The 828,459-nt window shown below is 31.9% G+C and carries 766 protein-coding genes, 4 tRNA genes, 3 other RNA genes, 11 pseudogenes, 8 riboswitches and 3 other annotated features (1 of these 795 running past the window's edge); of the genes and pseudogenes, 657 read left to right on the forward strand and 127 right to left on the reverse strand.

The window, feature by feature from the left end:
* From uvrA to KQI88_RS01090, 10 genes are all read left to right on the forward strand, one after another.
* Positions 1-1,536, forward strand: the 3' portion of a protein-coding gene (gene uvrA / locus KQI88_RS01050) for an excinuclease ABC subunit UvrA (protein ID WP_216414512.1). Its footprint begins 1,311 nt before the window's first position; only the last 1,536 of its 2,847 coding nucleotides appear in the window; the start codon falls outside the window, past its left edge; it ends in the stop codon at positions 1,534-1,536.
* An 85-nt stretch (positions 1,537-1,621) separates the two neighbouring features.
* Positions 1,622-2,275: a flagellar brake protein gene (locus KQI88_RS01055; RefSeq protein WP_216414513.1), complete on the forward strand. Its 654-nt coding sequence runs from the start codon at positions 1,622-1,624 to the stop codon at positions 2,273-2,275.
* A 136-nt stretch (positions 2,276-2,411) separates the two neighbouring features.
* Positions 2,412-4,277, forward strand: a complete 1,866-nt coding sequence (gene uvrC / locus KQI88_RS01060) for an excinuclease ABC subunit UvrC (RefSeq protein ID WP_216414514.1) — start codon at positions 2,412-2,414, stop codon at positions 4,275-4,277.
* A 349-nt stretch (positions 4,278-4,626) separates the two neighbouring features.
* Positions 4,627-5,100, forward strand: a complete 474-nt coding sequence (locus KQI88_RS01065) for an NADH-quinone oxidoreductase subunit NuoE family protein (RefSeq protein ID WP_216414515.1) — start codon at positions 4,627-4,629, stop codon at positions 5,098-5,100.
* A 12-nt stretch (positions 5,101-5,112) separates the two neighbouring features.
* Entirely contained in the window at positions 5,113-7,020 is a 1,908-nt protein-coding gene (nuoF, locus tag KQI88_RS01070) for an NADH-quinone oxidoreductase subunit NuoF (protein ID WP_334300591.1), read from the forward strand.
* Between the two features lie 90 nt (positions 7,021-7,110).
* Positions 7,111-8,040 carry a 2Fe-2S iron-sulfur cluster-binding protein gene (locus tag KQI88_RS01075; RefSeq protein ID WP_216414516.1) on the forward strand — a complete coding sequence of 310 codons (930 nt, stop codon included), beginning with the start codon at positions 7,111-7,113 and terminating at the stop codon, positions 8,038-8,040.
* An 80-nt stretch (positions 8,041-8,120) separates the two neighbouring features.
* Complete coding sequence (gene fdhF / locus KQI88_RS01080; protein ID WP_216414517.1) at positions 8,121-10,799, forward strand: formate dehydrogenase subunit alpha; 2,679 nt, start codon at positions 8,121-8,123, stop codon at positions 10,797-10,799.
* A gap of 170 nt (positions 10,800-10,969) precedes the next feature.
* Entirely contained in the window at positions 10,970-11,698 is a 729-nt protein-coding gene (locus KQI88_RS01085) for a LytR/AlgR family response regulator transcription factor (protein ID WP_246579073.1), read from the forward strand.
* 23 nt (positions 11,699-11,721) lie between these two features.
* Positions 11,722-11,853 carry a hypothetical protein gene (locus tag KQI88_RS18220; RefSeq protein ID WP_281417517.1) on the forward strand — a complete coding sequence of 44 codons (132 nt, stop codon included), beginning with the start codon at positions 11,722-11,724 and terminating at the stop codon, positions 11,851-11,853.
* 34 nt (positions 11,854-11,887) lie between these two features.
* Positions 11,888-12,484: a sensor histidine kinase gene (locus KQI88_RS01090; protein ID WP_216414518.1), complete on the forward strand. Its 597-nt coding sequence runs from the start codon at positions 11,888-11,890 to the stop codon at positions 12,482-12,484.
* A gap of 131 nt (positions 12,485-12,615) precedes the next feature.
* On the opposite strand, the gene KQI88_RS18530 is transcribed toward KQI88_RS01090, so the two are convergent.
* Positions 12,616-13,182, reverse strand: a complete 567-nt coding sequence (locus KQI88_RS18530; RefSeq protein WP_216414519.1) for an accessory gene regulator ArgB-like protein — start codon at positions 13,180-13,182, stop codon at positions 12,616-12,618.
* A 347-nt stretch (positions 13,183-13,529) separates the two neighbouring features.
* On the opposite strand from KQI88_RS18530, the gene KQI88_RS01100 reads away from it, so the two are divergent.
* The 18 genes from KQI88_RS01100 (at position 13,530) to KQI88_RS01185 (ending at position 35,973) form a co-directional block, all read left to right on the forward strand.
* Complete coding sequence (locus KQI88_RS01100) at positions 13,530-14,210, forward strand: hypothetical protein (protein ID WP_216414520.1); 681 nt, start codon at positions 13,530-13,532, stop codon at positions 14,208-14,210.
* Between the two features lie 1,726 nt (positions 14,211-15,936).
* Entirely contained in the window at positions 15,937-16,899 is a 963-nt protein-coding gene (gene moaA / locus KQI88_RS01105) for a GTP 3',8-cyclase MoaA (RefSeq protein ID WP_216414521.1), read from the forward strand.
* Positions 16,900-16,903: 4 nt separating this feature from the next.
* On the forward strand, positions 16,904-17,311 hold the full coding sequence (locus KQI88_RS01110) for a hypothetical protein (protein ID WP_216414522.1): 408 nt from the start codon (positions 16,904-16,906) through the stop codon (positions 17,309-17,311).
* A 98-nt stretch (positions 17,312-17,409) separates the two neighbouring features.
* A complete protein-coding gene (locus tag KQI88_RS01115; RefSeq protein ID WP_216414523.1) occupies positions 17,410-18,762 on the forward strand; it encodes an extracellular solute-binding protein in 1,353 nt (450 codons plus the stop codon).
* A gap of 89 nt (positions 18,763-18,851) precedes the next feature.
* Positions 18,852-19,766: a UDP-N-acetylmuramate dehydrogenase gene (murB, locus tag KQI88_RS01120; RefSeq protein ID WP_216414524.1), complete on the forward strand. Its 915-nt coding sequence runs from the start codon at positions 18,852-18,854 to the stop codon at positions 19,764-19,766.
* A 29-nt stretch (positions 19,767-19,795) separates the two neighbouring features.
* Positions 19,796-20,668, forward strand: a complete 873-nt coding sequence (gene rapZ / locus KQI88_RS01125; protein WP_216414525.1) for an RNase adapter RapZ — start codon at positions 19,796-19,798, stop codon at positions 20,666-20,668.
* A gap of 4 nt (positions 20,669-20,672) precedes the next feature.
* The gene (locus tag KQI88_RS01130) at positions 20,673-22,007 is read left to right on the forward strand and encodes a gluconeogenesis factor YvcK family protein (protein ID WP_216414526.1); all 1,335 of its coding nucleotides are present in this window, start codon (positions 20,673-20,675) and stop codon (positions 22,005-22,007) included.
* 165 nt (positions 22,008-22,172) lie between these two features.
* Positions 22,173-22,595, forward strand: a complete 423-nt coding sequence (locus tag KQI88_RS01135) for an NUDIX hydrolase (protein WP_216414527.1) — start codon at positions 22,173-22,175, stop codon at positions 22,593-22,595.
* 43 nt (positions 22,596-22,638) lie between these two features.
* Positions 22,639-23,595 (forward strand): DNA-binding protein WhiA, encoded by a 957-nt coding sequence (gene whiA, locus KQI88_RS01140; RefSeq protein WP_216414528.1) that lies wholly within the window; start codon positions 22,639-22,641, stop codon positions 23,593-23,595.
* Between the two features lie 201 nt (positions 23,596-23,796).
* Positions 23,797-25,827, forward strand: a complete 2,031-nt coding sequence (locus KQI88_RS01145; protein WP_216414529.1) for a urocanate hydratase — start codon at positions 23,797-23,799, stop codon at positions 25,825-25,827.
* 31 nt (positions 25,828-25,858) lie between these two features.
* Entirely contained in the window at positions 25,859-26,764 is a 906-nt protein-coding gene (gene ftcD, locus KQI88_RS01150; RefSeq protein WP_216414530.1) for a glutamate formimidoyltransferase, read from the forward strand.
* Between the two features lie 153 nt (positions 26,765-26,917).
* A complete protein-coding gene (locus KQI88_RS01155; RefSeq protein ID WP_216414531.1) occupies positions 26,918-30,415 on the forward strand; it encodes a DNA polymerase III subunit alpha in 3,498 nt (1,165 codons plus the stop codon).
* 122 nt (positions 30,416-30,537) lie between these two features.
* Positions 30,538-30,729, forward strand: coding sequence for a hypothetical protein (locus tag KQI88_RS01160; RefSeq protein ID WP_212380092.1), 192 nt, complete (start codon positions 30,538-30,540; stop codon positions 30,727-30,729).
* Between the two features lie 189 nt (positions 30,730-30,918).
* Positions 30,919-31,878, forward strand: a complete 960-nt coding sequence (gene pfkA, locus KQI88_RS01165) for a 6-phosphofructokinase (protein ID WP_216414532.1) — start codon at positions 30,919-30,921, stop codon at positions 31,876-31,878.
* 32 nt (positions 31,879-31,910) lie between these two features.
* Complete coding sequence (pyk, locus tag KQI88_RS01170) at positions 31,911-33,668, forward strand: pyruvate kinase (protein ID WP_216414533.1); 1,758 nt, start codon at positions 31,911-31,913, stop codon at positions 33,666-33,668.
* Between the two features lie 397 nt (positions 33,669-34,065).
* On the forward strand, positions 34,066-34,482 hold the full coding sequence (locus KQI88_RS01175) for an acyl-CoA thioesterase (protein WP_216414534.1): 417 nt from the start codon (positions 34,066-34,068) through the stop codon (positions 34,480-34,482).
* A gap of 63 nt (positions 34,483-34,545) precedes the next feature.
* Positions 34,546-34,941, forward strand: a complete 396-nt coding sequence (locus KQI88_RS01180; protein ID WP_216414535.1) for an FxsA family protein — start codon at positions 34,546-34,548, stop codon at positions 34,939-34,941.
* 24 nt (positions 34,942-34,965) lie between these two features.
* Entirely contained in the window at positions 34,966-35,973 is a 1,008-nt protein-coding gene (locus KQI88_RS01185) for an aldo/keto reductase (protein WP_216414536.1), read from the forward strand.
* 239 nt (positions 35,974-36,212) lie between these two features.
* Here the strand turns inward: KQI88_RS01185 and KQI88_RS01190 are convergent, their stop codons facing one another.
* Complete coding sequence (locus KQI88_RS01190) at positions 36,213-37,577, reverse strand: GerMN domain-containing protein (protein ID WP_216414537.1); 1,365 nt, start codon at positions 37,575-37,577, stop codon at positions 36,213-36,215.
* 182 nt (positions 37,578-37,759) lie between these two features.
* Here KQI88_RS01190 and rlmD (KQI88_RS01195) point away from each other — a divergent pair, with 182 nt between their 5' ends.
* The 7 genes from rlmD (KQI88_RS01195) to KQI88_RS17940 all read left to right on the forward strand — a co-directional run bounded on the left by rlmD (KQI88_RS01195) (position 37,760) and on the right by KQI88_RS17940 (position 45,554).
* On the forward strand, positions 37,760-39,112 hold the full coding sequence (gene rlmD / locus KQI88_RS01195) for a 23S rRNA (uracil(1939)-C(5))-methyltransferase RlmD (protein WP_216414538.1): 1,353 nt from the start codon (positions 37,760-37,762) through the stop codon (positions 39,110-39,112).
* Between the two features lie 175 nt (positions 39,113-39,287).
* Complete coding sequence (locus tag KQI88_RS01200) at positions 39,288-40,175, forward strand: LysR family transcriptional regulator (protein WP_216414539.1); 888 nt, start codon at positions 39,288-39,290, stop codon at positions 40,173-40,175.
* Positions 40,176-40,231: 56 nt separating this feature from the next.
* Positions 40,232-41,131: a PhzF family phenazine biosynthesis protein gene (locus tag KQI88_RS01205; RefSeq protein ID WP_216414540.1), complete on the forward strand. Its 900-nt coding sequence runs from the start codon at positions 40,232-40,234 to the stop codon at positions 41,129-41,131.
* Between the two features lie 610 nt (positions 41,132-41,741).
* Entirely contained in the window at positions 41,742-43,220 is a 1,479-nt protein-coding gene (locus tag KQI88_RS01210) for an Lsa family ABC-F type ribosomal protection protein (RefSeq protein WP_216414541.1), read from the forward strand.
* A gap of 162 nt (positions 43,221-43,382) precedes the next feature.
* Positions 43,383-44,417 (forward strand): Cfr family 23S rRNA (adenine(2503)-C(8))-methyltransferase, encoded by a 1,035-nt coding sequence (locus tag KQI88_RS01215; RefSeq protein WP_216414542.1) that lies wholly within the window; start codon positions 43,383-43,385, stop codon positions 44,415-44,417.
* A gap of 411 nt (positions 44,418-44,828) precedes the next feature.
* Entirely contained in the window at positions 44,829-45,281 is a 453-nt protein-coding gene (locus tag KQI88_RS17935; RefSeq protein ID WP_246579074.1) for a hypothetical protein, read from the forward strand.
* Between the two features lie 15 nt (positions 45,282-45,296).
* Entirely contained in the window at positions 45,297-45,554 is a 258-nt protein-coding gene (locus tag KQI88_RS17940; RefSeq protein WP_246579075.1) for a hypothetical protein, read from the forward strand.
* A gap of 317 nt (positions 45,555-45,871) precedes the next feature.
* Here KQI88_RS17940 and KQI88_RS01225 read toward each other — a convergent pair whose 3' ends face one another.
* Both KQI88_RS01225 and KQI88_RS01230 read right to left on the reverse strand, forming a co-directional pair.
* A complete protein-coding gene (locus tag KQI88_RS01225) occupies positions 45,872-47,626 on the reverse strand; it encodes an ABC transporter ATP-binding protein (RefSeq protein ID WP_216414543.1) in 1,755 nt (584 codons plus the stop codon).
* Positions 47,623-49,353 (reverse strand): ABC transporter ATP-binding protein, encoded by a 1,731-nt coding sequence (locus KQI88_RS01230; RefSeq protein ID WP_216414544.1) that lies wholly within the window; start codon positions 49,351-49,353, stop codon positions 47,623-47,625. The genes KQI88_RS01225 and KQI88_RS01230 overlap by 4 nt, the downstream gene beginning before the upstream one ends.
* 149 nt (positions 49,354-49,502) lie before the next feature.
* On the opposite strand from KQI88_RS01230, the gene KQI88_RS01235 reads away from it, so the two are divergent.
* Positions 49,503-50,327: a MerR family transcriptional regulator gene (locus KQI88_RS01235; RefSeq protein ID WP_216414545.1), complete on the forward strand. Its 825-nt coding sequence runs from the start codon at positions 49,503-49,505 to the stop codon at positions 50,325-50,327.
* Positions 50,328-50,669: 342 nt separating this feature from the next.
* Here the strand turns inward: KQI88_RS01235 and KQI88_RS01240 are convergent, their stop codons facing one another.
* Positions 50,670-52,214: a putative polysaccharide biosynthesis protein gene (locus KQI88_RS01240; protein WP_216414546.1), complete on the reverse strand. Its 1,545-nt coding sequence runs from the start codon at positions 52,212-52,214 to the stop codon at positions 50,670-50,672.
* A 428-nt stretch (positions 52,215-52,642) separates the two neighbouring features.
* Here KQI88_RS01240 and KQI88_RS01245 point away from each other — a divergent pair, with 428 nt between their 5' ends.
* The 23 genes from KQI88_RS01245 to KQI88_RS01355 all read left to right on the forward strand — a co-directional run bounded on the left by KQI88_RS01245 (position 52,643) and on the right by KQI88_RS01355 (position 75,777).
* Positions 52,643-52,987, forward strand: coding sequence for a BMC domain-containing protein (locus KQI88_RS01245; RefSeq protein ID WP_216414547.1), 345 nt, complete (start codon positions 52,643-52,645; stop codon positions 52,985-52,987).
* A 16-nt stretch (positions 52,988-53,003) separates the two neighbouring features.
* Positions 53,004-53,447 (forward strand): EutP/PduV family microcompartment system protein, encoded by a 444-nt coding sequence (locus tag KQI88_RS01250; RefSeq protein ID WP_216414548.1) that lies wholly within the window; start codon positions 53,004-53,006, stop codon positions 53,445-53,447.
* Position 53,448: 1 nt separating this feature from the next.
* Positions 53,449-54,027 (forward strand): cob(I)yrinic acid a,c-diamide adenosyltransferase, encoded by a 579-nt coding sequence (locus KQI88_RS01255; protein WP_216414549.1) that lies wholly within the window; start codon positions 53,449-53,451, stop codon positions 54,025-54,027.
* 167 nt (positions 54,028-54,194) lie between these two features.
* Positions 54,195-55,334: a 1-propanol dehydrogenase PduQ gene (locus tag KQI88_RS01260; protein ID WP_216414550.1), complete on the forward strand. Its 1,140-nt coding sequence runs from the start codon at positions 54,195-54,197 to the stop codon at positions 55,332-55,334.
* A 24-nt stretch (positions 55,335-55,358) separates the two neighbouring features.
* Entirely contained in the window at positions 55,359-55,703 is a 345-nt protein-coding gene (locus tag KQI88_RS01265) for a BMC domain-containing protein (protein ID WP_216414551.1), read from the forward strand.
* A 166-nt stretch (positions 55,704-55,869) separates the two neighbouring features.
* A complete protein-coding gene (eutA, locus tag KQI88_RS01270; RefSeq protein ID WP_216414552.1) occupies positions 55,870-57,300 on the forward strand; it encodes an ethanolamine ammonia-lyase reactivating factor EutA in 1,431 nt (476 codons plus the stop codon).
* Between the two features lie 20 nt (positions 57,301-57,320).
* Positions 57,321-58,688, forward strand: coding sequence for an ethanolamine ammonia-lyase subunit EutB (locus KQI88_RS01275; RefSeq protein WP_216414553.1), 1,368 nt, complete (start codon positions 57,321-57,323; stop codon positions 58,686-58,688).
* 24 nt (positions 58,689-58,712) lie between these two features.
* Positions 58,713-59,618: an ethanolamine ammonia-lyase subunit EutC gene (eutC, locus tag KQI88_RS01280; RefSeq protein ID WP_216414554.1), complete on the forward strand. Its 906-nt coding sequence runs from the start codon at positions 58,713-58,715 to the stop codon at positions 59,616-59,618.
* Between the two features lie 32 nt (positions 59,619-59,650).
* Positions 59,651-60,304, forward strand: coding sequence for an ethanolamine utilization microcompartment protein EutL (eutL, locus tag KQI88_RS01285; protein ID WP_216414555.1), 654 nt, complete (start codon positions 59,651-59,653; stop codon positions 60,302-60,304).
* Between the two features lie 12 nt (positions 60,305-60,316).
* The gene (locus KQI88_RS18225) at positions 60,317-60,922 is read left to right on the forward strand and encodes a BMC domain-containing protein (protein ID WP_216414556.1); all 606 of its coding nucleotides are present in this window, start codon (positions 60,317-60,319) and stop codon (positions 60,920-60,922) included.
* Positions 60,922-62,400: an acetaldehyde dehydrogenase (acetylating) gene (locus tag KQI88_RS01295; protein WP_216414557.1), complete on the forward strand. Its 1,479-nt coding sequence runs from the start codon at positions 60,922-60,924 to the stop codon at positions 62,398-62,400. The genes KQI88_RS18225 and KQI88_RS01295 overlap by 1 nt, the downstream gene beginning before the upstream one ends.
* Positions 62,401-62,465: 65 nt before the next feature.
* Positions 62,466-62,756 (forward strand): BMC domain-containing protein, encoded by a 291-nt coding sequence (locus tag KQI88_RS01300; protein ID WP_212379611.1) that lies wholly within the window; start codon positions 62,466-62,468, stop codon positions 62,754-62,756.
* Positions 62,757-62,869: 113 nt separating this feature from the next.
* Positions 62,870-63,607 carry a hypothetical protein gene (locus tag KQI88_RS01305; RefSeq protein WP_216414558.1) on the forward strand — a complete coding sequence of 246 codons (738 nt, stop codon included), beginning with the start codon at positions 62,870-62,872 and terminating at the stop codon, positions 63,605-63,607.
* A gap of 10 nt (positions 63,608-63,617) precedes the next feature.
* The gene (gene eutD / locus KQI88_RS01310) at positions 63,618-64,253 is read left to right on the forward strand and encodes an ethanolamine utilization phosphate acetyltransferase EutD (protein ID WP_216414559.1); all 636 of its coding nucleotides are present in this window, start codon (positions 63,618-63,620) and stop codon (positions 64,251-64,253) included.
* A gap of 5 nt (positions 64,254-64,258) precedes the next feature.
* Positions 64,259-64,876, forward strand: coding sequence for a hypothetical protein (locus tag KQI88_RS01315; protein WP_216414560.1), 618 nt, complete (start codon positions 64,259-64,261; stop codon positions 64,874-64,876).
* A gap of 13 nt (positions 64,877-64,889) precedes the next feature.
* Positions 64,890-65,162 carry a EutN/CcmL family microcompartment protein gene (locus KQI88_RS01320; RefSeq protein WP_212379602.1) on the forward strand — a complete coding sequence of 91 codons (273 nt, stop codon included), beginning with the start codon at positions 64,890-64,892 and terminating at the stop codon, positions 65,160-65,162.
* A gap of 38 nt (positions 65,163-65,200) precedes the next feature.
* A complete protein-coding gene (locus tag KQI88_RS01325) occupies positions 65,201-66,292 on the forward strand; it encodes an ethanolamine utilization protein EutH (RefSeq protein ID WP_216414561.1) in 1,092 nt (363 codons plus the stop codon).
* Positions 66,293-66,324: 32 nt separating this feature from the next.
* Positions 66,325-66,783 (forward strand): AraC family ligand binding domain-containing protein, encoded by a 459-nt coding sequence (locus KQI88_RS01330; RefSeq protein ID WP_216414562.1) that lies wholly within the window; start codon positions 66,325-66,327, stop codon positions 66,781-66,783.
* A gap of 881 nt (positions 66,784-67,664) precedes the next feature.
* Positions 67,665-68,234 carry a TetR/AcrR family transcriptional regulator C-terminal domain-containing protein gene (locus KQI88_RS01335; protein WP_216414563.1) on the forward strand — a complete coding sequence of 190 codons (570 nt, stop codon included), beginning with the start codon at positions 67,665-67,667 and terminating at the stop codon, positions 68,232-68,234.
* A gap of 306 nt (positions 68,235-68,540) precedes the next feature.
* A complete protein-coding gene (locus tag KQI88_RS01340) occupies positions 68,541-70,334 on the forward strand; it encodes an oleate hydratase (protein WP_216414564.1) in 1,794 nt (597 codons plus the stop codon).
* A 140-nt stretch (positions 70,335-70,474) separates the two neighbouring features.
* Positions 70,475-72,586, forward strand: coding sequence for a P-loop NTPase family protein (locus KQI88_RS01345; protein ID WP_216414565.1), 2,112 nt, complete (start codon positions 70,475-70,477; stop codon positions 72,584-72,586).
* Positions 72,583-73,818, forward strand: coding sequence for a hypothetical protein (locus KQI88_RS01350; protein WP_216414566.1), 1,236 nt, complete (start codon positions 72,583-72,585; stop codon positions 73,816-73,818). The genes KQI88_RS01345 and KQI88_RS01350 overlap by 4 nt, the downstream gene beginning before the upstream one ends.
* A 15-nt stretch (positions 73,819-73,833) precedes the next feature.
* Entirely contained in the window at positions 73,834-75,777 is a 1,944-nt protein-coding gene (locus KQI88_RS01355) for a vWA domain-containing protein (RefSeq protein WP_216414567.1), read from the forward strand.
* Between the two features lie 148 nt (positions 75,778-75,925).
* Here KQI88_RS01355 and KQI88_RS01360 read toward each other — a convergent pair whose 3' ends face one another.
* Both KQI88_RS01360 and KQI88_RS01365 read right to left on the reverse strand, forming a co-directional pair.
* Positions 75,926-79,381 (reverse strand): GLUG motif-containing protein, encoded by a 3,456-nt coding sequence (locus KQI88_RS01360; protein ID WP_216414568.1) that lies wholly within the window; start codon positions 79,379-79,381, stop codon positions 75,926-75,928.
* On the reverse strand, positions 79,362-81,839 hold the full coding sequence (locus tag KQI88_RS01365) for an efflux RND transporter permease subunit (RefSeq protein WP_216414569.1): 2,478 nt from the start codon (positions 81,837-81,839) through the stop codon (positions 79,362-79,364). The genes KQI88_RS01360 and KQI88_RS01365 overlap by 20 nt, the downstream gene beginning before the upstream one ends.
* A gap of 200 nt (positions 81,840-82,039) precedes the next feature.
* Here KQI88_RS01365 and KQI88_RS01370 point away from each other — a divergent pair, with 200 nt between their 5' ends.
* The 6 genes from KQI88_RS01370 to KQI88_RS01395 all read left to right on the forward strand — a co-directional run bounded on the left by KQI88_RS01370 (position 82,040) and on the right by KQI88_RS01395 (position 86,678).
* Positions 82,040-82,645: a TetR/AcrR family transcriptional regulator C-terminal domain-containing protein gene (locus KQI88_RS01370; protein WP_216414570.1), complete on the forward strand. Its 606-nt coding sequence runs from the start codon at positions 82,040-82,042 to the stop codon at positions 82,643-82,645.
* A gap of 640 nt (positions 82,646-83,285) precedes the next feature.
* A complete protein-coding gene (locus KQI88_RS01375) occupies positions 83,286-83,645 on the forward strand; it encodes an RNA polymerase sigma factor (protein WP_216414571.1) in 360 nt (119 codons plus the stop codon).
* A gap of 11 nt (positions 83,646-83,656) precedes the next feature.
* Positions 83,657-83,833, forward strand: coding sequence for a sigma factor-like helix-turn-helix DNA-binding protein (locus tag KQI88_RS01380; protein WP_216414572.1), 177 nt, complete (start codon positions 83,657-83,659; stop codon positions 83,831-83,833).
* Entirely contained in the window at positions 83,826-84,572 is a 747-nt protein-coding gene (locus tag KQI88_RS01385) for a hypothetical protein (RefSeq protein WP_216414573.1), read from the forward strand. The genes KQI88_RS01380 and KQI88_RS01385 overlap by 8 nt, the downstream gene beginning before the upstream one ends.
* Complete coding sequence (locus tag KQI88_RS01390; RefSeq protein WP_216414574.1) at positions 84,563-85,453, forward strand: ABC transporter ATP-binding protein; 891 nt, start codon at positions 84,563-84,565, stop codon at positions 85,451-85,453. Before KQI88_RS01385 ends, KQI88_RS01390 begins: the two co-directional genes overlap by 10 nt.
* The gene (locus KQI88_RS01395) at positions 85,431-86,678 is read left to right on the forward strand and encodes an ABC transporter permease (protein WP_216414575.1); all 1,248 of its coding nucleotides are present in this window, start codon (positions 85,431-85,433) and stop codon (positions 86,676-86,678) included. Before KQI88_RS01390 ends, KQI88_RS01395 begins: the two co-directional genes overlap by 23 nt.
* Positions 86,679-87,120: 442 nt before the next feature.
* Here KQI88_RS01395 and KQI88_RS01400 read toward each other — a convergent pair whose 3' ends face one another.
* Positions 87,121-87,624: a hypothetical protein gene (locus KQI88_RS01400; RefSeq protein WP_246579120.1), complete on the reverse strand. Its 504-nt coding sequence runs from the start codon at positions 87,622-87,624 to the stop codon at positions 87,121-87,123.
* Positions 87,625-87,878: 254 nt separating this feature from the next.
* A complete protein-coding gene (locus KQI88_RS01405) occupies positions 87,879-89,333 on the reverse strand; it encodes a PQQ-dependent sugar dehydrogenase (RefSeq protein ID WP_216414577.1) in 1,455 nt (484 codons plus the stop codon).
* A 158-nt stretch (positions 89,334-89,491) separates the two neighbouring features.
* Here KQI88_RS01405 and KQI88_RS01410 point away from each other — a divergent pair, with 158 nt between their 5' ends.
* A complete protein-coding gene (locus KQI88_RS01410) occupies positions 89,492-90,529 on the forward strand; it encodes a P1 family peptidase (protein WP_216414578.1) in 1,038 nt (345 codons plus the stop codon).
* Positions 90,530-90,699: 170 nt separating this feature from the next.
* Here the strand turns inward: KQI88_RS01410 and KQI88_RS01415 are convergent, their stop codons facing one another.
* Both KQI88_RS01415 and KQI88_RS01420 read right to left on the reverse strand, forming a co-directional pair.
* Entirely contained in the window at positions 90,700-90,996 is a 297-nt protein-coding gene (locus KQI88_RS01415) for a cupin domain-containing protein (RefSeq protein ID WP_246579076.1), read from the reverse strand.
* Positions 90,997-91,049: 53 nt separating this feature from the next.
* Positions 91,050-91,961, reverse strand: coding sequence for an AraC family transcriptional regulator (locus tag KQI88_RS01420; RefSeq protein WP_216414579.1), 912 nt, complete (start codon positions 91,959-91,961; stop codon positions 91,050-91,052).
* 117 nt (positions 91,962-92,078) lie between these two features.
* Between KQI88_RS01420 and KQI88_RS18535 the strand changes: the two are divergent.
* The 9 genes and pseudogenes from KQI88_RS18535 to KQI88_RS01465 form a co-directional block, all read left to right on the forward strand.
* Positions 92,079-92,174: pseudogene (locus KQI88_RS18535) on the forward strand (Rid family hydrolase); the annotation flags it as partial.
* A gap of 25 nt (positions 92,175-92,199) precedes the next feature.
* Positions 92,200-93,426, forward strand: a complete 1,227-nt coding sequence (gene dpaL / locus KQI88_RS01430; RefSeq protein WP_216414580.1) for a diaminopropionate ammonia-lyase — start codon at positions 92,200-92,202, stop codon at positions 93,424-93,426.
* A gap of 45 nt (positions 93,427-93,471) precedes the next feature.
* Positions 93,472-94,644, forward strand: a complete 1,173-nt coding sequence (locus tag KQI88_RS01435; protein WP_216414581.1) for a YgeY family selenium metabolism-linked hydrolase — start codon at positions 93,472-93,474, stop codon at positions 94,642-94,644.
* 367 nt (positions 94,645-95,011) lie between these two features.
* Positions 95,012-95,992, forward strand: a complete 981-nt coding sequence (locus KQI88_RS01440) for a GHMP family kinase ATP-binding protein (protein ID WP_216414582.1) — start codon at positions 95,012-95,014, stop codon at positions 95,990-95,992.
* A 28-nt stretch (positions 95,993-96,020) separates the two neighbouring features.
* Positions 96,021-96,995: a UDP-glucose 4-epimerase GalE gene (gene galE / locus KQI88_RS01445; RefSeq protein ID WP_216414583.1), complete on the forward strand. Its 975-nt coding sequence runs from the start codon at positions 96,021-96,023 to the stop codon at positions 96,993-96,995.
* A 22-nt stretch (positions 96,996-97,017) separates the two neighbouring features.
* The gene (locus tag KQI88_RS01450; protein ID WP_216414584.1) at positions 97,018-97,623 is read left to right on the forward strand and encodes an SIS domain-containing protein; all 606 of its coding nucleotides are present in this window, start codon (positions 97,018-97,020) and stop codon (positions 97,621-97,623) included.
* A complete protein-coding gene (locus KQI88_RS01455) occupies positions 97,624-98,151 on the forward strand; it encodes a D-glycero-alpha-D-manno-heptose-1,7-bisphosphate 7-phosphatase (protein WP_216414585.1) in 528 nt (175 codons plus the stop codon).
* Between the two features lie 41 nt (positions 98,152-98,192).
* Positions 98,193-99,041 carry a glycosyltransferase family 2 protein gene (locus KQI88_RS01460; RefSeq protein WP_216414586.1) on the forward strand — a complete coding sequence of 283 codons (849 nt, stop codon included), beginning with the start codon at positions 98,193-98,195 and terminating at the stop codon, positions 99,039-99,041.
* A gap of 47 nt (positions 99,042-99,088) precedes the next feature.
* Positions 99,089-100,006 (forward strand): glycosyltransferase family 2 protein, encoded by a 918-nt coding sequence (locus KQI88_RS01465; RefSeq protein ID WP_216414587.1) that lies wholly within the window; start codon positions 99,089-99,091, stop codon positions 100,004-100,006.
* A 186-nt stretch (positions 100,007-100,192) separates the two neighbouring features.
* Here the strand turns inward: KQI88_RS01465 and KQI88_RS01470 are convergent, their stop codons facing one another.
* A complete protein-coding gene (locus tag KQI88_RS01470) occupies positions 100,193-101,263 on the reverse strand; it encodes a glucose-1-phosphate thymidylyltransferase (protein ID WP_216414588.1) in 1,071 nt (356 codons plus the stop codon).
* A gap of 595 nt (positions 101,264-101,858) precedes the next feature.
* On the opposite strand from KQI88_RS01470, the gene KQI88_RS01475 reads away from it, so the two are divergent.
* Positions 101,859-102,350, forward strand: a complete 492-nt coding sequence (locus tag KQI88_RS01475) for a DUF6323 family protein (RefSeq protein WP_216414589.1) — start codon at positions 101,859-101,861, stop codon at positions 102,348-102,350.
* Positions 102,337-103,701, forward strand: coding sequence for a DUF6179 domain-containing protein (locus KQI88_RS01480; RefSeq protein ID WP_216414590.1), 1,365 nt, complete (start codon positions 102,337-102,339; stop codon positions 103,699-103,701). The genes KQI88_RS01475 and KQI88_RS01480 overlap by 14 nt, the downstream gene beginning before the upstream one ends.
* A gap of 475 nt (positions 103,702-104,176) precedes the next feature.
* Here KQI88_RS01480 and KQI88_RS01485 read toward each other — a convergent pair whose 3' ends face one another.
* Together KQI88_RS01485 and KQI88_RS01490 are read right to left on the reverse strand one after the other, a co-directional pair.
* Entirely contained in the window at positions 104,177-104,746 is a 570-nt protein-coding gene (locus KQI88_RS01485; RefSeq protein WP_216414591.1) for a TetR/AcrR family transcriptional regulator, read from the reverse strand.
* A 114-nt stretch (positions 104,747-104,860) separates the two neighbouring features.
* Positions 104,861-106,687 carry an FAD-dependent oxidoreductase gene (locus tag KQI88_RS01490; RefSeq protein WP_216414592.1) on the reverse strand — a complete coding sequence of 609 codons (1,827 nt, stop codon included), beginning with the start codon at positions 106,685-106,687 and terminating at the stop codon, positions 104,861-104,863.
* Between the two features lie 532 nt (positions 106,688-107,219).
* Here KQI88_RS01490 and KQI88_RS01495 point away from each other — a divergent pair.
* From KQI88_RS01495 to KQI88_RS01510, 4 genes are all read left to right on the forward strand, one after another.
* Complete coding sequence (locus tag KQI88_RS01495) at positions 107,220-107,708, forward strand: RNA polymerase sigma factor (RefSeq protein WP_216414593.1); 489 nt, start codon at positions 107,220-107,222, stop codon at positions 107,706-107,708.
* Positions 107,705-108,241 carry a zf-HC2 domain-containing protein gene (locus KQI88_RS01500; protein ID WP_216414594.1) on the forward strand — a complete coding sequence of 179 codons (537 nt, stop codon included), beginning with the start codon at positions 107,705-107,707 and terminating at the stop codon, positions 108,239-108,241. Before KQI88_RS01495 ends, KQI88_RS01500 begins: the two co-directional genes overlap by 4 nt.
* Positions 108,238-108,996, forward strand: coding sequence for a YfjL-like protein (locus tag KQI88_RS01505; protein ID WP_216414595.1), 759 nt, complete (start codon positions 108,238-108,240; stop codon positions 108,994-108,996). The genes KQI88_RS01500 and KQI88_RS01505 overlap by 4 nt, the downstream gene beginning before the upstream one ends.
* Positions 108,997-109,134: 138 nt before the next feature.
* The gene (locus tag KQI88_RS01510) at positions 109,135-109,602 is read left to right on the forward strand and encodes an acyl-CoA thioesterase (RefSeq protein ID WP_216414596.1); all 468 of its coding nucleotides are present in this window, start codon (positions 109,135-109,137) and stop codon (positions 109,600-109,602) included.
* Between the two features lie 105 nt (positions 109,603-109,707).
* Here KQI88_RS01510 and KQI88_RS01515 read toward each other — a convergent pair whose 3' ends face one another.
* Positions 109,708-111,306, reverse strand: a complete 1,599-nt coding sequence (locus tag KQI88_RS01515; RefSeq protein WP_216414597.1) for an amidohydrolase — start codon at positions 111,304-111,306, stop codon at positions 109,708-109,710.
* A 21-nt stretch (positions 111,307-111,327) separates the two neighbouring features.
* Positions 111,328-112,701, reverse strand: a complete 1,374-nt coding sequence (locus KQI88_RS01520; RefSeq protein ID WP_216414598.1) for an APC family permease — start codon at positions 112,699-112,701, stop codon at positions 111,328-111,330.
* 245 nt (positions 112,702-112,946) lie between these two features.
* A riboswitch (Lysine riboswitch) is annotated at positions 112,947-113,129 on the reverse strand.
* 223 nt (positions 113,130-113,352) lie between these two features.
* Between KQI88_RS01520 and KQI88_RS01525 the strand changes: the two genes are divergently transcribed.
* The 20 genes from KQI88_RS01525 to bcp all read left to right on the forward strand — a co-directional run bounded on the left by KQI88_RS01525 (position 113,353) and on the right by bcp (position 135,422).
* Positions 113,353-113,490 (forward strand): hypothetical protein, encoded by a 138-nt coding sequence (locus tag KQI88_RS01525; RefSeq protein WP_216414599.1) that lies wholly within the window; start codon positions 113,353-113,355, stop codon positions 113,488-113,490.
* A 46-nt stretch (positions 113,491-113,536) separates the two neighbouring features.
* A complete protein-coding gene (locus KQI88_RS01530; RefSeq protein ID WP_330656068.1) occupies positions 113,537-114,208 on the forward strand; it encodes a response regulator transcription factor in 672 nt (223 codons plus the stop codon).
* Positions 114,201-115,115, forward strand: coding sequence for a sensor histidine kinase (locus KQI88_RS01535; RefSeq protein WP_216414600.1), 915 nt, complete (start codon positions 114,201-114,203; stop codon positions 115,113-115,115). The genes KQI88_RS01530 and KQI88_RS01535 overlap by 8 nt, the downstream gene beginning before the upstream one ends.
* Positions 115,116-115,224: 109 nt before the next feature.
* Positions 115,225-115,902 (forward strand): ABC transporter ATP-binding protein, encoded by a 678-nt coding sequence (locus KQI88_RS01540; RefSeq protein WP_216414601.1) that lies wholly within the window; start codon positions 115,225-115,227, stop codon positions 115,900-115,902.
* Complete coding sequence (locus tag KQI88_RS01545; RefSeq protein WP_216414602.1) at positions 115,899-118,448, forward strand: ABC transporter permease; 2,550 nt, start codon at positions 115,899-115,901, stop codon at positions 118,446-118,448. The genes KQI88_RS01540 and KQI88_RS01545 overlap by 4 nt, the downstream gene beginning before the upstream one ends.
* A gap of 360 nt (positions 118,449-118,808) precedes the next feature.
* Positions 118,809-120,830 carry an ABC transporter substrate-binding protein gene (locus KQI88_RS01550; RefSeq protein ID WP_216414603.1) on the forward strand — a complete coding sequence of 674 codons (2,022 nt, stop codon included), beginning with the start codon at positions 118,809-118,811 and terminating at the stop codon, positions 120,828-120,830.
* Positions 120,808-121,590 (forward strand): Na-translocating system protein MpsC family protein, encoded by a 783-nt coding sequence (locus KQI88_RS01555; protein ID WP_216414604.1) that lies wholly within the window; start codon positions 120,808-120,810, stop codon positions 121,588-121,590. Before KQI88_RS01550 ends, KQI88_RS01555 begins: the two co-directional genes overlap by 23 nt.
* A gap of 487 nt (positions 121,591-122,077) precedes the next feature.
* Positions 122,078-123,430, forward strand: a complete 1,353-nt coding sequence (locus tag KQI88_RS01560; protein WP_216414605.1) for a uracil-xanthine permease family protein — start codon at positions 122,078-122,080, stop codon at positions 123,428-123,430.
* A 5-nt stretch (positions 123,431-123,435) separates the two neighbouring features.
* Positions 123,436-124,236: an FAD binding domain-containing protein gene (locus KQI88_RS01565; RefSeq protein WP_216414606.1), complete on the forward strand. Its 801-nt coding sequence runs from the start codon at positions 123,436-123,438 to the stop codon at positions 124,234-124,236.
* The gene (locus tag KQI88_RS01570; RefSeq protein WP_216414607.1) at positions 124,226-124,693 is read left to right on the forward strand and encodes a (2Fe-2S)-binding protein; all 468 of its coding nucleotides are present in this window, start codon (positions 124,226-124,228) and stop codon (positions 124,691-124,693) included. Before KQI88_RS01565 ends, KQI88_RS01570 begins: the two co-directional genes overlap by 11 nt.
* Complete coding sequence (locus tag KQI88_RS01575; protein ID WP_216414608.1) at positions 124,677-126,971, forward strand: xanthine dehydrogenase family protein molybdopterin-binding subunit; 2,295 nt, start codon at positions 124,677-124,679, stop codon at positions 126,969-126,971. The genes KQI88_RS01570 and KQI88_RS01575 overlap by 17 nt, the downstream gene beginning before the upstream one ends.
* Before the next feature lie 280 nt (positions 126,972-127,251).
* The gene (locus KQI88_RS01580) at positions 127,252-127,797 is read left to right on the forward strand and encodes an RNA polymerase sigma factor (protein WP_216414609.1); all 546 of its coding nucleotides are present in this window, start codon (positions 127,252-127,254) and stop codon (positions 127,795-127,797) included.
* Position 127,798: 1 nt separating this feature from the next.
* The gene (locus KQI88_RS01585; protein ID WP_216414610.1) at positions 127,799-128,545 is read left to right on the forward strand and encodes a hypothetical protein; all 747 of its coding nucleotides are present in this window, start codon (positions 127,799-127,801) and stop codon (positions 128,543-128,545) included.
* Positions 128,546-129,421 carry an ABC transporter ATP-binding protein gene (locus tag KQI88_RS01590; RefSeq protein ID WP_216414611.1) on the forward strand — a complete coding sequence of 292 codons (876 nt, stop codon included), beginning with the start codon at positions 128,546-128,548 and terminating at the stop codon, positions 129,419-129,421.
* Positions 129,422-129,426: 5 nt separating this feature from the next.
* Positions 129,427-130,686 carry an ABC transporter permease subunit gene (locus KQI88_RS01595; RefSeq protein ID WP_216414612.1) on the forward strand — a complete coding sequence of 420 codons (1,260 nt, stop codon included), beginning with the start codon at positions 129,427-129,429 and terminating at the stop codon, positions 130,684-130,686.
* 10 nt (positions 130,687-130,696) lie between these two features.
* Entirely contained in the window at positions 130,697-131,836 is a 1,140-nt protein-coding gene (locus KQI88_RS01600; RefSeq protein ID WP_216414613.1) for a hypothetical protein, read from the forward strand.
* A 283-nt stretch (positions 131,837-132,119) separates the two neighbouring features.
* Complete coding sequence (locus KQI88_RS01605) at positions 132,120-133,142, forward strand: hypothetical protein (RefSeq protein WP_216414614.1); 1,023 nt, start codon at positions 132,120-132,122, stop codon at positions 133,140-133,142.
* Positions 133,143-133,160: 18 nt separating this feature from the next.
* A complete protein-coding gene (locus tag KQI88_RS01610) occupies positions 133,161-134,048 on the forward strand; it encodes an ABC transporter ATP-binding protein (RefSeq protein WP_216414615.1) in 888 nt (295 codons plus the stop codon).
* 3 nt (positions 134,049-134,051) lie between these two features.
* Positions 134,052-134,822 carry a hypothetical protein gene (locus tag KQI88_RS01615; protein ID WP_216414616.1) on the forward strand — a complete coding sequence of 257 codons (771 nt, stop codon included), beginning with the start codon at positions 134,052-134,054 and terminating at the stop codon, positions 134,820-134,822.
* Between the two features lie 144 nt (positions 134,823-134,966).
* Positions 134,967-135,422: a thioredoxin-dependent thiol peroxidase gene (bcp, locus tag KQI88_RS01620; RefSeq protein WP_216414617.1), complete on the forward strand. Its 456-nt coding sequence runs from the start codon at positions 134,967-134,969 to the stop codon at positions 135,420-135,422.
* Positions 135,423-135,678: 256 nt separating this feature from the next.
* Here the strand turns inward: bcp and sfsA are convergent, their stop codons facing one another.
* The gene (gene sfsA, locus KQI88_RS01625; RefSeq protein ID WP_216414618.1) at positions 135,679-136,380 is read right to left on the reverse strand and encodes a DNA/RNA nuclease SfsA; all 702 of its coding nucleotides are present in this window, start codon (positions 136,378-136,380) and stop codon (positions 135,679-135,681) included.
* Positions 136,381-136,664: 284 nt separating this feature from the next.
* Here sfsA and KQI88_RS01630 point away from each other — a divergent pair, with 284 nt between their 5' ends.
* The 10 genes from KQI88_RS01630 to KQI88_RS01675 all read left to right on the forward strand — a co-directional run bounded on the left by KQI88_RS01630 (position 136,665) and on the right by KQI88_RS01675 (position 147,175).
* A complete protein-coding gene (locus tag KQI88_RS01630; protein WP_216414619.1) occupies positions 136,665-137,222 on the forward strand; it encodes an RNA polymerase sigma factor in 558 nt (185 codons plus the stop codon).
* The gene (locus tag KQI88_RS01635; protein ID WP_216414620.1) at positions 137,219-138,565 is read left to right on the forward strand and encodes a DUF4179 domain-containing protein; all 1,347 of its coding nucleotides are present in this window, start codon (positions 137,219-137,221) and stop codon (positions 138,563-138,565) included. Before KQI88_RS01630 ends, KQI88_RS01635 begins: the two co-directional genes overlap by 4 nt.
* Positions 138,566-138,750: 185 nt before the next feature.
* Complete coding sequence (thpR, locus tag KQI88_RS01640) at positions 138,751-139,299, forward strand: RNA 2',3'-cyclic phosphodiesterase (protein WP_216414621.1); 549 nt, start codon at positions 138,751-138,753, stop codon at positions 139,297-139,299.
* Between the two features lie 273 nt (positions 139,300-139,572).
* Positions 139,573-141,372: a MutS-related protein gene (locus KQI88_RS01645; RefSeq protein WP_216414622.1), complete on the forward strand. Its 1,800-nt coding sequence runs from the start codon at positions 139,573-139,575 to the stop codon at positions 141,370-141,372.
* A 206-nt stretch (positions 141,373-141,578) separates the two neighbouring features.
* Positions 141,579-141,947: a GntR family transcriptional regulator gene (locus KQI88_RS01650; RefSeq protein ID WP_216414623.1), complete on the forward strand. Its 369-nt coding sequence runs from the start codon at positions 141,579-141,581 to the stop codon at positions 141,945-141,947.
* The gene (locus tag KQI88_RS01655; protein ID WP_216414624.1) at positions 141,944-142,804 is read left to right on the forward strand and encodes an ABC transporter ATP-binding protein; all 861 of its coding nucleotides are present in this window, start codon (positions 141,944-141,946) and stop codon (positions 142,802-142,804) included. The genes KQI88_RS01650 and KQI88_RS01655 overlap by 4 nt, the downstream gene beginning before the upstream one ends.
* 15 nt (positions 142,805-142,819) lie before the next feature.
* On the forward strand, positions 142,820-143,524 hold the full coding sequence (locus KQI88_RS01660) for a hypothetical protein (RefSeq protein ID WP_216414625.1): 705 nt from the start codon (positions 142,820-142,822) through the stop codon (positions 143,522-143,524).
* Between the two features lie 257 nt (positions 143,525-143,781).
* A complete protein-coding gene (locus tag KQI88_RS01665) occupies positions 143,782-144,993 on the forward strand; it encodes a Tm-1-like ATP-binding domain-containing protein (RefSeq protein ID WP_216414626.1) in 1,212 nt (403 codons plus the stop codon).
* A 22-nt stretch (positions 144,994-145,015) separates the two neighbouring features.
* On the forward strand, positions 145,016-145,846 hold the full coding sequence (locus tag KQI88_RS01670; RefSeq protein WP_216414627.1) for a phosphoenolpyruvate hydrolase family protein: 831 nt from the start codon (positions 145,016-145,018) through the stop codon (positions 145,844-145,846).
* A 237-nt stretch (positions 145,847-146,083) separates the two neighbouring features.
* Entirely contained in the window at positions 146,084-147,175 is a 1,092-nt protein-coding gene (locus tag KQI88_RS01675; RefSeq protein ID WP_216414628.1) for an iron-containing alcohol dehydrogenase family protein, read from the forward strand.
* Positions 147,176-147,326: 151 nt separating this feature from the next.
* Here KQI88_RS01675 and KQI88_RS01680 read toward each other — a convergent pair whose 3' ends face one another.
* Positions 147,327-147,965, reverse strand: a complete 639-nt coding sequence (locus tag KQI88_RS01680) for a nitroreductase family protein (RefSeq protein WP_216414629.1) — start codon at positions 147,963-147,965, stop codon at positions 147,327-147,329.
* 233 nt (positions 147,966-148,198) lie between these two features.
* Between KQI88_RS01680 and KQI88_RS01685 the strand changes: the two genes are divergently transcribed.
* Together KQI88_RS01685 and KQI88_RS01690 are read left to right on the forward strand one after the other, a co-directional pair.
* Entirely contained in the window at positions 148,199-149,020 is an 822-nt protein-coding gene (locus tag KQI88_RS01685) for an ATP-grasp domain-containing protein (RefSeq protein WP_216414630.1), read from the forward strand.
* A 207-nt stretch (positions 149,021-149,227) separates the two neighbouring features.
* Positions 149,228-149,971 carry a SprT-like domain-containing protein gene (locus KQI88_RS01690; protein WP_216414631.1) on the forward strand — a complete coding sequence of 248 codons (744 nt, stop codon included), beginning with the start codon at positions 149,228-149,230 and terminating at the stop codon, positions 149,969-149,971.
* A 132-nt stretch (positions 149,972-150,103) separates the two neighbouring features.
* Here the strand turns inward: KQI88_RS01690 and KQI88_RS01695 are convergent, their stop codons facing one another.
* The gene (locus tag KQI88_RS01695; RefSeq protein WP_216414632.1) at positions 150,104-151,369 is read right to left on the reverse strand and encodes a uracil-xanthine permease family protein; all 1,266 of its coding nucleotides are present in this window, start codon (positions 151,367-151,369) and stop codon (positions 150,104-150,106) included.
* A gap of 1,228 nt (positions 151,370-152,597) precedes the next feature.
* On the opposite strand from KQI88_RS01695, the gene KQI88_RS01700 reads away from it, so the two are divergent.
* The 8 genes and pseudogenes from KQI88_RS01700 to KQI88_RS01735 all read left to right on the forward strand — a co-directional run.
* On the forward strand, positions 152,598-153,158 hold the full coding sequence (locus tag KQI88_RS01700; RefSeq protein WP_216414633.1) for a class I SAM-dependent methyltransferase: 561 nt from the start codon (positions 152,598-152,600) through the stop codon (positions 153,156-153,158).
* A 149-nt stretch (positions 153,159-153,307) separates the two neighbouring features.
* Positions 153,308-154,402 (forward strand): PfkB family carbohydrate kinase, encoded by a 1,095-nt coding sequence (locus KQI88_RS01705; protein ID WP_216414634.1) that lies wholly within the window; start codon positions 153,308-153,310, stop codon positions 154,400-154,402.
* A complete protein-coding gene (locus KQI88_RS01710) occupies positions 154,396-155,316 on the forward strand; it encodes a pseudouridine-5'-phosphate glycosidase (protein ID WP_216414635.1) in 921 nt (306 codons plus the stop codon). The genes KQI88_RS01705 and KQI88_RS01710 overlap by 7 nt, the downstream gene beginning before the upstream one ends.
* A gap of 27 nt (positions 155,317-155,343) precedes the next feature.
* A complete protein-coding gene (locus KQI88_RS01715; protein ID WP_216414636.1) occupies positions 155,344-155,532 on the forward strand; it encodes a helix-turn-helix domain-containing protein in 189 nt (62 codons plus the stop codon).
* A 539-nt stretch (positions 155,533-156,071) separates the two neighbouring features.
* Entirely contained in the window at positions 156,072-156,374 is a 303-nt protein-coding gene (locus KQI88_RS01720; protein ID WP_330656007.1) for a uroporphyrinogen decarboxylase family protein, read from the forward strand.
* 126 nt (positions 156,375-156,500) lie between these two features.
* Positions 156,501-157,865 (forward strand): Na+/H+ antiporter NhaC family protein, encoded by a 1,365-nt coding sequence (locus KQI88_RS01725; protein ID WP_216414637.1) that lies wholly within the window; start codon positions 156,501-156,503, stop codon positions 157,863-157,865.
* Positions 157,866-158,193: 328 nt separating this feature from the next.
* Positions 158,194-158,616: a MerR family DNA-binding transcriptional regulator gene (locus KQI88_RS01730; protein WP_216414638.1), complete on the forward strand. Its 423-nt coding sequence runs from the start codon at positions 158,194-158,196 to the stop codon at positions 158,614-158,616.
* Positions 158,603-159,134, forward strand: a pseudogene (locus KQI88_RS01735) (IS3 family transposase); the annotation flags it as partial. The gene KQI88_RS01730 and the pseudogene KQI88_RS01735, both read left to right, overlap by 14 nt.
* A gap of 105 nt (positions 159,135-159,239) precedes the next feature.
* Here KQI88_RS01735 and KQI88_RS01740 read toward each other — a convergent pair.
* From KQI88_RS01740 to KQI88_RS01760, 5 genes are read right to left on the reverse strand one after another with little or no spacing between them, the layout of a single operon-like run.
* A complete protein-coding gene (locus KQI88_RS01740; RefSeq protein WP_216414639.1) occupies positions 159,240-160,535 on the reverse strand; it encodes a sensor histidine kinase in 1,296 nt (431 codons plus the stop codon).
* The gene (locus KQI88_RS01745; protein ID WP_216414640.1) at positions 160,532-161,206 is read right to left on the reverse strand and encodes a response regulator transcription factor; all 675 of its coding nucleotides are present in this window, start codon (positions 161,204-161,206) and stop codon (positions 160,532-160,534) included. The genes KQI88_RS01740 and KQI88_RS01745 overlap by 4 nt, the downstream gene beginning before the upstream one ends.
* Positions 161,207-161,235: 29 nt before the next feature.
* Positions 161,236-162,435: an ABC transporter permease gene (locus KQI88_RS01750; protein WP_216414641.1), complete on the reverse strand. Its 1,200-nt coding sequence runs from the start codon at positions 162,433-162,435 to the stop codon at positions 161,236-161,238.
* Between the two features lies 1 nt (position 162,436).
* A complete protein-coding gene (locus KQI88_RS01755; protein ID WP_246579077.1) occupies positions 162,437-163,120 on the reverse strand; it encodes an ABC transporter ATP-binding protein in 684 nt (227 codons plus the stop codon).
* Positions 163,121-163,133: 13 nt separating this feature from the next.
* Positions 163,134-164,000, reverse strand: coding sequence for an efflux RND transporter periplasmic adaptor subunit (locus KQI88_RS01760; RefSeq protein ID WP_216414642.1), 867 nt, complete (start codon positions 163,998-164,000; stop codon positions 163,134-163,136).
* Between the two features lie 443 nt (positions 164,001-164,443).
* Between KQI88_RS01760 and zupT the strand changes: the two genes are divergently transcribed.
* The 4 genes from zupT (at position 164,444) to KQI88_RS01780 (ending at position 167,170) form a co-directional block, all read left to right on the forward strand.
* Positions 164,444-165,244: a zinc transporter ZupT gene (gene zupT, locus KQI88_RS01765; protein WP_216415223.1), complete on the forward strand. Its 801-nt coding sequence runs from the start codon at positions 164,444-164,446 to the stop codon at positions 165,242-165,244.
* Positions 165,245-165,457: 213 nt separating this feature from the next.
* Positions 165,458-165,772 (forward strand): thioredoxin, encoded by a 315-nt coding sequence (gene trxA / locus KQI88_RS01770; protein ID WP_216414643.1) that lies wholly within the window; start codon positions 165,458-165,460, stop codon positions 165,770-165,772.
* A 55-nt stretch (positions 165,773-165,827) separates the two neighbouring features.
* Positions 165,828-166,688, forward strand: a complete 861-nt coding sequence (locus tag KQI88_RS01775) for an NAD(P)/FAD-dependent oxidoreductase (protein WP_216414644.1) — start codon at positions 165,828-165,830, stop codon at positions 166,686-166,688.
* Between the two features lie 206 nt (positions 166,689-166,894).
* Positions 166,895-167,170, forward strand: coding sequence for a DUF1905 domain-containing protein (locus KQI88_RS01780; protein ID WP_216414645.1), 276 nt, complete (start codon positions 166,895-166,897; stop codon positions 167,168-167,170).
* Between the two features lie 67 nt (positions 167,171-167,237).
* Here the strand turns inward: KQI88_RS01780 and KQI88_RS01785 are convergent, their stop codons facing one another.
* From KQI88_RS01785 to KQI88_RS01810, 6 genes are all read right to left on the reverse strand, one after another.
* Positions 167,238-168,749 (reverse strand): NCS2 family permease, encoded by a 1,512-nt coding sequence (locus KQI88_RS01785; RefSeq protein ID WP_216414646.1) that lies wholly within the window; start codon positions 168,747-168,749, stop codon positions 167,238-167,240.
* Between the two features lie 94 nt (positions 168,750-168,843).
* Positions 168,844-170,148, reverse strand: a complete 1,305-nt coding sequence (locus KQI88_RS01790; RefSeq protein WP_216414647.1) for a DUF6395 domain-containing protein — start codon at positions 170,146-170,148, stop codon at positions 168,844-168,846.
* 25 nt (positions 170,149-170,173) lie between these two features.
* Positions 170,174-171,280, reverse strand: coding sequence for a glycosyltransferase (locus KQI88_RS01795; RefSeq protein WP_216414648.1), 1,107 nt, complete (start codon positions 171,278-171,280; stop codon positions 170,174-170,176).
* Positions 171,281-171,372: 92 nt separating this feature from the next.
* The gene (locus KQI88_RS01800) at positions 171,373-173,061 is read right to left on the reverse strand and encodes a Na+/H+ antiporter NhaC family protein (RefSeq protein ID WP_246579078.1); all 1,689 of its coding nucleotides are present in this window, start codon (positions 173,059-173,061) and stop codon (positions 171,373-171,375) included.
* Positions 173,062-173,196: 135 nt separating this feature from the next.
* On the reverse strand, positions 173,197-174,306 hold the full coding sequence (locus tag KQI88_RS01805) for a glycosyltransferase (RefSeq protein WP_216414649.1): 1,110 nt from the start codon (positions 174,304-174,306) through the stop codon (positions 173,197-173,199).
* A 7-nt stretch (positions 174,307-174,313) separates the two neighbouring features.
* Positions 174,314-175,660, reverse strand: coding sequence for a nucleotide sugar dehydrogenase (locus KQI88_RS01810; protein WP_216414650.1), 1,347 nt, complete (start codon positions 175,658-175,660; stop codon positions 174,314-174,316).
* Between the two features lie 220 nt (positions 175,661-175,880).
* On the opposite strand from KQI88_RS01810, the gene pepF (KQI88_RS01815) reads away from it, so the two are divergent.
* Positions 175,881-177,710 (forward strand): oligoendopeptidase F, encoded by a 1,830-nt coding sequence (gene pepF / locus KQI88_RS01815; RefSeq protein WP_216414651.1) that lies wholly within the window; start codon positions 175,881-175,883, stop codon positions 177,708-177,710.
* Positions 177,711-177,905: 195 nt separating this feature from the next.
* A complete protein-coding gene (locus KQI88_RS01820; RefSeq protein WP_216414652.1) occupies positions 177,906-178,916 on the forward strand; it encodes a polysaccharide biosynthesis protein in 1,011 nt (336 codons plus the stop codon).
* Positions 178,917-178,960: 44 nt separating this feature from the next.
* Here KQI88_RS01820 and KQI88_RS01825 read toward each other — a convergent pair whose 3' ends face one another.
* On the reverse strand, positions 178,961-179,617 hold the full coding sequence (locus KQI88_RS01825; protein WP_216414653.1) for an acetyltransferase: 657 nt from the start codon (positions 179,615-179,617) through the stop codon (positions 178,961-178,963).
* Positions 179,618-179,858: 241 nt separating this feature from the next.
* Between KQI88_RS01825 and KQI88_RS01830 the strand changes: the two genes are divergently transcribed.
* The 8 genes from KQI88_RS01830 (at position 179,859) to KQI88_RS01865 (ending at position 189,341) form a co-directional block, all read left to right on the forward strand.
* A complete protein-coding gene (locus tag KQI88_RS01830; protein WP_216414654.1) occupies positions 179,859-180,977 on the forward strand; it encodes a DegT/DnrJ/EryC1/StrS family aminotransferase in 1,119 nt (372 codons plus the stop codon).
* A 50-nt stretch (positions 180,978-181,027) separates the two neighbouring features.
* A complete protein-coding gene (locus KQI88_RS01835) occupies positions 181,028-182,389 on the forward strand; it encodes a glycosyltransferase family 2 protein (protein WP_216414655.1) in 1,362 nt (453 codons plus the stop codon).
* A gap of 76 nt (positions 182,390-182,465) precedes the next feature.
* Positions 182,466-183,182, forward strand: coding sequence for an HAD family hydrolase (locus KQI88_RS01840; RefSeq protein WP_216414656.1), 717 nt, complete (start codon positions 182,466-182,468; stop codon positions 183,180-183,182).
* A gap of 189 nt (positions 183,183-183,371) precedes the next feature.
* The gene (locus KQI88_RS01845) at positions 183,372-183,923 is read left to right on the forward strand and encodes a GNAT family N-acetyltransferase (protein WP_216414657.1); all 552 of its coding nucleotides are present in this window, start codon (positions 183,372-183,374) and stop codon (positions 183,921-183,923) included.
* Entirely contained in the window at positions 183,907-184,911 is a 1,005-nt protein-coding gene (locus KQI88_RS01850) for a 1-aminocyclopropane-1-carboxylate deaminase/D-cysteine desulfhydrase (protein WP_216414658.1), read from the forward strand. The genes KQI88_RS01845 and KQI88_RS01850 overlap by 17 nt, the downstream gene beginning before the upstream one ends.
* Positions 184,889-185,866 carry an ATP-grasp domain-containing protein gene (locus KQI88_RS01855; protein ID WP_216414659.1) on the forward strand — a complete coding sequence of 326 codons (978 nt, stop codon included), beginning with the start codon at positions 184,889-184,891 and terminating at the stop codon, positions 185,864-185,866. The genes KQI88_RS01850 and KQI88_RS01855 overlap by 23 nt, the downstream gene beginning before the upstream one ends.
* Before the next feature lie 199 nt (positions 185,867-186,065).
* Positions 186,066-187,418, forward strand: a complete 1,353-nt coding sequence (locus tag KQI88_RS01860; protein WP_216414660.1) for a glycosyltransferase family 2 protein — start codon at positions 186,066-186,068, stop codon at positions 187,416-187,418.
* 12 nt (positions 187,419-187,430) lie between these two features.
* Entirely contained in the window at positions 187,431-189,341 is a 1,911-nt protein-coding gene (locus tag KQI88_RS01865; RefSeq protein ID WP_216414661.1) for a glycosyltransferase, read from the forward strand.
* A 138-nt stretch (positions 189,342-189,479) separates the two neighbouring features.
* Here KQI88_RS01865 and KQI88_RS01870 read toward each other — a convergent pair whose 3' ends face one another.
* A complete protein-coding gene (locus KQI88_RS01870) occupies positions 189,480-190,712 on the reverse strand; it encodes an aminopeptidase (protein WP_216414662.1) in 1,233 nt (410 codons plus the stop codon).
* Positions 190,713-190,930: 218 nt separating this feature from the next.
* On the opposite strand from KQI88_RS01870, the gene KQI88_RS01875 reads away from it, so the two are divergent.
* The 5 genes from KQI88_RS01875 (at position 190,931) to KQI88_RS01895 (ending at position 194,297) form a co-directional block, all read left to right on the forward strand.
* A complete protein-coding gene (locus tag KQI88_RS01875; RefSeq protein ID WP_216414663.1) occupies positions 190,931-192,214 on the forward strand; it encodes a D-serine ammonia-lyase in 1,284 nt (427 codons plus the stop codon).
* 17 nt (positions 192,215-192,231) lie between these two features.
* A complete protein-coding gene (locus KQI88_RS17950) occupies positions 192,232-192,459 on the forward strand; it encodes a helix-turn-helix domain-containing protein (protein WP_216414664.1) in 228 nt (75 codons plus the stop codon).
* A gap of 118 nt (positions 192,460-192,577) precedes the next feature.
* Entirely contained in the window at positions 192,578-192,751 is a 174-nt protein-coding gene (locus KQI88_RS01885; RefSeq protein WP_216414665.1) for a hypothetical protein, read from the forward strand.
* Between the two features lie 98 nt (positions 192,752-192,849).
* Entirely contained in the window at positions 192,850-193,614 is a 765-nt protein-coding gene (locus KQI88_RS01890) for a MerR family transcriptional regulator (protein ID WP_216414666.1), read from the forward strand.
* 239 nt (positions 193,615-193,853) lie between these two features.
* Positions 193,854-194,297, forward strand: a complete 444-nt coding sequence (locus KQI88_RS01895; RefSeq protein ID WP_216414667.1) for a YaiI/YqxD family protein — start codon at positions 193,854-193,856, stop codon at positions 194,295-194,297.
* 406 nt (positions 194,298-194,703) lie between these two features.
* Here the strand turns inward: KQI88_RS01895 and KQI88_RS01900 are convergent, their stop codons facing one another.
* From KQI88_RS01900 to KQI88_RS01910, 3 genes are all read right to left on the reverse strand, one after another.
* Entirely contained in the window at positions 194,704-195,189 is a 486-nt protein-coding gene (locus KQI88_RS01900; RefSeq protein ID WP_216414668.1) for an NUDIX hydrolase, read from the reverse strand.
* On the reverse strand, positions 195,189-196,001 hold the full coding sequence (gene thiD / locus KQI88_RS01905) for a bifunctional hydroxymethylpyrimidine kinase/phosphomethylpyrimidine kinase (RefSeq protein WP_216414669.1): 813 nt from the start codon (positions 195,999-196,001) through the stop codon (positions 195,189-195,191). Before thiD ends, KQI88_RS01900 begins: the two co-directional genes overlap by 1 nt.
* 129 nt (positions 196,002-196,130) lie before the next feature.
* Positions 196,131-196,230, reverse strand: a riboswitch (TPP riboswitch).
* Between the two features lie 86 nt (positions 196,231-196,316).
* Positions 196,317-196,415, reverse strand: a riboswitch (TPP riboswitch).
* A gap of 329 nt (positions 196,416-196,744) precedes the next feature.
* Positions 196,745-197,989, reverse strand: coding sequence for an HlyC/CorC family transporter (locus KQI88_RS01910; RefSeq protein ID WP_216414670.1), 1,245 nt, complete (start codon positions 197,987-197,989; stop codon positions 196,745-196,747).
* Positions 197,990-198,437: 448 nt separating this feature from the next.
* On the opposite strand from KQI88_RS01910, the gene KQI88_RS01915 reads away from it, so the two are divergent.
* The 3 genes from KQI88_RS01915 (at position 198,438) to KQI88_RS01925 (ending at position 201,455) form a co-directional block, all read left to right on the forward strand.
* Complete coding sequence (locus KQI88_RS01915) at positions 198,438-199,397, forward strand: calcium/sodium antiporter (RefSeq protein WP_216414671.1); 960 nt, start codon at positions 198,438-198,440, stop codon at positions 199,395-199,397.
* A gap of 128 nt (positions 199,398-199,525) precedes the next feature.
* Complete coding sequence (locus KQI88_RS01920; RefSeq protein ID WP_216414672.1) at positions 199,526-200,191, forward strand: HD domain-containing protein; 666 nt, start codon at positions 199,526-199,528, stop codon at positions 200,189-200,191.
* 157 nt (positions 200,192-200,348) lie between these two features.
* Positions 200,349-201,455, forward strand: coding sequence for an RtcB family protein (locus tag KQI88_RS01925; RefSeq protein WP_216414673.1), 1,107 nt, complete (start codon positions 200,349-200,351; stop codon positions 201,453-201,455).
* An 83-nt stretch (positions 201,456-201,538) separates the two neighbouring features.
* Here KQI88_RS01925 and KQI88_RS01930 read toward each other — a convergent pair whose 3' ends face one another.
* A complete protein-coding gene (locus KQI88_RS01930) occupies positions 201,539-203,131 on the reverse strand; it encodes an ABC-F family ATP-binding cassette domain-containing protein (protein WP_216414674.1) in 1,593 nt (530 codons plus the stop codon).
* 236 nt (positions 203,132-203,367) lie between these two features.
* On the opposite strand from KQI88_RS01930, the gene trkA reads away from it, so the two are divergent.
* The 7 genes from trkA (at position 203,368) to KQI88_RS01965 (ending at position 210,114) form a co-directional block, all read left to right on the forward strand.
* Entirely contained in the window at positions 203,368-204,759 is a 1,392-nt protein-coding gene (gene trkA / locus KQI88_RS01935; RefSeq protein ID WP_216414675.1) for a Trk system potassium transporter TrkA, read from the forward strand.
* On the forward strand, positions 204,725-206,173 hold the full coding sequence (locus KQI88_RS01940; RefSeq protein ID WP_216414676.1) for a TrkH family potassium uptake protein: 1,449 nt from the start codon (positions 204,725-204,727) through the stop codon (positions 206,171-206,173). The genes trkA and KQI88_RS01940 overlap by 35 nt, the downstream gene beginning before the upstream one ends.
* A gap of 159 nt (positions 206,174-206,332) precedes the next feature.
* Positions 206,333-206,626 (forward strand): hypothetical protein, encoded by a 294-nt coding sequence (locus KQI88_RS01945; RefSeq protein WP_216414677.1) that lies wholly within the window; start codon positions 206,333-206,335, stop codon positions 206,624-206,626.
* A complete protein-coding gene (locus KQI88_RS01950; RefSeq protein WP_216414678.1) occupies positions 206,613-206,915 on the forward strand; it encodes an ATP-binding cassette domain-containing protein in 303 nt (100 codons plus the stop codon). Before KQI88_RS01945 ends, KQI88_RS01950 begins: the two co-directional genes overlap by 14 nt.
* 221 nt (positions 206,916-207,136) lie before the next feature.
* The gene (locus KQI88_RS01955; protein ID WP_216414679.1) at positions 207,137-208,276 is read left to right on the forward strand and encodes an acyl-CoA dehydrogenase; all 1,140 of its coding nucleotides are present in this window, start codon (positions 207,137-207,139) and stop codon (positions 208,274-208,276) included.
* Positions 208,277-208,291: 15 nt separating this feature from the next.
* Complete coding sequence (locus KQI88_RS01960; protein WP_212379808.1) at positions 208,292-209,077, forward strand: electron transfer flavoprotein subunit beta/FixA family protein; 786 nt, start codon at positions 208,292-208,294, stop codon at positions 209,075-209,077.
* A 29-nt stretch (positions 209,078-209,106) separates the two neighbouring features.
* Positions 209,107-210,114 (forward strand): electron transfer flavoprotein subunit alpha/FixB family protein, encoded by a 1,008-nt coding sequence (locus KQI88_RS01965; protein ID WP_216414680.1) that lies wholly within the window; start codon positions 209,107-209,109, stop codon positions 210,112-210,114.
* A 152-nt stretch (positions 210,115-210,266) separates the two neighbouring features.
* Here the strand turns inward: KQI88_RS01965 and KQI88_RS01970 are convergent, their stop codons facing one another.
* The 4 genes from KQI88_RS01970 to KQI88_RS01985 all read right to left on the reverse strand — a co-directional run bounded on the left by KQI88_RS01970 (position 210,267) and on the right by KQI88_RS01985 (position 215,169).
* The gene (locus KQI88_RS01970) at positions 210,267-211,364 is read right to left on the reverse strand and encodes an alpha/beta fold hydrolase (protein WP_216414681.1); all 1,098 of its coding nucleotides are present in this window, start codon (positions 211,362-211,364) and stop codon (positions 210,267-210,269) included.
* Entirely contained in the window at positions 211,364-211,954 is a 591-nt protein-coding gene (locus KQI88_RS01975; RefSeq protein WP_216414682.1) for a TetR/AcrR family transcriptional regulator, read from the reverse strand. Before KQI88_RS01975 ends, KQI88_RS01970 begins: the two co-directional genes overlap by 1 nt.
* Positions 211,955-212,309: 355 nt before the next feature.
* Positions 212,310-212,828 carry an anaerobic ribonucleoside-triphosphate reductase activating protein gene (nrdG, locus tag KQI88_RS01980; RefSeq protein WP_216414683.1) on the reverse strand — a complete coding sequence of 173 codons (519 nt, stop codon included), beginning with the start codon at positions 212,826-212,828 and terminating at the stop codon, positions 212,310-212,312.
* Positions 212,829-212,856: 28 nt separating this feature from the next.
* Entirely contained in the window at positions 212,857-215,169 is a 2,313-nt protein-coding gene (locus KQI88_RS01985) for an anaerobic ribonucleoside triphosphate reductase (protein ID WP_216414684.1), read from the reverse strand.
* A gap of 312 nt (positions 215,170-215,481) precedes the next feature.
* On the opposite strand from KQI88_RS01985, the gene KQI88_RS01990 reads away from it, so the two are divergent.
* From KQI88_RS01990 to KQI88_RS02080, 19 genes are all read left to right on the forward strand, one after another.
* Positions 215,482-216,786, forward strand: a complete 1,305-nt coding sequence (locus KQI88_RS01990) for a putative DNA modification/repair radical SAM protein (protein WP_216414685.1) — start codon at positions 215,482-215,484, stop codon at positions 216,784-216,786.
* Entirely contained in the window at positions 216,786-217,520 is a 735-nt protein-coding gene (locus KQI88_RS01995; protein WP_216414686.1) for a TIGR03915 family putative DNA repair protein, read from the forward strand. Before KQI88_RS01990 ends, KQI88_RS01995 begins: the two co-directional genes overlap by 1 nt.
* A gap of 59 nt (positions 217,521-217,579) precedes the next feature.
* A complete protein-coding gene (locus KQI88_RS02000) occupies positions 217,580-218,257 on the forward strand; it encodes a uracil-DNA glycosylase (protein WP_216414687.1) in 678 nt (225 codons plus the stop codon).
* Between the two features lie 429 nt (positions 218,258-218,686).
* Complete coding sequence (tpx, locus tag KQI88_RS02005; RefSeq protein WP_216414688.1) at positions 218,687-219,202, forward strand: thiol peroxidase; 516 nt, start codon at positions 218,687-218,689, stop codon at positions 219,200-219,202.
* Positions 219,203-219,603: 401 nt separating this feature from the next.
* Entirely contained in the window at positions 219,604-220,065 is a 462-nt protein-coding gene (locus KQI88_RS02010; RefSeq protein ID WP_330656012.1) for a MarR family transcriptional regulator, read from the forward strand.
* A 1-nt stretch (position 220,066) separates the two neighbouring features.
* Entirely contained in the window at positions 220,067-220,612 is a 546-nt protein-coding gene (locus tag KQI88_RS02015; protein ID WP_216414690.1) for a cyclase family protein, read from the forward strand.
* A gap of 320 nt (positions 220,613-220,932) precedes the next feature.
* Positions 220,933-222,375 (forward strand): potassium/proton antiporter, encoded by a 1,443-nt coding sequence (locus tag KQI88_RS02020; RefSeq protein WP_216414691.1) that lies wholly within the window; start codon positions 220,933-220,935, stop codon positions 222,373-222,375.
* A 172-nt stretch (positions 222,376-222,547) separates the two neighbouring features.
* On the forward strand, positions 222,548-222,709 hold the full coding sequence (locus tag KQI88_RS02025; protein WP_216414692.1) for a hypothetical protein: 162 nt from the start codon (positions 222,548-222,550) through the stop codon (positions 222,707-222,709).
* 315 nt (positions 222,710-223,024) lie between these two features.
* Positions 223,025-224,017, forward strand: a complete 993-nt coding sequence (locus tag KQI88_RS02030) for a TAXI family TRAP transporter solute-binding subunit (protein WP_216414693.1) — start codon at positions 223,025-223,027, stop codon at positions 224,015-224,017.
* A gap of 16 nt (positions 224,018-224,033) precedes the next feature.
* Positions 224,034-224,561 carry a DUF1850 domain-containing protein gene (locus KQI88_RS02035; RefSeq protein WP_216414694.1) on the forward strand — a complete coding sequence of 176 codons (528 nt, stop codon included), beginning with the start codon at positions 224,034-224,036 and terminating at the stop codon, positions 224,559-224,561.
* A complete protein-coding gene (locus KQI88_RS02040) occupies positions 224,558-226,564 on the forward strand; it encodes a TRAP transporter permease (RefSeq protein WP_216414695.1) in 2,007 nt (668 codons plus the stop codon). The genes KQI88_RS02035 and KQI88_RS02040 overlap by 4 nt, the downstream gene beginning before the upstream one ends.
* Before the next feature lie 311 nt (positions 226,565-226,875).
* On the forward strand, positions 226,876-227,781 hold the full coding sequence (locus tag KQI88_RS02045) for a LysR family transcriptional regulator (RefSeq protein ID WP_216414696.1): 906 nt from the start codon (positions 226,876-226,878) through the stop codon (positions 227,779-227,781).
* Positions 227,782-227,917: 136 nt separating this feature from the next.
* Positions 227,918-228,799: an NAD(P)H-dependent oxidoreductase gene (locus KQI88_RS02050; RefSeq protein ID WP_216414697.1), complete on the forward strand. Its 882-nt coding sequence runs from the start codon at positions 227,918-227,920 to the stop codon at positions 228,797-228,799.
* A 353-nt stretch (positions 228,800-229,152) separates the two neighbouring features.
* Positions 229,153-229,833 (forward strand): YczE/YyaS/YitT family protein, encoded by a 681-nt coding sequence (locus tag KQI88_RS02055; protein ID WP_216414698.1) that lies wholly within the window; start codon positions 229,153-229,155, stop codon positions 229,831-229,833.
* A gap of 268 nt (positions 229,834-230,101) precedes the next feature.
* Positions 230,102-230,263, forward strand: coding sequence for a rubredoxin (locus tag KQI88_RS02060; protein ID WP_212379767.1), 162 nt, complete (start codon positions 230,102-230,104; stop codon positions 230,261-230,263).
* Positions 230,264-230,482: 219 nt separating this feature from the next.
* Positions 230,483-231,385, forward strand: a complete 903-nt coding sequence (locus tag KQI88_RS02065; protein ID WP_216414699.1) for a M15 family metallopeptidase — start codon at positions 230,483-230,485, stop codon at positions 231,383-231,385.
* Positions 231,386-231,613: 228 nt separating this feature from the next.
* Positions 231,614-232,618 (forward strand): helix-turn-helix domain-containing protein, encoded by a 1,005-nt coding sequence (locus KQI88_RS02070; protein WP_216414700.1) that lies wholly within the window; start codon positions 231,614-231,616, stop codon positions 232,616-232,618.
* Between the two features lie 250 nt (positions 232,619-232,868).
* The gene (locus tag KQI88_RS02075; RefSeq protein ID WP_246579079.1) at positions 232,869-234,257 is read left to right on the forward strand and encodes an MATE family efflux transporter; all 1,389 of its coding nucleotides are present in this window, start codon (positions 232,869-232,871) and stop codon (positions 234,255-234,257) included.
* Between the two features lie 198 nt (positions 234,258-234,455).
* Positions 234,456-236,195, forward strand: coding sequence for an ABC transporter ATP-binding protein (locus KQI88_RS02080; protein ID WP_216414701.1), 1,740 nt, complete (start codon positions 234,456-234,458; stop codon positions 236,193-236,195).
* Between the two features lie 106 nt (positions 236,196-236,301).
* On the opposite strand, the gene KQI88_RS02085 is transcribed toward KQI88_RS02080, so the two are convergent.
* The gene (locus KQI88_RS02085; RefSeq protein ID WP_216414702.1) at positions 236,302-236,793 is read right to left on the reverse strand and encodes a ferritin-like domain-containing protein; all 492 of its coding nucleotides are present in this window, start codon (positions 236,791-236,793) and stop codon (positions 236,302-236,304) included.
* Between the two features lie 229 nt (positions 236,794-237,022).
* Between KQI88_RS02085 and KQI88_RS02090 the strand changes: the two genes are divergently transcribed.
* From KQI88_RS02090 to KQI88_RS02145, 12 genes and pseudogenes are all read left to right on the forward strand, one after another.
* Complete coding sequence (locus KQI88_RS02090; protein WP_246579080.1) at positions 237,023-238,405, forward strand: glycoside hydrolase family 10 protein; 1,383 nt, start codon at positions 237,023-237,025, stop codon at positions 238,403-238,405.
* Positions 238,406-238,549: 144 nt separating this feature from the next.
* Positions 238,550-239,038 carry a DUF4358 domain-containing protein gene (locus KQI88_RS02095; protein WP_216414703.1) on the forward strand — a complete coding sequence of 163 codons (489 nt, stop codon included), beginning with the start codon at positions 238,550-238,552 and terminating at the stop codon, positions 239,036-239,038.
* 133 nt (positions 239,039-239,171) lie between these two features.
* Positions 239,172-240,578: an MBOAT family O-acyltransferase gene (locus tag KQI88_RS02100; RefSeq protein ID WP_216414704.1), complete on the forward strand. Its 1,407-nt coding sequence runs from the start codon at positions 239,172-239,174 to the stop codon at positions 240,576-240,578.
* A gap of 25 nt (positions 240,579-240,603) precedes the next feature.
* On the forward strand, positions 240,604-241,731 hold the full coding sequence (locus KQI88_RS02105; protein ID WP_216414705.1) for a DHHW family protein: 1,128 nt from the start codon (positions 240,604-240,606) through the stop codon (positions 241,729-241,731).
* A 100-nt stretch (positions 241,732-241,831) separates the two neighbouring features.
* Positions 241,832-242,695, forward strand: a complete 864-nt coding sequence (locus KQI88_RS02110; RefSeq protein ID WP_216414706.1) for a class I SAM-dependent methyltransferase — start codon at positions 241,832-241,834, stop codon at positions 242,693-242,695.
* A 14-nt stretch (positions 242,696-242,709) separates the two neighbouring features.
* Positions 242,710-243,411 (forward strand): RluA family pseudouridine synthase, encoded by a 702-nt coding sequence (locus KQI88_RS02115; protein ID WP_216414707.1) that lies wholly within the window; start codon positions 242,710-242,712, stop codon positions 243,409-243,411.
* Positions 243,412-243,682: 271 nt separating this feature from the next.
* Positions 243,683-245,992 (forward strand): RNA polymerase recycling motor HelD, encoded by a 2,310-nt coding sequence (helD, locus tag KQI88_RS02120; protein ID WP_216414708.1) that lies wholly within the window; start codon positions 243,683-243,685, stop codon positions 245,990-245,992.
* Positions 245,993-246,084: 92 nt separating this feature from the next.
* Positions 246,085-247,251, forward strand: coding sequence for an iron-containing alcohol dehydrogenase (locus KQI88_RS02125; protein WP_216414709.1), 1,167 nt, complete (start codon positions 246,085-246,087; stop codon positions 247,249-247,251).
* Between the two features lie 75 nt (positions 247,252-247,326).
* Positions 247,327-247,506, forward strand: a complete 180-nt coding sequence (locus KQI88_RS02130; protein WP_216414710.1) for an HTH domain-containing protein — start codon at positions 247,327-247,329, stop codon at positions 247,504-247,506.
* Positions 247,507-247,616: 110 nt separating this feature from the next.
* Positions 247,617-247,868, forward strand: a pseudogene (locus KQI88_RS18540) (oleate hydratase); the annotation flags it as partial.
* Between the two features lie 145 nt (positions 247,869-248,013).
* Positions 248,014-248,583, forward strand: a complete 570-nt coding sequence (locus KQI88_RS02140; RefSeq protein ID WP_246579081.1) for an RNA polymerase sigma factor — start codon at positions 248,014-248,016, stop codon at positions 248,581-248,583.
* Position 248,584: 1 nt separating this feature from the next.
* A complete protein-coding gene (locus KQI88_RS02145) occupies positions 248,585-250,258 on the forward strand; it encodes a DUF5643 domain-containing protein (protein WP_216414711.1) in 1,674 nt (557 codons plus the stop codon).
* Positions 250,259-250,311: 53 nt separating this feature from the next.
* On the opposite strand, the gene KQI88_RS02150 is transcribed toward KQI88_RS02145, so the two are convergent.
* A complete protein-coding gene (locus KQI88_RS02150; RefSeq protein WP_216414712.1) occupies positions 250,312-250,500 on the reverse strand; it encodes a hypothetical protein in 189 nt (62 codons plus the stop codon).
* Positions 250,501-251,300: 800 nt separating this feature from the next.
* Between KQI88_RS02150 and KQI88_RS02155 the strand changes: the two genes are divergently transcribed.
* The 17 genes from KQI88_RS02155 to KQI88_RS02235 all read left to right on the forward strand — a co-directional run bounded on the left by KQI88_RS02155 (position 251,301) and on the right by KQI88_RS02235 (position 268,543).
* Positions 251,301-252,929 carry a YceG family protein gene (locus KQI88_RS02155; RefSeq protein ID WP_216414713.1) on the forward strand — a complete coding sequence of 543 codons (1,629 nt, stop codon included), beginning with the start codon at positions 251,301-251,303 and terminating at the stop codon, positions 252,927-252,929.
* Between the two features lie 36 nt (positions 252,930-252,965).
* Positions 252,966-254,045 (forward strand): toxic anion resistance protein, encoded by a 1,080-nt coding sequence (locus KQI88_RS02160; RefSeq protein ID WP_216414714.1) that lies wholly within the window; start codon positions 252,966-252,968, stop codon positions 254,043-254,045.
* Positions 254,046-254,184: 139 nt separating this feature from the next.
* Positions 254,185-254,766 carry a TerD family protein gene (locus KQI88_RS02165; protein ID WP_216414715.1) on the forward strand — a complete coding sequence of 194 codons (582 nt, stop codon included), beginning with the start codon at positions 254,185-254,187 and terminating at the stop codon, positions 254,764-254,766.
* A 30-nt stretch (positions 254,767-254,796) separates the two neighbouring features.
* Positions 254,797-255,480: a TIGR00266 family protein gene (locus KQI88_RS02170; protein WP_216414716.1), complete on the forward strand. Its 684-nt coding sequence runs from the start codon at positions 254,797-254,799 to the stop codon at positions 255,478-255,480.
* A gap of 57 nt (positions 255,481-255,537) precedes the next feature.
* A complete protein-coding gene (locus KQI88_RS02175; RefSeq protein WP_216414717.1) occupies positions 255,538-256,143 on the forward strand; it encodes a TerD family protein in 606 nt (201 codons plus the stop codon).
* A gap of 38 nt (positions 256,144-256,181) precedes the next feature.
* Positions 256,182-256,763, forward strand: a complete 582-nt coding sequence (locus KQI88_RS02180; protein ID WP_216414718.1) for a TerD family protein — start codon at positions 256,182-256,184, stop codon at positions 256,761-256,763.
* 225 nt (positions 256,764-256,988) lie between these two features.
* Entirely contained in the window at positions 256,989-258,107 is a 1,119-nt protein-coding gene (locus KQI88_RS02185; RefSeq protein ID WP_216414719.1) for an HpcH/HpaI aldolase/citrate lyase family protein, read from the forward strand.
* Positions 258,067-260,562, forward strand: a complete 2,496-nt coding sequence (locus KQI88_RS18405; protein WP_216414720.1) for a phosphoribosyltransferase — start codon at positions 258,067-258,069, stop codon at positions 260,560-260,562. The genes KQI88_RS02185 and KQI88_RS18405 overlap by 41 nt, the downstream gene beginning before the upstream one ends.
* A gap of 174 nt (positions 260,563-260,736) precedes the next feature.
* Positions 260,737-261,318 (forward strand): CD3073 family putative ECF transporter S component, encoded by a 582-nt coding sequence (locus KQI88_RS02195; RefSeq protein ID WP_216414721.1) that lies wholly within the window; start codon positions 260,737-260,739, stop codon positions 261,316-261,318.
* Positions 261,311-261,808 (forward strand): CD3072 family TudS-related putative desulfidase, encoded by a 498-nt coding sequence (locus KQI88_RS02200; RefSeq protein WP_216414722.1) that lies wholly within the window; start codon positions 261,311-261,313, stop codon positions 261,806-261,808. Before KQI88_RS02195 ends, KQI88_RS02200 begins: the two co-directional genes overlap by 8 nt.
* A 101-nt stretch (positions 261,809-261,909) precedes the next feature.
* Entirely contained in the window at positions 261,910-262,287 is a 378-nt protein-coding gene (locus KQI88_RS02205; protein ID WP_216414723.1) for a GntR family transcriptional regulator, read from the forward strand.
* A 3-nt stretch (positions 262,288-262,290) separates the two neighbouring features.
* Positions 262,291-263,154 (forward strand): ABC transporter ATP-binding protein, encoded by an 864-nt coding sequence (locus KQI88_RS02210; protein WP_216414724.1) that lies wholly within the window; start codon positions 262,291-262,293, stop codon positions 263,152-263,154.
* A complete protein-coding gene (locus tag KQI88_RS02215; RefSeq protein WP_216414725.1) occupies positions 263,151-263,822 on the forward strand; it encodes an ABC-2 transporter permease in 672 nt (223 codons plus the stop codon). Before KQI88_RS02210 ends, KQI88_RS02215 begins: the two co-directional genes overlap by 4 nt.
* Before the next feature lie 22 nt (positions 263,823-263,844).
* Entirely contained in the window at positions 263,845-264,579 is a 735-nt protein-coding gene (locus KQI88_RS18230; protein WP_216414726.1) for an ABC transporter ATP-binding protein, read from the forward strand.
* Positions 264,576-265,853 carry an ABC transporter permease gene (locus tag KQI88_RS02225; RefSeq protein ID WP_216414727.1) on the forward strand — a complete coding sequence of 426 codons (1,278 nt, stop codon included), beginning with the start codon at positions 264,576-264,578 and terminating at the stop codon, positions 265,851-265,853. Before KQI88_RS18230 ends, KQI88_RS02225 begins: the two co-directional genes overlap by 4 nt.
* Before the next feature lie 167 nt (positions 265,854-266,020).
* Positions 266,021-266,557 (forward strand): ECF transporter S component, encoded by a 537-nt coding sequence (locus KQI88_RS02230; RefSeq protein ID WP_216414728.1) that lies wholly within the window; start codon positions 266,021-266,023, stop codon positions 266,555-266,557.
* Between the two features lie 384 nt (positions 266,558-266,941).
* A complete protein-coding gene (locus KQI88_RS02235) occupies positions 266,942-268,543 on the forward strand; it encodes a peptide chain release factor 3 (protein ID WP_216414729.1) in 1,602 nt (533 codons plus the stop codon).
* A 96-nt stretch (positions 268,544-268,639) separates the two neighbouring features.
* Here KQI88_RS02235 and KQI88_RS02240 read toward each other — a convergent pair whose 3' ends face one another.
* Positions 268,640-270,010 carry a sigma-54 interaction domain-containing protein gene (locus tag KQI88_RS02240; protein ID WP_216414730.1) on the reverse strand — a complete coding sequence of 457 codons (1,371 nt, stop codon included), beginning with the start codon at positions 270,008-270,010 and terminating at the stop codon, positions 268,640-268,642.
* 224 nt (positions 270,011-270,234) lie between these two features.
* On the opposite strand from KQI88_RS02240, the gene KQI88_RS02245 reads away from it, so the two are divergent.
* The 14 genes from KQI88_RS02245 (at position 270,235) to KQI88_RS02310 (ending at position 283,290) form a co-directional block, all read left to right on the forward strand.
* Complete coding sequence (locus KQI88_RS02245; protein WP_216414731.1) at positions 270,235-271,431, forward strand: CaiB/BaiF CoA transferase family protein; 1,197 nt, start codon at positions 270,235-270,237, stop codon at positions 271,429-271,431.
* Between the two features lie 71 nt (positions 271,432-271,502).
* On the forward strand, positions 271,503-272,753 hold the full coding sequence (locus KQI88_RS02250) for an SLC13 family permease (protein WP_246579134.1): 1,251 nt from the start codon (positions 271,503-271,505) through the stop codon (positions 272,751-272,753).
* A gap of 29 nt (positions 272,754-272,782) precedes the next feature.
* Positions 272,783-273,682, forward strand: coding sequence for a hydroxymethylglutaryl-CoA lyase (locus KQI88_RS02255; protein ID WP_216414733.1), 900 nt, complete (start codon positions 272,783-272,785; stop codon positions 273,680-273,682).
* A gap of 233 nt (positions 273,683-273,915) precedes the next feature.
* Complete coding sequence (locus KQI88_RS02260) at positions 273,916-274,857, forward strand: phosphoglycerate dehydrogenase (RefSeq protein WP_216414734.1); 942 nt, start codon at positions 273,916-273,918, stop codon at positions 274,855-274,857.
* A gap of 20 nt (positions 274,858-274,877) precedes the next feature.
* Positions 274,878-275,228 (forward strand): hypothetical protein, encoded by a 351-nt coding sequence (locus KQI88_RS02265; RefSeq protein ID WP_216414735.1) that lies wholly within the window; start codon positions 274,878-274,880, stop codon positions 275,226-275,228.
* A gap of 95 nt (positions 275,229-275,323) precedes the next feature.
* The gene (locus KQI88_RS02270) at positions 275,324-275,602 is read left to right on the forward strand and encodes a LysM peptidoglycan-binding domain-containing protein (RefSeq protein WP_216414736.1); all 279 of its coding nucleotides are present in this window, start codon (positions 275,324-275,326) and stop codon (positions 275,600-275,602) included.
* Between the two features lie 136 nt (positions 275,603-275,738).
* The gene (locus KQI88_RS02275; RefSeq protein ID WP_216414737.1) at positions 275,739-277,403 is read left to right on the forward strand and encodes a glycosyl hydrolase family 18 protein; all 1,665 of its coding nucleotides are present in this window, start codon (positions 275,739-275,741) and stop codon (positions 277,401-277,403) included.
* A gap of 134 nt (positions 277,404-277,537) precedes the next feature.
* A complete protein-coding gene (locus KQI88_RS02280; RefSeq protein WP_216414738.1) occupies positions 277,538-278,197 on the forward strand; it encodes a TetR/AcrR family transcriptional regulator in 660 nt (219 codons plus the stop codon).
* 85 nt (positions 278,198-278,282) lie between these two features.
* The gene (locus KQI88_RS02285; RefSeq protein WP_216414739.1) at positions 278,283-279,008 is read left to right on the forward strand and encodes an ABC transporter ATP-binding protein; all 726 of its coding nucleotides are present in this window, start codon (positions 278,283-278,285) and stop codon (positions 279,006-279,008) included.
* Positions 279,002-279,733, forward strand: coding sequence for an ABC transporter permease (locus tag KQI88_RS02290; protein WP_216414740.1), 732 nt, complete (start codon positions 279,002-279,004; stop codon positions 279,731-279,733). The genes KQI88_RS02285 and KQI88_RS02290 overlap by 7 nt, the downstream gene beginning before the upstream one ends.
* Before the next feature lie 33 nt (positions 279,734-279,766).
* Positions 279,767-281,002: an MFS transporter gene (locus tag KQI88_RS02295; RefSeq protein WP_246579082.1), complete on the forward strand. Its 1,236-nt coding sequence runs from the start codon at positions 279,767-279,769 to the stop codon at positions 281,000-281,002.
* Positions 281,003-281,260: 258 nt separating this feature from the next.
* Entirely contained in the window at positions 281,261-281,650 is a 390-nt protein-coding gene (locus KQI88_RS02300; RefSeq protein ID WP_216414742.1) for a universal stress protein, read from the forward strand.
* Positions 281,651-281,846: 196 nt separating this feature from the next.
* Entirely contained in the window at positions 281,847-282,794 is a 948-nt protein-coding gene (locus KQI88_RS02305) for a TIGR01212 family radical SAM protein (RefSeq protein WP_216414743.1), read from the forward strand.
* Positions 282,795-282,873: 79 nt separating this feature from the next.
* A complete protein-coding gene (locus tag KQI88_RS02310; protein ID WP_216414744.1) occupies positions 282,874-283,290 on the forward strand; it encodes a hypothetical protein in 417 nt (138 codons plus the stop codon).
* A 63-nt stretch (positions 283,291-283,353) separates the two neighbouring features.
* Here KQI88_RS02310 and KQI88_RS02315 read toward each other — a convergent pair whose 3' ends face one another.
* The gene (locus tag KQI88_RS02315; RefSeq protein ID WP_216414745.1) at positions 283,354-283,584 is read right to left on the reverse strand and encodes a SelT/SelW/SelH family (seleno)protein; all 231 of its coding nucleotides are present in this window, start codon (positions 283,582-283,584) and stop codon (positions 283,354-283,356) included.
* Between the two features lie 234 nt (positions 283,585-283,818).
* Between KQI88_RS02315 and gap (KQI88_RS02320) the strand changes: the two genes are divergently transcribed.
* From gap (KQI88_RS02320) to KQI88_RS02330, 3 genes are all read left to right on the forward strand, one after another.
* A complete protein-coding gene (gene gap / locus KQI88_RS02320) occupies positions 283,819-284,832 on the forward strand; it encodes a type I glyceraldehyde-3-phosphate dehydrogenase (protein ID WP_216414746.1) in 1,014 nt (337 codons plus the stop codon).
* Positions 284,833-285,168: 336 nt separating this feature from the next.
* On the forward strand, positions 285,169-285,969 hold the full coding sequence (locus tag KQI88_RS02325) for a GTP pyrophosphokinase (protein ID WP_216414747.1): 801 nt from the start codon (positions 285,169-285,171) through the stop codon (positions 285,967-285,969).
* 35 nt (positions 285,970-286,004) lie between these two features.
* Positions 286,005-286,697: a metallophosphoesterase gene (locus tag KQI88_RS02330; RefSeq protein ID WP_216414748.1), complete on the forward strand. Its 693-nt coding sequence runs from the start codon at positions 286,005-286,007 to the stop codon at positions 286,695-286,697.
* Positions 286,698-286,723: 26 nt separating this feature from the next.
* Here the strand turns inward: KQI88_RS02330 and fba are convergent, their stop codons facing one another.
* Entirely contained in the window at positions 286,724-287,653 is a 930-nt protein-coding gene (gene fba, locus KQI88_RS02335) for a class II fructose-1,6-bisphosphate aldolase (RefSeq protein ID WP_216414749.1), read from the reverse strand.
* 401 nt (positions 287,654-288,054) lie between these two features.
* Here fba and pssA point away from each other — a divergent pair, with 401 nt between their 5' ends.
* The 3 genes from pssA (at position 288,055) to rlmD (KQI88_RS02350) (ending at position 290,893) form a co-directional block, all read left to right on the forward strand.
* Entirely contained in the window at positions 288,055-288,570 is a 516-nt protein-coding gene (pssA, locus tag KQI88_RS02340) for a CDP-diacylglycerol--serine O-phosphatidyltransferase (RefSeq protein WP_216414750.1), read from the forward strand.
* 183 nt (positions 288,571-288,753) lie between these two features.
* Positions 288,754-289,479 (forward strand): pseudouridine synthase, encoded by a 726-nt coding sequence (locus KQI88_RS02345; protein WP_216414751.1) that lies wholly within the window; start codon positions 288,754-288,756, stop codon positions 289,477-289,479.
* A 28-nt stretch (positions 289,480-289,507) separates the two neighbouring features.
* Positions 289,508-290,893 (forward strand): 23S rRNA (uracil(1939)-C(5))-methyltransferase RlmD, encoded by a 1,386-nt coding sequence (rlmD, locus tag KQI88_RS02350; protein ID WP_330656021.1) that lies wholly within the window; start codon positions 289,508-289,510, stop codon positions 290,891-290,893.
* A gap of 85 nt (positions 290,894-290,978) precedes the next feature.
* On the opposite strand, the gene KQI88_RS02355 is transcribed toward rlmD (KQI88_RS02350), so the two are convergent.
* From KQI88_RS02355 to KQI88_RS02385, 7 genes are all read right to left on the reverse strand, one after another.
* Positions 290,979-292,361, reverse strand: a complete 1,383-nt coding sequence (locus KQI88_RS02355; protein WP_330656022.1) for a recombinase family protein — start codon at positions 292,359-292,361, stop codon at positions 290,979-290,981.
* Positions 292,362-292,820: 459 nt separating this feature from the next.
* Positions 292,821-295,406, reverse strand: coding sequence for an ABC transporter permease (locus KQI88_RS02360; protein ID WP_216414752.1), 2,586 nt, complete (start codon positions 295,404-295,406; stop codon positions 292,821-292,823).
* Positions 295,403-296,086, reverse strand: a complete 684-nt coding sequence (locus tag KQI88_RS02365) for an ABC transporter ATP-binding protein (RefSeq protein ID WP_216414753.1) — start codon at positions 296,084-296,086, stop codon at positions 295,403-295,405. The genes KQI88_RS02360 and KQI88_RS02365 overlap by 4 nt, the downstream gene beginning before the upstream one ends.
* An 83-nt stretch (positions 296,087-296,169) precedes the next feature.
* Positions 296,170-297,159 (reverse strand): sensor histidine kinase, encoded by a 990-nt coding sequence (locus KQI88_RS02370; RefSeq protein WP_216414754.1) that lies wholly within the window; start codon positions 297,157-297,159, stop codon positions 296,170-296,172.
* The gene (locus KQI88_RS02375; RefSeq protein ID WP_216414755.1) at positions 297,146-297,832 is read right to left on the reverse strand and encodes a response regulator transcription factor; all 687 of its coding nucleotides are present in this window, start codon (positions 297,830-297,832) and stop codon (positions 297,146-297,148) included. The genes KQI88_RS02370 and KQI88_RS02375 overlap by 14 nt, the downstream gene beginning before the upstream one ends.
* Entirely contained in the window at positions 297,829-298,023 is a 195-nt protein-coding gene (locus KQI88_RS02380) for a helix-turn-helix domain-containing protein (protein ID WP_216414756.1), read from the reverse strand. Before KQI88_RS02380 ends, KQI88_RS02375 begins: the two co-directional genes overlap by 4 nt.
* A 629-nt stretch (positions 298,024-298,652) precedes the next feature.
* Entirely contained in the window at positions 298,653-299,075 is a 423-nt protein-coding gene (locus tag KQI88_RS02385) for a MerR family transcriptional regulator (protein WP_216414757.1), read from the reverse strand.
* Positions 299,076-299,229: 154 nt separating this feature from the next.
* Here KQI88_RS02385 and KQI88_RS02390 point away from each other — a divergent pair, with 154 nt between their 5' ends.
* The 4 genes and pseudogenes from KQI88_RS02390 (at position 299,230) to KQI88_RS02405 (ending at position 304,586) form a co-directional block, all read left to right on the forward strand.
* Positions 299,230-299,856, forward strand: coding sequence for a flavodoxin family protein (locus KQI88_RS02390; RefSeq protein ID WP_216414758.1), 627 nt, complete (start codon positions 299,230-299,232; stop codon positions 299,854-299,856).
* 22 nt (positions 299,857-299,878) lie between these two features.
* Positions 299,879-300,724, forward strand: a pseudogene (locus tag KQI88_RS02395) (aldo/keto reductase).
* A 1,429-nt stretch (positions 300,725-302,153) separates the two neighbouring features.
* Positions 302,154-302,534, forward strand: a complete 381-nt coding sequence (locus tag KQI88_RS02400) for a VanZ family protein (RefSeq protein ID WP_216414759.1) — start codon at positions 302,154-302,156, stop codon at positions 302,532-302,534.
* Between the two features lie 354 nt (positions 302,535-302,888).
* Positions 302,889-304,586: an S-layer homology domain-containing protein gene (locus tag KQI88_RS02405; RefSeq protein WP_216414760.1), complete on the forward strand. Its 1,698-nt coding sequence runs from the start codon at positions 302,889-302,891 to the stop codon at positions 304,584-304,586.
* A 253-nt stretch (positions 304,587-304,839) separates the two neighbouring features.
* Here KQI88_RS02405 and KQI88_RS02410 read toward each other — a convergent pair.
* Together KQI88_RS02410 and KQI88_RS02415 are read right to left on the reverse strand one after the other, a co-directional pair.
* Positions 304,840-305,977, reverse strand: a pseudogene (locus KQI88_RS02410) (IS3 family transposase).
* Between the two features lie 370 nt (positions 305,978-306,347).
* Complete coding sequence (locus tag KQI88_RS02415; RefSeq protein ID WP_216414761.1) at positions 306,348-306,821, reverse strand: pyridoxamine 5'-phosphate oxidase family protein; 474 nt, start codon at positions 306,819-306,821, stop codon at positions 306,348-306,350.
* Between the two features lie 163 nt (positions 306,822-306,984).
* Between KQI88_RS02415 and pdxR (KQI88_RS02420) the strand changes: the two genes are divergently transcribed.
* The 8 genes from pdxR (KQI88_RS02420) to KQI88_RS02455 all read left to right on the forward strand — a co-directional run bounded on the left by pdxR (KQI88_RS02420) (position 306,985) and on the right by KQI88_RS02455 (position 314,889).
* Positions 306,985-308,403 (forward strand): MocR-like pyridoxine biosynthesis transcription factor PdxR, encoded by a 1,419-nt coding sequence (gene pdxR, locus KQI88_RS02420; protein ID WP_216414762.1) that lies wholly within the window; start codon positions 306,985-306,987, stop codon positions 308,401-308,403.
* A 183-nt stretch (positions 308,404-308,586) separates the two neighbouring features.
* Positions 308,587-309,369 (forward strand): ABC transporter ATP-binding protein, encoded by a 783-nt coding sequence (locus KQI88_RS02425; RefSeq protein ID WP_216414763.1) that lies wholly within the window; start codon positions 308,587-308,589, stop codon positions 309,367-309,369.
* Positions 309,359-311,413 carry an FtsX-like permease family protein gene (locus tag KQI88_RS02430; protein WP_216414764.1) on the forward strand — a complete coding sequence of 685 codons (2,055 nt, stop codon included), beginning with the start codon at positions 309,359-309,361 and terminating at the stop codon, positions 311,411-311,413. Before KQI88_RS02425 ends, KQI88_RS02430 begins: the two co-directional genes overlap by 11 nt.
* 14 nt (positions 311,414-311,427) lie before the next feature.
* The gene (locus KQI88_RS02435; protein WP_216414765.1) at positions 311,428-312,105 is read left to right on the forward strand and encodes a response regulator transcription factor; all 678 of its coding nucleotides are present in this window, start codon (positions 311,428-311,430) and stop codon (positions 312,103-312,105) included.
* Positions 312,102-313,124 (forward strand): sensor histidine kinase, encoded by a 1,023-nt coding sequence (locus KQI88_RS02440; protein ID WP_216414766.1) that lies wholly within the window; start codon positions 312,102-312,104, stop codon positions 313,122-313,124. Before KQI88_RS02435 ends, KQI88_RS02440 begins: the two co-directional genes overlap by 4 nt.
* A gap of 331 nt (positions 313,125-313,455) precedes the next feature.
* Positions 313,456-314,286, forward strand: coding sequence for an isocitrate lyase/PEP mutase family protein (locus tag KQI88_RS02445; protein ID WP_216414767.1), 831 nt, complete (start codon positions 313,456-313,458; stop codon positions 314,284-314,286).
* A 224-nt stretch (positions 314,287-314,510) separates the two neighbouring features.
* Positions 314,511-314,744 (forward strand): hypothetical protein, encoded by a 234-nt coding sequence (locus KQI88_RS02450; RefSeq protein ID WP_216414768.1) that lies wholly within the window; start codon positions 314,511-314,513, stop codon positions 314,742-314,744.
* A complete protein-coding gene (locus KQI88_RS02455) occupies positions 314,737-314,889 on the forward strand; it encodes a hypothetical protein (protein WP_216414769.1) in 153 nt (50 codons plus the stop codon). Before KQI88_RS02450 ends, KQI88_RS02455 begins: the two co-directional genes overlap by 8 nt.
* A 137-nt stretch (positions 314,890-315,026) precedes the next feature.
* Here KQI88_RS02455 and KQI88_RS02460 read toward each other — a convergent pair whose 3' ends face one another.
* The 5 genes from KQI88_RS02460 to KQI88_RS17980 all read right to left on the reverse strand — a co-directional run bounded on the left by KQI88_RS02460 (position 315,027) and on the right by KQI88_RS17980 (position 317,633).
* Positions 315,027-315,572: a methyl-accepting chemotaxis protein gene (locus tag KQI88_RS02460; RefSeq protein ID WP_216414770.1), complete on the reverse strand. Its 546-nt coding sequence runs from the start codon at positions 315,570-315,572 to the stop codon at positions 315,027-315,029.
* 149 nt (positions 315,573-315,721) lie between these two features.
* On the reverse strand, positions 315,722-316,321 hold the full coding sequence (locus KQI88_RS02465) for a GNAT family N-acetyltransferase (RefSeq protein WP_216414771.1): 600 nt from the start codon (positions 316,319-316,321) through the stop codon (positions 315,722-315,724).
* 266 nt (positions 316,322-316,587) lie between these two features.
* Positions 316,588-317,160 carry a TetR/AcrR family transcriptional regulator gene (locus tag KQI88_RS18235; RefSeq protein ID WP_216414772.1) on the reverse strand — a complete coding sequence of 191 codons (573 nt, stop codon included), beginning with the start codon at positions 317,158-317,160 and terminating at the stop codon, positions 316,588-316,590.
* A 33-nt stretch (positions 317,161-317,193) separates the two neighbouring features.
* Positions 317,194-317,508: a DUF418 domain-containing protein gene (locus tag KQI88_RS18620; RefSeq protein WP_408629712.1), complete on the reverse strand. Its 315-nt coding sequence runs from the start codon at positions 317,506-317,508 to the stop codon at positions 317,194-317,196.
* A complete protein-coding gene (locus KQI88_RS17980; RefSeq protein WP_246579085.1) occupies positions 317,394-317,633 on the reverse strand; it encodes a hypothetical protein in 240 nt (79 codons plus the stop codon). Before KQI88_RS17980 ends, KQI88_RS18620 begins: the two co-directional genes overlap by 115 nt.
* 387 nt (positions 317,634-318,020) lie before the next feature.
* On the opposite strand from KQI88_RS17980, the gene KQI88_RS02480 reads away from it, so the two are divergent.
* The 23 genes and pseudogenes from KQI88_RS02480 (at position 318,021) to KQI88_RS02590 (ending at position 340,954) form a co-directional block, all read left to right on the forward strand.
* Positions 318,021-318,422, forward strand: coding sequence for an Rrf2 family transcriptional regulator (locus KQI88_RS02480; RefSeq protein ID WP_216414774.1), 402 nt, complete (start codon positions 318,021-318,023; stop codon positions 318,420-318,422).
* 272 nt (positions 318,423-318,694) lie between these two features.
* Positions 318,695-319,639: a DMT family transporter gene (locus tag KQI88_RS02485; RefSeq protein ID WP_216414775.1), complete on the forward strand. Its 945-nt coding sequence runs from the start codon at positions 318,695-318,697 to the stop codon at positions 319,637-319,639.
* A gap of 463 nt (positions 319,640-320,102) precedes the next feature.
* Entirely contained in the window at positions 320,103-320,633 is a 531-nt protein-coding gene (locus KQI88_RS02490) for a helix-turn-helix transcriptional regulator (RefSeq protein ID WP_216414776.1), read from the forward strand.
* Positions 320,634-320,860: 227 nt separating this feature from the next.
* Positions 320,861-321,253, forward strand: a complete 393-nt coding sequence (locus KQI88_RS02495) for a hypothetical protein (protein ID WP_216414777.1) — start codon at positions 320,861-320,863, stop codon at positions 321,251-321,253.
* Positions 321,254-321,303: 50 nt separating this feature from the next.
* Complete coding sequence (locus KQI88_RS02500) at positions 321,304-322,083, forward strand: DnaJ domain-containing protein (RefSeq protein WP_216414778.1); 780 nt, start codon at positions 321,304-321,306, stop codon at positions 322,081-322,083.
* A 333-nt stretch (positions 322,084-322,416) separates the two neighbouring features.
* Entirely contained in the window at positions 322,417-323,286 is an 870-nt protein-coding gene (locus KQI88_RS02505; protein ID WP_216414779.1) for a uroporphyrinogen decarboxylase family protein, read from the forward strand.
* Between the two features lie 54 nt (positions 323,287-323,340).
* Positions 323,341-323,997 carry a corrinoid protein gene (locus tag KQI88_RS02510; protein WP_216414780.1) on the forward strand — a complete coding sequence of 219 codons (657 nt, stop codon included), beginning with the start codon at positions 323,341-323,343 and terminating at the stop codon, positions 323,995-323,997.
* Between the two features lie 12 nt (positions 323,998-324,009).
* Entirely contained in the window at positions 324,010-325,041 is a 1,032-nt protein-coding gene (locus KQI88_RS02515; protein ID WP_216414781.1) for a uroporphyrinogen decarboxylase family protein, read from the forward strand.
* A complete protein-coding gene (locus KQI88_RS02520; RefSeq protein ID WP_216414782.1) occupies positions 325,034-326,833 on the forward strand; it encodes an ASKHA domain-containing protein in 1,800 nt (599 codons plus the stop codon). The genes KQI88_RS02515 and KQI88_RS02520 overlap by 8 nt, the downstream gene beginning before the upstream one ends.
* Before the next feature lie 62 nt (positions 326,834-326,895).
* Positions 326,896-327,969, forward strand: a complete 1,074-nt coding sequence (locus KQI88_RS02525; protein ID WP_216414783.1) for a uroporphyrinogen decarboxylase family protein — start codon at positions 326,896-326,898, stop codon at positions 327,967-327,969.
* Positions 327,970-328,299: 330 nt separating this feature from the next.
* Positions 328,300-329,112 (forward strand): helix-turn-helix domain-containing protein, encoded by an 813-nt coding sequence (locus KQI88_RS02530; protein ID WP_216414784.1) that lies wholly within the window; start codon positions 328,300-328,302, stop codon positions 329,110-329,112.
* Positions 329,113-329,206: 94 nt separating this feature from the next.
* Positions 329,207-330,175 (forward strand): ABC transporter substrate-binding protein, encoded by a 969-nt coding sequence (locus KQI88_RS02535; RefSeq protein ID WP_246579086.1) that lies wholly within the window; start codon positions 329,207-329,209, stop codon positions 330,173-330,175.
* 34 nt (positions 330,176-330,209) lie between these two features.
* Positions 330,210-331,232, forward strand: a complete 1,023-nt coding sequence (locus KQI88_RS02540; protein WP_216414785.1) for a FecCD family ABC transporter permease — start codon at positions 330,210-330,212, stop codon at positions 331,230-331,232.
* The gene (locus KQI88_RS02545; RefSeq protein ID WP_216414786.1) at positions 331,225-332,220 is read left to right on the forward strand and encodes a FecCD family ABC transporter permease; all 996 of its coding nucleotides are present in this window, start codon (positions 331,225-331,227) and stop codon (positions 332,218-332,220) included. Before KQI88_RS02540 ends, KQI88_RS02545 begins: the two co-directional genes overlap by 8 nt.
* A gap of 18 nt (positions 332,221-332,238) precedes the next feature.
* Positions 332,239-333,054: an ABC transporter ATP-binding protein gene (locus tag KQI88_RS02550; protein ID WP_216414787.1), complete on the forward strand. Its 816-nt coding sequence runs from the start codon at positions 332,239-332,241 to the stop codon at positions 333,052-333,054.
* Positions 333,051-333,809, forward strand: a complete 759-nt coding sequence (locus tag KQI88_RS02555; protein WP_216414788.1) for a nucleotide-binding protein — start codon at positions 333,051-333,053, stop codon at positions 333,807-333,809. The genes KQI88_RS02550 and KQI88_RS02555 overlap by 4 nt, the downstream gene beginning before the upstream one ends.
* Positions 333,802-335,100 (forward strand): nitrogenase component 1, encoded by a 1,299-nt coding sequence (locus KQI88_RS02560; protein WP_216414789.1) that lies wholly within the window; start codon positions 333,802-333,804, stop codon positions 335,098-335,100. Before KQI88_RS02555 ends, KQI88_RS02560 begins: the two co-directional genes overlap by 8 nt.
* A complete protein-coding gene (locus KQI88_RS02565) occupies positions 335,087-336,316 on the forward strand; it encodes a nitrogenase component 1 (protein ID WP_216414790.1) in 1,230 nt (409 codons plus the stop codon). The genes KQI88_RS02560 and KQI88_RS02565 overlap by 14 nt, the downstream gene beginning before the upstream one ends.
* 372 nt (positions 336,317-336,688) lie before the next feature.
* Positions 336,689-337,074, forward strand: a pseudogene (locus KQI88_RS02570) (DUF6530 family protein); the annotation flags it as partial.
* Between the two features lie 65 nt (positions 337,075-337,139).
* Positions 337,140-338,273, forward strand: a complete 1,134-nt coding sequence (locus tag KQI88_RS02575) for an AAA family ATPase (RefSeq protein WP_246579087.1) — start codon at positions 337,140-337,142, stop codon at positions 338,271-338,273.
* Between the two features lie 134 nt (positions 338,274-338,407).
* Entirely contained in the window at positions 338,408-339,376 is a 969-nt protein-coding gene (locus tag KQI88_RS02580; protein WP_216414791.1) for a vWA domain-containing protein, read from the forward strand.
* A 60-nt stretch (positions 339,377-339,436) separates the two neighbouring features.
* Positions 339,437-339,787 carry a GIY-YIG nuclease family protein gene (locus KQI88_RS02585; RefSeq protein ID WP_216414792.1) on the forward strand — a complete coding sequence of 117 codons (351 nt, stop codon included), beginning with the start codon at positions 339,437-339,439 and terminating at the stop codon, positions 339,785-339,787.
* Between the two features lie 255 nt (positions 339,788-340,042).
* Positions 340,043-340,954, forward strand: coding sequence for an alpha/beta fold hydrolase (locus KQI88_RS02590; RefSeq protein ID WP_216414793.1), 912 nt, complete (start codon positions 340,043-340,045; stop codon positions 340,952-340,954).
* Positions 340,955-341,316: 362 nt separating this feature from the next.
* On the opposite strand, the gene KQI88_RS02595 is transcribed toward KQI88_RS02590, so the two are convergent.
* Positions 341,317-342,660: an aminotransferase-like domain-containing protein gene (locus KQI88_RS02595; RefSeq protein ID WP_216414794.1), complete on the reverse strand. Its 1,344-nt coding sequence runs from the start codon at positions 342,658-342,660 to the stop codon at positions 341,317-341,319.
* Positions 342,661-342,779: 119 nt separating this feature from the next.
* Here KQI88_RS02595 and KQI88_RS02600 point away from each other — a divergent pair, with 119 nt between their 5' ends.
* Together KQI88_RS02600 and KQI88_RS02605 are read left to right on the forward strand one after the other, a co-directional pair.
* Positions 342,780-343,691, forward strand: a complete 912-nt coding sequence (locus tag KQI88_RS02600; RefSeq protein ID WP_216414795.1) for a DMT family transporter — start codon at positions 342,780-342,782, stop codon at positions 343,689-343,691.
* A 350-nt stretch (positions 343,692-344,041) separates the two neighbouring features.
* On the forward strand, positions 344,042-344,500 hold the full coding sequence (locus KQI88_RS02605) for a GNAT family N-acetyltransferase (protein ID WP_216414796.1): 459 nt from the start codon (positions 344,042-344,044) through the stop codon (positions 344,498-344,500).
* A 182-nt stretch (positions 344,501-344,682) separates the two neighbouring features.
* Here the strand turns inward: KQI88_RS02605 and KQI88_RS02610 are convergent, their stop codons facing one another.
* Together KQI88_RS02610 and KQI88_RS02615 are read right to left on the reverse strand one after the other, a co-directional pair.
* Positions 344,683-344,967 (reverse strand): putative quinol monooxygenase, encoded by a 285-nt coding sequence (locus KQI88_RS02610; protein WP_216414797.1) that lies wholly within the window; start codon positions 344,965-344,967, stop codon positions 344,683-344,685.
* 232 nt (positions 344,968-345,199) lie between these two features.
* The gene (locus KQI88_RS02615) at positions 345,200-346,150 is read right to left on the reverse strand and encodes a helix-turn-helix transcriptional regulator (protein ID WP_216414798.1); all 951 of its coding nucleotides are present in this window, start codon (positions 346,148-346,150) and stop codon (positions 345,200-345,202) included.
* A 117-nt stretch (positions 346,151-346,267) separates the two neighbouring features.
* Here KQI88_RS02615 and KQI88_RS02620 point away from each other — a divergent pair, with 117 nt between their 5' ends.
* From KQI88_RS02620 to KQI88_RS02665, 10 genes are all read left to right on the forward strand, one after another.
* A complete protein-coding gene (locus KQI88_RS02620; protein WP_216414799.1) occupies positions 346,268-346,792 on the forward strand; it encodes a dihydrofolate reductase family protein in 525 nt (174 codons plus the stop codon).
* A gap of 148 nt (positions 346,793-346,940) precedes the next feature.
* The gene (locus KQI88_RS02625; protein WP_216414800.1) at positions 346,941-347,267 is read left to right on the forward strand and encodes an ArsR/SmtB family transcription factor; all 327 of its coding nucleotides are present in this window, start codon (positions 346,941-346,943) and stop codon (positions 347,265-347,267) included.
* Positions 347,268-347,453: 186 nt separating this feature from the next.
* Positions 347,454-347,780: an NAD(P)H-dependent oxidoreductase gene (locus KQI88_RS17985; protein ID WP_246579088.1), complete on the forward strand. Its 327-nt coding sequence runs from the start codon at positions 347,454-347,456 to the stop codon at positions 347,778-347,780.
* Between the two features lie 765 nt (positions 347,781-348,545).
* Positions 348,546-349,100, forward strand: coding sequence for a GNAT family N-acetyltransferase (locus KQI88_RS02635; protein WP_216414801.1), 555 nt, complete (start codon positions 348,546-348,548; stop codon positions 349,098-349,100).
* A 141-nt stretch (positions 349,101-349,241) separates the two neighbouring features.
* Positions 349,242-349,757 (forward strand): GrpB family protein, encoded by a 516-nt coding sequence (locus KQI88_RS02640; protein ID WP_216414802.1) that lies wholly within the window; start codon positions 349,242-349,244, stop codon positions 349,755-349,757.
* Positions 349,758-349,903: 146 nt separating this feature from the next.
* Entirely contained in the window at positions 349,904-350,605 is a 702-nt protein-coding gene (locus tag KQI88_RS02645) for an MBL fold metallo-hydrolase (protein ID WP_216414803.1), read from the forward strand.
* Between the two features lie 134 nt (positions 350,606-350,739).
* Positions 350,740-351,363: a CatA-like O-acetyltransferase gene (locus KQI88_RS02650; RefSeq protein WP_216414804.1), complete on the forward strand. Its 624-nt coding sequence runs from the start codon at positions 350,740-350,742 to the stop codon at positions 351,361-351,363.
* 295 nt (positions 351,364-351,658) lie between these two features.
* Positions 351,659-352,003 carry a hypothetical protein gene (locus tag KQI88_RS02655; protein WP_216414805.1) on the forward strand — a complete coding sequence of 115 codons (345 nt, stop codon included), beginning with the start codon at positions 351,659-351,661 and terminating at the stop codon, positions 352,001-352,003.
* A gap of 538 nt (positions 352,004-352,541) precedes the next feature.
* Entirely contained in the window at positions 352,542-353,333 is a 792-nt protein-coding gene (locus tag KQI88_RS02660; protein WP_216414806.1) for a hypothetical protein, read from the forward strand.
* 578 nt (positions 353,334-353,911) lie between these two features.
* Positions 353,912-354,442, forward strand: coding sequence for a YcxB family protein (locus KQI88_RS02665; RefSeq protein WP_216414807.1), 531 nt, complete (start codon positions 353,912-353,914; stop codon positions 354,440-354,442).
* A 93-nt stretch (positions 354,443-354,535) separates the two neighbouring features.
* Here KQI88_RS02665 and KQI88_RS02670 read toward each other — a convergent pair whose 3' ends face one another.
* The gene (locus tag KQI88_RS02670; protein ID WP_330656027.1) at positions 354,536-355,123 is read right to left on the reverse strand and encodes a hypothetical protein; all 588 of its coding nucleotides are present in this window, start codon (positions 355,121-355,123) and stop codon (positions 354,536-354,538) included.
* 314 nt (positions 355,124-355,437) lie between these two features.
* Here KQI88_RS02670 and KQI88_RS02675 point away from each other — a divergent pair, with 314 nt between their 5' ends.
* The 29 genes from KQI88_RS02675 (at position 355,438) to KQI88_RS02810 (ending at position 390,911) form a co-directional block, all read left to right on the forward strand.
* Complete coding sequence (locus KQI88_RS02675; RefSeq protein ID WP_216414808.1) at positions 355,438-355,575, forward strand: hypothetical protein; 138 nt, start codon at positions 355,438-355,440, stop codon at positions 355,573-355,575.
* A 238-nt stretch (positions 355,576-355,813) separates the two neighbouring features.
* Entirely contained in the window at positions 355,814-356,437 is a 624-nt protein-coding gene (locus tag KQI88_RS02680) for a TetR family transcriptional regulator (protein ID WP_216414809.1), read from the forward strand.
* Positions 356,438-356,449: 12 nt separating this feature from the next.
* Positions 356,450-356,989, forward strand: a complete 540-nt coding sequence (locus tag KQI88_RS02685) for a GNAT family N-acetyltransferase (RefSeq protein WP_216414810.1) — start codon at positions 356,450-356,452, stop codon at positions 356,987-356,989.
* 240 nt (positions 356,990-357,229) lie between these two features.
* A complete protein-coding gene (locus tag KQI88_RS18240; RefSeq protein ID WP_281417525.1) occupies positions 357,230-357,355 on the forward strand; it encodes a hypothetical protein in 126 nt (41 codons plus the stop codon).
* Between the two features lie 224 nt (positions 357,356-357,579).
* Positions 357,580-359,496 (forward strand): ribosomal protection-like ABC-F family protein, encoded by a 1,917-nt coding sequence (gene abc-f, locus KQI88_RS02690; protein ID WP_216414811.1) that lies wholly within the window; start codon positions 357,580-357,582, stop codon positions 359,494-359,496.
* Positions 359,497-359,850: 354 nt separating this feature from the next.
* A complete protein-coding gene (locus KQI88_RS02695) occupies positions 359,851-360,564 on the forward strand; it encodes a TVP38/TMEM64 family protein (RefSeq protein WP_216414812.1) in 714 nt (237 codons plus the stop codon).
* A 307-nt stretch (positions 360,565-360,871) separates the two neighbouring features.
* Positions 360,872-362,278, forward strand: a complete 1,407-nt coding sequence (locus KQI88_RS02700) for an MATE family efflux transporter (RefSeq protein ID WP_216414813.1) — start codon at positions 360,872-360,874, stop codon at positions 362,276-362,278.
* 457 nt (positions 362,279-362,735) lie between these two features.
* Positions 362,736-363,578 (forward strand): FAD binding domain-containing protein, encoded by an 843-nt coding sequence (locus KQI88_RS02705; protein WP_216414814.1) that lies wholly within the window; start codon positions 362,736-362,738, stop codon positions 363,576-363,578.
* Between the two features lie 14 nt (positions 363,579-363,592).
* Positions 363,593-364,063, forward strand: a complete 471-nt coding sequence (locus KQI88_RS02710) for a (2Fe-2S)-binding protein (protein ID WP_246579089.1) — start codon at positions 363,593-363,595, stop codon at positions 364,061-364,063.
* Between the two features lie 22 nt (positions 364,064-364,085).
* A complete protein-coding gene (locus KQI88_RS02715) occupies positions 364,086-366,401 on the forward strand; it encodes a xanthine dehydrogenase family protein molybdopterin-binding subunit (protein ID WP_216414815.1) in 2,316 nt (771 codons plus the stop codon).
* 112 nt (positions 366,402-366,513) lie between these two features.
* The gene (locus KQI88_RS02720) at positions 366,514-367,746 is read left to right on the forward strand and encodes a uracil-xanthine permease family protein (protein WP_216414816.1); all 1,233 of its coding nucleotides are present in this window, start codon (positions 366,514-366,516) and stop codon (positions 367,744-367,746) included.
* Positions 367,747-367,965: 219 nt separating this feature from the next.
* Complete coding sequence (locus tag KQI88_RS02725; RefSeq protein ID WP_216414817.1) at positions 367,966-369,627, forward strand: PucR family transcriptional regulator; 1,662 nt, start codon at positions 367,966-367,968, stop codon at positions 369,625-369,627.
* A gap of 188 nt (positions 369,628-369,815) precedes the next feature.
* Positions 369,816-370,784, forward strand: a complete 969-nt coding sequence (locus tag KQI88_RS02730) for a DUF2877 domain-containing protein (protein WP_216414818.1) — start codon at positions 369,816-369,818, stop codon at positions 370,782-370,784.
* Positions 370,775-372,331 carry an acyl-CoA synthetase FdrA gene (gene fdrA, locus KQI88_RS02735; RefSeq protein ID WP_216414819.1) on the forward strand — a complete coding sequence of 519 codons (1,557 nt, stop codon included), beginning with the start codon at positions 370,775-370,777 and terminating at the stop codon, positions 372,329-372,331. Before KQI88_RS02730 ends, fdrA begins: the two co-directional genes overlap by 10 nt.
* Before the next feature lie 14 nt (positions 372,332-372,345).
* Positions 372,346-372,513: a fdrA domain protein gene (locus KQI88_RS02740; RefSeq protein ID WP_212379524.1), complete on the forward strand. Its 168-nt coding sequence runs from the start codon at positions 372,346-372,348 to the stop codon at positions 372,511-372,513.
* Positions 372,514-372,575: 62 nt separating this feature from the next.
* A complete protein-coding gene (locus KQI88_RS02745) occupies positions 372,576-373,838 on the forward strand; it encodes a YlbE family protein (protein WP_216414820.1) in 1,263 nt (420 codons plus the stop codon).
* 55 nt (positions 373,839-373,893) lie between these two features.
* Positions 373,894-374,688: a cyclase family protein gene (locus tag KQI88_RS02750; protein WP_212379520.1), complete on the forward strand. Its 795-nt coding sequence runs from the start codon at positions 373,894-373,896 to the stop codon at positions 374,686-374,688.
* Between the two features lie 114 nt (positions 374,689-374,802).
* Positions 374,803-375,690, forward strand: coding sequence for a carbon-nitrogen hydrolase family protein (locus KQI88_RS02755; protein ID WP_216414821.1), 888 nt, complete (start codon positions 374,803-374,805; stop codon positions 375,688-375,690).
* A 93-nt stretch (positions 375,691-375,783) separates the two neighbouring features.
* The gene (gene arcC / locus KQI88_RS02760) at positions 375,784-376,734 is read left to right on the forward strand and encodes a carbamate kinase (RefSeq protein ID WP_216414822.1); all 951 of its coding nucleotides are present in this window, start codon (positions 375,784-375,786) and stop codon (positions 376,732-376,734) included.
* A gap of 16 nt (positions 376,735-376,750) precedes the next feature.
* Entirely contained in the window at positions 376,751-377,938 is a 1,188-nt protein-coding gene (locus KQI88_RS02765; RefSeq protein WP_216414823.1) for a CaiB/BaiF CoA transferase family protein, read from the forward strand.
* A gap of 211 nt (positions 377,939-378,149) precedes the next feature.
* Entirely contained in the window at positions 378,150-379,685 is a 1,536-nt protein-coding gene (locus KQI88_RS02770) for a methyl-accepting chemotaxis protein (RefSeq protein WP_216414824.1), read from the forward strand.
* Between the two features lie 15 nt (positions 379,686-379,700).
* Positions 379,701-380,519, forward strand: coding sequence for a selenium-dependent molybdenum cofactor biosynthesis protein YqeB (yqeB, locus tag KQI88_RS02775; protein ID WP_216414825.1), 819 nt, complete (start codon positions 379,701-379,703; stop codon positions 380,517-380,519).
* A gap of 462 nt (positions 380,520-380,981) precedes the next feature.
* Positions 380,982-382,058: a ribosome small subunit-dependent GTPase A gene (rsgA, locus tag KQI88_RS02780; protein WP_216414826.1), complete on the forward strand. Its 1,077-nt coding sequence runs from the start codon at positions 380,982-380,984 to the stop codon at positions 382,056-382,058.
* Positions 382,059-382,365: 307 nt separating this feature from the next.
* Positions 382,366-383,058: a response regulator transcription factor gene (locus KQI88_RS02785; RefSeq protein WP_216414827.1), complete on the forward strand. Its 693-nt coding sequence runs from the start codon at positions 382,366-382,368 to the stop codon at positions 383,056-383,058.
* Position 383,059: 1 nt separating this feature from the next.
* Entirely contained in the window at positions 383,060-384,316 is a 1,257-nt protein-coding gene (locus KQI88_RS02790) for a HAMP domain-containing sensor histidine kinase (protein WP_216414828.1), read from the forward strand.
* 76 nt (positions 384,317-384,392) lie between these two features.
* The gene (locus tag KQI88_RS02795; RefSeq protein ID WP_216414829.1) at positions 384,393-385,079 is read left to right on the forward strand and encodes an ABC transporter ATP-binding protein; all 687 of its coding nucleotides are present in this window, start codon (positions 384,393-384,395) and stop codon (positions 385,077-385,079) included.
* A complete protein-coding gene (locus KQI88_RS18410) occupies positions 385,072-387,651 on the forward strand; it encodes an ABC transporter permease (RefSeq protein WP_216414830.1) in 2,580 nt (859 codons plus the stop codon). Before KQI88_RS02795 ends, KQI88_RS18410 begins: the two co-directional genes overlap by 8 nt.
* Positions 387,652-387,893: 242 nt before the next feature.
* Entirely contained in the window at positions 387,894-389,477 is a 1,584-nt protein-coding gene (gene pckA / locus KQI88_RS02805; RefSeq protein ID WP_216414831.1) for a phosphoenolpyruvate carboxykinase (ATP), read from the forward strand.
* 333 nt (positions 389,478-389,810) lie between these two features.
* Positions 389,811-390,911 carry a hypothetical protein gene (locus KQI88_RS02810; protein WP_216414832.1) on the forward strand — a complete coding sequence of 367 codons (1,101 nt, stop codon included), beginning with the start codon at positions 389,811-389,813 and terminating at the stop codon, positions 390,909-390,911.
* Between the two features lie 171 nt (positions 390,912-391,082).
* Here KQI88_RS02810 and KQI88_RS02815 read toward each other — a convergent pair whose 3' ends face one another.
* The 3 genes from KQI88_RS02815 to KQI88_RS02825 form a co-directional block, all read right to left on the reverse strand.
* Positions 391,083-392,708: a thiamine pyrophosphate-binding protein gene (locus KQI88_RS02815; protein WP_216414833.1), complete on the reverse strand. Its 1,626-nt coding sequence runs from the start codon at positions 392,706-392,708 to the stop codon at positions 391,083-391,085.
* A 28-nt stretch (positions 392,709-392,736) separates the two neighbouring features.
* Positions 392,737-393,174: a hypothetical protein gene (locus tag KQI88_RS02820; RefSeq protein ID WP_216414834.1), complete on the reverse strand. Its 438-nt coding sequence runs from the start codon at positions 393,172-393,174 to the stop codon at positions 392,737-392,739.
* A 107-nt stretch (positions 393,175-393,281) separates the two neighbouring features.
* Positions 393,282-393,659, reverse strand: coding sequence for a hypothetical protein (locus KQI88_RS02825; protein WP_216414835.1), 378 nt, complete (start codon positions 393,657-393,659; stop codon positions 393,282-393,284).
* Between the two features lie 310 nt (positions 393,660-393,969).
* Here KQI88_RS02825 and KQI88_RS02830 point away from each other — a divergent pair, with 310 nt between their 5' ends.
* The gene (locus KQI88_RS02830; protein WP_216414836.1) at positions 393,970-395,064 is read left to right on the forward strand and encodes an FAD:protein FMN transferase; all 1,095 of its coding nucleotides are present in this window, start codon (positions 393,970-393,972) and stop codon (positions 395,062-395,064) included.
* Between the two features lie 93 nt (positions 395,065-395,157).
* On the opposite strand, the gene KQI88_RS02835 is transcribed toward KQI88_RS02830, so the two are convergent.
* Positions 395,158-395,688: a GbsR/MarR family transcriptional regulator gene (locus KQI88_RS02835; RefSeq protein WP_216414837.1), complete on the reverse strand. Its 531-nt coding sequence runs from the start codon at positions 395,686-395,688 to the stop codon at positions 395,158-395,160.
* Positions 395,689-395,999: 311 nt separating this feature from the next.
* On the opposite strand from KQI88_RS02835, the gene KQI88_RS02840 reads away from it, so the two are divergent.
* The 3 genes from KQI88_RS02840 to KQI88_RS02850 all read left to right on the forward strand — a co-directional run bounded on the left by KQI88_RS02840 (position 396,000) and on the right by KQI88_RS02850 (position 399,021).
* Entirely contained in the window at positions 396,000-397,193 is a 1,194-nt protein-coding gene (locus KQI88_RS02840) for a quaternary amine ABC transporter ATP-binding protein (protein WP_216414838.1), read from the forward strand.
* Positions 397,183-398,028 (forward strand): ABC transporter permease, encoded by an 846-nt coding sequence (locus KQI88_RS02845; RefSeq protein ID WP_216414839.1) that lies wholly within the window; start codon positions 397,183-397,185, stop codon positions 398,026-398,028. The genes KQI88_RS02840 and KQI88_RS02845 overlap by 11 nt, the downstream gene beginning before the upstream one ends.
* 84 nt (positions 398,029-398,112) lie before the next feature.
* Positions 398,113-399,021 carry a glycine betaine ABC transporter substrate-binding protein gene (locus KQI88_RS02850; RefSeq protein ID WP_216414840.1) on the forward strand — a complete coding sequence of 303 codons (909 nt, stop codon included), beginning with the start codon at positions 398,113-398,115 and terminating at the stop codon, positions 399,019-399,021.
* Between the two features lie 50 nt (positions 399,022-399,071).
* On the opposite strand, the gene KQI88_RS02855 is transcribed toward KQI88_RS02850, so the two are convergent.
* Positions 399,072-400,316, reverse strand: coding sequence for an L-lactate MFS transporter (locus KQI88_RS02855; protein WP_216414841.1), 1,245 nt, complete (start codon positions 400,314-400,316; stop codon positions 399,072-399,074).
* A gap of 535 nt (positions 400,317-400,851) precedes the next feature.
* Between KQI88_RS02855 and KQI88_RS02860 the strand changes: the two genes are divergently transcribed.
* The 12 genes from KQI88_RS02860 to mnmA all read left to right on the forward strand — a co-directional run bounded on the left by KQI88_RS02860 (position 400,852) and on the right by mnmA (position 412,750).
* Positions 400,852-401,994 (forward strand): PQQ-binding-like beta-propeller repeat protein, encoded by a 1,143-nt coding sequence (locus KQI88_RS02860; RefSeq protein WP_216414842.1) that lies wholly within the window; start codon positions 400,852-400,854, stop codon positions 401,992-401,994.
* 400 nt (positions 401,995-402,394) lie between these two features.
* Positions 402,395-402,760, forward strand: a complete 366-nt coding sequence (locus KQI88_RS02865; RefSeq protein WP_216414843.1) for a CidA/LrgA family protein — start codon at positions 402,395-402,397, stop codon at positions 402,758-402,760.
* Positions 402,753-403,445 (forward strand): LrgB family protein, encoded by a 693-nt coding sequence (locus tag KQI88_RS02870; RefSeq protein WP_212379474.1) that lies wholly within the window; start codon positions 402,753-402,755, stop codon positions 403,443-403,445. The genes KQI88_RS02865 and KQI88_RS02870 overlap by 8 nt, the downstream gene beginning before the upstream one ends.
* Before the next feature lie 31 nt (positions 403,446-403,476).
* Entirely contained in the window at positions 403,477-403,824 is a 348-nt protein-coding gene (locus KQI88_RS02875; protein WP_212379472.1) for a cupin domain-containing protein, read from the forward strand.
* Positions 403,825-403,870: 46 nt separating this feature from the next.
* A complete protein-coding gene (locus tag KQI88_RS02880; RefSeq protein ID WP_216414844.1) occupies positions 403,871-405,031 on the forward strand; it encodes a pyridoxal-phosphate-dependent aminotransferase family protein in 1,161 nt (386 codons plus the stop codon).
* A 157-nt stretch (positions 405,032-405,188) separates the two neighbouring features.
* On the forward strand, positions 405,189-406,832 hold the full coding sequence (locus KQI88_RS02885) for a sensor histidine kinase (RefSeq protein WP_246579090.1): 1,644 nt from the start codon (positions 405,189-405,191) through the stop codon (positions 406,830-406,832).
* Positions 406,833-406,847: 15 nt separating this feature from the next.
* Entirely contained in the window at positions 406,848-407,618 is a 771-nt protein-coding gene (locus KQI88_RS02890) for a LytR/AlgR family response regulator transcription factor (RefSeq protein ID WP_216414845.1), read from the forward strand.
* Between the two features lie 385 nt (positions 407,619-408,003).
* Complete coding sequence (locus KQI88_RS02895) at positions 408,004-408,885, forward strand: YitT family protein (RefSeq protein ID WP_216414846.1); 882 nt, start codon at positions 408,004-408,006, stop codon at positions 408,883-408,885.
* 136 nt (positions 408,886-409,021) lie between these two features.
* On the forward strand, positions 409,022-409,939 hold the full coding sequence (locus KQI88_RS02900; protein ID WP_216414847.1) for a DMT family transporter: 918 nt from the start codon (positions 409,022-409,024) through the stop codon (positions 409,937-409,939).
* Positions 409,940-410,088: 149 nt separating this feature from the next.
* A complete protein-coding gene (locus KQI88_RS02905; protein WP_216414848.1) occupies positions 410,089-411,276 on the forward strand; it encodes a coenzyme F420-0:L-glutamate ligase in 1,188 nt (395 codons plus the stop codon).
* A 119-nt stretch (positions 411,277-411,395) separates the two neighbouring features.
* A complete protein-coding gene (locus KQI88_RS02910) occupies positions 411,396-411,611 on the forward strand; it encodes a hypothetical protein (RefSeq protein ID WP_216414849.1) in 216 nt (71 codons plus the stop codon).
* Between the two features lie 38 nt (positions 411,612-411,649).
* Positions 411,650-412,750 (forward strand): tRNA 2-thiouridine(34) synthase MnmA, encoded by a 1,101-nt coding sequence (gene mnmA, locus KQI88_RS02915; RefSeq protein ID WP_216414850.1) that lies wholly within the window; start codon positions 411,650-411,652, stop codon positions 412,748-412,750.
* Between the two features lie 88 nt (positions 412,751-412,838).
* On the opposite strand, the gene KQI88_RS02920 is transcribed toward mnmA, so the two are convergent.
* The 3 genes from KQI88_RS02920 to KQI88_RS17990 form a co-directional block, all read right to left on the reverse strand.
* Entirely contained in the window at positions 412,839-414,569 is a 1,731-nt protein-coding gene (locus KQI88_RS02920; protein ID WP_216414851.1) for a CoA-disulfide reductase, read from the reverse strand.
* A gap of 116 nt (positions 414,570-414,685) precedes the next feature.
* The gene (locus tag KQI88_RS02925) at positions 414,686-414,976 is read right to left on the reverse strand and encodes an ArsR/SmtB family transcription factor (RefSeq protein ID WP_216414852.1); all 291 of its coding nucleotides are present in this window, start codon (positions 414,974-414,976) and stop codon (positions 414,686-414,688) included.
* 168 nt (positions 414,977-415,144) lie between these two features.
* Positions 415,145-416,017, reverse strand: coding sequence for a methyl-accepting chemotaxis protein (locus tag KQI88_RS17990; RefSeq protein WP_281417527.1), 873 nt, complete (start codon positions 416,015-416,017; stop codon positions 415,145-415,147).
* A gap of 372 nt (positions 416,018-416,389) precedes the next feature.
* On the opposite strand from KQI88_RS17990, the gene KQI88_RS02935 reads away from it, so the two are divergent.
* The 4 genes from KQI88_RS02935 to KQI88_RS02950 all read left to right on the forward strand — a co-directional run bounded on the left by KQI88_RS02935 (position 416,390) and on the right by KQI88_RS02950 (position 418,210).
* Positions 416,390-416,908 carry a peptidylprolyl isomerase gene (locus KQI88_RS02935; RefSeq protein WP_216414854.1) on the forward strand — a complete coding sequence of 173 codons (519 nt, stop codon included), beginning with the start codon at positions 416,390-416,392 and terminating at the stop codon, positions 416,906-416,908.
* Positions 416,909-417,126: 218 nt separating this feature from the next.
* Entirely contained in the window at positions 417,127-417,360 is a 234-nt protein-coding gene (locus KQI88_RS02940) for a spore coat associated protein CotJA (RefSeq protein WP_216414855.1), read from the forward strand.
* Complete coding sequence (locus KQI88_RS02945) at positions 417,360-417,608, forward strand: spore coat protein CotJB (RefSeq protein ID WP_216414856.1); 249 nt, start codon at positions 417,360-417,362, stop codon at positions 417,606-417,608. The genes KQI88_RS02940 and KQI88_RS02945 overlap by 1 nt, the downstream gene beginning before the upstream one ends.
* 29 nt (positions 417,609-417,637) lie before the next feature.
* Positions 417,638-418,210 carry a manganese catalase family protein gene (locus KQI88_RS02950; RefSeq protein WP_216414857.1) on the forward strand — a complete coding sequence of 191 codons (573 nt, stop codon included), beginning with the start codon at positions 417,638-417,640 and terminating at the stop codon, positions 418,208-418,210.
* A 127-nt stretch (positions 418,211-418,337) separates the two neighbouring features.
* On the opposite strand, the gene KQI88_RS02955 is transcribed toward KQI88_RS02950, so the two are convergent.
* Entirely contained in the window at positions 418,338-418,745 is a 408-nt protein-coding gene (locus KQI88_RS02955; protein ID WP_216414858.1) for a RusA family crossover junction endodeoxyribonuclease, read from the reverse strand.
* Between the two features lie 116 nt (positions 418,746-418,861).
* On the opposite strand from KQI88_RS02955, the gene lepB reads away from it, so the two are divergent.
* The 17 genes from lepB (at position 418,862) to KQI88_RS03040 (ending at position 442,173) form a co-directional block, all read left to right on the forward strand.
* On the forward strand, positions 418,862-419,404 hold the full coding sequence (gene lepB / locus KQI88_RS02960; protein ID WP_216414859.1) for a signal peptidase I: 543 nt from the start codon (positions 418,862-418,864) through the stop codon (positions 419,402-419,404).
* Positions 419,405-419,417: 13 nt separating this feature from the next.
* Positions 419,418-420,542 (forward strand): tRNA epoxyqueuosine(34) reductase QueG, encoded by a 1,125-nt coding sequence (queG, locus tag KQI88_RS02965; RefSeq protein ID WP_216414860.1) that lies wholly within the window; start codon positions 419,418-419,420, stop codon positions 420,540-420,542.
* Positions 420,543-420,605: 63 nt separating this feature from the next.
* Positions 420,606-422,960, forward strand: coding sequence for a Lon protease family protein (locus KQI88_RS02970; RefSeq protein ID WP_216414861.1), 2,355 nt, complete (start codon positions 420,606-420,608; stop codon positions 422,958-422,960).
* A 357-nt stretch (positions 422,961-423,317) separates the two neighbouring features.
* On the forward strand, positions 423,318-424,505 hold the full coding sequence (locus KQI88_RS02975) for a glycine C-acetyltransferase (protein WP_216414862.1): 1,188 nt from the start codon (positions 423,318-423,320) through the stop codon (positions 424,503-424,505).
* Between the two features lie 126 nt (positions 424,506-424,631).
* Complete coding sequence (locus KQI88_RS02980) at positions 424,632-425,780, forward strand: efflux RND transporter periplasmic adaptor subunit (protein WP_216414863.1); 1,149 nt, start codon at positions 424,632-424,634, stop codon at positions 425,778-425,780.
* A complete protein-coding gene (locus KQI88_RS02985) occupies positions 425,767-428,826 on the forward strand; it encodes an efflux RND transporter permease subunit (protein WP_216414864.1) in 3,060 nt (1,019 codons plus the stop codon). Before KQI88_RS02980 ends, KQI88_RS02985 begins: the two co-directional genes overlap by 14 nt.
* Before the next feature lie 159 nt (positions 428,827-428,985).
* Positions 428,986-429,618, forward strand: coding sequence for an endonuclease III (nth, locus tag KQI88_RS02990; protein ID WP_216414865.1), 633 nt, complete (start codon positions 428,986-428,988; stop codon positions 429,616-429,618).
* 277 nt (positions 429,619-429,895) lie between these two features.
* The gene (locus KQI88_RS02995) at positions 429,896-431,278 is read left to right on the forward strand and encodes an MBOAT family O-acyltransferase (protein ID WP_216414866.1); all 1,383 of its coding nucleotides are present in this window, start codon (positions 429,896-429,898) and stop codon (positions 431,276-431,278) included.
* An 18-nt stretch (positions 431,279-431,296) separates the two neighbouring features.
* The gene (locus KQI88_RS03000; RefSeq protein ID WP_216414867.1) at positions 431,297-432,502 is read left to right on the forward strand and encodes an alginate O-acetyltransferase AlgX-related protein; all 1,206 of its coding nucleotides are present in this window, start codon (positions 431,297-431,299) and stop codon (positions 432,500-432,502) included.
* A gap of 203 nt (positions 432,503-432,705) precedes the next feature.
* A complete protein-coding gene (locus tag KQI88_RS03005; RefSeq protein WP_216414868.1) occupies positions 432,706-434,718 on the forward strand; it encodes a cell division protein FtsA in 2,013 nt (670 codons plus the stop codon).
* Between the two features lie 78 nt (positions 434,719-434,796).
* Entirely contained in the window at positions 434,797-436,158 is a 1,362-nt protein-coding gene (locus tag KQI88_RS03010) for a VanW family protein (RefSeq protein ID WP_216414869.1), read from the forward strand.
* A 96-nt stretch (positions 436,159-436,254) separates the two neighbouring features.
* Complete coding sequence (locus KQI88_RS03015) at positions 436,255-436,950, forward strand: DUF2225 domain-containing protein (protein ID WP_216414870.1); 696 nt, start codon at positions 436,255-436,257, stop codon at positions 436,948-436,950.
* Positions 436,928-437,473, forward strand: a complete 546-nt coding sequence (locus KQI88_RS03020; RefSeq protein ID WP_246579091.1) for a methylated-DNA--[protein]-cysteine S-methyltransferase — start codon at positions 436,928-436,930, stop codon at positions 437,471-437,473. Before KQI88_RS03015 ends, KQI88_RS03020 begins: the two co-directional genes overlap by 23 nt.
* A 92-nt stretch (positions 437,474-437,565) precedes the next feature.
* Positions 437,566-438,870, forward strand: a complete 1,305-nt coding sequence (locus KQI88_RS03025) for a lipase family alpha/beta hydrolase (protein ID WP_216414871.1) — start codon at positions 437,566-437,568, stop codon at positions 438,868-438,870.
* A 64-nt stretch (positions 438,871-438,934) separates the two neighbouring features.
* A riboswitch (cobalamin riboswitch) is annotated at positions 438,935-439,110 on the forward strand.
* Positions 439,111-439,307: 197 nt separating this feature from the next.
* Positions 439,308-440,282 carry an ABC transporter substrate-binding protein gene (locus tag KQI88_RS03030; protein WP_216414872.1) on the forward strand — a complete coding sequence of 325 codons (975 nt, stop codon included), beginning with the start codon at positions 439,308-439,310 and terminating at the stop codon, positions 440,280-440,282.
* Between the two features lie 50 nt (positions 440,283-440,332).
* The gene (locus tag KQI88_RS03035) at positions 440,333-441,370 is read left to right on the forward strand and encodes a FecCD family ABC transporter permease (RefSeq protein ID WP_216414873.1); all 1,038 of its coding nucleotides are present in this window, start codon (positions 440,333-440,335) and stop codon (positions 441,368-441,370) included.
* 11 nt (positions 441,371-441,381) lie between these two features.
* A complete protein-coding gene (locus KQI88_RS03040; RefSeq protein ID WP_216414874.1) occupies positions 441,382-442,173 on the forward strand; it encodes a heme ABC transporter ATP-binding protein in 792 nt (263 codons plus the stop codon).
* A 12-nt stretch (positions 442,174-442,185) separates the two neighbouring features.
* Here the strand turns inward: KQI88_RS03040 and KQI88_RS03045 are convergent, their stop codons facing one another.
* Positions 442,186-442,608: a transcriptional regulator PerR gene (locus tag KQI88_RS03045; protein WP_216414875.1), complete on the reverse strand. Its 423-nt coding sequence runs from the start codon at positions 442,606-442,608 to the stop codon at positions 442,186-442,188.
* Positions 442,609-442,750: 142 nt separating this feature from the next.
* On the opposite strand from KQI88_RS03045, the gene KQI88_RS03050 reads away from it, so the two are divergent.
* Positions 442,751-443,584 carry a Cof-type HAD-IIB family hydrolase gene (locus KQI88_RS03050; RefSeq protein ID WP_216414876.1) on the forward strand — a complete coding sequence of 278 codons (834 nt, stop codon included), beginning with the start codon at positions 442,751-442,753 and terminating at the stop codon, positions 443,582-443,584.
* Positions 443,585-443,870: 286 nt separating this feature from the next.
* The gene (locus KQI88_RS03055) at positions 443,871-445,640 is read left to right on the forward strand and encodes a 5'-nucleotidase C-terminal domain-containing protein (RefSeq protein WP_216414877.1); all 1,770 of its coding nucleotides are present in this window, start codon (positions 443,871-443,873) and stop codon (positions 445,638-445,640) included.
* Positions 445,641-445,760: 120 nt separating this feature from the next.
* On the opposite strand, the gene tyrS is transcribed toward KQI88_RS03055, so the two are convergent.
* Positions 445,761-446,990 (reverse strand): tyrosine--tRNA ligase, encoded by a 1,230-nt coding sequence (tyrS, locus tag KQI88_RS03060; RefSeq protein ID WP_216414878.1) that lies wholly within the window; start codon positions 446,988-446,990, stop codon positions 445,761-445,763.
* Positions 446,991-447,059: 69 nt separating this feature from the next.
* Positions 447,060-447,266: a binding site (T-box leader), on the reverse strand.
* 229 nt (positions 447,267-447,495) lie between these two features.
* On the opposite strand from tyrS, the gene nuoE reads away from it, so the two are divergent.
* The 7 genes from nuoE to KQI88_RS03095 all read left to right on the forward strand — a co-directional run bounded on the left by nuoE (position 447,496) and on the right by KQI88_RS03095 (position 454,534).
* Positions 447,496-447,993 (forward strand): NADH-quinone oxidoreductase subunit NuoE, encoded by a 498-nt coding sequence (nuoE, locus tag KQI88_RS03065; protein ID WP_330656032.1) that lies wholly within the window; start codon positions 447,496-447,498, stop codon positions 447,991-447,993.
* A 20-nt stretch (positions 447,994-448,013) separates the two neighbouring features.
* Positions 448,014-449,879: an NADH-quinone oxidoreductase subunit NuoF gene (gene nuoF / locus KQI88_RS03070; protein WP_216414879.1), complete on the forward strand. Its 1,866-nt coding sequence runs from the start codon at positions 448,014-448,016 to the stop codon at positions 449,877-449,879.
* 25 nt (positions 449,880-449,904) lie between these two features.
* Complete coding sequence (locus KQI88_RS03075) at positions 449,905-451,641, forward strand: NADH-dependent [FeFe] hydrogenase, group A6 (protein ID WP_216414880.1); 1,737 nt, start codon at positions 449,905-449,907, stop codon at positions 451,639-451,641.
* 174 nt (positions 451,642-451,815) lie between these two features.
* On the forward strand, positions 451,816-452,061 hold the full coding sequence (locus KQI88_RS03080; protein WP_216414881.1) for a TM1266 family iron-only hydrogenase system putative regulator: 246 nt from the start codon (positions 451,816-451,818) through the stop codon (positions 452,059-452,061).
* Between the two features lie 35 nt (positions 452,062-452,096).
* Positions 452,097-453,122: an ABC transporter substrate-binding protein gene (locus KQI88_RS03085; RefSeq protein ID WP_216414882.1), complete on the forward strand. Its 1,026-nt coding sequence runs from the start codon at positions 452,097-452,099 to the stop codon at positions 453,120-453,122.
* Positions 453,097-453,855 (forward strand): ABC transporter permease, encoded by a 759-nt coding sequence (locus tag KQI88_RS03090; RefSeq protein ID WP_216414883.1) that lies wholly within the window; start codon positions 453,097-453,099, stop codon positions 453,853-453,855. Before KQI88_RS03085 ends, KQI88_RS03090 begins: the two co-directional genes overlap by 26 nt.
* Positions 453,836-454,534, forward strand: coding sequence for an ABC transporter ATP-binding protein (locus KQI88_RS03095; protein WP_216414884.1), 699 nt, complete (start codon positions 453,836-453,838; stop codon positions 454,532-454,534). The genes KQI88_RS03090 and KQI88_RS03095 overlap by 20 nt, the downstream gene beginning before the upstream one ends.
* A gap of 6 nt (positions 454,535-454,540) precedes the next feature.
* Here the strand turns inward: KQI88_RS03095 and ytaF are convergent, their stop codons facing one another.
* Positions 454,541-455,158: a sporulation membrane protein YtaF gene (gene ytaF, locus KQI88_RS03100; protein ID WP_216414885.1), complete on the reverse strand. Its 618-nt coding sequence runs from the start codon at positions 455,156-455,158 to the stop codon at positions 454,541-454,543.
* 192 nt (positions 455,159-455,350) lie between these two features.
* Positions 455,351-456,685: an MATE family efflux transporter gene (locus KQI88_RS03105; protein ID WP_216414886.1), complete on the reverse strand. Its 1,335-nt coding sequence runs from the start codon at positions 456,683-456,685 to the stop codon at positions 455,351-455,353.
* Between the two features lie 112 nt (positions 456,686-456,797).
* Here KQI88_RS03105 and KQI88_RS03110 point away from each other — a divergent pair, with 112 nt between their 5' ends.
* The 9 genes from KQI88_RS03110 (at position 456,798) to KQI88_RS18625 (ending at position 463,454) form a co-directional block, all read left to right on the forward strand.
* Entirely contained in the window at positions 456,798-457,670 is an 873-nt protein-coding gene (locus KQI88_RS03110) for a LysR family transcriptional regulator (protein ID WP_216414887.1), read from the forward strand.
* A 106-nt stretch (positions 457,671-457,776) separates the two neighbouring features.
* Positions 457,777-458,829, forward strand: coding sequence for a copper amine oxidase N-terminal domain-containing protein (locus KQI88_RS03115; RefSeq protein WP_216414888.1), 1,053 nt, complete (start codon positions 457,777-457,779; stop codon positions 458,827-458,829).
* Between the two features lie 291 nt (positions 458,830-459,120).
* The gene (locus KQI88_RS03120; protein WP_216414889.1) at positions 459,121-459,348 is read left to right on the forward strand and encodes a 4Fe-4S binding protein; all 228 of its coding nucleotides are present in this window, start codon (positions 459,121-459,123) and stop codon (positions 459,346-459,348) included.
* A gap of 1 nt (position 459,349) precedes the next feature.
* Positions 459,350-459,943, forward strand: a complete 594-nt coding sequence (locus KQI88_RS03125) for a 4Fe-4S binding protein (protein ID WP_216414890.1) — start codon at positions 459,350-459,352, stop codon at positions 459,941-459,943.
* Positions 459,944-460,097: 154 nt separating this feature from the next.
* Positions 460,098-460,454, forward strand: a complete 357-nt coding sequence (locus KQI88_RS03130) for a DsrE family protein (RefSeq protein ID WP_216414891.1) — start codon at positions 460,098-460,100, stop codon at positions 460,452-460,454.
* A gap of 119 nt (positions 460,455-460,573) precedes the next feature.
* Positions 460,574-460,900 carry a thioredoxin family protein gene (locus tag KQI88_RS03135; protein WP_216414892.1) on the forward strand — a complete coding sequence of 109 codons (327 nt, stop codon included), beginning with the start codon at positions 460,574-460,576 and terminating at the stop codon, positions 460,898-460,900.
* Between the two features lie 110 nt (positions 460,901-461,010).
* Complete coding sequence (locus tag KQI88_RS03140; RefSeq protein ID WP_216414893.1) at positions 461,011-461,874, forward strand: homocysteine S-methyltransferase family protein; 864 nt, start codon at positions 461,011-461,013, stop codon at positions 461,872-461,874.
* Positions 461,875-462,097: 223 nt separating this feature from the next.
* The gene (locus KQI88_RS03145) at positions 462,098-462,583 is read left to right on the forward strand and encodes a methylated-DNA--[protein]-cysteine S-methyltransferase (RefSeq protein WP_216414894.1); all 486 of its coding nucleotides are present in this window, start codon (positions 462,098-462,100) and stop codon (positions 462,581-462,583) included.
* A gap of 160 nt (positions 462,584-462,743) precedes the next feature.
* Complete coding sequence (locus KQI88_RS18625; RefSeq protein ID WP_408629709.1) at positions 462,744-463,454, forward strand: lysoplasmalogenase family protein; 711 nt, start codon at positions 462,744-462,746, stop codon at positions 463,452-463,454.
* An 88-nt stretch (positions 463,455-463,542) separates the two neighbouring features.
* Here KQI88_RS18625 and KQI88_RS03150 read toward each other — a convergent pair whose 3' ends face one another.
* The 3 genes from KQI88_RS03150 to KQI88_RS03160 form a co-directional block, all read right to left on the reverse strand.
* Complete coding sequence (locus tag KQI88_RS03150) at positions 463,543-464,664, reverse strand: threonine synthase (protein ID WP_216414895.1); 1,122 nt, start codon at positions 464,662-464,664, stop codon at positions 463,543-463,545.
* 91 nt (positions 464,665-464,755) lie between these two features.
* On the reverse strand, positions 464,756-466,348 hold the full coding sequence (pruA, locus tag KQI88_RS03155; protein WP_216414896.1) for an L-glutamate gamma-semialdehyde dehydrogenase: 1,593 nt from the start codon (positions 466,346-466,348) through the stop codon (positions 464,756-464,758).
* Between the two features lie 19 nt (positions 466,349-466,367).
* A complete protein-coding gene (locus KQI88_RS03160; protein WP_216414897.1) occupies positions 466,368-466,814 on the reverse strand; it encodes an Lrp/AsnC family transcriptional regulator in 447 nt (148 codons plus the stop codon).
* Positions 466,815-467,220: 406 nt separating this feature from the next.
* Here KQI88_RS03160 and KQI88_RS03165 point away from each other — a divergent pair, with 406 nt between their 5' ends.
* Positions 467,221-467,496 (forward strand): CD3324 family protein, encoded by a 276-nt coding sequence (locus KQI88_RS03165; protein ID WP_216414898.1) that lies wholly within the window; start codon positions 467,221-467,223, stop codon positions 467,494-467,496.
* Positions 467,497-467,706: 210 nt separating this feature from the next.
* Positions 467,707-469,260 (forward strand): ABC-F family ATP-binding cassette domain-containing protein, encoded by a 1,554-nt coding sequence (locus KQI88_RS03170; protein ID WP_216414899.1) that lies wholly within the window; start codon positions 467,707-467,709, stop codon positions 469,258-469,260.
* Positions 469,261-469,356: 96 nt separating this feature from the next.
* On the opposite strand, the gene KQI88_RS03175 is transcribed toward KQI88_RS03170, so the two are convergent.
* Positions 469,357-469,506 (reverse strand): hypothetical protein, encoded by a 150-nt coding sequence (locus KQI88_RS03175; protein ID WP_216414900.1) that lies wholly within the window; start codon positions 469,504-469,506, stop codon positions 469,357-469,359.
* Positions 469,507-470,299: 793 nt separating this feature from the next.
* On the opposite strand from KQI88_RS03175, the gene KQI88_RS03180 reads away from it, so the two are divergent.
* Together KQI88_RS03180 and KQI88_RS03190 are read left to right on the forward strand one after the other, a co-directional pair.
* Positions 470,300-470,431, forward strand: coding sequence for a DUF2975 domain-containing protein (locus KQI88_RS03180; protein ID WP_216414901.1), 132 nt, complete (start codon positions 470,300-470,302; stop codon positions 470,429-470,431).
* A 93-nt stretch (positions 470,432-470,524) separates the two neighbouring features.
* Complete coding sequence (locus tag KQI88_RS03190; protein WP_216414902.1) at positions 470,525-470,740, forward strand: DUF3955 domain-containing protein; 216 nt, start codon at positions 470,525-470,527, stop codon at positions 470,738-470,740.
* A 144-nt stretch (positions 470,741-470,884) separates the two neighbouring features.
* On the opposite strand, the gene KQI88_RS03195 is transcribed toward KQI88_RS03190, so the two are convergent.
* The 3 genes from KQI88_RS03195 to KQI88_RS03205 are packed head-to-tail and all read right to left on the reverse strand — an operon-like array spanning position 470,885 to position 473,381.
* Positions 470,885-471,523 carry a GNAT family N-acetyltransferase gene (locus KQI88_RS03195; RefSeq protein ID WP_216414903.1) on the reverse strand — a complete coding sequence of 213 codons (639 nt, stop codon included), beginning with the start codon at positions 471,521-471,523 and terminating at the stop codon, positions 470,885-470,887.
* Entirely contained in the window at positions 471,516-472,754 is a 1,239-nt protein-coding gene (locus tag KQI88_RS03200) for a cation:proton antiporter (protein WP_216414904.1), read from the reverse strand. Before KQI88_RS03200 ends, KQI88_RS03195 begins: the two co-directional genes overlap by 8 nt.
* Before the next feature lie 6 nt (positions 472,755-472,760).
* A complete protein-coding gene (locus tag KQI88_RS03205; protein ID WP_216414905.1) occupies positions 472,761-473,381 on the reverse strand; it encodes a TetR/AcrR family transcriptional regulator in 621 nt (206 codons plus the stop codon).
* 362 nt (positions 473,382-473,743) lie between these two features.
* Between KQI88_RS03205 and KQI88_RS03210 the strand changes: the two genes are divergently transcribed.
* The 3 genes from KQI88_RS03210 (at position 473,744) to KQI88_RS18630 (ending at position 475,324) form a co-directional block, all read left to right on the forward strand.
* The gene (locus KQI88_RS03210) at positions 473,744-473,932 is read left to right on the forward strand and encodes a DUF255 domain-containing protein (RefSeq protein ID WP_246579092.1); all 189 of its coding nucleotides are present in this window, start codon (positions 473,744-473,746) and stop codon (positions 473,930-473,932) included.
* 613 nt (positions 473,933-474,545) lie between these two features.
* Positions 474,546-474,998: a GNAT family N-acetyltransferase gene (locus KQI88_RS03215; RefSeq protein ID WP_216414906.1), complete on the forward strand. Its 453-nt coding sequence runs from the start codon at positions 474,546-474,548 to the stop codon at positions 474,996-474,998.
* Between the two features lie 224 nt (positions 474,999-475,222).
* On the forward strand, positions 475,223-475,324 hold the full coding sequence (locus KQI88_RS18630; protein WP_408629710.1) for a DUF255 domain-containing protein: 102 nt from the start codon (positions 475,223-475,225) through the stop codon (positions 475,322-475,324).
* 143 nt (positions 475,325-475,467) lie between these two features.
* On the opposite strand, the gene KQI88_RS03225 is transcribed toward KQI88_RS18630, so the two are convergent.
* Positions 475,468-476,031 carry a chromate transporter gene (locus KQI88_RS03225; protein WP_216414907.1) on the reverse strand — a complete coding sequence of 188 codons (564 nt, stop codon included), beginning with the start codon at positions 476,029-476,031 and terminating at the stop codon, positions 475,468-475,470.
* The gene (locus KQI88_RS03230) at positions 476,024-476,602 is read right to left on the reverse strand and encodes a chromate transporter (protein ID WP_216414908.1); all 579 of its coding nucleotides are present in this window, start codon (positions 476,600-476,602) and stop codon (positions 476,024-476,026) included. Before KQI88_RS03230 ends, KQI88_RS03225 begins: the two co-directional genes overlap by 8 nt.
* A 127-nt stretch (positions 476,603-476,729) precedes the next feature.
* Here KQI88_RS03230 and KQI88_RS03235 point away from each other — a divergent pair, with 127 nt between their 5' ends.
* From KQI88_RS03235 to ssrA, 31 genes are all read left to right on the forward strand, one after another.
* On the forward strand, positions 476,730-477,614 hold the full coding sequence (locus KQI88_RS03235) for a LysR substrate-binding domain-containing protein (RefSeq protein ID WP_216414909.1): 885 nt from the start codon (positions 476,730-476,732) through the stop codon (positions 477,612-477,614).
* A gap of 119 nt (positions 477,615-477,733) precedes the next feature.
* Entirely contained in the window at positions 477,734-479,803 is a 2,070-nt protein-coding gene (locus KQI88_RS03240) for a thioredoxin domain-containing protein (RefSeq protein WP_216414910.1), read from the forward strand.
* Between the two features lie 98 nt (positions 479,804-479,901).
* Positions 479,902-480,372, forward strand: a complete 471-nt coding sequence (gene trmL / locus KQI88_RS03245) for a tRNA (uridine(34)/cytosine(34)/5-carboxymethylaminomethyluridine(34)-2'-O)-methyltransferase TrmL (RefSeq protein ID WP_216414911.1) — start codon at positions 479,902-479,904, stop codon at positions 480,370-480,372.
* A 252-nt stretch (positions 480,373-480,624) separates the two neighbouring features.
* The gene (locus KQI88_RS03250; protein WP_216414912.1) at positions 480,625-481,470 is read left to right on the forward strand and encodes a DegV family protein; all 846 of its coding nucleotides are present in this window, start codon (positions 480,625-480,627) and stop codon (positions 481,468-481,470) included.
* Positions 481,471-481,810: 340 nt separating this feature from the next.
* Positions 481,811-481,922, forward strand: a riboswitch (glycine riboswitch).
* Between the two features lies 1 nt (position 481,923).
* Positions 481,924-482,004: riboswitch (glycine riboswitch) on the forward strand.
* 99 nt (positions 482,005-482,103) lie between these two features.
* Positions 482,104-482,490 (forward strand): GrdX family protein, encoded by a 387-nt coding sequence (locus tag KQI88_RS03255; protein WP_216414913.1) that lies wholly within the window; start codon positions 482,104-482,106, stop codon positions 482,488-482,490.
* Positions 482,491-482,592: 102 nt separating this feature from the next.
* Entirely contained in the window at positions 482,593-483,537 is a 945-nt protein-coding gene (trxB, locus tag KQI88_RS03260; RefSeq protein ID WP_216414914.1) for a thioredoxin-disulfide reductase, read from the forward strand.
* A 34-nt stretch (positions 483,538-483,571) separates the two neighbouring features.
* Positions 483,572-483,889, forward strand: coding sequence for a thioredoxin TrxA (trxA, locus tag KQI88_RS03265; RefSeq protein ID WP_216414915.1), 318 nt, complete (start codon positions 483,572-483,574; stop codon positions 483,887-483,889).
* A gap of 75 nt (positions 483,890-483,964) precedes the next feature.
* A complete protein-coding gene (locus tag KQI88_RS03270; RefSeq protein WP_216414916.1) occupies positions 483,965-485,251 on the forward strand; it encodes a glycine/sarcosine/betaine reductase component B subunit in 1,287 nt (428 codons plus the stop codon).
* 88 nt (positions 485,252-485,339) lie between these two features.
* Complete coding sequence (gene grdA, locus KQI88_RS03275) at positions 485,340-485,816, forward strand: glycine/sarcosine/betaine reductase complex selenoprotein A (protein WP_212379220.1); 477 nt, start codon at positions 485,340-485,342, stop codon at positions 485,814-485,816.
* A 48-nt stretch (positions 485,817-485,864) separates the two neighbouring features.
* Entirely contained in the window at positions 485,865-487,172 is a 1,308-nt protein-coding gene (gene grdB, locus KQI88_RS03280) for a glycine reductase complex selenoprotein B (RefSeq protein ID WP_216414917.1), read from the forward strand.
* Positions 487,173-487,343: 171 nt separating this feature from the next.
* Complete coding sequence (gene grdC / locus KQI88_RS03285) at positions 487,344-488,885, forward strand: glycine/sarcosine/betaine reductase complex component C subunit beta (RefSeq protein ID WP_216414918.1); 1,542 nt, start codon at positions 487,344-487,346, stop codon at positions 488,883-488,885.
* Between the two features lie 13 nt (positions 488,886-488,898).
* A complete protein-coding gene (gene grdD, locus KQI88_RS03290; protein WP_216414919.1) occupies positions 488,899-490,089 on the forward strand; it encodes a glycine/sarcosine/betaine reductase complex component C subunit alpha in 1,191 nt (396 codons plus the stop codon).
* 257 nt (positions 490,090-490,346) lie between these two features.
* Positions 490,347-491,435: a BMP family lipoprotein gene (locus KQI88_RS03295; protein ID WP_216414920.1), complete on the forward strand. Its 1,089-nt coding sequence runs from the start codon at positions 490,347-490,349 to the stop codon at positions 491,433-491,435.
* 236 nt (positions 491,436-491,671) lie between these two features.
* Complete coding sequence (locus tag KQI88_RS03300; RefSeq protein WP_216414921.1) at positions 491,672-493,189, forward strand: YjjI family glycine radical enzyme; 1,518 nt, start codon at positions 491,672-491,674, stop codon at positions 493,187-493,189.
* Positions 493,190-493,191: 2 nt separating this feature from the next.
* A complete protein-coding gene (locus tag KQI88_RS03305; protein ID WP_216414922.1) occupies positions 493,192-493,920 on the forward strand; it encodes a radical SAM protein in 729 nt (242 codons plus the stop codon).
* Positions 493,921-493,937: 17 nt separating this feature from the next.
* Complete coding sequence (locus tag KQI88_RS03310; protein ID WP_216414923.1) at positions 493,938-495,473, forward strand: ABC transporter ATP-binding protein; 1,536 nt, start codon at positions 493,938-493,940, stop codon at positions 495,471-495,473.
* A complete protein-coding gene (locus KQI88_RS03315) occupies positions 495,466-496,575 on the forward strand; it encodes an ABC transporter permease (protein ID WP_216414924.1) in 1,110 nt (369 codons plus the stop codon). Before KQI88_RS03310 ends, KQI88_RS03315 begins: the two co-directional genes overlap by 8 nt.
* Positions 496,575-497,522, forward strand: coding sequence for an ABC transporter permease (locus KQI88_RS03320; protein ID WP_216414925.1), 948 nt, complete (start codon positions 496,575-496,577; stop codon positions 497,520-497,522). Before KQI88_RS03315 ends, KQI88_RS03320 begins: the two co-directional genes overlap by 1 nt.
* 142 nt (positions 497,523-497,664) lie before the next feature.
* Complete coding sequence (rpoN, locus tag KQI88_RS03325) at positions 497,665-499,053, forward strand: RNA polymerase factor sigma-54 (RefSeq protein ID WP_216414926.1); 1,389 nt, start codon at positions 497,665-497,667, stop codon at positions 499,051-499,053.
* Positions 499,054-499,339: 286 nt separating this feature from the next.
* On the forward strand, positions 499,340-500,362 hold the full coding sequence (locus KQI88_RS03330; protein WP_216414927.1) for a sugar-binding transcriptional regulator: 1,023 nt from the start codon (positions 499,340-499,342) through the stop codon (positions 500,360-500,362).
* Between the two features lie 22 nt (positions 500,363-500,384).
* Positions 500,385-501,395: a type I glyceraldehyde-3-phosphate dehydrogenase gene (gap, locus tag KQI88_RS03335; RefSeq protein ID WP_216414928.1), complete on the forward strand. Its 1,011-nt coding sequence runs from the start codon at positions 500,385-500,387 to the stop codon at positions 501,393-501,395.
* 228 nt (positions 501,396-501,623) lie between these two features.
* Positions 501,624-502,817 (forward strand): phosphoglycerate kinase, encoded by a 1,194-nt coding sequence (locus tag KQI88_RS03340; protein WP_216414929.1) that lies wholly within the window; start codon positions 501,624-501,626, stop codon positions 502,815-502,817.
* 15 nt (positions 502,818-502,832) lie between these two features.
* Positions 502,833-503,579, forward strand: a complete 747-nt coding sequence (tpiA, locus tag KQI88_RS03345; protein WP_216414930.1) for a triose-phosphate isomerase — start codon at positions 502,833-502,835, stop codon at positions 503,577-503,579.
* Positions 503,580-503,593: 14 nt separating this feature from the next.
* Entirely contained in the window at positions 503,594-505,129 is a 1,536-nt protein-coding gene (gene gpmI / locus KQI88_RS03350) for a 2,3-bisphosphoglycerate-independent phosphoglycerate mutase (RefSeq protein WP_216414931.1), read from the forward strand.
* Between the two features lie 15 nt (positions 505,130-505,144).
* The gene (gene eno, locus KQI88_RS03355) at positions 505,145-506,437 is read left to right on the forward strand and encodes a phosphopyruvate hydratase (RefSeq protein ID WP_216414932.1); all 1,293 of its coding nucleotides are present in this window, start codon (positions 505,145-505,147) and stop codon (positions 506,435-506,437) included.
* 223 nt (positions 506,438-506,660) lie between these two features.
* The gene (secG, locus tag KQI88_RS03360) at positions 506,661-506,885 is read left to right on the forward strand and encodes a preprotein translocase subunit SecG (RefSeq protein ID WP_246579093.1); all 225 of its coding nucleotides are present in this window, start codon (positions 506,661-506,663) and stop codon (positions 506,883-506,885) included.
* A 45-nt stretch (positions 506,886-506,930) separates the two neighbouring features.
* Positions 506,931-508,946, forward strand: coding sequence for a sodium-translocating pyrophosphatase (locus KQI88_RS03365; RefSeq protein WP_216414933.1), 2,016 nt, complete (start codon positions 506,931-506,933; stop codon positions 508,944-508,946).
* Between the two features lie 138 nt (positions 508,947-509,084).
* Complete coding sequence (locus KQI88_RS03370) at positions 509,085-509,387, forward strand: DUF1294 domain-containing protein (RefSeq protein ID WP_216414934.1); 303 nt, start codon at positions 509,085-509,087, stop codon at positions 509,385-509,387.
* 136 nt (positions 509,388-509,523) lie between these two features.
* Positions 509,524-511,641: a ribonuclease R gene (gene rnr, locus KQI88_RS03375; RefSeq protein WP_216414935.1), complete on the forward strand. Its 2,118-nt coding sequence runs from the start codon at positions 509,524-509,526 to the stop codon at positions 511,639-511,641.
* 115 nt (positions 511,642-511,756) lie between these two features.
* Entirely contained in the window at positions 511,757-512,224 is a 468-nt protein-coding gene (gene smpB / locus KQI88_RS03380; protein WP_212379182.1) for an SsrA-binding protein SmpB, read from the forward strand.
* 20 nt (positions 512,225-512,244) lie between these two features.
* Positions 512,245-512,596, forward strand: a transfer-messenger RNA (tmRNA) gene (gene ssrA, locus KQI88_RS03385).
* A gap of 87 nt (positions 512,597-512,683) precedes the next feature.
* On the opposite strand, the gene KQI88_RS03390 is transcribed toward ssrA, so the two are convergent.
* Complete coding sequence (locus KQI88_RS03390) at positions 512,684-512,932, reverse strand: hypothetical protein (RefSeq protein ID WP_216414936.1); 249 nt, start codon at positions 512,930-512,932, stop codon at positions 512,684-512,686.
* 163 nt (positions 512,933-513,095) lie between these two features.
* Between KQI88_RS03390 and KQI88_RS03395 the strand changes: the two genes are divergently transcribed.
* The 8 genes from KQI88_RS03395 to KQI88_RS03430 all read left to right on the forward strand — a co-directional run bounded on the left by KQI88_RS03395 (position 513,096) and on the right by KQI88_RS03430 (position 520,344).
* A complete protein-coding gene (locus KQI88_RS03395; RefSeq protein ID WP_216414937.1) occupies positions 513,096-514,568 on the forward strand; it encodes a protein adenylyltransferase SelO in 1,473 nt (490 codons plus the stop codon).
* Between the two features lie 225 nt (positions 514,569-514,793).
* Positions 514,794-515,513, forward strand: coding sequence for an NAD-dependent protein deacylase (locus KQI88_RS03400; RefSeq protein WP_216414938.1), 720 nt, complete (start codon positions 514,794-514,796; stop codon positions 515,511-515,513).
* A gap of 670 nt (positions 515,514-516,183) precedes the next feature.
* On the forward strand, positions 516,184-516,822 hold the full coding sequence (locus tag KQI88_RS03405) for a Vat family streptogramin A O-acetyltransferase (RefSeq protein WP_216414939.1): 639 nt from the start codon (positions 516,184-516,186) through the stop codon (positions 516,820-516,822).
* A 185-nt stretch (positions 516,823-517,007) separates the two neighbouring features.
* Entirely contained in the window at positions 517,008-517,385 is a 378-nt protein-coding gene (locus tag KQI88_RS03410) for a cytidine deaminase family protein (protein ID WP_216414940.1), read from the forward strand.
* Positions 517,386-517,554: 169 nt separating this feature from the next.
* A complete protein-coding gene (locus KQI88_RS03415; RefSeq protein ID WP_216414941.1) occupies positions 517,555-517,827 on the forward strand; it encodes a CD3324 family protein in 273 nt (90 codons plus the stop codon).
* Positions 517,828-518,131: 304 nt separating this feature from the next.
* Positions 518,132-518,401 carry a CD3324 family protein gene (locus KQI88_RS03420; RefSeq protein WP_216414942.1) on the forward strand — a complete coding sequence of 90 codons (270 nt, stop codon included), beginning with the start codon at positions 518,132-518,134 and terminating at the stop codon, positions 518,399-518,401.
* Positions 518,402-518,782: 381 nt separating this feature from the next.
* Positions 518,783-519,190 carry a RidA family protein gene (locus KQI88_RS03425; RefSeq protein ID WP_216414943.1) on the forward strand — a complete coding sequence of 136 codons (408 nt, stop codon included), beginning with the start codon at positions 518,783-518,785 and terminating at the stop codon, positions 519,188-519,190.
* Between the two features lie 251 nt (positions 519,191-519,441).
* The gene (locus KQI88_RS03430; RefSeq protein WP_216414944.1) at positions 519,442-520,344 is read left to right on the forward strand and encodes a GNAT family N-acetyltransferase; all 903 of its coding nucleotides are present in this window, start codon (positions 519,442-519,444) and stop codon (positions 520,342-520,344) included.
* Positions 520,345-520,522: 178 nt separating this feature from the next.
* On the opposite strand, the gene KQI88_RS03435 is transcribed toward KQI88_RS03430, so the two are convergent.
* A complete protein-coding gene (locus KQI88_RS03435; protein WP_216414945.1) occupies positions 520,523-521,425 on the reverse strand; it encodes a radical SAM protein in 903 nt (300 codons plus the stop codon).
* Between the two features lie 181 nt (positions 521,426-521,606).
* Between KQI88_RS03435 and KQI88_RS03440 the strand changes: the two genes are divergently transcribed.
* From KQI88_RS03440 to cobI, 52 genes are all read left to right on the forward strand, one after another.
* Complete coding sequence (locus KQI88_RS03440; protein WP_216414946.1) at positions 521,607-522,968, forward strand: dipeptidase; 1,362 nt, start codon at positions 521,607-521,609, stop codon at positions 522,966-522,968.
* 227 nt (positions 522,969-523,195) lie between these two features.
* Positions 523,196-524,110, forward strand: a complete 915-nt coding sequence (locus tag KQI88_RS03445) for a GNAT family N-acetyltransferase (RefSeq protein WP_216414947.1) — start codon at positions 523,196-523,198, stop codon at positions 524,108-524,110.
* A 39-nt stretch (positions 524,111-524,149) separates the two neighbouring features.
* Positions 524,150-524,326, forward strand: a complete 177-nt coding sequence (locus KQI88_RS03450; RefSeq protein ID WP_216414948.1) for a hypothetical protein — start codon at positions 524,150-524,152, stop codon at positions 524,324-524,326.
* A gap of 149 nt (positions 524,327-524,475) precedes the next feature.
* Positions 524,476-525,213: an aminoglycoside adenylyltransferase domain-containing protein gene (locus KQI88_RS03455; RefSeq protein ID WP_216414949.1), complete on the forward strand. Its 738-nt coding sequence runs from the start codon at positions 524,476-524,478 to the stop codon at positions 525,211-525,213.
* Positions 525,214-525,359: 146 nt separating this feature from the next.
* Entirely contained in the window at positions 525,360-525,923 is a 564-nt protein-coding gene (locus KQI88_RS03460) for a GNAT family N-acetyltransferase (RefSeq protein WP_216414950.1), read from the forward strand.
* A gap of 586 nt (positions 525,924-526,509) precedes the next feature.
* A complete protein-coding gene (locus tag KQI88_RS03465) occupies positions 526,510-526,986 on the forward strand; it encodes an NADH-quinone oxidoreductase subunit NuoE family protein (RefSeq protein ID WP_216414951.1) in 477 nt (158 codons plus the stop codon).
* Positions 526,987-528,858, forward strand: a complete 1,872-nt coding sequence (locus KQI88_RS03470) for an NADH-quinone oxidoreductase subunit NuoF (protein WP_216414952.1) — start codon at positions 526,987-526,989, stop codon at positions 528,856-528,858.
* A 3-nt stretch (positions 528,859-528,861) separates the two neighbouring features.
* Positions 528,862-530,550 (forward strand): [FeFe] hydrogenase, group A, encoded by a 1,689-nt coding sequence (locus KQI88_RS03475; protein ID WP_216414953.1) that lies wholly within the window; start codon positions 528,862-528,864, stop codon positions 530,548-530,550.
* A 74-nt stretch (positions 530,551-530,624) separates the two neighbouring features.
* Positions 530,625-531,680, forward strand: coding sequence for a [FeFe] hydrogenase H-cluster radical SAM maturase HydE (gene hydE, locus KQI88_RS03480; RefSeq protein WP_246579094.1), 1,056 nt, complete (start codon positions 530,625-530,627; stop codon positions 531,678-531,680).
* On the forward strand, positions 531,677-533,050 hold the full coding sequence (gene hydG / locus KQI88_RS03485; RefSeq protein WP_216414954.1) for a [FeFe] hydrogenase H-cluster radical SAM maturase HydG: 1,374 nt from the start codon (positions 531,677-531,679) through the stop codon (positions 533,048-533,050). The genes hydE and hydG overlap by 4 nt, the downstream gene beginning before the upstream one ends.
* Positions 533,051-533,065: 15 nt before the next feature.
* Positions 533,066-534,277 (forward strand): [FeFe] hydrogenase H-cluster maturation GTPase HydF, encoded by a 1,212-nt coding sequence (gene hydF, locus KQI88_RS03490; protein WP_216414955.1) that lies wholly within the window; start codon positions 533,066-533,068, stop codon positions 534,275-534,277.
* Positions 534,278-534,952: 675 nt separating this feature from the next.
* Positions 534,953-535,459 carry a S4 domain-containing protein gene (locus KQI88_RS03495; protein ID WP_216414956.1) on the forward strand — a complete coding sequence of 169 codons (507 nt, stop codon included), beginning with the start codon at positions 534,953-534,955 and terminating at the stop codon, positions 535,457-535,459.
* A gap of 70 nt (positions 535,460-535,529) precedes the next feature.
* The gene (locus KQI88_RS03500) at positions 535,530-536,312 is read left to right on the forward strand and encodes a carbon-nitrogen family hydrolase (RefSeq protein ID WP_216414957.1); all 783 of its coding nucleotides are present in this window, start codon (positions 535,530-535,532) and stop codon (positions 536,310-536,312) included.
* 392 nt (positions 536,313-536,704) lie between these two features.
* Positions 536,705-538,006 carry a histidine--tRNA ligase gene (locus KQI88_RS03505; protein ID WP_246579095.1) on the forward strand — a complete coding sequence of 434 codons (1,302 nt, stop codon included), beginning with the start codon at positions 536,705-536,707 and terminating at the stop codon, positions 538,004-538,006.
* 491 nt (positions 538,007-538,497) lie between these two features.
* Entirely contained in the window at positions 538,498-539,379 is an 882-nt protein-coding gene (locus KQI88_RS03510; RefSeq protein WP_216414958.1) for a putative RNA methyltransferase, read from the forward strand.
* A 208-nt stretch (positions 539,380-539,587) separates the two neighbouring features.
* Complete coding sequence (locus KQI88_RS03515; RefSeq protein WP_216414959.1) at positions 539,588-539,791, forward strand: hypothetical protein; 204 nt, start codon at positions 539,588-539,590, stop codon at positions 539,789-539,791.
* Positions 539,792-540,065: 274 nt separating this feature from the next.
* On the forward strand, positions 540,066-540,899 hold the full coding sequence (locus KQI88_RS03520; RefSeq protein ID WP_216414960.1) for a DUF2785 domain-containing protein: 834 nt from the start codon (positions 540,066-540,068) through the stop codon (positions 540,897-540,899).
* A gap of 29 nt (positions 540,900-540,928) precedes the next feature.
* Complete coding sequence (locus KQI88_RS18545) at positions 540,929-541,120, forward strand: GNAT family N-acetyltransferase (RefSeq protein WP_334300596.1); 192 nt, start codon at positions 540,929-540,931, stop codon at positions 541,118-541,120.
* 33 nt (positions 541,121-541,153) lie between these two features.
* Entirely contained in the window at positions 541,154-542,335 is a 1,182-nt protein-coding gene (locus KQI88_RS03530) for a DUF6688 domain-containing protein (RefSeq protein ID WP_246579096.1), read from the forward strand.
* An 18-nt stretch (positions 542,336-542,353) separates the two neighbouring features.
* A complete protein-coding gene (locus KQI88_RS03535; protein ID WP_216414961.1) occupies positions 542,354-542,851 on the forward strand; it encodes a GNAT family N-acetyltransferase in 498 nt (165 codons plus the stop codon).
* Between the two features lie 356 nt (positions 542,852-543,207).
* Entirely contained in the window at positions 543,208-543,801 is a 594-nt protein-coding gene (locus KQI88_RS03540) for a glycerol-3-phosphate responsive antiterminator (protein ID WP_216414962.1), read from the forward strand.
* A gap of 209 nt (positions 543,802-544,010) precedes the next feature.
* Complete coding sequence (locus KQI88_RS03545) at positions 544,011-544,850, forward strand: MIP/aquaporin family protein (protein ID WP_216414963.1); 840 nt, start codon at positions 544,011-544,013, stop codon at positions 544,848-544,850.
* 79 nt (positions 544,851-544,929) lie between these two features.
* On the forward strand, positions 544,930-546,477 hold the full coding sequence (glpK, locus tag KQI88_RS03550) for a glycerol kinase GlpK (RefSeq protein WP_216414964.1): 1,548 nt from the start codon (positions 544,930-544,932) through the stop codon (positions 546,475-546,477).
* Positions 546,478-546,845: 368 nt separating this feature from the next.
* Positions 546,846-548,360, forward strand: coding sequence for an NAD(P)/FAD-dependent oxidoreductase (locus KQI88_RS03555; protein ID WP_216414965.1), 1,515 nt, complete (start codon positions 546,846-546,848; stop codon positions 548,358-548,360).
* On the forward strand, positions 548,347-549,612 hold the full coding sequence (locus KQI88_RS03560; RefSeq protein WP_216414966.1) for an FAD-dependent oxidoreductase: 1,266 nt from the start codon (positions 548,347-548,349) through the stop codon (positions 549,610-549,612). The genes KQI88_RS03555 and KQI88_RS03560 overlap by 14 nt, the downstream gene beginning before the upstream one ends.
* 2 nt (positions 549,613-549,614) lie before the next feature.
* Positions 549,615-549,977, forward strand: a complete 363-nt coding sequence (locus KQI88_RS03565) for a DUF1667 domain-containing protein (protein ID WP_216414967.1) — start codon at positions 549,615-549,617, stop codon at positions 549,975-549,977.
* A gap of 19 nt (positions 549,978-549,996) precedes the next feature.
* Positions 549,997-551,415 (forward strand): sigma-54 interaction domain-containing protein, encoded by a 1,419-nt coding sequence (locus KQI88_RS03570; RefSeq protein WP_216414968.1) that lies wholly within the window; start codon positions 549,997-549,999, stop codon positions 551,413-551,415.
* A 126-nt stretch (positions 551,416-551,541) separates the two neighbouring features.
* The gene (locus tag KQI88_RS03575; RefSeq protein WP_216414969.1) at positions 551,542-551,694 is read left to right on the forward strand and encodes a hypothetical protein; all 153 of its coding nucleotides are present in this window, start codon (positions 551,542-551,544) and stop codon (positions 551,692-551,694) included.
* 11 nt (positions 551,695-551,705) lie between these two features.
* Entirely contained in the window at positions 551,706-552,530 is an 825-nt protein-coding gene (locus KQI88_RS03580) for a M55 family metallopeptidase (RefSeq protein ID WP_216414970.1), read from the forward strand.
* 99 nt (positions 552,531-552,629) lie between these two features.
* Positions 552,630-553,205, forward strand: coding sequence for a GNAT family N-acetyltransferase (locus tag KQI88_RS03585; protein WP_216414971.1), 576 nt, complete (start codon positions 552,630-552,632; stop codon positions 553,203-553,205).
* Positions 553,206-553,320: 115 nt separating this feature from the next.
* Positions 553,321-553,595 (forward strand) — a binding site (T-box leader).
* Positions 553,596-553,708: 113 nt separating this feature from the next.
* On the forward strand, positions 553,709-555,736 hold the full coding sequence (locus tag KQI88_RS03590) for a class I tRNA ligase family protein (protein WP_216414972.1): 2,028 nt from the start codon (positions 553,709-553,711) through the stop codon (positions 555,734-555,736).
* A 210-nt stretch (positions 555,737-555,946) separates the two neighbouring features.
* Positions 555,947-556,339, forward strand: a complete 393-nt coding sequence (locus KQI88_RS03595) for a ribosomal maturation YjgA family protein (protein ID WP_216414973.1) — start codon at positions 555,947-555,949, stop codon at positions 556,337-556,339.
* A 39-nt stretch (positions 556,340-556,378) separates the two neighbouring features.
* Entirely contained in the window at positions 556,379-557,368 is a 990-nt protein-coding gene (locus KQI88_RS03600) for a D-cysteine desulfhydrase family protein (RefSeq protein WP_216414974.1), read from the forward strand.
* Between the two features lie 33 nt (positions 557,369-557,401).
* Positions 557,402-558,514 carry a DUF3810 domain-containing protein gene (locus tag KQI88_RS03605; protein ID WP_246579097.1) on the forward strand — a complete coding sequence of 371 codons (1,113 nt, stop codon included), beginning with the start codon at positions 557,402-557,404 and terminating at the stop codon, positions 558,512-558,514.
* Positions 558,515-558,671: 157 nt separating this feature from the next.
* Positions 558,672-558,929 (forward strand): ribosomal maturation YjgA family protein, encoded by a 258-nt coding sequence (locus KQI88_RS03610; RefSeq protein WP_330656044.1) that lies wholly within the window; start codon positions 558,672-558,674, stop codon positions 558,927-558,929.
* A gap of 210 nt (positions 558,930-559,139) precedes the next feature.
* Positions 559,140-559,310, forward strand: a complete 171-nt coding sequence (locus KQI88_RS03615) for a class I tRNA ligase family protein (RefSeq protein ID WP_281417530.1) — start codon at positions 559,140-559,142, stop codon at positions 559,308-559,310.
* A gap of 249 nt (positions 559,311-559,559) precedes the next feature.
* Entirely contained in the window at positions 559,560-560,255 is a 696-nt protein-coding gene (locus KQI88_RS03620) for a response regulator transcription factor (protein ID WP_216414975.1), read from the forward strand.
* Between the two features lie 88 nt (positions 560,256-560,343).
* Entirely contained in the window at positions 560,344-561,267 is a 924-nt protein-coding gene (locus KQI88_RS03625) for an ATP-binding cassette domain-containing protein (protein WP_216414976.1), read from the forward strand.
* A complete protein-coding gene (locus KQI88_RS03630) occupies positions 561,260-562,012 on the forward strand; it encodes an ABC transporter permease subunit (protein ID WP_216414977.1) in 753 nt (250 codons plus the stop codon). The genes KQI88_RS03625 and KQI88_RS03630 overlap by 8 nt, the downstream gene beginning before the upstream one ends.
* 17 nt (positions 562,013-562,029) lie before the next feature.
* On the forward strand, positions 562,030-562,941 hold the full coding sequence (locus KQI88_RS03635) for a sensor histidine kinase (RefSeq protein WP_216414978.1): 912 nt from the start codon (positions 562,030-562,032) through the stop codon (positions 562,939-562,941).
* 105 nt (positions 562,942-563,046) lie between these two features.
* Positions 563,047-563,223, forward strand: a riboswitch (cobalamin riboswitch).
* A gap of 138 nt (positions 563,224-563,361) precedes the next feature.
* Positions 563,362-564,381 (forward strand): ABC transporter substrate-binding protein, encoded by a 1,020-nt coding sequence (locus KQI88_RS03640; RefSeq protein WP_216414979.1) that lies wholly within the window; start codon positions 563,362-563,364, stop codon positions 564,379-564,381.
* A gap of 31 nt (positions 564,382-564,412) precedes the next feature.
* A complete protein-coding gene (locus KQI88_RS03645; protein WP_246579098.1) occupies positions 564,413-565,417 on the forward strand; it encodes a FecCD family ABC transporter permease in 1,005 nt (334 codons plus the stop codon).
* Positions 565,417-566,196, forward strand: a complete 780-nt coding sequence (locus KQI88_RS03650; RefSeq protein ID WP_216414980.1) for an ABC transporter ATP-binding protein — start codon at positions 565,417-565,419, stop codon at positions 566,194-566,196. The genes KQI88_RS03645 and KQI88_RS03650 overlap by 1 nt, the downstream gene beginning before the upstream one ends.
* Before the next feature lie 59 nt (positions 566,197-566,255).
* Positions 566,256-566,876, forward strand: a complete 621-nt coding sequence (locus tag KQI88_RS03655; protein ID WP_330656047.1) for a precorrin-8X methylmutase — start codon at positions 566,256-566,258, stop codon at positions 566,874-566,876.
* Entirely contained in the window at positions 566,873-567,949 is a 1,077-nt protein-coding gene (cbiD, locus tag KQI88_RS03660) for a cobalt-precorrin-5B (C(1))-methyltransferase CbiD (protein WP_216414981.1), read from the forward strand. The genes KQI88_RS03655 and cbiD overlap by 4 nt, the downstream gene beginning before the upstream one ends.
* Before the next feature lie 2 nt (positions 567,950-567,951).
* Positions 567,952-568,539, forward strand: a complete 588-nt coding sequence (cbiE, locus tag KQI88_RS03665) for a precorrin-6y C5,15-methyltransferase (decarboxylating) subunit CbiE (protein ID WP_330656069.1) — start codon at positions 567,952-567,954, stop codon at positions 568,537-568,539.
* Positions 568,526-569,074, forward strand: a complete 549-nt coding sequence (cbiT, locus tag KQI88_RS03670) for a precorrin-6Y C5,15-methyltransferase (decarboxylating) subunit CbiT (RefSeq protein WP_216414982.1) — start codon at positions 568,526-568,528, stop codon at positions 569,072-569,074. The genes cbiE and cbiT overlap by 14 nt, the downstream gene beginning before the upstream one ends.
* Positions 569,074-569,829 carry a precorrin-4 C(11)-methyltransferase gene (cobM, locus tag KQI88_RS03675; protein WP_216415245.1) on the forward strand — a complete coding sequence of 252 codons (756 nt, stop codon included), beginning with the start codon at positions 569,074-569,076 and terminating at the stop codon, positions 569,827-569,829. The genes cbiT and cobM overlap by 1 nt, the downstream gene beginning before the upstream one ends.
* Positions 569,826-570,848: a cobalt-precorrin 5A hydrolase gene (gene cbiG, locus KQI88_RS03680; RefSeq protein WP_216414983.1), complete on the forward strand. Its 1,023-nt coding sequence runs from the start codon at positions 569,826-569,828 to the stop codon at positions 570,846-570,848. Before cobM ends, cbiG begins: the two co-directional genes overlap by 4 nt.
* Positions 570,841-571,563, forward strand: coding sequence for a precorrin-3B C(17)-methyltransferase (gene cobJ, locus KQI88_RS03685; protein ID WP_216414984.1), 723 nt, complete (start codon positions 570,841-570,843; stop codon positions 571,561-571,563). Before cbiG ends, cobJ begins: the two co-directional genes overlap by 8 nt.
* Positions 571,560-572,321 (forward strand): precorrin-6A reductase, encoded by a 762-nt coding sequence (gene cobK, locus KQI88_RS03690; RefSeq protein WP_216414985.1) that lies wholly within the window; start codon positions 571,560-571,562, stop codon positions 572,319-572,321. Before cobJ ends, cobK begins: the two co-directional genes overlap by 4 nt.
* 50 nt (positions 572,322-572,371) lie before the next feature.
* Positions 572,372-573,025, forward strand: coding sequence for a precorrin-2 C(20)-methyltransferase (gene cobI, locus KQI88_RS03695; RefSeq protein ID WP_216414986.1), 654 nt, complete (start codon positions 572,372-572,374; stop codon positions 573,023-573,025).
* Between the two features lie 84 nt (positions 573,026-573,109).
* Here the strand turns inward: cobI and KQI88_RS03700 are convergent, their stop codons facing one another.
* Positions 573,110-573,688 carry a TetR/AcrR family transcriptional regulator gene (locus KQI88_RS03700; protein ID WP_216414987.1) on the reverse strand — a complete coding sequence of 193 codons (579 nt, stop codon included), beginning with the start codon at positions 573,686-573,688 and terminating at the stop codon, positions 573,110-573,112.
* A gap of 350 nt (positions 573,689-574,038) precedes the next feature.
* Between KQI88_RS03700 and KQI88_RS03705 the strand changes: the two genes are divergently transcribed.
* The 13 genes and pseudogenes from KQI88_RS03705 (at position 574,039) to KQI88_RS03765 (ending at position 588,057) form a co-directional block, all read left to right on the forward strand.
* On the forward strand, positions 574,039-575,841 hold the full coding sequence (locus tag KQI88_RS03705; protein ID WP_216414988.1) for a flavocytochrome c: 1,803 nt from the start codon (positions 574,039-574,041) through the stop codon (positions 575,839-575,841).
* A 112-nt stretch (positions 575,842-575,953) separates the two neighbouring features.
* Positions 575,954-576,418 (forward strand): annotated as a pseudogene (locus KQI88_RS03710) (MATE family efflux transporter); the annotation flags it as partial.
* Positions 576,419-576,680: 262 nt separating this feature from the next.
* On the forward strand, positions 576,681-577,493 hold the full coding sequence (locus tag KQI88_RS03715) for a ZIP family metal transporter (RefSeq protein WP_216414989.1): 813 nt from the start codon (positions 576,681-576,683) through the stop codon (positions 577,491-577,493).
* Between the two features lie 345 nt (positions 577,494-577,838).
* Positions 577,839-579,167 (forward strand): sodium-dependent transporter, encoded by a 1,329-nt coding sequence (locus KQI88_RS03720; protein WP_246579100.1) that lies wholly within the window; start codon positions 577,839-577,841, stop codon positions 579,165-579,167.
* A gap of 161 nt (positions 579,168-579,328) precedes the next feature.
* Entirely contained in the window at positions 579,329-580,270 is a 942-nt protein-coding gene (locus tag KQI88_RS03725; protein ID WP_216414990.1) for a phosphate ABC transporter substrate-binding protein, read from the forward strand.
* Between the two features lie 43 nt (positions 580,271-580,313).
* On the forward strand, positions 580,314-581,177 hold the full coding sequence (gene pstC / locus KQI88_RS03730) for a phosphate ABC transporter permease subunit PstC (RefSeq protein ID WP_216414991.1): 864 nt from the start codon (positions 580,314-580,316) through the stop codon (positions 581,175-581,177).
* A gap of 19 nt (positions 581,178-581,196) precedes the next feature.
* The gene (locus KQI88_RS03735; protein WP_216414992.1) at positions 581,197-582,033 is read left to right on the forward strand and encodes a PstA family ABC transporter permease; all 837 of its coding nucleotides are present in this window, start codon (positions 581,197-581,199) and stop codon (positions 582,031-582,033) included.
* Entirely contained in the window at positions 582,034-582,777 is a 744-nt protein-coding gene (pstB, locus tag KQI88_RS03740) for a phosphate ABC transporter ATP-binding protein PstB (protein WP_216414993.1), read from the forward strand. It abuts the gene before it with no gap.
* A gap of 16 nt (positions 582,778-582,793) precedes the next feature.
* Positions 582,794-583,264 (forward strand): HAD family hydrolase, encoded by a 471-nt coding sequence (locus KQI88_RS03745; RefSeq protein WP_216414994.1) that lies wholly within the window; start codon positions 582,794-582,796, stop codon positions 583,262-583,264.
* A gap of 652 nt (positions 583,265-583,916) precedes the next feature.
* A complete protein-coding gene (locus KQI88_RS03750) occupies positions 583,917-584,507 on the forward strand; it encodes a chromate transporter (protein ID WP_216414995.1) in 591 nt (196 codons plus the stop codon).
* Positions 584,497-585,021, forward strand: coding sequence for a chromate transporter (locus KQI88_RS03755; protein ID WP_330656070.1), 525 nt, complete (start codon positions 584,497-584,499; stop codon positions 585,019-585,021). The genes KQI88_RS03750 and KQI88_RS03755 overlap by 11 nt, the downstream gene beginning before the upstream one ends.
* A gap of 285 nt (positions 585,022-585,306) precedes the next feature.
* The gene (recQ, locus tag KQI88_RS03760) at positions 585,307-587,151 is read left to right on the forward strand and encodes a DNA helicase RecQ (protein WP_216414997.1); all 1,845 of its coding nucleotides are present in this window, start codon (positions 585,307-585,309) and stop codon (positions 587,149-587,151) included.
* Between the two features lie 12 nt (positions 587,152-587,163).
* Positions 587,164-588,057 carry a LysR family transcriptional regulator gene (locus KQI88_RS03765; protein WP_216414998.1) on the forward strand — a complete coding sequence of 298 codons (894 nt, stop codon included), beginning with the start codon at positions 587,164-587,166 and terminating at the stop codon, positions 588,055-588,057.
* A 52-nt stretch (positions 588,058-588,109) separates the two neighbouring features.
* On the opposite strand, the gene KQI88_RS03770 is transcribed toward KQI88_RS03765, so the two are convergent.
* Positions 588,110-589,465: an MATE family efflux transporter gene (locus KQI88_RS03770; RefSeq protein WP_216414999.1), complete on the reverse strand. Its 1,356-nt coding sequence runs from the start codon at positions 589,463-589,465 to the stop codon at positions 588,110-588,112.
* A 107-nt stretch (positions 589,466-589,572) separates the two neighbouring features.
* Positions 589,573-590,403 carry a MerR family transcriptional regulator gene (locus tag KQI88_RS03775; RefSeq protein WP_216415000.1) on the reverse strand — a complete coding sequence of 277 codons (831 nt, stop codon included), beginning with the start codon at positions 590,401-590,403 and terminating at the stop codon, positions 589,573-589,575.
* A 275-nt stretch (positions 590,404-590,678) separates the two neighbouring features.
* On the opposite strand from KQI88_RS03775, the gene KQI88_RS03780 reads away from it, so the two are divergent.
* The 5 genes from KQI88_RS03780 (at position 590,679) to KQI88_RS03800 (ending at position 594,259) form a co-directional block, all read left to right on the forward strand.
* Positions 590,679-591,323: a peroxiredoxin gene (locus KQI88_RS03780; protein ID WP_216415001.1), complete on the forward strand. Its 645-nt coding sequence runs from the start codon at positions 590,679-590,681 to the stop codon at positions 591,321-591,323.
* A gap of 242 nt (positions 591,324-591,565) precedes the next feature.
* Positions 591,566-592,555, forward strand: coding sequence for an ornithine cyclodeaminase family protein (locus tag KQI88_RS03785; RefSeq protein WP_216415002.1), 990 nt, complete (start codon positions 591,566-591,568; stop codon positions 592,553-592,555).
* Between the two features lie 233 nt (positions 592,556-592,788).
* On the forward strand, positions 592,789-593,487 hold the full coding sequence (locus KQI88_RS03790; protein ID WP_216415003.1) for a YeeE/YedE thiosulfate transporter family protein: 699 nt from the start codon (positions 592,789-592,791) through the stop codon (positions 593,485-593,487).
* An 11-nt stretch (positions 593,488-593,498) separates the two neighbouring features.
* The gene (locus KQI88_RS03795) at positions 593,499-593,726 is read left to right on the forward strand and encodes a sulfurtransferase TusA family protein (RefSeq protein ID WP_216415004.1); all 228 of its coding nucleotides are present in this window, start codon (positions 593,499-593,501) and stop codon (positions 593,724-593,726) included.
* A gap of 14 nt (positions 593,727-593,740) precedes the next feature.
* Positions 593,741-594,259, forward strand: coding sequence for a YeeE/YedE thiosulfate transporter family protein (locus KQI88_RS03800; RefSeq protein WP_216415005.1), 519 nt, complete (start codon positions 593,741-593,743; stop codon positions 594,257-594,259).
* 52 nt (positions 594,260-594,311) lie between these two features.
* Here the strand turns inward: KQI88_RS03800 and KQI88_RS03805 are convergent, their stop codons facing one another.
* Positions 594,312-595,202, reverse strand: a complete 891-nt coding sequence (locus KQI88_RS03805) for a LysR family transcriptional regulator (RefSeq protein WP_216415006.1) — start codon at positions 595,200-595,202, stop codon at positions 594,312-594,314.
* Between the two features lie 347 nt (positions 595,203-595,549).
* Between KQI88_RS03805 and KQI88_RS03810 the strand changes: the two genes are divergently transcribed.
* From KQI88_RS03810 to KQI88_RS03845, 8 genes are all read left to right on the forward strand, one after another.
* Positions 595,550-596,221 (forward strand): C-GCAxxG-C-C family (seleno)protein, encoded by a 672-nt coding sequence (locus tag KQI88_RS03810; protein ID WP_216415007.1) that lies wholly within the window; start codon positions 595,550-595,552, stop codon positions 596,219-596,221.
* A gap of 224 nt (positions 596,222-596,445) precedes the next feature.
* Positions 596,446-596,691, forward strand: coding sequence for a hypothetical protein (locus KQI88_RS03815; protein ID WP_216415008.1), 246 nt, complete (start codon positions 596,446-596,448; stop codon positions 596,689-596,691).
* 368 nt (positions 596,692-597,059) lie between these two features.
* Complete coding sequence (locus tag KQI88_RS03820) at positions 597,060-597,725, forward strand: C-GCAxxG-C-C family protein (protein ID WP_216415247.1); 666 nt, start codon at positions 597,060-597,062, stop codon at positions 597,723-597,725.
* A 240-nt stretch (positions 597,726-597,965) separates the two neighbouring features.
* Positions 597,966-600,155, forward strand: coding sequence for a DNA topoisomerase III (locus KQI88_RS03825; protein ID WP_216415009.1), 2,190 nt, complete (start codon positions 597,966-597,968; stop codon positions 600,153-600,155).
* Positions 600,156-600,330: 175 nt separating this feature from the next.
* The gene (locus KQI88_RS03830) at positions 600,331-600,759 is read left to right on the forward strand and encodes a MarR family winged helix-turn-helix transcriptional regulator (protein ID WP_246579101.1); all 429 of its coding nucleotides are present in this window, start codon (positions 600,331-600,333) and stop codon (positions 600,757-600,759) included.
* 155 nt (positions 600,760-600,914) lie between these two features.
* Positions 600,915-601,268: a carboxymuconolactone decarboxylase family protein gene (locus KQI88_RS03835; RefSeq protein WP_216415010.1), complete on the forward strand. Its 354-nt coding sequence runs from the start codon at positions 600,915-600,917 to the stop codon at positions 601,266-601,268.
* Positions 601,269-601,335: 67 nt separating this feature from the next.
* Positions 601,336-603,072: a dihydrolipoyl dehydrogenase gene (gene lpdA / locus KQI88_RS03840; protein ID WP_216415011.1), complete on the forward strand. Its 1,737-nt coding sequence runs from the start codon at positions 601,336-601,338 to the stop codon at positions 603,070-603,072.
* Between the two features lie 180 nt (positions 603,073-603,252).
* Positions 603,253-604,119, forward strand: coding sequence for a tRNA 2-thiocytidine biosynthesis TtcA family protein (locus tag KQI88_RS03845; RefSeq protein WP_216415012.1), 867 nt, complete (start codon positions 603,253-603,255; stop codon positions 604,117-604,119).
* 83 nt (positions 604,120-604,202) lie between these two features.
* Here KQI88_RS03845 and KQI88_RS03850 read toward each other — a convergent pair whose 3' ends face one another.
* Positions 604,203-605,561 (reverse strand): YjiH family protein, encoded by a 1,359-nt coding sequence (locus tag KQI88_RS03850; protein ID WP_216415013.1) that lies wholly within the window; start codon positions 605,559-605,561, stop codon positions 604,203-604,205.
* Positions 605,562-605,825: 264 nt separating this feature from the next.
* Here KQI88_RS03850 and KQI88_RS03855 point away from each other — a divergent pair, with 264 nt between their 5' ends.
* From KQI88_RS03855 to KQI88_RS03905, 11 genes are all read left to right on the forward strand, one after another.
* A complete protein-coding gene (locus tag KQI88_RS03855; protein ID WP_216415014.1) occupies positions 605,826-609,083 on the forward strand; it encodes a DEAD/DEAH box helicase in 3,258 nt (1,085 codons plus the stop codon).
* A gap of 119 nt (positions 609,084-609,202) precedes the next feature.
* Positions 609,203-611,023 carry a thiamine pyrophosphate-dependent enzyme gene (locus tag KQI88_RS03860; RefSeq protein ID WP_216415015.1) on the forward strand — a complete coding sequence of 607 codons (1,821 nt, stop codon included), beginning with the start codon at positions 609,203-609,205 and terminating at the stop codon, positions 611,021-611,023.
* 4 nt (positions 611,024-611,027) lie between these two features.
* The gene (locus KQI88_RS03865) at positions 611,028-611,585 is read left to right on the forward strand and encodes an indolepyruvate oxidoreductase subunit beta (protein ID WP_246579102.1); all 558 of its coding nucleotides are present in this window, start codon (positions 611,028-611,030) and stop codon (positions 611,583-611,585) included.
* A 149-nt stretch (positions 611,586-611,734) separates the two neighbouring features.
* Positions 611,735-612,166, forward strand: coding sequence for a PspC domain-containing protein (locus KQI88_RS03870; protein WP_216415017.1), 432 nt, complete (start codon positions 611,735-611,737; stop codon positions 612,164-612,166).
* A 44-nt stretch (positions 612,167-612,210) separates the two neighbouring features.
* Positions 612,211-613,095 carry a LiaI-LiaF-like domain-containing protein gene (locus tag KQI88_RS03875; RefSeq protein WP_216415018.1) on the forward strand — a complete coding sequence of 295 codons (885 nt, stop codon included), beginning with the start codon at positions 612,211-612,213 and terminating at the stop codon, positions 613,093-613,095.
* Positions 613,096-613,260: 165 nt separating this feature from the next.
* Positions 613,261-613,791 (forward strand): YqiJ family protein, encoded by a 531-nt coding sequence (locus KQI88_RS03880; protein ID WP_216415019.1) that lies wholly within the window; start codon positions 613,261-613,263, stop codon positions 613,789-613,791.
* Positions 613,792-613,898: 107 nt separating this feature from the next.
* On the forward strand, positions 613,899-615,341 hold the full coding sequence (locus KQI88_RS03885) for a flotillin family protein (protein WP_216415020.1): 1,443 nt from the start codon (positions 613,899-613,901) through the stop codon (positions 615,339-615,341).
* A gap of 165 nt (positions 615,342-615,506) precedes the next feature.
* Positions 615,507-615,581, forward strand: a tRNA-Thr gene (locus KQI88_RS03890).
* Between the two features lie 251 nt (positions 615,582-615,832).
* Positions 615,833-616,054 (forward strand): YdbC family protein, encoded by a 222-nt coding sequence (locus KQI88_RS03895; protein WP_216415021.1) that lies wholly within the window; start codon positions 615,833-615,835, stop codon positions 616,052-616,054.
* 24 nt (positions 616,055-616,078) lie between these two features.
* Positions 616,079-616,843: an MBL fold metallo-hydrolase gene (locus tag KQI88_RS03900; protein WP_216415022.1), complete on the forward strand. Its 765-nt coding sequence runs from the start codon at positions 616,079-616,081 to the stop codon at positions 616,841-616,843.
* A 93-nt stretch (positions 616,844-616,936) separates the two neighbouring features.
* Positions 616,937-617,170: a hypothetical protein gene (locus KQI88_RS03905; protein WP_216415023.1), complete on the forward strand. Its 234-nt coding sequence runs from the start codon at positions 616,937-616,939 to the stop codon at positions 617,168-617,170.
* A 62-nt stretch (positions 617,171-617,232) separates the two neighbouring features.
* Here the strand turns inward: KQI88_RS03905 and KQI88_RS03910 are convergent, their stop codons facing one another.
* The gene (locus tag KQI88_RS03910; RefSeq protein ID WP_216415024.1) at positions 617,233-617,493 is read right to left on the reverse strand and encodes a hypothetical protein; all 261 of its coding nucleotides are present in this window, start codon (positions 617,491-617,493) and stop codon (positions 617,233-617,235) included.
* Between the two features lie 104 nt (positions 617,494-617,597).
* Between KQI88_RS03910 and KQI88_RS03915 the strand changes: the two are divergent.
* From KQI88_RS03915 to KQI88_RS03955, 9 genes and pseudogenes are all read left to right on the forward strand, one after another.
* Positions 617,598-617,954: pseudogene (locus tag KQI88_RS03915) on the forward strand (GNAT family N-acetyltransferase); the annotation flags it as partial.
* A 161-nt stretch (positions 617,955-618,115) separates the two neighbouring features.
* The gene (locus tag KQI88_RS03920; RefSeq protein WP_216415025.1) at positions 618,116-618,301 is read left to right on the forward strand and encodes a hypothetical protein; all 186 of its coding nucleotides are present in this window, start codon (positions 618,116-618,118) and stop codon (positions 618,299-618,301) included.
* Between the two features lie 50 nt (positions 618,302-618,351).
* Entirely contained in the window at positions 618,352-618,837 is a 486-nt protein-coding gene (gene ybaK, locus KQI88_RS03925) for a Cys-tRNA(Pro) deacylase (RefSeq protein ID WP_216415026.1), read from the forward strand.
* 1 nt (position 618,838) lies between these two features.
* On the forward strand, positions 618,839-619,045 hold the full coding sequence (locus KQI88_RS03930) for a hypothetical protein (RefSeq protein WP_216415027.1): 207 nt from the start codon (positions 618,839-618,841) through the stop codon (positions 619,043-619,045).
* 7 nt (positions 619,046-619,052) lie between these two features.
* Positions 619,053-619,403: a hypothetical protein gene (locus KQI88_RS03935; protein WP_246579104.1), complete on the forward strand. Its 351-nt coding sequence runs from the start codon at positions 619,053-619,055 to the stop codon at positions 619,401-619,403.
* A gap of 183 nt (positions 619,404-619,586) precedes the next feature.
* A riboswitch (cyclic di-GMP riboswitch) is annotated at positions 619,587-619,673 on the forward strand.
* A gap of 98 nt (positions 619,674-619,771) precedes the next feature.
* Positions 619,772-620,776, forward strand: a complete 1,005-nt coding sequence (locus KQI88_RS03940; RefSeq protein WP_216415029.1) for a ketoacyl-ACP synthase III — start codon at positions 619,772-619,774, stop codon at positions 620,774-620,776.
* 32 nt (positions 620,777-620,808) lie between these two features.
* Positions 620,809-622,341 (forward strand): methyl-accepting chemotaxis protein, encoded by a 1,533-nt coding sequence (locus KQI88_RS03945; protein ID WP_216415030.1) that lies wholly within the window; start codon positions 620,809-620,811, stop codon positions 622,339-622,341.
* A 145-nt stretch (positions 622,342-622,486) separates the two neighbouring features.
* Positions 622,487-623,755 carry a ComEC/Rec2 family competence protein gene (locus KQI88_RS03950; RefSeq protein ID WP_216415031.1) on the forward strand — a complete coding sequence of 423 codons (1,269 nt, stop codon included), beginning with the start codon at positions 622,487-622,489 and terminating at the stop codon, positions 623,753-623,755.
* Positions 623,756-623,775: 20 nt separating this feature from the next.
* Entirely contained in the window at positions 623,776-623,985 is a 210-nt protein-coding gene (locus KQI88_RS03955) for a DUF3006 domain-containing protein (RefSeq protein WP_216415032.1), read from the forward strand.
* Positions 623,986-624,108: 123 nt separating this feature from the next.
* On the opposite strand, the gene KQI88_RS03960 is transcribed toward KQI88_RS03955, so the two are convergent.
* Both KQI88_RS03960 and KQI88_RS03965 read right to left on the reverse strand, forming a co-directional pair.
* Entirely contained in the window at positions 624,109-625,416 is a 1,308-nt protein-coding gene (locus KQI88_RS03960) for a M56 family metallopeptidase (RefSeq protein WP_216415033.1), read from the reverse strand.
* Complete coding sequence (locus KQI88_RS03965; protein WP_216415034.1) at positions 625,409-625,801, reverse strand: BlaI/MecI/CopY family transcriptional regulator; 393 nt, start codon at positions 625,799-625,801, stop codon at positions 625,409-625,411. The genes KQI88_RS03960 and KQI88_RS03965 overlap by 8 nt, the downstream gene beginning before the upstream one ends.
* Positions 625,802-626,161: 360 nt before the next feature.
* Here KQI88_RS03965 and KQI88_RS03970 point away from each other — a divergent pair, with 360 nt between their 5' ends.
* The 4 genes from KQI88_RS03970 (at position 626,162) to KQI88_RS03985 (ending at position 630,035) form a co-directional block, all read left to right on the forward strand.
* Entirely contained in the window at positions 626,162-626,503 is a 342-nt protein-coding gene (locus KQI88_RS03970) for a zinc ribbon domain-containing protein YjdM (RefSeq protein WP_216415035.1), read from the forward strand.
* A 130-nt stretch (positions 626,504-626,633) separates the two neighbouring features.
* Positions 626,634-627,251, forward strand: a complete 618-nt coding sequence (locus KQI88_RS03975; protein WP_216415036.1) for a histidine phosphatase family protein — start codon at positions 626,634-626,636, stop codon at positions 627,249-627,251.
* A 183-nt stretch (positions 627,252-627,434) separates the two neighbouring features.
* Entirely contained in the window at positions 627,435-628,178 is a 744-nt protein-coding gene (locus KQI88_RS03980) for a SagB/ThcOx family dehydrogenase (RefSeq protein WP_216415037.1), read from the forward strand.
* A gap of 78 nt (positions 628,179-628,256) precedes the next feature.
* Positions 628,257-630,035 carry an aminopeptidase P family protein gene (locus KQI88_RS03985; RefSeq protein ID WP_216415038.1) on the forward strand — a complete coding sequence of 593 codons (1,779 nt, stop codon included), beginning with the start codon at positions 628,257-628,259 and terminating at the stop codon, positions 630,033-630,035.
* A 77-nt stretch (positions 630,036-630,112) separates the two neighbouring features.
* Here the strand turns inward: KQI88_RS03985 and KQI88_RS03990 are convergent, their stop codons facing one another.
* Positions 630,113-630,940: an MBL fold metallo-hydrolase gene (locus tag KQI88_RS03990; RefSeq protein ID WP_216415039.1), complete on the reverse strand. Its 828-nt coding sequence runs from the start codon at positions 630,938-630,940 to the stop codon at positions 630,113-630,115.
* Between the two features lie 44 nt (positions 630,941-630,984).
* Positions 630,985-631,566, reverse strand: coding sequence for a YusW family protein (locus tag KQI88_RS03995; RefSeq protein WP_216415040.1), 582 nt, complete (start codon positions 631,564-631,566; stop codon positions 630,985-630,987).
* Between the two features lie 242 nt (positions 631,567-631,808).
* On the opposite strand from KQI88_RS03995, the gene KQI88_RS04000 reads away from it, so the two are divergent.
* The 7 genes from KQI88_RS04000 to dapB all read left to right on the forward strand — a co-directional run bounded on the left by KQI88_RS04000 (position 631,809) and on the right by dapB (position 638,736).
* Positions 631,809-632,420, forward strand: a complete 612-nt coding sequence (locus KQI88_RS04000; RefSeq protein WP_216415041.1) for a DNA-3-methyladenine glycosylase — start codon at positions 631,809-631,811, stop codon at positions 632,418-632,420.
* A gap of 199 nt (positions 632,421-632,619) precedes the next feature.
* Positions 632,620-633,639 carry an alpha-hydroxy-acid oxidizing protein gene (locus KQI88_RS04005; RefSeq protein ID WP_216415042.1) on the forward strand — a complete coding sequence of 340 codons (1,020 nt, stop codon included), beginning with the start codon at positions 632,620-632,622 and terminating at the stop codon, positions 633,637-633,639.
* Positions 633,640-633,852: 213 nt separating this feature from the next.
* Positions 633,853-634,824, forward strand: coding sequence for a polysaccharide deacetylase family protein (locus tag KQI88_RS04010; protein ID WP_216415043.1), 972 nt, complete (start codon positions 633,853-633,855; stop codon positions 634,822-634,824).
* Positions 634,825-635,039: 215 nt separating this feature from the next.
* Positions 635,040-635,945 carry a cell wall hydrolase gene (locus KQI88_RS04015; RefSeq protein ID WP_216415044.1) on the forward strand — a complete coding sequence of 302 codons (906 nt, stop codon included), beginning with the start codon at positions 635,040-635,042 and terminating at the stop codon, positions 635,943-635,945.
* A gap of 173 nt (positions 635,946-636,118) precedes the next feature.
* A complete protein-coding gene (locus KQI88_RS04020) occupies positions 636,119-637,114 on the forward strand; it encodes an aspartate-semialdehyde dehydrogenase (RefSeq protein ID WP_216415045.1) in 996 nt (331 codons plus the stop codon).
* A gap of 15 nt (positions 637,115-637,129) precedes the next feature.
* Positions 637,130-638,002, forward strand: a complete 873-nt coding sequence (dapA, locus tag KQI88_RS04025; RefSeq protein WP_216415046.1) for a 4-hydroxy-tetrahydrodipicolinate synthase — start codon at positions 637,130-637,132, stop codon at positions 638,000-638,002.
* 14 nt (positions 638,003-638,016) lie between these two features.
* A complete protein-coding gene (dapB, locus tag KQI88_RS04030; protein ID WP_216415047.1) occupies positions 638,017-638,736 on the forward strand; it encodes a 4-hydroxy-tetrahydrodipicolinate reductase in 720 nt (239 codons plus the stop codon).
* A gap of 52 nt (positions 638,737-638,788) precedes the next feature.
* Here the strand turns inward: dapB and KQI88_RS04035 are convergent, their stop codons facing one another.
* From KQI88_RS04035 to KQI88_RS04055, 5 genes are read right to left on the reverse strand one after another with little or no spacing between them, the layout of a single operon-like run.
* Positions 638,789-639,889: an NADH:ubiquinone reductase (Na(+)-transporting) subunit F gene (locus KQI88_RS04035; RefSeq protein WP_216415048.1), complete on the reverse strand. Its 1,101-nt coding sequence runs from the start codon at positions 639,887-639,889 to the stop codon at positions 638,789-638,791.
* Positions 639,890-639,900: 11 nt separating this feature from the next.
* Positions 639,901-640,491 carry an NADH:ubiquinone reductase (Na(+)-transporting) subunit E gene (locus KQI88_RS04040; RefSeq protein ID WP_216415049.1) on the reverse strand — a complete coding sequence of 197 codons (591 nt, stop codon included), beginning with the start codon at positions 640,489-640,491 and terminating at the stop codon, positions 639,901-639,903.
* Positions 640,491-641,144, reverse strand: a complete 654-nt coding sequence (gene rsxE / locus KQI88_RS04045; RefSeq protein WP_216415050.1) for an electron transport complex subunit RsxE — start codon at positions 641,142-641,144, stop codon at positions 640,491-640,493. The genes KQI88_RS04040 and rsxE overlap by 1 nt, the downstream gene beginning before the upstream one ends.
* Before the next feature lies 1 nt (position 641,145).
* Positions 641,146-641,751, reverse strand: a complete 606-nt coding sequence (locus KQI88_RS04050; protein ID WP_216415051.1) for an FMN-binding protein — start codon at positions 641,749-641,751, stop codon at positions 641,146-641,148.
* On the reverse strand, positions 641,748-642,710 hold the full coding sequence (locus tag KQI88_RS04055) for an RnfABCDGE type electron transport complex subunit D (protein WP_216415052.1): 963 nt from the start codon (positions 642,708-642,710) through the stop codon (positions 641,748-641,750). Before KQI88_RS04055 ends, KQI88_RS04050 begins: the two co-directional genes overlap by 4 nt.
* Before the next feature lie 227 nt (positions 642,711-642,937).
* Between KQI88_RS04055 and KQI88_RS04060 the strand changes: the two genes are divergently transcribed.
* From KQI88_RS04060 to KQI88_RS04075, 4 genes are all read left to right on the forward strand, one after another.
* Positions 642,938-643,013 (forward strand) — tRNA-Val (locus KQI88_RS04060).
* Between the two features lie 301 nt (positions 643,014-643,314).
* Positions 643,315-644,463: a dicarboxylate/amino acid:cation symporter gene (locus KQI88_RS04065; protein WP_216415053.1), complete on the forward strand. Its 1,149-nt coding sequence runs from the start codon at positions 643,315-643,317 to the stop codon at positions 644,461-644,463.
* Positions 644,464-644,721: 258 nt separating this feature from the next.
* Entirely contained in the window at positions 644,722-646,560 is a 1,839-nt protein-coding gene (gene pepF / locus KQI88_RS04070) for an oligoendopeptidase F (protein WP_216415054.1), read from the forward strand.
* Between the two features lie 223 nt (positions 646,561-646,783).
* The gene (locus KQI88_RS04075) at positions 646,784-647,428 is read left to right on the forward strand and encodes a hypothetical protein (RefSeq protein WP_216415055.1); all 645 of its coding nucleotides are present in this window, start codon (positions 646,784-646,786) and stop codon (positions 647,426-647,428) included.
* Between the two features lie 55 nt (positions 647,429-647,483).
* On the opposite strand, the gene KQI88_RS04080 is transcribed toward KQI88_RS04075, so the two are convergent.
* Complete coding sequence (locus tag KQI88_RS04080) at positions 647,484-647,774, reverse strand: hypothetical protein (protein WP_216415056.1); 291 nt, start codon at positions 647,772-647,774, stop codon at positions 647,484-647,486.
* A gap of 121 nt (positions 647,775-647,895) precedes the next feature.
* Between KQI88_RS04080 and KQI88_RS04085 the strand changes: the two genes are divergently transcribed.
* The 4 genes from KQI88_RS04085 to KQI88_RS04100 all read left to right on the forward strand — a co-directional run bounded on the left by KQI88_RS04085 (position 647,896) and on the right by KQI88_RS04100 (position 652,602).
* Positions 647,896-648,459, forward strand: coding sequence for a hypothetical protein (locus KQI88_RS04085; RefSeq protein WP_216415057.1), 564 nt, complete (start codon positions 647,896-647,898; stop codon positions 648,457-648,459).
* 600 nt (positions 648,460-649,059) lie between these two features.
* Positions 649,060-649,599 carry a 4Fe-4S dicluster domain-containing protein gene (locus KQI88_RS04090; RefSeq protein ID WP_216415058.1) on the forward strand — a complete coding sequence of 180 codons (540 nt, stop codon included), beginning with the start codon at positions 649,060-649,062 and terminating at the stop codon, positions 649,597-649,599.
* Positions 649,600-649,614: 15 nt separating this feature from the next.
* On the forward strand, positions 649,615-651,969 hold the full coding sequence (locus KQI88_RS04095) for a molybdopterin-containing oxidoreductase family protein (protein ID WP_216415059.1): 2,355 nt from the start codon (positions 649,615-649,617) through the stop codon (positions 651,967-651,969).
* Positions 651,970-651,981: 12 nt separating this feature from the next.
* The gene (locus tag KQI88_RS04100) at positions 651,982-652,602 is read left to right on the forward strand and encodes a TorD/DmsD family molecular chaperone (protein WP_216415060.1); all 621 of its coding nucleotides are present in this window, start codon (positions 651,982-651,984) and stop codon (positions 652,600-652,602) included.
* 116 nt (positions 652,603-652,718) lie between these two features.
* Here KQI88_RS04100 and KQI88_RS04105 read toward each other — a convergent pair whose 3' ends face one another.
* Complete coding sequence (locus KQI88_RS04105; RefSeq protein WP_216415061.1) at positions 652,719-653,525, reverse strand: NAD(+)/NADH kinase; 807 nt, start codon at positions 653,523-653,525, stop codon at positions 652,719-652,721.
* 107 nt (positions 653,526-653,632) lie between these two features.
* Between KQI88_RS04105 and KQI88_RS04110 the strand changes: the two genes are divergently transcribed.
* The 9 genes from KQI88_RS04110 to KQI88_RS04150 all read left to right on the forward strand — a co-directional run bounded on the left by KQI88_RS04110 (position 653,633) and on the right by KQI88_RS04150 (position 664,115).
* Positions 653,633-654,550 carry an RluA family pseudouridine synthase gene (locus tag KQI88_RS04110; protein ID WP_216415062.1) on the forward strand — a complete coding sequence of 306 codons (918 nt, stop codon included), beginning with the start codon at positions 653,633-653,635 and terminating at the stop codon, positions 654,548-654,550.
* 398 nt (positions 654,551-654,948) lie between these two features.
* Positions 654,949-656,328: an MATE family efflux transporter gene (locus KQI88_RS04115; protein ID WP_216415063.1), complete on the forward strand. Its 1,380-nt coding sequence runs from the start codon at positions 654,949-654,951 to the stop codon at positions 656,326-656,328.
* Positions 656,329-656,572: 244 nt separating this feature from the next.
* A complete protein-coding gene (locus KQI88_RS04120) occupies positions 656,573-656,794 on the forward strand; it encodes a hypothetical protein (RefSeq protein ID WP_216415064.1) in 222 nt (73 codons plus the stop codon).
* A 225-nt stretch (positions 656,795-657,019) separates the two neighbouring features.
* Positions 657,020-658,057: a nucleoid-associated protein gene (locus KQI88_RS04125; protein ID WP_216415065.1), complete on the forward strand. Its 1,038-nt coding sequence runs from the start codon at positions 657,020-657,022 to the stop codon at positions 658,055-658,057.
* Positions 658,058-658,212: 155 nt separating this feature from the next.
* Positions 658,213-659,997: an ATP-dependent metallopeptidase FtsH/Yme1/Tma family protein gene (locus KQI88_RS04130; protein ID WP_330656056.1), complete on the forward strand. Its 1,785-nt coding sequence runs from the start codon at positions 658,213-658,215 to the stop codon at positions 659,995-659,997.
* 113 nt (positions 659,998-660,110) lie between these two features.
* A non-coding RNA gene (gene ssrS / locus KQI88_RS04135) (6S RNA) lies at positions 660,111-660,291 on the forward strand.
* A gap of 179 nt (positions 660,292-660,470) precedes the next feature.
* The gene (locus KQI88_RS04140; RefSeq protein WP_216415066.1) at positions 660,471-661,697 is read left to right on the forward strand and encodes a molybdopterin molybdotransferase MoeA; all 1,227 of its coding nucleotides are present in this window, start codon (positions 660,471-660,473) and stop codon (positions 661,695-661,697) included.
* A gap of 20 nt (positions 661,698-661,717) precedes the next feature.
* Positions 661,718-663,640 carry a molybdopterin biosynthesis protein gene (locus tag KQI88_RS04145; protein ID WP_216415067.1) on the forward strand — a complete coding sequence of 641 codons (1,923 nt, stop codon included), beginning with the start codon at positions 661,718-661,720 and terminating at the stop codon, positions 663,638-663,640.
* 40 nt (positions 663,641-663,680) lie between these two features.
* Positions 663,681-664,115, forward strand: coding sequence for an MOSC domain-containing protein (locus KQI88_RS04150; RefSeq protein WP_216415068.1), 435 nt, complete (start codon positions 663,681-663,683; stop codon positions 664,113-664,115).
* A gap of 93 nt (positions 664,116-664,208) precedes the next feature.
* Here the strand turns inward: KQI88_RS04150 and spoVB are convergent, their stop codons facing one another.
* Positions 664,209-665,753 carry a stage V sporulation protein B gene (gene spoVB / locus KQI88_RS04155; RefSeq protein ID WP_216415069.1) on the reverse strand — a complete coding sequence of 515 codons (1,545 nt, stop codon included), beginning with the start codon at positions 665,751-665,753 and terminating at the stop codon, positions 664,209-664,211.
* A 206-nt stretch (positions 665,754-665,959) separates the two neighbouring features.
* On the opposite strand from spoVB, the gene KQI88_RS04160 reads away from it, so the two are divergent.
* The 3 genes from KQI88_RS04160 to KQI88_RS04170 all read left to right on the forward strand — a co-directional run bounded on the left by KQI88_RS04160 (position 665,960) and on the right by KQI88_RS04170 (position 667,469).
* Positions 665,960-666,592, forward strand: a complete 633-nt coding sequence (locus tag KQI88_RS04160; RefSeq protein WP_216415070.1) for a GGDEF domain-containing protein — start codon at positions 665,960-665,962, stop codon at positions 666,590-666,592.
* A 170-nt stretch (positions 666,593-666,762) separates the two neighbouring features.
* Positions 666,763-667,005, forward strand: a complete 243-nt coding sequence (locus KQI88_RS04165; protein WP_216415071.1) for a hypothetical protein — start codon at positions 666,763-666,765, stop codon at positions 667,003-667,005.
* A gap of 323 nt (positions 667,006-667,328) precedes the next feature.
* Positions 667,329-667,469 (forward strand): hypothetical protein, encoded by a 141-nt coding sequence (locus tag KQI88_RS04170; RefSeq protein ID WP_212378849.1) that lies wholly within the window; start codon positions 667,329-667,331, stop codon positions 667,467-667,469.
* A 102-nt stretch (positions 667,470-667,571) separates the two neighbouring features.
* On the opposite strand, the gene KQI88_RS04175 is transcribed toward KQI88_RS04170, so the two are convergent.
* Together KQI88_RS04175 and KQI88_RS04180 are read right to left on the reverse strand one after the other, a co-directional pair.
* Positions 667,572-669,644, reverse strand: a complete 2,073-nt coding sequence (locus tag KQI88_RS04175) for an ABC transporter ATP-binding protein (RefSeq protein WP_216415072.1) — start codon at positions 669,642-669,644, stop codon at positions 667,572-667,574.
* A 19-nt stretch (positions 669,645-669,663) separates the two neighbouring features.
* Complete coding sequence (locus KQI88_RS04180; protein ID WP_216415073.1) at positions 669,664-671,412, reverse strand: ABC transporter ATP-binding protein; 1,749 nt, start codon at positions 671,410-671,412, stop codon at positions 669,664-669,666.
* A 165-nt stretch (positions 671,413-671,577) separates the two neighbouring features.
* Between KQI88_RS04180 and KQI88_RS04185 the strand changes: the two genes are divergently transcribed.
* The 9 genes from KQI88_RS04185 (at position 671,578) to hutI (ending at position 685,746) form a co-directional block, all read left to right on the forward strand.
* The gene (locus KQI88_RS04185) at positions 671,578-672,009 is read left to right on the forward strand and encodes a 4Fe-4S dicluster domain-containing protein (protein WP_216415074.1); all 432 of its coding nucleotides are present in this window, start codon (positions 671,578-671,580) and stop codon (positions 672,007-672,009) included.
* Positions 672,006-673,808, forward strand: a complete 1,803-nt coding sequence (locus KQI88_RS04190) for an aldehyde ferredoxin oxidoreductase N-terminal domain-containing protein (protein WP_216415075.1) — start codon at positions 672,006-672,008, stop codon at positions 673,806-673,808. Before KQI88_RS04185 ends, KQI88_RS04190 begins: the two co-directional genes overlap by 4 nt.
* 53 nt (positions 673,809-673,861) lie before the next feature.
* Complete coding sequence (locus tag KQI88_RS04195) at positions 673,862-674,053, forward strand: hypothetical protein (protein ID WP_216415076.1); 192 nt, start codon at positions 673,862-673,864, stop codon at positions 674,051-674,053.
* A gap of 149 nt (positions 674,054-674,202) precedes the next feature.
* The gene (gene pdxR, locus KQI88_RS04200) at positions 674,203-675,702 is read left to right on the forward strand and encodes a MocR-like pyridoxine biosynthesis transcription factor PdxR (protein WP_216415077.1); all 1,500 of its coding nucleotides are present in this window, start codon (positions 674,203-674,205) and stop codon (positions 675,700-675,702) included.
* Between the two features lie 127 nt (positions 675,703-675,829).
* A complete protein-coding gene (locus KQI88_RS04205; RefSeq protein WP_216415078.1) occupies positions 675,830-676,717 on the forward strand; it encodes a YegS/Rv2252/BmrU family lipid kinase in 888 nt (295 codons plus the stop codon).
* A gap of 91 nt (positions 676,718-676,808) precedes the next feature.
* Positions 676,809-677,264, forward strand: coding sequence for a MarR family winged helix-turn-helix transcriptional regulator (locus KQI88_RS04210; protein ID WP_216415079.1), 456 nt, complete (start codon positions 676,809-676,811; stop codon positions 677,262-677,264).
* A gap of 23 nt (positions 677,265-677,287) precedes the next feature.
* On the forward strand, positions 677,288-682,741 hold the full coding sequence (locus tag KQI88_RS04215; RefSeq protein WP_216415080.1) for a diguanylate cyclase: 5,454 nt from the start codon (positions 677,288-677,290) through the stop codon (positions 682,739-682,741).
* 194 nt (positions 682,742-682,935) lie between these two features.
* Positions 682,936-684,459 (forward strand): histidine ammonia-lyase, encoded by a 1,524-nt coding sequence (hutH, locus tag KQI88_RS04220; protein WP_216415081.1) that lies wholly within the window; start codon positions 682,936-682,938, stop codon positions 684,457-684,459.
* An 18-nt stretch (positions 684,460-684,477) separates the two neighbouring features.
* A complete protein-coding gene (hutI, locus tag KQI88_RS04225; protein WP_216415082.1) occupies positions 684,478-685,746 on the forward strand; it encodes an imidazolonepropionase in 1,269 nt (422 codons plus the stop codon).
* Positions 685,747-685,825: 79 nt separating this feature from the next.
* Here the strand turns inward: hutI and KQI88_RS04230 are convergent, their stop codons facing one another.
* Positions 685,826-686,113, reverse strand: a complete 288-nt coding sequence (locus KQI88_RS04230; protein ID WP_216415083.1) for a hypothetical protein — start codon at positions 686,111-686,113, stop codon at positions 685,826-685,828.
* Positions 686,114-686,309: 196 nt separating this feature from the next.
* On the opposite strand from KQI88_RS04230, the gene KQI88_RS04235 reads away from it, so the two are divergent.
* The 7 genes from KQI88_RS04235 (at position 686,310) to KQI88_RS04265 (ending at position 691,641) form a co-directional block, all read left to right on the forward strand.
* Positions 686,310-687,134: a hypothetical protein gene (locus KQI88_RS04235; RefSeq protein WP_216415084.1), complete on the forward strand. Its 825-nt coding sequence runs from the start codon at positions 686,310-686,312 to the stop codon at positions 687,132-687,134.
* Between the two features lie 87 nt (positions 687,135-687,221).
* The gene (locus KQI88_RS04240; protein ID WP_216415085.1) at positions 687,222-687,392 is read left to right on the forward strand and encodes a DUF896 domain-containing protein; all 171 of its coding nucleotides are present in this window, start codon (positions 687,222-687,224) and stop codon (positions 687,390-687,392) included.
* A gap of 176 nt (positions 687,393-687,568) precedes the next feature.
* Positions 687,569-688,018, forward strand: a complete 450-nt coding sequence (locus tag KQI88_RS04245) for a chemotaxis protein CheW (protein WP_216415086.1) — start codon at positions 687,569-687,571, stop codon at positions 688,016-688,018.
* A gap of 162 nt (positions 688,019-688,180) precedes the next feature.
* Positions 688,181-688,654, forward strand: coding sequence for a hypothetical protein (locus tag KQI88_RS04250; RefSeq protein WP_216415087.1), 474 nt, complete (start codon positions 688,181-688,183; stop codon positions 688,652-688,654).
* A gap of 164 nt (positions 688,655-688,818) precedes the next feature.
* Positions 688,819-689,970, forward strand: a complete 1,152-nt coding sequence (locus KQI88_RS18415) for a sensor histidine kinase (protein ID WP_330656057.1) — start codon at positions 688,819-688,821, stop codon at positions 689,968-689,970.
* Between the two features lie 11 nt (positions 689,971-689,981).
* Positions 689,982-690,635 (forward strand): response regulator, encoded by a 654-nt coding sequence (locus KQI88_RS04260; protein WP_216415088.1) that lies wholly within the window; start codon positions 689,982-689,984, stop codon positions 690,633-690,635.
* A 181-nt stretch (positions 690,636-690,816) separates the two neighbouring features.
* Positions 690,817-691,641, forward strand: a complete 825-nt coding sequence (locus KQI88_RS04265; protein WP_216415089.1) for a DegV family protein — start codon at positions 690,817-690,819, stop codon at positions 691,639-691,641.
* Between the two features lie 41 nt (positions 691,642-691,682).
* Here KQI88_RS04265 and KQI88_RS04270 read toward each other — a convergent pair whose 3' ends face one another.
* The gene (locus KQI88_RS04270; RefSeq protein WP_216415090.1) at positions 691,683-692,588 is read right to left on the reverse strand and encodes a selenium metabolism-associated LysR family transcriptional regulator; all 906 of its coding nucleotides are present in this window, start codon (positions 692,586-692,588) and stop codon (positions 691,683-691,685) included.
* A 75-nt stretch (positions 692,589-692,663) separates the two neighbouring features.
* Complete coding sequence (locus KQI88_RS04275) at positions 692,664-693,536, reverse strand: cation diffusion facilitator family transporter (protein WP_216415091.1); 873 nt, start codon at positions 693,534-693,536, stop codon at positions 692,664-692,666.
* 112 nt (positions 693,537-693,648) lie between these two features.
* On the opposite strand from KQI88_RS04275, the gene KQI88_RS04280 reads away from it, so the two are divergent.
* The 3 genes from KQI88_RS04280 to KQI88_RS04290 all read left to right on the forward strand — a co-directional run bounded on the left by KQI88_RS04280 (position 693,649) and on the right by KQI88_RS04290 (position 695,448).
* Positions 693,649-694,098 carry a hypothetical protein gene (locus KQI88_RS04280; RefSeq protein WP_216415092.1) on the forward strand — a complete coding sequence of 150 codons (450 nt, stop codon included), beginning with the start codon at positions 693,649-693,651 and terminating at the stop codon, positions 694,096-694,098.
* 250 nt (positions 694,099-694,348) lie between these two features.
* Positions 694,349-695,086 carry a GTP pyrophosphokinase gene (locus KQI88_RS04285; RefSeq protein ID WP_216415093.1) on the forward strand — a complete coding sequence of 246 codons (738 nt, stop codon included), beginning with the start codon at positions 694,349-694,351 and terminating at the stop codon, positions 695,084-695,086.
* A 44-nt stretch (positions 695,087-695,130) separates the two neighbouring features.
* Complete coding sequence (locus KQI88_RS04290; protein ID WP_216415094.1) at positions 695,131-695,448, forward strand: hypothetical protein; 318 nt, start codon at positions 695,131-695,133, stop codon at positions 695,446-695,448.
* A 96-nt stretch (positions 695,449-695,544) separates the two neighbouring features.
* Here KQI88_RS04290 and KQI88_RS04295 read toward each other — a convergent pair.
* A tRNA-Leu gene (locus KQI88_RS04295) sits at positions 695,545-695,631 on the reverse strand.
* 250 nt (positions 695,632-695,881) lie between these two features.
* Between KQI88_RS04295 and KQI88_RS04300 the strand changes: the two genes are divergently transcribed.
* The 11 genes from KQI88_RS04300 to KQI88_RS04350 all read left to right on the forward strand — a co-directional run bounded on the left by KQI88_RS04300 (position 695,882) and on the right by KQI88_RS04350 (position 708,447).
* Positions 695,882-696,466, forward strand: a complete 585-nt coding sequence (locus tag KQI88_RS04300; RefSeq protein ID WP_334300592.1) for an RNA polymerase sigma factor — start codon at positions 695,882-695,884, stop codon at positions 696,464-696,466.
* 13 nt (positions 696,467-696,479) lie between these two features.
* A complete protein-coding gene (locus KQI88_RS04305) occupies positions 696,480-697,193 on the forward strand; it encodes an anti-sigma factor family protein (protein WP_216415096.1) in 714 nt (237 codons plus the stop codon).
* A 145-nt stretch (positions 697,194-697,338) separates the two neighbouring features.
* Positions 697,339-700,035: a DNA polymerase I gene (gene polA / locus KQI88_RS04310; protein ID WP_216415097.1), complete on the forward strand. Its 2,697-nt coding sequence runs from the start codon at positions 697,339-697,341 to the stop codon at positions 700,033-700,035.
* Positions 700,036-700,047: 12 nt separating this feature from the next.
* On the forward strand, positions 700,048-700,647 hold the full coding sequence (coaE, locus tag KQI88_RS04315) for a dephospho-CoA kinase (protein ID WP_216415098.1): 600 nt from the start codon (positions 700,048-700,050) through the stop codon (positions 700,645-700,647).
* A 22-nt stretch (positions 700,648-700,669) separates the two neighbouring features.
* Positions 700,670-701,236, forward strand: coding sequence for a lytic transglycosylase domain-containing protein (locus tag KQI88_RS04320; protein ID WP_216415099.1), 567 nt, complete (start codon positions 700,670-700,672; stop codon positions 701,234-701,236).
* Positions 701,237-701,280: 44 nt separating this feature from the next.
* Positions 701,281-702,909 (forward strand): peptide ABC transporter substrate-binding protein, encoded by a 1,629-nt coding sequence (locus KQI88_RS04325; RefSeq protein ID WP_216415100.1) that lies wholly within the window; start codon positions 701,281-701,283, stop codon positions 702,907-702,909.
* A gap of 143 nt (positions 702,910-703,052) precedes the next feature.
* Positions 703,053-703,138: transfer RNA gene (locus KQI88_RS04330), tRNA-Leu, on the forward strand.
* Positions 703,139-703,443: 305 nt separating this feature from the next.
* Positions 703,444-704,088 carry a TetR/AcrR family transcriptional regulator gene (locus KQI88_RS04335; RefSeq protein ID WP_216415101.1) on the forward strand — a complete coding sequence of 215 codons (645 nt, stop codon included), beginning with the start codon at positions 703,444-703,446 and terminating at the stop codon, positions 704,086-704,088.
* The gene (locus KQI88_RS04340) at positions 704,081-705,379 is read left to right on the forward strand and encodes an MFS transporter (protein ID WP_216415102.1); all 1,299 of its coding nucleotides are present in this window, start codon (positions 704,081-704,083) and stop codon (positions 705,377-705,379) included. The genes KQI88_RS04335 and KQI88_RS04340 overlap by 8 nt, the downstream gene beginning before the upstream one ends.
* Positions 705,364-707,682, forward strand: a complete 2,319-nt coding sequence (locus KQI88_RS04345) for an ABC transporter permease (protein WP_216415103.1) — start codon at positions 705,364-705,366, stop codon at positions 707,680-707,682. The genes KQI88_RS04340 and KQI88_RS04345 overlap by 16 nt, the downstream gene beginning before the upstream one ends.
* Positions 707,683-707,685: 3 nt before the next feature.
* A complete protein-coding gene (locus KQI88_RS04350; RefSeq protein WP_216415104.1) occupies positions 707,686-708,447 on the forward strand; it encodes an ABC transporter ATP-binding protein in 762 nt (253 codons plus the stop codon).
* A 15-nt stretch (positions 708,448-708,462) separates the two neighbouring features.
* Here the strand turns inward: KQI88_RS04350 and KQI88_RS18635 are convergent.
* Positions 708,463-708,525, reverse strand: a pseudogene (locus KQI88_RS18635) (hypothetical protein); the annotation flags it as partial.
* Between the two features lie 349 nt (positions 708,526-708,874).
* On the opposite strand from KQI88_RS18635, the gene KQI88_RS04360 reads away from it, so the two are divergent.
* The 3 genes from KQI88_RS04360 to KQI88_RS04370 all read left to right on the forward strand — a co-directional run bounded on the left by KQI88_RS04360 (position 708,875) and on the right by KQI88_RS04370 (position 713,321).
* A complete protein-coding gene (locus KQI88_RS04360) occupies positions 708,875-710,245 on the forward strand; it encodes an aldehyde dehydrogenase (RefSeq protein ID WP_216415105.1) in 1,371 nt (456 codons plus the stop codon).
* Between the two features lie 97 nt (positions 710,246-710,342).
* Complete coding sequence (locus tag KQI88_RS04365) at positions 710,343-711,431, forward strand: ATPase (RefSeq protein WP_216415106.1); 1,089 nt, start codon at positions 710,343-710,345, stop codon at positions 711,429-711,431.
* 303 nt (positions 711,432-711,734) lie between these two features.
* Complete coding sequence (locus KQI88_RS04370; protein ID WP_216415107.1) at positions 711,735-713,321, forward strand: DEAD/DEAH box helicase; 1,587 nt, start codon at positions 711,735-711,737, stop codon at positions 713,319-713,321.
* Positions 713,322-713,420: 99 nt separating this feature from the next.
* On the opposite strand, the gene KQI88_RS04375 is transcribed toward KQI88_RS04370, so the two are convergent.
* The gene (locus KQI88_RS04375) at positions 713,421-714,428 is read right to left on the reverse strand and encodes a hypothetical protein (protein WP_216415108.1); all 1,008 of its coding nucleotides are present in this window, start codon (positions 714,426-714,428) and stop codon (positions 713,421-713,423) included.
* Between the two features lie 157 nt (positions 714,429-714,585).
* Between KQI88_RS04375 and KQI88_RS04380 the strand changes: the two genes are divergently transcribed.
* Complete coding sequence (locus KQI88_RS04380) at positions 714,586-715,020, forward strand: hypothetical protein (RefSeq protein WP_216415109.1); 435 nt, start codon at positions 714,586-714,588, stop codon at positions 715,018-715,020.
* 88 nt (positions 715,021-715,108) lie between these two features.
* Here KQI88_RS04380 and KQI88_RS04385 read toward each other — a convergent pair whose 3' ends face one another.
* Positions 715,109-715,576 (reverse strand): hypothetical protein, encoded by a 468-nt coding sequence (locus tag KQI88_RS04385; protein WP_216415110.1) that lies wholly within the window; start codon positions 715,574-715,576, stop codon positions 715,109-715,111.
* 196 nt (positions 715,577-715,772) lie between these two features.
* On the opposite strand from KQI88_RS04385, the gene KQI88_RS04390 reads away from it, so the two are divergent.
* Positions 715,773-716,450 carry a hypothetical protein gene (locus KQI88_RS04390; protein WP_216415111.1) on the forward strand — a complete coding sequence of 226 codons (678 nt, stop codon included), beginning with the start codon at positions 715,773-715,775 and terminating at the stop codon, positions 716,448-716,450.
* Here KQI88_RS04390 and KQI88_RS04395 read toward each other — a convergent pair.
* Positions 716,416-717,312, reverse strand: coding sequence for a ComEC/Rec2 family competence protein (locus KQI88_RS04395; protein ID WP_216415112.1), 897 nt, complete (start codon positions 717,310-717,312; stop codon positions 716,416-716,418). The two genes, KQI88_RS04390 and KQI88_RS04395, sit on opposite strands and share 35 nt — an antisense overlap.
* Before the next feature lie 178 nt (positions 717,313-717,490).
* Here KQI88_RS04395 and KQI88_RS04400 point away from each other — a divergent pair, with 178 nt between their 5' ends.
* The 5 genes from KQI88_RS04400 (at position 717,491) to holA (ending at position 722,529) form a co-directional block, all read left to right on the forward strand.
* Positions 717,491-718,120, forward strand: a complete 630-nt coding sequence (locus KQI88_RS04400) for a hypothetical protein (RefSeq protein ID WP_216415113.1) — start codon at positions 717,491-717,493, stop codon at positions 718,118-718,120.
* A 118-nt stretch (positions 718,121-718,238) separates the two neighbouring features.
* Positions 718,239-719,519 carry a tetratricopeptide repeat protein gene (locus KQI88_RS04405; protein ID WP_216415114.1) on the forward strand — a complete coding sequence of 427 codons (1,281 nt, stop codon included), beginning with the start codon at positions 718,239-718,241 and terminating at the stop codon, positions 719,517-719,519.
* Positions 719,520-719,605: 86 nt separating this feature from the next.
* On the forward strand, positions 719,606-719,890 hold the full coding sequence (locus tag KQI88_RS04410; protein ID WP_216415115.1) for a hypothetical protein: 285 nt from the start codon (positions 719,606-719,608) through the stop codon (positions 719,888-719,890).
* An 85-nt stretch (positions 719,891-719,975) separates the two neighbouring features.
* Positions 719,976-721,505, forward strand: coding sequence for a ComEC/Rec2 family competence protein (locus tag KQI88_RS04415; RefSeq protein WP_216415116.1), 1,530 nt, complete (start codon positions 719,976-719,978; stop codon positions 721,503-721,505).
* Positions 721,495-722,529 carry a DNA polymerase III subunit delta gene (holA, locus tag KQI88_RS04420; protein ID WP_216415117.1) on the forward strand — a complete coding sequence of 345 codons (1,035 nt, stop codon included), beginning with the start codon at positions 721,495-721,497 and terminating at the stop codon, positions 722,527-722,529. The genes KQI88_RS04415 and holA overlap by 11 nt, the downstream gene beginning before the upstream one ends.
* A gap of 92 nt (positions 722,530-722,621) precedes the next feature.
* Here the strand turns inward: holA and rpsT are convergent, their stop codons facing one another.
* Complete coding sequence (gene rpsT / locus KQI88_RS04425; RefSeq protein ID WP_212378761.1) at positions 722,622-722,885, reverse strand: 30S ribosomal protein S20; 264 nt, start codon at positions 722,883-722,885, stop codon at positions 722,622-722,624.
* 443 nt (positions 722,886-723,328) lie between these two features.
* On the opposite strand from rpsT, the gene gpr reads away from it, so the two are divergent.
* The 52 genes and pseudogenes from gpr to KQI88_RS04685 all read left to right on the forward strand — a co-directional run.
* A complete protein-coding gene (gene gpr / locus KQI88_RS04430) occupies positions 723,329-724,303 on the forward strand; it encodes a GPR endopeptidase (protein ID WP_216415118.1) in 975 nt (324 codons plus the stop codon).
* 79 nt (positions 724,304-724,382) lie between these two features.
* Positions 724,383-725,675, forward strand: a complete 1,293-nt coding sequence (gene spoIIP / locus KQI88_RS04435) for a stage II sporulation protein P (RefSeq protein WP_216415119.1) — start codon at positions 724,383-724,385, stop codon at positions 725,673-725,675.
* Positions 725,676-725,719: 44 nt separating this feature from the next.
* A complete protein-coding gene (locus KQI88_RS04440; RefSeq protein ID WP_216415120.1) occupies positions 725,720-726,046 on the forward strand; it encodes a hypothetical protein in 327 nt (108 codons plus the stop codon).
* A gap of 260 nt (positions 726,047-726,306) precedes the next feature.
* On the forward strand, positions 726,307-728,115 hold the full coding sequence (gene lepA, locus KQI88_RS04445; protein WP_216415121.1) for a translation elongation factor 4: 1,809 nt from the start codon (positions 726,307-726,309) through the stop codon (positions 728,113-728,115).
* 92 nt (positions 728,116-728,207) lie between these two features.
* Positions 728,208-729,347 (forward strand): radical SAM family heme chaperone HemW, encoded by a 1,140-nt coding sequence (gene hemW, locus KQI88_RS04450; RefSeq protein ID WP_216415122.1) that lies wholly within the window; start codon positions 728,208-728,210, stop codon positions 729,345-729,347.
* A 100-nt stretch (positions 729,348-729,447) separates the two neighbouring features.
* Positions 729,448-730,476 (forward strand): heat-inducible transcriptional repressor HrcA, encoded by a 1,029-nt coding sequence (gene hrcA / locus KQI88_RS04455; RefSeq protein WP_212378749.1) that lies wholly within the window; start codon positions 729,448-729,450, stop codon positions 730,474-730,476.
* A 113-nt stretch (positions 730,477-730,589) separates the two neighbouring features.
* Positions 730,590-731,156: a nucleotide exchange factor GrpE gene (gene grpE / locus KQI88_RS04460; RefSeq protein ID WP_216415123.1), complete on the forward strand. Its 567-nt coding sequence runs from the start codon at positions 730,590-730,592 to the stop codon at positions 731,154-731,156.
* Between the two features lie 48 nt (positions 731,157-731,204).
* A complete protein-coding gene (gene dnaK / locus KQI88_RS04465; protein WP_216415124.1) occupies positions 731,205-733,040 on the forward strand; it encodes a molecular chaperone DnaK in 1,836 nt (611 codons plus the stop codon).
* 78 nt (positions 733,041-733,118) lie between these two features.
* Complete coding sequence (gene dnaJ / locus KQI88_RS04470; RefSeq protein ID WP_216415251.1) at positions 733,119-734,264, forward strand: molecular chaperone DnaJ; 1,146 nt, start codon at positions 733,119-733,121, stop codon at positions 734,262-734,264.
* A 122-nt stretch (positions 734,265-734,386) separates the two neighbouring features.
* The gene (prmA, locus tag KQI88_RS04475; RefSeq protein ID WP_216415125.1) at positions 734,387-735,328 is read left to right on the forward strand and encodes a 50S ribosomal protein L11 methyltransferase; all 942 of its coding nucleotides are present in this window, start codon (positions 734,387-734,389) and stop codon (positions 735,326-735,328) included.
* 1 nt (position 735,329) lies between these two features.
* On the forward strand, positions 735,330-736,100 hold the full coding sequence (locus KQI88_RS04480) for a 16S rRNA (uracil(1498)-N(3))-methyltransferase (RefSeq protein WP_216415126.1): 771 nt from the start codon (positions 735,330-735,332) through the stop codon (positions 736,098-736,100).
* Positions 736,101-737,402 carry a tRNA (N(6)-L-threonylcarbamoyladenosine(37)-C(2))-methylthiotransferase MtaB gene (gene mtaB / locus KQI88_RS04485; RefSeq protein WP_216415127.1) on the forward strand — a complete coding sequence of 434 codons (1,302 nt, stop codon included), beginning with the start codon at positions 736,101-736,103 and terminating at the stop codon, positions 737,400-737,402.
* A gap of 73 nt (positions 737,403-737,475) precedes the next feature.
* The gene (locus KQI88_RS04490) at positions 737,476-737,823 is read left to right on the forward strand and encodes a histidine triad nucleotide-binding protein (protein WP_216415128.1); all 348 of its coding nucleotides are present in this window, start codon (positions 737,476-737,478) and stop codon (positions 737,821-737,823) included.
* A gap of 129 nt (positions 737,824-737,952) precedes the next feature.
* Complete coding sequence (gene rpsU / locus KQI88_RS04495) at positions 737,953-738,132, forward strand: 30S ribosomal protein S21 (protein WP_212378614.1); 180 nt, start codon at positions 737,953-737,955, stop codon at positions 738,130-738,132.
* Between the two features lie 40 nt (positions 738,133-738,172).
* Positions 738,173-738,616, forward strand: coding sequence for a GatB/YqeY domain-containing protein (locus KQI88_RS04500; protein ID WP_216415129.1), 444 nt, complete (start codon positions 738,173-738,175; stop codon positions 738,614-738,616).
* Between the two features lie 124 nt (positions 738,617-738,740).
* Positions 738,741-739,850 (forward strand): endonuclease/exonuclease/phosphatase family protein, encoded by a 1,110-nt coding sequence (locus KQI88_RS04505; protein ID WP_216415130.1) that lies wholly within the window; start codon positions 738,741-738,743, stop codon positions 739,848-739,850.
* Between the two features lie 118 nt (positions 739,851-739,968).
* On the forward strand, positions 739,969-741,264 hold the full coding sequence (locus KQI88_RS04510) for an NfeD family protein (protein WP_216415131.1): 1,296 nt from the start codon (positions 739,969-739,971) through the stop codon (positions 741,262-741,264).
* Between the two features lie 10 nt (positions 741,265-741,274).
* The gene (floA, locus tag KQI88_RS04515; protein ID WP_216415132.1) at positions 741,275-742,276 is read left to right on the forward strand and encodes a flotillin-like protein FloA; all 1,002 of its coding nucleotides are present in this window, start codon (positions 741,275-741,277) and stop codon (positions 742,274-742,276) included.
* A gap of 35 nt (positions 742,277-742,311) precedes the next feature.
* Positions 742,312-742,788, forward strand: coding sequence for a hypothetical protein (locus KQI88_RS04520; RefSeq protein ID WP_216415133.1), 477 nt, complete (start codon positions 742,312-742,314; stop codon positions 742,786-742,788).
* Between the two features lie 236 nt (positions 742,789-743,024).
* Entirely contained in the window at positions 743,025-743,300 is a 276-nt protein-coding gene (gene yqfC, locus KQI88_RS04525; RefSeq protein WP_212378600.1) for a sporulation protein YqfC, read from the forward strand.
* A gap of 3 nt (positions 743,301-743,303) precedes the next feature.
* A complete protein-coding gene (gene yqfD / locus KQI88_RS04530) occupies positions 743,304-744,509 on the forward strand; it encodes a sporulation protein YqfD (RefSeq protein WP_334300593.1) in 1,206 nt (401 codons plus the stop codon).
* Between the two features lie 3 nt (positions 744,510-744,512).
* Positions 744,513-745,502, forward strand: coding sequence for a PhoH family protein (locus KQI88_RS04535; protein ID WP_216415135.1), 990 nt, complete (start codon positions 744,513-744,515; stop codon positions 745,500-745,502).
* 41 nt (positions 745,503-745,543) lie between these two features.
* Complete coding sequence (locus KQI88_RS04540) at positions 745,544-747,625, forward strand: HD family phosphohydrolase (protein WP_216415136.1); 2,082 nt, start codon at positions 745,544-745,546, stop codon at positions 747,623-747,625.
* On the forward strand, positions 747,609-748,067 hold the full coding sequence (ybeY, locus tag KQI88_RS04545; RefSeq protein WP_216415137.1) for an rRNA maturation RNase YbeY: 459 nt from the start codon (positions 747,609-747,611) through the stop codon (positions 748,065-748,067). Before KQI88_RS04540 ends, ybeY begins: the two co-directional genes overlap by 17 nt.
* A 15-nt stretch (positions 748,068-748,082) precedes the next feature.
* The gene (locus KQI88_RS04550) at positions 748,083-748,781 is read left to right on the forward strand and encodes a diacylglycerol kinase (RefSeq protein ID WP_216415138.1); all 699 of its coding nucleotides are present in this window, start codon (positions 748,083-748,085) and stop codon (positions 748,779-748,781) included.
* Between the two features lie 22 nt (positions 748,782-748,803).
* A complete protein-coding gene (locus KQI88_RS04555) occupies positions 748,804-749,400 on the forward strand; it encodes a DUF502 domain-containing protein (protein ID WP_216415139.1) in 597 nt (198 codons plus the stop codon).
* A gap of 60 nt (positions 749,401-749,460) precedes the next feature.
* Positions 749,461-750,519: a DUF3048 domain-containing protein gene (locus KQI88_RS04560; RefSeq protein ID WP_216415140.1), complete on the forward strand. Its 1,059-nt coding sequence runs from the start codon at positions 749,461-749,463 to the stop codon at positions 750,517-750,519.
* A gap of 19 nt (positions 750,520-750,538) precedes the next feature.
* Complete coding sequence (locus KQI88_RS04565) at positions 750,539-750,961, forward strand: cytidine deaminase (protein ID WP_216415141.1); 423 nt, start codon at positions 750,539-750,541, stop codon at positions 750,959-750,961.
* Positions 750,951-751,838, forward strand: a complete 888-nt coding sequence (gene era / locus KQI88_RS04570; RefSeq protein WP_216415142.1) for a GTPase Era — start codon at positions 750,951-750,953, stop codon at positions 751,836-751,838. The genes KQI88_RS04565 and era overlap by 11 nt, the downstream gene beginning before the upstream one ends.
* A gap of 160 nt (positions 751,839-751,998) precedes the next feature.
* Complete coding sequence (locus KQI88_RS04575) at positions 751,999-752,148, forward strand: YqzL family protein (RefSeq protein ID WP_216415143.1); 150 nt, start codon at positions 751,999-752,001, stop codon at positions 752,146-752,148.
* An 88-nt stretch (positions 752,149-752,236) separates the two neighbouring features.
* Positions 752,237-752,980: a DNA repair protein RecO gene (gene recO, locus KQI88_RS04580; protein WP_216415144.1), complete on the forward strand. Its 744-nt coding sequence runs from the start codon at positions 752,237-752,239 to the stop codon at positions 752,978-752,980.
* A 14-nt stretch (positions 752,981-752,994) separates the two neighbouring features.
* Entirely contained in the window at positions 752,995-753,540 is a 546-nt protein-coding gene (locus KQI88_RS04585) for a DUF4342 domain-containing protein (RefSeq protein WP_216415145.1), read from the forward strand.
* 106 nt (positions 753,541-753,646) lie between these two features.
* Positions 753,647-753,816 (forward strand) — a binding site (T-box leader).
* 64 nt (positions 753,817-753,880) lie between these two features.
* Positions 753,881-755,269: a glycine--tRNA ligase gene (locus KQI88_RS04590; RefSeq protein ID WP_216415146.1), complete on the forward strand. Its 1,389-nt coding sequence runs from the start codon at positions 753,881-753,883 to the stop codon at positions 755,267-755,269.
* A gap of 285 nt (positions 755,270-755,554) precedes the next feature.
* Complete coding sequence (locus KQI88_RS04595; protein ID WP_216415147.1) at positions 755,555-756,193, forward strand: helix-turn-helix transcriptional regulator; 639 nt, start codon at positions 755,555-755,557, stop codon at positions 756,191-756,193.
* Between the two features lie 10 nt (positions 756,194-756,203).
* The gene (locus tag KQI88_RS04600; protein WP_212378570.1) at positions 756,204-757,037 is read left to right on the forward strand and encodes a pyruvate, water dikinase regulatory protein; all 834 of its coding nucleotides are present in this window, start codon (positions 756,204-756,206) and stop codon (positions 757,035-757,037) included.
* Positions 757,038-757,128: 91 nt separating this feature from the next.
* Positions 757,129-759,765 (forward strand): pyruvate, phosphate dikinase, encoded by a 2,637-nt coding sequence (gene ppdK / locus KQI88_RS04605; protein WP_216415148.1) that lies wholly within the window; start codon positions 757,129-757,131, stop codon positions 759,763-759,765.
* 949 nt (positions 759,766-760,714) lie between these two features.
* Positions 760,715-761,458 carry a Dps family protein gene (locus KQI88_RS04610; RefSeq protein WP_246579106.1) on the forward strand — a complete coding sequence of 248 codons (744 nt, stop codon included), beginning with the start codon at positions 760,715-760,717 and terminating at the stop codon, positions 761,456-761,458.
* 113 nt (positions 761,459-761,571) lie between these two features.
* A complete protein-coding gene (locus tag KQI88_RS04615) occupies positions 761,572-761,718 on the forward strand; it encodes a hypothetical protein (RefSeq protein WP_216415149.1) in 147 nt (48 codons plus the stop codon).
* Between the two features lie 686 nt (positions 761,719-762,404).
* A complete protein-coding gene (locus tag KQI88_RS04620) occupies positions 762,405-762,719 on the forward strand; it encodes a PadR family transcriptional regulator (protein ID WP_216415150.1) in 315 nt (104 codons plus the stop codon).
* Positions 762,720-762,731: 12 nt separating this feature from the next.
* The gene (locus tag KQI88_RS04625) at positions 762,732-763,367 is read left to right on the forward strand and encodes a hypothetical protein (protein WP_216415151.1); all 636 of its coding nucleotides are present in this window, start codon (positions 762,732-762,734) and stop codon (positions 763,365-763,367) included.
* 225 nt (positions 763,368-763,592) lie between these two features.
* Positions 763,593-764,219, forward strand: coding sequence for a DedA family protein (locus KQI88_RS04630; RefSeq protein WP_216415152.1), 627 nt, complete (start codon positions 763,593-763,595; stop codon positions 764,217-764,219).
* 46 nt (positions 764,220-764,265) lie between these two features.
* A complete protein-coding gene (locus KQI88_RS04635; protein ID WP_216415153.1) occupies positions 764,266-765,966 on the forward strand; it encodes a M20/M25/M40 family metallo-hydrolase in 1,701 nt (566 codons plus the stop codon).
* Positions 765,967-766,597: 631 nt separating this feature from the next.
* On the forward strand, positions 766,598-767,017 hold the full coding sequence (locus tag KQI88_RS04640; RefSeq protein WP_216415154.1) for a VOC family protein: 420 nt from the start codon (positions 766,598-766,600) through the stop codon (positions 767,015-767,017).
* A 374-nt stretch (positions 767,018-767,391) separates the two neighbouring features.
* A complete protein-coding gene (locus tag KQI88_RS04645; protein WP_216415155.1) occupies positions 767,392-768,255 on the forward strand; it encodes an AraC family transcriptional regulator in 864 nt (287 codons plus the stop codon).
* A gap of 512 nt (positions 768,256-768,767) precedes the next feature.
* On the forward strand, positions 768,768-769,808 hold the full coding sequence (locus tag KQI88_RS04650; RefSeq protein ID WP_216415156.1) for a hypothetical protein: 1,041 nt from the start codon (positions 768,768-768,770) through the stop codon (positions 769,806-769,808).
* Positions 769,809-769,821: 13 nt separating this feature from the next.
* On the forward strand, positions 769,822-770,079 hold the full coding sequence (locus KQI88_RS04655) for a CD3324 family protein (RefSeq protein WP_216415157.1): 258 nt from the start codon (positions 769,822-769,824) through the stop codon (positions 770,077-770,079).
* Between the two features lie 293 nt (positions 770,080-770,372).
* Positions 770,373-771,077, forward strand: a complete 705-nt coding sequence (locus KQI88_RS04660) for a MerR family transcriptional regulator (RefSeq protein ID WP_216415158.1) — start codon at positions 770,373-770,375, stop codon at positions 771,075-771,077.
* Positions 771,078-771,128: 51 nt separating this feature from the next.
* Positions 771,129-773,366, forward strand: a complete 2,238-nt coding sequence (locus KQI88_RS04665) for an ATP-binding cassette domain-containing protein (protein WP_216415159.1) — start codon at positions 771,129-771,131, stop codon at positions 773,364-773,366.
* Positions 773,367-773,749: 383 nt separating this feature from the next.
* Positions 773,750-774,202, forward strand: coding sequence for a DUF2975 domain-containing protein (locus KQI88_RS04670; protein ID WP_216415160.1), 453 nt, complete (start codon positions 773,750-773,752; stop codon positions 774,200-774,202).
* A gap of 8 nt (positions 774,203-774,210) precedes the next feature.
* Positions 774,211-774,420, forward strand: coding sequence for a helix-turn-helix domain-containing protein (locus tag KQI88_RS04675; protein ID WP_216415161.1), 210 nt, complete (start codon positions 774,211-774,213; stop codon positions 774,418-774,420).
* A gap of 67 nt (positions 774,421-774,487) precedes the next feature.
* Positions 774,488-775,834: a B12-binding domain-containing radical SAM protein gene (locus tag KQI88_RS04680; RefSeq protein WP_216415162.1), complete on the forward strand. Its 1,347-nt coding sequence runs from the start codon at positions 774,488-774,490 to the stop codon at positions 775,832-775,834.
* A gap of 83 nt (positions 775,835-775,917) precedes the next feature.
* Positions 775,918-776,043, forward strand: a pseudogene (locus tag KQI88_RS04685) (family 1 glycosylhydrolase); the annotation flags it as partial.
* Between the two features lie 313 nt (positions 776,044-776,356).
* Here KQI88_RS04685 and KQI88_RS04690 read toward each other — a convergent pair.
* Entirely contained in the window at positions 776,357-777,649 is a 1,293-nt protein-coding gene (locus KQI88_RS04690; protein ID WP_216415163.1) for an L-cysteine desulfidase family protein, read from the reverse strand.
* Between the two features lie 305 nt (positions 777,650-777,954).
* Between KQI88_RS04690 and KQI88_RS04695 the strand changes: the two genes are divergently transcribed.
* The 12 genes from KQI88_RS04695 (at position 777,955) to rpoD (ending at position 789,756) form a co-directional block, all read left to right on the forward strand.
* Complete coding sequence (locus KQI88_RS04695) at positions 777,955-779,124, forward strand: MalY/PatB family protein (protein WP_216415164.1); 1,170 nt, start codon at positions 777,955-777,957, stop codon at positions 779,122-779,124.
* Positions 779,125-779,175: 51 nt separating this feature from the next.
* Positions 779,176-780,417: a dicarboxylate/amino acid:cation symporter gene (locus KQI88_RS04700; protein WP_216415165.1), complete on the forward strand. Its 1,242-nt coding sequence runs from the start codon at positions 779,176-779,178 to the stop codon at positions 780,415-780,417.
* Positions 780,418-780,435: 18 nt separating this feature from the next.
* Positions 780,436-780,597: a RidA family protein gene (locus KQI88_RS04705; RefSeq protein ID WP_216415166.1), complete on the forward strand. Its 162-nt coding sequence runs from the start codon at positions 780,436-780,438 to the stop codon at positions 780,595-780,597.
* A 12-nt stretch (positions 780,598-780,609) separates the two neighbouring features.
* Positions 780,610-781,275, forward strand: coding sequence for a Rid family detoxifying hydrolase (locus KQI88_RS18740; RefSeq protein WP_330656062.1), 666 nt, complete (start codon positions 780,610-780,612; stop codon positions 781,273-781,275).
* 120 nt (positions 781,276-781,395) lie between these two features.
* Entirely contained in the window at positions 781,396-781,626 is a 231-nt protein-coding gene (locus KQI88_RS04720; RefSeq protein ID WP_216415167.1) for a hypothetical protein, read from the forward strand.
* Between the two features lie 50 nt (positions 781,627-781,676).
* Positions 781,677-783,728: a sigma 54-interacting transcriptional regulator gene (locus tag KQI88_RS04725; RefSeq protein ID WP_216415168.1), complete on the forward strand. Its 2,052-nt coding sequence runs from the start codon at positions 781,677-781,679 to the stop codon at positions 783,726-783,728.
* 365 nt (positions 783,729-784,093) lie between these two features.
* Complete coding sequence (locus tag KQI88_RS04730; RefSeq protein ID WP_216415169.1) at positions 784,094-784,411, forward strand: PadR family transcriptional regulator; 318 nt, start codon at positions 784,094-784,096, stop codon at positions 784,409-784,411.
* Positions 784,404-784,997, forward strand: coding sequence for a DUF1700 domain-containing protein (locus KQI88_RS04735; RefSeq protein WP_216415170.1), 594 nt, complete (start codon positions 784,404-784,406; stop codon positions 784,995-784,997). Before KQI88_RS04730 ends, KQI88_RS04735 begins: the two co-directional genes overlap by 8 nt.
* Positions 784,988-785,164: a hypothetical protein gene (locus KQI88_RS04740; RefSeq protein WP_216415171.1), complete on the forward strand. Its 177-nt coding sequence runs from the start codon at positions 784,988-784,990 to the stop codon at positions 785,162-785,164. Before KQI88_RS04735 ends, KQI88_RS04740 begins: the two co-directional genes overlap by 10 nt.
* 422 nt (positions 785,165-785,586) lie before the next feature.
* A complete protein-coding gene (locus tag KQI88_RS04745) occupies positions 785,587-786,600 on the forward strand; it encodes a deoxyguanosinetriphosphate triphosphohydrolase (RefSeq protein WP_216415172.1) in 1,014 nt (337 codons plus the stop codon).
* A 204-nt stretch (positions 786,601-786,804) separates the two neighbouring features.
* A complete protein-coding gene (gene dnaG / locus KQI88_RS04750) occupies positions 786,805-788,622 on the forward strand; it encodes a DNA primase (protein ID WP_216415173.1) in 1,818 nt (605 codons plus the stop codon).
* Between the two features lie 18 nt (positions 788,623-788,640).
* Positions 788,641-789,756, forward strand: coding sequence for an RNA polymerase sigma factor RpoD (gene rpoD / locus KQI88_RS04755; protein ID WP_216415174.1), 1,116 nt, complete (start codon positions 788,641-788,643; stop codon positions 789,754-789,756).
* Positions 789,757-789,993: 237 nt separating this feature from the next.
* Here the strand turns inward: rpoD and KQI88_RS04760 are convergent, their stop codons facing one another.
* Positions 789,994-790,197 (reverse strand): hypothetical protein, encoded by a 204-nt coding sequence (locus KQI88_RS04760; RefSeq protein ID WP_216415175.1) that lies wholly within the window; start codon positions 790,195-790,197, stop codon positions 789,994-789,996.
* A gap of 44 nt (positions 790,198-790,241) precedes the next feature.
* Between KQI88_RS04760 and KQI88_RS04765 the strand changes: the two genes are divergently transcribed.
* The 7 genes from KQI88_RS04765 to KQI88_RS04795 all read left to right on the forward strand — a co-directional run bounded on the left by KQI88_RS04765 (position 790,242) and on the right by KQI88_RS04795 (position 795,671).
* Positions 790,242-790,997, forward strand: a complete 756-nt coding sequence (locus tag KQI88_RS04765; protein ID WP_246579107.1) for a tRNA (adenine(22)-N(1))-methyltransferase — start codon at positions 790,242-790,244, stop codon at positions 790,995-790,997.
* Positions 790,988-791,815, forward strand: coding sequence for a Nif3-like dinuclear metal center hexameric protein (locus KQI88_RS04770; RefSeq protein WP_216415176.1), 828 nt, complete (start codon positions 790,988-790,990; stop codon positions 791,813-791,815). The genes KQI88_RS04765 and KQI88_RS04770 overlap by 10 nt, the downstream gene beginning before the upstream one ends.
* 48 nt (positions 791,816-791,863) lie before the next feature.
* Positions 791,864-792,271, forward strand: coding sequence for a ribonuclease HI family protein (locus tag KQI88_RS04775; protein ID WP_216415177.1), 408 nt, complete (start codon positions 791,864-791,866; stop codon positions 792,269-792,271).
* Between the two features lie 74 nt (positions 792,272-792,345).
* An RNA gene (gene rnpB / locus KQI88_RS04780) (RNase P RNA component class A) lies at positions 792,346-792,736 on the forward strand.
* Positions 792,737-793,058: 322 nt separating this feature from the next.
* Entirely contained in the window at positions 793,059-793,589 is a 531-nt protein-coding gene (locus tag KQI88_RS04785; protein ID WP_216415178.1) for a rhodanese-like domain-containing protein, read from the forward strand.
* A gap of 403 nt (positions 793,590-793,992) precedes the next feature.
* Positions 793,993-795,141 (forward strand): (Fe-S)-binding protein, encoded by a 1,149-nt coding sequence (locus tag KQI88_RS18425; protein ID WP_330656064.1) that lies wholly within the window; start codon positions 793,993-793,995, stop codon positions 795,139-795,141.
* A gap of 110 nt (positions 795,142-795,251) precedes the next feature.
* Positions 795,252-795,671 (forward strand): hypothetical protein, encoded by a 420-nt coding sequence (locus tag KQI88_RS04795; RefSeq protein ID WP_216415179.1) that lies wholly within the window; start codon positions 795,252-795,254, stop codon positions 795,669-795,671.
* A gap of 96 nt (positions 795,672-795,767) precedes the next feature.
* On the opposite strand, the gene KQI88_RS04800 is transcribed toward KQI88_RS04795, so the two are convergent.
* Positions 795,768-796,787 (reverse strand): sulfurtransferase, encoded by a 1,020-nt coding sequence (locus KQI88_RS04800; RefSeq protein ID WP_216415180.1) that lies wholly within the window; start codon positions 796,785-796,787, stop codon positions 795,768-795,770.
* A 348-nt stretch (positions 796,788-797,135) separates the two neighbouring features.
* On the opposite strand from KQI88_RS04800, the gene KQI88_RS04805 reads away from it, so the two are divergent.
* The 7 genes from KQI88_RS04805 (at position 797,136) to KQI88_RS04835 (ending at position 802,522) form a co-directional block, all read left to right on the forward strand.
* The gene (locus tag KQI88_RS04805; protein ID WP_216415181.1) at positions 797,136-797,837 is read left to right on the forward strand and encodes a TVP38/TMEM64 family protein; all 702 of its coding nucleotides are present in this window, start codon (positions 797,136-797,138) and stop codon (positions 797,835-797,837) included.
* A 164-nt stretch (positions 797,838-798,001) separates the two neighbouring features.
* On the forward strand, positions 798,002-798,493 hold the full coding sequence (locus KQI88_RS04810; protein ID WP_216415182.1) for a rhodanese-like domain-containing protein: 492 nt from the start codon (positions 798,002-798,004) through the stop codon (positions 798,491-798,493).
* A gap of 92 nt (positions 798,494-798,585) precedes the next feature.
* Entirely contained in the window at positions 798,586-799,308 is a 723-nt protein-coding gene (locus KQI88_RS04815; protein WP_216415183.1) for a TVP38/TMEM64 family protein, read from the forward strand.
* Positions 799,298-799,972 (forward strand): TIGR04282 family arsenosugar biosynthesis glycosyltransferase, encoded by a 675-nt coding sequence (locus KQI88_RS04820; RefSeq protein ID WP_216415184.1) that lies wholly within the window; start codon positions 799,298-799,300, stop codon positions 799,970-799,972. Before KQI88_RS04815 ends, KQI88_RS04820 begins: the two co-directional genes overlap by 11 nt.
* On the forward strand, positions 799,965-800,963 hold the full coding sequence (locus tag KQI88_RS04825) for an aminoglycoside phosphotransferase family protein (RefSeq protein ID WP_216415185.1): 999 nt from the start codon (positions 799,965-799,967) through the stop codon (positions 800,961-800,963). The genes KQI88_RS04820 and KQI88_RS04825 overlap by 8 nt, the downstream gene beginning before the upstream one ends.
* A complete protein-coding gene (locus KQI88_RS04830) occupies positions 800,953-801,642 on the forward strand; it encodes a TIGR04283 family arsenosugar biosynthesis glycosyltransferase (RefSeq protein ID WP_216415186.1) in 690 nt (229 codons plus the stop codon). The genes KQI88_RS04825 and KQI88_RS04830 overlap by 11 nt, the downstream gene beginning before the upstream one ends.
* A 16-nt stretch (positions 801,643-801,658) precedes the next feature.
* Positions 801,659-802,522, forward strand: a complete 864-nt coding sequence (locus KQI88_RS04835) for a nucleoside hydrolase (RefSeq protein ID WP_216415187.1) — start codon at positions 801,659-801,661, stop codon at positions 802,520-802,522.
* Between the two features lie 23 nt (positions 802,523-802,545).
* Here KQI88_RS04835 and KQI88_RS04840 read toward each other — a convergent pair whose 3' ends face one another.
* Genes KQI88_RS04840 through KQI88_RS04855 form a run of 4 tightly spaced genes read right to left on the reverse strand, consistent with a single transcriptional unit; the run spans position 802,546 to position 806,550 of the window.
* Positions 802,546-803,562 carry an ABC transporter ATP-binding protein gene (locus KQI88_RS04840; RefSeq protein ID WP_216415188.1) on the reverse strand — a complete coding sequence of 339 codons (1,017 nt, stop codon included), beginning with the start codon at positions 803,560-803,562 and terminating at the stop codon, positions 802,546-802,548.
* A complete protein-coding gene (locus KQI88_RS04845; RefSeq protein WP_216415189.1) occupies positions 803,563-804,375 on the reverse strand; it encodes an ABC transporter permease in 813 nt (270 codons plus the stop codon). It abuts the gene before it with no gap.
* Positions 804,362-805,234 carry an ABC transporter permease gene (locus tag KQI88_RS04850; RefSeq protein ID WP_216415190.1) on the reverse strand — a complete coding sequence of 291 codons (873 nt, stop codon included), beginning with the start codon at positions 805,232-805,234 and terminating at the stop codon, positions 804,362-804,364. Before KQI88_RS04850 ends, KQI88_RS04845 begins: the two co-directional genes overlap by 14 nt.
* Before the next feature lie 38 nt (positions 805,235-805,272).
* Positions 805,273-806,550, reverse strand: a complete 1,278-nt coding sequence (locus KQI88_RS04855) for an ABC transporter substrate-binding protein (RefSeq protein ID WP_330656066.1) — start codon at positions 806,548-806,550, stop codon at positions 805,273-805,275.
* A gap of 558 nt (positions 806,551-807,108) precedes the next feature.
* Here KQI88_RS04855 and KQI88_RS04860 point away from each other — a divergent pair.
* The 3 genes from KQI88_RS04860 to mscL all read left to right on the forward strand — a co-directional run bounded on the left by KQI88_RS04860 (position 807,109) and on the right by mscL (position 808,787).
* Positions 807,109-807,750: a lactate utilization protein gene (locus KQI88_RS04860; RefSeq protein ID WP_216415191.1), complete on the forward strand. Its 642-nt coding sequence runs from the start codon at positions 807,109-807,111 to the stop codon at positions 807,748-807,750.
* A gap of 332 nt (positions 807,751-808,082) precedes the next feature.
* Positions 808,083-808,349 carry a hypothetical protein gene (locus KQI88_RS04865; RefSeq protein ID WP_216415192.1) on the forward strand — a complete coding sequence of 89 codons (267 nt, stop codon included), beginning with the start codon at positions 808,083-808,085 and terminating at the stop codon, positions 808,347-808,349.
* Between the two features lie 33 nt (positions 808,350-808,382).
* Complete coding sequence (gene mscL / locus KQI88_RS04870; protein ID WP_216415193.1) at positions 808,383-808,787, forward strand: large-conductance mechanosensitive channel protein MscL; 405 nt, start codon at positions 808,383-808,385, stop codon at positions 808,785-808,787.
* A 146-nt stretch (positions 808,788-808,933) separates the two neighbouring features.
* On the opposite strand, the gene KQI88_RS04875 is transcribed toward mscL, so the two are convergent.
* The 3 genes from KQI88_RS04875 to KQI88_RS04885 form a co-directional block, all read right to left on the reverse strand.
* Positions 808,934-810,433, reverse strand: coding sequence for a carbon starvation CstA family protein (locus tag KQI88_RS04875; RefSeq protein WP_216415194.1), 1,500 nt, complete (start codon positions 810,431-810,433; stop codon positions 808,934-808,936).
* A gap of 131 nt (positions 810,434-810,564) precedes the next feature.
* Positions 810,565-811,305: a LytR/AlgR family response regulator transcription factor gene (locus tag KQI88_RS04880; protein ID WP_216415195.1), complete on the reverse strand. Its 741-nt coding sequence runs from the start codon at positions 811,303-811,305 to the stop codon at positions 810,565-810,567.
* Between the two features lie 2 nt (positions 811,306-811,307).
* Entirely contained in the window at positions 811,308-812,978 is a 1,671-nt protein-coding gene (locus KQI88_RS04885) for a sensor histidine kinase (protein ID WP_216415196.1), read from the reverse strand.
* Positions 812,979-813,168: 190 nt separating this feature from the next.
* Here KQI88_RS04885 and pglX point away from each other — a divergent pair, with 190 nt between their 5' ends.
* Both pglX and KQI88_RS04895 read left to right on the forward strand, forming a co-directional pair.
* Positions 813,169-816,474, forward strand: a complete 3,306-nt coding sequence (gene pglX, locus KQI88_RS04890) for a BREX-1 system adenine-specific DNA-methyltransferase PglX (protein WP_216415197.1) — start codon at positions 813,169-813,171, stop codon at positions 816,472-816,474.
* A 178-nt stretch (positions 816,475-816,652) separates the two neighbouring features.
* The gene (locus tag KQI88_RS04895; RefSeq protein ID WP_216415198.1) at positions 816,653-817,168 is read left to right on the forward strand and encodes a hypothetical protein; all 516 of its coding nucleotides are present in this window, start codon (positions 816,653-816,655) and stop codon (positions 817,166-817,168) included.
* Between the two features lie 35 nt (positions 817,169-817,203).
* On the opposite strand, the gene KQI88_RS04900 is transcribed toward KQI88_RS04895, so the two are convergent.
* Positions 817,204-817,815, reverse strand: coding sequence for an NUDIX hydrolase (locus KQI88_RS04900; protein WP_216415199.1), 612 nt, complete (start codon positions 817,813-817,815; stop codon positions 817,204-817,206).
* A gap of 308 nt (positions 817,816-818,123) precedes the next feature.
* Between KQI88_RS04900 and KQI88_RS04905 the strand changes: the two genes are divergently transcribed.
* From KQI88_RS04905 to KQI88_RS18555, 10 genes and pseudogenes are all read left to right on the forward strand, one after another.
* Positions 818,124-818,735: a hypothetical protein gene (locus KQI88_RS04905; RefSeq protein WP_216415200.1), complete on the forward strand. Its 612-nt coding sequence runs from the start codon at positions 818,124-818,126 to the stop codon at positions 818,733-818,735.
* Positions 818,736-819,709: 974 nt separating this feature from the next.
* Positions 819,710-821,419: an ABC transporter substrate-binding protein gene (locus KQI88_RS04910; protein WP_246579108.1), complete on the forward strand. Its 1,710-nt coding sequence runs from the start codon at positions 819,710-819,712 to the stop codon at positions 821,417-821,419.
* An 88-nt stretch (positions 821,420-821,507) separates the two neighbouring features.
* On the forward strand, positions 821,508-822,473 hold the full coding sequence (locus tag KQI88_RS04915) for an ABC transporter permease (protein WP_216415201.1): 966 nt from the start codon (positions 821,508-821,510) through the stop codon (positions 822,471-822,473).
* Positions 822,474-822,491: 18 nt separating this feature from the next.
* Positions 822,492-823,406, forward strand: a complete 915-nt coding sequence (gene opp4C / locus KQI88_RS04920) for an oligopeptide ABC transporter permease (protein ID WP_216415202.1) — start codon at positions 822,492-822,494, stop codon at positions 823,404-823,406.
* Between the two features lie 15 nt (positions 823,407-823,421).
* On the forward strand, positions 823,422-824,405 hold the full coding sequence (locus KQI88_RS04925; protein ID WP_216415203.1) for an ABC transporter ATP-binding protein: 984 nt from the start codon (positions 823,422-823,424) through the stop codon (positions 824,403-824,405).
* Positions 824,406-825,392, forward strand: a complete 987-nt coding sequence (locus tag KQI88_RS04930) for an ABC transporter ATP-binding protein (protein ID WP_216415204.1) — start codon at positions 824,406-824,408, stop codon at positions 825,390-825,392.
* 39 nt (positions 825,393-825,431) lie between these two features.
* Entirely contained in the window at positions 825,432-825,623 is a 192-nt protein-coding gene (locus tag KQI88_RS04935; protein ID WP_216415205.1) for a hypothetical protein, read from the forward strand.
* A 122-nt stretch (positions 825,624-825,745) separates the two neighbouring features.
* Complete coding sequence (locus tag KQI88_RS04940) at positions 825,746-826,171, forward strand: MaoC family dehydratase (RefSeq protein WP_216415206.1); 426 nt, start codon at positions 825,746-825,748, stop codon at positions 826,169-826,171.
* A 468-nt stretch (positions 826,172-826,639) separates the two neighbouring features.
* Positions 826,640-828,190: a glutathione ABC transporter substrate-binding protein gene (locus KQI88_RS04945; protein WP_216415207.1), complete on the forward strand. Its 1,551-nt coding sequence runs from the start codon at positions 826,640-826,642 to the stop codon at positions 828,188-828,190.
* A 122-nt stretch (positions 828,191-828,312) separates the two neighbouring features.
* Positions 828,313-828,459: pseudogene (locus tag KQI88_RS18555) on the forward strand (ABC transporter permease); the annotation flags it as partial.

Below are 828,459 nucleotides of genomic sequence, written 5' to 3' on the forward strand. Positions count from 1 at the left end.
CTTTCTGTAAAGGATGCAAAAATATTTTTTGATGAACTAGAATTAGATGAAAGAAAAACCTTTATTTCCAGACAAATATTAAAGGAAATTAAATCTAGATTGGACTTTTTAGTAGATGTAGGTTTAGATTATTTGACTTTATCTAGAAATGCAGGAACCTTATCAGGTGGAGAATCCCAGAGAATCCGCCTAGCTACTCAAATTGGTTCAAGTTTAGTTGGAGTATTATATATTTTAGACGAGCCAAGTATAGGACTACATCAAAGGGATAATGAAAAGTTATTAGGAGCATTAAGACATTTAACTGATGTAGGAAATACAGTAATTGTAGTAGAGCATGATGAGGATACTATGTTTATAGCAGACCATATTATTGATATCGGTCCTGGAGCAGGTATTCATGGTGGCAATGTAGTAGCAGAGGGAACTGTAGAAGAAATTATGGCATCGGAGGATTCCATTACAGGACAATATTTAAGTGGAAGAAAGGTAATACCAGTTCCTAAGGAAAGACGAAAACCTAATGGAAAATGGATAAAGATATTAGGCGCAAAGGAAAATAATTTAAAAAATCTTAATGTAGACATACCTTTAGCTGTATTCACTTGTGTTACTGGAGTCTCAGGTTCTGGTAAAAGTACTTTAATTAACGAAATACTGTATAAACGTATTGCACAGGATTTGAATCGTGCAAAATCAAAGCCAGGTGCACATAAGGATATAAAGGGAATAGAGTACATTGACAAGGTAATAGAAATAGATCAAAGTCCTATAGGAAGAACACCTCGATCTAATCCAGCTACTTACACTGGAGTCTTTGATGATATTCGTGATATATTTGCACAAACTACACAGGCAAAGATGAGAGGCTATCAAAAGGGAAGATTTAGCTTTAATGTAAAGGGTGGCAGATGTGAAGCTTGTAGTGGTGACGGTATTATAAAAATTGAGATGCACTTCCTTCCAGATGTGTATGTACCTTGTGAGGTATGTAAAGGAAAGCGATATAATAGAGAAACATTAGAAGCAAAATATAAAGGTAAAACAATTGCGGATGTTTTAGAAATGAATGTGGAAGAAGCACTTTTATTCTTTGAAAACATACCTAAGATACAAAGGAAAATGCAGACTCTATATGATGTAGGATTAGGATATATTAAATTAGGACAACCTTCTACCCAATTATCAGGTGGAGAGGCGCAGAGAATTAAATTAGCATCTGAATTAAGTAAAAGAAGTACAGGAAAAACACTGTATATTTTAGATGAACCTACTACAGGTCTTCATATTGCTGATATTGATAGATTAATAGAAGTATTGCAGAAGCTTGTAGATGGAGGAAATGCAGTTTTAGTTATAGAGCATAATTTAGATGTTATTAAGACAGCAGATTATGTCATAGATCTTGGTCCAGAAGGTGGAAGTGGTGGAGGACAAATTATTGCTAAAGGAACTCCAGAAGAGATTATAGATGTTAAATCCTCATATACAGGTAAGTTTTTAGAACCATTTCTTAGGACAAACGTAATGCGTTAGACCTATTTAGTGATTAAGGGGAGGTATTCCCATTAAAAATAACGAATATTATATTAAAATTATATTCGTTAGGAGATGAGAGGGAATGCTAGATAACTTTATACAGGTAGGTAAAACAATTAAAATGGAGATCGATTTAATTCCTGTTTTATCTTTCAAAGGGATAATCGAAAAATTAGAGAAGGACACTTTCATAGTTAAAATCCACGGACAGTATGCACAAAAGGAACCTCAAATTGTGAAATGTACTATCTCGAATAGTACTAAAACACGAGTCTGCATATTTGAAACTATAATAAGGAATGGAAATAATAATATGTTACTTTTAGATACTCCTAATAAAGAGAATATTAAAGTTACTCAAAGAAGAGAGTATATAAGAGTTCCGATAGATAAAGAGGTTAGTTGTTATTTAATAGAAATTAATGATAGAAGAATAGAAAGTGATAAGATATTTCCTGCTATAGTAAAGGATATTAGCGGTGGAGGTGTACTTTTAAATAGTACATTATCCTTTCCTATTGGCACAATATTGGTTTTTGAAATAGAATTAGATGATGTTAAATTCTTGCTAACTAGTAAGGTCTTAAGAAACCTAGAAAGTGATGAGGATGGAACTAGAAATCTAGGATGTCAATTTATTGGAATCGATAATGGATATCGCCAAAAGATTATAGCATACTGCAATAAGCAACAGCTGATTTTAAAAAGAAGAAGTGGAGTAATTGCATATACTTAAAGCCTATACCAAATGATTTGGTATAGGCTTTTTACAAGTGCTATTTATTTTAAAATGTAAACAACTATCCATAAATTATTTGGAAAGTGGTAAAATATAAGATATAGATATTGATTGCGATAACAGGAGGATTAAAATGTTTGACATAAAAGAAAAGCTTAAAACGCTACCAGATAAGCCAGGTGTATATATGATGAGGAATGAAAAACAGGAAATCATATATGTAGGAAAAGCTATATCTCTTAAAAATAGAGTAAGACAGTACTTTCAATCTTCTAAAAATCATCCTCCAAAGGTTAGGGCTATGGTATCCCATATTAATACATTTGAATATATTGTTACCGACACAGAGCTGGAAGCACTAATATTAGAGTGTAACTTGATAAAGGAAAATAGACCGAAATATAATGTCCTATTGAGAGACGATAAGACCTACCCTTATATAAAAGTAACTATAAATGAAGAATATCCTAGGGTAATTAAAACTAGAAAAGTTATTAAGGATAAAGCTAAGTACTTTGGTCCTTATACAAATATTGGAGCTTTAAACGAAACACTAGAGGTTATACATAACCTTTATCCTATTAGAACCTGTAGCAAAAATATTGAAAGAATGATTGAAAATAAAGAGAGGCCTTGTTTGAACTACCATATAAAAAAATGCATAGGGCCATGTACGGGATTGGTTAATAAGGAAGAGTACATGCATATAGTGCAAGAGATTATTATGTTTTTAGATGGTAAAGAGGATGAACTTATTCGTAAAATAGAGGAGAAAATGAAGGAAGCTGCCAGCGCAATGGACTTTGAAAAGGCGGCTAAATATAGAGATCAAGTAATAGCACTTAATAGTATTATAGAAAAACAAAAAATAGTTTCTACTAATGAACAAGATCAAGATGTTATTGCAATGGCTCAAGGAGAAAATGATAGTTGGATTCAAGTATTCTTTATACGTAAAGGTAAGCTTGTTAAAAGGGAACATTTTATATTGAAAAATACAGAGCAGGATAGCAAACAAGAAATTGTTTCCTCATTTTTAAAACAGTTTTACAGTGGAACAACATTTATACCTAAGGAAATACTAATAGAAGAGCATGTGGAAGACTTAGAAGTATTAGAGGAGTGGTTAACTAATAAAAGAGGAAATAGAGTTAATCTTAAAGTTCCGCAAAAGGGTGAAAAGAAAGAGCTCTTAGACATGGTTAAGAAAAATGCATTTATGACTATGGAACAGGCAACAACAATAAATCAGTTAGAAAAGGAGAGAACTGAAGATACATTACAGGAACTTGGAGACCTACTGTGTCTTGATGAAGCACCATATCGTATAGAATCCTATGATATTTCAAATATACAGGGTGTAGAATCTGTTGGTTCTATGGTTGTATTTGAGGGAGGAAAATCTAAAAATAGGGATTATAGGAGGTTTAAAATTAAAACAGTTAAAGGACCTAATGATTATGCTAGCTTAGAGGAAATAATTACTAGACGTTTTAAAAGAGGATTAGAGGAAACACAGGATATTATTAATCAATCTATAGAAATGACTGAAGGAAAGTTTGCCATATTTCCAGATTTAATAATGGTGGATGGTGGCTTTGGTCAAGTTACTAGTGTAAAGAAAGCTTTAGATTCTTTAAAACTGAGCATTCCTGTATGTGGTATGATAAAAGATGAAAGACATCGTACTAAGGGATTAGTTTATGAAGGCAAGGAAGTATATATTGAAAAAACTTCTAATCTTTTTAGATTAATAACTAAAATCCAAGATGAAGTTCATCGATTTGCTATTACTTATCATAGAAGTCTAAGAAAGAAAAATACGTTGAGCTCTATACTGGAAGAAATACCAGGGATAGGTGAAACTAGAAGAAAATCATTGATGGCACATTTTGAATCTATAGATAAAATAAGAAATGCAACAATTGAGGAATTGTTAGAAGTAAAGGGTATGAATAGACAAGTAGCAGAAAACATAATACAATTTTTTAAAAAATAACATAGATAATTTAATATCATTGATAAAAATATATCAATATATTTGTCGATTATTTCCATGCAATCGGTATAATAATTAATAAAAGCTGTAAAACATAATAAAGCAACAAGTCTACCCCATTGTTTAATACACTATATGACAATGGGGTATTTTAATACATACAACGCATGACAATGTTTTAACGATGCTATATAATTATGTTGTTTTATGAACTTCTTTAAGATATAATTTAAATATGTATTTTTTGAATATGCAGAAAATTCTGTAGTAGAAGAATATTGCTGATATAACATGTGATTTAATAATTAGCAAATTAAGTAGATTAATATAATATTTAAAGGAGGCCAATATGGATAAAAGTTATTTAAGTAATGAAAACTTTGCAAGGCTTGATGAGGTAATAGAAGAGCATAAAGAAAAAAGAGGTGCCCTAATGCCTGTACTTCACGAAGCTCAAAAAATATTTGGATGTTTATCTTTAGAAGTACAGAAAAAAATATCCGAGAAAATGTCTGTTCCTTTAAGCGAAATTTATGGGGTAGTTACATTTTATTCTCAATTTACTTTAGAACCAAAGGGAAAATATACTATCGGTGTATGTTTAGGAACAGCCTGTTATGTTAGGGGATCTCAAGCTATTGTAGATAAGGTAACAGAATTAACGGGGGTAGCAGTAGGTAAAACATCATCAGATGGTAAGTTTTCTTTAGAAGCTACAAGATGTATTGGAGCTTGTGGGTTAGCGCCAGTATTAACTGTAAACGAAGAAGTATATGGAAGACTGACAGTTGAAGATATACCAGGAATTTTAGCAAAGTATTAATAAGGGGGAATTATGTTGATATCTATTCAAGAATTAGAAAAGATTAGACAGGAGTATTTAACCAAAGTTAATATTCGTATGATTAAAGAAGGCAAAGGTAGTGTTGGGGAAGTAGCCCCTTTTAATACAGGAGATGGAGCAAAAAAACATGTATTAATATGTGCAGGAACAGGGTGTACATCGTCCAAGTCTCCAAAAATTTTAGAAAAATTTCAAGAAGAAATAAATAAACACAATCTTGAAGATGAAGTAAAAATAGTTAAGACAGGATGCTTTGGATTTTGTGAAGCAGGACCAATAGTAGTAGTTTATCCTGAAGGAACTTTCTATAGCCATATAAAGATAGACGAAGTAGAAAAAATTACAGAAGAACATCTTTTAAATGGAAGGATTGTCAAAGACTTATTGTTTAAAGATTCTATTAAGGAAGACGAAATTATACCTATTAGTGAAGTAGATTTTTATAAAAAGCAAAAACGTATGGCACTTAGAAATTGTGGACTAATAAATCCTGAAGACATAAATGAATATATTGCTTTTGATGGATACAGAGCTTTGGCAAACATGTTAACAAAAATGAAGCCTGAAGATGTTATTAATGAAGTTAAAGAATCTGGACTAAGAGGTAGAGGAGGAGGAGGCTTCTCTACTGGATTGAAATGGGAGTTTACTGCTAAAGCTGAAGGAAATGAAAAATATGTTGTTTGTAATGCAGATGAAGGAGATCCAGGAGCATTTATGGATCGTTCTGTATTAGAAGGAGATCCACATGCATTAATAGAGGCTATGGCAATAGCAGGTTATGCAGTAGGAGCAGAGTCAGGATATGTATATGTTCGTGCAGAATATCCTATAGCAGTTAAGAGATTAGAAATTGCAATAGAAGATGCCAAAAAACATGGATTACTAGGTGAAGATATTTTGGGAACTGGTTTTAATTTTAATATGGAAATAAGATTAGGGGCAGGAGCTTTCGTATGTGGAGAAGAAACGGCTCTATTAAATTCAATAGAAGGCAAAAGGGGAATGCCAAGACCAAGACCTCCATTTCCAGCTCAAAAAGGATTATGGGGTAAACCTACACTTATAAACAATGTAGAGACATTTGCTAATATTCCACAAATTATTTTAAAGGGTGCAGAATGGTTTAGATCTATTGGAACAGAAAAATCTAAAGGAACTAAGGTTTTTGCGTTAGGAGGTAAAATAAATAATACTGGATTATTAGAAATACCTATGGGAACTACTTTAAGAGAAATTATATATGAAGTTGGCGGGGGAATCCCAAATGGTAAAGAATTTAAAGCCGTACAAACTGGAGGGCCTTCTGGTGGATGTATTCCTGCAAAATATTTAGATACCCCTATTGACTATGATAATTTAATTGCATTAGGTTCTATGATGGGATCTGGTGGAATGATTGTTATGGATGAAGATAACTGTATGGTTGATATTGCTAGATTTTTCTTAGACTTTACTGTTGATGAGTCATGTGGAAAATGTACGCCTTGTCGTGAAGGTACAAAAAGAATGTTAGAAATTCTTGAGAAAATAACTAAAGGCAAGGGAAAAGAAGGAGATATAGAAAAACTAGAAAGTTTGGCTGAATCAATAAAAAATTCTTCTCTTTGTGGATTAGGTCAAACAGCTCCAAATCCTGTACTTTCTACATTGAAATATTTCAGAGAAGAATACGAAGCACATATTAACGAAAAAAGATGTCCAGCAGGATTATGTCAAGAATTACTAGAGTTCCGTATTACAGAAAAGTGTATTGGATGTACTAAATGTGCTAGAAATTGTCCGGTATCATGTATAAAAGGAAAAGTTAAAGAAAGACACATAATAGATACTAGAGATTGTATCAAGTGTGGTACATGTGTAGATGTATGTCCTGTAGGTGCAGTAATAAAAAGATAAAGTATATTTTATTACATGGTCTAATATAAATGACTTCAATATAACAACAATTTTATAATATGTATCTAAATTTGGATGGGGGGAGAAAAAATGAGGCATGTAACTATTACAATAGATAAACAGAGTGTAGTTGTACCTGAGAATTACACTATACTTCAAGCGGCAGAAAAGCTTGGTATACATATACCAAGACTATGTTACGATCCAAATCTAGAGATAGTAGCATCCTGTAGATTATGTTTAGTAGAAATAGAAGGAAACCCTAAATTACAAACGTCTTGTTCTATGTTAGTTTCAGATGGTATGGTAGTTTATACAGAAACTAAGAAAGTTGTTGACGCAAGAAAGGTAATATTGCAGCTACTTTTAGATAATCATCCAAATGATTGTTTGACTTGTCAAAAAGCAGGTGAATGTTTATTGCAAACCTATGCATATAGATATGATGTTAGATTTAGAGAACATGATGGTGCATATAAAGAGAAATATATAGATACTACTAGTCCATATATTTTAAAAGATGATTCTAAATGTATAGTTTGTGGTAAATGCGTTAGAACATGTGAACAAGTATCCGATAGAAAAGTGTTAACTCTTGCTAACAGAGGATTTGATACGAGAGTAGTTGCGGATGCTAACTTAACCTTAGAAGAGTCGAGTTGTGTATCTTGTAATAGATGTGTTACAGTGTGCCCTGTAGGAGCACTGTTAGATAAGAGAACCTTAGGGAAATCTAGAATTTGGGATGTTAACACTACAGAATTTAGATGTAAGGTTTGTGAATATGGATGTGATTTTGAAGTTCTATCTAGGAAAGATAAAAATATATCCGTAAGAGCAAAGGCACCTTCTAATGGAAGGCCATTATGTCTAAAAGGAAGACTAACAGCAGAGTTTTTAAATATAGATGAGCCTGAAACCCCTTATAGAAAAGAAAAAGATAAATTTGTAGAATCAAGCTGGAAAGAAGCATTAGGGCTTAGCGACATTTTGGAAAAAATGCAAAAGCTTGATAAGTAACTATATAAATTAAGATTCAGTTTAGAGGGAGATGTATTCCCTATAACACAAAGTCGTATTAATAGAGAGGAGAATTGCCGATGGTAGAAGTAATTATCAACGGCCTACGCTATGAAGTACCAGAGAATATTACGATACTTCAGGCCTGTCAAAATGTAGGTATAGATATACCTACATTATGTTATGATGACAGACTAGAGCCTCATGCAGCCTGTAGACTATGTATAGTAGAAGTTGAAGGCATGAGAAGTCTTGCCACATCATGCTCCCTAAAAGTATCCAATGGAATGGTAGTACAAACACATAGCAAAAAGGTTATAACATCTAGAAAAGAAATTTTAGATTTATTGTTCTCAAATCATCCAAATGATTGTTTAACTTGTGATAAGTCTGGAAAATGTAAACTACAAAATTATTGTTATGAGTATGGAGTTTTAGAAGGAGGATATAAAGGTGAGAGAAGATCCCTTCCTATAGATGATAGTAATCATTTTTACTCCTATGATCCTAACAAATGTATCCTTTGTGGTAAATGTGTTAGAGTATGTAATGAATTACAATGCACATATGCCATAGGTATAGATCAAAGAGGATTTAATTCATTGGTTAGCACACCTTTTAGACAAGGGTTAGAAAATTCTACATGCGTATCTTGTGGAAACTGTGTTTCCGTTTGTCCTGTTGGAGCATTATCTCCTAGAAAAAAAGAAAAATTTAGATATTGGGAAACAAAAGCAGTAAGAACTACTTGTTCATACTGTGGAGTAGGCTGTCAAATGGATCTACTTGTTAAAGATGATAAAGTTGTAGAAGTACAACCAGCTATGGGCCCTGCAAATCAGGGAATGCTATGTGTAAAAGGTAAGTTTGCATATAACTTTATAAACCATAGAGATAGACTAAAATCACCTTTATTAAAGAGAGATGGTAAGTTTGTTGAAATAACATGGGAAGAAGCTTATGAAGTTATAGCAGACAAAATAAATACAACAAAAGATAAATTTGGATCGAATTCAATTGCTGCATTATCTTCAGCAAGATGTACAAACGAAGAAAATTATTTGATGCAAAAGCTTATGAGAGCAGTTGTTGGAACGAATAACATTGACCACTGTGCACGACTCTGACATTCCTCCACAGTTGCAGGTCTTGCAACTACATTTGGAAGTGGGGCTATGACAAATAGTATAGAAGAGGTTAAAAAGGCAGATGTTATATTTGTTACAGGATCTAATACAACAGAAAACCATCCTGTTATAGGTACCAAAATTAAGCAGGCTATAAATAATGGTGCAAAGCTTATAGTAGCAGAACCAAGGGAAATAGAGCTTGCAAAATATGCCGATGTATTTTTACAAATTAAACCTGGTACCAATATAGCACTATTTAATGGAATGATGAATGTAATTATAAGTGAAAACTTAGAGGATACAGAATTCATTGCAAATAGAACAGAGAACTTTGAAGAATTAAAAAATGTAGTTATGAATTTTAGCCCAGAAAAAGCAGCAGAAATATGTGGAATCGATGTTGATGACCTAAAGAAAGCAGCTAGAATATATGCTAAAGGGGACAGAGGAACTATATTATATGCAATGGGTATTACCCAGCATAGTACAGGTACAGAAAACGTAATGTCCGTATCAAATTTAGCTATGCTTTGTGGAAACATAGGCAAAGAAGGTACAGGGGTAAATCCTCTAAGAGGCCAAAATAATGTTCAAGGTGCTTGTGATATGGGAACTTTACCAAATGTATTCCCTGGATATCAAAAAGTAGACGATCCTGCAATAATAGATAAATTTGAAAAAGCTTGGGGTGTAGAGCTTAGCAGAGCAGCAGGGCTTACAATACCTGAAATGATGAATGAAGCTCATAATGGAAATATTAAAGTTATGTATATAATGGGAGAAAACCCTATGGTATCTGACCCAGATACGGCTCATATTACAGCAGCATTAGAGCATTTAGATTTCCTAATAGTTCAAGATATTTTTCTAACAGAAACAGCTCAAATGGCAGATTTAGTATTACCAGCAGCTTCATTTGCTGAAAAAGATGGTACTTTCTCAAATACAGAAAGAAGAATACAAAGAGTAAGGTCAGCTGTTAAACCGAGAGGTAATTCTAAAGCAGACTGGTTAATCTTAATGGAAATAATGAACAAGTTAGGATATCCAAAGGTATATGAAAATGTTTCTGAAGTAATGGATGAAATTGCTACAGTAACTCCTCAATATGGTGGAATAGATTACACCAGAATAGACAAGGTTGGAATACAGTGGCCATGTCCTACAAAGGACCATCCAGGAACTAAAATATTACACACAGATAAATTCTCAAGGGGTAAGGGACTATTTAAAGGTATAGAGCATAAAGCAGCTGAAGAGCTTGCAGATGAAAGATATCCGCTAGTGCTTACAACAGGACGGATATTATATCAATACCATACAATGACAATGACAAATAAAACAGAAGGTATAAATAAAATAGCGCCAGAGAGTTACATTGAAATTAGTCCAGAATTAGCAGAAAGTCTAAAGGTAATAGATGGGGAAAAAGTAAAAGTATCTTCAAGACGTGGACAGATTTATACAAAGGCTAAGGTAACAGAAATAGTGTCCAATAACGTAGTATTTATGCCATTCCATTGGGCAGAAGGTGCAGCTAATGTACTTACCAATGGATCTGCTCTAGATAAACATTCAAAGACTCCAGAGTTAAAGGTTTGTGCAGTAAAAGTAGAAAAGATATCTTAAAATATGAATAAGGTAACAGGATATAGGAGGGTACTAAGTACCCTCCTATTAATTTTAGGTATATATTCCTAATATAATCAACTTATCTAAAAAAAGGAAAATAGCCTTCTGTATAGAATTATAGTAATATAAAATATTTATTACTTAGTAAACTAATAGGAGGCGATAAATTGAATATTTCAGTTGTGGAAGATAATAAATATGAAATGAATAATATAATAAATGTACTTAAATCCATTTCTAAAGAATTCAATATTTATCAAGCATCAACAGGAGAAGAATGTTTTAAAATATTAGAAAAAACAGATATAGATTTATTTATATTAGATATTCAGTTGCCAGATATATCAGGTCTTAAAATAGCAGAGAAAATTAGAAATATATCTAAATATGAACTTACATATATTATTTTTATTACAACACATATATATTTTCAGTTAGATGCATTTAAAAAGGTTCATTGCTATGATTTCCTTGAAAAGCCTTATAAAAAACAGGAACTGGTTGAAATAATTAAACGTTTATCAAATGGTATTTCAAAACAAAAAGAGCAGATTAAAGTAAATAGACAGCAGATATCTTTGCAAATGAAAAATTGTATTGTAAAGATTTATACTGATGAAATTTTATTTGTTGAATCAAACAAAAGGGATTGCACTGTACATACAAAGAATAAAGAATTTCTAGTAAAAAATACTACAGTAAAAAAGATGCTTGAGCTTCTGCCAATAGAATATTTTATGCAAGTCCATAGATCTTATATAATTAACCTTGAAAATATACATGAAATAGGGAAATACGGAAAAAATTCTTGGGCTATATATTTTAAAGAATATCCTTTATATGCTTATGTAAGTAATAGCTATAAAAATGAATTTTTAGATAGATTTTTAGGTTAAATTATAGGCTAGGAGGAGGTTATATGCAGTGGTATGAGATAGGCATACTTTCTATATTAGAAATATTATCAGTATTGTTGATATGGAGTAAATTAAATAAAAAAATTAATATATTTAGTAAAAAGAGTACTTTTATAACTGTTACAAATTATTGATATTCATGAAAGGTACACCCCTTTTTTAAAAAGTATGATACATGAAGTTAGACAAAAGCAACATGACTTTAAGAATCATCTAAATGTACTTTATGGTCTGGCACAAACTGAAGATGATAGACAAGCTAAGCTAGAGGCAAAACAATACATAGAGTCAATAATTGACAGAATAAAGTGTACTGATCAATTATTAAATATTAAAGACCAGGTATTAAGTGCAATTATATATAGTAAAAAGGCTTTAGCAGAAGAAAAGGAAATCTGCTTTGAAGTTGAATTCCAAGGAGAAATACCTGAGTATCCAATGGAGAAATATGAACTTGTTGAACTTCTAGGCAACTTATTAGACAATGCAATAGAGGCAACTGAAAGTAACAATAATGAAGATAATTCTAAAATTGTTTTAGCACTTGGCAAAGAGGAAGAATTTAAGTTAATAGAAGTAAGGAATAATGCTGGAACGCTTAAAGGGCGAGATATTGATAAAATTTTTGAAAGGAGTTTTTCAACGAAAAAAGGAAAGCATAGAGGCTATGGTTTATATAATGTGAAAAGAATAGTTAATTATTATAATGGAACTATAGAGCTTTCCTTTGATGATAGTTATATAGTGTTTAAGATATTATTTTAATAAGCTCTTAGGACATTTAGGCTATCCCCAAAGAAATAATGACCCTGAGCAAGCAATTACATCTGAAGCTACAACAAACATGGAAGCAATACAGAATAAAATCATTTTTGAAAAAGTCAGTTTTTTCTTCATTATCTCAGCTCCTTTCCTATTATTAACTGGAATGCTTGTAAAGAGATTGTCCATATACCACATTCAAAAAAAGCTTTATTATATAATAAAGCAAATTTAAACAAAATAAAAACACAAATTAGAGTAAAGAAAACAGATAGATAATTTAATACCCGTTTTCTTTTTTCGTTTAAAATCGGTCGAAAACTAGATGATATAGGAGAATAAATATAAACAATTATTATACTAATTAACATAAGTATTACAGCCATTTTTACAGTCATATTAAGTATACTTGGAAAAATTAAGATTGCTAAAGCAAAGCAACTTAAGCTTCCTATAAAACAAGGTATCCGTCTCTTGAAATGTACTCCTCCTGAGAAGATTCTGATAGGTAATAGCAATGTAGTGCAAAATAGAAATAAATTTAACTTATTTAATAGCCCAAATATAATCATCAGTAAAGCAAACTTAATTATTTCATTCCAGATAACATTCATGGCGTATTTCATCTTCAGAATATCACTTTTCGGCAAAATCTTTTCTTTATAAACCTTATAAGCAAAGAGATCAATAAGACTATGCATTAATATCAACTCCAAGTTACTTAAGTAAAAAGTAGTACATGTTAATTAAAGAGATAATACCATGAAAATATAAATTGATACAATGGAAGTGTAATGAAATGGGAGTGAAATGTAATAAAAAAATTTTATGCACCATTTCATTACAATTAACTACCATTTCATTACAAATTTAATAAATATGAAGAACTTTGTGGTATATTTAAGACAACTAATAAGTATAGACATATTTAAATAATTAGGAATGAAATGGGGGAATGTCTATGACTGTTCTAAAATTTTTATAAAAGAATAGAAAAAATGTTTTTTTGGATATGCTTTAAACTACTTTTAAAACGAGGAGGAATATTATGAAAAACTTAATGAAAAAATATGTTAGTATTATATTTGCAGTAGTTATGATTTGTAGTAATAGTGTTCTTGCTTTTGCTAGTAATGTAGATAATTTATATATTACGGAAAACAATCATCAATATGGTAGCCGTACACGAGAATTTCTTCTTAATATAGATGTTGATAATCTTATTATACAAGATTCCAATGGTGGACCAGTAAACACTGCCTTGTACGAAAAAATTACGGGAAAACTCTTAGAAGCAGATTATGATGTGGTTATTGACTTAGTGTTTCAGCATAATGTATCACTATTAGTTGAAGTAAAAGAAGATTCATTAATGCCTATGAGTGTAGGAAGTACTGTTAATTTTGAAAGATTAACGTCTCATTTAAAGTATTCTACCAAGGGAGACTATAGACAAGAATGGATAACAATTATGAGAGGTAAATATCAAGAAAATGACAATGGTACACTTACGGCACTAGGAAGTCCTAATTTGTCGATAGAAGCTTTTTGGGGAGCTGGTTGGGCAGTAAGTATGTCAAATGTTCAAACCGGTTACAGCTACTCAAATGGGAATAAGGCTATAAATTATTATGGAAGTTATACGCTTAATGCCACTTTATGGGATTTGGGTCTACCACTTCTACAGCGTAGTTATGGTCATATTAGTGTTACTCATACGATTGCTTAATTATGTTAATTAAGATACGACACAGCTTTAGTTATATTATTTTCTACATTGTATGCTACTTTTTTATATTATTACATAATTAAAATGATTCTCAAGGTGAAAAAGCAATGTAATATGGATTACAACCAGTCCATTCTTTGTTTTATTTGGCCTAGTAGATCTTTGGCACATATAATATCTTATAAATCAACGGAAACTTATTTTAATATATTGCGGGATGTATTCTATATAGTAGCACATATAGGATTTATATTATGATCATTAACTTAATGTAGGTATTTTATTATTACTAAAGCTAATTTTGATTATAGCAAACTTAATGGTTTTACAAAAAGATATTTTATTTATCTATAAAGAGAGCAGCCAAACTATTGTAGTTTGGCTATCTTCTCTATAGTATCAACATAGGTAACAACTTGACGGTGCAAGTACGCCGTAGGCTTGGTAGTGGGAGCCACTAGTCAAAGGTAAGGATGTCCATTGTGAGGTGGAATACGAAGGAAGCTTAAGGTAAAATATTGGTCTGAGGAATACGAGTTACATATAAGACTTACTTCGGACGAACAAGTTTGCAGTACAAAACGAAGTATAAGACTCATTGAATCTCAAAGAACAAATTTGGAATTATGTATTAGATTGTGGTATATTTATGATAACGAATAAGATTAGGCATATTTAAATAGTTAATAATGAAAAGGGGGAGATTGCTTAATTATGTTAATAAGGTATGACACAGCTTTAGTTATATTATATTCTACACTATGTGCTACTTTTCTGTATTACTACATAATTGCAATAATTTTCAAGGTGAAAAGTCGTAATGTAACATGGATTACAACCAGTATATTTTTTGTTTTATTTAGTCTAGTAGATACTTTGACACACCTAATACCTTATAAATCAACAGAAACTTATTTTAATATACTGCGAAATGTATTTTATATAGTACCACACATAGGATTTGTATTATTGATATATAAAGTTTTTCAAAAAATATATAAATTTATAACAAAGCAAAATTAAGGACTATATCAAAATTTTTAAATATAGTTGTATCATAAGAAGCTGATAATTATGAAGATAAATGAAGACAATAATAAAAAAAGAACCAATTTTAAAAGAAAATAGTATTATTTTTAAAATTATTCCATTTCATTTCAATCCTATTTCGTTACAAGTTTAATAATTCTGAAAAAATTTGTGGTATATTTAAAATATCTAATAACCAGCATTTCTTTCTTTGTGAGATATAGGAAGTTATCGTAGTAAATCTGGAAGTATTATTAAAAACTATTCTGTCGATTAGATTCTATATAATAGAACAGTAAGGGGGTAAAGATTATAATTAAAAACTCAACTTTTAGAAAAAAAGATTATATTATAAGCTTTATTATATTATCTTTATATTGCATAGTACAACTTATAAATCCAAATTTAGAATCAATTATGAAGTTATTAGTAGTAGCTTTAATTTCTTCAATAGTAGTAGGCACTATAACAAATCTTCTTATAAAAAAAGAATTGAGTAGAATGAAACCCTCTTAGCGTGCTTAAGAGGGTTTCATTTCTAACCTTATATATAAAACCAAATCCCTCTAATTTTATAGCAGGAAAAGAGTTTTTCTTTTAAAAAACTACCATTACCATAATAAAATATGATAAAATATTGAATAGTAACAAAAAACAATTGTTAATAAAGTAACGACCTAGAAAATGGGGGATATATATGAAAGATTTATTCAGTAGAAGAATAAATTATATGAGAATTTCAATAACAGATCTATGTAATTTAAGATGTCAGTATTGTATGCCCGAAGAAGGAATATGTAAAAAAGATCACGATGATATATTAAGCCTAGAGGAAATTGTGGAAATAGTAAAGGCTGGGGCTAAATTAGGTATTGATAAAGTAAGGATTACTGGAGGAGAGCCTTTGGTAAGAAATGGAATAGTAGAGTTTATACAGATGATATCAAATATAGAGGGAATTAAAGATATAGCTATAACAACTAATGGTATTTTACTACCTAAATATGGTCAAGCTCTAAAAAATGCTGGTTTAAAAAGGGTTAACATTAGTATAGACTCATTAAAACCTGGTAAATATAAAGAAATAACAAGGGGCGGAGACTTATCTAAGGTGCTAGATGGTATAAATGAGGCCATAAGGTTAGGACTAACTCCAGTTAAACTTAATGTTGTAGCTATAGGTGGATATAACGATGATGAAATAGGAGACTTTATTGAGCTTACTAAGGACAAGCCAATAGATGTACGTTTTATAGAATTAATGCCCATTGGTGAAGCTAGCGAATGGGGAAAAGATAGATTTATCTCTAACGAAGATATTAAAAATAAATTTATAGATTTGGTGCCTACTGAAACTGAGCCGTCTAGCCCTGCAAAATATTATAAGCTTCCTGGAGGTAAAGGTAGAGTAGGATTTATTAATCCTATTAGCAATCATTTTTGTGGAGATTGTAATAGATTGCGTTTGACATCAGATGGCAAATTAAAGCCCTGTCTACACAGTAATAATGAAATTGATATTTTGGAAGTTGCTAGAAAGAACCCGGAAAGAATATATGATGTTTTAAAATCAGCTATTTTAAGTAAACCAGAGAAGCATGACCTTTACTCAGAAGATCATGAAGAAAGCAATAGAAGTATGTTTCAAATTGGGGGCTAGCAAGGTGGCTATTATAGAAAAAATATTTTTTAAAGAAGATGGTATATGGAGTGAATACGCTAATCTAACTTTAATAGTTTCAAAATTTAAAGGAAGTAAAAGAGGTATTAGTTTTATATCTTTTGAGGGGTATAAAAGACTTACTGATGATGAGATTAAAGGATTTTGTCATAATAGATTTAATGCAAATTTTGTTGTTAATAACATAGATATGAAGGGTTTAGCTTTAGGTCAGCTTTTACAAATAGGAGATTCTGTTGTAAAAATTACTAAGCTAGAAAAAGATTGTCTTCCTGATTGTCCAATTATAAAAGATTCTGGCGTTTCATGTGCTGTTAATAAACAAGCCTTTTTTGCAGAAATATTAAAAAAAGGATTAGTAAATAAAAAGGATAAAATTATTTTAATGTAAGCTAGGAATATTAAATTTCCTAGCTTTCGTTTCTTCTATAATCCCATAGAATAATGGCCCTTATATTAGAATAAACTGTAATAGGAGGGATTACTATTATGAGAAACAGAGGATACAAAGTTTTTAAACTTTTTTTATGTTTACTTTTAATATTTTTTATTGTAATAGGACCATATTATTTAGTAACCTATCGTCCACACGATGTGGATTATAATAAAGAAAATGATGAGCCACAATGGACAGGAGTAATAAGTTTTTGGGATTATCCAAGATTAGATCAAAAAACTGGAACTAATTTTGGATGGATATACGAGAAAATTAGAGCCTTCGAAAGAGCTAATCCTGGAGTATATATAAATTTTAAGCCCTTAAATTGGGAAAAGGGACCTATACAAGTAGATACTGCTGTAAAAATGGGTAACCTACCTGATATAGTTCCTATTGGTAGCGACTATAGCATTATTAGCAGGGATGTATTAGAGCCACTAGATCAGTATCTAACCGTAGATGAAATTAAGGATTTTAGAGAAAATGCTCTTAAATCTGTTAAATATGATAGTAAAATATATGGTGTACCTTGGATGATGACTACTTATACAATGGTATTAAATTTAGACTTGTTTAGTGAAAGAGGAGTTATGCCTCCTGAAAATGGCGACTGGACCTATGAGGAATTTGTTGATAAAATGCAGGCACTAACCTTTGATAGCAAGGGAAATAATAAGATAGATCATTATGGATTTAATAGCTTTATTCAGCCAGGCTATTATAACGTATGGGGAATACTACTTAGTGACGGGGCAAAGGTTTTCAATCAAAAAATGCAATATAGTTTTAATGATGATAAGGCATTAAGTGGAGTCCAAAAATTAATAGACTTAAAAACACAATATTCTATTGTACATCCTGACTTTGGGGTTAATAATTCTAATAAATCATGGACTAACTTTTATAAGGATAAAAACATTGCAGCTTATCCAGTAGGTACCTGGTCTTTAAATGTACTGGATGGATTGCAAAAAGAAGGAACAGGGTTTAACTATGCTATAGCTAAATTTCCAAGTGGCAAGCTTGGGAAATCTGTTACATTGAGTAATATGATAGGGTCGTATGGTATGTCTAAACAAGAAGATAGACAAAAAGCAGAAATAATAGTAAAGTTTTTAAAGTTTTTAGTAAAGGACGAGTATCAGCAAGATCTTACTAGGTTGGGTGTATTTCCAGCTAGAAAATCTATTGGAAATATATATGCAGATGATCCTAATATGACTATGATATATGAAGATTTAGAAAATGCTAATATAATATTTGATCATCCATATTGGAAGGAAATAGATGAAATATTGCAAAGGGAGATACAACAAGGAGTAATCGGAAATAAAAGTGCAGAAGAGGTTTTGAGGGATGCAGAGGAAAAAGTTACTATATTATTGAATAGTCTTGGAAATTGACCTATAAGTGTAAAAAGTATATACTTAAAAAGAAGTATTTGGAAATAATAATAACTATAATTGATATATGAACAATAGGAGTGAACTTAATGAATAAAATAGAAATATATGAAAAGCTAAGACAATTAATTTCAAAAGAAGCAGTTTTACTTGACGAGCCTATGAACAAACATACTTCCTTTAAAATAGGAGGACCAGCAGATATTATGGTTATACCAGAGTCTGTAGAACAAGTTCAATGGGCCATTAAAGTTTGTAAGGATAATAATATACCATATTTTATTATGGGAAATGGAAGTAACCTTATTGTAAGAGATAAAGGTATGCGATGTGTAGTTATTAAAATTGCAGATAGGTTTAAAGATGTAATTATTGAAGGAACAAAAGTAGTTGCACAGGCAGGAATTTTACTGTCAACACTATCTAAAAAAATAATGGCAAAAAGTTTAAAGGGCTTTGAGTTTGCAAGCGGTATTCCAGGAACCTTAGGTGGAGCTATAACTATGAATGCTGGTGCCTATGGTGGAGAGATGAAGGATGTTATAAAGGGTGCTAAGGTATTAGACCAAAATGGTGAAATAAAATATTTTTCTTTAGAAGAATTGGAATTAGGATACCGTACCAGTGTGATTCAAACTAAAGGGTATATAGTACTAGAAGTTGAAATAGAGCTTGAAAAAGGTAACTACGAAGAAATAGTAGCAATAACAAAGGATTTAACAGAAAGAAGAACTACAAAACAGCCTCTACATTTGCCTAGTGCTGGAAGTGTTTTTAAAAGACCTACAGGATATTTTGCAGGCAAATTAATAGAAGATAGCGGACTAAAGGGAGAAAGAGTAGGGGGTGCACAAGTGTCTGAATTGCATAGTGGTTTTATTGTGAATGTTGATAATGCTACGGCAGCAGATGTACTTGGATTAATTGCTCTAGTACAGAATAAGGTAAGGGAAAACTTTGGAGTAGATTTACAAACAGAAGTTAGAATAATTGGAGAAGAGTAAAGGTTTTGCACATAAGAGGAGATGATAAAATGAGATTTGTAATAATCACAGGCTTATCTGGAGCTGGAAAAAGTCAGGCAGTTAAATATTTGGAAGACTTCGGCTTTTATTGTATAGATAATTTACCTCCTACTTTAATTCCTAAATTCGCAGAGTTATGCCATCAGTCTCAAGGTGCTCTTGATAAGGTGGCATTAGTTATAGATATTCGAGGTGGTATGTTTTTTGATGACCTTTTTACTAGTTTAGAAAGTTTGGAAGCATTAGGCTATAAATACGAGATTTTATTTTTAGATGCTAGCGATAATGCTTTAATTAAGAGGTTTAAGGAGACAAGAAGAAATCACCCCTTATCAGGAGACGGATCTATTTCGAAAGGCATTTCTCTAGAAAGAGAAAAACTTAAGGAACTTAAGGCAAGGGCAAATAATATTATAGATACTACAAATCTTAGACCAGCTCAGCTTAAAGATGAATTAACGAATATTTATGTTGAAGGCAATGAGTCGAACAATTTAATTATCTCCATTGTATCATTTGGGTTTAAACATGGGGTACCATTAGATGCAGACTTGGTTTTCGATGTTAGGTTTTTGCCAAACCCATTTTATATTGAAGAGCTTAGAAATTTTACAGGTAATGATACAAAAGTTAGAGAATATGTTATGAATTCTCCTGTTAGTGTGGAGTTTTCCAATAAATTAAATGATATGATTAGCTTTTTAATTCCACAATATATAAAAGAAGGTAAAAATCAATTAGTTATTGCTATTGGATGTACAGGAGGAATGCATAGATCAGTTACTATTGCCCATGTACTTTATAATTATCTAAAAGAAAAAGGATATAGAGTGCTTATGAATCACCGAGATTCAAGTTTATCTGTAGGAAGGAAAGGATAGAGCAATGAAACTGATTCATTGGCTAAAACCAGGCTTAAAAATTAAAAGATGGGTATTATGTGGACTGATAGGAGTATTTCTAATAGCTATATCTATATCCTATTATTTATTTGAACTTAATTTGCTATTTAATAATTGGCTTAGAATATTATTGGGTATAGTAGGACTGATTATATTGTTTTTTTCCTTAAGACAAGGAGTTATTTCAATTTTAGACCTAGTATATCATCCACCTACATTAACAGGGAAAAACGATGGTAGTAAGCTAGATAAAAAAATATATGATAAAAAGATTTTGGCTCGCGGACCTAAAATTGTTGTGATTGGTGGAGGGACAGGACTTTCAGTTTTACTTAGAGGATTGAAACTTTTTACGTCTAATATTACAGCTATTGTTACTGTTGCTGATGATGGTGGTGGTTCTGGAAAGCTAAGGGAGGATTTAGGTATGCTTCCTCCAGGTGATATTAGAAACTGTATACTGGCTTTGGCAGACATGGAACCTACTATGGAACAACTTTTGCAATATAGATTTGAAGAAGGAAATTTAAAAGGTCAAAGTTTTGGAAATCTACTCATTGCATCTATGAATGGTATAAGTGGTAATTTCGAAGAAGCTATTAAGAAAATAAGCGATGTTTTAGCAGTAACGGGGAAGGTTTTACCTGTTACCCTTAGAAATATTACATTGTATGCTAAGCTTAAAAATGGAACGGTTGTTAAGGGAGAGTCCAATATACCCGTAAAAAGTCTAGAGGAAAATAGCCCTATAGAAAAAGTTTTTATTAAACCGAAGGAAGCAGAAACTATTAAAGAAGCGATAGATGCTATTGAAGATGCTGATATAGTTCTATTGGGTCCAGGAAGTCTATATACCAGTGTTATACCTAATTTACTTGTAAAGAATATTAAAGAAAGCTTAAACAAGACTAAGGCACTTAAAGTGTATATTACTAATGTAATGACTCAGCCAGGAGAAACTACTGGCTACACCGTATATTCATATGTAAATGCATTGCTAAATCATTGGCCAGATGGCTCTATTGATTATGTAATAGCTAATACAGGTATGATTAATAACATCATTAGTCAAAAATATGAAACAGAAGGTGCAGAAGTTACTAAACTAACACAAGAAGATAGAGATAAACTAAATGATATGGGTATTAAATTAATTACAGAAGATTTAATAGACATAAAAAAGGATTATGTAAGACATGATGCAATAAAATTATCCAAGATTATTATTAATTTGGTACTACAGTGGAAAGTTGCAAATGATAGAAATCGTATAATAGATTATTTTTATATACGGGAACTTATAAAGAAAATTTACTAAACTCCTTTTATTATGAGGAGTTTTTCTGATTTTTATGAATGTATTTCGACTAAATATTGAAAACTATAAGTTAATATGGTAACTTATTAATATAATAAAAACAGAATTGAGTATAAGGTATATAATAATACAAAAGAGCAGTTTGAATATAAAGGAGTGGAGGGTGTGCGTGAGGAAATAAGTGCTGGTGGTGTTGTTGTTTTTGGGAATACCATATTACTTTTGAAGAAATATAACGGCGACTGGGTACTTCCAAAGGGCAAGGTAGAACTAGACGAAACCTTTGAACAAACTGCTACCAGGGAAGTTTATGAAGAAGCTTCTGTTAAAGTAGAAGTAATTCGATATCTTGGTAAAATACATTATACCTATAAAAATAATTGGGAAGATAATAATGTTATTAACAAAACTGTTCATTGGTTTTTAATGCAATCTAGATCTATGGATTGTATACCTTTAAGAGAAGAAGGGTTTATTGATGCAAAATTTATTCATATGAATAGATCTGTTGATTTAGCGAAATATGATGATGAAAAAGAAATTATTATAAAGGCTATAGAAGAATATAATAAGACCTCACAGAATTAGTGAGGTCTTACATTAAAATAGATTATTAAAAGGTTGTGGTGTTATGTCATTTTCAGCCAAGACTAAGGGCGAGCTTGCTAGAATTTATTCTGATGAACCTTGCTGTCAATTAGCCGAATTAGCAGCTTTAATTAGGATGTGTGGTACTCTACAGTTAGTAGGAGGAGCACAAAAATTAAATATTAAATTAACTACAGAGAATCCAGCAATTGCAAGAAAGTTATTTAAATTATTTAAAGATATATATAAAATACATATTGAAGTAATGGTAAGAAGAAATCCTAGATTAAGAAAGAACAATCATTATCTGATGGTTGTTACGCATAATATGGGTAGTAAGATGATTTTAGAAGATATTGAGATTTTAAAAAAGGATACTAGTTCCTTTGATATCTCCTATGGAGCTCCTGTTGGTTTGCTAGAAAAAAGATGCTGTAAGAGAGCATATTTACGTGGAGCATTTTTAGGTGGAGGCTCTGTTAGCGATCCAGAAAAAACCTATCATTTAGAGTTCGTAACTCATAGCTCAGATCATAGCGAGTCTTTAAAAGATCTAATAAATAGCTTTCAGTTAAATGCAAAGATAGTAGAACGTAAGGGAAATTATGTAGTTTATTTAAAAGAAGGAGATCAAGTAGTAGACCTATTGAATATTATAGAAGCCCATAGTGCCCTACTAGATTTAGAAAATGTAAGAATTTATAAACAGATGAGAAATGATGTAAATCGTATTGTTAATTGTGAGACAGCTAACTTAAGTAAAATAGTAGATGCGGCTATTAGACAAATTGAAAATATACAATACATTAAGGATACAGTAGGATTGGGATATTTACCTGTAAACTTACGAGATATTGCAGAGCTTAGGTTAGAATATCAAGAGGCTAGCTTAAAGGAATTAGGTGAGATGTTAAATCCAACTATCGGAAAATCAGGAGTAAACCATCGTCTTAGAAAAATAGATGAAATAGCCACCAAACTACAAGAAGGTAAGAAGTAAAAAAATTAAAAATATTTAACAATTGATAAAAGTTATGTATTAATTGTCCTGAAATATAGAAGAAAGCTTGTTTGTAGCTTTCTTTTTTTGTTGCAGAAGGTATAATTTCATATCTATTAGAGCAGATGAATTTTGAGAAATTTTTGACCTTACCAAGCTTAGTTGTTATAATATTCTTAATAGTATGGGAGGAGTGATTTTTTGATTAATAATATTGATATCTCAAATGCAATGACTATTAAGCTAGATAATGTACTTCCAGAAATGCCTAAATTCATTGAAGGTATTAGAAGGGCACCAGATAGGGGATTTAAATTAAGTAAAGAGCAGACAGAAACTGCCCTTAAAAATGCTCTAAGATATGTGCCAGAAGAGTTACATGAAACTTTAGCACCAGAGTTTTTAGAGGAACTTATGACAATGGGAAGAATCTATGGATATAGATTCAGACCAGAAGGACATATAAAGGGAAGACCTATACATGAATATAAGGGGAACTGTATAGAAGGTAAAGCTTTTCAAGTAATGATAGATAATAATTTAGATTTTGATGTAGCCCTTTATCCATACGAGCTAGTAACCTATGGAGAGACAGGAAGTGTATTTCAAAATTGGATGCAATATAGATTAATTAAAAAATATTTAGAGGTAATGACAGATCATCAAACCTTAGTGATTGAGTCCGGACATCCATTAGGACTATTCAGATCAAAGCCAGACAGTCCTAGAGTTATAATTACAAATGCTTTAATGATAGGAATGTTCGATAACCTGAATGATTGGGAAATAGCAGAGCAAATGGGAGTAGCTAACTATGGACAAATGACAGCTGGAGGATGGATGTACATTGGTCCTCAAGGAATTGTACATGGAACCTTTAATACATTGTTAAATGCAGGAAGATTAAAGTTTGGTATGGGACCTGATGAGGATTTAAAAGGAAAGCTTTTCATAAGCTCAGGACTTGGAGGAATGAGTGGTGCTCAACCTAAGGCCATGGAAATAGCAAACGGTGTTTCTATTATTGCTGAAGTTGATTATTCAAGAATAAGGACAAGACATGACCAAGGATGGGTAAATCGATATTCAGCAGATTTAGAAGAAATATTTAATATTGCGAAAGAATATTTAGATAAGAAGGAACCAATTTCAATCGCTTATCATGGCAATATTGTAGATTTATTAGATTATGTTGTTAAAAATAATATAAAAGTAGAGCTTCTATCAGATCAAACCTCTTGCCATGCTGTTTATGATGGCGGATATTGTCCACAAGGACTAAACTTTGATGAGAGAACAGAAATGCTTAAAAAAGATAGAGAACAATTTAAAAATCGAGTAGATGAAACCTTAAGAACCCATTTTAAACTTATTAAAACCTTAGTAGAAAGAGGAACTTATTTCTTTGACTATGGTAATTCATTTATGAAGGCTATATATGATGCAGGAGTAAAGGAAATTTCTAAAAATGGAGTAGATGAAAAAGACGGCTTTATTTTCCCATCCTATGTTGAGGATATTATGGGACCAGAGTTATTTGACTATGGATATGGGCCTTTCCGTTGGGTTTGTTTAAGTGGAAACCATGAAGACTTAATTAAGACAGATAAAGCTGCAATGGACTGTATTGATCCAAATAGAAGAGGTCAGGATAGAGATAACTATGTATGGATTAGAGATGCAGAACAAAATAAATTGGTAGTAGGAACCCAGGCAAGAATACTCTATCAAGATGCTATGGGAAGAACAAAGATAGCATTGAAGTTTAATGAGATGGTACGAAATAGAGAAGTAGGCCCTATTATGCTAGGTAGAGATCACCACGATGTTAGTGGTACAGACTCTCCATTTAGAGAGACAGCTAATATTAAAGATGGAAGCAATGTTATGGCAGATATGGCTACCCAATGCTTTGCTGGAAATGCTGCAAGGGGTATGAGCTTAATAGCACTGCATAACGGTGGTGGAGTAGGTATTGGTAAATCTATTAATGGTGGTTTTGGAATGGTACTAGATGGAAGTGAGAGGGTGGATAACATATTAAAGTCTGCCATGCCATGGGACGTAATGGGTGGAGTGGCAAGAAGAGCCTGGGCAAGAAATGAAAATTCAATTACTACCAGTATGGAGTATAATAAAAATAATGAAGGAACTGATCATATTACTATACCTTATATACCTAAGGAAGAATTGGTTAAAAATTTAGTTGAATCTGCTTTTGCAAAAAAGTAATTTAAATAATATAGCTGAAAGGGTGGACGAAATGAGCAATGTAAAAAAGATAGTTCAATGTGTACCTAATTTTAGTGAGGGAAGAGATTTAGAAAAAATAGAAAGAATAATAAATCCTTTTAGAGGTAAAGAAGGAGTTAAACTTTTAGACTATAGTAATGACTTTGACCACAATAGGGCAGTCGTTACTGTAGTAGGTGAGCCGGAAGCTGTAAAGGCAGCTGTTATTGAGGCCATGGGGATAGCAATTAAGGAGATAGATATGACAAAGCACGAAGGTCAGCACCCTAGAATGGGAGCTATAGATGTTGTGCCGTTTATTCCTATTAAAAATATGACCATGGAGGAAGCTGTTGAACTGGCAAAGGAAGTAGGCAAAGAAGCTTGGGAGAAGCACAAGCTACCAATTTTCCTTTATGAGAAGGCCGCTTCAAGCCCTGCTAGAGAAAACTTAGCTACTGTTAGAAAAGGACAGTTTGAAGGTATGGCTGAAAAGGTTAAAGATCCAGACTGGGCACCAGACTTTGGAGAAAACAATATACATCCAACCGCAGGTATAACTGCTGTGGGAGCTAGAATGCCACTAGTAGCATTTAATGTTAATATAGACACTCCAAATATAGAAATTGCGAACAAAATTGCTAAAAATGTAAGACATTTAACTGGAGGACTTAGATATTGTAAAGGTATAGGTATAGACCTAAAGGAACGTGGAATTGTTCAAGTTTCCATGAATATGACTGATTATACAAAAACTGCATTATATCGTGCATTTGAGCTTATTAAAATAGAGGCTAGACGCTATGGCGTAAATGTAGTTGGAAGTGAAATAATAGGATTGTTACCAATGGAAGCTTTGATAGACACAGCAGTTTACTATTTAGGTGTAGAAGACTTTTCAATGGATCAGGTACTTGAGTCTAGGATGATGGAATAGAGTAGTCAAGTAAGCAGGGGTTATCTTTATAGGTAACTTCTGTTTTTCTTTGTAAGTTTTTATCCAATACATTATAATAGAAGTAACATAAGATAATTAAAATATGAAAAATTATAGTTTTTTCGTTTTTAGAATAAGTGAGGTGAACTAAAAATGGACAGTAACTTTGTTCATCTACATGTCCATACAGAATATAGTCTTCTTGATGGTTTTACTGTTATAGATAAGGTGATGGATAGGGTAAAGGAATTGGGAATGAATGCTATAGCAATTACTGACCATGGTACTATGTTTGGTGTAGTGGACTTTTATAAAGCGGCAAAGAAAAAAGGAATAAAGCCTATAATAGGCTGTGAGGTATATACTGCACCTAGAAAAATGGTGGATAAGGATCCACAAAAAGATAAATACCAAGGTCATCTTGTATTACTAGCTAAAAACCAAGAGGGTTATCAAAATATAATTAAACTAGTATCTAATGGATTCTTGGAAGGATTTTATTATAAACCACGAATAGATTATGACGAACTTTCGAAGTATAGTAAAGGGATAATTGCCCTAAGTGCTTGCTTAGCAGGGGACATCCAGCAGCTTTTACTTCAAGATCAATATGAGAGTGCTAAAAGCTTGGCTCTGCGACTTAAAGATATGTTTGAAGAAGATAGCTTTTATTTAGAGCTACAGGATCATAATATGCAAGAGCAGAAACAGGTTAATTTAGGTTTAGTAAAACTTAGTAAAGAAACAGGTATTCCATTAGTGGCCACTAACGATATCCACTATATAAATAAGGAAGATGCACAGGCGCACGACATTTTACTTTGCATACAAACAGGGAAAATAATAGAAGATGAGGAACGTATGAAGTTTCCTAATGATCAATTTTACTTAAAATCTCCAGAAGAGATGAAGGAACTTTTTGCCTTTGCACCAGAGGCTATATATAATACAGTAAAAATTGCAGAGCGGTGCAATTTGGATTTTGATTTTAATACAATCCATTTACCAGAATATGAAGTACCTAATAATATCTCTAAAGCAGACTATTTGAGAACAATCTGTTTTCAAGGGCTTAAGGCTCGATATAATCCAATAACAGAGGAGTTAGAGGAGCGTTTAAATGAAGAACTTTCTATTATTGAAAAAATGGGCTATGTGGAATACTTCCTTATAGTTTGGGATTTTATTAAATATGCAAAGGATAATAAAATACCAGTAGGACCTGGTAGGGGTAGTGCAGCAGGAAGTATTGTTGCTTATACCTTAGGTATAACCGATGTTGACCCAATTAAATATAATCTTATTTTCGAACGTTTTTTAAATCCAGAAAGAATATCTATGCCAGATATAGATATAGATTTTTGTTATGAAAGACGAGAAGAAGTTATAGATTACGTAAAGCAAAAATATGGAGAAGATAAGGTGGCGCAAATAATCACATTTGGAACTATGGCGGCAAGGGCTGCCATTAGAGACGTTGGTCGTGTTATTAATATGCCATATAATGAAGTAGATAAAATAGCTAAGCAAATTCCCTTTGCTATAGGTATGACAATAGATAAAGCCCTGAATATGAATCCTGAATTAAAGAATATATATGAAGAAGATAGACAAGGGAAATATCTAATAGATATGGCTAAAAGGCTAGAGGGAATGCCAAGACATGCATCTACCCATGCTGCTGGTGTAGTAATAGCTAAAAAGCCATTAAAGGAGCATGTGCCCTTATACGTCCATGATAATAATAGTACCACCCAATTTACTATGGGAACATTGGAGGAGCTAGGACTGCTCAAGATGGATTTTCTAGGTTTAAGGACGTTAACAGTAATTAAAGACGCCCTAGAGCTTATTGAAAAGAACCATGGTGTTAAAATTGATTTTGCAAATTGTAGCTATGAGGATGAAAAGGTTTATGACTTAATTAGTAGAGGAGAAACATTAGGTCTATTTCAACTTGAAAGTGCTGGAATGATTCAATTTTTGAAGGAGCTAAAACCAAATTGCTTTGAGGATATTATTGCAGGAATTTCATTGTATCGCCCGGGCCCCATGGATTCTATACCTAAATATATAGAGAATAAAAATAAGCCTGAGGCTATTGAATACATGCATGAAAGTCTAGAACCTATATTGAATGTTACCTATGGTTGTATGGTGTACCAAGAGCAAGTTATGCAGATAGTAAGGGATTTGGCTGGATATAGCTATGGTAGATCTGACATTGTAAGAAGAGCCATGGGTAAAAAGAAAATGGATGTAATGGAAGAGGAAAGGAAAAACTTTATATATGGCATAACAAATGAAAAGGGAGAAGTGGAGGTTCCTGGGTGTATACGAAATGGTGTGCCAGAGAAAGTAGCAAACAAAATATATGATGAAATGATTGACTTTGCCAACTATGCTTTTAATAAATCCCATGCGGCTGCCTATGCAGTTTTAGCCTATCAAACTGCTTATTTAAAGTGCTACTACAAGGTAGAGTTTATGGCGGCTCTTATGACTAGCGTTATGGGTAATACATCAAAGGTAGTTCAATACATTCAAGATTGTAAAAGACAAGGGATAGAAGTATTGCCGCCTAGTATTAATAAGAGTGAAGCTAAGTTTACCGTTGAAGGAGAAGGCATAAGATTTGCCCTAGGTGCTGTTAAAAACGTAGGTATAGGTATGATAAATAGTCTGGTTAACACTAGGGAATTATCAGGAGACTTTACAAATTTTCTAGACTTTTGTCAGAGAGTAGAGTCCAAAGATATAAACAAAAGAGCTGTGGAGAGTTTAATTAAATGTGGATCATTTGATGCTATGGGAGCAAATCGTGCACAGCTACTTTCAAGTTATGAAACGATTATGGATAGCATACAACAGGAAAAACGTAGAAAAATAAATGGACAAATAGATCTTTTTCAAATAAACGAGGAGATTGATGTTTCAATAAACCAAATTAATCTTCCAAACATAAAAGAATTTAATGAAAAAATAAGGTTAAGTATGGAAAAGGAAGTAGTAGGTATATATATTAGCGGACATCCTTTATCGGAATTTGAAAAGGAACTGGAGAATATTGTTACAGTTAATAGTTACGAGCTTTCTCAAGCTATGGATAATCTAGAAGAATCTACATTAAAGGATGGACAGTCCATAGTTGTAGGAGGAATGATTACAGAAGTAAATACTAAAATAACAAGGAATAATCAACTTATGGCATTTATAGTTTTAGAGGATTTATTCGGGACTATAGAGTGTATTGTTTTTCCAAAGACTTTTAAATATTATAATAATCTTGTTCATGAGGAAAGTTTTGTATTTTTAGAGGGAACATTAAGTATTAAGGAAGAGGAACAACCAAAGATTTTAGTTAATACAATAAATCCTTTAGTAAAGGTGTCAGAAACTGATTTAAAAGATTTAGGTAAAAAAAATGGAAATAAGCTATTTATTAAAATTAGATATAAAAAGGATTGGCATCTAATCGAAGCAATAAAACCAACCCTAAGAAAATATAAGGGAGATGTACCTATAATAATTTATATTGAAGAAAGTAATGAAAGACTTCAATCTGATAGGGGATTATGGGTAGACCTAAATGAGGATATAATGAATGAGTTAGTTAGCTTTTTTGGTAAAGAAAATATAAAAGTAGTTTAATATAAAAATTGCTATTATATAACAAAATAAATTAGTATATGTTATAATATGAGGGGAATTAGGAGCAAATTAAACTATATAAATAATAAATATTATATTTAAATTATAGAGGAGGCCTAGCAATGTGGACAGTTATATATATGGCTAATACACGTGTAGATGCGGAAGAAGTAAAAAAAGTACTAGTGAAAGAGGGCTTCTTAGTTAAGATTAAACCTATTAGTAAAAATAATGTAGAAGGAACCTGTGAAGTTTTAGTACCAAGAACAGAGGCAGAAGAGGTTCATTCTATTTTAATTCAACTTGGACTTTAATTTTAGAGTTCTGCAAGTATTTGAATAGTAGCACATGATTTTAGGCTTGTAATTGTTTAACAAAGTCGATTTGGGATAATATATCTACATAGATACGACTTTGTTATTTTTCTCAACTTTAAATGCATATGTATAAAATAAACAAAGTGGGACACTAAAAGACCATGTAGGTTGAAATGGAGGATGCTTATGAAAAAAATTGCTGTGCTAACTAGTGGTGGGGATGCACCGGGAATGAATGCAGCCATACGTGCAGTTGTGAGAAGTGGTATTTATAATGATGTTAAGGTTATGGCAATAAAGCAAGGCTTTAATGGTCTAATTAATGCAAATATAGAAGAGATGAATTTATCTTCCGTAGCGGATATTATACATAGAGGTGGAACCATTTTAAGGACTGCCAGAAGTGAAGAATTTCGTACTGAAGAGGGACAAAGAAAAGCGCTCAATGTAATTAACGTATTAGGTATAGAAGGGATTATTGTAATTGGAGGGGACGGATCATTTAAAGGTGCAAAGAAGTTAAATGATCTAGGTATACCTACAATTGGTGTTCCTGGAACTATAGATAACGATTTAGGATATACAGACTATACTATTGGATTTGATACATCAATTAATACAGTAATCGATGCAATTAGCAAAATTAGAGATACTTCCACATCTCATGGTAGAGCTAATATTATAGAGGTTATGGGGCGCCATTGTGGAGATATAGCTCTAATGGCTGGACTTGCAGGAGGAGCAGAGAGTATTATTGTTCCTGAGGTAGGATTTAATGTTGATCAGGTATGTAATAAGCTACTAAAGGGAAGAAATAGAGGTAAGCTGCATAGCATCATTATATTAGCAGAAGGAGTTGGTGGTGCAGTTGAAATGAGCAAGGAAATTGAGGATAAAACTGGTATTGAAACTAGAGCCACCATATTAGGTCATATTCAAAGAGGTGGTAGTCCAACAGCTTCCGATAGAATTTTAGCTAGTAAAATGGGAGCAAAGGCAGTGGATCTGCTGCTACAAGGTGTTGGTAATAGAGTAGTAGGAGTAAATGGGAAAAAGCTTATTGATATGGACATAGATGAGGCATTAAGTATTAAAAGTAATTTTGATATGGAAACTTACGAACTAGCGAAGATATTATCAATCTAATGAATATATAGATTAATCGAGGAGGAATTCGGGTGAAAAAAACAAAGATAGTATGTACAATTGGCCCTGCAAGTGAAAACAAAGATGTATTTAAGCAGCTCGTATTAAATGGATTAAATGTTGCTAGGCTTAACTTCTCTCATGGAGACCATGAAGAACACGGCGAAAGAATAAAAATGATAAAGGAAGTAAGGGAGGAATTAAAGGAGCCTGTAGCTATTTTATTAGATACTAAGGGGCCAGAAATCAGAACCGGTAAATTTAAAGATCCTGAGGTAGAGCTTAAAGAAGGAGAAAAATTTACGATTACTACAAGAGACGTACTAGGTGACAATACTATATGTAACGTGAGCTACACCGGGCTTGCTGAAGATGTGCAACGAGGAGATATTATTTTAATAGATGATGGTCTAATTGGGCTTAAGGTTGAAAATATTGTTAATGGTACAGATATTGAGTGTGTAGTTGAGAATGCAGGCGTTATAAAAAATAACAAGGGTGTTAATGTACCTGGAGTAAAAATTAATTTACCTGCTATTACTGAAAAAGATAGGTCTGATATTAAGTTTGGTATAGAAATGGATATAGATTTTATTGCTGCATCTTTTGTTAGAAAGGCATCGGATGTTTTAGCTATAAGAAAAATTTTAGAGGAGGAAAATGCAGATCACATTCAGATTATTTCTAAAATTGAAAACCAAGAAGGAATGGATAATTTGGATGAAATTATCGAAGTTTCTGATGGTTTAATGGTTGCAAGAGGAGACCTAGGAGTTGAAATACCCACAGAAGAAATTCCTTTAGCTCAAAAAGAAATGATTAAAAAATGCAATAGGGCTGGAAAACCTGTTATTACAGCAACTCAGATGCTAGACTCTATGATAAGAAACCCTAGACCAACCCGTGCAGAAGTAACTGATGTGGCTAATGCCATCTTTGATGGCACAGATGCTATTATGTTATCTGGAGAAACTGCTGCAGGAAAATATCCAGTAGATGCGGTCAAGGTTATGGGAAGTATCGCTAGACGTGCTGAGGCAGCAATTGATTATCGTAGCTTACTAAAAACTAAAGCCATAGAAAGAGAAACATCGGTAACCGATGCTATAAGTCATGCTACTTGTACAACTGCGGCAGATTTAGATGCATCAGCTATTCTAACAGCAACATCTTCAGGATATACGACTAGGATGGTGTCAAAATTTAGACCATCAGCACCAATTATTGCGGCTACAACAAAGGAAAGTGTTAGAAGAAGACTAAGCTTGAGCTGGGGAGTTTATTCAGTATTAACAGACCAACTCAACTCTACTGATGATATAATTGACTTATCTGTACAAAAGGCCCTAGATGCTAAGCTTATTAATAATGGGGATCTTATAGTTATTACAGCTGGGGTTCCAGTAGGTGTTGCAGGTACTACAAACTTGATTAAAGTTCACATAGTAGGAGAAGTAATTTTAACAGGAACAGGAATAGGTAGAAAGTCTGCTACTGGAAAAGTTGTTGTTATAGATAGCATTAATAAAGACTATGATAAGGTCAATGATGGAGATATTTTAGTAACAAAATTTACTGATAGAGAGTTAGTTCCTATAATGGAAAAGGCGGCTGCTATAATTACTGAGGAAGCTGGATTAACTAGCCATGGTGCAATTGTTGGACTTAATCTAGGTAAGCCTACATTAGTGGGAGCCCATATGGCTACAGAAAAATTAAAACAGGGAGATATAGTTACGGTAGACACTATAAGAGGACTAGTTTATAGTGGCGAAACAAAAGTACTTTAAATGTATGTAGTATCCTCTAATAATTCTTTCGATATACATACACATTTAGCTTATCAATTTCATATAATACAAGTAAAATCAATATTCTCCCCCTTTGTAGATGTTGATGATGTCACAGGAAAAAGCCTACGATTATTAATAATTGTAGGCTTTTTTCGATTAAATTGTTTTAAGTTAAAGGAAAATTTATTGTAATAGAGAATAAATCATATAGATATACAATAAAGAAAACTTAATTCAGATAGAATTTTAATTTTATATGAATCATAGTTGCACTTATTTCGAGGATTTATTGCTATAATTCAATATTAAAAATTGGAAGTTATAGCAATAAACCGAAGATAAATGGGCATAATTATGTTATAATATCCATATGTAGAAAGGGTAGGTGAACGCTTTGAAGCTTAATGAAACTAAACTAGTTACAAGATATGAAGAAACCGACCAAATGGGTATAATATATCATTCTAATTATTTTGTTTATTTTGAAGTAGGTAGAACAGATTTTTTAAAAAACTATGGTATGAAATACAAAGACATGGAAGAAATAGGCATAATATTACCTGTAATAGAGGTAAATTGTAAATATAAGGTTTCGGCTAAATATGCGGATGAGTTAATTATAAAAACAACAATAGAAAAACTTAGTCCAACAAGAATAACATTTAACTATAAAATAGTTAGAGAAGTAGATGGAGTGTTGTTAGCTGAAGGCTTTACAGAACACGCATTTGTAAGTAAAGAAGGTGGTAGGCCTATGAACTTAAAAAAGATACATAAAGAAGTGTATTTAAAACTTGAAGGTTTAATGTAATAAAAATTTACATAATACTATATATATGATAAAGATTGAAAAATTCTATCCAGGGGTGAAAATATGCTATTTAAATTAATTCTACTATTTACTTTGTTACCTCTTTTAGACTTTGCTATATTGTTAAAGATAGGTAGTTACATAGGATTCAAGTATACCTTGGCTATAGTAATTGTAACAGGTCTTACAGGAGCATACTTTGCCAAAAGAGAGGGTAGAGATATTATTACAAAGATAAAATTTGATATAAGTCAAGGAAAAATGCCAGCAGATGAGCTTATTGGTGGATTATGTGTTATCCTAGGCGGAGCTTTTTTATTAGCTCCTGGGTTAATAACTGATGCACTTGGATTGATGTTAGTTTTACCAATCACTAGAATTCCATTTATAAATATGATAAAAAGACGGTTTAAGAGTATGCTAACTGGAGGAAATCTATGGTTTTATTTTAGAAGATAGCCAACTAATGAGGGGGAACAAAAGATGGAGGTTAGAAAGTTAGGGAAAACTGACTATAATATAGGGGTTGTAGGTTTTGGCGGAATTCCTATACAAAGATTAGATGAAGAAGAAGCTGTTAGGTTAATTGATCTTGCTAGAAAGGAAGGGATTAATTTTATCGATACAGCTAGAGGATATGAAGCAAGTGAGAGTTTAATCGGAATAGGCATTAGAGGAACGAGGGAACATTGGACTATTGCTACTAAATCCATGGCTAGAGATTATGAAAGCATGAAAAAGGATATAGAAATTAGTTTGAAGAACTTATGCTGTGAATACATAGATTTATATCAGTGTCACAATGTTAGAACTAAGGATCAGTATGATCAAATAATGAGTACTAATGGAGCATATAAAGCACTAGATGAAGCAATGAAAGAAGGAAAAATAAAGGCTATAGGCATTACAAGCCACGATATAGGTATTTTAGGGAATGCTATAGAGACGGATTATTTTTCTACAATTCAGTTTCCTTACAATGCAGTTGAAAGACAGGCGGAAGATCTATTTAAGAAAGCTAAGGAAAGAAACATTGGAGTTATTGTGATGAAACCATTAGCAGGTGGAGCAATTACAAAGGGGAATTTAGCTCTAAGATTTATTTTAGAAAATCCTAATGTTTCTGTAGTTATTCCAGGAATTGATAGGATCGAACAAGTTGCAGAAAATGCAGCAGTTGCAAAGTCTTTTATACCTTTAAATAAGGATGAAAGACAGGCACTTGAAAAACTTGCTAAAGAGTTAGGTTCTAAGTTTTGTAGGAGATGTGGATATTGTCTGCCTTGTCCTCAAGAGATTGATATTCCTACTCAGTTTTTAATGGAAGGATATTATACCAGATATGACCTAAAGGAATGGGCAGCAACAAGGTATTCCAGCTTACCCAAAAAAGCATCGGACTGTATTAAGTGCGGGAAGTGCGAAACAAGATGTCCATATGATTTGCCGATTCGAGAAATGTTGAAAAATGTAACTAAACAACTAGGTTAAATCAGGTATAAAAAGTTTGAAATTGTTAAATAATGCATAATAGGTTTTAATTATTTAGTTTTTAAGTAAGTAAAAAAGGACAACTGATTCTATTTTTGAGCACAGAATATCTGTGCTTATTTTTTTGATTAAATTTTGGGAAAGCAGAGAAAGGAAATTATTTAGAGGTATATGAAAAAACCAAGACAAGTTTTTTTATTTGTCTTGGTTTTTATTATAAAATAAATATAAATAGACTTTTAATCTTCTGGATTAATATAAACTGGTGGAGCAAAATCATAATTTATTATTCCTTGCTCATTTGTATCTTTGGAATCAACTTTTACTTTAATGTTAACAAAATCCACATCATTTAAAGACTTAAAGGTAAATATAATACCATCTACCATCATTTGACGACGGTGGTCATTATTTTCATAGACCTTTAAAAATTCTTCATTAAATGTTAAAGTAAGTACACGGTTAGCAATGTTGTAATCCAACAACTCAACATCATTAGGCACAATAGGATGTCTTTTAGAGTTGTAGATTTCAGGTATTCCTTTAAATTTCATAGTATCAAAAATAGTGTTAATATTATTATCATCATATTGATTTCCAAACATAGAGAAAGGAATTGGTGATAACAAAAATCTATTGGTGTCAGATAAATAAGCAGTGTAAATCATTGTATTATCTGGTTTGTGGTAAGGCACATCCATCGTCATACCGTGGAAAGCATCCTTTATAATCTTACCATTAAATTGAAACTGGACCTTAGATATTCCATTGATAGACGTTAAAGAATTTACTAAACTATTTACTGCATTAGTAGAGGCGCTAGAACCTTGATTAAAGCTGCCAAGATCTGCAGGTAAATTTACATAGGCAGTATCTCCAGATTTTCCAGCCTTGCCTCCTACCGGGATGGGAGTTCCTAATGGTAAACCGAGATTGCTATTAGGACCCTTTTCTAAGTTTCTAAGGGTTGTAGTCAAAGGAGAACTTGTATATGGTACAAATCTTGTAATAGGCACTAAATAATTTGCTTCGTTGTCCGGGAAATAAAGTGTTAGAGCAGTTTCTCCATGCTTAACTGATGTAATGGCGGGTAAAGCAGGAATATAGTTTCCTTCAGTATTAAAATGTATATCAAATTCAGCCTCTTCTGTAGCTACGTTTACATTATCGATATTAGGTTTAATTTTTAACTTATAAGAGCCATCAGGTAGATTTAATTTTTCTTGGTCGAAATCAAAAATGATGTAAACAGGAGTACTACTGTAAAGTTCAAGAGACTTATAATTACCAAGGGTCACAAGGTCATCTAAAGATAGATCTTGGATTGTATCACCATTAGATGTCAGTTCAACAGTAAAGGGATTATTTTCATTAAATAACAGCCCTGTATAACTCTTATCTGAATCTGCAGAAAAGCCATATTTAACTTGAACATGATTAGAGGATATTACCTTTTCCTCCGTAGTGACAATAATAGCATCATTTTTGGAAACAATAGTTGGTATAATAGAACTAAAATTAATGCTACTTGCGTAAATAGGCATACCAGATGCTGTTATGCCTATTAATAGAAGTACAAAGATATTTCGAATCGTTCGCAACATTCAATCAACTCCAATCTTAGCTTATCCTAAGTTATACTTTATATTATAAAATATTGAAATGTTTCCGTAAATAGGAATCGTACAACAAATGTTGGCAAAATAGTAGCAAAGTAGTGTAAAATGATAATTAAGTAATTTCATTCGACTACATCTGTCAAGATATATAAAGGAGAGTTATTAGCATGGTAGAAAAAGATAAAATATATGACATTAAAATAGATGGTTTAGGAAGTAGTGGAGAAGGTGTCGGCAAAATAAATGGTTTTACAATTTTTGTTTCAAGAGCTATACCAGGAGATATAGTAAAAGTAAAAATAAATATTTTAAAGAAGAACTATGGAATAGGGGAACTATTAGAAATTATAGAACCATCTGAAGATAGAATAGAGCCTAAGTGCCCAAATGTTAATATATGTGGTGGATGCCAAATTATGCATATGAGCTATGGAGCACAGCTAGAGATGAAGCGAAAAATTGTAGAAGATGCTTTAACTCGTATAGGGAAGATAGATACTACTGTTAATCCAACTTTAGGCATGGATAATCCATACGAATATCGTAATAAGGCTCAATTTCCTGTTGGTGTAATTGATGGTAAGGCAATTTTAGGCTTTTATAAAATGGGAACACATGACATTGTAGATACAGAATATTGTCATATTCAGTCTCCTATTAATGAAAAAATAGTTAAAATAGTAAAGAGATATATAGAAGATTTCAGTGTAAAGGTATATGACGAGAAAAGTAGAACAGGATTAATTAGACATATAGTTACAAAAGCTGGTTTTACTACTGGTGAGGTAATGATTGTTATAGTAACTAATGGTAGAGATTTGCCACAGAAAAATCAGCTTATTGAAATGTTTAAGGAAAATATAGAGGGATTAAAAAGTGTTGTTCAAAATATTAATACAAAGAATACAAATGTTATTTTTGGACAGGAAACCATTACTTTATACGGAGAAGATAAAATAGTTGATTATATAGGAAATCTAAAGTTTCACATTTCAGCTCAATCCTTTTTCCAAGTAAACCCGACACAAACTAAAGTTCTGTATGAAAAGGCATTGGAATATGCAGATTTATCAGGAAATGAAAGGGTATTTGATATTTACTGTGGTATTGGAACTATATCATTATTTCTAGCACAGAAAGCTAAAGAGGTACATGGTGTAGAAGTAGTAGAAGCCGCTATAAAAGATGCACGAGAAAATGCATCAATTAACAACATTAATAATGCTAACTTTTATGTGGGAAAGGCCGAAGAAGTAGTGCCAAGATTATATAAGCAAGGAATTAGAGCAGATGTTGTAGTTGTAGACCCACCTAGAAAGGGATGCGAGGAAAGTGTACTTGAAACAATAGTAAACATGGAGCCTAAAAGAATAGTTTATGTTTCTTGTAACCCAGCCACATTGGCAAGGGATTTGGCCTATTTAGATGAGCGAGGATATAATGTTGATAAAGTGCAACCAGTGGATATGTTTCCGCATACTTCTCATTGTGAAAGTATTTGCCTTTTGCATAAGAAATAAGGAAATAGAGCGGAATTTGTGTGTTAAATCAAGAAAAGAATAATGTTAAGAAGTCTAAGAATTGCTATTTTAAAAATAACGATAAAATTTCTGAAAAAAGAGTAATTAGAACTGCTTACAGTTAACAGGTTTTTGGATGAACCATTAAATAGTTTGTATTTCAGAGAGGTGTGACATGGATATAAAAGATTTAGCAATATTTAAAACAGTAGCATATTTTGGAAATATTACTAAGGCTGCAGAACACCTGAATTATGCACAATCGAACGTGACAGCTAGAATCAATCAATTGGAACATGAATTGGAAGTAGATTTATTTATCAGAAACAGTCGAGGAGTAGTACTGACTAATTCCGGAGAAATATTTTTGGATTATGCTAATAGAATGATTAGTTTACAAGATGAAGTGGTTAGTGTTCTGCATGATGGAACTCGAGGAAAATTAAAAATCGGATTAATCATAGAAGTGGCATCAGTAAGATTACCTTATATAATGCGCGATTTTAAAGAAGCGTGCCCCAATGTTGAGCTAGTAACCTATATTGAATCTACAGAGGCATTATTGGGCAAGATTTTAAACTATGAATTGGATGGTATTTTTGTAGATGGACCTATAAAAAATGATGAACTTGTTCAAGAAATTTGTATAGACGATGAACTTGTTTTAATTACAGGTCAACAATTGCCAGATTCTCGAAAGTTAGAATTGATTTGTAAAAATGATTTGATTGTAGCATCGCAAAATTGTATCTATAAAAGAAAATTTGAACAGTGGGTTCAATCCGAGGATATTCAATTACCAAGGTCAATTCAAGTTGGCACTTGGGACGGGATTTTTGCTTCTGTTGAACTGGGTTTGGGTTTTTCGATTACAATACGGTCTTTAGCGGAGAAATACAGTAAGTCTAATTCATTTTTTATTTATGACCTCCCTAAAGCGTATAATCAGAATCCGCTTGTTTTTTTAAGAAGAAAAGATAGGATAACGACGAGGGCTTTTCAAACATTCCTAGACATATCATCACAAAAAACGATTTCTAATAGCGGAAATAGTAATTTGTAATGGAAATTCTTTTGCTATACACTTACTTTATCAAGTATAAAAAAGGAGTGTTAGTTATGAAGAAAATACAAGTCTATCATGTAGATGCATTTACAGATCAAATTTTTGGTGGAAATGCCGCGGGTGTAGTTCCCGAAGCAGTGGGGTTAAATGAGCACGACATGCAGAAGATCGCAAGAGAGTTAAATCTTTCAGAGACTGCATTTTTATTTCCTTCTAATGACAAAAATTATGATTATGTGGTGCGTTATTTTACACCAAGTACAGAGGTTGATTTTTGCGGTCATGCTACGGTAGGCCTGTCATGGGTTATGGCAATGGAGTATGGCTGGATGGAAAAAGCCTCACAAATTAGATTGAAAACAAATATTGGTATTGTTCCGGTTGAATGGTCTATGCAAGAAAAAAAATTAAATAGTGTTGTGATGACTCAAGTTGCACCTAAAACAAAACAATTTGAGGTGGATAAGGAAGAAATCTGTCGTGTAGTCGGGATTAATCCAATGGACATCGATGATAAATATCCGATCAGGTTAGCATATACAGGAAATTGGCACTTATTAATTCCGGTAAAGAACAGTAAAGCAATCGACGCATCAGTACCGATATTTGAAGAATTAAAAGATTTAAATCTTAAATTTGATATTACTACTACACATTTATTTAGTTTTAACAGTTTTGATGAACGATATAAAATATATACAAGAGATTTTGCACCAGCAGTCGGAATTGCTGAGGATCCGGTTACAGGAGCAGCGAATGGTGCGTTAGCAGGATACTTAGTATTGGAAAATATTTTAGACCCAAAAACAGACCATGAATTTACAATTGCCCAAGGACATGCAGCTGGAAGACCGGGAGAACTTACAATAAAGATTATTGCAGGAAAAACTAATCCGACTATCAAAGTTGGGGGAAAAGCGACTATTTCAATTAATGGAACTATAAATCTTTAATGAAACAATTGAATGAATTTTTCATTATACCAATTATTAGAATTAATTAATTCTTTGAATTACGCCAGGGGGATACCAGCTTCAAGTGAAATCATTTTTGTCTACTCAAGGCATGTAGAGTGTGTTGTGAATATAGAGAAGAAATAGATTTTCTTTATTCACTCTTTATTGACTTTTTCAACGTATAATAGTATAATGATAAAAAATTTGAAATTTGAGGTGAAAAAATGATTAATTTTTCTTGCTAATTTTTAAAGTACATTTAATACAAAGATAAACAGGTGTGCTCTGTTTGTTTTGTTGTACTTATGCAAGAAAGTTATTCTTTTTTCTCTTAATATATACACTTGTGTTATGCTATAATGATTAGCTTAACTACGTATATCTATGAGCTGTAAGAATAATTAATTCTTGCGGCTCTTATTTTTTTATAAATAATTCGAATAAGGAGGATAAATAATATTATGATAAATAAAGACACTTTGCTAACACATGATAATCTCCATATAGAGTCGGATACTGCAGGCGACACTTATATGGAGTAATAACAAGGTCGCCTATTGTTCCGACTTTGTTATTTATACCATTAAATACAGAGGAGGACAAAAATATGTCTTTAATAAATGTTACAAACCTAACCTTTGCTTATGAAGGTAGCTATGATAATATTTTTGAAAATGTAAGTTTTCAAATTGATACCGATTGGAAATTAGGATTTACTGGAAGAAACGGAAGAGGAAAGACTACTTTTTTAAATCTTTTGCTTGGGAAATACGAATATAATGGAAACATTTCGGCTGATGTGACTTTTGAATATTTTCCTTATGAGGTGCAGGAGCAAAGCAATTTCACCATAGATGTCATAAGGGAGATTAGTCCAAATTCAATGGATTGGGAAATAGTAAAAGAATTATCTTTGTTAGATATGGACTACGATGCTTTATATAGACAGTTTTATACACTATCTAAAGGAGAGCAGACCAAAGCATTGTTGGCTGCTATGTTTTTGAAGGAGAACTCCTTCTTGCTTATTGATGAGCCTACCAATCATTTGGATGCTGAAGCTAGGCAAAAACTAAGTAATTACTTGAAAAAAAAGAAAGGATTTATTCTGATTTCACATGATAGGTCTTTTTTGGATAATTGTGTTGACCATATCTTGTCTATTAATAAAACTAATATTGAAATACAAAAAGGAAATTTCTCTTCATGGTGGAGAAACAAAGAATTACAAGATGATTTTGAGCTAGCAGAAAACGAAAAATTGAAAAAGGATATTAACAGACTTTCCAGCTCGGCAAAACGTACATCTACGTGGTCAGATAGTGTTGAAAGCAGCAAGTATGGAACTACTAATTCTGGGAGCAAATTAGATAAAGGATATGTTGGACATAAAGCTGCAAAAATGATGAAGCGTGCTAAAAATATAGAAGCTAAACAACAAAATATGATTGAGGAAAAATCAAAGCTTCTTAAAAATATTGAATCTAATGAAAGTTTAAAAATAGTACCGCTTACTTTCCATGATAAAAAGCTTGTAGAACTTACAGATGTTGCAATTGAATATGATGATAGAATTGTCTGTGAAGGAGTAAGCTTCACTATAGAGCAAGGTGAAAAAATTGCTATTCAAGGAAAGAATGGCAGCGGAAAATCAAGTATATTGAAATTAATTTATGGAGAAAACATCCCCCATAGTGGAATTGTAAGAAAGAATAATAAGTTAATCATTTCCTATGTTTCACAAGATACTTCAGATTTATATGGTAACTTATCTGAGTATGCAGATAAACACTGTATTGACGAGAGTTTATTTAAATCGATGCTTAGAAAACTTGATTTTTCAAGAGAACAGTTTGAAAAGAATATCGAAGATTTTAGTGGAGGACAGAAGAAAAAGGTATTGCTTGCTAAAAGTTTGTGTGAACGGGCACATTTGTATATTTGGGATGAGCCATTGAACTTTATTGATGTCATTTCTCGTATGCAGATTGAGAAATTGTTAATTGAACATGAACCTACAATTTTGTTTGTTGAGCATGATAGTGCATTTTGTGAAAATGTTGCAACAAAAACAATAAAATTGTAAAGGTAGAAATGGCAATTAATATGTTTAATGGGAATATAAAAGTAACACACAATAGGCTCCATGCAAAGCCAGATGTTTTGAGCGACGCTTGCATGGAGTAGTATAAGTCGCTAATTATACTGGCTTTGCTTCCTAACTATTAATAGTGAGGAGGAAGCCTACATGAAACAGACAAAAACGAAATATGGAAAAATAAAACAAATAGTATCAAATTTAAAATTACCTGATTATAGATACGAACAGCTTACAAAAGCTATTTTTCATCAAAGAATAGATAATTTTGATGATATGCATATACTACCAAAAGCGTTAAGGATAGCTTTAGTAAATGAGTTTGGAAATAATGTATCTAGTGTAATACCTGTTTTTTCACAAGATTCTAAACAAGCTCAAAAATTGTTATTCGAATTGACTGATGGAGAAAGAATAGAAGCTGTTGGACTAAAGTATAAACAGGGGTGGGAATCGTTTTGTATTTCTTCCCAATGTGGTTGTGGTTTTGGATGTCGTTTTTGTGCAACGGGAAGTGCTGGATTTAGACGCAATCTTACTGCTGATGAGATAACTGACCAATTACTTTATTTCTATTTTAATGACCATAGATTGAATAGTATTTCATTTATGGGAATGGGTGAGGCTTTTGCAAATCCGGAGTTATTTGATGCAGTAAAAATTTTAACTGATCAAAATTTATTTGGGTTGAGTCAACGAAGAATTACTATTTCAACAATTGGCATTATACCGGGAATTCAAAGATTGACCAAAGAATTTCCACAAGTGAATCTGGCTTTTTCACTTCATTCACCATTTGAAAGCCAACGAAGCGATTTAATGCCTATAAATAAAAGATTTCCATTGAATGAGGTAATGAAGACATTAGATGAACATATCATTCATACGGGACGACGAGTGTTTATTGCTTATATTATGCTTGAAGGAATTAATGATTCGAAAGAACATGCAGAGGCAGTTGTAGGTTTATTGAAAAATCGTGGTTCATGGGAGTATTTATATCACATTGATTTGATACCTTATAATTCTACGGACAAAACAACTTTTAAATTTCAATCTTCAAGTGCTATCAAGCAATTTTGCAGTACACTAAAGAAAGCTGGTATTAATGTAACTGTTAGAACACAATTTGGTTCTGAAATTAGTGCTGCTTGCGGACAGTTGTGTTATGAAAATAAATTATGATGTTAGTTCAAAAATATCCATTTGAGTAAAGAAGTAGTCTCATTTTAAAGGTCTTGAAGATTTTTAATTAAATATTGAAGAGTGTTGTATGTCCCTCAGACTTTAGATTTGAGGGACTTTTTGGTTAAGACGGGTGAACTTTTATGCAAGACTAAAGATTAATGTTTATTTTGTTTTATTAATTTTTGCAGTTATAATAAAACTAGATGTATAAATAAAAAAGATTTTACTTGTAAGGCATATTTGAAGCGCAGATTACTTATGTTGGGAGAAGATATATGGAAAATATAATAAATATACTAAAAACAGAATACGGTATAAAATGTCTGTCCGTTACCTCTCAAAAAGGTGGATGGTCGGCTTCGGCATATAAAGTGTCTGATGGTGTGAAATATTACTTTTTGAAGGCTTATGAAAAAAAACAGGGCTTCTACTCATAAGTTAACAGCCACGATTGACATATATATTCCAATTACCATTTGGTTGGGTAAAAATACAAGGATGTCCGACAGAATTCCTGTTCCTGTGGTAACAAAGGCAGGTAATTATAAATGTCAAGATAACCATGCAATTTATCTTTTGTATGAATATATTGACGGTGAAACTATTGGTGATGATGAATTGACATATGAACAAGTAGTACAACTTAGTGATATGATTTCGGAGCTTCATTCTTTCAGCAGTACGCAAATACCTTGTGATAGCTTAAAGTTAAGAGAGGATTTTTGTCTACCATTTTTACAGCTATTAAAGGAGCATATTATTCAAAACTTTGAGTATCTTGCTAGTGATCTAAAAGAATTGCTGAAAGAACGAATTGGGTCTATTGAAAAACTGATGCAACGAAAGGAAACATTGATTTAAATAGACTGGGAGGGGTTGAAAGTTGCTCCACCCGAAGCTGATCTTATGTTTTTAAAACAAAAGCCTTACTATAAGTGTTTTTTAGATATATATAAGGAAAAACATCCAGACTTTCAAGTGAACACTGATACAATGGAGTTTTATTTGGCTAGGCGTATGCTAGAGGATACTTGGGAGCTTACTGAGGAATTATTGTTTGATTGTCAAAACGAAGAAAGTCGTTCTCAAACGCTAAAATACCTAAAGGCTTTGTTAGATGATATGGAATTATAATTGAAAGCTCACAAATTCCAATTTATCTTTATAAAATATGAGAATTTTCCTTATTATCAACATAGAAAATAAAGGCACTGAGATATAAAAATCTTGGTGCTGTTATTTTATAAAAATGCAAAATTAAATATAAAAACTCAAAGAGGCGAAGTCTTCGGTCAACTTTGTAATCGATAGGCTTCGCCTCTTTTTTATACCGTGCGTCCAGCAAAACTGGACCACACTTGCTGGTGAAAGTCCAGCACGGGTAATTGCCAAGAAGGCCTGGTACTTTTTTAGCATATACAGTTCCTTTTTCAGCTAATAAGATATCTATTTTATGCTAGTTTCTGAAATTGGCTCATATACAAATTCTCATAAAAACCCTTCTTCATCATTAACTCATCATGAGTACCTTGCTCAACAATGGCTCCATTATTCATAACAAGGATTAAATCTGCATTTCTAATTGTAGAAAGGCGGTGAGCAATAACAAAGCTTGTTCTGCCTTTCATAATATTCTTCATGGCAGTTTGTAACATTGACTCAAGCCTTGTATCTACTGAACTTGTTGCCTCATCAAGAATTAAAATAGCTGGATCTGCCAAGAACGCTCTTGCTATGGTTAATAGCTGCTTCTCTCCAGCAGATATATTGGAAGACTCTTCATTGAGGACCATATCATAGCCATCTGGCTGTGTCTTAATAAAGTGATTCACATTGGCTATTTTAGCTGCATTGATAATATCTTCTCGAGTTGCAGTATCGTTGCCGTACTTGATATTATCGGCAATACTTCCGTTAAACAGCCAAGTATCCTGTAGAACCATTCCGAAGATAGAACGAAGATCGTCCCTCTTCATATCTTTGATATTTACACCATCCACCTTAATTCCACCACTATTTACATCATAGAAACGCATTAAAAGGTTGATCAGTGTTGTTTTTCCGGCCCCTGTAGGTCCTACAATAGCTACCATTTGTCCACTTTTAACATCGAGATTTAAGTCCTCAATTAATATATTATCTTTTGTATAGCCAAAGGACACATTTTCAAATGTAACATTTCCTTTTAAATCTTCAATGCTAAGAGGATTTGCTATTTCTGGTACTTCATCCTCTGCTTCAAGAAAATCAAAAACTCTTCCTGACGCTGCAATCGCAGATTGAATGGAGGATGATAATTGCGTTACTTGCTCAAGAGGCTCATTTAACTGCCACATATAACGCACAAATGCTTGAAGCTGTCCAACGGTTATGGTACCAGAAATTACGAAGGTTGTCCCTACAAAAATAACTGCTACCATTGCAATATAAGTGATAAAGGATATTAATGGTGACATAAGGCCTGATATAAACTGTGCTTTGAATCCATTCTCACAAAGATTATTATTAATCTTTTTAAATTGCTCAATGGACTCTTCTTGTTTGCCATATAATTTAATCTCTGTTAATCCTGTATATCTTTCTTGAATATAGCCATTCAAAGTTCCTAAGGCACGCTGTTGATTTCTAAACATAAGAGAAGAACGCTTCATAATAAATCTCATAATAAAAGCACTGCCTGGAAGAATTAGAACAGCCATTACAGCCATAATAGGATTGATATAGAACATTAAGATCACGGCTAAGGTGACGGATAAAATAGCACTTAATATTCTAGATAAAGATTGCTGCAAGGCATTTGATATTGTATCTATATCATTAGATATAATACTTAAGATATCCCCCACGGTACGCTTATCAAAATAACGAATTGGAAGTCTTGTGATTTTCTTTTGAACTTCATTTCTTAAATCACGCATAGAATTCTGTAGCCCAATGGTTAAAAAGTATTGGGATAGAAAATTACAAGTGATATTACCGATATAAATCACAAGCAATATTTTTAAAATCCTAAGAATATAAGAAAAGCTAATGGCTGCACCGAGAACGTTGTTGGCAATATTAGAAACATCATCTTTTAATCTCGTTGTAATTAAACCTTCTACCATTGGTGCCGCTGCTAGAAAGCCTGCATATATAATTAAAAGAAGAATTGAAGCTATAAAAAATTTCAAATAGGGCTTTATATAAGGATATAATTTTTTCATTGCTCTAATTCCTCCTTTCTTAATTGTGAATCTGCAATTTCATAGTAAACACTACATGTTTTCAATAATTCCTTGTGGGTTCCAATTCCTACGACTTCACCCTCGTTTAGAACTATTATTTTATCTGCATTCATTATGGTGCTAATTCTTTGTGCTACAATGAATACAATAGATTCTTTTGTTTCTTCTCGTAAAGCTTCTCGCAACATAGCATCTGTTTTATAATCAAGGGCTGAAAAACTATCATCAAAGATATAGATTTCTGGCTTTCGAATCAGTGCCCTTGCTATTGAAATTCTTTGCTTTTGTCCTCCAGAAAAGTTTTTGGCACCTTCGCTGATATATTCTTGCAATTTGTCTGGCTTATTTTCTATAAATTCTTTTGCCTGAGCTATTTCGATTGCATGGTTCATTTCTTCTAAGGTTGCATCTGAATTACCAAACTTCAAATTCTCTTCGATGGTTCCATGGAACAAAAATGCTTTTTGTGGAATAAACCCAATCTTTTTACGAAGTACATCCATATCATAATCTCGAATATCCACATCATTTATTTTTATAGTGCCTTTTGTAACGTCATAAAACCTTGGAATTAAATTGATTAATGTACTTTTACCACTTCCGGTACTCCCAATAAAAGCAATGGTTTCTCCTTGATTTGCTGTAAAGGATACATCCTTTATGACAGGAAGCTCACCATCAGGATACTGAAATGTAACGTGATCAAACTCTACTTTTGCTTTACCTTTTGTTTCTTTTATACCATTCTTAAGGCTTGTTATAGATGGCTCTTCACCTAATATTTCCTGGATACGATTTGCAGAAACCCTTGCTCTTGGGTACATTACAAATACCATAGAAAATAGCATAACTGAGAACAGTGCATGGAATTGATAATCTAAGAAGGCAACTAATTGACCCACCTGTAAAGTCCCTTTATCAATCATAATGGTAGAAACCCAAAACACTGCCAGCATGGACAAATGTAATAAGAAGAAAAATGCTGGTTGTGTGAAAGAAATGATCTTGAACAATTTCTTTGAATTAGAGGCATATATTTCATTGATTCCTGCAAAACGTTCTGCTTCATAGTCACTTTTTCTAAAGGCCCTAATAACTCTAATTCCCAATAAGTTCTCTCTTGAAATCCTATTTAAACGATCCAATCCTTTTTGCTGCGCATCAGAAATGGGATTGGTCACTTTAGCAACGATAATGACACCTAATATAATAAATGGAAAACTTGCTCCAATAATTAAAGATAGGCTTAAACTTGTTTTTATGGTCATAAATACACTGATAAAAACCATAATCGGTGCTAATAATGCTGTTCTGAAAAGCAAGTTTGAGAATAACATTAGCTGAAATGCATCGCTAGTTGTACGGGTAATCATGGATGATACACCAAATTTATTATATTCTGTATGGGAGAATTTCTGTGATTGTGCAAAAACATCATTTCGAATATCACGAATCATATACGTTGAAATTCTTGAAGAAGCATAAGTAATCAAAATCGTTCCTGCACCACCAATAATACTTACAAGTAGCATGATTATTCCCATTTTTTTAACATAACCGATATCACTATTACCAATACCTTTGTCAATCATTGCTGCCATGATTGTAGGTATACCTAACTGAACAGCAACAAAGCTAAATATGCCCAAGGTATTTAGTAGAATTAATTTGGGATATCTTTTAAGATATTTTAATATTAACTTCATAAATAACCTCCATTGAATAATATGACTTTAATAATATATTTCCAGATTCTTTGACTTTAAGGGACACTTGAACTATTATAAACTATAAGGTTATCTTATAGTCAAGAAAAATAATTCATAAAACACTAAGAGTTCTAGGGAGGTTAATTATGTCTAATAATAAAAACGAATATTTAACCACTGGTGAATTTGCTAAACTTTGTGGTATTCCAAAACATATTTTATTTCATTATGACCAAATAGGATTATTTCAACCTGAAATCATTAAAGAAAATGGTTATCGATATTACTCATTTCGTCAATATGATACCTTTTCTATTATTGCTGCTTTAAAAAGATTAGGTATGCCTTTGAAAGAAATTAAAGAGTTTATGGATAAGCGAAATCCAAATGCTTTAATTTCTTTACTAGATCAAAAATCAAATGAAGTTGTCAAAGAGCTTGTTAGGCTAAAGCAAATTAAACATGAAATTGATGCTTTAAAAAATTTAACGGAAGAAGCCTTAACTTTAGAATATAATAAGATTGAATTAGCTTATCATAAAGAGGTATATGCTCTACGAAGTTCATTAATTGATAGGGGTACAGATAATTCTTATCCTGATTTTATTTCTTCCCTAATTGCTTTTCGTAAAAGTAGTAATGCCAGTATGATTGATTTTTTAGGGGGAGCTCTTACTATTGATAATATTCTTAAGAAAAGATTTAATAGTTTTTCTTATTTATATACTAAAGGTGAAAATGTCCATGGCAAAGATGCCACTTTAGTACGTAGAGAAGGTTGGTATCTTCAAGTTTATTATAAAGGTAGTTATCAAAATATCAGTGAAATGTATACCAAGATTATTGAATATGTTGCAAAACATCAGATTAAGCTAGGCAAACATGCTTATGAAGAATATCTTATTTTTGAGATTGGTGCAAAGAATCGAGATGATTATGTTACTTTAATATTGGTTGAAATGTTAGAATAACTTTCCTTTACAAGTATACTGATATCTGATGTAATATAAGTAAGTTGGAGCGTGTAAGTAGAGGAGTATATATGACACCAAATACAATTGAAACATCAAGATGATATTATATATTAACGACATCATTATTGTCACAACAAGGCATGTTGAAGCCGTAACACTGCTTACAAAGTAAGCAGATGTACGTCTCATGCAACTTAGATAAAAATTAATAATATAAACAAAGTCCCCTAGACGAGTGTTTAGGGGACTTTGTTTTTACCCTTGACCTAAGGCAAATATGGTTTCAGTGATATTTGTAGCAACAGAGACAATTTTCATGGTTGCCCCATGGAGGGTAATTTATCTATCTATTCGGAATAACATATGCAATAAATTCCTTGGGATTGCCTTTGTAGTTAAGAGGACGAATATATAACCTAAGCCGCCAATGATAAGACTATAAACAAAACCGATGGAAAGGTGAAAATTTATTGAAAGAAACCGTTGCTGTGTCATAAAAATTAAGAATATCATCAAAATAGCAGCAAAAAAAGGCTTTATAAGCAAATCTACATATTTGAATTTAATTTTAGTCATTTTCCATAAAGTATAAAAATCCAATATACAAATGGATAATGTACATAGGAAAAATCCTATAAAATACCCATAAATGCCATATGTTGGATTGCCTACAAGGTAATAAATAGCAGCAAACTGAAGACTCATACTAATTATTCGATGAATAGTAGTATTTTTTTGTTTTCCTAGACCATGTAAGATCCCTGAAAAAGTATGCTGCATGGCGAGGAAAACAGTACAAAAACCCATCATATATATTGCTTCGCTGGCCTTTGGATCATTATATAGATAAACTGCCAACGGTTTTGCAAAAAAAACATATAGTGCAGTTAAAGGGATAGACACCAATAGGGTGATTTTTACAGCAAGATGGATAGTATTTCTAGCAGGCTTATAATTTTTCAGAAAAACCTGTTCAGACAAGTTGGGAATAATATTGATGACGAGGGCGGATGTAACGAAATATGGAAGATATGTTAAGGGCATAGCCATGCCCATGACTCTTCCAAAGGTTGCAATGGCTTCACTGTTTGTATATCCTGAAGCCATAAGCCTATGGGGTATTAAGATGGCATTGACAAATTGCAGAATAACATTAAAAAATCCTGATATGGTCAATGGGGCGGATATAGTTAGTATTTGCCATAATAGTTTGGTCATCTTGATTGGAGTAGGGATCACATATGGGAGTCTTTTAGTGAAGCGGGTTTGTATGAAAAGCAGCCATATCAAGTCAAAAAACTCACCTATGCTAATTCCGCAAATGGCAATGAAGGCTCCTTGAATAGGATCTAATGGGTAAATATAATACAGCAAGCCTATAACAATAATAAATCGCGTAACGTGTTCAACAATTTCAGAAATACTGGCAGTACCCATCATTTTTAACCCATAATAATAGCCTCTGATAACAGATGTCATAGAAATCAAAACCATGGCTGGAGGAAGCAAATAAATACAGCGTAAGGCATCTTGATTTCTAAATATCTTCAAAGCAATAAATCTACTAAATAAAATAAGGATCAAACTTAACCCTATGGATAGGGCTAAGGTAAATAATAGAGCCACTTTATAAGTTTTTCTAACAGCATCATAGTTATTTTTAGAATTATATTCTGCGATTAACTTGGATACAGCTGTAGGGATACCGGCAGTGGTAATAATAAGAAAAATCATAAGAACAGGCATTATCATTTGAAATAAACCAATGCCTTCAGCTCCTATAAGCTTTGATAATAATATGTCATAGCTAAATCCAATAAATCGAATAAAAAAATTAACTAATGTCAATAAAATAGATCCATAAACAAAACTATTCTTTTTCAAATCATCACCTCGCCGATATTCACACTGTATGCACAGGATACGTAACTATATATATTATTGTAGATAAGATTAAATACCCGAAATTTCATCAGAAAAATTAGAAGAAAACAATGAGGCTAAAGGGTCTCGTGTCAGGAATGTCAAAGAGCACGGGCAAAGCGAAGTAGGATTGGAAACATTCTACGACGGAAGCCGTAACACTGCTTGCAAGGAATATAGTCTATAAAAAATAAAATTTGTTCGTTCACACTCACAAACTTTATGGCGTACTCAATTTTAAGCTTCGCTTAAAATTTCAAGTACTTAAAACTAAAACAAATTCTAAGTGATTAAAATTTGTTTATAAAGGAAATACTTATACTGACATTATAAAGCAAAGAACATATAAATAATGTGTATTGTGCCTTTATTATGAAATGGGGAAATATATGGATATATTAGAAAGAAAGATATTTGAATCAGTACCAGGTAAACAAGTGACATTAGCACATATTATAGCAAATCCAGATGATCGAATTTTTGAGAAATTAGGCTTGAATGATGAAAGGTATCGTGCAATTGGTATTTTAACCATAACCCCACCAGAGGTTGCAATCATCGCTGTGGATATAGCTAAAAAGACTGCACCTATTAAAATAGGATTTGTTGATAGGTTCAGTGGGTCTGTATTTATCTTAGGGGATGTGTCAGCTGTACAATCTGCTATGGAACAGGTTGTTATTTCTTTAAGAGAACTTATGCAGTTTTCTGTCCCCAAAATAACAAGAACATAATAGGTGGGCATAGAAAATGAAAAAAATTATGTTAATTGGATCAGTTGGAAGTGGGAAAACCACCCTTTGCCAAAGGATTCAAGGAGAGAGCATTAAATATAAAAAAACACAATCAGTTGAGTTCTATCCTCAGATGATTGACACACCAGGTGAGTTTGTCTTACATAGAAGATTTTATAGCGCTTTACAAATGATGGCTGCTAGTTCAGATATTATTGGATTCGTTTGTAGCGTAACGGAATTAGGCCAAACATTTTCACCCCATTTTGCACAAAATTTTACGAAACCATGTATAGGAATTATTACAAAGATAGATTTAGCACCAAATGAAGACGCTATTATAAATGCTGAGAAGAGATTAGAATTAGCAGGTGTTGAGAAAATCTTTCGTCTCTCTGCTGTTGAAGATAAAGGAGTAGCAGAGTTGATAACCTATCTTTCTAAGGAGAAGGAGGGATAAATTGCAAATTTATACTAGAACTGGTGATAAAGGATATACTAAGATAATCGGTGGTATTCAATTAGCAAAAGATAGTCAACGTATAAAGGCATATGGAACTATTGATGAATTAAATAGTTTTGTAGGATATGCTATTACACTTATAAAGAACAATGATTCTTTGAAGAAGGAATTAATACAGATCCAACAGTATTTATTTGATTGTGGCAACGATTTAGCAACGCCAACAGGAAAAGGAACGTACCGAGTTACATCTGCTTTGACAGAATGGATTGAAAAGTGTATTGATGCTCATGCAGGTGTTCCTCAAGAAGTGGAGTCTTTTATTTTGCCAGGTGGTTCACAAGCAGCAAGTATTTTGCATATTTGTAGAACAATTGCCAGGAGAGCAGAAAGAGAGATAGTAACGTTCCAATGGACTAATGATATGAATGAAGAAGTTTTGATATTTGTTAATCGCTTATCAGATTACTTTTTTTCAATAGCACGTGTTGCAAATGCAAATGAAGGCATAGAAGATGTGCTTTATGAAAGAAGTGGAAAGGTATTCCATATGGATTTGAAAAAAGAAGATTTATAATAACTAGGAATACATTTTTTAAAAGGCGTTACAAGATTAAGACTTAATGACATTCTATCTAAAAACAGAGCATAATGGCGTGCTAATTTTTAGTGACGAAGCTATAAGAAAATAATCGGATCAATTTGTTTTTCTATGGCTTTTTTGTTAGAAAGGAGCAGTATGCTATGCAAGAAATAAGATTTGGAACAACATTATATATTGGTACAGAAAGCCTAAAAAGATTATCGGATTTCAAGAATGAAAAGATTTTCATAGTAACAGACTCTTTTATTGCTTCATCAGAGTTACTTCCACATATTAAAAGCTATATTGATAGTAGCACAGAAACAATGGTATTTTCTGGAGTTATTCCAGATCCCCCAATTGATAACATTGTTGCTGGGTTAGAATATAGCAAGGGTTTTCCAGCTACAATTTTATTAGCAATAGGTGGTGGCTCTGCCATAGATGCAGCAAAAGCTATACTTTATTTTGGTAAATTGACTGATAGATTTAGTGAGATACGATTTGTCACTATTCCTACAACAAGTGGAACGGGTTCAGAGGTTACGAATTTCTCGATTATCACCGATGATGAAAAGGAAATAAAATATCCATTGATTACGGATGAAATATTGCCAGATGAAGCTATTTTAGATTCTGGTCTTGTTGCAGGTTTACCACCTAAGCAAACTGCTGATACAGGTATTGATGTTCTTACTCATGCTATAGAAGCTTATGTTTCCACTAGTGCCAATGATATCTCTGATGCTTTAAGTGAAAAAGCTATACGCTATGTATTCACTTACTTAGATAGAGCTTATAAGGATGGAAATGATAAAGAAGCACGTGAAAAAATGCATATGGCATCAACAATGGCTGGAATGGCCTTTAACATAGCTTCACTAGGGTTAAACCATGGTATAGCACATGCAGCAGGAGCACGTTGGCATATTCCACATGGAAGGATAAATGGTATCTTATTACCAAGTATTATTCGCTATAATGCAGGGGTTACTGAAGGGAAATATACTAATAACACTACCCTTGCTGCAAATCGGTATGCAGAAATTGCTAAATTTTTAGGATTAAATGCTGGAAACCCACAAATGGGTGTACGAAGTTTAGTAAATGCAATCCTTGCACTTCAAAAGAGACTCTCCATTCCAAGGAGTCTTTCTGAGTGGGGAGTTAGTAAGGAACAATTTGAATCAGATAAAAATGCAATAGCAGAAGCTGCTCTTGCAGATCGTTGTACAGCAACAAACCCTATTGTCCCAACTAAAGAGGATGTAATTAGTATTCTAGGAAAATTATTTATATAAGTTTTGATTAAATGAGGTGATTACTTGGAGGTAAATGAGAGAATTATACAGGAATATGTTCCTGGTAAGCAAATCACCGTTGCACATGTTATTGCAAAAGCTGATTCAGAACTATATGAAAAGATGGGGATAGTAGAACCTAGAAATGAAGCAGTCGGAATTTTAACTATAACACCAAGTGAAGCATCAATTATCGCTGTTGATATAGCAACAAAAGCCGCTGAAATAGAAATTGGCTTTGTTGACAGATTTTCAGGTGCAGTGGTTATAATAGGGGACGTTTCCTCGGTTAAGATTGCTTTAGAAAACATTTTAGAAACCATGGAAAGTCTTTTAGATTTTACTGTTGTACCTTTATCTAGCACTTGAAGGAATAAAAACTATAATTACATTTAAAAATTAATATATAAACTATGACAACGAGATCATAGATAAAAGCAAAGGCGCTTAATAAGGGGACAATTATGGACCTTTTATTAAGCGTTTCTTTTTTAAAGTTTTAAAATGTACAACATATTCAAAAGGAGTAGATAAGATGTCAGAAACTTTATTAAGCGTTGGTATTGATATTGGAACATCAACAACACAATTAATTTTGTCAGAACTTTCAATTGAAAATATGGCATCAGTTTTTACAATTCCAAGGGTTTCCATTACGGATAAAAAGGTGATATTTAAGAGTGATATTATCTTTACTCCTATATTAGAAAACAATCTAATAGATTCTGATGGTATAAAGGCATTTGTAGAGCAGCAATACAAAAGAGCAGGTATTACAAAATCAGATATTCAGACTGGGGCAGTCATTATAACTGGGGAAACAGTCCGAAAGGAAAATTCCCAGACAGTCGCTAAAGCTTTAAGCGGTTTTGCTGGAGATTTTGTTGTGGCAACAGCTGGTCCCGATTTAGAGAGCATTATCGCTGGTAAAGGAGCAGGGACTTATTCCTATTCTGAAAGCCAACACACAACGGCGGTAAACCTTGATATTGGAGGCGGGACAACAAATCTAGTAGTATTTAACGATGGGGATATTGAAGATACAGCTTGCTTTGATATTGGGGGTCGCTTGATAAAGGTGGATACCAATGAAATCATTTGTTATATTTCCCCAAAAGTGAAGGAAATCATCAAAAGAGAATCTTTAGATATTCACCTAAATGAAAAGATAAATCTTAAGGAATTAGATAAACTTTTAGATATATTTGTACAGGTATTGGAAAACAGCATTGGATTAGGTAAAAAGAGTCCTTATTTTGACTTGTTGATAACCAACAAACCATTGAACACAAAGCTTCAAATTAAATTTATTTCATTTTCAGGTGGCGTAGCAGATGGCATTACAAAAGAAAGTTTACAAAATCCCTTTGCATATGGTGATATTGGACTTTTGTTAGGTAAGAAAATAAGTGGTTCACTCCTTATGACAGCCCTTAAGGTGATTCCAACTGTAGAAACTATTCGTGCAACTGTAGTAGGAGCAGGATCACACACCACTGATGTTTCTGGGAGTACAATCACCTATAAAGAAGATATACTTCCACTTAAAAATATTCCTATATTACAGTTATCCAAAGACGATGAAAGTGCGAATAATTGTGGGAATTTAGGGGATATTATTCAAGAAAAAGTAAAATGGTTTATGGTAGGTGGAGAAGTGCAAATTATTGGATTAGGTGTAGAAGGTATACATAGCCCATCCTTCCAATTTATTCAGGGTTTGGCAAAAGAAATAATAAGGGGTTTAGATATGTTGATTCGGGAGAAATTGCCACTTGTTATTATAGTGAAAGAAGATATGGCAAAGGCACTAGGTAATAGCCTTTATGCACATCTTCCTAAAGATTATCCATTTGTATGTATAGATAGTGTTCATGTACGAAATGGAGATTATATCGATATTGGAAAGCCCATTGCAGCAGGTTCTGTTTTACCAGTAGTAGTAAAGACATTAGTATTTAGTTAAAGATAAAAGGAGGATGTACAATGATTTTAAAGACAAAGCTTTTTGGCAAAACCTATCAATTTTCATCTGTAATGGAAGTTATGGGGAAAGCTAACGAAGAAAAATCAGGAGATAATTTAGCTGGAGTTGCAGCAGATAGCGCTGAAGAAAGAGTTGCAGCTAAAGTTGTTCTATCACAATTAACGCTTTCAGATTTATTTAACAACCCTGCAGTGCCATATGAAAAGGATGAGGTAACACGCATTATTATTGATAATGTTAATCTTAAAACTTATGAAAAGATTAAAAATTGGACAGTAGCTAAATTAAGAGAATGGATTTTAAATAACAATACGACAAACTATGATATTCATCGTATATCAAATGGTCTAACTGCTGAAATGGTAGCAGCAGTTGCAAAAATTATGTCCAACTTAGACTTAATAGTAGGCGCTCAAAAGATTACAATAACTAAGACTGCTAATACTACAATTGGTCTTCCAGGAACTTTTTCAACCCGTCTACAACCAAATCATCCTACTGACAATGTGGATGGTATCATGGCTTCAGTTATGGAAGGCCTATCTATGGGATCTGGAGATGCAGTAATAGGTCTAAATCCAGTAGACGATACAACAGAAAGTGTAAAGCGTATTCTTCATAAGTTTAATGATTTTATTAATGAGTGGGAAATACCAACACAACATGTTGTTTTAGCTCACGTAGCTACTCAGATGGAAGCAATGGAGCAAGGGGCTCCAACAGGATTGGTATTCCAATCTATTGCAGGATCTCAAAAAGGAAATGCAGCTTTTGGAATTTCTGCAAAGATGCTTTCAGAAGCAAAGGACATGGCTTTGAAGTTGGGTACGGCAGTAGGCCCAAATGTTATGTACTTTGAGACAGGTCAAGGTTCAGAGCTTTCTTCTGATGCCCATAATGGTGTAGATCAACTGACTATGGAAGCTAGATGTTATGGATTTGCAAAATATTTTGATCCATTCCTTGTTAATACAGTTGTTGGATTTATTGGACCAGAATATCTGTATGACTCTAAACAAGTTATTCGTGCAGGTCTAGAGGATCATTTTATGGGTAAGTTAACTGGTATTTCCATGGGTTGTGATGTTTGTTACACCAACCATATGAAGGCTGATCAAAATGATGCTGAAAACTTAACAGTTTTACTTGCAGCAGCTGGTGTAAACTTTATTATGTCTATTCCAAGTGGTGATGATGTTATGTTAAATTATCAAACCACAGGGTACCATGAGGGTGCATCAATTAGACAGTTATTAAATAAGCGAACAATAAAAGAATTTGACCAATGGTTAGAAAAAATGGGATTCAGTGAAAATGGACGTTTAACTTCTAAAGCTGGTGATGCATCTGTATTCTTGAAGCATTAAATATTTCTAAGAGGAGGATAACTAATGGATGAATTAGGCTTAAAAGAAATGATTAAATCGATTTTAAATGAAATGGTAGATGAAGTATCACCAGTTATAAATGGTTCAACCACAAAAGCAACTGTAGGCACAATGCAATCTACTAAGCCTCAGGAAGTTGAAGAGGGATTTATACCAGATATTACAGAAGTAGATATTCGGAAGCAATTTTTAGTACCAGATCCAGTAGATAAAGAAGGTTATTTAAAAATGAAATCCTATACACCAGCCCGCTTGGGATTGTGGAGAGCAGGTACAAGATATATGACGGAACCTAGTCTTCGATTTCGTGCTGACCATGCTGCTGCCCAGGATGCTGTATTCTCTTATGTTAGTGAAGATCTAGTTAAGGAGCTTAGATTTGTAGAGGTTGCTACTAAATGCAAGGATAAAGATGAATATCTTACACGTCCAGATTTAGGGCGTAGGTTTTCAAGTGAAGCAATAAATACAATAAAAGAGGCTGTGAAACCAAATCAGAAAGTACAAGTTATCGTTGGTGATGGTTTAAGTTCAGCAGCAATAGAGGCAAATATTAAAGATATTTTACCTTCTTTACGACAAGGACTTAAGATGTTTGGTCTTGACTTTGGAGAGGTTGTTTTTATAAAGCATTGTCGCGTACCAGCTATGGATCAAATTGGTGAAGCAACAGGAGCTGATGTGGTCTGTCTTTTAATTGGAGAAAGACCAGGCCTTGTTACATCAGAATCTATGAGTGCATATATAGCTTATAAACCAACCATTGGTATGCCAGAGGCTAGAAGGACAGTAGTTTCCAATATTCACAAACAAGGAACCCCAGCAGTGGAAGCAGGAGCATATATTGCTGAAATTATCAAGAGAATGTTAGATAATAAAGCGTCTGGGTTAGATTTGAAAGAGAAATAAAAAACCGCTTGATTTAAAGAGGAGGTTTCTTAATGAAGAATGAACGATTGGGTGCAAATGTTCTAAGTGTAAAAATCATTCCAAATGTTGATGATGGATTGGCAAAGGAATTAAAATTAGCACCAAACCAAAAAAGTTTAGGGATTATAACATCTGATTCTGATGATGTAACATATGTAGCATTAGATGAAGCAACGAAGGCATCAGATGTAGCAGTTGTATATGCAAGAAGTATGTATGCTGGAGCTGCTAATGCTTCTACAAAATTAGTAGGAGAAGTTATTGGAATCTTAGCAGGTCCAAGTCCAGCAGAGATACGAAGTGGTCTAGATCGTGCTATTGAGGTAATAGAAAATGAAGCTAGCTTTTATAGTGCAAATGATGATAATTCAATAGTTTATTTTGCCCATTCTGTATCTAGAACAGGTTCCTATCTTTCAAAAGGAGCGAATGTTAAAGAAGGAGAGGCCATTGCTTATTTAATAGCGCCACCACTTGAAGCAATTGTAGCTATTGATACGGCTTTGAAATCTGCTGATGTAAAAATGCGTGTATTTTATGGACCACCAACTGAAACAAACTTTGCAGGAGCATTACTAACAGGGTCACAATCTGCTTGTAGAGCAGCATGTGAAGCATTTGCTAAGGCTGTGAAAGCCGTTGCTGATAGCCCGACCAGTTATTAGGGGGTGGTTAATATGGCTAACGCATTAGGTTTAATTGAAGTACGTGGAAAGTTAGGAGCAATCCTAGCAGCAGATGCAGCTGTAAAGGCGGCAAATGTAACTCTACTTGGAGGAGAAGCAATCCGTGGAGGATTGACAACAATTCATATTATTGGAGATATTGCGGCAGTAAAAGCAGCAGTTGAGGCAGGTGAAGTTGCTGTGGTAAATAAGAATAGTCTAATTAGTAGTCATGTTATCCCACGTTTGGATGACCAAGTTGAGCAGATGTTGATGAAATCATTTGGTAAAAAGGAAGGTAATCCTCCAGACTCCAAGAAATCAAGTCAACCTATCATAGAAGAAACAGAGAAAGATGAAACAGTGGAAGAAAAAAAGGATACTTTACTCATACCTTTGAATGAATCAAAAGAAATTTTAGAGGAAAATCTGGAACATAGAGTAGATACAATTGTAGATTCATCCTTTGATAAAGGACAACTAGAAAAAATGAAAGTGGCCGATTTACGTTCACTTGCATATAAATTAAATCCTTCTACCATAAAGAAATCAGAAATTAAATCTGCTAATAAAGCAGTGCTTATTGAAGCATTGCTAGATAAAGGAGTTGAGCATTAATGGGATTGATAGATAAAGACCTTGTTTCAGTTCAAGAAACTAGGGATTTACTGAAGAAAGCACAAGAAGCGCAAAAAGAAATAGCCAAGTTATCTCAAGAACAAATCGACACCATTTGCAAGGCTATAGCAAAGGCAGCTTTTGACAATCGTGTGAAACTAGCTAAAATGGCACAAGAAGAAACAGGATTTGGAAGATGGCAAGATAAAGTTCTTAAGAATGCCTTTGCATCAAGAGATTTATTAAATGCAATTAAAGATATGAAGACAGTTGGTGTAATTAAAAATAATATAGAAGCTAAATATATGGAAGTAGCTGTTCCTGTTGGAGTGGTTGCAGGGCTTATTCCTTCAACCAATCCCACATCAACAGTTATCTACAAAGCACTAATAAGCATTAAGGCAGGAAATGCTATTGTATTTTCACCTCATCCAAGTGCATTAAATTGTATCAAGGAAACAGTTCGCATTATAAATGAAGCAGGAAAAAGCGTCGGCTTACCAGATGGTGCTATTAGTGTAATTACAACAGTTACAATACAGGCAACAAATGAATTAATGAAAAATGAAAATACAGACTTAATTCTTGCTACTGGTGGGTCTGCAATGGTTCGCGCAGCATATTCCTCTGGAAGACCGGCAATTGGAGTTGGACCGGGTAATGGACCTGCATTTATAGAACGTAGTGCAGATATCCCGAAAGCAGTTGAGCTTATTATTGAATCCAAGACATTTGATAATGGTACAGTTTGTGCATCTGAACAGTCTATTATTGTTGAAGAAATCAGCAAAGAAAAAGTGATTGCAGAATTCAAGAAACAAGGTGGTTATTTCTTATCAAAAGAAGATGCCTTAAAACTTGAAAAGTATATTCTACGACCAAACGGTACAATGAATCCTAAGATCGTTGGAAGGACTGCACAGGCTGTTGCTGAATTAGCTGGTATTTCTGTACCAGAAGATGCAAAAGTTCTTATTGCCGAAGAGACACGTGTTGGTAATCTTGCCCCTTATTCAAGGGAAAAATTATCACCAATTTTAGCTTTTTATACAGTAAATACTTGGGAAGAAGCTCGTGATTTAAGTATGAAGATTTTATACTTTGAAGGCGCAGGACACACTATGGTTATTCACACAACAAACAAAAGAATTACAGAAGAGTTTGCCTTAAAAGTACCAGTTTCACGGCTACTAATAAACTGTTCGGCTACATTAGGTGGAATAGGAGCAACTACAAACCTTATGCCTGCATTGACACTAGGTTGTGGAGCTATAGGAGGAAGTTCTACTTCTGACAATGTTGGCCCACAGAACTTATTTAATCTTCGCCGAGTTGTCTATGGCGTTAGGACATTAGATGAAATACGTGGAGAAGATATATTTGAAGAAGTTAGTGCTATAGCCGTTGAAGACTTGGGACTTAGTAAGGATCAATTGGTAGATTTACTCGTTGAACGTGTTCTACAAAAGTTAAAGTAAGCAAAGAGCAACACAATAACATTGATAACAAAATAAAAATATAAAAAATCTAGGAGGAAATTATAATGGCCAATACAAACGCATTAGGTATGATTGAAACAAAAGGATTGGTAGCAGCAATAGAGGCAGCAGATGCAATGGTTAAAGCAGCAAATGTAACATTAATTGGAAAAGAACAAGTAGGCGGCGGACTAGTAACAGTTATGGTTCGTGGAGACGTGGGAGCTGTTAAAGCTGCAACAGATGCTGGAGGAGCAGCAGCAGAAGCAGTTGGTGAATTAGTATCTGTTCATGTAATACCACGTCCACATATGGAAGTAGATGTAATCCTACCAAAATACGATACCCAATCATAATCAGGCTTCGAACACTCATAATGAACGCTTAAAGTTGGAAGATAAAAAGTGGGGCTGAGGCATAATAAAAGCTTATGCTCAGCCTTTTCTTTATCGAGGGGAAGTGAATACTAATGGCTATTTTAACGGAAAGTAAAATAAAAAAACTACTCCGTACGACGAAATTAAAAGAAACAAAATTCTTAGTTTTAGAACCTGGGACTGTAATTACACCTTCTGCAAAAGAATATTTAAAGGATATTACTATTGAATATATGGAAATACCAGAAGCATCTGAGACTAAGAATCAAGAAGCAACCTTCCCAATGACCCAGTTGAAAGTAAGCGAATCCAAGAATGTAAAGAATATCCAAGAAATTTTAATGTATAATAATGGAAAAGGACAGGAAATGTGGAAAAGTCACTTAACTTATCAATTTAAAATTAAAATTGATATTATAATAAGCCATATTCTGACTTTACAAAAGAAAAGTCACCATATAGGGAAGATGGAGTTAATAGAAGCTTTAAATACTATCTTAATTGTAGTCAAGACAATATCAATAGAGATTTTAGCTTCAGACAAGTTAGATCTGGTACAGGAAATTGAAAAGTTGTTGGAAGACAAAAAGCCATACGTTGCCAGTCTATATCCAGAAGGTTCCTTTATTCCAACCTATAAAGATGAAGAATGTGTCATAGCTTTATTTGAGTTACATGCATATTTACAAGAACTAGAACATTTTATTGCTAAAGAAATGAAAGAGATTCTGGCATTTGAGGATTATATAAATTGCATTTCAATAGCGACTATTTTAAAGGATTATTGTTGGATTTTGATGATGCAGTCAAAAGAAAATTCAGTAGAATAGGGGTGGAAATATGACTAAAAATAATATTGATACAATAGTGGATGCAGTTGTCTCTCGTATACACGAAGTAATGGATCAAACTTTTGAAATTGAAGCAAGTGGACGCCATATCCATCTAAATCGAGAGGCAATAGATTCCCTCTTTGGAGAGGGTTATCAATTACACCCATCAAAATATTTATCACAGCCAGGCGAATTTGCATCAGAAGAACGAGTGAGTATTAAAGGACCTAAGGGCACTATTCACAATGTTATAATTCTTGGGCCAGAGCGAAAAAACTGTCAAGTGGAGGTTTCATTAACAGACGCACGTTCACTAGGTGTAAATGCGCCAGTTCAATTAAGTGGAAATATTGAAAACACTCCAGGAATTATTGTGATGAATGGCTCTAAGTCTTTTGTCTTAGATAGAGGTGTCATAGTTGCAAAACGCCATATTCATGTAAAAGATATAGATGCCGAAAGGTTAGATGTCAAAGATCAAGAGAGGGTATCCGTTCAAGTGTTTAGTGAAAGACCACTCATATTTGATGATGTTATAGTGAGAGTAAGTCCCAAGTTTGAGACTTCTATGCACATTGATTACGATGAAGCAAATGCTTGTGGCCATAAGAAAGGTGTACGAGGGCGTATTGTTAAGAGGTGATATAGATGGACAATATTGAAGTATTAGTGCAAAAAATCACAGATATTATTATACAACGTTTACAGAAGGAAGAACCTAGAAAGACAGTTGCATTTTTAGGGAAAGAAAATTCAAGTATTCGGACTTACTATGAAAAAAGAGGCTATCAAATAGTGTCAGTTAAAGATAAATCAGATACAGATATAGTAATCGTTACTGAGCTGTCTATTTTAAATATGAATCGCATAGCACTAGGACTTCCTCAAACAGAAGATGAAGTAATTATTTTTCAACGTTTATTGAATAAGAAAGAAGCTATTTTTTTAGAAGAAGGAATGGAGCTTCAGGCAAGTCGGCATGTGGCTCCACGAGCATTGCTACAAGTCCTTGAGAATCATAAAAACCAATTGGTAAGGTACGGTGCTTCTATACTTCCATTAAAGAATTTTGAAAAGATAAATGAAACTATAAATAAAGAAGTAAAAGATGTAATTCATAAAAGTGATAAGAAGGAGCTTCTTACCATAGCAAAAGTGCGAAAACTGAACTTACAGGCAGGAGATATCTTTGAAGCAGATAAGAACACTATTATTACAGCATTGGCTAGAGATTATATGCGTGATTTAGGTGTTCAGATAGTATAGAAAGGAGCATACTATGTTCATTGGAAAAGTTGTTGGTAGCTTATGGGCTACTCGCAAGGATGAAAAGTTAAATGGTTTAAAGTTTCTACTCATTGAAAAACAACTAAACGAACAAGAGGCTGATCCTGCTCTAGTTGTTGCAGTTGACCATGTAGGTGCTGGCATTGGGGAATCTGTACTGATTACCACTGGTAGCTCTGGTCGTCTATCTTTTGATGGTAAAAATATTCCTGTTGATATGGTTATTGTCGGTATTATAGACACTGTGGACTATCCAAAGAAATGATAAAAGCTGCTATTTATAAATAGAATGGAGTGAAATGAATGAGTATAAATGAAATAATAATTTGGGTTATGGCAATTATAATGGTCATAGGTGCAATCGACCGTTCACTTGGTGATAAAACTGGTTTAGGTCAGCGATTTGAAGAAGGAATACTAGCAATGGGTGCTTTGGCACTTTCAATGGCTGGTATAATCGTTATAGCACCCAAGTTATCAGATTGGTTAAGTCCTATAGTGGTTCCATTATATAAATTGTTAGGAGCAGATCCAGCAATGTTTGCAGGAACTCTATTAGCAAATGATATGGGGGGGTTTTTCTTAGCACAACAAATGACTACAGACCCACTAATTATGCTTTTCTCAGGTGGTATTTTAGGAGCCATGCTGGGGGCGACAATTGTATTTACAATCCCAGTTGGATTAGGCATTATCAGCAAGGAAGATACAAAGTATTTAGCACAAGGAGTATTATGTGGGATTGTGACTATTCCAATTGGAGCATTAGTTGCAGGAATTGTGATGGGTATACCAATAGTTAAAGTCTTTATGAACTTAATACCTATAATAGCTGTAGCGATTTTAATTTCAATTGGACTATTTAAAATCCCTGAAGGAATGATTAAAGGGTTCAATATATTTGGGAAAATTATAGTGGCTGTTGCAGCCATTGGGCTGGCAATTGGTGGGTTAGACTTACTATTAGGTATTAAAATATTTGAAAATCAAGATACACTTGAAGTTGGATTTCAAACAGTTGGTGGTATTGCCATTACTTTAGCTGGTGCTTATGGACTGGTGTTCTTGATCACAAAGATATTCAATAAACCATTGATGAAACTAGGTCACTTGTTAGGAATGAATGATATTGCAGCAGCGGGTCTAATTGCATCTCTTGCCAACAACATCGCCATGTTCCAAACAGTAAAGGACATGGATAAACGTGGAAAGGTGATTAATATTGCTTTTGCAGTTTCAGCATCTTTTACATTTGGTGACCACTTAGGATTTACAGCTGGTGTTGCGCCAGAATTGATTACTCCAATGATTATTGGTAAGCTAGTCGGTGGTATTTCTGCCATTCTTGTTGCCATATTTCTATCTAAACGTGTATTTAGGATTGAACAAAGCTAATACTGTAGAATTTAAGTACGAATGGAGGTAAGATGTTGAATATAGACAGATCAGAAATTGAAAAGTTAGTTCGTAGTATTATAATGGAAGAATACAGTAATAAGTTAAATGATTCTTCAAAGAGGCATGTTGACCCTAGTGGTGTAATGTCGATTTCGTTGCCATTGTTTTCTGTAAGTGAAGAAGATCGATTGGACACAGGCAACCCTAATCATAAAGTGTATACGAAGGATTTAGTGTCACTTACCGAAAGTCCTAGACTAGGTTGTGGTCTAATGGTAATGGAAGATACTACCTTCGATTGGACTTTAGGATATGATGAAATAGATTATATTATTGAAGGAACTCTAACTATTAACATAGATGGACGTCGTATAACTGCCAATGCAGGAGAATTGATTTTAATTCCAAGTGGTTCAAGTATTCAGTTTTCAGTTGAAGGAAGGGCAAGTTTTATCTACGTGACTTATCCAGCTGATTGGCAATCATAAACTAAGACTCAGTTCAGAGGAAGTTTTAACTCCCCCTGAACGCAAAGGTCGCGACGTGCCTTTGGCACTAGTACCCTTGCGGTGTGTTATCCAGGGGCTATGCAATTCCAACACTTTCACTTTTAGAAGCGGGAGTTTTGGAATTGTAAGCCATCGGATAAATTCTAAAAAGGCAAATTAATGGATTAAATGCAATTAATTTGCCTTTTGTTATTGTGAATACAACAAGGTTCCCGGGACCCATCAACAATCTTTGATTGCGTTGATGGGTGGGGTTCTTATTACTCTCTGTTCCAATTATTATATAGCATTATTTGTTCTAATAAAGCCTTTATATTTAGATTTTCAATACTTTTTATAGCCTTATTATATAAGTCTCTACCTTCATCATTGCTTAGATTGTATGAAATTCTTTAGAGGATATAGAAATGACAAATGATTTGATAGAAGAAGACTAGATAACTAGTTCTGTCAGATATTTTGTGATTAAATAAATCTATTTTTCAGAAAAACACCCTACAACCAAGGGGGTACCATATACTTACGGCATCATTATTGTACTCTCAAGGTATGTGGAGACTGTGGTGAGGATAGAGAAGGACTAAAATAAGTAGAGCAGAAAAGCCAGTAAATAAGGACTTCTAAGCATTGTATCAATTTTACCAGATGTTAGATGGTAGATAATGTGCTTTGAAACCCCTATTTTTATGTCTGAGGAAACATACCAAGGGCTTAAGTGTGTGTTTGTGTTGATAGATTAGATAACAGCTGTTTTAAAGGAGTTGAGAAGTATAATAAATCATATGATGATAGATTATTTGCAAATAACTTACCATGTGTTATAATTTTAAATACATATAAGGGGTTAAGGAGGTGGCGACTTGGCACCGCAATATACCAGAAAAATGATTCGCGAGGCATTCATAAAGATGCTCAATGAGCGTTCACTTAATAAAATCACAGTTAAGGATATTGCTACAGCATGTGAGATAAATAGAAATACTTTTTATTACTACTACACAGATATATATGCACTTCTATCAGAAATATTCCAAACAGAACTTCAGACAGTCATTGATGAATATAATGATACACTCTCATGGGAGGAGAGCTTTATTGTGGCTGCTAAATTTGCTTTAGAAAACAGAACGGCCATTTATCATGTATATAATTCGATGCAAAGAGAAGAATTAGTGAACTATATATACAATGTATCAGGAAATGTCATGATCCGGTATGTTGAAAAAGTAAGCAATGGTATCTCAGCTTCTTCGAGAGATAAAAAACTAATTGCTTCCTTTTATCAGTGTGCCCTCACTGAAATGGTACTACGCTGGATTACTTCCGGAATGAAGGAAGACCCTGATACTATCGTTAGACGAATCGGGTATCTCTTCGATGGAAACATTGAGTTATCCCTTAAGCGAAGTGCTGATTTAAATAATGTCTGATAAGAAAGGAAATAGGAAATTCCTTTCTTATCAGACATTTTAATATTAATGCCTAAAAATTAGACAAATTAACTGCGGTGTTCGAATTTCGAACACCGCAGTTTGTTTATCTAATGAAAAGGACACAAAAAAACTATATTATAGATTTATACAAATCTTACAGATAATAAGTATTCACAAAGTTAAAGGAGGACTTATTATTTATTACACCATGTGGACAGGCTAATAGAGTGAACATAAAAAAACTCTAAATATAATAGTATTCATTAGAAGACTATTAAAAAATTAAGAAAGAGGGAGATAATAATGAAATTAAAAACACATGATGATAGACTTACCCTTACAAATGGAAGTTATCATGCTTTAGTAAATGCAAGAAAGCCTAAAGGAATTGAAGATAAAAAAGCTTATTTAATCGGTACTGGAATTGGTGCTTTAGCTGCTGGTTGTTTTTTAATTCGTGATGCTCACATGGATGGTAGCAAGATTACCTTCTTAGAACAATTAGACATTCCTGGTGGATCTTTGGATGGTGCAGTTCGTCAGAATGCGGGGTATGTGGCACGTGGCGGACGCGAAATGGGACATTATTTTGAGGTTTTATGGAACTTGTTTAGTTCATTACCATCTACAGAAGATCCTAATATGACTGTGTTAGATCATTTTTATTATACAAACTACGATGATCCAAACTTTAGCAATTGTCGTATTACTAAAAACCAAGGTGAGCGATATGACAATGGAAAATTTAATTTGGGTCAAGACTTGGCAAAAGAATTAGCTGCTTTTGTAAGTATAACAGATGAAGAACTTGAAGATAAATCTATCGAAGATATTTTTTCTGAGGAACTTTTAAATAGTGATTTTTGGACATATTGGAGAACAATGTTCGCTTTTGAAAACTGGCATAGTGCTTTAGAAATGAAATTATATATGAATCGTTTCATTCACCATGTTGGCGGCTTGCCAAATCTTTCTGCTTTACAATTTTCAAGACATGATCAATACACTTCATTTGTAAAACCTATGGTTAAATATTTAGAAGACCATGGTGCTAAATTTGAATATGGAGTTACTGTGGATAACGTTGAGTTCTCAATTTCAGATGATAAAAAGGTTGCAAAGAGAATAGTTGCAACAGATAAAACTGGAAAGGATATTTCCATTGATTTAACAGAAAACGACTTAGTGTTTATCACTAATGGTTCTATGACTGAAGGTTCAGGATATGGTGATGATAATACTCCTGCACCATTTAACAGGGAACCAGAAGGATGCTGGAAGTTATGGAGAAATATAGCGGCTCAATCAGATGAATTTGGAAGACCAGATAAATTCTGTACAGATACAGAAAAATCTAATTGGGAGTCTTGTACAGTAACTTGTCATGATGAACGTGTTCCTGAGTACATTGAAAAGATTACAAAACGTTCACCATATGGCGGACGCACTGTAACAGGCGGAATAGTTACAGCTCTTGATTCTTCATGGTTGATGAGTTGGACAATAAATCGTCAAGAACAGTATTATGGACAACCTGAAAAAGACGTTGTTGTTTGGGTATATGGTTTGTTCTCTGACGTTCCTGGAGATTATATTAAAAAACCTATGAGAGATTGTACTGGTAAGGAAATCACAAAAGAATGGTTATATCATATAGGTGTTCCTACAGATAAAATTGAAGAATTAGCAGGATCATGTAGTGCAGTTCCTGTTATGATGCCATTTATCACATCTCAATTTATGCCACGTGCAGCTGGAGATCGTCCATATGTTGTACCAAAGAATGCAGTAAACTTTGCCTTCCTTGGACAATTTGCTGAAACATTGGATGATCCAGGTCGTGATACTGTATTTACTATAGAATATTCAGGACGTACAGCTATGGAAGCAGTATATGTTTTAACTGGGGTTGAAAAAGGAGTTCCTGAGGTATATGCTTCGAGATATGATATCCGCTATTTATTAAATGCAGGTAAATGTCTATTAGATGGAGAGAAACCAGAACTTGATTTACCACCAATGACTAAACGTAAAATTTTAAAACAAGTAGCAGGAACAGACATTGAAAAGCTATTAAAAGAATATGGAATTATTTAATGACATTTACAGTTAGATAATTTGATTGAAATCCCGAATTTTAAAAAAATCGGGATTTCAATTTATATGTAGTTATTATTAATATTGCTACTTGGTATATTAATAATATAATAGAACATCATGCAAAGGAGGAAACTTCTATGAAAGAACAAATAAATCTTAAGCAAGCTTATATTCCTACTATAGAAGAAATGCAAAGTTGGTATGAAGATGATTTACGCAAGGAAGCCTTAAAATCATCAGAATATGAGAATAATAAAAAAATAGAAGAACAAGGGGCGTTTTTTAAAGCTTTTCGAAAATTTGAAGAAAGGGATTATGAAATTCCTCAAGATTCTAAAAAAAGCAATGTTTATTACGAAAAATATAAGGCTTATGTGGAAGAAGAAACAGCAAATAAGGGAAAAAAGATACAGGAAATTGAAAATTCAATTGAATATGAAAAGTTTTTTCTTCGTTGGGAAAGGAGGGTCAATAGCGAGAGTAATAATTACAGTCATTATGGGAGTAATTCAGCTACAAGATATAGAGTTGATTGCATAAAAAAATTGGGAAAAGAGTTAGAGACGATCCTAGAAGACTCTCCGGAAGCATGGGAATTTTATTATAAACGTCAATTGATAAGCGATATAGAAACCCAACATCAGCAGCGTTTGGTAACTGTACCTTATGTAGTTAAAGCAAAACAAAAAGTAATAGATTCGTTGAATTTAGGTGTTCCTGTATATATTGTAGGACATTTAGGAAGTGGAAAAACACAATTAGCAACTGAAGCGGCCTTGGATTTTACTATTCAAAATAGAATACAAAGAGAATTAGAAGATAAAATGGAAGATTGGTTTTCTGCAAATCCAAATGTGACAGAAAAAGATGCTATTCAAAAATTTGGAGAATTTAATGAAGAAAGAAAGCTTCACTATAAAAATATATTAACTAATGGAAGTAAAGAGGAAATAGAATCTTTACAGCCACTGTTTATATCTGGTTCTCATAATTTAACTTATGAAGATATGTTTGTAGAGAAAACTTTGTCTCTCAAACACAGTTTCTCCCAAGGTTCTTTTGCAGATTATCTGAATATGATTATAGAGGATTTTTATGAGTGGATGAATGAGCACAAAGCAAGACTAGAGAAGATGACTGATGAAGAGCAGTTACAGCTTAAGATTCAAATATGGAAAAGTTTTTCTGATTTATTGGTCGCAAGTAATAGTGCTTTTGGGACTGAAATCAAAAAAATAGAAAGAGAAATTTTGATTGCAGTAAAAGAAGGTCGCCCTGTAATTGTAGACGAATTAAATACAATTGCCATGCAAAACTTAATTGCTTTAAATGATATTTTACAACGTCATGCAGGAAATACAGCTTATATTACAGGAGTTGGTCCTGTTTTGATTAAGCCTGGATTTGGATTTATTGGTACAGGAAACCTGTCAAGTCAAATGGTTAATTATGAAGGAACCAATGAGTTAAATCCAGCATTTAAATCACGTTTCGTAACCATTGAGTATAATTATGTACCTCAAAAGACAATTGGTTCCTTAGAAGATCAAGAGTTCCCAGAAAAAAATGAACTTTTTAGAATAATAATAGCACGATTAGCTGATAGAAATGGAAATGTTCATATTCCTAATTCCAAAAGGACATTAGAAGAATTGTTTAGATTTTCTCAATTGTGCAGGGTTACTCAAAATGTTTTTATGGGTAAATGGAAAGATGACGAAGCCCAAAAAGATTGTGGAATGGATGAACTAGAGCTGAAGGAGTCTGTATTATCAATTCGTAATATTTTACACGTTTTAGATAATTGGAATCGAGGCGAAGAAAAAGACTTGAGCAAAGCGTTGTGGGATGGCTTTATTAGTTCAATCACTTATCCTGACGACCAAAACTATATTCTATCACAAGCAGTACGTTTCGGATTTTTCCCTATGGGAGAAGGATGGAAGGTTGATACAAAAGGCATAGGAGAAGCAACCACAACATATGATGAAATTCGAACTCGTCCATATAACTATGTCCGACCATTAACAGAAACTTTAAGTTATTTAGATGTAGTTCATTTGATATTTGGGAAAGGAACGCCGAGAAAAACTTTGCCAAAAGGGCTAAAAGAAAACTTTGAAGATAATATTAATGAATCATCGCGAATTGATGCAAAGAAATATCAAGAATTAGACCAACAATTATCTCATTTAGAGCATTCAAAAGATATCCTTGAATACTTAGAAGATAATGGAGAAGAAAAATGAAAATAAATTTGTCAGTAGACGGAAAGGATTTTAAGAGTCAAGTTAAAGAGCTAAGAGAAAAGCTGAATGAATGCCAAGCAAATGGAATTTTAGATGGTGATTTCGAAGAACAATTAGACAAACTTTCACAAATAGAAGAAGAGTTATTGACTGACTTAATTCCGTATTACCGAGTTTATGCAAATAATGTCAAAAAGACTTCAATGCAAATAAATCCGATAAAACAATTGGGAGCTTTTAGTTTTGATAGTTTTTTACAAACTACATTGAGGATTAATAAAAATCTTTTTATTACAAGTAGTATAGATAGAAAAGTTCAATTTTTTTATATAGATATTGTAGATGATTTTTCTGATCATAATCAAATTGAAGAAGAGTGGAGTCCTCCTATTAAAGAAATAAAAGAGACAATTTCGTTTATATATAAATTGAATGATAAAGAAATTTTGCTTTTGGGAGTCAGAGGGGGATGCTATCTACTTTCAAGCGATAATTTTGATCAAATACCTAATGTTAACGGACAGATTAAAGTTAAAAGGATTCAAACAGATCATGATTTTAATGGATTTGGAAGATGTTTAGCAATTAGAGATGGTTTATTTGTAGTGGAAAATGGAGATGAAAAGTTAAATTTATTTGAAATAATAAAAGAAAATGATGAATATCGTTTGGTTTTTCATAAAGATATATATTGCACTATTCCAAATTGGACTGTATTGGAAAAAATAAATGATGATTATTTTGTAGTTGGAACAAAACTGGGAAAATTATATTTTATCAAATATGAGAACAGACAATTGACTATTACAGAAAAAATTGATTTTCTAGATGATGAAATAAGGCAAATCAGATGTTTAGAAGATGAAAATGGTAAAAAGAAATCACTTATGGTGACAGGTAATAAAGGTCATCTTAAGATATTTTCTTTATATGAAGATTCAAAAGCTATAAAAATGGAATTGAATGATTTGAAAGGTAATTTGTTTGATGTTCAATCTAAAAAAGGCACAGCTATAGTTTTAAGTGAAGATGGAATTATATACTTACTTGAAGAGAATTTTGGAAATTGGTATCTAAATGAAAAGGCGACGATTAAAGATATCTTTTTTACAAATGTCTTTAAATTAGATATTTCAAAATATTTACTCATGGATATAGAAGGTAAATTAAATCTGTTAGACATTGATCGAATTGATACACCAAAAGACTTGTGGAATCTGCCACTGTATTAATAGGAGAGGATGAGTATGTTTGAATTTGATGAACAAACACTAATTGAAGAATCTAAAAAACATTGCGAAGAATTTTTGCAAAAAGAACAACGCTCATTAGCCACATTTACAGGAGATTCTAGTTTAATGTATATTCCTGATTCAAAACTACAAAGATTTCTATTAGATCCTTCCAAAGGAGTATTGTACTTGCCCTTGGAAAGTTTTTTAGATAGAAAATTAGATGAAAATCAAATCATGTGGCATATCTACTATGAGCTAGCCTTATACCCTGACTGGAAAAAACAAACTAAAAAATATATAAATAGAAAAAAAGATTGGCAGAAAGAAATTGATCATATGACAAGCTATATTTTAGCTAGGATAAAAAAAGAAGGACTGGAAAATGACCTTGCATATCAACCCAAAGTTATTTCTAATTATGTAAGAAAAGAAATTTTTGATTTGTTACATCTATTGGATAAACAGACATCATTTCTAAGAGTTTTGCAGATGTGTCCTATATATAGGGATGAAGAAAATTTTAGGAAAATTGTTTCATATATGAAACAAACAGGTAAGACCATTGAATCAATTTCTCAAATGCCTAGACACAGAGCTTTTGCAAACAGCTTTTTTATTATTGAATTATATAAAATAGAGCCTAAAATCGAAGAATGTGCTGAAAATCCTTTTGATAGAAAAATTTTCAATCAGCGTTTTTTTGATTTTATTCATTATCAATTAGTTAGACAGATAAACAACGATCAAGGAATTATAGAGAGAGATCCATTCATTAAGTCTTTCATCTTTCCAACTTTTGAGCAATTATGGAAAAAAGAAATTGATGAAATGATGTTATATAAGTCAAAAGGACAAAAAGAAGAGCAAGTCAAAGGAAGTGAAAATCCTTTTGGACAGTCAAAAGCAGATGAGATACCAGATTCACTGGAATCTACCCAGGAAGAAGTGGAAAAGATTTTAGAAGAGATGCTAGATCAACAAGACCAAATAAGTGAGAGCGTACAAAATACTATGCAAGGTAAGGTAGATTTAGAGCCTTATGGAATTAGCCAATCAGATCAACAATTGTTTCAATTTTATTCAAATAAAATGAAAGTGGAAAGAGAACAAATGCGTCAATTTTGGAAAAAGTTGATAGGAGACGCAAAAAAAGAAATAAGTGTAAAAAAAGATGACCAAGTAAAGGGAAAACTAGATATAGATAGCTTCATTAACTCTTATACGGATTTTGTAGAAGCCGAAAAAAAGGGAAATTACAAAAATCTTCCGATTTTTAATAGATACTTACTAGAGACTCAAGCAGATATATTGCCTGAAAGAATAGAGATTTCTTTTGTGATAGACAATTCAGGATCAATGAATGCGTCAAAAATTGAGGCGGCAAGAAAAGCTTTGGCAGTGACCTTGCTGTCGATAGATGATTTTAATCGATATTTGAAAAACAATGCAGAACAATTGAATCAAAAAGTAGAAGTTTTAAGTGAAACTTGGTTTTTTGGCAGTAAGTATTATAATGTTAAAGAATTTAACGATAAAAATGTGAAGGAAAAAGAAAAAAGTGATATAATTCGCTCAATCGTAAAGCTAGATGCAACAGATGGAGCAACTGACGATGCAAGTTGTCTTAGAGAAATATCCAATAGAATTACGTCCATACGGGAAAGTGAACTCAAAAAAGGAAAGCAAATAAAGATAGTCTTTGAAATTACAGACGGTGCATCAAGTTTTCCAGGATCAGCAAAAGAAGCTGTACAAGAATTATTATCTAAAAATGTTGAAGTTTATGCTTTTCAAATAGGAAAAAATAGCGAAACAAATGAAAAAATTTTTAACTTCGTATGGAATGAAGGATACAAACAACCACATGGAGTAATGATTGGTGAACAAGTAGAAAAACTACCAAAAGAATTGCTAAAAGCAGTAGGAAAAAATATGCAGTCTATTTTTAATAATTAGTTGGGTAAGCGTAAAATCCAATACGCATTTTAATCCATTAATTTCTATGAGATAATATTTCCTAAGATTGCTCTTTTGGTCCAGTCAAGGGTAAAATAAACTCGATACGCTCGCCCTTGACAGAACCAAAAGCAATCTTTCTATGTAGTTACAAATCCATAGGAATTTTTACTTTATATTCATTTATATCCTTATTAATTTTAAGATTCTTAGATTTTTTAATAAATAAAAGTATTATTAGTAGGATACAGATAATTACTATAGTACCAATCCAAGAAAAATTGTTTTCTACTATACAGAAAGTACCAGAGTTTCCATCCATAGAGAAGACGAGATAACTTCCGTTAATAGAAGAATTCACTTTTTCCCATCCATTATCTGTGGATTTCCATACCGCTACCTTTCCCTTTGTTTCAGGTAGAAGTAGTCTAAGGGTTGCATCTTTTTGTCCATCTTCTTGACCTTCCAGTTCAACTGTCCAAGCTTCTAAAATTTTGTTATGTTTCATTGTAAACTTGGCAGTATTCATATCAAAAGGAAATACTTTCAGCCCAGCATTTTTATGGAAACGACCTTCTGCCAATAGTAAAGGTAAAGTATCGTTATTTCGTACAATCTTGCTAGATAAAACAGTTACCAGTGGAGTGTATATAGCTTCAACTGTAGTATTAAAAGTCATTCGGCTAAAGTCAAAATCTTCCCAATGACTATCATAGCCATCTTTTTTAGATATAGTTGGCAATAATTCTAAATCAAAGGAATCTCCATATTGGAATGGCACTTTTTCAATGATATTGCCATCAGCTATAAAAGTTATAGAGAATTCAGAGAAAGCCTTTGGTAATGTTTCCACCTTCAATAGTTCCTTATAACTAATAGGGGAAGCTTTTTGACTATAACTGATTCCATCAATGGCAGCAAGTGTATCATGAACATAATAGTTGTTAGAAACTTTTCCTTCGGCTTCACCTGCTATAGAGCCAATCCATTCAGTTCCATTTTTCAATTGAACTAATGTATAGGAATCTAAAATATTCTTTCCATATCCAGCAATACCACCTACATAGTTTTTACCTGAAATGGAAGACAGTACAAAAGATTTACGTATTGTTGAGTAAGAAGCTCCAGCAATACCGCCTACATAATCTCCACTTTTACTTTCCACATCTCCATAGTTTTCACATCCTGTAATTGTACCTAAGTCCATACGACCTACAATACCTCCTGCATAGCTTTCTTTTACAGTTGCTTTACCATGATTTATACATTCTCTAAGAATTGCAGTAGTTTGATACTTAAAGTTAAGGGAAGGATTTCCCTTTTTAAATACATCATCTTCTGGGTCTAAATCATATTCGATGGCAATAGACCCAGCTATTCCTCCAACACTGACATCACCATTGACAGAACCATAATTTATATTTCTATAAACTGTACCTAGATTAGTATCTTCTGTATTTTCATCAGATATATCTTCTATAAAACCAGAGGAAGGCCTATCTTCTTTGGACATTATTAGAAGATCAAATATTACAAAGACTTGGTTACTAATAGTTTCAATATCAGAGACTAAAAGGTTGCTTGCATCTTTTATTTGAGTGTTCATTGTATTTATTTGCGAGGATATATGCCCTATATTATCAAATAAGTTTTCTCCAGATTGTCGATACTCGCCACTTATATTTGGAAGTTCAATATTAGGCTCAGATGTTAGAGAACGTAATAAGTCTTGGATAGAAACTACAATTGTGGTTATGGTCTCAGAAGCATCTCCAAAGCTATTAAATCCACGACTAAAATCACGAAATACACGGCCTGATTGTCTAGAAGTAGTTTCTAAATTGGAAAGAGCATCATAAATATTTCCAATAGCCAATTCAAACTTTCTAGAGGAATTCCGCATATCATTAAATATATTATTTAAATGATTTTTTACATCTGTTGTAATTTCCAATAGTGCCTTACTAAATATAGTAGAGGCTTTTTCTTTAAGTTTAGATAGAGCTGTTGACATGGATGCTAAAGCATTAGATAATTGTTCTAACTCTTGTGATAGACTATTCCAATCAGGATTATCAATATCTAAATCTTTTAATGCCTTTAAAATATCAGATATAGCCTTGCTACTATCTATGAAGGATTGGTCTAGTTCAGCTAAACCTTCCTCAAATTCTGGAAGTATCTTTTTTATATTTTCTTCATTCTCTAAAGTATTTAGTAATTTATGCAAAGCATCTTTAATTTTATGGATAGCCTGTTTTCCTAAATTTACTGATCGCCTTAAATTTTTTAGAGCTTTCTTGGCTTCATTTACTGTAGAAGCCATATCATCAGATGTGATTTCTAGATTGTCAAATCCAGATTCTATATGATTTATTGCAGTATTTAATATAATTGAAAGCTTTTCTCCATCCTCTAATATAGGTATAATTTCTTCTAGGGTATATGCAATACGACTACTGGTTATATTCACCGTATCTGTGATATTATCAATATAATCTGTAGCTCCCCTAGATAAAATCTGCATAATATCTTTAGTATCATTAACCGATTTTACTATATCAGCTAATTGAGAAGAGACAGATAGGGAAGAAGACCTAGCATCTGTAAAGGATCTACTCAAAAGATTTTGTAAAATATCTAGTTCATGGTCAAGTTTTTGTAGAGTATCCTCAGAGAAATGAAGCATTAAATATGGCTCTACCTGTCCAACGATACCTCCAACATCTTTACGACCTAGTACAGTATTGTAATTATGACAATTGCTTAAATACCCAGATTGTCGCCCTACAACACCACCAACATTGTATCCCATATGCTTATATCCCACAGTACCACGATTGATACAGTCTTGAAGAAATCCAGATGAGAAACCTACTATACCTCCCGTATCAGTATGTGCTTTAACATTTTCAGTTGAATTGAATTGTGACCAGTTTATATCATCTAGATTTAAAGTAGGTTCTATGGCGGAAGTATTGATTTCACACATATTGGTGGATTTAAGAATAGTACCTAGATTTTGGCCGACTATACCGCCAGTATAATGTTCTCCAGTTACTCTTCCTTCAGATGTACAATTGGATATTGTACCAGTTGCTTCATTTATACCAACTAATCCACCTATATTATTTTTTCCGCTAACTGTTCCGTTAAAATTACAGTTTTGAATACTACCTTTATTATTTCCAACAAGACCACCTATAATATTTTGACTTCCAGAAGGGGTTATATTACCAGAAATATTCAGGTTTTTTATAACTCCATCTTTTTGTAAATAACGAAATAATCCTTGGATAGAACCGCTTTGAGATATGGAAAGACCAGAGATAGTATGTCCTTGACCATCAAAGATGCCACCAAAAGTAGGTATTGGCGAGAACTCTATATTTGAAAGGTCAATATCTGAGCGTAATACAACAGTCTTACCTTGGAAATAGGTATCAAGAGATGCATTCTGACTAAATTCCAATAAATCCTCTGCAGAATCTATATAAACAGTATTGGATATAGCAAAAGATAGATCTAAATTAGTTACCAATAAGGCAATGCAGAGTATAATCGATAGAATACTGTTGGATAATTTATTTGATTTCTTCATCATGGCTTTCCCTCTTTTCTTGTGAACTAGATAAAGACTTAGAATCTATTTGTTTTATAGCGCCAACTTCTACTAGAACATTCACATCTCCGATAACTGTACCATGAATTTTTGCATCTATCATACCAGATACATATCCACGAACATGACCATCAACTTTAAGATGTCCTTTATGGTTTTGTGTATGTAAGAAGCCTTTGAGTTTAAATCCAGTTTTATCTATAATAGTATCACCTAATAATAAAATCTGAGGTAATACCCCCATGACTAAAATCATAGATATAATTGTTCCACGACCTAGAGAACTTCCAATAGAGGAAATAGAAGGTTCGGAGGATAGATATCCAATTAAAAGACCAGCTGAAGCCAATATACTTCCAGATGTAATCACAGTAGGAAAAGCTCGATTTAAGGCTTCTACCATAGCATCTAAAGGTGGCATAGTCTGTTTTAGTTCTTGGTAGCGACTAGTTATAACAATAGCATAGTCTATATTTGCACCCATTTGGATAGAGCTAACTATTAGATAACTCATAAAAAATATATTTACATTATTTAAAGCTGGAATAGAAAAACTAATCCAAATACTTCCTTGAATTATAAGCATTAATAATACTGGTAAACCTGCTGATTGAAATGTAAATAAGAGTACAATCATGACAAAAATAGCAGAGGTAATGCCAATAATGGTATTATCATGGTTGAAGGAACTAGATAGATCATAATTATTAGTAGATTCTCCAACTAGATAAACATCTTTTGAATAGTATTTAGATGCTATTTTATGGATTTCATCCAACCATTTAAAGGTTTCTTCTCCCTCCTCGGGTATATTAGTATTTATAAGTAATCTTGTATAGTTTTTTCCTTGTAACTGGAGTTGTGCATCTTTAAGCTGAGTATACATATTATCTAGTTCTTCTTCTAACTCCTCATCTAAAGTCACATATCCTGCAACTTTTTCCTCATGTAAGAAAAGAAACATATCTATAAGGGGTACAGCATAACTATCTAGACCATTTACTATTTTTCCATAGGATTCTTCATGTACTGCATAGGCACTATATAATAAACGTGCTACCTTAATATCTAAATCTGCCAGCTCAGCAAACTGACGAGACGTGAGAGTATCAGTTAGAACATAATCTTCCACTGCTTTTATATTTGCAAGACCTACTACAGAATCTATAATTTCCAATGATTTCAACTCTGCAATCAATTTGCCTTCTTTCTCATAATCTCCAGTAGGAACTAATAAAGCCATGAAATTATTTTTTACAAAAGTATCTTTAATCATCTTTTCTGCAATCTGTTCCTCGTTTTGTTTTCTAGTAGTTAGTGTACTATATCCATATACATAATTAGATTTATTAGAAAAATAAAATCCTAAAATCAATACTATTATGAAAATAGGAGGGATTATATACCGAGTTTTGACTACTATACGACTAAAGGATGTAATATCAGGTACAAAATTTCTATGGGCGGTTTTATCAATTCCTTTACTAAATATCATAAGTAATCCTGGCATAAGGGTAAATACCGAGAACAAACTCCATATTATTGCTTTTATTAGAACTATTCCCATATCAAATCCAATTTTAAACTGCATAAGCATCAATGCTAACAGGCCAGATATGGTGGTTAAACTACTGGCAGATATTTCAGGAATAGCTTTACTTAAAGCGGCTATGACTGCCTCTCTAGGTTCTTGAAAAGCTCGTTCCTCAGTATAGCGATGACATAGAATAATAGCATAGTCAATGGCTAGGGCAAGTTGTAGAACTACAGCAATAGAGTCACTTACAAAGGAGATCTCTCCTAAAAGGAAATTGGTTCCCATATTCAGTAAAGCAGCTGCACCAAAGGTAATCAAAAGTACAGGAATCTCCAAATAAGTTTTAGATGTAAATAATAGTACGCTGACTATAATTATTACAGCTATTATCATAACTACTCCCATCTCTTTATTAAGAATATCTGCAGAACTAGAGCCTACTTCTGTAGATACATATAAATCATATTTTGAAAGCGTATCTCTTACTTCTTCCATAGCTTTTACAGTAATTTCATCAGATACTTCTCCCGAAAATGTAATCTCAAATAAGGCAGAAGCAGAACGAAAATGCTTATCATTGTTCTCAAATAATACAGAGGAAGCACCTTCTATATTTTCCAATTGTGCAGCAATATTTTCAGCTTCTTCATATGTAATATTGCTTACCATAATTTTTGCTGTAGCATAGGTAACAAACTCATCCTCCATTAAGGTAAGTCCCTTTCGAGTTTCTGTATTTTCAGGTAAATAGTCTGTTAGATTATTATTTACAGATACCCATTGAGAAGAAAATACGCAAAAAATTATCAAACCAATAAAAAGTAAGAAAAATCCATTGCGTTTATCTACAATAAAAGTTGCCATGTTTTCCCAAAAGGTTTTTTTATTTTCTGTTGTGTCCATTTCAAATTCCTCCTCTACTAAATTTTATATATTATAAAAAGAAAGGGATTGTATAATTTAGACAGTTGTATAAAAATGTACAACTGTCTAAATATATGCTATAATCATGATACAATAAGGATAGATATATTACAAGAAACAGAGTTTGACCTATGTTTAAAATTATACAAAAAATAAAATATGTCATATTGGAGGTAAATATGAAATATGTTGATAGTACTGAAATGACAATCGCTACTAAGCGAACATTGAAAAATTTAAGAGAAGCATTAAAGGATTTATTAAAGATAAAGGCCTTTGAGAATATATCTATTCAAGAACTATGCGATAAAGCCATGATTTCTCGTGGAACTTTCTATAATTACTTTTATGATAAATATGATTTATTAAACTATGATTGGAGTCAATTACAATTAGAATTAGATCCAGAGTTTACAAATCCTGATTTAAAATCCGATGATTATGAGAAGTATATGAATTTGTTCTTAGAAAATCTAATAACCTATCTTTCAGAAGAACCAGAAATTTATAGAAAAATAAATAATACTAATGCAAATAGTATATTCTTTATAAATATGCATGAATATATTGCAGAACAGATTTTATTAAAGCTAAAGAAAGCTATAGAAGACGAAAGTAAATATAGAATTCCTATAGAACTTCTTGCTACTGTTTATGCCAATACAATAATTACTGTGGGAAGATGGTGGCTACAGCATGGAGAAATATATACAAAAGAAGAAGTTCATAGGTTTTTCAGCATCTTAATTGGCCAAGATGTAATTTTTAAAGAAAAATTGCTTTAGCGCTCACATCTCTATCTAGATCTAGAGAACTGATGAAGATGCAGGAGGATGGATTGCTGGCTATAGGATCTACAATACAGTACTGAGAGCATCTTATATTATAATGAAGTATCTTTTCTATAAAAATATTGCAGAATAATGATAGAATGTATACTTATTTTAAAATTAACATGGATACCTTCAGGAAAACAAATTGCTTAATAATGATATATTTATTTTTTTCGATTATTGCAGTTAAATGAAAATTTTAGAAGCTCTTCTATATAAAACTTTTCTATTCAAATATTTTTAGATTTAAGCTACATCATTCGTGCAGCCTTAAGGCATATGGAGAGTGTCGTGAGGATTGAGAGGGTGAAAGGTTGATAAATAGAGGGTTGTGAGAGAACAAGTGCTTACAATATATACCAAAGCGAGAGAGCGATTTCGAATTCAAATTTTCTTTAAGAAACGAAACAATTGGTCTCTTATCCGATTCACAATGGTCGAATAAATATGGAATTTCCTGAATGAGCATTATCTTAGTGTTAAAAGATAATGCTATTTTAATGAGAAAAATAAATTTCTAAATTTTAAATCCTTTTCATATCTTTTTGCGTTAATAATATATAGGAGGTTCTATTTACGAACTTCAAAGGAGGTGGCGGTTATTGAGGATATACTATTAATTTTAAAGGCTCGTAGCGGCAATAAAAATGCACTTAACACACTAATAAACAAATATTACGACAATATTTATAGCTATATCGTACGCAAAATAGGCAATGAGCAGATAGCTGCTGACCTTACACAAGATGTTTTCCTAAAGCTTGTTCGTAATATCCATCGTTATCAAGTTACAGGTAAGTTTTCAAACTTCCTTTTTACAATTGCAGTAAATACTTGTAATGACTATTTCCGTAAGAAAAAGGTTGATTATGAGGATATTGACAATTTAGAGAAAACCGATGTTAGTCATCGCCTTGATACCAAATACTCGACAATGAGAGATCAGAGATAATTAAAAAGGGATTGGAGATTTTATCCGATGATCAAAGGGAGACTGTTATTCTGAGGTTCTATCACGATATGAAAGTTAAAGATATTGCGAAGGTTACAGGTGTTTGTTTACCTACTGCAAAGTCAAGACTGAAACAAGCAATTGATAAGCTAAGATTATTTTTCGATAAGGAGGGATATTTTGAATAAGAGAGATATTTCTAAGATTAAAACTACACTCTTGAAGTATAAAGTAACATTGCCCCGTGATGAAGATAGACTAAAAACCATTGAGTTAGCACAAGCTGCTCTATATCATAGAAAAAATGTAAGAACACCGCTATCATCCTTATTTATTACTCAAGCAAAATATATTTCAAAGTTCTTATGGGTTACCCAAATATTAGCCATCATCTTAACGGTTATGACTTCAGACGGTTTCTCAACTATAAGCGAGATACAGGGTTTAATATTTACAGTGGTACCAATTTTGACATTTTATGTTGTGCCAGAAGTAATGAAAGCAAAGATATACGGGATGAGCGAGGTTGAAGTTGTTTGCAAAAATACTCTGGCCAAAATAATGATAATAAAATTAATAATCATTGGAACAGTTAATATCGGGGCTATCTTAGCAATCACTTTATTTTTAAGCAGTAGATTTGATATGCGTTTTATAGAACTTTTGATTTATGGGCTTATTCCATTTAATATCATGAATTTCATGAATCTCTTAGTGTTAGATATTTTAAAATTGAAATCACCTTTTGTTTTTCTGTCAACATCACTGGTAACTACTTTGCTTTTACAGCTAACAAAAATTTATTTTGATATAGCCCAGCAAGTGTGGAATGGTCTATTTTTTATTAGTGTTATTCTACTAGTTTTTGAATTGTATAGACTTGTAATTAATATGAGAGAAAGGCAGGAACTATTGATATGGAATTAAGGATTAACAATCTAACTCGTCAATATGGTAATAAAATTGCGGTTGATAACTTCTCTGCAACCCTAACTCCCGGTGTTTATGGGCTGCTTGGGGCAAATGGCATGGGAAAGACGACACTGATGCGGTTGGTTTGCGATATTCTAAAGCCATCAGCAGGAGAAATCACATATGATGGAGTGAATATTACAGAGCTAGGCGAAGATTATCGCGATATTCTCAGTTATCTTCCGCAGCAATTTGGATACTACCCTGATTTTAGCGCTTATGATTACATGATGTACCTTGCTTCCTTGAAAGGACTTAAACGTTTTGCTGCTCGCAAAAAGACCTTGGAGTTGTTGGAAACTGTAGGATTAATTGACGAGAAAAAGCATAAGATTAAGACTTTTTCTGGCGGTATGCGCCAACGCCTTGGCATTGCACAAGCCATGCTAAATGACCCCAAAATTCTTGTACTTGATGAGCCAACTGCGGGGCTTGACCCTAAAGAGCGGGTAAAGTTTCGTAACCTCATCAGCTCATTTTCCCGGGAAAGGATTATAATCCTTTCCACTCATATCGTGTCCGATATAGAATACATTGCTGATGAAATTTTGGTTATAAAAGGTGGGCAGCTGCTTAGTCGAGGTAATGTACACAGTATTACCGAAGCAATTGAAGGCTTTGTATGGGAGATTACTGTCAGTGCGGAAGCTGCTAAGCAGATGAATACTAAATTTATTATCAGCAACCTTAAACATCGTGATGAATATATCACGCTCCGAATCGTGGCTACGAATAAACCACATGAAGAGGCTATAAATGTATCACCAAATCTCGAAGATTTATACTTATATTACTTTCAGGAGGAAGAATCAAATGATAACATTAATCAACTATGAGTTGACCAAATTATTTTGTAGGCGTAGTACAAAAATTTTGCTAATCGCTTCATTTCTACTCTGTTTAATCTTACTTGTTGGTTCGCTTTTAACTTTTCAAATAATTGATTCTGACATGAATATACGCAAGGGTATGTCAGCAATTGAATATGACCGCACGACACAGAAACAATTTGCAGGAGAATATACAAATATGGAAGCAAAGGCACTTCTTGCAGAAATTGAGGCAGTTTGTAACAATCCCCAATATAGGCGTACGGAAAATCAGCCTGCGAACAATCCCTCACCACTAACTGACCAAGCATATTACAAATATTTGAAGAAATATGACCCTATTTGGACAATTATCAATTACCAACAGGCTTTTCCAGAGCTGATTGCTAAAGTTGAGCGAGGTGATTTATTTCAGATTTACCAACATAATGCAAAATCATTGGATGATATGAAGGACATTCCCGACCCCGATCTCAATAACCCCGTTGCACAAAAGCTCACGGTGATGTATAAAAACGTCGAAATTCCCTTTCATATCGACTATATTGAGGGATGGAACAAACTAATATATGGGTTTTCACATATTCTTGCACTACTGATAAGTGCCATAGTGATTATATGCCTGGCTCCGATTTTTTCTGATGAATACAGCACCGGAGCAGCAGCAATTTTGCTGACAACGAAACACGGCAAGAATAAGCTCATCAAGGCCAAAGTAGCTGCTGCATTTACATTCAGTACAAGTGTGTTTTTCATTTTTGCTCTTTTGTATACTGCTTTTTATGGCTTGACCTATGGCTTCTCGGGCGCTACCAGTAGTCTTCAAACCAGTGCAGATTTCATAATATCACCATATAATTTGACAATGGTTGGACTGTTTCTGCGTGTGCTTGGTATTGGTTACCTCGGTTTAATGTTTCTCACGGCTATTACGCTTTTTATTTCCTCGAAATCCAGAAATGCGTATACAGCGCTTATTCCGCTAGCGGCCATTCTGTTCTTGCCACTTATAGATTTATCAAGAATTTCTAAAGTGCTTCACAAGATTTTACTGCTATTTCCAATTCATGTCATGAGGGTCTCAGAAATATACCCAATGGCGAACTTTTATAATATTTTCGGTTTATTGGTTGACCAAGTTTTAATGGCAATTATCGTTTCAATTTTATTAATCTTTATGTTTGTACCTTTTTCTTATCGAGCTTTTAAGTCTTATCAGGTCCAAGGTTAATTAGGTTTTAAAGTTTGTGAAATTGATAAAGAATAATTTGGACTGGGAGTTTGATGGAATCTATGGAGATTGAGGTAGCAGAGATTTATGCATAGATGGTAGTAGGGCACTTTTCATGTTAGTTACATCATTCGTGTAATAACAACGCATGTGGAGTGTATAGTTCTGATGACGAATTGTGGTCATAAGGATAAATAAGACGGTTTGACCACAAAATGTTGTGGTTTTAAAGTAAAAAACGAACAAAAACCGGGCTGAAAAATGCATTTTTTTAGCCCGGTTTTTGAGGGCACTTTATAGATGACATCGGGTATTCTTGATGATGATAATCTTAAAACGCAATTCCAAATATGAAAATCTAAAGGCATTGAGATAAAAATCTAAAATCTATTATTTTCAAATTAACTTAATATACATCTATGATAAGAAATCCATATTTGAGTTAGCTAATCAATTTTATTTTTATAAGATAATTCATGAATTTTCTAAAGCAAATATTCCAGATGCTCGCGTAAACAAGTGAAAACAAGAAAAAAATTAAAAAAGTTAAAGCAATTGATAACGAACTGGTTAAATCTACAAACGCCAAAATACCTACTATATAAGTTAAAAATATCATTCCAAGAGATAGTGTTATGCTTGAAAATAATATAGAAATTATTATTCCCTTCCTATAAAGCAATGTTCCGATAACGATACCTAGTAGCCCGGTGGTAAAAAGTAGTATTATTGTCTCCTGCGCACTAACTATAGCAAGAATTAATGCGGAAGAAAAAAATACAGTAAAACCAAGAGAAATATTAGAAACAGCAGCTATCGCAATAGGTAGAGTACTTAATGGACTTAAGGCCAACCCAATCGTGGGTAAAAATATAGGTGCTGATTGAAATAGTACAGCTACTGTTGTTAATATACCTCCAATACAAATAAACCTGCTTATATTCATTTTTTTCAATTTAAATGCCTCCTATCAGGTGCTACTAGTATTTTAGAATACTGATTGATACGTGCATATTTCTGTATAAGCACTGAAGGTATATCCTCTTAATATACCTTCAGTAAAGGCTTTCATCATTTACATCAAATCAGTTTCAAAATTGACGTGGGAATATGATTGCTCTCTTGTTTGTTTTATATTTCGATTCAATAAATCCTAGAAAGGAATTTACCTGGTATTAAGTCGAATTTTATAGTTATGAATCATGGAACAATTTCAAAAACAGTACCTTGGTTAAAATCAGTCACATTCATAGAGCCATAAACCCCTAAATATAGTCTGGTTTGATCCAGATTCGTTCCCAAACTAACATAAAAAGCTGATTGTGACCCAAAATTATAATCGGTTTCAATAACACTAAAATCATTTAGTTTACAATCTGTTCTTACCCTGGTATAAGCTAAAACACCTTTAACCGGAGGTTCAGATTCTTCATTCCGGGCAAAATCGGTAAACACAACGCTTCCCGTTAAATCGGGGATTCCATTCCCCATATATGACTGGACTCCTGTAAGTGCGGTTCCTCCAAACTTATCGGGTCGGGGATCTTTATGAAAATAACTAGTTAGAGGCTGAAGACGATGCACTGAGGTTTTTACTGCTTCATTGTAATAAGCAATTACTTTCTCATCCAAAGTCGGACTTGCAGAGCAGTCCCTTATAATCGAAGTAGGAAAAGCACCTTCCCACCCTCGCCAGCCAAAGTTAATAAATCCTTCTTGGTCAGGTTCAGATTTCATTAAAGAAGCTTGAACAAGCTGAGTAACCGGTATTGGTTTATAATGAACGAATGAAAAAATCGACTCTGCCAGATCCTGTCCGACATTTCCCACATATTTGATATACTGATTATAAAATCTTTGAAATGAAATGCCAGGTATATTGCGAACCCCTTTGGCAATTACCGTAAGCGTTTCCTGAATAGGTACGGGGAGTTCATTAAAACGTGTGACTACGGGTGGATTATAGATAAATGTATTCTTAACTACATCAATTTCAATTATTTTACCGGCGATTTCCATATCATCCTGGCTTAAATTAAATGGATCATAGCCTGATCCACCATCTCCGGTTGTTAAAATAAGTTTTCCTGTTTCAGGTGAAAAGTTTAAGCTGTTGACACCATTATGATTAAAAAATGGTCTTCTTAAATTAAGTAATGTCCGCCGTTTTTGAGGTTGACCATTCGATTGTAAAATCCATTCTTCAACTGTGTCAATATGATCATATTGAATTTCTCTATTTATCCACTGTAGGTTTAAGGTTCTGGGATCACACGGATTAGGATTAAAAAATTCAGGAAGAGCACCTGGACCTTGTGCTCCAGCTACTGAATTAGGAAGAGCACCCGGACCTTGTGTTCCAGCAACTGAATAATGAAGATAAAACAGACCGTTACAATAAAATTCGGGATGAAACGCTAGTCCTATCAATCCCCGTTCATCATATCCACCACCAGAAACACCTAGTTTTATGATTCGTGGGCGAATATCTAAAAAAGTCCTTATAACTCCGTTTCCTATGTAAAAGATCTCTCCTACCTGGGTTGCAATAAATAATCTTTCGATTGAGTCACCTGGAAGTATAGCTGTTTTCAAAACAGTGGGTAAATTTATCTTACTAACAATAGGCCGTAAACTAACTTCAACTTTTATCAACTTATTTTACACTCCTTCTTATTATTTTCTTTTATAAGAATATGATTAGAACTGTTATATTAGCACCGAATTATGGTCAGGGAATCATATCTTTACTTTCAAGTTGTAATAAAACTTGCTATAGTAATATAGATAGGTATAGAAAGGGTGAGGTTTAATTGAAAAAACAAAAAAGAATTAGAGATTATGGAATAATTATAGGAGATCTACCAACTGGAAATTTGAATAAAATAACTGATGTAAAGGGTATTAAAGTAGGTCATTGTACAATAGATACAAATGAGAATAAAACTGGTATAACAGTAATTCTTCCAATGGAAGATAACATTTTTAAAAATAAACTTGTTGCAGCATCCTATGTTTTAAATGGATTTGGTAAAACAATGGGACTTGTACAAATAGAGGAATTAGGTACCTTAGAGTCTATTATTGCCCTTACAAATACTCTAAATGTTGGATTAGTACATGATGCGGTAGTAGATTACATGATAGAACAATGCAAAAATGATAATATTAAATTAGAATCTATAAATCCTATAGTATGTGAATGTAATGATAGTTACCTTAATAATATACAAATGAGGGCAGTGGGTAAAAAACATGTTTATAAAGCTATTGAGGATGCGTCTACAGATTTCCTAGAGGGGGATGTAGGGGCTGGTAAAGGTATGAGATGCCATTACCTCAAAGGGGGAATAGGATCTGCTTCACGTGTAATCACCATAGATAATCATACATATACAGTAGGAGTATTGGTTTTATCCAATCATGGACGATTGGAAGACCTTATAATTGATGGAAATAAAATAGGCAGAAAAATTTCTGAAAGGTTAAATAATGAAAGTTTAGTTGATAAGGGTTCTATTATATCAATAATAGCAACTGATTTACCGTTAAGCAGTAGACAGTTAAAAAGAGTATGTAAAAGAGCAGGAGTTGGTTTAGCAAGGCTGGGTTCTTTTATTGGACATGGAAGTGGTGAAGTTATGATTGCCTTTTCTACTAGAAATATTTTAAAGGATGATGATCCAGATATAGTTAATGTCAAAATTTTAAAAGAAGATAAGATCGATATAGTTTTTAGAGCTGTTGCCGAGTGCGAGGAAGAAGCAGTATTAAATTCTATGATTACTTGTGGCAAGGTAATAGGAAGGAATAACAATACATTAGAAATTTTAAGTAGTTATATAGAGTAAAATGTTTACCATAGATAAGAACACTAACGGGAGCGATTAAACCTTGTCTCTATGCTTTAAACTTAGCACAGATTGCATATTATTGAAATAGCCCTCTATGACATTTGATCTTATCTTAGAGGGCTGCTTTTACAGAGCCTTAGATATTCCAAAGGAAGGCTTTGTTATATTTAGTGTTCGTGGTCCCTTTCGGCATCTTCTTTAGTTTGATGAACCGTACCTCTTGGATGTACAGGTGGCGCATATATAGAGTACAATTTAAGAGGTTTATTACCTATATTGATTAGATTGTGCCATTTACCAGCAGGTATCATAATCGCAAAGTCATCACATACTTTTCTTTGAAAGTCTAACTTACATTTACTATCCCCCATTTTAATAAGTCCTTGACCTTCTTCAATACGTATGAATTGATCAACTGTGGGATGAACTTCTAAACCTATGTCATCTCCAACATTGATACTCATCAAGGTAACTTGTAAATGGTTTCCTGTCCATAAAGCAGTACGATAATTATTGTTTACTTAGAACTCTTTAATATAGAAATACCACACTCTCTATACTCTTTGGGTGTTAAATTAGTATGTTTCCTGAATTGTTCAATATAATAGCTGACACTTCCAAAACCTACTTCACTTGCAATTTCAGTAATGTTAAGATCGGTTCTTTTTAACAAATTGATACTTTGATTTAATCGATAAGTTATTAAATACTCAATAGGGCTTGTTTTAATCATTCGCTTAAAAAACCTGCAGCATTCTGATCTGCTAATATTACCTACTTTAGCTATGTCTTCAAGTACAATTTTATTCATATAGTTTTGGTGAATAAATGAAAGCATATCTTTAATCCTGTTATCTTCAACTAAAATGTTTAGATTGGTCTCGTTCATATAATCAGGAGTATTTAAAACTATAGAATGCCATATATGAAAAAGGCTAGAATAAGTCCCTAGCTCATAACCGAATGGTTGACTTGTATAAATTTCAAATAAATCATTTAAAACTTCAAGTATTTCCTTTTGCCAAGGGTTAGAAATATTAAGTTCAATAAAAGGAATAGATTTTGAGTTGATGAATGGAGCGACAAATTTTTGCTGAACAATGTTATCATCGGAAAAGAAATTTGGTGATATATCAAAACAAATATAGACGCAATCATTAGAATTATGCGAGGTAGCGGAATGCAGACAACTTGAATTGATAAATAATCCATTCTTTTCATGGATATAATGTTTTGTTTGATTAACTGTAAAACATGCAGAGCCTTCAACTACAAGAACAAATTGTATTTCATCATGCCAATGCAAAGGAACATGACCAAGAATATTTTTACTCAGTTGTGTCTTATAAATTGCGATTGGAAAATCTTTAGTACCATGTCTTGTAATCTCTTGTAGATCACTTGATATAGGAATATTAAATACTTGCACAAATTCACCTCGTTTCTAGAGCAATATAACGATATTATTTGAGCATAACCTTATAGATTTCGTTTGTGTTGATGCAATATAATAATAGCATATCAAATGGTTTTAAGCTAACTTGATTTTACTGGAAACTATCCAGCTAGATGTTGTGTGGAAGTAGCAAGGCTACCGAAAGATGTAAAAGTAGAAATTGAGGTAACTGCAATTGTGGATTAATAACATTTTTATAAGGAGGCAAAAAATGAGAAATACATTAAAAATTCAATATATAAAGAATGCGAATTTACGAAATGTAGAAGATGGAAGTGACGTCTTTAAATTCATTAATCGAGAAACTTTAAGAAGCGTAAGAGATTTTCATGACAAATTTTCAGAGTACCAAGTCACCCCATTACACAGTTTAAATGAGTTATCTAAGAGACTAGGTGTTGCTAAGATATGGGTCAAAGACGAATCTCATAGATTTGGCCTAAATGCTTTTAAGGTATTGGGTGGTGCATATGCTGTAGGAAAGTACTTGTCTGAAAAACTGGGTGTCGATATTTCTGAATTATCATTTGAAGATTTGAAATCAAAAGAGATAAAAGATAAGTTAGGGGATCTAACTTTTGTTACGGCAACAGACGGAAATCATGGTCGTGGCATTGCTTGGGCAGCAAATAAACTTGGACAAAAATCCGTTGTGTTTATGCCAAAAGGGTCATCCATATTGAGATTGGAAAATATCAAGAAAGAAGGCGCAGAGGCATCCATTACTGACTTAAATTATGACGATGCTGTTAGATTAGCTAGTCAATATGCAGAAGAAAACAATGGTGTTTTAATTCAAGATAGCGCTTGGAATGGTTATGAAAAGATCCCTAAATGGATCATGCAGGGCTACCTAACTCTAATAGATGAAGCCATGGAGCAAATAAGAAGTGAAGGATATGAAAAGCCTACTCATGTATTTCTTCAAGCAGGTGTGGGATCATTTGCTGGAAGTGTACTTGGATATTTGATTTCAGAATTTGGAAATGATCGACCGATAACCGCAATTATTGAACCTGAAGATGCAGCATGTATATTCAAATCTGTCATGGTTAGTGATGGTACACCACATGCTGTAACAGGTGATATGACAACCATTATGGCGGGATTGGCTTGTGGAAAACCAAGTATTGTTTCATGGGATATACTAAGGGATTATGCAAATATGTATATTTCTTGTGCGGATAAAATTTCAGCAAATGGTATGAGAATCCTTGGTAGTCCATTGCCGGCGGATCCACAAATCATATCAGGAGAATCTGGAGCGGTGGGAATTGGTTTAATAAGTAAGATATTAGAAGATGATTCATTCAAAGAAATTGCAGATATTTTAGAGATTAATGATGGTTCAAAGATTCTAATCATAAGTACTGAAGGTGATACCGATCCAGTAGGGTACAAAAATATTGTATGGAATGGTATGTATCCTTCAGTCTAAAATAGTTTGAGTTTAAATAGAAAGATTTATAGGAGGATTGATATTATGAAAAATCAAATTTTAAACCAAATGTCTCATAAAAAAGACGAACTTATCAAATTTACTCAAGAACTTGTAAGTATTAAAAGTTATTCAGGAAATGAAGAAAAAGTTGTAAAACATATAGCTGAAAAAATGAAAGAACTCGGCTATGATGAGGTAATTATCGATTCCATGGGAAATATTTTCGGCAAGATTGGAAATGGTAAAAAAATAATCATGTTTGATTCTCATATAGACACTGTTGAAGTAAAAGACGAATCCAAATGGGAGGTACCGCCTTTTAGTGGTGAAATAGTAGATGGGAGGCTCTATGGTAGAGGATCAGTAGATATGAAATCTGGTGCTGCGGCTTCAGTGTATGCTGGTGCGATTGCAAAGGAACTTGGACTCGCTGAAGATAAGACGATTTTAGTATCTTGTACAGTGTTTGAAGAAGATTGTGATGGTGAAAATCTTAAACACCTATTTGAGGAATATAATATAAAACCAGATTACTTCATAACTTGCGAACCTTCAAATAACAAAATCGTAACAGGCCATAAGGGTAAAGCACAGATTACAATAAAAACAAAGGGTGTCTCAGCACATGGTTCAGCACCAGAAAAAGGCAAGAATGCAATTTACGAGATGGCAGAAATAATCCAGCGTGTTGAAAAGACCAATGAAGAGCTTATGAAAATGGATGGTCCTAAAAGAACACTTGTAATGTCGAATATTTCATCGGTAAGCGTTTCTTTAAATGCTGTTCCTTCTGAATGTGAGGTCTATTTAGATCGAAGAATGGTTTTAGGAGAAACAGAAGAATCTATTAAAAAAGAAATGGGTAGAATTATTGAAGGAAAAAATGCCGTATGGGAAATCGGAACAATAAGCAGAACAAGTTGGAAAGGCATGCCAATCACCTATCAACCATTTCATTTAGCTTGGGAAATTGACCTTAATCATGAACTTTCAAAAGCTTGTATTCATTCATATCGAGAAATTCTTGGAAGTGAACCAGAGTATGATTTTTGGGATTTTAGTACGAATGCAGTAACTCCAGTTAGTATGGGTATTCCTTCAATTGGTTTTGGACCGGGTGAATATAAACTTGCTCACATGACCAATGAAAATTGTAAAGTAGATCAAATAGTTGAAGCATGTAGCTTTTATGCGAATCTAATTCATGCATTATAAAACATATTTGCTGTATTAAAACAAATCAAAACTATATAATGATTAATCATTTATAATCTCCTGAATTCTTTATGAAAACAGGAGATTTTTATATTGTTTATCTGGTTTAAAAACCACAAATATTTTTAATAGACATATTTAAATAGATTTCATTCTTCACATATCAATATGTCCTTGCATATATTGTACTGCAAGAATACATTATGTCCTTTAATACTCATAATAAGATAATTGTTAGATATGTTGATATAAATTAAGACTCAGTCCAGATGAAGTTTTATTCCCACTTAAAGAAGTGGGAGATTTGGAATTGTAAGTCATCTGATAAATGTACGCAAATAATAAATTGCTATAGGAAGTGAAAAAAATGATAATATCTAAAACACCACTTAGAATCAGTTTTGTAGGTGGAGGAACGGACTTACCTTTATTTTATAAAAAAACTAGTGGAAGAGTTCTTAGTACAACAATTAATAAATATATTTTTGTAATTATTAAAAAATCTTATGGTAATGAAGTAATACTAAACTATTCTAAAAAAGAGATAGTTAAAAATATTAGTGATATTAAAAATGAATATATCAAAGAATCTATGAAATTAACTGGCATTGATAAAGGCGTTGAGATTACTATACTTTCTGATATTCATACTAAAGGAAGTGGTTTGGGTTCTTCTAGCTCCTTAATAGTTGGTTTATTAAATGCATTATACCATTATAAAAATGATCCTAAGTCTTTAGATTTTTTAGCAAAAGAAGCATGTAGACTGGAGATTGATGTATTAGGTAAGCCCATTGGTAAACAAGATCAATATGCTGCATCTTTTGGAGGTTTTAAAATATATACATTTAACCCTGATGAAACTGTTGAAGTTACTCCTATTACTCTAGATGAAGTTAGGCTTTCAAATTTAGAATCATGTTTATATCTTGTTTATACAGGCATTACCCGAAAGTCTTCAACTATTTTACAGGAACAAAATACTAAAACTGAGGTTAACTTTGAGTATCTTAAAGAGATGTCTTTAATGCCTTTACAAGTAGCAGAAATGCTAGAGCAAAATCAATATGATGATTTTGGAAACTATTTAAATACTGCTTGGAACTATAAAAAGCAGCTTGCTAACAGCATTACTAATCCTAAAATTGATCTTCTATATAATAAAGGGTTAGAGAATGGTGCTATAGGTGGAAAGCTTTTAGGCGCTGGTGGTGGTGGGTTCATTCTCTTTTATGTACCCCCTAAAAACAGGGAAATCTTTATAAGGGAAATTAGTAAAATTTCTAAAATATTGCCATTTAAATTTGAACCTTATGGCAGTAAAATTATTTTCAATTCAGAAAGTTAGTAATTGATCTAATATAGGAGGAAGATACATGAATGTTCTAATTACTGGAGGAGCAGGTTATATAGGTAGTCATTGTAATAAGTTTCTTCATCAAAAAAATATTAATACGATTATAGTAGATAATTTAAGTTTTGGACATAGTGAAGCAGTAAAATGGGGAACGTTTATTGAAGGAGATTTTGGGGACAAATGTTTTATAAGTAGTATATTTAAGAATTATAATATTGATGCGGTTATTCATTTTGCCGCATATGCCAATGTGCCTGAATCTGTAATTCAACCAAATAAATACTACATCAATAATGTTTCTAATATGATAAATCTTCTAGATTCCATGGTCGAGAATAATGTTAAATATATTGTATTTTCTTCGTCTGCTGCAACCTTTGGTAGTCCCAAATATACACCTATTGATGAAAATCATCCTCAAAATCCAATAAACCCCTATGGTGAAACCAAATTGATTGGGGAAAAACTCCTTAGAGATTATGAAAAAGCATATGGAATTAAATATACTATTATGCGGTATTTTAATGCAGCTGGAGCAGACTTAGATTGTGAAATAGGTGAATCTCATTATCCTGAACACCATTTACTCCCTGTTATTTTCCAGGTTTGTCAAGGTGTTAAAGATAAGTTAAATATCTATGGTAATAATTATCCTACCAAGGATGGAAGTTGTATAAGGGACTTTATCCATGTAACAGATTTAGCGTGTGCGCATTATTTAGCTTTAGAATATCTTATTTCAGAAAATCAATCACAGGACTTTAATTTAGGTAGTAATATAGGATTTTCTGTAAAAGAAATAGTAAAAAAATGCGAAGAAGTTCTAGATATACAAATAAATTATCAATTAAGTAGTCCTAGGCTTGGAGATCCGGCCATATTAATAGCTTCAAATGCTAAAATTAAAAGCTTATTAAATTGGGAGCCAAAATATAGTGACTTGGAAACTATTATAAAATCAGCCTGGGCTTGGGAAAAAATTAAAGACTATTAATTTATAATAGGAGGAATATTCTATGAAAGATTTTTTTCATAAATACAAACAAGAACTAATAGAGTCAATCGACAAAATATCTCAAAAAGATATGAAACAATTTTTTCAAATTATGTTAGATTCATATAATAAAAATAAAAAAATAATTATTATTGGTAATGGAGGCAGTGCAGCAACAGCATCTCATTTCTCTTGTGATCTAGGTAAGGGAGCATCTGTTGAAGGTGTTAGAAGATTTAGAGTTATAAGCCTAACCGATAATATACCTTTGATTACAGCTATTTCAAATGATATATCCTACGATGAAGTTTTTAAGTATCAATTAGAAAACATTCTTGAAGAAGATGATTTAGTAATAGGAATTTCTGCCTCTGGCAACTCTGAGAATATAGTTAAAGCATTTGAGTATGCAAAAAGTAAATCTGCAAAAACTTTTGGCTTAGTTGGATTTAGCGGTGGAAAAGTAAAAGATTTATCTGACGGTTATATTCATGTTCAAAGTTTTAATTACGGCATTGTTGAAGATATTCACTTAATTATAGAGCATGTATTAACCCAGTATTTTAAGAAATACATGGGAGAAATGAATATTAATAAATCTAATAAAACCCTTGGGCAGGAAGATTAAATGCATAAAGCAGTTTTTTTAGATAGAGATGGAGTCATAAACCAAAAAGCCAATGAGCATGATTATATTAAAACTTGGAATGAGTTTAAATTGATTCCTGAAATTGTTGATGTGATGAAACATGTACAATCAAAAGGCTATAAAATAATAATTGTAACAAATCAAAGAGGGATAGCAAGAGGTATTATGACTATAAATGATTTAAATAAAATACATGAAAATTTGCGGCAACTTCTCCATATCCATAATATATATATAACAGGCATATTTTATTGCTCCCATGATATTCATGAGAATTGTGGTTGTAGAAAACCTAAAGTAGGTATGTTCTTAAAAGCTAAAAAACTATACAATATTAACTTTGAACAATCTTTTTTAATAGGCGATTCATTAACAGATATTATGGCTGCTAATACATTAAAAATAAAATCCATTTTATATGCTAAAAATGCTATCAATAAAAAAATTGAACCAATGCCTAGATATATTGTTACAGACCTTAACGAAATAAATAAAATTATAAATTAAAACCTTTTATTTAAAGGTTCCAATTTTAGGAGGGATTAAGAGTGAGTAAGTATGATGCGGGAATTTTAGAAAATGAATCTGCAAATAGATTTATTAAAAATATCAAAGGAGGTTATAACATAAAACTGCCAGCATATTATCAAAACAGCAAAAATAGTAAAGGTAATATAAATAATAGTGATAAGAGAAATACAGAGAATATGCCTGGGATAACTGTAATTACCAGTACTATAAGACCAGAGTTTATGGAAAAGGTATTTGAAAATTACAATAGACAAACCTATCAAAAAAAAGAGCTCATTATTGTTTTAAACAAAAATAGCATGAACATTAGGAAGTGGATGAAAAAGGCAAAACAATATAAAAATATTAGGGTATTTCAGCTTGATGAAAGAATTTCTTTTGGCCAATGTTACAATTTTTGTGTAAGTAAATCAAAGTATGATTATATTGCTCCATTTGATGATGATGACTACTATGCTCCTAATTATTTAAATGATATTGTTGAGGCATTTCAGACTTCAAAGGCAGACGTTGTTGGTAAAAAAACTCGCTATGTTTATTTTGAAAGTTCTGGAATACTAGCCATTTCAAACCCTAATAATGAGAATCGTTATGTTGATCATATTGATGGTCCTACATTATCTTTTAACAAAAAAATATTTGATAAGGTTCGATTTACCAACCAACCCGTTGGAGTAGATGGTAGATTCTGTAAAGATTGTATTGATAATGGTATAAAGCTGTACTCAACAAATAAGTTCAATCATGTGTATATTAGACATTCATCCTCCCATCAGCATACTTGGGCAATAAGCGATGATGAATTCTTAAGTTGGTGTGATGTAATAGGAAAGATAGAAAATTACCAAGAATATGTTGCTAAATAGCAAATTAAAATTAAGATACTAATCTTCAGGGATGTTAGGAGGTATTAATGTTGAGTAGGCCTAATACTAATAGTCAAAAAACTAATAGAGACAATCCAAATACTAGCTCTAAAAACTCTAGTGCACCAAGAAATAAATCTATGAATATATCAGTTGAAAAAATAAGACAGAATTATTACAAAAGATTGTCAGTATATTCTCAACATACTAAATGTAATGACCATAATATAAATAACAGTGATGATAGTAATAAGAGACATACAAAGGATATGTCTGGAATAACTGTAATTACAAGTACTATAAGACCCCAATTTATGGATAGTATATTTGAAAATTACAATAGACAAACCTACAAAAAAAAGGAGCTTATCATTATTCTAAATAAAAATAGTATGGATATAAACCTATGGAAAGAAAAAGCAAAACAATATGCAAATATTAGTGTATTTCAGATTGATGAAGAGGTTCCATTGGGAGAGTGTTATAATTTCTGTGTAGAAAAATCAACTTATGACTATATTGCTCCATTTGATGATGACGATTATTATGCTCCTAACTATCTACAGGACATTGTTGAAGCCTTTAAAATTTCAAATGCAGATGTTGTCGGTAAAAGAGCTAGATATGTTTATTTTGAAAACTCAGGAATATTAGCTATTTCAGGTAGTAGGTATGAAAATAGCTATGTTAATTATATTGATGGCCCCACATTATCTTTTAATAAAAAAATATTTGATAGAGTTCAGTTTAGTAATATTCCATGTGGAATAGATGTTCAGTTTTGTAAAGATTGTACTGCTAATGGTATAAAAATATATTCCACAAATAGATTTAACCATGTATATATTAGACATTCTTCATCTCATGATCACACATGGAAAATAAACGATAATATGCTTTTAATGTATGGTGGTTGTAGAGTAGTTAGAAAAACAAATAATTATCAGAAATATATTACTAGATAGCTCTAAAAAATAGTGACTGATTCTAATAAACTAAGACTTTGCGTTCAGAAGGAGTTTTTACTTTTTCTGAACGCAAAGTCTTGTAAGTGTCCTATGGGTATATCCAGGGATATTGAGATCCCATCTCTCGCTTAAAAAGTGGGAGTCCCTAAATTGTAAGTCATCAGATAAATATCAGTCATTATTTTATGATTTTTTTAGTTTTATCTTAGTATCTTTTCCAAGTAATAATTGATTAGTTTTTGTTTCCTCTTTTTCTCCTTCAACTATACAACATCTTTCAATAATACTCGAGTCAATTATGCCCCGTATATCAGAAATAATAGATTCATTTAGTATTATACTGTTTTGAATATGACAATTTGTAATTTCAACATTATCATAGATTGAGGTGTACGGCCCTATATAAGCATCTTTAATTATAGTGTTGTTTCCAATAGTTACTGGGCCTGTAATAATACTATTTTTAACTATAGAACTATTCCCAATAAAAACCATACCATCTATTTTCGAACCTTTGTCAATGATACCATTATTTTCAGGCTTTATATTAGACAGTAAATATTGATTTGCTATCAAAATATCCTCTGGCTTACCTAAATCCTGCCACAAGCAGTCAAACTTTTCATAAGATACTACATATCCATTATCAATTAACCATTTTATTGCATCAGATAATTCATATTCATTTCTATTTGAAGGTTTTATATTTTCACAGGCAGTAAATATATTACTATCAAAGATATATATACCTGCTATAGCTAGATTGGTAGGTGGATTATTAGGCTTTTCAATTACATCTATTACTCTGTCCTTCTCTATTTTTACTATTCCGTATCTGCTTGGATTACTAACTTTATTAATTAAAACATGGCAATTAAAATTTGAGTTAACAATATTATTAATTGCGTTTTTAATGTCAGGATGGTAAAGATTATCCCCTAAAATCATCAAAAATTTTTCATTTTTTATAAATTCTCTAGAGCTTAAAACTGCATTTGCGAGGCCAATAGGCTTCTCTTGCTTAATATAATGGAATGCTATATTTTTATTATCATATTCTTTTAAAGCTTCCTGAAAGCTAGCTTTATTTTTTCCAACCACAATCCCTATTTCATCAATGCCCATATCAACTAATATATCAATAATATAAAATAGTATCGGTTTATTAGCTAAAGGTATTAAATGCTTTGGCAGTGTATGTGTTATAGGCCACAGCCTACTTCCCACTCCTGCACATAGAATCAATCCTTTCATTACGATTGCTCCTTCCGGTTTATTGATATTAAACACTTTATTATATTATATGTTGATAAAATCAGATGTGATAGGCTAAGACTCAGTTCAGACGGAGTTTTTAATCCTACTGAACACAAAGTAGTATAAGTGCCCTAAGACAAAGAGACGTTTCGATTGTCTTAAAATAGTTACTATGTTATATATGAATAGGGTAATATCATGGCGAGACAAGCAAGGGAAAGAAGTACTACATGAATCTATCATGTAATGTTAAAGGAGATTGATAAAAGAGATATCGATGTTGGTTTTTTTTATTACATATTTGTTTGAAAATTCGTCACAGAGATTCAAAAAAACCCCTGACTCTAAGTTAGTTGCTCTTATAAGTCACAGGGAATAAAGTGATATACACTAAAGTTAAGAGAAAGTAAAAAAATGTTATTTTAATTTTTTATTGATTTTTGCACTTACAAATGTTATGATATAAAACATGGTATTATCACACGAAGACATAATTATACAAGTATATCATAACATGACTCGATTGGTATGTCAAGAGATTTTTGAAAAGTTTTTTAAAATTTGTTTGTTATTTATAAGGAGGTGACCACTATTGTCATTTGAAATTATGAGTATATCTTCATCGCTGATACAAAAACAAGCGGTGGAGGAAATTGAAAAGTGTAATGACTTTACAGTTAAATTTGGATTAACTCTATCCCACTTCGATGCCATTGAACTGGTTGAAACACGCACTCTCGCATTGAAAATCAACGGGCGAATCGAATTTGGGGGTGGTGCCATCGATAAGATAATCAAGGAATTTTGTGACTCTCCTTATATTTCGATGAACAACTATGCTGAAACACTTCACGAGCTTATTGAAATGTTTTATTTTTACAAAAATGAAACCCTTGATTTGATGAGTGATGATGATCTGATAAAGTTCATGAAGAATAGCTTTGATGGCAAATGTCAGGGGTCACTCGAATTGCTTTCGGGACGAGAGCTCGCTAATATGGCTCGTAATTTAAGATATGGATACGCTCCAGATTATTCGGAGGATACGGCGTATGACGAGGAGGATGAAGATGGCGAATATTGAAAAGCGACATATCATTGATAGTAATAATTTGAGCGGTGAATCCTATTTTACTTCAATTCTGAAGGAAGCATATGCATGTGGACTTTTATATGATTCTGATGTGGAAAATATTCAGTTGCAATGCATTAAGTTTTTAGCATATAAAAGTGAAAGATATAATGACGGTGAAAGTAGTTCGATAAGAGTGGAGACTGCCGAAAACATTATGAAATCCAACCTTTACACAATAGGACTATATTTAAAATCGTTACTTGATGTAGATTGTGCAGTCAATGAACTTAAAACCACAATGATTTCCGAAATGTATAAAAAAGGTAGAGAATTAATTAATACCAAATTTCATACCGCAAAACATATCTATAAGCTAGTTCAAAAAAATAAACTGATCACCTTGAATTACACCTATAACGCAACACTCAACGAAAAAGGTATCGGAATTTTCTTTAAATCATACGACCTAGATTATGAAGCTCATGAGTCCCCTGCATCCATAGATTATCAGCTATGTAATCCTGTTACTGATTTGGCAGGAGTCGAATTTATTCAAAAATATCTTGAGAACTTATGCCTTGAAAATGAATTTTGTAGGAATTTCGATGCAGAGGATATTCATCATCTGCTTTGCGGATATGACGAGGGGTATAAGGATTTATTGATTAATATCTTTGAGCAAGTATTGATAGCAGCGTTGGGGTGTTTGCTTGCAAATCGCAACGTTGTGAAATTGAATATTTCAGGAAAAGATATTCAACGCCTGCATAATGAATTGTCGAAATATGATGATTATACACTTGCTTTGAAGATCCGCAAGGCAACTGAAAAAATGTTTGAAGAGTTGAATATTACAGGTCTTTCACTTCGAAGATATATTGAAAAAAGTTTGCCGAAGATCACATCTACTATTGTTTATGCAGTTAAGACAAATACTCTTAGCAAAGTGTTTGTATCTCCGATTAATCCAGATTTGAAACCCAAAATCCACTTTTTATCTGGTGTGAAGATGGGTGATGAAGATTACAGAAAGTTAATTGAAGAATTGTTCATATGCCGATATTCACATGATAAGCTTGCGCTTATAAATGAAAAAGTAAAATCCTTTGATGACCTTGAAGACGTACTGCTTGATGCACAGTTGAGTGAAGCAGAAATTACTTCAATTTTTGGTACTCTCGGAGATATTGAGATTGCTGCAATGATTAGAAGACACCCGTTCAAATCGGATATTCAAGCTGTAGATTTATCAGAAACAGAACAGGCATTACGGTTATACTTAAAAAGCTATATTGATCAACTTGCAGCAGACAGGCAAGAACAGATTTTTGATATGGTAAATCATCTTATTTGCGATTGATATTTTTTGCTTATTTATATAAAGCATAAAACACATATACAAGATTTAACACAGTCTACCGTTATCGTTTATGAAGATTGCGGATAAATTTCAAATGAATACCAATCTAATGGGCAAAAAATGAGCTAAAAATCGGGCGAAAAAAATGGCTATTTTTGACCCCTTAATTTTGGTGTTTTTATAGATGACAAGGGTAAAAGAGAGTTTTATCAGAAATTTTTAGTGTAAATGAAAGCGAACTTGTAAAATACTTCTATCAATTAAGGTGTGATGTAAGGTATTAGGAGGTAAATTAGTTATAGAAGAAACTTTGTCTGAAATTGCCACCAATGCGAGAGGAGGACTTTTGGGGAAGTGTTTGTATTCGTACACAGGCAAGTAATGTTGCCGATGTGAGGGATATCATCACACCATAGCAACAAAAATTCTCCTCGATGATTGACCACACGGAGCTGCATATATTATCAATTAATATTTAGGGCAATAAGAAGGGAAGCTGCTGCTTCATGCGTTGTAAATCCTCTGTGTTTTGTTTTATCCAGCAGGAAATTAATGAACCGTGCACCAGCGTAAAAAGCGTCAGGCTATAGCCGGCTGCGTCTTCCTCACTATATCCGCAATCAATTAGCTTAAGACGGTATAGCTCCTGCCACTCCTCATAAACACGGGTTGACTCCCTTGATAATTCTTCGCTGATATAAACAGATTCTAGACCCATGAAGGTAATGACCAGCGACTCAAATATATGACGCTTGCTAAATATCATGCTCAGATGATCAAGCATATAAGAAAAAACATCGACAGCATTATCCGATACCGAAAAAATATTCGTCTTAATGCCCTCTACCATTTCCTCGTAGGCAAAGCGAAGCACCTCAACTGCCAATTGCTCTTTCCCGCCCGGAAAATAATGATAGAAAGACCCCTTGGGAATATTGCATGCGGTTAGAATTTCATTTACTCCCGTTCCAAAATAGCCCTTATGCGAAAAAATACGCGCGGAATTTTTCAGAATAAGTTCTCGCTTATCGTTGCTCTTTCCCATAATCATCACTCCTCCTATGCTTTTTACTCCTAAGTATAGAAGACAAACACGGGTTTGTCAATATAAAGTGTAAAGACTACTCTGAAATAATTCTGAGTAGTCTTTAATTAATGATTATTTATTATTAAGAGTCGTTGCAACAGATGTTCCTGCATTATAGCCGCTGGTCATTGCCCATCCGAACAGTGCGCCTGGTGCGTAAATATCACCGCACAGACCGCCGACAATTTCACCCGCAGCGTATAATCCATCAAGTGCATCGCCTGTTGTTGAAACCACCTGCATCTTATCGTTAATGCGTAAGCCGCCAAGGGATGCGTAGTAGCGTAGATTCATTTCTACAAGATAGTAGGGACCTTCTTTTGCCATAGGCGCAGAAACCTTACGACCATACTCCTCGTCAACACCCTTTTCTACAGAGTCATTATATTTCGCAACACTTGCAGCAAGTGCATCGCCTGGCATAGATACGATGCCGGCAAGCTCCTCAAGTGAATCAGCTTTTGCAAAAACAGGAGTCATTGTACCATTTGCCGCAAGCCATGTGTCAAGCTGTTCCTGTGTGTAGTTTTTAGAAGCGATACATGTCTTTGCATAGGTTTCAAATGATGCAGAATCCATTACAAGATAGGAATGCTTATTATTTTCCATAGCCGTTTTGATGGAATCGGCACTTCCTCGCTCGTTGACAAATCGCACACCTTTTTCTGATACCAAGATTGAGCCTGTGCCACCGTACATAGCAAGGCAGCCCTGGAATGTGTGCTGTCCTCGTCCATCTGGTAATACGATGCTATGTGGCTGAATGTTAATCTTGTCAAGGTTTAGGGAATCAGCTCCAACAGCTAGGGCCATTTCAAGGCCGTCGCCTGTTGCAGAAACTGCACCTGCATAGGCAAGGGAGCGAACGGAATCGTTAAGGCGTTTTTCATTTGCCCCATAGCCGCCCGAAGCAAGAATCACGGCATCAGCGGTGATTTCATAAGGTACTCCGTCAGTTGAAAGAGCTTTTACTCCTGTAACCTTGCCGTCCTTGGCAATAAGCTCCTTTGCAGGAGTATTGTACATTATCTTTACACCCAAAGATTCAGCTTTTGCGAGCAGTGAAGAAACAACGCCTGAACCTGCGCCCTCAGGAGAAAATGTACGTCCAACACGATGCTCCGCCGAAGGTGATGGGACTTGGTCTTTATAGGCGATTCCTGCACCATCTTCAGCAACAAGCCAGTCAAACGCCTTGCCTACAGTGTTGGCATATAGCCATACAGTATTAGGATCATTGCTGAAATGACCGTTGAGCATCAAATCCATAAACAGCCATTCTGGCTTGTCCTCAATGCCGACAGACTTCTGCCTCTCGGAGCCGGTTGCATTTGTGCCACCGCCTGCCATTGCTGTTGCGCCCCCTGCAAATGCCATTTTCTCGAGCACCAGCACCTCAGCACCGCCCTGTGCCGCAGAAACAGCTGCTGCAAGACCTGATCCGCCAGCTCCCACAACAACCACCTGTGTGGATAGGGAAACAGTATCCTTGGTTTCGTTTGACACTTCTACAGGTCGCATCATTGCGTCCATGTCAGCACCAGATTGGCTGAGAGCACCTTTTACTGCTTCAATAAAAGCGTTGCTTGTGACAGTACATCCGCTCACTGCATCTACCGCAAGGGACTGCTTGTCAAGAATTGCCGCAGAGAGCTGGGTGATTGCCGCACCTCCAAGTGCAGGTGTTTCCGTCTGTTCCAATACGTCGATAGCTGTGATTTTATCAGTATCAACCGTCACAGCAACCTTGAGAGTCCCGCCAAAACCGTCGGCAGTGCCTTCATAGGTTCCTGGGGTTAAGTCGACCGCAGCCTCTGTATTGCTGGGAGCCTTTGCGCTACATGCACTGAGCAGCAGTGTCAGCGCTAATAGTATGCTAATCACTTTATTTTGTTTCACTTTTTGTTCCTCCTTATGTATATTTCGATAAACTAGACGACCGGTCTACTGTTAGTATAGCATGTGTTTTTTATTTGTCAATGATATAAGTTGAAGAAAGGTTTGACTTATATAATTTTGTGTTTGTGGGGGTAGTCAAATATTTTTTTAAGTTAATTTGATCCTGGAATTGGTTGCTTAGACTAGTCTATTTCAACTGAATATGGAAAAAAGTAAAATAATATTGACATTAATATCTTAAGTAAAAAATCAAATTGTATTCTATTTTACATTAGACTAAAGAGTTTGAGAGAATATTATACTAAAATATTTGTTAATTTAAGTACAATGTTTTATTTGAAAGATGAGATTTTAAAATAAAAAAGTATTATACTAAAGATATTGAATATATAAGTATACACAAATTGAAGTTAAATAATGTAGACGACTATCTGTATATTATAGTAGATTCTATAAAAAATGTTAAATTACTTTTTAATTTATGTAACATTTTAACGAAAAATGTGACTAATTATATGAAAGGGGGATTTTAGTGAAGCAAATAGAAAACTTATATATACTTTACAAACAGGATATTTATAATTATCTGCTTTCTTTAACTCATAATCAGACCCTTTCCGAAGACTTACTGTCAGACACCTTTGTAAATGCAATTAGGTCTATCGAAAGTTTTAAAGGACAATCTTCAGTGAAAACATGGTTGTTCTCTATAGCTAGAAATTTATGGTTACAAAAAATTAGAAAAGAAAAGCATACGGTTGAATATAATGACCTTTTAGAATTGTATGTATCAGATAGTATAGCAGAAAGACTAATTACAAAAGAAACAGCAATAAGAATCAAAAATCTATTATTAGAAAAAGATGATCGTACTCAAAAAATAGTAAATATGCGGGTAGAGGGTTATAGCTTTGGTGAAATTGCACAGGAGGTAAATATATCAGAAAGCTCGGCAAGGGTTATTGATTTTCGTGTAAAAAAATGGATCAAAGCCATCTTGGAAAAGGAGGGACTAAGTTGAATATATCTTGCGATGTAATACTTGATTTAATACCGCTTGTAAAAGATGGTGTTGCAAGTGATGACAGCACTATAATAGTTAATGAACATATTAAAAGCTGTGAGAGCTGTAAAACTGAATTTGAAATTTTTGAATCTACTAATATAGAACAGCCAGTAATAAAAGATGAAAAGATAATTTCTGCTATAAAACGCAGTATTTTTATAACACAACTTACTATTCTTGCCGCAGGTGCTATTATTGGCGTTGCGCTCTCAAATTCTATGGGCATGTTTTATAACTTTATAATTATGCCTCTTATTGGAGGCATAGGTTTTACTGTACTTAAGAGAAAATGGTACTTGACTCCTCTTTCAATTTTCATACTCACCTATTTATGGCAAACTATAATGGGTATAGTGGCAGGTGGATTTAACTGGATTGCTCTATATAGCGGATTATATTATAGCATAATATATACTATGTTAGTCTGCCTAGGTGTAATTATTGCAATGCTTCTAAAATTTGCATTTAAGAAAGAAGGGTGCAAATGATAAAAAATACAAAAAAGTTAACATTAAAAGTGCTTGCAGGTGCAGTGGCAGTAGTGCTTATAGTTGGTATACTTTTTGTTACGAATGCTTTTGTTGGCAATCCAATATCAGCAATGATGGCAAATAAGGCTATAAAACAATATGTGAATCAAAACTATTCCTATTTGGACCTTAAAATAGAAAAAGTAAGCTATAACTTTAAATTTGAATCCTATATGGCAAGGGCTAAATCTAAGACAAGTATTGATACCCAATTTGCAATTTATTATCGTGATGGAAAGGTAGAGAGGGATGATTATGAAAGTTATGTTTTAGGAATGTTTAATACACTAGAAAGGCTATCAGATGAATATTCGGCTGTTGCGAAAAAGATTATAGCTGAAGAGCTAGGGTATGAAAATAATACTACAATGGTGGTTTTTAATAAGGCTGAATATGAAAAGATTAATGATATTTTAGAACTTGATATGAAATTTGATAAAACATTACCTCTTAATTCAGAGGTTATAATCCGACTTGACTTAACAGATAACTCATTAGAAGGAATCGCACAGGTTTTAACTGATGCACATAAGGCATTTGTACACAATGGTTGTAATTTTAACAAATATGACTTATACGCTGAAAATAATGATACACTTGTAATGATAAACGAAGTAACTCCTGCTGATATTGAAAGTGGTGAGCTTACAAATCTACTTGAAAAGGCTCAAAGTAATGATAACATAAACGGCATTCGGGTTTTTACTAAATGAGGATGATTTTATGAAAAAATAGCACATAAGTTAAATTTGCAATTGACTTGTTTTGCAGCTCTTGACATAATTAAAATATTACTAGTGTTTAGGAAATTATAGATAGAAACATTATACATGGAGGAATAACAATATACTATGAAAGCTAAAACTGTTGAAGAATCAAAGACAAGTATAGGTAGCTTAATGCAACCAGAACAAGCGAATCCAGTAGGGAATGTCCATGGTGGAGAAATTATGAAGTTAATGGATAATGTTGCTGGAATAGTAGCCGTTAGACACGCTCGTGCAAATGTTGTAACTGCGAGGGTAGACGAATTAGAATTTCATTATCCTATATATATTGGTAATTTAGTAACATGTAATGCAAAATTAAGTTTTGTTGGCAACAGTTCTATGGAAGTATTTGTAGAGGTTTTAGTTGAAGATATAACTAAAACAGAATCCGCTAAAGTAGCATTAACTGGTTTTTTTACTATGGTAGCAATGGACAAGAATGGGAACTCTATATCTGTACCTCCTCTAGAAATTACTAACGATGAAGAATATAAGCTATTTGAAGAAGGAAAGAAACGTTATTTAACTTATAAACAAAAACGAAGTTAATATAATAGAATGTTCAGCCTCAATTCTAATAAAAATATCCTAGTAAGTAAATTACTTACTAGGATATTTTTATTAGAATCTAACACTCTTGTTTAATTTTTAATTCTATTTTTGATATACGAATTCTCCATCTATCATTGTCTTTTCAACTTTAATATCTTTGATTTTTAATTCGTCTATAGTGAATATATCCATATCCAATACAATTAAATCGGCTACATAACCTGGTTTTAATCTTCCTTTAAAATCTTCTTTAAATTCATTAAAAGCACTACCAATTGTGTAGGCATCAATAGCGTCTTCAAGCCCCATCTTTTCATTTGGATAAAAGCCACCTACTGGCTTGCCATCTATTCCTAGTCTTGTTACTGCACAGTAAATATTCGGGAATGGATTACAGTCTTCTACTGGAGCATCTGTACCTAAGCTTATTGGGGCCCCTAGTTTATATAGGGTATTAAACGCATAAGATGTACTTGATAACTCTTTTCCAACACGCTCTTCTACAATTTTAATATCGTAGTCTAAGAAAATAGGTTGGTACATAACAGGAATATTCAATTTAGCAATTCTATTTAATTGTTCCGTACTTGTGATTTGACAATGAACAATCCCATGACGAAGAGGATTTTTTCCATTCTTCATAGTTTTTTCATAGGCATTTATTACACTTTCTATAGCACCGTCACCAATTGCGTGAGTTATTACTCTAATTCCGTTCTTTGTAGCTAAATCACATAAATCTTGTAGCTGTTCATCGCTTAATGCTGCTACACCTTTAGTGCCAGGGGCATCTTCATAATCTTTTAACATTAAAGCGGTCCTAGCCCCTAAAGAACCATCTTTAAATAACTTTAATGCACCTTTTGACAAGAATTTCTCATCATATTGTCCTGTCTTATATTCCGTTTCAAGGTAAGCTTTAAAATCATTTATATCTTGAAAATTGAATTGGTGAGAATATCTTAATTTCAATTTCTTATTGTCGCAAATATTATGAATAATATTGAACATGCTCTTAAAATCACTACTCATAATATCACATGATTGAATAGAGGTTATTCCAACACTTAAAGCATAATTTGCAGCTTTTAGAAATTCTTTCTCTATGTTATTATCACTTTTTTCTGGGATAAGTGAGTGGATTAAACTGACCGCATTTTCATTAAATATACCATTTAGTTTCCCATCGCTTCCAAGTTCTAATACTCCACCGTCTATAACAGTATTTTCATCTACACCTAGTATTTCTAAAGCCTTAGTATTTCCTACTGAAACATGTCCACATACTCTATCAAAGACAATTGGAATTTCTGTAGATATTTTATCTAAGTCAAACCGGTTTATTAGACGTTTTTCACCAGAAGTGAAATAATCTTGATTCCACCCACGACCACTTAATACAGCTAGATCCTTGTTTTTTTCAATGAATATTTTACCCAGTTGAATAACTTCATCAATTGATTTAGCTGATGTTAAATTACATGAATTCATAGCATCTCCTACCCATGAAATATGTAGGTGGCTGTCATTAAAACCTGGTAAAACAGTTTTTCCTTGAAGGTCTATAATATTATCAGCATCATTTTTTAGCATATCTTCATTTGTGCCAACCTGTCTAATAACTCCATCCTCAATTAGGATTGCTTCTTGAAAATTATTTTTTTCAACATAAATATTGCCATTTTTTAAAATCGTTTTCAAAAGATCATCTCCTTATATTTTTTATGCAGCCTTATTTTTTCTATTAAAATAAAAGTAAAATAATATACCAACAGCTGGTACAGCTAAACCAATAATCGAGGTTTGAGGATCTTCAATAAATGTATTAATCATTAATCCTACAAATATAAAAGTTGTTAATATTACTGTAATAGGATAACCAATTACTTTATAAGGTCTTTCTATAGTAGGGTATTTTCTTCTGTAAATCATAACTGCATATACACCCAAAGTGTTAAACATCATTCCTGAGAATATAACTAAAGAAGTTAGTTGATTTAAGTTTCTTAATAGCACTAACATTATAGATATTATACATTGTACAATTAATGGCGCATAAGGTACTTTATATTTAGGATGCAGTTTTTTAAAGCTTTTAAAGAAATGCCCCTCTTGACTCATTGCATAATACATTCTTGGGAAGGCTAGTATACAGCCATTTAAAGCTCCAAACATAGCTAATACCATACCTATTACAACTAAAATACTACCAGTCTTCCCCATTAGCTTTTCTGCTGCATAGGTTCCTAAATAATACTCATTATTTGCTATTAGACTTTCAATTTCAGTAAAAGGTATAACCTTATATATAGAATAATTAAATAATGTATATAGTATTGTTATTGAAACAATAGAAATAACAATAGCAAGAGGTAGATTTTTCTTAGGATTCTTTACTTCTTCAGCTACAGTATTTAAATTAGTCCATCCTTCATATGCCCATAAACTTGCAACCACTGCAAAAGCTATCATACTAATAATTGAGCCAAAACTTACATCAACTGTCTTCGGAGCTAAACTTAAATCTGGAGATACTTTTCCAAATAAAAGACCCAAAATCATTATGATTCCAATAGGGATTAGTTTTGCAATCATAGATAGATTTTGCAGTCTAGATCCAAATTTAACACCAAAATAATTGACAATAGTTAATCCTATGATTAATACTATGGCAAAGATTTTAATTGTCCATTCTCCCATTGGCATTATAACAGTTAAAGCACTTGGTAAGGCAATTGCTATGGCAGCAATAGACCCAGGACCAGCGATTAGCCAATTATTAAACCCAGCTAGAAAACCAACGATAGGTGAATAGGCATTACTTAAATATACAGTCAAACCACCAGCACGAGGATCTGAAGCACCTAGTTCTGCATAACAAATTCCGCCTAGTAAGGAAACTAAGCCACCTAAAATCCAACTCAATAAAGCTAAGCCAAGACTCATTCCAGTTCTCATTAATACATATGATCCTAGATAAAAAATTCCTGACCCTACCATGATACCCCCTAAAATGCTGACCCCACCAAATAAACTAATTTCTTTTTTAAAACCGGAATCCGTTGTTTTATTCACTTCACTCAAGTTATCAGTCATATATATCCTCCTATATAAAAAAAATTCGTCTAATGCTATCGTATCTACTCATAGTGCACTCAATTTAAAAGCTTAAGCTTTTAAATTTCAAGTGCTTAAAATATTACTAACATTCTATTTCTTCAAAAACCCTCAATAGTAAGAGTTTTTTTACTTTCTTATACAAAAAAAACACCTAACAGGCTTGTCAGGTGCTTATATGCGTATAGCAAAGCTAAAGACATTCCTCTCTCCTTTCTGGCTCAGTGTGAGATAGCACAACATCAAAGTATTGAGCAAATACAATGATGACAGTCCTGTACCTATTTGATACAGACCCAGCATCAGATTTTGAGATCTGATGCTTCGGCGATGGCTCCTTTCGCTATATGTCATAGGTTTTCGACCTCGATATAGTTACTATTAGCAACCGCGCCTCTACCTCACCCGTAAGGATGAGGATTTTTATGAAATTGTTGATTTTCATCATAATAGCATGGTATTTATACTTTGTCAACTTAACGAAAATTTCTTTTAAATAGTAGATAAGAGGAATTTTCGATTCAACAAACTGCTGCAGAGGCAGATAAAGTAGCTAAAACTATTGACAAAATAGCTGAAGGGCTATCCAATGAAAAACTTTTTATATCAAGATTTTGCGGAGATTAATTCTTGATTTATATTAGAGATGAGGATAATATTGAAGTGATAGCAGAATATGTAAGGCAGATTTCAAATATATTTAAAGATAATATTATTGCAAATGGCAATATAGCCAATATTTCTTATTGTAGATTTAAGTTAAAATAAATTTTTAGATGCTAGAGGGGGTATCAAAATCAATAAGATTTTAGTTATTGAAGATGATGTGGCCTTAAATAATGGTATTGTTTTGAGCCTAAAACAAGAAAACTATGACTTTACACAAAGCTTTACATTTAAAGAGGCAGAGAAATATTTATCAGAAACAGAATTTGATTTAATTATATTAGATGTAAATTTACCTGATGGAAATGGTTTTGATCTTTGTAAAAAAATAAGGCAATACTCTTCTACGCCAATTATTTTTCTAACTGCCAATGATATGGAAATTGATGTAGTAACTGGCTTAGAGCTTGGTGCAGATGACTATATTACTAAACCATTTAGCCTAATGATACTGCGTGCAAGAGTATCCGTATTGCTACGCCGTACTAAACGAATAAGTAGCGATGATAAAATAATAATTGGACATTTTGTTTTCGACTTTGATTCTATGAGTTTCTATAAGGGTAATGATAAAATTGAGTTAAGCAAGACAGAACAAAAATTGCTTAAAGTTCTGATAAAAAATCGAGGCACTGTCCTTACACGTTCTAGCTTAATAGATAAAATCTGGACAGATGATGCAGAATATGTTGATGAAAATGCTCTGTCAGTTACGGTAAAGCGTTTGAGAGATAAATTGGAAGATAACCCTGTAAAACCACAGTATATACAAACAGTCTATGGAATAGGATATACATGGGTGGTAGATAAGCATGGATAAAATAGATGCCATCTTTATTGCGTGCGCTATAATTTCTATTATTATTGCTATAGTTTTTGTTTTTATATATCAATATAAAATGAAAAGTACTATTAACAAGCTAAACCATATGTTAGAGGATGCAATAAATGGTAGTTTTTCTGAATCTACCTATGATGAATCGAGTCTATCCGCATTGGAAGCAAAATTAAACCGCTTTTTAAGCATCTCCCTATCCTCTGAGAATAATCTCGTAGCGGAGAAGGGGAGAATTAAAGCATTAATTTCTGATATTTCTCACCAAACGAAAACACCTATTGCTAATATCCTTCTCTATTCACAGCTATTAATAGAACAGGAAAAGATTCCAAATGAGTGTCACGATATTATAAATCAGATTACAGGACAATCAGAAAAGCTCAATTTTCTCATACAGGCTTTGGTGAAAACTTCAAGACTAGAAACAGGTATTATTTCCGTTGTACCAAAATCTGATTCTGTTTTAGATCTGCTCTCTTCTGTTTGTAATGAAGTAAAGAAAAAAGCAGAGGAAAAGAATATTACAGTTCAAATAACATGTGAGGATTCTTTTGCTGTTTTCGATAAAAAATGGACAGAGGAAGCTCTGTATAATATTTTAGATAATGCAGTAAAGTATACACCAAATGGAGGGAATATTTCTGTTGCATGCATTTCCTATGAGATGTTTTGTAGAATTGATATTGTAGACAGCGGCATTGGTATTGCGGAGCAGGATATTACTTCTATCTTTAAGCGCTTTTATCGTTCTATAGAGGTAAACCAATATGAGGGTGTAGGTATTGGTTTATTCCTTGCACGAGAAATTATTACTGCCCAAGGAGGGTACATTAAAGTATCTTCTACTATAGGAAAAGGTTCCACTTTTTCCGTATTCCTGCCAAAATAAAAGCAAATCTTTCAAAACTGTTATATTTGAGAAAGATTTGAGAAAGATGATTTTGTTATAGTCTATATCATAAGGTGATATGGACTATATTTTTTATGGAGGTTATTTTATGAGTATTTTAGAAACACATAATTTAATTAAGCATTATGGTGGGGAGCCAAATTTAGTAAAAGCTTTAGATGGTATAAACTTGACAGTAGAGCGTGGAGAGTTTGTTTCAATTGTAGGTACATCGGGTAGCGGTAAATCTACTCTATTGCACATGCTTGGGGGACTTGACCGAGCAACTGACGGAACAGTAAGGGTAGATGGCAAAGAGATTCTTTCTCTAAAAGATGATGAATTGACTATTTTTAGAAGGAGAAAGATTGGGTTTATATTTCAAAGTTATAACCTTGTACCTATATTAAATGTATATGAAAACATTACTCTACCTATTGAGTTAGATGGAAATAAGGTTGATAAGGACTATGTTGATCAAATTATCACTACTTTAGGTTTAGAGACTAAGCTTAACAATCTACCAAATAATCTTTCTGGTGGACAACAACAACGTGTTGCAATTGCAAGAGCCTTAGCTACTAAACCTGCAATTATCCTTGCAGATGAGCCTACGGGCAACTTAGATAGTAAAACAAGCCTAGATGTTTTAGGACTATTAAAAGTAACGAGCCAGCGCTTTAATCAAACTATTGTTATGATTACTCATAACGAGGAGATGGCACAAATGGCTGACCGCACCATCCGCATTGAGGACGGCAAAATAGTAGGTGGTGGTGGACAATGATTCAGGTACAGAATAAAAAGGTTATCAATCGCATTGCCTTTAAAAGTTTTAGAGCAAGTAAAACTAGAAATCTAATGGCTATTATTGCAATAGCATTGACTACAATTTTATTTACAAGCCTTTTTACTATTGGCATTGGTATGATAGAAAGCTTTCAAAATCAAGCTATGAGACAGGCTGGTGGAGACGGACATGCTGTTTTAAAATATATAACTGATGAGCAGTACAACAACATGAAAGACCATCCTTTGATTAAAGAAATTAGCTACAACAAAATAATTGCGGATAGTGTAGATAACATTGAATTTTTAAAACGCCATGTAGAAATGTATTATATGGATGAGACTGCTATGAAACTTGGATTTTGTGAACCAACTACAGGTAATGCTCCAATGAAGGAAAATGAAATTATTACGGATACCAAAACCTTGGATTTATTAGGAGTTCCCCATGAAGTTGGAGCAAAAGTACCACTGACATATACCATGAAAGGAAAGCAGATACAAAAAGATTTTGTACTATCTGGTTTTTGGGAAAGTGATCCTATTTTTAATGTGGGGTTTGCTATCATTTCTCGTGAATTTATGGACTTACATGCTAACCAGCTTGTACACACATATAGAACAGACTATAATATGACAGGAGTTATAAACTCATATATTATGTTTAAAAATAGTTCTAACTTAGAGGGAAAGCTGTTCAAGGTAATTACAGATAGTGGTTATACAGTTCCTGCAGAGGGAGAAAAAAGCGAACCACTACCTACAGATATAGACTGCAATGTAAACTGGGCCTATCTTTCTAGTAATTTTTCAAGCTCAGATCCAGTCACTGTTGTAGCGGTGTTAATGTTACTAGTACTAATTATATTTACAGGATATTTGATTATATATAATATCTTTCAAATTTCTGTTATAAAAGACATTAAGTTATATGGACTATTAAAAACCATTGGAACAACATCTAAACAAATTAAACGGATTATTTCACGTCAGGCTATTATATTATCTATTATAGGGATTCCTATTGGCCTTTGTATAGGATTTTTGATCGGAAGGGCACTACTTCCAATGATTATGGGAATTTCAAATTATAGTGGTCCACGGGCAGATGTATCCTTTAATCCTATTATCTTTATAGGTGCTTCAATATTTGCTTTAGTTACAGTATTTATTAGCACTCGTAAACCTGGCAAAATTGCTGGAAGGGTTTCTCCTGTAGAGGCAGTACGATACAGTGGAGGTAGTGAGCAGATCAGAAAAAAGATGAAGCATTCTACAGATGGTGGAAAGTTATGGAGAATGGCACTTTCTAACCTTGGTAGAAATAAAAAGCGAACTATAATTGCCATTATATCTATGACACTCAGTTTGGTACTTCTTAATTCAGTATTTACCATTTCTAGTGGTTTCGATATGGATAAATTTGTTTCAAAATTTGTAGATACTGACTTTCTTATCGGGCATGCTAATTATTTTAACATGAACCATTTTCGGTTTCCAGAGGATGAGCTTAGTGAAAGCTTTATATCTGCTGTAGAAGACCAAGAGGGTTTTGAAGTAGGAGGTAGGATTTACTATAATATTTATGTTGGTGACTGTTCGGTTTATCGAGAGAATCCCGATGAACCTAGTTATCTTGGATATCCTGTAAACAAAGCAATAAATGGGCAACCAATGTTAGATTTATATGGTATGGAAGACTTTCCTCTTTCCCGCTTAGACATTGTTGAAGGACAATTAGATATAGAAAAATTAAAAAGTGGAAAGTACATTATAGAAGGAGTACATGAAGGTGATCACGGTAATATATTATGGGATACTTCACACTATCAAATTGGGGACACTGTAGAGATAACAGTGGATGGCAAAAAACATGAATATGAAGTTATGGCAAAAACTAGAATAAAGCAATATACTATTTCTAACCGTAGCTTTGATGAATTTGCTATGTACCTCCCTACAGAGGAATATTTAAAGATAGTCACTGAACCTGTTGTTATGACATATGCATTTAATGTGTCGGATGATAAGGAAGCTAATATGGAGTCTTTTATCAAAGGATATACGGAACAAGTAGAGCCACTTATGGATTATGAATCTAAGCAAGTTTATGTAAATAACTTTAATGATTTTCAGAATATGTTAATAACAGTAGGCGGTATACTCAGTTTCATAATTGGTTTAATTGGTATTCTAAACTTTATAAACTCTATGTTTACTAGTATTTTGGCAAGGCGTCAGGAGTTTGCTATGCTACAAAGTATAGGTATGACTGGAAAGCAACTAAACCGTATGCTATGCTTTGAAGGTTTATATTATGCAGCTTACACCATTATATTTTCATTTACTCTAGGAACTGTATTCTCAGTTGGTATCATTGAAGGAATTGTTGGGCAATTGTGGTTTTTTAGCTATCAGTTTGTTATTATGCCATTATTAATTACCTACCCAATATTGATTACACTATCCTTGATAGTACCTTATGTAGCATATCATGGTATTAGTAAGCAAAGTATTGTAGAAAGATTAAGAGAAATAGAATAATTGTTTCAAAAACTACTATTATAGTAATTTCACTAAGAATCCAATTATAAGCTAATAGACTAAGACTTAGTTAAGATGAAGTTTTTACTTTCGGTGAGCTAAGTCTTAGTTTAATTATAAGAGGTTAAATATTGCCAATTTAATGGTAAATATAACCTTAATATAGTAAAATATAATTAACTAATTTTTTATAACACATACAAAATTATGTATTTTAATAATTTTTAAAAAGATTTTATTCTTATCTAATTCAAATTAATTTATTTTCTAGGGGCTAGGGATAACAGGTATGTAAGGGTTAAATGAAATATAATATATATTTATTGTACTGTATTTAACCAAACTAAGGGGATGGGGAATATGACTAAACTAAGACTTAGTTCAGAGGAAGTTTTTACTCACACTGAACGCAAAGTCGTGTTATCCAGATACTATGCAATTCCTAATTCTCACTTAAAGAAGTGGCAGACTTGGAATTGTAAGCGATGGCATAAAAAATATAGGAGTATTATTTTTATTCTGATTTTAATTCTTGTATTTAACGCAACTTTATATAAAGCTGAAGCCATGGATAAAGTAATATTACAACTTAGATGGGACCATCAATTTCAGTTTGCAGGATACTATGCAGCTTTATGGCAGGGATATTATGATGATGAAGATCTTAAAGTAGAAATTCGATCAGCCTTTACAGAGGATGGACAAATATTACAGGCAACAGATGAAGTTGCAGAAGGAAGGGCTGATTTTGGTGTAGGAGCAGTAGATATTTTAATTAAGAATGATGAAGAGTTTAATTTAGCTATTATAGCATCAATATTTCAAAGGAGTGCTGTAGAATTTTTTATGAAGGAAGAAACTCATTTTAATTCTATAGTGGATTTAGTTAATTTAAAAACTGCAAGAAGAGAAAATGACTTATTGGATATTGAACTACAGGCAATGCTTATTGCTGAAGGATTAAATCCAAATCAATTAGAATTATACAAACATAATGGAAATTTTACAATAGATGACTTAATAACTAAACGATTTGATGTAGTACCAGTATATCTTAGTAGTATCTTATATTATTCGCAAAGAGAAGATATTGAATTAAAATCTATAAAGCCTATAGATTATGGAATAGATTTTTATGGAGATAGTCTTTTTACAACAGTAGCACTTGCGAGGGAGAATCCAGAACTAGTCGAACGTTTTAAAAGAGCTACTTTAAGAGGATGGGAATACGCTTTAGAAAATACTGAAGAAATGGCAGAAAAGATAGCTACATCATTTATATCAACAGAGGAAAATGTAGAAGAAATTATTGATAGAAATAGATTCCAGGCAGAAAAGATTTTAGATCTTACATTTTATCCAGTGATACAAATAGGAAATATAAATCCTCATAGATGGAAAACAACTCATGAATATTTACATAAGTTAGGTATTGTATCTGGTGATATTATTTTGGATCAACTTATTTTTGATTATGAGGCAATACTTATGCAAGAAACAAAACGTCAAGAAAAGATTATGAGGACATTATCTTTTTCTAGCTTGATGGTATTAGTAGCAATATTATTAATACATCTAACAGCAAAAAATACAATGAACCAGCTTGAAAATTTGTTTCAAAATGAAATGGAAGAAAATAAGAAAAAAGAAGGTATTATAATATATCAAGCTAGGATGGCAGCTATGGGAGAAATGATTGCAAATATAGCTCATCAATGGAGACAGCCACTTAATAATTTAGGCTTGATTCTTACAAATATTGAAGATGAATTTATGTATGAAGAATTAAGCAAGGAGTCTTTAAAAGATGCTATAGAAAGATCAAGAAGACTTATTAATAAGATGTCAGAAACTATCGATGACTTTAGATACCTTTCAAATCCTAAGGAAAGCAAAGCGGAATTCTGTATTTATGACAGTATAGTTTCTGTAATAGAATTATTGGAAGAAAAGCTAAGACTTAGTAATATAAAGGTTTTCTTTGGATATATTACTATGGATAAAGGCTACGGGTATAATAATCAATATTCTCAAGCAATATTTAATATTATAGTTAACTCTATAGATGCATTATTAAATACAGATGTAGAGAATAGACAAATCTTAATTAATATATATAAAAAGGAAGATATGATTATAACTGAAATACAAGATAGCGGAGGAGGAATTAGTGAGGATATAAAAGATAAAATCTTTGATGTTTATTTTACCACAAAGGATAAGTCTCAAGGAACAGGCCTAGGTCTTTATATGACTAAAATTATTATTAAAAATAATTTAAATGGAAACATAAGTTGGGAAAACACAGATAAAGGAGTCAAAATGATAGTAGCAGTTCCGTGTAAAGGGGTAGATAAAAATGATGAAGGTAGAACCGAGTAGTGTTCTATGTAATCTAAAAGTGCTATATGTAGAGGATGAAGATTTCACTAAAAATGAGATGGTTAAGTATTTAAAGCGTCGTGTAGGCAAGTTATATACTGCAGAAAATGGTGTTAATGGTATTGAAACATTTAGACAAAACAAACCTCATATTATTATAACAGACTTAAAAATGCCAGTTATGGATGGATTACAAATGATAAAAGAAATTAGAAATATGGGGTATAATTCATCAATTATTATTACTTCAGCTATATCAGATACTGATACTATATTAGAAGCTGTGGATGTAGGTATTATAAAGTATGTACTTAAACCTATTAATCCAAAGGAACTTATACATAGTATGGAAAAAATAGGTAAAGAAATTTTTAAGAACCAATTGAAGGATACAATCTTAAACAATAATATTATACTAGATAAGGATAAAAAAAATAATTTAGAAAAGAAAATAAAGAGTGAAGTAGCTCATTTTATTAAGCTACATAGTGGAAAAGGACCTAGGGATCTTCACGTTTTTATAGAGGCAAATTTAATAGAAATTAAGGCATTTGATATCCTTACAAATTTTGAATTATATCTAATCTCCAACAATAAAAATCACAGTCTGGTTGAATATAATAGAAGACTTTTTTATATAGAGGGCAGCGAAGAATTAGAAAAAAAAATAGAAGGTATACTAGATAATTCAGTGAAATTCTGTGATATAGTCTGTGACTGTAGAAAGAATATAGATAGAATAATATTTTCAATATTATAAACATTATAAAAATTGTGGTTGAAATCTCAATTGCAATATGTTAGAATATTAACAAACAACTCAAAATATACAAAATAATGCTAAGAGAGAAATTAAGTTTTGGCTCTTTTAGTTTGAATATTTAAGCTATACAACTGAATATCTAGTTGACAATTCTTAGAGATAACAATAATTGTTAAGCTTTAAAAGGTCAGCACTTAAGAAGTAATTCTTCTTTTGTGCTGACTTTTTTTGTAAAGTAAATAATCCAACAAATAAGTTGGATAAAGGAAAGGGGTGACAAGTTAATATCCAGTTTAGAGGAAGCTTTGCTTACACTGAACTGAGAATCATGTAAGTGCTCTATGGGTATATCCATGGACTATGCAATTCCTATGTGCTACTTAAAGAAGCGGAGCTTTGAAATTGTAAGTAAACGGATAAATAGGATTTTAGATAGTAAAGTAGTTTGCATTGGGAATACAAAATTAAATCGGGGGGGACTGAAATGATAGAAAAGAGTAAGTCAAATATGTCTGTTTTTGATTTGAATGGAGTTCCACCATTGGGAAAAGCAATACCATTGGGATTGCAACATGTTTTAGCAATGATTGTTGGGAATGTTACACCAGCTATTATTATTGCTGGTGTAGTAGGACTTAATACAAATGACAGAACATTGCTCGTACAATGTGGCATGTTTATAGCTGGAATTGCAACTCTATTGCAACTTTATCCAATAGGGAAAATAGGTTCAGGTCTTCCTATTATAATGGGGGTTAGCTTTGCTTATGTTCCTTCGCTTATTGCCATTGGATCGCAATATGGAATTTCAGGCATCTTTGGAGCTCAACTTATAGGGGGGATTGCTGCAATTATTGTTGGTATATTTATTAAGCCAATAAGAAAATACTTTCCGCCACTTGTAGCTGGAACAGTTGTATTTACTATTGGATTATCTCTTTATCCTATAGCTATAAATTATATTGCTGGTGGTATGGGTGCACCAAATTATGGAGCCTTCATAAATTGGGGCATTGCTATGATTACTCTTGCAGTAGTTTTATTCTGTAATCAATTTTCTAAAGGATATATTAAACTAGCTTCAATTTTGGTAGGAATCATAGTAGGCTATATTATCTCCATAATCTTTAGAATAGTTGACTTTACACCAGTAAAAGAGGCTGCATGGTTTGCTATTCCTAAACCATTATATTTTGGAATTGAATTTTATCCATCTGCAATTATCACAATGGTAATAATGTATATAGTTAACTCTGTTCAGGCTGTAGGTGATTTATCTGCAACAACAGTTGGTGGTATGGGTAGAGAAGTAACTGATAAAGAACTTTCTGGAGGAATTATTGGAAATGGATTTTGTAGTTTAATTGCTTCTTTATTAGGAGGACTTCCTACGGCTACCTATAGCCAAAACGTAGGTATAGTAGCTATGACTAAGGTTATTAGTAAGTTTATTTTAGCTTTGGCAGCTGGCTTTTTACTTGTAGGTGCTTTTATTCCGAAATTTGGAGCTATAATGACTACAATTCCTCAATGTGTACTAGGTGGGGCTACAATCACAGTATTTGGAATGATAACTATGACAGGTATTCAACTTATTATACAAGATGAATTGTCTGGTAGAAACATAACTATTGTAGGTTTGGCAGTAGCATTGGGAATAGGGGTTACTCAAGTTCCTCAATCATTAGCTCTTTTCCCAAATTGGGTAATGATGGTATTTGGTAGTTCAGCAGTTATAATTTCTACAGTTGTTGTATTTGTATTAAATTTAATTCTTCCTAAAAAAACACTAGCAGATGAACAAAATGAGAGGGAAGAAATGGAATTAAAGGAGTGAATAATTTGATAACAATAAGAAATTATGCTGTTCCAAAAACAGTTGAAGAAGCATATGGTTATTTAACATCAAGCAAATCTGCAACCTTATTTGGTGGAGGAGCATTTATACGTATGGGTAAAAAAAATATATCTACTGCAATTGATTTATCAAAATGCAATTTAAATTATATTACAGAATTAGATGATTATATAGAGATAGGAGCTATGTCTACATTTGGAGATATTGAGCATTCTTCAATATTAAAGAAATATTTTAATGATATACTTAGTATTTCTTTGAAAGAGATTGTGGGAGTTCAGTTAAGAAATATAGTAACAGTAGGCGGAACAGTTTACTCTAAATATGGATTCTCAGATTTTATTACCGCTTTAATGGTTCTTGATACAAGCGTAAAGCTTTATAAACGTGGGATTATTCCTTTGGAAGTATTTTTAGCTGAGGATTATAAAGATAAGGATATTTTACAAAGCATAATTATTAAGAAAGATAGTAAAATTGCAAGCTTTAAGTCCATGAGAAATTCTAGGGCAGACTACGCTATATTAAACATAGCTGTATCAAAAGAAGACTACTATAAAATAGCTGTGGGAGCAAGGCCGGGCAGAGCAGTTTTAGCTTATAAAACTATGGAATATATCAACAAAAACAAATTGACCCAACAAAATATTCCGATTGCCTTAGATATATTAAGTGAAGAAGTTATATTTGGTACAAATAGCAGAGGAAGTAGTGATTATAGAAAAAGAATATGCGCAGTACTAGGGAAAAGGGCTTTGATGGAGGTGACTTGTCTTGAAGCTTAATGTAAAGATAAATGGAGTTAAAAAATCATTTGACATCAGTCCAGATGAATTTCTTGTTGATACATTAAGAAATAATGGCTACATTGGAGTAAAGCAAGGTTGTGATACTGGTACCTGTGGGGTATGTACTATTCATTTGAATGATAAAGCTGTTTTATCTTGTGTATTATTATCTGCTAGAGTAGAGGGACAAGAAATAACTACCATAGAAGGAGTTCAAAATGAGGCAAAAGAAATCGGCAAATATTTGGTGGATGAAGGTGTAGATCAATGTGGATATTGTAGTAGTGGAACAATAATGAGTATTATATATTTAGAAAAATGTGTTCAAAATCCAACAGATGAGGAAATACTTTATTTTTTAAACGGTAACTTGTGCAGATGTACAGGGTACATAGGACAGTTGAGAGCTATAAAAAAGTATTTGGAGGGAAAGTATAATGAAAACCGTAAATAGTAGCATATCTAAACTAGATGGTATGAGTCTGGTGATGGGTAAAGCTGCATATACTGATGACTTTGCTCCTAAAGATGCTCTTATTGTAAAGGTATTAAGGAGTCCACATGCCTTTGCAAAAATAAAAAATATAGATACAAGCATTGCAGAAAAGATACCTGGAGTGGAGTGCATATTTACTTATAAAAACGTCATAAGAAAACCTTATACACGAGCTGGGCAGTGTTATCCAGAGCTATCTCCCTATGATAAATTTTTATTAGATGACTATGTTAGACATGTAGGGGATGATGTAGCTATTATAGCAGCTATAGATGAAAAAACAGCTACAAAAGCTATGAAGTTAGTAAAGGTTGAATACGAGGTATTAGACCCAGTGCTAGACCTTAAAGAAGCAGAGAATAGCATTTTAGTACATCCAGAAGAAGATATTTTTACTAAAGTGGAAGTAGGATTTAATAGAGAGAAGAACATAGTAGCTAAAATAGATTTTGGTCTAGGAGATATAGAAAAGGCTTTAGAGGAAAGTGAGATTATTATTAAGAGGAGTTATAACACTCAAGCTCAAGCTCAAGCAATGATGGAGACTCAGAGAAGTTATACATACTTAGATAACTATGGTAGGCTGGTAGTTGTAACATCAACACAAATACCATTTCACGTAAGAAGGATATTGGCAAATGCTTTAGATATTCCTATGAGCAAGATAAGAATTATAAAGCCTCGTGTAGGTGGGGGATTTGGATCGAAGCAAACAGTTCATTCTGAATTTTACCCAGCTTTAGTAACACTAAAAACTGGAAAAGCCTCAAAGATTATATATAGTCGGAGAGAGGTATTTAGAGGCACTACTTCAAGACATGCAATGACTTTTGATATAACAATTGGGTCGGATAGAGATGGAAAAATAAAAGCCATAGATATGAAAGGGTTATGGGATACGGGAGCCTATGGTGAGCACGCCCACACAACTTTAGGATCAGCAGGCAAAAAAGTATTAACCTTATATAATAAAGTGGAAGCCTGTAGATTTGAAGGAAAGGCCCTTTATACTAATCATGTTCCTGGAGGAGCATTAAGAGGATTTGGAGTTACTCAAGGAACCTTTGCATTAGAATCTGCAATTAATGAATTAGCTAAAGAACTTAATATAGATCCCATAAAACTGAGAGAGAAAAATATGATAAAGCAAGGAGAAACCACACCTTTATATAATATGGTAACAAAAGGTGCAGGAAATGATCCTATGTACATGGATAGTTGTCTTTTGGAGTATTGTGTAAATAGAGGTAAAGAATTAATCTCATGGGATGAAAAATATCCTATGAAAAAGATAAGCTCTACAAGGGTAAGAGGTGTAGGAATGGCAATATCTCAACAGGGTTCCGGTATTCCTAATATTGATATGGCATCTGCTACATTAAAGCTTAATGATGATGGGTTTTTTACACTATTGCTTGGTGCTACTGATATTGGAACAGGCAGTGATACAATATTAAGTCAGATTGCAGCTGAAGCTCTAGATGTTGATATTAATAAAATTATTGTTTATACTGCAGATACGGATATAACTCCTTTTGATAGTGGAGCTTATGCATCTAGCACTACTTATACAACTGGTAATGCAATAATAGATGCTGCAGAAAAAATGAAAAAACTTATAGTTATGTATGGGGCAAAATATTTTAATACTGTAGATAACAATATAATTTTTAGTGGTAGTAAGATTATTAGAAAAGATAGTAAGGAAAATATAAGTTTGGAAGATTTCTCGAAAAAAATTACATATAATATGCTTTTTACGCAGTTAACTACAACTGGATCTTTTGTTCCGAAAAAGGCGGCGCCACCGTATATGGCAGGGTTTGCAGAAGTAGATGTAGATATTGAAACAGGAAAGGTAGAAATAATTAATTTTATTGGTGTAGTAGATTGCGGGACTCCAATTAATCCAAAGCTTGCTAAAGTACAGGTAGAGGGTGGAATAGTTCAAGGAATAGGATTTGCCCTTTATGAAGAAGTAAAATACACCAAACAAGGTAGACTAATTAACGATACCTTTATGGAGTACAAAATACCAACTAGAAAAGATATAGGTAATATATATGTTGAATTAGCAGATGGATATGATGAAACAGGACCATATGGCGCCAAATCCATAGGAGAAGTAGTTATCAATACTGTGGCACCTGCTATTACTGATGCAATATATAATGCCTGTGGAGTTAGAATTAGAGACCTACCAGCTACTCCAGAAAAAATACTACTTAAATTATAGTTAAGCAGTAGCTTAAGTTATAAAAATAATTAACCAGTACAAAATAGTATTTAAGTATAATCAAAGGCGCCACTAGAGTATATTCAAGAGATGTTACGAAATATGGGTTAATAAAAAAGCTGATAGGATTGATATAATCCTATCAGCTTTTTATTAAAATAAAATTAAAACTAAAACTAAAACTAAAACTAAAACTATTTATAAATTTATTACGAATATAATAATAGAATAAAAAAATACATCTATAATTTTTCTAAAACATATGGATAAGTGGTGAATTATGGACAGAGATAAGAGACTAATAAAAAAAATAAAAAAGAAATCAAGTAAAGCTGCAGCTAATGAGCTTGTTTCTATATATTACGAAGAAATATATTCATATGTATACAAACAGACAGTTGATAAAGAGTTATCTATGGATTTGACTCAGGAAATTTTTATAAGCATGCTAAAGTCAATATATAGTTATGATGAAAAAAAAGCTTCTTTTCGAACTTGGCTATATAGAATAGCAACTTATCGTATAGTAGATTATTATCGTTCCAAATATTACAAATATACTAGTATAGCAGTTTCTATTGATGATTTTAACATATACGATGAGGAAAATATAGAAGTTATAGTAGAAAATAAAGAAGAGGTTAAAAAGATAATTGACATAGTAAATAGATTTGATGCTGCAAACCAACAAATATTTCGCTTAAAGCTTTTTGCAGATTATACTTTTTTAGAAATATCAAATACATTGCAAATATCTGAGTCCACAGTCAAAACAAAGTATTACTCAATGCTTAGAAAAATTAGAAAGGATCTTGAGGTGGTATAGCATGAGAATAGATATGCCTGATGAAAAAACAATAAAGACCGAAATAGATACTATTGTAGCAAAAGGTTTATATCAAAAAGAATCTTTCTATTCTTATTTAAAAAATATGTACAAACATATAGGAATTAGATATTTATTTCGTGACGGCCTAGAAATTATGTTTACTATTTTATTAGTATCTTCTATTTTGTTTTTTACAATTACTAATAGCAATATATATAATATTGCTAAAACTGGAGGTATATATGCCTATTTGTTTACAGTTTCACCTATATTGTATTTAGTGATGTCAATTTCATCCTTTATTAGTGCAAAGCAGAATGGAACTTATGAAATAGAAATGACATGTAAGTATAATATGTATCAAATATCCGCTTTTAGAATGCTTGTATTCAGTACTATATGCATTTTAGTTAACTTTTTATTTGTATATACAATTATATCTATATATACAAATCTAAGCTTTTTAAGAGCTTTTGCAATTTCAATATCATCACTATTTTTATTCTCTACAGTTTTTCTATTTACAATTACAAAACTTCAATCAAAATTTACAAAATATTTTATTGTATTAGGTTGGATAGTTGTCAATTTAGCCCTATGTATATTTGATATTAATTTGTATGCTCAACTATTAAGCAATATTTCTATATATACATGGTTAGCTGTAACTGTTGTTTCTCTATTTATTTATATAAAAAATATTAAAGCACTTATTAGTTTTAGAAATATAGAAGAGGTGATTTAAATGTTAATGGTAAATAACGTAAGTAAAAGCTATGGAAAATTTTCAGTTCTTAAAAATATAAATCTTGAATTTACAAATGGTGTTTATGGATTATTAGCACCAAATGGAGCGGGTAAGACTACTTTAATTAAAATGTTGACTACCTTACTTTTTCCAAATGAAGGAGAAATACTTTATAATGGTACAGATATTTTTAAAATGGGTGACAATTATAGAGATATATTAGGTTACTTGCCTCAAGACTTTGGTTATTATAAAAGCTATAGCCCTAGAAAATTTCTTCACTATTTATCTGCATTGAAAGGGATGGATAGAAAAAATTCTGATGAAAAGATAAATGAACTTTTAAAATTAGTTGGACTTGAAAATGTAGCAGATAAAAAAATGAAAAAATTTTCAGGTGGAATGATTCAAAGAGTTGGTATAGCTCAAGCTATGCTCAACGATCCTAAGATTCTTATATTAGACGAGCCTACTGCTGGATTAGATCCAAAGGAAAGAGTACGATTTAGAAATTTATTAACGGACTTATCTAGAGAACGAATAGTTATTCTTTCAACCCATATTGTTTCTGATATAGAGTCAATAGCCAATGAAATAATTATGATAAAAGATAGGGCAGTTCTCTATAAAGATAATTTAAAAAATATATGCAAAATTCTTGATGGAATGGTCTATGAAACAGAAATTGAATTTGATCAAGTTTTAAACTTTAGACAACAGTATTTTTCATTATCTGAGAAGCAGGAAGATGGCAAAATGAAAATCAGATTTATATCTGAAAACAAATTAGAAGATGGTTGGATACATGTAAATCCAAGTATAGAAGATGTATTTCTTTATGTTTATAAAGATGAAGTTTTAGTAAAGGAGTAAGGGCTATGGGTATAAGAAAAAATGAATTTAAAAAGGCCATAACTTCTCCAGTTATAATAGGACTTTTACTTATATTTATTATATTTAATTCTGTAATTATATTTCAAAACTCATATTTTAAAGAAGATTTACAGGTATTAAATGAGATTGTAAGTAAGTTTGGTTATAAAATAGATGATGAAATGGTAGATAATTTCAAAGAGTATTATGATGGTGAACTAAAAAAACTAAATGAAATAACATATGAAAGGACATCAAAAAACTATAGTAGCGTGGCAGAGATTTTTGTGGAAAACCTCTATATTGAAGATGTTTACAATAAAGAAGAAGTAGAGTTTATAAAAGAGTTAGGAATAGTAGAAGCATATTATTATACAATTGGAGAAATTGACGAAGTTTATTCAAATATTGATCCTATGAAAATAGCTGAAGGTCAAATAGAAAAATATGGACTTAGTGGAAATGCTGCAGATACTGTAAGAAATCAATATAAGGATTTTAGTAAAAGATTTGAAGAATTAGTTGAAAATAAAGAGCATAAAAACCTATTTTTCATGGGGAAAGCTTATAAAATGCACTCTTTATTGTTTAGAACCTTATTTAAGACTTTTATTTTCGAAATGCTTATATTAGTGGTGCTTATTACAGCTTATTTGGTAAATTATGAATTTGATAATAATACAGAAGCTCTAGCCTATACAACTAAAAGAGGGAGAAATTTAATTATAGATAAGCTTTTCATATCTATGGCTACAAATATTTTAGTAGCTACAATTATTTTAGTTACTGGTTTAGGTTTGTATTTTATAACTTTTAACTATTCAGGACTTTGGAATGTTCCTATAAGTAGTTATTTTAATATGGAGAAAAATTTGCCCTATATGTCTTGGTGGAATATGTCCTTTATTCAATATTTATTTTCTGGTATAGGGCTTATCTATGCGTGCATACTGCTTTTTACTGGAATTACATTCATAATAACAAGAGCTATAAAAAATAGTTACATAGTATTTTTTATATTTGCAATAGTATTTGGTTTAGCTATACTTATTCCAGGTATGGTTCCCACTAATAGTAATGCTATTTTTATAGGTGGATTTACTCCTTTTTATTTAATTATAAATCCTTTTATTTGGTTTATGGAAAGTGGAGCATTTTTTACTTTTAAATACTATGAATTACTTACAGTAGGTATATGGTCAGTATTTTTATTAGTTATTAGTCTTTTATCAATTAAGATATTTAAAAAACAAGATATATATTGAGGTGAATTAGATGACTATTATTTTAAATGAAGTAAAAAAAATATTTAATATAAAATCTGTACTTTTACTTATGGTTATAACTGGAGTAATGTATTTTCTTTTTATTGAGTTTTATATAACCTCTTTTCCAAATGGTAGGCCAGCTTTAGATATCTATAATATGTTTGTAGAAATGCAAGATAAATATGGCGAATTTATGGATGAAGAAGAGTTTGAAGATTTTAAGGTTAGGTATAGTGAAGCTAAAGAAGAAGCAGATAAATATATTCAATCTAGAGAAGATTTTAAAAAAGCAGGGATAACAAATTATGATGAGTTTGTTAATATGGATATAAGTAATAAGGAGCTTGATAAATTACAAGACGATGTAATATTTAGAAAAAAGATAGATGTGTTTTGGGAATTGCCTTGGAGGGAAGAGTATATAAGAGTTTATGAAAACAGAGACGAGATTGTTATGAGTAGTGCATCCAATGAAAAGCAAGAAGTAAGAGTTAAGGAAATATTGGAAAAGGATATTGAGACTTCTGTTTTTAATGATGTAGTTTTTTTCAACTACAATATTTTAATAAAATATGTATCTATTACTATACTAATAGGTATAATGTTTATGATAACTCCAATATATTTAAGGGATAATAAGAATAAAACAAATTATCTTCAGTACACTTCTAAAATAGGAAGAAATATATTTAAAAAGAAGATAGCTGCAGGGATTTTATCAGCTTTTATAATAATAAGTTTACAGTTTATAGGCTTCTTTGTATTATATTCATCAAATAATATATCCATGTTTTTTAATTCTAATATAAGTTCAGTATTTAACAGCATTATTTCTTGGTATGACTTTACATTTATTCAGTATATTATTCTTACAGTAGTTGCAATATATGTGCTGGGTTTTGTTGTTACTTTAATGTCTATGCTGGTTTCCAGCATAGGACAAAACTATATAACTGTAATAGGCATTCAATTGCCAATAGCACTATTTACTTTTAAGGTATTGTTAAAATATCTTATAAATTATATGACAAGTATTTCATATTCAAAGTATTTTTTACCTGTGTCTTATTTAGTTTTAATTTTTATTGCGATAGTGTCAATGACAATAAGATGGAAAAGGGAAAGATTGTTGGATATTGTTGATTAAAATAAACATAAAATAATTTTTAAGAAGCCATTTTGCTATCTTTTAAGCAAAATGGCTTCTTAATCTTTTTATAATAGAAATTTTAAAAATAAAGTTAAAGTGAAATTAGGGCACTATAATAAATAACAGACACTTTATAAATAATATAGTAAACAATTGAAAAGCTGTATAGTGGAATTTTTATGAAATAAAGTTTTTTAAGGTTTAGTTAAGGTTTAGTTTATTATGGAGTAAGTTTGGAGCTATATAATAAATTTGTAGCAAAAGATAAGGAGGTATAATATTGATGATTTCTTGGGAGCTAAAAAAGATATTTAATGCTAAGACAGTATCTATAGTATTAGCATTATTAATTTTTCTTTTGGGTATTACAATTTTTTTAAAGCCTACATTAGAAACAGAAAATATATACAGGAATGATAGGTATGAATTAATAGAGGACACTAGATCTAAAGAAGAAATTGCAGGGGGGAAATTTAATGAAAAAATTCATCAGTTAGAGGAAGTTGTAAATATTTCGGAGGATAACCCCTTTACCAATAAACTTAAAAATACTGCCGAAGAGTATTTAAGTTCTATGAAATATAGGGAATATAAGGATGTTGATTTTTATAAGGTTTTTAATTATAGAGTAGACCATCCTTTTATGTCAATCATTATAGTAATTATTTTAGTTTTGATCTTTTCAAATATATATACAGATGAGATTATTTCAGGGGTAGATAATATTATTCTTTCATCTAAAAATAAGTTTAAGACTTTATATTCAAAGTTAGCATTAGCAATAATTATACCTATTGTTATTTATGGATTATATTTAGGGGTAGTATTTCTAATAACTTTAGTTCAGTATGGAATGCCGGTAAATGGAGAACTCGAAGCCTTTAGAATCGTTGATATTGGTGCTTTTTTTTATAAGGCTTATACTATCATTCAATATTTAACACTTAAGGTTGCAACCATTACAGTAATACTTATTAGTATAGCAGTGTTCGCAAGTTTTTTCTCATTTATTTCAACAAATTCTTTAACATCTATAAGTGCTACTTTAATTTTTATAGGAATTGGTAAAGTTTTGACAGTTATTAAGTTTTTACCTAGCTCATTATTAATAATATTAAGCAAAGTAAATTATATAAATTTAATATTTTATCCGGATGGGTTTATAGGAATATATGCTGGACAAGTTGATATTTTTGGAAAAAACTTAGATATTTTAAGCTTGTCCAATGGAATCTTGATATCCATGATATTTTTAGGAGTAGCACTCTGTGTTTTTGCATTTAAAAAGTTATTAACTAGATAAATTGAGGAGGTATATTTTATGAATAAACTTGAAATAAAAAATTTAACCAAAACTTATGGTAGAAAAAAAGCAAATGATAATATAACAATTACTCTTGAAAATGGCGTATATGGGCTTTTAGGACCTAATGGTGCAGGAAAAACCACCATAATGAAGCAGATAACAACTTTAACAGAGCCATCTGAAGGAGAAATTATTTATAATGGAGAGAATATAAAAAAATTAGATGATAAGTATAGAGATTTAATAGGATATCTTCCACAAGAGTTTGGAGTGTATAAAAACTTTTCAGCAAAACAATTTCTACAGTATGTAGGAGCTTTAAAAGGATTAACTGGTAAAAATGCTACAAAAAAAATAGAAGAGCTTTTAAAACTTGTAGGACTATATGAAGTTAGAAATAAAGCAGTAGGTAAGTTTTCTGGAGGAATGAAAAGAAGAGTTGGAATAGCACAAGCTTTATTAAATGATCCTAAAATTTTAGTGTTAGATGAGCCTACAGCAGGACTTGATCCTCAAGAAAGAGCAAGATTTAGAAATCTTATTTCACAAATTTCTAAAGATAAAATTATTATACTTTCTACACATATTATTTCAGATATAGAGTCTATAGCGAAGGAAACTATTATGATAAAAGATGGAGCCATTCTTATGAAGGGAAATCATAGGGATATCCTTTCTGCTATGGAAGGTAAGGTTTATAGTATAAAATCTACTAGTGAGAATGAAGTTAATGAGATACAAAATAATTATAAAGTAGTAAATATTCAACGTGGAATTGATGAGGTAGAACTTAGAATTATTAGTGATAAGATACCTCCATACAAAGAAATAGAAGCTGTTGAGCCAAAGTTTGAGGATGTTTATATGTTCTATTTTGACTTAGAAAATACTAGGGAGGTGTAATGGATGGGTACACTTATAATTTTAGAACTTAAAAAAATGTTTTTTAAAAAAAGAATATTAATTGTGTGGGTTGGTTCATTGCTTTTAAGCTTTGTTTCAATAAGAGCTTTTTCAATAGAGGAGACTTATGCAGATATATTTAGTAAAGGATATGGACTAGTTCCTTTAATGGGAATTATAATGTTTATGATATTTTCAGCAGCTTATACATTAGAATATAGCTCGAATATGGCGGGATTAATCAAAACAACGAAAAATGGTAAAAGAGAAATCATTTTAGCAAAATCAATAGCTGCTGGAATTTCAGCTTCTATAATAAATATTTCAATTTTTTTAATTGTAGTTTTATCAGCTTTAACCAAATTTAAATTTGATGGACTAAATATTCCATTAAAGAGTTTGTGGTACTTTGGAAATAGTGGTTCGGATATTACTGTTATTCAAATGATTTTAATAACTCTATTGACTATTATACTTGGATCTTTTTTCTTTGCACAGATAGGATTGTTTTTATCATCAATCAGTAAGTCAGCAGCAGTTCCTTTTGTATTTGGCGGGCTTATTATGGGGCTACCATATATATTAGAAGGATTTTTAAGTGGCATTGGATTATCAAAATATTTAGCTTTTACACCACTTTGGGGAATGATGAGCTTTCAGCTGATAAGATACAAATCTCCAACTATAACACCAATTATTCTTATAATAATATTTATAGTAGGACTAATATTATTGCATAAATTTACTTTAAAAGCTTTTACAAAAGAAAGATAAAAATCATTGTTCGGAAGTTGTAATGATGCAAATGAAATTTGGGTTTTTATTAAAGTGGAAGATAAATAATTTTTCGCAATAGATTGTTTAAAAAAGGAGTAGTTTTGATCTAAAAGGGGTATTAAGAATTACAGGAGGTGCAGTATGCAAAAATATAATTTTACTTTACAAGAAACTGATGGAATGAATGTTTCATTAGATGATTTTAAGGGACAAAGCGTGGTAATTTACTTCTATCCTAAGGATAATACATCAGGTTGTACTACAGAAGCAACAGAATTCAGGGATTTATATGATGAATTTAAGAAATTAAATGCGATTATACTTGCAATTAGTAGAGATAGTTTAAAGTCCCATGCGAAATTTAGAGAAAAGCAGAATCTTCCTTTTTTACTCCTTAGTGATAAAGATGAAGAAGTTCACAAACTATTTGATGTGATGAAACTAAAAAAAATGTATGGCAAAGAATATATGGGAGTAGAAAGATCAACTTTTATAATTAACAAAGATGGAGAATTGATAAAAGAATTTAGAAATGTAAAAGCTAAAGGACATGCAGAAGAAGTATTAAAATTTATAAAACAAGAGATGTGTAAATAATAGTTGGTAACATATTAGCTTCCTTTAAAAGTATAAAAGATATTAATAAATTATGCTAATTTAAATATTCCTAGGGTCTCAAAGATATATATATATTAGCTATGCTTGAATGTTATAAAATAAAACCTATGTGCAGCCATAGGTTTTATTTTATAGAATTTATAATCTATCTATTGATTTTCTAGTATGAATTGTAATTTAAAATTCATATTGAAACAATGACAAAGAAGTAAAATCAGTATTATTACAAGCAAAATTAGGATTTTGAAACAAGATCTATTTTAATTGGGTTACCGATATAGATACTGCTACTTTTTACGATAGAATCATAGGCTAATATCTCTACTCCATTTTCACTGGCAAGTTTAGTAGTCACTGAAAATTTACTATCCATCTGCCAATGTAATCTAAATATTTTTGGCCCTTTCATCTGAATTAGAAAGAGTATGATGCCTCTATAGCCCTGTTTTACTGCTTCTATCATTTCTAGTACATGTTTAGCACCTCTTTCAGTAGGTGCTCCAGGAAACATGGAAATTCCGTCATTCTCTAGGGTTACCCCCTTTACCTCAATAAATCCTTTTTGATTTTGAGATTCAAAGTATATATCATATCTAGAATTTCTAAAGGTAACCTCTCTTTTTAAATGTATTAAGTTATCAAGACCTTGAATTTTATTTTCTAGAAGAGCTTGGGACACTATTTCATTAGGTACTTGAGAATCTATATTTACTAGCATGTCATTCTTCCAAACAGCTATAAGCGAATACTTTGTCTTTCTATTTATGTTATGGGTACAGTCTTCTAAAATAACCTTAACCCCTGGCAGTAATAGTTCCTCCAGTCTTCCAGTACTTTTTACATGTACTATTTCCTCTTTGTCATTTATTAGCACATGTGCAATAAATCTGTTAGGTCTTTTTAAAAATATTCCTTCTATTATATTTTTATATTCCACATATATTCTCCTTCTTAGTATTAATCAACATATTATACCTAGACTATTGTTTGCCTTATTGTACCATTATCCCAAATATACATCAATATATGATAATAACTCTAATTGTAATTATAAAGAAACAATCCATATGTTAATATTAATTGAATAAAGAAAGTATAGTAGTAACTTTGCTAAGAATAAAGAGTTTTATACTAAAAATTTTAATATTATGTCACAAAATTATGTTTGTTTACGTTATAGAAGTGAAAACCGGTTTTTAGTTTAATGAAGGGAGATGTGAGATGCAAGCAAGTAATCTTGATTATACTTTTGCTACAGGTGGAGAGTATGAACTACGATGTGCTATAGATTTATATGGACAATCTCTTTTAAGATATTGTCACAATATACTTTGTGACTACTTTGAGGCTCAAGATGTTGTGCAAATAACATTTATTAAAGCCTATAATAAAAGAAAAAGCTTTAAAAGTGGAACGTCCCTATCTGCATGGCTATATCGTATTGCATATACTACTTGTATTGATTCACTGAGAAAGAAAAAACTACTGTTTTTTATGTCACAAACCAATACGGAGTCAATGCATTTTATGCATCAAACAAATGTGGACTCAAAATTTATAAGTGATGATTTAAAAGTAGCTCTTTTGGCTCTATCTCCAGCAGAGCGTGCCTTGGTGTTTAGCCGAGTTATTGATGAAAAGAGCTATGCAGATTTAGAAACTATCTATCATGTTTCAGCTACTACATTACGCAAACGTTATGAACGGGCAAAAACAAAGTTGTCTAAGGCATTAAAAGAAGTTGATTCTTATTATAAAGGATTGGAGGAAACTAAATGAATAATGACTATGATGAATTAATTATAAAAAAGGCACTAAACACTATAAATACACCTGAATATGACATTGGTTTGGAAGTAGAAAAGAAAATTAAAAGTCATAAGTACCCTATGAGTTTAAAAAAATCCATATCTGTTGCATTGGCAGTTTGTCTCTGTCTTATGCTTTCTGTCGGTGTAATGGCGGCAACTATTCCAGGTTTTAGGAATCTTTTATCTATCGTTACCCCGGATATAGCATTAATGCTTCAACCTGTGGAAATTAGTAGTGAAGACGATGGAATTAAAATGGAAGTAGTAGCAGCTATGAATGATGATGAAATGGCAGTTATTTATGTGACAATGCAGGACTTACTAGGTAATAGAATTGATGAAACACTTGATATTTATCATTACTCATTAACTGGAGCTCGGACGTTTAATTGTCAAATTGTCAACTACGACGAAAAAACGAAAACCGCAACCTTACGTATGGAAGCTAACGGAGGAGAAAAACTAAACGGGAAAAAAGTAAGCTTTCGCATTACCTCCTTTCTTAGTGATAAGCTAATATTTGATGGAGTTGAAACAGGAGTTAACCTTTCAAAGATAGCAATAATCAATGATTCACAAACAATCCCTCTTGATATGAACAATATTTCAGGTGGAGGCGGTGATTTATACAAAGAGTTTAAGTCCCAGGGAACAATAAAAGTTTTAAAGATGGATCAAATGAAACTTACTCTGCCTAAAGTAGATTTTGTACATATTTCTAATATCGGTTATATTGATGATCGCCTTCATATCCAAACTAAATGGGTGGGAGATGGTATTGATGACCATGGTTTTTTATATTTTACTGATACTTTAGGAAATAAGATTGATATTAACGCATCTAACATTTACTTTGGAGTCGATGAATCAGGTGATACCAAATATGGACATGATTATGTGGAATACATTTTTGATCTAGACAATATAAATCTTAATGAATTAAAGCTTATGGGTCATTTTGTATCTAATGGTAATTATACAAAAGGAGACTGGAAAACTATATTTAAAATTCAGTCTGTTGGCGAAGAAAAGAAAACAGACTGCAATATCAAATTTGACACATGGGTTACAAATAGTATATCAGTGTCACCAATGGGAATAACTTTGGCGGGTAGTGGTGAAAATAAAAATTCAGAAGAAATAAGTATTAGTGTTAATATGACCGATGGCAGTGTTCAAACATTTGACTCAGTTAGAAGCTACAGTGAAAATGGGAAAGTTAAACTTAAATATGTATCTCCATTACCATTGGACGTTTCCAATGTCAAATCAGTTAATGTTAATGGAATCATTATTAATAAATTCAAGTAAAAGTGAAATCATTATTTTCGATGAGATGCTCACTTGAATGGGAATGATAAACGAGTATTACTTGAAGAGAGCATTGTAAAACAGGGACAAGAGATTTGTCCCTGTTCCTACTATAAAAATAATATAATAAACTGTAAGGAAATAGGTACTTCAATTTACGTAAATCTTGAAGGGATGGGTTTATAATGCGTGTTTTTCTAGCTATAGAATTTCCAGATGATATAAAAGAATACTTGGATCAAGTTCAACAGGTAGTTAAGAAAAAAAGTGTAAAGGGTAATTTTACTAATAAGAAAAACTTTCATTTAACCCTTAGATTCATTGGGGAAACCAGAATTGATGAATTAGATAAATTGAAGGAAGCTATTAATAAAATATCATTGCACCAGAGTTATTTTCAGTTAAGTTTTAGCAAACTAGGTCAGTTTACTAAAGGTAATAAGCGGATAATTTGGGTTGGGATCAAACATAACGAAATCTTGAATCAACTATATATTCTTTTAGAAAGAGCCCTTGATGAGCAAGGATATCCCAGAGAAGAGAATAGCTTTGTTCCTCATATAACTTTAGGCAGACAAGTAGTGCTTGCTGAGAAATTAGACAAAATTAATGAAAAAATTCATATTGATAAGATGGTAATACCAGTAAGAAAGATTTCTATAATGGAAAGTACCAGATTAAATGGTGAATTAACATATATTCCGCTTTATTCAAAAAGCTTAATTTTTCAATGAATAGTTAATTAGGTTAATACATATAAATGCTCTATACTTATACAATAGTATCTAATGATATAAAAAACAATGTTAATACCAGATGTACCTTATTAGTAAGCAGTATTATGTTCGAATAAGAAGTTAGCTTTATTTATATTAAAATATTTTTATAATAAATTAATCCTTTTGTGCTGTAATAACGTTATATTTAATATAGAATATTTTATAATATCAAGTTGAAAGAATATGCTATTAGTGAACTCTTATTATGAGATTGGATGGTGATTTGATATGATTAAGGATAAATTTATTATGAGAATACAAAACCACAATGAAAATATAAAAAAATATGATAGTATATTTAATTTAATTAGTACAGCTAGGATTATAACTTTTCTAGTAATTATGTATGTTACATATTTTATTGTGAGAATAAATTATAAAAGAACTTATTTAGTTGTAGACCTTATTCTATGTATATTATTTATTTCTTTAGTAATATATCATAATATAGTTAGAGAGAAACTAAACTTTTCAAAAGAAATTATAAATATAAATAACAATTATTTAGCTAGAATTGACGGAAATTGGGTCAACTTTAATGATATCGGAGAGGAATTTAAAAATGAAAGGCACAGATATTCCCTAGATTTAGATATAGTAGGGAAAGAATCTTTGTTTCAACTTATTAATGTAACAAACACGTGGAATGGAAGGACAAGACTAGCTAATACTTTATTGCAATCACAATATAATAAAGATGAAATAGTTTTACGACAACAAGCTATAAAAGAATTGAGCGAAAAGCTAGATTTTTGTCAAAACCTACAATATATATCAAATAAACATAAAAAAGAATTACAAAATCCAGAAAAATTAGTTAAATATGCTGAAAGTGAAGAGACTTTAATAAGATCGGAAAAAGTAAAACAATTAATATATACTATTCCAATAATTATTACACCGTTGTCTTTTGCCATTATGATATTTAAAGTTGAAAGGATGTATGCATTAGTTGTAGCATTAATCTTGCTCCAATGTATAATATGGATAGTAGGCGTCTTAAAGATTAATAAGATTTTAGGACAAGTTAGCTGTTTCAAATATAACTTAGAAACCTATGTTAATATACTAAAGCTATTAGAAAAAGAGAATTTTGAATCTAAAAAATTGAATGATATAAAAGAGATATTATTTAATAAAAGATATTCATCTATATTAGCAATAAAGGAATTAGATAAAATTTCAGAAAAAATCAACTTAAGACATAATGCTTTGTTATATGTGATATTGAATGGATTATTATTATGGGATTATGAATGTGTTTTTTTATTAGAAGATTGGAAGAGTAAATATGGATCAGAAGTTAAAACATGGATTGATGCTATAGGTGAAATTGAGTGTTTAATGAGTTTAAGTGTTTTACTACAAATAAATGAAAATGCTTCATTCCCCATTATTGATAATTCAAATTTGATAGTAAGAGCAGAATCTTTAGGACATCCCCTTATAAATAATGATGAAAGGGTACTTAATGATATAGATCTGGATGACAATATTTTTATTATCACCGGGTCAAATATGTCAGGTAAAACAACCTTTTTAAGAACATTAGGCATTAATCTAGTTTTGGCATATAGTGGTGGACCTGTGTATGCATCTAAAATGTCATGTGCAATACTAGATGTATTTACATCTATGAGAATAACAGACGATTTAAAAAATGGAATATCAACTTTCTATGCAGAACTTCTTAGAATTAGAGAAATAATTAATTATGCAGAAAAAAATAGGAATATGATTTTTCTTATTGATGAAATTTTTAGAGGAACCAATTCTGTAGATAGAATATTAGGTGCTAAGAATGTTATAGCAAATCTTAATCAGTTAGGGGTAATTGGAGCAATAACAACCCATGATTTAGAACTATGTGAATTAGATGAATATAATCGAATAAAGAATTATAATTTTTCCGAACAGTACAGGGATAATAAAATACATTTTGATTATAAAATTAGAGAAGGTAAGTCTACATCAACAAATGCAAAATACTTAATGGATTTAGTAGGTATTAAAATATTGAGGGACTAGGAAAGTCATAATGAGATTATTAAAGGTTAAACTAAAACACTAATTAAGGTAAGTGCAGTAAATAAAAGACGTCTATCTATATAAAGGATAGATGTCTTTTGTTTTTTAAGAAAGTATAAAAATTCACATAAATATATTGACAAAATATACTATTGGTTATATAGTTAATTACACAAGTAATTAACCAATGAAGGAGGTTGAAATTCTTGCTTCTTAACTTTAATAGCGAAAAACCAATTTATCTTCAATTAGCTGAAGCTATCGAGGACAATATTTTAAAGGGAATATTTGAAGAAGACACTCAGATAATTTCTACTACAGAAATATCAGTTAAATATAAAATTAATCCAGCAACAGCAGGAAAGGGTGTAAATATACTTGTAGATGATGGTATCATCTATAAAAAGAGGGGCGTAGGTATGTTTGTTTCACCGGGAGCAAAGAAAAAAATTCTAGAAAAGCGCAGGAAAAGCTTTTATGAAGGATTTATATTAACCCTCCTTGAAGAAGCTTCAAAGCTAAATATATCAAAGGAAGAAATTATTGAGATGATAGAAGGGGGTAACAAGAAATGAAGACAATTGATATAAAAGGAATAAGTAAGGAGTATGCAAATACAAAAGCACTTGATAATGTCACCATTATACTTGAGCCAAATAAGATTTATGGGCTTTTAGGAAGAAATGGAGCAGGTAAAACTACTCTTTTAAATCTTTTAACAAATAGAATATTTCCAACAGAGGGCGAGATTACAATAGATGGAGACACTGTATTTGAAAATGATAAAGCACTTAAAGATATATTCTATATGACTGAAAAAAACCTATATCCTGAAGGTGAAAAGATTAAAAATATATTTAAGTGGACGCGAGAGCTTTATCCTTTATTTGATATAGAGTATGCTAAGGGTTTATCAGAAAAGTTCGAACTAAATATAAATAAAAAAGTCAAAGACTTATCTACAGGTTATAGTTCCATATTTAAAGCTATTATAGCTTTATCATCTAATGCAAATATCATGATATTTGACGAGCCTGTTTTAGGCTTAGATGCAAACCATAGAGATATGTTTTATAAAGAGTTGATAGCAAATTATAATAAAACTCCTAAGACTATGATCATATCTACACATATTATTGAAGAAGTAGCTCAAGTACTAGAGGAAGTTATAATAATTAAAAAAGGAAAACTGATTGCAAAGCAGTCAGTTGAAGATCTTTTGTCCTGTGCTTATACTGTTTCAGGAGAGTCTTCAAATGTTGATAAATATATAGAAGGTAAAAAATATATAGGGCAAGAAACAATAGGCAACTTCAAATCCGTTATAGTATTAGAAGATATACAAAATAAAAATCAAGTCTTGGCAAATGAACTGAAAGTAGAATTTAGTAAAGCAGAATTGCAAAAATTGTTTATCAGTTTAACTAATTGATGGAGGGAGAAAACAATGAATAGTATATTAAAGGTAACAAAGTATCAACTTCATGATTTTAAAAAATCTGTAGCCATATTCTATACTGTTATTTTTTTGTTGTCATCAGTAATTGGAATTTCAATTGATAAAATAACAGGAACCTTTGGGGGCTTTGGGCTGACAACGGCAATATTTATTTTTATAGCAGGGTTAAACTGCTTTAAATCAAACTTCAAATTTATGATGGCTAATAATGTATCAAGAAAAAGATTTTATTATGGGAATATAATCGCTTTAGTCATAATAGCTGCATTTATGGCACTAGTGGACTCAATATTAAGCTATGTTCTTAATTTAATAATCCCCTATGAAAGTGTCATTGTACAGCTTTATAATAAAAAAAATTTTATTTTCTTCGATGAATTTTTATGGTCATTTGGATTATATACATTATTTGTATGCTTAGGCTGGCTTATTACAATGTTATATTACAGATGTAATAAGATTATGAAAACTATTATTTCTATTATACCTATACCTATAATAATATTACTTCAATATGTTGAGCAAGAATCAGGCGGAGCTGTGGGTAGAACCATTATGGGTTTCCTAGATAAAGCACTAGGTTTTGCCTACAATAATAATACCTATATTGGAACATTAAGCTTTCTTGCAGGAACCGCGGCACTTTTACCAATATGTTTTTTACTTATTCGTAAGGCCCCGATAAAGGACTAAACAATAGATACTAGTATGCTTACTAAAAACACTGCCCATACAATTACTGGAAGAGTTTATGCACATAAAAAATTAAAGAAGGAAAAGGATTTTAAATATTGAATTTAGTAAATAATAGCAAAGAGTATATGAATATTATGATTATAGTTTTCGAAGTAATATAAAAATATAGATTACTTTTGTGTTAAAAGATATTCTTTTATTAAGTATTAAGGACATAATAGTTCTATACTATTTATTTAATAAGGAGTGATAAAATGAAGACTATTGCAATAGCAGGCACATTTGACTCTAAAGGTAAAGAGTTTCAGTATATTAAGGATATAATTGAAGCTCTTGGACTAAATACATTTACAATCCATACTGGAGTTTTCGAGCCTATATTTAAACCAGATGTTTCTAATTACGAAATCGCTGAAGCAGTAGGAATGGATATGGGTGAAATATCGGCAAAAAAAGATAGAGCATTGGCCACAGAAGTACTTGCAAAAGGGATGGAAAAGCTAGTGCCTCAGTTATATGAGCAAGGAAAATTTGATGGAATTATTTCTTTAGGAGGGAGCGGCGGCACTTCAATAGTTACTCCTGGCATGAGAGCATTGCCAATAGGAGTTCCTAAGGTTATGGTATCTACAGTGGCTGCTGGCGATGTATCAGTTTATGTAGGATCAAGTGATATTTTCATGTATCCTTCTATAGTTGATGTTGCCGGATTAAACTCTATATCCACTAAAATTTTTACAAATGCTGCTCTTGCTATAGCAGGGATGGTAAAATTCGAAAATACTCAAAGAGTGGAAAGTAAACCTTTAATAGCTGCAAGTATGTTTGGAGTAACAACACCATGTGTAAACGAGGCTAGAGCATATTTAGAAGATCAAGGATATGAAGTACTTATATTTCATGCAACAGGCACTGGTGGAAAAGCAATGGAAAGCTTAATAAGCAGTGGTCATATTGAAGGAGTTCTAGATATTACAACTACAGAATGGTGCGATGAATTAGTTGGTGGGAATATGGCGGCAGGGGACAAAAGGTTAGAAGCTGCAGGGCAAAACAATGTTCCACAAGTTGTTTCTACAGGAGCCTTAGATATGGTCAACTTTGGTGCAATAGATACTGTTCCTAGTAAATTTAATGGACGTAATTTCTATAAACATAATCCTACGGTTACTCTAATGAGAACAACGGCAGAGGAGAATAAACAACTAGGCATGATTATAGCTGAGAAACTTAATAAAGCTAAATCTCCTACAGCTTTAATGCTTCCATTAAAAGGAGTATCTTTACTAGATGTAGAAGGTCAGGTTTTCTATGGTCCTGAAGAAGATAAGATACTATTTGATACATTAAGAGAAAATGTTGATAAGAATATCGTAGAACTTATTGAACTTGATTATGATATTAATGATAAAAATTTTGCTATTGCAGCAGCTAAAAAATTATTAGAGTTAATAAAAAATAATTAGTAAAAATATAGGAGTGAATAAATTGAAACTAAGTCGTGAAGAAATTCTAAAAAGATTGAAAAAGCAGGTTTCTAATGGAAAGATTATATTAGGAGCAGGTGCAGGGGCAGGTATTTCAGCAAAAAGTGGTGAAGCTGGTGGTGTTGATTTAATTATAATATATAATTCAGGAAGATACAGAATGGCTGGACGTGGATCGCTGGCTGGCCTTCTTTCCTATGGTGATGCTAACCAAATTGTAGTCGATATGGGATCAGAAATATTGCCAGTTGTAAAAGACACACCTGTTCTTGCTGGAGTTTGTGGTACAGATCCATTTAGAATAATGGAAGTTTTTCTAAAACAGTTAAAAGAACAAGGTTTTGCAGGAGTTCAGAACTTCCCAACGGTAGGATTAATTGACGGTGTTTTTAGAGCAAATCTAGAAGAAACAGGTATGGGATATGATCTAGAAGTTGATATGATACGCAAAGCACATGAAATAGACTTGCTAACTAGCCCTTATGTGTTTGATGAAGAACAGGCTGAGGCAATGGCAAAGGCTGGTGCAGATATTTTGGTTGCCCATATGGGGCTTACTACCAAAGGAACTATAGGAGCTAAAACTGCATTAACACTTGATGATTGCGTAAAAAAAGTTCAAGCTATATGCGATGCAGGAAAGCGTATAAATCCAGATATAATAGTACTTTGTCATGGGGGACCTATTGCAGAGCCAGATGATGCCCAATATATTATCTCGAATACAACAGGTGTTGATGGATTTTTTGGTGCTTCTAGTATCGAAAGATTTGCAACTGAAGTTGGAATTAAGAAACAAGCTGAGGCTTTTAAAAATATATCTATTAAGTAGTATATTTGATGAATTAGAAAAATAAAATATAAAGTCATATATACAGTTCTCTCAGACTGATGTTTTGAGGGAACTTTTTATATAATGAATAAAATTATATTAAAAGAAGAAATAACTAAAAAATTGGAGAGAGGGTAGTAAATTGCTATATTATAAAGGCTGATTTTTTTGCAAAAATGCAATAGTGGAGTATAATAAAATTAAACCCATATTAATAATAAGAGGCGGTGTTTATCTATGAAGTTCAATTATTTTATGCCAACAGAAATTTATTTTGGAAGGGGAGCCATTGAAAATAATAAAGATGCCATGATAAAGCTCGGTAGTAAAGCATTGATTGTTACTGGGAAAAGTTCATCTAAACAAAATGGTTCCTTAAAGCAGGTAATTAGTGCTTTAGAAACCTTAAATATTGAATATGCTATCTTTGATGATGTAGAAGAAAATCCTTCTCTTGAAACTATAGAAATAGCTGCTTCCCTTGGAAAGAAATTAGAAGTTGATTTTATAATAGGCATTGGAGGCGGATCTCCACTAGATGCATCTAAAGCAGTGGCATTATTTATTAAAAATCCACAGATAAATAAAAATAATGTATTTACAAGTGAAAAACTCCAAAGTATTCCTGTGGTAGCAGTGCCTACAACTTCTGGAACTGGCTCTGAAGTTACACCATACAGTATAGTTACAGTCCACAATGAGAAAACTAAGAAGAATTTAGGACAGAGTATTTTCCCAGCTATTGCTTACGTGGACAGCAGTTATACTGATAACGCGCCTTACGCTATTACTGTTAACACTTCAGTAGATGCATTTACTCATCTTGTTGAAAGTTATTTAAATAGGAATGCTACTATCCTATCTGACACATATGCTGAAAAAGGATTTGAGATATTTAAATTCTGTTTTGAAAGCTTGATAAAAAAAGAACTTACTGAAGAGTTTAGAGAAAAAGTAATGTTTGCTTCCTTACTTGGAGGAATAGCTATAGCCCAAAGTGGAACATCACTACCTCATGGTATGGGGTATGCCCTTACTTATTATAAGAACCTTCCTCACGGTTTAGCTAATGGAGTTCTTACTGTAGAATACTTAAAGAGCTTTAAAAATAAGGATAAAATAATAAAAATGCTGAATATATTAGGGATAGGGGACTTAGAAGATTTGAAAGGTATATTCAATAGTTTATTTCAGGTTGATATAAAACTTTCTCCTCAGGATGTAACTGAATATGCTTCTAATTTTGCACAAAACAAAAGTAAGCTAAAAAATCATCCAGAAGAAGTAAGTATTAAAGTCATAGAAGATATATATAGAAATAGCTTATAAGTAAGGATTAACCCTTAAAATAGGAACACTTATACATTTTTATCCTTTAAGTGAAGATATTATCTTATTTGAAATTTAGGATACTGATAATTATTGTGTTTAAGAAAATATATGACTATTATAGAATAAAACCTATGGGCAGCCATAGGTTTTATTCTATAATAGTCATAATCTCATCTATTGGTTTTCTAGCAGGACTTGTAAGCTCAGATTCTTCGGGAACCCCTAAGGGAGTAATAGCAGCAAGATAATAGCCTTCTTTTTCAAATCCTATAAATTTGCTCAATTCTTTACTTGCAAAATTTGCGCTTGTCATCCAGCAGGTTCCATAGCCCATATTGGCAGCAGCAAGCATAAGGTTTTGAGTTGCGGCTCCAATATTTTGTATTCCTGGAGATGGTCTAAGTAGCTGATGGATCTCCTCATTAGATGCTCCTTTAGCTTTGAGAATTTCAAGTCCTGTGGCAGGGTATGGCCCTGCGAATATTAATATAGCTACGGGTGCATTTTTAAATACGGTTGTATATTTTAAATATTTAAGGAATTCTTTTTTTAACTCCTCATCATTTATGGAGTCTACCATTTCATATGCCTTATTTTCAATAGTCAAAGCCATGCCATCAATTTTTTCTTTGTTTTTAACTATAATAAAGTGCCAATTTTGTAGATTTTTACCCGATGGAGCATATGTAGCCGCCTTAATTATATCTCTTATATGATCTAAGGGGACATCTTCATTTTTAAATTTTCTAACACTATGTCTTTTATAGATAAAATCGAGATTATTCATTTTGTACCTCCTTAAATTATTTTTTTCCTATTATTACTAGTATATCATAAATACATTTGTACAAACATTTTAAAGCAAGAAAAAATTTTTACATATATAATTTACTATTGTAAACATAAAAGGTGTATAAGAAAAAAATTCCATAAATTTTATATTTTTTCCATAAAAATATTGAAAAGCAATTTTTTTGGTAGTAAAATAATTATATCTTAATTTAGAAAGTGGTGTTGGCAATGAAACTAGTCACCTTTGATCCTTTTAAAACCATAGGAATGCCAAATATAACTTATATTAAACCAGAATATATTTTTAAAGAAATAGAGAAAGTAAAAGAAGCAGATTGCATATTGTTTCCAGAATATTGGCAGATAAATTCTTTAGTCTATGGACTTAAAAAGAAGATATTTCCTAATATCAACACTTACCAATTAGGACATAATAAAGTTGAAACTACTAGGGTATTATTGGCCACATTTCCACAAAATGTACCTTATACTAAAATATTGAGTAAATATGATGTAAATATTGAAACAATTGAAGAAGAGTTCGGATATCCCTTAGTAGCTAAGGAAATAAAAAGCTCTATGGGGATGGGAGTTTTTCTTATAGAAAACAGGCAGGAACTAAAAAGTTATGTAGAGAATAATGAGGTTTTATATATTCAAGAAAAACTTCCTATATATAAGGATTTAAGAATAGTATATGTAGGCAATAAGGTAATAGGATCCTATTGGAGAATAGCTGGTGAAGGTCAGTTCCACAACAATATTGCAAAAGGAGCCAATTATGATTACAATAATATTCCTTTAGAAGCCATTGAGTTAGTCGAAAAGGTTGCTGCTACATTAGGTATAAATCATGCAGGATTTGATATAGCTGTAGTTGATAATAATTATTATATACTAGAATATAATGTAATGTTTGGAAATGAAGGACTAAGAAATATGGGAATTGAAGTAGAAAAATATATTTACGAGTATATTTTGTCAAGTCCTGATTTTAATCCAAACAATCCTAATAACCCTAATAGTCCTATATATCCTAAAGCTTCATAAAAAATATTTAACAAAATGTCAGTGTTATTATTCTACAAAGGACTTAATGTTAAGGCTAATAAGATTTTCAAAATCTTATTAGTTTTTTTATTTGTGGGGTTCAAATTGACAAAGAAAATAAATAGCATTATATTTAATACAAGCAAATATTTACAATATATACAGTCCATAAGAGATTGATATTACAAGCAGAAAACAATAAACGAGGTGAAAATTATTATAGGATATAAATATGATAAAGAAACAATAGAAAAGAAACGTGCTTATATTTTTAATGAATTAATTAAAGCATCAGTAAATATAAAAACTGGGATCATTAAAGATATATCAATTTCTGATTTAAAGATACTATTTGAACTTTATGACAGCATATTTTTAAGCAATTGGTTTAAAGATACATTTAAAGGTTCTTTTAAATTTTCACTTTCTAAGCGCATGACTAAAAGTGCAGGACTTACTCTTTGTCCTAAAAATATAAATGTATTAAATCCAGAAAATATTGTTATAGAATTCCGTATTGGAGTGAATTTCTTTTTTCAATATGATCTTATAGATAGAACTAAGATAGTATGCGGTATAGAAACTAACAACGGTCTTGAAGCACTACAATTAGTTTTAGAACATGAAATTTGTCACGCTATAGAATATTTATATTTTTATAAATCTAGTTGTAGAGGGGATAGGTTTAAGACAATTGCAAACAATCTCTTTGGACACACTAATAGTTATCACCAACTTCCAACGAATAAGGAATTAGCTATGAAAAAATTTGACCTAAGCATTGGCGATAAAATATCGTTTATTTTTAAAGGTAAGAAATTAAAAGGTATTATTTATAGAATAAATAAACGGGCAACGATCATGGTACAAGATAAAAATGGACAATATGTTGATAAACAAGGGGATAGATATGTAAAGTATTATGTAGATTTAAATAGAATAGTAAAGTAGGTAAGCTTCTAAATATCAAGAGATCAATTTATTGAAAGAAATATTAGAACTATTTTTACTGTTTCTTTATATTAATATAAAAACCAGAAAGGAGTAGAGATAATATCCTTCTGGCTTAGAGTTAATAAAGTGTTAAGCTATAATTTCTTCATCCTCATACTCATCATCCGTATCTGTAGGTAGTATTATATTTAGTATAATTCCAACAATAGCAGCAAGAGCCATTCCTACAAGTTTAATTTCAGTATATCCAATTTTTATTGGGATTACAGCTCCTCCTAAACCGAAAACTAGGATAACTGCAATGATAATCATATTTCTAGATTTTGAAAAGTCTACTTTATTATCTACAAGTGTTCTAGCTCCTATAGAAGCTATCATTCCAAATAAAATGATTACTGCTCCACCAATTACCGGCCTAGGTATAGTGCTTGTAAAAGCATTTAATTTAGGAATTAAACCTATTAATATTGTCATAACCGCAGCTACTCTCATAACCTTTGGGTCCCATACTTTTGTAAGTGCTAAAACTCCTGTATTTTGAGAGTAAGTTGTGTTAGCAGGTCCTCCAAAACATGCTGATACTGATGTAGCTAAACCATCTCCAATAAGAGTTCTTGTTAGCCCAGGGTTTCTGGCAAAATCTTTTTTTACTACTCCACTCATTGCCAATACATCGCCTATATGTTCTACAACTGTAGTAAGAGCTATTGGGGCCACAATCATGGTTGAGGCAAAGCTAAACTTAGGTAATGCAAAGTTTGGAACTCCAATCCAAGCAGCTTGTGTTATAGGAGAAAAATCTATCCTTCTTAAAATAACTGCCAATAAATAGCCTGCTGTAAGTCCAATAATAACGGGTACAATTTTTAGAAATCCCTTGCTAAACATTGCTATTCCAATAATAACAGCTAATGTTACCATTGATAATAGCCAATCTTGAGATGCCATTGCGATAGCATTAGGTGCGAGAGTCATACTAATTACAATTATAATAGGGCCGTTAACGATTGGTGGAAAATATCTCAATATTTTTTCAGATCCATAAATAGATATAAGCCATGCGAAAATCATATAAATAATTCCAGCTACAACAATTCCGCCACGGGCATAATCAAGACCATACAGGTCTCCAGCTAAGATAATTGGGGCAATGAATGAAAAGGACGAACCTAAATATGCAGGTACCTTACCTTGGGTAATAAAATGAAAGATTAATGTTCCTATACCTGACATAACAAGTGCGACACCTATGTCAAGACCAGTTAATATTGGAACCAATACAGTTGAAGCGAATAGTGTGAATACATGTTGGATACCAAGAGTGATGCCCTTGAGTGGTCCAAGAGTACTTATGTCTTCTATTGGAGCATCGCTTAGTTTTCTTACTTTACTCATTGCTTTTCCCCCTTTTTTTATTTAATTCTCCTTCAGTAGTATAACCCACAGTTGTTAAAAAAGCTTTTAACCCAATACGTCTTGAAAATAATTAAACAAAGAATTTAAGGAGCCTAGTTTAGCTATCGATTTTTCTACAATATCACCTCCAACTTGTGAAAAAACCTCACTTAAGATTTGCTTTAGCAGTAAAATTAAGTGAGGTTTTTATAGTATGAATTTATAATCAGTAAATATGTAAGATTATGAATACTTATAAATAGTTTTATATATAATAATTTTTACATAAATGCTTTTAATATATGACATTGCATGGAAAAACTGGACTATTAACTCAATAATACATAATTTTATTGTTTGTTTCATCGGTATAATGTAACAAAATTATTATTTTTTTTTGCATAAAGTTTGGCTATAATTTATAAACATATTGGTTATCTATATATTAGAATAGTTGTCCTATAGAATAAAAAACCTATAGTAGAATTAGGACAAGAAAAAAGCAAAAAAGCCAAGGGAGAGGTTAATAGTTTTGAGGAGATAGTATCTAATGCCTATTGCTTTATGACCAACTGCATACATATATCAAAGATGTACTGATAATAATGGAATGTTTCTGATTCTTATAAAAATAATCTTAATATAGTTGGATAATATATTATAATTATTGAAGCTATAGCTGAAATCCAAAATATTTTTTGAGTTCTTCTATTGGAATTTTTCTTTTCTATTATTGTATAAGACGCATACAACATTATCGCCGTAAGTATAACAAATATAGGCTTATATTTTGTTAAGTTTGAAAAATAAGCTATACCAAATGTCCCTAAACCTAGGGATGCTAATATTAAGCCTCCACCTCAGCAAAATGCGGCAAATATAGCTGGTATAATCGAGAATATACTAAGTAGTTTTTCTTTCATAAATTAAACCTCCTAATCTCACAAAATTAACTCCCAAAATCTATATATATCGTAATATTAATATATAAAGATATAATACCATTATTTCAAATAAAATGAAAGGCTATATAATACTTGGTAACAATATAAAACAAAAAACTTATTAATGTGAATTTTCTTATATATTATAAAAACTTAAAGAAGATTTAAGGTTTTTACGGGTATAATCTTAATGTTTAACATTTATACTAATCTTTAATCTAATTTTAAATAACTGAGCAGCAATAATTGATTAGTATTTTAATGCAATATATGGAGGGGTTAGTGTGAATAGGATTAATTTTTTGATAGAATATTTTAAATCACCAAGAACTATAGGGGCTGTAGCACCTAGCTCTAAAAAACTTGCTGAAAAAATGGTCGGTTCTATAAATTTTAAAAGTGCACAATGTATTATAGAATATGGGCCTGGGACTGGGGTATTTACAGATAAACTTATTAAGGCCAAGAAAAGAGACACAATATTAATATTAGCGGAATATAATAAAGAGTTTTGCAAACAGTTGGGAGAAAAATATGGTGATTATGATAATGTTGTAATAGTAAATGATTCTGCTGAAAATATATATAAGTACTTAGGAGAATATAAGATTGAAAAGGTAGACTATATAGTTTCAGGGTTACCATTTACAAGTCTACCCAAAAATGTTTCTAATAAAATATTAGATAATACCCGAAATATATTAAAGGAAGATGGCATATTTATAACATTTCAATATACTTTACTTAAAAAGGGATATATATCAAGTTATTTTAAAGACATAAGCTATGAGAGGGTCATTTTAAATGTACCACCAGCTTATGTTTTAAAGTGTCAAAATATGTGATGGATGAAGTAGATTAAAAAGGAAGTAATATACTAAATATAAACAAAGATCCAACTACATAAAATATTTTTATTGACAATAAAAATAAATAGCGATATATTTATTATAAGCAAATGCTTATAATATAAACAAACATTAAGGAGATTAATATGACAAATAGAGAGCAGGAAATATTAGAGTTAATTAAGAATAACCCTATGATCTCTCAAAATGATCTTGCAAATATACTTGCAATAACAAGGTCTTCAGTTGCTGTTCATATTACAAATCTAATTAAAAAGGGATATATTCTTGGAAAGGGTTATATTGTTCATAAAGACTCATATGTTTCTATAGTTGGAGGAGCTAACATGGATATACATGGTTTTCCTGCTGGAAACTTAATCCTTAAAGATTCCAACATAGGAAATGTTAAAATATCTCTTGGGGGTGTCGGAAGGAATATTGGTGAAAACCTTGTTAAGCTTGGAATAGACACAAGACTTATAAGTGTTATTGGAGATGATATTTATGGCTCTAAAATACTTGAAGAAGCCAGACTAATAGGGCTTAACATGCAGGATTCTCTTATACTAAAGGGAGAGCCAACTTCGACATATTTATCAATTTTAGATGAATCTGGAGATATGGCTGTTGCAATATCCCAAATGGATGTATATGACAGAATGACAGTTGAGTTTATAAAAGATAAAAGGCATGTTATTGAAAACTCAAGACTTTGCATAATAGATACAAATATACCTAGCGAAGTTATAGAGTATATCTTAACCACTTATAAGGACATAGACTTTTTTCTCGATACTGTATCTACTACAAAGGCGAGGAAAGTTAAAAACTTAATTGGTTATTTCCATACGATAAAGCCTAATAAAATTGAAGCGGAAATGCTTACTGGAATAGAGATAATTAATGAAGATGATTTGAAGAGAGCCGCGGAACATTTAATTAAAAAAGGAGTTAAGAGAGTATTTATTAGCCTTGGGGATAAAGGAATATTTTACAGCGATGGCAACCACATGAAACATATCGAAGTTCCTAGAGTAAAGATTGTTAATGCGACCGGAGCAGGGGATGCTTTTGTTGCTGGACTTGCATATGGATATTTAAATGATATGGATATTGATGAAAGTGCTAGAATAGCTATTACTGCATCAACAATAGCTATTTCTCATGAAAATACGATAAACCCTAATATGTCTATTCAAAATATAAATTTAAAAATGAAGGAGATAGGATTATGCTAGATAAATATTTGGATATTAAACCGGAGGTTTTAGAAGCAATTAAGGAGGGAAGAGCAGTTGTTGCTCTTGAGTCAACAATTATATGTCATGGTATGCCATATCCAAGAAATGTTGAAACTGCTCTTAATGTTGAAAAAATAATTAGAGAGAATGGAGCTATTCCTGCTACTGTAGCAATACTTAATGGAAAGATTAAGGTTGGTTTAACAGAAGATGAAATCGAATATCTTGGAAAAACTAAAAATGTAGTTAAGACATCAAGAAGAGATATTCCATTCGTAGTTTCTAAAAAACTTGATGGTGCTACTACAGTCGCATCAACTATGATTATTGCTGAGCTTGCTGGAATTAAGGTTTTTGCTACAGGAGGAATTGGTGGAGTTCATAGAGGTGCACAAGAAACCTTTGATATATCAGCAGACTTACAGGAATTTGCACATACCAATGTTGCCGTTGTTTGTGCAGGCGCGAAATCAATACTTGATATAGGATTAACTGTTGAATATTTAGAGACCCAGGGTGTTCCAGTTGTTGGATTTAAAACAGAAGAGCTTCCGGCATTTTATACAAGAAGAAGTGGATATAAAGTTGACTATAGAGTCGATTCGGCAGAAGAGCTTGCGGCTGCGCTTAAGGCAAAATGGGATTTAGGCCTTAATGGCGGAATGGTTGTAGCAAATCCAATTTTAGAGCAATATGAAATGGATTATGATATTATTACAAATGCTATAAATGATGCTGTTAAAGAAGCAGAAGCAAAAGGCATAAAGGGAAAGGAATCAACACCATTTCTTCTTGCAAAAGTCAAAGAAATTACAGGTGGAGATAGCTTAGAATCGAATATCCAGCTTGTGTATAATAATGCTATGCTTGGAGCCCAGCTTGCTGTGGAATTTTCAAAGCTTAATAAATAATATAAAAATAAAGTCAGGCATATTTTTATGGGACAAAAACCAAAAGTTTCTGCAGAAAGAAAAATCAAAGTAGTTGAGGATTATCTTAGTGGAATAAAAGGTCTCTCACAGATTCTTCTTGAATTGCAGGTCAATGAACATTCTTTTCGTGAATGGGTACGTAAATACAATCTTTCAGGAAGAGAAGGCTTGATAACCAGCAGTAACAATAAGTAGTACTCAGAATCGTTTAAATTCCTCTATATATTTTTTACCTTTACCTCTCAATTTAGACAACCTCCTATTAATTTTTATTTTACTAAATTAGTGTACAATTGTCCAAATAGGTTAGGGGGCTTAATGGGTAACCTTACAATGCATAGACATGTCATGATTAGATGAAAGTGAATAAATATAACTTTAAATTTAAGGATTTACTTTATTAAGAGTAAGTCCTTTTTGGTTTATAGATTTATGGAAAGGATGAAATACAAGTGCTACCTATGAATTTTGACTATCGTTATGGTAATCAGGCAGAACAATTTAGTTTTTATACAATTTCTAAAATATTATTTACCAGCATTAGATTTAAATAGTTATAGGGAATGAAATCTCTCATTCCCTATAACTATGTACAGTATTCAAAATATCAATAAAGATAGATTTATTATAAAATAGTTTAATTGTAATAATATTATAATACATTATATAATGATTTTAGGTTAGATTTGTAAATTAATTACCAATGATTATTTTATATTAGAAAGGAGATTTAAGTGAGAAAAGAAGAAATGACTCCAAGAGAAAGAATGAATGCCTTTACCAAGGGTCAGGAAATTAACCATGTAATCTGTGTTCCAGATATGGGAGCTACTATGGCACCTTTTATTGGTGTAAAAGTAAGTGATTACTATCATTCAGCAGAGATTATGGCAGAACTGGAAATAGCTTTGTTTAAAAGACTTCGTCATGATAGTGTAGGGATATCTACAAGCCTTACAGGTGTTGCTGAGGCTATGGGTGCTAAGGTAGCTTATCCTGATTACAATAAAAGGATATATTTTAAGTACAGGCTGTAAAATTCCAATGTATACGCTGATGGAAAATATTGAAATGTTTATGGAAGCAGGTAACACCTATGGAAAATATCCAATAGATTTAGAGTTACTAGCGAAAGATTAATTTAAATTAAGGAGGCCATTAAAATGGAAAAGTTAAATGAAAAAAGAGGTAATGGGGTAGCTTTGTTGCCTTTTCTTATCTTTGTATTAGTATATTTGATTTCAGGTATTATATTACAAACTAAAGGAATTGAAATGGCATTTTATCAATTTCCAGCTCCGGTTGCGGCTAGTATAGGAATAGTATTTGCTTTTATTTTAACAAAAGGTTCATTAGATGAAAAGTTTAATGTATTTATCAAAGGTTGTGGTGATGATAATATAATAATCATGTGTATTATATATTTATTGGCAGGGGCTTTTTCTGCAGTTTCTAGTGCTATGGGTGGTGTTGAATCTACAGTAAATTTAGGACTCGCTTTAATACCAGCTAAATTTATTACAGTAGGAATATTTATAATAGCTGCATTTATTTCTATTTCAACAGGAACATCAGTAGGTACTATTGTGGCCATAGGTCCTATAGCTGTTCAATTAGTAGAAAAAGCAGGCTTAAATTTACCTTTAGTATTAGGTGCATTGGTTGGCGGAGCTATGTTTGGAGATAATTTATCTATTATATCTGATACAACTATAGCAGCTACAAGGACTCAGGGAGTATCTATGAAAGACAAGTTTAGAGCTAATATTGGTTTTACATTGCCAGCGGCTTTGGTTACAATCGTTCTTTTATTAATATTTGGAAAACCAGTAGCTATTCCTGAAAGCCAAGAATATGCTTTTAATATAATTAAAGTAATTCCATATATATTCGTGTTGATAGCTGCCATAGCAGGAATGAATGTATTTGGGGTTTTGACTGGCGGAATTATTATATCAGGAGCTATAGGACTTGGTTATGGAAGCTTTAAAGGATTAGAATTTGTTCAGCATATATATTCAGGATTTACAGGAATGTTTGATATATTTTTATTATCTTTATTAACTGGCGGCTTAGCTAATATGGTATCAAATGGTGGAGGACTTGATTGGCTATTATATAGAATAAATAAAACAGTAAAAGGCAAAAAATCTGCTGAATTAGGTATAAGTGCATTGGTATCTCTTACAGATGCAGCTACTGCTAACAATACAGTTTCTATAATTGTAAGTGGTCAATTAGCAAAGGAAATATCCAAAGAACATAATATAGATCCAAGAAAAACTGCTTCACTTTTAGATGCTTTTTCATGTGTAATGCAAGGTCTAATACCTTATGGTGCTCAATTATTGATAGCAGGAAGCTTTACTGATGGATTGGTAAGCCCAGTTCAAATAGTACCATATGTATGGTATTGTTATATATTAGTTATATTTGCTATACTATCCATAGTAACTCCTTTTGGAAATGGATATTTAGCAAAGAATCCTTGGAATTTTGTCAATAATAAACCTGTAAAGGAAGTATAAAGCAAATAAGAACTATAGAGAACGGAAATTGTATTTTAAAAAGCTGCGATTTTAGATATGCTGTAGCTTTTTTTGTGTCTGTAGATTTATGGAAAGGATTAAATATAAGTGTTACCTATGAATTCTGACTATTATTATGGTAAGCAAGCAACATTATTTACTGATTCGACGGATATTTAGCAGTCCGTGGATAAATGTCATTAAAATCATAGTTCCTCGAAGGAGCCTACTTATTAGCAGTACTGAGAGGGTTGTATAATAAATTCTCCACTATAACACCATACTTTAAATATATGTTACGATAGAAGTCGACGGAGGTGAAAATATAATGGGAAATAAGTATAGGACATCGGAAGTAGCAAAAATCATTGGTGTCCATCCCAATACAGTGCGACTCTATGAAAAGTACCAGCTAATACCAAAAGCGGAAAGGCAGGATAATGGCTATCGTATTTTTACCGATTTACATGTTGAGCAATTTAAATTAGCAAGAACTGCATTAAAGGTTGAAGTATTACAAAATGGATTGCGAAAAAAAGCTGTTGATATTATTAAGGCTTCTGCTACAAAAAATTTTGATGCTGCAATTTGTCTCACGGAAAGTTATCTGTCACAGATTAGAACGGAGCAGCAGAATGCGGAAGAAACGATTGAAATTGTAAAACAGATGTTATCCGATTCTCATCATAGAGCAGAATTGGAGCTTCTAAAAAAGTTCCGGGCCTTCTTGAAGAAAAATAGAAAGACCTAATTTACTTAATCAAATATTTCAGACTGATGGCAAGAACAAAATTTGGGTTGGTGACATCACATATGTACCGACTAAGAAAGGTGTACTGTATCTAGTTGTATTTCTAGATATTTATTCACGCAAAGTATGCGGATGGTCTATGGACAGGAAGATGAAGGACAGCCTTGTAATGAATGCATTCATGCAGGCTTATGGGAGAGAACATCCCGATAAAGGACTTATCGTTCATACGGATCAAGGCTCTCAGTTTACCAGCGGTAACTTTCAGACGCTACTACGCACACACGGAGCCATATCAAGTGTCATTAGAAAAGGTAATCCATATGATAACGCACTAATGGAATCATTTTATAGGACAATAAAGAGAGAGCTTATTCAGGATGCCAACTTTGAAACACCTGAACAAGCTCAGCAAGAAATATTTAAATATATTGAATTAATTATACTATAACACTAAGAGAATGCATTCCTCTCTTGGGTATCTTTCCCATACCCAATTTGAGGAGATGAATTCATAAAATTTACTTAACTTTTTGTCTAGTTTTTGTTGACAGTTCCATAATTTTTATTTTTTAAACTGTCTACTTGACAGCGTGCAGTTCATTTTTTCTAGTCTTTAGTGTTTATATAATGGGCAATTCAACAGTAAAAGTTGAACCCTCGTGCAACTTGCTTTTTACACAAATACTACCACCACATAAATCCAAAATCCGTTTTACAAGAGATAGTCCTAACCCATTGCCATCGTAAGAATGAGCTTTATCGCCTTGATAAAACTTTTCAAAAATTCGCATCAGGGTTTTCTCATCCATACCTATACCAGTATCACTGATTTTTATTTCTACAGCAGAGTTTATTTGATAAAGTCTTATGCTAATAGTACTATTTGAATTTGAAAACTTAATGGCGTTACTTAAAAGATTAATCCAAACCTGGTGGAGCAATTCTTCATCTCCTTGATACTTAACTTCATCAAGTTCGATATCAAAGTCAATATTTTTTTTGCTCCACTCATGCTCAAGTAGTAAAATACTTTTTCTTATTTGCTCATCCAATGAGAATACAGCCTTTCTATCTATCACTTCTTGATTTTCAAGTTTTGATAGTTTTAAAATATTAGAAGAAAGTTTAGATAGTCTTGCTGTTTCTTCAACAATTATGTTTGTGTATTCCTGTTTTTCATCATCTGACAGATTACCGTTTTGCAAAAGTTTTGCAAAACCTTGAATAGAGGCAATCGGTGTTTTAAATTCATGGGATACACTATTGATGAAATCTTTACGAAGGTATTCTATACTTTTCAGCTCTCTTGTCATTTTATTAAAGTTTTTTGTAAGTTGTCCAATTTCGTCATCACTTGTATTTTCAAGTTGTATGTCAAAATTACCTTTTGCAACTTCTTTGGTAGCCGATGTTAGTTTTAATATTGGTTTAACAGCTCTTTGTCCTAATAGAGCAATTAGAAAGGCTCCAATAATTACATAGGAAAATAGAGTAATACTTACACGGGAAGAAACCATTTTAAAAATATTATTATTTGAATGAAGACTAATTTTAATATAAGAATCATCTAACATTAGCATTGTAGTAGCTACAGGAAATGCTTTACGGGATAAAAAAACGATTTCATGGTCTTGAATTTTCTTAAGTTCTTCCTTTGTTATACTCAATGAATTAATATCTTCAACTATTTTAACATCGTACATAAAATTAGAAGTAATATTAACTATATCGTCTATGCTTAAATCAGTTTTATGCTCTAATTCTAATATAGAAATTGCAATTGCTTCCTCGTCTAGTTTTAATTCATTTCTAATACTGCTATTATTAAAAAAAATAGATACAAAGAATGAAAAAACAGAAGAAATAAACATGAGAGAAACGAAAAATATGGCGAGCTTTACTCTAATCTTTTTCATATGAGTTTTTCCGCCTTATATCCAAGTCCACGAACAGTAACAATATCAAATTCTGGAAAGTCGGCAAGTTTTTCTCTTAAGCGCTTGATATGAACATCTACTGTACGTTCGTCAGCTTCTGTATCCATGCCCCATATCTCATCCATTAGCTGTTGTCTTGTAAATATTTTTTTTGGATAACTGAGTAGTTTAAACAAGAGATAAAACTCTTTTTTCGGCAGTTGTATATAATCTGTACCTCTGTTTACAGTTAAGGCATCATAATCAAGAACAACCTCTCCAATTGTTAGACGATTTTCATTGATGATACGAGAACGCCTAAGTAGTGCTGCTACTCGTAAAATCATTTCATCAATATCAATAGGTTTTACCATATAATCATCTGTTCCTAAAATAAATCCTTTCTTTTTATCTTCAAAACTTTCCTTTGCAGTTACCATCAAAATTGGTAAGTTATAGTTTGATTGTCTTAGTTGATCGGTTAACTCATATCCGTCCATATTTGGCATCATAATATCACTTATAATTAAGTCTACATGAGATGTATCAAGTATATCTAAAGCTTGCACACCGTCTGTAGCATTCAAAACATTATAGCCATTTTGCTTTAATACGGCGGTCATCAACTTGCTAAGGTTTTTATCATCTTCAACTACTAGAATATTAACCATATAGCTCACCTCTACCCAATATTATACTACTACACACTTCTCAATGCATCTATTGGATTTAATTCACTAGCCTTTTTGGCAGGTGCCCATCCAAAGATAATTCCAACTGCGGCAGAAAAACCAACACCAAGTGTTATAGCACCACTAGATGGAATGAAGGTAAATCCTATTGCAATAGATACTATCCATGAAATACCTATACCTAATAAAAGTCCGATAAACCCACCAAGAAGTGATAGAAAAATGGATTCGATTAAAAACTGTAGCTGAATACGTTTTGGTTCTGCGCCAAGGGCTTTACGTAGTCCAATTTCAGTTGTACGCTCTGTTACTGATACTAACATCATATTCATAATACCAATGCCACCGACCAACAGAGCAATGGACGCAATACCTGCCATCATGGCAGTCATCATGCCAGTCATGGTGTTCATTGTGTCGAGTAAGTTTTCCATATTAATAATGTTGTAGCTGTTTTCTTTGTAATTAAAAGCTTGGTTCAATATTAATTCTGCAGATTCCATTACTGTATCTGTTCTATCAGAATCGGAAATAAGTAGCTCTAGGGAGGAAATATTACTAATACCGGCCATCCCCATTGCTGTTTTATAAGGGATAATAGCTTTACCTTCAGAGCTTTTGCCTATTCTGTTGGCTGCCATAGAATTTATATCTGTAGCAACATTGCTATCAAATACACCTACTACAGTGTAAGTAATCCCGTTTATTTGCATAGTTTGTCCTATAGAATTTTCTCCAAAAAACAGAATTTCTTCGAGAGACTGATTGATTATGGCCACCTTGTTTTTACTTTTCATATCTAAAATATTGAGTGCTCTCCCACGTAGAATTAAATCAGGATTATGCTGAAAATAGACTTCATTTTTTCCTTCAATTGTCACATTTTCTTCTACAGAAGAATTTCTAATTATATAGCCTTGCATAGAAAGTGTAGGAGATACACCTGAAACATTTTCGATTTCTGAGAGTTTCTTCATATCATTATCACTTAGACCTTGCTTTAAGGGAGTACCGAATGCCTGTACAGTAATTTTTCCAGCACCTAAACTGGAAAACTGACTAGTCACCTCACCTGTAACACCTTGTACAATACTAATTAAAGCTATAATAGATGTTACACCGATGACAATACCGAGGGTTGTTAGAAATGAACGCATTTTATTATGGGTAATATTTTGCCATGACATTTGTATACTTTCTCTAATCATTTTATCCCATCTCCTCGTATAAGTTTCCGTCAAGAATATTTACAATTCTGCTTGCGTGTTTTGCAATATTAATATCATGAGTAATCATAATAATAGTTCGCCCTTCTTCATGTAATTCACGAAATAGTTCCATTACCTGATGTCCTGTTTTTTGGTCGAGTGCGCCTGTTGGTTCGTCTGCAAGAAGAATGGTTGGGTCAGTAGACAACGCTCTTGCAATAGCGACACGCTGCTGTTGTCCACCGGATAATTGGTTTGGATAATGGTACATTTTTTCTTCAAGCCCAACACGCTCAAGCATTTTTTGGGCTTTTTTTCTGCGCTCTAATGGTTTGACTCCTGCATATATTAAAGAAAGTTCTACATTTTGAATTGCCGTAAGTCTTGGTAGTAGTTGAAAAGACTGAAATATAAATCCAATCTCTTTACTACGAATATGGGCAAGTTCAGCTTCATCAAGTTCTGCAATTTTACGATTAGAAAGAATGTATTCTCCACTTGTAGGAGTATCTAAACAACCGATTATATTCATCATAGTGGATTTACCTGAACCAGATGGGCCTAAAATAGAAATAAATTGACCTTTATCAACCTTCAGATTAATACCCTTTAGAATAATCTGCTCTTCATCACCCATTTGGTAGGTTTTCACAATGTTATTCATAGAAAGAATTTCTTTGTTCATAATTTAATACCTCCTACTGCTCTCTCATAACATCTAAGGGAGTTACTATTGTATTAGTCTTTTCTTTTGGCAGAAGCACAACTTCACCTGATTTTACTCCATCTTCTATTTGAACTATATTGCCATCATTTATTCCTACTGTAACTGGTTTAGTAGCCACTTTGCCGTTATTGTCCCTATAATATACAAAAGGCTGATTTTCATTATTAAATTGCAGTGCTTTCATAGATATAGTAGTGGCATTCGAAGCATTTTGACTGATCATTGTTACTTCAGTAGACATACCAACTAATAAATCAGGGTCCTTCTCTAAGTCTATAGAAGCTGTAAAGAATGATACACCGTTTACTGTCATTGCTTCCTTAGATACCTTAGCAATCTTACCCGTAATTTTTTTATTAAGAGCATTTACCAGCACGGTTACTTCTTTGTCCGGTGACATAGAAGCAATGTCGTACTCATCAACCTTTACCGTAACTTGTAAATTGGAATAATCTGTAAGAGTAGTCATCTTTGTTCCTGTCATTAGGGTAGCACCTTCTTCAATTAAAATTTCGCCAACTTCTCCATCTATCTTAGCTTTGATTTTTTGACCTTGGGTGGTTTCAAACAATATATCATCTTTTTTTACAGTATCGCCTTCTTCAACATAAATTGTTTTTATCTGCATCATAGTATCTGCTATAACAATTTGATTATCCTTTGCTTCAATATTACCATTAAAATTATAGTATGTTGTGACGTCTTGGCTTTTTGCAGTTTCTTCCTCATAGCTTTCTGCTCTTGGGCTTAGTGCAAATGTTGTAATTAAAGCTATTATAAGCATACAAACTACACTAATAATAATAGTTTTCTTTTTACTTGATTTTTTTGCTTTCATTTTGTATCCCTCCAATATTTGATGTATTCGATAGCTAACAATTCTAAGACTCTATCTTCGGTAAGATAGAGTCTTAGAATTGTATAGTTCATGGAACCACACGACTTGATGTTCAAATAAAATTAAAACTCCATATAAACTTGAGTATTTGGTTATCTTTATAGTAATGTGCTAATATGAATTCAATATGAATTTTTCTTATAGTATACTTTTTTATGCCATAATAAAATATGGGTATTGAGGAAAAAAATTCAATTTGGTAGCTAGGAGGATGCTCAGCCAACTGTGCTACTTTTTTAGGATAAATGAAAGAGTAAATTTTGATTTATTTCTAATATTTAGATATAAGAACAATATATAAATAAAATATAAGTTTAGTAACTCAGATTAGTGAGAATATATGATATATAGGAACATAAGGAGGAATGATTATGGATATAACTATGAATAACGTATTATTTGCTTTTGGGCTAACACTATTTGCAGGGTTATCTACAGGTATTGGTAGTGCATTGGCATTTTATACAAAACAAACAAATAAAAAGTTTTTATCTGCAGCCTTGGGTTTCTCTGCAGGTGTAATGATTTATGTTTCAATGATTGAAATATTTGTAAAGGCAAGAGACTCTTTAGAAGCTGTTTATGGATCGACAAAAGGATATTGGTTTACAACAATTGCTTTTTTTGCGGGTATAGCACTAATTGCAATAATTGATAACTTTGTACCAAGTGCTGAAAATCCACACGAAGCACGGGATGTAAAGGATATGAAATTAGAAAATACAAATGATCCTGAATTACTGAGAATGGGATTGTTTTCTGCTTTAGCCATAGCGATTCATAATTTCCCTGAAGGATTAGCAACATTTACTGGAGCAATGCAAGATCCAACACTAGGAATTAGTATAGCAGTTGCTATTGCAATCCACAATATTCCAGAAGGTATTGCAGTTTCTGTACCAATTTATTTTGCTACTGGAAATCGTAAAAAAGCATTTTTGTATTCTTTTCTTTCAGGTCTATCTGAACCTGTAGGTGCAATATTAGGATATTTTCTTTTAATGAGATTTTTTAATGATGCAATGTTTGGAGTAATATTTGCTGCTGTTGCAGGAATCATGGTTTATATTTCTTTAGATGAGTTACTTCCAACAGCTGAGAAATACGGAGAACATCATATTGCTATTTATGGGCTTATCTCTGGAATGATTGTTATGGCTCTAAGCTTGTTAATGTTTGCATAAGGAATTTAATATTAAAACTGAGAATATAAACTTCAAAAAAGTTTTAAATCGAGAAATCTACTTGACAAATTATATAAATCTGTATATTATGTTATTACGATATATAAATATAATTTCGTTATCCTAGAAAAGATAATTTAGTGTTGACGAAGGAAAAACTTAGTAGTATCATATATAATGATACCCTATAGGGGTATAAAAGGAGGAAGAATTATGGTAATGAATATAAACGAGACAAATTTTAATGAAGTAATAAACAGCGATATACCTGTAGTAGTAGACTTTTGGGCACCATGGTGTGGACCTTGTAAAATGCTTGGCCCAGTTATAGAAGAGGTAGCAAACGAGTTAGAAGGAAAAATTAAAGTTACTAAGCTAAATGTTGATGAAAATCAATCAATAGCAATAGAATATAATGTTGCTAGTATACCAACAGTTTTAGTATTTAAAAATGGTAAAATTATAGATAAATTTATCGGTTTTATGCCTAAAAATGCTATTATAGCACAGTTAGAAAAACATGTGTAAATAGTACAGAAATATTTAATCTAATTAAGTGTTACTCCTAAGAGGTGAAGATTGAATGAGTGAAAGATATGATATAGCTATCGTCGGAAGTGGACCAGCAGGAATTACAGCGGCAATCAATGCAAGAATTAGAAACAAAAAGATAATAGTTTTTGGGTATGAGAATTTAAGCAATAAACTATATCTAGCACCGAAGATAGATAATTATGTAGGATTTTATGGAATTAGCGGCAAGGAGTTGACTAAGAAATTTAAAGAGCACTTAGATGAAATGAATATAGATATTACCTATGAAAGAGTAGATAATATCTATGCCATGGGAGACTATTATGCTCTAATGATTAGTGATAAAACCTATGAAGCTACATCTTTAATTTTAGCCACAGGGGTTCAGTTTGGAAAGCCTTTTAAAGGAGAAAGTGAATTCCTAGGGCGAGGAGTAGGCTATTGTGCTACCTGTGATGCACCTTTATATAAAAATAAAGTAGTTACTATTATAGGATATAATAATGAATCTATAGAAGAAGCAAACTATGTTAGTGAGCTGGCTTCAAAAGTTTATTTTATACCTATGTTTAAAGGTGAATATGATTTAAATAGTAATATAGAAATAATTAATGATAAACCTGTTGAAATAATAGGTGATAGTATGGTTAAAAAGATAATTCTTAGAAATTCAGAGTTAGAAAGCGATGGAGTGTTTATTTTAAGAGATAGTATATCACCTGATCAACTAGTACCTGGACTTCTTGTAGAGGATGGACATATTAAAGTAAATAGGGATATGGAAACTAATCTTAAGGGGTGCTATGCGGCAGGTGACTCTACTGGCAAACCTTATCAGTATTTGAAAGCAATGGGTGAAGGTCAGGTGGCAGCTTTAAACGCTGTTTCTTATATAGATAAAAAGTGCTAACAATTTAATTGTTAGCATTTTTTATTTATATTTAAAAAATTATTTAACCAATTAAAATTATTTATATAATAGTAGATGGTTTTGAAATTAATTTATTGCTAAAGATAATTATAGATATAAACTTATGTGATACAATTAAATTAGCTACTTAAGAACCTATTTAAATAAGGATATTGAGGGAATGTATTTGCAAAGGACGTGACAACATGAGTAAAATATATGAATTTGAAGCTGAGATTAAAAAGGTACCGGACATTGATGGTGCATATATTGAGATACCATTTGATGTAAAAGCTGAGTTTGGAAAAGGGCGTGTTCCTGTTACTGCCACTTTTGATGGTGAACCATATGATGGTAGCTTGGTTAGAATGAAAACACCTTGTCATATCATCGGCATTAGAAAAGATATCCGTGGGAAAATTGGCAAGCAAGCAGGAGATATTATTAAGGTTACTATTGTAGAAAGAGTAGTAAAAAAATAAATATAATAAAGCTATGCCACCGCTTATTTTAAGTCGGTGGCATAGCTATTTTATTATGAAATATATATTAGTCTACCATCAAATTCTTTTGTAGCTGAGATTCATCTTCAGAGTCTTTTAGAGTAATATTTAGTACTATAAAAGCAATACCTATTATTAAATAGGCTAAGGCATACTTATAGTCAAAAAATAGACTTAGTTTAGGTGCATGAATTAGCCCTACAGCTGAAAGTATAGCTCCTATAAAAGAAACAACAGAAGCCTTTTTAAATTCATTATCTAATATAAATACTAAAATTGCTCCCCATATTAAGGCGGTAAACATAGCGCCTTGACCTAGAGGTATTATTGCTGAGGATACCTTTTCTAAGGCTTCGGGAGCTGAAGAAGCAAATTTACTTTGAAGATAATTAGCTAAATATGGGAGCATTGCTAATACAACCGCTGGGTAATGCTTTTCTTCAACGGATGAGAAAGCTTGAGATACCATAGATATTCCTACGAATACTAAGATGGGGGCTACGACTGGTAAAGGTATAATCTTTGACATAGCAGCTATAATTCCAAAGGTTGATGCTAGTAAAAATACAAGGCCGTTAATAATTGAATACCCTCTTCCTGCATTTGTCCATTTGGCACTAACGGATGCAATATAAACAGTAGTTGGGAATACGCCACCGAATAATGCCCCGATCATAGTTCCAACTCCATCAAATAGCTGAGCTTCAGCTACATTATAACTATCTCCTGCAGCTGACATAGCTTCTACGTTATTCATTGTTTCTATAAAGTTGTAAATAGATATAGGCAATAAGACTGCTAGTAGGCCTATCATAGGGCCGAATAAATATTGTAGTCCTTCAATAAAAGTAAGGGAAGGTAAAGGCGGGTAGAATCCTACATTTGCAAGTCCTTCAGTGACCTGACCAATATTAGCCTCTCTAAAAGCGTAAGCTAAAACTGTACCAATTATTATTGCAAATAGTGAGGCTGGAATTTTAAAAGGCATCTGCTTTTTAGCTACAAGTCCTACTAATATTATAGCGAGTACGAATATTCCTATTATAGGAGCTTCATAAGTGTGAAAAAACATTTGTCCACCGATTACTGAAAATGCCACACCTGCTAAGGCACCTAACATAGAAGCTCGTGGAAGATTATTTTTAATCCAAGTTCCAACAAGACTACCTAAAGATTCTACTACACCACCTAGGAAACAGGCAGCTACTCCAATTTTCCAAGCAATTTGTGGATCACCTGTAAAGTCAAGAGCAGGTTTCATAACTCCAAAGAGATAAATAAACATAACAGGGGTACTTATACCATATGATAAGGCGGTTACATCTAGACGATTTTCTTTTACGGATAATTTCGATGCCATGTGGGCATAATAAAAGTTTCCAAACAATACACCTATAGCTGCACCAGGAATAACTTTGCTATATACGATATCAGCAGGATAGCCAATGCTGATCATTGTAATAGCTATTACTACAAAGTTTGCCAAGTTATTTTGAAACAAAGCAAAAAATGCGTCTATATCCTCCTTAATAAACCAAGGATATTTTTTTATCTCCATAAGAATCCCTCCTTTTACTTTAATATATTTGAGGCTTATAGCAATAATTCATCATTTATTTGTTTTATTTTGTATAGTTATGAAAAGCTATCTGTTAAACCATATTAAATACTCTAATAGCCTTGGCAAATTCATCGGAATATTCCTTTAATTCTTTAGAATTTATTACATCATATGCGCTCAAACTCTTCATGTTATTTTCATCAAATGCAGTCATAGTCTCAAGATACTTAGATATTTGGTTTTTAACAAAGCTTTGATATTTCGGTGGGACCAATTCTATAGAAGGACTATACCATTTTTCAAACCAGGATAAATCAAGGATATCACCTCTAGTTTTCTTCTTTAATAGATTCATTAGTTGATGATTACCCTTATACTTTGAAGCAATATAGGCAAATAAACATTCAAAGTAAGCTGGAAATTGAGATAGATAAAGTTCAGCTGATGGAATTTTAAATAATTTGGATAGAAAATCATCATCTATGTCTTTATTTTTAATCGTTAGCTCTATTAGCTTTTTTCTAAAGCACTTAAAACAATTCATACAAGGTTTTCCAACTTCACCCCGGACGCAGGACTCTGCTATATCGTAATAAGGAGAGTCCATCACAATTTTCAAAGTAGCAATCTCTGATATTCCTGCAACTACTTGATTAAAAGGAACTCCTACAATTTCAAACAATTTACCCCATCTAAGAAAATGGAGTCTTTGGGCATAATCTTCAAACACTGGATTAGATATTTTATAGGCTGTTTCAATAGGTGTACCAAAAGCTACACTATCTAAACCAATATAATCGGATAATAAAAGGACAGGTATTGCAGCTGCGACATCTACTGGAAATCCAACTCGTGTCCTTATATATTCTAAATCGGTCTCGATCTGATAAACGGATCGCCCACTTTCTCTTAATATCTTACATGCAAAGTGGGCTGCTTCTTTTTTATATAGTGTTTTAGTACTAACTCCATCTGGTATGATTCTGTCTAAATAAAAGAGTTTAGTTTCTGATGGAAGTAGTACCAGTGCGGCTGTAGAGTCTACGCCGCCACTATAGGATAGAGCAGGGAACCCATTTTGAGGTATGCTTCTTGCCTGTAAACTATGATTTACAGGCAAAATTTTTTTATTGGTACATTCCTTAAATTTATCATGGAAGGTTTTACTTACTCCTATAGGTAATATTATTTTAGAACCTGTAAACGGATAAATTATGAGTATAGTTACCAGTGCTAATACATCTGGATGAATAGAATCAATATTCCAATCAATCGGTAGTCTTACTGTACAGGTTTGCCTTGTCATTGTGGCATTTTGATAAGTAATTCTATCATCTTCGTGAAGTCTAAAATAAAATTTGAGTATTCCTTTTTTACACTTATATTCAACCTTCATATTTACACCTCCAATACAATATTGATTAAAGCTTTAAAATTAGTTTTGCAATATCCTCAGCCCCATTTTGAATATTTAATTTTTGTGTATTATTACGTATTATCATATTATTAGATAGATTAAGGACATTATCTATTGCATTTTCAAGTTCTTGATAATTAGGGTTTCTAAGTACTATAGCAGCCTTTGCTTTTTCTGCAACCATAGATCTAGCTACTTGATCGTCGGATTTAGTTTTCTCATTTGGAATGAAAATTGATGGCACTCCAAAGTGCATTAACTCAAAAAATGTATTGTAGCCTGCTGCTGAAATTGTGAGATCAAAAGCATTATAATATCTCGAATTAGGATAATCTTTTAAAGTTAATAATCTTTCTATTGATATTTCAATTCTATTACTAGTAATAATAGATTCTCCAAGAACAAAATATAGATCTTTTCTATTTTCTAGGATAGAGAGCAAAATTGACAAAGTGGATTCTATATCGTTTATATTACCTGCTCCCAATTGAATATAAACTAATTTATATTCATTGGGTATTTTTAATATTTCTTTCACTTCGTCCTTTGATAGCAATTCTGATTTATCTAGGTATATAACAGGATTACAATAGTGATATTTTATTTCAGCTTGAGAATCTAAATTGATTTGATATTCCCCAGGTATAATTATATGGTGAAAAAAGTTTTCTTTACTTTTAGTTTCAACATCCTTCTCTGGTTTATTTTGCTTTCTTTTTACCCATACTCGTTTTAAGGATGTAATTCCTTCGGTTGCAGCCATTACGCCATAATATACGAATGCACCATCGTATACAAATGTTTTAGGTTGGTGTAGTTGTAAAATTAATTTAAGTTGCTTCTCTAATAATTCATTCCACTGGTTACTCCAAATATAATCTGGAAAGAACATTTTTGAAGGAATATAATATGCTAAGAAACCTTCCTGTAAGATTAGATTAATTGCTGGACTAGTTGTAAAAAAAATAATCTCTCTATTTGGATCTATTTTTCGTATTCTTCTAGCAATAGCTAAGGTTCTAGTAAGGTGCCCTAGTCCAGCTCCATTTGTAGGCATGAAAAGTATACTATTTTTCATGGATTCTCTAGAGGCTCCAGACTCAATGTACATTTTAATTTCACCCCACTTTGTAATTTTTTAATACATAATAATTATAGTAATTGATGGGAATTATTTATTTAAGAATGAACCTCAGGGTTATCCTAAGGTTCATTCTTAAATAACACATCCTTTTCTGGATTCTTACCGAGTATTTGCACTATACAAATGAGCAGACAAATTCCAACAACTATTGTAAAGATTGGATTTAATCTTAATATTCCTACTAAAACATAGCTTATTAAGGTCACAAATGCTACTGTTAATGCATATGGCATCTGAGTTTTCACATGTTCAATATGATCAGATCCTGAAGACAATGAGGACATAATTGTGGTATCTGAAATTGGAGAGCAATGATCGCCGAAGATTGAACCTGTTAACACTGATCCTAGAGTTACTAATATCAAGGAAGGATCAGCTGTTCCATTTAATACAAAGCTGTTAGCTATAGGAAGTGCCATTGGTATAAGGATTGCCATAGTTCCCCAAGATGTACCTGTAGCAAATGATACTATACAGGAAATAGTAAATATAATAACTGGAATTAGTCCAGTCGGAAATTTATCGGATACGATTCCAACCAGAAAATCAGCAGTTCCTATAGATGATGTAATACTGCCTAAGGACCAGGCTAAAACTAGCACCATACAGGAGGCTAGCATTGATTTTGAACCTTCGATCCACGCATCAAAGGATTCAGCGAGATTCAAAATCTTCTGGCTTATTCCCATTAATATAGCAATTATACTAGCAACAACGGATGACCACATTAGTGCTATACTTACATCTGCATTGCCAAAGGAAATTCTAATTCCCTCCAAGCTAAAGGGACTAATGTTTGCTTCGGAAAAGCTGTATCCACTATACCAAATGGCAAAAAAACTAACTACAATTAAGGTTAATATTGGTATAATTGCATTATAGGCTTTATATTTTACATTTTTATTAAGGTCAATTTTAGAAACTTCACTGTTTTTCATAACTTTAGCTTCATCTGAAAAGACTTTACCGGTTAATCGTGCTCTTTGCTCTGCTTTATACATTGGTCCGTAGTCCTTGTTAAGGGCAGCTATTATAATAACAAAGATCAATGCATATATACAATAAAATCTGTAAGGAATTGTTTGGATAAATATTTCGTAGGAATTTACATTCATCCCAAGAGATGTATAAGCATCCTTAATAAGACCTAATTCGTATCCAATCCAAGTTGATAATAATGCTATACCTGTTATGGGAGCAGCTGTGGAGTCCACAATATAAGACAGCTTTTCTCTGGAAACCTTTACACGATCGGTTAATGGTTGCATTGTAGAACCAACTATCAATGTATTTGAGTAATCGTCAAAAAAGATAAGCATCCCCATTAGCCATGTAATAATTTGAGCGCTTCTTGCAGTAGTAGCTCTTTTAGCCAAGCTTTCTGCTATTGCTCTAGTCCCACCTATTTTATTAACTACGCCAATCATACCTCCAATACAGAAGGTAAATATCAAAGTGCCAGCGTTCCATTTATCTGATAGTGCACCTACTATAAATTGATCCATGGTTCTAAAAAATCCTATCATAGGATTCCAACCATTAAGGATTGTGGCACCAATAAATACTCCAAAAAATAAGGATAGAAGTACTTGTTTTGTAATGAAAGCAAGAAGGATTGCAAGTAATGGAGGTATTATTGATACCCATCCAAAATGTCCTTCGTGCTCTAATGTATTATTAGGTGCTACAAAAAATAACCCAAGTATAATAATACAGAGTATAATCATAATCCATTTAGTTTTTATCATGTTTTAACCTCCAATTTTATATATAGAATAGCTTTAAAAACGCATATATTAATATATTCAAAACTGTAGCTAGGGGTTAATATTTTATTGTTTTTATATATTAATAATTGCTACTATACAAAAAATTGATAAGCGCTAGTTATTACCCAGATAAAATATTAATTGTGCAAGTTCATCAGCACCATTTTTTTCAATAAGTTTTTTAGCATTCCTTCTCATTTGTGCATTTATCTCATTATTAAGAGCAATTTTAATAGATTCTATAATATCATCTTCCTTAGGATCTCTTAAAACTAATGCAGCTTCTGCTTTTTTAGCATTCATGGCCCTTGCTACTTGGTTATCTAAGCTAGTATTTTCATTAGGAATAAATATTGTTGGTACTCCAAAATAGAGTAACTCATGATAGGTGTTATAGCCAACTGCCGAAATTGCCAGATCAAATGCATTAAAAAATCTTGAATTAGGATAATCTCGTAAAATAAGTACATTTTCGTCTATAATATTTAATTTCTGTCCAATGATTGATTCACCAAGTACTATAAAAATATTTTCAAATTTTTTTAAAGCATACAATATATTATTTAATATAGCTTGGATATCGTTAATTTTACCAGCACCTAATTGAATATAAACTACTTTATAATCATCAGGAACTTGCCATAGTTTTCTCACCGTATCTTTACTTAGTGCCTCTGATTGGTCTAAATAAATAATAGGGAAGTTAGTCATGTAACTGTTTTCATGTATTTCATTATAATTGCCAACTTCATTAGGAGTAATAATATAATGAAAGTGCTTTTCCTTTTCTTTAATAAATGTTTTTCTTAGCTGTGAGATATTAGTATATTGATTCTTTTTTATCCATATACACTTCATTATTTTTTTAAATGGACTAATTGAAGTAAGTATCCCATTATAAGGATGGGCACCGTCAAAAATAAACATGCTAGGTTTATAAATATGTAGGATCCTACTAAGTCTTTGACTAAGTGTATAGTCCCATTGTCTTGTTTTACTTTTGTTACATATCTCTAATGAAGGGAAATAATGTGCAATAAAACCTTCACGTTCTACAAGATGAATTGCAGGACAAGTAGTAAAAAAAACAATTTTTTTACTTGGATCAAGCTTCTTTACCCTTCTAGCAATTGCCAATGTTCTAGTTAAATGACCTAATCCAACACCATTGGTTGGGGCAAATACAATTGTATCTACTCTTGTTTTTTTTGATTTTTTGTTCATAAAGTAACTACTCCTTAAAAAATGCTTTTTTATTGTTGTCTTTTCTATATCCTCCTAACAATACAATATTGTTTCCTCTATAATTTTTAGTAATATTTCTAGTATCGTAAATTAAACCGCTATTGTCTATGATAAGTTGGTAATCTATATTACTGTGATCTGCTATAATTACTACAAGATCAACTTGGACTAAATTTGCTTTAGTAAGTTCTTGGGAAAAAATAGTGTTCTCACCAGATTTGAAATTAGAAACATATGGATCATGGTATGTAACCTCTGCACCCTTTTCTTGCAATAAGTGAAATATTTCTAATGCAGCAGATTCTCTTAAGTCATCAACATCTTTTTTATATGCAATGCCAACAATCAAAATATTTGACTTATTTAAGCACTTGTTTTCAGAGCTTAAGATTTCTGCAATTTGATTTACAACATATCGTGGCATATTCATATTGATATCGGTAGCTAATTCAATAAATCGATTGTAGTGGTTAAATACTTTTGCTTTCCATGACAAATAAATTGGATCTATGGGAATACAATGTCCTCCAACACCAGCACTTGGATAGAAGGTCATAAAACCAAAGGGTTTTGTGGAAGCAGCATCGATTACTTCCCAAATGTTAAGACCCATCCTGTCTGCCATCTGGGTCAACTCATTAACTAAAGCAATGTTTACACTTCTAAAAGTGTTTTCAAATAGTTTGGCCAGTTCCGCAACTTGAGTAGAGCTAACGGGTACTATTGTGTCTACGAAAGATTTATAAAGGGCAATACCTATCTCTAAGCACTTATTAGTAGCGCCACCAATTACCTTTGGAGTATTTTTCACTTCATATTTTTTATTACTTGGATCAACTCGTTCTGGTGAATAACATACAAAGAAATCTTTTCCAACTGTCAATCCCTTCCTTTTCTCAATAACGGCAGTAATTAATTCTTCTGTTGAACCAGGATAGGTAGTACTTTCTAAAACAATTAATACCTCTCTGCTTAAATACTTTATTATATTATCTACAACATTATTAATATAGGAAACATCTGGCTGTTTTGCTTCTGTTAAAGGTGTAGGAACACAAATGATAATTACATCTATATCTGATAGAATGGAATAGTCACTTTCTACATATAAATTTTTATTTATGACAGCATCTATATCTTCATCATGAATATCTATTATATAGGATTTACCAGAATTTAATCTGTGTACTTTTTCTTCTGAAATATCTATACCAAATACTTTAAAGCCTACATTTGATAATCTAATAGCTATAGGTAAACCAACATATCCTAAACCAATTACAGCAATATTTGCATGTTTATTTAATATTGAGTTTTCTAACATTAAATCCATAATTATCCTCCTAATTATTCTCCTAATTATCCATATTAATCATATATATTCTAAAGATCAATAGAATGCTACAGCTATACTTATAGAGCTAATAAAATACATGCAAAATATATTTAATATATTAAAGGAATCCAGATATATTATATAGAAAATATACAATGTAAATATTTTTAATATTCAGTTATATAGAAAATGTAATAAATAAGAAGGGGGACCTAGTATGGGAAAAGTATTAAAAGAAAGAAAGGACGTAGATCAATCTTTAACATGGGACTTATCTGCAATATATCAAACAGAAGAAGAGTATAATTTGGCTATAAAAGAAGCTGAGAAATATACTGAGGAACTAGAAAGCAAGTATAAAGGTAGGCTAAATTCAGCAGATGTTATTAATGAATGTCTAGATAAATTAAGAAAAGCAACTCAAGTCATACACCTAACTAATACATACGCTTATCTTGCGGTTGCTGTTGATCAGACAAATATTGAAAATCAAGCACGAAATGCTAAACTTACAAATATATTATCAAATCTGCAAAGTAGGTTAAGCTTTATAAGAAGTGAAATTATAGAAGCTGATGAAGAAGTTATAGAAGAGGCTATAAAAAGATCTAATGAAAATGCTAATTACTTAAAAGAAATAAAAGAATTTAAAAAATATGCACTCCATCCAGAAGTAGAAAGAGTACTATCTGCTTTATCTGGAATATTAAGTTCTCCTTATGCTATTTATAATAGGGCAAAATTAGCTGATATGGATTTTGGAAATTTCAATGTAAAAGGTAAAGAATATCCTCTTAGCTTTGTACTTTTTGAAAATGAATGGGAGTTTGAAAATGATACTGAAATTAGAAGAACTGCATTTGAAGCCTTCTCTTCAAAATTAAAGGAATACCAGCATACCATAGCAGCAGCTTATCAAACACAGATTCAAAAAGAAAAAACCTTATCAAGTCTTAGAGGGTTTGACTCTGTTATAGATAGCTTGTTATTTCCTCAAAAAGTAGACAGGGAGCTATATAATAGACAAATAGATATAATCATGGAAAAACTAGCACCCCACATGAGAAAATATGCAAGGCTTCTTCAAAAAGTCCACAAATTAGATGAAATGACCTTTGCAGATTTAAAACTAGTGGTGGACCCAGAGTATGAGCCAAATATATCCGTAGAGGAATCAAAAAAATATATTAAAGGGGCCTTATCTGTCCTGGGAGAAGATTATTTACAAATGATTGAAAGAAGCTACGATGAGAGATGGGTGGATTTTGTTCAAAACAAAGGAAAATCAACGGGAGCATTTTGTTCTAGTCCATATGAAAGTCATCCATTTATATTAATATCTTGGACCGATAAGATGAGGGAGGTATTTGTATTAGCTCACGAATTAGGTCATGCTGGACACTTTTATTTAGCACAGCAAAACCAGAATATATTCGATACAAGACCATCTACATATTTTATAGAAGCTCCATCTACTATGAATGAAATGCTAATGGCAAATTATCTTATGAAAACCAATTATGATCCTAGATTCAAAAGATGGGTTTTATCCTCAATGATAAGCCGTACATATTATCATAACTTTGTAACCCATCTACTAGAAGCTGCTTATCAAAGGGAAGTATATAAAATAATAGATGAAGGTGGAAGTGTTCAGGCCTCAAAGTTAAGCGCTATTAAAAAAGATGTGCTTGAAAAATTCTGGGGAGACACAGTTAAAATAAATGATGGAGCAGAGCTTACTTGGATGAGGCAGCCCCATTATTATATGGGACTATACCCTTATACCTATAGTGCCGGACTTACTATAGCCACAGAAGTAAGCAAGAGAATACTAAAAGAAGGCCAGCCTGCTATAGATGATTGGAGAGCTGTTTTAAAGGCAGGAGGAACTAAAACACCAGTAGAGCTTGCCAAAATGGCAGGGGTAGATATAACTACAGAAAAACCATTACTAGATACTATAGATCATATAGGAAATATAATTAATGAAATAATAGAACTTACGAGAGAATTAGGAGAAGTTGATTCTGAACTTAATTATTAGATATAAATATTAATGTAATTTAATTAAGGGTCGAAATTATGTCATTGATAGTGATATAATCTCGACCTCTATTTGTTTTTGTCCAAGAACTTAGTAGCAATGATATTATACTAAACATATCATAAATAAGGAAAAATAGATATTTTAAATAATTAGTATATCTAATCGAATATATAACTTTAGGGGGAACAAAGAATGTTTACAAATAAAACCTTATTAATTACAGGAGGCACCGGTTCCTTTGGAAATGCTGTTTTAAATAAATTTCTTAATTCAGATGTTAAGGAAATTAGAATTTTTAGTAGAGATGAAAAAAAGCAAACTGATATGCGTATTCATTATAATAATGAAAAAATTAAGTTTATTATAGGAGATGTCAGAAATTATGAGAGTATTTATAACGCTACCAAGGGAGTAGACTATATATTCCATGCGGCAGCACTAAAGCAAGTCCCTTCATGTGAGTTCTATCCTATGGAGGCAGTTAAGACTAATATTTTAGGAGCAAACAATGTAATAAATGTAGCAGTTGAAAATAATGTTAGGAAAGTAATTGTCCTCAGCACAGATAAGGCAGTTTATCCTATTAATGCAATGGGACTCTCTAAGGCTATGATGGAAAAACTTGTAATAGCTAAATCTAGAACAATAGAGGATGATAAAACTGTACTATGTTGTGTAAGATATGGAAATGTAATGGCTTCAAGAGGTTCGGTTATTCCATTATTTGTAGAACAGATTAATACAGGAAACGCATTAACAATAACAGATCCTAATATGACAAGATTCTTAATGACTTTAGATGATGCAGTAAATCTAGTAATGCTTGCTTTTGAGGATGGTAGGCAGGGAGAGATTTTTGTACAAAAATCTCCAGCAGCTACTGTAAAGGATCTTGCTACAGCAATAAAAGAAATATTCAATTCTAACTTGGATATTAAGGTTATAGGGGTTCGACATGGTGAAAAGCTTCATGAAACACTTGTTACTAAGGAGGAAAGAATAAGGTCTAAGGAGATGGAAAAAAACTTTGTAATTAGACCCGATAATAGAGATCTAAATTACAAAGAATCATTAAAGAATGAGAAAATGCTATTATCCGACTATACAGACTATAATTCTTATAATACAAGACGTTTAAATATAGATGAAATAAAAGAACTATTATTAAAGCTTGATTTTATTAGAGATATGATAGATAAATAGATAAATAGTAAGAAACAAGTAGATATCTACTTGTTTCTTAGTCATTAATTATGCGACTTTATAACTTTTGCTGGAACTCCAACTACAGTACAATACCCTTTGATATCTTTAATTACTACTGAACCAGCGCCAACAATTGTAGATTCACCTATAATTACTCCAGGAATAATAGATGAACCTGTGCAGATAAAGCTAGATTTTTTTACGGTTACACAACCAGCACATTTAGCTCCAGGACAAATATGAACAAAGTCTTCAATAATATTATCATGATCAACTGAAGATAAGGTATTGAGAATTACATGATTACCTATTTGGGTAAATGGACCAACTACTGCACCTGCCATTATAACAGTTCCTGCACCTATATTAACATTACTTGCTATAGTAGCACTTGGATGAATTGCAGTGTAATACTTAAGATTCAATTTTTCATATTTTTTTACTATTTCTTCTCTTATTTTATTATTAGCAATAGCAATTATGAAATAGATATCATCATATTGGCAAGCTAATTTTTCTATAAAATTTATTTTTCCTAGTATAGGGATATTTGAAAACCCCCGATTAGAATTATCATCATCTAAAATCCCTATAACCTCAAGTGGTTCCTTTTCTAGTTCTTTTCTTTTCGTTATAATATCTGAAACTACTTTTGCTTGAGAGCCCCCACCTAAGAGAACAATTTTTTTAATATTCAATTTTGCTCCCTCCTACAAGAACACAACTATTATTTAATTAAATTAATTAAGTACGAATGTAACATCCCATTCATCTAGTTTATATTATGAATGGAATAGAAGTATTGCTACTTTGTATAGATAATAACAATATTTTTAATGGAGTTACTTTAGTAGCAAGGACTATAGGCTATACATATTATAAATACACAAAATTATAGTTGCTTAATAGATATTAGAAGATATATTAGGAGGAAATAATATGAAGGTTAATTTAGGTGCACCAGACATTACACTAGAAGAGATAAATTTAGTTAAAGAAGTATTGGAATCTGGACTATTAAGTATAGGTCCTAAAATAGAAGAGTTTGAAGCTGAGTTTAAATCATATTTTAATGTTAAACATGCAATAGGAGTGAACAGTGGAACAAGTGCATTACATCTACTAATTAGGGCATTAGATATTAAAGAAGGAGATGAAGTAATTACTACCCCATTTAGCTTTGTTGCATCTTCCAATTGTATTCTATTCGAGAAGGCAAAACCTACATTTATTGATATAGATGAAAAAACATTAAATATAGACATTAATAAAATAGCTGAAAAAATTACCAATAGAACTAAAGCTATTATACCTGTAGATGTTTTTGGCCATCCGAATAATATGAAAGAAATTATGGAACTGGCTAGAAAATATAATTTGAAAGTTATTGAAGATTCTTGTGAAGCTATTGGTTCTGAATATGAAGGTATAAAGTCTGGCACATTAGCAGACGCAGCAGTATATGCTTTTTATCCAAATAAGCAGATTACCACAGGTGAAGGTGGGATGATTGTAACTAATGATGATAATATAGCCGATTTATGTAGAAGTATGAGAAGTCAAGGAAGAGCTATTACAGGTTTATGGCTTTATCATGAAAGATTAGGCTATAACTATAGGATGAGTGAAGTTAATGCAGCTATAGGTATTGCTCAAATAAGGAGACTGGAAGAAATCATAGCTAAAAGAAATAAAGTAGCTCAGTTGTATAATGAAAAACTTAGGGATATAGAAGGAGTTATTATACCATATGTAGATCCAAAGGTTACAAAAATGAGTTGGTTCGTCTATGTTATAAGGCTAGATGAACGTATAGATAGAAATGGTGTGATGGATTACTTAACAGAAAATGGTGTTGCTTGTAAGCCTTATTTTACTCCTATTCATCTTCAACCATATATGATAGATATGTTTAGCTTTAAAGAAGGTGATTTTCCGATTACTGAAAAGGTAGGGGAATCCACTATTGCATTACCTTTCTATAATAATTTAAGTGAGGAAGAGATGGATTATGTAGTTGAAAAACTTATAGAAGGTATAAGTAAAAATACAAGATAACTGATAAAAATAAGAATTGAGTATATAGGTTGGTGAGGTGGTGAAAAAGAATGAATGATTCGAAGTGTAGAACAAAAGATCTTGTCAGTGTAGTTATATCCATATATAACTATGGAAAATATATCTGCGAGGCGTTAGATGGGTTGAAAATTCAAACTTATCCTCATTTGGAAGTAATTGTTGTAGATGATTGTTCAACAGACAATACCCAGGCGATTGTAAAACAATGGCAGGATAAGAATCAAGATAGATTTAATAATTTCATATATCTAAAATTACCAAGAAATTGTAGTTCAGCTTGGTCTTTAAATATTGGTTTTCAACTTGCTAGGGGAGAATATATAGTTATACATGATTCAGATGATATTAGTCATAAAGAAAAAATTGAAAAGCAAGTAAAACATTTGATTAAAAATCCTAATATAGCAGCAGTAGGAACCAGATTTCAAACTTTTTATGATACAATAGATAAAATACTTTGGCCTGCAGCATGGCTTAGTTACGATGTAAAAGAGATAGAACAAAATTATAAGAGTGATCCTGTTAAACACTGCGTGTCATTTGGTACACTATTATTTCGTGCAGATATAATAGATACGATAATAGGGTGTAGAAGAATTCCAGGGGTAGCTAATGATATTATTTTCGTAAAGGATATAGTGAGACATAATTATATATTGGATAACCTGGAAGAAGTACTTTTTAATGTAAGAATTCATTCTGAAAGACTTCAACCTGGTTATGAGGTAAAGCGACAGGAGAGAAATAAAAAAGACCGTAGTAAGATAAAAGGGAGGGTTTCTGTAATACTACCAGTAAAAGATAACTTCAAAAGTATATTGAAGGCATTAAATTCTATAATTTCTCAGACTTATTCTAATATTGAAATAATTATTGTAGATGATTCTTCTAAAGGTAATGTAGAATTGGATATATGGGAATGGTATTCGTTGAATAAAAAGTTCCAGAAAATTGCAAATATACAGGATGTTTTTTACTTTAAGTTGCCTATTTCAGTAGGATATCCTTGGATTTATAATATAGGGGCCTACTTGTCAAAAGGAGAATATATTGTTTTTCATGGCAATAATGCTATAAGTATTAAGAATAAAATTAAAAAGCAAGTAAAGTTTCTAAAGGATAATCCAAATTATACTGTAGTGGGCACAAATTTTAATGGGAACACTCCACAAATTAAATTTGGATATAGTATTCAACATGAGTATATTGAAAATAAAACTCATTGTGTAAATATTAATACAATAATGATAAGAAGTTGTGTAATAGATGAAATCATTGGTTTAAGTAAAAAGATAGATGGCAGAGAAGACTTTGAATTTATATATAGATTATTATACGAGGGATATAAGATAGAAAACTTAAATGATGTACTTTACTATGAAGAAAAATAAAGGGTAGAAATAGCATAATTTATTTTGGTATAATAAACTTTAATACAATAGGGATACAAAAGAGAGGTGCATTAACATGATTACAACAATATTATTTGATTTGGATGGTACTTTATTACCAATGGATACTGACTTATTTACTAAAAGATACTTTGCAGAATTAGCAATTAAGCTAAAAGAGCATTTTACACCAGAAGAAGTTACAAAACATATTTGGACTTCAACTAAATATATGATAAGCAATATAGATCCTAATAAAACTAATGAAGAAGCTTTTTTTGAGGATTTCTATGGAAGAATCGATCATGAAGAAAAAATATTGAATCCTATTTTTGAAGATTTTTATGAAAAGGATTTTAATAATATTAAAAATGTAGCTACTCAAAATAAATACATTATTGAAGCTGTAAAGCTACTTAAAGATAAGGGTTATAATTTAGTGGTAGCAACAAATCCACTTTTCCCTGAAAAAGCTATCCTACATCGTATAGAGTGGGCAGGGCTTAATAAAGAAGATTTTATGTTTATTACAAGCTTTGAGAAAATGCATTATTGTAAGCCGCAACTAAAGTTTTATGAGGAGATTTTAAATAAAATAAAAAAACAGCCATTGAATTGTATAATGGTAGGAAATGATATAGAAGAAGATATGATAACAAAAACTCTTGGGATGAAGACATATCTTATTGAGGATCATATTATTGGTACAATTAGAGGGGATAATAATATAGATTATAAAGGAAACTATGAAGATTTTTATGAATTTGCTAAGAATTTACCTAAAATAAAATAAATTACTTAAGAATTTAAATAAACAACTAAAGGAGAATACTTCCTATTGGTTGTTTATTTTTTTATTATAGCACTTCTAATTTAATCTTACATAATATAATTACAAAATAAGGTACTATATTAAATTAATTAACATATTTTTAATTCAATAGATAGAAATGGTTCCAATTAGTTCTAAGGAGGCTATAGAATGATTAATGTTTTATTAGGCAAGAGCATTTATTTAAAGCTTGTTGAAAGGGAAGATTTATTTAAGAGAGTAGATTGGCTTAATGATCCTGATATTCAAAGAACCTTAAATTATGATTATCCAACCTCTATAGCTAAAACTGAAAAGTGGTTTGACAAAGTAATTAGTGATTCACATAGACGGGACTTTTCTGTTTTTTTAATAGAAGACAATCGATATATAGGATTTTGTGGATTGATAGATATTAGCTATCCAGTAGGAAAGGCTGAATTATATATAACTATAGGAGAGAAAGATACATGGGGTAATGGATATGGAACAGAAGTATATGATGTACTGATGAAATATGGATTTGAAGAGTTAGGATTAAATAAAATATATATTCACTATTTAACATATAATCAGGGTACTCAAAAAATTATGCAAAAAATAGGATGGCAATTAGAAGGATTATTAAGGCAAGATATATATTCTCATGGGAAAATTGCTGATAGATATATTGCTTCTATATTAAAGAAAGACTGGGCGAAAAAAAATGAAATCTCTAAATAAAATAGATCTATTTAATTCTGTCACCCCAATGATAAAGTTAGAAAGTATTGATATTAAATCTAATGAAATTTATATGAAAAGAGAAGATTTAGCTGGATTTGTTTTAGGCGGAAATAAACTAAGAAAAATAGAATATTTTATGTATGATGCTATTTCTAAAAAAAGTGATTATATTGTAACCTATGGGTCATATCAATCAAATCATTGTGCAATAACTGCCGCAGCCTGTTCAAAATTAGGGTTAAAGTGTTTGTTGATACTAACAAAACAAAAAAAACAAATTGAATATACAGGTAATTACTTTTTATATAATTTGTTTGATGCAGAAATAATGTGGTGCGAAGAATATCAAGTTAAAGATACCATAGATGAAACATTAACAAAGTTAACAGAAAATGGCCATAAATCATATTTTATTGAAGGTGGTGGTCATGGTAACTTAGGTACATATGCTTATGTAAAAGTATATGAGGAAATAAAAGCACAAGAATCAAAAATGAAAGTTAATTTTGATTATATATTTCATGCCTCTGGTTCAGGAACAACACAGGCTGGGCTGATAATTGGAAATGAAAACTATAAAGCGAATACTAAAATATTGGGTATTAGTATTGCACGGAAACAAGAGAGAGGGAGTAAGGTGATAGAAGAGAGTATTCTTGATTACTGCCATAAGTTTAACATTCAAGTAAATAACATAAAATCTAAAATTCATTTTATTGACGATTATGTTGGAAAAGGATATGGAGATAGCTATTATGAAGTTTTACAAACTATAAAGTATGTAGGAAAGAATGAAGGAATATTATTGGATCCAATATATACAGGAAAAGCCTTCTATGGAATGATTGATTATATTAGAAGAACTAATATTAAGGGCAAGAATATTTTATTTATACACACTGGTGGTATTCCAATATTATTAGCCAATTCTGAAAAATTTATTGAGATAGGTGGGGATAGAAGTGAATCTTTTATTCACCAGTAGTGGTAGAAGAACTCAGTTAATTAAATATTTTAAACAAGAGCTAGGTAATGAAGGAAGGATAATAGTAGCTGATTATAATAGCACAGCACCCACTTTATATATAGCTGATAAAGGATATATTGTATCTAGTATAGATAATAGTAATTATCTAAATGAAATAAAAGAAATTTGTACTAAGGAAGATATTACAGGGATTATTGCTACAATAGATCCTGAATTAAGTCTGTTAGCTAAAGAGAAAGAAGAATTTAATAATCTAGGAGTGCAGGTTATAATATCGGATTATGATATTGTTGAAATGTGCTTTGATAAGTATAGTATGTTTGAGTTTTTAAAGAATAATGGATTTAATACTCCTAAAACCTATGCAAACTTAGACGATTTTACAAAGGCATTATATAGAAATAAAATAGATTTTCCAGTGTTTGTAAAGCCTCGAAAAGGAAGTTCTAGTATAGGTATCAATAAAGTTTCTACGCTAGAAGAATTGAAGATTTTAATGAAATATAATACAGACCTAATTGTACAACAATACATGCAAGGACAAGAGTATGGTGTAGACCTTTATGTTGACATAATATCAAAGGATGTTATATCTATATTTCTTAAAAAGAAACTTAGTATGCGAGGTGGCGAAACTGATAAAGCAGTGTCTGTAAAAAATGATAAGCTTTTTAATATGATTTTAGATTTTATAAAAAAGTTAAAAGTTGTAGGTCCGGTTGATATAGATGTATTCGAAATAGACGGAGAGTTCTATATATCAGAAGTTAATCCTAGATTTGGCGGGGGATATTTAATAGCCTATGAATGTGGTGAAAATTTTCCTAAATATATTTTAAATAATTTAAAAGGTATAATAAATACCTCTCATATAGGTAAGTATGAAGAGGATATATATATGATGAGACATGATATTGTAACAATTAAGAAGAGATGTGAATTATTACAATGAGGCATAGTAGTATCGATGTTAAAACATTGAACGTATCCTAAATTTAAGATTAATAATGGTAATTTATTTGAATTGGAATGCCTTTAAGTTTTGATGCTGAAATCAAGACATGAGTATCAGACAGTTTAACAACTTAACTAAACATTAATTACTAAATATATTACATGGAACTTAGAATAATATATTAGGAGGATTAAAGATGGCAAGTTTTTGGGATAGAGAGAGTGGTCTTGTAAGCGTAATAATAGCAATTTATAACTATGAAAAATATATATGTGAAGCTTTAGATGGGTTAAAAAATCAAACATACTCAAATATAGAAATAATTATTATTGATGATTGTTCTACAGATAATACAAAACAGGTTATAAGCGAGTGGATTAAAAATAATGAAGGTGTATTTTGGGATTTTACCTACATAAGGTTACCTCGAAACTGTTCACAAACATGGGCGCTAAATATTGGATTTTGTGTTTCTAAAGGGGAGTATATTGCTATACACGATTCGGATGATATAAGTCATAAGGAAAAAATACAAAAACAGGTTGAATATTTAGATGAAAATTATAATGTTACTGTTGTTGGAACTGGATTTAAGGCATTTACTGAACATATAAATAATATTGTGTATATACCAGATTGGTTAAGTTATAGTACTGAAAAAATAGAAAGTAACTATAAAAACGAGTTTAAACATTGTGTATGCTTTGGTTCTGTTTTGTTTAGGGCTAATATACTTGAAAATATAATTGGATGTAAACGCTTTGTGAATATAGCTAATGATGTGTTTTTTATTAATGAAATTATACATGCGGACTATATTGTTAGCAACTTAAAGGAAGATCTTCTTTACGTACGAACTCATCCAGAACGAGCTACGGAAGAGTACAGAGAAGCAATGCAAAAAATAAAAGAAGAATCAAAAAAAGTTATTGGGAAGGTATCTGTGATATTGCCAATAGAAAATAATAAAGATAGTATTTTTAGATCTCTAAAAGATATTAGTATCCAAACTTATTTAGATATTGAAATAATTATTATAGATGACGCTTTAGAAAATAGTTATGAGGAAGAAATAAGAAAGTGGTATTCTCAGTATAAACAAGAAAATCCTAGTTTTAATATTAAAGATATAATTTACTTTAGATTACCTACAGAAATAGGATATCCCTGGGTTTATAACGTAGGTTCTTATTTATCTAAAGGAGAATTTATTGCTTTTAATACTGTAAATAGTATTAGTAATAATGCTAAGCTTAGTAAGCAGGTAGAATTTTTAAACAATAATTTTATGTATAGCGTGATTGGAACTAATTCAACTGAGGAAACTCCTATAATTAAATTTGATGATGATATTGAATATATTTACACAAAGGAATACACTCCATGTGTAAATATAAATACTATTATGTTAAGAAGTGTAGTAGTGGATCATACAGCTGGTATGAATAAATCTATTGATAAGCATGAGGATTTCGAGTTTATACATAGACTTATAAATAATGGATACAGAGTACAAAATCTTAAGGATGTGTTGCATTATGAAGTATAGAGGTGGATATATATGGACCCTTTAGTTAGTATAATTATGCCCGTATATAATTGTGATAAATATATTGATGAAAGTATTAAAAGTATATTAAAGCAGACCTATAAAAATTTTGAGATTATAGTACTGGACAATAATTCTACTGACAATACACTAAAAATAGTTAGAGAAATTAAAGACGATAGAATAAAAGTAATACAATTAGGATCCAATAAAGGATTGAATGCTAGCTTTGAAGAGGGGCTAAATCATGCAAAAGGTGAATTTATAATCAGACATGATCCAGATGATATAAGTTTACCTAGTAGAATTGAAAGGCAGATAGCCTATTTACAGAAACATAAAGAACTTGGTATGGTTTCTTGTCTTATAAAATGTTTCACCTACGATACAGACTATATAAATCAAAGTACTTTTATTGAGAAAATTCAAAATCATTATATTGATAAAGAAAGTATTTTAAATGCTATTATTGGAAATTTTATACCGATAATATTTCCCACCTTAATGATACGTAAACAACTTCTAAATAAGATTATATTAAGTCAGCTCAACCAAGAATTTGATGATCAAATAGAGCTACTACTAGAGCTTATTAAAATAGGTGGAGTTGAAAAGGTGAATAAAGTACTTTATTCATACAGAAGACATAATGAAGCTTATCATATTGTTAAGCAACATGGTTATGAAGAACATACTAGAATAGCCCTAGAAAATAGTGATATTAAAAATCATATACTGTATAGTAAATTATATCAAAATGCTAAAATAAATAAGGTCAATATAAACTTAAATCAAAGAAGTGATAAGAGAATACTTATGCTAATAGATTCATTAAATATAGGTGGAACTGAAACCCATGTACTTAATTTAGTTAAGAGTTTAATTGATAAAGGTATACATGTTGTTGTTGGAACTAGTGGGGGACCATTGACTAGAATGTTTGAGGATAGTGGGATTAAGATTGTAAAAGTACCAATTAAAGGTGATTACATCTCAAATAGACATATATTTGGACTGTTAAATACAGTAAAGCAAATTATTGATAGGGAAAATATTAATCTTATTCATAGTCACTTATTCGGAAGCATGTCAATTGCTAATCAAATATATAAGAAATATAATATTCCTTATATTGTTACATTGCATGGACTATTTTATCCTAAAGATGTTCTCTATAGTACATGTATTAATGCTAGTTCTATAATTGCTGTTAGTGAACCAGTAAAGGAAATGATATGTGGTCAACTAGGAAAGAGGGTAAAGGATAAGGTTATTGTTATACCTAATGGAATAAATATACAGGAACAAACGAAAGATAAAAAAGATAATACTATAAGGAAGAAACTAAATATTCCAGATGATGGGATTGTTATAACATATTGTAGTAGATTGGCATGGAACAAAACTATAGCTGCAGAAAATTTTATTTTTAGCTGTCATAACCTTGCATTACAATATGAAAATTTATATGCTATTGTAGTGGGTGATGGTCCTGATAGCAGCATAATAAAAAGAGAAGTAGATTTGATAAATAATAGTATAGGAAGAGATTTGCTTCATCTTGAGGGTGCAAGCTTTGACGTGATTCAGTATTATTTAGAAAGCGATATTGTTGTTGGAACTGGCAGGGTAGCACTTGAGGCTATGAGTTGCTGTAAGCCTGTCATATCTATAGGAAATGAAGGATATGTAGGTATTGTATCTGAAGAGATGAAGGAATTACAATGGCAAACATACTTTGGTGATCATGATGCAATTGAAAAACCAGATATCATTACATTAGGGAAAGCAATTAGATTGTTACTAGACAATCCAAAAGACCGTAAAAAAATCGGACTTTGGAGTAAAAAATGGTGCAAAGAAATGTTTGATGAGGATTTAGTAGCACATAGAACGATTGAACTTTATGAAGAGCTTATATAAAAATGTAATAGAGTGAGTCCTATTTTTATTCGCTAAATGATTATTTTGTAATAATTTTTTTATGTGAGATATGTTCTTATTAAATAGAATATAACAGCCTGAAAATCTACAATAGATTCTCAGGCTTATATAAGTTAACTAAAACACCCAATTTCCATCTTTAAATAATTCAACCTCGGTACCATCTTTTTCATAGGCAGTAATATGTAGCTCTGGCCCACCTACCATAAAGTCAACGTGGATTAAACTAAAATTTGCACCCTTTGCTTTTAGTTCTTCATCTGTCATATCAGAACCACCTATCATAGCATATGCATATGCCCTACCAAGTGCAAAATGAACTGAAGCATTTTCATCAAATAATGTATTATTAAAAAGTATACCTGTATTTGAAATAGGAGAGTCATTTTGAACTAATGCAACTTCACCTAAGTATTTAGCACCCTCATCGTTTTCCATTAATTTTTCTAAAACATCGTAGCCTTTTTCAGCATAGAAATCAACTACTTTTCCATCTTTAAATGTAAATCCAAAATTGTCTACAATTTTTCCATTTAAGCTAAGTGGTTTTGTAGCTTTTAAAGTTCCATTAACCTTTAAAGCATGGGGAGTAGTAAATACTTCCTCAGTAGGGATATTTGCAACAAATGGATCTCCAGCTTGACTGTCCTTAGATCCACCCATCCAAAAGTGATCCTCTGCAAGATATACTTCCAAGTCTGTTCCAGGAGCTTTTAATACTAATTTTTCAAACTGCTTTTCATTTAAAAAGTTTCTATATTTTTTTATATTGTTATCGTGTATTTGCCATGCTTCTACTGGATTATCTTGATCAACACGGGTTGCTTCGAAGACCTTTTCCCATAGTTTTTCGATTGCAGTTTCATTATCTAAATCTGGGAATACACTTTTTGCCCATGCTAATGAAGGCATAGCAACTATACACCATTTTGTAAATCCAGTCATTCTATATTTCATAACAGATGATACTGCTAGAGATGCTGTTTTTTGACTTTTTGCAACTAAGTCTCCATCAATATCCTTTAATAACTCTGGGTCTGGCGCAGCAATGAAAAGATGATGATAATTGTCTTTATACATAGCCTCTAAGGAGTCAACTTTCCACTGTGGAAAGTTTTCAAACACATAATCTTTTCCATGCTTAAATCTAATCAAGCTCATTTCGTCATCAGCTAACTGAAACTCTACATGTTTTGCACCTGCTTCATAAGCCTTTTTCATTACAAGTCTTGCTAAAGGTAGAGTATCAGCATTTCCAGCAATAAGTAGACCTTCTTTTTCTTTTAAATTGATACCAACTCTTACAGCAAGCTCAGCATACTTTTCAAGATTTTGCTCTAAATTTACCATAATATCCCCCTCTAATCTTTTATAAATGATTTTATCTATGTAATAATTATATTTTAGCATAATTTCAAATTTTTAGCTTTATTATATAGAGCAAATCTGAAGGAATTTGTCACCTTGTTTTATCTTTTCAATGGAAATATAATAGTATTATATATTATTAGAATATTCTATATTAAGATTTATGGTTGATAGAGTATAAAATTTTAAGGAGGAGCATTATGGAGAATAAAAACTCACTATTAGTAGATGAACTAAAAGAATTAAAAGAAACAATTTGGTTTAATCCAAAATATAAAAACTTTGCCGAAGTTAAAGAGACGCTGCCAATTTCATATGAAGATGTGTTGGATGCTGAAGAGAGACTAAATAGATTTACTTCATATATAAAGATAGTTTTTCCATCAACTATGGATGGAATTATTGAGTCACCAATATCTAAAATATCTAATATGAAAAAAAGAATGGAAAAGAATTATAATAAAAAAATCTATGGCAATTTAATACTGAAAAGAGATGATTTACTTCCTATTGCAGGATCAATAAAAGCTAGGGGAGGAATATATGAGGTTTTAAAGCATGCGGAAGAGTTAGCTATTGCAAATGAATTACTTAAATATGAAGATGATTATTCTATACTTGCAGAAGATAGATTTAAGGAGTTTTTCTCCAACTATACTATACAAGTGGGAAGTACAGGGAATCTAGGACTTAGTATAGGCATAATGAGTGCAAAACTTGGTTTTAAAGTAGTTGTACATATGTCATCAGATGCAAGGCAGTGGAAAAAAGAACTTTTAAGGTCTAAAGGTGTTAAGGTTGTTGAATATGCTTCTGATTATTCAAAGGCTGTAGAAGAAGGACGAAAACTATCGGATGTTGACCCTAACAGTTATTTTATAGATGATGAAAATTCAAAGAATTTGTTTTTAGGCTATGCAGTAGGGGGTATAAGAACTAAAAAACAACTAGAGGATATGGATATTGCTGTAGATGAGGATCATCCACTATTTGTATATCTTCCCTGTGGTGTAGGTGGTGGACCAGGAGGAGTTGCGTATGGTCTTAAACTTATGTATGGTGACGATGTACAATGCTTTTTTGCAGAACCTACCCATTCTCCTGCAATGCTCTTAGGTTTAGCAACTGGACTTCACGATAAAATTTCTGTGGAGGATATAGGTTTAGATAATAAGACTGCTGCAGATGGATTGGCGGTAGGAAGACCATCTTCCTTTGTAGGTAAGATAATGGAAGAGACCTTAAGTGGAGCATTTACTATAGATGATGAAAGACTATATAGTTTTTTAGCAGACTTAGTTGATGAAGAGGATATTTATATAGAACCATCGGCTCTTGCTGGATTTTTAGGACCTATATTTGTTTCCGATTTTTATAAAAATGAAAATGCAACCCACCTGTGCTGGTCTACTGGTGGTAGCTTGGTGCCTGAAAGTATAAGAAAAGAGTATTATGCAGAGGGGAAAAATTCTAGGAACAAATAATGGGGTGAATTGTTAAGGTGTTATATGAAACCAGAAAAAATATAACAGGGTTATTAATAAAAAGTAATAGGGAAAAATTAGGACTGAAACAGGAATATTTGTGTAAAGGAATTTGCTCAATTTCATATTTAAGTAAGATTGAAAAGGGCAATATTGTACCAAGTGAAGATATTAATTTACTTGAAGAAGCAAAGAAGATAAATTATACTGCATATGTTATTAATCAAATAGGCTACATAAAGTGACTTGATGGCAAATATTATGAAGCTATTGAATTATTTTTAGAGGCACTTAATTTAGCTTATAGTCAGGGATGCGTCAAACTACAGATAGATATTTGTATGATACTTGGTAATATTTATTATGAAACTATTAGCCATCGTATTTCAGGATTTTAAATTACTTTCCTTTTCTATAAGAGATAATTTGTCTAATAAAATTTGTGAAGCACCAGATGATCAAGAAAGAATCATTTCATGTCTTGATAAGGCAGGTTTTGGAAATGATCTAGCTAAACTTAATAATGGAATTATTTAATTAAATTTTAGAAATTTCATATACACAAAAATACTTATAAAAAACTATTGACATTGACGCTACGTAAATGTGTATATTGGTCTTAAGGAGGTAAGATTATGGAATACACAGTGCAAAAACTAGGAAATTTAGCAGGTATTAGTACCAGAACCCTTAGATATTATGATGAAATTGGAATTCTAAAGCCGGCAAGAATCAATTCATCAGGATATCGTATTTACGGTGAAGCGGAAGTTAATAGGTTACAACAAATTTTGTTCTATAGAGAATTAGGTTTAAGCTTAGATAGTATAAAGAATATAATAACTTCACCTTCCTTTGATGGGGCAAATGCACTTAAAGAACATCGTGAAAATCTCCTTGAAAAAAGAAAACAATTAGATTTATTGATAGCTAATGTTGAAAAGAGCATAGCATCAGTAGAAGGGAGAATTAAAATGAGTGATAAAGAAAAATTTGAAGGTTTTAAGCAAAAAATGATTGATGATAATGAGAAGAAATATGGTGAAGAAATTCGACAAAAATATGGAAATGAAACTATTGACAAGTCAAATGCAAAATTAAAAAATATGACTCAAGCAGAATATGATGAAGTAACAAGTCTAGCAGAGAAATTAAATAAGACTTTGGAAGAGGCTTTTAAAACTGGAGATCCAGCCGGTGAATTAGCACAAAAAGCGGCCGAGCTTCACAAAAAGTGGATAACATTTTATTGGACCGAATATAGCAAAGAAGCTCATGCTGGACTTGCTCAAATGTATGTTGATGATGAAAGGTTTACAGCATACTATGATAAAGAGCAACCAGGTACAGCAGAATTTTTAAGAGATTCCATCCTGATTTACACAGGAATACAAAAATAGTATTTTAAAGAATTAAAAGGCGATTGGGTAACCAATCGCCTTTTTTGAGCTACAATATTATTTATTGGCGAAAGTGAGTTCAATAAAATACATTGATGTCGCCACACAAATATAGGCTACTATATAATGATAATGCAATGTTCTATATAGATTTTAAAAAATAAGCAGGGAAACATAAAATGTATATAGAAAGTTTATTAGAATTATAGAAAATATTATAGAAAAAAGAAGGAGAACATATGAAGATATTAGTTGATGCGGATGGATGTCCTGTTAAGGACATAATTCTAAATGTGGCAAAGCAATACAATATAAAGTTAATTATGATAAAAAATATTTGTCATGATCTATATGATGATTATGCAGAAATTATAACAGTGGATCAAGGCAAAGATGTAGTAGATATTACTTTAATTAATCACACAAAAGAGGGAGATATTGTGGTTACTCAAGATTATGGTGTAGCTGCAATGGCTATTGCCAAAAGAGCTATAGCAATTAATCAAAATGGATGGTGCTATACTGATGATAATATAGATGAATTATTAATGCAAAGACATATTGGTCAAGAGATGAGAAGAAAACATAAAAAATATACAAAGATACCAAAGCGAACAAGGGAAAATGATATTCAATTTGAACAAAAATTTAGAGAGCTAGTGTCTAATTTATCAAAGGAATAAATCTTACTATGGAATATTAGGAGAGCAAAATGTTGACATAAAAACGCTGCTTTCTGACATTTATCTTATTTTGATTATTGTCAGAAAAGAGTATTCTATGTGTCTATCAACAATACAAAGCATTAAGATAAAGCTTTCTGGAATTTCTGGACATGATATGTATATCTGTGGTTAAATTTAATGTAGATCATTTTATCTGTGGCAACACCTTCTGTTCTGATGGGTCAATAAGGGAGTATTTAAGAGTAGCTTATAGACGATGAAAATAGTAAAAGTAGAGGGTATGAAAAAAGGAGGCAACAAGAATTTAGTTGCTTCCTTTTTGTCATAATAGACGAAATATCTTATTAGACAAGAATAAAAATGACTATTGGTTATGATTATTTGCATTTTTATGATCTCTTATTTACAGCACTTCCATATAATAAAACAGCAGTGGATGAAGTTTGTCTGACTGATACAAATTATCAATGTCCGTCCTTGTCATCCAGCGTGCATTTATCACTTCAGATTTTTGTAGGGTCAAAGCTGATATGGGAACGTCGGCATGAAACAGCCATGCATCATAGAAATCTTGACTTTCTTCTCTGCGGGTGCTGTAAATAATTCGTCCATTCCTACCTTCAAGGAAGAGTCCTAATTCTTCTTTCACTTCCCGAATAGCTCCATGCAAGCTTGTTTCTCCGGCTAATACAGAGCCACCTGTGCATTCCCAATATTCAGGATATAACTTGTTCGGATGACGTTGAGACATCAGGTATTCTCCCTTGTTGTTCATTATCCATATGCTGACAACTAGATGATAGTATCCACTTTCTATTGACTCTCCTCGGCGATGCAGGATACCCATTTTTTCTCTGTTTACATTATATAAATCCCATTGTTCAGGCATTAAAGCACCTCGCTTTTTTGTAAACCATTTCGATACAGGTCATAAAAATGATGAGTTGGCCCATTTCCTTTTCCAATAGAAAGAGCATGTTCAATGGCAGTGGTTACATATTGCTTTGCTTGTTCCACCGCTTGTGGTACAGGCAGTCCAAGGGCTAGGTTAGATGTGATAGCAGAGGAAAAGGTGCAGCCGGTGCCATGTGTGTTTTTGGTGTTGATACGGTATGTTTCATAGTGATAAAATTGTCTGCCGTCATACAGAACATCAACGGCATTCCCAATAGCGTGACCGCCCTTGACAATAACATTTCGACAACCCATTTCGTAGATCCGCTTTGCGGCAGCTTCCATGTCTTCCATAGAGCTGATAGTCATACCTGAAATCTTTTCTGCTTCTGGAATGTTCGGTGTAAGTATGTCTGCACATGGAATAACAACCTTTATCAGCGTATCAACGGCATTTGGATTCATCAGCGGACACCCGTTTTTTGCATACATCACAGGGTCAATTACAATGTTCTTCGGCTTATACTGACGGAGCTTTTCTGCAACTGCCTTCATACAGTACGGTGTGGATAGCATACCTATCTTTACAGCATCAACCTCAATATCCTCAAAAACAGCGTCAATCTGCTTTTGAATCATATCCGGCGTAACATCCTGTATGTCAATGACACGACTTGTGTTTTCGGCCACTATGGACACGATAACGCTCATGCCAAAAACGCCATGGGCAGAAAATGTTTTTAAATCAGCCTGGATTCCGGCACCTCCGCTACAGTCTGATCCTGCGATACTCAATACTTTTTTCATTAGAAATCCTCCTTTAAAATTGGATATATAATTATCATCATACTGTGCTAACAGAAATCAGATTATCCTTATAGTTAGACAAAAAATGGGTGCAATTCGTATTACGGAAAGCACCCAATAAATAACATAGTATGTAATTGATTTGCTTCCCTACGTTGGTCTTAACCAACAGGTTCAAAGGGTCAGGTTTTAACCTTCTCAACTACAAGTAGTCCCCCCGCAAGCGATAAACCATATTCAATTTTCGACACCTATTTTCAAACAAAAATAGAGTGCTTTTCTCATTTGAAAAGCACTCCAACTATATATACACAATGATATAATTGATTTGCTTCCCTACGTCGGTCTTAACCAACAGGTTCAAAGGGTCAGGTTTAACCTTCTCAACTACAAGTAGTTCCCCCGCAAACTTCAATATATATTATAACAGCGTTTGAGGAGGAGTTCAAGAACCTGTTTTCAATTCCAGCCATCACAAATGTGGCGGTTTTTTTTATATACCATACAACAATTAGAAAGGATGAACCTTATGGCAAGAAAAATGAAACTCCAATCTTCTTGAGGAAGATTGGAGTTTCAAGAATTTCTCGACATAATTGCCACAAGCGTAATCAAATTTAACACCGACCACTTCATCTGCGAAAACACCTTCTACTGTGTCTGGGCACTTCGAGAATATCCTATCTGTAACTTATTTTTTCACAAGGGCATAGATTATTTTATATTGCTCAATCGGTTTTATTTTATACATAAACTTTTACTGTTTTTATTCGATTTCTTTCGATACTCTCTACTATAAGTGTAATATTATCATATTCTACTTTTTCACCCAATTTAGGAAGTCTTCCTAGAGATTCTATGACTAGGCCACCAATGGAATCAAAATCCTCAGACTCGAAATTTGTACCTAAAATTTCATTGACTGAATTAATTTTGGTACTGCCAATTATAATATATTCACCATCTTTAACAAATTGGATTTCACTTTCAAATTCATCGTATTCGTCTTCGATATCTCCGACAATTTCTTCGATTAAATCTTCTATAGTAATAATTCCAGCGGTACCTCCATATTCATCTAGCACGATGGCCATATGGGTTCTGTTTTTCTTCATTTCTGTAAAAGTATCGCTAATTTTCTTGAATTCAAATGTATAATAAGGTTTTCTTACATACTCCTCTATATTAAAATTATCCTTTTTATTATCAAGGAAAATTAAATCTCTAACATTTAAAACTCCAATAATATTGTCTATACCTTCTTTATAAATAGGATATCTAGAAAACTGCTCATCCTTAACCTTATCTATAATCTGTTGGAATGGAAGATCAATATCTATCGCAACAATATCTGTTCTTTGAATCATTACATCTTTAATTTGAAGATCTCCAAATTCAAAAACATTGTGTATCATTTGTGTTTCTTCAGTTTCTAAAACTCCTTCTTCCTCACTAACTGCAACGATCGTACGCAGTTCTTCCTCGGTTATAATAGGTTGTGCTTTATCAGCTTTAATACCTAGTATATTCATAATTCCATTTGTTAAATACATAAGAACAATAACAATTGGATTTAACAAAGTAACGATGAAAGAAAGAGGCTTACTAACCTTTAATGAAACTTTTTCTGGAAATTGTGCAGCAAGAGATTTAGGTGTTATTTCACCAAATATTAATACCAATAATGTCATAATTCCTGTTGATACAAATACACCTTTACTACCAAAAAAATCTAAGGCTAATGAAGTAGCTAACGCAGATGCACCAATATTTACAATATTATTACCTACAAGAATTGTACCTAAAAGTTTATTAGGATCTTTCACTAGTCGTTCTACTAAATCTCCTCCTTTTACTTTTTCTTCTACCATATATCTTACACGAATTTTACTTAATGACATAAGTGCTGTTTCTGATGTAGAGAAAAAAGCAGAACAAAACAAAAGTCCTAATAAAACTATAATTTGCCACATACTATCAGGGTCCAAAATTTACCACACTCCTCATATTATTCTAATGCTTAAAATATTATCAAAATAATTATATCATAAATTCTCTAGTAAAATGATACTTTTTTAGGGTTAATTTTCAGAATAATCAGCCTGAGTTTAACTGAGTTTAATTAACTATTGCTTATTGGCATATAATATGCTATTATTACGGTATAATATGAATATATAAGAACTAAAAGGGAGTAGCATAATAAATAGATTCAACATAACCGGGGAAACCCTGGATCTATTTACTTTTAATATATAAAAAATATTAAAAGAGCGAGACTTTTAGTTAGTGCATTTATTATGCATTAACTAAAGGTCTCGTTTTTTACTTTTAATATAAAAATCATTTAAAGGGGGTGTTTACTTATATTTAATAAAATGAAGCCATAATGGGTATGTATAATGAAAAATTATTTATATTTTAGGAGGAATTAGAATGAATTATCTATTATTATTAATTGGCTTTGCTTTACTTATAAAAGGAGCTGACCTATTTGTTGATGGTGCATCATCTCTAGCTAAGAAGCTGAGGGTACCTTCGATGCTAATTGGTCTAACGATCGTTGCATTTGGAACCAGTGCTCCTGAGGCAGCTGTAAGTATAAATGCAGCATTAAAAAGCTCTAGTGGACTAGCAGTTGGCAATATAGTAGGATCAAATATTTTTAATATACTTTTAGTAGTAGGAATAGCAGCAATGATTAAGCCCATAAGTATTAAGATGAACACTATATTAAAAGAGTTTCCTTTTATGCTATTAGCTACAGTAGTCTTATATATTTTAGGTAATGATATAAAATTTCAAGGTAATTCTATTAATATATTAACTCAAGGGGATGGATTAATAATACTTTCTATATTTGCTGTTTTTCTATACTATTTAGTTGAGATGGCGATACTTTCTAAAGAAGCAAATATTGAAAGCCCGCTAAATGAAGAAAAGGAAATAAATATATATAAAAGTGTGATTTTAGGAATTGTTGGATTAGGAGGAATACTTTTTGGTTCAGATCTCGTAGTGAAAAACAGTACTTCAATAGCCTTACAACTAGGAATGAGTGAAACACTAGTAGGCCTTACTATAGTTGCTGTAGGCACATCATTGCCAGAGTTGGTAACATCTCTTGTTGCAGCACGTAAGGGAGAAGGAGATATAGCTGTTGGTAATGTAATAGGATCAAATTTATTTAATATATTATTTATTCTAGGAGTATCTTCAGTTATAGCTCCTTTAGCCGTAGAGTCTAAGATATTAGTCGATATTATTTTCTTATTAGGAATAACTATATTAACTTACTTATTTGCAATTACTAAAAAAAGATTCTCTAGAGTAGAAGGGGCGATGCTTACTCTACTTTATATAGCATATACTGTGTATATAATTATTAGAAACTAAGTATGATTACAATTAAGTAGAGGGATAAAATTTTAGAGTTCTTTAGTAATTTAAATTATATAAAAGGTAATTCCTAGGGTATATATGAAAGAATACATTCAAATAGAAGATAAGAGGAGATAAAAAGTATGAAAAATATTACCTTTGAAGACATAAGAAAAAATAATGAATTTCAAACATATATACAAAAAGGAGATGAACTTTTATCTGTACTTGGTTTTACAGAACATTCATTTGTACATGCTGGAAGGGTAGCAAATACTGCGGTAAATATATTATCAAGTTTAGGTTATGGTGAAAGAGAAGTAGAACTAGGGAAAATAGCTGGGTATATTCATGATATAGGAAACATGGTTAATAGAGTAGATCATGCTCAGACAGGTGCTGTTTTAGCTTTTAATATTCTAACTAGGATGGGTATGAGTCCAGAAGAAATAGCAACCATTGTATCTTCCATAGGAAATCATGATGAAGGCACAGGAAAACCAGTAAATATAGTTTCAGCGGCCTTGATATTGGCTGATAAATGTGATGTAAGAAGAAGTAGAGTTAGAAATACAGATTTTGCAACTTTTGATATTCATGATAGGGTAAATTATGCAGTTGAACATGCACAAGTGAAGATAGATGAGGAAAAAAGGATTATATTACTAGAAATGAAGATAGATGTGGAGATATCTTCTCTGATGGAGTATTTTGAGATATTCTTAAATCGGATGATGATGTGTAGAAAAGCAGCTGACTTTTTAGATGCTAAATTTGAATTAGTTATGAATGGAACTAAGTTATTATAGTAAGATTAGGTTATATTAGATTATCAAAAGGATAGCATACTCAGGTTGTAATTCAGTCAATTAAGTCATATAATATAAATAAATATCCTAGTAGGTATTTTTCTACACACTAGGATATTTTTAATATATTAATAAAAGTTTGAAAGGAATACTCGCCATGATTGAGATAAATGGTAAATACAACAATGCAATTGTATACACTAAAAATATTGAAGAAGGTGCAGTAAGACAGATTGAAAACCTGCTTAATCAAGAATTTATAAAAGGAAGTAAGATAAGGATAATGCCGGATGTTCATAGTGGGGCAGGGTGTACTATAGGTACTACAATGACAATTGATGATAAAATTGTTCCAAACCTTGTTGGTGTTGACATCGGTTGTGGTATAGAAGTTATAAAGATTAAAAATCGAAATATGGAGCTACAAAAATTAGATAAGTTAATTTATAACAAAATACCTTGTGGGTTTAATATAAGAGATAAAGAGCATAAATTTAATGATGAAATTGATTTGAATGAGCTTAAATGTAAAAGTAAAGTTAACATTAATAGGGCTAGACGTAGTATTGGAACTTTAGGCGGCGGAAACCACTTTATTGAAGCAAATAAAGATAGTAAAGGAAATATATATATATCTATTCACTCAGGTAGTCGTCATTTAGGACATGAGGTTGCAAGTCTTTATCAAGAAGAAGCTTATAAATCAATTAATAATACAAAGGAAGATATACCAAAGGCCTTAGCTTATGTATCAGGACAGCTGTTTGAAGATTATATTCATGATATGAAAATTGTTCAACTTTTTGCAGAATTAAATCGCAAGGCTATGATTCAGGAAATAATTAAGGGTATGAAGCTTGATGTGGTAGAACAATTTACAACTATTCATAACTATATAGATACAGAGAATATGATTTTAAGAAAAGGTGCAGTTTCAGCTAAGTATGGTGAGAAACTTTTAATACCAATAAACATGCGTGATGGTAGCCTTATTTGTATTGGAAAAGGTAATGAAAATTGGAATTTCTCAGCCCCCCATGGTGCAGGAAGACTTATGAGTAGGACAGAAGCTAAAAACTCATTTACTCTTAACCAATTTAAAAAGACTATGGAAGGGATTTATACAACATCGGTAAATAAGCAAACACTTGATGAATGCCCTTTTGCATATAAACCTATAGATGAAATAGTAAACAACATAGGAGATACTGTAGAGATAGTTGAGAAGATAATACCTATATATAACTTTAAAGCTGCAGAGTAGTTGTAATGAAGTAACTTTTAGGAATATATTGTAATTTAAAAACTCCCAGAAGGTAGTCTACCTCTGGGAGTTTTTATTCACATCTATTTATTAAGAAAAGCCTCAATATACTCCTCATATGTCATAACTCTATCATTGTAACCAGTAGATGTTATTTCAATTATTCTATTAGCTATAGTTTGTATAAATTGATGGTCATGGGATGTAAATAAAACATTACTCTTATAATCTCTTAGGCCGTTATTTACAGAGGTTATAGATTCTAGGTCTAAATGATTTGTAGGTTGATCTAATAATAAAACGTTAGCATTAGCTAGCATCATTTTAGATAACATACATCTAACTTTTTCTCCACCAGATAGAACTCTAACTTTCTTTAGTGCCTCATCTCCAGAGAATAGCATTCTACCTAAAAATCCACGTAAATATATTTCGGACTGTTCCACAGAGAATTGACGCAACCAATCTATAAGATTTAAATCTACGTCATTGAAAAACTCAGAGTTATCTTTAGGGAAATAAGAGTTTGTAATTGTTACTCCCCATTTTACTGTACCACTATCAGGTTCTATTTCACCCATTAATATTTTAAATAAAGTTGTAATCGCTATTTCATTATCCCCTATAAAGGCAATTTTATCTCCTTTATTTACTATAAAGCTAACGTTATCGAGCACCTTTACACCATCTATAGTTTTGGATAAATTGTCTACTAATAAAATGTCATTCCCTACTTCTCTTTCCATAGTAAAGCCTACAAAAGGATATCTTCTGGTAGAAGGTTGAATATCATCTAAAGATATCTTTTCTAGTAATTTTTTACGAGAAGTAGCTTGTTTAGATTTAGATGCATTTGCACTAAATCTAGCGATGAAGGCTTGTAGTTCTTTTATTTTATCTTCTTTTTTCTTATTTTGATCTTTCATCATTTGAAGAGCTAACTGGCTGGATTCATACCAGAAATCATAGTTTCCTACAAACATTTTAATTTTACCAAAATCTATATCTACCATATGGGTACATACTTCATTAAGAAAATGTCTATCGTGGGATACTACTAAAACAGTTCCTTCAAAATCGCCTAAAAAGTTTTGCAACCAATTTACAGCTGCAATATCTAAATGGTTGGTAGGCTCGTCCAAAATAAGAATACCAGGTTTGCCAAATAGGGCTTGGGCAAGTAGGACCTTAACCTTTTCAGTACCGGTTAAATCAGCCATCTTCTTATAATGAAGCTCTGTACCTATACCTAAACCTTGTAGTAAAGATGATGCTTCAGATTCTGCGCTCCAGCCATCCATCTCGGCAAATTCACCTTCAAGCTCCGATGCTCTTATTCCATCTTCATCTGTGAAATCTTCTTTAGCATAGATAGCGTCTTTTTCTACCATAATTTCATAAAGTCTTTTGTTACCCATAATAACTGTTTGTATAACTTCATTTTGGTCATATTCATAGTGGTCCTGTTTTAAAACAGACATACGTGTATTGGGAGCAATAGATACATCACCAGTATTTGGCTCTATTTCACCTGATAATATTCTTAAAAAGGTACTCTTTCCAGCTCCATTAGCACCAATTACACCATAGCAGTTTCCAGGTGTAAACTTTAAATTAACATCATCAAATAACTTTTGTCCTTGAAATCCTATACTTAAATTATTTACATTTATCAATTCATTACCATCCCTTACATAATATTTGTCAATTAAAATATTATACCATAAATAATGGAGAAGTTCACTCGCTTTTAATGATTCTATATGATAATAAAACTATTAAAGATTAAACTCACAATAACATTATTTTTGTATACTATTGAAAATAATAATTTGGTAATATAGAATAAGGCTATATTTAGATGAAATCCTAGAATTAGTAGCTATTGGATAAACCAAAGGAGTGAAAACACATGAAGGTTATGATAGTAGGTGCCGGAAAGCTAGGCCAAAAATTGGCAGAGTCATTGGTATTGGAAGATATAGATGTAACATTAGTTGACTACAATGCAAAGATACTAGAGAGAATAAATGAACATATAGATGTTTTGACAGTTACCGCTAGTGGAGTAGATATAGGGATTTTAAAGGAATTAAATATTAAAAGCTATGATTTACTAGTGGCATGTACTAAGGGGGATGAGACAAATACAGTTATATGCTCCTTAGCCAAAAGATTAGGCTGTAAAAAAACAATAGCCAGAATAAGAAATCCAGAATATACTAAGCAATTGGATTTTGTAAAAAAAGAGATGGGTATTGATCATATTGTTAATCCAGAATTTGAAACAGCCAAGGCTATGGAAAAATATTTATTAAAGAACTTTAGTTTTTATACTGGAGATTTCGCCAAAGGCAAAGTTACTATGTTAGACTTTAACATTGGACATAATGAAGATTTTGTTGGAAAACACATTAAGGATCTTAAAAACTTTAGTGGCTTTTTAATAACTGCCATATCTAGAAATGGTAAAATTATAATTCCAAATGGATTTACAGAGTTAATGGAGGACGATATTATACATGTAATAGGAAAAAGTGCTGATATAGCAAGATTAAGTGTTAAATTTGAAAAGGGTATAAATAGAAAAGAAATAGAAAATGTAATGATATTCGGTGGAGGAAAGGTAGGGTTCTATTTAGCTAAAAGACTTACGGAAGCTAATATTTCGGTAACGGTTATAGAACAAGATAAAATTCGGTGTCAAGAGTTAGCTGAAAAACTAGATAATGTTTTAGTAATACATGGAGATGGAACAGATATACATCTATTGGAGGAAGAAAACCTAGAATCCATGGATGCTTTCGTTGGAGCAACAGGCTATGATGAACAAAATCTACTAATGGCTCTAATGGCTAAACATGCAGGGGTATCAAAAACTATAGCAAAGTTTAGTAGACAAAATTATACTAAGATTATTGATAAACTAGGCATAGAGGTGGCTTTAAACCCTGTTTATATTACAGCCTCTAATATATTAAAATATATTAGAGGTGGTAAAGTAGTGTCCGTCTCATTATTGCTAGGAGGAGACGGAGAGGTAACAGAGATTATTGTAGGTGATGATCTTCCTTTTACAGGAAAACCATTGGCAGAACTTAATCTACCTAAGGGTATTATAATAGGTGCTATAGTTCATAATGGAGAAGTCATTATTCCTAATGGAGAATCTGTTATACATCCAGGGGATAGAATTATTATATTCAGCTTGACTGAAGACTTACCTACTTTGAAAATGTTTATTAAACCACACAAGGGAGGTGTTTTTAGTGAATTATGGGATCGTGCTAAGGGTACTAGGTAACATTCTTATAGTTGAATCTTTACTAATGTTACCAGCTCTAACTATAGCTTTTTATATGAACGGTCAGGATAAAATGGCATTTCTCATTACTATAATAATAACAGGCACCATAGGATTTATGATGTCTAAAAAAGCTTCTAATAAGAATAATATTAATGCGAGGGAAGGGTTAGCTATAGTAGCTTTTGGGTGGCTACTGGCCTCTTTGTTTGGAGCACTTCCTTTTTATATATCTGGAAGCATACCTAAATTTATAGATGCATTTTTTGAAACCGTTTCTGGTTTAACAACTACGGGTTCATCAATACTAAGTAATGTAGAAGGCCTTCCACACGGTGCTTTATTTTGGAGATCCTTTACTCATTGGATAGGCGGAATGGGCATATTAGTTTTTACTATCGCTCTACTTCCTGCTTTGGGCATAGGTGGATTTCAAATATTTAAAGCAGAAAGTCCAGGACCTATTGCAGGAAAAATAGCACCTAGAATAAAGGATACGGCAAAGATTTTATATGTAACATATTTTTCAATCACTATATTACATATTATATTTCTAAGATTAGGTGGAATGAATTTATTTGATTCTATGCTCCATACCTTTGGTTCTGTAGGAACCGGAGGGTTTGGTATAAAAAATAATAGTGTTGCCTTCTATGAAAGCTCATATATTCATATTGTAATAGGAGTTTTTATGGTATTATCAGGAGTAAACTTTTCTTTGTACTACTCCTTGTTTAAGGGTAAATGGAAGGAGGTAATACAAGACGAGGAGCTTAAGCTTTACTTAACTATAGTTTCTGTAGCAGTTCTACTTATTGCTATTAATCTTTTTATGACATCCTATCAAAGTATTTTTATAGCCCTTAGGGATTCTTTCTTCCAAGTAAGTTCAATTATAACTACTACAGGATATACTACTGCAGACTTTGATATGTGGCCTGCTTTTAGTAAGGCTATATTATTTACTCTTATGTTTATAGGTGGTTGTGCTGGATCTACAGCAGGTGGGATGAAGGTAATTAGAATATTAATTTTAATTAAACTTATTAAGAGGGATGTTGCAAAGATATTTCACCCTAGAGCTTTTATCTCAATAAAGAATGGTGGTAAAACAATTCCAAACGAAACAATAGTTAGTATAAATACATTTTTCGCTTTATATCTTATGATATTTGTACTGTCAACTATTTTGGTATCATTAGAAGGACTAGATCTTATAAGTGCATCTAGTTCTGTGGCAGCTACATTAGGCAATATTGGCCCTGGACTTGGCTTTGTTGGACCTACTAGAAACTTTGGTGAATTTACTTTTGCAAGTAAAGCATTATTTTCTCTTTTAATGTTATTAGGTAGGCTAGAAATATTTACTATAATTGCTTTGGTAGTGCCAAAAGATTGGACTAGGGAAGTTTAATGGAATTATTAATTATAAATAAAAGAACAAAGGAACATATAATATGAATGTTCCTTTGTTCTTTCATTTATGGCAATATATGTATACCATAACAAATACATGTAGTATAATATTTGATAAAAAGTATTGAGAATATATATAAAATTCATTAGGGGGGAATTGCTTGAAGGAGTTATTCTTATTATTAACAATATGAATAAGGTTATGGAACCTTTAATGCAGTTTTCTGAGTGGCTTCCTAAAATTTTATCTGTAAAGGTTTTGTTTAAAAAGATGGATGAAGTACTTATAAATCAAGATAACTATATTGAAACTTTAGATATGGATACCTTTAAAGAAAGTATAGAATTTAATAATGTCTCTTTTAGCTACGAAGGTACTGAAGTTTTTAAAGATATAAGCCTAAGCATTAAAAAAGGCGGGATTAAAAGAATTTGTAATGGGTCTACCTAATGGAATAGATACTATAATCTTAGATAATGGTAAAAATATATCTGGTGGAGAAAAGAGTAGGGTTGCTATTGCAAGAGGATTGCTAACAAAATCTGATCTAATATTTTTAGACGAAGCCTTTGCAAGCCTTGATCCTAAAGTAGCAAAGGAAATAGAAAATACATTGTTAAACTTAGAAGGAATAACAGTAGTTAATTTAAGTCATATTATATTTGAGGAAACTAGAAAAAAATATGATAAAGTATTAGTAGTTAAAAATAAAACTGTAGGAGATATTGTAGTTGCATAAAAAATGTACAATATCTGTACCCATCTGTACAGATATTGTACATTTTTTGTATTTAAGAAAGTATATATTTTTTATCACATTGAATAATGTAGGGCTAAAGCTTTTAGTGATTTGTTAAAAAAATGGCATAGATTTTGCTTATATATAAGGTTGTAAAAGTAAAACGTATAAAATTTTTACTATAATTTGTTAAAAATTTAACTGATAAAGGAGGATATATTATGGAATTTGGTTTCTCGAAAGAGCATACTTTACTCAAGCAAATGTATAGAGAATTCGCTGAAAATGAAGTAAAACCTTTAGCAGCAGAAATAGATGAAGAAGAGAGGTTTCCTGTAGAAACTATTAAAAAAATGGTTAAATCAGGATTTATGGGTATACCATTCCCTAAAAAATATGGTGGAGAAGGTGGAGACAATATTGGATATGCTATAGCTGTTGAAGAACTTTCAAGAGTTTGTGCTACAACAGGAGTTATATTATCTGCCCATGTTTCATTAGGTGCTCATCCTATATACGAGTTTGGAACAGAAGAGCAAAAACAAAAGCACCTAATTCCTCTAGCAAATGGAGAAAAACTAGGAGCTTTTGCTCTTACGGAGCCTAATGCCGGAACTGATGCTTCAGCACAGCAAACTACAGCTGTACTAGATGGCGACAGTTATATTCTTAATGGATCAAAAATATTTATAACTAATGCAGGATATGCTCAAACCTATATAATTATGGCTATGACAGATAAATCGGCAGGAACTAGAGGAATATCAGCTTTTATAGTAGATGCAGATACAAAAGGATTTACAGTAGGGCCTAAAGAGAAAAAGTTGGGAATTAAAGGATCTTCTACTTGCGAGCTTATATTTGAAAATTGTAGAGTACCTAAGGAAAATCTGATAGGGAAAGAGGGTATGGGATTTAAAGTTGCTATGAAAACCCTTGATGGAGGAAGAATTGGTATAGCGGCCCAAGCTCTAGGAATAGCCCAAGGAGCCTTAGATGAAACTATAAGTTATGTTAAAGAAAGAATGCAATTTGGAAAGCCTATATCAGCCTTCCAAAATACACAATTTCAATTGGCAGATATGGCATCAAAGATTGAAGCTTCAAGACTTTTAGTATATAAGGCTGCTTACAATAAGGATAAGGGGCTGCCATATTCCTATGAAGCAGCTATGGCTAAATTAGTTGCAGCAGAGACAGCTGTGGAAGTTACTACCAAAGCAGTTCAGCTTCATGGTGGATACGGATATACAAGAGAATATCCAGTTGAGAGAATGATGAGAGATGCAAAAATAACAGAAATATATGAAGGTACTTCTGAAGTACAAAGAATGGTAATATCAGCAAGTTTATTAAAATAGGAGGAGGTCTAGATTATGAAAATAGTTGTTTGTATAAAACAAGTTCCAGATACAACGGAAGTTAAATTAGATCAAAAAACTGGAACCCTTATTCGTGAAGGGGTTCCATCCATAATAAATCCAGATGATAAAAGTGGTCTTGAAGCAGCTTTAAGATTAAAGGATGAGCATGGAGCAGAAGTTACTGTTATTACGATGGGACCTCCTCAAGCAGATTTAGCACTTAGAGAAGCTATTGCTATGGGAGCAGACAGAGCTATACTCCTTACTGATAAAGCTTTTGCAGGAGCTGATACATGGGCTACTTCATCAGCCTTAGCAGGTGCTATTAGAAATATGGAATATGATTTAATTATAGCTGGCAGACAAGCAATAGATGGAGATACCGCTCAGGTTGGACCTCAAATAGCAGAACATTTAAATATTCCATCTGTTACATATGCCTTAGATATGGAACTTGTAGACAAAGGGATAATAGTAAAAAGAGCTTTTGAAGATGGATATCACAAAATAAAGGTTAATACACCATGTCTTATAACTACACTTAAGGAAATGAATGAGGCAAGATACATGAGGATTTCAGGTATATATGACGCTTATAAAGAAGATAAGGTGGAAGTGTGGACAGTTAATGATATAGAAGTAGATCATAGTAATCTTGGACTTAAAGGTTCTCCTACTAAAGTAAAAAAATCCTTTACTAAGGGAGTTAAGACAGCAGGGAAGGTATTTGATGTAGAAGCTAAAGAAGCGGCTCAAATAATAGTGGATAAATTAAAAGAAAAATATATTATTTCCTAATTATAATTTAGATGATTGGAGGGAGATTAATGAGTTTAGCAGATTACAAAGGTGTTTTAGTATATATTGAGCAAAGAAATAAAGAAATTCAAAAGGTTTCTATTGAGCTATTAGGAAAAGGAAAAGAAATTGCAGATAAGCTTGGGGAAAAGTTAAGTGCAGTAATTATCGGTTACGATGTTAAAAATCTGGCACAGGAGTTAATATATTATGGAGCTGAAAGAGTAATAGTTGTTGACGATAAAATTCTTGAAAATTTTATTACAGAACCATATACAAAGGCTCTTACAGCAGTTATTAATGATGAAAAACCAGAGGTTGTATTAGTAGGTGCTACTTCTATAGGTAGAGATTTATCTCCTAGAGTTTCTGCAAGAGTCCATACAGGACTTACAGCTGATTGTACTTCATTAGATATAGATGAGGAAACAAAGCAGCTACTTATGACAAGACCAGCTTTTGGTGGAAATATAATGGCGACGATAATATGTCCTGATCATAGACCACAGATATCTACAGTAAGACCTGGAGTTATGCTAAAACCTCATAAGGATACGAGTAGAACAGGAGAGATTATAGACTTTGATGCTGGATTACTTCCTACTGATGTAAATATAGAAATTCTTGAGATTGTAAAAGAAGACAAAAAGAAGGTTAATATAGAAGATGCTAAATTACTTATATCCGCTGGTAGAGGTATAGGTTCAAAAGAAAATATGGTTCATTTATATGAACTGGCTGAAGAACTTAAAGGAGAAGTATCTGGATCTCGTGCAGTAATAGACAATGGATGGCTTGACAAAGAAAGACAAGTAGGCCAGACTGGAAGAACTGTAAGACCAGATCTATACTTTGCTTGTGGTATATCTGGAGCTATACAACACGTTGCTGGTATGGAAGAATCCGAGCTTATAATAGCGATAAATAAAAATCCTGATGCTGCAATATTTGAAGTTGCAGATATTGGAATAGTGGGAGATGTTTCGAAAGTAATACCACTTCTTACTGAGGAAATAAAAAAACTTAAATTTGAATAATAAGGATAACAATAAAAAATCCAGCTTATATTGGCACTGGATAGAACAGTATAAACCTAAAATTAAGTGAATTGGCAGTTGCCAACATGGATTTTCAAATGAAAAGCTCAACGCAAGTTAAATCATGCGTTGAGCTTTTCATTTATTACCATTCAATGTACCTCGTCGTCATTTCTTCCCAAAATTGACAGAAGAGCATTGTAAAATTCAATGGGCTTATCTAGCATTGTCGCGTGACCTGCACCAGATATGGAGTAAAACCCCTTTTGGGGTGCAGTAATTGTGTGGTAATATTCTGCCACAATGGGATAAGGTGTCTGCCAATCCTCAGTGCCGTGTATATAAAATACCGGCACCTGATATGTCGTTACTGTATTCAGGTTGAGTGTTCCAAAAAGCTCTTGGAAAATAAGTGACTGTCCATGCGAGATACCATCTATATCTGCAAAAATCAGATACCGTAAATCTTTCAGGCTGTAAAGCGGTGATGTTGCAGCAGAAATAATGAGCTTGGCAGTCGGACTAGCTGCAAGGCCATATTTCCCTTGAATTTTTCGGAGCGTGGATAGTTTGTTTTTCATATCCTGATTGAACACTTTGGTAGGGTATGGCTCCAGTGATTGCAATGCTTGAATATCTTTTTTACATTCGGCAGATATGGCATTTTCCAGTGCTTTCTCAAACCCTATCCGTTCATTTTCAAGCATATTGACAACTTGCCCAACTCCGATATAACCCGATACCAATTGGGGATATTGGTGAACAAATAAACTGCCTAAAACACTTCCCCACGAATGACCCATAATCCAAATTTTTTCTTTTCCATATTTCTCTTTTAAATATAAAACAATTTCATGTGTGTCTGATATGAGTTGTTTTATTGTCGTGGTTGGTGTAACTTCTTTTGAAATATTTTGATAAAAAGTTTTGCCACTGTTCCTTTGCTCCCAATGCACTACTGTAACGTATTTTTCCCACGGTAATTGAAAGTCTTGCGCAAATGGCAGCATGGGAGAGCCTGGGCCACCATGTAAAAACAACATTACTGGATTGTGGATATTCTCACCGCGATGATACAAATATTGCTGGATATTTCCAATTGTTACATACTCCCCAAAGTCTACACCTGAAGGCTGTTTTATAGATACCCTGGATTTTTTCTTTCTCTTTCTTTTTGTGACCAGCAAGCAGATCAGCCCAAAAACAAATAGGAAAATAAAAGCGCCCGTGATGATAAAGACAACTTTCATTAGCTGTCTTCTCCTGCGATATATTCCGCTATAGCAGTCACAAGAATATCTAAAGCCTTCTGCCTACCTTCAGAATAAAAATTATTACTGTTGGAAGCGACGAAGCTAAGGGCATCCATAAGCTGTGATAGTACATTGACATCGCAAACTGTTTCATCTATTTCAAAAATTTCAGATGTCCGTTTGAAGTAGTCTTTTGACTTTTCCTTTTCCTTTTCATATATTTCACTCGGCAGTCTATGTAAAAGGTTTTCGAAATCAGTTGGCGAAACATACAAAATGATACTATCGGGTGCCAGATATATTTCTTTCGCCGCTTTTATTGCTTTTTCCCTCTTGTCAATATTCTCGCCTTTCAACGCCTCAATACGGTTAAACATATTGGTTTCACAACGTTTTAGAATATCATAAAGCAGTTCTTCTTTGGAATCATAGTACAAATAGAATGAGCCTTTACCGATACCTGCTGCTTTCGTAATGTCCTCGACAGTGACCTTTTTTATACCCTTTTGTTTGATTAAGTCTACACCTTTCTCAAACATTAACTCTTTGATTCTCTGTTTTTCATTTTCGCTTACTATTTTAGGCATAGAGTTCTCCTTTTATGTTTTTATTGACTATTTTTATTATTTTTGGTCATTTATATTTTAAATCAATTACATCGACATGTCAACGGATTTTATGACCTTTATGGCTAATAAACCTTGTTATGGTGGGTTAGAGATGGATGCAAACGAACAATGCACGATATGAGATACATGTGTAGGAAGGTTTTTGACGGAACAAAAAAACCGTAAACGTCCAATTCGCATGAACAAAAAGAAGAAACGGCGTAGCTATATAGCTACACCGCTTCATCCAAACATATACTGTTTTACCTAGCCCCGCCGTGAGTTGGATTTTTTTATTTAATCTAATTTTTTAAAAATTTTATGAAACAAAATATCATATAGCACGGAATTTTACTTCAACTATTTTATTGGTCTCAAAAGTTTTTTTTACATCTATAATTCTTTGGTTAGCAGATCCTATAAATTTTAAATCTGATTTCTTTTTAGTTTTGTCATACTTTCCATCTACTATAATATCTGAATGTTTAAGTAACATATCCCAATCTTTTTTGTGTTCTATTTCATCTAATATTTTCTCATATAGATATCCAGTATAAGTAACAACATCTAATCCCATTTCCTTTACTAATTTTGCAAGTATCCCAAATATATGTGCCTGCTCAAAAGGGTCACCACCACTAAAGGTAACTCCCTGTAATAGAGGGTTTTTTCTAACTCTTTCAACTATCTCATCTATTGAAATAAGGTATCCACCTTCCAAAGAATGGGTTTCAGGATTATGACATTCTAAACAATTATGCTTGCAACCTTGTGCAAAAACTACTAATCTAATACCAGGTCCATCTACTATTGATTCATTAATAATTCCAGAGATTCTTAAAAAATTATACATTATCATCACCTTCAGTTATTAGAATAGATTATATATGTTTGACTCTGTCTTTTTCTTCTTCTTTTTTAGCGTCATTAAATCTATCTAATGTTCCTACTAGATATCCAGTAATACGTCGTATCCTTTCAAATTTTATAGATCCTTCTTCTCTTCCACATTTAGGGCATGTGTCTCCAATTATACCTGTATAACCACAAATGGTATCTCTGTCTATTGGATGATTTATTGAACCATAACCAATGCCTAGCTCTTTCATTGCTCTAACTATTTTTTCAAATGCTTCTAAATTGTTAGATGGATCTCCATCTAGCTCTACATATGTTATATGCCCAGCATTTGTCAACTCATGGTATGGAGCCTCAATTCTTATTTTATCGTAAGCGTTTAATTTGTAGTAAACAGGAACATGAAAACTATTAGTGTAATACTTTCTATCTGTTACTCCTTTTATTTCTCCAAATACTTCTTTATCTATTTTTACAAATCTACCTGCTGTTCCTTCAGCTGGAGTAGCAATCAAAGTAAAGTTAAGCTTGTGCTCTAGGCTTGCTTGATCCATTCTGTTTCGCATATGTGTAATTATTTTCAGTCCGAGCTTTTGAGAAGTTTCTGACTCTCCATGGTGTTTATCAGTTAACGCTACTAAGCATTCGGCTAACCCAATAAATCCAGTTGTTAATGTTCCATGTTTTAAAACTTCTCTTATTTCATCTTCCTTATTTAATTTGTCGGCACCTATCCATACTCCTTCTCCCATAAGGAATGGAAAGTTTTTTACTTTCTTTCTTGCCTGAATTTCAAATCTTTCTAATAGTTGTTCTATAACTTTATCGATTCTATTATCTAATTCTTTAAAGAAAATATCCAGATTGCCTTTGCTATTTAAGGCTAGCCTTGGTAAGTTAATAGTTGTAAAACTTAAATTTCCTCTTCCAAAAGTAATTTCTTGCAATGGATCAAAAGTATTTCCAATAACTCTTGTTCTACATCCCATATAAGCTACTTCTGTTTCTGGATGACCTTTTTTATAATATTGTAGATTGAATGGTGCATCAATAAAAGAAAAATTAGGAAACAATCTTTTTGCACTTACTCTACAAGCTAACTGGAAAAGATCGTAATTTGTATCTTCTAAATTATAATTAATACCTTCTTTAACTTTAAAAATCTGTATTGGAAATATTGCGGTTTCACCATTTCCTAAGCCTGCTTCAGTTGCTAGAAGAAGATTTTTTATAACTAGTCTTCCTTCAGGAGAGTCATCTAAGCCATAGTTAATAGAGCTAAATGGAATTTGAGCCCCTGCTCTGCTATGCATAGTATTTAGGTTATGTATAAGTGCTTCCATTGCTTGATATGTTCTTTTTTCTGTTTCTTTTATTGCATTTTCTGTAGCAAAATTTTGTGCTTTTTTGATAATAGCATCATCTTCAATATGATTTTTAAGTAATAAATATTCCTGGTGTTGGTAGCCATTATTATCTGCTAAACAAGGAGAAATACTATGTTCTAGTTTTATTGTATGTACAATATTATCGATTATTTGCTCCATATTATTTGTATTTATAAGTAGTTCTAAGGCTTTTGTAAGGTTTTGTTTGTATAGCTTAATATAGGTTTTAGTAACACCAGGAGCCATACCATAGTCGAAATTAGGAATACTCTGACCTCCATGTTGATCATTTTGATTAGATTGTATAGCTATACATGCAAGAGCAGCATAACTGATAATATCATTAGGCACTCTTAGATTTCCATGTCCAGTACAAAAACCTTTATTAAATAATCTATTTATATCTATTTGACAACATGTAGTTGTCAGTGTTAAAAAGTCTAAATCATGGATATGAATATCTCCATTATTATGTAGTTTAGAATGTTCCGGATTTAATATAAACATTTCATAGAACTGCTTAGCGCTTTCTGTACCATATTTAAGCATGGTTCCCATCGCTGTGTCACCATCAATATTAGCATTTTCTCTTTTTAAATCGCTATCTTTTGATTCTTTAAAAGTTATATCTTCCATTACTTTCATAAGTCTAGTATTCATCTCACGTAATTTTGTACGTTCAGAACGATATAGTATATAATTTTTTGCTATCTGAGGCATATTATTTTCTATTAATACCTGCTCTACAACATCTTGTATCTCTTCAACATTTGGAGTACTATTACTAAATCTATCCAATAGATTTTTTACAACCTGTTCTGCTAAAGTTACTGTTTCATCATAAGAATTAGTTCCAACAGACATGCTAGCTTTATAAATAGCATTAGTAATTTTCTCCATGTTAAACAATACTTCTCTTCCATCTCTTTTTCTTACCTTTGTAATCATAGTTGACCTCCATAAAATAATAATAAAACCCCTTAAAGTGAATCAAGGGGAGAGGAATATAATAATCAATACCTTTAATACTTATTACTAACACAACATTCGAGGAATAAGTATAAAAATTATTTTAATAACTTTTTTCCAACATATTGTAATTTATATTTTATCACACACCATATATGGTATCAATAGATTTTATTTTATAAATAAATACAGCATTTATCAAAATCTTATTTTCAAACTACAGAACATACGTTTGCAAAGTTTTGTAAAATATAGTAAAATGTTAGTAACAAAAATGTCTGGGGTGGTTTTATGGATGTATTCGAAAAATTAAAGATATTGTCAGATGCTGCAAAATATGATGTTTCTTGTTCTTCAAGTGGAAGTAGTAGAAAAAGTAAAAAAGAAGGCTTAGGGAATGCCAGTGTAAATGGCATATGCCATAGTTGGTCTGATGATGGTAGATGTATTTCTCTTCTAAAGATACTATTTACTAATGATTGTATATATAATTGTGTCTACTGTATAAATAGATGCACAAATGATCTACCTAGAGCAATGTTTACTCCTGAAGAAGTAGTAGATTTAACTATAAACTTTTATAAAAGGAACTATATTGAAGGTCTTTTTTTAAGCTCAGCAGTCTATAGGAATCCTAATTATACTATGGAACTTTTAGGTAAGACTGTTAAGAAACTTCGAGAAGAACAAAATTTTAATGGGTATATTCATTTAAAAGCCATTCCAGGTGCGGATAAAGAAATAATTGAAAAAGCAGGGATGTATGCAGATAGAATGAGTGTAAATATCGAATTACCTTCTAGTGAAGGATTAAGGTCATTAGCACCTCAAAAAAATAAAGAAAGTATATTAAGACCTATGAACTTTATAAATAGCAGGATGCTTCAATCTATTGAAGAAATAAAGACGTTTAAACATGCTGAAAAGTTTGTTCCAGCAGGACAGACTACTCAACTTATTGTTGGTGCTACTAGAGATAATGATTTAAAAATACTAAAACTTTCAGAAGGATTATATAAAGGATATAAACTAAAAAGAGTCTATTACTCTGCTTATGTTCCTGTGACAAACAATCCTAATTTGCCAGTTATTTCATCACCACCTTTTTTGAGAGAAAATAGACTATATCAAGCTGATTGGCTGTTAAGGTTTTATGGATATAATGCAGATGAGCTTCTAGATGAAAGTAAACCAAATTTTGATTTAGAAATAGATCCAAAGTGCGACTGGGCTTTAACAAATATTAATTTATTTCCAGTAGAAATAAATAAAGCAGATTATAATATGTTACTCAGAATTCCTGGGATAGGAGTAAAATCAGCTATGAGAATAGTTTCTGCAAGGAAATTTGCTTCCTTAGATTTTGATCATCTAAGAAAGCTAGGAGTTGTATTAAAGAGAGCTAAATATTTTATTACCTGTAAAGGTAAATATTATGGATTAAAAAGCATGGATGGTCAAAATATAAGAAAACATTTAGTCTCAGAAACAAAAGGGAAGGAAAGTACAAATGGAATTGAACAGTTGTCTATTTTTTCTCTGTATCCTAATCTTATTATCAACAATAATAAAACAATAGTGACGGGAGCATTTTAATGATTTACTACATATATGATGGAAGTTTTGATGGTATTTTAACAGCTATATATGATGCTTACTATAGAAGGGAAACTCCAGAAAAAATAGTTTCTGAAGATGATTTTCAAGAAAGTTTTTTAATTAATAAGATATATATTAAAACCGACAGAGAAAAAGCAGATAAAGTATATAATGCAATACAAACAAAAATTTCTAACCAAGCTTTGAAAAATATATTTTATGTATACTTATCTGAAAGGGAAGATATAGGAACTATTATATATCATTATTTAAAGCTTGGCTGGAAAATTGGGATAGATATAGATTTAAATCTTACTAATAATAATGTATTATTAGTACAGAACATATGTCAAAGTGTGTCTAAAGAAAGACATTTCATGTTAGGATTAGTTCGTTTTAGAGAACTCAAAAATAATATATTGTACGCACCTATAGAGCCTGAATACAATATAATTGGATTGATTGGTCAGCACTTTTCTAGTAGAATATCTAATGAAAACTGGATTATACATGACGTAAATAGAAATATTGCGGCCATTTATAATAAACAGGAATGGATAATAATAGAGTTAGAAATGAATCGAACAATTGAATTACATAAGGATGAAGAAACCTATCAAAGGCTTTGGAAGGAATACTTTAATAATATATCTATTAAAAACAAAGTAAATCCAAAACTACAAAAAAGGAATATGCCTATGAAATATTGGAAGTACCTTATAGAAAAATAGTTATTGTATTGGATTTTAGTCTTAATTTATTAATACTATAATATTAAGGGGTGATATAAATGGCAGCAACATTTAAAAATGACTGGGAAGATTTGTTAAAAGAAGAGTTTGAGAAAGAATACTATAAAAAATTAAGGATGTTTTTAATTCAAGAGTATAAAACAAGAATTATATATCCAGATATGTACAATATTTTTAATGCTCTTCATTATACTTCCTATAAAGATGTAAAGGTAGTTATATTAGGACAAGATCCTTATCATGGACCAAATCAAGCTCATGGTCTTAGTTTTTCAGTAAAGCCTGGAGTTCCAGCACCACCATCTTTAGTAAACATATATAAAGAGCTAAAGGAAGACTTGGGATGCTATATTCCAAACAACGGTTATCTTAAAAAGTGGGCTGACCAAGGTGTTCTTTTGTTAAATACGGCATTAACAGTAAGAGGTGGAGAAGCTAATTCTCATAAAGGAATTGGATGGGAAATATTCACAGATAATATAATAAATTTATTAAATATAAGAAAAGATCCTATAGTATTTATATTGTGGGGAAATAACGCGATTAGTAAAGAGAAACTAATAACTAACTCTAATCACCATATAGTTAAATCTACACATCCTAGTCCTTTATCAGCTAGTAGAGGATTTTTTGGTTCTAGGCCTTTTTCAAAAACAAATGACTTCTTAAAATCTATAGGAAAAGGCTCTATAGATTGGCAAATAGAAAATATATAGAGTATAGTTTGGTATATATTTTTACAATACATAAAACTATAGCAAAGAAAGCTAGTAGTTTAAATTTGTTTTGTTTACAAAATATCTCAATTAATGTTTGTGTATTATTTAGTAGAAGTATTTTTTAGGTAATTAGGTGAAATAATATATATGCCTAATTGATTTTTAAATAGCAATTATTTAATTAGTATAACAAAGGCGTATTTTATTTAAAAGGCCCCATAGAAGTTTTTATTACTAAGGTGTAAAGAGACTAAATACTAGCTATATATTTACTTATTAGAAAAATAAAAAATATATGATTAATATAGGCCTGGAAGGGTATTTTTAAATTAAATGATATAAATTAAGGTTTAGCTATTAAGGGTTATAATATCTAGATATATGATAAAAACTTTAATTAACATACATATGAAGGGAGATTATGTTATGGCAGATAAAAGGAAAGATTTTGTAACAATGGGAGGAAATCCTGTTACAATTATAGGAAAAGAAGTAAAAGTAGGAGATAAGGCACCGGATTTTACAGTACTTACAAATGATTTGAAACCATTTTCTCTAAAAGATGCAGGAGATAACATAAAGATTATTAGTGTTGTTCCTTCTTTAGATACAGGTGTATGTGAATTTCAAACTACACACTTTAATCAAGAAGCATCAGAACTAGGAGATGTTCGTATACTTACTATCAGTGTAGATCTACCATTTGCACAGAAAAGATTTTGTGGAGCTAAGGGGATAGATAAAGTAATTACTTTATCTGACCACAAAGACCTATCTTTTGGAATGAATTATGGATTTGTTATAGAAGAATTGAGATTACTTAGCAGAGGAATTGTAATTCTAGATAAAAACAATGTTGTTAAGTATGTAGAGTATGTAAAAGAAGTAGGAGAGCATCCAGATTACGATAAAGCGATAGAAGAAGCTAAAAAATTAATATAATGTAGAAGATTATATATAATGCAGAATATTTTACAGGATATATGAAGGCGAAAAAATAATATAGGCAACTTTTTTGATTTACTACAATCTTAGAATCAAGTGTTTTATATATAATTACTATTGACTAGTACCTAAGATGTTAGATTAGTAAGTAAGTATTAATAATATATATAATAAAAAGTGAAAATGGGTACAGGAAATATTTAAGTAATGATATAGATTTAAAATAACTGATTAAGAAGCTATAAGAAGAATTATTCTTATAGCTTTTTTCGTTAAATAAAATAAATTATGTTAACAGTATAATTATAATAAGAAATTAATCTCCATTAAAAATGTTGACGAGGAAACAAAGAAATGATATTATTGTTTCAGTGGAAACAATAAGGAGGTATTATGAAGTGGATAATATTAATATTATCATGAGGAGTTTTAAAGAAATATATGAAAAGGAAGAAACTTTAGGAAAGCTAGCATTTAAGGGTGAATATGAAAAGTATGGAGTTTCAGAAATACATTGTTTAGATTTCATAGGAAGAGTAAAGGATGCTAACGTTACTAAAATATCTCAAAGTATGAATATGACGAGAGGTGCTATAAGTAAGATTAGCAAAAAACTTTTGAATAGTAATCTTATTGATAAGTATAAGAAGCCTGATAATGATAAGGAAAAATATTTTAAGTTAACAAAATTAGGTGAAATGTTATATAAACATCATCAAATAAAACATAAGCAATGGGAAGAAAGAAATAATAGGTTTTTTAAAAATATAGACAAAAAAGATCAAGAAGTTGTAGCTAATTTCTTGAAAAAATTTAATAACTATTTGGATGAAATGATAAAATCACAAGGAGAGATATAGTATGAATTTGCATTTAAAGGAATTTAGCATTCCACAGGAAATATTAAAATGGGGAGATTCACAACCAGCACATCAAAGACAACATATAGGGACTCATATAGATTGTTACAATCTATCAAATATAGAGTTGCCATCAGAAATAAATGTTAAAGTAATAGATGTCAGAAAATTAGATATTATAGATGTTACTATATTAGAAAATATTAAAATAGAAGAAAACTCATTTGTAATATTTAGAACAGGATATTTAGAACAATATGGATATGGAAGCGAAGAATATTTTAACTCTAAAACAAGTCCTTATTTAACAAATGAAATTATAGATAAATTACTAGATTTAAATACGAAACTAATAGGAATAGATTTAAGTGGAATACAGCATGGTAAAAATCATGTAGCAATAGATAAGTATGTTGAGAATAGAAAATGTTATGTTGTAGAAAATATATGTAACTTAGATAAAGTTCCTTCTGATTTTAAAGTAAATCTAAAATGGTTGCAATTAAAAGATGCTACAGCAATAAAGGTTGAGATTGAAACTATATAGAAATAGTAAATTTTATTGGATTATAATAAGATTCATTCAAAATATTTAATTCCAACAGCAGTAATGTTAATAGCAAAAAAAATTTTATTGGAATTTCAGTATTATTTTGGTTATAGATATAAAATTATAGTTCTTTATTACTTAATATTATATTAGGTTACAAATCTTTTTTTCTATAATAAAACATAAATACAGATACAAGTTTACAATGTAAATTAGGGCCTACTTTGATATAATAATTTATTTTTTTCAAAATTATAGTATAATAAAGAAGTGTGCACTAATTTACATACTAAAATATTTAATATAGGGGGTATTTTGTGAACATTTTATTAATTTCAGGAATAATTTTACTAACCTGTGCCATTTCAAGTAAAGTACTATATAGATATGGCATACCCACTCTTGCTATGTTTCTTGCAATGGGAATGATTATGGGGTCAGAAGGTATAGGTGGTGTTTATTTTGACAACGCCCAGCTAGCTACAAGTATAAGTAACTTAGGACTAGTATTTATTATGTTTTCAGGAGGATTTGGTACTAACTGGAAAACGGCGAAGCCAGTAGCTTTTTCATCAGCCGTACTTGCTACTTTTGGTGTTGCATTAACAGCACTTCTAATAGGTATATTTAGCTATTTTGTACTTGGATTAACTTTTCTCGAAGGAATGCTATTAGGTTCCATCATATCATCTACAGATGCTGCATCTGTTTTCTCAATTTTAAGATCAAAGAAATTAGATTTAAAGAATGGACTTGCTCCAATGCTCGAAATGGAAAGTGGATCTAATGATCCAATGGCCTATATGTTAACTACTATATTTTTAGGATTAATTTTAGGTAAAGGTGAAAATGTATTTTTGCTTTTAGCTACACAAATAGCCCTAGGATTAATAGTTGGTGCTATTGTAGGTAAACTCGCAGTGTGGCTTATTAACAATATAAAGCTAGATATAGATGGGCTGTATTCTATTATTGTTATAGGTGTTGCGCTTTTATCCTTTGCTTTAGCAGAGCTATTTGCTGGGAATGGATTTTTAGCTGTTTATATTACGGGAATTATTATGGGTAACAGCAGGTTAGTGCATAAGGTTAGTTTAGTTAGATACTTTGATGGACTATCTTGGCTTATGCAAATACTACTCTTTTTTACCCTTGGGTTATTAGTTTTCCCATCGAGATTACTTAATGTAATTTTACCTGGTATTGCAACGGCTGTATTTATTATATTTGTTGCACGACCTATCGCAGTTTTTCTTATACTAAGTCTTTTTAAAAGACCTATTAAGGATCAATTACTTGTATCTTGGGTAGGCTTCCGTGGAGCGGCAGCTATTGTATTTGCCACATACCCTTTAACTGCTGGCTTAGCTGTTGCTGATTATATATTTAATATTGTATTTTTTGTTGCAGTAGTATCGGTTTTAGTGCAGGGGACGCTTTTTATTCCTATAGCTAAAAAACTAAATTTAATTGGATCAGAGGAAACTGTATTAAAAACATTTACTGACTATTCTGGAGAAATACATGCCGAACTATTAGAGGTTAAAATTCCTGAAGATAGTAAAATTGCAAACAAAACCATAATGGATCTAGATATTCCTATGGATATTTTAATAGTAATGGTCAGACGTAATGGAAAAATAATTACTCCTAGAGGTGCAACCGAAATTAAAGCTGGAGACATTATGATGTTAGCTGGCGGTAATAAAGAGCAGCTTATGTCTATGGATGAAAAGATAAAGGGGTCTTTTAGTTTTTAAAATTAATTTTAAAATTTTCTGACTTTATAGTTGATTATAGAGTAAACTTAATGATATAATTTACTTGTTTGAGCAAGTTTTGCAATAATTATTGAGTATAGTCCTTGATTTGTTAATTAGTGATTTATGCTATGCAAAATTTGACCTTATAAATATAAATGGGGGAACAGGGATGGAAGGAATAAAGGAAATACTAAGAGAGAAACAACGTTTAGTAGATGAAATTAAGGATTTAAGCTCTAATTGTGATGACTATAATAAGGAAAAATTAATAAAAGGTAGCAAAGACCTAGATAAGGTAATAGATAAACTTACTAGCATTAAGATGGAATAGTGTTTGTTTAATGGATCGCATAATATATTATTAGAGTATAATTATTAATTTATATATATAATTTGATTTTTTAAGAAACCAGTTTAAATTATAGGGTATTCACTAATGAGTGGATGCCTTTTTTTATGTAAAATATAATCTGTTACAAAAAATTAAAAATATAGGTGGTGCAAATCGAAAAAGTAATGTAAAATATCTTTATAAGGAAAATTCTAAAATAAGAATATTATATAATGAAAAAAATCTATTTTTAGAATTTTTCGAACAAGCCAGCAATGCAATGGCTTATAGAATAAAATGTGGGAGGGATCAGTAATGTTAAAAAAGGTATCATCGATCTTATTAGTATCAGCTTTAGTTATGTCTTTAATAGCAGGATGTAGTCCGAAACAATCAACAGGTGGATCGGAATCAGGTGGGAAGAAGACTTATATTTCTATAGCTACTGGTGGACCAGCGGGTACTTATTACCCTTTAGGTGGTGCTATGGCTAAAATTTTTAACGAGAATGTAGATGGGGTTACTGCTAATGCCCAATCAACAGGAGCTTCTATTGAAAATATAGGACTAGTATCAAAGGGAGAAACTGAGATAGCTTTTGTGCAAAATGATATAACATATTATGCATTTTCAGGAACAGAAAGTTTTGAAGGTAAGGAAAAAATGGAAAATATTAGAGGTATGGCAATGCTTTATCCTGAATTAGTTCAAATTGTAGCTACAAGTAGCTCTGGAATTAAATCTGTAGAAGATTTAAAGGGTAAAAAAGTTGCTATTGGTGCTCCAGGATCTGGTGTAGAGGCTAACGTAAGACAGGTTCTAGCCGCTCATGGGATGACATATGATGACTTAGGAAAAGCTGACTTCCTATCTTTTAACGAGGCGGCAGATCAGCTAAAAAATAAGCAAATTGATGCAGCTTTTCTTACCGCTGGTGTTCCTACTTCAGCAGTTACTGAAGTAGCTCAAACTTCGGATATCGTTGTTGTACCTATAGCTTCAGAAAAAATTGCGCAATTGGCGAAAGATTATCCATTCTATACAGAAGTTGTAATTCCAAAAGGAACTTATAAAGGACAAGAAGCTGATATAACTACTGCAGCTGTTATGGCAATGCTTGTTGTACCGGAAGATTTAGATGAGGATTTAGCTTACAATCTTACAAAATCTTTATTTGAGAAAAGACAAGTAATTATTGATACCCATACAAGGGGAAATGATATTCAATTAGACACAGCTTTAAAAGGAATGCCGATCGAAGTTCATCCGGGATCACAAAGATACTATGATGAAAAAGGTGTTAAGTAGTAGAAAACCTAGGGGGATGGGTATTGGAGATGTCTCCAATACCTTAATCTATTATAAAATACCACTAGTTATTATATTACTATTTATATTATTAGGGATATTTTTAATACCATTTAGGGTTTTGTTAGCATCTGACTATAGGACTGGAGAATATTTAATGAGTTGGCCTATAAAAAAGGGAGCAGAGTTTTATATAGAATACACCCATTCCGTTCAATTAACTCCTGTTATAGAGGTATATTTTATCGATGAAAGCTATAATATTATTTTAAAAGAGTCTTATTTTTATTCTTACGGAGCAGGTCTTCCATCAACTACGCCTTATAAGTTTGAAATTACAACAAGGGGCTTCAGAATATATGATATTAATCAGCTTATGCAGGATCTCGTATATAGAACAGGTGCAGAAAGAGCTAACCATAAGATTAATATAGGAAATAAAGCCTACCCATTTTTAAATTTTTCAGCACCAAGGGAAGGTGTAAAATTTACAGTCGAAAAATTTTCATTATTATCATATCTTGCGAAGGAGGTAAAACAATGAGTGATAAACACTTAATTACAGAAAGTGATGTGGCTATGGATGTCGATAAGTTATTAGAAGAATACGACGTGGATGCAAGTAAGTCTAGAAAGCTTACAGGCTTACTTGGGAAAATAACTACTTATATAGCTATTGCCATGTCTGTATTCCAACTATATACAGCAGGATTTGGAACCTTGCTTTCCGTAAAGCAAAGGGCACTTCATATTATCTTTGCTTTTACTTTGGGATTTTTATTATTTCCAGCTACTAAAAAAGGAAATAAAACAAAGGCTTCAATACTTGATTATGTATTTATTATTTTGAACGTAATTATTTTTGGTTATTTGTTTATATTTGTAAAGGAAATAGCTCTAAAAGGTGTAAACATGAGTAGTGTTGATATTTTGTTTGGAGGATTAGCTATCCTATTAACCTTAGAAATCACCAGAAGGGCTGTAGGGCCAGAATTGCCGATTGTAGCTATTCTTTTTATTCTATATGCACGATTTGGACCATATTTACCTGGTGTTTTAGGTCATAGAGGTTTTTCCTGGGAAAGAATTATAAGCCATATGTATTTAACTTTGGAAGGTATATTAGGTATACCAATTGGGGTATCAGCCACATTTGTATTTATGTTTATTTTATTTGGTGCTTTTCTAGATAAAACAGGAGTAGGTAAGTTTTTTATTGATTTAGCCTATTCACTAACTGGACATTTAAAAAGTGGTCCTGCCATGACGGCGGTTGTTGCCAGTGGATTTATGGGATCTATATCAGGTAGTTCTGTTGCAAATACAGTAACTACAGGTGCTTTTACTATACCTTTAATGAAAAAAACTGGGTATAAGGCTTACTTTGCTGGTGCTGTAGAGGCGGCAGCATCGACAGGGGGACAAATAATGCCTCCGGTAATGGGAGCTGCTGCTTTTATTATGGCAGAGTTTACAGGTATACCATACATTAAAATTGTTGTCGCGGCAGCTATACCTGCAATGTTGTACTACTTTGCTGTTGGTACTATGGTTCATTTAGAAGCTTCTAAATTAGGATTAAAAGGTCTTCCAAAAGATAAATTGCCTAAGATATCCAAACTAATGTTATCCCAAGGATATTTGTTAATTCCACTATTTATTATCGTAGCTTTCCTAGTAATGGGATACACACCTTTATTATCTGCTTTTTATGCAATAGGTATTAGTATTATTATAGCTATTGCAGCAACTCTTATTAAAGGTGATAAATCTTTTGGAGTTAATGAATTTTTAGGAGCTCTTGAGCAAGGGGCAAAGGGATCTGTAGGAGTAGCATGTGCATGTGCATGTGCAGGTATAATTGTTGGTATAGTAACGTTAACTGGTCTTGGATTAAGAATAGCGGAACTTATTGTTACTTTAGCTCAAGGAAAACTATTATTAACATTATTCTTCACAATGATAGCATCTATAATACTTGGAATGGGACTGCCAACAACAGCTAAGTATATTGTGCTTGCAACAATGGCTGTACCAGCATTAATAAAACTAGATGTTAACTTAATGTCTGCCCATTTATTTATTCTATACTTTGGAGTGGTCGCAGATATTACCCCACCAGTTGCTCTTGCATCATATGCTGGCGCTGGTATAGCAGGGGCCAATGCTATGAAAACAGGGTTTCAGGCCGTTAAAATAGCACTGGCCGCCTTTATAGTACCATATATATTTGCCTATGATTCTTCGTTAATTCTTGTAAAAGAGGTAGTTGATGGAACTGTAACATTTATGCCATTTATTAGTGCAATACCAGTGATATTGTCAGCTATTATTGGTATAGTATGCTTAGCTAGTGCGGTTGAGGGATATTTAACAGATACATGTAAAGTATATGAAAGGGTATTATTATTTGCAGCTGCCCTTTCACTATTAAAGCCAGGGCTACTAAGTGATGCCTTTGGTATAGTTGTATTAGCTTTTATATATTTTATGCAAAAATCTAGGCTTAAAATTAACAAATCCGACACATCTAGTATTAATTATTAGAATAAAAATATAGAAAGCATCTACCTGTAGTAGGTGCTTTTTATATATTTAAAATAGAAAACATAAGGGCACTTGTGCCAAAAGGAAACAGTGCAATACACGCTCAGGCAAGCTAAAATTTAAACTAACCTGAGTTTTTGCTTGTAGCTATATAAAAATATGGGTAGTAGCCATTAAAAATACGCATAACTAAGCTATTGAAAACTTTGTTAAATAGTATACAATGTTAATGTGAATTAGAAAATATGTGAAATTCAAAAAAATAGTGAATAATATGTTAAAATCAATAATTCGTAAGGAAGAGGATAAATATGGATTTTAACCAACTAAGATTTATAGTTGAAATTGTAGAAACTGGAAGTATATCAAAAGCTGCTAATAATTTATTTGTTTCTCAACCGAACTTAAGTAGTCAGATTGCAAACTTAGAGAAAGAAATAGGAAAAACCATATTTAATAGAACTAATAGAGGTGTAACCTTAACTTCCTATGGTGTCGAGGTGTATCACTATGCAAAGGCAATGGTTGAACAATATAAAATTGTTGAAAAAAAACTATTAACAAATTCAAATGAAAATAAAATTAAGATTGCATCCTTTGGCTCTGAAATTATAAATTCTCAATTCTTTGAAGTTTGTAGAAGATATAACAAAAATAATTATGAATTTGAGATATATGAATGTGGTGTTGAAAAGGCTATAGAGAAAGTAAATTATCGAGATTGTGATATAGCCATAATTATATATAGTGATTTTCAACTTAAGAAGTTAACTCAATTTTTAGCAGCTGAAGGTTTAGAATTGAAGAATCTTTTTACAGGACAAATGAAAGTTCATATTAGTAAAAATTCTCCTTTAAGTAGAAGAAAAACCTTGAGTAAAGAAAATTTAAAAGGGCTCTTTCATGTAAAAAAGTCTTACTTATTTGAAGGTATGTTTGGATTTGATTATGAACTAGAATATTTGGATATTCCAAATAATAAAAAAACCATATTAGCTAATGGAAATAAAACTTATAACGATGCATTACACAAATTACCTTCTTTTGCTATGGAAGTTGATTGGAAATGTAATAAAGAATTACCTAGCGATTTGGCAAGAATACCTTATTGTGATAAAAAACTAACAATAACTTGTGCAATGGTTAAAAGAAAGAATGAAATTTTAAAAGAAGAATTGACTTTTTTTATTAACAAATTAATAGAAGCATATAGGTAGTAGGTTTTAATTTAAATAAAATATATTTCTGTTATTAATAGGTAGTCAATTTCAAAATCTTATTTCTAGCATATAAATATATACTTTTGAAACTGGTTTACCATTGATATAAATTACATTAATAGGAGGAACACAAATGAAAAGAAAACTATTAGCTATGGTTATGATAGCAACTATAGTTCCAGGGTTGGTTGCTTGCTCTAAAGTAGATGCTGCTAAAGATACTGCTAAAAAACCAGGAGCAACACAAATAAATCAAACATCTGAAAATACAGATGGCAAAACAGCAGCTTCTGTAGATGGTAAAACATCGGCTTCTGTAGTTCCAGATGAATTGGTTGAGAGCTATAAACCTAAGGGATTTATTGAAGGAGATAAAAAGAAAGCGCTTTTTGTTGTTGCCGATCCAAGAAAATATAGTGTGAATTATGATTTAGCAAATACAGCTATGAAGTATTTTGAAGATAATGGGGTAGAAGTAGAACTAAGAGACTTATATGATATGAAATTTAACCCAGTAGTATCACCAGAAGAATTTTATTATGCTAAGGATGGAACTGGTGAGGCATCAGCTGAAATTAAAAAGGAACAAGAATTTGTAAGTAAATCGGACTATATTATATTCGTTTATCCAAACTGGCATGATACTCCAACTGCAATAGTTAAAGGTTATATGGAGAGAGTATTTGCTAAGCAATTTGCCTACAGAGATACAGATGCTGGTTTAGAAGGTTTATTAAAGAATAAATCTATTTATACAATTATGAATGCCGGATTCTTAGGTGGAGGAAGAGGATACATTGGAGACGGTGTAGGAATCGACGATAAAGCGTGGGATGAATATATGAATGCATTTAAAGTATTAGATGATGATACAGCAGGATTCTGGGGACTTGAAAATAAAGGAAGATTTGTAAATGATAGAACTCCAAAGAATAATTCTGAAAACTATAAAGATGAATTAACAAAATTAAGACAAGATTTAATAAATGAATTAAATAGAGTATATTTTAAATAAATTGTTATGCTGCGTAGAAAATACGCAGCATTTTTAAATTTACTCTTATTATAGACACATACTAATAAAAGTTGACTATACAAAGGCAAGTGTACTAAATCTTTAACAAAAGTAAACATTTACAGTAGGATGAATTTCCAGAGTTAATCTATTGCACGGAAAATAATTGTAGATGTTCTTTATTAAATTTAAAATAATTGTAAAGAAAAGTTAGGATATATGTAGAATTATAATTAGAATATATATATAATTATTATTAATATTAAAAGGTTATTAATTCAAAAGAGTACAATAGTTTATATAAATACATAATATAAACCTTTGCATATCACACAACATTAAAGAGGTGCTATATGACTATAAACAAAGAAATGCTTATTGAAGACGTAAAAAAAATACCTGGTTTGCTTTTAGGTTTTTTAATTTGTGCCTATGGAATAGCTCAAATTAAAGTATTAAATTTTGGAATGGCTCCATGGGATACACTTGTTTTGGGTATTGTTAGTAAAACAGGTTTAGAGTTTGGAAAAGTCACTCAGATTATGGGATTTATTATTATTCTTTTTTCTATAACTATTAAAATTTATCCTGGAATTGGAACTATACTTAATATGACATTTGTTGGATTTTTTGTAGATTTAATTTCTAAGTTTAATATTGTGCTATCGCCAGAAAACTATTTTTTAAAGATATTAGTACTATTTTATGCACTTATCGTATTAAACTATGGACTGTATCGCTACTTAAGATTTGGATTAGGTGCAGGCCCTAGGGATGGACTTATGGTTGGACTCGTACAAATAACAGGTCTAAGTGTTAAATATGTGAGAACTGGTCTAGAATCAGTTGTGCTATTAGTTGGATTTTTACTTGGAGGGACAGTTGGATTAGGAACTGTTATAGCCACATTAAGTGGAGGATATGTACTAGATAAGATTTTTAGTTGGAAAAATTTTGATCCCAAAACAACATGCCAGAGGAAACTTTCGGATTATGTGATAATAAATAAAAGCAAGATTCAGGTTAAAAGTTAATTTATCCCAAATTCGTCAATATAATATTGTTTTTTTATTGTCTAAGAAAGTATATTCTCTTAATGATTAAGAGATCTTTAAATAAGTAGAAGGTTGAAAATATTTTAAACACTTGAAATTTAAAAGCATAAGCTTTTAAATTGAGTGCGCCATGAGTCGGTGCGATAGCATCAGATGAATTTTTTTACAGTTATAATACATATAGTAAATATATAGTTATATCAGATATAACTAATATTTACTTACATATTTTGAGTGAGGTGAGTGAATGAATCATTATAAGTGTACTGTATGTGGATATACCTACAAGCCTGAAAGAGGAGATTGGACCCATGATATAAAGGCTAATACAAAATTTGAGGACTTACCTGAGGCTTGGAAATGTCCTACATGTAATCAGCCTAAAATGGCTTTTAAAGAAGTGAAATAGATTTAGTAAAATAATTATAGGGCGTATGTAATATTGATTATAGGTATTTTGATTTTTACACCATTAGGACTAAATATAATAATTTTGTATTTGTTAAGAAAATATTACATTTTTCTATCTTTTCACTTATTCTTCGACAAACATGGTATAATTTTATTAGTTATTAGATGGACTATGTCTATTAAACTACTAAAGAATAAATGATAAGAGGTAGATACTATGGAGAGAAGTAAGAGAAGAAGAAAAAAGAGTAAAAGACCATTTTTAACTATTATAATGTTATTATTCATAATTTTATCTGCTACTTTTTTAGTTAAGGGTAGACTACCTTTCTTTTTTGATAAGGTAGTTGCTGGAGGTATAGCAGAAGAAGATAACGGTGTTATCAATGATAATATCCCTGATGATAAAGATAATGAAATTTCGGATATAGATAATAATGAAGAAAAAGGTTCTACAGAGAACCCTAAGAATGAGAATATAAATAAGAATCCACAAGGCGGAAAAGATGGTGGAGATGTGATTAAGAGTAATGAGAAACAACTTATTGAGAATGTTGATGATATTCTAATTGTAATAAATAAGAAAAGATACTTAGATTCAGATTACAAGCCTAATGATTTGGTAGTACCAAATGTAAAGTTTTCATTTGATGGAGAGCATGAAAAAAAATATATGAGACAGGAAGCGGCTAGTGCCTTAGAAGAACTTTTTAATCAAGCAAAGGAAGAAGGTATATACTTATATGCAGTTTCTGGGTATAGATCCTATAGTACCCAAGAACGTCTTTTTAAAAATAGAGCTAACAGAGTTGGAGAAGAAGAGGCTAATAAGTTAAGTGCTAGACCTGGTGAAAGTGAACATCAAACAGGCCTTGCCATGGATATAACTAGTCAAAGTGCCAAGTTTGACTTAATAGAGGAATTTGGAGATACAGAAGAAGGTAAATGGTTAAAGGATAATGCACATAAGTTTGGATTTATAATAAGATACTTAAAGGAAAAAACTGATATTACAGGATATAGCTACGAGCCTTGGCATATAAGATATGTAGGGAAAGATGTGGCAAAAAAAATATATAATGAAGGAATTACATTAGAAGAATATTTTGGATTTGAATAGAATAAAAAAGATATTTAGTAGATAGGCTTAAAGTCATAATTAATATTTTAAAATATTAATTATGGCTTTTTATCTTATGAAGGTTTTTAAAGAAATACAAAGTATAGTAATATTTATGATAGATTTTATTTGAATGAAAAACTTTATCTTTTATATAGTTGAGTTATGTCATATAATAATGATAATCAGTATTATTTATATATAGATATATAGAATAGGGGTAAGGAAATGGAACAAAACAAAAATATAAATGAAGTATATTTTAATATAATGGAAAATAGATTTTTAACTAGAACCATAACGAAGCCCACATTTATTGAGTATAAAGTAAATGATTATTTAGGTAGTGGTATGCTAAACAGGGTTATATTAAATAAAGGATTAGAATTTTGTTTATGTAAAAACCATACTTTTAGTAGAGAACTTTTAAATTCAGAATTAGACGAAAAACGATTTATAGAAATTAATTATTGTATAGATGGAGAAGCAACTATAGGACTAGGAATTGAAAAAGACTGGATTAATCTAAAAAAAGGGGATTTGATGTTTTATAGAAATCATAATTTACCACAAGCTGAATGCTTTAATATGGAATTGGATAACTACTCTGGGATTGTAATAGGGCTAGATGGTGATGAGCTTAAAAAATTTTTCTTTCCAGAATGTGAAGAAGATATGTTAAAAGAGTGGGATAAGTCTATAGAATCTATATTTAAGGGAAATACTTACTTTAAAGTAAAAGCTCCTCCTAGTATAGAGTGGGATATGAAAGATTTACTTAAGTATAACTATAACTTTAAAGATGTTACAAGTTTACTTTTGTGCCAAGGTAAACTTATGGAAATTATATCTAAGAGTGTAAGCTATGGAATTAGTAAAAGAAAAGAGATAAACTTAACACAATCAGACAAAGAATATATATATAAAGCTAAAGATATATTAATTAAAAATATAGAGTATCCGCCTAGTATAGAAGAACTATCAGAAATGTGTAATACAAATTCGTATAAATTAAAGAAGGGATTTAAAGAGTTGTTTAACAACACTCCCTATGGTTATTTAAGAGAAGTTAGGATGTATAAAGGAAAGTATTTAATTGAAAATACAGATAAAAATATATCAGAAATTGCAAGTTATGTAGGATATACTAATCCTAGTAAATTTTCAGAAGCCTTTAAGCTTAAGTTTAATATAACTCCTAGTGAATGCAGAAAAGTTAATAAGAATATTTAAAGTCATAAGTAATAGCAAATATTATTTATGATTTTTTTCTTTTGAGAGTATAAATAATACTCGATGGAGTTGATAATTATTCTCATTATATGTAAAATTTACATACAGTTAAGCTTAATTCAGGTAAAGTTTTTAAAAAACTGAGTTTTAGTTGAACTTATCCAGAAGCTATACAATTAATACTCTCTACTTATAAAAGTAAGAGTATTGGAAGGGTAAGCTACAAGATAAAAAATGAGGAGGAATTAATTTGAGCGAAGCTATGACAAATCAAAAAGAAAGGCAAAAACAATTTATTTTATCTAATAATATGTGGAAGGTTATGTTTGAACTATCGTGGCCAGCGGTTATTGCTATGGTTTTATATGGTTTAAATTCTGTAATTGATGCTATATTTGTTGGTAGATTTATAGGGGAAACTGCTCTAGCAGGGGTTTCGATAGCCTATCCTCTTTCGCAAATCAGTGTAGGTTTAGGCTCTTTAATTGGAGTTGGAGCTGGTTCCGCATTAAGTATTGCCTTAGGTAGTAAAGATAAAAGAACACAAGAGCGTCTACTTGGTAATGTTAACTATCTGTCTCTCATTACAACTGTTTTTTATATAGTATTAGGGTTAATCTTTTCAACTCAATTAGTAAAAGTTATGGGTGGAGAAGGAGAAGCTTTAGCTTTAGGAGATAGTTATTTTAGAATTACAATTTTAGGTTCTTTTTTCTGGATATATGGATTAGCTGGAAATATGATTGTACGAGCTGAAGGAAAAATGAAGTCAGCAGCAATAATGATGGGAATAGGCTTAGTTGTTAATATTATTGCTAACTATATTTTTATTGTAGCATTCGACTTAGGCGTAGAAGGAGCTGCATGGGGTACAAATATTGGGATGTTTGTTTATACCCTTATTGGTTGGATTTACTTTGGAAAAGGATATGCTTCATTTAAATCAAAAGTTTTTTCGTTTTATCGAGATAAAGATATTATAAAATCTATTATAAACTTAGGCATGTCTTCTTTCATTATGAGTTTTATGAACTTGGTGCAAGCAGTTGTTGTTTTTAATGCACTGTCTAAATATGGTACAGTAGCAGATGTAGCATTTTATGGTTCAGTATATCGTGTATTTACATTCTTACTTACACCAATTTTTGGATTAATGCGTGCATTACAACCAGTAGCAGGTATTAATTATGGTGCAAAACAATATGAACGTGTTATTAGTTCCTTTAAAATATTTATAGTTACCTCTACTGTATTGACATTACCTTTTTGGATTGTTTCTATGATGTCTCCTAATTTTATTTTAGGATTAATATTACCAAATCAAACATTTGTAGGAACCCAGTTAACATATTTCCGAATTTATATGGCTATATTACCATTATTATCAACAACTTTTATGGCAATGACATTTTTCCCTGCTATAGATAAAGGTAGACCAGCAGCTGTAATCGGAATTGTGAGACAGTTAATTTTCTATATACCAGTAATGCTAATTTTACCTAAAATGATTGGGGTTTCTGGTGTTTATTATGGAACATTTGCAATCGATTCAGTTATTGTGTTGTGTACTATTATTATGATAAAAAAAGAATTTAATATATTAAGATCAAAGGATGCCTATACACACTTTCAAATATAGAAAAAATAAAAATATCTTGTATTTTAAAGAGAATCTCTAAAAAATGCAGGATATTTTTCATATGTACATGAAAAAAGGAACTGGCTTTCTAAATCATTCTCAGATAACCCCTTCCTTTTAAGAGTAAAAATAATACTCCTTGGAGTTGATAATCATTTTCAATAAATATAAGATTAGCTATAGAAAGGAGTTAACAATATGAAGAAACAGTCAAATTTAAACTATTTACTATATTTAGCTGGAGGTGAAAAGAAGAAATTATTTTTAGCAGTTATTCTAAGTGTAATAAGCTCCATATTAGCTTTTGCACCTTTTCTCATTATTTATAAAATGATAATGATCTTATTTGAAGGTAATGTAGTTTATAAAGATATTTTTAATTTAGCAGTATTAGCAGCGGTTATTATCATAGTAAGGATAATATTCTTTATAGCATCAGGTGCATTTTCTCATGTGGCAGCTTTTAATATTTTATATAATATAAGAATGAAAATAATAAAGCACATGGGTAATTTAAATCTAGGTTTTTTTACAAATAAAACTTCAGGTGAGCTAAAAAAAGTTATAAATGAAGATATAGAAAAGATGGAAAATTTCTTAGCTCATCATATACCAGATATATCTGCAGCAGTGGTTGCACCCTTTATTATGTTTATATATCTTTTATATTTAAATTATAAAATGGCATTAGTTCTACTAATCCCAGTAGTTATAGGTGGAGTGATTCAAAGTATAATGTTTAAAAACTTTGAAAAGAGAATGGAACATTATTTTACTTTACTTGAAAACATGAACTCAACCATAGTTCAGTTTATCCAAGGGATATCTATAATGAAAGCATTTAATGTATCATCTTTATCTTTTGAAAAGTATAGAAAATCTATAGAAGAATATGCGGATTATTGGAAAAAGATAACTGAAACAAATTCACAATCCCATTCAATCTTTTTAGCCATTATGGATTCAGGATTATTATTTACAATACCTCTAGGTGGATATTTCTATATTAATGGTGGTATAGGCTTAGGAACGTATCTCTTATTTATAATTATAAGCATGGGATTTTTAAATTCATTTAAAGCATTACTAGAGCTAGGCTCAAATTTTTCTATGATATTTGAAGGTGTAAATAGAATTAAAAATATTTTAGATATGCCTAAACAAGAGTCAGGTAAATACTCACTATCTAAAAGTGGGAGTTATGACATAGAGATAAAAAATGTTTCATTTAAATATGAAGATAAAAATGTATTAAATAATGTAAACACTAGTCTTGAAAAGGGTACTATAAATGCATTTGTAGGTGCATCAGGAGCAGGAAAAACTACATTGGCTCAACTTATAGGAAGATTTTGGGATGTAAATGAGGGAGAAATATTAATAAATAATAAAAACATAAAAGACATATCTATGGAAAACTTAATGGATTCTGTAGCCTTCGTATTCCAAGATATATTTATGTTAAATGATACTATATATGAAAATATTAGAATGGGAAATGAAAATGTAGATTATGAAGAAGTAACGGAAGCAGCTAAAAAGGCTCAAATACATGATTTTATAATGACTTTACCCAATGGATATGAAACTAGAATGGGTGAAAGTGGTATAAAACTTAGTGGTGGAGAAAAACAAAGGATATCTATAGCCAGAGCCATACTAAAGGACGCACCTATTATACTTTTAGACGAAGCTACAGCATCTCTTGATGCAGACAATGAAATAGAAATACAAAAATCTCTTCAAAAGTTGACAGAAGGAAAAACCGTAATAGTTATAGCACATAAACTAAATACAATAGTAAATTCGGATCAGATAATAGTTCTTAATGATGGACAAATTGAGGAAATAGGAAATCATGAGAAGCTACTTAAAAACAAAAAGCGTTACTTTAATATGTATAAAGAACAGGAACAGGCTAAAGGTTGGGTTGTTTAATGTTATAAAATAAAAGGGTAGAATACTCTACCCTTTATTGTTAACTTTAATATCTGTATAAAATTCCAAGCTACATACATAGCTAATATATGTATGAAAAATTTGTTTAAAATGGTGCGAATTCTTGATCGTTCCACCAAACTTCCTTATATAGATTATATTGCTTAGTAAATTGATCTAAATGGACCTTTTCCCACCCAATTAGAAGATCATAGAGTTTTTTTGCTTCTTCAAAACTACTATTTTTCTTAGCATCTTCATAAAAATCGATAGATGCCTTTTCCATTTGTATTCCTATACCAAAAACCGATATAGCAAGGCTTGTATATTTTTTATCTACCTTTTTCCAGTCAAATATATTAGGAGATGGTGGATCAACTAGGAAAGAAAGTTTAAAATCATCTTCGCTACTGTTTTTAATTTTATCGAAGAGTTGTCTTAAATAATCTGCATGCTTTAGTTCTTCATTAGCTAATTCTATAAAAGCCTCCTTACTTTCATCTGTACCTGCTTGTTGTGCTGCCATGTTATAAAATTCATAGCCTTCAATCTCATTTAAAATAGCTTGTTTAATAATATTTAACTCATCCTTATGCATAAAATATCATTCCTTCCTATAGATTAGTTTGATTTGATACTAAATTTACAATGAATTATACCCAGTTTTAGCTAGAAAACCCAAAACATTTATATTTCTTAAAATTTATTAGAAAATATTATAGAAATATGTCTGAAATTACTGATATAATAAGAACTATAGTTTTAAATTTCCTAATTAATGTACAAAAATTTTACTTATTTAGTGTTTCTAAGAAGGGGGAGGCAATTTGACGGTAAATAAAAATGTTTTAGGTAGAGTATGTGTTATAGGTATTGTTACTACACTTCTTTTACAAAATCATTATTCCGATTACAGTTTATTAAAAAATAAACCTATGGAGGTTCAGGCAGCATCTAATGTTTTAAATATTAATAAAGATAGGCATAATGTTAATGCTGGAAATGAGAGTATATTCAATACAATTTCATCTACAGAAGATGAAAAACAGATAGAAACTAATGGTAAGGTAGAAATTACAAACCAAGAGTTTAGATCTACTTGGATATCTACGGTATATAATTTGGACTGGCCATCAAAAAAAGGGTTATCTATTGAAGATCAAAAACAAGAATTTGTATCATTATTAGATGGATTACAAAAAGCAGGTTTAAACTCTGTAATAGTACAGATAAAGCCTAGTGCCGACAGTTTTTATCCTTCTACATACGGACCTTGGTCTGAGTATTTAACAGGGATTCAAGGACAGGATCCAGGCTATAATCCACTAGCTTTTATGATAGAAGAAACTCATAAACGAAACATGGAATTTCATGCTTGGTTTAACCCTTATCGTGTTAGTGTAAAAGGAGATATAGAAGCTCTTACTGAGGATCATCCGGCAAGAAGAAATCCGAACTGGGTAGTATCCTATGGAGGAAAATTATATTATAACCCTGGAATTCCAGAGGTTAGACAGTTTGTAATAGATAGCATATTAGAGGTTGTAAAAAACTATAACATAGATGGTGTTCATTTAGATGATTATTTTTATCCATATCCAGAAAAAGGGATAGATTTTCCAGATGATGATCTATATAAAACCTACAAAAGATTAGCTAATGAGACAAAGGAAGAGTGGAGAAGGAATAATATTAATGACTTTATAAAAAATCTATATCAATCTATTAAAAATGAAAAGGCAGATGTAGTATTTGGAGTAAGTCCCTTTGGTATATGGCGTAATAAAGCTAATGATCCTAAAGGCTCAGATACTAGAGGAGGAGTTACAAGCTATGATAGTTTATATGCCGATACTAAATATTGGGTAGAAAATGAATGGCTAGATTATATTGCTCCTCAAATATATTGGCATTTTGGTTACGACAGGGCTGAATATGGAAACCTAGTTAATTGGTGGGCAGATTTAGTTAAGGATAAAAAAACCCATCTATATATTGGTCATGCGGCTTATAAGGTGGAGGAAGGAGATACACCTTGGGGAAATCCTTTAGAAATTTCAAACCAAATAGAATATAACAGAGGAATTCCACAGGTTAAAGGTAGTATATTCTTTAGAGCAAAATCTATTCTTAATAATCCTTTAGGTCTTATGGATAAGTTTCAAAATGAAATATATAAAGAAAAAGTAAAAACTCCCAATATACAATAAATTTTTAAAATGAATAAATAGTTAATGACGAACAAAGGCTTAGTTAATTAAGACCTTTTGTTCGTTTTTTTATGTAAATGGAACATTTTTAAAAAAACTACGTCAAAATATGTACATAGACTTAAATTGAGGAGGAAATGTAGAGTGAAAAAGAGATTAATAGTTTTAGGAGTGCTGGTTTTAGTATTGGTGGCAGCTATAGGGTGTACATCTAATACATCTAATGATGGAGGAGAAAAAGAAGTTAATGTTTCTGTGAGTGAGATTGCTGAAAAAATTCAAAGTGATGTGGAATGGCCTTCTCTGATAGATTTGGATGAACAAGGACTAAAGGATTTTTATGGTATTGATGCTAGTGACTTGGAAGAATATGATGTTAAAATACCTATGATGATTGTTAAGTCCAATGAAATTGCTGTGATAAAGGTTAAGGATGCTGAAAAAGTTGAAGAAGTTAAGGAAAACATAGAGAAAAGAGCAGAAAGTATAAAAGAGACTTTTGAAACCTATTTACCAGATCAATATGAAAATGCTAAAAATTATTTACTTAGAGTAGAAGGGAAATATATTATATTTGCCGTACATGAAGATATTACTAAAGTAGAAGAAGTATCCAATAACTTTTTTAAATAAATATTTTTAGTAAACACTTAATGATTAGTTTAGAACTTGTAACAAATAAAAAATTATAGGATTATTAAAAAAGCAGCTATGCTGCTTTTTTAATAATGAATGTAAAATCTAGAATCAAAAAGGATTGATAAACATGGTGTTCAGTAGTATATTTTTTTTATTTTATTTTCTACCAATTACACTTTTAATTTATTATATAGTACCTAGAAAATTTAAGAATACTGTGTTATTTATTGCTAGCCTTATTTTTTATGGTTGGGGAGAACCAATTTATATTACAATTATGATCTTCTCTACTATTGTAGATTATAGCCATGGTATTCTCATTGAGAAATATAGATACAATAGACAAAGAGCAAAACTTATATTATTATCGTCTATAGTTATTAATTTAGGTCTATTGTGTTTCTTTAAATATACAGACTTCTTTATTCAAAATATTAATATGCTATTAAATACTAATTTTTCTTATCTAGGATTACCTTTGCCAATAGGCATTTCATTTTATACTTTTCAAACTATGTCCTATACAATAGATATATATTTAGACAAGTCACCAGTTCAAAAAAATATTATATCCTTTGGAACCTATGTGGCATTGTTTCCTCAGCTAATAGCAGGACCAATTGTTCAATATAATACAATTGCTCATCAGTTGAATAATAGAAAGGAAAATATTTCACAATTTAGTCAAGGCATAGAGAGATTTGCTGTTGGTCTAGGTAAAAAGGTGCTCTTAGCCAATAATATTGGAATGCTGTGGGATGAGATTCAGAGATTGTCAACTAGTGATATGACAGTGTTTACCGCCTGGTTAGGAATTATTGCCTTTAGCTTCCAAATCTATTTTGATTTTAGTGGTTACTCAGATATGGCAATAGGGCTTGGTAAGATATTTGGCTTTGATTTTCTTGAAAATTTTAACTATCCATATATTTCCCAAAGTATAACAGAGTTTTGGAGGAGATGGCATATATCCTTAGGTTCGTGGTTTAGAGACTACGTATATATTCCACTAGGAGGTAATAGGGTAGGATTGTTAAAGCTTTTTAGAAATATTGCTATAGTCTGGTTTTTAACTGGATTTTGGCATGGAGCCAGCTGGAATTTTATACTATGGGGAATATATTTCGGTGTTATTTTAGTGCTTGAAAAAGGTTTTTTATTAAAGGCATTAAGTAAGGTTCATCCTATTATTAGACATATATATGCTTTATTCTTTATTTTAATTGGTTGGGTGCTTTTTAGTTTTGAAAATATATTTAGAGGATTAGAATATTTAAAAATTATGCTAGGTTTTGAAAGATTACCCCTTTACGATCAACGATTCCTATATTACTTTACAAGCTATGGCATAGTTTTAATCTTATTGATCCTTTGCTCTACGCCTATTTTAAAAATGGTTTTAGATTTATTAAAGAAAAAATCTGAAAGATTGGAAGGTGTCGTATTTCAGTTAAGTTTATTATTGATTATGATTTTTTCTATCGCCTATTTAGTTGATAGTACCTACAATCCTTTCCTGTATTTTAGATTTTAAAAAATTGAGAGGGAGGAATGTTATAATGAATATTAATAGAAACAAACTGACTATTACCATATTTTGTAGCATTATATATATAGGTTTAATTTTTAATTTAGTTTTACCAAGTCGTAGCTTTTCTCCCTTTGAGAATAGGATGCTTCAGCAAATGCCCAGTATAACATGGAAGGCTCTTGTGTCCGGACAACTACGTAACGAAACGGAAAATTATGTGGCAGATCAGTTTGTAGCTAGGGATTTTTGGATAGGTTTAAAATCAAATATTGAAATATGGATTGGTAAAAAAGAGAATAACCAAATATACTTTGGCAAGGATGGCTTTTTATTAGAAAAATTTGAAAAACCATCTGAGGAAATTATAAATAATAATATTAATAGTATTATTCAATTAGCTAAAAGTAGTCCTAAAAATGTATTTTTGATGCTTGTTCCAAACTCTGTAGCAATATATAATGATAGGTTACCAGACTATGCAACTACCTATCCACAGCAAAATGTATTAGATTATATTGAAGATAAAACTAAGGATAATTTGAACTTTGTTAATGTTTACAACAGCTTATTGGAAAATAAATCGGACTATATATTTTTCCAAACAGATCATCATTGGACCGCTAGGGGCGCTTATTATGGATATAAGAGATTTTTAGAGATGGAGGGAACAAAGCCTATTTCTATAGATGATTTTAATATAGAAACTGTAAGTGATAGTTTTTATGGAACATATTATTCAAAGGCAAGACAAAATAGAAAAATAGGGGATAGAATAGAAATCTTCAGGCCAAAGAATCACTTTAATATTGTAGTAGATTACAAAGATGAAGGAAGAAAGACAGATTCTCTATATGAACTAAATCGTTTGAAAGAAAAGGACAAATATACTGTGTTTTTAGATGGAAATCATGCACTGTTAACAATTACTACTGATGTAGATAATGATAATGAACTACTTGTTATTAAAGATTCATTCGCCCATGCTATGCTTCCTTTTTTAACTAATCATTATAAAACTATTCATGTAATCGATCCAAGATATTATAATTTAAGTATTAATGAATATATAACTGAAAATAATATAGATACAATACTTGTTTTATATAATCTATCCAATTTTACAACTGACACAACTATATCTAAGGTTAAACGATAGGAGAAAATTAAAAGACTACAAAAACTCTGGAAATTATTTCGGAGTTTTTGGTATAATGATATGATTATACTAAAGGTTTAAAAAATAAGGAGTGACATACATGTTATTAGCTAATGAATGGAAAGATTATGAGCTTATAGATACAGCAGATGGTGAAAAACTAGAGAGATGGGGACAGTATACTTTAAGAAGACCAGACCCACAGGTTATTTGGTCAGCTCAGAAATCTAGTAAAGAGTGGAAAAATGTAGATGCTCATTACCATAGAAGTAGTAAAGGTGGTGGAGAGTGGGAATATAAAAAGAAGCTACCAGAGAGATGGACAGTATCCTTTGGCCCACTTTCATTTTACATAGAACCTACAGGATTTAAACATACAGGACTTTTTCCAGAGCAGGCAGTAAATTGGAAATGGATGATGGAAAAAATACAAGCTGCTGGAAGACCGATTAAAGTATTAAATTTGTTCGCCTATACTGGAGGAGCTACAGTTGCCTCTGCCTATGCGGGTGCTGAAGTATGCCATGTAGATGCATCTAAAGGAATGGTTACTTGGGCAAAGGAAAACGTTGCATTATCAGGCATTGGAGATAAACCTGTTAGATTTATTGTAGACGATGTAATGAAGTTTGTGCAAAGAGAAAAGAGAAGAGGTAAAACTTACGATGCAATAATTATGGACCCACCTTCCTATGGGAGAGGACCTAATAAAGAAGTTTGGAAAATAGAGGATTCTCTATATGGTTTTGTAGAAGAGTGTCTTGATATACTTTCTCCAAATCCGTTATTTTTCTTAATCAATTCATATACTGCTGGATTTTCACCATATGTACTAAGTAATATATTACAGTCTACAGTAGGAAGAAAATACGATGGTAAAATTTCCTGTGGTGAAGTAGGTATTCCTGTATCTGGAAAGGAAATTGTACTTCCATGTGGAATATATGGACGCTGGGAAGAATAGGAGAGTGTATTTAATTGAATAAAAAAATACCTATTCTTTTTGAAGATAATCATTTATTGGTTGTAGAAAAGCCACCGAATATTTTATCTCAAGGGGATCAAACGAGAGATGCAGACATGTTAACCCTATTAAAGGAAGATATTAAAGAAAGATATAATAAACCTGGCAATGTTTATCTAGGGCTGGTTCATCGTTTAGATAGACCTGTAGGTGGCGTAATGGTTTTTGCTAAAACCTCAAAGTCTGCCTCTAGGCTTTCGGATCAAATAAGAAAAAGAGAATTTGAAAAAAGCTATATGGCTGTTATTCATGGAAAGCCTTCTAAGAAGAAGGATACATTAATTCATTATCTATTAAAGGATAGTAAAACAAATACAGTATCTGCAGTGGAAAATGGTATTGAAGGTGCAAAGGAAGCGATACTTGATTATGAGGTAGTAGACACTATAAAAGGCTTTAGTTTAGTGAAAATTAATTTACATACAGGAAGACCTCATCAAATCCGTGTTCAGTTTTCTACAATTGGACATCCTTTATATGGAGATCAGCGATATGGACCTAAAGTAAACAATGTAGGGCAGCAAATTGCGCTTTGGTCACATCAAATTACTTGTGAGCATCCTACTTCAAAGGAAAAGATGACATTTACTAGTTTGCCTGAGAAAAAAGAGCCTTGGATTAGGTTTATGTTAGATACAAATATTATGTATAAATAAAATAAGGATAGTTTTCCTGTGGAAAACTATCCTTTAATAATATCTGGAAAAAGGTAATATCAGCACCATTAGTGTATCAAAAAAACATGAACTTGGCAAGAAAAAAGTTAAAAATAGAAGAAAAAATATGTAAGGTAAATTAAATAACAATAGCAGACATTACAATAACATATTTATGGTTTGTATAAAAACCTGGTTTACATTACAATTGGAATACACTAATAGAGAAAAGACTATGAATATAATTAAAATATTGGAGCGGAGGGATTCTATGGAGGCAAAGGCCCATCTAAGTTATGTCGAGGAAAAGGGAAGTCTTAAAAAAACATTAAAGTGGGTAGAAGAGGAAAAGGAGTATTTAGAGAACTACGAAGCTATGTTAAACAAGGAGATAACTGACATTAGAAAAACAGTTACCCATATGGCGGATGAGCGATTAATTGCAAAACAACAGTTACAGCAATTTGCTACAAAGGATATAAAAAAGCTAACTGTAGCACAGAGTACACCATACTTTGGACGGATTGATTTTCAAGAAGAGCGAAGAAATGAAATAGAAAAAATATATATAGGAAAGCATGGGCTGCATGATAGACAAAAAGAAGTACCTGTAGTTGTTGATTGGCGTGCCCCTATATCAGATATATATTATAGCGGACATAGTGAAGATGTGTCCTATAGAGCTCCTTATGGTGAAATAAATGGAAAAATGTATTTAAAGAGAAGATATGAAATTAGAGACGGACAATTAAGGGAAATTTTTGATGAAAAGAGATCAGAGGATAGAATAGAAGATAGTTTGAAGGGGAAAGGAGAGTTCCTAATAGAAGCCCTTAATAAATCTAATCAAGGGCGTCTAAAGGAAATTGTTGCTACAATACAAGATCAACAAAATAAAGTAATTAGAAGTGATATGATTAGACCACTTGTTGTTCAGGGGGTTGCAGGAAGTGGCAAAACAACTATAGCTCTACATAGAATGGCATATCTAATGTATAACAATAGAAGAAATATAGCGGATGCTAACTATATGGTTATTGCACCTAATAGATTATTTTTAAATTATATATCAGAAATATTACCAGACCTAGGAGTAGATGAAGTTGTTCAAACAACCTTTGAAGATTGGGCATTAAAACTTATAAAAAAGAAAATTAAAATAACCCAAAGTATTGATCAATTAAATATTTTAATGGATTCGCAAAATGAAGAGAGAAGAGTAGTTGCTAATTTAGCTAAAATGAAGGGCTCTATTTTATTAAAAAAGGTAATTGATAATAATTTGAAAATGTTAGGAAAAAACTTGCTTCCTAAAGAGGATTTAAGTATGGAGGAAGTTTCTGTACTTGAATATGAAAAGCTGCAAGAAATATTTATGACTAGTAATTTACACCTATCTTTTAACGAAAGAATAGCTAAGCTAAAGGAGTATTTAAAGATAAGATTAAAGAATGAAATTCACAGTATAGAGGAGAAAATTGATTCGATCTATAAGAAGAAAATAGATGATCTAAAAAATGGAGTAGGAGATATAGATTTAATTAGACCACAAATTATACAGTTGTATGAAGAAAGGGACGAGAAAGTAAAACAAATTAAAAAAAATATTTCTTCATCAGTCAATGGATATATTAATAAAATAGAGAAGCTGGATATTTTCAACTTTTATATTTCTGTTTTTGAGGATGAAGAGCTTAGCCTAGCCTTTAAAACAAGAATGACACCAGAGCTTTTTAATGAAATAGTTAACAAATGCAAAAGTGAGCTAAATAATAAAATATATAGCAATGAAGATTTAGCACCTCTTGCATACATTCATATTAAATTATTTGGATTAGAGAATAAGAATAAATATACACATATAGTTGTTGATGAGGCTCAAGATTTTGATGAGTTTAAAATCAGTATATTGAGGGAAATATCTTTAAATGATTCATTCACCTTCGTAGGGGATTTATCCCAAGGTATTTATTCCTATAAAGGCATTAACAGCTGGTCTAATGTAATGAAAAAAGTATTTCAAGAAAGAAGTTATGATTATCATATTTTAACAACTAGCTATAGATCTACCGTAGAAATTGTAAATCTAGCTAATGAAATTATTAAAAAGTGCGATAATCTAGAAAAGATTTTAGCTGAACCTATATTTAGACACGGAGATAAGCCGGGTTTATCGAGATGTATAAATGAGGAAGAGATGGTTGATAAAGTCGTTAAAAAAGTTGAAATGTTAAAAAATGAAAGCCATTCTTCTATAGCGATTATTTGTAAGGATTTAAAATCTACTGAAGGGGTATATGAAAAGATAAAAGGTAAGCTGCCTGAAGTATACTTGCTTACAGATAAAACAACAGACTTTAAAGAAGGTGTATTACTAATACCTAGCTATTTATCTAAGGGGCTAGAGTTTGACGGGGTTATATTGTGGAATGTAAATGAAGAAAAGTATAATCTTAATCCGATAGATATTAAGCTTCTTTACATAGCTATCACTAGGGGACTTCATAAAGTAGATATATTTTATGAAAATAAACCTTCTAGAATATTGGAAGGCTTAGAGGAATTTGTTTCTTTATTATAGAATTACTTTGTAGTCTTTAGAATATATAAATATAATTTAGAGTTGCTGGCATATTATTTAAATGTAAATTATTAATATGAGGAGGTATTCTAATGAAAAACTTTGTTTATCAAAACCCAACAAAAATTATATTTGGGGAAGGTACTATTAATCAAATAGGAAAAGAAATAAAAAACCATGGTGTAAATAAGGTGCTTATTATTTATGGTGGTGGATCAATACTTAAGAATGGTGTTTATGAAGAGGTTACTAAATCTCTTAAAGAACATGATGTGGATTATGTAGAAGTATCTGGAGTACAGCCTAATCCAGTTTTAAGCAAGGTCCAAGAAGCTATAAATAAGGCGAAGGAAGAAAAAGTAGAAGGTTTACTAGCGATAGGTGGAGGAAGTGTATATGACACTACGAAAGCCGTATCTATTGGATGCCACTATGAAGGAAACGTATGGGATTTCTATGAGAGAAAGTTAAAGCCTAAGTCTGCAATGCCTATTTTTGGCGTATTAACTATATCAGCTACTGCATCAGAAATGAATATGGGTTCTGTAATTACAAATGAGGATGAAGATAAAAAATGGAGCTGTGGATCACCTGTTATGTATCCTAAGGTAAGTATTATAGATCCTAAAGTTCAGGCTACACTACCTCCTAATCAAACTGCCAATACAGCAATTGATACTATGGCTCATGTTTTTGAACTATATTTTGATGGTACAGAAGATGTAGATGTTTTAATGGAATACTCTGAAGGCATTATTCGCACAACTATGAAGCATGTAAAGGTACTATTAGAAGATCCGACAAATTATCAATCTAGAGCCCAATTGGCTTGGTGTGCTACACTTGGGTTAAATGGAAGTAATGGTGTTGGAAGAAGTGGTGGAGATTGGGCTTCTCACAATATAGAGCATAGCTTAAGTGTTCTATATGGAGTTTCACATGGAGCTGGACTTGCAATTGTTTTCCCTGCTTGGATGAAATACGTATATAAAGAAAACATAGATATGTTTGAACGATTCGCTGAGCAAATATTTAATATAACAGAGGGTACGAAGGAAGAAAAAGCCCTAAAGGCTATAGAGGAGTTAAAAATATTTTTTAAAAGTCTAAATGCCCCTGTTACATTAAAAGAAATAGGTGTAAAGCCTGAAGAATTAGATGAAATTGCTGATAATGCAGCTATGCAAGCTCCACTTGGTACTCTTAAAAAGTTAGAGAGAGAAGATATATTAGAAATTTTGAAAATTGCTTATAAATAATGTTTGTTTTGTACAGAATGTGGTATATATAGATTGCATTACTAAACTAAAGAAAAATACAGGGGGATTATTTATATGAATATTACGGAAGTAGTAATAAAAACACTTAAGGAAGCAGCAGAACCTTTAAAGGCTGGAGAAATTGCAGAAAAAGCAGGTATTGATAAAAAAGAAGTTGATAAAGCTATTAAAGAGTTAAAGAAGGAAGAAAAGATTACTTCTCCTAAGCGTTGCTATTATTCAATTAATGAATAATTAAATGATTATTACAAAAATATTTATTTTTAATATGCCCTCTATCGGGGAAGCCTTTTAGTTAAGTGAAGGCGGCATGATGTACATTTGTACGTTATGGTCTTGCATCTCTTGCAGGTGCGGCTTATCTTGTTAGAAATTGTAATTTCCCGGGCAAGAACATCCATATTTTAGAGGAAATGAATATACTTGGTGGAAGTAACGATGGCGCAGGTACACCAATCGATGGCTTTGTTTGCCGTGGTGGACGTACGCTCAATGAGGAAACCTACGAAAACTTCTGGGAGTTGTTCAACTCGATTCCCTCCCTAAGAGCAATCAGAAATGATTGCTCTTTTGCTGTTTACGATCTTTCTATATGAAAATTTACGCATAAAGTTATGATAGATATTGCAACAAGAAAGGAGGTGTTTTTTGTTCTACCTTGAAGGTATTTAATAAATATATATTTCTATGGAACTTTTTCTATATTTGCTGACTCTAATTGGATGAAAGGGGTGGAAAATATTGAGTGAAGATAAACTGGCCAGAATATCTTCTGTTATTTCTTTTAATAGTAAAAATATAAATGATTCATGTAAACAACTAAAAAAAGAAATAGCAAGAAATAATTTAGAGCCTTTATATAATTGGTTTAATATTAGGAAGGACAAATACTATAAAATAGGATGGGCTTACTTATACAATCATTATGATGTAGAAGATGTGTTCCAAAATACTATTATGAAGGTTTACCAAAACATTAGTCAATTAAGGGAAGAGAGATTTTTTGAAACATGGGTAACTTCAATATTCATAAATGAATGTAAAAGAATATTAAGAAATAGAGAAAAAGTTAGCATAATAGAAAACTTAGATAAAAGTGAAATACAACAGGGGCAAAATAGTTATCTAGAGTTAAAAGAGGGATTAGATAGATTGGAGGATATCCATAGAGAGGTATTGGTTTTAAAATATATTAGTGGTTATTCTCAGGAAGAAATATCCCAGATTTTAGATATTCCAATTGGAACAGTAAAATCTCGAGTATATAGAGGTTTAAAGCAGTTAAGGAGCAATATAGAGGAGGTGGAATAATATGCTGTGTAAAGAAATAAAGGAAAAATTAATAGATTATATAGATGGTATATTAGATGAAAAAGATCATTTAGCTATAGAGAATCATATTAAGCATTGTACTAGCTGTGAAGAAGAGTTAAAGGAGTTAAGGGAAACTATAAGTTACATTAAAGAAACAAAGAAAGATATAAAAGCACCCCATAATTTAATGGAAAATGTTAAAAAAGAAGTGACAAACGCGAAGAAATTATATAAGAAGCCAAGGATAAAAATAGGATATATAGCTCTAGTATCAATTCTTGTAACATTATTAATAACAACCGCCTTTGCCAACGAAAATATAAGAACAATTTTAGAAACGTGGCAAGGAAAGAGTTTAAAAGAGAGTCAGTCCATAGAGGAACTTATTTCAAAAGGTTATGGAGAGCAGGTTAATCTAATTTCTGAAGATAAAAATATAAAAGTAAAAGTTGAAAGTGTTGTGGCAGATGATATTAATATGGTACTTCTATTGGAGGTAGAAAATCTAAATGGCGATGGTAAATATGTACCTATTCTGTCAAAGGAAACAATAGATTATGAAGGGAATTTTAAATTTAGTTCTCTAATAGGAGGTGATAGCATACGTGGATCATATTTACTTTATACTCCAGATGAAAATAAAACACGTACTGTAGTATCTTTAAGTCCCTTAGCTTCAAATGAAGGGGAAATAGAGTTAACCATAAAAGCGCTAGAGCCTATCCATCCAGAATACAAAGGTATACTACCAGGATATCATTATTATTCTAAAGAAATACCTGAAAACGCAATTGAAGGATATTGGAATTTTAAGATACCAGTTAAAGTGACTGAGGCGCATGTTTTTAATTTGAATGAACAAATGGATTTAGACGGAAATAAAATTATATTTGAACAACTTGAAATTTCCCCTACTATAACTACGCTAACCTATCGTTTTAATAGGAGACAAAATTCAGAGTATGCTTTAGAAAGATTGTTTAATATTAAAATCGAGGCTAATGGGAAAAATTATGAAAGCAAATCATATGGAGGAGATAGTTCCTATTGGAGTAATATGGGGGCAGTAGAAGGTATAGTTTCATTTGATTCTATGTATTTTGAAATGCCAGATAAAATTAAAATAACAGTAGATGGATATGATGCTATCATTAGTAAAACTAGTACAATGGATGTGGATGTAGAAAAGTCTTTTCCTCAAAGCTTTGAATATTTAGATAGTAATATCAGAGTTAATAATGTTCAAGGAGATAAAAATCTTATTAGAATTTCAATGGATAATTTAGGAGAAAGATATTTTGAAATATTAAATTTTAGAATATTTATAAATGGACAAGAATACAAGAAAAGCAGTGTTGCTACAAAATTTTTATTTCCAGAGAATGAAAATAGCGTTTATGAATCAAGCTACGATATTCTTTTAAGCAACTTATCTAAGAAATTTGAAGAATCTTACCCTAAAGAAGGATATAGTGTAAGTCGTAGTTATGAAAAAAGTTCTACATATTATGAAAATTATAATATTAACGATAATGCAACAGAAAAGTTAGAGTTGAAAGATAAGCTAGATGATGAAATAAAATCTATAAAAATTATATTTAATAGTTATGAAGAAACAAGATATGTGGAAGGCAGTTTATCATTAAAACTAAAAAAATATAAACAAAAATAAAAGAATCCCAGTAGATAGGCAATTTACCTACCTACTGGGGTTTCTAAATCAAATTATTGTATAAAATTATTTATATAATGATAGTCTGCTTGTGCTTTAGCTCTTCTTTCAATAGCTTCTTGAACTAATAGCTCATGCTTAAGTGCATTAGCAGCTTTCTCTTTTCTTTTAGCTTCATCTCTATTAATGCTAATATTTATATTAAAATAGCTAAGCTTTAAGGATAAACTCAGTAACGACATAAAAACTCTACCTCCTAAATTATATTGTTGTTTTTCCAAACGATAAATATCTGAATAAATTTTTTCATTTAAATGAATCATATTACATCTCTCCATTTCTTAATAAATTTAAATTGATTAGTGCTACTATAAAGTTAAAATCACCTTCATTAAAATTTCCTCCCTTCCCAATTTCTATCTATATGTATATATAGAATGCAATGTGATTTTTAATAAAACAAAATAATAAGCCATAGGTAATTCTACCTATGGCTTATTAGAAGAAATTGCTTTTGGACATAAATAATTAAGGGCACGAAGTAATAAAGAAACTATCCTTTAATTTTTATGTAGATTATAAAAGCCATAGGTATGTTATACACACAACCTATGGCATGAAGATTTGCTTTATAGTTTTAACTAACATTATAAAAAGATCTTTAATATATAGGCATAAAGATATGTTAGTCTTTTACGTTAAAGACAGGTCGTGTGTACATTTTATTAAATTGTAAATAGTTAATGCCTAAACCTATTATTTGTCGCTTTTTCATGACACGACCTCCTTTCATAATTTTGAATGATTAATGCTACATATGTAGTATATACATTTATGGTAAAAAATACTACTATTTTTTAAAAATGTAATCAAATTGTAATATATGTAAAAATAAATGATTATAAAATTAAAATAAAGGAATCCTTTTGTAAACGTAGAAATTAAAATTATGATACAATTATAATTAAATAATTTGTATACTTTATAAGTATAGGAAAAATTATAATAATATGTTAAATGACTGGAGGAGAAAATTGGGCTTATGGAACAAGTACAATTTGCTCAACTTGCTATAAATACAATTAGTGGAAAAACTGATAATGTATACGAGGATATTTTTATACTTCCAAAGGAAAGAAGGGGTTTTGCTTTTAACCAACGACTTATGGTCACTCCTATTTTTTTCTATAGAATAATTGGAATTGAAGATAAAAATACCTATGAACAAAAGCTACTTGAGCTTCATAGTAAATTAAAAGAATTAGGGGATATTTACTTAAAAATAGATAGAGGTCTTGATAAGTTTATTGATAGTGGATTTATTCAAAAGACTAATCATTATTGGAGTAATGCAGAAAAAACTGGATTATCTAGCGCTAAAATTATTGTAGAATCTACTTTAAAAAGAGATGTTATTTCATCAATTAATTTAGTTAAAGATCAATTAATTAAAGATAAACTTACTATACTATTAGATATATTTATGAGAAATCAATCGAATATGAATATAGTTAAAAACTTCTATATTAAGTTTTTATATTGGACTCAAAAATATGCTATTAAGCTTTTAAAGGCTTATGAATATGGAAATACTAATCCGAAGGTTCTATTTTATGGAGATATCCAAAGAGATGAAGTATATTTTTTAATATTTCTTTCATTACTTGGATTCGATGTATTGTATTTTCACACCAATGATGGAAGTAGATTTAATGAGATTGAAGGCATAGATGTATATTCAAATTTGGTGGAATACCCACATAGAGAATCTTTAAGGCCTTTTCCTAATGCACCTAGGGCACTACGTAGAGAGACAGTGGCATATAGAGCTTCTAGGGAAATAGATCAAGTTCTTCATACAGAAGACAGTGGAGTTTATAGGCCTTGGCAGTTTGAAGATTATGAAGTTGTATCCCGCCCTCTTAGAACAACTCATGAAGAGCTATTTATACTATGGAAAGAAGAAGCAAGATTTAGAGAAGGTTTTAAAGTAGAGGATGGTAGGGTATATATACCGAATATATTTGCAAAGATTAGCGGAACAACTATAGATTTAAATGAGTATTGGGATAACTTTGAAAAATTAATGGCTAAAGAAGATACAACAATTTTAATTGAAAAAATACCTTTTAATAGACCAAGGGGATTTGCGGTAACTCAGGGTGTATTTAATCTAGATGGTAGTCTTAATAAAGAAAAGGTAAAGAGTATCCGTGAATATCGCTTTGGCTATCTTAGAACTTCAGTGCAAAATTTAATTTTAGATAAAATAGATGAATTAGTGGTTACAACAGATTTATTTACATTTCAAATTACTAATGATTTTAAAACTAAAGCTTTATATACTATTTTAGGGTTAGACAAAATATATTTAGATTTACTACAAAAATTTGATTACCCACTCCAGATACCTAAATTAGTTATTTTTGATGGTAATGAAAGTATATTTAGTGATGAGGATATAATAATAATTGCTTTTCTTCATCTTGTTGGATTCGATATAGTAATATTAACCCCAACTGGTTACAATAATATTGAGAATGGTATAGATAAGTATTATTATGATATTCATAAACTAGAGGACTTTAAATTTGATTTAAGACCTCAAAGAAACAAACAGGAAGAAAAGAAAAGTACATTGAAAAAAGGCTTCTTTTGGTTTTTTCAATAGTTAAGTTTAAATATTTAAAGCATAGGGGGAATTATAATGAACGAAATTAATGGAAACTTTGAGATGCAGGAAGTTGATTTAGAAAAAAAAGTTAATGAAGTAGCTGTAAAAGTAAAAGCTTCGCCAGAGGTACAAAAATTAGCAACTCAATTGGATATAAGAAATGCTCAAGCTATTATGTCTTTTGGACAAGACACTGCTGTTGAAATTTCAAAATTTAGTGATCGTATTTTATCTTCTATTAGTAACTCCTCTGTAGAAGATAGTGGAAAAATGTTACAGCAATTAAATTCTATAATGGGTAAGTTTGATAAAAAAGATTTTGAAGATAAAAAACCAGGACTTTTTGAAAAAATATTTAACAAAGTTAAAGATGATATTAACAAATTGCTTGAAAAGTATCAGACAATGGACAAAGAAATTTCAAAAATTTATGTAGAAATTAAGCAATATGAAAATGAAATAACGAAAACAAATAATATGCTTGAAGAAATGTTTGGAAAAAATTTAGAGTACTATGAAAATCTTGAAAAATATATTCAAGCAGGATATATAATAACTGATAATATGAGAACTCAAGTTATACCACAACTAGAGCAAAAAGCAGCTTCTGGAGATCAAATGGAAGCAATTAATCTACAAAATGGACTACAGGCACTTGAAATGGTAGAGCAAAGAATATATGACTTAGAAATGGCTAAAATGGTTGCATTACAAACAGCACCTCAAATTAAGCTAATTCAAAGAGGTAACTATAATCTGCTACGTAAAATTGGAAGTGCATTTGTAGTAACGATTCCTGTGTTTAAGTCAGGACTTATACAGGCGATTGCTATAAAAAGACAAAAAATACAAGCAGATGCAATGAAAGCTTTAGACGATAAAACAAATGAAATGCTAATGAGAAATGCTCAAAATATAGCTAGTCAGTCTGTAGATATTGCAAGATTAACATCAGGGTCTAGTATTAAAATTGAAACTCTTGAAAAAACCTTTGAAACTATAGTAAGAGGTATTGAAGAAACTAAACAAATAGAAGAAGAAAATAGACAAAATCGTGATGCAAGTAGACAAAAACTGTTAGAGCTTCAACATCAATTAGAAAGTAAAAGATAATAATACCTTACTTGACAAATTTGACTAAAATTAATAAAATTAAATTTAATATTAAATATTTTAAGTTTTAAATAGTAAATATTAAAGATTACGAATAATTATTTTTAAATAATAAAAAATGAAGAAAGTAGGGATAATAATGGCTATTAGTTTAAAAAAAGGTGAAAAGGTAGATTTGACTAAGGGAAATCCAGGGTTATCTAAGGTTGTAGTAGGTCTTGGATGGGATACAAATAAGTATGATGGAGGCAATGCTTTTGATCTAGATGCTGCAGCATTTCTTTTAGGAAGTGATGGTAAAGTGAGTGGAGATCATGATTTTATTTTTTATAATAATTTAAAGGATAAGTCTGGATCTATTACTCATTTAGGAGATAACCTTACTGGTGAAGGTGATGGAGATGATGAGCAAATACAAATAGAATTATCTAAGGTTCCTGCCAGTATAGAGCGTATTGCATTTACTGTAACTATCCATGATGGAGAAGAACGTGCCCAAAACTTTGGACAAGTATCCAATGCTTTTATACGTGTATTCAAAGAAGAAACTGGAGAAGAATTAATTAGATACGATTTAGGGGAAGACTTTAGCATCGAAACTGCTTTAGTTGTAGGCGAACTATATAGACATCAAGGAGAATGGAAGTTTAATGCTATCGGAAGTGGTTTCCAAGGTGGTCTCTTTGCCCTTTGTAGGAATTTTGGAGTAAACGTAGGATAATACTAGTTAAAAATAAGGTGGGAAAATTAAATGAAATATGAAATCTTGTATGGAAACGCTTTTCCAATTGTAAAGATAAATTTGCAAAAGGGAGAAAGAATAAAAGCAGAATCCGATGCTATGGTGTCTATGTCAAGTACAATTGATTTAGATGGAAAGCTAGAGGGTGGGCTTTTTAAAGGTTTAGGTAGAATGCTTGCGGGAGAAAAGTTTTTCTTTCAAACTCTTGCGGCAAATAGAGGACCTGGTGAAGCACTACTTGCACCTTCTGTTCCTGGTGGAGTTGTAGATGTAGAGCTAGATGGAAGCTACGGCCTATGTGTGCAAAAGGATGGATTTTTAGCAGCTTCAGACTCTATATCTGTTGATACTCAAATGCAGAACCTAACAAGAGGACTTTTTTCTGGGGAAGGTTTCTTCATACTAAAGGTACGTGGTACAGGTACGGTTTTTATTAACTCCTATGGGGCTATACATCCGATTAACTTAGAAGCAGGAGAAGAGGTAGTAATAGATAATAGTCACTTAGTAGCTTGGCCAGACTATATGCAATATAATATAGAGAAGGCTTCTTCAGGATGGATATCCAGCTGGACATCTGGTGAAAGCTTAGTATGTAGATTTAGAGGTCCTGGAACAGTGCTAATTCAAACTAGAAATCCTAGAGGTTTTGGTGCATGGATTAGACAATTTATACCAACATCAGGTAAATAATATATAAATAATTTCAATATTTAATTTATAATAAATAACTCGAGAGGAGGAAGTAATATGACAATTAGTTTACAAAAGGGACAAAGAGTAGATTTGACAAAGGGAAATGCTGGATTATCTCAAATAATGATAGGACTAGGCTGGGACCCAGTTGAGCAAAAAAAAGGTGGACTTTTTGGTGGACTTTTAGGTGGTGGCAAGGCTCCTGAAATAGATTGTGACGCTTCTGTATTAATGCTAGATGAAAATAATAAATTGGTATCAAATAAAAATCTAATCTATTTTGGTAATTTAAGAAGCAGCTGTGGAAGTGTATGGCATACTGGAGATAATTTAACTGGAGACGGAGATGGAGACGACGAGGAAATTATCGCGGTTCTTGGCCAAATACCTGCAAATATACATAAGCTTCTATTTGTTGTAAATATTTATGATTGTATTAGACGAAAACAAGATTTTGGAATGATAGAAAATGCTTTTATTCGTATAGTTAATATGAGTAACAAACAAGAGCTAATTAGGTATAACCTAACAGAGAACTACGGTGGAAAAACGGCACTAATGGTTGGAGAAATATATAGACACGGCAGTGAGTGGAAATTCGGAGCTATTGGAGAGGGGACCCAAGATACTTCCTTGGGAGAAATTATTAAAAAGTTCTAAACTAAATAAAATCATTTAGTAGAAAGGAGAAGTACTATATGACAATTAATTTATCTAAGGGTCAAAGAATAGACTTAACTAAAACTAATCCTGGACTTAAAAAGGCTATTATAGGATTAGGATGGGATACAAACAAATATTCTGGAGGATATGATTTTGATTTAGATGCTTCTGCCTTTTTAGTAGGAGCTGACGACAAAGTAGTTAATGAAAAGGATTTTGTTTTCTATAACAACCTGCAAGGAGCTAATGGGTCAGTTATCCATACTGGAGATAATAGGACAGGTGAAGGAGAAGGAGATGACGAACAACTAGTGATAGTTTTCGACAAGGTTCCAGAACATGTACATAAGATTGCAATTACAGTTACTATACATGATGCATTGCAGAGAGCTCAAAACTTTGGACAAGTCTCTAATGCTTTCGTTCGATTAGTAAACGAAGAGACTAATGAAGAAGTATTGAGGTATGATTTAGCAGAGGAGTTCTCTATAGAAACAGCTATAGTAGTATGTGAGATATATCGTCATGGTGGTGAATGGAAGTTTAGTGCTGTTGGAAGCGGATTTCAAGGTGGACTAGCTGCACTTTGTGCCAACTATGGATTACAGGTAGGTTAACAAAATAAGTCGGTAGGGGGAGTTTGATATTCCTACTGGCTTTTTTATTGTATTGAAAAAGTATACTTTACAATACAATAAAAAAGCCATATTTTGCTGTTTTTTGTTGAAAACTTTGCGAAAATATACTCTGTTATTATTTTCACTTTTCATATAAAATAGTCATATAGATTTAAGCTGTATACCTTATAAGAATTATATTACGAATGAAAGAAGGGCTATGGGTTGAAATATTTTAATTATCTATCAGAGCAAGAAATAAAAGACCTTTTTTATAAAGAACCACAAAATTTTACAAAAAATGAAGACAAGGATATATTATCCTATGCCCTCGGAGCAACACTATATATGCCAGGTATAAGAGATAGGATAGGGACAGATATTATAGAAAAAAAGATAAAGGGTATAATGTCTGTAATTATTTGCCTTGAAGATTCTGTAGGAGATAGTACTGTTGAAAATGGATTAAAAAATGTAATTATCCAATTAAAAAAAATAGATGATGCATTGAAAGAAGGAAATATATTAGAGGAAGAAGTACCACTTATTTTTATAAGAATTAGAAACCTAGAGCAAATTAAGTCTATTTCCATGGCTTTAGGAGAAAAAATAAATCTATTAGCTGGTTTTGTTATTCCTAAGTTTTCTTATATTAACGGAGAAGATTATTTTAAGGAGATAGAAAATCTAAATAGCAAATGGAATACTTCATTATATGTTATGCCTGTACTTGAAACTAAGGATATTTTATATTTAGACAATAGATTGGAGTATCTTAAAAATTTGAAAGAGTTATTCGATAAATATAAACACTTAATATTAAATATTCGTATTGGAGCAACTGATTTTTCAAGTTTGTTTGGTATAAGAAGAAATATTAATAATGCGATATATGATATTTCTGTTATTAGAGATTGCTTAAGTAGTATTATTAATATATTTGGAAGATATGAAGATAATTATGCAATATCAGGACCAGTATGGGAGTATTTTACTAAAAACACAGGTGATGAAAACTACTATTTGCAAGAGCCTATAGCAGGATTAATTAAGGAAGGAAAGCTGGATAAAGAAAACGGATTATTTGGAAAAACCGTAATACATCCTAGCCAAATAATTCCTATCCAATCACTTCAAGTAGTTACTTACGAAGAATATATGGATGCCTATGCAATTATATATAATGAAAATGAAAATAACGGTGTAGTTAGTAGCATATATAAAAACAAAATGAATGAAGTTAAGCCTCACTTAAATTGGGCCAAAAAGATAATCAAAAAATCATATATTTATGGGGTGTACAATGAAAACAAATGTTACAAAGACCTATTGGCAAGAAAGTAATAAGTATGAATATAATATCATTGACGCATTGAATATGATTATTAGAGTAAAAGATAACCACTACAATATTCCACTCAATACTTTATTTACTATGGCTGCACGGAAAAATCCCAAACGCAGCTTTTTATTTGTAAGTAAAGTTTTAGGAAAGCATATTCCTATTAATCCTTACAGTGGATTATTAGCAAATCTTATACTGGCTACTAAATATATGGATGAAGTTTACAATATAAAAGATGAGACTAGGATTAAAGAACTCGTTAGTGGTTTTATTGATCAGAATAATTGTGAAGATATTTACAAAAAAGCAATTCAAACTCCATATGTATTGCCAGAGCCTAATATTTTTATTGGATTTGCTGAAACTGCTACAGGAATAGCCCAAGGGATATTTAGCTATTTTAAAGGTGAAGGATTTTATACCCATACTACAAGAGATATAGTTTTAAACAATGATTTCAATATAGCCTTTGAAGAAGAGCATTCCCATGCTAAGGATCACAATTGTTATGGTTTAAGTGAAGAAGTTTTAAAGTCAGATGCACCAATTGTATTAATAGATGATGAGCTTACTACGGGAAAAACAATTTTAAATATTATTAAGGCTCTGCAAAGCAAATATCCTCGCAAAACTTATGTTGTATTATCCATTTTGGATTGGCGAAGCGATGATGATATTAATAAATTTAATGAAATAGAGAGGGATATGGGAATCTCTATTAAAGTTATTTCTCTAGTGTCAGGTAATATTGAAATAGAAGGAAGTTCAAATATAAATTGTATAAAACAAAACGAAGAAGTAGCAATATGTGTAGAAGAATCTGATGTTAGTATAGAATACTTAATGTTAGATGATTATTTTGATAAACCACTCAGTTATACTTATCTTGATGGAGAAGGAAATGAGCATATAACTCCATATTTAAAAGAAACAGGGCGATTTGGTATATCATGCAGTGAACAAAACCATATTAGTAACAAAATAGCTAAAATAGGAGAATTACTTAAGTCAAAAAGAACAGGTGATAAAACACTATGCTTAGGAACAGAGGAATTTATGTATATTCCAATGATGATAGCAGCCCATATGGGGCAAGGGGTAAAATATCACTCTACTACTAGAAGTCCTATTTATCCATTAAATAAAGCTGAGTATGGTGCTAAAAATGGATTCTCTTTTGAAAGTCCGGGGGGATCAGGTGTTATAAATTACTTATATAATATTCCATATGAAGGGTATGATGAGCTATTTTTAATTTTAGAAAGAGAAGTTTCTCCTAATAGATTAGACTCTATAGTAGGTACATTAAAGATATTAGGTATTCCTAAAATTTTTATTGTGTATTGTTTGGCGGCAGAGAACAAGCCTTTTACTGGAAGTTACAGTAAGGAGGATGTAGTTTTTCTTTTAAAAAACATTAGTGATTCTATAATAGAAACAGATACAGAAGATAAAGAAGAAGCTATACAGTCTGGGGTCCATTATTCTGAAATGCTACCTGTTGAATATAAACCAACTGAGAATTATATAAATTTATTTCATAAATCCTTGGAGGAATCAGCTAGAAAGGTTGCATTGGCTGTAGCTGTAGTTTCTGAAAAAATTATAAGTAATAGAGGGAAGGATATTGTTTTAGTTTCTTTAGCAAGGGCAGGAACACCTATTGGAATATTGATTAAAAGATACTTAGAAAATAATTACGGTATTAAATTGCCACATTACAGTGTTTCTATAATTAGGGGTAAGGGAATAGATGAGAATGCGATTGCTTATATTTTAAAGCAGCATCCAGAAAAAGAAGTGCAGTTTATAGATGGATGGACAGGTAAAGGTGCTATTACTAGAGTATTAATTGAAGCTTGTAAACAGATAAAAGAAAGTTTAGGAGTGGATTTAAATTCTGATTTAGCAGTATTAGCTGACCCTGCATATTGTACAACAACCTTTGGTACTAGAGAAGATTTTCTTATTCCAAGTGCTTGCCTTAATTCTACAGTTTCAGGTTTAGTTAGCCGTACGGTACACCGTGAAGATTTAATAGGACCCAATGATTTTCATGGTGCTAAGTTTTACGAGGAAATGAAGGATGATGATGTATCTAACTTATTTATAGATAGAATTACAGAAGAATTTTCTTTGATTCAAGATGAAATAGAAGCTGAGATAAATCTTCATAAAGAACTTCCACATGAAGTTACTTGGAAAGGATTAAAAGATATTGAAATAATACAAACGGTATTTGGAATAGAAGATATTAATTTAATTAAACCAGGTATAGGAGAAACTACAAGGGTACTTCTGCGTAGAGTGCCTTGGAAAGTATTAGTTCGTGATTATGAAAGTGATAATCTAAAGCATATTTTATTACTAGCAAAAGACAGAGGAGTTCCTGTAGTGGAATATCCACACATGACCTATGAATGTTGTGGATTGATTAAGCCTTTAAAAGAGTGAATTTAATATAATATTAAGAAAATTGTGGATAAAACAATAAGAGATTAGGAGTATATTAATAATTTATTCCTATTAATGCCACTTCCCCTATAGAAATTTTCAATTTTATTGAAATGGACAAACCATCTATAATGAAATTGAGATTACTAAATTAAAGAAATAGGGGGAATTATAATGGCTACTAGAAGTACTGCTTTGGGTTCAACTAGAATTATGATAATGGCATCTTTAGGTATTGTTATTAACATTGTTTTAGGTACTTTTGTTCAAGGATTGCAAATTCCATTAATATTCTTAGACACAATAGGAACAATTTTTGTAGCAGCAACCTTAGGACCTATTGCAGGGGCTATGACAGGAGGTTTAACTAATATTATTCAAGGTATGATAACTACTCCTAAAAATATACCATTTGCTATTGTAAGTATAGTAGTTGGGATAATAGTTGGTCTTATTGCTAAGAAGTGGAACTTTGGTATTAAAACAGCAATTGTTACTGGTGTTATTTTAGCTATTGCGGCGCCCGCTATAGGTGCACCAATAGCAGCTTTCTTATTTGACGGAGTAACTGGAGGAGGAACCGATGCTATACTTATGTGGTTACGTGCAAGTGGACAAAGACTTCTCCCTTCTGTTTTCATAACTAGAGTAATAGGTAATTTTATAGATAAAATAGTAAGTTGTATATTAGTGTCTATTTTAATAGTATCATTGCCTACTAATTTTAAAATAGGTAAGGAAACTAGAAATGTATAGAGAAAAATTGATAATCTATACTGCACATTGTGTTTTAAATCAGAATGCAGTAATTAATGGATGGGAAAGAGCTCAAGGTGCTTTTAATGATATTATTAGAATTTTATTAGATTATAATATATCAATAGTACAGATGCCCTGCCCAGAGTTTACATTTTTAGGAGAAGATCGTCCTCCAAAGACTAAAGAGGAGTATGATACACCTGAATATAGGCAATTATGTAAAGAATTAGCTTTAAGATTGGTAGAACAAATAGTTGAATATAAAAAGCATGACTATAAAATTATTGGACTTTTAGGAATAGGGCAAAGTCCTTCCTGCGACACTATGGGAAAAAAGGGAATCTTTATGGAAGAACTTTTTATGTTAATAGAGAAAGAAGATTTACAACTGCCTACCTTCGATATTCCAGAGAATTATAAGGAAGGAGAAGCTGATGAGGTAGTAAAACAATTTAAAAATTTTATTGAAGAAAAACTCCACCTTTAGTTGTGGAGTTTTTTATTTTAATTATTTTTTAGTTATATATTGACAAAGGCGCGTATATACTGTATATATATAGTATATACAGTATATACGGAGGAAGAAAAATGAGAATAATTATTCTAAATGGATCAGGTCAGCCAATATATGACCAAATTACAGATCAGATTAAAAATTTAATTTTAAATGGAGAATTATCGGAAGGTGAACAATTGCCATCTATAAGAAATTTAGCAAAGGAGTTACAAATAAGTGTAATTACAACAAAGCGGGCCTATGAGGAACTGGAAAGAGAAGGTTTTATAGAAACTGTTGCTGGAAAAGGCTCCTTTGTAGCAGTTCAAGATAAAGAACTACTTAGAGAAAAAAAGCTACAAATAATTGAGGAAAAACTACAGAGTGCTGTTATAGAAGGAAAACAGTTAGGCTTAACTATTGAAGAATTAAATGAGATGCTTACAATACTTTATGGTGAGGTGGAATAGAGGATGAATTATTTATTAGAGTTAAAGGATGTATCAAAAAGGTATAAGGAATTTCAATTAAATAACATAAGCTTTAATTTAGAAAAAGGATATATTATGGGGTTTATTGGTCCTAATGGAGCTGGGAAAAGCACAACTATTAAACTTATAATGAACCTAATAAAAAAAGATGGAGGGCAAATTAAAATCTTTGGCAAGGATTATAAGAAGGATGAAATTGCGATAAAGGAAAGAATAGGCTTTGTATACGACGAAAATTATTTTTATGAAGATTTAAGTCTTCTAGACATGAAGAATATTATCGCACCTTTTTATAAAAATTGGGATGAAAAAACTTTTCAAAAATATATTAAAGAGTTTAACCTATCTTTAAAACAGAAAATTAAAGAATTATCTAAGGGGATGAAAATGAAGTATTCACTAGCCTTAGCCCTATCACATAAGGCAGATTTAATTATAATGGATGAGCCTACATCAGGGTTAGACCCCATTATAAGGAATGAGCTTTTGGAAATCTTGTATGATATTATACAAGATGAAGAAAAGGGAATTTTATTTTCTACTCACAACACTACAGATTTAGATAAGATTGCAGATTATATTACCTTTATTAACGATGGTAAAATGCTGTTTAGTGAACCAAAGGATGAAATAATGAATCAATATAAAATAGTGAAAGGCGGAAAAGAAGTTTTAAACTTTGATACAAGAAAAAAACTTATAGGAGTAAAAGAACACAATTACGGTTTTGAGGCTTTAACAACAAACAGTGTGCTATTAAAAAAAGAGCTAAAGAATGAAATAATAATTGAGAATGCTACATTAGAAGATATTATGTTATATACCGTTAGGGGGAATAAAAAATGATTAATTTAATAAAAAAAGAATTTATAATCCAAAAAAAATATTTTTTATTATTGCTTGGATATAGTTTTTTTATGCTTATAGCATTTTCAATATCTTCGTCAGATATGGCTCAGTCGGCTTATGTGGCAGCAGCTATAGGAATAACCTATATGTTTATTCAATATTCATGTTCTATCGATGATCAAAATAAAAGTGAAAAAATATTAAATAGTTTACCTATTAGTCGTAAAAAAATTGTACTTTCAAAATATGGAGCTATAATGCTATTTTCTATGTTATCTGTTATTGTAGTAGGATTAGCAGGAATGTTAGTTTTAAAATTGTCTTTCACTTATATTCGAATAATAGAATTAGAAAACATTGTTGCTATTCTTTCAATTGCTTGGATGCTGGCAGCCATTTATCTACCTGTTTACTTTAAATTTGGATATATAAAAGCAAAAGTATTTAATATGATTATATTTTTCATTTTCTTCTTCGGTCCAATGTTCGCTAAGAATTATTTGCAAAAATATATAGGTAGTTCCTCTATGGAGTCTAGTTTGAATTTTATAGCAAGTAATGGTCCTATTGCTATTGCTGGAATAACTTTATTTACCGCTATGATTCTTGTAATTGTTTCTGCTATAATATCAACAAAGATATATTCAAATAGAGAGTTTAACTAAAATAAACAGCGGAGGTGAAGGGGTGAATTTACTAGATATACAAAGCTTATCTGGAGGATACGATAAAGTAAAGATATTAAATCAAGTATCCTTCCAGGTGAAGCCAGGAGAAATTTTAGGATTAATTGGACCAAATGGTGCTGGTAAAACAACAATTATAAAAAGTATATTGGGGATTTTGCCTCCTATAGATGGAGAAATTAAAATGCTACAATATAATATTAAGGAAGATCCTCTTGAATTTAAAAAACGAATTGCCTATGTTCCTGAGGTCCCTTTACTATATGATGAGATGACCCTTTTGGAACACTTAGAGTTTACAGCAATGTCCCATGGATTAGATAAGGAAACTTTTGAAAAAAGAATGATGGAGCTATTAAAAATATTTAGGTTAAAGGATAAGCTCCATCATTTTCCTAATTCATTTTCAAAGGGTATGAAGCAAAAGGTTATGATTATGTGTGCTTTTTTATATGATCCTTCTGTATATATTATAGACGAACCTTTTGTAGGACTAGATCCGAAGGCAACTAAGGACTTTATAGATATAATAAAGCTAAAGAGAGAAGCAGGCAAGGGAGTTTTAATGTGTACCCATGTATTGGATACAGCTGAAAAAATATGTGATAGGTTTATATTAATTAATTCCGGCATAATTGAAGCTACAGGTACTATGGAGGAGCTAAGAAAGTATGCGGAAATAGAATATGGAAGTCTAGCAGATATATATGACAGATTGGTGAGTGATAGCGAATGAATCCAATCTTATTAATATGGAAAAAACGGATAACTTATCTAGCAAAGCTATACTATAAATTTATATCTTTTCAAATAGATGGAGTTATCTTGTTATATTTGTTAGGAATAATTGGGGTGTTAGGATTTTATTCTAAGGAAATTATATTGGAGATTATGGGATATTTATCTGTAGGTTACATGGCTATAATACCACAGATGATATTAGTATTAAGTCTTGTATCTGGAAATCTTGTTGGATATTTGAAATTGGCAGATCAAGTGTTTTTATCACCTTTAAATATAGATGGTAGACGGTTTCTTAGGTATTCCCATACACTAAGTGCAGGAATATATGTACTAATATGGTCTTTAATATGGACTCTTTTATATTTTTATTATCGCATTTACTTTAATGCAACAATTAATATATACTTGGTTGTCTTAGTATGTGGATCAATATTAAGGCTAGCTATTTTAAACTTTAAATTTACTCTATGGAATAAACAGGGAAGATGGAAAAGAAGAATATATAGTACTCTGTTTTATTCTGTAGTGTCTAGTCTTATAGCATGGATTTTACCCATATTAACTCAAGGTTATATATCAAGGCTTAAAATAGTAATATATTTTAGCAGTTCAATAATTATTCTAATAATATCTCAATTAATTAAAAATGATGTTTTAATTGATTGGGAGAGACTAATTAATGAGGAAACAAACAAAAGAGTTCAGAATTTTGCATTTCTACTTAAGGAATCTTCTAAGGAAAAGAAAGCATCTAGGGTAAGGACCATTCCGATTTTTAGTGGTAGAAAAATATTACCCTTTCACCAGACTGGTGCACTATTATTACTATATTTTAAAATACTACAAAGGGGAAAGGGCAATCTTACTTTATTATTACAAATGTACTTTGCTATTTTAGCAGGTATTACTTTTGGTGATAGGCTAGTAACTAGTAGTGGTGTTGTAGAAATCCATACATTTACAATAATAAGCATTGTATTAACAGCCTACATAGTTGGGGATTTTTTATCATCCATATGGATTAATCTAAAGGAAGATACATGGTTTCAAATCTATCCGTATACACTTAAACAAAAAATAAGAGCTATTAAGCTGGGACCAACTATTATATTAGTAGCATTTTTAATATTACTGAGTATACCGTTGAGTTTATTGAACGGATGGATTTTTAATCCTATTATAGATTTTATCGGAATTTCGATTTTATCAATAATTATTGTAGAAATTCATAGTTATTTATTAATCTCAAAATTAAAAGTATATTAATCAAATATCTAAAATTTATTTTAGCCCTACTATTTATGAAAAGTGTATCGATACAAACTTTTACTAAACTACTTAGAATACATACTTTACATAGATAAAGTCTCGTGGTACAATAAAAGTGTAATGATAGTGCGATACACTTTACATATTATAAGGGGGATATTTTAATGATGAATAGACAATTACAATCTAATAAGATACAAGATTTAACAATCTTAGGTCTTTTAATTGCTTTGGTAGCTGTATCTACAATGCTGATTAAAATTCCAGTTGTTTCTACGGAAGGGTACATTCATTTGGGCGATAGTATGATTTTTCTAGCATCAATTATGTTTGGTAAAAAGAAAGGTGCTATTGCTGGGGGATTAGGATCCGCTATGGCAGATTTACTTCTTGGGTATACTCATTGGATATTACCAACACTTATTATTAAAGGTCTAATGGGATATGGTATTGGTGCTATTTCAGATCAAGAAAATGATAATATAATTAACTTTAGAAATAGTGGTGCTTTAGTATTTGGAGCTAGTTGGATGGTATTTGGTTACTTTATTGCAGGAGGAATTATGAAGGGAAGCTTTGTGGTTTCAGCAACTAGTATACCAGCAAATTTAGTTCAAGGTTTTGTAGGCGCTTTATTATTCATACCAATAGGTATTGCTCTTAAAAAAACTAAATATTTTAAGCAATATGTGTTAAAATAACGATGGGGAAATTTCTCCATCGTTATTTTTATAGTGTGAGAAAGTATAAACTTTTTTACTATTTAAGGTTTTTAAAAAAGTAGGATGTTGGTAATATTTTAAGTGCGTCATGAGTCGATGCGATAGCATCAGACGAATTTTTTTACATAAGATATTATTGAACGACTTTCATAACTTTTTGGATACATATATAATTGACAGTATCTAGATAAAAAGTTAAAATGAAAAAGTCTGTAATAAATATTTTAAAGTTAAATTTTTGAAATATACTACAGAAATTATTGCTGATTTAAAATTTTTAAACGTAAATAATTTCCTATATGTTATAAAAAGCATTGAATGGAAATAAATAATAAATTTAGAGGATAGAGAAGAGGAACAATTATGACAAATGCAAATTCATCTTTTTTAAATGAAGTTAATAGAAGAAGAACCTTTGCGATTATCTCACATCCCGATGCGGGTAAAACAACCTTGACAGAAAAACTATTGCTTTATGGTGGAGCTATTCGTTTGGCTGGTTCTGTAAAGGCTAGGAGAGCGCAAAAACATGCAGTATCTGATTGGATGGAAATCGAGAAGCAAAGAGGTATTTCTGTTACCTCCAGTGTACTTCAATTTGAGTATAACAACTATTGCGTTAATATACTAGACACCCCAGGTCACCAAGACTTTAGTGAGGATACTTATCGTACATTAATGGCAGCGGATAGTGCTGTAATGGTAATTGACTGTGCTAAAGGTGTAGAGCCACAGACAAAAAAGCTATTTCAAGTATGTAAAATGAGAGGTATACCTATTTTCACATTTGTAAATAAGCTAGACCGTGCAGGTAAAGATCCATTTGAGATTATGGAGGAAATTGAAAAGGTATTAGGTATTAGATCTTACCCTATGAACTGGCCAATAGGTACTGATGGTGACTTTAAAGGAGTATTCGATCGTCAAAAGCAACAAATAGAAGTATTTCATGAAAAGAATCATGGTCAAAGTGTAGTAGAATCTACAGCTGGAGATGTAACAGATCCTGCTTTTAGAGATTTACTAGGTGTAGATTTACACAATCGATTGATGGAAGAAATTGAGCTGCTTGATATGGCTGGGGATGATTATGATTTAAACAAAATTCTAAAGGGTGAGCTAACTCCTATGTTCTTTGGTAGTGCGATGACTACCTTTGGAGTAAAGCCATTTTTAGAATATTTCTTAAAAATGACAAATTCTCCATCCGGTAGAATGAGTAATCATGGAGAGATTACTCCAGAGTCTGAAAACTTTACGGGCTTTGTATTTAAAATTCAAGCTAATATGAATCCAGCCCATCGTGACCGTATAGCTTTTATTCGTATTTGTTCAGGAGAATTCCAAAAGGGTATGGAAGTTGATCATGTGCGAATAAATAAAAAGGTAAGATTATCACAACCCCAACAATTTTTAGCTCAAGATAGGGTAGTAGTAGAAAAGGCTTATCCTGGAGATATTATAGGTATTCACGACCCAGGTATATTTAATATCGGAGATACCTTGTGTCAAGATGGATCAAAGACCAAATATGAAGGAATTCCTGTGTTTGCTTCTGAGCATTTTGCCAAGATATATGCAAAGGATTCTATGAAGAGAAAACAATTTTTAAAGGGTATTACACAGCTAGCAGAAGAAGGTGCTATTCAAGTATTTAGGCAGTTATACATTGGAACAGAGGAACTAATAATAGGTGTAGTTGGTGTACTTCAGTTTGAAGTATTAGAATATCGTCTTCAAAATGAATACGGGGTAGATATTAAAATGCAGCAACTACCTTATAGATATATTCGTTGGGTAGAAATGAAGGACTTTGACCCAGATACATTTAAGACAACAACTGATACATTGATTGTAGAAGATGATGAAGAAAGACCAGTATTATTATTCCAAAATGAATGGTCAATACAGAGAGTAGCAGAGCGTAATCCCAATGCTACATTAAAGGAAATTTCCATAAAATAGTTACCTTTTAATTTCACATTAATGATTTTTTATATAATAAATACTAAAAGTCCCTAAAATTTAAAATTTTAGGGACTTTTAGTATTTATTAAAAAATTAATTAATATTATACTTTTTTATCTTTTTCCATAATGTAGAGCGACTTATACCCATATGTTTAGCAACATCATTTTTAGATCCTTTCATTTGTATAAGTAAATCAATAATCTCCTGTTTTTCTGTGTTCTCAAGAGTTAAACTTACATTATTATTAATATTTTGAATTGATGAAGAGGAATACTTATCAATAAGTTGATCAATAACCATATTTAAATCATCTTTTAATAAATTTGCTTCTAATAAAAGTGTTAAACGACTAAGAACATTTTCAAGTTCCCTTATATTTCCCGGAAAATCATGATTAGAAAGTAAATTTAAAATATTCATTATTGTTTTTTTGTTTTTTGAATATAATGCATGATTGACTTTTGTAAAGTAGTTAATAGAAAAAAGAATTATATCTTCTTTTCTTTCTCTTAAAGGAGGTATTTTAAGGTTTAAGACATTTAAACGATACATTAAATCCAATCTAAAATTCCCTTTTTCAACTTCTTCAATTAGATTTTTATTTGTAGCGGAAATAATCCTAACATCTACTGGTATTATTTTATTGCTTCCTATTGGTCTAATTTGCTTTTCCTGAAGAACCCTTAATAATTTAGCCTGAACGGACAAAGGTATTTCACCTATTTCATCTAAAAATATTGTACCTCTATGTGCTTGCTGAAATAAACCCATTTTACCTCCTTTCTTGGCACCCGTAAAGGAAGCTTCAGAGTATCCGAAAAGTTCTGATTCTAAAATACTTTCAGGTAAGGTGGTGCAGTTTAAAGCAACAAAAGGACAATCTTTTCTATCACTATAATTATGGATACTTTGTGCAAATAGCTCTTTTCCCGTTCCACTCTCGCCATTTATCAAAATAGCTGATGATGTTTTTGCATAGATTTTGGCTATTTTAATTACGTCTGCCATGTTTTGGCTCTTGTGTATAATATCATCAAAATTATATTTAGCAAAAAATCCTGTATCTATAATTTTATTTCTGATATCCATTTCATTTTCCTGTATTTTATTAACATCTTGAAACAATGCTACTGCTCCTATAATTTCATTATCACTATAAATAGGAATTCTGTTTATAATTATTTTTTTGTTATTTCTTATAGCTAGTCTGTTTTTGTGTACTTCCCCAGTTTGTAAAACTTTAACCAAGTCAGAATCAGGAAAAAAATCCGTTGTTTCCTTGTATAACATTTCTGGAATAGGCATATTTAAAAATTCTTCGGCCCACTTATTGATATTTACTATAATCTTGTCCTTATTAATTACTACAATACCGCTGTAAGAAAAATTTAAAACAGTTTTAAATACTTCTAAATCAAGTTTGGTTTTAAAATCATTTTTATTTGAATTCATATTTATCATAATCCCACCTACTTAGAATAGAGTATAGGTTAAGCATACCATAAATAATACAAAATGAAACAAAAATATACAAAAATAAACAAAAGAATACTAAAAATAAAATTATTTCTGAAAAAACAACAAAATTCATACAATATATTTTGGCATGAATTTTGCTCTAATAAATAATGAGTAAAAAATATAAAGCTAAAAATTAAATAATAGCTAAATTTTAGGAGGTAATTATGAAAAACAGAGGAGCATTAGAAGGAATTAAAATTTTAGATTTGACTCGAGTATTGGCAGGACCATTTTGCACAATGATGTTGGCGGATATGGGAGCTGAGGTAATAAAAATAGAAATACCAGGTAAAGGCGATGACACAAGAAACTTTGGACCATATAAAAATGGTGAAAGTTTATATTACGCCAATGTAAACAGAAATAAAAAAGGTATCACATTAAATCTAAAGAAGCCTGAGGGTAAAGAATTATTCTTAGAAATGGTTAAAAACGCTGATGTAGTAGTTGAAAATTATAGGCCAGGAGTTATGGATAAGTTAGGCTTAGGTTATGATGTTCTTTCAGAAGTGAATGATAAGATTATTTATGCTGCAGTATCAGGATTTGGAAGTTATGGACCTTATTCAGACCGACCAGGATATGATATTATTGCACAAGCAATGGGCGGTCTTATGGCTATTTCTGGTTGGCCAGGAGGGAATCCTACAAGAGTTGGAAATGCAATGGGAGATGTTTTAGGTGGTCTATCACTTACAATTGGTGTATTAGCAGCTCTTAATGGAAGACATGTTACAGGAAAAGGGCAAAGAGTAGACGTTTCATTAGTTGATTCAGTTGTAGCAAGTTTAGAAACAGGAACACAAAGATATTTTGCTTCAGGTGAAATACCAGAAAAACTTGGAAATAGATATGCAGCTGCTTATCCTTATGACTCATTCCAAGCTAAAGATGGTTTCTTTGTTATCGGATGTGGAAACCAAAAGCTGTATGAGATTTTATGTCAGGTAATGAAGAAACCAGAATTAATCACAGATGAAAGATTTGCTACTATGGCGGATAGAAACCAAAATCATGTAGAATTAAAGGAAATAATAGAACAGTGGTCAATAAACTTTACCATAGATGAAGCAGTCGACACAATATTAGGAGCTGGAGTACCTGCGGCACCAATCTATGATATGAAGAGATTAACTGAGGACGAACATATAGCAAATGTAAGAGAAATGTTTGTTGATGTTCATCATCCAATTATAGGAGATATGAAGGTTAATGGATGCCATGTAAAACTTTCTGATACAAAACCTACTATTAAATGCGCAGCACCTACATTAGGTCAGGATAATGAAGAAGTTTATAAAAGTATATTGAACTTAAGCAAAGAACAATTAGATGAATTAAAAAATAATGGAATAATATAATAGGCTTTTCAAGCTTTGATATCGAATATAACCAAATAAACTAAGGTGGGGGTTTAAGAATTGTGGAAAACATGGGCTTAATATCATTGATTTTACTATTTGTAGTAATTGTTATTGGATTTTTAAGAAAAACAAATGTAGGTATACTGGCTATAGCAGCATCACTAATAGTTGGTAGGCTAGCTGGAATTGCAGACAAAGAAATTATATCAGGTTTTAGTTCTTCACTTTTTATTATGTTAGCTGGTGTAACATATTTATTTAGTATAGTTAATGTTAATGGTACCTTAGAATTATTAGCTAAGAAAATTGTATCCGTAGTTGGAAAAAGAACATGGTTGATACCAATAGTAGTATTTGTTGTTGGATTTATTATTCCAGCGGTGGGACCTGGTGCTGTACCGGCACTTGCTATCATGCCTGCGTTTTCAGTACCTTTAGCGCTTGTAATAGGCGTCGAACCTATTATGTTAGGATTAATAGGGGTAATTGGCCTCTTTGGTGGTAGAATGACGGCCATTACACCTGAAGGTATTCTTATTGCCGACTTAGCATCAAAACAGGGAATTACAGGTGTGATTAAGCCATTATTATTAAATGCTACATTTACTTCTATTATACTTTCAGTGATTATTTATGTTTACTATAAAGGATATAAACCTAAAAATCAAAATATTTTAAAAGCAAGCGAATTACCTAAGTTCAACAAGGATCAAGTCATTACAATTATAGGTGTTTTAGCAATGCTGTTTATAGTACTAATATTAAAAATAAATGTTGGACTTGCTTCTTTCTTGATAGGATCAATTCTTATGGTTCTAAATGTTGCTGATGAAGCCCAGTCTATTAAAAATATACCTTGGAGTGTTATATTACTTATCACTGGTGTTGGATTATTTATGGAAATTGTTGTGAAATTAGGTGGTATTAATATATTAGCAACTGCACTATCATCAATTATGGGACCGCGTACAGCAGGGCCTATTATGGGTATCACAGGGGGAATGATGTCTTGGTTTAGTTCTGCTCTAGGTGTAGTTTATCCAACATTGATTCCTACAGTAGGTACAATTATTGAAACAGTTGGTGGTTCTATTACTGCAACGGAGTTAATTTCAACTATAGGTATTGCGGCTTCAGTTGCAGGGTTAAGTCCAGCTTCCAGTGGCGGTGCATTAATATTGGCAGCAATTGTTGCTAATACTGAATGCAGCAAAGAAGAGCAAAATAAAATATTTGTTGAATTATTTATTTGGTCAATATTTTCACTAGCTCTTGTTGCTTTTATTGGACTGTTGGGAGGATATAGAATTATTAAGTAATATTATAAAAAATATAAGAGGTGAAGATTATGAATATTCCTAAAAATGTTGAAATAATTGAAGTTTGCCCAAGGGATGGGTTTCAAAATGTGAAGGATTTTATTAAAACCGAAGATAAAATTGAAATTATTAAAAAGCTAGTTGATGTTGGATATAAAAAAATAGAAATTACATCTTTTGTAAATCCTAAATGGATACCTCAAATGGTTGACGCTGCTGATGTAGTTGCAGAAATAAAAAATTATACTAGAGGTAAAGATGTAGGACTAATGGGATTGATTCCGAATAAAAGAGGAGCTGCAAATGCTGAATGCACTGGTATTGATTGGATTTCATATGTTGTATCTGTAAGTGAAAAACATAATATGGCAAATGTAAATAGAACTGTAGAACAATCTATGGCAGAATTTGAAGAAATTGTAGGAGATAAAAAGGGAATGAAAGTAAGACTGGGTATTGCAACGGCCTTAGGGTGTCCTTTTGGAGAAGAAATAAAAACAGAAAAAATAATAAGTATGGCTGAAAAAGGATTAAAGCTAGGGGCAGATAGTATATTAATAGCAGATACTGTTGGCTTAGGAAATCCAGTTTTAGTGGATAGAGTACTAGGTGAAATGAAAAAGTATATTGATATGGACAAAATATGTATGCATTTACATGATACTAGAGGTTTGAGTCTAGCCCATACACTTGTTGCCATGAACCATGGAGTTAAAGTATTTGAATCTGCTGCTGGAGGACTTGGAGGTTGTCCTTTTGCTCCAGGAGCATCGGGAAACTGTGCAACAGAGGATTTAGCCAATATGCTTATGGGAATGGGAGTAGATATTAATTTAAATATAGAAGAATTAAACAAGGCAGTAGATTTAATTAAACAAAAAGTAAACTCTCCTATAGTTAGTCATATGAATAGCCTATGTAAAAAATAAATATAGTACTAATACTTCATATAAATTATGTGGTTAGTACCATTAGAAAATATAAAAAAACCTGCTTAAATAGTAGGTTTTTTTATAAATTAATATATTGTGCATAAAACTTTAGAGAAAGCATCGAAGATGCTTTTTTTATATTAATATTAATTATTATAGAATACAGTTTAGTTTTGAGTATAATGGTTATATAATTTAAAGAATATATAATTTAGAATAGGGGTGGCTATATGAAAGCTTTGTTTACATATAATTATGGAAACGAAAAAATGGATCTTATTAGAAATTTAGGCTATGAAGTTATATTAAAGGATGAAAAAAACATTGAGTATAGTGATGATATAGAGGATATAGAAGTTTTTGTTTGCTATAATCCTTTTTCTACGCTAGATATTACTAAAATGAAAAACCTTAAATGGATTCAGCTCTCTAGCATAGGGGTTGATCAGGTTCCGGCCGAGACTATATTAAAAAACAATATTATTTTAACTAATAATAAAGGTGGATATAGCATTCCAATGGGAGAATGGGTTGTGCTTAAAACCTTGGAAATATATAAAAAGAGTGTAGATCTTTATAGTCAACAAAGAGCCAAAAAGTGGAAGATGAATACTAAGCTTTTAGAGCTTTGTGGAAAAAATATAGCTTTTATTGGTACTGGAAGTATTGCTGTAGAATCTGCCAAAAGATTTCAGGGTTTTGAAGCGAATGTAATTGGAATAAATACAAAGGGGACAGAAACTAATTACTTTAACAAATGTTACTCTATAGATGAATTAGATAAAGTTTTGGCTATTAGCGATGTAGTTATTTTAACTATACCTTATACCGAGGATACGCATCATTTAATCAATCGGGATAAATTGAATAAGATGAAGAAAGATGCCGTGCTTATTAATGTTTCTAGAGGAAGTATTATAAATGAAAAGGATTTGATAGACCACCTAAGGGAAGGCAACCTGCTAGGAGCTGCTTTGGATGTATTTGAGGAAGAACCTTTGCCAGCAGAAAATCCTCTGTGGAATATGGAAAATGTAATTGTTACTCCACATAACTCTTGGATGTCTGAAATGAGAGATGAAAGAAGGTTTAAAACTATATTTGAAAATATGGAAAGGTATATAAAAGAAGAAGAACTTATTAATTTAGTTAATTTAAAAAGAGGATATTAGTCAAAGGATGGAAAAATAAAATGTATAAAAAAAGTAATTTTGTTTTGAAAAGCGACTTTGAAATTAGAGAAATTAGACAAGAGGATGAAAATGGCGATGTAGATCTTTTTATTCCAATAGAATATAAAACGGTAAACTTATTTTTACCTTTTATTAAAGAAGAAAATATGTCTAGAATACAATTATCCGAAGTTAAAAGTATAGTTATAAGGTTTAATACTAGTAATGTTAATAATAGATGTAGCATTCATTTTCTAAAAAATATAGATTTGCTATCTCATTTACTTAATTTTGAACTTGATTATGAACAATATGCAATAATTGTTAAACAAGAGGAATATAGTGTTTCCTTTAAGCTAATAGAGAAATAATATTTATTTGCCTGAAATATTTCAGGCAAATTTTTTATAACTAAAATAGAAGTGTTGCATATAATAGTAATGTGAATAAAAAAAGGAGGTGCACTATGTCATATAATTATAGGAATTCTTATACCTTATCTAATATGATGGGCGAGCCTATGCCGGAGCCCCCTAGTGGTACCAATGGAAGAATATACATAGTTCGTCCAGGAGATACTATGTACAGGATTGCAGTGCGATATAATACAGGACTTCAAATACTAGTAGATTCAAACCCACAAATTAGTGATCCAAGTTGTATAATGATTGGGCAACGAATATGCATTCCATGTACAGATACACCACAACCACATATTTATCAAGATTCTCCAGCATACTCTTAGAAGAATACAAATTAAGTAATACTATACAAAGTAGACCTTATAGTTTAGTGCGAAATTATAGGGTCTTTTTGTTTTGGTCTTGGTCGAAAATATATGGTATAATTTAGAAAAAACGTACTTTAATAAGGAGGATCATATGAAACGAATTATATCTTACATAATAATATTTTCCATTTTAGTTACTTCTAATTTACTTGTTTATGGAAATACTTCTATAGTTATGCTTAAAGATATAGAAAATCATTGGATTAATGATTATAAAGAAGTATTATATACTTTGCAACATCTAGGTATTATAACAGGATATCCTGAGGATAATAGCTTCAGACCTGAAAAGCAAATTAGTAGACAGGAATTTGTAAAGGCCTTAATTGTGGCAGCTGGATATTCTATAGAAAATAAAGCTATTGCCCAAAGCTTTATAGATGTTAATCCTAATTTATGGTCATATCCGTATATAGAAGCCGCTGTAGGAAATGGTATTATTATTCCTGAGGATTACATAGAAAACTTTGAGCCGTCTAGACCAATTACTAGGCAAGAGATGGCAATTATGGTAGTAAGGGCATTAGAGATTTTAGATAGTGAACAAATAGAATTTGATGACTTTGAGTTTAAAGATAAGTCGGAAATTCCTGCCTGGGCAGCTTCTTTTATTAATATAGCATGGAGTAAAGGAATTATTACGGGGTCAAAGGTAAATGAAGGTTATATATTTAAACCTAATGATACGGCTACAAGGGCGGAAGCAGCTATAATATTACATAGATTTTTGCATAATAAGAAAGACTTGAAAAAACTAGGGTTCTATGCAGTTAAATCTTTTGAGCAGATTAAAGAGCTTGAAATCGAAGACACATTTAATGATATAGCTTTTGGCTGGGGTTCTCTAGAGGCATTAAAAAATGGAGATATAATATTTAGTATGGCTGATAGTAAAAGTGATTATAAAAGGCCTTCAGGTTTTGAAGAACCATTACACTTAGTTGAAAAAGCAGGTGTGAATAGAATATTAATGATAACAGAAGCTAGAACTTCTCTAATATATCCTTTTTTAGAAAATAAAACTTTCTGGCAGGCTGCTATTACAGAAATAGTAGAGAGTTTAAGATATCATAACTTTACAGGCGTTCTAATAGACTTTGAAAATATACGTAATAGAGAACAAGGATATAGACAACTATACTTAGAGTTTTTAATTGAATTAAATAAAGAACTTAAATCTAACAATTATAGTTTGTCCGTTGCAGTACAGCCAAATAATGTTGTGGGATATTATGATGGTTATGATTATAGTGGAATTTCTGAAGTGGCTGATGAAATAATACTAATGGCTTATGATTATTATGATAGAAATAATACAACAACACCAACTGATCATGCACCTATTTATAAGGTGAAGGAGGCATTGGAAAATTTAATTACTGAAGGTGTTAATCCAGAAAAGATTATTTTAGGTTTACAAGTAGCAGGAGCTACACAATGGATATTTAGGAAAAGTAATAGTACTATTTATCCATCGGATCAAATACATACACCTGCTATGTCAAGTGTTTACAATAGGTTGAATAGTAGTGATATTAAGGGTAAGGTAAATTTTAACCCTAACACTATGACACCATCCTTTGAATATAATGTAATTGATAATGCTGAAAGTAAAGATATAATCATTAAGTATGAAAATAGAGAAAGTATAGAAAGTAAAATTTTGTTGGCTAAATACTATGGCATTAAGGGAATATCAGTTTGGAGGATTGGAGAAATACAAAGAGATATTTTAGAGCTGTTAGTAGATAAATAGATTAATAAAACAAAAGGACTCAAGGATTAGGCGGCTGTGCATGAGGTGATTAAAAAATATTTTTACATTGACAAGCGGCGAAATACCTGTTAATCTAAATACATACTAAAAGTATGTATTGGAGGTGAAACTCTGTGGCAAGAAATAAATATCCAGAAGAAACTGTAAACAGGATTTTGGAGGTATCTCTTAAACTGTTTATAGAAAAAGGCTATGAGCATACCTCTATTCAGGATATTATCAATGATTTAGGTGGACTGACAAAGGGTGCTATCTATCACCATTTTAAGTCTAAGGAAGAGATTTTTTTAGCTGTGGCCGAAGATATTCACAAGGAAACAGAGACACGCATGACTGCTATTCGTGATGATGAAAAGCTGAATGGCTTACAGAAATTACAGAAAATGTTCTGTTCTTCTCTGGAAAGTTCAACACAAGATAAAATGTTTTCTGTTGCACCAAATCTGCTAAAAAATCCACAATTTCTGGCACTTCAATTGCAAAGCTCCATTGAGGAGGCGGCGCCGTTTTACATTCAGCCAGTTCTTGAACAGGGTATTGCAGACGGATCCATCCAAACAGAATATCCCAAAGAGCTTGCAGAGGTTTTGATACTGCTTGCAAATGTATGGTTAAACCCTATGATTTTTGCAGTTTCTCCAAAGGAGATGCTGAGCAAGTGCCGATTTTTTCAAAAAATCCTGTTGGGATTGGGGCTTGATTTAGTTAATGAACAAATGCTGGAACGCTTTGACAAATATACCAAGATATACGAAGAGAAAAATCACAAGTAACCTACAAAAATAGCTGCTCCCAGAGAGCAGATTATTTTTAACATCATACATACCAACCGCAGGTATGCAAAAAGGAGGATATAACATGAACAAGTTACTGGCAGTACATACAAACTGCCTTACAAAAGTATTTTCTGGTGAAGAAGTATTGAAAAGATGCAGTATTTCTGTGAATCAGGGTGAAATCTATGGCATTCTTGGAGCAAACGGGGCAGGTAAAACCACTCTGCTTAAGCTGATTGCAGGGCTTTTAGAGCCCACTGAAGGCAACGCAGAGGTTATAGGTATGGATAGTCACAGCCAAAAAGCACAGCTGCTAAGGCAAATCGGTATTTTTATCGAAACACCTTACTTCTATGAGCATCTTTCAGCATCTGAAAATCTGTCTATCCATTTAGAATATATGGGCACTTCGGGGGATATTCAAGACGCACTAAAACAGGTTGGGCTAAGCAGCACTGGTACTAAACCAGTGGCACAGTTTTCGCTTGGTATGCGTCAGCGACTAGGGATTGCCCGTGCCTTGATACATCGACCACAGGTATTGCTTTTGGATGAACCTATCAATGGACTTGATCCAATTGCTATTCGTGAAATGCGTGAGCTGTTTGGGCAGTTAAAGGCTGAGGGTATGACGCTGCTCATATCCAGTCATATTCTAAGTGAGATAGAGCAAACCGCAGACCGTGTAGGAATTTTAGCATATGGACAACTGATTTTAGAGGAAAGCATGTCTGCTTTGAAACAGCAGCATCCCAATGATTTAGAAAACTATCTTATTGGAGTTATGAATGGAGGGATTTTATGTTGAAATTAATTCGATTAGAACTGCGAAGAAATAAATTGACAGGATACAAAGTAGCCAGCGGATGTATTTTTCTTGGGATTTTGGCCTTATGCTTTCTCTTTGCCTTTATGCCTGCCATTGTAGAATCGCAAGGGGATATTCTCTCAGCAAAGGAGCTTGCCATGTTCTCAGGCTGGAATAATCTGATTGCAATGATGTCCACCATTTCAATGACTTCCTTCGCGGTGCTCTCTACGGTAATGCACGCCCGATTTATTGTAACCGAATACACAGGCAAACGAGCTATTTTGCTTTTTTCTTATCCCATAAAGCGTAGTCGCATATTGTGGGCAAAATGCAGTCTTGTATTTTGGTTTACGACTGGCATGATGTTTCTGTGTAATTTGGCGGCAATCACGTTGTTTGGTATCTGCTCCAATCTGTTTCAAATTCTTTCAGAGCCGTTTACGATTACGACCTTTACCTATCTGCTCACTACAACGTTGATTCTCTCATTATTATCGGGAGCCATTGGTTTGATAGCCTTGCGAATTGGTTTTTGGAAGAAATCCGTTCCGATTACTATTGTATCTGCAGTTATATTGGCAAGCCCTTGTTCACAGCTGTTCTCATTTTTTCTAGATAGCTCTATTACCGTTATGCTTGCAACCATGTTACTGCTATTGACCATCGGCTTTGTGATCTTTTTAGGTCTGACAAGAATGGTAAACCGCATGGAGGTGCTATAATTTTACTGAAAGTTTTTCGGAGGAATGATAATTATGAAGAAAACAGCTTTATTTAAAAAAGATTTCGCCTTAGTAGTCATTGGCCAAATCATATCCCTGTTCGGCAATTCTATTTTGCGGTTTGCCCTGCCCCTTTATTTATTAAGGCAAACAGGATCTGCCGCTTTGTTCGGCGTGGTGACGGCCTGTTCCTTTCTGCCGATGATCGTCCTATCCCTTTTGGGCGGCGTGCTAGCAGATCGTGTTAACAAGCGAAACATTATGGTTGTTCTGGATTTTTTTACAGCCGTCTTAATTTTTGTGTTTAGTGTTGTACTTGAAATGCTTCCGCTAGTACCACTTTTTATCCTAATACTTATGATGCTTTATGGCATACAGGGAGCATATCAGCCGGCAGTACAAGCGAGCATTCCGCTGCTCGTTCCGATGGAACAGCTGATGTCAGCCAATGCCGTGATCAATCAGGTGAATGCACTGGCAAATCTGTTAGGTCCCATTATTGGTGGTATTCTGTTTAGTACATGGGGACTTTCGCCTATTTTGCTCATAAGTTGTATTTGCTTTATGCTGTCTGCCGTAATGGAAATTTTTATCCGCATTCCTCACCAAAAAAAACCCATCGAGACGGGTGTACTCACTATTGTACGTGAGGATTTAACCGATAGCCTGCGGTTTATTAGGACAGAAAAACCAGTGCTTTTTCGTGTAATGGGTTTACTGGTCTTATTCAACCTTTTTTTAAGTGCCATGCTGATCATTGGTCTGCCGGTATTGATAACGAAAACATTGGGAATGAGTGATCGTTTGTTTGGATACTCCCAAGGTGCACTTGCAGCAGGCGGACTTGCAGGGGGAATTTTAGCAGGACTTTTGGGAAATAAGCTGGATGTGAAAAAATCACATTTACTCTTGCTTATGTGTGCTTGTGGCGTGCTGCCTATGGGACTGACATTGTTATTCCAAAGTCCGCCCTTTATCAGCTATCTGATTATCTCTGTTATGAGCTTTTTTCTGATGACAGCATCCACTATGTTCAGCGTACAAATACTTTCATTTGTGCAGGCACAGACGCCGCCACAGCTTGTTGGCAAGGTGATTTCCTGTTTGTTGGCACTTTCCATGTGTGCCCAACCTATTGGTCAGGCACTATATGGCATTCTGTTTCAACAGTTTAACGCCATACCATGGATTGTAGTTTTAGGTGCCGCTTTGATTTCTTGCATGATTGCCATATATTCCAAAAGCACTTTTGGAACACTGAGCGAATAAATTTTATTTCTCAATTGGCGAGACTTGACTTTAACCAAAATAAGCAGATGTCATAACGACATCTGCTCTTTGTCTTTTCCCTATCTGTTTATAGTTTAGACTTTAAATTGTCCCTATTACTATGTAGCTTTATATGGGTCTTTTTTTAATTTGAGAAGAAATATACTTAAAAGTATAGTATAATATAGAAGGTAAGATTTAAGGGCGCACAGAGAATTTTTTAATAATGGTATAACTCATAAGAAGGGGGCCCGGGATATGAACAATGAAAACAATATAATGGTATGTGTAACAAAACAAAAAACCTGTGAAAAGTTAATTCAGTCTGGGGTTAAAATTAAGGAACAAATAGGTGGAGATCTTTTTGTTGTCCATGTTGCACCTACAGGGTGGAACTTTTTAGGTAACTCTCAGGAAGGAGAAGCCTTGGATTACTTATTTGAAATTTCAAAGGCAGTAGGAGCAGATATGACAGTATTGAGGTCATCAGAGGTTGTTAAGACCATTGTTGACTTCTGTGAAAAAAACAGCATTACCATTATTGTATTGGGTGAATCTCCAGAGGTTTCAGAGGACAATAATATTATTTCTAAGTTAACTAAAAAGCTAGGGCAAAATATTGAAATAAAAGTAGTTTCGACTTATTAAAATTATAGTATTAAATAATAGAGGTTTCTATAAAAATAGAAATCTCTATTATTATTTAGAAATGTATAAGAAACAGATAATAATAAATAGAATTTTGCTAACAATGAAGTGTATAATGTTAAAATAAAATTATTGGGTAATATATTGTTACTTATGCTGTATTACCTTAAAACAGTAGTAAGGGAGAAGAGTATAAATGGAAAAAAATCAACTTTTATATAGAACCTACTCACAATACTTAATAGAGAAGTATGGTGAAAAGGTGTACAAGCTTTCAGTTAATTTACCATTAACATGCCCAAATCGTGATGGGAAACTAAGTAAAGGTGGTTGTACATTTTGTGCTGAGGTAGGCACTGGATTCGAAAGTTTATCAAATTGCTTTTCAGTTCAAGAACAATTGACAAAAACTAGGGATCATATAAAGAAAAAATATAAAGCAAACAAGTACATTGCCTACTTTCAAAATTTTTCAAATACATATATGCCTATAGATGTTTTTAAAGTATATATTGAAGAAGCGGTGATGGAGGGAATTGTCGAAATTGCTATTTCAACCAGGCCAGATTGTATAGAGGAAGAATATTTAAAGTTTTTAAAGGAATTAGGGAAAAGGACAGGAATTGAAATATCATTTGAACTAGGACTTCAAACTGTTAATTATCACACACTAAATAAAATAAATAGAGGCCATACTCTAGGTGAATTTATTGATGCTGTATTAACTATAAAAGAATATGGGTTTGATATATGTACTCACTTAATACTTAACTTACCGTGGGATAACATGGATGATGTAATTGAGAATGCAAAAGTTATTTCTGCACTTAATGTTGAACAAGTAAAGTTACATGCTTTATATATAATGGAAAATACAACAATGGGAACAGAATACAAAAGAGGAGAAATAGAACTTATTTCAGTTGAAGAATATAAAGAGAGGGTTATTACATTTTTAGAACATTTATCTCCTGAAATCGTTGTTCAGCGGTTAATAGGTAGAGCACCAGAGGAGAATAGTTTATTTGTTAATTGGAATACGAGCTGGTGGAAAATTCGCGATGAAATTCATGATGAAATGATTATAGAAGAAAGATATCAAGGGAAGAAAGCAAATTATTTAGGTGGAAAAGCACTAAAATAATATTTTTATCATGCAGGGAAAAGAAAGAATTTATAGAATATTTAAAATATATAAAAATATTTCTAGGAGGTTTTGTCTTATGATAAAGCTTATAGTTGGCCCTGCAGGTGGAGGAAAAACTAGGATATTAAGTCAAATAGCTAACGAAGATGTGAAAAAAGCAAGGGGACATTTAATCTATATTGATCATCGTAATACACGTATGTTGCAAGTAGACTATAAAATTAGATTTATTAATATAGGAGAATATGAAGTTAAGGATGAAGAAAGTTTTTATGGTTTTATATGTGGTATTATTGCATCCAATTATGATATAGAAACAATTTATATCGATGGATTATATAACATAACTAATAGAGAGCTAGATAAGATGAAGGAATTTTTTTGCAAACTTGATAATATTGAGTTGAAATATAATATTAATTTTGTAATAACTATAAGCTCTGAGAAAGAGAGTCTTCCACAATTTTTGAATAAGTATTTAATAATTGGATAAAATACAAAAAAGCAGCTAAGCTGCTTTTTTTATTGCCATAAAAAAGTAAATATGTTGTTAATATTAGAGATTCTTATCTATGTCATCAATTTCAGGAAAGCGTTTCATTTCCTTTTTAGAGAAAATTAATTTATCATCAGATATAACTTCAAAAACCCCACCAGATGAAGGAATAAGAGTAAGTGATTCTATTTCATTTTTATATGTTCTTAAAAGATGTTCAGCCAATTCCATGGCTTTTGGTACATAGCCTCAGCCAGTACAGTATTCAATACTAATTTTTTTATTTTCCATAATATAACCTCCAAAGTATAGTTTTTTTTTATAGATAATATATGCGCTATAGAAAATTTCTATTACTATTTTACCCTATTAAATAATAAAGAAACAGTTTTTATAATTTTGAAATTATAATTTTAAAAGCACTATTTATTAAGCATATATTGATTATTTTCTTAAAAAGTATGTTATAATTAATATTAATGATGTATAATTGATTTGCAATTTAATACAATAAGGAGGATACATATGAAGACAAAAATAGGAATTAATGGTTTTGGGAGAATTGGTAAAGCAGTATTGAAGGCATCCTTAGAGTATAATTGGGATGTTGAAGTTGTTGCTATTAACAGTACCAGTGGTCCGGAAAAACATGCACATATATTTAAATATGACTCATTATATGGAAAAATGAATGAAGAGGTTAGGGCTACAGAAGATGCACTTTATGTTGGAGATAAGAAGATACAGTTTACAGCTTTCCGTGATCCAGCTGAAATTCCATGGAGAGAAATGGGAGTAGACATAGTTATCGAATCTACAGGAATGTTTTTAACAAAGGAAGATGCTTCTAAGCATTTACAAGGTGGAGCAAAGAAGGTAATTATATCTGCACCAGCAAAGTCTGGGGAAGATTTAACCATTGTTATGGGAGTAAATGAAGGACAGTATGACCCAGAAAAACACCATATTTTATCCAACGCATCTTGTACAACAAACTGTTTAGCTCCAGTAGCTAAAGTATTAGAAGATAGCTTTGGCATTAAGAGTGGTCTAATGACAACTGTTCATGCCTATACTAATGATCAAAGAATATTAGATTTACCTCATAAAGACTTAAGAAGAGCGAGAGCAGCCGCTGAATCTATTATACCAACTACAACTGGCGCAGCTAAGGCTGTAGCTAAGGTTATTCCTTCTTTAGAAGGTAAACTAAATGGTATGGCTATGAGAGTACCTATTCCTGTTGTATCTGTAGTTGACTTAGTAGTTGAATTAAACAAAGATACAACTGTAGAAGAAGTAAATCAAAAGCTTAAAGAAGCGGCCGAGGGTTCGATGGAAGGAGTTTTAGGCTATACTGAAGAACCTCTAGTATCTATTGACTTTAAAAAAGATCCTAGATCATCAATCGTTGATGCTTTATCAACTATGATGGTAGGAGACAAAATGTTAAAAGTTGTTTCATGGTATGATAATGAGTGGGGTTATTCTAATAGAATTGTTGATTTAGCTAACTACATAGCTAAAAAAGGACTATAGAATTTTAAAGCACTTAAAATTACAATCTAATATATTAATAAAGTAGACCTTTCATTTGAAAGGTCTACTTTATTAATATACAGGAAACCATACACTTTGAAATTTTTGGATGTTTTTAAATAGATAGGATAGTAGTAATGGTCTAGGTAGTGCCTATATAGCTATACTAGAAAGTGGACAGCAATATTTGAATTTTATTTTTTTATTAAAATAATGTAACTTTAATATAGATAAATAGGCTAAAATTAGAAATAATGATATAATATAAAAGGAAATAAATCAAGTATATAAATATTTAAGAAAAATTATTGGAAATCTAAGTAGTGGGGTGGTACTATGAATCAACAAGTAGATTGGAAGAAGTTTTTAATTCCATATGAAAATGCGGTAGAAGAATTAAAAGTAAAGTTTAAAAGTATTCGCAGCGAATTAAGAACTATTGGAGAGTATTCACCAATTGAATTTGTAACGGGAAGAGTAAAAAAGGTTTCTAGTATATTAGAAAAAGCAAAAAAGCTAGATGTGGAAATAGATAATATAGAAGAAGGAATTGAAGATATAGCTGGTATCCGTATAATGTGCCAGTTTGTTGAAGATATATATACTGTTGTAGACTATATTCGTGAACGTGATGGAAATGACTTAGAAATTGTATATGAAAAAGACTACATTAATAATTTTAAGCCTAGTGGGTATAGAAGTTATCATATTGTTATTAGATACCCTATTCAAACAGCCATGGGGCCTAAAAAAATATTAGCAGAAGTACAAATTAGAACTTTGGCAATGAATTTTTGGGGTACAATAGAACATTCTTTAAGATATAAGTACAAGCATAATATACCAGAACATATTAATGAAAGACTAATAAAAGCAGCAGATGCAGCATTTATGTTAGATAAAGAGATGTCTAAAATTAGGCATGAAATACGTCAGGCACAAAAAATGTTTGAAATAAAATCGAATACTGTTTCTAATATTTTAAGAGATATTTATTCCTTGTATGCTATGGGACGAATAACAGATGCAACCGAGCTACAAGAAAAATTTAATGAGCTATGGGATCAGGGGGATATTAGAGAATTAAGAAATTTTGCTAGAGAAGTAAATGTTTTTATTGAAAATCAAGAACCTTAATAATAGATTATTGTAATAGGAAATAGGGTGATAATATGGCAATTTATGCTATAGGGGATTTACATTTAAGTGGTCATTCTGATAAACCTATGGATATATTTGGTGCTCAGTGGAATGACCATGCAAATAAGATAAGAGATAGTTGGTTAAAAAAAGTTAATAATGATGATGCTGTTCTTATTCCTGGAGATATATCTTGGGCGATGACTTTAGAGGAGGCAATGATAGATTTAGAGTGGATTGCAGATTTGCCTGGTAAAAAGTATTTAATTAGAGGAAACCATGACTATTGGTGGGGTTCAATAACAAAATTGAATTCATTATTTGATTCTATGAGCTTTATACAAAATAATTTCTTTACATATAGAGAATATGCAATATGTGGAACAAGGGGTTGGAATTGCCCTAATCATTATAAGTTTACAAATCATGACGAAAAAATATATTTAAGAGAAGTTAGTCGTTTAGAGATGTCTTTAAATACTGCTAAAAGAAGTGGATATGATAATATCATTGTCATGCTTCATTATCCACCTACAAATGATAAGTTAGAGCCATCTTTATTTACTGAAGTCTTAGAGAAATATAATGTAAGACATGTAATATATGGACATTTACATGGAGAAACATCCTATGGGGCTGGTCTAAAAGGAATTTATAACGGAATTAATTACTACTTAACATCCTGTGATTATGCTAGATTTGAAATGATAGAAATAAAAGGGTAGCTATTAATAGCTACCTTTTTAATATATTAAATTGCGTTGTTAGATCCTAATACATTTTTAATCTTATGCTGAACCATTTCTTTAATTGCAGTTCTACCTGCACCTAAGTATTTTCTTGGATCAAAGTTACTTGGGTTATCTATTAAATCTTTTCTAATTGCTGCAGTCATAGCAAGACGTAAATCTGTATCTATATTTACCTTGCATACTCCTAGTTGTGCTGCTTGACGAATCATTTCCTCTGGAACACCTTGTGCACCTGGAATATTTCCACCGTATTTATTACATAGAGAAACAAATTCAGGTAATACAGTAGATGCACCATGTAATACTAGTGGGAAGTTAGGTAATAATTTTTGAATTTGCTTTAATCTTTCAAAATCTAAGGAAGGCTCACCTTTAAATTTATAAGCACCATGACTTGTACCAATTGCTATAGCTAACGAATCGACACCAGTTTTTTCAACAAATTCAGCTGCTTGCTCAGGAACAGTATATGTTGCATCTTTTTCACTTACATTTACAGCATCTTCTACACCTGCTAATCTTCCAAGCTCAGCTTCTACCACAACACCTTTATTATGTGCATACTCAACAACTTTTTTAGTAATTTCAATATTTTTTTCAAATTCATAATGGGATGCATCGATCATAACAGATGTAAAACCATCATCGATACATTGTTTGCAAATTTCAAAATCTTCCCCATGATCTAAGTGTAATACAATAGGTAAGTTAGAGTCTTCAATAGCAGCCTCTACTAACTTTTTTAAGTAGATTGGATTTGCGTACTTTCTAGCGCCAGCAGAAACTTGAAGGATTAATGGCGATCTTTCCTCTTTAGCTGCTTCAACAATCCCTTGTATTATTTCCATGTTGTTAACATTAAAGGCTCCAATTGCATAATTGCCTTCGTATGCTTTTTTAAAAAGCTCTTTACTTGTAATTAATGGCATAGTGATTCCTCCTATATGTAATTTTGGTGCAATAATATGTGTATTTTTCTTAATTCTATCATAGTGGCTATGTATCGTCAATTAGGGTTAAAAGTAGTCCAAGTATATATTAATATGTTAAACCTATAGAAAAAATATATTCAAATAATAATCATAAATTAAAGTCTATTTTATATAGAAGAACTTTAATATAACAAATTAAACCAAGTTTTTATGATTTCTCACTATCAATTTTGAGTGAAATAAAGTAAAATGATAAAAAGGCTTGTTAAAAATATACTAACACAATCAGGAGGTATGATATAATTATTTTAAAATATCTGCAACGAACGATTATTATATAAATATATATTTGCTAATTATGGAATTATAGTAATATGAAAATAGATAGGGGAGATATAATGAGAATTAAATCCCATATACCTAATATGTTTACTTTATTCAATTTATCCTTGGGAGTTTTATCAATTATCAATATATTAGCAGAGAATTACTTTTTAGCCGCATTACTTATTTTATTAGCTGCTTTAATGGATCGTTTTGATGGTAAATTAGCAAGAAAGTTTGATGCAGAAAGTGACTTAGGAAAAGAATTGGACTCATTATGTGATTTAATTTCATTTGGTGTGGCGCCGGCTATTTTAATTTGGGCCAGTCACTTAATTGATTATGGAGTAATAGGAATGGCTATTATTATTTTATTTCCAATTGCAGGAGCTTATCGCTTAGCAAGATATAATGTAACCGAATTTGAAGGAGTATATATGGGTATACCTATTACTGTTAGCGGTGGCATTGTTGCTCTAGTAAACTTATATTCAATGAACTATAATACAAGTACATATTTTCTTATATTTATGATGATGTTTCTTTCCTATTCAATGGTAAGTCAAAAAATTAAACTAAAGAAGAGATAAATCTGGCTCCCTAGGGAGTCTTTTTTATTGTATAAGACAGTATAAAGTTTTTAACTATTGAGGATATCATCAGACTAAATTTTTTATCGCTAAATTGTGATAAAACACAAAGTAGGATATAATATTTTGAAGAACAAATAATATATTGTATCTATATAACAAAGAATAATGTGGAGGATAATTATGGCTAAAACTCAACGAATAGATAAAGTATTAGCAAATTTAGGCTATGGTAGCCGCAGAGATATTAGAAAAATTTGTAAAGATGGATTAGTGAAAGTAGATGGTAAGATAATTAAAGATAGTAGTTTACATATAGATCCTGAAAATAGCGAAATTATTGTAGGTAATGAAGTTGTAAATTATCGTGAATTTATCTATATTATGATGAACAAACCTCAAGGAGTAATATCGGCTACTGAAGATAATAGAGATGAAACAGTGGTAGATTTATTAGATGAATCCTATAGACCATTTGACGTATTCCCAGTAGGCAGATTAGATAAGGATACAGAAGGACTATTACTACTTACTAATGATGGTCAGCTAGCTCATCAATTACTTTCTCCAAAAAAACAAGTACCTAAAACCTACTATGCTAAGGTGGATGGGGTAGTTACAGAAGAAGATGGAGAAAGGTTTAAGGAAGGTGTATTTATAGATGAGGATTATAAAACCTTGCCAGCAGAGCTTAAAATATTAAAATCGGATGAAATATCCGAAATAGAGTTAACTATATATGAAGGAAAGTTTCATCAAGTAAAAAGAATGTTTCAGGCAGTAGGTAAGACAGTTATATATTTAAAAAGACTTTCCATGGGGCCATTAGAGCTTGATAATAATCTAGACTTAGGAGAATATAGAGAACTTACTGAAGAAGAATTAGAACAGATAAAAGAACTTAAATAATTTAATAGAATACATAGGAGTGAATTTCGTGCTGAAGAGAAAACAAATAATAGATTTAACTATAGAAGAAAATGAATTTGGTGGAAAGGGTTATGGATATTTCGAAGGAATAAAGGTCACAGTTAAAAATGCAATAAAGGGACAGAAATTAAAGGTATTTATAACTAAAACTAAAAATAACAATGTGGAAGGCCAAATATATGAGGTTGTAGAAAAATCTCCATTAGAAGATCAAACAACCTGTGCTCATTTTGGTAATTGTGGGGGATGTCTTTATCAAAGTATAGCCTATGAAAATCAAGCAAAAATGAAGGATGTACAAGTAAAAAGATTATTTGATGAAGCTGGTATAAAAGATTATGAATACTTACCTATAGAGGTGAGTCCTAATGCTTTTGAATATAGAAATAAAATGGAGTTTTCCTTTGGAGATGAAGAAAAAGGAGGCCCATTAACACTTGGAATGCATAAAAAGGGTAGACATTATGACATTGTAACTGTAAATGAATGTGGCATAATGGATAAAGACTTCAGAAATATATTAAATATTATGCTTAATTACTTTAAGGAGAAAAATATTCCTTATTATAATACTAGATCCCATGAAGGTTATTTACGACATTTAGTTGTAAGAAAAGCTCACTATACAAAAGAGCTACTTATAAACCTTGTAACTACAACTAAAATAGATTTAGATTTTACAGATTTAGTGGATGAAATAAAGGGACTAGATTTAGAAGGAGAACTAGTAGGTTTTCTGCATACATTAAATGATAACCTAGCTGATGTTGTCCAAAGTGATGAAACAAGAATTTTATTTGGAAGAGATTATATAGTAGAAGAACTATTAGGCTTAAAGTTTAGAATTTCTGCCTTTTCCTTCTTCCAAACAAATAGTCTGGGAGCAGAAAAACTGTATTCCATAGTACGAGATTTTGTGGGAGATGCAGATGATAAAACTCTATTCGATCTATATTGTGGGACGGGAACTATTGGACAAATAACGGCACAAAAGGCTAAAAAGGTAATAGGGATAGAGATTATAGAGGATGCTGTACGTGCTGCCAATGAAAATGCAAAGTTAAATGGGTTAGATAACTGCAAATTTATAGCAGGGGATGTAAAGGAAAAGGTAAAGGAGCTTAAAGATAAGCCGGACATCATCGTGCTAGATCCTCCAAGATCAGGTATCCATCCTCAAGCCTTAAAAGATATAATAGGATTTAATGCAGAGAAAATTGTATATGTTTCCTGTAATCCTAAAACCTTAGTTAGAGATTTAGTAGAACTAGAGCAACATGGATATAAGGTTGAAAAAGTTAAATGTATGGATATGTTTCCGCATACGGCACATGTAGAGACGTGCGTACTTTTGTCCCACAAAAACCCACAAACATCTCCACCGTCTTTATAAACAGGAAAATTGAATAAAATAGACTTCAAAGGCAATTCAGCCTCATCACATGGAAAAATCTCTATTTCTTTGATTAGCGAAGAAATTAGAGATTTTTTTCTTCATCGCTGATTTTATCGTATACTTTATCAAAGTTAGCCAATAAGGTATAGATGTTCTCCAATGTGATAGCATCTTGTTCCACTGCTTTGCGGCGCAATTTTACATCTTCAATTTTTTCTTCAAGCTCTACGATGATGTCATACAGTCCATCGAGGCGAAGGGTCATATCGTGGAGCTTGCGTCCCCTAAAACGAGTATCTTCCGGCAGACTGTCAATTTCATTTTCAAGCCGGGTTTTATTAAGCTCGACCTCCCGCAGTTTGGATTCATAATTGCTTAGTTCTCTGTTTAAAGTGGAGGTGTCAATTTCCTTGCTTATTCTTGATTTAATTTCTGTTGCAAAATCTTGATTTTTAATCAGTTCTCTGATTGCTTCAATGACAAGCAGTTCAATGTCGGTTTTTTTGAGCATATCTTTATAGTCGCAGCTTTTTCCTCTTGCTGTCCGAGCTTTGCTGCACACATAATAATAAACCTCTTTATATGTACCGTCTTTATTTGTCCAAGCGTGTTTGTTGGTGTACATTGGGCCGCCGCACTTAGGGCACTTTAAAATACCACTTAATAAGTGCGCTCTATCTCGACCTATTTTGGAAGGGGATTTTACGCCTGTTATTTCTCGTTTTTCATGTGCTGCATTCCATAGTTTTTCGTTTATAATTGCCTCATGTTGCCCTTCAGCAATAATATAATTTTCTTGTGGCGCTTGCCTGTATTCGTTCTTGCTGCCTTTTACTTTTTCACGGACACGCCTGCCATAAGAAATTTTGCCACAGTATACAGGGTTATCAATTATCATTCTGACAAAATGCGTACTCCATTGGGAGAGAGTACCGTTATCACGTTTTACTTTTTGGATACCCTGCAAATTAAGATAGTTGGCGATTTTATAAAACCCCATATTACCATTTACATATTTGTCAAAGATAATGCGTATTGCCTCAGCTTCTTCCTCTTGGATAAAGAGTTGCTTATCTTTGAGATAGTAGCCATAAGGGGCAAAACCGCCGTTCCAGCTACCTTGACGGGCTTTTTCTTTCATCCCGTTCATTGTCTGCTCAATGATATTTTCACGCTCTATTTCAGCAACGGCAGATAGCGCAGAAATTAAAAGTTTTCCGCTTGTTTGTGATGAGACAATTCCTAATCCATTTTCAATATCACATAGCATTTGTTTAAAAGCTGGTCTACCATCTATGGATTTTCCGAATTTACCAGCATCTTCGTAAATGTCTATTATCTCCATTTCTTCTCTGTCTGCAAATCGCTTTAAACTGTTTTTCTGTCCATCCAAGCTGAACCCATCAACCTGCATTTCGGTACTTACACGGGGGTAAAGTACACATTTTTTTCCACTCCTATTCATAGTAATCATACCTCCAATAAATTATTGAAAAACATCAATAAATAAGCACTATTCTTTTAAACAACGCGATTTATTTCATCTAAAACCTCTGCACCATATTTTTCAATAATCTGAGAAAGTACATTTATAAAATCCTGATATGCTTTGGTTTTCTCATAGGCTTCCAGCGGTGCAGCAGCTTACACCCTCAGAATTTCTAATTTTGAAAAAGGAAAATGGCGGTTTTGATTGTTATTTCAAAACCGCCGCATGGCCACATTTTGGCCGCAAAACATCATCTGCCACAACTGCGGTTTTTTATTACCGCAGGGTAGCATTCCTTTGTAATTTACATTACTTCTGTAGGATGGATTCTGTATTTTCAATGTCTAAATCGCCTTTCGGGACGATTGCGAATCACTTGAATCCAATCACGCAGATGTTTTTTTGATTTTATATCAAGTCAATATCGGTTTTGAATCAAGTCATATCATCCCGAAGCGCGTCAATAATATTTTCTCTTTTTATCTTACTAATGGCATACAGCATTGTAATGAACACCACAAAGAGCACGCTGAACACGCTGATTCCGATACTGGCCCACGGCAACACAAAATCGATACCGTCCGCTCCGCCGATGAACATCCCTTTGTAAATCAGCCAGGAAGAGACTGCCGCTGTGGGAAGCCCGAAAAGCAACGCCCTCATGCCATAAAAGGCACACTCAAAGCGCATCATTTTATTGAAATCGTGGTCGGACATCCCCACAGAGCGGAGCATGGCAAGCTCCCGCCGGCGCAGCTTGATATTCGTGGAAATCGTGTTGAACACATTGGCAACCGCAATCAGCGAAATCATAATGATAAAAGTATAAGCGAACACGTTGGCAATGAATATGTAATTGCGGTTCTCATCAAGCATTTTATACACATTGTACAGGTTGTACTCGGCTGTAATTCCCGCACCCTGAATCATCGTTTCCATTTCAGCCACCGACTGCGAGGGATTCTTTGACCGAAAGGTCAAGCCCTTAACCTTAATATCCACAGGGGTATCGGGGGTTTCAAGCTTCTCCTTGAGCGAATAGGGGGCCATCACCCTAAAAAAGTATGGCTTCTGCTCGAAGTTTCCTATGATCGGGGGTGTATCAGGCGGCACGGTCTCGACAAACGTAATGCTTACGTTTTGCCCCTGTTCCGTCTTCGGCTCGCCATTTGTTTCGGGAGCGATGGTAAAATTCATGGAAGAACTCGTGAACATATCACTAAGCTGGTCAACCTCCTCCACCCGATTGCTGTGGCCTTGCATTTTGGCAACGGCGATCATTTTCGCATTTTGCCCGGTATATTCCTCTGCAGGCAAGCCCAAGTCTTTGATAATATTCAGATAGGCGCTGTCATCAAGAAACTGGATGTCCATTGGCAGATTAACCGTTTCGTCCGGCGAATGTGAACCCGCGTATTCCCAGTAATCGTCTGAAAGATCGCTTGCTTTGGCAGCGCATGAATACGTCATAAGAGCTTGATACGAGCTTTCATAAACACCATCGGCGGTTTTTAGTTTGTCGTAAAGCGGCAACATTTCGCTATCGTCCATATCCTGTGTGGCCAAACCGATGTCATAGGTAGTAAACTCTACTGCCCGCTCCGACGCCTGTTTCATATCCGTTACAAAAGCACTGGCCGATATAAACAGCACTACGCTTAAAACAAGTGATAGCACAATGCTGCGATAGCGTTTCTTGTTTCTTTTAAAATTCTTTAGCGCAAGGGTTCCCTCCAAACCGTAAATACGCTGCGCCAGTTTTGACGTTTTCACGGCTTTGGATTCAACTTTGACCTCGTTCGTCTGGCGAATACTCTCCATCACGGGAGTGCTTGCGGCCTTTCGAGCCGGGATATAGGCCGAAATCAGAATCGTAACCATGCTGACCGCCGCCGCGCCGACAATCGCGGGGATGGACACCGTCAAGGTTAAAGGGACGTTGCTGTAGAGAATGCTCCCGAAATTCCTGGCGACAACTGAAATCACAAGCCCGATGCTGCCTATGCCAACGATAACGCCAATCGGTATGCCGACCGCACCGATACAAAGCCCCTCAAACAGCACCGAATTTCGCAGCTGCCTCGCTGTGGCTCCCACCGACGAGAGAATCCCGAACTGACGTGTGCGTTCGTTCAGCGAGATGGTGAATGCGTTATAAATCAGAAAAATCGAGCCTATCATGATGATGGCGACCACAATGCCGCCAACCGCGTACAGAAGCGTGTTGAACAAATTATCGTCCGAAAGACCCATGAAGCGCAACACATTATCGTTAAAGACGTAAGCTTGGGTTCCGGCTGTGTTGCTTGCGTAAGCGTGAACCCCACGAGGGTTTTTAAGCGTAACAAATATGCTGAAGTTGTCCGCTTTGTCTTGTGTATCTGCTTTCGTTATCAATGTGTATCCCGGCGCAGAAGATTCCTCAAAGCTGGGGCTTTGGCAGATACCGACAATCGTGTAGGTTCTCTTGGCTTTTGGCACAAGAGTTTCTTTCCCGGAAATGTAAGGGTCGTGTTGACCGAGATTTTTGTTTCCGTCCATGCGGCTTCCGACAGCAAGTGTAAGCTTGTCGCCCACCGCGAATTTAACTCCGCCGTTTGTAGCGACGCGCCCCGAAACAACAATCTCCCCACTGTTTTTCGGCAATCTGCCTGCAGCCAGGGCTATGGGCAAGGTATCAAAGGCTTCCTCGCTGTATCCGGCTATAAAAAGATACGGCTTGTTGGGGTTTTTCCCGCCGTCAAGTTTTGCGTAGCCGATATTTTCAAATGCCGCGGTGTTAGTGATTCCCTCGTCGTGGGTTCGTTCCTGTACGAAAGAAGAAGGGACGTCCAAAAACTCAACGTGCCAACCGCCGTATTTCTGGGCCGCGCCGTTTGCCATATAGTTCAGCAGAGAAACGCCAAAGGTAGCGACTGTCGTAATCATGGCGGCGGACAGAACAACTCCGATAATCGTGACAATCGTTCGGGTACGGCTTTTTTTCATGCTTTGCAGGGTAACTTTGTTGAAAATGTTCATGACCGCACCCTCTCGTCTCGCACTACTTTGCCGTCTGATATGCCGATAATGCGGTCTGCTTGCAGGGCAATATTTTCGTCATGGGTGACGAGGAGCAGGGTCTGCCCATATTTTTTATTGCTTTCTTTCAGCAGTTTGATGATTTCATGTCCATTTCGGCTGTCCAAACTGCCCGTGGGTTCGTCGGCAAGCATGACCGCCGGGGCGTTCATCAAAGCGCGTCCTATGGAAACGCGCTGTTGCTGACCGCCCGAAAGCTGATTGGGTAAATGCGTTTTGCGGTCTTTTAGCCCAAGCATTTCGAGCAGATCATTCAGCCGTTCATCGTTGACCTTGCGCTTGTCCATTAGGATAGGCAAGGTGATGTTTTCCACCACATTCAGGGTGGGAATGAGGTTGTGAAACTGGTAAATCAGCCCGACCTGCCGCCTGCGGAAAATGGCAAGTTTTTCATTGCTTTGGGCATATACATCCTGCCCGTCCAAATACACCTTTCCGCTTGTCGGCACGTCCACGCCGCCAATGATGTGAAGCAATGTGGATTTGCCGGAGCCGGAGGAACCGATGATTGCGGTAAACTCCCCTTTTTCGATTGTAAGCGAAACATGGTCAAGCGCGGTAACTTGGTTTTCGCCCTTGCCATAGGCCTTGCATAGATTTTCAATTCTTAATAGCTCCATTATGTGAGCCTCCTTTTCTCATGGTCTACCCATATAATAGAACCTTCAACTTACATCTCTGTGACTTTCAGGTGAGAGATTCGTCACTTTGGGAAACGAATGGCAAATATAGCGCCGCCCTGCGGGTGATTTTTGGCGGTAATCGTCCCTCCCTGCCGTGTTATAATTATCTTGCAGAGAGCCAATCCAATCCCGTATCCTGTAGCGTTTGGGTTTTTCCCACGATAAAACCTGTCAAACAGGCAGGGTAAATCTTCTTTTTCAAAGCCCGTGCCGCTGTCGCGGATAGCAATTTCGGTAAACAGCGGGTTGTTCCCGCAAACAATCTCAATCTTACCATTCTCGCCTGCGCTTTCCATGCAATTTTTGAGGATGTTTTGAATTGCTTCCGAAAGCCAACCAAAATCGCCCTGAATAATCATCCCTTTCGGCGTGTCTATTTGCAAATCAATATTGTGCAGTTCCATTGGGATTAGGAACGGGCGAAGCGCGGCGCATATCAAGTTGTTTATATCTATCTGCTCGCTTTGGAATACCACAATGCCCGCGTCCAAACGGGATAATTTCAATAGGGAAGTAATCAGCCAATCCATCCGCACAAGCAATTCCTCTGTTTCCCGCACAAATGCTTTCCGCTCGTTTTCATAAGGGTTATTCGCTAACAATGACAGAATGAGGTTCGCGGATGTGAGCGGGGTTCGGAGTTGGTGGGCTATGTCGGCCAACGAATCGGCAAGATGTTCTTTTTCTTTTTTCAGCGCGTCGTTTTGCTCCCGAATACGCAACGTCATTTTTGTTATCTCGCTGTGCAGAATGGAAAGTTCGCCCTCGTCCGATTCACCAATATACAGATGGTCAGCATTATGAAGCACAAGGTCGATTTGATTTGAAATCCGCGCAATGCTTTTGTATCGGGCTTTGGTAAACGCGAAAAACGCTATGCCAAAGGCGGCGGCAGAAGCAATGGCAAGGATTCCCGCCGCCGTATTTATTACAAATCCCAGCATTACAGCGGCGGCGGCCATTAAGGAGAACAAAATGGCAAACTGCCGAAACTCTCTATTCCGAAACATACTCGCCCCCCAATCTATACCCCGTCCCGCGAACAGTCAGAATAATTTGCGGGCTTGCTGGGTCGTTCTCTATCTTCTCCCGCAAGCGTTTGATGTACACGGTCAGTGTATTGTCATTGACAAACTCGCCCGCCGCGTCCCACAATTCGTCAAGTAGCCTGCCCCTCGTGATAATACTTTCTGGGTTGCTAATAAACACCAGCAACAAGCGGTATTCTAATGCTGAAAGAAAAACCTCGTTGCCGTTTTTTTTCACAATGCCGCTTGCCGTATCGACATGAAGCCCGCGAATTTCAAAATCCGACCCAAAACGCCCGCTTTTTCGCAAGGCGGTTCCAATTCGCGCAATCAATTCACGCGGACGAAAAGGCTTGGTGATATAGTCGTCCGCGCCCATGTTCAGCCCGGTAACAACACTCGCCTCATCTCCAGAAGCCGTCAGAAAGATAACGGGAACATCTTGCGTTTCTTTGATTTCCGTGCAAACCGTAAAGCCATTTCCGTCAGGCAAAGAAATATCAATCAACGCCAAGTCAAATTTATTCCCGGCAAGCGCGGCAAGGGCTTCACTCCGCGTAGGGGCGTGAGTGACTGTAAATCCCTCCGTGCGGAGCAAAAGCATAAGGTTTTTAGCGATTGCCTTATCGTCCTCAACCAAAAATATCCGTTTCATTTATTTTCACCATCCTTTACTTTACTTCTCCTGTATCGTCCGTCAGCCGGTTTTTCAGCGTCAATCGGAACAAGCCATGTATTTCCCATTTTTTTAGCTCCCTTAATCCGTCCGGCAGAGCAATGGTACACTACCATTCTGTCTGTGATTCCCCAATTTTTCGCTGCTTCTTTTGTCGTTATATAATCCACGCATAACACCTCCATAACTTTATTATATTTCTTTTGACGGAAGTATACAAGCTGAGGTATAAAACAAAAAAATACGGGAGCGTGGAAAAGAGGGGCTACGAAAATAGTTAGGATATGAAGAAATAATTGGGATCATTGAGAGGTGATAAGCGAGTGTTCAAGAGCTTTATTTTTTATGGAAAAGAACCTAGGCAATTTCACACTGAAGGTGAGCTCGCTGCTGGCAACTTAATTAACTCTGATATTTATTATGTCTATACAGCTTTAGAACTTTTCGGTGTACTATATTACTTTTCTCCGTAGTTGGATTTTTTGGAACTGGAGCCGCCGGTTATGGGAGTATCTTGTTTTTACTTAAGAACAAACAGGTCATACTTAACTATTCTAAACTTGGAAACGGTCGTATTGCTCCTTAAAAATTTCATATCCGGCAGCTAGCAGAGAGGTGAGATTCTTATAGTGTTTGCTTATCACAAACCGTTTATGCTGTCGCCCTAATAGCTGTAAGGCTTGGTGCTTCGGGAAGTAGTGTCGGATAGAAGCACAGTAATCATTTTAGAGTGAAGAACAAACGGATCAAACCCTGTATATCAAGATTACACAGATAGAAATACTCGTTAAAATTAAACCTAAAATTCTAAATCATTATCCGTATATTCGCAGCAGGTCGGGATTGGTGAGTCAGTATCATAGGCTTGGCAAGCATCACGGTAATAATCGAGCTTTCGATCAATCAAACGAAGGTTTTTCTTTAAATCTTCAATTTGCTTTAAGACATCTTCTTTGTGGTTTACTAACATATCGTTACGTGTGTGGAGTGTATGATTCCCTTCATTTTGCCAGTCTATAAATTGTTTTATTTCCTTAATAGGCATTCCAGTATTCTTAAGACAGCAGATAAGGTAGAGTATTTCCATATCATCTTTTGTAAAGATACGATTGCCTGACTTATCTCTTCTGACATTGGAAAGCAGTCCCTCACGGTCATAGTATCTTAATGTATATGTTGTTAAGTTCATTTTTTTAGCTGCTTGTGCTATGGTATAGTTCACTTTCATCACCTCATATAGTTTTGTACATATTATATAGCTTACACTTAACTCTAAGTCAAGCATGTTTATGAAAATTTCTTTTACAAATACTATTGACTTACAGTTAAGTGTAAGGGATATACTTACCATATAGAAGAAAAAGGAGTGTGAATTTATGAAAGCGATAGCTATTAATGGTAGTCCCCGTAAAAACGGTAATACAAGTCAGGCACTCAAGGTTATGGCAGATGAGCTGGAACAGCAGGGTATAGAAGTTGAAATCATTCAAATTGGTCAGCTAAATATTCATGGGTGCATTGGCTGTGGATACTGTTGGACTTCAGAGGAAAATCACTGTGTTTTCAAAGATGACATTGTCAATGAGGTTGCAAAAAAAATGCGTGAAGCAGACGGCTTTATTCTTGCATCCCCAACATATTATGCAGGAATAGCAGGAACAATGAAAGCTTTTCTGGACAGAGTATTCTACACAAGTTCAGATTATTTCAAATATAAAGTTGCAACTTCCATTTCAGTTGTAAGACGTGCCGGTGGTGTAGATGTAATACATCAGCTCAATAACTATCTTAATTTAGCCCAGACAGTCATGCCGCCGTCTCAATACTGGACAATAGCATATGGTTTGGAAAAAGGAGAAGTTCATCAGGACGAAGAAGGTATTCAGACCCTTCGTAAAAATGCAAGATCAATGGCTTGGCTCCTTAAGACAATTGACGCTGGAAAAGAAAAAATACCTGTTCCTGTAGAAGAAGATCATGTTATGACAAATTTTATACGATAATAAATCAGAGAGGAAAACAATTGTGAGAGAAAATTTTTACACATTAAGCAACAACTATAAGATTCCGAATATAGGATTCGGTACATTGCGCACGTCTAGTGAAGAGGAAACAGAGCAGTCCGTATTAAATGCAATCAAGGCAGGATATCGACATATTGACTGCGCTGCTGCTTATGGAAACGAAAAAAGTGTTGGTGAAGCCATACGTAAATCCGGTGTGACACGTGAAGAATTATTTGTAACAAGTAAGCTGTGAAATGATGACAAAGGATATGGAAAGACGTTAGCCGCTTTTAATCAAACTTTAGAGGACTTACAGCTTGATTATCTGGATTTATACCTTATCCACTGGCCTATTGCAAAAGCATCCAAGAATAACTGGCAGGAAGCAAACAGCGAGAGCTGGAGAGCATTCGAGAAACTCTATAACCAGGATAAAATCGAAGCAATCGGAGTTAGTAATTTTTTTCCACACCATTTAGAGCCATTGTTGAAAACCGCTAAGATTCAACCGATGGTGAATCAAATTGAATTCCATCCTGGCATGTTGCAGGAGGAAACCGTAGCGTTTTGTAAGCAACATAATATTTTAGTGGAGGCATGGACTCCATTTTCAAACGGACAGATTTTGAAGTATCCGGTATTAAAGGAAATTGCGGATCAATACGAAAAATCTGTAGCTCAGCTTAGTCTGCGCTGGATTATTCAAAAGGGAATTGTTCCACTACCTAAGTCCGTTACACCTAAGAGAATTAAAAGTAATCTGGAGGTATTTGACTTTGAAATCAACGCACAGGATGTTGAGAGAATTGATAAGTTAACCGATTGTGGAAGTTCAGGGCTTCATCCGGATAAAGTAGATTTCTAAGGCTATCTGATATCTATCACTGTTAAGAAAATTATTCATTATACCGTTGAATAAGTCAATATGAAGAACATGAATAGAGTGCAATTCTTGAACAAGGGATTGCACTCTATTCATGTCAATATGAAATAAAAAAAGCTGAAACAGGAAAATAATGAGTTAAAGAAAGATATTTAAAGGATAAGCACTAGTATGGAGAAAATTAATTTATTATTAAATGAAGCAAACAGGTATTTATTACGTAAGAAGCCTAATTGTAAAGTGAATTGCCCAATTAACACACCTATTATATTGTTTACAAGTATAAAAATAATGAGATGTAATTTAAAGGAAATTAGTTTTAATTAGTTTTTGAATAAACAAGTTATGAAAACTTTTTATTAACATTCCATTTGACATAATTAATTTTAGCTACTAGAGTATATATTAGAGAAACATATAAAAAATTGAATTATACCAAAATGTCGGAGGAATAAAATTTGTTATCTCAGTCAGATGAAATTGCTGACTAAAGATCACAGAGTAGTTGCATTGAAAGAAAAAAGTCAGAAATACAAATACCAGGATTAGTATATATAATTTTGCTTTTTCAATAATGCAGAAGTATTGATTTTTTAGGGGTATATAAAATTCATGCCCCTAATCAAGTTGCTGATTCACAATGAGGTGCCAACGGAAAATTGTAAAGAATAAAGTCTTCAAATAAACCTTTGAAGGTTTTATTGCTTACAATTTTATTCGGATTGTAAAGCAGTAAATAGGTTTTGAATTGCCAGAAAAACGATGGTGATGGGCAGAGCTAAATTTTCAAAAGGCTGATAGTATGTGCCTGAAAATTAGCATTCGCAGGTGATTTTTTCAGAAATACTCCTTAACGCCAAGGGGGTACTAGGTTCAATGGGTATCTTTTTTGTATCTTCAAGGCACGTTGAGAGTATAATAATGATGTCGTATTGTGGTGACAAGGACGAAAAGTAGGGTTTAGACACAATATGTAGTGGTTTGAGGGCAATTTTGGGTCAAAAAATGGGCAGAAAAACACCGTTTTTTAGGCCCTGATTTTAGAGAGATTTATAGATGACATAGGGTAATTTGAGTTAATAGCTATGGTAAATTGTATTTTACAATTTAGAATGCATTTAGTTTTCCCGGATGCTCACTGTTGGTTTTCATAAGGAATAACTTATACTGCAAATGTCTTTCTTCTTATGTACATAGGGGGTTGCTGTGAAATAATTGTAGAAAAGTAATAGGAATTAACTTAAAAATATAGGCAATAAATCTAAAACAATATCTTTGGATATGAAGCATGTATCTGGTGTGAGGAAAATAAATGCTAATAGATATAATCATATTATCAATAATTTATCTTATTATATATATTCCAAAATATAAAAATTATAAAAGGTCTGATTTTATTTTGAAGACTCTGATGTATATTTATATATGTATTGTATTATTTGTAACTATATTACCTATAGATTGGACATTAGATCTTAAGTCGAAATATCATAGCTCTATAGAATATTCATATGGAAATATTAAGCCATTTAATGATTTATTATTGGGCAGAACGGGTTCTGTCAAAGAGATTATTTTGAATATAATAATGACTATTCCTTTTGGTTTTTTATATTCATTTTTAAAACAACACATAACTCTAATAAAAATAATTAAGAGTATTTTCTTGTTCAGCTTGTCTATAGAACTTATTCAGTTATTAATGACAATATTTCTTTTAAATCATAGATCTTTTGATGTAACCGATTTGATTACTAATACAATTGGTGGTATTTTAGGATACTATATATAGAAGAATAGAGTTATACTTATTTAAACATAAAAGATAACAGGATTAGATAATATGCTCCCCTACTAATCGAAGTATTGACTAAATCTACTAATCTATACGTCTACTAGAAGGGGTTAAGTCCAAAGATTTTTTTATTTCATCTGTCTACTATAAGGGGAGCATATCAAATGATGAAAGTAAAAATAAATATATATAGGATTATATGTAAGTGTTGATAATTCTCATTATAATAGTTTAATAAAATAAGAATAGTTTAATAAAATAAGAATAGTTAAATACAATTTTAGACATTTTTCATATCATCGTACATATATAATAAAAATAATTTAATACCTAATTTAAGGAGAGATAAAAATGAAAAAACTGATGATTATAATTTTAATCGTTTTATTATGTGCTTTTCCAGTGGTTCATGCCAGTGAAATTACGGAAAGGGAAGAAAATTTAGACTTTTTGTATGAAACATTAAAAGGAAGTCATCCCAATATATTTTATAGCACATCAGAAAAAGAATTTATAGAGAGAAAAGCTGAGATTAAAAAGAATATAAATGAAAAGTCAAATGTGGAGTATGTTCTTGATTTACAAAGCTTAGTCGCTATGGTTAATGATTCGCATACAAATGTGAATATAGGTCGTGCTTTGAAAGATGTGCATATCTATCCTTTTAGCATCAGACATATTGAAACATGGGTGCTTGATGTTATTGGAACAGAATATGAAGAATATCTTGGATGGGAAGTTGTGTCTTTAAATGGATATGATATGAAGACTGTAAAAAATAAAATGGCGCCTATTATCAGCCATGATAATAATGTATGGCTCCAAAGACAATTAAGACAATTTATCAACGTCAAAGAAATTCTTGATTATGCAGGTATTATAAAAGATGATGAATTAGAAATAACAGTAAAGAAAGAAAATCAGGAAAAAACAATTTCTCTTCATACTGTAGATACTTCAGCGGATACGGTAGATGTGGTATATTTAGCCGAAAAACGTAGCCAAGAACCAAAAACAACTAAGGATAAATCTAAAATTTATTTTTCTATGCCATTAGATGGAAATGTTTATTATATTCAATATAATGCTTGTCAAGAAGATAAAAACTTGCCCATGGAAACATTTAGTTTAAATGTTCAAAATGATTTAGAAAGCAATGACTATCAAACTGTTGTTATTGATTTAAGAAATAATACAGGCGGCTCTGATGGGATGATTATGCCTTTATTATATGTATTAACCGAATATCAAAAAAACAATGATGTAGAAATAGTAGGTCTTATTGGTGAAAATACATTTTCTTCTGCTACAATAAATGCCATGATGATAAAAGAAATGGGTGGTATTTTAGTGGGAACGTATAGTGGTGGAAGTGTTGACCATTATGGTGCCGTGGATCAATTTGAATTGCCTCACTTAAACATACAAGCTGGTCACTCTACAAAATATATAGAAATTGATAGTTTGTTTGACAGTGGCATTCCTTATGGTATTGAGCCTATTAAACCTGATATTATAAAAGAACAAACTTATGATGATTATATGAAAGGTATAGATACAGCAGTTCATTACATTGAAAATAATACAGGAAAATTGCAAGCTAATGATGATAAAAGTTTATATATTTCACGAGGAAAATTGGCTCATTTATTATATACAATGTCTCTTGAAAACAATCAATCTTTAGAATATGCAAAAGAAACACCTTCAGATGTTTTATTCTTCACTTATTATGAAGAGGCTAGTCGTTGGGCAATAAAAAATAATATAATAATCGGAAAATCATCCACTATTTTTGCACCTTCTGATTTATTAACAAGAGAAGAATTGGCTGTTGTATTGGATAGATTTATGTCTTATATAAATATGGAACCATCAGAAAGACAACAACTTTCATATAATGATGAAAAAGATATTAGTATATGGGCAAAAGATAGTGTACAAAAAATAGTAAATATAGGTTATTTAGAACTAGAAAATGAAAAATTTAATCCAAAAAGTCATATCACCATTGAGAAAGTAGAAAATATATTAGAAAATATCAAATAAAATAAATGATACAAATAAAAACCATTAACTTATAAGTAACTGTAAGTTAATGGTTTTTTATAGAGTTAAATATGTTTAAAGGATTACTATATACAGTAAAATGAGTATACTAGATAAATAGCTTGTTGGACTTAGGTCAAGTTAATAGACACATTTAGAAAACTATTTATGGACTTTCTGCAGTTTACTTTACACGTAGTTAAGACATATTTTGAATATAGGTCAATATCTTAGACACGATTTTCCGAACAAATTATGAAACTATTCTACATAAATCCTCAACTTTTTGTGGAGTTAAATAATTAATACCACTATGAATTCTAATTCTGTTATACCAAGATTCAATATACTCAAATATAGATAATCTTAAAGATTTAAAGTTATAGTATTTGACATTATTAGCTTCTTCTTTTTTTTAAGTAGCGTGAAATGACTCTATAGAAGCATTATCATAGGGGCAGCCTTTTCCACTAAAAGAGTGAGATATTAGTTTGTTTTGATCAATATATTCTCTAAATTTAATACTGGTATATTTAACACCTAAATCACTATGTAATATTAAGCCATTTTGAGGATTTTGAAGGCATATGGCATTCTTAACTGCAGATAAAGCTAATTCAGTATCAATTTTCTTAGATAAAGAATACACTATTATCTTACGACTGTGTAAGTCCATAACTGATGCTAAGTAGCACCAACCATCCTTGATTGTGTTAATATATGTTATATCTGTAACCCATTTTTGATTAATAGATGTTGTAGAAAAGTCTCTCTTTAATAAATTTTCTCTTTCATCAATCTTAATTCTTGATGAAGAGGGTCTATATTTTTTAGTTATTATTGATCTTATGCCAAGTACTCTCATTAATCTTTGAACTCGTTTAAGACCTACTAAATAGTCTTTAGAAAGTAATTTATTATGGATCTTAGGTGATCCATATCGTTTATTACTCTTAGTATATATATTTAATATTTCATCAGAGATAGCTTTGTTTTCCAATTCTCTATTTGATGGTTTTTTAGTTAAATATTTTTAATATGAGCTTCTAGAAATCTTTAGGACTTTACATAATAGCTTAATATTGTGATTCTTTTTATTTTCAGCGATGAATTTAATTTTACTACTTATTTTTTCGTGAATATAGCCATAGTCTTTTTTAGATTTCATTTTCCTCTTGTATCCTAGCCATTTCTTTTATCAATTTTTGATAATCCTCAGCAGTTACGGTTTTATCATTTCCCGTAGAGATAGGTTTTGATTTTTCTACCCAAGATTTAATTGTAGATTTTGCAATGCTATAATCACGACTTAATTCCGCTAAGGATTTTCCAGAATTAAATAAATCAACTATTGTATTTTTAAATTCACTTGTATATTTTCCTTTTGACATCGTAGACACTCCCTTTACTAATTATTCTAGATTGTTCGGGATACCGTGTCTACACTTTTATACTAACACCAAGATGCTGTTCAGTTTTTTATCAAATAGCGGCATAACACAATCCTTGGTTTGTTCATATGAATTCTCTTATTCAGATTTTTTGAAAACCAAATGTTTAATACGCTTTTCTGATTAAGCAATTTTTTATACTACAAAAGAATGAAAAGTTAGTGACACCTAAAAAACGGACAGGAATTGCTTTTCAACCCTAAAACAAGCTAATAAAAAACATCCCGCAATAAAAAGCGGGATAAATTCTATTGGGGGAAATCATATTTGGCTTTTATGGCAATTAAATAAAATAAGTTTATCTTTTGCCCTATTTATGATATTTTCCTGTACACTCTACGATATCAATCTCAATCACAGCAGTACCCTTAATCATGTTATCAGGAAGCTCTTTTCCAGCAAATTGCGGAGTGTACTTCTCAACCAGCTTATTCAATACTTCACGTTTATAATTTAAGTCTTCAAGCAGCGAAGCGTTTCCAATAATCACAACACTATTGTACTCTGCCTCAGTATCACAGGCATTCTCGATATTGTCAGTCAAGAGACCAAACAATTCATCAACCTCAAAGCATGCTTTGGGGTTTCGATTTACATTATCGATTTTTTGTCCCTTTGGTAGGCCATGCATATAAATTTTGTTATTGTAGTAAACAAAGTGCATGGCAACGACATATGGATAGCCATTCTCATTGATAGTAGCGAATCGCCCGGTATCCGCACGATGAAGTAGCTCGTCAATCTGCTCCAACGTTAATTGAAACTTCTTCATTCTGTATTGCATAATTTTATCCTCCTCCTAATTATGTAAATTTGACTTTTATTCAAGATATATATGTACTTGATATACAATTAAACATATCGTATCACATAAGTGTATCTGTGAAAAGATACACTTATGTGATATAATATAGGGTACACTTTGGCATAAGGATGGTTATAATTCTATGATTTATATTCAAGAAAATTCAAATGATCCAATGTATCTTCAGATCTACCGTCAGATCAAAGAAGATATTGAACAAGGAAATATTGTACATGGAGAACGGCTTCCAGGTATTCGCACACTAGCCCAAACATTGGGTATTGCGCGTAATACTGTCAGTCAGGCTTATGCCCAGCTGGCTGTGGAGGGATATGCTCAAGCGAGACATGGTTCAGGATTTTTCGTTCTAGACACCTCAAATAAAGTTACGGAGAGGAATTATGTACCACAGGATACAAACGCTTTATCTGTCGAAACATCAGAACTGAAGCAACCTGTAAGTCTATATGATTTTCAGTACGGCGGGCTTCCTTATGAGCAATTTCCTTTCAAGTTATGGCGAAAATATACCTCTCAAATTCTCTTATCACCGCAAAAAGATGTAGTTAATCAATATCCGGATAAGCAGGGTGATCTGTTGTTAAGACAAGAGATCAAAAAATACCTGCACAGGTCAAGGGGGATGGTTTGTTGTGATGAACAGATTATCATCGGCTCTGGACTACACTATTCGTTAGATATTTTGTGCAAGATTTTGTGTAAAGAAAACAATACGATTGCAATGGAAGAACCCGGTTACAATGGGGCAAGGGATGTATTTATCAACAACAATTATAATCTGCATGCAATCCAAGCTAGTAAAGATGGACTTATCCTCTCGTCAATTCATCATTCTGACGCATGTGCTGCTTATGTAACGCCTTCGCATCAATTTCCTTATGGAACTGTGATGCCAATTTTTCAGCGTAAGGAGCTCCTTAATTGGGCAAATGTTAACGATGCGTATATCATTGAGGACGATTATGACAGTGAACTCAGATATGATGCCAATCCAGTGCCAGCACTCCACTCTTTAGACACCGAAGACCGTACTATCTACATCGGAACTTTTTCAAAGTCTCTTTCTCCTTCTCTGCGGGTGAACTATATGGTGTTGCCAGTACGCCTGCTAACGAGGTATTATAGTTTATTCCGTTCCCATAATTCTCCTGTATCATGGTTGACGCAACGTGTTTTAGCTGCATATATGAGGGATGGAAACTATGAGCGTCATATTCGAAAAATGTGCATCACCTACAAAAGGCGTCATGATGTATTTGTACAGAAAGCAACAGAAATGTTTGACAGAAAAGTAATCTTACATGGTCGTGGAGCAGGGGTACATTTCGTTTTGGAGTTTCCGGGTGGTGAAGAACAGGATTGGCTTATTAAACAGGCAGAAAGAGTCGGAGTCAAAGTATATTCTATGATTCCATTCTGGAATGACAGGAATGATTGTCCCCGAAACATTATATTTGCAGGATACAGCTTACTGAGTGAACAACAGATACGAGAAGGTATTGCATTGCTACAATCCGCATGGTTCAGTGCATTACCATAATGAAAATTGAATGGTGAAATTTCGGAAGACATGCTATATTGCAATTTTGTGCTATAATTTAGATGAAAAAGTGAATTTTGTGTAGATATTCCTCTCATTACGAACCTTACAACAACTGTAAGTGTTAATTGGTAAATTTTCATTATATAGTATTAATAGAGGAAAGTATAGGGAGGATATGATATGAAAATTTCAGATAAGTTGCTTCGAGTTCAGGAAGTATATAAGACATATGGTAAGGGACAAAGTGAAACCGTTGCATTAAAGGGAATTACTTTTGATGTTTTTCCAGGAGAGTTTCTTGGAATCATGGGTGCAAGTGGGTCAGGCAAGACGACATTGCTTAATTGCATTGCAACGATGCTTAAACCAACATCTGGACAAGTCTTATTAGAGGGACAGAATATTTCTTCATTCAGAGGATCTCAACTAGCAAAATATCGAGGGAGTAAAATTGGATATTTATTTCAAGGATTTGAGTTATTAGATAACTTAACTGCGAGAGAAAATATCGTTTTGCCGTTGTCGATACATGGAGAGAACCCCAAAAAGGAAGAGGAACAACTTCAAAAATTAGTGAAGCAATTTGATATTGAGGAGGTATTAAATAAATTTCCATCTCAAATGTCAGGAGGTCAGAAGCAGAGAGTTGCAGCAGCAAGATCATTGATTTCGAATCCAAGCATTGTATTAGCAGATGAGCCAACCGGTGCCCTGGATTCGAAAAATGCAAAAATCTTGATGGAAAAACTATCTTCCACCAATGAGACAGATGGGACCACGATTTTGATGGTTACTCACGATGCCAATGCAGCAAGCTTTTGCTCAAGAATCTTATTTATCCAAGATGGTGTGATTTTTCATGAGCTTCGAAAGAAAGTACCTGGAGAAACTAAGAATTCGTTTTATGAACGTATCTTAACTGTTATGGCACAGTTGGGAGGAGGCAGCGCTAATGTTCTTTGATTTCATCAAACGAAATAGTAGTAGAATCCGAAAAGAAAATGGGGTTTATTTTGCCTCACTCGTTATTTCTATTGTTGCTTTTTATGTCATCCTTTCCCTTGGCGAACAGGATGTTATGGTGTATCTAAAGACGGTTGAGAGTAATGCAGTAGCTAAGCTTTTGTTAATGATTCCGGTGCTCTATGCCGTCTCATTGTTCTTCGTATTTTTCTTGGTTTATTTTGCTAACAGATACCAATTACAACGTCGTAGTCATGAATTTGGAATCTATTTGATGATGGGGATGAAACGAAGCAGGTTGTTCGCAATGATCATGGGGGAAACATTGTGGAATGGTTTAGTCGCTTTGCTCATTGGAATTCCAAGTTCCTTATTTTTGACAGAACTAATTAGTCTGGCAACTTCTAGACTTATTGGAATGGGCATCATTGGTCATCAGTTTCGTATCTCCTGGGCGGGTCTAGGATTAACGGTATTTGGTTTCATTATGGTGCAACTATTAGCTGTGTTTATTCTTAGCTTAGGAATGAGCAAGAAGGAACCTGTGGATTTGCTGAATGAACAGAAGGAAAAATTGCAAAGAATTCTTTCGCCTGTATGGGGCTGGTTTAATTTGCTACTTGGAGTAGTTTTGCTATGTGCAGCTTATGTATTGGCAATTTTATATTTGCGTACTCTTGATGTTTTAGTGTTTGCATTAATATTCTTTGTAGGAATCAGTGGAACTTTTATGCTATTTCGTGGATTGGGGAGTTTCATTGGACGATGGATAAGACGTAAAAGTAGCTCATCTACTGGATTATTTATATTTACAGGAAGGCAACTTCAAGAGAATGTTCTACATCAATGGAGTTCTCTTGCTATATCATCACTCTTAATTCTTTCGGCTATGGTTTGTTTTGCTTTTGGTATTTCTACAACTTTAAATCGAGGTGAAGCATTAGGCAGAACCGTAGATTTTACTTTTAAAGGATCAGAAAAAGAAATTGTTTCTGTACTGACATCTGATAAATTGAAACCTTATGTAAAGGATTATTATCCTATGAAACTTGGTAATTTAAGGACACCTTATAAAGATATGCCTGAAAATACTGTCGCGCACACTTTTTCTTGGGCAGGATTAGAAGAATCTATTTCGAGAGAAAAAAATTCAGAAGAAAAAGAAAATCTATTAAGGGGTTTATCTTATCAAGAGAGTCCTTATTTAATTTCGCTTACAAGTTATAATACACTGCTTAAATCTACCAATAAATCTCCCATTGTATTAGGAGATAATGAAGTAGCAATGTATTCTAATGGAGGGTTTTCATTCTCTCATGATATATTAAGTAAAGTATTGAAAACTAATCCAACAATTTATATCGATGAAAAACAATACGAATTAACATCAACACTATATACAAGCAATCTTGTTGCAGATCGATCGATCACAATTTCGTATGCCTTGATTGTTCCTGATGATATGTACAATGCGTTGATTGGAAATTCTGAAGAACCATTCTGCTGGAATATGGTTCTAGATTCTGATTTTGTTCGCGAAAAAGGTCTGATGCAAGCCATGTATCAAGTAGATGAGTTACTTAATACATCTGGCTTAAACTATGAAAGCTATCTTGCCAGCATGGGAAGACAGTTGTTTTATATAGTCGCAGGAAGTTATACGACACTTTATTTAGGTGTGATGTTCCTTATCATTGCAAACACGGTGTTAGGATTGAAGTTTCTTATGCAGCAAAGAAGCACAAGACATAGGTATTCTACATTATCTATGTTAGGGGCAAGTGTTAAATCCCTGTGTTCATCAGCAAGGATACAAATATGGTGGTATTTTGGTTTGGTGATTGCTGTAGCGTTGATTAGTTCAATTTTTGGTATTTGGTCTATGTTAGAAGCTTTCAGGGTTATTCCAAAGACATCAAACAGTAGCACTATTATTTTGCTGGTAGGAATTGCACTTATTATCTTTATCGTTTTTGAGCTTTGCTATATATGGATGATCCAGAGGAAGAGTGATGAAGAAATTAAGCAATTAAAAGAGGCTTGATAGGAGGTGAAAAAGTGGAAAAGATAGTCATTGTTGAGGACGATATCTTTCTACGTGACGAGTTACAAAATATATTAGAGAAAGAGGGATACTCTGTAGAGTGTATCTCTTCTTTCGATACCGCTTTGGAAGATATTGCCTCGGCTTCTCCTTCACTAATTGTATTAGATTTGAATTTGCCCAAGCTTTCTGGATTCGATATTTGTCGGACGCTTAAGGCTAGAGGAATAGGCCCTATTTTGGTGTTGACTTCACGCAATCAACTTCGTGATGAGTTGCATGCATTAGATTTAGGTGCAGATGATTACTTAACGAAACCGTGTCATCCTGAACGTCTGATTGCTAGAATTCAAAAGTTAATTCATCTCTATGCAAATATACGTGTTCTATTAGATGTTGGTGATTTTCAGTTAGATGAGAATGCAAATGTATTATATGTTGGTGAGGATTCTATTTCATTATCGGAGAATGAAGGAATTATTATTAAAGCCTTGGTGAAAGCTGCTCCTTCTGTAGTAAAAAAAGAGGAGCTTTTTAGCCTGCTGTGGGGAAGTAGCGACTATGTTGATGAGAACATATTACAAGTAAATATGACCAGATTACGTAAGACACTTGATGAGGTTGGATTGTCTAATCGAATCAAGACGGTAAGGGGAATTGGTTATCAATTAAAAAGAGGTGACTGCGAATGAAGCCAAGAGATTGGATTAATATTTTAAACGAATCACGTCCTTGGATATTACTTCTTTGTATAAGTGATGTTTTTTTCCTTTTTCTGGCTTGGTTAGCGTATCCAGAAACATTCGGACTTCTGGTTGGTATCATGGTTATTTTTTCTGTAATTAGCATTGTCTTTGGTATGTTACTTGTTTGTAAAAAGCAGGCAAAACAAAACAAAGCATTCTATGATTTTCTTCGAGAACCCTCACCGGAGCATGAATGTCAATTGATAGAATCCATTGGTGATTCTCGTAAAGAAGAAGTGAATTATCTAGCTAATAAATTGCGGATGCAAAATGATCAATTAGATGATGCGAAACTGCAATCCATAAACTATGAGGAGTTTATTGAAAGTTGGGTTCATGAGATAAAGACACCTATTTCTTTAGCAACGTTTGTTTTGGAAAATCGTAAAGAAGAAATGTCGAAGCTGGTGTATCAAAGACTTGAGCACGCAAGAATTAATATCAGTGATGATGTTGAACAGATACTATTTTATGCAAGATTACAGGCATCGCATGTTGACTACCGCTTAGAGAGCGTCTCGTTGAATCTTTGCTGTGAAGATGTACGGTTGGAACTCCAAGCATTACTTGAGGAAAAAGAAGTTACAGTTATTTCTCAGATGGAAGATGTCCCGATTGTATCGGATAAAAAGACACTTCAGTTTATTTTTACACAAATATTGGTTAATGCAGTGAAATACTCCAATGAAGAAATCGAGAGCTTTATCTGGTTAAAAACTGGTTTTGATAGTGTAGAGAATAGGTATTATTTAAGAATCTCTGATAATGGTATTGGAGTGTTGAATTCTGATCTTCCTTTCATTTTTGACAAAGGATTTACAGGAGATAATCCTAATCGAAGCCAGTCTACTGGAATAGGACTGTATCTTGTAAAGAAATTGTGTGATGAATTACAGATTGAAATTGAAGTTGAGTCTGAATACAGAAAGGGTTTTGCAATCCAATTGCTATTTCCGATAATTTAGGACGTGTGAGTTTTGATGCCTAAGCAGTGAGAAGAAAATAATACAAGCCTACGTAAAGCAATTATATTAGTATATTGTCTCTATTGATAAATGTTATTCAATCCAATAAGTACAAAGCAACTTGAAAAAAGAGGAGCCAGTACCGGATGGGCCAGGGTGGATAAAATGCTTGATTGAGGGTATAAAAGTTAAGAAATTGGTGAGGCTAGTAATACCCTATCCCCTAGTTTGCAACTTACCCCGGAGTAAGTTACCTCAAAAATAAAACTATTGATGAATTGCACTTTTGGCAGAGGTTGATGCTAGTCACAGGTGAAAAGGAGGACAAATAATGATTACAGATAAACAGAGAGAATTGGCAAAAAAATTTAGCAATATGCATACCGATAGCAGAATGTTTGTGCTTCCCAATGTTTGGGATGCCGGCAGTGCTTATGTGTTTGAAAAACAGGGATTTCGGGCCGTGGCAACCTCCAGTGCTGGTGTGGCCTATGCACGTGGCTATCCTGACGGTAAAGATATTACCATTGATGATCTTGCCCTTTGTGTAGAGCAAATTACCCGCCGAATATATGTACCACTATCTGTGGACTTTGAGCGCGGGTATGGAGACAACGTTGCTCAGATAAAAGATAATGCCAGAAACCTCCTGTGCTGTGGCGCAGTCGGCTTCAATATTGAAGATGGCAGATCTGACGGAACATTGGACGAACTTTCGTATATGCTTGAAAAAATCAAAGTGATTGCTGAACTGAAGGAAGAACTCGGGCTTGATTTTGTCATCAACGCTCGAACCTGCACCTATTGGCTGAATGTAGCAGATGAAAATACAAAGATGCAAATTGCTCTGGAGCGCGGCAATGCGTTCAGAAATGCTGGTGCTGATTGCGTATTCATCCCGGGTGCGATGGATGAAGTAACCGTAACGAAGTTGGTGAAAGGAATTGATGCCCCACTCAATATCATTCTGAATCCCATATTTCATGACTTCGCAAGATTAGAGAAAATCGGTGTCCGGCGTTTAAGCGTTGGCTCGGGTCCGGTGCGCAGTGTTTATCATTATCTGATCGACATAGCGGATGACTTGATGAATGGCAAGGCGGAGCTGATGCTAAATCACCCGTTTGCTTATGGCAAGGCAAATGAATATTTTACAAAATAGTACATTGTCATTAATATTACAAAGTTACAGTTTTTACTTTTAATAGAATTTTTCAGTTACTCATAGCCATTATATAATTTAATGGCTCAATAACACTTCTTCAGTCGTCGTAAAGACCGAGGTTGCGCCCGGTGCTTTTCCTATTTACGTTCTATTGAAAATAGTATAGGATACTGCTAAAATAAAAGGTTTGGCATCTGGATTGCAATCGCAGGTCTCATTTTGTGTGTGATAACGAATTTTCATCATTTAAGCGATTTACTCAACTGGTTGAAGAAATAAAGTGGCAGGGGAGAGTTAATATTAGTCACGGATATTGTTTGGGAGATATGACGGTAGAAGAGGTTAGGGAATTGGCTGAAATATTGGCAGAACTAGAGATAAGCATAGCTACTACAGCATCTATAGATGTACCAGCTCCTCCTATTCCACTGCTTTATGAATACCCCTTTGGATAGGAAAGGAGATATTAAATGGCCTCAAATTGGAGATGAGGCCAGTATGGTTTTTATTCAAAGTTCTTGTTCAGCGGAAGCTATTGCTAGGGTACCAGAGAGAAAAACAGTTATGTTTAAGGGCTCCATTGTATCAGGAGTTTTATAATTTCATCTAGAATTTTTAATAACTTAAGGCGTTGAGAGAAATCAAACAAGATAAATGAAGCGTCCCCTTGTCTTTACTGCAGTGAATCTTTAAAAATATCCTTTAATTTACGGCCTAAAATAGTAAATAGCCACAGCTTATACCTTGATTTTTTCTACACTTTGTTGCAGCTTGTAAGACATGCCTGCTAGGATTTGCGCCGTAGAGGTAAGCTCCTCTGAGAACGCCGTCTGCTCCTGGATGGAGACTGCAATCTGATGTGAAGATGCAGTAACTGCAGAAACACTCGCAACAGAGTCGACATTGTGTACAACCTGCTCTGCAAGTATATGGATCTCCTCTGCAACTACAGCGAAACCTTTACCTGATTCACCAGCCCTTGCAGCTTCAATTGCAGCATTCAGTGCAAGTAAATTGGTTTGTCCAGCGACATTATTGATTACCTCGGTGATCTCGGTAATCTTTTCGACACTTGAATTAAGCGTGGCCAGTTTGTCAATTACATACTTAAAGGCGTGTCTTATATCTGAAACAGATTGTACTAGCTCTTCGATTTTCAATGAGCCAATATCGGCGGATTGCTTGATTTTCTGGTTTGCACCTGATACCTTTCCCATATTAGTGTTGATTGTGTCCATGGTATTACCAAACTCTTCAAGTAGTTCGACAGAATCTGCAAGCATGATGCTCTGCCGTGATGCGTCGTCTGCAACCTGGCTGGCTCATTGTGCAACCCCCATGCTTGAACTTGCAACCTCTTGGCTGGATGATGAAAGCACCTGCGAAACCTCATTAAGACTAATTTTAAAGACTGAGATAGTGGCTATTTGCTTCATATTTCTTTGCACATAAGATATACTTTTGAGAATCCTGCCTTTTTGGTTATTTTCCCCAATGTATCTACTTTCAATGTGGAAAACCCAAGACGTTCGTAAAGTTTTTTTGCTTTAGGATTTGTGTCGACAACCTCTAAAAATATTTTAGATATATTTTCTTTTCTTACTTGTTCAAAAGCAGTTAAAAGTAGTTGCTCACCAATTCCTTGTCCACGAACTGATTTATTTACAGCTATCATTTCGACTTTGGCCTCATTATCATTCAAAGGAGTTTCAAAATAATTTACAATTTTATGGAAAGCATATCGCCACAATCCTCCCCATTTACCGAAAATTTTCGTAAAATTTTTTAATTCATATTTAAAAAAATATGCGTCTTTTTTATCTAGAGCAATATACCCGACAACTGTATCATCAAGCAATGCATAAACGCCGTTTTCAAAAATGGCAGCACTCGTAAGAAACTGTTTTGCTTGGCCCTCTGTTTTATTGAACAGCCACAAATACCTAATTTTTTTGAGAAACGCTTCATAGGCAAGATCCGCGAATTCATTTTGTTGGATTGTGGATACTTTTTTTACAAATAATATACTCATAGCAGTACAACCACCTTCACTTTTTTATTCTTCTAGATAAGCCTAGGTAAAGAATTTCAGCATATCGCAAAACGTATTAATCTGTTCGCCCGTATAATTTGATTCAACTGCAACTCCTTCAATACAAGGTCATAGTAAAATTATTGAATTGCTTATCGTAATGACATAACAAATCTCCCCTTACAAATATTGTTCAAACCAATCCCAAAAGATGATATATAATACTAAACAAAGTTCTAGCTGAGAAAGATATGCTAAAGGGAGTCTTATTTTCTATTATTCAACAATTTATCCATTAAAATTTGCCATGATAATTCGTAAGAACCTGTTGGTCTTACTATAATTCCCCAGGAAATGCCTGCTAATTGAGCATTAAATGCTTCGGCGATGAATTCAGCTTCTTCCTCTTTGAAAAAACCTAAGGCTACTCCGCGATTAATTAACTGCTGATGATAGGCGAGGGTTTTTTCTTCTAGGTACTCAGTTTTTTGTTTTAGACTTTCTTGACGCATGGACAAAAGATGATATTGCTTTAAAATACTCCCTAATTGAGGATGTTCTTTTAAATAGCGAATGTCTTCTAAACCCACCTCTGTCAATTTTTTAGCGTACGTCTCGATTGTCCAGCTCTCTAGATCAGTATGAAAGTCTTTAATAGTTTCCAAAATTATCGCATCATAAAGGGTTTCAAACAAAGCTTCCTTAGATGCAAAATGATGATAAAGAGCAGGTTTTGAAATACCAACTTCATTGGCAATAAGACTTAATGAGGCTTTTTCATAGCCTAGTTCTGAAAATTGCTTAAAGGCAGCTTCTAAAATATGTTTATAGGTTGACATGTGTTTTCTCCTCCCTAGTATCTGATATTAATCTCATAAGGGTCTCGAAGGACCTCTCTGGAATTTGAAACGCCATAGCACAGAAAAGTACATCATGACGCCATAAACGACTAATGATAATAATAGCACAAACACTGAGCTTTGTTGAGTAATTTGCCCTAAAGCGAACATAAGGGACAACACAAAAGCACTATGGAAAATATAATGGGTAAGGGCCATTTGTCCCGTCTTTATCATAACCTGAACCCAACGGCTTTTTTGGAATCTGTCGACCAATAATAGACAGAGAGTAATCCAACAAATTGCCCATCCTGATGCAGCAAATATATAAAAAAGGCTTGGTGGCATAGGTTTTGTACCAGATTGGAAAGCCACTTTGGCCCTCCTGCTTCAAAGACCAAACTATAATTGACAAGCATCATGCCTAATATGGCTAGGGATCTTGCAAAATCTAAGCCTTCTAATCTTTTCATCGCTAATCTCCTTCACATTGATATTTCTAAAAGTTACTTAACGGTAGGTAAGTAAAATATATCATCCATATGCTATTTTGGCAATAGGTTTTTTAATCTTTTGACTGATGAAAAATTTAAAGTTGGTACTGATAGTAATATGATGTATATCTGGACATACAAAAACTAAGTCAAGAATTAGTCAAATTAGTAAAAGATATTTAATTAGTAACATTAATGATGAAATACAGAAAGTAAATTATTTTCTCATGTATCTAAAATTTTATAAGAGGGTACAGTAATTATAACTAAGCTATATAAAGTAAATAAAAAAACTATTTGACAAAGTGATATAATTAAGGTTATTATAGATATATTAAGTCCTTGATTGGAGGTGATTCAAACATTATGAAGTATTCAAAAGCTACAAATTATGCCCTTCACACCATGCTTTTTCTTGCAATGGATACACCAAATGAGCTTGTTGGTGTACAAGAGTTAGCAGAAAAACAAAAAGTTTCCCCAACGTACTTGTCCAAAATATTGACCAAATTGGTTAAGGAAGGAATGATTAATTCTTCTTCAGGTGTCAACGGAGGTTATTCACTTAGTCAAAATTGGGAAGATATTTCATTCTTGGACATCATACATGCTATTGAAGGTAAATCATCTTTGTTTGATTGCTGTTCAGATTCTCCTTCAGAATGTGTTATAAAAAAAGTAATGCTTTCGGCAGAGGAAAAAATGGAGAAAGAGTTAAAGAATCAAAAAATATCAGATCTTGTTAAGAAAATATCTGTGGATTTATAATCCACTCTTATTTTTAAATGAATTGTAGATATAAGAAGTCTTTTAAGTCTTTGATTTCAGATTTAGATTAGTTATTGGTATGGATAAATATCAAATCCAATTGGGTTAAATATTTCCCATCAATTCCAAATATAAAACAGTATTATGGGGGAAAGTCTACTCAACTGTCCCTACTGTGATAGATGGAATTAGAAGACTGATCCTTGATTGTTATTTCAGAAAATAATTTTAATCGTGATTATTACGATTAAAAAATAAAAGGAGGCAAATTTATGCAAATCACACTTTATTTAATTATGGGAATAATTATTGGAATGTTTTTCCCTATTCAGGCATCTATAAGTGCTCGTTTAAGCTCTTATTCGAAAACACCTTTGACAGCTTCACTTACTGCATTTTCTTTAGGAACAGTGATACTACTCATTATAAATTTAATAGTAGATCCTGCAGGAATTACTGTTGGAATTGATTTTTCCTACCCATTGTATGTTTTTATCGGTGGAGCAATAACTGGTGTCGGTTTTAATTTGGCTAATATCATTCTTTTTTCAAAACTTGGTGCTTCAGTTACGACGCTAGTAACCGTAACTGGGCAAATGATTGTAGGAATCCTAATCGATCACTTTGGATGGTTCGGTGTACCAGCTAATCCTGTTAGCATTACTACAGCACTCGGAGGCGTCATTATGATTTTCGCCATTTCTTTGGCTCAACCTAAAAAGAAAAAAGATTTAGCTATGGCGTCAGAAGAAGAAAAGAAGGATAGTAAAATCACTTGGATAATTTTAGGTGTTTTAGCCGGATTTTTACCACCATTGCAAACCGCTATTAATGGAAAACTTCGTGTTGCAACGGGCTCTCTTTTAGGGGCTACCTTTATTTCTTTTTTTGTTGGCACGATTATCTTGATTACTTTGGTATTGATTACTCAACGTCGCCTAGAGTTTCCTTTGTATGACACTCAAAAGAAGCGTATTCCTATTTGGATATATATGGGCGGTATATTTGGCATATTTATTTTAACAGGCAACATTGTCTTGTTACCTGTACTTGGATCAGTTCTAACTACTATGATTTTCTTATTAGGACAAATGATTATGGCATTAACAATCGATCAGTTTGGAATGTTTAATTTACAAAAAAGAAAAATTGATAGTAGAAGAATTGCTACTCTAGTATTGATGATTATTGGAATCATATTTGTTAAGTTCTTGTAATCTTATATGTCAGACTAAGCATGTATTCAATATATTCAAAAAAACACCGTTCGGCCAAGGAACTGCCAGATTCAAGCGGCATCATTATTGTACGCTCAAGGCACGTCGAGGCTACAGTGTAGGAACACAATAAATGATGAAGTTGAATAAAAATTAAATAATTAAGATAAGCATTGAAATTAATGACTTCAGTGCTTATCTTACAATTAAAAGCAAACAGACGTTTCTATCAAAAGGAAACGTCTTTTTTGTGCTCAAAAATAGTTGAAACTCAACAGAAAGGAATTACAAATGAAATATAAATCAAAGTTAGTAAAAGTCACCTTTTCTGTAGAACAACTCATTGCTGAAAATGATACAAAAAGAAATATAGAATCTACTTATTGTTTATTTTGTTGGCAAAGATTTTGAACTATAATTATATTGAAGTTCTGTTATTTAATTATTCAAAGGAGAAACAATCATGAATCATTTTGATAGTAAACAAGAATATATAAAACGTATAAATAAGGTGCAAGATTATATAGAGGATAACTTATATCATAATCTTACACTTGAAGAACTATCTGATATTGCAGGGTTTTCAAAATATCATTTTCATAGAATCTTTAAAGGCGTTTCTAAAGAATCGTTGTTTCATTATGTGACAAGAAATAAATTAGAACGTGTAAGAAGTACATTGATTGCTCGTCCTGATTTATCGATTACAGACGTAGCCTATAAATTGGGGTTTACTGATTCTGCTATTTTTTCTCGTACCTTTAAGAATTATTACAAAATCAGTCCAAAAGCCTGTTTTAGAAACGATGCTGTTACTTATCAAACGATAAAAATGTATTTAACTTATAAGGGAGGCGAAAGTCCAATTGTAAAGTACATTAAGAGCAATTTAGGTAAAGAAAATCTTATACTTGACTTATTGTCACTTTTCCCAGAATATGGACTTGGTGATTTGCAATATCAAATGATTATTGATGAGTACAACAGATTATGAGTATACCCTGTATCCCAGATAGCACAGAAATTAGATAAAGAAAATTCAAAGGCATTGAGATGAGAAATCTTGATGCCTCTGTTTTCATATTATGGCAGTTTTCATACTTGAGATATAGCATTTTAAAATATATAATTATTAAAAGGGTTAGTGGGATTATATATGGCATAATCATTCTATGATACACTACAAGATATAAGACTTAATATTTACTAGGGGTGATGGCGATGAATTGGTTAAGAAAGTTTATGCTGGGGAGATATGGAGGGGATCAGCTCTCTATTTATTTACTTGTGCTGTCATTGGTTTTAACATTGATAGGCCAGCTTGTTGGAATAGCAGCATTAAGTACTGTAGGCTATATCCCGTTATTTGCAGCTGGCTACAGGACACTCTCGAAGGATGTAAGAAAACGCGGTAAGGAGAATTATAAGTTTGCAATATTTATAAGTCCTATTTACTCTAAGCTTAAAAAAGTTCAAAACCGTATTAAAGGCTCAAAGACTCACAAATATTATAAGTGTAGCAAGTGCAAGACCATGGTGAGGGTTCCGAAGGGCAAAGGGAAAATCAAGATTACATGCCCTAAGTGTAAAGATAAGTTTATTAAGAATACATAGTCAGGTAGCTTTTGATAAAACTGAATACGATAAGGAGAAAATAACTGTAGATGAAGATAATTAAGAAGATTTCAGGTAAAATTTTATATGGAACAGCTAAGGTGATTTCTGCAATAATTGATGGTTTGATACATTTGATAGAGAACATAGTGTTATACACAGGAAAGTTTTTAAAAGGCTGTTTAGTGATAGTAAGTATGGGTGGCTGTTTGCTTTTCTTGTTGTTTGCTAATTTAGGCTTTAGAATATTGGCAAATCCTATTGGATTTTTAACTATATTGATCTTGCTTGGATTTTTAATGCTTGGGGGTAAATTAGCATCTTACTTAAAATATCAAAAATATATTATAACGGAATTTTTATTTAATACTGCTAATTACCTTATGGATGAGGAAAAATATAAATATAAAACTTTTAACCATTATAAAGAGGCTTACAAAAGAGCTGAAGAGGAAAGGATTAGAGAAGAACAGCGCCGCTATTATGAACAGCAAAGACAATGGGAAGAAAGGTTTAAACAACAATGGTATCAACAAAACTATCAAAGAGGGCAGGGAGGCTATGGTGGTTATGGAAGCCAGGGGTCATATGGTCAAGGCTATGTAAATCCCACTGTTGACTTTAAAAATAAGTATGAAAGAAGCTGTGATATTTTAGGTGTATCATATGATGCAGATAAACAGCAAATAAAAAGTGCTTATAGAAGAAAGGCAAAGGAATATCATCCAGATTTGAGTAAGCTTCCAGATGCAACAAAGAGGTTTCAAGAGATTACTGCTGCCTATGAGTTTTTAAGTGATGATAATATACAACGATATAAAAATATATAACACATAAGATACAGAAAGATTTATAGAATTTCATAACCAATATAATACCAATGTTGTATACATTGGTATTTTTTATACTTATCCATTTTTTCTGTATAATTCCCATGGAATCCAGTGCTTTTGAATCTATATGCAATATCTATAACATCTAATTTTTCAATAGAAAACATCTATTAGAAGAAAAATTCTTAAGATGATAAAATAATAACGTACAATGGAAAAAAATACAAGCCTTAAAGCCTAATCAACAATAATTAAATTATTATCTAGTGTGGTTGGGCTTTAGATATTTTATAAGCTTTAGCCATTTTAAAATGAATTGAGGAGATTAATATGAGCAAAATTATTGATTTTCAGTGCACCTATAACTATTTTGAAGGTGTTGACACCATAGTTACAGAAAATATAAATATAAAATTTCCAGAGGCCTATAAAGAATGGGAAGCTATGGCAAAGCTGGCTATTGCTATAAAGAAGCGTGATAATGCCAAATTTTGTGAGCTTCCTTTTTGTCATACCCTTGAGGCAGAGGCTCTGGGAGGAATTATAAATTATGGAGATGAAAATATTGGTCCAAGGGCTAAGGAATACATATGCACTACTGCCGAAGAACTGTTAAGGCTGCCAGAAATAGATTTTTCAAAGGGAAGGATTGCAGAGGTTCTGAAAGCTTGTAGGTATTTAAGAGAAAAGGGTGAGGATGTAATTTTATATGTTTCAGGACCCTTTACAATTTTAAATACTTTGATGGATGCTAGACATCTTTTTAAAATATTGAAGAAACAGCCAGAAGTTATGCAGAAGATATTTGAAAAGCTACAAAAGGAAATATTAGGCTTTATAGAGGAAGCACTAAAGTCAGGAGTCGATATGGTAAGCTATGGGGATTCCACTGGAGGATTAAATATATTAGGGCCTAAGCTTTCTGAAGCTGTGGTGGAGTGTTTTACCTATCCCCTATTTAAAAGGATTGAAGCAGTTTTAGGAGATAATGCAATTGTCCTCCTTTGTCCTAAAACCGCCTTTGCATTGCTAGGAACAGGTAAGGCCGTCTGGAGGGACATAGATTTAGGAGAAGCAGTCATGTATTTAGAAGGCTGTAAAATAATTATGGGCAGAGCAAAATTTACTGGACAGATGTGTATTAAAAACAAGGGTTTAGAATTAAAAAGCGGAGTTATAAAGGCTATTGATTTGATTTAAACTGAGTACTTGTCTTGAAATAAACCAGGTGTTATGTAGAATGGAGTGAAACTTATGGAAATTTCAAAAGAAAGCTTATTAAAAAAATTATCCGATGCTGTAGTTAATATGGAGGAAGAAGAAGTTATTGAAATCTGTAACGAGTATATTGAAGCAGGATATCCAGCCTTTGACGGTATTATGGAGGGACTCGTTGACGGTATGAACAGGGCAAGTCAGTTATATGAAGAGGAAGAATATTTCGTTACAGATATACTACTCTGCTCTGATGCAATGTACGAAGGCTTGTCCATACTGAGATCACATCTTCCTGCAAGTGAGTTGAATAAAGAAAGACCAAAGGGGATAATTGGAGTAGTTGAAGGAGATACCCATGATATAGGTAAAAACTTAGTTAAAATTATGCTGGAAACAGCTGGCTTTGAAATGCATGATTTGGGCAGGGATGTTCCCTTGAAGAGCTTTGTAGATAAGGCTATAGCCGTTAATGCTTCCTTTGTATGTCTGTCAACCCTGATGACAACAACTATGTCAGGAATGGGGACGGTTGTAGACCTATTGAAAGAGGCTGGAATCAGAGAACAGGTAAAGGTAGTAATAGGCGGAGGACCAATTTCAAAAAAATTTGCAGATACAATAGGTGCAGACGGTTATTCTTCCAATGCAGTTGAAGCTGTTAAATTGGTGAAAAGCTTGCTTAATATAGCCTAGAGGAGGATGTTTATGCTATCACCTAAAGAGCGATTGAATAAAGTTATAAAGGGAGAAATGGTTGATAGACCACCATGCATATGTCCTGGTGGTATGATGAATATGGTAACTAAGGGGATAATAGAAGAAGTTGGGATAAGCTTTCCAGAGGCTCATAGGAATCCTGCAATGATGGCTGATTTAGCAGCTGCTGTTTATGAAACAGGATGCTTTGAAAACTATGGTGTACCCTTTTGTATGACCATTGAAGCAGAGGGATTTGGAGCTCAGGTTGATATTGGGACAGGCACTTGTGAGCCCCATGTTGTTAAATATACAATTAATTCTGTTAGTGAATGGCCACATATTACCAAAATTAATCATAAAGATTTAAGATGGCAGGTAGTATTGGATGCAATTAAGCTTCTAAAAGAAAGAGATAGAGGTGTACCTATTATAGGTAATTTAACAGGGCCTATAAGTACAGCCAGTTCCATAATAGAGCCAGTGGTCTTTTATAAGGAACTAAGAAAATCTAATAAGGAAGCCCATAAATTTATGAACTGCATCACTGACCAGCTAATAGCCTTTGCTGAAGAACAAATAGAGGCTGGTGCTGATATTATAGCAATTTCTGATCCCAGTGGTACAGGAGAAATTTTAGGGCCTAAGCTATTTGAGGAATTTGCTGTAACTTATATAAATAAAATTATTGATAGAGTTAAAAAAGCAGGTATCCCTATAATTGTGCACATATGCGGTCAAATGAAAAATGTCTATGGTGAGGTAGATAAACTTAAAAGTGATGTTTTAAGCTTTGACTCCATAGTTAGTATGAAAGAAGCAAGAGAAAACCTACCTAATAGATTGCTAATGGGCAATGTTAGCACCTATACTATTGAATTTGGAGAACCTAGAAAGATTGAAGAGCTAACAAAAAAATGTGCTAGAGATGGGGCCAATATAATATCACCAGCATGTGGACTTGGCATGAAATCCCCTTTAAAAAACGTAAAATCAATGTTGAAGGCTTTAGAAAAGGAGATGGAGTTCATAGATGCCTAATATTTTTATACATAACAAAAATAAGAATGTTAAATATGTGCCAAATAAGAATTTGATGCAGATTTTAATAGATAAGGATATATTTGTTGATAATCCTTGTAATGGAAAGGGCTCCTGTGGGAAATGTAAAATAAGATTACTTGAAGGTGAGCTACCTCCAATGTCAGAAACAGAAGTCAGGCTTTTAAAGCAGGAGGAAATTACAGCTGGCATCAGACTTTCTTGTCTTGTAGTGCCTAAGAATGATATAACTATAGAGGTTCTGCAAAAAGAAGGAAAACATAAGATACTTACAAAAAGCTATATGCCTAATATTGAGGACTTTAGCTTTAAGCCTGCAATTAAAAAGGTTTTAAGGAAGATTAGCAGACCTACTATTAATAGACAAATACCCTATGAGGACTCTTTAAGTGAAGCTTTTGGAGTAGATGGAGTCAACTGGAACTTATTGAAGCATTTAGATACATCTTATGGAAAGATTACTGGAGTACTTTATAATGAAGAATTAATTGACGTTGAAATAGGAGATACTACTGACAAGCTTTATGGAGTTGCGATTGATATTGGAACTACAACTATTGTTGCAGCTCTCATTGATATAATAACAGGGGAAGAAGTAGCGACAGCTTCAAGACTTAACCCTCAAAAGAAATACGGACTGGATGTTTTAACTAGAATTACCTATGCTATAGAACATCCAGAAGAAGCTAGAGAAAAGCTTCAGCAGGAGATAGTTGCCGTATTAAATGAAATTATAGGGGATATAAGCGCCCAAGCTAGAATAGACAGGGAAAATATTTATGAAATCTCTGCTTCGGGAAACACTACAATGCTTCATTTTCTTCTCGGAATAGATACAGCATCCATAGGCAAGGCTCCTTATTTCCCAGCATTTATAAAATCAAAAACTGTGCGGGCTGAAGAAATTGGATTGAAGTCTGCAAAAAATGCTATTTTATATTGCCTTCCATCTGTATCTGCATATATTGGTGCTGATATTGTGGCTGGTGCATATATTTGTCAGCTACATAAATCAAAAGAAAATGTTTTATTTGTAGATATAGGAACTAATGGTGAAATAATTTTATCAAGTAATGGCAAATTGTTATCCTGCTCCTGTGCCGCTGGGCCAGCTTTGGAGGGAATGAATATTAGTTCAGGTATGAGGGCAGCAGAGGGTGCTATTGAAGATGTGATAATTACAGAAGAAGGTATTAAGCTTAAGGTTATAGGAGATCAGGAAGCCATTGGAATATGTGGGAGTGGTATTTTGGCAGCTGTGAGGGAGCTTCTACAAACAGGTATTGTGAAAAAGAGTGGTGCCTTTATAAAGCTGGATGGACTGGATGAAGCTGACTATCGCTATGATATGCTTAAATTGAATGGTATAAAACGTGAATTTATTTTAGCTGAAGCCCCTGAAGAATTGCTGATTACGCAAGGGGACCTTCGTCAGGTACAACTAGCTAAGGGGGCTATATTATCTGGCTTTTATGCATTGCTGAAGCAGGCAAATATTGAAATCCAACAGTTGGATAGGGTTATGATAGCAGGACAATTTGGTGCTCATCTACCAGCTGATAGTCTAATAGGAGTAGGAATCCTGCCTGAAGAAGTAAGAAATAAATTAGTATATGTAGGTAACTCTTCAAAGACTGGAGCCTATATGGCCTTAATGTCTATTGATGCAAGAAAAGAAATGGAAGTCTTAGCAAAGGAAATAGATTATATGGAACTTGGAGCGTCTGAAGGCTATGAAGAGTTATTTGCTAAATGCCTTGTGTTTCTGTAAATTAATCTTCATTGCTGTAGCTTAAGACCGTTTAAATATTAATAGAGGGGAGTGTGTTTTAAGTGATTAAGGAAGAAATGACTCCAAGGGAAAGAATGGATGCTTTTAGTCGAGGAGAGGAAATTGACAGGGTGATTTGTGTTCCTGACATGGGCGTAACTATGGTGCCATTTCTTGGCATAAAGGCAAGTGATTACTACCATTCAGCTGGGCTTATGGCTGAGCTTGAAATTGCATTATTTAACAGATTGCGTCATGACAGTGTGGGTATCTCCACTAGCCTGCGGGGTATGGCAGAGGCTATGGGTTCTAAAGTAGCATATCCAGATTATAATATTTCCTATCTCTTAGAGCCGGCTATTAAGTCTGTAGAAGAAATAGAGGGTCTGAAGGTGGTTAATCCCTTAAAGGATGGCAAGTTGCCTATCCTGCTTAAAGCCTTGAAGTTGACCAAAGATGCTCTAATAAAGGAAGTGGATGTTGGAGCTGCCATGTCAGGTCCCTTCAGTGTTGCTGCCTCTGTAGTCGGCACAGAAAATCTATTAAGATGGATGGCAAGACATCCAGAAAAGGTGCATGTTTTAATGGAGATAGTAGCCGAATCAAACAACAGGTACATTGAGGAGGTAGCTAAGCTGGGTTTGTCAATCAGCTTTGCAGATCCCATGTCCTCTACCAGTATTATAAGTCCAAAGCTGTTTAGAGAATTTTCACTGCCTTACCTTCAAAGGAATATCAATAAAATCAAAGAAACCACTGGCAGTGCTCCTGGAATACATATATGCGGGAAAAGCAAAAAGCTATGGCAGGATGTTGTGGATGCAGGAATTTCTAATTTCAGCATTGACAATGAAGAGGACCTGGATGATGCAAAGGAAATTATGGGTGATAAAGTAGTTATTACAGGAAATGTGCCCCCTGTGGATGCAGTTTACTTAGGCAGTAGACCCGATATAAACAAATCTGTAAAGGAGTCGATTAGGAAGGGATATGATTCACCAAAAGGGTATATACTCAGTACCGGATGTCAGATTCCAATGAATACACCTATTGAGAAGGTGGAAATGTTTATGGAGGCGGGACGTAGGTATGGGAAGTATCCAATAGACTTAGATTTATTAAATAGTCAGGAATAATAGATGGTAATAATGATACTATAAAATTTAATAATTTGTGTGATTTTCTGAACTATTTGGGTTTATCGGTGATTAACATATCGGAAGAAAATAAAAAAGGATTTTAGCTGAAATTTGAAGTGTATTTTATGTTCCCTCAGATTATAATTTGAGGGAATTTTTTTAATTAGTATCAAAAGTTACTAAACTAAGTATGTTTATTTTCAGTTTTAAGGTTGGATAGCCATAAACACTTGATAATGAGAATCTTTATCTATAAAATAAAATATAAGAGCTTATTATAACATAATGAAAAAATTACTAAAATAGTACAATTAAAGGAGAACTTATATGGAAATTGAATTAAATAAATTAGTAGAGGGCTTTGCAAATAGTGATTTTAAAGTACAAGGGGTTTATTATAATAAAGTTGAACCTAGAAAATCAGGCTTTCAAAAAACAGCTTCTTTTCCAGGATTTATTTTTCCAATTAAAGGCCAGGCAAAATATCATTTTAATGGCACACCTTATACTGCAGAATTAGGAAATATAATTCACGGCGGAGCTAATATGAATTTAGATAAGCAAGTCTTGGGTGATAATAGTTGGGAATTTATTTCTATATTATATAATATCAATTCATTTGAAAACGGAGACTTGAATTTACAAGATATACACTTTGAGTTGAAAATAGGACAGAATCCAAAGCTAATAAATCTTTTATCTAGACTGCAAAATATTTCTAAAGAAGATTATGCAATGTCTAAATTTCAAACAGAGAATATATTTCGCTCTATATTAGAGGAGATTTTTATAAGCGCTAAAGATCAACAAAAATATGGAACACAAGCTCTATTTACCCGGGTTTCTTATTATATACAAAATAACTATATGAATACTATGACTGTAAAAGAATTGGCAGAAAAGCATGGTGTTAGCGAAAATCATCTATTTTATGTCTTTAATAAACATGTAAATATGGGACCCATAGAATATATTAAAGAATATAGACTTAATCATGTAAAAAATCTATTAATAACTAGTGATGCTAGCATTGCCGAAGTTGCAGAAAGTGTAGGATACTTAGATCCACTATACTTTAGCCGTATATTTAAAGGTAAATTTGGTGTATCACCAAGTATGTTTAGAAAAATTCAAGAATAATCCATATGTATTTCAGGAATCCTCCATTCTAATGTAAATTTTCATATGCTATACTGAATATTGTAATTGAGAATAATTATTAATGGAGGAATAAATGATGAAAAGACTTATGGTTCTAATCTTATCTATTACTTTAATTGCAGGGTTACTAGTAGGATGTGGAGGAAAAGATATAGAAAAAGAAAGTGCAGGGGTAGATGTATCTCTTGAAAGCGAAGGAAATCAATTATGGCCAAGAAAGATTACTGATGCTACAGGTAAGGAAATAGAACTTAAAAATAAACCTGAAAGAATAGCAATTCTTCATTCAGTATATTTAGAACATTTCCTAGCATTAAATAATCCTCCTATAGCTTCTGCAGGTTCTTCTAGAGGAGATGCTATGAAAGCTGTAAATGAATGGGAAACTCTTAAACCATATAAAGGAAATGTAGATATTATAGACTTAGGTAGTTCAAGAGAGATAAATTTAGAGGCTATACTAAAGGCAAAACCAGATGTAATTGTTACATTTAAAGGGCATGGAGGACTAGATGAAGTGTATGATCAACTTGTAAAGATTGCACCTGTAATTCAATTAGATTTCAGCTCTAGTTGGCAAGAACAAACTTTAGCTTGTGCAGAGATAGTTGGGGAAGAGGAATATGCTAGAAAATTTATAGAGGAAACGGAAAGTACAATTTCTAATGCAAAGGACAAGTTAAGTCAGTACAAGAATAAGACGGTGGCTCTATTCCGTACAGACGGGAAGTCTTTTATTACTCGTGGAGATAAGGATTACTATGAGACTTTTGGAATAACTAGACCAGAAGGATATCCAGATGAATTTGAGACTTTATCTTTAGAGACTATATTAAGTATGAATCCAGATTATATTGTATTCCAAGATTTTATAGAGACAGCAGAGACTTTTGTAAAGAGTCAAGAGAATTTATCTGTTTGGAAGTCTTTAGAGGCAGTTAAAAATGGAAATGTGTTTTATTTTGATGACTCTCTAAATACTTTTGGACCTTTGGCTATGAGACTTACAGCAGAGAAGTTAGTAGATATGTATTTAAAGTAGGAGCTCTAGAAGTAGGAAGGAGTAATTTTAGGAAATGGATGAAACAAGAGAAAAAAGAAACGGTAGCAGTAAAGCATTAGGTATAATTCTATTTGGATTTATATTACTTATTTTACTAATGGCTTTTTCTATAACTAAAGGTGCAACTAATGTTCCTATGACTTCTGTAATAGATGGACTATTCCATTTCAATAGAGAAAATCAGCAACATTTAGTGATAATAGATTTAAGATTACCTCGTGTTGTAGCAAGTGCTCTAGTAGGATCTGCTTTAGCTGTATCAGGAGCTATAATGCAAGGCATTACTCATAATCCCTTGGCAGATCCGGGGATTATGGGAATTAATGCTGGCGCAGGGTTTATGTTATCTATTTCTTTTGCATTTTTCCCTACAGTAGGTTATATGAATATGATTTTAATTTCCTTTTTAGGTGCAGTGTTAGGAGCTATTTTAGTAAATAGTGTGGCATCAACAGGAAAAAAAGAAAACTCCATAAATTTAGTTTTAGCAGGAGTTGCTATTAATACACTTTTAGTAGCTCTTAGTCAGGGAATCGCACTAATGTTTAATGTGTCTCAGAATATAATGTTCTGGACTGTAGGAGGAGTGGCAGGTTCGAATTGGCAGCAGATAAAGATTATGACGCCTTGGATTATTTTAGCTCATATTGGAGGGATTATTATATCTAAATCCATATCTACTCTAAGCCTTGGAGAAGATGTGGCGAAGGGACTAGGATTAAATACTAAAGTAGTATATATCCTTTCATCTATAATAGTTTTAATATTGGCTGGAGCTTCAGTTTCTGTTATAGGTTCAGTAGGATTTGTAGGCTTAATAGTTCCTCATATAGCGAGGTTCTTTGTAGGGTTAGATTATAAATGGATAATCCCTACATCAGCTGTATTAGGAGCTATTCTTATGGTTTTAGCAGACTTAGGCTCTCGTATTATAAATCCACCTTTTGAAACACCTATAGGTGCAATTATATCACTTATAGGAGTCCCTTTCTTCTTATATTTGTCATGTAAAGAAGGGGGAAATATTAATGGATAATAGAAAAAAGACTATATGCACTATATCCATAATTTTATTGTTTTTAATTTTCATAATAAGTATGAATATAGGATATATAAAACTTTCTCCAAAGGATACTTTAAGAACTGTATTTGGTGGAGGAACAGAGGAAGAAAAATTAATACTATTTAATTTTAGATTACCTAGAATAATAATCTCTATGTTAGTAGGTGGAGGTCTGGCACTGTCAGGATGTATTATACAGGGACTTTCAAGGAATCCTTTGGCAGACCCGGGTCTACTTGGAATTAATGCAGGGGCAGGGCTTATGGTAATTTTATATGTAGTTTTCTTTGGATCACAGTCTTTTATGTCAGTCTTCACCTTACCTTTTTTAGCGTTTTTAGGAGCTAGTCTTGCAGCTATATTAATTTATTTACTGTCCTATAAAAGAGGTAGCGGATTTTCTCCATTAAATTTTATATTAACAGGAGTTGCTATACAGGCAGGTATATCGGCTTTAACTACTATTTTAGTAGTCAAATTAGATGAGACACAGTTTAATTTTGTAGCAACTTGGCAGGCAGGAAGTATATGGGGAAGTAATTGGAAATTTGTATTGGCATTAGTGCCTTGGCTTTTGATTCTAATACCATATGTAATTTATAAAAGAAAAGTATTAGATATCTTGAACTTAGGAGAGGAAACAGCAAAATCTCTAGGAGTTTCAGTAGAAAAAGAGAGGAAAAACCTAATTATGGCATCAGTAGCCTTGGCAGCATCCTGTGTTTCAGTAAGTGGAAATATAAGTTTTGTAGGCCTGTTAGCACCACATTTAGCTAGGAAGTTAGTAGGACCAAAGCATGAGATACTACTTCCAACATGTGCTTTTACAGGTGCAATATTAGTTTCTATAGCAGATACAATAGGAAGAGTTATTTTACAACCTGGAGAGATTCCTACAGGAATTGTAGTGGCAGTTATAGGGACGCCATATTTTATCCACCTATTGAGAAATGGGAAGTAATATGGAGGGATGGTTAGTATGAGTGATATTATGACGGACAGAATATCTGTAGCATATGGAGATAGGTCAATAATAAGAGATTTAAGTATAAAGATACCAGAGGGAAAGATTACGACTATAATTGGACCTAATGGATGTGGAAAATCTACTTTGCTTAAGACTATGGGACGCATACACAAACAGAAGAGAGGGATCGTGTACTTAAATGGAAAGGACATACACAGTTTAAGTACAAAAGAGGTAGCAGAGAAGATGGCAATACTACCTCAAACTCCTAAAGCACCAGAAGGATTAAGGGTTAGAGAACTAGTATCCTATGGGCGATTTCCCTATCAGCGTGGGCTAAGTAAGGAGACAGATAAAGATAGAGATATTATAAACTGGGCATTGGAAGTGACAAAACTTAAAGGATTTAGTGATAGAGTAGTTGATAATCTGTCAGGAGGGCAGAGACAGAGGGTTTGGATTGCCATGGCTCTAGCTCAACAGACAGATCTTATATTGTTAGATGAGCCTACTACTTATTTAGACTTAACTTATCAATTAGAAGTATTAGAACTTCTATATAAGTTAAATAGGGAGGAAGGCTCTACTATTGTAATGGTATTACACGATTTAAACCTGGCGTCTAGATTTGCAGATTATATGGTAGCCATTAGAGATGGAGAGATAATTCATAGTGGAAGTCCAGAAGAAGTTATGAATAAAGATATATTGAAAGAGACATTCTCCATTGATGCCATGGTAATGAAAGACCCTCGTACAGAAAAATTAGTTTGTATTTCTTATGAGCTTATAAAGGATGAAGATATATTTAAGGGGGTATTAATATGAAGAAGATTGCAATTTATGGAAAGGGTGGTATAGGTAAGTCTACTACTGTATCTAATGTATCGGCAGCGTTAGCCTCTATGGGATTAACTGTACTACAAATAGGATGTGATCCTAAGGCTGACTCAACTAGGAATTTAACAGGAGGAAAGAATATTCCTACTGTATTAGATAGATTGAGAGAAAATACTGATATAGAATTAGAGGATATTGTATTTAAAAGTAGTACAGGAGTGATATGTGTAGAGTCTGGCGGTCCTGTTCCTGGCGTTGGATGTGCAGGTAGAGGAATAATAACAGCCTTTGAAAAATTAGAGGAGCTAAATGCCTATGAAATTTATAAGCCAGATATAGTTTTATACGATGTACTAGGAGATGTTGTATGCGGTGGATTTGCAATGCCGATAAGAGGTGGATATGCAGATGAGGTATGTATAGTGACTTCAGGAGAGATGATGTCACTTTATGCAGCTACTAATATTTCTCATGCAGTTAAAAGCTTTGGAAAGAGAGGCTATGCTTCTCTTAGAGGATATATTTTAAATGCCAAAAATATAGAAAATGAAGATGAATTAGTAGACAAAGTAGCCAATGAAAATGAGGTAGATGTCATATACCGCATACCAAGAAATCCACTTATACAGGAGGCAGAAGCTAAAGGACAGACGGTAGTAGAGGCTTTTCCAGAATCAAGCATGACAAAGGACTATAGAAAACTTGCAAAGACACTATTGGAGGGAGGAGATAGTATTGGATAGTCTAGAAAATCTAGAATTTCTAGAACATTTAAAGCCTCTATCAAAGATTAAATCTAATGAGGGAATAAATTTTTTAACACCAGGTGTATTTAGAGGTAATCATTGTCCAATGCGTATAGCATCAGTAATATCGAAAGATATAGACGGACTTTCTTCTCTAGTTGTAGGAATGGAAGAATGTACTATTCACTCTAGACTTTTTAGTCCAAAGCCAGAAGGAGAAAATGGGGAATTCCATTGGCTCTATGTGCTAGATTCTCATGAAGTAGTATTTGGGTGTAGAGAAGGACTATTAAATGCCTTAAGAAAGATGGACAAGGAAGGTGCAAAGGCTGTTTTAATAATTGTAACCTGTGTACCAGAATTAATCGGAGAAGATATAGAAGGAATTATATATGAGGCAAATTCAGAACTAGATATGAATATTACACTTGTAAAACTAGGGCAGTTTAAAAATCCAAGTTATCCTTCAGGTTCAAGAAAGACAATGGAGGCTTTAGGAAAGTTTATAATGGTTAAAGAGAAAAATATAAAAATAGTTAATGTACTAGGTCGCAATAAAGATGAAGAACATATACCTATGCCAGAGATATTATTAAAATTAGAAAAAGATATTGAACTGCATTATTTGGCTCCGGAAACACCTCTTTCAAATTTTGAAAATAGCGGAGATAGTGTATTAAATATAATAGTGTCTCCTTTTATGGTTCCTCTAGCTAGAAAGATGGAAAAGGATTTTGATATTCCATATATCACACTATACGATCTATATGATGCAGACAGCATAGGCAGAGCATATTTAGAAATTGGAAATATATTAGGTATAGAATTAGAAGATTATTTTGCATTACAAAAAGAGAGATTAATTCTTTTAGAAAATGAAGTAGGGAAAAAGGTAAAAGGACTAAGAACCATATTAGCTCCTAGAATTGATACACCAATGCCTCTAGCTGCTTATTTATCTCAACTTGGTATGGAACCTTTAATCATTCATCTAGAAGAATACTATAGTGAAGATAGAAAAAATATAGAGAAAATACTATCAATGGGATACGATCCTTTAGTATGTAGAATGGTGAATATTGAACTAGAGGCTACGCTTTTAAAGAACTTATCCTATAATATTTCATTTGGATATTTGCCTAATAACAGTGATAAAGCAGCAATACCAGATATGTTAGATTTCTACGGACAAGTAGGATATGAGCGTACAATTAAACTTTTAGATAGAATTTTAAATGTATTATATGAAAATTATGAGTTAGGAGGGAATAGGAATGGGACTATGTAGATTTAAACCATTGCCTTCAGGTAGAATGGGAATTCTCTGGACACTATCTACTATTAGAGATGCAGCTATTATAGAGTTTGGATGTATGGGACATATGCTGTACAGTAGCACTACATTAGAAAGAACTGGTGTATATGATGGAGCTAGACTTTATTCAACTCATATAGATGAAACTGATATAGCTTTTGGAGATACTAATAGACTTAACAGAACGATAGACAATGTAATTAAGGAGGACTCTCCTAAGGTAATTTTCATAATACCTTCTTCTGTTCCTGAAATAACAGGAATAGATATTCATGCTGTATGTTGTGAATTACAAAGTAAATATCCAGATGTACTTTTATTACCTTTTGAATATGGAGGCTTTGACATAACTCAACATCGGGGAATTGAAGAGACTCTATTGCTTTTAGCTAAAAAAATACCAGTAAAAATTGAAAAATCAAAAATTCCAACTTTTAATATCATAGGTTCATGTGCAGATCTATTTAGATTTCAAGCTGATACAAAGGAAATTCTTCGCATTATGGAAGGTGCTTTTAATATGAAGCCAGTTTGCATTATGACTTCAGATACGGATATTAGGGATATAGAAAATATGGGAAGTGCGCATATTAATCTTATACTACGAAGAGAAGGATTAAAGACGGCAGAGTACCTTAAAGATAAATTTAATACACCATATATTTTTAATAGACCTTATGGAATAGAGGGAACAATGAATTGGTTAAATGAAATTTCAAAGATATTAGAAATTCCTCTAAATAATGACTTTATAACTAATGAAAAAAACATTCTCTTTAAACAATTTAAACCTGCAATCCCGTCTTTTCGTCATCTAGTAAGGTCTCACCCAGATGAAGCTATACTTTCACTTGGTGGGCATATAGATGTAGTGGAGGGACTAATATCCTTTGGGTGTAATGAGCTTTCTCTTACTAAGGGAGTGTGCTGGTGTGATAGTCCTCATATGGGTAGTGAAGAGATTCCGTATCTAGAAGAAGATATGTGGACAGAAGTAGTAAAGTCTCATAAAAAAGGATATCTTATGGCAAGCGGAGAAGCATTAGCGTGGTTTGGTCATAATACAGAATTACAGATTTCAAATCCAGATATAAAGTGGAGACTACACCCATATGAACCACCATTTTTAGGTTTTAGAGGTGCTATTAACTTGGTGAATTTATGGATAAATGACATTAAAGAAGATTAAGAATTGGTCATATATGCTAATTGATATTATTATGTGATATCAATATAAGGCTAAAATTTTATCCAAACAACTAAATAAAAACTTCAACGGCACTAAGATGAAAAAGTCTCGTGCTTTTGTTTTATATAAATCAAAAATAAAGATATAAACTAAAAGAGGCAAGGTCTTTGATCAACTTATGATCGATAGGCTTTGCCTTTTTTCATTGATAAGTCCTAAGATATTAGAAAATTTTAGTAGGATAAAATAAAGTTATAAGTCATTGGTAAAAATTTCAAAGGCTATATTAGATATTGACAGGATAGAAAAAGTTGACTATAATTTATTTAGTAATCTAGTAAGTTACTAAATTACTAAAACAAGAACAAATGCCAGGGGCTTTCATTAGGGTTAGCACAGTGGAATGATAGAGGAAAGGTAGATATTTCAGCTAAAGTTTGGAGACATACTGGAGATAAATAGTCAAGATAATCGGAGGAATTACCACTTCATCGAGTACTTGATCTAGCAATTCTTGTTTGTAGAACTAAACTTCACTTTCAAGATGCTTATAGATATGAGAAATTATATGATACAGAAAATCCTGTCATTGACAGAGTAGGACTGCAAGGAGATGCGATGACAGTGGCTGTATACACTAACAATGAAAAATAGATGAGGATATTAAGTTATTCAATCAAGCACTTAGTGATGATGGGGAGCTTATTGGAGAACGTCTTCGCACTTTATCAAGGATACTAAAAGAAATGGGATATTAATTATAAAATATTACACTATTATTTGGGAAGTTAAGATGAATGAAATGAGGAAAAGGAGAATTTTTATGAATATAAACGAAGGTGATTATAAATTCATCCAACATAAATACTATTTATCTCTGGATAGACAGTATACTGTTGAAGAAAAAGAATTGATATGGAAAAAGCCACTATCTCATAAGGTAAGTGAAGAAGAAATGCGCATATGTAATGAAGTCAAACGTAATTGGAATTGTGGAGAAATGAAAATCGCAAATATACTTTTAGAAGGAGATGCTGGCTCAGGGAAAACACAACTTGCTAAAGCCCTATCTGCAGATTTTAACCTTCCATATACGAAGGTAACCTGTTTTGCAGATATGGATAAGACCGATATTATTGGCGCAATTTTACCAGTTATTTCAACAGAACAATTAGAAAAAATAAATGATGAGGATAAGGCCGCTTTAAAAGCACTTTATGATAGTGATGGCTTCCATAGTGCAACAGAAATTTTGGTTGACGTATTGGGTATTTCGTGGGAACAAGCTGCTTTAAAAATGAAAGAGCTAATGAAGATAGCTGATGAATCTTCAAAGGACGGTATTGTAGAATACAGATTTTACCCATCTGAAATTGTAAGAGCGTATCGTAATGGATATCTTTTAGAAATACAGGAGCCGACAGTGATTCGAGATGCAGCTGTGCTAATGGCTTTAAACTCCGCATTAGAATTAGATGGCAGTATCAATCTTCCAACAGAAATCATTCATCGACATCCTGATTGTATAGTAATTATTACTACAAATCGTAATTATTTAGGGTGCAGGCCTTTAAATGAATCGTTGCGTGATCGAATTCAACATACTGAAAAAATGGATTTGCCGGATAAAGAAGTTATGATCGAACGTGCGATTGCAAAAACGGGGTACAGGAATGATCAGCTATTAGAGATTTTAGCAGATATTATTATTACTTTAGATAAAACTGCTAGAGCCAATGCGATTAAAGGAGTTGCCGGGATGCGTTCATTTTTTTATTGGGTTGACGCTATTGCTCATGGTGGATCTATAACTGAATCGCTGTATCATAAAGTAATTTACAAGATAACTACAGATTCAGAAGAAATTAAGATATTAGAAGAATCCTTAAAGAAGCACAGAGTTTTAGAAGAACTCGAAGAATTTGAAAGTGAGATTAAAAAAAAAGCTCGGATGTAGCAGAAATCAAAACTTGGGGAAGTATTGATGAAATAGATTCTAGAGATGATTCGGTTATTGATTCTGATGAAAATTGCATAGTTTTAAAAAAATCTCCAGATAGTGAGGAAAGTTCATCGGAGGTTTCTGACGAAATGGGAGAAACAGAAAGCTCAGATTTAGGAGAGAATGGATCTCCTAAATATCATCAGTTAAACCCCGAAGATAATTCGGAGGATACAAAAAAAGAAGAACAGAAATTTAGAAAACATCTAAATAAAGAAGCAAGAAAAGTTGTGTCTGATTCAATTCATAAGGGTGTAAAATTAATAGTTCATCGACCAGAGTGGGATTTAAATGATAAACAAGAGTATGTTAAGTTGAGTAAAGATCTAATGCCTATAGTTAAAGAAATCGCAAGAAAAACTATTCCGCTTTTGGAGCATGAGATTTCCATAGAATTTGCAAGAAACCATTACTATGGTAGTAAGTTTCAGTCAGATAGTATTGTTTATAAGGATTTCAGATATTTTTCCAAAAAGCTACCTCCTAATGAGTCACCATCACTTGTAGTCGGATTAAGAGTAGATGAGTCTGCATCTATGGTAGCTTTCGGCAGATTAGATGCAGCAAAACGTGCAGTCGTAGCGGTATATGAATTCTGCAAAATGTGCAATATACCTGTATTGGTTTATGGAGACACAGCTGATGTTTCAAAACTAGAGCAAATGTCAATATTTGCATACTCAGATTTTGATCATGATGATTATAAAAACCGATATAAATTTATGGGAATTCGTGGTCGAGGTAATAACCGTGACGGAATGGCTCTCAGAATTATTGCTGAAAGATTATTAACCACTAATAAACAAACAAAGCTATTGATTAGTATTAGTGACGGACAACCTAAAGCCATGGATGATTACACAGGGGCTTATGCAATGGAGGATATGAAACAGACTATAGCAGAATTTGAAAGAAAAGGAATTACATTTTTAGCAGCTGCCATAGGACAGGATAAGGATATCATTAACGACATTTATGGGGAAAACAGATTTTTGGATATTACAAATTTAAATGAGTTTCCTGCAAAGCTAGTTCGAATTATCGCCCGGTATTTATAATGAAATGTGAAAGTAACATAAAGGGCCAGTTAATGCTTATTGGCCGCGAAAGGAGATTATATGGATAAACAAAGACGCAAGGAATTGTTGGAAGAATACAAACAAATTAAAACCTACATGGGTGTAATTAAAATAAAAAACACTGTCAGCGGTAAAATTTTCATATCAACCTGTTCAAATCTGAAAAATAGATGGCTGACACTAAGAGGTCAACTGGATATGGGAAGATTTGCAAACTCTGAGCTGCAGAAAGACTGGAACGAGCTGGGGGCAGATGCTTTTACCTATGAGGTGATTGAGGAAAAAGAAGTAAAGGAAGATACCGACAAACGGTGGGAACTTAAGCAGATGGAATCGAAATGGCTGGAGAAATTGCAGCCCTATGGAGACAGGGGGTATAATAAACCTTAAAAGAAATGATAAATAGGAGACTATGCAACTTGATATGACACAAGGCAACCCAAAGGCACTGAGAAAAGAAAATCTCGGTGTTTTTGTTTATATAGAAACACTATCAGATATACTGATACAGTGGAAAAACAATACTCTTCGAGGTTGATGTGTGAATTATAATTTGTTATTATATCAGTTAGAATGACGGGAGTTTCCATCTTATAAAAGTTCCCGTCCCTAAAATCTATGTCTATATGACGAGGAGGTTTTGGCATGGTTGACAAAAAGCAATGGATGAGACCTGCCAGCAGCGGTGAGGGAAAAATCTTCTCACGGCTGTGGGCGGGTGAGGAAAAACGTGCTGTTTTGCAGATAGCACACGGAATGGCCGAGCACAGCGCACGGTATGATGACTTCGCCTGTTTTATGGCGGAACACGGATATGTGGTATGCATGAACGACCATGCAGGACACGGTCCCTACGCCAAAATAAAGGGGCATTTTGCAGATAAGAACGGCTGGGAACATGTGATACAGGATATGAAGAATCTGATGGATGAGGTTTCCGAGCAATACCTTGGACTGCCGGTTTTTCTAATGGGACATAGTATGGGGTCTTTTCTATCTCGGTCTTACATTATACGTAATGGCGGGCTGGCTGGTTGTGTGCTGGCTGGAACTATGGGACCTAATAGGGGAGTTCGTTTTGCTCGTATGCTGGCTGTAATGCAAAAGAAGTTAAAGGGGCCAAAATCACCCGGGAAATTCCTGGATAAACTGGGAACTGGGAACTATAATAAACGTATTTCTAACCCAGTGAATAATTTCGCATGGCTTTCCACGGTGGACGAAGTGTGTATCGCCTATGGGGAAGATGAATACTGTGGTTTTGAATTTACTGCGGCTGGCTATTACGATATGTGTTCCGGATTGATGGAAATAAATTCGTCCGGCTGGGCGGCGAAGGTACCAAAGGATTTACCCCTCTACTTATTTGCCGGTGATGAGGATCCAGTAGGTAATTATGGTAAGGGGCCAAGGGAAGTTTATGATGCACTGGTGGCGACCGGACATGACGCACAACTCAAGCTATATCCCGGCAAGCGGCATGAGATGCTTAACGAATCCAACAAACAGGAAGTATATAATGACGTGCTGGATTGGTTGGATAAACATATATCATAGTATAAGAGATTTCGTTAAATATAGTTTACTACATAAGTTTTGTACAAAAAGAATACACATAGATGGTTAAATTAGGAAATTCAACTGAACATAATCGGATTGAGATAGTGCCTCTGCAGGTGATTTTACCAATTTGCAGTATCTGAGCTTAATAATAGTAACATAAGAATTATCGATGTTGCAGTAAAATATGGATACCTGTTTTGAAGAAGTAATAATCAAGACACCTTCTTATTATGAACTATAAGCCCTCTGCTGAGAATATATTAGCGGAGGGCTTATATTATACTAACATCAGTTTTTCTATAATTTGAGATGCAAGCTGGTTTGGATATATTAAAGGAATTAGTAGATATATCCTTCTATTTACCTATTATATCTACAATATTCTTTATTCCATTTTCTATATATTCATATGGAACATTAGAGGTATTTAGTTTAATATAGTTTTTTTTATCATCAAAATCTTGCAAGTAATTTGATGATGTATCTGAAATAAGTATGGAGTTCTTTTCTGATTCTTTTAGGATATTTTTAATATTAATTTTAGTACTAAGCTCAAGACATGTGTGAATGCAGCAATTTCCATAATTATGATACATCTTAGTACCATTATTGATAGTACAATATTTCTGTAATGAATCATGGAGTTTTTCTGCCCTTTGAGAATAGGAATGTCTCATTTTTTTTCTATGTTTTTCAAACATGCCACTCTTTATATAAAGTTCTAAGGCAGCTTGGGATAGCATAGATGTGTCTACGTCAGAATATATTTTATATTTACTGAATAATCCTGTAAGTGAATCGGGAACAATAGCAACTCCAACCCTAAGTCCTGGAAAGATAATCTTAGAAAAACTCTTCAAATAAATTACACGAGATTGGTAATCATATGAATAAATAGGGTCTGCTTTAGAATCAGTTTCATAATCTGCTAAAAAATCATCCTCAACAATATAAACATCATATTTATCAGCCAGTTTCAAAATTTCTTGTTTATCTTTTTGTGATAAGGAATAACCTAAAGGATTATGGTATCTTGGCATTATATAAAAAAACTTTATATCCATTTCTTTAAAGATACGTTCTAATTCTTCAAGATCTATTCCTGAATAATCTCTTTTAATGCCTACTGTTGAAATTCTTTGAGTTTCTAGTTGTTCAATAAATAAATGATATCCAGGTTGTTCAATTAAAATAGTATGTTTATTATTGGGAAAAGGAAGTAGTGTTAAAATAGATAATGCTTGTTGAACACCAGATGTGATAAATATGTTTCTATTATTTGCAAAGACCTGATAGTGTGCAAGTTCTTTCCTAATCACAGATACTAGAGATGGTAAGCCTTTTGGTGTTCCATATATGAATAACTCATTTTTATAGGTGTTGATTGCCTGGTTTATACAGTGTTGGAAGTCAATATAGGGGAATACATTTGAATCTGGAGATGAAGATGAGAAATCTGTAATTAGTGCCTCGTTTTGATTTAAAATATCTTTTTTGGGGACTACATAGTGTCCACTTTGTGGCACAGAATATATAATATGCTTTTTTTCTAATTCTTCTAAGGCACGGATTACAGTCCATTTATTGCAGTTGAAAAGATCTGCAAATTTTCTAATGGAAAGAATCTTCTCACCTTGCTTAAATTCTTCATTTTCTATCATATATTCAATTTTATTGAGAACATCCAAATATTTATACATATAATAACCTCCTCTAGCAAATCTGAACTGGTACAGTTAGGATTTGTTTTCATTGTAACATATAGAATAAGATGATTAAATAGAAATATAAACAACTAGCACAAGGAGGTTAAACTTTTATGAAAAAAATAAAAATAGCATATCTATCAGCAATCGCAAATGCTATAATTGTTGGGCTTTCATTTATATTTATGAAAATTGCTCTTATTTACACGGATCCATTAAATATATTAGCTCATAGATTTACAGTTTCTTTTATTACTATTTCTATTCCAATATTATTAAGATGGATAAAATTAAATATAGGCTTGGAGGACATAAAAAAAATACTCCCACTTTCAATATTTTATCCTGCATTATTTTTTGCTTTTCAATCATTTGGATTGTCATATATATCTTCATCGGAAGCAGGGATAATTCATGCGACTATACCAATTATTACATTAATATTGGCAACATTTGTATTAAAGGAAAAAACTACTTTATTAGAGAAGATATCAGTATTTTTATCTGTAGGAGGGGTGGTTTATATTTTTTTAATGAAAGGGATTAATTTTAAATCATCTAGTTTTATTGGAATTGTATTAATTTTTTTATCAGCAATTTCTTCATCTAGTTATAATGTTTTAGCAAGAAAGATAGTTCAAAAATATAAATTTATTGATGTAACATATGTGATGATCTTCATAGGTTTTATAAGCTTCAATCTTTTATCTATAGTAGACCGACTTTATAAGGGAGACCTAAAGACATATTTTAGCGCATTTAGCAGTCAGGATTTCTTAATATCAATTTTATATTTAGGTATTTTATCATCTGTCGTAACATCACTTTTATCAAACTATGCTTTGTCTATAATATCGGCTCCTAAAATGAGTGTTTTTAATAATTTATCTACTTTGGTTACTGTGGTTGCAGGAGTACTATTATTAAATGAAACGCTTTATTATTATCACATAATAGGTATTGTGAGTATTCTAATAGGTGTATTAGGAACTAATTTAGATAAACTAAGAAAAGATTCTCTATAAGGTTATAAAAGTAATAAATATATTAGAAATATGCAATTAAGAATAACTAAAGTGATAAATCAACTTCCGCTTGGAGACGTTAAACAGTTACAAGGTAATACGGAAAATTATAGACTATAGTTGGCGGCTATAAAATTGTGTTCACCAAAGACGACGAAATCTCGTGCTTTGACAGTAGATGTTCAGCACCATAATTCGTCTGAAATACGGCAGATCATGGGTTGAATTTTTAGTGAAAATATGGTAAAATGCCCTGAAAAATATCAGCAGAATTTATCAACTTTATAAAAATTGGAAGCAAAGAATGTCATGATAAACCATGAATTATATAAGTGGGAGTGATTTTATAAATGAATTTGGTAATTAAAAGGTTTGAGAATCTAACACCTAAAGAAGTATATAGTATTTTGAAATTAAGAAATGCCGTTTTCATCGTAGAGCAGAACTGTGCATATCAAGATTGTGACGATAATGATGACCGTGCATTTCATTTATTCATCAAGGAAAAAGATGATGTTGTTGCATACTTAAGAATCTTAGATAAGGGAATAACTTTTGATGAAATCGCAATCGGAAGAGTTGTGGTAGAGAAGCGTCATCGTGGAACTGGTCTATCACGAAAGATTATGAACAAAGCAATTGACTTTGTAGTTAATGAAATCGGCGAAACTTCAATTAAAATTCAGGCACAATCATATTTAATCGAATTTTACGAAAGCTTAGGCTTTAAAGCAATATCCGAAGAATATTTAGAAGACGAAATACCTCATATTGATATGCTGCTTTATAAATCAATTTCTATAAAGTGAGAATTTATCGAAGCCACTTGTCGAGAATATAAAAGTTAAATTCGCATAAAAGCCGTCACGACCGTGGTGGCTTTTCTTGTGCACAAAATTCAAAACAGAAAGATTACTATGACATCATCGATATCATCCATGGCTTTCAGATTGAGTACATCTATCTTCTACCCCGATTATGATGTTCTCAATTAAAAGGATTTCATTAGCAGTGCAGTACCTTCTTTATATTGGTACTGGTTAATCAAAGGAACAAGGCGTGTAAAGTGCTCTGACGCACAATGTGCATCCAACGCCTGATGATTAATCCATTCCTCGATGAAAATAAAATGTGTTTCATCATCTTCATCAACGAAAAGATTGTATTCTACACATCCTGGCTCCTTTTTTGTTGCAGCTACTAATTCTGCATACATCGGTGCGACAACTTCGAGATATTCATTTTTGATAAAATCCTCAGCAATGACCTTTAGCATTAACAATCACCTCCATCGTATTGCTTAAAAGTATATATCATTTACTACAAAAGATATAGATGAAATATAATAAAGTTTACAAAACCTAGATGGAAAGCTGCGGCAATAGGCCCATCCCGCAGGGTGTCTTGATCATTGATAAAGTAAAATCCTATAGGACGGCTTCTTTATTTATTCACTGACGGAATTATTATTGCAAGTCATATCAAGAATTTCATTTTTAAAATTTAAATTACTTATATAGCTGAATAATTTCAGCAGCTTTTGTTTTAATTTCATTAACTGCTTCAACAGGTTTTATGATTCTTATATTTTTTCCATACGCAAAAGCAAATTCAATGCCTGGCCAAATATCCTCAAAAACTATATCTAAGTAAATTTTATCGTCTCTTACAATTTCTTTACTTATAGTGATAAACTTTCTTCCTTTTATATGATTTATAATCGAAGGGTCAACGATAAAAGTAAACGTATACTTAGGAATCCGAGATTTATAATTGCTGGTAGATGACTTCCAATAAGCTTCTAAGTTAAAATCTCTTGGTCTATCGAAGTGTTCGTTTGTCAAAAGGGCACTTTCTATGGAACTTACCTTATACATTTTAATTATTTCAGTACCCATTGCAATCAAATACCAGATACCTCTTTTACATACCAAGCCTAATGGTTTTAAGATTACTTCTTTTGTTTCGTTTGTCTTTCTGTACACTATCTTGCTTATATTGCTGTTCCAGATGGCATTTTGTAATAAAGAAAGAATATCTTTATCCATAATTACAGGGTTCTCACCCCAAGTATGCATATCTATATAGATATAGTTTTGAATGTTTTCAACTTCCTTAATTTGATTTGGAGCAGAACCTCCTAAAAGTTTAAGTATTGTAGAGTTTTTAAGTTTTTCAAAGCCTAAGTCTTCTAAAATTTTGTCGCCAGTTGGAATAAATAAAGAGTAGATTTCATCATTATTTATTCCGCTTAAAGAGGTTTTGTAATCTCCTAACAGTTTTATTCCTCCGTTTGTTCCTCTGTCAGCGAATATGGGTACCCCAACACTGCTTAAAGCTTCAATATCTCTATAAATAGTTCTAACAGAGACCTCTAACCTTTGAGCTAATTCATTAGCTGTTAGTTGTTTATGCATCTGCAATAACATTAATATAGAAATTAATCTATCTGCTTTCATAATATCTCCTCTCCAATATGACATAGGATGTCAACTATTATAAAGTATAATGTATTTAATATCAAGTAATAGTAATTATATTAATATGGTATTAACCAACTAAAAGGAGGTTTTATGATGAGTAGAAAAATTATAATGAATTTGGCGATGAGTATTGACGGATTTATCGCCGATGAAAACGGTGGTTTTGATTGGATTGTCGGTGATGGAAATAACAAACTTAATACTGAAAAGCAATGGGATTATGAAAAATTTTTAGATAGAATTGATACGGTTGTTATGGGTAAAAACTGCTATGACCAAAAATTTCACGAGGAGTTTAAAGGAAAAACTGTATTTGTTGCTACCTCTACATCTTTGAATGATTATGAAAATGTTAATTTTATTAATGGTGATATTTGCAAAGTTATTCTTGATGAAAAGAAAAAAGAGGGCAAAGACATTTTCTTATTTGGTGGTGGCATTCTTATAGATAGCTTTATCAAAGCAGACGTAATTGATGAATTTATTATAGGTATTATCCCGACTGTTTTAGGAAAAGGTAGACCATTGTTTTTGGGAAACAATCCTACTATAAAATTAAAGCTTGAAGAATACTATATTGATAACGGAGTTACAGTCCTGCGTTATAAAAAACGTTAATTCCCTGTCAAAAGCATTCAATATCTATTTGATGGGAAGCAGAACTTGGGTATTATAAAATCTTGGTGCTTTTGTTCTTTATAATATCTATAAATTACTATTGACACGTGCATAGGTGTGCATGTATAGTATTAATTAGGTGATAGATATGAATGAAAATGATTTAATTTTAAACTGTACCAAAGAAATAGAAGAAAGCATTGATTTCGAATTTTTTAAGACTTTGTTTGACCCGGTACGATGTGATATTATGAAATATCTAGCTATTAACGGTATTAAGAATATCAAAGATATTTCTGAAAATTTTACACAGGACCGTTCAGTTATTTCAAGACATTTGGATTTAATGCACAGATATGGGATAGTCAATAAAACAAAAGAAAATAGAAGTGTTTTTTATGAATTAAACGATAAATATATTCTTGAAAAATTCGAATTAACAGCAGTCAATTTAAAAAAGTTAATACAGCAGTAAAATTTAAAAAGGCAGGAATGCCTTTTTAAAAACATTATAATGTGCATGTATGTGCATTAAAGTATTCACTCATTCACCGAATTAACTGAAAGGAAGGAATAAATATGAATATACTATCTGTTTTAGTAAGCCCCCGAAAGCAAAGCAACACAGCTATTTAAAATATTAATTGAGAGGTGATTCAAGATGGTAACAATTATATTTGCTCATCCATGGCACGGAAGTTTTAATAAGGCTATATTGGATACGGTAACAACTGCTTTACAAAAAAAGAAAAAGGAATACCAGGTAATTGATTTAAATAAAGAGAACTTTAATCCTGTTATGACCGAAGGGGAATTGGCTTTGTATTCAAGAGGACAACATAAGGACCCTTTGGTAACAAAATATCAAAACATGTTAAAAAAAACAGATGAAATTATTTTTCTATTTCCCCTTTGGTGGTATGATACCCCTGCTATCCTCAAAGGTTTCATTGATAAAGTTATGTTGAAAAATTTCGCATATACATAATCAAGTACAGGTTTAAAGGGGAAATTGACCCATATTAAGTCTACCAAAGTGATAACAACGGGTCAATCGCCACGTTGGTATGTAAAATATTTTGCTGGCAATATGATTCAGAAAACATTTATCAATGCTACATTAAAAGGTGTCGGCATTAAAAATGCTAAGTGGATCCATTGCGGGGATGTTTCCAAAGGGGCTCAGGTGAAGAGAGAGAAATTTTTACAAAAGTTGGCAATTGATATTTAAGTGTTATATATATTCATAAGGAAATAATAAGTAAAAACCTTGCAAATGAATTTAAACTTGATGAAAATAGGTATAATATTTTACTTGCACATACAGAAAACATAAATGTTTTTTTAAATTTTGTATATTGAGGATAAGTGATTTTTTCTTGACTTTTACATATATAAAAAGTCAAGAAGCATAAAATGATTGACCCTTGACAGAGCAAGTAGCTTAGGATACAGTTAAGTAAATTTAATTAAATTTACTTAACTGTTTGCAAGGAGATATGTTATGCTATTACGAGAAGTAATTCACGGGTTTTACTCTGACATTATACTAAATGAATTGCGATTGAATCAAGTTATACGGATGAACAGGTCAATATGTTTTGCGATATGCTAAAAATATTTACCAAGGTTTATCTGGAAGAATAGAAGAGTTAAGGTGATGCCGAGTGCGCATATTGGCGACGGCGCAATGGTTACTGCCAATGCTGCTGTGGCGGAGTGCGACGAAAAAAATCTATTTTGGAGGAAGTCTATGAGTACACAACACAACTGGATCTTAGCTGAAAAGATCGATTTTCCAAGAATTTATGAAATTATGCACGCCGCTTTCCCGCCCAGTGAAATGCGTAGCTACGACGGGCAACACCAGTTGATGAATCACCGTTATTATAAGCTGTATATACAAAAGCGGCAGGAAAGAATCATTGCTTTTCTTGCGGTGTGGGAATTCGATGATATTAACTTTATTGAACATTTTGCAGTGGATTCTGCATACCGTGGCGATGGTCTGGGCGAAAAAATGCTGAAAGAGTATCTTTCCCATGCTGCGAAACCTGTATTTTTGGAGGTAGAACCTCCCTCAACGGAGATCGCCTACAGGCGGATTAAATTTTACGAAAGGATGGGATTTCATCTAAATCAATTTGATTACCTCCAGCCAGCACTGCAAGCGGGGCAAAAACCGCTGCTGATGAAAAACATGACCTATCCGAATCCTGTAGAAGAAATCTTGTTTCATTATTATAAGAAAATGGTTTTTGAAACTGTATACAGTACGAAAATTGATTATAAGGAGAATAAGCGATAGATGAAAATTATCTCTGTAAGAACGCGACTAGAGTATGTGTAAACAGCAATTCAGTATTGTATCTGTTGATGGATAACGATAAAATCATCATTTGAGAATAATGAGAGAAATTATATCTTGCTTAGAGAGGAGATTGTTTATATGAAAGTTGAAGTTGTAGAGTATAACAGCGAATGGCCAAATTTATATCTGGAAGAAGCTGAAAAAATTAAAAATATGCTTGGAAATGAATTGGTTGATATTTACCACATTGGAAGCACATCAGTGGAAAATTTAAGAGCTAAACCAATCATTGATATTATGCCTGTGGTAAGGGACATTACAAAAGTTGATGATTATAATAAAGAGTTTAAAGCTCTGGGCTACGAGCCAAAAGGCGAATTTGGCATGATTGGCAGAAGGTACTTTAGAAAAGGGCTGGAAAACAGAACCCATCAAATTCATATATTTGAAGAAAGTAACTCTAATGATATTGAAAGGCATTTAGCTGTTCGTGATTATTTAAGAACATACCCAAAGGATACATTTGAGTATGGAGAACTAAAGAGTAGATTAGCCACTATGTTTCCTTTGGACATTGAGGCTTATTGTGATGGTAAAGATAACTTTGTTAAGGAATTGGAAAGAAAAGCATTAGAATGGTATCACCACGCATAATGAGCATAACGCTTCATAGAGTTACTAGTCATCCCTACGATTTTGTAAAAGCATGTTTTGATTAAATGCAGAGATTATGACTATACTCTATAGAGTGCCGATAGGCGGTGAGTACAAAGTTATTATATTTTATGAGGTGAAGTAAAATGAATCAAATAATAATGTTAGATATAAATTTTCAATATCAAAATGAAACTCAGACGATACATCCAGTTTTATTGTTAAGTACTGATGATGTTGTTCTAGTGGATTGTGGGTATTCTGGTTTTTTACCTTTATTAGAAGATGAGATGAAATCAAAAGGTGTTAATCCCGATTCCTTAACGAAAGTATTGATTACTCATCATGATGATGATCATATGGGAGCTTTATTTGAAATTAAAGAAAAATATCCAAATATTAAAGTTGTGGCAAGTTACATAGAAAGCGACTATATATCTGGTAACAAAAAATCATTACGATTGTTACAAGCAGAAGAAATGTTAAATATGTTGCCGGAAGAACAAAAACAATTTGGAATTCAATTCTGTGAATCTTTGAGAAAAATCAAACCTGTCCCTGTAGATATAAAAGTTAAGAATGGAGAGTATTTTGATTGGGCTGGTGGTTGTGAGATAGTAGATACTCCGGGACATATGCCAGGGCATATTTCTTTATATCTAAAGGAGAGTAATTCTGTTATTACAGGAGATGCTGCAGTAATTGATGACAATAAACTTATTATTGCAAATCCACAATTCACGCTAGATCTAGATATGGCTAAAGAGTCACTTAAAAAACTTATATCTATGGATGCAGATAATTATTATTGCTATCATGGTGGAAGATTTAAGAACCAGAGAAAATGAGCATAACTTGGTGTAGGCAGTCCTGTTGTCTACACTAAGTTAATATTTTTGAAAGGTGGTTGCTCCCTTTTGAGCATCAAAAACTAATTTATATTATGAGAACATAAGAATACTATTTTATAGGAGGAGCACTTATGAAAAAAATAAGCAAAGAATCTTGGAAACGAATAGAGCATTTTAATTTTTTTTCACCGCTTTCAAATCCTTTTTATAGTATAACATTTACCTTTGATGTTACTAATTTATATAAATATGTTAAACAACGTAATATATCCTTTTATTATGCTATGATTTATGCTTCAACAGAAGTTATGAACTCCATAGAAGATTTTCGTTACAAAATTAGAGATGAATCCATTATATGTCATGAAAAATTAATTCCAAGTTTCGTTGATATGAAAAAAGATAGTGAACTATTTCATATCGTAACACTAGAAGCGGGAGATTCCATTGATTCGTTTTGCATTAAAGCTAAGGAACAGAGCATTGCTCAAAAGGAGTATTTCCCAAAATGTAGTTTTGATGGAGACTCTTTAATTTATTTTTCCTCATTACCATGGTTTGACTTTACATCACTTACAAATGAGCGCGATTTGAACAAAGATGACTCAATTCCTAGGATAACGTGGGGGAAATACACCTCAGAGGGAGATACAAAAATTTTACATTATTCAATTGAAGTGAATCACAGATTAATTGATGGTGTTCATATTGGTAAATTTCATCAACAATTGCAAAATTACTTGAATAGCTTATAAAGAAAATCATTGAATTTACTGGTTTCAATAGGCTTTCTTGTATACCTATTCTAATATTGCTCAATTTCTAAAAAATAATTCTATATATTAGTAAAATATTTGCATAAAATACACACTTTGATGATATTAAATCAGAAGGTGTATTTTTTTGAGAAAGCTTTGAAAAATTACATCAGAATGGTATATATCATACTATTCATTCGCAACGTTTCATTGAAACGCTCATTGATAAATAATTTTCAAAATCTAAAATTTAAAGTAATTCTATGTTATAAATAAAGATGGAATAGAGGCATTGGATAATAACAGGGCTTGGGGTATGCTGCTAGATAAAGATAAAGGAAATATAAAATGGAGTATGTATCTTCCAAAAGAAATACCTGAAGAATATTCTATTACAGATATTGCAAAGATTTCAAGATTCTATTTAAAAGATTATCCTGTTTTTACTTGGGACCATGAAGGGGATTTGTTGGTTGTAGGTTTTCCAAAAGATAGCTATACAAAATTTGATTCAAATTATTATTACATTATTAAGGACGATGGGGTTGGAATGAAAGAAAAAACATATGATATATTTACTAAAGAAAATTACTATATAGATACAGATAAAACTTCATTTAGTTTAAAATATGGTTAAGGGTTGATTATATCAAGAAAAATAATAGAGAATCATAGAGGAACTTTAAGAATAGAAGCAAAAGAAAATTATGGATTTAGAAACATGATAACTATATAAAGTACAAGAGGAATACTAATACGCAAAATCTCATACTTCTGCATATTAGTATCATCACCTCGCCCTAACCGATGTTGAGTGTGTGGTTCTGATAACCTCTAGTGGTAAAACAGCAAAATAGACCACCAAAACTATGATATATAGTGGTTTAATGGTGAAAAAAGGGTAAGAATCGGGTGACAAAATGGCTATTTTTTACCCCGATTTTTTAGCGTTTTTATAGATAGTATAGGGTATTTTGATAATGACAGATGTAAAAGTGAGTTTTTCGAGTGCAGGAAAGAAAAAAATTGCCTATATCTTTGAACGAAATGATTTATATTTGACGAGTTTACTATTACTTGTCTCATAAATAATTAAAGTTATATGCTTTACTATAAATTTTTTAGAATTAATGTCGATATTACATATAGAAAAAGTTTTAAAGGAGGTAAATTTTATGCGTGTTAATATGAATATCGGTATGCAAAATAACTTTTTCAATGTTCGCCATATTAATCAAGGCTTAAATCAAAATAACTTTGCTATAAAAAACAGTGAGCAACAAGAACGAAAAGATACTGTATCTATTAGTTCGTTAGGAAAGGCAAGCAGTCTTATTGAGTCTTTGATAAAACAAAAACAGAATATAACTGAAATGAAAAATGAACTTATTGGCACGACCCTTGAAAAAGGGGGAAATATGGATAGCATAAAATCACAGCTTGAATGTTTTGAGAAACAACTTAAAAACATTGATGAACAGATTGCTCAAACAATGGCTGAACAATCAAAACGACAAGCTGAAAGCCAAAAAGAAATAGCATATAAAAAGCCTAAAACAGAAGAAGAAATTCAAACTGAACGCTTAAATTCAATCGTAAGCTTGTCCTCAAGTCTAAGCCAAGCACAGGTGGTTTCTTCTGCGAAAACCAAAGTGGACGGAGAGTCAAGAATTTTAGAAATGGAAATTAAGCTTGATGAATCACGTGGCGGGGCGTCTGCATCTAAAAAAGAACGCCTTGCTGATTTGCAAAAACAATCAGCTAATTTAACCACTCAGATTAACAAAGACTTAATTGAGGCGAGTGAAGAAATTAAGGACAGTAATGATAATCAGTTGGTTAAACCTGAAAACTTTGAAACAATTAAAAATAGCGGGTTGAATACCGAAACAAAACATAAAACAGAATCCAGCATTACTGATAATGTAGGTGATAAAGTTAACGATACCGACTCTGATGAAAAATAAGCTGAACTTAAAGAATAGCTATTTTCAATTAAGTGAGATTATAAGCATACGCTTTATTATACTGAAAACAAATTTAATAAGAAAATTCAAAGGCATTAAGATAATAGAATCTTGGTGTCTTTGTTTATATATAAAACATCTAAAATACAATTTAATAACCTGACGTTTGATGATTAGCTGGAGCGGCTGTATTCTTCGTAACTGAAAAACACAGCCGCTTTTTTGCTGTCTAAAAACAGTCATTTCACAAATGAATAGCAAATACATTATAATGTTATAATGTTAAAGGTATAATTATGTGAGATTAACCTTAGGATACGTTAACACGGCTTTAACTATAATAAACTTCAAACTTGCAATAGCACAGAAAAATTTTAGATTTTCAATGTGCAAAGTGGAGAAAATTTGATTGAAATTTTGCCATTCCCGGTAAAACAGTGGCAGAATTAATTATACTAGATGTCTTGATTATGTATGAAATCATGCTAAAAGAAAAATACCAATGATAATGGAAGATTGAGCAAAGAAAGTGAATGATTTTTACAGTTTTATGAATATAAAGTAATTAAGGTGAAAACATGAAAAATGATAAATTATTTACGGTAAAAACTTCTATGGGAAAAGAAGACTATCATAAGTTTTTATATATAGCTACATTTATAAGAAGTAAAATAATAATTCCATTTACACTTTTGATATCTGCCTTGATGTCTGCATTCCTTGTCTATAATGAAAATCAATTTAATATAACAAAATTTTTTATTTTATGGATTTTATTAGCAGTTGTGGCAGTTCTTGTAGTAATATTTAAGGTTGAAAGAAAAAACAAACAAAGAGTAAAAACGGATAAAACAGGAGTATTTAATTCACAAGAAACATTAGATTTCTATGAGGACTTTTTAATTATAAAAAGCACAGCATTTGAAGGTGAAGCTAAGATTAAGTATAGTCAATTCTACCAAGTATTAGAGTCAAAGGATTATTTTATTACATATTTTAATATGAATCAGGCATCTTTAATAAGAAAAAAAGACATGGATAAGGAAACCATTGAAAGCTTAAGAGTCTTATACCAAAAGAATATGAGTAAGAAGTATAGAAGAATTTAATGAAAATTTGAAGCCACTTTTTATCTAAAAGTACTTCTATATATAATTATTAAAACTAAGTAAACTCCCGATTTATAGGGAGTTTACTTAGTTTTATCTACGAAAGAATCTCATTTCCATCCAATCTAATCCAATCCAGTCATCTGGTAAAGCATTAGATGTGTTTGTAATTACTACTCGATTAACTCGTCTTATATCCGGTACATTAAATATCAATGTATTCCAATTAATAAATATTTGCCCAAAGGGCCTACCATGTTCTAATGGAAGGGGACCTCGATGAACTACTCTTCCATTAATGCTAATGGTAGCGGAATATTGTCTTATAGGGGTTGTTCTATCATCTAATACTGCGCGAATAGCTAGCTGCGCAGTTAACAGCCCTGGTATAAAGAAAAAGGGTGGTATTTCAAAAGTCCATTCTCCACGAGTTCCTGTGTAAAGGATATCTGCATTTCCACTTGGATTTCCATAGTTAGGGAATCCTGATAACTCTTTAAATAAAACAAGATTTGTGACAGCTGGATTATTTGTTAGGATTGGTTGAAGTTGATTTGCATCAACATTTGATATGAAATTTTGTCCATACTGTCTATACATCTCAGGGTCTGGTGTCGCTGAAACCTCCATGGGATTAAAAGCATAGTAGTATTCATAAGGAGCACTAACATAAGGCATCATATTTATTTCCTCCTTTTTAATTAATTTATAGATTTAAACTTTAATTACTTATTAAGATTAAATTCATGGACATTCTAAAGCACTTGTAGATTTGTTTGTTTTTCACTCTATTATATTCTGAGGTAATAATTTTGCCACTTACATTTAAATAAATTTCATTAGTTTAGAAAGTTTTATATAGTTCTTGATAAATTAAACCTTGGACTAACCCAAGTTCACTTTTATGTAGTAGCTAATATTCCCTATGCTATTACCACAGCTATATTGGATAAACTTCTTAATCAACCAACTAATCCATTGCAAGGAGCATGATTATGATGGAAAAGGGGACGGCTAGGTGTTTTATAGCTAATTCTATTATAGATACTCGTATATTAAAATGGCGAATGTGGTTTGAAATGGAGATAATAAGAGATGTTTCTAGGATGATTTTTCACCACCACCTAGAGTAGATTCTGCCATATTGAAGATAGAGAAGAAAAAGAATTCCAAGATTCTACCTAAATATCCCATGCTATTTACAGGATTGATTGAACATGGATAAAAAAGCATTGATAAAGACATTAATGTCGTTTATAATAAAATCAAAACGACATCAATGTCTTTTTTATATGCGAAGCCAATAAATTTAAATAGCACTTTAAAACTATTATCTATTAGAGCACTGGTATAAAATAGGAGGAAACCACTATGGCCCCAAAAGTAAGTGATCAATATAAAAAGGAAAAAAAGAAAGAACTACTTGAGGCTGCAAAAAGAGTGTTTATACGAAAAGGATATGTACAAACAACAATGCAAGATATTATGGATGAAGCAGGAGTATCTAGAGGTGCTTTGTATTCTTATTTCAACAATATTCAGCATATTTTTGAGGAACTTCTTAAATTTGAAGATGAAATAGATATACATCTTTTGGAAAAATATGCCCAGTATTCCTTTTGGCAGCAGTTAACAGGTTGGGTTCAGCTACAACAAAAAAATATTAAATCTATTAATCAATCTCTTTTGCTTTGCAAGACAGAATTTTTTCTAACAATATATCGTGGAGGAAATCAAACAAGTAACCCTTATTTAGTAGAGCGGTACCAGAAATTAGCTGACTCAATAAAAGAGTTTATTGAATTAGGGATTGAAAGAAAAGAATTTAAGCCCTGTATGCCTTCTAAATCAATAGCCTTATACCTTATTTCATTTTTAGATGGGTTAATGCTAGATACATTTAATTTAAGTGTAGAAGTGACAAAGGTAAATGAACAAATTGATATTTTACTTTTTACATTAGAAAAAATGCTTTGCCCAATTATAGAAAAATAAAGGAGTGTTTTTGTGTTATTTGAATCTTCTAAAATTATTTTAAGAAAAATGACATCAGAGGACGTAGAACTGTACCATACATGGAGAAATGACATAGAGGTTATGAAATCTACTGCTCCATTTTTAGATAACTATCATCTTGAGGAAACTACAGAATTTGTTAATCAAGTTATTTTAGGTTCCCAATTTTCAAAGAGTTATATAATAGTAGATAAGGAGTCGAATACGCCAATAGGAATTACTTCCTTGATTAATATCGATTATAAAAATCGTAATGGTGAATTCATTATTGATATTGGAGATAAAAATTTCTGGGGCAAAGGCTATGGAACAGAAACAATGAAGTTACTCCTTGATTATAGTTTCCTTGAAATGAATCTCCATAGGGTATCCCTAAGGGTATTTTCATTTAATAACAAAGCTATTAAACTATATGAAAAGATAGGATTTAAACATGAAGGAATATCCCGTGAAAGTATTTTTCGAGAAGGAAGATGGCATGATATTATTCATATGGGGATTCTTCAAAGTGAATATCTTAAAACTAGTTAGAAATATCTTTGTATGTTTATTTACTTTTGCAGTTATCTATTTATAGAGAATAATTTTTAGTCCAGTATGTGTAGTGTATTGTGGAGATATAAGTAATATGGAGTGAATAAGGAAGTTTAAGAAAAAATATTATGATTGAGGCTATAGAAGGAAAATAAAGTATAATAAATTAAGTGTTGAAATATTTATAATATTTATGATATAATTTATAGGAATATATACAAGGTGGTGAAAATAGGTATGACAACTTTAGTTAACAATATTTTAGACAAATTATTCCATACTAGAACAATATCAGGATTCAATACTCTAGGCCAAGGGGTAAGTGTGTCTAAAATGAATATTATGTTAACTAAAGGAAAGTAATTATTTTACCATTAACTAAATTACATTGATAAAACAATGAACTTAGGTAAAGCATTACTTACCTAGGTTTTTTTATGTATTAAAATAGATGTAACACAAGAAAAAACATCGATATTAATACTTTACAACATGTGGCATAAAGATGTAGAAAGATCATTCTTTGTCATAATGAGCCTAGGTAACACGTCCTTACCTAGGTTTATTTTTTGAAGGGAGAAGAAGAAATGATTGAAGTATCTTTAAGTGGTGTTGAAAAGTATTATGGAGTAAATCAAGTATTGAAGGATATAACATTTCAGGTTTTACAGGGGGATAGGGCAGGAATAGTCGGAAGAAATGGAACTGGGAAAACTACTTTATTTAGAATCATATCTGGTGTAGAAAAGTGTGATAGAGGTGTTCTTTCCATTAGAAAAGGTAGTCAAATAGGATGGTTAGAGCAAATTTCCAATTATCCCCTAGAATTTAAAGTAATAGATGTATTAAACATGGCATTTCATAAAGAACTGAGTATTCAATCTGCCATAAGGGAACTGGAAGAAAAAATGTGCTTTGCCAAAGATCAAGAATTAGATGCAATAATGAAAAAGTATGGAGAACTTCAGGATTCCTTTGAAAGTCAAGGTGGATACAATATTGAGGAAAAGTTAAGTAAGGTATGCGATGGCTTAAGGATAGATGAAAAGTTTTTAAATATGAGCTTTAAAGATTTAAGTGGAGGAGAAAAAACTGCTGTCCTTCTAGGTAAGATTCTATTAGAGGAGCCGGACATCTTGCTTTTAGATGAACCGACAAATCATCTTGATATGGATTCTATTGAATGGTTAGAGTCCTTTTTATTAGAGTATAAAGGGACCGTCATCATCATATCACATGACAGATATTTTTTAGACAAAGTTACTAATAAAGTAATTGAGATAGAAGGTGGAAAAGCCAATACCTACCTTGGCAATTATTCAGCTTATGTGGCAGAGAAAGAAAAAATATATTTAGAGGAATTAAAGCGTTATGAAAATCAGCAAAAGAAAATCAAATCAATGGAGGAATCTATTAAAAGATTGAAGGATTGGGCAAATAGAGGAGATAATGAAAAAATTTTTAAAAGAGCATTTAATATGGAGAAAAGATTAGAGAAAATGGATAAAGTAGATAGACCTATACTAGATAATGATAAAATGAAACTGGATCTTTCTATCCAAGAAAGATCTGGACAGGATGTTATTTTAGTTGAAGGATTGCATAAAAAAATAGGGGAAAAGGTTTTATTTAATGACCTAAGCTTTTCTCTCAAGTGTGGAGAAAAAGTGGCCCTTGTGGGTAAAAACGGAAGTGGTAAATCAACCTTTATTAAAACAGTATTAGGTGAAAATTCTTTAGATAAGGGAAAAATTAAAATAGGTGCCAATGTAAAAATAAGCTATTTACAGCAAGAGATATACTTTAATAATGAAGAAAATACTGTTTTAGAAACCTTTAGAGAGGAATATTTGTGTACAGAGGGGGAGGCTAGGAATATATTAGCTAAGTTTTTATTTTATGGTGAAGATGTTTTTAAACGGGTCAAAAATCTATCGGGGGGAGAAAGGAGTAGACTTCGCCTTTGTCAATTAATGTATAAAGATATGAATACTCTAATATTAGATGAGCCGACAAATCACTTGGATATTATGGGGCGTGAAATGTTGGAAGAAACACTATTACAATTTGATGGAACGATGATTTTTATATCTCACGATCGGTATTTTATTAATAGACTAGCAAACAAAGTGGTGGAACTCTCCAATAAAAAACTAGTTAGTTACTTAGGAAATTATGATTATTATCGTGAAAAGAAATTATCTAAAAACAAAAATGAAGAATCTAAGGGACAAAATAAGAAGTCGGATAAGAAGTCAGATAAGAAGTCAGCTAATAACCTTAAGAGAAACCCCAAAAATATGGCAGAGAAATCAAATACTAAAAAACTTAAGGAAATAGAAGAGCAAATAAACCGATATGAAGTTTTAATTGCTGATAAGGAAGCAGAAATAAATTTGAATGCTACAGATTTTAATAAGTTAAAGGATTTATATAATGACAAAAACAATCTTGAGAATCATCTTAATCAGCTTCTAGATGAATGGATTATATTAAATGAATAAAAAGCTTTGGTGACAGTGTTTTTATTTTCCCTCAAATTATTGTTTGAGGGATTTTTGTTTAAATAAAGGTTCACATTTTTTATGAGTATGTTAATAATTAGAACGGAAATAGAATAGCAAATTTAGATACAAGTAAAAAAGAATCTATTGTATAGCTTTTTTATGAAATTAAGCAAAGTTAATGATAACCTTAAGAAAAAGTTTATAAATAGTTAAAAGCAATTTAAAGTATATGCTATATAATTAATATTATATATTGAAAGATTTAAAAAGAAATTTTGTTTTACATTATTGAAAAGTTTCATAAGGAGTAGTTTTTGTAGTTAATAAATGGTAGAAAGTTGAGGTATATTTGTGAATAATACGAAGGATAAGATTATGCTCGTCTGTTGCTTATTAATCATCATCGGAGCATTAACAGGAATTATTATATATGCTACATCTAGTGGAATTATGGATATTATGACTTCTATTGAATCATTTAAAACATACATAGATGGATTTGGTAACAAAGCTATTATTATTTTTTTTATAATACAATTCATGTCTGTTGTCATTGCGCCGATACCCAGCAATATAAGTACAGCTGCAGGAGGAATAGTATTTGGTATATGGAAGACATTTATTACGAGTACACTTGCAGTAATTTTAGGCTCAATGTTAGTATTTATTCTTTCAAGAAAATTTGGAAAGCCACTTACGGACAAATTTGTTAGCCAAAAGATTGCAGGTAAGTACGGACAACTTGTAGAATCAAAAAGTGAAATGCTATTAATAGCTATGTTTCTATTGCCATTTTTTCCTGATGACTCTATTTGCTTTTTAGCAGGACTTAGTAAAATAAAATGTAATAGATTTTTTGCAATCATGTTGTTGACGAGGCCATGGGGACTTCTAGTTTCCTCAGTAGTAGGTGCTACAAATATTACAATTCCATGGTGGGGTTGGATAAGTATTGTTTTACTAGTAGTAGTATTATTTATTCTTATACAAAAATATGGTGATAAAATTGAAGACAAATTAATGGATATTATTCATATGAAATTAGGAAGGAACAAAGAAAATTAGAAATATCAAAGATACCATTTATTCCGTAATACTAAATGATGATATCTAGTTATTTTAAGTTGTTATAAATAGATAAAATAAAGAAAGCAATACCTATGTAATAGAACGGTACTGTGTACGGAGAATTATATAAAGATTATGTAATCCACTAAATTAGAAGATATATATAGAATAAACTAGATATTTCAAGATATAGTTTCATTTATTAACTTAATGGCTGAATAAGCAGCTTACAATTTATAATATTTAAACAGTATTATGCTATAATATTTAGTGTGCCTAAATTATTATAGAAAGAAGAATGATAATGACTGATTCAGAATATAAAAAAGATGGAAAAAAAGCTAAATTATTTAAGTGGTTAAAAGACCCTACAAGAGCTGATGTTATTAATATTGCATGGCCTGTTCTTGTGGAGCTTCTTCTGGGATCACTTTTTGGTATGATAGATATGATGATGCTTGGAAGGATAGGTGATAGCTCATTAGCAGCAGCTTCTGTTGCAGCTGTAGGTATAACTAATCAGCCTTTATTTATAGGTATATCTCTTGTGCAGGCGTTAAATGTAGGAGCAACAGCCATGATTGCTCGATACCTAGGAGCTAATCAGAATGAAAGAATAGAAACTACTTTAAAGCATGTAATATTATTAAGCCTGCTAATGCTAGCAATCCCTCTATCTATATTAGGAATAGTTTTTACAGATTCTATTATGAACTTTATGGGTGCACAAGCTGATGCTTTGCATGTGGGGAGAAATTATTTTAAAGTTGTTATGGTAGGATTTATATTCCAATCATTTAATATGTCTGTATCCGCGGCACTTCGAGGGATTGGTGAAACCAAAACACCTATGAAGATAAATCTAAAGGCAAATTTTTTAAATGTTATTGGTAATGCACTTCTTATATATGGTCTTTTAGGACTGCCTAAACTTGGTGTTACTGGAGCAGGGATATCCACTGCTATATCTAATGTTATTGCAAGTGTACTTTTATTTATCTATATTATAAAAGGAAAAAGTATTATAAAACTTAATATAAGAAAGCCCTTTAAATTTGATAAAGACATTATATACAATCTAGTGAGGATAGGTGTACCTGCGTCATTAGAACAGTTAGTTTTAAGAACAGGTGTGCTTTTGTTTGTAAAAATAGTTGCAGGACTTGGAACTGTTGTTTATGCAGCGCATCAAATATCACTAAGTATATTGAACCTTTCCCTCCAACCAGGTCAAGCATTTGGAATAGCAGCCTCATCACTAGTAGGTAGAACATTGGGAACTAACGAACTTTCACAGGCTGAAAATTATGCAAAGGAAACCCGGAGAATAGGATCCATGATATCTACTTTTATGGCTATAATATTCTTTTTCTTTGGACCGCAGCTTGTAGGATTATATTCAAATGATCCAGAGATTATACAAAGCGCCTCCGTTGCGTTAAAAATAATAGCCTTAGTTCAACCTTTTCAGTCATCTCAGCTCATATTAGCAGGAGGATTAAGGGGCGCAGGAGATACTTTTTGGCCCTTAATAGCTACATTTTTTGGAGTATTATTGGTTAGAGTTGCACTGGCACATGTATTTGTTAATATATTCGGATATGGATTGGCAGGAGCGTGGATGGCAGTATTTGTCGATCAGCTTGTAAGATGGTTATTTGTTTACATGAGGTTTAGAACAGGGCAGTGGAAACACACAAAATTAAGATAGATACATGACTATGCAATTAATATAAGTTTCAATTGATTCTTAAATAAAATCAGGATCACCCGTATACGGGTGATCCTGATTTTATTTATTTTTGTTGTTATTTATACATAAGACAAGAACTTTGATAACTTAAAAACTCAATCCGATTTCTAATACTACATTTATGTAGTATATAATACTTTACTAACTATTAATCCCAATTGCTATAGAGTACTAAATAGTAGGTTTTGTATAACTCCATTGTGAAACTTCAACTAATAAATACTCTATAACCCATAAAAAGATTAGTAAAATATTATAAAGGTAATTAAAAATTTATATAGAATTTTGTATAATTAGAAAATAAAAAAAATTACAAAATAAATTTATCCTTGTCAAAAAAATAACGAATTTAAAAATATAACAGAATTTTTTAGGATTATATAAAAGTAAGTAAAAATATGTGGAGGTGGATAGTGTGAAGAGATTTGAATATTTTAAACCCAAGTCATTGCAAGAAGCAAGTGAATTATTATTACAGTATGCTGGTGAAGGCCACATACTAAACGGCGGTACAGATGTGATTGTAAGAATGCATGAAGGACTAAGTGCACCTAAGGCCATAATTGATATCAAAGGGATTAATAGACTAAAAGAAATTACCTACGATGAAAAGGAAGGATTAGTAATTGGAGCCTGTGCAACTATGTATGAAATGGAGCAAAATAGAAATCTAGTGGAGAAATATCGTGTTTTAGCAGAGGCTAGTCATACAGTAGGGTCTTGCCAAGTAAGAAACCGTGCCACAATGGTAGGAAATATTACAAATGCGTCTCCTTTAGCAGATACAGCAACTCCACTATTGGCTATGGATGCTATAGTAAAGGTTTTTGGTCCAGAAGGACAACGAGAAATTTCAATTCATGATTTCTTTGTTTGGGTAAGGAAAACCTGTCTAAAAGAGGGAGAGATTGTTACAGGCGTAAAACTACCTGCATTTGGGGAAAAGGTTTTCGGTAGCTACCAAAAACATGCAAGGAGAGATGAAGTAGATCTATCTACAGTTTGTGCTTCTGTGGTGAAGGTAGACAGTTCTATACGGATTGCCCTAGGATCTGTAGCTCCAACTCCTATTCGTGCAAGAAAGGCAGAAGCTTTCCTTCTAGGAAAGGAATTAACAGAGAAAATAATTCAGGAAGCAGCTGAGATTGCTGTAAGTGAGACAACACCAATAGGTGATATTCGAGCATCTAAGGAATATAGACAAGAAATTATTAAGGTACTTGTAACAAGAGGATTAAAAGAAATTACAACCATGTAGGGGAGGGGAAAATTTTGAAATATGATATTAGCTTTATTTTAAATAACGAACAAGTACATATCAGTGTAGACCCACATAAAACACTTTTAGACATGATACGGGAAGATTTGGATTTAACTGGTGCTAAGGAAGGCTGTGGTGCTGGAGAATGTGGAGCTTGTACGGTCCTAGTAAATAATAGACCTGTAAACGCATGTTTAATGCTAGCTGTAGAAGCAGATGGCCAGGAAATTATAACTATTGAGGGACTATCAACAGGAGAAGAATTAGATGAACTACAAGAATCATTTATAGACCATGCAGCACTACAATGTGGGTATTGCACACCTGGCATGATTATGTCAGCTAAAGCGCTATTAATGAAAAATCCCACACCTACAGAGACAGAAGTAAAAAAGGCTATTAGTGGAAACTTATGTAGATGTACAGGATATAAGAAAATTATCGAGGCGGTTATGGATGTAGTAAATAAGAATCAGCAATAAAATTGAAAGGAGGAAAAAAATAATGAAATATATCGGTAAAAGCGTAAATCGTGTTGATGGAATTAAAAAGGTTACAGGAGAATTAAAATATGTAGATGATATGAAGCTTCCAAAAATGTTATATGCAGATGTAAAGCGAAGTCCCTACCCTCATGCCAAGTTATTAAAAGTAGATACGAGTAAGGCAGAGGCTTTGCCAGGAGTGAAGGCAGTTATTACAGGCAAGGATGTGCCTAATCGAGTAGGGCTTTATCTTGAAGACAAAACCTTTTTAGCTACTGATAAAGTTCGTTATAGAGGCGAGGCTATAGCAGCCGTAGCAGCTGAAACTAAAGAAATAGCAAAAATGGCAATAGATTTAATTGATGTAGAATATGAAGAATTACCAGTAGTAAGTAATGCTGTTGAAGCTTTAAAGCCAGATGCTCCTTTGGTGCATCCAGATTTAGGAGAATATCATTATGGCCCAATTTTTTTCCCAGAACCAGGTACAAATATAAGTAATCACTACAGAGTAAGAAAGGGAGATGTTGAAAAAGCTTTCGAGGAAGCAGAACATATTGTAGAAAATAGTTTCTTTGTGCCTCATATTCAACACAGTCCTATTGAAAATCATAGTGCCATTGCTCAAATGGATCGTGATGGGAGCTTAACTATTTGGTCTAGTTGCCAATCTCCATATGCAGTACGCAAGGCACTTTCTGTAGCTTTTGACTTACCATTAAACAAAATTCGTGTACTTTCACCAGCAGTTGGTGGTGGATTTGGTGGCAAGGCAGGAACAACCCTAGAGGGTATTATTATTCCATTAGCCAAAAAGCTAAGAGGGAGACCAATAAAATTAACTTATTCAAGGGAAGATGAATTTGTAAACAGCTTTGTAAGGCAAGGAATGCACGCAACGATTAAAACAGGAGTAGATAAAGATGGTAAAATCATAGGTGTTAAAAATAACTTTGTCTGGGACGGTGGAGCATATACAGAATATGGTGTAAACATTGTAAGAGCTGGAGGCTATAGTTCATCAGGACCATATGATATTCCTAATCTATGGACAGATTCAATTTGTGTATATACAAATCATCCTGTTGGAGGACCTTATAGGGGATTTGGAATGTCAGAAATACATTTTGCTATAGAACAAAACATTGATCTATTAGCAGAAAAACTTGGCATAGACCCAGTAGATATTAGAAGAATAAATGGGTTAAAGCCAGGAGGAAGTAACGCTACTGGAGAAATTATTGAGCAGTGTGGATTATTAGAATGTTTAGAAGATGTAGCTAAAAATATTGAGTGGGGTAAGAGAAATCCTCCAAGTAAAACTAATAAGGTTAGAGGAAAAGGTATTGCTTGTGGATTCAAGGCTCCATCTATGCCGAATGACGTAGCTTCTGCTGCTATTATTAAATTGAATGAAGATGGAACAGCACATCTTTTAGTAAGTGGCCAAGATATTGGTCAAGGTTCTGATACTGCGTTGACACAAATTGCAGCAGAGGCATTAAGCATACCACCTCATAAGATTACAATTAAGACCGGAGACACGGACCATACTCCATACGAATGGCAGACTGTTGCTAGTCGTATAACCTACTGTTCAGGTAATGCCATCATTAATGCCTGCGAAGATGCAAAAGAACAGTTATTTGAACTAGCACAGCTAGCTCTAGGGATATATAAGCGAGATTTAGTATTAGTCGATGGATATGTGGCATCTAAAATCTATCCAGATAAGAAAATTGCTATTAAAGATCTAGCTTTAGGATTATCCTTGCCAGATGGTTCTGGAATTCATGGACCTATTATTGGAAGAGGTTCATTTATACCACCTAATGTTAGAAATACAGATAAATTTACTGGACAAGGTGAAAAACCAGTTGCCTTCTGGACATATGGTACTCAGGGTGTAGAAATTGAAATTGATAAAGAAACAGGAAAAGTTGATGTATTAAAGGTAGCTTCCTGCTTTGACGTAGGTAAGGTTATAAACCCAAATCTAATTGAAGGGCAAGTAGAAGGTGGAATTATTCAAGGGATTGGGTCTGCTATTTTCGAAGAATTAGTAATCGAAAATGGCATAGTTAAAAATCCGTCCTTTGTAGATTATAAAATACCAACTGCTGATGATATGCCAGAAATGATTGTAAATTTTGTAGAAAATCCAGAAGAAACTGGACCTTTCGGCGCTAGAGGTGTAGCAGAGCCTTGTATGGTGCCTACTGCTCCTGCCATTGCAAATGCAGTATACGATGCTATAGGGGTCAGAATTAAATCTTTACCAATTACAGCAGAGAAGATTTTAAAGGCTATTAAAGAAAAAGAAAAGAATTCTTAAGATTTACTAAACCGACTTGTTATCTCGAAGCCTCAACAAGTCGGTTTAAATAAATACAAGTGGGGTTTAGGGTAAGGTTAAAAGTTTTAATAAATACAGAGGAGGTTGTTATATGAGTAAACAAGAAGTTGTCGAAAAGCACCAGCCAATTAGGGATGGGGATCATATTCCTACAGGGAAAAAGATTATACTTGGAATGCAGCATACGTTCACCATGTTTGGAGCTACAGTTTTAGTTCCACTAATAACAGGAATAGATATTTCAGTTGCTCTATTTATGGCAGGTGTAGGAACTCTTTTATTTCACTTCTTAACTAAAAATAAAATTCCAGTGTTTTTAGGTTCATCCTTTGCTTTCATAGCACCAATGCTTATGGTTTCTGAAATGTATGGTATTCCATATGTTCAAGGTGGAATTGTAGTTGCAGGTCTTACCTATGTAATAATAGCAGGTCTCGTTTATTTCTTTGGTCACGAGAAAATTGTAGAATATTTTCCACCAATTGTTACAGGTCCAATTATTATGGTAATAGGATTAAAGCTGGCTCCTACTGCAATTGATATGGCTAGCCAAAATTGGCTATTAGCAGTAGTAAGTTTACTTATAGTTATAGGAGTAAGTATTTATGCAAAAGGTTTCTTTCAGGTACTTCCTGTTTTATTTGGATTAGTAGGTGGGTATATATTTGCTGCAATAACAGGAAATATAAATTTTACGCCTGTTACAGAAGCAGCTCTATTCGGTCTTCCTAACTTTACATTTCCTAAATTTAATCTTGAAAGTATTATGATTATTGCACCTATTGCAGTAGCTACTGTAGTAGAGCATATTGGTAATATATTGGTTGTTGGAACAACTGTTGAAGATGACTTTATTGAATCTCCTGGACTACATCGTACACTTCTTGGAGATGGATTAGCTACATCTCTGTCTGCTTTCTTTGGTGGACCAGCAAATACAACATATGCTGAAAATACAGGAGTATTAGCTTTAACTAAAATTTATCACCCAGTAATTATGAGAATAGCAGCAGTTTTCGCTATTATTTTAGGGGTTATGCCAAAGCTAGGTGCAGTTATTAGCACAATACCATCCTCCATAGTTGGTGGTATCTCTATTGTATTATTTGGTATGATTGCATCTGTTGGGAGCAGAAGCTTAGTAGAAAATAAGGTTGATTTTACATCATCTAAAAATTTAATTATTGCAGCAGTCATCTTTGTATTAGGTTTAGGTGGAGCTGTACTACCAGTTAAACTTGGAGCTGTTAGCTTTACAATAGAAGGCATGGCTTTAGCAGCAATTGTAGGTATTATTTTAAATAAGGTTTTACCAAAGGAATAATTAATAAAACCCCACTTAAGGATGATAACGCCCTATTAAAAATAGAGGCGTTATTATTTTGTGAAAACTTCACAAAGGAACAAAGATTATTTTGTAGAATACACAAAATATAAATGTTAAATAGTAGACAATCGAGAGCAAATATTGTTAATAAACCACAAAAACACAATAAGTCAGAAGATACAGAAAATATGTACTTGGCGATAGGGGGAAATCACCTTGAACAAATCATTAGGGATTACTGTAGCAGAAATGATTTTATTAAAAGATTTGCTGGGAGCAAAAGTGTTAGCTGGAGAAGGAGGATTAGAGCAAAGGATTACCCAGATTAATGTGATGGAAGTGCCTGACATTGTAGATTGGGTTCATGTAGGAGAGTTTTTGCTTACTACAGCCTTTTCGATAAAAGAAGATATAACTGTACTAAAAGGGTTAATTCCTAGGCTGAAGGAAAAGGGAGTTGTAGGCATTGGAATTAAAATGAAACGATATATTGAAAGATTGCCAGAGGATATTATTAATACAGCTAATAAATACAAATTTCCTATTATCGAAATTCCTTATAAAGCTTCTTATACAGACATTATGATGCCAGTGCTTACGGAGATTATCAGTAGACAAACCAGCATGTTGATGAAAGTAGAAGAGATCCATAATGAGCTTATTCGTGTAATGCTAAGAGGTGGAAGCTTTAAAGAAATATTAGAAGGCATCTCTCATACCATTGGAAATACAGTTGCGATTAAGGATGAAATTTTTGATGTAGTTGTAGCCCACGGAAGTAAAGAAAAAAAGTATGAGATCGAGACCAAACTTAAAGACGAAAAACTAGAAGAGTCTATTCTCAATATGACTATAGTAGAGGATGAACTATTAGGAGATAGGGTAAATAGGATAATGGTCCCTATTTATGTAGATGAACGATATTATGGTTATTTAGCTATATGGGAAGATAATAAAAAGCTAACTTCTATCGAAATATCTTCTCTTGAATCTTCTATCCCTGTTATCGCATTACATATTCTTAAGAAGATTTCTATATTTGAAATTGAAAGTCGGCATAAGGTAGAGTTTTTTGACGACCTTTTATCGAGGGATGAAAAAAGACAGCAACTTGCCGTTGATCGAGCAGCACTCTTCGACTTTGATAGAAGATTAGGATATTCTGCTCTTGTAATTTCCATTAAAAATATTAAAGGTTTTGTAAAGGAAACCTTAAACAATTCAACCTTCTTATATCAGTTAAATAGTAAAATTATGCGAATAATAGATCGCTTATCAAGAAATAAAGAAGCAAAATTTGTTTATGGAAACAAAAGCGATCAAATTATTGTACTATATGGAACGGACCCTACTAAAAGTAGTGCCCAAGTAAAAAAAGAGGTTATGAGTTTTGCAAATGATATTATAAAAAGTGTTGACGAAGAAATAAAGGAAATTTCTATATCTATTGGGATAGGACGATTTCATAAAGAGCCAGGGCATTTGTGGAAAAGCTACAATGAAGCTACAAGATCTCTTCAAAATAAGGGAGTTAATTATAAAAGTGAATATATGCATTTTGATGATTTAGGAATTTATCGTATTTTTTATTTAGAGGAAATGGAAAGTGAGCTTCATCAATTTTATCGTGATACCCTAGAGCCACTTGTGGTGTACGATAAGGAAAAGAGCTCTGAGCTTGTGAAAACCCTACAGATGTTTTTTCAGTATGGAGGAAATTTGAAAAAAGTATCAGAGGAAATGTTTACTCACTACAATACAATTGTCTATCGGATGCAGAGAATTAAAGATATTACAGGAATGAACTTAGAAAATCCAAATGATCGTTTGAACCTTCAAGTTTCTTTTAAAATCTTTGAAATGTTTAGAGAAGCGTAAAACTTGGTATAGTAAATTTCCACAAAAACACAATGAAATATTTAGAAGAACTCTCTAAAGGAAAAGCACCTATTTTCAACGAATTATCTAAATATAATAAATATAATCAAAATACAGATTGTTCACAACAAACAAAGATTATCATTATTATTACTTGCTATAAAATAATTCGTAAAGGAAAGAAAGCTATGAAGGCCATATGGATTTGTGCTAATACTAAGAAACTAATAGAAGAGCGAACAGAACTCATGGGGTCGGTACATTCTGTCTTTAATAGAACCTGTAATATTATAACTGATGATGATTTATTAATTGCTCTTATATCAAGTCAAATCCCCAATACACCTAGATCTATTTCTCTTAACCTACCAGAGGATCAAAATTTTCATTCCTTTGGATTACAGAAGGGAATACCTTTTATTCTCAACGAAACAGCAATAACTGTAGGAATAGATCATTTAAAAATTGACCTATCAAAGGCAAAAATATGGGACCCAAATCCTATACTTGACTTTAAAGGATTAGGAGAAGATATTGTTTTTCAAAATATAGAACTTTTAAAAAAAGTGTTGGTAGATAGAGGTAACTTTAATGGTATTGCACCTATTTTCTTAGAAATTAGCAACTATTTACAAGATTCTCATGAAGAATTAGAAGAACTTCAAACTAATCACTACTGCTCTTTTATTTACTCAAAAATTCAAAAACTCATTGAATTACTAATAGAAGAAAATATAGAAGGGATTAGCATAATGGCCAAGCAGATTATTGGCTTTGGTCCAGGATTAACGCCTTCTACTGATGATTTCTTAACAGGACTTATGGTTTCTATGTTATATGCTAGAAAATATTCTGGTCTTGATCTTAGTAGAGTATATAAGATTAATAGAGTTATAGTAGATGGGACTGTTTACAGAACCACAAAGGTGAGTTCAGAGATGCTGCAATTTGCTTCAAAGGGTAAAGTTGCAGATCATATTCGAAAACTAATGATAAGTCTTTTCTCAGAAAGGGACAAAAAGCAATTAATTAGAAATATATGCTCTGTAATTGAGACTGGAGAAACATCGGGATCTGATTTAATAGCTGGAGCTTATATAGGCTGTATTTTAACTTTATATAATAGAAAGGAGAGTAAAAAACTAAAATGCATTTAAATGTCGAAGTAAGAAAAAACACCTATTACGATTCTGTAGCCCTTATGCTCATTAGTAAAGAAGTAAAACAGATGGAAGTTGTCAATGAGGTACTAGTGGGAATGGGTACAGATCTAAATAAAGAATTAGCAGAAAACTTAGGATTAGCTAATAATGCAGTAAGAGAGCTAGGAGTAAATGATTTTTTTGTATCGGTTTTAACTGAAGATAAAGATGATTTTCATCAAGTAATCGAGAAAGTAAATAAATTATTAAATCAAAAAAAGGAAGCCTCTAGTGGAGAATATAAACCGCCAACTTTTGATGCAGCAGTTAAGTATGCTTCAGATTCTAACTTCGTTTTAATTTCTTTACCAGGTAAATATGCCTTTGACGAGGCGAAAAAAGCTTTAGATAAAAATATGCATGTTATGCTATTTAGCGATAACATCAAGGTGGAAGAGGAAAAGGAGTTAAAGGAAATAGCAAGAGAAAAGGGCCTTTTGGTTATGGGGCCAGATTGTGGTACAGCCATTATTAATAATGTTCCATTGGCATTTGCAAACGTAATAAAGCAAGGTTCCATAGGAATTGTAGGGGCATCAGGCACAGGTACACAAGAAGTAAGTGTAATTATAGATAAGCTAGGGGCTGGAGTTAGTCAAGTAATTGGTACAGGTGGAAGGGATCTAAGCAAAGACATTGGTGGGATTATGATGATAGAGGCTATTAAGGCTCTAAGTGAAGACCCATCAACAAATGTAATTGTACTTATTTCTAAACCACCAGCAGCAGAAATTGCTGAAAAGGTGCTAGCATTGGCAAAGGAATGTGGTAAACCCTTCGTAGTAGACTTTATAGGAGGAGACCCAGATACAATTAGAGAATACGGTGGAGTACCAGGATACACATTAGAGGATACAGCTTATAAGGCAGTTGCATTAGCTAATGGGGAAGAACCAAAGGATATGCTTGGTTTTGAAATAGCAGAAGAGAAAGTTGAAGATCTTGTAAATAAAGAAATAGCTAAATTACAACCAGATCAAAAATATTTAAGAGGAATTTATACTGGCGGAACACTTTGTGATGAAGCTATGAAACTATTATTTAATGAATTAGATGGAATCTATTCTAATATACCATTAAAGCCTGAATTTTTACTTGAAGATATACATATAAGTAAAAAACATACTTGTATTGACTTAGGAGACGATGTATTTACAGTAGGTAAAGCTCATCCTATGATAGATCCTTCAGGGAGACAGGAAAGATTAGTAGTTGAAGCCAAAGATGGAAGTATTGCAGTTATTCTAATGGATTTTGTATTAGGATACGGATCTCATGTTGATCCTGTGGGAGAGATGATTCCAAGTATTGAAAAGGCAAAGGCAATTTTAAAGGAACAAGGTAAGGAAGTTATATGGGTTGCTTCTGTCTGTGGAACAGAAGGAGATCCACAGGACTTAGTGAATCAAGAACAGAGGTTAATAGAAGCAGGCTTTGTAGTTATGCCATCTAATGCTCAAGCAGTAAGATTTGTATCAAAGATTTTAAAGAATATTCAGTAGAGGAAGGGTGAATCATGATCAATAAATTTTTTGGTAAGGAAGTAAAAGTGATTAACCTAGGATTAGAATCCTTCGCAAAGGACTTAAAGGCACAAAATATTAAGGTGGTTCATGTGGATTGGAGACCTCCAGCTGGTGGAAATAAAAAAATGATATCCTTATTAGCCAAATTAAAAAAATAATAGAAATAACTATAGGTTATTTACAGGGAAATAATTGTCAACTAGTCAAAGGAGATGATGAAATGATTCAAGAAAGAATTGATAAGGCCAATCAAGAGGCTCTTGAGCGAATTTTAAGTGCTCAACCAACTCTTGTTGGAATCGGTACTGCTGGAGAAATAGTACCTGGAATTACTAAAAAAACAATTTTACATGCAGGACCTCCAGTAACTTGGGATAAAATGAGTGGTCCTCTTAGAGGAGCTGTTATTGGTGGATTAATCTATGAAGGATTAGCAGCCAATGAAAAAGAGGCAATTGCCTTAGCTGAATCAGGAGAAATTCAATTTGACTCCTGTCACCACCATAGTGCAGTAGGTCCAATGGCAGGAGTAACAACTGCATCTATGCCAGTGTGGATTATACAAAATACAACCTTTGGTAACTATGCTTATTGTACATTAAACGAAGGTTTAGGAAAAGTACTAAGATACGGTGCCTATAGTCAAGAAGTAATTGAAAGATTAAAGTGGATTGAGACTATATTAGCGCCTGTGTTAAAGGATGCGTTAGCATTATCTGGACCAATTGATTTAAAGACAATGATCGCCCAAGTTGTTTTAATGGGTGACGAAGGTCATAACAGAAATAAAGCAGGTACATCTTTACTTATGAGAGAATTAGCGTCTCACATTGTTATGACAAAACACTCAGACAAGGACAAATCTGATGTATTAAAGTTCATGCATGGCAATGATCATTTTTTCTTAAATCTAACAATGCCAGCATGTAAGTCTACATTAGATCCAGCAGCAGGAATAGAATATAGTACCATTGTTTATGGCATGGCAAGAAACGGTACTGAGTTCGGCATAAGGGTTTCAGGCTTAGGAGACAGATGGTTTACAGCTCCAGCAGAAATTATCGATGGTCTATTTTTCCCAGGATATAGTGCAGCAGATGCAAATCCAGATATCGGAGATAGTGTTATTACAGAAACTACTGGAATTGGTGGATTTGCCATGGCAGCAGCGCCTGCTATTGTACAGTTTGTAGGGGGAACTCCAGATGATGCAATTAACTATTCTAAGTCAATGTACGAAATTACAGAGACTGAAAACAATACATATAAAATTCCTGTATTAAACTTTAGAGGTACAGCTACAGGAATCGATATTCGTAAGGTTGTTGAAACTACTATTTTACCAATTATTAATACAGGTATAGCTCATAAAGATCCTGGGGTAGGTCAAGTAGGTGCAGGACTTGTAAGACCTCCAATGAAGTGTTTTGAAGATGCCCTAGAGGCCTTTGTAGAAAAGCTTGAGGCAGAAGGCGTACTATAATAGAAGGTTTTGTTACTATTAAAATAAAAATAATAAAATTAAGGGGGAAACAAAAATGAATTTTTGGAACAATGTAAAAATGTATGATTTAACACAAAACTTAAGCCATTTAACACCACCATGGCCAACTTATGAGCCATTACAAGTTAAATTTTTTAAAAGATTATCACCAAATGGAGCAAATGGACAATTAATTACAACATCAAACCATGTAGGTACTCATTTAGATGGACCTCTACACTTCGATACAGCTGGAAGAGATATTGCGTCATTACCACTTGAAAAATTAGTAGGACCTGGAGTTGTAGTTGACTTATCGGATATTTCTGAAGATTTCAGTATTTATACTCCACAAGACATTATGGATAGAGTAGAAGTTAAAAAAGGTGATATTCTAATCATTAATACTGGATATCACAAATATGGTTGGGATCAACCAGAAGCAGATGAAAGAAGATATATGTTAAGACATCCTGGTCCATCAATGGATTTTGTTGATTGGGTTAAAGAAATGGAAATTAAGTGGATTGGTGTTGACTGCGGATCTGCTGACCATCCAATGAACACTAAAATTAGAGATTGGGAACCAGGAGAAGCTAAGCGTTGTGATGAATATATGAAAGAAAAATATGGTAAAGGCTTAAATGAAATTTATCCGTGGCCAGAAGTATACCAAGCAATGCATATTAAGGTATTTCCAAAACCACACGAAATTATCCATGCGGAAAATGTAGGTGGACAAATTGATGAAATACTAAATAAAAGAGTAATAGTTGGATGCTTCCCATGGAAATTTGAAGGTGGAGAGTCTGCTATGTGCAGAATTGTTGCCTTTGAAGAGCAAGCTTAATTAAAAAAATATATATTTAATAATTGCCCGCCCTGGTGTGGGCTATTATTAAATCATGATTTGTTATCTTATTTTAGGAAGTACATAAATAAATTACTAATAGGAGGTTGTGTTATGAAAGAACATATAGCAGCCTGCGTACAGATCGCAGTAGAGCCAAATCAGATTCAACTTAATATCGATAAATGTTGTCATTGGTTAGAAAAAGCAGTTAAAGAATATGAGGCAGAGCTTGTAGTATTTCCAGAGTCTATTACAACAGGATTCGCTCCTAATATGCCTATAGAAGAATTCTATGAAATACTTCAGCCAATTCCAGGAGGTCATACAGAGCAAATTCAAAAGCTAGCTAAGGAATTAGGGGTTCATGTTGTACTGCCTCTTTATGAGCGTGGTCAAGAAAAAAATGTTGTTTTAAATAGTTCTGTACTAATTGATGATACAGGAGAAATTTTAGCTAACTATAGAAAAACCCATCCATTTCCAACAGAACGTTTGGGAGGAGGCGGTTGGACAACTCCAGGAAACAGTACAGTGGTGGTCGATACAAAACTTGGTAAGATTGGTATGATTATTTGCTATGATGGAGATTTTCCAGAGCTTTCGAGAGTACTAGCTCTAAAGGGAGCGGAAATTATTACAAGACCTTCAGCCTTATTAAGAAGCTATGAAATTTGGGAGATGGTTAATAAGGCTAGAGCTTATGATAATCATGTATATATGCTAGCTGCTAATGCGGTAGGTCCTGATGCAGGAAAGAACTATTATTTTGGTCATAGTATGATTATTAGCCCTATAGCACAAACCTTAGCTTTAGCAAGGGGAACAGAAGAAATAATTGCAGCAAAATTAGATCCAAATCCAATTAAGAATATTAGCTATGGTACAAAGTCACCAATGATATTTGATCATCTTGAAGATCGAAATGTTAGAGCATATGAGGGAATATTGCAGGAAGGTAAAAGTAGCTTCGAACCAGCTAGGAGAATACCTTATAAATAATTATGTGAGTTTGCACTTTAGTCTACTGTTGTAGGAAGAATTTTTAGACTTTTTCGATACTTTCAAATAATAGTACATGGGAGAAGAATATAAATGAAAAAAGAAAAAATTGTAATTGCTCTGGGAGGAAATGCTTTAGAAAAGGAAGGGATTCCAGCTACGGCGGAATCCCAATTAGAAACCATAAGAGAAACGGTTAGATATGTAGTTGATATTATAGAAGATGGATATCAAGTAATAGTAGCTCATGGAAATGGGCCTCAGGTTGGAAGAATTGTACTTCAAAATGAAGGAGCAGCTCATTTAACACCAAGTCTACCATTCGATGTATGTGGCGCTATGTCTCAAGGATATATCGGTTATCATATTCAGCAAGGAATAAAAAATGAATTTAAAAGAAGAGGTAAAGACAACGGAGTAATTAGTGTAGTTACACAAGTGGTGGTAGATCAAAATGACCCAGGGTTTAAAAATCCAACAAAGCCAATTGGACCTTTTTATAGTGAAGAAGAGGCAAGAAAGCTGGAGATAGAAAAGGGATATAATGTGGTAGAAGATGCAGGACGAGGCTATAGAAGAGTGGTAGCATCTCCTAAGCCATTACAAATTGTGGAGTTAGAGGGGATCAAAACATTAATTGATACTGGACTTACAGTCATTACCGTTGGAGGTGGGGGAATTCCTGTTATTAAAAGGGATGATGGCACCTTAGAAGGGGTTGCAGCAGTAATCGATAAGGATTTAGCTTCTGAAAAGTTAGCAAAAGATTTAGATGCGGATGTTCTATTTATTCTAACGGCTGTAGAACAAGTAGCTATTAATTTTAATAAGCCAAATGAAAAGTGGTTAAGTGAACTAACCATAGCTGAGGCAGAAAAGTATATAACTGAGGGTCATTTTGCCCCAGGATCAATGTTACCTAAAGTAATGGCAGCTGTAGATTTTGTAAAGGGAAGACCAGGCAAGAAAGCTATTATCACTTCTTTAGAAGGGGCATTACGAGCGCTACAAGGTGAGACTGGCACTGTGATTATTGATAGATAGGAAAGGTGGTATAAGAATGAATCAGGCATTAGAAGGGATAAAGGTTTTGGATTTAACTAGAGTATTGGCAGGACCGTACGCTACCATGATACTAGCAGATCTAGGAGCCGATGTTATTAAAATTGAAATGCCCAATATAGGAGATGATTCAAGACAATTTGGTCCATTTGTTGGTGAAGAAAGTGCATATTTTATGAGTTTAAATCGTAATAAAAGAAGCATTACGCTGAACCTAAAATCTGAAACTGCTAAAGGCTTATTTGTAGAAATGATTAAAGAAGCCGATGTGGTAGTAGAAAATTTTAGACCAGGGACCATGGAAAAACTTGGATTAGGTTATGATGAACTAAAAAAGATTAATCCAAGAATTATATATGCTGCTTCCTCTGGATTTGGTCATACAGGCCCATACAGTAAACGTGCTGCTTATGATGGTGTGGTACAAGCTATGGGTGGAATCATGAGTATTACGGGTGAAAAAAATGGTAAGCCCACAAGAGTAGGTCCATCTATTGGTGATATTGCGGCAGGCATGTTTACTTCAATAGGAATACTAGCGGCACTACAATATCGAAATGTCACAGGGGTAGGACAAAAAGTAGATGTAGCAATGTTAGACTGTCAAGTGGCTATATTAGAAAATGCTATTTCAAGATATGTAGTTACTGGTGAAATACCAAATCCGGCTGGAAACCGACACTCTTCTATTGTTCCATTTGAGCCTTTTGAGACAGTTGATGGAGAAATTATGATTGCAGCAGGAAATGATACTCTTTGGACTAAGCTTTGTGAAGTGATGGAAAGAAGCGATTTAGCGGATCATGAATACTTCAAAACTAATTTATTAAGGAATACTAACTACGATATACTACGTCCAATGATTGCCGAAGCAATTAAAACAAAAACTACATATGAATGGCAAGAAATTTTAGATAGGGTTGGGGTTCCAAATGGTCCGATAAATACAGTAGATAAGGTACTGCAAGATCCTCAAGTAATAGCTAGGGAAATGATTGTAGAAATTGAACATCCTGTAGCTGGAAAATTAAAAATGCCAGGAGTTCCTGTAAAACTAAGTGAAACCCCTGGAAGTATAAGAAGACCTGCACCATTATTGGGTCAGCATACAGAGGAAATTTTAAAAGAAATACTAGGATTCACAAATGAAAAAATTGATGAACTAATGAAGGAGAACATATTTTAATTTTTTGGTTAATACATATAATACATAACATAATTTTAAAAGGTTGCTGAATAATATATTTTTCATATATTATTCTTTTGAGCAGTAAAGGTATCATATACGTACATTCCCTTATTGTTCTTTTGAAAGGATATAATAGAAGTAAGTCGAATTATAGTAAAAAAGGCGATGAGGGATAAATATTCTATTAGAATATGAGGAGCGAGATTAGATGATAAAACTTAAAGAAATGATCCTATATGCTGTCTTCTTTATTATCGGAGCCATGATATCATATGGATTTACGATGAAAAGAAACAAAAGAGCTTTAAAAGAAATTGAAAAGACTATAGAGGAATATGGTCAAGGGAATGTACTATATCGAATAAATACTGCAGAGGGAAATGATAATTATAAAAGCATAGCAGATGCCTTTGAACATTTACATACAATGTTAAAAAATTGGGTTTTCGAATTTATTCGATCCTCCACAGTGATTACGGCTTCTTCAAAGATGGTAAAGGAAGATGCTCATAATTGCATGGAAACGATTAATAGCCTAAGTCATAATGTACAGTCATTTGCTGCTGGGGCACAGGGAGTAAATAGCGAAATTTTAAATTTTACGGCTCTATCTCAGCAACTATCAGTAAGCATTACTGAGGTAGCTAACATTAGTGAGAAAATGAATGACAAGGCTAATGCTACGAGAAAAACAGTTTTTAATGGCAGCCAGGCTATTGAAGGGGCTATTAAAACTATAGAGGAAATAAGTCATTCTCTAGAAAACTCAGGGGATGAAATTAAAAGGCTAAATGAATTGATGGCTGAAGTTCAAGGAATCGCAGGGAGAATCAATGGAATTGCAGATCAAATCAATCTTTTATCTCTTAATGCTGCCATTGAAGCAGCTAGAGCAGGGGAGCATGGAAGGGGATTTGCAGTAGTAGCGCAGGAAGTCAGAAAGTTGGCTGATGAAAGTGCGAATGCAGCTACAGAAATTGGAGGAATTATTAATGGCATAATTCATCAAGTAGGGACTACTTTAACCCACATGGAATTAGGTATTAAACAAGGACAAGAAAGTGAAAAAATTGCCGTAGATGCTCGTGGACACCTTCAAGAAATTACAGAATCAATAGAAGATATAGTAACCTCAATAAACGGAATTACTCAAAGTATAGGAGAAAATGCGAAGGCAACGGAAGACATGGCAGAAAATATTGAAAAAATTGCAGCCTTTTCCCAGGAAACAACAGCCACTATTTATGAAATTGAGGATATGATGGATGCACAAAAAGAATTTATAGAAGCAAACGTTAACAGTATTAATGAGCTAGATAACATTAGTAGAAAACTAGATGTATTCGGTAGCGGATTTGATCGAATGTTAGGGGAATATCTAATTCAACTAAGTGAACAATTTGCTGATGATATTGTAAACAATGGAATAGATCAAAAGAAGATCAAAGAGTTTGCTCGAAAAACTGGAGCGGTGAATTTTTGTGTTAGTGACGAAGATGGACTGATGCATTATGCCTCCGACGATTCTGTGATAGGATTTAGATTACCTGAGGATCAAAATAGTCAAGCCTACGAGTTTAGAAAAATCTTAGGAGATAAATCTCTAAAGATATCCCAACGAATGCAAAAGAGAGATGTTGATTCAAAATACTTTAAGTTTGTTGGTGTGGCCAGAAAAGACCAAAAAGGAGTTGTACAAGCAGCCTTAGCACTAGATGATTTAGAGAAGTTTACATTAGATTAGTGAGGAGAAATAGGGATGAACATACATCATATTATCATCATTAAGGGAGCTGGGGATTTGGCTACGGGGGTAGCACATAAGTTATTTAGAAGTGGTTTTCCTATAATTATGACAGAAATTAAAGACCCCACCTGCGTCAGAAGAAATGTATCCTTTGCTAATTGTATTTATGAAGGTGAATGCGAAGTAGAAGGAATAAGGGCTAAAAAGGCAAATAATTACGAGGAAGTACTGGAAATAATAAGTCAAAATAGTATTCCAGTTATTATAGATAAGGAATGCAATATAAAAGATTATGTAAGACCTTTAGCGTTAGTAGATGCGATTTTAGCTAAAAAAAATACAGGAACTACTAGAGAAGATGCGTCGGTTGTTATTGGTTTAGGACCAGGCTTTCAGGCTGGAACTGATGTAGACGTAGTAATCGAAACTAATAGAGGTCATAACTTAGGGCGTTTAATTTTTGAAGGTTATGCTGAAACTGATACAGGTGTGCCCGGAGAAATCGGTGGATATACTTTGGATCGAGTACTTAGGACACCTGCTACAGGCATAATCCAGAGTTGTAAGCAACTTGGTGAATCTGTTAAAAAGGGAGAAGTGATTGCTCTAATTGGAGAAGTAGAAGTGAGAGCAGCTATAGATGGGATTATTAAAGGACTTATACATGACCAAAGCCAAGTAGAAAAAGGAATGAAAATAGGCGATATTGATCCTAGAATTAACATTAAGACAGTAAGTACAATATCAGAAAAGGCTAGATGTATTGCAGGTGGTGTGCTAGAGGCTATCATGATTTATGCGAAAGAAAATAATTTTTTGAAATATCAATAGAACGGTCTCGTTTATTTGTAGTATTATGGGCATATTAGTTATATCATGTTTAAATTGACAAAATTTTCTTAAAGCAATATAATAATATATAGGGTCTTATGGTAAAGATAATATTTTTTATGGAAGGAGATGTTTTTGATGAATGTAAATATAAGGGTGATAGTAATCTAAAACTAAATATATGCGGAAATGAAACTTTAGGGTAGTATACCCTTTGTTTGTGTTGCATTTTCGTAGTAACTGATAACCTTTCATAATATACTGCCTATTAAGGATAAGTAACACGACAGGAAGGTCGTGTTTTTTTATACCCGCATATAGCAGCCGAATTCAAAGGTTGTTTATCTGCGGTATTTTTATGCCCATTTTTAGTAATACAAAATATATATTGAAAGGAGTGATGTAATATGAAAATTTTAAATTATAAAGTTAAAAATTATTATAAAAATATGGAGGAATTAAATGAATAATAAAAAGATTGAAAGTTATGGTTATACAGATTTTTATAAAAGACAAGTAGAAGAATTGACCACAAGTGATAGAAGCTTAATACCTGCAAGGGTTATAGAGGTTCACAGAGAGCAATACAAAATTGCAACAGAATTTGGTGAAAAAACAGCTAGGCTAAAGGGGTCATTATTTTATAATGGGGAGTTTAATAATGAATATCCTGTTGTAGGTGATTTTGTTTTAGTACAACAAAATCTTTATGGTGAAGATGTAATTTATCATGTTCTTAAGAGAAAGAGCAAATTTTCAAGGATTGATTCATTTAATGAAATAGAACAAGTTATAGCAACCAATTTTGATTATGTTTTTGTTATGACATCACTTAATCATGATTTCAATATTAGACGATTAGAACGATACTTAACTATTGCTTGGCAAAGTGGGGCTATGCCTATAATCATTTTAACAAAGATAGATTTGTGTAAGGATTATGTAATTCAAAAATCACAAATTGAGCAGATTGCTGCAGAAGTCCATATAATAGCAGTAAGCTCATATACTGGGGAAGGTCTTGATGAGGTAAGAGAATATATTAAACCTTTTCAAACTATTGTTTTTCTTGGATCATCTGGGGTAGGAAAATCTTCACTTGTAAATGCTATTGCAGGTGAAGAAATTATGAAAGTAAATAGTATTAGAGAGGATGACAGCAAAGGTCGCCATACTACAACTCATAGACAGCTTGTTATGCTTGGAAACGGTACTATGATAATTGATACACCAGGTATGAGAGAACTAGGAATGTGGGATGTATCTGAAGGCTTAGATACTACCTTCACTGATATTGAGGAACTTTCAAGAAACTGTAAATTTGCTGACTGTAACCATGAAAATGAACCTGGATGTGCAGTAAAAAAAGCTTTAGCAAATGGTGATCTTACAAGTGAGAGATGGAAAAATTATATAAAGCTTAAAAAAGAAGCTAAATTTGCAGAGTGGAAGGAAAGTGTAGGTACAAGATTGAAGAAAAAAGCTCACCATAAAAATATAGCTAAATTTCAAAGAGAGTACTATAAGAATAAGAAATAGGGGATATATAATATATAAAATATTTATTAGAATAAAAAATTTTAATGAATATATCTGATGTATATAAGCAGATTAATTATACAATATAAGGTACAAATATTATGCTATAGCCATGGTTAACCACACTTACAAAAATTAGCCCATTGATATTAATTAATGGGCTTTTCAAAATTATGTGTTTTAGCATAAATAATATATTTGTATAGGGGGGCTTCAAAAAAATATGTATTTAAGTGGTAGATACACTCTAATAAAATAAAACTACATGTAATGGATATGCTATAATTAAAAGGAAAGAGGTGGTAAAATGCACAGTATACTTTTGGTTGAAGATGATTCGACTTTGGCTATGGGAATAGAATATTCTTTAAAAAATGAAGGCTATAAGGTTAATTTGGCAAATAATGTAGCTTTAGCAAAACAGTTAATAGATGAAGAAAACTATGATCTAATAATACTAGATATAACCTTACCTGATGGTAATGGTTATGATTTATGCAAATATGTTAGAAATACTAAGGAGACACCTGTAATTTTTTTAACAGCATTAGATGAAGAAGTAAATGTTGTAATGGGACTAGATATTGGAGGGGACGATTATATTACAAAGCCTTTTAAAATAAGGGAACTTCTTTCAAGAATAAGGGCAGTGCTAAGGAGGTATTCACAAAAAACTCCTGAAGGCATTTTGAAATCGGATGATATTAAAGTGATTCAAATACAGAACAAGGTTTATGTGAATAATAAAGAAATATTTTTAACACCTTCTGAGTATAAATTGCTGGTGTTTTTAATGCTTAATGCTAATAAAGTGTTATCTAGAAATGCAATATTAGAAAAACTATGGGATATAGAAGGAGACTTTATAGACGATAATACACTTTCTGTATATATAAGAAGACTTAGGGAAAAGATTGAAAAAGATTCTTCTAATCCCTTCTATATAAAAACTGTAAGAGGATTAGGATATAAATGGGATAAAGAGGTAGGGGGAGAGTAGATTGGCAAGAAACAAGGAATTACAATCTATACTTATTAAAGTTATGGTATTTCAGTTGTTGTTTGGAATCATAGTAGCTATTGTTGTTAATCATTATATGGGTAAAATAAATATGTCTATAGTAGAACAAAATCAAGCGTTAATTGGAAACATACTTAATAAGCAACCACAATTAGAAGAAGAAATAATTCATTATATAACTAAAGAGATAAGTACAGATAGTATTAAATTAGGAGAGGAAACTTTAAAAAAATATGGATATACTACAAAAATGGACAAGTCCTATAATCCTATATTAAAAAATACTGGTTTTTCTTTGCAAAGAACTGTAGTTATTATTATAGGTTTATTTACATTATTTTTGGTTGTTATTATAAATAATGAATATAATAAAATTTATAGAAAAGTAGGTAAGGTGTCAAAGGCTGCTGAAAAGGTTGTTGAAGGAGATTTTAATGTTTATCTAAAGGATGAAGGCGAAGGTGAATTTAGTATATTAAATCATCAGTTTAATCAGATGGCAAATAGACTTAAAAATAGTTTTGAGATTTTGAAGAATGAAAAGATATTTCTTAAAAATACTATATCAGATATATCTCATCAACTTAAAACGCCTCTGTCATCTTTAATTATGCTAAATGATCTTATGTTAGAAGATGAAGATATGGAAGTTACAGTAAGAACTACTTTTTTAGAAAGATCTAAGGTACAATTGGAGAGAATGGAGTGGCTCATAATAAATCTTCTAAAAGTAGCTAGAATAGAAGCTGGGGCTATACAGTTTAAGAGAGAAAAAGTTTACTTGAAAGATGTGCTACTTTTAGCTATGGAAGCTTTAAAATCTAAATTTAATATAGAGAATATATCCATTGAGATCTCTAAAGATTTAAATGGAGTTTTTTATGGAGATAAAGAGTGGACAGTAGAAGCTTTAATAAACATACTGAAAAATTCTATTGAGCATAGTGATGAAAATCAGAATATTGAAGTTAAAATAGAAGAGACTCCTCTGTTTAGTAATATTACAATAAAGGATTATGGAAAGGGAATAGATAAGAAGGATCTCCCTCATATATTTAAAAGGTTTTATAGGGGAGATACTGGAGTGAAATCTGATAGTATTGGAATAGGACTAAATTTAGCAAAGTTAATTGTAGAGTTGCAAGAGGGGAGTATTTCAGTAAAAAGTACAGAAGGAAAAGGTACAGAGTTTACATTGAGTTTTCTAAAAGGAGTAAGTAATCTTACAAAAAAGTAATGTAGACATTCACCTCCTTGTAAGATTGATTTTCTATAATAATATTAGAACACTTAAAAGAGGAGGATGGATACAAATGGAGGTAGTAAAAGTTATAGATTTATGTAAAAGCTATGGAAAAGGAAATACAAAAGTTGAAGCTTTAAAAGGTGTAAATTTAACTATAAACCAGGGAGAGTTTGTAGCTGTAGTAGGCGCTAGTGGATCTGGAAAAAGTACACTGCTTCATCTTTTAGGTGGAGTAGACAAACCTACATCCGGTAAAGTGATAGTAGATGGAGTAGATGTATATAATTTATCTGAAAAGGAAATTTCTATATTTAGACGGAGAAAAGTAGGATTTATATTTCAGTTTTATAATTTAGTGCCAGTGCTTACTGTAGAGGAGAATATGCTATTACCTTTGCTTTTAGATAATAAGCGAGTGGATAAAAAAGAGTTTCAGGAACTAATAGATATATTGGGACTTGAAGAGAGAAAGCACCATTTACCTAATGAGCTCTCAGGTGGTCAGCAGCAAAGGACATCTATAGGAAGAGCTTTAGCCTATAAACCGTCTATAGTATTAGCAGATGAGCCTACTGGTAACTTAGATAGTAAAAATAGCAAAGAAATAATCGATTTACTAAAAATATCTGTAAAAAAATATAATCAGACATTAATACTAATTACCCATGATCTAAACATCGCATCTCAAGCGGATAGAATAATAACAATTGAAGATGGACTTATTGTAAAAGATGAGGTGAACTATAGTGAATAGCTATAAACAAATCACCTATAAATATTTAAAACAGCAACGAAATAGAACATTATTAACTATTTTAGGAATAATTATATCTGTAGCAATGATTTCATCCATAGGTACTATAATAGAAAGTGCCAGAAATTCTATGATAAAAGAAGCAACAAGAGATTATGGAAGTTATCATGCAAGCTTGAGTAATTTAGATGAAAAAGAAATTCATGCTTTAGAAAACCATGTAGAAATAGAAGAAGTAGGAATAAGCAAAAAAGAAGGGTCAGCTAGAGTAGCTGAGGTTACTGAAGAAGAAAAAGAGATGTTTGGAGATAGCACTCCCTATAGATATATAGAGGTTGAAGGCTACGATCAAAAGGCATTAGAGCTTCTTCCATACAAAATAAGTGAAGGAAGAAGTCCTGAAACTTCTAGAGAGATAGCTATAGAAAAATGGATGGTTAGTTATTTTGAAGAAGAGATAAAACTAGGAGACAATATAAAACTATCTATAGGAGATAGAAAACTAAACGATAATAAAGAAGAAATAGATTTTGAATTAATAGGTGAAAAGGAGTATACAATAGTAGGCTTTATTGAGCCAACACTCAGATGGAGAGGAAACCTTATAACAAAGGGTATAACTGGAATTGCAGAAGAAGAGGATACAAGAGTAAACTATAGCGCTTATGTTAAGCTAACAAACATAAAAAATGCTCAAGAAAGATTAACTACTATAGCAGAAAGTATGGGTATAGATTCGGAATCTATTAGCTTAAATAATAAGGTGCTTAGACTTTCTGCTGAGAGTGCAGATGAGATGTTTAATGGAACTCTAAAGATGATACTAATATTTGTAGTAGGATTAATTATAGTTTCTACTATTGCAGTTATATACAATGCTTTTAATATTTCAGTATTAGAGAGAATATCTCAGTTTGGTTTACTAAGGTCAGTAGGTGCAACCCCGTCTCAAATAAGAGGGATAGTGTTAAAAGAAGCATTTACACTTAGCATAATATCTATTCCAATAGGAATTTTATCAGGAATAGGAGCTATGAAAATTGTTTTTTATATAATTAGCAAGTTAAAGTTTGACAATTCCTTCTTAAAAGGGATGGAAGCCAATACTTCATTAACTGTATTTTTAATAAGTATAGTAATAGGATTAATAACTGTATTTTTATCCGCTATAGGGCCTGCACGAAAAGCAGGAAAAGTATCTCCCTTAGAAGCAGTACGAAATACAGGTAGCTTTAAAAAAGAAACCTTTACAAAGGTAAAGAGATCTTCTTTTGTAAGGAAGCTACTAGGGGTAGAGGGAGAAATTGCTTATAAAAACTTAAGAAGAAATAGAAAAAGATTTATCATTACAGTATTTTCAATGGTTATTAGTATATCCTTATTTATTACTTTTTCAAGTTTTTCTGACTATATGTTTAAGGCTGGAATTATAGAAACCTCTACTAGTGGAAACTTTTCTATATGGATGGAAGATACTGAGGATTTTGATATTATACAAAAAGAATTAAAGGGCATAAAAGATGTAAAAAGGGTGTATAAATTAAGGGAAATTAATGGGGAAGTTTTACTAGAAGAAAATAAAATTAATAAAGTAATGAAGGAAACAAGTCCATATATGTTAAATAATAAAGAAGAAGGATTAATAAAAATACACAATATAAATATATATACTATTGGAGACGAAAACTTGGATTTGTTAAAATCTGTATTAGAGGAAGGGACTATTAGCAAGGGGGATCTAGAAAAGGATAATGGGGTTTTAGTTATAAATAACACCTATGCACAAAATATAAATACAGGAAATCGAAAACTAATAGAAGGATACAACTTAAAGCCAGGAGATAAAGTGCCATTTTCATCTTATAATTTTTATGAAGAAGGTAAGGATTTAGTCTATAAGGAATTAACGGTTAAAGGTGTACTCAAAAGAGGAATTTTAGAAGATGAGTATAACTTAGATGGAAGCATCAATATAATAACTACAGAAAAAAATTTGAAAAATATTATAGGCGAGAGTGTAGCAAACAGTGCTAGAATGATTATTGAAATGGAAGAAAACTTTGATCCAGAGCCTATAAAATCTTATTTAGAAGAAAAAGAGAAAACTATGCCTTATTTTAATTATGTAGATTATGCTAAAGTGGCGGAAGAAAGTAAAGCAGCTACTATAGTAACTAGCATATTTTTGTATGGATTTGTAACTTTAATAACTTTAATAAGCAGTATAAATATAATAAATACAATAAGCACAAATATTATTTTAAGAACTAAAGAAATCTCAATGATAAAAGCAGTGGGAATGACTCAAGGGGGTATAAAGCGAATGGTTGCTTTAGAGAGTCTTTTCTATGGAGTCTATGCTGCTGTAATAGGAGGAGCAATAGGAACAGGACTTGCCTATATGATGTTTACTTTAATTATTCGACTTAGTGATTTTCAGTGGGTTATCCCTTGGAGAAACATAGGTATAGCATGTGTTGGAGCAACTATGGTGGCTTTATTTTCAGGAATATTCCCTTTAAAACGAATTAACGAAGGTATAATAGTAGAGAATATGAAGGCTGATGAATAAAAAGTCGCCTGATGCCATGGCATCAGGCGACTTTTTTAGGATAAATCTATTGATTTAGGTCGAAAAATTATATATAATGCCTTTTGGAGTATATTAAAATTAAAATAATTATTATAATTATTTTAATTGTTACAAAAAATTATACATTTTAAAAGTAAATAGTATAGCATAAATAATATATTATGATATAATATATTACGGCAATTAAAAGTATAATTTATTTTTTTAGGGAGGTATTCATTTTGAATAACGTTAATGAGTTGATTGACTCACATATTCTAAAATCTGACAAGGTCCACTATAATCTTCCGACACAGCAATTAATAGATATTGCAGTAGAGAAAGAGGATGGCTATATAGCTAAAAGTGGGGCGCTGTGCATTAATACTGGAAAATATACTGGAAGATCACCAAATGATAGATTTATTGTGGATGAGCCATTAGTGCATAATCACATTAATTGGAGCAAAGGAAATAAATCTATTTCTTCAGAGAAATTTGAAAATTTATTTAATAAGGCTATGGATTATATTGATAATAAGGAATTATTTATATTTGACGGCTTTGTAGGTGCTGATTTAGAGTATAGGATGCCAATTAGAGTCATTAATGAGTTTGCATATCAAAATTTATTTGCCCAACAGATGTTTATAAAGCCAAAAGAAGGCGAAAGAGAAAACTTTAAACCTGAATTTACTGTAGTTGCCTTACCTAACCTTAAAGCTGTGCCAGAGGTTGATGGTACAAACTCAGAGGTATTTATAATAATCAGCTTTGAGAAAAAAGTTGTTCTTATCGGTGGTACCAAATATAGTGGTGAAATTAAAAAATCTATATTTACTGTAATGAACTATTTACTACCATTTAAAAATGTATTGCCTATGCATTGTTCAGCTAATATAGGTGAAGGTGGAGATGTGGCTTTATTCTTCGGTCTATCAGGAACAGGTAAAACTACTTTATCTGCAGATAAAAATAGAAGACTAATCGGTGACGATGAGCATGGATGGACAGAAAATGGAGTATTTAACTTTGAAGGAGGATGTTATGCAAAGTGCATAAATCTTACTGAGGAACACGAACCTCAAATCTGGAACGCTATAAAAGATGGAGCTATTTTAGAGAATGTAGTAATTGATGAAACTACTGGTGAACCAGACTATGATGATGATAAATATACAGAAAATACCCGTGCAGCTTATCCAGTGGAGCATATTGATGGGGCTGTCATGGAAGGCAAAGGTGGAATTCCTAAAACAATTATTTTCCTAACTGCTGATGCTACAGGTGTATTACCTCCTATTTCAAAGCTTACAAAGGAACAGGCTATGTATCACTTTATGTCTGGCTATACAAGCAAGCTAGCTGGAACAGAAAGAGGAATAGTAGAGCCTACAGCTACCTTTTCGACTTGCTTTGGAGGACCTTTTATGCTTTTAAAGCCTCAAGTATATGCTAAGCTTTTAGGTGAAAAAATAGAACAATATAATACTAATGTATTTTTAGTAAATACAGGCTGGACAGGTGGTCCTTATGGAGTAGGTAACCGCATGAAGCTTAAATACACAAGATCTATGGTTAGAGCTGCTATGAAGGGAGAATTGGACAATGTAGATTATATTAAAGATCCAATCTTTAACTTATCTATACCAACAGAATGTCCAGATGTACCTCAAACAATTTTAGAGCCATCTAATACTTGGGAAGGTGAAGATGCATATTATACAAAAGCAAATGAATTAGCAGAAAGTTTTATTAGGAACTTTGAACAGTTTAAAGATGTTTCTGAAGATATTAAAAATGCTAACCCTAAGATACTTGGCTAGAACTGCATAAGTAATGTAAAAAAGCTGACATACTAAGTATTTTTTACATTACTACCATTATTGTATAAATCATGAAAAAACAGATGGTTGATAGTTTATTATCTATCAAAATTTTAGGTTAAAGTGTGTATGGAATAGATAATACAGATGTTTGTATATATAGCTTAACTTATATATAAACTCATTCTATCATTCTATCAATCTATCAATAATAAGTCATAACAAAAAATTATTCTAAATAAACATTTTTTATTAAATAATATTGTCTATTTTTGGACAACATGTTATAATCAAAAAAGACTAAATTTTATTTTAAAAATGGAGGCATGAAACATGAAGAGATTTATGGCTATGTTATTAGTACTTACTTTATCAGGTTCTATACTAGCAGGATGTGGTGCACCAAAAGAGACAGCTGGAGATGATAATACACCACCTGCAGTAAATGAACAAAAACCTGCAGAAAACGAAGCAGTAGAAGGACAAATGGCAAAGATTGGTCTTGGACATATTACTTCAATTGCTAAATCTAAAGATTTAGAAGGTGAAAAAGCGCCAGTTGGACAAGTAGACACTGTAATGGTTGCTGCTGGATTTGATAAAGATGGCAAAGTTATTAAAGTAACTATTGACACTGCTCAAACAAAAGTAGAATTTGATAAAGATCTTCAAGTTACAACTGATGTAGCTCAAAATGGTAAAACTAAGGTTGAACTTGGCGAAGAATATGGTATGAAAAAAGCTTCTCAAATCGGAAAAGAATGGTTTGAACAAGCAGCTGCTTTAGGAGAGTGGATGGTTGGTAAAACAGTAGAAGAAATTAAAGCTATGGAACTTAAAGACGGTAAAGCAACTGATGCAGAACTAGCATCTTCTGTTACTGTTAGCGTTGGAGATTATATAGCTGCTGTTGAAGAAGCATATAACAATGCTATAGAAATTGGAAATGGAGCTGTAAAATTAGGTCTTGGAACTGAAATTTCAATGGCTAAATCTAAAGGATATTCAAAAGCAGATGGTAAAGAAACTCTACCAGTTGCGCAAGTTGATACTGTAATGACTGTTGGTGCATTTGATGCAGACGGTAAAGTTGTTGGAACTATAATTGACAATGCTCAAACTAAAGTTCAATTTGATGCAGAAGGTAAAGTAACTACAGATAAAAATGCAGAGATTAAAACTAAAGTTGAATTAGGGGCAGAATATGGAATGGCTAAAGCTTCTACTATTGGAAAAGAGTGGTTTGAACAAGCTAAAGCTCTTGGAGAATGGATGGAAGGAAAATCAGTAGATGAAATTAAATCTCTTAAAGTTAAAGAAAGAGATGAATCTCATAAAAATGTTCCAGATGTTCCAGAACTTACATCTTCTGTTACAATTACAGTTGAAAGTTATATAGCTACTATTGAAGAGGCTCTTACAAACGCAAAATAATATATATTAAATGTAATATTGCTATAAATAAAAGGAGCTACCTTAAAATGATTTAAATTTCATTGGAAAAGGTAGCTTTTTTTTATATTAGATATGAAAAACATACTGTATTTTCATAATATTTTTTAAAAATACAGTATGTTCTTATTTTTTTACTATATATGCGATAGCTTATTTAGATTTATTCCATCTAGAATTATCCATACATATTTCGCTTCCATCGGTAATTAATTCAACAACTAAAGGTTTAGATAGATTTTCAAACTTGTTTTTTAATATATCTAACTCTTCAATATTACTAATTTGAACAGCATCAATTCCCATAGCCTTTGACATATCGGTAATTGATATTCTTTCATATGTACAAGCACCTTTATGACTTCTACCAAAAACAAATCTGCCCCCATGTTCTACTAGTGCTAACATTGCATTATTAATTACAAAATAAATAATAGGCATATTGTGTTCCTTAGCTGTTAATATTTCCATACCATTCATAAAAAATGATCCATCGCCTACTATTACTGCATAGGTTTTGCTTGGGTCAGCCATATATGAACCTAGAGCCCCTCCCACTGCGGTACCCATACAAGCATAGTTAAGACTTGTTTGAAAATCCATATTTTCTTTTAATAATAAATATCTAAAAGAAAAATTCATATTTTCTCCCATGTCTTGTACAAAACATGTATTGTCAGGTACAATATCTGTTATTTTTTTCATGAATAATTGTAGAGATAATCCTGTATGATTTTGTACATAAGGAGCATTAGCTTCTTGCTTTATATATAATTTATTATTTTCTGTATCTATAATAGATTCGTTTAGCTTATTGATTGCAAGCTTTAAATCACAAAATACAGGTATATCTGCTTTAAATATTTTATTTAATTCTGTTTTATCCCAATCTATATGTATAACTTTTTTGTCTTCTACTAAATTTTTATTATATATTACTGTAGACATTTGCCCTAAAGATGTACCAAGTATAAGTGTACATTCAAATTTGGTAGTATTTATATAGTCAGAAGCTCTATCAGTTGTACACCATCCATAGTTACCTAGATTAAGCTCAAAGTCACCATTAATAATTCCTTTTGCATTAGGTGTTGTGATAATAGGCCACTGTAGCTTTTTACTTAGAGATTTAATTTCCTTAGATAATCCTCTAGCTCCTCTTCCTACCATAATAACGCCAGTTTTACTTGATTTAATTGTATCTATAGCTTTATTTAAACTATCCATATCATATTTAGGAGCAAGGGCTTCTCTGTTAATTGATTCGGGGATATCACCTTCAAAAGGCATAGCTTGAATATCTGCTGGTATTGAAATATGAACAGGTCCATGAGGTGGAGTTAAAGCAATTTCAATTGCTTTTTTAACTTCCTCTAAAATATTTTCTTTATCAAAAATAGTTTTGCTATATTTAGTGATAGGCAAAGTAATATCTGTTGTTATTAATTCTTGTAATGCATTTTTATTCATAGTAGCGTTATTAACATAACTACTAAAGATAACAACAGGAAGTTTATTTCTATATGCATCAGCTATTCCGTTAATCCCATTGTTTACTCCAACGCATCCTCCAACAAAGCATACGCCTAAATCTCTAGTTAAATCAGAATACCTACCAGCTGAATATGTGGCAGCAGCTTCATTTTTCACAACTATATAATCTATATCGCAATCATTTAAACCATCATTAAAAGCTGACATTTGAGCTGTAGGAATTCCAAAAGAACAGGTTACACCATTGTTATATAAAAACTTTAAAATTGCATCAGATATTCTCATGGTACTCTATCCTTTCTATCAGTATATTTTAGTTGTTAATTAGTAAATCAATATTTTTATCAATTATTTTTTCACACTGACTTATTTGCTCCTGAGTCAGCTTATAATCTTTATTTATAAATGCAATATCAACAATACCTACAACTTCATTGTTTTGAATTACAGGAAATAAATATATGCTTTTTATGTCTAAAACTTTAAACTCAGTTGGTTTAGAAGATAGATCATTGGTATTATCAATGGCACATAATGTCTTTGTTTCAACTAACTTTATTAAAAAATCACTATCTTTTACGAAGGAACGATATTCTCTATGAAAGTTTATCCATTTTTCTAATGGTAGAAATTCCGTATCATTTTTATAAATAGGAATTAATTCTCCATCTTCTATGGATAGGTAAGCAATTTCCTCAATTTCGATAATTGTACTAATTTCTTTAAATAGTTCTTTTAATACTTCAACCATGTATATCCCCCATTTTCATAGTAATTATTGTATGTACTTAATGTATACTAATGCCGTATAGAGTAATGACTTCTGCATATAAAATACAGAAGCCATATAAGGATATATTAGAAGCCTTGGGATTTAAGCCATGCATCAGCTTCTTCAAGGGTAGTAAATGCTGTAGGCTGTGTGTTAGATTCTTTTGAAAGTCTATTCATTTGCATTTTTATAATAGAACTTTCAACAATAATAGCACCTTGTTTCATGCCGTTTTCTAAGCACCAGTTAAGATGTGTATCGCCACCATCTAGAGTTGTTGTTTTGTAATTTCTTAGATCTGAGCATTTTGTCCATGCTTTTCCTTTTAATAATGGAGCTACTTTAGAAACATAATCCTTATGAATGCTGTCCATATCTAGAAATCCATTAAAGGTTTCATAGACAATACCTCTCTTGGTATCTACCTTCAGTTCATAAGTTCCTTTTGGGTCTTTAATAACCATAATAAATCCTCCTTAATCTTTTGGTTTTTTACATGTTTTGACAAAATAATACATAAATAATGGAAATCCGACAATATATATATATTATAAAAAAAACATGCCAATATCAAGTACTTATGTAAGAATTTTCATCAAATTACTGAATTCTTTATAAAAATAGGACTTTCGTAGGATATTATATATAAAATTATCAACTTCAATATATACATTTAACTAAATAGCATAATAGACTGCCTATATTAATAGATATTAGGCTAATTGTTATTGTTTGATGTACTATATTTTGTTATTATAGATAAGGGTGATATAAATGAGAAAAATAGTTTCAGTAGGTATTATAGTAATTATAGTTATATCATTATTAGCAGGATGCCAAATAAGTGAAGAAAAAACATATAATAAATATAGCGATAGTTTTTTTGATACCTTCGATACATTAGTTCAGGTTGTAGGCTATACAGAAACAGAGGAACAGTTTAATTCCTATGTTGAAAAGATGAAATCTAGATTTCAGCAACTTCATAAGCTATATGATATATATAACAACTATGAAGGAATTAACAATGTAAAAACAATAAATGATAATGCAGGGATAAAACCAGTGAAAGTTGATAAAGAAATAGTAGATCTTATTGTTTTTGCTAAGGACTGGTATAGTCGAACTGGTGGTCAAACGAATATTGCTATGGGTTCTGTGTTAAGAATATGGCATGATTATCGACAAGAAGGGGAATATGATCCTGAAAACGCTAAGTTACCTCCTATGGAGGAACTAATAGCTGCATCGAAGTATACAGATATAGATGATGTTGTTGTAGATATTGAAAAAAGCACAGTATATCTTGCTGAAAAGAATATGAGCTTAGATGTAGGTTCAATAGCCAAGGGCTATGCAGTTGAGGTAGTAGCAAAAGAAATAATGGAAGAAGGTTTTACATCGGGAATTATAAGTGGTGGCGGTAATGTTAGGGTGTTAGACAAGCCACTGGATGGGGTTCGAGAAAGATGGGGTATTGGTATACAAAACCCTAATAAGTCTATAGTTTCTGATGAAGATAATATTCTTGAAACAATTTTTATTAACAATGCTTCTGTAGTAACTAGTGGAGATTATCAAAGATACTATATTGTAGATGAAAAACCTATGCATCATCTTATAGATCCTAAAACACTTATGCCTGGGGAATATTATCGTGCTGTTACAGTGGTAGCAGAAGATTCTGGTGTTGCAGATTTTTTATCAACTGCTGTATTTCTAATGCCTTACGAAGAAAGCAGGAACCTTGTTAATAGTTTTGATGATGTTGAGGCTATATGGGTTATGCAGGATGGAACGGTAGAGGCAACTGATGGTATGAAAAAAATAATGAAAAGCCAGGGTGCAACAGGAGCAAAGACAGAATAATATAATAGACATTATAAAAATAAAAGAAGTATACTTTCTTAGACAATAAAAAGCTGATAAGTAAGAGTTATATAACTCTTACTTATCAGCTTTTTATTGTCTAGATTCAATTTTCTCTTGAATTTCCTTAAATACTTCTGCTAGCCATTTATAAAAGTGAATAATGCTATCTATTTTTTGGGAATACTGTGATAGAGCAATTTGTAGTTCTGGGTCATCAACTTTTGGTGAAATAATATTTAATTGCTCGGATATTTCATTAAAGGTTTTAGTATTGTGGTAAATTGCAGAGTGCCAATTTTCTATAAATGCATTTGAGAAGGTTTTATACAAATCTTTCTCTACCATATATAAATCTTTCCTTATGCCTTTTTTCCATATTCGCTCAACCATTTGAGCATCTAGCAGACTACGTACACCTGTACTCATTGAGGTTTTGCTCATTCCTAAGGATTGGCTCATCTCATCTAAGGTCATTGGATTGTTTTCAAGAAACATAATTGAAAACAGGCGGGATTCGGAAAGTGTAAGCCCATACAGATTAATTAATTTTGCTAGAGTTAAAATAGCTTCATTCTTTATTTCTTCAATTTCATTTATTATTTGTATATCATTTTGAGTCATTAAAGGGTCTCCTCCTTATAGTACAAGTTTCAAACTATATTATACCACGTACTACATAATATACTATAGTTAATAAAATAAAAAATCAAGAAAGAATAATAGAACTAAATTGGAGTAAAGTAGAGCATTATTAAGAATAATCTAACATATGTTCGTACAGTTTTAACCGTACGTTTAGTTTATGCAATATCAACAGATTTAACGTTTGAACTATCCAGGTAAAATTTAGTATAATATATAAATAGGCTGTAAAACTAAATAGACGAGCTTATAACTAATATCAAATGTTAAACAATAAATGAGGTGAATATATGCTAAAAATTGAAGTAAAAGGATTGACAAAGGTCTTTGGTAGAAGCCCAAAGCAAGGTATGCAGCTGTTAGAACAAGGAAAAACAAAAACGGAGATTTTAAAAGAAACAGGAATGACCGTAGGTGTAAATCGCGTATCCTTTGAAGTATACTCTGGAGAAATTTTTGTGATTATGGGATTATCAGGAAGTGGAAAGTCTACTCTTATTAGATTAATTAATCGCCTAATCGAGCCGAGTGCAGGCAGTGTACTAGTAGATGGTGAAGATTTAGCCCAAATGGATAAATATAAACTAAGAGAAACTAGAAGAAAAAAATTAAGTATGGTTTTTCAAAAGTTTGGATTATTTCCCCATCGTACTATTTTAGAAAATGCTGGATATGGATTAGAAGTACAAGGTATGGATAAAAAGGAGATTTATGAGAAAGCTATTAATTCGTTAAAAATGGTAGGGCTAGAAGGATATGAAGATCAATACCCTAGTCAATTATCGGGGGGAATGCAACAAAGGGTAGGTCTTGCAAGAGCTTTAGCTAATGATCCAGATATTTTATTAATGGATGAAGCCTTTTCAGCACTTGATCCACTAATTAGAAAAGAAATGCAAGATGAACTTGTAGAGTTACAATCATCTATGCAAAAAACAATTATATTTATAACCCATGACTTAGATGAGGCACTTAGAATTGGAGACAGAATTGCATTAATGAAAGATGGAGTAATTGTACAAGTTGGTACCCCAGAGGAAATTATGACGAATCCTGCAAATGAATATGTAGAAAAGTTTGTGGAAGATGTTGATAGGTCTAAGGTCCTTTCTGCACAACATGTTATGAAACGTCCAGAAACTATCGATGTTGAAAAACATGGTCCACGAGTTGCATTACAGCGTATGAAACAAGTTGGAATTTCAAGTATTTATGTTATTAATAAAAATAAACAGCTTCTTGGAGTTGTGACTGCAGATGCGGCCTCTAAGGCTGTAAAGGATGGAAATAAAAATATTTACGATGTAATGGAGACAGATATTCCTAAGGTTTCACCGGATTTATCATTAAATGATTTATTTGAGGTAATACACAATTCTCCAGTTCCGGTAGCTGTTGTTGAAGACAAAATATTAAAAGGAATTATCGTCCGTGGAGCTGTACTAGCAGCTCTTGCAGGAAATGAGGTGAAAGATGATGACTAACATACCCCAAATACCCCTAGTTAAATGGGCTGATCTGCTTGTAGCATGGTTAAGAAAAGATGCTCAGTGGTTTTTTAGCCCAATTAAGACTTTGCTGGATGGATTTGTAAGTGGATTAAGCGAAATATTAACAACTATCCCACCATTACTTTTTGTTATTATTATTGTAGGAATAACTATATTTATAACTAAGAGAAAATGGGGATTACCTATATTTGTTTTACTTGGGTTACTATTAATACAAAATCTTGGGTATTGGGAAGATACTATGCTAACTCTTTCATTAGTTTTAACAGCTAGTTTAATATCAATTATAATTGGTGTTCCTCTTGGAATTTGGATGTCAAGAAATAAAATAATACAAGATATAGTAACTCCTATATTAGACTTTATGCAAACTATGCCTGCCTTTGTTTATTTAATACCAGCAGTTTCTTTTTTTGGGATAGGAATGGTACCAGGAATTATTGCATCGGTTATATTTGCAATGCCCCCAGTTGTTCGATTAACCAACCTAGGCATTCGACAGGTTTCTACAGAACTAATTGAAGCAGCAGATGCCTTTGGATCCACTGGCATGCAAAAACTATTTAAGGTTCAACTTCCAATGGCAAAAAATACGATAATGGCAGGTATTAACCAAACAATTATGTTAGCATTATCTATGGTTGTTATAGCTTCAATGATAGGTGCTGAAGGTCTTGGAGTTGAAGTCTTCAGAGCTGTTACAAGAAATGAAGCTGGACAAGGCTTTGCATCTGGACTATCTATTGTAATATTAGCTATAGTATTAGATCGTATTACCCAAGCACTAAACATACAAAAACATTCTTAAGAAGTTAATTCTTATATACTATTATCCATTGTTTGTTATAATTTTCAGCAAGCAATAGTAGAAAATAAAAGGAGGAAAAAATTAATGATTAAAAACAAATGGAAGAAACTTAGTGTAGTAGTATGCACTATATTAGTTTTAACTATAGTAGGTTGTAGTAGCAATAGTGGGAAGAATGGTACATCGAATAAAAATTCCGAAAAAACATTGGGGCAACAAGTAGATTATAAAATTATAGGTATAGATGCTGGTGCAGGAGTAGTACAGGCTGCTGAAAAGGCTGTTGAAGATTATGATTTAGATTTCAAGGTACAAACTAGTTCTGGAGCTGCTATGACTCAAGCTCTTGGAGATGCAATTGAAAATAATAAGCCTATTATAATTACTGCTTGGACACCACATTGGAAATTTGCTAAATATGACTTAAAATATTTAGATGATCCTAAGGGATCCTTTGGTGGAGAAGAGAAGATTCATACAATTACGCGCTTGAAATTAAAAGAAGATATGTCAAATGCTCATAAAATCTTAGATCAATTTTATTGGACTCCAGAGGATATGGAATCTGTTATGCTTAAAGTTAATGAGGGAGAAAATGTAGTCGAAGTTGCAACACAATGGATTAATGACAATCAAGATAAAGTAAGTGAGTGGACAGACGGTGCACACAAAGTAGATGGAGAAAAAATTAAACTTGCTTATGTTGCTTGGGACTCAGAAATTGCATCTACTAATGTTATCGGAAAAGTATTAGAGGATATGGGATATAATGTTACACTTACACAGGTGGAAGCCGGACCAATGTGGGCTGCAGTAGCCAGTGGAGATGTAGATGCTATTGTTGCAGCGTGGTTACCAGGAACTCATGAAAAATATATGGCAGACTACAATGATCAAGTAGAAGATTTAGGTCCAAACTTAGAAGGAGCAAAGATAGGTTTAGCTGTTCCTGCTTATATGAAAATTGATTCTATAGAAGATTTAGCTAAATAGATTATTAAGTAAAAATAGGCCTATTAATAGGCCTATTTTTATATATACCTTCATATATTTTCTTTAATAAGATTAGGTTCAGATATTTCGGTTGGAGATTTAAATGTAAATGTTATTACAGTTGATATTACTAATAATATAAAAGCTACAATGTAAGCTATATTATAGCTATTTGTAGAGTCTAATATAATAGCACCAGTCATTGGACCTATAACTCCACCTAATCCCCAACTTGTAAACATTAATCCATAGTTTATTCCAAAGTTTTTTATACCATATAAATCTGAAACTGTAGCAGGAAATACAGAAAAACCTGCTCCATAACATAGGCCTGCTATAGCTACACCTGTCGCTATTAGACCAATATTTAAATACTTAGAAAAAAAGAACATGTTTAATCCTTGGAGTATAAATATTATCCTCATTAAATTCACTCGTCCAAGTTTATCAGAAATACTACCTCCGAGAATTCTCCCTAAAGTATTGAATATGGCTAGAAATATAACTAATAAAAAACCATTGTCCCAATTAACCTGTATCTTTGCAATATTAGATATATGGCCTATAATCATAAGTCCTGCCGACGAGGAGAAAGCTAACATTATCCATAATTTATAGAAAGTTTTGGTCTTTAACATCTCTCTCCAAGTAGAATTCATACTAGAATTACCTATGTTTACCTTTGTAGTTTTGAATTTATTCTGCTCTTTAAAAGCATAGCCTGCTGGTGGATTCTTTAGAATTTGAGCAAGTAGAATAGAAAGAACCAATGCTCCCGTACCTATGTAAATAAAGGTTTTTGAAATGCCTACCGTATCAAGTAAATAATTTGCAATTGGAGAGTAAAATATAGATGAAAAGCCTACACCTGCAACTACAATTCCTGTAATTAGCCCCTTTTTATCAGGTGGAAACCACTTTACGGAAGGAGGGGTAGTAGATACGTTTATAATACCAATGCCAGAACCAGCTATTATTCCAAATGTTAATATCATTACTGTAGGACTGGTAGTAATACCGGATAGAATAAGGCCTAAACCCATTAGTATACTTCCTATAGTTGCTGTTAGTCTTGGACCTTTAGCATCTTGAAGCTTGCCAAATATAACCATAGCAATTACAAAAAATACTGTTGAAATTGTATAAGGTAGAGATGCTTCCTTACTAGACCAACTCAACTGACTAATTAGACTTTTACTTATAACGCTCCAAATATACAAAATACCTGCTAAAAAATTAATTCCCGTTGCTGCTCCTAGTACTTGAAATTTTTTAGATTGATTAATATTATCCATATGAGCACTCCTCGGTAAAAAAATGATTATTTCCAGAATATTATAACATTAAGATTAACTATATACAAATAAAATTAGAGTAGAAAGGTATATAATGAAAGTATTAATTAAAAAGGATATTTAAAAGATATTAGTAGCTACATACTAAACTAATAAAAATGTTCTGTAGTCTATTAATTATAGGTATACAGGAAAGATGGTAAAATGATTATATTTTTAACGATTATTTTTAAAAATGCAATATTTAATGGAATTTATATGTAAATCTTATATTCTAAAATCTTAAATTATATATAATAAATAGATAATACAAAAAAAGACAAAAAACGTTTAAATACGACATAATTCTTCAAAACACTGCTGTTGAATTAATATTGTTTATATATAAAATGAACTTGTTTGTATAGTTAACTATAAAGTAAAATGTACTGAATAATAAGAATAATTAATTAATAGAAAAATATATTGTCTATTATTTAACTATCTGATATAATCAAATAGTAGTAAAATTTACTTAAAAAGTGGAGGGAGAAACATGAAAAAAGTTTTTTCGATCTTTCTAGTACTTATTTTAATGGTTTCTATGTTAGCGGGATGTACACCAAAGAATACATCTTCAAATGACACACCACCTGCGGAAAATACTTCTCCAAATGAGAACAAGCCTGTAGAAGATACTTCTTCAAAGGATGGGAATATTGTAAAGATAGGTCTTGGTCATAGCACATCTATTGGCAAATCTAAAGATCTTGCAGTAGATAAAGATGGCAAAGATATTCTTCCAGTAGGTCAGGTTGATACAGTTATTGCTGCTGTTGGATTCGACAAAGATGGTAAAGTGGTTAAAGTAACTATTGATACTGCTCAAACTAAAGTAAACTTCGACAAAGATCTTAAAGTAACTTCTGATTTAACGGCTGAGAATAAAACCAAGGTTGAGCTAAAAGACGATTATGGAATGGTTAAAGCTTCAGAAATTAAAAAAGAATGGTATCAGCAGATTGAAGAGCTTGAAAAATGGATGATAGGTAAGACTGTAGATGAGATTAAGTCTATGAAAGTTAAAGAACGTGATGAATCTCACAAGAGTGTACCGGATGTACCAGAACTTACATCACTTGTAACTGTAACCGTTGAAGGTTATATAGCAGCTGTTGAAGAAGCATACAAAACTGCAGTTGAAATTGGTTCAGGTGCCGAAAAACTAGGTCTTGGACATGAAATTTCAATAGGTAAGTCCAAGGGACTTGAAGTTAAAGACGGCAAAGAAACTCTACCAGTTGCACAAGTTGACACAGTGATGGCTGCAACGGCTTTCGATAAAGATGGTAAAGTTGTAGGAACTATAATTGATAATGCGCAAACTAAAGTTCAATTTGATAATAAAGGTATAATAACTACAGATAAAAATGCAGAAATTAAAACTAAGATTGAGCTTGGTGATGCATATGGCATGAAAAAAGCATCTACAATTGGTAAGGAATGGTTTGAACAGATTGCAGAGTTTGAAAAGTGGATGGTTGGTAAGAGTGTAGACGAAATTAAGGCTTTAAAGGTTAAAGAACGTGACGAATCTCACAAACATGTGCCAGATATACCAGAACTTACATCAACTGTAACTGTAACTGTTGAAGGTTATATAGCTGCTGTTGCAGAGGCTTATGCGAACGCTAAATAAAGATAGCATATAATAAATAATTTATTAAAAACTCCCTTATCAATTATTATGATTGGGGAGTTTTGTTTAATCAAAATTAATTAATATTATAACTGCATTTAAGCACTAAAAGTTAGTTATAATCAAAGACTAGTTAATTTAATAATTAATACGAAAATCATGGTTTGAAAAATGTATTTCAACCATGATTTTTGTTATCTTACCCATGAAGTGTATTTTTTTCAACAAACAAATTATATTATTTTATTAACTAGAAGAGTATTAGACTAGAAGTATTAGAAGATTTACTCGTTAAAAAATAAGCAAAAGGAGTTGATAAGTCAAGATTAGTTAAAATATATTTACATTTAAAAGAGGGTTAATCGAAGGGGTATTGAACAATTAGAATGGGGTGAGAGTATTGAAACTTTTAAAGCAATTAGCAATAATATGCGGTATTTTCTTTGCAGGACATATTTTTCAAACATTAACAAAATTTCCTATACCTGCAACAGTTTTAGGAATGATTTTTGTCTTAATATTACTTCTTACAGGAATTGTAAAGCTTGAACAAATTGACGCTGTAGGTCAATTCCTTTTAGATCATCTGACATTTCTTTTTATTCCGGGTGGAGTTGGACTAATAGCATCTTTAGATCTTATTAAAGATCAATGGTTACAAATTTTAATTCTTATTGTGATATCAACTTCTATAGTCATCACTGTTACTGGCTTAACAGTTCAAGCTTTAAAAGGTGGTAAAAAGGAGGAGAAGATAAATGCTTGATTTAGTAAACGTGCCAGTCTTTGGAATTCTTATTACGCTTGTAGCTTATGAAATTGGAGTTTTAATAAATAAAAAGACTAAACAACCACTTTTAAATCCACTGCTTATTGCTATAGGCTTAATAATTGCTTTATTAATGGCTACTGGTATTGAGTATGATGTTTATAATAAGGGTGGAAGTATAATCAGCTTCCTTCTAGGGCCTACAACCGTAGTATTAGCAATTCCACTGTATAAACAAATAAATAAATTAAAAGAAAGTGGTATTGCTGTTGTAGTTGGTATATTTGTTGGTTGTGTTACTGCATTAGTTGGAGTATTTTATCTAAATAAATTAATTGGTATAGTAGATCCTGTTGCAATATCATTATTTCCTAAATCTGTAACAGCAGCTATTTCATCAGAAATTTCAAAGCAAATCGGAGGTATTCCTGCTTTAACTATAGCTGTAACAGTACTTACAGGTATAACAGGAAATGTTCTAGGACCAATTTTAATTAAGCTTTTCAGAATAAAAGACGAAGTTGCAGCTGGTATAGCTTTAGGTACAGCCTCCCATGCTATTGGGACTGCAAAGGCTATGCAAATGGGAGAGGTTCAGGGCGCAATGGGATCTCTTGCAATAAGTGTGGCAGGTCTATTCACAGTTTTCTTAGCACCCTTATTACTTCAAATATTATCTTAATTTTAAAAAAATAATTTAAGGGGGAAATATTATGATTAAAAGAGCAGGAGAATTAAGAACAGACGTAGTTACAAACCTAATGAAAGGTGACGGAGACATAAACAGAGTTCATTTATTTGAATCAGAAGATTTCTGTGGAAAAGGAAGATTGTATGCAAGACATATTATAGAGTCAGGAAATTCTATTGGATTCCATAAACATGAAGGAGAGCAAGAAGCATATTACATATTAAAAGGTAAAGCATTATATAGTGACAACGGTAACGAGGTAGAAATACAAGCAGGTGACTTTACTCTTTGTAGAAGTGGAGAAGGTCATTCAATTAAAAATACTGGAGATTCTGACTTGGAATTTATAGGTTTAATTCACAACGTTTAATGATAAGCATTTAATAAACCATATAAAATTTAGGAGGTAGATATATATGAAAACTAAAAAACTAGTTATGATTCCTGGACCAACACCTGTAGTTAGATCTATTCAGGATCAAATGGGTAGAGAGACAGTTGCATTTGGAGATCCAGATTTCGTTAAGGACTACAAAGACCTATTAACAGATATGAAGGAAATGTGGGGAACATCAGGTGAAGTATTTGTAATTGCGGGTACAGGTACAATGGCTATGGAAATGGCAATTGCTAACACCTTAAAAGCTGGTGACAACCTACTTATCGTATCTCAAGGATTCTTCGGTGACAGATTTATTGATTTGTGTAAAAGAAAAGGTATCAATGTTGATATAATTGGAAGTGAATGGGGTACAATTGTACCAGTAGCAGACATTGAAGCAAAATTAAAAGAGAAAAACTATAAAGCTGTTACTGCAACTCATGTTGATACTGCTACAGGAGTAGCTGCACCTATTAAAGAAATTGGAGAAGTAATCAGTAAATTCGAAGATACTTTATTTATAGTAGATGGAGTTTGCGCTACTGCTGCAGAACCTGAATACGTGGATGAAATGAAAATTGACGTATTACTTACAGGAACACAAAAAGCTTTTGGTGTTGCGCCAGGACTTGCAATTGTATGGGCGGGACCTAGAGCATTAGAAAGAAGAAAAGCATTAGGTACTATACCAGAGTATTATATAGATTTCGAAAAATGGTTACCAATAATGCAAGATCCTTCAAAATACTTTGCTACACCAGCTATAAATCTTATTTGGGCCTTAAAAGAGTCTGTCAGACTTATTAAAGAAGAAGGGCTGGAAAATAGATATAAGAGACATGAAAAAAATGCAAGGGCAATGCAAGCTGCTTTAGAGGGTCTAGGATTTAACTTACTTGCACAGAAAGAATGTAGAGCGGTGACCCTATCCAACGTACTATATATGGAAGGTATTGATGATGTAGAATTTAGAAAAGTATTAGCTGAAGAGGGTATTGTCGTTGCTGGTGGACTTGGAGCCTATGCAGGTAAAATGTTTAGATTAGGACACATGGGTAATATAGACATTCATGATATGGTATCTGTAATTGCAACTATAGAAAGAGCATTATATAGAAGTGGTAAAGATGTAGAGCTAGGTAAAGGTGTAGGTATTTTAATGAAGGAATTACTAAAGCAAGGTAAATCTGAATAATGTATATTAAGGAGGATAGGCAGTAATAAGGCTTATTCTCCTTTGCCATTAATACCATAATTGTAATATGATTAAATTGATAATAAATTAACAGAAAGGAGAGCTAACACTGATAATTGATATATTTAGTAATCTCATCAATAGGATTGGAATAATTATGATACTAGCTTTTATAGTATCAAAGATTAAATTAATAAGGAACTTAGTTACAAAAAACAATATTAGTAGAAATGATAAACTTATTTTATCAATGATTTTTGGAATGTTTGGAATAATAGGGACCTATATAGGAATACCTATAGATGGAGCTTTAGCAAATTCTAGGATTATTGGTATAATTGTGGGTGGGCTTTTGGGGGGACCAACTGTAGGGATTATATCTGGACTAATAGCTGGACTACATAGATGGATAATTGACATAGGAGGGTTTACAACAATTCCTTGTACAATTTCAACTGTTCTAGCAGGAATAATTTCTGGATTGTTAAGCAAGAAGTTTCACAAAAACAATAATAAATGGCTATTTGCTATGATAACTGCAATAATACCAGAGCTAATTGAATTGGGAGCTATTTTATTATTTTCAAGGCCATTTGATGAAGCCCTTAAATTAGTTAAAATCATTGTCATTCCTGTAACAGTAACCAATGCCTTAGGAGTAGCCATATTTATAGCTATAGTAGATAGTGTTTTTACAGATCAAGAAAGAGCTGCAGCTTATCAAGCTCAAATGGCACTAAAAATTGCAAATAGGACCCTTAAATATTTTAGAAAGGGTTTTAATAGAGAAACAGCATTAGAAACAGCATTAGAAACAGCTAAGATTATTAAGGATATGACAGCTATTAAAGGGGTTGCCTTCACTGATAAGGAAAATATATTGGCCCACGTTGGTTTAGGAGAAGACCATCATAAATCTGGGGATAATATAATGACAAGCCTTACCAAGGATGTTGTAAATACAGGAGTATACCAAGTAGCAGGTACTAAGGACGAAATTGGTTGTAGTTATGACTGCTGCAAGTTGAAATCTGCCATAATAGTGCCTCTAAAAGAAGAAAATGAGACTATAGGAACCTTAAAACTCTACAAGGATAAGGAAGATTCAATTACTCAGGTAGATTTAGAGCTTGCTTTAGGTCTGGGATTGCTATTTTCCACTCAAATAGAATTGAGTAAAATAGATTATCAATCCAAATTGTTGTCAAAGGCTGAACTTAGGGCATTACAGGCTCAGATAAATCCTCATTTTTTATTCAATGCAATTAATACCATAGTATCATTTACTAGGACAAATCCTGATAGGGCAAGGGAGCTACTGATACATCTTGGATCCTATTTTAGAAAAAATCTACAGAAGAATGTAGAAGAAGTAAATTTATTTGAAGAGATAGAGCATATAGAGTCTTATATAGAGATAGAACAAGCAAGGTTTGGAGATAAATTAAATGTAAAGTTTGATATACCTAATAATATAAATTGTGTATTACCACCTTTAATACTTCAGCCTATAGTAGAGAATGGAATAAAACATGGTATATTAGAAAAGATTGAAGGAGGCAATATTGAAGTGAAGGCTACAGATAATGAAGATGAAACAGTTATAGTTATAAAAGATAATGGTGTTGGTATGGAAAAAAGTTTTTTAGATTCATTGTTTGATAATAAATTACAAAATGATTCAATAGGATTAATTAATGTTAATAATAGGTTGAAAAATAAATACGGCGAAAAAAATGCTCTTGAAATATATAGCCAGGTTGACAAAGGAACCACAGTAATAGTTAGAATTCCTAAATGATAAGGGGAGAGTCTTATGATAAGGTGCTTGATTGTGGATGATGAGTTACCAGCAAGGAAGGAGCTGAGGTTTTTATTGCAACAGCTCAAAGATATAGAAGTTATAGGGGAAGCTGCCTATGGATTTGAAGCAATAGAGCTAAATCGGAAACTAAAACCTGACGTTATTTTTCTAGATATACATATGCCAAAGATGAGTGGTATAGAAGTTGCTGAAAAAATAATTAAAGAAGGATATGTGCCCTTAATCATATTTGTTACTGCCTTCGAAGAATTTGCAGTAGAAGCTTTTGAAGTAAATGCCATAGATTATTTATTAAAGCCTACAGCTAAAGAAAGACTAGAAAAAAGTATAAAAAGAGTTTCATATATGATATATGAGACTAAAAATATTAGCTATGGAAAACAGATAGAGAATTTAATTAATACTTTTAATAGCCATAAGCAAAACAAGGTATCCAAAATTTCTATTTACAGTAATGGAAAACTAATACCAGTAGATCCATCGGAAATAGTATATGCAACTGTTGAAGAGCGAAATACCTTAATAATATCTACTAAGGGTATATTTGAATTTAATAATACTTTAAGCCAGCTTGAAGAGAAGTTGAACTACCAAAATTTTTTCAGAACCCACAAAAGCTTTCTAATAAATTTAGATTTTATAGAAGAGATTGTGCCTTGGTTTAACTCCACATATTTAATAGAACTTAAGAATGTTGAGGAAAAGATACCCGTAAGCCGAAGTAAAATAAAAGATTTTAGGATAATAATGAATATAAGCTAAATAGCAAGAAAAATTTCATCATAAATATAAAAATATTTAGCAAGTTTAATAGGAACCATTTTCGCATTACAGATAATTATAAATAGAGCATTATTTCTTGAATAATGCTCTATTGGCTATTTTATCACATTTACAGAACATATTTTTAAATTAATAGTTTTTTTTTTTGCTATTGTATTTTGTTTATTAAATGTTAATAATATGCTTCTGTCAATTAGTAGCAATAGGGCGATTAGGCGTATAATTCGTAGTTTAATACAGTATATCCTTTGAAATGAGTGATAGAAGGGATAGATCTATTTTTATGAATATTGAAAGAAAAAATTCATATTAGTATAATGAGTTGTAACAATTAATAAAATAAAATAAAAGAGAGGTATTTACTTTGGAATCTACAAAAAGAGCTTTTTTAAGCTCAAAAAATATTTCGATTAATATGAATAAAATAGGAGCCATTATTTTGGGTAATTTATTATGCTCAATTGCTATAAATGGATTTTTTATACCAAATAAGCTACTTAGCGGTGGTGTTGGTGGAGTATCTATTATGATTTACTATTTAACACAAATTCCTACTGGATTTTTAATATTTTTAATAAATATTCCTATATTTTTAATAGGGATGAGAATAGTTGATAAGGAGTTTGCGGCGTATAGCTTTATATCAATGTTCTTCTTATCGTTTTTAATGGAAATTACAACAGGTATAGATAAGTATATAGTTTTAGATGATATTATTTTAGCTGCAATATTTGGAGCTATTTTGAATGGTGTAGGAATGGGTATATTATTTAGAAGTCGAGTTAGTCAAGGTGGACTAGATATTATAGCTGCAATCTTTAAAAAGAAATACAATATTAATGTAGGAACTGGACTAATGCTATTCAACACTGTTATTGTTGCCGTAGCCTCAACATTATTTGGATTAAAACCCGCTATGTATACATTAATAGCTATGTATGTTGCATATAAAATTGTAGATAAGGTGCAAGAAGGATTAGATCAAAAGAAAAATGTAATGATTGTATCAGATAAAGCAGAAGAAATGGCAGAAGTAATAATGGATAAACTAAATAGAGGAGTAACCTTTTTACAGGCTGAAGGAGGATATTCAAAATCTAATAAAAAAGTTATTTACTGTATATTAACTACCACACAAATTGCAAAACTAAAGGAAATAATAGAACAACATGACCCTAAAGCCTTTATGACTATTCAAAGTATTCAAGAGGTACAAGGTACTGGTTTTAGAAATATAGGAATATAAAAATATAGAACTATAAAAAATGGACTCTTATGGGTTCATTTTTTTGTGCATATATATTATTGAAGTTATCAAACTTAAGTGTTAAATAATGTATAATGAAAATAGATAATGGTTTAAATATAAAGGAGGTAATTATATGGGAATTAGACAAAAAACAAAGGGAGTAGTTTATGCAGTAGTATCAGCTATTACTTTAGGGATTTTACCAATTTTTGCAACACTTGCATATAAAGGTGGTGCAAGTTCTATAACGGTTGTATTTTATAGATTTCTTTTCTCAACTATTATACTTTTTGTTTATTTCTTAATTAAAAAAGTAAGTTTCAAAATAAATAAAGAGATTATTCCTAGTATGATTTTCGCCTCTCTTATTGGGTATGCAGCAACTGCCTTAACATTATTTTCATCCTTTACATACATTTCACCGGGACTTGCTACTATACTCCATTTTATATATCCATCATTAGTTATATTTTTATCCTTTATACTATTTAAAGAAAGTCTAAGCACTATAAAGGTTGTTTCTTTAATACTTTCTATAGGAGGAATATATATCCTGGTAGGGTTTGGAGATGTGAACCATAATTTTACTGGGGTAATACTAGCGCTTGCATCAGGGGCGTTTTATTCAATATATATTTTATCAATAGCCCATAGTAAAATTAAAAATATAGAAAGCTTACTTTTAACCTTTTATGTTTCTTTATTTTCATCTATAGGTATTGTCCTATTTGGTATAATAACAAAAACTATAAGCTTTGAGATACAATTTATTTCATTAGTACCTACAGTATTTATTGCAGTCTCTTCTATATATGGTCTAGTCACCTTTATAATAGCTGTAAAACTAATTGGTTCATCTAACACATCAATACTTAGTACCTTTGAACCTATTACAAGTATAGTGCTAAGTACTATAATCTTTAAAGAGAAGATCACGATTAATATTATATTAGGAACTATTTTAATAGTTATGTCTATTTATGGAATAATAAAAGAGCAACTAAAAGCAAATAAAGAAAATAGCATTAGTGAGCATTCAAATGTTATGTAACCAGAAATGTTTTTTTATAAAAAAACTACCAAACATGAACTATAAATGTTATAATATGATAGAAGATATTCATAGATACGTATATTAATGATTAATTAAGTCATTAATATTCAGGTTTTACTATATAACCTAAAAGGAGAGATGTTTAGATGGTAAGAACAGTAGGTACTACAGTTAGAGGAATTAGAGCTCCTATTATAAAAGAAGGAGACGACTTAGTTAATATTGTAGTCGATTCAGTTCTAAAGTCCATAGATGCTGAAAAATTTACACTTAATGATAAGGACGTAATAGGTATAACAGAATCTCTAGTAGCTAGATCACAGGGGAATTATGCATATATTGATGATATTGCAGCAGATATTAATAGGAAGTTCGAAGGAGACTTTGCAGTAGTTTTTCCTATATTAAGTAGAAATAGATTTTCTTTAATACTAAAGGGATTAGCAATGAGCGGTAAAAAGATATACTTATTTTTAAATTATCCATCTGATGAGGTAGGAAACCACTTAATGGATATTGATATGATGGATGAAGCTGGTGTTAATCCGTATACTGATGTTTTAACTGAAGAGAAATATAGATCACTATTTGGACAAAAGGTAGCTCATCCATTTACAGGAATAGACTATGTGCAAATGTATAAAGAGCTTGCAGTAGATAATAATATTGAAATATTTCTTGCAAATGATGCAAGGGCGGCATTAAAGTATACAAAGGATGTTTTAGTAGCTAATATACATGAGAGAAAGAGAACTAAAAAATTACTATTAAATGCAGGAGCAAAAAATGTTTATGGCTTAGATGAAGTATTAAATGAATCTATAAATGGAAGTGGATTTAATCCAGACTATGGTCTTCTTGGTTCTAATACAGCTACGCATACTAAAATAAAATTATTTCCTAAGAATTGTCAAAATACAGTGGAAAATATTCAAAGAGTAATAAAAGAAAAAACTGGTAAGCATATAGAAGTTATGGTTTATGGAGATGGTGCTTTTAAAGACCCAATGGGTAAAATATGGGAGTTAGCGGATCCAGTAGTATCTCCTGGATACACAAAGGGACTAGAAGGAACACCTAATGAAATAAAAATAAAGTATGTTGCTGATAATGAACTTAGCAACTTAAGTAGTGAAGAGATGACTGATGCTATTAAGAAAAAAATAAAAGAAAAAGGTAATGATGAAGGTCATTTAGGGCAGAAGTTAGGAACAACTCCTAGACAAATTACGGATCTTTTAGGAAGTCTATGTGACTTAACAAGTGGAAGTGGAGATAAGGGAACACCAATAGTACTAATTCAAGGATATTTTGATAGTTATGCAGAAGAGTAGCAATTATGCTACTCTTTTTGAGTAAAAAGTGCTAAAATAATAAATATAACTTTACAGGAGGAGCATAAATGAAAAAAATAATTGTATTTGGAAGTCAACATTGACCAGGCTGTGCACCGGTGAAAGAGTTTCTTTCGGAAAAAAATATTAAATATGCTTACTTAGATATAACAGATAGTATGTTTAACTTAAAACAATTTCTAAAATATAGGGATAATTATTCTGAGTTTGAAGAAATTAAGAAAAAGGGATCTATAGGAATACCTTGTATAGTTATAAATAATGGAGAAAAGTTTATTTTTGACGAGACACCTAATTTAGATGATTTAATATAAGCTAAGACTTCAAGCTATTAAGAAGGGAGGCGACAGATATGAAAAAAGAGCCAAAGGATACAAGAGTTGTTATAGGTATGTCGGGTGGTGTAGACTCATCTGTGGCAGCTTTATTGTTAAAGGAACAAGGATACGATGTAGTGGGTATTTTTATGAAAAATTGGGATGAAACTGACGATCTTGGATATTGTACTTCAGCAGAGGATTATGAAGATGTAAGAAGAGTCTGTGATCAAATAGATATACCATACTATTCTGTAAACTTTGAAAAAGAATATTGGGACAAAGTATTTACCTATTTTCTAGATGAATATAAAAATGGTCGCACACCTAATCCAGATGTAATGTGTAATAAAGAGATTAAATTTAAGGCTTTTTTAGAGCATGCGTTAAAACTAGGCGCAGATTATTTAGCAACAGGACACTATGCTCAAGTAGATTTTAATGATGGAGAATATAGATTACTTAGAGGTGCTGACTCTAATAAGGATCAAACCTATTTTTTAAATCAGTTAAATCAATATCAACTTTCAAAGGCAATGTTCCCAATAGGACATTTACAAAAAAAAGACCTTCGACAAATTGCTAAAGATAGAGGTCTTGCAACGGCTACTAAGAAGGATAGTACAGGAATTTGTTTTATTGGAGAGAGAAACTTTAAGGAGTTTTTAAGCAACTATCTTCCTGCACAGCCAGGAGAGATTAGATCTTTAGAAGGAGAAATAAAGGGTAAGCATGATGGGTTAATGTATTACACATTAGGACAAAGAAAGGGCTTAGGTATAGGTGGAGCTGGAACTGGCGAACCTTGGTTTGTAGTAAGTAAAGATCTTGAGAAAAATATATTATATGTTACTCAGGGTGAAAATCATCCTAGTCTATATTCTAGCGGACTTATAGCAACAGATATTCAATGGGTAAGTGAAAAACAGAAGCCATCTGTGTTTAAATGTACAGCTAAATTTAGATATCGACAAGCAGACCAAGGTGTAACAGTTCATATAGAAAAAGATAATACGTGTAAGGTATTATTTGATAAACCTCAAAAAGCAATAACCCCTGGACAGGCAGTTGTATTTTATGATGGAGCTGTATGCTTAGGTGGAGCTACTATTGACAAAGTACTAAATGAAGATTAATATTTAAAGTTTAAAAAATCCTAGTACAATTAAATTGTACTAGGATTTTTACAGTGCATAGGTGTATTTTTAATATACTTAATATTATTTAAAGTTTTTTCTCACCAGTTGAGCAATCTATCTTTGCAACACCAGAATCATCTATTTGTGCAATACAATCATTAGATGAATCACTTGGAAATACACATTGATAAGTTTTATATCCACCATCTAGGTTTTTAGCAGTATAACCATTTTGTATCAATATTCTACTAGCATTATATCCTCTAATACCAACTTGACAGTATATATGGATTGTTTTATCTTTTGGTAATTCTCCTAAGCGGCTTCTAAGCTCTCCAAGTGGTATTAGTATAGAACCTTTAATAAATCCTAATTCATTTTCTTCTGCTTCTCTAACGTCTACTAAAATGCCACCATCTTTTACAATATTATCAATCTCATGCCACTGTACAGTACTTACTAGTCCATTCATTATATTTGAAGCAACAAATCCAAACATATTAACTGGATCTTTAGCAGAAGAGAATGGAGGTGCATAGGATAATTCTAATTCTTTTAAATCCATAGCATTCAGATTAGCAGCTATAGCTGTAGCAATAACATCGATTCTTTTTTCAACACCATCATATCCAACTGCTTGGGCGCCGAAAATTTTTCCAGTTTCAGGATCAAATAGCATTTTCATAGAAATAGGGAAGGCACCAGGATAATAACCTGCATGGGAACCTGGATGTATATGAATTGCTTCATATTTAACCCCTCTAGCTTTTAGTAGTTTTTCGTTATTACCAGTGGACGCCACAGCCATATCAAAAACTTTAGCTACAGAAGTTCCTATAGTGCCAACATATTTTTCAGATTTACCGCAAATGTTATCTGCTACAATCCTACCTTGTTTATTAGCAGGGCCAGCCAGAGGAATCATGGTTGGTTTACCGCTAATAAAATCTACTACTTCAATAGCGTCTCCTATTGCATATATGTTTTCATCTGAAGTCTGAAGATATTCATTTACTTGAATACCCCCTCTTTCACCAACTTTCAACCCTGCATCTTTAGCAAGTTGGTTTTCGGGCCTAACACCTATGGAAAATATAATTAGATCAGTTTCTATTTCCTTTCCACTTTGTAGAACCAACTTTTTACCTTGGTTTTCAAAGGATTTAACTCCATCACCTAGGATTAGATCTATACCCTTAGATTTTATATGATTATGCAAAATAGAAGCCATTTCGTAGTCGATAGGTCCCATTATTTGATCAGCCGCTTCTACAAGAGTTACATGTATACCTTTATGATGTAAGTTTTCTGCCATTTCAATACCGATAAAACCACCACCTATAACTATTGCGGACTTTGGTTTTTTAGTATCTACAAAAGATTTAATAGCATCTGTATCTGGTATATTGCGTAATGTAAACAGATTTTTAGCTTCATTTATTCCGGGGATAGGTGGTTTAATTGGATTAGCACCAGGTGAAAGAACAAGTATATCATAGGATTCTTCATATATTTCATTAGTTTTTAAGTTTTTAATAGTTAACTTCTTTTGGGAAGGATCTATTTTAATAACTTCGCTTAGAACACGAATATCCATATTGAACTTTTTTGACATTCCTTCTGCAGTTTGAACTAACAAAGCCTCTCTTTTTTCAATAATGTTTCCAATATAATAAGGAAGACCACAGTTAGCAAAGGAAATATACTCTCCTCTTTCAAACATAATAATTTCTGCATTTTCATCCATTCTTCGTAATCTAGCAGCAGTAGAAGCACCGCCTGCTACACCACCTACAATAATTACTTTTTTACTCATCATAAAATCCTCCTAGTCTTTAAATGATATATTAAATTATAAAACTCTAAATTTATATATTGTGATATTACGATATTAGCTATAAATATAAATTAACACTGTGTCAATAACTAAATTTAGTTATTGACAATAGCATTAACGATAGCCTTGGCCTTAGGATTAACAACCTTGTAAACGATTTCTAAACCGTTTCTTTCGCCAGCAATAATACCGGAGCTTCTAAGTTTAGCCAAGTGCTGAGAAATAGTAGACTGAGGGATATCTAAGCAATTTTGAATTTTAGACACATTGCATCCATTGCAGCTAATCAATCCTTGAACTATACAAAGTCGTATAGGATGAGCGAGTGCTTTTAAAATCTCAGCATTTTCATCAAAAATCTTAGTATCATTTGAAAAAGGGTCCATAAGATAACCTCCTTGCATCCTAATATCATAATATTACGATATATAAAAATGCGTGTCAAGTATTTTTTATAACATTTTATAGAATACTTTTAAAATCAAGTATTCAATCTAAAAACAATCATAAAAGGGAAAGATTCCGCTCATTTTTATGTAATAAATCATAAATTTTTAAATATCAGATTTTGTTAACATAGCTCTCATTTCAGTTAAGTTTTCTTCAAGACTTTTATCAACTGTATATGCTCTATCTACATGACTAATAAGTTTTTCATGCATATTTGCTAATATGTAGTCGGATTGTTCTGTTTGGTTTAAGACATCTCCAATATATTTCTTCTGTGTAGTAATTGTATCCGTTACTGCATTTACTTCATCTTCAACAGATTTAAAGCCTTGAACCATTTCCTCAATTTTAGTATTTACTATTTGCCCCATATTAATTCCATCTGCTATTGCAGCTGTACTTTTAGTATTATTTTCAATTGCAACTTTAATTTCATTCTGTATGTTAGTTATTAAAGATTGTATTATGGAAGTGCTAGAGTTTGTCATTTCAGCAAGCTTTCTAACTTCATCTGCAACTACAGCAAATCCTCTACCATGTTCACCAGCCCTTGCAGCTTCAATAGCTGCATTTAGTGCTAATAAATTTGTTTGTTTTGCTATATCTGTAATAGTTTTTATTATATTTGTTATTTCACTAGAACTCTCATTCAAATTAAGCATAGAATCAGATGAATATTTTGATTGGATTTGCAACTCCAACATTACCTTAGATAAGCTATTTGCAGCCTGTTGACCCTCTAAAGATTTATTAACCGAATCTCTTGAAATACTATTTAACTTGTCACTCCGCTCTGATAAATAAATGGCCAAGCTATTGGATTCATTAGATATTGACTTTACCTTTTCTATAGTGTTTTTAATCTCATCAGCAAGAAGAGATAACTCATCATGTTGCTCGTTAACTAAGCCATGCTGTTGGATAATGGTTCCCATTCTTTCATAAATATTCTTAATGTGATCTTTAAATAGATCCATAAAAATCCTCCTTTGTATGTAAGTGAATAGTAAATATATATTATCAAACATTTAGTAAAATATATGTGATTCATGTCAAGTTACTTTGTTAAAATACTTAGATTAAATACTATAATATCATAAATTTTGGTAATTTAATAATATAATATAGAAATTTTGACTACACTATAGTAATATGGAATATGTAGAAAAGATCATTTGATGCTATAGCATCGGCTCCTGTCACACTTAAATTTTAAAACTTTATTTTAAAATTTCAAGCGCTCAAAATACTACTAAGATTCTACTCCTTTAGAAAAGATAAGGAATTAAAAAACTTATATTTTCGTATAGAGTAGGAAAATTTAGCAATAAGAAAGAGAGGAAATACATATGAAAAATCCAATAGTTACAATTACAATGGAAAATGGAAAGCAGATGAAGGCAGAACTTTATCCAGAGATAGCTCCTAATACTGTTAATAACTTTATATCCTTAATAAACAAAGGGTACTATAATGGTGTTATTTTCCATAGGGTAATACCAGGATTTATGATTCAAGGTGGAGATCCAAATGGAACAGGTACTGGTGGACCAGGATATAGTATAAAGGGAGAGTTTAGTGGAAATGGTTTTAAAAATGATTTAAAGCATACCAAAGGCGTTCTTTCTATGGCAAGAACAATGGCTCCTAACTCAGCAGGCTCCCAGTTTTTTGTTATGGTAGCTAACTCTCCACACTTAGATGGCCAATATGCTGCTTTTGGTAAGGTGATTGAAGGAATAGAAGTAGCAGATGAAATTGTATCAGTAGATCGTAACTATAGCGATAAGCCAAATGTTGATCAAAGAATGAAAGAAGTAACTGTAGATACATTTGGAGTAGATTATCCAGAACCAGAAAAAATGTAGATTATTTTAAAACACCTAGAATGGTATTTAATACATTCTAGGTGTTTTTTTATATTCTAATGACGCAGTCCTTACAAAGTACTAACAGGTAGAACTCTGAAAACAAGCTTATATTATGTAATTATATATAAAGTAAATCACACTATTCAGGTCTATTGAATATTATGGTATGACGAATGATTTAATATATAAAGCTAATTTAAGGGAGGTAATTAAAAGTGTATTACAACGGATGTAATCAATATTCATACCAATATGGAAACTGTGGATCATGTCAAATTTATCCAGTTCCATTTATGCCTACTAACCCATTATACGCTCATGCTTATGTACCTTATCAATCCTTTACGACTACATTCCCTATAGGAGAAGCATTGATGAAGGGGACTATATTCCCAGAGTTATCTAATGTGTATAATCCATATGAAGATTATCGGAAGGAGGAAAAATAATGGGCGATAGACATAAATTATTAAAACAAATTCAGGAAGTAGAATTTGCTGCAGTAGAGTGGCAACTGTACTTAGATACACATCGCTATGATCAAAGAGCATTGATGGAGTATAACAACTATTCGAACCAGTTATTAATGTTAAAACAACAATACGAAATGCTTTATGGCCCACTTTTAAATTATGGGTTCTCTCCTAATCATGGTTCATGGAGATGGCTCGATAGTCCATGGCCATGGGAAGAATAATGATAAAAGGAAATTAAGGAGGGAAATATATGTGGATTTATGAAAAAAAACTAGAGTATCCAGTTAAAATTCATTGCAAAGATTTAAGAATGGCTAAATATTTATTAACTCAATACGGAGGCCCAGATGGAGAACTTTCTGCAGCTATAAGATATTTAAATCAAAGATATACAATTCCTACTAATGAAGCAAAAGGTCTTCTAACAGACATCGGTACGGAAGAATTAGCTCACGTAGAAATAATATGCACAATGATTTATCAATTAACAAAGGATGCTACTGTAGAAGAGTTAGAAGCAGCAGGACTTGGTTCTAATTATGCCATTAGAAATGGAGCATTATTTCCAACAGATTCCAATGGTGTGCCTTGGACAGCATCATATATTCAGGCCCATGCAGATCCTATTACAGATTTACATGAAGATATGGCAGCTGAACAAAAAGCCAGATCTACTTATGAGCATTTACTAAAATTAACTGATGACCCAGGAATAAAAGATGCTCTAAGGTTTTTATGGGAGAGAGAAGTTGTACATTATCAAAGATTTGGAGAAGCGTTAAGGATTGTACAAGAATATATGCAGTGTAAAAAGATTTTTTAATTTGAAACAGTTTTAACTAAGGAATATCTCAACCGAGATATTCCTTAGTTATTTTTTGTGAAAAAAGAAAAATATTTTAGGAATAATTAGCATCCCTATATTCATACTAATTAGATATACAACTGACCTATTTAATTGGCAGTATATCATACTCAACTTTATATTTATTAAAATCATAGAGTTCAATTTCTACCCTAGGATTTTCTTTATCAATAAAATCAAATAATAGGACAGGTCTAAGTTGTTTATCATTTTTAATTATTCCACTTTTTTCAATGCCATCACAAATACTTTTAGGGTAATTATGTAGGTCTCCCATCCTTTTATCAGGGAAATATAGCTTAAGAACAGTAATCAACTGATTTTCAAGTTTAGGACCTAAATATTGTTGATTTATATAACCAGCTATCATGTTTTCATAAGCAATATATTTACTATGTTTACCGGCTCTAGGCATCCAAGCCTGACCATTAACATTAGTTAGCTTAAAGTTAGATTTACTAAGGGGACGTCCTGGTATAGTGAATTTTAACATAGTACACCTCCAACAATATTGTAACACAAAGAAGGGTGATGCTTACAGGATAGTTTTTGAATAAAGTGACAATAATTTAAGATGACTTTACTACATTATATTTAGGATGTGTTATAATGAAAAAAAAAATTGAAACAATTTTAGATTGGCTACAAGCTATTTTTATAGCTGTAATAATTGCGGTTATAATAGAGAATCTAGTATTTAGTTTCGCAGTAGTAAGTGGGCAGTCTATGTTTCCTACATTAGAAACTGAAGACAGGCTATTGGTAGCTCGCATGCCTTATATATATAAGGAACTTAATAAGGGAGACCTTGTTATTTTCAATCCTCCCAATGGCTTAGACAAAAGGGAAATGTTTATTAAAAGAGTTATAGCTAAAGAAAATGATCATTTTTTTATTGAAGATGGTGTTTTATATATAAATGGTGAAAAACAGATAGAAAACTATACCTGTGAAGAGGAATATTTACCACGTAATTATAATTATATAGAAGGTATAGTGCCGCCTAATATGGTTTTTGTAATGGGAGATAATCGAAATGATAGTAATGATAGTCGAACTTTTGGATTTGTTCCTAAGGATAGAGTGAAGGGTAAGGTGCTTTTAAAGATTTGGCCATTAGACGAAATGAAAGCCTTTATAAGCCCTAACTAAAGGGGGAAACTTAATGGACCTAAAGGAAAAAATTATATCTTATTCGAAAGATATAGGGATAGATTTAATTGGATTTACAGATGCTAAGCCATTTGAGGATTTGAGAAAAATATTAGTAGAACGTAAAGAAAAAGGTAATTTATCTGGTTTTGAAGAAGAGGATATTGAGCTAAGGATTGACCCTAAAAGAACTTTAGACAGTGCTCAATCTATTATAGTTATTGCCATGTCCTATTATATAAAAAATGAAAGAATAGGTCGCGATGAAAACCCACAGTTTTATGGGGAACTAGCTAGAACAGCTTGGGGTCAAGACTACCATATAGTACTAAAGAGCAAGTTAGAAAAGTTAGCACACTTTATTTCTAATGAATATGATGGATTTGAGTATAAGGCCTTTGTAGATACAGGGCCTTTAGTAGATAGATATTTAGCAAATCGGGCTGGTATAGGATTTTATGGCTATAATTCGGCAATTATAAATGATAACTTTGGATCTTGGATATTTTTGGGATATATGATAACAAATCTTCCAATTAAAAATGACAAGCCTTTAAATATAAGTTGTTTAGGGTGTAATTTATGTATTAAAAACTGTCCTACGTCAGCTATAGAAGGTCCATATGAATTTAATGCTAATAAATGCTTATCTAATATATTACAGCAAAAAAGAGAAATTCCAGAGGTAAAATTATCAATAATTAACAATAAAATATATGGATGTGATATATGTCAAAATGTTTGTCCTCATAACATAGACATTAAGGAAATGACAACTAAGGCATTTATACCTGATGATCTTCCTTATAAGGTTGATTTAATACCATTACTTAAATTATCTAATAAAGAGTACAATTCGCTTTTCAAGGAAAATGCATCAGGATGGAGAGGGAAAAAAATATTACAGAGAAATGCAATAATTGCCCTAGGAAATTACAAAGACAAAGAAGCTATACCTTATTTAATACCTATGCTGAAGGATGTAAGGCCAGATATTAGAAAAATAACAATATGGGCTTTATATAATATTAATCCTAAAGTAGCTGTAGAGCTAATTAATACTATTAAGGATAGTGAAAAGGAACAAGATGTACTAGAAACCATAAATATGTATTTGAATAAATATTATAATAAATAGTGTAGCAAAGTGTCCCTCCTGAATAGGATAATAATGAAGCTATCTAATAAGGGAGGGAGATTGATGCAGAATTACTGTAAATTATCATATAGACAATTAAAAAAGTATTGTGATCTAACTAATTTTAAATTTGATACTACAGATGAAATACCTTGCTTGGTAGGTATAATGGGGCAAGAAAGAGCTGAAGAAGCAATGGAATTTGGACTTGGGATAGATCATCCAAGTTATAATATTTATATTAGTGGAGCAAAAGGTACCGGTAGAACTAGTTATGCTAAAAAGGTTGTAGAAAAGAAGTCGCAAAGTCAGAAAGTTCCAGTTGACTGGTGCTATGTATATAATTTTGATTCTAAAGGTAAAATAGAGGCTTTAAGTTTACCAGCTGGTATGGGAAGAATATTTAAAAAGGATATGGATGAGCTCATCGAAGAATTGTTAATACAAGTTCCAAGGGCTTTTAATAGTGTGGATTATGAAAAGCAAAGAAATGAAATTATTAAAGAGTATCAGGAACAAAAAAACAAGCTTATTCAATATCTATCTAGTTATTCAAAGGAAAAACATTTTGTACTTAAGAGTACAACTACGGGTTTTGTTTTTACTCCAATATATGAAGAAAATGAAATATCAGAGGATAAATTTGATGAATTAGATGAAGAAGTTAAAGAGCAACTAGAAAAACAATTAGAGGAAATACATGAGGCTGCCCTTGATATTCTGAGTCAGGTTAAAAAGCTAGAGAGAGTAGCAAAAAAGAAACTACTTCAATTAGAAATGAAGGTAGGTATATATGTTATAAAGCCCTTAATAAATGAACTATTTAAGAAGTATAATCAATGTGAAAATGTACACAATTATCTAAAAAAAGTAGAAAGTGACATTATTGAAAATATATTTTACTTTTATTCCGAAGAAGTCGATGAGGATGACGAAATTATAACTATTAAGACTGCAGAAAATGAAGATATTATTAAAAAGTACAAAGTTAACTTATTTGTAGACAATAGTAATACAGAAGGTGCCCCTGTAATTATGGAATTTAATCCTACTTTAAATAATTTAGTAGGAAAAATTGAATATGAAAATGTTAATGGGAGCTTAAGAACAGATTTTCTTTTAGTTAAGCCCGGTGCTATTCAAATAGCTAATGGTGGATACTTGATAATACAAGCAAGGCAGCTATTAAGTAATCCATACGCTTGGGAAACTTTAAAGAGGATATTACAAACTAAAGAAGTTACTGTAGAAAGCATGGGTAGTCAGCTGGGAATAGGAGAAGTATCTTCTATGAAGTTAGAGCCTATACCTATAAACTTAAAGGTTATTTTAATCGGAAGTAGCTACCTATATCATTTGCTTTATCGGTATGATGAGGATTTTGAAAAGTACTTTAAAATATTAGTGGATTTTAATGATGATATGAAAAGAAATGATGAAAATGAGCAGAAGATGATAAGTTTTATTAGCTGCTATACACAAAATGAAGGTTTGCTCTCATTTGATAAAAAAGCTGTAGCTGAACTTATGGAATATAGCTCAAGATTAATAGGTAGTCAAACAAAGTTTTCCACAAGATTTAATAAAATTATTGAAATTATTATAGAAGCAAATCAATGGGCACAATTAGAAAAATCTGTTGTGGTTTCTGGTACACATGTTAAGCATGCTGTAGATAAGAAATGGGAGAGATTAAATCAATATGAAGAAAATGTTTTGGAAATGTTTGAACAAGGCAAAATATTAATAGATGTTAAAGGAAATAAAATAGGAGTTGTTAATGGACTATCGGTAATTAGCATAGGAGAGTATATGTTTGGAAAGCCTAGTGTAATTACAGTTACAACCAGTAAAGGCAAGGGAAATATTATTAATATTGAGCGTGAGGTAAATTTAAGTGGAGATATTTATGATAAAGGTATAATGATTCTAACAGGTTTTTTACTAGAAAAATTTGCACAAGATGATACATTTAATCTATCTGTTAGGATTTGCTTTGAGCAGTCTTATGGTGGAGTAGATGGAGATAGTGCTTCGAGTGCAGAACTGTACGGATTATTGTCAAGTATTGCAAAACTTCCACTTAAACAAAATATAGCAGTAACAGGATCTGTAAACCAGAAAGGTTTTATACAGCCAGTAGGTGGAGTTACTGAAAAGATAGAGGGGTTTTTCAAACTTTGTTATAGAAAGGGTTTAACTGGAGATCAAGGAGTAATAATACCTCACCAAAATATTGGAGACTTAATGCTAAGAGACGAGGTTGTAGAAGCTGTTAAGGCAGGTAAGTTCCATATTTATGCTGTTAAGCATGTAGATGAAGGTATAGAAATATTAACGGATAGACCAGCAGAGGAAGTTTATAAGATAGTAGAGGAAAGACTAAAAACTGCGGTAGATAATAAAAACAATAAATAATAGTAGTTTGTTTTATGAGGGAGGGATAAAACCTTCCTTTTTTTATAGCGTAAAGAAGTATGTTTTCCAAATACTGTTTATTAAAATCTGAAAATTACAACTTTGAAATTTTTCCAATATAAAGCAGGAGTTTATATTAATATGTTGTATAATATATTGTGATTACATAATTTATTTTTGGCAAATAAGTTTAATTTATTTATTTTAGTAGATACTTTATAACGCATAGGAAAGTATACTATTTCTTAATATACACTTTTCGTAAAATGCGTTAGGACAAAGACTTCTTTGATTTAAAAAGCTTTGTTAGAAGCCTTTGTTATATTGGGTATATATTTACAAAAGGAGGTATAATTTATGTCGAATATTCATGAATTAAGCTTTTTAAAGGAAAAAATCCAAGAATTAAAAGATCAAGGAGTTTATCGTAAACTACCTATACTAGGTGGAGCCAATGAAGCGGAATGTATTTTAAATGGAAAAAAGGTAATCAACCTATCTTCCAACAACTACTTAGGTTTTGCAAATCATCCTAGACTTAAAAAAGCTGCTATTGAAGCGGTAGAAAAGTATGGTGTAGGTTCAGGAGCTGTAAGAACTATCGTTGGGAATATGGATATTCACGAAGAATTAGACAGAAAGCTTGCAGAATTTAAAAGAGAAGAAGCAGTTATGACGTACCAATCTGGTTTTAACTGCAATGCAGGAACTATTCAGGCTATAACTGAAAAGGGCGATTTAATCATATCTGATGAGCTAAACCATGCTAGTATTATTGATGGTGCTAGATTAAGTAGAGCTGATAAAACTGTATTTAAACATGCTGATATGAACCATTTAGAAACAGTTTTAAAAGAAAATAAAGATAAATACAGAAATATGTTAATTATTACAGATGGTGTATTTAGTATGGACGGAGACATTGCTCCATTACCTGAAATTGTAGAGTTAGCTGAAAAGTATAGTGCTATGACATATGTAGATGATGCTCATGGTTCTGGTGTACTTGGAGAAAGTGGAAGGGGTACAGTAGACCACTTTGGACTTCATGGAAGAATAGACTTTACAATAGGAACACTTTCAAAGGCAATAGGTGTAGTTGGAGGATATGTTGCAGGTAGTGAAACAATGAGAGATTGGTTAAGCCATAGAGGTAGACCTTTACTATTTAGTACATCCTTACCTCCAGCTGCAGTTGGTGCAATTACAGAAGCTATTAACATGTTAATGAGTACAACAGAATATACAGATAGACTTTGGGACAATGCAAAATACTTTAAACAAAAAATTAGCCAATTAGGATTTAATATTGGAAATAGCCAAACACCAATTACTCCAGTAATTATTGGTGATGAAGCTAAAACAATGGAGTTTAGTAGAAAATTATTAGAAAACGGTGTATTTGTTTCTGCTATTGTATTCCCAACAGTACCAAAGGGAACAGGAAGATTAAGATGTATGGTAACTGCAGGTCATACAAAAGATCAATTAGATAGAGCTGTAGAAGTCTTCAAAAAAGTTGGAGAAGAAATGAATTTATTATAAGATTAAAAAATGAGCAGAGAGTTAGCTAACTCTCTGCTCATTTTTTTGTTCAAGAATCAAACGGTTTAAATTTTTCCTAACTTGGACATATTTAAAATATAAAAATGTTGTTGGAAGGGGTATGGTATGGAGAAAAAGATGGATGCTTTACTTAAATATACTATTATGCTAATTATGATTAATATTATACTATCTGGATGTCAAATGAAGGTATCAGACAATAGAGAAAAAGAAGTAGCCGTAGAAGTGATGGAGGTTAAAAAGAAAAGTATTTCGAAAAATGTTGTATTAAATACATATCTACAGCCTAAGAAAAATGCAATTATTCTTGCTAAAACTCCAGGGCTTACTGTTACAAATATAGGGGTTAATATAGGAGATGCTGTAACAGAAGGAGATTTTTTGTTTGAGCTAGATAAATCTATAATTAGAACACAGATAGAACAATCTAAGCAGGCTTATGATTTAGCTAGGAGAAACTATGAGGAACAAAAAAATCGATACGAAGAAGCAAATGACACAAATGAGGAAAATTCTTTACAAGCTTTAGAAGCAATGTACAGAAATAAGGCTATTGGAGGACTACAAATACCATCTATACCTCAGCAAGATAAAGGAAGTATTTTAGCAGTAGCAATGAATCAGGTTGAGCAAGCTAGGATGGCGTATTCAGCTGCACTCAGTCAGTTAAAAGAAATGGAATATTATTCACCAATCAGTGGATATGTTTCTCAAATAAATATAAATGAAAATCAACCAGTATTAGGTACACAAGCAGCAATGGTTATAACTAATATAGAAAATCTAAAGGCATCGGTTAATATTTCAAAATCTTTATTTGAGTCTTTAAAAGAAGGGCAGATGGTAATGGTTAATGTGGATGATACTGAATTTAATGGAAGGATTAGTAATTTAAGTCCAATTCCAGATTTATCAAGTAATTTATATCTATTAGAAATAGAAATTAATAATAAAGATAAGAAATCTTGGGTAGGGGCATTTAGTAATATTTTAATAGAACTTGATAAAAAAGATTCAGCTACAGTTATTCCTAAATCGGCTATATTGGAGGATAGTAAAGGGAAATATGTTTTTGTAGAACAGAATAATAGAGTATATCGTAGAAAAGTAGATATTGGAATAGATGATGGGGGAGATGTGGAAGTCGTAAATGGATTAAATGAAGGAGAAAAAATAGTTATAAAAGGTCAGCAATTTGTTAAAGATAGAGGAGCAGTCATCATAGTAAGAGGTGAGGAAAATGAAAATCTCTAGTTGGGCAGTTAAGAGACCTATATCTGTATTTATGGTTATGGCGGTTATTATACTTTTAGGTGGAGTTTCTTTATTTAAATTGTCGATGGACCTACTGCCTAAAATGAATGTACCTATTGCTGTTGTTAGTACACAATATTTAGGATCAGGACCCTTTGAAATCGAAAATATGGTTACAAAGCCTATTGAAGAAGCAGTGAGTACTGTACATAATGTAAAACGTGTTTCATCCTCGTCCAGTGAAGGTATATCGATTGTTACTGTAGAATTTAATCAAGGTACTGATATGGATTTTGCTACTTTGCAAATGAGGGAAAAAATAGATTTAATTACGGGATTTTTACCAGAAGACACTTCGGACCCTATGGTTCTTAAAATAGATCCTAATGCCATGCCTATTATGGTATTGGGAATTAGTGGCTATGATGATTTAAGCAAGATGCAAGAAATAGCAGAATATCAAATAAAACCTAGATTAGAAAGATTACAAGGTGTAGCTTCAATAGCAATTAGTGGAGGTTATGAGAAGGTTGTACAAATTAAGCTAGATATAGATCGTCTAAGTGCAAACAAAATAACTATGGAGCAATTAACTGCACTATTAAGGTCAGAAAACATTAATTTACCAGGTGGAGAGATAAAAGAAGATGATGATAAAATATTAATCCGTACTACAGGAGAATTTGAAAGCTTAGATGAAATAAAAAGCCTTCCTATAATGCTACCTACTGGAAAAAAAGTTACTTTAAGCGATTTAGCAACTGTTGAATTAAATTATAAAGAGATTGAAGAAATAGCTAAGGTTGATGGAAAGAGTAGTATAAGAATTACTATTCAGAAGCAACCTGTTTCTAATACAGTTCAAGTATCTAACTTAATCAACAAAGAGATACAATTAATACAAGATGAGTTACCAGATATAGATATAGAAGCAGCTATTGACCAATCTAAATTTATTAAGAGTGCTATTATGAATGTAGGCACAACCGCTTTGTATGGTGGTATACTGGCAAGTATTATTTTATACTTATTTATGGGAAATGTAAAAACTACCTTAGTTATTGCTATAGCCATACCAATTTCAATTATTGCAACATTTACACTAATGTACTTTTCTGGGATTACATTAAATTTATTATCCTTAGGCGGCTTTGCCTTAGGTGTAGGGATGCTCGTAGATAATGGAATAGTTGTGTTGGAAAATATTTATCGGTATAAAGAGGATGGATATAGTGCCTTTGATGCTGCAATAAGAGGAGCTGAAGAAGTAGCTATGTCGGTTTCGGCATCTACATTTACAACGGTAGCGGTATTTCTTCCAATTGCTTTTGTGGAAGGTATTACGGCGGAAATATTTAAGGAGCTAGCCTTAACAATTTCATTTTCTTTGTTAGCTTCCTTGATAGTTTCACTAACATTAGTCCCTATGCTATGTTCTAAGTTGTTTAAAAATCAAGCAGAAAAGCCCCTAAGTAAAAATAGATGGTTACTATTATTTAATAAGTTTTTTAATATGTGTAGTGAAAAATATAGTGAAATACTTCAGTGGTCACTTTCCCATATAAGATTGATAGTATTTATTACTCTAATCATATTTGCTACTTCACTAAGCTTAGCTTTTTTTATAGGAATTGAATTTTTTCCAAGTTTTGATGATGGCAGTTTCACCGTAGATATAAGATTACCTTACGGAGCAACATTAGAGCAAACTGAGAAAATAGTTGATAAAGTAGAAATTGTATTAAGAGAAAATAAAGATATCGAAAGGATATTTACTAATATAGGTGGAGGAGATGGGAATCTAAATTTATATGGCACTAAATCTAACACTGCCACAGTGAATGCTAGATTAATGTCATATAAAAAAAGGAGCACCAGTACCGAGGAAATAATTGATGATGTACGAAACAGGCTATCTAAGATTCCGGGAGCTACCATGTCTATTTCAACAATTTCATCAACTATGGGTTTTGGGGCAGGTAGTTCCGATGTGGAATTAGAAATTAGAGGAGAAGACTTAGAAATATTAAAGATTATTTCCCAAGATGCTATCAATATTGTAGAATCTGTTAAAGGTACTAGGGAAGTAAAATCTAATTTTATAGATGGAAGACCTCAAATGGAGGTAAAATTAAAACGAGATATAGCATCGACCTATGGACTTACAACTGCTCACGTCGCATCTAGCATTAGAAATATTTTAACAGGAATAACGGCTACAAGGTTCAGGATAGAAGGTAGGGATATTAATGTTGTTTTGACTGGAGAAGATTACTTGAAGAATAGTTTATCTAGCTTTAAGCTCATTAATATTCCAACACCTGTAGGTATAAATATGCCACTGGAGCAAATCACAGAAATTCAATATTCCCAGGGACCAAGTACTATTAGGAGGACTGATCAGGTAAGGGGAATTACAGTAAGTGCTAATACATTTAATAGGGATTTAAATGGTGTAATAGTTGATATTAAAGAAAAGCTGGAAGAATATAGATTTCCAAATGGATATACATATGAATTTAGAGGCCAAAAGGAACAATTAGACGAAGCTTATAAAAGCTTAACTTTAGCTGTTATTCTAGCCATATTTTTGGTATATATGATATTAGCATCCCAATTTCAATCCTTTTTATATCCATTTATAATTATGCTTTCTGTGCCCTTAGCCTTTACTGGAGGTATTATTGGTCTATTTTTCGCAAGACTCCCAATTAGTGTACCTGCAGTAATTGGAGCTATTGTACTTGCTGGTATTGTTGTCAATAATGGCATAGTTCTAATAGATTATATAAATATATTAAGATCAAGAGGAATAGAAAAGATAGATGCGATAATATTATCTGGGACAACTAGGCTAAGACCAATTATGATGACAACATTAACTACTGTTTTAGGATTAATTCCACTAGCATTAGCTGCTGGAGATGGTGCAGAAGTACAAGCTCCATTGGCAGTAGTAGTAATTGGAGGACTTACTTTATCTACGCTGCTGACTTTAATTGTAATTCCTATTATATACTCTGTATTAGATGATACTAAAATTTAAACATATCTATTTAATAAAGAAAACTTGATTCATATGAAGTTTTAACTTTATCTGAATCATAGTTGCACTTACTTTAAGGATGTAGTGCTTGATCTTCTGATTATAGAGGTGGAGACTTAGCAATATATCCAAGATAAAATTTTTAGGGGGAGAAGACATATGAATGCTAGAACTAAAAATGTAATAGAGCTTTTAATGAAGGAGTATCCTGATGCAAGATGTGAGCTTAATTATGAAACACCGTTTCAGTTATTGGTAGCTACAATTTTATCTGCACAAACTACAGATAAAAAGGTTAATGAAGTGACTAAGGATTTATTTAAAGAATATCCTACCGTAAATGAATTTTTGCTATTAACACAAAATGAACTGGAGGATAAAATTAAACAAATTGGTTTATATAGAAATAAGGCCAAACACATTCTTTTAATGTGTAGGCAATTAACAGAAGAGTTTAATGGAGAGGTTCCAAACACAATGGAGGGTATAATGTCTTTGGCAGGAGCTGGTAGAAAAACAGCTAATGTAGTTTTAAGTAATGCTTTTGATGTACCTTCCATAGCAGTAGATACACATGTTTTTAGAGTATCTAATAGAATAGGATTAGCCAATGCGGAAAATGTATTGGATACAGAAATCCAATTACAAAAAGCTATAGATAAGAAATTATGGAGCTTAGCTCACCATCTTTTAATATTTCATGGTAGAAGATGCTGCTATGCAAGAAATCCAAACTGTAAGGATTGCATTATAAAAGATCATTGTAAATATTATAAGGAAACGACAAAATAGAAAAAATATGTTAGTATTAACAAAAAACCTCTAAACTAAACTTAGTTAGAGGTTTTTTTAGCTGTTTATATATATCTTCAATAGAGTTGTAAATTTCTTGGTTTGGTTTTATAATAGTAGTCGTGTATTGCATACTTCTTACCCCCTATGTAATATTTGTTGGTAACTCTTATTTAACATGGGATAAGAATTTATGCAATACTTATTTTTTTGGAAGCTTTGCCAATTATATTTTTATTTTTGCATAACTAAAGTTATGATTAAAGGAGTGGGGCTAATGGTATTTAGCAGTTTAATATTTCTATTTTTATTTTTACCAATTGTTCTTGCTTGCTATTATCTATCAAATAATAAATTTAGAAATTATATATTATTAATAGCAAGTTTGTTTTTTTATGCTTGGGGTGAACCAAGATACATATATCTGATGATATTTTCAATAATAGTTAATTACTTTATGGGACTTAAAGTAGAGATTAATTCAAAGTCAAATAAAAAGTTATGGTTAGCTATATCTATTATCTTTAATTTATCTTTATTGATTGTATTTAAGTATGCGGATTTTTTATTTGGCATAAAGGGTATTAAATTGCCTATTGGAATATCCTTTTTTACTTTCCAGACAATGAGTTATGTAATAGATGTCTATAGAAAAGATGCTCGAGTTCAAAAAAAATTATCGGATTTAGCATTATATATTAGTTTATTTCCTCAATTAATTGCAGGTCCTATAGTTCGATATCAAACAGTGGATAAACAGATAAAAGAACGAGAACACTCATTGGACAAATTTGCAGAAGGCGTAAATAGGTTTGTATTTGGATTGTCTAAAAAGGTAATTTTAGCAAATCAACTAGCATTTGTTGCCGATGGAGTATTTACGGCAAATATATCTAGCTTATCAATTATTGAGTCTTGGATTGGAATAATATGCTATACACTTCAAATATATTTTGATTTTAGTGGTTATAGTGATATGGCTATAGGGCTGGGTAAAATGTTCGGATTTGACTTCTTAGAAAACTTTGATTACCCCTATATATCCCAATCGGTTTCTGAGTTTTGGAGAAGATGGCATATTTCTATGGGTAGCTGGTTTAGAGATTATCTATATATTCCACTGGGAGGCAATAGGGTATCTAAAATAAAACTATATAGGAATTTATTTATAGTATGGTTTTTAACTGGCTTATGGCATGGTGCAAATTGGACCTTTGTAATTTGGGGACTATACTATGGAGTTCTCATAGTATTAGAAAAGGCATTTTTAGAAAAGTTACTAAATAGATTACCTAAAATATTCAGACATATTTATTTATTATTTGTAGTCCTTATTGGATGGGTATTTTTTAGGACAGATAATATAAATCAAGCAATGAGTTTTATAAAAGTAATGATGGGGTTAGGTACAAATCCCATTATAAATAACAGTGCCATTATGTATATAAATGACTATTGGTATATAGTTTTTGTTTCAATAATATTTTCAACACCAATAGTAAGCAGAATAAAGCATTTAGTTAATAAAACAAATAAAAAATTATTGGAAAATCAAATAGCATATGGATTTCACAGCTTAATACTTATTATTTGCATGATTGCAGTTACAATTTTGCTAAGTAGTTCTAGCTATAATCCTTTTTTATACTTTAGATTTTAGACAAAGAGGAGAGTATATATGAATAAGAAAAAAGCAAAATATATAGTAATTCCATTTTTGTCAATGATAACCGTATTCTTTTTAATGAATATATTTATTTCAAATAAAAAAGTAAGTATCATAGAAAATAGGAATTTAGAAAAAAAACCAACGATTAAAGATTTAATAGATGGCACCTATATCTCTAAATTTGAAAAGTATTATACAGATCATTTTGTATTTAGAGAAGAAATGACTAGTATAAATAGAATGTTCGAGTTCAAACTAGATAAATCTGAAGTTGGCAATTATTATCTTGGTGAGGATAATTGGATTTTAGGCAAGTTTCCTCAGGTATTAACATCTGGTAGTCAGAAGGAATATACTGATGCCATAAATGAATTAGCAAAGATTAGTCATAATTTAGGGAAGGATGTATACTTTGCATTAACACCTCATAAAACCAATATGCTTAAGCACTTATACCCTAAGTTTGTTGATAATACAGAGAATATAAATATTAACAAGGAGTCTTTTAAATCTCGACTCAATTCAAATATTATAAGATTTTTAGATATGGATGAATATATGTTAAATAAGTTTAGTGATAAAGAACGTGAAAAGTTGTATTTTAAAACTGACCACCATTGGAATGGATTAGGAGCTTTTGAAGGTTTTAAATTGATGGTTGAGAAAATGAATCTAGGTATTTCATCTCCGATGTTAGAAGAACATTTTAGTAAATATAAAACTATGAAGTATAAGGAAAAGGATTTTATCGGTAGTTATAATAGAAACTTAAATATGATAGTGGATGAAAAGGAATATCCAATATATGTTTATTTAGAAAATCAAGATTATAAATATTTTTTAAATGATGGTAAAAAAGATAAAAGAGCAGAGGAAATAGATGTTATTGCTACTTCAAGAAACAAAAAGAAATGGGATTATGGTGGAGCATATATTAGAGGTAATGTATGTAATATACTTAAAATAAAAAATGATGATGCTCTAATAGATAAAAAAATCTTGGTTTTTAGAGATTCTTATCAAGCACCTACTACCTTGTTATTTGCCGATTTATTCTCAGAAGTTTTATTTGTTGACCCTAGGAATATAGGAAATATTCATATGACTTATGAACAGATTATTAAAAATACAGACTCAGATATTATTATGTTTATGTATAATAGCTCTGGATTTGATTCTATGGTTCAGACTATGATTGATAAAGGTATTATGTAATTAATTTAAATCTGTCTATTTTTTAGAAAGCATTAGAATTAAAGAGGATAAAATAGAAATAATAGAGTCTACGAAGTAGTGAATAATAAACAAAAAGAGCCGAGAGGTTCTTTTTTTATGTTAAAATGTAAAAAAGGAAAAGTTGGCTTTATGAAGAATTGTGTATGTATATATAATTGTTTGTATTAGAAAGGATGTAGTATATGGCATACGAAGAATTAAGCAATAGTGGGTTTGTTTTTGCTCTAGACATTGGTACTAGAAGTGTAGTGGGTATATTAGGTAAAAAAGAAAATGATAAAATAAATATAGAGCATATTGCTGTCGAATTTCATCAAAAAAGAGTTATGTATAATGGTCAAATACATGACATTGATGGAGTAACAGAAATTGTTAGAAAGGTTAAAACTAATTTAGAGGAAAAGGCACAATGTTCTCTGGATCAGGTATCTATTGCAGTTGCTGGACGCTCGCTTAAAACAAATAAAGTAACAATTGATAGAGAAATTGATTCTACAAAAGATATTGATAAAGACTTAATTAATAGTTTGGAAGTAGAGGGATTGCAAAAAGCTCAATATGAGCTAGAAAAACAAGGTGAGGAATATACAAAGTATTTTTGTGTAGGTCATACTGTAGTACATTACTATATTAATGATGGTATAATTACAAATCCTTTAGGACATAAGGGGAATAAAATTAAGTTAGATATTTTAGCAACTTTTTTACCTCAGATTGTTGTCGATAGTTTGTATGTTGTAACTTCTAAATTAAATTTAGAAGTTAGTTATATGACATTAGAGCCTATTGCAGCAATTGAAGTAGCTATTCCTGAAAATGCAAGATTATTAAACTTGGCTTTAGTGGATATAGGTGCAGGTACATCAGACGTTGCTATTACAAAGGAAGGGACGGTAGTAGCCTATGGAATGACAGCTAGTGCTGGAGATGATATTACCGAGGAAATATCTAGATGCTACTTACTAGACTTTGATACAGCAGAAAACTTAAAAATTAACTTATGTAAAGAAAAAATTCAAAAATTTTCAGATATTGTAGGAATACCGTATGAGATAGAAAGTGAAGAAATCTTAAAGAAGATTGAGTCTGCAATAAAAAAGGTGGCAAAGCTAATAGCTTCTAATATTATTGAACAAAATGGAAAATCACCTAGCGCCGTTTTTTTAATAGGTGGTGGAAGTCAAATACCTTATTTAAATACATTTATTGCAAAAGAACTTAATCTTCCTGAGGAAAGAGTAGTAGTCAGAGGAATAGAAACAATAAAAAATACTGTTTTAATAAGGGAACCTATTTCAGGACCAGAATATATTACCCCTATAGGAATTTTGGCTAAGGCTGTAAATAATCAAGAGTTAGATTTTATTGAAATATACATAAATGGACAGAGATCTAAACTTTTTCAAACTAAAAAGCTGAAAGTGAAGGATGCACTTGTTTTAGCTGGATTTAATCCGCGAAAATTGATACCAAAGAGAGGTAAGTCTATAAATATTATATTAAATGATAATAACAGAACATTGTATGGAGAATATGGAGAGGTTGCTGAAATACTTATTAATGGAAAGGCATCTAATATTGAATCAAGCATAAAAGATGGAGATATAATTAAGGTTCATCCTGCTGAAGAGGGGCAACCCGCAACATATCTTTTAAAAGACATAGTACCATTAGAAGATGAAATTTTTATTAATGGTGAATCTACTTTACAGGTATATAATTGTACAATAAATAATGAAAAGGCAGAAGGCGATATAATCATTAAAGAAGATGATAATATCCAATACTGTAGAATAGAAAGCATTGAAAACCTTTGTACTTATATGGATGTTTCTTATGATGAGTATATTATTAAAATTAATGATAAAATAGCATCATTAGACGAAAAAATTAGACATAAGGACTATGTTAGCATTGAAAAAAAAGTAATTGTAAATAATTTACAAGAAGTAAAAGAAAATTCTAAAGAACAGTTACAACTAACAAAGGAATCAATCTTAGTTAAATGTAATGACAGTCTAGTAGAAATTCCTAAAAAAAATGGTGGAGTTATTTTTGTAGATATTTTTGATTATATTGATTTTGATCGCAGTACTGTACAAGGAAAACTAGTTTTACTTCTGAATGGACATGATGCAAACTATACAGATTTTATAGAAACTGGTGATGAAATAAAGGTCTATTGGGACAATTAGTAGATAGTCGGTGAATATTTTTTAAAAAATAAAATAATATATATTAAATACACTGATCTATCTAGGGGTGATTATTTTATGGGTTCGTCTGTATCAGTTAATAAGATTTCTAAAAAAAACTTATGGATAGTTGGTACAATAATTTTATGTATTATTATTATTATTTTAGTCACAATAGGCAATTGGATTTTTAATGGGTCAAGAATCTTTCCAAATATATTTATTGAGAGCGTCGATGTTGGAGGACTTACCCCTGAAGAAGCAAAAGTTAAGGTTAGAAGAATCTTTGAAAAGGAGATAGATTCTTTTCGTAAAGAATTAGTTTATAAAGATAGTAGTTGGCAACTATCCTATGAGGATTTAGGCTTATATTATTTATTTGATGATTATATCGATAAGGCTTATGGAGTAGGTAGGTCTGGTAATTATTATGAAAGAATAAAAAAGATTAATAATCTGAGAAAGAATCCTGAAATAATTAGATTAGAACCATATTATAACCCTTTTGAAATTGAGAGTATAATAAAGAATATTAGTCAAACGGTTAATAAACCATCTATAGATGCTGAAATTAACCGAAAAAATGGTACCTTCATAATTAAAAAAGAAGTTTTAGGAGTAGAAGTAGATGAAAATGCTTTAAGGGAGAGTATAGTAGGTGCCATAGGGAATTTTAACAATGATATAATCTATATACCAGTTAAAAATACTACACCAGAAATTATAGAAAAAGATTTAAGCACTATTCAAGATTTAATCGGTGAATATGTGACTACTTTTAATAGTCAAGAAAAGGGTAGATCAGAAAATATCAAACTTGCAGTAAATAGTATTAATAATATGCTATTAATGCCAGGAGATGAGTTTTCATTTAACGAGAGTACAGGACCAAGAAGTGCAGAAGAAGGCTACAAGGAAGCACCAGTTATAGTTAACGGTGAGTTGGTGCCAGGAATTGGTGGCGGCATTTGTCAAGTATCTACAACATTATATCAAGCGACTATTCGGTCAGATGTAGAAGTAACATCAAGAAGAAATCATGGTCGGCCTGTAGGGTATGTTCCCATTGGGCAAGATGCAACAGTTGCCTATGGCTACATAGACTTTAAGTTTAGAAACAATAAGGATTATCCTATTTACATTGAAAGTTATATTAAGGGAGAGCAAGTACATGTAAAACTATATAGCAAGAAAACTAATAATATGTCTATAGATTTAGAATCCGAAATCATTGAAGTAGTCAAACCCAAAATGGAAATAAAAAAGGATCCTAATATGGATGTTGGAGAAAGAAGAATTAATAAAGCTGGCAAAAAAGGTTATCGTGTAGTTACATATAAAGTGTATTTACAAGATGGTAAAGAGTTAAAAAAAGAAGTGATTTCTAAAGATTACTACCCACCTAGAGATGGTATTGTTATAGAAGGAATAAAACAATAATATTTTATTTGTTTAAAAAACTATATGATTGTCCCATAGTTAATTATAATCAAATTTGCTATAATATAATTAACTTTAAAGGGAGGTAGTTTCAAGATGGAAGTAGATAACTTACTATACGATAAAGATTGTACTTGTCCTATATGTAAAAACCAATTTACTACAAAAAAAGTGAGGACTCGGTCACTTAGGATAGAAAATCGAGAAGATGATTTTAATGTTATTTATAAAAATATAAATCCAAATTATTATTATATTTGGGTATGCCCTAAATGTGGATATAGTTCTACAGAAAAAGAATTTGAAAATATTAATAAAAATCAGGCCACAATATTACAGCAATCGATAGGAGTTAAATGGAATGAGCGGAGTTTCAGCGGAGTGCGTACTTTTCACGAAGCGGAAGAAAGTTATAAAATGGCATTGCTAGTTGCTCAAATATTAAAAAAGTCGAAGGCATACATCGGTGGAATATGTTTGAGGTTGGCATGGCTATATAGAGAAGCTAAAAGTCCAAGAGAAGAAGAATTTTTAAATTATACATTAAATTTCTTCCAAAATGCTTATCAAACAGAAAGATTGGATGCAGCAGGTCTGGATGAAGTATCTTTGGCCTATTTAAATGGTGAATTAAATAGAAGGCTTGGAAGACAAAGAGAAGCTATTAAATGGTATAGTGTAGCATTAGATCACCCCGATATTAAAACAAAACGACATATTCAATTGAAAGCTAGAGAGCAATGGAGATTAGCAAGGGAGCAATATGGTCATGAAAAAGATGGAGCCAACTAAAGCTATTATTTATTATAGTAAAATAGTAGTTAATAATATAGTTCTTTATGTCGCATCTTTGAATGAAGGACTTGTATCAATTGGAATTGATCAAAGTGAAGAGGATTTTATTAGAAGTATAAAAAAAGATTTTCCTATGTATCAACTTTCGTATGATAAAGAGGAAAATGCAATATACATAAATCAGTTATACGAATATTTTGAGGGTAAGAGAACAGAATTTACGATTCCACTTTATATGGTGGGGACCGATTTTCAAAAAAAAGTATGGAATGCATTATTAGATATACCCTATGGTCAAACTATAACATATAAAGATTTGGCCTATAGTATTGACAATCCTAAAGCCGTAAGGGCTGTTGGAGGAGCAAATAATAAAAATAGAATTCCTATTATTATTCCATGTCATAGAGTAATAGGGGCTAATAAAAAGTTAGTAGGTTACGGTGGTGGGCTGCATATTAAAGAAAAATTGCTAAATGTTGAAGGAATAAAAGTTGAATGTGAAAAGGTGGTAGAATAATACCACTTTTATTTTTTTGCAATTTAGGGTCATAGAATTGGTATCTATCGGATAAATATAATTGAGATAATGAAAAAAGAAGGGGGAAGACAATGGAAGTTACTAAACTAAATCCAATTATTTTTATTCCTGGTTTAATGGGATCTATTGGCGGAGAGATGTTAGGATGTCAAATTGAGTGGGGCTTTGGTGTGGCAAGTTGGTTTTATAAACCATTTTTAAAAGAATTAGAGAAATTAGGATATAAATTAAATGAGAATTTATTTGTTTGTTATTATGATTGGCGAAAAAGCTGTAGGGAAATAGTAAAGGAGTTTTTACAACCTTTAGTATTACGGGTAGAAGAAAAGCATCCTAATCAAAAAGTTGATTTATTATGTCATAGTATGGGTGGAGTGGTAGCTCGTACTTATATTCAAAGTATAGAATACTCCTATAATGTTAGAAATTTAATGTGCTTTGGAACTCCTAATAAGGGAAACATTGAAGCCTATCATTTGTGGAGTATTGGAAAACTAATGAAGAAAACAGATACCGAGAAAGAACTATTTGACATTATACGCAGAGGATACATTTGGTTACTTACTAAAATACTAGATATACCTTTGGGGACAGAGAATATTGAAAAATTACATGAGAATTTTCCAGGATTACGAGATTTAATACCTACAGATGATTATGGGAAAATATTATGCTGTAAAATCGACAATGATTACCACTATATTCCAAGAGAATATACACTTTATAATAATTATTTACTAAATGAGCTAAATAAAAATATAGATACATTAAATAATCGAGTTAAAAATCTATATTGTTTTGTTGGGACTAACAAGGAAACAGATAAGGTCTTGCTACTAGATACAGAATTATTATTTAAATATAAAAAAGCATATGTTATAGGATCATTGAAAACAAAAGAAGGGGATGGGACGGTAACGGTTAATAGTGCAACTATAGATAATGCAGAAACATTTATAATGGAAGGAAGTCATAGTGGAATTTTATTAGGTTCTATGGAATATCTTGCAGACATATATAATTTAGATCGTTCATTATTTAATAAAGGTTTTGTAGAACCTAAAGTATATCCATTAGGGATAATATTAAAAAAATATATTAATATAGAACTGAAAAACGAAAGAGATATAATTGGTAAATTTATAGATGGAAAATTTATTACAGAGTATGAGCATATTTGCCAAGAGTTCGGAAAAGATTATTTGTGGCTTATGTTAAAACACGTACCTAGTGGTGAATATATTTTAGAAACATCTGGACAATATAAAGAAGATCATAATATTTTTGTAATAGGCTCTAGGATAGAAGAAGAATTAACAGAGAAAAATGTACGAAAAAAAGAAACTGATAGACTGTACTTTTCCTTTAAGGTATGAGATTAACAAAAGAAGCATAGCATAAAAAAGAATTGAAAATATTCCTCTTTTTTGATATCATTAAGGCAATCTAAATATTGACGGTGCTCAATTGAGCTTAAAAGGGAAAATGGTGAAAATCCATTACAGCCCCCGCTACTGTAAGTGATGATGAAACAGCGATATACCACTGGTATTGACCGGGAAGGTGCTGAAGTAAAATGATTCACGAGTCAGGAGACCTACCAAGTTTTAGCACATGCAGCCTTCGGAGGGATAGGTGAAATATTAGTGTGTTTATAATCCCTTACCCTTTGGTGAGGGATTTTTTATATTATAAAAAACAGGGGTCGCAAGGGAAAGAATTCAACTTGCGTAGTTATGAGGGTGTTTGGACAGCTTTGCTGCTTTTTTATATTTAAAATGTAAGTAAGAAACTATAAGAGGAGGATGTTTTTATGAGAAAATCAAAAGCAACTATATTTTTAGTAGTATTAATGCTATTGACAACCTTGCTATTTGGTTGTGCCAAAGAACAAAAAGAGAATTCACAGGGGGATGTAGGTAACAATATAGAGAATACAACCTATCCTATGGATATTGTAGATGGATTCGGAAATTCTGTAACAATAAAGAAGCAACCAGAAAGAGTCGTTTCGATTGCGCCTAGTCAAACAGAAATTCTATTTGCTTTAGGATTAGAAGATAAAATTGTAGGAGTATCGGATTTTTGTGATTATCCTATAGAAGCCCTAGAGAAAGAAAAGGTAGGTAATGCCTTTGCAATAAATGTAGAGAAAATATTAGAGTTAAATCCAGATGTAGTATTTCTATATAACGAAGCCCTTCCTGAGTCTATAGAACAAATAAAGGCAAGTGGAATAGCGGTAATGTTATATTCGCCTGAAACAATCGATGAAATTTTTAATAACATATTACAATTAGGTGAAGTAATGGGTGTAGAAGAAAAAGCGGAACAAATAGTAAGTGGAATGCAGGAAAAAAGAGATAATATTGTTAATAAAGTTAAGAATGAGAAGAAGGCAAGAGTGTTTTATCAAGTTTGGGACGAACCTTTAATGACAGCTGGTGAAGGGTCATTCATAAATGAGTTAATCACTTTAGCTGGTGGAGAAAATATTGCAGCTGATGGGGATGGAGCTTATCCTCAATATAGTGTTGAAGCTATGGTGGAAAAAGATCCTGAGATTTATATAGCACCAGCTCATACTGCTGAAAACTTCACTTTAAATCCTGAGCAAATGAAAGAATTAAAAAATATAATAAAATCTAGACCAGGTTATGATGTTATTACTGCCGTTAAAAATGATAAAATAGAGTTATTAGATCCTAATATAGTATCAAGACCAGGTGTTAGAATAATTGAGGCCTTAGAGCTATTCGCAAAGGCTATACATCCAGAGGTATTTTAATAATATATTCCAGCTATTTTAATGGGAATATATATGGAGGCAGACTGTCTATGGAAAAGCATAATTATTTAAAAATATTTCCACTACTACTAATGACATTGATGATAACAATATCTATATCCTTAGTTATTGGAGTGGCTAATGTAACTATTATTGATAGTATAAAAATCATTTTAAAAACCATTCCTATAATAGGAGATTATATTGATGTTTCAAATATACAAAAATCTCATATTGCGATTATACAAAACATTCGACTACCAAGGGTATTACTTTCTTTTCTAGTTGGATATGGGTTATCAATTGTAGGCGTAGCTTTTCAAGGAATGTTAAAGAATCCTATGGCTGATCCTTTTATAGTGGGTACTTCTTCAGGAGCAGCTTTAGGAGCTTCTATAGCTATTTTGCTAAAGTTAAATAAAATGTTTTTTGGTATAGGAATTGTATCTATATTTGCATTTACAGGTGCTTTGCTAGCTACATTAATTGTATATAATATGGCTAGAATAAAGGGAAAAGTACCAGTAACTACATTATTATTAGCAGGAATTGCTACAGGGCAGTTTTTTACTGCTATAATGTCGTTTATAATGACAATTTCAACAAGAGATGTAAGTACAATTATTTTCTGGACAATGGGAAGTTTTTCAGGAAGAGGATGGAATCATATACAAATAGCTATAATACCAGTTTTATTGGGTAGTATCATAATATATATTTTTTCAAAGGACTTAAATATTATGTTATTAGGTGAGGATAGTGCACAAAATATGGGAGTTGAAACAGAAAAGGTTAAAAAAGTAATTTTAATTACCAGTGTATTAATAACAGCTTTTTTAGTTTCTGTTAGCGGAATAATCGGTTTTGTAGGCCTTATTGTGCCTCATATGGTTCGTTTACTTATGGGTCCGGATCATCGTATTCTTATACCTGCTAGTGGACTAGTAGGAGGAATATTTTTAATTGTTGCAGATACTTTATCAAGAACGATTATTGCACCTACTGAAGTGCCTGTTGGTATTATTACTGCTTTAGCAGGAGGGCCTTTTTTTATTTACTTGCTTAGGAAAACAAAACGAACAGTATAGGTGGTTATTGTATGGGAAAATGTATTGAAACAAAGGATTTAGTATTTCTTTACGATGAAAGGGTAATCTTAGATGATATTAATTTAAAGATTACAAAAGGCAGTATTATAACAATGATAGGACCTAATGGTTCAGGAAAATCAACATTATTAAAAAATTTAGCATCAACTTTAATGCCTAAAGGTGGAACTGTTCTACTAGATAATAGAGAATTAAAAAGTTATCCATTAAAGGAATTAGCTCGTGAAATAGCTGTAGTTCCACAGAATACAAATATTGAATATGATTTTACTGTTCATGAAATTGTTTTAATGGGTAGAAATCCTTATGTGGGGAGATTCCAACAGGAAACTTTTAAAGATATTGCTATAGTAAAGGAAGCAATGGAAAGAACGAATACATGGCATTTGAGAGATAGAAGTATAAATCAGTTAAGTGGTGGGGAAAGTCAAAGGGTAGTTATTGCAAGAGCATTAGCTCAAGAGCCACAGATTCTCTTGTTAGACGAACCTACTGCAGCATTAGATATGCATCATCAAATAGAAATATTAGATCTATTAAAGGTATTAAATGAAGAAAAAGGGGTAACTATTATTATGGCACTTCATGATATAAATTTAGCTGCCCGCTATAGTAAACAAATACTACTTCTTCATAAAGGTACAAAAATTATAATGGGAAGTCCAGATCAAGTAATAACAAAAGAAAATTTGCAAAAAGCCTATAGTATAGACATGATTGTAGATAAAAATGAATATACCAATTCTTTGCAGGTTATTCCTTTGTCGACTTTAAGGTTTTAGAAAATAGCAAAATTAAGAACTGGCCTTTTGTATACAATCAGAGCAGGTTCCATAAAAACATAATTGTTGTTTTTGAATTTGATACTTTGAAATATTTTGCACCTTAATAGTTAAATCTTCAAAAACATCATTATTTAAATCCTCGATTTTTGAACAATTGGTACAAATGATATGTTGATGTTCTTCAGTTTTTCCATCATATCGAAAACTATTTTCTCCGATGTTTATTACCTGTATTAATCCTAACTTAGAAAATAACTCTAAAGATTTATATACGGTTGCTAAGCTCATAGTAGGGTAAGTAGGAGATAACTTTTTAAATACAGCTTCAGCATTAGGATGATCTATAGATTCCTTAACTGTTTGATATACTGCCATACGTTGAGGCGTAATTTTACAACTATTAGATTTAAGTTCTTTTATTAAAATATCCATAATATGCACCACCTTAAAAATAATAATAATTATTATATACAATTATATCTTCATTATAGGATAATGTTAATTATTTGTCAATATAATATATGTAAAAAGTTCCAGAAAATTTTAATTTTGACATCATTGAAGGAGGATTACAATGAAATATAAGCTTATAGTACTAGATATGGACGGTACATTACTTAATAGCAATAAAGAAGTTAGCATAGAAAATCAAAAGGCTTTAAAAAAAGCCCAGGATAGTGGAATCCAAGTTGCTATAGCTACTGGTAGAATATTTACATCTGCAAGATTTTATGCAAGATTATTAGGTATTAAAGCGCCTATTATTGCGTGTAATGGTGCTTTGGTTAGAGATGCAAATAGCAATGAAGTTCTTGATATTAATCCAATAGATAAAGAGGATGCTTTAAAGGTAATAGAAGTTTTTAAAAAATATAATGTTTATTTTCACATATATGATGAGGAAAAAATATATGTTGAAAAATTAGGATTTAGCTCTTCTATATATAGTGCTTGGAATGAAGATCAAAGTGATGAAAATAAAATTCATATAGAAAAATTAGAAGATACTATTGGTTATTTTAAAAATAACAATATAAATATATTAAAGCTAATGGCCGTTGATGACGATAATACAAAAATGGATATTATAAAAAAAGAGTTAGAAGGAATTAATAGTATTACTATTGATAAATCATGGTATAACAACTTAGAAGTTATGAGCAAGGGAGTATCCAAGGGAAAAGGAATTGAGATGTTGAGAAAAATTTATAAAGTGGAGCCTGAAGAAATTATTGCTTTTGGAGATAATTTTAATGATTTGTCAATGAAGCACTATGTGGGGACATTTGTTGCGATGGAAAATGGAGAAGAGTACGTTAAAAAGCAAGCTCATTATGTTACTACTTCTAATAATGACAATGGGGTAGCAAAAGGGATAGAAAAACTTGTTTTAAATATAGAAAAATAAATTTTAAAATATATTTTATAAATAATAAAGGAAAAAAATATAATATATAGAATATTCATATAATACAAGTAAATTTAATACAAAATATAATGTGTTAAATTTACTTGTATTTTCTTATAGTCTAAGAAGGTATAAGTTTTTTGACTATTGAGAGATTTTTTAAAGCAGTAAAAGGATGGTAATATTTTAAGCACTTGAAAATTTAAAATGAATTTTAAGTGCGCCATGAGTCGATGCGATAGCATCAGACGAATTTTTATATTAAATAAGAAGGGGTTGAGAAATTATGGTAAATGTTTTTTCTAGAAAGAAGATAGCTATCTTCTTTGTGGTGCTAACTTTAATAATTAGCAGCTTGGGTGGAATTTTTACTTATGCTAATGAAGGAGTAGTTACCAAAATTACTATTTTCCATACTAATGATTTGCATGGAAGAATTCAAGAAAGCTCTAGTGAAATTGGATATGCTAAAATTGCTGGATTAGTTAATAATTTTAGACAAAACAATCCAAATACCTTATTACTCGATGCAGGAGATACATTCCATGGTTTATCCATAGCGACATTAGAAAAGGGAGAAAGTGTAATTAAGGCAATGAATGCTTTAAAATATGATGCTATGGTTCCAGGTAATCATGACTTTAACTATGGGTATGAAAGACTATTAGAGTTAAAAGAAATGAGTAATTTTCCTTTAATATCAGCAAATATTAAAACAGAAAAAGGAGAAAATCTTTTAGATAAATATATTATTAAAGAAATAGATGGCGTAAAAGTAGGAATATTTGGTTTATCTACACCAGAGACTACATATAAAACTAATCCTAAAAATGTTGAAGGATTAGTTTTTGAAGATCCATCAGAGATTGCAGCAAAAATGGTTGAAAAATTAAGAGAAGAAAAGGCAGATGTTATTATTGCTCTTGGACATTTAGGGATTGATGAAGAAAGTGTGGACACTAGTATTAAAGTAGTAGAAGAAGTAAAAGGAATAGATATTTTTATTGATGGTCATAGTCATAGTACATTTGAAGAAGGGTTATTAGTGGGAGATACGCTTATTGCTAGTACAGGCGATTATGGTAAAAACATAGGTGTTGTTGAAATAAGTATTTTAGAAGGTAAAATAGTTGATAAATCGGCAAGTTTAGTTAGTAAAAAAGATTTTGAAGAAGTAGCCCCAGAAGAAGAAGTTCAAAATCTAATTGAATCTATAGCAGAAGGACAAAATGAAATTTTATCTGAAGTAATAGGGGAAGCAAAGGTGCGATTAGATGGAGAAAGGGAATTGGCAAGAGTTAAGGAAACTAATTTAGGAAACTTAGTTGGAGACATATTCCTACACTGGACAGATGCAGATATTGCATTAGTAAACGGTGGAGGGATTAGAGCCTCAATAGAAGCAGGTAATATTACAACTGGAGATGTTGTTACTGTGTTCCCGTTTGGAAATACTTTAGTTGTAAAAAAACTAGATGGTGCGGCTATTAAGGCTGCTTTAGAACATGGAACAAAATCCTATCCGGAGTTAGCAGGTGGCTTTCCTCATGTAGCAGGAATGAAATATGCAATTGATCTTTCTAAACCAGTAGGAGATCGTGTTGTAGATATAACAGTAAATGGAGATCCTTTGGACTTAAATAAAAAATATACTATGGCTACTAATGACTTTATTGCCGCTGGTGGCGATGGATATACAATGATTGCTGCTGGAGAACTAGTTAAAGAAATGATGACTATGGATGAGGCAGTAGTTAATTATATAAAAGAAAAGAAAGTTATAGAGCCTAAACTAGAAGGACGAATTTTAGTTAAAGAAGTAGAAGAACAAAAAGAAGAGCAAGTAGAAGTAGTAGAAGAAGTAAAAGAAGTAAAAGAAGAGGTAGTAAAACCAGTTGTAAAAGAATCCATTGTTTATATTGTTAAACCAGGGGATTGGTTATCAAAGATTGCAATTAAATATAATACAACTTGGCAAGAATTACAAAAAATCAATAATATTAAGAATGCAGATTTAATTTTCCCAGGACAAAAAATAATAATTCCTGCTAGCTAATAAAAATAGAACTTAGTATAATAATAAATAAAGGAGTAGTGGACTTTCCATTACTCCTTTTAAATATTCATTATATAGCTAAAATCTTTAATACATAGATTATATTAACATTAAATATTTTTAGTCGATTAATCTAATTTGATGGTAAGTTTTTTTACCTTTTTTAATCATTAATGTATCATCTTTAAAGAAATCAAGTGTGATTAGAGTATTAATATCGGTTATTTTCTCATCGTTAATAACTATTCCACCTTGTTGTATTAGACGTCTACCTTCTCCACGAGATGGAATCAACTCAGCTTTAGATAGTAGAGTAATAACGTCTATACCATCTGTAAATTCACCTTTGGAAATCTCAGTTGATGGAACAGATCCACCTAAAGCGCCTTCACCAAATAGAGCTTTTGCAGCTTCTTCTGCTTTTTTAGCTTCTTCTTCTCCATGTACTAACTTTGTAACTTCAAAGGCAAGAACCTCTTTAGCTTTGTTTATTTCAGCTCCCTCAAGAGAACCTAGTCTTTTTACCTCATCCATAGGTAAAAAAGTAAGTAGAGAAAGACAGTTTTCAACATCAGCATCTGCAACATTTCTCCAGTATTGGTAGAACTCAAAAGGAGATGTTTTATTAGGATCTAACCAAACTGCTCCAGATTGAGTTTTGCCCATTTTTTGACCTTCACTTGTAGTTAGTAGTGTAAAGGTCATTCCATATGCAGATTCACCTTCAACTCTTCTAATTAAGTCAGCACCTGCAATAATATTCGACCATTGATCATCTCCACCTAATTGTAGGCGACAACCATATCTTCTAAATAACTCTAAAAAGTCGTAGGACTGCATAATCATGTAGTTAAATTCAAAGAAAGATAATCCTTTTTCCATTCTATTTTTAAAGCATTCTGCTGTTAACATTCTATTAACAGAGAAGTGTCTACCTATTTCTCTAATAAAGGAAACATAGTTTAAGTCCAATAACCAATTAGCATTGTTTTCTATAATGGCGTTACCTTCTGATAAATCGATTAATCTTTTACTTTGTTCAATAAAACAATTAACATTATGCTGAATTGTTTCTGGAGTCATCATTTGCCTCATATCAGTTCTTCCAGATGGGTCACCAATCATTCCAGTACCACCACCTGCCAAGAATATAGGTCTATGTCCTGCTTTTTGAAGATGTGACATAGCCATAAGCTGTACAAAATGGCCTACATGTAAGCTATCTGCTGTTGGATCAAAGCCTATATAGAAAGTAACTTTCTCTTTACCTAACATTTCTCTAATTTCATCTTCATGTGTAAACTGTTTAACAAAACCACGTTGTTTTAAAACGTCAAAAACATTTTCCATTTTAAATCCTCCTCTTTAAATTCATAAAAAGTATATTTTTTTATACAAAAATAAAAGGGCTATCTAGTCCTAAAGGACGAGATAACCCGTGGTACCACCTTAATTTACATCAAATAGATGCCTCAATCCATTATAACGGATGGAAACCGGCGAAGCTTTTAACTCCACAACTCCAGAATGTAATTCATCTTACCATGTACTATAGATCTTTCACCAGCCGATCTACTCTCTAGAATTGTAACCATGGGGACTACTTATTTCTTTCAATGTTTTAACAGTTAGTAGATATTTTGCCCCATTATATCATGAATTAATCAATAATACAAGACTATTTTATAGAATGAAGATATTGTTATTTTTATAACAATATACAGAATATTTCAAATATACAGAATATTGAATTGAATTATGTAATAAATTTGATATAATAAATTAATGACATTTTAAGATGGACATTAAAAATTATTTTACAAATTTAAAATATAAAAAGGATGGAGGGATTAATATGATGGATAATCAAAACTGTTGTTGTAATTATGGTGAAAGCAACAACAATCTTATTATGGCTAAAGAAGAATTAAAAGCTTTTAAAGAAATGGAAGGAGGATTAATACCAGCACTACATAAGGTACAAGATATTTATGGATATCTTCCAGAGGAGGCTTTAAAGCTTATATCTGAAGAATTAGATGTACCCATAACTGATATTTATGGAGTAGCTTCTTTTTACTCTTTATTTTCATTGGTGCCTAAGGGTGAGCATGTAGTAAGTGTATGCTTAGGCACTGCATGTTATGTTAATGGTACTCAAAAAATTCTAGATAAACTAAGTGAGGAGTTAGAAGTAAAAGTAGGAAAGACAACTAGGGATGGTAAGTTTACATTGCAATCAACAAGATGTATAGGTGCTTGTGGATTAGCACCAGTAATAATGATAGATGAAAAGGTATATGGAAGGTTAATCCCTAATGATATTCCAAAGATATTAAAGGATTTTGAATAAGACTAAGGGGGGGATAAATAATGAAGTCCATTGAAGAATTAAATGAAATAAGACAAAGTACTAAAATGCTAGTTAACCAAGGACAGGATAGAACTAATCCGAGAATAGTAGTTGGTATGGCCACTTGTGGAATAGCTGCAGGTGCAAATCTAGTGTTAGATACAATAATGGAAGAAGTAAGAAATCTGAATATTGCTGATGTAACTGTTGCACAAACAGGATGTATTGGTGTTTGTAGGCTAGAGCCTATAGTTGAAGTTATTATGCCAGGGGAAGATAAGATTACTTATGTTGAAATGACTCCTGAAAAAGCTAAGAAAGTAGTAAATCAACATATTAAAGAAGGTAAGGTTGTAGAGGAGTATAATATACTTTTATCTCAAGATGAAGAACATAAGATATATAAATCCTTAAATGATGTAGATTTTTATAAAAAACAATTTAGAGTTGCTCTTAAAAATTGCGGTGTAATAGATCCCGAGTCAATAGATGAATATATTGCAGTTGATGGGTATAAAGCTTTAGAAAAAGTGTTATTGGAGATGAAGTCTAAGGAAGTAGTAGATTTAATAAAACAATCAGGTTTGAGGGGTAGAGGAGGTGGAGGATTTCCAACAGGCTTAAAATGGGAATTTACTGCCAAGGCTCAAGGGGATCAGAAGTATGTAATATGTAATGCTGATGAGGGAGATCCAGGAGCATTTATGGATAGATCCATATTGGAAGGTGATCCTTATACGGTGTTGGAAGCCATGACAATATCAGGTTATGCTATAGGTGCAAATAAAGGATATATTTATGTAAGGGCAGAATACCCTATGGCAGTTAAGAGATTAGATAAAGCTATAATTAAGGCGAAGGAATATGGATTATTAGGTAAAAAAATATTTAGAACTAATTTTGATTTTGATTTAGAAATAAGATTAGGTGCTGGAGCCTTTGTATGCGGCGAAGAAACTGCTCTTATACATTCAATAGAAGGAGAAAGAGGAGTGTCAACTCAAAAACCACCCTTCCCAGCTAATAGTGGACTCTGGGGAAAACCAACATTAATAAATAACGTTGAGACCTTTGCGAATATAACTCAAATAATATTAAAAGGGCATGAATGGTTTAAGTCTATAGGTACCGAAAAGAGTCCTGGCACTAAGGTTTTTGCACTTGGTGGTAAAATAAATAATCCAGGATTAGTAGAAATACCAATGGGGACACCTTTAAGAGATGTTATATATGAAATAGGGGATGGAATACCAAACAATAAGAAATTTAAAGCAGTTCAAACTGGAGGACCTTCTGGAGGATGTATACCGGCAGAACTTTTAGATTCACCTATTGATTATGATACTTTAATTGCCATTGGCTCTATGATGGGTTCTGGTGGAATGATAGTAATGGATGAAGATAATTGTATGGTTGATGTTGCTAAATTCTTTTTAGAGTTTGTTGCTGATGAATCTTGTGGCAAATGTACACCTTGTAGAATTGGAACTAGAAGACTCTTTGAATTATTAGAAAAAATAACATCAGGAAATGGAAGCAGTGCAGATATAGATAAATTAGAAAATCTTTCTCGTGAAATAAAGGCTACAGCTCTATGCGGATTAGGTCAGACAGCTCCAAATCCTGTTCTATCTACTCTAAGGTATTTTAGAAATGAATATAATGCTCATGTTAATAAAGAGTGCCCAGCAGGAGCATGCCAATCTTTAATAAGTTATGTGATAAATCACTCCAAGTGTATAGGCTGTAGTGTTTGTAGTAAAGTTTGTCCAGCAGATGCTATATTCGGAGAGTTAAAAAAACCTTATACTATCGACCAAGCAATATGCGTTACATGTGGAGCTTGTATTAGTAAATGTAAATTTAATGCTATAGAGATTCATTAATATTCAAAACAAGGAGTGATTAAATATGATTAAATTTACAATTGATGGTATTTCTTCTGAGGTACCTAATGGGACTACTATACTTAAGGCCGCTAGGAGTTTAGGGAAGCATATACCAACATTGTGCCATTTAAAAGGTGTTAACAATAGTGGAAGCTGTAGAGTATGTGTAGTGGAAGTAGGACCAAAATTAGTGTCATCCTGTTCTGTGTTAGTAGAAGATGGGATGAATATAAAAACTAACACCACTAAAGTTAGAGAAGCACGTAAAACAGTAGTGCAACTTATACTATCTGATCATAAAAGAGAATGTACAACTTGTATAAGAAATGAAGGCTGTGAGCTTCAAGCGCTGACAAGTAGCTTAAATATTAGAGATATAGAATATGAAGGTAAAAAAACAAAAGCAATCTTAGATTCATTATCTCCTTCAATAACAAGGGATTCTGAAAAATGCATACTTTGCGGACGATGTGTTAATACCTGTGCTAAGGTTCAAAGTGTTCATGCTATAGGATTTAATGAAAGAGGTTTTGATACTATTGTATCTCCTGCTTATGTAAAATCCTTAGATGATGTTTTTTGTACTAATTGTGGTCAGTGCATAGTAGCCTGTCCTGTGGGAGCCCTATATGAAAAGGAAAGTATTGATGAAGTATGGCGTGCAATATCATCTCCTGAAAAATATGTAGTAGTTCAAACAGCTCCAGCTATTAGGTCTGCCTTAGGAGAAGAATTTGGAATGGCAAAAGGAACTAGAGTTACAGGAAAAATGGTAGCAGCACTTAGAAGATTAGGATTTGATAAAGTATTTGACACTGATTTTACAGCGGATTTAACTATAATGGAAGAAGGTACAGAATTAATAAATAGGTTACAATCTGGTGAGAATCTACCACTTATGACCTCCTGCTGTCCAGGATGGGTAAAATTTATAGAACATTTTTATCCCGATATGCTTAATAATCTATCTACATGTAAGTCTCCACATCAAATGGAAGGTGCATTGATAAAGAGTTATTTTGCTCAAAAGATGTCAATAGATCCCAGAAATATAATTAATGTATCCATAATGCCATGTGTAGCTAAAAAGTTTGAAAGTGCAAGGGAAGAATTGTCTATGGAAGCTATGCAGGATGTGGATTATGTTTTAACCACTAGAGAGTTAGCAAGGATGATAAAAGAAGTCGGAATAGACTTTGTAAACTTACCAGAAGAAGATTTTGATAATCCTTTTGGAGAGTCTACAGGAGCAGGTGTAATATTTGGAGTTACAGGAGGAGTTGCAGAAGCTGCCTTAAGAACTGTGTTTGAAATACTAGCTGGTAAGGAATTAGAGACAGTAGACTACAATATAGTTAGAGGTATGGAAGGTATTAGGGAGGCACAAATAGATCTGCCGAACGGACTTACAATAACCTCAGTAGTAGCACATGGTCTTGGCAATGCAAGAGAAGTCATGGAAATGATAAAGTCTGGTGAAAAAGAATATCAATTTATAGAAATAATGGCCTGTCCTGGAGGTTGTGTAACAGGAGGCGGTCAACCGATAATTAATGCGGATTATAAAATGGATAACGATATAAGATTACAAAGAGCTAAGGCAATATATGATGAGGATGAAGCAAAGGTATTAAGAAAATCACATAAAAATCCTTATATTACTAGACTGTATGAAGAGTTTTTAGGCGAACCAAATTCAGAAACAAGTTATAAGTATTTACACACTCATTATGTTAAAAGAGAGAAGTTTTGGAAATAGAAAATAGTATTTATTCTGTAATATTGGAAGCTTCCGATACTATAGTATTAAATTTAATATAGAATCCTAATTGCAAAGATTTTCTGAGCAAAAGGGAATGTATAATATATTATTGCTATTATGCCTTCTAACTTTTGTTAGAGGGCATAATTTGTATTCTAGGGGAGAGATTATATGGATAAAAGATTGGGAGTAGTAGGTATAGTAGTTGAAGATATTAATAGTGCATCAAAGGTAAATACTATACTCCATGATTATGCACATATCATAGTAGGTAGAATGGGTATACCCTATAAAGATCGAGGGGTATCTATTATTTCTTTGACGGTAGATGGTAATACAGATCAAATAAGTGCTATGACAGGAAAATTAGGTAAAATAACTGGAATAAGTGTAAAAACCGCACTGACAAAATCCTAGTAAAATGCTGAATACTATTATGAGGAGTGGTTATTATGAAAAAGAAATTTTTATTTTATTTAGTGACATGTATTTTATTTCTATCTATCTTTTTAACGGCCTGTAGCCCTAACAATAAAACAGGAGAACAAACTACAAACAATGAAGAAACAGAAATCGCACTAGATTCTATTGAGGTGAATATAGGTTTCGTTGATGGAATTCCTGCTTTAAGCATGGTAAAACTTGCAAAAGAAACACCTCTATTTAAAGAAAATATTACTGTCAATTATGACCTAATTAAAGGGTCAGATTTAATTGTTTCTAAGGTTATGAATAAGGAATTAGATATTGCTATAGTACCTTCTAATTTAGCTGCCATAGTTTATAATCAGGGAGAAACCTATTTGATAGGTGCTTTGAGTGGATTTGGGAATCTATACGTTGTATCTAGAGAAACCATCCCTTCTTTAGAGGATCTTAAAGGAAGAGAAATTACAACTATAGGGAAAGGACTAACACCAGATATTGTTTTCCAATATGTACTAAAGTCAAATAGTATTGATCCATTGGAGGATGTTACAATAAACTATATGGGTGGTGCAACGGAACTAGCACCTGCATTTCTTTCAAAAAAGGCAGAAATTATATTAGCTCCAGAACCTATGATTAGTACTATTTTATCAAAGGATCCGACTGCAAAAATTCAATTTAGTCTCAATGAACTATTTGCCGAAGTTACAAGATCTGATCTTGGATTTCCTCAAACCGTACTTATAGTAAAAAAGGAACTATTAAATAATCATCCTGAATTTGTAAATTTATTTTTAGATGAGTACAATAATTCAGTTAAGTGGGCAATAGGTTACCCGCAAGAATTAGAGGAGTATGGAATAGAAGTAGGTATTACAATACCTATGGATATCTTAAATAAAGATTCAATAAAAAGAATGAATTTAAACTTCATTTCAGGTAATGAAATGAAGGATGTATATATGAAGTATGTTAATGTTTTGTTTGAATTTGAACCTAAAACAATAGGGGGTAAACTTCCTAATGAAGGTATCTTCTTTACGAAATAATATTGTATTTGTAATATATGGCATAAGCTTTCTGTTAGTTTGGTCATGGTTATCTAAAGTAGTAAATCAAAGTGTGATTATACCATCTCCAGAAGAGGTAATGTATTCTCTTTTGGAGATATTAAAATCTAGACCTACCTATATTGTAATTTTTCATACATTAAGGCGAGTCATAGCTAGCTTTATAATTGCTTTAGCCTGTGCTCTTTTAGCTGGAATTATAGCTTATTTGCTACCCTTAGTTAGAAATTTACTAACACCTATACTTTATTTTTTAAAAGTCGTACCAGTGGTTGCTATTATATTATTAATATTAATATGGTCAAGTAGCGAAAGTGCTCCAGCCATAGTTGGATTTTTAATGGTATTTCCACTTTTGTATGAGGGAGTTATTAATTCTCTTTTGTACATTGATATAAAACTTTTACATATGACAAAGGTTCACAATGTATCTGCCATTTATCAAATTAAAGATTTGTATTTACCAATTATTTTTAGGGGATTAGGGAATAGTATTTCAACCTCCTTTGGTCTGGCATTTAAGTCTGTGGTGGCAGGAGAAGTGCTAAGTCATCCTAAATTATCTATTGGGGGTGCGATTTATAAAGAAAAAAACTACCTAAACACTTCAGGAGTTTTAGCTTGGCTAATAACTATGGTGATTATAAATATAATACTAGAAAAAATCATGAAGGGATTGGGCGGCGATAAAAATGGAAATTTTAAATATTGAAAAGAGGTTTGGTGAAACCCTTATTTTAGATAAAATTAGCCTAACTATATATCCTAAACAAATTAACGTAATTCTAGGTCCTTCTGGTTGTGGGAAAAGCACTTTACTCCAGATTATTGCAGGCTTAGATAAGGATTTTGAGGGTTATATAAACGGTATAACCCGGCGTAAAATAGCATATGTTTTTCAAGAAGAACGCCTTCTAGAATGGAGGAGCGTTGAAAAAAATATTCTGTATGCATCAAGCGGAAAAGTAGAAAAGGAGCGATTGTTGGATTATGGAAAAGCCTTAGGACTTTCTGAGTATTTGAAATATCGTCCCGGTCAACTTAGTGGTGGACTTCGTCAACGAGTTAATCTTCTAAGAGCTTTTCTTTATCCTGCTTCTTTACTATTAATGGATGAATCCTTTAGATCTTTAGATATTCAAACAAAAGAAGAAACAATAAATTTGTTTCTTCGAGTTCAAAAGGAAGAAGAATTAACTGTCCTGCTTGTTACACATAGTTTAGAAGAGGCGATACAACTAGGTAATTATATTCATATTTTTTCTAATAAGCCTACAAGGAGATTAGATACATTTACAAATCCGTATTTTTCTTCAGCAAAGACCTATTCTATTGAAGATAAAGAGTCCTTTTTAAATGAAGTTAAAGAAATGATAAAAATAAAAAATTAATATTTTTTATATTAGATTTTTTATTGCTAAAATCATTAAAAGTACTCCAGACAGCCAAGATATATTAATGTTTAGCTTTTCAGCAAATTTTTTACCTATAAATACGCCTAACCAGATAGCCATCATACCCCAAAATAAAGAAAAAAGTATTACCTGAATATAATTAATGTTTCCTAAGCTACTACCGAATCCGACAGCTAGTGAATCCAAAGAAAGAGCTATAGCAAGATAAATAGCCTCTTTAGGATTAAGGTCTTTAGAATTATCAAAATCGGCGCTAGTTTCATCAACATATATGTTAATTATTAAATCAGACATCTTTAGTTGTACTTCTTTATTTTGATTCGAAGGCTTTGTAATATAAGCTTTAATTAAACTTTGGAATAAATAAAATACACCTAAAACCAGTAATATTAAAAAGCTAAAGACTGATGTTATGTTTACTGGTATTATTTTTTTGACTATAGATCCTAAAAATAGAGAAAATGCAAGTACGGATGAACAAGCTATATTAATAATAGCTACTGATATAAATGGTATTTTTATTTTATTTGTCCCATAAGCTATACTGGCTACGAATGCATCTAAAGACAATGCCAGTACTAATAATATAGATTCTGTCATAGTACCACTCCTTTTTAGCAAAACAAAAAATATTATTTTGCATACTAATAATAGTATAGGGTCAGATTTTTATTTAACTAACTGGTAACATGTTATTCATTTACTTATTGAATGGTTACATTCTAAAATGTTTAAATATGTAAAAAAGGTAAAGCAATGAAGTTAAATTTCATATGCTTTACCTTTTATTTATTAGAATAATTCATTTTTTTTCATTTTCCTATATGTTATGAAGCCGATACTATCGGCAAGGGCCCAGCCTATAGGAACAGACCACCATATTCCTCGTTGAGCTATCTGTGGAATGCTCGAAAGTGTATAGGCCATAATTACCCTAGTACCCAAAGAAATTACTGTAAGTATTAGAGATACTCTTAATGCTCCAATCCCCCTAAAAAATCCATAAAACATAAACAGGAATCCTATTAATACATAGAATATAGATATTACAGATAAATACTCTACTCCTAAATTAATCACATTTACTTCGTTTGCATTTACAAATATTCTCATTAGATTACTAGAACTTACGAAAATTATTACAGATAATATTAAGCAAAATATTATTATTGTGCGAGAAGCAGATTTTACCCCTTCAATTATTCGAGATGCATTTTTCGCTCCCTTATTTTGTGCAATATAAGTGGAAAATGCATTTCCAAAGTCTTGAACAGGTAAATATGCTATAGAATCTATTTTACCTGCTGCAGTAAACGCCGCAATAGTATCAGGTCCAAAGGTGTTTACAAGACCTTGAACGCACACCATTCCAAATGTCATTATAGATTGTTGAATTGATGTAAGAAAACCGTATTTACCTACCATTAGTGCTATATTTTTATCAAAAACCATATCTTCACGAGATATCCTAATAATTGGTATCTTGATAAATGCATAGATTAAACATAAAATTGAAGAAACAGCTTGGGCAATTATTGTAGCAAGAGCAACCCCTACCACACCCATATTAAAAACTATAACAAAGACTAAATCTAATACAATATTAATTATAGCTGCTAATATTAAAAAGTATAAGGGCGTTCTTGAATCACCTATAGATCTTAGCAAGGCTGAACAGGCATTAAAAAGAAAAATAAATATAAGTCCTCCGAAGATAATCTGCAAATAATGTTGAGAACTTTCAAGTATACTCTGAGGTGTTTTTATAAGCAACAACATATGTCTTGTATTTACTACTAGTAAAATTGAAAGTATAGCTGTAAAAATACTTATTGCAGAAAATGATATAAATATTGTTTTTTTAAGACTTGAATAATTTTTTTCTCCAAAAAAATGTGAATAAACAACTGAAGCACCTAAACATAAGCCGATTATTATATATGAAAAAAAGTTCATCAACATAAATGATGAGCCTACTGCAGCTAGTGCATTTTTTCCTATAAATCTTCCAACTACGACTGAATCTACAATATTATATAATTGCTGAAATAAGTTTCCAACTAAAATAGGAAATGCAAATGTTAATATAGCTTTAGTTGGATTTTCCTTGGTCATATCAATTACCATAAGTATCACTCCTTAAGCTCTAATCTATTGTAGTCTAGCATGAATAAATATATAATTAAAATATTAATATATTATAGAATGTATATACTTTTTTATATAGGGAGAGTAATCTATGGATATAAAACAACTTTTATACTTTGTTACTGTGGTAAACGAAGGAAATATTACAGCTGCATCAAAAAAACTACATATTGCACAACCTGCCCTTAGTAAGCAAATAAAACAACTTGAAGAAGAATTAAATATCAAATTATTTCATAGAGGTCCAAGAAAAATAGCTCTTACTGATGCAGGTGAAATTCTTTTTACTAAAGCAAATAATATGCTTGAATTGAAGTATTCAATAAAAAAAGAATTAGAAGATAATAAAAGTGGGTTTAAAGGAACATTAAAGATTGGATCAATATCTGCTATATCCGCTGATTTATTAGAGAATAATGTTCTAGAATTCTATAAAAAGTATAATAAAATTAAATATGAACTCTATGAAGGTATCACACCTAAAATTATAGACCTATTGTTTTCGCGAGTGATTGAAATTGGAGTTGTAAGAACGCCATTCGAAACAACAGGCCTTGAAACTATCTATTTAAGAAACGAACCAATGATAGCTGCATATAGTAATGATTATGATCTAGATAAGTTAGGAGATAGGATCTCAATAGAGAAGCTTAATGGAAAACCTCTTATTATTTATCGTAGATTTGAAAATGTAATAACCTCAGCATTTCAGAAATCGGAAATTAATCCTTATATTTTCTGTAAAAATGATGATTCTAGGACTTCTCTTTTGTGGGCAAATGCTGGACTTGGTGTTGCTATTGTTCCAATATCCTCTAAAAATCTTGTGCTTGCCAACAATTTAAAATATAAAATTATAGATAATCAGTCATTATATACAAAGATTGCAATAATAACTCTTGAGAATGCTACTTTATCCACTGTAGCAACCAATTTTTTAAAAGAAATTGCTAGAGATTATTAAAATATATAACATATTGGCAAAAATTTAATAATTTATTGGAACCTATTTCTTTCTTTTGCGTCTAATAAAATGCAAGACAAACAAAATTGAAAAGGAGAGAAGTATTATGAAATATAAAAAAGCACTTGCAGGATTTTTATCCGTAACAATTGTATCTATTTCTGGATTTACAGTTTTTGCAAATAACACAGGAGATTTAAAAACTATAAATGATTCTGGGAATATTAAAGAAATTATGCCAATAAGCGAGAAACTAAATGAAGGACAAGAATCTTATTTTAATTCTTTTAGTGGAGTAGTAAAGGAAATAAGAGACTTTGAAGGTGTAGAAGGATCCCAATTTGTCCTAGTAGAAAATGAAGAAGGATCAATAGCAAATATAGTAATATCTAAGGATACTTATATTGTAAATGATGCTGAAATTGCTGTAGGATCTACAATAACTGGCTTTTATAAAGCTAATGCACCAATGATTATGATTTATCCAGCACAATACAATGCTGAAGTTGTAGCTGTTGAAAACAAAGATCAAAATATTAAAGTTGATATTTTTAATAAAGATTTAATTAGCTCTGATAATTCATTAAAACTAAATATTTCTGATGATACAGAGATTATTTTAGAAGATGGGAAATCTTTTGAAGGCGACCTTGAAAATAGAAAACTTGTAGTAACTTACGATGTTTCTACAAAAAGTATCCCTGCGCAAACTAATCCAATTAAAATAGTTGTACTGTTTGAAGAGCCAGTGCATCCTAATCTTGAGTTACCAGAAGAGGAAACAGGTACAGTAATAGGTGATGTTTCCACTATGAATATCGTTGTTAATGACAAGAAAATAGAGGCTCCATCAGCTTATACTAATGAAGATGGTACTGTTATGGTTCCACTTCGTGCAATTGCTGAGGCTTTGGAATTTGATATAAATTGGGATAACGAGTCGCAAAGTATTATGCTTGGCAAAGGAATTTCTTTAAAAGTAGGTGAGGATAACTATACTTATATGAAAACTTCTCCTATCAAATTAGGAACTGCTCCAGAATTAGTTGAAGGAACAACCTTCGTTCCACTAAGCTTCTTCAAGGAAGTAGTACGTATGAATAATGCATATGTGTTTGAGGGACAAATTGTAATAGATAATGCAGAAGTAATGGAGTAAACTGTTAATTAATTACAGGATACTGTTATTGGTAAGTTAAAATTATAGAAATAAATATAAGCAGCTAATGAGAACCCCCTTTCATTAGTTGCTTATTTTATATTTATATAAAGGTTTTAATAGTCATTTAAGGATGTTTAATATTTTTTTATGGAACTTGTAGAAATAGTAGTAATTTATATATTGAAATATTGTAATATTATGATATACTGATATAACATAATGTTTTATCATAAAATACAAAAATGCTGCGGCATTATAAAATTTACTTTATTGGAGGTTAGTATAGTTATGAGTTTAGAAACTACAAAAAAGGTAGTAAAAAGAAAAGCCCAAGTTATAAAAGATGATTGTGTTGCTTGTGGAACTTGTGTAAATGTATGTCCAATAGAAGCAATAAAAATTATCGCTGGGGTATTTGCAGAAGTTGATCAATCTAAATGCGTCGGATGTTCCAAGTGTGTAAAAGAGTGTCCAGCTTCTGTAATAGAGATTATAACTAAGGAAGAGGTGAAATAGTATGACTAAAAAGAAAAAGAAGGCCTGGTATGAATATTTATATATTGTGTCATCCCTATATTTAATGCTTGGTTTGTTTAACATACTCTTTGCTTGGTTAGGGGTACTATGCTTTGCTATTCCACTAATTATTTCATTGAGTGGTGGAGGTAAAACTTATTGTAACCAATATTGTGGTCGAGGACAGTTATTATATCTTCTTGGTACTAAATATAAATTATCAAGAAATAAACCTATTCCTAAGTTTTTAAGGTCAAAATGGTTTAGACACGGATTTTTAATTTTTTTTATGACTATGTTTGCAAATATGCTTTTTAATACTTACCTAGTTTTTGCTGGAGCTAGAGGATTAAAACAAGTTATAACCTTACTTTGGACATGGAAGCTACCTTGGAATTGGGTAAACACAAGCTTTGTTTCTCCATGGATAGCTCAATTCGCATTTGGGTTCTACAGTATGATGTTAACTTCAACAATAATAGGTATAATAACTATGCTTTTATATAAGCCTCGCTCATGGTGTGTATATTGTCCTATGGGAACTATGACTCACGGTATTTCTATTTTAAAATATAAAAGTGGATCAACAAATTAAAGTAGACATAAATGAAAATATAAAAAACTGAAGTGGACTATTTTATCTAATCTGCTTCAGTTTTTCAATTAGCAATATGAGTATAAATACTTGTATAATTATTGTATATTTAGTATTATACTTATTTTAAATAAATGAAAAAAGGAGAGTTTTTATGGAGGGATTTAATGTTGTTTTTCATATAAATGAATCAATAAAATGGGCAATGTTACTAGCGAATGTAAGTAATCTAATTAAAGATTTAGGACAAGAAAATATTGTTATAAAAGTAGTTGCAAATGGAGCTGCAGTTGTAGACTACATTTCTAATGATAATAAAGATAACAATGAATTGCTAAATAGAATAAGCGAACTTTGGAAATTAGGCGTAGATTTTATAGCATGTAAAAACTCTTTAGTAGGGAATAAAATAAACGAAAATTTACTACCTAAATTTGTTACGATAGTACCAGCAGGTGTAACAGAACTAGTTAAAAGACAGTCAGAGGGATATTCCTATATTAGGCCTTAAGTCAGATATATATTTCTAGTAAGCATAATTAAGGTTGGATGATTATGATGAATAGTATATTAATATAGTAATACAACAGTAGGATTAAACTATACAACTAAGTGAAGGATTGATGTTTTGTGAATATAGTAGACTCAAATGAAGTTATAAAGAAACTAATAAATAGCAATAAGATGGTACTAGTGTACTTTGGAAGTAAGACTTGCGGTGTATGTAGTGCTATGAAACCAAAGGTAGATGAAGTTCTTAAAATATATCCTAAAATTAAGAGCATTCAAGTCGATGTAGAAAAATCGATGCAATTATCAGCAACCTATGATATTTTTACTATTCCTGCTATTCTTGTATTTATTGAAGGAAAAGAGACAATAAGAGAGGCTAGATATATTAGTATGCAAGATATAGAAGGAAAGATTTCAAGATACTACGACCTAATATTTGAGTAATTCAACTTTACCATATTTGAAGTCTTACGCAAACTTTAATAATGGCTTGGATTTTGATTTGGTTCATATATTGTCTTTAAAGAATTGTTTTCTTAGGAGCTGAATATGTAATGATAAAGAATTTATTAGATAAAAAACAAAACATTTATTTAGACGGAGCTATGGGAACTAATCTTATGAAAATAAACAATAGAAGACTAGCAAACATGGAAACATTTAGCTTTTCTAATCCTGAATCGGTTAAAAAAGTGCATAGGGACTATCTTTTAGCAGGTAGCGATGTTATTTTAACCAATACCTTTGGTTGTAATCCTATTAGACTATCGGGTACTAATATAAATCCTAAAGAAGCTATTTTAAGAGGAATAAATATAGCTCAAAATGCCATTTCTTCTATAAATAATGAGGGAAAAAAATATATAGCTTTAGATATTGGTCCAATTGGAAAACCTATAGATGATAAAAATATTACTTCTAATGGTGTTTACGATATGTTCGCTATGCAGGCAGAATTAGGCACAGAAAATGGTTGCGATTTAATATTTATAGAAACAATGTATAATTTAAATGAATTAATTATAGCGATAAAAGCTTCCAAAGATAATTCTAATCTTCCTATTTTCGCTAGTTTTATTTTGGGAAAAGATATGAAATTATACTCTGGTGAAGATATTTCTTTAATCATTAATATCTTAGAAAATCTACATGTAGATGCAATAGGGGTCAACTGTTCATTTGGATCCTTTGATTCAATTAAAATAATGAGTGAGATTACGAAGCTTGCATCATTTCCTTTAATTTGCAAACCTAATGCTGGCATGGTTATAAAAGATTCTGATTCTCACGAGATAAATTCAACGAAGTTTTCTAATCATATGAAAAAAGTAAATGAGATGGGAGTTAATATTTTAGGAGGATGTTGTGGTACTGATTCAAATTATATCAAAGATATGATAGCTGTTTGTGAGAAGTAAAAATATGCTATGAAAAAGGATTTGAAAAAATTAAATACTTACCCAATATGATTTGGTAAGTTTGTTAAATAAGATATACAAAAGCACTGAGATTGCTAAAATTCCAGTGATTTTATTATAACTAAAATTACAAAGTGATATTCCGAAAGACAAAAATGTTTTAATTTAGTACAATATAGGTATAAAACTAATAAATCATCAATATTAGAGGAGATGATAAAATATGAAAAATATATATTTCTATCAAACAGATATTGGTAAGATATGTATTATAGAAAATGGAACAGAAATTACTAATTTGTATTTTGATAAGGGGATTATACCAAATGATGCAAAGATAAATGAAACTGAATTACTAAAAGAGGCAAAGCAACAGCTGGATGATTATTTGGCAGGAAGGATAAAAAATTTTGATCTTCCACTTGCACCTGTCGGTACAGAGTTTCAGCAAAAAGTTTGGAGAACTTTACAGGATATTCCTTATGGCGAAACTCGTAGCTATGGTGAAATTGCAAAGAATATCGGTAAGCCAAAGGCATCTCGTGCTATAGGTATGGCAAATAATAAAAATCCTATTCTTATATTTATTCCTTGCCATCGCATTATTGGCACAAATGGTAAGCTTACTGGATATGCAGGTGGTCTTGAAGTAAAAGAGTTTCTTTTAAATAAGGAAAAAGCTAATGCTAGAAAACAGATAAAGGATTGAATATTTAAAGATCATTTAGTAAAAAATACATTAAAAGAATCTGAATCTAAGATAGTTTTTTAAATTGAAGAGAATAAAAGACTAAAACTAAAAAGAAAATAAATATAAAATAAGCATATTGTAAAAAATATGCTCATCTTAATTTATAGGTGGTAGAAAATTGAAATACAGAAAAAAAGAATTATTTCTAAAGATATTATTAATAACAATTTGTATATTATATATATTATTCTTATATATAGACATTTTTAATATACAAGATTTTATATCGTCAGATATACTGAAATACATATCAATAATATTTTGCTTCCTAATAACTCTTATTTTAGGAGAAAATTGTCTTGATAAAAAAGATATATCTTTGCTCCAAACTGGATTGTTCATTACAGTTTTTGCGGATTTATTTCTTCTTATTTTAGATTATTATATTTTAGGAATAACTCTTTTTTGTTTTGTTCAAATAATTTACTACATTAGATATAAAGGATATAGAGATTCTTTTACTATTGTTAGATTTATCATTATATTTTTATTTATAATGGCGGTTTATTTCACATTAAATATATTTATTATAAAAATTGATTTTATATTAGCAATAGCATTCTTTTATTCTATATGTTTAATGACTAGTACTATAGAAGCAATCAAAGCTTTCAAAAATAATTTATATCCATATCCAAATAACTATATGGTACTATGGGGTATGATTTTTTTCTTTTTATGTGATATAAATGTGGCTATATCTAATTTAACTAGAGAAATTTTCGTACCGCTATATAATATTTCTATCCTACTAATATGGTTTTTTTATTTACCTTCCCAAATTCTACTCTCCATAAGTGGTAATAAATTTAAAGAAAATAAGAAATAAATATACCAAATTACAGTTTTTAAGCGTTACCAAAGTAAAATCCCCCTCGATACTTTAGGTGAGAAGGATTTACTTTGTGGTTTGAAAGTTAATCGGCTTTTAATCCAGCACCACATAGTGGTAATATTACCTTACCATTTATTTTGTGATTGTATTTTTCGTAATAATCAAAAAAACCTGCAAAGGTAGCGGCTGTAGTAGGCTCTACATAAAACCCTTTTTCAGCTAAGTATTTTCTTGCTTCAACAATCTTATTCTCTGGTGCAATAATGATTTCTCCATGGGTATCCCGAATAGCCTCCAGTATTTGTTTTCCTCTCTTTGGCTCTGCGATAGCAATACCTTCAGCTAAAGTTCCTGTGTTAATAACTTCTTTTACGGTAGTTTCACCTGCATTAAAAGCCTTGTATATTGGGGCGCAACCTTCAGATTGAACAGCTACAATTCTGGGCATTTTTGAAATAAGATGTGCTTCCAGTAGTTCTTTAAAACCATAGTATGAGCCTAGAAGCAAAGTTCCGTTGCCGACAGGTATTACTAAAGTATCTGGTATTTTTCCATTTAATTGCTCATAGATTTCATAGGCGTAGGTTTTAGTGCCTTCATAGAAAAAGGGATTATAAACATGACTAGCATAAAACCCTTCACCAGACTCCACTGCGGCTAAGGCGGCTTTGGCAGTATCTTCTCGTGTTCCTTTAATTAAATGAACTTTTGCACCATGTGATGAGATTTGCTTAACTTTTTTTGAAGATGTATTTTCAGGCACATAAATGTCGCATTCAATACCTGCTCTATTTGCATATGCGGCTATAGAAGTGCCTGCATTACCACTGCTGTCCTGGATAACTTTCTTTATTCCTAGTTCCTTTGCTTTTGAAATCAAAACAACAGCACCTCTATCCTTAAAGGATAAAGTCGGCATCAAATAGTCGACCTTGACTAATAAATCCGGATTGTCTTTTTCTAATGCAACAATAGGGCTTAAACCTTCTCCCATTGAAATATCTTTCCATGAGCTAAAGTTATCATTAAAAGGTAGTGCTTTTATATACCTAAACAAGCTCCACTCTGCTCTTAGTATATTTTTATCTGAAAACTGAAAGTTAGACTTTTCAAGGTCCAATAGGCCTCCGCATTCACAGCGAAATGCCAGTGATGTAGGGTTATACTTTTTACCACATTCATGACATACATAGTTAATTGGCATTTAATCATCTCCTATTAAATATCATATAAAAACCAACTTGGAAAATCAAGTTGGTTTATCATAGATAATATTAATTTAGGATAAATTGTAATTAACTAAGATTTTCTTTAATGACCCTCGGACTCATCCAACGGATCAAGTTTAATTTAGAGCCTGCTTTATCATTAGTGCCGGATAGTCTGGCGCCTCCAAAGGGTTGCTGTCCTACTATTGCTCCTGTTGGTTTATCATTTATATAAAAATTACCTGCAGTATGAACCAATTCTTTTTCACATTCTGCTATTGCATACCTATCTTTTGCATAAATTGAACCTGTTAGCCCATATTTAGATGTATTATTGCATAATTTAAGAGTATCTAGATAATCCTCGTCATCGTATATATACACAGTTAAAACTGGTCCAAATATTTCTTCCTCCATAGTCTTAAAATGTGGGTTATTAGTTACTATTACAGTAGGTTCTACAAAATAACCGACACTGTCATCGCATTTACCTCCAAAAAGTATTTCTGCTTCTGTGGAATGCTGAGCAAATTCAATATATTCCTTCACTGTATCAAAGGATTTTTTATCAATAACTGCTCCCATAAAATTAGTGAAATCTTCCACACTTCCTACCTTTACATTATTAACTTTTTCTAGTAGGTTTTCTTTAATGGATGGCCATAAGCTTCTTGCTATGTAGGCTCTGGATGCTGCAGAACATTTTTGTCCTTGATACTCAAAAGCCCCCTCTAGAAGGCCTCGTGACACAGCTTCTACATTGGCAGAGTCGTGGACAATAACATAATTTTTACCTCCTGTTTCTCCTACAATTCTTGGAAAGGTTTTATAATTAGATATATTATTTCCTATTGTTGTCCACATACTTTGGAACACTTTTGTTGAACCGGTAAAATGTATTCCGCTAAGGTTTTCATTAACCATAACAGTATCCCCTATATCTTTAGGATTTCCGGGAATAAAGTTTATAACACCATCTGGCAAACCTGCTTCCTGAAATAATTTATAGATCATATATGATGAATAGACTGCATTAGATGCAGGTTTCCATACAACAGTGTTACCAGTTATTGCTGGAGCCCCAACAAGATTACTACCTATAGCAGTAAAATTAAAAGGAGACACGGCAAAAATAAATCCTTCGAGAGGCCTATACTCCATTCTATTCCATACAGATTTTGTAGATATAGGCTGTTCACTGTATATTTGATGTAAGCAAACTGCGTTATATCTCATAAAATCTACTAATTCACATGCTGAATCTATTTCAGCTTGTTTAAAAGTTTTGCTTTGAGAAAGCATAGTAGCAGCATTAAGTTTGGCCCTCCAAGGCCCGGAGGCTAATTCAGCAGCCTTTAAAAATATGGCTACTCTGGATTCCCAATGTAATTTTTCCCAATTAATTTTTGCTTTTAATGCCTCTCTAATGGCCATTTCAACTTCTTCTTTTCCTGCTTTATGATATTCTCCTATTATCTTTTTATTATCATGGGGAATTATACATTGTCCTTTATTGCCAGTACGTATTTCTTTACCTCCTATTATAACAGGTATATCAATAAATGAAGATTTTATATGTGACAATTCATTTTCAAGCTTCACTCTTTCGGGGCTTCCTGGTAAATACTTTAATACTTTTTCGTTTTTAAAATTCAGCTCTTTTGAAATGTTATTATTCATAGACCTATCCCCTTTATATTTATAATTGTTGGTTTTTATTTGCTTCTGATAATATAAGCATAGTAAAAGTATCTGACATACCTTCGATTTTCAATAGTTCATCATGAAGCAGAGTCACCTGTTCTGTTAGACCTGCTCTAATTTTAAGCATTATGCACCATTGTCCAGTAATCCTATAGCATTTTTCTATAGTGAGCCCTTCAATCTTTAAATTTATTACCTGCTCCATAATTTCTTTAAAGTCTGATGTCCTTACATTAATAAATACAATAGCTCCAATACCCTGACCAACTTTACTCCAATTGATTTCTGTATTATAGTTTTTTATTATTTTATTTTGCTCTAGTTTAGAGACCCTTTGATGTATGGCAGGTCTTGACATATTTAGTCTTTTACCTATTTCTTCATGGGACATTCTACCGTTATTTTCTAGAAGTTCTAGAATTTTTATATCTATTTCATCCATAAAATCCCTCCCTTTGTGACTATATTATATGAATAATTTTAATATTACAACTATTAGATTTAAATACAACAAAAATATTACGAATAGTAATTTTGCTATAATTAATATATGGGTAACTTTTTACTTACTTTTATAATCAAAGTCATATACCTTTACTTTATAAATATATATGATAAAATTACTTCAGACTCAGTTCAGTAATATGAATTTAAATTGATAGGAGGATTATGTATGAAATATACAACAAAACGTACTGCCCACCTAGGCTCTGTGCAAAGACAACATGAAGCAGAGGGAACAAGTCTTGTTCAGAGCCGAATTTTATTAGATTAATTTAGGTTGAAATTGTTTTGTGTGGTCTTTGCTTCGTTATTTACAGATTAAAAAGTAGATAGGAGCAGGGATTATGAAATATGAAAAGGCACAAAATATATTGCCAGAAGATGTAATTGAATTAATTCAACAATATATAGAGGGTGGGTATTTATATATACCTGTAAAATGTAAGAATAAGAAAGCTTGGGGAGAGAATAGTGGTGCAAAAGATAGTTTGAAGGAAAGAAATAGAGAGATTTTTGATTTATACAATCAAGGAATATCTATTAAAGAACTTGCTGAGCAGTACTATCTTACTGAGTATAGTATTAGAAGAATAATTAGACAAGAAAAACAAATAATATGAATACAAATCGGTATTTTAATATTATCAATATAGATAATTAAATACCGATTTTTTATTTGCAATTTTAGAATTAAGTATAAACGACTTTGATACAGAATCATTTATGAACTTGAGAAGTGAGAAGAGCCAATGATATGATCTGATTAGAAGGATTAATCCTCAATAAGTAAATTTTTAAATGAGAATTTTTTAGAAAGGGAAAGTATAGTAATGAGTATTTTAACTGTTAAAAATATGAGCCATAGATTTGGAGATAGAGCAATATTTGAAGATGTGTCTTTTAGACTGCTAAAGGGAGAACATGTAGGACTTATAGGGGATAATGGTGAAGGAAAGTCAACTTTTATGAATATTATAACAAATAAATTAATGCCAGATGAAGGGCAAATAGAGTGGAGCAATAAAGTTAGGATTGGATATATGGACCAGCATACTGAACTTAAAAAAGGAAAATCTATAAAATCTGTGTTAAGAGAAGCGTTTTCATATCTCTTTGATATGGAAACGAAGATGAAGGATTTATATGATAGAATAGGTGAAATGAATGAAGAAGAAATGAGCAAAGCACTTCAGCAAGCAGCTAATATTCAAGATACCTTAGATAACAATGGATTTTACAGCATAGATTCTAAGATAGAAGCAGTTGCAGTAGGACTTGGGCTTAGAAATTTAGGATTAGATAAGGAAGTTACAGACTTAAGTGGTGGACAAAGAACTAAGGTTATATTAGCTAAACTTCTTTTAGAAGAACCAGATATATTATTACTAGATGAACCTACAAACTATCTTGATGAGGATCATATAGAATGGTTGAAAACATATCTAAAAAACTACCAGAATGCATTCATATTAATATCACATGACATACAATTTTTAAACAGCGTAGTTAATATAATATGTCATATTGAAAACAAGTCATTAACAAGATATATAGGTAATTATGACAACTTTACAAGAGCATATGAAATAAATAAAAAACAATTGAAATCTGCATATGAAAGGCAACAGGAAGAGATTGCTAGGCTTGAAGATTTTGTTAAAAAAAATAAAGCAAGAGCTGCAACAAGAGGCATGGCAAGTGCTAGACAAAAAAAGTTAGATAAAATGCAAAAGATAAAGATTGCAGGTGAAAAACCAAAACCACAGTTCGAATTTAAGTCATCTAGAACATCAGGAAAGATGATTTTTGAAGCAAGAGATTTAGTTATAGGATATAGTGAACCACTAAGCAAACCTCTAAACCTAACAATGGAAAGAGGGCAAAAAATTGCCTTAGTTGGAGCTAATGGTCTAGGAAAGTCTACATTATTAAAAAGTTTAATAGGACTAATTAAACCTATAAGTGGAGAAGTTAAATTAGGCGATTATCAAGAGATAGGATACTTTGAGCAAGAAATTAAAGAATTAAATACTAACGGTGTTATAGATGAAGTATGGAATGACCTCCAAGGATATAATAAATCTCAAATAAGAAGTGCATTGGCTAAATGTGGATTAACAAATAAACACATAGAAAGCACAGTATCAATATTAAGTGGAGGAGAACAAGCCAAGGTCAGACTATGTAAACTTATAAATAAACCGACAAATATACTAATCCTAGATGAGCCAACTAATCATTTAGATGTTGAAGCAAAAGATGAACTTAAGAGAGCACTAAAAAAATATGAAGGAAGCATACTTTTAGTATGTCACGAAGCAGAGTTTTACAGAGATGTTGTAACCGATATATGGAACTGTGAGGAGTGGGCTACTGATTTTTAAATTCACATTTGTGGATTCAAAAATCAGTAGCTAACCTAAAATAATAAAAGAGCGCAGATTTTGCGCTCGATTAAAATTGTTTTGTAATATAACTAATTAACGAAGTTTTGATAACTTATTTTTATAATGAGAAGCCAGTTTTTTAGCTCTTCTAGTAGCGTCTTTTTCTGGCCATTTTTCATGCTCTATAAAATACTTCTTCATCATCTCAATAAATACTTCATATCCACTTTTTCTTTCGTTCACATTTACACCCCATTATCTTTTTATATTTTCCCTAAAAGGGAAGGGGAAATTATCCCCTAGAATGGATTGTTATTCAAAGCTATATACTTTTCGGTGAATTTTAAAAAATTGTGGATGTCTCTGCTTTGAAAGTCTATTATTTTAATAGTATTTTCAATCTTTTTTAGTAATATGCCATCGTCTATATTTAATATATAATTAATTACTGTTTCAGAGTCTATAGAATAGAATGTATTACCTATATCATAGTGATATGTCCTATATTCAACTGATTTTTCTGCAAAGAATGTTCCATAAAAATAGAGAACATATGAAACGAGAAGGAATCTGTAAATTCTCATTTTATCTAAGTAATAATATGCTATTCGTTGTCTGATAATATTTGCTGTATTATTTATAAATAGTTTTATTTTGTAGTTTTTATAGATTACATTACTCCTAGATGTCACTTATACTTCTACTGCCTTGGAATGCATATTGTTACATATTTCTATTGTACTTAGATTGCTAGTCTACTTGATTTCAAATATTGATACAAACCCCTGTCAACATAATACGATAAAGCTATACGATAAATATTTATTGTTATACAATAAATATTTATTGACTTAGGCGATTTTTTATATTATTATATTGTTAGCTAGCTAAGAGGGGAATGTTTTGTGAGATATAAAGAATTATCAGCATGGTTAAAGTTTATAATTGTTTTTGTGGATTTTTTGGTCTGTTGTTTTGCGTTTATCTTGGTCCTGAAACTGGAAGGGTAATCTTACTGGATTTAGGAAATTTGAAGATGCTATATAATCCTTTTATTACGTTCATTTGGATTACTGGAATTCCATTTTTTACTGCTTTAGTTTTAGGATGGCAGATGTGTTCGTATATTGGCTCTGATAAGGCTTTTACCGTTAAAAATGCAGATTAGAAAAAACATGTGAAGTTCTAGAATGTCAACCAGGTGATATTCTAGAATATAAAGAAAATTAATCCTAACTATATCAATAAAGGAGAGTATATAATGAAGAATAAATATCTATTTGCTTCTACACCAATGTTTTTAGGGGTTCTATGTTTAATTATCTATAGCATGATTGGTTCAAGAGTGGAACCAGACGGAACTTTGGTAGAACCATTCTTCTTAATTCCGCTAAGTTATTTATTTGTTTTTAGTGGCATTATTTCATTATTATTTGTGGGTATCATTTCTATGTTAAAAAGAAAGAGAATTAATTAATGAAATAAAACATAAAAATTTTTTTAATAAGTCCTTGACTTCAAATATTATCAGCAATACACTCCATTTCATTTTAGGAATGGAGTTTAATTTATTGTATAAAGAAAGGACATTGCCAATAGTTTTGGTTCAATGTCCTTTTACTTATTTTAGTGTGTAGTCATATAAAAATATATTAAGCTTACTTGCTTTATTCTCACTTGTGATTTGTACATTTTCCTCGCCTAGTCGCACAAAGCCTTGATTGTCATAAAAATTATAGTTGCAAGAGGAATCAGTATATAAGTAAATGTGCTTTGTGTTTTTAGTTTTTAAATACTCGAAAAAATTCGTCAGTAGTTTTTTACCAACACCTAAACCTCTGCAATCTTGCGTAACGGCAAAAAGAGTGAGAACACCATCAAATTCTTGTTCTTTACCCGAAATAAGCTTGCGATAAATCTTGTGAACTTTTTTATAGTCACTGGTACTACATTGGTATAGGACAGATTTTAAAGTCATTGCTGCTGAATGGAATGCTATAGCAAAAATATGATTTAAGTGTGTTAAATATTTATAGTCACTTTTTGCTTGACCTAATATTACACCTACGACTTTTCCACCTTTTTCCGCAACACAACTAAATGTTTTTTCTGCAAGGCAGCTTTGCAGGTATATTTTCAAAAGGCTTTTCAAGACTTTTGGATTGTTCACATATTTATACAGTCCGAAGCTGTTATTTATAATGACTTCGATGGCCCTATAGTCACTTTTTTTGATTTCTCTATATATTATTTCATTCATTACTTATTTCCTCTTTTTTGTTAAATTCGCCTGCCCATTCAAAAGCTTTTTTAGAAACTATCACTGCAATCACTTCGTTGATAACTGCTGCTGCTGCAATCGTACCTTGTATAATTTTTGCACATTCTGGAGCTGGAACAATTAAAACAGATACTGCAATTCCTGTAAACACAAGGGACACACCTGAGTGAGGGAGCAAGGTAAGTCCTAAATATTTCTTTACGGTTTCTGGTGAGTGAGTAATACTTGCACCAAAGAACGCACCAACATATTTGCCTACAGCCCTTGTAATAATGTATATTGCAGTAAACAAACCTGCTCCGAAAATTAAATGGTAGTCCAGTGGAGTTCCAAGATTTAGAATTACCACAATCATAGAAACTCCAAGAATAGGATTAAAGGAATGCATTATTTGATTTAATCGTTCCTCCGAAATCATATTGGAAAAGGTTGCTGAAAAAGCCATACCTATGAGCATAAAATTAAGCACAGGATTTGGTAAAATCAAATTATTGAATACAAATCCTACTCCTGCTGCTATAAGTATTGTCCCAATCAAAAGTAATATGGTTATATGGGATGAACGTTCTTTTTTTAACACAAGTCCTGCGATAATTCCTGTCACAACACCGATAACAATAGGCAATAATACAACCAATAAAATTATATAGACAGGCAGCTTTTGTTCTGAGATATTTGCAGAGATAATGGAAATAGTTGAAAAAAATACAATAACTCCCACCAGATCATCAAGTGCTGCCATAGGAACTAAGGTTTTAGTTACAGGACCGTCTGTGTTAAATTCACGTACAATAGATAGTGCAGGCGCAGGTGCTGTTGCAAGAGCAATGCTACCAAAGATGACAGCTAGATACAGCGGTATGTCTGTAAAATAAAACACGATGCTAAATATTAAGGTTACAGTAAGAAATGTACCAAATGATTGGGTTAAGGTTGTTACAACAATTTGCTTACCTGTTTTTTTTATTTTCTTCCAAACAAGCTCTGTGCCGATTAAAAGACCAACCGCACACTCCAAAATGCGCACAACAGTTTGATACCACCGCACATTCAAAACTGTGTCATTTACAAGTCCTAAGGCGTGTGGACCTAGTATCATACCTGTAAGTAGCCAGCCTAAAATAGCAGGCAGTTTAATTTTTGAAACGAGCTTACCTACAAGAAAAGCAATTACAATTGCCGATAGAAGTCTTAATAATAAGAGTATCATTGTTTTTTATTCCTCCTTTGCAATGCCATAGAGTATAATGTTAAGTATTTTTTGAAGATTAACTTCGTGTGCTTCAATTAGGAAATTAAAGTCAGAGCTTTCGTAGACTCTACTTTGAAAATATCCATTGAACATCTCTTGAAAAAAGAAAAAATATTCAATTGCTTCTTCTTCGGTAATACCCTCTCTTAGCGTTAAGTTGCATATAGTCTTACGATATTGGCTGATATTGAGTGCATCAAAATCATTTCGCAAATCTTTGATCTGTTCTTTCAAATGCATAGGAGGTTGTAACAAGGCATTAAAGAATATCTGGCTGTAATAAGGATATTCCCGAAAAAAGCGATACCGCAAATCAAGATATTTTTCTATGCTGTTTTGAATATCGTCTTGATAAAAATCCTCTTTGCTAAGATAATTGACAAGTGCATCAAAACAAGTTTTTACGCAGTTCAAAAACAATTCATCTTTATTTTTAAAATAGTGATAGATTAGTCCTTTTGAAATGTTGTTATCATTGCATATATTATTAATTGAAGCATTTTCATAGCTCTTTGTTCCAAACTCCGCTATAGCAGCATTTAATATTTTGTCTCTACTAATTTGACTTTTTTTTAGTTGCTTCATTATTTTTCCTCCTTTTAAGAATAATTGACCAGGTAGTCTGTTTTATATTATAGCAAAAACAGACCACTAGGTCAATTATTGAAGCTTGAAATTTTTCTAATAATAGATTTTATGTGAATTTTTTATAATATCCTTGTTAAAAAGGAAGTAAGGTTAAACATATGACGTACATAGAGTGATTTAAGATAATAAAATCAAATATCTTTTTATAAAAACATAAATATTATATTAGTAATAATATAATTCAAAGCTAATATAATAATTAAGATATTTAATAATAGAAGTCTATAGTACTAACTATATACTTTGATAGTTTTTTGGACATAATATGCTTTAAGAAACTATGAAGGAAGTGTGACAATATGCCAAAAGAAAATAGCCATCAAAAAGTTAATAGACTGGTAAATGAAAAAAGCCCATATCTATTGCAACACGCCTACAATCCAGTAGATTGGTTTCCATGGTCTGAAGAAGCTTTTTCTAAAGCAAAGTCAGAAAATAAACCAATTTTTCTTTCTATAGGCTATTCAACCTGCCATTGGTGGCAATAATTATTTATACCCGAAATTTTTGTCGATATATGCTTTTACTGAATGTAAATGTTCACTTATTTTATAAAATCAATCATCCCTAGCCAACTCTTTATTGCAATAGAATCTTTTTTTATTAGTTAGCATATATATTTGCCTAGTGGGAGATATAGAACCTTTTATTTTCACTTGTATTAACTCCCCATATTCTAGCTCATTATTAACATAGGATTTAGTAACAAATATATAGCCAAACCCTCCCTTAACAAAATCAATTATATAGGAAGTTTCATCAACTGAAAGTTTTAAAAGGGACTATCTTCGAATAGTTTAACTAACCATTAAAAAAATTTGTCGCCTAAAACTGCATAAAGTAAGGGTAATTGTAAACAAAGAACAGGAGACGGTTCTTTTTGCTTTTTGCATTTGTAATATTTACTAAAATGTGTTAAACTTATGCAAGATATAAAGACAGGGGCGATGTATTATGATGAAAATAAATATGATAATAATATTGTGCATGGCTCCCGGCATGGACGAATAGTGAAAAGTATCAATGAACATTTAAGCTGATTACCCGGGAGAAGTCAAATTTTACCGGGCATTTTTATGCTCTAATTTAAAGGAGGATAAAATGAAGAAAGAAATTACAAAGATTACATTAAGAGAAATAACAGCGGATAACTTCTGGGATATTATTGAATTAAATGTTTCAGAAGAACAAAAAGAACTAGTGGCATCTAATGCAGTTTCAATTGCACAATCTAAGGTTCAGCCAGAATGCATACCGATGGCTATATATTCAGATGATATACCAGTTGGATTTATCATGTATTGTATTGATAGAGATGATAATGAATATTGGATTTATAGATTAATGATAGACAAAAAATTTCAATCTAAAGGCTTTGGACGAAGGGCAATGGAAATTGTAATTAATATAATTAAAAAAGATTGTTCAAGAAATAAAATATACCTTGGAGTTGATAAGCAAGGTGTTGCATCTGTAAAGCTCTATGAAGTTCTAGGATTCAGATTTAATGGAAAAGTGTATGGGAAAGAGCATATTATGGTGATGGAGTATTAACTATCTATTATGAAAATAATCCTCTGGGAGGCAAATCTATAAGACAAGAGAGGGTATCGTGTGGATACCTGCTCTTGTCTTATTTTTTTATTTTGGCAATAAGATTATCTAAAAGACTTATACCAATGATACATCCAAGTTTTCGCATAATTGCATAGCAATCATCGAAAACTACAAGCATAGTATAATAGAAATATTAAACTCATAGCAAAGGATGTGTAATATTGTCAACAGAAAACACTTACAAATACACCAACAAACTAATCCAAGAAAAATCTCCTTATCTACTCCAACATGCTCACAATCCAGTGGATTGGCACTCATAGGGCGGAGAGGCTTTTTCAAGAACTGTTGCAGAAGACAAACCGATATTCTTATCCATAGGCTATTCCACATGTTACTGATCGCACTCCGGTTACTAAAACCAAAATATATTTTAATAATTATGGAGATTAGTGTTTCTCAAACATCATCGATAAAAAAATAAGCCTATAATACCTGTTAGAACAATAATAAATATTGGATTCATTTTATACTTTCTTAGTGAAAATAAAGAAATAATGAATACAATGATAGCGGTAATATTAAAATTAACAGCTTTAACATTGAGTAATGGCGAGCCCCAAAAGGCAATCAAAACGATTGTAGATGCAGAAGCCGCAATAAGTCCAACAGAAGTAGAGCGGAGTCCTTTCAATATATTGGAAATGATATCTATATCTTTATGTTTTCTGAAAAACCTGTATAAAATAATAGAAAGAATAAATCCAGATAGAATACATCCTAATGTGGCTACTATAGCTCCGAATATACCGGCAATGCGTATTCCAACAAAAGTTGAAGTGTTAACTGCTAAAGGCCCAGGGGTCATTTGGGAGATTGTAATAATATCAGTGAATTCTTGCAAAGTAAGCCAATGGTGGAAATCAACTACTTGTTCCTGTATTAATGGTATTGTAGCATAACCGCCACCGATACTAAATAAACCAATCTGTAAAAAACTTACTAACAAAATAATTATATTTTTAGTCATACCTTGCCCCTCCTTTCCTGCTTTTCAAATAAGCTTGTACAAAACATAGGAATGAGCAGAAAATAATAATTAAAACAACATTAATATTTAAAAAGAAACTAGCGAAGAATGAAGCAGGAACCATTAATGTTAACAACCAATTTTTTTCATCTAAAATTCCTTTACTCATATCAATGACTAAATCCACGATAGTAGCGGCGACGCCTGCCTCCATTCCTTTTAGGATTGAAGAAATAACTCTATTATCTCGAAATACACTATAACAAGAAGATATAACAGATAAAATAAGCAAAGGGGGGAGGACTGTTCCGATACAACAAATGATTGCACCTATAATTCCGGCAATACGATAACCTACTAATACAGAAATATTAACTGCAATTGCACCAGGTGTCGACTGCGAAATTGCTGCCATATCTAGTAGTTCCTGTTCACTAATTAACTTTAGATTATTTACGAAGTATTTTTGCATCATTGGTATAACAATGTATCCTCCCCCAAAGGTAAATGCACTTATAGAAAACATTATTCTAAACAAGGAAAAATAGAGTTTAAATTTTTTAGATTTCATAATGATAAAATTCTCCTCTACATATAAATTATTGACTTTTTATATTATACTCATAGAAATATAATAAGTAAAATAGTATAATATTATAATAAACATAACTAATTAGTAATGTAAGGGAGAGATTCATGTGAATTTGAGGCATTTGCGTATTTTTAAAACTGTATGCGAAGAAGAGAGTATTACAAAGGCATCTGAAAAGCTGTTTATGACACAGCCAGCAGTTTCTCATGCAATCAATGAACTAGAATGCTATTTAGGCATTTGTTTATTTGATAGAATTTCAAGAAGACTTTATTTAAATGAAACAGGCAAACTATTTTTAGGAAAAGCAATAAAGCTTTTAGATTTGTATGATGACTTGGAACAAAACTCTAAAGAATTAGAAGACAATGCAACTATCAAGATTGGATCAAGCATAACCATTGCAAATTTTATTTTACCTAAAGCAATAGCAAATTTTGAAACGGTTTGCAAGAATACTCCCACCAAGGTTATAATTGATAATGCTAGAAATATTGAAAATATGCTACTCAAGAATGAAATTGATTTAGGATTGATTGAGGGAGTTATTTATAAGGAAGAGTTAATAAAAATTCCATTTTCAAACTATAGATTGGCAGTACTTTGTTCGCCTGAACATAAATTTGTGTTAGAAAAATCGGTAGATGTTAATACGTTAATAAAGGAAAGATTATTGTTGAGGGAAGAAGGCAGTGCCATTCGTGATGTTTTTGACAGTGCATTATTATTACATAATATAACTGTAAACCCAGAGTGGACAAGTGTAAATTCACAGGCTTTAATCCATGCGGTAAAGCAAAACTTAGGGATAAGTGTGTTGCCCAAAATATTAGTGGAAAACGAACTTAGCAGTGGAGAGCTTTTTGAGGTGAAAGTAAATGATTTTAAATTAATCAGTGTAAATCATATTGTCTTTCATAAAGATAAGATCCAAACTAAGAATTATAAAACGCTAATCGAAATAATCAAGAATAAAGCAAGTGATAAATAGATCACCTCTATTAAAAAGAATATAAAGGATTCATCTAAGATTACTATTAAATTAATTATAGTAATCTTTTTTATTTAGGGAATAATACTTAAAAATGTAATATGAAAGACGGTGGTGTTATGCCTAATAATAAAATACCTAATCGATTGATTAATGAAAAATCCCCTTATTTACTTCAACATGCATATAATCCTGTAGATTGGTATCCATGGGGTGAAGAAGCGCTTGAAAAGGCTAAGGAAGAAGATAAGCCAATATTTCTGAGTATAGGATACAGCACATGTCACTGGTGTCACGTAATGGAAAGGGAGTCCTTTGAAGATGAAGAGGTGGCTCAATTATTAAATGAAAACTTTATAGCTATAAAAGTAGATAGGGAAGAAAGACCTGATATAGATAATATATATATGACATTTTGCCAAGCTCTTACTGGGCATGGAGGATGGCCTCTAACTGTATTTATTACTCCAGATCAAAAACCTTTTTATGCAGGAACCTATTTTCCTAAGAATAAGAAGTATGGACATACTGGGTTAATGGATATCTTGACTCAAATTTCAAAGCAGTGGAAAGATCGAAAGGATGAAATTATACAAAATAGTAAAGAGATAAGTGAAGCTATTGCAGGTATGGAATCTAATAAACGAAGTACAGAGGTTGAAAAGGACATTATACACAAAACTTTTGAAGAGTTAGAGTATTTATATGATCCACAATATGGAGGATTTGGTAAGCAACCGAAGTTTCCAACACCTCATAATTTAAGTTTTTTATTAAAGTATTGGTCGGCTACTAAAGAGAAAAAGGCTCTAGAAATAGTAGAAAATACTTTGAAAGCAATGTATAAAGGTGGAATGTTTGATCACGTTGGTTATGGATTTGCACGATACTCTGTAGATAGAAAGTGGCTAGTACCTCATTTTGAAAAGATGCTTTATGACAATGCTATGCTATCTATTGTATATTTAGAAACTTACCATGCTACAAGAAAAGAGATATATAAAGAGATTGCTGAAAAACTCTTCGAATATGTATTAAGAGATATGACTTCGCCCTTAGGAGGGTTTTATTCTGCAGAGGATGCAGACTCTGAGGGTATAGAAGGAAAGTTTTATGTGTGGACAGTTGATAAAATTGAATATGTTTTAGGTAAAGATGACGCTAAAATATATTGTAAGTATTATGATATAACAAATAAAGGTAACTTTGAGGGACATAATATACCTAATTTGATAAATCAAGATTTAGAGGATATAGGTCAAAATCAAGAGTTAAAAAACAAATTAGAGATTATGAATAGGAAGCTATTTGATATACGTAACAAAAGAGTCCATCCCCATAAGGATGATAAAATACTTACATCTTGGAATGGACTTATGATAGCAGCTATGGCATATGGTTATAGGGTTTTAGGTGAAGAAAAGTATTTAAATGGTGCCACTGATGCTACTGAGTTTATCTTCAAAAACCTTATTAGAGAAGATGGACGTCTATTAGCTAGATATAGAGATGGACATTCTGCATATTTAGGTTATATAGATGATTATGCATTTTTAATTTGGGGATTGTTAGAGCTATATGAAGCTACACTTAACGAAGACTTTTTAGAAAAAGCTATTAAATTGAATTATGATATGATTAAGCTATTTTGGGATGAAAATGATGGAGGGTTTTATCTTTATGGACATGATGCAGAACAACTTGTTATAAGACCTAAGGAAGTATATGATGGTGCTATTCCTTCGGGAAATAGTGTGGCAGCTTTAAATATGCTTAGGTTAGCTAGTTTAACAGGGGACACAAAATTAGAGGAACTAACAGAAAAACTATTGTATGCATTTGGAAATAGTGCTAAAGAACATCCTAATGCCCATACATTTTTAATGACTGCTACTTTGTTTTATTTTGCGCCAAAGACAGAAGTAGTAATTGTAGCTAATAAAAAGGACGATTTATATAATGAAATGATTATGGAAATAAATAATAGATTCATGCCATTTACAACTGTAGCTGTTAATATAAATAATCAACTAATAAAAAATATAGGTTCTAATATATTAGATAAGAAAATGAAAGATGACATAACTACTGCTCATGTTTGCTCTAACTTTGTATGCCATGAGCCAACTAATCAATTAGATCAGTTTATTAAGCTTATTGATACAGAGTATAGTTTTTTTGCTGATTAATACTACATAGTCAATTAAAATTTATTACAATTGAGCTTTGATTTTGTGTTATAATTCAGTGGTATACTTTTAACATATGATAGTTAGGGGGAGAAAAATTGCTACATGTAGTATTATTAGAACCAGAAATTCCGCAAAATACAGGAAATATTGCTAGAACCTGTGCTGCAACAGGAAGTGTACTTCACTTAATAGGTCCATTAGGGTTTTCTATAGATGAAAAGCATGTAAAGCGTGCAGGACTTGACTATTGGGATATATTAGACTTAAGGTATTATAACAGCTATAAAGAATTTTTAGAGAAGAACTCTAATGCCAAAATATACTATGCAACAACTAAAGCAGAAAAATCCCATAGTGATATGGAATACCCAAAGGAAGATTGTTATATAATGTTTGGTAAAGAAACTGCTGGTATTCCAAAAGATATATTAAATAATAACAAGGAAACTTGCATAAGAATTCCTATGGTAGACTTAGAAAGAGCAAGATCATTAAATTTATCTAATTCTGTTTCTATTGTAGTATATGAAGTGTTACGACAATATAATTATCCGAATATGAGATAGGGTAGCTATGGCTACTCTATTTTTATTCTATATAAGAAAGCTAGAACTATAAGTATTTTAAGTAGGTGAAATTTTTAGTTAGATTTTAAAATTTAAGTGCAACATAAGTATGTTAGATAGTGTAGGATGACTTTTGCTTTTAACATAGAAAATATTGTAAATTGATTAAATAAAGTATAGAATGGAATTAAATAAACAGTCAATTAATAATTAATTAATAGATAAGTTAAGTAGAATAATGGAGGAGATAAAATGAGTAAGATTCAAATTATTACAGATAGTATGATTGATGTTCCTAAAGATATTGTAGAAAAACATAATATTATAGTAATGCCTTTAACTATTATTTTTGGTGATAAAGAATATAGGGATGGTGTTGATTTAACAAACGCACAATTTTATGAAAAACTTACACAATCAGAAGAACTACCAAAGACTTCTCAAATAAGTCCGAATACTTTTATGCAGATATTTGAAAAAGCATTAGGTGAGGGCAAAGAAGTTTTGTGTATAAATGGCTCTTCAAGGGCAAGTGGTACACATCAATCAGCAATAATAGCTAAAAACTCATTAGAAACCAATAAAATCCAGGTTTTTGATACTATGGGGTTATCCTTCGGTGGCGGAATGTTTGTATATGAGGCCGCAAAAATGGCAGAGGAAGGAAAAAGCTTAAATGAAATAATTAATAGACTAAGTAAAATTAAGTTAAATGTGGACCATATTTTTACTGTTGATACTTTAGAATACTTGAAAAAAGGTGGTCGTTTGAACCCGATGAAAGCTACAATAGCAACTATGCTAAATATTAAGCCTATTTTAACAGTTGCAGAAGGATTAGTTGAGCCTTTGGATAAAGTAAGAGGAAGTAAAAAAGTAGTAGGTAAAATGATAGAGCTTGCAAAACAGCGTGGAAAAGATTTTGAGGATAAAGTAGTTGGTATTTCTCATGCAAGCTGTCCGGAAACTTTAGCTGTGTTAAAGGATCAAGTGCTAAGAGAGCTTAATCCAAAAGAAGTGATTGTTACTGAAATAGGATGTACGATAGGAACTCATGCTGGACCAGGTACATTAGCTATTTTTTACATTATTGAGTAGTTAAAATATAAGTACAAAAAATTAGATTTAATTGGATGTGGTGTTTAAATAACAATGGTGTTTAGTTAAACGCATTTTGGATATAAGAAAAATAGATTAACCTATGTGTTATTGCTAAAGTTAGCGAAAAGTTATAAAATGCTGAAAAGTCAGAATGAATTATTAAGAAATTTTAATTTGTTATAAATTTGACAATTTGAACATTCTTATGTAATGTCAATAAAACATGGGTAAAAATTTAATAAAAGTAGTTGCTACTGCCTAATATATATATTATAATGTGATTGAAGATAGACATTTAGAAAAATTTAGCATACTAATAATTTAATATTGTAACTGGAAGAAAAATGCGGGAGAGATTTGACATTTTAAATGTTAAACGCCGAAGGAAGAAGCTAAAAAGTTCGCCATTTTTTAGTGAATATCTCAGGCAAAAGGACCGTATTTGGACGGTACTCTGAAAAGCGTAATTTAGCACCGATGGGGCAATTTCTGCAGTTTGAGAAAGAAACTCTCAGGTTAATGAACAGAGCAACTATGACAACAAGGCGTTGTATTAGTTGCTCTGTTTTTGTATAATTAAGTAATTTTATGGAAATAACTCAAAGAGTAAATTTACGGAGGTAAAGTTGGGTGAAGGCAATAATTATTACAAATAATATGGAAGTTAGACAAAAATATAACAACGATTATAATATAGAGTTTGTTGATGGAAATTACTTAGACGTTTTATTCCTAGCAAGGAATAAAATACACGAAGGACACAGACTGTTAACCCACCCTTTATCAGGTAGTGTTAAACCTAACGAAACTCCTTACAAAAGTCTGGCCATATCCTGTGAAAAAGAAGATTTACATATTGATTCCTTAATGATTATAGAAGATAGCATTAGTACTGCTCAAAAATTTATTAGAATAAGGACTCCTAAGAAGTGGGATAATGAGATATTAAAAGATTTTATGGAAATTGATCGCACACTATTGGACAGTGCAATTGAAAGTATGAGGCAATTTAATTAGAATCTTAGCCAATATTTTAGCCTCAAATTCCATTAATTTAAAGTGTTATTTTTAATTAAGCATAAAAACTAATAAAATACGAAATTCAAAGGAGTGAAACACATGGAAAACATTTATGATGTAATTATAATAGGTGGAGGACCTGCTGGGTTATCAGCTGGACTTTATGCAGCTAGAGGTAAAATGTCAACATTGATTTTAGAAAAGGAAAAAGCAGGTGGGCAAATTGTAAGTACAGAAGAAGTTGCAAACTACCCAGGATCTATGCAAAATGCTACAGGACCAATATTAATAGATAGAATGGTAGAGCAATGTAATGAGTTTGGAGCAAAGTTTGAAAAAGATACAATAAAAGACATAAAAGTAGATGAGTCAATAAAGGTTTTAGTAGGAGAAAAAGCAACTTATAAAGCTAAATCTATAATTATAGCCTCGGGAGCTAACCCAAGGCCAATAGGTGCGCCAGGAGAAAGAGAATTAACTGGTAAAGGAGTATCCTACTGCGCTACTTGTGATGCAGATTTTTTTACAGACCTAGAGGTATTTGTTATTGGTGGAGGGGACTCTGCTGTTGAAGAAGCTATTTTCTTAACTAAATTTGCTAGAAAAGTAACTATAGTACATAGAAGAGATGAGCTTAGAGCTGCTAAATCTATTCAAGATAAAGCTTTCAACAATGCTAAAATTGACTTTATATGGGACAGTACTGTAACGGAAATTAAAGGCGATGGAATAGTTGAGAGTGTAGTATTTAAAAATTTAAAAACTGGTGAAACTACAGAGTATACAGCTAACGAAGATGATGGAACTTTTGGTATATTTGTATTTGTTGGTTATATCCCTGCGACCGAAATATTTAAAGGTATTATAAATATGGATGAAGTTGGATATATAATAACTGATGATAATATGAAAACCAATGTTCCGGGTGTGTTTGCAGCAGGAGATTGTAGGGTAAAATCATTAAGACAGGTTATTACAGCAGCTGCTGATGGAGCTATTGCAGCAATTCAAGCTGAAAAATATATAGAAAATGAACTAGAATAACAAGTTTAATACAACTTTAAGGAGGTGAAGGAAAATGATATCTGTTGATAAAGACACTTTTGAAAGTGAAGTACTTCAAGCTGAAGGGTATGTATTAGTAGATTATTGGAGTGATGGTTGTGAGCCATGCAAAGCATTAATGCCTGATATTATGGAGTTAAAAGAGCAATATGGTGACAAAATTAAATTTACTAAATTAAACACTACTCAGGCAAGAAGGCTAGCCATTAAGGAAAAGGTACTAGGTCTACCTACTATTGCTATCTATAACAATGGTGCAAAGGTAGATGAATTAACTAAGGATGATGCAACAAGAGCAAATATTGAATCAATGATTAAAAAATACTTATAACTAAACTGGCCTATAATGGGAACGAATTGAAAGTATTCAATTATAGGCCCTTAGAAATAAAGGGAGGTGAAGCTTGTGCGCTTAGAATTAGGAAAAATTTTCATTAATGATGTAAAGTTCGGAGATACTACTAAAGTAGAAAACGGCGTACTTTATGTCAATAAGGATGAAATGCTTAAAGAAATTGGTGGAGATGAACATATTAAAAGCATCGACATCGAATTAGCTCATCCAGGAGAAGAGGTTAGAATTACTCCAGTTAAGGACGTTATTGAACCTAGAGTTAAAGTTGAAGGTCCTGGAGGGATTTTTCCAGGGGTAATAAGTAAGGTTGATACTGTAGGTAGTGGCCGCACACATGCTTTAAAAAATGTGGCAGTAGTAACAGCAGGTAAAATCGTTGGTTTCCAAGAAGGTATCATCGATATGACTGGTCCTGGGGCAGAGTATACACCATTTTCCCAACTACACAACATAGTTGTTGTTGCAGAACCAGTTGATGGCTTAAAGCAATATGATCATGAGGCTGCTGTAAGAATGATAGGCTTTAAAGCTGCTATGTATTTAGGTGAAGCTGCAAGAAATGTAGAGCCTGATGAAGTAAAAGTTTATGAAACAGAACCTATCTTTGAATCAGCTAATAAGTATCCTGAATTACCAAAGATAGGATATGTTTACATGCTTCAAACTCAAGGTTTACTTCATGATACATATGTATATGGAGTAGATGCTAAGAAAATAGTACCTACCATCCTTTATCCAACAGAAATAATGGATGGTGCTATTGTAAGTGGTAACTGCGTTTCTGCTTGCGATAAAAATCCAACTTATGTCCATTTAAACAATGGAATTATAGAAGATCTATATGAGAAGCATGGTAAAGAAATAAACTTTGTTGGAGTAATTATTACAAACGAAAATGTTTACCTTGCAGATAAAGAAAGATCTTCAAATTGGACTGCTAAATTAGCTAAGTTCTTAGGATTAGATGGTGTTATTGTATCTCAAGAAGGTTTTGGTAACCCTGATACAGATCTTATTATGAACTGTAAAAAGATTGAAAATGAAGGCATTAAAACAGTTATTGTTACTGACGAATATGCTGGTAGAGATGGCGCTTCTCAATCTTTAGCGGATGCAGATCCAAAAGCTGATGCTGTTGTAACTAATGGTAATGCTAATGAGGTTATTGTACTACCTCCAATGAAAAAGATTATAGGAACAACAGATTACGTTGATAAAATTGCAGGAGGTTTCTCTGGTAGTTTAAGAGAAGATGGAAGCATTGAAGTAGAAATACAAGCAATAACAGGTGCTACTAACGAAACAGGATTTGGTAAATTAACATCTAAAGGTTTCTAATAACAAATTATATGATATTCACAATTGAAAAATTCGAAAAATTTAAAAATTAAATAATAATATAATAATGTAGAGAGGATGAAGCTGTATGGCAAGATTTGATGGAAAAAAGATCATCATTATCGGCGATAGAGATGGAATTCCGGGTCCAGCTATTGAAGAATGCCTAAAGGGTACTGGGGCAGAAGTAGTATTTTCAGCTACAGAATGTTTTGTCTGAACCGCTGCGGGTGCTATGGACCTTGAAAATCAACAAAGAGTAAAGGATCTAACTGAAAAATATGGAGCAGATAATGTTGTAGTACTTTTGGGTGCGGCAGAAGCTGAAGCATCTGGATTAGCAGCAGAAACTGTTACAGCAGGAGATCCAACCTTTGCAGGTTCATTAGCGGGAGTCCAGTTAGGACTAAGAGTTTTTCATGTAGTTGAGCCACAATTTAAAGATGAAGTGGACGCAGAAGTTTATGATGATCAAATTGGTATGATGGAAATGGTGCTTGACGTTGATTCTATCATCGAAGAAATGACTAATATTAGAAGTGAGTTTTCTAAGTATAACGATTAATTCGTGTTGATAAATAATTCCCGTTAAAAATGAGAGAGGGGGGAAAGTATGAGCAAGAAAAAAGTTGTTCATTATATAAATCAGTTTTTCGCTGGAATCGGTGGAGAAGAAAAAGCTGATATCAAGCCTGAGCTAAGAGAAGGAGTAGTAGGTCCTGGTATGGCTTTAAATGCAGCTATAAAAGAGGAAGCTGAAATTGTAGCAACTATTATTTGTGGTGACTCCTATTTCAACGAAAATCTTGAAGAAGCTAAGGCTGAAATCATTGAAATGGTTAAAAAATACAATCCAGATTTATTTATTGCAGGGCCTGCATTTAATGCTGGTAGATATGGTGTTGCTTGCGGAACTATTTCAAAAGCGATAAATGATGAATTGGGAATTCCTGTTTTAACAGGTATGTATATTGAAAACCCAGGTGCAGATATGTTTAAAAAGAGTATTTACATTATCGAAACTGGAAACTCAGCTGCAGCAATGAGAAAAGCTGTACCTGCAATGTCATCATTTGCTCTTAAACTATTAAGAGGTGAAGAAATTGGATCACCTGAAGAAGATAAATATATATCTAGAGGTATTAGAAAAAATTACTTTGCAGAAGAAAGAGGTGCAACAAGAGCGGTTAATATGCTTCTTAAAAAGTTAAAAGGCGAAGAATTTGTAACAGAATATCCAATGCCTGACTTTGATAGAGTTGAACCAAATGCTGCTGTTAAGAACCTAAGTAATATGAAAATTGCAATAGTAACTTCTGGTGGTATTGTACCTAAAGGCAACCCAGATAGAATTGAATCCTCAAGTGCTTCTAAATATGGTAAATATGACATTTCTGGATTTAATGATTTAACAGAGGCAGATCATGAAACTGCTCATGGTGGATATGACCCAGTATATGCTAACATTGATTCAGATAGAGTAATCCCTGTAGATGTTTTAAGGGATATGGAAAAAGAAGGTATTATTGGAGAGTTGCACAAATACTTCTATACCACAGTTGGAAATGGTACTTCCGTTGCAAGCTCTAAGAAATTTGCTGCTGAATTTGCAAAAGAATTATTAGCTGATGGTGTAGGTGCAGTTATACTCACCTCAACATGAGGCACCTGTACACGTTGCGGTGCAACAATGGTAAAAGAAATTGAGAGAGCAGGAATACCTGTAGTTCATATGTGTACGGTAGTACCAATATCACTAACTGTTGGTGCTAACAGAATCGTACCTACAATTGCTATTCCTCACCCATTAGGTAACCCTAATCTAGACCCTAATGAAGAAAAAGCATTAAGAAGAAAGCTTGTGCAAAAAGCTCTTGATGCTCTAACAACAGAAGTAGATGGGCAAACAGTATTTGAATAAGGTTTTCATATTAGAAATAAAATATAAATTAAATAGATGGGTGTTTGCTCACCCATCTATTTAAATATATACTGGATGCATTGTCAAGCTGTATGAAATTTATTTATAAATACAAAAAAATGTATTTAGTATATCTATAATAGATTAAAAAATTCCTTGGAGGTGTCTATTATGTCATATGCTGTAGCAAAGGCTGCTGGTTATGTTCTAGTACATACACCAGACATGATTCTTCACAATGGTACTACACAAACGATTGAAAAATCAGTAAATCCAAATTCTGAATATTTAAAGCAAGTCCCTAAGCATTTACGTAGTTTTGAAGAGGTTGTAACCTATCCTCCTAACCAAGTTTATATCGGATCAATGAAACCTGAAGAATTAAACAACTATGAAACTCCTTGGTATAACAAACAAGTAGAAGGGGCAACGAGAGAAGGTAAGTTAGGTGAGATAATGCCTCAAGATGAATTTATCGCTCTTATGAAAATATCCGATGTATTTGATTTAGTAAAACTAAATAAATCTTTTACAAGTATGGTTAAGGAAAAGTTAAACAAGCATCCTTTAATAACTGAGCAAATGGTTGCTAAGTTAAAAGATGGCGATGAAATGGATGATATTAACAAATATATTAATGAGCAACATGCTGAACCTCTTTATAACAATGAAGAAGTAGTAGGTTGTATTAAAAGAGCTCATGAAGTAGACGTAAATTTGAATGCACATGTTATTTTTGAAAATTTGGTTGTAAAGGCTTCTGGAGCTTTAGCCTTTATGCATCTTATAAATAAAAACAATATAGATCCAGCTTCAATTGATTATGTTATCGAATGCTCCGAAGAAGCTTGCGGAGATATGAACCAAAGAGGTGGAGGAAACTTTGCTAAGGCTATAGCCGAAATGGTTGGAGCTATTAATGCAACTGGGTCAGACACTAGAGGTTTCTGTGCTGCGCCAACTCATGCTTTAATTCAAGCTGCTGCCCTTGTGCAATCTGGAGTTTATGAGAATGTTGTTATTGTAGCAGGAGGAGCAACAGCAAAGCTTGGAATGAATGGTAAGGATCATGTGAAAAAAGAGATTCCTATACTTGAAGATGTTCTAGGTGGGTTTGCTACTCTAGTAAGTAAAAATGATGGTATCAATCCTATTCTTAGAACAGATTTAGTAGGTAGACATACAGTAGGCACTGGGTCTTCACCTCAGGCAGTTATTACATCATTAATTACTGCACCATTAGATAGGGGTGGATTAAAAATAACAGATGTTAACAAATATTCTGTTGAAATGCAAAATCCAGATGTTACAAAACCAGCTGGAGCAGGAGACGTTCCAGAGGCAAACTACAAGATGATAGCGGCTCTTGGAGTTAAGAGAAATGAACTTGAAAGAAAAGATGTGGCTACATTTGGACATGATCATGGTATGCCGGGATGGGCACCTACTCAAGGGCATATACCGTCAGGTGTTCCATATATTGGTCATGCTATTGAAGCTTTCAGTAATAATGAAATTGAAAGAGCTATGATCGTAGGTAAAGGAAGTTTATTCCTTGGTAGAATGACAAATCAATTTGATGGCGTATCCATTATTATGGAGAAGAATACAGGAGCTAAAGAAACACAAACTGGTAGAGTTTCAGAAACAGAAGTAAAATCTATGATAGCTGAAGCAATGAGAGAGTTTGCATCACACTTATTAGGGAAATAAGGGGTGATTTATAATGAGTGATAACAAAATTATAAAAGAAATGATCGGTAAAGTATTTAATGATATAGCTGATGCAATAGAAACGGGACAGTTTGGTAGCAAAGTGAAAGTAGGTATTACTACATTAGGTAGTGAGCATGGAGTAGATAACATAGTTAAAGGCGCCGAAATGGCAGCTAAAAATGGTCAAGAATATGAAATTATATTGATTGGACCTAAAGTAGATACAAACCTTAAAGTAGTTGAGGCAAATACTGAAGAGGAAGCCCATAAAAAGATGGAAGAGCTTTTAGACAGTGGCGAAATTCGTTCTTGTGTTACAATGCATTACAACTTCCCTATAGGTGTGTCAACTGTAGGAAAGGTTATTACACCAGCTAAGGGAAGAGAAATGTTTATAGCTACAACTACTGGAACCTCATCTCCCCATAGAGTAGAGGCTATGGTTAAAAATGCTTTGTATGGAATTATCGCTGCTAAAGCATCGGGAATCAAAAATCCAACAGTAGGGATTTTAAATGTAGATGGTGCAAGACAAGTTGAAAGAGCTCTAAAGGAACTGGATTCAAATGGATATAAGGTTAATTTTGTTGAATCGATGAGATCTGATGGTGGTGCTGTAATGAGGGGTAATGATCTTTTAGCAGGAACACCTGATGTAATGATTCAAGATACACTTACAGGAAATATCTTTATGAAAGTTTTCTCATCCTTTGCAACAGGTGGAGATTATGAAGCCTTAGGTTATGGATATGGTCCTGGTATTGGCGAAGGTTATGATAGAACAATACTAATATTATCTAGAGCCTCTGGAGTACCTGTAGTAGCTGGTGCTATTGAATACGCTGCCCAGTTAGTACAAGGTAACCTAAAGGAAGTTGCAAAGGCAGAATTTGCAGCAGCTAAAAAAGCAAAACTAGATGATATACTAAAAGCACTAACAAAAGACAATAAAAAATCTAAGGAATCCGAAGGTGAAGAAGCAGTAGCACCACCTACTGAAGTAGTTACAGGATCTATTTCGGGTATTGATATTATGGATTTGGAGGATGCTGTTAAGGCACTTTGGAAAAAAGGTATTTATGCAGAAAGTGGAATGGGTTGTACTGGACCTATAGTAATGGTTAATGAAGGAAAAATGAAGGAAGCTATGAAAGCATTGGTAGAAGTAGGGTTCATTGCAAAAGAGGCAGATCCTTGTTAAGAAACTTATTAAAAAGTGAATAAATAATAGTTTGAATTATAACCTCCTAAAATATGATTATATAAAAATTAATTGTTTTAATTATATTTAGGAGGTTTTGTTATATATATGAGTAAAGCTTTATTTTGCCAGCTCATATAGTGTATTGCATTTATATATTGTGTATATTATAATATTTATAGAAATATAAATTATGGTTTAAAATCTGACTATTGTACAAAATAGTTAAAAATGTTTAAAAGGGAGGATATTAAAAAGTGAAAAAAAGATCATTAGCGGTATTATTGGTTCTTGTTTTAATGATGTCATTAGTATTAACAGCATGTGGTGGAGGTAAGTCAAATGACGGAGTATCTTCAGAAACTCCAGAAGGTACAGACAATCAGCAAGCCGATGCAGGTGATTTCTTTGTAGGCCTTGTAACTGATATTGGTGGAATTGATGATAAATCATTCAACCAAGGTACATGGGAAGGTATTGAAAAATTTGCTAACGAATTTGGAACAGATAAGAACTTCCTTCAATCTGAAGAAGATGCAGATTATATACCAAATCTATCAGCTTTTGGAGATGAAGGAGCAGATTTAATAGTTGCACCTGGATTCTTATTTGAAGACGCAATGAAGCAAGTATCAGCAAATTTTCCTGACAGAAACTTCTTAATTCTTGATGCAAAAGTAGAGGCCGATAATGTAGCTAGTGCTCTTTTTGCAGAACACGAAGGTTCTTTTCTAGTAGGAGTAGCTGCAGCGCTAAAAGCTAAAGAAGCGGGCAAAGATACTGTTGGTTATATCGGTGGTATGGATTATGAATCTATACAAAAATTTGAAGCTGGATATGAAGCGGGTGTTTGGGCAATAGACCCTAATATGAAAGTTTTAGTTGAATATGCAGGGGCATTTGATAATGCCCAAACTGGTCAAGCATTAGCAGCTAAAATGTACGATCAAGGTGCATACGTTATTTATCATGCAGCTGGTGGTACTGGTAATGGATTAATTAAAGAGGCTCAAGATAGAAGAGTAAAAGGGCAAGACGTATGGGCTATAGGTGTTGACAGAGATCAATATGAAGATGGTATATATGAAGGTGATAAATCAGCTGTATTAACATCAATGATTAAACGTGTTGATGTTGCTGCTTATGACATTGCAAAACTTACTTTAGATGGCAAGTTCCCAGGTGGAGAAGTTCTTACTTTCAATTTAGAAAATGAGGGAGTTGGATTACCGGAAAACAATCCAAATCTATCTGATGAAATTGTAAAAAAAGCAAATGATTTTATACCTAAAATTATTTCTGGTGAAATTGAAGTATCACCTGTACCATCAAGATTACAAAAATAAAAATTTAATGATTCTATAGTTGTATTATAGGCTTAAATTTCATATAATAACTATAAAAAACCAAGATTTTATAGTCTTGGTTTTTTACTTAATAACGTAGCACGTAGGAAAGTACAAATTATATGAATATGATTTTCATAAAGTATATCTAGCAAAGGCTTCTTTGACTTAAAAATTTTAATAGAAGCCTTTGTTCATTAGTATAGTATTTATTTTAAAAATATGAGGTGTTAATTATGAGAGCAAAACAAAGTGAAATACTAGATACTATAAAAAGCAAAGGCTTAACCTATCAACAAAAACATCATAATTTAGCAAATATTGCAGAGAGACTTGTCGATCCAATAGAATTATTGAATTATACAAGTGAAGAAATGGAAGTAATAGAAAACAATATGATATGTGATTTAAACGAAGGATATGGAGTTTATAGACCAAGATATATTGTTCCAGATTATTCTGTTTTTATTAAAGAGGGATGTAAGTTTTTAGATTTAAATCCTCCAACTGATATAGATGAATTATTAGATGGACTTTTAATTTTATATAGTAACGTTCCATCAATAACAAGTTTTCCTGTTTTTATAGGTGAATTAGATCAATTAATAGATCCGTTTATAACAAATGAAGACGAAGATTATATAAAAATCAAACGATTTTTAAATCATATAGATAAGACTATTCCTGATTCATTTTGTCATGCTAATATAGGACCTAAGGCAAGTAAGGCAGGCGAATTGATTTTAAAAGCGGTAATTGAATTACAAAATCCTACTCCTAACATGACAATTAAATATAATAAAAATATTACTAATAGAGAATTTGCAAAGCTTGCAGCAAAAGCATGCTTAGTTGCTTCTAAACCATCATTCTCTAATGATGATTATTATATTAAAGATGTTGGTGAACATGGAATCGCAAGTTGTTATAACGCCCTTCCTATGGCTGGAGGTGCATATACTCTATTAAGGTTAAGATTAGGAACAATTGCTAAATCCTGTTCATCAAAGGAAGAACTAATTAATGAAGCTTTACCTAATTTAACCAATCACATGCTCTCTATGATAGATAAAAGAATAAAATTCATTGTTGAAGAGTCGAATTTCTTTGAAACCTCATTCTTAGTAGAAGAAGGCTTTATCAAAAAAGATAATTTTACAGCAATGCCGGCTATTGTTGGACTAGCAGAAGCTGTTAACCATGTATTAAAGCTTGAAGATAAAGATGAAAGGTTTGGACAATCGGAATATGGAGATGAAATTGCTCATGAAATATTAACAGCTATAGAAAAAATAGTGAATAATCATGAAGCCGTATATTGTGAAAGAACTAATAATCGTTATTTATTCCATGCTCAAGTAGGTGCTAGTTTAGATAATTCAGATAAAGAAAATACACCTGCACATAGGATTCCCGTAGGCGATGAACCAATATTACCACTTCATTTAACACAATCAGCGCAATTTCATAAATACTTCCCATCAGGAACAGGAGATTTATTTGCATTCGATCAAACATATCTTAATAATCTAGATGCAGTTTTGGATATAATTGAAGGAGCATTTAATAAAGGATATCGTTATATTACAACTTATCTACAAAACTCAGATTTAATAAGAGTTACGGGTTATTTAGTAAAGCGTAGCGAAGTTGAAAAGGCGAGAAGAGAAGAAATAGTTCTTAGAAATACAGCGATGTTAGGAATGGGTACAGACGACAATGCCCACGTATTTAGCAGAAGGACAAGGGATTAAAAATGGATATTAATAGAAACACTCTTCCGGTAAAGGATATTATTCCATTTGCTAATGTAGATGGTAGTGGAAATAGAACGACTATTTTTGTACAAGGCTGCAATTTAAATTGTATTTACTGCCATAATCCAGAAACAATAAAGCTGCCTTGTGAAGAAACAGAAGAGACTAAATATACAGTAGAACAACTTTTAGATGTAATTAAACAGTATGCTCCATATATAAGGGGCATTACTGTTTCTGGTGGAGAAGCTACTTTATATAGTTCATTTTTAGTAGATCTATTTAAAGAAGTTAAAAAGCTTGGGCTTACTTGTTATGTAGATACTAATGGAATTTTCAATAGAGAAAAAATAATAAATCTTATTGAAGTAACTGACAAATTTCTTTTTGATATTAAAGGAATTAATAATTTAGAAAGAGTAACTAGAAAAAGCATAGAACATAGTTTTGATAACTTAGAATATTTGCTAAGCTTAAATAAAATTGAAGAAGTTAGAACAGTTTGTATTGAGGATTATATTGATCTTGAAGGGACAATAAGGGAAGTATCAAAGCATATTAAAGAATATGGAGATGTAATATACAAATTAATAAGAGTCCATTATAGAGGATTAACAAAGGATCAAATTAAAGCTGTAAAAGACTCTGTGCCTTCTAAAGAAAAGATGATAGAACTTGAAAGACTAGCAAAATCTATAGGTGTAAAAAACATTGTTACAATATTATAAAGGATAGGAGAAGGACTATGGCATATGCGATTGAGATGTTAGGGATAACAAAAAAATTCCCCGGTATTAAAGCTAATGATAACGTTACATTATGTGTTGATAAAGGCGAGATTCATGCACTTCTAGGTGAAAATGGGGCAGGAAAATCAACCTTAATGAGTATTTTGTTTGGTCTTTATCAGCCAGACGAAGGTACTATTAAAGTAAATGAAAAAGAAGTTTTAATAAGTGATCCGAATATAGCTAATGAATATGGTATAGGTATGGTGCATCAGCACTTTAAACTTGTTGAAAACTTTACAGTAACAGAAAATATTATTCTTGGAATGGAGCCTAAAAAATCTTTTGGAAGAGTGGATATAAAAAAAGCAACAGAAAAAGTAAAAAAACTTAGTGATAAATATGGCTTAATGGTTGATCCTAATGCAAAAATTGAAGATATAACAGTAGGAATGCAACAAAGAGTTGAGATTTTAAAGATGCTGTATAGAAATGCTGAAATTTTAATTTTCGATGAGCCTACAGCTGTTTTAACACCACAAGAGATTAGAGAACTAATGAAAATAATGAAAGAATTAATAAAAGAAGGTAAGACAATTATTTTAATTACACATAAGTTAAAAGAAATTAAAGAAGTTGCAAATCGCTGTACAGTTCTTCGTAGAGGTAAATATATTGGAACTGTTGATGTTGCAAATACTACTGAAGAGCAAATGGCAGAAATGATGGTTGGTAGAGAAGTTAGCTTTGAGGTTGAAAAAACTTCAGCTAAGCCTAAAGATGTAGTTTTAGAAATTAAAAATTTAACTGTAAAGAATAATCGTAAGCTCGATGCTGTTAAAAACTTAAACTTAAAAGTACATGCAGGTGAAATACTTTGTGTTGCAGGTATAGATGGAAATGGACAATCTGAGTTAATAGAAGCTATAACAGGACTTAGAAAAATCGAAAGCGGTTCTATTTTACTTAATGGTGAGCCTATTGAAAATGAAAGCACTAGAAATAGAACATTAAAGGGAATAGGACATATACCAGAGGACCGCCAAAAATATGGACTAGTATTAGATTTTAAATTAGAAGAAAATATGGTTCTACAAAAATATTTTATGGAGCCATTTTCGAAAAACGGAATCTTAAATTTTAACGAGATTAGAAAGTATTCTGATACTCTTATTGAAGAGTTTGATGTACGAAGTGGTAAAGGAAGTTTATCTGAAACTAGAGGTATGTCTGGAGGAAATCAGCAAAAGGCTATTATTGCAAGAGAGGTTGAACGTTCTCCAGAACTTTTAATTGCTGCTCAACCAACTCGTGGGCTTGATGTAGGAGCTATTGAATATATTCATAATCGTTTAGTACAGGAAAGAGATAAAGGTAAAGCCGTGCTTTTAATGTCTCTTGAAATGGAAGAAGTTTTAAATCTTTCTGATAAAATAGCAGTTATATATGAAGGTGAAATTGTTGGTATTGTAAATACTAATGATACTGATGAAAATCAGCTTGGCTTAATGATGGCCGGTTCTAAAAAAGGAGGCACTATTTCCGATGAATAAGATTAAAAATTTTATAGCGAATAAAAAAAATCATGGTTTCATTATTCCTATAATTGCTATTTTACTTGGTTTTTTAGTTGGTTCTTTAATCATGCTATTTACTGGTTTAAATCCTAAGGATCTATTTATTTCACTTGTAAGAGCAATTACTGGAATCAATGTAAATAATATTGGAACAAATAAAGAAATTTTCAATGCCAGATATATAGGTGAATATTTTGTATATGTAATGCCTTTAATACTAACTGGCTTATCTGTAGCCTTTGCATTTAGAACAGGTTTATTTAATATAGGTGCTGAAGGGCAAGTAATGCTTGGTGCTTTTATGGCAACTTATGTTGCTTTAACTGTTAATTTACCAAAGTCAATACTTTTGCCAGCTGTTATAATATCAGGAGCTTTAGCAGGAGCTTTATGGGGCTTTATTCCGGGTATATTAAAAGCTAAATTTAATGTTAGTGAGGTTGTTGTAACTATTATGCTAAACTATGTAGGACTTTATACTACAAACTATTTTATTAGAAGTCTTCCAGGTAGTACAAGTACTAGAACAGTTGATCTTCCGGCAGCTAGTCTTTTAAAAAGTGATCTTTTAGCTGGTCTCACTAATAATTCAAGGCTTCATTATGGATTTATAGTTGTCATTTTAGCAGTTCTAGCTTTTTGGTTTATTATAGAGAAAACAACATTTGGATATGAATTAAAGTCAGTTGGATACAATCCATTTGCTTCTCGTTACGCTGGAATGAAAGTTGAAAGAAATGCGGCTTTATCTATGGCTATAGCAGGTGCTTTTTCAGGTCTTGCAGGAGCAATTTTAGTATCAGGAACATTTGGATATGGGCGTGTTTTAGGTAGTTTTGAAAACTATGGTTTTGATGGTATAGCTGTAGCATTAATTGGTGGAAGTACAGCCTTTGGTTCAGTATTAGGTGGGTTACTATTTGGAGCACTTAAAGCCGCACAACCTATTATGCAAATAAACAGAATTCCTAGAGATATTGCAATTATAATTATAGCTTCTATAGTTATTTTTATAGCTATGCGAAATGGCATAAAAATGGCATTAGAAAAGGTCAAAGTTAAGGAGGTTGAAAAATAATGGAAACTATTTACTCAATGTTAGTATTAACACTTATTTTTTCTACTCCAATTGTTATAACCTCCTTAGGTGGATTGTTTTCTGAACGAAGCGGTATAGTTAATATTGCTCTTGAAGGATTAATGATGTTTGGTGGTTTTGGAGCAGCTACAGCACTTGTTTTTTTACATGGATCAGTACCATTTGCACCTTGGTTAGCTCTTATTGCAGGTATGACTTTTGCAGCTTTGATATCAGTTATACATGCATATTTAAGTATAAATTTAAATGCAGACCAAATAATATCTGGAACAGCAATTAATTTACTAGCTACAGGCGTGACGATATACTTAGCACAGATAATATTTGGACAACAAAGAACACAAACATTTAGTGGAAGTTTTAGAAAAACTACCTATCCAGTATTAAGTGATATACCAGTAATAGGAGATATTTTCTTTACTAATATTTATCCTACAGTATATCTTGCGTTTATTTTAGTATTAGCTGCTTGGTATATTCTGTACAAGACTCCATTTGGTTTAAGGCTAAGAGCAACAGGAGAGCATCCACATGCGGTAGACAGTATGGGAGTTAGTGTAAAGAAGATGAGATATATCGGTGTTATTGTATCGGGAGCTTTAGCAGGACTTGGTGGAGGAATACTGGTATTAACTCAAGATACACAGTATACTGTTATGAGTATTAGTGGTACAGGGTTTATAGCACTTGCGGCATTAGTATTTGGTAGATGGAAACCAGCTGGACTTCTGGGTGCAGGTTTGTTTTTTGGTTTTTCTAGAATATTTAGTATATATTCTAATAGTTTTTCATTTCTACGAAAATTACCAAACGAATTTTTCTTTGCCCTTCCTTATCTATTGACAATTGTAGCTCTTGTAATATTCAGTAGACAATCTGTTGGACCAAAAGCAGCAGGTAAAGCCTATGATAAAGGTGAAAGATAAACGAAGAATAAAAAGTCCCTTAGTAGGGACTTTTTATTATGCAATCTTTATGCCAATCCAAAGAAAATTACGTAAATACTTTATTAAATTCAGGTTAAATGGTATAATGGCACTATACGAAGTTTGAAGAAGGGTGATCTATATGAGAATGGGTTTTAACTTACAACTAGAGCAATCCCAGAAATTGATTATGACTCCACAATTGCAACAGGCTATTCAAATTTTACAATTTAATTCCTTAGAGCTGGAGAAATATATTAATGAGCAATTAGAAAAAAACCCTGTATTAGAAGCGAATGTTGAGAAAGAAAGACAGGATATATCAGATAAAAAAACTGAAGAAGATAAAATTAAAGAAATTAATTGGAAGGAATATATTGAAGACTTCAACAACTACGAATATACAAGAGGTAGTTATTATAATGAAGAAAATGAATTTAACTATGAAAATATTGTTTCAAGAGAATCTACACTACAGGAGTATCTGTTATTTCAATATCATCTAACTTTATTAGATAGAAAATATTTCGTAATAGGAGAGTATATAATAAATAGTCTAGATGATAGAGGATATTTGATGGCTACTGTTGAAGAAATTGCTGACTATTTTAAAGAAGAAAAACATATAGTCGAAAGTATTTTGCAAATAATCCAAACTTTTGATCCTCCAGGTGTAGGAGCAAGGACTCTTGAGGAATGTTTATTACTTCAATTACGCTCTTTAGAAATAAAAGATGAAAAAATTTATAAACTTATTGCAGACTATCTTCCTGAAATTGCTTCTAATAAATATCCTTACATTGCTAAGAAATTAGGAGTTAGTATTGGCCAAATTCAGCAATATTGCGATTTTATAAAAACCTTAGAGCCAAAACCAGGTAGAAGATTTACACCCAATCAAAATAGATATATTACTCCTGATATTGTAGTTAAAAAAATAGGAAACGAGTACACAATATTAACTAATGATTACAACGGACCACGACTAACCATTCGTGAGGATTATAAAAGAATGATGACTTCTAGTGATGAAAATTCTGATGTTGTAAAATTTTTAAATGAGCAATTTAATTCTGCAGCTTGGCTAATTAAAAGTATTGAGCAAAGAAAGCAAACTATTTATAAGGTTGCAGAAGTAATAATAAAAAAACAGATGGCCTTTTTTGAAAAGGGGAAAAAATATTTAAGACCTATGACACTAAAAGAAATTGCGGATGAAATCGAAGTTCATGAGTCTACAGTTAGTAGGGCTACCAATGGTAAGTATATCGAAACTCCACTTGGTATATTCGAATTAAAATATTTCTTTTCTAGTGGAGTAGAGGGAAATGAAGGTATAGGCATTTCATCAGAAAGTATAAAGAGTTTTATACAAGATATAATTAATGAAGAAGATCCTAAAAAGCCTTTAAGTGATGATAAAGTAGTTAATAAATTGAAGATTAAAGGTATAAATATATCAAGAAGAACTGTAGCAAAGTATAGAGATGAGATGGGTATATTAGCATCTTCAAAGAGAAAAAGGTATTAAAAATTATTGATTTAGAAATAGGTCTAGAATAATTAAGCAATCCTAATATTATAGGGATTGCTTGATTATTCTAGACCTTTTTATTGCTTACTAGAGTATAAGTTTATTAACATTGGACATTTTTAAAAGAAGTAGAAAATTGGTAGGTAATATTTTTTTAATTTTATACAACTTTTATTCTACATATAGTTGATTGTATTTTTAAAATATTGTATAATATAACCAAACAGGGACACAATAAGTCTTCGGGGGACTAAAAACGTCCCGAGGTGAAAGAAGGTGGATCATGAAGAATATCATTAATCTTCAAAAAAAAATTGTACCAGAAATTTTTCCAATATTAGAGAAAAGATATAATATTCTTCGAAATATATATTTGATGCAGCCAGTAGGTAGAAGGAATTTAGCAAATAAACTTTCTATAGGTGAACGGATAATAAGAACAGAAGTAGATGTTCTGAAAAATCAAGGGTTAGTAGATGTAGATGCCGCAGGTATGACAATTACAGACGAAGGCAAGATTGTAGCGGAAGAGCTAAAGGACTTTATTTACTCTATGCGCGGAATTGGAGAAATTCAAGATAGGCTAAAAAATAAGTTAGGAATAAGTAAAGTTATAGTTGTTCCAGGCAATGTGGAAGAAGATGAATTTGTATTAAGTGATCTAGGAAAAGCAACTGCAAAGTTAATTGAAAAGCTTGCAACTAGTAATACAAAAGTAGGTATTACTGGTGGTACTACTATGGCCGCTGTTGCTAAGGGAATAACACAGCATACAAAAAAGCAAAATATAAACATAGTTCCTGCTAGAGGTGGTCTTGGAAAACAAGTCGAAACTCAGGCAAATACTATAGCGGCTGAAATAGCTAGTAGATTAAATGGAAGTTACGAATTATTACATGCTTCTGATACATTAAGTAACCAAACTATGGAAATACTTTTACAAGACCGTGAAATTGAAAGAGTCATTAAAACTATAAAATCTGTAGATTTGTTGGTATTTGGTATAGGAAGAGCAGATACAATGGCGAGAAGACGCGAACTTCAAAAGGATATAGTTGAAAAACTAGCAGAATCAAATGCAGTATCTGAAGCATTTGGCTATTATTTTAATCAAGAAGGTAATATTGTACACGAGACAAAGACAATAGGCATTGATCTTGAAGACTTCCAGCGAGTTCCCAACACAATAGGAGTGGCTGGTGGACGAAATAAAGCTGAGGCAATATTAGCAATTACAAGTTTAAAAAAGTCTATGATACTGGTAACTGATGAGGCTGCTGCAACAATGATATTAGAAAAATTTTAAATAAAATATGGGAGGTTTTATTATGAGTATTAAAGTAGCAATAAATGGTTTTGGAAGAATTGGAAGAAATGTATTTAAGATAGCATCTGAGAATAAGAGAGATTGGGACATTGTAGCTATTAACGATTTAACAGATCCTAAAACATTAGCTCATTTATTAAAATATGATAGCCTATTTGGTAAGTTTAATGGAGAAATAGATTATAAAGACAATGCCATAATTGTTAATGGTAAGGAAATTAAGATTTTTGCAGAAAGAGATCCAGAAAATTTACCTTGGAGTGAATTAGGTGTAGACATTGTTATAGAATCAACTGGTATTTTTAGAAGTAAAAAGGATGCCTCTAAACATATTACTGCGGGTGCTAAAAAAGTAATTATATCTTCCCCTGCAAAAAATGAAGATATTACAATAGTGATGGGGGTAAATGAGAAAGATTATGACCCACTACACCACAGTGTAATTTCTAATGCATCGTGTACAACTAATTGTATAGCACCTTTGGCAAAGATATTAGATGAAAACTTTACTATTAAAAAAGGGCTTATGACTACTATACATTCTTACACAAATGATCAAAGGATCTTAGACTTACCACACGATGATTTAAGAAGAGCAAGGGCAGCGGCAGAATCAATTATACCTACTACTACGGGTGCTGCAGAAGCTGTTGCTTTAGTACTTCCGCAATTAAAAGGGAAACTAAGTGGTATGGCAATGAGGGTCCCAACACCTACAGTATCAGTTGTAGATCTAGTATTAGAGTTAGGCAAGGAAGTAGGTAAAGAAGAAATAAATAAAGTATTTAAGAAATCGGCAGAAGGAGAGCTAAAAGGTATACTAGAGTATTCTGAAGAACCACTGGTTTCTATCGATTATAAGCAAGATCCCCACTCTACAATAATAGATGGATTAAGCACTATGACAATAGATGGTACTATGGTAAAAGTAGTGGCTTGGTATGATAATGAATGGGGATACTCAGCAAGAGTAGTAGATCTTACTAGTCATATTGTAGCTAAGGGATTATAAGAAAACTTGTTTAAATTAAAGAAATTTTTACTATAGTGCAACTTATGGAAAGTATACATTAAAGCAATGTATACTTTCCTATGCGTTATAAAAAAATATATTTAATGTTATGTTCAAGGATTTAATTTTGTAGAAAAATGTGGTAACATATATATAACAATAACATATACTAATAGGTTAATGTTATATACTAATGGATTGTTTATTTCCAAGGAGGTATGGATGTAAATGCTTAATAAAAGAACAGTGGAAAATTTAGATGTTGAAGGTAAAAAGATCCTAGTAAGATGTGATTTTAACGTACCAATGGACAAAGAAGGAAATATTACAGACGATATAAGAATCAGAGCAGCTATGCCAACTGTAGAGTACATAATAAATAAAGGAGGGTCTGTAATTTTAATGTCTCATTTAGGTAGGCCAGATGGAGAGCCGAATCCTAAATATTCATTAGCACCTGTAGCAAAAAGAATTTCAGAGTTAATTGGAAAAGAAGTAAAATTTGCTTCTGATGATGTAGTAGTTGGAGATATAACTAAAAAGTTAGCATCTGAATTAAAACAAGGTGAAATTTTATTACTTCAAAATGTACGTTATCGTAAAGAGGAAGAAAAAAATAATGAGGATTTTTCAAAAGAGCTTGCTTCCTTAGGAGATGCATATGTTAATGATGCCTTTGGAACAGCTCATAGGGCACACTCTTCAACTGCTGGTATTGCTAAATTCCTACCTTCAGCTATGGGATATTTAATAGAAAAAGAAGTAAGCTTTATAGGCAAAGCATTAGAATCTCCCGAAAGACCTTTTGTTGCAATATTAGGTGGAGCAAAAGTTTCGGATAAGATCGGGGTTATTGAAAACTTGATAGATAAGGTTGATGCATTAATAATTGGTGGAGGAATGGCTTATACATTCTTTAAGGCTAAAGGCTACGAAGTAGGACAGTCTCTACTAGAAGAGGATAAGGTAAGTCTAGCTGCTAATTTAATTGAAAAGGCTAAGGAAAAAAATGTAGAGTTACTACTTCCAATCGATACAGTTGTAGCAAAGGAATTTGCTGCTGATGCAGATCACTGGACTGTGAACAGTAATAGTATTCCTCGAGAAACAATGGGCCTAGATATAGGCGAAAAAACTAGAGAGCTATTTGCCAAAAAAGTAAAAGAAGCAAAGACTGTAATTTGGAACGGACCCATGGGGGTATTTGAAATGCCTGCATTTGCTAAAGGAACTAGGGAAATAGCAAAGGCATTAGCAAATAGTAAAGCAACTACAATAATTGGTGGTGGGGATAGCGCTGCTGCTGTAGAACAATTAGGGTTTGCAGACAAAATGACACATATTTCTACAGGGGGAGGAGCTTCTTTAGAATTTTTAGAAGGTAAAATATTGCCAGGAATAGATGTGCTAGAAAATAAATAAGGTGAGGTGTAAAATATGCGTAAACCTATTATTGCTGGTAACTGGAAGATGCATAAAATAACTAATGAAGCATTAGAGCTTGTAAATCAAATAAAGGATGAAGTAAGCAAAACTGATGTTGAAGTAGTTGTATGCTGTCCATTTACTGTGCTTAGTGAGGTTAAAAAAGCTTTAGCAGGATCAAAAGTTAAGCTTGGAGCCCAAAATATGCATTGGGAAGATGAGGGAGCATTTACAGGGGAAGTTTCAGCTAATATGTTGAAAGATGTAGGAGTTGATTATGTAATAATTGGTCACTCTGAGAGAAGACAATACTTTAATGAAACAGATGAAACTGTTAATAAAAAGGTAGCTAAGGCTATTGAAAATGGATTAAATCCAATAGTATGTGTTGGAGAAACTCTGGAACAAAGAGAAGATAACAAAACTTTTGATATCATTAAAATACAAATATTAGCTGCTTTTGAAAATATTGATGATAAAGATATGGAAAATATAGTAATTGCATATGAGCCAGTTTGGGCCATAGGTACAGGAAAAACTGCTTCTTCTCAGGAGGCAAATGAAGTAATAGCATATATTCGATCTTTACTTGAAGAAAAATATGGATCAGAGATTTCGGAGGAAGTTAGAATTCAATATGGCGGTAGTGTTAAATCTTCTAATGCTACTGAAATTATGAATGAAACAGACATTGATGGAGCCTTGGTTGGAGGCGCTAGCCTAAAGGCGGAAGAGTTTTTAGGAATTGTCAATTTCTAGGAAGGAAGATAAATATGAAAAAGCCTGTTGCTCTTATTATTTTAGACGGCTTCGGAATAAGAGAAAGTAAATTTGGAAACGCTGTAAAAGCTGCTAAACTTTCAAACTACAATAGTTATATAAATAATTATCCTAATACACAAATTTCAGCTAGTGGATTAGATGTAGGACTACCAGAAGGACAAATGGGAAACTCTGAAGTAGGTCATCTAAATATTGGAGCTGGTAGAGTAGTTTATCAAGAACTTACCCGTATTACTAGAGAAATTGAACTAGGTAATTTTTATAAGAACACTAAATTTCTAGAGCTAATTTCCTCTGTAAAGAATAGCGGTAAGAAACTACATTTAATGGGATTAGTTTCTGATGGCGGTGTACATAGTCATATTGGGCATTTATTTGCATTGATAGATATGGCAAAAAAAGAAGGTTTAAATGAAGTTTATATACATTGCTTTCTAGATGGTAGAGACACACCACCAAAAAGCGCAATTGGATTTATTTCCGCTTTAGAGGATAAAACTAATGAAATGGGAATAGGTAGAATAGCTACAATATCTGGAAGATACTATGCTATGGATAGAGATAAAAGATGGGATAGAACTAAGTTAGCCTACGATGCTATGGTACTAGGCGAAGGGAGAATCGCTGATAATCCTTTAAATGCTGTAGAGATAGCATATTCATTAGGAGAAAATGATGAATTCGTTATGCCTACTGTAATACCCAATTCAGCCGGAAACTATGACAAATTAGAATCAGGAGATGGAGTTATATTCTTTAACTTTAGACCAGACCGTGCTAGACAGATAACTAGAGCGCTAGTTGATACTGATTTTGACGGTTTTGAAAGAGATAATGGTTATTTTCCATTAAATTATGTTTCTATGACTCTTTATGATAAAACTATTGAAGGAGTTAAAGTTGCATACGAACCACATATTCTAACAAACACTTTAGGGGAGTATATTAGTAAGCAAGGACTTAATCAGCTAAGAATCGCAGAAACAGAAAAATATGCTCACGTAACTTTCTTCTTTAATGGAGGAGTTGAAACTCCGAATTCAAATGAAGATAGATTACTTATTCCATCGCCTAAGGTAGCCACTTATGATTTACAACCAGAAATGAGTGCCTATGAATTAACAGATAAACTTATTGAGAAAATTGATGAAGATAAATATGATTTAATAATAGTAAACTATGCAAATCCTGATATGGTTGGACATACAGGAGATTTAAATGCAGTAGTAAAAGCACTAGAAACTGTAGATTGTTGTTTAGGTAAGGTTGTTAGTAAGGTTATAGAAAAAGGTGGTAGCTCCATAATTACATCGGATCATGGAAACTCAGAAGATATGATTAACGAAAAAAATGGAACACCTATAACAGCTCATACAACAAACCCTGTTCCTTTAATTATAGTTGGGGCAGGAGATATAAAGCTAAAAGAAGATGGACGTCTTTCAGATATAGCACCTACATTACTAGAACTTTTAAATCAAGAAAAACCAACTGAAATGACTGGAGAAAGTTTAATTCAAAAATAGAGAGGAGATTTACATATGTCAATTATAAGTGATGTTTATGCAAGAGAAGTATTGGACTCAAGAGGAAATCCTACTGTTGAAGTAGAAGTTTACTTAGAAAGTGGTGCAGTAGGAAGAACAATAGTTCCTTCAGGAGCTTCCACAGGAGCATTTGAAGCTGTAGAACTTAGGGATGGTGATAAAGGAAGATACTTAGGTAAAGGAGTACAAAAAGCTGTTGAAAATGTAAATGAAATTATTTCCCCAGAAATAATTGGGTTAGATGCAGTAGACCAAGTAGCTATTGATCAAATTATGATCGATTTAGATGGTACACCAAACAAAGGAAAACTTGGTGCTAATGCTATATTAGGAGTATCTATGTCGGTCGCTAAGGCTGCGGCAGAGGCTTTAGGATTACCTCTATTCCAATATTTGGGTGGAGTAAATGCAAAACAATTACCAGTACCTATGATGAATATTTTAAATGGTGGAGCACATGCAGACAATAATGTAGATATTCAAGAGTTCATGATAATGCCTGTAGGTGCTACAAGCTTTACAAATGCTGTAAGAATGGGTGTTGAAGTTTATCATAATTTAAAATCAGTTCTTAAGGAAAAAGGTCTAGCTACTGGTGTAGGTGATGAAGGTGGCTTTGCACCTAACTTAGCTTCAAACGAAGAAGCACTGCAAGTAATTGTTGAAGCTATTAAAAAGGCAGGATATACACCAGGAGAAGATATTAAGTTAGCATTAGATGTAGCAGCTACAGAATTATACGATGAGAATCAAAAAGTATATAAATTATCTGGTGAAGGTGTTACAAAAACTGCTGCAGAAATGGTTGATTTCTATGAAGAGTTAATTAATAAATATCCTATCATTTCAATTGAAGATGGACTAAGCGAAGAAGACTGGGACGGATGGAATTTAATGACTGAAAGATTAGGTAAAAAGATTCAAATAGTTGGAGATGATTTATTTGTAACAAACACTGAAAGACTAAAAAAAGGTATTAAAGCAGGAACGGCTAATTCAATATTAATAAAACTAAACCAAATTGGTACAATAACAGAAACATTAGACGCTATTGAAATGGCTAAGAGAGCTGGATATACTGCGGTAATCTCTCATCGTTCAGGAGAAAGTGAAGATTCTACAATAGCAGATGTGGCAGTAGCTATAAATGCTGGTCAAATTAAAACTGGTGCGCCTGCTCGTACAGACCGTGTTGCCAAATATAATCAATTATTAAGAATTGAAGATATGCTTGGATTTACTGCACAATATTTAGGAGAAGAAGTATTCTACAACTTAAAAAAATAGTAATATATACGCGAAAAATTAATGGCTTAGAATAATATTGTAAAATTATACCAATAATATAACGAGGATACTAGCATCCTCGTTATATTATTTTCCATTTATTCATTACCTTAGGAAACTGTAGAATCCCTTCTTAAACAGGTGAAACAAATATTTTTGATTGATTTTACCAATTTGCTATGTTACAATATGAATGTTAACTATAATATAGGAGGTGTGAAAATTGAGAATATTCCTAATGATTATTCAAGTAATAGCGTGTCTTATACTTATTGGAAGTATTTTATTACAATCTGGTAAAAGTGAAGGACTTTCTAGTGCATTTGGTGGCGGAGCACAGCTAATGGCTAAACAAAGCAGAGGTTTTGATGGTTTATTAGCCAAGGTTACTAAAATTGCTGCAGTTTTATTTATAGTTATAGCTATTGCGTTGGTTGCAATTCAATAGATATATAAAACAAAAGAAAACTGAATAGAAGGAGGATTATCATCAATGGACTTTATGATTTTAGCACCCATTGTAGGGGTAGTAGCACTTATATTTGCTTATATGCTCATTAGTAAAATCAACAAGGTATCTCCTGGTACAGATAGAATGAAAGAGATTGCTTCTTACATTCATGAAGGTTCTATGGCTTTCTTAACAAGGGAGTATAAAACTCTAGCTATTTTTGTAGTTGTACTATTTGTAATACTAGGATTTGGCATTGATTGGGAAACAGCTATTTCATTTATAGTTGGTTCTCTATTCTCAGCTTTAGCAGGATTTATTGGAATGCAAGTGGCAACAAAAGCTAACGTAAGAACAGCTAATGGAGCTAAAGAAGGTGGAATGAATAAAGCGTTAAGCGTAGCCTTCTCTGGTGGTGCTGTAATGGGTATGACTGTTGTTGGACTTGGTATTTTAGGAGTTGGTACACTATACATAGTGTTCACTAAGAATGTAGGAGAGATTGAAGCAGCCAGAATTATTACTGGATTCGCTTTAGGAGCTTCTTCTATTGCTCTATTTGGTCGTGTAGGTGGAGGTATATATACAAAGGCTGCCGATGTTGGAGCTGACCTTGTTGGTAAAGTTGAAGCTGGTATTCCAGAAGATGATCCAAGAAATCCAGCAGTAATTGCTGATAACGTTGGTGACAACGTAGGAGACGTTGCAGGTATGGGAGCAGACTTATTTGAATCCTATGTAGGATCAATTATTTCTGCAATTACTTTAGGTTTAGTTGCTTATGGCAAAAATGGAGCTGTATTTGCATTGGCTTTATCAGCAATTGGAATTATTGCATCTATTATTGGTACATTCTTTGTTAAAGGTGATGAAAAATCTGATCCAGGAAAAGCTCTTAAAATGGGTACTTATGTAGCTGGTATTATTACAGTAGTTGCTGCTTTCTTCTTAAGTAATAGACTATTAGGAGATTTAAAAGGATTTTTAGCAGTAGTAACAGGTTTAATAGTAGGTACTTTGATCGGACAGATTACAGAGGTATATACTTCTGGAGATTATGCCGCTGTTAAGAAAATAGCACAGCAATCTGAGACAGGTCCAGCAACAACTATAATCAGTGGTTTAGCCGTAGGTATGGCATCGACTGCTGCTCCTATTCTTTTAATCTCTGCAGGAATTCTAATTGCATTTGGGGTTGCGGGACTTTATGGTATAGCTTTAGCTGCTGTAGGGATGCTTGCAACTGCAGGTATGACAATTGCTGTTGATGCTTATGGTCCAATTGCAGATAACGCTGGTGGTATTGCAGAAATGTGCGAGCTTCCAAAGGAAGTAAGAGCGGTTACAGATAAACTAGATGCTGTAGGTAATACAACAGCTGCTATCGGTAAAGGCTTTGCAATCGGTTCTGCTGCACTAACTGCTTTAGCATTGTTTGCAACTTACACAGAAGCAGTTGGATTACAAGGAATTAACCTAATGGATCCATCCGTAATTGCAGGTATGCTAATTGGTGGTATGCTACCATTCTTATTCTCTGCTATGACAATGGAAGCTGTAGGAAAAGCAGCATTCCAAATGATAGAAGAAGTAAGAAGACAGTTCAAAGAAATCCCTGGTATTATGGAAGGAAAAGCAAAGCCAGATTATGCAACTTGTGTTGATATTAGTACTGCTGCTGCTTTAAAAGAAATGATAGTGCCTGGTTTACTTGCTGTAATCGCCCCAATCTTAACAGGAGTTTTATTAGGAGCAGATGCTGTTGGAGGACTTTTAGCTGGTTCATTAGTGGCTGGAGTATTAATGGCTATTATGATGGCAAATGCAGGTGGTGCATGGGATAATGCTAAAAAGTACATTGAAGAAGGTAATCATGGTGGAAAAGGAAGTGAACCTCATAAGGCTGCTGTTGTTGGTGACACTGTAGGGGATCCATTTAAGGATACTTCTGGACCATCAATCAATATTTTAATTAAGCTTATGACAATTGTTTCTGTAGTATTTGCTCCATTATTTGTGAAATTTGGTGCAGGAATAATTATGAATCTGATAAAATAAGATAAGCTCAAGACTCTTGATCTAAAAGATTGAGAGTCTTTTTTCTTGATATAGGGCATTGGCAAAATATTCAAGTTAATATATGTTTAATGATTAGGACTTACATATTATTAGAATGCTAAGAGAGGAGAATAAAGTATGATTAATCAGCTTTTACTATCATATTCTAGAGGCGAGCAAATTTTTGGTATATATATATTGCTAATTAGTTTGGTTGGCTTTGTATTAATGGGTATAGATAAATATAAGGCTTCAAAGGAAAAATGGAGAATACAAGAGTTTACATTGATGACTATTTCATTTATTGGTGGCGCAGCTGGAATTATGATTGGTATGATTATATTTAAGCATAAAATAAATAAGAAGAAATTTTCTATAGGAGTTCCACTTATGTACATATTTAACTTAATCGTAAATCGTGTAATTATATACTATTTATAGAAAAAGCCTATGCATAGATAGACTTTTTAGGATGTTAGTTAGAGGATAAATTTACATTTTAACAATAAAATTATGATTAATAGCTAATAATATATATAATTTGGCAATAATACTAGTAGGAAAAGGAGGGGTTAATTTGTCAGTAAAAGAAAAACTATTAGAATTTATGTACGAAACAGCCTATAGTCCAATGCTAGAAGAAGAACTTAGAAATGTTTTTGACATAGAGAGAAAACAAAGTGATGATTTTTCCAGCTTATTAGATGATATGGTTAGGGAAGGTTTAATTATTAAAACTAGAAAAAAGCGCTATGGTGCCCCAGAGAGAATGGGATTAATTGTTGGGAGATTACAAGTACACCAAAGGGGATATGGGTTTATAATTTCTGATAGACCTGAAGTATCCGATGTATTTGTGCCTGCTAACTTTATGAATGGTGCTATGAACAATGATAGAGTAGTAGCAAGAGTAAATGTAATAAATAGTGAAACACGAAAGGCTGAAGGAGAAATAATTAGGATATTAGAAAGAGCCAATACAGAAGTTGTTGGTATATACGAGGATAGTAGAAACTTTGGTTTCGTAGTTCCTGATGATCCTAAAATAAATGTAGATATTTTTATTCCTAAAAGCGAAACAAATGGTGCAAAAGAAGGCTATAAGGTAGTTTGCGAAATTACTAAGTGGCCAGAGGCAAGAAGAAATCCAGAAGGAAAAGTTATTGAAGTAATTGGACATAAAAATGATGTAGGTACAGATATACTTTCTATAATGAAAAAGTATAAATTGACTCCAGATTTCCCTCAAGATGTGGAGGCTGAGGTTGCTAAGGTAGGAGAGGAAGTACCAGAAGAAGAGAAAGCAAATAGGAAAGATTTAAGATCTATACCTATGGTAACTATAGACGGAGCCGATGCAAAAGACTTAGATGATGCCATTTCTATAGAACAACTATCAAACGGTAATTATAAACTAGGCGTACATATAGCAGATGTAACCCATTATGTACGAGAAGGAATGGCTCTAGATAAAGAAGCCTTAGAAAGAGGGACCAGCGTCTATTTAGTAGATAGAGTTATTCCTATGTTGCCTCGTAAATTATCAAATGGAATTTGTAGCCTTAATCCAAAGGTAGATAGATTAACTTTATCTGTATTTATGGAAATAGATAATAGAGGTACAGTTATTAACCACGAAATTGTAGAAGGTCTTATTAATATAGACGAAAGAATGATTTACGAAGATGTTTCTGATATTTTGGAAAAAGATGATCAAGAGTTAAAGCAAAAGTATTCGAATTTAGTAGATATGTTTAAAATGATGGAGAGTCTTTGTTTAATATTAAGAAACCGCAGAGAAAATAGAGGTGCAATTGATTTTGATTTTCCAGAATCTAAGGTAATTCTAGATGACAAAGGCAAGCCAATTGAGATTAGAAAATACGAAAGACGTATTGCTAATCGTATGATAGAGGAGTTTATGTTAGTTTGTAATGAAACTGTGGCAGAGTATTTCTACTGGCAAAATACTCCTTTTGTTTATCGTGTGCATGAAGATCCTAGTTTAGAAAAGCTTGAAGAGTTTAATAAGTTTATTCATAATTTTGGTTATCATTTAAAGGGATTAAATACGGAGATTCATCCTAAAACTCTACAAGATTTACTAAAGAAAATAGAAGGCACTAAGGAAGAAAGATTAATAAATACTTTGATGCTTAGATCTCTTAAAAAGGCTAGGTATGCTGGACATAACCTAGGGCACTTTGGATTGGCTGCAAAATACTATTGTCACTTTACATCACCTATTAGAAGATATCCAGACCTTGAAATACATCGTATTATAAAGGAGTCTATTAACGGAAAACTAAATAATAAGCGATTAGAACAATTAGGTGGAATAGTACCTAATATTGCAGATCAATCCTCAACAAGAGAAAGGCTTGCGGATGAAGCTGAGAGAGAAACTGAAGATTTGAAAAAAGCAGAGTACATGGCCGATAAAATTGGCGAAGTATATGAAGGTATTGTTTCAGGAGTTACCTCCTTTGGTATGTTCGTGGAGTTGGACAATACAATAGAAGGTTTAATTCGTTTAAGTTATTTAATTGATGATTATTATATTTATGATAGTGAACAGCATATGCTAATAGGTGAAAGACGGAAAAAAATATATAGAATGGGCGATGTTGTGAAAATAAAGGTGAGTAAGGTTGATATAGCGCAAAGAGAAATAGATTTTACTTTAGCGGAATAATCGGGTTATGCCCGATTATTCATACTAATATGGTCTGAATTGACAAATGACTATATTAATGATAAAATATATCAGTAACACTTGTGAAGTAAAGAATATATAAAGGGTGAAAAGCATGGCTAGTAAAGGACGAAAACTAATAGCAGCTAACAAAAAAGCAAGGCACGATTACTTTATTGAGGAAACCTTTGAAACAGGTATTGTTTTGGTTGGCACTGAAGTAAAGTCTATTAGGCAAGGAAAAGTTAATATTAAGGATGGCTATGCTCGTGTTGAAAATAGCGAGGTTTTCCTGTATAATGTTCATATAAGTCCCTATGAAAAGGGAAATATATTCAACAAAGATCCTTTAAGAGTAAGAAAACTTCTACTTCATAAGAGTGAAATTAGAAAGCTTATTGGATATGTTCAGCAAAAAGGATATACCCTAATCCCCTTGAGTTTTTATTTGAAGGATGGATTGATAAAGGTTGAGCTGGGCATTGGTATTGGTAAAAAGAATTACGACAAACGCCAAGATATAGCCAAAAAGGATGCTGAGCGTCGAATAGACAAAGAGTTACGTCAAAGACAAAAAATGTAATTTTGTTCCACTATAATTATGGGGGCGTACTGGTTTCGACGGGGGTTTGGAGTCATTAGTAGCGAGCCGTGTTTTGCTTGGGAGCACGTCAAAAACTGAGCATTAAAGATAAACGCAAACGATAATTACGCTTTAGCTGCCTAATAGCGCAGCTCGTTTCTCCCTAACCTCCCGCCGTTAGGATAGAAACGTCATCTATGCGGGGAACGTCTTAATGGATGCCTTGACCTTAAGTTGTACAATTAGGGCTGGTCAAATCTGTAGTATGTTGTTGGACGACAGAGGAGACGAGATTTAAAACAACAACTACGCTCGTAGAATCTGGTGGTAAAGGGCCTTCGGACAGGGGTTCGATTCCCCTCGCCTCCACCAAATAACAAATAAAACCGTACTGTGAAGACAGTACGGTTTTTGTGTTTTGAAATCTAAAACATTGAATAAATTATAGTTATTATATACTTACTTAATAGCTCTAAATTTGTTATAAAATTCTTCTTTTAATTTCAATGATTTTGCAGAGTATCTGCCATTTCTTGGAGTCACATTTTTATATTCATTTATAATTAATTGGGCTCTTAGCTTTTTTTGAGTAATAATTAGATAGGGTTCGATCTCTTTTAGAAGATTAATTGCATCATCATATTTTGTTATATATGTGAATGAATTCTGATGTTTTTTGGCAATGTATGCTTTTTCTTCAGGGGACATTATTACACCTCCCAAATATATGTTCTATAGTTGTATTATATCATAATGAATGTAATATTTTTGTATTAAGAAAAAACAAAGTAATTTTAAATTATGAATAAGGGTATATTAATTTATATAATACAAATTACACACTAAAAATATAAAATAAGTAGGAGATAAAATGACTAATAAAAAAGAAGTTATAGAAATGGGCTGGAACTTAGATAACAGCTATATTACTTTACCAAAAATATTTTTTAGCAAAATTAATTTAAACCCAGTACGCTCACCTAAGTTAGTTATTCTCAACTATCCTTTAGCAAAATCCCTAGGGTTAAATAGTGATGCCCTTGAAGGCTATGAAGGTGTGTCAATACTTGCAGGTAATAAGACTATAGAAGATGGCGCTTTTATTGCTCAAGCCTATGCTGGTCATCAGTTTGGGAACTTTACAATGCTAGGAGATGGCAGAGCATTATTAATAGGTGAGCAAATAACACCTTTGGATGAAAGATATGACATTCAGCTTAAGGGCTCTGGAAGAACTCCATACTCTCGTGGAGGAGATGGAAGGGCAGTGCTTGGACCTATGCTTCGTGAATATATAATAAGTGAAGCCATGCATGGCCTTAGCATTCCGACTACACGTAGTTTGGCAGTAGTTAAAACTGGTGAATCTGTAATTCGTGAAAGTAAAAAAGAAGGCGCAATATTAACTCGTGTAGCTTCTAGTCACATTAGATTTGGTACCTTTGAATATGCATCGAAATTTGGTAGTACGAATCAACTTAAAGAGCTGGCTGATTATTCATTAAAAAGACATTTTCCAAATATAAAAGATGATGAGAATAAGTATCTTAATTTACTTAATGAAGTAATAAAATCTCATGCTAGTCTTGTTTCTAAATGGCAAACCGTTGGATTTATACATGGTGTTATGAATACTGATAATATGACCATTAGTGGAGAAACTATTGACTATGGTCCCTGTGCTTTTATGGATAATTATAACCCAAATACTGTATTTAGTTCCATTGATATTAAGGGACGTTATGCATATAAAAATCAGCCTATTATGGCTGAATGGAATTTATGTAGATTTGCTGAAACCTTATTACCTTTATTGCATGAAAATCAGAAAGATGCTATAAAAATAGCTCAAGATGCTATTTCTAATTTCTCTGAGTTATATTATTTAAATTGGTTATCTAAAATGAGATCAAAACTTGGAATATTTAATGAAGAAGAACAAGATAAGGCCATCATTGAAGATTTACTTAATATGATGGAAAAGTACAGCGAAGATTATACTAATACGTTCCTTACATTGACCTTTAATAAGAATAAGGATAAAGACATGTTTAATAGTACAGAATTTGATAATTGGTATAAGGTGTGGCAAGAAAGACTTAAAAGGCAGCCACAGTCAAAGGAACTAGTACATCAGCTGATGAAGGAGTCTAATCCAGCAGTAATTCCAAGAAACCATAGGGTAGAAGAGGCAATAGCAGCTGGTGACAAAGGTGATTTTAGTGTTATGAGAAAGCTTCTTGATGTGATTTCAAGACCATATGAACATTCAAAAGACCAAGAGGAGTATGCAAAGCTACCTAAACCTTCAAATTGTCCTTACAGAACTTTTTGCGGGACATAGGATTTAGTAGCGACAAGACCTTATCCTTGATAAGATCTCTAGGTTTAAAATTTATATGAAAAATTATGATATATATTAAATTTAACCGTGGGTATTATGCCTACGAATAATCTTGGTAAAAAAATTCACGATAATATAATTGAGTATCATCGTGGATTTTTTTATTAAATTAGCTTAAGTACTTAAATATTGGTATAATGTAGGCATAGCGAGGTGAAAAGTTTTATGAGTATAGATAAGTTAAAAGAAATAGTAGACAACTCTACAAACATAGTATTCTTTGGAGGGGCAGGGGTTTCTACCGAATCTGGAATTCCAGATTTCCGCTCTGCAGATGGTATTTATAATAAAAAAACTAATCTACTTTATAGTCCTGAGGAAATTTTAAGCCACAATTTTTTCTTTAAACATATCGAAGAATTTTACAAATTTTATAAAGAGAAAATGATATATCGTGAAGCAAAGCCTAATTATGCACACATAGCACTAGCAAAATTAGAGGATATTGGTAAATTAAAAGCAATTATTACACAAAATATTGATGGATTGCACCAAAAGGCTGGTAGTAAAAATGTTTTAGAGTTACATGGCTCTGTAAATCGTAATTATTGCATTGGATGCAATAAGTTTTACGATGTAGAATATGTCATAAGCTCTAAAGACATACCTGTATGTGCTTGTGGTGGTGTTATAAAGCCATATGTTGTTCTCTATGGGGAACAACTAGATGATAATATTATATCTAAAACAATAGATAGTATAAGTAAGGCAGATACATTAATAGTCGGTGGAACTTCCTTAACTGTTTATCCAGCATCTAGTTTTTTAAAATATTTTAAAGGTAAACATTTAGTTTTAATTAATAAAACTCCTACTCCTTGGGATAAGCAAGCAAACATAGTTATAAATACTAATATTTCTGATGTATTTAAAAAGATTATATAAGTATATTGACAATAATATGAAGAAAAAATGTAATTAAAATACAACTAATCAATAAGAGAGGAGTAGTACAATGAAAAATTTATTTAACTTAAATAATAAAAAATATATACCTACTGCTCCAAGAGATAAATATACAAGTATTTAATTCATAACCGTATTGATGAGATATTCAATATGGTTTTTTAATAAATATTTGTTGACAATAAGAGGGTTAGGTTATATACTTAACTAAAATTATAATGATATAAAAAGGAGATTTAAGGAGATGGATATAACAGTTCTTAATTAAACTATTAAAATTAAATAGTTTGAAATGCTTAAAAAGTTCTAGAATAGAACTTCATTTAATCATGCATTTTAAGAACAATATCTTCTATTAAACTCTTTTATATAAACAGAATAACTATAAATATACACATATAAAAATATATGTTTGTTTTCTTATAATTAAAATATAGGCTAAATATATATTGTGTATTAAGTTTAATTTGAATGTAATAAAAGGTCTTTATATAAATAAAATCCCCATGGGTGATATTGTTCATCTGTGGGGATTTTTGTTTTTTTATGTAAGGAGGAAAGCATATGTTGTTAGAAGCTTTAAATATAAAAATTATGTAAAGGTAAAACTAAGTAAAAATTAAATTTAACTATAAAGGAGATAAGATATATGAATAAATTTGGCCCAAATCCAAACAGTATTTATCCTAATGAAAACATAAAGAGTATTTGTTATATAAGAAATGTTATTAAAAATCCTAATATTCAGGTTGGAGAGTACACTTATTATGATGATGTAGATGGAGCAGAAAAATTTGAAGATCATGTTACACACCATTATGAGTTTATAGGTGATAAACTTATTATAGGTAAGTTTTGTGCAATAGCAAAAGGAATAGAATTTGTCATGAATGGTGCAAACCACAGAATGAACTCTGTAACAACCTATCCTTTTAATATTATGGGGGGTGGATGGGAAAAAGCCACACCTACCCTTGAAGATTTACCTTTTAAGGGAGATACTATTGTTGGCAATGATGTATGGATTGGACAGAATGTTACAGTAATGCCTGGTGTGCATATTGGAGATGGTTCAATTATTGCTGCTAATTCTGTAGTAACAAAAGATGTTCCTCCATATCATATTGCTGGAGGTAATCCATGTAAAATTATAAAAAAGAGATTTGATGATGAATTGATTAATTATTTATTAAAATTAAAATGGTGGGATTGGTGTGAAGAAAAAATCTTTGAAAATCTTGAAGTACTTTGTAGCCCAGATTTAGATAGAATTAAGTCTATCAAATAACTTTTTAAGGTGAGAATAATTTTTTGATAGGAGAAATTTTGAATAGAGGATATCATTTCTGTTATTCGTCTTCACCATTGAAACAAAGGAAAGCTATGTTGATGAAAAAACATACAAACTAATATGTATTATTAATATATTGTGTACTAATTTGAATATAGAATTTACTTGAAAGGATTATGACTATGAAATTTGATGAATTATATGATATTGCAAAAAATACATTGAATCCTAGAAAACTTTCTAAAAACTCTTATGCTGGTTCTGTTGCAGCAGCTATTTTGAGTGAAAGTGGAAAAGTTTATACTGGAGTATGTATAGATACACCTTGTTCTATGGGATTCTGTGCAGAACACGCGGCTATTGCTGCTATGATTACTGCTGGAGAGAATAGAATAACAAAAGTAATTGCAGTTTATGAAGATGGCACAATAATTCCACCATGTGGAAGATGTAGAGAATTTATTTGCCAAATCCATGATGAAAACTACAAATGCGAAGTAATGATAAAAAAGGATCAGATACTTACTATTAATGATTTATTACCATCTCGATGGGAATAGAATTAATTCGTAATTTAAAATAAATAAGAACAGTAGAGAAAAAGGAGTCAAGTAGTTATGAGAAAATTTATTATTAACACATAGCAAAGGCTATTGTGTTAAAAACATAATCAAGTAAATAGCCTTTGTTTAATCCTAAGTAAGAAAAGTTAAATTTAGGAGGAGCAAAATGTGCTATATTAAAGCAGAAGACATATTTCCAAAAGAGATAATAAATTTAATCCAACAGTATGTTGATGGAGAATATATATATATTCCTAAAAAAGAAGGTAATAGAAAAAAATGGGGAGAAACGACTAACACAAGAAAAGAAATTAAAATTAGAAATGAAGATATTTATGAAGAATATAATAAGGGCATAGATAAAGAATCTCTTGCTACAAAATATTTTTTATCAAGAAAAAGTATAGACAGAATTATTTTACAGCAAAAAAGAAAATAATTAGCTTAATGAGCCATAAATTAACTTTATATAGTTTATGGCTTATTTTTATTTAGTAAATTTCATGTAAAAATATGAAAGGTGGTATAATTTATATTTATGTTATAATGAAGAACAAATAAATTTAAAAGGGGGAATGCATATGTTAATAAATTTAATCAAATTTATTGAATTAAGCTCCGAGCAAAGACTGTAATATAAATCAAAACATGATTTGTTAGGGGTTTTATGTAAAAATTTAAATAAGTGTTTTGTGTAGTTTTTGCTCAATTATTTACCCCGAAAGTAAATAGGAGTAGATAAAGTGAAATATAAAAAAGCACAAGATATATTACCTAAAGATATTCTTGAATTAATTCAAGAATACATGGATGGTGGCTATTTATATATACCAAGAAAATTTGAAAATAAGAGATCTTGGGGTGAATCAAGTGGTTCAAAGTTTGAGATAAGAGAAAGAAATATAGAGATATATAATAAATATAAAGAAGGTATATCAGTTAAACAACTTGCTAAAGAATATTATCTATCTCAAAGTAGTATAAGAAGAATAATATGTCAACATAATATATAGTAAAGTGGATACTTAATTTAAGACTAAGTATCCACTTTTTATATAAAGAAGATTATGATTTTCAATAGACAAACTTAAACAACTAGCGAAGATAATTTGTGCTCAAAATCTTTACAGAGGCATTCTCAAACGTGCAATAAGCAAAGAATATATGATAAAATTAAATTAAATTATAAAACATATAAATTATAATTTAATTTTTAATACTTAGAAAGAAGTATCCAAATAGGAAAAAAATTCACTAAAATCCTTATCAATGGGTGTTGGATATTTTACAGCTATTTTTTCCTAGAATAATCTTGATAAAAGTAGAGGATATATAAAAATAGAAAGGTTGATTCTAAAAATTACTATAAAATTAATAAAGTGAGGTGCCAATAAATGATAAATGAACAGAATAGTGCCAAAATTGAAAGAGTAGACCCTACAAATATTCCGTCTCCTGTCGGAAAATACAGCCATATAACAAAGATACCAAAGAACGCTGATATTTTTGTGACTTCAGGCCAAGTAGGTGTGGATATAGATAACAATATTCCTGAATCAATTAATGATCAAGTGGAGAATACGTTTAAAAATATTGCTGATCTATTAGCATCTCAACAATTATCTGCCGATAATGTAATTAAGGTTAATATTTGGGCAACTGAAGAAATTGATTGGGATTATTTATATGGTAAGTGGGATTCATTATTTGGAACAGAATATCCTTCAATGACTGTTGCATATATAAATGCACTAGGCTTACCTGAATTGAAAATAGAAATAGAATTATGGGCTGCAAAATAATTATTGTACCTTGTTCTATGAGATTTTGTGCAGAGTACGCGGCTATTGGGTTAAAAAAATATAACCAAGAAAAGTATATACAGAATTATTTTACAGCAAAAAAGAAAATAATTAGCTCAATGAGCCATGAATTAGTTTTATATAGTTTATGGCTCATTTTTATTTAGTAAAAGTTATTAAGGTTGTATCATAAAAAATACTAGGATAAGATATAAGAATATAATGTAAATATAGAAAAGGAGAAACTAAAAATGGGTGGGAATTTATTAATTAATAATAAAAGATATATTTATAGATCTAATTACAAAGATGACAGTATTTTAAGAGATAGTTTTAATAGTTTAACAGAAAAAACTTATGATTTTAATTTTAAACAATGGTATGAGGATGGCTATTGGGGAGATAAATACATACCATATTCTTTGTTAGATGGAGATAAGGTAGTATCTAATGTTTCGGTAAATATCATAGATTTTTTGATTTTAGGAGAGCAAAAGAGATATGTACAAATTGGTACTGTTATGACAGATGAAGATTATAGAGGACAAGGATTAAGCAGAGCACTTATGGAGGTAGTCTTAAAAGAATGGGAGGATAAATGTGATCTTATTTATCTTTTTGCTAATGACAGTGTTCTTGATTTTTACCCTAAATTTGGGTTTGATGTGTGCAATGAATATCAATACTCAATAGACAAAGTTAAAGAGGATAAGCCAGAAAAAATAAGAAAGATGAGTATGGATAATGATAAGGATAGAGAATTTGTTTACAATATGGCTTGCAATACAATACCTCTCTCAAAGGTTTCTATGAAAAATAATGCATCTCTTATAATGTTTTATTGTACATATTTTATGAAGGACAGTATTTATTATATTGAGGACTATGATGCGGTGGTTATTTGTGAGTTTAATGAAGAGGTTTTATATGTGCAAGATGTATTTGCCACAAAAGAAGTAAAATTAGATAAAATTATTAATGCAGTGATGACTGATAAAACTAAGAAAGTAGTTTTAGGATTTACTCCAAATAATATTTCTTCTTATGAAAAAAGTTTGGTAAATGAGGAAGATACGACTCTTTTTATTAAGAGAGGAAAAGATAACCCATTTAAAGCAGGAGACTTAATGTTCCCTATATTGTCTCATGCATAATGATAAAAGTATAATAAAATCTATTTTGATTATAAGTTAAGACCAGGAATTTCTACAACAAGAAATGCTCTATATCTTATTGAAATGATTGGAATAGAAATAGATGACATTAATAAAATTCAATAAAATTATAAAAATCCTCCATCTATACAAAATTATAATATAGCGGAGGATTATTTTATCTTATATTAGTTAATCCAGCAGTTTTAGCAGCGTCTATTGCATATTGAAATTCTTTTTCAGATATTTGTTTGCTTATTTCTTCATATTCATAGGCTTTATATTCAGGATAATATTGAGCCATGATATTGATGTAGGTTTTAGTAGAAAGTTCATCAGCAATAAATTTCATAATTTTTTCAGTCCCAGCAAGATTTTGAGGCATTACTAAATGACGAATGAGTAAGCCTTTATAGGCAATGTTATTTTCATTAGTTTTCAAATCACCTACTTGACGATACATTTCCTTTACAGCGTTCTTTGCGATGGTATAATACTGCTTTACCTTTAAATACTTTTCTGCTATAGTATCATCAGAAAATTTTATATCTGGCATATAGATATCAACAATTCCATCTAATAATCTTAAGGTATCAGTTAAGTCATATCCATTAGTATTATATACAATGGGAATAGATAAACCTTGCTTAGCGGCTATATAAATAGCTTCTACAATTTGAGGAACTATGTGTCCTGGTGATACCAGGTTAATGTTATGACATCCATAATCTTGTAAATCTAGCATTAAATTAGCCAACTTATTAGGAGTTATTTCTTCACCTTCGCCACAATGGCTAATTTCATAGTTTTGACAAAAAACACATTTTAAGTTGCAGTGTGAGAAAAAAATAGTCCCTGAACCATAACGACCAACTAATTCCTCCTCTTCTCCGAAATGGGGTTCAGCTCCAGAAACTACTACGTTATCTAAAGTTCTACAAAACCCTCTTTCACCATCTAATCTATTTACCTTACATTGATGAGGACATAAAACACAATTTTCTAGCATTTTCTTCAAAGTACTTACTCTACTTTGCAATTCTCCATTTTCTAATAAAGATAAATAACCTGGTTTTAGCATTTTGACCCTCTTTTCTTCTTGTATTATATAACTATTATGTACCATAGTGAGCTATATCATAAGGAATTTTATATATTTGTACATGATTATTTTCATTGAAAATGCTAGAATAAAAAGTATAGAATTTAAATAGTTTTCTGACATATATGGATTTATGCTAGATATAAAAAGGAGAGATGGCATGAATGAAATAGATTTATTTTTAAACCTATCAGATCAAATAAAAGCAGAGAGAAACGCCTCTAAAATTCATTTTGATTGTATAGTAGTAGATGCACATAATGACACAATGATGAAAGTAGTTGATCCGCAAACTGGATTACCTAAAATAAATATAGGAGAAGATACAAATTTTCAAATCGATATATCAAAAGCTCAAGTGGGAGGACTTGATGTTGCATATTTTGCAGCTTTTTCAGACTATGAAGGTTCTGATGATACCTCAACTATAAAAGCTAATAGCAAAGTGCTAGCAATACTAAATGCTTTGTATTGGACTGTAAAAAACAACTCTGACACCATAACCATAGCAACATCTGTTAGAGAAATTAAGGAAGCTGTATTTGATAGAAAAATAGTTGCAGTGCCTACGATTGAGGGAGCATATGCACTGGAAGAAAGGAATGCAATAGAATTATTAAATCAATACTATGATTTAGGAGTTCGAGCTGTTGGTTATGTATGGAATTCTCCAAATGCTTTAGGAGCAGGAACGACTGGTCAGATTGATATGGGATTAACGGAACTTGGTTATGAAGTTACTAAGGAAATGAATAGATTAGGAATTATTATTGATGTATCTCATATGAATGAAAAGACCTTCTGGGATGTTATAAAGGCCTCTGAAGCTCCAATTATTGCAAGTCATTCTTGTGTTTATAGCTTAAGAAATCATGTTCGAAATCTGACAGATGAACAAATTATTGCTCTGGCAGGTATTGGAGGAGTTATAAATCTTAATTATTGGCGTGAAATATTAGGAGATACTAAAGATGGCATAGATATTAAAAAATTAATTGATCACATAGATTATGTAGTAGGTCTAGTAGGTATAGATTATGTTGGATTAGGATCTGATTTTGATGGAGCAACTATGCCTGATGATATTCAAAGTGCTGAAGATCTTCCTAATATTACATTAGAACTTGTTAAAAGAGGATATTCTAAATCTGATATTGAAAAAATACTTGGATTAAATAATCTTAGGGTTATGGAAGAAGTTCAAAAAATAGCAGAAAAGTCTTTATCCAATGTTGATCGATTAGTTATTACTTCATATATTGAAATGGGCGAGATTATTCAGGATGCAACACCACTATTTACTGCACAGGTTAAGAAGAAAGATAGCTATGCCGATGAATTAAGCTTTAGGGTAATTGTTGATGGTATCGCTTATGAACCTGAGTTTAATGGAAAAACAGGAGTGCTATCTTTACAATTGAAGGAATCACTTCTTGCAGCGAATTTTCATGTTGTAACCTTTGAAGGTAAAAGCACTTCAGGTAAAATCACTCGTGAAACAAGAATATTTTATGTTCAATAAAGCTTAGAGGATAATTTATCTCTATAAATAATATAAAAATATTGGATTAGATAATAAAGAAACAGAGCTAAGCATGAAAATAAAACTTATACAAGTAAATATGTGCCAGAGAAATTTATCGAGGAAGTGATTCAGGCAGATACATGAATTCCTCCTAAGATAAGAGCTATCTAAGGAGAGTAGACGAACATTATGTAAAATTACTTGAAATGAACAGGAGGTATACTATGAATGAAATAATTATTAGGAATCTAAGCGAAGAGTTAATGGAAGAAACGGTGAAATTTATTTCGTCATGTCAGAGTGTTGATGAGAGTTTTATAGCATGGCTAGGCTATTCACCAGAAGAAATCAAATCACAGCTAATGGACTTAACTCCATCGTTCAAAGAAAGATGTTTGATCGCCATAGATAGGGGTGCAGTCTGCGGTTTTTTAGGAATTTATGTGTCGGAAGAACAGTCTACTCTCAGATTGTTAGGACCGTACGTTTCCATGAAAAACAGCTGGACTGAGATTGCTGTAAATCTATTATCTGCTCTTAAGGAAAAAATACCAGCACATATTAAAATGGCAAAAGTAGCTTTTTATGATGCAAATGTGAACTGCAAACGGATGTATGAAACAAACTACTTTACTTTATATAATGCAGAAAAGACTTTAATTCTGAACAATAAAAGTTTGATTAGTCCATTGAAATTGATTAATCAGAAGATAAATATTCGTTATTACCAATCAGGTGATTTTAACGACTTTATTAGGATCCATCCTACAACCGCCTATTTTACAGGATCAGAGGTGGTCAGTAGGTTAAACCCTTATAATCAGTTGATTGTAGCTAAGTTGGACAATCGAGTAATTGGATATGTTTATTTTGAAATGCTTGTATCGGATGGATATGCTGAAATCTGCTTTGTAAATGTTTCTCCTGAATTTAGAAGTAGAGGGATAGGGTCAGTATTAATAAACCAAGTGATAACCGAAGTCTTTAAATATAATTGGGTTAAACATATTCAGATATCTGTTCGTGTAAACAACGAAGCAGCAGAGCGGCTATATACTCGAATAGGTTTTAAAGAAAAAAACGTGATAATTGCCCTACAAAGGGATTTGAATGTATGCCCTTTGGGCGAATTCATATAACGTGGCATTTACGAAACTTGTCAAGAAGGATGGGATGAAATGTCTAATATTAATGGAGAATATAGTGCATTAGATGAAGTAATGTATTACTATCATTATAATTTTTATGCATATTATTTTCTATTATCAATAGTTTTGATAAATTGCATCAAAGTTATTATGGATTATATACATATAGTAGAAGTAAAAAGATTAGAGCAATGGAACAGCATATAACAGTAGCTTAGCGAACATCAGAATCTAAATATATACAGGAAAAGTCCGACATCGCTAAGCCTCAGAATGTTATAAGATATATCCACTATCAAAGTATTAATTTGGGGTTTATTAAAGAAATATTAGAACAAGGTGATAAGATGCAACCGATGAAAATATTAGGTATTATAGTTGAAAGGTATAAAAAAGTACTAGATAAAAATATTGTCGGCATATATCTGCATGGCTCATTAGCCATGAGATGTTATACAAATACAAGTGATATAGACTTCCTTGTTGTAGTAAGAGAGCCTATTAATATCAGAGCAAAGAGAGAACTTATTGAAGCAATAATACACTTAAACAATTTGCCCAAGAAAGGCATTGAAATGAGTATTATTTTAGAAAAATACGCAAGAAAATTTGTTTATCCTACACCATTTGAATTACACTATTCAGACTCTTATAAGGATAGGTATTTATCTGATAGTAACTATATTTGTGCAGGTGCAGACAGAGATTTAGCAGCTCATTTAACAATAGTTAAACATAGAGGAATTTGTTTATATGGTAAAGAAATTAAAGAGATATTTGGTGATATACCTAGAAGAGATTATATAGATTCAATAGTTTATGATATAGAAAATGCAAAGGAAAAAATAACAGAAAATCCCATTTATATTACTTTAAATCTATGTCGAGTACTATATTATCTTAAGGAAAATGTTGTATGTTCAAAACTTGAAGGTGGGAATTGGGGGAAAGAAATAGTGCCACAACAATATAGAAAAATTGTAGAGGATGCTGTGAAAGTATATATGAACGAATTAGATGAAATGAACTATAACAAATTTAGATTACTTGAATATGCAGATTATATGTTAAAAGAGATAAACATATTCAAATAGGAATTGTACACCGCTATAGAAAGGTATTTCGGTTATTGTGGATACATCTTATAACACAGCATGGACGTTCGTGCTATTGTAATTCACCTGATTTAAAAGCTTGGTAATAATCTAAAAACAAAAAACCTAAAGGGGGGCTTCTATAAATGATAGACAATAATAATTTGAACTTTCCTGAAATAGAAACAGATAGATTAATATTAAAAGAAATTGAAGTTGAAAATGCGACATCTATTTTAAATATATTTTCTAATGAAGAAATTATGAAGTATTATGGTCGATTTCCAATGAAGTCTATTAAAGAAGCTGAAAACTTAATTACAACGTTTAATGAGAATTTTAAAAACAATAATGGAATAAGATGGGGAATTTTACTTAAAAAAGAGAATAAAATCATAGGAACTTGTGGTTATCATAACTGGAATAAAAGGCATTCGAGAGCAGAAATAGGCTATGAATTATCTATGGACTCATGGGGAAAAGGGTACATTAAAGAAGTTTTAAAAGTAATCATAGACTATGGTTATGAAGTTATGAATTTAAATAGGATTGAAGCAGTAGTATATCCTGAAAATAAAGCTTCAATAAAAAGCTTAATAAATCAAGGATTTAAAAAAGAAGGATTACTAGAAGAGTATGCCTTTTTTAGAGATGTTTATCAAGATTTAATAATGTTTTCCCTATTAAAGAAAAACTGGATAAAGAAATAATAGTTTTAAAACTTAGAGTATGAAGGGACTTAACCTAACGGAAGATTAACGATGCGGTAGTTACAAGATGCGTGTTTTGATAGTAGAGTAGGAAAATTTGCAGATGTGGTATACATGGATTTGCTGAAATATGAATGGGATGGTACTAAGCAGAGCATACAGTTTTAGCAGCACTACATCTAATAAGGGTTTGAAATAACTCATAATACTTCGAGGTTGGCAGAGCCAACCTTTTTTATTTTATATTAAAATAAACAAGTGAAATATTATTAAATAAAAAACAAAGTAAATATAATAATATCCAATAAGAAATATACTCCTATAGAAAAACTTTGTTAAAAAAAACACAAAAAAATATTGACTAAGGACATATTTTTGATAAAATTACATTAAGGAGATTAAATAAAATATTAAGTGCACTAAGGTATAAATGTTTTGCAATTTTAATTATTCTGAATATTTGTACGTTTGCGCCATAATACATAGTTAAAAGCTAAATAGAGTTATTAAAATTTATATGCAAATTACTATGCAAACAATTGTTAAAAAAATAACAAAAACAATAAAAATACTTAGGGGGTAATTTATGCTTACTGTAGAAATGCAAGACACAATTGATGAGGTTGTAGCGAAGTATGGTAATAATCAATCTTCTATAATTACTATTTTGCAAGAAATTCAAGGAAAGTATAGGTATTTACCAGAGGCAGTGTTGGAATACATAGCTAACAAGATGGATATGAGTTCATCCAAAATATTCGGCATTGCAACATTTTATGAGAATTTTTCCTTAAAACAAAAAGGAAAATATATCATTAAAATTTGTGATGGTACTGCTTGCCATGTTAGAAAATCCATACCTGTACTCAATACTCTGCAGAAAGAATTATTCCTTAGTAATGAAAAGCATACTACTGATGATTTGATGTTTACTGTTGAAACCGTATCATGCCTTGGAGCATGCGGACTTGCACCGGTAATTACTATAAATGATAAGGTTTATGGAAAGATGACCCCTGAATCTATACTCGAACTCTTAAATAAATTAAGGGAGGAAGCATAGATGAAAATTAATAGTATTAAAGAACTCATAGATACTTCTCAAAAATTTAAGGATTCTTTAGATAAGCAATACAAGCAAGTACTGGTTTGTGGTGGAACAGGCTGTGTAGCAGGAGGGTCTTTAGAAATTTATGATGAGATAAAGAGATTAATAGAAGAAAAAGGTTTATTGGCAAAGATAGAACTATATGAAGAAGATAAAGGGATAGGAATTAAAAAAAGCGGCTGCCATGGATTTTGTGAGGCAGGTCCACTAGTTAGAATCGAACCGGATAAGTTTCTATATTTAAAGGTTAAGGTAGAAGACTGTGAAGAGATTGTAAATACTACTTTAATAGAAGGAAAACCAGTTGAAAGACTTATGTATAATGTGGGAGATAAAATTTACCCCGTGCAAGAAGAAATACCTTTCTACAAGAGTCAAACTAGGGTTGTATTAGAGCATTGCGGACATATAGATGCTGAATCGATTCAAGAATATATAGCATATGGTGGATATCAAGCTCTGGCTAGGGCTATTGATAAAATGACCCCTGCTGAAGTTTGTAAGGAAATATCTGATGCAAACCTTAGAGGAAGGGGAGGCGGAGGATATCCTGCTGGTAAGAAGTGGTCTCAAGTTCTTTCTTATTCTAGTGATATTAAGTATATAATATGCAATGGTGATGAGGGAGATCCTGGTGCATTTATGGATAGATCCCTTATGGAAGGGGATCCTCATAATATAATTGAGGGCATGACTATTGCTGCCTATGGAACTGGAGCTTCTGAAGGTTATATCTATGTTAGAGCTGAATATCCATTGGCAGTAGCAAGGCTTAATAGGGCTATAGAGCAAGCAAGAGAAATTGGTCTGCTAGGTAAAAATATTTTAGGTACAGGTCTGAATTTTGACCTTCATGTAAATCAAGGTGCTGGAGCCTTCGTGTGTGGCGAGGGCAGTGCACTTATTGCTTCAATTGAAGGTGAAAGAGGAATGCCTAGAGTAAAGGCAAAGAGAACTGTGGAAGAAGGATTATGGAGAAAGCCTACTGTTTTAAATAATGTTGAAACCTTTGCCAATGTTAGACATATAATCATGAATGGTGCCAACTGGTACAAATCCTATGGTACAAAGGGTAGTCCAGGCACAAAGGCATTTGCATTAACTGGCAATGTAAATAATACTGGACTTATTGAAGTTCCAATGGGTACAACACTGAGAAAAATAATTTTTGATATAGGTGGAGGAATTAAGGATAATAAGAAGTTTAAAGCTGTGCAAATAGGAGGACCGTCTGGTGGCTGCTTAACACAAGAACATTTAGATTTGCCACTGGACTTTGATTCATTAATAGATGTAGGTGCTATGATAGGCTCTGGCGGAATGGTAATAATGGATGAAGACACATGTATGGTAGAAGTAGCTAGGTTCTTTATGAACTTTACTCAAAATGAATCCTGTGGTAAATGTGTTCCGTGTAGGGAAGGTACTAAGATAATGCTTAATACACTTGAGAAAATTGTATCAGGCAAGGGAACAGTTGAAGACTTAGATTTACTGGAAGAGCTCGCAAATACAATAACTAATACTGCACTTTGTGGACTTGGTAAGACAGCTGCAAACCCTGTGGTTAGTTCATTAAAATATTTTAGAGATGAATATTTAACCCATGTAGTAGATAAAAGGTGTCTTACAAGGACTTGTCAAAGCCTAAAGATAATAGAGATTAGTCCTGAGCTTTGCAGAGGATGTAGCAAATGCAGCAGAATTTGTCCTGTAAATGCAATTGATGGGAAGATAAAGGAATTATATGAAATTGATCAAGATAAATGTATTAAATGCGGCGCTTGTATAAAATCCTGCACATTTGCAGCCATAAGGGAGGCTTAAGCTATGAAGGGGACAATGATTATAGACGGCAGAAATGTAGAATTTAATAAAGAAAAAAACGTATTAGAGGTAGTGAGAAAAGCTGGCATTAATTTGCCAACCTTCTGCTATCATTCTGAGCTAAGTATTTATGGTGCCTGTAGAATGTGTATAGTGGAGGATACATGGGGGAATACATTTGCTTCTTGTTCTCAGCTACCAAAGGATGGTATGGAGATATTTACAAATACTCCTAAGGTACGGAAGTACAGAAAAACAATACTTGAAATGATACTAGCAAACCATGATAGAGATTGTACTTCCTGTGATAGAACTGGAAAATGTGAACTTCAAGAATTAGCCATTAGATTTGGCATTAAAGATATTAGATTTGATGAAATTAGAAAAAAACTCCCAATAGATAAAAGTAGTCTAAGTATAGTTAGAAATCCAAATAAATGTATTCTATGTGGTGACTGTGTAAGAGTATGTGAAGAGATGCAAGGGGTAGGTGCTTTAAGCTTTGCATATAGGGGTTCAAATATGACAGTGTCACCAGCCTTTAATAGGGATATAGCTGAAATAAATTGTGTTAACTGTGGACAGTGTAGAGCTGTTTGTCCTACTGGTGCAATTATCATAAAAAATGAAAATCACAGGGTATGGGAAGCGGTCCATGATAAGTCAAAGAGAGTAATTGCGCAGATAGCCCCAGCCGTAAGGGTAGCACTAGGTGAAGAGTTTGGACTAAATCCAGGAGAAGTAACTATAGGAAAAATTATAGCTGCACTTAAGACCATTGGTGTTGATGAAGTTTATGATACTGCATTTGCTGCAGATATGACAGTTATTGAGGAAAGTAAGGAATTTGTAGAGAGATTGACTTCAGGAGAACACCTACCACTATTTACTTCCTGCTGTCCTGGATGGGTGAAGTTTGCAGAGAATAAGTTTCCAGATATTATGGATAATATATCCACGTGCAAGTCTCCACAACAGATGTTTGGAGCAGTTATAAAAGAATATTACAAGGAAGTAAGCAAGAAAGAAGGTAAAGAAACTGTAATGATATCGGTAATGCCTTGTACTGCTAAAAAAGCAGAAATAGCTAGAGAAGAATTCCAGCATGAAGGCATGAGAGATGTGGATATAGTAATTACCACTCAAGAACTGGCGCTTCTTATTAAAGAAGCTGGAATTATATTTGCGCAATTAGAAGAAGAAGCATTTGATATGCCATTTGGATTAGCAAGTGGTTCTGGAATAATATTTGGAGCTACTGGTGGGGTTACTGAGGCTGTAGTTACTAGGTTATTAAAAGACAAACCAGATCATTCTGCAAAGGATGTATTATTTAAAAATGTAAGAGGAATGGAAAATTTAAAGGAGGCAACCTTTAATGTAGCTGGAAAAGAAGTTAAAGTTGCCGTAGTACATGGTTTAAAGAGTACAGATGAACTAATAAAGCAAATTAAAGCGGGAGAAAGATATTATGATTTTATAGAAGTAATGGCTTGTCCAGGTGGATGTATAGCTGGTGGGGGACAGCCAATTCCTATAAATACAGAAATGAGAAAGGAAAGAGCTAAAGGACTTTACAAGCTTGATAGAACATCACATATCAAGAGTTCAGAGAAAAATCCACTAGTATTATCATTGTTTGAAAATATACTAAAGGATAATCATGAATTATTACATGTGCATAAAAAATAATGTCAAGGGGACGGTTCATTTGGTAATTTTGCTAAATGGACCGTATCTACTATAAACTTAACAGAGGTAAATAAATGAAAATAATAAATCTAATAGATAAACTACATAAAACCAATAATTTAGATTATGATGAGCTAGTATTTATCCTAGATCATATTGAAGAGTCTGGAAAGGACTATCTTATTGAGAAAGCTCATGAAACAAGAATGAAAATCTATGGTGATAAGGTCTATATGAGGGGATTAATAGAATTTACAAATCACTGTAAAAGAGGCTGTAAATATTGTGGGATAAATGCTTCAAATAAAAACGTGGAAAGATATAGATTAACTTTAGAGAATATTCTTCAATGCTGTGATGTAGGCTATAACTTAGGGTATAGAACATTTGTATTACAAGGGGGAGAAGATGACTATTATTTAGATAATATGATAGTTGGCGTAATCACTGAAATAAAAGATAAATATCCAGATGTTGCAGTAACCCTTTCAATAGGTGAGAAATCCTATGAATCCTATGAAAAATATTATAAGGCAGGGGCAGATAGGTATCTTCTTCGACATGAAACAGCCAGCCGAAAACTATTTGAAAGAATACATACAAATTCCAACTATGATAATAGAATGGAATGCCTTTGGAATCTAAAGAAAATAGGATATCAGGTAGGCGCAGGATTTATGGTTGGAATACCAACACAAGCCAAAGAGGATCTAGCTAAGGATATCCTGTTTCTAAAAGAATTAGAGCCTGAAATGGTGGGCATAGGACCATTTATTCCACACAGGGATACCATCTACAAATATGAAGAGGGGGGTACACTTAGGGATACTATTACTATAATTGCCTTAACTAGATTGTTTTTACCTTATTCATTATTGCCAGCAACAACAGCTTTAGGGACAATACATCCTCTTGGAAGAGAACAGGGAATAAAGGCAGGAGCCAATGTAGTTATGCCAAATCTCTCACCTACTAAGGTGAGAGAAAAGTACTCCTTATATGATGGAAAGATTTGCACCGGCGATGAAGCAGCCGAATGTAGAAGCTGCATAGAGAATAGAATAGTATCATCAGGTTTTTCCATAGATATGTCTAGAGGAGACAATATAAAGTGGAGGACAAGAATATGATTAATCATAATTATATATATAATTTATTAGAAGAAACAAAGAATGCAACAAAGGAAGATGTTAGAGACATATTAGATAGGGCAAATAATAAAGAAGACTTATCCCATAGAGATATAGCCATTCTACTTCAATCAGAAGATGAAAATGATCTAAAAGAAATTTTCAAAATAGCCAGGAAGATAAAAAATGAAATATATGGGAAACGTATTGTAATTTTTGCTCCACTTTATTTAAGTGATTATTGTGCAAATAACTGTGTCTACTGCGGGTATAAAAGAGAGAATAATTTTAAAAGAAGAAAACTTACTAGGCAAGAAATACAGGAAGAAGTAAAACTATTAGAAAAGATGGGCCATAAAAGACTAGCTATAGAGGCCGGAGAGGACCCTATAAATTGTGATATAGAGTACATTTTAGAAGCCATAGAAGCTATCTATGAAACCTATAATGATAATGGCAAGATTAGAAGAGTCAATGTAAATATTGCAGCAACTACAGTAGATAACTATAGAAAATTAAAGGATGCAGGTATAGGTACTTATATACTATTTCAAGAAACTTATCATAAACCCACCTATGAAAAAATGCATCCAAATGGACCAAAGGCAAATTATGATTACCATCTAACAGCTTTCAATAGAGCCATTGAAGGAGGTATAGATGATGTGGGGGCAGGGGTTTTATTTGGATTATATGATTATAAATTTGAAGTATTAGCTCTAATGCTTCATAATGAGTATTTGGAAAAGAAATATGGTGTAGGCTTTCATACTATTTCTGTACCAAGGCTTAAAAAAGCTGAAGGGATGGAGCTTAGCTTATTCCCCCATATAGTAACAGATGATGAATTTAAAAAAATTGTTGCTATTATTAGACTTGCAGTTCCATTTACAGGGATCATTCTATCCACAAGAGAAACCTATGAAATGAGAAAAGAAGTAATAGAATATGGTGTATCTCAAATTAGTGCTGGGTCTTGTACTGGGGTAGGAGGATATAAGGAAAATGAAGATAGAAAAAGTAAATCTCAATTTGAAGTAGCTGATAATAGAAAACCCTTTGAAGTAATAAAAGAGTTAATAGATAGTGGACATATTCCATCCTATTGTACGGCCTGCTATAGGATGGGAAGGACTGGGGATAGGTTTATGCAATTGGCAAAGTCAGGGCAAATACAGAACGTTTGTGGACCTAATGCACTTATGACTCTAATGGAGTATGCTTTAGATTATGGAAATAAAGATTTTCAAGATGTAATAAATCAAATGATAGATAGGGAGATAGTAAACATCGAAAGGGAAGATATAAAGAATCTTCTTCAAGAAAAAATAGATAGAATAAAACAAGGAGAAAGGGATTTATATTTATAACTAAGGAGAATATCTATGAACAATACACCAAAAGGAAATAGAAGGCATATAGTTGTCTACGGCAAGAGAAATGCAGGCAAATCATCTATTATGAATAAGATCATAGGTCAGGATGTATCTTTAGTATCAGATATTAAGGGGACTACAACAGATCCAGTGTCTAAAGCAGTAGAGCTGATTCCATTTGGTCCTGTGGTTTTTATAGATACAGGAGGTATAGATGATGGTGGAGAGTTAGGTGTCTTAAGGGTAGAAAAAGCTATAAAGACCTTAGAAAAAGTAGACTTTGCCATATACGTAATGGCAATAGATGATATTGAACAGGAGTCTTATTTAGAGTTTGTAAAGGAATTTAAAAGAAGAGACATTCCCTACATTACAGTTATCAATAAAGTTGATATTGTTTCAAAAGAAAGGCTACAAGAAATTAAATATAATATAGAATTTGAGAAGAAATGGGAGAATGTAGTCTTTATATCTACAAAGTATGATACTACTATAGAAAATTTAAAGGATGAATTGATAAAAAAACTTAATATAGAGGATAAAGAAGAGACTTTAATAGGAGATATTATCCCCTACGGTGGTAAAATTATAATGGTAGTTCCTATAGATTCTGAGGCACCAAAGGGAAGACTTATTTTACCTCAAGTGCAGCTTATTAGAGATTGCTTAGATCATGGGATAAAATCCTATGTAGTCAGAGATATAGAATTAGCGTCTGCTATAGAGGACTTAAAGGATATAGACCTTATAGTTACTGATTCACAAGTATTTAAGGAAGTAGATAAAATAGTACCTAGATATATTAATCTCACCAGCTTTTCTATAATTATGGCCAGACAAAAGGGAGATTTGAAAACATTTTTAGAAGGAATAACAACTATTGAAAAATTAAAAGAAAAAGAAAATCCAAGGGTTCTAATTATGGAAAGCTGTTCACATAATACATCCCATGAAGATATAGGAAAGGTTAAAATTCCAAAATTTTTGACTAAACATTTAGAAAAGGAAATAGATTTTCATTTTAGAATGGGAGAAGATTTCCTAAAGGATATAGAGTCCTATGATTTGGTGATTCATTGTGGATCATGTATGTTAAATAAGAAAAGTATGGCTAGTAGGATTAAAATTTGCCAAGATAATAATGTACCTATTACTAATTATGGTATATTACTTGCTTATTTAACAGATACATTAGATAGAGCTACACAGGTGTTTATGTAAATAATAGATATTTATTATAAAAGTATGTATGATTAATCGGAATTGTAAGAAAATATATTTACAAGTAATACTTTTTAATATATACTGTTATTGTATTTATAATCTAGAAGGAGGGAAGTAAGGAATGAAGCCAGCTAATTGCTAATATTAATTTTATTTCAAAATTAATAATTATTTTCAAGAGAGTTTACTGTGCCTAATTAGGATTAGGTTTATTTGTTGTACTCTCCTATGGAATTAGCAATTTAGAAGGTAACTTACTTACTAAAATAGATTATCATAATTAAACAAGGTTTATATGGGGTTTTAGTAGAATGCTTTTTATTAAAAAGTATTTTCTCTACTTGTATTTAATTTTGTTTTTATTAAATTATAATAATCAGATATTTGTATTTTAGACTGTAAGAAGAATATATCTTCTTATGGTCTTTTTTATTTTAAATTAAATAAAGGTTAGAGTGGTCTTTTCTAAATTGCCCATAGAGTACATAAAAGCAAAAAATACATTGATTGGTGGTGAATATATGACACCTTTTACGAAGGTAATGGACTTAAATCAATAAACGGAAGGAGTATATTAAAAGTTTATGATTGATACATTACCGAAAATAAAAATACAAGAAAATTATTTTTATATTCCTTGCCGTAAAACAAAAATTATCGGAGGTAAGGAATATGGAGAAGAAATTAAGTTTAAATTGGAATATATACAATGGTAAGATAGATAAGGAAGAGAGATATTGTCATAATTGTGGAAAAAAAGTAGAGTTTAAAGATTCATTAAAAAGAAGGCAGAATGCCAATGGAAAAAATATATTCTATTTCGCAATATACAAATGTCCAAATGGACATACATGGAATAAAGGAATTGATACATTTAAAGCTAAATCAGGCTTAGAGAATGTTGATGAAGACTTTATGATTCAAGAAAGTAAATATGATGAAATTCAAATAGCACAATTTAAGAAAGATGGTATTACTGAGATAGAAATTTATATTAATACATTGCAGGAAAAAATACGAATAGATAAGTTTTTATCTTCAAAAATCCAAGATATTAGTAGGGAAAAAATTGTAGAACTAATCACTAAAGGTTTTATAAGAGTGAATAATAACCAAGTCAAATCAAAAGTTAATTTAAGAGAAAAAGATGTTGTAACCTTGTTAATAAGCAAAATTTAAGCAATAATGAAAGACCCTACTGTCAATTCAGCAGGGTCTTATTGCAAAAAATCTATGGGAGATGATAAAAGTGAGAATAGGCTTAGTTCAGATGAGTATGGAGTTTGCAAATCCTGATAATAACTATAAAAAAGCAGAAGAACTTATTAGATTAGCTGCAAAGGAAAATCCAGACACCATAGTTTTGCCTGAAACATGGAATACAGGTGTTTTTCCTGTAGAGAACATAAAGGAGCTTTGCGATAAAAATGGAAAGCAAACCATAGAGCTGTTTTCATACTTATCAAAGGAATTAAATGTGAATATAATCGCCGGTTCTGTTGTAAATGAAAAGGAAGGAGAAATATATAATACATCATATATATTTAATAAAAAGGGTGAATGTATCGCTGAATATGATAAGACACATCTTTTCTCATTTATGCATGAAGATGATTATTTCAAAAAAGGTAATAGAGTAACAACTTTTGAATTAGATGGAGTAAAATGTGGAGTAATAATATGCTATGACATTAGATTTTTAGAGCTTGTACGTACTTTAGCTTTACAAGGAATCAAAATACTTTTTGTTGTAGCCCAATGGCCTGTTTCTAGAATTAAACATTGGGAAATATTGAATGAAGCACGTGCAATTGAAAATCAGATTTTTGTAGCCTGTGTAAATTCGTGTGGTACTGCAGGAGAGACTATATATGGTGGTCATTCAGCTCTTATTAATCCTTGGGGTGAAACCATAGCTAAAGCATCATATGAAGAAGAAATAATAACAGGTGATTTTGATATGAAAATATTTGATAAAATTAGAAATACTATAAATGTTTACAATGACAGAAGAACTGACTTATACAGGTAGAGGTGATTTTATTTCAATTTTATCCCAATGTAATACTAATGAATTGTATAGTGATATATTAATAAGTATAGAATATAAACATACGTATTATTAATAAATAAGAAATAATTGACATTTATTATAGTTAATGTTAAAATGTAAAAAAGTTCGAGGTGAATGAATATGTATATAAATTATATTGTAACTATAAAACTTCATCACCATCACAGAGAGCACTTATAACCTTGATTTTGTATCATAGGTATAAGTGCTATTGGTGCTTGTACCTGTGGTGGCAGATAATTTTGGAAGCCTTACAGGTATTTTATTAAATACATGTAGGGCTTCTTTTTATTTTTTAAATAGCAAATAATTTTAATTATAATACTAAATTAATGAAGGAGGAATTGAAAATGTTAATGGAATTAAGAAATTTAAAGGGAACTTGTGATTTTATGCCAAGTGAGCAGAGAGCGAGAAATAAGATAATTAGAAAACTAACAGATGTATTTGAAAGCTATGGATATCAACCACTAGAAACTCCTATAATTAGCTATTATGATATACTCGCATCCAAGTATGCTGGAGGTGCTGAGATATTAAAGGAAGTATACAAATTTAAGGATCAAGGACAAAGGGATATTGGACTAAGATATGATTTAACTGTTCCACTTGCCAGAGTAATTGGCATGAATCCTAATATAAGATTACCATTTAAAAGATATGAAATAGGTAAGGTATTTCGGGATGGGCCAGTTAAAACTGGACGCAACCGAGAGTTTGTTCAATGTGATGTAGATATAATAGGAGTAAAATCAATAACGGCAGAAGCAGAGTTAATGATTATGGCCAATGATATCTATAAGATGTTAGAACTGGAAGTATATATTTATTTTAATAATAGAAAATTTCTCTCTGGAATTATAAAAGTCGTTGGTATACCTGAAGATCTAGAAAATAGTGTTATATTGAGCTTAGATAAGATTGAAAAGATAGGTGAGGAAGGTGTTAGGGCAGAATTAACTGAAAAATATGTAGAAAAACAATATATAGAAAAACTATTTTATTTTTTAAATATGGAAGGTGAAGAACTTCTAAAGAGCCTAAGATTTGATCCCCAAAATGAGCTTATTAGGCAAGGAATACAAGAACTAGATGAGTTATGGGGCTATATTAAATCAGCAGGTATACAAGATATCTGTAAATTTTCTCCTTGGCTTTCAAGAGGTCTTGAAATTTATACAGGTACAGTATTTGAGATATTTCTTAAGGATAGAAGCATAGCATCTAGTGTGGGAGCTGGGGGAAGGTATGACAAAATCATAGGTGCTTTTATAAATAATGGTATTGAATATCCTGCAGTTGGAATAACCTTTGGATTAGATGTGATCTATAATGCTCTATTATATAAAGAAATTAGTATGGAAAAACCACCAGTACAAATATATATTGTTCCTATTGGAACACAGCTAGAAGCCATTAATCTAGTAACCTTACTAAGGAGACATGGAATTTCTGCTGATATGGAGATGGATAAAAGAAAGGTAGGAAAAAGCCTTGAATACGCAGGAAAGCAGCAGATTCCTTTTGTTATTGTACTGGGGGAAGATGAGATAAAAACAGGCAAGGTCAGAATTAGAGATATGAAACGTGGTAGTGAAACTGAGATATTAATGGATGAAATTATGAGTTATTTAAAAGAGAAAATAGAGTAATAGATTTATAATAGAGGCGGATTATTTTGCAATAATACATTTATTAAATGCTATGGCATTTACAATAAGTGTAAAACAAGATATAATGAAAATCATAAATAAACAATTAGATGGGAGTGGTATTATATGAAAAATTTATTTAATGTATTTAACAAATATAAGATATATACTGCTCCAATAGATATATAAGATTAACTAGTCTAATAAATAGTGTATTATTAGATTCTATTATAAAGTATAAATACCTTGGAGCATTAAATCTATTGCGTTTATGTTTCAAGGTATTTTTATATTTAAATTTCTAATATTCCATTTAAAATAAGGAGGTAAGATGATGAGTTGTAGAGGATGTATTTATTATATTAGATTAAGAGGATAGCGCACGGTTTGTGGCTATCTAATATTAAAGATTATAACTTTTAAGCTATAAGAAAGTAGCCATAATCCCGTGCTATTTACGTTTAAATAGTAAATAAAAGGAGATTATGGATATGAAACAAAACGGAAAATTAGAAAAGGCAAAATTATTATTTGAGAAAAATATTGAAATATTTAGATGCCCTGTTTGTAAAGATAATATGAAAATAAACGATAAAAGCAGCTTAATTTGTAATAATAATCACTGCTTCGATATATCAAAAAAAGGTTATGTTAATTTGGCAAATAGAAGTAGTAACAAAATTTATGGTAAAGATCTATTTGAATCTAGAAATAAAATATATAATGCTAACTTTTATGATAGATTGATTACAGAACTAGTAGATATAGTTGATGAATATACTTTATATAAAAATAAAAATTATATATTGGATACTGGCTGTGGAGAAGGACACTATTTAAATCAACTATCTAAAAATCAAAATCTTAGTAATAAATATGATTTTGTAGGAATTGATATATCTAAAGAGGGAATAAATATTGCTACAAGAGAAGGAAATGATATAATTTGGTGCGTTTCAGATTTATCAAACTTACCATTTCAAACTTGTAAATTTGCTGTAATATTAAATATACTGTCTCCAGCAAATTATGAAGAGTTTATTAGGGTTTTAGATAATAAAGGTATAGTGATTAAGGTTATTCCTGAATCGGAATATCTAAAAGAAATAAGATATGGAATACAAAATAAAATGAAAAGTAATAATTATTCTAATAAAAATGTTATTGAAGTTTTTCACCAACATTTAGAGATAGTATCTGAAAAAAGACTTAATTATAAATGCAGTATAGATAAATCTAATTTGAAAGACCTAATAAAAATGACTCCATTAACATCAAGTTTGAGTAAAGAGCAAAAAGATGATTTAATAAAGCTAGACATATCTAGCATAACTATAGACCTAAGAATTCTAGTAGGTAGATGTAAAAAATAGTTAAGTTGGTTATAGTTTTAAGCCGCATTTTGTGCGGCTTTTTTGTATAGACATATATTTGCATAGGTAATGCTTCAATCAATAGTAAAATGGATAATTTAACATAGCTATATTATCCTATAGAGTAAGATAATTCAACTCCGCAATACAGGAAATATTTTTAGACCGTCTATATGTTAAATTTAAATTACGAATTGGGGGGAAGTGAATGGATACAATAGATATTTTACAAAGAACCATAGACTATATTGAAGAAAATCTAAAATCAGAGATTAGTGCTGATGAATTGGCAAAGCTTTCAGGATTTTCAACCTATCACTTTTATCATATATTTGGAACATATAATAGAAATATTCTTTTATGGATATGGGAAAACAAAGACAAATGTTTTTCTGAATTACAAAATATATAAGAAAATAGTAGACTCTATCGTTAACTTCTATGGCACAAATATTAATAATGAACCTTACTGTTAAAACAGTAGGGTTTTTATTTGTTTATCTATTATAATAATTCATAATAAGTAAATACAATAGTAACGTCAAGTTCATTATATGATGAAAATTAAAAATATATCGAATTTTATATAAAGGATTTCTAGGGAAAATGTCTAATATATTTTTATAGAACTTATGGAAATTAGATTTATCAATTAATATAATGTATTTTAAAAAGGAGCAAAAGATATGAATGAAAAACAGCTAAAAGAAGTATTAAGTACTATTAATAAGCATGAATTTAAATTCAGTTCAGAAGATGCTGAAGAAATAATAGATGCAATGTTAACTCATATTGGATCAATTGACTTTGAATTGAGAGATGAACTGATATACTCCACACTTTCAAAGTGGATTATTGATAAACGAATTTCGAATGAAAAATTAAGAGAAATATTAGAAAGGTGTCTTGTAAACTTATCTTTTGGATTGAGAGAAACAGAATCAGACACAGTTTTTATGCGGTCATTTTCAATATTAATATTAACATCAATTCTTTATTATGATAATGATATAAATTCATTTTTATTAGAAAAGGAAGTAATTAGAGTATATGAAAAAATAGTTGAATATGCTTTAAGTGAGAAGGATTTACGAGGATATGTAATTAATAAAGGTTGGGCACATTCCGTAGCACACCTGGCAGATTGTTTAGATGAATTAAGCAAAAATAAGTATTTAGGTAGTGAAGAATTATATCAGATATTAAATGTTATTTATACAAAGGTCAGTACAAATCATATCGCATATTCATTTGGCGAAGATGAAAGATTGGTGACTGCCGTAGTATCAGTAGTTGCACGAAATATTTTAGTTATGGAAAGGGTTAAAGAATGGTTGAATCATTTTTCTGATTTTGAGAACCCTTCAAATTGGCCGAAAGATTATTGGTTTATTGTAAATACAAAAACTTTTATCAGAAGTTTATATTTTAGAACATTAACGTACAAAGAATATCAATGGCTCAATAAGTACACCCTAGAAGTTCTTACAGAGATTAATCAGAAGTTTCCAGAGTACTAAAATGTAATGGAATCAATAATAGTTACATTATAAATTATGCTTTTAATAATTTTAAATTACATAGAGTTGAAATTAGGTGTGCTGAAAATAATTATAAAAGTAGAGCTATTCCAGAAAGACTTGGCTTCACTAAAGAAGGTTTAATTAGGGGCTCTGAATGGATTTATGACCATTATGTAAGTCATATTGTTTATAGTATGTTAGCTATTGAATGGAAGTAGTAAACTAATAGTAAGAGAAAAAGAAGGGATATTATGCATATAATTTTGATATGTATATTTATGGTACTTCCACTTTTAATAACAGTAGTAAATATAATTAGACTTATAAATGCTTTTTACTTTAAAATGGAATTTAGTCAAAGTTGGATAAAGAAGCTTAAAAATATTGATATATGGACTATAGTATGTGGTGTTATTTTTAATATTATATTATGGAGTTTTTTAGAGTTCAGAGACTATACAGAGCCAATACAATCTGGTGCTGATATTGTTGATATCCATTCTCCTATTCAAATAGCTCACTTTCCAACAGTATTAATATTTATAGTAATTGGGTACCTAGGATACTTTATTCTTAGAGAAAAGAGAACATCACTATCTCCATTGATGAGTGTCCTAAATATATCTTTTGTTTTAATAGGAAATCTGCTAGGGTTTTTAATATTAATACAATTATCTAAGTACCTGCTCGCATTGGACAACATATATGCATTATTCGATCCAATTATATATTTTACTTTACTTCCAATTAACTTTACTCTATGTTCTATAGTTTTAATAAAAAGTCTAAAGCAGGAATATATAGATAAGGAATTTGAGAATAGAGTATATAATAATAAGATTTTAGCGACTTTAAATAGGATATTATTAGATAGCAGAAACTGGACAGCTATTGCATTACTTTTTACTCTACCAATATTAGCAATAATAATAATGATCTTAATTCTGTTTGGGCAGCAACCAGATAGTATAATAAAGGCATTTACAGAAACTAGTGACTGGACCTTATCACAAAAAATATCTCCACCGCCTATATCAGTAGATGCACACTATTTATGTACAGTAGCTTTAAGAGGACATAGGGAAATAGTAAAACCTCTTAGGTATGGAATAAGGGGTGGGGAGAAGATAGTTGTAAATAGACAACTTATGATAGCCAATGCCTTTGAACAAGTTATTGAAGAGAGAATACCTAGAATTCACAAGTATATTAGATATATGTATGATAAGTATGGATACCCGCTATCAAGAATTATTACTACAAAAAACAGAGCGGATATTATTTATATTTTAATGAAACCATTAGAATGGCTATTTATTGTATTTTTATATGCTATAGATCAAAATCCTGAGACAAGAATATCAAGTCAATATCTACCAATAAATCAACTAGATTTTAATAATAAAGCGCAACATAGTATTCATGAAGGATAACACAAAGGAAGGATTAAAATGGAATATACTATAAAACAAATGAACTATATTGAAGCAGAGATGATTTCAAAATGGAGATATACAGAGCCATATTCTATTTACAATATGGATGATAGTAGAGAGAGTATTGAAGAACTACTTAATGGTTCATATTATTCGGTTCTAGACAGTCAAGACAATCTTATAGGATACTATTGTTTTGGAGAATCTGCACAAGTTCCAGTTGGGAAACAATTTGGAGCTTATAAATCAGAAGAATATATTGATATAGGTTTAGGAATAAGACCAGATTTATGCGGTAAAGGAATTGGTATTGAATTTTTAAGAAAAGGTATGGAATTTGGTCAAAATCAATTACATATAAAAAACTTTCGTCTAACGGTTGCAGATTTTAATCAGCGAGCAATTAAGGTGTATGAGAGGGTTGGGTTTAAAAAAGTAACATCATTTGAAAGAATATCAGAAAATGATAAAATTAAGTTTGGTGTAATGATTTATATGAATACAGATATATAGTTTTTTTACTTTAGACTATATATATTTTAGGCAATTAATATAGAAAAATAGTTCTAATATTAATGAAAATTAAATAAATACAATAATAAAGCCCGTTTCCAATTAACGGGCTTTATTATTGTATGCTTGATACTTTTTACCAACAAAATTATAATATAATTAATAAAATTGATAAAAAGTACCAGCGAACTTCACAATAAATCAATAAAATTAATAAAACATTTTAAATTATAATAATTAAATATATTTGAAATTTCTAACAAATCAGTGGTTGCTATGTGGAACTTACTATTTGAAGCATCTGCTCGGGAAATTTGGCATGAAATTTGCTTGGATTATAGTAGGAGGAGAGAATATTGGAAAAATTTAAAAAATTAGAGGATTTTAAAAGAGAATTTTACAATAAGATTCAAAATAATCCAATTGTTGCTGCAGTTAATGATATTGAAGAACTAGAGCTAGCCTTGGAATCGGACTGTGAAATTATCTTTTTACTAACAGGAAGCATATTTAATCTAAAAGATATTGTAACCAGGGTTAAGGAAAAGGAAAAAATGATATGTATTCACCTTGACTTATTAGAAGGCTTTTCTAAAGATTTAATTGCATTAAGATATATTAATGAATATATTCAACCTCATGGTATTATTACAACTAGAAGCAATTTGATTAAAAAAGCTAAAAATATGAATATGTTTTTAATTCAAAGGTTATTTATATTGGACTCCTTATCCTTAGAAACTGGTATTACATCTATTCAAACTGTGCAGCCGGATGCAATAGAAATTTTACCAGGAATTATGCCTAAAATTATAAAAAGAATTAGTAAAGAAACTCAAATTCCTCTGATCGCTGGAGGACTAATCAATGATAAAGAAGATGTAATTGAGAGCTTAAAGGCAGGTGCAATAGGAGTATCATCTAGTAATAATAGCATTTGGAAATTATAAAAGGGTATCTACTTGGAATCTACAAAGAATAATTTTACATATAGGTTAAGATTGATTTTAAATTCAATTGTATTCAAGAGCAACAACGATTTTTCTGATTCTTTTCAGATTCAGAAAAGCGTTAGCAATCTTAGGTGAGAGAGAGGTGAAAAAGAGTAGGGTTAGCTGTAAATCTAAGTAGGATCAAGAAAATGAGTGGGGGGATAAAAATGAAAAATAATTTAAAGGGAGAACTAATATCAGAATTTATTGGAGCCTTTATTTTATTGTTTTTCGGTGCAGGATCTGTAGCAACTTTGGTACTAATGGGTTCTGAGTATAACAATTGGGACGTTGCTTTAATATGGGGCTTTGGTGTAACGATGGCCATTTATGTTACTGGAGCAGTATCAGGTACCCATATTAATCCGGCAGTAACAATTGCACTTGCCGTATTCAGAGGATTTTCATGGAAGAAGGTAATCCCGTATATTGGTGCACAGATCGCTGGGACTTTTACGGGGGCAGCTGTAACTTTTGCTTTATACCATAAATCATTTGCAGCATTTGAACAAGCCAATGGCATAATAAGAGGCAGTATAGACAGTGTTACAACAGCAGGGATATTTTCAACTTATCCACAGGCTTATTTGACCAACATACATGCACTTGTTGTTGAAATAATTATTACTGCAATATTGCTAATGGTAATATTTGCCTTGGGAGATGAAAGAAATACAAATGCTCCTAAAGGTAAATATGCACCTTTTGCCGCTGTATTAATAGGTATTACCATTGCGATTATAGGTGGAAGCTTTGGATCATTAACAGGATTTGCTATGAATCCAGCAAGAGATTTTGGACCAAAACTATTTACTTCTTTAGCAGGATGGGGAAGAATTGGTTTGCCTGCACCTAATGGGTATTTTTGGGTACCAATCATAGGCCCTATCATTGGTGGTCTTGTGGGAGGATATTTATATGAAAACACGATTAGCAAATACATATTAGGACATGAGGAAACAGAAGAGGTAGAAGAAAAAGAAGCTACTATCCATGTGGTTGAATAAAAACCATATAAAATCAATAGGGTTATAGCTATAGGTAAAAAAGAGCAAGCTGTAATTTTAAGAATCTAAGGGGGAGTTAATGTTGAAAAAATACATAATGGCATTAGACCAAGGAACCACAAGTTCAAGAGCAATATTATTTGACCATGAGGGTAAAAGAATAGGAACATCACAGAAAGAATTCACTCAAATTTATCCAAAGGCAGGCTGGGTAGAGCATGATCCAATGGAAATATGGGGAACCCAGAGTGGTGTTGCTAGAGAGGTATTGGAAACAACAGGTGTAAGTCCTCAAGATATTGCAGCAATAGGGATTACAAACCAAAGAGAGACCACCATCGTATGGGATAAAAATACGGGTAAGCCGATATACAATGCAATTGTTTGGCAATGTAGAAGAACTGCAGCTATTTGTGATGAACTAAAAGCACAAGGTATGGAGGCGTATATTAGAGATAATACGGGATTAGTGGTAGACGCATACTTTTCGGGAACCAAGGTTAAATGGATATTAGATAACGTAGATGGGGCAAGAGAAAAGGCTGAAAATGGCGAATTGTTATTTGGAACAGTAGATAGTTGGTTGATATGGAATTTAACAAGAGGAAAAGTACATGTAACTGATTATTCCAATGCATCAAGAACCATGCTATATAATATAAAAGAACTGAAGTGGGATGAAAAAATATTAGAAGTATTAGATATTCCAAAATCTATGTTGCCAGAAGTAAAGGCATCTAGTGAAATCTATGGATATACAGATCATCAAACTTATGGTGGAGCTGACATTCCAATAGCTGGAGCGGCGGGAGATCAGCAGGCTGCATTATTTGGGCAAGCATGTTTTCAGCCAGGAATGGCTAAAAATACCTACGGTACAGGATGTTTTATGTTAATAAACACAGGTGATAAATTTGTGCCATCTGAAAATGGATTATTGACTACCTTGGCATGGGGTGTAGATGGTAAGGTAGAATATGCATTAGAGGGAAGTATCTTTGTAGCAGGGGCTTCGGTTCAGTGGTTAAGAGATGAACTTAAAATTATCAGAGATGCAGAGGACACTGAATATTTAGCGAAAAAGGTAGCAGATTCTAATGGTGTTTATGTGGTACCCGCCTTTACAGGTATGGGAGCACCTTACTGGGATATGTATGCAAGAGGTGCAATAGTCGGACTGACAAGAGGTGCTAAAGCCGAACATATTATTAGAGCAACATTAGAATCTATTGCTTATCAAACTAGAGATGTATTAGAGGCGATGCAAGAGGACTCAGGTATCGACTTAAAGTCTTTAAAAGTCGATGGTGGAGCTGTTATTAATAACTTCTTAATGCAGTTTCAAGCGGATATATTAGGAGTTCAGGTAGATAGACCTGAGATAACAGAAACAACTGCTCTAGGAGCTGCTTATCTTGCAGGATTGGCTGTAGGCTTCTGGAATGATAAAAATGAGATCGCTAATAAATGGAATGTTGATACTGTTTTTAGTCCGACTATGGAAAATGCTAAAAAAGAAAAGTTATATAAAGGCTGGAAACGAGCAGTTAGCCGTGCCTTGAAGTGGGAATCGGAAGAGGAAGAAGATGAGGAAATAATGGAAGAAGAATGTGTAGCTTATTCTTAAAAAATCAATAAAAGTTGGATTTACAAAATAATTGTATAGTGGTATAATTATTGATAACATTTAAGTGAGATAGTCATATAATATATTAATTAAATAATAGATAAAGGCCGAGAATTGGAGAGCCATGCAAACTAACCTATCATCAATAGATAGGGTTAGATTTTGCATGGCTTTTTTTATTGCTTAGGAAAGTATAGTTTTTCCTATAGTGAGATAATTAAGAAAGCAGCAGGCTGGAAGTATTTTAAGCACTTGAAATTTTTAACTAATGTTAAAAATTGAGTGCGTTATGGAGCATTGAGCTAGCGATATCGGAAATTTTTTGTCCTTATTTTACAGAGTTTCAAAAAAAGAGAGGAGAAAATCATATGTATGATGTAGCCATTATAGGAGCAGGGGTTATAGGTAGCTTTATTGCCCGCGAATTATCTAAATATAATATAAAAATTGTATTAATCGAAAAGGAAAATGATGTGGCAAATGGTACCACAAAGGCTAACAGTGCTATTGTTCATAGTGGATATGATGCAATACCTGGAACATTAAAGGCAGAATTAAATGCTAAGGGGAATGCCATGTTTGATAAAGTTTGTAAAGACTTGAGTGTGCCTTTTAAAAGAATCGGTTCATTGGTGGTGGCCTTTAGTGAAGATGAAATGAAAACAATAGAGAATTTATATGAAAGAGGGATAGAAAACAAAATACCTAATATGAAGATTTTAAATAGAGAAGAACTTTTGCAAAAAGAGCCTAATTTAAATGAAGAGGCAATAGGAGCACTATATTCACCAACAGCGGGAATTATAGGTCCTTGGGAGCTAACTATTGCCTTGGCAGAAAATGCTGCGGATAATGATGTTGAAGTAAAATTAAATAGCCAAGTAGAGAATATTCAAAGGGTAGAGGATGGCTACTTAATTTCCTTAGGTGAAGATGAGATAAGAGCAAAATATATTATTAATGCTGCTGGATTGTTTGCAGATAAGATTCACAACATGGTAAGTAGCCCAACCTTTGAAATTATACCTAATCGAGGACAATACAATCTATTTGATAAGAGTGTAGGGAAGTATGTAAATAGTGTAATCTTTCAAACTCCAACAAAGCATGGAAAAGGTATAGTGATTTTACCTACTGTCCATGGAAACCTATTGTTAGGGCCTACTGCCGAAGCTGTTGAAACAAAGGAGAGCATAGAAACCACCAGTAAAGGGTTAGACAGCTTAAGACAGCATGCTGAAAAAACTCTAAAGAATTTACCTTTCAATAAAGTGATTACAGCATTTTCTGGATTAAGAGCTAAAACATCCTCTAGAGACTTTATCATTGAAGAGTCAAAGGAAGCAAAGGGCTTTATTAATGTTGCTGCTATAGATTCTCCAGGACTTTCTGCAGCACCTGCTATAGCAGATTATATAATGAATATGCTTAAGAATATTGCTGGAGGACTAGAAGAAAAAGCTGATTTTAATCCTGTAAGAAAACCCCTCACACCTTTTATGGAATTGTCAGATGAAGAAAAGGCAGAAATAATAAAAAAAGATGCTAAGTATGGTAGGGTTATTTGTCGTTGCGAAAACATAACAGAGGGTGAGATTGTTGATATCATTCACAGGAAAGTTGGTGCTACAACAGTGGATGGAGTTAAGAAAAGAGCTAGGACTGGATCGGGTAGATGTCAAGGTGGTTTTTGTAGTCCTAGAGTGATGGAAATCATAGCTAGAGAGTTAAACATGAAGGTTACAGAAGTCGTTAAGGATAAGAAAACATCATATATTTTAACAGAAGAAACAAAGCAAAAAAATATTTATGGCATCACAGATAAGCTACAGACAGAGACAAAGCAAGAAGAGGTTGGAGGTAAATATTATGCTAAACTATGATATTGTGGTAATTGGTGGCGGTCCAGCAGGGTTAGCGGCTGCAGTAGAGGCTAGAAAAAATAGTGTAGATAATATATTAGTGATTGAAAGAGATAGAGAGCTAGGTGGAATCCTTCAGCAATGTATTCATAATGGCTTTGGACTCCATGTATTTAAAGAGGAGCTAACTGGGCCAGAGTATGCCGAAAGATTTATTAATGAGCTAAAGGAAATGGGAATCGAATATACACTAGATACAATGGTGTTAGCTTTAGGAGAAGATAAATCCATAACGGCTATCAACACTATTGATGGGTTGATGAAAATTAATGCTAAAGCAATTATCATGGCAATGGGATGTAGAGAAAGAGCAAGGGGTGCAATCAATATTCCAGGAGAACGGCCAGCCGGGGTATTTACAGCAGGAACAGCTCAACGTTTTGTCAATATGGAGGGTTATATGGTAGGAAGAAAGGTTGTCATATTAGGCTCTGGAGACATAGGACTGATTATGGCAAGAAGAATGACACTAGAGGGGGCAGAGGTTGAGGCAGTGGTAGAGATCATGCCTTACTCTGGAGGATTAAGCAGAAATATAGTGCAATGTCTCGATGACTTCAATATTCCACTTTTACTAAGCCATACTGTAATCAATATAGAAGGTAAAGATCGGGTAAAAGCTGTTACCATCGCAAAGGTAGATGAGAACAAAAAGCCTATTAAAGGCACTGAAAGACGTATAGAGTGTGATACATTGCTTTTATCTGTAGGACTAATACCTGAAAATGAACTTTCCATTAATGCGGGGATAGAATTAAATGATATTACTGGTGGACCAGTTGTAAACGAATCTATGGAAACATCGGCAGAAGGAATATTTGCATGTGGTAATGTTGTCCATGTCCACGATTTAGTTGACTGGGTAACGGGGGAAAGTAGAAGAGCAGGGAAAAATGCGGCTAGATATGTACAGAATCGGTTAAAGAAAGAAGGAACCATATTAAATATAAACCCAGGGAAAGGGATTAGATATATAGTGCCTCAAAAAGTAAGAGTAGAAAATATAGATAAAGCCTTGGACCTATACATGAGGGTGGATGATGTATATCATAACATGCAAATGGTTGTCAAAGCTGATGGATCAGAGATTAAAAGAGTAAAAAAAATGCATGTAGCTCCAGGGGAAATGGAATCAATTAAAATTGCCATAAAGGATTTAAAAAATAAAGATATAAAAGAAATTACAGTAGAACTACAAAGGGAGGAGGTGTAAAAATGCAAGCAAAGGATATTGTTTGTATCGTATGCCCTCTTGGATGCAAGTTAAAAGTAAAGCCTATAGATGATGGGGCCATAGGGTTTACAGTAGAAGGAAACAAATGTGCTAGAGGAGCTGAATATGGAATAAAGGAAGTAACAAATCCCACTAGGGTAATTACTTCAACAGTAAGGATTAAAAATGCACACTTAAATAGAATTCCAGTGAAAACCAATGGTGCTGTTCCAAAGAACCTTATTGGGAAATGTATGGAAAGATTAAACTTTATAGAGGTGGAAAGTCCTGTGAAGGCAGGAGATATTATTATTAAAGATATTTTGGGTACTGGTATAGATATTGTAGCTTCAAGAAGCATGTAGTTAGAAGGGAGAAAAGATTATGAAGATGGCAAGGGTTACTAGTATTACTGAAAGGCAGAAGCATGATAATCATAGAATAGATTTTCTGAACGGTTATTTGTTTGATAATATGATAGATGGCATTTTAATTACAGATGATAGGGGAAGTGTTATCTATATTAATGATGCCTATGAAAAAATATTTAGTGTTAGTAACATTGCTATATTAAATCGAAGTATCTTTGAAGTTAAAAATGATGAGGTTATAATCAATGGTTTTAAAACCCAAAAAAAGATTATAGGGAGATTAAATTGTTCCACTGGAAGGATTACGATAAATATAGCGATTTCACCGATATATAAAGATAAGAAGTTCAAAGGAGTTATCGGTATTTATAGGGAGAATAAACTCAAGAGTAATGAGGTTGAGAAAGTAGAATCTTCCTTTGAAAAGAATCTCAAAGCAGAGCGGTGTATAAATTTAAATTGTTGCTTTGAGAATATCATTACAGATAGCCATATAATGAAAAGCACTTTATTAATTGCCCAAAAAGCTTCAATGGTGTCTTCTACGGTTCTCATTAGAGGAGAAAGTGGAACGGGAAAGGGAATGGTGGCAAAGGCTATACATGATTCCAGTAATAGAAAAGAGGCTCCATTCATAAAGGTAAACTGTGGAGCAATACCTCCAACTCTTTTAGAATCAGAACTTTTCGGACATGAACAGGGTTCATTTACAGGAGCTATTAAGAAAAAAATAGGAAAGTTTGAACAGGCAAATGGCGGAACAATACTCCTAGATGAAATAGGAGACATGCCTATGGAAATGCAAGTGAAACTATTAAGAATTATACAAGAAAAAGAATTCCAGCGGGTTGGGGGAAATGAAACCATTAGATGCGATGTAAGAATATTAGCTGCAACCAATAAAAATTTAGAGGAACAAGTGGAAAAAGGAAGGTTTAGGGAGGATTTATATTATCGATTAAATGTCATTCCCGTTCAGCTACCTTCACTAAGAGATAGAAAAGAAGATATACCTATTCTTTGCCGTTATTTTATTCAGAAGCTTAACAAAAAAATAGGTGGTAAAATAAAGGGATTAGCTGATGAAGTACAAGAAGCTTTTTATCATTATGATTGGCCAGGTAATGTGCGAGAGCTAGAAAATTTAATGGAAAGACTCATAGTTTTATCAGAAGAAGAAATAATACAGCTACATGAAATACCTACTTATATTTCACAGGTGTATAATACTACTATTGTAAATTCTATGAGTGTTGGTTTAAGTACCTTAAGAAATATACCAACATTAGAAGAGTACGAGAAGGAGATTATAAAAGTAGCCTTACAGAGGTTCAAAAGCTTTAATGCTGCTGGAAAAGCTTTAGGAGTTACTCATAAAACTATTGCAGCTAAGGCTAGAAAATACAATATTGTAGAAAAAAGAGAAGGCTAAGGCTTCTCTTTTTTTAGATAATAGAATAATCTAGTTTGATTTTTCAATTTATTTGAATTATAATAAATTGCAATATAACAGTTATGGTATAAATTAGAAAAATATGTTGAGGGGGTATGGCTGGGAATGTTAAGTAAAGATCATTTTGAAGAAATTAGTAAATCAATTATTGAATATGGAAGACCATTAGAAAAAAGCCTATTTGAAAAATATTTTCATGATGGTTCTGAACAAGAGATAATAAGCGTATTAAATGATAAGAATTTTAAAAAGGGATAGGGGGATAATTTATGAAGATTTATATTTCTGCAGATATTGAGGGTATTAGTGGTGTAGTTAATGGTACACATACATCACCACAAGGATATGACTACAATAGAGCGAGAAAACTGATGACAGACGAAGTAAATGCAGCAGCGAAGGGAGCGAAGTTAGCAGGAGCGACTACAATATTAGTAAATGACTCTCATGGTCCAATGACTAACCTATTGATTGAAGAATTAGATGAGGATGTAGTGCTTATATCTGGAAACCAAAAACTTTTGAGAATGATGGAGGGAATTGATCATACATACGATGCAGCTCTTTTAATAGGATATCATGCTAGGCATAATACCTCAGGTGTTTTGTCTCATACTTATCATGACGCAGTTATATCAGAAGTTAAAATAAATGGCAAAATTGTAGGTGAATTTGAGTTTAATACTTTAGTAGCTGGGCAATACAATGTACCTGTGGTTTTTGTATCTGGAGATGATATTTTATCTGAACAAGTAAAAGAATTTAATCCAGAAATAGAGACACTTATTGTAAAAAATACCCATAGTAGATGTACAGCTGGATGTATTCAACCTAAAAAAGTACATAGATTGATGGAAGAAAAAGTGCAAAAAATATTAACAGATAAATTAAAATCAATTTCTTCACCCAAGATAGAAGGAAAAGTCGAGTTAGAGGTTGCTTTCTTAAATAGTGGAATGGCAGAGGCTACCTTGCTTATACCAGGAGTAGAGTTAATCGAACCTAACAGAGTAAAGTATGTAGCCAAGGATCTGATTGAAGCCTATAAAATGAGAGCGGCACTAACAACCTTAGCTGCAAGTACACTGTATTAGATATTATGAACATAAGATTCCATATTTTCATTGCATTTAAAGAACTTCTTGTGCTAAGTTCTTTAATACCAACAACATTTTTTGAGAGGGGAAACATTATTGAATAAATATTATATTAAAAAGATATCTATGGAAAATATAGGAGATTTTTATAAACTCTTTGATGGGGAGAAATGTGAAAGTTGTCAATGTACGTATTTTTTAAGAGCACATGAGGATTTAGATTGGGATAGTATAGGGATAGCAGAGGCTAAGGAATTTAGAAGAAAAATATGTGATTTATATAGTGATGGATATATTTATTATCATGATAATAATCCAATTGCTTGGTGTCAATGTATTGATCCGGAATTGTCGCCGTATATGAAAAATTTATTAAAGATTAATGATGATGTCAAAAACATCAAAATAATTACATGTTTTTACGTAATAGAAGAGTATAGAGGTAATGGTATAATTAAAGAATTGACTAAATTAGTAATTGATGAGTGTAGATTAGCTAATATTCAAACACTTTACTCTATACCGGTTTATGATAAGTATCTAGAAAAAGTAAGCCACAATTATAAAAATGAAAAACTCCATACAGGATATAAAAACCTATTTGAAAAATTTGATTTTGAGTGTATTGGAGATAATGAGAGATTTTATTTTATGAAAAAGGACTTAATATAAATTAAGGGAGATTTGACTAAAAAGTTAATATATAGAAACCATTATATTAAGAACAATATTTACAATTATTGAATATTATGATATTATACTGAACAATACTATAATAATTAAAGAATAAAATGCTAAGAAGAGAAGAGTAGATAAATAGTATTCTTTAACAGAGAGCTCTGGTAGCTGAGAAGGAGCAAGGAATAGTTTATTGAAACAAGTCTCGGAGCTGCACTCGGATTTTCATATTATTATATATGGAATGATGCCGTGACGGTTGTTCCCGTTAACGAACTAGAGTATAAGTATGTTAAATAATACATGCCGTACTTAAAGAGATTAATATGGTGACATATTAATAAACTGAGGTGGCAACACGAAGCTACAGCTCTCGTCCTCAAGATTATAAAATCTTGGAGGTGGGAGCTTTTTTATTATAAAAAATAAGTTTTCAATATGTAATAGAAGAATGAAAAAGTAATTAATAACTGATAAATATAAGGAGAGGATGTTATATGAATAAGGATATAGAAAACAAGATTAATACTATAAAAGAATCTATCGATATAAGCAATAGACCAAAATTTCCAAAGCGAGCAGTAGTTACTGCAGGAATGCCCTATGGCAATAAAGAGCTTCACTTAGGACATATAGGGGGAGTTTTCACCCATGCTGATACCTTTGCCAGATTTTTGCGTGATAGGATAGGCAAAGAAAACGTTATTTTTGTTTCCGGTACTGATTGTTACGGTTCTCCAATATCGGAGCATTATCGTCAATTAGTCAGTAGTGAGGAGTTTGAAGGAACAATTAATGATTTTGTTCAATATAATTATAAACGTCAAAAGGAGGTTTTAAATCTCTATAATATTGATATAAATTTATTTGCAGCTTCTAGCTTTGGACATTCTTCAGAGATTCATCGTGAAGTATCTAATGAGTTTATTCAAAAACTTTATTCGAATGGACATCTTGCTAAAATAACCACATCACAGTTTTATGATACTGATCTTAATGTTTTTCTAAACGGTCGTCAAGTGGTTGGACAATGTCCTATTGAAGGATGTTCTTCGGAAAAAGGATATGCCGATGAATGTTCATTGGGTCATCAATATATGCCAGTTGATCTTATAAACCCTAAGAGTACTCTTTCTGGAAAAAAACCAGAAATGAGGGATGTAACAAATTGGTATTTTAAACTGGATAGTTTCCATAATCTATTAGAAAAATGGGTGGAATATCTTGAGGGAATACCTAATTGCAGACCATCTTTAATAAGGACTATTAAGGAATTTTTAAAGCCACCTGTTATTTATGTAAAAAAAGATCAGCTGGATTTATTAAACTCAATTCAGGATAAACTTCCTAAATATACTTTACAAGATGAAAATAAAAAGTCTTCTTTTATGATGGTATTTGACGATCTAGAAAAAAGAGATAAAGCCTGCTTATTATTAGCGGAGAAGTCAATCCGCTTTCGTACAGGAAAAACATTAGTTCCCTTTAGATTAACTGGTAATATTGAATGGGGGGTTCCAACACCATCCATTGAAGGAATAGATAACCTTACTTTTTGGGTATGGCCAGAATCTCTTTGGGCACCTATATCCTTTACTAAAACCTATCTTGACCAATTGAATAATCAAAATGATGCATGGAAAGAGTGGTGGTGCTCTTTAGATTCTGAAGTATATCAATTTATAGGTGAAGATAATATATATTTCTATGGACTAGCAGAGATGGCAATGTTTATGGCGACTCAGGATAAAGAGCTAACAATTCATCCATCAGAAGGGCAACTTCAATTACCTAATCTTATTTCAAATAGTCATATACTATTTTTAGATAAAAAGGCGAGTAGTAGTGGTAAAGTGAAACCACCTACTGCAAGGGAGTTACTTGATTATTATACTGCCGAGCAATTAAGATCCCACTTTTTAGGTTTAAGCCTTGGAATTAGAAGTGCTAGTTTTCAGCCTAAACCTTTTAATCCAAAAGCATTAGAAAAGGATAGTGATCCTGTGTTAAAGGAGGGTAATTTACTGACAAATGTTTTGAATCGAGTTGCTCGCTCTTGTTTTTATACTGTACAACAATATTATAATGGAAGAATACCAGTAGGTAATATTAGTGATGAAGTATTATATGAGTCCTATCAAACAATTCTTGAATTTGAAAAGTTAATGTATAAATACGAATTTCACACAATAATGAACCTTATGGACACTTATATTCGTAATATTAATAAAGGTTGGGTAAAAAATATGAAAGTAGCAGATGAAAATGAGGATTCAAAGCTTCGTTCTCAGGTTTTAATCGATGCTTTCCATGGGCTTCGGACAGCTACAGTTCTAATGCATTCAATTGCACCAGAGGGAACAGAGATGATACGTGAATACTTGAATTTAGATGAAAAGTTTTGGAATTGGAATAGAATTTTCCAAACAATATATGATTTTATGGATAATCCACAAGAGCATTCACTTAAATTTCTTGAGCCTAGAGTAGACTTTTTTAAAAAACATCCTAGCCAAATAGTATAATTTTATATTAGATTTATTTTTGTAAATTTAATGAACATAGTAAAATTAATCCATTATTTTTAATCTCTAGTAAATGAAAATACACTAACCGTATTAGTTTTAGAATATGGTTGGTGTATTTTTGAAAAATAAAGGATTTTTTGAAAATATGTCAAAATACATTTTAAAAAGAAAAACATATTTTATCTTTTGAAAGGAATTTAAAAATTGATGGCAAAAGTAAGAAATAGAATCATTTACTTCATATTTATTTTATTAGTTATTATTTTAGGTTTAGGCTCAAGATATTTTTCAGATTTTCTGCCAAAATGGGTTCATCTTTATTTAGGTGATATTCTATGGGCACTTATGATTTTTTTTATATTTGGATTTTTATTTAAGAGAAAAAATACTTTTTGGATCGCTATGGTATCCCTTTTATTTTCTTTATCAATTGAATTCAGTCAGCTATATCAAGCACAGTGGATAAATGAAATAAGGCATACAACAATTGGTGGGTTGGTTTTAGGGTACGGTTTTTTATGGAGTGACTTACTAGCATATACGGTTGGAATAGCAATCGGCATTTTACTAGAGAAACACATTATTTTTTACAATGATTAAGGATAAAGTGATTACTTATTATAAGAAAGGGGATAAAAAATGATAAAGTTACCAAATAGAATTCATCTTGCAAACTTACCTACTAGAATAGAAAGGCTAGATCGATTATCAAAAGAATTAGGTGGACCTCAAATATTTATAAAAAGAGATGACCAAACGGGATCTGAAATTTCAGGAAACAAGATTCGAAAACTAGAATATGTTATACAGGAAGCATTAGATCAAAACTGTAATTATTTAATTACCTGTGGTGGAATACAATCTAATCATGCTAGAGCAACAGCCGCAGCATCATCTAAACTAGGACTTCGTTCATGCGTTGTTCTTAGAAGTAGCGGGAATGATTCTTTAGAAGGGAATTATTTTCTTAATAAGGTTTTAGGAGCAGATATTGAATTTATAAGTCCAGAGGATTATAAAGAAAGAAGAATGGAAATTATGGATGAAATTAAAGCCCGTCTTATTAAAGAAGGACATAGGCCATATATAATTCCTGAAGGGGCGTCTAATGGAATAGGCACATTTGGATATTATACAGCTATGGAAGAAATACTAGAGCAAGAAAAGAATATGGGAATTAAATTTGATGCTATTGTTCTTGCTACAGGCTCTGGTGGTACTTATAGTGGTATGTTTTTAGCAAACAAACTGTTAGGACATGGAACTAAGATTTTTGGTATAAATATTTGCGATAATGCCCCATATTTTCAAGATAGAATTTATGGAATTCTTCAAGAAAGTTTTAGCTATATTGACAAAACTATAGATTTTTCAAAGAATGAAATTGAAATAATAGACGGATATGTAGGCGAAGGGTATGCTCAAAGCACATCAGAGGAGCTTGAGTTTATCCATTATCTTGCCAAACTTGAAGGAGTTATTTTAGACCCTGTATACACGGGGAAAGCCATGTATGGATTGGTTAATGAAATAAAAAAAGGAAATTTTAATAAGTACAAGAATATTTTATTTATCCATACTGGTGGTTTATTTGGGTTATTTTCTAAAAAGGATTTATTTTTTAGTTAGACTTGTAAATTATAGAAAAGAGGAAAATTTTAAATGAATAACTTGTTAATCATTGATAAATTCAAGTCTAAAAGGAAATTTAATCTACTTTTGGTACTAATAATGATTTTATTATGTTTTTCAATTAATAAATTTATGGGAAATCATCAGGAAATATTAGAAAGGTATTACTCGGGTACCATTAATAAGTGGATGATTCAAGGTATTAGCCAAATTACAGGGATACTTCCATTTTCTTTGGCGGAGATTTTATATGTGGGGCATCTAATTGCCATTCCAGTAATACTTATACTTTTTATTTACAAGGCATTAAAGGGCAATTTCATTCCGTTTTTTTATAAAACCTTGGCATACTTTTGTGGGTTGTATGTGATCTTTATGTTAATGTGGGGGGTTAACTATAGTCGAATGTCCATTGGAGTAATGCTAGATTTAGAAACACGACCTTATTTAAAGGAAGAACTCTATGAATTGAATCAAGCTCTCATCGCAAAGGGAAATGCATTGAGAGCAGGAATACAGGAAAATTCAGATGGGGTGATGCACTTAGATGGAGGTTACCAAGATGTTTTTTCTAGGGCATATAAAGGTTATGAATCAATTGGAAAAACAGTAAATGCGCTTTCTGGAAACTACGGAAGACCTAAATCAATAGCTCTTTCAGGTCCAATGCTGTATACAGGTATTACTGGAATGTATTTTCCGTTTACGGCTGAGGTAAATGTTAATACTGCTATTCCGAATTTACTGTTGCCAGCTACAGTACTTCACGAGATGGCCCATCAAAGAGGATTTGCCAGTGAGAATGAAGCCAATTATATTGCATATCTAACAGCATCGGCACATCCAGATATAGATTTTAAGTATTCGGGAACTGTACTAGCTTTGATTCACTCGATGAAAGCTCTTTCGTTACAAGACCATGAGCTAGCAGCAACTTTAAGTGCGACTTATTCAGAAGGACTAAAAAGAGATATTAGGAATTATAATGAATTTTGGAAAGTATATGAAGGAAAAGTAAATGAAACGGCTAATAAGGTAAATGATACTTACCTTAAGGGTAATGGCGAGAAAGATGGAATAAAAAACTATGGAAGAATGGTAGACTTACTTTTAGCTCATTTTATAAAACACGGCGAAATATAGAAAAGATTTTAAAAGGAATTTAAAAATTAATGCTAAAAGAAAGAAATAGATTTACTTACTTCATATTAGCTTTAGTAGTTATTATTTTGGGTTTAGGTTCAAGATATTTATCAGATTATCTTCCAAATTCGGTTAATCTTTATTTAGGAGATACTCTATGGGCGCTTATGATTTTTTTATATTTGGATTTTTGTTTAATAGAAGAAATACTTTTTGGATTACTATTATATCTCTTTTATTTTTCTTCTCAATTGAGGTTAGTCAGTTATATCAATCACAATGGATAAATACAATAAGAAACACAACAATTGGCAGGTTAATTTTAGGGTACGGATTTTTGTGGAGTGACTTACTAGCATATACTGTTGGGATAGCAATAGGCGTTTTAATAGAAAAACAAATTATTATGGTATAAGTTTAAAATGGGTATATAATATATTTATAATTCACATAATATAGAGTATAATCATAATATATGACGTACTTAAAGAGACTTGTACTGCGAAGTGCAAGTAAATTAGGATGGTAACGCGAAGATAACTCTCGTTCCTAAGATTTTTTAGGAATGGGGGTTTTTTTATTTGTTTTTTAAAATTAAATATTAAGTAAAGAGGAGGAAAAGGATATGAGTATTTTTATTGGAGGAGCTTGGCCTTATGCAAATGGTTCTTTACATTTAGGGCATTTAGCTGCATTATTACCTGGGGATGTAATAGCAAGATACTTTAGGGCAAAGGGGGAAAATGTATTATATGTTTCAGGAAATGTAAATTATGCGGAAGTGATCCAAAGATAAAAAAATGGTAACCAATTATTCTTTTAACTATCTAAATTTCAGAAAAAGAATTAAGTGAGTTTGGTATTTTATTTGAAAGATTAGATAAAAAATTAGTCGAGGAGGAAATAGATAAGTTAAATAAAGATTAAATATAAAGGAGACAAAAAAATTGTCTCCTTTATATTTAACATTGAAAGCAAATATGTAATAAACTATACTAAATATGTAAAAGCAAATAAATTATAGGAACAAAGAGAGGTATATAGAATGAGGGATAATATAAACATATTAGTAGTAGAAGATGATATAGATATAAATAATCTATTATGCAAAATGTTGAGTAAGCAGGGGTACAATGTAAGAGCAGCTTATTCAGGCTCTGAAGCTAAAATGTGCCTTGAATATTATGATTTTCAACTTGTTTTACTGGATTTAATGCTGCCAGGAATAGCGGGGGAGGATATTATTTCTCACATAAGAAAAATGAAAAACATGCCTATTATAGTTATTTCCGCAAAATTAGCACAGGATACAAAGATAGAAGTATTAAAACTTGGTGCAGATGATTTCATTATAAAGCCCTTTGATATTAATGAGGTTTTAGCAAGGGTAGAAGCTCAACTAAGAAGGTATATGGTGTTTTCTAATACAAACGAAAAACAAAATATATTATCACATAAAGATTTAATATTAAATAGTGAAACAGTAGAGGTTACCATTAAGGGTAAACCAGTTTCTGTTACAGCAAGGGAGTTTGCTATATTGGAACTTTTAATGTCCTACCCAAATAAAGTTTTTACAAAAGCTAATTTATTTGAAGCTGTATGGAAGGATGAATTTTTAGGTGATGATAATACAGTAAATGTTCACATAAGTAATCTTCGATCAAAACTGGCTAAAGCCGATCCAAATACAGAGTATATTCATACAGTATGGGGGATTGGATTTAAAATGAATGAATAAACTTAAGTCTTTCTTAAGTTTTTCTTTATGCCGTCTTGTAGATTGTATTTTAATATATAGTCATACAAGAAGAAGGAGGTTGATTTAAGTGACAGAAACGGTACTTAAGACAAAAGATATAACTAAAAAGTACAAAAATCACCTTGCTGTAAATAATGTTAATATAGATATAAAGCAAGGAGATATTTATGGACTTATTGGCAAAAATGGAGCAGGGAAAACAACTCTACTTAGAATGATAAGTGGACTTACAATGCCATCAGGTGGAGATATAGAGTTATTTAATGAAACATCAAATGATGGACTAAACAAATCAAGAATGAGAACAGGATGTATAATTGAAACACCAAGCTTTTTTCCATACTTATCTGCAACTAAAAACCTTGAATATTATAGAATACAAAAAGGTATTGTAGATAAAAAATGTGTAGAGGATACTCTTAAAATGGTTGGCCTTGAGGATACTGGGAAGAAAAAATTTAAAGACTTTTCCCTTGGTATGAAGCAACGTTTAGGTTTAGCCTTTGCTATAATAGGAAGTCCAGATTTACTTATTTTAGATGAGCCTATAAACGGATTAGACCCTACTGGAATTGTAGAATTTAGAGAGCTTCTACTAAAACTTAATAAGGAAAAAAACATTACAATAATTATATCAAGTCATATATTAGGTGAGCTTTCTCAGCTCGCAACTAACTATGGGTTTATTCACAATGGTCATCTTATAGAACAAATATCGTCTAAGGAATTAGAAGGAAAATGTAAGCGCCATTTAGCAATTAAAGTAGACAATACAGAAAAAGCTACGGTTATAATAGAAAAACAACTAGAAACTAAAAAATATGAGGTATTAAATAATAATGAAATTAGATTATATGATTATGTAGATACTCCTGAAATAGTAACTCAGGCTCTTGTCCTTAATGAAGTTATGGTCTCCTCCATAAATCAAACTGGCATCAATTTAGAAAATTACTTTATTGAATTGATTGGAGGTAATTATAATGCTTAATTATATTAAAGCTGAGCTTTATAGAAATTTTAACAGATTATACTATTGGAGCTTTGTAGTTATAATATCCGGTTTAGGATTATTACTTAATATATTGATGAAGGCCACAAGTGTTAATGCTAATATGGATCTTTCAGAATTAATGTATATAGGTATTCAATCAATTAATTTACCACTATTTCTAGTTTTAATGATGATTGACATTGTTACAAGTGAAGAAAATAAAAATTTGACTTTGAAAAATGCTGTATCATTTGGTATACCTAGAAACAGAATTGTTTTATCAAAGATAATTGCTACAGTTGTTCTATCTACTATAGCAGCATTTATTATACTAACTGTCTTTTTAGGAAGTGGAGCAATGCTGTTTGGGCTTGGTAAGGACTTTTCAATAGATATAGTTAAAGATTTTTCACTAAGATTACTAGTAGCACTCCCACTATGGATTGGAGGAATATCTGTAGGCACTTTTCTAGGAATTGTATTTAAAAACAATACAATATCTAGCTTTGTTTACTTCGGAGTATTCTCTATGACTGGTAATATTATTAGTCTACTTTCAGTAATTGTGTCTCCAAAACTTATGAATATTAATAAGTTTCTTATTACAACAAACTTATCCAATATAAAAGCTGACACTGTAGCGAGCAATACTTTAGGTTTTGCGACTTTAGTAGGTATCGGATTTACAGTAGTATTTACAATTTTAAGTATGTTATACTTTAATAAAAAAGAGATTAAGTAAAACGGAGGGTGACATTTATGCAACTATTAACTATTATTTTTCTTATAATTATATGTGGCGTATTTGTCACTCTTTATATTTTATCACATAACGAAGTTAAGAATATAACTAATCAACTAAGTAGAATCAATAAGACTAATACTAATTCAAAAATATTACTTACTTTTTCTAATAAAGAGATGAAAAATTTAGCTTCGGAAATAAATAAAACCTTAGAAGAAAAACAAAAATCAGAAATTGAACATAAGAGGATGGATTTAGAACTTAGACAGGCTATTGCAAATATATCACATGATCTGAGGACACCACTTACATCAATAATGGGATATATACAGCTTATGGAGGAAGATAGCTTACCTTGCCATGAAAAGAAAGAATATGCAGATATAGTTAAAAGAAGAGCTGAGTCATTACAAAGTTTAATATCTAGCTTTTATGATTTATCAAGACTGGAAGGTAAGGAATATAAATTTGATCTTAAATCTGTAAATATAAATAATATAATGTGTGATTTAATAGCATCATTCTATAAGGATTTTTTAACTAAAGAGATAGAGCCTATTATTGATATAGATGAAAAAGTATCATTGGTTATTGCTGATGAAAATGCAGTAAAAAGAATTTTCTCAAACCTAATACAGAATGCTTTAAAGTATGGAAATGAGTTTATGTATATCTCTTTAAAGGAGTATGAAGGTTATATTACAACAACATTTACAAATGTCGCACGGAATTTAAGTGAGGAAGATATAGCCCATCTATTTGAACGTTTTTTTACAGCTGACCCCACAAGAAGTGGTAAAAGCACAGGACTTGGATTGGCTATAACAAAAGAATTAGTCGAACAAATGGGACACGAAATTTCAGCAAAGCTAGCTGATTGTAAGCTTAGTATAATAATAAAATGGAGAACAACACATTCTTCATAGAGGACATCATAACACCTATAGAATGTATTTTATTGCAAGCTTGGTACATTATTAAAGAAACTTTATTGAATAAAATTCCATTGTATGATAACATAGTGAATGAAAACTAAATAAGAAACATTAGGTTCTGTAAGATTAATAGGGAAATCGGTGAAAATCCGGTACAGCCCCCGCTACTGTAAGTGTGTACGAAATCAACTTAGCCACTGGATTATATCTGGGAAGGTGTTGAGAGTAGGATGATCCACAAGTCAGGAGACCTGCCTAATAGTTTATATTAAGTAACCTTCGGTGGGAAGGGGAGACTTTTGCTTTTTTGCACTTAATGTTTCTATGTGCATGATATATCCCTAACTTATACGGTTGGGGATTTTTTATTACCCTCCACCAGGGAAAAAACTACAAACTGGAGGATGAAAAATGAAAAAAAGAGTAGCAGCATTAGCATTACTGTTAGCATTATCAATATCTACAATAGCAGGATGTTCAAACCAAGCAAATAATGTAGAACCTAGCAAGGATAAGGAGGTAGTAAATGAACTAGAGAAAAATATGTTAGAGGAGTATGGAGTACAGATAGGTGAAGACAGTGTTACCTTTACTGATAGTAGAAATCAGCAAGTCACACTAAATAAGCATCCGGAAAGAGTAGTAGTTCTTTTTAATTCATATTTAGAAATTTGGGCTAAAAATGGAGGTACTGTAGTTGGTAGAATAGAAGAATCGGCGGATAAGATAGTAGAGGGAACAGAAAATGCTGAAATAGTAGGGACTTTAGGAGCAATAAGCCTTGAGAAGGTATTATCATTAAAGCCAGATTTAGTAATTTTAAACGGCAACTCTAAAATTCAAATGGAGATAGTTCCTATATTAGAGGATAATGGAATTGGAGTTGTTGCCTTAGACTTTTTTGTAAAGGATGATTACTTTAAACTTGTAAGGTTATTTACTGCATTAAATGAAAGAGAAGATCTTTACCAAGCAAATGCTTTGCAAGTTAAAGAGGATATAGAGAAGATAATAGAAAAATCACCAAAGGATAAGAGTTATAAAGTATTAATAATGATGGCCAGTGCAAAAAGTATAACAGCTAGAGGATCAGATGCTTATTTAGGTGAAATGTTAAAAGATCTTCATACAACTAATATTGCAGATACATCCAATAATACTTTAGATGATAAAAACTTTAGCTTAGAAAAAATAATAGAAGAAGACCCAGATTTTATATTCGTCCAAACAACAGGAAGTGATATGGAAGCGGTATTGGATAGAATTAAAAAGGATGTAGAATCAAATCCAGCATGGGCTTCCTTAAAGGCAGTAAAAGAAGGTAGATATATTTTCTTACCAAAGGATCTTTATATGTTTAAAGCAAATCATAGATATGCAGAGGCTTATGAAGGGTTAGCAAAACATCTTTATACAGATTTAGTTAAATAAGAGAAACTATTAATTATATGGGAGAAATTTTATGTCAGTAGGTATGGAAGAAGAAAAACCTCGTAAAATTATAGTATTAATAATCTTTATATTATTATTTATTGCAAGTTTTTTCATAAGCGTTGGTAATGGAGCTGTAAAAATAGCCCCAGTAGAAATAATTAAAGCTATCTTTTATCAAAAAGATACAGTTAACTATCAAATAATATGGAATGTAAGACTTCCACGTACAATAGTAGGTGCATTAGTAGGCATCTGCTTATCTTTATCTGGGGCTGTTCTTCAAGGTATAATGAGAAATCCTCTAGCAAGTCCTAATATTATAGGGGTGTCATCGGGTGGAGGACTGATGGCACTTATAATATTAATAATCTTTCCGCAATATTATTACTTAGTTCCTATAGGTGCTTTTTTAGGAGCACTTTTAGCTACTCTTTTTATATATAGTTTGGCTTGGAGAGAGGGAGTATTGCCGACAAGACTAGTTTTAGCTGGAGTTGCAGTATCTTCATTACTAAGTGCAGGAATAAATGGACTTATGACGTTTTTTCCAGACAGAGTACATGGGGTATTAGGATTTATGGTAGGAGGTTTATCTGCAATAACTTGGAAAGATGTAAATATTATTTTGCCATATGCTATAGTCGGTATGTTTTTCCTACTATTATTACCTGATAAGTTAAATATATTAATGCTGGGCGATGAAGTTGCCACGGGTTTAGGTGTAAGTGTGGAAAAAACAAGGTTTGTTTTTATAATAATATCTTCATTATTAGCGGGTAGTGCTGTAAGTGTGGTAGGTTTATTAGGATTTGTAGGACTTATAGTTCCTCACATGACGAGATTATTCATAGGTTCCGATTATAAGTATTTATTTCCCGGGACAATATTTTTCGGTGCATCTATAGTGATGATCTGCGATACATTGTCTAGAATCCTCTTTGCCCCTATTGAAATACCAGTAGGAATAATAATGTCTGCCCTAGGAGCACCATTTTTTCTTTATCTACTAAGAAAAAAGGAGGGTTTAAAATAATGGGAATAGAAGCATCGAACCTTAAAGTTAAATACGGTGATAAAGAAGTGTTAAAAAATATTGATTTTCATGTAGCCGATGGAGAAGTAGTCACTATTATTGGACCAAATGGTTCGGGAAAATCCACATTAATAAAAGCATTATCTAGATGTTTAAAAATAACTGAAGGAACAATTCACCTAGATGGTGAGAATATTTATAATATGCCAACTAAAAAAATAGCAAGAAATATGGCTATACTTCCACAGGTTAAAAGCATATCTGCCGACATTACAGTGGAAAATCTGGTTTCTTATGGTAGATACCCTCATCTAAATTTTGGACAAAGATTAAAGGCAGAGGATAAAAATATAATAAATTGGGCCATCGAAAAAACTGGGTTATATAATTTAAGGGAGAGACATGTGGCTACATTATCAGGAGGAGAACGTCAAAGAGCATGGATTTCTATGGCATTGGCCCAAAAACCTAAAATATTACTCCTTGATGAACCAACAACATATTTAGATATTTCATATCAACTTGAAGTACTTGAATTAATAAAAGAATTAAATAGGTCTCTACAATTAACAGTAGTTATGGTTCTACACGATTTAAATCAAGCCGCTAGATATTCTGATAATATTTTTGTGTTAAACGAAGGGCAAATATGCCAATGGGGTAGTCCTAGCAATATAATAAAGTCAAATTTATTAAAAGATGTTTTTAGAATAGAGTCTCACGTATACGAGGATGAAATAAATAAGTGCCCATATTTTATTCCATATAAGGTTCTTTAGCATAGTGAGATAGAAATATGAACAACCAAATATAATAAAATATAAGAGGAGGAATAAATTTGTACATAAAGAATCCTATGGAAATCGAAGATAAAAGCATGGATATAATTGAGGAAGTAATGGGAGATACACACTTTACTGAAGAAGAAACTATAGTTGCCAAAAGGATGATTCATGCTACTGGAGACTTTGAATATAGAAAAATTATAGTATTTAAAAATGATTTTATAAAAGAAGCTAAAGATAGTATAAAAACTGAAGGTACAATATTCACAGATACTAAAATGGCGTCTATGGGAATAAACAAAACTGCCTTATCAAAGACAGATTGTAAATTAAAATGCTTCATAGATGATGAAAGAGTTCTACCTCTATCAGAGGAATTAGGTACTACGAGATCAGCCTGTGCAGTAGATTTAGCTGTAGCAGAAGGTATAGACATGTTTGTATTTGGGAATGCTCCCACCGCTTTATTTAGACTTCTAGAATTAGTTAAGGAAGGTAAAGTAAATCCTAGATTTATAGTAGGAGTGCCTGTAGGTTTTGTAGGAGCTCAAGAGTCAAAGGAATATTTGAGAGAGTTTCAAATACCTTCTATAACAACAGTAGGTACTAAGGGAGGTAGCAACGTAGCCGCATCTATAATGAATGCTCTATTATACATGGTGGTTGGTAGATGACATTGGAGATGTATGTTATAAAAGAGGGAAAAAGGTTGAGATGCGGCTATACCACTGGGTCTTGTGCTGCTGGAGCTGCTAAAGCAGCAGCTATAATGCTGGAAACAGGGCAAAAAATAAGCTATGTAGAGATTGATACTCCAGCAGGAGTTAGATTAAAACTTGAGATAAATAATCAAAAAATTGAAAAAGAAGTAGCATCGTGCTCTATTGTAAAAGATGGGGGAGATGATCCAGATGTTACAGATGGAATGGAAATATTTGCTGAAGTTAGAAAAAGGGAAGATAATAAAATTATTATAGATGGTGGAAAAGGCGTAGGCAGAATTAGGAGAAAAGGTTTATTTGGCAAAGTAGGACAAGCAGCTATCAATCCTGTACCTATGAAAATGATAGAAAAAGAGGTTAGTGAGGTTTCAAGCAGAGGATACGATATAAGCATATACGCACCAAGAGGAGAGGAAATCGGTAAAAAAACTTTCAATGAGAACATTGGAATTGAAGGTGGTATATCAATAATTGGAACAAAGGGAATAGTCTATCCTATGTCAGAGGATGCACTGATTAAAACCATATATATGGAAGTAGATATGATAGAGGAGACCTATGGAACAGATAATATTGTATTAGTTCCAGGTAATTACGGTGAGAAGATATCAGATTCACTAGGATTATCAGAGGGTAGAGTTAAGATATCCAACTATATAGGCGATAGCATTTTATATATTTACAATAAAGGGTTTAAATCCATAACTTTAGTAGGACATGTTGGAAAATTTTCAAAGCTATCGATAGGTGTATTCAACACCCATAGTAAGGTCTGTGATGGTAGGATGGAGGCCTTTATATATTACTTAGCCCTTAATGGAGCTCCTAGAGAGCTATTAGATAAAGTAAACAATGCAATTACGGCAGAAGAAGGACTAAATATTTGTATTGAAGCAGGATATGGCGAAATTGTAAAAAGCATGGAACGTGGGGCAGAGGAAAAAATAAGAAAATATTTAAAAGATGAAAGCTATCCAGTAAAGGTAATTATTTATTCCATGGAAAGAGGTGTTGATATGGGATAACTATAGCAGGAGTTGGGCCTGGAAATCCAAAGTACTTGACTGTAGAAGCAAAGGAAGCAATTGAGAAAGCAGAATATGTTTTGGCTTTTGGTAGGGTTTCAAGTTCTTTAAAAAGCATACGAGATGATTTTATACAAGTAAATAGAGTAGATGACATAATTAAGCATATAAATATTTATAATGATTTGCTACTGCTAGCTTCGGGAGATCCTAATTTTTATGGTATTGTAGATTTCCTTAAAAAAAAGGGAGTATTAATAAAAAAGGTGATTCCAGGCATTTCCTCCTTCCAATATATGATGGCAAAGCTAGAAAAAAGTTGGCAAGGAGCAAACTTTCTATCCTTACATGGTAGGGATGAAGGACTAGAAAAGGTCAAAAAAAGCTACTTAACGATAATACTAACAGATAAGGAAAATAGTCCTCTGGTTATATCAAGGAACTTAAAAATGTTAGGTGTAAAAGGTACAATGTATATTGGTTTTAATTTATCCTATGATGATGAGAAAATTATAAAAATAAATATAGGAGAAGAAGTAGAAGATATTTCTCCTCTATCGGTGGTGGTAATTGAAAATGAAATGGATTAAAGATGAAGAGTTTATCAGAGGAAACATCCCTATGACTAAGTTTAATATAAGAGTTTTGACAATAGGCTACTTAGCTATTGAAGAAGGAGATAGACTTTTAGATATAGGGGCAGGCACCGGGTCTATATCCATAGAAGCTGCTCTACATGGAGCAGAAGTTTGGGCTATAGAAATGAAAAGAGACGGTATAGAATTAATAAATAAAAATAAAAGTAAATTTGAAGTAAATATTAATGTAATTGAGGGACAAGCGCCAGTAGACCTACCTAATGTTAAATTTAACAAATGCTTTATAGGGGGTAGTGGAGGCAATTTAGAAGAAATATTCTATTATTTAGATGAAAACCTTGAATCTAAGGGAGTTATTTGTGGGAACTTTATTACACTTAAAAACTTACACCAATTTATAGATCTACTCAATAAGTATAAATATGATGATATAGAAACACAGCTAATTCAAACATCCTATATGGATAAAATAGGATTAATGAAGGGAAATAATCCAATATTTATAATAAAAGGAGTGAAAAGATGATGATTAGCTTCATAGGTGCTGGACCGGGAAATGTCGATCTAATAACAGTAAAGGGAAGAAGGTTATTAGAGGAAGCAGATGTTGTTATATATGCAGGAAGCCTAGTGTCAAAAGAGCATCTAAACTTTTGCAAAGAAGGATGCAAGTTTTATAATAGCGCATCAATGACACTAGAAGAAGTTATAGAAACTATGGAAACATCACTTAAAAATAGTCTTAAAGTAGTTAGGCTCCATACTGGAGACCCTAGTATTTATGGAGCAATAAGAGAGCAAATGGATATGTTGGATAAAAACAGAATATCCTACGAAGTGGTACCAGGGGTCAGCTCTTTTACAGCTGCCTGCTCTTCTATAAGGAAAGAGTTTACACTACCCGATGTGAGTCAAACTATAATATTAACTAGGATTGAAGGAAGGACTCCTGTTCCTAAGGAAGAGGATCTTGAAAAATTAGCTGCCCACAAGGCATCTATGGCGATATTTTTATCTGTTCAGGAAATGGATAGAGTAGTAGAAAAGTTGATAAAAGGATATGGAAGAGATGATGTGCCCGTTGCAGTAGTATATAAGGCTACTTGGGAAGATGAAAAGATAATATTAGGTACTCTAAAGGACATAGAAGAAAAAGTAGAAAATGAGGGAATTAATAAAATGGCTCAAATTTTAGTAGGAGATTTTATTGATAGTAATTATTCAAGATCAAAGCTATATGACCCAACATTCTCTCATGAATATAGGAGTGCTTCTAAATGAAAATAGCATGCTTTTCTTTTACCGAGGAAGGAAAAGCATTGGGAGATAAAATAGTTTGTCTTAGTAATAAAGAACAAAGTAAATATATAGTCCAACATTTTACTAACTCTCAAATTGAAGGTGGATTAAGAAATTTACTGGGTAATGCTTGGGAAGAATATGATGGTTTAATTTTCATTTCGGCCACAGGAATAGCAGTAAGGATGATTACGCCTTATATAAAGGATAAAACATTAGACCCAGCAGTAGTTGTGGTTGACGATTTAGGCAGGTTTTCTATATCCCTAATATCAGGACATTTAGGAGGAGCCAATGAATTAGCACAGTGGGTAGCCTATAAAATACAGGGAACCCCAGTTATAACAACAGCCTCAGATAATAGAGGAATAGAATCTATAGATATATTTGCAAAGAAAAACTATTATTACATGGAAGACATGGAATCCATAAAAGAAATAACTGCTATGATGATAAAGGGAAAAACCATCGGATTTTATTCGGAAATGGATAGTGTAATAAACTATAATAATCTTCTAATTATAGAGGATTTAGAAAATATAAATATTGAAGTAGATGGAATTATAATAGTCACATCAAGCAAAATAGATAACCTACACATACCATATACAATACTTAGACCAAAGAATATAAATATAGGTATAGGATGTAGAAAGGACGTAGAAGGAGAAAGAATAATAGAGGCTGTAAAAGAGACTTTAAATATTAATAAATTTTCGGAAAAAAGTATTAAAAATATTGGAACTGTCGAAGTAAAAAAAAATGAAGCTGGTATTTTAGATACAGCGCAATACTTTAACAGCCCATTAAAAATTTTTACTATAGAAGAAATAAAAAGTGTTGAAGACAAATTTAATAAGTCACAGTTCGTAAAGGATACCATAGGTGTATATTCAGTCTCTGAGCCCTGTGCCTTTTTATTAGGTGGAGAAATGGTATCTAAAAAAAGCAAATATAATGGTATAACCATATCAATTACAAAGGAGAAGGGCAATGGCTAAACTATATGTAGTCGGAATAGGACCAGGCGGAAGAGAGCACATGACCTATAAAGCAGTAGAAGTAATTAAAAAATGCGATGTAATAGTGGGATACACCCCATATATCGAATACTTAGGTGATTTGGTAGAAGGTAAAGAATTATTCTCTACAGGAATGAAGGGAGAAATAGAAAGGTGCAAAGCTGCTATCAAAATTGTTAAGAAAGGAAAAGACACGGCTATAATAAGTACAGGAGATGCGGGTCTTTACGGTATGGCTGGACCTATACTAGAACTGGCAGAAGGTATAGAAGTTGAAATAGTACCAGGAGTTACAGCAGCATTTTCAGCAGCAGCTGAACTAGGTGCCCCTATAATGCATGATTATGCTTCTATTAGCTTAAGTGATTTATTAACTCCTTGGGAAGTCATAGAAAATAGAATAGAAAAAGCGGCAGAAGCTGACTTTATAATTACTATATATAACCCAAAGTCCAAGGGAAGAAAATATCATTTGGAAAAAGCTATAGGAAAAATACGTAGTCATAGATCTGGAAAAGCACCAGTAGGAATAGTAAAAAACTCAGGTCGTGGAGAAAGAGAAATAACTATAACCACACTAGATGAAATTGACTATGACAAGGTGGACATGCTATGTGTACTGATTATAGGTAATAGCAATACCTATCTAAAAGATGGCTATATAGTGACTCCAAGGGGATACAATATAATATGATTTGGATAATAGGTGGAACTAGTGAGTTTAGGGAGATTATAGATAGAATAAAGGATCTAGATAACTATATAGCAACTATCGCAACAGACGGTGGCAAGGAATTTGTAAATTGTGAAAAGCTCATAGTAGGTAGGATGGATTACTATGAAATGAAGGAATTTGTAGAAAAAAACAAAATATCCCTAATAGTAGACCTATCACATCCCTATGCAAAAATAGTATCAGAAAATGCAAGAAAAATATCGAAGGACCAAAATATAGATTATATTAGATATGTTAGAAATAAAGTAGATTTGAAATCAAAAGCTATATATGTTAATAGTTATGAAGATTGCTATAAGTATATATCTAATATTTCAGGCACTATATTTTTTACAACAGGATCTAAAAATATTGGCGACTTTGAAAAAGTACGAGGAAATAACAGATTTATATATAGAATACTTCCAGCAATAGAAAGCATAGAAGAGTGTAGGAAACACGGAATACAATTAAAAGATATTGTTGCAGTTTTGGGGCCATTTTCAAAGGAATATAATAAAATTATGTTTAAGGAATACAAGGCAGATTATGTGGTTACGAAGGATAGCGGAAAACAAGGTGGCACTATAGAGAAGCTAGAAGCATGTGAAGAGCTAGGTATTGTACCAATAATTATAGGAAGAGAATATGAAAAAGGAATTAATGACATAGATTTAATAGAAAAAAGAATTAGAGAAGAGGACAAAAAAATAATAATAAATAAAACCTCAGTCTAACTAGAGTCTTATAGCTATTAGTTGTCAAAAAGAGGTTAAGGAGTGAAATAATGAAGAAACTATATGGAATAGGAACTGGGCCAGGAGACAAAGAGCTCCTAACTTTAAAGGCAGTAAAGGTAATAAAAGAAGCAAGTGTAATATTTGCTCCAAATAATAAGGGTAAAAATATTGCATTAGACACAGTTGAAGAGTATTTAGGTGATAAAAAAGTGGTGCTAATAGATTTTCCAATGGGAAAAGTAGAAAGAATTGACTATATAAAGGCAGCGGAAATCATATATAAGGAAATACCACAAGGAGAATATGGAGCATTTTTAACTATTGGAGATCCAATGATATACAGTACTTTTATATATGTAATGGAAGAACTTGAAAAAACAAATATGGAAGTAGAGATAATATCAGGTATACCATCTTTTGTAGCAGCTGCTGCTAGGGCAAAACAACCTCTCACAGTAAAAGGTGATAGTTTCTTATTATGTGATGATTTTAAAGAGGAATTACTAGATAGTGTGGATTCAATCTGTATTTTGAAAACTTTTAAAAATAAAGAGGAAGTATTAAATGCTCTTAAAAACAAAAACTTTGATTATAAATATATTAAACGCTGTACCTGGAATGATGAGAAGATATTAACAGATAAAGAAGAAATAATAAAAGATAGTGATTATATTTCTCTCATTTTAGGAAAGAAAAAGTAAAAAAACAAAAGCAAACAGACTTGATAAATTATAAAAAAACCGCATATTATGCGGTTTTTGGTTCTTAATTACCATTGTGCATTTTTATAGTATTTTAACTAGTAGAATTACATAATTATCAATAGCACTTGATAAATCATATTCTCCATCATGTAAACACCAGTCGTAAACAACACCTCTAACTGCAATAAATAAATACCTTACGATTTCTTCAGATGTCATATTGATAGAAATTTCTCCAGTACTTTGTCCTTCTTCTATAATGCCTTGTAATACAGCTTGCATAGGTCTACCTTTTGTTGCAAACAAGTTGTTTTTTCCTGTATATAACTGTTTTACAAAGTCTATTCCTCTATCTAGATTATAATCCCCATAGTAGTGGAAGAATTTTATTATTTTTTCATGAGAACTACCTTCCTTTAAATTATGGGACACAACATTTAAAAAGTAGTCATCTGCCAACCTAAATATATTATCCAATATGTCGTGCTTAGATTTAAAATAATTATAGAAAGATCCTATAGACACATTAGCTGCTTCACATATTTCTGCTACAGTAATATTTTCAAAGCCTTTGGACTCAATAAGCTCTATAGCAATATTATATATTTTATCATGGGTATTTTGTGCTTGAATTTGGCGTTTTGTTAACTTTTTCTTCATGGTTAAAATTCTCCTACCTTTAATTAATCTCACAAAAATTATAACAGAGATCATAAGCAAAGTAAAATTGGAAGAAAATCAAAATAAATATTGACTATTAATTAACGATTTCGTATAATGAAGATGTTCGGTGAATGCATTCTGTGAAAACGATTTATCTTTAAGAATATTTAATTATGAATCAGCTATTCAAAGGCGCCTGATAGCTGAAAACTACAAAATTAATAGGAAGTAGGATAATAAAAATAATAGTTTTAAAAAGATTTAAATTTATTACTTAATTTAGAATAATTAAAAGCATTAGAATCATAATTGTTAGTTAAAAACCAAACATATGGAGGAATAAAATAATGAGAAAGATCACAGGATCTAAAAAAATTATTTGTGCGGTATTGTGTATTATTATGATTTTATCCATGGTTGCTTGTCAGCCTAAAACTTCAAATTCAACAGAAGCAAGCAAGTTTAATGCTGGTACTTATACAGCACTAGCAGCTGGACACAATGGTGATATAAAAATTGAGCTTATTGTTGATGATAGTTCAATTAAGGATGTTAAAGTTTTAGAGCATATAGAAAGTCCTGGTATATCAGATCCAGCAATAGAAAGAATTCCTAAGGCAATTGTAGATGGACAAACATTAGCTGTTGATGTTATTTCAGGTGCTACAGTTACAAGTAATGCAATAATAGCAGCTGTAACAGAAGCTATTAAGCTTGCAGGTGGAGACGTAGATGCTCTAACTGTAAAAAAAGATATTGAAAAAAATACTGGTGAAACAGTTGAACATACAACCGATGTTATCGTAATCGGTGGAGGTGGTGCAGGACTTGCTGCTGCAGTATCTGCTCATCAGAATGGTGCAAAGGTTATAGTTGTTGAAAAAATGCCAAGGCTTGGTGGAAATACTATTCTATCAGGATCGGCATATAATGCAGTAGACCCAGGAAGACAATCAAAACAGGGAATTGAAGATTCTATCGACAAGCATTTTACACAAACATATGAAGGTGGAGATAAACAGGGTAAACCTGAACTTATAAGAACACTTGTAGAAAATGCATATCCTGCAATTGAATGGCTAGAAAGTATGGGAATGGAGTTTAATGATAAGGTATTTACCGTTTTAGGAGGGTTATGGCCAAGAGCACACAAACCTGTAAAGCCTCTTGGAACAGGTTTTATGGACACATATCAAAATTACATTAATAATAATGATGGTATTGAAGTAATGCTTGATACTAAGGTAACTGAACTTATAGTAGATGGAAATAGAGTTGTGGGGATTAAGGCTGAAGATCTAAATGGTGATGTAGTCATAAATGCAAATAATGGTGTAGTTATTGCAGCAGGTGGTTTTGGAGCTAATATTGAGATGAGGGAAAAATATAACACAAGCTGGCCTTCACTAACTAATATTAAAACAACAAATCATCCTGGCGCAACTGGAGATGGTTTAACTTTAGCTGAAAAAATAGGCGGAAATTTAGTTGGAATGGAAAATATTCAGTTACTACCAATGGGTGATCCTAAAACAGGAAGTCTTAGTGGAAATATTGAACAAGGTGTTGAGAATAGAATATTTGTAAACAAAGACGGTAATCGATTTGTAGATGAAGGTCAAAGAAGAGACGTTATGACTAAGGCACTTATGGAGCAAAAAGATTCATTTATGTGGGTAATTGTTGATAAGCATTCTTATCCAACAGGAGATACAAAGAATAATTTCAACGAATCAATTGATGAACTTATTGCACAAGATAGAGCTTTTAAAGCAGATACCCTAGAAGAACTTGCAGAGAAAATTGGTGTTGATGCTTCCAACTTTGTTAAGGCTGTAGATAACTTTAATAAGTCAGTAGAAAAAGGTAGTGCGGATGAATTTGGAAGAACCCTATTTGCTGATAAAATTGATACTCCACCATTTTATGCAGGCGGACGTGTTCCGACTGTCCATCACACAATGGGTGGAATTGAAATTAATACAAGTGCACAAGTTTTAGATAAGGACGGTAATGTAATACCAGGATTATATGCAGCAGGTGAGGTTACAGGTGGCATTCATGGTGCTAATCGTTTAGGTGGTAATGCTTTGGCGGATATAACAGTATATGGTAAAATTGCAGGAGAAAGTGCTGCAGCAAAAAAATAATTATTAGCTTGTTTTATTAATTATATTGCAACCTGCTTATTTTAAAAATTATAGAGATTAACAGAAAGAGAACTCATTTAGATGAAATGAGTTCTCTTTTGAGTTTACAAGTAAACAGTTAGATAGAGTAAGACAAACATTTAAACTATTGTTTAAATGCTGTATAACCTATACAACTGTAATGTGGGCAATACTTATGGTATTTCCACAAGTATTTGTATCTATATTTAACAATGATCCAAAGTTAGTAGAGATTACATCATTGAGTATAAAGATATTTTTTGCAGGGATTCTCTTGTTTGGTGCTCAATCAGCATGTCAGCAGACCTTTCTTGCACTGGAAAAGGCTAAAATATCAGTTTTATTAGCTTTACTTCGAAAAATAGTACTACTAATACCACTTATATTTATACTTCCTATGTTTATGGAAAATAAGCTAAAGGGGGTATTAATGGCAGAGCCGGTGGCGGATATATTAGCTGCCACTACAACTATGGTGTGCTTTGCTATTTTCTATAAAAATGCTCTATCGGATAATAATATAAAGATTTCCAAAGAATCTAGACACTATAGCTAGAACAATACTATAATATAATATATATGGATACTACTTGTTAAATTTGTCAGGTGGTGTCCTTTTATTTGTTAAAAACTGTAACTAATTTTAAACTTTAGAATAATATATATATGATAGACGAATTATATTATTTGTGTATAATAGTTTTACTTTGATAAAATAGCTTGATTTTAGTGTAGATTTATATTTATTTAAAATGGTTTAAACTTAAGCTCTTAGATTAATAATTATGTAAAATTAATTTTAGTATTGGGGGATTTTTATGTTAGATTGGCTTAATAACTTTGATCCATCGATTCAAGCACTTATTGCTACATTATTTACTTGGGGATTAACAGCATTAGGAGCATCATTAGTTTTTTTCTTTAAAAATATAAGCAAAAAAGTACTGAATGCAATGCTTGGTTTTGCTGCAGGAGTTATGATTGCAGCTAGCTTTTGGTCCTTATTGTCACCGGCTATAGAGATGGCTGAGGAGGCAGGTATACCTTCTTGGATACCAGCAGCCATAGGTTTTTTGGCAGGAGGAGCTTTTCTTTATGGTGTAGATAAACTTTTGCCACATCTTCATCGTAATCAGCCAATAGAAGAAGCTGAAGGCATTAAAACAAGCTGGCAAAGAAGTATATTATTAGTACTGGCTATAACATTACATAATATACCAGAAGGACTCGCGGTAGGTGTGGCTTTTGGAGCAGTGGCAGCTAATTTACCTTCCGCATCCTTAGCGGGTGCAGTAGCACTTGCAATAGGAATCGGTATTCAAAACTTTCCAGAGGGAGCTGCAGTTTCTATTCCTCTTAGAAGAGAAGGATTTTCAAGATTTAAAAGTTTTTTCTACGGTCAGGCATCAGGCATAGTAGAACCTATATCAGGAGTACTTGGGGCTATTTTAGTAGTTGCAATGAGACCTATTCTTCCTTATGCATTATCTTTTGCGGCAGGAGCTATGATTTATGTAGTTGTTGAAGAATTGATACCAGAATCGCAACTAGATTCAAATACAGATATTTCAACAATAGGAATAATGTTAGGATTTACTGTTATGATGATATTGGATGTGGCTTTAGGCTAAAAAATATGTGTTGCATTCATTTAGCACTTATGATAAAATATGATTTAATATTTGTTAGGAGGAATCCTGTTATGATTATTATATTAAATACAATAAATTTAAATAGAAACTATTATTACTATTATAGATAAGGTTTGCTGAAATGAAAAAAATTCATAGATGCAAACCAGCAAAGTATTTTAAAATACGGTTTGCGTCTATGATGGTATATTGGCAATTCAAAAAACCACGTAGATATGCACTACGTGGTTTTTTATTTATTATGAATTTTAAACCACGTAGAAAGAAGGTCTATGTGGTTTTTTGTTTTATATAAATAAAACTGAAAAACAAGGAGGTAGTAAAATGGAAGTAAATCAAATTAGTGAAAGGGAAAGTTTTTCAAGTAAGTTTAGCTTTATACTGTCATGTATAGGCTCGGCAGTAGGTTTAGGAAACGTCTGGATGTTTTCTTGGAGGTTGGGTAAATATGGTGGTGCAGCCTTTCTTATACCTTATTTTTTATTCGTGTTTATACTAGGAACGACAGGACTTATGGGTGAGTTTGCCTTAGGTAGATCTAAAGGTAAGGGTTCTATGGGAGCTATTAAGGAAATACTAGATGATAAAAAAATTGCTGGATCATCTATTATATCGGTAATACCAACCCTAGGAGTATGTGGTATTTTCTTATTTTATAATGTAGTAGTTGGATGGGTTTTAAAGTATTTTTCAATGAGTGTTGTTAGTAACTTTAGAAATATAGATGTAGAGACCTATTTAGATAGCTTTTTAGGAAGTAGCCAAACAATAATTTGGCTTGCAATAGCTGTAACTATAACAACTGTTATACTAACATTTGGGGTAAGCAAGGGTATAGAAAAAGCTAATAATATTATGATGCCAACTCTTTTTATAGTGTTTATAATTTTACTAATAAGATCAGTAACTCTACCAGGAGCATCTGAAGGGATTAAATACTTATTAATACCTAAATGGTCCTACTTGTTAGACCCTACAACTTGGGTAATGGCTTTAGGGCAAGCATTTTTTACTGTATCTTTAAATGGAGCAGGTATGGTAGTATACGGTAGCTATATTGATAGAAATCTAGATATACCATCATCCGCAATTAACACTGCATTCTATGATAGTTTATCAGCAATATTAGCTGCATTTATTATAATTCCAGCAGCTTTTGCTTTTGGCTTAGATCCAGCTTCTGGTCCAACATTGCTATTTATAACCGTTCCAACAATATTTAAATCTATGGTGGGTGGACATTTATTTGGTGCTATATTCTTTGTTAGTATCATATTTGCTGCCATATCTTCTACTATAAATATGATGGAAGCAACCACAGAAGCTTTTATGTACAAAACTAACTTTAATAGAAGAAAAAGTGTAATTTTTATAGGAATAGTATCTTTTATAATAGCTATTCCATTAACACTAAATATAGATTTATTTGGCAAATTTTCTGATTTAGTTACTATTTATATAGCTCCCTTCGGAACTGTAATTGCAGCCATAGTTTTCTTTTGGATATATGGTATAGAGAATGCAAGAAAAGAAATAAATATGGGTGCTAAAAAGCCACTAGGTAAATGGTTTGAGCCTCTAGCTAAATACGTGTTTGTACTGGTATCAGCTGCGGTTATTATTTTAGGAGCTGTATATGGAGGAATAGGTTAGTAGCTAAGTTTATTAGATTAGTCATTTAATAGATGTGTTTTACTTATAGTTATTTCCTATGATTACTAAAATTGTTATAGATATTATCTATTGGTATAAATTTAACAAAAGTATTACAATTCTTTTGTAGACATAGATAAATTTTTCAGGAGGGAATTGTAATGAAAAAATCTTTAGGTATTTTTTTATCAGTATTAATAATTTTTTCTATAATATTAACTGGATGTACTAAGGAAACTCCGTCCGGTACAACTGGAGAACAAACTGTAAATAAAGAAATAGTTAATGAAAGTGCTAATACTTTTAGCGCTCAAATGACATTTAATGGGTCATCAACTCTAGCCCCTGTAATATCAGCTATTGCAACTGATTTTATTGAAGAATACACTACTTGGGATAAGGTGGATCCAAGTTTTCCAGCAGAAAATATTTCTATTTATGTTTCTGCAGGAGGTTCAGGTGCTGGTGTTAAAGCGGTCTTAGAAGGAACCAGTGACTTTGGTATGTTAGCAAGGGAAATAAAAGACGAAGAAAACCAAAAAATTGGGGACCCAAAAGAATTTAAACTGGGAATAGATGCTTTAACAGTATCAATTAATCCTGAAAATCCTTTACTTAAGATAAAAGATGACTTATCTACAGAAGAAGTTAAGAAAATATTCTCTGGAGAATATAAGTATTGGGATGAAGTTGAAAGTAGTTTACCACATAGAGAAATTGTAGTAGTTATAAGGGACCTAGGTGGTGGAGCCCATGAGGTATTTCAAAAAAGTGTAATGGGAGATACAGAAGTTAGAGAAGATGCTATCCAGGCACCATCTATGGGAGCTTTAGTTACAAAAGTAATAGAAAATAAAGACGCCATAGGATATGCTTCCTTTGGCATGGTTAATCAAAATATAGGAAAGCTTATTCCGTTAAAGGTTGATGGAGTTGAAGCTACTAAAGAAAATATAGTAAGTGGATCATATAAAATATCTAGACCTCTTATAGCTGTTAAAAAAGGAGAGTTAACACCTGAGCAACAAGCATTTATGGATGTACTTACATCTGAAAAAGGATCTGCGATTATTGAAAAAATGGGCTATGTGCCTGTGAAATAAATTCAGGGGATAATATCCTCTGAATTTTTTTGAGGTGGTATATATGTATAAATGGCTAGATAAAGTCTTTGGAGTAGTTATTAAGTTGTTAGCATTGTTCTCATTATTATTGTTAGCATTTATAGTATTATTTATATTTAAAGAGAGCGTAGTGTTTTTTAAGGAAGTACCTGTACTAAATTTTATAACGGGAAGACGATGGAATCCCCTTAAATCGCCTAATAATCTATCCATTTTTAATATAATATTAGGGACATTATATGTATCAGTTGTTGCAATTATTATAGCATTACCGATAGGTGTAGGTAGTGGAATTTTGTTATCCACATATACAAAGGGTAAATGGAAAATTATTATAAGAGGAATAATTGATATTTTAGGGGGGATACCATCTGTAGTATATGGTTTTATAGGTCTTTTAGTAATAGTTAAATTTTTTGAAAATATTTTGGACTTTTCTACAGGAGAATCTGTATTGGCTGGGGGTATACTTTTATCAGCTATGGTTTTACCTTACATAATATCTACTTGTCAGGAGACTATGGATAAGGTATATGAAGAATATTCCTTCTCTTCAAAGGCTTTAGGTATATCTAAAACATATATGGTAAGAAAAATTGTAGTTCCAGAAAGTAGAAAGAGTATAATAGCTGCTACTATTTTAGCTCTAGGCAGAGCTATGGGAGAGACAATGGCAGTTATGATGGTAATAGGGAATGCACCTATTGCTCCAAAAATTTTTGGAAAAGCCCAAACTATACCTTCTTTAATTGCTCTTGAAATGGGTATGGCAGAAGTAGGAAGCTTACATTACCATGCTCTATTCGCTTCAGGTCTAGTACTTATGATTATGCTTTTAATTATTAATATAATTCTTTATTATATTAAAAAGGGAATTGGTATATAGAATAAAAGAGGATGATATTATGTTGGAAAATATAAAAAATGCATTGTTTAAAATATGGATTACATTAAGTGGAGTAATAGTGTTTTTTTCAACCTTATTTATATTTGCATATATAATTAAAAATGGGTTTAAATCTGTAAATGTTGAATTTATATTTGGCAGTCCTAAGGGAATACCCTTAGGCTCGGAAGGAGGAATTTTCCCTGCAATTGTAGGTAGCTTATTTTTAATGATTATTGCTTGTATATTTGCATCTTTGTTGGCAATTTCAACATCTATATATGTAGTTTATTATTGTAAATCCATCAAAATCGAAAACATAGTTCATGTTATAGTTCAGTGCATGGCCGGTGTACCTTCAATAGTTTTAGGTCTTTTTGGGTATACGCTTTTAGTAATTAATTTAAAATTAGGAAGATCTCTTTTATCCGCTGGGTTAACTTTGGGAATTATGATTTTTCCATTTATACAAGTTAGAGTTGAGAAGATTTTCAGGGAAATTAGTAGCTCTATAATTAACTCATCCTATGCCTTAGGCGTGTCTAAATCATATACATTTTTTAAATTAATACTTCCTATATGTAAGTCAGAAATAGTTTCTGCAATAACTTTAGCAGGCGGATTTGCAATGGGAGCTGCGGCTCCTATAATACTTACTGGGGCAGTAATCTTTGCTCCAATACCTAAATCCTTATCATCGCCTGTAATGGCACTGCCTTTTCATTTATATATACTTACTGGAGAAGGTATTTCTCTTGAAAAATCCTATGCAACGACTTTAGTACTTATAGGACTACTTTTTATAATAAATATAATTTCAATAGCCCTAACTTTTATACGAAAAGGAGTTAGATAGATGAATATTATTGAATTAGCAAATTTAAGTGCATATTATGGAGATAAAAAGGTTTTAAATAATATAAATATGAGAATAGCAAAGAATAAAATAACTGCTATTATTGGGCCATCTGGTTGTGGGAAATCAACTTTACTAGCAGTTTTAAATAGAATGCTGGAGGAGAATGGTGGCGCAATTGAGGGTAAAGTTTTTTTTGATGATAAGGATATTTTAAATTATCCTAAGGATGAACTAAGAAAAAGAATAGGGATAGTTTTTCAAAAACCTAGCCCATTTCCCATGTCAATATATAAAAATCTTACCTATGCCCCATTATATTACGGAGTAAGGAATAAAAAAATATTAAATCAGATAGTTGATGATAAATTAAAGATTTCAGGACTTTATCATGAAGTAAAGGATAATCTTAAAATATCTGCATTAAAGCTTTCTGGTGGGCAACAACAAAGGTTATGTATTGCAAGAGCTCTTACAGTAGAGCCGGATATATTATTAATGGATGAGCCTTGTTCAGCCTTAGATGTAAAGAATACTGCTAATATAGAGGATATGTTAGTAAATTTATTAGATAATTATACTATAGTAATAGTTACCCATAACCTTTCACAGGCAAAAAGAATTTCGGACTATACAGCCTTTATACTGGATGGAGAAATTGTTGAGTATGGCGAGACAAATGAAGTGTTTAATAATCCTAAGGATAAAAGAACTAAGGAATATATAGAAGGGATATATGGTTAATAATAGGAGGTGTACTATGCTAATATATGATATCCCAGGTATGGGAAAAATAAAAATAGAAAATATAGTTTTTGACTATAATGGAACTATAGCTGTTGATGGAAAATTGTTAGATGAAGTTAAAAATTTTTTAATTAAACTCAAAGACCTGGCAAAAGTATATGTACTTACTGCCGATACCTATGGAACTGTTGAAGCAGAATGCTGTAAGCTAGGAATAAATATAAAGACCTTTCCAAAGGAAAATGCCAGTTATTTTAAAAAAGAAATAGTAGAGGAGCTTGGCTGTAAAAATACTATTTGTATTGGAAATGGTTTTAATGATATAGAAATGTTTAAAATATGTGGTATATCCATAGCTATTGTTGGAGAAGAGGGGTGCAGTGGTAAACTTTTAGCTAATTCTGATATAGTAGTTAAATCTATAGAAGATGCAATTAATATTATATTAAATGAAAATAGAATGAAGGCTACATTAAGAAGTTGATTGAGTCACACTATATTAGTTGTGGCTCTTTTTTATTGAAATTAATGCTGCATTTATGATGGTTTTGTGAGGCATAGTCGAAATTTCCAAGAAAAATTAATATGTTGACTAATTTTTCTTGGAAGGAGGATAACTATGGTTTATATATAAGGTTATTTCTAACATTTTTTAATAAAAGCGTCACTATAAAAACACTACCTAGCATACTGATGAATCCTAAAATTTTTATAAATATAAAAGGTGCAATAATATTTGTAATAGCCTTAATATTATTGAAAAAATATAAGATTCATCCTATTGTCTTAATAGTTTTATCTGCATTAGTAGGAATTCTATTGTTTTATGCTGTATAACCCATAGTTAAATAATTTTAACTATTAGTAAAATTATTTATAAAATAGAATCCTTGGCAATATGTGAAGAATTCTATATTTTTATTTATAGTTTAAGGAGTTAATTAAACAATTAACTATAATTTAAAATTATAGAAATATAATTAAACATAATTTTTCGTTATAGTACTTATGTGTTACAATTTAGTTGAAAAGAAAATACTTATTAGGTAATAGACAACTTCATTGAAGCATAACAAAGTATTTATCTAATCAGTTTCATTAGTCACATTATAGTAATAATCATCGGAGGGATTTTAATGAAAGAGTTATTAACAATGTTTTTTAGTTTTTTTAAGATCGGTGCCTTTACCTTTGGTGGAGGGTATGCAATGATACCATTAATAGAAAAGGAAGTAGTTGAAACAAAAAAATGGATTTCTAAAGAAGAATTTACAGATATTCTTGTAATATCTCAAAGTTTTCCAGGAGCCCTTCCAGTTAACTCCTCTTTGTTTATTGGATATAAGCTAGGTGGGGTTGTAGGAGCAATAATAGCACTTTTAGGTGTAATAATACCATCATTTCTAATAATACTTACAATAGCTATTTCCTTTGCTCATTTTAGGGATAATCCTGCTGTAGATAATGTATTTAAAGGTATTACAGGGGCAGTACCAGTTTTAGTATTGTTAGCGGTAAAAAGCTTATCTAAATCTGTAAAAAAGAACACAGTAAATATTATGATAACCGTAATTTGTGTAATATCTATTGTAGTATTTGATATTCATCCAGTTATAATGATTTTCTTATCTGCTCTTTATGGAATCTTTTTTTCAGAAAAACAAGCAGAAAAAGATAATGAAGCTTCTTTGGAAAGGCAGGTAGAGAAAATTGAAAATGCTAATTAATTTATTTCTTAGTTTTTTTAAGATTGGAATTTTCGGATACGGTGGAGGATATGCGATGCTACCTTTAATAGAGAGGGAAGTTGTAATAACAAATCCATGGTTAACTTCATCCGAATTTTTAGATATTATAGGTATTTCACAAATGACACCTGGGCCAATATCAATTAATACAGCAACATTCGTTGGGTATAGAATTGGTGGTTTTCTAGGTAGTGTATTTGCAACTGTGGGTGTAGTATCATTTTCTTTTATTTTGGTTTCTATAGCAACACATTATATATTAAAATTTAAAAACTCTAAGATATTAAAAAATGCATTAATGGGTATGAGACCAGCCTTAATCGGACTTATAATAAGTGCTTTTATTTCATTGGCAAGTAAATCATATTTGGATTTTAAGTCCATAATAATAGGTGTCATTATTTTACTAGTAAGTTTAAAGTCAAAGCTTCATCCAATACTTGTAATTGTATTATCTGGAGTGTTAGGAACAGTATTTTATGGAGTATTATAGAAAAACAACGTAGTGGAACTTAAGTCTTAGTATGGTTGGTAAAGTATTTAAATTTGAAATCCTTATACTTATTATAATAATGAAGCTTAATGCCATATTGAGTTGTATAACTTAATTTGGCATTTTCTACTTATATTAGAATCAGATATAGAGGTATATCGGTGCGAAAAAATTATGATGTAATTTTAAAATGGAAAAGAAGTTCTGTTAGATGATATAATTGAGTAAACGAGAAGACCTTACTTAACTAAAAAAGTAATAAGTAACTTTAAAAGGAGAAAAAAGATGGATGTTTACAATGTACTAAAAACCTATTTTGGATATGAAAAATTTAGAATAGGCCAAGAAAAATTAGTTGAGAGTATAATTAATGGTAAGGATGCTTTAGGTATAATGCCTACTGGTGGAGGGAAATCACTTTGCTATCAGTTACCTGCCATAATCTTAGAAGGAATAACAATAGTAATTTCACCACTAATAGCCCTTATGAAAGATCAGGTGGATTCATTAAAGGAAATGGGTATAGCAGGAACTTATATTAATAGTACAATGGAACAAAATGAGCTTATTACAAGAATTAATGAGATAAGAGAGAACAGATATAAAATATTATATGTTGCTCCAGAACGACTAAATACAAGTTATTTTAAAGATTTAATTAAAGACATAAAGATTTCATTTGTAGCAATAGATGAGGCCCATTGTATAAGTCAATGGGGACATGATTTTAGACCTAGTTACCTTGAAATACCTAAATTTATTGACTCATTAAAGACTAGACCTGTAGTAGGAGCATTTACTGCAACTGCTACAAAAGAAATAGTACATGAAATAAAGCATCTAATTAATTTAAATAATCCAGTAGAATCAATAATAGGTTTTGATAGACCAAACTTGTTTTATGAGGTTGTAAAAACTAGTAATAAATTTTCTTATTTAGTTGATTATCTAAATTCTAACTTTCAAGAAGATACTGGAATAATATATTGTGCTACAAGGAAAACAGTAGAGTCTCTAGTGAAAAAATTAAATGATAAAGGTTTTTCTGCTATTGGATACCATGGAGGGATGGACTCTGAGGAGCGGCAACAAAATCAAGATGATTTCATATTTAATCGAACTAGGATAATTGTAGCAACTAATGCCTTTGGCATGGGAATAGATAAGCCAGATGTAAGGTTTGTTGTTCATTATAATATGCCTAAAAATATGGAGGCATATTATCAAGAAGCTGGTAGGGCTGGAAGAGATGGAGAGAAAAGTAATTGTACTTTGTTATATTCACCCTCTGATGTTGTGAAGCAAAAACTTATAATACAGAATGAAAATCTATCCAATGAACGTGAAGAATTGATATATAAGAATCTACAATATCTAGTTGGTTATTGTCATACAAATGATTGTCTGAGAAATAGCATATTAAGTTATTTCGGAGAAGAAATAGAAAACAGCAAATGTAATAATTGTGGAAATTGTTTAGATCAATCTGAAATGATGGACATTACAGAAGAATCACAAAAAATTTTATCTTGTATTTACAGAACTAATCAGAGATATGGACTAACAACTATTATTCAAGTTTTAAGAGGTTCAAAGAATAAAAGATTAATAGAATTTGGGCTGGATAAAGTTTCTACCTATGGAATAATGACAGACTACAGTGAAATTGCAGTTAGAGAGATTACAATGACCCTTGTATCGAAGGGGTATATCCACATAACTGCAGATAAGTTTCCTATTTTAAAGCTAACTGAAAAATCACGTGAAGTATTAAAGGGAGAAGTAAAGGTTTACCACAAGAAACATTTAGTTGAGAGAAAAATAGTAGGAAATGAAAAAGAAGGATTACAGAAAAAGGATGCAAAGGATAATTACGATAAAGATTTATTTAATAAACTTAAAGAATTAAGATATTCTATAGCAAAGGAAAGGAACATAGCTCCATTTATGGTTTTCCATGATGCGACCCTAAAGGGAATGGCCTCATATCTTCCTAAGGATAAAGAAGAATTACTAACAATAAGTGGAGTAGGGGTAAAAAAATATGATAGCTATGGAGAAACTTTTATAAGTTTAATTAAAGAGTATTGTAATGAAAAAGAATTAAATAACAGCATTATACAAGAATAGAAGGTGAAGAAAATGATCGATTCGAGAATTGTTACTTTTATTACAGTAGCTAAAACTAAAAATTTTACAAGGGCTGCTGAAATTTTAAATTTAACTCAACCAGGGGTTTATCAACAAATTCAATATTTGGAAAATTATTATGAAGTAAAATTTATAAAGAAAGAAGGAAGGATATTAAAGCTTACAGAGGAAGGAGAATTTTTTTTACAATATGCTAAGGAAATAATAAATATATCAGCAGAGATGGAGCGAAATCTAAGAAATGGTGCGCCTACTATTAAAAGGCATAACATAGCAGCTACTATGACTATTGGTGGATATGTAATTCCATCTATTTTAGGAGACTATAAAAAAGATAATCCTAATATAAACATAGCATTATCAGTAAATAATACTAATATAATTTTAAAAAAGATAGTTGATAGAGAGGTTGAATTAGCCTTAATAGAAGGGCCCTTTGATAAAATAAAGTTTAAGTATAAAAAATTTAAAGAAGATGAACTTGTTTTAGCAGTTTCATCAAAGCATGATTTCGCAAAGAGAGAATCAGTTAAGCTTAATGAAGTTTTAAAAGGAAATCTATTGCTTAGAGAGCCTGGTTCAGGTACGAGGGAGATATTTGAAGGTGAATTAATTAGTCACGGCTATAGCACAGATACAATTAGTGGATGTATGGAAGTTGGCAGTATTAGCGCAATTGTTTCTCTTGTTAAAGCTAATGTGGGTTACACAATTATCTCTAAAGAAGCAATAAAAAAAGAAACAAGTAAAGGAACTATAGTAATTGTTCCTATAGATAATTTTAGAATGTATAGAGATTTTAATTTTGTATATCTATATGAAAAAGAAATTGATTTTATAGATAATTTTATTGAGTTTTGCTGTAATTATGATGGACTTAAATAATAAGGAGCATATTGGGTTATTAACCTAATATGCTCCTTAGTAAAATTTAATATTACAATTGCACTTTAGCGGTTTTAGTTTTTCTATAAAGAGAAAATGCTACTAATAAAGTTATCGCTTCACTTAATATAATGCTTAACCAAATACCTGTTGGTCCCATAAATACAGGTAAAGTCATAAGGAAGAATACTGTTAATATAACACTTCTTGAAAGTGAAACAATATTTGAATATTTAACCTTTTCTACTGCAAGAAAATAAGTTGAAAAAGTTAAGTTCATTCCTGTAAATATAAAGGCTATAGCATATATTTGCAATGGTCTTATAGTCATAGATATAAGATCAATATCAGATGAAGCAAAAATTTTAGCTATTGGACCCGGTAGTAATAAGCATATTAAGAAAAACAAGATGCCTAAGGATAAGTTGGTTATTAGTCCAAGTTTTAAAGCATGCTTTACTCTTTTAGGCTCATTAGCACCATGATTATAGCTAACTATCGGTTGAATCCCTTGTGCTATTCCTAAGAAGGCCATAAAAACAAAAAGTGCAACATAAGCTATTATACCATAGGCTGAAACTCCAATTTCACCGAGATATTTTAATGTGGTTACTGTAAAGGTAAAAGTCACAATACCTAATGATAATTCTTGAATAAAGGCCGAAACTCCAATTGTTGATATGTCTTTTAAAATTTTAAAATTAAACTGTGGTTTTACAAGCTTCAATTGCCCCTTTTTTAATATAAAATGACTTAATAAAATCAATACACTAAATATTTGTCCAATACTAGTAGCTACAGCGGCACCTGTTATACCCCACTTAAATATATATATAAACACATAATCAAGAGTAATATTTGTAATAGCACCGATCACCATAGCAATCATAGTAATTCTTGGGTTACCATCATTTCTAACAATTACACTTAGCCCATAGCTTAAAGCCAAGGTAAAAGAGAATGTGCATAATATAAATAAATATTCCTTTACACCACCTATTAACAATTCTGTTGCACCTAACATTAATGCTAACTGGTGAAGAAACAGGTTACCGAATATTGCTAAGGTTACACTAAAACCAAACATTAAAACTAATGCAATAGAAAATATGTTGTTAGCTTCCTCAACCTTGTTTTGTGCAAATTTCATTGAGATTATAGTAGATGCACCCATGCATATAAATATTGTAAATGCTAGTATAAATTCCATAACTGGACTTGCCATTGTAACAACTGCTAGGGCATTGGCACCTATACCTCTACCTATAAATATTCCATCTACAATTAGATACAACGCATTTCCTAGCATTGCAAATAGAGAAGGAAATGCGTAATGAAGAAATATTTTTTTGATATTGCCATTTCTTAAATTTAATTCTGATGATGGCATATTTGTAACTGAATCCATATTATTATCCTCCTTTTATCGTCATAATAAATATGATAAAGTCTATAGTAACTATAGAGTCAATAGTTATTATAGACTTTAATACATATCGTCAATAGTATTTAACTTTAAAGGGATTTAATTGGTATTTGAATTTCTGTAACAAAGGAATCCTCTTTGGTTACCAACAAAGGTTCTATTATAGAAAACTCATATATATCTCCAAGAACCTGTATGTTGTTATCGTTTATATATTTCATCAGTTTATCATGGGCATGAAAACTAGTATTATATGGACCTTTGTACATCGTACAAAGAAAAGTACCACTGGGAACTTTAGATAAGAAGGTTGAATTTTTATTATATATTACATTATTTATTGGCAAAGTTAAGTATTTATAATTTAAATATCCCTTGTTTTTAAAGGCTTCATAGGAGCATATAAAACCTATATCTCCATCAAATACTCCAGTTTCATTTTCTAAAAAACTTCCCAGTTCCCTAAGCGAGTTTTCAAATTGAATTTTATCATCTATATCTTTTATTTGCACTTTTGCTATAGTGCGTTCTTCAAAGGTTTTAATAGTAATTTTACCAATTGAATTTGCATCTATTCCAAGTTTCATTCTATTTATTTTATTTGTTATTTTGTTTTTTATATCTAACAAATTTTCAATTTTTGAATCAATTTCTTTACTTTGTACCTCTAAAAGTTTAATAGATGAAGTTACTTCGCCACTTTGTAATTGTTCTTTTATATCCTTTAAAGGAACACCAAGAAATCTTAAATATTTAATTGTATCTAAATATATAAACTGTTCAAATGAATAATACCTATAATTGGTATACTTATCAATATATGCAGGAGTTAAAAGACCAATTTTATCGTAGTAACGAAGAGTTTGGATAGGAATATTATGAATTTTTGATATCTCGCCAATAGAAAAATATTTTTCCATTTAATCACCCTTATAATAGTATTTAAAAAAATAAAAATAATATTCGATAACTAACACTTCTAGGATATTAACTACAACGAGAGTAAGATAAAAACTGTGCAGGTCCTAGATTTGTTCAAGCTTAATTTTATTTTAAATAAATTATATATGCTTCTATGCATAAACTCAACGAAATATGTAATATACATTATATTTGCAAGGCATCATAAAGGATTCACAAGGCAATTTTATATATCATAATATGAATAGATAAAAGAAAAAATGAGGTGAATATTATGAATGAATATAATTGTCTTAAAATCGGAATGGAGGCTCCAGACTTTACAGCTCAAACCACCTTCGGTCAAATAACACTTTCGGATCTAAAAGGTAAATGGGTAGTGCTTTTTTCCCATCCTGGGGACTTTACACCTGTGTGTACCACTGAGTTTATTGCTTTGGCAAGGCACAATTGTTATTTTGTACAGAGGAATGCACAATTATTAGGATTAAGCATAGATAGTAACCCATCCCATTTAGCTTGGGTCTATAATATTTATCAAAATACTGGGATACAAATTCCTTTTCCTGTAATAGCAGATAGTAATGGAAGAATAGCAAAAACTTATGGTATGTTTTCAGCTGATGCAAGTACTACACAAACTGTAAGAAATGTGTTTTTTATTGATGATAAGCAAGTAATTAGAGCAATTCTTGTTTATCCTCTTACAAATGGAAGAAATATACCAGAACTAATTCGTATTCTAGATGCTCTACAAACTACAGATAAGGAAAAGGTGGCAACACCTGCAGATTGGATGCCAGGTCAGCCTGTAATCGTACCTGCTCCACAGACCTATGATGAATTATTGAAAAGAAAAACTGGAGAAGAAGGACTTTGTTGTATAGACTGGTATTTATGTTATAAGAATATTAAATAAAAAAGAAGTCGTATTTTTACGGCTTCTTTTCTATAGTATATAAAAATTTAATGCTGTTTAAACTATACATGTCTATAGCAAAATAATTTATATTATAAATTAAAAAGAAAAAGATATATTTTCAAAGGAACTAATAGAAAATATTTTAAATAGGGAGAGAATAGTATTGGAAAAAATTATATTATTACTTATAATTATTATAAATAGTATATTTGTGATAAGATTTATACAGGAGTGATTAAATGTTAATTTTAACTAAACAAGATATAAAAAAGGTATTTACTATAAAAGATGCTATTGATGCAGACAAAGATGCCTTGAGAATATATTCTGATGGTAAAAGTGTAGTACCATTAAGAGTAAACATAGATATTCCCAAGGAGGAAGGACAGAGCTTGTTTATGCCTGCCTATGTAGAAGAATTGGATGCCACCGGTATAAAAATAGTTTCAGTTTTTCCTAAGAATATCGAAATAGGAAAACCTTCAGTACCAGCTCAAATGATTTTATTAGATGGAAAAACTGGAGAAGTTATCGCTATTATGGATGGAACTTACTTAACCCAATTGAGAACTGGTGCAGTTCAAGGAGCTGCTACTGATATTCTTGCGAGAAAAGATTCTAAGATTGGTGTATTATTTGGAACAGGTGGACAAGCAGGGACTCAGCTTGAAGCTATGGTTTGTGTAAGAAATTTAGAAGAGGTTAGAGTTATTGATATAAATAATGATAGAGCAAAAGAGTTTGCCAATAATATGCAACAACAGTTAGCTGAATACAATACTAAGATAATAGCTGTTGAAAATGGAAATGAAGCTATAAAGGATGCAGATATTATAACTTCGGTTACAACTTCAAGAAGACCCGTTTTTGATGGTACGCTAGTAAAGAAGGGGTCCCATGTCAATGGTGTTGGAGCCTATACTCCTCAAATGCAAGAGCTAGATGAGGTAATAGTTAAAAATGCAGATAAGATATATTTTGATACAAAGGATGGAGTACTTGCAGAGGCAGGAGACTTTATAATACCTATGGAAAAGGGAGTTGTATCAGAGCAAAACTTTAGTGGAGAGCTAGGACAGGTTATACTTGGAGAAGTTAAGGGAAGAGAAAATGATCAGGAGATAACATTGTTCAAGACTGTGGGAACCGCAGTACTTGACGTAGTTACTGCACATAGAATATATAAAAAAGCAATTGAAAATAATGTAGGAAAACATGTAGAAATATAATACCGTAACTCAAACATAGAGATTTTCTTTTGAAAACTGGAGGGCTATTATTAATAAAGAGCATGGAATATATTTCAATATTCCATGCTCTTTAATATTTACTAGGCAATTTTTAATTAACGTAATATATATATGTAAGAGAATACTGCTTCTTTTTTCTAATATGAAAATTCTTGATTTTTATGTATAATAGAAGGAAAGAAGAGTTGTTTTATCAAAGGAGGTGGGTATCTATGACATCCAGCAGAATTGAAGAATTAAAACGTCAGCGACAAGCGGAAATACATCCTAAAAAAAGCCAGTTGCCTTATTTCTTTTTCGTTGCTTTTATTTCCTTTATTATTTGCTGTTACTTTTTTAATACAAATACAACATATAGTATAGTTTGGACTATAGGTATTTTAATAGGAATTACTATGCAACGATCGAGATTTTGTTTTGCAGCAAGTTTTCGGGATCCAATTATGGTTGGGACTACATCACTCTTTAGAGCCGTAATTATTGGATTAATGATATCTACAATAGGATTTAGTATATTTCAATATATAACAATTGGTAATGTGCAAAATTATTCTATAACTGAGGTACCAGGACAAATTTATCCTGTAGGTTTTCATACAATACTGGGTGCCATTTTATTTGGAATAGGCATGGTTATAGCTGGGGGTTGTGCATCTGGAACATTAATTAGAATTGGTGAAGGCTATATTATGCAAGTAGTTGTTCTAATAGGATTTGTTATAGGAGCTACATTAGGAGGTAGCCATTTTGAATTTTGGGACAAACTATTTATTTCATCATCAAAAACGATATATATACCTAAACATATAGGATTTATACCAGCACTTATAATTCAAATAGCAGTTTTAACTATGCTATATTGGTTAGCTAACTGGTATGACAAGCAAAATAATATTATGGCAGATTTATAGGAGGGATTTTTATGGCAGAATATAAATTAGATTGTATGTTTGAAGCATGTCCTATTCCATTGTTAAAAGCACTAAAGCAATTAAATACTATGAAAGTAGGAGATCTATTGATTATGCAAACAGACCATAACTGCTCTATTACCAATGTGGTTGAATGGACTAAAAAACAAGGACATTATATTGATTATATTGAGATTGGCGAAGGAGAATGGGAAATTTATATTGAAAAGGCTAAATAGTAGGAGGGATTAGATTGAATTTAAAAGATAAACTATTTAAGAAGCCTTGGCCTTACTGGGTAGGAGGAATCATTTTAGCACTTTTAAATATACTTTTATTATTTACCACTGGATCGGCATGGAAAATTAGTACATCATTTTTATATATTGGTTCGGCAATTTTAGATAGGATAGGTATAAATACTAATGATTGGTATTATTTTAATGTTTATACTAATCAATTAAAACCTGAAGATACGTATTTAAATAACAGGTTAATAGTTATGGCTGTTGCTATTATTTTAGGATCGTTACTATCTGTATTATTTGTATCCGAGTTTAAGTTTAAAAAAATAAAAAATAAAAAACAATTAGTAGTAGCTCTTATAGGTGGTATTCTTATGGGTTATGGATCTAGGTTAAGCTTCGGGTGTAATGTAGGCGCATATTTTAGTGCTATACCATCTTTTTCAGTCCATGGTTGGGTTTTTGGAGCATTTATGTTTGTAGGTGCATGGGTTGGAAGTAAAATACTATTTAAATATATTTTATGATAATTAAAGTAGCTATCTAAATATTTAGATAGCTACTTTAAACAAAGCAATTCTAGCAAAAACCTCTTTTAGACGATTTTATAAATTTAATAAATTCCTTTTCATGAATAGTTAAATTATGATCTTCTCTATATGCAATAAAAAACTCACTAAATATATCTAAACTTTCTATGCTAATTTCTTTTAAATGACCGTCTCTTAACTCACGCTTTATTGATAGCTCTGGAATAAAGGATATTCCTTTTCCTGACAAAACAGAGGTTTTAATTGCCTCCATTGAGTTTAATTCATATATTATATTTAGATCTTCAATTTTAATACCGTGTGGAACTAAAGCATTTTTAATAGTCTGATGGGTTCCTGAGCCGCTTTCTCTAAAAATTAATGGAAGTTTTTTGAATTCATCTAAAGTAATAGTATCCTTCATAAGAGGTAATGAAGTTACAAGTAGTAGGCGATCCGAAGTGATTTTTTCGGTCTTAATATTTGCTGCATTTACATTTCCATGTATAATACCAATATTAATAGTACGATCTAATAAATTTTTAATAACATCATTGGTATTACTTATCTCAAAGTTAATATCAACATCTCCAAAGTCTTGCTTATAAATATAAATGCTACAAGGCAAAGCATATTCTCCTACAGCTTTGCAGGATCCTATTAATAGTTCTTTTTTATTAGATTTTAAATTTTTCAAATCCCGTTCTATATTATCTTGCATAGAAAGAATAGTATTTGCATAGTCAAAAACAACCGTTCCTGCTTCTGTTAATTCTACTCCTCTATTACTTCTAGTTAGTAATGTCACTTCTAAATCTTTTTCTAAAGATTGTATTTGCATGCTTAAGCCAGGTTGGGTTAGATGAAGTTCTTTAGCAGCTTTTGAAATGCTGTTTAACCTTACTGTTACATAGAAGGCTTTTAAATATTGTAAGTTCATAATATAGCGATGTCTCCTTCCTTAAAAAAATAAGCCTATTAATAATCTATATCATTTAAACTTTAAATAGAATATTTGTTAACTATTTAATATATCTATGTCTTTATTATACCATGAAGTAAAAAAATTAGTAGTGATTACATTTTAATTTAGTAAAAAAAGGTTAAATAAAAAACAATGATAAGCTATATTTATATTGCATAATTAAGTCTTATTATATTAATTGTGAAACTTGTACTATAATATTTAATATAGAGATGTTAAAAAAGTGACATAGTTTGTTTTATTTGTAACTTATATTTTGCCTTAACATTGGTATTATAAATATTTTGTAAGGAGGACTAATTATGGGAAATACTGAAAAGAAACAAATCACAAGAAAAGATTTTATTAAAGGAATTGGAGTTTCTGTAGCTGGAGTAGCTATGGCAGGAGGTGTAGGTGGATTACTTACTGCCTGTACAAGTGCTGGAACAGCATCTGTAGATACAACTGGATCCAAAGAAAAGCCACAGTGGCCATTTAAGTATGTAAAGTTAGATCCAGCAAAAGTTGAAGAAAGAGCATACAATGCATATAAAGAAAAAGGTGGCTGAGGTGTCGGAGTAGCCGAAGGGTTCTTCGGTACATTAGCAGATGAAGTAGGATATCCTTTTAATCAAATTCCAACAGAAGCATTTACTAGCGCAGCTGGAGGATATGGTGCGGCAACACTGTGCGGATCATTAGGGGTAGCTGCAGCATGTCTTGGTACAGTAACAGATGTGGATACACAAAAGAAAATAGTATCAGAACTATTTAAATGGTATAAAAAACATGATTTCCCACAATACCAACCAGAAAACTTGAATTTAAAACATACAGTTGCAGAATCAATATTATGTGAAGACTCTGTAGGTAAGTTTATGGAAGCTCAAGGTGTAGCGTATGGGGATCCAGAAAGAAAAGCACGTTGTGCAGGGGTAGCAGCTGAAGTTTCACGTAAAATGGTAGAACTTCTTAATGAACAATTAGCTTAATTAATAATATAAACGAATAATAAAGATGAGGAGAAATATCCTCATCTTTATTGTTTTACTTATAAAAAACTATAATTTTTCATATTATAATATATTTTGTCGATTAATAATAAAAAAATATAGGAGGAATTTTTGGAATTTTCTATAATATATTAAGAGAACAATTAGAGAATGTCATAACAATAAGATTTGTTGTATCACTACTTTGAAATGGAGGTACGGGGATGAACAACCTAAATTACTGTGTTGAGTGCAGAAGAATCTCTTATTTTAATGGAACATGTAGTTACTGCCAATCAAATGACATTAAAGATATTGACAAAAAGGCACCTGTTAATGTTATTGGAACAAAAATTAAAGGTAGAGTAATGAATGCAAAGGATGGAATGGTTGATATTTTATGTACTGGAGAAGGTAACATAAAATCTATTAGACAGTTTGAAGCTGAAAACCTTAGAAAAATTCTATAATATTAAAAAAATTACTTTAAAAGACTCTAGATTTAATCTAGAGTCTTTTAATTTTATTTATTACCAAAATAAACTGCATATTAATTAACAAATAAATCACATTGTTTTTTATACAATCATTGACTAAAATTACAAATATAGATTTTCAAATAATTACTTACAACGTAGATAAATAAACAATTACATACTAAAAAATCTTTTATAAATAAATTGGCAATAAAAAATGTTTATATTGTATAAGTATAATTTATTACTAAAATCAGGTTATTAATGTTAATATATTAACAAGTGAAATATTCTATAGGAATATTGAGTTTGATAGAAAAAATAAATAGTAAAGAGATTATTTAGGAGGGACAATCATGGCGATGGATGAAAAGAAGCAAATTACGAGAAAAGATTTCATTAAAGGGGTTGGAGTTTCAGTAGCTGGAGTAGCTATGGCAGGAGGTATAGGTGGATTACTTACTGCCTGTACAAATGCTGGATCAGCATCAGTAGATTCATCTGGTTCTAAAGAAAAACCACAATGGCCATTTAAGTATAAAAAATTAGATCCAGAAAAGGTAGCAGAAAGAGCTTTTAAAGGATATAAAGAAAAAGGTGGCTGAGGTGTTGGTGTAGCCGAAGGGTTCTTCGGCACGTTAGCAGATGAAGTAGGATATCCATTTAATCAAATTCCAACAGAAGGATTTACTAATGCAGCTGGCGGTTATGGTATGGCAACACTTTGTGGATCATTAGGTGTTGCAGCATCTTGTATTGGTATGGTAACAGATGTAGATACACAAAAGAAAATAGTAGGTGAACTATTTAAATGGTACAAAGGCTTTGAATTCCCTCAGTATCAGCCAGAAAATTTAGGATTAAAACATACAATTGCAGAATCTGTATTATGTGAGGATTCTGTAGGTAAGTTCATGAAGGAACAAGGGGTAGCATATGGAGATCCAGAAAGAAAGAGTCGTTGTGCAGGGGTAACAGCTGACGTTTCACGTAAAATGGTAGAACTTCTTAATGAGGCTCTAGTATAAAAAATATTGATATATAACAAAAAGATGAGGAAAATATCTTCATCTTTTTTTGTATTTGACTATTTTAAAATATAAAATAGGGATTATCCGTTATAAATGACTATATAGAAGAGAATAAATATAATATAATATTGTTTTATGTTAAAATAATATAGTGTTGATATATTTTAAGTAAAGAATAACCATACAATGAATTTTGTTGTATAAATATATAATTGTAATTTTGAAAGGATTGTAAATATGAATAAAAAATTAGTATTAGCAGAAAAACCTTCGGTAGGAAGAGATTTAGCTAGAGTTTTAAATTGCAATAAAAAAGGAAATGGATATTTTGAAGGAGAAGAGTATATTGTAACATGGGCTCTAGGTCATTTAGTAACATTAGCAGATCCTGAGAGTTATAATGATAAATACAAGTCTTGGAGAATAGAAGATTTACCTATGCTACCTTCAGACTTAAAACTGGTAGTCATAAAAAAGACTGGCAAGCAATTTAATATTGTAAAAGATCAAATGCATAGGCGGGATGTTGGAGAAATTATAATTGCTACGGATGCCGGCCGTGAAGGTGAATTAGTTGCAAGGTGGATTATTGATAAAGCTAAAGTAAATAAACCAATTAAACGTCTTTGGATTTCCTCAGTTACAGATAAAGCTATTAAAGATGGTTTTAAAGGTCTAAAAAATGGTAAGGATTATGAAAAACTTTATTTATCTGCCGTTGCCAGAGCAGAGGTAGACTGGATTGTAGGCATTAATGCTACTCGTGCACTAACATGCAAATATAATGCACAACTTTCCTGTGGGAGGGTGCAAACACCAACTCTTGCAATAATTGCACAAAGGGAAGGGGAGATTAAAAACTTTATTCCTAAAACTTTCTATGGAATACAGGCTATTAGTAGTAGTAATTTAAAGTTAACATGGCAGGACAATAAAACAAAGGATATTAAAACCTTTGATAGAGAGAAAATTACTAAAGTACTTAATTCTATAAAAAATAAAAATGCCAATGTAGTAGACATAGATAAAAAGTATAAAAGAAGTTATTCTCCAGAACTATATGATTTAACAGAGCTTCAAAGAGATGCTAATAAAATATTTGGCTATTCTGCAAAGGAGACCCTTTCCATTATGCAAAGACTTTACGAAAGCCATAAGGTTTTAACCTATCCTAGAACAGATTCAAGATATATTTCTTCGGATATAGTAAGCACATTAAATGATAGACTTAAGGCTTGTGGAATAGGACCGTATAAAGCATTGGCATATAAAATTTCGCAAAATCCAATAAGAGGAAATAAATCCTTTGTAGATGATGGACAAGTTTCGGATCACCATGCTATTATACCAACAGAGCAGTTTGTTCAGCTAAGCTCTTTAAATGATAGAGAAAGAAAAATATATGATCTTGTTATAAAACGATTTTTAGCTGTTCTATATCCTCCTTTTGAATATGAGGAGACTTCTATTAAATCTAAAATTGGAGAAGAAATTTTTATAGCAAAGGGCAAAGTAGTTATTAACCAAGGCTGGAAAGAGGTTTATGAAAATAATTTTGAAGATGAGGATACAGCTGATGGTGTTTTAGAGCAACTACTACCTAGTATGAACAAGGGAGATATTTTAAAAATATCCTCTGCTACTCAAACAACAGGACAGACAAAACCACCGGCACCTTTTAATGAAGGAACTCTACTTTCAGCTATGGAAAATCCGGCTAAATATATGCAAGGTGCAGATAAGGATTTAATTAAAACAATAGGAGAGACTGGAGGGCTAGGGACTGTAGCCACTAGGGCGGATATTATTGAAAAGCTGTTCAGTAGCTTTCTATTAGAAAAAAGAGGAAAAGACATATTAATAACTTCAAAGGGAAAGCAACTATTAGAATTAGTTCCTGAGGATCTTAAATCTCCTGCACTAACTGCGGAGTGGGAACAAAAACTAGGTGCTATTTCAAAAGGGCAACTTAATAAAGATAGTTTCGTTAATGAAATGAAAAATTATACAAAGGTAGTTGTAAATGAGATTAAAAATAGTGATGAAACATTTAAGCATGATAATTTAACAAGAAATAAATGCCCAGAGTGCGGAAAATATATGCTCGAGGTTAATGGTAAAAGAGGTAAAATGCTAGTTTGTCAAAGTAGAGAATGTGGCTATAGAAAAGGTATTACACAAAATACCAATGCAAGATGTCCTAACTGTCACAAAAAGCTAGAGCTTCGTGGTGAGGGTGAAGGACAAATATTTGCATGTAGTTGTGGACATAGGGAAAAGCTTTCTACATTTAAGGAACGAAAGAAAAAAGAAGGTAGTAAAGTGTCTAAAAAAGAAGTAGCCAAATATATGAGGGAGCAACAAAAAGATAGTGACAAATTTACTAATACTGCTCTTGCAGATGCTCTTTCTAAATTGAAACTTTAATGATTGTTAGTAACTTTCTTATTTCATAATAGATAGAAAGGTAACAGTAAGAAAATAATAGACAAAAACATTTCTGTAAAGTATTATAGAATATTATTATTGAATGTAGCATTAAAAATTTTTAAAGGGGCAAGGAGGGTAAATATTGTTTAACTTAGATACATGAGTAGGCTATATGACAGATAATTCTAGTAAAGTTATCTGTGATGCCTTCAGTGAGAGGGTAATTAAGTTAGGTGTAACTAGGGTACAGTGGATTGCCCTATATTATTTAGGTAAAGAAGAGTTTATTAGTCAAAAAGAACTTGCGGAAAAAATGAATATAAAAGAATCATCTGTAGCTCGTTTACTTGATCGTATGGAAAGAGATGGATTAGTAGAGAGAGTTAAAAATGAAAACGATAAGAGAGTGACAAATTTAAGACTTACAGATAAAGGAAAACAGTATAGAATTAAATTATTACCAGAGGGTGAAGAATTTGAAAAGTTACTGTATAAAAATATATCCGATGAAGAAATGAAAATTTTTACAATGGTTCTATCAAAAATGGTTAGTAACATAAATGAGAATATTAATAATAAAAAGTGCACACATGGTTTGTAAAATGTGTGTATTTTTTTATGCATATAGGAAAAAATATATACAATTAAAAAATGATAAAAAACGACAAATTTTTATCAAAAAAATATTGACAATTTTTAAACACTTGGTATACTAATAATTAGCATAGCAAGTAATTTAACAAGGAGGAGAATAAAATGGCAAGAGACGTAAGACAAATGTTACAGGATTTTACTGGAGGATTAGAAGAACTAGCGAATACTAACGGAGCTCAAGTTGAAGCTTTTATGAATTTATTAGGGGCAGCTTATGAACCAGATGCATTAGATTTAAAAACAAAGGAGCTAATTAGTATAGGAGTTGCTATTTATAACCGTTGTGAATATTGTATTGTTTTCCATACTTACAATGCACTACAAGCGGGAGCTACAAGAAAAGAAATTATTGAGGCGGCAATGGTAGCAGTAGCCTTTGGTGGAGGACCTTCCATGGCTTATAGTGTTACATTATTAAAAGATTCAATTGATGAGTTTGAAAAAGATTTTCAATAGATAGATAAGAGAGGACAGTTACCTGTCTTCTCTTTATATATTTTTAAAGTTGACAGGAGGGTTATAAGTGATATTTGATGTTAAATTAGAAAAATTATCAGGTCACAATAAGTCTGGTGTAATTGGCAGGATATATAAGGTAGAAGGAGATACTATTAAAGTAGGAGAAGAACTTTTTGATATAGAAGCTAAAAAAGGAAATATTACAGTTACATCAGATGTGGAAGGTAAAGTTGTAAAGATAAAAGTAGCTCAAGGTGACAAAGTTTCAATAGGCGATGTGCTATTTACAGTTGAAGGAGAAAAATCTAGTAGTAAAGCAGATACTAATAAAGGGGATGCTAATAAAAAACAAGGATTTAACTATATGGCTAATTTCTTAAAACTACAGAAAGAAACAATTGAGACAGACATTGTTATTTTAGGTGGAGGCCCAGGGGGCTACGTTGCTGCTATAGAGGCGGCAAAGCAAGGTGCTAAAGTAGTACTTATAGAAAAAGAAAATTTAGGAGGAACCTGCCTTAACTGGGGTTGTATACCTACAAAGGCATTGGTACGTTCATCAGAAGTCTATGAGTTGGTAAAAAACTCTGAAGAGTATGGAATTTTCAAAAGCTCTCCAACCTTTGATTTTTCTAAGATAATGGAAAGAAAGAATAATGTAGTAAGCGAGTTAGTTGGAGGTATTGATTATCTTCTATCAAAAAACAATATTACTGTATTTAGAGGTAATGGAGAAATAATAGATAAAAATATGGTGTTTGTAAGGGAAAAAAATAAGGAAATTACAATTAATACTAAAAATATAATAATTGCTACAGGATCTAAAGCATTTATTCCACCAATAAAAGGAGTAGAGTCAAAAAATATATTAACAAGTAAAGACATGTTAAGTTTAAATGAGCTACCTAAAAAAATAGTTATTGTTGGTGGCGGTGTAATTGGAATGGAGTTTGCATTTATTTGTAACGCCTTAGATTCAGATGTAAGTGTAGTAGAGTTTGCAGAAGATATTTTAATTGCCTTAGACGAAGATATTAGAAATGAAATTAGAGAAATAGCTGTAGAAAAAGGAATAAAGGTTTATACTAGCTCGAAGGTTGAGGAAATTATTGATACAGAAGAAGGTAAGTCAATTGTTGTAGTATTTGACAAAGAGGGTAAGAAGGGCTATATAACTGGAGATAAGGTTCTTATGTCAGTAGGAAGAATACCATTTTATGGCGATATAGATTTAGAAAAATTAGGAATTGATCTTAATGAAAGACCAAGAGGAATAAAGGTTAATAGCAAAATGCAAACAAGTGTAGATAATATTTATGCTATTGGAGACGTAACAAATATAATTCAATTAGCCCACGTTGCTTCTCATCAAGGTATAGTTGCTGTTGAAAATATACTAGGCAAGGATGTAGAGGCTGATTATTCTACTGTACCAAGTGCAATATTTACAAATCCTGAAATTGCATCTGTTGGTATTACCGAAAAAGTTGCAAAGGAAAAGGGTATATCGGTAAATGTAGGAAACTTCCCATTTGGGGCTAATGGTAAAGCTCTTACCTTAGGGGAAAGAAGAGGATTTGTAAAAGTAATTACTGAAGAAGCTACAGGTATAATAATAGGAGGATCTATTATTGGACCACATGCAACCGATCTTATACATGAAATTGCAGTTGCTATTAAGAACAAACTAACTGTAGAACAAGTAGTTGATACCATTCATGCGCATCCTACAACTGCTGAGGCTGTTCATGAAGCCCTATTGGCAACTACGCCAAAGGGAGCAATACATTTCGCAGAATAAAGTAAACTTTGATGATTTATCAAAGATTTTGAGAATACTAGATGTTGGATAAAAATATTAGAAGGGAAACTTTCTCCTTCTAATATTTTTTTTGCTTTTAATAAAGTTAAAGTTCATAACTACAAAGACAAAGCATCATAAAAATGCTATAATATTGAAGAAAAAAGAGAAGGTGATAAAGTGTCTGATATTGCAGGAAAGGGTTGTGAATCTCTAATACCCCTTGGGGATAGAAAATCACTTGAGGAAATAGAAAGAAGTATTATTACTAAATATAGAAAAGATATATGGTCAAAGTTTATTAAAGCTATAAAAGAATTTAATCTAATAGAGGATGGGGATAAGATTGGGATTGCAATATCTGGGGGTAAAGATAGTCTGCTGCTAGCCAAACTTTTTCAAGAACTAAAAAAACATGGCAAGGATAATTTTGAAGTAGAATATATTGCTATGGACCCAGGATACCATGAAAGTATTAAAGGCCTTCTTTTAGATAATTGTAATCATTTAAATATTCCAATCCATGTTTTTGAATCAGGGATTTTTAAAATAGCAGAGAAAATGGCAAAAGATTATCCATGTTTTATGTGTGCCAAAATGAGAAGGGGGGCTTTATATAAAAAAGCCCAAGAACTTGGCTGTAACAAGCTTGCCCTAGGACATCACTTTAATGATGTTATTGAAACAACTATGCTAAACCTACTATATACAGGAAACTTTAAGACAATGCTTCCAAAGTTAAAGGCTACGAATTTTGAAAAGATGGAGCTAATTCGTCCGCTTTATTACGTTGAAGAGCAGATGATTATTGACTATACAGAGACTAATGGTATTTGGCCACTAAACTGTGCATGTATGGTGGCGGCTAAAAAAATAGGAAGCAAAAGGCATGAAGTAAAAGAGCTAATTAATAACCTAAAGAATAACTTTGAAAATATAGATAAATCTATTTTTAAAGCAGCACAAAATGTTAATATGGATTGTATTTTAGGCTGGCAGAAAGATGGAGAACAATATTCATATTTGGATTTTTATAACATAGAATAGTTTGAGATGAACTTATTATTTATTTAAGAAGATTAGTAGTCTAAAATAAAAAACTCCCTTTAAGAAAAAGGGAGTTTTTAAAATTAAAATATAATATGTGCTATTAATACAACTATAGGTAGGGTAACTAATGTACGCTGAATAAATATAATAGCTAAGTCCTTAATAGAAACTGGAATTTTAGAACCTAGTATTAATCCCCCTACCTCAGACATATAGATTAGCTGAGTTACAGATACACATGCTACAACAAAACGTGTAAGTTCACTTGTAATTTTACTTGCAATAACAGATGGTAGGAACATATCTGCAAATCCAACTACTAAGGTTTGGGCAGCTAAATCTGCTTCAGGCACTCTTAATAGTTTTAGTAGTGGAATAAATGGAACTCCTAACCATTGGAAAACTGGTGTAAACTCAGCAATTATAAGTGCTAAAGTTCCAAAGGCCATAACTATAGGCGTTACTCCTAGCCACATATCTAATACATTTTTAATACCACTTTTGAAAAATTCTCTTATACTACTATTTTTATCTGCTTGTTCTATAGCTTGTTTAAATCCCCATGTTAACGAGGTGTACCCCTTAGGAACCTGTTCAGAACTACCTTGATTATTATCAACTAAATAGGTATCTGACTTTCGTGAAAGCGGTGGTATACGGGGAATGATAATTGCAGCTACAACTCCAGCAAAGGACACTGTTAAATAAAAAGGAACAAAAAGATGAGCTAGATTTACTTGTGCTATAATAATAAGACTGAATGTTATTGATACTGCTGAAAATGTAGTTGCGATTACGGCAGCTTCTCTTTCTGTATAATGTCCGTCCTCATATTGTTTACTGGTTAAAAGTACACCAATACTTCCATCTCCAAGCCAAGAAGTAATACAGTCTATAGATGAACGTCCAGGCAATTTGAAAATTGGACGCATTATTTTAGTTAATAAGGATCCAAAAAACTCTAATAAGCCGAAATCTAAAAGTAATGGTAAAAGTAGTCCTGCAAAAAGAAATACAGAAAATAATATCGGAAGTAGATCATATAAAAGTAGTCCAGCAGTAGCATCAGACCACATCCAGTCTGGCCCTATCTGAAACAGTGCTGAAATTGCAAACACCATACCTAAAATTCTTGATACAAACCACAATGGTGTTACATTAAACAAAGTATTTAAAAAAGAACTTTTCTTAATAAAGGATGGTTGAAATAATTTAGTAATAACACTACCAATTACAGTTATAGATATTAAAACAGTAGTAATTGTTGGTAAAGCATCAGATAAAGTATTAAGAATAAATCCAGAAAATAAAGCAATAGGAATTGTAATTTCCCCATTGTAAGAAATAGGAATCATAAATAGAACGGAACCTATTAAAGAGGGAATAATAAAACGTAATATACTTGCTGTAGAATAATTTCCATGTTTACTGTTGTCCATGAAATTTCTCATCTCCTTTACTGCATTTAAATTTTTTCCAATAGTATAGATATTAATACATTTTGTATAAAAATGCAACATATTGTATTAATAAAACTATTAAATTTTCTTAGTATTTTATATATTATATAGAAATATATAATCAAATTTTTCAACTTTTATCTGACAATACTTTATTGGATGTATCTGTTTTAATTATAGCCCATATTGATTATAATTAAGGCAGGTTAATTATAATTGGTAAATATACCGATGGGGTGAAATATGTTTAATTTAAATGAAGAAAATATATATGATATGAGTACAGAATCAATTACCTATAAAAAGGGTAAAGGTTATTTTACTGAAAGAAGAGTAAAATCCTTAATTTTTAATCAAGAAAACCTTAGTTTTTCAGCTATAGTACAAGGCACTAGAAAATATAATGTAAAGATAGGCTTTATACCAGGTGGGAATGTTAAACATACAACATGCTCCTGTTCTGCCTACGATAAATATTGGGGAATATGCAAGCATATTGTGGCTGTTCTTTTAACAATTATGCACAAGGATAGAGAGGGACAATTTAGTAAAGTTGCCGAAACACAACATATAAAAAACATTTTAAGTTTTTATCGAAATAAACAGCATAGTGATTTTATATCATTAAATATGGAAATAACATTTGAACTAAAGATAAGTCGTTACAATAAGCGTATTGCGGGAAGTTTTATTAGTTTAAAGGTAGGAGAAGGTAGAACCTATGTTGTTCGTAATATTAAAGGATTTATAGAGTGTATATATAATAAAAATAAGATTGAATTTGGGAAAAATTTTATCTTTGATCCTAATATTCATTCATTTAGTAGCGATGATCAAAAAATAATCGATCTTATAGCTGAAATATATGAACATGAAAAAACTTTTGAAGAGGATTTTTATAAAGATAGCTCACAATCTATTTTTAATGGCAAATATATAAAGTTACCGGAGATAACTTTAAAGAGATTTTTAAACATTATAAAAGATGGCGATTTTATCTCTAAAGGTAGATTCAATGCCATTATTCTAGAAGAAGCTTATGATAATATTGTTATTAATGAGAAGGACATACCTTTTAGATTCCAATTAGACAAAGATAAAGAAAATATTGTTTTAAAAGTGGAACACGATGGTCTTATTATTCCTATAACCTCTGATGGGGATTATTTTTTCTCTAATGGTGAAATATGTAAGATATCTAAATATCAGAAAGAAAATCTTTTACCATTCTATAGTATCTTAACTAAGCATAAGGGAAGTAATATTGTAATTGAGAAGGATATGCAGGAAAGCTTTTTTTCCGAAATATATCCAATTATAAAATGTATAGGTAAAGTGGAAATTGAAAAGAAACTTGAAGAAGTTATTTATTCTCCAGAGTTAAAAATTGAAACATATTTTGATAGAGCAGGGCGCAAAGTAACTGCAGATGTAAATTTTATATATGATCAAATTAAGATTAATCCATTTAAAGTATCGAGAAAAAATAATATTGAAAAAGATAAGGTTCTTATAAGGGATTTAGAAAATGAAAGAAAAGTAATAAGCTTTCTTGAAAACAGCAATTTTAAAATTAAAAACAGAGAAGTTTACTTAGAAGATGAAGAAGATATTTTTAAATTAGTTTATGAAAGATTAAAGTGTTTGCAAGATATATCAGAAGTATACTATTCTAACTCATTTAAGATGATGGAGGCTAGAAAACCCCCAAGCTTTAAAGGGGGAATAAGATTAAATAAAGATGAAGGTTTTTTAGAGTTTAACTTTGAAATAGACGAAGTAGACGATAAAGAACTTAATGGACTTTTAAAATCTTTAAGGCAAAGGAAAAAATATTATCGTTTAAAAGATGGGTCCTTTATACCACTAGATAACGAACATCTAATTAGCTTAGATAAAATGATGTTAGAGTTAGATTTAGATAATTCAAATTTGAGAGGGAAAACTATAGAAATTCCTAAATATAGAGGATTATACATAGACGAGCTATTAAGAGACAAAAATCTTAGTTTTATTAAGAAGAATAAAAACTTTAGAAACTTTGTTGAAGATATTAGGAAATACAAGGAAGTAGAATACAATGTTCCTGAAGGATTAAATGGAACCTTAAGAGATTATCAAAAACTTGGTTTTAAATGGTTAAAAACCTTAAGTTACTATGGATTAGGTGGAATACTTGCAGATGATATGGGACTTGGAAAAACCTTTCAAGTATTGGCTTATTTAGTCTCTGAAAAAAAGGAAAGCAAAGAAGGTACAGCTTTAGTTGTAGCCCCTACATCCTTAGTATATAACTGGTTAGCAGAGATAGAAAAGTTTACACCCTCCTTAAAGGCTGCAGTAGTTGTAGGAAATAAGGAAGAAAGAAAACAAATAATTGAAAAGACAAATGAATATGATATTATAATTACCTCCTACCCTTTAATTAGAAGAGATGTTGATTTATATGAAAATTTATCTTTTAAGTGGTGTATTTTAGATGAAGCTCAACATATTAAAAACCCAAGTTCTCAAAATGCAAGATGCGTAAAGTCTATTAAGGCTAGTCATAGATTTGCTTTAACTGGGACACCTATAGAGAACTCTTTAACAGAGCTATGGTCTATTGTTGATTTCATAATGCCGGGGTATCTATTATCCTACAACAAATTTCAAAATAAATATGAGAAAATGATCGTTAAAGAAGAAAATGAAGATGTGTTAAAGAGCCTTAGAAGGCAGATATCTCCTTTTGTGCTAAGACGTTTAAAAAAGCATGTATTAAATGAGTTGCCTGAAAAAATAGAAAATATAGTATTTGCAGAGCTTAGTCCAGAACAAAAAAAATTATATGTAGCATATCTAAAGAAGATACAAGGTGAAATTGAAGAAGAAATAAAAGAAAACGGATTTGAAAGAAGTCAAATTAAAATTTTGGCCGCCTTAACAAGACTAAGACAAATTTGCTGCCATCCAGCATTGTTTTTGGAAAATTATAAGGGCACAAGCGGCAAATTTGAACTTTTACAGGAAATTATAGAAAATTCTATAGAGGGAAATCATCGTATTTTGTTATTTTCTCAATTTACCAGTATGCTTGCTATGATAAAAGATATGTTAGAAAAGCTTAAAGTTTCATATTATTATTTAGATGGATCAACTCCCATAGAGGAAAGAGGTAATATGGTAAATGACTTTAATAATGGTAGCACAGATATTTTCTTGATATCTTTAAAAGCGGGTGGGACTGGTCTAAATTTAACTGGAGCAGATATGGTCATTCATTTTGACCCATGGTGGAATCCAGCTGTAGAGGAACAGGCAACAGATAGGGCCTATAGAATAGGGCAGAAAAATGTTGTTCATGTTATGAAGCTGATTACAAAAGGAACTATAGAAGAAAAGATATCCAAACTTCAAGATAAGAAAAGAGAGTTAATTGATGGGGTTATACAACCTGGTGAAACGTTAATATCTAAGATTAGCAAAGATGAACTTATGGAACTTTTTAGAGATGAATGATACTATATAGTGTTTAATTTAATTATATAGAGGGTACATAATTGAAGTATCAATAGATAGTTATATGTACATAGATTTTATTGTACAGCTAAAGTATTCGATTATAAAGGAGTGGTTTAATGTCTTCTACTGAGAAGAGAGTATTAACAGGAAACGAAGCAATTGCAACAGGATTTTACGAAGCAGGGGGTATGGTAGCAGCAAGTTACCCGGGATCTCCTACAGTAGAAATACTAGAAAAGCTTAAGGAATACGATGAGGTGTACTCAGAGTTTTCTACAAATGAAAAAGTTGCTGTAGAAGTAGCTATTGGAGCTTCTTTTTACGGTGTAAGATCTATGGCAACTATGAAACACGTAGGTGTAAATATAGCTGCAGATCCACTTATGACCTTTACATTAACACCAACTAATGGAGGTTTTCTATTAGTAACTGGAGATGATCCAGGACTTGCCAGTTCTCAAAACGAACAAGATAATAGGGTTTTAGGTAAATTTGCACATATGGGTATATTAGATCCTTCCGATAGTCAAGAGGCAAAGGATTTTACTAAAATAGGACTTGAGTTAAGCGAAAAATTTGAAATGCCTATGATGCTTAGAATTACTAGTAGACTCTGTCATGGTAGAGGTATAGTAACATTAAATGAAAGAACAGAAATTGAGCCAAGAGAATTTAATAGAAACAAAGAAAAATTTTGCATGATACCTCCAGGCTCTAGGGAAGCACAGTTTTTTGTAAAGGATAGATTAGAGAAATTAGAAAAGTATGCATATGATATGGAGATAAATAAGCTAGAAATAAAAGAAGGCACAGATACATTAATTATTACATCTGGGTTGGTTTATTATAATCTTAAAGAGGTAGACCCTAATGCTAGCATCTGGAAACTTGGTATGGTTTACCCTATATCAGAAAAGAAGGCGAAAGAAATAACAAGCAAATTTAAAAAAGTAATAGTTATTGAAGAGATGACGCCTTTTATAGAAAACGAGCTTAAATTAATGGGTATTGAGTGTGAGGGTAAGAAATATTTTGAGTTTACTGGAGAACTTGATATTCAAGATATTGAGAATGGATTATATGAAGCTGGAATATTATCAAATAAAAAAGAATATGTTAAAAGGTTTGTTGAGACCGTATCAAGACCACCATTATTTTGTACTGGATGTCCTCATAGACCAACATTTGATATTTTGAAGAAATCAAAGGCTAAAATAGTTGTAGGAGATATTGGATGTTATTCTTTAGCTGCATTGTTTCCGTTCGAACAGTCTAACTCCATAATAAGCATGGGTGCAAGTATTGGAATGAGTAAAGGTATGAGGAAAGCAATGTCTATGACTAAGAAAGAGGAGCCTTTAGTTGCAGTAATTGGTGATGGAACATTCTTTCACTCAGGATTACCTTCTTTTATTAATTTACTTCATCAAAAGGAAGATAATGAAAATATTACTATAATAGTTTTAGATAATAGAACAACTGCTATGACAGGTGGACAACACAATGGTAGTTCTGGACTTTATAATGGAAGAGATGATATGAAGGTAGGCATAAAAACCCTACTAGATTCCATGGGATTTGATAGAGTAAAGGAAATTAATCAATATGAATATAAGACCACAAAGAAGTTAATTGATGAAGAAATTGCCTACGAAGGTTTATCGATTATTGTTGTAAATGGACCTTGTGCTCTAAGATATAAATTGGAAAATCCATATTTTTATGTAGATCCTGAAATATGCATTAGTTGTAGATCTTGTATTAAGACCAATTGCCCACCACTAAAGATGATAAAGTACGAGGGAATTGAAAAGCTAAAATCGTCTATAGATAAAGATATGTGTGTTGGATGTAGTGTCTGTGCTCAAGTCTGTCCTGTAAATGCTATTAAGTCTTCGGCAACTTTAAATAAGGATGGTGAAAACATTGGTGACTAATATTATGTTCGCAGGTGTAGGAGGTCAAGGACTCATCCTCATGACAAGGATTACTTCTCAAGCTGCAATGTTAGACGGTTTTGATATTAAGAGTAATGATGTTGTTGGACTATCTCAAAGAGGTGGTATGGTTTGGGGCAATGTTAGAATAGGAGATAAGATTTTTTCACCTAATATTCCTCCAGGAGAAGGGGATATTTTAGTAGCAATGGAGCCTTTAGAGGCTCTTAGATGGAGTTCTAACTTGAAGGATAATGCTGTAGTAATTGAAAATAGTAAAAGATTTTATCCTACAATAGTACAGCAAGAAAAAAGTGAATATCCAGAAGAAGATATAGAAAACTTGAAATCTAAATATAAAGTAATTGAAATAAATGCCTTCGAAGAAGCAAAGAATTTAGGTAAAAAGCAAGTAGCTAACGTAATGCTACTTGGCATATTAGCCCAGTATTTAGATATAAAAATAGATACTTGGAAACAAGTAATAAAGGATAATGTACCAAAGAAGGCTATTGATCTAAATATGGAAGCCTTTAATCTGGGATATAACTATAAAATATAGGTATTGCATAAAAAAGCGACGGACTATTATGTCGCTTTTTTAAATTAAATTATATTTAAATACACAAAAAAGAATATTTTGTGTATTATTAATATAGAGATGAAATAAGCTTTTATTAATTACATTTTAACCTTAGAGGGGGAAAAGTTATGCAAAAACGTTTGTATCTTTCTAAAACTGATAAAAAAATTGAAGGTGTATGTGGTGGAATAGCTGAGTATTTTGAAATAGATTCCACTATTGTTAGGCTACTTTGGCTAGTTGCCGTATTCGCTTTTGGTACAGGAATATTGCTTTATATTATTGCAGCAATAATGATACCAAAACGGGAAGAGGTTGAAGGAACCGTAAACTTAAATAAGGATTCTGATGGTGTCTATAAACAGGCAAACAAAACATTTAACAAAGATTTTGATGAAGAGAAAAATAAAAAATTCTTAGGCTATGCACTTATTATAATTGGAGCTATATTATTTAGTAAAAGATTTTCATTTTTTAGTTGGTTAAGCTTTAAGTTTTTATTTCCACTTTTACTAATTGGAGCTGGAATATTCGTATTAGGTAAGAATATTAGAAAATAAATGAACCCTTGAAGCAACATACCATTATTGAAAGAGGTGAAAGTATGAATAGTAGAAACTTAATTAATGGTCTTATTTTAATTGCAATAGGCATTCTATTTCTTTTGGTAAATCTAGGTTATATTAGTTTTGCTGTATTATTTAGCATTTTTGATCTATGGCCATTAATACTTATTGTAGTAGGAATCAATATTTTATTTAAGAAAAAGCCCATTATTTCATTCATAACATGGACACTATTCTTTATAATTCTAATTTTCTATGGCGCTTTTTATGAAGGAAGAAATATTGTGGGAATTAGCACTGGACATAATGCCAATTTCATAAAGCCTTCAGAAACTTTATATGGAGAGCTTAGTTTGGATATAGGAGCTGCTAAAGTTAATATAGGATCAGATGAAAAAAATCTTTTAAGTTTTAGTTCACAAGGTGCTGAGTTAGATTATAGAGATATGTACAGAAATAATAAAGAAATTGCGGTTTTTAGTTTTGAAAATAAACACCATAATGTAGTTAATTTTAATAACAAAGGTAGCCGCTATGATTTTAATTTGAGCAAGGATGTAATATGGGATTTAGATATTGACTTAGGTGCTATTTCCGGAAAACTTAATCTTGAGGATATACCAGTCAGATCGGTTAATGTAGATGCAGGAGCGGGAAATTTAGATATTATTTTAGGAAGTAAACACAATAAGTCAAATATTGAAATTGATTCGGGTGCATCCAAGTTGACTATAGTGATTCCAAAGGATGCAGGAATAAAATTGAAGCTAGATAGCCCACTAAGCAAGACTAATGTAAATGACTTAAACTTAACTAAGTCAGGAGATTATTATATATCATCTAACTATGATGAAGCTAGTACAAAGCTAGAATTTGATATTAATATTGGTGTTGGTAAAATAGATTTTAAAATTAAAGAGTAATATTTAAAAGACTGGTTAACAAACCAGTCTTTTTGCATATGTTATAAAGAGTATATAAATTTAACAAAAAAGTTAATTTTAGGAGGATTTTATTGATTTAATGTGGAAGAGTACAGTATAGAGAGCATGAAGTAACAATATAGTTTTAAACAAGGAGTGATAAAATTGTTAAGACTATTTCAGATATGTTTTTATACAGGAGTATTATTTACTATTGTTTCTTTTTTAATGGGGCAACTATTTGATTTTTTAAATTTCGATGGTGATTTAGATATGGATGGTGATATTTGGGGATTATCGATATCGCCTTTAAAGCCGATTATTATGATGTCCTTTATTACGACTTTAGGTGGTATAGGAATTATTACTATAGATAAAGGATTTAATGCTTTAACATCTTTTATTATTGCTTTATCAGTTGCTTTAATGGTTTCAGTTGTTTTACATAAATTTGTAGTAACTCCACTATATAAGGCACAAAACACAAGCGCTGTTTCTCAGGAAGAATTAATAGGGCATGTAGCAAAAACTAGGATAAATATTATTGGAGATAGCTTTGGAAGTATCACATATGTAGCTAATGGCAATACTTATTCTTCTCCTGCTAAATCTATAGATGGTATAGATATTTACCAAGGTGAAGAAGTTAAAATTGTTAATATTGAAAGAAATATTTTTTACGTTGTTAGACTGTAGTCATTAATCTACATGGTGTTAATGCTGTATTTAGAATTAAATTATTAAAGGAAGGAGGAAAGATATTATCAATTTATAAAACAATAAACATTAAAGGAGGATATTTTATGGAGATGTTTTTTGTTCCGATTGCTATTGTAGGGGTCATTCTTCTGCTTATATTGAGCATATTGCTAATGTGGAGAAAAGTTCCACAGGATAAGGCTGTAGTTATTACTGGTCTTAAAAAACGTGTAATTTCAGGAGGCGGGGGCTTTATAGTTCCCTTATTAGAAAGAACTGATATTATTTCCCTGGAAAACATGAAGATAGAAGTAAGAACCGATGGTGCTTTAACAGAACAAGGGGTAGATATAAAAGCCGACGGAGTTGCTGTATTAAAGGTTAAATCCGATATGGAGTCAATTCTTTCTGCTGTAGAGCAGTTTAATACAGGGGCAGAGAAAACAACTATTGATTTTATTAAAGATACAGCAAAGGATGTACTTGAAGGGAAGCTACGTGAAATTATTTCTAAAATGTCTGTAGAAGAGATATATAGAGATAGAGAAAAATTTGCTTCCCAGGTTCAAGAGGTTGCAGCTCTTGATTTAGCAGATATGGGACTAGAGATTAAGGCTTTTACAATTAGAGACATTAAAGATGATAATGGATACCTAGAAGCATTAGGTAAGAGTAGAATTGCGGAAGTAAAAAGAGATGCTGAAATTGCTGAAGCAGAAGCTAGTAAAGAAACTAAGGTTAAGACAGCGGAAGCTAATAGGCAAGGAGAACAAGCGAGGTTAGTTGCAGAGACCCAAATTGCTGAAGCTTCTAAAGAAAAAGAATTAAAGGTTCAATCCTATAGAAAAGATCAAGAAACGGAAAAAGCTAAGGCAGACCTTGCTTACGAAATCGAAGCAAGTAAAGTGCAACAGGAAGTTGAAAAGGAAAAAATGCAGGTTCAAATTGTTAGAAAGCAAAAAGAAATTGAACTGGCAGAACAAGAGGCTCTAAGACGCGAAAGAGAGCTTGAAGCCACGATTAAAAAGCAATCTGATGCGGAAAAATATAGTGCCCAAAAGAGAGCTGAAGCAGAAAGATATAGAGAAATACAAGATGCAGAGGCATCAGCAGAAGCTATCCGTTTAAGAGGTAAGGCTACAGCAGAAGCTAGAAGAGAAGAAGGTATGGCAGAGGTTGAAATTATTAGAGAAAAAGGTAAGGCAGAAGCCGAAGCCATGATGAAAAAAGCAGAGGCATTTAAGCAATATAACGATGCAGCTATTACTCAAATGATTATAGAAAAGCTACCTGAAATTGCTAAAGCAGTTGCAGAGCCATTATCTAAAACTGAGAAGATTGTTATTGTTGATTCAGGTAACGGTGGTGGTAAAGGTGCTGCAAAGGTATCTGGCTATGTTACAGATATTATGGCATCGCTACCAGAAACAGTTAATGCATTAACAGGAGTAGATTTATCCCAAGTTTTAAAGGGGAAGGACCTAGGGACATTTAATTTATCATCTAAAGACCAAACCATAGATCAAAATAATGACATAGCAGAATAAAGTTAATAAAAATTATAGTAATTTAAGTAAAAGGAGCGATTGTATAATCACTCCTTTTATTTACTATTATATATTAAATAAAGAGTATAATTACTCTTTACATAATTAATGTTTTGTTGTATAATCGTACAAGTAGGGCACTAGACCTAGAAAAACTAAAACTATGCTGATGTGGCTCAGGGGTAGAGCACTTCCTTGGTAAGGAAGAGGTCGGCGGTTCGATTCCGCTCATCAGCTCCATAGAAATCTTATAAAATGCCGCTTCTAGAAGGATCTAGGGGTGGTGTTTTTTTATGTAAAGATAAAAGTGTGCCAATTGTGTGCCACTTTTTTTAGTTAATAGATATTTATAAAAAATATATTTAACTATGTATGAAATGATATTTTAATATATAACTGATATAATAGTGTTATTCTTTATAAATTTAAATAAAAAAGATAACATCATTTAAGAAACCAAGTGATAATAATCTATATGGGAGTTGATAATAATGGCAGAAATAAAATACGAGATTAAAGAAAATATAGGTGTTTTATCTGAAAGCAATAAAGGCTGGACAAAGGAGCTAAATCTTATTAGCTGGAACGGACGAGAAGCTAAATTCGATATTAGAGAATGGGACCCAGAACATATAAAAATGGGAAAAGGTCTTACACTTAGTAAAGAGGAATTAAAGAAGTTAAGAGATATATTAAATAATATGGATTTATAATTATGAAGTTGAGGAGCACTGATTGTGGATAATTCAAAAAGTATAACTTATGTATCTAATGCAGGTGTTTTAATCAATATTAATAATAAGAAGATATTAATAGATGGTTTGTGTATTTCTAAAATACGCATCTATAAGAGCACACCTGTAGAAATTAGAGAAAAAATAATAAATGGCATTTCTCCTTTTGATAATATAGATATTATGCTAATAACTCATCAACATAGTGATCATTTTGATGCTAACTTAATATGTAGTTTTTTAGAAAAAAGTCCTAATACAACTGTCATATCGACAAGCAAAGTTGTTTCTGGCATAAGATACTGCATGTCTAATACTAGGTCTATTAATTTAGTTGAGTTGGACCCTTTATTTCACTGTAGTGAGAGAATTAAGATAAATGGGGTAGAAATTCAAGCAATATCAATGATTCATGAAGGAAAAGATTGTGTAGATGTAAATAATCTAGCTTTTCTTATAGAATATGGTGTAAAAATACTACATCTAGGCGATGCTGCTCCAGTTAAAGAAAATTTTGAATCACTTAATCTTAAACAACATAAAATAGATGCGTTAATTGTAAATTTCCCTTATGTAAGTATTCCTAGGGCTAGGGAAATCATTAAGAATTATACTGATACACAAAAAATATTAGTAGTACATCTACCCTATAAAGAATTAGATAAGTTTAACTGGATAAGAGTTGCAAAGAAAAGTTATGAACGTAATAAGGATAGTTTTATTCAAACTATATTTATGGGAGAGATAGGAATGACTATCAATTTATAAAAATATATAAATAAATATATTTGCATAATTTTATTTATTATAAAATATTTTTTTGATAGAATATACATCAGATAAATTTTAAGGAGGATATTTATGGATCAAGGACAAGAACTATTTTTAGGGTATATTTTAGAAAGAGTACAAGAAGATAAAGTTGAGGAAGCAAAGGCATTGTTTTTAGAAAACTTTAAAAAACTAACAGAGGGCAATTTTACTCAGGAAGATATTGTGATGCTTATTCCTAAAGCAATGGCCCTATTAAAACCAGATAAGGTAGAAGAAGTACTAGCAGTTATGAATGAGTTTGCTGGAGACCTAAAAAAATAATAATATGGATTTATAAATAGCAAAGTATAAAAGGATAAAGGATTTGCTTTTTTTATTTAGCATCACCCTTTATCCTTATTTTTACCATATTTAATTATATATATTTCCTTAATTAATGATCCTATATCTTTAATACTACTATATCTTACCATACCTTCACAACTAACAATCCCAAAGATATAACAGACAGCTGTAAAGGGTTTATAATATATTTTATTAAGTAGATATGCCGAGGCACCATATAATAAAATAGCTATTGCCAATGATGATGTAAGAACTTTAAATATTAAAACTTTTTTATCTAAATCAGTTTTTAATACCATTCTTAGATATTTTTCCATGGGTTGACAATAGCAAGACAGTAGAAGATACGAGAATATTTATAGAAATGGGTAAAAAATAATTTGCATCAAATAATGGATTCCAGGCAGGGATATGGTATAAGCAAAACCTAGCAGGTATAATTGGTTGCCATGGAATGAATTTTGCGAATAGGTCAACAAGCATAGGTTATTGGCTTGGAGAAGGGTATCAAGGTAAAGGAATAATGACAAAAGCAACTAAGGCATTGGTAGAGTATTTATTAGTAGAATTGAATCTTAATAGAGTGGAAATTAGATGTGCTGAAAATAACTACAAGAGTAGAGCTATTCCTGAAAGATTAGGATTTACTAATGAAGGAACTTTAAGGGAGACAGAATGGCTTTATGACCATTATGTAGATCATGTTGTTTATGGTATGTTAGCTAGACAGTGGAAAGATATTAGGAATACTCAGGTATAGGAAGTATGTAAGAGTTTAATTGTTTATAAAGTCGTAAAAGATGTAAAATCCAAAGTAAGGATTTTATAGAATATATGGCATAGGATTAAAAATATGACTTAGGTTTTAATTAGCTTATACTTTGTTCATAATGAATAATTAGTAAATTTGGGAGGTGGATTATGTTTAAAATTGAGCGGATTAAATCATTTATACCATTCATAATGGGATTTATAGCCTATAATGTAGTAACAACCATCTTAAATTTACTTGGTAAAAATAAAGAAATAATTAAATATACCACTTTTATAATTATAATAATGCTATATATCATTATAAGTTTGTTGTACGAGAAGAATAATGCATAATATCTTTTAAAGGAGTAACAGATGAAAAATACGAAGTGAGGTGATGTTATATGATATATAAAACAAATGTAATGAGAATATTTGATAAAGCGAAAGTAGAATATAAAAGTCATAGTTATGCCAATACAAAAGCTATTAGTGGGATTGATGTTGCAAATGTTTTAAATCAGAATCCAAATCAAATGTTTAAAACACTTGTAACAGTAGGGAAAACAAATAAATATTATGTGTTCCTGGTTCCAGTTGCTGATGAACTGGATTTAAAAAAAGCAGCTGATAGTGTTAACGAAAAATCAATCGAAATGTTAAAATCAAAAGATTTATTCTCTATTACAGGATACATACATGGAGGATGCTCCCCTATTGGTATGAAAAAAAGTTTCTATACTACGATTGATGAGTCGGCACGTAATTTTGAAACAATCATATTTAGTGCTGGCAAAATTGGGTATCAGGTTGAGATAAGCCTTGAAGAATTAAAAAAGGTTATTAGCTTTAATTTAGCTTATATTGTTTATTTGAAAAAGGAACAATAAAATGAGTATAATCTTTATACATGGATATATCACATTATTTATATATTGTGAAGAAGTAAAAGCTGCTACTTGTTTCGTAGTATCATTTAAAGACGTAACAGCTCTAAAAAGTACAATAGATGTAAACTTTTCAACAATGATAAGTATAAGTGATTATGTATTTGTAGAGTTTGATGAAAAAAAGACTATTTTATATCAGGAAGGTTGATAATAATATGCCTTGTGTTGCTCAATTCGGTATTATAGATAAGTTTGAAAAGAATAAAGACTATTCATCTGATTATGAACCCCGAAAATATAACTGTGTTGCCATTGATGATGATATTTTGAACGATTGGTGGGAAGAATTAACCTTTATGAAAACTTACTTTCATTGCTATAGTAGACCAAATTTTGCACTTGCAAGATATGGCGTTACTATTATACCTCCAGAATCATTAGAAACTTTTTATAACATTGTTTCAAAAGATATAAGATCCAAATTATCAGAAGAATTGATTAATTTAATGGTATTGCTAAGAACGGCAATATCATTAAATAAATATGTTATACACTATGGTGTATGAACTTATTACTAAATTTGTATCATCTTTTTTAGTCGTATTAAATGAAAATGTGTAAGGTGGTATTTTTTTATTTTACTATTTTTAGCTAATTTACGATAATTTTTTACAATATAGTAATATGGTAATATAGTAATATAATGTAAAGTATGATATTATATTAAAAATAAGATACATATACAAAATACTTATAAATGGCAAACTTACTGAAAGGTAAGGACGCAAAGCCATGGATCTAAAGAAAATTTTTTCTATGATTGCCAGGTTGCTAAGTTAAAAGCTATTACAAATAGATGGCCTAGCTTAGGTATGTCTATTTTTTTTATATTTATAGGTTTAATTATCAAAATAATTCAATAGGGGGCAAGGATATGCGCAAAAATGTACATATCGTTGGAGTAGGGACATATCATCCAACAAAAGAGGTAAGTAACGAATTTATTATTAATCATTTTAAAGAATATGGTAATGAAGATCATGTAGAAAACTTGCTTAATAAGTTAGGTAGAAAAACCAGAAAGCAGACATTAGGAAATGAAAATAGTATCGATATGGGGGTTAAGGCTGCAGAAAAAGCTTTAACAGATGCAGGGCTTAATCCTGAGGATATTGATATGATCATATCAGCAACAGATACCCCTGAATATTTAATGCCCACATGTGCATTGATTATCAGAAATAAGTTAAAAGCTAAAAATGCATCTAGTGTGTTTGATATGAATAATAATTGTGTAGGCATGGTTAATGCAATGGATGTAGCAAGTCGATATTTAAAAACAGATGAAAAATATAAGAGAGTTTTAGTTGTTGGATCTGTATTAGTTAGTCCTTTTGCACGAGAAGATGACATGGTTACCTACTCCATCGTAGGAGATGGTGCTGCTGCAGTTATATTAGAAGTGAGAGAAGAGGAAGAAATAAGAGGTATGCTAGGCTCTAGAATGTATACTGATGATGACTATAATAACACCATAAGATTTCCGACTTGTGGTTTATTAAATATTTCGAAGGATAGTTTAACTTCCTATCATAGGAAAATGGAATGGATACCTTTTGATTTTAGCTTCCTTGCTGATAAATGGTCAGAACTAATAATCAAATTACTAGAAGAATATAATTACCAACCAAGAGATGTTTCCCATTATTTTATGTCACAATTTTCAAAGGAGGATATAAAAGTTACCTTAGAAAAATTAGGGGCAAAAATGAGACAAGCTACTTTTGTTGCGGATAAATATGGTTATAACGGCAGCGCCAGTCCTATTATAGCATTAAATGATAGACTGAAAAAAGAAGCCTTTAAAAAAGATGAGATTATTATATTTTGCTCTGTTGCAGCAGGATATACTATGGAAGCTTTGCTCTATAAATGGTAATAGAGCAAAGTGACACTCAGAAAGGAGATATTATGTTAAATAATACAAATACAATTGTTGATTATCAGAAAAAAACACTGAAGGTTGTATTAATTATTTATTCGATTAGTGGATTCATGGCTATGCTAGCTTTTTCTTTGATGAAATATCTTGGACTATATGATTCAATTCAATGGGGATCTCTTGGTATATTTGGTATATTAATTACCATAGAAACTATTCTTTTTTTTATTCTGCATAAAAGAACAGTCGTTAATGAAAATTTTAACGAGAAAATCTTTAAGCAGTTAAAGGTATTGATATTTATATTAACTTTTGTGAATTATCTTTACTTAGTATTTATGGTTCCATCTAAGGAGCTTTGGATGAGTGTATTTTATTTTATTATATTAGGTGCTTTATTTTTAGATCTTAAACTAAATATTGCCTTTATTGTTACCGGCATGCTATGCCAGGTTATAATATTTAAATTGTATCCAATTGCTTTACCGGGACAAGAAGTTTTTCTGCAAGAGATGATTATAAGAATAATTGTGATTACTCTTACTTCATTTGGAATTTTCATCTTTACTTTTTTCGCTTCAAGACTACTAAATGAAATTGAAAAAAATGAAGAAGACCTTAGAAATAATAATAAAAAAACACTACATATTCTTGAGAAAACTGCACATTTTGCTAATACTTTATTAGATGCAAGTGATATGGTATCATCTATTGCTGAAGAAGAAAGTAGTTCTATGCAAGAGATAGCGTATACTAGTCAACAGGTGTTAAACTCAAATAATGAGATATTGGATAAATCTAAAGAAAATAATAACAGCCTTCAAAATTTATTAGAAGGAACCGAGATAATTTCAAGTGAGCTAAAAAACACTGAAAATTCATCCTTGGCACTGATGGCCTTATCCAGTGAAAATGAAAAATCTTTAAATGAAGCACTAAAAATGATGGATAACACGAAAGAAAGTATCGCATTTACATTTGATGTGGCTAAAAAACTAAAGGATAAAGCTAAAAAAGTAGATGAAATTCTATTAATTATTGGTAATATTGCGGAGCAAACAAATCTATTGGCATTAAATGCATCTATTGAAGCAGCAAGGGCTGGAGAATTAGGTAAAGGATTTGCAGTTGTTGCTAATGAAATTAGAAAACTAGCTGAAAATACAAAACAATCATTAGATGATGTTGTAGGGATTACAGATGAGCTTAAGACCAATATTGTAGATATAGAGGATTTAATGACTAATAATAATGAACAAATCATCAATAGCGATAATGCTATTGATCACACAGTAGAGAATGTAAAGAGTATGATAGATGACCTTAAAAGCTTTACAAAGTCAATAGTGGATATTAATACCATTATAAATAAACAACTTGAAGAAACAAGAAATATTGTAGGGTTTAATGAAAGAATATATGGTATAACAGAAAGTGCTATCAATGAATTCAATCACTTGAGTCAATCATTTAAACAAAGTGCTGCTATGAGTCAAGAACTATCAGCTAATGCTGAAAATTTAAATGGTATTGCATTACAAATGAATGAATTGATTAAATAAAAATATTTTAAAATACCACTTCTACAAGGATCTAGGGGTGGTGTCTTTTTATTTGATTTACCAAGTTTCTTTAGTGAAAATTTGTACTTGTTAGAAAAAAGGTATAATATAATTAGGTAATATAAAACATCTAAGGAGGGCTAATATGTTTGTAAAGAAGAAAGTTAGTTTGATATTAATAATCTCTATGATTATCATATTACTATTTGGTTGTGCAGAAGCTGGTAAAAGTCCAATAGCAAAAGAGGAAGAGGTATCCCCTAAAGTTGTTGATGGTGAAGAATCAGTAGGTTTAAAAGTTCACTTTATTGACGTTGGGCAGGGAAGTTCAGCTTTTATTGTTGGAGCAGATGGTAAAACAATGCTTTATGATGCAGGTGGAGATGACGAGAATTCAGGAAGAATTATTGTTGATTACATTAAAGAGATCGGATATGAACATATTGATGTAGCTGTATTCACTCATCCCCATGCAGATCATATTAATGGAGCGCCTACGGTGTTTAAAGAATTAAAAGTAGGTTCAGTATATTACCCTAAAGCTACTCATACTACAAGAACCTTTGAGAACTTTGTAGAGGCAGTTAGCAAGGCAGGACTTAAATTTAAAACTGCTAAAGCTGGAGTTGAAATACCCTTTGGAGAAACAAATGCTGTTTTAGTAGCACCAATATCTGAGCAATATGAAAACTTAAACGATTATAGTGCAACAGTTAAGCTTACATGGGAGGATACCTCTGTATTGTTAACTGGTGATATAGAAAAAACATCTGAAAATGAGATGATAGGTAGTAAACAAGATTTGGATATAGATTTATTATTTGTGCCACATCATGGATCAAATTCTTCTACAACAGATGGGTTTTTAGATAAAACAACACCCGATTATGCAGTGATATCCTCTGGGAAGGATAATTCCTATGGACATCCGCACCGTGAAGTAGTAAATCGTCTTAACAAAAAAAATATTAAAATATACAATACAGCTGAAGTTGGTACTGTAATTGCTACATTAGATGGAGAAAAAATTGAGATTGATACTGTTGGAAAGAAACATGTAAATGATCAAGGGAGTAATAAAAATGGAAGTAGTAATAAAGTAGCAAATGATAAGATTGAGATGTTAGATGTAGCAGCATCAATCAGCGACCCTAAGCCAAAGCAAAATTCGAGTGTAGTTTTAACTGCTAAAGTAACTTCAGATGGTAAGCCAGTTGAGGGTGCTAAAGTAAAAATACTGAACCATTATAAATCTAAAACAACTCCATATGAGGGAGTAACTGATAAAAATGGGGTAGCAGAAATATCATATGAAATTGGTAGAGCAAGTATTGACTTTGAGGTAAAGGTAGATGTTACAGTCGTAAAGGATAATTTAGAAACAAAAACTCAAGTATCGTTTACACCACAGTAAAAAGGAGATGGGGAAAACTTATGATTATATTAGATAGATTTGAAGGGGATTATGCAGTTATTGAAATAGATGGAGAAATGGTAGATGTAGAAAGGTGTCTAGTAGATGAGGAAGTAAAAGAAGGAGATGTCTTAACTATAATAGATGGAATATACTATAGAGATGATCAAGCTACTAAAAAGAGAAAGCAATATATAGAAGATAAATTTAAGGATATGTGGGAAGATTAGTTTGCTATCTGAGATCGAGGACACTCGGTCTTTTTTATTGCTATATTGGAGTGTTGTTTTTAGCACAATAAAGGTAACCTCAACGGGTTACCTTTACTCCATTATAGAACTACAAAGATATTATTATCTCCAGCCTGTTAATTCTGTAAACTCATCTTTAGTAATCTCGTAAATTTTTTCTATCTCACCGTTAGAATTCCTTTCTACATTTAAGAATATACCAACACCTAGAGCATTACTATTTTGTAAAAGTTTTCTACCGTCTTCATCATATAGTATCCAAATTTCTTTATCGCCAAAATAAAAACTGTTTTCTTTTTCATTAAAGCTGATGTCATTTTTACCTACATACTGATAAAAGTAATTGTGAAATTTATCAGGATATATACTTTGAGTAACAAATTCCATTACATAATCATCATAATTAATATCATTTGTTTTTTCATTATGATTATTAAATGCAAAAACTACACCTGAAAAAGTTGTTATTACCATTACTAAACTTAAAACGATTAACCCAGTTTTTCTCTTTTTTGTATTTACTATATTTTGAAATCTTCTTTTCATATTATGAGCACCTCCATAAAAATTTGTGGAAAACACTGTATAAATATTTGAGTTCTGAATAATTATCTTCATAATAGTTTCTGCATAAATTTTTCTACTTTTTAAATCACTCCTTTGCAGTACCTTTTCATCACATGAAGCCTCAAGATCATAATTTGCCCGTTTCACCATTATGTAAATAATAGGATTAAACCAGTGAAGCGCATTTGCGATCGTAAGTAGTAGCTTATACCAAATATCATGTCTTTTATAATGTATAAGCTCGTGCTGGAGAATAAATCTTAATTCCATTGCATCAAAATCTTTTATAGGCAATACAATCATAGGTTTTATAAATCCTATAAGCATTGGACTTTTTATGTTGTGGCATTTAAATATTTTTATTTTACTGTCAATATTAAGTTCACTACATATATCACTCAATATAGCTTTTATTTCATCTGATATTACGGGACTGCGCCAACGATCTAAATTTTTCTTATAGATAAAATAGGATACTATGTTAAATACTAAAAATATTACGGCTCCTAGAAGCCATGCAGATATTATTACAGAATCTGTAAGAGTATAAGTATTTGTAATATTTTCTATGCTTTTTTCTGCAAAAACATTTGGAGTAACAGACGCTGTATTTAAAATAGGTTTTTGTAGATTAGTTTGTGGCAATAGTACACTTACTATTGGTGATGAAGTAGCGATATTAAAAGGTATTATAAGCCTTAAAGATATAATCAGCCACATTAAATATTTAAATTTTGAAGTATACTTTTTATCAAATACTTTTGAAAGTAATAAAAGTATTAATATAATAAATGACATAGAAACAGTTATTTCCATTATGCTAAAAAACATGTTACTAATCATCTTTATCAGCCTTTCTGATTATATCAGCTATCTCATCAATGTCATCTTTTGTTATTGTTTTATTTTCTACTAAAGTTGCAATTAGATTTTTGAAAGAATTCTCATGCATGCGCTCGATAAATGTTTTGGTCTCATATCTTTTGTATTCATCTTCGGATACTATGGCTTTGTAGAAGTTAAAGCGTTTTTCCTTTACAAGTTCTACAAAGCTCTTATTTGTAAGTCGTGTCAGAAGAACTTGTACAGTCGATACACTCCAGTTCCTTTTATCTTTCAAAAGCTCTGTTATTTTTGATTTTGCCAAAGGTTTATCTGCATCCCATAAAACAAGCATTATATCGAGTTCTGCATCTGGAAGCCTTTCAAGTTTTTTGTTTTTTTTCATAGGTGATCACCTTTCATTTTGTAAATAATATATTACAATGACAATTGTCACTATAATTATAATTCGATACAATGACATTTGTCAATAGGCTATTTAAATATTTATTATAAGGCTAGAACAAATATTATAAATTTTAAGAGATATTGACTATATACTTAAAAAAAGAACTTCAAGGAGAGCTAGGAGAAAGGTTTGTCAATATGATAAAACTATGATAGTATATAAGCCGACAAGGCACTCCCTATAGGTTTTTTGTAAATTTCAATTTCCTGATTACTATTCTTACGAAGCTGTAAAAAGGAAATTGAAAATAATTTTTATATATTATAATTAACAATAAGGAATGGAGGAAATGAAATTATGTCTGATTTGCCAAATTGCCCAAAATGTAATTCAGAATACACTTACGAAGATGGAAGTCTTTTGGTTTGTCCAGAATGTGCACATGAGTGGACTTTAGAATCAGAAATCGGAAATAGTGAAGATAAAAAGATTATCAAAGATGCAAATGGAAATGTCTTAAATGATGGTGATTCTGTAACAGTAATCAAAGACCTTAAAGTAAAAGGAAGTTCATTAGTCGTAAAAATAGGTACAAAAGTAAAAAATATACGTTTGGTTGATGGAGATCATGATATTGATTGCAAAATTGACGGTTTTGGAGCTATGAAATTAAAATCTGAATTTGTTAAAAAGGCATAGATGCGGTTTTAATGCAACAGAGCCGTGGTCATAAAAGAAATAAAACAATTGTAGTAGTGAGATAGGTGTATTATAGATCATTTCTACATGATATAATATATTTAACTAATTAGGATATAGGAGGAACAAAATGTTGAATATATACTTAGTACGTCATGGGGAGACAGAATGGAATCTTGAAAGAAGGTTGCAGGGATGGCAGGACTCTAACCTAACAGAAAAAGGTATAGAAGATGCAAATGCCTTACATGATCATCTAATTGATATTAAATTTGATGCAATATACTCTAGTCCTAGTAAACGAGCCTTTAAAACTGCTGAAATTATAGCTGGAGAAAGAAAACTAGAGGTTATCGCTGACAATAACTTAAGAGAGATTTCTTTAGGAGATTGGGAAGGAAAAACTACTTTGGAGATTGAGCAATTGGATCTAAATGAGTATTATAACTTTTTGAAGGCTCCACATTTATATAATCGTAAAGATCTAGAGACATTCGCACAGGTACAAAATCGTGCGTTGAAAACAATAAATAAAATAGTAGAAGAGAAAAAAACAGGAAATGTTTTATTAGTAACCCATGCAATTACTTTAAAAACAATTATGACTTATTTTGAAAAACGCCCTTTAGCAAATCTATGGGATCCGCCATATATTCAAAATACAAGTGTAAGTCTAATACAGATTGAAAATGATCAACCTAATATTCTTCTATATGGAGATACTAGCCACATTGCTGCTGCTTACTAAAATAAGAAGTAAATAAAGATAAAATAGAAAAAAGATTACAATTACAAAATCAAGTTACTAATAGAGCCCGGTTGTTTGGGCTCTATTTAAATTTATTATACAAAAATAAGTAATATATAAAGGAGACATTAGTAAAATATAGAATAGTAATATAAGCTAATATATTTTAAAGGGGAGAATAATATGAGTAAGGGAATTGGAAAAGAATTTATGGAAAAAACAAAATATAAATACCTAGAAGAGTCTGACCAAGACAAGGGGTTGCCACAGCCACCTTTAGAACTAGGGTATGAGGCTAATTCAGTATTAATTGATTTGCCTCCTGTAGAAAATATAAATATCAAAAGTATAGACTTAAGAAAAGTCATAGAATCAAGAAAAAGTTTAAGGAAATATTCTAAAACTGCTTTAAATATAGAAGAACTTTCTTATTTACTATGGTCTACTCAAGGTGTAAAACAAGTGGTATCAAGACCTGCAACAATAAGAACTGTACCATCAGCAGGGGCAAGACATGCAATTGAAACTTATCTACTAATAAACAAAGTAGATGGAATAAACCCGGGATTATACCGATATATAGCTCTTTCACATAAATTAATGGAAGTAAATTTAGACCCTGAAATAGATGAAAAGATAAGTAATAGCTGTTTACGACAGGACTTTATTAAAAACAGTGCTGTAACTTTTATTTGGACTGCGGATGTTTACAGAATGAAGTGGAGATATGGTGAAAGGGGTTACAGGTATTTACATTTAGATGCAGGGCATATATGCCAAAACCTTTATTTATCAGCAGAAGCTATTGATAGTGGAGTATGTGCTATTGCCGCCTTTGATGATGATGAAATTAATGGTTTAATTGGGTTAGATGGTGAGAATCAGTTTGTCCTGTATGTTGCAACATTGGGTAAAACTATCTCCTAAACAAATAGTTGGAAATTTCATAGCCTGAATCTGAGTTAAATAATATAATTCTACATATTAATAAAGGGAGTTGAGAAAATGGACGTAAAAACAAGAATACAAAAATTAAGAGAGTTAATGGCTGAGAACGGAATTGATGCCTATATTGTGTCAAATTCAGATCCTCATCAAAGTGAATATATGGCAGAGCATTGGAAGGTTAGAAGTTGGATTTCAGGCTTCACTGGTTCTAATGGTACTGTAGTTATAACTAAGGATGACGCAGGGTTGTGGACTGATGGTAGATATTATATACAAGCTGAAAAACAGTTATCTGGATCAGGCATAAGACTTTTTAGAGCGGCTGAGCCTAATGTACCAAGTTATGTAGAATGGATATCAGATACTTTAAAAGAAGGTAGTTGTGTAGGATTTGATGGATGGGTTTTTAGTACTAATATAGCAAAGGAAATGGAAAAAAACTTTAAACAAAAAGGAATGGAAATTAATAAAGATATAAATCTATTAGACCGTATTTGGGAAGATAGACCTACAGTTTCTACAAAACCAGCTTTTAATCACGATGTAGAATTTGCTGGTAAGACTACTTTAGAAAAGCTAACAGAAGTAAGAAGAGAAATGAAAAAGAAGAGCGTAGATTACTATCTAATTAGTAGTCTTGATGACATAGCTTGGTTATTTAATATTAGAGGAAGTGATGTTAGAAATAATCCTGTTGTTGCTTCCTATGCTCTTATATCTATGGAATATGCTTATCTGTTTATAGATACAAAAAAAGCACCTCAAGAAGTACAGAAAATTTTAGAAGATAATAAAGTAGAAGTTAAGGATTACGAAAATATATTGCTAGAACTAAGAAAGCTAGATAATAATAAACGAATATTGTTAGACCCTAATAGAACTAGCATAAAAGTATATGATGCAATTCCTTCTAACTGTGTAAAGGTAGAAGAAACAGATATTACTACAAATCTAAAGGCTTTAAAAAATGATATAGAAATTGAAAGTTTGAAACGGTGTCAAGTTAGAGATGGAGTTGCTATGGTTAAGTTTCTATATTGGTTACATAGTAATATTGGTAAAATAGAGATTACAGAAATATCTGCAACTGAAAAACTTGAAAGCTTTAGAAAAGAGCAGAAGTATTTTGTAGAACCAAGCTTTAATACTATAGCAGCATATAAGGATCATGCAGCTATGATGCATTATAATGCTTATGAAAATGAAGAATATGAACTTAAAGCTGAAGGACTATTTTTAGTTGACTCAGGTGGGCAATATTTTGATGGAACTACTGATATAACTAGAACTATGGTTTTAGGTCCAATAAGTAAAGAAGAAAAAGAAGACTTTACTTTAGTATTAAAGGCTCATATAGCGCTTTGCAAAGCTAAATTTTTATATGGAGCAACAGGATCTAATTTAGATATTTTAGCTAGACAGCCTCTATGGGAAAGAGGAATTGACTATAAGTGTGGAACCGGACATGGAGTAGGATTCTTCCTAAATGTACATGAGGGACCACAACGTTTCCACCAAATACAAAATAATGCTCGATTAGAAAAGGGAATGATAATAACTAATGAACCTGGTATATATAGGGAAGATAAGCATGGTATAAGAACAGAAAATACACTTTTAGTAGTTGAAGATGAACTAACTGAATTTGGACAGTATATGAAGTTCGAGGTTATATCCGTGTGTCCAATTGATTTAGAAGGAATTGATACTAATTTACTTACAGAAAAAGAAATTGAGTGGATTAATGAATACCATAATAGAGTATATGAAACCTTATCACCATACTTAAATAAAGAAGAAGATATTTGGCTAAAAAATATTACAAGGGAAATATAATATCATAATAGAATTATTAAAAAGTAGAAGATCTCTAAAATATAAACACTATAGAGATTTTCTACTTTTATATAATACTACTCTACAAAACGCCCTTGATTAGGTACTGCAATTTCTTTAAAGTGATTTGCTAATACTTCTAAATGATGGTCTAAGTCTTTACCTTCTATAGGTTTTCCATGACTAGGAAGAACTATAGATGGATTTAAATTTTTAATACGATTTATAGATTTTTCAGCTGATTGCCAATCAGTAGTAAGATAAGCAGGTGGACCACTTATATGTTTACTTTGAGTCATTACAGAAAAAAGAGATTCTTGCTTCACTGTTGTGAAGGCATCACCAGCTATAATAACACCATCTTTTTCTCTAAATAAGCATATATGACCAGGTGAATGGCCAGGTGTGTGTATCCATTTCCAATCTTGCATAAAAGGAATGCTTCCATCAGACGGTAAAGATACAGCACGATGTTCTAGGTCTATACTCGTATGAGGAAAGGTTGTTGACATTTGAGCTATCATCCCTCCATCTACGGAAGGATCTGCTAATGGATAATCTTTTTGGCCTGTAATATAAGGAATTTCTAGCTCGTGAATATAAACTGGTACATCCCAAAGATTAGATAGTTTAATAACTGATCCAACATGATCAAAATGTCCATGGGTAAGAATAATCACCTTAGGCGGATTGTTTTTACCAAAACGCTTTTCTGCTGATTCTATAATTAAATCCGCGGAGTTTTCAAGACCAGTATCTACTAAAATCCATCCAGTATCTTTTGCTTTAGGATCTCCTATTATAAATGCATTTACAACTGTAAATTCCATGACTAATATATCATCCATAACTTGTTGGGTAGAAGAAGTCATTGCTGATAACCCTTCTACAATTTTATTACCCATTACAACACCTCCAATTGTATATAAACACTTTATTTAAGTCAGAATTATTCTTCATTAAACTCTATGTGTACTCTTTCGCCGGTTTCAAATACAAATTCCATATCGAACTCTACAACATCTTCACGTTTAATTTTTAGAGCAGATAATGTTCCGTCTATTATTTTATTTGGATTAGATATTGACGCTCCAGGTATTTGACTTAGTAGCTTCTCAATTTGTCTAGAGGCCTCTTCGTGATTTGCTTTTTCTGTTTTTCCATCGAATATTGTTTTTACTTTAGTTTCTTGATTATAAGGACCCTTTTTATACTTCATATCTAATTTATCATTATTTGCTAACTCCACATTTAATTCAAATTCGTTCAGTTGGTTTAGTGTAAATCCTACTTCAGAAGTTGGAGTAACAGGTTGAGGCTGATCGGGCATTATGTTATCTTTTGTCCTTTTATCGTTAACCGTAGCATCATTATCTACTTTAGGCTGTGTTGTATTTGTGTTATTTTGCATAGGTTCGGGACGCTTATTGGGATCTGATATATTAGGACGTTGAGCGGTGTTACAACCTGTAGTAGTTAGGGAAAATAGTAGCAATATTAAAAGTAGAAATGGTACTTTTTTTATTTTCAATTTTATATGCCTCCTAGTAATTTTTAGTTTGATAAATTATAGTTGTCTAATTAAAGTTATGACAAAGACCTTTAAAGTAATGAGTCTTAATCATTTTGCCTTTAACTTGTTAAATATATTATTTGACAGCAGAACATAATATATGTACCTACAATAGAAATAGAGTTTTTAAGAATATAGAAGGAATGAGGATAGAAAAAATAGAACATATAAGCAAGTATAATTTTGAAAGGAAAAATATTATGAAATTAAAAAGACAATTTTACAATAGAGCAACACTTGATGTTGCTAAAGATTTATTGGGAAAAAATCTTGTACATTATATTAATGGCGAAAGATTGGTGGGAAAAATTGTTGAAGTAGAGGCTTATATCGGAGCTATTGATAAGGCTGCTCATAGCTATAATAACAAAATAACCGAGAGAACTAAGGTTATGTTTGGACCTCCTGGATATGCCTATGTTTATTTAATTTATGGTATGTACAATTGTATGAATGTGGTTACTCAAATGGAAGGAGAAGCGGCAGCAGTTTTAATTAGGGCAGTGGAGCCTATAGAAGGCATAAATATAATGGCTCATAATAGATATGGTAAGTCTATAGAGGAGTTAACTAAAAAACAAATAATAAATTTAACAAGTGGACCTGGTAAGCTTTGTATGGCAATGGACATTACAAAGCTTAATAACAGCATGGATCTTTGTGGTGATATTTTATGGATTGAAGATAGTAATGAAAATAGTATATTCGAAGTTGTAACAACTACAAGAGTGAATATAGATTATGCAGAGGAAGCTATAGATTTTCCGTGGAGATTTTATATTAAAGACAATCCTTTTATATCAAAAAAATAGATATTTTAAGAAAAAACTTATACCAGTTAATACAATTAAAACTTTGTACGGAAAAGTTGTAGCTTTGTATAGAAAAAATGTATCTTTAGACAAAAAAATTGTAACTTCGTATAAAAAATAGTACAATATGTACTAATGGTGTAAATAATATACTAGGATAATTAAATCCTTTTAATAACAAAGAAATGGGGGATTGCATATGAATTATTCAGAAGTTTTAGACAGAGCTAGGGAGCTTGTGCATGAAAAATGTAAGGTGTGTAAAGAGTGTAATGGTGTAGTATGTAAAGGTCAGGTGCCTGGAGTAGGCGGTAAGGGGTCTGGATCAGGTTTTATTAGAAATAGAGAAAAAATAAACGATGTTAAGATTAACTTAGATACAATTGTAGTACAAAAAGAAATAGATACATCAGTTGAATTATTTGGAATGAAGTTTAAGTATCCAGTATTTGCAGCACCAATAGGAGCTGTTGGACTTAACTATAGTCCAGCTCTAAACGATTTTGAATATACTCAGGCTATTATAGGTGGATGTAAGGAGGCAGGAGTGCTTGGCTTTACTGGTGATGGTGTAAAGGATGAATTTTACGATTTGCCACTTCAAGTAGTTGGAGAGCATAGTGGATATGGTATTCCTACTATTAAACCTTGGAAAAAGGAAGAAGTAATTGCAAAGATTAAAAAAGCTGAAGAAAAAGGTGCACCAGCAGTGGCAATGGATATTGATGCAGCAGGTTTAGTTACCTTGGCTCTGCTTGGAAAGCCAGTAGGCACAAAGTCAGTTGAAGAACTAAAAGAAATAATTGCATCAACAAAGCTACCTGTAATTTTAAAAGGAGTCATGACAGTAGAAGGGGCTAAAAAAGCCTTAGAAGCGGGGGCTTATGGTATTGTTGTTTCTAACCATGGGGGTAGAGTTTTAGATCATACTCCAGCTACAATTGAAGTCTTACCAGCGATTGCTGAGGCTGTACAAGGAAAGATGAAAATTCTTATTGATGGAGGCTTTAGAACTGGTCTAGATATTTTCAAGGCTATAGCATTAGGTGCAGATGCAGTACTTATTGGAAGACCTTATGCGGTGGCTGCCTATGGTGGTGGAGTGGAAGGAGTAAAAGTTTATACAGAAAAATTAGGTAATGAATTAAAAGAAACAATGATTATGGCAGGATGTCATGAATTAAAAGATATTAATAGAGATAAAGTATATATAGGATAATATATTTTATAAATAACATAAATCAAAATAATGTAGGTGCTAGGGGTAGTCTCTAGCACTTATTTTATAATCTAGGGATATATACTTTTCTAGATTATAAAATCTTTATATTTTCTTTATAGTTATTTACTATTTCTTTAATATTTTTGTCGGATTTTCATGTATAATGTAATTAAATACATATAATATAGTACAATGACTGGAGTGATACAATTGAAGAATATTCGAAAAATTTTACTGGTTGGAATGGTTCTACTGGTATTTATGGTTGCTGTGCCCTCTATGGTAGGTATTGCTCAGTCATTTCTTAGTAATAACGGTGTAGATGAACAAGTGCAGGACATGAGTAGAAAAGATTTAGATGAAATATCTGAGGACAATAAAAATGAAGAAGTAGAAGACGTAGAAGAAGTCAGTAATGATATTGTTAGAGATAATGATGCATTAGAGGGAAATAAAGAAATACAGGATGATATAAAACCAGAAAATAATTTAGAAGATGTAAAACCAGATCCTTCTAAGAAAGTATTTCTTACATTTGACGATGGACCATCAACTTTAACACCAGAAATACTGAAAATATTAGATGGAAATGAAGTTAAGGGAACATTTTTTACAATTGGAAAATCAGTAGAAAAAAATCCTATGTGGGTAAAACAGGCTTATGATGAAGGACATATGGTTCTACCTCACACATATAGCCATGACTATGCTATCTATACTACATTTGAAACCTATTATAATGATTTAGAATTAGCTAAAAAAGCTATCGAAGATGTATTGGATATTGAAGTTCCATATATTTTTCGCTTTCCTGGAGGTTCTTCTAACCATAGTTCGTTTAAATATGGTGGGGAACAATATATGCCTAAACTGACTGTAGATGTGAAGGAAAAGGGATATTACTATATTGATTGGAATGTCTCTTCTGGAGATGCCAGTTCTGATTACGATAAAAAAGATAAGATTATAAGCAATGTCCTTGATGGAGCAAAGAATAAAAATCTTATTGTTGCTTTATTTCATGATACAGCTCGTAACACGAAGATGGCAGAAGTATTACCGGAGATTATATTGGAACTTAAAAATCAAGGATACACATTTAGAACATTTAGGGATATTACTCAGGATGAGTTAGATGCTATGGTTAAGCTTAAATTAGCAAATAAACCTATTATTAGATAATTAATAAGAATTATGTTAATAATTGGTCTAATTGCGAAGTCTAGGATAATATATTGTTAAAGTATACTTGTATAAACATTGAAATTTAGACTAGTGCTAGGGGTGTGCCCCTAGCGCTTTTTTTATATACATTTAATAATTACCAAAAGTTACATCGTCCTTAGACAATTTTTTATGATAAAATTTTTAACAGTAGAGCTGAAAGGGTGGTATAGATGAAAAGCATACTAGAAAAATACAAAATACCGTTAATTGGCAGTGGTATATTGTTAAGTATTATAGTTTTATTTTCTATAATTAATCTTAATTTTTCAAAAGAAGATTTAACTAAGAATTCAAGAAAAGCAGAAATGTCTTCTATAGCTGAAGTTATGGAAAAAGATGAAGATGAGGTTGAAGTTGAAGCTGAAGAAAAAAATATAGCTGAAGTAACAGATAACGAAATACCGATAGTAATAGAAGATAATAATAAAGATAATAATCATAAAGCTAGTAATAAAAAAGAAAACGACATAAATACTTCTACTGATATGAAGGACAAGAGTACATCTTCATCTCCTATTACTGGAGAAAAATATACGGTTAAAAAGGGTGATACCTTATTTCTAATTGCTCAAAGAGCTAATGTATCTGCAAATCATTTAAAAGAGCTAAACAATTTATCTTCTGATATGATTTATGAAAATCAAACACTAAAAATAAAAGGTTCTGTAAATAATTCTTCAAGTCAAGTAGCAAGTAGAGGTAGTGAAAGAAATGAAGACCTGTATTGGTTAAGTAGAATTATTCATGCTGAGGCCCAAGGAGAATCCTATGAAGGTAAGGTTGCTGTAGGGAACGTAATTGTGAATAGGGTTAGTAGTGGAAAATTTCCAAATACTATAAAGGGTGTTGTTTTTGATAAGCAAGATGGTTATACTCAATTTTCACCGGTTATAGATGGGACAATCTATAACACACCTAATGCAGAAAGTATTAAGGCCGCTACTGCTGTGTTAAATGGTGCAAGACCTGTTGGAAATGCATTATATTTTTTAAATCCAAGGAAATCAACTAACTTTTGGATTACACAAAATAGACAATATATAAAAACCATAGGTTTACATGACTTTTATTATTAGGAAAATGCTTAAGCATTTTCCTAATTTTTTTTGTATAATTATAGTAATCTATTAATTTAAAATTAAATATAAATCTAAGGCACTATTATCTAAATATTGAATAAAATAAGAGTAATTTAGTAATGTTTTTTAGACGATTTACAAGCTATAAAAAACAGGGGGTTGGCAAAGTAATGAGTTTAACTGTTGGTATTGTAGGTGGTACAGGTGCGGTAGGAAAAAAGATGATTGAAGTACTTGAAGAAAGAAGTTTAACAATAGATAAACTAAGAATCTTTGCTTCGGAAAAATCTTTTGGACAAAAAATAATATTTAATAACAGGAAAGTAACAGTTGAGTTGTTGACAGAAGAGGCTATGAAGGAAACCTTTGATTATTTACTATTTGCTGCTGGAGGAGCTATATCTGCAAAATTTGCACCCATTGCAGCCGCTGCTGGGAATATTGTAATAGATAACTCATCTCATTGGAGGATGACAGAGGGAATACCTTTAGTCGTGCCAGAAGTTAATGGTGATGTTTTAAGGGGATATAGGGGAATTATAGCCAATCCAAATTGCTCTACAACCCAAATGGTAATGGTGCTTGCTCCACTTCATAAGAAGTATGGTATTAGACGAGTTGTAGTATCTACTTATCAGGCTGTATCGGGCAGTGGATATAAGGCAATTGAAGAACTTGAAAAACAACTAATAGATGAGAGCTATCCAAATAAAGTATACCCAAGAAAAATCGCTGCCAATTGCATTCCACATATAGATGTATTTAATGAAAATGGATTTACAAAAGAGGAGCTTAAAATGATTTATGAAACTCATAAAATTTTAAGAGATGATACAATAGAAGTTAATCCGACGGCTGTAAGGATTCCAGTATTTTACGGCCATAGCGAATCTATATACCTAGAGCTTAATAAAGATCCAGATATAAATGAAGTACGAGAAATATTAGAAGAAACTGAAGGTGTAGTTTTAAATGATAATCCTGATGAAAACAAATACCCTACTCCACTTGAGGCCGAAAACAGCGACTGCACATATGTGGGTCGAATTCGTAAGGATTTGTTTAATTCAAAAGGATTATCTCTATGGGTAGTTGCAGATAACCTTAGAAAAGGAGCTGCTACTAATGCAATTCAAATTATAGAAACTATTGAAAATTTTAAATAAGGGGGCAATATTTATATGTTTAATGGTGCGGGAGTTGCAATTGTAACACCTTTTAATGAAGGTAAAATTGATTTTGAAGCTTTTGAAAAATTAATTGATTTTCAAATAGAAAATAATACTCAAGCTTTAATTGTATTAGGTACAACTGGAGAGGCATCTACGCAGACCTTTGAAGAAAGGGAAAAGCTTATTAGTACGGCCATTGAAAGGGTAGGAGGTAAAATTCCAGTTATAGTGGGTACCGGTTCAAATTCAACCCAAGTAGCTATAGAAAATACTAAACAAGCCGAAAACTTAGGGGCAGATGGTATACTGCTTGTTACTCCATATTATAATAAATGTACTCAAAAGGGTCTAATTGAACACTTTACCACAGTAGCTAATGTTACATCTCTACCTGTAATTTTATATAATGTTCCTTCAAGAACAGGTGTAAATATTGCGCCGGAAACTGTATTAGCAATGAGCAAGGTTAAAAATGTAGTAGCAGTAAAAGAGGCTAGCGGGAATATTTCTCAAATATTAGAAATTAAAAGATTGGTTCCTAAAAATTTTAAAATTTATTCTGGTAATGATGATCAAGTGGTGCCTATTTATGCCTGCGGAGGTCATGGAGTTATTTCTGTGTCATCTAATGTTATCCCTAAAGAAATGCAACATATGTGCCAGGCATTTATGGATGGAAATGTAGAAGAAGCTTTAAGAATACAACTTTTATACAAAAAATTTATAGATCTTTTATTCTATGAAGTAAATCCAATTCCAGTAAAGGCAGCTTTAAATGCTATGGGATATATTAAAAATGAGCTAAGACTTCCGTTAACATCTATGGAGGAATCTAATAGAATTAAGCTAGTAGATGAGATGAAAAAATTGAGTATTATTTAAGGAGGCTTATCTATATGAATTTATTAATTTATGGTATAAGCGGACATATGGGTAGATTAATAGAAGAACTAGCTAACAAGGATTCATTTTGGAAAGAAATTAATGGTATAGATGAAAAAATATCTAAAGACTTACTAAGTGATAATTATGATGTAGTGGTGGATTTTTCACACCCTTCGGCATTAGATGATGTATTGAAGCTTTGCGTAGAAAAAAGAATACCTTTAATAATTGGAACAACAGGATTTAGTAAGGATCAGTTAGAGCAAATAAGAGTTGCTTCTAGTGAAGTTCCAATATTACAGTCAACTAATATGTCTCTAGGAATGAATATATTATTTGCATTGGTGGAGCAAACAGCATCAATATTAAATGAAAAAGTGGATATTGAAGTAATAGAAGCTCATCATAATCGTAAAAAAGATTCCCCCTCTGGAAGTGCTACATCTATTGTTCAATCTATAGAAAGAGGGCTAGGAGAAGTGAGAAAGCATCAACATGGAAGAGCTGGAGAATGTCTAAGGGAAAAGGGAGAAATAGGCATACATGCAATTCGCGGAGGTAATATTGTTGGTTATCATGAAGCAAACTTTATAAATGAATTAGAAACTTTAAAAATAGTTCACGAAGCTCACAATAGATCAGTTTTTGCACAGGGAGCATTAGAAGCAGCAAAGTTTATTATAGATAAAGAGCAGGGTCTATATACAATGAAGGATGTATTGAAGTTATAGACTAAATTCATACCAAAAAATTTGAAGGGAAGGATTACAGTCCTTCCCTTTGTTAATCAAATTTATCATAGAAAATATTATTTTCAAGTATTCCTTTATCTATAAGAGCATTAACTGTGGAGTCTATCATAGGAGCACTTCCACATAAATAAGCTTCTGTATCATCTTTTCCTTCTAAATATTTAAATATAGCATCATTTACCCTACCAACATGTCCTTGCCAATTATCCTCTTCTCGTGGACGAGATAGACATGGGATAAACTTAAATCTAGGAAGTTCATTTTCAAATATTTTCATCTCATCTAACATAAACAGGTCATCTTTAGTTCTAGCTCCGAAGAAGAAGATAGTATTACGATCAATTTTCTTATGTAGCATTTCATAAAGTATACTTCTAATAGGAGCCATACCTGTACCTACTGCAACTAAAACTGCATCTCCTTCAGATTCCTGTAAATAAAAATCACCATAGGGGCCGTTAAAAGTTACTTTATCACCTTCAGAAAGATGTTTATGTACGTAGGTTGTTAGAATACCGCCATCCACATAACCTATTATTAAATCGATAAAGTTTTTTTCAAAATTAGAAGAAGCGATTGAATAAGCTCTGAAAACTTCTTCTGTACTATCTCCATAGGGCGGTGCTAGTAGCTGAACATACTGACCAGCTTTAAAATCGATTTCTTGTCCATCGGTAATTTTAATCCTCAAAAACTTAATAGTAGGTGTAATATCCTTGGCAATTTCTATAGCACCTTTAAATTGTTTTACATTAAATAAGTCTTCTGGAATCTGTATATTCATATCCTCCTTAACCTTTACCTGGCAGGATAGACGAACATTATTTTTTATATCATTATCTGAAAGATATGTAAGTTCTGTTGCAAGTACAGGACCAGCACCACTATCTACCTTGCACTTGCAATACCCACATGTTCCCTTGCCACCACAGGCAGATGGAATGAAAACTTCATTAGCGATTAAGGAAGATAACAATGTATTCCCACCTTCGACTACAAGTTCTTTATCATTATTTATTACTATTTTACACTCTCCATAGTCAGCAATACGGACATTGGCCCAAGTTAGTATAAGGGCAAGCACTGCTGTAATTCCAGTAATTACTGCTACAGTTATTAATATATTATACATAAGCTAACCCCCTACTGAATATTTACAATTCCTGAAAAACCAATAAAGGCTAAAGCCATCATTCCCGTTATTATTAAAGTAATTCCAGCTCCTTCTAATCCTTTAGGTATTGGAGCTCTTTTTATTTTTTGTCTGATGCCAGACATAGCTACTATAGCTAACATCCATCCAATCCCCGAACCTACACCAAAGGCAATTGACTGTAAAAGATTATAGTCACGAATTACCATAAAAATAGCTACTCCTAAAATCGCGCAATTTACAGTAATCAATGGTAGAAAAATTCCTAATGAATAATATAAAGTTGGTAGATAACGTTCAACTATCATTTCAACTAATTGAACGAATGCTGCAATTGTAATAATAAAAACTATAAAACGAAGATATTCAAGCCCAAATGGAACTAGTAAGTAGTGGTATATGAAATAGTTTAGAATAGTAGTACCAGTTAAAACGAAGGTTACTGCTTGACCAAGGCCTAAAGAAGTTTTAGTTTCCTTAGATACAGCAATAAAGGAACACATACCTAAAAAGTTTGCTAATATCATGTTACTAGTAAAAATAGAAGCAAAGAATATTACTAAAGGATTAATACCTTCCATTAGTTGCCACCTCCTGCTAGAGATACTTGTTTATCTTGTTTTGATACTTGCTTATCTTGCTGTGAAACCAAATATGTATTTGCTATCCATATTAATAGGGCAAGCATGAAGAATCCACCTGGAGGCATAATCATAAATATCCATTTAGGCCACCAATTGCCCATAATAGTTATTCCAAATACACTTCCAAAGCCTAAAATTTCTCTAAAAAATGCAATAATAAGTAAAACCAAGGTATATCCCATACCAGAGGCTATTCCATCTATAAAAGATAAAAATGGTGTGTTGTTTTGTGCAAAGGACTCACAGCGACCCATAATAATACAGTTAGTTATAATTAATCCGACATAAGGACCAAGAGCTTCACTCATGGAAGGAAAATATGCCTTTAAAACAATATCTACTATAATTACATAGGCAGATATAATTAAGGTTTGCACCATCATTCGAATATGTTTAGGTGTAGATTTTCTAAGAAAAGATACAGTTAGGCTTGAAAAAGATGTAACAAATATTACACCTAGCCCCATTACTAGAGAGTTCATCATAAGGTTAGTAACTGCAAGAGCAGAACAAATACCTAAAATCTGGCGAAATATGGGGTTATCGTGAATGATACCAGCAGCAAAAATTTTCTTTATTTGTTTAAACATTTTATTTATCACCTCTCTTACCGAGAATTACTTTTTCTATATTTTCATTAATAATATTTAGCACCGAATTTGAGGTAACTGTAGCTCCTGAAATAGAGTCAACCGTACCTCCCATATTTGGCTTATAATTTATATAATCTCTTGACACTTCTTTGGATATAAGAACTTCTCTAAATTGCTCTTTAAACCAATCTTCATCTATCCTGCCACCTAGGCCTGGAGTTTCGTTGTGGGATAAAAACTCGATACCTACAATTTTATTTAAGTCTGGAGTTAAGCCTATAAGTCCTTCCAAGCTTCCCCATAAGGCATTTCCTTGTACAGGATAAATGTTAGCCACTAAAGAGTTATCTTTGTAGCCCTCGTAGTAAATGTCGTTCTCGCTTTCCACAACTTTAAAGTGAGAATTAAAAAGTTTGTTTATTTCTGAAGGATTTTTACCTTTGGTAGGTATATCTAAAACATAAAGTAGTGCACTTTGTTTTTTTACTTCCTTATTAGATAAAACTCTATCTTTGGTTACTTCATTAATAGTAGCAAGTACGCCTGTATATATTACAGTAACAATGATCATAAAAATAACTGGACGAAAACTAAATTTTTTCATGCAGATACCTCCTTTTTCCGAGGAGTTTTTATATATTTTACGGCTTCATCAATAATTGGAACAAATATATTCATTATTAGAACAGCAAACATTGCGCCTTCTACAAAGAGTCCAAATACTCTGATAATAGTAGTTATAATTCCTGTTAATACTCCATAAATCCATTTGCCTTCTTTTGTTTTAGGTGCTGTAACAGGGTCCGTAGTCATAAATACAGATAAGAATAAAAATCCACCAGAAAATAGCGAGAATAATGGATGCTGTGCACCCGATACATTACTTAAATATAGTATTGAGCTGAAGGTTAGAAAACCTATAACTGGCGCTAACATTAATCTCCAATCAGCTGATTTATGTCTTAAAAGAATAAATGCCCCTATTAAAATAAGTAGTCCACTTGTTTCACCTAAGGATCCTGTAGCATTACCTAAAAATAGTTGCTTAAAAGGTAACATAGTATTGGTTTCTCCAAAATGTATTAATGGAGACCCTTGGGAAATAGCATCTACTGCAGGAGTAATATACTTTCCAAAGCCGCCTGGAAATCCACTGGATGCCACATTCCAACTAATAGTTAAAGGCTCTGGAAATGTTACATAAATAAAGGTACGTGCAGCTAAGGCAGGATTGAATACGTTAAACCCAAAACCTCCAAAGACTTCCTTTGCAAAAGTAATACCAAAGACTATACCTATAATTCCTACCCATAGCGGTGTAGAGACTGGTAATGTTAATGTAAACAAAATGCATGTTACAAATACTGCTTCTGTGACTTTTTTGTTAAGACGCTTTTCAAAGAAATATTCTGTTGCTACTCCAAATAAAGTAATAGTAGCCATTAAAACTAGTGTACGCCATCCAAAAAAGTAAATTGAGCCTACTATGATTGGAATTAGACTCATTATAACTTTTCGCATAACTGCTTGTTTTTGGAATGTTTTTTTATAAAACTCCCTCATTATGACTTACCTCCTTAAATTTGCAAGTTTATTTTAACTATACTATTGTCTACCCTACAGATATACGTTCAAAACTATAAATGTATTACAATACCATGAAAAATAGCCTGATTTGCAAATATTGTTGCAAATTTTAAATCTAGGTGATATAATTTCAATTAATTATAAACATTAAGATTACACTTACATAGAATTTAAAAGCAATTATAGTACAAAAAAATATATTGGAGGATATAGCTCAGCTGGCAGAGCGCTACGTTGACATCGTAGAGGTCGTTGGTTCAAGTCCAATTATCCTCACCAGTTAAACAAAGTAATAGCAAGGGTTTTGGAAAAAAGTAATTTTCTGATAACCCTTGCTTTTATTTACTCAAGCTTATTAAAAAAATTTTACTAATAGATATATAGGAAGTACTAATTTAAAAATTTTTGCAAATAATATAAAAGCATAAAAAATAGACAATTTACAGAATAATATTAATCTTAGATTGAATAAAGATAATATATAATATATAATAATGCTTAATAGGGATGGAAAAACTTCCTTATTAAGTAAGTTATTATTTATTAATTATTCTAAAACAATTGAAATGGAGGAGAAGGAATGAAGAAGCTAGGATTGTTACCAAAATTACTGATCGGAATTATATTAGGTATAATTATTGGTACCACTAAAATTGAAATTTTAACTAGACTACTTGTGACATTTAGTGGCATCTTTGGACAGTTTTTAGGTTATATAATTCCACTATTAATTATCGCCTTTGTTGCACCTGGTATTGCAGAACTAGGTGATCAAGCAGGAAAACTTTTAGGAATCACTGCAGGATTAGCCTATATATCGACTATCATAGCAGGTACAGCAGCATATTTTGTGGCAAGTAATGTACTACCTATGCTTATTCCTAGCGGTGCTAATATAGGAGGCACAGGCATAGAGGTTAAAGCTATATTTGAACTCGAAATAGCGCCTATAATGGGGGTAATGACAGCTTTAGTTACTGCATTTTTACTTGGTCTTGGAATTGCTTCAATCAAAGGTAAAACTATGTTTGATTTTGTGAAAGAATTCCAAAATATTATTGAAAAAGTAATCGATAATATTATCATACCATTGTTACCAATATATATAGCAGGTATATTTGCTGAAATGGCCTTTACAGGCGAAGTAATGCAAACTATGGCAGTATTTGGTAAGGTATTCTTATTAGTAATAGCTGTTCATATTTCATATCTTATTATACAGTTTTTAGTAGCCGGATCAGTTGCTGGAGTAAGTCCATTTGCAGCTCTTAAAAATATGCTTCCTGCTTACTTTACTGCTATAGGAACTCAATCTTCAGCTGCTACAATTCCTGTAACTGTTGAGTCAACTAAGAAAAATAAAGTAAGTGATGAGATAGCGGACTTTGCAGTACCTTTATGTGCTACTATTCATTTAGCAGGTAGTACAATTACACTTACCACTTGTTCTCTTGCTGTAATGCTTTTACAAGGAACAACTTTAGATTTTGGGCAAATGCTTCCATTTATTTTGATGCTAGGAGTAACTATGATAGCGGCTCCTGGAGTACCTGGTGGGGCTGTTATGGCGGCTCTTGGTCTACTTTCATCAATGCTTGGTTTTACAGAAGCTCAATTAGGGTTAATGATGGCACTGTATATGGCACAAGATAGCTTTGGAACAGCTGCCAACGTAACTGGTGATGGTGCTATCGCTATGGTAGTAGATAGAATAGCTAGAAAAAAATAATAATAAATATTTTATTTATAAAATGGAGGGTTTTTTAACCTTCCATTTTTTGTAATAAATTATAAGGTTATCTAAACTACGTAGAATATTAGTAATATTTTAAGGAATCCTTACACTAGGATGTGAGTAATTGTATAGCAATATACGAACCCTATATTGTTTTAAGTTATAGGAAATAAATAAAAAGGATAAATATATTTTATGTTGAAACAGTATATTCAATAAGAAGATATAAACAAAATGAAAGGGGAATGTATAATGGGAGAAGAAAAAAATAACAAAGGTACAAAAGTGTTAGAAAGAGTAGAAATCAGTGAAGAGTTTAAGTGGTCTATTGAAAATATGTATCAAGATGAAAGTCATTGGGAAAATGATTATAACAGAGTAAAAGAACTTATTGAAGAGTTCAGTCAGTACCAAGGAAAACTTAATAATAGCAAAGGACTTTTAAATGCATTAAATCTTTATGAAATGCTATATGAAAAAGCATTGAAGGTTTATACATATGCAAAGATGAAAAGGGATGAAGATAATACAAATACTAAATACCAAGGATTAACTGATAAGGCACAAGGTTTATATATTAAAACGGAAAGTGCCGTTGCTTTCTTTGTACCGGAAATTCTACAAATTTCTGAAGAAGAAATAAATCAATATTATAGTGAAAAAGATGAATTAAAGAAATATCAACATTATTTAAGTGAAATACTAAGGAATAAAGAACATGTACTTTCAATAGAAGAAGAGCAAATTATTGCGCAGGCAGGAGAAATAGCTCATGCTTCTCAAGATATATTTACTATGTTAAACAATGCTGATATGAAATTCCCTACAATATTAGATGAAAATGGTGAAGAAGTAGAAGTAACACATGGAAATTTCATACAGTTACTAGAGAGTTCTGACGGAAGGGTAAGAAAGGACGTTTTTTCTGCTCTGTATAATACATATAATAGCTTTAAAAATACATTAGCAACCACATTTTCTTCAAACTTAAAGAAGGATTACTTCTTTGCGAAGGTGAAAAAACATAAAAGTTCAATAGATGCAGCCTTATTTGATAATAATATACCTATAGATGTATATGACAAACTAATAGATACAATCCATGAAAATCTACATTTAATGCATAGATATGTAAATTTAAGAAAGAAGATGTTAGGTGTAGATGAACTACATATGTATGATTTATATACTCCTATGATAAAGGATATTGAAATGTCAGTTAGCTATGAAAAAGCTAAAGAATTGATTATGAAAGGCTTAGAACCTCTTGGTAAAGAATATATTAATATTTTAAAGTCTGGATTTAAAAATAGATGGGTAGATGTTTATGAAAATGCAGGAAAAACTAGTGGAGCATACTCTTGGGGAACCTATGATAGCTATCCATTTATTTTGATGAGCTACAAAGACAATGTAGACAGTATGTTTACATTAGCACATGAAATGGGGCACTCAATTCACAGCTATTATACTGCTCAAAATCAACCATTTATTTATAGTGATTATAAAATATTTGTAGCAGAGGTAGCATCTACTGTAAACGAAGCACTTGTTATGGATTATATGTTAAAAAACACTAAAGATTTAAATGAAAAGATGTATTTATTAAATTACTATTTAGAACAGTTTAGAACAACAGTTTATCGACAAACTATGTTTGCAGAATTTGAAAAAATTACACATGATAAGATTCAAATAGGAGAAGCTCTAACAGTAGATGACTTGAATAAAATCTATCATGACTTGAATGTAAAGTACTATGGTCCCGATATTGTTGTTGATAGTCATATTGACATTGAATGGGCTAGAATCCCTCATTTTTACAATAGCTTTTATGTTTATCAGTATGCAACTGGATATTCTGCAGCTATTGCTTTTTCAAAACAAATATTAGAAGAAGGAGAAATTGCTGCTAATAGATATATAGACTTTTTAAAAAGTGGAAGCTCTGATTATTCAATTAATGTATTAAAGAAGGCGGGAGTAGATATGACTAGCTCTGAGCCGATAAAATCTGCATTAAAAGTATTTGAAAGCTTACTGGATGATATGGAAAATATTGCTTTATCTAAAAAAATTAATTTAAACTAGAAATAGGGGCCTTTGTTGATAGAGGCCTCTATTTTATTGTTTAAGAAAATATACATTTCTAATTTTGAGTGTTTCTAAAGAAATAGGAATCTGATAATGTTTTGAGTACTTGAAAATTTACAATAAATTTTAAGTGGACAGGAGTGGATACCATAACATTAGACGACTTTTTATTGTCCAATGTATAAAAATTGTATATAATAAAAAGCATAATGAAAAGAAGGTGATAATTATAGAAAATTTAAATATAGAGCAAATAATAAAAAATAGTACAGTAGAAGAATTATTTCAAGTAAATATTAAAAGTCAGGATTGGGTTTGGGTTAATAAGGATATTTTTTCTGATATTGTATATAATGCCTTAGAATATGAATATACGGATGAAGATTATTTGATAGAGGAAATAAACAATATTTCTGAAGATAAACTTAACGAGATTTTAAATGATAAATTTAAAAAAATAGGGTGGATTTCAGTTAATCAACGACTATTTGAAAAATTAGTAGAGGACTTTATATCTACGAAAGATATTGAAACATTTATTTATGTTAATAAAAGATTTTATACTAAAAAAATAATTGAAAAAACTAATGAACTTAGCTGGATTTTAAAAGCAATGGCTATTGATGGATATCAGCATTTATTATTAGAAGATAAGACCTTATTAGAAATTTATGAAGAATACTTTAATGAAAATGGTATGCTTATAGAAGAAATATTACTTAGAGGAGAATATAAATTTTTAAATGTAGCTACTTGGAAATTTGATGAACAAATTAATGTATTGGAATTTTATAAGATGGATGAAAGGTACAGACAATGGTCTGAGGGAAACTCTAACTTTATGTTTTATGAATTAAGTAAATAAGAACATATTAAAAACTCCCTCCAGTGTATAAGAGGGGGTTTTGATATTCGATTATTTAAACATAGGGTTTAGAGTCTATAAAGCTATTAGAATGGATGGCTTTTTTTAGAATCACCATTTGTTGATCATAATCCTTTTCTATTTTAAAATCATACTCCTTATTGCAGTTGTCACACTCGACTTTTTGCTTGAAATCCTTCTGATCTCTGTAAAAGAAAAGATATGGAGTATATCCTTCTTCATCATTCCACTTTACGGCTCCATCATCCTTTATATGGTAATGATATACATAGGTAACTTCATCTTTTAATATTATATTTCCTTGGTTACAACTTGTACACTTCAATATAATCACTTCCTTAATAATATAAATGCTTACTACTATTATTGAGAATTTATTTTGAATTTATTCAAATTATAATATAATTAATGGTAGTATGAAATCATAGTGTAGGAGGACCCAATATATGGATAAATACTTATATGATCTAAAGAAAATTGTTTACAACCTAGAAAGTGGATATTTTAAAGGAAGAGAAGTTGAACTTTTAGATAATTTAATTGTAACAGCTCAAAACATGAAGGATAAATATATAGCGATGCAAAATGCTATATATTTTAATGATAATATTCAACTAGAAAAAATATCACGAGAAAATTTTTTATATAAACCTGTTATGTCAAGAAATTATTATGAAGGCGATTATCTTGAAAGATTTGGTGAAACAAGGACATCGGATTTAAAAAGTTGTAAACTTTTAGAAATACATAATCAGTTTTGGAAGGCATATGAAGTTCAAAAGGGAAATATATTTGCATCGATTCCTAAGGAATTAGCCACTTTGGAGCAGGCTCAAAGATTAGAATCCTTAGGATGGGATGAGGTGGAAGTGAATGTATATGAAATAAAAAAATGTAATTTAAATAAAAAAGATTTTACAAAATATATAGAAAAGGTTTTTAGGCATCATATACTAGTTCTTGAAGTATATAGTAATGTTATTATGGTATTGGAATATAATTTGAAGTAATATAAGTTGATTTTGTTCTAAATTAAACTTAAAGGATAGGAAAAGGCTACTATCCAGCATTAATAATTAGGAAGCTTCTTTTATTAAGATTAAGAAGCTTCCTTTTAATTTTACATTTATATTTGAATAACTAATTCAATTTATTGTTTTAAAAAATAAAATTAATAAAGGTTAGTTTGGATATGGTTTTTATGTTTAGGGACTTGACACTATAATACAGGTAAATTCTGTAGCACATATGGGTTATAGGATAATATTGCCATAAAATTTCCTTATAGTGCATAATGATATTTTATATCAATTGATAAAACTATAGTTTTTTTCTATAAATTACTGATTATTTATTAACAAATATAATACTTGAAGCAAAAAAATATTAACTTGTTAAAACGTTGAAAAAACAAAGAAAACATCGGAATAGGATAGAGGTTTTATAAATATGGCAATGGTTTACAATGTTTGTTATATAAATTATACTATATCTAAGTATAGGGCATTAAAATATTTTAAAACAAACAAAACAAAATAATGCACTTGAATGTTTTATTTTTAACGAATTGTTGATGTTATTTATTATCAATTGAAAAAAGGAGGAAAAAAATGTCTAAGTATGCAATGGTATTTGATAAGGAGAAATGCATAGGCTGTAACGCATGTGTTGTAGCTTGTCAACAGGGTTATCAGTTACCACCAGATAATAAGTTGAATTGGGTACTGGTTAATCAAAAAGGTAAATTTCCAAATGTTATAATGGAGTTTGTACCTGCTCTATGTGCCCACTGTGAAGATCCTATTTGTGTTAAAGCTTGTCCGGTAGAAGGTGCCACTTACAAAACTAAGGAAGGCTTTGTTTTAGTAGATGAAGCAAAATGTATTGGCTGTGGTGCGTGTATTAATGCTTGTCCTTATGGTGCTAGATCAATTAATGCAGAAAGTAACAAAGCAGTAAAATGTTCATTCTGCGCGTCTCGAGTTTCTAATGGTGAGGCTCCTTTATGTGTTAATACCTGTATTACTGATGCTAGAATTTTTGGAGACATAGATGATCCTAATAGCGAGGTATCTAAGTTAATGAAGGAAAAGCAACCTAAACAGTTAGGAGATCCTGAAAATATAAATCCTCAAGTTTTTTATTTATAGGAAGGAGGAGTAACTATGAATTTAATGAAATTATGGGAAAAACATATTAGTCGTAGAAGTTTTTTAAAAGCATCTGGAGTTGCTACAGGAACAATGCTATTTTTAAGTGGATGTAATCAATCCAAGGACGATGATGTAGAAGCTGATAGTATTACAAATGTTGAAACCGTATCAGCAAATACAGAAAATGTAACAGTAGTACCTACTGCATGTTATATGTGTGCTATTTATTGTGGTGCAAAGGCAGTTGTAGGTGATGAAGGTAGAGTTCTTAGGATAGAGCCTAACAAGAAAGATCTGACTAGTGGAGGTGGATTGTGTCCTAAAGGAAATTCTGGAGTTCAATTATTGTATGATGCTGACAGATTAAAATATCCAATGAAAAAAACAGGTCAATATCAATGGGAAAAAATATCCTGGGATGAAGCTTTTGATACTATTTATGAAAAACTTACAGATATTAAAGAAAAATATGGTCCAGAAACATTGATTTTAATGAACCGTAGAGGACATTATGCATCTTTATTAAAAGGTTTTGCATCAAACTATGGAACACCTAACGGACCTTTTGGGAGTGGTAGTATTTGTGAAGGCGGTAAGAGGGTAGGAAATAAGTTAGTATTAAACAATACATCTGCTTTAGCGGATTATAAAAACTCTAAATATATTATTTTAATGGGTGCTAACCAAATGGAAGCTCCAAGATATAGATTGGCATTTCCAAAGGAGATTATTGAAGCAAAGAGAAATGGTGCAAAGCTTGTAGTAGTCGATCCACGATTTGCTTATTCTTCAGCAAAGGCAGACGAGTATTTACCAATTACTCCAGGTACAGATGCTGCATTACTAATGGGAATGGCTCATGTTATTATTAAGGAAAATATCTATGATAAAGAATTTGTTGAAAACTATGGACAGGGTTTTGATATTTACAAAAAAGAGGTATTAAAGGATAAGTATAAGCCTGAAAATGTAGAGAAAATTACAGGTATTGCGGCAGAAACAATTATTCGGATTGCTAGAGAGTTTGCAACTGCAGAGTCAGCTGTTGTTGATTCCTCCAGCGGACTTTATATGTGGTCAAATGCTGTTCAAAATCAACAAGCATTGCAGTCATTGAATGCACTAGTGGGAAGTATTTGCAAAAAAGGTGGAATGGTTTACCCTAGAGGTGGAAAGACAAATAGTATCGAATTTACTAATAATGCTACAGAAAAAAAATATTATGCTCAGGCTGGGTATCCATCCTATAAGGGTAACCCCCATGATGGAAATAGAAATATTTTTCCGGCTGCTATACTAACGCCAGAGGCTGTACCGGCAGGCCCATTATCTAATGCTAAAACAACTTCGGTTAATAATGGAAATGGAATTAAGGCTGCAATTATTTATAATACAGAACCTGTAGGAGCTCAAATGAATGGTAAATTAACAAAGGAAGCTATGGAAAAGCTTGAGTTTGGTATTGTAATAGATTTATATTTAACGCAAACTGCGGAAGTTTTACCAGTAGGAGGTATTGTGTTACCAGAATGTACTTATTTAGAAAGAACGATAGTAAATAAACCAACTTCCTTTGTACCTTATTTAAATATTAATCAAAAAGTTACGGAACCCCAATGGGAAAGTAAATCGGGGCATTGGATATTTGTTAAATTAGGAAAACGATTTGGCTATGAAGATTTCATGGCAATGGATGAAAATGATGAAGTAGGAGCAGCTAGAGATTCTATAGAAGGAGTTGAACAGGCCGATGGATCTTTTGCAGACTGGGATGAGCTAACTCGTGAAGGTGTTTGGATTGGAAAAGATATTGAGCCTAAATATGGAGACTACGACAAACTTAAAGATGGTAAGTTCCAGTTTGCGCTAGTAGGAGAATTAGATGAAGTGCAAGAGCTTTACTTAAAAGTAGGTGGTGGTGTCACAGCTGAATATGTGGAACCTAAAAATAGACCTAGCAAAGAGTACCCTCTTTACTTTATGGCAGGGGGCAAGGTAATTTGGCATACACAAACATCTACTAGAAATATTCCATATTTAATGCAATCCTTTGATAAAAATGCAATTGTAAAGGATACAAACTATTTAATAATTAGTCCTACAGATGCAGAAGAACGCGGAATTAAGTCTGGTGATAGAGTGTTGGTAAAGTCAAAAACTAATGAAGTGGAAGTAGAGACATTAGTATCAGAACGTGTACCTAAAGGATACACCCATATGACTCATGGTTTCGGTCATGATGCTCCAACCTTGACTTTGGCAAATAATAAGGGAGCAAACTGCTCTTTATTGGTTGACGAAAAACGTATGGACTTAGCTAATTGCTTAACAGCAAAGGAAGAAACTTGTCAAGTTTATAAAATTTAGGGAAGTGATACGATGTATATGACACTCGGAGAAAGAAGTAAAATATTTGGTATCTTTATGTTGACTTTCCAATATCCAGATAAAGAATTTATTGAGCATTTACAAAACGGAAATCTTTATTTTACGATTCAAGGCTACTTAGAAGATGTTTTTGCTAATAATATTAATGAAGAACTATTGGAAGAGCTAGATGATTTGTTAAAAGAATACTCATCAACAAATACAGAAAATTTATTTTCTGATTTAAAAACCGAGTATCATAGATTGTTTATAGGATATAAAAAACTTTTAGCTCCTCCTTATGCATCTGTATATTGGGATAGTACAGGTAAGTTAATGAAAGAACCTGCCATTCTACTAAAAAGGCTTTATAAAGAATGGGGATTTGAAGTTTCTAAGGATTATAAAGACTTACCGGATCATATTTCTTTGCAGCTTGAATTTTTATATCAACTTGGGGAAATAATGAATAAAGACAGCGAATCTATTCTTTATGATGTGCAGAAAAGAGTAATAGATGATATAATTTTAAAATGGATTTATAAATTTGCTGAAAATATTAATAACTATCAAAGTCTAAAATTTTATGGTTTGATGGTGAAAATTTTAGTGAATGTTTTAGAGCGATATTAAAATAGACTAGGATTTATCCTAGTCTATTTTAATGCTTCCTTCGATAGCTAATAGTTTCACACTAAATCTTATATAAAAAACAATCGGTTTAGATAACTCTTAACTATACCTGTAGATTATAAAAATTTACTTGTAACTCTACTCCAAAACTCATAGCTTTCTAGTCTAACCATTTTTATTTTAGACTCTGATAATCTTGCATCTACTTCTACAATACTATTATGCCGATGCTCTAAACCGTCACTAACAACAACTAGATAATCTTCAAAACGATATTCAGGATTTACCTTAATTATTGCATCAGATGGTAAAATAATACTAGATGTAAAAGAGCGATAAACATTTGTGTTAATAGGTGCTAAAGGTGTAATCTGTAAAACATTTAAGCTAGGGTCTACTATACTTCCTCCAGCTGAGTAGTTATAAGCTGTACTTCCAGTAGAGGTTGATATAAGTATTCCATCTCCACTAAATCGCTGGACTAGATTGTTATTAACATAAATGTCTAAGTGAATTGTACGAGATTTATCACCTTTAATTACAATTTCGTTTATACCTATTGCATCTATACAATTGCTTCTTGTACAAATGATAGCTTCAATTGGAGTAATCTCTTGAATAGTATAGTCCTTAGCTATATATTTTGAAAGAAAGCTATCTATTTCTTTAGGGGTTATTTCTGTAAAAAAGCCAAGATGTCCTGTGTTTATGCCTATGATAGGAATACTAGGAAAGCCATGATCTCTCAGAGCTCTTAAAAACGTACCATCGCCACCTATACAAATAATTAACTCGGCGGAATGATCAAAAATATTACTTACTTTATATCCCAAAGAAATTAATGAATTTTTTAAATTATATGCTGTATCTACAGATAACTTTTCATTATTGTGCACAATATTGATGATTTTAGTAGACTCCATAGACATTCTCCTTTATTATTTAAAGTATCTATATTTATTATAGTTCTATGGTAATAAAAAAATCCCTTTAACAAAAAATAATTAAATTAATAGGAGTAGATAATAAAATGATATTAGAAAGTAAGCAAAAAGAAGACATAATTATATATGATGCTGAGTATGAGGATGATGGAAAGGAATTAAAGCAGGTTCTTAAAGGAAGATTAGATTTTTCAAGTAGATTATTATCGAAATTAAAACGAAGTAAAAGTGTTTTTATTAACGGAGAATATAATAAGTACCATGAAACAGTGAAAGATGGGGATGAAATTAAGATTGTTATGGATGAAGAGTCGAATCATTTTATTCCTCAAGATATTCCCTTTGAAGTTGCTTATGAGGATGTTGATTTAATATTAGTAAATAAACAGCCTGGTATAGTAACTCATCCAACAAAAAGTCATCCAGATAACACGATTGCTAATGCAGCATCATGGTACTTGATGAATAAAGGTGTTAATTGTAAAATCAGGTTTGTTAATAGATTGGATATGGATACTTCAGGCCTATTAGTTATTGCTAAAAATGCATATTCCCATCATGTTCTTTCCCAACAGATGCAAGAAGACAAGATTGAAAAAAAATATATTGCATTTGTTAGGGGAGTAATTAGGGAGGATAAGGGTAGAATTGAAGCGCCAATTCATAGAACCTCTGCAGATTCTATAAAAAGGATTGTAGATGAAAATGGACAGGATTCTATTACGGAATTTAAAGTATTAGAAAGATATAAAAATGCAACTATGCTTGAAGTAAAATTATTAACAGGTAGAACCCATCAAATACGTGTGCATATGGAGCATATAGGGCATGCGCTAATAGGAGATACTCTTTATGGTAAAGATGATGGAGAGTTGATAGGGCGTCAAGCCTTGCATGCTAAATATTTATATTTTTTACAGCCAAGGTATAGAAAGGAAGTAGAAGTAGAAGCGAGCTTACCAGAGGATTTAATAGAGCTTAGAAATAAGCTTCAAAATATGTAAAGAATATATAAACTATATTATAAGGATAAAAATAGAACTGATATCAGTTCTATTTTTATGTTCTAGGTTGATGCCATAGCATCAGTATACTTTTAATTAGCAACAAATACCTCTTCCGCTAAATAAAACAACTAGCAATAAGAAGAAGAATAATAGGCTATCACCCATGTCTCTGAAAAGAGAACATCTACAGAATATAACAACTAGAAGTAAAAAGAAAAATAACTATGATATTTTAAAGAAAAATGTGTGCTTAATATATAAAAATAGAGCTTATAATTCTTTCTTTAAATAGATAGAAGTCTTTGAATATGTCTGAATATTGCGTAGTATTCTTAAATATGATACTATGGTAGTAGAAAATTTAGTATTTCGAAATAAACAGGGGGATATTTACAGTGGAAAATACATATTCAAAGGAGCGATACTCCAAAAATGACAGAAAGATATTAAGAAGTAGGGTTATTGAAATTGCCTGGCCGGCTGTTACTGAGCTAGTATTAGTGTCACTTTTTGGTGCTATTGATATGATGATGGCTGGGCAGATAGGATCAATTGGAACAACTGCTATTACAGCCATTGGATTAACTAATCAACCTATATTTTTAGCCATGGCAGTATTCCAAGCTTTAAATATCGGGGGTACAGCTTTAGTTTCTAGGTTTATAGGTGCTAAAAAAGAATCTGAAGCAAATAATACAACTATGCAATTGTTATATATAACCTTTTTTCTTTCTTTTTTTGTAGTTATACCTGCAGTAATGCTTGCTAAACAAATATATATATTTATGGGTGCAGATAAAGAAGTAATAGATATCGGACTAATTTACTTTAAAATAGTTTTGTATGGTATTTTTCCTCAAAACTTTGCTTTAGCTATTGCTGCTGTTTTAAGAGGCGCTGGAGACACAAAAACTCCTATGATGATAAATATTTTTTCTAACTTACTTAATGTATTTGGAAACTATGTTTTAATATTTGGACGTTTGGGTTTTCCAGAGCTAGGTGTTACAGGTGCAGGGGTTTCGACTCTTATTTCTAGAATTATATCTATGGTAATGTTAGGATGGATACTTTTTAATGGGAAAAGCAAAATAAAGTTAAATTTTAAAAATAAATATAAAGTAGATTTAACTACGATAAAAAGGCTGATGAGAATAGGATTTCCTTCTGCTCTAGAACAGTTTTTCTTAAGAACAGGTAACCTATTTTTCGTTAGAGTGGTTGCCACTCTAGGAACAGTAATTTATGCTGCCCATCAAGTTTCACTCAGTATTTTATCTATGTCTTTTACCTCAGGTATGGCATTTGGTATGGCAGCATCAACATTAATAGGTCAAAGTTTAGGGGCAGAAGATAAAGAGTTAGCAGAGGAATATGGTAAGGAAGTAAGATTTCTAGGTTCAATTGTTGCTACTGCCATAGGTGTTATATTTTTCATATTTGGGCCTCAAATAGTAGCTCTTTACAGCAATGATCCTGAAGTTATAAAGAGAGCCTCTTTTGTTTTAAAAATGATTGCTATTATTCAACCATTTCAGTCATCACAATTAATCTATGCTGGTGGATTGAGGGGAGCAGGGGATACGAGATGGCCTCTAATTTCAACTCTTGCTGGCATATGGTTTGTTCGAGTTACACTAGCCTATCTGTTTATTAATGGCTTAGGATATGGATTAATTGGTGCCTGGTTAGCTATTTGTATCGATCAGATTATTAGATATTTTATTCTTTTATGGAGATTTAGAGTTGGTAAGTGGAAACATATAACCGTATAAATTGAATCTGTACTCCCGTTAAATTTAAATTTTATTTTAGTTTTATGTAATAATATGTTAATAAAGACTATATATAGTATAATAAAAAATATAGAAACACTATTAATGGAAATTTTTCAAAAATTGAAAAAATTTCAGCGATCTTTAAGTAAAAAGAAGGATTTTTCAACTGTATATAGAACTGATACATATAAAAAAATTTATGCACTTCGGAATTATGCATAAAACAAACGGGGGGATAAAGTTGAATTTGGGAAAAGAAATTATACAGGATGAATTAGAGTCGGCAAAGATGTTAGGAACCTTAGAGAATAGTCTGGAGGAATTATCCTTGCAATTCATTTACATATTAAAGGATTATAAAGACAAGGGGTTAATAGGGGAAAAAGAGTACGAAAATCATATTAAGATTAAAGAGAACTTTTTAAATTATTTGAATAAAAAAAGAGGAATATCTACTCTATAATAGAGTGGATTACATGTTGATTTACTAGTATAATAAAAATAGTACAAAATTATATATTACATATAAGATACTAGTTTTCTGGTATCTTATTTTATAGTCTAAGAAAGTATAAATCATTAGTGTTTTTTAAGAAGTAGGAGTTTGAAATTTAAAGTACGGCGGTAATCGATGTGATAGCATCAAATAAGTTTTTAAAATGTTAAGTAATTGGAAGGGTGTATATATATGAGAGAGACAAACAGTATTATTCTACATCATGTTATTATACATGTATTAGACAAAACAATGGATGTACCTTTATTTACGGATTACGAACAGGAAATTACAGAGGAGATTCATGAACTTCTAGAAAGGCACATTGTACGTTCTTTAAAGGATGATGATAATAGAATAGCTAAGTTTATAAGTGGTCCTAATATTGTAAGAGATAACTGTGATGCTATGCTATATGGAGAAGAATGTTTTATTGAGAGTTCTAAAACAATCGCTCAGCATTTATTTAATGCAATGAAAAGTCATGGAAATATATCGTCCTGTGATTTAGTTGTATGTATTTATTCTGTAGATAATATAAAATATATTGCCTTGTTAAAAATGGATTATAGAAAGTCATATATACATGATGTTGAGTATATAGGAGATAAGTTTAAGGTATCTATTATTCCGCAAGAAATAGGCCTTCCTGGTGCAGGTCAAAGATTACAAAAATGTGCATTTATTAAGCTATATGAAGCCAACGAAGAATATGACTTAGTAGTACTAGATAAACAACAGTCTGCGGACCAGGATCATGAAGTAGCAAACTTCTTTGTAAAGGATTTTTTAAATAGTAATATATTAGTAGATAGTAAAGATAAAACAAAAATGTTTAAAAATATTACAGAAAAATGGGTAAGAAGTCAATTAAGACAGGACATAGAGCAGGCTACAAAAGTAAGGGAGACTTTGTCTAATAATTTAAAGAAGGAAGAAGAAATAAATATTAGAGGCTTTGTAGAAGATGCTATGGATGGTAACGAGGAAATACAAAATGATTATATAGATCATCTAAATAGTAATGGTTTTCAAATAACTAGCTTTGAGGTTGATAAGCCTTGGGTAGAAAAAAAGCTTAAGAAAAAATCAATTAAAACTGATACAGGATTCGATATTAAAAATGATCGTGATTGTTTTGACGATAATTTAAAGTTTCATGTTAAAAGAAATGGTGACGGGACTGTTGATATTATAATAAAAAATGTAACATTCTTTGTAGAGAAGTAAGGGATGTTTGTACTTTCGAATTTCAGGTATAAGACTTAGATTTTTGATATGATATTTTTATAACTTTACATCTCATTAATATTATGTTAATATATTATGTAAACCGCCCTCTTACATATTAAATTTTAAATTTAAAAATCAAAGGGGGTTTTTGTGTGCAAAAATTAAAAATGAATAAAAATAGAATTGTAATTATTTTAATATCTGTAGTGTTTTTATTGCTGACTATCACTTTTATATTTAGTATGAAGTTTAAAAAACCAGTGCTTCAAATTTCCTATATAGAATTTATGGAAAAGGTTGATAATAAGCAGATTAAATCTGTATCTATATCGGACTCTGCCCAGTTAAAGGGTGAGTTTAAGGATGGGGAACAATTTATAACAGATAATCCTAGGATAGATGGATTTAAAGAGAGCATGTTAGTTAAAAATATAGAAGTTAAAGAATCAAGCGATCAGTATTCACCTGGACAACTAGCTTTAGCTATTGTAGCTATTGGTGCTTTTGCTGGAGTGGCAATTTATTTATCGAAAAATAATTCACAGCAAGTTTCTAAAGAATATGACAAAATGTCGAATATAGAGATTTCAACTGAAAAAGATTCGAATATAAGATTTAGTAATATTGCAGGTAACGAGGAAGCAAAAGAGAATATTATGGAGCTTGTTGACTTTATAAAAAACCCACAGAAGTATGAAAGATATGGAGCTAGAATGCCAAAGGGTATAATTTTATATGGTCCTCCAGGAACAGGCAAAACTCTAATGGCTAAGGCTTTAGCAAGTGAAGCGGGAGTAGATTTTTTAGCGGTGTCAGGCTCTGATTTTGTGCAAATATATGCAGGACTAGGGGCTGGTAGAATTAGATCATTATTTAAAAAGGCTAAGGAAAAAGGTAAATGTGTTATATTTATAGATGAAATAGATGCTATTGGTAAGAAAAGAGACCGTGGTGGACTAGGTGGGAGCGACGAATCTGATAGAACTTTAAATGCACTTTTAACTGAAATGTCAGGTTTTAAGGGTAGTGAAGGTATTGTAGTTATAGCAGCTACCAATAGATTAGACACATTAGATGAAGCTCTTTTAAGGCCAGGAAGATTTGATAGGCAGATTGAAATTGGTCTGCCAGATTTAAATGCTAGGCATGAAATTTTAAAACTTTACAGTAAGGATAGACCAATTGCAGTTAGTCTTAGTTTAAGGGGTATAGCGGAGCAAACGGTGTATTTTAGTGGCGCGAAGTTGGAAAATCTTATGAATGAAGCTGCTATTAACGCAGCTAGAGAAAATGCAGAAGCTATTACTGCTCTTCATATAGACAAAGCTTTTTATACTGTAATTGCTGGAGATGAGAAAAAAGATAGAAGTAATATTAGAAATATAGATAGAAGAATTACTGCCTATCATGAGGCCGGTCATGCAGTTGTCACTAAGCTACTCTGTCCCGAAAATAAGGTTACAAAGGTAACTATTATTCCTAGTACAAAAGGAGCAGGGGGATTTAGTATGAACATTCCTCCTGATAAAATGTATAATACAAAAAAAGAAATGATAAATAATATTAAAATTGCATTAGCAGGTAGAATTGTAGAAGAACTAATATTTGGTGCTGATAATGTTACTACTGGTGCAAGTAATGATATACAGAAAGCAACGGAAATATTAGTAGCCATGATTAAGCAGTTTGGTATGAGTGAAGAAATTGGTATGATTAATTATGATATATTATTTGGACATCAAGGCTCGGCGGATAGGAAACTAGCTGAAATTACTAGAAATGAGATGCAAAGACTTTATGATGAAACAAAACTGCTTATTGAAAATAATAGAGAGTTAGTTTATTCAATAGCTGAAAATCTTTTAGATAAAGAGACACTAAATGAAGAAGAAATTGATAAATGCATTGAAAATATGTGGCAAAAAGCTTTAAACTAGAGTAATTCCGTAATATCTGCTGAATTTACAGGCTTAATGAGCTTTAAAGGCAAAAATTTCATTTTATAAAAACATGATTTTAGTATATAATAATTATATAAACAAGTGATAAACGAGTTCTGAGGTGTTCGTAAGGCTTAGTAAAATTCAACCTACAATAGACATCCGGGAGATTATATTTTTATTTGGACGAAAAGCCGCCCTAGAGTGGACTTCGAAATAATAAAATATTTCACCCACCTTACAGTGAGGAGAGGGTGTGAATTTTGCAGCTAACGGCATCTTGGATGAACTTTTAACCCCCTATTATTGGGGGTTATTTTATTATGTAAGAAAATATAAATTACAAGTGTAACGGGAGTCAATGGGATAAACATTAGATGACTTTTATTTTGTTAAAATTAGCAGGGAATTATTTGTTATTATCGAAGTACATAATTAAATAGGAATTCACTTTTCAAAGGAGTGCTAACATGGAACTATTAAATACAGTTACTGTAGAAGAGGCAAAAAATAAAATAAGAGAAGCCTTTGGTGGTTTTTCATTAAAGCAAGAAAATATAAGTATATTAGATGCCGTTGGTAGGTATTTAGCTAAAGATATTATTGTTCCAATAGATGTTCCTGGGTTTGATCGTTCTACGGTAGATGGGTATGCAGTTATATCTAAAGATACATTTGGTGCTAGTGAAAGTGTCCCTGGGTTTTTAAAGTACAAAGATCAAATAGAAATGGGTAAAAAAGCAGATGTAACTGTGCGGACTGGGAACTGCTATTATGTACCAACAGGCGGAATGCTGCCTGAAGGATGTGATAGTGTAGTTATGATTGAATATACAGAGGTTTTGGGAAATGATATATGTATCCAAAGACCAGTTGCTCCTGGAGAAAATGTTTTAAAAAAAGGTGAAGATCTTAAACGAGGGGATATTATCTTTAAAAAAGGCCATAAACTACGACCGCAAGATATAGGCATGTTAGCTGGAATAGGAACTATTAATATAGATGTTTATGAAAAGCTTAGAGTAAGCATAATTTCTACTGGTGATGAATTAGTTTCACCTACAGAAGATTTAAAATTGGGACAAATAAAAGATATGAATACATATAGTTTATCTGCAGCTTCTATTGAAGATGGTTGTAATGTAATAGAGAGGACTATTGTTAAGGATCATAGAGACTTATTGAAAAATAAGATTGAAGAATGTGTTAAAAATAGTCATATTGTTTTAATCTCAGGTGGAAGTTCTATGGGAAATAAGGACTTTACAAAGGATGTAATTAATGATATTGGCTCTCCTGGAGTATTTATTCATGGAGTATCAGTTAAACCAGGCAAGCCTACTATAGTCGGGAAAATAGGTACTACAGCTTTATTTGGGTTGCCTGGACAACCTGTTTCTGCCCTTGTTATATATAAAATTTTTGTAAGTTTTTTAATTAATAATATTTACTATAATGAAGAAGTAATTAACCAGTATATAGAAGGAGAGATTTCGGTTAACATTCCTTCTGCTCCAGGCAGGGAGCATTATGTAATGGTTAATATAAGAGAAGAAATAGATAAGACAGTTATTGAACCGGTTTATGGGAAATCAGGAATGCTTTCTATGATGGCAAAGGCAAGAGGATATGTTAAAATTAAGACAAATCAAGAAGGACTTATAAAGGGAGAAAAAGTTAGAGTGTTCTTATTTTAATAGTAAAAGGAGATAATATCATGACGAAAAAGGACAGAAATATATATCTAACAAATATTCCGTTAGAAGAAGCTCAGAAACAGTATTTTTCAGAAATTAATTCATTGAATAGTTGCATAAATACAGAAATTATACCTGTTGTTGAAAGTTTAAATAGAGTTACAACTAAACCAGTTTTCGCAAAGAAATCCTCTCCAAATTATAATGCTGCTGCTATGGATGGTATTGCTGTAATTTCGAATGCTACTTTTGAAGCAACAGAAAGTAATCCAGTTTATCTAAAACTAGAGGAAAATTTTATTTATATTAATACAGGTGGATATATAAGAGATCCATATAATGCTGTAATTATGATTGAGGATGTTGTAGAAGTGGATGAAAATACTGTAGAGATTCGTCAGCCGGCAACACCTTGGCAACATGTTAGACCTATAGGGGAAGATATAGTTGAAAGTGAACTTATTATAAGTGCAAATCATAATATACGATCTATGGACATAGGAGCATTGCTAGCAGGTCAAATTATTAATTTAGAGGTTTATAAACTGCCTAGGGTTGGAATTATTCCTACTGGTTCAGAAATTGTACAAGTGGAGGAAGAGCTATCTATAGGTAAAATTATAGATACTAATTCTAGTATGTTTGCTGCTATGGTAATGGAGTACAATGGTATACCTAAAAAATATGAAGTTGTTCCAGACGAATACGACCTTATTAAAAGCAAAATAATCGAGGCTACAAATGAAAATGATATTGTAGTCATTAATGCGGGATCTTCTGCTGGCTCTAAGGACTATACAGTAAATGTCCTTAGAGAAATTGGAGATGTACTTATACATGGAGTTGCAACTAAACCGGGAAAACCAGCTATTTTAGCAATTGTAAATGGTAAACCTGTAATAGGCATTCCAGGTTATCCTGTATCTGCATATTTTGTGTTCGAATTTTTTGTAAAACCACTTTTATTTCAATATAATAGACAGATGTTAGATGAACATAAAAAGGTAAATAGTATATTATCACGCCGAATTGTATCGTCACTAAAACATGAAGAATTTATTAGGTTAAAGCTAGGTGTTGTGAATGATAAAGTAATAGCTACTCCATTAGATAGAGGAGCAGGAGTTACTATGTCTTTAGTAAAAGCAGATGGAATACTTGTAGTACCCCAAAGGGTAGAGGGATATGAAGCGGGTATAGAGGTAGAAGTTCAACTGCTGAAATCTATTAGTGAAATAAATAACACTATTGTTTCTATTGGTAGTCATGATTTAGTAATGGATATATTGTCAAATGAGCTACACTTAAATCGATCAAATGTGTTTTTATCATCTGCACATGTAGGAAGCTTAGGTGGTATAATGGCTATGAAAAAAGGAGAGTGTCATATATCTCCTATACATCTTATGGATGAAGAAACTGGAGATTATAATAACTCCTATATTAAAAAGTACCTAAATAGTTCAGATTATGCTATAATTAAGTTTGTAAAACGGAGTCAAGGACTAATGGTTAAAAAAGGTAATCCTTTAAATATTCAATATGTCAAAGATTTAACTAGATCAGATATTCAATTTGTTAATAGACAAAGAGGAGCAGGCACTAGAATTTTACTGGACTATTATTTGGATAAAAATGAGATAACAGCCTCTGATATTAGAGGTTATGATCGTGAATTTAATACACACATGGCTGTAGCAGCAGCAGTAGCAGGTAAGTCTGCAGATTGTGGAATGGGAGTCTTGTCTGCGGCGAAGGCTATGGGACTAGATTTTATTCCTATAGCTTGGGAGGATTATGATCTATGTATTTCCAAGGAAATGTTGGAAGACAAAAAAATTACTTCACTAATAAGTGTAATGAAGAGTGAAGAGTTTATTAGTAAAATTGCAAAATTAGATGGATATAGTACAGATAATATTGGAGATATCGTATATATCTAGATTTAATTTAATATGATATTCATTTTAAGGGGGAGTAAATTTGGCAAAGGTTGTTGCAGTTAATATTAGTAGAAGAAAAGGAATACCAAAGGATCAAATTGAAGAGGGAGTTTTTATTGAAGACTTTGGCTTGGAAGGAGACGCTCATGCAGCAAATTGGCATAGACAGGTTAGTTTACTAGCTCAGGAAAGTATAGATAAAGCAATAGCAATGGGAGCAGATGGATTAGAACCTGGTAAGTTTGCTGAAAACATAACTACTGAAGGTATCGTTCTATACGAACTACCTGTAGGTACTCAATTAAAAATAGGTGAAACTATTCAAGAAGTAACACAAATAGGTAAAGAATGTCATCAAAAATGTGCTATTTTTTATACTGTAGGAGAGTGTGTAATGCCTAAAGAAGGTATTTTTACTAAAGTAATTAAAGGTGGTATAGTTAAACCTGGTGATGATATTGAAATAATTAAATAGTATACTTGTAAAAGAAATTAAAGGGTAGGCTATTGAACTGAACCCAAAAAGTTAGATTTTTTGTCTAACAATTGGGGTGCACTTCATATCGGCCTATCCTTTAATTTCTTTTATAATCGATTTAATATTTAGGGTTTTAGTTATAGATAATAAAAGCAAGTACAATATGCCCCCTAATAATGCTGAAACCATAGTGCTTAGGAAATTACTAGTTGTAACTAGATAAGATGCTTTATAAATATATAACATTGATAAAGCTGTTAGACTGGATAATATTGTTGGTTTAATTAACAATTGCAATATAGAAAGTCTAATTTTAATAGCCCGTTTTAACGTAATAAAATTTAAGGCAAAAATAACGAAAGCCGAAAGTATATATCCGATAAAGAAACCATTTATACCATATTTCGGATTAGAAATTAAAAAATATGTACAATAGAGCTGAATTACCATGCCTAGTAAATAGTTAATTGTAGTAATTATTTGTTTTCCCATTCCATGTAAAATACCAGATAAAGTGTGCTGCATACATAAAAATATGGTTGAATAGCTTATTATAGATAAATAGCTTCCTACGTCTTCTTGGTTGTAAATTAGTTGTGCTAGATGGTTTCCGAATGCAGTATATATAATAGTTATTGGAATAGCTACTAACAATGTTATTTTTATTGCTAAATTACATTGCTCACTAACATCATCCATATTATTGATTGCCATTTGTTCTGATATATTTGGAATAATATTAATTGCTAAGGCAGACGTGACGGTAAAGGGTAGAAACAATAGTGGCATTGCCATTCCGGTTATTTTACCAAAGATTTGAATTGCCTCAGAGCTTGTATATCCTGCAATAATTAATCTCTGTGGTATTAGAATTGAACTTGCTGTTTGTATTAATGATGAAACTAACCTACCTATAGTAATAGGTATTGATATATATAGTATGCTACTAGCTACTTTCAATGAAGACACCGTATAGATTTTTATAAGATGCCTTCTAGGATTTAACTTTCTTAGATTAAACTTAAATATCAAGTATATTAGCCCGAAAAATTCTCCGAGTGAAACTCCAATAATCCCTATGGTAGCAGCTAGAACAGGATTGGATGGCTTTTTATATACTAAGTAGGATAGTACAAATATTATACGAAATAATTGTTCTATAATTTGTGCATTAGCAGGAGGTTTCATATCTTTTAATCCATAAAAAAAACCTCTTATTATACTAGCAAAAGTTATTAAGCTTATGGCAGGGATTGTAAATAAAATTGGATAGAATATTGCCTCATTTTTTAATACTTTAGTAACAATAAAGTCCATATTAAGCGACACCAATATGGATAAAACTAAAGATAAGGTTCCGCCAATAAAAAGAGATATAGTTAGTATTTTATAAACGCCTTCTCTATTATTTAAAGAGTTTTCCTTAGCTACAAGTTTAGATACTGCTGATGGAATGCCTGCAGATGTTGTTGTAATAAGTAACATTAAAAAAGGAAACACCATCTGATATAGACCTATAGCCTCTGGTCCTATCAATCTTGAGAGTATTATTTTATATACAAACCCAAGGGATCTAACTAGAAAATTAACTATAACTAATAAAATTGTTCCGTAAATAAAAGAAGATTTTTTCAATCAATTACCTCCTTGCGTAAAGCTTTATTTAACTATATTCATACATATTCTATAGCAACAAGCTTTATTACTGGAAAGCTATTGTACGGAGTGATTATAGGCATTAGAGTTTGATAAATTAGAAAAAAGTTCTTTTAAAAGTGAATAGCACATATATATGGGTACATATATATCTAAAGAAAAAATATAAAAGGGGTGAGGTATTTATGCTTCAAAGTATAGAAGGAATTATGACAAAGGCAGAACTTTTATCTGTAGTTGAGAATAAAATATCTAGTTTAAATGAGACTTTTACATTGGCTTCGATAGATATAGATAATTTTAACACTGTTAATAGCTATTATGGAGAATATATAGGGGATCAAGTGTTGAAAAAAATGGCATCTATTTTAAAACAAAACTTAAAGAGTGATGATTTAGTATGTAGATCAAATAAAGATGAATTTAGTGTTATATTCTCTAATACACTTTCTGAAACTGGATTTATTATGATTGAAGAGATAAGAAAATATTTAGAAGCAAATACATTCGCTCTAGGAGATAAAGAAAAGAAAAAGGAAATTAATATACGTATTAGTGTAGGTATAGCTAATTATCCTAGAAATGCTAAAAATTCTGTAGATCTTTTTAGAGCTGCTGATAGTGCGCTTTTTAGGGCGAAAAAGGAAGGAAAAAACCGAGTTTATATGGCAGAAAGTGAAAGTATGGTATTAAAGTCCAGCTATTATACAAAGACACAACTTGAAAGGTTAGCAGAATTGTCTCAGAAAACAGATAAGACAGAAGCGTTTTTACTTAGGGAAGCCTTGGATGATATTTTTGAAAAGTATAGTAAATAGGTTAGGTCTACAAACAGGCTACTAAAAATAGCTTGTTTATTTTTTTTGAAAAAACATACAATATATGTGAGTATCCTTAAAGCTTAGAGTATGTCCTATTTATTTTATAAAACTAGCATATAAGGATAAAATACCTGGTATTAAAAAGCCAGTAGGTAGGAGGTATTTTTATGGAATGGGTTTGTCCTATTTGTAATGGAATGGCAAGTTACATAGTAAAATGTTCTGATTGTGGTAATCAAATGGATGCAAGAGGTGCAATAGAAGATTACTTTGATGATTACAGCCCATATTTAGATAAAAGTATAACTCAAAGGATTGATGGTGTAGAAGGTCATCGGTGCGTACATCTTTTTTACTGTCCAAACTGTAATGATGATAAAAGAATACCTGTTAATCAAATTTGGATGTGAACAATATGTTTTAAAATTATCAGTCATTAGATAAAATTCTTGCAATAAATTTGATTTTTGCAAGAAAAAATGCAATAAATATTTAAGAAATTGCAAAATTAAATCTTTATTTAGAAATATATAGTTCCTTCTTTATGATTAGTTAATTGATGAATCTTCTAAAATAGAGGATTCTATGTATTGTAATTATAATATTATTATCTTTAAGCAATATATATAATTATAAAATGAAATAAAAATAATAATTATTTCAATTGACAAACAAATGATAATAATTTATAATAATATTACAAATAAAACTTATCTAAGGAAGGGGTTAAAATATGAAAGAGGATAAGAAACAAGAAAAAGGACTAAAAGAATCTAGGAATTGTGGAGTATATACTTGCATACACTGTGTTGTTAACACCTGTACCTTAGATGAATGTGAAATGTATGAAAATAGATTTTTGCAAGAAGGTTAAATAATAGTTCATATTAGTTAAAAATAAGACCCTATCTTTAAAGATAGGGTCTTATATATTTCTGCTGTTTTTATTAAATTTTTACCTAATTTGAATGATATACTACATACTTTCTTTATACTGTAGCTGATAAAGCTTATAATAAATTCCTTCCTTTTCTAACAGTTCCTGATGATTTCCAACTTCCCGCAGACGCCCTTTATGAAGAACCATAATTTTATTACAGTTTTGAATGGTCGATAGTCTATGAGCAATAGCTATTGAAGTTCTACCCTTGATTAGCTTTACAACTGCATCTTGAATTAACTCCTCTGTTTCCGTATCTATATTAGAAGTGGCTTCATCTAAAACCAATATTGAAGGATCTGTTGCCAATGCCCTAGCAAATGCAAGTAGTTGTCTTTGTCCAGAAGAAAGTGTAGAACCCCTTTCCATTACAGGTTCTTCATATTTTTTAGGAAGCTTTTCTATAAAGTGATGGGAATTAACATACTGAGCAATTTCCTGTACCTTTGTATCGGAAATATCATAATTATTTAAAACTATATTATCTTTTATAGTACCGGTAAACATAAATACATCCTGAAGCACTATCCCTATATTTTTTCTTAAGGTAGATAGAGAGATATCTTTAATATTAACACCATCAATTAGTATCTCGCCTTTTTGAATATCATAAAATCTACTAATTAAGTTGATAATTGAGGATTTACCTGCTCCAGTGGCTCCTACAAAGGCTACGGATTCTCCAAAGTTTATTTTAAAACTAATGTCCTTTAAAACCCAGTCTTCGTTGTTATATGCAAACCAAACATTTTTAAATTCAATGGTTCCTTGTAAATTATCAATATTCTTAGGTTTTGCTGGCGTAATAATATCTGGATCTTTATCGAGTAGTGCAAAAATTCTCTCTGATGATGCCATTGCAGATTGAAGAATATTATATTTTTCTGTTAAGTCATTTATTGGTTGGAAAAACTGTTTTAAGTAGTCGATAAAGGCAATTAAAACACCAAACTGTATAGATTGGCTAATTACTTGACCACTACCATACCAAATAATAATGGCAATACCTAAGGATCTGACTATCTCCATAGATGGACGGAAGATGGAGAAAATAAGAATTTCCTTTTTATTAGCCTCTAAATATTCCTTATTAATACTATCGAACTGTTCTGCCTGCTGTTTTTCCCTCTTGAAAATATGTACAGTTTTCATCCCAGTAAAATTTTCATTTAATGTAGCATTAATTTTTGCTAGTTTTACCCTCACTTCTCTATAAGCTTTGCGAATTTTTATTCTAAATATAGTTGTTGCTATTAATATTATAGGAACAACCGTAAGGGATAGTAGAGCTAATCTAATATTCATTCCTATCATTATAATAATAATTCCTAGTATTAAAAATAAATCCTTAAACAAGTTGACCAAAACTGCACTATACATCTCTTGCAATGTTTCTGTATCGTTGGTTACTCTAGTAACTAAACGGCCTACTGGATTTTTATCAAAAAAGCTTAAGGACATTCCTTCTAAATGAGTAAATAATTCTTCTCTAATATTAAATATAATCTTATTGCTTGTATAATTTAGCAAATACACTTGAACATAGTTTAGTATAAATCCAGCAATAATTATAGCAAAATAGAATAGGCCTAGTTTACGTATGGATGAAACGTCATTTTCCCTAAATAGTTTAACTTCATTCCTTGTTAATTTACGCGCATTAAAGCTTCCAACCTTAGTTTTTATAGTAAACTGTCCATCCTTTTCTACAATAGTAAAATCATTTTTCTGTAAATTAAAATAACCATCAACTAAAAAGGTATCTTTATTGTGTCTAACTAATTGTACATTTTTATAGGAGCTTTCGATAATATTCTCCTTGTCTTTATTTAGTGTAATATAATATTTGTCTTCAAAAAAGATAACATTATTATTACCTTCTGGGGGAATATCATAAACTGCTATAGGTCTATCGTAAATATTAATATGTTCATCTATAGCTACTTTTATTAAATAAGGTCCTGCAAGATCAATACCTGCAATGACCATAAGAAGCATAATGCATATTAATAACCATGCCCAATAGGGTTTAGCATATGTTAAAAGCCGAGCCATTAGCTTAGAATCATAGGCCTTACCCAATACTTCTTCATTGTGAATGTTACTCATTGTCTACACCCCTAACTATCTACTCGTTATATATTTTTTCCTCAAGTAACTGTTTTTGATAAAATTCATAATACAAACCTTTGCTCTGCAATAGCTGAAGATGGTTGCCTTTTTCAACAATTTTGCCTTCATCTAATACTATGATTTCATTACAATCTTTAATAGTGGATATTCTATGAGCAATAAGTATTGTTGTTTTGTTTTTCATTTCATCTTTAAGACCTTGGAGAATCTTCTCTTCTGTATCCGTATCTACAGCCGATAGAGAGTCATCAAAAATTAATATTTGAGGCTTCTTAATTAGCGCCCTAGCTATGGATGTTCTTTGTTTTTGACCACCTGAAAGCGTCACACCTCTTTCTCCCACAAAGGTTTCGTATCCATTAGTAAAGTCTATAATATTTTCATGAACTTCAGCAATCCTTGCTACATTTTCAACCTCATCCATAGAAAAGTTATCTACACCAAAGGCTATATTTTCTGCAATTGTAGTTGAAAATAAAAAGCTGTCTTGGTCAACGTACCCGATATTATCTCGTAAAAACTTTAGTTTGATTTTGTCTATATTATGATTGTCTAAAGAAATTGTCCCTTCTTCTATATCATAAAGCCTTAAAAGTAGATTAATAATTGTTGTTTTTCCACTACCTGTTTTCCCTATAATGCCTAAGCTACTACCTGATGGTATGTATACAGAAAAGTTTTCTAAGGCATTGTAGTCGCTATTAGGATATTTAAAAGTAACATTATCAAATACAATATCCCCTTTAAAATTATCAAGATCAATTGCATCTGGTGCATCTACTATTTCTGGTTCCACATCCAAAATGTTATTTATTCTTTCCATAGATGCAGCCCCTCTTTGGAGCATATTAATTACCCATCCTATAGCCATCATTGGCCAAACAAGCAAAGATAAATAACTATTGAAGGCAACAAAGTCACCTAGGGATATTTGTCCGTATATTACTAATGTGCTTCCGTAAAAAATAGCGATTAAAAAACTAAGAGATGCCATTAATTGAATAAAAGGATGAAACATTCCAAATAACTTTACTAAAGTCATGTTTTTATTGAATAAAAACCTATTTTTATCACTAAACTTCTTAACTTCGGCTTCTTCTTGAACAAAAGATTTTATTACTCTTATTCCAGCAAAGTTTTCCTGTACAGTATCAGTTAAAGCTGAAAAAGCTTCTTGAACAGATTTAAATCTAGCATTTATTTTCTTACCAAACTTGCCTATGGCATATGCTAAAAATGGCAGAGGTATTAATGCAAAAAAAGTCAAACGTAGATCTGTAGTAGTAGACATCATAGAGATAGCTATTGCAGTCATAAATATTGCATCTGTCATCATTACTACTCCAGGACCCAAAGCCATTCGTATTGCATTTATATCGTTAGTAGCATGAGCCATTAAGTCACCTGTTTTATGTGTATTATAATAGTTGGTAGAAAGAGATTGGAGATGAGTAAATAGCTTATTTCTAAGCTCATATTCTAACCTTCTTGAGACACCAATAATGTACATTCTCCACAAAAATCGAAAAAATGCAATACCGATTCCTATTGCAATAATATAAAGTCCGTAACGTAATAAACCTTCGCGGGTTAAATGACCCGAGGAAACATCATCAGTAAATCTTCGTAGTACTTCTGGTACAAGTAATTGAAGTACGTCTACAATTAAAAGCCAAAGTACTCCTAATATATAGGACCATTTGTTTTTAATCAAAAAATCTTTCAATCGTTTAAAGTGCTTCACTGTTTTCACCTCTCAAGATATTTTGCCACACTAAACGTTTTATTCTATAAAATTCAAAAAATTCCTTTAATATAATGAAATCTTATTCTTAATTATTTTAGTATAACCAAAATACTTTAGGCAACAATAAACAAAGATTGATTTTAGTGTTAATGAGGTGTTTATATGGAAGCAAGAAATAATAGTAAAAAAAATAGAGTTCTGTCAGTTAAAAATCCAGGACAATGCATTGGGTGTTATTCCTGTATGATAGCTTGTGCTACAGGGGTACATAAAAATTTTTCATTGGATAAAAGCGCCATTCTAATAAAAACTAGTGGAGGATACCAAGGCCGTGTAGTAGTTAATAGCTGTAGGGGGTGCCATGATCCAAACTGTGTAAAAATGTGCCCTGAAGATGCACTTAATAAACGAATAGGCGGAGGAGTAGTATTTAAGAAAGATATATGTACAGGATGTGGTAAATGTATTGGTGGATGTGCTATAGGCGCTATTAGATATGATAAGGAAGAAAAAAGACCTATTGTTTGTATTCAATGTGGGCTTTGTACAGAAATGTGTCCTCATAGTGTTATCGAGATGGAGGTATTAATATGAGGAATAGAGCTTTAAACATATTAATAATTAATCTAAGGAGTAGAGAAGTTAAAGTAGATCAGCGTCATGATTTATTTAAATTCATAGGGGGAGTTTCTTTAGCCACCCAACTATTAAAGGAGTATTGTCGATTTCAAGAAGATCCACTAGATGAAAATCAGCCAATTATTTTTACACGAGGACCTTTAAATACCATCTTCCCTGTTGTAACTAAGGTTTGTGCAATGTTTAAATCTCCTCTAACAGGGGAGTTAGGGGAGAGCTATGCTGGAATGAGAATGGCACTATCTATGAGAATGGCGAATATAGATGGGCTTGTTATTATTGGAAAGTCAGAGTTGCCTGCTTATATACATATTAATGGCAATATGGTTAGTATTGCTGATGCTCAGCCGCTATGGGGATTGGATATTGATGAAACCACAAGACTTCTCCATGAAAAAAAAGGAAAAAATGGATTGAGATCAATGGCTGCCATAGGGCCTGGTGGAGAAAATGGGGTAAGTTTTGCATCTGTTACTGTAGATACTTTTAGACATTTTGGCCGTTTGGGTTTAGGATGCTTAATGGGAAGTAAAAATTTAAAAGCAATTGTGATTGAAGGAAATCATCATCAGCCTATATTAGAAGCGAAAGAATATAGGAATGTATATAAAGAAATATTTAAAGAAATAACAGAAACAGATATTATGGAAAAATACCATGGAATAGGTACATCTATTAATGTGAATGCATTAAACGATATGATGGCCTTACCTTCCTATAATTTTCAAAAAAGCTATTTTGAACATGCAGAAAATATTTCTGGAGAGAAGTTTGCTGAAGAAAGATTAGTAAAAAAAGTTGCATGTAGTGGTTGTCCTATCGGATGCATCCACATTGCAGCACTTAGAAAGCAATTTGGTGATCCTTTAGAATATGAGTTTAAAACAATATCTTACGATCATGAACTAATATATGCTCTAGGTTCTATGTTGGGCGTTTCTAACCATGATGGAGTACTGAAACTGATTGAAACTGTAGAACATTTTGGAATTGATGCTATATCTACGGGAGTGCTTTTAGGATGGATAACTGAAGCCTTTGAAAAAGGAATTATTTCTAAGCAGGATACGCTATTAGAGCCTTCTTTTGGACAAGTTGATACCTATATTAATATTCTAGGTCACTTAATTAAGGGATCCAATAGTTTTTATGAATTAGCCAAAAAAGGAACTTATCATGTTGCTAAAAAATATGGTGGAATGGATTTTGCTATGGTATTAGGTAAAACTGAGGTGGCTGGCTACCATACAGGATATGCAAATATTTTAGGACAGGCTGTTGGTGCAAGGCATTCTCACTTAGATAACGCAGGATACTCTATAGATCAGGAGATGGACAGTTTTGATTATGATGAAGTTATTGAAAAGCTAATTGAAGAGGAAATTGATCGTAATTTATTAAATAGTTTAGTTATTTGTCTATTTGCTAGAAAGGTATATAGTTATCCAACTGTTGTTAGAGCATTAGAAAGTATTGGATATAACTGTAAAGAGTCGGATTTGAAAAAATTAGGACGTTTTACATTTGTGGAGAAAATCAAGTTAAAAGAAAAAATGGGGTTCAAATTAGAGGAGTTAGTTTTTCCTAAGAGATTTTTTGAAACCCCAAGTTTAGACGAAATTTTAATAGAAGATAAGTTAGATAGATTATTATTAAAATATATAGATACAATTAAAAATATTAAGACTGAGAATAATGATTTAGATACTATTACATTATTCAATACATGTGAACAAGATAAAAGTATGGTTTAAATACATAATTTAAGTATAAACTAGCAAAATAATAACAGAAGGAGGTGTTATATATGAATTTAACTACAAAGGATATGATTACGAAAAAGCTATTAGATGCACAAGAAATGGTTAGAGATTTTGAAATGCTTTCAAAGCAGACTGAGGACAAGGAAGTGGCATCTTTATTTAAAAACTTTGCTGAAGAAAGTGGTACACAGGCTAGGGAACTACAAAGATTAGCGGATAAATATAGAAGAGACTAAAAGTAGGCACGGGTTACGTGCCTTATTTTATTGTATAGCAAAGTAAAAAATTCTAATTTATGAAAACTTTTAAAGAAGTAGGATACTGGCAATAATAGGAGAAACTGATATAATGTAACTATATAAGACTTGAAGGATGTTGATGATAGATGAAACATTTTGAAAATATTAAGCTTTACAAAGATAAGGGAGAACATTTATATATTCAGCTCTACAAAGCAATAAAGAAGCTTATTATGGAAGAAAGACTTAGTAAGGATGAAAAGTTACCACCTATACGTAAATTAGCGCAAAAATTGGACGTTAACAATGTTACTGTGGTAAATGCTTATCATATTTTAGAACAAGAGGGTTTAGTATATAAGAAAATGGGAAGCGGTACTTATATTTCACCAGATTTTCTGACTTATATCTCTGAGGAAGTAGAAGATCAAAAAATAATTGAGGGCTTAGGGTCTCTTTCTCTTATAGAGCAGGGGCAAATTCAAATTAAAAATAATATGATTAATTTTGCTAGTGCTACTCCTATGGCGGAACTGTTTCCTGTAGATGATTTTAAAGAGGTTTTAAATGAAGTTTTGGATAGAGATAAGGGACATGCCTTTGACTATCAAGAAAGTCAAGGATATTTACCTTTAAGAGAAGCATTGATAAAATATGTAAGAGAATACAATATATTTGCAGATATAAATAGTTTACAAATTATTTCGGGAGCCCAACAGGGTATAGATATTATTGCAAAGGCATTATTAAATTATGGAGATACGGTTATTGTTGAAAATCCTTCATATACTGGGGCAATAGCTTCTTTTAAATCGAGAGGAGCTAAAATTATCGATGTTAATCTTATAGATGATGGTATCGATATTGATGATTTAGAAAGAAAAATACGAATTTTTAGGCCTAGATTTTTATATTTAATGCCTAATTTTCAAAATCCAACGGGAATATCCTATAGTAGAAGTAAAAAAGAGAAAATTATTAATTTATGTAAACAATATAATATGTATATTGTGGAAGACGACTATTTAAGCGATTTAAACTTTTATTCATGGGATAATACTACTTTAAAAAGCTTAGACACTAATAATGATTTGGTTATTTATGTAAAGAGTTTTTCGAAAATATTTATGCCAGGGTTAAGGCTAGGGTTTTTAATAGCTCCATCTATATTTTATGATCATTTACTTTTTGCAAAACATTCCTCTGATATTTCTACATCTGGTCTTCTACAGAGGGCTTTAGAACTTTACTTTACGAGAGGAACTTGGAAAGAGCATATTAAGTATATGGAAAAAAAGTATAAGAGTGGTTTTGATACGATGTTAAGAAGCATTGAAAAGTATATGCCATCACAAGTTGAGTATATACATCCAAAGGGCGGAGTTAACTTTTGGTTTAAGTTACCTATGGAAATTTCTTCAAGGGAATTATATGAGAAGGCTATTAGAAAAAATGTTGCTTTAGCTCCTGGAAACTTATTCTTTATTCATCAAAACGATAACAATCACTTCAGATTAAGCATTGCTTCTGTTAACAATTATGAAATAGAAAAGGGAATAATAATAATAAGTAATATTATCAAAGAACTAATAAACGATATAAATAGAAGTGGATTAAATGAAGAAAAATATAGACCTATTTTATAATATGTGGGAAATTATAAATTGTATTAATATATACTTTCTGTAAAATACATTTCGGCAAAGCCTTCTTTAATTAAAAAAATTTATTAGAAGTCTTTGTTATAAAGATATCCTTGAAAGGGGCACCATTATGAAAAAAGTAAAAATAATCTATAATCCAAACTCAGGAAGGCAAATAGTACAGAAGAATATACCTAACCTAGTTGAATTTTTAAATAAAAATAACTATCATGTAGATATTTTTCCAACAGAGAAGCAGTTAGATGCTATGCATGCGGCTTCTAATGCTTGTAAAGATAAATATAATATAATTATAGCAATAGGAGGAGATGGTACTGTTAATGAGGTTGTAAATGGTATTATGGATAATACCTATAGACCTAAATTGGCAGTTTATCCTGCAGGTACTGTAAATGATTTTGCTAACTATTTAAAAATTCCACGTATGATGGACGAGTTTGCTCAATTAATAATTAGGGGAAATACTATTAAAGTTGATGTTGGATTAGGAGGAGATAGATACTTCTTAAATGTTGCCGCAGCAGGATTACTGACAGATGTAGCTTATAAGGTTTCCTCAGAATCAAAAACTGTTTTGGGTAAGTTCGCATATTATTTAGAGGGTATTAAAGAACTACCAAAACAAATGTTTAAGCCTATAAAAATACGGACGCGCATTGGAGAAGTGGAAGAAGATAGGGAAGTATTATTTTTTCTTCTAGCAAATAGTGCTTCCGTAGGTGGATTTAGATATATTGCTCCAGAGGCCAGCATTAATGATGGTAAATTTGATTTATTAATTGTTGAAAAAAGTGAATTTATTGATGTTGCAAGTATTTTTGTTAAAGTTTTAATAGGTAACCATACTAATCATCCTAATTTGGAGTATATACAGGTAGATGGATTAAGTGTCGAATGTGATGAAGATATATATGTTGATTTGGACGGAGAGCAGGGTGGAAAGCTTCCTATGAATTTTGAAATAAAAAAAGAAGCCATTGAATTATTTATTCCATAAACAAAAAAATATTATAATTAATTTGAATTTGTTAAAAAAAGTTTATAAATATGATAAAATAAGTGTAATATTTTCAATCAGGAGGTAGGATATGCAAGAAATTAGGTATGATGATAACATTACAGAAATAGAGAAAGAACTAAGGTACCTGTGCACAATTATTAAGCAAAAGGGTCGGGAAATTTTAACGGATTTTTCTATTACACCTCCACAATTTGAGGCTTTACAATATTTGATAAATAATGAAGACATAACTATAGGAGAATTAAGTAGCAAAATGTTTTTAGCATGTAGTACAATAACGGATCTAGTGGATAGAATGGAAAAAAATCAATTGGTAAAGAGAGTACGTGATGAAAAAGACAGAAGAGTAGTGAGAGTTCAAGTATTAGAAAAGGGACATGAACTTATTAATGAAGTTCTACATGCTAGAAGAAACTACTTAGCTGACGTTCTTAAAGAAGTAAGCGAACAGCAGCGAGGGTTTATATTAGAAGGTATATCTAAGGTTTATGAGAAGACGGTAGAAGATGTTAATAAAAGATAGAAAATTATCGGGGAAGTGGTGCTATGGAGTTAATAAATAGTCGTTATAAAATTTTAAAATCTCTAGAGCAAGAGCATTATTATAGTCAATACATAGCATTGGATTTAATAAAAAAGGGGGAAAAGGTTTTGTTACATTTGATAAGTGATACTCAAATTACAAGACCTTTTATTGAATATTGCAATAGTAACTTTTATGAAGTTTCATCATACAACCAGGAAAGCATCATGAGTATATATAGTTATGGAATTGTTGAAATAATGGACGATAAGCCTATTGAAGAGACTATCTTCTTTTATACTACAGAGTATGTAGATTCAATTAATTTAACAGATATAGACAAACCACTTGAAGAATATGATTTGCTGGATATATATAAGCAAATTTCCCGTGCACTAGATTTTCTTTATTATCATGGAATAGTATATAAGTATATAGGTGTAGAGACTGTTAAACTAATTAAAAAAGAGAATAAGTTTACTGTAAAGCTATTGGATATAGTTAGTATACATAGAATGGAAATAATGAAAACATATTTTCATACTTTGACATGTAGTTTTTTCGCACCAGAGCTTGTATGTGGTATGGAATTAGGCGTTTATACTGACATATATTCTTTAGGGTCCTTGCTTTACTATTTACTTACATTAACTTTATTAGATAATAGTCGTGTAACTTCACGAAATGAAGACTATCTTAAAGATGGTAGCTCAAAAGTCAAGCTATTTAATATGATTCAAAAAATGACAAGTAATGATATTGATATGAGATATATGACAATACATGAATGCAATGATACTATTAGAAATATTTATGGTCTTAACAAAGTCATTGAAAACCTTAAGGATGTAGATAAGATTAATTTTAAAACTTCGCTTATTGGGAGAGATCAAGAACTGAGGAAAATACTTGATGTTTGTGAAATAAGAGAAGATCGAATAAGAAAGTTTAATAAAAACATAGTGCTTATAAATGGTGATAAGGGTATTGGAAAAACAAGATTAATAAACGAAGTCAGCCACTTAATTAAGTGGAAGAAATATAAATCTTTTCGTGTTACTATTAACCAACAAGCAGAAGGGTTTAGAGAAATAATAGGTAGTGTTCTTAAACAATTTATTAAAATATCATCTGAATTATATATTACAAAGTATGGAAGAGAACTAATAAAGTTAGTTCCAGAACTAGGTAGTAATAGAGATATTATACCGTCTCAAGTTTTGCCGAATAATCAGGAAGTACTAAGGCTTTATAACCGCGTAGCCAACTTTATGTTTGACGTATCCTTAATTCATCCTTGTGTTATTTTAATCGATGACTTTCACTTGGCTGACAGGTCTATGATAGAGTTCGTAGATTATTTACTTAATTTAAATAAGATTAAGAAGGCTCCTTTATTACTAATATTAGGTTATATGGATGGACATTTTTATTGTGATAAAAATAAAGATTATATAAATAAGTGGTCCATAGATAATGCTTTAAGCATAAAGCTAAGCAGGTTAACTATAGAAGAGACTGCTAAGCTGGTTAAGCATATTTTAGGATGGCATAAAGAACCTCTAAATTTTGCAAGTCGCATTATGAGAGATACAGAAGGAACACCAAGTCATATTGAAGAAATAATAAAAGAACTATACTCACAGAAATTATTGGAAGTTAATTATAGCACCAATTATAAGGGGTTTGCCCCAATCATAAGTGTAGATGATTATAATAAAATTATACTTTCTCAAAATATTGATGAATCAATTTTGAAGCAACTACAATCTTTAGATAATATAGCAAGGGAGATTTTAGATGTAGTTTCATTATTTAACACCTCGATTTCAAAGGATATTATTAGTGATATGCTAGAAACTATAAAAAATGATTACGATGATTATTTTTCAAACTTAACTCAGCTAAAGATTTTAAATGAAAAGCTTGACGATTGGGGATATACCTATGGATTTCATAACAAGGATTTTAAAAAAAATATATATAATAATATAGATGAAGATAGAAGAATACTTCTACATATTAAAGCAAGCAATATACTAGAGGAGCTATATATAAAAGAAGGTAGAGAGAATAAGGAGGAGTTGATATATCACTTAATACAATCGGATCAAAAAGATAAGTCTATCAACTATTGTATAGAATCAGGAATTGGAATGCTAAAGTTTTTTATTTATGAACAGGCATATACTTTCTTTAAACGGGCTTATGAATTATTGGAGGATGATACAGATAGAAGGAAATTAACTGTTTTAATACATCTTGGAGATGTTAGTCAAAATTTATCTAAAAATAATGATGCAATTTATTATTTTGATTATGCTATAAAGTTGGCTAACTTGCAAAATATACCTAAGAAATCTATAGATGCAAAAATTAAGATTGGACTGCTATATTCAATTCGAAATGAATTTGATTCGGCATTAACTTATCTAAATGAATCTATAGATGAGGCAAATAAAATTAAATATGTTAATGGAACTATGGAAGCAGCTTATTTATTAGGTAGAGCATATATGCAAATGAGAGAGTTACAAAAAATGAAAGCCATCTCAGAGCAATACTTTGATTATGCCTTTGTACAAAACAACCTATATTACATGGGAATGTTCATGGGATTAAGAGGTATTGTTGAGTATTTTGAAGAAAACATAGTAATTGCATTAGAACTTTTTAAGGAGAGTGTAGAGTATTTAGAGAAGGCTAATAAGAGCGAAGAAACAGCTCGGCCGATTAATAATATTGGTGTAATATACCATGATCATTTTCAAGATACTCATAATGCAAGGGTTTATTTTCAAAAGGCGCTAAAAATTTCTAAGCAATTTCGTAGAACTGATGGTATCATTACTTTCAGTAATAACATTGCTGATACCTATATTACCGAACATGATTATTATAAGGCTATAGATGTTTTGAAGAAAAGCATTGAACTTGCGCTTGAATATGGGGAAGAAATTTCAACCTTAATGGTCTATAGCAATCTAATTGTAAGCTATACAAATATAGGCGAATATAAACAAGCATATATGTATTTACTAAAAGCAGATGTAATTTACAAAAATAGAAACATTAATCGTAAGGCGATATATTTAGAAACATATCTTGAAGCTTGTGCAAAACTATATATGGCAATGGGAGCCTATAATGAAGCTTTGCAAATAATTAAAGAATTTTTTGAAAAGTTTTCTCATGCTGAGTTTTTAATACAACTACGCATGCGAAAGTTATATTATTTTGCAAAATACAATTCGGGGGAATTGGTCGAAGATAAAGAACTCATTGAGCTAATTAACGACTATAGAGAAACGCCCTATGTAAGGGATAAAAGAATGATTCTATTAGAAGGAGCTAATTACTTTATAAATAAATTAATGATTTCAGAAGCTAAATGTCTTTTAGAGGAAGATATTGATTTAGCTAATACTGTGAATAATGATTATTTTATTTTGAAGAGAAAATATGTTGAAAGTTTTCTATTAAATAAGAAACAACAGATAGTTGCTCTAGAAGACCTAATTTTAAATAAAAAATTAGATCAATTTAAGGAGATACAATGGAATGTGTATGCTCAGCTTGGAAGTTCATATCTACAGTCTCGAGCATATTTAAGATCAATTAATAGTTTCTTGAATGCTCTAGATGTTATATATGTACTATTCAATACAATACCTTTCGAGTTTAAAAGATTATATTTACTAAAAGATGATAAGTTTTTGGTAAGAATAAATTTATTTATAATTGAAAAGTTGATTAATGGTGACAAATCAAAGGACTTCCTAAATATTAATGACGAAAATTATGAAAAGTATAAGGTTAAGTTGCTATCTGATAATAACTTAGAAGGTTTTTTTGATATTGTAGAACTTCAGAATATTTTAAAAAATAGAAAATTTTATAAATTAGCTTTAGAACATTATGATAAGTTTAATGGAACCAATATTACAAGTATAGAACAATTGGTAGCCTCATTTACTGATAATAATATTAAAAATTTAGATCTTTTGTTACAGCTAGCATGCAGAACTACATTGGCATCTAGAGGTGCAATAATAGAGGAAGAAGGCCATAAAACTATAACATCAGTAGGACAGAGTATACCTCAAGATAAAATTAACAGTATATTAGAGAATGTATCTAGCATTAACAAAGAAGTTTTTAGCAAAAGCAGTCTTAATCCTACTAGAGATTTCAATAGGGAATACTTTAGAAACAATACAAGAGGGTTGATTTGTTTACCTATCTATAAAGAAAATGAAAATGGAAATAATGAAAATGTACAAGAAAATAATAGAAAGAACTATAATAAATTTCAGAAAAAAATTATAGGATATTTATATTTAGAAACAGATAAAGCTCTTAATAATTTTTCGGAAGAAACTTTAAAGCTTTGTAAAAATCTTTTGCCTTTAGCAGGTATATTGCTTACTAATCATTATTTAACCATTTTTTCATCTATTGATAAGATGACAGGAACATATATGAGAAAATATTTTGAGCAAGTTTTTGATGAAGAAATTGAATATGCAAAAGAAATAAATCAGCCACTTTCGATTATTATGTTAGATATCGATCATTTTAAAAATGTGAATGATATTTATGGACATCAAAAAGGTGATATTGTATTGACGGAAATAGGGAAAATTATTAGAAGTAATATTCGTACCACAGATTATGTAGGTAGATATGGTGGTGAGGAGTTCATTATATTATTACCTGGAGCAAATAAAGTTGATGCCTATACTATAGCAGAAAAAGTAAGGAATAAAGTTCAAAGTTCCAAGTTACTTGGAAGTGATGCTCAACTAACTATAAGCTGTGGAATTGCAAGTTTTACTAGTGATGCAAATAAGCAGATCCAAATTATAGAGAGGGCGGATCAAGCTCTTTATAACGCTAAGGAAAATGGTAGAAATAGAAGTGTTATGTGGAAAAAAGACATTATTTTAGGTAGTAAAAGAGTTGATAAACTTGCAGGAATTGTAACAGGAAATATTATACATGATCAAAGAAATGTTCTCGTTATTACTGAAATAATTGAATTAATTAGTAGAAATAGTACTATAAAAGAAAAGATATTTACAGTTCTAGGAAGATTAATAGAAATATTAGAGGCTGAAGAAGGTATACTTTTTACTGTTGAAGATAATAAAATTCACAAAAAATATTATCGTAGACGGTTTATTGAAGACTGGGTGCCGCCATTTATATTTAATGAAAATCTTGTAAAAAGTGTGATTATAAATATGGAAGGTAAATATATTATAGATTGGGAAAGTATAAATAGCTTTGATATATTAACTAACACACCAAATTGGAAATCTGTAATTATTATTCCTGTTGTAGTTAATGAAAATGTTTGTGGTGCAATTTACCTATCGGTTTCAATAAAAGAAAAGGAATTTGACTATAATGCATATAACTTAGTTAAAATTACAAGTAATATAATTGGTGCACTTTTAAAGACTAGTAGATAGGATATATTATAATGAAATTATAAGGAAGGGGTAACCCTTCCTATTTTGTATAGTTAAAGATTAAAGCAGGTTAAATATATGAAAAAAGAAGGTAAAGTTATATTTTTATAGAATATTTTAATAAGTTAGAATATATCTAAATTATAAGATTCACATAATCATAAGAATATAAATTAAACACTAGGAGGTATAAAATGGAAAAAATTATTATTGATGGGAACAGCTTGACTTTAGAGGAAATAGCTAAAGTATCTAGAAAGTTTTATAAAGTGGAATTATCAGATGAAGCTATTGAAAGAATTAATAAAAATCGAAAAGTGGTTGATAGATATGTAGAAGAAGAGAGGGTAGTTTATGGGATAACTACAGGTTTTGGTAAATTTAGCGATATAGTCATTTCAAAGGATGAAACTGAAAACCTACAAAGAAATTTGATTGTTAGTCATGCTTGTGGTATTGGCAATCCTCTTGAAGAGGATATAGTAAGAGCTATTATGCTATTAAGAGTTAATGCTTTAGCTAAAGGCTATTCTGGTATTAGATTAGATACATTAAATACATTAGTTAGAATGTTAAATGAAGGAGTTCATCCTATTATTCCAGAAAAAGGATCATTGGGTGCCAGTGGTGATTTAGCGCCATTATCTCATATGGTTTTAGTTATGATGGGAGAAGGCGAGGCTATTTACAAAGGTAGATTGATGGATAGTAAAGATGCCATGAATGATGCAAAAATTGAGCCTGTAAAGTTAACATCTAAAGAAGGCTTAGCATTAATTAATGGAACACAGGTAATGACTGCTATTGGAGCCCTAACACTATATGATTGTAAAAACTTACTTAAGATATCAGATATAGCAGCCTCTCTTACATTAGAAGCACAAAGAGGTATTATTAACGCATTTGATAAGAAAGTTCATGAAGTAAGACCACATAGAGGACAAATAGATTGTTCAGTTAATCTAAATAATATGTTAGAAAACAGCAGTTTTATTACAAAGCAAGGTGATATAAGAGTTCAAGATGCCTATACTTTGCGTTGCATTCCGCAAATCCATGGTGCTTCTAAAGATGCTGTTAGATATGTGGAAGAAAAGATAATTATAGAGATTAACTCCGCCACTGATAATCCACTGATTTTTACTGAAGAGGATGAGGTTATTTCGGGAGGTAACTTCCATGGACAACCAATGGCATTGTCTTTTGATTTTTTAGGAATAGCTATAGCGGAGCTTGCTAATGTGTCTGAAAGAAGAATTGAAAGGTTAGTTAATCCACAGCTAAGTGGTTTACCTGCCTTTTTAACAGAAAAAGGAGGGCTCAATTCTGGTTTTATGATATCACAATATTCAGCGGCATCATTAGTATCGGAAAACAAAGTATTAGCTCATCCAGCTAGTGTAGATTCAATTCCATCTTCTGCTAATCAAGAAGATCATGTATCTATGGGAACTATAGCTGCAAGGAAGGCTAGGGAGATTTACAAAAATACTGCTAATGTGCTTGCTATCGAACTAATGGCAGCTGCACAAGGAATAGATTTCTATAAAAATTATACTTTAGGTAAGGGAACTCAAATAGCATACGATACAATTAGAAATCAGGTTTCAAAGCTAAAGGAAGATAGGATAATGTATATAGATATAAATAAATGTGCAAGTCTAATTTTTACGGGTAAATTAGTAGAAGCTGTAGAGAGTGAAGTTATATTACTGTAAAGTAAAGGATGGTGCAAAATGGTTGTTGATGTGCTTATTAAAGATATATCTCAGCTTATAACAGTAAAGTCTGGTATAAAGGCTAAAAAGGGAAGAGAAATGCAAAACATTGGACTTATTGAAAATGGTTGGATAGCTATTAAAGAGAATACAATAATAGGAGTAGGCAGTGGTGATATAGGATCTGAATTTAAAATACAAGAACATACTTTGATTGTTGATGGTAAAGGCAAAACTGTCACACCAGGACTGATAGACCCACATACCCATTTAGTCCATGGAGGATCACGAGAAAATGAATTAGCTCTAAAATTAAAAGGTGTTCCATATCTCGAAATATTGAAGAAGGGTGGAGGAATTTTAAGTACTGTAAGAGCCACGCAAAACTCTACCTTAGAGGAATTAGTTAATCAATCTAAAAAAAGTTTAGATAGAATGTTGACCTATGGTGTAACTACTGTAGAGGTTAAAAGTGGATATGGATTAGAGATAGACACTGAAATTAAACAGTTAGAGGCTATTGATATATTAAATAAACAAAGTAATTCTGATTTAGTTTCTACATTTATGGGAGCACATGCTATTCCTGGGGAATATAGACACAATCCAGATGAATTTGTAGATGTAGTAATAAATGAAATGCTTCCAATAGTAGCAGAAAAACAATTAGCGGAATTTTGTGATGTATTTTGTGAAGAGGGCGTATTTTCAATAGATCAAACTAGAAAAATACTTAAGGCTGCAGAAAAACTAGGACTGAAATCGAAAATTCATGCTGATGAAATCATATCTTTAGGTGGAGCTGAGTTAGCAGCAGAGTTAGGTGTTGTGTCTGCTGATCATTTGATGGCTGCTAGTGAAGAAGGCTTAAAAATGATGGCAGAAAAAGATGTAGTTGCTGTGGCATTGCCTGGTACTTCATTTAATTTAGCTATGGGCAAATATGCAAATGTACGCAAAATGATTGACTATGGCTTGTCTGTTGCTCTAGCAACTGATTATAACCCAGGTAGCTGCCCTACGGAAAATATTCAATTGATTATGAGTCTAGGGTGTTTATACCTTAAGATGACTCCTGAAGAAGTAATAAGTGCAGTTACAATAAATGCTGCTGCAGCAATAAATAGAGAACATGAAATAGGAAGTATTGAAATAGGGAAAAAAGCTGATATAGTTATTTTCGATGCACCTAATTTATACTATATTCCTTATCATTTTGGAGTTAATCATGTGGATATAGTAATTAAAAATGGTAAGATTGTCGTTAAAGAAGGTAGATTAATTTAATAAACTAAAACAAGGGACCTAATAAATGGACCCTTGTTTTAGTTTATTGATATTTAATAAAATAAATTAAGTTAAATTTCTAATCTTGGTTATTTAAATAATCCATAACCTTATCTAGTCTAGATAATTGTTCTTGATTTAAAAATGGTTTTATTCTGTTTATCATTTCTTCGTGGTTAGGTACTGATTTTTTAAGTTTTGCTAACTCATCTAAAATCTCATCTTCCGGCTTATCGCTATATTGGTTAAATAAGTCTACAGCTTTTTGATAGTCGTCTTCAGAAACCATACTTTTTACTTCCTGGAGCCTACTATAGTCACCAGCCTTAAAAGCTCTTAAAAGTTCATTTAATTTTTTAGAATTCATTATTCTCCCTCCTAAATAATAATTTTCTTTGTAAATGCTTTTCCGTATATAGATATGCAGGAGGTTTATATTTTGCCACTAAAATTATAAAGATAACTTATTTTATATAGCAAAAGATAATATAAAGATTAATAAAACATTTTAAATAGAATATACATATACTATATAATAGGTCAAATTTGGAAGGAGGCCAACAATGGATAGACAAGAACAAAGGTTACAGATTCAACCCAATTGGTTACTTTTTTTTCTGTTTTTAATTTTTTTGTCACGTAGTGATACCAAAAAATTAGGATTTCAGGGAATGAACTTAGTCGATTTAGATAAAAAAACAAAGTTTCTTAATAGAATAAAAGGATATATGGATCCACAGGAACAATATATTGTTCATAGTGCTGAGACTATATTGCAGATCATTAGAAATGTAAAGGTGCTAATGGAACCTCCACAAATTGCATCGGCAGGAGTAAGATATTCTTCATTTAGTTTAGAGGATAGAAAACGTAATATGTTAATGGACCTAAGTGAATTTCTTGAGGATGAAAAGAAAATGTTGGTTCATCAAGCAGTAGATTTTGATGTTAAGATTAGAACATTAGAAAAAAAATTAAAAGAAATACATAGTTTATCACAGAATGGAAATCATATGGCAAATATACATGAATATATTGAGGTTTTTGAGCCGATACTTGCTGATGAGGTAAAAGAAAAGGTATCCGAGTTTAAAAAGTTAGCATCGGTAATAAATGTAATTAGCACTTTAAAAAATAAAGAAAAAATTAGTGAAATGGATATTATAGAAATTATTCAGCCTTTTATTCATAAGGACCAACGGGATTCTTTAATGCGCATGGTACAAATATTTAAAGCAGTAACTAGCATGAATGATGAAACTACTCCTACAGATAATAGCGAAGAACAGTTATCTAAAGAAAGTGATATGGATTATGAAGTTGCAGAAAATATTGAAACACAAACAAATAAAGAAAAATTGTTCTCAAGTGAAGAAACATCAACTTAAACTTATAACATTTTCGTGGTATAATATATAGTAATTTAAAAATAATTGTATATATTAATAATAAATAAAGTTCTAGGAGTGTTATAAATGGTATCTAAAGAAAAAATTAATAGAATTAATGAACTAGCTAGAATATCAAAAGAAAGAGAATTAAGTGCCTTAGAGAAAGAGGAACAACAAAAACTACGTAAAGAATATATAAATTCTTTTAGAAAATCTTTTGCAAAACAGTTAGAAAATATAGAATTAGTAGATTAAGTTTTTATATAATCATCCTTATTTATTTTGGGAAGTAATCTTTAAAAATAGATAAAGATGATTTTTATTTTGTCTATAAATAAAAAACTTTGATAAATAAAAGGAAAATTAATGTTAATATAGAATAATAGCTTGTAAAGAAAGAGAGGAAAAAGTTCGATTTAGGAGGTAAAAAAATGTCAGAAAGACAATATGTTATTTTCAAGTTGGAAAATGAAGAATATGCTGTAGATATAATGAATGTTAAAGAAATAAGTGAATATATGGAATGTACTAAGGTTCCAAATTCACCAAATTTTATTAAAGGTATCATTAATTATCGTGGGAATGTAGTACCGGTTATTAATTTACGTGAAAAATTTGATATGCTTTCTGCTTCGATTACACCAAATACTAGAATTATAATTTTTGGATTAAATGATAAGCAGGTAGGACTTTTAGTAGATGATGCATCCCAAGTATTGACAATCGACGATACGAAGATAGAAGATGCACCTAATATTATAATGGGATCAGATGATAAATTTATTAGTGGAATAGGAAAGATTGAAAATCGTATGGTTATTATTTTGGATTTAGAAAATCTTTTAAGCGAAGAGGAGAAAAAAAGAATTGAAGCAATTTAAGAATTCAAAACATATCCCCAATATATTGTAGATGACTATCTTAAATTGACACTATATGTTGGGCGAAATTTTTATTTTGCACTAAAAAGAACTAAATTTTGCAAAATCCTTTGTTTATAATTATGTATATAAATATATGATTATAAACAAAGGAGGAAAATTATGAAAAGAGTTTCTATTATTTTTTTATTTATTCTTACTATTATTTCATATCAAAATGTTATTTTTGCATCCTATAATAGTGAAGCCCTTGTGGAAGAATTGCACCAACAAGTTGAGAGGGTTTTTAAAGAACGAAGCAAGATATGGAATCAGCTTTTAATGGGACAATATGTATCTATTGATGAAATTGAAGAAGATTTAAATGAATTTATTGTTGATCCTCTACTTAAGTTAGATATGGAAATGTTCGAACACATGTTAAATAATCCTACATCATATGAAGGAATTTCAAACGTATCAGTTAAAAGTATTTATGTAGTCAAAAATAGTTTAAATAGGGTAAAATTAGAATGTATCATGTTATGGGATATCTCAGGATATGAAAATGAATACACCGAGGAAATAAAGTACATAGTTGAAATGGAGAACATTAAAGATAGGTGGATGTTGAGTAATTATCAAATAAGTGAATAATAAACAGAAAAAGGATCTTTAAAGATCCTTTTTCTATTTAATCATTAGAAACTTAGGAATAAATTACTATATTCTCATAAAATACTTATTATTGTAAGGAAAATAGAGGAAAGTTGTCGGAGCATGTAGAATTTATTAGAATAATGATGGAGGTGCTAAAATAAGTGCAGGGTGGAAGTGGAAATAATGATCAAATTACCAAGGTATTAAAAAGAACAATGGATGCTATTTCAGAAGGTAAGAAAGAAATCTTTGAAATATCTGAGGCTGCAAGAAATGAATATAATTCTCTAAAAAAAGAATTAGACGATTTTCAAAGTAAAGTTCAACTTTTAATTAAAGAAGTAGAAATATTAGAGCATCAAGAGCAAATAAGTCGTAAAATATTGTTAACAGTAAGTAAAAATTTTTCAAAGCATAGTGAGGAAAATATCAAAAAGGCTTATGAAAATGCTAATCAGCTACAAATTAAGCTTATTCTGAAAAGACAAGAAGAAAAAGATTTAATTAAAAGAAGAACAGACCTAGAATTAAGATTAAAGAATGCACAAAATATTTTAAAAAGATCTGAAAATCTTATATCTAAGGTTTGTGTAGCTTTTGACTTTCTAAGTGGAGATTTAGAAAATATATCCGATACACTAGAAGATATGAATCAAAGGAGTATTTTAGGAAGAAGAATTATACAGGTACGAGAAGAAGAACACCAAAGAATTGCAAGAGATATTCATGACGGTCCAGCCCAAGCTTTAACTAACGCTATAATAAAAACAGAGGTTTGTGAACGGTTAATAGATATAGATATTGTCAAGGCAAAAAATGAAATACAGGAATTAAAGAAAGTTTTAAGAAACAGTATTAAAGATATTAGAGGAATTATATATAATTTACATCCAATGGCACTAGATGACATTGGATTTATACCTACTATTCAAAGGTACATACATAATTTTCAAAGTGATACTAATATAGAAGTTGATTTTGTTATACTATCGCAAGTTGAAGTAGAGGATAACATTAAAAATATTGCTCTATTTAGAATAGTACAAGAAGCATTAAATAATGTACAGAAGCATTCTCATGCAACTATGGTTAAAATTAAGTTAGAAATGACAAAAAGGAATCTATACGTTCTAGTAGAAGATAATGGTATAGGCTTTAATATAAAAGATCTAAAAAGGCGTAATAGATATGAGGGAGGTTTTGGTCTATTAAATATGCAGGAAAGAATCGAACTACTTAATGGAACATTTGAAGTGAAAAGCGAAAAAAATTGTGGTGCAAAAGTTATAATTAATATACCAAATGAAAATTAGGGGGATGAAATATGAATGATATAAAAGTCTTAATAGTTGATGATCATTCTTTGGTAAGACAAGGGTTAAAACAAATTGTTGAACTAGAGCCGGATATTAAAGTAATAGGATTGGCTGGAGATGGAGAAGATGCAATTTTAAAGGTACAAAAACTTAAGCCTGATATTATTCTGTTAGATATTAATATGCCGAAACTAAATGGAATACAAACTCTGCGAAGATTAAAAGATATGGATAAAACTATTAAAATAATTATGCTTACTTTCTACGAAGACAGAGAATATTTGTTTGAAACTATAAATTTAGGTGCTGATGGTTATGTATTAAAAGATGCAGAAAGCGAAAGTTTAATTAAAGCCATAAGAGATGTATTTCAAGGTTCAAGTTATATTTATCCTACCTTAGCAACAGAATTAGTAAAAGAATTTAATCGTAGAGAAGAAAAAGGCAAAAGAGAAATAAATGGAGAAAATTTGACAAAAAGAGAGTATGAGGTTTTAACATTACTTGCAGAGGGATTTAATAACAAAGAAATAGGAGATTGCTTATTTATTAGTGAAAAAACTGTGAAGAACCATGTGTCGAATATATTTAAAAAAATTAATGTTAGCGATCGTACACAGGCTGCTATTTATGCATATAAACATAATATTAAAAAGATATAGTTATTATGTAGATTAATATAATTTAATAGGCGTGGGTATAATGATAAACAAAGACTGTTGTTTTTTATATAACATTAGAATAGAAAGTGTAAATTATTTATATTAATTTTTAAATTTTTCTTTCAATATAGTGCAATACATATTATTATATAAGTAATATGAAACAACAGGAGGTTTTTGAATGCAAATAATTACTGATAGTTCTTGTGACCTGCCAAAAGAAATTTTGGAAGAAAACAATATTATAGTTGTTCCTTTAAACATTGAAATAGATGGAGAAAACTATGTGGACGGTATAGATTTAACACATGAGGAATTTTATAAAAAAATGGCAACATCTGAAGGACTTCCCAAAACATCTCAGCCATCACCTCAAAGTTATGTAGATGCATTTAAGAAAGCTGCTCAAAGAACTGGCGAAACATTATGTATACATCTTTCTTCAAAATTAAGTGGTACAATGAATGGTGCAATAATGGTAAGAGAGATGATGGAAAAAAAGATTGAAGTTTTTGATAGTTTAAGTGGATCAATGGGTTTAGGTATGCAAGTATTAAAAGCTTGTGAAATGAGAAAAGAAGGAGCAAGCTTGGAAAAAATAATTGAAAAACTAAAAGAGTACAGGGATGAAATGAGAGTTGTTGTTTATTTAGAAACCTTAGAAAATGCTGTAAAGGGTGGTAGAGTAAATAGGGTTAAGGAAATGGTTGCAAATCTGTTGAATCTAAAGGCAATAGTACATGTTGAAGAAGGATATGTAAAGATATTAAAGACTATTCGTGGAAAGAAAAGAGCTACTAACTTTATTTTAGAACAAATTGCAGAAAAAAATATGGATTTTAAAGATAGGATTATAGGAATAACTCACTGCGATTGTATTGAAGATGCTTTAGCATTAAAGGAAGAAATAATTAAGCGTTTTAGCCCTGCTAAAGTGTTAGTAACAACAATGGGTCCTGTAATCGGTACCCATTCTGGACAAGGTGGATTACTAGTTTGTTTTTAAAAGAAGGATGGGTTCCCCCATCCTTTTTTATGATAATGTCTTTAGTTGTTCCTAATAAAGTGGTTACAAACGAATTGTTGAAATTCTATTTCAAGTGGTGAAGGTGATCTTTGGCTGTGATATACGAAATAAAATTTTCTCTTTAATTCCATATCTCTAATTTTTATATAGTTTAACAGTTTGTATTTAATTTCATCTTCAATTGCACGTTTAGACAATATTGAAATACCTAAACCTCTTCTAATGCATTGCTTTATTGCTTCGGTATTTTCTACATATGCAATAACTTGTAATTGCTTTATATCTATGTTTTGGCTTCTTAAAGTTTCTTCTAGTAAGTTTCTGGTCCCTGACCCTTGTTCTCTTAAAATGAATTTTTCTTTTAGTAAATCATGTAGTGTAATAGAGATATCTTCACTGTCATAAGATTCATTATATGGTGTAACTAAAACGAGTTCATCACTTGTAAGCTCCACATATTTTAGTTGGTTATGAGGTATTTTAGCACCAACAATGCCAAAATCTATATCACCGTTTATAATTCCTTCTACAACTTGAGCTGAATCATAGTGAAGCATTGAAAAAGTTACATCTGGATAAATTTTATTGAATTCACATATAAGCTCGGGAATAATATATTGTTCAGGAATTGTACTAGAAGCTATTTCTACGTTCCCGACAATCTTTCCTTTAAACTCTCCTAGCTTAAATCTGGCTCTCTCTCTTAAATTAATAATATTAATAGCATAATCATAAAGGACTTCACCAGCCTTAGTTAATGAAATTTTTTTACTAGACCGATTAATCAATACTGTATTTAATTCCTTTTCTAAATTTAAAATATGGCTACTTATGGTTGGTTGTGTGAGATACAAATAATCAGCAGCCTTAGAAAAACTTTTAAATTTGGCAATTGCTACGAATGACTCTAATTGTCTAAAATCCATAACTTCCCACCTTCATGTACATTTCTATATGAAAATTCTACCATTGTTTTATAAAAAGTTCAACTGATTATAAGTTTAGCGAAAAGGGTTCACATGTACCAAAACATCTAAAACATCCAGTTCTGAATTAATAATAAAATGTTTTGCTTTTCCTGCAATGGCATGTCCAGCTTCAACCGTTATATTAGGATCGACGCAAATTTTTATATCTACAAAATATTTAGGACCATACTGTCGTATTTTTATGTCCTGTATATCTTTAACCTCTTCAGCTTTTCTAGCTGCTTTATCAATTATATCAAATACTTTCTTTGGTGGAGCTGTATCCATTAGAACTCTAATTGCATCAATATAAATAGATATTCCAGTTTTTAAAATTAAAACAGCAACTATAATACCAACAAGAGGGTCCATAATTGTATACCCTAACAATGCCCCAGCAATACCAATTACCGCCGCAATAGATGAAAATGCATCACTACGATGATGCCATGCATCTGCAATTAAGGCTGGACTATTAAGTTCTTTGCCTACTTTATATGTATGTCTATACATAGCCTCTTTTACAATAATGGATAAGAAGGCGGTATAAATGGCAAAGGATTGAGGCGGACTTATGGATGGACTTATTAATACTTTATATGATTCATATCCAATACCTATAGCAGTAACCATTAATATAATAGCTAAAATTTTAGATGTTATGGACTCGGCCCTATGATGTCCATAGGGATGAGATTCATCTGGAGGCTGGTATGCAATTTTTAAGCCTTGCATAACTACAACTGTACTAAATAAATCAGAGGCCGAGTGAAATGCATCTGCCACTAATGCAGTACTACCTGCAAGTAATCCGATAACTGCCTTTATTATGGTCAATCCAATATTAACTATAATACCTATAATTGATACTTTCTTAGATTTTTCATAACGAATTTTATCTTCCATAAAGCACCTACTTTCATATTAAATTTCGATTAGTAAGTTTTACTTATTATCTGAATACAACAGCGAGTATATGCAAATACTTTTGATAAATAGTATTGTAGGAGGAAAAAATGTGGCCAAGATCATTAACTTAAATGACTATAGAGGTATGAAACAGCGAGAATTCTTTGTTAATCTGTATCACTTCCTAAATAAAAATCTAGATTATGGTTTAGATCATATATTAGCACAACTGGATGATGATTTTATCTCTCTCTGCCAAAAATACGAAATAGATCCATTATACGTAAATTTTTTTAGAGTTCCAATTATAACCTTTATTGTAATTACCTTTGTCAACAATAGTGATATTAAAGATTTTTTTTCTACCACTTTAAATATGGAAAATAATGAAAATAAATCTATGTTTAAGAATACCCTAATAAGAATAATTGAAACTTTTGAAGAGAATTATTGTAGACAAAAATACAGACAAGATTTTGAACTAGAAATGGAAGAGGTTATTGAAGAAGGATTAAAAAGAGTATTAGAAATAGTACCTGATAAAATCATATTAGTGTAGGTGTTGTAATATAATTAAACTATTATTTTGTTATAATAATTACAGTATAGAAAAAGTTAGGTATATGCTGGTTGAAGTGGAAATTCACTTTAACCAGATTTTTTTATTTTATTGTTATAATTCATATTTAGTTCACATTAATATCTTATGATATAATAATAGTCAGTTTAGAATAAATAAAAAATGAAAATAAACAATTAATTATAAGGTTAAATTTATTCAAAGATTTAAGAAAAGGAGTCAATATAAAATGGAAATTACAAAAACTATAGATGTACAACAACTAAACGCATTTAAAATAGAATTAACTAGGTTTATGATGTCATATAAATTTGCACTAGATGAGTTGAATACTAAAATTGATATTTTAAAACAGGAATTTGAATATATTCATGATTATAACCCTATTGAACATGTTAAATCTCGATTAAAATCCCCTGAAAGTATTTTGAAAAAAATTTATAGGAAAGGCTATGAACTTTCTTTACCTTCGATAAGATCACATATTAAAGATATTGCTGGCATTCGCATCACTTGTTCATTTATTTCCGATATATATAAATTAAGTGAAATGCTTCAAAATCAAAAAGATATAAAACTGATTAACTGCAAGGATTATATAAAAAATCCTAAACCTAATGGATACCAAAGTTTACATTTAATCCTAGAGATCCCTATTTTTATGTCTGACAGAGAGGAACGCGTTTGCGTTGAAGTTCAAATCCGTACTATCGCTATGGACTTTTGGGCAAGTTTAGAACACAAAATTTATTATAAATATAATAAAAATGTTCCTGAAAAATTGATTGATGAACTTAAGGAGGCAGCAAATTCAGTATCCCAATTAGATAAGAAAATGGAGAATATTCATACAGAAATGAATCAGCTTAAGGAATCAATTGATTCTCATGGTGATTTACAAGAATTGTTAATTAGCAACGAAAGATTTCATATTCCATATGAATTTCTAACACTACGCTTTAATTGAGAAGAATGATTCATTAGAAGCTGTATAGTAAGGAGGATGGTAAAATGGAAGGAATTATAGGCTTAGTAAGACTTTTTATAATATTTTTTACCATAAGGATTTTTTTAAATAGTATATTTAGAAGGGTAATTATGAGAAAACAAGTGTATAATCAGAAAAACATCAATGATTTAGAGGACGCTAGAAGATTTTCTGAGGAAAATATAAATGAAGATGCAGTTGATATGGTTTATGATCAAGTATGCGAATTATATTTACCTAAAGCAAAAGCTTATCAAGTTGTAGAAGAGGAAGAAACACAATATTTTTGTAGTTGGGAGTGTAGACAGCACTATATTGAAGCTAGAAGTATTAAAAATTAATGGAATTCTAGGAATTACGAGATAATATATTCACAAAGGCAAATTATAAAAAGATGTGCTTCAAATTTAGAAGCACATCTTTTATGTGTATATCTTTGGTGCCGTGGAAGGGAATCGAACCCCCACGATGTTGCCATCGGCAGATTTTGAGTCTGCTGCGTCTGCCAGTTCCGCCACCACGGCATATTCATCATAGAATTAATGTTAACATAGACAAATGAGCATGTCAATATTTTTTTTGTAAGGGGTAGTATGTAGCCGACATAATAGTAATAAGAGTATAGTAGATAAAAATTGCAGTATAACATGGCAAAAATAATTATTGGATATTTAGTTTTTTTCTGATATTGTTATGATGGAGAATTAAATAGAATTTTTTAAGGAACAAAATTCTTAAAAATTCGTCAAATATTAATAGGAGTATGGGAAGGGAGTGGAAACTTTGAGTTTAAAGGAGGCCTCCTTAATCGAACAATCAAAGGCAGGAGATATAGATAGCTTTGAGCAATTAATTGCCGCTCATCAAAAAAAAGCTTTTAATATTGCTTATCGTATACTTGGAAACTTAGAAGATGCCAATGATGTTACTCAAGAAGCCTTAATAAAGGCATATAGAGGAATTAGAAACTTTAATGGTAAAAGTAGTTTTTCTACTTGGTTATACACTATTGTAAATAATGCATGTATAGATTTTATTCGTAAAAATAGAAAAACTAACGTAACTTATTTAGACAGGGAATATGAAACGGAAGAAGGTAGCTATAAGCTTCAGGTGTATGGCAACGAGGAAACGCCAGAGGAATTATTTGAGAAGAAAGAGGTACAAAAACTAGTTCATGAAGCAATTAATAAGCTAAGCTATGAGCATAGAAGAATTATTGTTTTAAGAGATATCGAGCAGTTTTCATACCAAGAAATATCTCAAATACTAAATTGCTCAGAGGGGACTGTAAAATCTCGAATAAATAGAGCTAGAAGCAATTTGAAAATATTGATTAAAGAACAGTTAGATGATTGAAGGGAGTGATAATATGAACTGCAAAGACTTTGATTTATATGGGTCTGCTTATATAGATAATATGCTTTCAGAGCAAGAAAGATTAGAATTTGAAAATCACATTAATGAATGTGAATATTGTAATATTAGCTTGCAAAACTTAAAAATAATTGTTGAAAGTATTAATGAGCTTGAAGAGGTAGAACTTCCCAGAAATTTTTCTAGTGAATTAACGATAAAGCTACAAAATGAGAAAAACTCTAAAAATAGAATGGTATTTTTTAATAAAAAGAAATTATTAAGTGGTATTGTAGCAGGTCTATTAATCTTTATGGCTTCCCTATCTTTAATAAATAACTCTTTAATTAATAAAAATATGGATAGATTATATAGTGAAATAGAGGATAAACATATTAATGAAAAGAACACTAACTTTAAAATTGCATCCGATGAACCTAAGGACGCACTTGACAATACAGAGAAAGAAACTACTATAAAGCCAAGTATAATGGCTATGGATAATGTAGATGAAAAGCAGGAAGGAATATCCGAGGAGAGTGCTAAACAAAACAAGGATAGCAGAACTTATAATATAAAAACGCCAGAAAATGAAGAAAACTCTGTAGAAAATAAGAATTCTCAAAATCAACTAACTAAAAAGAGATTTAGCAAAACAATTAACCCATTTGCTATAGTATCTATAATTCTTGGTGTAGTAATTTTAATATATAAAATATGGAAAAAATAGATTTTTTAAAGCCCCACTAGTGTAATTATACTAGTGGGTATTCTTTTATAGCAAAGGGTGTATAATTCTTAAAAAGAAATTGATTTTACTAACTGACTAATAAATGCTAAAATATTGATAATATCTTAAGAAGGGAGCTAAGCCCATGCAAGAACGGTTAATAATTATTGACGGGAACAGTTTAATTAATAGGGCATTTTATGCTTTACCACCTTTAACAACTAAAGAGGGGAATCATACTAATGCTATATATGGATTTGTAACTATGTTACTTAAAGTAATGGAAGACTATAAACCAGATTACATAGGAGTAGCCTTTGATAAAAAGGCCCCAACATTTAGACATAAAGAATTTACTGAATATAAAGCAGGTAGAAAGAAGATGCCACCAGAATTAGCAGAACAGATGGAACCATTGAAAGAAGTACTAGATGCTTTTAATATATATCGCATTGAGTTAGAAGGTTTTGAGGCTGATGATTTGATTGGTACATTAGCTAAGCATTGCGAAGAAAAAGGATTTGAAAGTTTAATAGTAACTGGTGACAGGGATGCACTTCAGCTAACATCGGATTGCACCAAAGTACTTTTTACTAAGAAAGGAATATCTCAACTAGAAATATATGATGATAAAAAGGTAATGGAGGAATATGAGGTTACTCCTACACAATTCATAGATTTGAAAGGATTAATGGGAGATAAGTCGGACAATATACCGGGGGTTCCTGGAGTTGGAGAAAAAACTGCTATAAAACTTCTTAAGCAGTTTGAAACTATTGAAAATTTAATACAAAATACAGAAGAAATTACAGCGACTAAATTAAGAGAAAAGATAGAAGTTAACCGTGAGCAAGCAATGCTAAGTAAGCGATTGGCTACTATTATTACAAATGTACCTGTAGATATTAATTTAGACGATCTTAAAAAGAGAGAGGCAGACCATGAAAAGCTAATGGAACTGTTTAGATCCTATGAATTTAATAGTCTTATTCCTCGTATAAAGAAAACTATAGAGCAATCAACTGATGAAAATGAAAATACATATAAATTAGAAAACAACACTAATCAAAATATTGTGCAGATTAAAGATATAGTTAGTTTGAAGACAATGTTGGATGAAGTAAAAAAACAAGGACAAATTGTTTTGAAAACAATTACGGAAGAACAAAACATTGTAACCGATAAAATTGTATCATTAGCGGTAACTACTAAAGGAGAAGTACTATATTATATAGATTTTAAAGATTTTAGTGAAGATGACCTTATTTATAATCTAAAGCAAGTTTTAGAGGATGATAGTATAAAAAAGATTGGCCATGACTTTAAAAAAGAGATTGTGCACTTCTATCCTTATAACATTAATATTTCTAACCTACATTTTGATACTATGATTGGTGAGTATTTAATTGATGCTGCAAGATCTAGTTATAGTTTGAAGGATCTAGCCATTGGGTACTTAGGAGAGGAAATTGTTGATGAAGAAAAAATAATGGGTAAAGGCAAAAATCAAATTTCGCTATGGGAGGCTCCAGGAGAAGAACTTAAACAACTGCTATGTAGCTATGTTAGAGTAGTTGCAAACATTTCAAATACTATTAAAGAGAAGTTGGAAAATCTAGGACTGGAAAAGCTTTACTACGAAGTAGAATTGCCCCTAGTGGAAGTGCTAGCTTTTATGGAATTTCAAGGAATTAAAGTAGATAGGAATATGTTGTTAGATTTAGAAATAGAATTTAAAGAAAAAATAGATCAATTAACCAGGGAAATTTATACTTTAGCAGATGTAGAATTTAATATAAACTCGCCAAAACAATTGGGGGAAATACTTTTTGAAAAGTTAGGATTACCACCTATAAAGAAGACGAAAACAGGGTATTCTACTAATGCAGATGTACTTGAAAAACTACACGATCAGCATGATATTATTCCTAAAATATCTGAGTATAGACAGGTTACTAAGCTGAAAACTACATATGTAGATGGGCTTCTTAATATTATAAATCCAGTAACGAAACGTATCCACTCTAGTTTTAATCAAACTGTGACAACTACAGGCAGGATTTCAAGTACAGAACCTAACCTTCAAAATATACCTGTAAGATTGGAAATGGGAAGAAGGCTACGTAAGGTATTCATTTCTGACGATGGATATAAATTTATTGATGCAGACTATTCTCAAATTGAGCTTAGAGTATTAGCGCACATAGCAAATGATGAGAACTTGATTGATACATTTATAAAAAATCAAGATATACATACCAGAACAGCATCAGAAATATTTGAAGTACCTATGGAAGAAGTAACTCCTCTTATGAGAGGAGATGCAAAGGCAGTTAATTTTGGTATTGTTTATGGAATAAGTGACTTTGGACTATCTCAAAATTTGAATATACCAGTGAATAAGGCAAAAAAATATATAGAAAGCTATTTAGATAAATATCCTTCTGTAAGAAAGTATATGAAGGATATTGTTGAAGAAGGTAAAGAGAAGGGTTATGTAGTAACACTACTCCATAGAAGGAGATATTTGCCGGAGTTAAAATCATCTAACTTTAACATTCGTAGCTTCGGTGAACGAATAGCTATGAATACTCCTATACAAGGAAGTGCTGCGGATATTATAAAAATAGCTATGGTTACAGTATATAAAAGACTAAAAGAAGGAAATTATAAGGCTAAATTAATACTTCAAGTACATGACGAATTAATAATAGAGTGCCCTGAAAATGAAGTAGAAACAGTAACTAAAATTTTACAAGAATCCATGGAAAATGCAATTAAAATGACAGTACCTTTAAAAGTAGATTTATCCTATGCTAATAACTGGTACGATGCAAAATAAGGGGTGAATTTCATGGTACGCGTAATAGGTCTAACAGGAGGCATAGCAAGTGGTAAAAGTACAGTATCAAATATATTAAGAGGACTAGGTGCTATTATTATTGATGCAGATGAGGTTGCTAGAAAGATAGTCGGACAGGATAGACCTGCTCTAGCAGAGATCGAGAGGTCCTTTGGAAAAGAAGTAATATTTGAAGATGGAAATCTAAATCGCAAAAAACTTGGTACTATTGTTTTTAATGACCAGTCTTTATTAAAAAAACTAAATGAAATTACACATCCATACATTATTAAGGAAATTATTGATGTGATAAATTGGTATAAAAAAACATCTAATAATCGTGTTATAATATTAGATGCGGCCTTATTAATTGAAATGGATTTAATATACTTAGTTGAAGAAGTGTGGCTGGTTTCTGTACCAAAAGAAGTGCAGATTAATCGTTTAATACAAAGAGAAAATATTAGTGCAGATGATGCTAAAAAACGGATTGATGCACAAATGTCTCTTGATGAAAAAAAACAATATGCCCACATAATTATAGACAATTCAAAGGACGTAGATTATTTAAAGGAACAAGTTGAACAAAATTGGAGTAGATTAATCGAATAATATTTTGGGGTGATTGTTACTTATGTTGATTTTTCGCAAAGGATGTTTAAAGTTTCTTATATTTATTATAATATTAATCGTGATAGCTATTGGACTTCAAAATGCCGAATGGGTTCTAAAGACAATATACCCTATACATTATAGAGATTTGATCGAAAAATATGCTGAGGAATATGAAATAGATCCCTATTTAGTGGTAGCAATAATGAAAAACGAGAGTAAGTTTGATCCTAATGCAGTATCAAAGAAAGGTGCAAAGGGACTAATGCAAATAGCATCAGTTACAGGAGAGTGGGCTTCTGAAAGGCTTAACATACCAAATTATTCTGAGGATATGCTTTTTGAGCCTGAAATAAATATTAGAATTGGTGTATGGTATTTACACGTGTTAGAAAATGAATTTGGTAATAATATTGAAGTAATGATAGCTGGATATAATGCAGGGAATGGAAATGTTAAGAAATGGTTAGATAATCCGGAATATAGCAAGGATGGTAAAACATTAGATAAAATTCCCTTTAATGAAACTAAGCATTATCAAAGAAAAGTTTTAAGAGATTATAGAATATATCACAAAATCTATAAATAATATGTGCTATTATTAATTAGCTCTATCATTAGAGGGGGATAAGAGTGAAAGGTTTAAAGTATATTAGTATTATTCTAATCATATTGTTAACGATTACTGCTTGTAGTTCGAATGTTAATATAGAAGATGGAGAGGTAGAAGATGAGGTAGTAGAAGAACATGTACCTGCAGACGGAGGCACCTTGGTTTTATCTACTACTAGATTTAAAACATTGAATCCAATATTTAATAGAAACGAAGATTTATTTCAGATACAACATTTAATATATGAGAGCTTGGTTACATTTAGTGAAGATATGAGCATAGAACCTTTATTAGCTGAAGGATGGGAATTTACTAATGGTGAATATGGACAAAGTATAGATTTTAAACTTAGAAGAGGAATTAAGTGGCATGATGGGGAAACTTTAACTGCAGACGATGTAATTTTTACCTTTAATTTAATAAAAGGTAACATAAAAGGTATTAGTAAAGTCTCTATATATAAACACTCATTAGAGTATATAACAAATATAGTTAAAGTCGATGACAATACTGTTAGAGTTAACTTTTCTAAAAATATTGGAAATGGACTTGAAATGATGACATTTCCAATTTTACCTGAGCATATTTTTGAAGGGAATAAGGTTCAGCTTTTAGAACAAGACGATTTTAACATTGTGGGTACAGGAGCCTACGAGTTAAAAGAATATGAAAAAATGAGAAGCATTTCCTTGGTTCGTAATGATAACTACTGGAAGAACAAGCCCTATATAGACAAAATCAATGTTTTAATCGTTCCTGATGAAGAAGCTCAATTATCTTTATTTGAAAATGGAGGTATAGATTTTGTTAATCCTAAAGTAGTTGACTGGGGTAAATATGTAGATGAAAAGACTACAAATTCAGCAGAATTTATTACTCCAAATTATGAGTTTTTAGGTATTAATTTTAGAAAAAATATTTTACACGATCTAAATATAAGAAAAGGAATAGCTTACAGTATAGATCGAGAAAAAATTACTGGTAATATTTATTTAGGTCATAGTACAGTAGTAGATTTTCCTATTCTACCAAATTCTTGGCTCTGTGATGATAGTAAAATCCAACTAGGATTTAATCCTAACTTAGCAGGTACATTCTTAGATGAAGCTGGGTATATATTAGACGAGAATAATAATTTAAGAGTAAATGAAAAAGGTGACATAATTCAATTAAAATTAATTACTAATGCTAACAATTCTTTAAGAGAACAGACAGCTCTTCTTATTCAGGAAGACCTAAAAAAAGTAGGAATACAGTTAGATGTTGAGTTTTTAGAATGGGAAGATTTTGAAAAACAAATGAATACAGGAAATTTTGATTTGATTCTTGGTGGGTGGAAATTATCCTACATTCCAGACATAACTTCGGCATTTCATTCCTCTAAAATAGGTGGTACTAATTTTATTGCCTATAGTAACGAGAAGTTAGATAGCTTGTTGGATTCATATTTAGGTAATGGAGATTTGACATCTAAGAAGCAAAGGTTTAGTGAGATTGAAGAGCATCTTGTTACTGAACTACCATATATTAGTTTGTTTTTTAGAAATGGTGCTGTATTAGTAAATAATAAAATTAAAGGTGATCCTAAACCACAAAGTTACAATATTTTTGCTAATATAGAAGAATGGTATATTGATGTAAAAAAATAACACTCTAAAAAATATAGGAGCCTTTAAATGGCTCCTTATATAACTATAATATTAACCCAGGGGTAGGAAGGAGTACATAGCTGTTAATAATAGCATATTGACACTAAAAATAAATAATATTATAATTAAAAAGTAATAATTTTGCGGATGTGGTGGAACGGCAGACACGCTATCTTGAGGGGGTAGTACTCGAATGGGTGTGCGGGTTCAAATCCCGCCATCCGCACCAAATCAAAACGTCAATATTGATACAATACTCATGAGCCCGAAAGCCCAGTAATACTGGGCTTTTCGGTTTTTTAGGGATAAAATATGCCTGTTTCGAGAAGTATTTTCTCGCCGTTTTTTGAGTCTCTTTCGTGTAAAAGTACACATACTCTTAAAAGTCCCGCTGCCAGTTGGTTTGATCCAGAAAGGCGGCGGGACTTATTACTTTAGTTTTTAACAAAATTTAACACGCCTTCTTGACAACTTAAAAATAGTATAATAAAATATAATCGACAGGCAGTCGGTCTATAAAAGGAGGATGTAAAAATGAGAATAGTAAAAGAAGCTAAAGAACGCAGAAACGAGATACTTGACGCGGTTGAGGAGCTTTTTGGTCAGAAGGGATTTGACGGCACAAGTACAAACGATATTCTCGAAAAGGTTGGAATCGCACGGGGAACGCTGTATTATCATTTCAAGTCGAAGGAGGATATTATGGACGCACTGATTGAGCGATATAATGTCCGTATTTTAGGTGCGGCGCAGGAAATTGCCGCAGACAAGAGCATACCTGTAAACGAGCGCCTTATCCGTGCTGTAATGGCACTGAACATAAGTGACGGAAGCAGCGAGGAAATTAAGGAGCACATTCATAAGCCACAAAATGCGCTTATGCATCAGAAAATACAAAAGATCATAATCAGCGGCGTTACGCCGATATTAACGGGAATAATCCGCGAGGGCATCGAGCAGGGACTGTTCAGCACGCCGTTCCCATATGAATGCGTGGAAATGGTTGTAGCATACGCAAATACTGTTTTTGATGATGATATGGTAGAGATGACAGATGAGGAGCGCGTTTCACGCGCACAGGCGTTTGCTTTCAATACGGAAAGGCTGTTCGGCGCCAAAAGCGGAAGTCTTAACATTATGCAAATGTTTGGCAGGGGAAATGGAGGCAGCAATGAGTAATTCAGGAAAATCATTCGGAAAATTTCTTCTTCTGTGGTCGGGAGAGTTTGTTTCGGCAATAGGAAGCGGGCTTACATCATTCGGGCTTGGGGTATATGTTTTTGAGCAGACAGGAAAAGCGTCGGCAACTGCACTTGTAATGCTGCTTGCGTTTTTGCCATCGCTTCTTTTAAGTGCACCGGCGGGCGTGCTTGCAGACCGCTATGACCGCAGGCTTTTAATGGTGCTGGGCGACAGTCTTTCCGCAATAGGGCTTGTATTCATCCTAATTTGTATGCTTCGTGGTGAAGCACAGCTATGGCAGATTTGCGTGGGAGTTACGATCAGTTCGGTGTTTTCATCGCTGCTTGAACCTGCATACAGAGCTACGGTTACGGATTTACTTACCGAGGAGCAGTACACAAAGGCAAGCGGTTTTGTTCAGGTGGCGGGCTCGGCGAAATATCTGATTTCGCCTTTACTTGCGGGGTTTCTACTCGATGTTTCAGATATCAAACTGCTGTTGTTGATCGATATTTGTACACTTTTTGTCACCGTTATTTCAATTCTTGCCGTAAGAAAAGGTCTTGACTCAAAGAAGTATAAACAGTCAAAATCGTTTATCTGCGAATTCAAAGACGGCTGGGGCGCTGTTTCGGAAAATAGAGGCGTGTTTGCTCTTGTAATAATTGGTTCTGTCTTAACGTTTTTCCTCGGCTTTATCCAAACACTTTCTACGCCGATGGTACTTGCTTTCGCTAACAGCTCCGTATTAGGAACAACTTTAACAATCTCCGCTTCGGGAATGCTTGTGACAAGTGTGCTGATAGGAATTTTCTCGATAAAAAAGGGCTATGTAAAAACACTTTCGGTTTCGCTGTTTTTCGCCGGTATCTTTATGACAGTGTTTGGGCTGCGCGAAAATATTCTGCTTGTCTGCGTTTCGGGATTTCTGTTTTTTGCAATGCTCCCGTTTACAAATACAAGTCTGGATTTTCTTATCCGCACCAACATCGAAAATGACCTTCAGGGCAGAGCATGGGGACTTATCGGTGTGATTTCCCAGCTTGGATATATTGCCGCCTATGCGCTTTCGGGCGTGCTTGCGGATTATGTTTTCACCCCTTTGCTGCTGGATGGCGGAACGCTGGCTCACAGTGTGGGAAAGCTCATCGGTACAGGCAGCGGCAGAGGGGCAGGATTTCTTATCCTCATTGCTGGAATACTGTTATGTGTGACTTCGGTTATTCTGTATCACATAAAATCGGTGAGAAAGCTTGAAAACGGAGGTGACTTATGTATCGCAGAGTAATTCAGGGTGACATTTTAAAAAGCAAAGTAATAACGCTGACAACAATGATATTTGTCGCTGCCGCGGCTATGTTTGTTTCGTTGGCGGCAATACTTATCGTAAATCTTTCGGGTGCGATTGATACGCTTATGACGCAGGCAAAAACTCCGCATTTTTTACAGATGCATTCGGGTGAAATAGATACTGCACGGCTTACGGCTTTCGCAGAGCAGAATAGTAATGTAGATGAATTTCAGGTGCTTGAGTTTCTAAATGTTGAAGGTACGCAGATAGTAATTAACGGAAACTCCCTTGCGGGTACTGTTCAGGACAACGGCTTCTGCACGCAGAGCGAAAAGTTCGATTATCTCCTGGACCTTGACGGAAACATTATCAATGTATCCGATGGGGAAGTTTATGTACCGATAAGTTATATGAAAGACGGCACCACAAAGATCGGCGACAGAGCAGTAATATGTGGAAACGAACTTATCGTTGCGGGGTTTCTCCGTGATTCGCAGATGAATTCCACTCTCGCCGCGTCAAAGAGATTTCTTATCAGCGAAAATGATTATGTCGAAATAAAGGATTTCGGAAATATAGAGTATCTGATCGAGTTCAGATTAAAAGATTTGTCGGCGCTTGGTGCATTTGAAACCGCATACATCTCCGCTGGACTGGAATCGAACGGACCGACGGTCACCTATCCTCTTTTCAAAATGATGAATGCGATTTCTGACGGGCTGATGATTGCAGTTATCCTTCTTGTAAGCGTGCTTGTCGTTGAGATTGCGTTTCTATGCATACGCTTCACGCTTCTTGCTAAAATCGAGGACGATTACCGAGAAATAGGCGTTATGAAAGCAATAGGGTTGCGCGTTTCCGACATTAAAAAAATATACCTTGCAAAATACACGGCGATTGGGTTGGCTGGCTGTATTCTCGGATTTGCACTTTCGTTTGTGTTCAGAGGCGCGCTTCTTGAAAATATACGGCTTTATATGGGCGAAAGCGAGAATGCTTCTTTCGCTTTGCTTTTAGGGATAATCGGCATACTGATTGTATTCCTCGCAATTATTGCCTATGTAAGTAAAGTGCTGAAACGTTTTCAGAAAATATCTGCCACGGAAGCAATGTGCTTTGGCACTTCGCAGGAAAAATCCGCCGGTGCAAAGAGTTTTGTTTTGAGCAAAAATAGGCTTTTTGACACAAATATTTTTCTCGGCATCAAAGATGTTCTTACAAGGAGAAGACTTTACGCAACAATGCTTGTGGTGCTTGTGATTTCGGCGTTTATCATGATCGTTCCGCAGAATATGTACAATACCATTTCCTCAAAAGGCTTCATCACCTATATGGGAATTGGAAACTGCGATATGCGCATCGACATTCAGCAGACCGACAATATTTCCGAAAAAGCATCGGAAATTGTGGCAGCGATGAACAATGACAGTGCCTTTACAAAGCATGTCGTGCTTACGACCAAAACATTCACGGTGAAGATGCAGGATAGCTTGGAAGAAAGCATAAAAATTGAGCTGGGCAACCATTCGGTATTTCCTGTAACGTATTCCAAGGGCAGAGCACCCACCAAGGAAGACGAAATTGCACTATCAGTTATAAACGCCAATGAACTAGACAAAAAGGTCGGCGATGTTATTACACTGGTGACCCAAGGGAAGGAGAAAAATCTCACGGTATGCGGAATTTATTCTGATGTTACCAACGGTGGCAAAACCGCAAAAGCTGTTTTTACTGACGATTCGGCGAACATTATGTGGTGCGTACTCGGTGCGGAGCTTGCAGATGAATCTCTGGTTGATAGCAAAGTTTCGGAATATGCGGGCAAATTTGGTTTTGCAAAGGTTTCAAGCATTGATGAATATATTACTCAGATGTTCGGCACAACACTAAGCACCATTAAAAAGGCTTCCTCTGCCACAATTACCGTCTCACTGATTATTACGTTACTGGTTACCCTATTGTTCATGAAAATGCTTATCGCAAAGGACAGATATTCCATTGCCGTAATGAAAGCCTTCGGTTTTACAAACTCGGATATTACTGCGCAGTATGTTTCGCGTTCAATATTCGTTTTAATTGTCGGAATCGTTTTTGGTACGTTTCTGGCAAACACGCTCGGAGAAATGCTTGCGGGCATGGTTATCTCCTTTTTTGGAGCGACGTCGTTTAAATTTACTGTCAATCCGCTTTCAGCGTACATACTTTGTCCGCTGATGATGATATGTTCAGTGCTTATCGCAACAATGATCGGCACATCGGGCGCGGGACAAATAAAAATTTCTGAAAATATAAAGGAGTAGCTTATGAAGAAGATTATTATCAGTGAAAATATAGTGAAATCATTCGGCGAGGGCGATGAAAAGCGTAATGTTCTAGACGGAGTGTCCGTTGAAATAAACGAAGGCGAGTTTGTTGCGGTTATGGGACCTTCAGGCTCGGGAAAATCGACACTGATGTTTGCGCTGAGCGGAATGGACGGAGTTGATGGAGGAAAGGTTGTTTTTGACGGTAGGGATTTATCGGAACTCAAGGAAAATGAGCTTTCAGATATACGCAGAAGAACAATGGGATTTGTTTTTCAGCAGCCGACAATGCTTAAAAATCTAAATATTCTCGACAACATCATTCTTCCCTCAATGCGCGACAACAGAAAAAACGCTGCGAAAATTATTGAAAAAGCAAGAACGCTTATGAAAAAGACGGACATTGCGGAACTGGAAAAGCGTGATATTACACAGGTTTCGGGAGGACAGCTTCAGCGTGTGGGAATATGCCGCGCACTTATGAGCAATCCGAAAATTGTTTTCGGTGACGAGCCAACTGGCGCGCTTAACTCAAAATCTGCACAGGAGATTATGAGCATCTTTTCCGAAATCAACGGGGAAGGTACTGCGGTTATGCTTGTAACTCATGATGCAAAGGTGGCGGCGTGGACGGAGCGTATTATGTTTATGCGCGACGGAAAAATCGTTAGCGAAATGCGACTTCCGAAATTCAGCGGTACAAATATTGACGACAGTAGGATGAAAGAAGTCACAGAGAAAATGCGGGAAATAGGAGTATAATTTGTTGTTTCACCGTCAGATGATTAGGTCTTTTTCGTCAAGGCTGTCCAGTAATCTATCCAACTGCTTTCGTCTTGTATTTTTGGAAAGATCGTGTTTCCGATAGAAGAACTAGTCGACGTAAATGTGAATCAGGCTTTCTTTTTGTCTTATTTTGTCGTAACAATAAATCGTGTAATAATGCACACCCTTTTTTCAAAATGCACCCGCTTGGTTTTGCGAAGACAACGTGTGATTGTATTGATATTAACGTCTTTAGATAGGGAAATTATGTAGACAGATACTATTGAATATCTGTCTATTTTTATTTGGTTATTCAATCTTTCGAAACTAGAGTTAATTATAAGAATATGATAGTATAAAAATAAATATATTAAAAGTAAAGTTAAATAAATCTAAAAGTTGAAAGTATATATAGGTGATGCAAATGGATTGTATAAATAATATTGTAGAAAAGCAAAGAGAATATTTTTATACTGAAGAAACAAAGGATATTAATTTTCGAATAAGCCAGCTTAAACTCTTAAAAAAAATAATTATAAAAAATGAAGAAAAATTATTAATTGCATTAAAAAATGATTTAAATAAATCAGCCTTTGAAGCTTATGAAACTGAAATAGGTACAGTTTTAATGGAACTTAATTATACAATTAAAAGGTTACGATCTTGGATTAAGCCTAAAAAAGTAAAAACATCTATTACTAATTTTTTGTCTAAAAGCTATATTTATTCAGAGCCCTATGGAGTAGTCTTAATTATAGCCCCATGGAACTATCCATTTCAACTAGCAATATCTCCACTAATTGGTGCTATTGCTGCTGGAAATTGTGCTATAATAAAGCCTTCAGAGTATGCGACAAACACCTCTAAAATAGTTAAGGAAATCATTAATAATAATTTTAAAGAGAATTTTATTACAGTAATTGAAGGTGGAAGGGATACTAATATAAAGTTGCTACAACAAAATTTGGACTATATATTTTTTACAGGAAGTGTTTCTGTTGGTAAGGCTGTTATGGAGGAAGCTGCTAAAAATCTAACTCCCGTAACCCTAGAACTCGGGGGAAAAAGTCCATGTATTGTCCATAGTGATGCGGACATTAAATTAGCAGCAAAAAAAATTGTATGGGGGAAATTCTTAAATGCTGGGCAAACCTGCGTTGCGCCAGATTATTTATTTGTACATAAAGATATAAAGTATAAATTGATTAGCTGTATTATAGATACAATTAAGTTGTTTTTTGGAGAGGAACCTAGAGAAAGTCTAGACTATGGCAGAATTATAAACCAAGAACATTTGGGTAGATTAGGAGAATTACTAAAAGAAGGTAGTATTATTGTAGGTGGAGATATAGATAGAAATGAAAAGTATATTTCTCCTACCATAATGGAAAATATAACTTGGAACAATCATATTATGAAGGAAGAAATATTTGGCCCTATTTTGCCAATACTAGAATATAGTTCATTAAATGAGGTTATTACTAGTATTAGAAATCATGGGAAACCATTGGCTCTTTATTTATTTACTAAATGTAAGGAGGTTGAAAGAGAAGTATTAGAAAAGCTTTCCTTTGGTGGTGGATGTGTAAATGATACTATAATGCATCTAACTTCCCCGCATCTTCCATTTGGTGGTGTTGGATCTAGTGGTATGGGATCTTATCATGGAAAAGCTAGTTTCGATACTTTTAGTCATAAAAAGAGTATTTTAAAAAGCAGTTCTTATTTTGATATAAAGCTAAAATATCCTCCTTATGGAAATAAAATTAAACTATTACGCAATATTATTAAGTAGCAATAGGGAGAAAGACTTAAATATAGGTATTATAATTTGTGTCCTATGGACAGTTTAATGAATACACTGAGTATATATTCTGGAAGGAGGAAGTTTCATGGGAAATAAGGGACATATTAAAAGGTTATTACCAGGTGGAAATACATCTGTTGGATTTTATTCATATTTTAAATATATTATAAATCCAAGTGAAGCAAGAAAAATTTATTATTTTAAAGGTGGTCCCGGTGTAGGAAAGTCTTATATGATGAAAAAAATCGGATATGAGTTAGTTGATAGAGGAATAGATGTAGAGTTTCACCACTGTTCTGCCGAGCCAGAATCTATTGATGTTATTGTTATACCAAGTATAAAAGTAGTTCTATTAGATGCTACATCTCCTCATATGGATGATCCAAGATACCCTGGAGTTACTGGAACAATAGTTAATCTAGGTGAATTTATAAATGAAGAAGCTATGAGAAAACATAGGGATAGTGTTATAGAAGCTACAGACGATAATAAAAACATCTATGTTAGAGTATATAAGTATTTGGCAGCAGCAAAATTAATACATGATGATATTGAATGGATCACTAGCTATGCTATGGATTTTAATAAAGTTAATAAAGAGACTATTAGATTAATAAAAAAATATTTAGTAGATATTGAAGATAAAAATAGAATAGGTAAAGAACGACACCTTTTTGGAAGTGCCTACACATTAAAAGGTAAATTAGATTTTGCGGAAACATTTATTGGTATAGTAGAAGGAATTGTTTATATAAAAGGTGCAGATGGGACAGGTAAATCTACATTATTAGAAAAGTTATCCACTACAGCTGTAATGAAGGGATATGATGTAGAGATTTATCATGAACCATTAGTACCTCAAAAAATAGAGTCTATCATTATTCCAGAGCTTGATTTAGCCTTTACTACAAATAGTAAGTTCAAGGATAACGAAACAGTAGATTTAGATGAATATATTAATGAGGAAAAAATAGAAAAATATGGAGAAGAATTAGAGTATAGTAACAAAGTATTTAATCAATTATTAAATGATGTTTTTGCTAATTTAGGTAAAACTAACGGAGTTCATGATAAAATGGAAAAATATTATGTACCTAATGTTTTTCATGAAGGTCTAAATGAAGTGAGAGAAAAAATATTAGGAGAAATAATTGATATAATTGAAGAAAGATAAAGTAAAACAAGAAAGGATATTATCCTTTCTTGTTTTACTTTATATAATTACATTGACTTCTAAATAAATTGTATGATAAAGATTTTAGATAAGGGTATATATTAAATATAGTATAACTCTATACTTATATAACTTAAAAGAAAAGGAAAGAATAATTAAGAGACTTAAGTGTATATCAAATATTTTAATTTGCTAAATCCATAGAATAAATAGAAAAAATTTAGAAAATGAAATATAATTTTACATTAATGATTAAAACATATATAATAGTTCAGTATGATAACTTTATTTAGGAGAGATATAATGAAAGAAATACAATTTGAAGATTTAAACATTAAGAAAGAAATTTTAAAGGGGATTTTAGAACTAGGCTATGAAGTTCCAACGCCTATACAAGCACAGGCTATTCCAAAGCTTTATGATGGAGAAGATATTATTGGACAAGCTCAAACTGGGACAGGGAAAACAGCTGCCTTTGGTATTCCAATGCTTGAGAAAATTAATCCTCAACAAAAAACACCACAAATATTAATTTTAGCACCAACAAGAGAACTTTCAATGCAGGTTGCAGATGAAATAAGAAAGTTTTCTAAATATTTAAGTGGATCAAAATCCCTTGCTATATATGGAGGACAACCTATCGATAGACAGATTAAAGCATTAAAGCAAGGAGTTCAAGTTGTTGTAGGAACACCTGGAAGATTATTAGATCATATTAGAAGAAAAACTCTAAGACTTGATCAAGTTACTGGAGTAGTATTAGATGAGGCAGATCAAATGCTAGATATGGGATTTTTAGATGATATAGAAGCAATACTTCAAGAAACTCCAGAAACAAGACAAACAGTAATGTTTTCTGCTACAATGCCAAAAGAAATAGAACAAATTGCAAGAAAATATATGAAAAATCCTAAAAAGGTAAAGGTAGTTCACAAAGAGCTTACTGTACCTAAAATTTCTCAATACTATTTCGAAGTTAGACCGCATGAAAAGCTAGATGCATTATGTAGAATATTAGATATGGAAAACTCTGAGCTTGGAATTATATTCTGCAGAACTAAAAAAGGTGTAGATGAACTAGTAGAGAGTCTTCAAAGCAGAGGACATTCCGTAGAAGGTATTCATGGAGACTTAAAACAAAGCCAGAGAGATAGGGTTATGAAAAAGTTTAGAGATGGTACTCTTGATCTTTTAATTGCAACAGATGTTGCAGCTAGGGGAATAGATGTAGATGATATTGATTTAGTTATTAACTATGATATTCCTGAAGACTTTGAATACTATGTACATCGTATTGGTCGTACTGGTAGAGCAGGAAGAGAAGGTCTTGCATATACACTAGTTACTGGGAAACAAATACGAACATTAAAAGCTTTAGAAGTTTATATTAAAGGAAAAATAAAAAGAAAACCTATTCCAACTATCAATGATATAGTAGAAAAGAAAAAAGAGTTGATCGGTAAAGAGATTATTGGAAATATCGAAAAAGGTGGTCTTTCAGAATATGCTAACTTAGTTGAAGAACTATCTGAAGACTATAATTCTATCGATGTAGCGGCTGCCTTATTAAAAATGATAATGAGTCAAAATGAGACAGATGCATTTGAGACAGCTAAGAATATTACAGAAAGAAAAACTAGAGTTGAGGGCAATATGGTTAGAATGTTTGTTAATATTGGTAAAAAACATGGAGCCAAGCCAGGAGATATATTAGGAGCAATTAGCGGCGAAAGCGGAATAAGTGGAGATCTTGTTGGAGTAATAGACATGTATGACAAGTTTACATTTGTTGAAGTGCCTGAGCAAATTGCAGATAGAGTATTAGAGTCTATGAACAGGAATAGAATTAAGGGTAGAAAAATAAATATGGAGCCAGCTAATAAAAAATAAATTTAAAATTAATTTTTAAATTCATCTAGCTACATTAAAGAGAATTCTTTTCATTTTAAAAGAATTCTCTTTGTTATAAAATAAAGTACAGATATATATTTAATCCACAAGAGTACTTTCTAACAATTTACTAAACTTTGATTTCGGTAAATATATTAGCTCTCTGTTAGCTGTGGATACTTTATAGTATGGATTTGTTATGCCAAATAACCATTCACGCATATTTTCCATATCTTCTAATATAGCTATATTAGATATAAAAACATCTTTAGTTAGTTCACCTAAAATAAATGTATTATATTGATCACTCCAATAATAGGATCTGACATAGGATTTTTCTTCTTTCAGCAAAAAATCATTCTTTTGAGGTGTGTTCTTAGATTGAGCATTATATTTTTTAAAAGAAGTAATAGTATTTATCTTTACTGAGTTTGTATAGTCAAAGTCAATTTCTGTTTCTTCTACTACCATGGTCCAGTTTGTATCTGGAGCTTCAAGATTAATCCAATTTTCCTTGAAAACTTCCTCATAAAATAGAGTTTTTTCCAACACAAGATTAAAACTTGATTCTTTATAATCATAAATTTGTATAAAGTTTTCGCGGAAGAAGGCACCTAATCTCTCATCTACTATTTGGTAAATCACTATAAGATCTTTATTTTCTGTAGGATGTTTTATTAATTTTATATTTTCAATAGGAGCTAAATTTTCTATTTTATTACAAAATATATATTTATTCTCAATTTCATTAAATATAACGGTTACTCCTAAGTCTTTAGATAGATTTAATGATACTATAAGCTGTTGTGAGGTATCAGGAATTAAATTGCCATAATATATTTCTATATCAATGTAATCCAAAAAATCTTTCCACTTATCGTAGTTTATAATATCTAAAATAGATATAATAATTTTTTTTTCTATATCGTCTTTCATAGGAGTATCATCTTCATGTAGCGCTTTAATTAAAGATTTATCAATAGTATATGTAGGAGAAGCATACATTCTAAAAACGCTGATGGCTTTAGGAGATTGAAAAAAATTATAGGTTAGGAAAAATAATATAGATATTAAACAAAAACTAAGAACAAATTTAATTTTCCTCATGGAATCACCTCTATAAATTATATGTTTATATACAGGGTTAATGAGTAAATTGAATAAAAATAATAAAGTATGTTTATTAAATTAACATATATCATATCTAAAAAGCAATAATATAATATAATAATATATAAATATAGTGCGAGAGGAGGCTAATTATTTGGAAAAACTTAAAGCTAGGAATGGATTAGCCTATAGTGTAAATCTTGTATTTTTAGTACCTATGAATGAGAATGAATTTCAAAAATTTAATGTATTGTTTGGAAATCTAGTAAATTTTGTTGAAAAGATAAATGATGAAGGTATTATTGTACACTTTACTTTAAACATTAATGAAGAATTGAGCAAATTTGGTGAGTTTAAAGATGTTCCAAGTAAAACAGAAATTAAAAACTATATACCCCTTATTAAAGATAGCGAAGTTTTTTTAAATAGTGATATTAATTTTTTAATTAAAACAATAGAGTTGTATAGAATAAAGGAAAATTTTAATAAAAATTTAGATGTTTCTTTAATTAAATATTTAGAGGAAAAAATAAAAAAATCAATAGATAACCCATATATACAAATAAGAAATCTAAAAATTATTCCTTAAACAAAATAAGACTTAGCACTAGAAAAAATCTAAATGCTAAGTCTTTTAATCATTCTAAAATACATACAGCAGTCAATAATTATATAATTTAGAAAGTATAATCAAAGCCTATACTATCCCAATCATATTCGTCAGCTAGTTTGTTTGGTTCAATAGAGCAATCTTCACCAAATAAAATTATAGTTATGCTTATACGGACAATGATATCTGCTATATTCTCCCAATCATTTTCGGATAAACGATTTAAATCATATCCTTTAGAAAATTCTACACCATGGACTACATCAAAGGATTGTTCTAAGTTAATATTATCTCTTAAGTAGTCCTCAAATGTGTATTCATCCATTGCTATATGGTTTATATTTACAAAATATAAATACTCATCATAGTAATTATATTTAATATTATTATATATTAAATCTTTATCCCTTAATGCCAATGCTTTGATTCCATCATTAATTTCATGAAACCAAATAGGATGAGTTATGGATTGGGCTGAATAATTTTTCTTCTTTTTCTGTGTAATATAATCGTTTAATGATATAACTTTTGCCAAAGTAATCCTCCTAACAGCTTAAAATATCATCTTAAACTATAATACACGTTTAAAGTTTTTTTGACAACATAATAAGCAAATAAAAATGTTTTTTATTAAATCAGATTATTCCATTAAAATATTTAGCAGGAAGTTTGTTATTAATATTGAATTATATATTATTAATTTAAACATATTCAAAAAGGAGGTTTTCATATTGATTCCATTACCACTATATAATATGTCGTATTTAACTAATAAGTATAAGCATATGTCAAAGATAGAAGTGCCTAAAAAAGTTAGTGAAAAAAGTCGCATTGTTTCAAGAGGAACTCTTAATATATTTGAAGGAAAAAACTTAGAAAAATTTGTACAAATGACAATTAAAGGCTTAAATATATATCACTATGATTTTGGGATAGCTTATCCAGCTAATTCAGCGACTTACCCAGTTTTTTTATATCAGATTATTTCTGCTCCTAAGCGAGTTCTTGTTGTAGTAAACTATGCATTTTATAAAAAAGATGAAATAGATAGAATAAAAGGCTTTGATAATTTATTACAATTAGATTTAGAACATTCTGATATGCTAATTAAAACTTTTCAGCCCCAGGATTTTTTAGTAGACGATGTTATTCCTAATGCTTTTAGTGGTTTAGTTAGAACGACAGAAATAGATAAAGCCTATGAAAGGGTATTTAATTTATTTGAGAATTGGTATGAAGGCATAGAATTAAATATTGAATCAAAAAAAGAAGATGCAGCTGATTATAATCAATGGCTATCTAATTTCAAAGAGAAATTTTACAGACAAGACTATGGTTTTACAGCTGCAAAAAAGTTTTTAGGTGAAAAGTGGGCTAAGGAAGTTTTTGAAAACTATCTTTTTTGTTAGATGGCACTTGATTAGACCAAATTTCTATGCCATCGCTTAATAGAATAACAGTCCCTTGAAGATCTGTACGGTAAATAAATGCACTAGCTTCTTCTAAACGTTTTATAACCTCCCTATGGGGATGCCCATAGGGGTTATCATTTCCAAGTGAAATAAGTGCAATTTCAGGGTTAACATAGTCTAAAAACTGCTTAGAAGTTGAAGTGTTACTTCCATGATGACCTATATTTAATACATTAGATCTTAAGACTGCTTTGTCATATGTATTAATTAAGTCAATTTCTGCTTCTTCCTCCATGTCTCCAGTAAATAAAAAGGACTTATCCTTGTAGTCTAGTCTAAAAACTATACTCCATAGGTTTAAATTATCTCCGTAGTCTTTTATTGGGCCTAAAAAATGTAATTTAATATTTTCATCAAATTCAATAAGTTTATTCTGTTGTGGGGCGCTAATGGTAAGTCCTTTAGACTCAATGGTAGTAAATAGTTTTTCAAATGTTGCACTAGTGTGAAGCTTTTTAGGCATAATAATTTTTTCTACTTCAAAATTTTTAATAATTTCTGATAATCCTCCTATGTGATCAGAGTGGGGATGTGTACCTATAATCAAGTCAATTTTATTCACTTGTTTTTTAGTCAAGTAGGCTTTTACCCTTCTTCCTTCAGATTGTTCACCTGCATCTATTAAAATTGTTTTATTATTAGGTGTTATTATTAAAATACTCTCCCCTTGACCCACATCAATCATATGAATGGAGAGAACACCGGATAATGATTTCTCACAAGCGGTTAACGTGAAGAAAACTACAAATAATAGTAAAATGAGTAGGCTAGTAAATTTAAGTTTGTTAGTAGATTTCATGCAAGGGCTCCTTTCTTCTTTTATTAAATTTAAGGTATACTTAGTATCCATACTATCATAATACACAATTATGCCAATACTGGAAACAGTGTACTGTTGTTTGTTATATAAGCAGGAAAAAAGATAACAATATAGAAGTAGCCTTTAAAGAAATAACTTCGAAAATAGAGGTGATTAAATGGATTTCTATGTTCTAGCTAAATGTGTTGATTCTGAAAAAGGAGATATTATTATTGATTTATCAGATAAGGTAATCAAAATATACAAAGCTCTTTATCAGTTGAAGGAAGATCAAGAATATCAAATAAATGAAGATGTATTAACAGCTACAAATTACTTTCAGTGGGATGTAATTAAAAGCTATGAACTTGCTTTTGGCAGAGGGCAAAATGTTAATAAAAATGGATTTCGCTTTTTATCTATTAATGAAAGAGATAGTGTTAGAATTGATAACAATGGATTACTTTATATAAACAATCTTTTTTTTGGAAAGTTTGTAAATAAAAAAGAAGTAGATTTTTTTCAAAGCGAAGGTGTTCACAAATTTAAATTGAAATTAGAGTCTTCGAAAAAAGAAGGTATTAAATTATTAGTTAAAGGGAAAAAGATATATCGTATTTTTACTAGGAGTAAATTAAAAAGTTTACAGGAAGATCTTTTATACGGACAAAATCTTTTGGAATTAATAGAAGAGAAGCCTATTGTTGATGTAAAAAAACAGATGGATAGGATTGAAGCTGACTTAAAGCAAGCGAAGGACTTAATACTAAGAGCTATTGATACATTGACAGAAATAAAAAGGAATTAGGCAATTATGCTCACTCTTTGTTTATAGATTAACTTCATTCTTATACAGGTTAACAAATTGTATTAAGTATAGTAAAATATAAAGTGAGTATTGATTGATCCTGAAAGTGGTGATAGGAATGAAGTTGAATATATTCTTTGCAAGTAATATAGAGAGAATTGAATTTTTAAATAAACAATTAAATATTAAACAAATAAATAATACTGACAATCAAATTTTATTTTCCGAAATAGATGGATTGAATAGTTTAAAATTTAAAAATAACTTTGGAAAAATTCCAGGATATTGGATAGAAGCAGATTTTAGTAAAACTAAAAATGGCAAGGAATTATATGCTCGTTTAATGAGCATAGTTCCTGCTGATAAACGAAATAACAATGTTTTTTATCCTATAACGAATAATTTATCTTTAAGAGAACTACATATTGGTTGGACCAATAAATATAATTTTTCCATAAAAGATTCATGTAAAGATAAATGGAGCTTGTTTTTTAAAGAGTTGAAAAGTCATATGAAATATGAACGTATGGATATTGTGTTTTCAGGATTAAATTTAGCACTAAAATATAATCCGTTTTTTTTAAAAAAGTATAGACGGTATTATCTATTCGAAGAATTAGCCTACTACTATGAAGAAGAAGGAAACTTAACAAAAGCAATTAAATGTTTACGGTTACAAGGTATGTTGAATCCAAAATCAATAGAACCCTATTTAAATATGAGTAGTTTTTATATTATCAATGGTTTAGAGGAAGATGCTATTCAAGTATGTAAAGAAGGTTTGAAGAAAAGTCCACAAGATCAATATTTAATAAGTAATCTGATTATTGCACTTAGTAATATAGGAAACCATAGTTTTGCTCTTATATTTCTAAGAAAAGCATTAGAAAATGACAATGAAAATAAATTACTCTGGAAACTAATGGGCAATATATATTATGAAATTGAGAATAACAAAGATGCTATTAAGTGTTATAAAATGGCATTAAGTATAAAACAAGATAATGATGAGGATATGCCTGGTTTTTATGCTGACCTATATAGTGCTATTGGAGCTTGTTATTTCGAGGAAGAAAAATATGATGATGCGGTTAAATATTATAAGAAGGTATTAATCTATAATAGGAATGATACATATACACTTCTAAGCCTTTCTCAAATCTATTTCTATTACTTAAAGGATATGGAGATTGCTTTTAAATATACTAAATTACTGGTAGATCAAGTTCCAGATAGTGGGTTTGGTCAATATCAATTAGGGCTTATATATTTTGATCAGGGCAACTTCGAAAAATCTAGATGGCACCTATACAAGGCTCGTCGTTTAATGCCTAATTATGGACCTGTCCACGATGCCATTGATATACTAAAAAAAAGTAGCAATTTAGCTAAATACTAAATTAAATTTAATTTAATATATTTTTTCAATAAGGTAAAAATAATAAGGATCCCATTAATAATAATTTAAAGAGAGGTGGAGATCCTTTGTTAAATAGAATATTAGATAGGAGAGTAAGAAAAGATAAAGGATATGACTTATATTTAGAGATACCTGAAAGTGAGTATTTTAACTTCTATGAAGATGTTACAGAAGATGATGCACGTAATATTTTAGATTTATTTTTAGAGTATCATCATGATGATGGAAGGCCACAAAATGTAAAGATTAACTATGATAAAAATAATAATAGTATTAATATAAGAGCAGCTTTAAACTATGAAGCAAATGATCATACAGATCCTAGAATTATACCTGACTATTTAAGGTAAAAAGTATAATTCTTATAAAATCTAAAATGTTAAGAGGGAATTTAATGTAAGTAGAGAAAATACATAAAGATAAGGAGGGATTAAATTGAAACGACCCTTTATCTCTTTATGTATTTCTCTTTTAATCGGAATTGTAGGGGCCTATTTATTAAACTATTCTATTTCTATATATTATGTACTATATGCTACTATAATAGCTTTAGTAGTGCTTTTGTTTTATGAAAGGGTATTTGCAATTTTTATTTTATTAACAGTTGTTACTTTAGGAGCATATCTTTATGGACAAAGTATAGCAGGAGATATACTATTAAATTCTGCCACTTTCAATACCTTAATAAATGTGAAGGTTTTAAAAGAAGGTTCTGTTAAAAAGGGTTTTAGTGAATATGAAGTAGAAATACTAAGTTTATCTACAGATAAAATAAACAAAAATGTTAAGGTGAATAAAAATGCACAATTAAAAATATATCAGTCTTCAGCAAATGAATCTGTACTTAAAGTAGACGATATAATTGAAATTGACCATACAAGAGTTATTAAGCTACTGCAGAATATGAGTGTTAGTAAGCCAAATAGTTATGAACTTTTTTTAAACAGTAAAGGTATTGAGTACATATTAGAAGTAAACTCTGAAAATATAAAAATTAATAGTAATTCATATTGTAAACCTATAGGTATAAGACATATAAGTTATAGAACGAAAATTTATTTGGAAGATTTCTTAAATAGTACTTTAGATTTTGAAAATAGTAATATATTAAAAAGTATTGTTTTTGGTAATCAAGGATACTTATCAAAGGATAAACTTAATGCATTTTCTAAAACTGGAACAGCACATATAATGGCTGTTTCAGGACTACATGTTGGATTAATAGTGATAGTAGTAGATAGATTTTTAAAATTAATAAAGATTGCCAGGAATAATAGACTATATTTTATTGTTGCCATTTTAATTTTTTACGCATACATGGTTTATTTTCCTGTATCTATAGTAAGGGCAGGAATTATGTACATTTTATATGTTATTGCATATTTTTTACAAAGAAGGTATGACGGTATAAACGCTTTATTTTTTATTGCTTTTATATTGTTAATTTATCGACCAATGACTATTTTCTCTATTTCTTTTCAATTATCTTTTATTGCTACTTTAAGTATCTTATTATTAAACCCTATTTTAAATGAAAAACTAAGCAAAAAGATAGGGTTTGTAGGCACATTACTATCAGTTACATTAGCAGCTCAAATAGGAACTTTACCTATTATGGCATATCATTTTAAACAAATATCAATAATATCATTATTAACGAACCTCCTAATTGTACCTATATTAGGTCCTATGCTATCGATAGTATTTGTAAGTGTTTTATTTGGAATTACATCATTTAGGCTAGGTTATTTAATAAATCAAATAACTAATCAGCTTTTAAATTATATAAATTGGATTTCTACAAAATGTGCTATAATACCCTATGGAAGTTTCGAAATTAATGAAGTGAAATTTACATATATATTTGGATACTATATAATACTTGCAATTATTTATTTTATATATAAACAAAAAGAAAAGAGCAATTTTAAGGAAGAAGGGTTAGTGAATACATATGAGTTATAAAGAAATAATGAATTCTATTAAAAAGGATGAAATTAAAAATATATATTTATTTTATGGTGAGGAAATTTATTTAATTAATAATGCCTTGGAAGCATTGAAAGAAAGAATAGTTGATCCTAGTTTCGAACAGCTTAACTTTACAATTCTTGAAGGTAAAGAAATCAGTGTTGAAAAAATAGTAGATGCATGTGAAACACTGCCATTTATGGCAGAAAAAAAATTGATATATGTAAATGGCTTGGATATTTTTCAAGGAAGGTCTAAGATTTTCTCTGAAGAACAGGAAAAATATATTACTGAGTATATTAAACAAATACCTAAAAGCACAACTATTGTTTTTTATGGTGTTTCATCTGTGGATACTAGAAGAAAAATTGTAAAAGAAATTAAAAAATATGGTGATATAGTAGAGTTCGCAAAACTTAGCGAAGAAGAATTTAATAGGTGGATTAAAAAGATATTTAAAACCTATGGTAAATCTATAGGAACTAAGGAGATAGCATGCCTTAAGGGCAATCTGGATTACTTAGGTAGAAATGCATCTCAAAGTCTGTTGGATGTAGAAAATGAAATAAAAAAAGTCATATCATTTATGGGAAAAGAAACAGAACTTCAAGAGATTCACATAGAAAAAATATTAAGCTCAAGTTTTCAAAATGATATATTTAAGCTATTAGATTCCATTGAAAAGCGTAATGCTTCTGAGTCTATTAAAAGATTAAACTATATATTGGAAGATGGAGAGCCTACTTTAAAAATATTAACTACATTAGGAAATCAAATTAAAAATATACTTTCGGCGAAGCTATTACTGGAAGAAGGTTACTCTAGTAAGATGATAGCATCTAAATTAGGTATACATCCATTTGTAGCATCTAAGTGTGCCACACAAAGCAAACAATTTACTATAGAAGGTATAAAGAAGCTTTTAAATAAGTTTTTGGAAGCAGATATAATGATTAAAACAGGAAAGATAGATGAAAAAATGATTGTAGAAATGTTGGTTATGGAAATGTCTAAATAATCTAATGAAAGCAAAAAAGCGTACATTTGTACGCTTGGTTTTTTTATTTGCAAACACTAAGACACGGTTTTTATCAGATAATTAAGGGGCTATTATATTGCTTTGTTTAGCTTTTGAGCAAGTCTAGAAACTTTTCTTGACGCCTTAGCCTTATGAATAGTTCCTTTAGCAGCAGCTTGATGAAGTTTTTTCTCAACAAGTCTTAATCTTGTTTTTGCTTCTTCATAGTTTTCAGCGGCTAAAGCTTCTTCAAATCTTCTGATTGCAGTCTTAAGTTGTGATTTGATCATTCTATTTTGTGCTGTTTTCTTAGCAATAACTAAAATTCTTTTTTGTGCAGATTTGATATTTGCCAACGTGTTCACCCCCTTGTGTGTCATTAACACATGTAATTTTATCAGAAAACCATATAGAATGCAATAGAAAAATTCGTCTAATGCTATTACATTGATTCATAGCCCACTTAAAATTATTCTATTGCTATGCAATACTTTATGTTGCACTGAATTTAAAGCTTAAGCTTTAAAATTCAAGTGCTTAAAATATTACTAGTATTTTATTTCTATAAAAGTCATCAATAATAAAAAGAAATATACTCTCTTGGAGTATAAATAATAAATTTATATTTAATTTATTAACATGAACCAATTAAAATATACATTATTCGATTACTAAAAACATTGTATTATAAATTTTTAGTAATGTATATTTAGAAGTTTTACAATAATTATTGTAAATTTACAGATAATAAGTATTAAGCTAAGTATATGATTATAATTTATGTAAAGAAGGTGGAAATATGTTTCAGCTACGTACAGATTTAGCTTTAGAAGCTAGGGAGATTTATCAGGAAGAAAAAAATGAAGAAATCCCTGGTGTTGCTATTGATAATGAAGAAATAGGAGATGTTATAGTTACAAGAGTAGAAGTACTAGATGATGAGGGCGCACAAATTATTGGAAAGCCAAGGGGGAAATATATTACATTGGAAAGTGCTAGCCTTAGAAAGGCCGATGCAGATTTTAAGGACGAAATGAGCAAGCTGCTAGCAAAAGAGCTTAAAGCTATATTGCCAAAGAAGAATAATATTAAAGTACTTGTAGTAGGGCTTGGAAATTGGGATGTAACACCAGATGCTTTAGGTCCTAAAGTTGTATCAAAGGTGTTTGTTACAAGGCATCTATTTAAGTTATATAATAAAGAAGATGATGTAGATGTTTCTGAGGTAAGTGCTATTTCTCCAGGAGTAATGGGAACTACAGGATTAGAAACAAGTGAAGTAGTAAAGGGAATAGTGGAAAACTCAAGACCAGACATTGTTATTGTTGTAGATGCACTAGCTTCAAGAAAAATGGAGAGAGTTAACTCCACAATACAGATTTCAACAACTGGAATTACACCTGGATCTGGATTAGGAAATAAAAGGAAGGCTTTAGATGAGGGCAACTTAGGAGTACCAGTAATAGCTATAGGAGTCCCAACAGTAGTAGATGCTGCAACTTTGACTAGTGACACAATAGAGAGAGTAATTGATGCTTTTTCTAGACAGGCAAAGGTTGGATCACAATTTTATAATATGTTAAAAGAGTTAAGAGAAGAAGAGAAATATGATTTAATTAGAGAAATTTTAGAGCCATATAGTGCTAATATAATTGTCACTCCAAAAGAAGTAGATGAAATAATTGTTAACCTTTCACAAATCATTGCAAATGGTATAAATATTGCTGTCCATCCAGGAATCGATTTAAAAGATGTTAACCGTTATATACATTAACTATTATTATTAGAGGAATAAAGCACCTATTCTTTTCATAGTTATTTATATAATACTTATGAAAAGGTAGGTGCTACACTTGAGTCATTACAAAAAAAAATTACCAAGAAGTTATTATAACATCATTATTTTACTATTGATTTTGCTAGTTTTATTTTCAATGGTAAGGTTAATATCAAACAAAGAGTCATTAGTTTTAACTAATAACGAAAGTTATCAGAGTGAAGTCTTTAAATTAGATAGAGATGAAAAAGTAGATAATAATTTTTTAATAAAGACACTTCAGCATATGTTTCCAAATAGAAAGGTTGAAAAGCAATATAAACCAGTCTTTTCATTTAAAGAAGTATACACTTCATTTTTTAACAGTATATTTATAATCGATTTTAAGAATCCATTAACTTTTGTACAAGCTCAGTTTCCAGTAGTAATTGCACATCATGAAACCTTGATGGCAAACATACCTCAAAATGATAATTATGAAGAAATAGAAGAGGACTGGTCTAGAGAAATTCATTTTGTTGATTATGATGGTGAAGAAAAAACAGTAACAGTAGATACAAATATTGACTCAGAATACTATATTGATAAAAATGAATTAACTGATCAAGATGATATTGGAGAAATAGAAGAAGGAATATATGTAGTAGGTGAAGAAAGCGTTGTGGATAGTCTAAATCCTATCTCTAATGGAGACTTAGCAAATATACCTAGACCTAAGTCTATAGCTATTGAGAAAGATAAGCCTAGTATTTTAATTTATCATACCCATGGTACGGAATCCTATAACCCAGCAACAGAGGGGAATTTTCATAGTTTAAGAAAGGAATATACTGTAATTGCCGTTGCAGACATTGTTACTAAAGAGCTAGAGAAAAGAGGTTATAATGTAATACATGATTATACATACCATGATTATCCATCTTATAACGGTTCATATGGACGGTCTGTTGTTACAGCTAAAGGTATATTAGAAAAAAATCCATCAATAAAAGTTGTTTTAGATATACACAGAGATGGATACGATAAGATTACTACAAGATCAGATAGATTAAGTTTAATTGAAAATAGCAGAACTAAAATAAATGGTGAGTATGTTGCACGTTTTCAGTTTGTTATTGGTGGTAAAACTAAAAACAGAAAAGAAGTAGAGAGTTTTGCTCATTTTGTTAAAGCTGTAAGTGATAGTAAATACCCTGGTTTTAGTAAAGAACCTTTAGTAAATCGATATGGAAGCTACAATCAATTTTTAACCGATAATGCTGCTTTAATAGAATTAGGAAGCAATACTAACACTATAGAGGAAGCAAAAAAAGCTGGATATTATTTGGCAGATGTTTTGGGTGATGCATTAAAATTATTAGAAGAATAGGTTTAAAAAATATAAAAAAGTCCACAATATTAATGGTGATGTGGATGAGCAGAGTCGAACGTAAAAAAGTAGAAAAAAAATCAAAAAAATATTTTAAAATATGTCTATTTGCACAGATTATCTTACTAATCTTCGGATTGATAGCTGTAGATTTTGAAATAAGAGGAATGTTAGGTATAGATGAGTATAGTTTAATAGGATATAAACAATTAGAAAATGGACAATATATAGTACATATAATGGGCGAGTCTCATTTAGTTGATATGTCAAAGATACAAGACCAAATAAATAAAAGATTTGCAGAATTTGGCGAAGTGACTTATAATATAAAAAAATTTATTGAAAATAAATGGCAAAAAGTATTACAATAAAAATGTCGGATAACCCGACATTTTTTTGATAAAATTTATATAAATATTAAATCTTAAAAATTGTTTATTTATAGCTACAAAATACAAAGCTATTGTGATATAATTGAAAGGATTATGCGATAAAAAAACTAGATTCAGGTGGAATTTTAACTCCATCTGAATCTTAGTTGTACTTATTGCGAGTAGGTAATGCTTGACCTTAGGCTTACAGAAAGCGTGAGCCATACCAATAGATCGAAGATAATTAAGGAGGAAGAGGTATGCCAAGCGATAGACAAAAGAAAATTCGTAATTTTTCCATTATCGCCCATATAGATCACGGCAAATCTACCTTGGCGGATAGACTTATCGAATATACAGGGCTAATTTCTCAAAGAGAAATGCAAAACCAGATGCTAGATAATATGGATTTAGAGAGAGAACGTGGAATTACAATAAAGCTACAAACAATCCGCCTTGTGTATAAAGCAAAGGATGGAGAAGAATATTATTTAAACCTAATAGATACTCCTGGACATGTGGATTTTACATATGAAGTATCCAGAAGTTTAGCAGCTTGTGAAGGAGCTGTCTTAATTGTAGATGCGGCACAAGGTATAGAAGCACAAACATTAGCAAATGTATATTTAGCTCTAGAGCAAGACTTAGAGATAGTACCAGTTATTAACAAAATAGATTTACCAAGTGCTAGGCCAGATGAAATTAAAGCCGAAATTGAAGATATTATTGGACTAGATGCTAGTGAAGCACCTTTAATTTCTGCAAAAGAAGGATTAAATATTGAAGATGTATTAGAATCTATTGTGAAAAATGTACCATCTCCTACTGGTGATGAGGATGCTCCATTGAAGGCATTAATATTTGACTCGTATTATGATAGCTATAAAGGAGTTATAGCTTATATTAGGGTTATGGAAGGCCAAATGAGAAAAGGTATGAAAATAAAAATGATGGCTACTAATAAAGAATTTGAGGTTGTTGAAGTAGGTGCCTTTTCGCCAGGAGCTATACCTATGGAGTATTTATCTGCTGGAGATGTAGGATATGTAGCTGCCAGTGTTAAAGATGTTAGACATTGTCGTGTAGGTGATACAATTACTGATGCATCAAGACCAACATTAGAACCACTACCAGGGTATAGAAAAGTTAATCCAATGGTGTATTGTGGTATTTACCCAGCAGAAGGTGAAAAATATGAAGATATAAGAGATGCACTAGAAAAACTTCAAGTAAACGATGCTGCACTTGTTTTTGAAGCTGAAACATCAGCAGCATTAGGATTTGGATTTAGATGTGGTTTTCTTGGTCTTCTTCATATGGAGATTATTCAAGAAAGATTGGAAAGAGAGTTTAATCTTGATCTTATAACTACAGCACCTAGTGTTATATATAGGGTTACTAAAACAAATGGTGAAGTTTTAATGATTCAGAATCCTGCAAATATGCCTGTGCCACAGGAAATACGTATTATGGAGGAACCTATTGTTAAGACTACAATTATGGTTCCAAATACTTATGTTGGCGCAGTTATGGAATTATGTCAAGATCGCCGTGGTGAAATGAAAGACATGCAGTATATTGACGACACTAGAGTAAATCTTCATTATGAAATGCCTCTAAATGAAGTAATTTATGACTTCTTTGATGCGCTTAAATCAAGGACAAAGGGATATGGTTCTTTAGACTATGAGCTTATAGGATATCGTCAGTCCGATTTAGTTAAACTGGATATTCTGATAAATAGTGAGCAGGTAGATGCATTATCCTTTATAGTGCATGAGAGCAAGGCATACTCTAGAGGTAAGTCTATGTGTGAAAAATTAAAAGATGAAATTCCTAGACATCAATTCCCAATACCACTACAGGCAGCAGTTGGAGCTAAAATAATATCTCGTGAAACTATTAAAGCACTTAGAAAAGATGTATTAGCTAAGTGTTATGGCGGAGATATATCAAGAAAGAAAAAGCTTCTTGAAAAACAAAAAGAAGGTAAAAAACGTATGAGACAAGTAGGAAACGTAGAAGTGCCACAAAAAGCTTTTATGTCTGTACTTAAGCTAGACGATTAATAATATCTACAAGACTAGTAGTATGCCCTAGGGAGTGCTACTAGTTTTATATTATCAGGTAAAACCTAAATGAATTGGTGGTGAATAAAAATATGAATTTAATATCACTATATATACACATACCTTTCTGTGAAAAAAAATGTTACTATTGTGATTTTAGCTCTTATGGTGGAAAGAAACATCTAATTGATGATTATATAACATCATTAAAAAAAGAACTAGTTCTATATAAATCTGTTTTAGAGGATTATAAAATAAGTACAATATTTTTCGGTGGTGGTACTCCATCTATTTTAAGTGGAAACCAAATAGCTGAGATTATGGAGACAGTAGACAAACACTTCTCAATAGAGGATGGTGCGGAGGTTTCTATGGAGGCTAATCCAGGGACTTTGACTTATGATAATTTAAAAACATATTATGAGAGCGGAATTAATCGATTAAGCATAGGACTGCAAGCATGTCAGAATAATTTACTAAGTACATTAGGTAGAATCCACAGCTTTGAGAATTATATAAAAAATTTAGAGGAAGCCAGAAATGCAGGATTTACAAATATTAATACAGACTTAATGTTTTCTCTGCCAGGGCAAAAGAAAAGTGACTGGGAAGAAAGTTTGGAGAAAATTGTATCATTAGAAATACCCCATATTTCAGCATATAGTTTAATAGTTGAGAAAGAAACTCCATTTTATGATTGGGTAAAAAACAGAAAAATTATACTTCCTGATGAAGAATTAGAATTAAAAATGTATCATTATACAATAGAATACTTAGAGAAAAATGGATATAATCATTATGAAATATCTAATTTTGCTAAACCGGGATTTCAATGCAAGCACAATTTAATATATTGGCAGAATAAACCCTACATAGGTTTAGGCTCGGGAGCACATTCTTATTTTAATAAAAAGAGATTTAGCAATGTAAATCAAATAGAAGAATATATTAGCTTATTGAAAGAGAGTAAAGTACCTATAGAAAATGAAACAGATGTTTCAATTAAGGATGAAATTAGCGAAACTATGTTTTTAGGTTTAAGGATGATGGAAGGAGTTTCTATAGAAGAATTTACTAAGCGATTCAATATTTCGCCCTTTGAAATATATAAGTACCAGATTAATAAGTTTAAAGAACAGAATCTACTATATTGGGATGAAAAGCATATTAAACTTACTCAAAAGGGTATTGATCTTTCTAATATTGTTTTTCAAGAAATGTTATTAGATTAATATGAAAAAAACTATTGACAAAAATAAAATGAAATGATATTTTAAAGACAGAATCATTAGCACTCAACAAGATAGAGTGCTAACAATCCGAGGTGGTTCTATGTTGAATGAAAGAAAACTTAAAATACTTCAGGCCATTATACAGGATTATATTGAAACAGCAGAGCCAGTTGGTTCAAGAACATTATCAAAAAAATATGATCTGGGAGTAAGTCCAGCAACAATTAGAAATGAAATGGCTGACTTAGAAGAATTAGGATTTATTATACAACCTCATACTTCAGCAGGGCGTATTCCGTCTGACAAAGGATACAGATTATATGTAGATGAATTTATGTCATTAAAAAAGATGGTGGATATTGAAAGAGATTATTTGGAATTAGACTTGTTTAATAAGGTTGCTGAAATTGAGCAAATATTACAGTATAGCTCAAAGTTATTGTCACAGCTTACTAACTATACAGCTGTTGCTTTAGCACCACAAATAAAGGAAAGTAAATTAAAACATATTCAATTAGTTCCGATTGATACAGAGAATATGTTGGCTGTCATAGTTACAGATAGTGGTATGGTAAAGAAACCTATTATCAGATTAAGTGATCAAGTTAGTAAAAGTAGTTTTCAAACGATGTCCAACTTTTTAAATGATAAACTTCATGGTTTGGCTATTAAAAACATTGAGGCATCATTAATTGAAATATTAAGTGAAGAGTTTATAAATTCTAGTAGCATAATAGATAAAATAATTCCTGAAATATTTCAATCTTTAGATGAAGTTAGTCATATAAATATGTTTTTAAATGGAGCCATGAACATATTTAACTTTCCGGAGTATAATGATATTTTTAAGGCAAAATCCTTTCTAGAGTTGTTAGAAGAAAAGGAACTATTAAGTAGTTTAATTACTTCTTTTAGCAATGAAGGCCTTAGTGTTTCAATTGGAAGCGAAAATATATATAAAGAGGCAAAGGATTGTAGCTTAGTTACAGCCACCTATAAGGTAGATAATACAACTCTGGGCTGGCTTAGTGTTATTGGACCTACAAGGATGGATTATTCTACTGTTGTAAGTGTAATGGCAGAGGTTAGCAAAGTTATTAGTGAATTGCTGAAGAATAGATATAAATAGATAGAATGATGGTGTAAAGTGCTTAGCATTTTACACTTCTATCCATGTTTTGATTGATGTTAATTTTGCTCTTTTACATAAAATTATAATGATAATAAGGCAGGTGGAATATTTTGAAGGATATTAAACAAGAAGAGGTTGAAGGCATAGAAGAAAACAAAGAAACTGCGAATAACAACCTAGAAGCTACCTTGGATGAAATTGAGGAAACAGATGAAAACTTTAAAGATTTAGAAGAGAAATTAGCAGAAAAGACAGCAGAATACGAAGATGTTTTTAGCCAATTTCAGAGACTTCAAGCAGATTTTTCAAACTACAAGAAGCGTGTAGAAAAGGAAAAAGGAGAAATTTATCTTTATGCAAATGAAAAAATTGCATCGGATTTGCTAAATATAATAGATAATTTAGAAAGGGCTATACAGTCCCAAACCGATATCGATGAAGATAATTCTTTATTAGAAGGAATTAATTTAGTATATAAGCAATTAATAGATACTCTAACTAAACATGGAGTAGAAGAAATTGAAGCTTTAGGAAAACCTTTTGATATGAATCTTCATTATGCAGTAATGCAGGAGGAAACAAATGGAGAAGCTAACTGTGTTATAGATATACTCCAAAAAGGTTATAAAATAAATGATAGAGTATTAAGGCCAGCAATGGTTAAAGTATCAAGATAAAGTATAAAATAATATTTTAAAATATTTATATATAAGGAGGAAATCACGATGGGTAAAGTAATTGGAATTGACTTAGGAACTACAAACTCATGTGTTGCTGTATTAGAAGGTGGAGAGCCAGTAGTTATTGCAAATAGCGAGGGAAATAGAACAACACCTTCAGTTGTAGCATTTGGTAAAGATGGAGAGAGAATTGTAGGGGAACCTGCGAAAAGACAAGCAGTAGTAAATCCTGATAAAACAATTATGTCCATTAAAACACAAATGGGATATGATCACAAAGTAAATATTGATGGAAAACAATATACACCTCAAGATATTTCTGCAATGATTCTTCAAAAATTAAAGGCAGATGCGGAAGCTTATTTAGGAGAGACTGTAACAGATGCAGTAATTACAGTACCAGCTTATTTTTCAGATAGTCAAAGACAAGCAACCAAGGATGCAGGTAGAATTGCAGGACTTAATGTACAAAGAATTATAAACGAGCCAACGGCTGCATCGTTAGCATATGGACTAGATAAAACAGAGGAACATCAAAAAATATTAGTATATGACTTAGGTGGAGGAACATTTGACGTATCTATACTAGAACTTGGTGATGGAGTATTTGAAGTGTTATCAACAAGTGGAGATAACCACTTAGGTGGAGATAATTTCGATAAAGTAGTAATAGACTATATTGCCGAAGAATTTAAAAAGCAAGAAGGTGTAGATTTAAGACAAGATAGTATGTCTTTACAAAGATTAAATGAAGCTGCTGAAAAGGCTAAAAAAGAGCTTTCTAGTACTATGACAACAAATATTAATCTACCATTTATTACTGCAACTAGCACAGGACCAAAACATTTGAATATGGATTTAACAAGAGCTAAGTTTGATGAAATTACATCTCACTTAGTAGAAAAAACCTTAGGACCAGTTAAAAAAGCTATGAGCGATGCGGGATTATCCGCTAATGAAGTGGATAAAGTAATTTTGGTTGGTGGTTCAACTAGAATACTAGCAGTACAACAGGCCGTAAAAAGTGTAACGGGTAAAGATCCACATAAAGGTATTAACCCAGACGAGTGTGTTGCTTTAGGTGCTGCAATTCAAGCAGGAGTACTTACAGGAGAAGTAAAAGACGTATTATTATTAGACGTAACTCCATTATCATTAGGAATTGAAACAGTAGGTGGAGTCTTTACAAAATTAATAGAAAGAAATACAACAATTCCTACGAGAAAGAGTCAGGTGTTCTCTACTGCTGCTGATAATCAACCTGCAGTTGATATCCACGTATTACAAGGAGAAAGACAAATGGCAGGGGATAATATTACCCTTGGAAGATTTGAGTTAGGCGGAATACCACCAGCACCAAGAGGAATTCCACAAATTGAAGTTACCTTTGATATCGATGCCAACGGTATTGTTAATGTATCTGCTAAAGATTTAGGAACAGGTAAAGAGCAGAATATTACAATTACTGCTTCAAGTAACTTAAACGATGAAGAAATTGAAAGAAAAATTAAGGAAGCAGAGCAGTTTGCAGAAGAAGATAAAAAACGTAAAGAAAGTGTTGAAGTGAGAAATCAAGCAGACTCATTAATATATCAAACTGAAAAAACATTAAAAGAGCTTGAAGGGAAAGTAAGTGCTCAGGATGAGTCAAAAGTAAAAGAAGAAGTAGAAAAGTTGAAAAAAGCCCTTGAAAGTGATAATGTAGAAGATATGAAAAAATCAATTGAAGATTTAACAAATGCTTTCCATGCAATTTCTCAACAAATGTATCAACAAGCACAGCAGGCTGAAGGAGAAGCACATGGCTCAGGTGATGAAACTACTAATAAAGAAAATGTAGTTGATGCAGATTATGAGGTTGTAGAGGACGAAGACAAGTAATAGGTTAAGTTATTGAGGACACCCTTGGGTGTCCTCAATATCAGTATTCTTACCCTATATATTTAGCAAGGCGGTGAAATAGTGAGTAAACGTGATTATTATGAAGTATTAGGTGTAAGTAAAGATGCCAGTGAACAAGATATAAAAAAGGCTTATCGTAAGATGGCTATGGAATACCATCCAGATAGAAATCCTGATAATAAGGAAGCAGAAGAAAAATTTAAGGAAGTAAATGAAGCCTACGAAGTGCTAAGCTCACCAGATAAAAGAAAAAGATACGATCAATTTGGCCATGCAGGGATGAATGGCAATGGTGGCGGTGGTTTTGAAGGCTTTGGTGGTTTTAGTGGTGGCGGAGGCTTTGAAGATATATTTGGGGATATATTTGATATGTTTGGTGGCGGTTTTTCATCATCCAGAAGAAGAAGCGGACCCCAAAAAGGAGCAGATCTTCAATATGAAACAACAATTACATTTGAAGAAGCAGCCTTTGGAGTAGAAAAAGAGGTTGAGTTTTATAGAAATGATAGTTGCAATACTTGTAATGGCACAGGAGCAAAACCTGGAACAACAACTAATACATGTAAAAAGTGTAATGGAACAGGTGAGGTTAAATTTGCCCAAAGAACTCCATTAGGACAAATAGTCAACGTTCGTCCATGTGATGAATGTAATGGAGATGGAAAAATTATAGAAACACCATGTAGCACATGTAATGGTAAGGGAAAAATTAGAAAACTAAGAAAGCTAAAAGTAAAAATCCCAGCTGGTGTGGATACAGGTTCTGTAATATCTATACGTGGTGAAGGAGAACCAGGTATTAAGGGTGGTCCTACAGGAGATTTTTATGTAGTTATAAATGTTCTACCTCATAAAATTTTTAAAAGAGATGGATATGATATTATTTGTGAAATGCCTATTACATTTGTTCAGGCAACCCTGGGTGATGAGCTAGAGGTACCTACATTAGAAGGAAAAGTAAAATATAAAATAGCTGAAGGTACGCAAAGCGGTACTATATTCAGGCTAAAATCAAAGGGAATTGTTCACCCTAAAGGATATGGTAAGGGTGATCAATATGTAAAAGTTATAATTGAAGTGCCTACAAAGCTTTCCGAAAAACAAAAGGATATGTTAAGGACTTTTGCGTCAGAAAGTGGAGAAGAAGTACATGAGCAAAGAAAGTCATTTTTCAATAAAGTTAAGGATGTTTTTGGCGTATAGTTAAAATCACTCTAATAATTTAGAGTGATTCTTCAATATATGCACTAATAAATTGCTATTTTAAAAGATTATAGGGTATAATAGGGTTAAAATCTTATGCATTATTTAGGAGATGTGATTTAATGAAATGGATTGAAGTATCAATAAAAACAACTACAGAAGCAGTAGAGGCTGTTGCCAATGTGTTATACGATGCAGGAGTATCTGGAGTTGTAATTGAAGATCCCTACGATATTATTTTAGTAAACAGCGATGAAAAAGCTTGGGATTATGTGGATGAGTCACTAATTGACTTAGAACAAGGAGCAATAGTAAAAGGATATATTCCTGAGTCTTCGGATCTTGTTGAAAAAATAGATTTAATTAAACAATCTATTAGTACTTTACCAGAGTTTGGACTAAATATTGGTACAGGAGAAGTTAGTACGCTTGAAGTTAATGAAGAAGATTGGAGTACTTCCTGGAAAAAATACTACAAGCCAACTAAGATAGGAAAAGATATTGTGATTAAACCAACTTGGGAGCAATATGAGGCTCAGGAAGGTGAAATAATTATTGAAATGGATCCAGGTATGGCCTTTGGTACAGGTACTCATGAAACTACGATGATGTGTGTACAACAATTAGAAGAACGTATTTCTAAAGAATCTACAGTTTTCGATATTGGTTGTGGCAGTGGAATACTATCTATTGTTGCTGCTAAGTTAGGTGCCGAAAAGGTTATAGGTGTAGACTTTGATGAGGTTGCAGTTAATGTAGCTAAGAAAAATGTTATAGAAAATAAAGTTGATGATGCGGTAGAAATAAGACATGGTAATTTAATGGACGTAGTTAAAGAAAAGGCTGATATAGTTGTAGCGAACATTATAGCAGATATTATTATACTTCTGAGTAAAGATATAAAGGGTTTCTTAAACAGTGATGGACTTTTTATTGCTTCGGGAATTATTTTAGATAAAATTGATGAAGTTAAAAAGAATCTAGCAGTTAACGGGTTAGAAGTAATACAAGTAGAAACATTAGGCGAATGGGCGGTAATTGTTTCTAAAGTAAAAGGAGAATAATATGCATCGTTTTTTTGTTACCTCTGATCAAATTGACTTAATACAAAAACAAATTGTTATTAAAGATGAAGATGTTAAACACATTTCCAAGGTACTAAGACTTAAAGAGGAAGATATAGTAGAAATATGCGACGGAGTAAATAATGAATATGTTTGTAAAATAGAGTCAATTAATAAGAATGATGTATTGCTTTCAATTATAGATAATAGGAAATCTGCTAAAGAGTCTCCGATTGAGGTTGTTTTGTATCAGGGAATTCCTAAGTCTACTAAAATGGACTTAATCATACAAAAAACTACGGAATTAGGTATAACAGAAATTATACCTGTGGATATGGAAAGAACCATTGTTCAATTTAATAATGATAAGGACAAGGAAAAAAAGGTAGATCGATGGCAAAAAATTGCATTAGAAGCAGCTAAACAAAGTAAGAGAGGTATAGTCCCTAGTATCCATTTGCCACTTAGCTTTAAGGAGGCAATAGAACATAGCAAAGAAAATGAATTAAATATAATGCCCTATGAAAATCAAGATGACAAGGGATTTAAGAGTATTATTTGCTCTCTATCTGAAGAGGCAAAATTGTCTATAAAAAAAGTAGGAATTTGGATTGGGCCAGAAGGTGGATTTGATGAAGGAGAAGTGACACAGGCTATAGAAAATCAAATTTATCCTATTACATTAGGTCCTAGAATACTTAGAACAGAAACCGCAGGATTTACTATATTAAGCTTAGTAATGTACGAGTTAGGAGATTTAGGAGGAGCGTAAGTGAAAAAAGTAGCTTTTCATACATTAGGTTGTAAAGTTAATCAATATGAAACTCAAGCAATGGGTGAGATTTTTGAAAAAGAGGGATATAATATAGTACCCGATAGTGAAATTGCAGATGTTTATGTTATTAATACATGCACTGTAACTAATGTTGGAGATAAAAAGTCTAGGCAGTTTATACGCAGGGCAAAAAGAAATAATCCAGAGGCAATCATAGCAGTTGTAGGTTGTTATGCTCAAACAGCTCCAAAAGAAGTTTTGTCTATTGAAGGGGTAAATATTGTTATTGGAACAAATGAGCGAAATAAAATAGTTGAAGCAGTTAAAAAATGTGAAGTTGATGAAAAAATTAGCTTAGTAGATGATATTATGAAAGTTAAACACTTCGAGGAAATGTCTATTGCAGATGTAAAAGATAAAACTAGAGCCTTTTTAAAAATACAAGAAGGATGTAACCAATACTGCACCTACTGTATTATTCCATATGCTAGAGGACCTATTAGAAGTCGTGGAAAACTTGAAATAGTAGAAGAAGTAAAGGGTCTGGTTGACAAAGGCTTTAAAGAAGTAGTATTAACTGGTATCCACGTTGCATCTTATGGAAAAGACTTAGATACAGGCTCAACTCTTATAGATATACTAAAGGAAGTAAATAAAGTTAAAGGTTTAAAAAGAATAAGGTTAAGCTCTTTAGAACCTACCTTATTTACATATGAGTTTTTAAATGAGCTTTCTAAACTTGAAAAAATATGTGAACATTTTCATCTTTCTCTTCAAAGTGGCTGTAATGCAACATTAAAAAGAATGAATCGAAAGTATACAGCAGAGGAATATAAGGAAATCGTTAACAGAATTAGAACCGTATATCCTGAAGTAGCTTTAACTACAGATATCATTGTAGGATTCCCAGGAGAAACCGACGAGGAATTTAATATAACTTATAATTTCGTAAAAGAAATTGGATTTAGTGAAATTCATGTATTTAAATATTCGCCTAGAACTGGAACACCAGCAGCAAAATATACAAATCAAGTGGATGGTCTAATAAAACACTATCGTAGTGAAAAATTAATTGAATTAGGGGAACAATTAAAGGACAATTACCGTACTATGTTTATAGGTAGAAATAAGAAGGTTTTATTTGAAGCATTTTCAAAAGATGTTACTGGCTATGTCGAGGGATATACTGATAACTATTTAAAGATTCTAGCTCCTGCTAATGATGTAAAAGAAGGCGAATTAGATATAGTTACCCTTAAAGAACTAAGACAAGATTATATTTTAGGAGAAAAGAAATAGTTTTTAAAAGAGGAATTTCTAATTTTATGTTGAATAAAAATAGATATAGACGAACAGTAAGGAGGTGTAATTGATGTCAAATTGTATCTTTTGTAGGATAATAGAGGGGGAAATTCCATCTACCTTAGTCTATGAAAATGAACATGTAATAGCTTTTGAGGATATTAATCCTGAAGCACCTACACACCTGCTTATTGTACCTAAAAAGCATATTCCAACTACTATGGATGTAATGGAAGAGGATGGTAAAATTATTATGCCCGAAATCTTCGCAGCTATAGGACATTTAGCTAGACAATTTGATTTAGAGCAAGAGGGATTTAGAATTGTAAACAACTGCGGTAGCAATGGCGGTCAAACAGTGAACCATTTGCATTTTCACCTTTTAGGTGGAAGACAACTTCAGTGGCCTCCAGGTTAAAAATAGCTATTGCATAAGTTGAAATTTTAATGTATAATAACTAAGTATTGTTAAATCCCACTTGCAATATAGCCATTATGTTGCTATAGATAAAGCACAGCGCTTGCTAGCGGAGGGAGGGAAAGTAAGATGTCAGAGATAAAAATAAGAGATAATGAATCACTAGATAATGCTCTTCGTAGATTTAAAAGACAGTGCGCTAAGTCTGGTATTTTATCAGAAGTAAGAAAAAGAGAGCACTATGAAAAGCCTAGTGTAAAGCGTAAGAAAAAGGCTGAAGCCGCACGAAGAAATAAAAGCAAATTCTAGTTATTTGACTAGGGTTTCTTAAGGTAGAGGTGAAAATAAAATGTCCCTCAAAGAGAGATTAGCTGACCAATTAAAAAATGCCATGAAGAATAAAGACCAACTTCGAAAAAATGTTATTACAATGATTCGTGCTGACATAAAACAAATAGAAGTGGATAAAAGGGTTGAGCTTACGGATGAAGAAGTTATTGAAATAATTTCTAAGCAAGCAAAACAACGAAGAGATTCCATTGAAGAGTTTAAAAAGGGTGGTCGAGAAGACTTAGTTGAACAAGCGGCACAAGAAGTAGATGTGCTTATGGAATACTTACCTGAACAATTGTCAGAAGAAGAAATTGAAACAATAATTAAGGAGGTTATTGCCGATACCGGTGCTACCTCTATGAAAGATATGGGAAAAATAATGGCTACAGCAATGCCTAAATTAAAAGGCAGAACTGATGGAAAAGTAGTTAATCAAATAGTAAGAAAGATTTTACAATAGTAAAAAACTAACCCGGATTATATCCGGGTTTATTTATTTTGTATAAAATACCAATATAGTACACTCTTTGTTTATGATATAATCACATTATTCTATTAATATAGTGTTCTACGGGGGTAAAGACATGAAAAAATGGAGCCGAACTATATTTATATTCTTTTTATTAGGATTTTTATTTACACTTAGAGTAGCTTATCGGCAACATGTAAATGTAATTAAATATGTTAATGATGAAGGTATATCTCATCTTGAAGTTATTGCACCAACCAATATTAAGAGCATTACATTTGATGTATTTGATGAAAATAAACAAATGACTCATTCCATTTCTTTAACAAATCCTGTACTAAAATTAGAGGATAATGCTAAGAATAATAATAATATTTTTTACATTACAAAGGATTCTGTAGCCTTCAATAGATTTAATAAGCTCGTTGTATATAATGAAATAGAACATCCACGATCTTTTGAATTTATTAATTTACAAACACAAGAAGTAAATTTAGATAGAGGCACATCCTTTAAAGAGAGTGGGATAGAAGAGTTGAAGATTATGTCATATAACATTCATCATGGCAAAAATCTCTTAGGAATTTATACGCTGGATCAAATAGCCAATATTATTAAAGATAGTGAAGCTGATATTATTGGATTGCAAGAAGTAGATGCAAACTTTGCTCGTTCGAAATTTCAAAATCAATTAAAATATTTAGCAGATAAATTATCTATGAATTATGTATATGGTGATAATGTAAATATAATTGGTGCAAAGTATGGAAATGGTATATTAAGTAAATATTCAATAGTATCATATGAGAATTTAAAAATACCAAGTGGAAGAGAACAAAGGGGATTATTATCAGCAGTAATAGATATAAATGACCAAAAAATAAACTTTTTGAACACCCATCTAGGATTAACTGCTTCAGAAAGACTAGTTCAAGTACAGGCAATTAGCAAGTATTTAAGCACTCTTTCAAACGAAGTTATTTTAGTTGGAGACTTTAATACTATGTATAATAGTAGAGAGGTTCATGAAATAAGTAAAAAGCTTACAGATGTAGGTTATGTAACTAATAATAATTATATATCTACTTTTGAAGTCCCATTTGTATCCAGAAGAATTGACTATATTTTTATAAGTTCTAATATAGAAGCTAAGGACTATAGAATTATACGTGAAAGGGCATCAGATCATTATCCAATAGTTGCTGATGTTAAAATTAAAAAATAATTACCCACCTAAATTTAGTGGTAAGGTGGGTTTAATTCTATTAAACTTGTTTTTTGTGTTAAAAAATAGTTTAATATATATTAAAAGGGAATATATATAATAGGAGAGGAGGGGAGCTATGACAAGAAAAAAAATATGTTGTTTAGGGATATTAATATTTACTCTGTTATTTTCTATAGTGGCCAATGCAAATGTAAATGGAGAGAATGTATATGTAATACCAATTAGAGGAGAAATAACTCCCGCTGTATATCAATATGTAGAACATAACTTGTCCATTATAGAAAAAGATCCTAGAGCTGTTGCAGTAATATTTGAAATTGATACTTATGGTGGAAGAATTGACTCTGCTGAAAAGATAAGCCAATTGATTTTAAATACAAGTATACCTACCATATCATTTGTTAATACGAAAGCAGAATCTGCTGGAGTTTTATTGACAATTTCTTCGGATACTATAGCTATGGCACCTAGTAGTACTATTGGATCTGCAGAAACTATCCCTAATACGGAGAAGATACTTTCTACTTGGGTTAGCATACTCAGGAGCGTCGCACAAGAAAAAGGTAGGGAAGAAGATATAGTAGCAGCTATGGCAGATCAATCTATAGCTATACCTGGTATTATTGAACGAGGTAGATTACTAAATCTAACTACATTAGAGGCTAAAAGTTTAGGATTTACCGATATAGTCGCCAGCGATTATGACCAAATTTTAAGTTCTTTATCCTTACCCTATAGTAACATTATTATGGCAGAAACTACTAATAGTATTCATCTAGCAAACTTTGCTAGTAATGTTTATATTGCACCTTTGCTACTAGCAGCAGGCTTTATAGGACTTTTAGTTGAAATATTTATGCCAGGTTTTGGTATAGGGGGGACTGTAAGTTTGATCTCTTTTGCCCTTTATTTTGGTGGAAATATATTAGCTGGAAATACTAGTTTAATAACTGCCGTCATATTTTTAGTAGGTATTCTTTTATTAGGAATAGAAGCTTTTATACCAGGTTTCGGTGTAGCAGGTGTAGGTGGAATCGTGTGTGTAGCCATAAGTATTTTCTTAGCATCCAGCAGTGTTACTACTGCAATGATATCTATTTTTGTTTCATTGATTTTAACTATAGTTGTGTTGGTGCTTATTTTTAAATATGCTCCTAGAAATAAGCATTTTAGTCGTATAGTACTAAACACTAAACTAGATAAAGAAAAAGGATATACTTCATTTGTGGATTATAGTAAGTATATAGGACAAACTGGTATAGTAACTACTCCACTTAGACCATCGGGCACAATATCCATAGATGAAGAGTTATTAGATGTAATTTCTGAAGGTCAATTTATAGAAAAAGAGGAATTAGTAAAAATTAGTAGAATAGAAGGTAGCAGAATAGTAGTTCAAAAAATTAATTAGGAGGGATTTTATGCCAGAAATAGTATTTTTAATTGTTGCAATTGCAGTTGTATTTATTGTGCTTTCGATTATTTTAAGTTTTATACCAGTAGGTTTATGGATTACAGCTTTTTTCTCGGGAGTTAAGGTAGGTATTTTCACTTTAGTTGGAATGAGATTTAGAAGGGTTCAACCAAGTCGTATTGTTAATCCTTTAATTAAAGCCACTAAAGCAGGATTAAATCTAGACATAGATAATCTTGAGGCACATTATTTAGCTGGTGGAGATGTAAATAGCCTAGTAGATGCATTAATAGCAGCTCAAAGAGCAGAACTTGGTCTTGAGTTTGAAAGAGCTGCTGCAATTGATCTGGCAGGTAGAAATGTTTTAGAAGCTGTTCAAGTAAGCGTTAATCCAAAGGTTATTGAAACTCCTAAAATAGCAGCAGTTGCAAAAGATGGTATCGAAGTAATGGTTAAGGCTAGAGTAACAGTGCGAGCAAATATTGAAAGACTTGTTGGGGGAGCTGGAGAAGAAACAATTATTGCCAGAGTTGGTGAGGGTATTGTTACAACTGTAGGTTCGGCTGCATCTCACAAAGATGTATTAGAGAACCCTGATTTAATTTCTAGAACAGTATTAGGAAAAGGATTAGATGCTGGTACTGCATTTGAAATTTTATCTATTGATATTGCGGACATAGATGTAGGAAGAAATATTGGTGCACAATTACAAACAGACCAAGCAGAGGCAGATAAGCGTATTGCTCAAGCTAAAGCAGAGGAAAGAAGAGCTATGGCAGTGGCTAAGGAGCAGGAGATGAAGGCGGCTGTAGTGGAAATGAAAGCTAAGGTTGTAGAAGCAGAAGCAGAAGTGCCAAGAGCGATGGCAGCAGCTTTAAGAGAAGGTAAAATAGGTGTAATGGACTATCACAACTTACAAAATGTAGTTGCTGATACTAGTATGAGGGAATCTATTGCTAAAATTAATAAAGATCAAGATAGTGAAACAGGAAAAGATTTAATGAAATAAAAAATTAGTTTTTTCTTGACAAAGGAAGTGATTATATGGACTTTGGATCTATAATAGGCTTTATTGCTATTATATTTATAACCTCCTTATTTAATAAGGATAAAAAGGCAACAAAGCCACAAGTACAACCTAATAAGCCTAACCCTGCCCAAAGAACTGTTAAAAAGGTATCTAATACTAGTGAAACTAGAAGAAAGACTTTTTCAGGTGGCTTAGAAGATTTATTCAACGAACTAAAAGTAGAATTTGATAAAAATTTTGGAGATACCGAAAAAAGACAATCTCCTTCTACTTCTCAACAGAATATTATAAACGAGGATGATCTTAAAAGAGAGAATAGGATAGAAGCTTTAAATACTACCTTAAAAGATGATTCTAAAGACTATAAAGGTGATATATATGGTAAAGAAATAGGAAAAGAGGAAATACCTATTGAATTTAATAGAAAATCTATTATTCAAGGAGTTATAATGTCAGAGGTTTTGCAAAAACCAAAGAGCTTAAGAAGATAGGACTAAGTCCTATCTTTTTTTTATATTCTAAAAAAGTATAAATTATATAGTCATTGCAGATTTATAAAAACGTGGCAGGTTGGTAATGTTTTGGACACTTCAAATTTTAAAGCGTAGGCTTTAAGATTGAGCGCTACATCCATCGTTGTGATAGCAACAGACAAATTTTGTCTTTAAAAACAGGTCTAATGAAATGGTTGTAAGCATAAAAATTGAATATATGGGAGGTATGCCAAATGAAAAAAAATGAAGAAATAAAAAAAAGTCTAGCTGAAATTTTAGAGTTACCAAAGGATATTATACTTGATTTGCCTAAAATTATAATGGTTGGTAATCTCCAAATATATATAGAAAATCATAAAGGTATATTAGAGTATACAAATAATAGGATAAGAATTAATACTAAAAATGGAGTATTGCGTATTATAGGTAAAGATCTAATGTTAAAAAACATTATTACAGAAGAGATTGTTATTATAGGAGAGATCAATCAGGTAGAATTTATTGATTGAGGGGTGGATACATTGTTAGTATTAAAGTTATGGAATTATATGAGAGGCTACGTAATTGTAAAAGTAGAAGGTTTAGCACTAGAAAGATTTATAAATATGTGTATAGCCAGAGGTATTTATCTATGGGATATTAAGAGGATTAACTACACTACACTGGAAGCAAAAATAGGTATTCAAGGGTTTAAAGAATTGAGAAAGATCGTAAAAAGAGCAGGTTGTAGGGTGTCCATACATAAAAAAAATGGGTATCCTTTTTGGGTACACAAACTCAAAAAAAGAAAAATGCTTTTAGTAGGAGCATTTTTTTGTTTCCTAATTCTAGTTTTTTCTTCAACATTTATTTTTTCTATAGAAATAATTGGTAACGAAGAATTAGAAAAGAGTGAAATAATATCTAGTTTAAATGAACTAGGACTAAAGCCAGGTACAAACAAATATCTTGTTAATTTAAAGGAGATTGAAACTGAGCTGCTTTTAGATGTAGATCAAATAGCTTGGGTTGGAATTGAAGTTAGAGGTATTAGAGCCAAGGTAGAAATAGTAGAGAAAAGACTAGCACCAGATAAAATAGATAAAAATACCCCTTGCAATGTTATAGCTAAGAAAAATGGAGTAATCGAAAAAGTGATAGCGAGAAATGGGGATGCTGTAGTTGAAGAAGGAGATATTGTTACTAAAGGAGATCTATTGATTAATGGAGTAGTTCAGAGAGAAAATATGGATGAACCTATGTTTGTTCATTCTTATGGAGAGATATATGCTAAAACATACTACGAAACAACTGAAAGTAAAAACCTTATTGAGATTAAAAAAGATAAAACAGGGCAAAAATTTAAAAAGCGGACCTTTAATTTAGGTAGCATAGAACTTTCTTTTAATAAGGGAGATATACCTTATGATGTTTATATAGTTGAAAAAAAATCTAAAAGACCCTTTCAATGGAGGAATATAGGGTTACCTGTCGAAATAATAACAGAGGACTATTATGAGGCAATTCAATTTGAAGAAAGAATTGATGAAATTCAGGCAAAAAATCATATTCATAAGGAGGCTATAAATAAGCTTTTAAAAGATATACCTTTAGATGCTAAAATTTTAAATACACAGATTGACTTTACTATCCAAGATGATATTTTATATGGTAAAGTTATTATAGAGGTTTTAGAAAATATTGCAGAGCAAAAGACATTACAGATTGGAGAGGACTAATTATTGGAAAACAAATTTCAAAAGAAGATAGAAATTAAGGAACAAAAGTTTATTAAAGAATTATTTGGTAATTTCGATGAAAATATAAAACTTGTTCAGCAACATTTAAAGGTAGATATTGTACAAAGAGATGGAGATATTTTAATTATTGGAGATGAAAAAGAAGTTCTATTAGGTGAGAAATTAATAGAACAATTAATGGAAGTAGTAGACCGTAACGAGCATCTTACAATACAAAATATATCATATGCAATAGGTTTGCTATTGGATGGAGAGCATGAGAAAATACAATCTTTAGCGAGTGATGTAATATTTGTTACTGATAGAGGCAAACCTATTAAACCCAAAACCATAGGACAGAAAAAATATATCCAACAAATACAATCTAAAGATTTGACCTTTGGCATAGGCCCTGCTGGTACTGGAAAAACATACTTAGCAGTAACTATGGCGGTAAAAGCATTTAAAAATGAAGAAGTAAATAGAATAATTTTAACAAGACCTGCTGTAGAGGCTGGTGAAAGTTTAGGTTTTCTACCTGGTGATTTAAAGGACAAGGTGGATCCATATTTAAGGCCTTTATATGATGCTCTTTTTGATATTCTTGGTTCTGAAAGGTTTCAAAAGTATATGGAGAGAGGTATGATAGAAGTAGCACCATTAGCATATATGAGAGGGAGAACATTAGATAACTCATTTATTATTTTAGACGAGGCTCAAAACACTACTAAAGAGCAAATGAAAATGTTTTTAACACGCTTTGGTTTTGGATCGAAGGCTATAGTAACAGGAGATATTACCCAAATAGATCTTCCAAAAGGAAAACATTCTGGTTTAAAGCATGCTGAACAGGTTCTGAAAAATGTCGAGGAAATTGGATTCTCATATTTAACAGGAAAGGATGTTGTAAGACATCAATTAGTTCAAAAAATAGTTAAAGCTTATGATGAATATGATATTAAAAGTCAAATGAGGGTACAAAAAGAAAAATAGTATTTTAACACTGGAATTATAGTGTTAGGGGGGTAGAAAATATGAGAAGTTCTGTTGAAGGTTTTTTTCGAAAAAAATCAATTAAAAAATTTCTTCTAGCATTACTTTTTTTTGTCAGTTTATTTGCTATATTAGTGACAAGCTTAAAACCAGAAAAATTTGACTTAGTAATTGGCCAAAGAGCACCTGTAGATATACATTCTCCAAAAGATATAGAGGATAAGTTTAATACAGAGCGCGTAAGACAAAAAGCAGTCGAAGGAGTAGAACCAGTTTATAAGTTAAATCCAGGTGTTCGTGTAGAAGTTAATAAAGATATTGAAAAATTCTTTTTATTAGTATATAAGCTTCGTAATGATGAAGAATTAACGGAATTGGAAAAAATAGAACAGTTAAATTCTGAAAATGATCTTAATATAGGAGCAGTTAATGTAAAGACTGCAATAACTGCTCCTATGGACCAGTTAAAGTATTTAGAGAGCTATATTAATGAAATAGTGGCACAAAATATGAATGTTGGTATTGATGTTGAAGATCTTCAGAAACAAAAGAATAGTATTAAAGAATATATAACTAATCTGAATGAATTTGAAGCTGAGTTAAAGGATCTAGCTATTTCTATAGTTTATGCCACAATTCGTCCGAATAAGTTTCTAGATGAGGATGCTACAAATAGTAAGATAGAAATGGCAAGGGAAAATGTGGATAAGATAATCATTAAAAAAGGAGATAGTATTCTTAGAGAAGGGGAAGTCATTACCTTCGATAGACTAGAACTATTACGAGATTTAGGGATTTTAAATGATGAAAGTAAAGTTGATTTTGTTTTATATATAGGAATTGCAGCTATAGCTTTAGTAATTGAACTATTAATTATCGGATATATGGCTGTATTTAATAAGGATTTGTTAGAAAGACCAGGAAGACTTTTGATGATATATATCATTTTTATTTCTACACTAATAATATCTAAAGTAATACAAGGAATCTCCATTTACTTAATTCCAGTAGCTGCTTGCTCTATGCTTCTATCTATTTTAATTGAATCTAGATTGGCCTTGCTTATTAATCTATGTCTAACTGTATTAATAAGTATTATTACAGGCAATAATACTATTTTTATGGCCATGGCGTTAATTGGCGGAACAGTTGGAGCATTTAGTGTTGTAAATACACAACAGAGAGCAAATATTTTTATATCTGGAATTGCTGTAAGCATAATTAATATGATTACAATCGTCGGAATTGGATTTATAAACAGTAGCGAAATAATGCAGACGCTTACCTTTGGTTTCTATGGACTATTAAACGGGTTGTTTTCTTCTATAGTCACAGTAGGGTCATTACCACTATGGGAGTCTGTATTCAACGTAGTAACACCACTAAAGCTATTAGAATTATCAAATCCAAACCAACCTTTGTTAAAGAAACTATTGTTGGAAGCACCAGGCACCTACCATCATAGCATTATAGTAGGAAATTTAAGTGAATCTGCAGTTGATGCAATAGGAGGTAACTCTTTATTAGCTAGGGTAGGAGCTTTTTATCACGATATTGGGAAAACTAGACGGCCTTACTTTTTTAAAGAAAATCAATTGACATCCGATAATCCACATGATAAGCTAAATCCTTCATTAAGCACAACAATAATTACGGATCATGTTAAGGATGGTATTGAGCTTGCTAAAAAACATAAACTACCAGTTGAAGTAAGAGCTTTTATTGAGCAACATCATGGAGATACTTTAGTAGCATACTTTTACCATAAGGCTAAAACTAGTGAGAATGGAGATAGTGTAGAAGAAAAGAACTTTAGATATGGTGGACCAAAGCCGCAAACAAAAGAGACAGCAATTGTAATGATTGCAGATTCTGTGGAGGCTGCTGTTAGAAGTCTTTCTTCACCAACACAGGAGAAGGTGGAAGCATTAGTTGAAAAAATAATTGAAGATAAATTAAAGGATGGACAGTTAGATGAATGTAATATTACTTTAAAGGATTTAGATCAAATAAAAAAGACTTTCCTAAAAGTAATATTAAGCATCTTTCATGAGAGAATTGAGTATCCTGATATGAATGTTAAGAAGAAAGAGGGAGGGAAACCCCGTGGAACTACTAATTGATAATAGACAAAATAAATATGAAGTTAAAGAGCAATTAATAGAATTACTAGAAAAAGCAGTTGAGGCTTGTTTACTTTATGAAAACTGGGACATTGACTATGAAGTAAGTCTTTCATTGGTAGATAACAATGAAATTAAGGAACTAAACAGTATCTATAGGGGGAAGGATTATGCTACTGATGTTTTGTCCTTTCCCTTAGTGGATGAAGATCAAGCCATCGACTTAAAAGAAAAGCTTCTAGGTGATATTGTTATATCTGTAGAAAAGGCAGAGGAGCAGGCTAAAGAATATAACCATTCCTTCGAAAGAGAGATGGGGTTCTTAGTAGTTCATAGTATGTTCCATCTAATGGGCTATGACCATGACACTAGTGAGGATACTAAGGATATGAGATATAGAGAAGAGGCTGTTCTTTCGTCTTTAAATTTAATTAGAAAATAATGGGGTAATAATGATATGAAAGTTAGAAGACTAATCGATAGCTTAAATTACGCATTTGAGGGAATTATTTATGCACTGAAAACCCAGAGGAATATGAAAATTCATTTCATTGTGGCTATACTTGTATTGGTTGCAAGTCTATTTTTTGACTTAACTAGAATAGAAATTCTTATACTATTTCTTACAATTTCTATGGTAATAGTAGCGGAAATGATAAATACTTCTATTGAGTCTACTATCGATTTAATTACAGATAAATACCATATTTTTGCTAAAATTGCTAAAAATGTGGCAGCAGGGGCAGTGCTAATTGCTGCCATTAATTCTATTATTGTTGCTTACTTACTTTTTTTTCATAGAATTAATCCTTATACAATACAGGTACTTCATCATGTTAGGCAATCGCCACTACATATTACCTTTATCGCATTAATAGTTGTTATATTTACAGTTATTGCGATAAAGGCATACTTTGGTAGAGGAACACCACTACAGGGAGGAATGCCTAGTGGACATGCTGCAGTTGCCTTTTCATTAGCTACTGCTATTACCTTTATTTCTGAAAATATGTTTATAGCCACATTATCTGCACTTATGGCTTTATTAGTTTCTCAAAGTAGAGTGGAGACAAAAATTCATAATTTTTTCGAGGTACTCATAGGTGGGATTTTGGGCATATTAATAACGATCATTTTTTTTCAGATATTTAGCTAAAAGAAAAGAGCAGGTGATACAAATGTGGAAAGAAATTAGAAAAACCTTTTTAACTGGATTATTAGTAATGATTCCTTTAATAATTACAGTTTATACTATACTTTGGTTTTTAAATAAAGTAGATAGCATTTTCAGAAGACCTATAGAAGAGTTATTAGGATTTACAGTTTATGGTTTAGGCATTATTATTACAATTGGTATAGTTTTACTAGCTGGAATAATTGCTACAAATTATGCAGGTCATAAGTTGTTTGGGACTACTGAATATTTTTTAAAAAGAATTCCTTTAGTAAGATCTATTTATTTTCCTATTAAACAGCTTACAGAAACGATTTATGGTAGTGCCAATACTGCTTTTCGTAGAGTGGTTTTAGTTCAATATCCTTCGCTTGGAATATATACTATCGGTTTCATTACTTCAGAAGGTATTGAAGAGGTAGCAGATAAGACTGGTAAGCCTGTAGTTTGTGTTTTTATACCTACTACACCAAATCCTACATCTGGTATGTTTGTTATGGTTCCGAGTGAGGATCTAATTGCACTAGATATGGGTGTGGAGGATGCAATTAAGCTAGTTGTATCTGGTGGTATTGCAAAACCAAGTAATAAGGACCTATAATAATTATTTTACTGGTTAGAATATTTTAACCTAATTGTATTGCAGAAAGGATGAGGGGTTATGGATAACTGGAGGAAAAGAGGTATTATAATATTTTTAGTTTCATCAATTTTATTGAATGGGGTAGGGTGTAGTAAAAAAGACAATGATGAACAAAACAATGTTACCATTGAAGCAGAACAAAATGAGGAATTAGAAGAAATATCACAGCCAGAAATTGAAGGTGCAGTTTCACCTTTAAGTGGCCTACATGCACCAGAGGAGAAAGTTAATAGAAGACCTTTAGCAATTATTTTCGATAATCAATCTGGAGCTCGTCCCCAAGCAGGACTTATAGATGCAGAAGTTGCATATGAATTTTTAGCTGAAGGGAATATTACTAGATATTTAGGTATATTTTTAATAAATGAGCCTGAAATAATAGGATCTATAAGAAGTGCAAGACCATATTTTATTGAAAAGGCATTAGAGTTCGACAGTTATTTTGTTCATGTTGGTGGAAGTGATCAAGCTTTTGCAGATATTAAAAATAAAAAAGTAGCTGACATTGATGCTATGAGTAGAGGGAATGATGTTTTTTGGAGAAAAAATCATAAAAAAATGCCACATAACATGTATTCTAGTTATGATGCTCTAAAAAAAGCAGCTGAAAAAAGTAATTATAGAGCTGAACCTCAATTTGATGGATTTAAATTTAATTCAGAACTTAAAGTAATGGATATGGGAGAAATTGCACAAGAGATAAAAATTAAATATTCTAAAGGACACGAACCATCATATATTTATGATGATGAAAATAAAGTTTATAACAGATACTATAATGGTATAGAACATAAGGATGAAACAAAAAAAGAAATACTTACTGCTACAAATATTATAATACAAGAGGTTGCTGCTAAAGTAATAGATGATAAATTACGTCTAGATATGAATACTGTTGGAGAAGGTAGAGGAAAATACATAACTACTGGGAAAACGATTGATATTACATGGAAAAAGGGCAGTTATGAAGGAGCTACAAAGTACTATGATAGTACAGGACAAGAGCTCAGTTTAAATCCGGGTAAAACTTGGATTCAGGTTGTTCGTAACTTCGATAATGTAACTATAGCAGAATAGACAAATGGAGGAGATATTTTTGACAGATAAAGAACTAGTAAAAAAAGCAATAGAAGCTAAAAATAATGCCTATGTGCCCTATTCAAAATTTCCTGTAGGTGCAGCCTTACTTACTAAAGAGGGCAGAGTATATACAGGGTGTAATGTTGAATGTGCTTCTTATGGAGGAACAAACTGTGCAGAAAGAACAGCCATTTTTAAAGCTGTTTCCGAGGGTGATCGGAATATAGATGCTATTGCTGTTGTTAGTGATTTAGATGATTACACATACCCTTGTGGAATTTGCAGACAGGTAATAGTAGAGTTTGGTAAAGGAATAAAAATGATAATTGCAAAATCAGAAGATGATTTTAGAGTGCATACTATAGATGATTTACTACCTCATTCATTTACGCCTGAAGATCTTGAAAAAATGGATGGAGGTATAAATAATGGGATTTAAGTCTGGATTTGTAACTATTATCGGAAGACCAAATGTAGGAAAATCAACATTAATGAATAGAATAATTGGTGAAAAGATTGCTATTATGTCTGATAAACCGCAAACTACGAGAAATAAAATACAATGTGTATATACACAAGAAGACTATCAAATTGTATTTTTAGATACTCCAGGGATTCATAAACCAAAGCATAAGCTAGGTCAATATATGGTTAGAATAGCAAAAGATACATTAAGAGAAGTAGATGCTGTTTTGTTTGTTGTAGATGAGGGTACTTCGATTGGTCCTGGAGATCAATATATTATGGAGCAGCTAGAAGGTATAGAGACTCCTATTATTTTAGTAATAAACAAAATTGATAAAATGAATCAAGAAGATTTAAATAAGTTATATGATAAATACGAAGAAACAAATCTATTTAAGCATATAATAGGAATATCAGCATTAGAGGGTGCTAATTTAAACAACTTAATTAATCTTATAGTATCATATTTATCTGAAGGACCAAAGTATTTTCCAGAACATATGGTTACGGATCAGCCAGAGCGTCTAATTGTAGCAGAGATGATAAGAGAAAAGATTCTGCATTATACAGATCAAGAAATTCCACATGGAGTAGCTGTGGAAACCACCTTAATGAAGCAAAGGGAAGATAAAAATATGGTTGATATTCATGCTACAATATACTGTGAAAGAAAATCCCACAAAGGTATTATTATAGGTAAAGGTGGTAGAAAATTAAAAGGGATAGGGAAAAGTGCTAGAGAAGATATAGAAAAACTTTTAGGGTCGAAGGTATACTTAGAGCTATGGGTAAAGGTAAAGGAAGACTGGAGAAATAGTGAAAGTACATTAAGAACCTTTGGCTACGATTAAAGAATAGACCAAATATCTAAAAAATAAGGAAGTATATTAGATGCTTCCTTATATATTTAAATATTATACAAAAAAATTAATAGCAAAATTTACAATGTATAGTAGGCCCCTAAATACAAAAAATAGTATAACAAACTATAAAATGAAAGGGGAGCTACTTATGTTAAATGAAACTATGTGGAACATCTTTAAGGAAACTGGTAATATCTATGCTTATTTATATACAAAGGATTATGATAAGCATTGTAGCAATAATAATACAGTTAATAAAAAAGCACCATTAGAGATGAAAGAGATTACAATAATATAGTAATTGTTTACATTATATGGTGAATGGCTTGCAACTCTTTAAAAAATTTAAGACCATTCCTATAGAAAGGTAGAATAGAAAATTTAAAATGTTAATTACCACTGAAGGTTTTATATTAAAAAACAAGAAATATGGAGAGACTGATAGTATACTAACAATTTTCACTAGAAAAGCAGGGAAGATTAATGCTATTGCTAAAGGGGCTCGTAGACCAAAAAGTAATTTGCTAGCTGGAATTCAGCCCTTTTGCTATAGCGAATTTGTGCTATACAAGGGTAGAAACTTATATACAGTTAGTCAATGTGATGCAAAAGAGATATTTTATCCCTTAAGGGAAGACTTAAAAAAACTATCCTATGCTGCCTATTTAGTCGAATTGGTAGAGGCTGTAATAACAGAGGGTCAGACAAATAATAGACTTTTCAATCTTTTTGGAAAGACATTATATTTATTAAAAAAGGATGATGTGGAAATTAATACTATAGTTCGTGCTTTTGAAATAAAGCTTATGAATTATAGTGGATATAAACCGCAATTATCAGGTTGTGTCCATTGCAACCGCAAAGAAGCTTCTTCTTGGAAGTTCAGCTCCACAGAAGGAGGGATAATATGTCCTTTATGCTTAAGCATAGATCCCTATGCAATGAAAATTGGAAGTACAACTATTAAACTAGCAACATATTTACTAACAAGAGATATGGTTGAAATACAAAGATTAAAAATTAGTAGCTATTTAAATGATGAATTAAAAAAAATACTAAAGCAATATATATTAACACATGTTAGTAAATACGATTTTAAGAGTTTAGAAGTAGCAGAAAAATTAGAATAGGAAGGAGAGAGATTATGGATATTAACCTAGAGAAAGTTGATATAGTTAGAGAGAGAACAGGTGTGTCTTATAAAGAAGCAAAGGAAGCTTTAGAACAAAATAATGGAGATGTTGTAGAGTCTATAATATCTATTGAAGAAAAAAACGGTAAAACATGGATGAATACTATGTCTTTAGCAGGAAACGAAATAATAGAAAAGCTAAAGTATCTAATTAAAAAAGGAAATGTGTCTCGCATTATGTTAAAAAGAGATGGTGAAATTCTTCTTAATGTTCCAGTTACCGCTGGTGCCATTGGAGTAATGTTAGCTCCTATTGTATCTTTGTTAGGAGTTTCTGCAGCAATAGCTACTAAAACAACCATAGAGATAATTAAAAATAATGGTGAAATTGTTGATATCAATGAAATGGCCGGAGAAACTGTTACTGAACTTAAAAACATGGTTAGAGGAAAAAAAGGTGTAGATGTAAATATGATGAACAAAAAAAGTGACATTATATTAGATAAGGAAGATCAAGACGAAACCTTAGACGATTTATATGATGGAGCAGATTATTAATTAAGTAAAATTATTTAGTTGTAAAAAACCAATAGAAATTTTAAGAGCGATTTCATATATTGACAAAATGTATATAATTTGATAAATTAAAATATAAATTAGATAATACATTGCTGTGATAAAGAGGAGTAATTGATGTAACTAAATTAGCGAACTAGGGATGGTGTAAGCCTAGTATAGTTTATTAATGAATGGCGCTTTTGAGCAATACTATTTAAAGTGGGCACTTGTGCCAACTAGGGTGGAACCGCGGAAGAATAGTCTTTCGTCCCTAACTTTTTAGAGTTAGGGATGGAGGACTTTATTTTTTTAAACTAAAAACTGAATAGGAGGTATAAAAATGACAACAGAAAAAACAATGGAAAAAATCGTTTCTCTAGCCAAATCAAGAGGATTTATTTTTCCAGGCTCAGAGATATATGGAGGTCTTGCAAATACATGGGACTATGGTCCATTGGGAGTAGAATTAAAGAATAATGTTAAAAAAGCATGGTGGAAAAAATTTATTCAACAAAGTCCATACAACGTTGGATTAGATTCTGCTATTTTAATGAATCCAAAAACATGGGAAGCTTCAGGACATATTGGAGGATTTAGTGATCCATTAATGGATTGTAAAAAGTGTAGATCTCGTTTTAGAGCAGATAAGTTAATAGAAGATTATATGCAAAAACAAAATGAAGAAACTATTGTAGATGGTTGGAGTAACCAACAAATGAAATCCTACATAGAAGAAAAAAGTATTAACTGTCCTGAATGTGGTGAAAAAGATTTTACTGATATTCGTCAATTTAACCTAATGTTTAAAACATTCCAAGGGGTAACTGAAGACTCTAGTACAGAAATATTTTTACGACCTGAAACAGCACAAGGAATCTTTGTAAACTTCAAAAACGTTTTAAGAACATCAAGAAAAAAGGTACCATTTGGAATAGGGCAAATTGGAAAATCATTTAGAAATGAAATTACACCCGGTAACTTTACATTTAGAACAAGAGAGTTCGAGCAGATGGAGTTAGAATTTTTCTGTAAGCCAGGAGAAGATTTAGAGTGGTTTGATTATTGGAAGAATTTTTGTAAAAACTGGCTATTAAATCTAAACTTGAAGGAAGAAAATCTTCGTATTCGTGATCATAGTCAAGAAGAACTATCCCATTATAGTAAAGCAACAACTGACTTCGAATATAAATTCCCATTTGGATGGGGAGAACTTTGGGGTATCGCAGATAGAACAGACTTTGACCTTAAACAGCATAGTCAGCATTCTGGTGAAGACTTTACTTATCAAGATCCTGTTACCAATGAAAAATATGTGCCATACTGTATAGAGCCTTCTGTAGGGGTAGACCGTGTGATGTTGGCATTTTTAGTTGATGCCTATGAAGAAGAAGTTATTGACGAAAAGGACACAAGAGTAGTATTAAAGTTACATCCAGCATTAGCTCCTTTCAAAGCTGCTGTACTTCCTCTTACTAAAAAGCTAAAAGATCAGACATTAGAACTTTATGAAAAACTATCTGCAAATTATGTGGTAGACTATGATGAGGCAGGAAGTATAGGAAAAAGATATAGAAGACATGATGAAATAGGAACACCTTTCTGCATTACCTTCGATTATGACTCATTAGAGGACAATTGCGTTACAATTAGACATAGAGATACTATGGAACAAGAGCGAATTTCTATTGAAGATCTAGAAGCTTATTTAGATGAAAAATTAAAATATTAAATTTGAAAATTACCTAAGGGATAACCTTAGGTAATTTTTTGCTATCTAGAAAAGAGTAAATTTTTCTAGTTAATTAGAGATACTAAAGAAGTAGAAGTTAGCAATGTTTTTAGCACTCAAAATTTTAAGACGAAGGTTGGAAATTTAAGTACTACAAGAATCGATGTGATAGCATGAGAAGATTTTTTTATTAAAAATGAGGAAAACTATAGAAATATAATATCAAATGTGCTAAATTAGATATATAATATAACACATTAGGAAATAGCATAACATATAAAAGGGGTGATTTCCATAGAACTGTCAATCAGACAAAAAAAAATCATCAAAATTGTACAAGAAAATGAGCCAATTACAAGTGAACAAATTGCTAAAAGCCTTAGTGTAACACGGGCTACACTAAGACCAGATTTAGCAATTTTAACTATGGTGGGTATTTTAGATGCAAGACCTAAAGTTGGTTACTTTTATTCAGGTAAATCTAGTGTTAATATTTTTGCCCAAGAAGTAAAAAATATGAAGGTGCGAGATATTATGTCTATACCGATTATAGTAACGGAGGAAAGTTCTGTTTATGATGGCGTGGTGACTTTATTCTTAGAAGATGTTGGGACTATTTTTGTTGTTTCTAAAGGATCTCTTACAGGTATTGTATCACGAAAAGATTTTCTAAAGAGTGCTATGGGTGGAGTAGATATGAATAAAGTACCTGTAGGTATGATTATGACTAGGAGTCCTAATATTGCTACTGTATCACCAGAGGATAATGCTCTCGAGGCTGCTATTAAAATTATGGATCATGAAGTTGATAGTCTACCAGTAGTCGAGAAAATAAAAGAAAATGGGCAAGATATAGTTAAAGTAATTGGAAGAATATCTAAAAGTAATATCACAAAGTTATTTGTAGAACTATGCAAAGAATAGGAGGAGAGAAATGGGGAGTTCACATCTTGTTATTTATGTTATATCTGACTCCATAGGAGAAACAGCAGAACAAGTTGCCAAGGCTACTGTTAGTCAATTTAACATTGAAGATTATGAAGTAAGAAGATTTCCTTATATAAATGAAAAACAACAGGTTTTCGAAATATTGGATGAGGCGAAAAATGAACATGCAGTAATAGTTTTTACTATTGTTGTTCCTGAACTCAGAAAAGTTTTAATAGAGGAAGCTAAAATTTTAAATATACCTTGCGCTGATGTAATGACACCTATTTTACACGCTATGGAAAGTGTATTGAAAATTCCAGCTAAAGAGGAACCAGGTTTAATTCGTAAACTAGATGAAAGGTATTTTAGAAAAGTAGAAGCTATTGAATTTGCTGTTAAGTATGATGACGGTAAAGATGCAAGGGGAATAAAACAAGCAGACATAGTATTAACTGGAATTTCGAGAACATCAAAGACTCCTCTTAGTATGTACCTTGCACACAAAAATCTAAAGGTAGCAAATGTTCCTCTTGTACCAGAGGTTTTACCTCCAAGAGAGCTATATGAGATTCCTCCTAAGAAAATTATAGGATTAACTACTAATCCAATGAAACTAATCGAAATACGTCAAGAAAGATTAAAGGCTTTAGGATTAAAAAATGAGGCCAACTATGCAAGTATGCAAAGAATTCTTGAGGAATTGGATTATGCGGAAGGAATTATGAAAAAACTAGGTTGTCCTGTTATTGATGTTTCATCAAAAGCTGTTGAAGAAAGTGCTGGTATTATTTTAGAAATCTTTAAAGACATGGGGCACAAATTTTCCAACGGTAAATAATTTAAGATTAAATTTAATGAAAATATTAGATATATTTCATATCATATAAATATTTATTCAGTACTTGTGTATATAAAATTTGGAGGTGGCATTGTTGAAAAAATTAGTTTATGCTTTTCAAGAAGGAAGTTTAGAAATGAAATCATTATTAGGAGGAAAGGGCGCCAATCTAGCGGAAATGACTAGAATAGGACTTCCAGTTCCTCCAGGATTTACAGTAACAACAGAGGCTTGTAATCAATACTATGAACATAATAGTCAATTATGGACTGAGTTAAAGGAAGAAATACTAAAGGAGCTAAAGGCTCTGGAAGCTACTACAAACAAAGAATTTGGTAGCATATCTAATCCGTTACTGGTTTCCGTTAGATCTGGAGCAGTTTTTTCTATGCCTGGTATGATGGATACTATACTAAATCTTGGATTAAATGATGAATCTGTAAAAGGAATTGCTAAAGCTACTAATAATGAGCGTTTTGCCTATGATAGCTATAGAAGATTTATACAGATGTTTGGAGACGTTGTTCTTAACATAGAAAAATATAAGTTCGATTCAATTTTAGAAAAAAGAAAGCATGATAGAGGCATTGAGCAAGATACAGATTTAACAGCAGAAGATTTAAAAGATATAGTAGAAGAATTTAAAAAAGTTGTTAAAAAAGAGTGGGGTAAGGATTTTCCACAGGATACAGAAGAGCAGTTACTTATGGCAGTAGAGGCAGTATTTAAATCATGGAACAACCAAAGGGCTAAAATATATAGAAAACTACATGAAATTCCAGATGATTTAGGAACTGCTGTAAATATTCAATCCATGGTTTTTGGTAATATGGGAGAAACATGTGGAACTGGTGTGGCATTTACAAGAAATCCGTCTACAGGAGAGAAAAAGCTATTTGGTGAGTTTTTATTAAATGCTCAAGGGGAAGACGTAGTGGCAGGAATTCGTACTCCAGAGGAAATTCAAGTTTTAAATGAAAAAATGCCAAAAGTATATAATCAGTTTGTTGAGGTTACTCATTTACTTGAAAATCACTATAGAGATATGCAGGATATTGAGTTTACAATTGAAAATGAAAAACTTTATATGCTTCAAACAAGAAATGGTAAAAGAACTGCTATGGCAGCTATTAATATAGCAGTTGATATGGTAGAAGAAGGACTTATAACTAAGGAAGAAGCTGTACTTAGAATAGAGCCACAGCAATTAGATCAACTTCTACACCCTACATTTGATGAAGCTGCACTTAAAGAAGCTGTAGTTATTACAAAGGGATTGCCAGCTTCTGCTGGAGCAGCTACAGGTAAAATTTACTTTACACCAGAGGATGTAGTGAAAGCAAAGAATGAAGGAGAAAGAGCAATTTTAGTTCGTGTTGAAACATCTCCAGAAGATATCGAAGGAATGGTGTCTTCAGAAGGAATATTAACAGGAAGAGGCGGTATGACTTCACATGCAGCCGTAGTAGCAAGAGGAATGGGTAAATGTTGTGTAGCTGGTGCAGGAGAAATTCGTATAGATGAAGTAAATAGAGTTATGAGAGTTGGCGGAGAACAATTTGCAGAAGGTGAATATATTTCTTTAGATGGAAGTCAAGGAATTGTATATAAAGGTGAAGTTAAAACTCAAACACCAGAGCTTTTAGGAAACTTCGCAGTTTTAATGGGATGGGCTGATGAGTTTAGAAGATTAAAAATTAGAACAAATGCAGATACTGCAAAAGATGCAAAGCAAGCATTAGAGTTTGGAGCAGAGGGTATTGGTCTTTGTAGAACAGAGCACATGTTCTTTGAAGAAAGCAGAATCTTTGCAGTTAGACAAATGATATTATCTACTACATTAGAAGGTAGAGAAAAGGCTTTAGCTAAATTATTACCAATGCAAAGAGAAGACTTTATTGCATTATTTGAGGCAATAAAAGGATTACCAGTTACTATTAGATTATTAGATCCTCCACTACATGAATTCTTACCTCATGAAGAAGAAGATGTAATAAAATTAGCTAATGAAATGGGAGTATCAAAAGAAGATTTATTAGATGTAGTTAATGATTTGAAAGAATTTAACCCTATGTTAGGCCATAGAGGCTGCCGTTTAGCTATTACGTACCCAGAAATATATGCAATGCAAACAAGGGCTATTATGGAAGCAGCAATTCATGTTCATAAAGTTACAGGATATATAATAGTTCCAGAAATAATGGTACCTCTAGTTGGAGAAATTAAAGAATTTGAGCAGGTAAAAAGAATAATTCTTAACGTTATTGAAGAAGTATTTGAAGAAAATGATATAAAGATACCATATCTAATTGGAACAATGATTGAAATTCCAAGAGCTTGTATTACAGCTGATGAAATTGCCAAAGAAGCAGAATTCTTCTCCTTTGGAACAAATGATTTAAGCCAAATGACCTTTGGATTCTCAAGGGACGATGCAGGTAAATTTCTTGGAGAATATGTAGATAAAAATATCTTTGAAAAGGATCCTTTCCAAAGAATAGACCGTAAAGGCGTAGGTAGATTAATGGAAATTGCAGTAGACCTTGGGAAGAAAACAAAACCAGATATTAAGCTGGGAATATGTGGAGAGCACGGTGGAGAGCCAAACTCAATTGAATTCTGTCACCTATTAGGATTAGCTTACGTTTCTTGTTCGCCATATCGTGTGCCAATTGCAAGACTTGCAGCAGCACAGGCAGCGGTTATCAACAAAGACCAATTGAAGTAAGGCTCAAAAGAGGCTGGTCAAAGGTAATAAATCCTTATATACCAAGGGTTTGGGAGATTCGGTATAGAAAAAATAAGGGTGCTATCTCTTAGTGTTAGCCAAAGTACTTGGTGTTTCGTATTCTACAATCAGAAGAAGGCTAATTGAGTATAAGCTATATCCGCTTACTTTACAGGACATCAAAAATACCTACATCTTGTTTTATTCAGATGACCTAATTTAAAAAAGATAGATAAGTTAAAGGACATTACATATTAGATATGACTAATATGTAATGTCCTTTCTTCTTTTACTAAAGCCCTAGTTTCTTGAATAAATCAATTAAATCGAAAAAATGGCCACATATCTTCACGAAGGTGTGGATATAAAAATAGTCATTACTTGCTGGATCATAAACGTAGCCCTTTTTCCGCTCATCAATGTTCTCTATTATTTCCCTTATCGCCTGAATAAAAGTTAGTATTTCCTAAATACCATATCTGTCGTTTAGAAGACGAACAATTAAATTATAATGAATGGTTTCAATATAAAACGTGACTAATATTTAATTAATATTTTCAAAGCAAAAGAAAGACAGTATAGATAAATCCTTTACCCTTTAACTTTTTACTAACTCACATTTAACTTAACTCTATTTTTAAAGTTTGAGACAATATCAAACTTAATATTTTCTCCCTCTTTAGTAATTTATCCCTTATTAAGCTAACCTGCCCTTTACTTTAACAAAAAGAGACACTTCGCCTTCTACATTCACCAAATAAAAGAACATAATCTTTTTTCTAATTCGATTTGTTTTTTGTTCTTAACGCTCGAATAAAATTCTAATCTTTCTTATATATGTAATTTCTATCTAAAATAAATTCCTTCTTTCTTCTTATACATAAATAATCTAAAAAGGGGAAAATTAAGCAGGGTAAAATTAATGATAAAAAAATGAAGAGGTGGAAACATGCAAAATGAAAACCATAATGAGATTTTGAACAAGGACTTTAAAATGGTTCAACAAAACGTAAGTAAGTTTCAAGATGACTTTAAATTATCAAAATCTGGTTTTGACACAACTATGCCAGGACATACAACAGACCATCCGCAAAATATGGTTTTACGTCAGGAGCCAAGAACCGTAAGATCTGAAGGGTCTGGGATCAGTCTTCCAGCTGATGTTCGTTTAGAAATGGGGCTAATGCTTGATGATCACTTATGCGCTTTAAATGTTGCGTTACACCAATATACAAAGCATCACTGGTTAACAGAGGGAGCAGAATCTTTCTTAAGTTTACATCATTTGTTAGATGAACATATTGATGTTACACAGGATCATATCGATAGAGTCGGTGAGCGAGTAGCAAGATTAGGGGTAGTTCCAACGGCACATCCTGTGACACAACATGAATTATCCTATATCAAACATGAAGTTGAAGGTCGATATACGATGCGCGACTTTTTACGTAATGACCTTGAGCATGAAATAAAAATTCAACATATGTTAAGAAAAACAATTGCACGTGCTCATGAACTTAAGGATTTTGGTACTGTTCAGGTTTTAGAAGAGGTTTTACTTAAGCGTGAAGATTTAGGGTATCATCTATGGAGTGTTTTGGAAGATGACTCTTTGGTCAGAGGAATGAAACATTTCTTTGACGGGAATGATGATATCTCTCAAACACGCCCTATCAATCCAAAGATTCAATAACAATAAAAAATTTTACACCACTAAAATTTTTAAGATAATGATCCAGATGGCCCTATGTTGTACCTCACAAATTGCTAATATCTTATAAATTAGGGTTAGGGATAATAAGAAAATTGGGTCTTCCCAAGTTTCGTCCTATACCAGGAGACACTTTTGTACCTATAGATAAAGCATCCTTTGAAAGGATGCAAGAAGCACTACAAAAACAAGAAGACTTTGATTGGAAAGACTGGTCTTCAAAGTATAAGAACGAAATTTAAAAGTGTTCCATAATGCGTAAAAATGGCCATTGGTCTATTATGATAGCTGCCGCCCATGCAGCGATTAACAACCGAGACTAATCAAAGTAAAAATTAAATAGTATTAGTGAAGCGCACCAAGTCTTATAAATATAGACTTGGTGTGCTTTTTTTATAAATATAGAAAGGGCACTGTAACTTAATAAAATTAAGGTGTAGTATCATATTTTTGATATTATAACATGTTATAATTATATTATTAGTAGAATGCGAGACTGGGATAATGTGATTTTGGAGGAATTAATATTATGTTTTCAGATGTAGAAATTAAAATGAAGAAAAGAAGGATTTGAGAGATAAAGTAAAAAATAAAGCGAGGGTATTGTCCTTAAGTAATTATGAGACAGTACCTGTTTTGTTACGAAGTGCATTTATGTATCCTAGTGCAATTTTTATAATTGTGAAATTGTGTTAGTTATGCCGAGGGTTTTAGCCCGGGAGAGACAACTCGACCGGACTTGTAACAAATTGCAGGAGATGAAGTAAATTGGGTTTAGGATGTCTTAGATAATTTACTTAAAGACTTAAATTAAGAAGAGAAAAAGAAGCCAATGAAAAATATGTACTTTACATTATTAAGTAGTTGTGATAATCTAATAATAATTAAGTACATAATATTATTATGTACTTTTAAAGGTGGTGATATTATGAATAAGGAAATGTTGAAGGGTACTATTGACATACTTATTTTAAGTGTATTAAGTAATGGTGATAATTATGGTTATGAAATATCAAGAATAATAAAAATGAAAACGGAGGGTGCCTTTGAAATCCTGGAGGCTACCATGTATCTGGCGCTAAAAAGGCTGGAAAGTCAAAAAGCTATTGATTTTTATTGGGGAGATGAATCCGGTGGTGGCCGTAGGAAATATTTCAAGATAACCGAACTAGGAAAAGAGCAGTTGTTTCAGTTAATTAATGACTGGAAAGAAACAGTCCAGGTAGTTGGAAAATTTATTTAGGAGGTTTTATTTATGAAGTTATGGATAAAAAAGATATTCAGCCTATCAGATATTCGATACTCATGGTTATTACTACTTTCCATGATACTATTTGTGTTTTCGCTTTATAATAATAAAATTAACCCTGATATTAATGTAGGATTTGAATTTATAACATATGGAACTGCTATAGGGAGTGCATTCGTATGGAGCGTTTTAAATTATGTAGACCACATTAAGGTGAATGCGATTTACAGAAAGAGTGATAATATAGACTCGTACGTCAACAGCTTAATAATGAAGAAAAATGAGAAAGAGGATTTAAAACAGTATTTAAACGACTTTGTAAAAGATTTAGAATCAAACGGCAAAACAAAAGATGAAGCAGTAAGAACAGCTATAAGTCAATTTCAAGTAAATGAGTTTACTTCACTTTCCAAAAATACTGGAATATTTGAGTTGCCTAGCCATTACTATCTTATAGGGTATGTGATGATTTTCGTTCTTGCAATAATATTAATTCAAGTTATGATAAGCATTGGTTTAGGGGGAAGGTTTTGGTTATTTGCAATTAACTTTATGTTAGGATTGTATTCATTAGCCTTCTTAGGCTTATTACTATTATACAAGCTAATAGATACTTTGGTTGCTAGGAAAATTACTCATTAATTATTAACTGTAATTAAGTATATGTTTTACAAAATTATTATACTGTAGATAAGGAGCGGAGCTAAATGCAAAACTTTTCATAGCAAAGCTCCCTAGAATACGGAAAGGCATATTTTTTTAGGTTAATACCTAATTATATTAAGTAGATAATAATATTGAGTTTTGGGAGTAGAATATCGGACGTTAAAAATGTAAACAAAAATATTTAGATATGGAGGATGTACGATGCAAGAATTTATTTTAGAGATCATAAATAAGTTTGGGTATTTAGGAGTTTTTCTTTTAATTACTGTTGAAAATTTATTCCCTCCCATACCTTCAGAGATAATTTTAACCTTTAGTGGTTTTGCAACTACAATTAGTGACATGAAGATATGGACAAGTGTTGTATCTGCAACATTGGGCTCAGTTTTAGGAGCGATTATTTTGTATATGATTGGCCGATTACTGAATATGGAACGCTTAGAGCGTTTGTTTGATAGTAGACTTGGCAGGGCTTTACATTTAAAGAAAGAGGATGTTAGGAAAGCAGAAAGTTGGTTTGGCAAATATGACAAAAAGGCAATATTTTTCTGTAGATTTGTTCCCATTGCTAGAAGCCTAATATCAATACCAGCAGGGATGTCGAATATGAGTTTAAAACCATTCATATTCTTAACAAGTATTGGAACGTTCATTTGGAATGTGATGCTCATTTATCTAGGCAGGTTAGCAGGAGAAACCTGGGGAATAGTAGCTTCCTATATGGATTTTTATTCAATGTTTATTGTTGTAGTTTTAGGCTTAACTGCTTTAATATCCAGATATGAATTTATAAAGAAAAGATTTACAGTGAACGTGACCAATTTATAGATATTAGAAAATAAAGCAATAAAAATAAGGAGGAAGCTAAAAAATTATGAAAGGTAATACAAAATATATTATAACATTCTGTATAGTTTTGGCTATTGGAGTTTTTCTGGGGTTCCATACCTTATCAACTCCTAAGGTATATACTGGTTCTGATGAAAGTAGATTTTCAGCTATAAATGCAGCAAAACATTTAGAAGTTATTACAAGGGAACCTCACTCAATTATTGATGTAGAAGCCCATGAGAAGGTATATCAATATCTGTATGATGAGCTGGAAAAAATGGGATTAAATCCTGTAACTTCAGAATATGACGTTGGAAGAAAGAGTAACACCTTTCCTGGTTATAGAATCAAAAACATTCATGGAAGAATAGAAGGTAAATCAGATGATGCAATTTTGTTGGTTGCTCACTATGATTCTGCCTATGGATGGGATTATAAAAATAAAAGTCCACAAAAAGGAGTGTCGTATGGTGCCGGAGATGATGGATATGGTGTTGTTACAATACTTGAAACAATTAGGGCTATAAAGGCTCGAAATATTCCACTAGAAAATGATATACAAATTTTATTTACTGATTCTGAAGAAGCAGATTTAGATGGAGCTGTAAATGAACTTGAAAAAAATGCTGAAGCGTTTAAAAATGTTAAATTTGTTGTCAATATTGAAGCCAGAGGTATCAAGGGACCTGTAATAATGTTTGAAACTGGGGATAAAAACTCTGCTTTAATAAAATATTTTATTAAAAATGCAAAAAATCCATTTGCTTTTTCTTTTGCCACTGACATCTATAGAAACATGCCAAATGGAAGCGATTTTTCAGTATTTCTTAAGCACAAATTCAATGGTTTAAACTTCGCTGTTGTTGATAGTCTTGACTATTATCATACGGATCAAGATAGTTATGAAAATATTGATTTAAATTCAATGCAGCATTATGGGGAGCAAATTTTTAACATTGCCAGAAGTTTCGCTTTCACCCCTAAGGACAAATTATTAGATTTTGAATCAACAACAAATGAAATATTTTTTAATATATCCCCAAGTATGGTTGTAAGATATAGTGAAAACACTGCAAGCGTACTACTTGTTGTTGTAGTAATCAGCTTTATAGCCCTAACAATTTTGGCATATAAAAAAGAAAAACTTAAGATTGGAAAAATCATTTTAAATACAATAACAACTTCCTTCGCAATAATATTTCTTGCTATATTGGCAACATTAATTCCTTATATTTTATCTAAGATTAACGGACTGAAATTCAATTTAATATACCTACCACACATTCCTCATGCTAATTTAATATACTTAGCAGTTATGGTGGGAGCGATATTTGTTTTTGGCTTTGCGAGTAATAGGTTCAAAGGAAAGGATAATAGTGGAGTGGAGTTTATGCTGGCAGGAATAGCTTTGAATCTAATTATGGCTATAATTGCAAGTATATACCTTGAAGGTGCGGTATATGTTTTCGTACTTCCCGTAGCATTTTCAATTCTATTTTGCTTTGTTCAGTTACTAGCAAAACATGATATTCTTAAGTTTATAGCAATGATGCCGAGTGTTTTTATGATATTTGTTTTATATATTCCAATTTTATATCTTCTAAACTGCGGTTTGACCATAGGTTCTGTTGGCATTGGTGTATTATTGAATCTATTTGGATGGTCATTAATATTCCCTGCTTTTATAATGGGAATGAAAAGTAGTAATATGGATAAGCAAATACTTTCAAAGGAAACAATGTAGTTCCCATTGATTAGTAAAATTAGATTTTTAGTTGGGTTTTGGGAGACAGTCGTCCAAATTAGAAAAAAGCATTTGCATCCCATATATTAACGTTCAACAATGGCCACAAAAAGTGTTCCATAATGTGCAAAAATGCCGATTGATCTATTTTGATAGCAGCGGCACATGCGGCGATTATCAACAAAGACCAATCGAAATAAGGATTAAAAACAGTTGGTTGAGACCTTGAAGGCTTTGTGTACCAAAGGTTTTATAGATTTAGCATAAGGTAAAATAAGGGTGTTATTTCTTGGGCATTTTAAGAAATAACGCCCTATTTTTATTGTTTTTTGCATTTTGGAACAAAAATTAAGGGAAAAAACAATATTATGGAACACTTTTATATAATATCTTGAGCAGGAAAGTTTTCTACTTTGTATGCTATTCAACTTAGCTTAAATAGTGAGATTTGATTTATTCAGCAACCTACTTATGTTATTTAAGTAAACTTAAGCTGAAGGATTTTAATATTATTTGCAGAATTTTATTTATATACCTGAATAAAAGGTACTTTTGATGGGGATGTAACCCGTTAAGATTATTACAATAACAGGTACTTAATCAAGAAGAAACTAGAAAAAGGAGGGCTAACATGGTTACACCATATCTTGTATTTAGTGGTAATTGCAAAGAAGTTTTAGCGTTTTATCAAGAGGTTTTTGAATGCAAGGTTCCAACGTCAATGCCATACGGTCAATACATTCCAGAGGGGATTAAGACGCCGCCAGTGGATTTAAGTACCTGGGTTTTACATGCTGAAATGCAAATCTGCGGAACAAATTTTTGGTTTGCAGATGAAATTGGGGGTTCAGATAAGGGGAATATAGTCAGATTAACTGTAACAGTACCTACGAATAAACAAGCACAGAAAATATTTTATCGACTGCAAGAAAGCGGCGAGATTACGCTTCCACCGACTGAAACATTTTACAGCACATTCCATGCAGCCTTAACTGATAAGTACGGCGTCGATTGGAACATCGTAGCAGAAGAAGCACCAAATCACAAATAGAGGTATTAAAGGTGTTCCATATGTGAAAAAGCGTCGATTGGTCTATTATGCTAGCACAGACAGGCTACCATTATCAAAGACCAATCAAATTAAGCCTTAAAAACGGTTGGCTGAAGCTCGAAAAGCCTTATATAAAGGGGTTGGCGGACTTAGTAAAAATAAATCAAGAGTATTATTTCTTGAAAATGACAGGGGGACAGGATTATTGACATTAGTGTGACATTAACCCTGTCCCTTTGTTACTGCCATAAAAAATAAATGAGGAGTATTACACTATTTCTTTTTATATAACGATTCGATATTTTTTGTGTTAAAAAAGTCGAGCATCCTTAAAGTAGCTTTGGTATTATGTAGATATGAAAAGGAGGGAGATAATGTTAAACGAATTAAATCATGTGATTGACTATATTGAAGATCATTTGACCGATGATCTATCTCTTGAAGTAATTTCTGAATATGCTGGGGTTTCTGACTATCACTTTAGAAAGATATTTTTTTATGTTTCAGGGATGACGCTTAGTGAATATATCAAAAACAGAAAATTGTCGGAAGCAAGTATGGATTTATTGCATGGAGAAAAAGTAACGGATGTTGCTTTGAAATATGGTTATCAGTCAATGGACGGCTTTACTCGAGCATTTAAAAAGTGGAGTGGGTTTTTACCCTCGGATGTAACAAAAAAAGGTATAAGTAAATCGTTTCCCAAACTTTCATTCATAATAACCGTCAAGGGAGGAATCAATATGGAATTTAGAATTGAAGACAAACCAGCGTTTAATTTAGTCGGTGTAAGTAAACGTGTCCCTATGCAATTTGAAGGTGTTAATAGCGAGATTGTAAAGCTTGCAGAAAGCATAACGGACGAACAAAAAGAAGAAATGCATTCTCTTCAAAATATAGAGCCTTATGAAATTGTCAATGCTTCTTATGAGGCCGACGCTAATTTCTTAAAAGAAGAAGGAGATTTAACTCATCTGATAGGTATTTTAACGACTGAAAATCAAGTAAGTGGTCAATTAGAAAAAGTGCCAGTCGAAGCCTATACTTGGGCAATATTTCCAAATGAAGGAGCGTTTCCTTCTACATTACAAGAAACAATGGCAAAAATATATTCAGAATGGCTTCCTTCTTCCAATTACGAAGTAATCAATGCCCCTGCTTTTTCCTTCACTAAAATGGATGAACATAAAAAAGATTACGCTTATAGTGAAGTTTGGATTCCTGTTCGGAAGAAATAGAAACACACAAATCATTGTATGCGGCGTAATTATATATTTTATAGTTGCTCGTTGCATAAGATAACGGCGTAAAGACACAGAGCCAATAACCTATGATAGTATATCTTGTGGTTATCGGCTCTTTCTTCTATGACAAGGGGATGGGATTATTTACACTAGTGCAACGTTAGTCTCACCCCCTTGTCATCTTTCAGTGGACTCAGGCACTGGAAAGATACAATCTAAAAAGAGTAAAAGCACTATCAAAAGTGTTCCATAATAGTGAAAAACTGAGATTGTTCTATTTTGATAGCTTGGACTTGAGATTATTTATATAGTGTTGGGTTACAATTAAACAAGTGAAAACGTCTAAATGATTAAGGCGGGTATCGAAATGATTATCCGTCGGTTTTCGTTATAGGGTAAAATTTTTAGAATAAATCTCGGCATTGTTTTGGGTGTCATATTTCCATATACTTATCTTGTAAGTGAAAGGCCGTCCTTTAACACAATTTAGAAAGAGGTGTGTGAAAATGAAACCAACGCAAAAAGAATTGACAGATTGGGCCATTACTCAAATACAAGAGAAATATAAGGACGATATCGCTCTGCTCATAGGGATTTCAGGGCATTCATTAGAAAATGACTGTCATGGTGAGTGCTTTGATTATTTTGTACCTACAAATGAAAATGGAAATAAGCTGGCACAGACCTTTATCATTGATGGTGTAGGCCATGACTTGTATCCGCGTTCATGGAAACGTATAGAGAACATGGCAGAATTCAATGACGATTTCACAAATGGCTTAGCCGATGCAAAAATTCTGTATTCACGCAACGAAGAAGATAAAAAGCGTTTTGTCAAGTTTCAAGAAAAGCTGATGACAAACCTTGAGGATAAAGATTTTATGTTCAAGAAGGCTCTGGGGAAATTGGATACAGCCATGGAAATTTACCGCACAATGATATTTGAAGATTCACTTTGTAAGGTGAAGATGGGAGCAGGATTTATTGCCCGTTACTTATCCGTTGCAGTTGCTTGCATCAACGGGACATACTTTAAGCAGCGGCTTGATTTGGAGACTGTGGAGTTGTCACAGATGAAAGAAATACCTGATAATTTTGTCACTTATTTCGAGGAGATTGTCAAAGCAAAATCTGTTGAAGAGTTGAAGAAGCTCTGTTATGAGATCATAAGCACCGCCCGGAAGTTTATCGCAGCACACAAGCCGTCAAAGGCTGAAGAGTTAAAGACGCCTATTTATAAGGATTTGGCGGCATGGTATGAGGAAATGTCGCTGACATGGCGGAGGATTTACTATCATTGTGATAATCGTGATTATCAGAGAACTTTTCCGGATGCACTTAATTTGCAACACGAGCTCAACATTATCAAAGAGGAATTTGGACTGCGGGAAATGGATTTACTCGGGAACTTTGATGCGACGAATTTAAGTGAACTTAAGCAAAGAGCGCAGGAGTTGGAAGGGTATATCGTTTCTGAGATTGAGAGCCACGGTGTTGCTATAAATAAGTATGATACGCTGGAGCAATTTTTAGCGAAAAACAGTTAGCGAGGTGCATTCAATGAAATATAGAAATGCATCAGACATTCTACCGGATGAATTGCTCAAAGAGATACAGAAATATGCCTCGGGCGAGACTCTGTATATTCCAAGCAACATAGAACGCAAGAAGTGGGGGCATGATACTGGGGCAAGAATGTTTTACAAACAGCGCAATGAAGAAATTCGAAATAGATTTTTTAACAAAACAGGCATTGAAGAACTTGCTGAGGAATACTGTCTTTCACCGGAAACGGTCAGGAAGATAGTATACAAATAATATGCACAGTACATGACTTTATAACCAGATATATTTTTTTCATTAGAAGTGTTCCATAATGTGAAAAAGGTAGATTGGTCTATTTTGATAGCAGCAGCCCAGGCGGCTATAAACCATAAAGAATAAATCGGTAAAGCTTAAAATAGTATATGCATTAAATAAAGTAGGGTATTGTCTTTTAGCGGAGACGGTACCCTATTTATTATAAAAAAACACAAACTCTACACTATCGCACCAGAGTTTATGTTGTGTGTTATAATTTGAACTGTAGTTATCAGAAGAGAGGTAATTAGATGGGAAATTATAGAACATCAGAAGTGGCTAAAATCATAGGAGTACATCCTAATACTGTGATATCATATGAAAAGTTAGGTTATATAAGTACTGTTGCAAGAATGCAAAATAGATATAGAATTTATACAGAACAACATATTGAACAAATTAAGATGGCAAGATTAGCTTTAAAGAGTGAATCAGTCAAAACTTATATGAGGCTTAAAGTAAGAGATATTTTAAGAACACTTGCAAAGGGAGATTTAGACAAAGCCTTATTATTAAGTCAAAACTTTTTGTTGAAAATACAGAAGGAAAAAGATAGTGAATATAAAGCTATAAAAGAAATAAAAAAGGTTCTGAAGGAGTATGTGGAGGAGAAACAGAATATTTCTTTAAAAAGAAGTAAAGTTGCAGAATCGGTAGGTGTATCTATAGATGTAATTATTAATTGGGAAAGAAACGGAATATTAAGTATACCAAGAAACAATAAAAATAATTATCGTATTTATTCTGAAAATGAATTAGTTTTATTAAAGATTATTAAGCTTTTAAGAGATGAAAACTATAGTACACAATGTATAAGAAAGATGATTGTAAAAATAAAATTCAATGATTTTGAATTCCTAAATAAAGATGATGAGCTATTATCCTCCATAGAAGAAAAAGAAAAAGATTTGAAGAATTTAATTTCTCATATAAATAAATTAATCAATGAAAGATAAAATATGAGTTTAAAACAAATGAATATATTAAGTACTTGGGAGTGGTTATAAATGGATAAAGAATTCATAGTTTTAAAAGGCTGTAAGGAAAATAATTTAAAAGATATTTCATTAGAAATACCTAAGAGAAAAATAACAATATTTACAGGAGTATCTGGTTCAGGAAAATCATCTATTGTTTTTGAAACAATTGCAAAAGAAGCTCAACGCCAATTAAACGAGACTTTCAGTGCTTTTATAAGAAATTTTTTGCCTAAGTATGGTGAGGTTAAAGCTGATCATATAGAAAATTTATCAACGCCAATCATTATTGACCAAAGTAGAATTGGAGGAAATTCTAGATCAACTTTAGGGACTGTTACAGATATAAATTCATTCCTTAGAGCTTTATATTCAAGATTTGGAAGCACCTATCTTGGTAAGGCTAATATGTTTTCTTTCAATGATGTTAATGGAATGTGCCCAGAATGCGAAGGTCTAGGTAAAAAGCTAGTTGTTAATATGAGTGAGATACTAGATAAAAGTAAATCATTAAATGAAGGAGCTATTTTACTTTCAGGTTTTGGAGTAGGTTCTTGGCATTGGAAGCTATTTGCTGAATCGGGATACTTTGATAGTGATAAGAAGATATGTGATTATTCAAAGGAAGAGTTAGATAAATTTTTATATGCTGGACCAGAGAAAATTAAGACAGATGAAACAGGTGGAATGAATGTAACTTATGAAGGATTAATAGTTAAATTTAATAGGTTATATTTAAAAAAAGAAGGAGAAATTTCTGAAACTGCTAAGAAAAAGCTAAGTAAACTTCTTATAGAAGATAAATGTCCTGTTTGTAAAGGCAGAAGGCTTCATGAAAGAGTATATGGTTGTTTAATTAATGGCTATAATATAGCAGATTTAACTAGTATGCAAATTGACGAATTAGTTGAGATAATTAAAGAAATAAATGAGCCAGAAGCAGAACCTTTAGTTAAGGGGATAGTAGAAAAATTAAATAACATTATAGATATAGGTCTTGGATATTTAACTTTAGACAGAGAAACCTCATCATTGTCAGGTGGCGAATCTCAACGTATAAAGATGGTAAAGCATTTAAATAGCAATCTTGTAGATTTAATGTATATATTTGATGAGCCTAGTATAGGACTTCATCCGAGAGACGTTTATAAGTTAAATAATCTTTTAAGAAAGCTACGTGATAAAGGAAACACTGTAATAGTTGTCGAACATGATTCTGATGTTATTAAAATTGCGGATCATATTATAGATGTAGGGCCAAGGGCAGGAAAATATGGTGGTGAAATTGTATATGAAGGAAGTTATGAAAATTTACTTAAATCAGGAACCTTAACTGGAAATGCTTTAAATAAATTTCTTCATATTAAAGAACAGGTGAGAGAACATAAGGGATATTTAAAAGCTGTAAATTGTAATGAAAATAACCTAAAAAATATTTCTGTTACAATACCTAAGGGCGTTTTAACAGTAGTAACAGGAGTTGCAGGCTCAGGTAAAAGTACATTAATTAAATATGAATTCTTAAAGCAAAATAAAGAAGCTGTATTAATAGATCAAAGCCCTGTATCTGCAAATTCCAGATCTAGTTTAGCAACATATAGTGGAATCATGGATAATATAAGAAAAGCTTTTGCAAATGCAAATAATGTTAATATTTCATTATTTAGCTCAAATTCAGATGGAGCTTGTGAAAATTGTAATGGAAGCGGAATAATAGAAACAAACCTTGCGTTTATGGAAAATATAAAAAGCACTTGCGATGTTTGTGAAGGTAAAAAATATAAAAAAGAAGTTTTAGGATATAAATTTCAAAGTAAAAATATAATAGAAGTTCTTGGAATGTCAGTTTCAGAAGCAATTGAATTCTTTAACTTAAAGCAAATTAAAACAAAACTGCAATCTATTGAACAAATGGGGATTGGATATTTAACTTTAGGTCAAACTCTCGATACATTATCAGGGGGCGAATGTCAAAGATTAAAGCTTGCTAGTGAACTTCATAATGAGAGCTCCATATATATATTAGACGAACCTACAACAGGGCTTCATATGGCTGATGTTGAAAAATTTATAAATATAGTTGAGAATATTGTAGATAGAGGTAATACAGTCATAATAATAGAACATAATATTGATATAATTAAGAGAGCGGATTGGATTATTGATATGGGACCTGAAGGTGGAATAAAAGGTGGAGACGTAATATTTGAAGGAACACCAAAGCAATTATGTAACTGTGAGAAGTCATTAACATCTAAATATATTTAGTTTATTTTCTTAAATAACATTTTTTGATATTTGATGATCGGTATATTATGATAACAGCAGTACATGCGGCTATTAGCAACAGAGACCAATCGAAGTAAGCCTTAAAAACAATTAGTTAAAGCTTCAAAGGCTTTATATACTAAAGGTTTGATAGATTTAGTATAAAATAAAGTAAGGGTATTATTTCTTAGTGATTTTAAGAAATAATACCCTGTTTTTATTGATTCCTTGTATTTTGGAACATAAAATTGGTCAAAACTCTTTTTTATTAAGAAATATGGAGCATATCAATAAAAATATAATGAATAACATAAAAATTATATTGATAAACAATAAAACATATGTTAAAATCAAATCAATAATATATAAGTGAGGTGCTTTATGTGAAACAGGTTTCAACACTCTTTTTAAAGGTAGTAGTCTTTCTTCTTGCATTTCCGGTTCTTGCTTTGTGCATATTTTGGGTGCCTGGATTTGTAAACTACTTACCCTATCCCATTTTAATCGGTGTGTATGCAACGGCGATATCGTATTGCTTTGCTCTGTATCAAACTTTAAAACTTTTAAGCTATATTGATAAGAACAAAGCTTTCTCGGAATTATCTGTAAAGGCTTTAAAGAATATAAAATACTGTGCAAACACAATCAGTATTATATATGCAGTACTCATACCATTCTTAGTTCCTATAGCGGATGCAGACGACGCCCCAGGTCTCGTAGGATTCCCAATCATCATTATTTTTGCGTCAGTTGTGATTGCAGTCTTTGCTGCTGTTCTTCAAAGGCTTTTACAAGATGCTATTGATATAAAATCAGAAAATGACTTAACAGTATGAGGTGAGATATGGCTATTATAATTAATATTGATGTGATGCTGGCTAAAAGGAAAATGAGTGTAACAGAACTTACAGAGAAGGTTGGAATAACCATGGCAAATCTCTCTATACTAAAGAACGGAAAGGCGAAAGCTATTAGGTTTTCAACTTTAGAGGCAATATGCAAAGCTTTGGACTGCCAACCAGGTGATATTTTAGAATATAGAAATGACATATAAATGTGAAGTTGACTACTGCAAGTAGATTAGTTAAATATTCAGTAAAGTTTATTTGAGGAGGCAATATATGAAAATTAAATTAATTCAACCTGCAATGCTACCAAGACCTATGGATACAAAGTTAAAAACAAGAATGTCTCCTTCGTTAGCTTTACTAACAATAGCAAATCTTACGCCGAAAGAGCATGAAGTTATTATTGAAAATGAAAATGTTGAAAAGATAGATTTTGATGAACCTGTAGATTTGGTAGCAATAACTGTCACTGTAGATGTTATGAATAGAGCGGTGGAAATATTAAAGGAGTTTAAAAATCGTGGAGTAACAGTAATTGCAGGAGGGATACATATTACAGCAGATCCAGAGGGAGCTCTCCATAGTTTTGACGCAATATGTGTGGGAATGGCTGAGAGAGTTTGGGCAAGAATCCTTAAGGATAAAGAAAATAATTCACTTAAGAGGATATATTATGATATGGAAAATATTGCTGGCAAAGAAATAGTATCACCTCAGTATAACATTATTGATAATAAAAAGTATTTATATACTAATATAATTAGTACTAGCAGGGGATGTCCTTTTGAATGTGATTTCTGCTATAATAGTTGCAAAAATGTACTTAAAACTTATATTAATAGACCTATAGACGATGTAATTAAAGATATAAATGCATTAAAAACAAGACATATAATGTTTATTGATGATAATTTTATTGGAAATCCCAAATGGACTAAAAAATTATTAAAGGAAATAAAACCGCTTAAACTAAAGTGGAACGCAGCGGTTACTTCTAATGTAGTAGACATGCCTGAATTATTAGATGAAATGAAGGAGGCTGGTTGTAAAAGTCTATTTATAGGTTTTGAAAGTATAAATAGCAAGTCATTAGATAGTGTCCATAAGGTACAAAATAGTGTAAATAGATATGAGAAACTTGTAGATGAAATTCATAAAAGGGAAATAATGATAAATGCAAGTTTTGTTTTCGGATTAGATGAAGATGATGTCTCTGTATTTAAGAATACATTAGAATGGATAGTTAAAAATAAGATAGAAACTGTAACCTCACATATCCTTACCCCTTATCCTGGTACAAAGGTACACTCATCATTAATAGAGGAAAATAGAATTGTAGATTTTAATTTGTCAAATTATAATACTGCGCATGTCGTATATAAACCCAAGAATATGACAGCAGAAGAATTATATAATGGCTATCTATGGATATATAAAGAAGTGTACACGTTTAAAAATATAATGAAAAGACTACCAAAATCTAAAAAGCAATGGATTCCATTTCTAGCATTTAATTTCTTTTATAGGAAGTTTGGAAAGTTGACAGAATTATTGTGCAATATAGTTTCTTTTAAAAATATAGGAAGATTTTTTAGGTGGTTAGCTTATTGTATAAAGTAGGTGGCGGAATTTTTATCTTTCTATTATTTATAAATTGAGTGTGTTTACAATCGGAACTTAAGAAAATGAACACTTAATTCATTAGGTATCAAAAGACGCTATTTATTGTAGAAAATGGATTGGGAGTTGCTGATACTGTAAATGAAGATGGAAACATAGATGATTATAGAATTGATTATTTAAGGAAACATATCCTTGCCATGAATGAAGAGAAATTTCAAAAAGACTCTTTTAAAAAATGCTCTAGTTAATTTACCATAGTAGTGTGACCTAAAATTATATAGTGAGAGTTCTTTCAACACATTCGCAGATAAAAACCTTTGATACTAATGGTTACAAGAAGTATTTTTAACATTTTTCTTTTTAGATAAAATCTCTATTTCAGCTTATGTAAAATCAATGTTTCTTGTTCTACCCATTGAGCCCCCCCTCCTATTTTCTCCATTATACTTAATTTTAAGTAAAAAAGTACCCTGTAAGTTAACACAGCCTCTTTTCTGTGTCTATCTTACAGGGTACAGTTTACTCTCTCTGGTCTTTCTCTATCATGATAGAGAGAATGGTTCGGTCTGTTTCAACCATGCCAGGATTGCTAACTTGTCCCATGTTTTGTATAACTTGTTCCGCTGTTACATCACAGATTCCGTCTGATGGCTGTAGCGCTACGTCAGACATAGCCAGATAAGCGCACATTAATGCTGCATTTGTTGCGGTAGCTAGCTTTAAGGCACAGCCGATTTTGCCGCCGTCACAAATCATACCGGTTAAATTTCCACTCATGTTGATAATGGCATTGGCGATTTGGCGGTCATTTCCGCCCATCAGCCATACCATAGCTGCTGATGCTGCTGTAGCGGCGGATACGCCGCAGCCACAGGTGGCAGACAGCTTGCCTGTAAAAAGCTTGATATAAACGTTCAGAGTGTGTGAAAATGCCAGTGCTTTTACCAGTTGCTCTCTAGAGGAATTTAAGTAACGGGCCATTTCGGCTACGGGAAGAATGGCTGTGATTCCGTGATTGCCGCTGCCGGCACTGCTCATGACGGCGTAAGGACAGCCGCTCATACGACCTTCGGCGCTACTGGCAACGCGGAGCATAGTCCGGCTGAATAAATTATCTCCCATAATATCTGCGGTCATTTTTTCCTGTAGGGCAGAAGCGATGCCGATTCCCGGAGAATGCTCCAGACCATAGTCCGCCAGCCTTTCATTCATATCAACGCCGTTTAACAGGAAGGAAAGCTCTTCTTCCCTGCACTGATCAATCAACTCACGGATTTCAGCTATGCCCATAAGCTTCAGCTGCTGATGAAGGGAATCGTCAGATTCGGCAGAGTATTCCTTCTGCAGAAGCACATCATTATTTCGTTTAGTAAAAATGATATTGGAATGGGTGCCACGGATTTCGCTGATGCCGATTCCAGCAGTGGTGATGATTTCCGCCCGTACGTATAACTGGGTTTCTTCATGCTTAATCACTACTATAACCTGGCTGTCTTCTACAATTTTTATGGCTTTCTGGCTTACCTCTAGTGTTATGTCCTCTAAAAGCTCCAGCTTCTTCTCAGGATTTCCCATGGTTGCTCCCAGTGAGGCCGCATATTTAAGGCCTACGCGGTCGAAGTTGGGGATACCTACAGACATTCCGTTTTTATAAACTCCAGGATTTACCTCTATTTTAATAGAAACAATTTTGCCTCCTATGGCATGATAGGCGTCTGCCGCAGCTAGGGCTACACAGACAGGTTCGGTACATCCGAGGGTAGGAACAACTTCCTGCTTTAATAAGGCTAATAAATTTTCTTTTGTTAGCATTGGGAAAATCTCCTTTCAGGGTTTGTTTTTTACTTTTTATATAGAGCAAAAAATATGCCAATTTTGAATCAGACAAAAAAGGGAGGGATTAGAATCGGAAAGAAAGGTAAAATGAGTAAAGAATATGGTTAAAATGGTCAGATTAACCATATATATAACCAAATAGACCAATTAAAATAAACTGAAAAGGCTAAAAAATATAAATTTTTTTTAAAAATGCCGAAAAAAATTTTGGCATAGTTTTTGCTCATTATATTTAATATCAACTGCAAACAGCAAGGGCAGTGAGGAAAGGAAGATTTATTATGAAATATGATTTTGATGAAATTGTTGACCGCAGCAATAACCGTGCTGCAAAGTATGATGAACGGGTGGGAAAATTCGGTACAAGTGAAGTGATTCCTTTGTGGATTGCGGATATGGATTTCAGAACTGCTCAGCCAATCATCGATGCTTGCAAAAGGAAAGCTGAGGAAGGCATCTGGGGTTATACTTCCAGGCCGGACAGCTACTTTAAGGCCGTACAGGAATGGGAAAAAAGGAGGAATCGATGGGATGTTGATGTATCCCTGATGAGCTGGAGCTTAGGAGTTGTTCCTGCATTATCGACTATTGTTAAAATTTTCACCCACACCGGCGACAAAATTTTGATTCAGACTCCGGTTTATTCAGAGTTTTATGATGTCACAGAGGCTTGGGAACGAGTAGTGGTAGAAAATCAGTTGGTAGAAAAAAATGGAAAATGGTATATTGATTTTGAGGACTTTGAAAAAAAGGCAAAAGAGTGTAAGATTTTTTTTCTGTGTAATCCTCACAATCCCCTTGGCATTGTATGGGAGCCGGAGGAATTAAAAAGGATGGCGGAAATCTGTATTGCAAATGATGTTCTTCTAGTGTCAGACGAGATACACTCAGATTTAATTTTCAACGGAAAGAAGCATACGCCTACAGCAACACTTTCCAAAGAAATTGCAGAAAAAATCATTACCTGTGTATCTGCAACTAAAACTTTCAATCTAGCAGGTCTTCAGGCTTCTACGACTATCTTTCCAAATGAACAGGTGAAGCAGAAGTTTGACCGTTTTTGGATGAATATGGATATTCACAGAAACAATGCTTTCAGCTCAGTAGCCATGGAAGCAGCTTACAATGAAGGCGAAGAGTGGTTGACACAGCTGCTTGCTTACGTCTCAGAGAACTTTGATTTTATTAAGAAATATTTTGATGAAAACATTCCAAAAATCAAACCCAATGTTCCAGATGCTACATATTTGGTTTGGCTGGACTGTCGGGAATTAGGCATGAGCAATGAAGAGCTCCGTGACTTCATGATTCAGAAGGCTGGTTTAGGCTTAAATGAAGGATGCAGCTTTGGACGTAGCCTTTCCGGTTACATGAGACTTAATGCAGCATGTCCGCGCTCTATACTGGAACAGGCATTGAAACAATTAAAAGAAGCAGTTGATAAATTATAAAATATAAAAGAGAGTATTTTTACGAAATGATGGAAAGGAGAGCATAAACATATGGATAAAAAGCAAATATGGAAGAATTATCGATTTCCTCTCATTTTGCTTGGGGGGATTATTACAGGAGCTGTACTGGGTGTTATTTTGGGGGAAAAGGCAACAGTATTTGCGCCTTTGGGGGATATTTTCATTAATTTAATGTTTACTATCGTAGTTCCGATGGTATTTGTTTCAATCGCAACTGCTGTAGGCAGTATGCTGAACATGAAACGTCTGGGTAAAATTCTAGGAAGTATGGTGCTGACCTTTGTGGTAACCGGATGCTTCGCAGCAGTTCTGGTCCTGACGGTTGTCAATATCTGGCCGCCAGCAGCGAATACTGCAATTACAATGGGAAGCGCAGAGATGCAGGAGAGTGCAAGCATCAGCTCCATGATTGTAGGCTCTTTGACGGTTGACGATTTTTCTGGTCTTATGAGCCGTAAAAACATGCTGCCGATTATTGTATTTGCTATCATTTCCGGTCTGGCTGTATCTGCCTGCGGTGGAGAAGAAAGCCATGTAGGTCAGTTATTAGGAAACCTGAATAGGGTCATTATGAAGATTGTGGAAATGATTATGAAGCTAGCTCCTATTGGATTGGGCGCTTATTTTGCAAACCTGATTGGTGAGTTTGGTCCTCAGCTGATTGGGGATTATGGACGTACGATGCTGATCTATTATCCGATGTGTCTTGTTTATGGAGTGGTTTTCTACCCGGCTTATGCATATTTTGCCGGAGGAAGGCTGGGAGTAAAGAAAATGGTTCAGAACATTTTCAATCCTGCAATTACTGCATTTGCCACACAAAGTTCTGTAGCTACCCTGCCTGTTAATATGGAAGCCTGTAAAAATATTGGAGTACCGGAGGATATTTCTAACATTGTTCTGCCTATGGGAGCTACCATGCATATGGATGGTTCTGTACTTTCGGCCATAACGAAAATTGCTTTCCTGTTTGGTGTGTTCCAAATGCCGTTTACAGGAGTGGGGACCTATGCCATGGCTGTCTTGGTAGCAATTTTAAGTGCATTTGTATTATCTGGTGCTCCAGGTGGTGGTCTGGTAGGGGAAATGCTGATTGTCAGTCTCTTTGGTTTCCCATGGGAAGCATTCCCGTTAGTTGCCACCATCGGATTTTTGGTGGACCCAGCAGCTACCTGCCTCAATGCGTCAGGTGATACCATTGCCTCCATGATTGTTGCACGTTTGGTGGAAGGCAAGAATTGGCTGTTAAAGACAGAGAAAAGTAAAATATAAAGAAAGGAAGAAGAACATATGAAAATTCTTGAAACAACAAAAGCGCCTGGAGCTATCGGACCATACTCTCAGGGCTATGAAATAAACGGGATTGTTTATACTTCCGGCCAGATTCTGGTTAAAGTAAAGACCCTTCTAAGGGGCGTACTATGTGAAATTGAAGCAATCGCTGTAAAATAAGGAGGAAATCATATGAAAATTATTGTAATTGGAAGCCATCTTTGCCCAGATACCTTAGCTGCATTAAACAAGCTTTCTGCTGCTGGAGCAGATATTGATTTTAAGGATATCCTGTCCTGCCATGCAGATTTAAAGGAATATTTAAAACTGAGAGATACTAATGATCTTTACGATGAAATCAGAGGAACAGAAAGCCTAGGAATTCCATGCTTTGTTTTAGAAAACAATGAATTGACCATGGATATCAAAAAGGCTCTGGAGGACTCAGAAAAAGACCTAGAAGACATGAAAAGAAAGGAAGAAGAACACATGAAAATTCTTGAAACAACAAAAGCGCCTGGAGCTATCGGACCATACTCTCAGGGCTATGAAATAAACGGGATTGTTTACACTTCCGGCCAGATTCCGGTTAATTCGGAAAATGGAGAAATAGCGGAGGGAATTGCAGAACAAGCAAAACAAAGCTGTGAAAATGTAGGCGCCATCCTGGAAGCGGCAGGCACCGGATTTGAAAAAGTATTTAAGACTACCTGCTTTCTGTCGGATATGGGAGATTTCGCAATTTTTAATGAGGTTTATGCAAAATATTTCGTATCAAAGCCAGCCCGCAGTTGTGTAGCAGTAAAGACCCTTCCAAAGGGTGTATTATGTGAAATTGAAGCAATCGCTGTAAAATAAGGCAAGGATTGGCTGTTAAAGAGAGAGAAAAATAAAATAAAAAGAAAAGGGATGCTGCATAAAAACGTATGTTGGTATAACAGAGTTTGCAGCATTCTTTTATCATATAAGGAGAATGAGATGAGAGTAATAATTATAGGAGGACTGGCCGGCGGCACCGGAACAGCTGCCAGGCTTCGTCGGTTACCGTACGCCGAGAAACTAGAAAGCCTTTGGCTGTCAGCAGCTGACTCCATAAATAATTGCTTAAAAACTCCGGCATCCCATCCTCTGAAACATCCACTCTTTGATAAAGGTAGCGATTCTGCTTGTCATGAAAATATAAAAAAGGAACAAATTGAATTCACTTAATATTTAAGCTATAATATATATAACTAATATGAGGAAATTATGGAGGAAACATGAAAAAAACGATATCTGTAGTGGCTTTTGATTCCAAAGCCGGAGAGTTTTATGCAAAAGAAATCAATGAACTGTTTGGAGAATATGTAAAAATAGCATCCTACAGTGTGAGCGACGGGTCTGCCATGGGAGCGTTGCCTAAGGCAGATTTATTTGCGATTTCAACAGATGCATATGGTTCCGCAGAAGAGGTGGCCCGTCATGTTCCTATAGACAGCCAGACCATGGGAATTGAGGTTTCCTACCGATGGAGTACGCTGCAAAACCTCAGTATGATACCAAAGGGAACCCGGGCGCTTTTTGTAAATTTGACGGATACCATGGCCCGGGAGGCTATTGCACAGCTGCAGCAGCTGGGGATAAACCATATTCGTTTTATTCCATTTTATCCAGGTGCTGTTTTGGAAGAGCCGGTGGATATGGCTGTAACGCCGGAGGAGGAGAGATATGTACCTCAGAGCGTAAAGAAGGTTTTAAATATCGGCCACCGTTCCTGTACCTCTGGGATGATGATTGAGATTGCCTTGCGTCTGGGACTTGAACAGCTGCTGGATACGAAAAAATTCCAGAATTATTTCCAGGCAATGGCAACGAATAATTACAGCTTTAATCAGATATACGCCCGTTCTAGAAGACTGGAAAGCCAGTTCCATATTTTGATGGAAATATTGGATGAGGGACTGATAGGCGTTAATGAAAAGGGTGAAATCTTTGCATGCAACAAGAAAGCCTGCCAGATTGCAAAGATTGAGGAGAATCTTGTCCTTGGCAGGTGCGGGGAAAAAGTATTTCCGTATATTCCCTTTTATAGCGCCTTGAAGGATAAGAAAGAAATTTCGCCTAAAGTGATTAAGTTGGGCGGCGTAAACGTAAGTATTGCAGTTATACCGGTTCTGCGGCAAAAGGAATGCATCGGTGCATTTGCTACCCTGCAGGAATTTAGTGAGCTGGAATCCAAACAGAATGAGTTAAGAAGCCAGCTGCTGAAAAAGGGTCATTGCGCCAAGTACACCTTTGATGATGTAATCGGAGAGTCAGATTGTATCTGCCGGACGAAGGAGATTTTAAAACGGATGGCGGCTACCGAAAGTCCTGTTTTAATTGCAGGTGAAACAGGAACGGGAAAAGAACTGCTGGCTCATGCGGTGCATTGTGCATCTAAGCGAAGTAAGGGTCCTTTTATCGCCATTAATGTGGCAGCCATGCCGGAAAATCTTCTGGAAAGCGAGCTTTTCGGCTATGAAGAGGGTGCATTTACCGGTGCGAAAAAAGGAGGACGTCCCGGACTGTTTGAATTTGCCCATGGCGGTACCTTATTCCTAGATGAAGTAGAAGGTATGAGTCAGGCCATGCAGGTAAAGCTCCTGAGAGTTCTGCAGGAAGGCGAAATCATGCGTGTAGGCGGCAGCGGAATCATAAGTGTTGATGTAAGAATTGTTGCAGCAACCAATGAATCCCTGGATCAGAAGGTGGAGAAAGGAAGCTTCCGAAAGGACTTGTATTACCGCCTGAATACTTTGACGGTTGTAGTACCGCTGCTACGGGAACGGGAAGAGGATGTTTTTCTTTTGATGGAGTATTTTAAAGAGGAGCTCCGGGGTGACTTTAAGTTATCCGAGGAGGTGAAAGACTTTCTGCATCAGTATTCCTGGCCGGGAAATATCCGAGAACTGCATAACACAGTGGAATACTTTGTTTATACCGGGAAACAGGTGATTGAGATAGATGATTTACCGCCTACTATTTTCCATGGCCGGACATCCAGACCGGTGAATGTGGAGAAGAAGGAGATACTGCAGGAGGTGGTTTCGCCCTTCTGGTTCGTTCTGGAACAGCTTTATATGGCAGCGGAGCGGAATGAGTTTATCGGAAGAGATAAATTGATGATGGAGGCGAAGAAGCAGCATCTTCTATTGTCGCAAAAGGAGATTCGGGATATTTTAAAGGACATGGAGGAAAAGGGTTTTGTAAAAATCAGAAAAGGAAGAGGCGGCAGCAGACTTACCCTGAAGGGAAGGGAATACTGGCAGAGCCGGGATATGTGTCATTGATGAAATTACTTTAGTAAGAATTTATTATAATTTTTAAGTAGCATGAGACTTTTATTAGAGCTAATGGTTAGTGTTTATAAAAAACCAGTAGAAAGATATAACTATTAAGGTATGTATCGAAAACTTGATATAATCAAATACTATTTAATAATCACATTATTGGGCAACTGATAATGTGATTATTTTTTTCCAGATCCGTTTGTTCTTATTAAAGAAGTAAGAGCTTTCAGAGTACATAGTGTTTCTGTTTTTGAAAGGCTATGTACTTACTTTAATCTCTACTGAAAAATGATAGTTGTTTTAAAAAACAACACTTGACACCTTATACTATGCATTATATAGTATAAGGTGTCAGGAGGTATGAAATGGATATTCAATTAAAAAAGGGTTTATTGGAATTTTGTGTTCTTACAGTATTGAGAAAATCTGATTCGTATGGTTATCAAATTGTAAAAGATGTTTCTGATTGTATTGAAATTTCAGAATCTACATTGTACCCGATATTAAAGCGTCTAGAATCAAACGCATACCTTGAAACATATTCTGTAGAACATAATAGTAGATTACGTAAATATTATCGAATTACAGAAAAAGGGAAAAACCACATAAATGAATTTTTAAATGATTGGCAACAAGTTATGAATATTTATCATTTTATAAAAGGGGGTAACGAGAGTGAATAAATTAGAATTTTTAAATACATTAGAAAAATATCTAAAATGTATAGAAAAACAAGATCGTGATAAATTTATTAGATATTATGAGGAAATGATTGAAGACTATAAAGAAGATGGATGCAAAGAAGTAGATGCAATCAAAAAAGTAGGTAATCCAAGAGATATAGCCAATACTATTTTATCGGAGCAAGATGATGTGATTATTAAAGTGCCATCAACTGGGAGTAAAGTTATAAATAAAGTATTATTAATTTTAGGATTCCCATTATGGGGGTCTTTAGCATTATCAGCGATTTTATTTCTTTTATCTGCTTGTATTGTTATGTGGAGTTTTCCCTTCGTAACAGGGGTAAGTGCAATTTCATTTTTTATTGGATCTTTAGTTAGTATTTTGGGAGCACCATTTGTAGCGATAGAAACAATACCTGTGGGAATTGTTCAACTTGGATTAGGAATTGCTTTTATGGGATTGTCGATTTTGTTAGCATTAATTACTACTTACTTGTATAAAAAACTAGTTGGTATAACGAAAACATTCAAATTAAAATTAGGTAGAGTGATTAATGAGAAAGTGGTGAGGATATGGGAATAAAAAATTACAAAAAGAAATGTATTACATTAGGTATTAGTTTAATTATAACAGGTACTATTATTACAATAGTAGGATTTGGACTAACTGGTTTTGATCTAAGTAAATTTAAAGGAACAGATTCATATAAATGGTATCGTACTATTAATATAGGCCATAATTTTTACTAATATGGTATAATTTTGACAATGATTCTCATATTATATATATTAGGAACTAATATAGCAATCAGTTTTTAAGCAATATTTGGATACTGTATATGACTGCAAGTTCAAATTAAAAATAAAATAATTTTTAATAACCGACATAGTCGGTTATTTTTGTACCATATGTAGTTGTATATTGATGAGTACTAGCACAACCTAGGAAGGCTAATCTAGGGCATTATCATATGATACAGCAATAGTGTAATTTAAAATGTTAAATTGGGTATAAATAAAATATAATTAGTAAGAATTTATGTTATAGAAAATATGTTCGATAAAGAGGAATTTTTAAAATTATGAGGTATATATAATAAAGAAAAAATTTAAAAATCAGCAGCACAGCATAGTATTAATTTTGAAAATGAAATATAGAAAGGTCGGAGCCTATGACTCTATCTATTAGACATACTACAGAACAATTAGAGGAAACTACACTTTCATCCTTTGCTCAGTTTAGCAAAAATAGTAAAGGTAGAATAATACCAGAAAAAGAATGTGATATTCGTACGATATACCAAAGGGATAGAGATAGAATAATTCATTGTAAATCCTTTAGAAGCCTTAAAGAAAAAACTCAGGTGTTTATTGTAAAAAATGATTTTTTTAGAACTAGACTAACTCATACATTAGAAGTTAATCAAATTGCACGTACTATTGCTAGAGCATTAAGATTAAATGAGGACTTAGTAGAGGCCATTGCACTAGGTCATGATTTAGGTCATACATGCTTTGGACATAGAGGTGAAGACGTGCTAGATAGGTTGAGTGGCAGATTTAGACATAACGAGCAGAGTCTTAGAGTGGTAGATACTTTAGAGAGAGATGGTAGAGGTTTAAATTTAACATTCGAAGTTAGAGATGGAATATTAAACCATACAGGACCAAAAGAGCCACTAACGCTAGAAGGGAAATTAGTAAGGAAAGTAGATCGTATCACCTATTTATGTCACGATATTCAAGATAGTATGAATGCTGATATTCTTAAAATAGAAGATTTACCATCCATTGTATTGAAAAGGCTTGGTAGTAGCCATAGTGAAAGAATTAATACATTTGTAATTGATGTTATTAATGAAACGAATAAAAATCTTAAAGAAGGTATAAATATAGATATTTATCAAAGTGATGAAATTTTAGAAGCAATGAACATATTAAGAAACTTTATGTTTAAAAATGTATATTATGGTGAAGTGTGTTCTGAAGAAAAAAAGAAAGCAGAATTTATTGTCGAATCTTTGTATACTTATTTTTTAAGTCATCCTAAGGAAATGCCCATAAAATATTATGGTAACATTAGCAAAGACGGTTTAAAAAGAAGCGTAACTGACTTTATAGCAACATGTACAGACTCCCATGCAATTGAAATTTTTCATGAAAAATTTATTCCTTCTAAGAAATAATATATATGTTCTACCATGATAAATATTCAGAATGTTTTTTTTTAGGTTCTAAAGGAGGAATTACTAAGATATATGTCGAATAAATTTCATCATATGCTAGTGGAGAAAAATTATTGATAAAACCTTTAAGGAATTACATGCTGCTAGAAGGATATTGTAAAAATAAGCAGAAGTATATAGTATAAATATTTATAGGTGATTATAATGGAGAATTTTTTTCCCGAAGAGTTAATTAATGAAGTAAAAGACAGTAATGAGATTATAGATGTAATTTCGCAATATATACAAGTTAAATCAGTAGGATCTTCTTACAAAGCCCTATGTCCTTTTCATAGTGAAAACACACCTTCCTTTATTATAAATCGTGAAAAGCAAATTTACAAATGCTTTGGCTGTGGCGAAGGTGGCGATGTGGTTCGCTTTATTATGAAAATTGAAAACTTAGACTTTATAGAATCTGTAAGACTATTAGCGAAACGAGCTAATATTGAAATTAAAAGTACAGAGTCTTCAGAAGAAGTAAAAAGACAAATAAAAGAAAAAAATCTTTGTTATGAAATTAATCGAAAAGTAGGACTATATTTCTATCGTAACTTGACTAAAAAGCCTAACCCTGCTTTAGAATATTTGGTAAATAGGGGATTAAATCCCAAAACCTTAGCAAGCTTTGGATTAGGTTATGCTATTAATAGCTGGGACAACCTTATTTTATACTTACAAAGGGAGGGTTATCAGTTAAGTGATATCCAAAAGTGTGGATTAATAAGACCAAATAAACAAAATGGATATTATGATTATTTTCGCAATCGTATAATGTTTCCTATATTCAATATACGTGGAGATGTGGTTGGTTTTGGTGGAAGGGTAATGGATAATTCCTTACCTAAATATTTAAATTCTCCAGAAACAAAAATATTTAATAAAAGCAATATACTTTACGGTTTAAATTTTGCTCGTAAAAATATTAATAACAGACAAATGATATTAGTAGAAGGATATATGGATGTAATAGCCCTGCATCAGGCAGGTTTTAAAAACGTAGTAGCCTCATTAGGCACATCCTTAACAAAATATCATGGTCAACTATTAAAAAAATATTGTGATGAAGTTATAATATGTTTTGATGGAGATACAGCAGGCATAAAAGCAACTATGAGGAGTGTTGATATACTAAATGAAGTAGAGTGTCAATTTAGAATTATGACTTTACCTGAAGGAAAAGATCCAGATGATTTCATAAAGTTTTATGGTTATGAAGCATTTAAGGAACAAATTAATAATGCAATTAGTCTAATAGATTATAAAATACTTTTAGCAAAAAATAAGTATTCTAGTAATACTATTGAAGATAAGGTAAAACTTGCAAAAAGGATTGCAGTTATTATAAGGGATATTAAAAGTCCAATAGAAAAAGAAGCTTACATTGAAAAGGCTGCAAATGAAACAAGCATCTCAAAAGAAGCTATAAAACTAGAAGTATTGGGTAAGTCTAAAAATATATCAATGAATAGAAATAACGTTAAGTATAGTTCAAACTACAAAAGGGATAATAAGTATATAGAAATAATTCCTTTAGTAGAACAAAAGGGACATATTATTGCAGAAAAACAGTTAATAAAATTTATGCTTACAGATAATAAACTAATACAACATATATTGAATAGTATCTCTGTGGAGGATTTTTCAGTTTGGAGCCATCAAGAAATAGTCGCATATTTAGCTGATAACGTGGAAAGTATTGATGAAAAGCAAATAGAAGAAACACTTCCTCATTTAAAAGAAGATATAAAGCAGATATTGTCAACTGATATTAAATACATTGAGTTAAATAATACATTGGCAAAATATGTTATTAACTTAAAGAAATATAAGTTACTTTACGATATAAAGAGATTAGAGGAAGAACAAAATAGTATTATGAAAGATTCAAATTTAACTAAGGAAGAGGTTGAGAGCAAGTTGCTAAATATAGGCATGGAAATAGTGAGAAAGAATGTACAAATACAAAAGCTGAAGGCGTAATGAAGGGAGGGTGTAACATTGGATAATATAAAAGATACAAAAAAACAGACAATTCAAAAGCTAATAGAAAAAGGTAAAAAGCGCGGTATGATTACCTATTCCGAAATTATGGATGCATTAGAGGATGTAGATTTAGATAAGGATCAAATAGATGAAATATATGATCACTTCGCTACAATGGGTATAGATATTGTAGGTGATAAGGAAGATACAGATGAAGACATAGATATTGATGAATCTGCATTAGAACCGGAGATGGAAATAGAAGAGCATATTGAAGATGATGCTAGTTTGCTAAAAGGGGTCAATATAGATGATCCTGTTAGGATGTATTTAAAAGAAATTGGTAAGGTGCCTTTATTATCTGCTGAAGAAGAAATTAGTCTAGCTAAAAGAATGGATGCAGGAGATGAAGAAGCAAAGAAAAAGTTAGTTGAAGCCAATTTAAGGTTAGTTGTAAGTATTGCAAAGAGATATGTAGGTAGAGGTATGCTCTTTTTAGATTTAATTCAAGAAGGAAATTTAGGACTTATTAAGGCTGTAGAAAAGTTTGACTATAAAAAGGGATTTAAGTTTAGTACCTATGCTACATGGTGGATACGTCAAGCAATTACAAGAGCAATAGCGGATCAAGCCCGAACTATTAGAATACCTGTCCATATGGTTGAAACAATTAATAAATTGATTCGTGTATCAAGACAGTTGTTACAAGAGTTAGGAAGAGACCCAAGACCAGAAGAAATTGCGGTTGAAATGGATCTTTCAGAGGACAAGGTTCGAGAGATACTTAAAATTGCTCAGGAACCAGTTTCTTTAGAAACACCTATTGGTGAAGAAGAAGATAGCCATTTAGGAGATTTTATTCCAGATGATGATGCACCAGCTCCAGCAGAGGCAGCAGCATTTTCATTATTGAAAGAGCAACTTGTTGAGGTATTGGATACACTAACACCTAGAGAGCAAAAAGTATTAAGATTACGTTTCGGATTAGATGATGGTAGAGCAAGAACCTTAGAAGAAGTAGGTAAAAAGTTTGATGTAACAAGAGAGAGAATAAGACAAATTGAAGCAAAAGCATTAAGAAAGCTAAGACACCCTAGTCGAAGTAAAAAATTAAAGGATTATTTAGAGTAAAAATATAGTTTCATTTTATAAAAATTTGTCTGATAGTATTGTATCGACTTATAGCGCACTCAAAATTTATTCTGAATTTTCAAGTGCTTTAAATACTACCAATTTTCTACTTCTTTAGAGGTTATCAATAATTTTAAATTTATACGTTCTCATATAATGAAAAATAGATTCGCAAAAAATGCGAATCTATTTTTGGTAGTAAACTAACAAAATAGGTAGTTAATGTTTAGGATATATTTAATGCCAATAGTTCCACCTAAGTCCATACTCTATTTTATTCTGAAGTTCTTCATCAGATTCTTGATTATCTAGTTGGTCTTGTAGGACGTGCATTATTTGATCGGCTTGCTCTTCCCATTCTTGGGTTGTCCCACCCCAGCTAAAGTTTATCAATTCTTCTGGGCGTATAACTTTTTTAGGTCTTTTTTTAGTATTTGGCATAATAAAACCTCCTTTCGATTAGTTTGGGAAGGTTTATAAAAAATATGATGGTACCTTTTGTAAATGATAATTTAATAGCTAAATTTAAAAGAGGTGATTTAGAATTGAGCATAAGACTAACTCCGAGATTACAAAAAATAGCAGATCAAGTTATAGAAGGAGATGTTGTAGCGGATATAGGAACAGATCATGGATATATTCCTATATACTTATTGAAAAATAAAATAAGTCCCTTTGTAATAGCAGGGGATATTAACGAAAAGCCTTTAGAGAGTGCTGAAAATAATATTAAAAAATATAGTCTTTCAGATAAGGCAGAAACTAGACTAGGAAGTGGACTTTCAATCTTAAAACCTGGTGAAGTAGATACTGTTATTGTTGCAGGTATGGGTGGATTATTAATAAGTGATTTATTAACTACTTCAAAGAAAGTGGTAGAAAAACTTAATACCTTAATTCTTCAGCCCATGCAAGCCCAGCCAGAACTAAGAAAGTATTTAATAAACAATGGTTTTACTATAGAAAAGGACATATTAGTTAAAGAGGACCATCATATTTATGAAATTATTGTAGCAAAACATGGGATACAAGAAATAAGGGATCAAATTTGTTATGAAATTGGATTTCACATAAATAGTAATCCAAAACCATTAGCTATTGAGTATATTAATGGGAAAATAAGGGCAACAAAAATGGTTATAGAAAACATATCCAATAATGCTTCTGAGCCTTCGGTTGAAAAATTAAAAGAGATGAATGTTAAACTAAAAAAACTAGAGGAGGTGCTTGAGTGTCTATAAAAGTAGGCGATATAACTCAGATTATCGAGAATTTAGCCCCTTTAAGCTACGCATATAAATGGGATAATGTAGGTTTACAATTAGGCAGTAAAGAAGATAGTGTAACTGTTGTTTTGACAGCACTAGAAATAACGGAAGATATTTTAGACGAAGCTATTAAAAATAATGTTAATATGATTGTTACTCACCATCCAATGATTTTCTCTCCATTAAAAAATATTACAAAGGAAGATATGAAGGGAAAGCTTATTTATAAGGCTATTCAAAACAATATTAGTATTTATGCTGCCCATACTAATATAGATGCGGCATCTGGAGGATTAAACGATTATATTGCAGATAGATTAAATATAAAAGATACAAAGATTTTAGAAGAAGTAGGAGATAATATTTATCCTATAGAAAATGAAGAATCATCCAGTGGAATTGGAAGAGTTGGAAGGTTAAATAATCCTAAAACACTAGCTGAGCTGGTAACAGAAATTAAAGAACAAATTAATATTAAATATATTAGAGTAGCAGGAGATTTAGAAGCTACTATTGAAAATGTAGCTGTAATTAATGGAAGTGGTGCGGATCTTATACAGTCGGCCATCTATAAAGGCTGTCAATGTGTAATTACTGGAGATGTAAAGTATCACGATGCTCAAGATGCAATTTCCCAGGGAATAAATGTAATTGATATTGAACATTACCATAGCGAAAAATTTTTTGCTAACTTTTTAGCCGACTATTTATCTGATGAAGTAAGAAAAAGAGGATTGAATGTAAATATTATAGCATCCAGTATAGACATTAATCCTTTTCAAACACTTTAATTATACATATAATAATAAAACTAAAAATATATTGAAAAGGGTGATTTGATGGACTTAAAAGAAGCGATAATTTATACTGATGGAGGATCTAGGGGTAACCCAGGAATAGCAGGAATAGGTATACTTATAGAAGATAAAGACGGAAATGTAATAAGAGAAATTAGCCAATATGTTGGAGAGCAAACCAATAATGTTGCAGAATATAAGGCTCTTAGTCGTGGACTAGAAGCAGCTCTAGACCTTGGTATTGAAAAATTAACATGCTATTTAGATAGCGAACTAGTAGTAAAGCAAATTAAAGGAGAATATAAAGTTAAAAACGAACGAATGATCCCAATGTATAATATGGTTATGCCACTAATTAAAAAATTTAAGAGCTTTGAAATTATACATATACGTAGAGAGTTAAATAAAAGGGCAGACCAATTAGCTAACGAAGCTATGGACAATAAATAGATACCATTTTTTACATTTTGACATTTTGACTAAATAGTGCTATGATTAAAATCTACTTTGAAAAAATAATATTGTGAGTAAGTCAGATGATCGCGGACACAGCTATGCTGTGAACGAGGAAAGTCCGAGCTCCATAGGGTAAGGCGCTGGGTAACACCCAGTGGGGGCGACCCCAAGGAAAGTGCAACAGAGAGATACCGCCAGAACCATTGTTCAGTAGAAATATTGAGCTTGTGGTGAGAACAGCTTGTAGCTGTCTGGTAAGGCTGGAAAGGTGAGGTAAGAGCTCACCAGAGGCTAGGTGACTAGTCTGCTATGTAAACCCCGCCTGGAGCAAGACCAAGTAGGAACAAAAAAGCGGCGACCCGTCGTGTTCCGTGGTAGGTTGCTTGAGCCGTCTGGTAACAGCCGGCCTAGATAGATGATCGTCTAACACAGAACTCGGCTTATAGACTTAGTCACATATTGAAATTCCAACATTCTTGTTGGGATTTTTTTGTTTTTTGCCACCGGTCCACAAGTTTTATAAAAATATGCTTAGTTTTGAAAAAATACTACTATGTTTTTAAACCTGTATTTTTCAATACCTTTTTTATATAAAATAAATAATACCAAGTAGGAAGATTTCTTATATGAAGGTTTAAGGACATGGAGGAAGAGCTATTATCAATTCGTTATAAATTTTTTAAATAATTACATAATTTAACATTTGTATTTTCGATTAGACTTTGTTAAATAAGTATCATTCAATTAATTAGTAGAATTTATTAATATTAGGGGGTAAAAAATGAAAAAACAAAGGTTAGGATTAATATTAGTAATAGTACTATTAATGGCAGCATTAGTTGGATGTTCAAGCATAGCAACCTCTGTTGCAGGAAAAGTAGGAACAGCAACTAATGGTAGTGAAGTAGCAATAGAAAAAGCTACAATAAAATTTATGAAGGATACTAGCGATGGCGGATATCAATTACCTTCTACTGAAGACCTTAATAAATGGGTAGTAGAAGGTAAAGAAATGATTATTATTGATACTATGCCAGCAGACAGCTTCCAAAAAGGTCGTATTCTTGGAGCATTAAACGCAGAGTTACCTAAAACAACATTAGCAGATGCTACAGATGAACAAAAGCAAGCATTTATCAGTTTATTAGGTGAAAATAAAGATACTCCTATTGTTGTATACTGTGGGTTTGTTGGTTGTGCTAGAAGCCATGTGGGAGCAGTTATAGCTATGGAACAGGGATTTACTAATGTTTATAGAGTTCCTGGAGGAATAGTTGCTTGGCAAGAAGCTGGTTATGAAGTTGAAAAATAATAGACTCACATGGCTTTTCAAAATCTGAAAGTTCTTTATAAAGAAAACATGAGATTAACACTGATTTCTATGAAAGGTAGCCATGCTGATGGTGTTGTAGTAGAAATAAATCCTGAATAAGTAAATAATATAATTTAAAAATCTCCATAGTGTAGTTATGATATATACATAAACTTATGGAGATTTTTTTATTATGTAAAACAAGTTTTTATATAAACAAATGGAAAATAAGCTCTAAAAACACCATTATGCTGCCCATTTTTACAACTGGGTGGCATAACTGTTTTATTGTTTATGATAATTAGAATTTAACAAATGAATAATTAACCTGAATATATTGATACCATTCTAAAAGTTTGATAAAGTAAAATAGATAAATAACCTTTGAAAAATTGAGAAGTAGGTGATTAATATAAAAGATGGAATTTTCTCAGAAGAACTTATAAAAAAAATAGAAGACTTTAAAAAGGACTGTGTAGGATGCAGCAAATGTGTAAGAGAGTGCAAAATGTTAGACAGCTTTTGTACAGATCCTAAGAATCTATTTAATGGTTTAAATGATAAACAGGTGATAGATCCACTTGTTCCTTATTCTTGCAATCAATGTGGTGTATGTGAAGAGGTTTGTCCTAAGAACTTAAAACTTGAAGAGTTATTTAAAGACATTAGAGTAGAACTAGTAAAAGCAAATAAGGGAAAATCTCCAATAAAAGGACATAGAGCTGTTGAGAGTCATCAATCCTTAAGTTTTTCCAAGGTATTTACAACTACAGCGTCAGATAAAAATAAAGAAACTGTGAGAGTATTTATGCCAGGGTGCAGTTTATCATCTTATAGTCCAAAACTCGTTAGTAAAACTTTAAGATATCTACAAAAAAAACTTCCAGGTACAGGTGTTGTTCTTAAGTGCTGTGGTAAGCCGACTAGAGCAATAGGACAAGAAGATGCTTTTAAAGAAAGATATGGAGAGTTAGAAGATGAATTTAAAAGACTTGGAGTGACAGAAGTAATAACAGCTTGTCAATCTTGTTACACTACAATTGCTAAGGAAAGCCCAAACATTAAAATTAAATCTCTTTGGACTGTTATTCCTGAAATAGGTATACCAGAAGAAAAAATTAATATTGGAGCAAATAGTGATCTAGTATTTGGAATACATGATTCCTGTGCTACAAGGCGTAATGGAGATATTCAAAAGGGAGCTCGAAGTATTATAAAAGATCTAGGTTATAAGATTCAAGAAGACGACCAATCAGAGAAAATAATTAGGTGCTGTGGACAGGGTGGTATGGTAGGGCCTGCTAATCCAGAACTTACAAAACAAATAATGAAAGAAAGAGCAAATGAAGTAGAATCAGATTATGTTGTTACTTATTGTGGTGCTTGTAGAGAATCTATGGTTAGAGGTGGCAAAAAGAGTATTCATATATTAGATTTAATGTTTAAAGGTCCTTGGAATTCTAAATCTGACATGCCTGGAGTAGGCAAAACACCTATGAATAGTTGGGTTAATCGTTATAAAAGTAAAAAGGAGCTAAATAAAAGTAAATAGAAAATCTATGATTTAATTAGGCTTTAATTAATCATTAAGCCAAAATCTAGGAGTTATAATTAGGCATTATATTTTATTAATAATGAAAAAATAAGCAAGGGGTAGATGGTATGAATAAGTTTTTTTACTGGATGTTAAGAATGCTACAAGTTCTATCTCTGATTGCAGCATATGGCATACAAATGTTCTCTACAAAAAGAATGGGAATGATGAGACATTTGATATATACAAATCAAAAATGGGAGATGCAATATCCTATTCAAACAATACGAAATATTTCTATAGGGATTTTATTAGTATTCTCTGTTATTATTTTATATGGACTAATAAGAAAGCATAATTATACTGCTAATAAAAAAGCTTTGTATATGGTATTAATGGAAGTAATAACAACGGCTATATTTATAAGTTTTACTTTATTTTATTCAAGCGAAAGTTGTCTTTCGTATTATTTTATTAGTATAGCATTAGGAATTATTTCACTAATACAAAGTATAAAAAGTATTGTATATTTCAAAGGAAATAATTAAAATAATAGACTAATGATTTAGGTTTACTTTAATCAATAAAATTATATATAAAAAAATGTCTGAAGGCCTTATAGCGATCAGACATTTTTTATTAACTTATTTATACTGTGCTGTTGCTTCTTCAGGAGTAATAGCTTGTACCGGATTATTAGGATCCATCTGCCATGTAAACCAACCACCGTCATATAATTTTACATTTTTCCAACCATTTTCATAGGCCATTAACCATGGAATAGATGCTCTCCAGCCAGTACCGCAGTAAAATGCAATTTCATTATCTTTCGTAACTCCTTGTTCATTCCACATTGCTACAGCTTCATTAAAATCAATAAAGGTTTTATCTTCATTAAGATAGTCAGGTTCATCATAACCCCATACAGCCCCTTGTGGCTCGCCTGCTCTTTCTATATAACTGTAGCCACTTGTTTTACCTTCAAATTCTTCTAAACTTCTTATACTAACTAATCTGAACTTATCATTTTTATTCATTTCAGCCTTTACATCTTCAGGCATAGATAAAACGTACTCAGGATGTGCTGGTATTGTTACACCGAAATCTTCTATAGTTACTGTTGGATTTTCTATACCTTCATTAGTTGCATATCCAGCATTTGTCCAGGCATCAAGTCCACCGTCGATTAGTTTTACATTTTCAACACCAGCCCAAAGAAATACAAATGCAGTTCTTGCAGCACCTGAGTCAGGGCCATAAACAATAACAGTTGTATCTTTTGTTACACCATAATCGGCCATAACCTTCTTTATTTCTTCTCCTGTTCTTATATTCCAATAAGTTGGTTCTTCAATATCATCTGTGTTTAAATGTACAGCTCCTGGTATATGAGCTGCTAAGTAGTCTTTGTTATCCTTAACATCTCCCCAAGATGCTTCAATTATTACGTAATTTTCTGATTCTGGGTGATTTCCATCGATTACACTTTTTACCCAATCTGCAGGAACAAAAACCTTTGTTTTTTCTACAGGTTCCACAGAAGTTTTCTCAGTTGGAATAACTTCTTCTGGTTTAGAATCAGAAACAGAATTAGAAGTACAACCTGTTATAAATATAGAAATCATTGCAATCCAAAGAAATATACTAAGTAATTTTCCTTTCATAGAATATCCTCCCTAAATATTAGTATTTCAATCTTAGTTTTAACTGCAGATATCATATTATATGATTATTTATAGGTAGTCAAATAGAAATATATAATAGTAAATTAGGCTATTATTATTTTAAAAAATAAGTGATTGTTTCTTATATAAATATTTGTAGCTAGCTATTTTTTCATCTCGCCATTATATTATTAAAAAAGTATTAGGCTTTAATTTATAATTTGCTTGATTTAAAATTAACTATAGGGAAAATCAATACTTAGGATTTGATCCATAGAGTATATGAATTTGTTTTTAATATATGTATCATCTTATAATAGTTATAGACACTGATTACAGGAGGTATATATGATTAAGCCCAAATTAAAGAATAGTTTTAAAGTAATACTTATAATAGCTATAATTATGATAGCTTACTTTCTAAATAGTAGAGGAATATTTGAAAATGCTACTGTAAAAGATGTGAAAAGCTATGTGTTATCATATGGAAAATTAGCTCCCTTAGTATATACAATTATGTTTACACTATCAGCATTAACCTTATTTCCTGATTCTGTTTTAGCTATATCAGGAGGAATGATTTTTGGATTCTTTTACGGAACACTTTATACTATAATAGGAGCAATTTTTGCTGCAACTCTTGCATTTTTTGTTTCGAGATTTTTAGGCCAAAGTATATTAGAGAAGTTTTTAAAACACAATAAAATTAAAGTTATTAATGCAGTTGAAAAGAGAGGCTTTATTTCTGTATTAGTACTAAGGTTAATTCCATTAGTTCCCTTTGATGTTATTAGCTATGGAGCTGGACTTACAAAAATTCCATATGTCGATTATATAGGTGCAACTGCTTTAGGTATAATACCAGGAGTTATGGTCTATATAAATATAGGAAATCAAGTAGGAAACTCAAATTTAGTGCAGCTTTTAAAGGCAGTGTTGGTGTTATTTGTACTAATAGGATGTTCTTATATTATTAAACAAAAGGGTATTTTAAATAAAATAATTGGAATATCAGAAAGAGGAGAAGCTTTCGATAATAATAAAATTTAGTTATAATTAGGCATTATGTTTTATGAATTTTGAAAATATATATCTAGGATTATTAAAAATCTCAATATGAGGGATAAAATATATAAATAATATCTATTTGTCATCAGATATGCTTTATTATAAAATGTATACGGTAAGAAAATACTTTATGGGGGATGAATACAATGAAAAACAAATCACTAAAATTAATTCCTATTCTACTAATATTATCATTATTATTGGTAGCATGTGGACAAGCAGAAAAGGAAGCGACAAATCAAAATCAAATGCAATACATAGGAGTAGAAGATTTAAAAACATCCATAGAATCAGGAGCAGATGAGTATATTATTCTAGATGTAAGAAAAGTAGAGGATTATAACGCAAGTCATATCGTTGGTGCTTATACGGCAGATCAAGACGCTGCTAATAAAGGTGGAGATGATGCAACAGGAATAGCGAATTTAAAAAAGACACTTCAAGAAGTAACAGGAAGTGAAGTTGGTAATGCTGAAGATAAATATGCCTTAGTTTGTTATTCTGGTAAATCATATGCACAAAAAGCAACAGATTTAATGATAGAGATGGGAATATCAAAAGATCAAATCTACACAGTAGAAGGCGGTATGAAAGCTTGGGAAGAAGGCGGAGACGCTTATAAAGGACTTTTAGAGTAATTGATATATAAATGGCTATTCATTTGAAGAAATTTAAGTGAATAGCCATTTATCAAGTAACAAGAAAAAATACTTTTTAGTTGGGGTGAACTATGAAAGAGAAATTATTAAAACATAAGTCAAAAATAATTCTTATAGGTATAATTTTAATATCTATTTTATTGTATTTTTTTAACCCTAGTATAAAGGGATTAGTGAATAATATATCTGCAATGTTTGCAAGTGGAGATTTTGAAGTAGTCAGGGATTTTATTGATGAATATGGGGCCTATGCAATGCTAGTTTCGGCAGCGTTAATGGTTTTCCAATCAGTAGTGGCACCCTTACCAGCATTTTTAATTACATTTGCCAATGCAAATTTGTTTGGATGGTGGCAAGGGGCTATATTATCTTGGTCAAGTGCAATGTTAGGAGCTTTATTATGTTTCTATATATCCCGTATTTTAGGTAGGGATATGGTAGAGAAATTAACTAGTAAGGCAGGATTAGAAAGTATTGATAGCTTCTTTGAAAAATACGGAAAACATTCCATATTAATAGCAAGACTCCTTCCTTTTATGTCTTTTGATATTGTAAGTTATGCAGCAGGTCTCACATCTATGGCTTTCATACCGTTTTTTATAGCAACTGGTATAGGACAATTGCCAGCCACTATAGTTTATTCATATGTTGGAGGCATGCTAACGGGGGGAGCACAATTATTAGTAACTGGACTTCTTATATTATTTGCATTATCAATATTTATTGTCTTAATAAGAAGTATATATCATTCAAGAGAGGCTAATAAAGTTAAGGAAAAAGGCAATGAAAGATAAAGTAATTATTTTTTTTACACGAATACCTACCTTAGGTAAAAACAAAACAAGATTGGAACCTTTTTTAAGCAAGGAATTATGTGTAAAGCTTCAGACAGCTTTTATAAAGGATATATATAATAATATAAGAAGTATGGGAATAGATATAATAATCAATTATTCAGAACATGGAGATTTGGAAGTTTTAAAAAGCATTACACATAAAGGCATATATTTCTTGAAACAAGAAGGAAAAGATTTAGGAGAAAAGATGCACAATGCTATATTATTTTCTTTAAAAGAATACAGAAATGTAGCACTTATCGGGAGTGATCTTCCTTTATTAAATAAAAAAGATATAGAAATAGCTTTTAGTATATTGGAAACAAAAGATATCGTTATTTCTCCAACCTATGATGGCGGATATTATTTAATTGGAATGAAGGAAGAAAATCCAGACATATTCAATATAAGATATAGTACAAGCTCAGTGTTTGAAGAGACTATAGATAAAATAAAAAGTACTGGAAGATCTTATGGAAAAGGAAATATTCAATTAGATATAGATGATAAGGGCGATTTTTTAAGGTTGCATAAAATATTAAAAGAAGACGAGAGTATTTCTTGCGACAATACAAGAAAGCTAGTTAAGGAAGTTATGGGAAAGTGTGATAAGAATGAATAGAATTAGTTTAGATAACTTAAGAAAAGACAAGGATTTTCTAGAAAGATTTGGTATAGAAGATAAGGAAGCATTTTCTATTTTAGGTCAGGGAGAATATAATATTAACTATATTTTTAATTCAAAAACTTATAATAAAAAATTAGTACTTAGAATAGCAACAGATAGTCAGATGGATCTAAATAACCAAATTAGATATGAGTATGAAGCTTTAGAATTACTAAATAAAACTAATAGAACTCCGAGGCCCATTTATTGTGATGATAGAAAAGAACTAATACCTTATGGTTTTTTAGTTATGGAGTATCTTCCAGGAAAGCATTTGGACTATAAAAAAGATTTAAAATTTGCAGCAGAGGCTTTAGCAGATATTCACAATGAATCTATATCAAAAACTAATAATCTACTAAAACCAGAAAATCCAATAGAAGCCATCTATGAAGAATGTTTGAAGATGTTTGATAAATATAAACTATCAAAATATATGGATATAAATACTAAAGATAATATAGAATACTTACTAGAAAAGGGAAAAAATATAAAGACTATAGATATAGGAAATAGAACTATAATAAATACAGAGTTAAACTCAGGAAATTTCCTTATAAATGGAGAAAATAAAAACAATTACATAGTAGACTGGGAAAAGCCGTTATATGGATATCCAGCACAGGATTTAGGACATTTTTTAACACCTACAACAACATTTTGGAAAACAGATATTATTTTATCTAGAGAAGAAATCTATTTTTTTATAAAGGAGTATTGTAAAAATTCTAATCAATACAAAGATGAAAGAGAACTTTGGGATTCTGTAAAGAATTATCTATCTATGAATTGTCTAAGAGGCATAACTTGGTGTGCTATGGCCTATGTAGAGTATCAAGATCCAGACAAGCTTATATCAAATGACTATACCTATCAGAAAATTAAATCTTATTTGTCTAGTGGGTTTTTAGACATGATAAAGGAAGAGTATTTAAATGAATATTAAATTAGACAAGAAAATTTCAATTATTGTTCCAGTATATAATGAAGCCCTTACAATAAATAAATTAATAGATAATTTAAAGCAGTTTAAAGATCATTGCGAAATTATATTTGTAGATGGTGGAAGTAATGATGGAACTAATAGAATAATTGAAGAAAAACATAGAATTGTCTACTCTCCCAAAAAAGGTCGATCTCATCAAATGAACTATGGAGCAACACTCGCAAAGGGGGATATACTTTTATTTTTACATGCCGATAGTTTTTTGCCTAGTGATGCTCTAAACCAAATCCACAGAATAATTAGCCAAGGACATAAAGTTGGTTGTTTTAAATTAAGATTTAATAGTAGAAGTATTCTTATGAAATTATGTGGTTTTATGTCCAATCTAAGAGTTAGACTAAGAAATATAGCCTTTGGCGATCAAGGAATATTTATAGATAGAAGTTATTTCTATGAATTGGGAGGATTTGCACAGATACCCCTTATGGAAGACTACCAATTGTCAATGGATATAAAAGCTGATGGGGAGAAAATAGCTCTAGCAAAAACAACAATTGAAACCTCAGAAAGACGATTTGTAAAAAAAGGTAGACTTATGACAATGGCAAGAATGCAAAGACTACAATATATGTATAGAAAAGGAGAAGATATTGAAGTAATTGCAGATCTATACAAATAGGAAAGTGAGTGATACTATGGCTAGAAAAATAATAATAGATTGTGATAATACTTTTTCCATAGATGGTTGTGATATAGATGACGGTCTTGCAATCATATATACTTTAGCTCAAGAGGACACAGAAGTCTTAGGGATAAATACAACATTTGGAAACAATAAAGTGGATATTGTATATCCAAACACAATTTCTTTTATGAAAAATATTGGATATTCACAAATTCCAGTTTATAAAGGTTCAGAGGATTCTTATAAAGATAATGAAGCTGCAAAATTTCTAGTAGAGATGGCAGATAAGTATAATGGAGAATTATCTATACTGGCAACAGGCTCTTTAACGAATTTATACCATGCTTGGCAGATAGATAATAATTTTTATGAAAAAATAAAAGATATTTCATTAATGGGTGGGATAACTGAACCATTAATAATAAACAATAAAATTTTAAATGAATTAAATTTTTCTTGTAATTATAAAGCAGCCCTAAATGTATTAGAATATGGAAAAAATATTATTATAGCTACAGGAAATACTTGTTTAGACGGATTTTTTACTAGAGAAAGATTTAATAAACTAAAAGAGGGAAATGATTTTGAAAGATGGCTCTTTGCTGAGAGTCAATATTGGTTTGATAGAGAGCAAAAAGTCTTTGAAAATAAAGGAATATATATTTGGGATATATTAGCCGCAGCAGCCCTTTTAAATCCACATTTATTTATAGAAAACACTATAGATATTGCTCCAGATGAGGAAGGTATGAAAAAAGGCTTGCTACTTGGAAAAGGAAAGATGAGGAAAGTTATTATACCAAAAATAAGAGATATAGATGAATACATAGAACATGTATATGAACAATATAAGATTTTTGGAGAAAAACACTAATTTAAAACTTAAAGATAAGCCTATTATTCACGTATGAAAATAAGCTTATCTTTTTCTAATTCTATATTAACCCTATCCCCCTCTACAATATCCACAGAGTCTGGGACAATACTTTCTAATCCTAAATTGCTACTAGTATTATTTAGCTTAAGTAAATAATTATCACCTTGATATACTTTCTCTATTACTTCGAAATTACTATTATCATCTTTATTTACTTTTACTGCTAATGGTCTTATAAGGCATTTGTACTTTCCATTTTCTTTATTTATATTGAAGTTAAATAAATCGCTAATAAATTTATTATTTATTATTTCTCCATGAATATATGCTCCTTCTAAAAAATAATCAGCTACTATGGTATTTACAGGATTTTTAAATATATTCTCTGGTGTATCATATTGCTCTATATGACCATTATGCATAAAAGCTATTCTATCAGACATAGTAAGGGCTTCTTCTTGGTCGTGAGTTACAAGTATGGTGGTTATCTTATATTCTCTTTGTAGCTTTAAAACTAACTCTCTCATATCTTTTCTCAAATTAATATCAAGACTAGAGAAAGGTTCGTCTAAAAGCAATACGATCGGTTTTGCGGCAAGTGCACGGGCTAGAGCAACTCGTTGCATTTGTCCACCAGACATTTTATTAACATGTCTATCTTCATAACCTTCTAATTTAACTTTCTTAAGCAATTCTATTGCTTCTTTTCTACGTTGACTTTTATGAATACAAAGCATTTTTAGGGGAAAGCTTATATTTTCTAAAACTGTCATATGTGGAAATAATCTAAAATCTTGAAAAACAATAACTGTCCTTCTTCTGTAAGCTGGTATTTTATCTGCTATGTTTCCACCTAATAATATTGAGCCTTCACTTTGCTTTATTATTCCTGCTATTGTTTTTAACATAGTGCTTTTTCCACATCCTGAAGCACCTAAAAGTGAGATAAATTCCCCATTTTCAACTTTTAAATTTATAGATTTTAGTATTTTTTTATTAGATAATGTGACAGATATATTTTTTAGTTCTAATTCCAATTATATTCCCCCTCCCTTATTTTGATATGGTAATCTTTTTATAATTCTATCTATTATTACAAAAACTGAAAGTGTAGATATTACAAATACTAGGGCATAGGCAGAACCTAGGGAACGGTCTCCTTTTGCTATAAATGGCACCATAAGTACACTGATTGTTTTAACTCTTCCTCCACCTATTAATAAAGTTAAGAAATACTGGCTAAATGAGGCGATATAAGCCATGCTAATACTTGCCATTATTCCTGGTGTAAGTAGTGGTAATGTAATATATATAAATGATTTCAAAGGAGACGCTCCTAATACATAAGCTTGCAGCTTCATTTGTTCTCCTATAGATTCTGTTAAATCTCTCATTATATTTATAGAATAAGGCAGAGTATATATCAAATGAACTATTATAACTCCTAATACTGTATCAGAGAGTGACATCTTTATAAATACTACATGTATGCCCATAGCAAATACAGTTCCAGGCACTAGAATTGGTGCAATGCTCAAAAAATCTATTAGACTTTTTCCTACAAAATCGTATAAAGTTAATGCTCTAGCAGTCATTGTACCTACAATAGCTGATAAAATTGCTACAGATAATGATAATAATATACTTGAAAATAGAGTTTGAAAGACTTTTGTATGAGGTGCAAATATCTCCTTAATAGCCCTAAATGAATAAGTTTCTGGCAGCAAATTTGGCCAAGGCCATCTACTAGTAAAAGTCCAAAAAAGAAGTATTACCATAGGTGCTAGTATTGTAAATAAAACAAGATATAAGAAAAGCTTCAATAGTTTATTTGAATTAATATCTTTCATGAATATCACCTTTAATTTTGTTCTTTTTAGTTGCTAAATAATATAGTCCCGCCATTGTCCAGGTTATTATTAGTATTAATCCATTCATAGCCATAGCATAAGGTCTATGGCGTAAATCAGGATGGATATATTCAATATGAGCTTGTACAGGTAATGCCTTTGGAACAGTTGCTCCCAATAAAAATGGTAAATCATAAGCGCCAAAGGAAAACATTAAAATAATCAAGAAAGCTTTTCTTATAGCAGGCATACTTAGAGGTAGAGTTATATAAAAGAAAGTCTTTAATTTAGATGCACCTAAGTTTTCAGAAGCTTCTCCCAAAGTCTTATTTACACTAGACATTAGAGCTAAGCTAAAGTATGCAACAAAGGGTACTTCTTTCCACATATAGCCTAAGATAATACCAAGGTTATTTTTTGTATATAATAGCAATGGAAAATCTCTTTGTGCATTTATTAATCCTAACTTATAAAAAAACCTAGCAAGCAAACCATTTTGAGAGAGTATACTTATTGAAAATAACGCTACTATAGTATGAGGTATAAGTATAGCTAGTTTGATTACTTGAAGTACTTTACCCTCAGTATGTCCTGTATATACTAATGCAACTGTAAGCATGATACCTAAAATCACTGATAATACAGAGGATATAATAGATATTTGTAAACTTACCTTTAAGGAATCAAGGAAGATAGGACTATTAAGCATTTCAATATAATAATCTAAAGTTATATTTGTAAGATTAAAAGCTGGAATGTACCCAAAGCTTTGAATTATTCCATTTGCAACGCCAAATATAAAAAGAACACCCAATAATACTATGGGCATTATAAGTATATAGGGTGTTTTTTTATTCATAATTTTTCACTCCTAATAATTTTAAAAAACTACTACTGTTATTTACCAACCACTTCTTCTAACCAAAGTTGTTCTATTATAGGAACGATGTTAGCTGGCATTTCTGGTAAACGCTTACTAAGAAGTTCATCCTGTGGTAAAGCTCCCTTTCCTATATCAATATTGTCAAATCTAGCTTTTTCTTCATCAGTTAATTTGTCATAAGAAACTACTGGTAATGATCTTAACTCTTTAAATTGAGTAGCTTGTATCTCAGCTGAAATAATTTCGTTAATTGCTACCATAGCTGCAGCCTTATTAGGTGAGTTATTAGCTATAGCTATATAATTCGTATTTCCTACTGTACCTTTGTCAAATAAGAAAGTTTGTACAGTATCGTTATATATGCCTTTTTCAATACCTACAGCTGCTGAGTATGAGCCATAACTCATAGTCATTACCAATTCACCATCTTCAAACATATTATCAACTTCTCCTGAAGTTGCAGGGAAGGTTTTTCCTTGGTTCCATAGATATTTATTCAGCTCCCTTAAATATTCTAAGGCAGGCTCTATTGCTTCTTTAACTACTTCTTTATTTGCTTCCATGTCTAAGAATTGTTCATGTCCAACTATATCGTAGATTAATGTTCTTACAAAAGCACTTCCTGTAAAATCAGGTAATGCAGGATAAGTTATTCTGCCTTCATACTTTTTAGCATATTCCATGAATTCTTCTGCATTTCTTGGTGTTTCTTCAGTAATAGCACTATCATTAATAAATACCATTTGTGCTTTACCATATGGTGCTTCATAACCTTCTATTGGAAATCCAAAGTCATATTTAACTTCTACATCATCACCATCTATGTATTTCTCAAAATTAGGTAACTGTTCTGCAAAAGATCCAAATAATAAATCATTTTCTTTAGCAGAATAGAAATTCTCTCCATTTATCCATATCATATCAATGGTTCCCTCTTTTAAACCAGCTTGCTTTTCACCTGCTAACTTAGCTAATATATTGTCGATATCCATTCCAACAACTTCTAAGGTAATATCATATTTTTCTTTTAGTACAGGAGCAACAGTTTGGTTTAACCATCTATTTCTATCTTCGTCTCCACCCCAACCATAAAAGTTAACAGTAGATCCCTTAGCTTCTTCAAGTATCTTATCAAAATCTGTATTTGGGTCAAATTCTTCAGATGTTATATTTTCGTCATTATTTATAGGAATGTCAGTTGTGCCTTTCTCACCACTACAACCTGTAATTAAAAATAAGGCCATAACAATTGTTAATAATAATGCTAATCTTTTCAAATTCATTTTTATCATTTTTTCCTCCCTATATTTGACAATATTTTTGAACATAACAATTATAACATATAATATACTGTCGATTATTGGATTTATAATAATATTTTTCTATAATAGCTGTATGCTTTATCGATAATATTTATAATGTGTCAACCACTTGCTACCCATCCAAAAGTTGTAGGGAACTATAGGAAAGATTACTATAGAAATTAATAAAGCAGGAGAAACGATTCTCCTGCTCTAGATAATATTTTTTAGATAAACTTTCTGCCACCATTTTGCCACCGGTCCACAAATTTTATAAAAATATGCTTAGTTTTGATAAAATACTACTATGTTCGTAAACCTGTATTTTTCAATACATTAAGATGCAGCAAAGTATTGAAAAATAGCCGTTTTTATTAATACAGAACTCGGCTTATAGATTTGCTCACTTTAAATATTAATTACACTAGCTTAAGAGCTGGTGTTTTTTATTGTTTTATTATATTTACTAAAAATTATATGATTGTAGTTCAATTTTGAGATTATAATTTTTATATGGTACAATAGTATAAAAATGGAGAGTGAAAAACAATGGATTCAAACGCTAAATTTATTGTAGATGCTAGAGTACAAAGAACCATAAAAAAATTAGAAAAGAACAATATGAGTGGATATTATGTAGAAACAGGAAAGGAAGCTTTGGAAAAAATTAAAGAGTTAGTAGAAGAAGGAAGCTTAGTAGGAATCGGAGGTTCTATGACACTTTTTGAAATAGGTGCTATTGATCTTCTTAGGAAGGGCAATTATAAACTTTTAGATAGATATAAAGAAGGTATAACTCCTACAGATATGAAGGAAATTTTTAGACAGAGTTTTTTTGCTAATACATATTTAACAAGCAGTAATGCTATTACTGAAAATGGCGAACTTTATAATGTAGATGGAAATGGGAACAGAGTAGCGGCCATGCTATATGGACCAGATCAAGTTATAGTAGTAGTAGGAATCAATAAGTTAGTAAAAAATATAGAGCAGGCTATTTCAAGAGTTGAGGAGACAGCAGCCCCTGCTAATAATATAAGGCTTCACAAAAATAATCCTTGTACAAAGGTAGGGCATTGCATGGATTGCAAAATCGAGGGTAGAATCTGTAATGAATATACAGTAATTAAGAGACAGAGTGCTAAAGGAAGGATTCATGTAATCATTGTTAATAAGGAGTTAGGTTATTGATTATATTATTGAAAATTTAGACTTGTAGTTTTTTTATAGAGTTCTAATAAAAGAATGGTTTTAAGATTCGTAATATATAAGAATAAAGATAATAGAAAGAAAAAATTCACTAAATCATTAGTGAGTTTTTTCTTTTCTCCTATTAATGCAAGGTACTAATTTAAAACAATAACTATATTATCTTATCCAAATTAATGAGTAGTATACTTTAAATTATTATCAGAACGTATGATATATAATGATTTATATTTCAACCTATTGACATATGGAACACAAAAGTTTATTATCTTAATTATGTAAAAGATAAACTGATATTATCAGGAGGTTTTTAAATGAGATTACAGGAATTAGTGGAAGAAATACAACAAGACTTAGAAGAAGGTAAGTTGAATTTTATTATTTATCAAGAGGGAAGACAGTGGAAATATGAAAAGTATGATAATTATGGTGATAAAATAAATGAAGAGGCAGAAAAGAGATATTTCACTATAAAATATAGAATAGATGATGAAGCGATAATTGTGAATGGAAAAAAAGATTTTATATCTTATGATTTAAAATATATACAGAAACGAATAAAAGATTTAATAAGAGGATAAAACAAATAAAATTATTATAAAGAGGGGATTTTCATGTTAAATGAGTTTAAAAAATTTGCACTAAAAGGTAATGTTTTAGATTTAGCAGTTGGGGTTATTATTGGGGGAGCTTTTGGCAAAATTGTAACTTCCTTAGTAAACGATATTATTATGCCTATTCTAGGACTTATAATTGGAGGAGTTAATTTTACTGCTCTTGAATATGCTATTCCTATAGAAGGTAGAGAAGCAATAATAATTAAATATGGACAATTTATTCAAACTACCTTTGATTTTCTAGTTATCGCTTTTTCAATATTTATGTTTATAAAAGCTATTAGTTCCTTTAAGAAAAAGGAAGAAGTTGCACCACAAGCATCACCGAAACCATCAAAGGAAGAACTTTTATTAGAAGAAATAAGAGATATTTTAAAACAAGACAAGGTTGAAGCAAAATAGAAAGTAAAAGCAAATACAAACTTTCACTAAATATTGAAAGGACTATCACTAATATCAAGAATAGTCCCTTTAAGCATTTATTGCTGTACTCATACAAAAAAACAGGATTACTTTCAAAAGTAATCCTGTTTAAATTATATACTATTTTAATCTAATGCATTTTGTAAAATTTGTTCTTCCTTATTGGAAGCTCTTTTAAAAATACCAACTGTATAAAGTATTACACAAATTGCACCTAATACATAAGAAATCATATAACTATCTGGACTAAGTCCAAACATAGAACCAATTCTGCCTTCTAAACCAAATCCTATAGGAGCATGGAAGATATAACTAGATATAACAAATGTATATAACATACCTGGTATTAATGATATCCAATAGTTTCTCTTATGAATAGATAGGTAAACTGTAATCATTGCCAGTGCAAATATTCCAACTGTTTGGTTTGTCCAAGCAAAGTATCTCCATAGTATGTTAAATCCAGATGGATTTAATTTAGCATATACTAATATTAGAAGTGCTGGTACAAATATAACAGCAGTAACAGCGACTCTCTTTTTAGCATCACTTTGATCTATATTGAATTGCTCTGCAATCATAAGTCTTAGAGATCTAAATGCAGTATCTCCTGATGTTATAGGAAGTACTATAACTCCGATAATTGCAAAGATTGCTCCTATACTTCCTAGAAATTCTTTTGAAATAAGACCTATCATTAGAGTTGCATTTGTATCAAGAGCTGTTCCTCTATTAAATAATATCATAGCTCCTGCAGCCCATACCATAGCGATAAATCCTTCTACTAACATCATGTTAAAGAATGTCATTTTTCCTTCTTTTTCAGTCTTAACAGTTCTAGAAAGTAGTGTTGCTTGACTTGCGTGGAATCCTGACATTATACCACAGGCAACTGTTATAAAGAATATAGGCATAAATGGAAGTTTAGAAGGATGTTGCGAGAATATGTTAGCATTTAAAGCCAAATTTGTAAGATTCGCTCCGCCATCCATTATTATTCCTGCAAAAACCCCAACAGCTGATAGTATAAGAATTCCACCAAACACAGGATACACCTTACCGATAATTGCATCTATTGGGAATAAGGTTGCAATTAGATAATAAACAAATATACAACCATATACTATCCATAATACATTATTTGAAGCAACAGCTTCTTGACCTATTAACTCAGTAACTATTAAGTCTCCAGGTGTATAAACAAAAACGGATCCAACTAAAAGCATTAATACCCACATAATGATATTGTATACTTTATGAACTCCACCGCCTAAGTACTTATTTACCATCTTAGGCATTTGAGCTCCACCATTTCTCATAGAGATCATTCCAGAGAAATAATCATGCATAGAACCGGCAAGAACACATCCAAGAGGTATAGTTAAAAATGCTATAGGTCCAAATAAAATACCTTGGATAGGTCCTAGAATAGGTCCAGTACCTGCTATGTTTAATAATTCCACTAAGCTGTTTTTCCATGTCTTCATTGTTACATAGTCTATACCGTCGGCTTTAGTAACAGCTGGTGTAGGTCTATCATCAGGACCAAAAACACTCTCACAGTATTTTCCATAAATAAGTCCGCCAATAATAAGTATTGCTAGTCCAATCAGAAAAGTTGTCATTTTTTCTCCTCCTTAATTTATTAATTTTCCATTAATTATCATATAATTCTTTATTCTCAAAAAGTCAAAAAAAGTACCAAATAGCAAAAAACAGATCTGAAAGACCTGTTTTTTGTGTCGAAAGGCTAGTATTAAATTCCTAATATTTGTTTAAATAGCTTTACTTGATTTCTACTTATTGGTATTTCCTCATTAAGTCCTTCTACAATTGCTACATAGGAGCCGTTGAACCATGGTGAAATTTCCTTTATCTTATTAAGATTAACTAAATAACTTCTATGGGTTCTAAAAAAACCTTTTTCACTAAGTTTTTCTTCTAGTTCTTGTAGAGAACTACTAGAGGAAAAAATTTCTTTATCTGTTTTTATAAATATACTTCTATCCTCTGTATATATTAGAAGAATGTCCTCTACATCTATTAAAAGTAACTTGTCATTCTTTAGTACAGGAAGCTTATTGAGAGAAATATTGTTTGTCGATACTTTATGATTATTTGTATGATTGTTTTCTATTAGATATCTTGCCTTAGAAACCGCCTTTAAAACCCTTTCTTCTTCGTAGGGCTTTAATATATAGTCAATGGCATCTACATCAAAGGCTTCGATAGCATATTGGTCATAGGCGGTAGTAAAAATGATTTTACATTCAATATTTAGTTTATTAATTTCTTTGCTAAGTTGAACTCCGTCAATATCAGGCATCCTTACATCAACAAAAACTAAATCAGGCCTTAATTTTTTTACTAGGTCTAATCCTTCAATACCACAATCAGCCTTTCCAACAATATCTATATAAGGAATTTTAGATAATAAAAATGCTAATTCTTCAATTGATAGATATTCATCATCAATTATTACAGCTCTTATATTCAATATTAAGCACTCCTTTTTGGAATATTAACTAAAACTTTAGTGCCTAAGCTTTTCTTACTTTCAATTTTTAGCCCATAATCACTTCCATATATAGATTTAAGCCTCTTATCTATATTGTTTATTCCTATTCCATGATTAGTTGGTTTTTCAAAGGGTCGGTCAAATCCAACACCATTGTCTTCAATTTTTATATTATAGCAATCCCCACCATCCTTTACAGCTATAGCAATTGTTCCCCCTTCTTTTTTAGGGTATATACCGTGTTTCACAGCATTTTCTACTAATGGTTGTAGTATTAGGTGCGGAATTTGAAAGTTATCAGTATTTATATCATAGACTACTTTTAATTTATCTCCAAACCTCGCCTGTTCAATTTCTAAATAGGCTTCTACATGTTTTATTTCATTATCTATATCTACTATATCGTTGTTTTCTTTAAAGCCTTCTCTTAGGAAGTTGCCTAGATTTATTAATAACTTTCTAGCAATTTCGGGATTTATTCTACACATAGATACTATAGTGTTTAATGCATTAAAAAGAAAATGAGGATTAATTTGGGCTTGCAATGCTTTTAATTCGGCTTTAGATAAAAGCTTAGCATTATAATCTATCTCTGCAAGTTCAATTTGAGTTGAAAAAAGTTTAGCTAATCCTTCCGCCAATTGTACATCTACATCTGAAATCCCATTTTCTTTAGTTTTATATATTTTTAATACTCCTATAACTCGATCTTTCTTAGCTAAAGGAACAATAATAGCGGATTTAAGTTTACAGGATTTATTTTGGCATCCAATTTTGTTATGATTCTCTACAATAATAGATTTTTCAGTTTCAAGTACTGTTTTAGTAGCAGAGGTCTTTATCATTTCCCCAGGTAAATGATGGTCTGAGCCAATACCAACGTGGGCAAGGATTTCGGATCCCTCCGTAATTGCTACTGCATCTACCTTGGCTATTGAATATATTATATTGCAAGTTGCTAAAGCAGTTTCTCTGTTAATACCATTTCTTAATATTGGTAGGGTTTTGTCTGCAATTTTTAGAGCTAATTCCGATTGTGCTGCGGCTTCCCTTTGTTGTTCCTTATAAATACTTTCCAACAGTATGATAAACAATGCAACCCCTACAGAGTTTACTAAGGTCATAGGGATAGCTATTTTTCCTACTAGCTTAATGGCTGAAGCATAGGGTTTAACTACAATGGCTACAATGCTCATCTGTAGTATTTCTGCTACTACAGTAATATAAAATCCTAGTAACCACTTTCTTTTTACTTTGTTCTTGTACTTATATGCAATACTTCCAATTATACCTTCACAAATGGTAGATAACATACATGCAAAGGCTGTAAAACCTCCAATGTCAATGGCCCATCTATGGATACCTGCAATAAGTCCAGAGCCAATACCTACAACTGGGCCTCCCAATAATCCTGCTACTACAACCCCTATTGCTCTAGAATTGGCAATAGCACCATCTATAGGAAATCCATAGTAGGTGCCAAAAATACCAAAAAGTCCAAATATTATAGTTAAAAATATTTTATTGTAAAAAGTATTTTGTTTATTTAAAACTAAGTTTTTAAATGAATTAGTTTTTGATAATAGAAATGTTATAACAAACATTAGAGAAAGACTATTTACAAGATCTAATGCAATTTTGAATATCTCCATAACTTCGCCTCCAATATTAGCATAGATTAAGTTAATTTTAGCACATTATCAATATTGCGGGCAATAACCGAAGATAAAAAAGGATTTAAGCTAAGTTTGTAGAATTTTATAATTATTATATTAGAAAGGATTGCCCCATGGTATTGAAGGAATATATATTAAAATATATAAGTAATAAGGAGAAATATAGATGGATAAAACAGCAATTAAAAATTTTGCTCTTAAGGCAAGACATAAATTGACTGAAGGCATTATTGCAAAAATCTATGATCTTGGCATTACAAAGAATTATATATTAGAGATGGAATATTTAGAAGACGGCTTTAAAGTAAAGGGCGGAAAAGATAGTAAAACTTTTAAAAAATATGAAATAAAACAAAGGAGCAACTTGATTAGTAAAATTAAAGAAAATGGATTTGAACAATTGATTGAGGATGTTGCATATATTTGGTTTATTCGATTAATAGCTATTAGGTTTATGGAAGTAAATGATTATATATCCTTTAATTTTAAAAAGGATGAGTTTGATAAATATACTTTCATTAATATATGTAATGAGTTAGCAGAACAAATGCCTACAATTTTTGAAAAGATTGAGGATTATATTGAGTTATTATTCCCTGATAATATTTTTTACAAATCCACTATTATTATAGATTTATTACAAGATATAGAAGAATTCTATTGGAGTATTGGATTAAGTTGTGACGGACAGAAACTAGAAGTAGAAAAAGGTGACTGTGGTATAGAAATAATAGGATGGCTCCATCAGTACTACTTTTCAATAAGTAAAGAAGAGGTATTTTCAGATCTTAAAAAGAAAAAGCTAATAAAACAAAATATTCCTGTTGCTACACAAATATTTACACCAAAATGGATTGTTAAATACATGGTAGAAAATTCCCTAGGGAAGCTCTGGCTAGAATCCTATCCAAATGAAGTGTTAAGAAAAAAATGGGAGTACTTTATAGAAGATGTAGATGTTAATCTAAGAAATGATAAACTCCTAAAAAAATGTATAAGTTCAGACCTAGATCCTGAAAAAATAATGGTGCTTGATCCTGCAATGGGGAGCGGACATATTTTAGTATATGCCTTTGATGTTTTTTATGATATTTACTCCAGTTTAGGTTATTCAAAAGAAGAAATTCCAATACTTATATTGGAGAAAAATCTTTATGGACTAGATGTAGATGACAGAGTTGGAAAATTAGCAGCATTTGCACTTTTAATGAAAGCAAGAAGTAAAAATGAAAATATTTTTAAATATCAACCGAGGTTAAACTTGGCAACTGTTCAAGAAAGTAACGAAATTTCTAAAGAGACAATAGATTTTTTCATAAGCACAGAGGTATCTAATTTAAAAAATCAAGTTTCTAGGGATGCTGTGGAGTATTTAGTTAATACTTTCCAAGATGCTAAAGAGTATGGGGCATTACTTGATATAAAATCTATTGACTTTGAGTCCTTAGAAAGGAAAATCGAAGAAATCAGAAGGTTACCCGCCTCAGATCTATTTCAGTTTCAACACAGACAAATTATATTAGAGAAATTACCTCTTTTGATTAAGCAGGGAAAGATTATGAGCCGAAAGTATGATGTAGTTGTGGCAAATCCTCCCTACAGTGGACTAAGGAAGTTTAATAATATACTGAAAAGATTTGTAGAAGAGCACTATTGGGACTATAAATATGATTTATTTTCCGTATTTATGGTGAGGAATATGAGTTTTACAAAGGATAATGGCCTTGCTGGTTTCATGACTCCAAATGTATGGCAATTTATTTCATCCTATGAGAATTTAAGAAAGGATATAATTAACAACTATCAGTTACTAAGCTTGATCCAATTAGAGGATGATGGATTTAAAGATGCATCAGTATCTATTAGTACTTTTGTAATTAGAAAATGTAATGTAGGGACTAAATCTACATTTATTAAATTAGTTGATAGAGAAGGAGAGCAAGATAAAAAAGTAGAAGGTAAAGTGTTAAAGAACAGTGAGAATAAGTTTATTATAAATCAAAATATTTTCAAAAGAATACCAGGTTGTAAAATAGCATTCTGGATTGGAGAAAATACGATTAAGACCTTTGAAAATGGCAAAAAATTAGATGAAGTAGGAAGACCTAGACAGGGTATGGCTACTTCAGATAATAATAGGTTTTTAAGATATTGGTATGAGGTAGATATGGAGAAAATATGGTTTTCTAATACAAGTTCTAATATCCTAAACTATAAATGGGTTCCATATAATAAAGGTGGAGGATATAGAAAGTGGTATGGCAATAATTATTTTGTTATAAACTGGGAAAATGATGGTTATGAAATTAAGGAGTACGCGGAAAATTTATATGGTAACTATACTAGAACAATAAAAAACGAAGAATTTTATTTCAAAGAAGGAATAACCTATACCTTTATTGGAAAGGATATTGGACCTAGGCTTTCACCGAAGGGCTTTATTTTCGATGTTGCTGGATCTATGATATTTGTTGAAAAAAGCAAGCTTTATTACATTTTAGGTTTGGTTGCTTCTAAATTATCAAATCATTATATGAAGTTCTTAAACCCTAGTCTCAATATACAAGTTGGAGATATAAAAAATATACCAATAATTGAACCAGCAGATAATGATATATATGGAGATATTGATAATTTAGTTATTGAAAATATTAATATTTCAAAAAATGACTGGGATTCCTTTGAAACCTCATGGGATTTTAAAAAACACCCGATATTACATTATAAGTTAAAAGCTAAAACAATTAAGGAAGCCTATAAAAATTGGGCAGATTTTACAGAATATCAATTTAATAGATTAAAGCAAAATGAAGAAAAGTTAAATAGCATATTTATTAATATTTATGGAATACAAGAAGAGCTTACTCCTGAAGTTGAAGATGAAAATATAACAATTAAAAGAGCTAAGGAAGAAAGAGATATTAAATCCTTTATTTCATATGGGATAGGTTGCATGTTTGGGAGATATTCTCTAGATGAGGAAGGTCTTATTTATGCTGGTGGAAATTTTGGGTATAAATTTAAATTTCAAGATGGGGATTGGAGAGTAAATACTAAGAGCGGATGGAAAAAATCTTCTATTAATATTGTAACAGATAATATGATCCCTATTACGGGGAACAAATATTCTAAAGATGATATAGTAAGTAGATTTATTGAGTTTGTAAAAATCACCTTTGGAGAAGAGACATTAGAGGAAAACTTAAATTATGTTGCTACAGTTTTATATGAAGAAACAAATGAAACTGCAAATGAAAAATTAAGACGTTACTTTCTTAAGGACTTCTTTTTAGATCATGTAAAGATATATCAAAAAAGACCAATTTATTGGATGTTAGATTGTAATAAAGAAGCAGACTCTAAATTTTTAATATATATGCATAGACATAAAGAATCAATTATTGATAAAATAAAAAATATAAATTTAGATGATGGAGTGAGAGTAAATTACGAAAAAATTATTAACGGTTAATGTTAAAAATACTTTGGTCAGGCTCAAAGTTAATAACAAACTCCAAGGTAGTAGTTGGATTAATAAAAGTACAATATAAATATTTTAAAAAATATATTATTGAATTATAGATTTTAAAATAAAAGCAATAATAGAAATAAGATTATTAAGCTTAAATTTAATTAAGAAGGTGATAGCTTTGAAATTAATAAGAAACCACTTACTTGTATTGATAATTGTAATTAGTGTTATAGTTATTATGATGACAGGATGTACAGGGAAACAAGGGGATAATAATTCATTAAAACAAGAGGATATAGGCCTAGCTGATTCGATTATTAATGAAGAAATGAAAAAACAGGATAGTTTTACATTAATACAATTAAGAGATCTATTGGACAAGTCTACTAGTATTGAAGTTAAAAATCTTGACAATCAAATTATAGGCAAAATAAGTACTAGAGAAAAGATTAATAAAGTAGTAGAGGATATATTTGCACATAGTACCATAGATAATTATGAACATTCCTCTGAAGGAAATGTAGTTGCCACAGTAAGCTTTTATCCTGCATCAAGTGAACCTATTTATGGGTTAATAAAAGATAAGTTTATTTATATAGAAGGCTACTACTTTACTTCAAAAAACAATAGCATACAGAAGATAGTTGACTATTTTCAGGCAAATACAGAAGAAGAACCTATAGTTGGAGACTAATAGGTTCTTCTTTTTTGCGTGGTATCCGACGAGTGTTATTTCAATGTATCTAAAAAACCTTTTAATATTTTAGCAGTAATTCCCCATATGGTATGATCTTTGTACTTATAAAAATAAACTGGGTATATACCTGACTTCCAATCATATGCTTTTCCATTTTGCACTAACTGGAATGGAAAATTGTCTATGGGCTCAGTATGGATTGTCATGTTACTTACTTGAGGCTCTTGTTTTAACAACTCCTTTATAGGTACAGAAAATATAGAAGAAACTTCATCCTTGTTATATTCAATAGAATTAAATTGAACATCATTAAGAATTCCACAAAATGAATATATAGCCATATTAAATGGAGTTACTAAGTAATCTAGCTCACCTAAAATTTCAATATTGTCTTTAGAAATATTTAGTTCTTCAGATGTTTCTCGTATAGCGCAACTGAATGCATCTTCATTATCTTCTAATCTACCCCCTGGAAAACATATTTCACCTGGCTGGGTATTAAGCGAAAAGGATCGAACTTGGAAAAGAATATGGTAGTCTCCATCTACTTTAATTATTGGAACAATAACTGCAGATTCATAAATAATATCTAGAATAACAGGTTTCTTGTTTTTTATTGTTTCTTTAATCAATTTAATATCCATAGTATGAAATGCTCCTCCTGTTAATATTCGTTGTATTCTATTATATTATATCATTATTTTCTAGGGATGGATTGTAATCCTTCTAGTTTTATGACCTATAGAAAAGTATAAATCTTATTAAATATACATTTTGTAGAATGTGTTTAAATAAAGGCTTGGATCATATTGTAAGAATAGGTTAAGTTAATATGCATATCTATAGATTAAGAAATATATAAGATTTAGAAAATATTAGCAGGATAAATACAGAATATATAGAATATAGTATAAAATTCTAAATAGTCCAAAAGACCTAGGAGGTAACAAATTTGAAGAATGCATATTTAAAATTAATTTTTCTCCTATTATTTGTTTTCCTTTTTATAACTGGCTATGCTATTGGACAGCCAATAAAAACAAATATTGAGGAAATTAATATTAAATCCCATATAGATATATTAACATCAGCAAAATATGAGGGAAGGTTAATTGGTACTAAAGGTAATGAAAAAACATTGGAATATATAGAAAATCACTTTAAATCCATTGGATTACATAGTTTTGTTGAAGAAGGATATAAAAAAGAATTTGAAACGGTTAGTTTTGAATGGAATGGATCACCAAGGTTTAATGTAATTAATAACAATGGAGATATAGTTGATTCATATGAGGAAGGGAAAGACTTTACAATTAGACTAGATAATATGAGTATGGGAGGGAGCTTTAAAGGAAATATAACACATGTTATTAATTCTAAAGAGCTTATTGAAGGTAGTGATAAATTTAAAGATAAAGCTATTCTTATTAATTATGAAGATGATAGCATAAAAAAGCTAGGACTTAGTCAAGAAGAAGTAGATGACAGATTATACTATATAGGAAAAACTAGCGTAATTATTTATCCAGAATCTCATCCCATTAAAGAGCCAAATATTAACTAATGTTATATATCAAATAAATCTAAACAAAATAAACTAGGATTAAGGTTAAATTCTAAACCGATTATAACCACATATTTATTGATGTCGTTTTTCATTACTGTTTTAATTATGCAAACTAAGCATAATATAAGTGAAGTTACAGGACTGCTTATACAAGATGTTAATGTTACGTCCATTTCCTTAGGTTATATGTTAGCTAATAATATTTTTACTACTTTACCTATGATAGCCTATTTAAGTATTGTTCTACTATTGATTATTTTAATCATAACTATATTACATTATTTTTCAAAGAAATTTAATAAGATCAATTACTTATTATTTGTGTCACTAGTTACTTACATTGTATTTATGAAGGGATTTAATAATTTTTATGACTATAGATACTCTATTATTTATCCTAAACTACTATCTTTTTATAACTCCCAATATATAGTTATTCTATTAATTCTATTATTTTCTTTGTTTGTAACCTGGATATTTAATAAAGAGACTCAGACAAAGAATTATTTAAAATTGACAATTATGTTTTTAACAGTATTTATCATATTAACAACTTTTACATATAGTCCTTATGTTATCTCAAAGGAAGTGGTGAACTTAAAGGCAACAGGTAGTAGATTAAAACTATAAAACTAAGGACTATTATCTGAATACTGAAAATTATTACAAATATTAAATAAAGTTATTGAAATTATTAATAAAATGTAATAAAATAAGGATTACTATTATTAAGGATCGATGAATATTTTTAAACTAATAACAAATAATAATAAATTTGAACCACTATATATAGTATAATCAAGCTATTTTGTATCTAGCAAGAAAAATAAAACATAGATATAGTTATACAAAAAATATAAATATTTATAGCATTTACGACTTTTAAAACTAAATTATAATTTGAAAGGGGGTATGCTTAAAAATATTTACTATAATTTTAAACCAATAAAAATATTTAAGGGGGAAACAGAATGTTGAAAAAAAGTGTTGTATTATTATTGATTTTCGCAATGGTAGTATCTACATTCCTTATAGGTTGTACACCTAAGGAACCGGCTGCGGTTGAACCGGGCCCAGGAAATGAAGTGGCAGAAGAACCAGGTGCAGTTTATCCAGGTTCTGAAAGAGGTAATGTGTTAACAGTAGGTGGAACAAGCCCGCAGGGTATATTTAACCCACTTACATCTAGTACAGTGTATGATCGATACATATACGAATTAATATTTGATCCATTACTACAAGTTGAGCCAAGTGGAGCTTTAACTACAGATGGTTCTTTAACTAAGGAATATAAAGTATCTGATGATGGATTAGTTTATACTTTCCATTTACGAGAAGGTATAAAATGGCATGACGGAACTGAAGTAACTGCTGATGACGTTGTATTCAGCTATAACACAATATTAGCACCAGATTATAAAGGTAGACTATATATCGCAGGGATGCAAAGTATAGTTGGTGCTAAGGATGTAAAAGATGGAAAAACAGAAGTTGCAGAAGGTATAAAGGCATTAGATAAATATACAGTTGAAGTTATTGTAGAAAAAGCTATGTCAGTTACATTAAGACAAATAGCAAATTTTTGCCCAGTACCAAAACACTATTATGAAAAAGCAAATGCAGAGGAAATGGCAGCTTTAGACCGCGATCCATTAGGAAATGGAGCATTTAAATTAAAGAAATATGAAGTTGAGCAATATGTAGAGTTAGAGCCTAACAAAGATTACTGGCAAGGTGCTCCAAAACTTGATGGTATTATATGGAAAGTAGTTGCTAACGAAAACGAATTAGCAGAGTTTGAAGTCGGTTCTGTAGATGCTGTAAACTTTGAAAACGCTAAGGAAAACTACGAGGTTATAGAAGGTTATGAGCATTCAGAATTAATTAATAACTGGAATAACGGTTATGCATATGCTGCATTTAACTTTACAAACCCAATTTTCCAAGACAAATTAGTTAGGCAAGCTCTTGTTTATGGACTAGATAGACATGGATTTGTTCAGTCCTTCTTTGGTGACTTGGGTGGTCAAGTTGCCCATACTCCAATTTCACCAGTATCCTGGGCATATCCAGACCTAAGCCAATTAAATGAATATAAATATAATCCAGAAAAAGCTGGAGAATTATTAGATCAAGCTGGCTGGGTAATGGGTAGTGATGGATTTAGATACAAAGATGGAAAGAAATTAGCATTTAAATGGACATCTTACAATGAGGCAGAATGGTCTACAAAGGTTAGTGCTCTAGCGGCAGAAAACTGGAAGCAAATCGGTGTAGATTGTGAAATCGTTTTAATGGACTTTAACTCTTTATCAGAGTTAACAAGTGATCCAGGTAATAAAGGTAAGTGGGATATTACTAATGCGGCTTGGAGTTTAACTGCAGACCCAGATATGTATTCTACTTTCAGTAAAACTACATTCCCTCCAGGAAACAACAAAGGATATTTCCAAAATGATAAAATTGAAGAATTAATGGTTAAAGGTCAAGCTGAATTTGATCAAGCAAAGCGTAAAGATATTTACTTAGAGCTTGCTAAAGAATTTAACGAAGAACTACCATATATATTCGTTTATGTAAGAATGAACCCATGGTTAGTAAACAAGAGAGTTAAGAACTTTAATCCAACAGAGTTTACTGAGTGGTCAACAAATTCTCATTTAATTGAAATAGTTAAATAATTAAAGGTCTTAATTAATTTTATATACATATAGCCTAGTCTCTCTAGGCTATATGTACTTACTAAACCTTACAGAAGGAGGATTATATATGGGTAAGTTTATTGTAAGAAGATTACTACAGCAAATTCCAATCTTGATTGGAGTTAGTATTTTGCTTTTTTCTATATTTCAATTAGCTCCAGGGTCTCCCCTAGCATCATTTTATTCAGATCCAAACATGACTGTAGAGCAACTTCAAAGATTAGAAGAAGCCTATGGGCTTGATAAATCGGGACCAGAACAATATATCGATTACATTAGTAATATGCTAAAAGGGAACTTTGGTAACTCAATTCAATTAAAGCAGCCTGTTGCAAAGCTAATAGGCGAAAGAATGTGGGCAACATTTTATATTTCCTTTGTGTCCTTAATTATAAGTTTAATAATAGCTGTACCTATCGGAGTAATTTCGGCGACAAAACAGTATTCAATCTTTGATTATAGTGGTACTGTATTTGCCTTAGTTGGAATATCTATCCCAACATTTTTCTTTGCATTACTTTTAATTAAATGGTTTGCTATTGATATTCGATGGTTTCCTATATCGGGTTTAGTAACTCCTGGTATGCCACTATCATTTAGGACAAACTTTCCGGACATATTTAAACATAGTATATTGCCTTTAGTAGTTCTTAGTTTAAGTGGTGCAGGAAGTTTTATGAGATATACAAGATCTAGTATGCTAGAAGTAATTAGACAAGATTATATACGTACAGCAAGAGCTAAGGGCTTAAGGGAAAAGGTTGTAATATATAAACATGCCTTAAGAAATGCTTTAATACCTGTAATTACACTTCTAGGATTTTCTCTACCTACCCTATTTTCAGGCGCATTAATGACTGAAATGGTATTCGTACTTCCTGGCATAGGTAAACTTCAACATCAAGCAGTACTGCAAAGGGACTATCCACTAATGATGGGGATAAATATGTTTTTAGCTATTTTTACTTTATTTGGTAACCTAGTAGCAGACATATCCTATGCATTTGTAGACCCTAGAATAAGAGTAGATTAAGAAGGGGGGGAAATATATATGATAAGTGAAAAAAAACAAAAAATAGATATTAATAAAGAGAAAAACTTAGCTACAGAAAGTACTGTAATAGGCCCATGGAAAATAATGTGGAAACGACTTAAAAGAAATAAATTAGCTATGTTAGGACTAATAGTAATAACAATAATGGCTACTGCAGCTATATTTGCACCATTTTTAACTCCCTATGGACGTGATGCTGTTAATCTTGTTAATTCAAATGCAAAACCTGGTAGCGAACATCTTTTAGGTACAGATTCACTAGGGCGAGATATTTTAACAAGACTATTATATGGTGGTAGAATCTCCCTAACTGTAGGATTTGTTTCAACAGGAATAAGGATAGTTCTGGGTGTTTTATTAGGAGGTATAGCTGGATATTATGGTAAAAGTATAGATAATGTAATTATGAGAGTTGCAGACGTTTTCGCTTGTTTGCCCTTTTTACCTATAGCTATTACGATTGTTGCTATGCTTAAGCCGAGTATTTATAATATTATGCTTGTAATAGGTGTTTTAGGTTGGCCAGGTATTGCCAGAATCGTAAGGGCAGAAATTCTGTCTTTAAGAGAAAGAGAATTTATGGAAGCTGCTACAGCACTTGGTATTAGCGATTTTAGAAAAATTGTAGCTCATCTTCTGCCAAATACTATGGCATCTGTAATAGTTTCTGCTACTATAGGAATTGCAGGAGCTATATTAACAGAATCCTCTCTAAGTTTCTTAGGTCTAGGTGTAGCTCCGCCAACACCATCTTGGGGTAATATGTTAACTGATGCTAAAAATCAATATGTACTTAAAAATCGTTGGTGGCAATGGATACCACCAGGACTTGCAATATTTATAACCGTTATGAGCTTGAATTTACTAGGGGATGGATTAAGAGATGCACTAGATCCAAGACTAAAACAATAGGTAGGAGGTGTAGATATGAAAAATTTATTGGAAGTAAAAAACTTAAAGACCCACTTTTATACAGAGGATGGAGTTGTACCAGCTGTAAATGGTGTTGATTTTAATTTAAAGCCAGGTCAAACTTTAGGAATAGTTGGAGAGTCAGGATGTGGAAAAAGTATTACTTCAATGTCTATTATGCGACTTATACCAACACCTCCAGGTAAAATTGTTGATGGAGAAATTATATTTGATGATAAAAATATAGTAGAATTATCAGAATCAGAAATGCGAAGAATTAGAGGAAATGATATTGCAATGATATTTCAAGAGCCAATGACTTCATTAAACCCTGTATTTACAATTGGAAGTCAAATCATGGAAGCTATAATGCTTCATCAAAATATGGATAAAAAAGCCGCACGTGAAAAGTGCATTGAAATGTTAAAAGTTGTTGGTATACCAAGAGCAGAAGAAGTTGTAGATGATTATCCCCATCAATTTAGTGGTGGTATGAGACAAAGAGCAATGATAGCTATGGCATTATCATGTAATCCAAAACTTTTAATTGCTGATGAGCCAACCACTGCTTTAGACGTTACTATTCAAGCTCAGATTATAGAGTTAATGAAAGAATTAAAAGAGAAGCTAAACACTGCAATAATGTTAATAACCCATGACTTAGGAGTTGTGGCAGAAATGGCAGATCATGTTATAGTTATGTATGCTGGAAGAGTAGTAGAAGAAGCTGAAGTAGTAGATTTATTTAAGGACCCAAAACATCCTTATACAGTCGGATTAATGAAATCAAAACCAAGCTTAGAAGGTGGAGCAAAGAGATTAGATGTAATACCAGGTAGTGTACCAAATCCTTTAGCTATGCCAGAAGGCTGTTCATTCCATCCAAGATGTAGTCATGCAATGGAAATATGCCAAAGTCAAGTTCCGGAATTAAAGTCTATAGATACAGGGCGTAAAGTTCGTTGCTGGTTATATGATAATGAAGGAGAGGTGGAATAGATGGCAGAACTAATAAAAGAAAATATGGACTTAGTCGTAGTTAAAAATTTAAAAAAGTATTTTCCGATAAAAGGTGGGTTTTTAAAACGAACAGTTGGTCATGTTCGTGCTGTTGAAGACATATCCTTCACCATTAAAAAGGGAGAGACTTTAGGTATCGTAGGTGAGTCAGGCTGTGGTAAGTCGACAACTGGTCGTACACTCCTAAAACTCCTAGAAAAAACTGATGGTGAAGTTTACTATAAAGGAAGTGAAATTTTCAGTCTTCCAAAAGAGGAATTAATTAAACTTCGTACTAAAATGCAGATCGTATTCCAAGATCCATATAGCTCCTTAAACCCACGTCTAACCGTTGCTCAAATTGTAGGAGAAGCTTTAGTCGAACATGGATTAGCTAAAAAGGGGAAGGAAGTAAACGATAGGGTTAGTGAAATTATAGAAAAATGTGGTTTAGCACCCTATCATATAAGAAGATATCCACATGAATTTAGTGGAGGTCAAAGACAGCGTATTGGTATAGCGAGGGCATTAGCACTAAATCCAGAATTTATAGTGTGTGACGAACCAGTCTCCGCCCTTGATGTTTCTATACAGTCACAGGTTATAAACTTACTGATGGATCTTCAGGAAGACATGGGACTAACATATTTATTTATTTCTCATGACCTTAGTGTTGTAAAACATATCAGTGACAGAATTGGAGTAATGTATTTAGGTAGCTTAGTGGAGTTAGCACCAAAAGACGAACTATATAAGCAGCCACTACATCCATATACACAGGCACTATTATCTGCTATTCCTATTGCAGATCCAACGATGAAGAGGAATAGAATTATTCTAAAAGGTGATATACCTAGCCCTGCAAATCCACCGAGTGGATGTAGATTCCATACTAGATGTCCCCATGCAATGGAAAGATGTAAAGAAGAGGTTCCTGAGTTTAGAGAGGTAGCTACTAAACATTTTGTAGCTTGTCATTTGGTATAATTTGTATTAATCTAAAACTAGTGTAACGGAGGGGTAGAAATGTTAAAGAAACAATCGCAGCAGAATCCAACAGAATATTGGGAAAATGGTCGAAATGAAAAAATAGAATTTGACTGGACTGATATTTTAGCATTTATTATAGCATTTTTCCAAGTTTTGTTTCCCTACGTTGTAGGAACTGTAGGATCTTTTCTATTAGTAGCTTTTCTTTTAAACCTTTGGATGAAATAATAAAGAAGATTTTTAATAAAAATAAGGAGGAATAACACCTCCTTGTTTTCTTGCATAAAGAAATATTTGGTTATATTATAATAGTAGCATTAAAAATATTGCTGAATAGGAGATGGGTTGTAATGAGAGGGAAAATAATTGAGGAATTAAATATTGGGGATACTGCATGCTTTGAAAAGACAATTACTGAAACAGATGTATACTTATATGCAGGAATTACTGGAGATTTAAATCCAGCTCATATTAATCAAAAAGAAGCAGAAACCAGTATGTTTAAAGGACGAATTGCACATGGAATGTTAAGTGCAGGGCTTATATCAGCAGTTCTTGGAATGTACTTACCAGGACCAGGAACTATTTATCTAGGTCAAGACCTTAAGTTTTTAGCTCCTGTTAGAATTGGAGACACTGTTAAGGCAACAGTAGAAATTATAGAAATAAATAGTGATAAGAAGAGGGTAAAGTTAAAAACTACTTGTACGAATCAGGACGACATAGTTGTATTAGACGGAATTGCTACTGTTATGCCACCAAGAGCAAAAAAATAATAAGTCTTAGGATTTGATGTTGTTATAATTTTAAAATTAAATATAAATATACTTAAAATAATACCTCGTATCCTATTGCAAGGTATTATTTTTTTATATATAAATATAAAATATTTAAACAATTCAGACCTAGGTCAACTTTGTTAAGAAAAGTTAAAAGTTTTTTAAAAAACGAGAAAAAAGTCTAAAAATCAAATTTAAATTAACGTGCCTTTAAGCATTGAGAAATACACATATATATGGTTGGTTAATAAAGTCACAAAGATGGTGATTTTCAAATATTAAGATATTTTAAAATTCGACAATTGTCCTTGCAATAAGCAGTAGAGAGATTATATAATGTTTTTAATCTAAAAAATTCAAATATGATGTCATTTGCAATTTTGTTTTTTACAATTGCAATTAGACGCAGCAATTACTACTTTTTTACCTAAAACAAAAAAATTTAACATCTAAGGAGGAGTAAAAATGATCAAAAACAAAAAAATGCTGGCATTATTAAGCATGATAATTGTATTAGCATTAGTAGCTGTTGGATGTGGAAACTCGGGTGACGGCGCTACTGGTGGTGCTAACGGAGGAGTAAAAGACACATTAGTAGTAGCTCAAAATTCAGATGCTAAAACATTAGACCCACATGGCACTAATGATAATGCATCTTCAAGGGTTACTAAGCAAATTAACGAGACATTAGTAGAACAAGATGAAAATATGGAGTTACAACCAGGTCTTGCAGAATCTTGGGAAAAGATTAATGATTTAACATTCGAATTTAAATTAAAGCAAGGTGTTAAATTCCATAACGGTGAAGAGCTTAAAGCAAGTGATGTTAAATTTACATTCTTAAGAGCTTTAGAATCTCCACATGTTGGACATATTGTAGGAGCAATTAATAAAGATGGAATCGAAATAGTAGATGATTATACAATTAGAATTGCTACTACAGAACCATTTGCGCCACTACTTTCTCACTTAGCTCATCCAGGTTCAAGTATTTTAAATGAAAAAGCTGTAACAGATGCTGGAAGCGACTATGGTCAAAAACCAGTTGGAACAGGTCCATTTAAGTTTGAAAACTGGGTAAATGGTGATGAAATTAGTCTAGTAAAATTTGAGGAATATCATGGCGAAAAAGCTAAGGTTGAAAAGGTTAAATTTAGAAGTATATCAGAAGCAACAAATAGAACTATTAACCTTGAAACTGGTGAAGTTGATATTGTATATGATGTTTTACCAACTGATGTTAAAAGAATAGAAGAAGATAAAAACCTAGTATTAATGAGACAAGAAAACTTATCAACAACATATATTGGATTTAACGTTCAAAAGAAACCTTTTGATGATGTGAGAGTACGTCAAGCTATTAACCATGCTATAGATGTTGATTCAATTATCGAAGCTGTAATGCAAGGTGTTGGAGAGCTAGCTAATGGACCATTAGGACCAAACGTTTGGGCTTCAAACCAAAAATTAGTGCCATATGAATACGATGTAGAAAAAGCTAAAGAGCTAATGAAAGAAGCAGGTCTTGAAAATGGATTTAAAACATCTATTTGGACAAACGATAACAAATCAAGAATGGATATAGCTGAAATTGTTCAAAACCAATTAAAAGCAATCAATATTGAAGCTGAAGTAAAAGTAGTTGAATGGGGTGCTTATATAGATGGTACAGCTAAAGGTGAGCATGACATGTTTATCCTTGGATGGACAGCAGTAACAGGAGATCCAGACTACGGTCTATATCCTCTGTTCCACTCTTCACAATTTGGAGATGCTGGTAATAGAACATTCTATGGAAATGCTAAAGTTGACGAATTGTTAGATAAAGCAAGAAAGAGTGCAGACCAAGCCGAAAGAGAAAAAGCATATTTAGAAGTTCAAGAAATTGTTAGAAATGACGCTCCATGGATATTCTTAAACAACGGTGAAAACGTTGATGGTTTAAGAAGTAATGTAAAAGGTTTCGTACAACATCCAGCAGGACATCATAGATTAGGTTCTGTGTACTTCGAATAAATTAATTGTAATTAATTATATGTTTATAGGGTCATAGTTGAAATGACCCTATACTCCTATATTTATATACTATACAAAACATGCTTTATAATAGCTTGAAAATTTAGAAAGGAGGATTTTAAATGCATAAGTATATATTAAGAAGACTTATTATGCTAATCCCTGTTATGTTAGGTGTATCATTTATAGTATTCACTTTAATGCATTTTACACCTGGTGATCCTGCAAGAATTATGCTTGGTGAGTCAGCACCAGTAGAAGATGTTTTA

It is taken from the genome of Alkaliphilus flagellatus (assembly GCF_018919215.1).
Taxonomy (GTDB): domain Bacteria; phylum Bacillota; class Clostridia; order Peptostreptococcales; family Natronincolaceae; genus Alkaliphilus_B; species Alkaliphilus_B flagellatus.

Excerpts from the sequence above, each read along its gene's own strand:
- KQI88_RS04490 (WP_216415128.1), top strand. The coding sequence starts at position 737,476 with ATGTCAAATTGTATCTTTTGTAGGATAATAGAGGGGGAAATTCCATCT.
- KQI88_RS04810 (WP_216415182.1), top strand. The coding sequence starts at position 798,002 with ATGAAAAACAAATCACTAAAATTAATTCCTATTCTACTAATATTATCA.
- KQI88_RS01715 (WP_216414636.1), top strand. The coding sequence starts at position 155,344 with ATGGGACAAAAACCAAAAGTTTCTGCAGAAAGAAAAATCAAAGTAGTT.
- KQI88_RS01725 (WP_216414637.1), top strand. The coding sequence starts at position 156,501 with ATGGAAAAGTTAAATGAAAAAAGAGGTAATGGGGTAGCTTTGTTGCCT.
- KQI88_RS03370 (WP_216414934.1), top strand. The coding sequence starts at position 509,085 with ATGATTAATCAGCTTTTACTATCATATTCTAGAGGCGAGCAAATTTTT.
- KQI88_RS02485 (WP_216414775.1), top strand. The coding sequence starts at position 318,695 with ATGCAAATCACACTTTATTTAATTATGGGAATAATTATTGGAATGTTT.
- KQI88_RS04945 (WP_216415207.1), top strand. The coding sequence starts at position 826,640 with ATGATCAAAAACAAAAAAATGCTGGCATTATTAAGCATGATAATTGTA.
- KQI88_RS03020 (WP_246579091.1), top strand. The coding sequence starts at position 436,928 with ATGAAAAAGATGGAGCCAACTAAAGCTATTATTTATTATAGTAAAATA.
- KQI88_RS03190 (WP_216414902.1), top strand. The coding sequence starts at position 470,525 with ATGAAGAATAAATATCTATTTGCTTCTACACCAATGTTTTTAGGGGTT.
- KQI88_RS03145 (WP_216414894.1), top strand. The coding sequence starts at position 462,098 with ATGAAAAATATATATTTCTATCAAACAGATATTGGTAAGATATGTATT.
- KQI88_RS04370 (WP_216415107.1), top strand. The coding sequence starts at position 711,735 with ATGAAAGAAATACAATTTGAAGATTTAAACATTAAGAAAGAAATTTTA.
- KQI88_RS02285 (WP_216414739.1), top strand. The coding sequence starts at position 278,283 with ATGAACAAGTTACTGGCAGTACATACAAACTGCCTTACAAAAGTATTT.
- KQI88_RS02600 (WP_216414795.1), top strand. The coding sequence starts at position 342,780 with ATGAAAAAAATAAAAATAGCATATCTATCAGCAATCGCAAATGCTATA.
- KQI88_RS01870 (WP_216414662.1), bottom strand. The coding sequence starts at position 190,712 with ATGGTAAATTTAGAGCAAAATCTTGAAAAGTATGCTGAGCTTGCTGTA.
- KQI88_RS02055 (WP_216414698.1), top strand. The coding sequence starts at position 229,153 with ATGACTATAAACAAAGAAATGCTTATTGAAGACGTAAAAAAAATACCT.
- trxA (WP_216414915.1), top strand. The coding sequence starts at position 483,572 with ATGATATCTGTTGATAAAGACACTTTTGAAAGTGAAGTACTTCAAGCT.
- KQI88_RS04350 (WP_216415104.1), top strand. The coding sequence starts at position 707,686 with ATGAAGAAGATTATTATCAGTGAAAATATAGTGAAATCATTCGGCGAG.
- KQI88_RS02980 (WP_216414863.1), top strand. The coding sequence starts at position 424,632 with ATGGAGAAAAAGATGGATGCTTTACTTAAATATACTATTATGCTAATT.
- helD (WP_216414708.1), top strand. The coding sequence starts at position 243,683 with ATGGAGGCAAAGGCCCATCTAAGTTATGTCGAGGAAAAGGGAAGTCTT.
- KQI88_RS01190 (WP_216414537.1), bottom strand. The coding sequence starts at position 37,577 with ATGTTGCGAACGATTCGAAATATCTTTGTACTTCTATTAATAGGCATA.
- gpr (WP_216415118.1), top strand. The coding sequence starts at position 723,329 with ATGTTTCAGCTACGTACAGATTTAGCTTTAGAAGCTAGGGAGATTTAT.
- KQI88_RS02400 (WP_216414759.1), top strand. The coding sequence starts at position 302,154 with ATGTATATTTATATATGTATTGTATTATTTGTAACTATATTACCTATA.
- KQI88_RS18235 (WP_216414772.1), bottom strand. The coding sequence starts at position 317,160 with ATGTCAACCTATAAACATATTTTAGAAGCTGCCTTTAAGCAATTTTCA.
- KQI88_RS01485 (WP_216414591.1), bottom strand. The coding sequence starts at position 104,746 with ATGGGAAAGAGCAACGATAAGCGAGAACTTATTCTGAAAAATTCCGCG.
- KQI88_RS04600 (WP_212378570.1), top strand. The coding sequence starts at position 756,204 with ATGGGGAGTTCACATCTTGTTATTTATGTTATATCTGACTCCATAGGA.
- KQI88_RS03055 (WP_216414877.1), top strand. The coding sequence starts at position 443,871 with ATGGTAAATGTTTTTTCTAGAAAGAAGATAGCTATCTTCTTTGTGGTG.
- KQI88_RS02825 (WP_216414835.1), bottom strand. The coding sequence starts at position 393,659 with ATGGTTATTAAAGACCCAAAAGGAACTTATGAACTGAAGGTAGATACC.
- KQI88_RS02650 (WP_216414804.1), top strand. The coding sequence starts at position 350,740 with ATGAAAAAAATAAGCAAAGAATCTTGGAAACGAATAGAGCATTTTAAT.
- pssA (WP_216414750.1), top strand. The coding sequence starts at position 288,055 with ATGAGAATTAAATCCCATATACCTAATATGTTTACTTTATTCAATTTA.
- KQI88_RS04170 (WP_212378849.1), top strand. The coding sequence starts at position 667,329 with ATGAAAGAGGATAAGAAACAAGAAAAAGGACTAAAAGAATCTAGGAAT.
- KQI88_RS01845 (WP_216414657.1), top strand. The coding sequence starts at position 183,372 with ATGATTAATGTTTTATTAGGCAAGAGCATTTATTTAAAGCTTGTTGAA.
- KQI88_RS02595 (WP_216414794.1), bottom strand. The coding sequence starts at position 342,660 with ATGTATAAATATTTGGATGTTCTCAATAAAATTGAATATATGATAGAA.
- nuoF (WP_216414879.1), top strand. The coding sequence starts at position 448,014 with ATGAAGTCCATTGAAGAATTAAATGAAATAAGACAAAGTACTAAAATG.
- KQI88_RS03225 (WP_216414907.1), bottom strand. The coding sequence starts at position 476,031 with ATGACTAAAAATATAATTATTTTGTTAGTAAGTTTTTTACAGATTGGT.
- KQI88_RS04820 (WP_216415184.1), top strand. The coding sequence starts at position 799,298 with ATGAAAGATAAAGTAATTATTTTTTTTACACGAATACCTACCTTAGGT.
- KQI88_RS02430 (WP_216414764.1), top strand. The coding sequence starts at position 309,359 with ATGTTCTTTGATTTCATCAAACGAAATAGTAGTAGAATCCGAAAAGAA.
- KQI88_RS01950 (WP_216414678.1), top strand. The coding sequence starts at position 206,613 with ATGGGTCTACCTAATGGAATAGATACTATAATCTTAGATAATGGTAAA.
- KQI88_RS04680 (WP_216415162.1), top strand. The coding sequence starts at position 774,488 with ATGAAAATTAAATTAATTCAACCTGCAATGCTACCAAGACCTATGGAT.
- KQI88_RS02015 (WP_216414690.1), top strand. The coding sequence starts at position 220,067 with ATGAATTTGCATTTAAAGGAATTTAGCATTCCACAGGAAATATTAAAA.
- gap (WP_216414928.1), top strand. The coding sequence starts at position 500,385 with ATGAGTATTAAAGTAGCAATAAATGGTTTTGGAAGAATTGGAAGAAAT.
- KQI88_RS03400 (WP_216414938.1), top strand. The coding sequence starts at position 514,794 with ATGAGTATAGATAAGTTAAAAGAAATAGTAGACAACTCTACAAACATA.
- KQI88_RS01775 (WP_216414644.1), top strand. The coding sequence starts at position 165,828 with ATGAGTGAAAGATATGATATAGCTATCGTCGGAAGTGGACCAGCAGGA.
- KQI88_RS02820 (WP_216414834.1), bottom strand. The coding sequence starts at position 393,174 with ATGGTTGAAGTATTAAAAGAACTATTTAAAGAAATTAGTACAATTATC.
- dnaG (WP_216415173.1), top strand. The coding sequence starts at position 786,805 with ATGGAGAATTTTTTTCCCGAAGAGTTAATTAATGAAGTAAAAGACAGT.
- KQI88_RS04705 (WP_216415166.1), top strand. The coding sequence starts at position 780,436 with ATGAAAATTCTTGAAACAACAAAAGCGCCTGGAGCTATCGGACCATAC.
- fba (WP_216414749.1), bottom strand. The coding sequence starts at position 287,653 with ATGCCATTAATTACAAGTAAAGAGCTTTTTAAAAAAGCATACGAAGGC.
- KQI88_RS03165 (WP_216414898.1), top strand. The coding sequence starts at position 467,221 with ATGAAATATGAAAAGGCACAAAATATATTGCCAGAAGATGTAATTGAA.
- KQI88_RS01235 (WP_216414545.1), top strand. The coding sequence starts at position 49,503 with ATGTCTAATAATAAAAACGAATATTTAACCACTGGTGAATTTGCTAAA.
- KQI88_RS03455 (WP_216414949.1), top strand. The coding sequence starts at position 524,476 with ATGAAAATATTAGGTATTATAGTTGAAAGGTATAAAAAAGTACTAGAT.
- KQI88_RS02445 (WP_216414767.1), top strand. The coding sequence starts at position 313,456 with ATGATTACAGATAAACAGAGAGAATTGGCAAAAAAATTTAGCAATATG.
- KQI88_RS03955 (WP_216415032.1), top strand. The coding sequence starts at position 623,776 with ATGATTATATTAGATAGATTTGAAGGGGATTATGCAGTTATTGAAATA.
- KQI88_RS04245 (WP_216415086.1), top strand. The coding sequence starts at position 687,569 with ATGTCAGAAAGACAATATGTTATTTTCAAGTTGGAAAATGAAGAATAT.
- KQI88_RS04095 (WP_216415059.1), top strand. The coding sequence starts at position 649,615 with ATGAATTTAATGAAATTATGGGAAAAACATATTAGTCGTAGAAGTTTT.
- KQI88_RS04305 (WP_216415096.1), top strand. The coding sequence starts at position 696,480 with ATGAACTGCAAAGACTTTGATTTATATGGGTCTGCTTATATAGATAAT.
- KQI88_RS18620 (WP_408629712.1), bottom strand. The coding sequence starts at position 317,508 with ATGCCACCAAGCCTTTTTTATATATTTGCTGCATCAGGATGGGCAATT.
- KQI88_RS04690 (WP_216415163.1), bottom strand. The coding sequence starts at position 777,649 with ATGCTAACAAAAGAAAATTTATTAGCCTTATTAAAGCAGGAAGTTGTT.
- KQI88_RS02070 (WP_216414700.1), top strand. The coding sequence starts at position 231,614 with ATGGAACAAAACAAAAATATAAATGAAGTATATTTTAATATAATGGAA.
- bcp (WP_216414617.1), top strand. The coding sequence starts at position 134,967 with ATGCAAAAATATAATTTTACTTTACAAGAAACTGATGGAATGAATGTT.
- KQI88_RS01435 (WP_216414581.1), top strand. The coding sequence starts at position 93,472 with ATGAAAAATCAAATTTTAAACCAAATGTCTCATAAAAAAGACGAACTT.
- KQI88_RS04610 (WP_246579106.1), top strand. The coding sequence starts at position 760,715 with ATGCAAAATGAAAACCATAATGAGATTTTGAACAAGGACTTTAAAATG.
- KQI88_RS04650 (WP_216415156.1), top strand. The coding sequence starts at position 768,768 with ATGAAACCAACGCAAAAAGAATTGACAGATTGGGCCATTACTCAAATA.
- KQI88_RS03150 (WP_216414895.1), bottom strand. The coding sequence starts at position 464,664 with ATGCCAATTAACTATGTATGTCATGAATGTGGTAAAAAGTATAACCCT.
- KQI88_RS03785 (WP_216415002.1), top strand. The coding sequence starts at position 591,566 with ATGTTAATTTTAACTAAACAAGATATAAAAAAGGTATTTACTATAAAA.
- KQI88_RS03040 (WP_216414874.1), top strand. The coding sequence starts at position 441,382 with ATGGGAAAATGTATTGAAACAAAGGATTTAGTATTTCTTTACGATGAA.
- KQI88_RS03395 (WP_216414937.1), top strand. The coding sequence starts at position 513,096 with ATGACTAATAAAAAAGAAGTTATAGAAATGGGCTGGAACTTAGATAAC.
- KQI88_RS02290 (WP_216414740.1), top strand. The coding sequence starts at position 279,002 with ATGTTGAAATTAATTCGATTAGAACTGCGAAGAAATAAATTGACAGGA.
- hutH (WP_216415081.1), top strand. The coding sequence starts at position 682,936 with ATGGAAAAAATTATTATTGATGGGAACAGCTTGACTTTAGAGGAAATA.
- KQI88_RS01795 (WP_216414648.1), bottom strand. The coding sequence starts at position 171,280 with ATGTACATTGAGTCTGGAGCCTCTAGAGAATCCATGAAAAATAGTATA.
- KQI88_RS04375 (WP_216415108.1), bottom strand. The coding sequence starts at position 714,428 with ATGAGGAAAATTAAATTTGTTCTTAGTTTTTGTTTAATATCTATATTA.
- whiA (WP_216414528.1), top strand. The coding sequence starts at position 22,639 with ATGTCATTTTCAGCCAAGACTAAGGGCGAGCTTGCTAGAATTTATTCT.
- KQI88_RS02580 (WP_216414791.1), top strand. The coding sequence starts at position 338,408 with ATGGGAGAAACAGAAAGCTCAGATTTAGGAGAGAATGGATCTCCTAAA.
- KQI88_RS04925 (WP_216415203.1), top strand. The coding sequence starts at position 823,422 with ATGAAAAATTTATTGGAAGTAAAAAACTTAAAGACCCACTTTTATACA.
- KQI88_RS02240 (WP_216414730.1), bottom strand. The coding sequence starts at position 270,010 with ATGATAAATATGAATTCAAATAAAAATGATTTTAAAACCAAACTTGAT.
- KQI88_RS01665 (WP_216414626.1), top strand. The coding sequence starts at position 143,782 with ATGAAGACTATTGCAATAGCAGGCACATTTGACTCTAAAGGTAAAGAG.
- KQI88_RS01960 (WP_212379808.1), top strand. The coding sequence starts at position 208,292 with ATGAAAATAGTTGTTTGTATAAAACAAGTTCCAGATACAACGGAAGTT.
- KQI88_RS01875 (WP_216414663.1), top strand. The coding sequence starts at position 190,931 with ATGGAGAATAAAAACTCACTATTAGTAGATGAACTAAAAGAATTAAAA.
- KQI88_RS01075 (WP_216414516.1), top strand. The coding sequence starts at position 7,111 with ATGAGGCATGTAACTATTACAATAGATAAACAGAGTGTAGTTGTACCT.
- KQI88_RS01745 (WP_216414640.1), bottom strand. The coding sequence starts at position 161,206 with ATGGTTAATATTCTAGTAGTTGAAGATGATAAAAACCTTAGCAAGTTG.
- abc-f (WP_216414811.1), top strand. The coding sequence starts at position 357,580 with ATGATTGAAGTATCTTTAAGTGGTGTTGAAAAGTATTATGGAGTAAAT.
- KQI88_RS02155 (WP_216414713.1), top strand. The coding sequence starts at position 251,301 with ATGGAACAAGTACAATTTGCTCAACTTGCTATAAATACAATTAGTGGA.
- KQI88_RS03640 (WP_216414979.1), top strand. The coding sequence starts at position 563,362 with ATGAAAAAAAGAGTAGCAGCATTAGCATTACTGTTAGCATTATCAATA.
- KQI88_RS04795 (WP_216415179.1), top strand. The coding sequence starts at position 795,252 with ATGAATAAGTTTTTTTACTGGATGTTAAGAATGCTACAAGTTCTATCT.
- KQI88_RS02785 (WP_216414827.1), top strand. The coding sequence starts at position 382,366 with ATGCACAGTATACTTTTGGTTGAAGATGATTCGACTTTGGCTATGGGA.
- KQI88_RS02845 (WP_216414839.1), top strand. The coding sequence starts at position 397,183 with ATGATGACTAACATACCCCAAATACCCCTAGTTAAATGGGCTGATCTG.
- KQI88_RS01465 (WP_216414587.1), top strand. The coding sequence starts at position 99,089 with ATGTTGAGTAGGCCTAATACTAATAGTCAAAAAACTAATAGAGACAAT.
- KQI88_RS04520 (WP_216415133.1), top strand. The coding sequence starts at position 742,312 with ATGGACTTTGGATCTATAATAGGCTTTATTGCTATTATATTTATAACC.
- KQI88_RS02945 (WP_216414856.1), top strand. The coding sequence starts at position 417,360 with ATGGGCGATAGACATAAATTATTAAAACAAATTCAGGAAGTAGAATTT.
- pepF (WP_216415054.1), top strand. The coding sequence starts at position 644,722 with ATGGGAGAAGAAAAAAATAACAAAGGTACAAAAGTGTTAGAAAGAGTA.
- mscL (WP_216415193.1), top strand. The coding sequence starts at position 808,383 with ATGTTAAATGAGTTTAAAAAATTTGCACTAAAAGGTAATGTTTTAGAT.
- KQI88_RS02950 (WP_216414857.1), top strand. The coding sequence starts at position 417,638 with ATGTGGATTTATGAAAAAAAACTAGAGTATCCAGTTAAAATTCATTGC.
- KQI88_RS04915 (WP_216415201.1), top strand. The coding sequence starts at position 821,508 with ATGGGTAAGTTTATTGTAAGAAGATTACTACAGCAAATTCCAATCTTG.
- KQI88_RS03910 (WP_216415024.1), bottom strand. The coding sequence starts at position 617,493 with ATGGTATTAAAAACTGATTTAGATAAAAAAGTTTTAATATTTAAAGTT.
- KQI88_RS17980 (WP_246579085.1), bottom strand. The coding sequence starts at position 317,633 with ATGAAAAGATTAGAAGGCTTAGATTTTGCAAGATCCCTAGCCATATTA.
- KQI88_RS04210 (WP_216415079.1), top strand. The coding sequence starts at position 676,809 with ATGCAAGAAATTAGGTATGATGATAACATTACAGAAATAGAGAAAGAA.
- KQI88_RS02225 (WP_216414727.1), top strand. The coding sequence starts at position 264,576 with ATGAATCCAATCTTATTAATATGGAAAAAACGGATAACTTATCTAGCA.
- KQI88_RS03025 (WP_216414871.1), top strand. The coding sequence starts at position 437,566 with ATGGAAGTTACTAAACTAAATCCAATTATTTTTATTCCTGGTTTAATG.
- KQI88_RS02000 (WP_216414687.1), top strand. The coding sequence starts at position 217,580 with ATGGCAGCAACATTTAAAAATGACTGGGAAGATTTGTTAAAAGAAGAG.
- opp4C (WP_216415202.1), top strand. The coding sequence starts at position 822,492 with ATGATAAGTGAAAAAAAACAAAAAATAGATATTAATAAAGAGAAAAAC.
- KQI88_RS04015 (WP_216415044.1), top strand. The coding sequence starts at position 635,040 with ATGAAAAGCATACTAGAAAAATACAAAATACCGTTAATTGGCAGTGGT.
- KQI88_RS02180 (WP_216414718.1), top strand. The coding sequence starts at position 256,182 with ATGACAATTAATTTATCTAAGGGTCAAAGAATAGACTTAACTAAAACT.
- KQI88_RS03125 (WP_216414890.1), top strand. The coding sequence starts at position 459,350 with ATGACTAAAAAGAAAAAGAAGGCCTGGTATGAATATTTATATATTGTG.
- KQI88_RS02085 (WP_216414702.1), bottom strand. The coding sequence starts at position 236,793 with ATGCATAAGGATGAGTTAAATATTATTAAACAAGCTATTTTAAATGAG.
- KQI88_RS02860 (WP_216414842.1), top strand. The coding sequence starts at position 400,852 with ATGAAAAAAGTTTTTTCGATCTTTCTAGTACTTATTTTAATGGTTTCT.
- KQI88_RS02105 (WP_216414705.1), top strand. The coding sequence starts at position 240,604 with ATGAATATTAATAGAAACAAACTGACTATTACCATATTTTGTAGCATT.
- lepB (WP_216414859.1), top strand. The coding sequence starts at position 418,862 with ATGAAAAAAAAAATTGAAACAATTTTAGATTGGCTACAAGCTATTTTT.
- KQI88_RS03575 (WP_216414969.1), top strand. The coding sequence starts at position 551,542 with ATGTTAAGTAAAGATCATTTTGAAGAAATTAGTAAATCAATTATTGAA.
- KQI88_RS01600 (WP_216414613.1), top strand. The coding sequence starts at position 130,697 with ATGACTATTATTTTAAATGAAGTAAAAAAAATATTTAATATAAAATCT.
- yqeB (WP_216414825.1), top strand. The coding sequence starts at position 379,701 with ATGAACATACATCATATTATCATCATTAAGGGAGCTGGGGATTTGGCT.
- KQI88_RS01090 (WP_216414518.1), top strand. The coding sequence starts at position 11,888 with ATGATACATGAAGTTAGACAAAAGCAACATGACTTTAAGAATCATCTA.
- KQI88_RS02305 (WP_216414743.1), top strand. The coding sequence starts at position 281,847 with ATGGAAAAAAATCAACTTTTATATAGAACCTACTCACAATACTTAATA.
- KQI88_RS02230 (WP_216414728.1), top strand. The coding sequence starts at position 266,021 with ATGATGAATAGACAATTACAATCTAATAAGATACAAGATTTAACAATC.
- KQI88_RS01360 (WP_216414568.1), bottom strand. The coding sequence starts at position 79,381 with ATGATGAAGAAATCAAATAAATTATCCAACAGTATTCTATCGATTATA.
- KQI88_RS18220 (WP_281417517.1), top strand. The coding sequence starts at position 11,722 with ATGCAGTGGTATGAGATAGGCATACTTTCTATATTAGAAATATTATCA.
- KQI88_RS03705 (WP_216414988.1), top strand. The coding sequence starts at position 574,039 with ATGAGAAAGATCACAGGATCTAAAAAAATTATTTGTGCGGTATTGTGT.
- KQI88_RS03095 (WP_216414884.1), top strand. The coding sequence starts at position 453,836 with ATGGAAATTTTAAATATTGAAAAGAGGTTTGGTGAAACCCTTATTTTA.
- KQI88_RS04110 (WP_216415062.1), top strand. The coding sequence starts at position 653,633 with ATGATATTAGAAAGTAAGCAAAAAGAAGACATAATTATATATGATGCT.
- KQI88_RS03715 (WP_216414989.1), top strand. The coding sequence starts at position 576,681 with ATGTTAGATTGGCTTAATAACTTTGATCCATCGATTCAAGCACTTATT.
- KQI88_RS04860 (WP_216415191.1), top strand. The coding sequence starts at position 807,109 with ATGGATTCAAACGCTAAATTTATTGTAGATGCTAGAGTACAAAGAACC.
- KQI88_RS02265 (WP_216414735.1), top strand. The coding sequence starts at position 274,878 with ATGTATAAAAAAAGTAATTTTGTTTTGAAAAGCGACTTTGAAATTAGA.
- KQI88_RS03870 (WP_216415017.1), top strand. The coding sequence starts at position 611,735 with ATGCAAAAACGTTTGTATCTTTCTAAAACTGATAAAAAAATTGAAGGT.
- hydE (WP_246579094.1), top strand. The coding sequence starts at position 530,625 with ATGAAAATAATAAATCTAATAGATAAACTACATAAAACCAATAATTTA.
- KQI88_RS03515 (WP_216414959.1), top strand. The coding sequence starts at position 539,588 with ATGGATACAATAGATATTTTACAAAGAACCATAGACTATATTGAAGAA.
- KQI88_RS01315 (WP_216414560.1), top strand. The coding sequence starts at position 64,259 with ATGGACAATATTGAAGTATTAGTGCAAAAAATCACAGATATTATTATA.
- KQI88_RS01850 (WP_216414658.1), top strand. The coding sequence starts at position 183,907 with ATGAAATCTCTAAATAAAATAGATCTATTTAATTCTGTCACCCCAATG.
- rapZ (WP_216414525.1), top strand. The coding sequence starts at position 19,796 with ATGAGATTTGTAATAATCACAGGCTTATCTGGAGCTGGAAAAAGTCAG.
- uvrC (WP_216414514.1), top strand. The coding sequence starts at position 2,412 with ATGTTTGACATAAAAGAAAAGCTTAAAACGCTACCAGATAAGCCAGGT.
- KQI88_RS02030 (WP_216414693.1), top strand. The coding sequence starts at position 223,025 with ATGTTAAAAAAGGTATCATCGATCTTATTAGTATCAGCTTTAGTTATG.
- KQI88_RS03425 (WP_216414943.1), top strand. The coding sequence starts at position 518,783 with ATGATAAATGAACAGAATAGTGCCAAAATTGAAAGAGTAGACCCTACA.
- KQI88_RS03650 (WP_216414980.1), top strand. The coding sequence starts at position 565,417 with ATGGGAATAGAAGCATCGAACCTTAAAGTTAAATACGGTGATAAAGAA.
- hydF (WP_216414955.1), top strand. The coding sequence starts at position 533,066 with ATGAACAATACACCAAAAGGAAATAGAAGGCATATAGTTGTCTACGGC.
- KQI88_RS01965 (WP_216414680.1), top strand. The coding sequence starts at position 209,107 with ATGAGTTTAGCAGATTACAAAGGTGTTTTAGTATATATTGAGCAAAGA.
- trxB (WP_216414914.1), top strand. The coding sequence starts at position 482,593 with ATGGAAAACATTTATGATGTAATTATAATAGGTGGAGGACCTGCTGGG.
- recO (WP_216415144.1), top strand. The coding sequence starts at position 752,237 with ATGTTAATTACCACTGAAGGTTTTATATTAAAAAACAAGAAATATGGA.
- KQI88_RS02390 (WP_216414758.1), top strand. The coding sequence starts at position 299,230 with ATGAAAGCGATAGCTATTAATGGTAGTCCCCGTAAAAACGGTAATACA.
- KQI88_RS03990 (WP_216415039.1), bottom strand. The coding sequence starts at position 630,940 with ATGGGTAATAAAATTGTAGAAGGGTTATCAGCAATGACTTCTTCTACC.
- nrdG (WP_216414683.1), bottom strand. The coding sequence starts at position 212,828 with ATGTATAATTTTTTAAGAATCTCTGGAATTATTAATGAATCAATAGTA.
- KQI88_RS03085 (WP_216414882.1), top strand. The coding sequence starts at position 452,097 with ATGAAAAAGAAATTTTTATTTTATTTAGTGACATGTATTTTATTTCTA.
- KQI88_RS04540 (WP_216415136.1), top strand. The coding sequence starts at position 745,544 with ATGAGAAGTTCTGTTGAAGGTTTTTTTCGAAAAAAATCAATTAAAAAA.
- KQI88_RS04185 (WP_216415074.1), top strand. The coding sequence starts at position 671,578 with ATGGAAGCAAGAAATAATAGTAAAAAAAATAGAGTTCTGTCAGTTAAA.
- lepA (WP_216415121.1), top strand. The coding sequence starts at position 726,307 with ATGCCAAGCGATAGACAAAAGAAAATTCGTAATTTTTCCATTATCGCC.
- hemW (WP_216415122.1), top strand. The coding sequence starts at position 728,208 with ATGAATTTAATATCACTATATATACACATACCTTTCTGTGAAAAAAAA.
- KQI88_RS01520 (WP_216414598.1), bottom strand. The coding sequence starts at position 112,701 with ATGACTGATAACTTGAGTGAAGTGAATAAAACAACGGATTCCGGTTTT.
- KQI88_RS03945 (WP_216415030.1), top strand. The coding sequence starts at position 620,809 with ATGTTAAATAATACAAATACAATTGTTGATTATCAGAAAAAAACACTG.
- KQI88_RS01395 (WP_216414575.1), top strand. The coding sequence starts at position 85,431 with ATGATAACATTAATCAACTATGAGTTGACCAAATTATTTTGTAGGCGT.
- KQI88_RS01535 (WP_216414600.1), top strand. The coding sequence starts at position 114,201 with ATGGATAAAATAGATGCCATCTTTATTGCGTGCGCTATAATTTCTATT.
- KQI88_RS18740 (WP_330656062.1), top strand. The coding sequence starts at position 780,610 with ATGAAAATTATTGTAATTGGAAGCCATCTTTGCCCAGATACCTTAGCT.
- KQI88_RS02250 (WP_246579134.1), top strand. The coding sequence starts at position 271,503 with ATGGGCTTAATATCATTGATTTTACTATTTGTAGTAATTGTTATTGGA.
- ftcD (WP_216414530.1), top strand. The coding sequence starts at position 25,859 with ATGAGCAATGTAAAAAAGATAGTTCAATGTGTACCTAATTTTAGTGAG.
- trxA (WP_216414643.1), top strand. The coding sequence starts at position 165,458 with ATGGTAATGAATATAAACGAGACAAATTTTAATGAAGTAATAAACAGC.
- KQI88_RS03600 (WP_216414974.1), top strand. The coding sequence starts at position 556,379 with ATGATAAAGTTACCAAATAGAATTCATCTTGCAAACTTACCTACTAGA.
- dapB (WP_216415047.1), top strand. The coding sequence starts at position 638,017 with ATGAATTTATTAATTTATGGTATAAGCGGACATATGGGTAGATTAATA.
- KQI88_RS02660 (WP_216414806.1), top strand. The coding sequence starts at position 352,542 with ATGCGTGTTAATATGAATATCGGTATGCAAAATAACTTTTTCAATGTT.
- arcC (WP_216414822.1), top strand. The coding sequence starts at position 375,784 with ATGAAAAAAGAAAAAATTGTAATTGCTCTGGGAGGAAATGCTTTAGAA.
- pstB (WP_216414993.1), top strand. The coding sequence starts at position 582,034 with ATGAATATTATTGAATTAGCAAATTTAAGTGCATATTATGGAGATAAA.
- grdC (WP_216414918.1), top strand. The coding sequence starts at position 487,344 with ATGTCATATGCTGTAGCAAAGGCTGCTGGTTATGTTCTAGTACATACA.
- KQI88_RS03790 (WP_216415003.1), top strand. The coding sequence starts at position 592,789 with ATGACATCCAGCAGAATTGAAGAATTAAAACGTCAGCGACAAGCGGAA.
- KQI88_RS03435 (WP_216414945.1), bottom strand. The coding sequence starts at position 521,425 with ATGCTAAAACCAGGTTATTTATCTTTATTAGAAAATGGAGAATTGCAA.
- KQI88_RS02425 (WP_216414763.1), top strand. The coding sequence starts at position 308,587 with ATGAAAATTTCAGATAAGTTGCTTCGAGTTCAGGAAGTATATAAGACA.
- KQI88_RS02460 (WP_216414770.1), bottom strand. The coding sequence starts at position 315,572 with ATGCTTGCAGATTCTGTCGAACTACTTGAAGAGTTTGGTAATACCATG.
- KQI88_RS01550 (WP_216414603.1), top strand. The coding sequence starts at position 118,809 with ATGACTAAACTAAGACTTAGTTCAGAGGAAGTTTTTACTCACACTGAA.
- KQI88_RS02515 (WP_216414781.1), top strand. The coding sequence starts at position 324,010 with ATGCTATCACCTAAAGAGCGATTGAATAAAGTTATAAAGGGAGAAATG.
- KQI88_RS02100 (WP_216414704.1), top strand. The coding sequence starts at position 239,172 with ATGGTGTTCAGTAGTATATTTTTTTTATTTTATTTTCTACCAATTACA.
- KQI88_RS04930 (WP_216415204.1), top strand. The coding sequence starts at position 824,406 with ATGGCAGAACTAATAAAAGAAAATATGGACTTAGTCGTAGTTAAAAAT.
- KQI88_RS04020 (WP_216415045.1), top strand. The coding sequence starts at position 636,119 with ATGAGTTTAACTGTTGGTATTGTAGGTGGTACAGGTGCGGTAGGAAAA.
- KQI88_RS04145 (WP_216415067.1), top strand. The coding sequence starts at position 661,718 with ATGACGAAAAAGGACAGAAATATATATCTAACAAATATTCCGTTAGAA.
- KQI88_RS02110 (WP_216414706.1), top strand. The coding sequence starts at position 241,832 with ATGTTATTAGCTAATGAATGGAAAGATTATGAGCTTATAGATACAGCA.
- KQI88_RS04205 (WP_216415078.1), top strand. The coding sequence starts at position 675,830 with ATGAAAAAAGTAAAAATAATCTATAATCCAAACTCAGGAAGGCAAATA.
- KQI88_RS04125 (WP_216415065.1), top strand. The coding sequence starts at position 657,020 with ATGAGAGAGACAAACAGTATTATTCTACATCATGTTATTATACATGTA.
- gap (WP_216414746.1), top strand. The coding sequence starts at position 283,819 with ATGAAGACAAAAATAGGAATTAATGGTTTTGGGAGAATTGGTAAAGCA.
- KQI88_RS01340 (WP_216414564.1), top strand. The coding sequence starts at position 68,541 with ATGAAATTAAAAACACATGATGATAGACTTACCCTTACAAATGGAAGT.
- KQI88_RS03415 (WP_216414941.1), top strand. The coding sequence starts at position 517,555 with ATGTGCTATATTAAAGCAGAAGACATATTTCCAAAAGAGATAATAAAT.
- KQI88_RS03985 (WP_216415038.1), top strand. The coding sequence starts at position 628,257 with ATGGACGTAAAAACAAGAATACAAAAATTAAGAGAGTTAATGGCTGAG.
- KQI88_RS01675 (WP_216414628.1), top strand. The coding sequence starts at position 146,084 with ATGAAGTTCAATTATTTTATGCCAACAGAAATTTATTTTGGAAGGGGA.
- KQI88_RS03450 (WP_216414948.1), top strand. The coding sequence starts at position 524,150 with ATGTCTAATATTAATGGAGAATATAGTGCATTAGATGAAGTAATGTAT.
- KQI88_RS02405 (WP_216414760.1), top strand. The coding sequence starts at position 302,889 with ATGAAAAAACTGATGATTATAATTTTAATCGTTTTATTATGTGCTTTT.
- eutC (WP_216414554.1), top strand. The coding sequence starts at position 58,713 with ATGGATGAATTAGGCTTAAAAGAAATGATTAAATCGATTTTAAATGAA.
- KQI88_RS02970 (WP_216414861.1), top strand. The coding sequence starts at position 420,606 with ATGCAGAATTACTGTAAATTATCATATAGACAATTAAAAAAGTATTGT.
- KQI88_RS02645 (WP_216414803.1), top strand. The coding sequence starts at position 349,904 with ATGAATCAAATAATAATGTTAGATATAAATTTTCAATATCAAAATGAA.
- KQI88_RS04825 (WP_216415185.1), top strand. The coding sequence starts at position 799,965 with ATGAATAGAATTAGTTTAGATAACTTAAGAAAAGACAAGGATTTTCTA.
- KQI88_RS02270 (WP_216414736.1), top strand. The coding sequence starts at position 275,324 with ATGTCATATAATTATAGGAATTCTTATACCTTATCTAATATGATGGGC.
- KQI88_RS03560 (WP_216414966.1), top strand. The coding sequence starts at position 548,347 with ATGCTAAACTATGATATTGTGGTAATTGGTGGCGGTCCAGCAGGGTTA.
- KQI88_RS01185 (WP_216414536.1), top strand. The coding sequence starts at position 34,966 with ATGGAGGTTAGAAAGTTAGGGAAAACTGACTATAATATAGGGGTTGTA.
- KQI88_RS04215 (WP_216415080.1), top strand. The coding sequence starts at position 677,288 with ATGGAGTTAATAAATAGTCGTTATAAAATTTTAAAATCTCTAGAGCAA.
- KQI88_RS01245 (WP_216414547.1), top strand. The coding sequence starts at position 52,643 with ATGGATATATTAGAAAGAAAGATATTTGAATCAGTACCAGGTAAACAA.
- KQI88_RS03330 (WP_216414927.1), top strand. The coding sequence starts at position 499,340 with ATGAAGAATATCATTAATCTTCAAAAAAAAATTGTACCAGAAATTTTT.
- KQI88_RS04765 (WP_246579107.1), top strand. The coding sequence starts at position 790,242 with ATGATGGTACCTTTTGTAAATGATAATTTAATAGCTAAATTTAAAAGA.
- KQI88_RS02835 (WP_216414837.1), bottom strand. The coding sequence starts at position 395,688 with ATGACTCAAAATGATATACAAATAATAAATGAAATTGAAGAAATAAAG.
- KQI88_RS04575 (WP_216415143.1), top strand. The coding sequence starts at position 751,999 with ATGTTAAATGAAACTATGTGGAACATCTTTAAGGAAACTGGTAATATC.
- KQI88_RS17985 (WP_246579088.1), top strand. The coding sequence starts at position 347,454 with ATGGTAACAATTATATTTGCTCATCCATGGCACGGAAGTTTTAATAAG.
- KQI88_RS01585 (WP_216414610.1), top strand. The coding sequence starts at position 127,799 with ATGAGAATAGATATGCCTGATGAAAAAACAATAAAGACCGAAATAGAT.
- KQI88_RS01250 (WP_216414548.1), top strand. The coding sequence starts at position 53,004 with ATGAAAAAAATTATGTTAATTGGATCAGTTGGAAGTGGGAAAACCACC.
- KQI88_RS04745 (WP_216415172.1), top strand. The coding sequence starts at position 785,587 with ATGACTCTATCTATTAGACATACTACAGAACAATTAGAGGAAACTACA.
- KQI88_RS04335 (WP_216415101.1), top strand. The coding sequence starts at position 703,444 with ATGAGAATAGTAAAAGAAGCTAAAGAACGCAGAAACGAGATACTTGAC.
- KQI88_RS02590 (WP_216414793.1), top strand. The coding sequence starts at position 340,043 with ATGGTTGACAAAAAGCAATGGATGAGACCTGCCAGCAGCGGTGAGGGA.
- KQI88_RS02810 (WP_216414832.1), top strand. The coding sequence starts at position 389,811 with ATGAAGAGATTTATGGCTATGTTATTAGTACTTACTTTATCAGGTTCT.
- KQI88_RS01615 (WP_216414616.1), top strand. The coding sequence starts at position 134,052 with ATGGGTACACTTATAATTTTAGAACTTAAAAAAATGTTTTTTAAAAAA.
- KQI88_RS04665 (WP_216415159.1), top strand. The coding sequence starts at position 771,129 with ATGGATAAAGAATTCATAGTTTTAAAAGGCTGTAAGGAAAATAATTTA.
- KQI88_RS18225 (WP_216414556.1), top strand. The coding sequence starts at position 60,317 with ATGGCTAACGCATTAGGTTTAATTGAAGTACGTGGAAAGTTAGGAGCA.
- KQI88_RS02145 (WP_216414711.1), top strand. The coding sequence starts at position 248,585 with ATGCTGTGTAAAGAAATAAAGGAAAAATTAATAGATTATATAGATGGT.
- rpoN (WP_216414926.1), top strand. The coding sequence starts at position 497,665 with ATGAGAATGGGTTTTAACTTACAACTAGAGCAATCCCAGAAATTGATT.
- KQI88_RS01130 (WP_216414526.1), top strand. The coding sequence starts at position 20,673 with ATGAAACTGATTCATTGGCTAAAACCAGGCTTAAAAATTAAAAGATGG.
- cbiG (WP_216414983.1), top strand. The coding sequence starts at position 569,826 with ATGAAAATAGCATGCTTTTCTTTTACCGAGGAAGGAAAAGCATTGGGA.
- KQI88_RS03030 (WP_216414872.1), top strand. The coding sequence starts at position 439,308 with ATGAGAAAATCAAAAGCAACTATATTTTTAGTAGTATTAATGCTATTG.
- KQI88_RS04265 (WP_216415089.1), top strand. The coding sequence starts at position 690,817 with ATGCAAATAATTACTGATAGTTCTTGTGACCTGCCAAAAGAAATTTTG.
- KQI88_RS03120 (WP_216414889.1), top strand. The coding sequence starts at position 459,121 with ATGAGTTTAGAAACTACAAAAAAGGTAGTAAAAAGAAAAGCCCAAGTT.
- KQI88_RS04395 (WP_216415112.1), bottom strand. The coding sequence starts at position 717,312 with ATGAAATCTACTAACAAACTTAAATTTACTAGCCTACTCATTTTACTA.
- tpx (WP_216414688.1), top strand. The coding sequence starts at position 218,687 with ATGGCAGATAAAAGGAAAGATTTTGTAACAATGGGAGGAAATCCTGTT.
- KQI88_RS02565 (WP_216414790.1), top strand. The coding sequence starts at position 335,087 with ATGGGACTATGTAGATTTAAACCATTGCCTTCAGGTAGAATGGGAATT.
- KQI88_RS01760 (WP_216414642.1), bottom strand. The coding sequence starts at position 164,000 with ATGAAAGCAAAAAAATCAAGTAAAAAGAAAACTATTATTATTAGTGTA.
- KQI88_RS04775 (WP_216415177.1), top strand. The coding sequence starts at position 791,864 with ATGGACTTAAAAGAAGCGATAATTTATACTGATGGAGGATCTAGGGGT.
- murB (WP_216414524.1), top strand. The coding sequence starts at position 18,852 with ATGAATAAAATAGAAATATATGAAAAGCTAAGACAATTAATTTCAAAA.
- KQI88_RS03305 (WP_216414922.1), top strand. The coding sequence starts at position 493,192 with ATGGATATTAATAGAAACACTCTTCCGGTAAAGGATATTATTCCATTT.
- KQI88_RS04500 (WP_216415129.1), top strand. The coding sequence starts at position 738,173 with ATGTCCCTCAAAGAGAGATTAGCTGACCAATTAAAAAATGCCATGAAG.
- nth (WP_216414865.1), top strand. The coding sequence starts at position 428,986 with ATGAATGCTAGAACTAAAAATGTAATAGAGCTTTTAATGAAGGAGTAT.
- KQI88_RS01155 (WP_216414531.1), top strand. The coding sequence starts at position 26,918 with ATGGACAGTAACTTTGTTCATCTACATGTCCATACAGAATATAGTCTT.
- KQI88_RS02370 (WP_216414754.1), bottom strand. The coding sequence starts at position 297,159 with ATGTTTCGGAATAGAGAGTTTCGGCAGTTTGCCATTTTGTTCTCCTTA.
- KQI88_RS02540 (WP_216414785.1), top strand. The coding sequence starts at position 330,210 with ATGGATGAAACAAGAGAAAAAAGAAACGGTAGCAGTAAAGCATTAGGT.
- KQI88_RS02670 (WP_330656027.1), bottom strand. The coding sequence starts at position 355,123 with ATGATGCCTTATGTTAGTGCTCCTTATGAATACTACTATGCTTTTAAT.
- KQI88_RS01345 (WP_216414565.1), top strand. The coding sequence starts at position 70,475 with ATGAAAGAACAAATAAATCTTAAGCAAGCTTATATTCCTACTATAGAA.
- KQI88_RS03215 (WP_216414906.1), top strand. The coding sequence starts at position 474,546 with ATGAAGAAAGAAATTACAAAGATTACATTAAGAGAAATAACAGCGGAT.
- KQI88_RS02740 (WP_212379524.1), top strand. The coding sequence starts at position 372,346 with ATGATCAATAAATTTTTTGGTAAGGAAGTAAAAGTGATTAACCTAGGA.
- KQI88_RS03045 (WP_216414875.1), bottom strand. The coding sequence starts at position 442,608 with ATGGATATTTTAATAAAAGAACTTAAATCTAATAGTTGTAAAATTACG.
- KQI88_RS04160 (WP_216415070.1), top strand. The coding sequence starts at position 665,960 with ATGCTTCAAAGTATAGAAGGAATTATGACAAAGGCAGAACTTTTATCT.
- KQI88_RS01860 (WP_216414660.1), top strand. The coding sequence starts at position 186,066 with ATGGCAAGTTTTTGGGATAGAGAGAGTGGTCTTGTAAGCGTAATAATA.
- KQI88_RS03850 (WP_216415013.1), bottom strand. The coding sequence starts at position 605,561 with ATGGACAACAGTAAACATGGAAATTATTCTACAGCAAGTATATTACGT.
- KQI88_RS03440 (WP_216414946.1), top strand. The coding sequence starts at position 521,607 with ATGAATGAAATAGATTTATTTTTAAACCTATCAGATCAAATAAAAGCA.
- rsgA (WP_216414826.1), top strand. The coding sequence starts at position 380,982 with ATGAATAATAAAAAGATTGAAAGTTATGGTTATACAGATTTTTATAAA.
- KQI88_RS01400 (WP_246579120.1), bottom strand. The coding sequence starts at position 87,624 with ATGAATATAAGCAGGTTTATTTGTATTGGAGGTATATTAACAACAGTA.
- KQI88_RS04555 (WP_216415139.1), top strand. The coding sequence starts at position 748,804 with ATGTGGAAAGAAATTAGAAAAACCTTTTTAACTGGATTATTAGTAATG.
- KQI88_RS04865 (WP_216415192.1), top strand. The coding sequence starts at position 808,083 with ATGAGATTACAGGAATTAGTGGAAGAAATACAACAAGACTTAGAAGAA.
- KQI88_RS04005 (WP_216415042.1), top strand. The coding sequence starts at position 632,620 with ATGAATTATTCAGAAGTTTTAGACAGAGCTAGGGAGCTTGTGCATGAA.
- KQI88_RS03895 (WP_216415021.1), top strand. The coding sequence starts at position 615,833 with ATGGCAGAAATAAAATACGAGATTAAAGAAAATATAGGTGTTTTATCT.
- KQI88_RS01180 (WP_216414535.1), top strand. The coding sequence starts at position 34,546 with ATGCTATTTAAATTAATTCTACTATTTACTTTGTTACCTCTTTTAGAC.
- cbiT (WP_216414982.1), top strand. The coding sequence starts at position 568,526 with ATGAAATGGATTAAAGATGAAGAGTTTATCAGAGGAAACATCCCTATG.
- tpiA (WP_216414930.1), top strand. The coding sequence starts at position 502,833 with ATGCGTAAACCTATTATTGCTGGTAACTGGAAGATGCATAAAATAACT.
- KQI88_RS03930 (WP_216415027.1), top strand. The coding sequence starts at position 618,839 with ATGAGTATAATCTTTATACATGGATATATCACATTATTTATATATTGT.
- KQI88_RS02510 (WP_216414780.1), top strand. The coding sequence starts at position 323,341 with ATGGAAATTTCAAAAGAAAGCTTATTAAAAAAATTATCCGATGCTGTA.
- KQI88_RS03765 (WP_216414998.1), top strand. The coding sequence starts at position 587,164 with ATGATCGATTCGAGAATTGTTACTTTTATTACAGTAGCTAAAACTAAA.
- nuoF (WP_334300591.1), top strand. The coding sequence starts at position 5,113 with ATGTTGATATCTATTCAAGAATTAGAAAAGATTAGACAGGAGTATTTA.
- KQI88_RS03570 (WP_216414968.1), top strand. The coding sequence starts at position 549,997 with ATGAAGATGGCAAGGGTTACTAGTATTACTGAAAGGCAGAAGCATGAT.
- KQI88_RS01355 (WP_216414567.1), top strand. The coding sequence starts at position 73,834 with ATGTTTGAATTTGATGAACAAACACTAATTGAAGAATCTAAAAAACAT.
- KQI88_RS04740 (WP_216415171.1), top strand. The coding sequence starts at position 784,988 with ATGGGAATAAAAAATTACAAAAAGAAATGTATTACATTAGGTATTAGT.
- KQI88_RS02490 (WP_216414776.1), top strand. The coding sequence starts at position 320,103 with ATGAATCATTTTGATAGTAAACAAGAATATATAAAACGTATAAATAAG.
- KQI88_RS03110 (WP_216414887.1), top strand. The coding sequence starts at position 456,798 with ATGGATATAAAACAACTTTTATACTTTGTTACTGTGGTAAACGAAGGA.
- KQI88_RS04830 (WP_216415186.1), top strand. The coding sequence starts at position 800,953 with ATGAATATTAAATTAGACAAGAAAATTTCAATTATTGTTCCAGTATAT.
- KQI88_RS03000 (WP_216414867.1), top strand. The coding sequence starts at position 431,297 with ATGAATAAGAAAAAAGCAAAATATATAGTAATTCCATTTTTGTCAATG.
- KQI88_RS04270 (WP_216415090.1), bottom strand. The coding sequence starts at position 692,588 with ATGGATTTTAGACAATTAGAGTCATTCGTAGCAATTGCCAAATTTAAA.
- KQI88_RS03805 (WP_216415006.1), bottom strand. The coding sequence starts at position 595,202 with ATGAACTTACAATATTTAAAAGCCTTCTATGTAACAGTAAGGTTAAAC.
- KQI88_RS02210 (WP_216414724.1), top strand. The coding sequence starts at position 262,291 with ATGAATTATTTATTAGAGTTAAAGGATGTATCAAAAAGGTATAAGGAA.
- KQI88_RS01595 (WP_216414612.1), top strand. The coding sequence starts at position 129,427 with ATGGGTATAAGAAAAAATGAATTTAAAAAGGCCATAACTTCTCCAGTT.
- KQI88_RS03170 (WP_216414899.1), top strand. The coding sequence starts at position 467,707 with ATGAGTATTTTAACTGTTAAAAATATGAGCCATAGATTTGGAGATAGA.
- KQI88_RS04480 (WP_216415126.1), top strand. The coding sequence starts at position 735,330 with ATGCATCGTTTTTTTGTTACCTCTGATCAAATTGACTTAATACAAAAA.
- KQI88_RS03315 (WP_216414924.1), top strand. The coding sequence starts at position 495,466 with ATGAATAAGATTAAAAATTTTATAGCGAATAAAAAAAATCATGGTTTC.
- KQI88_RS02765 (WP_216414823.1), top strand. The coding sequence starts at position 376,751 with ATGAATCAGGCATTAGAAGGGATAAAGGTTTTGGATTTAACTAGAGTA.
- KQI88_RS03755 (WP_330656070.1), top strand. The coding sequence starts at position 584,497 with ATGCTAATTAATTTATTTCTTAGTTTTTTTAAGATTGGAATTTTCGGA.
- KQI88_RS02665 (WP_216414807.1), top strand. The coding sequence starts at position 353,912 with ATGAAAAATGATAAATTATTTACGGTAAAAACTTCTATGGGAAAAGAA.
- KQI88_RS01895 (WP_216414667.1), top strand. The coding sequence starts at position 193,854 with ATGAAGATATTAGTTGATGCGGATGGATGTCCTGTTAAGGACATAATT.
- KQI88_RS03250 (WP_216414912.1), top strand. The coding sequence starts at position 480,625 with ATGAGTAAGATTCAAATTATTACAGATAGTATGATTGATGTTCCTAAA.
- KQI88_RS02255 (WP_216414733.1), top strand. The coding sequence starts at position 272,783 with ATGAATATTCCTAAAAATGTTGAAATAATTGAAGTTTGCCCAAGGGAT.
- KQI88_RS01580 (WP_216414609.1), top strand. The coding sequence starts at position 127,252 with ATGGACAGAGATAAGAGACTAATAAAAAAAATAAAAAAGAAATCAAGT.
- KQI88_RS02935 (WP_216414854.1), top strand. The coding sequence starts at position 416,390 with ATGAAAAATCCAATAGTTACAATTACAATGGAAAATGGAAAGCAGATG.
- KQI88_RS01780 (WP_216414645.1), top strand. The coding sequence starts at position 166,895 with ATGAGTAAAATATATGAATTTGAAGCTGAGATTAAAAAGGTACCGGAC.
- KQI88_RS02310 (WP_216414744.1), top strand. The coding sequence starts at position 282,874 with ATGATAAAGCTTATAGTTGGCCCTGCAGGTGGAGGAAAAACTAGGATA.
- KQI88_RS03320 (WP_216414925.1), top strand. The coding sequence starts at position 496,575 with ATGGAAACTATTTACTCAATGTTAGTATTAACACTTATTTTTTCTACT.
- KQI88_RS03205 (WP_216414905.1), bottom strand. The coding sequence starts at position 473,381 with ATGAAGCAACTAAAAAAAAGTCAAATTAGTAGAGACAAAATATTAAAT.
- hydG (WP_216414954.1), top strand. The coding sequence starts at position 531,677 with ATGATTAATCATAATTATATATATAATTTATTAGAAGAAACAAAGAAT.
- KQI88_RS03795 (WP_216415004.1), top strand. The coding sequence starts at position 593,499 with ATGGCAGAATATAAATTAGATTGTATGTTTGAAGCATGTCCTATTCCA.
- KQI88_RS04760 (WP_216415175.1), bottom strand. The coding sequence starts at position 790,197 with ATGCCAAATACTAAAAAAAGACCTAAAAAAGTTATACGCCCAGAAGAA.
- KQI88_RS03445 (WP_216414947.1), top strand. The coding sequence starts at position 523,196 with ATGAATGAAATAATTATTAGGAATCTAAGCGAAGAGTTAATGGAAGAA.
- KQI88_RS02365 (WP_216414753.1), bottom strand. The coding sequence starts at position 296,086 with ATGGAGCTATTAAGAATTGAAAATCTATGCAAGGCCTATGGCAAGGGC.
- KQI88_RS03405 (WP_216414939.1), top strand. The coding sequence starts at position 516,184 with ATGAATAAATTTGGCCCAAATCCAAACAGTATTTATCCTAATGAAAAC.
- KQI88_RS02440 (WP_216414766.1), top strand. The coding sequence starts at position 312,102 with ATGAAGCCAAGAGATTGGATTAATATTTTAAACGAATCACGTCCTTGG.
- KQI88_RS04550 (WP_216415138.1), top strand. The coding sequence starts at position 748,083 with ATGAAAGTTAGAAGACTAATCGATAGCTTAAATTACGCATTTGAGGGA.
- KQI88_RS02535 (WP_246579086.1), top strand. The coding sequence starts at position 329,207 with ATGATGAAAAGACTTATGGTTCTAATCTTATCTATTACTTTAATTGCA.
- KQI88_RS02555 (WP_216414788.1), top strand. The coding sequence starts at position 333,051 with ATGAAGAAGATTGCAATTTATGGAAAGGGTGGTATAGGTAAGTCTACT.
- KQI88_RS01840 (WP_216414656.1), top strand. The coding sequence starts at position 182,466 with ATGATTACAACAATATTATTTGATTTGGATGGTACTTTATTACCAATG.
- KQI88_RS04700 (WP_216415165.1), top strand. The coding sequence starts at position 779,176 with ATGGATAAAAAGCAAATATGGAAGAATTATCGATTTCCTCTCATTTTG.
- KQI88_RS02530 (WP_216414784.1), top strand. The coding sequence starts at position 328,300 with ATGGAAATTGAATTAAATAAATTAGTAGAGGGCTTTGCAAATAGTGAT.
- KQI88_RS03700 (WP_216414987.1), bottom strand. The coding sequence starts at position 573,688 with ATGAAGAAAAAGTTAACAAAACGCCAAATTCAAGCACAAAATACCCAT.
- KQI88_RS03505 (WP_246579095.1), top strand. The coding sequence starts at position 536,705 with ATGTTAATGGAATTAAGAAATTTAAAGGGAACTTGTGATTTTATGCCA.
- KQI88_RS04900 (WP_216415199.1), bottom strand. The coding sequence starts at position 817,815 with ATGGATATTAAATTGATTAAAGAAACAATAAAAAACAAGAAACCTGTT.
- KQI88_RS03580 (WP_216414970.1), top strand. The coding sequence starts at position 551,706 with ATGAAGATTTATATTTCTGCAGATATTGAGGGTATTAGTGGTGTAGTT.
- KQI88_RS03210 (WP_246579092.1), top strand. The coding sequence starts at position 473,744 with ATGCCAAAAGAAAATAGCCATCAAAAAGTTAATAGACTGGTAAATGAA.
- KQI88_RS01630 (WP_216414619.1), top strand. The coding sequence starts at position 136,665 with ATGCAAGCAAGTAATCTTGATTATACTTTTGCTACAGGTGGAGAGTAT.
- KQI88_RS04345 (WP_216415103.1), top strand. The coding sequence starts at position 705,364 with ATGTATCGCAGAGTAATTCAGGGTGACATTTTAAAAAGCAAAGTAATA.
- KQI88_RS03495 (WP_216414956.1), top strand. The coding sequence starts at position 534,953 with ATGGAGAAGAAATTAAGTTTAAATTGGAATATATACAATGGTAAGATA.
- KQI88_RS17935 (WP_246579074.1), top strand. The coding sequence starts at position 44,829 with ATGAAAAAAAACAGGGCTTCTACTCATAAGTTAACAGCCACGATTGAC.
- KQI88_RS04190 (WP_216415075.1), top strand. The coding sequence starts at position 672,006 with ATGAGGAATAGAGCTTTAAACATATTAATAATTAATCTAAGGAGTAGA.
- KQI88_RS03300 (WP_216414921.1), top strand. The coding sequence starts at position 491,672 with ATGAGAGCAAAACAAAGTGAAATACTAGATACTATAAAAAGCAAAGGC.
- KQI88_RS02635 (WP_216414801.1), top strand. The coding sequence starts at position 348,546 with ATGAGTACACAACACAACTGGATCTTAGCTGAAAAGATCGATTTTCCA.
- KQI88_RS03545 (WP_216414963.1), top strand. The coding sequence starts at position 544,011 with ATGAAAAATAATTTAAAGGGAGAACTAATATCAGAATTTATTGGAGCC.
- holA (WP_216415117.1), top strand. The coding sequence starts at position 721,495 with ATGAGTTATAAAGAAATAATGAATTCTATTAAAAAGGATGAAATTAAA.
- KQI88_RS02850 (WP_216414840.1), top strand. The coding sequence starts at position 398,113 with ATGATTAAAAACAAATGGAAGAAACTTAGTGTAGTAGTATGCACTATA.
- KQI88_RS03310 (WP_216414923.1), top strand. The coding sequence starts at position 493,938 with ATGGCATATGCGATTGAGATGTTAGGGATAACAAAAAAATTCCCCGGT.
- KQI88_RS04560 (WP_216415140.1), top strand. The coding sequence starts at position 749,461 with ATGGATAACTGGAGGAAAAGAGGTATTATAATATTTTTAGTTTCATCA.
- KQI88_RS02295 (WP_246579082.1), top strand. The coding sequence starts at position 279,767 with ATGAAGAAAACAGCTTTATTTAAAAAAGATTTCGCCTTAGTAGTCATT.
- KQI88_RS02880 (WP_216414844.1), top strand. The coding sequence starts at position 403,871 with ATGAAAACTAAAAAACTAGTTATGATTCCTGGACCAACACCTGTAGTT.
- KQI88_RS03770 (WP_216414999.1), bottom strand. The coding sequence starts at position 589,465 with ATGGATTCAGTTACAAATATGCCATCATCAGAATTAAATTTAAGAAAT.
- trkA (WP_216414675.1), top strand. The coding sequence starts at position 203,368 with ATGAAGGTTATGATAGTAGGTGCCGGAAAGCTAGGCCAAAAATTGGCA.
- KQI88_RS04655 (WP_216415157.1), top strand. The coding sequence starts at position 769,822 with ATGAAATATAGAAATGCATCAGACATTCTACCGGATGAATTGCTCAAA.
- KQI88_RS02165 (WP_216414715.1), top strand. The coding sequence starts at position 254,185 with ATGGCTATTAGTTTAAAAAAAGGTGAAAAGGTAGATTTGACTAAGGGA.
- galE (WP_216414583.1), top strand. The coding sequence starts at position 96,021 with ATGAATGTTCTAATTACTGGAGGAGCAGGTTATATAGGTAGTCATTGT.
- thpR (WP_216414621.1), top strand. The coding sequence starts at position 138,751 with ATGCGTGTTTTTCTAGCTATAGAATTTCCAGATGATATAAAAGAATAC.
- KQI88_RS01865 (WP_216414661.1), top strand. The coding sequence starts at position 187,431 with ATGGACCCTTTAGTTAGTATAATTATGCCCGTATATAATTGTGATAAA.
- KQI88_RS03460 (WP_216414950.1), top strand. The coding sequence starts at position 525,360 with ATGATAGACAATAATAATTTGAACTTTCCTGAAATAGAAACAGATAGA.
- dpaL (WP_216414580.1), top strand. The coding sequence starts at position 92,200 with ATGAGAAATACATTAAAAATTCAATATATAAAGAATGCGAATTTACGA.
- KQI88_RS04935 (WP_216415205.1), top strand. The coding sequence starts at position 825,432 with ATGTTAAAGAAACAATCGCAGCAGAATCCAACAGAATATTGGGAAAAT.
- KQI88_RS01920 (WP_216414672.1), top strand. The coding sequence starts at position 199,526 with ATGAAAAATATTACCTTTGAAGACATAAGAAAAAATAATGAATTTCAA.
- KQI88_RS01885 (WP_216414665.1), top strand. The coding sequence starts at position 192,578 with ATGAAACTATTAGCCATCGTATTTCAGGATTTTAAATTACTTTCCTTT.
- KQI88_RS03430 (WP_216414944.1), top strand. The coding sequence starts at position 519,442 with ATGGGTGGGAATTTATTAATTAATAATAAAAGATATATTTATAGATCT.
- KQI88_RS02500 (WP_216414778.1), top strand. The coding sequence starts at position 321,304 with ATGAAGATAATTAAGAAGATTTCAGGTAAAATTTTATATGGAACAGCT.
- KQI88_RS01645 (WP_216414622.1), top strand. The coding sequence starts at position 139,573 with ATGATTAAGGATAAATTTATTATGAGAATACAAAACCACAATGAAAAT.
- KQI88_RS02890 (WP_216414845.1), top strand. The coding sequence starts at position 406,848 with ATGATAAGGTGCTTGATTGTGGATGATGAGTTACCAGCAAGGAAGGAG.
- KQI88_RS04720 (WP_216415167.1), top strand. The coding sequence starts at position 781,396 with ATGAGAGTAATAATTATAGGAGGACTGGCCGGCGGCACCGGAACAGCT.
- KQI88_RS02060 (WP_212379767.1), top strand. The coding sequence starts at position 230,102 with ATGAATCATTATAAGTGTACTGTATGTGGATATACCTACAAGCCTGAA.
- KQI88_RS04400 (WP_216415113.1), top strand. The coding sequence starts at position 717,491 with ATGGATTTCTATGTTCTAGCTAAATGTGTTGATTCTGAAAAAGGAGAT.
- fdrA (WP_216414819.1), top strand. The coding sequence starts at position 370,775 with ATGCATTTAAATGTCGAAGTAAGAAAAAACACCTATTACGATTCTGTA.
- KQI88_RS03950 (WP_216415031.1), top strand. The coding sequence starts at position 622,487 with ATGTTTGTAAAGAAGAAAGTTAGTTTGATATTAATAATCTCTATGATT.
- KQI88_RS01900 (WP_216414668.1), bottom strand. The coding sequence starts at position 195,189 with ATGCCTGAACAATGGGATTTATATAATGTAAACAGAGAAAAAATGGGT.
- KQI88_RS03615 (WP_281417530.1), top strand. The coding sequence starts at position 559,140 with ATGAGTATTTTTATTGGAGGAGCTTGGCCTTATGCAAATGGTTCTTTA.
- KQI88_RS01510 (WP_216414596.1), top strand. The coding sequence starts at position 109,135 with ATGAAAGCTAAAACTGTTGAAGAATCAAAGACAAGTATAGGTAGCTTA.
- KQI88_RS04725 (WP_216415168.1), top strand. The coding sequence starts at position 781,677 with ATGAAAAAAACGATATCTGTAGTGGCTTTTGATTCCAAAGCCGGAGAG.
- KQI88_RS01100 (WP_216414520.1), top strand. The coding sequence starts at position 13,530 with ATGAAAAACTTAATGAAAAAATATGTTAGTATTATATTTGCAGTAGTT.
- KQI88_RS03180 (WP_216414901.1), top strand. The coding sequence starts at position 470,300 with ATGCTATATAATCCTTTTATTACGTTCATTTGGATTACTGGAATTCCA.
- tyrS (WP_216414878.1), bottom strand. The coding sequence starts at position 446,990 with ATGGAAAATGTTTTTGACGTTTTAAAACAACGTGGTTTTGTTAAACAG.
- KQI88_RS02700 (WP_216414813.1), top strand. The coding sequence starts at position 360,872 with ATGACTGATTCAGAATATAAAAAAGATGGAAAAAAAGCTAAATTATTT.
- KQI88_RS01325 (WP_216414561.1), top strand. The coding sequence starts at position 65,201 with ATGAGTATAAATGAAATAATAATTTGGGTTATGGCAATTATAATGGTC.
- KQI88_RS04360 (WP_216415105.1), top strand. The coding sequence starts at position 708,875 with ATGGATTGTATAAATAATATTGTAGAAAAGCAAAGAGAATATTTTTAT.
- KQI88_RS02575 (WP_246579087.1), top strand. The coding sequence starts at position 337,140 with ATGAATATAAACGAAGGTGATTATAAATTCATCCAACATAAATACTAT.
- KQI88_RS04440 (WP_216415120.1), top strand. The coding sequence starts at position 725,720 with ATGAGCAGAGTCGAACGTAAAAAAGTAGAAAAAAAATCAAAAAAATAT.
- cobM (WP_216415245.1), top strand. The coding sequence starts at position 569,074 with ATGATTAGCTTCATAGGTGCTGGACCGGGAAATGTCGATCTAATAACA.
- KQI88_RS01755 (WP_246579077.1), bottom strand. The coding sequence starts at position 163,120 with ATGAACAAAGAAATTCTTTCTATGAATAACATTGTGAAAACCTACCAA.
- thiD (WP_216414669.1), bottom strand. The coding sequence starts at position 196,001 with ATGAAAAAAGTATTGAGTATCGCAGGATCAGACTGTAGCGGAGGTGCC.
- KQI88_RS02150 (WP_216414712.1), bottom strand. The coding sequence starts at position 250,500 with ATGTCGTTACTGAGTTTATCCTTAAAGCTTAGCTATTTTAATATAAAT.
- KQI88_RS04640 (WP_216415154.1), top strand. The coding sequence starts at position 766,598 with ATGGTTACACCATATCTTGTATTTAGTGGTAATTGCAAAGAAGTTTTA.
- KQI88_RS01990 (WP_216414685.1), top strand. The coding sequence starts at position 215,482 with ATGGATGTATTCGAAAAATTAAAGATATTGTCAGATGCTGCAAAATAT.
- dnaK (WP_216415124.1), top strand. The coding sequence starts at position 731,205 with ATGGGTAAAGTAATTGGAATTGACTTAGGAACTACAAACTCATGTGTT.
- KQI88_RS02795 (WP_216414829.1), top strand. The coding sequence starts at position 384,393 with ATGGAGGTAGTAAAAGTTATAGATTTATGTAAAAGCTATGGAAAAGGA.
- KQI88_RS04785 (WP_216415178.1), top strand. The coding sequence starts at position 793,059 with ATGAAAAAACAAAGGTTAGGATTAATATTAGTAATAGTACTATTAATG.
- KQI88_RS03605 (WP_246579097.1), top strand. The coding sequence starts at position 557,402 with ATGAATAACTTGTTAATCATTGATAAATTCAAGTCTAAAAGGAAATTT.
- KQI88_RS04250 (WP_216415087.1), top strand. The coding sequence starts at position 688,181 with ATGAAAAGAGTTTCTATTATTTTTTTATTTATTCTTACTATTATTTCA.
- KQI88_RS04195 (WP_216415076.1), top strand. The coding sequence starts at position 673,862 with ATGAATTTAACTACAAAGGATATGATTACGAAAAAGCTATTAGATGCA.
- KQI88_RS02355 (WP_330656022.1), bottom strand. The coding sequence starts at position 292,361 with ATGAATAGGAGTGGAAAAAAATGTGTACTTTACCCCCGTGTAAGTACC.
- KQI88_RS03865 (WP_246579102.1), top strand. The coding sequence starts at position 611,028 with ATGTTCGCAGGTGTAGGAGGTCAAGGACTCATCCTCATGACAAGGATT.
- KQI88_RS03965 (WP_216415034.1), bottom strand. The coding sequence starts at position 625,801 with ATGAAAAAAAACAAAAAACTTGAAAGGCTTCCAGATGCAGAACTCGAT.
- KQI88_RS01205 (WP_216414540.1), top strand. The coding sequence starts at position 40,232 with ATGAAGAAAATACAAGTCTATCATGTAGATGCATTTACAGATCAAATT.
- yqfC (WP_212378600.1), top strand. The coding sequence starts at position 743,025 with ATGAAAAAAAATGAAGAAATAAAAAAAAGTCTAGCTGAAATTTTAGAG.
- KQI88_RS04175 (WP_216415072.1), bottom strand. The coding sequence starts at position 669,644 with ATGAGTAACATTCACAATGAAGAAGTATTGGGTAAGGCCTATGATTCT.
- KQI88_RS04850 (WP_216415190.1), bottom strand. The coding sequence starts at position 805,234 with ATGAATAAAAAAACACCCTATATACTTATAATGCCCATAGTATTATTG.
- grdD (WP_216414919.1), top strand. The coding sequence starts at position 488,899 with ATGAGTGATAACAAAATTATAAAAGAAATGATCGGTAAAGTATTTAAT.
- KQI88_RS02025 (WP_216414692.1), top strand. The coding sequence starts at position 222,548 with ATGGAAGGAATAAAGGAAATACTAAGAGAGAAACAACGTTTAGTAGAT.
- KQI88_RS03200 (WP_216414904.1), bottom strand. The coding sequence starts at position 472,754 with ATGATACTCTTATTATTAAGACTTCTATCGGCAATTGTAATTGCTTTT.
- KQI88_RS01635 (WP_216414620.1), top strand. The coding sequence starts at position 137,219 with ATGAATAATGACTATGATGAATTAATTATAAAAAAGGCACTAAACACT.
- KQI88_RS01830 (WP_216414654.1), top strand. The coding sequence starts at position 179,859 with ATGAAGGTTAATTTAGGTGCACCAGACATTACACTAGAAGAGATAAAT.
- KQI88_RS03855 (WP_216415014.1), top strand. The coding sequence starts at position 605,826 with ATGTTTAATTTAAATGAAGAAAATATATATGATATGAGTACAGAATCA.
- KQI88_RS03510 (WP_216414958.1), top strand. The coding sequence starts at position 538,498 with ATGAAACAAAACGGAAAATTAGAAAAGGCAAAATTATTATTTGAGAAA.
- KQI88_RS02065 (WP_216414699.1), top strand. The coding sequence starts at position 230,483 with ATGGAGAGAAGTAAGAGAAGAAGAAAAAAGAGTAAAAGACCATTTTTA.
- KQI88_RS03010 (WP_216414869.1), top strand. The coding sequence starts at position 434,797 with ATGGGTTCGTCTGTATCAGTTAATAAGATTTCTAAAAAAAACTTATGG.
- KQI88_RS03610 (WP_330656044.1), top strand. The coding sequence starts at position 558,672 with ATGGGCGCTTATGATTTTTTTATATTTGGATTTTTGTTTAATAGAAGA.
- KQI88_RS03140 (WP_216414893.1), top strand. The coding sequence starts at position 461,011 with ATGATAAAGAATTTATTAGATAAAAAACAAAACATTTATTTAGACGGA.
- cbiD (WP_216414981.1), top strand. The coding sequence starts at position 566,873 with ATGACATTGGAGATGTATGTTATAAAAGAGGGAAAAAGGTTGAGATGC.
- prmA (WP_216415125.1), top strand. The coding sequence starts at position 734,387 with ATGAAATGGATTGAAGTATCAATAAAAACAACTACAGAAGCAGTAGAG.
- KQI88_RS02495 (WP_216414777.1), top strand. The coding sequence starts at position 320,861 with ATGAATTGGTTAAGAAAGTTTATGCTGGGGAGATATGGAGGGGATCAG.
- smpB (WP_212379182.1), top strand. The coding sequence starts at position 511,757 with ATGGCTAGTAAAGGACGAAAACTAATAGCAGCTAACAAAAAAGCAAGG.
- KQI88_RS02870 (WP_212379474.1), top strand. The coding sequence starts at position 402,753 with ATGCTTGATTTAGTAAACGTGCCAGTCTTTGGAATTCTTATTACGCTT.
- KQI88_RS01415 (WP_246579076.1), bottom strand. The coding sequence starts at position 90,996 with ATGAGTATCAATGTTGGAGATGACATAGGTTTAGAAGTTCATCCCACA.
- KQI88_RS03875 (WP_216415018.1), top strand. The coding sequence starts at position 612,211 with ATGAATAGTAGAAACTTAATTAATGGTCTTATTTTAATTGCAATAGGC.
- KQI88_RS01480 (WP_216414590.1), top strand. The coding sequence starts at position 102,337 with ATGGCGAATATTGAAAAGCGACATATCATTGATAGTAATAATTTGAGC.
- KQI88_RS01230 (WP_216414544.1), bottom strand. The coding sequence starts at position 49,353 with ATGAAGTTAATATTAAAATATCTTAAAAGATATCCCAAATTAATTCTA.
- KQI88_RS01925 (WP_216414673.1), top strand. The coding sequence starts at position 200,349 with ATGATTGAGATAAATGGTAAATACAACAATGCAATTGTATACACTAAA.
- KQI88_RS01610 (WP_216414615.1), top strand. The coding sequence starts at position 133,161 with ATGAATAAACTTGAAATAAAAAATTTAACCAAAACTTATGGTAGAAAA.
- KQI88_RS04660 (WP_216415158.1), top strand. The coding sequence starts at position 770,373 with ATGGGAAATTATAGAACATCAGAAGTGGCTAAAATCATAGGAGTACAT.
- KQI88_RS03075 (WP_216414880.1), top strand. The coding sequence starts at position 449,905 with ATGATTAAATTTACAATTGATGGTATTTCTTCTGAGGTACCTAATGGG.
- KQI88_RS01810 (WP_216414650.1), bottom strand. The coding sequence starts at position 175,660 with ATGGATTTAATGTTAGAAAACTCAATATTAAATAAACATGCAAATATT.
- KQI88_RS02040 (WP_216414695.1), top strand. The coding sequence starts at position 224,558 with ATGAGTGATAAACACTTAATTACAGAAAGTGATGTGGCTATGGATGTC.
- hrcA (WP_212378749.1), top strand. The coding sequence starts at position 729,448 with ATGTTGAATGAAAGAAAACTTAAAATACTTCAGGCCATTATACAGGAT.
- KQI88_RS03015 (WP_216414870.1), top strand. The coding sequence starts at position 436,255 with ATGGAAGTAGATAACTTACTATACGATAAAGATTGTACTTGTCCTATA.
- KQI88_RS03195 (WP_216414903.1), bottom strand. The coding sequence starts at position 471,523 with ATGAATGAAATAATATATAGAGAAATCAAAAAAAGTGACTATAGGGCC.
- pruA (WP_216414896.1), bottom strand. The coding sequence starts at position 466,348 with ATGAATAATAACATTTCAAAAGAGCTGAATTTTAAAAACGAAAAAGTA.
- KQI88_RS02815 (WP_216414833.1), bottom strand. The coding sequence starts at position 392,708 with ATGAGAATATCTGATGCAATTTTAAAGTTTTTATATAACAATGGTGTA.
- hutI (WP_216415082.1), top strand. The coding sequence starts at position 684,478 with ATGGTTGTTGATGTGCTTATTAAAGATATATCTCAGCTTATAACAGTA.
- rpsU (WP_212378614.1), top strand. The coding sequence starts at position 737,953 with ATGTCAGAGATAAAAATAAGAGATAATGAATCACTAGATAATGCTCTT.
- KQI88_RS02715 (WP_216414815.1), top strand. The coding sequence starts at position 364,086 with ATGAAATATATCGGTAAAAGCGTAAATCGTGTTGATGGAATTAAAAAG.
- KQI88_RS02615 (WP_216414798.1), bottom strand. The coding sequence starts at position 346,150 with ATGAAAGCAGATAGATTAATTTCTATATTAATGTTATTGCAGATGCAT.
- KQI88_RS04340 (WP_216415102.1), top strand. The coding sequence starts at position 704,081 with ATGAGTAATTCAGGAAAATCATTCGGAAAATTTCTTCTTCTGTGGTCG.
- KQI88_RS04845 (WP_216415189.1), bottom strand. The coding sequence starts at position 804,375 with ATGAAAGATATTAATTCAAATAAACTATTGAAGCTTTTCTTATATCTT.
- KQI88_RS03830 (WP_246579101.1), top strand. The coding sequence starts at position 600,331 with ATGACAGATAATTCTAGTAAAGTTATCTGTGATGCCTTCAGTGAGAGG.
- KQI88_RS01730 (WP_216414638.1), top strand. The coding sequence starts at position 158,194 with ATGGGAAATAAGTATAGGACATCGGAAGTAGCAAAAATCATTGGTGTC.
- KQI88_RS03130 (WP_216414891.1), top strand. The coding sequence starts at position 460,098 with ATGGAGGGATTTAATGTTGTTTTTCATATAAATGAATCAATAAAATGG.
- KQI88_RS01800 (WP_246579078.1), bottom strand. The coding sequence starts at position 173,061 with ATGATAAAAACTAAATGGATTATGATTATACTCTGTATTATTATACTT.
- KQI88_RS04065 (WP_216415053.1), top strand. The coding sequence starts at position 643,315 with ATGAAGAAGCTAGGATTGTTACCAAAATTACTGATCGGAATTATATTA.
- KQI88_RS01295 (WP_216414557.1), top strand. The coding sequence starts at position 60,922 with ATGGGATTGATAGATAAAGACCTTGTTTCAGTTCAAGAAACTAGGGAT.
- cobI (WP_216414986.1), top strand. The coding sequence starts at position 572,372 with ATGAAGAAACTATATGGAATAGGAACTGGGCCAGGAGACAAAGAGCTC.
- KQI88_RS01680 (WP_216414629.1), bottom strand. The coding sequence starts at position 147,965 with ATGAATAATCTCGATTTTATCTATAAAAGACATAGTGTTAGAAAATTT.
- KQI88_RS02125 (WP_216414709.1), top strand. The coding sequence starts at position 246,085 with ATGAAAAACTTTGTTTATCAAAACCCAACAAAAATTATATTTGGGGAA.
- KQI88_RS04085 (WP_216415057.1), top strand. The coding sequence starts at position 647,896 with ATGGATAAATACTTATATGATCTAAAGAAAATTGTTTACAACCTAGAA.
- KQI88_RS01915 (WP_216414671.1), top strand. The coding sequence starts at position 198,438 with ATGAATTATCTATTATTATTAATTGGCTTTGCTTTACTTATAAAAGGA.
- KQI88_RS03595 (WP_216414973.1), top strand. The coding sequence starts at position 555,947 with ATGGCAAAAGTAAGAAATAGAATCATTTACTTCATATTTATTTTATTA.
- KQI88_RS02045 (WP_216414696.1), top strand. The coding sequence starts at position 226,876 with ATGGATTTTAACCAACTAAGATTTATAGTTGAAATTGTAGAAACTGGA.
- KQI88_RS02170 (WP_216414716.1), top strand. The coding sequence starts at position 254,797 with ATGAAATATGAAATCTTGTATGGAAACGCTTTTCCAATTGTAAAGATA.
- KQI88_RS04165 (WP_216415071.1), top strand. The coding sequence starts at position 666,763 with ATGGAATGGGTTTGTCCTATTTGTAATGGAATGGCAAGTTACATAGTA.
- KQI88_RS02195 (WP_216414721.1), top strand. The coding sequence starts at position 260,737 with ATGGCTACTAGAAGTACTGCTTTGGGTTCAACTAGAATTATGATAATG.
- KQI88_RS04800 (WP_216415180.1), bottom strand. The coding sequence starts at position 796,787 with ATGAAAGGAAAATTACTTAGTATATTTCTTTGGATTGCAATGATTTCT.
- rlmD (WP_216414538.1), top strand. The coding sequence starts at position 37,760 with ATGGTAGAAAAAGATAAAATATATGACATTAAAATAGATGGTTTAGGA.
- KQI88_RS01685 (WP_216414630.1), top strand. The coding sequence starts at position 148,199 with ATGAAACTAGTCACCTTTGATCCTTTTAAAACCATAGGAATGCCAAAT.
- KQI88_RS02345 (WP_216414751.1), top strand. The coding sequence starts at position 288,754 with ATGGCTAAAACTCAACGAATAGATAAAGTATTAGCAAATTTAGGCTAT.
- KQI88_RS04645 (WP_216415155.1), top strand. The coding sequence starts at position 767,392 with ATGTTAAACGAATTAAATCATGTGATTGACTATATTGAAGATCATTTG.
- KQI88_RS03390 (WP_216414936.1), bottom strand. The coding sequence starts at position 512,932 with ATGTCCCCTGAAGAAAAAGCATACATTGCCAAAAAACATCAGAATTCA.
- KQI88_RS02480 (WP_216414774.1), top strand. The coding sequence starts at position 318,021 with ATGAAGTATTCAAAAGCTACAAATTATGCCCTTCACACCATGCTTTTT.
- KQI88_RS02770 (WP_216414824.1), top strand. The coding sequence starts at position 378,150 with ATGATAAAACTTAAAGAAATGATCCTATATGCTGTCTTCTTTATTATC.
- KQI88_RS02620 (WP_216414799.1), top strand. The coding sequence starts at position 346,268 with ATGAGTAGAAAAATTATAATGAATTTGGCGATGAGTATTGACGGATTT.
- KQI88_RS04100 (WP_216415060.1), top strand. The coding sequence starts at position 651,982 with ATGTATATGACACTCGGAGAAAGAAGTAAAATATTTGGTATCTTTATG.
- KQI88_RS01705 (WP_216414634.1), top strand. The coding sequence starts at position 153,308 with ATGACAAATAGAGAGCAGGAAATATTAGAGTTAATTAAGAATAACCCT.
- KQI88_RS04090 (WP_216415058.1), top strand. The coding sequence starts at position 649,060 with ATGTCTAAGTATGCAATGGTATTTGATAAGGAGAAATGCATAGGCTGT.
- KQI88_RS03745 (WP_216414994.1), top strand. The coding sequence starts at position 582,794 with ATGCTAATATATGATATCCCAGGTATGGGAAAAATAAAAATAGAAAAT.
- KQI88_RS02235 (WP_216414729.1), top strand. The coding sequence starts at position 266,942 with ATGACAAATGCAAATTCATCTTTTTTAAATGAAGTTAATAGAAGAAGA.
- KQI88_RS02330 (WP_216414748.1), top strand. The coding sequence starts at position 286,005 with ATGGCAATTTATGCTATAGGGGATTTACATTTAAGTGGTCATTCTGAT.
- KQI88_RS02750 (WP_212379520.1), top strand. The coding sequence starts at position 373,894 with ATGAATTTTTGGAACAATGTAAAAATGTATGATTTAACACAAAACTTA.
- KQI88_RS02905 (WP_216414848.1), top strand. The coding sequence starts at position 410,089 with ATGGTAAGAACAGTAGGTACTACAGTTAGAGGAATTAGAGCTCCTATT.
- KQI88_RS04230 (WP_216415083.1), bottom strand. The coding sequence starts at position 686,113 with ATGAATTCTAAAAAATTAAATGAACTTTTAAGAGCTTTTAAGGCTGGT.
- KQI88_RS03780 (WP_216415001.1), top strand. The coding sequence starts at position 590,679 with ATGAATGAATATAATTGTCTTAAAATCGGAATGGAGGCTCCAGACTTT.
- KQI88_RS04805 (WP_216415181.1), top strand. The coding sequence starts at position 797,136 with ATGATTAAGCCCAAATTAAAGAATAGTTTTAAAGTAATACTTATAATA.
- KQI88_RS01330 (WP_216414562.1), top strand. The coding sequence starts at position 66,325 with ATGTTGAATATAGACAGATCAGAAATTGAAAAGTTAGTTCGTAGTATT.
- KQI88_RS02160 (WP_216414714.1), top strand. The coding sequence starts at position 252,966 with ATGAACGAAATTAATGGAAACTTTGAGATGCAGGAAGTTGATTTAGAA.
- KQI88_RS02360 (WP_216414752.1), bottom strand. The coding sequence starts at position 295,406 with ATGAACATTTTCAACAAAGTTACCCTGCAAAGCATGAAAAAAAGCCGT.
- mnmA (WP_216414850.1), top strand. The coding sequence starts at position 411,650 with ATGAAAAAAGAGCCAAAGGATACAAGAGTTGTTATAGGTATGTCGGGT.
- KQI88_RS03565 (WP_216414967.1), top strand. The coding sequence starts at position 549,615 with ATGCAAGCAAAGGATATTGTTTGTATCGTATGCCCTCTTGGATGCAAG.
- KQI88_RS01540 (WP_216414601.1), top strand. The coding sequence starts at position 115,225 with ATGAGTATTTTAGAAACACATAATTTAATTAAGCATTATGGTGGGGAG.
- KQI88_RS04035 (WP_216415048.1), bottom strand. The coding sequence starts at position 639,889 with ATGTATAATATATTAATAACTGTAGCAGTAATTACTGGAATTACAGCA.
- KQI88_RS01785 (WP_216414646.1), bottom strand. The coding sequence starts at position 168,749 with ATGGAGATAAAAAAATATCCTTGGTTTATTAAGGAGGATATAGACGCA.
- KQI88_RS01320 (WP_212379602.1), top strand. The coding sequence starts at position 64,890 with ATGTTCATTGGAAAAGTTGTTGGTAGCTTATGGGCTACTCGCAAGGAT.
- KQI88_RS03940 (WP_216415029.1), top strand. The coding sequence starts at position 619,772 with ATGCGCAAAAATGTACATATCGTTGGAGTAGGGACATATCATCCAACA.
- KQI88_RS03160 (WP_216414897.1), bottom strand. The coding sequence starts at position 466,814 with ATGGATGAAATAGATATAAAAATTCTAGAACTTCTAGAAAATAACGGT.
- KQI88_RS04405 (WP_216415114.1), top strand. The coding sequence starts at position 718,239 with ATGAAGTTGAATATATTCTTTGCAAGTAATATAGAGAGAATTGAATTT.
- KQI88_RS01835 (WP_216414655.1), top strand. The coding sequence starts at position 181,028 with ATGAATGATTCGAAGTGTAGAACAAAAGATCTTGTCAGTGTAGTTATA.
- KQI88_RS02680 (WP_216414809.1), top strand. The coding sequence starts at position 355,814 with ATGGCCCCAAAAGTAAGTGATCAATATAAAAAGGAAAAAAAGAAAGAA.
- KQI88_RS04320 (WP_216415099.1), top strand. The coding sequence starts at position 700,670 with ATGTTGATTTTTCGCAAAGGATGTTTAAAGTTTCTTATATTTATTATA.
- KQI88_RS01365 (WP_216414569.1), bottom strand. The coding sequence starts at position 81,839 with ATGGACACAACAGAAAATAAAAAAACCTTTTGGGAAAACATGGCAACT.
- KQI88_RS04510 (WP_216415131.1), top strand. The coding sequence starts at position 739,969 with ATGACAAGAAAAAAAATATGTTGTTTAGGGATATTAATATTTACTCTG.
- KQI88_RS02985 (WP_216414864.1), top strand. The coding sequence starts at position 425,767 with ATGAAAATCTCTAGTTGGGCAGTTAAGAGACCTATATCTGTATTTATG.
- KQI88_RS02545 (WP_216414786.1), top strand. The coding sequence starts at position 331,225 with ATGGATAATAGAAAAAAGACTATATGCACTATATCCATAATTTTATTG.
- KQI88_RS01215 (WP_216414542.1), top strand. The coding sequence starts at position 43,383 with ATGAAACAGACAAAAACGAAATATGGAAAAATAAAACAAATAGTATCA.
- KQI88_RS03035 (WP_216414873.1), top strand. The coding sequence starts at position 440,333 with ATGGAAAAGCATAATTATTTAAAAATATTTCCACTACTACTAATGACA.
- KQI88_RS04875 (WP_216415194.1), bottom strand. The coding sequence starts at position 810,433 with ATGACAACTTTTCTGATTGGACTAGCAATACTTATTATTGGCGGACTT.
- KQI88_RS02465 (WP_216414771.1), bottom strand. The coding sequence starts at position 316,321 with ATGAGTATATTATTTGTAAAAAAAGTATCCACAATCCAACAAAATGAA.
- KQI88_RS03750 (WP_216414995.1), top strand. The coding sequence starts at position 583,917 with ATGAAAGAGTTATTAACAATGTTTTTTAGTTTTTTTAAGATCGGTGCC.
- KQI88_RS01555 (WP_216414604.1), top strand. The coding sequence starts at position 120,808 with ATGATGAAGGTAGAACCGAGTAGTGTTCTATGTAATCTAAAAGTGCTA.
- KQI88_RS04235 (WP_216415084.1), top strand. The coding sequence starts at position 686,310 with ATGGATAGACAAGAACAAAGGTTACAGATTCAACCCAATTGGTTACTT.
- KQI88_RS01575 (WP_216414608.1), top strand. The coding sequence starts at position 124,677 with ATGAAAACCGTAAATAGTAGCATATCTAAACTAGATGGTATGAGTCTG.
- KQI88_RS03105 (WP_216414886.1), bottom strand. The coding sequence starts at position 456,685 with ATGGTAATTGATATGACCAAGGAAAATCCAACTAAAGCTATATTAACA.
- KQI88_RS02215 (WP_216414725.1), top strand. The coding sequence starts at position 263,151 with ATGATTAATTTAATAAAAAAAGAATTTATAATCCAAAAAAAATATTTT.
- KQI88_RS03240 (WP_216414910.1), top strand. The coding sequence starts at position 477,734 with ATGCCTAATAATAAAATACCTAATCGATTGATTAATGAAAAATCCCCT.
- KQI88_RS03645 (WP_246579098.1), top strand. The coding sequence starts at position 564,413 with ATGTCAGTAGGTATGGAAGAAGAAAAACCTCGTAAAATTATAGTATTA.
- KQI88_RS04635 (WP_216415153.1), top strand. The coding sequence starts at position 764,266 with ATGAAAGGTAATACAAAATATATTATAACATTCTGTATAGTTTTGGCT.
- KQI88_RS02130 (WP_216414710.1), top strand. The coding sequence starts at position 247,327 with ATGAATATTACGGAAGTAGTAATAAAAACACTTAAGGAAGCAGCAGAA.
- pdxR (WP_216415077.1), top strand. The coding sequence starts at position 674,203 with ATGAAACATTTTGAAAATATTAAGCTTTACAAAGATAAGGGAGAACAT.
- KQI88_RS01890 (WP_216414666.1), top strand. The coding sequence starts at position 192,850 with ATGGAATACACAGTGCAAAAACTAGGAAATTTAGCAGGTATTAGTACC.
- KQI88_RS02035 (WP_216414694.1), top strand. The coding sequence starts at position 224,034 with ATGGGTATTGGAGATGTCTCCAATACCTTAATCTATTATAAAATACCA.
- KQI88_RS02585 (WP_216414792.1), top strand. The coding sequence starts at position 339,437 with ATGGATAAACAAAGACGCAAGGAATTGTTGGAAGAATACAAACAAATT.
- KQI88_RS01750 (WP_216414641.1), bottom strand. The coding sequence starts at position 162,435 with ATGATTAGAGAAAGTATACAAATGTCATGGCAAAATATTACCCATAAT.
- KQI88_RS02505 (WP_216414779.1), top strand. The coding sequence starts at position 322,417 with ATGAGCAAAATTATTGATTTTCAGTGCACCTATAACTATTTTGAAGGT.
- pdxR (WP_216414762.1), top strand. The coding sequence starts at position 306,985 with ATGATTTATATTCAAGAAAATTCAAATGATCCAATGTATCTTCAGATC.
- KQI88_RS03590 (WP_216414972.1), top strand. The coding sequence starts at position 553,709 with ATGAATAAGGATATAGAAAACAAGATTAATACTATAAAAGAATCTATC.
- pstC (WP_216414991.1), top strand. The coding sequence starts at position 580,314 with ATGTATAAATGGCTAGATAAAGTCTTTGGAGTAGTTATTAAGTTGTTA.
- KQI88_RS03815 (WP_216415008.1), top strand. The coding sequence starts at position 596,446 with ATGAACAACCTAAATTACTGTGTTGAGTGCAGAAGAATCTCTTATTTT.
- KQI88_RS02050 (WP_216414697.1), top strand. The coding sequence starts at position 227,918 with ATGAAAAGAAAACTATTAGCTATGGTTATGATAGCAACTATAGTTCCA.
- KQI88_RS04140 (WP_216415066.1), top strand. The coding sequence starts at position 660,471 with ATGGAACTATTAAATACAGTTACTGTAGAAGAGGCAAAAAATAAAATA.
- pfkA (WP_216414532.1), top strand. The coding sequence starts at position 30,919 with ATGAAAAAAATTGCTGTGCTAACTAGTGGTGGGGATGCACCGGGAATG.
- KQI88_RS03535 (WP_216414961.1), top strand. The coding sequence starts at position 542,354 with ATGGAATATACTATAAAACAAATGAACTATATTGAAGCAGAGATGATT.
- KQI88_RS01055 (WP_216414513.1), top strand. The coding sequence starts at position 1,622 with ATGCTAGATAACTTTATACAGGTAGGTAAAACAATTAAAATGGAGATC.
- KQI88_RS04620 (WP_216415150.1), top strand. The coding sequence starts at position 762,405 with ATGAATAAGGAAATGTTGAAGGGTACTATTGACATACTTATTTTAAGT.
- KQI88_RS01995 (WP_216414686.1), top strand. The coding sequence starts at position 216,786 with ATGATTTACTACATATATGATGGAAGTTTTGATGGTATTTTAACAGCT.
- coaE (WP_216415098.1), top strand. The coding sequence starts at position 700,048 with ATGGTACGCGTAATAGGTCTAACAGGAGGCATAGCAAGTGGTAAAAGT.
- KQI88_RS03980 (WP_216415037.1), top strand. The coding sequence starts at position 627,435 with ATGAGTAAGGGAATTGGAAAAGAATTTATGGAAAAAACAAAATATAAA.
- KQI88_RS01545 (WP_216414602.1), top strand. The coding sequence starts at position 115,899 with ATGATTCAGGTACAGAATAAAAAGGTTATCAATCGCATTGCCTTTAAA.
- floA (WP_216415132.1), top strand. The coding sequence starts at position 741,275 with ATGCCAGAAATAGTATTTTTAATTGTTGCAATTGCAGTTGTATTTATT.
- KQI88_RS04835 (WP_216415187.1), top strand. The coding sequence starts at position 801,659 with ATGGCTAGAAAAATAATAATAGATTGTGATAATACTTTTTCCATAGAT.
- KQI88_RS04910 (WP_246579108.1), top strand. The coding sequence starts at position 819,710 with ATGTTGAAAAAAAGTGTTGTATTATTATTGATTTTCGCAATGGTAGTA.
- KQI88_RS17990 (WP_281417527.1), bottom strand. The coding sequence starts at position 416,017 with ATGGATCTATTTAAAGATCACATTAAGAATATTTATGAAAGAATGGGA.
- KQI88_RS01820 (WP_216414652.1), top strand. The coding sequence starts at position 177,906 with ATGTTTACAAATAAAACCTTATTAATTACAGGAGGCACCGGTTCCTTT.
- KQI88_RS04290 (WP_216415094.1), top strand. The coding sequence starts at position 695,131 with ATGGAAGGAATTATAGGCTTAGTAAGACTTTTTATAATATTTTTTACC.
- KQI88_RS03465 (WP_216414951.1), top strand. The coding sequence starts at position 526,510 with ATGCTTACTGTAGAAATGCAAGACACAATTGATGAGGTTGTAGCGAAG.
- KQI88_RS01370 (WP_216414570.1), top strand. The coding sequence starts at position 82,040 with ATGAAATATGTTGATAGTACTGAAATGACAATCGCTACTAAGCGAACA.
- nuoE (WP_330656032.1), top strand. The coding sequence starts at position 447,496 with ATGATGGATAATCAAAACTGTTGTTGTAATTATGGTGAAAGCAACAAC.
- KQI88_RS03835 (WP_216415010.1), top strand. The coding sequence starts at position 600,915 with ATGGCAAGAGACGTAAGACAAATGTTACAGGATTTTACTGGAGGATTA.
- KQI88_RS03090 (WP_216414883.1), top strand. The coding sequence starts at position 453,097 with ATGAAGGTATCTTCTTTACGAAATAATATTGTATTTGTAATATATGGC.
- KQI88_RS02275 (WP_216414737.1), top strand. The coding sequence starts at position 275,739 with ATGAAACGAATTATATCTTACATAATAATATTTTCCATTTTAGTTACT.
- KQI88_RS01710 (WP_216414635.1), top strand. The coding sequence starts at position 154,396 with ATGCTAGATAAATATTTGGATATTAAACCGGAGGTTTTAGAAGCAATT.
- KQI88_RS04855 (WP_330656066.1), bottom strand. The coding sequence starts at position 806,550 with ATGATAAAAATGAATTTGAAAAGATTAGCATTATTATTAACAATTGTT.
- recQ (WP_216414997.1), top strand. The coding sequence starts at position 585,307 with ATGGATGTTTACAATGTACTAAAAACCTATTTTGGATATGAAAAATTT.
- KQI88_RS03635 (WP_216414978.1), top strand. The coding sequence starts at position 562,030 with ATGCAACTATTAACTATTATTTTTCTTATAATTATATGTGGCGTATTT.
- KQI88_RS02875 (WP_212379472.1), top strand. The coding sequence starts at position 403,477 with ATGATTAAAAGAGCAGGAGAATTAAGAACAGACGTAGTTACAAACCTA.
- KQI88_RS02520 (WP_216414782.1), top strand. The coding sequence starts at position 325,034 with ATGCCTAATATTTTTATACATAACAAAAATAAGAATGTTAAATATGTG.
- KQI88_RS04040 (WP_216415049.1), bottom strand. The coding sequence starts at position 640,491 with ATGGAAGGTATTAATCCTTTAGTAATATTCTTTGCTTCTATTTTTACT.
- KQI88_RS04940 (WP_216415206.1), top strand. The coding sequence starts at position 825,746 with ATGAGAGGGAAAATAATTGAGGAATTAAATATTGGGGATACTGCATGC.
- KQI88_RS01975 (WP_216414682.1), bottom strand. The coding sequence starts at position 211,954 with ATGCCTAAAATAGTAAGCGAAAATGAAAAACAGAGAATCAAAGAGTTA.
- KQI88_RS04630 (WP_216415152.1), top strand. The coding sequence starts at position 763,593 with ATGCAAGAATTTATTTTAGAGATCATAAATAAGTTTGGGTATTTAGGA.
- KQI88_RS02640 (WP_216414802.1), top strand. The coding sequence starts at position 349,242 with ATGAAAGTTGAAGTTGTAGAGTATAACAGCGAATGGCCAAATTTATAT.
- KQI88_RS03920 (WP_216415025.1), top strand. The coding sequence starts at position 618,116 with ATGTTTAAAATTGAGCGGATTAAATCATTTATACCATTCATAATGGGA.
- KQI88_RS01260 (WP_216414550.1), top strand. The coding sequence starts at position 54,195 with ATGCAAGAAATAAGATTTGGAACAACATTATATATTGGTACAGAAAGC.
- KQI88_RS03935 (WP_246579104.1), top strand. The coding sequence starts at position 619,053 with ATGCCTTGTGTTGCTCAATTCGGTATTATAGATAAGTTTGAAAAGAAT.
- KQI88_RS03115 (WP_216414888.1), top strand. The coding sequence starts at position 457,777 with ATGAAATATAAAAAAGCACTTGCAGGATTTTTATCCGTAACAATTGTA.
- zupT (WP_216415223.1), top strand. The coding sequence starts at position 164,444 with ATGAATAACGTATTATTTGCTTTTGGGCTAACACTATTTGCAGGGTTA.
- KQI88_RS01470 (WP_216414588.1), bottom strand. The coding sequence starts at position 101,263 with ATGAAAGGATTGATTCTATGTGCAGGAGTGGGAAGTAGGCTGTGGCCT.
- KQI88_RS01210 (WP_216414541.1), top strand. The coding sequence starts at position 41,742 with ATGTCTTTAATAAATGTTACAAACCTAACCTTTGCTTATGAAGGTAGC.
- KQI88_RS03825 (WP_216415009.1), top strand. The coding sequence starts at position 597,966 with ATGAATAAAAAATTAGTATTAGCAGAAAAACCTTCGGTAGGAAGAGAT.
- KQI88_RS01970 (WP_216414681.1), bottom strand. The coding sequence starts at position 211,364 with ATGAAAGTTGTCTTTATCATCACGGGCGCTTTTATTTTCCTATTTGTT.
- KQI88_RS02955 (WP_216414858.1), bottom strand. The coding sequence starts at position 418,745 with ATGTTAAAATTCACTATACCAGGACGTCCCCTTAGTAAATCTAACTTT.
- KQI88_RS01450 (WP_216414584.1), top strand. The coding sequence starts at position 97,018 with ATGAAAGATTTTTTTCATAAATACAAACAAGAACTAATAGAGTCAATC.
- ybaK (WP_216415026.1), top strand. The coding sequence starts at position 618,352 with ATGATATATAAAACAAATGTAATGAGAATATTTGATAAAGCGAAAGTA.
- KQI88_RS18530 (WP_216414519.1), bottom strand. The coding sequence starts at position 13,182 with ATGCATAGTCTTATTGATCTCTTTGCTTATAAGGTTTATAAAGAAAAG.
- KQI88_RS02975 (WP_216414862.1), top strand. The coding sequence starts at position 423,318 with ATGTCGAATATTCATGAATTAAGCTTTTTAAAGGAAAAAATCCAAGAA.
- KQI88_RS04885 (WP_216415196.1), bottom strand. The coding sequence starts at position 812,978 with ATGGAGATATTCAAAATTGCATTAGATCTTGTAAATAGTCTTTCTCTA.
- KQI88_RS01455 (WP_216414585.1), top strand. The coding sequence starts at position 97,624 with ATGCATAAAGCAGTTTTTTTAGATAGAGATGGAGTCATAAACCAAAAA.
- KQI88_RS01200 (WP_216414539.1), top strand. The coding sequence starts at position 39,288 with ATGGATATAAAAGATTTAGCAATATTTAAAACAGTAGCATATTTTGGA.
- ytaF (WP_216414885.1), bottom strand. The coding sequence starts at position 455,158 with ATGACAGAATCTATATTATTAGTACTGGCATTGTCTTTAGATGCATTC.
- KQI88_RS03365 (WP_216414933.1), top strand. The coding sequence starts at position 506,931 with ATGGACTTTATGATTTTAGCACCCATTGTAGGGGTAGTAGCACTTATA.
- KQI88_RS04590 (WP_216415146.1), top strand. The coding sequence starts at position 753,881 with ATGACAACAGAAAAAACAATGGAAAAAATCGTTTCTCTAGCCAAATCA.
- KQI88_RS03080 (WP_216414881.1), top strand. The coding sequence starts at position 451,816 with ATGGATAAAAGATTGGGAGTAGTAGGTATAGTAGTTGAAGATATTAAT.
- KQI88_RS04365 (WP_216415106.1), top strand. The coding sequence starts at position 710,343 with ATGGGAAATAAGGGACATATTAAAAGGTTATTACCAGGTGGAAATACA.
- KQI88_RS02205 (WP_216414723.1), top strand. The coding sequence starts at position 261,910 with ATGAGAATAATTATTCTAAATGGATCAGGTCAGCCAATATATGACCAA.
- eutD (WP_216414559.1), top strand. The coding sequence starts at position 63,618 with ATGACTAAAAATAATATTGATACAATAGTGGATGCAGTTGTCTCTCGT.
- KQI88_RS01805 (WP_216414649.1), bottom strand. The coding sequence starts at position 174,306 with ATGAACAAAAAATCAAAAAAAACAAGAGTAGATACAATTGTATTTGCC.
- glpK (WP_216414964.1), top strand. The coding sequence starts at position 544,930 with ATGTTGAAAAAATACATAATGGCATTAGACCAAGGAACCACAAGTTCA.
- KQI88_RS02415 (WP_216414761.1), bottom strand. The coding sequence starts at position 306,821 with ATGCAATACAGAATGAAGAAGTTTCAATTAACGTTGGAGCAGATTGAC.
- KQI88_RS04730 (WP_216415169.1), top strand. The coding sequence starts at position 784,094 with ATGGATATTCAATTAAAAAAGGGTTTATTGGAATTTTGTGTTCTTACA.
- KQI88_RS01300 (WP_212379611.1), top strand. The coding sequence starts at position 62,466 with ATGGCCAATACAAACGCATTAGGTATGATTGAAACAAAAGGATTGGTA.
- KQI88_RS18240 (WP_281417525.1), top strand. The coding sequence starts at position 357,230 with ATGACAACTTTAGTTAACAATATTTTAGACAAATTATTCCATACTAGA.
- KQI88_RS01065 (WP_216414515.1), top strand. The coding sequence starts at position 4,627 with ATGGATAAAAGTTATTTAAGTAATGAAAACTTTGCAAGGCTTGATGAG.
- KQI88_RS02200 (WP_216414722.1), top strand. The coding sequence starts at position 261,311 with ATGTATAGAGAAAAATTGATAATCTATACTGCACATTGTGTTTTAAAT.
- KQI88_RS03720 (WP_246579100.1), top strand. The coding sequence starts at position 577,839 with ATGGAAGTAAATCAAATTAGTGAAAGGGAAAGTTTTTCAAGTAAGTTT.
- KQI88_RS02995 (WP_216414866.1), top strand. The coding sequence starts at position 429,896 with ATGGTATTTAGCAGTTTAATATTTCTATTTTTATTTTTACCAATTGTT.
- KQI88_RS01660 (WP_216414625.1), top strand. The coding sequence starts at position 142,820 with ATGAATAGTATATTAAAGGTAACAAAGTATCAACTTCATGATTTTAAA.
- KQI88_RS03970 (WP_216415035.1), top strand. The coding sequence starts at position 626,162 with ATGTCTGATTTGCCAAATTGCCCAAAATGTAATTCAGAATACACTTAC.
- KQI88_RS04260 (WP_216415088.1), top strand. The coding sequence starts at position 689,982 with ATGAATGATATAAAAGTCTTAATAGTTGATGATCATTCTTTGGTAAGA.
- KQI88_RS02830 (WP_216414836.1), top strand. The coding sequence starts at position 393,970 with ATGAGAAAAATAGTTTCAGTAGGTATTATAGTAATTATAGTTATATCA.
- eutL (WP_216414555.1), top strand. The coding sequence starts at position 59,651 with ATGAAGAATGAACGATTGGGTGCAAATGTTCTAAGTGTAAAAATCATT.
- KQI88_RS03050 (WP_216414876.1), top strand. The coding sequence starts at position 442,751 with ATGAAATATAAGCTTATAGTACTAGATATGGACGGTACATTACTTAAT.
- KQI88_RS03475 (WP_216414953.1), top strand. The coding sequence starts at position 528,862 with ATGAAGGGGACAATGATTATAGACGGCAGAAATGTAGAATTTAATAAA.
- KQI88_RS02925 (WP_216414852.1), bottom strand. The coding sequence starts at position 414,976 with ATGGACCCTTTTTCAAATGATACTAAGATTTTTGATGAAAATGCTGAG.
- KQI88_RS02885 (WP_246579090.1), top strand. The coding sequence starts at position 405,189 with ATGATACTAGCTTTTATAGTATCAAAGATTAAATTAATAAGGAACTTA.
- KQI88_RS02300 (WP_216414742.1), top strand. The coding sequence starts at position 281,261 with ATGAACAATGAAAACAATATAATGGTATGTGTAACAAAACAAAAAACC.
- gpmI (WP_216414931.1), top strand. The coding sequence starts at position 503,594 with ATGAAAAAGCCTGTTGCTCTTATTATTTTAGACGGCTTCGGAATAAGA.
- KQI88_RS01590 (WP_216414611.1), top strand. The coding sequence starts at position 128,546 with ATGTTAATGGTAAATAACGTAAGTAAAAGCTATGGAAAATTTTCAGTT.
- KQI88_RS02855 (WP_216414841.1), bottom strand. The coding sequence starts at position 400,316 with ATGGATAATATTAATCAATCTAAAAAATTTCAAGTACTAGGAGCAGCA.
- KQI88_RS03960 (WP_216415033.1), bottom strand. The coding sequence starts at position 625,416 with ATGATTAGTAACATGTTTTTTAGCATAATGGAAATAACTGTTTCTATG.
- KQI88_RS02920 (WP_216414851.1), bottom strand. The coding sequence starts at position 414,569 with ATGAGTAAAAAAGTAATTATTGTAGGTGGTGTAGCAGGCGGTGCTTCT.
- KQI88_RS02260 (WP_216414734.1), top strand. The coding sequence starts at position 273,916 with ATGAAAGCTTTGTTTACATATAATTATGGAAACGAAAAAATGGATCTT.
- cobJ (WP_216414984.1), top strand. The coding sequence starts at position 570,841 with ATGGCTAAACTATATGTAGTCGGAATAGGACCAGGCGGAAGAGAGCAC.
- pepF (WP_216414651.1), top strand. The coding sequence starts at position 175,881 with ATGGGAAAAGTATTAAAAGAAAGAAAGGACGTAGATCAATCTTTAACA.
- KQI88_RS04055 (WP_216415052.1), bottom strand. The coding sequence starts at position 642,710 with ATGAGGGAGTTTTATAAAAAAACATTCCAAAAACAAGCAGTTATGCGA.
- KQI88_RS04625 (WP_216415151.1), top strand. The coding sequence starts at position 762,732 with ATGAAGTTATGGATAAAAAAGATATTCAGCCTATCAGATATTCGATAC.
- eno (WP_216414932.1), top strand. The coding sequence starts at position 505,145 with ATGTCAATTATAAGTGATGTTTATGCAAGAGAAGTATTGGACTCAAGA.
- KQI88_RS03340 (WP_216414929.1), top strand. The coding sequence starts at position 501,624 with ATGCTTAATAAAAGAACAGTGGAAAATTTAGATGTTGAAGGTAAAAAG.
- KQI88_RS04050 (WP_216415051.1), bottom strand. The coding sequence starts at position 641,751 with ATGAAAAAATTTAGTTTTCGTCCAGTTATTTTTATGATCATTGTTACT.
- KQI88_RS02325 (WP_216414747.1), top strand. The coding sequence starts at position 285,169 with ATGAATCAACAAGTAGATTGGAAGAAGTTTTTAATTCCATATGAAAAT.
- KQI88_RS03520 (WP_216414960.1), top strand. The coding sequence starts at position 540,066 with ATGAATGAAAAACAGCTAAAAGAAGTATTAAGTACTATTAATAAGCAT.
- KQI88_RS04675 (WP_216415161.1), top strand. The coding sequence starts at position 774,211 with ATGGCTATTATAATTAATATTGATGTGATGCTGGCTAAAAGGAAAATG.
- KQI88_RS04285 (WP_216415093.1), top strand. The coding sequence starts at position 694,349 with ATGGAAATTACAAAAACTATAGATGTACAACAACTAAACGCATTTAAA.
- cobK (WP_216414985.1), top strand. The coding sequence starts at position 571,560 with ATGATTTGGATAATAGGTGGAACTAGTGAGTTTAGGGAGATTATAGAT.
- KQI88_RS02175 (WP_216414717.1), top strand. The coding sequence starts at position 255,538 with ATGACAATTAGTTTACAAAAGGGACAAAGAGTAGATTTGACAAAGGGA.
- KQI88_RS03630 (WP_216414977.1), top strand. The coding sequence starts at position 561,260 with ATGCTTAATTATATTAAAGCTGAGCTTTATAGAAATTTTAACAGATTA.
- KQI88_RS01695 (WP_216414632.1), bottom strand. The coding sequence starts at position 151,369 with ATGAGTAAAGTAAGAAAACTAAGCGATGCTCCAATAGAAGACATAAGT.
- KQI88_RS01160 (WP_212380092.1), top strand. The coding sequence starts at position 30,538 with ATGTGGACAGTTATATATATGGCTAATACACGTGTAGATGCGGAAGAA.
- KQI88_RS03530 (WP_246579096.1), top strand. The coding sequence starts at position 541,154 with ATGCATATAATTTTGATATGTATATTTATGGTACTTCCACTTTTAATA.
- KQI88_RS03620 (WP_216414975.1), top strand. The coding sequence starts at position 559,560 with ATGAGGGATAATATAAACATATTAGTAGTAGAAGATGATATAGATATA.
- KQI88_RS02080 (WP_216414701.1), top strand. The coding sequence starts at position 234,456 with ATGAAGAAACAGTCAAATTTAAACTATTTACTATATTTAGCTGGAGGT.
- KQI88_RS03005 (WP_216414868.1), top strand. The coding sequence starts at position 432,706 with ATGGCATACGAAGAATTAAGCAATAGTGGGTTTGTTTTTGCTCTAGAC.
- KQI88_RS01225 (WP_216414543.1), bottom strand. The coding sequence starts at position 47,626 with ATGAAAAAATTATATCCTTATATAAAGCCCTATTTGAAATTTTTTATA.
- KQI88_RS03860 (WP_216415015.1), top strand. The coding sequence starts at position 609,203 with ATGTCTTCTACTGAGAAGAGAGTATTAACAGGAAACGAAGCAATTGCA.
- KQI88_RS02840 (WP_216414838.1), top strand. The coding sequence starts at position 396,000 with ATGCTAAAAATTGAAGTAAAAGGATTGACAAAGGTCTTTGGTAGAAGC.
- KQI88_RS04505 (WP_216415130.1), top strand. The coding sequence starts at position 738,741 with ATGAAAAAATGGAGCCGAACTATATTTATATTCTTTTTATTAGGATTT.
- KQI88_RS04000 (WP_216415041.1), top strand. The coding sequence starts at position 631,809 with ATGAAATTAAAAAGACAATTTTACAATAGAGCAACACTTGATGTTGCT.
- KQI88_RS03725 (WP_216414990.1), top strand. The coding sequence starts at position 579,329 with ATGAAAAAATCTTTAGGTATTTTTTTATCAGTATTAATAATTTTTTCT.
- KQI88_RS03555 (WP_216414965.1), top strand. The coding sequence starts at position 546,846 with ATGTATGATGTAGCCATTATAGGAGCAGGGGTTATAGGTAGCTTTATT.
- dapA (WP_216415046.1), top strand. The coding sequence starts at position 637,130 with ATGTTTAATGGTGCGGGAGTTGCAATTGTAACACCTTTTAATGAAGGT.
- KQI88_RS03470 (WP_216414952.1), top strand. The coding sequence starts at position 526,987 with ATGAAAATTAATAGTATTAAAGAACTCATAGATACTTCTCAAAAATTT.
- KQI88_RS02720 (WP_216414816.1), top strand. The coding sequence starts at position 366,514 with ATGAGTAAACAAGAAGTTGTCGAAAAGCACCAGCCAATTAGGGATGGG.
- KQI88_RS04240 (WP_216415085.1), top strand. The coding sequence starts at position 687,222 with ATGGTATCTAAAGAAAAAATTAATAGAATTAATGAACTAGCTAGAATA.
- polA (WP_216415097.1), top strand. The coding sequence starts at position 697,339 with ATGCAAGAACGGTTAATAATTATTGACGGGAACAGTTTAATTAATAGG.
- KQI88_RS02625 (WP_216414800.1), top strand. The coding sequence starts at position 346,941 with ATGAATGAAAATGATTTAATTTTAAACTGTACCAAAGAAATAGAAGAA.
- KQI88_RS02900 (WP_216414847.1), top strand. The coding sequence starts at position 409,022 with ATGGGAATTAGACAAAAAACAAAGGGAGTAGTTTATGCAGTAGTATCA.
- KQI88_RS03885 (WP_216415020.1), top strand. The coding sequence starts at position 613,899 with ATGGAGATGTTTTTTGTTCCGATTGCTATTGTAGGGGTCATTCTTCTG.
- KQI88_RS02245 (WP_216414731.1), top strand. The coding sequence starts at position 270,235 with ATGAAAAACAGAGGAGCATTAGAAGGAATTAAAATTTTAGATTTGACT.
- KQI88_RS03410 (WP_216414940.1), top strand. The coding sequence starts at position 517,008 with ATGAAATTTGATGAATTATATGATATTGCAAAAAATACATTGAATCCT.
- KQI88_RS01655 (WP_216414624.1), top strand. The coding sequence starts at position 141,944 with ATGAAGACAATTGATATAAAAGGAATAAGTAAGGAGTATGCAAATACA.
- KQI88_RS03735 (WP_216414992.1), top strand. The coding sequence starts at position 581,197 with ATGTTGGAAAATATAAAAAATGCATTGTTTAAAATATGGATTACATTA.
- KQI88_RS01305 (WP_216414558.1), top strand. The coding sequence starts at position 62,870 with ATGGCTATTTTAACGGAAAGTAAAATAAAAAAACTACTCCGTACGACG.
- KQI88_RS01115 (WP_216414523.1), top strand. The coding sequence starts at position 17,410 with ATGAGAAACAGAGGATACAAAGTTTTTAAACTTTTTTTATGTTTACTT.
- KQI88_RS01505 (WP_216414595.1), top strand. The coding sequence starts at position 108,238 with ATGATAAAAAATACAAAAAAGTTAACATTAAAAGTGCTTGCAGGTGCA.
- KQI88_RS02610 (WP_216414797.1), bottom strand. The coding sequence starts at position 344,967 with ATGCTAAAGGTCATTGCTGAGGATTTTATCAAAAATGAATATCTCGAA.
- KQI88_RS04275 (WP_216415091.1), bottom strand. The coding sequence starts at position 693,536 with ATGGAAGATAAAATTCGTTATGAAAAATCTAAGAAAGTATCAATTATA.
- eutA (WP_216414552.1), top strand. The coding sequence starts at position 55,870 with ATGTCAGAAACTTTATTAAGCGTTGGTATTGATATTGGAACATCAACA.
- KQI88_RS01275 (WP_216414553.1), top strand. The coding sequence starts at position 57,321 with ATGATTTTAAAGACAAAGCTTTTTGGCAAAACCTATCAATTTTCATCT.
- era (WP_216415142.1), top strand. The coding sequence starts at position 750,951 with ATGGGATTTAAGTCTGGATTTGTAACTATTATCGGAAGACCAAATGTA.
- KQI88_RS01985 (WP_216414684.1), bottom strand. The coding sequence starts at position 215,169 with ATGATTACAAAGGTAAGAAAAAGAGATGGAAGAGAAGTATTGTTTAAC.
- KQI88_RS01790 (WP_216414647.1), bottom strand. The coding sequence starts at position 170,148 with ATGAAGGTTGAATATAAGTGTAAAAAAGGAATACTCAAATTTTATTTT.
- KQI88_RS01390 (WP_216414574.1), top strand. The coding sequence starts at position 84,563 with ATGGAATTAAGGATTAACAATCTAACTCGTCAATATGGTAATAAAATT.
- KQI88_RS04815 (WP_216415183.1), top strand. The coding sequence starts at position 798,586 with ATGAAAGAGAAATTATTAAAACATAAGTCAAAAATAATTCTTATAGGT.
- KQI88_RS02745 (WP_216414820.1), top strand. The coding sequence starts at position 372,576 with ATGATTCAAGAAAGAATTGATAAGGCCAATCAAGAGGCTCTTGAGCGA.
- KQI88_RS04695 (WP_216415164.1), top strand. The coding sequence starts at position 777,955 with ATGAAATATGATTTTGATGAAATTGTTGACCGCAGCAATAACCGTGCT.
- KQI88_RS18405 (WP_216414720.1), top strand. The coding sequence starts at position 258,067 with ATGAAAACAAATGTTACAAAGACCTATTGGCAAGAAAGTAATAAGTAT.
- KQI88_RS02675 (WP_216414808.1), top strand. The coding sequence starts at position 355,438 with ATGATGGAAAAGGGGACGGCTAGGTGTTTTATAGCTAATTCTATTATA.
- KQI88_RS02605 (WP_216414796.1), top strand. The coding sequence starts at position 344,042 with ATGAATTTGGTAATTAAAAGGTTTGAGAATCTAACACCTAAAGAAGTA.
- KQI88_RS01560 (WP_216414605.1), top strand. The coding sequence starts at position 122,078 with ATGATAGAAAAGAGTAAGTCAAATATGTCTGTTTTTGATTTGAATGGA.
- KQI88_RS02375 (WP_216414755.1), bottom strand. The coding sequence starts at position 297,832 with ATGAAACGGATATTTTTGGTTGAGGACGATAAGGCAATCGCTAAAAAC.
- KQI88_RS01955 (WP_216414679.1), top strand. The coding sequence starts at position 207,137 with ATGGAATTTGGTTTCTCGAAAGAGCATACTTTACTCAAGCAAATGTAT.
- KQI88_RS04105 (WP_216415061.1), bottom strand. The coding sequence starts at position 653,525 with ATGGAGTCTACTAAAATCATCAATATTGTGCACAATAATGAAAAGTTA.
- KQI88_RS04585 (WP_216415145.1), top strand. The coding sequence starts at position 752,995 with ATGGATATTAACCTAGAGAAAGTTGATATAGTTAGAGAGAGAACAGGT.
- pglX (WP_216415197.1), top strand. The coding sequence starts at position 813,169 with ATGGATAAAACAGCAATTAAAAATTTTGCTCTTAAGGCAAGACATAAA.
- KQI88_RS03975 (WP_216415036.1), top strand. The coding sequence starts at position 626,634 with ATGTTGAATATATACTTAGTACGTCATGGGGAGACAGAATGGAATCTT.
- KQI88_RS03775 (WP_216415000.1), bottom strand. The coding sequence starts at position 590,403 with ATGGAAAAATATTTTTCTATTGGCGAGATATCAAAAATTCATAATATT.
- rsxE (WP_216415050.1), bottom strand. The coding sequence starts at position 641,144 with ATGTTTAAACAAATAAAGAAAATTTTTGCTGCTGGTATCATTCACGAT.
- KQI88_RS02550 (WP_216414787.1), top strand. The coding sequence starts at position 332,239 with ATGAGTGATATTATGACGGACAGAATATCTGTAGCATATGGAGATAGG.
- KQI88_RS02755 (WP_216414821.1), top strand. The coding sequence starts at position 374,803 with ATGAAAGAACATATAGCAGCCTGCGTACAGATCGCAGTAGAGCCAAAT.
- moaA (WP_216414521.1), top strand. The coding sequence starts at position 15,937 with ATGAAAGATTTATTCAGTAGAAGAATAAATTATATGAGAATTTCAATA.
- KQI88_RS01350 (WP_216414566.1), top strand. The coding sequence starts at position 72,583 with ATGAAAATAAATTTGTCAGTAGACGGAAAGGATTTTAAGAGTCAAGTT.
- KQI88_RS03230 (WP_216414908.1), bottom strand. The coding sequence starts at position 476,602 with ATGAAATCTAAAAAATTTAAACTCTATTTTTCCTTGTTTAGAATAATG.
- queG (WP_216414860.1), top strand. The coding sequence starts at position 419,418 with ATGGACCTAAAGGAAAAAATTATATCTTATTCGAAAGATATAGGGATA.
- KQI88_RS02730 (WP_216414818.1), top strand. The coding sequence starts at position 369,816 with ATGAAGGCCATATGGATTTGTGCTAATACTAAGAAACTAATAGAAGAG.
- KQI88_RS03905 (WP_216415023.1), top strand. The coding sequence starts at position 616,937 with ATGGATCAAGGACAAGAACTATTTTTAGGGTATATTTTAGAAAGAGTA.
- KQI88_RS01440 (WP_216414582.1), top strand. The coding sequence starts at position 95,012 with ATGATAATATCTAAAACACCACTTAGAATCAGTTTTGTAGGTGGAGGA.
- KQI88_RS01740 (WP_216414639.1), bottom strand. The coding sequence starts at position 160,535 with ATGAAAAAGATTAGAGTAAAGCTCGCCATATTTTTCGTTTCTCTCATG.